Here is a 922,746-nt window from a genome sequence, read left to right as displayed (position 1 = left end):
CGCCCAGATGGTGGGCGATAAGAAAAAACAGTTCGACTATCAGCCTGCGCCACAAGGGGAAACGGTGCTGGAGGTTGAGGGGCTGACCGCGCTGCATCAGAACGGCGGCTACAAGCTTAATGAGGTCAGTTTCAGCCTGCGTAAAGGCGAGGTGATCGGCATTTATGGGCTGCTGGGCGCGGGACGCACGGAGCTGTTTAAGGGGCTGATTGGGCTGATGCCTTGTCAGTCGGGCCGGGTCCGGCTGTCCGGTAAGGATCTGGCGAAACGCAGTTTTCAGCAGCGGCTGAAAAGCGGCATCGCGCTGGTGCCCGAAGATCGTAAAGGCGAAGGGGTGATTGAACTGATGTCGGTTACCGCCAATATGACGCTTTCTGACTTCAGCCTGCGCGGTTTTCGTCGGGCGCTGGGGCTGCTGAATCCGGGGCGGGAACAGCAGCGGGTCAGTGAGATGATCGGCCATCTGGCGATTAAAGTCAGCGATCCCGATCTGCCGGTCACGGCGCTGAGTGGCGGTAATCAGCAGAAGGTGGTGCTGGGTAAGGCGCTGATGACCGGGCCGCAGGTGGTATTGCTGGATGAGCCGACGCGCGGCATTGATGTCGGTGCCAAAACCGACGTCTATCACCTGATTGGCAATCTGGCGCAACAGGGGCTGGCCGTGATGTTTTCGTCGTCCGAGCTGGATGAGGTGATGGCGCTGGCGGACCGCATTTTAGTGATGGCCGATGGCCGGATAACGGCCGATCTGCCCCGCGCAGCGGCAACGAGAGAACATCTGATCGCGGCATCAACCCCGCAGGATTAAGCACCTGGCCCATTGGGCTAAGCTGGCCGGAGAACGTCATGAACCAAAAATATCTGCTCTATATGTACCTGCTCAAGGCGCGCACCTTTATTGCGTTGCTGATTGTGGTCGGCTTCTTCAGCGTGATGGTGCCGAACTTTCTGACCCCCTCTAACCTGCTGATTATGACGCAGCACGTCGCCATTACCGGGCTGCTGGCGATAGGGATGACGCTGGTGATCCTCACCGGCGGTATCGATCTCTCTGTAGGCGCGGTCGCCGGGATTTGCGGCATGGTGGCGGGTGCGCTGCTGACCAGTGGCATTCCGTTATGGGGCGGCAATACGCTGTTTCTCAACGTGCCTGAAGTGATTCTGGTGGTGGCGATCTTTGGCGTGCTGGTGGGGCTGATTAACGGTACGGTGATCACCCGGCTGGGCGTGGCTCCCTTTATCTGCACCCTGGGCATGATGTATGTGGCGCGCGGTGCGGCACTGCTGTTCAACGATGGCGGCACCTACGCCAATCTGGTCGGGATGCCCGCGCTGGGCAACACCGGTTTTGCCCTGCTGGGTTCCGGTACCGTGCTGGGGGTGTATCTGCCGATCTGGCTGATGCTCGGCTTCTTGCTGCTCGGCCTCTACCTGACGCGCAAAACCCCGCTGGGCCGTTACATCTACGCCATTGGCGGCAATGAGTCCGCCGCGCGGCTGGCGGGCGTGCCGATTGTCAAAGTGAAAATTTTTGTTTACGCCTTTTCCGGCCTCTGCGCCGGTCTGGTCGGGCTGGTAGTGGCGTCTCAGTTGCAGACCGCGCATCCGATGACCGGCAACATGTTTGAGATGGACGCCATTGGTGCCACCGTGCTGGGCGGCACGGCGCTGGCGGGCGGACGTGGCCGGGTGTCCGGCTCAATTATTGGCGCGTTCGTTATCGTCTTCCTGGCGGATGGCATGGTGATGATGGGCGTCAGCGATTTCTGGCAGATGGTGATTAAAGGTCTGGTGATTGTCACAGCCGTCGTGATCGACCAGTTCCAGCAACGTCTGCAAAGCAAAGTGGTGCTGCTGCGTCGCCATGAAAAAAAGCAGCAGGCAGTGCCTCTCACTGATATCCGTCACAGTTAACAGGAGCGATTATGAGCCGCGAGCAACGTGGAAAAACAGTGGTGATTACCGGTGCCTGTCGCGGCATCGGTGCCGGGATCGCGGCGCGTTTCGCCCGCGATGGGGCCAGGCTGGTGATGGTGTCGAATGCCGATCGGGTCTTTGCCACCGCTGACCAGCTTTCGCAGCAGTATGGCAGTGAGATTCTGGCGCTGCAGGTCGACGTCACAGATGAAGCGGCGGTGCAGCAGCTCTATCAGCAGGCCTTTGAACGCTTTGGTCAGATTGACGTCTCGATTCAGAATGCGGGCGTGATTACCATTGACCGCTTCGACACCATGCCGAAAAGCGACTTTGAACGGATTCTGGCCGTGAACACCACTGCCGTCTGGCTCTGCTGTCGTGAAGCGGCGAAATATATGGTGAAGCAGGGCAGCGGCAGTCTGATTAACACCTCATCTGGGCAGGGACGACAGGGCTTTATTTACACGCCGCACTATGCCGCCAGCAAAATGGGGGTCATCGGCATTACGCAGAGTCTGGCGCTGGAGCTGGCACCGTGGAACATTACGGTCAACGCCTTCTGTCCCGGCATCATTGAGAGTGAGATGTGGGATTACAATGATCGCGTCTGGGGCGAGATCCTCAGCAGCGAGGAGAAAACCTACGGCAAAGGTGAGCTGATGGCGGAGTGGGTGAAAAACATTCCGCTGAAGCGTGCCGGTCAGCCGGAGGATGTGGCCGGGCTGGTGGCGTTTCTGGCTTCAGACGATGCGCGCTATATCACCGGACAGACCATTAACGTGGATGGCGGCTTAATCTTCTCCTGAAGACACCAGAGATAACCCCGGGCCTGCTGCACAGCAGGCCTTTTTTTGTGCCAGACTTTTCTGGTATATGCACAATTTGCCTCTGCTGTCCTGCATCGCCGTCACAATATGTTAAGGTAACTGTCAATGAATTTGACTTTATCGCAGCAACAAATCAATCAACGTGCCGGGTGACATGATACGGAAAACAGGGGTTCTCTCTTTGATTGCGCTGTCGCTCTCTGCCTTGCAGAGCGCCCGTGCGTTTCAGACTGAAACGGCAGTGTCAGAAACGCCATTCGACAATCCTGCGCGCTACAGTGAGTCGCTGCCGACGCTTGGCAGCACCCGCGACGAGGATGAAGCGTGGAGCAAAAAGCTGGCAGCCGTGGCGAAAAGCATCGGTGAAGCGAGTAACAACAGCGACAGCAATGTGACGTTTGGCCAGCAGGCGGGCGTCTGGGCCTTCAATCATCTGCGCGATGAAGTGGCCGACCGGGTCGAGAGTGAAGGGCAGTCACTGCTTTCCCCTTACGGCACCGCGCAGCTCGATCTGAAAGTCGACATGAACGGTAACTTTGCCGGCACGGGCGGCGATCTCTTCAGCGCACTGGCCGACGAGAACAGCCTGCTTACCTTCAGCCAGCTTGGCCTGCATGATACCGGCGAGGGTCTGGTCGGCAATGCGGGACTGGGACAACGCTGGGACGCCGGTAACTGGCTGCTGGGCTACAACGGCTTTGTCGATCATGTCTTCAGCAGCGGCCTGCAGCGCGCCTCGGTGGGGACTGAGGCCTGGAGTGATTCGATGCGTTTCTCTGCCAACTACTATCAGCCGCTTTCCGGCTGGAAAAATCTGGGCAACTCGCAGCAGCAGCGCATGGCGCGCGGCTATGACATCACCAGCCAGAGCTATCTGCCCTTTTATCGTCAACTGGGCGTCTCGGTGAGCTATCAGCAATATCTGGGTGAGAATGTCGATCTGTTTAACAGCGGCAACCGCTATCACAATCCCTCCGCCATGTCGTTTGGCCTCTCTTACACGCCGGTGCCGCTGGTAACGCTGTCGGCCACCCACAAAACCAGCAGTGCCGGTGAAAGCCAGGATCAGCTGGGGCTGAAACTGAACTACCGCTTTGGCGTAGCGCTGAGCCGTCAGCTTGATGCCGGTAACGTCGCCGAAGCGCGCTCCCTGCGCGGCAGCCGTTACGATACCGTGACCCGCAGCGATACGCCGGTGCTCGCATTCCGTCAGCGCAAAACGCTGTCGGTGTTCCTGGCGACACCTCCCTGGCAGTTAAGCAGTGGCGAGAGCCTGCCGCTGAAGCTGCAGGTGCGGGCCAGCAATGACATCAAGGCAGTGAGCTGGCAGGGTGACACGCAGGCGCTGAGCCTGACGCCACCGGCCAATAATGCGGATCCGCAGGGCTGGAGTGTGATCCTACCGCAATGGGATCCGTCGCCAGACGCCAGCAACGAATACCGGCTGTCGGTGACGCTGGAGGACAGCAAGCAGCAGCGTGTCACCTCTAACTGGATCACCCTAAAAATTGAGCCGCCGATGGCCATGGACGCATCCCCGCAGAACGATCGTTACGATTTAATGGCACCCACCGGCACGGCGCTCTAACGGAAACCTGCCAGCACGGCGCTGGCAGGTAAATCCGGCCGGCGCGGTGCATGGCACGTCCAGCCGGGTTCATCACAGAGTCGTGCTGATGACAGGCTAACGTCAGGCTTATGTGTCAGTAGTAACATCGTGTTGCAATCATCAGCCGCAACTATCGCAGCGATGCGTAAGGGACGCCGGCAATATGCCGATAACAAAAGCAATTCCACCGCTTACTGGTCCTGCTGATGCGCCTGAGTTTACTGAAATATCTTGTCCCTTCTTTTCTCCGTCAGCGTGGCCTGCACGCCGCCGCGTCATTCCGATCGCTGGGGCGCGCTATGCCCGTGATTGAGTTCACGCCTGAGGGCATTATTCAGAAAGCCAGCCCGCTATTTCTGGCGGCCATGGGATACCGGGCGGACGAAATTGTTGGTCAGCATCACAGCATGTTCTGTCCGCCCGCGCTGGTGAACTCGCCAGAATATCGCCGTTTCTGGCAGCGTCTGGCGGCAGGTGAAAGCTTCAGTGATAAATATCTGCGGCTGGCTAAAGGCATGCGACCAGTCTGGCTGGAGGCAAGCTATATTCCGGTGACTGACCGGCGCGGACGGGTTTTCAAAATCGTGAAAATAGCCGCGGATATTTCAGAGAGAATGCAGTCATCACTGGAGCAGGAGTCGATTATCAATGCGATCAGCCGCTCCATGGCCGTAATCGCCTTTCGTCCTGACGGCCACGTGCTGGAGGCAAATGATAACTTCCTGAAGGCTACCGGCTATCAGGCTGCCGAAGTCATAGGAAAGCATCACCGGCTTTTCTGTTCGGATGCGCTCTCTCAGAGTGAGGAGTACCGGCAGTTCTGGTTGAGGCTGAATCAGGGTGAGTTCTTTTCGGGCCAGTTTCCCCGTCTTAACCGGCGTGGCGAACCGCTCTGGCTCAGGGCCACTTACAATCCGGTATTCAACAGCGATGGACAGCTTACTAAAATTGTTAAATTCGCCACCGATGTGACGGAACAGGTGCTGCGTAATCAGCAGGAGTATGACGCGGCGTTAAATGCCTGGAACATGGCTGTCCAGACGCGGGGAAGTGCACAGGCGGGCGCGGATGTTATCGACAACAGCATTCAGATGATCAGCCGGATTGCTGAAGAGATGAGTGTGGTGTCGGCAGACGTCACGCGCCTGAACAGCCAGTCTGACAGCATTGATGGCATGGTTGAAACCATCCGGCGCTTTGCCATGCAGACCCGCCTTATTGCACTGAATGCCGCCATTGAAGCGGCGCGCGCAGGCACGTCGGGCCGCAGCTTTGCCGTCGTGGCGGCAGAGGTCCGCAGCCTGGCGGCCAGCGTCAGCAGTGCGACCGAAGAAATTGAGCGGGTGGTAGCAGGGAATAATCAACTGGCCAGAGAGGTGCTGCGAGGAATTGAAACTTCGCTGGCGAACACCGGTCAGGGGGTACTGTTGATGCGTGAGGCGGGGGAAGTGATAGCCAGCATTCAGAAAGATTCAGAGCGGGTTGAAAGCGCCGTCAGAGACGTTGCCCGGGCAGCGCATAGCGAATAACGACGTCTGAACCGGCCGGATAAACAGGGCCGGTGAAGGCGTGCCCCTGAAGAACAGGGATTCATTGGGCCAGGTCCGGCGTTGTTACGAACAGGAGAATGAGGAATGGCGATTGTGACGCTTACCTTAAAAGCGTCGCTCAGCCCGGCAGGGGTCAGTTAACCAGTTTCGTCACGACACGAACGGCTCTGGCGTAAACTTCTCTCTGGCCGTTGACCGATCGCGCTTCCTGTTGTTTCAGGAACGCGATGATTTCCTGTATGCCTGCCGTCTTGCCTGACTTCAGCAGGCTGGAAACAGCCTGTCCTACCACGGCATAGACATCATCCATATCCGCTGGTTTATCGGTACTCAAAAGAAACTCCAGTGCAGCAATTCTGCTGAAAAGCATCTGATCGGACAACGCTTCGGTGATTCAGCCTGCCCGCACGTTTATCGAAAGCCAGCATCATGGCAGGGCCTTAAGCAGTTTTTCCCGCAGCGTGGCAACCTGGGTCGTCAGTTCACCAAGCTCACTGCAGGCGGTATCCATTACGGAGACCATATCGGCCGGGACGCCCGCCGCCGCGACTTTGAGCTGGTGGCCCTGTTCCGTCAGGGAGACCACAACCCGGCGCTCATCCTTCCCGGTGTCACGCTGCCGACAGATGATGCCTGCGCTCTCCAGCCGCTTCAGAAGCTGACTGAGTGTGCCGGAATCCAGCCGCACGCGTGCGCCAATATCGGAGACGGTCAGGGCATCTTTTTCCCACAGCACCAGCAGTACCAGATACTGCGGATAGGTCAGCCCCAGCGGTTTCAGCCGCGACTGATAGAGCTTTGTCATGGCGAGCGATGCGGAGTAGAGCGCAAAGCAGAGAAACTGGTCGATGGTTTCAGGCGCTGCACTGGCGGGAGAGGTATCAGCGATCCCCGCGGTTTCATCATTCATATCTTTACTCATTCTCAGTCCGGGGCAGGAGAGCCAGACCACCGGTGGCTTGTCAGCCCTGAAGTCTTGCTAAGCGTGTATCGGGAAGATGCGGACTGCGGCAGCATCTTTTGTCGGGTGTCAGACACCTAACTTTCAGGCGCTTTCGCGGCGAGAGGAAAAGCCGTTGGCTGCGCCTCCGTGTGAAAGGTGGCTCAGTATTGAGTCAAATTAAATTGAAGTCAACATAACCGGGCGTAGCCCCTGGCACACAACGTGCGCCAGGGGCAAATCGGCTGAAATTTGCCGCATCATTTCAGCGTTTAACGCAGAAGCGAATGTCGCACACTGTCAGCGCCACGATCCGGTCATCGGGTAATGACCGCGCAGCGCAGAAAGTTATCCATGACCGCAATCATTCTTCCCACCGCCAGCAGGTCAGCGGCCAGTAGCAGGTCGCTACGCACCAGTTTATCCATCAGGGCGCGGTCACTCATGTGCGCCTGAATCCGGCTGTAAAGCTCGGTCAGATGTATCCAGTTATTGGCGAAGGTATCCACGCTCAGATACTCCCCTTCGCTGAGCTGCTGCAGCAGAATATCCACGTCCTGTTTTAGCCCGCCGATACGGCTGATAAGATCAGCCGTATCGGCGGAACGGTGTCCGCCGGAAGGGTTCATACGGTGAAGGTCCCGACCATGCCACGCAGGTCGCGCGCCTGCGCCAGCAGGGACTGTGACGCAGAAGAGGACTCTTGTACCAGCGCGGCGTTATTCTGCGTGACGCCGTCCATCTGACTCACCGCAATGCTGACCTGGGAGATGCCCTGCATCTGCTCACCGGAGGAGAGTGAAAGGTTGTCCATGGCATCGGCCAGTTCACCTACGCGGCTGACAATTTTCAGGATGCGCTCACCAGTTCCTGCGGCCACCGTGACACCTTCCTCGACCTGCGTCACCGCCTGCTCAATCAGCTGCTTGATGTCGCGTGCCGCAGTGGCGCTGCGCTGGGCCAGCGATCGGACCTCACCCGCGACCACGGCAAATCCGCGACCGTCTTCCCCGGCACGTGCTGCTTCTACTGCGGCGTTAAGCGCCAGAATATTGGTCTGGAAAGCGATGCCCTCAATCACCGACGTAATGTCACGCACCCGCACGGCACTCAGCGAAATGTCATGCATGGTTTCTGACAGGCGCTGAACATCCGCTTCGCCTGCATGAGCCAGTGTGGCAGCCTCGCGTGCTGAACCCGCCGTCTGATGCGCGCCCGCCGCATTGCTTTTTACCGTGGCGGTGAGCTGCTCCATGCTCGCTGCGGTTTCCTGCAGCGCAGCAGCCTGCTGCTCGGTACGGGATGACAGCTCACTGTTGCCCTGGGAAATCTCATCGGCCGCCAGCGCCACCGAAGCGGAAGCATCCTTGATTTGCGTTACCAGCCCGCGCAGATTGGTCTGCATACCGCTTAACGAAGCAAGCAGGCTGGTGCTGTCGCCACCGCGCAGCGTAACCGCGGAGGTGAGATCACCAGCCGCGATCGCGGCAGCCAGCGCCTGTGCCTGAACAGGTTCGCCGCCCAGCTGACGCATCAGCATACGCACAATAAACGCGCAGGTGGCGACCGCAGCCAGCACGGAGATCGCTGCCAGGATGATCAGTATCCAGGTGGTACGGGCGATAGCGTTCCCGTTTTCCACCACCGCATCCCGACTGTTGCGCATCTCCAGCTCAGTCAGATCGTTGATCGCTTTAAGCAGAGTCTGCTGCGCAGGACGCGCTACGGTTAATAGATAGTCGGTAACCTCCTGCTGACGGTTTTCCAGCCCGAGTTTTCCGGCGTTCATCAGGGTGGATAGCGCGGCCTCTTCGGCAGATTCAATTCTGCTCATCGCCTCGCGTCCCGCGGGGCCGGCGTCAGTCTGCATCATGCGCGACAGCGCTTCACGATTGCTGATGTAAAGCGCCCGCTGTTTTTGCAGACGTTCCCATTCTGGCTTCATCGCAACAGGATCGGTCATCAGGGCCAGGTTACGCACTGCAATGGCCATATCCCGCACGCCGCCACGCATATCCAGCACGGTCTGGTACTTTTTCAGCCGGACATTGACCACCTCGTCCATGCTATTACGGGCGCTGTTCAGCGCCTGAATCGCGGTACCGGCACAAATAATAAACAGCAAAATCAGCAGGCCAAAACCTGCGCTAAGGCGCGTTGAGATTTTCATCGATCTTCCAGAAGAGTTCGTTGGGTAACTCGGTATCGGCAGCCGGAGAGGGTTCTGTAGGGTTGTACTTAACTAAATTGAGTGCTATTTAGTTTTGTGCGATAAAAGTACGATATGCCGGAATGTCTACCATGCAATCAGACCACCGGAAATAAATAAAAAAGCGTCGTGCTTCCAGGCTCTGTCACGCAAATTTGCGCAACGACTTACGGTGGCGATAACAGGGCAAGTTCTTGTTAATTCGTAAGTTAATGTCCCTTTCACAGTACATCCTGACGCGCTGTGTAGTGTCCCGCCTTTTCGGTCGTATAACCCGTCGAAACCGTCGTAATGCATAAATATAACCGGACCGGCCTGTTAATCTGGTCGCCGCTGCCGATAGAACACTCATCGATATTGATGACGTCACCGGCACGCGCCGCGCAGAGCAGGTCTTCTGTTGTGCTGGCGCGAGGCGGGTGAGAACGCGTGATTTCTATGAGCAGAAATAGCGGAGGGGTGATTATCGTCGGCAGTTAAGCTGACAGGCTATGAGAAATCCACCCCGGGTTTTTACAGATAATTAAAACAACACTCTGACACTCTCCATCACCGGGAATGAACGCATGCGCCTGAAACTTTTCTGGCTCGCAGTGCTGAATATTGCGACCATCATTTTACTCTCCATACTGTGGGAATTCGGGCTTGAGGCGCGGATTTCCAGCCTGCTGGGCCTGGGCTACGATCCCGGTTTCGAAACCAGCGAGCGGGTGCGTTTTATCCTGACTGCGACTGCATTTGCCGGGCTGGCAATGATTATTCCGGCGCTGTTTATCGTGAATCTGGTCCGCAGATCGCTGAGTGCAGAAAAAAACGCACTCAGGCTGGCCGGCACGGATGCGCTGACCGGCGTGATGAATCGCCGATCATTCACCGCACACCTTGCTGCGCTGAATACCGGCGAGGTGCCTTATACCCTGACGCTGCTCGACATCAATGATTTCAAGAGTATCAATGACCTGAACGGTCATCGTCAGGGCGACGCCACGCTGGTTGCGCTGGCCGGACTGCTGACCACCTCGGCGGGCACGCAGAGCCAGGTGTTTCGCATTGGTGGGGATGAGTTTGCTATCGTAACCGCGGCGTCGCAGGCTGAGCAGGCGCTGGCCGCCGCTGAAAGTCTCTGTCAGCATGCAGCATCCATCCGGACCGGCCCGCATACCTTCCTCAGTCTCTCTGCAGGCATTGCCAGTTCAGCCTGCACCGGGCAGGCCGATGTGGTGCGGGCGGCGGATCTGGCGCTGTACGAAGCTAAACAGAACACGCGTTCTCATCTGGCGCGATTCACACCAGACATGGAGCTGCGCTTTCGCCAGCGGGAAAGGCTGGAGCAGGAGGTCGTTGCTGCCGTCAGCGGCCACGCCATCGTTCCCTTTCTGCAGCCGCTGGTGTCGCTGCGAAGCGGAAACATTACCGGCTTTGAAATACTGGCACGCTGGATCACCGCGTCGGGGCAGACGGTTTCACCCGCTGAGTTTCTGCCGGTGGTGGAACGGCTGGGGCTGATGGACAGCATGACGGTGGCGCTGCTGCAGGATGCGGTCAGTGCAACACGGGCATGGCCTGCCGGGCTCTGCCTGTCGCTGAACATTACCCCGGAGCAGCTGCTGAGACCGTCGCTGACCACCTGTCTGTCCCGCATCATGCAGCATGCCGGACCGGTCATGCTGGAACTGGAGATCACGGAACAGAACGTTATGGCTATCTCTGATGATGCCCGCGAGGCGATCCGCCTGCTGAAAGAGGCCGGTATTGGCGTGGTACTGGACGATTTCGGCACTGGCTATTCCAACCTCTCCGTATTGCTGGGGCTGGGGATTACCAAAATCAAAATTGATCAGACGTTTATTGCCGGAATTGTGACCGGGTCGGAGCAGCGTAAAGTCGTGGAAACGCTGCTGGCGCTCTGTCAGGGGCTGAATGTGGTGATTACGGCAGAGGGCATCGAGGATGTCGCTACACTGCGGTGGCTGAGAAAACGCGGCTGTGATTATGGTCAGGGGTATCTATTCAGCCGTCCGGTGCCTGCCGGGCAGGCAACCACGCTGCTGGCGTCGGCCAACGTGGAAGAGCTGATGGAGGAAGAGGCTGTGGCGGTTAACTTAGTCAGGGCGCTGGGCTAAACTGGCGTGAGAACGGATTATGGCTGGCATGAGTCAGTAAACAGGCCCGGCAGGAAGCGCCGGGCCTGCTGTCTCATCAGAACTGGTAAATCAGACCCAGCGCGGTGATGTCGTCGGTCGCCAGACCGAGCGGGTTATTATCTTTCAACAGGTTGATGCGGTATTCACCATAGACCGACATGTTCTTGTTGAAGTAGTAAGTGGCACCCACGGCGGTGTACTTAATGATGTCGGCATCGCCGATATTTTCAATCTCTTTGCCCTTCGATGAGACGTAACCCACGGATGGACGGAAGCCGTTCAGGAACTGATACTGCGCCACGGCTTCAAAGTTTTGCGCTTTGTTGGCGAAGCCGCCGCTGATCGGCGTGGCGTTCAGGGTTTCGCCGTACATTGCGGCCAGATAAACCTGGTTCGCATCATATTTGACTGAGGTTGCCCAGTGCTGGGCTTTTTCGCCTTCACCGTGTGCGGCTGCGTTCTGCGCCGTGGTGCGATCCAGGCTGGCAAACGCGCCAGCGAAGCTCAGGCCGAAATCGAAGTCATAAGACGCGGAGAGGGCAAAACCATCGCCATTCGAACGACGCACGCCGTCGATGTTACTGCTGCGGTCGTTTTTACCCTGATACTGTGCAGCAAGGTTTAACCCGTCTACCAGACCAAAGAAATCACTGTTACGCCAGGTCAGCACGCCGGTTGAGCGGCCAGAGAGGAAGGCGTCGGTATAACCGGAATCGCCGCCGAAGAACGGCAGCATATCGGTGTAACTCAGCGCGTCATAGACCAGGCCATAGTTACGTCCGTAATCCAGCGCACCGGCCTTACCAAATTTCAGGCCAGCATAGCCCAGACGGGTACGGTTGGTGGCCTGTGCGTCACTGCCTTCAGAGTTGTGAAGGCTGTACTGATACTGCCAGAAGCCATAACCGGTGAGCTGATCGGTAATCTTCGTCTCACCCTTGAAACCAAAACGGGCATAAGAAGAGGTATCACCGTTGTTGTTATCGTCGTCAGAAAAGAGGTGTGACACGTTAATCTTGCCGACCAGGTCCAGCTTATTGCCATCCTTGTTATAAATTTCTGCGGCCTGTGCGGAAGAAAGACCGATCAGTAACGGCATAATAGCCGTCAGTAAAGTGCGCTTCATCATTTAATTATTACCCTGTATTCATTAATTATTATTCCCCTGTTTCGGGGTGAAATGAAAATGACACAAAAAGTTAAAATTACAAAGCGCAATAAAAGTAACAAAATGTGATGTCTATATTCAGCTAATGAATAACAGCAGGGGACAGAAGATTAAATGACAAGGTAATAAGATTTTCTTCTAATAAAACCTCAAGGGGTTATGGTGTAAAACTACATTATAATCAATAAATTAGTTAAAAAAAACACTATAATCCATAAGTTAACTGTATATAATTGAATCACATCACTCCCTGTATTAATTATAGTGAGTTTTATGAAAGTGATAATTTCACAAGGATTCACTTCTAATCATTAGTCTGCATATTAATATCTGTTCATCTTTTCAGAAATATTATTTCCCGCCCGATAATCACATCAGAAATAATCTGCGCGATACTGATTAAAGTGTCATCGCATTGCTCATTAATTAATCGATAACAGGCGGGAAAATTAATCCGCCCGGCGTGATAAATGAAAATAGTTTGTTAAGTTTTGCTATTTAGCGCTCTTAGGTCAGCCGAAATCCGGCGACCACCGCTGCACCAGTGAGAGGCAAACTGCGCTAAAACAGGGCAGGAAATGGGTTTTCATGGAGAGATAATTTATCAGCGATCACAAAAGCGATATTTCATCCCGCGAATGCATAATTCCGCTGTTTAAAACCCAGCTTTGCCGCTGCAATCAGACAATTATTCACTATATATGCAAATTAATTGAATATTGTCAGCGTCTAACTCATTGATATTCCGTTGTGATGACCATTTTATGCATTAATTCTCTGGCTGGCACGTTAACTGCACTCTACAGTAGGGCTGCACTACAACATCCTTTAACAATTTTAAAACATAAGCTTTACCTGGCCGGTAAAGTAAAGCAGGAGAGTGGGTTATGGCACTGCACGTTTCACGTCACGATTTCGATCAATGGATGATGCCGGTTTATGCACCTGCGACCTTTATACCGGTTCGCGCAGAAGGCTCCACCGTCTGGGATCAAAACGGTAAAGACTATATCGACTTTGCCGGTGGCATCGCTGTTAATGCGTTAGGGCATGCGCATCCGGCATTGCAGCAGGCGTTGCAGGAACAGGCCGCACGGTTATGGCACACCGGTAATGGCTACACCAACGAACCGATCCTGCGACTGGCGAAGCAGTTGATCGACGCCACCTTCGCTGACCGGGTGTTCTTCTGTAACTCCGGGGCGGAAGCGAACGAAGCGGCGCTGAAGCTGGCCCGTAAAGTGGCACATGACCGTGTCGGCCCGCATAAAAGTGGCATTGTGGCGTTTAAGAATGCGTTTCACGGTCGCACCCTGTTTACCGTGTCAGCCGGTGGTCAGCCCGCCTACTCAAAAGATTTTGCGCCGCTACCGCCTGAGATCCAGCATGCACCGTTTAACGATCTGGCTGCAGCCGCTGAACTGATTAATGACCATACCTGCGCCGTCATTGTTGAACCGATCCAGGGTGAGGGCGGCGTGCTGCCTGCCGATCCAGCGTTCCTGCGTGGACTGCGTGGGCTCTGTGATAAGCATCAGGCCGTGCTGATTTTTGATGAAGTGCAGAGCGGCGTGGGTCGTACCGGTTCGCTCTACGCCTATATGCATTATGGCGTCACGCCGGATGTCCTCACCAGCGCCAAAGCGCTGGGCGGCGGCTTCCCGATAGGTGCAATGCTGACCCGCGACGATCTGGCGCTGGTGATGGGCGTCGGTACCCATGGCACCACCTATGGCGGTAATCCGCTGGCGGGCGCGGTCGCCGGTAAAGTGATGGAGCTGATCAACCAGCCTGACATGATGGCGGGTGTCACGCAGCGTCACGGGTGGATTGTCGCGGCCCTGGATGAGATCAATCAGCGCCTGCATCTGTTTAAAGAGGTGCGCGGTCTGGGTCTGCTGATTGGCGCGGTGCTCAGCGATGACTATGCCGGTAAAGCCAAAGAGATCAATCTGGCCGCCGCTGAGATGGGCGTGATGGTGCTGATTGCCGGGGCTAACGTGGTCCGTTTTGCCCCCGCGCTGAATATCAGTGAGCAGGAAGTGAAGCTCGGCATGGCACGCTTTGCTGAGGTGTGTGAACGCCTGGTACGAGGGTCCGCATCATGATGGTAATCCGTCCGGTTGAACGCGATGATTTAAGCCAGCTGATGGCGCTGGCCGGTAAAACCGGCGGCGGGCTGACCTCGCTGCCCGTTGATAGCGCCACGTTACAGGCGCGTATCGATCGATCGCTGCAGACCTGGGAGGATACGCTGCCGCGCGCAGAGCAGGGCTATGTCTTTGTGCTGGCGGACAGTGAAGATAACCGCGCCGTGGGCATCTGCGCCATTGAGGTGGCGGTCGGCCTGCAGGATCCCTGGTACAACTTTCGCGTCGGCACCCAGGTGCACGCTTCGAAAGAGCTGAATGTCTATGCTGCGCTGCCCACCCTGTCGCTGAGTAACGATCACACCGGCAGCAGTGAGCTCTGCACGCTGTTCCTCGATCCTGACTACCGTGACGGCAAAAACGGCTATCTGCTGTCAAAGTCCCGCTTCCTGTTTATGGCCAGTTTCCGTGAACGCTTCACCAATCGGGTGGTGGCTGAGATGCGTGGCGTCAGCGATGAGCAGGGGCATTCACCGTTCTGGGAGAGCGTCGGCAGCCGTTTCTTCTCAATGGAGTTCAGTAAAGCCGATTTCCTCAGCGGCACCGGCCAGAAGTCCTTTATCGCGGAGCTGATGCCAAAGCATCCGCTCTATATCGACTACCTGACGCCAGAGGCGCAGGCGGTCATCGGACAGGTACATCCACACACCGCACCGGCCCGTGCCGTGCTGGAGGCGGAAGGCTTCCGCTACCTTAACTATGTCGACATTTTTGATGGCGGTCCGACGCTGGAGTGTGATATCGACCACATTCGCGCCGTACGCAAAAGCCGTCTGCGCAGCGCAGAGCCGGGCGAAAATCCGGCTGATGCGCCGCTCTGCCTGGTTGCCAATAACCATTACCGCCAGTTCCGTGTGGCGCTGATCCCGGCCCATGCCGACGGCGACAGCGTGCAACTCACGGATGAACAGATGCAGGCGCTCCACTGCCAGCCGGGCGACAGCCTGCGCGTAGTGACGCTCTGCAAAGAGGAGAAAACAGCATGACGCACCTGATAAAGGGAGAATGGCTGAGCGGCGACGCGGAGATCCTGACCAAAGCGGATCCGGTCAGCGGCGAGACGCTATGGCAGGGCCAGGCAGCATCGGCCGCGCAGGTCACGGCGGCCTGTGACGCGGCGCGAGCCGCCTTTCCGGCCTGGGCCAGACGCCCGCTGGCGGAACGGCAGGCGATCATAGAGAAATTTGCTGCCGGGCTTGAAGCGCGAAAAACAGACATGGCAGAAACCATCGCCCGTGAAACCGGTAAGCCGCGCTGGGAAGCGCTGACTGAAGTCGGCGCGATGATCAATAAAATCGGCTTTTCGGTGAAGGCATACCATAGCCGCACCGGTGAGCAGCATGAAGGCGAAAGCTCGCTGCGCCATCGTCCGCACGGGGTACTGGCGGTATTTGGTCCCTATAACTTCCCCGGCCATCTGCCAAACGGGCATATCGTTCCGGCGCTGCTGGCAGGCAACTGCGTGGTCTTTAAACCCAGTGAGCTGACGCCGCTGACCGCTGAGAAAACGGCTGAGATCTGGCTGGCCGCGGGCCTGCCAGATGGCGTGCTGGCGCTGTTACAGGGCGGACGTGAAACCGGTCAGGCGCTGGCCACCTGTAGCCAGATTGATGGCCTGCTGTTTACCGGCAGCGCCCATACCGGCTATCAGCTGCATCGCCAGTTTGCCGGTCAGCCTGAGAAGATGCTGGCGCTGGAGATGGGCGGCAATAACGCTCTGATTGTAGAAGAACCGGCTGACCTGGATGCGGCCGTCAACATCACGTTGCAGTCCGCCTTTATTACCGCCGGTCAGCGCTGCACCTGCGCCCGGCGTCTGCTGGTTAAACGCGGCGAGGCGGGTGATGCGTTTCTGCAGCGGCTGGCTGAGGTGGCAGGGCGACTGCAACCGGCCGCCTGGAATGCTGAGCCGCAACCCTTTATGGGCAGCGTGATCTCCACCGGCGCGGCAGAGAAGATTATGGGTGAGTGGCAACGTCGGGTGGAGGCGGGTGGCGAAGTGCTGCTGGCGATGCGCTGGCCGGATCGCCACAGCGCCATACTGACGCCAGGCATTATCGATTTAACCGGTGTGCAGGGCATCCCGGATGAAGAGGTCTTTGGCCCGCTGCTGGGCGTCGTCCGCTATGACACCTTTGATGAGGCGATTATGCTGGCGAACCAGACCCGTTACGGCTTGTCGTGCGGATTAATCTCGCCTTCGCGCCAGCAGTTTGATCAGCTGCTGCTGGAAGCGCGTGCCGGTATCGTCAACTGGAACAAACCGCTGACGGGCGCAGCCAGTACGGCACCGTTTGGCGGCATTGGGGCGTCGGGTAACCATCGCGCCAGCGCCTGGTATGCGGCGGATTACTGCGCCTGGCCGATGGCCTCACTGGAAACGCCGGACCTGACGCTGCCCGCCACGTTGTCGCCGGGCCTGGATTTCTCCGCGCCGGAGAAAACATCATGAAGGCAACCGAAGCCAACTTTGATGGACTGGTGGGATTAACGCACCACTATGCCGGGCTGTCGTTTGGTAACGAAGCTTCAACCCGCAACCAGCTGCAGCCCTCGAATCCCCGTCTGGCGGCAAAGCAGGGGCTGCTGAAGATGAAAGCGCTGGCCGATATGGGCTACGTGCAGGGAGTGATCCCGCCACATGAGCGGCCCAATATTGCGGCGCTGCGTCAGCTCGGATTCAGCGGCAACGATGAGCAGGTGCTGGCGGCAGCCGGCAAAACCGCGCCGGGATTACTCTCCGCCTGCAGCTCCGCGTCGGCGATGTGGGTTGCCAATGCCGCTACGGTTTCGCCGTCCGCGGACAGCGTGGATGGCCGGGTTCACCTGACGGTGGCAAACCTTAACAACAAATTCCACCGGGCGATGGAAGCGCCGGAAACGGCCTGGCTGCTGCGTTCCATCTTCCGCGACGATCGCCATTTTGCGGTGCACGATGCGCTACCGCAGGTGGCGATGTTTGGTGATGAAGGGGCGGCTAACCACAACCGGCTCGGCGGCGCCTACGGCGAGCGCGGCGTGCAGCTGTTTGTCTATGGCCGTGACAGCAGCCATGAGGGCAACGCTCCGCAGCGTTATCCTGCGCGGCAGACCCGTGAGGCCAGCGAGGCAGTGGCCCGTCTGCATCAGCTTTCACCCGAAAGCGTGCTGTTCGCGCAGCAGAATCCTGCGGTGATCGATCAGGGCGTGTTTCATAACGATGTGATTGCGGTCAGCAACCAGCAGATGCTGTTCTGTCATCAGCACGCCTTTGTTAATCAGCCTGAGCTGCTGGCGCAGCTTCGGGCGCGCGTACCCGGCTTTGTGACACTGGAAGTACCAGCAGATCGGGTCTCGGTAAAAGAGGCGGTAGAGACCTATCTGTTTAACAGCCAGCTGCTCAGCCGTCCTGACGGTAGCATGATGCTGGTGCTGCCGGAAGAGTCACGTCAGCATCCGGGTGTCTGGCGCTATCTGTGTGAACAGGTCGAAGGTGATACGCCACTGAAAGCCCTGAAGGTGTTTGATCTGCGCGAAAGCATGTATAACGGGGGAGGCCCGGCCTGCCTGCGTTTGCGGGTGGTGCTGACGCCTCAGGAGCAGCAGGCAGTCAATCCGGCGGTGCTGATGAACGACAGGCTCTTCAATACGCTGAATCACTGGGTTGACCGTCACTACCGCGATCGCCTTACCCAGGCCGACCTGGTCGACCCGCAGTTGCTGCGTGAGGGACGTGACGCGCTGGATGAACTGACGAAGCTGCTAGACTTGGGAAATGTATATGCATTTCAGCAGTGAAGGAGGCGGCAGCTCAGGCTGCCGCCTGCTCAGGGCGAAAAGGAGGAACGATGCAGGACTTTTTACAGCAAACGCTCTCCGGCGAAGTACCGCGTAAGCGTAGTGGTGAAACGGCGCATCTTCGCTGGCAGTGGTTGTATCACGGCATACTGTTAATGGAGCCAACGGTGCCGGTTAAACAGGCGCTGGTGCTTTCCGCCGGGATCCACGGTAATGAAACCGCTCCGGTTGAAATCGTGAACCAGCTTATTAATCCCCTGCTGCGCGGCGAAAAACCGTTGCAGCAGCGCATGCTGGTGATTCTGGGTAACCCGTCAGCGTTGCGGGCTGGCAAGCGCTATGTGCGCTATGACATCAACCGGCTGTTTGGCGGACGCTGGCAGCAGATTGACGATAGCGATGAGGCCCGCCGCGTGCTGCGGCTGGAGCAGACGCTGGAAACGTTCTGGCAGCTGGGTGAGTGCGATGAGACGCGCTGGCATCTCGACATGCACACCGCGATTCGCGGCTCTTACCATCCTCAGTTCGGCGTGATGCCGCACAACGAGCGCCCCTGGCCGCCCGGGTTTCTCGACTGGCTGGCCGCAGCCGGTCTGGAAGCGCTGGTATTTCATCGTGCGCCGGGCGGCACCTTTACGCATTTCAGCTGCGAGCACTTCGGTGCGGCCAGCTGCACCCTGGAGCTGGGCAAAGCGTTGCCGTTTGGCGAGAACGATCTCAGTCAGTTCAGTGCGGCACAGCAGGCGCTGGCATCGTTACTCTATGGTGAAGCCATGCCCGTCACTACGGTTAAGCCGCGCCATTATCGGGTCGCGCAGCAGATCACCCGGCTGAGTGAGCACTTTACGCTGCATATGTCACCGGAAACGCTGAACTTTACCGCCTTTCCACAGGGGACGTTGCTGGCGGAAGATGGCAACACCCGCTATTACGTGCAGCAGGCACGGGAATATGTGCTGTTCCCGAACCCCAACGTAGCAGCCGGGTTGCGTGCCGGACTGATGCTGATAGAAGAGGGCGCACAGACCCAGGCACTGTCGGTCTGATGCCTGAAGTTACCGGTGCCGTTCATCGGTGCTAAAAAATCGGCAGGAAAAGCGGGAGAGAGCCTTCCGCTTTCCTGTCGTAACCATTACACTCCTCCATGATTTCTGCGAAATTCGCTGTAAATTCATAAACGTTTTCAATTCCTCACGCCTTTCTTCTTATTCTCTTCATGATTGCCCGATTTTTATCTTTTATGCTTTCACGGCTTTACTCAGGCTCTGATTAGTTGACGTTCAGCGTCGTATGCTTGTTTCCGAAGACGCGACAGAGTGCTGTCGTCATTATCATGAATTATAAGGACACGATTATGCGCAAACTGACTTCCCTTTTACTGGCTTCTTCGCTGGCGTTTGGTGCAGCCACCGCCGTCCATGCAGCAGCAGATAACCTGACTCCACCGCCAGCGGGCAGCGAAAAAGCGATGCACAAACCGCCAATGCGCCATGGCCCGGAGATGATGTTTAAAGGTCTGAACCTGACCGACGCGCAGAAAACGCAGATGCGCGACATCATGAAAGAGAGCCACAAAGATATGCAGCGTCCGTCGCTGGATGAGCGTCGCGCAGCCCACAGCATCATTGCCTCTGACAGCTTTGATCAGAGCAAAGCAGAAGCGCAGGCAGAAAAAATGTCTGCCAATGCAAAAGAGCATGCGCTGAAGATGCTGGAAACGCAGAACAAGCTCTATAACGTGCTGACGCCGGAGCAGAAAAAACAGTACAACGCGAACTTTGAAAAGCGTCTGACTGAGAAAGGCCCGCACGAAGGAAAAATGGCACCGCCAGCAGAACCGGCTGAATAACCTTAATTAAGCCAACGGTCTGAGACCGCCGACGCTGTCCACTGAAATGAGTGGGCAGCATCGGCGGTTTTTTTATAGCGGAAGAATAGGGTAGGCACCCGACAGAATCGGGCGGCAGAGAATTTTGTAGCCGTCGTGGTCAAAACCGCCTTTGGGCCGCTGCAGTTTTCTGGCTTCATCCATGCTGCTGACCGAACCGAGATAGAACCAGTGGTCGATGACGTGGATCTGCGTCATCTCTTTGCCTTCCTCCACCAGACCTACGGCACCCTGCCACGGCCAGCAAAAGACCCGCACATTTTCCAGCGCTTCCAGCAGACGATCCTGATGATCGCTGACCGGCTCTTTACCGCAGCAGGCACCGGCGCAGCGGCGCAGTGCCGAACGGAAGCAGCCTCGTCCCGCACTCAGCGCTTCCAGACCCAGCAGGCCATGACAGAGCTGATACTCATCCGCAAGCTGCTTCAGTCGTTCAAGGGCGGCAAAGCGACTGCGATAGAGGCCAAAAAGGTTGGGAGACTGGCTGAAATCAAGATCTTTTGCGTAAACCACGTTTGGTTTGCCATCGGTAATCTGCAGCGAACAGAGCTGCCGGTTTTTGCGCAGTCGCTTATTAAACAGCGGTTGCTGGGTTTTGATCATCTGCGCTTCCAGCAGCAGTGCGCCGAGATCGCCTGCGGTAGGGATCCAGCTGACTCGCCGCGACTGACGCAGCATTTTCGCCTCATCAGGGGTGCGAAAATGGGACATTACCCGCGAACGCAGATTCACGCTTTTACCTATATAGAGCGGCAGCGACTCACTCTCGCCGTGAAAGGTATAGACGCCAGGGTGATTCGGCAGACCTTCCAGCCATTCACGCAGGTGTTCAGGATATTGATAAATTGTATTCGCGTCGGGTTCGGGGCGAAGAATGGCAGCACGTCTGGCCAAAATGGACTCCACTTACTGGTTGTCCATACAGCATAACAGGCAGGCGAAATGATCGCCAGCCGTCTGGTTAAAGACGCCGTGTCGCCAGCCAGCAGATCAGCGAACCCAACGTAATCATCGCGACCCCCTGCCAGAAGGCCAGCGGTGGCACCAGGCCGAGCCATAGCGACCCCAGCAGGGCCGACAGCACTGGCGTAAAGTAGGAGGCAGTGGCCAGCAGCGTCAGGTTGCCCTGCTGAATCCCGTGGTTCCAGGCGGAGTAGGCGATGGCGGTAGAGAGGCCGACAAACAGCACCTCCAGCAGCGGGACCAGCGCAAAGGTCATCGGCGCAGAATGACCGCTGAAGGCATATTTGATCCACAACGCCAGCGCGGTCAGGATAAAAAACAGCGTAACGCCGTTCGAACCCCGGGCAAAGCGGCGGGTAACGTTGTTGTAGAGCGCCCAGGTCAGGGCGGCGATAAAGGCGAGTGCATAGGCGACAGGATTGCGCAGCATGTTCTGCCATAGCAGCGCAGGCGAGCCGCTGCCGCTGCCTTTCATCACCCAGACGATACCCAGCAGCGACAGCAGCAGTCCGGGCCAGAGCCAGACGCGGAAACGTTGCTGATTAAATGGGATCGCCAGCACGATGGTGAGGCAGGGCCAGAGATAGTTAATCATCCCCAGCTCCAGCGACTGACTGCGATCGCTGGCCAGCCCGATAGCCAGCGCCAGAGAAATTTCGTAGCCCACGAAGAGGATGCCGCCCAGCCATAAATAGATTGCAGGCATTGCGCCGGGCTTTGGCAGGCCGCGCGTCAGGCAGAGCAGCATGGCGGTGGTGCTGTAGATCAGCGCCGCGCCGCCGGTAGCGCCAAAGGCTTCACTGACGCTGCGCAGCAGGCCAACGGTGGTGCTCCAGAGCAGAATGGCGATAAGCCCGATAAGGGTGGCGCGCGAAACGGTGGCAGGCATACAGCGATCAACAAGGTGAGTGAGAGAAGCCTCCCTTGCCGGGGCAAAGGAGGCGCGGGATTACTTCCAGAAGTCGTCGAATACCGTGATCGGCGGGCGACGTTTGTGCTCGGTTTTCAGATACCAGCCTTCGATGATGCGGGCGTTATCAGGATTGATGGTTTTCCCTTCCAGATAATCATCGATCATCTCGTAGGTGACACCCAGCGCCACTTCATCCTGCAGGCCTGGACGATCATCTTCCAGATCGGCAGTCGGCTTCTTCAGGTAGAGATGTTCCGGGCAGCCAAGATGCTTCAGCAACTGTTTGCCCTGACGCTTGTTCAGGCGGAACAGCGGGTTGATGTCAGTGCCGCCATCGCCATACTTGGTGAAGAATCCGGTGACCGCTTCCGCCGCGTGATCGGTCCCAACCACTACCCCTTTGGTCATGCCGGCGATGCTGTATTGCGCTTTCATTCGCTCGCGCGCTTTTTCGTTGCCGCGCACGAAGTCAGAAAGCGTGATACCTGCGTCTTTCAGCGCGCGCTCACTGGCGAGCACTGACTCTTTGATATTGACTACCAGCGAACGGTCAGGCTTGATGAAAGCCAGCGCGTCCTGGCAATCCTGCTCATCCGCCTGCACACCATAGGGCAGACGCACGGCAATGAAGGTATAGTCGTTGTCACCACTCTCCTGACGCAACTCGCTGATCGCCGTTTGCGCCAGCTTACCCGCCAGCGTTGAATCCTGACCGCCGCTGATCCCCAGCACCAGCGTTTTCAGTCCGCTGTGACGTTTCAGGTAGGCTTTTAGAAAATCGACGCTGACGCGCACTTCCTGGTCGGCGTCGATAGCGGGTTTCACACCCAATGCTTCAATAATTTCCTGCTGCAGTGACATGAACTTCTCCTCAGGTCAGTGGCCTGTCGGCTCGATGCGAACGTTTTAATAAAGCTAACGTGCCTTCGCCAAAACAACAAGCTTAAGCGGCAACTGATTACGCCTTAACATTGCGAAATCAGTGAGTTTTTACCTGCGGCAGCGGTTTTTTCGCCAGCACGCTGAACATCAGAATTGCCATCATAAAGCAGCCGAAAATGGTGGCACACATGCTCAGTACCGAGGTGCCGCCGATGCCGGTGATCGGCACAGTAATTGCGCCCAGCGTGAACATGGTGACGCCAATCACGGCAGAGGCGCTGCCCGCGCGGTGGCCCTGACTCTGCATCGCCAGTGATGAGGCGGTGGTGGCGATCACGCCATTACTGGCGATGGTAAAGAACAGTGCGACCAGCAGCAGTGCCAGCGGTGCATGGAGCAGCGCAGTCAACAGCAGCAGGCTGGAGGCGACAAAGGCCAGCGTCAGCCCGCCTTTCAGCACCCGATACTCGCCCCAAAGCGGACAGAGACGGGCGCTGGTCTGCGAGGCAATGATCAGACCAAAACCGTTGGCCGCAAAGCAAAAGCTGAAGGCCTGAGGCGACAGGCCATAAATCTGCTGCAGCACAAACGGTGAGGCACCAATGTAGGCGAACATCCCGGACATCATAAAGCCCTGCGTCAGGCAGAAGCCCATAAAGGGGCGATGGGTTATCACCTGACCCAGCGCGGCGTAAGCGGAGAAAATCGATCCTTTACTGCGCCGTTCTTCTGGCAGTGTTTCATGCAGCTTCCAGCGTGCCAGCAGGATCAGCAGAATGGCAATGCCGCCCAGCACCATAAAGATGCCGCGCCAGTTGACTATCGTCATTAGCACACCGCCCAGTACCGGTGCACCAATCGGCGCCAGACCGTTGACCAGCATCAGCAGCGCGAAGAAGCGCGTCAGCTCATGACCGCTATACATGTCACGCGCAATCGCCCGTGACAGCACGGCGCCGCCCGCACCTGCTAACCCTTCGAACAGTCGTGCCAGCAGCAGCTGGTTAATATCCTGCGCCAGCGCACAGCCCATCGAGGCGATAAATAGCAGCACCAGTGACAGGGTCAGCGGGCGCAGGCGACCAAACTTATCGCTCATCGGGCCAAACAGCAGCTGGCCAACGCCCAGACCCAGCAGGCCGGCGGTCAGACTCAGCTGCGCGGTTGCGGTTTCAGTGTGCAAATCCTGCGCCATTTGTGGCAGTGCGGGCAGATAGAGGTCAATGCAGAGCGGGCCAAGTGCGGCCAGCAGGCCGAGCGTAATGGCGTAAACCAGGCGGTTAGAATGTACAGGGGTCATTTATCCTCGGAGTCGTCAGCGGTGGGGTGAACAGAAAGCGGGCAAGGCAGTAAATTGCAGATACCCGTAACGCCGCTACCACACTGATCAACGCCCTCACTGATGATGGCCGATGAGTCTGAAAATGAATCGTTACAGGGTGTCTGTTTTGCGGGGAAGTATACGTCTGCGTTGACAGCAAAACAGCCTTCTTTACGATATCCTGACATTTGCTATGCGATGAATTGTTGCTCATAAACTTGATAAATCAGCATTTATGTTCCAGGCTTGTTTCCACATGGACAATCAATGAGGAACAACAAGATGAATAAAGTGATGGGATGTATCGCTGCGGCGCTGACGCTGGCTGCACTGTCTGGTTGTACGACTTACGATCGTGCTGAAAGCTACGTGACTAAGCCAGTCGTTAAGGATGTTAAAAAAGGTATGACCCGCGATCAGGTTCGTCAGATCGCTGGTACGCCGTCTACTGAAATCACCATGGTTCACGCGCGCGGCACCTGCCAGACTTACGTATTGGGTCAGCGCGACGGTAAAGCACAGACTTACTTCGTGAGCTATAACGACACTGGCCGTGTGATGAACTACGGCTTCCAGAGCTGCGCGGAATATGACACCGATCCGCAGGTTCAGCAGTAATACGTAGCACCCCTGAATAGCAAACGGCCCGTCGTCATGACGGGCCGTTTTTCGTTGCGGCGCGGACTACAATCCCGCCGGCCGCGGCACCTCAACATAATCACCGTCTATCTGCCGCTGGTAGTAGTGGCCGTCCTGCACATAGAAACGTTTACCATTAAAGTCGAGTACCCGCATTTCACTGCTGACCCGCGACTCTGCTGGCGGCTCGACCACCACATACTCTTCGCCATGACGCTGATAATAACTGCCGTTCAGCAGGTAGTAGGTCAGTCCGCCAATCAGCACCGCGGTAGCGGCTTCAGGTAAAAAACGCACCGGGCCAGGACCGCCCCAGTGGGGGCCAGGACCGCCCCAGTGGGGGCCGGGTCCGCCATGTCGGCCCCATCCACCCGGGCCCCAGTCGCCAGGGTGGGCGAAAGCCAGCGCGGGCGTCAACAGCGCCAGCGTCAGAAGCGAGGCAATAATTTTTTTCATCGGATGTCCTCCTCATAAGACTGGATGCAGAATTCGCTTTTTACCGGGTAAAGACAAGCACTAAAGCGGCGATTTTTCGCCTGTTTACCATGCTTAACGCTTTCTTAACGGCGTCGCCATCAATGGGGAGGATTATGGAGAGGAAGGGCAGAAATAACCTGGCGCGGGCGCGCCAGGCTTACAGCAGATTAACGGTGCGCCAGCTCGGCGTTGTCGTCACTTTCCAGTACGCGCTTATCGGTCAGACCTAACCAGCGGCTGGTCAGGGAACCCGCGGTCATCGAACCATTGACGTTCAGTGCCGTACGACCCATATCAATCAGCGGCTCAATGGAGATTAGCAGCGCCACCAGGGTGACAGGCAGGCCCATCGCAGGCAGAACAATCAGGGCGGCAAAGGTGGCACCGCCGCCGACGCCCGCCACACCTGCAGAGCTCAGCGTGACGATCCCGACCAGGGTTGCAATCCACAGCGGGTCAAACGGGTTGATCCCGACAGTTGGCGCAACCATTACGGCCAGCATGGTCGGATAGAGACCGGCACAGCCGTTCTGGCCGATAGTGGCACCGAAGGATGCCGCGAAGCTGGCAATCGACTCCGGCACGCCAAGACGACGGGTCTGCGTCTCTACGCTCAGCGGAATGCTCGCTGCGCTGGAGCGGCTGGTGAAGGCGAAGGTGATCACCGGCCACACTTTACGGAAGAAGCGCAGCGGGTTGATGCCATTCACCGACAGCAGCAGAGCATGAACACCAAACATGATGGCCAGACCGAGGTAAGAGGCGACCACAAAGCTGCCCAGCTTGATGATGTCCTGCAGGTTTGAACCGGCAACCACTTTGGTCATCAGCGCCAGCACACCATATGGCGTCAGTTTCATCACTAAACGCACCAGCTTCATAACCCATGACTGCAGCGTGTCGATTGCGACCAGCACGCGCTGACCTTTCACTTCATCATCTTTCAGCAACTGCAGGGCAGCCACACCCAGGAATGCGGCAAAGATGACGACGCTGATAATTGACGTTGGATTAGCGCCGGTCAGATCGGCAAACGGGTTTTTCGGGATAAAGGAAAGCACCAGCTGTGGCACGCTCAGGTCAGAGACTTTGCCGACATAGTTGCTCTGGATCGCACTCAGCCGCGCGGTTTCCTGCACACCCTGAACCAGACCTTCTGCGCTCAGACCAAACAGGCCGGTGACGAAGACGCCGACCAGCGCCGAAATCGCGGTGGTAAACAGCAGTACGCCAATGGTCAGTACGCTGATTTTCCCCAGCGACGAGGCGTTATGCAGACGGGCCACCGCACTCAGAATAGAAACGAACACCAGCGGCATCACCACCATCTGCAGCAACTGGACATAGCCATTACCGACGATGTTAAACCAGCTGATAGACTCTTTTACCACTGCGCTGTTTTCGCCGTAGATCAACTGCAAAACCAGGCCGAACAGCACGCCGATCACCAGACCGGTCAGCACTTTTTTCGACAGGCTCCAGTTCTGACGGCTGAAGCGGGAGAGCAATACCAGCAGCACCACAAAGGCCACGATATTGAGCGTAAGAGGAAGGTCCATACTGAAACTCCAGAGTAATGCGGCTTTCCCACCCGGGAAAGCCGCATAATGTTAATCACGAATTAAGACAGCGGGAATGGTAACAGCAGGCGGAGAGGGCACCTTATATCCAAATGGCATGGTTTATAACTTAATGACGTTTTGTGCGGCTTTATTGCGCAGTATGACTGGAAATTAACCGTCCGACGCCATTTTGTAGCGTATCAAACAGCTGAGCCGGCCAGCCGTTTGCACCAAAAGATGGCATGCCGACCGGGAACCACAGCGCATAGCCTACCAGTCCCAGACATAACGCCCGCTCAAGCTGATTTCCTTTCTGACTGCGCAGAATCGGCAGACGGAAGCGCCAGCGGCAGGGCCACAGCAGCGGAACCCCGGCGGGCGTCAGCATATCAGCCACAATATGGCTGAGGTAGCCCAGCGTCAGACCCTGTAGTACGTCTGCCGGTATCGGCGACGACTGGGGCAGGTTTATCTGAAAAAGCCATAAACCGGCCGCCACCGCCAGCAAACTATGGGTAAAGCCCCGATGGCCGAACGCGCGCGCAATAGGATGAGAAAGCCAGCGTAGTCGCTGTCCCAGCAGAGATTTGGGGTGATCGATATCGGGCAGGAGGCATGTCAGCAGGGCTGAAGGAACGAGATGCCACCAGTCGGCCTGCGCCAGTACGGGTGTCAGCTCAGCACGTTTGGCAAAAATAGCGCTGGCAATGGCAAAAATGATGTGGCCTTCGCCCGTCATGATAGAACCTGGTTGCAAAGAAAGCTGTCGATGCATCCAGTATAGGGATTTATCCAGTAAATGAGAACATGTGACGCTGTAACGAAGCATGAATATTTTTAACAAGGCGGACAGTGATGAAACACTGTCCGCCCGCTCTGCCAGAAAGATTAACGAGCCAGCCAGCCGCCATCTACCGCCAGTGTATAGCCATTAACGTAGTCAGACGCGGAAGAGGCCAGGAAAACTACCGGGCCCATCATGTCATCAGGCACGCCCCAGCGTCCTGCCGGGATACGCCCCAGAATCTCATCGCTTCGGGCCTGGTCTTTACGCAGCTGTTCAGTGTTATCGGTAGCCATATAGCCTGGGGCAATCGCATTAACATTAACGCCATGCTTCGCCCACTCGTTCGCCATCAGACGCGTTAAACCCATGACTGCGCTTTTCGACGCTGTATAGGAAGGCACGCGGATGCCGCCCTGGAACGACAGCATAGAGGCGATATTGATAATCTTGCCGCCGCTACCCTGAGCAATAAACTGCCGGGCTACCTGCTGTGACAGGAAAAAGACCGTTTTACTGTTGATGTTCATCACATCATCCCAGTCCTGCTCGCTGAAGTTCAGTGCATCTTCACGACGGATAATCCCGGCGTTGTTGACCAGAATATCAATTCTGCCCGCGGCTGCGACCGCCTGCTCAACAACCTGCGACGCAACATCAGATTTCATCAGGTCAGCCGATATCGACCAGAAACGGCGGCCAAGTGCTTCAACTTTACGCTGCGTTTCGTCAGGTTCGAAACGGTTAACGCCGACAATGTCGCAGCCAGCCTGAGCCAGCCCCAGAGCCATACCCTGACCCAGACCGGTATTACAACCGGTCACCATTGCCACTTTGCCTTTTAAATCAAACGTATTCAGTACCATTTATGCTTCTCCTCTGCTTAACGCAGTTCGCTGATTTTGACGTGGTCCATGTCATTAAAGACCTGATTCTCACCCACCATGCCCCAGATAAATGTGTAACGCTGGGTGCCGACGCCGGCATGAATTGACCAACTGGGTGAGATGACCGCCTGCTCGTTATGTACCAGCAGATGGCGGGTTTGCTGGGGTTCTCCCATCATGTGGAAGACCGCGCTCTCTTCGCTCATATCGAAGTAGAAATAGACTTCCATGCGCCGTTCATGAGTGTGACAGGGCATGGTGTTCCACAGGCTGCCTTCATCCAGTCGGGTTAAGCCCATGGTGAGCTGGCAGGTGGGCAGCACATCCGGCACGATAAATTTGTTAATGGTGCGACGATTGGCAGTAGTAGCATCACCCAGCGTGGCAGTTGCGGCTTCCTGTAACGTAATCTTCTTATCCGGGAAGGTGCAGTGTGCGGGTGCGCTGTTGTAATAAAATTTAGCGGGCTGGGCCGGGTTCAGGCTGCGGAACAGCAGGTTGCGCGCACCTTTACCAATGTAAAGCGCCTCTTCATGACCGATCTCCCAGGCTTTACCGTCGACCTTAACCAGACCCGGGCCGCCAATGTTGATCATGCCCAGCTCGCGGCGCTCAAGAAAGTAACTGACGCCCAGCTGCTTTCCCATCTCATCACCGATAGTGACTGGCTTATTAACCGGCATCACGCCGCCAATGATGATGCGGTCGGTGTGGCTGTAGGTCAGGGTGTAATTGTCAGCGGAAAAAATCGTCTCAATCAGAAACTCGCGTCGCAGCGCGTCAGTGTCGAGCTGTTTAGCGTGATCGCTGTGAATGCTTTGGCGAACGTCCATCTCAGGCCTCTCTGCAGGTCAGGTTATTCATGCCCCGAATGGGGACGCTTCGGGCATCTTAGGCAGAGCGAGATGGGAATTCAATAAAAATGAAACGTTGTTTTATTTTTTTGCGGAGCAGATCAACCGGCAGGCGCAGCGGGCAAAAAAAAGCCCGCTATGCGCGGGCTGTTTATCATCCCTGCAGATGCTGCAGGCTAAGCTGGGTCAGATTGTCCAGCCGGACATCCGCCAGCGCCCAGCGCGGGTCTTCGCGGTGTTCAGCGGCAGGCACCACAATCGACCGCATGCGGGCCGCTTTGGTGGCGATCATGCCATTGAACGAGTCTTCCAGCGTGACGCAGTTGAGTGGATCAATTGCCAGGCTGGCGGCGGCGTTAAGGTAGACCTGCGGATGGGGCTTGCTGTAGGGCAGTGCTTCTGCTGAAGCCAGCACATCGAAATAGTGGCGCAGGTTGAAGATCTCCAGTACCTGTTCCAGCATCATGAGCGGCGATGCTGAGGCCAGGCCGATTTTCATTCCCTGCTCCTGGCACAGCTGCAGCGCCGTTTCCACGCCAGGCAGAAGCGGCCGCGTCTGATCCACCAGCGTCATGGCGCGCGCAATAATACGGTCAGTAACCTCCTGCTGAGAGGGGCCCTGCCAGGGCAGCGTTTCGTACCACATCCGCACAGTCTGGTCGATACGCAGGCCAAGGGTATCGGGCATTTCACTGCGTCGTGACAGGTCGACGTCCAGCGTTGAAAAGATATCCAGTTCAGCCTGATCCCACAGCGGTTCAGAATCGATCAGTAAGCCATCCATATCAAACAGGGCAGCAAGGACAGGGCGGTGCCAGGTCATCAGCGGTCTCCTTATAAATAAAGTCGGTTTAACCATAACATCATTCTCTGCTGACGCATGCTTCATCCGATTGACCACGCTTTATTTGGGAAATTTCTTCGTTGGCAGGTAGACTGACGGCAAATTGGATTCCAGGTTCAGGAGATATTATGACCTATCAACAGGCTGGCCGTATCGCCATCCTTAAGCGCGTGGTGGGCTGGGTGCTCTTTTTAGTGGCACTGTTGTCGACCATTATTTCGGTATTGAGCTTTATGTTTAAGCACAGCGAGAAGCAGCCGGGCATTGACGCCGTTATGCTTGATTTCGTCCATGTCATTGTCGATATGCTGCGCTTCAACACGCCATTCCTGAACGTTTTCTGGCATAACTCGCCGGTACCGGAATTTAACGGTCAGATGAATCTGGGTTTCTGGCTGATCTACATTCTGATTTTTGTCGGGCTGGCGCTGGAATCATCAGGCGCGCGGATGGGACGGCAGGCACGTCACGTCAAAGAGGGCATTGAAGATCAGATGATTCTGGAGCAGGCAAAGGGCAGTGAAGGACGCAGCCGTCAGCAACTGGAAGAGAAGGTACGCGTTCCTCGTCACACCATCTTCCTGCAGATCTTCCCGCTTTATGTCCTGCCAGTGGTGATTGCGATAGCCGGATATTTTGCGCTGTCGCTGCTGGGCTTTATCTGACCGTGAACGCCGTCAGGCCGGTCTGGCCTGACGGGTGCCGAGCGCATCCTCATCCAGCAACTGGCCAATGGCGAACTGTGCATCGCCGGGCCAGTGCCCGCCAAACACGTTAGCCCGGTTCAGCAGATAGTAGAGCTGGTAGACCGGCAGACGCTGCGAAAAACCATCCGGCAGGGGCCACACAGCCTGATAACCGTCATAAATCTGGCGGGGCAGGTCAGGGTACCAGCTCAGCATGGCTAAATCGCACTCACGGTCGCCCCAGTAGCAGGCGGGATCGAACAGCCAGGGGCCATTGTCACTGCTGGCGCAGTTAGCTGGCCAGAGATCACCATGCAGCAGCGACGGCTGCGGATGATGTGACGCAAGCACCCGCTGCACGGAGGCGATAATCAGCTCGGTATCCCCGTACTGAATTCCCTTTTCGGCCGCCAGCTGCAGCTGCCAGCCAATGCGCTGTTCGGCAAAAAAGACCGACCAGCGCCGCAGCCAGCTATTGGGCTGGGGCGTGGTGGTGATGTTGTTGTCGAAATCGAGGCCGAACTGCGTCTGTTCGCTCCACTGGTGCAGGTGCGCCAGCTGCTGACCCAGCTGATATGCACTCTGCTCATCAAGCGGCTGTGGCCTGATATATTCCAGCAACAGAAAGCTCTCCTCGCGATGATGACCCACACCATACACTTCTGGCACCCGAACCGTGCCGGTGCGCGCCAGCAAGGCAAGCTGGTCGGCTTCCCAGGTAAAAAGCGACAGCATCTCGCGGCTGTTACTTTTGACAAAGACATCGTGATCGCCGTAGCGAATATGCCAGGTGGGATGGATATCACCACCCGCAAGGGCGTGACGTTGAGTGATTTCGGCGTTGCCTAACTGCTCGCTTAACAGACGACTGATGGCTGACCACATAGGGCTATCCTCGTTGTTCGCTGCGTAAGTCCGATGCTGATGCCTGAATATTCACCAAAACCAGCGTGATTGCACCTTTTTATTCCGGCGCCGAGGTGGCGGGGCGATGACTGGCAGTGTCCCGCAGATACTCTTCAAAGGTGATGACAGTCACATCCGGTTTCTGACCCAGGGCGTTTTCACCGGCAGCCGCAACCTGCTGTCGCAGATCCTCAGCGTCCAGCGTACTGACAATGCCATAGCTGTTCGTGCCCAGCTCATGGGGATGGCCATTTTCATCGGCCAGCGTGGTGGTGAAACCGGCGGCGGTCATCGCGCTGGTCAGCTCCAGGATGTCACTTAATCCCGACTCCTGATAATGAAAGGTCACGATATAGCGGGTCAGGGCAGTGTTGCTCATAAGGCACCTCCGGGAAAGAGAAACTGAACTGAGCGTAGACTATGGTGAAAATTCAGGCGAATTATGAAAGAGATGCTGGGTGTCTGTCGTGACGCATAACGTAAATCAGTGTCAGGAGTACTGCCCATGACGTAAAAATCTTTCTGCCGTTACGTCTGGCTTTTCATTTGGGCAGCACTATAATGCGCGACGTTAATAAGATGAGTCCCAATTAACATGGGTTGTCAGGGTGATTCCAGGCATTTTGTGTAAGTTAATAATTTTTTACAAAACTTACCGTAAATTGCATTGAATGCCCGGCAAAACGCTTCAGACTCTCCGTTTTTTAAACAGTCGCACGGATCACATTTAATGAAAGCCTATAACAAGCTGTCTGCTGTTCTTCTGCTCTCCGCCGGAGCGTTTTGTCACCAGGCACTGGCCGATAACGCCGTATTCACCTCAATGGATGACCCTTCCACGGCTAAAAAGCCATTTGAAGGTTCTGCTTCTGCGGGATACCTGGCGCAAACCGGTAACACCACCAGTTCATCGCTGACTGCTCAGACCAATATGACCTGGTATCAGTCATCTATGGCCTACAGCTTGTGGGGTAACGCAGCGAACACCTCGTCAAATGATGAACGCTCTTCAGAGACGTACAACATCGGTGGTCGTTCACGCTATAACCTCAACTCCTATGACTACCTGTTTGGCCAGGCGAGCTGGTTAAGCGATCGTTTCAATGGTTACGATTCACGTGACGTGCTGACTGCCGGTTACGGTCGTCAGATCCTGAACGGTCCAGTGCACTCGCTGCGTGCGGAATTTGGTCCGGGTGTACGTTATGACGATTACCACGCTGGCGGTCATCAGACCAAGGCGCTGGGCTATGGCGCTGTGAGCTATCAGTGGCAGCTGACCGATACCACCAAATTTATTCAGGGCGTATCCGTGCTGAGCAGCTTCGGTGAAGACACCACGGTGAACTCTGAAACCGGCCTGCAGGTCGCTATCAATAGCCACTTCGCGCTGAAGCTGGCTTACAACGTCACCTGGAACAACAATCCGGCTGAGTCTGCGCCAGATCGCACCGACACCAAAACCTCAATCATGCTCTCTTACGCGATGTAAGCGCATTTTTGCCTGCGGCAAGCCCGGCGGTCTGACACTGTGTGTCAGGCCGCTTTTTTTTTTCGCTCCATGGCTTAGCGAAAAGGGGATGGTTTTTCTCGTCGGCGAAAACTGCTATCATCTGCTCCGCACTGCAATCCTGGCGACATTCCGACAATGTGGGTCTGATATCACGCCAGGTCACTCATTTTACATTACGTTGCATGTAAGCTTTCGTGTGGCTTACCACTGCAAATAAGGACATGAAATGCCTGTAATTACGCTTCCTGATGGCAGCCAGCGCGTGTTTGACCGCCCTGTCAGTGTCATGGATATTGCGCTGGACATCGGTCCAGGTCTGGCGAAAGCCTGTATCGCTGGCCGCGTTAACGGTGAACTGGTTGATGCTGCTGATCCCATCACCGACGATGCCGCTGTTGCGATCATTACCGCAAAAGATGAAGCGGGTCTGGAAATTATCCGTCACTCCTGTGCGCACCTGTTAGGGCACGCAATTAAACAGCTGTGGCCGGATACCAAAATGGCGATCGGCCCGGTCATTGATAACGGCTTCTATTATGATGTCGACATCGATCGTACCCTGACCCAGGAAGATATCGACCTGCTGGAAAAACGCATGCATCAGTTGGCTGAAACCAACTACGATGTGGTGAAGAAAAAGGTCAGCTGGCAGGAAGCACGCGACGTCTTTGCGGCGCGCGGCGAAATCTACAAGACCACTATTCTTGATGAAAACATCAGCCATGACGATAAGCCTGGCCTGTATCATCACGAAGAATATGTCGACATGTGCCGCGGTCCGCACGTGCCGAACATGCGGTTCTGCCATCATTTTAAACTGCAGAAGATCTCCGGTGCCTACTGGCGCGGCGACAGCAGCAACAAAATGCTGCAGCGTATTTATGGCACCGCATGGGCAGACAAAAAGCAGCTGGCAGCCTATCTGCAGCGTCTGGAAGAGGCGGCGAAGCGTGACCATCGTAAGATTGGTAAGCAGCTGGATCTCTACCACATGCAGGAAGAAGCACCCGGTATGGTCTTCTGGCATAATGACGGCTGGACCATCTTCCGCGAGCTGGAAGTGTTTGTCCGCAGCAAATTAAAAGAGTACCAGTACCAGGAAGTGAAAGGTCCGTTCATGATGGACCGCGTCCTGTGGGAAAAAACCGGGCACTGGGAAAACTATAAAGAAGCAATGTTCACCACCTCATCTGAGAACCGTGAATACTGCATCAAACCGATGAACTGTCCTGGACACGTTCAGATCTTTAATCAGGGTCTGAAATCCTACCGTGACCTGCCGCTGCGTATGGCAGAGTTTGGTAGCTGTCACCGTAATGAGCCATCAGGTGCGCTGCACGGTCTGATGCGCGTTCGCGGCTTTACCCAGGATGATGCACACGTCTTCTGTACAGAAGAGCAGGTGCGTGACGAAGTGAACAGCTGTATCCGCATGGTTTATGACATGTACAGCACCTTCGGCTTTGAAAAGATTGTGGTGAAGTTATCCACCCGTCCTGAGAAGCGCATCGGTACAGATGAGATGTGGGATCGTGCCGAGGAAGACCTGGCCGCTGCGCTGAACGAAAACAACATTGAGTTTGAGTTCCAGCCAGGTGAAGGCGCGTTCTACGGCCCTAAAATTGAGTTCACTTTGTACGATTGTCTTGATCGCGCCTGGCAGTGCGGAACAGTTCAGCTAGACTTCTCCCTGCCAAAACGCCTTGAAGCAACCTACGTGGGTGAAAACAACGACCGTCAGACGCCAGTGATGATTCACCGTGCGATTCTGGGATCGATGGAGCGCTTCATCGGTATTCTTACCGAAGAATTCGCCGGTTTCTTCCCAACCTGGCTGGCACCGCTGCAAGTTGTGGTAATGAATATTACCGACGGACAAGCGGAATATGTTGAGTCTTTGACGCGTAAGCTGCAGAATGCTGGCATTCGTGTGAAGGCAGACTTGAGAAATGAGAAGATAGGCTTTAAAATCCGCGAGCACACATTACGTCGCGTCCCTTATATGTTGGTCTGCGGTGATAAAGAGGTGGAATCTGGCAAAGTTGCCGTTCGCACCCGCCGTGGTAAAGACCTGGGATCGATGGATGTCGATCTGTTTGTTGAGAAACTTCAACAAGAGATTCGCAGCCGAAATCTTCACCAATTGGAGGAATAAAGTATTAAAGGCGGAAAACGAGTACTACCGACGCGTCCGAACAAAATTAACAGTGAAATCCGCGCAACTGAAGTGCGCTTAACGGGCATGGATGGCGAGCCGATTGGCATTGTCACATTACGCGAAGCTCTGGAAAAAGCCGAGGAAGCGGGCGGCGACTTAGTCGAAATCAGCCCGAATGCCGAACCGCCGGTCTGCCGCATTATGGATTACGGCAAGTTCCTCTATGAAAAAAGCAAATCTTCTAAGGAACAGAAGAAGAAGCAAAAAGTTATTCAGGTTAAGGAAATCAAATTCCGTCCTGGAACCGATGATGGCGACTATCAGGTCAAACTACGCAACCTGATTCGCTTTCTGGAAGATGGCGATAAAGCCAAAATCACGCTCCGCTTCCGCGGTCGTGAGATGGCGCACCAGCAGATCGGTATGGAAGTGCTTAACCGCGTCCGTAAAGACCTGTGTGAAGATCTGGATTTGGCCATTGTCGAATCCTTCCCTTCGAAGATCGAAGGCCGCCAGATGATCATGGTGCTCGCTCCTAAGAAGAAACAGTAGGCTTTCAAGTAGCAATGACCGCGCAGCGTTCGCGCAGTGCGGTTATCTGTTCGCCTGTCTGGGTCATGTTATTAACAATGCGAAGTGGATATTTTTAAAATGCCAAAGATTAAAACTGTACGTGGCGCGGCTAAGCGCTTCAAGAAGACCGCTTCTGGCGGCTTCAAGCGTAAACACGCAAACCTGCGTCATATTCTGACTAAAAAATCTACTAAGCGTAAACGTCACCTGCGCCCTAAAGGCATGGTGTCAAAAGGCGATCTGGGTCTGGTTATTGCCTGCCTGCCGTACGCATAAGTAAATTTTTTTCATTAATTCAGAATATTAAACAGGAGAGCTAAATGGCTCGTGTAAAACGTGGTGTAGTTGCTCGCGCACGTCACAAAAAAATCTTAAAACAAGCTAAAGGCTATTACGGTGCACGTTCACGTGTTTACCGTGTTGCTTTCCAGGCTGTTATCAAAGCTGGTCAGTATGCTTACCGTGACCGTCGTCAGCGTAAGCGTCAGTTCCGTCAGCTGTGGATCGCGCGTATCAACGCAGCGGCGCGTCAGAACGGCATGTCTTACAGCCGTTTCATCAATGGTCTGAAAAAAGCAGCCATTGAGATTGACCGTAAGATCCTGGCCGACATCGCCGTATTCGACAAAGTGGCATTCTCTGCACTGGTCGAAAAAGCGAAATCAGCCCTGGCGTAAGTCAGATGGAAAAGGGAGCTTGCTCCCTTTTTTATTGCCTGTAACTTACGCAAAAGATTGACATTTTCGTCGCTGAGCTTTTCAATAGACCCCCTGTATCGCATGACAAGGTAACCGCAAGCATGAATGCTGCTATTTTCCGTTTCTTTTTTTACTTTAGCGCCTGACATTCGGGGGCTTTTGCGCATAAGAGAAGAAACGAAAAATCGCGCTAAAAGCCTCCCTCGTGGAGGCTTTTTTGTTTCTGGCGCTAGCATATTGGACCGGCAGGTCCCAACGAGAACTGACCAGCCTGACTGGAAAAAGAGGAAACTATGTCCCAACTCGCAGAACTGGTGGCCAGCGCCACGGCGGCCATCGACGGGGCGACGGATATCGCCGCCCTTGACGCGGTGCGCGTCGAATACCTGGGTAAGAAAGGACATCTGACACTGCAGATGACGACGTTACGCGAGCTGCCAGCAGAAGAGCGTCCTGCAGCGGGTGCGGTAATCAACGAAGCGAAGCAGCAGGTCACCGATCGACTGAATGCCCGTAAAGATGCACTGGAAACCGCGGTGCTGAATGCCCGTCTGGCTGAAGAGACCATTGATGTCTCTCTGCCGGGTCGTCGTATCGAGAATGGCGGTCTGCATCCGGTCACCCGCACCATGGATCGCATTGAGACCTTCTTTGGCGAGTTAGGCTTTGGCGTGGTAACAGGGCCCGAAATTGAAGATGATTATCATAACTTCGATGCGCTGAATATTCCTGCGCACCACCCGGCGCGTGCCGATCACGATACCTTCTGGTTCGACGCCACGCGTCTGCTGCGTACGCAGACCTCTGGCGTGCAGATCCGCACCATGCAGGCTCAGCAGCCGCCTATCCGTATTATTGCGCCAGGCCGCGTCTACCGTAACGATTATGACCAGACGCACACGCCGATGTTCCATCAGATGGAAGGGCTGATCGTGGATAAAAACATCAGCTTTACCAACCTGAAAGGCACACTGCACGATTTCCTGAACAACTTCTTCGAAGAAGATTTGCAGATTCGCTTCCGTCCTTCTTATTTCCCGTTCACTGAGCCATCGGCAGAAGTGGATGTTATGGGTAAAAACGGCAAGTGGCTGGAAGTGCTGGGTTGCGGCATGGTGCACCCTAACGTGCTGCGCAACGTCGGCATCGATCCGGAAGTTTATTCCGGTTTCGCCTTTGGTATGGGCATGGAGCGTCTGACCATGTTGCGTTATGGCGTGACCGATCTGCGTGCTTTCTTCGAAAATGATTTACGTTTCCTCAAACAATTTAAGTAAGGGCAGGATATCCAATGAAATTCAGTGAACTCTGGTTACGCGAATGGGTAAATCCAGCCCTGGACAGCGCTGCGCTGTCTGAACAAATCACCATGGCCGGTCTGGAAGTGGACGGCGTTGATGCCGTCGCCGGTGCGTTCCATGGCGTTGTGGTTGGTGAAGTCGTGGAGTGCGGTCAGCACCCCAATGCCGACAAGCTGCGTGTCACCAAAATCAACGTCGGTGGCGATCGCCTGCTGGATATCGTCTGTGGCGCGCCGAACTGCCGTCAGGGACTGAAAGTTGCTGTCGCGACCGTCGGCGCTGTGCTGCCAGGTGATTTCAAAATCAAAGCGGCTAAACTGCGTGGCGAGCCCTCTGAAGGGATGCTCTGCTCGTTCTCCGAGCTGGGTATTTCCGACGATCACAACGGCATCATCGAATTGCCTTCTGACGCGCCCGTTGGCACCGATATCCGCGCGTACCTGCAGCTGGACGACAACACCATTGAAATCAGCGTCACGCCTAACCGCGCCGACTGTCTGGGTCTGATCGGTATCGCCCGTGATGTTGCCGTGCTCAACGGCCTGCCGCTGAAGGTGCCGGAGATGCAGCCGGTCGCGGCGACGCTTAACGACACGTTCCCGATTCAGGTTGACGCGCCAGAAGCCTGTCCGCGCTATCTGGGCCGTGTCGTGAAAGGAATTAACGTTAAGGCAGCTACGCCACTGTGGATGAAAGAGAAGCTGCGTCGCTGCGGCATTCGCTCTATCGATCCTGTCGTCGATATCACCAACTACGTTCTGCTGGAGCTGGGTCAGCCAATGCACGCCTTCGACCTTGACCGTATTGATGGCGGTATCGTGGTGCGCATGGCGAAAGAGGGCGAAAAGCTGACGCTGCTGGATGGCACTGAAGCCACCCTGCAGAGTGATACTTTAGTGATCGCCGATCATCAGAAAGCGCTGGCGATGGCCGGAATCTTTGGTGGCGAACATTCGGGTGTGAACGGCGAAACGCAGAACATCCTGTTCGAGTGTGCGTACTTTGATCCGCTCTCTATCACTGGCCGCGCCCGTCGTCACGGTCTGCATACCGACGCGTCTCATCGCTACGAGCGTGGCGTTGACCCGGCGCTGCAACATACCGCGCTGGAGCGTGCTACCCAACTGCTGCTGTCCATCTGCGGCGGTGAAGCAGGCCCGATCATCGATCAGACCCATCAGGCAGCCCTGCCTGTCCCGGCGACCATTACGCTGCGTCGCGAAAAGCTGGACCGTCTGATTGGTCACGTGATTGCGGATGAGCAGGTTACCGACATTCTGACGCGTCTCGGCTGTGACGTGACGGCAGGTGAAGGGCAGTGGCAGGCCGTCGCGCCGAGCTGGCGCTTCGATATGGCCATTGAAGAAGATCTGGTCGAAGAAGTGGCCCGTATTTATGGCTACAACAATATTCCTGATGTACCTGTTCAGGCCGGTCTGGTCATGACCCGTCACCGTGAAGCGAATCTGTCGCTGAAACGCGCGAAAAACCTGCTGGTGGATAAAGGTTATCAGGAAGCGATTACCTATAGCTTCGTCGATCCGAAAATCCAGCAGCTGCTGCATCCGGGTGAAGAGGCGCTGTTACTGCCAAGCCCGATCTCCAGTGATATGTCGACCATGCGTCTGTCACTCTGGACCGGTCTGCTCAGTGCGGTGGTCTATAACCAGAACCGTCAGCAGAGCCGTGTACGTCTGTTCGAGAGCGGCTTACGCTTTGTGCCAGATACGCAGGCGGATTTAGGCATCCGTCAGGATCTTATGCTGGCTGGCGTCATCAGCGGCAACCGTGTTGAAGAGCACTGGGATCTGGCGCGTCAGACAGTTGACTTCTATGATTTGAAAGGCGATTTAGAGTCGCTGCTCGATTTAACCGGCAAACTGGATGAGATTAGCTTCCGGGCTGAGGCGAATCCGGCGTTGCATCCAGGACAGAGCGCGGCGATTTATTTGCATGATGAACATATCGGATTTATCGGCGTTGTACATCCTGAGCTGGAACGTAAGCTTGATCTCAATGGCCGCACCTTAGTCTTTGAACTGCTTTGGAATAAGGTCGCAGACCGCGTCCTGCCTGACGCGCGCGAGATTTCTCGCTTCCCGGCGAACCGCCGTGATATTGCCGTTGTAGTGGCTGAAAACGTCCCTGCAGCAGATATCATTGCGGAGTGTAAGAAAGTTGGCGTAAATCAGGTAGTTGGCGTAAACTTGTTTGACGTGTACCGCGGTAAGGGCGTTTCTGAGGGCTACAAGAGCCTCGCAATCAGCCTGATTTTGCAGGATACCAGCCGGACACTCGAAGAAGAGGAGATTGCCGCGACCGTTGGCAAATGCGTTGCGGCATTAAAAGAGCGATTCCAGGCAACCTTGAGGGATTGAACCTATGGCGCTTACAAAAGCTGAGATGTCAGAGTACCTGTTTGAGAAACTCGGGCTGAGCAAACGCGATGCCAAAGAGTTAGTAGAGCTGTTTTTCGAAGAGGTACGTCGCGCTTTGGAAAATGGAGAACAGGTAAAACTGTCTGGGTTTGGTAATTTTGACCTGCGTGACAAGAACCAGCGTCCTGGCAGAAACCCGAAAACGGGTGAAGATATTCCGATTACTGCGCGTCGCGTAGTAACGTTCCGTCCAGGACAGAAGCTGAAAAGCCGCGTAGAGAACGCTACACCCAAAGAGACTGACTGAATTTCAGCGTTTCAAAAAGGCCGCGAAAGCGGCCTTTTTTCATAATGACAGCATGCAGCATTACCGCTCATCCTATCCTTTAGAGTCCAGGCTACCCCGGTGCATACCGCCTTATCAGCCTTTCTTTTTTCACCAATCCCTCTACAATCAAATCACTGTTTTCTCAGCTAATCCCGCTTATGTCTCTGCTCGACACGTTCGCGCGCCAGGCCGATCAACGCGGCCAGAAATGGCTGATTGCGCTCGCCCTTATGCTCTCTGCACTGCTCTGTCTCAGCCTCTGTGCCGGGGACAGCTGGATCGCGCCCTCTGCGTGGTTCAGCGATAGCGGACAGCTCTTTGTCTGGCAATTGCGGCTGCCCCGCAGTCTGGCGGTCGTCCTGGTGGGGGCGTCGCTGGCAGTATGCGGCGTGGTGATGCAGGCGCTGTTTACCAATCCGCTGGCGGAGCCAGGCCTGCTCGGCGTTTCGAACGGCGCAGGTATCGGTCTGGTGCTCGGCGTGCTGCTGGGCAGCGGCTCGCTGTGGAGTCTGGGGCTGGCGGCGATGGCCGGTGCGCTGATAATTACGCTAATCCTGCTGCATTTTGCCCATCGTCAGCTCTCGGTCACCCGGCTGTTGCTGACCGGCGTGGCGCTGGGGATTATCTGCAGTGCCATCATGACCTGGGCGGTCTACTTCAGCACCAGTCTCGATCTGCGTCAGCTGATGTACTGGATGATGGGCGGATTCAGCGGCATTGACTGGCGCTATGGCTGGATGATGCTGGCACTGCTGCCGGTGATGCTCGCGCTGGGGGCGACCGGGCCGATTCTCAATCTGCTGGCCCTGGGCGAGACGTCCGCCCGTCAGCTCGGGCTGTCACTTTTCTACTGGCGTAACCTGCTGGTACTGGCGATGGGCTGGCTGGTGGGCATCAGCGTCGCGATGGCCGGCGCCATTGGCTTTGTCGGGCTTGTTATCCCGCATCTGCTGCGTCTGAGCGGCATCAGCGATCACCGCTATCTGCTGCCGGCATCGGCGCTGGCGGGCGCGGCGGTGCTTCTGGCCGCCGATATCGTGGCACGTCTGGCACTGACGTCAGCGGAGTTGCCGATAGGCGTCGTGACGGCGACACTGGGCGCGCCACTGTTTATTATTTTACTGGTGAAATCTTCGCGCTAGCTTCGGCTGGCTACTCTGCATCCACAACCGCATCCATTACAGGAAAAAGCATGAATATTTATGAGACTGAACTGGTTACGCTCGACGGGGAAAAAACCACGCTGTCACAGTGGCAGGGCAAAGTCCTGCTGGTCGTCAACGTTGCCTCGAAATGTGGCCTGACGCCGCAATACGAAGAGCTGGAGAATCTGCAGAAAGCCTGGCAGGATCAGGGCTTCAGCGTCCTCGGTTTCCCCTGCAATCAGTTTCTGGAGCAGGAACCGGGCAGCAGTGAGGAGATCAAAACTTTCTGCAGCACCACCTATGGCGTAACGTTCCCGCTGTTTGCCAAAACCGAGGTTAATGGCCCGGCGCGTCATCCGCTCTATGCGCAGCTGATCGCGGCCCGGCCTGACGCGGTGCGTCCGGAAGGCAGCGGTTTTTACGAACGTATGGAGAGTAAAGGGCGCGCGCCGAAAGAGCAGGGCGACATCCTGTGGAACTTTGAAAAGTTCCTGATTGGCCGTGACGGTAGTGTGATTCAGCGTTTTGCACCTGACATGACCCCGGAAGATCCCATCATTCTGGAAACGATTAAACAGGCGCTGGCAAAATAGATGCTGTTGCGCCTGCAACAGGCTGCCGTCCCCGGACGGCTGCTGCCACTGACCGGCGAGCTTGCCGCCGGTCAGTTGCTGCACATTGCAGGCCCGAACGGAGCCGGTAAAAGCACCTTACTGAGTGTCATTGCGGGGCTGCAACCCGCCTCCGGCACGGTGCTGCTGGACGAAAAGGCGCTGAGTGACTGGAACGGCGCGGCACTGTCAAGGGGGCGCGGCTGGCTGCCACAGCAGCAGGCCCCACTGAGTCAGATGCCGGTCTGGCACTATCTGCGTCTGCACCTGAAACCGGTGGGGCCACAGGCCGATGCCTGTCTCAGCATGCTGCTGCAGCGGCTTCAGCTGCAGGATAAGTTATCGCGTTCACTAACCCGGCTCTCCGGCGGGGAATGGCAGCGCGTCCGGCTGGCAGCCGTCTGTGCCCAGATCGATCCTTACATCAACCCCTGCGGGCGGCTGCTGATTCTTGATGAGCCGTTGACGGCGCTGGATATCGGCCAGCAAAAAGCGGTGGACGATCTGATTGCGGCGCTGTGCGCGTCGGGTGTTAGTGTTGTCGCCAGCAGTCACGATCTTAACCACAGTCTGCAGCAGGCAGACAGGGTCTGGCTGATGGATAGCGGGCAGGTGATCGCGCAGGGCGAACCTTCAGAGGTTCTGACGCCGCAGCGCCTGACACTGCTCTACCAGATTGCTTTCCGGCAGATTGAACTTGAAGGACGCACGCTGCTGACCGTTCTGCCCTGACACTTGCTACCTGGCGGGCTTTACCGCTACATTATGCCGGTTGCAACTTATGATAAGGACATTTGGCGATGCGCCTGGGTTTGCTGATTTTAGTTCTGCTGCTGACGGGATGCAGTCATCACGCCCCGCCGATTAATGGCCGTCTTTCCGATTCAATCACCGTGATAGCGGAACTGAACGATCAGCTCGGTCACTGGCGCGGTACGCCTTATCGTTATGGCGGCATGAGTCGTAACGGCGTTGACTGCTCCGGCTTTGTCTATCTGACCTTCCGCGATAAATTTGCATTGCAACTGCCGCGCACCACCTCAGCCCAAAGCGATATTGGCACCCGCATCAGCAAAGATGAACTGCTGCCAGGCGATCTGGTCTTTTTCAAAACCGGACGCGGTGAAAATGGCCTGCATGTGGGCATCTATGATACCGATAACGCTTTTATCCACGCCTCGACCAGTCAGGGCGTCATTCGCTCCTCACTCGACAATGTCTACTGGCGAAAAGTGTTCTGGCAGGCTCGCCGTATTTAACAGCACCTTCGCGAAATCAGACTTAAGTCCAATTTTAAATAGAGTTAAAACAACGAGTAAAAGTTTTATTTTAAATGAACGTTTAGGACGAGTATTTTAATAAACAGAATAATGGCTGATTTAATTCCACTAATAACCGGTGTTTTATCACTACTATTTGGCTTAAGCGTGATCGGTTGTTGCCAAACGGAAATGGAAGGGTAAAGAAGTTCGTCTCTTCAATGATTTGGCACTATTGCCTGCGGCTGACCATTCCTATACGATATCCCTATCGCCGCATATTCTGGCATTAAAATGAAAATTCATCTCTCGGCCGACTATCAGTCGGAAATCTGGTTTTATCCTGTCTGTGATGTTGATGGACGGTTGACCGCTGTCGAGCTGGTAACGCAGTTTGTGCATGAAAGTGCGCCCATCACCCTGCCTCAGGATCTGCTGCTTCCCCAGCTTGATGAGTCGCAGCAGTTACGTCTGCTGCAAAGCCAGGTTGGATTGCTGGAGCAGAATCGCGGATTATTTGAAGCGCATTCCGTGTCAGCTTTTATCCGTATTGATGAAGGCATGGCCCGGACGCTGCTTGCCAGTGAATTAGTCATGCGCAAAATAAAACAGCTGCCTTTCATTCTATTGAATATCACTGAAACGTTTCCGCAACTCAAGCTGGGCAAAAATAATCCGCTGCTGGCGAGCCTGCATGCTGAGTTTAATTTAGCGCTTTCACATTTTGGCGCGGGCAAAACACCCTCTAATGCGGTCTACGATAATTTATTCAGCTGCATCTGTCTCGACAAAGAATTTATTCACTCGCTGGCAAAACGCGCTTCATTTGTGCCATTTATTCAGAGCATTATTGATAATTTCCGCGCCCATTGTGACCGGCTGATTATTTGCGGCATTGATGACGAAGTGCTGTTCGATAAAATCAGCCAACTGAATGGTGCCGATTTTCAGGGTGCGCTCTTCCCGGTGGTAAAATCTGACGCACTGCGTTCACTGCTCTGTGCCGACGAGCGCATGCCATCCTCTCAGCATCCCGGCTGACAGAACCTGTTAATCCCTGCTATCAGCGTTACACTAAAGGACTAACCTACGTATCGCTGAGTATCGCATGGGAGAAACAATGTCCGCAGGCAAGGCCTCTTTTGACAACACCTGGTTCCGTGAGCTGACCGGATGTTATACCGCGCTGAACCCCACGCCGCTGGCAGGCGGACGCCTGCTGTATCACAACGCACCGCTTGCAACCTCAATGGGGCTGGATAGCGCGCTCTTTGAAGGTCACGGTCACGATGTCTGGCACGGTGCGGCACTGCTGCCCGGCATGCAGCCGCTGGCGCAGGTCTACAGTGGCCATCAGTTTGGTGTCTGGGCGGGTCAGCTCGGTGACGGGCGCGGTATCCTGCTGGGTGAACAGCGTCTGGATGATGGCAGCAAACTTGACTGGCATCTCAAGGGGGCAGGCCTGACGCCTTATTCCCGCATGGGCGATGGTCGTGCCGTAATCCGTTCCAGCGTCCGTGAGTTTCTCGCCTCGGAAGCGCTGCACCATCTGGGTATCCCCACCACGCGCGCACTCACTCTGTCGATAGGCGATGAGCCGGTCTACCGCGAAACCACTGAGCGTGGCGCGATGCTGATGCGCATTTCACCGAGCCACCTGCGTTTCGGTCATTTCGAGCATTTCTTTTACAGTCAGCAGCAGGAGAAAGTGCAGCAACTGGCTGACTACGCCATTCGTCATCACTGGCCGCATCTGGAAGAGGAAGCGGACCGCTATCAACAGTGGTTTACCGACATTGTGTTACGCACCGCGCGCCTGATTGCGTTGTGGCAGAGCGTGGGTTTTGCGCATGGCGTCATGAATACTGACAATATGTCGATCCTTGGCCTGACCATCGACTATGGCCCGTTTGGTTTTCTGGATGATTATCAGCCTAACTTTATCTGTAATCACAGCGACTATCAGGGGCGCTACAGCTTTGAAAATCAGCCGATGATTGGCATGTGGAATCTTAACCGTCTGGCGCATGCGCTGTCGGGTCTGCTGACCACTGAGCAGTTGCGGACGGCGCTGAGCGCCTATGAGCCTGAACTGATGCGCGTCTGGGGTGAGAGGATGCGGGCGAAGCTTGGTCTGCTGACGCAGCAGAGCAGCGACAATCAGATTCTGACCGATCTGCTGGCGCTGATGACGCAGGAGCACAGTGATTACACCCTGACGTTCCGGCTGCTGAGTGAAACCCAACAGGCTGAAAGCCGCTCACCGCTGCGCGACGAGTTCATCGATCGTGAGGCATTTGATGGCTGGTATCAGCGTTATCGTAGTCGTCTCATGGATGAGCAGGTTAGTGATGAAGAACGGCAGACTGTGATGAAGGCGGCAAATCCGGCTGTCATTTTGCGCAACTATCTGGCACAACAGGTGATTGAAGAGGCGGAGCGGGGAGAGCAGGGGGCGCTGGCCCGTCTGCATCAGGCGTTACAGCGGTCCTTCAGTGATGAGACAGCCGCTGAGTATCGTCAGCGGCCGCCAGACTGGGGCAAAACCTTAGAGGTGAGTTGCTCCAGCTAATAAAGACTCAGAGGCGGTGAGAAACCGCCTCGGCCAGCAGGGCGAGCACCTTCTCGCTCTCCTGCCAGCCAAGGCAGGGATCGGTAATCGACTGGCCGTAAACCAGCGGTTCACCGCTTACCACTTTCTGATTGCCTTCTTCCAGGAAGCTTTCAATCATTACACCGGCAACGGCCCGCGATCCTGATTTAATCTGCTCTGCTACCTCTGCCGCCACATCCATCTGACGACGATGCTGCTTCAGACAGTTGCCGTGACTGAAATCGATCACCAGCTGCTCTGGCAGATTAAAGGCCGCCAGACTCTCAGCGGCGGCGGCGACATCGCTGGCGTGATAGTTAGGCTGTTTACCGCCTCGCAGGATCACATGACCATGCGGGTTGCCACTGGTCTGGTAGATAGTCATCTGACCCAGTTTATCCGGCGACAGGAACATGTGGCTGGCGCGTGCGGCGCGAATCGCATCCACCGCGATCTGCACGTTTCCATCGGTGCCGTTTTTAAAGCCGACCGGGCAGGAGAGGGCTGAGGCCATTTCGCGGTGGATCTGGCTTTCGGTGGTACGTGCGCCAATCGCGCCCCAGCTGATGAGGTCAGCAATAAACTGGCCGATCACCATATCCAGAAATTCTGTGGCGGTGGGCAGGCCCAGCGCGTTGATATCAATCAGCAGCTTGCGGGCAATGCCGATACCCCGGTTCACATCGTAGCTGCCATCCAGGTCCGGATCGGAGATTAACCCTTTCCAGCCTACGACGGTGCGTGGCTTCTCGAAGTAGGCACGCATCACAATCTCCAGCCGATCTTCATAGCGGCTGCGTAACGCGTTCAGACGCGCGGCATACTCCAGGGCTGCTTTCGGGTCGTGCAGCGAGCAGGGCCCGATCACTACCAGCAGGCGCGGATCGTCACCCGTCAATATACGGGCGATACGTTTACGGGCAGCGGTAACGTTGTCTGCAATCGCCGGAGAGACAGGATGTTCAGCCGCCAGACTGGCGGGGGTAATCAGACTACCAATGCGTGCGGTACGCAGTTCGTCGGTTTTGTTCATGAGTTTCTCGAAAACGGTTCTTCGCAGCGGTGAAATACCGGGAAGTGATGGTGGTCACAATAAACCATTAGTCTGCGAATTCAACCCGTGATTTGATAATGAAATCAAAACCCACGGCAGCGGCGCTTTACATCTTTGACCCGATTCCCTTTCAGTACATACGGCGCGTCAGGCCCATGATGTCGAGAATTTTGGTGGCAATCTCTTCGACCGAGTAGTTAGTGCTGTTGAGATAGCGGATCTGATGGGTGCGAAACAGCGCTTCGACTTCGCCTACTTCCAGCCGGCACTGGCGCATTGAGGCGTAGCGGGTATTTTCCGCCCGTTCCTGCCGTATTGCTGCCAGCCGTTCCGGATCGATGGTCAGCCCGAACAGTTTATTCTGATGGACGCGCAGCGCGGGCGGCAGTTTAAGATTATCCATATCGTCGGCAATAAAGGGGTAGTTGGCGGCACGAATACCAAACTGCATCGCCAGATAGAGGCTGGTGGGTGTTTTGCCACAGCGCGAAACGCCTAACAGAATGACCTGCGCATCTTCCAGCCCGCGCAGCGAGATGCCGTCATCATGCGCCAGGGCGTAATCGATCGCCGCAATACGTGCGTCATATTTCCCCAGATTACTGGCGTCCAGTCCGTGGGTGCGGTGTGCCACCGGCGCAGGCGATAAGCCCAGCTCCTGCTGAAGGGGAGCCACCAGCGCCTGCACGATATCCTGACAAAACCCCTCACTCTGCACGATAATGTCGCGCACCTCTGGCGTGACAATGGAGAAGAACACCAGCGGCCGCACGCCGCTCTGCTGATAGAGCGCGTTAATCTGGGCTTTAACCGCCAGCGCCCGCTGGACATTTTCCACAAATGGCAACGTCAGGCTGGTGATATTGACTGGAAACTGCGACAGCACCGCATGGCCCAGGACTTCAGCTGTAATCGCTGTGCCATCGGAGATATAAAAAACGCTTCTGTCAGTTGTCATAATGAATTCAGCCTCAGCCAGGAGTGAGCCATCAGCATGAGCGATGCGACTTAATAAATCATCTCTGATTTTAATTTCTGGAATGTCTGTCCGGATTATTTGTCTGCAGTTTCATCACGCTAATAAAAATGAAAAGGCGTTTCGAGTCGCCGGAATTCTTTTCAAACCGGGAACGGGCCACAAATAGCCCTGCGTCTGTTGCGCAACAAAAAGGAATGCTTAAGTGGCTGAAAATCTTCCATTTCCTGTCACATCAATCAGTTAGCGAAAAATAGCGACTTTGCGCAACAGCATAATAATCCGCTCACAATTCCGAAACTGCGGCTGAAATTCTGCTTTAACGATTCAACAGATCGTTATTGATGGGGTGATATGCCAGGCTGAAAACAGCTAACTCTCTGTGTCCATTCATTGATAATTGATAAAGGATAAGCGCGATGTCCACTCAGGAACAGCCATTGGTGCTCTGGTATAACCAGCTTGGTATGCATGATGTTGATCGGGTAGGCGGTAAAAACGCCTCTTTAGGTGAAATGATAACGAATCTGTCGTCGCTGGGCGTTTCCGTGCCAAATGGTTTTGCGACCACGTCGTACGCCTTTAACCTGTTTCTCGATCAAAGCGGGCTGAACCAGCGAATTTATGCGCTGCTGGATGAGACGGATATTGATGATGTTGATGCGCTGGCAAAAGCGGGTAAACAGATTCGTCAGTGGGTGGTGGAAACGCCGTTTCTGCCGGAACTGGAGTCCGCCATTCTGGACGCTTATCAGCAACTCTCTGCCGATGATGCGGCCGCGTCGTTTGCCGTCCGCTCCTCTGCCACCGCCGAAGATATGCCCGACGCCTCCTTTGCCGGCCAGCAGGAAACCTTCCTGAATGTGCAGGGCATCGACGCCGTGATGGTGGCGGTCAAGCATGTCTTTGCTTCACTGTTTAATGACCGTGCTATCTCCTACCGCGTGCATCAGGGCTACGACCATCGTGGCGTGGCGCTCTCTGCCGGCATACAGCGCATGGTGCGTTCGGACCTTGCCTCGTCAGGTGTGATGTTCACCATTGATACCGAATCAGGCTTTGATCAGGTGGTCTTCATCACCGCCGCCCTGGGACTGGGTGAGATGGTGGTGCAGGGCGCTGTTAACCCGGATGAGTTCTATGTTCACAAGCCAACGCTGGCGGCCGATCGTCCCTCTATCGTGCGTCGCAATATGGGCTCGAAAAAGGTGCGCATGGTGTATGCCGATTCTCAGGCGCATGGCGAACAGGTACGCATCGAAGATGTGCCTGAGGCCGAACGCGACCGATTCTGCCTGAACGATGAGGAAGTGCAGGCGCTGGCGAAGCAGGCAGTGCTGATCGAGCAGCACTATCAGCGGCCGATGGATATTGAGTGGGCCAAAGATGGACACACCGGCAAACTGTTCATTGTTCAGGCGCGTCCTGAAACCGTGCGCTCAAATGGCCAGGTAATGGAGCGTTATACGCTGCAGGGTCAGGGCAGCGTCGTCGTTGAAGGGCGTGCCATCGGTCATCGTATCGGCGCAGGCGTGGTGAAGGTCATCCACGATATCAGCGAAATGAACCGCATTGAAAAAGGCGATGTGCTGGTGACGGACATGACCGACCCGGACTGGGAACCGATCATGAAAAAGGCGTCAGCCATTGTCACTAATCGTGGCGGACGAACCTGCCATGCGGCGATCATCGCGCGTGAATTGGGTATTCCGGCGGTAGTAGGTTGTGGCGACGCCACCGATCGGCTGAGAGAGGGCCATCAGGTCACCGTCTCCTGCGCCGAGGGCGACACCGGCTACGTCTATGATCAACTGCTCGACTTCGACGTCACCAGTTCGCAGGTCGATTCGCTGCCTGCGCTGCCGCTGAAGATTATGATGAACGTAGGTAACCCCGATCGTGCTTTTGATTTCGCCTGTCTGCCGAACGAAGGTGTTGGCCTGGCGCGGCTGGAATTTATTATTAACCGAATGATTGGCGTTCACCCGAAAGCGCTGCTTGAATTTGAACAGCAGACGCCGGAACTGCAGCAGCAGATCCGTAAAATGATGAAAGGATTTGATAATCCGGTAGAGTTTTACATCGCTCGCCTGACGGAGGGAATTGCCACGCTTGGTGCAGCATTTGCACCGAAACGCGTAATTGTCCGACTTTCCGATTTTAAAACCAATGAATATGCCAACCTCGTTGGCGGCGAACGCTATGAGCCGGAAGAAGAAAACCCGATGCTCGGATTCCGTGGTGCAGGTCGCTATGTGGCGGATAACTTCCGCGACTGCTTTGCGCTGGAGTGTGAAGCGGTAAAGCGCGTTCGCAACGAGATGGGTCTTACTAACGTCGAAATCATGGTGCCGTTTGTGCGCACGGTGGATCAGGCGCAGGCCGTGGTGGAGGAGCTGGCCCGGCAGGGGTTGAAGCGCGGTGAGAACGGGCTGAAGATCATCATGATGTGCGAGATCCCGTCAAATGCGCTGTTGGCAGAGCAGTTCCTGCAGCACTTTGATGGCTTCTCAATCGGCTCCAACGACATGACCCAGCTGACGCTGGGGCTGGATCGCGATTCCGGCGTCGTCTCCGCGCTGTTTGACGAACGTAACGAAGCCGTGAAAGCACTGCTATCCATGGCGATCAGGGCCGCGAAGCAGCAGGGTAAATATGTCGGAATCTGTGGTCAGGGGCCGTCAGACCATCAGGATTTTGCCGCATGGCTGATGGAAGAGGGCATTGATAGCCTGTCGCTGAACCCGGACACTGTAGTGGAAACGTGGGTGAGTCTGGCACAGTTAAACAAAACCGCCTGACGACGCTTGCAGAAATGATGAAAGGCCCGCACTGCGGGCCTTTTTCTGTTTATAGCTGGTCATATTCAGGCAAAAAAAAAGCCCATCACAGGGGATGGGCAAAGACTACACACAGCAATTCTTTACTCTACTCAGGGGAATCAGGTTGTTTGAAAATCATTAGCTTGATTTCGAACATAGGAAACATGTTATTCATACCGCTGGCTGGCGTCTTTAAGAATCCTCTTATTAGTTTAAAGCCGATAATCTTTTGTCACCTTTACTTCGCCGTTTGACTTAAGAAACAGTGCAGAAAGTAATCTTTTTTAGGCCAGAAAGGTCAAATAAAGGCCAAAGATGGCTTTTTTCTTAAAAATCGCTAATGGAAAACAAAATCTGGCGAGTCTCTGAGAAGGAGTGCGGCTAATCATCATTAACCGCACTAATCAATGCTCACAGGATAGAGTGACACAGCGTGTCATTGCTGTGAATCAGACGGCTGGTGGGGTACCCTCATGATCGGCCAGGGCTTCAGCCACGGCCAGTGGGTCATTATCGGGAGCTGGCGCTTCATGAACCCAGACGGAAACCAGACGGTAGGAAACAGCCAGCACCACTGGCCCGATAAACAGACCAATCATGCCGAAGGCAAACAGGCCACCTATTACGCCAGAGAGGATCAGGATCATCGGCAGGTCTGCACCCATCCGGATTAACATCGGACGCAGGACGTTATCCATCGTGCCCACCACACAACTCCAGACCAGCAGCACGGTTCCCCAGGTGGTATCGCCGCTCCAGTAGAGATAGATAATAGCCGGGACCAGCACCAGAAGCGGGCCGAGCTGAACCAGACAGCAGAGGATCATCAGCACCGTTAACAGCGTGGCATAGGGGATACCGGAGATCGCCAGACCGATACCGCCCAGCACGCCCTGCACCAGCGCCGTCACCACCACGCCAAGCGCCACGGCACGAATGGACTGTGCCGCCAGCAGCACGGCGGCATCACCGCGTCGTCCCGCCATGCGGAAAGCAAAATGACGAATGCCCTGTGCAGCCTGCTCGCCGCGCCAGTAAAGCAGCACACTGAACAGCAACATCACGCCCAGATGGATCATAAAGCGGCCGAAATGACCGGCCTGCGCGACAAAAAAGCCGGTAGTACGGCCAATGTAGGGCTGGATTTTAGCCATGATGCCGGCACCGCCGCTCGCCACCAGCGTGTCATAACTGACATAAAGCTTTTTGCCGACCATCGGCACATCCCTGAGCCACAGCAACTGCGGCATCGTATGCCCCTGGGTAACCCAGGCGATGACCGGGGCACTGTTATCGATCAGGCTGCTGACCAGCAGTGCGATAGGGATGATAAACAGCAGCAACAGCAGCATGGTCATCACGATCACCGCCAGCGAACGGCGTCCCCACAACAGGCGCTGGAATTTCAGCATCAATGGCCAGGTCGCAATTACCACCATGCTGGCCCAGGCAAAGCCCAGAATAAACGGCTGCACCACCCATAAACAGGCGACAATCAGCAGCAGAATGAACATCAGGGTAAAGAGTATTTGCGGTAAATCCATATCCCGGTACTGGCTTTTCATCATTGACTCATAACCTCGTCTTAATCCTTCATTTCAGGGCATTCGGATGCCCGTTTTTATCATGATCTATTTGCCAGGGTTTAAACAGCGTCGCGGAGAAAGGTTTTTGTCTTTTCTGAAAAAAGGGCAGCCGCAGAAAAAATATGATAAAACGAGAAATCGCTCACGTATAAACGCAAACGTTTACAACACCTTCGGTCAGACAATCATGATCCCACAGATTTCGCAGGCACCGGGCCTCGTTCAACTGGTGCTGACGTTCCTTGAGTCGCTGAAAGAGCAGGGTTTTACCGGCGACATGGCGACCAGCTATGCCGATCGTCTTTCACTCTCCACCGATAACAGCATCTATCAATTGTTGCCCGACGCGGCGCTCTTTCCGCGTTCGACGGCGGACGTTGCGCTGCTCGCCCGCGTGGCCGGAGAAGCACGCTTTGCCAGCCTGGTATTTACCCCGCGCGGCGGCGGCACTGGCACTAACGGTCAGTCACTGAATCAGGGCATTGTGGTGGACATGTCGCGCTACATGAACCGCATCCTGGAGATCAATACCGATGAGGGCTGGGTGCGGGTCGAAGCTGGCGTCATCAAAGATCAGCTGAATGCCTGGCTGAAGCCTTTCGGCTTTTTCTTTTCGCCTGAACTGTCCACCAGTAACCGCGCCACGCTGGGCGGCATGATCAATACCGACGCGTCGGGTCAGGGTTCGCTGGTCTATGGTAAAACCTCAGACCATGTACTGGGCCTGCGCGCCGTGCTGCTGGGCGGCGATATTCTTGATACGCGACCAATGGCCACCGCGCTGGCTGAAACGCTGGCGCAGACGGCAACCCCCGAAGGCCGTATTTATCAGCAGGTGCTGACGCGATGCCGCGAGCACCGGGATCTGATTCTGGAAAAGTTTCCCAGGCTGAATCGCTTCCTTACCGGGTACGACCTGCGCCACGTCTTCAGCGACGATATGCAAACCTTCGACCTGACGCGCCTGCTCTGTGGTGCCGAGGGCACGCTGGCTTTTGTTACTGAGGCATGTCTCGATATCACCCCGCTGCCGAAAGTGCGGCGGCTGGTAAACATTAAATATGACTCCTTCGATTCCGCCCTGCGTAACGCACCCTTTATGGTGGACGCGCAGGCGCTGTCAGTTGAGACCGTTGACTCCAAAGTGCTGAACCTGGCGCGGGAAGATATCGTGTGGCACTCGGTGCGTGAATTGATTGCTGACGTACCCGATAAAGAGATGCTGGGTCTGAACATCGTTGAGTTCGCCGGTGATAACGCCGCACTCATCGATCAGCAGATCGAAAAACTGTGTGCCCGGCTTGATGCGCTGATGCAGCAGCAGCAGGGCGGCGTGATTGGCTATCAGTTCTGTAACGATTTGGCGGGCATTGAGCGCATCTATAACATGCGTAAAAAAGCGGTGGGCCTGCTGGGAAATGCTAAAGGCCGGGCTAAGCCGATTCCGTTTGTCGAAGATACCGCCGTTCCGCCGGAAAAACTGGCGGACTACATTGTCGAGTTTCGCGCGCTGCTCGACAGCCACGGCCTGAGCTACGGCATGTTTGGTCACGTCGATGCAGGCGTACTGCACGTGCGTCCGGCGCTGGATATGTGCGATCCGCAGCAGGAGATGATGATGAAACAGATCTCCGACGAAGTGGTGGCGCTGACCGCGCGCTATGGCGGCCTGCTGTGGGGCGAACATGGTAAAGGGTTCCGCGCCCAGTACAGTCCGGCATTCTTCGGCGAGACCCTTTTTAATGAGTTGCGCCGCATCAAAGCGGCCTTTGACCCGCTTAACCGCCTGAATCCGGGTAAAATCTGTACGCCCTTTAACAGCAACGACGAAATGATGCAGGTCGATGCGGTGAAGCGCGGAACATACGATCGGCAGATTCCGTTAACGGTCCGGGATGAATGGCGTGGAGCGATGGAGTGTAACGGCAACGGGTTATGTTTCAATTTTGATGCCCGCAGCCCGATGTGCCCGTCAATGAAGATCACCCGCAACCGTATTCACTCGCCAAAAGGGCGGGCAACGCTGACGCGGGAGTGGCTGCGACTTCTGGCCGGGCAGGGCGTCGATCCGCTGGCACTGGAAAAGCAGCTGCCGGAAAACAGCCTGTCGCTACGCGGGCTGATCGCCCGTACCCGCAACAGCTGGCACGCCAGTAAAGGGGAGTATGACTTCTCGCACGAGGTGAAAGAGGCGATGTCCGGCTGTCTGGCCTGTAAAGCCTGCTCCACCCAGTGTCCGATTAAAATTGACGTGCCCGCATTCCGCTCGCGCTTTCTGCAACTCTATCACACCCGTTATCTGCGCCCGGTCAGCGATCACCTGGTGGCGGCGGTCGAAGGCTATGCGCCTCTGATGGCGAAGGCGCCAAAAATATTTAACTTTTTCCTGCGCCAGCCGTGGGTGAAAGAGTTAAGCAAAACACATATCGGCATGGTCGATCTGCCACTGCTTTCGTCTCCTAACCTGAAACAGCAGCTCAGTGGCCATCCCGCCATGAACATGACGCTGGAACAACTGGAAGGACTGTCAGCCACGGAGCGCGCCAGCTGTGTGCTGGTGGTACAGGATCCCTTTACCAGCTTCTATGAGGCACAGCTGGTTAACGATTTTGTCAGGCTGATTGAGAAGCTGGGGCATCGCCCGGTGCTGCTGCCTTTCTCGCCAAACGGTAAAGCGCAGCACGTGAAAGGCTTCCTGCAACGTTTCGCCCGCACGGCAGCCCGTACCGCCGATTTTCTTAATCGGGTCGCCAAACTGGAACTGCCGATGGTGGGCGTCGATCCGGCTACCGTGCTCTGCTATCGCGATGAGTATCGTCAGACGCTGGGTGAATCGCGCGGCGACTTCAGCGTATTGCTGGTGCATGAATGGTTAGAGCGTGCTGTGGCAGAACGTGAGGTGCAGGCCACGGCCGGGGAGTCCTGGTATCTGTTTGCGCACTGCACCGAGGTAACCGCGCTGCCTTCAGCGCCCACCCAGTGGCAGGCGATTTTCTCCCGTTTTGGCGCAAAGCTGGAGAACATCAATGTAGGTTGCTGCGGCATGGCGGGCACGTATGGGCACGAAAGTCAGAACCTTGAAAACTCGCTGGGGATCTATGCGCTCTCCTGGCATCCGCAGCTTCAGCGACTGCCGCGCCAGCGCTGTCTGGCCACCGGCTATTCATGCCGCAGCCAGGTCAAGCGTGTGGAAGGCAACGGCATGCGCCATCCGCTTCAGGCATTGTTAACGCTAATGTAAAAAAATTGTGCGCGACGTCACGCCGTGGCTGGATTAGAATATCCAGCCTGCGTGACGCACGAAGTCACTTTGCAGCACGGTGGCTTTGTTCCACTCTCCGACCATGGCCAGTTGATGGCAGAGGCGGGTCAGGGACAATCGCGCCAGTTGATAGGCCTGAAGGCGAAACAGGCGATCGCGATCGTTGTTTCCCATCTCCTGCACCAGCCGGTGATGCAGTTTACCCATCGCATGAAGGTAACTCTGGTCGTCACCGTTCAACTGGCAGACTTCTGCCATATCCTGACAGGCATCGTTAAACTGACGCAGCTGATGAATCGTGCAGTCGGCCCGGTCGAGTTTTGCCTGCGCCATATAAAAGTCGACGGTGATATCACGCACCGAAAACTGGTATTCGTCGATTTTATGCTGCAGCCAGGCGGAGACAGAAAGCATCATGGCGTCACCCTGAATGTTAATGATAATAATTATCATATTCATCCATGCCGGGATTGCAATTGCAGGACAGAAAAATTTATCGATTTATCCTGCCTGTCGGTATAATCGGAAATAACAATCTGTTTACATCGGAGAAAGGCGTAACCTATCAATAAGCATTTTTATCAAAAATGGTTATTTCAAATAGAGTGATTTATTAATAGGTTATCACTGGCTTATTGAGGCTGACTCTGTTCACGCAGGATGAACGGAAGCAGCTATGCTTAATAATTGAGCAAATAAAACAGCACAAGATGATTATCCCTGCAAAACAAGAGGTTGAAGTGATTGGTCAGATCACTACCATAGGGGGATAGCCTGAAAAGGTCCGGACTCAAGAGGTATCAACATGGCATCTGTTAATACAGACTCTTTCTCACCCGACGATTTTGTCTGGAAAGGTCTGACGCTGACTGAAACCGCAGCGCAACAAATTCTCAATCTGGCGGCTCAGGACCCTGAAGTCAAGGGTCTGCGTCTGGGCGTAAAACAATCCGGCTGTGCCGGGTTCGGCTACGTCATGGATCTGGTGAAAGAACCCGTCGAAGACGATCTGCAGTTCTCATTCCACGGCGCAACGCTGTTTGTGCCGCTACAGGCGATGCCATTCGTTGATGGCACTGAACTGGATTATGTTCGTGAAGGCCTGAATCAGATTTTTAAATTCAATAACCCTAAAGCTCAGCACGCCTGCGGGTGCGGTGAGAGCTTTGGCGTCGAGTAAGTGAAATATGTCACGACACAGCGAAACATCTGACGATGTACAAATCTGGGAAGGCAAGCTCAACTACAAAGAGGGCTTCTTTACCCAACTGCAGACCGAAGAATTTGCCAACGGCATCAATGAAGATGTGGTGCGGGCGATCTCGGCCAAGCGTAACGAGCCAGAGTGGATGCTGGAGTTTCGTCTTAAAGCATTTCGTGCCTGGCTTGAAATGGAAGAGCCACACTGGCTGAAAGCCCACTACGAAAAACTCGACTATCAGGATTACAGCTACTACTCCGCGCCCTCCTGCGGTAACTGCGATGACACCTGTGCCTCAGAGCCGGGTGTGACCCAGGCTTCCGGCAGCGCGCCAGCCAGCGACTACCTGACGCAGGAAGTGGAGAACGCCTTTAATCAGCTGGGTGTGCCTGTACGTGAAGGGCGAGAAGTGGCGGTTGACGCCATTTTTGACTCCGTTTCGGTGGCAACCACCTATCGCGGCAAGCTGGCGGAGCAGGGGATTATCTTCTGTTCATTCGGCGAAGCGATTCAGGAACACCCGGAGCTGGTGAAGCAGTATCTCGGTACGGTGGTTCCGGCTAACGATAATTTCTTTGCGGCACTGAACTCGGCGGTCGCCTCTGACGGCACCTTCGTTTATATCCCGAAAGGGGTTCGCTGCCCGATGGAGCTGTCGACCTATTTCCGCATCAACGCGGCGAAAACCGGTCAGTTTGAACGCACCATCCTGATTGCCGACGAAGACAGCTACGTCAGCTATATCGAAGGTTGTTCAGCCCCCGTGCGTGATAGCTATCAGCTGCATGCCGCCGTGGTGGAAGTGATCATCCATAAAAATGCTGAAGTGAAATATTCGACCGTTCAGAACTGGTTCCCTGGCGGCGAAGGCGAGGGCGGTATCCTCAACTTCGTGACCAAGCGTGCGCTGTGTGAAGGTGACCACAGCAAGATGTCCTGGACCCAGTCTGAAACCGGTTCAGCGATCACCTGGAAATACCCGAGCTGCATTCTGCGCGGGGACTACTCGGTAGGTGAGTTCTATTCGGTGGCACTGACCAGCGGTCGTCAGCAGGCCGATACCGGCACCAAGATGATCCACATTGGTAAAAACACCAAATCGACCATTATCTCTAAAGGGATTTCGGCCGGTAAAAGTCAGAACACTTATCGTGGTCTGGTGAAAATCATGCCAACTGCCACCAATGCCCGTAACTTTACGCAGTGTGACTCAATGCTGATTGGCCCTGATTGCGGCGCACATACCTTCCCGTATGTCGAAACCCGCAACAATACCGCCCAGCTTGAGCATGAAGCCACGACCTCACGTATCGGCGAAGATCAGATGTTCTACTGTCTGCAACGCGGTATCAGTGAAGAAGACGCCATCTCGATGATCGTGAACGGCTTCTGTAAAGACGTATTCTCGGAGCTGCCACTGGAATTTGCTGTGGAAGCCCAGAAATTGTTAGCCATCAGCCTTGAGCACAGTGTGGGCTGATGCCGTCACACGCCTTGCCGGAAGCAATGTGAAGGAATAAGAATGTTAAGCATTAAAGATTTGCAGGTCAGTGTTGAAGATAAAGCCATTCTGCGTGGCCTGAATCTCGAAATTAAACCGGGCGAAGTGCATGCCATCATGGGGCCTAACGGCTCCGGTAAAAGTACGCTGTCAGCGACGCTGGCAGGCCGTGAAGATTATGAAGTGACCGGCGGTTCAGTCAGCTTCAAAGGTAAAGATCTGCTGGAACTGGCCCCTGAAGAGCGTGCCGGTGAAGGCATCTTTATGGCCTTCCAGTATCCGGTAGAGATTCCGGGCGTCAGCAACCAGTTCTTCCTGCAAACCTCGGTCAACGCGGTACGTAAATATCGTCAGCAGGACGAGCTGGATCGCTTTGATTTCCAGGACTTCATTGAAGAGAAAATTCATCTGCTGAAGATGCCGGAAGATCTGCTGACCCGTTCCGTTAACGTTGGCTTCTCCGGTGGTGAGAAGAAGCGTAACGACATTCTGCAGATGGCGGCGCTTGAACCTGAGCTTTGCATCCTGGATGAAACTGACTCTGGTCTGGATATCGATGCGCTGAAAATCGTCGCGAATGGCGTAAACAGCCTGCGTGATGAGAAACGTGCCTTTATCATCGTGACCCACTACCAGCGTATTCTGGATTACATCAAGCCAGACTTCGTTCATGTTCTGTATCAGGGCAAAATCGTGAAATCTGGCGACTTCTCGCTGGTGAAACAGCTGGAGGAGCAAGGTTATGGCTGGCTTACCGACGAAGAGTGATTCTGCGCTGCAACAGTGGCATCACCTGTTTGAATCGCGCGGTGACGTGCGCTCTTTACAGGCACAGCAGCACTGGCAGCAACTGATGCGTGTTGGTCTGCCAACCCGCAAGCATGAAAACTGGAAGTACACGCCGCTGGACACGCTGCTGTCCCAGCAGTTTGTGCTGCCCGATGCGCCGCAGACCCTGAGCGCTGAACAGGTTGATGCACTGGCCCTGCCGCTGGATGCAATCCGTCTGGTGTATGTGGATGGTCAGTTCCAACCCGCCTTCAGCAGCCGCGACGTCGAACTGTTTGAGGTTCAGCACAGCGTGGCCGCCGAGCGCCGTCCGCTGCCCGCTGCGGTTCAGCCGGAAGTCTTCCTGCATCTGACCGAGAGCCTGGCAGAGGAGGTGACGACCCTGCGTCTGGCACGCGGTAAAGCCGCTGCCCGTCCGGTCTATCTGCTGCATATCACCAGCGGTCAGCAGACGGGCATGAACACCGTTCATTATCGCCATCATCTGCAGCTGGAAGAGAGTGCCGAAGCGGAAGTCATTGAGCACTACGTCTCTCTGGATGAGCGCGCCCATTTCACCGGCACGCGCTTTACCTTTGCGATTGGTGACAATGCGAAACTGACTCACACCAAGCTCGCCTTTGAAAGCAGCGCCAGCTATCACTTTGCGCATAACGATCTGGTGATTGGCAACGATGGCCAGGTCAGCAGCACCAGCTTCCTGCTGGGTGCGGGCCTGTCGCGTCACAACACCAGTACTCAGCTGAATGGCGAAAATACCACGCTGGCAATTAACAGCCTGGTACTGCCGGTGAAACAGGAAGTGGCGGATACCCGTACTTACCTGGAGCACAACAAAGGCCACTGTGTCAGCCGCCAGATGCATAAAACCATCGTGCGTGACAAAGGGCGTGCGGTGTTTAACGGTCACATCAAAGTGGCACAGCATGCGCTGAAGACCGACGGGCAGATGACCAATAACAACCTGTTACTGGGCAAGCTTTCTGAAGTCGACACCAAACCGCAGCTCGAAATTTACGCGGATGACGTTAAATGCAGCCACGGTGCTACCATTGGTCGTATCGACGATGAGCAGATGTTCTATCTGCGTTCTCGCGGTATTGAGCAGGATGCGGCGCAGACCATGATTATTCATGCGTTTGCAGCCGAACTCACCGAGACACTTGAAAATGAAGTGATGCGTCAGGCCGTACTGCAGCGTATCGCACAACGTTTTCCCGGAGGCGACGTATGATGAACTTCGATCTCGAACGCATCAGGGCTGATTTTCCTATCCTGAAGCGTGAGGTCAACGGTCATCCGCTGGCCTATCTTGACAGTGCAGCCAGCGCACAGCGTCCCCTGTCGGTGATTAACGCCGAGAGTCATTTCTATCAGCACGGCTATGCGGCCGTGCATCGTGGTATCCATACGCTGAGCCAGCAGGCGACCAGCGATATGGAGAACGTGCGCGATCAGGCTGCCCGTTTCATTAATGCCGGGTCCCAGGAAGAGATTATCTTCGTTAAAGGCACCACCGAAGGCATCAACCTGGTGGCGAATACCTGGGGCAGCAGTAACCTCAGGTCTGGCGACAACCTGATCATCACGGAGATGGAGCATCACGCCAACATCGTGCCGTGGCAGATGCTGGCGCAGCGTACCGGCGCAGAAGTGCGTGTGCTGCCCTTAAATGACAACGGTGAACTGGCGCTGGAGCAACTGGCGGGGCTGATCGACAGCCGCACGCGGTTGCTGGCCGTGACGCACGTGTCAAACGTGCTCGGCACCGTTAACCCGGTTAAAGCCATCGTTGCCCAGGCAAAAGCCGCTGGCGTGATTACGCTGGTGGATGGCGCGCAGGCCGTGATGCATGACAAAGTGGATGTGCAGGATATCGGCTGCGACTTCTACGTCTTCTCCAGCCATAAACTCTACGGTCCGAATGGCGTCGGTATTCTCTATGGGCGCAAAGCGCTGCTGGATGAGATGCCACCGTGGGAAGGCGGCGGTTCGATGATCGGTCAGGTCATGTTGCCCACCGGCACCACCTGGAATAGTGCGCCGTGGCGTTTTGAAGCAGGCACACCGAACACCGGGGGCATTATCGGCTTTGGCGCGGCGATGGCCTATGTGCAAGCCCTGGGGCTGGATACCATTCATCAGCGCGAGACGGCACTGATGAACTATGCGCTTGATAAGCTGGGCACCGTTCCGGATATTCAGATCTACGGCCCGCAGTCACGTGCCGGGGTTATTGCCTTCAACCTGGGCAAACATCATGCCTTTGATGTCGGCAGTTTCCTGGATCAATACGGTATTGCCATTCGCACCGGACATCACTGTGCGATGCCGCTGATGCAGCACTACAATGTCCCGGCGATGTGCCGTGCCTCCTTCACCTTCTATAACAGTGAAGAGGAAGTGGATCGTCTGGCTGCCGGTTTGACGCGTATTCATCGTCTGCTGGGCGGCTGAACAGTTTTAACGGAGTCACTGATGGCGAATTTGCCTGAAAAAGAGAAACTGGTTCGCAATTTCAACCGTTGCGCTAACTGGGAAGAGAAGTACCTCTACATTATCGAACTGGGTTCAAAGCTTCCGGAATCTTCTGAAACATTACACCAGCCGGAAAACGCGATTTCGGGTTGTCAGAGTCAGGTGTGGATCAGAATGACCCCGCAGGCAGATGGCACCATCACATTTGAAGGTGACAGCGATGCCGCTATCGTTAAAGGTCTGATTGCTATTGTATTTAGTCTCTATCAGAACCTGCCACCCGCCGAAATTCTGGCGCTGGATGTGCGCCACTGGTTTGGCGAACTGGCCCTGGTGCAGCACCTGACGCCCACCCGGTCGCAGGGGCTGGAGGCGATGATTCGGTCTATTCGCCATACCGCTCAGAACCTCAGCTAAGTTACACTCGACAGACGCCATCCGGCGTCTGTTTTTTTATCTGACGAGAAGATTGCATGAAACCTGCTTTACGTTTAGCCGGTGCATTGCTGCTGACCTGCTTTGGGCTCTCTGCACCCGCATTCGCCACCGAATACCCGCTGCCACCGCCTGACAGTCGCCTGATTGGCGAAAACGTTCTGACTCAGGTTCCTGATGATAAACAACCCCTGGAATCAATCGCGGCCCGCTACCAGGTCGGGCTACTGGGCATGCTGGAGGCGAATCCCGGGACCGATCCCTGGTTGCCCAAAGTGGGTACCCAGCTGACGGTGCCGCTGCAGATGATCCTGCCTGATACGCCGCGCGAAGGGATTGTGGTGAATCTGGCCGAACTGCGTCTCTACTACTATCCCAAAGGGGAAGATAAGGTCATCGTCTATCCTATCGGCATTGGTCAACTGGGGGCGGCAACACCAGTCATGGTGACGCAGATCAGCCAGAAAATCCCGAATCCCACCTGGACGCCCACCCCGAACATCCGCAAGCGTTACGCCAAAGAGGGCATTACATTACCTGGCGTGGTACCCGCTGGACCGGATAACCCGATGGGGCAGTTTGCCATGCGTCTGGCGCGTGGCACCGGCCAGTATCTGATCCACGGTACCAATGCGAAGTTTGGCATCGGCATGCGGGTCAGTTCAGGCTGCATCCGTCTGCGTTCTGAGGACATAGAAGCGCTGTTTAACGCAGCCCCAAAAGGGACGCGGGTTCAGATCATCAATCAGCCGGTGAAGTATGCTGTGGAGCCGGATGGGAAACGCTACGTGGAAGTGCATCAGCCGCTGTCCCGTAATGATAAAGACGATCCGCAGACTATGCCCATTGCGATCGGCAGTGACCTGAAGAAATTCATGAAGAGTGAGAAGAGTGATAGCGCGCTGATTAAAGCCAGCTTAACGCGACGCTCAGGCATGCCTGTACTGGTCAGCAGTGGCGAGCCGGTGCAGAGTGATACCGTGCCGCCTGCGGGGTTGGAGAGTGCCTCTGCGGGCGCGAATAGCCCGGATGGGCAGGCCGAAGGTAAAGCTGCGCAGCCCTGAAAGGATGAGTGCCTGAAAGGGCACTGAATTTTGCGCAAAAAAAATGGCACCTTAAAGGCGCCATTTTTAAACCAGAACTCTTACTTACGGTAAGAGTGAGCCTGGTTGTCCAGACGCTGGTTAGCGCGAGCTGCGTCATCTTTAGCAGCCTGAACGTCTGAACGCACTGCGTTCACGTCGTTGCTCAGCTGGTCAACTTTAGCGTTCAGAGTCTGAACGTCTGAAGACAGCTGGTCGATTTTAGCGTTGCTTGAGCAACCAGCCAGCAGAGTTGAAGCCAGAACTACCGCGCCCAGTACCAGTTTAGTACGATTCATTATTTATACCCTCTAGATTGAGTTAATCTCCATGTAGCGTTACAAGTATTACACAAAGCTTTTTAAGTTGAGAATAAATTTTTGATGAGAAGATGCTTAAATTTGATCGTTCGCTCAAAGAAGCAGCGAATCCCAGAATATGATAAAAAAATTTAGCGAAAACAGAGAGATTTAATCGGATTAACCTTAATATTAAGAGTATTTGAATAGTTATTTTCGATTGGAATTTTCCGGGATTTGGTTTAAGCAGAAATAAAAAAAGCGCCTCGTTAAGGCGCTTTAAAATAATGGCAAAAAAGAGTTTTACAGTACGTGTACAGAGGCGGTGTTGGTAGTTCCGCTTGGTACTAATGCACCTGATACCAGCACCACAACATCACCTTTCTGACCATAACCACTTTCCAGCGCCGCTTCTTTACCCAGACGATAGAAATCATCGGTTGAGGCGATTTCAGTGACCAGACGCGTCTCAATCCCTTTGCTCAGGATCAGCTGACGTGCGGTGGTCTGATTGGTCGTCAGTGCCAGAATGGTGGCGTTCGGGAAATATTTACGTACGGCTTTAGCAGACTTACCGCCTTCGGTCGCGACCACAATCAGTGGTGCTTCCAGCTTCTCAGCTGTCTCTACCGCACCACGGCAGACTGCTTCAGTGATACGCAGTTTGCGGGTGTCGCTCTGGCTGTCAATGCGTGACTTCATGACGCGGTCGGTACGCTCACAGATGGTCGCCATGATGGTGACCGACTCCAGCGGATAACGACCCTTAGCGCTCTCACCAGACAGCATGACTGCATCGGTACCGTCGAGGATGGCGTTCGCCACATCACCGGCTTCTGCGCGGGTAGGGCGCGGGTTCTTGATCATTGAATCAAGCATCTGCGTCGCGGTGATTACCACTTTGCGTGCTTTATTACATTTTTTGATCATCATCTTCTGCGCGAAGATCACTTCTTCAACCGGGATCTCAACACCCAGGTCACCACGCGCAACCATGATGCCGTCAGACGCTTCGAGGATTTCGTCGAAGTTATTCAGGCCTTCCTGGTTTTCGATTTTAGAGATGATCTGGATATGCTCGCCGCCGTGCTGTTTCAGGTGCTCACGAATTTCCAGCACGTCTGAACGCTTGCGGATGAACGAGGCGGCAACAAAGTCTACGCCCTGCTCACAACCAAAAATCAGGTCGCGCTTGTCTTTTTCAGCCAGTGCAGGCAGCTGGATGGAGACGCCTGGCAGGTTAACGCCTTTGTTCTCACCCAGATCGCCATTGTTCAGGACTTTACACACGACGGTATTTTCGGTGACTTCGGTCACTTCCATGCCAATCAGGCCATCATCGACCAGCACGGTGTTACCAATTTTCAGGTCGGCTGTGAAACCCGGGTAGGTCACCGCAACGCGCTCGCTGTTGCCGATCACACTCTGGTCGGTGGTGAAGGTAAAGGTCTGGCCTGCTTTCAGCGCCGCATCGTTGCCGCCTTCCAGCTTCATGGTGCGGATTTCAGGGCCTTTGGTGTCCAGCAGGATAGCCGCCTGACGACCGGTTTTTTGCATGACAGCACGCATATTAGTAATGCGTTGACCATGCTCGGCGTAGTCGCCGTGAGAGAAGTTAAGACGCATAACATTCATGCCCGCTTCAAGCAGTTGAGTCAGCATCTCTTCGGATTCGGTTTTCGGGCCGATTGTACAAACGATTTTAGTCTTTTTCATGACGGATTTTCTGTAAGTTGTGATGGATGAATAAGGGCGAAATCCGATGGCAGCGCATCGAAGTGAAAATTCTGATTGAGACTGAAATGGGCAGTACTGAGTAAGAATAGGTGACGAAGGCCAGGCGTGCAGGGAAGTTGTGCGGTTACGGTTGGTAACCACCACGCTGTTGTTGCGCAAATCATTTGAGTTATCGCAGTAAGCACGTGATCGCTGAAACCTTTCAAGTAAGCAACGCGGGACAGTATAGACGCTAAGTATGCGAAAACCAATCAAAAAGCAGAAGGGGAAGCGATGCAGATCAATAAAAGGGAGAGTTGCGCAAGCTGAATAAATTCTGAAAGTGGTGCGCTCTAATGGACTCGAACCATCGACCCCCACCATGTCAAGGTGGTGCTCTAACCAACTGAGCTAAGAGCGCATACTGAATATTGGTGCGTCCGAGTGGACTCGAACCACCGACCCCCACCATGTCAAGGTGGTGCTCTAACCAACTGAGCTACGGACGCACTTGGTGCGCTCTAATGGACTCGAACCATCGACCCCCACCATGTCAAGGTGGTGCTCTAACCAACTGAGCTAAGAGCGCAACACGCTGTCAGGGCGACAGCGGGGACGAATATTAACGGCAGCGCAGAAGCCTGGCAAGGGGAAAATAGTTTTTTCGCCATGACTGAGCAGCAACTGTGCTAACCGTCGTTTTTTTCGTCATTGCGGGCCATAAATAGCCCGCTTTTACGGTTATCGCGCCGCGCGCGCCAGGATGATTTCCGCAGGTGACCGCTGTAAGCGTCTGATGCGCCAGATCATCATGACCGCCGCCGAGGTCAGACCGATAATAAAGCCGCACCAGAAGCCCGCAGGCCCCATCCGGGGCACCAGCCAGTCGGTCAGCGCCAGCAGATAGCCAGCGGGCAGTCCCAGCAGCCAGTAAGCGATAAAAGTAATAAAGAAAATCGAGCGCGTATCTTTATAGCCCCGCAGGATCCCGCTGCCAATCACCTGTATCGAGTCCGAGAACTGATAAATCGCTGCCAGCAGCATCAACTGCGCTGCCAGTGTGACCACTTCGGGGTTGTCGTTATAGAGCAGGGCAATCTGATGACGAAACGTCACGGTAAAAATGGCGGTCAGCGCTGCCATGCTGATGCCCACACCCTGGGCGGTCCAGGCGGCGACTTTTGCCTGCTCGGTAGAGCCCTGGCCCAGACGATAACCGACACGGATGGTGGTCGCCACACCCAGCGACAGCGGCATCACGAACATCAGTGAACTGAAATTCAGGGCAATCTGGTGGCCAGCCACGTCAACGATGCCCAATGGCGACACCAGCAGAGCCACAACGGCAAACAGCGTGACTTCAAAGAACAACGCCAGTGCTACCGGCAATCCCAGCGTCATGAGACGGCTCAGAATCGGACGCGAAGGCGGCGACCAGCGACTCTCCATCCGGATATCGCGCATGCTGCCCATCCGGCGTACCCAGAAGCGCATGCAGATAAACATCACCCAGTAGACCGATGCCGTTGCCACGCCGCAGCCGACACCACCCAACGCGGGCATGCCGAAGTGGCCGTAGATAAAGACATAGTTCAACGGGATGTTAAACATCAGGCCCAGAAAGCCCAGCACCATGCCGGGTTTGGTTTTCGACAGCCCCTCGCACTGATTTCGCAGCACCTGAAAGAAGAGATAGCCTGGCGCGCCGAACAGCAGGGCGTGCAGATAGCCCTCGGCTTTAAGCGCCAGCGCGGGATCGATGTCATGCATCGCCCGGATAAGATAACCGGCGTGCCACAGCAGCACCATAATCAGCAGCGAGACAAAAAAGGCGAGCCAGTAGCCCTGGCGGATCTGTTCGCCGATGCGTTCGCGGCGGCCTGAACCGTTGAGTTGCGCAACGGTGGGCGTCAATGCAAGCAGAAGACCATGACCAAACAGGATGGCCGGAAGCCAGACAGAGGTGCCGACAGCAACGGCGGCCATATCCGTGGCGCTGACTGCGCCGGCCATAATGGTATCCACAAATCCCATTGCGGTTTGGGCCACCTGAGCAAGGATGACCGGAATCGCAAGGGCCAGCAATTGACGCGCTTCTGTTAAATACTTCTGCACGTTAACACCTGACTTATTAAATGAATTAAAAGGGCAGAAAAGCCCTGGGAATAGCGCGAACCAGTGTAACCGGGGTAACAGAATTCGCCAATCTTTGTCACACAATGCGTTTTGAACCCCATTAATGGGGTGAGGTGGGGTGAAATCTATCAGCCGACCGGAGCTGTGATAAACTAGCGTAAACTTCGCAGAGGCAAAGACTATGTTTACCGGTATTGTGCAGGGCACCGCAGAAATCGTGTCCATTGAAGAAAAAGAATTGTTTCGTACCCACATTGTCCGACTGCCGGAAGAGCTCCTGCCGGGCCTGGCGCTGGGCGCATCCGTAGCCCATAACGGGTGCTGCCTGACCGTGACGGCAATCGAAGGTGACCGCGTCAGTTTCGATTTAATTAAAGAGACATTGCGCGTGACTAACCTTGGCGATTTACGCCAGGGCGATGTGGTGAATATTGAGCGTGCAGCGAAATTCAGCGACGAAATAGGCGGTCATCTGATGTCAGGTCATATTATGACCACCGCTGAAATCTGCAAGATTATCCAGTCAGAACACAATCGCGAAGTCTGGTTTAAAATCCAGGATCCGATGCAGATGAAATATATTCTGCATAAAGGTTTCGTCGGCATCGACGGTATCAGTCTGACGGTAGGTGATGTGACGAAGACCAAATTCTGCGTCTATCTGATTCCGGAAACGCTGGAGCGCACGACTCTGGGCGCGAAGACCTTTGGCGACCGGGTCAACATTGAGATCGATCCGCATACACAGGCAATCGTAGAGACCGTTGAGCGGGTGTTAGCCCAGCGCGATGCCGCGGCGGCAATGAGTATGCTGACCGGGCAGCCTGCCGCCGAGAGTTAATAACCCGCAAAGACTGCTGGAAAGCCAAATCGTGTGATTCTGGCAGCGGTATAATAGCCCGAAGCGCAGGGAACACAGTCAGAAGAGGAAAGCGTTCCGCAACTGGGACAAAAACGCCGGGAGCGTTTTTGAACAACGCAACGTGTTGGCCCGGCAACGGGCGCACCTCAGGGATGAGGTGCGTAATCGCGCGGGCCGAGCATGTCAGGGATGACGGGTTTTGCGACTTTCCGATCTGACTGTGTTCCCTGCGCAGTTCCATTCTCAAAACAGGCCAGTTTTTTAAAACCTTCAGCACGGGATCACCCTCTTAACAAACTGACACTCCCTACCGCGCCACCCGTAATCCACCCTCAACACCGCGACTGAACACAATCTGCCACAGCTGAATATCACGCGCGCGGAAGGCACCCGCACAGGCATTGAGATAATAGGAGAACATCCGCTTAAAGCGTTCGCCATAGTTATCGGCCAGCTCCGGCCAGGCCTGCAAAAAGCGCTCATGCCAGGCCATCAGCGTTTTGTCGTAATCGGCACCAAAGTTATGCCAGTCTTCCAGGATAAAATGCGGCTCGCTGGCATCCGCCACGTGACGCACTGAAGGCAGGCAGCCGTTGGGGAAGATATATTTGTCGATCCAGGGATCGACGCTCATATCGGTTTTAATTGCGCCAATGGTGTGAAGCAGGAAAATACCGTCAGGTTTTAAATTACGATCAACCACATCAAAATAGGTGGCGTAATTCTTCGGCCCGACATGCTCGAACATGCCTACTGAAACGATGCGATCAAACTGCTCATTCAGATCGCGATAATCCTGCAACAGAATCGTGACGTCTAATCCGCTACAGCGCTGCTGCGCCAGTTTCTGTTGTTCGGCGGAAATCGTCACGCCATGCACGTTAACGCCATAATGACGTGCGGCAAATTCCGCGAGTCCGCCCCAGCCACAGCCGATATCCAGCAGCGACATTCCGGGTTTCAGCGCTAATTTACGGCAAATCATATCCAGCTTGGCTTCCTGCGCCGTCGCCAGGGTCGTGGCCTCTTTCCAGTAGCCACAGGAATATTGCATATAGGGGTCAAGCATCAGTGAAAAGAGATCGTTACCCAGGTCGTAATGCTCTTTACCGACAATCCAGGCCCGCTTTTTCGACTGCAGATTGGTTAAGCGGGCAGCGGCAATGCGCAGCGTATCTTTAAAGTGATGCGGGAGTTGCTGATCGAGTTTATGTTTCAGCACCTGATGGAAGAAAATATCCAGCCGATCGCACTCCCACCAGCCATCCATATAGCTCTCACCGAGCCCAAGCGATCCCTCCTGCAGAACACGCTTAAAAAAGCCGGGATGATTAATATGAATATCCCAGGGACGTGAACCATTAATTTCAATATCCGCTTTTTCCAGCATCTCGTGGACGATGCGATACCAATGGTTTTCTTCAGGGCTCACTGCTTCTGCATAAGATGAACTCATAGCTTTTCCACCACCTGTCCAATCTGAACCTGAACAAAGAGTAGTCAATTTCGTCAGGCATTGAGAAACGGTACGGATGACTCCGCACACCGGTTGACTGTGTGATACAGAGGACTGGACTAGCCTGCAGCAGGTCGGTCTGGGTAAGAATAACGCGCGCGAATACCGTCCCGGCAACAGGGTGCCAATCAGATTATTACGTTATTATATTGTTGATTTATTACAGATTTGTTGACCCGGATGAGTATATGCTCACGCGGGTCAATATTCAATGACTTATTGTTAGGAGGCTAACGAAAAAGTCAGTGTGTCACTGATTATCCTGGCAGGCAGGTTGCGCGGAGGCAACAACAGTTTGTGCGCTTGCGGTACGCTGCATGGCGTAACCCACCAGCGCCAGCAGAATCGTCACCGTCATCATCAGCGTAGTGGTAAACAGTGCATGCGTTAATCCGGCAGAGACTGCCAGGCTTGCAGCGAAGCAGAGTCCTAGCTGTAAAGTGTTCTGCAATGCGGCCGCTTTACCGGTGGCGTGCGGGAAGGGTGTCAGCGCACTGGAAACCACAATTGGATAGATCGCACCGTTAGCCAGCGCCATACCGCAGAACGGCACCATCAGGCTCACCAGCGTGCTGCCGCCTGACAGCGCGACGGCAAACAGCGCCAGAATGCTCAGGCTGTAAATGCCCAGCAGCCACGGTAACAGCTGAGCGCCATTAAAGCGGTTGAGCAGGGCGCGACAGCCGAATCCACCAATCAAAAAGGCGAACGTCTGGGGCACATAACTCAGACCGATATCGGCGGGTGAAAGGCCCAGATCCGCCAGAATAAACGGCGAGCCGGTCAGCCAGGCAAAAAAACTGGCTGAACAGGCGGAGTAGATCAGCACGTTGCCGCTGTAAACCCGTGATTTCAGCAGGGTGAAAAATCCGGGCTGGGTGCCTTTCTCGCGTGCTTCCTGGCGTACGGTGGGCAGGCGCAGCGTGGTCAGAATCAACGCCACCGCAATCAGCGTCAGCACCAGGAAAATCGAACGCCAGTGGAAATGGCCGATGAGCCAGGCACCCAGCAACGGGGCCAGCGCCGGGGAGAGCGCAACCAGCGGCATAATCGTGGCAAAGACTTTGTTAGCGCGCGCGGCAGGATAGCGATCCACTACCAGTGCCTGCCAGCTCACGGCCGCAGCACAGACGCCAATCGCCTGCACAAAGCGCAGCGCCAGCATCAGAGTGGTATCATTCACCCACAGCATGCCCGCACAGCCGATGCCAAACATGGCCAGTCCGGCCAGCAGCACCGGTTTACGTCCAATGCGATCGGAAAGCGGTCCCCAGAAGAGCTGCCCACAGGCGAAACCCGCCAGAAAGAGACTCATACTGGCGCTGATCAGGCCCGGCGAGGTATTAAACGTTTGCTGCATCGCACCAAAGGCGGGCAGATACATATCTGTGGCTAAAAAGCCGAGCATGCTCAGCAGGGCAAGGTAGGGCATAAATCCTTTATTCGACAACATCTCATTCTCATTTTTGCAGGATGAACGCGGCAGAGTGTAAAAGGTGCGTTTGCCGCTGTGAAACGGTAATATTTGCCGATTGCTGTTAAAATTTTTGAAGGCAGATTATGTGGTCAGAATATGCATTAGAGGTCGTTGACGCGGTCGCCCGCGGGGGCAGCTTCAGCGCCGCTGCTCAGGAGCTGCATCGGGTGCCCTCTGCCATCAGCTACACGGTGCGTCAGCTGGAGAACTGGCTGGCAGTGCCACTGTTCGAACGCCAGCATCGCGAAGTGGTGCTGACGCCAGCAGGCGAACATTTTGTCCGGGAAGGGCGCAGCGTCATCAAAAAAATGCTTGCCACCCGGCGGCAGTGTCAGCAGCTGGCCAATGGCTGGCGCGGGCAGCTCAGCATTGCCGTTGACCGCATCGCCAAACCTCAGCGCACCCGGCAGCTTGTTAAAGATTTTTATCGCCACTTTCCCGATATGGAACTGATCATCAGCTATGAAGTTTTTAACGGCGTCTGGGATGCACTGGCCGATGGCCGGGTGGAAGTTGCGATTGGGGCCACCCAGGCGATTCCGGTAGGCGGACGGTTTGCATTTCGAGATATGGGTACGCTCAACTGGCGCTGCGTGGTCGCGCCCGATCATCCTCTGACTCAGGCGAACCAGATCGATGATGACACGCTGCGTAGCTGGCCGTCACTGGTGCTGGAAGATACATCACGCGCACTGCCGCGTCGTATGACATGGACGCTGGATAACCAGCGCAGGCTGGTGGTGCCGGAGTGGCAAACCGGACTGGAGTGCGTGCAGGCAGGCTTGTGTGTGGCGATGGTGCCGGGTCATCTGGCCAGACCACTGCTCGACAGCGGCGAGCTGGTCGAACTGACGCTGCCGGTGGCATTTCCGGATAGCCCTTGTTGCGTCAGCTGGGCAGAGGATCGCGCATCACCGGCGACAGGCTGGTTGCTCAGCTATCTGGGTGATGCGCAAACGCTTAATCAGGAGTGGTTAAGCGAGGATTAGCGGCGATAGTCGCGGAACGGACCATCCGCCACTGAACGGCGCTCAATCAGCGTCGGATGGACTTCAATCGTTTGAGACACTTCACGCTTACTGGTGATGCGGTCAAGCAGCATATCCAGCGCTTTCTCACCCAGCTGGGCTTTTGGCTGATGCACCGTGGTCAGGGCAGGGGCGAAATAGCGGGCGTTGCGCACATTGTCATAGCCGATGACCGAAATATCCTGCGGCACGCGCAGACCCATCTCGTCGGCGGCGCAAATGGCCCCCATCGCCATGATATCACCGCCGCAGAACACCGCCGTCGGGCGCTGCTTCTGCGACAGGATCTGCTGCATCGCCTGATAGCCCGACTCCGGCTCAAAGTCACCCTGTACAATCCACTCGGCACGCGGCTGAATACCCGCTTCTTCCAGTGCCTTTAGGAAACCGGCATGGCGTCCACCGCCGGTGTTACGCTCCATCTGACCGGGGATAGCACCAATATCACGGTGTCCGCGTTCAATCAGATAGCGTCCCGCCAGATAGCCGCCCTGGAAAGCATTATCCAGCACCGTGTCAGTAAAGTCGGCGCGCGATTCGCCCCAGTCCATCACCACCATCGGGATATTGCGGTTCTCTTCCAGCATCTGCAGCAGATCGTCCGGATACTCAGAGCACATCACCAGCAGACCATCGACGCGCTTCTGCGCCATCATGCTGAGGTAGGCGCGCTGTTTTTGCAGATCGTTATGCGCATTACCCAGAATCAGCGTATAGCCTTTGTCAAAACAGTGGTTTTCAACCGCTTCAATAATTTCAGCGAAATAGGGCGCTTCGCTGGAGGTGGCAAGCAGGCCCAGCGTTTTGGTGTGGTTTACTTTCAGGCTGCGCGCCACAGCACTTGGCGAGTAGTGCAGTTCCTTAATTGCCTGCCAGACCGCCTCGCGTGTTTCTTCAGCGACAAAGCGGGTTTTATTGATGACGTGCGAAACGGTGGTCGTTGAGACGCCAGCGCGTTTCGCCACATCTTTAATTGTTGCCATGAAAATCGGACTCCAGTGCTTACCTAACTCTATGATAAGCGTAATGTTAAACGTTTGCGTCTGCTCAGGGTTTTTTCCGCAAAAATGCGGCTTTTCTGGCCGGTAAACAGGCCGCTGGCGGAGAAAAAACGCCAGAAAAGATGCGCAAACGGAATCAGGGTTGCGCGCGTTGCGCAACAAAGGCGGGATTCTAACAAGGCTGAACGGATAAAACGAGATTTTTACCGGACCCTGTGGGAAAATGCCATATCCCTGCAAAGTGTGTGACTAAGGAGCAAGCAATGAGTACCGATTTGAAACTGGCTTTGATGACCACTGTCGGCTGTCTGCTGATGATTGTGGCCTTTAGTTTTACTGCCATTCTGCACTAATAAAAAAAGCCGGGATTATCCCGGCTTTTTTCTGACTGTTCTGCTGCTCAGCGTATCGTTTTCGGCGTCATCACCCGACGGGCACCAATATAGTGGCGCTGCCAGTAATCTTCCCCTAATGCACTGATCTGAATATCTTTGCCGGTACGTGGCGACTGAATAAACTTGCCATCGCCCAAATAAACGCCGACGTGGTCCGCTGTGCCGCGGCCATTAATACGGAAGAAGACCAGATCGCCTTTCTCCAGCGACTCACGCTTGATCGGCGCGGCGTCACGCAGGTGATACATCTCGTTAGCGGTACGCGGGATCTTAAATTTCACCAGGTCTTTATAGGCATACCAGACCAGACCGCTGCAATCGAAACCGGTATGTGGAGAGGTGCCGCCCCACTGATAGGGTTTACCCAACTGCCCCATCAGCTTGGTCATTGCGGTCTCACGCGCCTTCTGATAGCGCTGGCGGTGGGATTTGCTCATTTTAATCGTGCCTGGCTCGCGGGTGGTGACCTCAGCGGTTTTCAGCTGGCGCTGATGCCCATAGCGTTTCTTCTCTTTATTTTTTTCTTTGCTTTTGCTGATACGGGCGGTTTTGAGCGAGGTCTTCTTAGCAGGCGTCTGTTTAGCAGTGAGTTCGACTTTTTTTTGTTTTTTCGTTTTAAGTTTTTGGTCAGGGCTGAGACGAGTTTTTTTCGTCACCGTTTTTACCGGGCGACGCTTGCGGCGTTCATCGTCGCGCGCACTCTTTTTCTCTGCTTTATGCGTATTGACGTTCACCGGCGCGTGAGGCGACGCAGCGGCGATGTTGAAAAACAGTTGCGCAAAGGCCAGCATAAAAAGCGTAATGATTAAACGCATAGTCCATTAATTAGTTAAGTTGTCAGGGCCACTACGCACCGCGACAAAGTTGAGATTAATCTGATCCAGGATCAGTGCCCAGGCCATTCTAGTCCAGTTCGCTTAAAAACTGTAATGCCTTTTAATGTTAATCTTTGCAGCCCACGTGATTGCACTGAAAATGAACATTTTCAGCATGTTATACCAACGGAATTATTACGAATTATTAAACTGTTACCAGCTGTTAATACCTGAAATTAAATGTCCTGCGCACGGGACTTAACAATGATGGTCATTTAATCGGGCAGGGAGCAAAATCTCATTTTCAGTCACGCTGCGAAGTCGCTACAATAAACAAACACGAAGTAACGAATTAAGGAAGGCAATTATGAGTACTGTAGAAAAAATTCAGCGCCAGATCGCAGAAAACCCGATCCTGCTGTACATGAAAGGTTCCCCGAAACTGCCAAGCTGCGGTTTCTCTGCACAGGCGGTGCAGGCGCTGTCAGCCTGCGGTGAGCGTTTTGCTTACGTGGATATTCTGCAGAACCCGGACATTCGTGCCGAGATGCCGAAATACGCTAACTGGCCGACCTTCCCGCAGCTATGGGTGGATGGTGAACTGGTTGGTGGATGCGACATCATCGTCGAGATGTTACAGCGTGGTGAACTGCAGTCGCTGATCAAAGAGACCGCAGAAAAATTTAAAGAAGCAGAATAAAAAAAGGCCGACATTATGTCGGCCTCTTTCATTGTGGCATCCCTTATGCGGATGTCGTGGCGTCTGCGTCGCCCCCGGCGAAGGGCAGAGGCCAGCCACCTAACCGTTTCCAGCGGTTCACCAGCTCGCAGAACAGTGTCGCCGTCTGCTGAGTGTCATAGAGCGCTGAATGCGCCTGCGTACTGTCAAACTCCATTCCCGCCGCAATACAGGCTTTCGCCAGCACCGTCTGACCCAGCACCAGTCCGCTCAGCGCTGCGGTATCAAAGGTGGCAAACGGGTGAAACGGATTGCGCTTCAGGCTGGCACGTTCTGCTGCCGCTGACATAAAGTTCAGATCAAACGTGGCATTGTGCGCCACCATAATGGCGCGATTGCAGCCGCTATCTTTAATACCCTTGCGCACCATTTTGAAAATGGCGTGCAGCGCCTCATATTCACTCACCGCGCCGCGCAGCGGATTACTCGGATCGATACCGGTAAAGGCCAGCGCTTCCGGATGCAGCAGCGAGCCGACAAAGGGTTCGACGTTGAAATGCAGCGTCTGGTCAATCTGAATCCATCCCTCTTCATCCATTTTCAGCGTGATAGCGGCAATCTCCAGTAACGCATCGGTTTGCGCGTTGAAACCAGCGGTTTCAACGTCGATCACCACCGGATAGAAGCCACGGAAACGTTGATTGAGTGCATTAGGGGAATTCGATTCAGACATCAGGATCTCGTTGCAGAAAAAGGGCAGCGCGTATTATGGCAAAAAACGGGGACGGGTGCAGCAGATGAAGCGCAGAGAAAGGGATTCAGCCCACCGGGTCAGGCGGGCTGAGGGGCAGGTTTAGTTGCCCAGGCCGTTACCGGCATCTTTGTTCTCGATCAGCTCGATTTTGTAGCCATCGGGATCTTCAACAAAGGCAATAATGGTGGAGCCGCCTTTAACCGGGCCCGCTTCACGGGTCACATTGCCGCCATCTTTGCGGATACGTTCACAGGCTGCTGCTGCGTCATCGACGCCCAGCGCGATGTGACCATAAGCATCGCCGAGGTCATATTTATCAACGCCCCAGTTGTAGGTCAGCTCGATCACCGCACCTTCGCTTTCGTCGGTGTAGCCTACGAACGCCAGGGTATATTTATATTCGGTGTTTTCGCTCTGACGTAGCACGCGCATGCCCAGCACACGGGTGTAGAAATCGATTGAACGTTGCAGATCGCCAACGCGCAGCATGGTATGAAGTAAACGCATAACATCCTCTTTTAAATAAAACGCCATCGCCGGATGACCCAGGCGCTAAGTATAGCGATGAAAATCGCCATTGAATAATGGCTGCCGTCATCGTCCCGGACGGCAGCCCAAACAGATTACAGTGTCGGGTAGTCGATATAACCTTCCGCGCCGCCGCCGTAGAAGCTTTCCGGGCGCTGTGGGTTGAGTGGGGCATCCTGCTGCAGACGCTCAACCAGATCCGGGTTAGCAATGTAATCACGACCAAATGCAACCGCATCGATCAGACCGCGACCAATCAGATCATCCGCTTTCTCAACGGTGTAAGCACCGGCACCAATGATGGCGCCCGGGAAGAGATCGCGCACTTTCTGACGGAAGGCGTCGGTGTAAGGCTTGCCGCCGGCCCAGTCTGGTTCAGAGAGGTGCAGATAGGCGATGTTGCGTTTTGCCAGCTCACCGATGTACCACAGCGCCGCTTCTTCTTCATCCGGACCGTTGTCCAGATTCTGGAAGCTGCCGATAGGCGAGACGCGGATACCAATGCGATCGGCTGACCAGTTGGCGATCACCGCATCGACCACTTCCAGCGCAAAGCGACCGCGTTTTTCGATGCTGCCACCATATTCGTCGGTACGCTGGTTTGAACCCGGTGCCAGGAACTGGTGAATCAGGTAGCCGTGCGCGGAATGCAGCTCAAGCAGGTCGAAGTCTGCTTCACGTGCGTTCGCCGCAGCCTGACCAAAATCGGCCACGATCTGCTGGATCTCTGGCACCGTCAGTTCGCGCGGTACAGAGGTGTCTTCGCGATAGACGCTGCCATCTTCAGCACGCAGTGACGTACGCGTACCCGCTGCAATGGCGGATGGCGCTACCGGTGCTTTGCCTTCCGGCTGTACGCTGTTATGCGAGATACGACCGGTGTGCCATAACTGTATGGCGGTATGACCGCCTGCCTGATGGACACCTTCGTTAATCACTTTCCACGCGGCAATCTGTGGCTGCGTATGTAAGCCTGGCGCACCGGCATAGCCTTTTGCCTGGAAAGAGATCTGGGTTGCTTCGGTGATAATCAGACCGGCGCTGGCGCGCTGACGGTAATACTCCGCCATCATTGGGGTAGGGATGTCGCCTGGCTCAATGCTGCGCAGACGGGTCAGCGGTGCCATAAATACGCGGTTTGGGACGGTAATTGCGCCGACTTTCAGCGGACGAAACAGCTGGGTACTCGCCATAATAGCTCCTGATTAGTAGACCAGTCGTCTACAAACACGTTTTTTAAAAATCAGCGGCTTTTAAGCCACTGTTCGATGGTACTCAGTGCCAGACGCAGTGGCTGCGCCTCGCGGGAAATTTTGCTCTGCAGACTGGCGCCCAGCCATAACAGCGACAGCAACTCTGCCATCTGCGCCGGGGGCTGCGGCAGGCTCAGCGACTCCTGCTGCTCTGCGGCAATCAGCGTCCGGGCATAGAGCGCGGTGATCTTTCCTGCACCCTGCTGCAGTGCGTCTCGCATCGGCTCTGAAAGATCGCAGACCTCAGCAGAAACTTTCACGCCCAGACAACCGACAATGTGTCCCTGCTGCACAAACAGCTCAACCGCAGCACGAAAATGATTTAGCAGACGTTCACGCGGTGTGCCGTCTGTCTGGTTGAGCTGTAACTCAACATCCTGCAGATAACGCGCAAAGTAGCGTTCCAGTAACGCCACGCCAAACACCTCTTTAGAGCGGAAATAGTAGTAGAAGGAGCCTTTCGGCACCGCCGCCTGCGTCAGCAGTTCGCTGAGGCCCATTCCGGTAAAGCCGCGTTGCAGACAGAGCTGTTCACCTGTCTGGAGCAGGTGTTCGCGGGTTTCATTGCGTTGTAGCGTCTTATTCATGGCAGAGAGAGTAGTAGACCGGTTGGTCTAATGCAACGCTGCACCGTGCATTTGGCACAGAGTGTTAACTCACCCGTGAGAGAAAAGGATAATTCTGACGGGGCAAAGCTTAATTCCTGTGCATCCAGGCTACGCTTTTTACTGGACTGTTTATTCTGTTAATCCGGAGTCATGGTGGCCGAGCAGCTTGAGTTTTTCCCGGTTCCCAGCCCCTGTCGCGGCATCTGCCAGACCGATGCACGTGGCTACTGCCTGGGATGTTTACGCAGCCGCGATGAGCGGTTCAACTGGCTGCGCTTCAGCGATGCGCAAAAGCGGGAAGTCATTCGTCTCTGTCAGCAGCGTCGTCTGCGCCTGCAGCGGCATCAGAAAGGCGAAGAGCCACCCGAGCCACAACAGCCGGAGTTATTCTGACGACTTTCCGCTTTCCGTTATACTCTCTGACACACTAATTACAGCCAACGCGCAACAGGGAGAACGTCATGTTAGAACCGCAGGCCATCGCTTTACAGGGCCCCGATTTTTCACCGCTGGTTATGGGGTACTGGCGTCTGATGGAGTGGGGCATGTCGCCGCAGGAGCGGGTTGCGTTTATTGAGCACCATCTGAGGCTCGGCATTACCACCGTTGATCATGCGGACATTTACGGCGACTACCAGTGTGAGGCGGCCTTTGGCGAGGCGCTGAAGCTGGCTCCCGGACTGCGCGATCAGCTTCAGATTGTGACCAAGTGCGGCATTGCCACCCGCGCCCGACCTGAACATCAGATTGGCCACTACATTACCGACAAAAATCATATCCTGCAGAGTGCTGAAAACTCGCTGCGCCATTTCCACACCGATCGTCTCGACCTGCTGCTGATCCATCGTCCCGATCCGCTGATGGCGGCTGACGAAGTGGCTGAAGCCTTTATGGCACTTCATCAAAGCGGCAAGGTGCTGAATTTTGGCGTCTCGAATTTCACACCATCCCAGTTTTCACTGCTGCAATCCCGTCTGCCGTTCTCGCTGGTCACAAATCAGCTGGAGATTTCACCCGTGCAGCAAAGCGTATTACTGGATGGATCGCTGGATCAGTGCCAGCAACTGCGCATTCGTCCGATGGCCTGGTCCTGTCTCGGCGGCGGACGTCTGTTCAACGATCCTCACTTCCAGCCCCTGCGTAATGAACTGGAGGTGGTGCGGCAGGAAACCGGTGCCACCAGTCTGGAGCAGGTGGTCTATGCCTGGATACTGATGCTGCCGTCGCGGCCTCTGCCGATCATCGGCTCAGGCAAAACGGCGCGCGTCAGCGAAGCCGCCGGGGCACTGGATTTATCCCTGTCGCGGCAGCAGTGGTTCCGTATTCGCAAAGCGGCGCTGGGATTTGATGTGCCCTGAAGCGTAAAACTGCGTCAATCTTCGGCAAAATAGTGCAACAGCGACCAGACTTATCTCAAACCCTGGGATACAAATGGAGTCAACATGAAAATGAAAGCAGTTGCGCTTTTTGCGCTGATCGCCTGCGGCTCAGCACAGGCTGCCAGCGAGCAGGTTACGATCCATCAGGTTACCGCTGAAGGGATTGGCAAATCGCTGGGCACCGTTAAGATTGACGAGACCCAGTATGGTCTGCAGTTTACGCCGGACCTGCAGGGACTGAAGCCGGGCATTCACGGTTTTCATGTCCATGCTAAAGGCAGCTGTGAACCGGGTGAATCTGAGGGGAAAGTGGTCGCCGCCGGTGCGGCTGGCGGTCACCTGGATCCGGCTAACAGCGGCAAACATCTGGGGCCGTATGCTGAAGGTCACCTGGGCGACCTGCCCGCGATCTATGTTGATGAGAAAGGTAGTGCCACCTATCCGGTGCTGGCGCCACGGCTGAAGTCGTTAAAAGAGATCAAAGGCAAAGCGCTGATGGTGCATGCTGGCGGAGATAATCATGCCGATCATCCTGCACCGCTGGGCGGCGGCGGGGCGCGTTATGCCTGCGGCGTTATCTGAATTTCCGGGCGGCAGGCAATAGCCGCCCTTTTTATCCCGCCTGTTTATGAATTGTTATACCATCCCCGTCATTTCCCCCCTATGATATTGATTCAGGTAAGAAAGCGTGATGAGGAAAGGAGCGGGAAAATGAAATTCAAGGGTGCATTACTGCTGTGTCTGCTGCTGGTGGGATGCGATAAACCCAATGATACGCAGCTGGTCACTGAAACCGGACGGGAGCTTCAGCGCACCATTGATACCAGCAAGATGCGTGTCACCTGTGAAAAGATCGCCAAAGGTCGTGAATGGCTCAGTCGCAACATGGTGCGCAAGCTGGAAGCGCAGGGGTGCGATCAGGTTTTTCGCAGCGCCACTGAAACCAATTTCACTGACACCACAATTTATCGCCGCACCATGACCATGGTGTGCGGTGGCATTCACGGTCAGAGTTTTACCGGCACCGAACTGACGCGTCGCTTTATCTTCTCACCTGATGAGAAAGCGCTGGTGATTGAACCGATGACCGAGATGGATAAAACCCGCTTCGAGGGCCATAAAACGCTGCAACAGCTGCAGGATGATTTTAACCGTCAACAGCAGCAGTATTGCCAGTAATCACTCCGGCACAGCCTGCTTCAGCTGTGCCAGCGAACAGCGTAATCGCCAGATAATCCCCGCCAGTTCGCTGGCCTCATTGTTTTCCAGCGCCAGTAACGCGGTAATGGTCGCTTCCAGTTCCGTCAGCATCTGTTCCAGCGAACTGTGCCGTACGCCGCGGCTGCTGATAATCTGCTGTAAATTTTGCAGGCTGTTATCGCGAAATGCCATCAGCGTTGCTGAACCGGCGCGCCATTCACGCAGCTGCCAGACGATATGCGAACAGTTGAGCAGCACCACGCCCCAGCGCAGAAGCCAGACGCGTGCCTGCTCATCCCGGCTATGGCTGAGCTGGCTGATGCGATGATAAATCTGCGATTCAAAGCGGCTCTCGCTGAGCCGGGGTCGTTGCCGCAGCTGATCGAGAAACGCCAGCCGCAGTGCCCGGATATGCCGCCGGCTGCGCCGCGCATCGGAGCTGGGCCGCAGGATCTGAAACGCCAGCCAGGCGAGCAGCACTCCGCAGACTTTGGCGATGTTATCGTTAAAAAAGTCCTGATAATCCCACGTGGGCGGGTTAGTCACCGCGATAAACGAGCCCATAAAGACGATGAACTGCCCCCACATCCCGGCGCGCTGTTTCTGCTGCAGCTTGAAGAGTTGCAGCGTCACCAGCAGCGGAAACAGAAACAGTAAAAACGGCCATAGCTGACCGATCTGCACCATCAGGCCAAACTTCATCACAAAACTAAATGCAAACAGCCACAGCAGCGTTTTCAGCAGCAGCGTGACGCTGCCCCCGGGTGAAGGGGCAGAGGCATAAAGCACGCAGGCAATGGCGGTCAGGGTGAGCGCCGAGGCCCCGGAAGACCATTGCGTATTAATCCAGAAGGCGCAGCCCAGTACGATCACGCAGAAGGTGCGCAGGGCGCTCCAGCCCGCTTCGGCACTGTCACTGTCACGCGCCAGCGCCGGAACCGGCGGTGGCTGAAAGCGGGTATCGGCATCGGCGCGATCCAGCAGACGGATCCAGCGCAGCACGTTGAGGTACATCCAGCAGAAGTAGCGCAGCCGCTGACAAAAGGCGCGCTGCCGGTAGTCGCCATCCGCTGCGGGTGTCACGCTGCGCAGGATTTGCGCCAGACGATATTTATCACACGCCGGTTTTGCCAGCTCCGCCAGCAGTTGCTGCAGCGCCTCAAACAGCGCCTCTGGCGCGTCAGGCCAGTTGAGCAGCATACGGCGCAGGCTGGAGAGCACGCTGGTAAGTCGCAACTGCTGGTGCAGCACATAGTTCAGGACGTTGTTCTGTCGGCGAAAACGGTAGTGGCTCCAGAACGCCTGAATGCGCAGCAGGTTCATGGTGAGGATCTGGCTGATGACGTTTTCATGTGCGGTGCGAATGGTATCGCTGGCCGAGGGCTGCAGCAGTAATACCGCATGTTCCAGCAATCGCGCATGCATCTGTTTCAGGGAGGTAATCAGCGTTTCGCCATCGGAGGTGCTCGGCAGCACCATCATCATCAAACCGGCGCACAGAATACCGGAGATCACCTCACAGACGCGAGCCTGGGCGATCGTCCACAGCGAGGTGATATCAGTGATGTTGACGCTGCTGAAGGCAATAATAGCGGCGGTGTAACCCGCCAGCGAAAAGGCATAGGCGACATTGTTCTGGTAGTGGTTTGCAATGCCGGTGCAGAGCGCCAGCCAGCCGGCAATCGCAAAGGTAAACAGCCAGGGCTCATTCAGAGTATGTCCGGCAATCAGCAGCGCGGCGGTGGCCCCGAGCAGACTGCCGACGATGCGGCCCAGACTTTTACCGATCGCGCCGCCCACGGTAGGAAAGCTGATCACGGCGGCGGAGGTCATCGCCCAGTAAGGCTCATCAAGATCCAGTCCATAGGCGATGCTCAGCGCCAGACACATCGCGATAGCATTCCGCAACGCATAGCGCCACTGACCGCCGTTCGCCTTAATCCAGGGCAGTTGATCCCAGGCCAGCCACTGAACATTCATGGCTGGATGGTGATGGTGCAGCTGGTGCCCGCAACCAGACTGTCATCAGCCGGGAGCGGATCGAGACGAATGCGCACCGGCACCCGCTGCGCCAGCCGCACCCAGGGCACGTTGGGTTTGATATCGGGCACCAGACCGCTGTCGGTCTCAATGCTCTGGTCATAGATAGCGCGGCCAATACTGTCCACCTGGCCCTGCAGCCGCATGCCATTGCTGTAAAGCACCACCTGAGCCGCCGCACCAGCGTGAATATGGCGCAGCTTGGTCTCTTCAAAATAGCCTAAGACGTAATAAGAGTGGCTGTCGACCAGCGCAAACAGGGGCGACCCCGCTGTCGCATAGTTGCCGGGACGAAGCGTCAGATTCGTGATCCAGCCATCTGTCGGTGCGGTCAGCGTCGTCTGCTGCAGATTCCAGCGCGCCCGCTCCAGCTCCGCCTGCGCGGCTTTGGCACTGGCGGCGGTGGCTTCCGCGCTTAAGCGTGCCGCATCCAGATCCTCGGCGGAGATGATGTTACGCGGCAGACTGCTGCGCCGGTGATATTCATGCTGCGCTTTCGCCAGGTCCGCCTGCGCTTTGCTGAGCTGGGCGGCAGCGTTGTCGAGTGCAATCTGCCATGGCACCGGGTCCAGTGTTAACAGCAGCTGGCCCTGATGCACGAACTGATTGTCTCTGACCTTCAGTTGCGTAATCCGGCCCGACACCTGAGGCGTAATATCCACCAGTTCTGCCCGCACTTTTCCGTCACGCGTCCAGGGCGACTGCATGTAGTAGTTCCACAGCCAGCCACCGGCCAGCAGCGCCAGCGCAAACACAATCAGCGTTGAAAAGTATTTTACCGCGTTAAATTTCATATCGATTATCCGTGACCGATGAGCCAGAGTGCGGCGGTAACGCACAGCACAAACAGGGAGAGATCAAACAGGGTGGGATGCCAGACGTCGCCGGAGTAGATCCAGCCGCGCACCAGCGGGTGAATCAGCAGCCAGAAAAAGAAGCCGAGCAGCACCGCTTTGAATATCGGCGGGAAAAAAAGCGAGGCACCCACGACCAGATCGGTTAGCGGTTTAGCACCTGAAAAAGCAGGAGTGAGCACGTGATAACATCCTTCGTTAACCCAGACGGCAGACTGAACGCGCTGCAGCGTAATCGTAGCCTGGTCCGGGATTTGTAATTTGTCCTGTAAACTCGCAGAATAGTGTAAAATCTGGCTTGATAGCTAGCAAGCTAATTATAAGGAGATGAAATGGATACGCCCCTCGGAACGGATTTATCTCGCCTGGTGCGCATCTGGCGCGCGTTGATTGATCAGCGGCTCAAGCCGCTTGAGCTGACTCAGACTCACTGGGTGACGTTGCACAATATTCATCAACTGCCGCCCGAACAGTCGCAGATTCAGTTAGCCAAGGCGATTGGTATTGAACAGCCTTCGCTGGTGCGGACGCTGGATCAACTGGAAGAGAAAGGATTGATTACCCGTTCGACCTGCGCCAACGATCGTCGCGCCAAGCGCATTAAGCTGACGCAGCAGGCGGAGCCGATTATCGAACAGGTTGAGAGTGTGATTGATGAGACGCGGGATGACATTCTGTCCGGCATCAGTCGGGAAGAGATTAGTCAGATGGTGACGCTGATCGCCCGGCTTGAGAAAAACATTCTCGAACTTCAGCACAAAGAGAAATAAAAAAACCGACGCCCGGGCGTCGGTTTTTTGTTTTGCAGCCTTAGCGAGGTGAAACCGTCACCTGGCTGCCGTTGGACGCCATGACAACACGCTGGCCAACGGAGTAACGCGAGGCGGCCTGTTTCTGAACCACCATGATGGTGTTGCCATCATCCTTACGGATTTCCAGCTCAACGCCATCGGTTTTATTGATTGCGCCCTGAACACCCTGGCCTGCTACGCCACCCAGAACCGCACCACCGGCTGTTGCCAGGCTACGTCCGGTGCCGCCACCAATGGTATTACCCAGGAAGCCACCCAGCACCGCACCACCGATTGCACCGATGACGTTGCTTTCATCACCGCCCTGGATTTTCACCGGACGCACAGAGACTAACGTACCGTACGACACGCTCTGCACCTGCTTGGCTTCACTGGCACTGTAGGTGTCACCCGACAGCGTACTGGTATTGCTACAACCTGCCAGCATCGCACCGGCCAGAGCGACCACAATTACACGCTTAATCATTTGAAACTCCTTTAGTCGAGAAGGCGCCACGTTTATCGCTATATCCTGCACACAGTATAAGACACAAAACTGGCAAATTAATCCCTGTCCGAATAAAACACGGTTGGACGAAGCATAGACTATGTAAGATCAACAATAATTCAATCGTCGTTTAAAAATAGTCCCGTAACGTTACTGGTCAGCACGATCGGATAAAAAGAATTTAATCATAGAATTAGCGATCATTATTTGTCAGGCTAACCGCAGATGAATCGCACTTCCCGCCGGAAGTAAGGAATGGTTATGAAATCAGGACGCTATATCGGGGTAATGTCAGGCACCAGCCTGGATGGCGTGGATGTGGTGCTGGCCGCCATTGATGATAATATGGTGGCGCAGCAGGCGAGTTACTGCCATCCGATGCCACCTGCGCTGCGTCAGGCCATTCTGGCGATTTGCCAGGGTCAGTCCCTGACCCTGTCACAGCTCGGTCAGCTTGATACCCGCCTCGGCCAGCTCTTCGCTGAAGCCGTCGTGACATTAATGAAGCGCGAATCGTTGGAGGCCAGCGATATCACGGCGATTGGCTGTCATGGTCAGACCGTCTGGCATGAGCCCCAGAGTGACGCGCCAAATACGCTGCAGATTGGTGACAATAACCAGATCGTCGCGGCAACCGGCGTCACCGTGGTGGGCGATTTTCGCCGCCGTGACATGGCGCTGGGCGGGCAGGGCGCGCCGCTGGTGCCTGCTTTTCATCAGGCGCTGCTGATGGATGCCGCAGAACGCCGCATGGTGCTGAATATTGGTGGCATCGCCAATCTCTCGCTGCTGATCCCGGGACAGGCGGTGCGCGGCTTCGATACCGGTCCCGGCAATATGCTGATGGACGCCTGGATATGGCGCAATCAGGGTCAGCCTTATGACAAAGATGCGCAGTGGGCGCGCAGCGGCTCGGTGATCCCGGCTCTGCTGGAGGCGCTGTTGCGCGAACCCTGGTTTGCGTTGCCGCCGCCGAAGAGCACCGGGCGCGAACACTTCAATCTGGGCTGGCTGGAGCAGCATCTGCGCTATTTCCCGGGTCTGGCACCGCAGGATGTGCAGGCCACGCTGGTGGAGCTGACCGCCATCACCATTACACAGCAGGTGTTACTCAATGATGGCTGCGATCGTCTGCTGGTGTGTGGCGGTGGCAGTCGCAATCCGCTGCTGATGGCGCGGCTGGCAGCACACCTTCCGGGAACGGAAGTGGCGACCACCGATGCGGCGGGTATCAGTGGTGATGACATGGAGGCGCTGGCGTTTGCCTGGCTGGCGTTCCGTACGCTCTCCGGTCTGCCGGGCAATCTGCCTGCGGTGACGGGCGCACGAGAGAAAAGCGTGATAGGCGCAATTTATCCGGCCAATTCCCTCTACCGGCGTTAAGCGGGGGATGCGGGGGCCAGTTTGCCCCCGCAGGCGAGCAGGCGGCCGTCAGGCGGCGCCGGAGAGATGCGTCAGATTACGAACCCCGGTAATCACCGTGGCTACCATGGTTTCACGTCGGGTAATGACCTCAACCTGATAAAACCGGCTGCGGTATGCGATGGAATAGATGATGGGATGGTACTTATTACCTTCTCCGTAGCGGGCGTAGTGCGCTTCGAGCGCACGGGTCGCTGCCAGAATATGGGAGGGTTCTTTATCACCGCGGATGATTTGCTTCATTCAGTTCCTCAAATGCTGTCCCTGGAGTCACGTCGCACGCATGGCGCGTAGCGCTGGCCTAAACACTGAACATCTGACTGCTAAACATTTAATCACTGATGGGGTCATGACTGACTGTGACGCGGGAAGATGACAGAAAGATGATCCTCCGGCGCTGTTAATTATTTAGCAGCCGCCGGGTGATCCAGCAAGGCAGGGAGACGTAAAATCATCCAAATCGCAGGAGGTTAAATCAGCTCCGGCCAGGCCACGGCCGCAACGCCATTCAGTTCAGGCTCCGAGAACAGGAACCCCTGGAACTGGGTCACGCCCGCGGCTTCCAGCCACATCCACTCTTCCGGTTGTTCAATGCCTTCGGCGATCACACCGATCTCCAGTGAGGCGCAGCATTTCAGAATGGCGTGGATGATCGCCTGTTTCGGCCCACTTTTATGCACGTCAGAGATGATGGCGCGATCGATCTTAATTTTGTCGGGCTGAATGCGGGTCAGTAGCGACAGCCCGGCAAAACCGGCACCGAAATCATCCAGCGCCAGGCTGATACCGGCCGCTTTCAGCTGCCTGATGGCGGCTTCAAACGCTTCCGGCTGCGAGATGATTTCATTCTCGGTGAACTCAACCATGACCTGCTCGGGCACCAGCCCATGGGCCGCAATCTCATCCAGCAAAAAGGGGACGGCGTCGGGCACTTCTACCAGCGTCATCGGCAGCAGATTGATCGACAGGGTCATCCCCTCAATCCCCAGCTTCTTCGCCTGCGCAAAGGCGATCTTTTTCGACTGCAGATCGACCTGATAAAGCTGCTCGCGTGTCAGTCGGGCAAAGTAGTCGAGCGGCGATTCTCCCTGCGGACCGCGCAGCAGTGCTTCCAGTGAAACGATCTCGCAGGCGAAGGGATCAACAATAGGCTGAAACGCAAAGCTGACTTCATCCGTAGCCAACAGCGCCGCATCGCCTTCGCGCTGCTCTGTCTCATTACGAATAAACGTCCAGCCGCTGGCGGCAGGGATCTCGAAATAGTTCTCTTTTTCGCGCGCTTCAACAAAGGTGCGCAGGAACTGCAGTGCACGATCGGCATAGGTCATCTGATATTTCGTCGTGCATTTTTCCAGCACTGACTCCAGCACGGTTTCCTGATCGTGCAGCCGCAGATCAAAGAGCTCCATACCAACATGACCAAAACGTCGCGCCGGAGCGTAATCGCGCAGCAGTTCGACCAGATTGTGGTGGCGCGGATCCTGGCAAATCCGGCTATAGACCGCCTTAACCGCCGCCTCCGGGCCTTCCAGAAGCTGGAAAAAATGCGTGCCATTGAACAGTAAAATTCCGGTGACACTGGACGATTTGTTGATTTTATTCGCTTTCCGCGCCAAATCATTCAGGGTCTCGAGCTGCACATGTTCAGTGATGTGGCTGCGATAGATGATTGTCGACAACATAAAGGTTTCCGGAATTTTTTATTTTTTGTTAAGGCACCTTACCAGAAGCTTCTCCTTGGGAAAACGAGGGCCAGTATGACTTTCTTATTCTGACGCTAATATTTTAGTCAACTGGCGGCGTGGTATCGCCTGTTCCCAGAGAACGTTGCATAAAAACGGTATCCAGCCAGCGACCCTGTTTAAACCCCACCGAGCGCAGAATGCCGGTTATTTCAAATCCTGCTGCCTGGTGCACGGCAATCGACCCCCGGTTCTCGCTGTCGCCGACGTTGGCGATCAACTGGCGGTAGCCTTTCTGCTCCGCCCACTGGATGGTATGCTCCAGCAGACGTGAACCGGCACCGCGCTTCTGAAAGCCGGGGTCGATATAAATCGAGTCTTCCAGCGTATGGCGGTAGGCGTGGCGCGGGCGGTAAGGTGCCAGATAGCAAAATCCACGTACGTCGCCGTCGCTGACAGCGATGAACCACGGCAGCCCCGCCTGCTGTATCTTACGCATTCGCTCGCCCATCTCTGCAGCGTCAGGGGGCACGGTCTCAAATGAGCCGGTGCCGTTAAGGACATGCCAGGCGTAAATCTGCTGAATCGCCGGGATGTGGCGTTCATCTGCATCAAAAATTTCCATCATGAGGTTTGCCCTGATCGTCTGCACCTGTTGAAAAACAACGGTATAGCGGGTGCTCATAGCGCGCAATATAAATCTCGTGCGCGTCAGCAATTTTAATACGGGCGCTTCCCCCAGGACTATGCCTGGCGAAAAGGGAATACTCATCTCTGCCGGTGAACCCCGCTTCTGAATGGCGGTTAAGCCTATTCTGAAAACAGCGTCAGCCGGATGATCCGCAACGGGGTTAAGGCTATTATCTGTGCCGTTCCGATAGGGTGAATTAATTGACGGGAGGCGCAGCGTGATGCGATTTGTTGATTTTCTGAATAGTAAGCAGGGGCTGCGTGCAGCACGAAATCACTGCTTCGAATTAAATGGGGTCGTGCTGGGCCATTTTACGGCGTTATTCCTGCAGGATAACCAGATTATTTTTACCAAAGATGGTAAGCAGTGTGCGGTGCCTTATTATCTGGGTCCCGCTGAAGATTTACTTCAGCAAAAGGTGAATCCACGGATTAAAAATATCCGCGCGATCTGAAAAACTTCGGGGCTGCCTTTATCCGTTTAATTATAAAAGTGACATTATTATTTCTGATGAGCCGGGTGGTTCTGTTTTACGCTGTCTGGTAAATAACATTATCAGTTAATTCCCGCCACGATTTATGACGCTGTTTGTAATTTACGGCTTATTTATCTGATGCGTCACTATTCTGCGATGGTGTAATAAACAGCAGGAGCAGGGCGCTGAGCGCAAACAGCGTTAATGCCGTACCGGCACCCAGCGCGGCGTAAAGCTGACCAAACAGCAGCGATCCCGCAACCTGACCGACTGCCAGCATAAAAAACAGGATACCTACGCCTGTCGCGGGCTCTTCAGCCGTGGCCTGTGCTCCCCATACCAGCAACACGCCCGACAACGTCACGTATCCTGCGCCGCAGCAGGCCACCGCAACCAGTAAACCGGTAGATTCACCGTGACTGAAGGCCAGAACCAGCAGTGGCAATGCCATTCCGCAGAGTGACAGCCGGTAAACCGCGTTCAGCCCGATACGGGCAGCGACCGGGCCGGTTGCTGCACCCACAATGCCTGCACCTCCGGCAACCAGCCAGAGTAAACGGGCGGTCTCTGCATCAACGCCGACATGCTGGCGCAGCAGCGCCGACCCAAAGCTCCACCAGGCCGCACTGATCAGACCTGAAACCAGCGCTATGCCCATCAGCCGGCGCATAGCGCGACGGTACAGACGCTGGTGCCAGTGTCGCGCTTTAGTAGCGCTGCCGACAGCATGAACCGACAGCACGCGGATTACCGGCAGCATACAGGCCAGTGACAGCAGGGCGAACAGCATGCAAGCGGCCCGCCATCCGCCTGGCAGCACGCTCAGGATCACCACGGTCAGAATGATACCGGCGCTGGTGCCGGCGTTAATCAGGGTATTGATGCGCGGCTGATCTACAGCCGCAATCCTGTTACTGACAGCCGCGGCCAGTGCAGGCGAGGCCAGCCCTGAACTCAATCCGGCAACAAACAGTCCTGTCGCCAGCAGTAGCGGTGAGGAGGCGCAGGCAAGCAGCAGCAACCCCGATGCGGCACTCAGGGCCGCCAGCAGCGCGGTCAGTCGGGCACCATAGCGGTCTGCCAGTGCGGCTGCGGTGAGAATAGTGAGGCAGTAGGCCACAAAGCTGCAGGCTGACAGCAAGCCTGCCTGCTGCGGGCTGAACAGGATATCGGCTGAGATCGAAGGCAGCATCAATCCCCACGAGAAGCGCGCCATGCCGTAAGTCACAGCAATCAGGCTAAAGCCGGTCAGCGCCAGCGCGGCGGGTGACCTCATCTGACCTCACCACGCTGCAATAACTGGCTGGCGACCTGTGCCGCCTGTCGTACAGCGGCAGGACCGGTAATCAGCGCGGTGGTAATCGCTCCCTCAAAGAGTATCCAGATGGCATCACTCAGCTGCTGATTAACTTCGCCGCGCAGATGCGTCACGCATTGCGTAATGTAAGCGCGCATCTTGGCGCGAAAGGCCAGTGCCTGAGATGCCAGCCCGCTATCCCGCTCGGCATATTCCCCCCAGGCTTTCAGAAAGAAGCAGCCTCGCGCGCCATTTAACGTCGTCCACTCACCCAGTACCGTAAACAGATGCGCGATTGCCTCAGGCTGTTGCGCTGGCAGCAGCGCCGCCATAAAGCGCTGTTCGCGGGCGTCAAGCACCGCGGCGGTAAGTGCTTCACGCGAGGCGAAATGATGATAAAGCGTGCGTGTCGAAACGCCCGCTTCGCGACAGAGTTGATCGGTACTGGTGGCGTGAAAGCCGTGGGTATAGAAGAGCCGCTCGGCGGCCTGAAGGATATCATCTCTCTTTTTCATTCTTTAAAAGTAAACCGATCGTTTTACTTTTTCAAGCCAGTCGCCGTTAATTACGCCCGCCGTTATTGATAAACCCCCGACTCTGCATGGCCCAGCGCTTCGCTAAAAGAGAGGCGCTCTGCCGCTTTCACACTTTTTCAGCCTCAGTTTATCAATACTCATAAGTACCCCTGCGGCGGTTAATGTCGTTTGTTGCGGCTCTAATCATAACTGCCGTAACCTATCTGGCCGTTTACAGCGACAGTCTAATCAACCTTATGTTTTGTAACGATTAATCTGAATTTCAGTTTTTTATTGATGCATTAGTACCTTAAATGAAAGCGGGGCTGCAAAGCGGGACGGGAACGTTAAGCGCGCTGAATGACTGAAGCGATAATAGAGACCGAAAAGGGCATATTCTCAAAGTCGGTTTGCGTTACGCAATAAAGTGGTTTTAGGGATAATTCTCAGTTAGTTTAATAAAGCTTCAGATTACAAATAAAATCTCTTACGAATTTTGGTTCGTTTTTTTACGACACATACAGCAACTATCAGGATGACTACCATGCTCAAAGCCAGCTATTATTATCTGTGCCCGCGTCCCATGGGTGGATGGATTTTACACAAAGAAGGTTGCGTTAATCTGTCAAAGAACGATAAACGCGTTTTTATTGGTTCGCTTTATACCCGACAGCAGGCGCTGGCGGTGGCGAAAGTCCATCACGCTAATGCCATATTGTGTAATGCCTGCCTGAGCACCTTTATTTGCCCGACCACGACCAGCACGGCAATTAAACCAGCGCGCGCGGCAACGCCAACCCGCCATACGCCAAAGCATTAATTCACTGAAATTAAATGGCAGCAGTAAAAGAGAATAAAGGGAATTAACAGGGCGGGGCGTTCAGAATAAAAAAGGCAGCGTAATACGCTGCCCTGATACTTATGCCTGTTTAGGCTGGCCATTTGAGGCGGTAAGTCCGCCATCAACCGGCAGATTGACGCCGGTAATATAACTGGCTTCATCGCTGGCAATAAAGAGAATTGCACGAGCGATATCATCCGCTTCACCGGCACGACGCAGCGGAATGCGATCGTAAAAACGCTCCAGCAGTTCCTGATCCTTTTTCGCATCTTCGGTCAGATCGGTAAAGGTGAAGCCGGGGCAGATGGCATTGACCCGCACGCCATCCGCACCGTAATCCATCGCCAGCGCACGGGTAAAGTTAGTAATTGCCCCTTTAGCGGCGTTATAGATGCTCATACCCCAGTCACCGCCTAAGCCGGAAACGGAGGAAATGTTGACGACGTTACCTTTGCTCTTCAGCAGCGCTGGCATGAAGTAGTGAACACCGTGGAAAACGCCATCAAGGTCAGTTTTCATCAGGGTTTTCCATGCGTCGAGGTCGACTTCATGGATGCGGCCCTGCACGATAACGCCCGCATTATTTACCAGCACATCTACACGGCCATACTTCTTCAGCACCGTTTCTGACAGCTGTTTAACCTGTCCGGCTTCTGAGACGTCGCAGGCCGCCACCAGATGATCACCCGCCGTCATTTCAGCCAGTGTCTCTTCCAGTTTCTGTCGGGTGCGTCCTACCAGCACCACGGATGCCCCTTCTTCAGCAAAGCGCTTTGCGCTGGCTTCGCCAATGCCGGATCCGGCACCTGTCACAACCACAACCTTCTGTGTAAATCTGGACATTATGCCTCCTTATCAGCATCAATTCTTACTGTTAACAACCGGTTAAGCCTGGCAGCGATTTGCAAAAAAACAAGCGCAGCGCGAAATGCGCTACGCCTGTTGCCTGATTGTTAACCTGTTCAGTGACTAGGGACGTCTGAACAGAGCGAAGCTGCGTCCTTCCAGCTCGAAATCTTTTTCTTTGGTGATTACCAGACCCCGCTTCGCCACATCGCTGGTGGTCAGCTCCAGCACCCAGCCACCTTCGCCAAACTGCGGAATGCGGAACGGCACATTGCCTTCGAACGGGTTAAGCAGCATCAGCACGTCATGCCAGATGCCTTCCTCGGTCTGCAGATCCGGCCGGCCGATATAGACGCCCAGCGTTGAGCCTTCATCCCACTGCTCACTCTGCTGGAAGCCGCCACCGGCGTTAAACCATTTGATATCCATGCCGTCGCGCCAGTTTTCACGACGCAGCAACGGCTGCTGAGCACGCAATGTCAGGATCTGACGGGTGAACTCGCGCAGCGCCTCCGCGGACTCTGGCAGATTATCCCAGTGTACCCAGGAGATTTCGCTGTCCTGGCAGTAGCCGTTGTTGTTGCCCATCTGGCTGCGGCCAAACTCGTCACCTGCCAGCAGCATTGGCGTGCCGTGAGAGAAGATCAGCGTGGCGAGGAAGTTGCGTTTCTGTCGCTCGCGCACCGCGTTAATGCCTTCGTCATCGGTCGGGCCTTCAACGCCGTAGTTATAGGAGCGGTTGTCGTTGTGACCGTCGTTGTTGTCTTCGCCATTCTCATCGTTATGTTTGTCGTTGTACGACACCAGATCGTTGAGCGTGAAGCCATCGTGGGCGGTGATGAAGTTGACGCTGGCCCACGGACGACGACCGTGCTGGTCGTAGAGATCGCCGGAACCCAGCAGGCGGGCGGCGAAGTCGGTGGAGACGTTGTTGCCTTTCCAGTAGTCACGCACTGTGTCACGGTACTGATCGTTCCATTCTGCCCAGCCTGGCGGGAAGCTGCCCACCTGATAGCCACCCGGACCGATATCCCAGGGTTCACCAATCAGCTTTTTCTGCGACAGGATCGGGTCCTGCATCACGGCATCGAAGAAGCCGCCGCGCGGGTCAAAACCATCCGGTTCGCGGCCCAGAATCGTGCCGAGATCGAAACGGAAACCGTCGATATGCATCGACTCAGACCAGTAGCGCAGCGAATCGAGCACCATCTGCAGCACGCGCGGATGCGAAGTATTCACGGTGTTGCCGGTGCCGGTATCGTTGATGTAGTAACGATGCTGGTCGGGCATCGTACGGTAATAGGAGAAGTTATCGATGCCTTTAAACGACAGCGTCGGACCCAGTTCATTACCCTCGGCGGTGTGGTTGTAGACCACGTCGAGGATGACCTCAATACCGGCGTCGTGGAAGGCGCGCACCATGTCACGGAAGCCCTGAATGCCGCGTGGCCCGAAGTAGCGGGTCGCGGGCGCAAAGAAGCCCAGCGTGTTGTAGCCCCAGAAGTTTTTCAGTCCCTTATCCAGCAGATGCTGATCGTCCGGGAACCAGTGCACCGGCAGCAGCTCGACGGAGGTAATGCCCAGGCTTTTGATATAGTCGACGGTTGCTTTGTGACCCATACCATCAAAGGTGCCGCGCAGTTCCGGCGGCAGTGCGGTGTTGAGCTGCGTAAAGCCTTTCACGTGGGTTTCATAAATGACGGTTTTAGGCCACGGCACATTCGGGCGGTTTTTATCCTGCCAGTCGAATTCATTCGGGTCGATCACCCGGCACTTAGGCGTAAACGGGGCGCTGTCACGAGTGTCGAACGTCAGATCTTTATCGTCATGGTAGAGATCGTACGCGAAGTGCGCCTCGTTCCACGCGATGTCGCCCGCCAGTTCACGGGCGTACGGGTCGAGCAGCAACTTGTTCGGGTTAAAGCGATGACCATTTTCCGGGTCATAAGGGCCATAGACGCGGTAACCATAGAGCGCGCCGGGCTTCAGGCCCGGAATATAGCCGTGCCACACTTCGTGGGTATATTCCGGCAGCTCCAGCCGGGCAATTTCCGTTTTACCGCTGGGATCGTACAGACAGAGTTCAACCCGCTCGGCGTGGGCGCTGAACAGGGCAAAGTTCACGCCCTGGCCATCAAAATTGGCCCCCAGCAAATGGCTGTAACCCGCCGTAATTTCAAAACGCTGACTGTTTGACATTTATGCCTCGTTATTCAGTGAACAGATTGACGCGTAATAAACTAAATTCTTCCCGACACTCACTGTGCCACCAGCACGGCGCACCACTGCGATGCCAGTTCTGTCAGCGGCAGCTTGTCGCCTGCATCAAAGGTTTTACCGCTCAGCACATCCTGATAGCGGCGCTGGCCGAGTGCGGCGGGCAGGGCGATATGGGTATCAGCCCAGCGCGCCTCGGGCGGCTGATCGAGATTCTCCGGCAGTGAGTTAAAGACCCGCCGTGAGACAATCACGATGACCGCCTGATCCTCACGGGTGCGGGCAAAGGCGAGCACCTTGTCCTGATGCTCACCCTCTGTCGACAGCGCCAGATAATCACCGTGGCGGAACAGCTCTGGCTGCTGCTGACGCAGCGTTAACAGCTTCACAATCGCCTGTTGATTGACCTGACCGCGCAGCCAGTGCGCCTCACTGCCGTCCTGCTGCGGCGCGTTAAGCATCGCCGCCAGCGCATCAAAATCGGGTTCGCGGCGGTTATCGGGATCGACCAGGCTGAAGTCCAGCGCCTCGCTGCCCTGATAAATGTCGGGTACGCCTGGTGCGGTAAGCTTCACCACGGTCTGGGTCAGGCTGTTGACCAGGCCGGCGCGCATAAAGGGCTGCAGTGACTGGCAGAAATCATTGAGGAAGGCGCTGTTGCCAGGCGCAAGCAGATGACGGGCATAGCTCAGCACCGCCTCTTCATAGTCATCGTTATTGTCGGCCCAGTCGGTGCGCAGTTTGGCTTCACGCATCGCTTTCTCAACATAGACCACAAAGCGGGCTTCCAGCGCCGCCAGACCTTCCGCATCCTGTGGCTGCAGGGTGGTCGGCCAGACGCCGGCCAGCGCTTCATACAGCATCCACTCCACGGCCGGTTCCGGTGCCGGGCCATCTTTCAGGCGTACGACGTGATCCTTGTTCATCTCCCGCCAGCGGCTGACGCACTCCGCCCAGCGTTGTGGCGCTTCGGTCAGGGTATAGAGCCGCGCACGGGCATCTTCGCCGCGCTTAGTGTCGTGCGTTGAGGTGCCCGACAGTGCATCGGGCTGATGTTCGCGCCGCGCCTGCATCTCTGCATGGAACTGATCCAGTGAGAAGTGGCGTGCCAGCGGTTCAGCGCCGACTTCATTCAGCGCCAGCGCCATGTGCTGGCGGAAGAAGAGAGTGTCCTCGACCGATTTCGCCATCAGCGGACCGGTCAGCTGCTGGAAGCGGGTGCGGAACTGCGTGGCATCGTCGCGGGCGGAGTCGGCAATCTCTGCACGCAGAATGCGGGCCAGGAAATCCAGCGCCTGGGTGTCGGGCGCATGATCGCTCGTTTTAACTTCACTGACGACCTGTTGCAGCAGCGCCGTGTCGGCGGATGTCAGGCCCTGCGGCGTTCCGTAGGTGCGGTAAACCGGGAAGGCCACCAGCAGCTCACGCAGCGCATTTTTCAGTTCCGCTTCCGGCTGAGTCGCGCCGTCGGCGTCAGCAATCTTCAGTGCCAGCTGCAGTAAACGGTTAAATTCACCGGCAAAATTGCGGTTCGCCATCAGCAGCTTAGCGGCACGCAGCTCCGCTTTCATGTCGACGGTTTTGCCAATCACCGCCTGATAGGCTTTACGCAGTCCGCTCAGGCGATCGCTGTCAACCAGCAGATTGGCGAGCGCGGCCATAAACTCATAGCCGGTGGTGCCGGAAACCGGCCACTCATCAGGCAGCTGTTCATTGTCGCCGAGGATCTTCTCCACGGTGAGATAGCAGTCGGGACCGGCCGCCTGGCGTAACTGCTCCAGATAGCCGCGCGGATCGGCCAGGCCATCCACGTGGTCGACGCGCAATCCCTGCACCGCGCCGCTGTGAACCAGTTCGAGGATCAGCTGATGCGCGGCATCAAAGACGGCTTTTTCTTCCACGCGCACGCCCACCAGACCGGTCACTTCAAAGAAGCGGCGGTAGGAGAGGTCGTTGGGCGCGTCGCGCCAGGACATCAGTCGCCACGGCTGCTGGTCGTGCAGCTCGGCGATCTCTGCGGCATCGCGCAGGGCGAGCACCGACTCTTCGCGATCCTGCCAGGTCTCAGGTTTCAGCGGATAGAAATTGTCGAAGTAGGCCAGCGCCGGTTTGCCGGTCTGCGGATCGCGCTGCACGCTGATATCACCGTTTTCCAGCACCGCCTCAAAGGTGTCACCGAGGAACGGCAGCGTCAGGCGGCGAGACCAGTCGATATCGAAATAAGTGGCATAGCGACTCTGTTCGCCATGTTCAATGACGTCGCGCCACCAGGGGTTCTCCAGCGAGGCGGCCATATGATTCGGCACGATGTCGAGGATCAGCTCCAGCCCGGCCGCTTTCAGCGCGGCCACCATGCGGTCAAAACCTTCCCGGCCACCAATCGACGGCTCAATCTGGTTAACGTCGGTCACGTCATAGCCGTGGGTTGATTCAGCGGTGGCGCTGAAGATCGGCGAGGCGTAAAGATGGCTGATGCCCAGCTGTTTCAGGTAGGGCACCAGCGCCGCCGCGCGGTCAAAGGTCATGCCGTTGCGGAACTGGATGCGGTACGTTGCGGTTGGAATAGTCATTCTGCTTCTCTCTTAGCCAGACGCACCACGATAGCGTTGGGAATCAGTTCGGTTGCGGTCTGCGGCCAGGCAAACAGCGTTTCACCCGGCAAATCGGGAATCGGCTGCGTGCTGTCGCCGACGTTCAGCGCCAGTGACAGCGTGCCCTGCGGGAAGTCCCAGCGCACCGCCAGGAAATCGTCTGCGGTTTTCACCACCTGACCGGCATCACCGCCGGCGGTCTGCAGCAGCGGCACGATATGTTCCTGACGCAGCGCCAGCAGATGACGCGTCAGCGCCAGCCACTGCTGACCTTCCGGCGTTTCTGTGCGCTGCCAGTCGAGTTTCGACTGTTCAAAGGTGGTGACATCGTTAGGATCCGGCACCGTTTCGCCGTGACCGGCATGGCCTTCAAACTCCCGGGCGCGACCTTCACGCACCGCTTTAGCCAGATCGCCGTGGAAATCGGTGAAGAACAGGAATGGTCGGGTTTCGCCATACTCTTCGCCCATAAACAGCAGCGGAATGTGTGGCGAGACCAGCAGCATGGCCAGCAGCACCTGTGTCCGCTCTGCACCTGCCAGCGAGACCAGCCTTTCGCCCTGCGCGCGGTTGCCCGTCTGGTCATGGTTCTGGATGAAGTCGACAAAGGCGACTGGCGGCTGGCTGCTGCTCTTCACACCGCGTGCCTCGCCCGACTGTGCTGAGACTTCGCCCTGATAGACAAAGCCTTCTGCCAGCGCCCGCGCTACCCGCTGCGCCGGCTGGTCAGCGAAGTCCTGGTAGTAGGCGTGGGTTTCACCGGTTGCCAGCACATGTACGGCGTTATGAAAGTCATCGTTCCATTCGCCGGTAAACAGCGGAGCATCTCCGTTCTCGTCGCGCGGATGCAGGAAGGTGACGTTTCGGCAATCTTCGGTAGTGAGGTGAATGGGGCGATCGGTAATGGTGGCGCGGATGCGCTCGGCAATCTCAACCAGCACATGCTTTTCGCTGGGATCGTCAATCTGATCGATGGCATCAAAGCGCAGGCCATCCAGATTAAACTCCTGCAGCCAGTAGAGCGGTGCTTCCACGATATAGCGGCGCACCGCATCAACGTCATAGGCGATACCGGCGCCCCACGGCGTCTGGCGCTCTTTATGGAAGAAGTCCGGCGCGAGCAGCGGCAGATAGTTGCCCTCCGGGCCGAAGTGGTTCAGCACGATATCCAGCACCACCGACAGGCCGAGACCGTGCGCCGCATCGATAAAGGCTTTAAAATCATCCGGCGAACCGTAAGCCGCATGCGGTGCATAGAGCAGCACGCCATCGTAGCCCCAGCCACGATTGCCGCCAAACTGCGACACCGGCAGCACTTCAATCATGGTAATGCCGGTCTCGGCCAGCATCGGCAGCTTCTCTATTGCCGCCCGGAAGGTGCCTTCCTGGGTAAAGGTGCCGATGTGCAGTTCATAGACCACTGACTCCGTCCACGGACGACCCTTCCAGCCGGTGTTCTGCCACCGATACGCGTCAGAATCGATCACCAGAGAGGGCCCATTGACCTCCGCTTTCTGGGCACGGGCAGCGGGATCGGGCACGGCCGTGCCATCCGCCAGCACAAAATCATATTCGGCATTCGCAGCCACACCGGCGACCTCGGTTTCAAACCAGCCGTCCGCCTGCGGTGTCATCTCAATATCTTTACCGGCGAGACGCAGCGTCACGCGTTGCTGACCGGTTGCCCAGAGGCGGAAACGCACCTCGTCACTGGCAACCCGTTCAGCGCCCCAACTTTTAGAAAAAGATTTGGATTCCATTCAGTTGCCTCATTTAGCCTGAAAATACGCGATGGTGACCACCGCGCGAATAGGATGTCGATGACGTAAGCGTCAAAAAATCGTAAAGCACTCAGTGAGACCTGGATGCCAGGTGGGCTGGCGCGCCTCTTCAGCCAGGAAGCTGGACTGGTATTCAGCGTGGTGCGGCGGGAAGGAAAAAGTGAGACCGCTTCCACGCGGCATACAGAGAGTAATCATAGACTAAGATGTTGCAGTCGCAGGGCGGCAGGCGGTTCAGGCGCATTAATTTGCGTTAATTACTCTGAATCGGCCTCTGGCAGGGGAAAATCATGGGGGGGCAGACTCAGAAAAACCCTGCCGGATGGCGCGGATTCGCTATAAGCTTATGCGCGATCGCGCAGGTCACGCTGGAGGATCTGCGGCGCTGAACATTTCAAAAGGATATTACGTGAGGAAACGCGTTCTGTTAGTCACGCTGCTGTTGTTGATTTCCGCCTGTTCTAACCGGGTCGGACACCGGCTGGACAACCGTAATCTGCAGCACATTCATGCCGGTCAGACGACCAAAGCCCAGCTGATCGCGCTGTTTGGTCAGCCTGACAGTGAGACGCCTTACCCGGACGGTCAGCGGTTGCTGAAGTGGACCTACAGTGAGGCGCGCACCCTGAACACTACCGAAGGGCAGACGCTGACCGTGCAGATGAAGAATGACAAAGTGCTGAACTATGCGCTGAGTAAGAGTTAATGATCTGAGCCACAGTGAGCTACCGTGGCGGTGCGGGACCGCCACAGCAGATCACGGGTTACGGCATGCCGTTTGGCTCTGCATCTCTGCTGACGGGACGCGGCTGCGCCAGACGGGCGAAATCAGACCCGGCCGGATGCTGATAAATCTGCAGTTCAAAGAGCCGGGCCATGGCATAGATATACTCAAAAATCGCCGCCTGTGTATTTTCATAATCGGCCCAGAAAATCGATGAGGTGAAGCAGTAGATTTCCACCGGCAGCCCATCCGGCGACGGCTTCAGGGGTCGCACCACGATATACATCTCTTTCATAATGTCATCGCGCTGGGCCAGCCAGGCACTCAGGAATTTACGGAACACCATCAGATTGGTGATGCCGTTCTCCATAAACCAGCGGTCGCCGACGGCATTGATATCCCGTCCATCCAGCAGCTCAGTGATCGTTTCACCCGCGAGGCGGATCTGGCTCATCGCCTGCAGCATCTCCTGATTCACAAAGGTGATCGACTTCTGATCAAGATAAAAGCTGCGCATGATGCGGCGCGCGCCTGAGGAGAACATCGCCTGCCAGTTGGTGTAGGTTTCGGTCAGGAAGTTCTTGGTCGGGATGCGCGAAATGGTGTTATCCCAGTTGCGGATGGTGATGGTATGCAGCGCAATATCGATCACCTCGCCGCTGATGTTTCTGTCCGGCATCTCAATCCAGTCGCCCAGTTGCAGCACATCGTTGGAGGAGAGCTGAATATTCGCCACCAGCGACAGCAGCGTATGCTGGAAGATCAGCATCAGTACCGCGGCGACCGCACCCAGCGAGGAGATAATAATCGCGGGCGACTTGTTGGACATAATCGCCAGAATCATGATCGCGGCGATAATATGCACCAGGATCTTACCAATCTGGATATAGCCCTTGATCGAGTGATTCTTGCGCTTGGATTTGCGCGAGTAGGAGTTGTTAACAATCTCCAGCACTTCGTTGAAGAAGATCGACAGATAGACAAAAAACAGAATGCCGCAGATGGTCTGAATCGCCACTTTCAGATTTTCAGGCAGGCCGGGCATAAACTGCAGGAAATTGTAGACCACAATCACCGGCACAAAATTTGACAGCTTCTGAGAGAGGCGGACATCTTTATCCAGCGGAACGTCTTTTTTATGACTGCTGAAGAAAACCTTCCTGATCACTTTGACGATGAAAAATTTGCAGATCAGGTGAGTGACCATCCCGGCCATAATCAGCAGCAGCAGGCTGAAGCCGATCGACAGCACCCGGTTCCCCTCTATAAAACTCATCAGACTCTGAATGTAATGCATGTTAACCACGTGCTAAAAATGTAAGGGGCGAATTCAACCACAGCACGGGGTCGCTTGTTAAGCGCCGAATGCGTTCAGGCGGCGTCACACCCTTTTTTCAGCGCAGTACGACGTGCTGGCTGCATCCGGCGTGGTGCGGAGAGCAGGCTTCACTGCGACTGCGCTCAGATAAATCCCTCGCTGGCCGATAACAGCTTTATCTTCTCTGATATGAGTCTGCGGACATGCTTAAAAATCTTAAAATAACTCACGGTATTCTGGCGGTACTGGCCGTCTTTATTACGTTACTGACCCTGACCGGATTTCTGTTCTACAACGGCGTGTCAAAAGCCGACAAAAACTTCGTGGCGGCCGAGCAGCTGACGCTGCAGCAGCAGCACCTGAGCGATGCGGTCAAAACCCTGATTAAAACCCGCGTCACCATCAACCGTGTGGCGATCCGTTTCCTGAAAAATCAGCAGGACCCCAAATCGCTGGCGGCCATCGCCACACTGCTGGAGCAGGCGGGTCAGTCAGCGGAAAAGGCGGATGCAGATTTTAAAGCGTGGCAGGCGATGCCGCGTAAAGCAGGACAGAGTGAAGCCCAGTCGACGCAGGTTCAGACTGCTTATCAGCAGATGCGTGACACCATGCTGGCCTCTGTCACCTTTCTGAAGCAGGGCAACTACCCGGTCTATGGCAACCTTGAAGCGCAGGCGGCACAGGATCAGCTCGACACGGCCTATGAGGCCTGGCGTGCAGTGAACATCCAGCTGATGAAAGATACCTCTCTGCACAACCAGCGTAGCCTGACGGATGCACTCTGGGCGCTGCTGGCCATCGGCCTGATCACCGGCGTGATTGGGGTGGCAGTCTGGATGGGACTGCAGAAGCTGCTGATTAACCCGCTGGCCAGACTGACCGCTCATATGCGCGCTATCTCGGCCGGTGATTTAACCTCTGCGATTCAGCATGAGGGCCGCAACGAGATGGGCCAGCTGATTCAGGAGTTGCAGCAGATGCGTGATGCGCTGGTGGTAACCATTACATCGGTCGATGACGCCACTCGCTCAATCTTCACCGGTGCCGCGGAAATTTCTGCCGGCAGCACCGATCTCTCTTCCCGTACCGAGCAGCAGGCAGCCGCGCTGGAACAAACCGCCGCCAGCATGGAGCAGCTCACCTCGACGGTGAAGCTCAACGCAGACAATGCCCAGCAGGCGACCACGGTGTCGAAAGAGGCGTCAGCTACGGCCCTGCAGGGCGGTGAGACCGTTGCCCGGGTGATTGCCAACATGGATCAGATCAGCGAAAGCTCGAATCAGATCGCCGGTATTATCGCCATTATCGACAGCATCGCCTTCCAGACCAATATTCTGGCGCTGAATGCTGCGGTTGAAGCCGCGCGTGCCGGTGAACAGGGGCGTGGATTTGCGGTGGTGGCGGGTGAGGTGCGCTCGCTGGCCGGACGCAGCGCCAGCGCCGCGCAGGAAATTCGTGGACTGATCGACCGCTCAGCAGAGCGCATCAAAACCGGTGCCGGCCATGCTGCGCAGGCGGGCACCGCGATGGAGAGTATTGTGAAGTCGGTGAGTCGTGTGACGCAGCTGATTGAAGAGATTGCGGCATCCTCGACCGAACAGACGCGGGGCATTGAGCAGGTCTGCATTGCAGTCTCAGAAATGGATGGGGTGACGCAGCAGAACGCCGCGCTGGTGGAGGAGTCCGCCACTGCCGCCGCCTCGCTGGAAGAGCAGGCGAGCTACCTGCGTAAAACGGTGTCGGTATTCAAAACCGGCACGCTGCACGCAGCGTTCTCTGCCGCACCGGTTGCGAAGGCGATTGCTGTGCCAAAACGTCAGCCTGTCGCTGTGACAGACAATGAGAACTGGCAGACCTTCTGATAACGGAACGTCTGACGGATCACCGCGCACGCGACTGTGCTACGCTTTCCGGCATAAAAAAAACCGCCCCTGGAGGCGGTTTTTTATTTACTCAACGCATCAGGCCGGAACGGACTGTGCCTTCTGGCTACGGGACCAGACGCGGTGCGCTTTCATCGCCTGCGTGAAATCCGACATCAGCGCGATCTCAGCGGAGTCGCCCTGCACAATGCCTTCTTCCTGATCGGCATCTTCCAGGCCGAACTGCGCTTTAAAGCGGCGCGCGTCGCCCACCAGACCAATCACCTTGAGGTGTTTATAGGCTTCCAGCAGGAAGTAACGGGCATCGCCGCTTAGCAGCAGGGCATCGATATTGCCATTCGGCACGATGACCGCATCAAAGGTCAGAGAAGGCAGACCGGCAAAGGTGGCATCAACCGGCAGCACTGAGCCGTCATCCGCACGCACCTGGCCCATATGCGGTGCCAGCAGTTTGGTGTGCACACCTTCCGCTTTCAGCGCCTGCAGAATCGCCAGCACATCAGCCGCTTTCACGCCATCGCTCAGCAGCAGTGCCACCTGACGACCTTTGATCTCGCCATCCGGGATGGCATAAAGGCTCAGGCTGTCATCTTTAGTCAGGCCGTTCACTGCCGCCGGCGGCTGGATATTACGCTGCTCATCGGTCAGGGCGAGTCCAAGGTTATCCGCCACGCCCTGCGCCAGCTTAGTATCGATGCGTGCCAGATGATCGACTACGCGCTCACGGATATAGGCGCGACCCACTTTACTCAGCTCAAACGAGTAGGCACCAATGATGTGCTGCTGCTCAACCTCTGTCTGGCTGTTCCAGAACAGACGCGGCTGCGCATAATATTCACCGAACGACGGGCTGCGCTCACGCACTTTATGACCTTCAACCCGCTCCTGATAGCTCTCGAAGCCGCCACCGGTTGCAGCAGGTGGGGTTTCGCGCGGCCAGTTGTCGTTGATCGAGTTCGGCTCGTAGTTTGCCGGATTGGTGTCGATATCCTGACGATGCATGCCCTGACGCTGGAAGTTATGGTATGGGCAGGTCGGACGGTTGATCGGGATCTCATGGAAGTTCGGTCCGCCCAGACGACTGATCTGCGTGTCGGTATAGGAGAAGAGACGACCCTGCAGCAGCGGATCGTTGGAGAAATCCAGACCCGGCACGATATGACCTGGGTGGAACGCCACCTGCTCGGTTTCGGCAAAGAAGTTGTCCGGATTACGGTTAAGCACCATCTTACCGACGATCTCAACCGGCACCAGCGCTTCCGGGATCAGCTTGGTGGCATCCAGAATATCGAAGTCGAATTTGAACTCATCTTCTTCCGGGATCAGCTGCAGACCCAGTTCATATTCCGGGAAGTCACCCGCTTCAATCGCTTCCCATAAATCGCGACGATGGAAATCGGGATCTCGACCGGTCAGTTTCTGCGACTCATCCCACAGCAGCGAGGCTTTACCGGCCACCGGCTTCCAGTGGAATCGGACAAAGGTCGCTTTGCCTTCGGCGTTAATCAGGCGGAAGGTGTGGATACCAAAGCCTTCCATGGTGCGATAGCTGCGCGGAATGCCGCGGTCAGACATCGCCCAGATGACGTTATGCATGGTTTCCGGCTGCAGAGAGACGTAATCCCAGAAGGTGTCATGGGCGCTCTGACCCTGCGGGATTTCGTTGTGCGGCTCTGGCTTCACGGCGTGCACAAAGTCAGGGAATTTGTGCGCATCCTGAATAAAGAACACGGGCGTGTTGTTGCCGACCAGGTCAAACACACCCTCTTCGGTGTAGAACTTGGCGGCGAAACCGCGGATATCACGCACGGTATCGGCAGAACCTGCGCCGCCCTGAACCGTGGAGAAGCGGACAAAGACGGGGGTGGTCTGCTCGGGATCGCTGAGGAACTGCGCTTTGGTCAGATTTTTCAGGGAGCGATAAGGCTGGAAATAGCCGTGTGCGGCAGAGCCTCGGGCGTGCACGATACGCTCCGGGATACGCTCATGGTCAAAGTGCGTGATCTTCTCACGCATAATAAAGTCTTCCAGCAGCGTCGGACCACGCGAACCGGCACGCAGTGAGTTCTGATCATTGGCGATGCGTGTGCCCTGGTTAGTGGTCAGAGGGCGGTCGGTGCCGTTTTTGCGGCTGGCTTCAAGCTGATCAAGTTTGGCGTTGTGTGTCTGTGGCGCTTTCAGGCTGCCCGGGGCGGTAGGCTGTTTGCCTGGCGGGGTCGGTTCGGCTGGGGGCTGATGTGAACCATCTTTCGGTGCCAGCGATCCCAGCCCCGGCTCTGATGATTCCGGGCCGGTGGTCGGCGCGCGCTCGCTCAGGGGTTTCTTCTCGGTTTCTTTCGACATTAATCCATGCTCCAGCTGTTATTTTACGTTCGGCGACACTAAATATAGAACAACCTGAACAATGCTGAGGTTAAATCCGCGATTTAAACCACCCCGCAGCGCCTTTTTTGTCGGGTTCAAAACGCGCGCTTATCTCTTCGCCCTCATTATCGCTTCGCTTATTCACGCCTTGTGCCGTCTGGCTTAGCGGCCTGTCAGTCCGCGCCCGCTATAGTGGCAACCCGCTTTGATGCCACGGCAGTTCCGCTTATTACCGGTGAGTGGGATGTACCAGAAGAGGCCCCTGACCATTAAATAAAATTAATGCCGGGAAGTGTTCATCAGAGTTGAATTGTGAAATGTTATATCATAACATTTCTGGCTGTTACATTAATCGGGGATCAGGCTTTGAAAAATCATGCAGGTAAATGGATGGGAATCGTCGGCGCGCTGTTAATGAGTCAGCAGGCGCTGGCACATGGTACGCATGCCCATGGAAAACCGTTGTCAGCGATGGAGCAGAAGGCGGCTGAAGGGGTTTTCGCTGACAGCGATGTGAAAGATCGTCCGCTTTCTGACTGGGACGGAATCTGGCAGTCGGTCTATCCGCTGTTGCAGAGCGGCGAACTGGACCCGGTCTGGCAGAAGAAAGCGCAGCAGGACAACAGTAAAACGGCAGAACAGTACAAGGCCTATTATCGCAAAGGCTACGCTACCGACGTCGATACCATTGGGATCGAAAATGGCGTGATGGAGTTCCACGTCGGCGATAAGGTCAGCGCCTGCCACTATCACTATGCAGGCCACAAAATCCTGACCTATACGTCCGGGAAGAAAGGGGTGCGCTACCTGTTCGAGTGCCAGGACGCCAGCAGTCAGGCGCCGAAATATGTGCAGTTCAGCGACCACACCATCGGGCCGCGAAAGTCCGCCCACTTCCATATCTTTATGGGTAACGAGTCTCAGCAGGCCCTGCTGGCGGAGATGGACAACTGGCCAACCTATTACCCTTACCAGATGACGAACGCACAGGTGGTGAATGAGATGCTGCACCACTGAGTGCCGGGGCGGGGCTGATGACCCGCTGGTCACAGCGGGTTTTCATTATTACCTTTCGCCGCCTTTATCCCACCCACACCGGGCGGCGTGAGGCGGGGATGCCGCGCACCACCCGCCGATATGACTCTTCAACCAGCTGCTGAATCAGGCCTGGCGAGAGACCGTCGCCGGGATACACCGTAATCCAGTGGCGCTTATTCATATGGTAACCGGCAGTGATCGAGGGATAGATCACTCGGTGCAGCTCTGCCTGCTGCGGTTCGCATTTCAGGGTAATAATCGGTACGCCCCGCAGTTCGGTCAGCAGTAAAAACACTTTTCCACACACTTTATAAACCTGATGTTCCGGCCCGAATGGATAGCCTGATTCGGCGGCGGGCAGCTGTTCAGCCGCGTCGATAGCGATGCGCTGGATCGCGTGACCCTGCATAGTCTCTCTCCCTGTCATTATTCAGTCTGTCGCTGTGGCCCGCGACTGGCTGGTCGCCAGAGGCCTGTTACACTTCTGATAAGCATTAATCAGGAGCAGTCATGAAATTAGGCTTTGCATGTAAATATCTCAATAGCGATGGCAAACAGTTCTTCCCGTTTCGCGCGACGACCCGTAAACGATTTCTGAGTTTACCGCACGCTGAACGTCATCAGCTGGTTCATGAGATCACCGTTACTAATCTCAATAATCTCTACCTGACGCTTGAGCATCTGGCCACGTTACCGCCGCCGCTGCGAATGATGCGTATCGGCAGCGATCTGTTGCCACTTTACACGGTGCCCGAAGCGACGCCGCTGTTTGCGGAATTCCTGCCTGAGCTTTATCCGCTGTTTGCCCGCTGTGGCGAGCTGGCACGGGCACATGATATCCGGCTCTCTTTCCATCCGGGACAATATACCGTGCTGGCTTCCGATAATCCCGATGTGGTGGTGCGCGCACTGGAGGATGTGGAGTATCACACGCTCTGCGCCTGTCTGATGGGCTACGGTAAGACCTTCCAGGATTTTAAAATCAACATTCATATGAATGGTAAGGCGGGCTTCGACGGCTTTAAGCAGTCGTTTAATCAGCTCAGCCCGGAGGCGCGGCTGATGCTGACGGTGGAGAATGATGAGATCTCCTGCTCGCTGGATGATGTGCTGCAGGCGGCACCCCTCTGTCCGGTTGTGCTGGATATCCACCATCACTGGGTGAAAGAGAGCGAGTTTATTCAGCCGGATGACGCGCGTGTGGCCAGGGTAATCGACTCCTGGCGCGGCGTGCGACCGGTGCTGCACTATTCGATTTCTCAGGAGGGGATTATTCCGCAGGAGGGCTGGCCCGATCAGCAGCAACTGGGCGTGAGCAAAAGCAAACTGCGGGCGCACTCTGACTTCTTCTTCAATCCGACGCTGAATGGGTGGGCGCTGTCGTTTCAGGCTTTCGACATCATGTGCGAAGTGAAAATGAAAAATCTGGCGCGGGAACCGCTCTGGCAGTGGGGCGTCGCGCAGAAGCTGCTAAAGGATCCCCTGGCTGAAGGGGCCAGGGAATCGGCAGACGTTAAATAATCGCGACGCCGCCCGTAACGGCAATGGTGGCCCCGGAAATGTAGCTGGCTTCATCACTGGCCAGCATCACATAGGTGGGTGCCAGCTCAGCAGGCTGACCGGCACGCTGCAGTGGTACTTCACTGCCAAAGTTTTTCACCTGTTCAACCGGCATGGTCGATGGGATCAGCGGTGTCCAGATGGGACCAGGTGCGACCGCATTGGCACGGATGCCTTTCTCCGCCAGCAGGGCTGCCAGGCCGCCAGAGAAGTTAACGATGGCGGCTTTGGTCGCGGAATAGGCGAGCAGTTTCGGTTTCGGCTGGTCAGCATTGATCGAGGCCGTATTAATGATCGAGCCGCCTGCAGGCATATGTTTTGTGGCCGCTTTGGTGATGTAAAACATCGCGTACAGGTTAGTCTTCATTGTCCGATCAAACTCGTCGTCGCCGATCTCATCCAGCGATTCGCGCGTCATCTGATACGCCGCGTTATTCACCACAATGTTAATTTCACCAAAGGCTTCAACGGCTTTATCGACCAGCGCGTTGCAGTGTGATGCATCGGTAATGTCACCGGGCACTAAAATCGCTTTCTGACCGGCGGCCTCAACCAGTCTGGCGGTATCCTGCGCATCCTCATGCTCATCAAGATAAGAGATCAGCACGTCAGCCCCTTCCCGGGCAAAAGCAATCGCCACGGCCCGGCCAATGCCGGAATCGCCGCCGGTAATAATCGCTTTTTTACCCGCCAGACGGCCTGAACCCTGATAACTCTCTTCACCATGATCGGGCTGTGGCTGCATCGCGGCGGTACTGCCGGGCCACGTCTGCTGCTGCTCTTCGAAAGGGGGTTGTGGACGCTGAGTGGATGACATGACGTCTCCTCCATAAAAAAGATGGGAAAAACCTGTCAGGGCATCGATCCCTGACAGGCGGGCAATTAAGGTTTCGGTGGCGTGACGCCATCAATCTGCTCTGACTGTGCACCGGAGCCAGGACGGGCGTTGCCCAGCAGCGGCTCATCACCCAGAATCTCGGGCTGCTGCTTCGCGCTGAACTGCCCATGACCATCGTAAGCCGGGCCACTGCTCCAGCGACCTTCCGGCAGCGGTTTATCCAGTGAGGTATTCAGGCAGTAGTAAGAGTGCTCCTGCGCCTCATGTTCCTGCGGGAAGCTGTTCGGGATTGGCAGCGATGCGTTCAGGCCCCCCATCTCTTCGATCACCGCCAGCCACTGCTGCTGGTGCATGGTGTCACGGGCGATCAGGAAGGAGAGGAAATCCTTCATGCCTTTATCTTCGGTCATGTTGTAGAGGCGGGTGGCGAGTACGCGGCCGGTGGCTTCTGCGGTGACGTTAGCCAGCATATCGGCCGCCACGTTGCCAGAGGCGTAGATGTGGCTCATGTCGAACGGCATGCCGTTGGCGTTCACCGGCATTGCCGCCAGACCGGAAGAGAGAATATGGCGCGGATTCATGCCGCCCAGAATCGCATTAACGACCGGATCTTTCGCTGACGCTTCCTGGTAAGAGAGCGGTGCGCCTTCAAGGTTAAGCGCTACGGCGTAGCCCAGCATTTCGATATGGCTCAGCTCTTCGGTGGCGGTAGAGATCAGCAGATCCCGAATCCGCGCATCACCCCGCGCGCCCATCGCCTGGAAAAAGTATTGCATCGCTACACGAATCTCACCCTCGACGCCGCCGATAGCCTGCTGTAACAGCATGGCAAACTCTGGATCGGGCTTCTCTACACGAACCGGGAATTGAAGTTTTGATGAATGATGAAACATGATTATTTTCCTCGTCTGTGTTTGCAGTGGATGCAGAAAAAGCCTGGACACAGATATTGGATAAATAAAGCGAACCGAGAGCAATTAATCGCAATTTAAGGTGAAATAAGCGGCAAAAACGGTAAATAGTAGCGCTATATGTGGTCCGGCAGGGGAGGCTATGCGGGAGGTAAAAAAGAGGCGGGTGATGCAGTGCAGCAGCAATAAAAAAGCCCCTTTAAAAGGGGCCGATTCCGTAGTGGAAAAGCATCCGTGCTAATTCGCGTTCCGTCATAACAGACACAGGTTTTTAGCTTTCGCTGGTAGCTGTTGCACGCTGCAGAACATGTTCAAGAGCCTGACGGTAAATATCCTGCTTAACCACGTCGCGCTCGCTCTCCAGGTGGTGAATCAGGCCCAGCACGATGTCTTTATCGGAGACATGGGCTTTGGCTCGTGCGAGTTCAGCATGGACCGCGGCGATAACCTGTTTTTCAGTCGTCAGCGCTGTACCAGAGTTCATGAAGTAATCAGAAATCTGAGACTCTGTATTCATCGTTGTTTGCATGTCAGGCCTCATAAGAAATTGGGGAGGAATGCGTCGATTCAGAGCCGGTAACCGGCTGACGCAAAAAAAATTGCATCTGAAGGTGGAAATCCACAACACCTTCAGATGCGGTGCAAAGCACACTCGTTACAAGTGATTTAACATCACGAGACAAAGTTATACAAGAATGGCAAAGTTGTACAATAAAATTTGACAAAAGATCACTGGTCAGAGGTGTTGAGGGGCAGGCAGACAACGGAAGCGTATCGGGCTTTCAGTCTTTATCTGAGTTAATTCAGGGTTTTAAAGGATTTTTTTCCGCAGGATGATAGCGTCCGCTGGTGCGTAACGCCTCTTTTTTTCCGCCGTGCGAAAACGATACAATAGCCGTTCAGCCAGACATTTCAGCCAAAAACCTGTACAGGCCGTACAGGTTTTTTGCGCAGGGAGAGCGGACAACGCAACATGACTGCTGCAATCCTGTCCGCCTGACAGGTCATGCCACATAATTCACTTCCCACACCTGATGCAGAAGGCTAAGGTTGAGCCCTTATTCATCACAAGGAAATGATCATGGTTCACGACTATTTTGCGATTCCGCCTGCGGGCGTGACTCAGGAACAACATAAACGTTCAGTGGCTGTAGCAGCGGCGCTTTCAGTGGCAAAGGAGTCCGTCAGCGCTTCAACGTCAGCAACCGGCTCAAAAGCCTCCTGGGACCTGCAGGCCGTGGCGAATGAAATTGGTAATCTGGCCGATGCGATTCAGGATGCGCTGGAGAGTGATAGCCAGGCGTAAACCCTAACCCGGGGACGGGGCCGGTCAGGGGATGGCAGTGTTCAGGAGCCGGTAACGTCCGGTGAGCGGACGCTGCCGGAAAGCCCTATTCCATTGCGGGTGGCTCATATTTAATATACTGGCGCAGGGCGTCATGGATTGCCTGATTGTTGCCTTCCTCCAGACCGCGTTCGGCATATTCTTTTGCCAGGGCGGCCAGCACATCGTCAAATTTCCCTTTGTAGTTGAGATTATTCAGCGCAATTTGCTGACCGAGTATCGCTTTTAATACCGTGGTCTCAACCGTTAACTGTGCAACTGCCTCTTCCAGATGTTTAATTCGATCGTCGTCTGCCATAACCCCTCCAGGCCTTAAAAAAGGCAGAATAACCAGCCCGCGTTGAATATTCAAACCTCAGCGAATGCCACAGAGTCGTTGTCAGATTTTCCTTAAGTAAAAATAATCAGCGGGTGAATTTATAAGATTAGTTACTGAAAGAAAAAAACGCTGATATTCCCGTACTGCGGCAAAAGTAACCCGTTTCTGCTTACTCTCACAGCAGTGAGAAAAAAGAGGGTTAAAAAAGTGCATTACTATCAACTCCTTTGCCTAAAAATGTTCCGTGTCACTTGATTAAATGGGGGATTAGCTATTACTGTATTTATATACAGTAATCTGAGAAAGGAGTGAAATTATGGAATTCATTAAACCTGCGGACATTCGCGCCGTTATGCCTTTACCGCTTTATATCGAACGTGTGCCGTGTGGATTTCCCTCCCCGGCGCAGGATTATGTCGAACAACGTATCGATCTCAATGCGCTGATGGTGCAGCATCCCAGCGCCACCTATTTTGTCCGCGTCAGCGGCGAGTCGATGATTGAGGCGGGCATTAACGATGGTGACATGCTGGTGGTCGACAGCTCGCTCACCGCCTCACACGGCGATATCGTGGTGGCCGCCGTCGACGGTGAATTTACCGTTAAACGTCTTCAGCTTCACCCCTGCCTGCAACTGATGCCGATGAATACCAAATTTAAACCGATCGCTATCCAGACCGAAGATGCGCTGGAGGTGTTTGGTGTAGTGACCTTTGTTATTAAATCGACACACTGACCATGTTCGCGCTGGTCGATGTGAACTGCTTTTATGCGTCGTGTGAAACCGTTTTCCGGCCGGATCTGAAAGGCAAACCGGTGGTGGTGCTGTCCAACAATGACGGCTGTGTGATTGCGCGCAGCGCCGAGGCAAAGAAAGCCGGCATTAAAATGGGCGCGCCCTATTTTAAAATGCGCGAAGAGCTGACGCGTCACGCGGTACAGGTCTTCAGTTCAAATTATGCGCTCTATGCCGACATGAGCCATCGGGTGATGACCATCCTCGAAGAGATGGCCCCCTCGGTAGAAATCTACTCGATCGACGAGGCGTTTATGGATCTCACCGGCGTGCAGAACTGCATGGCGCTGGAGACCTTTGGCCGTCAGGTCAAAGAACGGATCCGCAAAGAGACCCATCTGACCGTCGGCGTCGGTATTGCACAGACCAAAACGCTGGCCAAACTGGCGAATTTTGCGGCCAAAAAGTGGAGCAAAACCGGCGGTATTGTTGATCTGTCGGACCCCGAACGACAGAGAAAGCTGCTGGCACTGATCGATGTGGCTGACGTCTGGGGCGTGGGGCACCGGATCGGCAAACGACTCAACGCCATGGGCGTTATGACGGCGAAAGATCTGGCCGATCAAAGCACCGAATCCATTCGCAAACAGTTCAGCGTGGTGATGGAGCGTACCGTCAGAGAACTGCGTGGCGAATCCTGCCTGGAACTGGAGTCAGTGACACCGGATAAGCAGCAAATCATGTGTTCGCGTTCGTTTGGCAGCCGCATCTCCGATTATGACCAGATGCGCGAAGCCGTCTGTGCCTATGCGGAGCGCGCGGCAGAGAAACTGCGTCGTGAGAACCAGTATTGCCGTCAGATAGGGGTATTTTTGCGCACCAGCCCGCACGCAACTGACGAACCCTTTTATGGCAATCAGTCTATAGAGACGTTGCTGATCCCGACGCAGGACACCCGCGACATCATCAACGTAGCAATGGCGTGTCTGGATAACATCTGGATTAAGGGATATCGCTATATCAAGGCGGGCATCGTGCTGGGGGATTTTTTCAGTCAGGGCGTGGCCCAGCTTGATCTGTTTGATGAGCATCAGCCACGCCGCAACAGCCAGGAGCTGATGCAGCTGATGGATAAAATTAACAAAACCGGCAGCGGAAAGCTGTGGTTTGCCGGGCAGGGAATCAACAAGGCCTGGGCGATGAAGCGCGAGATGCTGTCACCTGCCTATACCACACGGGTAGCAGATTTGCCGGTGGTGGCGGTTAAGTAGGTGCGGGTCCGGCCTCCTCTGTTGCTGTCGTAACAGCGTCTGCTAAAAGCTTTTTTTATCACGCGATTAAAGTGACAGGAAGTTATCCTTTGCCTGGCCCGATTGAGTCGTTTTTCATCGGGCATTTTAAAAAAATGACCAGGTAAATATAATGGATTTCAGAGAGTTTGAAGCCAGAGTAATGCTCTGGCCTGCAATACATTTCACAGCAATCATTCAATCCCGCCACCACGACGACTATGAGATTTATGCGGTCGACGACGACAACAATATCAAAACCCGACTCTTTTTATGCTTTGCTGACAATGAGAGCCACGCCAGCCTGCTTATTAAGCAGTTTATGTTATGGCTCATCAAAATAAACGCCCAGCAACGCAGGCAGCAACGGGCAGATCGCCGCAAAGAGACCGCGTTATTATCTGAATGAGTCGTGACCGGTTTGCCCTGTAACCTGTGTCGGGTTGCAGGGCACAACCGGTTATTTCCCTTGATCATCGGGCGACAGAAACGGACATCCGTCAGTGTCAGGTCGCTGACCGATCGCCGCTATCTATACTTGTTACCCGTGCCTGGGATAGAATCCGGGCTGATTCTGACAGGAACGTACCTCCCAGACCGGTAACAATGATCACGACAGCGACAGCGCATAAAAACAAAGAGCGGGGACGCCCCAGAGAGTTCGATATTGAACAGGCTCTGGATCACGCCATGATCGTTTTCCGCCAAAAAGGGTATCACGCCACATCAATAAGCGATCTGGGTGAGGCGATGAACCTCTCCGCAGGCAGCATCTATAAGGCCTTTAAAGATAAGCGCTCGCTCTTTCTGCTGGTGTTTGAACGTTACCTGTTGCTCAGAAATACCGAGCTGCGCCGTCGTCTGGCACCCTGTATCAGCGGACGGGAAAAAATAACCGAGCTGTTGCAGTTCTATCTCGACTCGGCGCGTGCTATCGAAGGGAGGCGCGGCTGTCTGGTCGTTGCCAGCGCCATTGCGCTGCAGACGATGGATCAGGCGCTGGCGCAGCGTATTGATGAGGTAGTCCGGCGTAATCAGCGCTTCCTGGTCTCGCTGCTGGAGCTGGGGCAACGGGATGGCTCAATCGATAACACGCTGGACAGTGAAGCGGCAGCCGGTTTAATCCTCTGCATTGCTTACGGTATGCGGGTGGCAGGCAAGGTCAGCGATGTGAGCAACGAACAGCAGACGCTGGCGCTGGCATTAAAAGTACTGGGGTAATCGTTACGGGGCGGGTCAATCAATAAGCCGGCATTTCTCCGCCCGCATTTTGTCGGACAGAGAAAGTCTGCAGTGCGCTTTTCCCGGCGCTGTTTATGTGCCAGGCTTTTACGTTTTATTCTGTAGCGTAATAATTAAGGCCTGCTTCGTGAAAACCTCAATCTTACTGACACTCGTAGCCGCTATTGGCTGCTCTGTTTTTGCTGCCGAGGGGGGATTTGAAACCCGCGCAGCGAAACATCCGCTGCAACAGCAGGTGACGGAAAGCGGGGAACCGCTGACGCATTAACAGAAGTCGCTGGCAGAGAGCGTCCGCTGCTTAACGGCCAAACAGCAGGCTGATGAGAGCACGGTAGTGGCGCTCATCTTCCAGCGTAGACGCTGTTTCCAGCCGTCGAAGAAGTTTGGTGCAGATCGCTTTACGGTTTACGTTCCCGCCCGCATGCAGAATTTCCACCACCACCTGGCCCAGCGTTTCCTGCTGTGAGGGCAGGCTTGCCGCATTAAAATAACGGGCAATATCGTCTGCCGTCCGCGGCAGTCTCTGGTTCGGGTACATGGGTGATTTCCTGTCAGGTGATGGAAAAACGATCGGTTCGCGGCAAAGTTATACAAAAAAAGCGAGCCTGTATAGCTATTTCAGCGCAGAAGAGGGGGTTTTTGTGCTATCTGCATAGCGTTCAGTGATAAACAGGAAAAAGGCAAAAACTGGCGTGGTGCAGGGAAAGGCGGAAGGGCACCAGGCGAGGCCTGGCACCCTGAACCGACAGCGCCATCATTCAGCGCATTAACGATAATCTTTGAGGAAAACCGGCGCCTGTCCAGTCTCGACCAGCCAGTTTAATTCGGCGCGGTCACGCGTTGAGGCCTCGATAAAGCCTTTGAGCCAGTTGCGTGCATCAGCAATCTGTGCGACGCGCTCATCGCTGCGTTCGTTTTCAGCCATTTCACCCAGCTGGCGAATCAGTGATACCAGCGTAATCTCCTGCTCTTCAAACGCCAGATTGATTGCGGCTTCACCAAGAATCCTATGACCGATTGTTTTATCATGGTAAACCATCAGCGACCTCCTGATTGAATAACGATATGAATAGTCTAGTTAAAGGCAATCCGGACTAAAAGGTCGGAAACCGCCGATAAACGCGGTTTAAATGTTTAAAAATAAAATGAACCTTTAAGCCAAGCGATAAGTCTCTAATAAAAAACAATAAAAGCAAACGTCTGTTTTACGGGTAAAACAGTCTGAGCTATTAAGCTGGTAAAAAAGGATAGTGTTGCCTGAAATTCAGATAAGCAACAGGCAGGTGAGTCACGGTTATTGCTATGCTGCCTGCCATATTATTGCCAAAGCATGACGTATATTTCTGATTGGAATCGGCAGGTGGCAGAGAAATTCGGTCGTGCCACATGCCGTACTAAGCGCAGGCAAAAATAAAGCCGCCCGTAGGCGGCTTTATTAACTGGACGAGCGTGCCCGGTTTATTTCTTCGGTACTTCAGAGACCGCTTTAACGTCCGCTTTATTAATCTGTTGCTTCACGCCATTGGCGTCAGTGTAGGCCAGCAGGCCAGCATCTGACTCAGAAGGCTTGCCATCACTAATAATGGTGCGTCCATCGTTAGTCTGAATCGCATAACTGGTACGGGTGCAGCCGGTTAATACGGTCATACCAATCAATGCGGCGAGAGGTAAAATCAGCGCTTTTTTCATCTTATTCACCTTATATTAGTTGTCGAGTTCACTCATATTACTGATCTCATTGCGATTGATCTGCTCAGTTTTTCCTGTCTGAGCATCGCGATAAGAAACCAGGCCAGTATCTGAATCGATCTGCGGTTTACCATCAGTGACAATGGTGCGGCCATCAGTGGTCTTAATCGACTGATTCGAGGCGCAGCCTGCCAGCGTACCTAAAGAAAGCGCCAGCAAAGCAATGGCTGACAGGGATTTCATTTTCATTTTTTTCAACTCCATGAAGTATAACCAGACGTTTACAGCATAGACGGCTTTATAGAGTTTGCTGGTCCTGTCACGCTTCGCTGCCGGTTTTTTAGACAAAAAAAGGGGGGTGTAGCGATTATTCTGGGGAATGACGGCAGGGAATAGCATTTATTGCAAATGTGCACGGCTGTTTATGCCGTTTTAGCAGCGGCATTACCGGGCCGGAATAAACGTGACGCCAATGCAGGAAATAAGCACGGCAGCCGAAGCCGATATTCTTTGTTAAAGCCAGAGTCGTCCCAGGGGTAATCGTCTGCACCAGCGTTAACAGCTGATCATGTCCGCAGGCCCGATATCCTGATGACTATCGGGCCAGTGAGGAAAGGGATCAAAGAAGGGAGTCTTCGCCAGCTTTGGCTGCCGCTTTTTCCGCTTTCATAGCGCTGACCGGATCGGATGCGCTCAGCCAGCGGTCAAATTTCTGGTAGGTGTCGATAAAGGTTTTAAAGTAGCTGCTGGCAACGGTGGCATTCTCTTTGTGGTTCATAAACGCCACGGCCAGCTTAAATGCATCTTCGTTATCAAATTTCATGTTTGTTTTCCTCGCTTAAGATCTATAGAGCGTAGCCTGAGAACGCGGCCTGCGCATTCAGACAACCGCCTGAAAACGCGCAATAATTCAGGCTGCCTGACAGCATCCACCAGATTGGCGTGGATTCCCACTTACTTCGCGCCAAATCCTTCTTATAATGCCAGCTTCACTCGTGAAGGAGACCCGCTTATGTTGAAAGGATTAACCGTTGCCGCGGTGCTGCTGCTCTCGGGCTGTAGCCTGATGCATAAACAGCCACCGTCGCCGCAGACCCTGCACTATCGCTGCGGAACCCTGCCCCTGACCGTGACGCTGGATGAGGCGAAAGAGCAGGTGAGCTTTATTATGGATGGCCAGCCCCTGACGCTGAAGCAGACGGTATCCGCTTCCGGCGCGCGCTACAGCGACAACACCTATGTGTTCTGGTCCAAAGGAAACGGCGCATTTATCGAACGTAATGATAAAATCGTCGTGAACGATTGTGAGCTGCAACCTGCCAGCTGACTCTTTATCTGAATAGGCGAGCATTATGAGCGACAGCGAAACGCTACACACCATTGCCCATCTGCGGCGCGAATATACCCGCGGCGGATTGCGTCGTAAGGATCTGCCGGATGATCCGATAGCCCTGTTTGAACAGTGGCTGAGCCAGGCGTGTGAAGCAAAACTGCCCGATCCCACGGCAATGACCGTGGCCACCGTGGATGAGCAGGGCCAGCCGTGGCAGCGCATCGTGCTGCTGAAACACTTCGATGCGCAGGGCATGGTGTTTTACACCAACCTTGGCAGCCGCAAGGCGCTGCAGCTAGCTCACAATCCGCGCATTTGCCTGCACTTCCCGTGGCACTACCTGGAGCGTCAGGTGATGGTACTGGGTGAAGTGGAGAAACTGTCGCCGCTGGAGGTGCTGAAATATTTCCACAGCCGTCCGCGCGACAGCCAGATTGGGGCCTGGGTGTCGAAGCAGTCGAGCCGGATCTCGGCCCGTGGCATTCTGGAAGGAAAGTTCCTTGAGCTTAAGCAGAAGTTCCAGCAGGGCGACGTGCCGCTGCCCAGCTTCTGGGGTGGCTACCGGGTGAAATTTCACACCGTGGAGTTCTGGCAGGGAGGCGAACATCGTCTGCACGATCGTTTCATCTATCAGCGCGATCACGACGGCTGGAAAATCGACCGTCTGGCACCCTGAATCTGCATCATTTCCCCCTATCAGCGCTGGCACAGAAGGCGTCAGCGCTTTATGCTATAGCCCTCATTTTTTTCGATTCCGCAACTCAGCGGAAAGCTGTGTACCAGCATAGGTGCAGTCTGATCAATTTGGAGTCAGTAATGACCAGCAGTAACCTGATACAACAATTGCAGGAGAGGGGCCTTATCGCCCAGGTGACGGATGAAGACGCGTTAACAGAGAAACTGGCGCAGGGGCCAATTTCGCTCTATTGCGGCTTTGACCCCACTGCTGACAGCTTGCATTTGGGCCATCTGGTACCGCTGCTCTGCCTGAAGCGTTTTCAGGATGCCGGCCATCAGCCGGTGGCGCTGGTCGGGGGTGCAACCGGCCTGATTGGCGACCCGAGCTTTAAAGCCGCAGAGCGTAAACTTAATACCAGCGACACCGTCAACGAATGGGTTGAGAAGATCCGCCAGCAGGTGGCGCCATTCCTGGACTTCGATTGCGGCAGCAACAGCGCCATCGCCGCCAATAACTATGACTGGTTTGGCAGCATGAACGTGCTGACCTTCCTGCGGGATATCGGCAAACACTTCTCCGTTAACCAGATGATCAATAAAGAAGCGGTGAAGCAGCGCCTGAACCGTGACGATCAGGGTATCTCCTTTACCGAGTTCTCCTACAATCTGCTGCAGGGCTATGACTTTGCCTGCCTGAACGAGCGTCACGGCGTATCGCTGCAGATTGGTGGTTCCGATCAGTGGGGTAACATCACCTCTGGTATCGACCTGACCCGTCGTCTGCATCAGAACCAGGTCTTTGGCCTGACCGTTCCGCTGATCACTAAGTCTGACGGCACCAAATTCGGTAAAACCGAAGGCGGCGCAGTCTGGCTGGATGCGAAGAAAACCAGCCCGTACAAGTTCTATCAGTTCTGGATTAACACGGCGGATGCTGACGTCTATCGCTTCCTGAAGTTCTTCACCTTCCTGAGCATTGAAGAGATCAACGCGCTGGAAGAAGAGGACAAAAACAGCGGCACCGCGCCACGTGCGCAGTATGTACTGGCTGAGCAGGTAACGCGTCTGGTGCATGGCGAAGCGGGGCTGTCGGCGGCAAAACGTATTACGGCCAGCCTCTTCTCAGGCTCCGTAAGCGACATGACCGAAGCCGATTTTGAACAGCTGGCGCAGGATGGTATGCCCACTATCGTGCTGGGCGCTGACGACGATCTGCAGCAGGCGCTGGTGAAAGCTGAGCTGGTGCCGTCTCGCGGTCAGGCTCGCACCATGATCGGCTCCAATGCCGTTTCTCTGAATGGTGAAAAGCAGTCTGATGCGGAATACCGCTTCAGCGACAGCGACAAACTGTTTAACCGTTTTACGCTGCTGCGTCGCGGCAAGAAACATTACTGCCTGATTAACTGGCAGTAAGATTTCAGGGCCGGTTTCCGGCCCTTTTTTATGGCAAGGCAGGACAGGGCAAACAAGTGAAAAATATTTTAGCGATTCAGTCGCACGTTGTTTTTGGTCACGCCGGTAACGCGGCGGCTGAGTTTCCGATGCGCCGCCTGGGGGCAAACGTCTGGCCGCTGAATACCGTACAGTTTTCCAACCATACGCAATATGGCCACTGGACCGGCACGGTGATGCCTGCAACGCATTTAACCGACATCGTTAAAGGTATTGCGGATATTGACCGCCTGAAGACCTGTGACGCGGTGCTGAGCGGCTATCTGGGTTCGGCAGAGCAGGGCGAGCAGATTCTGCAGATTGTTCGGCAGGTCAAAGCAGCTAATCCGAATGCCTGGTACTTCTGCGATCCGGTGATGGGTCACCCCGAGAAAGGCTGCATTGTGGCACCCGGCGTGGCGGAGTTTCACTGCAAAATGGCGATGCCGGCCAGCGACATTATCGCCCCGAATCTGCTTGAGCTGGAGATGCTGAGCGAACGCACCGTTACCGACGTCGACGCGGCAGTCGACGCGGCGCGGGCGCTGATTGCCCAGGGACCACGCGTAGTACTGGTGAAGCACCTGGCGCGCGCCGGTCGTCGCAGCGATCGCTTTGAGATGCTGCTGGTAACGGCGGAAGACGCCTGGCACATCAGCCGTCCGCTGGTCGATTTTGGTGTGCGTCAGCCGGTCGGCGTGGGCGATCTCACCAGCGGTCTGCTGCTGGTAAATCTGCTGCACGGCAAATCATTGCAGGATGCGCTGGAGCACGTCACTGCGGCGGTCTATGAGGTGATGCTGAAAACCCATCAGATGGGCGAGTATGAACTGCAACTGGTGGCGGCCCAGGATGCCATCGCCAGTCCGACGCAGCACTTCGCAGCAGAAAAGCTGTAGTGCAAAAGGGCCGGTCAACCGGCCCTTTTCACTCAGGCTAAGCCTTCCGCTTTCAGCGCCGCCTGCACCGCAGGACGTTCGGCAACGCGATCAAACCACGCCTCCAGCGCCGTAAAGCCGGACAGATCCAGTCCCAGCGCTTTTGCCCAGCGCGTTACCACAAACAGATAGGCATCCGCCACGCTGAAATGCAGCCCCATCAGCCACTGTCTGTCGCGCAGTGACGCATCGACATAGCGGAATTTCGCTTCCAGCTGGCTGCGCGTCTGTGCTTTCACCTCATCGGAGTAACCGGGACGAAACAGCGGCCCAAAGCTTTTGTGCAGTTCGCTGCCGATGTAGCTGAGCCACTCCACGGTGTGATAACGCGTCAGGCTGCCGACCGGTGCCAGCAGATGGCGATCGGGCTTGAGATCCGCCAGGTACTGCACAATGGCAACACCTTCCGTCAGCACGGAGCCGTCGCTGAGCTGCAGCGCGGGCACCTGGCCTTTAGGGTTAATCTGGCGAAAATCATCGCCCCGTTCAGTGAGTTTTGTGGCCAGATCAACACTCACCTGCGTGAAGTCCAGTCCGCATTCGCGCATAACAATGTGGGGAGAAAGAGAGCAGGCTCCTGCTTTGCAAAACAGTTTCATGACCATGTACTCCTTGTTGCAATGGGATCACAGCATAGTAAAGGCTCAGGGTGGAATTGCCAGTGATAAGGATCAGGGATCGATAAGGGAAAGGGGCAGCAATAAAAAAAGCCGGGCAGAGCCCGGCTGATTCGTGTCACGGCAGCGATGACGCCTGCACGTTATTTTTTCGCGTCAGGATCCTGCGTCATACGGTTCAGCAACGGCGCCGTAATCAGCATCAGCAGAGCGATGACAGCGGTCACGATACCAATCTGCTGGAATACGCGGCTGTAGGTCGCCAGCGAAATCAGCGGGTCAGTTACGTTTTCAGGCACCGCCATCAGGTTGGCCACTTTACCGGCAATGACCGCCGCGCCAGCGGTGGTCAGGAACCAGGAGCCCATGATAAAGCCCATCAGACGCTGAGGCACCAGCTGTGCGACCATCGCCAGACCGAGGCCGGAGATCATCAGTTCACCGATACTCTGCAGCGCATAGCTCAGGATTAGCCAGTTAACAGAAACGATACCGGCATCGCTGGCAAACTTCGCGCCCACCGGCAGCACCAGGAACGCAGCGGAGCAGAGCACCATACCAAAGGCAAACTTGTGCGGCATCGGCAGCTTATCACCCAGCTTGTTGTAGAGCGCCGCCAGCAGCGGACTGGCCAGCATGATCCAGAACGGGTTCAGCGCCTGAAACTGCTCGGGCGCAAAGGTAATACCGAGAATTGTGTGCTCAACGTTGCGGATAGCAAAGAAGTTGAGTGACGTTGGCATCTGCATATAGAGCACGAAGAACAGAATCGCTTCGACCATCAGCAGGAAGGCCACAATCATTTTACGACGCGCCGCGCCCTGCAGCGCAAAGGCTTCTTTGGCAAACACCAGTACGATACCCAGCGCAATCACAGCCAGCACCAGGCGTGCAATGACCTGATGATGCAGCATCCAGTTCGCCAACGCGATCAGTACTACGACGCCAACCAGCGTCATCAGCAGTTTTCCGACCTGCAGCGGTGCAAAGTCGGGCTTAGAACCGTAATCCTTGACCATGCGTTTGCAGAACAGGAAGTTAAACAGGGTGATGATCAGCCCGATAACGCACAGCGAGAAGGCAACGCTGTAACCATATTTCGCCGCTAACCACGGGGTGAGCATCATCGAAAACAGTGAACCGATGTTGATCGACATATAAAACATGGTGAAGGCACCATCGATACGTGGATCATCTTTGTCGTAGCAGGTGGAGAGCAGCGAAGAGGGGTTCGCTTTGAACAGCCCGCTGCCCACGGCGATGGTCGCCATACCGATATAGACGATGCTGACGTTATGACCGGAGAATGCTACCAGCGCATAACCCAGTGCCAGTACCAGCACGCCCAGCACAATCACACGTTTGGTGCCCAGCACTTTATCGCCGAGCCAGCCGCCAATGGCGACGAGTCCATAAACCAGCGCGCTGAATGAAGAGAACAGGGTGATGGAGTCTGATTCAGACAATCCCAGTTGCTTCACCAGGTAAACCGCCATAATGGCCTGCAGGCCATAGAAGCCAAAACGTTCCCATAACTCAATCGAGAAGATTAAGTAGAACGCCTTCGGCTGTTTAAACGCATTGAGACTGACAGCCTCATCAGTGTGTTTGTTTGCAGTTGACACATGTACCTCAGTTTTTTCATACCCTGTTTCGGGACAGCAATTAAGTCCGCGTCATGTGAGTTTTTCATGCGCGAGATTGTTATTAGAAGGGAAAAGCGGCGACTAATTTGGCTGATTACGGGCGGCAGGGCAAGAATTTTCTGACAACCGGCCTGAGCTGATAATCCAGGGTTAAAAACCTTATAACAAACTGTTGATCAGATTTTAATTTTGATGACAAAGAGCATATCAGTATAAATCAACTGAATGTGAGCGAGACGCTGGATGGATTTAACATTAACTGCTAATGGAGAGTAATTCAGATGAAACGTTTGCTGCAGATTTTATCAGCAGCATTTACAGGAGGTTTCAGGCCATTATCCAGGCAATATGACGAAAAAGTAAACGTTAACGCGTCTCCTTTGGCGGCAAAGCATACAATTGCTGATCGAGAGCACAAACCCGCGATTTAATTCAGAAAGCAAAACAAGAAACCGATTGCGTTACTGCGCAGGAAGGCTGAAAAGCCTGTCGGCAGCATAAACCGGAAAAAAGTTTCCGTTGAAGAAAATGGGCCGCAGGCTCTGGTGAAGGGGTGAGGGCTTTGTACTGAGTGGCAGCATTATGGCGCGGCGTTCAGGATGCTCGACAGGAAATTAACATTCCTGTAACCTCTCAATTTCCCCGAGAAGGATCTGTTTATGCCATCCCCCCTGCGTTTATCTCTGGCTGGTGACTACCGCGCCGATGCGGTTGCACATCAGGCCATTCCACTTGCTATTGAACGTGCTGCCCGCTGGCTGAACATTACGGTTGAAGCTGAATGGATTGCTAGCGAAAAACTCGCTGAATCCGACCTCAGGCGCAGTGACGCGGTCTGGGTCGTGCCTGGCAGTCCCTACCATAATGATGAGGCCGTTTTTGACACCATTCGCTGGGCGCGGGAAAGCGGAAAGCCTTTCCTGGGATCGTGCGGGGGATTTCAGTATGCGGTCATCGAGTATGCGCGCAATGTACTGGGCTGGCACGATGCGAGTCATGCCGAAACCGACACAGGCGGGCGCATGGTCATAGCTCCGCTGAGCTGCTCGCTGGTGGAGCAGCGCGGCGCGGTCAGGTTCGAACCCGGTTCACGTATTGCTGCGGCCTACGGCATGCTGGGCAGCGATGAAGGCTATCACTGTAACTTTGGCGTCAACCCGGAATTCAGTGCGGCGCTGGGCGATAACACGCTGCGCATTACTGCCTGGGATGAAGCGGGGGACGTACGCGGTGTGGAGCTGCCGGATCATCCTTTCTTTGTTGCCACCCTGTTCCAGTCAGAACGCGCTGCGCTGCAGGAAAAAGAGTCTCCGCTGGTCGTTGCCTGGATGCAGGGGGCACTGGCGCAGCGCTAAAAAGCGATCAGCCTGTGACACTGTCACAGGCTGCTGTTCTTCAGCGCAGCAGCGCCGGGCGTTTGGCGTTAAACGACCAGTTATCAATCAGAAACTGCATGCCCAGCGCATCGTTACGATTTTTATCCGGCAGCGAATTGTAGAGGGTATGTGCCGCTTCGACCCGTTCCATATTCAGGGTGACGCCCAGCCCTGGCCCCTCTGGCAGTTCCAGATGCCCATCCCGAATCTGCGGCGGATGCTGCGTCAGCTGTTGTCCATCCTGCCAGATCCAGTGCGTATCAAAGGCCGTCAGGCGATCGCCGGGTGCAGCCGCCCCCAGATGCGCCACCATCGCCAGAGACACATCAAAGTGGTTGTTTGAATGGCACCCGGTGGTCAGCCCCCACTCCTGACAGAGCTGCGCCACGGTATGTGCATTACGCATCGTCCAGAAGTGCGGATCGGCCAGCGGAATGTCGATAGCATTGAGCTGTAACGCATGCTGCAACTGTCGCCAGTCATTGGCGATCATATTGGTGGCGACCGGAATACCGGTGGCGCGTTTAAACTCGGCCAGCGTTTCCCGGCCGGAGTAGCCCTGTTCCGCGCCACAGGGATCTTCCAGATAGGGAATGCGGCCCGCCAGCTGTTTACCATAATAAATCGCTTCGTTCAGCGACCAGCTGGCGTTGGGGTCGACCGTGACGCGAGCCTGCGGAAAGCGTTGCAGCAGGGCGTTGACCGTATCTACCTCCACTTCGCCGTGATGTACGCCGCCCTTGAGTTTGAAGTCGCGGAAGCCATAGCGTTCCGCTGCGGCTTCAGCCAGCCGCACGACGCCTTGCGCATCCATCGCTTTTTCATGGCGCAGTTGCAGCCAGGCATCACCGCCAGACTGGCCTGCCTGATAGTTCATGCTGGTCAGGTTGCGGTCGGCGATATAGAACAGATAGCCGAGTACCGGCACCCGATCGCGCTGCCTGCCGCTGGCAAGTAATTCGGCAACCGGCAGATTCAGATGCTGGCCCATCAAATCAAGCAGCGCCGCTTCAATCGCCGCTGTGGCGTTGTAGAACTTCTCCGGGTTCATCTGCGGAATGTGGATGTCATCGGTATGCGCGGTCTGCTGATGGCGTGCATCACTGGCAAACAGTGTGGCGATCGTCGCATTCAGCCGCAGCAGTTCGCTGCCCTCAATCTGCGATCGAAAACGTGCCAGCAGCGCCAGCGTCGAAGCGTGACAGGGACTTTCGCCCACGCCGGTACGGCCTGCGGAATCGGTCAGGATCACCAGGATGCGGGTAAAGTAGCAGTTATGCGCGCCACCAATGTTCAGCAGCATGCTGTCATAACCGGCGACCGGCACCACCCGCATTGTTTTAATGACTGGACTGTCTGACATGGTGATTCTCCATAGGATCAAGGGAAGACGGGGATGGCCTGCGGCGCAGCAGCAGCCACAGCCCGGTCAGCAGCGAAACGCTGGTCAGCGCATACAGGCCGCCGGTAGTGGAACCGGTCTTCATCTCCAGATAGCCAAACACCGTCGGTGCGAAGAAGCCGCCAAGATTGCCAACAGAATTCACCAGCGCAATGCCCGGTGCGACAATCGAGGCGGGCAGTTCTCCCTGCGGCATCGGCCAGAAAAAGGTGGCGCTGACTTTTGAGCCGATACAGGCCACGATCATCGCAAGGAAACCAAACCACGGGGAACCCAGCGTAGCCATAAAAGTGCCACAGGCGGCGACCAGCATGGCAACGCCCAGCGCTTTATCGAGTCTGTCACGGTGGCGGTCTGAAAAGCGGCTCAGCAGGTTGATGGCGATAATGGCGCACAGCCATGGCACAGCGGTGAGAATCCCGATGCCAAAACTGCTGAACCCCTGTATGCGCTGAATAATCTGCGGCAGCCAGAACACCAGCGTATAACCCGTCATGGTCATGGTGAAGAAAATTGCGCAGAAGAACAGCAGGCTGCGATTGCGTAACAGCGACATTCTGCCCGGCTCGCGATTAAGCGCGTCACGCTGTGCCTCTTCACTGTTCAGCTGCTGCACCAGTGCCTGTTTCTCTGCATCACTCAGCCAGCGCGCATCAGCAGGACGCGATACCAGCACCCAGGCGGCGAGGATCCCGACCAGCACCGAGGCGCCGCCTTCAAGGAACATCACCCATTCCCAGCCCGCTATCCCCAGAAAGTTGTGCATCATCAGGATGGCACCCGTGATCGGCCCGGAGAAGAGAAAGGCAGCAGCCGTGGCGCTCAGGACCATCGCGGTAGCCCGGCCGCGCCAGGCATTCGGCACCCACTGACGGAAATAGAACAGCACGCCGGGAAAGAAGCCCGCTTCGGCGACGCCGAGTAAGAAACGCAGCAGGTAAAACTGAATGGGTGAGGTGACGAATCCGGTCAGGACCACCACCAATCCCCAGGTAATCATGATGCGTGTCAGCCAGACGCGTGCGCCAAAGCGCTTCATCATCAGATTGCTCGGCACTTCAAACAGCGCATAACCAATGAAAAAGAGGCCCGCACCCAGACCAAAGGCAGCGGCGCTGATCCCGGCATCGGTACGCAGTTCGGCTTTAATAAAGCCAATGTTGGCGCGGTCGATCTGATTAATAATCAGCATCACCACCAGCATCGGGATGATATGGGTGAAGAATTTTTTGATGGCGGAGGCGATCAGCTCATCGTGCTGCGGGGATAAGGCGCTATCCATCGTTCTTCCTCATGAGAAACGTAAAGAAGAGCAAAGTGTAGGGCGCTGAAAAGGCGGGCTCTATAGGCATCCGCCCAGGACCGGATGGGCGTCCGGCCTGGGGGGTTGTGTTATCAAGATGTTACCGGAAAGGCGAGGCGAAGCGGCTGAGCAAAACTGTGGCAGCGATCAACTTTGTGTGTGTCATTCGGCCATACGGAGCGTGCCGGCAGAACGGGACGCGTCAGCAGCAGGCAGGCTTCAGCCGCTAAACTGACGGCGCTGGGCAATCTCTTCCGCACGCAGCAGCAGTGCCTGCAAATCATCTTCGTCAATATCCAGCAGTTCGCCGCCCTGTAAAGCCTGATGCAGATCGGCGCGCGTCAGCGGGACCGGCATGGCGACCGGCTGGGGTTTGACTTCTTCAGGGGCCAGCGGATGCGGATAGCGGCGACCGGCCAGATTGTTAAACAGCAGAGCCAGTAGCGCCAGCGTCAGTGAGTTGAGCAGGACTGGCGTCAGGACAAACTGATAACCCAGCTGCTGTACCGATGGCTCGCCCAGAATAGCGGTCAGCGCCACCGCGCCGCCGGGCGGATGCAGACAGCGCAGCTGGAACATCAGCAGGATCGCCACACAGGCCGCGACACCGCAGGCGATGGCCGGATCGGGTATCAGCTGGCTGACGGTAACGCCTGCCAGCGCTGACAGGCTGTTGCCGCCAACGATTGCCCACGGCTGCGCCAGCGGACTGGCAGGCAAACCAAAGAGCAGGACGGCTGATGCGCCAACCGGGGCGACAAACCACAGGTTCAGTTCGCCCAGCATCCAGTGGCTCAGCAGGCTGGTCAGCACCAGGCCAATGCCCGCACCCAGTCCGGCGATCACCACATGCTTGTTACTTACTGCCAGCGGATGCGGCCAGAGGCGCGCCAGAAACAGGCGCAGAGGATGCCTTCCAGCAGAAGGGCTTTTCTTCATTACGTTACTCACCGTGTCATAACATTTTCTTATCGTCAGGGGCGGCGATTTTCCATCATCAACATCAATGTAACAACCCGACAAACTGTGCCGGTATTCCGGCGCGTCAGAAAGCGTGGTGAAAAGGGGGATCGCGCAGAAGACGTCACGCAGCGGGCACAGGCAGACAATAAAAAACCCGCCGCAGCGGGTCAGTCATCAGTGGGATCACTCAACTTTGTCGGGATACTCGCAGAGGTCTTCAATCAGGCAGGAGCCGCAGCGCGGTTTACGCGCCACGCAGGTGTAGCGGCCATGCAGAATCAGCCAGTGGTGACAATCGACCTTGTAGGCAGCCGGAACCACCTTCAGCAGCTTCTGTTCCACCTCTTCCACATTCTTACCCGGCGCAAATTTCGTGCGGTTACTGACGCGAAAAATATGCGTATCAACAGCGATCGTCGGCCAGCCAAAGGCGGTATTGAGCACCACATTAGCGGTTTTACGACCTACACCGGGCAGGGCTTCCAGCGCCGCACGATCTTCCGGCACTTCACCGTTGTGCTGCTCAAGCAGAATGCGGCAGGTCTTAATCACATTTTCCGCTTTGCTGTTAAACAGGCCGATGGTTTTGATGTATTCCTTTACGCCATCCACGCCCAGTGCCAGCATCGCAGCGGGCGTGTTGGCCACCGGATAGAGCTTTGCGGTGGCCTTGTTCACGCTGACATCGGTCGCCTGCGCCGAGAGCAATACCGCAATCAGCAGCTCAAACGGCGAGCTGAAATTCAGCTCGGTGGTCGGATGCGGATTGTTCTGCTGCAGCCGGTGAAGGATTTCGGTGCGTTTGGTCTGATTCACACCGGCTTCCCGACGGCGTTCTGAGGCGCAGCGGTTTCAGCCGCCTGAGCACGCAGCGCTGCACGCTGTTTCATTTTCTGATCGATCAGGTATTTGCACGCCAGCATCATGCCCAGGCCGATAAACGCGCCAGGCGGCAGCATGGCCAGCAGCATCGGTGAGTCGAAATGAACCACTTCGATACGCAGCGATTTCGCCCACGGGCCAAGCAGCTGATCGGCACCGTTAAACAGCGTGCCGCTGCCGATAATTTCGCGCAGCGAACCCAGCACCACCATGGCACAGGTTGCGCCCATGCCGATGGCAAAGCCATCCAGCGCCGAGAGCGGAATGCTGCTTTTAGAGGCGACGGCTTCAGCACGGCCGACCACGATGCAGTTGGTCACGATCAGCGGGATAAAAATCCCCAGTGACTGATAGAGACCGTAGGCATAGGCGTTGATCAGCATCTGCACGCAGCTCACTACCGAGGCGATGATCATCACATAAATCGGGATACGGATTTCCGACGGCACCCAGCGGCGCGAGGCGGAAATAAAACTGTTGGTCAGGGTCAGCACCAGCGTGGTGGCAAGGCCTAAACCCAGCGCGTTAGTGGCGGTCGCGGTGACCGCCAGCAGCGGGCAGAGACCCAGCAGCTGCACCAGTGCCGAGTTGTTCTTCCACAATCCACCAACCAGCAGACTTTTAGCTTCACTCATTTGTGTCTCCACATGCCGGTAACGAAGAGAGTCTCTCCGGAAGCGTTTTCATCAACAGCGCAGTGCGTTTCGTCGCATTGACCACCGCGCGTGGGGTAATGGTGGCGCCGGTAAACTGATCGAAGTCGCCGCCATCTTTTTTAACCGCAAAGGCTTTATCAGACGGACCCTGCACCACTTTGCCATTAAAGCTGTTGATCCAGTCAGAGATGCGCAGTTCAATCTTATCGCCCAGGCCAGGCGTTTCATGGTGTTCGATTACGCGCACGCCCAGTACTTTACCCTGGAAATCGGCACCGACCAGCATTTGTATCGCACCAGAATAGCCGTCAGGCGCCGTTGTCTCCAGTGCCGCCGCGACCGGCTTGCCACCTTTACGCGCCAGGAAGAGATGATGCGGCACACTGTTACCCAGCGCTGCATCCGTGACAACGTAACAATCCTGCTGGATTTTGTTGTCATACAGATCGACAGGTACCACCTGATCCAGCAGATTTTTCTGCTGTAACTGGGTCTGATGCTCTACCGTCGGTTTGGTGACCGTATTCACCACAGCGGTAGCGGCCGTGGTAATCGCGGCGAAAATCGCCAGCGTGACGCCATTTTTGCGAATCGTCTCCAGCATCGCTTAATCCTTCTGATGGCCGTAAACGCGCGGCTGGGTGTAGTAATCGATGAGCGGCACGCAGATGTTGGCAAGCAGCACAGCAAACGCCACGCCGTCAGGATAGCCACCAAAGCTGCGGATCAGCCAGACCAGCAGGCCGATCAGCGCGCCATAAACCAGACGACCACGATTGGTGGTCGACGCGGTTACCGGATCGGTAGCGATAAAGAACGCGCCCAGCATGGTGGCACCGGAGAAAAGATGAATCAGCGGGCTGTTGAGCGATTCCGGTGAGAAGAACCAGCCCAGCGTGGCGCAGAACGCCAGTGACAGCAGCATAGCGGCCGGGATATGCCAGCGAATCGCACTCTTCCACAGCAGGAACAGGCCGCCCGCCAGATAACCGACGTTCACCCACTGCCAGCCGAGCCCGGCCAGCACGCCGCTGTAAATCGGCTGCGCCAGCAGATGTTCGGCACTGTGACCGGCGCGTAAGCCGGTTTTAAAGGTATCCAGCGGCGTTGCCTGGCTGATGCCATCCACACCCATCTGCAACTGCTGCATGGTGTCACCCGCCAGCGTGTGGCCCCGGAACACCATGCTCAGACTGTCCATCAGGCCGGGTTTTATCGCCTGTAGCGTATCAGGCGGCAGCCAGCTGGTCATCTGCACCGGGAAGGAGATCAGCAGCACTACATAGCCAACCATCGCCGGGTTAAACGGGTTCTGGCCGAGTCCGCCATAGAGCTGTTTAGCAATGACCACCGCAAACAGGGTACCAATCACCACCAGCCACCAGGGGGCCAGCGGCGGCAGGCTGATACCGATCAGGATGGCGGTCAGCAATGCCGAATTATCCGCCAGCGTGCTGGCAACCGGTGCTTTACGCAGACGCAGGATCGCCGCCTCGGTCAGCCAGGCGGTAAGGGTCGCCAGTAAGACCTGTAAAACGGTGCCGTAGCCAAAGAAATAACACTGTGTAGCAAAACCTGGCACCGCCGCCAGCACCACCAGCAGCATGATGTTGCCGGTACTGCGGCGGTTATGGGTATAAGGAGAACTTGCGATACGAAAAGCCATTTAATCCTCAAGCGTCGTAGACGACTGCGCTTTACGCGCTTTGGCACGGGCGATGGCGGCAGCAATAGCGGCCTTGCGCGCATCATCGGGTTGATTCAGTTCAGGTGCCTGTTCGGGTTCAGCATTGGCGTTATTTGCCTGCTCCTGCGCCTGTTCCGCTTTCTCAACCGCAAAATGCGCGGCGGTGGCGAGCGCTGCGGCGTCACGGGAAGCGGCATCGGCGTCACTTTCAGCCTGTGCCGCTTTCTTCGCTTTGGCACGGGCGATAGCGGCCTGAACCGCGGCTTTGCGTGGGTCGGTTTCCACTGCGGCGTCCGGTGCAGCTTCAGCCGCAGCGTCCGTCGCGGCGTCAGTCACGCTCTGCGACGCTGTCGTACCAGCGCCTTCAGCCTGTGCCGCTTTCTTCGCTTTGGCACGGGCGATAGCGGCCTGAACCGCGGCTTTACGTGGGTCGGTTTCCACGGCGGCGTCCGGTGCAGCTTCAGCCGCAGCGTCCGGCGCGGCGTCAGTCACGCTCTGCGACGCTGTCGTATCAGCGCCTTCAGCCTGTGCCGCTTTCTTCGCTTTGGCACGGGCGATAGCGGCCTGAACCGCGGCTTTACGCGGGTCGGTTTCAGCAGTGGTGCCTGGTGCGGCTTCTGAAACACTCTCCGATGCAGCCGGAGCCGTCGCATCAGCGCCTTCAGACTGTGCTGCTTTCTTCGTTTTGGCACGGGCGATAGCGGCCTGAACCGCGGCTTTACGCGGGTCGGTTTCAGCAGTGGCGTCCGGCAAGGCGTCAGTAACACTCTCCGATGCAGCCATAGCCGTCACATCAACGCTTTCCGCCTGAGCCGCTTTCTTCGCTTTGGCGCGCGCTACAGCGGCCTCGACGGCTGCTTTACGCGGATCGACACTGGCGTCAGCAGCCGTATCAGCCGGTGAGACTTTCTTCGCTTTTGCCCTGGCAATCGCGGCTTCAACCGCCGCTTTACGCGGATCGACTGACTGACGCGTTACCGGCTGGGTTTCAGCCTGCGCCTCAGCCTGACGCAGACGCGCCTGCGCATGGCGGGCTTCACGCTGCGCTTCGAGCGTCGCTTCATCCGGTTCAGCGGACTGACGGGCTTTCACCCGCGCTTTAGCTGCGGCCAGCTCACTGGTATCGGTGCGGGCAACTCGCTGTTTCGCCTCTTCATGACGCGCTTCACGGGCCTGTTTTTCACGCTCCAGGCGCGCCTGACGCGCTTCGAAGCGTGCTTTAGCTTCCAGCGTGCGTTTCGCTTCCAGATCGATGGCGCGCAGTTCCGCTTTTTCCTGACGGTAATATTGCACCAGCGGAATATTACTCGGGCAGACATAGGCGCAGGCACCGCATTCGATGCAGTCATCGATATGGTGGGCACGCGCTTTATCGTGATCGCCGCCCTGGCTGTACCAGTAAAGCTGCTGCGGCAGTAGTTTGGCCGGACAGGCATCGGCACAGGCGGAACAGCGAATGCAGGACTGCTCTTCATCATTGTTGCCCATCTCACTGGCAGAGGGCGCAAGAATACAGTTGGTGATCTTCACCACCGGCACATCCAGCGATGGCAGGGTAAAGCCCATCAGCGGACCGCCCATGATTACCATCTGACGCGGCGCAGGCGTAAATCCGACCTGATGCAGCAGATGGCTGATTGGCGTGCCAAGACGACTCCAGACGTTACGCGGCTGGGCAATCGCCTCGCCGGTCAGTGTCACCACGCGTTCGGTGATCGGTTCACCGTTGATGATGGCCCGCTTGACCGCCCAGGCGGTACCGACGTTCTGCATCAGCACGCCGATATCGGTTGAGCGTCCGCCGTGCGGCACTTCCATGCCGGTCAGAATGCGGGTCAGCTGCTTGGCACCGCCAGAAGGATATTTGGTCGGGATCACCCGGATTTGCAGATCGCGCTCGCTACCCAGCGCCTGTTTTAGCGCGGCGATCGCTTCAGGTTTATTATCTTCAATGCCAATCAACACCCGCTCAGCCTGTAACACCCAGGCGAGAATGCGGCTGCCTTCCAGCACTTCGGCGGCGTAGTCCTGCATCAGGCGATCGTCAGCGGTGATGTAAGGTTCACACTCTGCCGCATTGATAATCAGGGTTTTAACCCCGCGCAGGCCGCCTTTCAGTTTGGTGGCGGTCGGGAATCCCGCGCCGCCCAGACCCGCAATGCCCGCATCGTAAATTCGCTGCACGATGTCGGCGCGCGGATGCTGACGGTAGTCTGGCAGCGGATCGAGCGGCATCCAGCGGTCTTCACCATCCGGCGTCAGGAAGATGCAAAGTTCGGACAGGCCCGACGGGTGCGCGGTCATATGCTGACCAATATCCTCAATCACGCCAGAGGTGGGCGCATGGACCGGCAGCATGCGGCCAGTACCAAACGTCAGGGGCTGACCGCGCAGCACTTTCTCGCCGGGCACAACGCAGATCTCCCCTTCATGGCCGATATGCTGTTTCAGCGGGATAATAAAACGGTGCGGCAGCGGCAGTTCGCTGAGCGGCGTGCCGTTGGACTGGGTTTTCATTTCCGGCGGATGGATACCGCCCTGAAAATCCCAGACTTTCTCTTTTTTCAGGAAGTTAAACAGATTAAGCATGAGTTTCTACCGGGATCACCCGTACAGGAATGGTATTCAAATCCCACTTCCAGTTAGCTGGCGTGGTGGCGACCGGACGCATTTCAATACAGTCAGTCGGGCAGGGTGCGACACAGAGATCGCAGCCGGTGCAGACATCGCTCAGCACGGTGTGCATGGCGCGGGTTGCGCCGACAATTGCATCCACCGGACAGGCCTGAATACATTTGGTGCAGCCAATGCAGTTGGCTTCATCGATAAACGCCACGGTGCGCAACGGCTCTTTCGCCGTTTCATCGCCATCAATCGGCTGCGGTTCAACGTTCAGCAGCGCAGCCAGCTTGAGCATGGTCTGTTCACCGCCCGGCGCGCATTTATTGATTGCTTCACCGTTGTTGCCGACCGCATCAGCATAGGGACGGCAGCCAGGGTAGCCGCACTGGCCACACTGGCTCTGCGGCAGAATGGCATCAATCTGCTCAACGATAGGATCTTCTTCCACCTCAAAGCGGCGCGAGGCGTAACCCAGCAGGGCGCCGAACACCAGGCTCAGGGCACTTAATACGGCAACAGCAATCCAGATCGCGGTCATCAGAATTTCACCAGACCGCTGAAGCCCATGAATGCCAGCGCCATCAGGCCCGCGGTAATCAGGGCAATGGAGTTGCCTTTAAACGGGGCAGGCACATTGGCCAGCACCAGACGCTCACGCATCCCGGCGAACAGCACCATCACCAGCGAGAAGCCGATAGAGGCACTGAAACCATACAGCGCGGCCTGCATAAAGGTGTGGTTGAGGTTAACGCTCAGCAGAGGCACGCCCAGCACCGCACAGTTGGTGGTGATCAGCGGCAGGAAGATACCCAGTAAACGATAGAGCGACGGACTGGTTTTACGCACCACCATTTCGGTGAACTGTACGACAACAGCGATCACCAGGATATAGGCCATTGTGCGCAGATAGACCAGATCCAGCGGCAGCAGGATCAGATGGTTGACCAGCCACGCGCAGATAGAGGCCAGCGTAATCACGAATGTTGTAGCGAGGCCCATGCCAATCGCCGTTTCCAGTTTTTTGGAAACGCCCATAAATGGACAGAGGCCGAGAAACTTCACTAATACGAAGTTATTCACCAGCACGGTGCCAACAAAGAGAAGCAGATAATCGGTCATTTTTTCGCCTGGGAGCCGGAAAGCGGCTTATTATCATTGATAGCGCGGCGTATCTCAACACCCGCGCCTCCCGCAAGGCGGCAGACCGCACTCAGAATTAAATTCCTGACATAACTCACAGCGTTACGGCGCGATAAAGGTGGTTTTTACCCGCTTTGAGCGTTTGAAATAGGGCGCAAATATCGCCGCCGCGAGCAGTGACAGCAGTAACGTCTGGAGAGCACGGCTATCGGCAACCGGCGTAAAGGCAAAGGTTTTCAGCGCCAGCAGCACGGTTATCAGCAGCCAGAGCAGATAGTGGCGCGGCAAACGGCGGGAACGCTTAAAGAAAAGCCAGCTGATCCAGAGGCTGTAGGCCCAGACCGCCACGGCGGTAAGCAGCGAAATGGCCCAGTAAGAGAGCAGGGTGCTGCCGTGTGAAAACAGCGCCACACGCCATTCCGGATTAAAGAGGGGGGTCAGATACATCGCCAGCACCAGAACGGTGGTTAACAGGGTCATTATCAGCCAGGCCAGTGGCAGCAAAAGCCAGCCACCAATACGTGGCGCAGCAACCTGTTCATTCATCGTGGTTATTCCTGTCTCGGGAAGTCGAAGCGCAGCAGAATAACATGTCCAGAGGGGCACGCCCATCCGGACAAGGTCAGAGGTAAAGAGAGCGATTAATCAGCCGGAAATCAGACCACGTAGCGCCACACCGTTTTAGGGACACAGCCAAGATCATATAACCGTCCGCCAGAAACCAGTTCGGCGCGACGATGATCGGCAGCCCGATACATATTGATGATTTCCATATCATTTGTAAGGGAGTAGTTAAGGTGATCGAAAAGCTTTTCCAGACTGTCTGAATTATTTACTTTGCGGAATTTAAGCAGGTAATCGTGCGCAGTCATCATTGCCATAACAGATAGAAGTACAAAGGAGTGCTCAGTATAGGGGGCAAGCCAGGGCTGTCCAGATCGGGCCGGTTAAAAAAGCGAAAATCAGACTAAAGCACCTTATCAGCCACTAAAAGTCCAAATCTGCTATTTTTATTGCTGTCTGTGCCAGCCTGCCCGCGCGATGCTTTTAAACAGCGTATCAGCTCAAAAATATCCATGCCGGAATACAGCGTTAAACGCGCATCTTAAATATCATTTTTCGTCCCTTCATGCCAGCCGCTGCGTTAATGCCTCCTTTCTGACATTTTCAGGGCAGAAAAATTAATCCTTTTGAAACCACACGCATAGAAACGTTTCGCGCCCAATCTGCACGCGTGAACGACTGTGCGGGCAATCACAAAACCCATTTTTTGTTCATCGCAGACCGGATAACCCATTTTGTACGCCTGTCTGTAATCGTTTCCAGTGACGTTAAGCATAAGCGATTCTGTTTATTACAATTATTTAACGAGCGTTGTTTTATTACTCAGCCATTTTATCCATAACGCTGTGACCAGCGAACCCGTCCGGCTTCACGTAACTCCTTTAAATTGCTCTGTTTTGTGAAGTGTGTCGCCATTATGCACGCTTTTTTAGTCCAGTCTAAGCAGGCTCTCTACCCTAAATAGCAAACGCCTTTCAGAGGATTAAAAACTATGTGGAAACGTTTACTTCTGACCACGCTGGTCAGCGCCGCGTTAACCGGCCCGGTGCTCGCTGCAGATATGACGGTCGGCTTCTCGCAGGTCGGTTCGGAATCTGGCTGGCGTTCGGCTGAGACCAGCGTGGCGAAAAGCGAAGCCAAAAAACGCGGAATCACCCTGAAAATCGCCGACGGGCAGCAGAAACAAGAGAATCAGATCAAGGCAGTACGTTCGTTTATTGCCCAGGGCGTTGATGCCATTTTCATCGCGCCAGTCGTACAGACCGGCTGGGAGCCGGTGCTGGAAGAAGCCAAAGACGCCAAAATCCCGGTTTACCTGCTGGACCGCGCTATCGTGGTGAAAGACAAATCGCTCTATCAGGCCGTGGTGACGGCGGACAACGTTCTGGAAGGCAAACTGATTGGCGACTGGCTGGTGAAAACCGTGGGCGACAAGCAGTGTAACGTGGTGGAACTGCAGGGCACCGTCGGGGCCAGCGTGGCAATCGATCGTAAGAAAGGCTTTGCTGAAGCGATCAGCAACCATCCAAACATTAAAGTGATCCGCTCGCAGTCCGGTGACTTTACCCGCAGCAAGGGTAAAGAGGTGATGGAGAGCTTTATCAAGGCTGAGAACAACGGCAAAAACATTTGCATGGTTTACGCGCATAACGATGATATGGCGATCGGTGCCATTCAGGCGATTAAAGAAGCGGGCCTGAAACCGGGCAAAGACATACTGACCGGCTCAATTGATGGTGTGCCGGATATCTACAAAGCGATGCTGGCAGGTGAAGCCAACGCCAACGTGGAGCTGACGCCGAACATGGCTGGCCCGGCGTTTGATGCCCTGGAGAAATTCAAAAAAGATGGCACGCTGCCGCCTAAAGTCATCAAGACCGAGTCAAAGCTGTTCCTGCCTGCTGACGCGCAAACGGAGCTGGATAAGAAAAAGGGTATGGGTTACTGATCCACAGACCCGCCCCAGACCAGCCGCAGACCGCCCCCCGGGGCGGTTTTTCATGACGTAAGGCGGAGTGAGCAAAATGATGACGCAAAATGAAATACCGCTGTTATCCATCAGCGGCGTCAGCAAAGGGTTTCCCGGCGTTAAAGCGCTGAGCAATGTTTCCTTTGATATCCGCAAAGGGGAGATTATGGCGCTGCTGGGGGAAAACGGTGCTGGCAAATCGACCCTGATTAAGGTGCTGACCGGCGTTTACAGCCGTGATGCCGGCACGATTACCCTGAATGGTGAGCCGATCACCCCGCATAACACCGCGCAGGCCCAGGAAATGGGCATCGGGACCGTTTATCAGGAGGTGAATATGCTGCCGAACATGTCGGTGGCAGATAACCTCTATATTGGTCGTGAGCCGCGTCGCTTTGGCATGATCGACCGTCGCCGCATGGTGCGTGATGCCGATGCGCTGATGCGGAACTACGGGTTTTCCCTCGACGTGACACGTCCGCTGGGTCACTACTCGGTGGCGATGCAGCAGATTGTTGCCATCTGCCGCGCGGTGGATCTTTCGGCCCAGGTGTTGATCCTCGATGAGCCGACAGCCAGCCTGGATGCCAGCGAAGTCGAAATGCTGTTTACCCTGATGGCGCAGCTGAAAGCCAAAGGGATGAGCCTGATTTTTGTGACCCACTTTCTCGACCAGGTGTACCGCATTACTGACCGGATTACCGTGCTGCGTAACGGGCAGTTTATCGCCACTCGCGATACCGCCACGCTGACGCAGATTGAACTGATTAAGCTGATGCTGGGTCGTGAACTGCTGGAGACTGCATTACAGCGTCAGGGCAGCACGCTGCGCAGTAATCAGCCGGTGGTGTCGTTTGAAGATTACGGCAGGAAGGGCACTATCGAACCCTTTAACCTGGCAGTGCGTCCCGGTGAAGTCGTCGGCCTGGCCGGTCTGTTGGGTTCGGGCCGCACAGAGACCGCTGAAGTGCTCTTTGGTATTCGTCGGGCCGATCGCGGGACCGCAAAGATCAAAGGGAAAGTGCAGAAGATTACCAACCCGGCGAGAGCCTCGCAGCTCGGCATGGGGTTTTGCCCGGAAGATCGGAAGACGGATGGGATTATCGGCGCGGCCTCCGTTCGCGAAAATATTATTCTGGCCTTGCAGGCGCAGCGCGGCTGGTTACGGCCAATTAAGAAGCGCGAGCAGCAGGCGATTGCCGATCGTTTTATTAAGAGTCTGGGTATTCGCACGCCGCACGCCGAGCAGCCGGTAGAGCTGTTATCGGGCGGTAACCAGCAGAAGGTGCTGCTGTCGCGCTGGCTGGTGACTAAACCGCAGTTTTTAATCCTCGACGAACCGACGCGCGGCATTGATGTAGGCGCACACGCCGAGATTATCCGTTTAATTGAATCCCTGTGCGCCGATGGTCTGGCGCTGCTGGTGATCTCCTCTGAACTCGAAGAACTGGTCGGTTATGCCGATCGGGTGTTGATCATGCGCGATCTGAAGCAGGTGGCAGAAATTCCGCTGGAGCAGCTTTCGGTGGCGTCGATCGTCAATGCTATCGCGGACGGAGGGGCTAAACATGCCTGATTCCTCTATGACAACTGAAAAAATGCCACGTCGTAAGCTGAAGTTCCCGCCAGGGATGCCGCAAATCGCCGCGCTGCTGCTGGTGCTGCTGATCGACAGTCTGGTAGCCAGTAACTTTTTTGCCGTGCACCTGCAGGATGGGCGTCTGTTCGGTAGCCCGATCGATATTCTTAACCGTGCGTCCCCGGTTGCCCTGCTGGCGATTGGCATGACGCTGGTGATCGCTACCGGCGGCATCGATCTTTCCGTGGGCGCAGTGATGGCGATAGCGGGCGCGACTGCCGCCACACTGACTGTCGCCGGACACGGTGTGCCGTTTATTATTCTCTGCACGCTGGGAACCGGTTTAGCCTGTGGTTTGTGGAATGGGGTGCTGGTGGCGCTGCTGCGTATTCAGCCGTTTGTTGCCACGCTGATTCTGATGGTCGCCGGGCGTGGTATCGCTCAGCTGATTACGCAGGGGCAGATTGTGACGTTCGACAGTGACAGCCTTGGCTGGTTTGGTAACGGCTCGCTGTGGATGTTGCCGGTGCCGGTCTGGATCACGCTGGTGGTGGCGCTGGCGGTCTGGCTTCTGACGCGCAAGACCGCGCTGGGTCTGTTTATCGAAGCGGTGGGGATTAACCTGCGCGCGGCCCGCAACGCGGGCGTGACCGGCTGGCTGGTGGTGATGTCGACTTATGCGATCAGTGGCGTCTGTGCCGCTGTGGCCGGGCTGATTGTCGCGGCGGATATTCGCGGCGCGGATGCCAATAATGCCGGTTTATGGCTGGAGCTGGATGCGATTCTCGCCGTGGTGATTGGTGGTGCATCGCTGATGGGTGGCCGCTTTAATCTGGTGTTGTCGCTGATTGGCGCGCTGATTATTCAGTCGATGAATACCGGGATTCTGCTTTCCGGCTTCCCGCCGGAGCTGAATCAGGTGGTGAAAGCGGTGGTGGTGATGTGTGTGCTGTTGCTGCAGTCACCGCGGTTTATTGCGATGTTGAAACGGAGACGCCCGACATGATTAAACGTCATCTTCCGCTGATGATCACGCTGCTGGTGTTTATGGCAGGTTACCTGTTTTGTCTGAGTCAGTTTCCGGGCTTTGCCTCAACCCGGGTGATCTGCAATATCCTGACTGATAATGCGTTCCTCGGCATTATTGCCGTCGGCATGACCTTTGTGATTTTGTCGGGTGGTATCGATCTGTCGGTCGGCGCGGTGATCGCCTTTACCGGCGTGTTTCTGGCGCGGGCAATTGGTGATTTTCATGTCGATCCGTTGCTGGCGTTTGCGGTGATTCTGTCACTGGGTGCGCTGTTCGGCGCCATGATGGGCTGGCTGATCGATGCGCTGAAGATCCCGGCCTTTATCATTACGCTGGCGGGGATGTTTTTCCTGCGCGGCTGTTCTTATCTGGTGTCCGAGAATTCGATTCCCATCGATCATCCGTTCTACACCCTGCTGTCCAGTCTGGCATGGAAAGTGCCGGGCGGAGGGCGTCTCAGTCTGCTGGCGGTGATTATGCTGGTGGTGGTGTCAGGCGGGATTATTCTGGCGCACCGTACGCGGTTTGGTAACCGGGTTTACGCCATCGGCGGCAATATGACGTCGGCTCAGCTGATGGGCGTTTCAACCCGTGCGACTACCATCAAGATTTATATGCTTTCCACCACGCTGGCGACGCTGGCTGGCATCGTGTTCTCGATCTATACCTCGGCAGGATATGCGCTGGCCGGGCTGGGTGTGGAGCTGGATGCGATTGCGTCGGTGGTGATTGGTGGCACGTTGCTGTCGGGTGGTGTTGGGACGGTGCTGGGCACGCTGTTTGGTGTGCTGATTCAGGGGCTGATCCAGACCTGGATTAATTTTGACGGCACGCTGAGTTCGTGGTGGACCAAGATCGCCATCGGGATTCTGCTGTTCGCATTTATCGCGCTGCAGCGGTTACTGACGGTGATCTGGGATCGTCAGCAGAACGCACCGGTTAAACGAATCCCTGGCTGAATAAATGGCTGAATGGCGGCTCTCAGGAGCCGCCATTTATTGTGCCAGATGCAGCACCATCACCGTGACGTCTTCACCCGCTATGTGCCGCTGTTCGACCGCCCGCCATCCTGAACGCTGATAGTACGCCTGTTGATCGGGGGTATAGAGCCAGAGCTCGCCAATCTGCTGGTGTTTTGCCCGGACAATCGCTTGCTGGATCAAGGCTTTCGCTACGCCCCGGCCCCGGAATTTCTTATCCGTCACCACTTCGCCAATCCAGTATTCCCTTGCCGCGATGTCGTCCAGTTCATAACGGATGACGCTACAGGTCGCGATAACCGTTTCGCCGTCCGATGTGGTGACGAGGGTAAATTCCGACGAGCCGGCCTGATTCCGTTTTGTTAAACGCGTAAGGATAGTGGGCTGATCCGACCATGCAGGGAGATGTGACCATTCTGTATGCAGCAGTTGTGCAGTTTGTGAGGCGTAGTCGGGATGCTGGTTCAGATCGGCAATTTGCATGGCGCTTTAACCTTTTTTATCAGGTATGTAGCAATACAGGCTGGTGGAGGAAAGTGCAAGATGGTGAAAGAGTTGAGTTTTAGCAAAGAGACCGGTGTTCTTATGTATTACCGGGAAAATAATCGCTATGGGATTCGGGTGTAAGGTCAGCAAAGGTATGCCTGATCGCAAAGGGTTCCCGCATCCATGCGGATCGGCCGCGCCATCCCTGGCGCGGACGCTTTGCTCTTCAGGCATACCATTCCTTCCCGGTTGGGCTTGATCATTGCTGTAATTAAACGTGCGAACGCAAAGTTGAGATTAAGCAGGCTAAAATCAGCAGTGAAGGAAGGCGTCTGGTACATGAGATTTTTAATTGCTGCCAGGAATGGTTGGATCCTTAAAAAATCGCTTAGGTGCCACAAAAAGGAGGGGATGACGGGTAGTGGAGTAAAGCGTCCGCCGCATGGACAAAAACGCCGGGAGCGTTTTTGAACAACGCGAAGCGTTGGCCCGCTTGCGGGCGAGCCTCATGGATGAGGCGAGTCGTTCGGCGGCCGAGCCTACAGGGATGTATTTACGGCGACTTTACGGAACGCCCGCCATTCCCGACTGAATAGCACTTATTTACTAAAAAACGGCACCTTATCAATCCTGAAGCAGTATCTTTTCAGAACCCTAAAGCGCCGCTTAATCACCTATTAACGTTTCAACCGGTAATACGCTTCATTCCAGCGCAGCGCGTCTTTAAACGCAGGCAAGGTGGTGTGCTCATCTATCACCAGCACTTCGATATCATTCATCTCACCATACAGATACATATCGTCGAGCGTCAGCGCCTGACTGAACACCGTATGGTGCGCACCGCCGCCCAGAATCCACGCTTCGGAAGCAGTCGCCAGTGATGGCTGCGCTTTCCACAGTGCGCGGGCAACCGGCAACTTCGGCAGCGGTTTCGGCTGCTCGATAGCATCCACCACGTTAACCAGCAGACGGAAACGATCACCCATATCAATTACGCTGGCGTTAACCGCACGGCCCGCTGGCGTGGAGAAAATCATGCGCGCCGGGTCGGCTTTATCGCCAATGCCGAGGAACTGCACATCGATTAATGGCTTCTCTTCAATGGCAATCGACGGACAGACTTCCAGCATGTGCGAGCCGAGCACCAGATCGTTGCCCGGTGAGAAGTGATAGGTGTAATCCTCCATAAATGAGGTGCCACCTTTGCGATCGCCTGCCAGCACTTTGAAAATGCGCAGCAGCGCAGCGGTTTTCCAGTCACCTTCACCTGCGAAGCCATAACCCTGACCCATCAGACGCTGAACCGCCAGACCGGGCAACTGTGTCATGCCGTGCAGCGTCTGGAAGTTAGTGGTAAAGGCGTGGCAGCCCTCCGCTTCCAGGAAACGCTTCAGACCCAGCTCAATGCGCGCGGCATCCAGCACGTTCTGACGTTTTTCGCCGCCAGATGCAGCAACATCGGTAAAGCGATACAGGCTTTCGTACTCGTCGATCAGCGCATTTACGTCGCCATCGCTGACGCCATTGATCACCTCAACCAGATCGCCTACACCCCAGCCATTCACTGAATAGCCGAACTGAATCTGTGCGGCGACCTTATCGCCTTCGGTCACGGCCACTTCACGCATGTTGTCGCCAAAACGCGCGACTTTCAGCTGCTGGCTAGCCTGTTTTGCCAGCGCTGCACGCATCCAGTTCCCCAGACGCTGCTGACTGGCGCTATCTTTCCAGTGACCGGTCACCACGCTGTGCTGCAGGCCCATGCGCGCGCCGATGAAACCGAACTCACGGCCGCCGTGCGCGGTCTGGTTCAGGTTCATAAAGTCCATGTCCATGCTGTCCCACGGGATCTCCGCATTGAACTGGGTATGGAATTGCAGCAGCGGCTTATTCAGCACGCTCAGGCCGCCAATCCACATCTTGGCTGGAGAGAAAGTATGCAGCCAGGTAATGATCCCGGCGCACTGCTTGTCATAGTTTGCGTCGCGACACAGGGCCAGCGCTTCATCCGGTGACTTCACCAGCGGTTTCAGCTCCAGACGCATGGGTAAACCGGCCTGATTCAACCCCTCAACGACCTGACGTGCATGCTGTTCAACCTGGCGTAACGTCTCCGGCCCGTAGAGGTGCTGCGTGCCGATGACAAACCACACGCTGTAGTTGTTTGACTGTTCCATAAAACCACTCCTTTACTTTGCGCCTACCTTAGTAGGCTAATTTATTTGTCAGTCTGAACCCGGGCAGTGCTCACACAGGCTGCTTTAGCAACCTGAACGCCCTGAAGTGCGGCCCTGAAGGGGCGAGCACAGCGAGTAATCCTCACGTACTCCGTGTACGCTGGCTGTTTCGCGCTGTCCGTGTCCAGACTGCCTGCAACAATTACGCCTGTTGGGCCAGGCTCGTAGCGGAAGCGGGCCGGGCGGCGTATTGCGGTTCTGCCGTCACGCACCATTGTTGATAGCGTTGATAAAGTTGTTGATAGCGGGCGACGCGCGCCGGATCGGGCTGCATCGTCACGGCAATCGGGCTGGCCATGACCTGTTGTGCATCAGGGACGCTGGCGTGAACACCAGCGGCCACGGCGGCGAAAATGGCCGCACCCAGCGCACAGCACTCGTCAGAGGCGACGATATCCAGTGGCCGGTTCATCACATCGCAGCAGGCCTGCATAATCGCCGGAGATTTCCGTGCGATGCCGCCGAGGGTCAGAATGCTCTCGACCGGGATCTGCTGCTGCTCGAAGCACTCCATAATGGCGCGTGCGCCAAACGCGGTGGCCGCGACCAGACCGCCAAACAGCGCGGGGGCATCGGTGCCCAGATTCAGGTCGGTAATTACCCCTTTCAGACGCTGATTGGCGTTTGGCGTGCGGCGACCATTAAACCAGTCCAGCACCACCGGCAGATGGTCGAGCTGCGGATTGGCGGCCCAGGCTTCGGTCAGATCTTTAATCAGGTTTTTCTGCATCTCAGCCAGCTGAGGCTTCAGCGCCGGATGCTGCTGCGCCGCCAGCTGTAACGGCCAGCCCAGTAAACGGCTGAACCAGGCATAGATATCACCAAAGGCAGACTGACCCGCCTCCAGCCCGATAGCGCCGGGCACGACGCTGCCATCGACCTGACCACAGATGCCTTTAATATCGCGATCGCCAACTTTTTCTGCGTCAGCAATCAGGATGTCGCAGGTGGAGGTGCCGATCACTTTCACCAGCGTATAAGGTTTAGCTCCGCCACCGACTGCGCCCATATGGCAGTCAAATGCGCCACCGGAGAGCGTGACGGTCTGCGTCAGGCCCAGACGCTGCGCCCACTCGGGGCTGAGCGTGCCGACCGGCAGATCCGCGGTCCAGGTTTCTGTGAATAACGGGGAGTCGAGCTGCTGGGTTAACAGCGGGTCGAGTGCATTAAGGAAATCGACATCGGGCAGGCCGTTCCAGTCGCCGTGCCATAGCGCTTTATGCCCGGCCGCACAGCGGCCACGGCGCAGCTTATCTGGCGCGGTCGTGCCGCTTAACAGGGCAGGTACCCAGTCGCACAGCTCGACCCAGGAAACGGCGGCCTCACGCACGGCCGCATCTTCACGCGAGACGTGCAGAATTTTCGCCCAGAACCACTCCGAAGAGTAAATGCCGCCGATATAGCGGCTGTAATCCTGGAAGCGGCCGCTGTGGCACAGCTGATTAATCTCTTCGGCTTCTTCTATCGCCGTGTGATCTTTCCACAACACAAACATCGCGTTGGGGTTCTCCGCGAACTCCGGGCGCAGCGCCAGCACGTTGCCGTCGCGGTCGATGGGCGCGGGGGTTGAACCGGTGCTGTCAACGCCAATGCCGGCTACGGCGTTGCGTTGATCGTCGCTCAGTGCATTCAGCACGCCGAGCAGCGCCTGCTCCATGGCGTCGATGTAATCCTGTGGATGGTGACGAAAACGGTTCGTGTGCGGATCGCTGTATAAGCCCTGCTGCCAGCGCGGGTAGCTGCACACCGCACTCTGCAGCTCTTTGCCGCTATGACAATCCACGGCCAGCGCACGCACCGAATCACTACCAAAGTCCAGCCCAAGGGTGATGGCTCCAGCACGCATCGGAATCTCCTGTAGTTAGTTAACTCCTGTATCCTGGGTTCGGCGCGCCAGAACAGTTAGTCATCGCTGGCTGACAATATGCACTTTTCTGTCATCGGCAGTGATTTTGTGATCCATTGCAAAAGTTAAGCTCCGGTTAAATTTGCTGAATATATGGATCATTTTGTCGTGATTTTAATGTGTGATACCGCTCTACATTTTTCTTCGCTAATACCGCTAAAACTAGCCCAGCGTCTGGACAGTCTGTCAGCACATGCCAGCCTAACGCACTGATTTATGGCTGTACCCACATAAGAAAATTAACTGGTAGCGTTTACACCGATTCGTTATTAGCAGCGAAAAATAACCTGGTACCGGAGAGCATCATGCATAAATTCACTAAAGCATTCGCGGCCATCGGCCTGGCAGCGGTTATGTCACAATCCGCTATCGCCGAGACCATGAAGCTGGGTTTTTTAGTCAAGCAACCAGAGGAACCCTGGTTCCAGACTGAATGGAAATTCGCCGACAAAGCGGGCAAAGATCTTGGCTTTGATGTCATCAAAATTGCCGTGCCGGATGGTGAAAAAACCCTGAATGCCATCGACAGCCTGGCGGCTAACGGCGCGAAAGGTTTTGTTATCTGTACTCCCGATCCGAAACTCGGTTCCGCCATTATGGCGAAGGCACGCGGCTATGGCCTGAAAGTCATCGCCGTGGATGATCAGTTCGTTACTGCCAAAGGCAAGCCGATGGACACCGTGCCGCTGGTGATGATGGCGGCCACCAAAATTGGTGAGCGTCAGGGGCAGGAACTCTATAAAGAGATGCAGAAACGCGGCTGGGATGTGAAAACTACCGGCGTGATGGCGATTACCGCGAACGAACTCGACACAGCACGTCGTCGTACCGGCGGCTCAATGGACGCGATCAAAGCCGCTGGCTTCCCGGCAGCCCAGATCTACCAGGTTCCCACCAAATCTAACGATATCCCTGGCGCATTTGACGCCGGTAACTCCCTGCTGGTGCAGCATCCTGAAGTCAAACACTGGCTGGTTGTCGGCATGAACGACAACACCGTGCTGGGCGGCGTGCGTGCCACCGAAGGACAGGGCTTCAAAGCGGCTGACGTCATCGGCATCGGCATCAACGGCGTCGATGCCATCAGTGAACTGTCAAAAGATAAGGCGACCGGCTTCTACGGTTCGCTGCTGCCAAGCCCGGATATCCACGGCTACAAAAGCAGCCAGATGCTCTACAACTGGGTCAGCAAAGGTGAAGAGCCACCGAAATTCACCGAAGTTACCGATGTGGTGCTGATCACCCGTGACAACTTCAAAACTGAACTGGCGAAAAAAGGACTGATGTAACCCTGAGCCTGTCGGGCTGTTCGTAGCCCGGCATCCTTAATAGCCGATTTCGCGCCGCCCGCCGTAACAGGCCGGTGGCGCGAAAGAGTGAGGACCAACATGAACACTGATTCAGCATTTCTGTCGTTTCATGGCATCAGTAAAACCTTCCCTGGCGTGAAAGCGTTGCAGGATATCTCCTTTGACTGCCGGGGCGGTGAAGTCCATGCGCTGATGGGCGAGAACGGCGCAGGCAAATCGACGCTGTTAAAAATACTCAGCGGCAGTTATCAGCCGAGCGGCGGTGAGATTCGTATTAAAGGCAAGCCGATGAGCTTTCAGCGCACCACAGATGCGCTGGACGCGGGCGTCGCCATTATTTACCAGGAACTGCATCTGGTGCCGGAAATGAGCGTGGCGGAGAACATCTACCTCGGCCAGATTCCGCACAAACATGGGCTGGTCAATCGTAAGCTGATGCGCTTTGAGGCGGGCCTGCAGCTGAAAAATCTCGGCATGGATATTGACCCTGATATGCCGCTGAAATACCTGTCGCTGGGACAGTGGCAGATGGTGGAGATTGCCAAAGCGCTGGCGCGTAACGCGCGCATTATCGCCTTTGATGAGCCAACCAGTTCCCTGTCGGCGCGTGAAATCGACAACCTGTTCCGCGTTATCCGTCAGCTCCGCGAGGAGGGCCGGGTGGTGCTCTACGTTTCACACCGCATGGAAGAGATCTTCGCCCTCAGTGACGCCATCACCGTCTTTAAAGATGGTCGCTACGTGCGGACCTTTACTGACATGGCTAACACCCATCACGACGATCTGGTGCAGGCGATGGTGGGCCGTAACCTGGGTGATATCTATGGCTACTCACCACGCGCTAAAGGCGACGTGCGGCTTGAGCTGGACAAGGTGGAAGCGAAGGGCGTGCGGACGCCGATTTCGCTGAAAGTTCATGCCGGTGAAATCGTCGGTCTGTTTGGCCTGGTCGGAGCCGGACGCAGTGAACTGCTGAAAGGGTTATTTGGCGGCACGCGTCTGCGTGGCGGTCAGGTGATCCTGGACGGCAAACCGCTGCCGCTGCGTGAACCCATCGACGCTATCCGTGCGGGCATCATGCTTTGCCCGGAAGACCGCAAAGCCGAGGGCATTATTCCGGTGCACTCGGTGCGCGACAACATCAACATCAGCGCCCGTCGTCACAATCTTACCGCCGGTTGCCTGATAAAAAACGGCTGGGAAAACAAAAATGCCGACAGCCATATCCGCTCGCTGAACATCAAAACGCCCAGCGCCGATCAGCTGATCATGAACCTCTCCGGTGGTAACCAGCAGAAGGCGATTCTGGGACGCTGGCTTTCCGAGGATATGAAAGTGATCCTGCTGGATGAGCCCACGCGCGGCATCGATGTCGGTGCCAAACATGAAATTTATAATCTGATTTATCAGCTGGCGAACCGGGGCATTGCGGTGCTGTTCGCCTCCAGCGATTTACCGGAAGTGATGGGCCTGGCCGATCGCATCGTGGTGATGCGTGAAGGTGCCATAGCCGGTGAACTGCTGCACGACGACGCCACGGAGCAGCAGACGCTGAGCCTGGCGATGCCCAAAACCACTCAAGCGGCCGCCGTGGCCTGACAGGAGATCATCATGGCTTCATCCACGACCTCAAATACGCCGCAGCCCGCTTCACGCGGCGGCCTGCAGTTAGGTCGCATCTGGGACAACTTCGGCATGCTGGTGGTCTTTGCGCTGCTGTTTATTGTCTGTGCGATTTTTGTGCCGAATTTTGGCTCGTTTATCAATATGAAAGGCTTAGGGCTGGCGATGTCGATGTCCGGCATGGTCGCCTGCGGCATGCTGTTCTGTCTGGCCTCCGGGGATTTCGATCTGTCGGTCGCCTCGGTGATCGCCTGTGCGGGTGTGGTGACCGCCGTGGTGATCAACATGACCGAAAGCCTGTGGATTGGCGTGGCAGCCGGTCTGGTGCTCGGCATGATCACCGGCTTTATCAATGGCTTTGTGATTGCCCGACTGAAGATCAATGCACTGATCACCACGCTGGCGACCATGCAGATTGTGCGCGGCCTGGCCTATATCTTCTCTGACGGCAAAGCGGTCGGGATCGAAGATGAGCGCTTCTTTGAGCTGGGCTTTGCCAACTGGCTTGGCGTGCCAGCACCCATCTGGCTGACACTGGCGACCATGCTGATCTTCGGCTTCCTGCTTAATAAAACCACCTTTGGCCGTAATACCCTGGCGATTGGCGGTAATGAAGAGGCGGCGCGACTGGCCGGTGTGCCGGTGGTGCGTACCCGCATCATCATCTTCATTCTTTCCGGGCTGGTTTCGGCGGCGGCGGGCATCATCCTGGCGTCACGTATGACCAGCGGTCAGCCCATGACCTCTATCGGCTATGAGCTGGTGGTGATTTCTGCCTGCGTACTGGGCGGCGTGTCGCTCAAGGGCGGCATTGGCAAGATTTCCTACGTGGTTGCAGGGGTGTTAATTCTCGGCACCGTCGAGAATGCGATGAATTTATTGAATATCTCGCCATTCTCACAGTATGTGGTGCGCGGTCTGATACTGTTAGCTGCGGTGATTTTTGACCGTTACAAACAGAAAAAAGCCTGACTGATCGAGCCGTTGGCCCGCAGAAGCAGACGCCTTTGCGGGCTATCCGAACACTAACAGACTGAGTGAGGTCGCTATGTATCACCGCGAATTACCGGCCGAGCAGCAAAACCCCTTGTTGCCGGGCTATTCATTCAATGCCTGGCTGGTGGCGGGGCTGACGCCCATCACCGCTGATGGCCCGCTCGATTTCTTTATCGATCGCCCGCACGGCATGAAAGGTTACATTCTGAACCTCACCATTAAAGGCAAAGGGCGGGTATTCGACGGCGAGCGGGCATTTGACTGCGAACCAGGCGAAATGCTGCTTTTTCAGCCAAAAACCGCTCACTACTACGGCCGCGCGCCGGACAGCCCGCAGTGGTTCCACCGCTGGGTCTATTTCCGTCCGCGCGCCTACTGGCACGACTGGCTGCGCTGGCAGGATGAGCAGGAGGGCGTGGGACGACTGCTGCTGCCGGAATCGCTTCGTGGCGAGTTCGACCGCCTGTTTGCCAGTATCGAACAGACGCACAACTCGGGCCGCCGTTTTGCGGAAGAGCTGGCGATGAACCTGCTGGAACGGCTGCTGCTGCGTGCCGTTGAAGAAGATCCGCGCAGCCATCAGTTGATCCGCGACCCGCGCGTCATCGAAGCCTGTCAGTATGTCACCAACCATCTCGCCAGCGAGGTCAAGATTGAAGAGGTGGCGCGTCACGTCTGCCTGTCACCGTCGAGACTGGCGCACCTGTTCCGCGAGCAGATGGGTGTCAACCTGCTGCGCTGGCGTGAAGATCAGCGCGTTATCCGCGCCAAACTGCTGCTGCAGACCACTCAGGAACCGATCGCCTCGGTAGGGCGTGAAGTGGGTTATGACGACCAGCTTTACTTCTCACGGGTATTCCGCAAGCGTGTTGGCGTCAGTCCCAGCGACTTCCGCCGCCGCAATCAGGATGCGCACGATAGCCTGGCGGCGCAGACGGCCTGGCCCCTGGCGCGAAGTGCTATCTCTTAGTTTTTTCGGGGGATTCCGCCTTGTCCTCACCTGGTTAATAGTCTTAAATCAATCAGGTTATCAACTAAGAGCCTGCCAGGCAGGTTCTGAGAGGAATCCAAATGAGCGATAAATTACGTGTTGGTCTGATCGGCTACGGCTTTGCCAGTAAAACGTTTCATGCTCCGCTGATTGCGGGAACGCCGGACGTCGAACTGGCCGCCATTTCCAGTAGCGACGCCAGCAAAGTCCACGCCGACTGGCCTGCCGTGAAGGTGGTGGCCGATCCTCAGGCGCTACTGGACGACCCGACTCTGCAATTGATTGTTATTCCTACCCCCAACGATACGCACTTCCCGCTGGCTAAAGCGGCGCTGAATGCCGGTAAACATGTGGTGGTCGATAAGCCATTTACCGTGACGTTGTCACAGGCGCGCGAACTGGATGCGCTGGCGAAAGTTAAAGGGTTGCTGCTGTCAGTGTTCCATAATCGCCGCTGGGACAGCGATTTCCTGACGCTGAAATCCCTGCTTGAAGCGGGCTCACTGGGTGAAGTGCGTTACTTCGAATCGCATTTTGACCGTTTCCGTCTGGAAGTACGCAATCGCTGGCGTGAAATGAAGGGCGCAGGCAGCGGAATCTGGTATGACCTGGGGCCGCATCTGCTGGACCAGGCGCTGCAGCTGTTTGGCCCGCCGGTCGCCATTAATGTCGATCTGGCCGAAATGCGTCCGGGCGCGCAGACCACCGACTACTTCCACGCCACGCTGACCTATCCGCAGCGCCGCGTGGTGCTGCACGCCAGCATGCTGGTGGCGGCAGAATCCGCCCGTTACACTGTCCACGGCACGCGCGGCAGCTACGTTAAATATGGTCTGGATCCGCAGGAAGATCGCCTGAAGTCGGGTGACTTCCCGCCGCAGGAGGACTGGGGCTATGACATGCGCGACGGCACACTGACGCTGGTTGATGGCGACGCCCTGACCGAAACCACGCAGCTGACCCAGCCGGGCAACTATCCGGCTTACTATGCGGGCATCCGCGATGCCATTGCCGGACGCGGTAATAATCCGGTGACGGCGGAAGAGGCGATTCAGGTGATGGAGCTGATCGAACTGGGTCTGCAATCCGCCGAGAAACGCCAGACGCTGTCGCTGAAGCGCGTTTAATGGGTGAGTGTAATAATGGTCATTTAATACTTCGGGCAGATGCCTGACAAGCTTAAAAGCGGGCAAGTACTACAGCAATAAATTTGCTTAACATTCAGGGAACGGGGTCAGAAGAGGAAAGCGTCCCGCGCCAGGACGGCGCGGGCAGAGCATGCCAGGGATGGCGGCTTTTGCGTCTTTCCGATCTGACCCCGTTCCCTGTGTAAGCTCGGTCTTAAAGCCACCTGTCCTTGAGCATTTCCTTACATTAAAACGGGCCGGATATCCGGCCCGTTTTTATGGCTGCAACGAGCAGATTACTGCACGCGGGCGCGGATAGCCGCTTTCTCAGCCTCGCTGAGGAAGGCAATCGTCAGTCCATTCTCCTGCGCCTGACGGATCTGCGCGGCACTCAGGCCGGCAGCCGGTGCGGCATGATGATACTCATGCGCCAGTTCAATGCCCTGAACCGCGGGATCATCAGTATTGATGGTCGCCAGAATGCCATGCTCCAGGAAGGTCTTCAGCGGATGCTGCGCCAGTGAAGGCACGGTGCTGGTCTGGATATTGGAGGTCAGGCAGGATTCAATACCAATATGGTGCTCCGCCAGGAAATCCATCAGCGCGCGATCCTCAATCGCTTTCACGCCGTGACCGATACGCTCAGCGCCGAGCTCACGAATCGCCTGCCAGATGCTCTCCGGACCGGCCGCTTCGCCCGCATGCACGGTAACCCGGAAACCGGCATCGCGCGCCTGGGTAAAGTGACTCAGGAACTCGCTGCCCGGGAAGCCCAGCTCATCACCCGCCAGATCGACCGCGGTGATGTGATCGCGATGGGCCAGTAAACCTTCCAGTTCGGCAAGGCAGGCATCTTCGCCAAAGGTACGGCTCATAATGCCAATCAGACGCACGTCGATATCGTGCTGCTGACGGCCAGCGCGTACGCCGTCAATGACCGCTTCCACCACACCGGCAATCGGCAGGTTATGGGTCATCGCCATATAACCGGGCGAAAAACGAAGTTCAGCATAATGAATGCCCGCGCGCGCGGCATCTTCAACATTTTCCTGCGCAATGCGGCGGCAGGCATCCAGATCGCCCAGCACTTTCACGCCCCAGTCGAGTTTCTGCAGGAAGCTCACCAGATCAGGTTCATTCTGGCCGACCTGCACATGCGGACGCAGCGTCTCCAGCGTTGAGGCGGGCAGGGCAAGATTAAACTGGCGGCCTAAATCGAGAATGGTTTGTGCACGAATGTTGCCATCAAGGTGGCGGTGAATATCAGTCAGAGGAATTTTAGAATCGATCATGGCGCACTCGCTGAGTTGTCGGTGAAGTGCAGAGCATTATAAAAATATCTTGCGCAACAGCGCCAGCTATTTGCGCAACAGCCGCGCCGGATGCTGCTTAATTACCCATAACTGGCGGTCAAATCAGCGTTCAGGCATAAAAAAAGCGACCCGAAGGTCGCTATAGATGGAAGATAGTGCTTACTGCGGCATGCCTTCGCTGGTCGGCATACCCAGCATATAGCGGGACATAAACTGTTCCAGCGTCATCTTGTCGCCGTTCATGTTCACCTGACCGTTGGCGTACTGAAGGCTGGTCACGATGTTGTTATCCTGCTGCTGAGTCAGGCGGAACATCTGACCCATCGCCGCCAGACCTTTTACCTGCTGATCCGCCAGCTTCTGGGCGTCATCCGCCTGATAACCCTCAGCCAGACCCACTTTGTGCATGGTTTCGGTTGCCATCGGCATATTGATCACCAGCTTGCTGTCCAGGCTTTTCAGTACCCGGTCAACCATAGCGCTCAGCGTCTGGGCTTCACCGGTTACGGCAGACGGGTCGTTGAAGCTGGCCGTCAGATTAAAGGTGCTTTCACCTTTGTCATTCTTCCAGCTCAGCGGAGCAATGCTGATGGATGGCGAGCCTTTCAGCAGCATCGGCAGATTGGCCATCAGAATCTGATGCACGCCTGCCTGATAGCGGATAGGATCTTCCGCAACGCCAGGCTGGGTCAGCAGCTCCTGCATCTGCGCGTTGTAACGATCGGAGAAGGCTTTGACCGCCTGCGCATCAAACTGTGACAGCTTCATCTTCAGCGCAGCCTGACCGAAGTCCTGCTTCTGCAGCTGAACGCTTTCCACTTTGTAATCAATATCGCCGCCAATTTTACCGGCGCTGTTATCGAAAGAGGAGGTGCCTTTCATTTTATGCAGCGTCAGGGCGTCCTGACCATTGATGCTGGCATTCACCTTCTCAATGTCCACCGACTGATCGCCGATGCGCACGCCTTCCGGGCTGAGATGCGTGTTACCGCTTAGCTTCAGACCATTAACAGTGAACAGTACCGGCTGGCCCATCTCATTTTTACTGGTCAGCGCGAGGCTATCCACATCGCTGTCCAGCGACACTTTATCGCCTTTATTATCAGCGCTGACATTGAAGGTGCCGCCATTGGTGGCAAAACGCTCGCCGGTTTGCGCATTCTGATAGTCAACCGGCAGGACACGCAGCGCGGTATCGGTAGCGCCGCTGTAACCAATGCGGGTATCTGCGTTAATCAGCGATTTATTGCCGGTCAGCTCAAACAGCTTCTTCACCGCATCGGTGTTAGCCAGCTCGGTATGAACGGATGCCATGCTCGGGATCAGATTGAAATGCTTCAGCTGCGCAAACGGGAAAGGGCCATGATCGATAGTTTCATTCAGGATGATGCTCTGACCCGGCTTCAGCAGCGGGTTATCTTCCGTCTGCGAATTGGCCTGAACCACCAGATTCACCTTGCTGCTGAACACGCCGCGCTGATAGTCCTGATAGCTGATCTTCAGTCGGCTGTTAGGGGCATAAGCGTTCAGCTGTGCATTGGCGTTCTGCACCAGCTCATCCCTGTGGCTTTCAATTTGCTTGCCGGTGAACCACGCCGCGCCAGTCCAGACTACGCCCAGTGCGATGATGACACCTACGGCAACATTGGTCTTTTTCATTGCTGATTCGTCCTTATCCTTGAGTCCGCTTATGCCGCAGGTTTACCCCAGCGACCGAAGAAAAACGCCCGCAGGCGTTTAAAAGCTAATAGGTTGAAATAATAGCAGTTAACAGAGATTCCGTCAGCCGCTCTACCCTAAGTCGTTAAATACCCGCGCCAGCCGGCCCGTACCGGCGACCGTTACCGGCGATTCGCTGGCGGCAATGAAGCAGGATTCACCCGGTTTCAGCGTCAGTTGCTGATCGTCTTTGGCGATAACCGCCTGGCCTTCGATGCAGAACAGCAGGGCGGCGCTCTGCTGCGCCAGCGATTGCGGTTCTGCGTTCAGGCTATGGATGGCAAAGGCAAAATCTTCCACCGGAATCGGGAAGCGCTGCGCGTTGCCCTGTTGCTCTGGCTCCGTCAGCAGCGAGCTGGCAGGTTTTTCATCAAACTTCAGGTTGGCCATCAGCTCGTCGATATCGATATATTTCGGGGTTAAACCGGCCCGCAATACGTTATCAGAGTTGGCCATCACCTCCAGCGCCACGCCTTTCAGATACGCGTGCGGGGTTTCCGCGTAGAGGAACATCGCCTCGCCGGGCTGCAGGGTGATGACATTCAGCAGCAGCGGTGAAAACAGGCCGCTGTCGTCAGGATATTCAGCCGCAATCATGCGAATAGTTTCCCACGGCTCACCCTGCTGCGCATCAAGCGCGGATTTCAGCACGCCCAGCGCCAGTGATTTCGCTTCACCCTCCAGTGACAGCAGGGTAGAGAACAGCGCAGCAAGCGTCTCCTGATCCGGATGTTGCAAAAAATGGGCAATCTGAGGATGAGCACCTGCAACCGGCTCCAGCAGGGAGACCATCTGCGTCAGCGTGCGAAAGCCATTCATTGCCTGGAACGGCGTCAGCGCATAGACCAGCTCCGGCTTGTGGTTTGCATCTTTATAGTTGCGCTCGGCGGCTGTCAGCGGAATCCCCGCCGCATTCTCACGGGCAAAGCCCACTTCGGCCGCACGTTTGCTGGGATGGACCTGAATCGACAGCGGCTGATCGGCACACAGCACTTTGAACAGGAACGGCAGTTCACCAAAGCGCTGTGCTACCGCGTCACCCAGCATCGCGGCGGGCGCCGCATCAATCACGTCACGTAACGAACGCTCGCTGCCCTGTTCCATCACGGTTGAGGGACTTTTCGGATGTGCGCCCATCCACAGCTCTGCCATCGGCAGGCCCTCGGGATTGGCAATTCCATAAAGCTCAGTCAACGCCGTTTTGCTGCCCCATGCGTAATTTTGCAGCGAATTGTTCATTTTTTGCATTGTATAACCCTTTATCACGGGAAATTATTGCGGCTATTAAAGCAGAAACTACCGGTAAAAATACATATCCAGCGCAAAAGGACGCTAAGCTCTGATAATGTTAAATTATTGTGTATTACTATCCTGACTGTCCGACAGTTGATTGCAACGACCTGGCGGTCATTCTTTTAAAAACAAGGTGAAGGAGACGTATTCATGGCAGGCAACCGCATTGAGAAAGATTCAATGGGCCCCATCGATGTACCGGCAGACAAACTCTGGGGCGCGCAGACGCAGCGCTCGCTGGAACACTTCCGTATCTCAACCGAAAAAATGCCGACCGCGCTGGTGCATGCGCTGGCACTGACCAAACGCGCCGCGGCCAGCGTTAACCGCGATCTGGGACTGCTGCCCGCTGACCGCGCAGATGCGATTGTCAGCGCGGCGGATGAAGTGCTGGCGGATAAGCATGCGGACGAGTTCCCGCTGGCGATCTGGCAGACCGGCTCCGGTACCCAGACCAACATGAACATGAATGAGGTGCTGGCAAACCGCGCGAGTGAAATTCTTGGCGGTGAGCGCGGAATGTCGCGCCTGGTCCATCCCAACGACGATGTGAACAAGAGCCAGAGCTCCAACGACGTCTTCCCGACGGCGATGCATGTTGCCGCCGTCATCGCGCTACGCGAACAGTTAATCCCTCAGATTCAGGTACTGAAAAAGACGCTCAGCCAGAAGTCTGATGCGTTTAAAGACATCGTTAAGATTGGCCGTACCCATCTGCAGGATGCGACGCCGCTGACGCTGGGCCAGGAGCTTTCCGGCTGGGTGGCGATGCTGGAGCACAACCTGAAGCATATCGAACAGAGCATTCCGCACGTTGCGGAGCTGGCGCTGGGCGGAACCGCGGTGGGCACTGGTCTGAACACCCATCCGGAATATGCAGTGCGCGTGGCGAAGGCGCTGGCCGATCTGACGCAGCAGCCATTTGTCACCGCACCAAACAAGTTTGAGGCACTGGCAACCTGTGATGCGCTGGTGCATGCGCATGGCGCGCTGAAAGGGCTGGCCGCTTCACTGATGAAAATTGCCAACGATGTGCGCTGGCTCTCTTCCGGCCCGCGCTGCGGCATCGGTGAAATCGCTATTCCGGAAAACGAACCTGGCAGCTCCATCATGCCGGGCAAAGTTAACCCAACGCAGTGCGAAGCGATGACCATGCTCTGCTGTCAGGTGATGGGTAACGACGTGGCGATCAATATGGGCGGCGCATCCGGTAACTTTGAGCTGAACGTCTTCCGCCCGATGGTGATCCATAACTTCCTGCAATCAATTCGCCTGCTGGCGGATGGCATGGACAGCTTTAATCATCACTGCGCCGTCGGTATTGAGCCGGTGCGTGAGCGCATCGATCAACTGCTGAACGAATCGCTGATGCTGGTGACGGCGCTGAATACCCACATCGGCTATGACAAAGCGGCTGAAATTGCCAAGAAGGCGCATAAAGAGGGGCTGACGCTGAAGGGTTCGGCGCTGAAACTGGGGTACCTCACTGAAGAGGAGTTTGATGCCTGGGTCCGTCCGGAAGAGATGGTCGGCAGCATGAAGTCGTAAGCTCAGCGATGAAGAAGAGGCCAGCGGATGCTGGCCTTTTTTTATATCGGGCAATCGACCCACAGATGCAGTCGGGGTATCAGCAGATTCAGTGGTTCAGCGGCGGGTTTATGCCGGTGCGTAATGTTATCCGCGTCATAATTAAGCAGCTCGCCCAGTACCGGAACCTGACTGCGATCGCGGCAGATCACCAGTATCGGTGACGGGCAGGCCAGCTGGGTCTGTTTTTTTTCGTCCGCGCGCCAGACGCGTGCGACCGGCTGGACTTTCACCGGACGCTTGATTTTCAGCCGGGCCGAGGCGGGCAGGGCGCGCACGCTTGCCAGCTCCTCCTGCACTTTTTCCGCCCACTGTTCACGTGACCACGGTGCCTGCGCGCGTCCCGCCTTCAGGCTTTTTTCCAGCTGGGCGATCACCTCTTCGCGCTTAAGGTTCTTGATAATGTGCTTATTGGCCCAGCCGAAACGCAGGCTGTCAGGGGCGCTGAGCAGGGTGATCGTGCGGTAGGCATTCAGGGTAATCAGACCGCGCAGATGCTGGTGAACGAACTCGAAACGCGCTTCACTCGGCAGGCCCGAGTCCACCGTAATCAGCTGCTCCAGCCGCGCCTTAAGCTGATTAATGAGGTCGACCAGCGAACCGATCTCCGCTTCGCGCTGTTCATCACATTCGATACAGAGTGCCCCAGGCAGGCGCACAGCAGCCTTGGTACTCAGCTGTTCAGACTGATGCTGCATAAACAGGCGGCAGTAATGGTCCAGCGCCATTTTTAACGCGCTGTCGCCCAGATGCTGCTCGACGGCGATCTGAGTAATCGCTTCATGTTCGCGGCCTTTCACCACCGGCGGCAGGCTGAAGACGCGGGCGATAAGTAAAGGCTGCGCCTCAATCTGCTGGCGCAGCTCGCCCAGCGCCAGTTCCAGGTCGTTTACACACTGATGCATATCAGCCACTAAGTCGTAGCGCGTCATGTTGTGCCTCCATAGTTACAACGTCCACAATGTGGCAGATGCCTGTCAGGGATGCAAGTGCTTTATAGTTACAACATACTATAAGTATGTTTTAAAAACGTGCGGCCTGCCTGGCCATACAGTAAAAAGAGCGTCCCGCATTCTGGCTTCTGGCAGAACATGTTATAAAAACGGTTCGCCTGCTAATGAAGAGATTGCCTGTGAGTCAGAACAACAAACCCGGTATCGCCGCCATTTTCACCCTGGGCCTGGTGCAGATCCTCTCCTGGGGAGGGTCGTTCTACCTGATGGCGGTGATGGCGAACCCGATTGCAGCTGAGACGGGCTGGTCGCAGCAGTGGATCTATGGTGCGCTCTCGACGGGGATACTGGTGTCAGGCCTGCTGTCACCGCTGGCCGGCAGGATTATCGCCCGTACCGGCGGTCGTCTGCTGCTGGCGTTGAGCGGTCTGGTAATGGCAGTAGGGCTGGTGATGATGGCGGTCAGCGATTCGCTGCCGCTGTTTCTGTTTGCCTGGGTGATCATCGGCATAGGGATGGCGATGGGCCTCTACGATGCCCTGTTTGCCACACTCGGCACCTGCTATGGCGGTCAGGCGCGTTCGGCGATCACCGGTATTACGCTGATTTCAGGCTTCTGCACCACGCTGGTCTGGCCGGGAACGGCGTTGCTGATTCATGGATTTGGCTGGCGAGATGCGTCACTGATTATTGCGGCAATGATGGTGGTCTGCGTGCTGCCTGCCTATCTGTTTGCCTTACCGGCGAGCCATGCTAAGTCGCCTGCGAAAAGGGGAGTTAGACACTCTGCTACGCCGGAGATTGAACCTGCGCTGTTCTGGCTGCTGTGCGCCATTTTTACCCTCGCGTCGGTGATCATGACGGCGATTTCCGTGCAGCTTATCACGCTGTTGCAGGCGAGTGGCCATACGCTAACGTCGGCGCTGGCGATCAGCGCTGTGCTCGGCCCGTGTCAGGTAGGTTCGCGCATCGTCGATATTGTTTTCAAACGCAGTCATCCGATCCGCACCACCTTTTTTTCCGTCGGGCTGGTGGCGCTGGGCCTGCTGCTGCTGGCTCTCTTTCCGCAGATGGCGCTGCTGAGCATGGTGCTGTATGGCGCAGGAAATGGCTTACGCGCCATCGTGCGCGGAACTTTACCGCTGGCGATGGTCAAACCAGAGTCTTACGCGATTGTGGTGGGGAAAATGGCCCGCCCGGCGCTAATGGGACAGGCACTGACGCCGCTGATTGGTGGATATGTGTTTGAAAAGATGGGGGCATCGGCGACGCTGTGGTTGCTTTGCGCTTTAGCAATCTTTAACGTGGTGCTGGTTATGGCGCTAAAGCAGCGATTACCGGCGGCAGCGGTCACCACCGCATGACCGAACTGCTCACCGTGTCCGGCAGGATAAGAATGAAGAGCAGGGTAAGCACCTTGTGCTATCAGGCCTCCGCCTTTGGTGAATACGTGCCTTGTCATTGCCGGTTTGCTTCAAAAAAGCAACAGTGTTTGTTATATTTATTGCTCATTGATTGTTCACTTATGCGGCAATAAAACAATAAGATGCACCGCAACTCAGGATAAAGAAATGCTTGATTACCGCTTCCCGACAGCTTTGCAAATGGTTCTGAGCGTAGCGATGGCGGAGCAAATGGGTAAACGCTCTACCAGCGCGATTCTGGCCTATGGGCTGGAAGCGAATCCCAGTTTCATCCGAAAATTAATGGTCCCGCTGACCCGTGACGGCATTATCGTCTCTACGCTGGGCCGTACCGGTTCGATTCATCTCGGCCGTCCTGCTGCGGATATTACCCTGCGGGATATCTATGTCTCCGTCATTGAAGACAAAAAGATCTGGGCCGCGCGTCCCGATGTCGCGCCGCGCTGTCTGGTCAGTGCCAACCTCTGCTGGTACTTCAAATCGATAGCCGACGAAGCCGAGCAGGCATCGCTGGATGTACTCGCAAAACGCACCGTGGCCGACGCGCTGAACGAGCTGAAGAAACGCGACACCAGCAACTGCACCGCCGTACCGGAACCTGAACCCGAAGAGAGTGAAGAACTCTGCAAAAAGAGCCGCTGATTGCGGCTTTTTTTATATCTGCTGATCAGTATCGTCCTGCCTCAAATCTGCCATAAATCAATACCCATCTTTCTGAGTTCGGTCATCGCGATAAACGTAATAAATTGTTTGAAAACTCAGTCAGGGTCCCAACATTATTGTTGCCTTAAGTACCACCAATGTTATTCTTGCTGTTATACACAGCGAGGGAACGCGATGAAGTACAGTGAATTCAGACGCTGGCTCATTCAGCAGAGCGCTATTTTGACTAAGCACCGCAGTGGAAGCAGCCATTTCAAGGTCTTCCTGGGCGACAGGCAATCCATTTTTCCGGATCATGGAGCGAAAGAAATGCCTGAATGTACGCGCAGAAAAATTTTAAAAGATCTGGGCCTGTGAGCCCGATCAGAGAGGTAACCCTATGTTTAATTATGCCGTCAGCTTAACCCATGACGCCAAAACCGATACCTATGAGGTCTCGTGTCGTGATTTGCCGTTACTGCATTCCGTCGGCGCCACCGTTGAGGAAGCACTGTCAGAAGCCAAAGATGGACTGGTGACGGCTATCTCTCTTGAGATGGATACCCGTCGTCCGATTCCGGTCGCCAGTAAACCGCTGGAAGGTGAATACATTGTCTCCGTACCTGTGCTGGTGGCGATGAAAGCGGCACTTTATAACGCAATGATTGAAACCGGCACTCGTAAAGTCGATCTGGCACGCCAGCTGGGCGTGAATGGCCCACAGGTTGATCGACTGCTGGATGTTGAGCACTCATCGAAAGTTGAAAAAGTGGAGATGGCGCTGGCGCAACTGGGACGAAAAGCCCAAATTGAGATTCGCACCTGATTATCTGCCCGCAAGAATAATGCAGGAGTTTAAGATGGATAATTATTCTGATCTGGCTACTGTCGCCGGGTAACCCGCAGTCATCACTTACGTTCCCGAAATCAACCTGTTCCGTGGACGCTTTACTGGCCTGTCAGGCTACTGTGATTTTGTCTCTGACAGCGTGCAGGGCCTGCACAAAGAAGGGGAGATTTCGCTGCGCAAATACCTGGAAGATTGCGCTGCCTCCGGCATTCATCCCTATGCGGAGCAGGAAAAAATCAAGACCTTTACGCTGCGCTATCCTGAATCGCTGGGCGTGCGGCTCTCGCAGGCTGCTGCGCAAAATGAAACCTCCCCGAAAGCGTTTATCGTTGAAACGCTGAATGAAAAATTAAATCAGCGTTAATCACCATGCTGCCAATCTCAGACAAAAAAAGGGGCGATCACCCGATCGCCCCTGTTAACGTTTACGGTTTACGCCGTCACTGATTCCGCGTTATCTGACCGGCGCGTCACCAGCTTGCGCAGGGCGACATAGAACACCGGCGTCAGGAACAGGCCGAACAGCGTTACGCCAAGCATGCCGGAGAAGACGGTAATACCGGTCACGCCGCGCACTTCTGCACCCGCACCTTCACCCAGAATCAACGGGATGGTACCGGCGATAAAGGCGATTGAGGTCATCACAATCGGACGCAGACGCAGGCGACACGCTTCCAGCGCCGCTTCGATAATCCCTTTGCCCTGAATCTCCAGCTCGCGCGCAAACTCCACGATAAGAATCGCGTTCTTACAGGCGAGGCCCATCAGCACCACCAGTCCGACCTGCACGAAGACGTTGTTGTCTCCGCCAGTCAGCCAGACGCCAAACAGCGCAGAGAGCATCGTCATCGGCACAATCAGGATCACCGCCAGCGGCAGCGTCCAGCTCTCATACAGCGCCGCCAGCACCAGGAACGCCAGCAGGACGGCCATCGGGAAGACAATCAGCGCGGTATTGCCCTGGGTTGACTGCTGATAGCTCAGGTCGGTCCACTCGATGTTCATACCGTTAGGCAACAGCTGACCGGACATCGCTTCCAGCTGACTCATCGCCTGCGCCGAAGAGAGCACGCGCGGGTCGGCATCGCCAATCAAATCCGCCGCCGGATAGCCGTTATAGCGGATCACCGGATCGGGGCCGTAGGTAGTGGTGATGTTCACCATGCTGCCAATCGGCACCATCTCACCGCGGTCGTTGCGGGTACGCAGGTTGGCAATATCCTCGACGCTGTCGCGGAACTCCCCATCCGCCTGCGCCATGACGCGCCAGGTGCGCCCAAAGCGGTTAAAGTCATTCACGTACGACGAGCCGAGATAGGTCTGCAGCGTGCTGAACAGCGCGGTCAGCGACACGCCCTGAGCTTTGGCTTTATCCCGGTCAACCTGCACATCAAGCTGTGGAACGTTGGCCTGATAGGAGGAGATAGGGAAGTGCATACCTGGCGTCTGCATGATGCTGCCCGACAGCGTATTAATCGCCGTCTGCAATGCGCCATAGCCCAGACCGGCACGATCCTGCACATAGAGCGAATAGCCCGAACCCTGACCCAGCCCCAGAATCGGCGGCGGCATAATCGAGAAGCCAAAGCCCTGCTGGATCTGCGCGATTTTCGCATTGATCTCTGCGTTAATCTCCGCTGCTGTGTGCTTGCGCTCATTAAACGGCTTCAGGCCGAAGAACACCGTTCCGCTGTTCGGGGTGTTGGTGAACTGCAGCGCATTCAGGCCGGGGAAGGCCACCGCATAGGCGACGCCATCGGTCTGCATACCGATTTCGCTCATCTTACGAATCACTTCATCGGTGCGTGCCAGTGAGGAGCCTTCCGGCATCTTCACGCCGCCAATCAGATAGAGCTTATCCTGGGTCGGGATAAAGCCACCCGGCACGGTGTGGAACATAAAGCCGGCACCGGCCAGCAGCAGGATATAGACGCCAAATACCGCGCCACGGCGACGCAGCGTGCGGCCGACCAGCGACTCATAGCCGTGCGCACTGCGCTGGAAGAAGCGGTTAAACGGACGAAACAGCCAGCCGAACAGCGCATCAATGATCCGCGTCAGCCGATCTTTCGGCGCATCATGTCCTTTCAGCAGCATCGCCGCCAGCGCAGGCGAGAGCGTCAGCGAGTTAATGGCCGAGATCACCGTGGAGATCGCGATCGTGGTGGCGAACTGCTTGTAGAACTGCCCGGTCACGCCAGAGAGAAACGCCATCGGCACAAACACGGCGCACAGCACCAGCGCGATGGCGATGATCGGCCCGGAGACCTCACGCATCGCCTGATGCGCGGCGGCGCGCGGCGACAGTCCCATCTCGATATTACGTTCGACGTTCTCCACCACCACAATGGCGTCATCCACCACAATACCGATCGCCAGCACCAGCCCGAACAGGCTCAGCGTGTTAAGCGAGAAGCCAAGCAGATAGAGCACGCTAAACGTACCCACCACCGAAACCGGCACCGCCAGCAGCGGAATAATCGAGGCGCGCCAGGTCTGCAGGAACAGAATCACCACCAGCACCACCAGAATCACCGCCTCCAGCAGGGTCTGCACCACCGCTTTAATGGAGTCGCGGACAAACACGGTCGGATCGTAAGGCGCAGCCCATTTCACATCGTTAGGGAAGCGGGTTGCCAGCTCATCCATTTTGGCGCGAACCGCATTGGAGAGGTCGATGGCGTTAGCGCCCGGCGCTTGGAAGATGCCGATACCGACCGCATCTTTGTTATTCAGCTGGGAGCGCAGGGCATAGCTGCCTGATCCCATCTCAATCCGCGCCACATCGCGCAGCCGCACCAGCGAACCATCTTCAGAGGTTTTCAGGATGATATCGCCAAACTGCTGCTCGCTCTCCAGTCGGCCCTGAGTGTTGATCGACAGCAGGAAGTCGCTCTGCTTTTTCAGCGGCTCCGCGCCCAGCTGACCGGCAGAGACCTGCACGTTCTGCTCCTGCATCGCCGTCACCACGTCAGAGGCCGTCAGGCCGCGCGCCGCGACTTTATTGGGATCAAGCCAGACGCGCATCGCATATTCACCTGCGCCAAAAATCTGGATCTGACCGACACCCGGCAGGCGCGCCAGCTCATCTTTCACCTTGAGCGTGGCGTAGTTACGCAGATAGAGCGAATCGTAGGTATTGTTCGGTGAGAACATGTGCACGACCAGCGTCAGCGTCGGCGACATCTTCTGGGTGGTAACACCCAGCCGACGCACATCTTCCGGCAGACGCGCTTCCGCCTGTGCCACGCGGTTCTGCACCTGCACCTGTGCCTGATCGGGATCGGTGCCCGGACGGAAAGTCACGGTCGTCACCAGCACGCCGTCCGAACCGGCCACTGACTTCATGTACATCATGTTTTCGACGCCGTTAATCGCCTCTTCCAGCGGCGTCGCCACGGAATCCGCAATCACTTTCGGGTTAGCGCCAGGGTACTCGGCGCGCACCTGCACGCTGGGTGGCACAACGTCGGGATATTCACTGATCGGCAGCAGCGGAATGGCAATCATGCCGGTAACAAAAATCAGGATCGACAGCACCGCAGCAAAAATAGGCCGGTCGATAAAAAAGCGGGAAAAGTCCATAGCGGCCTCGAATTATTGAGCGGCTGCCGCACGCATGGCGACCTGCTGAGCAGTGACCGGCATGCCGGGCATAAATACTTTTTGCAGACCGGCAATGATGACCTTGTCACCGGCTTGCAGACCCGATTTAACGATACGCAGGCCATCCACCATCGCGCCTGGCTGGATATCGCGCCGCTGCGCTTTACCTTCACCGTCCACCACGTAGACATACTTGCGATCCTGATCGGTCAGGACCGCTTTATCGTCAATCAGCACCGCTTCGAACTGCGCGCTACCGGGCAGACGCACACGGGCAAACAGACCCGGCGTGAACTGACGCTGCTGATTGTCGAGCAGGGCGCGCATACGAATGGTGCCGGTACTGGCGGTCAACTGGTTATCCATGAAGTCGATCCTGCCCTGATGCGGAAAACCCTGTTCGCCGACCAGGCCAATCTCAGCGGGCAGGGCATGGCGCTGCTGGCCCTGACGCGTCATCGCCTGATAGTTGAGGAAGGTGTTTTCATCGACATCGAAGTAGACATACATCTGCTGCTGCGACACCAGCGTGGTCAGCACACTGGCGCTGTCACCAGCGGTCACCAGGTTACCGGCGGTGATCATCGCCCGGCTGGCGCGGCCATCGATCGGCGCAGTGACGCGGGTGAAGTCGAGGTTCAGCTGAGCCATGTCGACCGCGGCTTCAGCGGCCAGCACATCGGCCTGCGCCTGGCTGGCAGCAGAGCGACGCTGTTCCCACGCCTCGCGGGAAATCGCCTGGGTGCCAATCAGTTTCTCGCTGCGGCCCGATTCGCTGCGGGCCAGACTGGCCTGACTGCGCGCCCGTGCCAGTTCCGCTTTGGCCTGCTCCAGCGCCGCGCGGTAGCTCCGGTCATCAATGGTAAACAGCACCTGACCTTTTCTGACCTCATCGCCTTCGCGATAGTTAACGGCGTCGATATAGCCCGAGACGCGCGGCCGCAGCTGAACGCTCTGCACCGCTTCCACCCGGCCATTGAAATTGTCCCACTGGCTGACCGGCTTGATCAGCACCGGCGCGGCACTTACCTCAGGCGGTGGCGGTGGGGCGTTTTGCGCCACACCTTTATCGCAGCCGCTCAGTTGCGTGATGAGCAGTACCATCCCTAAGAGGGTTAAACCCTGACGAACCCGGTTCGTAATCATTGTTGTTATTCCGCGATAGATATAAAAGACGACCTGCAGGCCAATATTTGCAACTTTTAATATTGCAATTAATCGCAGGGAGTGTAGGCTTGCGTCGCGGGCAACTGCAAGAATAACAGATACACTTTATGTGCGGTTTTGGACAGAGCGTTGAAAGCCTGACCAGTTGCGTTAAAACCCTACAAACAGTGCGGCATTTAATGTACTAATAAAACTTGCATTAAATGGCATAGTCAGCCACCCTTAAGTGTAACTGCAACTGATACTAATACTTTTCGCTACAGCGACGGGAGAGACTGGAATGATGAGTGACGCCTTTATTCATGATTTAATCGACTGGATTGATAACAACATTGAAGCACGTCTGGACCTGGATACGGTTTCAGAACGCGCCGGTTACTCTAAATGGCACCTGCAGCGTATGTTCAAAGAACATACCGGCTACCCACTGGGTGAATACATCCGGGTTAAGAAACTGAAGAAATCAGCCGATCGTCTGACCAGCACCGATGAACCGATTCTCAATGTGGCGATCTCATTAGGCTTCGACTCTCAGCAATCTTTTAACCGCAGCTTCAAACGTCAGTATGGTGTCGCGCCGGGTGCATGGCGTCGGCACAGCGGGGAATCGCACGCCGCATAACCTCGCCAGGGCCAGCTTGTCTGGCCCGCGCTTTTCTCCGGGCGCAAAACTGGTATCATCTGCATCCTGTCGTCACGGATGCCATCATGTCAAAAAAACTCTGGATTGGACTTTTTCTTGTCCTCGCGGCCTGTTTCTACGGCCTTAAACCTTATCTGAATACCGTTTCAGCCCCTGCGCAGGCGGATATCGCCACCCTGACTGACGCCCATACCGTGGCGCGCTGGGTGCTGCAGCATCAGCAATTGCCGGACTACTACCTCACTAAAAGTGATGCGCGTAAGCGTGGCTGGAATCCGGCTAAAGGCAATCTGTGCGAGGTGCTGCCGGGCAGAGCTATCGGCGGCGATCGCTTTACCAACCGTGAAAAGCGACTGCCCGCGCGTGCAGGCCGTCAGTGGTATGAAGCGGATGTGAATTATCGCTGCGGTCACCGCGACGCCGATCGCCTGGTTTACTCCTCTGACGGGCTGGTATTTCTCTCCACCGATCACTACCGCAGCTTCAGACAGGTGCCCTGATCATGCTTAACCTGACCTTTGATCTGCGTCAGCTCACCACGCGCGCGGCCTTTTATCAGCAGTTTGCTGAGCAGAGCGGCTGCCCGCAGAGCTTCGGACATAATCTGGATGCGTTGTGGGACTGGCTGACGGGCGGAATGGCGCTGCCTGCCACGATGTGGCTGCAGCACTATGCTGCGCATCAGGCCGATTTAGCGCCGGTGCTGGCGCTGCTGGAAGAAGCGGCGCAGTCGCTGGAGGGCGAACTGCGCCTGATTATCGATTAAGTGCGCAGGGGCTTAAGGAGCGCAATCAGCGCTTCGCGGGCCGCCAGCGGCAGGTCGCCGCCGCCGGTGTAACCATTGTTCTCAATGATCACCTGATTCAGCCCCACCAGCCAGTCGTAGATATAGTAGGCGGTGTGGTTGGCCGGCGCAGCAGAGAGCTTGGTCAGGCGCTGACCGGCACTGAAGCTGACGCTGGGTGCCGGCGGACGGGAGAAAATCGCCTGACCCCGGTTAACCCGGCTGGCAGGGCGTTCCGATTCAGGCCGCTGTAAGAAGCCGAGCCAGGCCACAAAATCCCCCAGCACCGTCATCGCCCGCGTCACCTGACGATCGGCGCGGGATTCATGGCTGACGCTCTGGGTATCCGGCTCATGCAGCGCCTGCTGCAGTTTCTGTGCGATATCGGTGCGGAAACCGGCTGTAATTAACTCTTCAACCAGCCACTCCATCGTCGCCTTGTCCACATTCAGCAACGCCAGCAGGCTGCGGTTTTCCGGCAGCTGACGCAGATGATCCAGCCACAGCAGCAGTACCTGACGGGGATACTGCTGGGTGCTCTGCAGACTCTGACGCGGCTGAACCGGCGCTTCCGCCGGACTCTCGCTGAACAGGTCAAATTCAAAGCCGATACCAAACTGATTTTCCGGTGCCTGTATCGTGGCCGGCTTGCTGCCTGGCAGGGCTGACTGATTGAGCCAGAGCTGGCGCAGCGCTTCACGCGGCGGCTGCAGGCGCTCCAGCAGTTCACCATGCAGGCCGGTGCGATGCTGTAAACACTTCAGCAGCGTGTCGGCGATATTCTGTTTGCGTGCCGCCTGCTCCGGGCTGGCACCCGCTTCGGTCCAGGGCAGCAGACGTCGCTCTACCACGGTGTGCTGAATCTGTGCCAGCTGAGCCAGCAGCATGTCGCGGCGGGCTTCCGGCTGCATCTCCTCCAGCAACCAGCTCGCCATGCGGTCGACGCCTGCGCGATCCAGCGCCAGCATCGATCCCCAGTGCTGACCGGGCTGTCCCATCTGACGCTGAACCGCCTCATCTACGTTGACCTGCTGATGACGGGCATCGAACGGGGTAATCGCCCAGATCAGACGCGGTTTCTCTGCGGATTCCTGGGCAGGCTGGTGACGCTGCCATTCGCGCAGTGTTTCGCTGGCAAGATCGGCATCCTGACGGTGGCTGGCTGCGGTGCAGACCAGCAGCAGATCAATCGCCTGCCGCGCGGCGTAAAAGCCAGGCAGCAGGGCGCGTTTCTGTTCCAGCAGCTGAGCACGCAGCGGATCCTGCTGCTGCAGGCGCTGGCGATCTTCCTGCGTTGCCGCATCACTGGACTGACCCGGCGCGGGCAGCTCCAGCATATCGGCATCATCATAAAGCGCGGTTCGCGGAGTAGAACTCAGCGGGACCAGCACCTCCAGCGTCAGCAGCGCCAGTAATCCCAGCGGCACGTTCTGCGCCTTGCCGATGCGATTACCGTTCATCGGGCAGACTTCCACTGACTGCTGCTGATCCTGTTCACTGGCCGGCACAATCAGCTGCTCGGCGGGCAGCAGTGATGCGTCGGTCAGCAGGCTCAGCGGGGCGAGCACCCGGCTGCTGTTACGCAGCTGATGACGCAGGTGCAGCAGGGTGCGCAGCATTTCATTCAGGGCAGGCTGAGCAGGCCACAGCAATGAAAAGAGCTGTACCCGATCGTCAACGCTGAGCCAGGGCGCCAGCTCAACGGCCTGCGGCCAGAAATGGCGATCCAGCCGCGCATCGTGGTGCGGGCGACGGCGGCTCCAGGACCAGAGGGTGACCAGCGCGTCGCCTTCCAGACCGGCCAGCGGCGTGGTGAGGCGATGACGCTGCAGGCGCTGCAGTGTGCTGTCGATCTGTGCGGTGTCGGGCGTGGACGCTCTGGCACAGGCGACCATCAGCCGCACCAGTTCCGCTTCGCTCAGCAGCGTCAGTTCAACCGGCCATTCGCCTGACAGCGGTTCGCGCTGATGGCTGAAGCGGGTGGCGGTCGCAAAATCGAGGTTGCCGGGATTGATATGCTGGAACCAGCTCAGCTGTTTATCGCCCATCCGGGTCACTAACTGGCCCTGGGCATCGGCCACCATTTCGTTCAGCAGCCAGGCTTTACCCGCCTGGGACTGACCAAACAGCGCCAGCGTGACCGGACGCGCCACCTGCTGTGCCAGCGCCTGAGTCTGCACGCGCGCCTGGCGCAGTTGCAGCGTCAGGGTTTCTGCTTCCAGCGCCAGACGCGGCGACTGCTCACGGGTGGTCTCAATCCAGTTCAGGCTGTTATTCAATGCGTCCTGCAACAGGCTGAGACGTTTTGCCAGCGTTTGTGGCTGACGGGGTTTTAACGCTTTCATCGTTTACATACGCTCCCGCTGTCAATCCAGTATTGCGCATTGGCATTGCCGGTCGCCGACAGGGTATTCAGCTTCAGACTTAACTGCTCCAGCGGCACGCGGGTGCCATCGTCCAGGCGCGCATCGCTCAGCACCAGACTTTCCGGGCCGGCGGCGTCGGGACCGGCTTTGACGGCCAGACGGATGCGCAGCACGCTTTCACCGGCTACTTTGCGCGCCAGCGTGGCGTCGTTCAGCGTCAGGCTGTAGAGCGGCGAGGCGGGCCAGCGTTCGTTATCCAGCTGACGGAAACCGAGACAGACGTTGCCGCGAATACGGAAACTGCTTTTTTTATCCAGCGCATAGCCGGGATCGTCGAGGTCAATTTCGCTGTAGCAGAGGTTCTCGTCCGTCAGCGCCTGGTTTTCATCGAGCATGCCAAGGTAGCGAATGGTCGAATAGGGTTCAAAATCCCCGGCACGGAACCAGAAGCTGCTGAGCCGCAGGTCCAGCGCCAGCAGGCAAAGCATCGCGCCGACCGCTGCAGTGGATTTCGGGTTATCGATGCGGCCATGTTTGTTAAACGGATACCAGTCGCTGGTGTGGTAGCCCTCCAGCGACAGAATACGGCTGCCCGGCAGCGGCTGCAGATGGCGCACCAGCGCCTGAATACCCGGGAAGCGCGACGGACGACCGGTCAGCAACAGCACATCGCACTGATAGAGCGACACCACTTCACACATGGAGCGCAGCGCCGGAATAATCGCCATGCGGTGCTGCATAAATTCGCCGTGCAGCTGCGACAGGCTCACCACCAGCGGCACCTGCAGCAGGTCAAAGCGGCTGTTACCGCCCAGTTCGCGCTGAATTTCACCGTTAACAAACGCCAGCACCGCCTCGCCCGGTGGCTGATCGACCAGCTCGCCAAACAGCGCGTTGATCTCCGCATGGCTCTCCAGCGGATCCCAGTTTTCGTAACGCTCCAGCACCGCCTGCGCCAGCGGAATAAACAGCTGTAAGGTGACCTGCTGACGCAGCGTCGCCTGACCGTCCATACGACTGTCGTGACCGAACAGCTTGTTCATCAGCGGTTCCGCCAGGGTCAGGCCTGCTCTCTGCAGATGCTGCTGCAGCGCCGGTAAGATCCACAGCTGAATCACATCCAGCAGAATGTCGTCGCCCGCCACTTTAAAGCCTTCACGGAACAGCAGGCGCGGGGTGATTTTGACGTTGTTACCCTGACCATCATCCAGACGATACTGCGTGATGGCGAGGTCGGTGGTGCCGCCGCCGATATCAATCGAGGCGATCCGCAGGCTTTTGCCTGGCAGTTCGTCGGCCTCGCGCGGACGATCGGGACGGGCCATGCTGCTGAAAAAGTCTTCGGCGCGACCGGCAAAGTTGACCTGGGTTTCATTGAACAGCCAGACCATCTGGCCACAGGTCGCTTCATCCCACTCCATCTGCACATCCGGCAGCGGTTTCGGGTTCTGACGCGGCAGCGAAGGCGACAGATCATCGCCGTCTGCCAGCCAGCCCTCGGCTTTCCAGACCAGCGCCAGCGCTTCCTGCATCCGGCGGCGGAAAATTTCGCGCTCCGGCTTCGGCATTGCTGACGGCAGCGTCAGGATCACATGGCGCAGCTGACGCGGCGCGTGGCTCTGCGGCATACGCTGACGCTGTGCTGCGCTGTTCATCTGCATCAGCGCCTGCGCCAGCAACTCACACAGCATAAAGGTCATCAGCGAACTGCGGCTGTAATGCGGTGAAAAGACCGGCAGACGATCGTCGGGTGCCAGCGAAGAGAGCGGCTGGCCTTCGTCGTTCAGCAGGGTGGTAAAGGGGGCGGCATAGGCCAGGGGTTCAGCCTGATCGCCAGGCGTGTTAAAACGCCAGCCTGGCTGATAACGGGCTTCATCCCACAGATAACGGCGCGGGCTGGAGAGGCCGGTGCTGCCTTCCAGACCCACACGCTGCAGGGCCAGACGGCTCGCTTCGCGTCCGACGCGCGTCAGGGAAGGCCACATAAAGGCCTGCTCACGCCCGCTCTCCAGCGAGAAGTTCGCTTTGCCGAAACGCGTCTCAGCAAACTCCAGACGGCTGTCAAACAGCTCGTTGTAAACCTGATGCGGCTGTGAGAGATCGCGCAACTGCAGCTCATAGGTCTGCTTCAGGCCGTTGCTCTCTTCCGGATGATCTTCCACCAGAATGCCGCAGGTATGGGAGTTGCCGACATCCAGAATGATATCGACGTTGACCGCCGGAGTCTGCAGCGTGGCGGCCTGGATGTGGATCTCGCTGAGGTCGAGCTGCTCGCCCAGCAGCTCAAGCAGATTGAGGTAGTGCGCCTGATATTCAAATTCGCGCAGAGCCTGATTAATCGCCTGTTCGCGGCGATCGGAAACGCGGTCGGTAAAGGATTCACGCAGCCAGCCGTCAACCCAGGTCAGGTCAAGAAAATCACCCAGCTCGTAGTTGTGCCAGGCCAGCGCAAAGGTCACGCCGTTCTGTGCATCCGCGGCGCTGAGGCCGAGCTGTTCGCCGCCATCCTGTTCCGCCACGCAGCGGGTATCAAAGGCCAGGGTGACGCGATGGGTATTGCCTGCCGCATCGGGCGCGGGCAGGGCCACCAGACGCATCCGCGCCCAGTTTTCCGGGCCGCCGATAAAACGACGGCCGCTGGCGCAGCGCAGCATCGGCAGCGGCAGCCAGCAGGCAGCCAGCAGAGTGAGCGAGTCCGCCAGGGCGATATCGGACTCCGGGCGCACCACTTCAGCAGCACCCCCATCTTCCGGGTAGAGCATGAATTTACCGCTGTTGCCATCGACGTTCAGGCGCAGCAGCGGGCCGTTAGCGGTCTGGCGCACAAACTGACGGCGCGCCTGGGTAGCTGAGAGTTGCAGGCCAAAATCCAGAAACTGCACACCGCTGTTTTCAATCAGCGAAATTTTTTGTTTGTCATCGATCAGGGGAGCCAGCATCGTTATTTACTCTCACGCTTAATCGTCATCGGGAAGACCCGGTCTTCAGCATACTGTGCTTCACACACGGCGGCGCCCATACTCGCATGGCAGACCAGCAGTGGCATACGGTAGCGCGAATTGTTCTGGCACTTCGCCGTGTAGCGGCTCTCAATCACCAGGTTACCGGCGCTGGTCATAGCGGCGCTGACATCCGCTTTACAGCTGGTATTACCCTGCGCGACCTGCACGCTGCCTTTACCATTTTTAAACTGGAAGCGCATCACCGGCGGTTTACCGGTTGGCGTCGGCATCTGGTCGATAGTGACACGCCAGCGGCCATCAATCACCTGCACCTGGCCTTCGCGCACGGCGTCCGGCGTGACAATCAAATCATCAGGTTTAGCCGGAACCGGCGGGGTCACCACACTGGCAAGGGTAGCAGATGAAGCGGCAGGTGAGGCTTCGGTCGTGCCAGCGCTGGCTGGTTTTTGCGGCTGCGACTCCGGTTGTTTCTCGGCTGTGGCTGTCTCCGCCGGTGTCGTCGCTGACGGTGTAGCAACAGGTGTGGCCGCCGCCGGTGTTGGGGTGGAAACCGCGGCGGGAGCGGAAGTCGCAGGGGCTGCTGCTGGCTTCGTTGATGCCACTGGCGTGGCGACAGGCTCAGGACGATGCAGCAGCACGGCCACCGTTACGGCGGCAGCAATCGCCACCGGCGGTAACAGATACCAGACGCGGAAACGGCGGCGAGCCGCCACGGGTGCAACAGGCTCAGGCTCAGGTTCAGCGGCTGCCGCGACCGGCAGCGGCTCCTCTTCAGGTGCAGGTTCAGGCTCAGCGACGATGACCGGCTCGGCGGCAACAGGTGCGGCAGGCAGCTCTGGCAGTGGTTCAGCCAGCGCCACCGGCAGATTCTCCTCCAGCGTGTCACGCAGGCAGGCCAGCGCATCGTCGCGGCTGCGTGCCTGGGCATCGACAAAACCCCAGAAGGTAATGACCGGTTTGCCATCAACCAGATAAACATACTGCTGGTCGGGAAATTGCAGGGTTTTGCTCAGCAGCGCACCAAACAGCCGCATCGACGGGTTCTCTGCCGCGCGTGCGCGCGTACTGAGATCCTGCATATCCTGCTGGCAGGCGGTGAGCTGCTGCAGCGCCGCCCGACGTTCATGATCGCTGGCGCCCAGCCAGGATTTTACCCGGCCGCTGAAAGGGGCATACCAGTCGAGGCGATCGCCCCGTTCATTGGCCTGAGGAATGGCCAGGCAATCTGCCAGTGCGCCCTGACGGCGCAGGCGCAGGGTTTCACGAATTTGCAGTGCTGAGGCGTAGACCGGCTGGCCATTTTCACCTAACGCCAGAACTGCATCTAAATTACCGCTGCGCAGAAAAGTTTTTGCCACCTGTTGGGCCCTTATCGGTCGTTGTCTGAGGCAGAAAATCGCGTGTTATCGACGATTAGGTTGATTTTACGCGGGGCAATGACAAATCAAACGGCAGAAAAGGAGCTAAATCCAGTGTTTTTTTCACCGGCGGGCGGAAAAATAACCGATATTTCAGCAGCTATCACGCAATCAGGCGGTTTTACGCACCAGCAACAGGTGAGCGATAACGCCACCTATCAGTCCCCAGAAGGCAGGGCCAATGCCAAGTAAAGAGACGCCTGATGCGGTGATCAGAAACGTGATCAGTGCGCTGTCGCGTTCGGCAGGCACATCGAGTGCGCGATGCAGGCTGCCGCCCAGCGTGGCCAGCAGAGCCAGACCCGCCAGCGCCTCAATCAGCACGGCGGGCAGGGCACTGAACAGCACGGCGATCAGCGCACCGGACGCGCCCGCCAGCAGATAAAAGACCCCGGCGAGCGCTGCGGCACGCCAGCGTTGCTGAGGATCTGCATCGACCTCATCGCTCATGCAGATCGCCGCCGTAATCGCCGCCACGCAGACCGAAAAGCCGCCAAACGGCGACAACAGCAGTGCCGTAACACCGGTCCAGCTCATCAGAGAAGAGACCGGCGGACGGTAGCCGTGTGCCTGTAACGTCGCGATGCCGGGGGCATTCTGCGACGCCATGGTCACCAGGAAATAGGGCACGCCGATTCCCAGCAGCGTGGTCAGGGTAAAGTGCGGCATTACCGGCTCCGGCAGCGCCAGCATCATCGACTGCGGCGGAAAGTGGATGGCATGCTGGGCCATTGCCACGGCAATCCCCACCATCAGCGTCACCAGAATGGCATAGCGTGCCAGCCAGCGACGGGCCAGCAGCCAGGCGAGGCACATGCTGCCACACAGCACAACGTTGCTCTGTAAATCGGCAAAGGTCTGTAGCCCGAAGCGCAGCAGAATTCCCGCCAGCATCGCCGCCGCCAGCGAGGCGGGAATGTGGTTCATCAGCCGGGCAAACAGGCCGGTGACGCCGCACACCACAATCAGCAGGTTGGCAAAAACAAACACGCCCACCGCTTCATTCAGCGAAACGCCGTGAAAGCTGGTTGCCAGCAGCGCGGCACCCGGCGTGGACCAGGCGGCCAGCACCGGCATACGGTAGCGCAGTGAAAGGCCCAGCGAGACGATCCCTTGCGCGAGTCCCAGTACCGAGAGCCAGCCGCCAATCTGCGCGGGCGTGGCACCCGCCGCCTGAAACATCTGATAAATAATCGCGCCGCTGCTGCTGTAGCCCACCAGCACAGCAACAAAGCCGGAGACCAGCATCGGCAGGGTAAAACGGGACGGTTCGGCTCTCGTCATGGTCAGACTCTTCATGAGGTTGTGCGTTATAGCGCACATGTTCGCATAGTGCGCTATAACGCACAAGTGTTACACTGTCGGCATAACGTCACCTGCCAGGGTGACGAGAACTCAGGAGAAAAAATGGCAGATTTTCAGCAACACCTGAGCGGTGCGCTCAGACAGTTGCGCCAGGCCAACGGCTGGAGCCTGACGCTGACGGCGGAGCGCACCGGCGTCAGTAAAGCGATGCTGGGGCAGATTGAGCGGGGTGAATCCAGTCCCACGGTGGCGACGCTGTGGAAGATTGCTACCGGGTTCAACGTTCCCTTTTCCTTTTTTATCGACGGGAGCGCGTTACCTTCCGGCACCCTACCCGGTTTCAGTCAGCCCAACGCTGACATGTCGGTGCGCTCCGTGCTGCCTTACGATCCGCAACTGCGGTTTGATCTGCTGGCGGTGGAGCTGGCCGCGGGCGCGCAGAGCCATTCCTCGCCCCATGAAGCGGGCTGCGTGGAGCAGGTGGTGGTTATCGAGGGTGAACTGCTGCTGGGGGTCAACGATCGCTGGCGGCGTCTGCTAAAAGGCGAGGCGTTTCAGTTCCGTGCCGACGTGCCGCACAGCTACCGCAACCCGCTCAGCACGCCGCTGCGCTTTCACAGCCTGATTCACTATCTGCAGCGCCCGGACGTTACAAATTGATACCGGAGCAAACTACACAGTTTACCTTCGTATCTTTATACTTTCGCTTATCGATGGAGACGGGAAATGCGCGATCTGACTGAATCTGCTGCCACGCTGCGCATGCTGGTGGGCAAGCTGGGCCGCCGGCTGCGCGAGTCGGCACCGCCTGGCGAACTCACCTGGTCGCAGGTGGCGGTGCTGGGGCATCTGGTGCGGGATGGGGCGATGACGGTAACGCAACTGGCCGCCGCCGAGGGTGTACGCACCCAGTCGATGGGGACGACCGTCGCCGGATTAGTGGCGGCAGAATTAATCACGGGCGAGCCCGATCCCCATGATGGTCGTAAAACCCGCTATCTGCCCACCGCGTCGAGTCTGGCGGTGATTACGTCGAGTCGCGCAATGCGCGATGACTGGCTGGTCCGGACGCTCGACGCGCGGCTCAGCCCGGCAGAGCAGCAGCAACTGACCGACGTTCTCCCTCTGCTGCAACGACTCACTGATTATTAAACCCGAGGATCCAACATGGCTGTAACCACACTTGATGCAAAAACTGCGCTGATTGTTATCGACCTGCAACACGGCATCGTAGCGCTGCCGCTGGTCCATGAACCGCAGCCGGTGATCGAACGCTGTGCCGGGCTGGCCGAGGCATTTCGCGCGCACGACCTGCCGGTGGTGCTGGTTAACGTGGCCGGAGGGGCACCTGGCCGTAACGAGCAGGCGCGTCACAGCGGCGACCTGCCTGCCGACTGGGCCACGCTGGTTCCTGCGATGACGCCGCAGCAGAATGATCTCACCGTCACTAAGAAAACCTGGGGGGCGTTTCATAACACGTCACTGCATGAGGAACTGCAAAAGCGCGGCATTACTCAGGTGGTGATCTGCGGTATCGCGACCAGCATCGGCGTGGAGTCAACGGCACGTCAGGCGTATGAATTAGGTTACAACGTCACGCTGGCGACCGATGCGATGACCGATCTCAATATGGATACGCACAACAATAGTGTGAAGTTGATCTTCCCGCGCCTGGGTGAAACCGGCAGCTGTGAGGATATTGTGACACAGCTGAAATCCCGCGCCTGATATGAGATATCCGGGCCACCGCAAGGGTGGCCCGGATTGTTTTAGCGGAAGGCGTAACCCAGCGTCACACCGACGCTGTAGTTGCGGCCTGGCGCAGATTCGAAGTAGCGACCATTGCTCTCATTCACAATCACTGAACCCACATAGTGCCGGTCAAAAAGGTTATCGACCCGGCCAAACAGATCCAGCGTCCAGTTATCCACCAGCCACTTATAGCCACTGTTCACCGCCGCCACGGTATAGGACGGGGTATTCACGTTGTTCTGATCTTCAGCGGCGATCTGGCTCAGATAACGCACTTCACTGCCTGCGTAAAAGCCCTGTTCCGGCAGATAGCCGAGTCCGGCGTACACCATGTTCCGCGCGATGCCCGGAATGCGGTTGCCGTCGCAGCTGTCGCTGCCACAGGCGTTGCTGCGATAGCGCGCATCCAGCAGCGTATAGGCCATTTTCAGCCGCCAGTCCCAGGCAAACTGCTGGTCCAGGCTTAACTCCAGACCGCGGCGACGGGTCTGACCGGCATTTTTATAGGTGGTGCGTCCGCCACTGCTGGCATCCGCGACAATCTCATCGCGGGTATCGGTCTGGAACAGCGCCGCGCTGATCAGGCCGTTGCCGATGCGTTTTTTGCTGCCGATCTCCAGCGTGTCGCTGGTGGCCGGTTTCAGCCCCAGATTCAGGCCGGTTGCGCCATCTGAACGGTATGAAAGCTCATTAATAGTTGGAGTTTCAAAGCCGCGTCCGGCCGAGATCCACGCGTTCCAGCTGGGATCAAAGGCGTACTTCAGCGCCGCCGCGGGCAGCCACTTGTGATAGCGCGCCTCACCGCTGTCGTCGCCGTTACCAGGCCGGATATAGAAGTCATTAGAGTCAAAGTTGACGGTGCTGAAGCGCACGCCTGCATCAAGCGACAGTTTATCGGTGAGCTGCCAGTTGGTCTGCACATAAGGATCGAGCGTCCACATCAGGTTGCGCTCGTTGCGGCGCAGATTGCCCTGTTCGCCCAGCTGTGTGACGCCGTTGCTGACCGTGAAGTTTTCATAGCCTTTGCGGCGCTCGGTCATGGTTTCGTAGTCGAGTCCACCGGTCACCGCCACCGGCATCGACAGCAGCGTGTCGCGGTGGGTCCAGCGGGTATCGACGCCCTGATAGTGGCGGGTCAGGGCGATCACGCCACCGGGATGAGACGGATTGCGCTGCACGGTGGCGGGAATGGACTGGAACTGCGTGGTTTCGCGCACTCCTGCATAGAGCATTACGCTGAGGTCATCGTTTTCACTCATCTGGCGCTGATAACGCAGGCCGCCCTGGGTCTGATCCACCGTTTTACGGGTGTTGTAGAGCGTAACGTTGCTGACCACCTGGCGAGGATTGTCACGCCACTGCGCCTCGGTTAAGCCGCCGGGATCCTGAGCGTCGATGTGCACGCTGTTAAACAGCAGCGTCAGGGTGCTGACATCATCGATGCGAACGCCAAGCCGGGCGTTGCCGAGGTTCTTCTGCGCAGAACTGTGATCGCGATAGCCATGGGTGGTAAAGCGGGAGGCGGAGACGGTGTAATTCACATCTCCGGCGTGCGTGCCGTCACCGGTCGCGCCACTGGCTTTGACGCTGTTGCGCCAGCTTCCGTAACTGCCGTACCAGCTGCCTGCTTCCAGCGTGGTTGGCTGCTGACCCTGCTGAGTGGTCACATTGATGACGCCGCCCGAGGCATTGCCGTAGAGCGCAGAAAAGGGGCCACGCAGCACCTCGACATGATCAATCGAGCCGATATCAATGTTGGAGGTCTGCGCCTGGCCGTCCGGCATGGTGGCCGGAATTCCGTCCACATAGATGCGCAGACCGCGCACGCCATAGGTGGAGCGGGAGCCAAAGCCGCGCATCGACAGCTGCAGGTCCTGTGCGTAGTTCTGTCTGTTTTGGATCTGCAGACCCGGCACGCTGCTGAGGTTTTCCGACAGGTTTACGCGCGGTGCCGCCTGACGCATATCGTCGCCGCTGACCACACTCAGGGCGGCGGGGGTATCAAGCTCGTTAAGGCCCGTTTCCGGCGGGGCGGCCGTCACGACCAGGGTATTTTCATTGTCTGCCGCCAGCAGCGGCAGCGGCAAAATGGCAGGCAACATCAGCAGCGTCGCCTGACGCAGAGAGAGTAATTTCATTATCAGAGGCCTGAAAAAAGAAGCGTAAATGAACCAGGTGGAACAATTGCCGCATATGGTAAGGCTTCGGGGTGTCGGGGTACACCGTTTCACGCTGGATTTTTTCGCTGTTTACCGCCAGGCTGGAATCCATCTTTTGCAGTAATAAGGCATCCAGCGTTGACGGATGCAGACACAAACTTATGGGAGTCAGCATGAAACAACCTGAAGTGGCGGTTCTGGGATTAGGCGCAATGGGGCACGCATTTGCCGCCAACCTGCTGAAAAAAGGCTTTCGCGTACACGGCTGGAACCGCACCCGCGCGCGCGGCGAAGATTTGCTGGACGCCGGATTGCAGCTGGCGGATTCACCGGAAGAGGCGGTGCGTGAAGCCGATGTGGTCATCGCCATGCTCTCCGACGGCGACACCACAGAGCAGGTGCTGCATCAGGCTAAAGCGGCATTTAAGCAGGGTGCGACGCTTTGTCAGATGGGCACCATCGGCGTGGAAAAAACCGACGCGCTGATCGCCTTTTTCGCAGCGGAACGACCGGATCTGCTGTTCATTGACGCGCCCGTTTCCGGCACCAAAGCACCCGCAGAAAACGCACAGATTCTGGTGCTGGCCAGCGGCGATCAGAGCCGTGCCGAGGCGGCAGAAGCGGTGTTTGCCGCCATCAGCAAAGGGACCAAGTGGCTGGGCGAGGCGGGCAAAAGCACCCGGATGAAGCTGGTCATCAACAGCTGGCTGATCGGCATGATGCAGAGCCTGGCGGAGAGCACCCGGCTGGCGGAGGATTTCGGCTTTTCCACCGACGATCTCTGGCAGGTGCTGGAGGGCGGTCCGTTGGCCGCGCCGTATGCGAAAATGAAGCTCGGGATGATCGCCAGCGACGACTACACGCCGCAGATGCATCTGATCTGGGCGCTGAAGGATGCCCGCCTGGCGCTGGATGCGGCTGAAACGCCACTGCCGGCGCTGGAGAACATCGCTCAGATCTGGCAGCAGGCGGTGGACGCCGGACTCGGTGAAGAGGATCTGGCGGTCATCTACCGCTATCTGAAGGCGCAATGAGTCAGCAGCATTTTGACTTCAGCACGCGCCCGCTGGTGCCACTGGCGCACGACTACCTGCACGGTGCCAGTGAACCCTGGCATCATCACGCCTGCGCCCAGTTGATCCACACGCTGAGCGGCGTGGTGCGGGTCGAGACGGAGCTCGGCAGCTGGATAGTGCCGCCGAGTCGCGGCGTCTGGCTGCCCGCGTTTACCCGCCATGCGCTGCACATTACCGGCAGCGTAGCGGCGCGTACGCTGTTTATCGATCCGCTGGCGCGTGCCGATCTGCCCGCCAGTTGTCAGGTGGTGCAGATCTCGCCGCTGCTGCGCGAGCTGATTGTCACGGCGCTGAGCCTGCCGGAGCAGTACAGTGCCGGGAGCCGGGCCGAGCGGGTGATGGAGTTGATTCTGGATGAGATTCGGGGCATGGATGTGCTGCCGTTTGCGCTGCCGACGCCCGACAGCCCGCGGTTACAGTCGCTGTGCGAGCAGATCCAGCAGACGCCCGGTGAAAGCTGGACGCTGGAGCGTGCCAGCGCTCAGATGAATGTCTCGGGCCGCACGCTGGCCCGTCATTTCATGCGCGAAACCGGACTGCAGTTCAGCGACTGGGTGCGACGTGCCCGCCTGGCAATCGCCCTGACGCGGCTGGCGCAGGGCGACTCCGTGCTACGGGTGGCGCTGGAACTGGGCTATGAAAGCCCCAGCGCGTTTAGTGCGATGTTTCGTCGTCTGCTGGGCGTTGCGCCCACTGACTACTTCCCGCCTGCAGAAACTGGCCTGCCACGCTGAGCAGCGCCTGCAACGCGGCGCGGGCCGTATCGTTGTCGATACTTACTCCCCAGACCCGTACACCCCGGGCATCCACGCAGCTGATATAGGCCACAGAACGGCTGTCGCTACGCCGTCCCAGCGTATGCTCATGATAGTCCTCAATGGTCAGTTGCAGGTCAAACTCGCTGCGCAGGGCATTCACCGCCGCCGACAACCAGCCGTTGCCGCTGCCGGTCAGTGTCAGCGAGCGGTCCTGAACCAGCACGCTGGCGATGATCTGCGTCTGTCCGCCGCTGTCACTCTGACTGTCAGCCCGCTGCAATGCAACCGCAGGCTGCGTCACGCCATACTGGCGGCAGAAAAGCTGCCACAGTGCATAGTGCGTCATTTCGCCGCCGTGCCGGTCCGTCTCCAGCTGAACACAGCGGCTGAAATCCTGCTGCAGCGCACGCGGCATCTGCAACCCGTGATTCTGCTCCAGCAGCCAGGCGGCACCGCTTTTTCCGGACTGACTGTTCACGCGGATCACCGCCTCATAGCTGCAGCCAATGTCGGCTGGATCCAAAGGCAGGTAGGGCATCAGCCACTCTTTCTCCTGCTGTTCGGCACGGATGGCGAATCCTTTTTTAATCGCATCCTGATGAGAGCCGGAGAAGGCGGTGAAGACCAGTTCGCCTGCATAGGGATGTCGCGGATGAACCGGCAGCTGGTTACAGCGGGTCACGACCTCAATCACCTCATGCATCTGGCTGAAATCGAGCTGCGGTGAAATGCCCTGGGTATAGAGGTTCAGCGCCAGCGTTATCAGATCCACATTGCCGGTGCGTTCGCCGTTGCCAAACAGGCAGCCTTCGACCCGGTCAGCGCCCGCCAGCAGCGCCAGTTCTGTACAGGCGACGCCGGTGCCGCGATCATTGTGCGGATGTACGCTGATGCAGACGGCGTCGCGACGGCTGAAGTGGCGGCAGAAAAACTCAATCTGATCGGCATAGACGTTGGGGGTGTTCACCTCCACCGTGGCGGGCAGGTTAATGATCATCGGTCGCTGCGCGTCAGGCTGCCAGACATCAGCCACTGCCTCGCAGATCTCCAGCACAAACTCCGGCTCGGTAAAGCAAAAGGTCTCTGGCGAATATTCAAAGGTCCAGTGGGTCTCCGGCTGCGCCTCACATTCTGCGCGGATCTGCCGTGCGCCCGCCGTCGCCAGCGCCACGATTTCCGCTTTGCTCTGTTTAAACACCCGCTCGCGAAACAGCGCCGCGGTGGCGTTATAGAGATGCACAATAGCGCGCGGCACACCCTGTAATGACACAAACGTGCGGGCAATCAGATCCTCGCGCGCCTGGGTCAGCACCTGCAACGTCACCTCCTCCGGGATGCGCTGTTGCTCAATCAGGTCACGAACAAAATCGAAATCCGTCTGCGACGCCGAGGGAAAGGCAACCTCAATCTCGCGGAACCCGCAGCGCAGCAGCAGATCCCAGAACGCCATTTTCCGTTCCCGATCCATCGGCTCTGCCAGCGCCTGATTGCCATCACGCAAATCGGTGGAGAGCCAGCGCGGAGCCTGCGTCAGCTGGCGCGACGGCCACTGGCGGTCGGGCAGCTCAATCAGCGGGGAGGGGCGATATTTATCAGCAGGTTGGGTCAGCATAGGATTCTCCTTGTGTTTTTTACCAGTCTGCCGACACGTCTTGTGGGCCGCGCGCGCAATAGTGACAACCTGCCGCGCAAAAGTGACAAGCCTCTGCGTGCGCTCCTGTTTGATGAATCCACCAGGCAGGGTTAGCATGGTCGCCTGTTTATCCGGGTGAACACTTATGCTGATTTTTGACGGACACAACGATCTGTTGCTCAACCTCTGGCTGCATCATCGCGATGCACCCGCGCAGGCATTTTATCAGGGGATTGAACGGGGTCATCTCGACTTTTCGCGCATTCAGCAGGGCAAAATGGGCGGCGGGCTGTTTGCGATCTTTGTACCGCCGCAGGCGTACATTGCCAGCGCTGTACCGGCCCGCGCTGATGAGCCGTATGAACCGCTGCAAATCATGTGGCAGCAGCTCGATATCCTGCAGCAGCTGGCCGCTGCGTCCGGCGGACGGGCGCGACTCTGCCGCAGCAGTGACGAGATTGCCGCCTGCCGCGCGGAAGGCGTGCTGGCGATGGTGGCGCATATCGAAGGGGCCGATGCGCTGGACGAGGAGGGCGAGCAGCTGCGCGCCTTCTGGCAGGCGGGGGTGCGCAGTATCGGGCCATTCTGGAATCTGCGCAGCCGCTTTGGTGAAGGCGTCAGCGGCTCCTTTCCCGGCACGCCTGATACCGGACCGGGTCTGACCGCCGCCGGTGAAAAGCTGATTCAGCAGGCGGGTGAGCTGAAGATGATGATCGACGTGTCGCACATGAACAGTAAGACGTTCTGGGAGACCGCCCGGCTTTCCCGCGCGCCTCTGGTCGCCAGCCATTCCAACGCGCACGCGCTCTGTCCGCAGCCGCGTAATCTGACCGATGACCAACTGGTGGCGATCCGCGACAGCGGTGGTCTGGTTGGCATTAATTTCGGCAATGCGTTTCTGCGCGCCGACGGAAAACGCGACGCTGACACGCCATTAACAGAAATTGTTAAGCATTGTGATCACCTGATGAAGATAATGGGCAGCGACCATGTGGCCTTTGGCTCTGATTTCGACGGGATTACCCCTCCGGCCGCGCTGGGCGATGTCAGCGGAATGCCGCGATTGCTCGCCGCTTTTCAGGAAGCGGGCTATGATCAGAGACTGACAGAGAAGCTGGCATGGGGAAACTGGCAGCGGGTTTTACATCTGACCGGGCTGTGATAACAATTTCCTTACGTTCCGGGCTTGATCCCGACGCGCCATTGGCGCAACATCTGCCTGGAAATTGTGACGGTGCTCTCATTTAACAGCCGTCACGCCGATTTCAGACAGCACATTTACTGTTAACCAAGAGGAAGTAACTCATGTGGAAAAAACCAACTTTCGTTGATATGCGTCTCGGTCTGGAAGTGACTCTTTACATCTCCAACCGTTAATCGTTCTGCCCGCCCTCTGAGCGGGCATTTTTTTTCAACTTCTGGTTTTCCTCTATGTTTATCAAAATCCTCGGCTCAGCCGCGGGCGGCGGGTTTCCGCAGTGGAACTGTAACTGCGCCAACTGCCACGGCGTGCGTAATGGCACCATTCAGGCTCAGGCACGCACGCAATCGTCGATTATCCTCAGCGATAACGGTGAAGACTGGGTGTTATGTAATGCGTCACCCGACATCGGCCAGCAGATCCTGCACACGCCAGAGCTGACCCGCAAAGGCGTACTGCGCGGCACGGCGATCGGGGGAATTATCCTCACCGACAGCCAGATCGATCACACCACCGGGCTGCTGAGCCTGCGTGAGGGCTGCCCGCATCAGGTGTGGTGTACGCCGGAAGTGCATGCCGACCTCAGTACCGGCTTCCCGATCTTTCCGATGCTCACCCACTGGAACGGCGGTTTACAGCACCGGCCAATTGCGCCCCTGACGCCGTTCAGCGTCGATGTCTGCACCGATTTGCAGTTCACCGCGATTCCTATCATCAGTAATGCACCGCCTTACTCGCCCTATCGCGATCGGCCGTTGCCGGGCCATAACGTGGCGCTGTTTATTGAAAACCGGGCGAATGGACAGACGCTGCTCTACGCGCCAGGTCTGGGCGAGCCGGATGCGGTGATCCTGCCGTGGCTGCAAAAAGCAGACTGCCTGCTGATTGACGGCACCGTCTGGCAGGATGATGAGCTGCTGACCACCGGCGTGGGTCACAACACCGGCAAGGCGATGGGCCATCTGGCGCTGGCGGAAGAGCAGGGGCTGATGGCGCTGCTGGCGTTGCTGCCGGCTAAACGCAAAATTCTGATCCACATTAACAACACCAATCCGATCCTTAATGAGCAGTCACCCCAGCGTCAGTTTCTGACGGAGCAGGGAATAGAGGTGAGCTGGGACGGAATGGCGATTCATCTTCAGGGCTAAATCATGCAGATTACTGACACGCTGTCGCCGCAGGCTTTTGAACAGGCCCTGCGCGACAAAGGCGCTTACTACCACATTCATCACCCGTATCACATCGCGATGCATAACGGTCAGGCCACGCGGGAGCAGATTCAGGGCTGGGTGGCGAATCGCTTTTATTACCAGACCACCATTCCGCTGAAAGATGCGGCGATCATGGCTAACTGCCCGGATCCGGCCACCCGGCGTAAATGGGTGCAGCGCATCCTCGACCACGACGGCAGCAACGGCGAAGAGGGCGGCATTGAGGCCTGGCTGCGGCTGGGCGAGGCGGTCGGGCTGACGCGCGAAGAATTATTGTCAGAGCAGCATGTGCTGCCTGGCGTGCGTTTTGCCGTCGATGCCTATATCAATTTCGCCCGCCGTGCCAACTGGCAGGAGGCGGCCTGCAGCTCACTCACCGAGCTGTTCGCGCCGCAGATCCACCAGTCGCGGCTCGACAGCTGGCCGCAACACTATCCGTGGATCAAAGAAGAGGGCTACTTCTACTTCCGCAGCCGCCTGGGTCAGGCGAACCGCGATGTAGAGCATGGCCTGGCGCTGGCGCTGGAGTACTTCACCACCGCGGAAACGCAGAACCGGATGCTGGAAATTTTGCAGTTTAAGCTCGATATTTTATGGAGCATGCTGGACGCCATGACCATGGCTTATGAGCTGAAACGTCCGCCTTATCACACCGTCACCGACAAGGCGGCGTGGCACACCACCCGACTGGTATAACAGATGAATGAGAACTCGATTGCCGCGTTTCGTCGCGGCTACCGTATGCAGTGGGAAGCCGCCCAGGATACCCATGTGGTGCTCTATCCCGAAGGCATGGCGAAACTGAACGAAACCGCCGCCGCCATTCTTGAGCTGGTGGATGGCAAACAGGATATCGCCGCGATTATCGCGACGCTGGATAGCCGTTTCCCGGAGGCGGGCGGCGTGGGGCCGGACGTTTTAGAGTTCCTGCAGTCAGCCTATGAACAGAAGTGGATACAGTTCCGTGACCCCGCATAAACCTGACGTGAATCCGCCGCTCTGGCTGCTGGCCGAGCTGACCTATCGCTGTCCGCTGCAGTGTCCTTACTGCTCCAACCCGCTGGATTTCGCGCAGCAGGAGAAGGAGCTGAGCACGGAGCAGTGGATTGAGGTGTTTCGTCAGGCACGCGCCATGGGCAGCGTCCAGCTTGGATTCTCCGGCGGCGAACCGCTGGTGCGTAAAGATCTGCCGGAGCTGATCAAAGCGGCGCGCGATCTCGGCTTCTATACCAACCTGATCACTTCAGGCATCGGCCTGACCGAGAAGAAGCTGGATGCGTTCAGCGAGGCCGGTCTGGATCATATCCAGATCAGTTTCCAGGCGAGTGACGAAACCCTGAATGCGGCGCTGGCCGGGTCGAAGAAAGCGTTTCAGCAGAAGCTGGAGATGGCGAAAGCGGTAAAAGCGCACGGCTATCCGATGGTGCTGAACTTTGTGCTGCATCGCCATAACATCGACCAGATTGATAAGATCATCGACCTCTGCATTGAGCTGGAAGCGGATGACGTTGAGCTGGCGACCTGTCAGTTCTACGGCTGGGCGCAGCTCAACCGCGAAGGCCTGCTGCCGACGCGTGAGCAGATCGCTCAGGCGGAAGCGGTGGTCAGCCGCTATCGTGAGCGGATGAGCGACAGCGGCAATCTGACCAATCTGCTGTTTGTGACGCCAGACTACTACGAAGAGCGACCTAAGCCCTGTATGGGCGGCTGGGGGGCAATCTTCCTGAGCGTCACACCAGAGGGCACCGCGCTGCCATGCCACAGTGCGCGGCAGCTGCCAGTCGAGTTTCCGTCGGTACTGACGCAGCGCCTGGACGATATCTGGTATAACTCGTTCGGCTTCAACCGCTATCGCGGTTTTGACTGGATGCCGGAGCCGTGCCGCTCATGTGATGAGAAAGAGAAAGATTTTGGCGGCTGTCGCTGTCAGGCCTTTATGCTGACCGGCAATGCTGACAACACCGATCCGGTGTGCAGCAAATCACCGCATCACGGCAAAATTCTCGACGCCCGGCGGGAGGCGGATTGCAGCGACATTAAAATTGGTCAGCTGCAGTTCCGCAACCGCAGCAACTCGCAACTGATTTACAAAACACGGAACCTGTGATGAACATGCGCGGCCTGGTGATTGAGGGTCTGACGGTTGAACTGGTGCATCAGCCCGATGCCAGCCAGGCCGCCGCCCTGATTCAGGTAGGGGCAGGGAGTCACGACGAGCCGGATCGCTGGCCCGGACTGGCGCATCTGCTGGAGCATCTGCTGTTCACCGGCAGCAGCGGCTGGCCCGATGAGGGCCGGCTGATGAGCTGGATCCAGACGCAGGGCGGAAAAGTTAACGCCACCACGCTGGCCCGGCGTAGCGCGTACTTTTTCGAGGTCACGCCGTCGCTGCTGGCAGACGGGCTGGCAAGACTGCAGGATATGCTGGTCTTTCCGCTGCTCGATAATCAGGCGATCGCGCAGGAAGTGGCGGTCATCGACGCGGAATATCAGCTGTTGCAGCGTCATGAGCCATCCCGCATCGAAGCGGCATTACTGCACGCCGCTGCCACCCCCGCTGAATTTAAGCGCTTCCATATCGGCAGCCGGGCGAGCTTTGGCGACGAGCTCTCTGCGCTGCAACGGGCATTGCGGCAGTTTCACCAGCGCTACTACGTTGCCAGCAATATGCGGCTCTGGCTGCAGGGACCGCAGTCGCTGGATGAGCTGGAACAGCTGGCGCGTCAGTTTGCTGACGCACTGCCTGCCGGTCAGTGGCGGCAGGAGCTGACACCACCACAGTTCAGTAGCGATACCTGCTGGCAGCTGGCGGAAACAGCCCAGGCAGCGCTATGGCGCAGCTGGCTGCTCGATAGCAGTGACGGTGTCACGTTGTGGCGTGAGTTTTTATTGGATGAAGCGCCAGGTTCGCTGCTGGCTATTCTGCGTGAACAGGGGCTGGCGGAGACGGTGGAGCTGAAATGGATTTATCAGGCTGAAGACGCGTACTGGCTGGCGCTGGGTATCGAAACCATTGAGCCTGCAAAGGTAAATCAACTGGTTAACGATTACATTGCTGCGCTACGCCAGACGAATGAACAGCAGCATCAGCACTATTATCAGCTGGCACAGCAGCAATTTGTGACATTGTCACCGATAGAGCAGTTGCGTCAGCGCGCTATCGGTTTCGCACCTGACAAAAACCTGCCCGCGCTGCAGCCGCTGCTGGAAAATCTCGCCAGTGCGCCCGGCACACTGCTGTTCTGTTCATCGCAACCGGCAATGGAACACATCGTTACGCAGGGCTTCACTCTGGCGCTGACGGCCTGTGAGCCCGCCCCGGCGGAGGCGCTGCCCGCTGCCCGTTTCACCTTCTATCCACTCGACATCACTACGACGCCTGCGCCGCTGCCCGCTCAGGCGGCGGCATTGCCGCATCATCCGTCAGATGACCCGCAGCCAACGCTGATCCTGCGACCGGAGTTCTGGTCAACCTTTACTGCGGAGGCGGGCGAAGCGCTGGGCCGGCGGTTGCGTCCGCTGTTTGCGGCGCTGCGTCATCAGGGCGGTCACGGCAGCTGGCAGGAAGTTGAAGGTGTGTGGCAACTGACGGTCCGGCTATCGGATCAGGCGGTTGCTGACCAGGCGCTGAGCCAGATTGTCTCCGCCCTGACATTACCCGTTGAGGCAAACCGGCCCGCGCCTGTGGAGAGCATCGCTATCCGCGCGCTGCTGCGACAGTTGCCTTATCAGCTGGCAGCCAACGTTACGCCAGGATGCTGGCGGGCGGCGCTGAAGGGCGGCGATGCGATGCTGCACTCAGTGATTGCCCGGCGGCTGAGCGCGCTGTCGCTGCCGGTCAACCCTGACACGCCGCCAAAGCGCATGACCACACAAACCGGTATGACGCGCCTTCCACACGCCAGTGCCGACAACGCGCTGCTGCTGTTTATTCCGCTGCAGCGTCCTGAACAGCTGGCGGCATTACGCGCACTGGCGCTCATCTATGATCCGCGTTTTTTCCAGCGCTACCGCGTTGAGCAGCCGATAGGTTATGTGGTCAGCAGCCGTTACATGCGCTGCGCCGATGAAGATGGGGTGTTATTTGCGCTGCAGTCGCCCGACTACAGTGCACTGTCACTGCTGCGTTACTGCCGTAACTTCCTGCGGTCACTGAACGAGACGCTGGCGGGATGTGATCTGGTGGCCCTTAAAGCGCGACTGCTGAGCCAGCAGGCTGAGCAGCCACTGGCCCTGTTGCGCCGTGAAAATGGCCTGGCAGAACCGGACGCGGCGCAGATTGCGGCGCTGACCCTTGCAGATTTACAGCAATTGCACCGCACGCTGATTCAGGATCGCCGCCGCTGGCGGGTGCTGTTCACCGGCGCGAATGCGTAATGACCGGTTTTAAGGTTGCTGAATTTATTTGAAAATTACCGACAAATCTCTTCACTGTCTATTCCGGGAAAACTGGACCACACTCAATTCACTTTTGTCCGCATAAGGAATTGACCGTGAAGAACTTCAAACGTATTGCACTGCCCCTGTTAGCCGCTGCTACTCTCTACGCTCCGTTATCTCAGGCCGAGGTGATGCACTACCAGCTGAACCCTGAGCATACGTCGGTAATTGTTGCCTGGAACCACTTTGGCTTCTCAAATCCTACCGCGGATATCCCGGATGCAACCGGTACGCTGGTGTTTGATAAAGATCATCCGGAGGCCTCACGCGTTGACGTGACCCTGCCCGTCAGCAAAATCGACAGCCACGTTGCCGCGCTGACCAAAGAGTTCAAAGGTGCTGAATACTTCGATACCGCCAAATACCCGACTGCGACCTTCCACAGCACCAAAGTCGTTGCGAAGGGCGACAACAAATTTGACGTTGAAGGCAACCTGACCCTGAAAGGCATCACTAAGCCAGTGACGCTGCACGCGACGCTGAACAAGCAGGGCGAGCATCCGATGGTCAAGAAGCAGGCGATTGGCTTTGACGCCACCGGCACCATCAAGCGTTCTGACTTCAAGCTGGACAAATATGTCCCTGCAGTCAGCGACGACGTTACGCTGACGCTGTCTACTGAAGCTTACGCGAAGTAACCGGCGACAGGCGCAGCCCCTCTGGCTGCGCCACTTTTCCCCTGACTTTGCTCTCGTCAGCCCTGCAGACTCTTCAGGGTAACGGACGCCCCGCCACAGACGATTACCAGCACGTTATCATCCGGTTTAAAGCCAATTTTCCCGTCATACAGCATCGATAATGAGACGCCACAGGCTGGTTCGGTCAGGACACGATGATCGTCCAGGAAGCGGCGGCAGGCATTAACAGCCTCTTCATCTGTCACAACCTTTCCCCTGACATCTGCCCGGCATGCCACGTTAAATGCATTTTCACACACCTGACTGGCTGCCAGCGTGGTGGCGATACCGCTGACCCGGGCCAGCGTGACCCGCTCACCGGCTTCCAGCGCGGCGTTAAGCGACGCGGTTCCCTCAGTTTCAACTGCATAAATCGGGATATGGCTGAGCTGATGTCTTTCCAGACCCTGGACAATGCCGGAGAGCAGACTGCCGCCGCCCACGGAGAGGATTACCGCATCCGGCCGCACCCCCTCACTGATCACTTCATCTACCAGCGTGCTGATGCCGTCCCACAGCAGCGGATTGTCAAAGGGATGGATGTAGATATGTTCGTGCGACGCCAGCGATAACGCGTACGCATTGGCCTCACTCCAGACGTTGCCGTGTACGATCAACTTCGCACCTTCCTGTTCGATAAGCTGTCTGGCGCGCGCCGAGGTGGTTTCAGGCACCACCACCATGACCGGTAGCCCCAGTCTGCGGCCGCTGTGTGCCACGGCAATACCCGCATTGCCGCCGGAGGAGCTGACAAATGCCTTAGCGCCCTGTGCCGCGTAGTATTGACAGATATGGCCTGCGCTTCTGAGCTTAAACGATCCGGTTGGCTGCGCTGATTCCATTTTCAGCCAGACGTTGCTGCCGCTGAGCTGACTTAGTGGCAGGGAGTGAACGAGAGGGGTACGGATAGCTATTTCCATGCGTATGATCCTGGTCAAATGTGGTCACAGGGAACCGGTTTGTCATCACGGAGAACACGGGTTTTGCCGTGCGAAATAACGGCGTCGGATGCAGAAGAGAAAGTTACCCCTCACAAAGAGCGTGGAAGTTTTTCCTTAGAAATCATTATCGTCAGGCTGTGTTTTCTGTGGGCATTGAAAGGTTATACCGAAGAATGCTACTCGTTCGCAACAGAGATGCTGAATCTGATTAACATCTGCCTGCGGATTTTCTTTCTGCACCTTAATTGCGGTTTCTGCTCTGCGAAAACGGGAAAAATGAGGTGAAAGTCACAAATCTGCAACGCCGCTCTAATGGCTGATTTACCTCCTCCCGCTTTCTGGCCAGTTCACCCGCGCCATCTACTAAGCCAATGATTTATATCGATTCGCCTTGAGCGCAATAAGTTGGAATAGTGTGAGGCAAATCACAAATAAAGCGATGTTAAGAGCACTGTCAATATTCCCGCCTGAGAAAAACCGCACGTAACTGTGATCTCCTCTGCAAATAGCAACCCCGCTAACCGGAAGAATACCCTTCAGCAGAATAAGCCAGCGGGGTGAGGGTGATGCGAATTGGAATGGTGATCAGTGGCGGTGACGTGACCGGCATTAATAATTTTGTCTTCCAGATTGGGCGCATGGCACAGGCGGAGATGGTGATATTTGACGGTGGTATTCCCGGCCTGCTGGAAAATAATCATCGTGAGATCGGCATGCGCGATCTGCTCGACTTTTCCATCGCCTCTATTCCGGTTATGCAATCGGGACGCACTGAAAAGAAACTGGTGCGCAGCGAGTATGAGTTAATTGCCCGCCAGCTGAAAAACGCCCGGATTGACATATTAATCATGGCGGGCGGAGACGGGTCGCTGCAATTTCTCCATACCCTGTCGGCGTACGGCGTGAATTGTTTCGGCGTCGGTATGACCATCGATAATGATGTTTTCGGCAGCGACTACACGCTGGGATTTTCCACCGCCTGCGAGCAGGTATTAAAAGAGGTGGCGAAACTGCGTAATACCGGCCGTGCCTTACCGGGCCGGGTTTTTATGCTGGAATTACTCGGCGGCTATTGCGGCGAATTAACGCTGCAGTCCGCGATTAAAGCTAACGCTGATATTGCGTTAATTCCGGAGTGCCAGATCCCGCTGCCACAACTGGCGCAGCGCATCACCGGGCGACTGGCAGAGCAGAACAGCGTGGTCATCCTCTGTTCGGAAGGCTACACCCGGGAATATTCGCCCGGTTTTCAGGGGGCGATCGACACCTTAATCAAACAACTTGAACCCCTTATTGGCGTGCGCATCCGTAAAACCATCCTGGGTTACGGGCTGCGCAATGGTGATCCCACCTGCGAAGAGATCTTTCAGGGCACCATTATGGCCAGTGAAGTGGTGCGTTGTATTCAGTCAGGCATGCGGAATAAAGCGGTCATTATTAATGGCAGCAATAAACCGATTCCGATTGATTTAATAAGCATGCAAAAACGCCTGGTCGATATTGACGGGCACCATTACAAACTCGCTAAACAACTCAATATAGTGTGAGGAAAAAACCATGCTGAAAATATTATGTGTCTGTGGTTGTGGATTAGGTTCCAGTTTTGCGATTGAGATGAGCGCAAAAGCGGTATTAAAAAAACTGGAGATTGAGGCCGACATCGATCACACCACCATTTCAGAAGCGAATGCCTTTAAGTCAGATATGATCCTGACGCAAAAAGCGTTTGCCGATGTTTTAAACGCCGACGCCAGTCCGGAACAGATTAAACGGGTCATTATTCTTAACCGGCTCACCGATAAAGCGGAAATAGAGCAGAAGATCCTGGCCTTTTTAAAAGAACGCAACCAGAAGGTCGCCGCCCATGAATAGTGTGATCGACTTCCTGGTAAAAGATCTGCTGGGGCAGGCATCGATTCTGATCGCCTTTATTGCCCTGATTGGTCTGCTGCTGCAAAAAAAATCGGCAGGCAAGGTGGTGGAAGGCACCTTTAAAACGTTGCTCGGCTTTTTAATTATGATGGCGGGTATCAATATTATTGTTGGCACCCTGACGTTCCTCAATACCATTTTTACCCATGGCTTTGGCATGCGCGGCTATATCACCGATGTGGCCGCCATTGCCGGGCTGGCTAACCGTGAGCTGGGGTCTGAAGTGGCGCTGACGCTGCTGGTGATTTTTATCGTCAACATCATCATTGCGCGACTGACGCCGTTTAAGTACATCTTCCTGACCGGCCAGGCGTTGCTGTGGATGGCGACCATTGGCGCAGTCATCGGCTACAAAGCAGGGCTGACGGGCCTGCCGCTGATTCTGACCGGCGGCATCTTTGGCGGGATTATGGCGGTGGTAATGCCTGCGCTGGCGCAGCCGGTGGTGCGGCGCATCACCGACTCGGACGACGTGGCGCTGGGTCACTTCTGCACCATCGGTTATCTGGTCACGGCGGCAGTCGCCAAAGTCGTCGGCAAAGGATCGCGCTCCACCGAAGACCTGAAGCTGCCCGATAACTTCAAGTTTCTGCAGGATACCTATCTGTCGATGGCGCTGGTGATGGTGCCGATGTACCTGATCCCCGCTGTGGCAGCCGGCCCGGCGTTTATCGCCCAGTACAGCAACGGCATGAACTACCTGATGTACGCCTTTATGCAGTCGATTCAGTTCGTGGCCGGGGTCTTCGTGCTCTACAGCGGCGTCCGCCTGCTGCTGAACGAACTGGTGCCAGCCTTCCGGGGTATCGCGATGCGCGTGGTGCAGGACGCGAAACCGGCGCTGGACTGCCCGGTGATGTTTCCGTACGCCCCAAACGCGGTGATTGTCGGCTTCCTCGCCACCACGCTGGGTTCCATCGTCGGCATGCTGGTCTTCCCGATGTTTGGTCTGGCGATGATCCTGCCTGGCCTGCTGACTAACTTCTTTGCCGGTGGCACCGCCGGAGTATTTGGTAATGCCATGGGCGGACGGCGCGGCGCGATGATCGGCGGCTTCGTCCACGGACTCTTTATCACCATTCTGCCCGCCATCCTGGTGCCGATGCTGGAGAGCTACGGCTTCACCGGCGTCACCTTTAGCGATTCCGACGTGATCAGTACCGGCCTGGTGCTTGGCCACGCCTTCCAGAATAACTGGCTGTTTGTCGCCCTGTTTATCGCCTTTATTACCGCGCTTGCCTGGTTTGTTAATGGCAAATCGACCAAACCTCAGGAGGAAAAAATCCATGAAACTTTATAACTTCGCCGATCTGTTACAGCTGGCCAAACAGCGTGACTTCAAAGCGGTCGGTTCGTTTAATCTTCACTGTCTGGAGATGCTGCCCGCCTATTTTAAAGCGGCAGAGAAAACCAACAGCCCGTTAATGATTCAGATCTCCACCGGCACGGCGAAATATCTCGGCCATAAACTGCTGGTCGATGCGATTAAATCGCTGTCCGAAAGTACGAACGTGCCGACCTGCCTGCATCTCGATCACTGTTCCGATTTAGCGGCGATACAGACGGCGATTGATGCCGGATTCAGTTCTGTTATGTACGACGGCTCACATCTGCCCATTGATGAGAATATTGCGAATACCCGTCGGGTGATTGATATGGCGCGACCCCATCATGTTTCAGTAGAGGCGGAGCTGGGTGCCATCGGCGGGTCGGAAGATGGTAAATGCGTAGAGATGGAGGCGATAGCGTTCACGCCCGTAGAAGATGCACGCCGCTTCGTCGAAGAGACCGGCGTCGATATGCTGGCGATCTCCATCGGCACCGTGCACGGGCTTTACACCGGTAAAGCCCATATTCAGCATCAGCGTCTGGCGGATATTACGGCGGCAACCCACACGCCACTGGTACTGCACGGTGGCACCGGCGTCAGCGATGAGGATATGCGGCTGGCGGTCAGCAGTGGAATTGAGAAGGTGAATGTCGGCACTGAAATGAATGTGCAGTGGGTAGCGCAGTGCAAATCAACCTTTGAAAAAGGCAAGGTTAATGACAGCGTGCGTAATTTCCTGGTGCCAGCCAATGATGCGGTCACGAATGTGCTGGTAGAGAAAATGCAGTTATTCCGGTAATTACCCGCGCCGCCATCACCGGGTTAATGCGCTAACGATCTTTTATTCACTGTTTATATTAGCTACCCCAATATTATGCGGGGCAGGAGAGTCTATGTTTGGATTCCTCAAAAAGTTTCCGGCTGTGGAATCACCCAGCGAGCAGCAGCAGGATCATCTGGCGGCATTAAGTCGCGAGAAAATAACGCAGCTTGAGCAGCAGCTGGCGATTAATCCGCGTGATGGCGAAACGCAAAAACAATTAATGCTGGAATATAACCGGGCATTAAGCTTATTTGCGAAAAGCCGTCGCTACCGCAATGAAATTGATGCGCTGTTTGTCAAAATCGATGAATTACGCAATGTGGTTCGCCAGTCGATTTAAGGAGAGCTGATGACGATTAAGCAGTTATTGCAGGAGGCCAACGCCATTCAGATTGGCATCGACGCCACGGACTGGCGTCAGGTTATCGCGCTGGCCGCCGAACCGCTGGTCCGCGGCGGTTATCTTGATGCCACCTATCCTGATGCCGTGATCGCCAATACGCTGGCTCACGGCGCTTATTATGTGTTTGAGGAGGGGATCGCCATTCCTCATGCGCGACCGGAAGCGGGGGTGCTCCGTGACTGTTTTAGTCTAATCCTGCTGAATGAGCCGATCTCATTTCAGGGCAGTGATAAGGCGGACATTGTGATTATGTTTGGCGCACGCGACAGCAACGCGCATATCGAAGAGGGAATCCGCGCGATTGTGTCGCTGCTGGAGGATGAGGAGACGCTGGTCCGGTTACGTCAGGCCAGCAGCGTGGCGGAGGTTATCGATATCTTATGACGCAAAACATTCCCTCCAAACGTGTGGTACTGGTTAATGGCATTCCGGCGTCGGGAAAGAGCACCCTGACGCACGCGCTGTCACAGCACTTTGGCTGGCCCGTGCTGACCCTCGACAGCCTGAAAGAGCCGTTTATGTCCTGCTTTGCGCCGGTCGATCGCCAGCGTAACCGGCAACTGGGTTGCGCGGCTTATCAGGCGATCTGGAACATTGTCGGCCAGGCACCCGCCAGTCAGATCTGGCTTATCGATGCCTGGTTTGGCTTTCAGCCGCGCACGCTGCTTGAGCAGGGACTGAAACAGGCGGGCGTCGAAGAGGCGCTGGAGCTATGGCTCAGGATCGCGCCGGAGGTGGCGGTGGCGCGCTATCAGGCGCGGCTGTCACAGCGGCTGCCTGGCCATCCGGGCGCTGAGTATCTGCCGGAGCTGCGCCAACTGGCACAACAGGCCCGGCCGATGGCGCTGGGGCCGGTGTATGAAGTGAATGCCTGCAACCAGGATCACGCGGCCGTTATCCACTGGCTGCACCAGCAACTGACCAGAACCCGCTACACTTCAGCTCATCATCAGATGAGTGAGGAGTTGCAGGATGTCATCACCCCCGTATCTGCAAACCGGTGAAAGCGCCGTGCTCTATGACGGCGTCTGTAAACTGTGTAACGGCTGGGTTCAGTTTCTGCTGCGTCATCATCTGGCGCGGCAGGTTCGTTTTGCCTCGGTGCAGAGCGAGCAGGGCAAAGCGCTGCTGCGCTGGGCCGGACTGCCGGAAGAAAACGTCAGCACCATTGTCTATATCGCGGACAATCAGCACTGGCTGCGGGCGCAGGCGGTGTTCCGCGTGATGCAGCATCTGCCTGCCCCGTGGCGCGCGCTGGCGGTGCTGCGCCACTTTCCGGATGCAATCGGTAATTTTGCCTATGACCGCATCGCGTTAAACCGCTACAAACTGTTTGGCCGCTACAGCAGCCAGCACGCCATCCAACCCGATTATCCTGGTCGATTTCTACATAAGGTGGAGCCGTCCGTTACATCGGAAGGGTAAAGACCGTGCGGTAGCGGCTGTCGTCGCTCTGCCAGGCCTCAGCGACCTCACTGAGTGGCCGCGACTGGAAGGGGATGGCAAATCCATGTGACGCGGCGGCCTGCAGCATTTCCCCTATTGAGGCGATCAGCTCACGGTCTGGCACGCTGCCCAGCCCGCTTCCCATCAGCGTTAAGCCGGATGAACGCAGCAGTTTACTGTGCAGAGAAATCTCCTGTCCGCTCAGCGAACCAATCTGGACAAAGCGAACCACCTTGTCACCACCGCGTACCGCCGCCGTCATGATCGCCAGTGCACTCTCACCCCACAGATAATCCAGCACCACCTCAACGCCTTCCGCCATCAGAGAAGGAAGCTCTGCCGATAATGCATCCAGCGTCAGTATGATATCAGCACCCTCACTCTGTAGTTGTTCCAGAGCCTCCCGGTTACGGCCTGTGGCAATGATTCTGCCTGCGCCCAGCGCACGGGCAATGCGGATCGCCAGACGTCCCGACGTGCCGGTGGCTCCATTGATCAGCACGGTCTCGCCAGGACGCAGTGCTGCCCGACGGGTCAGCGCCGCCCAGGAGGACATGCCCGGATTCGCGAGAGCGGCAGCCAGTACCAGATCCAGACCGGCAGGCAGTGGAATAATATGTTCACTGTTGACCACGGTTCGCTCGGCCATGCTGCCTGCCGCGGCGTTAAACGTCAGAAAATAGACCGGTTCGCCCGTGTCGAGATATCCGGTACCGTCAATGCCGGGAATAAACGGATAGTGCGCCACAGAGCTGTAGTGGGTGCCTGCCGCGCGGGCCTTTGCCAGCTGGCTGAGTGCCGCAGCGTTGACCGTCACCTGCTGCTGATGCTCACCGGGCTGGGGTTCCGGCATGTCGCCGTAGTAGGGTTGTGCGCCTGCCTGCCCGATTATTGCTGCTTTCATTGTTTATCATCCTTCTGTTCAGGCGTTAATGAGTGTAAATTACACACATTATTCCTGCCTCTGGATAGCGTCAATGAAAAGTGTGCAAAATACACATAAATACGATGCGCTGCATGATTGTCTGCTGACAATTGCGGGCGCGCTTAACCGGCCTCAGCGCGATATGGCGATGATTAAAGCGGCGGGTATTGAGCTGGATCGGGCACTGTTTCCACTGCTGGTTCAGGTCAGCCGGTTCGGGCCGATCGGCGTGGGCGAACTCGCCGATCGGGTGGGTCGTGATTACAGCACGGTCAGCCGTCAGGTAGCGAAATTAGAGGAGACCGGGCTGGTCGTGCGGCAGAAAAACCGTCAGGACAAAAGGATCAACGAAGCCGCAATTACCGCGGCTGGCAGGGCGATGACTGATAAAATCGATGCGCAACGGGTGCAGGTTTATCAGCGCATTTTCCTCCACTGGCCAGAGAGCGACCGCGAGACGCTGGAACAGTTGCTCAGCAAATTCGTTAGCGATTTCAGCCAGACGGAAGGCGATGAAAATGATGATGGCAAGCCTGATGCGGTTTAGGGGAAGAGGAATGTATGCCGGTTAATTTCGATCTCAACGATCTCTACGCGTTTCGCGCGCTGGTGGAGTTTGGCAATTTTCGCCTGGCGGCGGAGTCAATCTGCCTTTCGCAATCGGCACTGAGCCGCCGCATCGATAAGCTGGAAACCACGCTGGGGATCAAACTGTTTGAGCGGACCACGCGCCGCGTCACGCTGACGCTGAAAGGACATGCGTTTGCTCAGCGTTCGGAAAAGCTGCTGGCCGATTTTGAAGAGGTGATGGCCGATCTGAGTGAAGTGAGCTTAGCCCGCACCGGCCTGATTACCGTCGCCTGCGTGCCGTCAGCCGCTTACTACTTTATGCCCAACATCATCCGGCTGTTTCAGGCGCGCTATCCCCGCGTACGAGTCAAGCTGGTCGACAGCAGTGCGGCCAACGTCTATGACGCGGTGATTGGCGGTCAGGCCGATTTCGGCATCAGCTTTTCCAGCCGCTCGCAGCCGGATGTGCACTTCCAGCCGCTGATGGACGATCCGTATGTGGCGGCCTGTCGGCGTGACCATCCGATAGCAGGCAAAAAGAGTCTGAGCTGGCAGGCGTTTTATCAGTATGAGTGGGTCGGACTGGATAAAACCTCCGGCAATCGCAACCTGCTGGACCAGGCGTTGCAGGCGATCATGCCGGAGAAACCCTGTGTCTGTGAAACCCGGCACGTCACCACCATGCTGGGGATGGTTGAGGCGGGGCTTGGCATTGCTGCCGTCCCCGCCATGTCGATGCCCGGCTACGATCACGCCCTGCTGATGGCGGTGCCGTTAACCGATCCGCAGGTGAAACGCACCGTCGGACTGCTGCGTAAAAATGGCCGGATGCTCTCGCACATCGCGGGCGAACTGGAAAACCTGATTATTGAACAGTATCAGCGACTTTAGCCGGTTTTGACGCCTTCACGCTGTGCAGGCCGCTGGCGTGCACGGCCTGCTGTGCCTCAGGCGAGGCGAGCCAGTGCAGCAGCTTCGCCGCCTCGTCCGGCTGCGCTGACCTGCGTACTACGGCACCGGCGAAGCGGGTGGTGTACTGCAGCGTGTCCGGCAGTTCGCCAATGAACGTTACGCCGGAGACCGGCAGCAGTTCACTGACCTGCTGAAAGCCGATAGCGTATTTACCCGCCGCGACCTCGGAGGCCACCGGGATGCGCTCAACCTTCACCGCTTTCGCCTTCACCTGATCCTCAATGCCCAGTCGGCTGAACAGCTGGCTGCTGACATATTTGCCGCTGGCGCTGTCGGAGTAGGCGATGGAAGAGGCGTTCAGCAGGGCAGTACGCAGCTCGCTTTCGCTGCCGATTTTCACCGGCGTGGCACCCTGTTTTATCACTGCACCGATGCGCGAGTCCGCCAGCTCAACCCGTGAACCCGGCAGCGTTGCGCCCTTTTTTTGCAGGTCGCTTAACGCATCGCCAACCATAATTAACACATCAGCCGGTTCACCACGCGCCAGCCGCGCCGGAATCGCCTGTGGTGTCTTGCCCATCGACGGACCGGCAACCGTGTTAATGGTGATCCCTTCACGCTGGGCAAAGCGTGGCGAAAGCGTATCCCATGCCGCTTTAAATCCGCCGGAGATCATTACCGTCAGCCCTTTTGCCTGCGCCGTGGTGCTGCCCGCCACGCTGAACAGCAGGGCAGCGTAGAGTGACATCGTTTTCAGTTTCATCTTCAGTTCCTCAGCTAACGGTTTTATGGGCAGGTAATACGGCACTGCGGGTGCGACGATAGAGATACAGTGTTGCGCCCAGCGCGCAGACAGCCGCAAAACTCATCCAGTAGCCAGGCGAGGCTTTGTCGCCGGTCAGTTCGATCAGACCGGTCGACATCACCGGGGTAAAGCCACCAAACACTGCGGTTGCCAGGCTGTAGGCCAGCGAGAAGCCTGCCACGCGGACTTCCCCTGGCATGATTTCGGTCAGCGCCGGGATCATCGCGCCGTTGTAGAGACCGTAAATCATCGAAAGCCATAGCAGCACGCCCAGCATCATAGAGAAGCCCGGTGCCGCTGCCAGCAGGCTCAGGGCCGGATAGCTGGTGGCGATCGCCAGAAGCGTCATGGCAACCAGGACAGGTTTGCGGCCAAAGCGGTCGGAGATCGCGCCGCCAATCGGCAGCCAGATGAAGTTCGACACCGCCACCAGCAGCGTCACCAGCAGGCTGTCCGAGGCACTCAGCAGCAGGACTTTTTTGCCAAAGGTCGGGGCATAAACCGTAATCAGGTAAAACGCCGTGGTGGTCATCGCGACCATCAGCATCCCGGCAATCACCACCTGCCAGTTACTGAGCAGGATGCGGAACACCTGTTTCACATCAGGATGACTGCGGCGATTGCTGAACTCCTGCGTCTCTTCCAGCTTGCGACGCAGCACGAAGATAAACGGCACAATCAGGCAGCCAAACAGGAACGGAATACGCCAGCCCCATTCGCGGATAGCGCTCTCTTCCAGCACGGCGTTGAGGATAAAGCCCATTGCCGCCGCCACCATAATCGCGACCTGCTGACTGCCCGACTGCCAGCTGGTGTAGAAGCCTTTGCGGCCCGGCGTCGCGATCTCGGCCAGATAAACCGACACCCCGCCCAGCTCTGCACCGGCGGAGAAGCCCTGCAGCAGTCGGCCGATCAGCACCAGCAGCGGTGCCCACAGGCCAATGCTCTGGTAAGAGGGGATGAGCACGATCATAAATGTGCCCGCCGCCATGATGGAGAGCGTGACGATCAGCCCCTTGCGACGGCCGACCTTATCGATGTACGCCCCCAGTACCACTGCGCCGATAGGGCGCATCAGGAAGCCTGCACCAAAGACGGCAAAGGTCATCATCAGTGAGGCAAACTCACTACTGGCCGGGAAAAAGGTATGGGCGATATAGGTGGCATAAAAACCGAACAGGAAGAAATCAAACTGTTCGAGGAAGTTGCCCGAGGTAACACGAAATATAGCGCCAATCCTGGCGCGGTGAGTCATGGGTGAGGTTGTCTGCATCAGTAACTCCAGTAAGGTATGACGCTTTTTGCCGCGCCTGTGACTGAAGAGTGGATCAGCGCCCGGCGCTGAATAAGTGCAAAAATGGCAATGATTAATGTGTGCGCCGCATGATTGCCTGGCGTTATCATTTAAAAGCATTCTGATTCATAAGGTTATAGAAACTGCCGATTTTGTCGGCGTGTTATCGGCTCTGAGGCGAGTTTGCGGAAATGTGACAGAATTCATAAGCCTGTTATGGGCTGATTAGGGGATTCCAGGCAGTCCGAGGCCGCCCGCGCAGAGCCTGGCAGCAAATGGGCTCTGAACTCAGGCGTGCTGTGTCAGCGAAGTGTGATATCGAAAACCTGACGTAAATGCCTGGCGCCTACCGCAGTAAACGTCACTTCACGGTAGCCGGGCTGTCGGGTGAGCCAGCCCTGCACCTCAAAGGCGGTGAGCAGCGCTGCGCCCGCGTAGCCGCCGAGATGAAAGCGGCGCTCACTCCAGTCGAGACAGCCACAGCACGCCCGGCGGCGTCCGGGGTGCGACAGATCAATTCGCAACGCCGCAAACTGCTGTTGTCCATAAAGGGTGAGGGCGCTGCCCTCCGGCGTGATCCAGCCCTGCTGTACCATTGCGGCGTATATCTGCACCGCGACGTCACCCGCCAGATGGTCGTAGCAGGTGCGGGCAGTGCGCAGTGATGTCGGCGTCGTGCTCTGTGGCGCAGCGATCCTTCGCCACGACACCCCCATCATGTTCTCAATCAGCGTTGCGATGTCACTGCCTGTCAGCCGGTAATAACGGTGACGCCCCTGCGCCACACAGACGATCAGGCCGCTGTTAATCAACCGGTTCAGATGCGCGCTGGCGGTGGAGGGGGCCACGTCGGTGACGGCGCTAAGTTCCGTAGCCGTCCAGGCGCGTCCATCCATCAGCGCTGACAGCATCTTTACCCGAGACGAATCGGCCATCGCGGCGGCGACGCTCACAATTGCGTGCTCAAGCGCGTCGCTGTCGTCCGTTGCGTTTTCCGATTGCGGTTTAGCCATTAGCTTATGGAGCCCATTCTGTCGTCAGCCCGGCGGCTGATTGATTGTTATCGGTGATCAGGATTAGCTGGTTAGCGTGATCGCTGTACTGCACCAGAATGTTGATCCCGGCATCGGCCAGGCGTGTCGTTATCGCCCCCAGTTCGCCAGGACCCTGCTGCGGTAGCCTGCGAATCAATGGGGTATTAAGTGCCTCGACGGTGATCCCCTCCGCTTCCAGCACGGCACGCGCCCGTTCACCTTCCGCAACCAGAAAATGGGCGTGGCTCTGCGCACCAGACGAGAACAGGCCGCCGCCTTCCAGCCCGATTGCATGACGGCCCAGCAGCGTGGTGAGTCGGGAAAGGGTGCCTGGACTATTTTGCAGGATCACATGAATATCGAACATGTTAATTTACTCCCTGTTGTGAGGCATATTCTCTGACCAGCGTGGCGATGCGAATGCGATAACCGGCAAAGAGGGTTTCACGACCTTCACGCTGCGCGGCCTGGTGGCAAAGGTTACGTTTCCATGCCTGTACCGCGGCGTCATCGCGCCACCAGGAGAGCGAGAGGATTTTTTTCTCATCACCCAGGCTCTGAAAGCGCTCAATAGAGATAAATCCATCAATGTCCTTTAACAGCGGACTCAGGTCGGCGGCCAGTTGCAGATAACGCATCTGGTGTTCGGGGCGGGCTTCAGCTTCAAACAGTACGGCAATCATCGCTATCTTCCTTTAAACGAGAGTAAAGAGGGTGATGGCACAAAAATAGCGGGCGGAGCGAACCGATGCTTCGGCCGGTAACGAAATATGGCTGTACGGACGAACGTCAGCCAGGCAACGCATTCTTACAATGGAGCAGACGATATGTTCAGCGGACTTAGTGCCTTTCCCCTTACTCCCTTTGCAGAGGGCAGACCCGATGAAGCCGCCTTTCTGCGGCTGCTGACCAGGCTGACGGAGGCAAAAGTCGACTCCCTTGGCGTGCTGGGATCAACCGGCAGCTATGCGTATCTGACCCGCACGCAGCGCAGGCGCATCGCAACGCTGGCGGTTGAACATGCAGATTCGATTCCGGTGATGATCTGCGTGGGCGCGGTGAGCACCGATGAGGTGCTGGCGCTGACTGAAGATGCGCAGCAGGCGGGTGCTGCCGCATTACTGCTGCCGCCGCTGGGTTATCAGGCGTTGAAAGAGGAGGAAGTATTCGCGCTTTATGAGACCGTGACGCGTCACGCCTCGGTGCCGATCTGCGTCTATGACAATCCGGGCACTACCCATTTTACGTTTTCTGATGCGCTGCTGGGCCGGATCGCTCAACTGCCTGGCGTGGGTTCAGTGAAAATTCCGGGTGTTCCGGCGGAGCAGTCCGCAGCGAATGATCGCCTCGCGCAACTGCGCAACACGCTGCCTGCTTCCGTATCGATTGGCGTTAGCGGTGATGCCTCTGCTGGCAACGGGTTGATTGCGGGCTGTGATGGCTGGTATTCGGTGTGCGGCGGGCTGTTTCCGCGCGTTGCAAAAGCGATGACCGAGGCGGCAGCCGCAGGTGATTATGCGAACGTCAGAGCACAGTCCGATCGTCTTGAGCCGTTGTGGGCACTGTTCCGCCAGCACGGCGGCAGTTTCCGGGTCATCAGCGCTGCAGCATGGCTGCTGGGGCTGACCGAACGCAACTGCCTGCCGCGTCCGCTGTTGCCGCTTTCCGCTGCCGATTGTCGGGAAATTGCTGACGTGCTTGCCGCTATCGATCTCTCCTGATAGCAAAAGACGTTAACTGTGGCGCACCAGGTGAAAGCCTTCTTCCTCCTGCGGCGGTTCAAAATAGCGGGTAATCAGCGCGAACTGCTCGTCCGTGGCGGCAAAGGCGTGTTCGCCGCCCTGATTACGGGCGTGCAGACGCGATTTACACAGTGCGTCCGGAACGTCCAGATAATGCAGGCGATGATCGGCAGAGGATGCCTCTATCACTGAACGCATCCAGTCACGATTTGCCCGGGTGTTGGCCGGAAAATCGAGTACCACCGAGACACCCGCGTTAAGCAGCGCCACCAGGTGGGGCGTCATCGCCTTCCTGAGTTTTTCCGCGACGCGCACATAGTCGGCCACTGAATGCATCTCGTCCTGCCAGAGCGCGGCCAGCCACTCATCCTCGCTGATGACCACGCAACCCGGTAAAGCGCCCAGTTCCGCTGCCAGCGTCGATTTCCCGGAGGCAATTTTTCCACACAGCAGATGCAGTGTGGCAGGTGCAGAAGTCATGATCGTGTCACTCCTTTAACAGGTGGGTAATAAACCGTGCGGCCGGTATAAGGCGCGTCTCGCCGATGCGCAATTCAGGCTAACAAAAGCAGGGAGGGATAAGCAATGAGAGGCTGGGAGGGCTGGTGAGTCACCCTGGATTAACCGCCCGAAACAGCATCCGCTGCTGTGGGCAATCTGGCGTTGGGAACAACAGGCAATGTTTACATGAAAATGAATACGCCTGAACGGCGACGTGCGGTCAGGCGAATGTCCGGAGTAGGAATAAAGGTCCTGAAGCGTAGTGAATCTGCGCTAAACCGCCAGCTACAGGCTTCATTTTTGTGCCATCAGCAGCGTCAGCAGTTCACGGCAGCACGCTTCTTCTTCTGCGCTGTCCGCAGAGGCCAGATGACGCAGCAGTTCCATGCAGCTTTTTTCTTTGCCTGCTTCCAGTAACTCCTCAATCAGAAAATTAAGTTTGTCCTGCTCAGAGGCGGTAAAGGATGATTTGAACTCATTTTTGACCGGAATGGTATGGTTCACCGGCAGGGTCAGGGTGTTTTGCATTGGCATATTATTGTCCTGTTTCGGGTTAAAAAACGCACTGGTGTTGCTATTAAACTTATACAACGATCCGTATTTTGTACAGAAATCTGCCTGAATGATTTTTAAGCCGGCGCTAAGCGTAGCGCGGCTGCAGAGGAAGTGCTGGCTAATCATTCAGTTAGCAGTGAAGAGAATTTCAGAAAAATTGCACCGGTTTTAAGTCAAATCCGGTGGGCAGGGAAAAGAGACAACATCAGGTCAGTTTGGCAAGCGGCCCATCGGGCCGCGTGAGTTATTTAGCCGCGAGGAAATCTTCGCGTTGCGGCGTAAAGGTATCCAGCAGCACACCTGCCTCAAGACAGACGCAGCCATGAACCACATTGGGTGCTTTGTAGAGTGTATCCCCCGCGCCGACTTCCCGCGTTTCACCCTCAATGGTGAAGGCAAAACGTCCGCTCAGTACATAGGTCAGCTGCTCATGGGGATGGTGATGCAGCGGGCCAGTCGCCCCTTTTTCAAAACGGACTTCAACCGCCATCATTGTGCCGCCATGTGCCAGCACGCGGCGGGTCACGCCATCACCCAAATCGTCCAGGGGCTGATCTTTATGATAGATAAACATCGGAATCCTCATGCAGTAACAGGCACTGCAATGGCCATTTTGTGATGGCTCTCACAGCGCGCAGGTGAATTAGCCCATGCACTTTAGTGCTTTTTCATTAAAATGAAACGGTGTTTCAATTAATTTATAAGGGTAGATCATGAAAATCGCATTAATGATGGAAAACAGCCAGGCCGCTAAAAACGTTATCGTGCTGAAAGAACTGGAAGGTGTCGCACAGCCGCTGGGCCATCAGGTCTTCAACGTCGGGATGAGCGATGAGCAGGATCACCATCTGACTTACATTCACCTCGGTATTCAGGCCAGCATACTGCTCAACAGCCAGGCGGTAGATTTCGTGGTCGCGGGCTGCGGCACCGGACAGGGCGCGCTGATGTCGCTTAACATCCATCCGGGCGTGGTCTGCGGTTACTGTATCGATCCGGCGGATGCTTACCTGTTTGCACAGATCAACAACGGCAATGCCTTGTCCCTGCCATTTGCTAAAGGGTTTGGCTGGGGTGCAGAACTGAATCTGCGCTTTATCTTTGAAAAAGCGTTCACCGGCGAGAAGGGCAATGGCTATCCGCCAGAGCGTAAAGAGCCGCAGGTGCGCAATGCCGGTCTGCTGAACCAGGTTAAGGCTGCGGTGATCAAAGATAACTATCTCGACACGCTGCGCGCTATTGATCCTGAACTGGTGCGTACCGCCGTCAGCGGCCCGCGTTTCCAGCAGTGCCTGTTTGAGCATGGCAAAAATCAGGAGATCGTTGCCTTTGTGCGTCAGTTGACGCATTAAGTCCTCCGATTTCACGAGGCCGGTCTGACCGGCCTTTTTTTATTCTCTCTCCTGACCTCCGCTGACTTTCAGCCTGCCACATGAGTGTGGCGACTCGCCTCGACCAGCATCCGCGTATAGGGCATCGCAGCGCGATCCGCCACCAGCGTCGGCACATCCAGCGTCTCCAGCACTTTGCCCTGTTGCATCACCGCCACGCGATGGCAGAGATGCGCCACCACGCCGAGATCGTGCGTCACCATCAGATAGGTCAGGTTCTCCTGCTGCTGCAGATCGCTGAGCAGGTTCAGGATCTCCGCCTGTACCGAAACATCCAAAGCAGAAGTGGGCTCATCCAGCAGCAGTACGCGCGGCTCCAGAATCAGCGCCCTGGCAATCGCTACGCGCTGACGCTGGCCTCCTGAAAGCTGGTGCGGATAGCGCGTCTGCCAGGCGCGATTCAGCCCGACCTTATCCAGCATCGCCACCACCCGCTGCTGGCGCTGCCCGATACCCTGAATCTGCAACGGCTCTTCCAGGATGTCGCCCAGCGTGTGACGCGGATGCAGCGAACCGTAAGGGTCCTGAAACACCATCTGTACCTGACGACAGCGCGCCCGATCGATGCGGTGCTTCAGCGGCTGGTTATCAATGCTCAGCTCTCCCTGCCAGTGAGTAAATAATCCCGCCAGGCACTTCAGCACCGTGGTTTTACCCGAACCCGACTCGCCTACCAGCCCGAAAATTTCACCCTGTTTCACCTGCAGATTTACGTCGAACAGCACCTGACTCCGGCGATCGTCGTCACCAAAACTCAGGCTGAGATTTTTCACATCAATCATCGCGAACTCCTTAATTCGTCAACCAGCTGGCATGACGTTGTAATACCGGCAGGCGTGTACGACGGTGATCAAGGTCGGGCAGTGCCGCCAGCAATCCCTGGGTATAGGGATGCTGCGCGTGGTCAAGCTCGCTGGCGGCCAGCGACTCCACCACGCGTCCGGCGTACATCACCAGCACCCGATCGCAGAAGCTGCGTACCAGGCTGATATCGTGGCTGATAAAAATCAGTCCCAGCCCGCGCGCCTTCACCAGATCGTCCAGCAGCGCCAGCACCTGCAGGCGAACCGAGACATCCAGCGCAGAAGTCGGCTCATCGGCAATCACCAGTTCCGGCTCGGTAATCAGCATCATAGCGATCATCACGCGCTGCCCCTGACCGCCAGAAATTTCATGCGGATAGAGCTGATAAACCCGTTCAGGATCGCGGATCTGCACCTCCTCCAGCATCGCCAGCGTCCGCTGACGCGCCGCTGCTTTCTGGCCGCGATGATGACTGCGCCAGGCTTCGGCGATCTGCTCGCCCACCCGAATCACCGGGTTCAGGGAATATTTCGGGTCCTGCATAATCATGGAAATGCGTTTGCCGCGAATGGCGCGCATCTGCGCCGGGCTGGCGTGCAGCAGGTCGATATCACCAAACTGCATCCGGCTCGCCTCGATGCGCGCCCTGGCCGGATGCAGCTGCAGCAGGGCGCGGCCCACGGTCGATTTACCGGAGCCGGATTCGCCGACAATCGCCAGCTTCTCCTGACCGAGCTGAAAGGAGACGCCGCGCACCGCCGGGGTGATCTGGCGTCCGTTAACAAAGTTCACGTGCAAATCGCGCACGTCGAGCAACGGCAGGGCGTTACTCACTGCGGGGATCGAGCAGGTCACGTAGGCCATCTCCTAAGAAGTTAAATGCCAGGCTGTTAATCAGGATCGCCAGACCGGGCACGGTAACCACCCACCAGCACTCCAGCATGTAGGTACGGCCGCTGGCGATCATCGCGCCCCATTCCGGATCCGGCGGCTGTGCACCCAGTCCGAGAAAACCCAGCCCGGCGGCGGTAAGGATAATGCCCGCCATATTCATGGTGATACGGATAATCACCGACGGCAGGCAGAGCGGAATAATATGCTTCCACAGCACCCGCAGCGGCGACGCGCCCTGTAATCGCACCGCTGAGATAAAGTCCGCCTGGCGCAGCGACAGCGTTTCGGCACGCGCCAGACGGGCAATCGGTGGCCAGGCGGTGAGGGTAATGGCAATCACCACATGCTCAAGACCCGGCCCCAGCGCGGCAACAAACGCCAGCGCCAGTACCAGGCTGGGAAAGGAGATGAAGATATCGGTGACGCGCATCAGCACCCCATCGACTTTGCCGCCAAAGTAACCCGCGGTAACGCCCAGCAGCAGGCCCAGCGGTCCGACGGTGATCGACACCAGCAGCACGATGTAGAGCGTAATGCGCGCGCCCCACACCAGACGGCTGAAGATATCCCGGCCAAACTCATCGGTGCCGAACCAGTGGGCTGCACCGGGCGGCGTCAGGGCGTTGTCCAGATCCTGAATCAGCGGGTGATAGGGTGCGATCCAGGGCGCAAACAGCGCCACGATGCAGAGCAGCAACACAATGCCGCCGCCGATGGCGGTCAGGGGATTACAGGCCATGCGCCACAGGAAAGTGCCGCAGCGGGCAGCGAATCGCCGGCAGCGCGCCAGCCGCTCGCGGGTGTGACCGGCAGAAGGGGTGTCAAAAGAGATCGTCATACTTTGGTCCTCGGATCGAACACCTGATAGAGCAGATCGGCGATCAGGTTAAGCAGCACAAAGATCAGGCCGACCACCAGCACGCAGCCCATCACCGCATTCATATCGCCCAGCATCAGACTGCCCGTGAGATAGGAGCCAAAACCGGGCCAGGAGAAGACAGTTTCAATCAGCACGGCGCCCTCCAGCAGCGAGCCATAGGCCAGCGCCACCACGGTCAGCAGCTGAACCAGGATATTGCGAAACGCGTGCTGCCAGATCACCTGCCACTCGGTCAGGCCTTTGACCCGCGCGGTCAGAATGAACTCCTGTGACAGCTGCGCCAGCATAAAGCTGCGCGTCATCCGGCTGATGTAGGCCATGGAGTGAAAGCCGAGCAGCGAGGCGGGCAGCACCAGATGAATCAGCGCATTCCGGAACACCTGACCGTTGCCCGCCAGCAGGGCGTCGATCAGCATAAAGCCGGTGCGACGTGGCACGATGCCATCAAGGCTGAAGTCCACCCGGCCAGCACCGCCGACCCAGCCGAGATGGGCATAGAACAGCAGCAGGCCCATCATGCCAACCCAGAAGATCGGCGTGGAGTAACCGGCCAGGCTGAGCATCCGCACCACATAGTCGATGACGCTGTTACGCCGCGCCGCCGCCAGCACACCCAGCGGTACGCCCAGCCCTGCGCCAATGACAATTGCCAGTGTGGCCAGCTCTACCGTGGCGGGAAAGACGCGCAGCATGTCATGCACTACCGGCTGGCCGGTGAGCAGCGCGTGGCCCAGGTCACCATGCAGCAGGGCATTAAGATAGAGGCCAAACTGCACCCACAGCGGTTTATCAAAGCCAAGCTGGTGGTAGACCTGCTGATAAGTGGCCTGATCGGCATCCGGGCCGACTATCGCCAGCACCGGATCCAGCGGCATTACCCGGCCAATAAAAAAGGTCAGCAGCAACAGGCCGAACAGCGTGATGAGTACCTGAACCGCGCGATGGCTGATGCGGCGGCACTGATTTCGTGTCAGGGTCATCATCATGGTGTGCCTCCCGCCAGGCTGTCAGGCGTTTTCCAGACGTCACGCAGGAAGGTGGTCGCAGAAGGATGGGGCTGATACGCCTGTACCCGGTTACTGACCACCACGGAGTCAAGCATTTGTGAAATCGGCATCAGCGCAGGCACCAGCTGGTCGTAGCGTTGCTGGATGGCGAAATAGGCCTGCTGCTGGCGGGTTTTGTCGCGTTCCACCAGCGCCTGATCGATCATGCGGTTGAGCTGCGCGTCGTAGAAACCGGTACGCCAGCCCTGGAAATTGGTCAGCCGGGCACTGTCGGCATTGTTCGGGTTGTAGACCAGCGCACGCAGGCTGGAGTGGGGGTGCGGCTCGACGCCGCTGCCGCCGCGTCCGACCAGCAGGCTGAACTGGCGATCGCGCATCGCGCCATAAATCTGGTTGCCGGTGCCGGTAATGATTTTTGCCCGGATGCCGCCCTGCAGCAGCGTTGACTGAATGGCGATGGCGATATTCAGGAACGGCTGATCGGCAAGCACCCGCAGCGTGGTGTCAAAGCCCTCCGGATAACCCGCTTCAGCCAGCAGCGCACGGGCGCGCGGCACATCGAGCCGGTAACCGGGATCGGGCAGCGTGGCGGGCATCCCCGACTGTATCGGGCGCTGGTGCAGTTCGCCATAGCCGGTCATCAGGCTTTTATTGATGCCCTGATAATCGACCAGATAGCGGACCGCCTTACGCACCTTAATATTGTCAAAGCGCGGATCGTTCATGCTCATCGCCAGGTAGTAGATTGTCCCTTTTCTGACGGCATCAATGGTGAGGTCGGGATCGTGACGCAGGGCGCGCACATCGGGGATCGCCATATTGCTGGCGATATCGAGATCGCCTTTCTCCATCATCAGCCGCAGGGTTTGCGACTCCTGCAGGTGGCGGAAGACCACCCGCGACATCTTCGCCTCACCGCGCCAGTAGTCTGCCGAGCGACTCATGCGCAGCACATCTTTTGCCTGCCAGACATCCAGCCGGAACGGGCCGGAACCCGCTTCATGCGTGGTAAGCCAGCGGTTGCCCCAGTCACCATCGATTTCATGTTGTTGTACCGTTTTGCGGTCCAGCACCACCATACTGCCCAGCGCCGCCAGCGAGTAGATCACCAGTTGCGGATCGTTGGGTTTAGGCAGGGTGATCACCAGCGTGCGGTCGTCGGGTGCGGTGATCATCTGGTCCACATTGTCGCGGCTGAAACCGTAGGACTTCCACACCGACGCCTGCGCCAGATTCAGATGCAGCACCCGCCGCATCGACCAGACCGCATCAGCACTGGTGAGCGGATTACCGGAGTGAAACCTGACGTTGTTGCGCAGGTGGAAGGTCAGGGTGCGGTTATCCGGACTGACTGACCAGTGTTCCGCCAGCGCCGGGCGCACCTCGGTGAGCTGCTGCGGATTCAGCTCCACCAGGCCGTCATAGAGATTCACCACAATACCGACCACCTCGTTGCCGGTCATCGCGGCCGGATCCAGGGTGAGCAGGTTGTTCATATTCATGCCAACGATCAGCTGGTCATCCGGGGTCTTTGCCTGGATTGACGCGCTCGTGAGCATCAGCAGCGTGATCAGCCACGCGCCACATCGTTGTGTCAGGGTCATAGGTAAAGTCCAGCAGGTCAGAGGTTTTTCCCGTTTACCGCGTCATCAGGGCTGTGCGGCAACGGGGTTATTATTGTTTGCCGTACTTCATTACCAGCGGTTCAGCGTGTGGGTTTCAATCCAGCTGAAGTTGATATCCTCTCCCAGCCCGCTGCGGGTGGGCAGGGTGACAAAGCCCCGATCGTCCATTGGATCAATCAGGCTGTTGAGATACGCAGGCGGCGTTTCATAATCCAGGAAGGGATGCAGCAGGCCGCGCTCATACCAGCGGCAGTTACGAATAGCTCCGACCACCGCCAGGCTGGCTGCGCCGTTGCCGTGGACTTCGCAATCCATGCCGAAAGCTTCCGCCAGACTGGCTACTTTCATCGTGGCGGAGATGCCGCCTACGCCATTGGCCCCGGCACGCAGAATGTCGCAGGCACCGGCACGGACCCAGTCGGCGCGGCTGTGATGTTTACCGCCCAGGCTCTCCGGGCCGAGCACGTCGATTGAGAGGTTGTCTGCCAGCCAGGCGTAAGAGGCCATGCTCTCTTCCTCCATCGGCTCCTCGAACCAGGTGAAGTTAAGCTTCTCCAGCGCCTTGCCGATGGTCAGCGCGTCACTGCGGCTGTACCAGTGGTAGCCATCCAGCATCAGTGCGATATCCGGGCCAACCGCTTCACGCACCGCTGCGCAGGCTTTGATGTCCATGGCCGGGCTGGGCGCAAAGGCGACCGGCGGCATCCAGGTGTGCAGCTTGATCGCCTGATAGCCGCGTGCCACCAGCTTTTCCGCGAACTGTGCATACTCATCCGGCGTCGATAAACCGCCGCTCAGCTCGTCGCCGCACATGGTGCTGCCGTAAGCCGGGATCTTCTCGCGATAGCCGCCCAGCAGTTTATGCACCGGCTGTTTCAGCCTGCGCCCAATCAGGTCCCACAGCGCCTGCTCAACAGCGGAGAGGGCACGCTCGGTAAGCTGGTGGGCGCTGCCGCGCTGCCAGTGCACCAGATCCTGCCACATACGCTCGCGGTCAAAGGCGTTCTGACCGATCAGCACCTTGCGAAAAAAGGCATTAACCACATGCGCCCGCACCACTTCCGGCGGCGCAAAGGCGTAGCCGCAATCGCCATCCTCGCTGGTCAGGGTCAACAGCGCCATCTGCGCATCATTTTCCAGGCCGGGATGGGAGTGGCCGGCGCTGTCGGCAACACGCCGGGTGGGATAGGTAAAAAGGGTGACATCTATGGCGCTGATTTTCACGGTTACGCTCCTGTGGTTCGCTGTCCTGGTGAGTTATTAAAACGGCGTTTCATTTTCAATCTAGCGCTCACAATTCATTAACGCACTGGCCAAATCGATACGATTAACGGCTAATATGTGTGCAGCCGCCCAGGGTGTTGTGAGCATATTCACGAAAGCTGTCCGTTTTGTGAGCAGCAACACGCTGCGCTTTTTCCCTGATTAAGTTTGCTGTTAATGGTCACTTAACCCATTAACCTCGCCGCAAAAAACATTTAACCGCATGACTTCCCCTGAACGCCGTTTTAGGTGATAGTAACGCCGCTTTACATTAATAATTCTCATTATCATTTGTGCGGGTTTTCATAATGAAAAAATGGTTTTTAGCGCTGGGGCTGCTCACGCTGGCAGGGACGGCTTCGGCCAAAATGATTACTGATGTCGCAGGCCGTCAGGTCGAGGTGCCGCAGGAGGCAAAGCGCATCATTCTGGGTGAGGGCCGTCAGATCTATCTGCTGGCCGCATTTGATACCGACGCCCCGTTCACGCGGGTGATTGGCTGGCGTGATGACCTTCATAAGGCGGACTGGGACGGTTATCAGGCCTATGAGAAGCGTTATCCGGAAATTAAAAAATTACCGACCTTCGGCGGCGCGAAAGATGGCACCTTTAACGTCGAGCAGGCGCTAACCCTGAAGCCCGATCTGGTGCTGATGAATCTGGAGTCGAAAGCGGCGACCGATGAAGGCAAGCTGATTGAAAAACTGCAGGCCGTGGGTGTGCCGGTGGTGTTTATCGATTTCCGTGAAGCGCCGATGGTTAACGCTGAGAAAAGTATCCGCATCATGGGCGAACTGGTGAACAAACCGGAACGCGCGCAGGAGATCATCACCTTCCGCCAGCAGCAGATTGACCTTGTCACCTCGCGGCTGAAGAACTTCACCGGCTATCGTCCGAAAGTGATGATCGACCGCGCAGGCGGCTATAGTGACGAATGCTGCATGTCGTTCGGCAATGAGAACTTTGGTCAGATGGTGGAGATCGCAGGCGGCCGCAACATCGCGAAAGACCTGATCCCTGGCACCTTCGGCACGATTAACCCGGAGCAGATTATCGCCAGCCAGCCGGATGTGGTGGTGGTGACCGGCGCAAACTGGAAGAACTACAACACCGTGGGCAAATGGGTCGGCGTCGGTCCGGGTGCAAATGTCACCGAAGCGACGGCGCGTCTTAAGGCACTGATGATGCGTGATGCCTTTAAAACCCTGCCGGTGGCGCATAACGGCAACGTCCACGCCATCTGGCATCAGTTCTACGACAGCCCGTATCAGTTTGTGGCGATTCAGGCGCTGGCGAAATGGCTGCATCCCGATCTGTTTGCCGATGTCGATCCGGATGCCACCTTCCGCGCGTTCCACGAGAAGTTCCTCCCGCTGCCTTACCAGCCAGGCTACTGGGTCACCTTACCCGCGGATAAGCCCTGACTGACCGGCGATGACAGGGACGTCATCCGCCTGATTTACAATTCCCTCCGAATAAACCCTCTGTTTCTCTTCAGATTTACTAATCTTTTACAGGCGCGGGGTCGGTTGCTCTGAGCAGCGCGACATCTGAACTGGTCCGCATTCACGTTAAAAATGGAGAGAAACATGCGCAATACCCTGGGAAGATCGGCGTTTGCCGTGACGCTGTATGCTCTGCTGGAGCCGGTGCCGCTGGGCTTTTTTGTGGCGGCCTGGCTGTTTGACATTCTCTACATGCAGACCTTTGTGCAGTTCTGGACGGATGCCGCAGGCTGGCTGATTGCGCTGGGACTGATACTGGCGATCGTGCCACGTCTCATTGCACTGGTTTATCTGTTTCGCGGCAGTGACAGCGCGGAAAAGGGCCATTTCTGGCTCTGGCTGGTGGCCATCATCATCGCTATCGTCAATGCGTTTATTCACAGCCGTGATGCCGCCGCAGTGATCCCGCTGGGCGTAACGCTCTCGACGCTGGTGGTAGCGCTGCTGCTGCTGGCGAATGTGCAACTTGCGTTACGTCAGCGTAGCGCTTAAGGAGGAGCCACCATGAACATACCGCATAAAACGCTGCTCGCGCTGACCCTGACCACTTTCCTGGCAGGCTGTGATGATGGTGCGCTGGTCGATCCGCAAAAGCAGATCGGACCCAATCCCGAACTGCCGCAGGCGCAGAATTTCTTTATGCCGCCGATGCAGGTGCCGGAAGGCACGCCCTGGAAAGCCGGTGAAATGCCAAAAGTGGCTGATGGCCTGAAGATTGAGAAGATTGCTGAGAATCTGCAGCATCCGCGTCAGGTTTACGTGCTGCCAAACAATGATGTGCTGGTCGCGGAATCCAATGGCCCGCCAAAACCGACCACCCGACCTAAACAGCTGATCATGGGCATCGTCCAGAAAGCGTCAGGCAAGGGCGGCGCAGGCGGCAACCGTATTACGCTGCTGCGCAACGTCAATGGCAAATGGGAGCAGCATCGATTTATCGAAAATCTGCACTCGCCGTTTGGTATCCAGCTGATTGGCAACACGCTCTACGTCGCGAATGCTGACAGCCTGGTGAAGTTCCCCTATCGCGAAGGTGACACGGAGATCCGTACTGCTCCTGAAGAGGTAACGGAGCTGCCGGGCGGACCGATTAACCACCACTGGACCAAAGCACTGTTAGCCAGCCCCGATGGCAGCAAGCTCTATGTGGGCGTTGGCTCCAACAGTAACGTCACCGAAAACGGCATTGGCGCAGAGTATCGCCGGGCAGCGGTACTGGAAGTGGATGCGGCCAGCGGTGCCAGCCGTATTTACGCCAGCGGTCTGCGCAATCCGACCGGCCTGCAGTGGGAACCGCAGAGCGGCAAGCTGTGGGCTATCGTCAACGAGCGTGATGAAATCGGCTCCGATCTGGTGCCGGACTACCTGACCTCGGTACAGGATAAAGGTTTTTACGGCTGGCCCTATAGCTACTTTGGTCAGCATGTCGATACCCGTGCCGAACCGCAGCGTCCCGACCTGGTTGAGAAGGCGATCAAGCCCGATTACGCCCTGAGTTCGCATGTCGCGCCGCTGGGCCTGCTGTTCTACGGTGGTGATAATATGCCGCAGTACCGTGGCGGTGCGTTTATCAGCGAGCATGGCAGCTGGAACCGGACGCCGCTGAATGGCTACAAAGTGGTGTGGGTGAAATTTGAGAATGGCAAGCCGGTGGGGCAGCCGCAGACGGTGGTTTCGGGCTTCCTGACGGACGATGAAAAGCAGGTGCGTGGTTTGCCGGTCGGTCTCGCCAGCGATAAACAGGGCGGCGTACTGATCGCTGACGACGCAGGGAATACCGTCTGGCGTATCAGCGCCGCGAAGTAAATTCTGCGCGGATTGGGTTATCGCCGTAAAACAGGCATAAAAAAAAGGATTTGGCATCGCGCCAAATCCTTTATTTTTTTGTTCGCTACCCGGCTGGTAACCGCGCTGCGAACGAGGTGCTCAGCACTCTCCACAAACAAGATTGTAAAATGTGCGGCTAAGGATTTCAAGTTTCGCCAAAATACTGTATGTTTATACATGTGTTGAGTGTTGAGCATCGCCTCATTGTCGACTGGCCGCTCCCAGGGGCACGGTTTTAAAAATCCCGGCAGGCATCAGGTGGTGCTGGCCTGTGGCTTTAACCATGAGTGCCGCTCAGCCCTCTCCACAAAGATGTGCTCAGGCACCCGGCGGGTAGAGTCAAAGCCCTGGTTGCCGAATAGCGCGCTCCTGAAAAAGGAGAAGGAAAGTGATGGAACTGACTAAGCTGATTCTGGATCTTATCCGGGTCATCTTGCAGATCATCGTTGCCCTTATGCAACTGACCGGTCACGCAGGTTAACCGGAACTTGAAACAAGGCGGAGCTAACCACTCCGCCTTTTTTCTGTGTCAATTCTCTGTCATTAAAGGCGGGTAAGGTGGTGCGGCAAAAGCACGCCGCCGGGGTGCTGCTTATCCTGACAGGGAGTAATATGTCCATTGCCGCCGTTATGCCCGCCCGATTAGCCCATACCTGGATTGATGACAGTGTACGCATGCGGGAAACCACCGTAGGTCAGCAGTGCGAGATTCTGGCGCACAGCGTGCTGGAATACAGCGAGCTGGGTGACTTCTCCTATGTGGGTGAGCACTGCTGTCTGGCCGACACCCAGGTGGGACGTTTCTGCGCCATTGCCAATCAGGTGCGGATTGGTGCGCCGAATCATCCGATGGACCGCGCTTCGCAGCATCGCTTTACCTACTGTCCGGAGTATTACCATCCCGACGCGCGGCGCGATCAGGGCTTCTTTGCTGCCCGTCGTGCCGACCGGGTGGTGATAGGCAATGATGTCTGGATCGGGCACGGCGTGATTGTGCTGCCCGGCGTGACTATTGGCGATGGTGCGGTGCTGGCCGCGGGCGCAGTCGTAACCAAAAACGTTGCGCCCTACAGCGTGGTGGGCGGTGTTCCGGCCCGGCCATTGCGGGTCCGGTTTACGCCTGCGATTGCCGCCCGCCTGCAGCGCATTGCCTGGTGGAACTGGCCACTGGAGAAACTGCTCGCGAATCTGCCCGACTTTCAGCACGGCGACATCGACGCGTTCTGCCAGCGGCACGGGGAATAATTATCTCAACGTCAGCCGGTTCGGACGCCGATAAAGCGCACGATCCGCTGCCCATAAAGTCCCACCGCCAGCCCGGTGACGATCAGCATCAGCGCGACGATTTTCTGAGCTGAAACCTTTTCGCCAAATATCGCCACTGAGCCCAGAATGCCGAACACCGGCACCAGCAGCGACAGCGGCGCCACCGTGGAGACCGGATACTGTTTCAGCAGCCAGTTCCACACCCAGTAACCCAGCAGGGTGTTGGGATAGACCTGAAACAGTATCGATAACACCGCTTTCATATCCAGCTGCGTGAACAGCGCATGATAGCCCGTGCTGCCATTGACCAGCCCGTCCAGCAGGAAGAGCGGGATGGGTGCAAAGGCGCTCGACCAGACCAGAAACGCAAACACCTGCCGGGTCGCCGCTTTTTTGTTGATGATGTTAGCAATGCTCCAGGCGATCGCGCCTGCCAGCACCAGCAGCATGCCGGAGAACGTCACCGAGCCATCGGTAATAAAGAAAATGCTCAGCAGACCGGCGCAGGCCAGCAGACATCCGGCGACCTGATAGCGGCTGAGACGCTCTCTGAATACCCAGCCACCCAGCAGCAGGGTGAAAAAGGCGCTGAACTGCAGCAGCAGCGAGGCGATGCCCGCCGACAGCCCGGTTTTAATCCCCAGATTCACCAGTCCCCACAGACCGATTCCGAAGACCAGCCCGTAGCTGATCAGGTAGCGCCACGGCACGTCCGGTTTCCGGATAAAGAACAGCGCGGGCAGGGCGCAGAGCGTAAAGCGGATGCCCGCCAGGATAAAGGGATCGACCGCATGCAGCCCGAGTTTGATAACGGAAAAGTTTACGCCCCAGATGGCGGTGATCAGCACGGCGAGTAGCAGATGCGATAATTTCATGATTGACGTGCTCCATACCAGCAAAGAAAGGCTGAGGCGCTGACGGCTGCCCCGGCATAACAGACAGCCTGCCATCCCCAGTGAGCGTAAAGCTGAGTCGCCACGATGGCCCCCAGCGCACTGCCCAGCGAGTAAAAGCACATGTACGCACCGACCAGACGACTGGCCGCTTCGAGGCGGACAGTGACGAGCAGGCTCTGATTAATCACGTGCACTGTCTGAACAGCAAAATCGAGCAGGATCACCCCGAAAACCAGCAGCAGTAGCGAACTTTGAAGCGCGGCTATCGGCAGCCAGGAGAGGGTCAGCAGCACCAGGGCTAAGCTGGTGGCACGCTGGCCCCATCCCCGGTCAGCCCAGGTGCCTGCTCTGGTGGCCGCCAGCGCACCGGCCAGGCCCGCCAGTCCGAACATCCCGGTCTGAGTGTGTGACAGTGACAGGGCGGTCAGCGGCAGCACCATTGAGGACCAGAGCATACTGAAGGCTGCGAAAATCAGCAGCGCCAGGATGCCACGTTTGCGCAGCTGGGGTTCTGAACGGAATAGCCGCAAAACTGACAGTAACAGCAGCGGGTAAGCGGTGCGCTGCGTCTGGCCGGTTGAGGCGGGCAGCACTTTTACGAGTACCAGCGAGATCAGCAGTAACAGGCAGGCGGCCGTCAGAAAGACCATCCGCCAGCCCGCCAGATCGGCAATCATCCCCGAAATAAAGCGCGCCAGCAGAATGCCGATCACGATGCCGCTGGTCACGCTGCCGACCACCCGCCCGCGCTGTTCTGGCGATGCCAGCATGGCGGCCCAGGCCACCATCAGCTGTGTGACCACCGCCATCAACCCCACCAGCAGCATCGCGCCCAGCAGCGTCATCAGATCGGGCGCGAAAGCCGCGGCGGTTAATGCCAGCACGGAAAGCAGTAGCTGGATAACCACCAGTTTTTTGCGATTCACGCAGTCGCCCAGCGGCACCAGAACGATCAGCCCGATGGCGTAACCGACCTGCGTAGCCGTCACCACTGTGCCAATGGTGCCAGGGGAAACATTCAGGCTGGCGGCTATCGATTCCAGCAATGGCTGCGCCGAGTAAACATTGGCGACCGCCAGCGCAGAGGTCAGTGAGAACAAAAAGATCATCCGGGGCGTAAGCATCAGCGTCGCAGCGGGCGGCAAATCTGATTCAGACGGACAAGTCTTGCCAGTCGTTATGGTCATAACAGCGCCTAAGTGGTTTTTATTTGAAACCGGGTTGCAACATAATTATCAGCAGAGGTTTTTTTTTGCAACTTCTTTTCCGGCTGGCTAAGCTGGCTTCATCAGACAGGCAAAGTGAGAGAAAACATGGCTAAGCAGGAATCCCTGAGAACCAGTGAGTGTCCGGTTGCCAGAACCCTGGAATCAATTGGGGAACGCTGGTGCATGATGATCGTGCGTGAAGCCTTTGATGACGTCCGCCGGTTCAGTGAGTTTCAGCGCAATCTGGGGCTGGCAAAAAATATCCTGGCGTCGCGCCTGAAGCAACTGGTGGAGATGGGGGTATTTGAGATTGCGCCAGTTTCCGATGGCAGCGCCTACAACGAATATGTCCTGACTGAGAGAGGCCGTGCGCTGTTTCCGGTGGTAGTGGCTATGCGCCAGTGGGGCGAGCGCTATCTGTTTGAGAAGGGCGAGACGCACTCGGTGTTGCTGGATAATGCAGAAGGCAAGCCGCTGCCGCGCCTGGAGGTCTGTTCCTCAACGGGGCAAAAACTGGGCCCGGCAGACTGTTATCGCCAGCGGGTAGTCGCGGAAGGCTAATTGTCAGAGAATTTACGCCTCTGCACTCTCTGAATCTGGCAGGCCTGACATTCCACGCGATCCCAATCATCATTGTCAGCCTGTCGATATCATCACATTTTCCAATGACAGGTTGCCTTGTAACTTGTCGATGCGCATGACATTCTCGCTGATTGTATAGACATGTATCTTCAACCATGAATCGGGAACTTCACCTTTTCAGTTAACGCGTCTCTCACTGTTTCAGCGAGGAATCTATGTCGGTCAAAACATCTGCAGCAGACTATTCAGGCGCAGAGAAACAGCGCCTGTCAGAAACCCGTTCCATTGATTACATCCCGTTGCGCGAACGCCATGGCCATCCCTTTAGCCAGTTTACGCTCTGGTTTGGGGGCAACCTGCAGATCACGGCCATTGTCACGGGTGCGCTGGCCGTGGTGCTGGGTGGCGACGTTGTATGGTCGCTCATTGGCTTACTGGTGGGTCAGATTCTGGGTGCAGCGATCATGTCTTTGCATGCGATCCAGGGACCGCGCCTGGGTTTACCGCAGATGATCACCAGCCGTATGCAGTTTGGCGTGTTTGGTGCCGTTATTCCGCTGGTGCTGGTCTGCATGATGTATGTGGGGTTTTCAGCCAGCGGGACAGTGTTAGCGGGACAGGCGCTGGCTAAACTTATCCATGTCAGCAATTCAGCGGGGATGATCCTGTTCAGCATCCTCATCGTGATCATTGCGGTGCTGGGCTATCGTGTCATCCATCAACTGGGGAAAGTGGCGAGCGTTATCGGCGTTTTAGCCTTTGTTTATCTTTTCATCACGCTGTTCTCAGCGCATGATTTATCCGCCGTTTGGCAGAATCAGCACTTTACCGTGGCGAATTTCCTGCTGGCGGTTTCCCTTTCTTCATCATGGCAGATTGCCTTCTGTCCCTACGTCTCGGACTATTCGCGCTATCTGCCGGCTGATGTCTCTGCAAAGAAACTGTTCAGCGCGGTTTTTTTCGGCACCGTGCTTGGCACCCAGGCTTCAATGACGCTGGGGGTGATCGTCGCGGCTATTGCCGGTAGTGCGTTTGCAGGTAATGAGGTGGGTTACATCGTGAGCATGGGCAGCACGGCGACCATGGCGATGGTGATTTATTTCGCGATTTGCTTTGGGAAAATCACCTTTACCACGCTGAATGCGTACGGCAGTTTTATGTCACTGACGACCATCGTGTCTGGCTTTCGGCAGCAAACCACGCTGAGTCGGGGCGCACGCATTCTGTTTGTGGTGCTGATGGTGGCGCTGGCCTGCGTCATTGCTCTGCTCAGTGAACCGGCCTTCCTGAAATCCTTCACCCACTTCCTGCTCTTCCTGCTGGCTTTCTTTGTGCCCTGGAGCGCGATCAGCCTGACCGATTTCTATCTGATCACCAAAGGCAGGGTCGATGTCCCGGCACTGTCTCAGCCGGATGGACGCTATGGACGCTGGAATCTGGCCGGTATCACCGTCTATTTCCTGGGGGTGGTGGTGCAACTGCCGTTTATTGATAATCCGCTGCACCATGGCTCGCTGACCTGGATTTTTGCCGGCAATGATGTCTCGTGGATCATCGGCTGGTTTGCGACGGCGCTGTTATGGCTATTCGCCAGCCGCTGGGATCGTCGTGGCAGACCTGAACAGTCAATCTATACCGCTATGTGAAAAGGTAAAAGCCGCCATGAAAGGCGGCTTTTGTTCCGGGCTGAATGTGTGATCGGCAGGGTGTCAGGCTAAGCCGCAATCCTTCATGGCAGGGAACCTCCCTTCCTGAGATTACGCCGCTGAAACATCTGCCGCGCCAGTCTGCGCTTCGGCCACCAGCGGCTTTTCTGGCTGCAGCAGCGTCATCGCCAGCATGCTACCGAAGGCGATGAATGCAGTGACGGTAAACATCGCGTTGTAACCGTAATATTCCGCCAGCCAGCCGCAGAGCATCGGAGAGATAATTGCCGCCAGGTTGGCTATAGCCAGCGTTATGCCGCTGTAGGTGCCGACCGACGCTTTCGGGGTGACATCAATCACTACCGACCAGTAGACATTATTCACCAGCGCATTCAGCGCATTGCCCAGCGTCATCAGTGCGATAATCCCGGCAGCCGACTGCACGTAGGGGATCGCCATAAAGCAGCAGGCGGTGCCACACAGCGTAACCGCCGCAAACAGATTGCGCGCCAGCCGCAGGTTGCCGAAGCGGGCCAGCAGGGCATCGGCAATACGGCCGCCCAGCAGCACGGTGATGCAGGCGCCACTCCAGGGGATCATCGCCACGTACCACAGCGAGTGCAGGTCATAATGGAAATTATCCTGCAGATACTTCGGCATCCAGGTCACCAGGGTAAAGGTGATGTAGAGAAATGAGAAGTAGCCCAGCGCGTTGCAGACCAGCGTGCGGCTGGTAAAGAAGCGCCACCACGGCAGGGAGACGCTGTCGCCTGCGCTGCGGCGCTGAGCGCGCTGGATCAGTGTGCGTTCAGCGGCATTGGTGTGAGGGCTCTTTTCCGGGCTGTCGCTGAAGGTGCGGGCAAACAGCGCCATCGCCAGCAGGGAGAACACACCGAGCAGGATAAACATCATGCGCCAGTCATGGGTCAGCAGCAGCAGGCCAACCGCGATCGGGGCGGTCAGCAGCGCGCCGACCTGGGTTGAGAGCAGGCCGATGCCCAGCGCGAAGCCACGCTCATTGTCGGGTGCCCAGTGGGCAATCGCCTTGTTCATCAGCGCATAGGCCGGGCCTTCAGAAAAACCAAACAGGATGCGCAGGGCCGCAAAGCCCATAATGGCGGAGCCGCCAAACAGCGCCATGCCCAGTTCACCGGCCCAGGCGGTGGCGATCTCCAGCAACGACCAGAGCACACCAGCCAGCAGCCAGACTTTCTTCGTGCCGATCCGGTCGGCAAGGAAGCCGCCACACAGCGAACCAAACAGATAACCGAAGCCAAAGTAACCCAGCACCGCGCCGAGCTGGACTTTGCTGAAGTGGTACTCCGCCGCAATGGCGTTGGCCGCAAATGACAGGGCGCCGCGATCGATGTAGTTGATCAGGGCGATCAGGAACAGCAGTGAAAATATGGTGTAACGGTAACGGCTGGATGTCATCTCACGTCTCCTGATTAAATGTCTCAGGAGAGCCGAAGCAAGATTAATGCCGGAAAAGAGATTCATCCGGCAAAACCCGGGCTGACAGAGGCTGCGGGCTGCTGAGCCTGCGCTTAATGGGTTAAATGATCCCGCTAATTATTCGCCTGCGCATCAATGCGGTGCAGTCATTGCCTGTCGGTGGTGAACCTCAGGCTGCGTTATGATGGGTGCTGCTGACGTGGGGCAGCGGGATAACCACCACTTCCGTTTCCGCCATGGTTGTATCCTGTGGCGTTTCGCCAACGTGCTGCAAAATCTGCCGCTGATATGTCGCATCAGCGACTGTTGTCTGTTCACTCAGCAGTACGCCCGCTTCATTAACATTTTTTCCTGCCACTTTTACTTTGCTGGTGGCACTGGCCAGCATCCACTCATATTCAATGTCGACATGGCCGCTATCAATACAGCGAATTCCGCGCTGACTTAAATCATACGCCAGCACGGTTGCCGTCGGGCCTAAAGAAATTAAGACCAGGTCAAAGTTGACTGCATTCGCTAATACCGTATCGAAGAGACGATCATAAACGGAAAAAGCATTACGGTTCAGCGTCGTAATGCGTTTAATTTCACTGGCCCCCTCCAGTAAATTATTGCCTAATCCCAGACGTGTGCCACTGCCTTCAACAATTAATACCCGGCGACCCTGGTAGAGCTGTTTAAATTTATCGAATATCGTCCTGGATAATTGTTTGCTTTTATAATCGTGATAAGGGCGGGTAACGGAGGTGTTGCCATACAGGTACTGATGATTCAGCAGAGCATCATAATGTTTAAAGTAAAATGATTTATGGAAGAACCAGAACAGGGCCGATCCATTTTTCATATTGCGGGTGGTGCGAAAAGCATCTGGCAGGCAAATCAGACAGTTCGGGTTGTCCTGAGGCGCCTGCTGCAGCAGCGCCTTGAGCCTTGCCGACAGTTTTGGGTCAAATGGCTGAAAGCCAATGTTTTTATACCAGGTCATCTCCAGTTCGCCGTCGCCGTAACGGGCCAGTGATAATTGCGGTTTACGTAATAGCAGATCGATAGTTTCTTCTATCGACATGACGGAATAACGTTTAACCCGTGCCTGCGCGGCAGGATAGCGAATGGCCGCATTAATAAATTTAAACGGGAAGCGAAACTTACGATAAATAGCGTTAAGTGCGGACATAGTTAGCCTTGGGTTATTGCTGCCAGTGAAAATCCCGCCTGCTGGCCGGATAAATTTTTATAAGAGTGACGATATATATCACAGATAAAAGTCGGGTCGGGCTACGGAATATCTTAAAACGTTTTATTCACCAGAATCCCTTTCATTATTAATCTATTCCTTCCCGAAGGCAGCGCTAAAAAATAATGGCAGAGCAAAGTCAGTTGCCAGAATTAATAATCTGAAAGTCATTGAAACCCCATGAGCGCTGATAACCGGAGGGTTTAAAACAGCTGCGCACTAAGTTTTCTGATTTTAGCATTAAGAGTTATTGCAGTACTGAGTGAATAAACCATTATGCTTATTTGACACTCGTTATCCCTGTCTGGTCACACTTAAGCTGGCGTTCATGAAGCGCGGCCGGTCTGTTAATTATTCGCCTTTGAACAAAAGGTGCGATAACTCACGGCCTATCGTTAATTTTTTGTGATGAATATCGCGTATTTGCCCCTTAGGAAAGTAAATAAATCGGTCTCAGCGCCCCTGCAGTTGACATTATTAATAAATATTTTTAATGGGTTACGCTTATACACGTTTTTACATATTTCTCACGTAAGTTAATATCTCGTTGAATTTATGTTTCCAGCTTAATTTTCTGATGACCGCTAATGACCCGAGGATGGATCATGATAAATAAAATAACCAGTGTAATCATGGTGATATTTGCTATCGCCCTGATTTACATGGGAGGACAACTTCTGCTTGCAGGAGGCAGCGCGTTCTATGCGTTGATGGGGGTAGGCGTTCTGCTCAGCGCGATTCTGCTGATGATGAACAAACGCAGTGTACTGACGCTGTATGCGCTGCTGATGTGGATAACGCTGTTCTGGACGATCTGGGAAGTGGGCTTCGATAAGTGGCAGTGGATCCCGCGCGGCGACCTGTTTGGTGTGCTGGGTGTCTGGCTGGCTCTGCCGTGGGTGGTTCGTCCTCTCTATCAGGGACAGCGTCGCTTCCATCCTTTCCTTGGCGGCTCCGTGGTGCTGATGGTGCTGCTGGTGACTGGCCTCTGCTTCTACGATCCGCTGCCGCAACAGGGCACCATCAATACCCAACGTAACAGTTCCGCGACCGGCGGTGCTGCTGAAGAGTGGAACGCCTATGGCGGGACCACAGATGGCCAGCGCTTCTCGGCACTGAAGCAGATCACTAAAGATAACGTTAAAGATCTGGAAGTGGCCTGGATCTATCACACCGGCGATCTGCGTCAGGGTGATGATGCAACCGAGTACACCTTTGAAGCGACGCCGCTGAAAGCCAACGGCATGCTCTACCTCTGTACGCCGCACAACGAGGTTCATGCTCTTGACCCGGAAACCGGTGCGGTGAAGTGGAAAACAGCGCCGGATAAAAACCGCTCTTATCTGCAGCAGCACCAGACCTGCCGTGGCGTGAGCTACTTCGATGCCGGTCAGCAGGCGGAGCAGCAGACAGGCGCATCCCCGGCTATCTGCCGCAAACGTATCTTCAATGCGACCACCGATGCCCGCCTGCTGGCGCTGGATGCCGACACCGGCAAGCCCTGTGCTGAATTTGGTGACAACGGCGTGGTAAACCTGCGCGCCAACATGGGCGAGGTGCGTCCGCATGCGTTGATGCAGACTGCTGCACCACTGGTGGCAGGCAATCTGGTGATTGTTGGCGGTTCTGTGATGGATAACGGCTTCAACATCGGCAACCCATCGGGTGTCATCCGTGCCTATGATGCCGTTACGGGTCGTCTGGTGTGGAACTTTGATCCGGCTACTCCGGATAACACCGCACCGGTCGCCGCAGGCGCAACCTATCCGCAGGATACCCCGGTCGCCTGGGCTACGCTGAGCGCCGACCTGAAAAACGGCCTGGTCTATGTACCATTTGGTAACGCCTCGCCGGATGAAATCGGCATTGAACGCGATCCTGCCAGCAATACCGAAAAATTCCGTGATGCGCTGGTGGCACTGGACTTGAAAACCGGTGCGTTCAAATGGCGTTATCAGAGTTCGAACCACGACCTGTGGGATCGCGATAACCCGTCACAGCCGTCGCTGGTAGACATCAACTATCAGGGCAAACCGCAACCGGCGGTGATCCTGCCGACCAAAACCGGCAACCTGTTTGTGCTGAACCGCCTGACCGGTGAGCCGGTTTACCCGGTAGAGCAGTTTAAGGTCTCTACCGATGGCATTAAGGGAGAGCAGTACGCGGCGACCCAGCCGGTCTCCAGCCTGAACTTCATTCCGCAGCCGCTGACTGAGAAGTCGATGTGGGGCATTACGCCGTTTGACCAGATGGCCTGCCGCACGACCTTCCGTGAACTGCGTTATGACGGTAACCCGTGGACGCCGCCAACCGAGAAAGGCTCGCTGATCTTCCCGGGCAATATCGGAGTGTTTAACTGGGGTTCCGTGGCGGTTGATCCACAGCGCCAGATGCTGATTGCGGCACCGGTGCGCCTGGCCTACAAGTACAACCTGATCAAGCGCACGCCGGAAACCGAAACTCAGCGTACCTTCACCAAAGATGGCACACCCTACTGGAATGAGAACTTCCACGGTGACTACGCTATCCACATCCAGCAGATGGCATCGGGGCTGGGTATTCCCTGCATCGCGCCACCGTGGGGACGGATGGTGGGTGTGGATCTGACCACCGGCAAAACCGAATGGCTGCGTCGCGTTGGCACCACCAAAAACCTCAAGACCAGCTTCCTGCCTGGCCGTTTCCCGCTCGGTTTCCCGATGGGGATGGTGGCGCACGGCGGACCGCTGCTGACAGCGGGTGACCTGGTGTTCCACGGCGCAACGGCAGATAACTTCTTCCGTGCTTACGACAGCACCACCGGTGAGCTGCTGTGGCAGACGGAACTGAGCGCGGGTGCACAGGCCACGCCATCAACTTTTATGGGCAAAGATGGTAAGCAGTATGTGGTGATTGCCGCAGGCGGCCATGGCTCGCTTGGCACCACGGCGGGCGACAGCGTTGTCGCGTTCCGTCTGAAGTAATTATGACCTGCTGAGCGCCGCCCTGGCGCTCAGCGTTATTACGCGCTCACCAGGCTAACTTTCGTGCGATATCACGTCTTCACTTTTTTCCTTCTGAATACATTTACTGCTAAACGTCGTCAGTGACAGGTGTGCCTGATTTGCTGGAGAGTCTTTGGGTTACGCGCGGGCCTGAGGCCAGAGAGGTCATACTGCGGGGATAGGGATACTGCATTCAATGCAGCGTGCCACGTCAGTGACGTGGCACGCTAACCATTATGCGCCGACGTTCACCACGGTTTTACCGAAGTTTTTGCCATTCAGCATATCGATAAACGCCTGTGGTGCGTTCTCTAACCCTTCAATCATGTGCTCGCGATAGTGGATTTTTTTGCTCTCCACCATAGGACGCATCGCCTCCAGGAACTCTGGATAACGGTCACCGTAATCCTGGAAGATGATAAAGCCCTGCATACGGATACGGCGCTTCAGAATGCCCGCCATGATCAGTGAGGTTCTGTCCGGGCCTTCAGGCAGTTCACGCTGGCTGTAAGCGGAGACCAGGCCACAGACCGGTACACGCGCGGCAGTGTTAAGCAGCGGGAATACCGCATCAAACACTTTGCCACCCACATTTTCGAAATAGATATCGATGCCATCCGGGCAGGCGTTTTTCAGCTGCTCTTCAAAGTCGGCACTGTGGTGATCGAGGCAGGCATCAAAGCCCAGCGTATCGACCGCGTAACGGCATTTCTCTTCTCCGCCCGCGACACCGACGACACGACAGCCTTTCTGCTTACCTAACTGACCCACTGTTGCGCCTACCGGACCGGTTGCCGCGGCGACGACCAGGGTTTCACCCGCTTTCGGCTGACCGATATCCATCAGGCCCATATAGGCGGTAAAGCCTGGCATTCCGAGAATGCCCAGCGCCCATGACGGATGCGGCAGATCGTTGCCCAGCTTCGCAATTTCTTTGCCATCGGAGACGGCATATTCCTGCCAGCCACTCTGTGCCAGCACCCAGTCACCGGTTTTAAAGTTGCTGTTTTTCGATTCGACGACCTGACAGACAGTGCCACCGACCATTGGCTGATCCAGCTCTGCCGGCGCGGCGTAAGATTTACCGTCGTCCATCCGGCCACGCATGTAGGGATCGAGTGAGAGGTAGATAGTCTTCAGCAGCACTTCGCCTTCTTTGATTTCCGGGATGGGCTGCGCCACATGGCGGAAATTCTCTTTGGTCGGCTCACCGTGAGGGCGTGAAGCCAGTAACCAGGCATGGTTCTGGGTTGCTTGTTCAGTCATATTGTCTTCCTTTTATAGCCGGGCGATGCACTGGGCATTGCCATATGAATACCGGGAAAGTGTAGATGACTGCGGCGGGAATGCATTTAGCGCTGTGAGCGATAAGCGGATTTTGCGTCATTTGCAAATACGGTCGTTTGATGGAACTGCCCGGGCGGTTGTTAGCATCCAGGATCACAGGAAGCGCTGAAGAGTGTGATAAATACCAGTGAACTGAACAGGGAGAGAACCATGACTACTCAGCATTTGCGTATTGCCCGACCTGTGACTGATCTGAAACAAAGCAGTCAGATCTATTGCCACGGGCTGGGGTTGCAGGAAATCGGTGAGTTTACCGATCATCAGGGTTTTAGTGGTGTGATGCTGGGCGCGGAGGGATTGGGCTGGCATCTCGAATTCACACTCTGTCATACCCATCCCGTCCGGCCAGCGCCAACGGAAGACGATCTGCTGGTGCTTTACATTCCCCACCAGCGAGACTGGCTGTTTCGTTGTACTTCTATGGATGACGCAGGCTTCCAGCGGGTGTCATCCTTTAATCCTTACTGGGATCAGCAGGGCGTGACATTTATCGACAAGGATGGTTATCGTGTCGTTATCCAGCATGGCTTGTGGCAACCCACACGCTGACCCTGCACCCATCAGAAAAGGAACTCACCCTGAATATTCTTTGCTTCCACACCGCTGCCAGCAATATCGCGATCTTTGATGATGCCGCCAGCGCACTTACGCGTGACAGCTCGCCGCTAAATCACCTGGTGATGCCTTCGCTGCTGGCCGAGGCGGAACGCAGCGGCGGGATGACGGCGGAGTTACGCTGCCGTATCGCGCAACTGATCAAAGCAATGCTGCCGCAGTTTGATGCCGTACTGATTACCTGTTCCACGCTGGGACCGGTTGCCGATGATTTCTCCGTGCAGGATCGGGTCATGCGCACCGACGGCATGTTAGCGGCGGCATTGCGGCGTCATACGGGGCCGAGGGTGGCGCTCTGTGCGGCAGAATCAACGCTGGCGGCGACGCGGGCGCTTTTCTGCCAGCCCGGCAGCCAGACAGAGGTTGCGCTGGTGGAGGACGCATGGGCGGCGTTTAAAGCGGGGGAGACAACACGCTATTTTGCCCTGATCGCGGCAGCCGCAGAGCAGGCGTATCAGCAGGGCGCCGTTGCGGTGGCCCTGGCGCAAAGCTCAATGACGCCGGTTGCCCAAAAGTTTCCCGCGCCCCGACGACCACTGACCGGCCCGCATCTGGCTTTGCAGGCCTGCTACGATCTCAGATGATTGTCACGTTATGCTGGCTCAGCGCCTGTTGCAGCGCGTCGTCCGGCTGCGTTTCTACAACCAGCGTGCTGGCCAGCGACAAGTCGCCAATGGCAAAGGCTGAGGCGGAATTCAGCTTTTCGGCTGACGCCAGCACTACGGTTTCTGCTGCACGTCCTGCCAGCGCACGCTTCACCGTCGCCTCTTCGAAATTGCCGGTAGTCAGTCCGGCAGCCGGATGCACACCGGTAACGCCCATAAAAAAGAGATCGGCATTAATGCGATTGATCGACTCCAGCATCGCCGCGCCCACGGTCACCACTGAATGCTTATAGAGCTGTCCGCCAACCAGTATGATCTCCACCAGTGGATGATCGGCTAATGCCAGCGCCACGCTGGGACTGTGGGTGACGGCGGTAAAGCTCAGCGTTGCAGGTAACTGTCGCACCAGTTCCGCGCTGGTGGTCCCGCCATCAATCAGTACGATCTGTCCCGGCTGGATCAGCGAAACCGCCTTTTGGGCAATGATCTGCTTTGACGCAGCCTGCACGCTTTTGCGTGTTTCAAAGTTGCCCAGCGCAGCGGAAACCGGCAGCGCACCGCCATGCACCCGCTGCAATAAACCTTCCGCTGCCAGCTCACGCAGGTCACGGCGGATAGAGTCCTCAGAGAGGTTGAAGCGCTGGCTGAGGTCGCGCGACTGCACCTGTTTTTCCTGAGCGAGCAGGGCAAGGATTTTCTGTTTACGCTGGCTGGATAGCATCTCTTTCCTTTGCGTGTTTTTTCTTGAATGTGCACGATTTTGCATGATAGCGTGTGGGCTGTCTACTTATCCTGGAGAGCACCATGCAGCAGAACCAATCCCGTGTGCGCATCATCAGTGAGCAGTTGCTGTCAGATAACTGGTATACCCTGAAGAAATATACTTTTTCGCTGCTGCGCCGTGATGGCCAGTGGCAGGAGCAGAGCCGTGAAGCGTATGACCGGGGCAACGGCGCAGTCATCCTGCTCTATAACCGCGACAAACGCACGGTAGTGCTGACCCGGCAGTTTCGCTTTCCGGTTTTCCTCAACGGGCATGATGGATTTCTGATTGAAGCGGCCGCGGGCCTGCTGGATAACGCCTCGCCGGAAGCGCGCATTGTTGCTGAAGCGGAAGAGGAGACGGGTTTTCGCGTCAGCCGCGTTGAGAAGGTGTTTGAAGCCTTTATGAGCCCCGGTTCGGTGACGGAAAAGCTTTACTTCTTTATTGCTGAGTATGACGACCAGCAGCGCAGCGGTGAAGGCGGCGGGATAGCGGAAGAGGGTGAGGATATCGAGGTGCTGGAGATCGGTTTCGACCAGGCGTTGCAGGCGATTGACCAGGGTGAGATTGTGGATGCTAAAACCATCATGCTGCTGCAGCATCTGCGACTCAAAGGCATTTTATAAGAAAGCGGGCAGAGCGCCGTCTATGCGTTCTGCCCGTAAAGCTTACTGATCCTGCGTCAGAATGCCTTTAACATCGTGCGGTTCAGAACGCAGATACTGCGGCGGAACCTGAACTTTACCATCCAGTGCCGCAGCAGCGTGCCACGGCCAGCGCGGATCGTAGAGAATGCCGCGAGCAAGCGCCACGAGGTCAGCTTCGCCCTGTTGCAGTAGATCTTCTGCCTGCTGCGGTTCCGTGATTAATCCGACTGCGATGACCGGAATTGATACCTCATCACGAATATCGCGGGCAAACGGCACCTGATAGTTTGGCCCGACGCTGATTTTCTGATCTTCCGACAGACCCCCACTTGAGACGTGGATATAAGCGCAGTTCAGCGCTTCCAGTTCACGTGAGAAAGCGATCGACTGCTTAATTTCCCAGCCGCCTTCGACCCAGTCCGTAGCGGAAATGCGCACGCCTACCGGCACGGACGCGGGTACGGCTTCACGGACGGCTTTGAACACCTCCAGCGGGAAGCGCATACGGTTTTCCAGCGAACCGCCATATTCGTCGCTACGCTGATTCGACAGCGGCGACAGGAACTGATGCAGCAGATAGCCGTGTGCGGCATGGACTTCGATCAGCTCGATGCCCAGGCGTACCGCGCGATGGGCGCTGTCGACAAAGGCTTGTTTTACCCGCTGCAGATCGTCAATGCTCATAGCCAGCGGTTTCACTTCACCCTCGCTGTAGCTCACAGCTGACGGCGCCACGGTCTGCCAGCCGCCGGCATCCGGCGCAATCTGCTTACCGCCTTCCCAGGGCACGGCGCACGACGCTTTGCGGCCCGCATGGCCCAGCTGAATACCCACCGGAATAGAGGAGTAGCGGCGCACATCTTCCAGCACCGTTTTCAGCGCGGCTTCATTATCATCATTCCATAAGCCCAAATCGCCGGGGGAGATGCGACCAATGTCCTCGACGGCAGTGGCTTCGATAATCATCAGACCCGCGCCGGAAAAAGAGAGCTGACCAAGATGGATCCGGTGCCAGGCGGTGGCATTGCCCGCATCAGCGGAGTACTGGCACATCGGCGCAATCACAATGCGGTTATCCAGCGTAAGTTCGCCCAGTGAGACAGAAGAAAAAAGTTGGCTCATGTTATCTCCATGGTGTTATGACGGACGTGACAGGCAATAACTATAGCGGGGGATTGGCCGGGCGGGATGATTGCAACGTGACTTTTTATGACTGCGGCTGGGCTTAGCTGAGTACACCGCTGCGCTTAGCCAGTGGGATGCAGACCCCGCTGCCGTCGCAACAGGGTCTGTTATCAGCACTCAGACCTGCGCCATTCCGCCATCGACAAACAGCTCTGTCGCATTGATAAAGCTGGCGGCATCTGACGCGAGAAAAGCAACGGTTCTGGCCACTTCCTGCGGTTCTCCTAGTCGGCCAAGCGGTATCTGCGCGGCCAGCGCATCAAACAAACCCTGACGCTGATCTTCACTGACCAGATCGCCCAGCCCCGGCGTGCGGATCGGACCGGGACTGACGACATTAACCCGGATGCCGCGATCTTTCAGATCCAGCGCCCACGAACGGGCAAAGTTGCGCACCGCCGCTTTACTGGCACTGTAGACGCTAAAGGCCGCTGTACCCTGCGAAGCAGCGGTTGATCCGGTCAGAATGACTGACGCGCCATCAACCAGCAGAGGCAGGGCTTTCTGCACAGTAAAGAGTACGCCGCGCACGTTGGTGCCAAAGATCCGATCAACGTGCTCTTCAGTAATCGCGCCCAGCGGCAGCATGTCGCCGCCTCCGGCGTTGGCAAACAGAATATCCAGCCGTCCGGCCTGCGCCGCAATGCGGGAGTAAACGTTGTCGAGATCGTGCAATTGAGAGGCATCGGCCCGGATACCGCTGACGGTTCCGCCGATTTCAGCGACCGCAGCATCCAGTTCCGCCTGACGCCGGCCGGTAATAAACACCTGCGCGCCCTGTGCCGCCAGTTCCCGTGCGGTGGCCAGGCCAATTCCGCTGGTTCCGCCTGTTACCAGCGCAATTTTTCCTGCAAGTGATGCGTTCATTAGCGTTTCTCCGAATGGTGGCATTAACAGATTTATCTCTTCCCGGTCAGCGGGGCTGCCGGACTGATGGCTACTGTAAAAGAGCAGGATTGACGGATAAATCCGCAAAAATGAAAATGACTATCCATGCTGGTGGATAATAGGGGACATAAATGGATCAGCTGCTGGCGATTAAAGCCTTTTCACGGGTAGTGGAAAGCGGCAGTTTTACCCGCGCGGCGGACTCGCTGAACATGCCGAAAGCCACGCTGAGCAAGCTGGTTCAGGAGCTGGAAGCGCATCTCTCCATCAGACTTCTGCAGCGCACGACCCGACGCGTGACCGTTACCCCGGAGGGGCGGGAATACTATGAGAAGGCACTGCGTATCCTGCACGATCTGGAGGATATCGATGCCTGTTTCAATGCGCTGCGCAGTAAGCCGCGCGGGCATTTACGTGTCGATATCGGCGGATCGACCGCGAGGGATATCCTGATCCCGCTGTTGCCTGACTTCTTTGCCCGCTATCCGGACATTACGCTCGACCTTGGCGTCTCCGATCGCCCGGTTAACCTGATTAGCGATAACGTTGACTGTGTAATCCGTGGCGGTCCCCTGGCTGACTCTTCACTGGTCGCCCGACTGATTGGTCACGCCACGCTGATCACCTGCGCGACACCCGCCTATCTGAAAGCGTCTGGCGTGCCTGCCTATCCTGATGAACTGCGTAACGGGCACCGGCTGGTGAGTTATCTTTCACCGCTAACCGGTAAACCCTTTCCACTACGGTTCGAACGGCAGGGAGAGGAAGTTGAGATCACCAGTGCGCATCGCATTGGCGTCAATGAGAGTAACGGGCATCTGGCCGCGGGACTGGCAGGGCTGGGGATTATTCAGACGTTCAGCTATTCGCTGTCATCGATTCTGCGGCGGGGTGAGATGGTGGAGATCCTGCGCGACTGGCGTCCCGCGGGCTATCCGTTTCATCTGGTCTATCCGCAAAACCGGCACGTGACGCAACGGTTACGGGTCTTCATCGACTGGCTGGTGACCCGTTTTCCGGAACGTGTCGCGGGAGAGGTGGAATCCGGCACCTGAGTGCCGGACGGTCATCAGTTGCCGCGATAGGTGGAGTAACCAAACGGGCTCAGCAGTAACGGAATGTGGTAGTGCTCACCGTTCGCTTCCATGTTGAACTCAACCGGGATCTCAGGGAAGAAGGTCTTCTGGTTGCTCTTTTTATAGAAGTCGCCGGTTTTAAATACGACACGGTAGCTGCCTGCGCTGGCCGTTTTGTCCTTCGGGAACAGGGCGCTGATACGACCGTTATTATCGGTGACGCCTGACGCCAGCTTCACCCAGTTATCCTGCTGTTTCTGATCCAGTTCAACTTCAATACCGGCTGTTGGCTGGCCAGTCTGCAGATTAAGAACGTGCACGCTCAGCGGGTTTTTCGCGGCAGCCGGCTGGGCTGCGATAGCGGATGCGCCAGAGGTCATCAGTAATGTAGCAATCAAAGCATATGAAGTTTTCATCAATGTTTCCTTTATTGACTGTTTGAGGTCGGGTGACAGTGCTGAGAGAGTAATGTGCCTGAGGTCAAAGGGATAATTCGTCGAGGGAAATATGAAATTTCTGAGAAAGATGAGTTTAGTTACATCATACAAATGTTCTATTTATCAGTTACTCAACAGTTGTGCGGTTATAGCTAACCAGGAAACGAAGGCACCGGTTTGAATTCACTGTAAATTCAGCAAATAAAGCAGGGCGGCAGCAGGCTCAAATCGGTTTTGTATGACGTAAGTCAATGAGTTACAGAACCCACTAATGAAAATACCCAGCGCGGCGCTGCCGACATCGCCATCACACGTGAGCGATCCCACCTTCAGGACGACAACCAATGAGAATGAATAAACTGGCGCTGGCCATGATGTTACTGGCTGGTGCTACCAGCGTTTCGACGGCAATGGCGGCAGAATCAGCGGCTGCTGATTCCGCTGTGAATACCGTTATCCAGCCTGAAGCGGCCGCATCTACTGTTTCGCAGCCTGATCAGCAGCCTGCCAGTTCTGAAGCGCCAGCCGTTACAGCAACTCATGAGGCATCGCAGCAAGCGGATGATTCTGTGGCAACAACGCCATCCAATCCGGGTTCGGCAGAGCAGCCATCTGTTGCGGCTGTGCCAGAAGCCAGTGCCGCTCCGGTATCGCAGGAAGCTGCGGCTTCTGCGCCGGTTCAGCCACAGCCTGAGATCGATCAGCCTTCACCGGTTGTTAATCCGTCTGCTGAGGCCGCTTCCGTGGCAGAAAAGAGTGAGCCACAGCCAGCAGTAACCGATAGGAATGCCACACAAAAATTCTCGCAGACGCCAGCTGCTGAACCACCGTTTACGCCAGAACAGGAAACGCGTATTGGTGAGCTGGCGAAAGCTTATCTGTTGAAGCATCCTGAATTACTGATTGAAGTGGATCAGAAACTGCAGAAAATACAGTATGATGAGCAGATGCAAGCGATGACCACAGCAGCCATACAGCATCAGGACGAACTGCTGAATAATAACACCGTGCCTGCCATCGGGCCGGAGGGCGCAAAAGTCGCGGTAATAGAATTTTTCGACTATCAATGCAGCGTCTGTGCCCGACAGGCGCCCATCATTCAATCGCTGATGAAAAATAATCCTCAGGTACGCTTTATCTTCAAAGAGTGGCCCATTTTTGGTTATCGCTGGAAACCCTCTTTCCAGGCGGCCGAAACCGGATTACGAATCTGGCAGCAAAAGGGCGGCGATGCCTATATGAAGTACCACAATGCGCTTTTTGCCAGTGGTCATGTCGAGGGCGCGCTGACACAGAAAGATATCACCAAGGCAATGTCTGCAGCCGGTGCCGGTAAGTTAAAAAGCAATGATATGCTCGGCACATTGTCCCGTACGGATATCCTGGCGAAAAATACCGGTTTTCAGGGAACGCCAGCAATGATTGTTATGCCTCTGTCAGGTGCGACTGCAGAGACGGTGACGATTTACCCAGGCGGTGCGATGGAAGAGATGTTGCAGTCGGCGATTAATAAAGCCCTGGGGCAGGCAGGAAAATAAATCGATGTCTACAACAGGGTGCCGGAAGGACGATGATAATCCTTCCGGCTTTTTTTATTTTTTGTCTCATTCTGACTGAGAAAACCTGCGTTTTTTGGCGTCATTGACAGATCGCAGCCAATGCATCCCCTTAAAATCTTTGTGCATCCCCGGATTGCTGACACAAGCGTCTGTATTGGCTCAACCTCGCTTCACCAGATGCAGTCTATATTTGAATACGGCGCAAATTTTCAGTTGTGACAATAAAGAAAGGCTAACTCTGCAGGTTCGGGCATAAAACGAAAGCAAAAACGTGGGATCAGATGAAAAAAATAACTGTAATTCAGGGTGATATCACTAAGGTCTCCGCAGAGGCGATTGTTAATGCAGCCAATTCTTCGTTGCTGGGTGGCGGTGGTGTAGATGGTGCAATCCATCGTGCAGGCGGACCTGTGATTCTGGCGGAGTGTCAGTTAATCCGTAACCGTCAGGGTGGGTGCAAGGTCGGTGATGCCGTAATAACTGGCGCAGGTAATTTGCCTGCGGATTATGTCATCCATACTGTTGGCCCACGCTGGAGCGATGGACGACATGACGAAGATGCACTGTTGAAACGTGCTTACCAGAGCTGTTTTAAACTTGTCGACTATCACGGTATTAAAACGGTCTCGTTTCCAAATATCAGCACAGGGATTTATGGTTTTCCTAAAGAACGTGCCGCGACGATTGCCTTAGATGTCATTAAACATTGCATCGCTGAGAACCGCACACTCGAGAACGTTAACTTAGTCTGTTTCGATGCAGAGAATTACGATCTCTATCTTAAGCTGCTTAACTGATAATTCGCATGCGAAGGTTAGGGGAGGCGTCTTTTCGTCAGGGCATTTAAATCTGCCAGAAGAGATGCAGGCTGAAAGAAGGAATCAAATACATTATTTAACATAATATACATTATGCGCATGATAATTGCGGCCTGAAGTCTGGCGCCATTTCTGTTGATTCTGGCTGTTAGCCACATTGCAGCAAATCTGTCTGAAAGCATCACGACACCCGCCTGAGCATTCAGCGCCACGCTCTCTGGTCCGCGACGATCATAAAGTTTACTGGCTTTCCTCGCTGCACAGTTTCTGCAACAACTTCTCGCGCGCTTCTTATCAGTTCTCTCTGCTGCCTGAGATTTGCAGGCCGACAACAAGTTTTACCTTCTGCAACTGACCGAATGCATTGCTCAGGCTCATTCAGAGACTGCTGTCTGTTCGAACGCCTGATGTATCAGACCGTTATCACCGATTTCATCTGATAAATGCATTTTGCCTTTGTACAATGACGTCGCTACGCAAAAGTTATCGCCATTACCCTTGCTGATGGTCACAGAAATTCTGTAGATGCGTCTCCACATACTCTCGCATTGGCAACGTTAAAAAAATGGCCTTAAACACGCCGATGCACAATCACGCTCTGTTTACTCCGCAGATCGCTACGTAAATCCTGAAACAATCGAAAAAGCCTGTGTAACCTTGCTGCCAGGAAACGACTTTGTGGTCAGTCGCATGCTGACTTATTCAGCACTATCAATGTCACGCAAACAAGAGGCAAAAAGTCCCTGCTCTGCCTGACTGTCAAGCCGGTGCTCACGCTTCATTTCAGTGTGTCAGTAAATAAAAGCGTAAATGTTCACGCGATACAATCCATTGTTTTATACAAAACCTGAATAATGCCCCGCGATCAGAAAATAACTTTATCTCTCTTTTCTTTTAATGACATAGTTAAAAATAGCGATGTATCCGTATGCTAAATAACTGATTTAGATCAATATTTATGCCAGAGGGCTCCATTAACATAATTTTTACCAGGAGTTTTCTTAATTAAAGTGATTTGTTAGCGATTAAATATCAACATCAAATTTTATCAAGCCAGATTAATTTCGCGTCATCGAAAATGAAATAAGGAGGCAGCACAAGAAAAATTAACCCTGTATTTATTTAACAGCACCTGCTTGCAGGCTGCTAAATACAAAAAATGCACTGATCAAAATTCACGCAGATTTAGCTCTGAGTGCGGAATTTTTATTGATCAAAGTGGCCTTATTTGCCAAATATTCCTAATGGACGCAAAAAAGTCCTGGTACCGCAGCGATGCTAAGGGATAGGAATCCTTTTTTGTCCCGAATTTTCAACAAATCTTACGCCCAGACATGGAGGTTACTCCTTAAGAAAAATCCGAATGCACAAAATAGCGGATAATTTTCATCGCCTTGAAATGCGGAGATTTTTATCGATAAAATAATCACAACTCTCGCAACCACACCAGAATATTATGAAAAAGATAACCAGAGAGGAAATTCGCTGCGCCACTTGCAAATATGGCTGTGATCTCGCCCATCGCGCATCAGACATTTATAACCGATGTCCGTTGCAAAAAATTACCACCTGGCCCGGAAGAAATCATTTTTTCTCTTCATCACTGCTGAATATGGTGGCTGGAAAATATGAAAGTATCTTTTGCAGAGGATGCGTCTTCGTTGACTTCTCCAGGGGAAATGTCAGGTATTTTACTAACAGCAACTGGATTGAGTATTTAAAAAACACCGGGTTAATGCTCATTGTCGTCAGCGATCGCTTTATGGAACCGCTTGCGGCGTACTGGCAAAAAGAGGATCTGCGAATACAAACTGTCATTCGTGCAGACCAGTCTCTTGACGAGATAAGTAAACAAATCAATGGCTGCTATTTCGGCCTGAAAGCTGCAATCAGGAAAAGAGTTAATCCACTCAATCAGGATGAAGTTCAGTTTCTTGACCTGGCGGCAAGCGGGCTTTCACTGACGATTATTGCCAGTGAAATGGGTGTTGAAAAGAAGCGCGTTTATAACATCAAAGATGCGATTCGCAGGAAAATGGGCATCAGCCTGAATCAATTGTTTTCCGCATAAAGAAGATAAAGGAGTATTAAATGAAGATGAAAATCAGATCGCGCAGTCTTGCTGTTTTGGTCAGTTCTGCACTGGTGTCGGGAAGCGTATTCGCTGCCTCAGATAACACCATCAATTTTCAGGGCGAAGTCACCGCTGAAACCTGTTCAGTGTCGGTAAACGGTAATAATGCATCCCCTGTCGTTCTGCTACCAACGGTGAGCACGTCGGACCTTGCAACGTCTGGCACGACTGCGGGTGATACCACCTTCACCGTGGGCGTGAGCGGCTGTACCGGTGACAGCACTAAGACGACGAAAATCTCGACGGTATTTGTCGGCAATAATGTCAGTTCTGCCGGTAACTTAACCAATACCGGCACAGCAAAAAATGTTGAAGTACAAATCCTCGATCCAAAGGATGCGGTTATCAATCTGACCAGTGGTTACGCCGGCAGCGGCGATATGACGCTACAGGCGGGTGAAACTTCAGGCTCAGCCACCTACTCTGCCCGCTACTACGCCGCAGGCACACCCACTGCAGGGACGGTAACCGCATCACTGCAATATGCCGTGACTTACCAGTAATATTTTCCGTGCGTATCTGGCAAACCGGATACGCACGCCACGCTTGAAATATTCGATATGGCTTCGCGCATTATGTTGTTTCCATTAAGATTTGTAATTATCATTTTTTTAATCACGTTTATTTCGGATAAAGTCCAGGCGAGCGTCACTATTCTTGGTAGCCGTATAATTTACCCGGGTAACGCGATCTCCGTCGATGTTCAGTTAAAGAACAACGATAGAATTCCTTATGTTATTCAGACCTGGTTTGATAACGGCAATATGGATTCGCAACCAGGCGAAAAAAGTGATGCGCCTTTTATTGTGACACCCCCGGTGTTTCGGATTCAGCCTCTTACCGGTCAGGTTTTAAGAATCAGGTTCATGCCTGAAATCTCATTGCCCCAGGATCGTGAGACAGTCTTCTGGTTTAATTCTTTGCAGATTCCCCCTGCCAATATTCAGGATGAATCAGGCCGTAATAGCATGGTTTTAATGTTACGTAACCGGATGAAGATTTTTTACCGGCCAAAAGGGATTAGTCAGCCGGAGAATATTTTCGAAGGACTAAAGGTGGCAATAAAAAAAGAGGGGGTTGAGATCAATAACATTCGGCCCTGGTATCTTTCGCTTACAGACGTTGCAATAAAAACAGCAGGAAAAGAAATTGTCTGCGATGCTGACATGATTGCCCCTTATTCTAAAAAAACAGTCAGGTGTAAAAGCGCAATTCAGTTTCCATCCAATAACAGCGTGGTTTCTCTTTCAGCGATGAATGACCAGGGAGCAAAAGTCAGTGAAAAGTATCCGATTTCAGCCTGGTAATATTTGCCTCCTTTTTTTACCATTCTGTGCATCATTCACTTTTTCAATGTCTGGACACGCGGAGGAGTACTACTTTGATCCTTCGCTGTTCAAAGGTTCTGCCTTTGGTCAGAATATCGATAAATTTAATCAGCACAATATCACGCCTGGCAATTATTATGTGGATATCTATGTTAATAATAAGCTGATTAAAAGTGGCGTCGCCCTCACCTTTCTTCCGGAAGAAAATGGTCAGCCTGCTGAACCCTGTCTTTCCCCTGCGGTGGCAGAATCGTTGCGTCTCAGGTCACTCAACAAATCCATAGCCAGCGATGGCTGTCAGCCTTTAAATCACTGGTCATCGTCAGCGCGCTGGCAATTCGATCAGGCTTCACTGCGGCTGCAATTAACGATTCCGGACGCTGAATTAATCCATCTTCCTCGCGGGACTATCCCCGTCGCCGAATGGGACAAAGGGATTACAGCCCTCTTCATCCGGCACAATACGAACTACAACTGGACCAAAAATACCGCATCCGGCTACCAGTATCAGTATCTCTGGAGTGGTATGACGGCGGGTACCAATATTGATAACTGGCAACTGCGCCACCAGGGCAATCTCCGGTTTGTCGACAATAACGTGACCGGCAGCGATATTCGCTACACTACCGTCAGAACCTGGCTGCAGCGCCCCATTGAACCGCTGGACAGTCTGCTGACCTTAGGCGACAGCTACACAGAGAGCTCACAGTTTGGCAGTCTGGCTTACAACGGTATCAAACTCACCACCGATGAAAGGATGCGTCCCCAGAGTCGGCGTGGTTATGCGCCCGAGATTCGTGGCATGGCCTCGTCCAGTGCCCGGGTTATCGTCCGGCAATTGAATCGCGTTATCTATGAGACCAGCGTTGCGCCCGGGCCATTTGTTATCAACGACTTGTATAATACCCGCAGCCAGGGCGATCTTGATGTTGAGGTGGCAGAGGCCAATGGAAAAACGTCATCATTTACCGTTCCCTATGCCTCTGTTCCTGACTCGGTCAGGCCGGGAAACTGGCATTACTCTTTGGCATTAGGCCGGGTGCGTCAGTTCTACTCGGTGAATAACACGTTCTTCGAGGGGCTTTTGCAGCGCGGTATCAGTAACCGCCTGACTGCAACAGCGGGTTCGCGACTGGCTCAGGACTATCAGGCCTGGCTGCTTGGCGGTGTCTGGACCTCTTCGGCGGGTGCCGTGGGATTGAACACCATCTTTTCCGATGCCAGGGTCGATCAAAACAGCAACGCCACGGGATGGCGCGCCGAGCTGAGTTACAGTAAAACCTTTGCGACCGGAACCAACCTTGTGCTGGCGGCTTATCGTTATTCAACCAGCGGTTACCGCGACCTGCAGGATGTGCTGGGTGTCCGGCGTCAGCAGGACAATGGCATCAGTTACTACTCAGATACGCTGCATCAGCGTAATAACTTCTCCGTGACCCTGAGTCAGTCAATGGAGAATTATGGCTTACTCAGCCTGAGCGCCAGCACGGCGGATTACTATAATAACCGTTCACGTATTACTCAGCTTCAGCTTGGTTATAACAACAGCTGGAAAAACATCAGTTATGGCCTCAACGTCGCCCGACAGCGCACAACCTGGAACTACGATCGTTATGGGGGCAGGCTGGATGACGGCGATAACACCTGGCGGGAGAAATATACCGAAAATACTATTGCCCTGAATGTTTCGGTTCCGCTTAACTGGGCCAATAACACGGCTTCAGTTGCTTATAATTACAATCAGTCTAAAGAAACACGTAATTCTACTCTCTCTCTGACTGGTTCGTCTGGCGAGAATAATCAGCTCTCCTGGTCTCTCTATGGGGGTGCCGAACAGACCCAAAATAGCGGTAGTTACCGTGCCTCGTTCGGCGGAAATGTTCAGCAGAACACGCGTATGGGTGGAATCAGAGCGAATTATGGTCAGGGTGACAATTACCGCCAGGCGGGATTAGGGCTCTCTGGTACGTTACTGATCCACCCTGGCGGCGTCACTGCCGGGCCCTATACCAGCGACACCTTTGCACTTATTCATGCGGAAGGCGCTCAGGGAGCCAGCGTGCGCAATGGACAGGGTGCCGTTATTGATCGGTTCGGCTACGCCATCCTGCCTTCACTGACCCCTTATCAGGCCAATACTGTCAGTCTGGACACGCGTTATATGAATGCTGATGCTGAATTAAGCGGCGGCAGTCAGCGCGTTGTGCCTTATGCCGGCTCCGTTACACGTATTAATTTCGCCACCTTGCAGGGTAAAGCGGTATTGATCGCACTCAAGAATGAAGATGATGATATTCCGCCAATGGGTACAGAGGTTCGTGATGCTGATAATACCGTAATAGGGATTATCGGTCAGGGTGGTCAGTTATATGCACGTGTTCCGCATGACTCGGGAACCTTAAAAGTCAACTGGCAATACAAAGGCAATAAAACCTGCTTTGTTAATTATCAAATAACCGGTCGGGTGAATGAGGATATTGTTCGCCTGGATGCCGTCTGCCGCAAGGGTTAATTGTGTGAGAATCAAAAAATTACTTCTGCCTGTTTTTTTATTACTGTTTACTATCTCCGCCTGGGCCAATTGCAGTGTTGTCACCGCCACCTCCGCCCTTTCTCAGAGCGCGATTGCGGCAGGCTATACCGCCGCATACTGGACCGGCGCCTGTGATACCTGCTCAGGTAATGTAGGGCTGCCTTCCGTGATAAGTATCAATAGCGGAAAGACTTTTCAGCCCTCCGGCACGTTACTGGCCAGTTCAGTGGGCAGCTTTCTGACATCTGCAAGCAATGTTTCCTACTCGGCTAACCAGATTCTTTATCGCTGCGCCGTGGCAGATGCAGACAGTCTGTATGAAATGTATGCCACTAATGGCGACAGTCCCTATGCCGGGCAATATATTACGTCTGAAGTGGATGGCGCTTATTATGATGTGGCCGCCAACGTTGCCGTAAGGCTGACTAACCTTTCAACCGGTGAGTATTATAGTCGCTACTGGAAAGCCCGGCAGCTGACGGCCAGTGACTGGTATTCCGATGGTACCTATATCTATATTCCGGCCAGTGCATTCAGCAATGTGTTGTATGAGATGTTTAAAATAGATTCTACCCGCTATTACGCCAGCAATAGTAATCGTTATGTGGACACCTGGACACAACCTCGCGGTTATATTGCTTTTAAGGGGCCGGGCCTGGATACCAATAATCTGAAGGTGGGTCAGGACAGTCTCTCATACTGGTATGGCTGGTACCGTAACTGGCCTGCCGCATGGAGCACCTACTCAAATGTCACCTATGTGCGCGGTGCGCTGTGCGAAGTCCTGGATTATCCGTCGGTGGTGTTGCTGCCTACCGTAAGCGTGAACACGCTCGCCGCTGGCGGAAAAAGTCAGGCCCCGTTTACCGTCACCATCCAGTGTGAATCTGGTGCCCTATCCGGCACCTCGACCTCGACAACCACCTCGGCAAATGTCGCGATGGGCTTTCTCGTTAACCAGTCAAATGCGGTGACGCAGGCCAGGAATCTGGGACTGACGACTGCTGGCGGCGGATTAACCTGGCTGCTGGATTCACATTATGGCAGCAGCGCTGCCGCCGCCGGCGTCGGGATAAAGATTTATGACAGCCATAATATGGTGCTGAATTTACTGCCTGACAGAACCCTGACCGGCACAGGTAACGGCCGTGGCTGGTATGCCTATAAAGATCTAACGTCGCAAATCTCTTCAGGCGGCAGCGATATTTACAGTGGCGATTTTACGGCTTCACTTGAAGCAATCAGTGGACAAACGATTACAGCAGGAACAGTCAATGCACAATTACAGGTTGTGGTTAGTTTTCAGTAATCTCATCGTATTATCTGGCCTGCTGCTCTCAACCAGCGTGTGGGCGGTGGTTAATGTAGATAAAACCCGGATCGTTTTTAATCCGTCGGATCTGACCCAGTCAATTAATGTTATTAACAGCGGCCAGAACGAAACTTTTTTGCAAATCTGGACAGACGATGGTGACCTTACCCTTTCACCTGATGCCAGCATCACGCCGATTATTGTTATTCCGCCGGTGGTAAAAATGTTTCCCGGAGAAATGCGCTCGCTGCGTCTGATGCTCACATCGCGGCAGACGTTACCCGCAAATAAAGAGAGCCTTTTCTGGTTAAATATTTACCAGATTCCGGCACTGAAAAAAGCGTTAAGCGTGGCTGAGCGCAAAGTGGTGCTGCCGCTGAGAATCCGGCTGAAAATCTTTGTCCGGCCTGCAGGACTTAATGCCCCGCTGACCATCGATCCGGAAAAGATCCGTTTCGCGGTGTCGGGAAATAAAATCACGATAACAAATCCAACGCCGTGGTTCATGAGCATGAACGTCAATCCCAAAGGTCATCAATCTATAAAAAACCTGATGATTGCCCCACAGTCCGATCTGCAACTGAATAGTGACGCCACGCTGAAACCCGGGGATTCTGTGAGCTATGCGGTGATCAATGACCAGGGTATTCCGGTTAATTACGCGACTGTCTTTAAGTAATGGCACGCGAGTGCCGTCAGCTAACACATTCAGAACACCCAAAAGTCACACTTTGCGATTGTCACAGACGCCGCTACGTGAATTCTGCGTATCAGGTGTGTCTGATAGCTGGCAGAATTTACCCAAGGATTGCTACTGGCTGACTCTGTCGGGCAGCATCGAGGTTCTGCGAGACAACCGGATGACGGCACGTTAAAGTTGCTGGCTTCGACGGATTCCACGATGAGAGAAAATGAAACGCTTATTTGTCTATGGCACGCTTTGCCCGGGCCGCGAAAATGCCCATATCCTGGAAAACATTGGCGGAGAATGGCTGGCCGGTTCGGTGAACGGAACCTTCTACGAGCGTGGCTGGGGTGCGGCGGCTGATTTCCCCGGCATCGTACTGGATGAGCATGGCCCCGATGTGCCGGGCTATCTGTTTGTCTCTGACCAGCTGGATGCGCACTGGCCGATGCTGGATGCGTTTGAAGATGGCTATGATCGCGTCGAAGTTCGCGTCTCTGCCGGGGATAATCAGCATTACACCGCGTGGATTTATCAGCTCCAGCCACAGGGAAACAGTTAGCCCGCCTGAAGATACGTGCGCCCTGTTCTTATTACTGGCTTCAGGCGCGGCGGGATGCGCGTCGTACCTGAATACCCAGGATAATATCTGTGTCTTGCTCACAGGAAATAGTATGCAACACACTGATTTTAAATCGGTACAATGTCAGCTTAAATTACCATTTCGTTATCTCTGCCTTCCCCTCAGCCCTGCCTTTTTTACTGACAGACCACACAAACAGGCACTATGCCTGCTCTGTTTTAAATAAAGAGATAATGTATGATGTAACTAAAATACACTTCCTTTATATCTTCCGGGCGCTGTTCACGTCTCTCTCTACGCCACCAGCGACTCTTATACGCTTTACTCCGGCCAGCGCTGATGTGGAAACAGAGAAACACGAATATTAAACAGATGGATTAACGGTGCGACTGCAACACTCTCCTGTCGCGCAATCGGCTCCAGCCGCAGCAGTAACAGGTCCAGTTCATCCAGCAAATCCTGATGTGGCGTTAGCTGTAGCGACTTCATCTTGCGTTTCAGATAGAGCGCCAGCTCGTGAAACATCTGTCCACTCTCAATCCGATGCCCTTCCAGCATCTCTCGATGACGTGCGTAAAAGTCATAGCAGTTAGCACCCAGCCAGGTTTCGGTAATCAGATACCCACCCACCACAATATCCGGCACCGGATCGAGCCGTTTGCGCGGCAGAATCACGTTCACCCTGTCGAGCATCCGTGCAATAAACTGCTGGCGTGACAGCAGCGTGGCCGAATTGCGCTCCACCATTTTGATAAACCCTAACAGATCGCGTAGTCCCCGCTGCACCGCTCTTCTGGCAATCCAGGACGGTCGTTTGTTACGGATCAGCGCCGTCAGCACCACCGCAAACATAATCCCCACCATCGATGAGATGGCTGCATTCAGAGTGACGATCAGATTCGGGACATAGTGATGGCTCAGGCCGATAAAGCCAGGGATCTGAATGGCGACACTCAGCCCCACCATATTGGTCGCCGGATTAGCGATGATCAGACTCAGCAGCATCAGACCCGGCAGCAGACAGATCATCAGCGCCTGCAAAGTATTGGCCTGCGGGATCAGGAAAGCGATATAGAACAGACTGACCACCAGCGCAACCATCACCCCTTTCACGAACAGTTTCATGGGTGTTACCGGGGAGTCAACACCGGCAAAGAATGAACTGATGATCGCCGCCATCAGAGGCGCATTTGCGCCGTCAGCCCAGCCGCTGCCAATCCAGAACAGACTGGAGAGAAAGGTCGCCAGAAACGCCGTCAGCGCAGAGAGTCTCAGCAGCCCCTTATCGATGTGCCGGTGTTCCCGGATATTGCGGATCGCCGCCCCATCCCCGTGGCTATAGAGATCCCCGGCGCGCGCACTGACGTTCTCAAAGGCATCGGCAATACGGACAAAGTTAGCCAGCCGTTCCAGCAGGCCGATCAGCAGCAGGCTCTCTTCGGTTGGCAGTCGCCCTGCCCGCCACTCCTCTTCCAGCGTCGCCTGACTGGCGGCAATCGCCTCACGCAGTCCGGCAATATCATTAATCCGGTCATGATGCAGCCACAGCAGAAACGCCTGAAACACATCGGTGACGCACTGCGGAAAACGGATATTCAGTTCGGCCAGCACGCCCAGCCGTGCCTCAATCGCGGTCAGGGTCGGCAGCAGATAGGTCAGATGCTGATACTGCACGCTGACCAGACGGATGACATTACGCGCCGCTTCGCCCTCATAGACGCAGTGGGTCAGCAGCGTTTCAACATTCAGCGGATAGCCCGCCATCTGGATCAGGATATCCTCCCGCTCCAGCGATTTGTTCTTTGCCATCCCGCTGATGAGTTCATCACAGAGTTTGCGCGCGTTCTGAAACCAGAGATTGACGCTCTGCCCCAGCAGATGGTGCATCGACACCGGAAACACCAGCCGGTGAACCAGCGTGCTGCAGAGGATCCCCAGCGTAATCTCCTCAATACGTGAAATCACGGTGTTGATGATCGCCGACGGCGTATCCACGTCAGGAAAGCCCATAATCGCTGCGCTGTAACCCGCCAGCATAAAGACATAACTCTTCGGCGTGCGGTCATGCAGAGAAAGATACAGGCAGACCGTCACCCACAGCGACACACAGAGGCTGAACAGCACCGGCGACTGCACGGTTTCAGGATAGATCAGCAAAATAAAGATGCCGCCGAGCAGCGTGCCCATCAGACGAAACAGCGATTTCGAGACGGTCGAGGCGGCATAGAGTTGTGAGGTGACAAACACGGTGGTCAGCGCCCAGGCCGGTTTTTCGAAGTTAAGTAACAGCGCCACAGAGAGTGCGATAAACGCGGCAAGAGAGGTTTTGCAGGCAAACAAAACCGCGTTTTTGGTAAACCATTTCATCGAATGAGAGCAACCAGGAACTTTCTTAGGCGCGTATCCTGACAGAAGCGCCTGCGTTTTACTCTCAGTTAAATTTTACAAATTATTACTGGCCTGAGGCGGCCGGTAATAAGAGATGAGTATGCGATTCTGTTAAGCACGCAACTGCCTTAGCGCCGTGTCAATGCAAGGCGAATTCCCAACCCGATAAAGGTGGCACCCACGACGCGATCCAGCATTTTTCGCAGCGTTTGATTTTTTGCCACAGCACCTGCAGCACCGCCGGCCAGAATAGCAAACAACACATCAATCATGACGCCAATCAGCGCATAGACCATTCCCAGCACCAGAAATGAGATCGCATGATGGTCGCCCTCAATCACCACAAACTGAGGGAAGAACGCGATGAAAAACAGCAATACTTTGGGATTGGTTATTGAAGTAATGAAACCGCGCAGCATCAACCGTCGGGTTTCGACCTCAGCCATATTGCTCTGAACGTCCAGCGGGCGCTCTTTACTGACGCCAAAGGTTGATAGCATCATTTTAGCGCCAAGATAGATAAGGTAGGCCGCGCCGATATATTTAATGACCGTGAACAGCAGCGGTGAAGCCGCAATGAGTGCTGTTAATCCCAGTGCACTGGCAATAGCATGCGTACAACTGCCCAATGCCACGCCGGTCGCCGAAAGGATCCCGGCGCGTCGTCCCCTGACCATACTCTGACCGATGATATAGGCGAGATCAGGACCAGGCGTAACACAAAGCAGCACGACCAACGCGACGAACAGCGGAAAATGCACAATATCCAGCATCAATACTCCTGAGAATAGGCAGATTTACGATTTGATTAACTTATCAGGCCAGACAGCATTGTCCAGAGCGAATCAATACCTTACTGCCGCACCAGCGCACGCTGCTTATCCAGCAAGAAAGGGCGCAGATACCCTACCGTGTTCGAGAGCAAAATCACCTCCTCCGGCAACCGGATTTTCAGTACGTCGGTCAGATAGTCTCTGCGGCGGGTCATACGCTGCCAGACTTCCGGAAAACGGCTCGCCAGCTCGTCACGCAATGCCGCGTCTGCCAGTCCGACCGTATCTTCGATACTGCAGCCGCCATAACCCGGTACCGATGGGATGATATCAATCTGCAACAGCATTCCGCTCTTCAGGGTCACCGCTGAATCGGGATAGATGGGCGAGCTCAGCCACTCTTCGTCAGCGACCAGATGCCCCGGATTGAGATGCCAGCCATATTGCGCTTTGGGCAATACCGTTTCGATAAGCGTATAGAGTTCGCGGCCGGTGATCCCGATTCGCAACTGCTCCAGCCAGCTGACGACCGCATGATAATAGGGGATCGCCAGCCGGGTTAACCAGTCAGAAACATTGCACTGTAACTCAGAAGCCTCACTGACGACATACGCAGAGCGGCTGGTCAGGCCGCCTTTATAGCCGACCGTCAGTGAAAGTTTGTCGCCAGTTGAAATCTGTTTGTCTGACGGATAGAGCCAGGCCTGAGCGAAACGATCGCCCGTCGCGGCGATCGTGATGACGCTGTTTGGCTGTCCTTCTGCATTCAGCCGTGCGCCCAACGCCTTCTCTGTGACGCCCGGCGCAACGCTATCCAGCGCAGCCAGCATCGCGGTTGACGCAAGATTGGCTCCCGCCTCATAAAAGGCGACTTCATCGGCACAGTTAACGCAACGCGCACCGTGATCTGGCGAGATAAACAATCCGGTGGCGTTAAACAGATGCACATCGCCACCCGCCGCCTGAGCCGCTGCGGTATAAACGAATTGCGGGAGATCAAATAACTTATGCTGACTGCCGGTAAACAGCTTCCAGCCCACCAGTCCGGTGCGGTCACCCGCCTTAATGCCTGCCTCTGTCAACAGCTGATCCAGCGGCTGCTCCCCATGCATCGGCTGATTGGGCAACGAAAACACCGGCGCATGCAGACAGCGTCCCGGATTGCGGGCAAAAGGCACCAGCTTGAGGTTCTCATTCCCCATGATATAGGTCAGCCCGCCCTGCTGATTCACCACCAGCAGCGCCTCCTCAAAACGCGGAATAAATCCCGCCAGGTACTCAAAGTTACTGCCGTGCTCTTTGTCGGCATAAATAATCAGCTGCGTAATCTGCTGCTGCTGCATCCGCTGAATAATGGCAGCCAGACGGCGATGCAGTGTGTCATCAAACATTACCGGACTGGCGGCACCGGGATAAGTCGGCGGTGAAGGGATTATTTTCAGGGCATAGCGATTGGCATCCATAACGCACTCCAGCAGCCAGATTGATGTGATTGTGATTTCCGTTCCCAGAGTAAACCTAATGTTTCTCCTGTACGGTGCCACCATCACACAACTTACTCGTTGCGTGTTATCAAAAGATGGACATTGCCTTGTAACGATTTTTCCTGCCTTGTGCAGGCTTTTTTATATCTTCAATTTGTGAGCATGCACTATGTTTAATATTTAAGCATGACCTAATTGCTACCTGTATGAAACTTCCCCAAAGGCCTGATGTGTGGAGTACGTGTTGCAGATTAACCGCATCAAAAAGTACAGATAACGTAAGGAAAAAGTAAATTTACGCTTAACATGCGGTATAATTGTTTCAAATAATTTTAAAATTATACCAGGAAGGTTCGTTAGCCAATGATTTACGATTGTTTCCTTTACTACGATGAAGACATGCTTCTTGAGCTTCGACTCAATACGCTTTATGAACATGTTGATAAGTTCGTCATTGTTGAATCCCTCTATACCTTTACTGGTAAGCGTCGAGAAAGACTCAGTTTTAATATCGAAAAGTTTGCGGCATTTCGCGAGAAAATTATTTACGTCGTTAATGACTCAGTACCGACGATCCATCAGCATAATTTCGTGTCTGGCAGCTCTATGGTGAAAGCCGGTGAATCCGATCCGTGGGAAAATGAGACGATAGCGCGCAACGCCATTATGCGCGGCCTCGACTTCGCTGAGGACGACGATATCATCATGGTATCGGATGTAGATGAAATCCCCCGCCCTGAAGCCCTGAAACAGTTCAGCCCGCGCCACCTCTGCACGACGCTGTACCATAACTTCTATAATTATAAGTTTAACGTTCAGGTTCTTAATGACGATGGCTCTGCCCGTCTCTGCCGCCTGCCAAAGATGACCACTATGAAGAATCTGAAGCATTTTTTCAGAGGCCAGCCAGAGCTGTTACGCAACGTTAAACGCAAGGGTACGCCAATCAGAGACAGCTGGTGGCGCTGGAAGCTGCTGAAGATGCGTACCAGAACAGTTGAAAACGCTGGCTGGCACTTCTCATGGGTAATGACCGACGCCCGTATCAGTGAGAAGATGGAGACCATTTCTCACACAGAAAATAATCTCCCAGAGTTTAACAATCCCGATCATATTCGGCACTGCGTTGAGCAGAATATTGATATCTGGAACCGACCCCGGAAAATGGTGATCCGGCCAGTAACTCAGGAATATTTGCCTGCATGGTTAGTGGATAACCAGGCCCGTTTTGAAGAGTTTCTCAAGTGGTGAATAAAAACGAAAGCCCGCACTAAGCGGGCTCTTTGTATCATTTAACAGGCACGCCTGCATTCTCCAGCGCTTCCGCCTTTTCGGGGTACAATTCCGACGTTCCGGCGTTCATAATCACCGCGCCGCAGCGAATGCAGTGATCACCCTTCACATCCGGCACGACATCATCGGGATTACCCGTATTAAGACTGACGTCACGCGTGGCGTAAACAAACGCCTCTCCTTCACATCCCGGACACTTCATACCCTTACTCCCTTGATAAGCCTGTCAGATAAGCATAGCTGACAGGCGGTTTGCCAGAGAGTGGTGAAAGGGCTTTTCAGGATAGTGCCAGCTCATATCCGCCATCAATCGTTATGCCGTAACCGCTCCAGCATAATCAGTGAATGGCTGAAGATTGCATCCGCGATGTGCTGCGGGAAATCAGCCGGTAGGGCCTCGCGCACTGAGACTACCGCCTTTGGAAACTCACGGACGAAGAAGTCAAAGATCTGCTGCAGACTGTCACGATCAAAATTCACCTGCTTCGCCGTGGCGATAAAATGGCGCGGAAAGATTTTGTCGATTTCTGTCTTCTTCCCCTTAGTGGCACGCAGCCCCATCGCCAGTTTGAGTGCACGCCTGTTCAGGCCGGTACCGCCCAACACCGGATAAGCGGAGATCACATCATAAAAAGGTGTCAGTCGATAACTGCCGCCGCGCTCGATAAACAGCGAGAAGTTTTTAGCGTGACCGTCGGTTGCGCCCGTCAGCCACTGAAACACCTGGAACATCATAAAGCGATAGCGATCCTCGATGGCATTGCTCGATCCCATCAGTATCTGCATTATTTCTGCGATGCCCGGCCCGCCATCCGACTCATATTTAGTCGATGATGGCAGCCCCAGCGCCTGACAGAAATCCTCCTGTGGCAGACGAATCAGCCGGGTTCGGTCGCGCGACCAGCGGCGGTCAAAGCGCTCAACGGCCAGAGCGCGCATCTTACCGGCCCGGATAATCGTCGCCTGCGGCACATCAATACCCAGTGCACGTGCCAGCGCCAGACAGAGATACTCATTCTCTACGCTTTCACGCATATCCAGCGTCGCGGCTGGCTGTTTAATCTCACCGATTGGCAGCTTGATAATGTGTGAGGTGGGCGTAGCGCCGGCAGGAATGCTCCAGCCCTCTTCGGTCAGCAGCAGCGCCGTTTTCTCCTGTGCGCCCGCCACCGAAATGCGGAAGTCGGTCTCTTCACGCAGCATCCCCAGCGGAATATCGGACTGATAGGCTGACAGCACGCTCTCGAGCCGGGCTTCATCAAGCACCTCATAGCGAGCCTGCAGTGCGGGCAGCGGCATATCGGGCGGCAACAGCATGGTCGCCCCGACGCTGTCACGTCCCACTTCCTGCAACAGGTCAAACGGCTGGCGGGATTTAATCTGGTAACGCGCCACGATCCTGTCACGAATCAACGGGCTATCCGGCAGCAGGTTGTCGAAGAAGTTAATTACGGCGTGTGAGGTGATTGCCTTAACCTGCAACGGCAGTGAGAGTGACAGCGGCCTGGAGAGCGGGTTACTCAGCCAGCCGGTGTCATACTGAAACTCATGAGCGCCATTCCGCTGCCGGGTAAGCACGCCTACCCGCTCGCCGTTCATCCACGCAATCAGCCTTTGCATTACCACTCATCCTCATCATGCAACTGAGGCGCACTGGCCTTCTCTTTTTCCACTACGTCCAGACTCACTTCCAGCGCCTGTAAAAGCTTAAACAGCGTGGCCAGCGAGGTACTGTCAGGCGCATTTTCAAAGTGAGAGATGGTGGCCTGTTTCAGGCCCACCTTTTTTGCCAGTTCACTCTGGGTCCAGCCGTTGCGCTGGCGGATAAGCTTTAGCCGGTTTGCCAGCTGTAGCGGGCTGTATATCATGGGTGACTCCTTCAGGATCACAGGCTTTAAGCATAGCGCAGAGAGGTTATCCCCGACAGGGTATAAAGTGCATTCTATACCCTAAAGAGGATAATATGCAAATTATACCCTTAAGAGGATAGTAACGTAATTATCCTTTATAAGGGATAAAGACAATACATGGCTAGCAGAGGAACAGGATGAGCACATTTACCCTTACCCATCAGCAAAACGACGAGGACCGGGAAGAGTTACTGGCAGGATTAGGGGCTTACAACCGGCAATTTATCAGTCGGGAGAACTGGGGCCCGCTGTCGGTTTCTCACCGGGATGCAGAAGGTATATTACGGGGTGGATTGATCGCCTCGCGCAAAGGAAACTGGCTCTGCATTGATTATCTCTGGGTGGATGGAACGCTGCGTGGCAGTGGTCTGGGTCGTGCGCTGTTGGAAGCGGCGGAACAGGAAGCAGTTAAACTGGGCTGTCTGTTTGCGCTGGTGGATACCTTCAGTTTTCAGGCGCTGCCGTTTTATCAGAAACAGGGTTATCAGCAGCAGATGTCCCTGCCCGATTTTCCGCAGGACGGAATGCAGCGCCACTATCTGACGAAAACGCTACGACCTGCGGAATCACGCTGACCCTGATGCAGCCAGCGTGACAGGGTCACTGAGCTACAAACCAGCAATACGCCGGAGGTCCGCTTCGGCGCCGGGTGCCACAGCAAGCACCTGCGCCCCTTTAGTGATGCGGTCGCCTTCGATGTTAAACGGGTGGTACCAGCCGCCCGCCTCTTTCACCAGGCAGTAACCCGCCAGGCAATCCCAGGCGTGCATATAGGGTTCGTAGTAACCCACGACACGACCAGCCGCCACCCAGGCCAGCATCAGCGCGCCGGAGCCAATGCGGATGAAGTTACCGCCCGCCGACAGCAGCGCCGCCACAATCTCGCCCACCTGTTGCGGACTGACATAGCTGTTAGCACCAAAACCCGTGACGTGGTTTTGCAGCGTGCGCGCAGGATCGACCTGCAGACGACGCCCGTTCAGCGTCGCGCCCTGCCCCAGAGCCGCCACATAGCACTCCTCATAGGTGGGCGCAAAAATCACCCCGATGACAGGTATATCGTCACGCAGCACCGCAACAGAAACACACCAGCTCGGCATTCCATTGAGAAACGGGCTGGTGCCATCAATGGGATCGACCACCCAGGTGTAATCAGAGGTTCCCGTCTGCAGTCCCGTCTCCTCGCCAAGAAAGCCATCATCAGGAAACGCATCCCGTATGCGGCTGGCGATCAGCTGCTCGACTTCACGGTCGGCAATCGACACCACATCCTGCAAATCGTACTTAGTCTCTACTACCAGCGTGTCGCGGCGGTTGAAGTAAGATAGCGCGGTCGCGCCACCTTCGCGGGCCACAGCTTCCGCTAACGCCAGTCGCGCCACTCTTTCCTGCGATTCCATGCGAACTCCTCGGGTTAATCAGATTAACGGGCAATCAGGGCTAAGCCCTGCGGCTTAAAGTTGACGCCAACCGTGGCGGCGAGCGGCAGACGCTGTTCCATTTGTGGATCGATAATGAACAGCGCGCCCAGCTCGGTAGCGACTTCATATTCGATATGATCGCCCAGCCAGGTGCTGTGGATCACTTCACCCTGCAACGCGCCCTGACCGTCGCCGGACAGCGTAATAAACTGCGGTCGCACCGCCAGCTGGGCACTGCCGGTTTTTGCACCGATACCCCGCACCCGGAAGCGCTGATTTCCCAGACAGACCAGCGCGTCATCCGCATCGGCCTGTTCCACTTCACAGGGCAGAATGTTCGATTCCCCCATAAAGTCCGCGATGAAGACTGAATTGGGCGAATGGTAAAGCGTCTCCGGCGCGCCCTGCTGAGCAATATCTCCCTCTTTCATGACAATAATCTTATCGGAGACCGCCAGCGCCTCCTCCTGGTCATGGGTCACGTAGACGGCAGTGAACCCGAGCCGCTGCTGCAGATCGCGAATGTCGGTGCGCACCCGACGGCGCAGACGCTCATCAAGGTTTGACAGCGGCTCATCGAGCAGCAGCACCTGCGGTTCCAGCACCAGCGCACGCGCCACTGCAATACGCTGCTGCTGTCCACCAGACAGTTCGGACGGCAGCCGCTGACCCTGACTCTCCAGCCCCACCAGCTTCAGCCCTTCGCGCGCCCTGTCCTGCGCCTCGCGTTTATTCATACCCCCGGAGAGCAGTCCATACAGAATGTTGTCGAGGGCGTTCATATGCGGAAACAGCGCGTAGGACTGAAACACCATCGCCACGTCGCGCTCGTTGGCGGGCAGATGGGTCACCTCTTTGCCGCCAATCAGAATCCGCCCCGAGGTGGGATGCTCCAGCCCGGCCAGCAGCCGCAGCGTGGTGGTCTTGCCGCAGCCGGATGGCCCGAGCAGCGTGACCAGCGTGCCCGGCTCTACGGTAAGCGACAGATCCGGCACCGCGGTAAAACCGGCAAAACGCTTTGCGACATGTTCAAACACCACCGATCCGGCGTTAATGGTCGTCATACGGCTCTCTCCTGAGTCAGCGTGGATACAACAGAGGGTGCGGCAACGATTACCGCCGGTTGGGCTGCACGGCGCAGGCGACGTTCGCCCACCAGCAGCTGGAACAGGCCAATGATCAGCAGCATCACCACGATCAGGACCGAGGAGTAAGCAATCGCGACGCCATACTCTCCGTTCTCCACCAGCCCGACAATGTACGAGGTCGCCATGTTGTACTGCGCACTGACCAGGAAAATCACCGCGCTGATCGAGGTAATCGCCCGCACAAAGGCGTAGACCAGCGCGGCGCTGATCGCCGGTTTGAGCAGCGGCAGCACCACTTTGCGCAGCGTCCGGAAACTGTTGGCGCCCAGCGTCAGTGACGCTTCATCCAGGCTTTTATCCAGCTGGCTCATCGCTGCAATTCCACCCCGCACGCCGACCGGCATATTACGGAAGACAAAACAGGCGATCAGGATCATCGCGGTGCCGGTGATCTCCAGCGGCGGCAGGTTATAGGCCATCACATAGCTCACACCTATCACCGTGCCGGGAATGGCAAAGCTGAGCATCAGCATGAATTCAAAGGTCTGACGGCCGGCAAACTTCTGCCGCACGATAAGCCAGGCGGTCAGCAGCCCTACAATGGCAGTGAGCGGTGCGGCAATCAGGGCGATTTCCAGCGTGGTCCAGAACGAGTTCCAGGCGACGCCACTCCACACCAGCTGCCCCTGATTCACGCTGATGCTGAAGGCGCGGATGTAGTGATCCAGCGTCAGGTTGTTATTCAGACCCCACGACTGCACAAAGCCGCCAATCATGATCATACCGTAGATCACCAGGGTGAAGAGTCCCCACGGGATCACCATGCCATAAACGCTGTAGCGTACCGGACGCGGCAGCATCACATGACGGCCGCCGTCGCCCTTGCCGGTCACGGTGGCGAAGCTTTTGCCGGAGAGCCAGACGCGCTGCACCAGAAACGCAGTCAGGGTAAAGCCCAGCAGGATCATCGCCAGCACCGCCGCGCGGCTCGGGTCGTTCTGTGCGCCGACCACGGAGAAGAAGATCTCCGTCGAGAGCACGCCGTGACTGCCGCCCAGCACCATCGGGTTACCGAAATCGGCCATGCTTTCGATAAAGCTGATTAAGAACGCGTTGGCCAGACCTGGCGCCATCAGCGGCAGCGAGATGCGGGAGAAGGTGCGCCAGCGGCTGGCGCGCAGAGTCTGCGACGCCTCTTCCAGTGACGGACTGACCCCCTCAACCACGCCAATCAGCACCAGAAACGCAATGGGAGTAAACGACAGCACCTGGGCAATCCAGATGCCGGTCAGTCCATAGAGCCAGCGACCCGGCTCGATGCCGAACAGCGTCGCCAGCGATGCTGTCACCACGCCGGAGCGGCCAAACAGCAGGATCAGCGCCAGACCGATAACAAACGGCGGCGTGATAATTGGCAGAATGGTCAGCATTCGCAGCGCTTTTTTAAATGGCAGCGCCGTGCGCGTGGCCGCCAGCGCAAACGCCAGTCCCAGCAGCGTGGAACCACTGGCGGTCATCAGCGCCAGTCCCAGCGTGCGCCAGGCTGTGCCGCAGGTGTCGCCGGTAAAACAGGCGAGGCTCCAGATGGCGGGGTCCTGCATATTGGCAATCAGTCCATCCGGTTTAAAGCTGCCGTCACTATCCTGCACTGAGGCGACAAACAGGCTCAGCACCGGATAGAGTACAAAGGTCGTCACCAGCGCCACCAGCAGCACAATCGACGCCACCACAAAGGCATCGCCTTTCAGCACGCCGCGCTCTGCCAGGGCAAAAGCGAAGATCAGCAGAAAGACGGTCAGCAGCAGCAGTGCGCCCGCGCCCATCGCCGGTTGCCCCTGTGTCAGCGGACCAAAGAGATTTTCCAGCCACAGCCAGTTCCAGCCACTAAACCCGATGGCATGCCCTTCCAGCACCAGAAAAAGAATCCCGCAGACGCTGAATAGCAGCAGCAGCGTGCTGCGTGTGCGGCCTGGCGGCAGAAAGACACTGGCCGCCGAGAGCAGCCATAGCGCCACGGCGATGCCCAGCCAGCTGTGCAGCGCGAGCTGTCCCAGCGCTGGTGCGTTGTTCTCATCTCCCCAGAAGCTGAACAGCCAGTCACCCGTAAAGAAGCCCTGCTCCAGGCTATACCAGGGCAGCAGCGTCAGCGCGACGGCACCTGCCAGCAGCGCACCGGTTAAGCGACGATTATGCGCATTCATAAATCACCTCCATCAGGAAGCGGACATCAGGCTTACGCCACCGCGGTCTGGCACCAACCCGGCTCAGGCGGCCGGGCTGGTACCCCCGTTATTGCGCGCTGGCACCAATCTCTTTATCCCAGCGGCCCAGCAGCGCCTTGCGTTTTGCCGAGTCGCCATAAGTTTTGAAGTCGTAGTCGATCAGTTTGATGTTCTCGAAGCGCGGGGCGTATTCAGAGATCTCCGCCTTGCGGTTGGAAGGCAGCTGGAACGACTTCGCCTCTTTCATGTGCGACTGCGCCTCCGCGCTGAGCGCCCAGTCATACCAGCTTTTAGCATTGGCCAGATTGCGCGCCCCTTTAATGATCGACATCGAACCAATCTCATAGCCGGTGCCTTCGCAGGGCGCGACGGGCTTAATCGGGAAGCCATCCACCTCCATCGCCACGGCATCATGCATAAAGACAATGCCGACGGTGGTTTCACCGCGCGCGGCGGCCTTGACCGGTGCTGAGCCGGACTTGGTGTATTGCGAGATGTTGGCGTTGAGCTTCTTCAGGTAGTCAAAGGCCTTGTCTTCACCCATGATCTGCACCAGCGTCGCCAGGGTGTTATAGGCCGTGCCGGAGGAGTTAGGATTGGCGATCTGAATCTCGCCTTTAAAGCCCGGGTCGAGTAAATCCGCCCAGCAGGCCGGGACCTTCAGCTTTTTCTCCGCCAGCAGTTTCGTGTTGTAGCCCCAGCCCAGTGCACCGGCATAGACGCCAACGGTGCGATAGCCGGAGATCTCCGCTACTTTCTGTGACCAGGGCTGCTGCTGATCGAGCAGGGGTGACTTGTAGGCCTGGGTTAAGCCCTCTTCGCCGGCCTGCATATGGGGGTCACCGGTGCCCGCCCACCAGATATCGGTACGGGGATTGCGCGCTTCACTGCGGATACGGGCATAAGCTTCACCGGCAGAGAGCCGCACCATGCTGAGTTTGATGTCGGGATGACTCTGGCTGAACAGCGTGGTCATCTGTTCGCACACCACTACATCAGCAGAGCAGATCATATTAAGGCCCGCCGCCGGGGCGGCAAACGGCACCACAGGGCAGACGATGACAGCAGCGAGCAGAGAGGGATAACGCATGATGTTCTCCTGGGCTGGATGACGCAGGTGCGCCAGCTTTTGCACATGCGTGCAAAGGTATGAGCAAAGTAGTACGGTGACCTGGCTGCACTGTCAATTGAGTTGTTGTGCAATTGTCAGGCTCTGTCACAAATTTGAAACATCCGGTGCTCAGGCATCCTTTGCACAGCCTTGCAAATTCAGGCAGACTCAGTGCAGGTAACACAGGGGCGAGGAAAAAAGATGCAGCAGCTTAAAGCGGTAGTGAGTGCGCAGGATGTCGCTGACCGGGCGGGCGTCTCCCGGTCAGCGGTCTCACGCACCTTTACAGAAGGGGCCAGCGTGTCAGAGTCCACTCGTCAGCGGGTGATGAAAGCGGCTGAAGAGCTGGGTTATCACGTCAATCATCTGGCTCGCGGCCTCGTACGCAACCGCAGCGGCATTGTCTGCTTAATCGCCTCCGAGGTGGACACGCCCTACCGTGCCAGCCTGGTGCGCTGGATGACCCAGTATCTGCAGGAAGCGGGAAAAGTGGCGATGCTGATCAACACCGACCGCTCGGATGCGCGGGTTTCGGACGCGCTGCAACAGGCGATTAATTTCCGTGCCGACGCCTCTATCATTCTCTCCGGCATGCCGGACAGCGGCATTACCCGGCTCTGCTACAAACATGGTCAGCATCTGGTGCTGATTAACCGCGACGAATCCCTGCCCGGCACGCTCAATATCAACCTCGACTCCCGTCCGGCAGCGGAAATGGCGGTTAATGCTTTTGTCCGGGCGGGCTGCAATCGCATCGCCTTTGTCAATTCGCTGGCGGGCACGCCGAGCCTGCTGAAGCGCGAAGCCGATTTTCTGGTGGCAGCGCAGAACGCGGGCGTTACGGTTCAGGTAGAACGCTTCGGCACCACCTCCTATGAAAGCGGCCAGATTCTGGCCCAGCGTCTTCTGACGCGTAACATTCGCCCGGATGCGGTTTACTGTGCTACCGACCTGCTCGCCTGCGGCTTTATGGATGAGGCGCGTCACCGCTTTGCACTGCGCATTCCGGAGGATCTCTGCATCATGGGACATGACAACATTCCGCAGTCGGGCTGGTCCTCGTATAACCTCACCACCTTTGCGCAGCCGGTGGAGCATTTTGCCCGCGATGCCATTGCCTGGCTGGTAGAGACGGAAGCGCAACCGGAAACATTAACACCCAAAAATGAACAGCAGCAGGAGCGCAGAATATATGCGGTCGATGTGGTCTGGCGCGGTTCGGTACGCGGTGGTTAACCGCCCTTTTTTATTTTCAGCCGGAACATTTCACGTACTGAAATAATCCCCAGCCGTTTTTACGCTTCGTTTTAATTATTCCCTGCCTCCTCTGAAAAATAATCGGACAGTGCAGCACACAATACCGATTTCCTGACTACGCTTTATCTGCATTATTAAGTTCTTCTGGTTTTACCTGCTCAATGAATCAGCAGTCAGATGTGACAAATATCACATTTGTGCCAGGCTTAATGTCTCAGATAACTCTGTTCAAGGAGCATACAATGGCTACACCAACTAACAAGACGCTCGATCTGGATCACTTTCCTAAGCCTCCGTTTGAGGAGCAGCCACAACAGGCACCAGGCCTGGCCAGCAAGATGATCCCGGTTCCCGACCACGGAGAAACCAGCTACCGCGGTACTGGCCGACTGACCGGCCGCAAGGCGCTGATTACGGGCGGTGACTCCGGTATTGGCCGCGCAGTGGCTATCGCTTATGCCCGTGAAGGCGCAGACGTGGTGATTAACTATCTGCCCGAAGAACAGCCCGATGCTGATGAAGTGATTAAATTAATCGAAGCGGAAGGCCGTAAAGTTTTCGCTATTCCCGGCGACATTCGTTCTGAAGAATTTTGTCAGCAGCTGGTGAAAGACGCTGCGGATAAATTAGGCGGTCTGGATATTCTGGTTAATAACGCTGGTCGTCAGCAATTTAATGAGTCCATTCGTACCCTGAGTACGGAAGATTTTGACGCGACGTTTAAAACCAACGTTTATGCGATGTTCTGGATCACCAAAGCAGCGCTGGAATATCTGCCACGCGGTGCATCGATTATTAATACCTCGTCAGTACAGGCCTTTAAACCCAGCGATATTCTGCTCGACTATGCGCAGACCAAGGCCTCTATTGTTGCCTTCACTAAATCGCTGGCGAAGCAGCTGGGTGGCGACGGTATCCGCGTCAACGCCGTAGCACCTGGCCCATACTGGACGCCGCTGCAGTCGAGCGGCGGTCAGCCGATGGAAAAAGTGAAACAGTTTGGTGCAGATTCACCGATGGGCCGTCCCGGTCAGCCGGTTGAGATCGCCCCGCTCTACGTTACCCTGGCCTCAACCGAGAGCAGTTACTCTTCCGGTCAGGTCTGGTGCTCTGATGGCGGCACCGGCACGCTGTAAATTGTCTCTGATGGCCGCATAGCGCGGCCATTTTTTTGTCCCGCATTTGCCCATAGAAGAATTCCCGTTACCGTGAAATAAGGAAGCAGACCATGGAAAACCCGATCTTTCATTCGCCGGTCAGAGAAGATGGCTTTGCGGGTCTGGGTGATTATGCCGCCATTGGTGAAGGCCGTTCGGTCGCGCTGATTGCGCCGGATGGTTCTATTGACTGGTGGTGCGCGCCCAATCTCGACGCTAAGCCGCTGTTTGATCGCCTCCTTGATGCCGGACTCGGTGGCTACTTTCAGATCGCCCCGTGTGCGCCTTATCAGGTCTCGCGCCGCTACCGTGACAACAGCAACGTGCTGGAAACCCGCTTCGAAACGGAGAGCGGCACCGTGCTGCTGACCGAGTCGATTAACAGCACGCTGGCGGGCCGTTTGCCGTGGTGTGAACTGGCGCGCCGCATTGAGGGCGTCAGCGGTGAAGTGGAATTAGCGATCACCCTGCACTTCGGCACTGCCGCCGAAACCCGTTCGCCCTGGGTGGCTGACAATGAGAAAGGCAAGGTCTTTCACATCGCGGAGATCATGGCGATGTTCCGCACCAGCGACGATATCCAGATAACCGAGCTGGACGATGAGCAGGTCTGCGCCACGCTGCGCACGACGGCCGGGTCCCGATCGCTCTGCGCGTTACTGGTAACCGAAAAAGAGCCGCTGGCGGTGCCGCCACTGGAGGCTATCGATCAGCGGATTGAAACCAGTCACACCGGCTGGAGCAGCTGGGTGGAGAGCCTGAGCTACGCGGGCAGCTATCCGGCACTGGTAAAGCGCTCTGCCCTGTCGCTGAAGTTTCTCTGGTACTCGCCGACCGGCGCGCTGGCCGCCGCCGCAACGACCTCTTTACCGGAAGGGATCGGCGGCGAGAAAAATTATGATTACCGCTACGCCTGGGTGCGCGACGCCTGCCTGATTATTAAAGCATTCGTCTATATTGGCGCGCTGGAAGATTGTAAGGCGGCCTTTTCCTGGCTGTCGCAGACCATAATGCGTCACGGCGTCAGGCTGCGCGCCTGCTATGCCCTGAACGGTGATGAGGTGCCCGCCGAGCGTTATCCGCCACTGAGCGGCTATAAAAACTCTCAGCCGGTGCGGGTTGGCAACAATGCCCGCGACCAGCTGCAGCTCAGCATGTATGGCGACTTGCTGGTTACCGCACAGCACTTTATTGAAGCGGGACACGTGCTGGATATCACCACCTCGCGCATGCTGGGGGAGCTGGCAAACTGCTGCGCCGATCACTGGCGGCAGAAAGATTGCGGCATCTGGGAACTGCCGGAACTGCAACACTACACCCACTCCAAGATGGCCTGCTGGATGGCGCTGGACCGGGCGGTCGCCCTTGCCGAAAGCCAGCATATCGAACCGACGTGGCTGGGGCGCTGGCAGCGGGAACGTGATCGCATCCGTGACTGGATTGAGTCGCACTGCTGGTCAGAACAGAAGCAGGCTTATCTCTTCTATGCTGGCAGCGACGATCGTCTTGACGCATCGCTGGCGCTGGTTCACAGCTACGGCAATGCGGTCAATCCAGAGCGGATGCTCTCGACCTACCGCGCGATTCAGCAGGCGCTGGGCGACGGCAGCGCCATGCTTTATCGCTACAGCGGCGTCAGGCAGGAAGAGAGTACGTTTCTGGCCTGCGCCTTCTGGCTGGTGGAAGCCTGGGCAGAGATGGGCGAAACAGACCAGGCGGAACAGGCGATGCAGGAGATTCTGGCGACGCTGGACGGCCAGGGTAATGTCGATATCTTCAATGAGATGTATGACGTCCGCAGTCAGAGCTGGCGCGGCAATATGCCGCAGGGACTGAGCCATCTGGCGCTGATTTGCGCGGCGCAGGCGTTATCAGAATCGCAGGCGTGAGCTGAGGAGGTGAGGATATCAGCGCCTCACTGACCTACTGCAGCCGGAAGCGCGGGTCGAAGAAAAACGGTTCCACCACCACTTTACTGATGATGCCTGCCGCCGCCGGATGACGGGGATTGAACAGCGCGTTCCATTCCCCCGTCAGCGTGCTCGGCACCTTCAACACCAGCCCGTTGTCCGGGCTGGCGAGCCAGTCATCACCAATTTGTCGGGTGGACGATGGCGCAGGATCGGCCTGCCAGTCAGCAGGTAACGCCGCCAGCGAAAGCTCGGTGATCAGGGGTTCCGGTACGTTAATCGCCAGCATTGCGTAGTCGTGTGCCAGATCCTGAATGGTGAGGTGCACCAGCGCCTCCAGCACGCAGAGCGCCCGGCTCGATCCCATATAGACACAGACCGTTCCCACAGAATTCCAGCGCCCGCCATAGGTGCGGGCACCGAACCCATCAAAGGCGGTCATCGCATACTCACGCTTTACCAGGCGAAAGAAAGGCACCGCCATCAGGTGATCACGCCATGCTCAAGCTGACCAATCAGGTTAATCACCGCTTCTGCACCGGCCACCGTGGTGGTCATCTCGGCCGGTTTTTTACCGCCCAGCGCTTTGGCGGGCGTTTCCAGCCACTGTACCAGCCGCTCTCTGTCGTCACGAAACAGTTTGCTGGCGGCAGAAAGAACGCGAATCAGCATATAGATCCGTCCGCTCTGATCGGGCGAAAAGGTCTGCTGCGGATCTTTAACTTTGCGGTTGTATGTGGTGCGGTCGATGCCCGCCAGACGGCAGAGCCAGCCCTCGTCAAAGGTGGACAATGACGCGGTGCGCTTCAGCACGCCGCTGCTGAATCCTGTTGCGATACGCTGGTGTGCATCAGGCAGCGTTTCTGGCAGATTCAGGGCGTGCAGGAGCGAACGGTTATGCTGATGCTGAGTGGGTGTGTAGATGGCGATGGACATATCAGCCCTCCTGTTCATTTGATTTTTATTTTAGCGCAAATGAACAGAGGGCGCCAGCCTGCTCCGGGCTGAGCAGGCGTAAGGTGCATTATTCAGGTGTACCCTGCTGCAGTGCCTGCAGAATCTGCCACGCTACCCTGATGCGAAGCGGATTGGGGTAATTTTTGTTGGCAAGTAGCACGATGCCGCTGTTCTGCTCAGGAATAAAGGCGATATAGGCACCAAATCCATTGGTGGCACCGGTTTTATGTACCCAGCTGGCGCTCTGCGACGGCCCGACCGGATTAACCTGCGTCGCCGGACGCGGCTTTAGTGCAACAGCATTATCGTTGTCACTGAGCAGCGTCTCAGCATCGACGGGCCAGTCGTAGATCTCCCAGCCCAGCCCCTGATAGAGACTGCCGACTTTGAAGTAGCGCGACTGCGCAGTACGGATGGCATTCCGTAGCACCGCGTTGCCCGCCGATAAACGGTTAGGATCGATGTTCGCCTGCATAAAGGTGAGCATGTCACGCGCGGTGGATTTAATGCCGTATGCTTCCGCATCGAGCATGCCGGGCGAGACCCGCACCGGCTGGCCATTTTTGTAGCCCCACGCATAGTTGAGCATCATCGACGGCGGCACGGTAATGTAAGTGCGCGTCAGGCGCAGCGGCTGAAACACATGTCGTTCCATCGCCTGCTCATAATCGCCCTTCACCATCAGCGAGCCAAACAGACCAATGCTGGCGTTGGAGTACTGGCGCTGCAAACCTGGTGCTGCCGTTGGCTGCCAGTTCTGATAAAAGCGGAGCAGCGAAGCCTGATCGGTGACCTCATCAGGCAGCTGTAAAGGCAGGCCGCCTGCGGTATAGGTCGCCAGATGCAGCATACGCACCGGACGCCACTGCTCACCGGTCAGCTGCGGCCAGCGCTTCTGCACCGGATCGTTCAGACGGATTTCGCCGTTGCGGATCATGATCCCGGCCAGAGTGCCGGTAAAGGTTTTACTCACCGACCCCAGTTCAAACAGCGTGTTTTCCGTGACCCGGCGGCGTGACTCAAGATCGGCCACGCCGAGGTTCACAAACTGCGCCCGGCCCTTGTAAAGCACCGCCACCGACATACCGGGGATCGCCTGCTGCTCCATCAGCGGTTCGATCGCGGCTTTAACCAGAGAAGTGACCTGCTGTGAGGAGAGATCGGCGGCAACACAGCTGGCAGAAAGAGAAAATAAAGCAAGGTAAAACAGGGACTTTTTCATTGTTAACTAAGCGTTCTTCACTGAATCGAATTATTTACACTGGCTGGAACAGGCCTGTACGCACATCTGAGCCTTTGAGCTGCAGGCACCGCTATCCCGGGTGTTGCAATGGGACTGCTCGACGTAGCAGTTGGTCTGACAGGTGGAGAGATCGCAGCGGTCAGCAACGGGTGTCAGCTGCGCCAGCGGCGCGCGGGCCGGAAAAAGCGGTGCAGGCTGAGCGAAAGCGCTGCTGCCCAGCAATCCGGACAGCAGCAGAGTGAGGATAATTTTCATAACATTTCTCCTGAGGTACGCAGCACTAAGTATGGCCAGTCTGGCGCGTGCCGTCAGAGAAATCTCATCAAATTGAGACAACAGGAGGGTATTGAGTGACATTCATCACGCCACGGCTATAGATATCGTTGAGCCGGGCGATATAACGCTGGGTGTCATGCTGCTCTTTGATGCGCAGAATGGCCGCTTCCCCTTTCTCCTGCAATATTTCAGGACGTTCAATGATGGCGAGCAGCGTCGATTTCAGCCCGTCCACCAGCGACCGGCGCAGCTGAGATTTTTGCTCTGCCGAGGTGATGCTGTATTCGCGATCGGCGTTCAGCGGACTCGCAATCACCCAGCCCGCATTGGCAGGATTGATCTCCGGCAGCGCACGCACGTTGCTGGTGATGACCGGACAGCCATTGGCCTGCATCTCCAGCACAGAGAAACCGTAAGTCTCCTGCCAGGTCGGTAACAGTCCGGCATCGCTCTGACGGAACAGCTGCATCAGTGCACTGTTTTCCATCTGTGAATGATGCGTAATGCAGCGATAGCGCTTGATGCGGTTCTCAATGTCGCGACAGAAAGCATCATCATCCTGGAACTGACGATGAGCAACGTTGCGACGTTTGGTGAGATCGCCAATCAGCTGCAGGTCCAGCTGCGACTCATCCAGCCGGTGCTCTTCAATCAGCTCACTGATTGCCAGCACCACTTCCGCCCCGCCTTTACGGTAGAACTCATTGCCGGCAAAGATCAGCTTCAGAACACCTGGCTGACGTGGCGTTTTTTGCTGAACGAACAGCTTTTGCGGCGGATGCAGCACCAGGGTTTTACGGCGGATTTGCTGCGCAACATCCGGTTTGAACAGTTTCATCTGGATGTTCAGCGTGGCGTCTGAGATGGCAATCAGCCCCAGACAGTTATCTTTTAACAGATAAGGAATAAGCCGCTTTAGCTCGGGATTGTCCTGCTTGGCAACACCCGCCACCGGCAGCACGCGCGGCAGTTCAGTTTCAAACGAGGCAACCCACTTCTGCTGAGTAATCGCAACTTCGTTGAACAGGTGAAGGATGTCAGCCCGCGATGCCCCGGAAAATGGCACAGGCTGAAAGACAAAGGTTTTATTCTTTTTAAGTAATCGGGTGCGTAACGGATTAATAAAATAGAACAGATTGCTCTTTTTCAGATTTATATATTCGTTATCCGGATTAACTAAGATATTACGTTGCTCCGGATACTGGTTATTCGTAATTCCAATTTTCATGATCGTCTTCCAGAGTCCTTTATGTCCAGAGTGATCTATATCACGCGATCGCGGCTGATACGTTTGAGCAATATCCTAAAAGCCTTTTCTGATGCGGCTTGCGCAGTTTTACTAATGATTGCGACCGGTGATAAAACGGTCACAGTTGTGTCTGATTATGAATCAGCGTTTTTTATTAACAGGTGTGTTTAATTGTGTCACCCTAACCCCCTGTTGAATAAAGCCAGAATTTTCCGGGCAATATTCACGCCAGTTGTTATGTCTATGTTTAATTATTTGTTAGCAATGCTATCAAAGCGAAGCGGCTTTTTAGTTCATAACTTTTAAAGTAATTAACCGCGCGGGATGACAGTAAGCCGGGGCTAACTGGCTGATGAGTGCCCCGGAAACCTGGCAGCAATAATAAAACAAACGATGAAACAAAAGATGCAGCCCGCTCACATTTGCACCCTTATTGCGCCCTGATTTGCGACATTTAAGTGCATCACGTCAGAAAGGATATGCTCGCCTCACTTCGCCGAAATGCTTATAATTTATTGTTTTTATTGACTTTAATAATCATATTCGGCTTAGCTATGTTGCTGGTACAAAAGTTGCAGGAGTCTCTCTATGCAGAAAGGAGAGCATTATGAAAGCAATCGTAATTGGTGGCGGTATTGGCGGAATGAGCAGCGCGATTGCGCTGGAGAAAGCCGGAATCGACGTTGAGGTCTTTGAAGCCGTTCAGGAGATGAAGGCTGTTGGCGCGGCCATTTCCATCTGGCCCAACGGCGTTAAATGCCTGAATGCGCTGGGAATGAAAACCGCGCTGCGTGAACTGGGCGGCAATATGGCCTATATGGCCTATCACGATGGCGCAACAGGTACACCCCTGACCCGCTTCAGCATGGCACCACTGGTGCAGCAGGTGGGCGAATATCCCTGTCCGGTAGCGCGGGCAGAACTGCAGGCGATGCTGATTGACACCTTCGGACGTGAACGGGTGCAGTTTGGCAAGCGCGTGATCCAGGTCGACCAGACTGAAAATGGCGTTATCGCAACCTTCTCTGATAACAGTCAGGCGCACGGCGATTTTCTGATTGCCGCCGATGGCACGCATTCCGTCGTCCGCGACTATGTGCTGGAAGAGAAGCTGGAACGACGTTATGCCGGTTACGTTAACTGGAACGGTCTGGTCACCATAGACGAACGCATTGCACCCGCCGATCAGTGGACCACTTTTGTCGGCGACGGCAAGCGAGTTTCACTGATGCCGGTCAGCGGCAATCGGTTCTACTTCTTCTTTGATGTACCGTTGCCGAAGGGACTGCCGCAGGATCGCAGCACCGTGAAAGCGGACTTAACTGGTTACTTCCAGGGCTGGGCGGAGCCGGTGCAGCAGTTGATTGCGGCAATTCATCCTGACACCACTAACCGGGTGGAGATCCACGACATCGAACCGTTCAGCCGCTTTGTCAAAGGGCGTGTAGCGCTGCTTGGCGATGCCGCCCACAGCACCACGCCCGATATTGGTCAGGGTGGCTGTGCGGCGATGGAAGATGCCGTGGTGCTGGCCTCGACGCTGGCTTCGCATTCGCTGGGCATCGAAGATGCCCTGTTGCGCTATCAGGCACGACGGGTTGAGCGGGTAAAAGATCTGGTGCTGAAAGCGCGTAAACGCTGTGATGTGACCCATGCGCGCGACCCGGCGGTTACGGCGGAGTGGTATCAGTCATTGAAAAACGAAACCGGTGAGCGGGTGCTGGCCGGAATGTGCGAAACCATTGAAGGCGGCCCGCTGGGCTAATCCAGGAAAACAGGGGCTGTCACCGCGACAGCCCTTTTATTATTAATCCGCCAGACCGCGATTTTTCAGCATCGGCTCCAGCTGAGGCGCTGCGCCCCGCCAGCTTTCATACAGCGCTTTGAGATCGCTGCTGTTGCCACGTGACAGAATCTTCTGCCGGAAGATGTCACCGTTCTCACGCGTCAGTCCGCCATGCTCCGCAAACCACTGATAGCCATCGTCGGCGAGCATCTGCGTCCAGATATAGGCGTAATACCCTGCGGCATAGCCTCCGCCCCAGATGTGCTGAAAATAGCTGGACCGATAGCGCGGTGGCACCGCCGTCAGCGCGATATTGTCGCTCTGCAACGCCTGCTGCTCAAACCCTTCCACGCTTTGCGGCGCGGCATCACGGTTAAGGCTGTGCCAGTGCAGGTCCAGCAGCGCGGCAGCCAGCAGCTCGCTCATCTCATAGCCTTTGTTGAACGTCGCGGCCCGGACGATCTTGTCATGCAGCTCAGCGGGCATTAATGCCTGAGTCTGATAGTGCCGGGCGTAGTTGCGGAACACCGCGGGCTCGCTGGCCCAGTGCTCATTGATCTGCGAAGGAAACTCAACGAAATCGCGCGGGGTTTCCGTGCCCGACAGGCTCGGGTAGCGCTGGCTGGCAAACAGGCCGTGCAGCGTGTGGCCGAACTCATGAAACATCGTGATAACGTCGTCCCAGCTCAGCAGCGCCGGTTCTCCGGCGGGGGGTTTGGTGTAGTTACAGACGTTGTAGATCACCGGTTTGCTGTCGAGCAGCGTTGACTGGTTGACGAAGTTACTCATCCAGGCACCGCCGCCTTTACTGTCGCGCTTGAAGAAGTCGGTATAAAACAGCGCCAGCGGCGTGTCGGCGGCATCGAAAATCTCATACACCTGCACGTCGGGATGATAAACCGGCAGATCCTGGCGCGGTGTAAAGCGGATGCCGTAAAGCTGCGTCGCCGCCCAGAAGACGCCATTCCGGAGCACCGAGTTCAGCTCAAAGTAAGGTTTAATCTGGCTCTCATCGAGATCGTAGCGGGCACGCCGTACCTGTTCGGCATAAAAACGCCAGTCCCATGCCTGCAGAGTAAAATCGCCCTGCTGCTGATCGATGGTCTGCTGAATGGCCGCCGCTTCACGTTCCGCACGGGCGCGCGCGGCAGGCACGATGTTGCGCATAAAGGCCAGCGCCGCATCGGGGGTTTTCGCCATCTGATCCTGCAGCTTCCACTCGGCATAGCTGGTAAAACCCAGCAGCCGGGCCTGCTCTGCCCTGACCTGCGCCAGCCGTAATACCAGCTCACGGGTATCGTTCTCATCGCCTTTTTCCGTGCGCGTCACGCCCGCTTTATACAGCGCTTCCCGGGTTGCGCGATCGGCCAGGCTCTGCAGCGCCGGTTGCTGCGTGGTGTTCTGCAACACCAGCAGCCAGCTTTTTTCCAGTCCGCGCGCCTGCGCTTCCGCCTGGGCCACTGCCAGGTCGGCCGGTGACAGTCCCGCCAGCTGTTGCAGATCATTAACGACCAGTCCGCCCGCTTTGGTGGCGGCCAGCAGTTTATTGGTGAAACGGGTACTGAGGCGCGCCGCTTCCTGATTCAGGGCTTTAAGCTGCTGCTTCTGTGCCTCCGGGAGATTGGCGCCCGCCAGCTGGAAGCGCTGCCAGATCACCTCAACCAGCCGTTTTGATTCGGCATCCAGTTTGGCGCGCTGCAGATAAACCGCATCGAGCCGTGAAAACAGCGGGCGGTTCAGCATGATGTCGTCGTTGAGCGCAGTAAGCTGCGGCGCAATCTCCTCATCTACCTGCTGCAGATAAGGGCTGGTATGGGCCGAGGTCATGGCGCTGAAGACCAGATTCACCCGATTGAGGAGCTGTCCGCTCTTCTCCAGCGCCTCAAAGGTGTTGAGAAAGGTGGGCGCTTCGCTGTTCAGGGCGATCGCCTCAACGTCCTGACGCTTCTCTTCAATGCCCGCCTGCAGCGCGGGCAGGAAATCCTGCTCCTCAATCTGGTCAAAGGGAGGCGCCTGGTAAGGCAGTGTGCTGACGCTAAAGAAGGGATTCTGACGGGCGTTCATGGTTCGCTCCTGATGGGCATCGCAAAGTCTTATCCTGACAGGTTGCCGCGAAAGCGCAACTCAGGCGATTTGCTGCTGATACACGCTGATGATTTCACCGGCAATGGCCACCGCAATCTCGGCGGGCAGTTTGCCTTTAACGTCCGGCAGGCCAATCGGACAGCGCAGGCGCGCCAGCGGCTCGCGGGCCACACCCTTGCCCGCCAGCCGGTAGCGGAAACGCTGATTTTTCGTCGCTGAACCGATGACGCCGGCATAGCGAAAGTCGCCGCGTTTCAGCACCGCTTCGCACAGTTCAAAGTCGAGCGGATGATGATGGGTCATAATGATGAAGTAGCTGCCTTCAGGCGCCTGGGCCACACAGTCAAGCGGGTCGTCCGGCTGCAGTGTGACCACGCCAGCCGGAACGTGGCTGAACTGATCCGGACGACTGTCGATCCAGTTTATGTGACAGGGTAACGTCGCCAGCAGATTCACCAGGGCCTGTCCGACATGGCCCGCGCCAAACAGATAAATTTCCGGCTGCGCCTGTAGCAGCGGCTCAAACAGCAGCGTGGTTTTGCCGCCACAGCACTGTCCGAGCCGCGCACCGAGACTGTAATCCTCGGTGTGTGGCGCAGTGGCTCCACTTTGCAGCATCGCTCTGGCCTGAGCGATGCACGCAAACTCCAGATGACCGCCCCCGATCGTGAGAAAGCTCTCCTGCTGCGTGACAACCATTTTGCTGCCGCTGTCACGCGGCACTGAACCATGCTCACTGAGCACGGTAATTAATACGCAGCTCTGGCGTTTTTCACGCAGCTGATGCAGCACGCCGATCCAGTCATGATAGATCATCAATGGCTCCCGTCAGGCGCTGTACGCCCCAGAAGATCCGCTCCGGCGTAGCAGGCGCATCCAGCCCCGGGTGCTGACGGTAATCGTTAACGCTGGCGACCGCATCCTGCAGCGCGCACCAGGCGGCTATTCCTAACATAAACGGCGGTTCGCCCACGGCCTTGGAGTGGAACACCGTGTCTTTGGGATTTTTGCGGTTCTCCACCAGCGTCACCCGCAGATCAGCCGGGACATCGCTGATGGCTGGAATTTTATAGCTCGCCGGACCATCGGTCAGCAGTTGTCCTTTGTCACTCCACACCAGCTCTTCGCAGGTGAGCCAGCCTACGCCCTGGACAAAGCCCCCTTCAACCTGGCCGATGTCGATAGCCGGGTTCAGCGACGCCCCGACGTCATGCAGGATATCGGCACGCAGCAGGCGGGATTCGCCGGTTAAGGTATCGATCACCACCTCGCAGCAGGCAGCCCCAAATGCGTAGTAATAGAACGGCGTGCCGCGCCCGGCCAGCCGGTCATAATGAATGCCCGGCACGCGGTAGTAGCCGGTGGCGGAGAGCGGCACCTGATTGAGCCAGGCCAGCTTCGCTACCTCGGCAAAGGTGTAATGCTTTTCGCCAGCGCGCACCACGCCGTTACGGAAGCTCACCGCCGCCGCATCGCACTGATGCAGCTTACAGAGCATGGCGGTCATGCGGTCGCGCAGGATTTCCGCGGCATTCTGCGCCGCTTTACCGTTTAGATCAGCGCCGCTGGAGGCCGCCGTCGGCGAGGTGTTGGGCACTTTGCCGGTGTCGGTGGGGGTGATCTGGATTTTATCGGTCTCAATCTGCAGCACTTCGGCGACAATCTGAATCACCTTGGTGTTGAGGCCCTGACCCATTTCGGTGCCGCCGTGGTTAAGCTGCACCGTGCCATCGGTGTAGATCAGGATCAGCGCGCCCGCCTGATTGAGGAAGCTGGAGGTAAAGGAGATGCCAAATTTCACCGGCGTCAGCGCCAGACCGCGTTTCAGCAGCGGACTGCGGGCGTTAAACGCTGTGATTTCCGCGCGGCGCGCCTGATAGTCGCTGCTCAGCTCCAGCTGTTCAGTGATCTCATCCAGCAGATTGTCCTCTACCTGCTGGTGGTAATGGGTGATGTTGCGATCCTGCTTGCCGTAATAGTTGCGCTTGCGCAGCGCCAGCGGATCCAGTCCACGGTCTCGGGCGATATGATCCATGATCTGTTCAATCGCCACCATGCCCTGCGGCCCGCCAAAACCGCGATAGGCAGTGTTAGAGGCCGTGTTGGTGCGGCAGCGGTAGCCGGTTACCCGCGCATCGCCGAGATAATAGGCGTTATCGGCGTGGAACATGGCACGATCGACGATGGATCCGCTCAGATCCAGCGAATAGCCGCAGTTACCGGCCAGATCGATTTTGATGCCGCACAGACGCCCGTCCTCTTCCACGCCTGCGTCGTAGCGCACAAAGAACGGATGCCGTTTGCCGGTCACGCGCATATCGTCGCGGCGTGAAAGTCGCATCTTCGCCGCCCGCCCGGTCTGGCGCGCCGCGATAGCGCAGAGGCAGGCAACACCCGCTGCCTGCGTCTCTTTGCCGCCAAAGCCGCCGCCCATCCGGCGCATATCGATGGTCACCTGATTCAGGCTGATGCCCATCACTTCCGCCACCAGCTTCTGCACTTCGGTGGGGTTCTGAGTCGAGGAGAAAACCTGCAACTGCTGATCTTCGCCAGGAACGACCATCGCCGTCTGGGTTTCCAGATAGAAATGCTCCTGCCCGCCGATATGAAACGATCCGCTGACCCGATGCGGCGCACGCGCCAGTGCCGCGTCAACGTCACCGCGCTGATGGATGTGCGGTTCCTGCACAAAGCTGCCCTGCGCCAGCGCCTGCTCCACATCCAGCAGCGGTTCCAGCACCTCATACTCAATCACCGCCGCGGCTGCGCCAAGACGTGCAGCGTCCGGCGATTCCGCCGCCACAGCGATCACGATCTGCCCCAGATACTCCACCTTGTTATGGGCCAGCAGCGGATCGCCCGGCTCGAGCGGGCCAACATCATTAATGCCCGGCACATCCTGCCAGGTTAAGACGCTGACAACGCCAGGCACGGCATAACAGGGCTGCACATCTATGTGCAGGATGCGCGCATGTGCATGTTCACTCAGGCGCGGACAGAGGTGCAGCAGACCCGGCAGTTCCGGCTTGTCGTCGATAAAACGCGCCTCGCCGGAGACATGTTTTTCCGCGCTCTCATGACGGTGATTGCGACCCACGCCGCTCTGTAAATCCGCGGCATACTGCGCCTTAATCACCTCTTCGTTGAGTTCAGGACGGTTATGAGACATAGCGGGAGACCTCAAGACAGGTTATTTCGCCGTTATGGCGATGCCAGTAGCGGCGAAGCAGATTGCGTGCCACCTGAAGGCGGTAGTCACTGCTGGCGCGAAAATCAGAAAGCGGCTGGAAATCTTCAGCCAGCGCGGCGGCTGCCCGTGACACCGTCACGGCATTCAGCGGCTGACCGACCAGTGCCGCTTCACAGTGCCGGGCGCGCTGCGGTGTGGCTGCCATGCCGCCAAAGGCGATACGGGCGGAACTGACAATGCCCTGTTCCAATTGCAGGTTAAAGGCAGCGAACACGGCAGAGATATCATCATCCAGCCGCTTCGAGACTTTCCATGCCACAAAATCAGGTGACACCGTCACTTTATCGATACGAATGGCGCGGATAAACTCCCCTTTTTCCAGCTGCGTCTGGCGATAGCCGGTAAAGAACTGGTCAAGCGGCAGGCTGCGCTGCTGCTCTCCGCATTGCAGCAGCAAGCTGGCATTGAGGGCCAGCAGCACCGGCGAGGCGTCGCCTATCGGAGAGGCGTTACCAATGTTGCCGCCGAGTGTCCCCTGCAGGCGGATTTGCAGCGAAGCAAAACGCTGCAGCATCTCGCTGACGCCGGGAATGCGGCTGGCAAGAAACTCGCTGACCTGCTGCAGCGAGGCGCCCGCACCCAACAGGTAGTGGTCATCAAATTCGCTGCAGACTTTGAGCGCGGCAACCTGCTCCAGCGCAATCAGCAGCGGAATTTTTTTATGCTGCTGGGTGATCTGCAGGCTGAGATCGGTGCCACCGGCAATCAGCTTCGCGTCGGGATGCGCCTGATAGATTGCCGCCAGCTGGGACGGGGTTTTGGGCAGAAAGCAGCGATGCCCCTTATCGCCTATTTCCAGCATCTCCGGGGTGGCCAGCGCCTCGAGCCGCTGTACGGTGCTGGCAGCACTGTGATCGAACTGGTCATTGACCGGCTGCGAGCAGAGCTGTTCGGCGGCAGCCATAATTGGCCGGTAGCCGGTGCAGCGGCAGAGGTTGCCCGCCAGTGCGGTTTCCGCCTGATGCCGATCCCAGCCCGCTGCTTTTTTTTGCAGGCTGAACAGCGACATCACAAAGCCTGGCGTACAGAACCCGCATTGTGAACCGTGGCAGTCAACCATCGCCTGCTGCGCCGGATGCAGTGCGCGACCGTGACGCAGATCCTCAACCGTGATCAGCTGCTTGCCCTGTAAGGCGGAGACCAGCGTCAGGCAGCTGTTGACCGTTTCATACTGCATCTCTCCCTCAACAGCTTTGCCCAGCGTGACGCTACAGGCACCGCAGTCGCCGGAGGCACAGCCCTCTTTGGTGCCAGGCCGATGCTGACGGGTGCGCAGATAGTTAAGCACGGTGAGATTCGGGTCGAGCGCGTCTTCGCTGACCAGCTGATTGTTTAACAGAAACTGGATCATGCGGCTTGCTCCTGTGCATCGCGCTGCCAGACCGGACGACCGCCGACCCAGGTCTGGGCAATGTTGCGGTCGTCGCCCAGCGTCATTAATACGAACAGCTTTTCCCAGATATCTTTGCTGTTGCCGATGCGGAGTTGCTGCAGCGCAGAGACCGCCGGATCGAGCACCACAAAGTCCGCCTCTTTACCGACGCTGAAATTACCGATTTCATGGTCGAGATCCAGCGCCCGCGCCCCGCCCAGCGTGGCGTGATAAAAGGCTTCGGCGGCGCTGAGCCGGTAGTGCTTCAGCTGGCCCACCTTGTAGGCTTCGCCCAGTGTCTGCAGCATATTAAAAGTGGTGCCTGCGCCGACATCGGTGCCGATCCCCACTTTCACACCCTGCTGCCAGCTGCGTTTGATGTTAAACAGGCCGCTGCCGAGGAACAGGTTTGAGGTGGGACAGAAGGCAATGGAGGAATCGGTATCGTGCAGACACTGCCACTCCTGCTCTTCCAGATGCAGGCAGTGCGCAAAGACGCTGCGGCGACCGGTCAGCTCGTGATGATGATAAACATCCAGATAACCCTCGCGCTCCGGGAACAGTTCTTTCACCCAGGCAACCTCCTGCGGGTTTTCGCTGAGATGGGTGTGCAGCCAGGTATCCGGGAATGCCTGACGCAGCTGCTGCACTTTTTCCAGCAGCTGCGGGGATGAGGTCGGCGCAAAGCGCGGCGTCAGCGCATAATTCAGCCGTCCACGTTTGTGCCAGCGCTCAATCAGCGCCCGCGTCTGCTGGTAGCTCTGTTCCGGGGTTTCGATGAGATTGTCGGGCGCATTGCGATCCATCATCACTTTGCCGGCAATCAGCCGCATGTTCAGGGCTTCGGCGGCGCTGAACAGCGCGTCGACGGATTGCGGATGCACGGTGCCAAACACCAGCGCGCTGGTGGTGCCGTTGGAGAGCAGCTGATGCAGGAAAAAGGCGGACATCTTTGCCGCGTGATCTGGGCAGTGATACTGCGCTTCAACCGGGAAAGTGTAGTGATTCAGCCACTCCAGCAGCTGTTCGCCAAAGGCACCAATCATCTCCGTCTGCGGATAGTGAATATGGGTATCGACAAAGCCCGGCACAATCAGCTTGCCACGCAGATCGGTCACGGGATGACCTGCCAGCTTCGCCTCGCTGTTCTCCCAGCTATCCAGCCCAATTACGTGTCCGTCACGCAGCAGCAGCACGCCATCCTCCAGATAGCGAGCCTTTCCGGTCAAATCGTCGGGATGATCCACCACGCCAGTGAAGTCAAAGAAGCTGGCGCGTATCGCCGTATCGGTTGCTGATAGCATGGTATGTCCTTTCTGAAAGCGCGATTGATTATCTGCAGAGGAATCTCTGTTAAAAACATTGCAACCTGCGTGCCAGATCTGGAATGAAATAAAAACCTTAAATATCAGTAAGTTAATAAAAAAAGGGGGCGTTGCGCAACAAAAGTGGCCTCCCGCAGTGTCGCAACCGTTTGCGGAGCCGATGCAAACGGTTGCGATGCGATATCGCGCAGACAGGTTAACCTGAGTATGGCCTGCCACCCGACAATCTGCCCTTTTACGGTGCAGGCTGCCCTGAAAAGGCGCAGCGGGATACCCGTTAAAATCCGTTTACAGGCCAGTCTGCTTTTCCACGCGCAGAAGCAGAAATGAAATGCTATGGTGAAGCCATCGACTCTGAAAATGGCATAAGGAACAGTGAGATGATTATTTTTGTCACCGGCGCGACCGCTGGATTTGGTGAAAGCATCACCCGCCGCTTTATTGAGAACGGTCATAAAGTGATCGCCACCGGACGCCGCGCGGAACGTCTGAAAGCGCTGAAGGATGAGCTGGGCGACAGCCTCTATACCGTGCAGCTGGATGTGCGTAACCGTGCCGCTATTGAAGAGGCGGTGGCACAGTTACCGGCCGAATGGCGCAATATCGACGTGCTGGTTAACAACGCCGGTCTGGCGCTGGGCATTGAGCCTGCGCACAAGGCTAACGTGGAAGACTGGGAAAATATGATCGACACCAACACTAAGGGGCTGGTCTATATGACCCGCGCCCTGCTGCCACAGATGGTGGAGCGGGATGTGGGTCATATCATCAATATCGGTTCCATTGCCGGCAGCTGGCCGTATGCCGGGGGCAACGTTTACGGAGCGACCAAAGCCTTTGTGCGTCAGTTCAGCCTGAACCTGCGTACCGATTTGCACGGCACCGCGCTGCGTGTGACCGACATTGAGCCGGGTCTGGTTGGTGGTACCGAATTTTCCAACGTGCGCTTTAAAGGCGATGATGACAAAGCCGGTCAGGTCTATGAGGGCGCTACCGCCCTGACGCCGGAAGATGTGACTGAAGCGGTCTGGTGGGTCGCCACACTGCCTAAGCATGTCAATATCAATAGCCTGGAAATGATGCCGGTCAGCCAGACGCTGGCGGGCCTGAAAGTGCATAAGCCCTAAGCCTCTGCCGCGTCAGCCACTACGGCTGGCGCTAGCCGCGTCCCCAGCCCAGCACGATGATCAGCATGCCGCTGAAGGCAATCAATGCACCGCTCCAGTCCCACGCACTTAACTTCACGCCATCCACCACCCGTAACCAGAGCAGTGCGGTCAACACATAGACACCCCCATAGGCGGCATAGACCCGTCCACTGGCGGCAGGATGCAGCGTCAGCAGCCAGACAAACAGCGCCAGACTCGCCGCGGCGGGCAGTAACAGCCACGCCGATCCGCCTTTTTTCAGCCATAGCCACGGCAGAAAGCAGCCGGTGATCTCCGCCAGCGCGGTAATAAAAAACAGCAAGGCGGTCTTAATCAGCACCCTTACCTCTCCTGAACGTAAACAAACGACTCACCGCTGGTGAGCAAAGAAACGGCGATGATATACTATGAGTACTCGCTGCAACAGCCGTCCCGGATGGCGATGTTTGCGTTAACTAAAGGAAATTGTGATGAAAAAAATGATCCCTGCCGTGCTGATGGTGCTGCTCTCCACAGCGGCGTTGACTGCCACTGCGAATACTAATCGTCTGATCATTGAAGATGGCAGTTCTGCGCTGAGCAATGAAGCAGCGCGTCAGGACAAAGAGCAATGGAATGACACGCGTATGCTGCGCAACAAAGTGAACACCCGCGTCGAAAAAGAGTTTGATAAAACCGATCGCGCCTTTGATACCCGCGACAAGTGCGAGCAGAGCCTCAATCTCAACGCGTACTGGGAACCTAACACCCTGCGTTGTCTGGACCGCCGTTCAGGTCGCCCGGTAGCGCCGTAAATTTGAGCTATAGTAATGACGGACGACTAACATAAGGAAGACGTGATGAAGCTACAGAGGGTTTTGTTAAGCGCGGCGTTATTTGCTCTGCCGCTGATGGCGCAGGCATCCTGCGAATCGGTAAAAGCCGATATCAGCCAGAAGATTATTCAGAACGGCGTACCTGAATCGGGTTTTAGTCTCGATATCGTTGCCAACGATCAGGTCGATCAGGCGGGCGGTCAGGTCGTTGGACATTGTGAAAACGACACACAAAAGATTGTTTACAAGCGTACAGGCCGTGACGATGAAGCCAGCGTCCCAGCCAGTGCCGGCAGTTCTCAGGACGCGCCAGCACAGTAGTGAGCACCAAACCAGGGCGACATCCTGTCGCCCTGCCCGTTATTCCGCCTGTTCCGGCCGCTGACGCGGCATCATCCATGCCACTCCCACCGCAAACAGAGCAATCACCAGGGCTACCACGAATACCCAATGCAGGGATGCGGCTATCGCTGCGACCATCTGCTGCAGGTTTTCCGGCTGTAACTGCTGGCGGCTGGGCTCGGACATAATCTGCTGCACCGGATCCTGCACCTGCGGCAGACGCCACTGCAGATTAAGATTCAGCACCGCCCCCATAATCGCCGTCCCTACCGCCGAACCCATCATCCGGCTGAACATAATAGAGGCGGTACAGATGCCCCGGATCTGGTAATCCGCCTGGTTCTGCACAGAGACCAGGAAGGTGGTGCTGGTCATCCCCATGCCGGTGCCGATCAAAAACGCCGTGAAGCCCGCCTGATAGAGGGAGCTGGCGGGCTGCAGGAACAGCAACAGGGCGCTGCCGGCGACCAGCAGCAGCGCGCCGAGCTGGGCAGTAAAGCGGTAGGAGGTGTGCAGCATCAATCTGCCACTCAGCGTGCTGGCCAGCGGCCAGCCAATCGACATCATTGCCAGCACACTGCCCGCCTGTAACGGTGAGCCGCCGCTGATCCCCTGAATCCAGGTGGGCAGAAACGCGCTGATGCCCATCATCGCCGCCCCGATAATCAGGTTACCCGCATTGCCTGCCACAATTAGCCGGCTGCGCCAGATCACCAGCGGAAACAACGGTGCCGCAGCACGCTGCTCGTGACGCTTGAGCTGCCAGCCCGCGAACAGAGAGAAAAGCAGGAACGGCACCAGCCAGAGGCCCAGCTGTTCCGCCTGTAACAGTGCAATCAACAGGGCCGTCACGCAAAGCATCAGCCAGCTACTGCCCGCCAGGTTCAGCGGCTGCGATAACTCCTCTTTCTGATGCGCCGGTAACCAGCGCGCCAGCATCAGCATACTGATCAGGCCAATCGGCAGATTGACCCAGAAAATCACCGACCAGCTAAAGTGCTGCACCAGCCAGGCGCCGGTCAGTGGCCCCACTATCGCCGCCACACCCCAGACACTGGAGAGCCAGCCCTGCACGCTGGCGCGTTCACGCGGCGAATAGATGTCGGCCACGATGGTAGAGCTGAGTGGCATGATGGCACCCGCGCCAAGGCCCTGAAAGGCCCGGAAAAGAATCAGCCAGGTCATGGTATGGGCAAAGCCACAAAGCATCGATCCCACCAGGAAAATCGAGGTGCCGACGAAAAACATCGTTTTGCGCCCCACCATATCCGCCAGCCGCCCATAGAGCGGCACGCTGACCGCCTGCGTCAGCAGATAGATGGAGAAGACCCAGCCAAACTGCGAAAAACCGCCAAGGTCAGCAATAATGGTCGGCATCGCGGTGGCCACAATCGTGACTTCAATGGCCGCCATAAACATCGCCAGCATGCAGGCGATTAAGATCCAGTGGCGATGTCCGGTATGGATTTGTGCGCTGTCAGTCATAGGGTTCCTTTTTTAATCTGCAAGGCTAGCTGAAAAACAGCCAGTGCAGTTTCCCACGCGTGCGCATTTTCTGCGCCATCTGTGACGGTGTAACATAAAGTCGATGAATTTTTTTTATTGTCGCATTAGCCCAGCGGCTACGCGGCTTTATCACGCTTTTAACCTGTTTCTATCTGCCTGATTTCGGGCTTAAAAGCTGGCTTGTACAAAAAAGGCCTGCTATAGCATTACACCATCTTATTCGGTATTCACTGAAAAAGAGTGGATAAACAGTCATTTTATCTACATTTTATCGCAGTTTCGGTATTGGGCGCGGCGGCAGTTTTTGCCGTACCTGTCGGGCTGTTTATGGTTGTTATAACAATTGAGATCGTTATCAGGGAGATTCTCCTATGCAAAATGCTTCACTGGCCCGACGCGCCGGTCTGGCACTGCTTGCAGTGGTCGCGGTGATCGCGGTGCTGATCTGGGGCTTAGGCTGGGATCAGCTGGTCGCACGTAAAGTCGATCTGCTTTATCTCGGGCAACAACACCTTTTCTTAGTTTTCTGGTCAATGCTGTTCGCCCTGCTGGTCGGTATTCCCAGCGGCATCCTGCTTAGTCGCCCGTTTGCGCGTCGCTGGGCCGAGTATGTGATGCAGATTTTCAATGTCGGTAACACCCTGCCCCCGCTCGCGGTGCTGGCACTGGCGATGGTTATTATCGGCATTGGCGACCGTCCGGCGCTGATTGCGCTGTTTCTGGCGTCGCTGCTGCCCATCGTCCGCAATACCTTCTCGGGTCTGAGCGCGGTTCCTCCGTCGCTGATTGAGGCCGCCAACGGCATCGGCATGACCAAATGGCAACGTCTGCGTCAGGTTGAGCTGCCCAACGCGATGCCGGTGATCCTCTCTGGCGTGCGTATCGCCACCGCTATCAACGTTGGCACCGCGCCACTGGCCTTCCTGATTGGTGCCAGCAGTTTTGGCGAGCTGATCTTCCCGGGTATCTATCTGAATGACTTCCCGACCCTGATTCTGGGTGCCGTTGCGACTGCGCTGGTGGCACTGGTTCTGGATATGATGCTGGCCGCGCTGGGCCGCTTTCTGAGTCCGCACGCTGCGGCCTGACCACAAGGAGCTTTGCAATGCTAACGAAGTGGATTAAGAAAAGCGCTGTCGCGCTGACCGCGACGCTGCTGCTCAGCCAGACGGCACAGGCGGCTGCCCCGCTGGTAATGGCAACCAAGAGTTTTACCGAGCAGCATATCCTGTCAGCCATGACGGTACTCTGGCTGCAAAAGAAAGGTTTTGAGGTGGTCCCTAAACGCAATATCGCCACCACCATTGGCCGTAACGCGCTGCTGAATAAACAGATTGATATGGTCTGGGAGTATACCGGTACGTCACTGATTATCTTCAACCACATCAGCCAGCCGATGTCTTCACAGCAGGCGTATGAGACGGTGAAACAGCTGGACGGAAAACTGGGACTGGTCTGGCTGAACCCGGCGCCGATGAACAACACCTACGCCTTTGCCATGACTCAGGAGCGGGCCAAAAAAGAGGGCATCAATACGATGTCACAACTGGTCGCGAAAGTGGAACAGGTTCGTCAGTCTGACCCGGACCACAACTGGCGGCTGGGGCTGGACCTGGAGTTCGCGGGGCGTTCAGACGGCCTGAAACCGCTACAGAAGACTTACAACCTGGCGCTGGATCGCCCGCAGATCCGTCAGATGGACCCGGGTCTGGTTTATAACGCTATTCGTGACGAATTCGTGGATGCCGGTCTGATCTACACCACCGATGGCCGGGTTAAAGGCTTTAATCTGAAAGTGCTGGAGGATGATAAACACTTCTTCCCAAGCTATAACGTGACGCCGGTCGTACGTCAGGATGTGCTGGCGAGCCATCCAGGGCTGGATAGTGCCCTTAATCAGCTCTCTGCACAGATCACCAATGAGGCGATTACCGAGCTGAACAAGCGGGTCGATATCGACCATGAGTCACCGGAAAAAGTGGCACGTGATTTCCTTCAATCCAAAAACATGCTGTAAGGAGGCACTGTGGATACCCTTCACTACATCATGGATAACTGGAGCACCCTGCTCACCCTAAGCTGGCAGCACAGCTGGCTGGTGCTGGTTGCGGTCGGTCTGGCCATTGTGATTGGCGTGCCGCTGGGCATTCTGATCGTGCGCGTCAGATGGCTGGCTACACCGATTCTTGGTATCGCCACCGTAGTACTGACCATTCCGACTATTGCGCTGTTTGGTCTGATGATCCCGCTGTTTTCGCTGATCGGTCAGGGCATCGGCGCGCTGCCAGCGATTACCGCCGTGTTTCTCTACTCGCTGCTGCCGATTGTGCGCAACACGCATACCGCGCTGGAGAATCTGCCGGACGGTTTGCGTGAGGCCGGTCGCGGCATCGGCATGACCTTCTGGCAGCGTCTGCGCTGGGTTGAAATCCCGATGGCGCTGCCGGTGATTTTCGGCGGCATCCGAACCGCCGTGGTGATGAACGTTGGCGTGATGGCGATTGCCGCCGTGATTGGCGCGGGCGGTCTGGGCCAGCTGCTGCTGGATGGTATCAGCGGCAGTGATATTCGTATGCTAATTGCTGGCGCATTGATGATTTGTCTGCTGGCTATTTTTCTTGACTGGCTGCTGCACCGTTTGCAGCAGGCGCTGACTCCAAAGGGGATTCGATAATGATTACGCTGGAAAACCTGACGAAAACCTTTACTCAGAAAAACGGCACCACCAATAAAGCCGTCGATAACGTCAGCCTGCATGTGCCAGCCGGTGAGATGTGCGTGCTGCTGGGTCCATCGGGCTGCGGTAAAACCACCACGCTGAAGATGATTAACCGCCTTATTCCGGCCACCAGTGGCCGGATCCTGATTAATGGCGAAGACACCAGTACGCAGGACACAACCACCCTGCGCCGCAACATTGGCTATGTGATCCAGCAGATTGGTCTGTTTCCCAACATGACCATCGAGGAGAACATTACCGTCGTGCCGCGCATGCTGGGCTGGAATAAGAAGCAGTGTCATGAGCGCGCTACAGAGTTAATGAGCATGGTTGCGCTGGACCCTAAAAAGTTCCTGCACCGCTATCCGCGTGAGATGTCCGGCGGTCAGCAGCAGCGTATCGGCGTGATTCGTGCGCTGGCCGCGGATCCACCGGTATTGCTGATGGATGAGCCGTTCGGTGCTGTCGACCCGATTAACCGTGAAGTGATTCAGAACGAGTTTCTCGATATGCAGCGTCAGCTTAAGAAAACCGTAATGCTGGTGAGCCACGACATTGATGAGGCGCTGAAGCTCGGCGATCGCATCGCGGTATTTGGTCAGGGTAAAATCGTGCAGTGCGCCAGCCCGGATGAGTTGCTGGCTACCCCGGCCAATGAGTTTGTCGGCTCGTTTGTCGGTCAGGACCGCACCCTTAAGCGCCTGCTACTGGTGCAGGCGGGTGACGTGACCGATCAGCAGCCGACTATCACCGTGCGCCGCTCGACGCCGCTGGAAGAAGCCTTTGGCACCATGGATGACAACGATATGCGGTCGATTACCGTGGTCGATGAGGATGGCAAACCGCTGGGCTTCGTGAAGCGGCGTGAGGCGCGAAACGTCAGTGGCCGTTGTGAAGAGAAGCTGCACACCTTTAAGGTCACGGGTAAAGCCGAAGAGAACCTGCGTGTGGTGTTGTCGAAACTTTATGAGCACAACACGGTCTGGATGCCGATTGTCGATGAAGAGGGTCGCTACAGCGGGGAGATTTCGCAGGATTATATCGCGGATTACCTCAGCTCGGGTCGAACCCGTCGTCGTCTGAATCCATAGTCCAGTCAGACGAAAGGGCCGCCATGGCCCTTTCAATCGCAAAGAAACCCTAATCTGGGTGAAACTGACAGCAATACAAAAGCTTAATGCGCAGGGAACTGGGTCAGAAGAGGAAAGCGTCACGTCGCCAGGATAAAAACGCCGGGAGCGTTTTTGAACAACGCAACGCGTTGGCCCGGCTAAGGGCGCACCTCATGGATGAGGTGCGTAATCGCGCGGGTCGAGCAGTCAGGGATGACTCTTTTGCGTCTTTCCGATCTGACCCAGTTCCCTTCGCAGGCTCGCTCTTAAAGCGAATCAGTTTACTGGCTGCATCGGACCATTCTTTCTGGTGCTTCAGGTAATGGCTCAGGGAGCATACGCCCTCCGCAAAGACGCAAAACCCGCCATCCCTGGCGGGCTCAGCGCGGACCATCCCTGGCCCGCGATGCTTTGCTACACGCGTATGCTCCCATCGCTTTAATTTCTGTGTTGTCTGTAAGAAATACATTGATCCTTCTGTGTTTCTAAACTTCCTGATTATCTGCTTTTAACTTCCAGTCAGCGTTTCCGCTTCAACCTCGTCCACCGCAGGTGCCTCATCTGGCAGCACCAGATTGAGCACAATCGCCAGAATGCCGCCGGTCGTCACCGCGTGACCAAATAAATTGTTAATCAACGGCGGGAACTGCTTCAGCACCTCCGGCACGGCTTCCACACCCAGTCCAATCCCGAATGAGATCGCGACAATCAGCATCTCGCGGCGGCCCAGCGGTGTCTGCGTCATCACCCGGATACCGGCAGCGACTACACTGCCAAACATCACCACTGTCGCTCCGCCCAGCACGGGCGGCGGGATCTGCTGCAACAGCGACCCGACATAGGGAAAGAGCCCCAGCAGCGCCAGCATAATCCCCAGCAGCATACCGACATAACGACTGGCAACGCCGGTCATCTGGATCACGCCATTGTTCTGCGCAAACGTGGTGTTAGGAAAGGCAGAAAAGACCGCGGCCAGCACGCAGCTCAGGCCATCGGCAACAATGCCGCCCTGCAACCGCTGCTGAAAAGGTTTGCCGGTAATCGGCTGTTGTGAAATCAGGCAGTTAGCGGTGAGATCCCCGACCGCTTCAATCACCGCAATCACAGACACCAGCGCAATCGGCAGAAAAATGGTCCAGTCAAAGGCGAAACCAAACCGGAAGAAAGCAGGCAGCACCAGCCAGCTGCTCTCCGGCGCGGCCCTGAGTTGCAGATGACCGGTTAAGGCTGCTGCAATACATCCCACCGCGATGCCAGCCACCACCGCCACCAGTCGCGCCCAGCGGTTACGCGAGCGGTTCAGCGCCACGATCACCAGCAGCGTCAGTGCGCCCAGCGCCAGATTCCCCGGTGAGCCAAAATCTGTGGCGTTGTGACCACCCGCCCAGTCTGTAATGCTGACTTTAATCAGGCTGATGCCTATCAGGGTAATGACCGTACCGGTCACCACCGGCGTCAGCACTTTGCGCAGCGTGCCGACGCAGCGACTAATCAGAACCGGGATCAGCGCCGCGACCAGATTGCAGCCAAACAGCATCGCCATAATCTCTTCCGGCGAGCCGCCACGCCCTTTTACCATCAGGCCACCGGAGAGAATCACCCCCAGAAATGCAAAACTGGTTCCCTGCAGACAGATCATGCCCGCGCCAACGCCATAAAAACGTCGGGCCTGCATAAACGTGCCTAAACCGGAGACGAACAGCGACATGCTAATCAGATAAGGAATATAGGCCTGCAATCCCAGAACCGAGCCAATAATCAGCGGTGGTGTGATAATGCCCACCACGCTGGCCAGCAGATGTTGCAGCGCGGCGAAGAACGCCGGGACGGGGCCAATGCGGGCTTCAAGCCCATATAACAAACCTTTCTCGTGCGAGTGCGACATGGTGGTGCTCCGGCTCTGTGTGATAAGCGGAGTTAATGCATTTTCTGCGCCATGACGTCAGGGTTTCGCGACAGTCGATCCAGGTCTTTCAAATTTAAACAGAAATAGTTGCAGACAGTCCGGGATGAGCCTGAAACTTTAGGCTCACCCCGGACCCAGTTGATTTGTTTTGTTTCATAATCAGGCGATCTTTGCACTCACAGCGTGCAAAGCATCCTTTTCCAGCAGTGAAATATCGACCCAGGACGTGAGATCGCGCTGTTCAGCGCGTGGCAGATAAGGCAGTTCGCCCAGCAGTGGCGCAGCAATTTTTTCCTGCAGCACTTCAATAATGTCGCTGTATTGTGCCAGTCCCGGATTGATGCGATTCGCAACCCAGCCCACCAGTGGCAGTCCATCCCGCGCTATCGCCTCTGCCGTCAGCAGAGCATGACTGATACAACCCGACTGGATGCCGACCACCAGCACCACCGGAAGCTGTTGCTCAACTACCCAGCAGGAGAGCGGACGTCCGTCATTCATCAGGCTGCGCCAGCCGCCTGTGCCCTCAATAACCACGCGATCGGCCTGCTGCGTCAGGCTGGTTAATCCCCGGGTCAGCAATCCGTAATCGATAATCTGCCCCGGATGTGTGCAGATTTCCTCTTCCTGGAAAGCCAGCGGATTGATCGCCAGATAGGGTAAGTCGATAGATGACGAACTTTGCAGAACCTGTGCATCTTTGTTACGCAGGCCATCAGCGGTTTTAATGGCACAGCGCGCGACGGGCTTGTAGCCCACAGCCTTCTGTCCGGTCTGGATAAAACTTTGTAACAGCGCGCGGGACACCACCGTTTTGCCCACTGCGGTGTCGGTGCCGGTAACAAATAATCTGTTCACACAACTTCTCCTCTCGAACCGTTGCGGTTAATCGGTGATTAACCTTGCTGCGAAACGGCATTTTAAGGAATGAAGGATGAGAATGGATTGCGTTAGCGCAAGTTCAGGTCTGCTTAACCTTGCAACAGTTTCACTAACAGGTGCCCGTTGTAGAGTGCGTCCTTGATCAGCGCGGCACCGCCCAGCGTTCCAGGCTCGCTGAATTCAGTGGGTGCCAGCTGAATGCCGGCGCTGTAGGCAGGCAGTGACTGCTGCAGAATAGTGTTGCTTACCGCGGGAAACAGCACATCAGCGGCGGCATTAAGAGGAGAACCGATAAGAATATGTTGTGGATTGAAGATATTGACCATCATTGCCAGAATCCGCCCAACGTGATGCCCGACGCTGGCAATGGTGTCACGCGCCAGACGATCGCCCGACTGCGCGGCCGCACACAGTGACTGAAGCGTCAGCGGCTGGTTATTGAGCAGGCTGTCAGGCTGGGCAGGCAGTCGCTGCGCCGCCAGCGCCAGTAAACTGCCAGTGCTGGCTACCGTCTCCAGACAACCATGATTCCCGCAGTAACACTGCTGGCCATAAGGGTCAATCTGAGTATGGCCAATCTCGACCAGCGCCCGACCGCTCTTATGCAGCAGCTGACCGCCACTGATGACGCCAGCTCCCACAGTTTCATCAATCACAATCTGAATCACATCCTGGGCACCGCGCGAAGCACCAAACAGCGACTCCGCCAGCGTCCAGGCTGAAATGTCATGCTGTACAAACACCGGCAAGCCGGTTCGCGCCGCCAGCGCATCGCCCAGCGGCATATCGCGTACCTGATAACCCGGCAGCCGATGCACCACGCCTGACGCAGCGTTGATCAACCCCGGCAGCGTAATGGCGATGGCCGTGAGACGTTCCAGCTTCTTCTGATGGCGAATAAAGAAAGCATCGACCTGTTCAATCAACGAGGTCAGTAAGGGCTGAGCAGATTCATCGGGCAGCGGGAGACGCTCTTCTGCCAGCTCACGGCTGCTGAGATCGCGCAGCGTAAAGGTCATGGCACCGCGATGCAGACGAATCGCCAGATAGTGCCAGGCGTCGGTATCCAGTATCAGGCCAATCGCCGGACGGCCACGGCTGCCGGGATCCTGAAACTCGGTCTCCTGCACCAGATGCGCATCCAGCATCTCACGCACAATTTTGGTTATGCTGGCCGGAGCAAGCTGAGCACGGCGGGAAAGTTCGATACGCGAAATGGGACCGTAACGGTCAATTAATCGATATACGACACCTGCATTGGTCTGCTTGATCTGGTCAATGTGGCCAGGTTGACTGTCCGGATTCACAACCCTGCTCCCGGTTATTTTCGCGCTTCTAAATAAACATGCGCCATGGTGAGGCAGATCAGGCGACAGCGTCAAATATTTGATTAGAAATGTGATTTATCGCACAGATTGATGCTATGTCGCGCTCGCTTCAGACCCGGTTTTCCCGCAGCAACGTCATCATATTCTCCATCTGTGCATTTATTTCGCGTCCGGCTGACCAGACCAGCCAGAGTTCTGAAATCGCATCCTCTTCCGTTAACGGCAGCCAGACCAGATCGGCCAGCCGCGCCCGGCGAAAAGAGGCGGGCAGAATGGAAACGCCTAAACCGGTTGCCACCAGCCCCAGGATGGTCATCGCTTCACCGACTTCCTGAGTAATGTAAGGCTTGATGTGGTAGCGGTGCAGCAGTGCCAGAATGTCGCTATAGAGCGCGGTTCCGCCCTGAGGATCGAAAAAGACAAAGGGTTCAGCCGCCAGCGCCGTCACAGAGATCTTTTCAGCCTCAGCCAGCGGATGCGCCTTGTGGACCACGGCATAGAGCGGCTCGCTCAGCAGCAGCTGATGACGCAGGTCGGCGGGCAGCGGCGTGTTGCGCATCACGCCGAGGTCGAGCCGTCCGTCATGTAACGGGGCCAGCTGCTGGCGGGTATTAATCTCCTGCATCTGAATATGCACCTGTGGCCAGCGCTGTCGGAACCGGAAGAGCGCATCAGAAACGACAGCGGTAAAGGGTGCCGACGAGGTAAAGCCGATACGCAGCTCTCCCTCTTCACCACGATGCAGCCGGGCAGCACGATCGGCGGCCTGCTCAACCTGCAGGATTATCGTGCGGGCATCACTCAGCAGTTGCTGTCCGGCAGCGGTAAGCTGCACGCTGCGGTTGGTGCGATTGAACAGCCTTGCGCCGGTCTCCGCTTCCAGCTGAATAATCTGCTGACTGAGCGGCGGCTGGGAAATATTCAGACGCCGGGCCGCCCGCCCGAAATGGAGCTCTTCCGCCACCGCAATGAAGTAGCGCAAATGACGCAGTTCGATATTCATATTTTAAACGTCTTATTTGAGATTATTAATATATTAGACAGCATAATGCCGCTTTCCTAAGCTGACGACAGGTTTTCTGACTAAGAGGAAGATGTGTGAGTCGCTCAATACAGGCAACAGTGGATGAGAAAGCGGTGACTGAACCGCAGGCGTCCGTTGCCGCAGCAGGTTATATCCGGCGGGGAACACCCGCTTTTATGCGCGTCACGCTGGCGCTTTTCTCTGCCGGGCTGGCGACCTTTGCCCTGCTCTACTGTGTGCAGCCTATTCTGCCGGTGCTGTCACAGCAGTTTGGTGTTTCTCCGGCGACCAGCAGTCTGTCGCTCTCAATCTCTACCGGCCTGATGGCGCTGGGCCTGCTGGTGACCGGGCCGCTCTCAGATGCCATCGGGCGAAAATCGGTGATGGTGACCGCTCTGATGCTGGCGGCCATTTGCACGCTGATCTCCGCCACCATGACCAGCTGGCACGGCATTCTGATTATGCGGGCGCTGATGGGACTGTCGCTCAGCGGTGTTGCGGCGGTCGGTATGACCTATCTGAGCGAGGAGATGGATGCGCGGGTCGTCGCCTTTTCGATGGGGTTATATATCAGCGGTAACTCCATTGGCGGGATGAGCGGGCGTCTGTTAAGCGGTGTCCTGACCGACCTCTTATCCTGGCGCATCGCCGTGGCGGTGATTGGCTGTTTTTCGCTGGCTTCAGCACTGATGTTCTGGAAAATCCTGCCTGCATCGCGTCATTTCCGCCCTATTACGCTGCGCCCGCGCAATCTGCTGATTAACTTCCGGCTGCACTGGCGCGATCCGGGCCTGCCCTGGCTGTTTGCCGAAGGTTTTCTGCTGATGGGTGCCTTTGTCACCCTGTTTAACTATATCGGCTACCGTTTACTGGATGCGCCCTGGCATCTCAGCCAGGCCGTGGTGGGTCTGTTGTCGGTGGTCTATCTCACCGGCTCCTGGAGTTCACCTAAAGCCGGTGCGCTGACCAGCCGCCTGGGACGCGGGCCGGTGATGCTGGGCGCGACAGCCATCATGCTGCTGGGTCTGCTGGTCACTGCCTTCGACTCGCTCTGGCTGATTCTGCCCGGAATGATGCTGTTCACCGCCGGCTTTTTCGCCGCCCATGCGGTCGCCAGCGGCTGGATTGGTCCCCGTGCACGCCGGGCGCGTGGGCAGGCTTCGTCGCTCTATCTGTTCAGCTACTACGTGGGTTCCAGCGTAGCGGGCACGCTGGGCGGTCTGTTCTGGCATAATTTTGGCTGGAGCGGAATCACGCTGTTTATCAGCGTCCTGTTAATCCTGGCGCTGCTGGTTGCCTGGCGTCTGCATAGTAAAAGACTCTGACTGATTTTTCTCATGCCAGGCCCCGACCTCTCCGGCGGGTCTGGCTGCTTGTCACGCTGAACATTCCCTTCAGATCCATAACAAACAAAACGTGCTTTTCCCGCTATAATCCTTTTTATTGTAATAATTCATCTGCTTTGCCTTTTAACACGGCAACAAGGAACGCCTGTGGCTCTCTACTATTACGTTAATAAACAATCGGGATATAACGATAATCATGTTGTTCTTGCCGCGGGCTGCCCCCATCTTCCCGACATGAATAACCGACTGTTTCTGGGCAGTTTTTATCATGTGAACGCCGCTATTCTGCAGGCAAAAAAATATTATGCGGGCGCCATCGGCTGCGAAAACTGCTGTCCGCTTAATCACAGCGACCCGCAGGCCAGTCAGCTCAGCGTGGCCCTGAAACATACTCCACCATCGCGTTAATCGACTGGACAGCACGGAGGTAAAACGCTTTCCGCTGTGCTGTTCAATGACATTCTGCCTGAGGGCAAACCCCTGCTCTGAATGATGTCTGCACCGCTTCGCCCTCGATAACCTCAGGCTATCGCCCTGTCACAGGGCGATAATAAAAAATCAGCAATAAAAGGCATTTATAAGGTTTCGCTTCCCGCTTTATTCACTACAATGGTCAGTAATTTGTGACGCAGGTCACTTTCGCTGGATGTTTCTGCCACATCCGATTTCGCTGTACTGACTGACTTGACTCCTCATGCAACCAACAACTGTTTCACGTAAAACTGCCTGGCTACGCGTGGTATTGCTGGCCATCGCCGCATTTGTCTTCAATACCACCGAGTTCGTGCCGGTTGGCCTGTTATCTGATATTGCTGCTGACTTTTCAATGCAGACGGCTGATGTCGGGATCATGCTGACCATCTACGCCTGGGTCGTCGCGCTGCTTTCACTGCCGCTGATGCTGCTGACCCGCAATATTGAGCGACGGCTGCTGCTGGGCGTGCTGTTCCTGATATTTATCGTCAGCCACGTGCTTTCAACCGTCGCCTGGGATTTCCGGTCGCTGATGGTGTCGCGCGTCGGCATCGCTCTGTCTCATGCGGTGTTCTGGTCGATCACCGCCTCGCTGGCGATTCGTGTTGCCCCGGCGGGTAAGAAAACCCAGGCGCTGAGTATGCTGGCGACCGGTACCGCGCTGGCGATGGTGCTGGGCGTGCCGATTGGCCGCGTGGTGGGACAGTATCTTGGCTGGCGCACCACTTTCGGCGCGATTGGTCTGTCGGCACTGGTGCTGATGATCATGCTGGTGCGTATTCTGCCGCGCCTGCCAAGTGAGCATACCGGCTCGCTGAGCAGTGTGCCGATGCTGTTTCGCCGTCCGGCGCTGGTCAGCATGTATCTGCTGGTGACGCTGGTGGTGACCGCGCATTACACCGCCTACAGCTATATCGAGCCATTTATGCAGACCGTCGCCCACTCCAGCGGCAATTTCACAACCCTGCTGCTGCTGCTGTTTGGTTCAGCGGGCATTGTCGGCAGCCTGCTCTTCAGTACGCTGGGTAACAAATTCCCTTCCGCCCTGCTGATTGCCGCCATTGCGCTGATCACCCTTTGCATGGGCCTGCTGATTTTTGCCGCCGTTCGCCCTGCCGCTATCTCCACGCTGTGCGTTGTCTGGGGAGTGGCGATGATGATGATCGGGCTGGGTATGCAGGTGCGGGTGCTCTCGCTGGCACCGGATGCCACGGATGTCGCGATGTCCCTGATGTCCGGCATCTACAATATTGGTATTGGCGCGGGCGCGCTGCTGGGTAATCAGGTCAGTCTCCATCTGAGCATGGCGGAAGTGGGGAACGTCGGCGGGATGATTGGTCTGGTGGCATTGCTGTGGTGTGTTTATATTTTCCGACGCTATCCGCAGTTACGCAGCAACGGATAATCAGCGCCGTACCAAATAAAAAAGGCTTCAGATAAGTGGGTTTATCTGAAGCCTGTTTATGATTATTTATAGCGCCTGTTACTTATAAAGAATGGCTGTGCCATGCAGGTTGTTGCTGCCAGAGGTCGAAGTGATGCGGAAAGACTTTGCGCCGACATCGCTGGCCTTCTCTGACAATTGCTGCTCCAGCGAGGTCAGATTCGTACTGCCCGTTGCGCTGATGACACCGATTTTTTGCTGATCCAACGGGGTGCTGCTCACCTGTTGGGCCGCCACGCTGGCAAAGGAGAGGCTACTTAGCACCGCCGCCGCCACCATCATATTGATACGTTTCATAACGAACCCCTTCTCACATTATCTGATGAACTGCCTGTTACTGATAGATCACAGCCGTGCCGTGCAGTTTGTTCTGACCGCTGGTTGAAGTGATGCGGAATGATTTCGCACCGGCTTCATCCGCTTTGGCACTCAGCTGTGCTTCAACAGAACTCAGGTTGGTGCCACCCAGTACTGAGATGGTGCCAACGGGCTGCTGATTAGCCGGTTCGCTGGTGACGAGATCAGCGGCAGATGCGCCAAAAGCCAGGGTAGTAAGCGCCAGTGCTGCCAGGGTGGTTTTGATGGTTTTCATAATATTCTCTCTGTCCGGTATTTGAATTCGGTGTGACTGAATTGGGTTGTCGCTATTTAGTTAACGACCGTTAAATAAATAATAGACCCCGATCTGGTTCGTCGTCAATATTTATTTAATGAGCGTTATTTTATTCGCGAAGTGGCGTGATTATGGGCTTCCGCCCCTTTTATGACTTAACCATAGGGGCGGTAAAAATGCGCTGGCGCACAAAATGACAACGCTTGCGGCTGACATTTCCAGTGGGCCTTGCACATTTTTATAATGATCGGTAATTTAATAGGATGTTTTACTGTCTGTGAGGGTGTATGAGTCAGGTTCAGGATTGCGATGTAAAGAAATGCCGCGGCCGACCCAAAGTGTTCGATCGCGAAGCTGCGCTCGATAAAGCTCTGACCCTGTTCTGGACACACGGTTACGAGGGAACCTCTCTCGCCGATCTGGTTGCCGCCACTGGCGCAAAAGCGCCAACCCTCTACGCAGAGTTTGTGAATAAAGAGGGATTGTTTCGCGCAGCGATGGGGCGTTATGTAGAGAAGTTCAGCGCATGGCGTGAAGCAGCATTAGGCGATGATCAGTTACCGGTGGATCGGGCCATTGAGGCCTATTTCCGCTCTACTGCGGCCTGTTTTACCGAACGCGACTCTCCCGGCGGATGCTTCTTTATCTGTACCTCAACAGCCCTGTCGGCGGCTTCGGCAGAGATTGCCGCCATGCTGCAACAGCAGCATCAGTCGCAGGAGCATGTGCTGAGTGATTTTCTGCTGGCGCGCCAGCAGCGTGGCGAACTGAGTGCAGCAGTGAATATTCCTGCGCTATCACGTTATCTGGGTTGTATGTTGCAGGGTATGTCGGTGCGGGCCCGTGAAGGCGCAGAGCGTGACGATCTTGAGGGTATTATTGATACGCTGATGGCCATGTGGCCAACGCTGACCGGCTTGTGTCAGGCCAGAGGCTAGAAAAACAGGGCGGCATTGCCGCCCTTTTCTTCATCTAGTTCAGGAAAAACACCGGTTTTAACGGCTGACTGACAGGACTGTTATCTGCATTAGACGGCATGAGATCTTTCATTGACGCCCACCAGCGCTGACACACCTCCGTTTTTGCCACCGCTTCCCAGCGTGCTTCAGATTCAATCTCAACGCTGGCGAACAGCAGATTCCGCTCTGCGTCCAGCCAGATAGCATAGTTGTGCGCGCCATGTGCCTTCAGCGTCTCAGCCAGTTCAGGCCAGATTGGGGAGTGACGACGTTCATACTCTGCATGACAGTCGGCATTCACCTGCATCACAAAGGCTTTACGCAGCATTGGCTGGGCCCACATCCAGCGCCGGTTGCCACGGCTTAACGCCAAAGCGCTCACCCAGCGCGATCAGCTGTTCGGTGGTGATGCTCTGGCGAATACCGCCCATCGACAGTACTTTGACGATTACTTCTGCCGATTTTTCCGCCGTATCAATCAGACCAAAGGTTTCATCGAGTGTCGGGCCTGTGCCAAAGACGCCGTGGAATGGCCACATCACCAGAGTGTGAGACTGCATCTGTCCGGCTGTCGCCGTACCGATTTCATCGGTGCCAGGAACCATCCATGGCAGCACACCCACGCCATCCGGGAAGACCACCAGACATTCGGTACTGCCTTCCCACAGCAAACGGGTAAAGCGGGCAGAGTCCATCTCAACCACGTAGCTCAGAGCCATAAAGTTGGTCGCATGGCAGTGCATAATCACCCGATCTGCGCCTTTGCTGACGGCTTTACGTACCGCATGAGACTGAAAGTGTGATGCCAGCTCAGAGGTCGGCAAACCGCCATTCGACAGGCCCCAGTGAATTTTATAGGAAAGTCCCTTGTCATCGACCTGCAGCAGCGCCAGACAATCCGCCGGATCGAGCTGGACGTTACGCATGAATTTTCCTGACCCGGTCACCAGAAACCAGTCGTTCGCCAGCGCTGGCGCAGGCTGGGTCAGCTCAATGCAGCGCGGTTCCTTATAGAAATCGGCGGCAAAGGGTTTCACCTCCTCCTCCAGCAGACGGAGGCTGACGTTACCGCCGTTACGCTCGTCCCAGCCCTTCAGCCACATGTCGCTGGTCGCTTTGACCATTCCCTTAACAAACCCGGAAGAAAGAATGCTTTGCATAGTGAAATCCTTAACGTTGGCTCAAGATCTGTTGTTCATAATGACGGACATCGCCTAACCAGCTGGCATCAGCCGGGACGTCATGGCGCAGGCACCACGCTTCCCAGACCGCCTGCCATGGCAGTGATTTTTGCTCTTCCAGCAGGGTAAGCCGCGCGGTGTAATCGCCACTGTTCTCGGCCTGGCGTAAGCGGTCGGTTGGCTCCAGCAAGGCACGCAGCAGCGCTTTTTTGGTGTTACGGGTGCCAATAACCCAGGCGGCAATCCGGTTAATTGAGGCGTCGAAGAAGTCGAGGCCAATGTGCACTTTGTCGAACAGCTGATGACGGACGATCTCACTGGCGATAGCCTGGGTTTCATCATCCAGCAGCACAACATGGTCGCTGTCCCAGCGCACCGGACGGCTGACGTGCAGCAGCAGGCGCGGCACATAGAGCATGGCGGCGGAAATTTTGTCGGAGATCACTTCGGTTGGATGGAAATGCCCTGCATCCAGGCAAAGCGCCGTCTGGCGACTGGCGGCATAGCCGAGATAAAACTCGTTAGAGCCTACGGTGAAGCTCTCAGCGCCTATGCCAAAAAGCTTGCTCTCAACCGCATCGATATGATGCTGCGGATTGAGTTTTTCTGAGATGACTTCATCCAGCGCACTCATCAGGCGCTCACGCGGGGCCAGCCGATCCACAGTGATATCTTTCATACCGTCCGGCACCCAGATATTCATCACTGAGGGGGTGCCAAGCTGCTCACCAAATGAGGCAGAGATACGGCGACTCGCTTTGCAGTGGTCGATCCAGAACTGACGGACGGTTTTATCACTGTGCGACAGCGTAAAGCCGTCCGCGCTTTTTGGATGCGAGAAGCAGCTTGGGTTAAAATCGAGGCCCAGCTTATTCTCTTTGGCCCAGGCGACCCAGTTGGCGAAATGGGCAGGTTCAATGGCATCCCGGTCCACCGGCTTGTCGCTTTCAAGGTAGATAGCGTGCAGGTTCAGACGTTTAGCGCCAGGAATCAGCGACATGGCTTTGTCGATATCACTGCGTAGTTCACTGGCATTCCGTGCCCGTCCCGGGTAGTTGCCGGTCGCCTGAATGCCGCCGGTCAGTGCGCCCTGTGGGTTCTCGAATCCCCGGACATCATCACCCTGCCAGCAGTGCATGGAGACCGGAATACGGTCCAGCTGGCGGATGGCCTGCTCAACATCAACCCCATTATCAGCGTAGCGTTGTTTAGCCAGTTCAAAAGCCTGTTCAATCTGCTTAGTCATAAGCGGGTTCCTTAGCGGGTTGACTCAGCGTCGCGAAGCGTGCCTGACTGGCACTGAAGACGCTGTGTGTTTGCGGTTCGAATTTTTCGAGTGGGAAGTTGTTAATGACGCTGCAGCGGAAATCAGCCACATCGGTCAGTTCGCCCAGGGCAATCAGCTGGCAACCAACGTTACCCAGCGTGGAGGCTTCAATCGGGCCTGCCAGTACCGGGATCTGGCAGGCATCGGCGCAGAGCTGATTAAGAAAGCGGTTCTGGCTGCCGCCTCCCACCACGTGCAACTGGCTGAAAGGCTTGCCGCGCAACTGAGCCAGCTCCTGAATGACTTCACGGTAGAGCAGCGCCAGGCTGTCAAATATGCAGCGAGCCAGCGCAGCGGCAGATTGGGGCACCGGCATGCCCTGCTCTGCGCAGGCGTTCTGAATCTCATTAACCATGCTGTCCGGATTGATAAAGCGCGCATCATTGGGACTGATGAGTGAAACACAGGCGGGCTGACGGGCTGTCTCTTCAATCAGCATGCTGAGATCGTCAATCTGCAGTTCGCTGCAGATACGCTGCAACAGCCACAGCCCCATGATGTTTTTCAGTACGCGATACCCCTCTGCGCCGCCTTCGTTAGTGATGTTGGCGCGCAGTGCCGTATCGCAGGCATAGGGCTGCAGACTTTCGAAGCCCATCAGCGACCAGGTTCCTGAACTGAGATAAGCGGCGTCGTCCTGCATCAGCGGCGTTGCAAGAACTGCGCTGGCAGTGTCGTGAGTGGCGACGGCAATCACCGGAACCGCCGTGCCTGCGCGATTGATCCAGTGACCGACGGTATTGCCGGGTGCCTGCGGCTGACCGAACCACCGCGCGTCAACGCCCGCCCAGGCGAGCAAATCGCGATCCCACTCACCGCTGTGAATATTGAGCATTTGCGTGGTGGTCGCGTTGGTGTATTCCCAGTTGAGATTACCGGTCAGGCGATAATGCAGGTAGTCAGGTATCATCAGCGCATGCGCCACGCGGGCCTGCCAGTCGGGCTGCTGCTGATGCAGAGCGCGCATCTGGTAGAGTGTATTGAACGGCAGAAACTGAATGCCGGTTCGGGCATAAATGGCGCTGCGGCTCAGCTCATGCTGCGCCTGCTCCATCAGGCCGTGCGTGCGCGCATCACGATAGCTGACCGCTTCACCCACCTGCTCACCCTCTGCATCCAGCAACACCATATCAACACCCCAGGTGTCGATGCCGATACTGTCAGGGACAACGCCTTCATCATCTAACTGAGCCAGCCCGGCGCGTATCTCCTGCTCCAGCATAACCAGATCCCAGCAGTCATAACCGGCACGACGCTGGCGCTTATTTTTAAAGCGCCGGACCTCACGCAGTGCCAGCTGGCGCTGCGCGGCATCCCAGCTGGCGAGCATGACCCGTCCGCTGGATGCGCCGAGATCGATAGCAACAATGTTTCTCCTGGTCATGGCGACTTTTCCCTGTGATTAAGTGGTCACAGAGTAAAAATCTTGCCTGGTTGTCACCTTCCCCAGAATGCCAACAGGCGTAAGTGGCTGGCAGATGGGCAAAGAACTTCGTGAGGGAGATCACAGAGATGGCAGCAGAGGCGATGTGACCCCTGCCGCAAATCTGTTAACTGCCGGGGATTTCTTGAAAAATCAGCATGATTCCTGCTGAGTCCAGCTGAAAATTCAAGGTAAGGTAACGGCGTCCTGATTAGACTGCGTTACGGTTTTGTTAAGCAGCGAGAGACGACGATGACCATATTGCACAGTGCAGACTTTTTTCCCGAAGGCGATTACGCGATAGCGATTGAACCCCGCATACCGCAGGCAGCTTTTCCGGAACATCATCATGATTTTCATGAGATTGTACTGGTGGAGCAAGGCTCCGGCATTCATGTGTTTAATGGTCAGCCGCAGACGCTGTGTGCGGGCTGTGTCTGCTTTGTGCGCGATCACGATCGTCATCTCTATGAGCAGACCGAAAATCTTTGCCTGACCAATGTGCTTTATCGCAGTCCCGGCGCGTTTCGCTTTCTCTCCGGGCTGCAGGCCTTGTTGCCCTGCGATCAGGACGGGCAATACACCTCTCACTGGCGTATCAATCATAAAGTGATGGCGCAGGCGCTAAGTGTGACAGCGAAGATGCAGCAGGATGATACCTGGTCGCTGGAGAAACAGGCGCACCAGGAACAGCTCTTTTTGCAGTTGCTGGTGTTGCTGCGGGAAGCCTGTATTGACGGGCAGAGTCAGGATCAGGAAGCACGATTGCATCGCCTGCTCGACTGGCTTGGCGACCATTACAGTGACGAGATTGTCTGGGAGGAACTGGCTGATCGCTTCTCCCTGTCACTGCGAACCCTGCATCGGCAGATGAAGCAGCAAACCGGCAGTACGCCGCAGCGCTATCTGAACCGTTTGCGGCTGTTACAGGCTCGTCATCTGCTGCGTCACAGTGATATGCGAATTACCGATATCGCCTTCCAGTGTGGATTTGGTGACAGTAACCATTTCTCAACCCTGTTCAGGCGCGAATTTGGCTGCGCACCGCGAGCGGAGCGCCAGCAGATGTTGTAAAGGAGCAACGTATGGCATTGATACTCAGTCGGGATGACTATTTTCCCGCTACCAGTTTACCGGTGGCGGTTGCCGAAAGGATGCCCCAACCCTCCTTTCCGCCCCATCAACACGAGTTCAGTGAAATCGTGATTGTCTGGCGCGGTAACGGCCTGCATGTCCTCAATGATCGTCCCTGGCTGATAACCTGCGGCGACGTTTTTTATATCCGCGACAGTGACTGCCATAGCTACGATAGCGTTAACAATCTGGTGCTGGATAATATCCTCTACTGCCGTGACCGCTTTGGCCTTGGCCTTGACTGGAATCAGCTGCTGCCTCAACAGGGACCGGACACGCCCGGCTGCTGGCGTCTGACCACGCGCGGCATGTCACTGGCCCGTGGCGTTATCAGCCAGCTGGAGCGTGAAAGCCGCAAAAGCGATCCGCTGTCAGTACAGCTCTCTGAGGCACTGTTTTTACAGCTGGCATTGATTCTGCGCCGCCATGGCTACGCCGCCGATCGTCCCTGGGCATTGCCGGAGGGGGAACAGCTCGATCTGCTGATGTCAGCCTTACAGGGTGCCCTTGCCCGTCCCTTCGATCTGGCGGCGTTTTGTCAGCAGAATCAGCTCAGCGAGCGGGCGCTGCGGCAGCTTTTTCGTCAGCAGACCGGGATGACCATTGGTCATTACCTGCGCCAGTTGCAGCTCTGCCAGGCAAAATATCTGCTGCGCACCCAGGATTGCCTGATTAGTGAGGTCGCCGCCCGCTGCGGCTTTGATGACAGTAACTATTTCTCGGTGGTCTTCACCCGCGATACCGGTTTAACGCCCAGCGCATGGCGTCAGCGATTTATTGCGCCACGGCAGGTTTTGAAAAGTACCGAGTCTGACTAAAAAGGGCCTGTATTGGAGGCCCACTCAACACCCTTCCGGCAAGCAATTTAGCGCACTGAAATTCCCCCAATGAATTATTAGCAGCAATGATTATGCTAAAAAGCGCAGGGAACACGGCCAGAAGAGGAAAGCGTCCCGCGACAGGACGTCGCGGGACGAGCAGGCCATGGATGGCAGCTTTTGCGTCTTTCCGATCTGACCGTGTTCCCTGAGCGGGCACGATCTGACCGCCATTCTGCTAACTCTAAGGGCCTTCTTTATAAAGACACTGTCTTTGTATTCGCATTCAGGCCGCCATACCCAGCCCGACGATGTTAGCGGCAATGATGATCACCACACAGCCGATCGATAACACGCTCACCGGGCGACGCCCTGCTGACTTCCACTCTTTCATCAGCAGACCTACCAGCCCACCACACAGGACGTAAAGGCTCATGTGCAGCATCCAGCTGACATAGTCATACTGCGCCGGGATGCGGGCATGGCCCCAGGCGTAAAAGAAGAATTGCAGATACCACATGGTGCCGCCGAGCACCGGAAAAGCGGTATTGGCAATCAGCAGCGACTTTCCGACAGAGAAATCCTTACGTACTGACAGCTCAGGCCGGGTGGCCAGCCGCCAGAAACAGAAGGCCAGATTCACCAGTGCCCCGCCGCCCATGATGATGACGTAGCTGGGTAAAGCCACATAGAGCGGATCGATGCCCAGATTAGCGGCGGCCTGATGCATCGGTTTCGCCGCGTCCATCGCAAAGGACATACCCGCTGAGAAAATGCCGCACATCACCGCGAGCAGCAGTCCTTTTCTGAGGTTAAACTCTTCGGCGTTTATCCCCAGCGCCCGCTCCTTCAATAGCCCGGCACGCGTCACTATCCCAACGCCAATCAGCGCCACCAGCACGCCCAGCAGGGTTAACCGGCCCCCTGCCGAAGCAAACAGTTCGCCAAAACGGCCCTGCAAGAGTGGCGTCATCAGCGTGCCCACCACCAGGGTAATGCCAATCGCGATACCGATCCCCATCGACATGCCAAGGTAACGCATGGTCAGGCCGTAGTTAATATTGCCTATGCCCCACATCGCGCCAAACAGAAAAACCGGCGTCAGTTGCGACAGCGTAAAACTGCTGTAATAGGCCCTGAAGTCTGGCAATAAAATGGCACTGACCGCCCACGGCAGGATCAGCCACGACATCAGGCCGCCAATTGACCACATGGTTTCCCATGACCATCTTTTCACCTGTTTAAAAGGCGCGTAAAAACATGCGGCGCTGGCAGCACCGACAAAATGCCAGAAGATACCTGCAATAATGGCGCTGTTCATTGTTATTTCCCGGTTAGGTTGAGGCCTGTCGGAAACCTGTCAGCTTCCGTTCAGCAGGCAGTCTACGTTTTGCAGGAATCCCTCAGCCTTTGGATAAATGCCGGAAGCCGCAGCGGAGTGGCAATATTTACCCGTTATTAACGTTAAGGATCACAATTTCACAGTTGTCAGATAACCGGACAATGAATAAGGTAAGTATCTTATTATTCTGACTTTTTTATCGTTTTGCTGTGTGGCGCAGCACACTTTTAAACTGACTGCCATTTAAACTGGTATGGTGGCAAAAGGGCAAAGAAGCCTTCTTTACCGCAGACAAGGTCGTATAAACTGGGGCAAATTGATGGGAACAGGGATTGGAATGACAACGAAGTGGTTAACACTGTTTCTTTCGCAGTCAGTCAGCCGGGTGATGCTGGATGATCTCCGGGCGATACTTCCTGCAGATGCGATAAAGGTGTTTGTAAATGGTCTGGATGAAACACACTATGCCACCATTGAGTGTGTGCAGGCGGAGCAACATTGCGCCCTGATCGCCTCGGCGATTGTGGTGTGGCGTCAGCTCGGCCATGTGCACCATATTATTTATAAAAAAGGCGAGGTGCTGCGTGAGGAGAACGAGGCAACCCAGTTCCAGCTTTTCACCCTGCTGAAAACCCACCGCGCAGTCCTCCAGATCTCATGATAAGATCGCGCTCCCTGAAATCGCTGTTTGCAGCAGGTTGAATATGAGAATTGGAATTCTGTTTCCGATCGCCATCATCGTGGCGGGCGTGGGCTTTCTGGCGTGGTTTATTGGCAGCGGCCTGGCGATGCCAGGCTCCTGAGCGTTAGCGCAGCTGACTGTCTTTACTGCCACGACGGTTATATAAGCTGCTGGTCTGCTGCTGTTTATCGATTTTTTCCTGACACGCCACGCAGTAATGCACCCCTTTGAGTGCCTGACGGCGCGCTTCAGGAATCGGTTCGCCGCAGAGTTCACATTCGGTGGCGCTTTCGCCCTGCCCGAGCGATTGTCTGACCCGCTCAATCCCGTCGTTAACGGTGCTATCAATCTGTTCCTGTACTGCGCCGTCTCCTGCCCATCCGCTTGCCATTATTTAACCCCTTTTTCACGATTTCACTCCTTTAAATCTACAACAGATTGACGTTTTTGCCGCAGAACTCACCGATATCTGTGATTGGCTGCCAGCCGGACGCGCAAGCTGGCAATAAGCTAAAGGTCACGCTTAGGGATCTGTTTCACCCTGCTATCACATTATTGCAACGTATCGATAGCGGAGAGCCAAGCGAATGACAACACATCATCAACATTACATTAATGGCGAGTTTGTCGCCCATCAGGGTGACCAGTGGATTGAAGTCATCAATCCGGCCACTGAAGCGTTGCTGTCACGCATTCCACAGGGCAGCCGTCAGGATGCCAGCCTTGCGATCAATGCCGCCGAAGCCGCTCAGCCGGCGTGGGAAGCGTTGCCTGCGGTTGAACGCGGCGTCTGGCTGCACAAAATCGCCAGCGCCATCCGCGACCGCGAGCCTGAACTGACGGCGACCATCGTGGCGGAAGGCGGAAAAACCCAGGGCCTGGCGAAGACTGAAGTGCTGTTCACCGCCGACTACCTCGATTACATGGCGGAGTGGGCACGGCGTTATGAAGGCGAGATCATCAACAGTGACCGGCCCAACGAAAACATCTTCCTGTTTAAAAAAGCGATTGGCGTCACCACCGGGATTTTACCGTGGAACTTTCCCTTTTTCCTGATCGCCCGCAAAGCAGCGCCTGCCCTGATCACCGGCAACACGATTGTGATTAAACCCAGCGAGCTGACGCCCAACAATGCCGCACTGTTTGCCGGGATTATCCAGACGCTGGGTCTGCCAGCTGGCGTCATTAACATTGTCTATGGTCTGGGACCGGAAGTGGGACAGGAACTGGCGGCCAATCCAAAGGTCGGGCTGGTGAGTCTGACGGGCAGCGTCGGGGCAGGTATCGCCACCATGGAAGCCGCGGCTAAAAATGTGACCAAAGTGTCGCTGGAACTGGGCGGCAAAGCGCCCGCTATCGTGATGGAGGATGCCGATCTGGATCTGGCGGTGCGATCCATTATCAGCTCACGCGTGATCAACAGCGGCCAGGTCTGTAACTGCGTGGAGCGCGTCTATGTGCAGGAAGGCATTTATGATCGGTTTATCAGCGCACTGACTACCGCGTTTCAGCAGGTGACGTTTGGCGATCCCGCCGAACGCAGTGATATCGATATGGGACCGCTGATTAATGCCGCCGCACGGGATCGGGTCGAGCAGAAAGTGGCCGATGCCGTTGCTGCAGGTGCAAAATTAATTCTGGGCGGCAGGCGCGCCGGAGAGAGAGGCTTCTTCTTCCAGCCTACGCTGCTGACCGATGTGCGTCAGAATATGGCGATTATGCAGGAGGAGATTTTTGGCCCTGTGCTGCCGGTGATGACCTTTAAAACGCTGGATGAGGCGATTACCCTGGCTAACGATTGCGAGTATGGACTGACTTCCTCAATTTATACCCGGAATCTCAATACCACGATGATCGCGCTGCGCAAACTGAAGTTTGGCGAAACCTATGTGAACCGTGAGAACTTTGAAGCGATGCAGGGCTTTCACGCCGGATGGCGTAAGTCGGGTGTCGGCGGGGCCGATGGAAAACATGGTCTGGAGGAGTATCTGCAGACCCATGTTGCCTATTTACAGTTCAGTTAAAGAACTGGTCGGTTTAACGGCCCGTTGAGATTGATAACGCAGGCTGGTTCGTTTCGTGGTTGAGATCGCGCCTGCGCAGAAACAGGGTCAGATCGGAAAGTCGCAAAATCCGCCATCCATGGCATGCTCGGCCCGCGCAATTACGCACCTCATCCCTGAGGTGCGCCCGTTGTCGGGCCAACGCTTCGCGTTGTTCAAAAACGCTCCCGGCATTTTTAGTACGCACCTCATCCCGGCACTTTGAGCTTTTTTATTGCCGCCAGAGCCTGATGTGACTATGTCAGCTGCCTGAAAAAGCCAATGAACTGGCCTGATTTGCTATGCCACCCGCTTACTGCAGCGCAGCAGCGCGACACCGCTCAGCACTGCCACTGCCATCAGGTAGTAGCCTGGTGCCAGACTGCTGCCGGTGGCGGCAATCAGCATGCTGCAAATCAGCGGGGCAAACCCGCCGAATACTGTTACGGCCACGTTGTAACTGATCGCCATCCCGCTGGCACGGGTAGTCGCCGGGAAGAGATCCGCCATTACCGACGGCACCGTCGAGAAGTAGATCGACTTCAGCAGCGCCATCCAGGCCACCAGCAGGATCAGCGTGGTGGGCGTGGTGTGATCGACCATCCATTTAAACGCGGGATAGATAGTGACCACCAGCAACAGCAGCGATCCCCACATCAGCGGCAACCGCCCAATCCGCTCCGCCCACAATCCCATGATGGGCGTCACCACCGTCAGGATGATCCCCGCTATCAGCGTAGCGGTGAAGGCGACCGATCCCGGCAGGTGCAGCGTTTTAGTGGCGTAGGTCGGGATGTAGTTGAGCATGTAGTTGACCGCGGTCGAAATTACCATCACGCCAATCGCCAGCGTGATCAGCGCTTTCTGCCGCCCGAACAGGGTTTTCAGCGGTGCGGCTTCCTTTTCCTGCGAGGCAAAGCTGGCGGGTTCCTGCACATGACGGCGGATGTAGATCCCCAGCGGCCCAATCAGCAAGCCGAAAGCAAACGGGATGCGCCAGCCCCACGCCTGAATCTCACTTTCGCTCAGCCACTGTGTCAGCCCCAGTCCGAAAGCCGATGCCATCAGCGTACTGGCACCCTGGGTGGCGAACTGCCAGCTGGCGATGAACGCTTTGCGCTCGGGAAAATGCTCCACCAGAAAGGCGGTCGAACTGCCAAACTCACCGCCGGCAGAAAAGCCCTGTATCAGCCGCGCCAGAATAATCAGCAGCGGCGCAGCCAGACCGATAGTGGCGTAACCCGGCATAAACGTAATGATCGCCCCGCCCAGCATCATCAGATTAATCGACAGCAGCAGCGCCTTTTTGCGGCCATGCCGGTCGGCATAGTTGCCCAGAACGATGGCTCCCAGCGGGCGGATTAGAAAAGAGATACCGAAGCTGCCAAAGGTCAGCAGCAGTGACACCGACGGATCGCTGACCGGAAAGAAAACGTGGGCGATGTAGCTGGCGAAAAAGCCATAAACCGCGATGTCGAACCACTCCAGCGCGTTACCGATGCAGGTGGCGAACAGCGTTTTATGCAGGCTCGGTTTTACCTGCGGGGCACTTTGCGCGATGCTGCTCATTGTTCACCTCTCCGCCACTGATGGTGGCGCGTCATCAGCTGTTCGCCCTCTTCGCCCAGTTGCCAGAACAGCCGGGTCATAATCGCCAGGCCTTCGCGTGCAATCGAGGTGAGCATATGTTCGTTAACGCCATGCTGGCCGCAGGCGGGATAAGAATGTGGCACCCATAGCGTCGGCAGGCCCAGGATATCGGCGAAGACCTCATTGGGCAGTGAACCGCCGAGATTAGGCAGCAGCGCCGGTTTTTTGCCGCTGCTGCGGGCCAGCGTATCCAGCGCCCAGTCCACCAGCGGATCCTGCGGATCAAGCCGCGTCGCCGGTGAGCCGCGCAGAAACTCCACGCTGACGTTATCGAAGCCGTGCTGATGCAGGTGACGTTCGACATGCTCCACCAGATTTTCCCAGTCGGTGCCGACCACAAAACGCAGCTGACACACCGCCGTAGCGATGCCCGGAATGGCGTTCATGGGTCGTGTCGGATTACCGGTTTCAAAGGCCAGCACCTCCAGGGTGTTCCAGCCGTAAAGGCGTTCGGCAGGCGTCAGGCCAGGCTCGCCCCAGCCGTCTGCAAGTGCGGGATCGCCTGGCATGCCGCCCACATCAATATCACTGAGGATGGCGCGCACGGCGTCGGTCAGGGAGTCTGGTTTCAGCGCGGCAACCTGTAATACGCCCTGCGCATTCACCAGGCAGACGATCACACTGGCCAGTTGAGTACCAGGGTTGCTCAGCAGTCCGCCCCAGTTACCGGAGTGGTAGGCGTTGTCACGCGCCCGAATAGACAGACGAAAGTTCGCCGCACCACGTGAACCCAGAAACAGTGTTGGCCGCAGCGCATTAAGGCGTGGGCCATCCGAGGCGATAAAAAGATCGGCCTTTAACAGCGCCTGCTGTTGCTGGCAGATCTCAGCCAGCCCTGGCGAGCTGATCTCTTCGCCCATTTCGAACAGGATTTTGCAGTTGAAGCCCAGCACGCCGCCGCGTGCTTGCCAAACCTGCTCCAGCGCCGCGAGATTCACGCAGTGCTGGCCTTTGTTATCCGCGCTGCCACGTCCATACAGGCGATCGCCTTCGGCTGTGAGTTGCCAGGGCGATAACCCTTCGCGCCAGTTTTCATCGTCACCAAACACTACATCGCCGTGGCCATAGCAGAGCAGCGTGGGTTTTGACGGATCTTCGATACGGGTGGCGATCAGAAACGGCGGGCTGCCGGGCTGCGGATTGTCAAATGGGTGTAGCGTGAATCCCATCGCCGCCAGCTGCGGACCAATTTCCTGCTGCAGATAGTGGTCCAGCTCTGTCCGTCTGCTGGCGTGCTGGCTTTCAGTCACGCAGGCAACGCGCCGTGCCAGCAGTTGCTGAAACTCACCGCTATCGAAATAGTGCATCGCCTGGTCAACTGCCTGTTGCTCTGTCATGTTTGCCCTGTCTGTTATTTTTATCGTGCTTTATCTTTGACAAACTTCTCCCTTTGCCACAATTATCAATTTATCGAGTGGCCTTTGCTTTTAAAGCAACGCATTGCTGCCCTTTTATGATGCGTTTTGTTGGAGTGACCATGTTAAGCAGCGAAATCCGTTATTTCCTGGCGGTCGTTGAGAGCGGTTCGCTGAGTGCCGCCAGTGAGAAACTGTTTGTGGCGGTGTCCGCTATCAGCCGTCAGATTCAGCGGCTGGAAGCGCAGGTCGGTGTGCCGCTGTTTGAACGGCATGCACGCGGCATGGTACTGAATGAGGCGGGAGAAATTTTTGCGTATCACGTGCGTAAAAGTCAGCTTGATATGGAATATGCGCTGGCGGAGATTAAGGGCCTGAAAGCGGTACGCCGCAGCCTGATCCGTATCGCCTGCACGGATGGCATGGCGTTCAGTCTGCTGCCTGGCCTGCTGGCGGCGTTTCGTCTGGCGAACCCCGGCGCACTGTTTGCGATTAACGTGACGCACTCGCAGGGCGTGGCGGCATGCGTCAGGGCGGGTGAATGCGATGTGGCGCTGCAGTTCAGTCTGCAACCTGAGCGCAGCGTTGAGGTGCTCGGCTCGTGGCCTGCCCCGGTTCTACTGGCGATGCATCAGTCACATCCGCTGGCGTCACGTGAGGTAACACTGGGCGATTTGCACCGCTGGCCGCTGGCGCTGCCGGGCCATCACACGACCGTGCGGCAGCTGTTTGATCTCTCCTGTCAGATGAATGACTGCGTGGTTGAACCGGTATTGACCTGCGACTATTTCGCCACGCTCTATCACTTTTTGCTGCATACGCCACAGGCGGTGACCATCTGCAGCGCATTTACCCTGCTGTTTGAGCGCGAGTCCCAGAATCTGGTGTTGCGATCGCTGGGGGTGGATCAACTGAGTCAGCGGACGTTGCAGCTTCAGACGGTGTCGGGTCGTCAGCGCAACGCAGCACTGACGTTGTTTCTGGCGTTTTTGCAGCAGCGGCTGACGGAGATGGATCAGCAGGTGAGGATGGGATAAGGGTTACCGGATTTTGGGTAAACTGCACAGGCCCAATACGTATGGGCCTGTGCAGGAAGGTATTACTGCTTAATATCAACCTGATAGAAGATGTGCTTGCCGAACGGATCGACCTGATAACCGCTGACCGATTTGCGCACCGGCTCGAAGATGGTGGAGTGCGCAATCATCACCGCAGGCATCTGGTCATGCATCATCTGCTGCGCCTGCAGATAGAGCGCGGTACGTTTGCCCTGATCCGGCTCGGCGCGGGCTTCGGTAATTAACTTCTCAAACGGCTGATAGCACCATTTTGATGAGTTAGAACCGCCCTGCGCAGAGGTGCAGCTGTAAAGCGGGCCAAAGAAGTTGTCAGGATCGCCGGTCGCGGTGGTCCAGCCCATCAGCGCCGCCTGATGCTCGCCGCTGCGCACGCGTTTCAGGTATTCGCCCCACTCATAACTGACGATACTGGCTTTGATGCCGACTTTGGCCCAGTCCGACTGAATCATCTCCGCCATGCGGCGTGCATTCGGGTTGTAAGGCCGCTGAACCGGCATCGCCCAGAGCGCAATCTCGGTGCCGGGTTTCACACCCGCCTGTTGCAGCAACGCTTTGGCCTGCTCCGGGTCGTAGTCGTAATCTTTCAGATCTTTGTTCGCACTCCAGACGCCAGGCGGCAGGATATTTTTCGCAACCGTGCCGGTACCTTTAAATATCGCCTCGATGATTGCCGGTTTGTTGATCGCCATCGCCAGCGCCTGCCGCACTTTAACGTTGTCAGTTGGCGCTTTGGTGGTGTTGAACGCCAGGAAGCCGGTGTTCAGGCCCGCCTTCTGTTCCAGGGTGATATCCGGGTTGGCGCGCATCTTGTCGAGATCGGCGGGGTTCGGGAATGGCATCACCTGACACTCGTTCTTCTCCAGCTTGGCGTAACGCACGGAAGCATCCGGCGTAATGCTGAACACCAGACGATCCAGCTTCGCCTTGCCCTGCCAGTAGTCCGGGAAGGCCTTGTAGAGGATTCGGGAATCTTTCTGGTACTGCACCAGCTCAAACGGGCCGGTGCCAATCGGGTTCATATCGACCTTCTCCGGCGTCCCCGCTTTCAGCATGGCGTCTGCGTATTCAGCCGAGTGAATCGAGGCGAAATACCAGGCGAGGTCGGCAAGGAACGGCGCTTCCGGATGGGCGAGCGTAAAGCGCACAGTGTGGTCATCCACCCGGTCGATGCTTTTAATCAGCGTGGAAAGCTCGAGGCTTTCAAAGTTGGAATAGGTGCCGCCAGAGACATTATGGTAGGGATTTTTGGGGTCCATCTGGCGCATAAACGAGAAGATCACATCATCGGCATTGAAGTCGCGGCTGGGTCTGAACTGTTTGTTGCTCTGGAACTTCACGTTTTTGCGCAGATGGAAGGTGTAGACGGTGCCATCCGGGCTGATCTCCCAGCGTTCTGCCAGGCTGGGCACCAGATCGGTGGTGCCGGGCGTGAAGTCCACCAGCCGGTTAAACACCGGCACGGCACTGGCGTCGACACTGGTTCCCGAGGTATAGAGCTGAGGGTTAAAATTTTCTGGCGATCCCTCAGAACAGTAGACCAGCGTTTTGGCGTTAACGCTGCCAGCCAGCGCTATCCCAGCAGTAACAAGCGCTAAGGTGGCTATCTTGATTTTCATTATCATCCTCGCTTTGTATTGACTTCCGGTGATCACAATATCTAAATGAATCATTCAGATGCTTCATTGATAGCACGATTCGGCACCATAGCGAACCCCCGCCCATGGCTGACTAATAAGGAATAGTGATGACAGACAAACTTGAGTCGCAACTCACCGAACGTTTTTTTCGTTACCTCGCCGTCAGCAGTCAGAGCGATGCCAAATCCACGACTCTGCCGAGTACGCCGAGCCAGCACGCTATGGCGGAACTGCTGGCGGACGAGCTGCGGGCGCTGGGGCTGGACGAGGTGGTGATTGATGACCATGCTACGGTGACGGCGGTGAAACGGGGCAACCGTCCAGACGCTCCGCGCATCGGGTTTATCACGCACATTGATACCGTTGACGTGGGCTTGTCGCCCGATATCCACCCGCAGATCCTCACCTGGCAGGGTGACGATCTCTGTCTGAATACAGAGCAGGATATCTGGCTGCGCCGCGATGAGCATCCGGAGATCGCGCCCTACGTCGGCCAGCAGGTGATCTTCAGCGACGGCACCAGCGTGCTGGGCGCAGACAATAAAGCGGCGGTCACCGTGGTGATGACGCTGATGGCGAACCTCAAAGGCGATCATGGCGATATCGTGGTGGCGTTTGTACCAGACGAAGAGATTGGCCTGCGCGGGGCGAAAGCGCTGGATCTGGACACGCGGTTTAATGTCGATTTTGCCTGGACCATCGACTGCTGCGAACTGGGCGAAGTGGTTTACGAGAACTTTAATGGAGCCGCGGCTGAGATTGTGTTTACCGGCGTTCCGGCACACCCCATGTCGGGCAAAGGCGTGCTGCTCAATCCGCTGCTGATGGCCCATGACTACATCAGTCTGTTTGATCGTCAGCAGACACCGGAGAACACCGAAGGTCGTGAAGGCTATATCTGGTTTAATGAGATTCAGGCCAACGCCAGCAAGGCGACGTTAAAGGCCTCTATTCGTGATTTTGATCTGGCCAGCTTCGCGGCGCGTAAGCAGCAGTTGCAGCAGGCGGCAGAGGAACTGGCGGCGCGCTATCCCACAGGCGAAGTGAGCATCACGATCAGCGATATCTACAGCAATATCAGCAATGCACTGGGTGAGGATCGCCGGGCAATAGATCTGATCTTCAGCGCCTTTGCCGCACTGGAGATTGAGCCGAAAGTGATTCCGATGCGGGGTGGCACGGACGGTGCCGCGCTGTCAGCCAAAGGCCTGCTGACGCCGAACTTCTTTACCGGCGCGCATAACTTCCATTCACGCTTCGAGTTTTTGCCAGTCTCATCATTTGTGAAGTCCTATCAGGTGGCAGAAAAGCTCTGTTATCTGGCGGCGGGTTAAGCGGAGAAATCGGGCGCAGAACGCGCCCGATTGCTGTTATGGCTTCGCGCTGACATCAATACCCGGGAAGTATTTTTCAGCCAGCTTTTTGAGGGTGCCATCGCCCTGCACTTTGGCGATTGCCGCGTCCAGCGACTGCTTCAGTGGCGTGTCATCTTTACGCAGGCCATAGCCGATGCCAGAACCCAGAATCGCATCATCTTCGACGGGCTTGCCCACAAAGCCAAAGCCTTTGCCCTGCGGCTTATCGAGGAAGCCCGACTGACCGGCAGCGGACATCACCAGTGTGCCATCAAGGCGGCCCGCGACCATGTCGTTATAAACCTGGTTCTGATCCTGATACGACGTCACCGTCACGCCCTGGGTTTCCCAGTGCTTCTTCGCATAGGTTTCCTGAATCGATCCCTGCAACACACCGATGTTTTTGCCCTTCAGACCTTCGGCGGTCGGTGCCAGATTTTCACCCTTTTTCGCCACTAACATGGTTGGAATACGGTAGATCGGCTGCGTAAACGCGATGCTTTTGGCGCGCGCTTCGGTGATATTCATCGCCGAGTTAATGGCGTCGAACTTTTTCGCCTGCAGTGCCGGGATCAGCGCATCAAAGCTGCTCTCAACCCAGTGGCAGCTGAAGTTGCCTGCCTTACAGATGGCATTACCCAGCTCAATATCAAAGCCTTCCAGCTCACCTTTTGCGTTGCGGCTTTCAAACGGCGGATATTGTGACTCCACGCCGTAACGTAAATCCTGAGCCAGTGCCTGTACCGTTGTCATCATGCCCAGAGCGAGAAAAAGCGCGTTCAGTTTTTTCATTATCTATTTACCCCGAAAAGTCCTGGTTACCTGTTCCCCGTACTGAATCACGCTCGCGTGATTCAGTGAGAAAAAGCACAAAGCGCAGCCGCGCCAGCCTCTAGTGTCGCCTCGTCTTTCGCAAAAGAGAGACGAATCAGTTTGTTGTCTGTGCCATCCATATAAAACGCCGACAGCGGTATGGTTGCCACACCGTGATCGACGATAAGACGTTTTACCATCTCACTGTCCGGTTCGTCACTGAAATGTCCATAGCTGGCGAGCATAAAGAACGAACCGGCGCTCGGCAGCAGCCGGAACGGCGAGTTCTGCATCAGGTCGATTAGCCGATCGCGCTTCTGCTGATAGAAAGCGTTAAGTGACAGGTAGTTCTGCGGCGTCTGCAGATAGTGTGCGAATCCCACCTGCATCGGCGTGTCGGCGGCGTACATCATAAACTGATGCACTTTCACCAGCTCGGTCATCAGCTCCGCCGGTGCCAGACAGTAGCCTACCCGCCAGCCGGTGACGTGGAAGGTTTTACCAAATGAGGAGACGATGACGCTACGTGCGGCCAGCTCCGGGTGCGTCGCCATGCCGCAGTGCGGGCGACCATCAAACAGAATATGTTCATAAACCTCATCGGAGAGCACCACGATGTCGGTGTTGCGGATCAACGCGGCCAGCTGGTTGAGGTCATCGGGCGTCAGCACCTGCGCACTGGGATTATGTGGCGTGTTAATGATAATCATCCTGGTGCGTGGCGTGATCGCTGCCCGCAGCTGATCCCAGTCGATAGCAAACGACGGCACCTGCAGCTTCAGGCCTATCGGCGTTCCGCCCTGCAACCGCACCACGGGCGCGTAGCTGTCAAATGCCGGCTCAAAGAAGATTACCTCATCGCCCTGATGAACCAGCGCGGTAATCGCCATATAGATTCCCTGGCTGGCGCTGCCGGTGATTAACACTTCACTCGCGGCATCATATGTCTGTCCATAAAGCGTCTGCACTTTGCCAGCGAGTGCCTCGCGTAAGGCGGGCAGTCCCATCATGGCAGCATACTGATTATGCCCCTCCTGCATCGCACGACTGACGGAATCGACCAGCGCCGGATCACAGGGGAAACTGGGCGCGCCCTGCGACAGGTTAATCGCCTGATGCTGTGCCGAAAGCTGGCCGATGACGCTAAAGATAGTGGTGCCGACTTCCGGCAATTTTGAGTGAACAGCGACTGGCGTTTTCAGGGACATATGTTCTCCGTCAGGTGCATAACTGGTCAGATGCGATACATCGTTATTCAACGGGCTGCAACTTGAGTCGGCAAGCGAAATGTCGTCATAATAGCCATGACAAAATTGCATAGCTGAGGTCCACCGTGTCACGCTCATCGCTGCCACTCAATGCCATTCACGCCTTTCTGGTGACGGCCCGTCACCTTAATCTGACCCATGCTGCCCGCGAGCTCTGCCTGACGCAGGGTGCTGTCAGTCGTAAGATTGCTACCCTGGAGCAGTGGCTGGGCGTGATGCTGTTTGACCGCCATGCGCGCGGGCTGCGGCTGACCCCGCAGGGTGCCGCGCTGCTGCCTGAACTCAGCCAGGGCTTTGAGCTGATGGTTCAGGCCAGCGAAAAGGTCCGTCGCAGTCAGGTCAGCCTTCGCCTGAAAGCGCCGACCTGTGCCATGCGCTGGCTGGTGCCGCGGCTGATGGCGCTGGAGCTTCACCGCCCTGAACTGCATGTGGCCCTGACGACCACCCTGGATCATGCGGCGCAGCTTGAAAATTTTGACGCGGCGATTGTCTATGGCAAGCCGCATCCTGACGGGATCTGCCTGTTCAGCGAGTCGCTGACGCCGGTGATGGCAGCTGGTCAGCCCTGCCCGGAGACGACGGCGGCGCTGTCCGCAATGACCTTTTTGCATCCCACGTCAGACACGCGTGACTGGCAGTGCTGGTTACAGGCGCAGCAGGTAATGCTCAGCATGAAGCGAAACCAGCATTTTGCCACGATGGATTTAGCGATTAGCGCAGCGATTCAGGGGTATGGCGTGGCGATTGCCGACAGCAACCTGGTGGAGAGTGATATCGCCAGCGGCAGGCTGATTAAGCCGTTCGCTGGCGAGGTTAAAACCGGAGCCGTTTACAGTTTACTGCAGCGGCCCGCGCAGGATGCGCCACCGTTCCTCGCGGAGCTGGTGGCGTGGCTCTGCAGGGATCAGAACGTCACCCAGTCGCCATTATCAGCAGGTTTCGCCTGAGGCGCATTCAGCACAGGAGCTTTTGGCGCTGCCGGTGTATTGCTGACGGCAGGTGAAGCCGGACGGTTGCTGGAAAGGCGGAACTTCGACACAGAGGCCTGCAGCGCTTCAGTCTGCAGCGCCAGCGCACTCGCGGCGGCGGAGACCTCCTCAACCAGTGAAGCGTTCTGCTGCGTCACGCTGTCCATTTCGGTAACTGCGGTGCCCACCTGAGAAATACCCTTGCTCTGCTCTTCCGACGCAGAAGCGATCTGTTTCATAATCGCGTCCACATCCTGCACCGACTTCAGAATATTATTCATGGTGCCGCCCGTCGTGCTGACCAGCTCCGCGCCTTTTCCTACACGCTGCACCGAGTCTTCAATCAGTGTCGCGATCTCTTTGGCGGCGTTGGCGCTGCGCTGTGCCAGATTACGTACTTCAGATGCCACGACCGCAAAACCACGACCCTGTTCGCCGGCACGTGCCGCTTCGACCGCGGCGTTCAGCGCCAGAATATTGGTCTGGAAGGCGATGCCGTTAATCACGTTGGTAATCTCAGCAATCTTCTTCGAACTGCCAGAGATGCCATCCATGGTGCTGACCACTTCACTCACCAGCTGACCGCCACGTTGTGCCGTGGTGGTGGCGGTTTCTGCCAGCATGCTGGCCTGGCGGGCGTTATCGGCGTTGAATTTCACCGTGGCCGTCAACTGCTCCATGCTGGCCGCCGTCTGTTCCAGCGCAGCGGCCTGCTCTTCGGTACGTGAAGAGAGGTCATTGTTACCGGCAGAAATCTCAGCAGCACCGCGCGAGATATTCTCGGTCCCGCTGCGAATGGCGCTGACCGCTTCACGCAGGCTATCCTGCATGGCGCTCAGCAGCGGCACCAGTTTACCGACACAGTTGCGACCAAAATCGGCTACCGGCTGGCTGAGATCGCCTGTCGCGATCACTGCGAAGTGGGTACGAATACTTTCCAGCGGACGGACCAGCATCGCCACCAGATAGCGGTCGGTAAACAGCAGAATAAGCAGGCCGATAATCACCGTGATGGTAATAATCGTCTTGGTCATCGCGGTGAGGTGGTCAACTTCAACCCGGGTTTTGTCCAGTTTTTCGGCTGCGCCCTGGTTAAACTTCTCTGCGCTGATGCCAAAGGCACGACTGAGCGGCGGGGTGACATTGTTCGCCTGCTGGCGATATGCGTCCGGTGAGGCCTGACGGGCCAGTTGCAGTTGTGGCGTCACGCCCTCATCCAGCAACTTTTGCCAGCTCTGAATGACGCCATCGACGACGTCCGGATCCATAGGACCGGGAGCCAGCTGTTTAAAGCGCGCCAGTTGCTGAGTCATGCCATCCAGCGCCTGCTGCACCGGTGCATAGGCCTCATCGGTCAGCGTTTTGCCGGCGGCTTTACCTTCCATCACGCGGGACAGGCGCGTAATGACACGAAAATATTGATCGTTGCCTTTGCTCAGTACCGTCATTTGCTCAACCAGATGACGGTCAACGTCATTGCCTTCGCTGAGCGCGCCAAGCGAGTGGATGCTGTACAGCCCGACGCCGCTCCACAGTAAACAGAACAGGCCCAGAATCGTGAGCATCACTGCGCGAATGGTAAAATTTTTGAGCATTCCCATACCAAAATCCTATACACGTTGACCCGCAAGCGTCGGGCATAGGAGATTTATCGGCATGAGATAGTGAAAATGTAACTGTTTTGTTACCTGATATTTTACAGCGTCTTAATGCGTGCATTTATCGAAAATATCATAATTTCAATAGATTAGACTTTAAAAAGCAGAAAAATTCCATTCACGCAGTTTAATGGTTAGCAGATTAACTATCACCTCTGACCTATAGCCGGACCATACGCGTCATCAGCAGCCTGAAAAGCCGCATGCGGGCGCGCATAAAGTTTCGTTTCAGAACCAGTCCGTTATTACGCTCATTGCCAAGTGACATTGTCACGTCATTGCCGGGATGCCAGGCTGGCCAGACAACCTCGCCATCAAGCTGATGCTTATACTCCGTGGCGTCACGGGCGAAAGTAAACCAGTATTCGCTGACACGCGCCGCAAAAGCGCGATCGGCTTCACTGAATGGCCGCGCTTCATTGGGATCCGGCATCTGACTCAGTGTGTTCAGGACATAAGGCACTTCATTGCCGTGCCAGGTGCCATGAGGATAAAGGTCACGAGCGTGCTCAGAAACATAATCGAACCAGTAGCGCCAGCCCGGCATACCGGCACTGTGCTGCGCCCGCATCACCAGCCACGGCACCAGGCTGAAGGCCATATCACGCGCCACGGCACGTCCCAGCAACTGATCGTCATGGATGTCATACATCCATTTCAGCGTCCGATAGGTGAGCCGGTTTTTATCACGCAGCTGAAGCAATACCGCGGTGGCATCCACGCCAAAATATTCCAGCACGCTGGCTTCATCACTGTTACTGCCCGCCATCAGCGGCAGACGGTGCTGTTTGCCAGCCATGAAGGTTTTCAGCATTGGCTCGGGCAGAACGGCATCACCGGCAATTGGCACCGGCGGGATCGCCAGTTGCCCCTCCAGCGGCCAGAAGGCATCGGCGGGCAGTGCGCGCAGGTCATCCGCGCTGGCATCGGGCGGCAGGCCGAAATGGCGCGCCACTGCCACGCCCTGCTGACGCGCTTTTTTCAGCGGCGTATCCGGCAGGCTATAGGCACTTTGCACGATCCCTTTGTGGAACAGCCCTTCTGCCAGCGGCGAACAGCAAAGCGAGAGCACGCTGCGCGCGCCAGAGGATTCACCGAAAAGTGTCACATTACGGCGGTCGCCGCCAAAGGCTGGAATGTTGCGCTGCACCCACTGCAGTGCGGCAATCTGATCGAGCAGGCCAAAATTGTTTACCGTACCCGCGGCAGGGTATTCTGCATCCAGCGCAGGATGGGAGAAGAAACCGAGGTGACCCAGACGGTAGTTCAGCGTGACCACCACCGCACCACGTGAAGCCAGCGGCTTGCCGTTGTACGGAGCCAGCCCGCCAGCACCGATGGTGAAGCCTCCACCGTGCAGCCACACCATTACGGGCAGCGGCTTTGTCGGCGCAACATCGGGCGTCCAGACATTCAGGTAGAGGCAATCTTCACTAAACTCACCGGGATCGCCACCGCCCACCGCCTGACAATATGTGCGATTTTGCCAGCCGGCAGCCCCAAAAGCGGTGGCATCGCGCATCTGCTGCCAGGGCGTGATCGGCTGTGGCGGACGCCAGCGCAGTGCGCCAACCGGAGCCGCCGCATAAGGTATGCCTTTGAATACGAAAAGGTCATCGTCCATGCATCCACACAACTCCCCCTCGGCCGTCATGATCCTCAGACCTGTTTCGTTTTTCATTCCTGTTTCCCTGTTCAGACGTTCCTCCATTATTTGCAGGCCCGCCACCATTGTCCAGGTACGGAGGGGATTTGCAGAATATGCCGAAGCGTCAGAGATGGGCATGAACATGCTCGTCAACAGGTTCAGAGCACCAGTCTCAGCCAGGGTTAAGTATTGTTTATCTTTTTGCTCAGGATGAATACCGTGCCACTCCGCCTGTAAGCGGTGTCCGGGTTTGATTCTGCGCCGTTTTTTACACAGCTAAGCAGTCAGCTCGCTAACTGATTAAGATACTCACGCTGCGAAACCTGCGCTGACCGATAAAGCGTAATTTTTCTTCAGTAAGATCAGCCTGTTCCCCCTTATGCTCCGCGTCAGGACCAGGACTTTAAAAAACCGGCTTAGTGAAGGTGGTGCGGGCAACAGAGGCGTTGCCCGGCGAAAACATCAGGACGTCTGTATTCCGCACTGTGCCAGCGAGCGCTGCTGGCGCTCTTTGTACAATGCCATCTCATCCAGTACCGCAGAGCCCAGCGCCGCTTCAAACGCCTGCCGGCTCGCCTGTCCCGCCGAACGGACCTGCGCCCGATCGCCGAGGTTGGACTGAAAAATCCCTGCCGCGCTGACGGGCAGAAAATCCTCATAGACGATCGGGTCTGCCAGCACACGCCCCTGCCTGATCAGATCCTCCAGCGCTTCACCCTTATCCGGCGGTGTCGCGACGCCCTTTTCACTCAGGCGATAGTGGAACCAGGCCAGCCCCTGCTGGCGTAGTGTGGTCTCGTCGTCGGGGAAGTCACGGAAAATGGCCGCCAGATGCTGCTGATGCTGCTGATTGTCCTGACCGCTGCCCGCCTCGCTGAGCAGTCGATCATAGAGCGCACGCCCTGCAGGCGTCAGCGCCGCGCCGCGCTGCTCAATTTCACCGAAGCGCGCTGTGTGGGTGCCCTGATGCCCGTCCTTAAAGATGATCGGCTCCTCCAGCGCTTTGAAACTGGTCTGGCGCAGCAGAATCGGCACCTGACGACGCGGCGGCCCCTCGATCAGCGTTTTCGGATCGATGCCGCGCGACGGCATCAGTTGCTGGACGCGGTCGATATCGAGCGTACGCGGGGTGAGATGGTTGATGTGGCAGCCGGGAAAGCAGACGACATCTGCGATCAAGCGATGCTGCTGGTTCAGCGCCTGATAGGTCTGACTGTCCACGCTGCTGTGGGCGTGCCAGCGGAAGGTTTCCAGTGCTTCGGTCACAAATTCGGTAGCCTGAGCGTCAGTTAATCCGCCCTGCTGCTCATGTAACTGCAGCAGCGCCCGACAACGGGAAGTGAAAATGTCGCGTGCGGCCAGGATCTCTGCCGCCTTTTCGCGCAGCGCGGGATCGTCAATCAGTTCAGGACGTAACAGCGAGGTAAAGACCCGGAAAGGATTGCGCCGAAGCGCCGCATCGGTGACTGGCCGGAACGCCGTGGAGTGCACCGGCACACCCGCCTGAGAGAGATCGTAATAGCCTACCGGGGACATCCCCATCACCGCAAACAGCTGCCGCAGCGTAGCTAATTCGTCTGCCGTGCCAACGCGGATTGCGCCGTGACGTTCAAGGCTGAGCCGGCCAATTTCATCCGCGGCGGTGAGACGATCTTTGAGCGCGATATCGGCTTCCAGCGTACGCTCGTTGACGGTGGCGACCAGCTGCATCAGCGTGCCATATTGCGGCACCTCCTGCTGATACATCGCTGACATCGCCTGAGAGAAACGGGTGCGGATGAGATCCGCACTGAGAAACTTGTCCATCTTATCAACCTGACACCATGAGCGTTGCTGCTAATGTAATGCAACGCGCTGGCCTCGGTGGAAAAAATCACGAATCTGTGATCGGCTTAAAGCCGTAGCGGTTTTTTAACAGCAGCATCAGGGTGGTGATCACAGCCGGTATCGCCAGCAGCAGAAAAATAACGCTGAAAGACCAGCCAAGTGACATCATCTCTGCACCCACAAAGGCGCTCAGAATTGCGCCGATGCGACCCACGCCATGCATCCAGCTGGAGCCCGTAGCGCGTGCGTGAGTAGGATAGTAGCTGGCAGATAAGGCATTCATGCCGGTATTGGCACCGTTAAAACAGAAGCCGCTGCAAAAGGCGATCGCGCTCATCATGCCTACTTCGGCGGGCGAAAAGCCAAGTGCCACAATAAACAGTCCGCCGCAGCCGTAGATCGCGGCCAGCGCCAGGTTGGCGTTGAAGCGATCCATCATCCAGCCCGCAAAGAGTGAGCCCAGCGTTCCGCCTGCCTGATACATGGCAGTAATAATCGCCGCTTCGGTAACTGACATGCCCAGGGTATTCACCAGAGATGGCAGCCAGCTGCCAATCAGGTAGACCATGAACAGTCCCATGAAATAGCCGCCCCACAGCATTGTGCTGCCAAACAGATAACGGCGCGACAGCACCGTGCTAATCGCGCCGCCTGCGGGTAATGTCGCTTCAGGCGCGTGAAATGCACAATCGGGCGCGGTTTTGCCCGGCATCATCCGTTCGAGGATAGCGTGAATGCGGGCAGCGGGTGCGCCACGACTGATAAGAAACCGCACTGACTCCGGCAGGCCACGGATCAAAAAGGGCAACACCAGCAGCGGCAGAATGCCGCCCATCAGCAACACCGAGTGCCAGTTATAGCGTGGTAACAGCCAGGACGCGGCAAATCCGCCGCTGGCGGCACCAAAGGTAAATCCGCAGAACACGACCGTGATAATGAAAGCCCGTCTCCGCTCAGGCGCATATTCCGCCACCAGCGTGCCGACGTTCGGCATTGCCGCACCGAGTCCCAGACCGGTCAGGAAGCGGAACAGCATCATCTGTTCGATGTTCTGAGACAGCGCTGTTGCCAGTGTCCAGACACCAAAAAAGAAAACGCTGAGGATAATCATCATGCGACGGCCATAGCGGTCAGCCAGCGGCCCCGCCACCATGGCACCCAGCGCCAGCCCGATTAATGCTGCGCTGATGACGACCCCGAGCTGGTGATTGGTTACGCCCCATGCAGCTTTAAGCGTTGGCGCAATAAATCCCATGATCGCAATGTCCATGCCATCGAGTGCCACCACAATAAAACAGAGCGCAATGAGCCGTTTTTGCCAGTGGCTCAGGCTCTGCTGGTTGATAAGCTGGCGGACATCTACCGCCCCGATGCTGGTCAATGGACACTCCCTGGCAATAGCGCAATCTGGCATCAGATTAAGTAAAAAAAACGGCGCTTATGATAGCCCATCGTTAACCTTAAGCGGTCAGATTTTTATATGATAGTGAGAATTATTCAACTTTAGGCCGTTAAGCTCTTGATATAGCGTACTCTCAGGAACCACTGAGTGAGTAATAAACTGAGACGAGCGCTTTTTAATCAGAGAGTTAACGAATAAAGTTGCCATTCTGCCCTGTTTGTTAAAATAAATTTGCAGCAAAGTTAACAGAATTCATTTTTATCAGTTGCCTGAAGGCGGTCATTCTCATTAAGTTTAGGGTATGGAAAAAAATATCCTTTTCAATCAGCGCATTCGCTTGCGCCATCTACATACCTTTGTTGCGGTCGCGCAGCAAGGCACACTGGGCCGTGCGGCAGAGACGCTAAGCCTGAGTCAGCCTGCCCTGTCCAAAACCCTGAATGAGCTGGAAGAGCTGACGGGGGTGCGACTGTTTGAGCGTGGCCGCCTGGGCGCTCAGCTCACCACGATGGGAGAACAGTTTCTGACCCATGCTGTGCGGGTGCTTGACGCACTGAACCATGCCGGGCAGAGCTTTAATGAGCAGCCGGGTGACGCGCCGGTGATTATCCGGCTGGGTGCATTAACCACCGCCGCAATGGGTATGCTACCCCGTATCCTTGATCGTTTTCATCAGCTGCAGCCTAACACCACCATTCAGGTGGCGACGCTGCATAACAATGTGTTACTGGCGGGATTACGCGGCGGCGAGTTCGACATCGGCATTGGCCGGATGGCGGACAGCGACATGATGACCGGGCTGACCTATGAACTGCTGTTTCTGGAGTCATTGAAGCTGGTAGTAAGACCTGAACACCCGCTTTTAAGTGACAATGTCACGCTGTCGCGGGCGATGCAGTGGCCGGTGGTGATTTCCCCCGAGGGCACCGCACCGCGCCGGATTGCGCAGCAGATGCTGGATGAACAAGGCTGTACGTTGCCACCCCACTGCATTGAAACGTCGTCGACTTCACTGGCGCGTCAGCTGGCACTCCGCTACGACTACATCTGGTTCGTGCCGTCTGGCGCGATTAAAGAGGATCTTAGCCATAACGCGGTCTGTGCGCTGCCGATTAACTCCTCCGGGCCAGGCGAGCCGGTGGGCATCATTACCCGGACTGGCGCAGAGTTGAGCCTGAGTGCCGAGGTGTTAATGTCCACCATCCGCAAGTTTCACAGCTAGCGGCTGCGTTTGGCATGCCGCTCGCGGTTCTCAAGGCGTGCCTTATCGCTTTTCCGCAATCCCACATAGAGCGCCCCGGCTCCGCCATGGCGGGTCTGGGCCACGCAAAAGGTCTGTACGTCATCAAACTGCTGTAACCAGCGCGCCAGGTAGCTGCGCACAATATTGGCATGGGATTCATCATCACGGCCCTTACCATGAATAATGAGCAGATTTCGTAAGTCCTGCTTTTGTGCCTGCATCATGAAGCTGAACAGGGCCTGACGGCAGGTCTCCACCGGTTGCCGCAACAGGTTGAGACTGGCATCCAGTTTGTACTCACCCCGACGCAGTTTATCCAGAATACCCTGCTGTATGCCGTCGGCTTTATACTCCAGCGGTGTGTTAAGCGGGACAATCTCCAGATAACCCCGTGTCAGGAAATTCTCCTGCTCTGTCTCTCCTGCCGGTTTGCGTGGTGCTTTTGTCGAGGGCGACTTAAGCCATAAGGTTGTGGTGGTGTCTTTTAACGGCGTGACATCGCCCATGGCATCCCGAAAGAGATCGTTATCATCAAGGTTCATGGTTTTCTCACACCTGATTAAAATTGATGGAGCCGGTAAAACAGGCCTGAACAGTTAGCGTAGCAAAAGCTGTAATCACCGGACTACCCCGCGTTAACCCATGTTGCCGCCGATGAAGTTATGGTCGACAGATCATAAAAGCGGAAACTTTTCGTGACAGTCAACGATAGCGGCATTCTGAGAAGCCCGTCACATCAGCGTTTGTCGATGTGTGCTTCATCCATAATGTTTGTGGGTGTAAAACTGCTCGGATGAGTTCCCTTCAGCACAAAAAATGTTAAAATTGACCCCAGTCAATAATCGTCGAGCAAACCATTATGATCCCTGAAAAACGCAGCATTCGTCGTATTCAGTCGGGCGGTTGTGCCATTCACTGCCAGGATTGCAGCATAAGTCAGCTCTGCATCCCCTTCACGTTAAATGAACATGAGCTGGATCAGCTCGACAATATCATTGAGCGTAAAAAACCGATCCAGAAAGGGCAAACCCTTTTTAAAGCAGGCGACGAACTGAAATCCCTGTATGCGATTCGTTCCGGCACGATCAAAAGTTACACTATTACCGAACAGGGTGATGAGCAAATCACCGGTTTTCATCTGGCGGGCGATTTAGTCGGCTTTGATGCCATCATGGGTTCCAGCCATCCCAGCTTTGCGCAGGCGCTGGAAACGGCAATGGTCTGTGAAATTCCGTTTGAAACCCTGGATGACCTGTCAGGAAAAATGCCTGCCCTGCGTCAGCAGATGATGCGTCTGATGAGCGGTGAAATCAAAGGCGATCAGGATATGATCCTGCTGCTGTCGAAGAAAAATGCTGAAGAGCGCCTGGCGGCGTTTATCTGGAACCTGTCCCGTCGTTTCGGCCAGCGCGGTTTTTCACAGCGTGAATTCCGCCTCACCATGACGCGTGGTGACATTGGTAATTACCTGGGCCTGACGGTTGAAACGATCAGCCGCCTGCTGGGTCGTTTCCAGAAGTCCGGCATGCTGGCGGTGAAAGGCAAATACATCACTATTGAAAACCACGCCCTGCTGGAAGAGTTAGCCGGTCAGAGCCATCAGGCCGCCTGATCCGCAGCCGGATCAATAAATCTTATTTTGTTGATCCGGCAGTAACTTTTTCCCTTCTTCCGCTGTGCAACATAGGCTATCTTTATTCCAGTCGCTCTGGTTTAAGGAGAACGCCTCATGTCCCAGTACCAAAATATTCTGGTCGCCATTGATGCCCAGCAAGACGATCAGCCCGCGCTGCGACGTGCGGTCTATCTGAATCAACGCATTGGCGGAAGGATTAAAGCTTTCCTGCCTATCTATGATTTCTCATATGAGATGACCACCCTGCTTTCGCCAGATGAGCGCGCGTCAATGCGCCAGGGCGTCATCAGCCAGCGCACTGAGTGGATCCGTGAGCAGGCCCGCGCTTATCTGGATGCCGGTGTCGAAATTGACATCAAAGTGATCTGGCACAACCGTCCTTTTGAGGCCATCATCCAGGAAGTGCTTGCCCATCAGCACGATCTGGTGCTGAAGATGGCCCATCAGCATGACCGGCTTGAATCGGTCATCTTCACGCCGACCGACTGGCACCTGCTGCGTAAATGCCCGTGCCCGGTCTGGATGGTCAAAGATCAGCCGTGGCCGGAAGGCGGTAAAGCCATTGTCGCGGTCAATCTTGCCAGTGAAGAGCCACATCATGATGGCCTGAATCAGAAGCTGATTCGTGAAACGGTCAAACTGGCAGAAAAAGTGAATCAGACCGAAGTTCACCTGGTCGGTGCTTACCCGATTACCCCTATCAACATCGCTATCGAGCTGCCGGACTTTGATCCCAGCGTCTATAACGATGCGATTCGTGGTCAGCATCTGGTGGCGATGAAAGCGCTGCGGCAGAAGTTCTCGATTGGTGAAGAGTTCACCCATGTGGCTAAAGGCCTGCCGGAAGAAGTCATCCCGGATCTGGCGGCGCATCTCGGTGCTGGTGTAGTGGTATTAGGTACCATAGGACGCACCGGCCTGTCGGCAGCGTTCCTGGGTAATACGGCGGAACAGGTGATTGATCATCTGCGCTGCGATCTCCTGGCGCTTAAGCCTGACGATTTCAAATCGCCGATTGACCTGGATGATGAAGAGGATGAGGAGGATTGATTATCCTCTGACAGAAAAAGGGCGGCTGATTAGCCGCCCAGAGATTGTTGACAAAGTCCGGCCCGGTAGCGGTAAGTCCGAGCCAGCTAAGGGAACACGGTCAGATCAGAAAGACGCAAAAACCGCCATCCATGGCCCGCTCGTCCCGCGCCGTCCGTGGCGCGGGACGCTTTCTTCCTCTGACCGTGTTCCCTTCGCATTGAGCTTGTTCATTGCTGCCAGACTCACCCTGATTTGGGTTCGTTAGCTGTCTGCGGGCGGCTGATTAGCCGCCCTTTTTTATTACAGCGCTTTAAGAATGGCTTCTACGCTGGCTTTGGCATCGCCAAACAGCATCTGACTATTCTCTTTGAAGAACAGCGGGTTCTGCACCCCGGCATAGCCGGTATTCATTGAGCGTTTAAACACCACCACGTTGTGCGCTTTCCACACTTCCAGCACCGGCATGCCGGCAATCGGACTGCGGGGATCATCCTGCGCTGCCGGGTTAACCGTATCGTTGGCACCAATGACCAGCACCGTGTCGGTGTCGCTGAAGTCATCGTTGATTTCGTCCATCTCCAGCACCACGTCGTAAGGCACTTTGGCCTCGGCCAGCAGCACGTTCATGTGACCTGGTAAGCGCCCTGCCACCGGATGAATGCCGAAGCGCACGTTGATGCCAAGCGCACGCAGTCGGGCAGTCATTTCCGCGACCGGATACTGCGCCTGCGCCACTGCCATACCGTAGCCTGGGGTGATAATCACCGAGCTGGATGCCTTGAGCATCTCTGCAGTTTCTTCAGGCGTGATCTCACGATGCTCGCCCGCTTCCTGACTTTCATCGCCGCTGCTGACTTCCGTGCCAAACCCGCCCGCAATCACGCTGATGAACGAGCGGTTCATCGCTTTGCACATGATGTAGGAGAGAATTGCACCCGACGAACCCACCAGCGCACCGGTTACAATCAGCAGATCGTTGCTCAGCATGAAACCCGCTGCGGCCGCAGCCCAGCCTGAATAGGAGTTCAGCATCGAGACCACAACAGGCATATCCGCGCCGCCAATAGAGGCAACCAGATGCCAGCCAAACGCCAGCGCAATCACCATCATCAGGAGCAGTGCAAACACCTGAGCACCCGTGCTGCTGGTGTTAACAAACCACAGCAACAGCAGGAACGAAACGACCAGCGCCAGCAGATTCAGCTTATGACGATGGGGTAACGCCAGCGGTTTTGAAGAGATTTTGCCGCACAGCTTGCCAAACGCTACCAGCGAGCCGGTGAAGGTGACAGCACCGATAAAGATACCGATAAACACTTCGCTCAGATGGATATTCTCCATCACGGCTGGCAGGCCAGGCGCATGGTCGATGTAGCTGTTGATGCCGACCAGCACGGCGGCCAGGCCGACAAAGCTGTGCAGAATCGCGACCAGCTCCGGCATTTCTGTCATTTCGACTTTCTTTGCCAGACGAATCCCGATAGCACCGCCAATTACCATCGCCAGCAGGATCCAGACGACGTTTCCGCTGTCCGGGCCAAAGATGGTGGCAACCAGCGCAATTGCCATGCCGCTGATACCAAAAATATTCCCGCGCTTTGAGGTCTCGTGACGTGAGAGACCCGCAAGGCTACAGATGAACAGAATTGCAGCCACAATATAGGCTGCAGTGACTAATCCGCCAGACATGTGTTACCCCTTACGAAACATTTTCAGCATGCGCTGGGTGACGGTAAAGCCACCAAAGATATTGATGCTGGCAATCAGCACGGCAATAAAGGAGATAAAGGTGACCCAGCCACCGTGGCCCATCTGCAGTACCGCACCGATGACGATAATGCCGGAGATGGCGTTGGTGACGGACATCAGCGGCGTATGCAGCGCATGACTGACGTTCCAGACCACGTAGTAACCCACCACGCAGGAGAGCGCGAACACGGTAAAGTGTGAGAGGAACTCAGCTGGCGCTACGTTGGCCAGGCAGCCAAACAGAACGATAGCCAGTGCGATCAGCAGGGTGTTGCGCCACGGAGACACCGGCTTTGCTTCAGCCTTCTCTGCGGGTTTCTGAGCTGCCGGTTTAGCCTGTGGCGCAGCAGAGACCTGAATCGGCGGTGCCGGCCAGGTGACCTCGCCCTCGCGCACGACAGTCACGCCCCGCACCACCACATCGTCGAAATCGACCTGGATTTCGCCATTTTTCTCTTTGCACAGCAGCTTGAGCAGATTGACCAGGTTGGTGCCGTAAAGCTGGGAAGATTGTGTCGCGAGACGGCTGGGCAGATCGGTGTAACCGATGATTTTCACACCGTTAGGCGTCACGGTCACCTGATCGGCGACGGTCAGCGCACAGTTGCCACCGGTCTGCGCCGCCAGATCAACAATTACGCTGCCAGGCTTCATGCTGGCGATCATCTCTTCGGTGATCAGTTTCGGTGCCGGTTTACCTGGGATCAGCGCCGTGGTGACAATGATGTCGACTTCTCTGGCCTGACTGGCAAACAGCGCCATCTCTGCCTTGATAAAGGCCTCGGACATGACTTTGGCGTAACCATCGCCATTGCCCGCTTCCTCTTCGAAATCGAGTTCAAGGAATTCGGCGCCCATACTCTGCACCTGCTCTTTAACTTCAGGGCGGGTATCAAAGGCCCGGACAATCGCGCCCAGGCTGCCCGCTGCACCAATCGCGGCCAGTCCCGCCACTCCGGCCCCAATCACCATGACTTTGGCCGGTGGCACTTTACCGGCTGCAGTAATCTGACCGGTAAAGAAACGACCAAATTCATGGGCGGCTTCGACGATAGCGCGATAACCGGCAATGTTCGCCATGGAGCTCAGGGCATCCAGCGACTGCGCACGCGAAATACGCGGCACTGAGTCCATCGCCATAACCGTGACCTGACGCGCAGCCAGCTTTGAAAGCAGATCGGGATTCTGTGCAGGCCAGATAAAGCTGACCAGCGTGCTGCCGGCACGGGTGAGCGCAATCTCATCCTCATCCGGTGCATTCACCTTCAGAACGATATCGGACTGCCAGACCTGTTCCTGACTGCTGAGTGTGGCGCCTGCTGCTCTGTAGCTTTCATCATCAAAGCTGGCGCGCTGACCGGCGTCATGCTCAAGGGTGACGCTGAAACCCAGCTTAATGAGTTGTTCCACGGTCTTTGGCGTGGCAGCCACGCGCGACTCGTTTGGCAACCTTTCCTTGGGGATTCCAATTAACATAGTGTTTCCTTTCATCGGTTAAGGATGATGGCCCGAATCTGCACGACGACAGCGTAGCTGAAACAGCGTTTCAGCTACTTATAGTCGGAATGCATGTATTTCAAAGTGTTTATAACCTACTGAAAATGTGACGAGCGATCCAGAGCGGTTATGCTGGATAGTGACATTCACATGATTATTCAGGCTTCTGCTAAATAAGCTGCGTTATCCCACTGCGAAACAGTCCTGCAGGCAGATAATCTGCCAGTAAAAACTGTGCCCGGCCGAATTAATCATCAATAAAAACCTTTATTTAACAATGCATTAACTGTTTAAGCGCTAACAGTTACCGTTTTTAGTGGTAACCCGTGCGAAAACACGCCATAACGGCGTTTGATGACAAACAAATGAAAAAATCATGGTTGAATAACGCGATCTGACACAAAAAATCGCTGCGACAGTCTGTTTATAACATGCAATAATCAGCGGCTAATCTGTTATACATCAAGAGTCCAGCACGTTTTCGTACTCATTTTTGCGTAAGGCGAAGGATTATTTTTATGAAGCTGAAGAACACTATTCTGGCGTCCACTCTGTTGTCTCTGCTGGCAGCCAATGCATTCGCTGCGCAGGAGTTAACGCCAGAAAAAGCGGCCGCGCTGAAGCCATTCGAACGTATTAATATCACCGGCCGTTTCAACGCAATTGGCGACGCAGCCGATGCGGTCTCTAAGCGTGCAGATCAGATGGGCGCTGCCTCTTATTACATCCAGGCGATCAACGACAGCAACGGCAACAGCGGTAACTGGCGCGTCACGGCTGACCTCTATAAAGCCGATGCACCGGCAGCCACGCAGTCCACGACTTATCGTCGTTTCAACGGCGTCAACGAACTGCCTAAAGCAGAAGCGTATAAGCTTGAACCGTTCGATACCGTTTCGGTCAGCGGCTTCTTTGCCAGCCAGCCAGATGTGAACGACGCGATTTCAAAAGCGGCTAAGCAGAAAGGCGCGGCCTCCTTCTTTATCGTTCGCCAGATCGATGCCAACAGTGGCGGCAATCAGTATGTCACCGCCTATGTCTATAAAGCGGATGCTAAAGAACGCAAAGTACAGACACCGAATGCGATTCCTGCCGATTCAGAAGCAGGTAAAGCCGCGCTGGCAACCGGTGGTGCTGCAGCCGCTAACGTTGAGATTCCAGGCGTAGCCTCGTCTGAAACACCAAGCAATAAAGTGGGCCGTTTCTTCGAAACCCAAAGCTCAACCGGTAAGCGCTATACGGTGAATCTGCCAAACGGTAAATCCGTGCAGGAAGTGAACGCAATCACTGCCGCGCAGATGCAGCCGTTCGATACCGTTACCTTCACCGGACACTTCGGTACACCCACTGAGATTTCAGAAGAAGTGGCGAAGCGTGCAGCCGATAAAGGTGCGAAGTTCTACCACGTCACCCGCCAGTGGCAGAACCAGAGTGGCGGTAACCTGACCGTTACGGCTGACCTGTTTAAGTAGTCCCTTCAGGGCGGTACCCGCCGCCCTGCTGTTTGCATAATTACTGCGCTGTTTTGCATAGTCACGCATTGCCATCCCCTGCCACTCTCCGTAAAATCCTCCGCCTGTTTTACCGGATATTGTCTCTGTATTTTGCCGCTGCGCTGCGATAACTCAGTGATGAAATCCGGTTTACCCAGCCATATATGCTAGCGGGAAGGTTGTTTTGGAGAAAAAATTAGGTCTCGGTGCGCTGACGGCGCTGGTGCTCAGCTCAATGCTGGGTGCAGGCGTGTTCAGTCTGCCGCAAAACATGGCCGCAGTGGCTGGCCCGGCGGCGCTGTTGCTGGGGTGGCTGATTACCGGTGTCGGCATTATCTTTCTGTCGCTGGCGATGCTACTGCTGACCCGCCTTAAGCCCGAGCTGGACGGCGGCATCTTTACCTACGCCCGCGCCGGGTTCGGCGAACTGATGGGGTTCTGTTCCGCCTGGGGCTACTGGCTATGCGCGGTGATCGCCAACGTCTCCTATCTGGTGATTGTCTTCTCTGCCCTGAGCTTCTTCACCGATACGCCTGACCGGATTATCTTTGGTGATGGCAACACCTGGCAGGCGATGCTGGGTGCATCTGTGCTGCTGTGGCTGGTTCACTGGCTGGTGCTGCGCGGCGTGCAGACCGCGGCCAGCATCAATCTGATGGCGACGCTGGGCAAACTGGTGCCGCTGCTGCTGTTTATTGTACTGGCGGTGATGGCGTTCAACTATGATCGTTTCCGCTTCGATTTTTCCGGCGTCACGCTGGGAAAACCGCTCTGGGAGCAGGTTAAGCAGACCATGCTGATCACCCTATGGGTCTTTATCGGGGTCGAAGGTGCGGTGGTCGTCTCTGCCCGTGCTCGCCAGAAAAAGGATGTGGGTCGTGCAACCTTATTTGCCGTGCTGGCTGCGCTGCTGGTCTATCTGCTGGTCACGCTGCTGTCGCTGGGCGTGGTGCCGCGTGCTGAACTGGCTGAGATGCGTAATCCTTCAATGGCCGGATTAATGACCCGACTGATGGGTAACTGGGGCGATGCGGTGATTGCGGTGGGTCTGATTGTCTCCGTGTGCGGGGCCTATCTGAGCTGGACAATTATGGCCGCGGAAGTGCCGCTGATTGCCGCGCAACAGGGTGCCTTTCCCCGTAGCATTGCCCGGCAGAACCGCCATAACGCGCCAGCCGCCTCGCTGTGGCTGACCAACGGCAGTATTCAGCTCTGCCTAATCCTGATTGCCCTGACCGGTGCTGACTACAACAACCTGCTGACCATCGCCTCGGAGATGATTCTGGTACCCTATCTGCTGGTGGGGTTATATCTGATCAAAGTGGTGCGCGGACAGCATAAGCCGCTGGCGATGGCGATCGGTGTGGGTGCCAGCGTGTATGGCATCTGGCTGTTGTACGCCTCGGGACCCATGCACCTGATGATGTCAGTGGTGCTCTACACGCCGGGCCTGCTGCTGTTCCTGTTTGCACGACGCGGCGGCCGCGCCGATATTGCGCTGACCTCGCTGGAGCGGATTGCGATGGGACTGCTGATTGCCGCGACATTGCCCGCCGTATGGGAGCTGACGACGTAAAGCCTGCCCGAAAGGGTTTTCAGTGTGACTGCACTGGAATGGATACGCACAGCAGGTCATCCTGCTGTGTGAGATTCAGCGGCTTCGCATATTCGTAGTGGATGGCGTCCAGCTGCTCCGCCGAAAGTGGATAAGGGAGCTGGATATCAAAGCGACTAATCTGCTGCTGTTCTGCGAGAGTAATCAGGCGCGCGATGTTAATTTCGTCGCTGACCTGAGTAGAAATGATTTGTAATGCTAATTCTTTTAACGGGTCGTCACTGCCCTGTAAACGGTTTGCCGATTTACGTGTCACCATGCCAAATATCGGCATCACACCATAAATAGCATCGACGAAGCTCCAGCGCTTTTTGCAGGAAGCGGAAAGAAAGTCACTGTAATTGAAGCAGATGCGGTCGGGGTATATGGCTGATGCCAGCTCTTTATCAGACACACTAACGCTCCTCATGGTAATCATCAATATCCCAAACCTGGCGCAATAAGGCCGCGCTAATGATTGCACATTTTGCCGGATATATACCAGCAAGCCCTGGATATTTCGTGCGATAGCGTAGAGCTCAGGACCAGGAAAAGATATGCTTTCATCCATCCCTGACTCTGCCCTGTGAACTATGAACAAAATTGTTTATGTAGAAGATGAACCCGAAGTGGGTTCACTGATTGCGGCCTATCTTGGCCGTCACGATATTGAAGTCATTGTTGAAACACGTGGCGACCGTGCTGAAGCGGTTATCGCCGAACAGCAACCCGACCTGGTGATGCTGGATATCATGTTGCCGGGTAAAGATGGCATGACCATCTGTCGCGACCTGCGGGCCAACTGGCAGGGACCGATCGTGTTGCTTACCTCACTGGACAGCGACATGAACCATATTCTGGCTCTGGAGATGGGTGCGCAGGATTACATCCTGAAAACCACACCACCCGCTGTGCTGCTGGCCCGCCTGCGCCTGCATCTGCGCCAGTCTCAGCATGGGCAGCCGGAAGATGCGCCTGCTGCGCCTGCCGCGAATCGTATGCTGCGTTTTGGCTCGCTGACCATTGATGCCCTGAACCGTCAGGTGACGCTGTTTGACGAGCAGATCGCCCTCTCCACTGCGGATTTCGATCTGCTGTGGGTTCTCGCCAGCCATGCGGGTCAGACGCTTAACCGGGATGCACTGCTGAAAACATTGCGCGGCGTCAGTTATGACGGCCTGGACCGCAGCATCGACGTGGCCATCTCCCGCCTGCGTAAAAAGCTCCACGACAGCGCTACCGAGCCGTTCCGCATTAAAACCATCCGCAATAAAGGCTATCTGTTCGCCCCCCAGGCCTGGGATACCCGCGAATTATGAGAAAGCTCTTTATTCAGTTCTATCTGCTGCTGTTTGTCTGCTTTCTGGTCATGGCGCTGCTGGTGGGTCTGGTCTATAAGTTCACCGCTGAGCGCGCGGGCCGGCAGTCAATGAATGACCTTATGGCCAGCTCGCTCTACCTGATCCGCAGCGAACTGCGTGAGATCCCGCCGCGTGACTGGAACAAAACCATCAAGAGTCTCGATCTCGGCCTGTCGTTTGACCTGCACATTGAGCCGATGAGCAAATATCAGCTTGATGAAAGCAATATGCGCCGGTTGCACGCCGGAGAGATTGTCGCGCTCGACGATCAATACACCTTTCTGCAGCATATTCCGCGCAGCCACTATGTCTTATCGGTGGGGCCGATTCCCTATCTCTTTTATCTGCACCAGATGCGACTGCTGGATATTGCTCTGCTGGTGTTTATTGGCATGTCGCTGGCGCTGCCGGTATTTATCTGGCTGCGTCCGCACTGGCAGGAGATGCAGCGCCTGGAAAAAGCGGCACAGCGCTTTGGCCGGGGCGAGCTGGATGTGCGCACCCATTTCGACAGCACCTCCAGCCTGTTCCGGCTGGGCATCGCCTTTAATCAGATGGCCGAGAACATCAACACGCTGGTCGCCAGTAAGAAGCAGCTGATTGACGGTATTGCCCATGAGCTGCGAACGCCACTGGTGCGCCTGCGCTACCGGCTGGAGATGAGCGATAACCTGACGGATGGTGAACGGGTGGCGCTGAACCGCGACATCGGCCAGCTTGAAAGCCTGATTGAGGAGCTGCTGACCTATGCACGTCTTGATCGGCCGCGCGTCGATCTGAATCTGAAATCGCTGGATCTGGCCAGCTGGCTGAGTGAGCGGCTGGACGATTTCCGCACCATCAATCCGGACATACGACTTGACCTTGACCTGCCGCAGCGTGAAAACATCGGTGTTTCTGACACCCGACTCATGGAGCGGGTGCTGGATAACCTGGTGAACAACGCGCTGCGCTATGCGCAGCAGCGGCTGCGCGTCAGTTTATGGTTCGACGGTCCGGTCGGGTGTCTGCAGGTGGAAGATGACGGTCCGGGCATTCCGCCCGACGAACGTGAACGGGTTTTCGAACCCTTTGTCCGGCTTGATCCCAGCCGCGATCGCGCCACAGGCGGCTGCGGACTGGGCCTGGCCATTGTTCACTCCATTGCCCAGGCGCTGAGCGGCAACGTAACCATTGAGTCCAGCCCGCTGGGCGGTGCCAGCGTTCGCTTTTGCTGGCCGGTTGATCTAACCTTGCGGGAAATTCCGCTGCGTTAAAATCCACAAGGAGTCTTACGTGACCTCAGCGTATCAACAACTGACCAAAACCTTCCAGCGCCTTTCCCGTTTCAGTCACGTCACGGCTATCGCTGGCTGTGACATGCAAACCACCATGCCGCCAGGCGGCAGTCAGGCGCGTGGTGAAGCACTGGCCGAAATGAGCGTGTTGCAGCACCAGATCCTGACCGCCCCGCAGGTCGGCGAGTGGCTAAAGGCTGCTGAGCAGCAGTCCCTGAACGATGTCGAGCGGGCCAATCTCAACGAGATGCAGCGCGCCTATCAGCAGGCCACCCTGCTTCCTGATGATTTTGTGGAAGCCAAATCGATCGCCGGTTCAGTATGTGAACATGCGTGGCGCACTCAGCGTCCCGCTAACGACTGGCAGGGCTTTGCCGCCAACCTCAAAGAAGTCGTACGGCTGAGCCGCGAAGAGGCACAGCGTCGCGCTGACGCCAGTGGCTGTTCGCGTTACGATGCGCTGCTGGATCTCTATGAGCCGGGTATGACACGCGCCCGACTGGATGAAACCTTTGGCGAGCTGAAAACCTGGCTGCCCGCTTTGCTGCAGCAGGTTGTGGAAAAACAGGCACAGCAGCCATTTATCACGCCGCAGGGGCCGTTCGCCGTTCCAGCGCAGCGTCAGCTCGGTCTGAGCATTATGGAGACGCTGGGGTTCGACTTTAACCATGGCCGCCTCGACATCAGTGCGCATCCCTTCTGTGGCGGCGTCCCGGAAGATGTACGCATCACCACCCGTTACAACGAGAATGAGTTTCTCAGCGCCATGATGGGCGTGATTCACGAAACCGGTCATGCCCGCTATGAGCAGAATCTGCCGCAGCAGTGGCGCGGTCAGCCGGTGGCGCTGGCGCGCTCCACGGCTATTCATGAATCACAAAGCCTGTTTATGGAGATGCAGCTGGGTCGCAGCCGCGAATTCCTGCAGCGCATTCTGCCGCAGGTGATCGCGACCTTTGGCGATCAGCCCGCCCTGCAGGCGGATAATTTCGTGCGCCTGACTCAGCAGGTGAAACCAGGCCTGATCCGGGTTGACGCCGATGAGCTGAGCTACCCGGCGCATGTCATTCTGCGCTATGAAATCGAGCAGGCGCTGATTGAAGGCGAGATTGAGGTTGAGGACATCCCGGCGTTATGGGATGAGAAGATGATGCAGTCGCTGGGGCTGGATACACGCGGTAACTACCGCGATGGCTGTATGCAGGATATCCACTGGACCGACGGCGCATTTGGTTACTTCCCGACCTATACGCTGGGCGCGATGTATGCCGCACAGCTGTTCCGTTCGGTACAGAACGCCATTCCTCAGCTCAGTGAGCTGATTCAGCACGGTGAACTGCAGCCGGTATTTGACTGGCTGCAACAGAACATCTGGCAGCACGGCAGCCGTTTCTCCACCGACCAGCTGCTGATCAATGCCACCGGCGAAGCCCTGAATCCGGCTTTCTTCCGCCAGCATCTTGAACAACGCTACCTGAATAGCTAAGCTTCCGGGCGGTCTGCTGATCGCCCTTTCCCGCCTTTGTACAATCGGTTACACGCCGATACCAAACACCCACGGACACCGTTCATTGATTTCTCTATAGTCTCTTCACCGGCCCCGCAGTGGGCTACACATGAAAAAATAGTCTCCGAGGGATTTGCAATGAAAAAATTATTTGCACTGGTTGTCGCCGCTGCTATGGGTATGTCTTCTGTTGCTTTCGCTGCTGACACCACAGCTGCTCCAGCTGCTGCGCCAGCCGCAACAACTACTACTACCGCTGCAGCACCGGCTAAAACCGTTCACAAAACTGCGCACAAGAAACACCATAAAGCAGCTCAGAAAGCCCAGGCTGCTAAGAAACACCACAAAAAAGCAGTGAAAAAAGATGCCGCGCAGAAAGCGCAGGCTGCTAAAAAAGTGCACCACAAGAAAGCGGTAAAACCTGCTGCACAGAAAGCGCAGGCCGCTAAAAAAGTTCACCACAAAAAAGCAACTAAACCAGCCGCTCAGAAAGCGCAGGCTGCTAAAAAAGTTCACCACAAAAAAGTAACTCAGCCAGCTGCTCAGAAAGCCCAGGCTGCTAAAAAAGTGCACCACAAAAAAGTGGTAAAACCTGCTCAGAAAGCGCAGGCCGCTAAAAAAGTTCACCACAAAAAAGTTGTGAAACCAGCAGCTAAAAACTAAGGTCGCCTTCAGCGCACGGCCACGAGTTGATAATTAAAAACACCCGGTTCTGCCGGGTGTTTCTTTACTGGAGTGGATGAAATGACGAGAGTGGATGAAATAGTGCGTCGCTATCGCTTCGAAATTATTCTGCTTGTTATGATCCTGTGTGGCATTGTTGCAGCCAGTTTTTTTATTTAGCCGCTGTAGCGTACTGATTAACCAATAAAACTCCCTTTTTCAACGCTCACCGACTATAGTTACCGTACTTACGTAATAACAATAACGTTAATTTTTCTCGCCATTGAGATTTCTATGCGCCTGGCTACCCTGTTAATGGTTGGACTCTTCAGCTTTGCCACCACGGTTCACGCCGATGATGACGATGACTCGCCCACTCCTGCTGAAATTAAGATGCTGTTCTTCGGCAAGGATCATCGCCAGGCAATCACCGATATTACCGCTGCCCCCTGGGATGCCATTGGTCAGCTGGAAACCGAAAGCGGCAACCTCTGTACTGCCACGCTCATCTCTCCGCATCTGGCGCTGACGGCCGGACACTGTCTGCTCTCCCCGCCGGGTAATTTCGATAAGCCGGTTGCGCTGCGATTTATGGCCAGTGATAAAGGCTGGCGCTACGAACTTCATGATATTGATGCGCGGGTTGAACCCTCGCTGGCATCAAAATTAAAAGCGGATGGTGAAGGCTGGATCGTGCCGAGCAGTGCTGCGCCCTATGATTATGGCATCGTAATTTTACGCAATCCGCCCTCCGCGATTACGCCGATTCCATTATTCGATGGTTCACGCAGCGATCTTACTGCGGCACTGAAGCTGACCGGACGCAAAGTGACGCAGGCAGGCTATCCGGCCGATCATCTGGATACGCTCTACTCTCACAGTGATTGCCTGATTACCGGCTGGGCGCAGCGCGCCGTGCTGTCGCATCAGTGTGATACCCTGCCGGGTGACAGTGGTTCACCGCTGCTGCTCAAAAGTGATAAAGGCTGGCAGTTAATCGCGGTACAAAGCTCTGCGCCGGCAGCCAAAGATCGCTATCTGGCTGATAACCGCGCGATTTCGGTCACCTCATTTAAAGATAAGCTGGAATCTCTCGCGCAGTAATCTTTCTTACCCTTCATAGGATGCGCGCCTGTTACGGCGCGCATCCTGGCTTTTACCCTGATATCTGCTCCATTGTCTGCAGAATTCGCTTCTCTGAGATGGGATAGGGCGTACCCAGTTGCTGAGCAAAGTAGCTGATACGCAGCTCCTCAATCATCCAGCGAATGTTCTTCACCTCTTCATCATCCTGACGCTGCGGCGGCAATTTGTTGCGCCACGACTGATACGCCTGTTCCACTGCCTGCACTTTTAACATGCGCGCGCGATCGCTGTGAGGATCGGCAGGCAGTTTTTCCAGCCGCCGCTCAATGCCATTCAGGTAACGCAGCGTATCCGCCAGTCGCTGCCAGCCGTTGCCGGTGACAAAGCCGCGATAAACCAGACCACTTAATTGCGCCTTGATGTCGGACAACGCCAACGCCATCGTCATATCGACCCGGCCTTTGAGACGCTTATTGATGTTGAAGACGGCCGTCAGGATCTGCTCAACCTGCTTCGCAATGGTCACGACGGTCTCATTGAGTTCGCCGCGAACTTTGTCACGCAACTGCTCAAACGAGGTCTGATCCCAGGCCGGACCGCCCGCTTCACCCATCAGTTTGTCGATGCCACAGGCGATGCAGTCATCAATCAGCTCCAGCACTTTGCCATAAGGGTTGAAGTAAAGTCCGAGCTTGGCTTTGTTCGGCAACTTCTCGTGCAGATATTTAACCGGTGACGGCACATTCAGGAGCAGCAGACGACGCTGACCGCGCCACATCATTTTCTGCTGCTCCTGCTCGCTGTCAAACAGGCGAATGGCGACGCTCTCTTTCTCATCGACCAGCGCAGGCCAGGCTTTGACCTGATAGCTACCGCGCTTCTGTTCGTAGCTGCGCGGCAGTTCACCAAAGCTCCAGATATGCAGACCGCTCTGCTCCAGCCCGTCATCTGCCACTTTTGACAGCGTCTCCTGCACCTTGCCTTTCAGCTGTGCCTTGAGCGCGCTGAGATCTTTACCTTCCAGCAGTTTACGGTTGTGCTCATCCACCACCCGGAAGGTCATTTTCAGATGATCGGGCACCTGTTCCCACTGCCAGTTTTCCCGCTCCAGCGTGACGCCGGTCATGCGGCGAAACTCACGGGACAGCGCATCGGGAAGCGGCATCTCCATTGCGTTGACGCGTCCCAGGAACGCCTCGGCATAGTTGGGTGCCGGCACCAGGTTGCGGCGCAGCGGCTTGGGCAGTGACTTAATCAGCGCGATGATCAGCTCACGGCGTACCCCGGGGATCTGCCATTCAAAACCGCTATCTTCAATCTGATTCAGCAGCGGCAGCGGAATATGTACCGTCACGCCATCCGCATCGGCACCCGGCTCAAACTGGTAACTCAGCTTCAGTTTAAGGTTGCCCTGATGCCAGAAGTTAGGGTAATCAAGCTGGCTGACCTTATCCGCGCCCTCTTTGATCAGCATTTGTTTGTCGAAGTTCAGCAGCTCCGCATTTTCACGGCTGGCCTTTTTCCACCAGCTGTCGAAATGCTTCGCTGAGACCACCTCTTTGCCAATGCGCTGGTCATAAAAAGCAAACAGCGTTTCGTCATCCACCAGAATATCGCGACGGCGGGATTTGTGTTCCAGATCTTCGACTTCACTGCGCAGCTTCTGGTTAGCACGGAAGAAGGCGTGACGCGTCTGCCAGTCGCCCTCCACCAGCGCGTGACGGATAAACAGCTCACGGCTCAGAGTGGGATCAATGCTGCCATAGTTCACCTTGCGGGCGGCCACAATCGGCAGGCCATAGAGCGTAACCTTCTCGGCAGCCATTACCGCGCCCTGCGATTTCTCCCAGTGCGGTTCACTGTAGCTGCGCTTGATCAGGTGCTGCGCCAGCGGCTCAATCCACTCTGGCTCAATCCGCCCCGCCGTGCGGCCCCACAGGCGGCTGGTTTCAACCAGTTCTGCCACCATGGCCCACTTCGGCGGCTTCTTAAACAGCCCGGAACCCGGGAAAATCGAGAAGCGGGTATTGCGTGCGCCGGTGTACTCCTGCTTGTCGGTGTCCTTCTGACCGATGTGCGACAGCAGACCGCTGAGCAGCGCGCAGTGAACGGGCTGCAGCTCAGCCGGTTCACTGTTAACCGGAATGCCCAGTTCACGCACTACCTGCCGCAGCTGGGTATAAATATCCTGCCATTCCCGTACGCGCAGATAGTTCAGGAAGTCGCTTTTGCACTGGCGGCGGAAAAGGTTACCCGACAGGGCTTTCTGCTGCTCCGCCAGGTAGTTCCAGAGGTTCACATAGGCGAGGAAGTCGGAGTCTTTGTCGGCAAAGCGCCGGTGCTTCTCATCGGACGCCTGCTTTTTCTCTGCCGGGCGCTCGCGCGGGTCCTGAATCGACAGACCGGCGGTGATGATCATCACTTCACGCACGCAGCCAAATTTCTGCGCTTCCAGCACCATTCGTGCCAGACGCGGATCGACCGGCAACTGTGCCAGCTGACGACCGGAGCCGGTGAGTTTGTAGTGTCCGCTCTCCTCATTCAGGGTCAGCGCACCCAGCTCTTCCAGCAGGCGGACGCCATCCTGAATGTTGCGCTTATCGGGTGCTTCCACAAACGGGAAAGCAGCGATATCGCCGAGTCCCAGCGAGGTCATCTGCAGGATCACCGACGCCAGGTTGGTACGCAGGATTTCCGGATCGGTAAAGGCCGGACGGCTCAGGAAGTCATCTTCCGAGTAGAGACGAATACAGATACCGTCTGAAACACGGCCGCAACGCCCTTTACGCTGGTTGGCGGAGGCCTGCGATATCGGCTCAATCGGCAGGCGCTGCACCTTGGTGCGGAAACTGTAGCGGCTGATACGCGCCGTACCGGGATCGATGACATATTTGATCCCGGGCACCGTCAGCGAGGTTTCCGCCACGTTGGTCGCCAGCACGATGCGACGGCCACTGTGCGACTGAAATACCCGGTTCTGTTCGGCGTTCGACAGTCGCGCATAGAGCGGCAGCACTTCGGTGTGCGGCAGGTCGCGTTTGTTCAGCGCATCGGCGGTGTCGCGGATTTCGCGCTCACCGCTCATGAAAATCAGAATATCGCCGCGACTCTCGCGTCCCAGCTCATCCACCGCATCAAATATCGCCTGCAACTGATCGCGATCGCCATCATCCGCTTCTTCAACCACCGGCCGGTAGCGCACTTCGACCGGGTAAGTCCGGCCGGAAACTTCAATCACCGGCGCGTTGTTGAAGTGCCGCGAGAAGCGCTGCGGATCAATGGTCGCCGAGGTAATAATCACTTTCAGATCGGGGCGGCGCGGCAGCAGCTCACGCAGATAACCGAGCAGGAAATCGATATTCAGGCTGCGCTCGTGCGCCTCATCAATGATGATGGTGTCATATTGCATCAGCAGGCGATCCTGCTGGATCTCCGCCAGCAGGATACCGTCGGTCATCAGTTTAATCTGCGTCAGGTCGCTGACCTGGTCGTTAAACCGCACCTTATAGCCGACACAGCCGCCCAGTGAGGTACTGAGCTCATCAGCAATGCGATTCGCCACAGTGCGCGCAGCCAGACGACGCGGCTGTGTATGACCAATTAACCCGGTGATACCGCGTCCCAGCGCCAGACAGATTTTCGGCAGCTGCGTGGTTTTACCTGAACCGGTTTCACCCGCAACAATCACCACCTGATTGTCGCGAATCGCCGCCGCAATATCCTGCTGCTTCTGACTGACCGGCAGATTGTCCGGGAATGTTATGGCTGGCGTTGCCGCGCGGCGCTGGGCCACGCGCTGTTCAGCAGCAATAAATTCCTGCTCCAGCTCGCGGGCAATGCCCTGCTGTGCCTCGGGATTTTTAGCTTTTCTGGCACCCTGCAAGCGGCGCTGCAGACGCTGGCGATCGCGCAGCATGACACCGTCGAGCCGTGGCCAGAGCGCTGCCAGTGGGGAAGTATCGGGAGATGACATAATAGTGACGTACCTTACTCAGACGGTGTCGCTGCCTGAAGCAGCGCCCTGCAAGCCGGGATAACCAGCTGATTCAATAAATATAATTGCGCGCATAATAGCACATTCTGAACCGTTCCGGCGGCTCGCCCCGGTTACGCTTATTCAATAAATTCGAACATGGGTCTCGAAATATTGCGCTTTCACCGCGCCATCGATAACCGTAGAGTGTAAACCATTGAGCGGAAAGTCTTCCGCGTAACAGACAGGAAACCACCATGAGCAAAGTTTTAGTTCTGAAATCAAGCATCCTTGCAGGCTACTCACAGTCAAGCCAGCTCGCTGACTTCTACATCGAACAGGCAAAGGCACAGGGTAAAGACGTCACTGTACGTGATCTGGCCGCTAACCCGATTCCGGTTCTGGATGGTGAGTTAGTCGGTGCAATGCGCCCATCTGAAACGCCGCTGTCACCCCGTCAGCAGGAAGCACTGGATCTGTCCGATGAACTGATTGCAGAACTGCAGGCTCATGATGAAGTGGTGATTGCCGCGCCAATGTACAACTTCAACATTCCAACCCAGCTGAAAAACTACTTCGACCTGATTGCCCGTGCTGGCGTGACGTTCCGCTACACCGAAGCAGGCCCGGAAGGTCTGGTTAAAGGCAAAAAGGCTGTGGTGATCTCCAGCCGTGGCGGCATTCACAAAGATACCCCAACTGACCTGCTGACCCCTTACGTTAAGCTGTTCCTGGGCTTCATCGGCATCACTGACGTTGAGTTCGTGTTTGCTGAAGGCATCGCGTACGGTCCGGAAGTGGCCAGCAAAGCGACCGCTGAAGCAAAAGACACAATTAAGCAGATCGTGACCGCATAAGTCTCAGTCATCTCAGGATGACGCTGGAAACCGGGCCATGCGCCCGGTTTTTTTTCGCCTGTCACTGGCCGCTGCCTGCTTCCTTTCTCAGCCACTGACCGTTAATGCCGCGCACATATTCCCCCGCGGCCGCTCGGCCCACCAGCTTCTGTCCGGCAATACTGGCGATATCAGCCGTGGAGAGATTATTCTGCTCTGCCAGTCGCTGATACTCCTGTTTACGTCCGGCGTTGATACGCTGCACCAGCGCCAGCGTTTCACTGTCCTGTGACCGTGCCGCCAGATAACCTGAGAGCGTTTCGCCTGCCAGACCCGCTTGCCGCGCTTCATTGAGCGTCAGTGCCCAGGCAGGCTGCGCCATCGCCAGAGCGAGTAACAGCGCCGCACTTATGCGTTTCATCGTTGCTCTCCTCAGAACAGACCGCTCTGGTTTTTCAGTAACGCTTCCACATCCTTGTCGACTTTGATGTGAATCTCATGCTCGATTCTTACGTTCATATTAATGGTGATGGGATCTTTGGGTGCCGTGACTTCGATGCGCGGCACGCAGCCAATGCTCAGCAGTCCGGCTGCCAGAACCAGTAATGGCCTCAGGCTCATGGTGAATTGTCCTTGTTCGATGGCAAAGTCGCATGTTGCTCTAACCAGGATTGCAAATTATCGCCGAAGCGCAGGCTGCGCCAGAGCTGAAAAAGGTTTTCCTGATGATGATAATTAAGATTGACCGTCTGCCGACGGTTACTGAACTGGCTGACGCCCTGCACCTGTGCTTCCATAGTAAGGTCGCCGAGGTTATCCAGATTGATCGTGGCCCAGCTGCGAGAGACCTCCATATAGCGTAACCAGTCCAGCGCCGCGCCGGTCGCTACGTTGTTGCGGGTAATGGCATCCGCCATATCTTTATCCAGCCGGAAGGTCAGCGGGCCGCTGTTGGCAATCCATCCCTTCTCCACCAGCCAGCGCGGATTATTGAGCCACAGCGGCAGTTCGCCGTTAACCTTGCCCGACATGGCGAACTGTTTCGGCTTCAGTGCCGTTACCAGCTCGCTGAGGCTGATTTGACGCAGCGACACCCGGGCGGGTTCATGCTGCGGCATGCGCAGGGAGGGCAGCGTGATTTGTCCGCCCAGCAGATCGAGGCTGACATCCTGCAGCGTCAGCGGCGCCTGTTCAGACCACGGCCAGTTCCCCTGCAGGTCGGCGCGAATATTCTGCATCGCAAACTGGTTCTTCACCTCGGCAATGCGCAGTGAAACCGGGCCATGCTGCCCAAACTGCCACTGCTGCTCGTGGAATCTGAACGGCAGCGAGAAGTCGATACCGTTTACCTGGCTGTCCGGCGTCCAGACGCTGCCCTGCTTAACCGTCCAGTGGCCCCCGGCCTGGAAGCCCTGATCGCTGGCGGCGGAAAAAGCGACCTGTGCCTGCAGACTGCCGCCCTGAATCTGCATTTTCATGTCGGGGCTGATCAGCGGCTGAAATACCGTCAGCGACTGAGCCGGCCACCAGGCCTGGCCGCGTAATCGTTCGCCATCCCAGCGACCATTCACCCGCAGCGGGCCAACCTTGCCCGCTTTTAACTCGCCCCGCCAGAGGAAATAGCCGGGATCCCGGCCTTTAGCTTCAAAGTCGAGCACTGAGTCAGCCAGACGGCCGCCATAAGTGAAGCGGGTCGGTCCCGCCTGCAGTCTGAAATGGCCATTAAAAGAAGGATGTGCCGCATCACGCTGCCAGTTTACCGGCTCAGTCAGCGTCAGACGCGGTTTTGCTATGTTGACGCTGCCGTAGGCCAGCTGATTAAAGCCGGCAGACAGAATATCAAGCTGGATCAGTGTGTCATGCCAGCCGCCGGTTCCTTTAACATCCCAGCGAGCCTGCAGCGGCAGCATCTCGCCTCCGCCCCAGTAGCGCCAGTTCCATTCACCCTTATCGGGCCAGAAATCTGTGGCGCGGCCATCGAGATGCAGCCGGAAGCGGCCAAAACTGGCATCGTGTGCGTTGAGAATCGCCTGCAGGCGACCATCTATGCCCTGTGAGGAGAGACGCACACCCGCCAGCGGCCAGCGCGCCTCATCCACTTCCAGCGTTGACAGCAGCCGGCCACGCAGACGCAGCAGCGATTTAGGTTGCAGCACCAGTTGAGGATCGAGCAGCGAACCACTAAGCACACCCGGAATCGAGCCGTAAAGTTGCATATCGGCCAGTTTGCTTTCACCGGTCAGCTGAAACGGCAGGTTGCTGTTGGTCAGGCTAAGGTTACCGGGACCGACGCCCAGCACCACGTTGCCCTTGCCGCCGCGTCCCTGCGTCAGCAGGTTAACGCGACCCTTAATCTGGCTGCCTTCAAGGCCCGACTGCCAGTTATCCAGCGTCAGGTTAACGTACCCAGACAAGGGCTGGTCCGCCAGTGGCCAGAAGTATTCGCCCTTTTCAATCCGAATCTGCTCGCGGCTGATCTGCCACGGTAACCGGAGAAGCGGTCTGCTCTCTTCCGCCATTGCCACCCGCAGCTCGCCCTGCTGCTGCTGCCAGTTGAGCGTCAGCTGCAGCGGGTGTGGCAGCGCGTCCAGCGCCAGTTGCCCGGCCACCTCACCGTTTACCGGCAGATCTGTGGCGAAGGTGGGCAACGTCAGATGACCACTCAGCGTGACGGGTTCAGGCAGTGCAGGATGGGTGAGCGTCAGGTCACGGATAGCGAGCTGCTGACCGATCAGCGTGGCCGCCAGCTGCAGATTATCGCCGTGGTAATTGAGTTGCTGGCGATCTTTTTCCAGCGTGAGATCCAGCGCGCCCGCATAGGTCTGCCAGGGCGCGACAATCAGTTTGCCCAGATGAACGTCGGCGCCAGGCAGCATTGCCTGCCATTCGGCCAGCGTTTTAGGCGCAACCGTACTGTTACTGGCCGGTAGTTTTTGCAGGCAGTCACTATCCAGCGTCAGCGCTTCCGCATTGAGTTTCCAGCGCGACTGATGCCAGCCCAGTGACACCGCCTTTATGGTGGCCAGCGAGCAATCACCGGCGAGATAACGAATCTGAGGCAACCACAGTCCACCGTTCCGCCAGCGCGGCGCGCCTGACAGCGCAATGCGCGTCCCGTCAGGCAGCCATATGCCGGCCAGCCGTGGCAGCCATTGCGTCACAGTCAACATCAGGCCGAGCAGCAGCAGAATCAGCGCCAGAATAGCCGCCAGCCGTCGCCGGAAAATCCGTGGCATAAAAGCCATAATCCTTTTCCTTACAGTATCCTGACAACGATGATGGCATGTAATCTGCCAGAGGTGAAGGCCTGCGCCAGGCGCAAATCAGCTGTTTCAGCAAAGTCAGTCAGAAAACGTTATCCTTGGTTTATCACTCTGCAGGAGCATAACGATGAAGATCGCGGTTTACAGCACCAAACATTACGATCAGAAATACCTTGAGCAGGTTAATCAGCAGTTCGGTTTTGAACTGGTGTTTTTTGACTTTTTACTCTCTGAAAGCACGGCGAAAACGGCTGTGGACTGCGATGCCGTCTGCATCTTTGTCAATGATGACGGGAGTCGCCCGGTGCTGGAAGAGCTGGCCGGATTGGGTGTGAAATATATCGCGCTGCGCTGTGCCGGTTTCAATAATGTCGACCTGGCTGCAGCGAAAGAGCTGGGTCTGGAAGTCGTCCGGGTTCCGGCCTACTCACCGGAAGCGGTGGCTGAACACGCGATCGGCCTGATGATGACCCTGAACCGCCGAATTCATCGTGCATATCAGCGTACCCGTGATGCAAACTTTTCGCTCGATGGCCTGACCGGTTTTAACATGCACAACAAAACTGCGGGCGTTATCGGCACCGGTAAAATCGGGATTGCGACGATGCGCATTCTGAAAGGATTTGGTATGCGGCTGCTGGCATTTGACCCTTACCCCAGCGAGCAGGCACTAAAGCTGGGCGCGGAGTATGTCGATCTGAAAACGCTGTTTGCTGAATCCCACGTCATTACGCTGCACTGCCCGCTGACGCCAGAGAATCATCATCTGCTTAACGCTGACGCGTTTAAACAGATGCGCGATGGCGTGATGATTATCAACACCAGTCGCGGTGGTCTGATTGATTCACAGGCGGCGATTGACGCGCTGAAACAGCAGAAGATCGGCGCGCTCGGCATGGATGTTTACGAGAATGAACGCGACCTGTTCTTTGAAGATAAGTCGAATGATGTGATTCAGGACGATGTATTCCGCCGTCTGTCGGCGTGCCATAACGTGTTGTTCACCGGCCATCAGGCGTTTTTAACCGCCGAAGCACTGACCGCCATTTCTGAAACGACGCTGAGTAATCTCAGCCAGCTCGACCGTGGTGAGGAGTGTCCGAACCGACTCTCTGCCTGATTATTCTCTGTATAGCTATGCGGGCCGGAGCAATCCGGCCTGTTCATCAGCGCGCGCAATTTCCGCCAATTAACGCCTGCTCATCACAGCGACGGCCATTCACTAACTGACACATTCCCACACGCGATCCATCCAGCTGATGCGAGAAGGCCAGCGTTCCACCCGCATTCGAACAGGTGCTTTCTGCCAGGGAAGACATCACCACCCGTGGCTGGATATGGGCGGCGGTGGCTTGTTGTGGTGGCTCGTTATCATCACTGTTGCTGCTGCAGGCAGAGAGTAATAGCGCGGCACCGGCCAGCAAAAAGGTGGCTGCTTTCATCAGTCGGACTCCGGGAATGGGTGTAATAGGCTGGCTCAGCATATGTCAGGCGGCACAAGGGGTCGAGAGGTGAAACAGCTTTTTACAAAATTCTCCGGCGTCATTTGCAAGCAGAATTATCTTGTTTACCTGCTATCGCTGAACTGTCACCCTTTTGCGGCCCCTTTTATTTCGGAGTAAAGCCATGTTAATGGATATGTTAATTCGCATCGCCCTTGCCGGCATTCTCGGCGGCCTGATTGGTCTGGAGCGGCAGATGCGGGCTAAAGAAGCGGGATTGCGTACTCATATTCTGGTCGGAATCGGCAGTGCCATGTTCATGCTGGTGTCGAAATATGGCTTCGCCGACATGCTCAGCAGCGACCATGTGGCCCTTGATCCCAGCCGTATTGCCGCTCAGGTGGTTAGCGGCATGGGCTTTCTTGGCGCGGGCACTATCATGATTCAGAAGCAGGTGGTGAAAGGCTTAACCACCGCTGCGGGATTATGGGTTACGGCGGCGATTGGTCTGGTAATCGGCAGCGGCATGTATGAGATCGGCATTTATGGCACGGTGCTGGCGCTGGTGGTGCTGGAGGTGTTCCGCCGTCTGAGCCATGTTTTAATCGGCAAACACCATACGCTGCTGGTCTACCTTAAACCCAAAAGTGTGCCGCTGGTGCTGCTGGTGATGCAGCGGGAAGGCATTCGCTACGGCAATGTGACGGTGATTAATCGTGATGAAGAGAGCGGTCTGTGCGAACTGAGTGTTCAGGTGACGCTTTCACGCAAATCAAATGATGCGCACCTTTATGACAAGGTTATGGAGATCAAGGGGGTTCAGTCGCTGGAAATGATGTAATCCCGCCGGAAATAGGCCTCAGACCAGATATCTTCCTGCAGGCATCCGGACATCGCAGAAGGCGATTAGTAGCAGCCAGCGCCTTCTGCCCTCCCCCATCCGAATCCCTCTGCCCGCAAATCAACGAAGCCACAGCCTGACCTGAGACATAGAGCGAGCCGGTAATTAATGGCATAATCCGTTATTGTTTATCATTGTAATAATTTTCCCCGGGGACCAATGCGCCAAAACTCTGACCATTCTCAAGATACCCTGCCTGCTGCTGCGCGAAAAAATTACCAGCCTGCATTAATGGTGCTGATTTTTACGCTGATTGCGGGCGCGGGTGCTGTGACAATCATGATGATCCTGGATCATCGGAACTCGGTTAATAATGCGCTGGAGACCGGACAATGTCTTGCTGGAGAAGGTGCGGAAGATATTCTGGAAGTACTCAGGCATTTTTTACATCATGCTTATCGCTGGATTTTTCAGGCCTGCGGCTGAATTCAGTGCAGCAAAAAATGGAGTAAACCATGCCGGTTGACCAGCAGCAGAACGCCGCAATACATAACCGCAACATAGCAAATTAAGAAGAGTATCAATGTCATAATAAATCTGATGCCGTACTTTTTTATTTTACGATTTTTATCGGGATGCCTCATAGACATTAAATATTGATTCATTTTTTTTCACATAGATAGCCCGACATTAAACGGCTTCACAGGCAGTCTGTATTGACGAAAGGTGCGAACCGACAGGTCAATGTAAGAGAGTCTGTGTAAACGCATATAAGCATAAATGTAAACGACCGCGCTCACGCAGTCTGCATATCGGATGTCATGAACATCCCTGATTTTACTGGAAAGTCATTTTTTATTGCGCGCCACAGGAATTATAAAACTATCGTTTTTAATGAGATACACAACACGTCAGTGCGTCTGAATTTATTATTATAGACCCAACGGGTCAACGCACATTCAACAGAGCCTGTTTTTAAGATTATCACCTGAAAAATGAAAGCAGCGATTAATATCCGACTCACTGCGAATTTAACGGAAACATTTCTTTTGATGTGCATCAAATCAGATCGATACAACCCGCAATGCATTTAGGCCTGATTGAGTTAAAGCATCGCATGCTGTGTTTTTTATTAATCCGGTAGTGCTGATGAAAATTTTTTTAATTATCTCTGTCATTTTTATGGCCACAGCTTGTGCGGTAAAAAGAGAGCATGCGCGGACTGATGCTTACCCGTCATCACCGCCGTCCTGTTCAACGCACAGTGATGAAATTGATTGTCAGTGGAAAGATGTGCCCGTCAGCTGACATCGCGCAGCTGAAACCTTTTCGAGTCGTCTCAGCCCGCCGGTTTGCTCACGACGAAGCAAAACCCGCCCTCTTTGCTCGCGCTCTTTCGCAGTACCGCATTCCGGCAATCATCGCCCTGACGGGAAAGCGGCCTGTGACTCTGACGGCGATTATCCGCTGATTACTTCACTCCAGTACTGGCATTCGCGGCAACAATCCGTACCATACGCTGCATATTCGTGACATCACAGTGAAGTGACCGGCTGGGCGCGCGCATCAATACGCCCTTTAGCTACGCTTTCTGGTTTTTGAGATAGGTAAAAATGCAAGATAATCAAACGGTTGACAAGAAAGAACAGTACAACCTGAATAAACTGCAGAAGCGTTTGCGTCGTAATGTCGGCGAAGCCATTGCAGATTTTAATATGATTGAAGAAGGCGACCGCATCATGGTCTGCCTGTCGGGCGGTAAAGACAGCTACACCATGCTGGAAATTTTGCGCAGTCTGCAAAAAAGCGCACCGGTAAACTTCAGCCTGATTGCCGTCAACCTGGACCAGAAACAGCCGGGCTTCCCTGAGCATATTCTGCCGCAATATCTTGAGTCACAGGGTGTTGAGTACCGGATTGTCGAAGAAGATACCTACTCCATCGTCAAAGATAAGGTTCCGGAAGGCAAAACGACCTGCTCACTCTGCTCGCGCCTGCGCCGTGGCATTCTCTATCGTGTAGCAACAGAACTCGGTTGCACAAAAATTGCGCTGGGCCACCATCGCGATGACATCCTGCAGACGCTGTTCCTGAACATGTTCTACGGTGGAAAACTGAAAGGCATGCCGCCAAAGCTGATGAGCGACGATGGCAAGCAGATTGTGATCCGTCCACTGGCCTACTGCCGTGAGAAAGATATCATTCGTTTCTCCGAAGCACGTCAGTTCCCGATTATTCCGTGCAACCTTTGCGGTTCGCAGCCGAACCTGCAGCGTCAGGTGGTAGCCGATATGCTGCGTGACTGGGATAAGCGCTATCCTGGCCGTATCGAAACCATGTTCAGCGCGATGCAAAACGTGGTGCCGTCGCACCTGGCAGATATCAATCTGTTCGATTTTAAAGGCATCAAACATGGCGATGCAGTCGTTGATGGCGGCGATCTCGCCTTTGACCGGGAAACGCTGCCAGCTCAGCCTGTGGGCTGGCGGGTCGATGAAGACGATGTACCCGATATCAGCGCGCGTCTGGATGTACTACAGATTAAATAAGTGCGGGAAAGTCTAAGGGCGTGCTGCAGGCAGCACGCCCTTTTTTATATGTTTCGATGAGGCGGTGGATCCATTATCGGCGGAAATTCCGGATCGGTTGGTGGATCAGGCTGCGGTTGCGGCTGGGGAATGGGTTCAGGAATCGGGATTGGATCCGTGGGGATCGGCTCGCTGTTAAGAATCGCGCTCATGCCGTACTCCTTTTCTTACGAATGGAGTTTAAGCTTAGATAAGGAACGGCATTACAGCCAGGCAGACAAAAAAAAGCCGGCACACTGGCCGGCATGTTTCGAATTAAATGTGCTATGCAATAATTCTAAATATGGAAGTAAGACAATATGGAGCGCAACGCCCATCGCTTGACGTTGCATTCACCTGCGGGAGAGAGTTTGCGTCAGCTGCGGCAACGGGTTCTTGATGTCGATCAGCTTTTGCTCGCTTAACGGGATTTTCAGCCCCTATATCGGGATTACCGCATTACCCTTTGGCGCATCAGAGCCAGCGCCGTTTACGCAGATAGCCCGCCACCCCTACTGCCAGCGCCACCAGCAGCAGACAGAAGATTGAAAACCCATATTTCCATCCACCGCCCGGAATGCCGCCCAGGTTGACGCCAAACAGGCCGGTCAGGAACGTGGCGGGCAGAAAGATCATCGCCATCAGTGACATGGTATAGGTGCGGCGGTTCATCGATTCCGCCATCGCAGAGGCGACTTCATCAGCCAGAATCGCGGTGCGCGCCACGCCTGCATCCAGATCGTCCAGCCCGCGTCCCAGACGGTCGGCAATTTCCTGCATCCGGCGGCGTTCGCTGTCATCCATCCAGGCCAGTTTTTCACTGGCCAGCCTGGCATAGACATCGCGCTGAGGTGCCATATAACGTCGCATCACAATCAGTTGCTTGCGCAGCAGGCCCAGCTCGCCGCGCGCGGGCATCCGCTGATCAAGCAGCGCATCTTCCAGCTCAATGATTTTGTCATGTAACTCTTCGATAAATTCGCTGGTGTGATCGGTCAGCGCATCACAGACATCCACCAGCCAGCTGCCGCAGTCAATCGGCCCATTGCCGTTTTGCAAATCGGTGAGCACTTCATCGACGGCAGAGACTTTGCGCCGCCGGGTCGAGACGATGAGCTTGTCGTTGATAAAGACCCGCATGACCACCAACTGGTCGCGACGTGCATCGCTATTGTGGTTGACGCTGCGCAGTACGATCATAAACCCGTCGCCCAGTCGGCTAACGCGAGGACGCATGCTGTCGCCTGCTAAGGCGTCACGCACCGTATCGGGGATCTGTGGCGTTGACTGCAGCCATTCGGCGCTCTTGCGATGGGTATAGTTGAGATGCAGCCAGCAGGGCTGCTCACACTGGATGACTTCATCTTCAGCAATCGGGATCATCCCACCCTTGCCATCCAGCTGGCAGGAAATGATGGCATCTGAAACCTGTAATGCTTTTCCTTCAATAACGTCCACACCGTCCCCTCTCTACTAAAATCAATACGATACAGTCTAGCGTGACGGCGTTGGGTTGCAATCTCCGGGCTGTGTAGAAAGATGTCAGCCGATGGCCGGAAAACCGGCCATGACAGGCTTAGTGCTTTTCAATCCAGAGTTCACGACTGTAGGCGACGTCTTCAGGATTGGTGATGGGATAGCCTTTGACCCAGGGTTTAATGAGGCGGCCATTGGTGTACTGATAGATAGGGGCAATGGGTGTCTGTTCAGCCAGGATCTGCTCCGCCCGGTTGTAGTCGCTGTTGCGCGCCTGGTCATTGGTCTCTTTGCTGGCTTTGGCGATGACCGCATCATAATCCGCGTTGCTGAAACGCGAAATATTACTGCTGTTGCCTGAGGTCAGCAGATTCAGGAAGGTAGAGGGCTCATTGTAGTCACCCACCCACGAAGCACGGATTACATCAAAGTTCCCGCTATTACGGCTGTCGATATAGGTTTTCCACTCCTGATTCTCCAGCGTGACATCCACCCCGAGGTTCTTTTTCCACATTGAGGCCACAGCAATTGCAATCTTCTGATGGCTTTCAGAGGTGTTGTAGAGCAACTTGAGTTTCAATGGCTTGCCAGGACCATATCCGGCTGATGTCAGCAGTGCTTTCGCCTGCGCGTTCAGGGTGTTCTGATCGTGCTGCTGCATAAAAGTGGGCAAGGGCTTAAAGCCTGCTGTCACATCTGGCGTAAAGTGCCACGCCGGCTTCTCACCGGTGCCCAGCACTTTTTCAGCAATGACTTTGCGGTCAATAGACCATGACAGCGCTTTACGAACCCGCACATCGGCAGTCGGCCCCTTCTGCGTATTAAAGGCATAATAATAGGTGCCTAACTGGTCAGGTGTGTAGACCTCTCCCGGCAACGTTTTTTTCAGCATCGCATACATATTCTTAGGGAAGGATTCGGTGATATCGACATCATTCGCGCGATAGCGCTTGGTGGCGCTCGACTCTTCATTGATCGGGACAAAGGTCACTTTTGTCAGCACCGAATGTGCATCATCCCAGTAGTCCGGATTACGGATCAGGACGATTTTTTCATTTACCACCCGCTCGCTGAGCTGATAGGCACCGTTGCCCACCAGTTTGCCGGGGGACGTCCAGCTGTCGCCCTCCTGCGCAATCGTCTTCTGAGGAACCGGGAAGAGCGCCACGTTAGCCACCAGCGCCGGGAACCACGGCACAGGACGATCCAGCGTCACTTTCAGCTGCGTTTTACCCTGAGCGATCACACCCAGCTTATCGGGCGTCATTTCGCCTTTGGTAATCGCTGCCGCATTTTCAATGCCGCTTAAGCCCGCGAACCAGGCAAAGGGTGAACTGTTTTTTGGATCGACCAGGCGCTGCCAGCTGTAGACAAAATCCTGCGCAGTCACCGGATCGCCGTTTGACCAGCGCGCGTTATTGCGCAGGGTGAAGACCCAGGTTTTATTGTCGTTACTGCTCCAGCTCTGTGCCACGCCCGGCACAATCTTGCCCTGTGCATCCTGATTGGTCAGGCCTTCAAACAGATCGCGAATCACCTGAATTTCCGGCAGTCCGACTGCTTTAAGCGGATCAAGTGAAGCGGGTTCATCTTTAATGTGGCGAACGATCTGCTGCTGTTCAGCCAGCTGTGCGCCAGCGGGTGGATTCGCCGCGATAGCGGGTGTGATAACACTGCTCAGACTGATTGCTGCCAGCGTCATGCGAAAGGTCTTAACCATCATCACTCCTTTACCCCAAAGAAGTGCTGCATCAGTCTGTTGCTGATACAGCTTGTGCAGGGCACTTTAGCGCAAATGGCTGACAGATAAATAGCTATTTTCCGCGCACGGCTTTTCCGCTACTTTGAGTAAAACCCTTTGAGGAAATGAGTATGTCACCACTCCATCCGCGACCCCTGCGGGGCAAACTTGACGTTCCCTATCAGCAGTATGGCCGCTCTGTGCTGGGCGCACCGCTGCTGTGGTTTCCGGCTCCGCTCGGCGATCCCGACAGCGGTCTGATCCTGGCCGGCACCCATGGTGATGAGAATGCGGCCATCGCGACGCTCTCCGCCGCATTACGCACGCTGCCCGACGGCATGCGTCGGCACCATGTGGTATTAGCGGTGAATCCGGATGGCTGTCAGCTTGGGCTGCGCGCTAACGCAAATGGCGTCGATCTCAACCGTAACTTCCCGGCAGCAAACTGGCAGTCAGGCGAGACGGTGTATCGCTGGAACAGCGCGGCCGATGCGCGTGATGTGGCGCTCTCAACCGGCACGCATCCGGGCTCTGAACCGGAAACCCAGGCGCTCTGTGCCCTGATTCATCAGCTTAAGCCGCGCTGGATCGTCTCATGGCATGAACCGCTGGGCTGCATTGACGATCCGCATCAGGTGGAGATTGGCGGCTGGCTGGCCAGCCACACCGGCCTTCCCCGCGTCAGCAGCGTCGGCTATGACACGCCAGGCTCATTCGGCAGCTGGTGTCACGATCTCAGTCTGCCCTGCGTCACCGCTGAAATGCCGGTGATTTCCGTGGATGAAGCCACAGAGACTTACCTTGAGATGATGGTCAACCTGCTGCGCTGGCAGCAATAATCAGCTGACCGTTGCGCACGTTGATCGCCGGTTCTGCATCGACCGCCAGCCAGGTTGGCCCGTCGAGATCGGCGAAGCGGGTCTGCGGCACCAGCGGCAGCGCAGCGCGTATCGCCCGCGAGGTACAAAGCATGCAGCCCAGCATCACCGTAAAACCCTGCTGCTGAGCCGCATCGGCCAGCGCCAGCGCCTCGGTCAGCCCGCCCGTTTTATCCAGCTTAATGTTGACCATCTCATAGCGGCCTCGTAGTGCCACCAGGCTTTCGCGGGTATGACAGCTCTCATCCGCGCAGATCGGTAACGGATGGATAAAGTTCTCCAGTGCCGCATCCTCATCCGCGGGCAGAGGCTGCTCGAGCATCGCCACATTGATATCGGCCAGCAGCTGACAGCGTGCCGCCAGGCCTTCGGCGTGCCATGACTCATTCGCATCCACAATCAGCGTCGCGTCCGGCACGGCGGCGCGGATCGCCATCAGCCGTTCGGTGATGAAATTATCGTCCAGTTTAACCTTCAGCAGCGTTGCACCATGCTGCCACAGCGCCAGTGCGCTGCTGGCCATCGCCTCCGGAGTATCGATACTGACGGTCTGTGCGGTGACCACATTCTCAGGCGCGCTAACGCCGCTAAGCTGCCAGAGGCTGCTCTGCTGCTGATGTGCGGCTAAATCCCACAGGGCGCTGTCAATCGCGTTGCGTGCAGCACCAGCAGGCAGCGCCTGTTGCAGCGCTTCGCGCGTCATGCCCTGTTGCAGCGCGGGCAGCAGCGTGGCGATTTGCGCCAGCACCGAGGCTTCGCTTTCACCGTAGCGCGCATAAGGCGTCGCTTCTCCGACGCCTTTGACGCCGTCTTCCTCAATTTCAACCACCACCACTTTGACTTCGGTTCGCGTTCCACGGGCTATGACAAACGGCGTATGCAATGGCCAGGCTTCGGGATAACTTTTTACCGTTCTCATTTCCACTCCACAATGCAGGATGCAGTGGCAGACCGCCACGTTAAATTCAACAATTGAACTCGTAAACCCTTAACATTTATGTCATAAACAACGGCTATCTTTAGCCGTTTTGTGTTGGATATTTTTTCTCATCAAAAGGAATCACTATGTCTCAGACTGTTCATTTTCAGGGTAACGCCGTACCGGTTGCTGGTCAGTTTCCTCAGGCTGGCGATAAAGCCAAAGCTTTCACGCTGGTCGCTAAAAACCTGGTCAACGTTGCGCTCTCTGAGTATGCAGGAAAACGCAAAATTCTGAACATTTTCCCGAGTGTTGATACCGGCGTCTGTGCTTCATCAGTGCGCAAATTCAATCAGGCCGCGAGCGAACTGAATAATACGGTGGTGCTGTGTATTTCTGCGGATTTGCCGTTTGCCCAGTCACGTTTCTGTGGCGCAGAAAACCTGAGCAACGTAGTCACCCTGTCGACGCTGCGCGGCTCAGAGTTTAAATATGATTATGGCGTGGAAATTGCCGATGGTGCGCTGGAAGGTCTGACTGCTCGTGCGGTGATCGTGCTGGATGAGAACGATAAAGTGATCTACAGCCAGCTGGTGGATGAAATCACCACTGAGCCTGACTACGACGCTGCACTGGCCGCGCTGAAGTAATAAAAAAAGCGGATAACCCGGTTATCCGCTTTCACCTTTTGTTTGCCGCTTATTCGCTTTCGTTGCGCTTCTGCCCCAGACCATATTCCCGCAGCTTATTGGCAATCGCGGTGTGCGACACCCCCAGCCGTTTTGCCAGCTTTCGGGTGCTGGGATAAGAGAGATAGAGCCGCGTCAGAATCGAGCGTTCGAAACGGCTGGTGATCTGATCCAGTGTGCCTTCCAGGGCTTCATCGCCGAGTGACACATCCAGCGCCTGTTCAGGCAACACGATATCCTGCGGACGCAGTTCGTATCCTTCCAGCTGAGTTAACGCCCTGTACAGCGCGTTTTTCAACTGACGCACGTTGCCAGGCCAGGCATAGCGGGTCAGAAACGCGTTGAGCTGTGGCGAGAGACGCGGACGCGCCATCCCCTGCTCATCCGCAAAGCGGGCCACAAACATCTCGGTCAGCGGCAGAATGTCCTGTGGACGGTCGCGCAACGGTGGCAGTTGCAGCGTCAGCACATTGAGACGGTAGAAGAGATCCTCGCGGAACTCCCCGCGCTGCACCAGTTCAATCAGGTTCTTCTGCGTGGCGCAGATCACGCGCACATTGACATGCACTTCATGCTCTTCACCGACGCGACGGAAAGTACCGTCATTCAGAAAACGCAGCAGCTTGGTCTGCATTCTTGGCGACATCTCGCCAATCTCATCCAGCAGAACCGATCCGCCATTGGCCTGCTCGAAAAAGCCTTTCTTGCCTTCCAGCGCATTCGGATAAGCGCCGGCAGCATGTCCAAACAGCTCGCTTTCCGCCACGTCGTCGGGCAAAGAGGCACAGTTCAGCGCCAGGAAAGGATTTTTCCCACGGGCACTGCGCAAATGGCAGGCACGTGCCAGCATATCTTTCCCGGTGCCGGTGTCGCCAACAATCAGCAGCGGCGCATCGAGCATTGCCAGTTTGCGCGCCTGATCGACGACCTGACGCATCTTCGGCGTGACGGCAATGATATGGTCAAACTCCGATTCGTCGGTGACCACCAGATTCTGCAACTGGCGGCCCATGCGGGCTGTCGACTTCAGCATTACCATCGCCCCAACCGGCCTGTCACTCTGGCCCTCTTCACCCGGCAGATAGATAGGACGCGCTTCCATCAGAAAATCACGCCCCTCAATAACGACATGCTGGGCCTGCGCCTCAACCCGATCGCTCTCCAGCCAGCGCTGGAAATTAAAGCCATTAATCAGATGACCGGCGCTAAAGTTGCGCATCTTCTCTTCATCGAGATTAAACAGGTTCTGAGCGGCCGGATTGGCCAGCTCAACCTTGCTTTTCAGGTCAATGGAGAAAACCGGATCCGGCATCGCCACCAGCAGCGCACTCAGCGCGCGATGCTCCCGTTCAGAGGGCATGTACGTCACCGTGCGCACATCTGTTACGCCGGGTGTACGGCGGATTTCCGCCATCAGATTACTGAAAGCGTCAAATTCCAGTGCAGAAAAGTTCAGGTAGATGCGGCCCAGCGCCGTAATTTCGATACCGCGTAAATCAATGTTGCGTGCCACCAGCAGGTCAAGCAGTTCACGCGTCAGACCGATACGGTCCTGACAGAACACTTCCAGACGCATTGCGTTCGCCTTAATCAGGTTCAGATAAAACAATAATACGCTATGTGGCGCACCTGCAGAAAGGTATCTGTCAGGAAATGTTGACAGTTACCGCGCATATGGTGGACTTTTGTACGGACCTGCTGTCGACTGTCATTGCCGGTTGAATGTCAGTCTTTGTCAGCACCGGACTGTTGATTGCGGGCTGATTACGGTATATTTTTCACAACTGATTAGAATTGATTATAAAATGCTGACTTTCTTCGCAAAATATCTGACTGTGGGTATGGTTAATACCCTGATTCACTGGGTGACCTTTTTCATCGCCCTGAGCCTGGGTCTCATGCAGTCGACCGCTAACCTGATTGCTTTTTGCATGGCTGTCACCTTCTCTTTCTTTGTGAATGCGCGCTGGACCTTTAAAAAGCAGGCGACCGCGTGGCGTTATATTCTTTACGTCGTTTTTATGGGTGCGATGGCATTCAGCGTGGGTTATCTGGCTGATCGGTTGGGCCTCTATCCGATTATTACCCTTGTCACCTCATCAGCTATCAGCCTGGTGTGTGGCTTTCTTTTTTCCCGCTTTATCGTCTTCAAGGGAGAATAATGAAAATCTCTTTGGTGGTGCCGGTATTTAATGAAGAGGAGGTTATCCCTCTTTTTTATGATGCGGTCAGAAAATATGAAGCGCTGGCAGAGTGGCAGGTTGAGATTGTTTTTATCGATGATGGCAGCACAGACGCAACCTATAAACTGATATCCCAGCTGAGCCAGCGCGATCCGCTGGTGCGCAGTCTGTCGTTTATTCGTAATTTCGGCAAGGAACCGGCGCTGTTTGCCGGCCTGGAAGCCGCCACCGGCGATGCCGTGATCCCGATTGATGTGGATTTGCAGGATCCGATCACGATTATTCCCGACATGATCCGTAAATGGCAGGCAGGCGCTGATGTCGTGTTAGCCAGGCGGATTGACAGGCGTGCCGATGGCCACCTCAAACGTAAAACAGCGCACTGGTTTTATAAACTGCACAACAGCATCAGCGATCCGCAGATAGAGGAGAACGTCGGTGATTTCCGGCTGATGTCGCGTGAAGTGGTTGAGAACATTAAGCTGCTGCCCGAGAAGAATCTCTTTATGAAGGGCATTCTGAGCTGGGTCGGCGGACAGACGGACATCGTGGAATATGTGCGCACTGAGCGGATCGCAGGCCGCAGTAAATTCGGCGGCTGGAAGCTATGGAATCTTGCGCTGGAGGGACTGACCTCATTCTCTACCGTTCCGCTACGCATCTGGTCATATCTGGGCTTTCTGGTGGCCTCGCTGGCCTTCCTGTATGGACTCTGGATGATCGTGGATAAACTGCTGTTTGGTAATCCGGTGCCGGGTTACCCCTCTATTCTGGTTTCGGTGCTGTTTCTCGGTGGGGTGCAGCTTATTGGCATTGGCGTGTTGGGTGAATATATTGGCCGCATCTATATAGAAACCAAAAACCGGCCTCGCTATATTTTGCGAAAATCCGCGACGACCAGACTAAACCCGCCTCAGAAGACGGATTAAACTGCCCGTTGAGACGCAGAGAAGATGACCAGATTAAAAAAGGATGAATGATGTTCGCCACTGATATCGGACTGACACGTCGTAAGGTTTTTTTACTTATTGCGGTAGTTTTTCTGATTGCTTACAGCCCTGCTTATTTAACCCAGTACGCCTATACCGATGACTGGACGAATCTCTACTGGGCTAACTTTGACAGGCTGAGTATTTTAAACTGGGACACGTTATCCGGCAGGCCGGTTTATGGGATTATTCAGTACAGCGCCTCTTTTCTGGTGGAGAGCGTAGAAAAGCTGGCACTGCTGCGTTCAGTTGCGATTGTTCTGCTCATTTTAACCGGATATTACATCTATACCCTGTGTCAGAAAGAGGGGCTGCTGGAGAATCAGGCTCAGCGAATTACTTTTGCATTGTTGCTTTGTCTGCTCCCTTCATTTCAGGTTTACGTTGCATGGGCATCCTGTTTCCCCTATATCGCTGCGATTTTACTGGCGGGTGCCAGCTACCGTTTGTCGATTAAACCGGGCATCCCCGCCCGCCTGTTAGCATTCTGCCTGCTGACCATCGCATTCTGTCTTTATCAACCGGCTGCGATGAGCTTTACCTTCTTTGCTGCGCTGCACCTCTGCTTTTCCGCGCGGAAAATTGATAAGAAACAGGCGTTCATCTCACTGATAGTGCTGGGTGCAGGCATGTTTGCAGCGCTAATCGCCTCGAAGGTGCTGCCCGTCCAGCTTTATGGTCATACGCTGCCACGCTCAGCATTCAGCTACGACATCCTGGTTAAGCTGAAATGGTTTTTTACGGAATACCTGAAGAACGTGATCTGCAATTTTGACCTTGGCGCAAAAACGGTATCGGTGATCATCTCTTCGATCATTATTGGTTTTGGCCTGAAGAAAATTAAAGCCGCGGGCAACGATAAATTTTATCTGATGTTTGTCTTACTGCTGATTGCCGCATTGCCTAATCTGATTGTCAGCGAAAGCATGGCCGCTTACCGGACATTGATTGCCGGTGCGCTGATAACCACCAGCGCATTTATTCTCGGCCTGTTTGAAATCAGCAAGAAGTTAAAATGGAAAAAGCCATTCTATGCGCTGCTGGTGATAGTTTCTGGCTCGCTGACGATAAGCCATCTGATCAACGGTTATTCAGTTCCGGCTCGCAAAGAGTTTGCCCTGCTCGATCAGGCGATCATTCAGCAGGTTCCGAAGGAATTTAAAGGGGCGCTCTATTATCGTCTGACCGGCGAGTACCTGCCGAAGGTTGCGACGTTACGAAAATATGATGATTTCGGTGGGCTTGGGCTAAGCATGTCATGGACATTCGCCGGAATGGCGCATTTTATCCGGGAGAAAAACGGAATGGCCTTTACGCTGCCAGCGAATCCGGTGATCACCGATGAAGCGGCGTGTCCGGGTAAATGCCTGATTATTGATTCGAGGCAGGTCCTGCGCCAGCCACACTAAAAAAAGGCGGCCAGGCCGCCTTTATCATCCAACAGAGATTCAGGCTGACTTATTGCCGCCCTTCTGCAGCGCCTCTTTCATCTGCCCCAGCAGTTCACGACGAAAGTCGCCGAGCCTTGGCTTATCCTGCTCCAGCCAGGGCAACGGACGGCAAAGCTCCATCGCTTTAATACCCAGTCTGGCGGTTAATAAACCTGCACCAATACCCTGCGCGGCCCGCGTGGAAAGCCGGGCGGCGATATCCTGCGACATCCAGTCCATACCCACTTCCCGCACCAGTTCAGACGCCCCGGCAAAGGCCATATTAAGCAGCACCAGACGGAATAGCCGGATGCGGCTGAAGTAGCCCAGCTCGATGCCATAGATTGCCGCGATACGGTTGACCAGCCGCAGATTACGCCAGGCGATAAACGCCATATCCACCAGCGCCAGCGGGCTGACCGCAATCATCAATGTGGCTTCCGCTGCATGACGGCTGATCTCGCGTCGCGCCTGCCGATCCAGCACTGGCTGCACCAGTTGGGCATATAAGCGAACGATTTCACTGTCATTGTGGGTTTCATGCAGCGAGGCATGCCAGCGCTGCAGGGCCGGATGCGCCTGATCCAGCTCCGCCTGCTGCGCCAGCTTTTCGCAGAATGCGCGGCCTTTGCCGATGCCATGACTGTGCAGCAGCTCGCGGCCCACATCCCGCTCTTCCGCGCGCTGACGCAACTGATAGAGGCGACGCCACTCGGTGGTCAGCGCGCCCACGCCCGCCAGCACAATCAGGCCACCTGCCACGCCGCTGCCCAGCGAAAACCAGTCGCGGGCCAGCCAGGCATCGTGCGTCCACTGTACACCCTGTGCAATCACGCTGACGCCAAACAGCAGCGCGCCTGCCGTCACCATTTTGCGCCACAGACTGCGCTTTGGCTTCAGCGCGGCTTCCACCGCCCGTTCACCTGCGCCCTCCTCTTCGACGGCGGCATCCTCATCCTGCACCGCCAGAAATGCAGCCTGCGCTTCGGCTTCAAAGGTCTGCGCCGGGCGCAGCGGCGTCGTGTTGCTCTCATCCAGCGGACGGGCAAAATCGATACGCGGCTTCAGCGGATCGCTCATCGCAATTTATCTCCCAATAAAAATTCCAGCGCGGCATCCATGCGGATATGCGGCAGCGGACGATCAACGTCGAGCTGCTGCGGCCGGAACTGTTCAAACTGAAAGCCCTGCTGCTGCCAGAAGGCATTACCGGGCAGGCGCGGCGGCACTTCGCCGGGATAGACGGTGAGCGGCTCGCCATCGATCAGACGATGACCGCGCAGGGCCGGGATTTTCTCGCCACGGTGATCGACCAGCCCGCTCTGCGTCGCCTGCACCGACGCCAGCCCGATGCAGTCCATACTAATGCCTTCAAACGCCGCGTTTTGCCAGGCATCCTGCACCAGTTGCTGCAGCAGGGAGACCATGTTGCCATGCTGATCGCTGGTAATGTGGTCCGCCTTGGTAGCGGCAAACAGTAATTTGTCGATCACCGGTGAGAACAGCCTGCGGAACAGAGTGCGCTGACCGTAATGAAAACTCTGCATCAGTTGCGTAAGTGCCAGCCGCATATCGTTAAACGCCTGGGGACCGCTATTCAGCGGCTGCAGGCAGTCAACCAGCACAATCTGGCGATCAAACCGCAGGAAGTGATTCTTATAGAAGCCTTTCACCACATGCTGGCAATAGTAGTTAAAACGCTGCTGCAGCATGCTGAAGTTACTGCCCTTGTCCGCCTGCGCCAGCTTAGTCAGTTGCGCCTCATCAGACGTCGGCCAGGGGAAGAACTGCAGTGCGGGCGCGCCTGCCATATCACCGGGCAGCACGAAGCGGCCGGGCTGAATAAAGTGTAAGCCTTCCGTTTTACAGCGATGCAGGTAGTCGGTCCAGGCGGCAGCAATTTCCGCCAGCTGGGTTTCATCGGCGGGGGCAAGCGGGTCGAGTTTTTCGCAGAGTGCGCGCCACGGCTTAGCCCACTCAGCGCGATCGCCCTGCAGCAGACCGTTCATCTGTCGGGACCAGGCGAGGTAGTCCTGCGCCAGCATCGGCAGATCAAGCAGCCATTCGCCAGGATAGTCGACAATCTCAAGATAGAGCGTCGCCGTCTCTTTCAGGTGGCGCAACAGGGAATCATTGGGCCGGTAGCGCAGCGCCAGACGCATTTCGCTGACGCCGCGGGTTGGCGTGGGCCAGGCAGGCGGCGTGCTGTAGAGCTGAGCCAGGCCTTCGTCGTAGGTAAAACGCGCCGTGCCCATGTCACGCTGTGGCACCCGTTTTACTCCCAACAGGCGTTCATCCCGCACAACGGAAAACAGCGGCAAACGTGCGCCGCTGTGAACCGTTAAAAGCTGATTAACCAGTGAGGTTATAAAGGCGGTTTTACCGCTGCGGCTTAAGCCGGTTACCGCCAGCCGCAGGTGGCGATCGACGCCACGGTTCATCAACGCCACTAATTCAGTTTGCAGTCTTTTCATCGTTCTCCCTGATGAAGCGCGAAGCCACCCGGTTCATTACGCGTTTCAGCAGTGGCTCCAGTGCCACAGCCAGCAACAGACGTAACGGGCGTCGCGCTACCGATTTCACCGCCCAGCCAGTGACACCAGCGGGACCGTAGGTAACAGCATTGATAATGATGAATTTAGCCGCCGACTTCAATGCAGGTGCCGCGCGGTGACGAAAAGCAGTGGATCGCGAAAAAGACATTAAACCTCCATTGAGCCAGCGTTCGGGCCTGAAACAGGCCCGGCAATAGCAGAATTAAATCTGGCGGAAGCGGCTGCGCACGCTGAAGGTTTCAGACGTAACATAGCGCTCCAGGTCGCGCACGTTGCGCTCATCCCGTTGCAGGGTGCTCTCCAGCTGATCCAGCAACTCGCTGGCGGTTGGCTGGCGTTCGCCGTCACTGGCGTTGGCAGGCTTCTCATCCAGCACAAAACCCAGCACGAAATAGGCGATCACCGTAAAGACAAACAGTCCAAAGAACAGCGATAACACCACAATAACCCGCAGCAGGCGAACCGGGATGTCGAGATACTCCGCCAGACCCGCGCAGACGCCCATCAGCTTGCCTTCATCAGGCTTGCGCCATAACTTACGACCTTTCATCATGGCTGCCTCCAGTTGGGATGCTCAGCGTCCAGAATCGCTTCCAGAGCATCAATACGTTCACGCATCCGCTGCGCATCCTGCGTGACGCGCTGCAGCCGCTGGATTTCGCTTTGCGACAGTTCCGAACCGCCGTTGCGTTTGTTGCTGTAATGCAGCCATAACCAGATCGGTGCAACAAACAGCACGAAGATTGTTAGCGGTATGGCGAGAAAAAGTGCGCTCATTGACTCTCCTTAATCACTTATCGCAACGTCGATGATTACTCACTGCGGTTCATTTTGGCTTTCAGCGCATTAAGCTGCTGGCTGATTTCATCATCCGCTTTTAGGTCAGTAAACTGCTGGTCCAGGGTTTTCGGTTTACCAAAACCGTGGCTTTCAGCTTCCGCTTCCATATGGTCAATGCGACGTTCAAAAGATTCAAACCGGGCCATCGCTTCGTCGATTTTGCCGCTGTCGAGCTGACGACGCACATCGCGTGATGAAGAAGCCGCCTGATGACGCAGGGTTAACGCCTGCTGACGGGCACGTGTTTCGGTCAGTTTTTTCTCCAGCTCGCTGATTTCGCCTTTCATGCGTTCCAGCGTCTCTTCAACCTGGCCCACTTCCTGTTTCAGGGAGGCGATCAGGTCGGTGAGTTTCTGTTTTTCAATCAGCGCCGAACGCGCCAGATCATCTTTGTCTTTGCGCAGCGCCAGCTCCGCTTTTTCCTGCCAGTCAGCCTGCTGCAGCTCGGCCTGCTCAATACGGCGTGACAGCTGTTTCTTTTCAGCCAGCGACCGCGCGGAGGTAGAGCGTACTTCAACTAAGGTGTCTTCCATTTCCTGAATCATCAGGCGGACCAGTTTTTGTGGATCTTCTGCGCGCTCCAGCAGGGAATTAATGTTGGCATTTACGATGTCAGCGAAACGAGAAAAAATACCCATGATGATGTTCCTCTTTTTAATGTCTTAAAACGTGATGTCCTGCCTGATTAATACAATATGCGTGCCAACTTTATATCTTTTTGATTTAAATCACATTTTAAATTTTACAGGCTTTTCGTCATGTTTTAAGATAGTCAAAATGATTAAGGGGTAGCGAAATTCATCATGACAGGCACGAATGATAATCTGCTGGGTGAGTCTAATAATTTTCTGGAGGTACTGGAGCAGGTTTCAAAACTGGCTCCCCTTGAGAAACCGGTGATGGTGATTGGCGAACGCGGCACGGGTAAAGAGCTGATCGCGAGCCGGCTACACTATCTCTCTGACCGCTGGCAGGGACCGTTTATTTCGCTGAACTGCGCCGCGCTGAATGAAAATCTGCTCGACTCTGAGCTGTTTGGTCATGAAGCCGGCGCCTTTACCGGCGCACAGAAGCGCCATCTGGGACGTTTTGAGCGTGCTGACGGCGGTACGCTGTTTCTGGATGAGCTGGCAACCGCACCGATGCTGGTGCAGGAAAAACTGCTCAGGGTAATTGAGTACGGGCAGCTCGAGCGCGTGGGCGGCAATCATGCCCTGCAGGTTAACGTACGGCTGGTCTGCGCCACCAACGAAGATTTGCCCGCCCTGGCAGCGGCAGGCAAATTCCGCGCCGATTTGCTGGATCGTCTTGCCTTTGATGTGGTGCAGTTGCCGCCACTGCGCGAACGCCGCAGTGATATTCTGGTGATGGCCGAGCATTTTGCGATTCAGATGTGCCGCGAGCTTGGCCTGTTGCTGTTTCCCGGCTTTACCGCTAAAGCGCAGCAAGCCCTGCTTGATTATCACTGGCCCGGCAATGTTCGCGAGCTAAAAAACGTGGTTGAGCGCTCCGTCTATCGTCACAACAGCAGCGAGCTGCCGCTGGATAATGTCATTATTAATCCGTTCGCTTCACGCTCTGAACCGGTTGTGCTCCCGCGCTCCAGTCAGGAGACAGAGAGCAGCGGCCTGCCTGCCCTGCCGCTGGATCTGCGTCAATGGCAGAACCAGCAGGAGCGGGAGCTGGTCGATGCCAGCCTGCACCAGGCTCGTTACAACCAGCGCCGCGCCGCCGGATTATTAGGCGTTACTTACCATCAGCTGCGCGCGATGATGAAAAAGCACGATATAAAAGCGGAAATTTGATTCGCCCCCGCCGATGAATGCTCACCCTGCCTCATGAAGAATTATCTCAACGAGGCAGGCGATTGTTGGCAAGGTTTCTTACCTTCCAGAGAAATGAAAAGCTGATTCCCTGCCGCTTTGTCATGAATAAAATTGCTATCACGTGTTGTACGGCTTAGTTCCCATTCGTTCAGGTTGCCTGAGGGCGGGAACCCATCCGACGGCAGCGGTAACAATGACAATCGCCAGTGCTGACATCAGTAAGACACGCTCTATGCCATATTGTGCCGCCAGCGGCCCCGCAACCAGTTGTCCAAAGGGAATGGCAATAAAAGAGCCCATCGCATCGTAAGCGTACACGCGTGCCAGTTTATCCGCCGGAATGTGAGTCTGTAATGAATGCGCCCAGGTTACGCCGAATAGGCCTAATGAAACGCCAGCAATTAAGAAACCCACAATCAGCCCTGCTGCTGGCATATTCTGGCTCAGCATAAATATTGGGAGTGCGCATAGACCCGCCAGCATCGCGCCAATCAAGAGATCGCGACGAGGATGCCATTTCATAGCCAGAAATGAACCCGCAATTAAACCCACGCTATGTGCAGCCACAATAATTCCCCACTGCGCCCGCCCGAAAGAGGCGTCGGCAATCATCGGGCCATAGACCTCCACAATCCCATTGAACGCGACGTTGATAATGGCGAACTGAAGGACTATCGACCAAATCCAGCTTCGCCCGGCAAACTCTACCCAGCCTTCTTTGATATCGCTCAGGATATTGCCTTGCGTCGTCCCGGCATTATTCGGGTTGACGCGCATAAGAAAATAAAGCGGCGCGGAAGCCGCAAAGCCCAGCGCATCAATCGCCAGTCCCCAGCCCGGCCCGACAGCGCTGGTGATCACGCCTCCCATCGACGCCCCCATCACGGTGCCACCATAAACACCGAGCTGAATTAATGCATTAGCCTGACGCAGGTGCTTTGCAGGCACGACCTGCGGAACCAACGCAGACGAAGCAGGCAAAGCAATCCCCGCTGCCGCGCCATTCAGAGCACCCAGCAAGGTGAGGCTCAGTACCGTGGCTGAACCATCAAGCACAGACCACGCAACGATAGCCTGAGAAACAGCGGCAACCAGCGCCGATACAACTAACACCCGACTGCGTGAATAGCGGTCAGCAACGACACCCCCCACCAGCAGAAACAGCACGTTGAACAGGGAACGGGATGCAACCACTACGCCTAAATCTGAGGCAGAGCCGCCAATATCCAGCACCGCAAAAGCCAGCGCAATGGGTGCGATTCCATTGCCCAGTACGGTGAACAGACGTCCTAAAAAGAGATAACGAAAGGATGCATAATGGAAAACCTGAGCATTTTTCTGGAATTTATTCATTGTCAGGAGTTGGTTGAGCTGAAGTTGTGCATATAGTAACTGCGTTTCTGTAATAGTTAAGTCCGGTTTTATGCAGGTCTCCCGCACGTTATTGCGAGGCTTTACAGATAGCACCGTCTTTTACTCTCTTTTCCAGAGACGTGCATTCCACGCAAAATCGCAATGAATTCAGCTGCTCACTCAAAGGCGATCCTGCCCTTCAGACCTGACCGTTCAACTGCAAAAGCCAAAAAAAAGCCCGCCATTAAGGCGGGCAACAATACTGGAAGCAATGTGAGCAATGTCGTGCTCTTCTTCGGCAGAGCCACCGTCGAAGTGCAGGTGAATAATAATCATTCTTATTATCATCTGTAAAGCAGTTATTGAGAACTTTTCTCATCACCACATCATTTGTGCGCTCATTTTAAGTTGCGATGACGAAAATCAGGCTGGCAGTGGTTGCAGGTTTTGGGACTATGCCTGCTTTGCGATACACTCTGGTTAATGCCTCAAAATCGTTGAGTTCTATGTCAAAACTACTATGTTCGCTGTTGCTCAGTCTCAGCGCGTTGAGTTCGCCTGCGTGGTCAGCGCCTGCGGGTGATATCCGCCAGACCGGCTTTGTCTATTGCGTCAGCGGCACGCTGAACACGTTTAATCCGCAGATGGCCAGCAGCGGGCTGACTGTCGATACGCTGGCGGCACAGTTATATGACCGCTTGCTGGATGTCGATCCCTATACCTATCGTCTCAAGCCCGATCTGGCGTCGAGCTGGGAAGTACGCGATAACGGCGCGACGTATCGCTTTCATCTGCGCAGCGGCGTCCAGTTCCAGCAGACTAACCAGTTTCGCCCTACCCGCGCACTAAACGCCGACGATGTGGTATTCAGCTTCGCAAGGATGTTTGACCGTCATCATCCCTGGCATAACGTCAACGGCGGTAACTACCCCTACTTTGATAGTCTGCAATTTGCCGATTCCGTCCAGGGTGTTAAAAAGATTGACAACAGGACGGTTGAGTTCAGGCTGAACAGCCCGGACGCCTCGTTCCTGTGGCATATGGCGACCCACTATGCGCCGGTACTGTCGAAAGAGTATGCCGACCAGCTCACCGCTCAGGGCCGTCAGGAAGAGATGGATCGTCAGCCGGTGGGCACCGGTCCTTATCAGCTCAGCGAATATCGCACCGGTCAGTACATCCGTCTGGCGCGCAATCCACACTACTGGCGTGGGGTGCCGCGTCTGCAACAGGCGGTGATCGATCTTGGTTCCGGCGGAACCGGTCGCCTTTCCAAACTATTGACCGGTGAATGCGACGTACTGGCCTACCCCGCGGCAAGCCAGCTCAGCATACTGCGTGATGACCCGCGCCTGCGGATGACACTGCGTCCCGGTATGAACATTGCTTATCTGGCTTTTAATACCCGTAAGCCTCCACTCGACCGGCCTGAAGTCCGGCATGCGCTGGCGCTGGCCATCAACAATGAGCGGTTGATGGAGTCGATCTACTACGGCACTGCCGAAACGGCCGCTTCGATATTACCGCGCGCGTCCTGGGCTTATGACAATGATTCGCGCATTACCGGCTACGATCCTGAGAAGTCACGCGCCGCGCTTGCCGCACTCGGCATCAGCGATCTGCATCTGCGGCTGGTTGTGCCTGCCGCCTCGCAGTCGTGGAATCCCAGCCCACTGAAAACCGCCGAACTGTTACAGGCGGATCTGGCGCAGGTTGGTGTCCGGCTGACCATTGTGCCGGTCGAGGGCCGTTTTCAGGAGGCGCAGCTGATGGCGATGAACCATGATCTGACGTTGTCAGGCTGGGCCACCGACAGTAACGATCCGGACAGCTTCTTCCGCCCGCTGCTCAGCTGTGCGGCGATTCGCTCGCAGACCAATTACGCGCACTGGTGCTCTCCGGCCTTTGACGAAACGCTGCAGAATGCTCTGCTATCACAACAACTCTCTGGTCGCATCGACAGTTATGACAAAGCGCAGCAGATTCTGGCACAGGAGTTACCGGTGTTACCGCTGGCCTCCTCTCTGCGACTGCAGGCATTTCGTCATGACATCAAAGGGCTGGTACTGAGTCCGTTTGGCAACGCCTCGTTTGCCGGGGTTTATCGTGAAGCTGATGAGGGTAAGTAAGTGATTATCTATATTTTGCGCCGCCTGCTGCTGCTGCTCATTACCCTGTTCCTGCTGTCGCTGGTCAGCTTCAGCCTGAGTTACTTTACCCCTAACGCCCCGCTGGAAGGCGCTGCGCTTTCCGATGCCTGGTGGTTCTGGTTCAAAGGGATGCTGCAGTTTGATTTCGGCGTCTCCAGCACTAACGGTCAGGAGATTGGGCTGCAGCTGCGTGAGGTTTTCCCTGCCACTATGGAGCTCTGTATCCTGGCGTTTCTGTTTGCGCTGCTGGTAGGTATTCCGCTGGGGATCTGCGCCGGTGTGATGCGCAATAAATGGCAGGATAAAACCATCAGTGCGCTGGCACTGGTCGGCTTCTCTGCGCCCATCTTCTGGCTGGCGCTACTGCTGACGCTGTTCTTTTCGCTGACGCTGGGCTGGCTGCCGGTATCGGGACGTCATGACCTGCTCTATCCGGTGCAGAATATCTCCGGCTTTGCGCTGATTGACGCCTGGCTAAGTCCTTCGCAATGGCGGCATGAGATGATTATCAGCGCCCTGTCCCACCTTATTCTGCCGGTGCTGGTGCTGGCGATGGCCCCGACGACAGAAGTGATCCGCCTGCTGCGCAACAGCACCAGCGACGTGATGGATAAAAACTATGTCAAAGCGGCGGCCACGCGCGGTCTTTCGCGCTTTACAGTGATCCGCCGCCACGTGTTGCACAACGCGCTGCCGCCGGTCATCCCGCGTCTGGGCTTGCAGTTCTCCACCATGCTGACGCTGGCCATGATCACCGAAATGGTCTTTAACTGGCCTGGTCTGGGCCGCTGGCTGATTAACGCGATTCGTCAGCAGGATTATGCCGCGATCTCAGCCGGTGTGATGGTGATTGGCGGGCTGGTGATTCTGGTGAATGTGATTTCTGACGTGATTGGTGCGGCAATGAATCCGCTGAAACACAAGGAATGGTATGCCCTCCGGTAGGGCTTATGCGCCGCGGGAAAGTTATTCAAAACATGCCGGTATGAATTAGGGCCGTTTAAATGACTTTCAACCTGGATGAGGCTATGAAATTATGGATGATGCTGACCTCGCACAGGAACGCGAAGAAGCACATCCTGCCGCCTTTCTGACGGTTCCGTAAAACTTCAACAGCTTATGCGTCTGGTGCAATGATGGGGCCGTGGTGACCGGGACGGCTTTCTGTTTTATTTCAAGGGACACCGTAGGTTTCTGACTATCGCGACCAGACTTTACAAATTCTGGTATAAAGACCACAGGTTATTCATCAGGGAAAAGATTATGAGTCTCAGCAGAGTGTTACTTGTACTGGTTTTTGCAGCATGTATTGCCCTGTTATTCAAGGCGGGCTCATTCAGGGTTACGCATTATCTTGATGACAAAATCGATAATCAGATTACCCGATGGGCTGATGGCAAGTAAGCAATCAGGTTCATTCGGCTAACCTGGTCCGGGCGGGCCTTTTTAAGCTCCTGCCAACATAACGTGCTTACGCTTCGCTATTAAATCTTTTGTCACTATCAATCGCACAGCAACACTGTATGGTGTGCGAATCAGCCTTTGCTGATGCTACGATTTTCCTTTTTTGATGCAATTCATGCCTGCGTAACGCGGGCTTTTTTGTGCCCAAAACCAGCCAGCGCTTACCGACATCTCTTCACAGGAACCAGAGAATCCCCGGGTTAAATCGGTAAAGCTGAAGGGTGACTTAAAGGGTAAGTGTTTTTCGATAGCGTTAACGGAGGGTGAAACAACGTCAGCCTCTGGCACAAACCTGCGTCAGGCCGCCTTCGTCGCCAAAACCCTGGAATGGTCAGCCGATTGATTTATCACCCCAGCCAGGTCATGCGCGGCACCAGGCTCCCAAACGGCCAGAGCTGGACGAACTCATCACATCCTGAATTTCATTTAATTCAGCCCATGGACACGGTTGCGGCCATTGTGTTTTGCTTCATAGAGCGCCTTATCAGCCTGTTGCTTAAGTCTTTTGGCCTCATCTGGCTGGCCGTTTGAAATCAGGCTACTGTATCCGGCGCTAAGGGTCACAATACCTTCAGGAATACCGGAGGTTTCGTGCGGTATTCCGGCAGACATAACTGCGTTTACTGCGCGCTCCGCCACCTTTTTCCCCATGCTTTCTCCACCCGAAGGCAGGATAATGGCAAACTCTTCTCCGCCGTAACGTGCAACCACGGCATCCTGTCGCTGCGTGATTTCTTTCAGAATGGTGCTGACACGCTGCAGACAGGTATCGCCGGCGACATGCCCGTAGGTATCGTTGTAACGCTTGAAAAAGTCGATATCAAACATGATCAGTGCCACGGGTTCACCCGACTTTTGAGAGCGCTTCAGGACCTGATCTAACATCGCATCAAACTGGCGGCGATTAGCCAGTCCGGTTAGCCCGTCAATTAATGCCAGTGACTGCAGCGTATGGTTGATCGTGGTCAGCTCATCCCTGATCTGTGTTAATTCCAGCTGATTTCTGACGTTCTTTTTAACCTGTCTGAGAACAAACATCCCCATCCCGGAAATCATTACAAGCAGAACCACGTTCAGTATGACGTCGATGATATTGGCGGAGAACCAGTCGCTCCGGATCTTATCGAGGTCGTATCCCGCCGTGACAATGAGCGGATACTGCTCAAGGCGGGCGTAGCCATACACCCGCTCTACCCCATCCAGTGCAGAACGCCACGTTGCGCTGCCACTGGCAGAGGTTTTCAGGACAGTTGTAAATAATGGACTCATGGACAGGCTGCGGTTGATGGCAGAATCCGGGAAGGGCCGGATATACAGGACAGAGGTATCAGCAAGAATCAGCCCCAGAACGTCGCGATCACCCAGCGTATAGTAGCTATAGAACTGCCGGAAATAGTCTACTTTGACCGTTGCCAGCGCGACGCCGGCAAAGTTGCCTTTTGAATCATTCAGTCGCAACGATACCGGAATAACAAGGTCACCTGTAGACCTGCTGCGGATAACACGGCCAATCCTTACGCGGGTATCCTCATGGGTACGGTGCCAGATAAAATAGTCCCGATCGGCGTTGCTTCCGTTTGCCGGAACGTAGTTGCCCGATGTGGCAATCCATTTACCCTGTGCGTCATAAATAAACAGCCCATGAAGCTGACGCAGTTTCCCCTGCTGCTCTTTAAGCTGACGAGCGAAGGGGGGCGTGGCCACGTAATCCAGCCCGTTCAGGCTGAGCAGCCTGACGGCATCCGCCAGCGTAATATCCACCTGCAGAAAGGCATCTTCTGCCTGTTTGGCGAGAGAAACAGAGAGGTTACGGGCATCATCTTCACGGACATTCTGATTATGCTGCCACGATCCCCAGAGCGTAAATATGTTAATCACAACAACAGCAAGCACGGTTGCCAAAAGGAAAAAGGCCATCGTGCGGCCAAGAGAATTACGGATACCTGAAGGTACAACACCGCCACAGTTTTTATTCAACACAATGATTTCCATTATATCCTGATACTTAAACATAATTTACGCATGAGATAACCGCAAGCAGACCGGGATGATTCACAATGTTGTTGTGATTTCTGTGAGCGTCCAGCCTGCCGCTGCCAGACAGCATGTTTCCTGATTAAATTGAATCCTTTGATCACCACGATCTTCACGCTGCGGATGCCACGCCGGAAAAATATATCAACCGTTGTCAGCTCTATTCTCTTTATGACCCAAGTATTTTATTTTAAGAGATTGAATCAGGTCTGGCAGGGAGTGAATGACAACGTCCAGACAGTGTTATTTTTGCATAAACGACTGCCGGGCTGAGGTTGCAATATTTTAATGATGTCGCACGGTGAATGGCTGATTAATTTAACACGCTCTCTTTTCAGACCTGCTTCGTTTACCCTGTTATGACAATCCAGCAAGCGAAGGAGAAACATTTTATAATCACTGGGATAGTTAACGCAGGCAAACACATAAATCCCCGCTAATAAACCGTACATTTTCGGCAGGGATTTATTCAGGGCAGATACTTTCATTGTAAAAACCACGTTATTTAATAAATATTTAAACGTGAAAGCCCCGACTGGTTTGCCGGGGCCTGCGGCCTGATCAGAATATCAGATTATTCAGACTTACGTCCGCCGCTGTGGCTATTCTGGCCACCTTTCTTACCGGCTTCTGAAGCTTTTTCACGGTCATTGGCGAAATTACCCCCGCTATGCTGCCCGCCTTTTTTACCTGCTTCAGATGCTTTCTCAGGGTTTTCTGCAAAATTACCTGAACCACCACGATGTTCGGCCATGATATCCTCCTGGATATATTTACTTATAGATGGCAACCGGTATAAATAAGTCATACTGGTCATAGTCATATTGTAATATTTATTCCAGAAGCACCCCTGATGTTTGCAAGCGCACCCGGAAAGACCCGGCGATAAAAACCCGTTAAGCGAAACGCACCGATAAAAAATAAGCCAGACGACAAAGGTGAAGTTTTAAAAAGAAAACATAATTTTAAGGTGACGACATAAAAACACAAGCCATCAATGCTGTTAATAAAATATTACGTTTATATAAAAATCATAAAACATACACTTTGAATATTACCCACCGTTTTATTGTCACTCACATCAAAAACCGCTTAAAAATCGCGGTTTTTCTATTTCATCAGGCGATCGCTACCGTCATCAGGGTTCACACATGAATCGTCTTGCCCGAGTGCTCTGACAGTGGCTGACCGCATTCGATTAACATCGCCGCGTGGCTTATCCCTGTCCGTTTGCATGGCACGCTTTAGCGACGGTAACGGCAAGGTATCCTTAAGACAAGCGACTGAGCTGAGCGAGCAGCTTTTTTCCCATAACGTTACTCTTAATCATTTGGTTCACTCCCCTTTGCCCCTGGACCGGCTGATAGGGTCCAGGAAGTTTTGCTGATTTATGTGAGTCTTAACGTTCTGTCGGCTTTGCCACCCTTTTTTGCAGCCTGTTACGGAACACCCGATGGCCCGGATTGTAATTCTCTGTAACCCAGCGCCGAAATTGCTGAAGCCGTTTCCTTGCCTGTGACGGGGATCTCGACGGATAATCCCCTATAGTCAGCTGAACGGGCTTACCCTACCAGCAATAAAGGTTGAAAATGTCACTTCACCAGTAAGGGAGAGGCTGACATGCAGGCTGGACGTGTTAGGGAATACCTTCGTTTTATCGCGGCGCTTAACGGTGTCTGATATCGATAAGCGACAGGTACATTCTTTCTGCGTATTCGCAAAAGCGTACATAAACCCTGTAAATTAAAGCTGTTCAGAGTTTTTCATGACAAAGCAACATAAAGCAGACCCACGGGGCAAGTAACTAAAATGACTGATTTTTCTGAAGCAATATTGCCCGGCGTTAAGGATAGTAAAGTGAAAACGTATGCCCTCCGATAATATCTACGCCGAAAAACGCCTGCCCAGCGCGTTTCGTCAGAGCTGGCATCATTTCTATGGCAACCCGATTTCAATGGTCGGCCTGTATGGCTTTGGCGCACTGCTGCTGCTCTGCCTGTTTGGCGGTTTCATGGCACCTTATGGTATTGACCAGCAGTTCCTGGGATATCAGCTGCTGCCACCGTCATGGTCGCGCTACGGCGATGTCTCATTTTTCCTCGGCACCGACGATCTGGGGCGGGATGTTCTGAGTCGCCTGCTGAGCGGTGCCGGTCCGACGGTGGGTTCCGCGATTCTGGTGACGCTGTTCGCTACGCTGGGCGCGCTGGTGCTGGGCGTGCTGGCGGGCATGACGCACGGCATTCGCTCGGCGGTGATGAATCACGTGCTGGATACCCTGCTCTCTCTTCCGTCGCTATTGCTGGCGATTATCGTGGTGGCGTTTCTTGGGCCGCGTCTTGAGCATGCGCTGCTGGCGGTCTGGCTGGCGCTGATGCCACGTCTGGTGCGCGAAATTTACAGTGCCGTGCATGATGAGCTGGAAAAAGAGTATGTGGTTGCCGCGCGCCTGGACGGTGCCAGAGGTCGTAATATCCTGCACTACGCCATCCTGCCCAATATTCTGCCGCTGCTGATTACCGAAATTACCCGCGCGCTGTCGATGGCGATTCTGGATATTGCCGCACTCGGTTTTCTTGACCTGGGCGCGCAACTGCCTTCACCGGAATGGGGCGCGATGCTGGGCGATTCGCTGGAGCTGATCTACGTTGCGCCCTGGACCGTGATGCTGCCCGGGGTGGCGCTGATGGTCAGCGTACTCATTGTTAACCTGCTCGGTGACGGCATCCGTCGCGCCGTCGAAGCGGGAGTGGAATAAATGCCGTTACTTGATATCCGTAATCTGACCATTGAATTTATGACCGCTGACGGGCCGGTCAAAGCGGTCGATCGCGTCAATCTGACGCTGGGCGAAGGTGAAGTCCGGGGGCTGGTCGGTGAATCCGGCTCCGGTAAAAGTCTGGTCGCCAAGGCTATCTGCGGCGTGACCAACGATAACTGGCGTGTGACGGCCGATCGCATGGTGTTTGATGATGTGGACCTGCTGCGCCTCTCCCCGCGCGAGCGCCGTCGCATTATCGGGCATAACGTCTCGATGATTTTTCAGGAGCCGCAATCCTGTCTGGATCCCTCCGAGAGCATTGGCCGTCAGCTGATGCAGGTGATCCCGCGCTGGACGTATAAAGGCCCCTGGCTTAAACGCTTCTGGTTCTGGCGCAAAACCCGCGCTATCGAACTGCTGCATCGCGTCGGCATTAAAGATCATAAAGACATCATGCGCAGCTTCCCCTATGAGCTGACCGAAGGCGAATGCCAGAAAGTGATGATTGCCATTGCGCTGGCTAACCAGCCGCGTTTGCTGATTGCCGATGAACCCACCAATGCGATGGAACCGACAACGCAGGCGCAGATATTCCGCCTGCTGAGCCGCCTGAACCAGAATAACAACACCACTATTCTGCTGATCAGCCACGACCTGCGCACCATGAGCCAGTGGGCGGACCGTATTAACGTGATGTACTGCGGTCAGACGGTGGAAACCGCTCAGAGCGAAGATTTAATGAGCACGCCACATCATCCTTATACGCAGGCGCTGATTCGGGCGATGCCCGATTTTGGCCGCGCGCTGCCGCACAAAAGCCGTCTCAATACGCTGTCAGGGGCGATCCCATCACTGGAGAGCCTGCCGATAGGCTGCCGCCTGGGGCCTCGCTGTCCTTACGCGCAGCGTAAATGTGTCGAAACGCCGCGCCTCACCGGCAGTAAAACACATCTCTTTGCCTGTCATTTCCCGCTGAATATGGAGGGCCAGTAATATGGAGACCCTGCTGGAAGTGCGCAACCTGAGCAAAACTTTTCGCTATCGCACCGGCCTGTTCCGCCGTCAGCACGTTGAGGCAGTAAAGTCTGTCAGCTTTACCCTGCGCGAAAAACAGACGCTGGCGATTATCGGTGAAAACGGTTCCGGCAAGTCCACGCTGGCGAAGATGCTCAGCGGCATGATCGCCCCCACCGAAGGTGAGATTCTGATTGACGACCACCCGCTGACCTTTGGCGATTACGGCTATCGCAGTCAGCGCATCCGCATGATTTTTCAGGATCCCTCAACCTCACTGAATCCGCGTCAGCGCATCAGTCAGATTCTGGAATTTCCGCTGCGACTTAATACCGAACTGGATGCAGAAGCGCGCGAGAAACGCATTATCGCCACCCTGCGTCAGGTAGGATTACTGCGCGATCACGCCGGATATTACCCACACATGCTGGCACCCGGTCAGAAACAGCGTCTGGGTCTGGCGCGCGCGTTGATCCTGCAACCCAAAGTGATTGTGGCCGATGAAGCGCTGGCCTCACTGGATATGACCATGCGCTCCCAGCTGGTAAATCTGATGCTGGAGCTGCAGGAGAAACACGGAATCGCCTACATTTATGTCACCCAGCATCTGGGCATGATGAAGCACATCAGCGATAAAGTGCTGGTGATGCATCAGGGCGAAGTAGTTGAGCGTGGCGGCACGGCTGACGTGCTCGCCTCCCCCCTGCACGATCTGACCCGGCGCCTGATCAGCAGCCATTTTGGCGAAGCACTCAGTGCCGAAGCCTGGCGGCGCGAGCGCTGATTTTTGCTGCATATCGCGGAAATTGCGGGCCGATTTACCTGATTTATGAGAGACGTGCTAGAATCCGCACGTCGATTAACGTCGGTCGCTTACTTTTTAACCATGCGGCCGCCAACTACAATGACCATAAGGATTACAGCTATGGGTTTTCTTTCCGGTAAGCGCATTCTGATTACTGGCGTTGCCAGTAAACTTTCCATCGCCTACGGTATTGCACAGGCGATGCACAAACAGGGCGCAGAACTGGCTTTCACCTACCAGAACGACAAGTTAAAAGGTCGTGTGGAAGAGTTTGCTAAAGATTTGGGTTCAGACATCGTGCTGCCATGTGATGTAGCCGAAGATGAGAGCATCAAATCTCTGTTCACTGAACTGGCAAAAACCTGGCCGAAATTTGACGGTTTCGTTCACTCTATCGGTTTCGCCCCTGGCGAGCAGCTGGTTGGCGACTACGTGAACGCCGTTACCCGCGAAGGCTTTAAAATCGCGCATGACATCAGTGCTTACAGCTTCGTCGCGATGGCCAAAGAGTGTCGCGAGATGCTGAATCCACACTCTGCGCTGCTGACCCTCTCTTACCTGGGTGCTGAGCGCGCGATCCCGAACTACAACGTAATGGGTCTGGCGAAAGCGTCGCTGGAAGCGAACGTGCGTTACATGGCGAACGCCATGGGCCCGGAAGGTGTGCGTGTTAACGCCGTTTCTGCCGGTCCAATCCGCACCCTGGCTGCATCAGGCATCAAAGATTTCCGTAAGATGCTGGCACATTGCGAAGCGGTTACCCCGATTCGCCGTACCGTAACCATTGAAGATGTCGGCAACTCAGCAGCATTCCTCTGCTCTGACCTGGCTGGCGGCATCACCGGTGAAGTGGTACACGTTGATGGCGGCTTCAGCATCGCCGCAATGAACGAACTGGAACTGAAATAAGTTCTGCAAGGGCGAGCCTGGCTCGCCCTTCTCTTTACGCCCATCCTGCCCTTCCCGCCTGATTTTGCTGCCGTTATACCGTAACGCTATTAATTATCACCGATCAATCTTTTGCCCCGGACTGGCCATCAGCGACGATAAGCCTGCCCTTCGGTTTATGCATATTTTCAGATTCTGCCGCCTGCATACCGAACCCGAATTTGCAAAAGGATTGATCATGGAACAACGCCGCTATCCGGGCCATAACCACTGGTTTTACGAGAGCCAGACCAGTCCACGTACCACACAGGCCGCACCGCTGGTGCCAGAGGCTGCCCATATCGATGACCGTTTTTTGCTGGGATGCCACGCCAGCGACGCCGTAGTGCAGTCACTGCTGCGCACGCATCAGCCGGCTCTGCTGGCGGCGCGCGATCTGGCACAGCTGCTGTTCCCCGATCGCGTTGTCACCTCGCTGACGCACACCTTAACGCTTTACGACCGCCTCAGCACCGCACTGACCGTGGCGCAGGTCGCGGGTGTGCAGCGGTTGTGTAATCACTACTCTGCCCGCCTCAATCCGCTGCCTGGCCCTGACTCTTCACGAGAGAGTAATAATCGCCTGACCCAGATTACGCAGTATGCGCGCCAGCTGGCGATGCAGCCTGAACTGATCGGTGCCAGCGCCATCACCGCCCTGGATGCGGTCGGCCTGACCGAACCCGATATTGTGACGCTGAATCAGCTGATTGGCTTTGTCAGTTATCAGGCGCGCGTCGTCGCCGGATTACAGGCGCTGAAGGCCCAGCCGGTACGCTGGCTGCCCGGTAGCACCGCACCACCTGATGCAGATTCCACTGGTTTTGACCAGCCAGCCCACTGGCAGCCGGTGCTAAAGCCGCTGGAGCTGCGGTATGCCAGTGCAGAGCAGCTCGCTGCCGTTACCCGTTGTCAGACGCTGCCCGGTATGCAGGACGCGGTATGGCTGCTGGCCCATGACCCATCGGCGCTGTATGGCTGGGCGCAATTGCGTCAGCATCTCTCACAGGAAAACACCCTGGCGGAAGCGACAGCCGCCCGTATTCTCGGCAGCCGCTGGGCGTTCCGGCTGCTGGCCGGGAATGAGGTTTTGATCGAGGGTGTCGATGACACGAATTTAAAAGGAGAAGAGCAACAGATCGTCGCGCTGTCGGCGCAGCTGACCCGTTCACCCGAGCGTTTCAGTGCGGCCCATCTGCAGCCGCTGATGGAGGCGGGCTGGGAACCTGAGGCGCTGTTCGCGCTGATTCAGAGCGTGGCGATAGGCAACTGGAACAGTCGCCTGTTTTACGCGCTGGGCGAGGCGCAGTAGCCTGAGCTAGACCGGCAACTGACCGCGCGCTTCGTCGAAAAAGTGCTGTGCCAGCGGAGTGGCACGGCCAGGTTCCGCTATCACCAGCGCCGCCTGGCGCGCCATCGGCGGCAGCGTAATGCCGCGCTGCTGTAACCCCTGAAGTGATGCGGGCAGCAGATGACCCACCGGCGAGACCAGCAACCCCAGACCGACCTGAGCACACTGCATCAGCTGCATGATTGAGGCGCTCTCCACGATAACCCGCGGCACCAGCGCCGCCTCGCGAAAGGCCATATCAAGATAGCGGCGGAAATAGCGTGTTGGCTCTGCCAGGCAGAGCGGCTGTTGTGCCAGTTCGTCCAGCGTCAGCGGGGTTTCTCCCACCAGCGCCGGGAAGTGGTCAGGATGGAATACGGCCTCAACGCCCTGATCGGCCAGCATCTCGGTCTGAAAATGAAGTTCCCGCAGCGTCGCCATCTCAAAAAAGCCAATGCCGACATCCACGGTGTGGCTGTTAAGCGCTTCCAGCAGCTGATCAGCACTGAGTACCGCAATGCGGTAATCGAGCTGGGGATAACGCGCCTGCACGGCTTTCAGCAGCAGCGGCAGTGCCACGCTGCACTGCGGCACCACGCCAACCCGCAGTGTGCCGTTTACCCCATGTTTCAGCGATTCCACTTCCAGCTTCAGCCCCTGATAGACCGAAACTATTTCACGGGCCCACGCCAGCACGCGATCGCCCTCTGGCGTAAATCCGGCAAAGTTATTGCTGCGGTTAATCAGCGGCAGGCCCAGCTCGCGCTCGAGATTTTTCAGGCGCATGGAGAGGGTTGGCTGTGTAACAAAACTGGCTTCCGCGGCCCGCCCGAAATGGCGTTCCCGCTCCAGGTTACATAAGTAAATGAGTTGTTTAATGTCGATGTTAATTATCCATCAGCAGGTTTAAGACTGTTCGCGTGACTGTCTCAATGGCAGTATCAATCAGAGTATAAGGCTCAATGTTACCCTGCGCGGGCTATGATCTTTTAACCGCACGGATCATCGGCGCAGTCGGGACCAATAAATCAGAGCTACGCGCGGCGGTTATCTGAAACGCAGCGATAACAGCAAAATCACCGTTTCAAACCCTCTGGTTTACTGGCTTAGTAACCAGGGCATTCAGCGCCAGGCAGATTAACCCCAACCCTATGGGCAACAGGAAATCGTAGCCGAGCAGTCGGTAAAGCCCGATGCCGGCCACGCCGCCTGCAAGGAAAGACAGCAGGGTCAGACTGTGCAGCCGCAACCGCCCCAGCAAGCTTGGCGCATCTTTCGGTGAGGCTTTGCGCCGCAACACTTCAAACAGCATCGCCAGCTCAATCCCGATATCAGTCGCCGTGCCGGAGATATGGGTAGTGCGAACCCGGGCATTGGAGATCCGCGTGACGACCGCATTCTGCAGCCCCATTAAAAAGCTCAGGCTCATGATCAACACCACACCGGGCGACCTCGGCGGAAAGTGATTCTCAATCACGCCTAGCGTCATCAGTGCGATGCCCTCAATCAGAATAACGAAGGCATAGATAGTACGGATATTCCTGCGGTGCCCGGCATTAATTATCAACGTTGAAAACATGGAGCCCGCAATAAACAGCAGCACGATCGACAAAAAAAACAGGCCAGGCCCCAGGTTCGCTTTTGCCAGATGATCGGACAGCAGCGAGACATTCCCGGTCATGTTAGCTGAAAAGAAACCGACAATCTCGAAGGCGGCGGTATTCAGCGCGCCTGCGGCAGCGGCCAGCGTGCAGGCCAGTCGGGTATCGGCGCTGTTGCTGCGGGCACTTTCTGTGCTGATTAGCATGACAACCCCGTGTTCAGTGGAAAGCCGTAATAATCCGCTCATTCTGCCGCCGTCACAAGGCGCTGAATCAAACACGTTATTCTCTGCCTCACGATGCGCATCACCGCATCATTCAGGATCCCGCGCGGCCTGGACGCCGCGCGGGGAACCAGTCAGCTGTTTGCCAGACGGAAAGTCGAGACCGACTGCGTCAGGTACTGCACCTGCTCTTCCAGTGAGGCCGACGCCGCCGCAGACTCTTGCACCAGCGCCGAGTTCTGCTGGGTCACGCTGTCCATCTCGGTAACCGCCTGCTCGATCTGACCGATGCCGCGACTCTGTTCATCAGACGCGGTAGAGATATGCTCCATCAGCAGATTCACGCGGCTGACCGATGAGATAATGGCACTCATCGCCTCGCCGGTCCGGCTGACCTGATCGGAACCGGCGTGGATGATGGAGACCGATTCTGCAATCAGTCCTTCAATCTCTTTGGCTGCGGTGGCGCTGCGCTGGGCCAGGTTACGCACTTCTCCTGCGACGACCGCAAAACCACGTCCCTGCTCACCCGCACGGGCGGCTTCGACGGCTGCGTTCAGCGCCAGAATGTTAGTCTGGAAGGCGATGCTGTCGATAACGGTGGTAATTTCCTCAATCTTCTTCGAGCTGGCGTTGATCAGCGCCATCGATGTCACCACTTCCTGCGACACTTTTTCGCCGCTTTCCGCGTTTTTCACCGCTTCACTGGTCAGGCGGCAGGCTTCAAACACGTTTTCAGTGTTCTGTTTCACCGTTGCGCCCAGCTGCTCCATGCTGGCTGCGGTTTCCGTCAGCGCAGCGGCCTGCTGTTCAGTGCGCGAGGCGAGATCGATGTTGCCCGCCGCAATTTCCTGCGAGGCGGTAGAGACTGAGCGGGTTGAATCACGCACCTGAAGAATAATGGCGGTCAGCGCGCTGCGCATCTGCTCCAGCGAACCCATCAGCATCTGAATTTCACTGCGTGAACCCGGTTTCACCGGCACTGTGGCATCCAGCACGCCCGCCGCAATCAGCTTACAGTGCTCCTGCGCTTCATTGATTGGTGAAAGGACATAGCGCTTCATGAAGATGTAAATGGCGATGATGATGCCGAAAAACAGCACGCCAAACAGACCCAGCAACGTAATACCAGAGGTGAAGTGACTCTGAGCGTCGCTGTTGAGCTTTTTGGCGTAAGTTTCGTGCTGGGCCAGAACACGGTCCAGAATAATTTCATACTGACGATCCAGACGAACCACGGTCGGGATCTGATTTTTAAAACGCACCTGATCGTGCGCCTCTGCGGCATCAATCAGCGGCTGCAACCCCTGCTGACGATAGGCCTGATAAGCCTGGCTGTAGGCCTCTGCCTCCGCCTCTTCGCCCGGCAGACGCGGCGCATTCATATAGGCCTGGAAGGCGGCATCGGCTTTACCCGCCACGGTCCGCACGCTGTCCAGCGTGGCGGGATTGCTGGCATCACTGCCCTCAATCTCCTTCATGTACTCCATCAGGCGGACACGCAGCGTACGGCTGTGGTTGATCGGGTCAATGACCGAGAGCACCACGCGGATCTCTTTGTTGACCGCGTTCAGGGAGTGATTGCTCTGAATCAGCAGCCAGGTACTGATCGCCACGCTGGTAAGAAACAACGCCAGCAGGAAGGAAAAGATAATCAGGGAGGACTTTTTTAACGACATCGCGATGTTCCGAAACAGGGAGTATTAGTCGCTATATCGGCAGAAAGGTGCGCCCCATTAGGGCTGTACTTTTTTTAGTTACAATAAGCGGAACGGTAGTGTTCAGTATATGAGCAGGAAGAGGTGCTAACCGCCTGCGGGCGCCGGACGGTTAGCGAAGTAATCAAGTCTGAAGAGAACTGTCGTTACGCGACACCTAGCGCCATTTTCACTTCGTTAGCGATCTTCTCGACCTGAGGACCGTAGATCACCTGAATGTCATGCTCGCTGACGCGATTAACCCCGTTAGCACCGGTGCTCATCAGCGTCTGATCGACCACCTGATTCATCTCTTTGACCCGTACCCGCAAACGGGTAAAGCAGCAATCGACATCCTCGATATTGGCCGGCCCGCCCAGTCCGCTGATAATCACCTGCGTCCGCTCATCCGCAGCAACCTGTTGCGGTTTCTCATCCTCCGACTCCCGGCCCGGCGTTTCGACATGCATCCGGGTAATCACCAGCCGGAAAGCATAGTAGTAGATCGGCGCATAGATGACGCCCAGCGCCAGCGTCCACCACCAGTGGGTTTTCGCGCCGCCCAGCATGCCGAATACAACCAGGTCGATAACGCCGCCCTGCACGTTGCCGATCATCAGATGCAGCATCGACATCAGCATAAACGACAGGCCGGTCAGAAAAGCATGCAGCAGATAGAGCACCGGCGAGACAAAAATAAAGCAGAACTCCAGCGGCTCGGTAATCCCGGTGGTAAATGAGGTTAGCGCACCCGCCATTACCAGCGCTTTGACCCGTTGCTTATGTTCGGGCCGCGCGGTGTGATAGATCGCCAGCGCCGCCGCGGGCAGACCAAACATCATCACCGGAATCTTGCCCTGTGCCAGAAACTGCGTGGCGGTGCGCAGCGTCTCATCGGGAATTGATCCCGGATGGGTCAGCGAGGCATTGAAAATGTTCAGCGCACCGACCACCGTCTGACCATCGACCACCGCCATGCCGCCAATTGGCGTGAAGCGCACGGTTTCGTTGAGGATATGATGCAGGCCGGTGGGGATCAGGATGCGTTCAAAGGCCCCCAGCAGAAACGCGCCATACTGGCCGCTTTTGCCAATCATCTGGCCAATCCAGGCGATACCCTGCCCGATGGTGGGCCAGACCAGCGCCAGCAACACCCCAATCAGCGGCAGACAGACCACGGTCACGATCGGCACAAAACGCCGTCCGCCAAAGAAGCTGATCGCCGTGGGCAGCTGCTGGGTATAGAAACGATTGTGCAGCGCCACCGTGATCAGACCGGCAATTACCCCGCCCAGCACACTCATGTTGTAGGTGAAGACGCCCAGCATGTTGATGTACTCCGCCGAGGTCATCATGGCGGTGGTCTGATCCATCCCCGCCTGCTGCAGCGCGGCGGGTGTAGTAGTGGCTGCGGTGATCCCTTTCGCCGCCAGCGTGGCACTGATACCCACGTTCATCACGATATAGCCAATCACCGCGGCAAAGGCGGCGGTAGGTTTTTCCGCTTTCGCCAGTCCGATGGCGCTCGCCACTGCAAAGAAGACCGGCAGGTTGGCAAACAGCGCCCCGGCGACCTTGCGGATAAATCCAATGATTAACTGCGGCACCTGCATCTGCGCAAAGGCCTCGCCGGTCACCGCCGGGTTCTGCATCGCCGCCGCCAGCCCGAGGAAAATACCCGCGGCAGCGATGACCGAGATTGGCATCATCAACGCTTTGCCAAACGCATGGATCTGGCTGGTCAGCTGTTTCATGGAGTCGCGCCCTCTCTGATAGTGAACAGCAAGTATTAGCCTGTTGTGGGGAGAACTCCCGTTATCAGCCGGTTAAAGGCGGGTAAAATCTGACCACCATCACAATTCTGGCCGATGCACGATAAACGCCAGCTATCGCACCATTAAGTCAATCAATTAGACAAGGTATGAGGATATCTGCAGACTTTGTTTCACCATCAGGCTATAACCTGATAACAAACACCAAACAATAATTCCTACTATAAAAAGCCTGCACTCAATATGAAATTTAAACGCCAAATCAAACCCTACCGCGCGGCTGCGGGCGGCTGGGGTTCACTGGAAGCCACCACGCGTTTCGTTCTGGACAGCAAAGCGGCCCTGAAAAATATGCGCAATCTGATGCGCATGAACAAAGCACGCGGTTTTGACTGTCCGGGCTGCGCCTGGGGTGATGACAATAAAAGTACCTTCAGCTTCTGCGAAAACGGCGCCAAAGCGGTGACCTGGGAAGCGACACGCCGCATGGTCGACAGCGATTTTTTCGCTAAGCACAGTGTGACAACGCTTTATACCCAGAGTGACTACTTCCTGGAGTATCAGGGGCGTCTGACCCATCCACTACGCTACAACGCGGAAACCGACCACTACGAGCCGATCAGCTGGGATGATGCCTTTGCACTGATCGCGCAGCACATCAAGGCGATGGACCATCCGGACCAGATGGAGCTTTACACATCCGGTCGCGCCAGCAATGAAGCCTCCTGGCTTTATCAGCTGTTTGGCCGCCTGATGGGCACCAACAACTTCCCTGACTGCTCCAACATGTGCCACGAAGCCAGCGGCACCGGGCTGAAGCGCAGCATTGGCGTCGGCAAAGGCACTATTCGCCTGGATGATTTCGATCACGCTGATGCCATTTTTGTCTTCGGGCAGAACCCTGGCACCAACCATCCGCGTATGCTGCACAGCCTGCGTCACGCTGCCGATCACGGCGCGAAGATCGTCACCTTCAATACCCTGCGCGAGCGCGGTCTGGAACGTTTTGCCGATCCGCAGAAACCGCTGGAAGTGGTGACGTCGAAAGCCGGCAACATCAGCTCCTCCTATTACCAGCCAAACCTGGGCGGTGACATGGCGGCAGTGCGCGGCATGGTGAAATCCCTGCTGGAGACCCATCGTGCGCGTCTGGCCGCCGGTGAAAGTGGCCTTTTTGATCAGACCTTTATTAATGCCAAAACCAACGGCATTGAGGCCTATCTCGACGCGGTGGATAACACCAGCTGGATGCAGATTGTGGCGCAGTCTGGCCTGACTCAGGCGCAGATCCGTGAAGCGGCTGCCATCTACCAGAGCGCTGACCGCGTGATCTGTACCTGGGCAATGGGCATCACTCAGCATAAGCATTCGGTTGATACGGTTCGCGAGATCACCAACCTGCAACTGCTGTTTGGCCAGCTGGGCAAAAAAGGCGCAGGCCTCTGCCCGGTTCGCGGTCACAGTAATGTGCAGGGCAACCGCACCATGGGTATCGATGAGAAACCGGCCAAAGCCTTCCTGGATGCGCTGGGTAATCATTTTGGTTTCGAGCCACCGCGTGCCCCAGGCCACAACACCGTTGAAGCGCTGAACGCGATGCTGCGTGATGAAGTCAAAGTGCTGATCGCGCTGGGTGGCAACCTGGCTGCGGCTGCGCCCGATTCACCGCGCACCGAAGAGGCGCTGTCACGCTGTGGTCTGACCGTGCATATCAGCACCAAACTGAACCGCAGCCATCTGGTGCCGGGTCACGAAGGGCTGATTCTGCCAACGCTGGGTCGCACCGAGCGCGATACCCAGGCAACCGGCAATCAGTTCATTACCGTGGAAGACTCTTTCAGCATGGTCCACGCCTCTGAAGGTATCGGTATTCCGCTGGCGGAAACACAGCGTTCAGAAACTTCGATTGTTGCGGGTATCGCCCAGGCCGTGCTGGGTGATGAGAAAGTGAAATGGCGCGAGCTGGCGGGTGATTACAACCTGATCCGTGAGCACATTGCCGCGACGATTCCGGGCTTTGCCGACTTCAACGCCAAATGCGATATCCCGGGTGGTTTCTATCTGGGCAACGCAGCAGCAGAGTTGCGCTTTAATACGCCAAGCCAGAAAGCGGAGTTCAACGCGTCGGCGCTACCGTCCTCGCTGTTCCCGACGCTGGATCAGGACGTGCCATTTACGCTGCAGACGCTGCGTTCCCATGACCAGTACAACACCACTATTTACGGCCTTGATGACCGTTACCGTGGCGTGTTTGGTCAGCGTGAAGTGGTGTTCATTAACCCGGACGATATGGCAGACCTGGGCTTCACCGAAGGCCAGAATGTTGATATCGAAACGCTGTGGAATGATGGCATCACCCGTCGCGTCAGCGGCTTCAAACTGGTTCCCTACAATATTCCGCGCGGTAACCTGGCGGCTTATTATCCGGAAACCAACCCGCTGGTGCCGCTGAACAGCTTTGGCGATGACAGCGGTACACCGACCTCTAAATCGGTGCCGGTGAAGCTGGAACTCTCTGAGGCACTGGCCGATCAGCGCATCGCCTGATAGCGCCTTCGCCACACCCTGAAAAGCCGGTTCGTCCGGCTTTTTGCCTTGCCGCGCGGCGTCGATTCGCGTAAAACTGTCAGCCGCAATCAGCCAACGAAACGTAAAAATTATGTTCCAGGATAACCCGCTGCTCGCGCAGCTGAAAGAGAAGCTCCATTCGCAAACGCCTCGTGCTGAAGGCGTCGTTAAAGGCACCGAAAAAGGCTTCGGCTTTCTGGAAGTCGATGCGCAAAAAAGCTACTTCATTCCGCCACCGCAGATGAAGAAAGTCATGCATGGCGATCGTATCACCGCCGTGATCCACAGCGATAAAGATCGCGAAAGCGCTGAGCCGGAAACCCTGATTGAACCGTTCCTGAGCCGCTTTGTTGGCCGGGTGCAGAAAAAAGACGATCGCCTGTCGATTGTGCCGGATCATCCCCTGCTGAAAGATGCCATTCAGTGTCGCCCTGCGCGCGATGTCAGCCATGCATTTGAAAATGGCGACTGGGCCGTGGCAGAAATGCGTCGCCATCCCCTGAAGGGCGATCGCGGCTTTTATGCCGAACTTACCGATTTTATTGTTAAAGCTGATGACCACCTGGCGCCGTGGTGGGTGACGCTGTCGCGTCATAACCTTGAGCGTGAAGCACCTGACGTCAGCTTTGGCGAGATGCTGGATGAAAATCTGACGCGTGAAGATCTGACCGCGCTGGATTTTGTCACCATCGATAGCGCCAGCACCCAGGATATGGATGATGCGCTCTATGTAGAAGCGCAGGATGATGGCGCCCTGCGTTTGACCATCGCCATTGCTGACCCGACCGCCTACGTGCCGGAAGGCAGTCAGCTTGATAAGCTGGCGGCGCAGCGCGCATTTACCAACTATCTGCCGGGCTTCAACATCCCGATGCTGCCGCGCGAACTCTCTGATGATGTCTGCTCGCTGCGTCCGAATGTGCGCCGTCCGGCGCTGGCCTGCCGCGTCACGGTGGCCGCCGATGGCACCTTAAGTGATAACGTCGAGTTTTTTGCGGCCTGGATTGAGTCCAAAGCCAAGCTGGCCTACGACGACGTCTCAGACTGGCTGGAAAACAGCGGCAGCTGGCAGCCGGAGAGTGAGGCGATTGCGGAACAGATTCGTCTGCTGCACCGTCTCTGCCTGGCGCGCGGCGAATGGCGTCAGACCCACGCGCTGGTGTTTAAAGATCGCCCGGACTACCGCTTCCTGCTGGGTGAAAAAGGCGAAGTGCTGGAGATCGTGGCTGAACCTCGCCGTATCGCTAACCGCATCGTTGAAGAGTCGATGATTCTGGCGAACGTCTGCGCGGCGAAAGTGCTGCGTGACCGTCTTGGCTTTGGTATCTATAACGTCCATGCCGGTTTCGATGCGACCAATGCTGAGCAGGCCGCCGCCGTGCTGGCCAATCACGGTATTACCGTGGATGCACAGGCGATCACCACGCTGGACGGTTTCCGCGTGCTGCGTCGTGAGCTTGATGCCCAGCCAACCCAGTTCCTCGACAGCCGCATCCGTCGTTTCCAGACCTTCGCGGAGATCAGCACCGAGCCAGGCCCGCACTTTGGCCTCGGTCTGGAGGCGTACGCCACCTGGACCTCACCGATTCGTAAGTTCGGCGACATGATCAACCATCGTCTGCTGAAAGCGATTATTCGCGGTGAGCAGATTGCCCGCCCGGATGATGCCGTAACGATGACGATGAGTGAACGCCGTCGCCTGAACCGGATGGCGGAACGTGATGTCGGCGACTGGCTCTACGCCCGTTATCTGGCCCCGTTTGCGGGCACCGACCGTCGCTTCAGCGCTGAGATTATCGATGTGTCGCGCGGCGGTATGCGCGTTCGCCTGGTCGAGTTTGGCGCCGTCGCCTTTATCCCGGCACCCTTCATTCACGCCGTGCGTGATGAGCTGGTTCTCAGCCAGGAAAATGGCAGCGTACAGATTAAAGGTGAAGTGGTTTACCGCGTAACTGACGTAATTGATGTGACCATCGCCGAAGTCCGTATGGAAACCCGCAGCGTTGTGGCCCGTCCTGCCGTCTGAACACGGCGTGTTTAAGCGATAAATCTGGCGGGATAACTTCGGTTATCCCGCCTGTTCCCGCCCCGTCCGCGTTACAAAAACGTTAAATTTGTACCCCGCTTCACACTTCTCCACTGATTAACTTTCACTTACATTCCATTACATTAAGTTTAACTCGTTGTTTTCGATCGTCTTCCCTCGGTCCCTACAAGGAGTTAGTCATGAAAAACGTCAAAACCAGTGTCATCTGGTTAGTGGTGGCGTTAATCGGCGCAGGCGCTTTCGCCATGCTGGCCCTCAGCCGCGGCGAACACGTCAACGCAGTCTGGCTGGTGATAGCCGCTGTCGCCTGTTACAGCATCGCGTATCGCTTCTACAGCCTGTTTATCGCCCGCAATATCTTCGAACTGGACGATCGCCGGATGACTCCCGCCGAGCGGCTGAGCGACGGACTCGATTATGTCCCGACCAATAAATGGGTGCTGTTTGGTCATCACTTTGCGGCTATTGCCGGTGCCGGTCCGCTGGTCGGCCCGATTCTGGCGGCGCAGATGGGCTTTCTGCCGGGCACCATCTGGATTCTGGTCGGCGTGATGCTGGCGGGCGCGGTACAGGATTTCCTGATCCTGTTTATCTCCACCCGCCGTGACGGTCGTTCGCTGGGCGAGATGGCGCGGCAGGAGCTGGGGGCGTTTGCCGGTGTGGTGACGATGCTCGGCGCGCTGGGCGTGATGATCATTATTCTGTCGGCGCTGGCGCTGGTTGTCGTGAAGGCGCTGGCGAACAGTCCGTGGGGCCTGTTTACCATCGCGGCCACTATTCCCATTGCGCTGTTTATGGGCGTTTACATGCGCTTTATCCGGCCCGGTAAAATTGCCGAAGTGTCACTGATTGGCTTTGTGCTGATGATGGCGGCGATTATTTATGGCGGTGACGTGGCACAGCATCCTTACTGGGGCCCCTTCTTTACCCTGAAAGGCACCTCGCTGACCTGGGTACTGGTGATTTACGGCTTTATTGCTTCGGTGCTGCCGGTCTGGCTGCTGCTGGCACCGCGCGACTACCTTTCGACCTTTCTTAAAATCGGCGTGATTGTCGGGCTGGCGGTGGGCATTGTCTTTGCGATGCCTGAGATGAAAATGCCAGCGGTGACCAAATTTATCGACGGCACCGGTCCGGTCTTCTCTGGTGCGATGTTCCCGTTCCTGTTTATTACCATCGCCTGCGGCGCGATCTCCGGCTTCCATGCGCTGGTTTCCAGCGGCACCACGCCAAAACTGGTGGAGCGGGAAAGTCATATCCGCTTTATTGGCTATGGCGCCATGCTGATGGAGTCGTTTGTGGCGATCATGGCGCTGATTTGTGCCTCGGTGCTGGATCCGGGTGTCTACTTTGCCATGAACTCACCCGCCGCGCTGATTGGTACCACCGTTGAAAGCGCGTCACAGGTGATCAACGGTTGGGGCTTTGTCGTGACGCCAGAAATGCTGAGCGGCATCGCCCGTGACGTGGGTGAAGGCTCGATTCTCTCCCGCGCAGGCGGCGCGCCCACTTTCGCTGTAGGTATGGCTCACATCATTACCGAGATCTTTAACAGCCGGGCGATGATGGCGTTCTGGTATCACTTCGCCATTCTGTTCGAAGCGCTGTTTATCCTGACAGCTGTCGATGCGGGTACCCGCGCCTGCCGTTTTATGGTGCAGGATCTGGTAGGCACCGTGGTGCCTTCTCTGGCGAACAACCGTTCCTGGCTGGGTAACATGGCGGGCACCAGCGTCGCAGTCGCGGGCTGGGGCTTCTTTGTCTATCAGGGCGTGGTCGATCCACTGGGTGGCATCAACACCCTATGGCCACTGTTTGGTATCGGCAACCAGATGCTGGCGTCGATGGCGCTGATTCTTGGCACCGTCGTGCTGTTCAAAATGAAAAAGCAGCGCTACGCCTGGGTGACTATTCTGCCCACCGTCTGGCTGTTTATCACTTCGATGACCGCGGGCTGGCAGAAAATTTTCCACGAAAAACCGTCCATCGGTTTCCTGGCCCAGGCGAATAAGTTCCGCAAAGGGCTGGATGAAGGCGTGATTATTGCGCCGGCAAAAAGCGTGGCGGATATGCAGACCATCGTGTTCAGCAATCAGATTAATGCGGCGCTGTGCGCTTTCTTTATGCTGGTGGCAGTCACGATGCTGGTCGCCGCGTTCTTTGTGATTCGTCGCGCGCTGAACAGTGCAGTGCCGACCACCAGCGAGACGCCGGTGGCACTGCGCAACAAGGCGGTGCGTCATGTCTGATGCCATTCATCAGGGCCATCGTCCGCAGGGTGAGTGGCAGATTATCCGCTGCCACCTGACGGCTTCGCCGATGCCGCAGGCCCTCAGCTGGCGAGGATTCTGGCGCGGTCTGCAACAGTGCTTCCGCTTAATGGTCGGGGTCCAGGATTATCAAAAATATCTGCAGCATATGCGTCTGCATCATCCCGACCAGCCGCCGATGAATGAGCGCGATTTCCATCGTTACTGCCTGGACGCCCGCTTCCCCAGCCAGGCGGGTAAACTGGGTAAATGTCCCTGCTGACCGCACGCTACAGCCCCGCACCGCCGGGGCTTTTTTGTGCCATTCTTATCTGGATGGAAAAATATATTTGGTTTGCATCTTGTGCTGGCGTCAGATGATGAATACTGTTGCTAAAATAATGAGATAACGCCTGCAGAGCACTTCCCGGAGGAAGTTTCCATGACCGATGAACACGGGCAAACGTTGTTGTACACTCTTTTTGGTACAACCAGCCCTCATTGGCGTCTGACCGCGGACAGCGATGCGTTGCATTTTGCCGAAGATGAGTCATCACAAACCAATATCGCCCTGCCGCTGACCCCCGGCCAGGCCGCAATGATCCGCGCGATGCCGGTCATCACCTCAAGCATCAATCTGACTATGACCCTTCAGGGCATTGATGTGCCGATGCATTTTGTCGGACGTAAAGTGAATCAGGCTTCATGGGCCGGCACCGCCTCTGCCTGGGGCGATACGTCTGCAGTTGCCCGCGATTTAACCCTGGGGCTGTCGTTCGCTGAACAGGTGGTTTCTGAAGCTAATTCGGTGATTGTAATCCTCGATCAGCGCGGCAATATTCAGCGTTTTAACCGCCTGAGTGAAGAATATACCGGCCTGAATGAGCACGAGGTTATTGGCCGTAACGTCTTTCAGCTTTTTATGACCAAACAGGAAGCCTCACAGTCACGACGCAACATTGCGGGCTTCTTCCGTGACGGTAACTCTTATGAGGTTGAGCGCTGGGTCAAAACCAAAAAAGGTCAGCGACTGTTTCTTTTTCGTAATAAGTTTGTTCACAGCGGCAGTGGCAAAAATGAAATTTTCCTCATCTGTTCTGGCACAGACATCACCGAGGAGCGACGCGCCCAGGAACGCCTGCGGGTGCTGGCAAACACCGACACGGTGACCGGTTTACCCAATCGCAACGCCATTCATCAACAGATTAGCCTGGCGCTGGAGCGATCCGAGGGGGATGAGACCGGCGTGGTTTATCTCGACCTCGATAATTTTAAAAAAGTGAACGACGCCTACGGTCATATGTTCGGCGATCAGTTACTGCAGGCAGTTTCACTGGCCATCCTCAGCTGTCTGGGTAAAGACCAGACCCTGGGCCGTCTGGGTGGCGACGAATTTGTGGTGCTGGCTGAGCACACCAGTCAGGCTGCACTGGAAGCGATGTCTTCCCGCATTCTTGAGCGGCTGCGTCAGCCTTTCCGTATCGGGCTAATCGAAGTTTACAGCGGCTGTTCAATTGGCATCGCTTTTGCGCCGCTGCATGGCGACGACCGCGAGAGCCTGATTCGCAACGCAGACACCGCGATGTATCACGCCAAAGAGAACGGGCGCGGCAAGTTCTGCGTGTTTGCGGCAGAGATGAACCAGCGGGTCTTTGAGTATCTGTGGCTGGATACTAACCTGCGCAAGGCGCTGGAACTGGATCATCTGCTGGTGCACTATCAGCCAAAAATCGACAGCGACGGCCAGGTCCGCAGCGCTGAAGCACTGGTGCGCTGGAACTCACCAGAGCGTGGTCTGGTCTCGCCCGCTGACTTTATTCCCTATGCTGAAGAGTCAGGGCTGATTGTGCCGCTGGGACGCTGGGTCATGCTCAACGTGCTGAAGCAGATTATCGCCTGGCGTGAGCAGGGCATTTTTCTGCGCGTCGCCGTCAACGTTTCGGCTCGTCAGCTGATTGATCAGAGCATCTACACTGACCTGAAACAGGCGCTGCACGAGGCTAATATCACCGACTGCCCCATCGATATTGAGCTGACCGAAAGCTGCCTGATTGAGAATGAAACTGAAGCGCTGAAGCTGATGAAGCAGTTTCAGGAACTGGGCGCACAGGTGCACCTGGATGACTTTGGCACCGGTTACTCCTCGCTTTCTCAACTGGCACGCGTGCCAATCAATGCCATCAAACTCGACCAGAGCTTTATCCGCGATATTAACAAGCAGCCGGTTTCACAATCGCTGGTGCGCGCTATCGTCGCCGTCGCCAAGGCGCTCGATTTGCAGGTCATTGCTGAGGGTATTGAGACCCCGGATGAAGAGAAGTTTGTCCTCAAAAGTGGTGTCGATGGGCGTCAGGGTTACTATTACGCAAAACCAATGCCCGCGGAACAATTTGGGCATTGGCTGGCTAAGCATCCTGCCCGCGTTTAACGCTGGTTAAGATTAACCCGCTTTACGCAGTGATGCGCTGTGGCGGTTTTGTAACTGTACCAGGCGTTCCATATAAGCAATATCTTTGGGTTCGATAGTGAAAGCATAGTCAACCCAATCCTCAGTGATATCCATCAGCTCAGCGCGTGACAGTTGCAGCACGCGCTGACGCGCTTTCAGCATCGCCCGCACGCCATTGAGCTTAGGCCGTAACGTATCAATAAAGGTGCGTGTGGCGCGGTAGCTGTCGCCAGGCTGGAAGACTTTATCCACCAGTCCGCGCGTCTCATACCACTCCGCGCTATGGGACTCCCCTTCACAGATTAACTCCTCTGCCAGCTTCATGCCGGAACGACGCGCCACCAGCGAGTAGCCACCCATACCAGGAAACAGGTTAAAGGCAATTTCCGGGAAGCCCATCCGCGCGTTGTTCTGCGCCAGAATGAAGTGATGCGCCAGCGCCGCTTCAAATCCACCGCCCAGCGCACTGCCTTCAATCATCGCCAGCGTCACCGCGCCGGTGTCGAAACCGCGTGCTGCTGAGTGGATGCAGTCCACACAGGCACGAGCATAGGCCCGCAGCGCCTCACGGCGGTTGTTGCGAATGCACTCGACGAAGAAGCGCAGATCGCCACCGGCGTTGAACATCTGCGGCACCAGTGAGCCGGTGACCCAGAAATCGATTGGCATACCGGAGCGCTGAGCGGCATAGCTCAGGTTCATGATCTCCTCAATCAGTTCGTGGTTGAAGCTCGGACGGGGCTGAGCGCGCAGCATCATCCACATGGTACGACGCCCTTCTTCGTAATAGGCGACTAACTGCGTGGTGTTGCCGACTTCGGTAAATAATCTGCACGTTGCTTGGTTAATAACTGTCATTGTCTCATCCTCTGTTTATATTTTGATGCGTTAAATACGCCACATCAGCGTAATGCAGAGTGAGGCCAGACCAAATGAGAGATTGATTTACAACACAAAATCCAGAGTGATCCCCGACTGGCGCGTCGGGGATTGATTAGGCGGGTTACTTAATAGCGGCACGCTGCCCGACGGCAACATGAAGACGCTTAAGACGTTTTGAATAGATGGCGGTGATGATGGGCACCAGCATAGAGGTCACAATCACGGACGTGGCAACCAGCGCCGTGGCTGCCGGGGCAACCGGTTTAAACTGCGGCAGCATTTCGGCAATCAGCACCGGTGTGGCCACCGCCGCGCCTGCCGTACTGGATGCGGCCACGCCAGCCGTGCCATCTCCCCCGCCAATCAGCCGATCGGCCAGAATAAGCGGGATGCCGGTAATGATGATGACGGCTATGCCCAGCATGATGCCCAGCAGACCGGTTTCCGCAATCACCCCAAGGTTAATGGTGTTACCCAGGGCAAAAGCGAAGAAGGGAATCAGCGTATGTACCGCTTTTCCGAAGAAGTCGCGCAACTCCGGATCAAGATTCCCTAATGCAAATCCGACCACAAACGGCAGGACAGCGCCGACAAACACGTGCGGCTCGAATGAGGCGATGCCGGCGGTGCCCAGAATCACCATGGTCATCAATGGCCCGGACTCCAGCGACATCAATACAAAGGCGCCCGCTTCCTCTTTCGAACCGTACTGTTGCATGATGGAGGCATAAAGACCGCCATTGGTCATATCCATCGCGGCGACCAGCGCCAGCGTCGATAAGCCGGCAAATATCCCCACTTCTACGCCATTTTCCGGCATCACCCGCGAGGCGATCGCCGCTACCACCCATGCCACGGCAATTTTGGTAAGCACCAGCGTGCCTGATTTACGCAGTACCGTTCCGGTGGCGCTGAGTTTTATCGACGCCCCCATACAAAAGAACCAGACGGCCAGGATGGGCACGGTGCCGGTCATCAGACCGTTGGTGAAAGAACCGAAATATTTCCCGGCCCCTGGTGAGAACGTATGGCAGAGTGCGCCGATAAACAGCGGTACGAGCATCATGCCGCCCGGAATTTTATCTATTGTCCGTTTGATGTGCATATGAATGTCACCTTTGCTATGCCAGAGGGTGGAGCTGGAAGTGCCCGAAGGCGATGCAGGCAAAGTAGTGACTTGAGGTGACCAAAACAGTGATCGATTCGATAAAATGAAACACTGTTTTATTTTTTTGATAAGTTGTTTTGTTAACTATGATGCGGTTCGCCATACCAGTCTCAAAAGAGACCAAAAAAACGGGACGCTATTGCGTCCCGCCTGTTATTTCTGGCCATACCAGGCATTCTCGCCATGCTTTCGCAGATAGTGCAGGTCAAGCAGCGTCTGATTGATAGGCGGGAGGTTAGCGGTCAGCTGCTGGCTGAACAGCCCCATGTAGGCCACCTCTTCCAGCACGACGGCGCTGTGCACGGCGGCGTGGGCATCTTTCCCCCACGCAAAGGGGCCATGGGAATTGACCAGCACCGCCGGGATCGCCGAGGGTGACAATTCACGCTGCGCGAAGGTCTCGATGATCACCTGGCCGGTATTCCACTCGTAGTCGTGCTGAATCTCTTCATTGCGCATGGCGCGGGTACAGGGGATCTCGCCATAGAAATCATCAGCGTGGGTGGTTCCCCAGGCCGGAATGGGGCGTCCGGCCTGTGCCCAGATAGTGGCATGCCGCGAGTGAGTATGGACAATACCGCCTACCTCAGGCCAGGCAAGATAGAGCGCGCGGTGCGTCGCCGTGTCCGATGAGGGTCGTTTATCCCCTTCTGCCACCTCACCAGTCGCCAGATCCACCACCACCATGTCGTCGCGTTTCATCACGTCATAGCTTACGCCAGACGGTTTAATCACCAGCACGCCCTGTTCGCGATCAACCGCACTGACATTGCCCCAGGTGAAGGTCACCAGGTTATATTTGGGTAAATCCAGATTCGCTTCCAGAACCTGTTGTTTAAGGTGTTCCAGCATGCCTTTTCTCCTGCTGACAATCGTCCCTGAATTTTGCGGAGTCAGACGCCAAAGGGTTATGGAGCAAATGGCTATAAACGCAGAAGGAATGGCTGTGAATCGAAAAATGTGTGGTGATTTAAGAGTTTTCTATCTTCGGAATTTATCCAGAATGCTTAGAATCTTCTCAGGCAATGCGTGGACCTGTCGGGTCCGGCATTGCGCCTCACCCGCTACAAACGGTTTGTCCATGGTGATCACATTTCGATGCCGTCACGGATGCGGCAATGATGCGACACAAGCGGGCTGAGGAAATATCGGAGCTATACTAAGAGTGTTGCCTCTGTGAGCACATCAAAGGAGAAGTGTATGACAACAACAATGAAACGAATCACTGCCGTTGTACTGGCGACCACGTTAGCTGTTGCACTGAGCGGCTGTTCTAACTGGTCTAAACGTGACCGCAACACCGCGATTGGCGCGGGCGCGGGCGCAATTGGTGGTTCAGTATTGACCAATGGTAGCGCACTTGGCACAGTCGGCGGCGCCGCTGTCGGTGGCATTATCGGTCATCAGGTCCACTAAGGACCTTATTAAAAGAATAATCGGCTACGCTAAGCATCTGCATGACAATCGGGCTACTCTGGTAGCCCGATTTTTTATTCATCCACCCGCCAGTTTGACCTTCATCCCTTTGGCTTCCAGCAGCGTTTTCAGTAAATCGCGTTTATCGCCCTGAATCTCAATAACGCCCTCTTTTACCGAACCGCCACAGCCACACTTCTTTTTCAGTTCAGCTGCCAGCAACGTCAGAGACGCATCATCCAGGTCGATGCCGGTGATCAGGCAGACGCCTTTGCCCTTGCGTCCGCTGGTCTGACGCTGGATCCGCACAACACCATCCCCTTTTGGCCGTTCCGCTTTTGGCTCAGGCTGCGTGATGCGCCCGCTGTCGGTTGAGTAAACCAGTGGATTGTCATTCGCCATTATTGTGTCTCCAGACTGTCCAGGATCGCCTGCAGGGCGGCGGCGGGATCGGCGGACTGCGTAATCGGACGCCCGATAACCATATAGTCTACGCCCGCCAGCTTCGCCTGCTGCGGTGTCATGATACGACGCTGATCGCCGGCATCGCTGCCTGCCGGACGAATCCCCGGCGTGACCAGCGCAAACTCCTGACCCAGAGCCTGTTTGAAGCGGACCGCTTCATGTGCAGAACAGACCACACCATCCAGTCCGCACGACTGGGTCAGCTTCGCCAGTCGCTCTGCCTGTTCGGCAGGGGAAAGCGTAATGCCCAGCTCTCGGAGATCGTCGGTATCCATGCTGGTCAGTACGGTCACCGCAATCAGCAGGGGCGCATCTTTACCAAAGGGAAGCAGCGCCTCACGCGCCGCATTCATCATCCGCGCCCCGCCGCTGGCATGCACATTGACCATCCAGACGCCAAGATCGGCTGCGGCAGCCACGGCATGCGCGGTAGTGTTAGGAATATCATGGAATTTAAGATCGAGGAACAGCTCAAAGCCGCGCTGCTGCAGAGTGTTAACCAGCGCGGGACCAAACAGCGTAAACATCTCTTTGCCCACTTTCAGGCGGCAACTGCGGGGATCGATCTGGTCGACAAAACGCAACGCGCTGTCGAGGTCATGATAATCCAGCGCTACCAGAATCGGCGAAGCGGTCACGTTGTGGGGTGAAGGCATGGCATTTCCTCTGCAGTGAGCACCCGCAGGCGCGATTGACAAACGGCAAGCATTCTACCTGCGGTGTCTGGCCATCACAATCGCCATTGCCCCTCTGCCTGGCAATAAATGCACCTCTGCCGAAGCCTGCTGATCATTGCCTATATAGTATGTTGTAACTATTATGGGGTGAAGTTAATTCAGTTATAACGGCCGCTTTACTGGCCGTCGAGACCACGGATGGGCTTCACTGAAGACCACGTCCGGCAGGATGGACAGTGCCAGTAAAGTGCATGTGCGGTAAAACCACACTTCTGGCAGCGATAGCGTGGCTTGGTGCGAATCTGTTCACCCACCATGTCGCGCAGCACCATCAGACTCTCTTTGGCCCGGCCATCTTCGGCTTCACGCAGATTTAAATCCATCAGGCGATGGAAGACTCGCATCGTCGGATGGCGCTCAAGCTGACGACTGATGTAATTTTGTGCCGCTTCAGCGCCCTGCTGCTGTTCAAGGATGTCTGAAAGATAAAGTTCCGCTGCCGCGCCGGTGTTCTGTTCCACACAGCGCTGCAGAAAGTCTGCCCAGGCGTCAGGCTGATTGAGCCGCTGGAAACAGGTCTCCAGCATGCCCAGCGTTTCACTCACCAGCTCTTTATCCTGATCCAGCACGCGCTGCAGATGACCCACCGCTCTGGCGAAGTCTTCTTTTTCCATCAGAATACGGCCCATCATAATGGAGATGCGTGCGCTGTTGCGGTCGGCCGCCTCCCCTTTCTTCAGCAGGCTCATCGCACGATCCAGATCGTCGCTGCTCATCGCTTGCAGTGCGAGTTCACAGTAGAAGTGAGCAATTTCGCCTTTCTGCTTCTCTTTGCCGAGCTTAACCAGGCGTTCTGCGACCTCGATGGCCTGTTGCCAGTCACTGGTGGCCTGGTGAATCAGTAACAGCTGCTGCAGCGCGCCGATACGAAAATCCGTTTCATCGGTGAGCTGCTTAAACATATCTTCTGCGCGGTCATATAAGCCCGCCGCCATATAGTCGCGACCCAGCTGCTGAACGGCAAGCAGACGCTGCTCGTAGCTCAGGGAAGCACTTTCCATTAATGCCTGATGGATACGGATAGCGCGGTCGACTTCTCCGCGCGATCGGAACAGGTTACCCAGCGTCAGATGTGCCTCTACCGTGCCGCTGTCCTCTTTCAGCATATCAAGGAACAGATCGACCGCTTTGTCCTGCTGATTTGAGAGCAGGAAATTGACGCCCGCCACATATTCACGTGACAGCCGGTTGGCTTCCTGTTGCTTATCCTGATGCGCGCTGCGGCGGCCCATATACCATCCATAGGCAGCCGCAACCGGCAGTAACAGAAACAGCAATTCATGCATTGAGGATTATTCCCGGCCAGCCGGAGAAGATGGCGTGGTCGCCAGGGCGGTGCTCTGCTCAATTTGCGTCTGCATACGCTTAATTTTCCGGTTGGCATTGGCCAGTGAAACACGGGTCCGCAACCAGAACAGCCCGCAGATGACCCAGCCAAGCACAAAACCTGCGCCAAACAGTGATGCCAGTAAGGTCGAGATGCTGAACTCACCCTGCGCCAGCAGATAGTTAAAAGTAATGACCTGATCGTTATGCGCGCCTAAGGTGACGGAAATGATAAAAATGACCAGTACCACTAAAAAAATCAGCAAATATTTCACAGTGCATCCTGTTGTGAGGTTATCGGGTAGAATTATGCCAAAAATCCAGCATAAATGCTGCTCCCAGCAGCATCGGGCGAGTCGCTTTTGCGCAGGCCCGACTAATAATATGGGGTCTTAAGGGTGAATTACAATCAGGGCTCCCGCTGTGCCACCTCTTTTTGCTCTTCCGGCGGTAGCGTCAGCGGGCCGCAGAAGCGCTGTGCCAGCCAGGTCGCAACGGTGACCAGCAACCAGGAGAGCACGGTTGCCATCGCCAGATCGCGTGGCCAGTGCATGCCCAGCAGCAGGCGGCTCGCCATCACGCCCGTCGCCCACAGGAAAATCACCACCACAGTTTTATAATGCCTACGCGGCCAGAGCAGTCCCAGTGCCAGCAGTGCCCAGCTGGCGGCAAACATGGTATGCCCCGACGGAAAAGCAAAGCCGGTTTCAAACGCCCAGTGTCGTTTCAGCCAGCCCGGAATCTGCGTTTCATCGGCAATCAGTGACGTCACCATCTCACCACGCTGTTTACGCTTCAGCTCGTAGAAAGTTTTCTCATCCAGCCCGTGATGCTGCTCCAGCCAGATCACATAGGGACGCGGCTCCTGAATCTGCTCTTTGATAAAGGATTTGGTGTATTGTCCCGCCAGAATAGTGGCGTTCATGATCAGCAGCAGCAGGATGGCGGGCTTCAGGCGAAAGCGCAGGCACCAGAGCATCCAGGCGCTCAGCAGCACACTGGTGACAATACCCCACGGATTGGTGACGGTTTCCGTCATCCAGAAGAGACCTTTCAGCAGCGCATTGCTTTCACCTGGCTGCCAGCGCCAGCCGGTAAGCCAGACGGCAACCGGCATGATGAGCAATAGCAGCATTCCGAAGGTGGTACGACGCGAAATCTTAAACATCCTCTTCCCTTATCCTGGTGTCAAATGGCAACATTTGCATAACTTTAGCTTAAAAAAGAATAACATAACCGTTGCCGATTGGATAATTGTGCTTTATCACTGCAATTGGTCTCAGAGATTACCAGCCCGCTTCCGGGTTGTGGCACAATATTGCACGTTTGTCAGGCCACACTGGCCTGTGCGCTATCATGATGATAGTGCATCCTCTGAAGGTTCTGGAGAGTCACATGCAGCTTAAACGGGTGGCAGAAGCCAAACTGCCCACGCCATGGGGAGATTTCCTGATGGTTGGTTTTGAAGAATTGGCAACCGGACATGACCATGTTGCACTGGTCTTTGGCGATATTAATGACAACGAGCCGGTACTGGCGCGCGTTCACTCCGAATGCCTGACCGGCGATGCACTCTTCAGCCTGCGTTGCGACTGTGGTTTTCAGTTGGAAGCCGCGCTCAATGCCATCGCAGAAGAAGGTCGCGGCGCGCTGCTCTATCACCGTCAGGAAGGCCGTAACATTGGTCTGCTGAATAAGATCCGCGCCTATGCGTTGCAGGATAAAGGTTATGACACCGTAGAAGCGAACCATCAGCTTGGCTTTGCCGCCGATGAGCGCGACTTCACCCTGTGCGCAGATATGTTCAAACTGCTGGGCGTGAATGAAGTGCGTCTTCTGACCAACAATCCGCGCAAAGTGGAGATCCTCAGCGAAGCCGGGATCAACATTGTTGAACGTGTGCCGCTGGTCGTGGGACGTAATCCGAAGAATGCGCACTATCTGGATACGAAAGCGGAAAAGATGGGGCATCTGCTGCCGAAGTCATAAATGAAAAAGCCGGGTTATACCCGGCTTTTTTGTCAGTCCAGCATGTTGCGGATGACGTAGTGCAGGATGCCGTCGTTGCGGTAATAGGTCAGCTCATTACCGGTATCGATGCGACAACGGGTGTCCAGCTCTTCTTTACTGCCGTCAGCACGGGTCAGCGTGACTTTCACGCTGCAGCCTGGCGTCAGTGCCTGAAGATCTTCCACGTCAATGCGCTCTTCACCGGTCAGCCCCAGAGTTTTGCGGGTCACGCCCTGCGGGAACTCCAGAGGCAGAATGCCCATCCCAATCAGGTTAGAGCGGTGAATACGCTCAAACGATTCGGCAATGACGACCCTTACCCCCTGCAGACGTGGCCCTTTAGCAGCCCAGTCGCGGCTCGAGCCAGAGCCGTACTCCTTACCTGCAATGACCGCCAGCGGCACGCCTTCCGCCTGATATTTCATCGCCGCATCGTAGATGGCCAGCTGTTCGCCACTTGGATAGTGTCGGGTATAGCCGCCCTCCACGCCTGGCACCATCTCATTGCGGATACGAATATTGGCGAACGTGCCGCGCATCATCACTTCATGATTACCGCGACGCGACCCATAAGAGTTAAAGTCGTTGCGCTCAACGCCGTGTGACAGCAGATAGCGTCCGGCGGGACTTTCCGCTTTAATGCTGCCCGCTGGCGAGATATGGTCCGTGGTGACAGAATCGCCCAGTAATGCGAGCACCCGCGCACCGCGAATATCCTGCACCGGCTTAGGTTCTTTCTCCATATCATCAAAGAACGGCGACAGGCGGATGTAGGTCGAACCTTCATCCCAGTCGTACGTTGCCGCTTCACTGACCCTGATCGCCTGCCACTCTGGCGTGCCATCGAAGACTTCGGCGTACTCTTTGTGGAACATATCACTGGTGACCTGCTGCACGGCTGTGGCTATCTCTTCCGGCGACGGCCAGATATCTTTCAGATAGACCGGCTGGCCCTGCCTGTCGTGGCCCAGCGGCTCCGTCTGCAGGTTGATCTTCATGTTACCCGCCAGCGCGTAAGCCACCACCAGCGGCGGCGAAGCCAGCCAGTTGGTTTTAATCAGCGGATGAATACGGCCTTCAAAGTTGCGGTTACCGGATAAAACGGCACCGACCGTGAGATCGCCCGCTTTGATCGCAGACTCAATCTCATCTTTCAGCGGACCGGAGTTACCGATACAGGTGGTGCAGCCATAGCCCACCAGGTTAAAGCCCAGCTCGTCGAGATACGAGGTCAGCTGCGCGACGGCCAGATAATCGGAAACCACTTTGGAACCGGGTGCCAGCGAGGCTTTGACCCACGGCTGACGTTTCAGACCACGCTCTACCGCTTTCTTCGCCAGTAAACCGGCCGCCATCAGTACGCTTGGGTTAGAGGTGTTGGTACAGGAGGTAATCGCACTGATCACCACCGCGCCATCGGTCAGTGTGTGAGTCAGGCCAGTGTCGCTGTCGGTATACTCAACATTTTTGTGCGGTTTTTGCGCCTGATTCACTTCCAGCTCGTTGCTGGCATCAAACGCGGCGGGCACATCGCCCAGCGACACCCTGTCCTGCGGACGTTTCGGTCCGGCCAGGCTCGACTCCACCTCGTTCATATCCAGTGCCAGGGTACTGGTGAAACGCGGCTCATCGCCGGGATTGCGCCACAGACCCTGCGCTTTAGCATAGGCTTCTACTAAGGCGACCTGATCGGCATCACGTCCGGTCAGCGTCATGTAGCTAAGCGTGACATCGTCGACCGGGAAGAATCCGCAGGTGGCGCCATACTCAGGTGCCATGTTGGCGATGGTCGCACGGTCGGCCAGCGGCAGGTCGGCCAGGCCGTCACCGTAAAACTCAACGAATTTGCCGACGACGCCATGCTTACGCAGCATCTGAGTGACGGTCAGAACGAGGTCGGTTGCGGTAATGCCTGCGCGCAGTTTGCCGGTAAGTTTAAAACCAACCACATCCGGGATCAGCATGGAGACAGGCTGACCCAGCATGGCTGCTTCAGCTTCGATGCCCCCTACTCCCCATCCCAGCACGCCGAGCGCGTTGATCATGGTGGTGTGTGAATCGGTACCGACCAGCGTGTCGGGCCAGGCATACTCTTCGCCATTGAGGGTTTCATGCCAGATCGCCTTGCCAAGATATTCCAGGTTGACCTGATGGCAGATGCCGGTTCCCGGCGGTACGACGCGGAATTTATCAAACGCTTTCTGACCCCAGCGAAGGAAAACGTAGCGCTCATGGTTACGCTCCATCTCCAGCCGGACGTTCTCTTCAAAAGCGTCATCATCACCAAAATGGTCCACGGTGACCGAATGGTCGATAACCAGATCGACAGGCGACAGCGGATTCACTTTGGCGACATCGCCGCCCAGACGATTCACCGCTTCGCGCATGGCCGCCAGGTCGACCACGGCCGGCACGCCGGTGAAGTCCTGCATTAATACGCGGGCTGGCCGGTAGGCGATTTCACGGTCGGCGTGAGCATCTTTCTGCCAGTCAACCAGCGCCTGGATGTCCTCTGTGGTGACAGAGTCGCCATCCTGCCAGCGCAGTAAGTTTTCCAGCAGAACTTTAAGAGATTTGGGCAGGCTATCGATGTTGCCGAGATGTTGAGCCGCACGGGGAAGACTGAAGATGTGATATTTGTTGGTGTCGACCTGCAGTATTTCCTGACTCAGCTCGCGTAGGGTAGACGACATAGCTCCTCCTTTTTCGTTCATGGTCTTAAACCTTAGTGAGACAAAGGTTTATGTTAAAGATAGACCACAAATTCGTTAACGTTTTGATTACAACACAAATTGCTACAATCGCCGAAAACGAAAATGCCCCGTGAAAACACGAGGCATCAGAAAGAGGTGATTTAATTCAAATTATAGCGTTATCCACACCGCCGCAGACCAGAACGCAAAGGAGAAAGCATACGCGCTAAGCCAGGACATTTTAATAATATTCATTTGGTTCACTCCTTCGCCGGAATCGAGCGTAAAAGTTTTTGCGGTCGCCTGTCAATCGGCGACACCCTTTGATCTTACAGGATGTGGAAAGGGGCATTTAAAAGCCCACCGGAAACTCCGGTTATAAAAGAGCAGTGACGAATAGATGGTCTTACAACGTTATTTGTTTTTAGGTTCCAGAAACGACTCAATAAACAGTCGCTGGTTATCACTCAAATCCCATGACTCGGGGATAGACACTTTTTCGTCCTTTGCAAGGGCTTCTTTTCCTTTGCAGGATACTGACTTGTGCTGACCCGTGGTCAAAGAACGTTTATGACTGAGTGTATGTGCCCACATGGCTTTAGCCCCAGATACGCCAAATCATTAACGCTACAACCACCCAGAACAGCGCAGAGGCAGCGAATACGGTTAACCAGGCATTGCGACGGGTGTTGCCAGTACGCTCAACCTTGGTGCTTTTTGCCGGGAAACCCGGTTGTACAGTCAGTCGTGTATTCATAGTTTTTGATAATCACTCTCAACAAAATGATTGATAACATCGATTAAGATTTAGGAGGAATCCTAAACGCGTTAAGGCCAAAAATCCAGTTATTTTTATTGAGTAAAACGATTAACGGTATTAATCAATAGGCTTCGGTAACGTAAGAAATCATTAACTCCTGAACGAATATTTAATTAAACAGTCAGCTAATAAATTTGAGTTAATTTAAAAACAGATCCATTTAAAACTAAAGACCCATCTAAAGAACCTTATGTTTACTGGCTTCACACATCAGCTCTTAACTGGAGTATGGGAATAATCCTGGCGAGTCGCAAAGTGACATAGTTAAAAGTGTGTTGTATTTCGCATTTAAGAAAGCCCAACCGGAAAACATGTGATCAATGTTTCATTTACAAAAAAATCATAAAAACTTTTGATTCTCATTTGGCGCTAAAGCCTGGCAACAAAAAAGGCTGCACCAGGCAGCCTTATGTTGTCGTGGAGAGCATCAACGCTATTTAAATGGCAGCTTAATGTCCTTAAACATCGCCTCAATGTCTTCGTTTGAGCGCAGCGCCACGGCGGTATCCACCACGTCGCGAGTCAGGTGTGGCGCAAAACGCTGGATAAAATCATACATATAGCTGCGCAGGAAGGTGCTGCGGCGGAAGCCAATCTTGGTGGTACTGTTGGTAAAGATATCGGCGGCTTCAATACGAATCAGGTCAGGATCGGCCACCGGGTCAACCGCCATACTGGCAATAACCCCCACGCCCAGACCTAAACGGACATAGGTTTTGATGACGTCAGCATCAGTCGCGGTGAAGACAATGCGGGGTGTTAATCCTGCCCGATTAAAGGCCGTGTCGAGTTCTGAGCGTCCGGTAAAGCCAAAGGTGTAAGTCACCAGCGGATATTCAGCCAGTTCTTCGATGCTCACCTGCCCTTTTCCGGCCAGCGGATGATCCGCCGTGACGACAATCGCGCGGTTCCAGTGGTAGCACGGCAGCATGATGAGATCGTCATAGAGATGCAGCGCTTCAGTGGCTATGGCAAAGTCCGCATTGCCCTTGGAAACCGCTTCGGCGATCTGGGTTGGTGAACCCTGATGCATATGCAAAGAGACGCGCGGATAGCGCTCGATAAATCCTTTGATCACGCCTGGCAGCGCGTAACGTGCCTGGGTATGTGTGGTGGCGACATAAAGCGAGCCTTTATCCGGCCAGGTGTGCTCGCCGGCGACAGATTTGATCGCATCCACTTTGGAGAGAACTTCACGCGCTATACGAATGATCTCTTCGCCTGCAGGCGTCACCTGGGTGAGATGTTTACCGCTGCGGGCAAAAATTTGCACGCCCAGTTCATCTTCCAGCATACGCACCTGTTTGCTGATGCCGGGTTGAGAGGTGTAGAGACCTTCCGCTGTCGAAGAGACATTGAGATTATGGTTCACCACTTCGACGATATAGCGCAACTGCTGTAATTTCATATCTATTCCATCCCGGTAAGTTACAGAGTCGCATCCCCGCTTGACGTATAGTCGCAAGGGTCAAGAAATGCTATGCATCAGGAAAGGTCGGAAATGCTATAACAACTATATCAGTTTAAGTGACAGAGTAGAACGGATTGATATAAGGCTCAGAAAAAGGCCAGCGAGCGCTGGCCTGAATGTGGTGCGTTGTCAGTGTCAGTGGATAAATCGGATAAGCAGAGTAAGAAAAAGGCCAGCAAATGCTGGCCTGAGACTTACTTTTTCGCTTCCTGCCACTTGCCATCTATATAGAAGGCGGACCAGCCGGTTGCCTTACCCTCTTTTTCAGAGGAGACATACTGCTGTTTGGTTTTGCGGCTGAAGCGCACCAGCGTTTTATTGCCTTCCGGATCGGCTGCTGGCGCGTCGGCCAGATACTTCAGCTTCTCAGGCAGGCGATCTTTGAAGCGCTGAAGCTCCTCCACCAGCGGCGCACGCGTTTCGCGTGATTTCGGGAAGGTGTTGGCCGCGAGGAAAACGCCCGCTGCGCCGTCACGCAACACGAAGTAAGCATCGGACTTCTCACACGCCAGCTCTGGCAGCGGAACCGGATCTTCTTTCGGCGGTGCAACTTCACCACTGCGCAGAATCTTGCGGGTGTTTTTGCACTCTTCGTTGGTACACGCCATGTACTTACCAAAGCGTCCCATCTTCAGGTGCATCTCCGAACCACACTTCTCGCACTCCACCACCGGGCCGTCATAGCCTTTGATACGGAACTCGCCCTTCTCGATTTCGTAACCGTCACACTCAGGGTTATTACCACAGACGTGCAGTTTACGTTCGTTGTCGATCAGGTAGCTGTCCATCGCGGTGCCACACTTCTGGCAGCGACGACGGGCACGCAGGGCGTTGGTTTCAGCATCATCGCCTTCCAGAATATTGAGGACTTCATTTTCCGGAATCAGGTTGATGGTCTGTTTGCATCGCTCTTTAGGCGGCAGCGCATAGCCGGAACAGCCCAGGAAAACGCCGGTACTGGCGGTACGGATTCCCATCTGACGGCTACAGGTCGGACACTCAATCGAGGTCAGCACCATCTGGTTCGGCTGCATGCCTCCCTCTTCAGGATCTTTCTCAGCCAGCTCAAGCTGCTGAGTAAAGTCGGCGAAGAAGTGATCGAGAACCGCTTTCCATTGCGCCTCGTTATTCGCCACCTGATCGAGATTGCTCTCCATGCGGGCGGTGAAATCGTAGTTCATCAGTTCGCGGAAGTTCTCTTCCAGACGATCGGTGACGATTTCACCCATTTTTTCCGCATAGAAGCGGCGGTTTTCTACCCGCACGTAGCCGCGATCCTGAATGGTCGAGGTAATGGCTGCGTACGTGGATGGACGACCAATGCCGCGCTTCTCAAGTTCACGCACCAGTGACGCTTCGCTGAAGCGCGCCGGTGGCTTGGTGAAGTGCTGGCCCGGAAGAAGCTGTTGCAGATCCAGAACATCACCCACGCTGACGGCAGGCAATGTACGATCTTCATCATTCTTACGCAGCGCTGGCATGACTTTGGTCCAGCCATCAAAACGCAGAATACGGCCTTTTGCTTTGAGTTTAAATTCACCCGCCGCCGCTGTAATGGTGCTGGAATCATATTTTGCTGGTGTCATCTGACAGGCAACAAACTGACGCCAGATCAGCTGATAGAGTTTCTGCGCATCCGCTTCCATATCCTTCAGCTTTTCCGCCACCACTTCCACGTCGGAAGGACGAATCGCTTCGTGCGCTTCCTGGGAATTTTCTTTACTGGCGTAAGTAATGGCGGTTTCAGGCAGATACTTTTTACCGAAATTGCTTTCGATATAGCCACGCGCCATGGCGACCGCATCCTGACTCAGGTTGGTCGAGTCGGTACGCATATAGGTGATGTGACCGGCTTCATACAGGCGCTGAGCCATCATCATCGTTTTCTTCACGCCAAAGCCCAGACGGGTGCTGGCAGCCTGCTGCAGTGTCGAGGTGATATAAGGCGCGCCCGGCTTGCTGCTGGTCGGCTTATCTTCACGGTCGACGATCTCATAGCGCGCTTTTTCCAGCAGCGCCACCGCGGCATAAGTCTCGTCGCGATTGACCGGACGGAAGGCTTTATCACCTTTATGCGTCACGTCCATGGACAGCTCATCGCCTTTTGGCGTGGTCAGTGCGGCATTAACTTCCCAGTACTCTTCGGGAACAAAGGCTTTGATCTCACGTTCACGTTCCACCACCAGGCGAACCGCAACAGATTGCACACGTCCGGCCGAGAGGCCACGGGCGATTTTTTTCCACAGCAGTGGCGAGACCATATAGCCCACCACGCGGTCCATGAAACGACGCGCCTGCTGAGCATTTACCCGGTCAATATTCAGTTCGCCCGGCTTTTCAAACGCCTGACGAATCGCATTCTTGGTGATTTCGTTAAAGACCACGCGGCTGAAGCGCGAGTCATCACCACCGATCACTTCCCGCAGGTGCCAGGCAATGGCTTCCCCTTCGCGGTCAAGGTCGGTTGCGAGATAGATGTGGTCAGCATTGGCGGCTAACGCCTTCAGTTCAGCAACGACTTTCTCTTTGCCGGGCAGAATCTGATAATCCGCTTCCCAGCCGTGATAAGGGTCTACACCCATGCGGCTGACGAGTGCGGCTTTCTCATCTTTTTTAACTTTTTTGACTTTCTTGTCAGTTGAAGCGTCTTTGACTTTCTTATCTGTCGAAGCGTCAGCACTCTTCTTCGCGGTTGAACCACTGGTCGGCAGATCCCGGATATGACCCACGCTGGATTTAACCACGTAGTCACTACCCAGGTATTTATTGATTGTTTTAGCCTTTGCCGGGGACTCAACAATAACGAGTGCTTTACCCATATTTACCTTTACCTAATGAAAACATCCTGCTTAACGGGAGAGGATTGGATGCCCAAAAACCCAGTGGGTTCAATATTGCTGCGCCTGTTTAACATTTCAAGGCGGAGGGGTCAATCTCAGATCAGATGATGCGGCCTGCTGCAACTGCATGATAAAGCGTGCTTTTTCCATCTGAACTCTTCGCACATCCCGGTGCAAAATCCCTGAAATCGGAATCGCCCACACTCTACCTGATAAAATCTGTTACGCAACTTAATTAGCACTCAGCCCGAACTTACGCCAGGTTTTCATCGTTCAGACCGATTTGTCACAGCGCGTGACAGGCCAGTAATATAGAAAGGATTTGGATGCTGTCAAAAAGGAGCGAATAAATGCAGAGATCAACTCAGGCTATTTCCCGACAGGCATTGCTGGAAAAGGCCAATGCGCTGATTAAAGAACATGATAATTATTTAGCGGGCATGCAGGCGGATGAGGTAAGTCAGCAGGCGGATATGCTGGTCTTTCGCGGACCGTTCTTTCTTGATGCGGATGGACTGCCGACCGCGAAAACCACGGCGGTGTTTAACGTCTTCAAATACCTTGCTGTGGAGCTGTCGCCGCGCTATCACCTGGAATAAAAACCCGGCACAGGCCGGGTTTCGCATCAGAGCAGTGGCTTTTCGCCGCGCTGCCAGAGTTTCAGCAGCAACCGCTCAGCCACCGAGCCGGCGCTCTGGGTAAAACGGTCCATCATTTTACGACGGCGGGCGTAATGCACACCGAGCACGCTGAATTGATCCATCTGACGGATAATCAGGTCATCGCTGGTGCCGATTTCGTCAATCAGGCCAAGATCCAGCGCCTGACGACCATACCAGTGTTCACCAGTTGCCACCCGGTCGATATCGAGTGTCGGGCGCATCTGGTGAACAAACTGCTTGAACAGCAGGTGCGTTTCGTCGAGATCTTCCTGGAATTTTTCACGTCCCTCTTCGGTATTCTCACCAAACAGCGTCAGCGTGCGCTTATACTGTCCGGCAGTATGCAGCTCAACATCAATATCGTTACGCTTCAGCAGGCGGTTGAAGTTAGGGATTTGCGCAACCACGCCGATGGAACCAATGATCGAGAACGGTGCAGCCACAATGCGATCGGCCACGCAGGCCATCATGTAGCCCCCGCTGGCTGCCACTTTATCTACAGCCGCCGTGATGCGCAGATCCGCATCACGCAGACGCTGAAGCTGCGACGCTGCCAGCCCATAGCCATGCACCACGCCGCCAGGGCTTTCAAGCCGCAGCAGCACTTCATCGCCAGGCTGCTTCACCGCCAGCACAGCTGAAATCTCTTCACGTAGTGAGCTCACCTCACCGGCATCCATGCTGCCTTTAAAATCGAGTACGTAAAGCGTGGGCTTAACGCTCTCTGTCTGTCCCTGCTTTGCCGCCTGTTTTTCCGCTTTGGCTTTCAGCTTTTCACTTTTTTTATGATTTTTCAGCCAGACTTTCTGCGCCTGCGGCTTCATTTTTGCCAGCTGCAAATCCTCTTTCATCTGCTGATAGTCATCACCCAGATGGGTCAGACGAAGCTGACCACTTTGTGCCCGTTTGCGTAACGCGGCATTCATGATAATCATGACAATCGCAGCGACGGCAACCACCAGCGTCACCGCTTTTGCTAAAAACAGTCCATACGTTGAAATAAAATCCATCAGGTCGCCTTAGTCACAAAGAATAAAAAAACAATTCGCCAGTTTAGCCGTTTTACCCTGCTCCGTCGCCTGAAATGCCAGCAGCCGGCACAGAATGGGTGGTCTGGCGATTGCGCCCATTCGTAAATTCAGGCATAAAGCGGAATCATGCTGTTTTCGCTGGAGGACCCCGCTGTGCATTATCAACCGAAAAGCGACCTGCTCAATCACCGTATCATCCTGGTCACTGGCGCTTCTGATGGCATTGGCCGGGAAGCGGCGCTGACGTATGCCCGTTATGGCGCTGAAGTGATCCTGATGGGCCGTAACCCTGAGAAGCTTCAGCAGGTCAAAGAGGCAATCGATCAACTTAATAAATGTGCTGCTCATACCGTCGTGTTTGATCTGGCTGAAGCAACACCGGAACGTTGTCATCAGGTAGCAGAACAGCTGTCACAGCAGTTTCCTCGTCTTGATGGCGTGCTGCACAATGCCGGTATCCTCGGTGAAATCGTGCCGCTGGCGGAACTCGACCCTCAGATCTGGCAGCAGGTCATGAACATCAACCTGGACGCTACCTTCCTCCTGACCCAGGCGCTGTTGCCGCTGCTGTTAAAGTCAGATGCCGGTTCACTGGTGTTTACCACCTCCAGCGTTGGCCGAACCGGTCGCGCAGGCTGGGGGGCTTATGCCGTCTCTAAATTTGCCACCGAAGGGATGATGCAGGTGCTGGCGGATGAGTATAAAACGCAGGCATTGCGAGTGAACTGCATTAATCCGGGCGGAACGCGGACCAAAATGCGCGCCAGCGCCTTCCCGCAGGAAGATGCTAACAAGCTGAAAACGCCTGCCGATCTGATGCCGCTCTACCTTTATCTGATGGGTGATGATAGCCGGCGCAAAACCGGTATCAGCTTTGATGCGCAGCCGGGCAGAAAACCCGGAGCCGCAGAGTAATGGCTGACGATCGTCATCAACAGCGTCAGCAGCGGCTAAAGGAGCAGGTCGATGCGCGGATTGCGGCAGCCACCGAGGTGCGTGGCATCCTGATGGTGTTCACCGGCAATGGCAAAGGCAAAACGACGGCGGCTTTTGGCACCGCCCTGCGCGCTGCCGGACATGGCAAGCGTGCGGCGGCGATTCAGTTTATTAAAGGTGACTGGCCGAATGGTGAGCGTAACCTGCTGGAACAGCATGGTGTAGAGTTTCAGGTGATGGCAACCGGTTTCACCTGGGACACCCAGAACCGCGAAACGGATACCGCCGCCTGTCTGACCGTGTGGCAGCATGCAAAACGGATGCTGGCCGATACGCAGCTTGATTTGGTGGTACTCGACGAAATCACCTATATGGTCAGCATGGATTATCTGCCGCTGGACGATTTGATTACCGCCCTGCAACAGCGTCCGGCGCATCAGAGCGTAATCATTACCGGACGTGGCTGTCATCGCAGCCTGACTGAAATGGCGGATACGGTGACAGAAATGCGGCCGGTGAAGCACGCCTTTGATGCCGGTATCCAGGCTCAGCAGGGCATTGACTGGTAACAGAAAAAGAAAACGCAGCCCTGGGGCTGCGTTTTTAGCGATCGGGCAACACGATTAACCGGAGTTACGTTTGCTGCCCGGATTGCGGCGTGGCGCACGTGGCGTGCTGCTCACTTTACTGTGGCGTTTCACCGCACGACGAATCTGGTTCGCCTTGGTACGACGACGATCTTTTTCGACCACCAGCTTGGTGACCGTTTCATCATCCAGCTCCACCAGGTTACGCAGATAGTTCACCGCAGGCAGATCCAGTTCGGTCCAGCCACCGCGTGGCAGGCCTTTTGGTAACGTGATATCGCCGTAGCGGACACGCATCAGACGACTCACCTGCACCCCGACCGCTTCCCACAAACGACGCACTTCACGGTTACGTCCTTCGGTCAGGGTGACGTTGTACCACTGGTTGATGCCTTCTCCACCGCCAAACTTCAGGGTTTTAAACGCAGCCGGACCATCTTCCAGCTGAACGCCCTTGCTCAGCTGACGAATTTTATCATCGTCGACCTGACCAAACACGCGCACCGCATATTCACGTTCCACTTCACGGCTCGGATGCATCAGGCGGTTCGCCAGTTCACCGTCGGTGGTGAAAAGCATCAGACCACAGGTGTTCACATCCAGACGGCCAACGGCAATCCAGCGTGAGCCACGCAGACGCGGCAGACGGTCAAACACAGTCGGGCGGCCTTCAGGATCGCTGCGGGTACAGAGTTCGCCTTCCGGTTTGTAGTAAGCCAGCACGCGGCAGACTTCGGTTGCTGATTCAGCAATCGAAACCAGATGGCCATCAATACGGATTTTCAGGGATTTGCTGCTTTCGACGCGGTCGCCTAAGGTGGCGATCTTGCCGTCAACGCTGACACGGCCGGCCGCAATCATTGATTCGATTTCACGACGCGAGCCATGACCGGCACGCGCTAAGACTTTCTGTAACTTTTCGCTCATTGAGCTTCCTCTTTGTCGCCTTCCCAGGCGTCATGATTGGGTGATAATCCTTTCTAAATCAACAGGTTAACTTAGCAAGTTTGCCCCATTATACAGGCATTTAATGCTGAAGTAACGCCCTTTATGGATAGTGTCATAGTAAATAAAAAAAGGTTAACCTCTGATAGTTTGAGATCTGATAATCCTTGATGCTGATTTAATAAAACCCGGCATATGATAAGAGAATATGTTTAATAAAATGCCTAGATCGAAAACTTTATAGCTGATGACAATTAAATTTTCTAACCACTCATTTTTCATCAAAGCGATATTCGGAGAGTAAAATCTTAACGCTATCTTACACTTCCATCATTCTTACCGTACTTTAGATCATCTAAAAAAAATATTAAAGTCAGCATGAAATGCTGGTTAGTTGAATTTAATCATGATGCACCCACTCTAAAAACAGAAAAGTCAGATTATTCCTAATAGAGATTCGTTTATAACCTTATTTTTCATAACATTTGATTGTCATTAGCTTTAATAAATTGTACGACACTATTAAGCTGATACACTTTATCCCGGCAGCATAATAAAAAAGCAAAATACGCGGCAAAGCGTTCTTGCGACATTTGAGTCTTGCTTAATTCATTCTTTAATAAAAATAGTGTTTTTACATTAATCCAATAAACCGGCGCATCCGGAGTTGTTGCGTTAATACGGTTCAGTGATGAACCCTGCTTGCATGTCAAAAATCTTCACCAGGGATTTCCCGACATGCCTGAATAAAGAAAAACATCATGAGAAACCTGTTTCTGTGCCCGGTGCTTGCTGCACTGGTGCTGAGCGGGTGTTCCGTGGGCCACACCGAGTACAGTCGTACGGCGATGCAGCACGTTGATATGAGCGTGACAGGCATTCCGACGATCCTCGGTCTGGGTACACTGGGCACCAGCATTCCTCTGACGCCTGAATATAGCCTCACGGCTGCGCACGTGGCTAAAACTGCCGTGCAGCGTGTGAAGTCTTATCACCCTTATTGCGACCTTGCGATTATTTATCACAAGAATGATGCCAGCACGCTGACTAAGTTCCGCAGCAGCGACATCGGCGATCCGGTTAAAATGTATGGTTACAGCTTTATTTCCGCGATGCCGGTTGAGTCGTCCGGGGTTAATTTAGCCCGCACGGCTATTCGGAATAAATGGAATAAAAGTCCCTGCTTAGCGATGGCCTCGAATGCGGGGGTCGTTCAGGGAATGTCTGGCGGTGGCGTTTATAATCGGGATGATACGCTGGGCGGCGTTATTGTTGGCTATTCTGACTCGATTAAGAATGGGCGTAATAACAAAGTGATCCTCAAAGATGTATCACTTTATATTCCTTACGGTCAGTTTAAGAACTGGTTAGAGTCGAATCTGGCTCAGACACCGTCGCGCGGTGTCTGAAGCCCGACGTAATTACAGGAACGGGCGGGTATCGCCCACGCCTTCACGCACGATTTCTGGCGAATCGGTGGTCAGATCGACCACCGTGGTCGGCTGCTGACCCAGCGTACCGCCGTCAATGATCAGATCGACCAGCTTACCAATGCTGTGCTGGATCTCTTCCGGGTCTGACTCGGTAAAATCGTTGCCCGGCAGAATCAATGAGGTCGACATCATCGGCTGATTCAGCGCTTCCAGCAGCGCCAGCGCCACCGGATTGGAGGGCACGCGCAGACCAATGGTCTTACGCTTTTCATTCATCAGGCGACGCGGCACTTCTTTGGTCGCCTTGAGAATAAAGGTGTAGTTGCCTGGCGTGTTGTTTTTCAGCAGCCGAAAAGCCGAGTTGCCTACCTGCGAATAAACCGACAGCTCCGAAAGATCCCGGCACATCAGGGTGAAGTTGTGGTGCCCGTCGAGTTGACGAATACGGCAGATACGCTCCATTGCGCCCTTCTCCTCCAGCCGACAGCCCAGCGCATAGCCGGAGTCGGTAGGATAGACAATGACGCTGCCTTTGTTCAGGTAGTCGACCGCCTGGTTAATCAGCCGTGGCTGAGGATTGTCCGGATGGATGTGAAACAATTGACTCATAGAAACCTCGTGTCACCTTTCCGTGATTGTCAGGCCGGGCGCGAGATCCGGGAAGCGTTCCCAGACCGGCTCAACCGCTGCAGGCAGCCAGAGTTTACGGCCCAGCTCAATCCACGGGCAGGGTTGATGAAAATCAGAACCTTGTGATGCGGCCAGTCCATTATCTCTGGCGTATTGTGCCAGTGTTGTACGCTCATTGGGTGGCTGCTGGCACTGCGCGACTTCCATCGCATCGCCGCCCGCCTCGCGGAAATGGGCGACCAGCCGTTTAAGCCACTTCGCCGATAAGCCATATCGGCCAGGATGCGCCAGCACGGCACACCCACCAGAATGATGAATCGCATCAATAGCTTGTTTAATTGTACACCATTGTGGCGGCACGTAGCCGGTTTTGCCACGCGCCAGATAATTTTTGAATACCTGTACCATATTGTCCGCTTTGCCCTGTTCAATCAGGAAGCGGGCAAAGTGACCACGGGTAATGATGCCGCCATCAGCCAGACGCATCGCACCCGCCAGCGCATCCGGGATACGTGCCCTGGCGAGTCGCTCACCGATCTCTTCCGCCCGCGTCCGGCGGCAGGCATGTTGTCCGGCCAGAAACGTCATCATCGCCGGATGATGAATATCAATGTTCAGGCCGACGATGTGAATCTCATGGTTCTCCCACAGCGTAGAGATCTCTGCCCCGGCCAGCACTTTTATCGGTAAATCGTGGTCCCGTGCCGTCTGCTGCGCTTCCTCTACCCCTGCAACGCTGTCGTGATCGGTGATCGCCAGTACGCCAACGCGCATCTCAACGGCTCGCTGCACCAGGTCTGCTGGCGTCAGTAAGCCATCGGAGGCGCGCGTGTGGCTGTGTAAATCATAAACCGGAAAACGGGCGATATCGCTCAAGAGAACTCCTGCTAAAACTAAACCGGCCAGCATGATAACGATTTTCACGGTCAGTGAAAAAGTGTATTGACATTTACGTCATGAACCCGTTAACTAGTACACAAGTTCACACGTAACGGGTATTCAATCATGTCTGTTGTAATCACGCATTTAAACGGTTGGCGCGATGTTCCCGAAAACGGGCGACAGGATCGTGCACACTTTGCGTAACCGCTGTGCTAATACCTGAGCCCGCCACCGAGCGGGCTTTTTTTTGAGCGAAATTCAGAGAAATCATCATGCCAAATGCGAAACCTACAGTGAAGTTGATTACCGGCACCGCGCCTTACCGCGAAGATCCGGCCGCAGTGTTTCACCAGCTGTGCGGCGCACGTCCGGCAACCCTGCTGCTTGAATCTGCGGATATCGACAGCAAGCGTAATTTAAAAAGTCTGCTGATTGTCGACAGCGCGCTGCGTATCAGCGCCATGGGTAATACGGTGACCGTTCAGGCGCTGTCAGAAAATGGCCGTGCCGTGCTGCCGCTGCTGGATGAGGCTCTGCCCGCTTCCGTCAGCAATCAGGTCCGTCCCGATGGCCGAGAGCTGACTTTTCCACAGAGCACCGATCCGCATCAGGACGAAGATTCCCGTCTCAAAGCACTCTCGGTGTTTGATGCACTGCGACTGATTCCCCAGCTGGTTAACGCCCCTGCCGACGAGCGCGAAGCCGTGCTGCTGGGTGGTCTGTTTGCCTATGACCTGGTGGCTGGTTTTGAAACCCTGCCGGAACTGGATAATCAGCAGCGCTGCCCTGACTACTGTTTTTACCTGGCAGAGACATTACTGGTGATCGATCACCAGACCCGCAGCGCGCGTCTGCAGGCCAGCCTGTTCTGCCCGTCCACCAGCGAGTTCCAGCGTCTGCAACGCCGTATCGAGCAGCTGCATGGCCAGATGCTGCAGCCAGCACCTGCGCTGCCGGTACAAAAGGTCGAACAGATGACGCTGACTACCAGCCAGAGCGATGAAGAGTATTGTGAAGTCGTTCGCACCATGCAGCAGGCGATTCGCATCGGTGAAATTTTCCAGGTCGTGCCATCACGCCGCTTCTCGCTGCCGTGCCCGTCACCGCTGGCTGCCTATGACACGCTGAAAAACAGCAATCCCAGCCCGTATATGTTCTTTATGCAGGATCAGGATTTCTCCCTGTTTGGCGCGTCACCAGAGAGCTCACTGAAGTATGACGCCACCTCGCGTCAGATTGAGATCTACCCGATTGCCGGTACCCGCCCGCGCGGCCGCCATGCTGATGGCTCGCTGGACCGTGACCTCGACAGCCGCATTGAACTGGAGATGCGCACCGACCATAAAGAGCTGGCTGAACATCTGATGCTGGTCGATCTGGCGCGTAACGATCTGGCGCGCATCTGCGTGCCCGGCAGCCGTTACGTGGCTGACCTGACCAAAGTTGATCGCTACTCGTTCGTGATGCATCTGGTTTCCCGCGTCGTCGGCACGCTGCGCGCCGACCTCGACGTGCTGCACGCCTATCGTGCCTGTATGAACATGGGCACGCTGAGCGGTGCGCCAAAAGTTCGCGCTATGCAGCTGATTGCCGGGGCTGAACGCACCCGTCGCGGCAGCTACGGTGGCGCGGTGGGCTACTTCACCGCGCAGGGCGATCTCGACACCTGCATCGTTATTCGTTCGGCCTATGTCGAAGATGGCGTTGCCACCGTTCAGGCGGGCGCCGGTGTGGTGCTGGATTCTAATCCGCAGGCTGAAGCTGATGAAAGCCGCAATAAGGCCCGCGCCGTTCTGCGCGCTATCGCGACTGCCCATCACTGCAAGGAGATCTTCTGATGGCCGATATTCTGCTGCTCGATAACATCGACTCTTTTACCTATAACCTGGTTGATCAGCTGCGTACCTTTGGTCACAACGTGGTGATCTACCGCAACAACCTGCCCGCTGAACTGTTAATTGCTCAGCTGGAGCGGATGGAAAATCCGGTGCTGATGCTGTCACCCGGCCCCGGCGCGCCAAAAGATGCCGGGTGTATGCCGGAGCTGCTGCGGGTGCTGCGCGGACGCCTGCCGATCATCGGCATCTGTCTGGGACATCAGGCGATTGTGGAAGCCTATGGCGGCCATGTAGGCCAGGCGGGCGAAATCCTGCACGGCAAAGCCTCGTCTATCGTTCATGACGACGAGGCGATGTTTGCCGGCCTGAGCAATCCGCTGCCGGTGGCGCGCTATCACTCGCTGGTAGGCAGCAACACGCCGGATGAGCTGACGGTTAATGCCAGCTTTAACGGGATGGTGATGGCGGTTCGTCATGAAACCGATCGCGTCTGCGGGTTTCAGTTCCATCCTGAATCGATTTTGACTTCCCAGGGCGCGCGCCTGCTTGAGCAGACGCTGGCCTGGGCGCTGGCGAAGTAACAGGGAGAATAACGATGCAACAGACACTGGAAAAACTTTACCAGGCGCAGACGCTGAATCAGGCTGAGAGTCATCAGCTGTTCAGCGCCATTATTACCGGACAGCTGGAACCCACGCAGCTCGCCGCTGCACTGGTCGCCATGAAAGTACGTGGTGAAACGCCGGAAGAGATCGCCGGAGCCGCCACCGCGCTGCTGGAAGATGCGAAACCCTTTCCCCGCCCGGATTACGCTTTCGCGGACATCGTCGGCACCGGCGGCGATGGCAGTAACAGCATTAATATCTCGACGGCCAGCGCCTTTGTTGCCGCCACCTGCGGTCTGAAAGTGGCGAAGCACGGCAACCGCAGCGTCTCCAGCAAATCGGGCTCGTCTGACCTGCTGGCCGCCTTTGGTATCAATCTGGATATGCCCGCTGACCGTGCGCGCCAGGCGCTGGACGATCTGAACGTCTGCTTCCTGTTTGCACCGCAGTATCACACCGGCTTTCGCCACGCGATGCCAGTGCGCCAGCAGCTGAAGACCCGCACCCTGTTCAACGTGTTAGGTCCATTAATCAACCCGGCGCGCCCGCCACTGGCGGTGATTGGCGTCTACAGCCCGGAACTGGTGCTGCCGATTGCGCAGACCCTGAAAGTGCTGGGTTATCAGCGTGCAGCGGTGGTTCATGGTGGTGGTATGGATGAAGTCGCACTGCACGATGTGACCCATGTGGCTGAGCTGCGTGAAGGTGAAATCACCCGCTATCAGCTTTCGCCGGAAGACTTTGGTTTTGGCTTCCATCCCAAAGAGGCGCTGGCAGGCGGCACGCCGGAAGAAAATCGTGACATTCTGACGGCTTTACTCCAGGGTAATGGCCAGCAGGCCCATGAGGAAGCGGTCGCCGTTAACGTGGCGATGCTGCTTAAAGTATTCGGTCAGGAAGATCTGCGTGAAAACGCCCAGCAGGCGCTTAACGCCATCCGCAGCGGGCAGGCTTATGAACGCGTCGTCGCACTGGCAGCAAGAGGATAATCATGAAAGGCACCGTGTTAGAAAAAATTGTTCAGGACAAAGCGATTTGGGTTGAAGCCCGTCAGCAGCAGCAGCCTCTCTCCACCTTTCAGAACAGCATTGAACCTGCCAGCCGTCATTTCTACGACGCGCTGCAGGGTGCAAGAACCGCGTTTATCCTGGAGTGTAAAAAGGCGTCCCCCTCAAAAGGCGTGATTCGCGAGGATTTCGATCCGGCCGCCATTGCCGGGGTTTACCGCCACTATGCTTCTGCGGTGTCCGTGCTGACCGATGAGAAATATTTTCAGGGCGACTTCGCCTTTCTGCCGATTGTCAGCGCCGCCATTACTCAGCCAGTGCTGTGCAAAGATTTTATTATCGACTCCTATCAGATCTATCTGGCCCGCTATTACCAGGCGGATGCCATTCTGCTGATGCTGTCGGTGCTGGATGATGAGCAGTATCGTCAGCTGGCCGCCGTGGCACACAGCCTGAAAATGGGCATTCTGACCGAAGTGAGTAATGAAGAGGAGCTGGAGCGGGCTATCGCGCTTCAGGCAAAAGTCGTGGGGATTAACAACCGCGACCTGCGCGATCTATCTATCGATCTCAACCGCACCCGTCAGCTGGCGCCGCGCCTGTCACACGGCGTCACCGTAATCAGCGAATCGGGCATAAACAGCTACGCTGATATTCGTGAGCTGAGCCACTTTGCCAACGGCTTCCTGATTGGCTCTGCCCTGATGGAAGAAGCTGACCTGACCGGTGCGGTGCGTCGGGTTACGCTGGGTAGCAATAAAGTGTGCGGTCTGACGCGTGCCGAAGACGCCCGTGCCGCCTATGAAGCCGGTGCAATCTTTGGTGGTCTGATCTTCGCGGAAGGATCACCACGTCAGATTGACACCGTTACCGCGCAGAACGTGATCGCCGCTGCGCCGCTGCGCTACGTCGGCGTGTTCCGCAATAACTCTGTCAGTGACGTTGTCACGCAGGCCAGCGCGCTTTTGCTGTCAGCAGTGCAGCTGCATGGTAATGAAACACCAGAATTTGTGGCCGAATTGCGCGAGGCTCTGCCAGCAGAGATTCAAATCTGGAAGGCGCTGCGCATTGAAGGTGCCCTGCCGGCACGCGACTGGCCACTTGTTGACCGTTATGTGTTTGATAATGGCGATGGCGGAACCGGACAGCGTTTCGACTGGTCGCTGTTACAGGGGCAGACGCTGGACAATGTGCTGCTGGCCGGTGGCCTGAGTGCGGATAACTGTGTTGAAGCCGCGCAGCTCGGCTGTGCCGGACTGGACTTCAACTCTGGCGTGGAAAGCGCGCCTGGCATCAAAGATGCCCGTAAAATTGCCGCGGTGTTTCAGACACTGCGTGCCTACTGATTTGCCTGGCCTGCTCTACGGCGGGCCCGAGAAAGGAAGATAAAAAATGACGTTACTGAATCCCTACTTTGGCGAATTTGGCGGAATGTATGTTCCGCAAATCCTGATGCCAGCCCTGCGCCAGCTGGAACAGGCGTTTGTCGATGCCCAGAAAGATCCCGAGTTTCAGGCCGAATTTACCGACCTGCTGAAGAACTACGCGGGCCGTCCTACTGCCCTGACGCTGTGTAAAAATCTCACGAAAGGCACCAAAACCCGCCTCTATCTCAAGCGTGAAGATCTGCTGCACGGTGGCGCGCATAAAACCAACCAGGTGCTGGGTCAGGCGCTGTTAGCCAAACGCATGGGCAAAAACGAAATCATTGCCGAGACCGGTGCCGGTCAGCATGGCGTCGCTTCCGCGCTGGCCTGTGCGCTGCTGGGCATGAAATGCCGCATCTATATGGGCGCGAAAGATGTCGAGCGTCAGTCCCCTAACGTGTTCCGTATGCGTCTGATGGGCGCAGAAGTGATCCCGGTTCACAGCGGCTCCGCCACGCTGAAAGATGCCTGTAACGAAGCGCTGCGTGACTGGTCAGGCAGCTATGAGACCTCACACTACATGCTCGGCACTGCGGCGGGTCCGCATCCCTTCCCGACTATCGTGCGTGAGTTCCAGCGCATGATTGGTGAAGAGACCAAAAAGCAGATTCTGGAAAGAGAAGGCCGCCTGCCCGATTCGATCCTCGCCTGCGTAGGCGGCGGTTCAAATGCCATCGGGATGTTTGCCGACTTTATCGATGAAACCAGCGTGAAGCTGATCGGCGTTGAGCCTGCGGGTCACGGCATTGAAACCGGCGAGCATGGCGCACCGCTTAAACATGGTCGCGTCGGCATCTACTTCGGTATGAAATCGCCGATGATGCAGACCCACGATGGCCAGATTGAGGAGTCTTATTCCATCTCTGCCGGCCTCGACTTCCCATCGGTCGGTCCGCAGCATGCGCATCTGAACAGCATTGGTCGCGCGGAGTATGTCTCCATTACCGATAATGAAGCGATGGATGCCTTTAAACAGCTGTGTCGCGCAGAAGGGATTATTCCGGCGCTGGAGTCTTCTCACGCCCTGGCGCACGCCCTGAAGATGATTCACGCTGAACCAGAAAAAGAGCAGTTGATTGTGGTCAACCTCTCTGGCCGCGGCGACAAAGATATTTTCACCGTTCATGACATTCTGACAGCGCAGGGAGAAATCTGATGGAACGTTACAATCAACTGTTTACGCGGCTGTCAGCGAATAACGAAGGCGCTTTCGTTCCTTTCGTTACGCTGGGCGATCCCTCTCCGGAGCTTTCACTGCGCGTGATTGACGCGCTGGTGGAAGGTGGCGCAGATGCACTGGAGCTGGGTATTCCCTTCTCCGATCCGCTGGCAGATGGCCCGACCATTCAGAACGCGACGCTGCGCGCCTTTGCGGCGGGCACCAACACCAGCCAGTGTTTTGAAATGCTGGCGACTATCCGCCGTAAATACCCGGATCTGCCGATTGGCTTGCTGATGTACGCTAACCTGGTCTTCACCAACGGCGTGGATGAGTTCTATGCCCGTTGTGCTGAAGCCGGTGTGGATTCAGTGCTGGTGGCGGATGTGCCGGTTGAAGAGTCTGCGCCCTTCCGTCAGGCAGCGCTGCGTCATGGTGTCGCACCCATCTTTATCTGTCCGCCTAACGCCAGCGATGAGCTGCTGCGTGAGATCGCGTCGCACGGACGGGGTTACACCTATCTGCTGTCACGCGCGGGTGTGACTGGTGCTGAAAACCGCGCCAGCCTGCCGCTGAAGCATCTGATCGACAAGCTGCGTGAATACCACGCCGCGCCACCGCTGCAGGGCTTTGGTATTTCAGAACCGGAACAGGTGAAGGAGGCGATCGCTGCCGGTGCAGCGGGCGCTATCTCCGGCTCTGCGATTGTCAGAATCATTGAAAAACACCATGCAGAGCCTGAGGTCATGCTGAGTGAACTGAAGAATTTTGTCAGCCGCCTCAAGGCCGCCAGCCGTTAATCCTGCCATCATGCCTTATCGCGCGATAAGGCATGATTTGTTTCCTTTTTTTTCATTCCGCTATTTGCCCTTTTTGCAAAATCTGCACCACAATGACAATGCGCCGTTACGGTAACGTCGCATCCATTTTGTGACAGGGAGAGAAAGCAATGAAATTCGTTAAACTGCTGACAGGTGCTGTACTGGCGGGCGTGGTTGCGCTGACACTGAGCGCCTGTGCGCCAACCGCAACCAAAGAGGGAACCGGTGGCTATATTGATGACACCGTGGTGACCACTAAAGTCAAAGGTGAACTGCTGAAAGATGACTCGCTGAAATCGACTGAAATCAACGTAGAAACCTTTAAAGGTAAAGTTCAGCTGAGCGGTTTTGTTTCATCACCACAGATGGCGAATCGTGCCGTTCAGGTTACGCGCAGCGTGCCGGGCGTGAAATCAGTCGTCAACAATATGCAGATCAAATAACGTCTTAACAGACAAAAAAAGGCCGCTCATTCAGCGGCCTTTTTCTCATCAGAACCGGTATCCCGCCCCGAAGAAGAAGACCCATGGGTCAATGCGCATATTGATGTTCTGCTGCTCGCCAGCGGCTTTGAACTTCACTTCCGTATCAATATCCATGTACCACACCGACGCATTCAGCATCCAGTCGCGGTTAATCTGGTAATCCAGACCGACCTGGCCCGCCACACCCCAGGAATCCTTGACGCTGAGATCGGTCAGGCCAGCATCGCGACCGGTCTGGTTAAAGTCGGCATCATAAAAGGTGGTGTAGTTGATCCCCACGCCAACGTAAGGGCGCGCTTTGCTTTTACTGTCGAAGAAGTAGTACTGCGCCATCAGCGTCGGCGGTAACTGGCGTACGGTAGCCAGCGTACCGGTCGGGCCAAGACCCACTTTGTGACGGAAAGGCGTGGCGGCCAGTAACTCGACCCCAATATTGTCCGTTGCCATGTACGTGAAGGTTAGGCCCAGCTGCGTGTCGTTAGTGGCGCTAAACTCGCCCATGCCTAACACGTTATCGGAACCCTCGGTGGGCCGGACGGTGGCGCTGCCGGCACGCATAAAGAAGTCGCCTGCTTCGTGGGCCATCGCCAGTTGAGGCAGAGCCAGGGCCAGCAGCATCGCGCATTTTGCCAGTTTCATTATCACTCCTTTGCTTAATGTTAATATCGCGAACGGAATCGCTTTTTTTGCTGGCAATTATTTAACGTGATTTACAGAAAATTGCACTCAGTAGCCCTGAGATAAATTACTTAAAAAACAATGGATTGATTTAGATCAATTTCGGCGCTTTCAGCAGCACGCAAATACCGCTTGCTGAATAATTTCGCCAGCTCTATGTTGCTTATCTTCATTGTTGATTTTGGTTCGATGCCCTGGGAGGGGCGGGTGATCAAATGAGTGAACTTTCTAACCCTTGTGTCAGCTGTGGCGCCTGCTGCGCCCATTTCCGCGTCTCATTTTACTGGGCTGAAGCCGACGATGCGGGCGGTCTGGTGCCCACTGAATTAACTGAGCCGTTAAGCCTGTTAATGCGCAACATGCGTGGCACGAACGATCGTGCGCCTCGCTGCGTCGCCCTGCAGGGTGACATTGGCGGCTGCGTCTCCTGCGGCATTTATGAACAACGCCCGACGCCCTGTCGGGAGTTCTCAATGTCGGGTGAAGAAGGTATCCATAACGAAGCCTGCGATCGTGCCCGCGCGCGTTATGGCCTTCCTCCCCTTTTTGCGCCCTCTTTACCTCATATTACAGAAAGTTATGCCCTGCCGGGTGCCCCGGAGCTGCCAGAACATGTACAATCGCCGGGTTAATTAACCCGGTTCCTCCAAGGAGTGTACATGTCTATCACGGCAAGCTCGTTATACCGTGACACAGGAAATTTCGCGCGCCATCAACTGGCTACGGTGCTGTTGATGTCGCTGCTGGCCGCGTTTGTCACCGTCATGCTGGTGCATGTGCTGACACCTGGTGCCGATCAGATGGCCATCCTGCAGCAGGGCGATGACAGCGCCAGTTCGTTGTTTGAGATAGTGCAGAATATGTCACCGGAACAGCAACAGGTGCTGCTGCGCGCCTCGGCGGCCAGCACCTTTGCCGCGCTGATGGGGAATACGCTGCTGCTTGGCGGTATGCTCTATCTGATTCCGATGGTCTCTTCCGGCCAGCGCGTCAGTGCGTTGCGGGCCATTGGCGCGTCAGCACCGCTGCTGCCAAAGCTGCTGCTGCTCACCTTCCTGATGACGCTGGTCGCGCAGCTGGGCTTTATGGTGCTGGTGGTGCCAGGCATCCTGCTGACGATCCTGCTGTCGCTGGCGCCAGTGATGGTGGCCAGTGAGAAGATGGGTGTCTTTGCTGCCATGCGCGCCAGCATGCGGATGGCGTGGAAGAATGTCAGGCTGATCGCCCCGGCAATTCTGCTCTGGCTGCTGGCTAAAGTCATTGTGATGCTTTTCTTCTCATCGCTGACGGTATTACCCCTCAATGTCTCGTCGGTGATTTTTACCGCAGCAGGCAATGTGGTTTCAGCCATGTTGATTATCTATCTCTATCGGCTCTATATGCTGTTACGTTGATTGACGGTGTGCCTTCGGGCACATTCGCAGGCAACTCTGAATGGAAAAACTATGAAGCAGCTACTCGACTTTCTTCCCCTGGTGGTCTTTTTCATCTTCTACAAGCTGTATGACATTTTTGTCGCCTCGGGCGCTCTGATTGTGGCCACTGGCCTGGCCCTGGTCGTCAGCTGGGTGCTCTATCGCAAGCTGGAAAAGATGACGATTTTCACCTTTGTGCTGGTGGCCGTCTTTGGCACCCTGACGCTGGTGTTCCACAACGATGAGTTCATTAAGTGGAAAGTCACAGTGATCTACACCCTGTTTGCCGCCGCCCTGCTTTACAGCCAGTGGTTTATGCAACAGACGCTAATTCAGCGCATGCTGGGTAAAGAGTTGCAGTTGCCTGATGCGGTCTGGCGTCGGCTGAACGTCGCCTGGGCGCTGTTCTTTCTGATCTGCGGCCTGGTGAACATCTATGTCGCCTTTTGGTTATCTCAGGCGTTTTGGGTTAACTTTAAAGTGTTCGGTCTCTCCGGTCTGACCTTACTGTTTACCCTGCTCAGCGGGCTTTATATCTGGCGTCAGATGCCGCAGCAGGAACAAAAATAATCATCTGCCCGGTACGCCGGGCATTTTTTTAGCATTCATCTGCATAAGAAGTGGAAGCAATGAGCGAAAAACATAAATTGCCGCAAGGCGAAATGGTGCTGCGTACGCTCGCCATGCCGGCAGATACCAACGCCAATGGCGATATTTTTGGCGGCTGGCTGATGTCACAGATGGATATGGGCGGCGCTATCCTGGCGAAAGAGATCGCTGAAGGACGCGTTGTTACCGTGCGCGTCGACGGCATGTCATTTATGAAGCCTGTCGCGGTGGGTGACGTGGTGAGCTGTCATGCAAGCTGTCTCCGGACCGGCAACAGTTCGATGACGATTAATGTGGAAGTGTGGATTAAAAAAGTGTCGTCTGAGCCCATCGGGCAGACCTACTGTGCCACAGAGGCGGTTTTTATCTATGTAGCGGTCGACAATGAGGGCAATTCACGTCCTCTGCCAGCCGGTCGCGCCAATCAGCAGCCTGCCGGATAAGTGACGGGTCAGGCGGCTTCTGCCTGACCCGACGCCTTATTCAATGCTGGCGCCACCATTAATTTTAAACACGATATTCATGGTAAGACCCTGTCCTGGCTGTCCGCTCTGATAGCGCCATTTTTTCATCGCCTGCTTCACTTCCCGCTCAAACATATTGCGCGGTTCAGCAGAGAGAATCTGGATGTTATCCACCCGTCCGTCGCTATCCACATCAAACTTCACCCTGACACGCCCTTCTACCCGCAATGCAAAGGCACGTTGAGGATAGCCAGGCTTACTCACGCTCAGTGCCTTAGGACCGTTTGATGCCGACGCGGTGGGAGCCGGCGTCGCTTTTGGTGCCGTCGCCGGTTTGCTTTGCGTCGCAGGTGCTTGCTGCTTAAACGGGTCGGCCTCTGACTTACTCTCCTGACGCGGCTTCACCTCGCGTTTTGGCTGCTGCCGTTTGTGCTCCGGCTTTGGTTTAGGCTTCGGCTTCGGTTCAGGTTTCGGAATGGGTACCGGCTCCGCTTTTGGCGGTTCCGGCACGGGCTGCGGTTCCGGCTCTGGTTCCGGCTGCGGTTCAGGTTGTGGCGCAGGCGGCTCTGCGATAGCCGGTGCAGGCTCGGGCTGAACTTCGGGCGCGACCATGGTAACGCTGATGGGCTGGGATGCTTTGGGGACCTCAATCACCTGCTGGAATGAAGCATAAAGAATTCCGGCAATCACGACTCCATGCAGAGCAACAGACAACAACATAGAGACAGGCGTGCGTTTAGGTAATGGCATAGTCAGCGTGGTCATAACAGTCGCAGTGATTGAATAGAACAGCGATTTTAAATGCAAATAGCAATCAGTTTCAATAACTCCCGCCATCCGGCCTGAAGAAAAGCGCTTTTTAGCCCTTTATGCTGAGCCATTAACTGCCCACAGGTTTCGTTTGCACTCTAATCGTCAATCCCTTAACGTGTTGCAAAATTCTGATAACCAGGAGTTCCTTAGTGCTTTACGTCATTTATGCAGAAGATACTGCAGAGTCACTGGAAAAACGTAACGCCGTGCGCCCTGCCCACCTGGCGCGACTCAAACTGCTGCAGGAAGAGGGACGCCTGATCATCGCAGGCCCGATGCCTGCTGTGGATAGCAACGATCCTGGCGTGGCGGGCTTCACCGGCTCAACCGTTATTGCTGAGTTCCCATCATTAGAAGCCGCGCAGTCCTGGGCCCAGGATGATCCTTACTTTGCGGCGGGCGTCTACAAACAGGTCTCGGTTAAACCGTTTAAACGCGTCTTCTGATAACGTATCTGCAGTCAGAATGGCTTCTGTGCCAGGCACAGAAGCCATTTTTGCTTTGAATATTCAGAGAGGAAAGATGCAGATAATCATTCTGGGGCTGCTTGCAATGATCGCTTTACTGATTGGCGGTGCGCTATACCTCTGGCGAACAAAGGGCTGGCGTAATAAAAAGCAGTGGATTGTGATGCTGATCGTGCTGGCGGCAGCACTGCAGTTGGTGAATGTCACGCTGATGATGACGTCACAACGTCTTTCGGGTTAATTATTCATACAGCTTATTAACGTGAATACCCTCTGCGAAACAGGGCTTTCGCACTGCATTACGCCTCTGCCCATACGGCTGAACGCGACGATCTCTGTATAACCGTTAAGCGCTTATTCATGGCTAAGCGGGCCTGCCTGCTCAGTTAACCCGCTTTGATTTCCCGTCACTCACAGGCATAGTTGCGTTGAATTAACCCCTGTCCAGAATCAGACCGATCAGCGCATGATAGTGCTGCTCTTCTTCCGGGCTGGTGACATGCTTTAAACGGCTGATGAGTTTTGAGCAAATCGCTTTACGATTCAGGCTACGACCAGAGGCGATAATTTCCGTCACCACAGAACCCAGAATGGCCTGCTGGGAAGGCTGCGCAGCACTGTGTAAATAAGCGGAGATGTCAGATACTGAAGCGGGAATACGAACGTTAGTCTGCATGGTTGACCCTCATAGGATTCATTAAAAGTTACTAACCGATGCGGTAAAGTTATACAATAACGCCTCCCTTGTACAGGTATTTAACGCAAAAGATTGCCCTGCCTGCTGATGAAATCGATAAACCCTTACTTAACAATAACTTGATAAAATGTAAAGTTGTACAGGTTTAACGTCAGCGGCTGTACACCCCCACAAATACACCCTGAGATGGCCTGTTCAGCCTTAAAAAATGATCTCTGTGTCATTTTTTTAGCAGTCGGGAGGAATTATCTGGCAGAGCTGTCTACATTTAGCTTTTGTGAGTTAAACCTCTGAATGGAAGCACAGCGGAATCGCGGGCAAATTATGAATAAAACGTATCCCGGCCAGGCACTTACTCTGCTCGACCCACTGTTATCACGAATTGTGGCGATTGTTGATCCGAAAATCGAAGTCATGAGTGGTTACCCTGCAAACTGCTCTGCGTGGCTGACCATCTATTACCAGCGTAAATCGGGAAAATGGTCTTACGAATGGTACGATCGGACGGGATATCGCAGACCGACGGCGCTGGGCAGCACGATGGAGTGCCTGATGCGCGAAGTCACCGACCGGGGTGCGTCGCGTCAGGAGCATTCAATGGCGCGACGCGTCATGGCAGAATCGGGATTTTTTGAAGCCTGAACAGGGCTGCTCCCGACATAACCTAGACTAACTGTGTAATAAACAGGATCGAGCGTCGTTGCTGCTGGGCCAGCTGATGGCGAATGCAATGGATACGCTTGTAACGCCGCGACTGTCCTTCCAGCCAGCGGGAGCGGCGGCGATGCACCTGACGTAACATTCTCCAGCGCGCCACTTCATTTCTGCTTCTTTTCATCACTTCCTCTCTGACTTCATACGTGCAAGACCTGTGCGAGGGCATTATAGAGATCTCCGCCGTAATGCCAAATCAGATCTCTCATCGAGACTGTCCGGGATAAAGGGTTTCGCTAGCGGTGATCTGCACGTAAACTTGCCAGACGAAAGCGCGAACGGGATGTCCACTTTATGACCACTTTTTATACCCTTATCAGCTGGTTGCTGGTATTTGGTTACTGGCTGCTGATCGCCGGGGTTACGCTGCGCGTGTTAATGAAGCGCCGGGCCGTAACCTCGGCGATGGCATGGCTGCTGGTAATCTATATTCTGCCGCTGGTGGGTATTATCGCTTATCTGTCGTTTGGTGAACTGCATCTGGGCAAACGTCGCGCGGAGCGCGCCCGCACCATGTGGCCGTCGACCGCCCGCTGGCTCAACGACCTGAAACAGTGCCGAGAAATTTTTGCCACCGAGCACAGCGACGTGGCCCGTTCACTGTTTGAGCTTTGCTACCATCGTCAGGGCATTGCCGGGGTCAAGGGCAACCAGCTCCAGCTGCTCACCAGCGCGGACGACGTCATGCAGGCGCTGATTCGTGATATCCAGCTGGCCCGTCATAACATTGAGATGGTGTTTTACATCTGGCATCCCGGCGGACTGGCGGATGAGGTCGCAGAATCGCTGATGGCTGCATCACGCCGTGGCGTTCATTGCCGACTGCTGCTCGACTCCGCAGGCAGCGTCAACTTTTTCCGCAGCCCGTGGGTCGGCATGATGCGCAACGCCGGTATTGACGTCGTGGAAGCCTTGCAGGTCAGCCTGCTGCGCGTGTTCCTGCGACGGATGGATTTGCGTCAGCATCGCAAAATCGTTCTGATTGATAATTACATCGCCTATACCGGCAGCATGAACCTGGTGGATCCGCGCTTCTTTAAACAGAGCGCGGGTGTGGGCCAGTGGATTGACCTGATGGCGCGTATGGAAGGCCCGGTCGCGACCGCGATGGGCATTGTGTTCAGCTGTGACTGGGAGATTGAGACCGGCAAACGTATTCTGCCACCACCGCCCGATCGCAACATCATGCCGTTTGAGCAGGAGAGCGGCCACACCGTGCAGGTGATCGCCTCCGGTCCTGGCTTCCCGGAGGATATGATCCATCAGGCACTGCTGACCGCGGTTTATTCCGCGCGTGAACAGCTGATAATGACCACGCCCTATTTAGTACCGAGCGACGATCTGTTGCATGCTATCTGTACGGCCGCACAGCGTGGCGTCAATGTCAGCGTGATTGTGCCGCGTCACAATGACTCGCTGCTGGTCGGCTGGGCCAGCCGCTCCTTCTTCAGCGAACTGCTGGAAGCGGGCGTGAAGATCTATCAGTTTGAAGATGGGCTGCTGCACACTAAAAGCGTGCTGGTCGACGGACAGCTGAGTCTGGTGGGAACCGTCAATCTCGATATGCGCAGTTTATGGCTGAATTTTGAAGTGACGCTGGTGGTGGATGATGCCGGATTTGGCAGCGATCTCGCCTGTGTGCAGGATGACTATATCGCCCGCTCACGCCTGCTGGATGGCAAGCGCTGGGCAAAACGTGCGTGGTGGCAGCGCATCGTCGAACGACTGTTTTACTTCTTCAGCCCTTTACTGTAAAACGAGCCAGATTGTGTAAATGGCCGCAGGCCGACAGGACAGACTATGGATTTGAATAATCGCCTTACCGAAGATGAAACGCTGGAACAGGCCTACGATATTTTTCTTGAACTGGCCGTCGACAATCTCGACCCGGCAGACGTCATTCTCTTCAATCTGCAGTTCGAAGAGCGCGGTGGCGCAGAGCTGTTTGATCCCTCTGAAGACTGGAAAGATCATGTCGATTTCGATCTGAACCCGGACTTTTTTGCCGAGGTGGTCATCGGGCTGGGTGAAGCGGATGGTGAGCCGATCACTGATGTCTTTGCCCGCGTGCTGCTGTGCCGCGAGAAAGATCACAAGCTCTGTCATATCCTGTGGCGCGAGTAAGCATCAGATAACAAAACGCCGGGCAAGTGCCCGGCGTTTTGCTTTAGAGCGGATCGACCTTCAGACAGGAGACCGCATGGTGGAAACTGCCTTCCAGCAGCGGCCGGGTTTTCGCACACTCCGGGCCGGCGATCGGACAGCGGGTGCGGAACACGCAGCCTGACGGCGGATTAATCGGCGACGGCAACTCCCCTTCCAGCAGCTGAATCTGCTTGTTCTTTTCCAGATCGGGATCGGGAATCGGCACGGCAGACATCAGCGCACGGGTGTATGGATGCTGCGGATTGCTGTAGACCTCGCTGTAGGTACCCAGCTCCACCGCATGCCCCAGATACATTACCAGCACACGGTCAGAGATATGCTTCACCACAGCCAGATCGTGGGCAATGAAGATGAGCGACAGCCCCATCTCACGCTGTAACTGCTGCAGCAGATTCACCACCTGCGCCTGAATCGAAACATCCAGCGCCGAGACCGGTTCATCGCAGATGATCAGCTTCGGCTCCAGAATCAGCGCACGGGCGATACCGATACGCTGACACTGACCGCCCGAAAACTCATGCGGGTAGCGGTTAATCAGGTTAGGCAGCAGCCCCACTTTCATCATCATATTTTTGACGCGGTCTTTCACTTCCTGCCGCGCCATTTTCGGATGGTAGGTGCGCAGTGGCTCGGCGATGATATCGCCGATGGTCATACGCGGGTTCAGCGATGCCAGCGGGTCCTGGAATATCATCTGGATATCGCTGCGCGCTTTGCGCCACTCCTCTTCACTCTGGCCGAGCAGATCGCGGCCTAACCAGGCCACCCGACCTTCTGTCGCTTTAACCAGCCCGATAATGGCGCGCGCCAGGGTCGATTTACCGCAGCCAGACTCGCCTACCACGCCCAGCGTTTCTCCCTCATAAAGGCGCAGGCTGACGCCATCCACCGCCTTCAGGGTTTTTGACGGCTGCCAGAACCATTGCCTGCCATCTTTGATGTCGAAATGGACTTTGAGGTCGGCGATTTCCAGTAACACTCTTTTTTCAGCTACGGTGCTCATACTAACTCCTCCACCGGCTTAAAGCAGGCACGCAGACGGCCATCGCCAAACGGCTCCAGCGGCGGAGCCTGGGTGCAGATATCCATGGCGTGCGAACAACGCGGCTGGAACGGACAGCCCTGCGGCAGACGCAGCAGATTGGGTGGATTGCCCGGAATGGTGGTCAGGCTCTCGCCCTCCGCATCCAGGCGCGGCACTGCATTCAGCAGACCGATTGAGTAAGGGTGCGCAGGCTGATAAAAGACATCGCGGGCGCGGCCATACTCCATGGTGCGCCCGGCATACATCACCAGCACCTTGTCGCAGATCCCAGCTACTACGCCGAGATCGTGGGTGATCATGATAATGGCGGTGTTGAATTCACGCTTCAGATCGTTGAGCAACGTCATGATCTGCGCCTGCACCGTCACATCCAGCGCCGTAGTGGGCTCGTCAGCGATCAGCAGTTTTGGCCGGCACAGCAGCGCCATCGCGATCATCACGCGCTGACGCATCCCGCCAGAGAACTCATGCGGGTACATCTTCATGCGTTTGCGCGCTTCCGGCATTTTCACCGCGTCCAGCATTCTCACTGACTCTTCAAACGCCTGTGCGCTGTTCATTCCTTTGTGCAGCTTAAGCACTTCCATCAGCTGCTCGCCTACCCGCATATAGGGGTTCAGCGACGTCATCGGGTCCTGGAAGATCATTGCAATCTGTTCGGCGCGCAGTTTATTGAGCTGGTTCTCAGGCAGGTTCAGGATCTCTTTGCCGTTGAACATCGCCGAGCCGCCAATGCGGCCATTTTTTGCCAGCAACCCCATCAGGGCAAAGGCCGTCTGTGATTTGCCGGAACCCGACTCACCAACAATGCCCAGCGTCTCACCCGCGCGCAGCGAGAAGTTCAGGTCATTAACAGCGGTCACATCCCCATCGTGCGTGCCAAAGGTCACGCGTAAATCTTTGACCGTAAGTAGCTGTTCGCTTCCCGCGCGGGCCGCCATTGCTGGCTGAAATTCATGAATAGTCATCGGGAAACTCCTTAACGATCTTTCGGGTCGAGGGCATCACGCAGGCCATCGCCGATAAAATTGAAACAGAACAGCGTCACCACCAGGAAGCCCGCCGGCCAGAGCAGCAGCCACGGCGACACCTCCATCGAGTTGGCGCCGTCGCTGAGCAGTGCGCCCCAGCTGCTTAAAGGCTCCTGCGTACCCAGACCCAGGAAGCTCAGGAAGGATTCAAACAGGATCATGCTTGGCACCAGCAGCGAGGCGTAAACCACCACTACGCCCAGCACGTTCGGCACGATATGGCGCACCACGATTTTCCAGGTTGATACCCCGCCGACATGGGCCGCTTCGATAAACTCTTTACGCTTCAGGCTCAGCGTCTGGCCGCGCACAATACGCGCCATATCCAGCCACGAAACCATGCCGATAGCGGCAAAAATCAGCAGGATGTTGCGACCAAAGAAGGTCACCAGCAGGATCACGAAGAACATAAACGGGAAGGAGTTGAGGATTTCCAGAATACGCATCATCACCGAGTCCGTTTTGCCGCCGAGATAGCCAGCAATCGAACCGTAAAGCGTACCCACGATCACCGCAATCAGCGCAGAGGCCACACCCACCATCAGCGAGATGCGACCACCAATCGCCACGCGCACCAGCAGGTCACGACCCGATGAATCAGTGCCGAACCAGTGGCCTGAAGTGGTATCCGGCGGCGAGGACATCATGGCCCAGTCGGTATCGTCGTAGGTGAACTGCGCCAGCATCGGCGCAAAAATCACGAACAGGGTAATCAGTAACAGCACCAGCAGGCTGATTGAGGCAGCACGGTTATGAATAAAACGACGACGCGCGTCCTGCCAGAGGCTACGCCCTTCTACTTCCAGCTTCTCACTGAACGCATCGAGAGCTTCGCTATTTTTCTTACTTAACATCATGGCGAACTCCGCAATCAGTAACGAATTTTTGGATCGATAACGGCATAGAGCACGTCAACAATCGCGTTGAAGACAATGGTCAGCAAACCGACCAGAATGGTCAGGCTCATCACCAGTGAGTAGTCACGGTTCAGCGCACCGTTCACAAACAGCTGACCGATGCCCGGCAGACCGTAGATCGACTCAATCACCATCGAACCGGTGATGATGCCGACAAACGCCGGGCCCATGTAGGAGATCACCGGCAGCAATGCGGGCTTCAGCGCATGACGCAGCACAATGCGGCGCAGCGGCAGGCCTTTGGCACGCGCGGTACGGATAAAGTTGGAGTGCATCACTTCAATCATCGACCCGCGGGTAATACGCGCGATACTGGCGATATACGCCAGCGACAGCGCCACCATCGGCAGCAGCATGTAGTTCCACTGCCCGCCATTCCAGCCGCCGCCCGGCAGCCATTTCAGGCTGATGGCGAACAGCAGGACCAGCAGCGGCGCGACCACGAAACTGGGTATGACCACGCCGGTCATTGCCACCCCCATCACCGCGAAGTCCCACAACGTATTTTGTTTGAGCGCGGCGATGACGCCAGCGGTTACGCCCAGCACTATCGCCAGCAGGAACGCGGCCAGGCCGAGTTTGGCAGAAACCGGGAACGCATGTGCGACCAGATAGTTGACCGAATAGTCTTTGTATTTAAACGATGGGCCGAAATCGCCGTGCGCCAGCTGCACAAGGTAATCGACATACTGCTTACCAATGGGATCGTTGAGGTGATACTTCGCCTCAATGTTGGCCATGACTTCGGGTGCCAGCGTACGCTCGCCGGTAAAGGGACTACCGGGGGCCAGGCGCATCATAAAGAAGGAGATGGTAATCAGGACGAACAGCGTCGGTAGCGCTTCAAGCAAGCGACGCAGGATGAATTTTAACATTGCCGTACCTACCAGGCTGTTGCTTCACAACATATAAAAAATTAAAAAAGGCGGCGCCAGACGCGCCGCCACTGCTGATAGCCTGAAAGCTATTAGTGTTTAATGATGTAGAAGTCTTTAGACAGCGTTTTATCCAGGGGATCTTTACCGGTGTAACCGCCGACATAAGGTTTCACCAGACGCGTATTCACGTAGTAGTAAACCGGTACGATGGTGCTGTCTTTATCCAGGATCTGTTCAGCCTTCTGATAGTCCGCTGCGCGGGCTTTGGCATCCGGCGCTTTGATCGCATCACGCACTACTTTGTCAAACTCATCGCTCTTGTAGTGCGATGTGTTACTGCTGCTGTTGGACACCATGGTGTTCAGGAAGGAGGTCGGCTCGTTGTAATCCGCACACCATGCCGCACGTGAAACATCGTAGTTACCCTGATGGCGGGTATCCAGGAAGGTTTTCCACTCCTGGTTTTCCAGCTTGATGTTCACGCCGATATTTTTCTTCCAGATCGACGAGGCGGCAATCGCCAGCTTCTTGTGCAGATCGGAGGTGTTATACAGCAGGTTAAAGGTCAGCGGTTTGTCGGCGGTGTAGCCCGCTTCAGCCAGCAGTTTTTTCGCTTCGGCGTTACGTTTGTCCTGCGACCATGTGAACCAGTCTGGCGGCAGAATGTCCATGCCGTCAGTGGATGGCGGCGTGTAGCTGTAAGCCGGTTTCTGGCCCTGCGCCAGCACTTTATTCACCATGATGTCACGATCCAGACCCAGCTTCAGGGCCGCGCGCACGCGGGGATCGGTGAATGGCGCTTTCTGGTTGTTTATTTCGTAGTAGTAGGTGCAGAGGTAAGGATCGACGTGCAGCTCTTTACCATTGTCACGCTGCAGCTTTTTAAACAGCTCAATCGGCAGATTGTTGTAGGTCATGTCGCTGCCGTTCTCAGAGAAGTAACGGTTAACGTCACTGACTTCAGAACTGATTGGCAGGTAGGTGACCTTGTTCAGCACGGTGTGTGCGTTATCCCAGTAGTTCGGGTTACGGACCAGGGTGATGCGCTCGTTAATCACGTGCGCGTCCAGTTTAAAGGCACCGTTGCCGACCCAGTTCTGTGGCTGGGTCCACTGCTCGCCAAACTTCTCAATTGCCGGTTTATAAACCGGTGACATGACGGAGTTAATCAGCAGCTTATCAAAATAGGGAACCGGCTCGCTCAGGGTGACTTCCAGCGTGTGGTCATCAATAGCTTTAACGCCCAGATCGGTAATCGGTTTTTTCCCGGCGATGATGTCATCGACGTTCAGGATATGACCATACTGCGGATAGCTGGCGTACGGGGACGCCGTTTTAGGATCGACCAGACGCTCCCAGCTGTAGACGAAGTCCTGCGCGGTCACCGGCTCGCCATTGGACCATTTGGCATTTTTACGTAAGTGGAACGTCCACACTTTGAAATCTTTGTTTTCGTAACTTTCCGCTACGCCCGGAATCGGTTTACCGTTGCTGTCATTGACCAGCAGGCCTTCGTAAAGGTCGCGCGCCACGTTGTCTTCCGGCACGCCTTCAATTTTGTGCGGATCGAGCGACTGGACTTCATCGCCATTGCCGCGAACCAGCTCCTGTTTTGCGGCCAGCTCAACGCCCGCAGGCACGGTTGCTGCGAAAGCCGCATTCCCTGCCAGGGCACTCACTGCGGCGAAAACGCCCGCTGCAATCAGGCTTTTTTTCGTGATGTTGTTCATTATTACACTCCAGTTTTATTATCGTCACCGTGGCGATGCTCTGCCCCGGCGTCCCCCGTCTCCGGGCTCCCTGGCCTGTTCCCAGGGAGATTGACCCCAAAATGGTCTGTACGCTGATGCGTGTCCCGACTGTCTCGCCGAAGCGGCGATCAGATCAGTGTTGTTTGATGAAATAGTACTTCAGGTCGGTCATGTCCTGCGGGTCTTTGCCCGTAAAGCCGCCAACCCAGGGCTTTACCAGGCGCACACTTACGCGGTAGTAAACTGGCACAATTGGTGAGTCTTTGTCGAGTTGTGTTTCAGCCTGCTGATACAGGCCGGCGCGCTGCGCCTCGCTGCCCGCCGTCAGCGTTTCCGCCATTAAGCGATCAAAGGTCGCGCTGCTGTAAAATGCGGTGTTGATCGAGGCGTTACTGATCAGCATATTCAGGAAGGTGGAGGGCTCATTGTAATCGGCACACCAGGTGGCGCGCACCACGTCATACTGGGCCTGATGACGGGTCTCCAGCATGGTTTTCCACTCCTGATTCTGCAGCGTCACCTTCGCGCCCAGGTTTTTCTGCCACATCGACGCGGCTGCAATCGCCTGCCGCTTATTTTGATCAGAGGTGTTATAGAGCAGCGTAAAGGTCAGCGGATGGCTGGCATCAAAGCCCGCCTCTGCCAGCAGTTTTTTCGCCGCCTCATTGCGCTGCGCCTGTGTCCAGGTAAACCATTCAGGCGGGGATAGCTTAATACCAGCCGTAAAGGGTGGCGTGAGGCTATAGGCCGGAATCTGCCCCTGAGCCATGATCTTATTAGCTATTACCTCGCGATCGAGGGTCATTTTCAGCGCGGCGCGCACTCGTGCATCGGTGAACGGCGCTTTTTTGTTGTTAATTTCGTAATAGAAGGTGCAGAGCAGCGGGCTGACCTTTACTTCATCGCCCAGCTCTTTGCGCAGCTTGCCAAACATCTCCGGCGGCACCGCACTATTGGTTATATCCGTGCCGCCGCTGCGGTAGCGATTGATATCACTGTTTTCAGAGGCGATCGGCAGGAAGGTCCCCTGCTCAATCACCGTATGCGCATTATCCCAGTAATGGGGATTACGCTTCACGACGATTTTTTCATTCACCACCCAGTCGCTCAGCGTATAGGCACCGTTACCGATGTAGTGATCGGGACGGGTCCAGGCGTCGCCCCACTGCTTAATAGCTGGCGCATAAACCGGTTTCATCGCCGTGTGCGCTAACATCGCTACCAGGTAAGGGACCGGTTCGCTCAGGGTAATCTGCAGGCGATGAGCATCCAGCGCTTTGACGCCCAGCTGATCGGGTGGGGCTTTACCGGCCAGGATGGCATCGATATTGGCAAAATGGGCAGCCTGCGGATAGCTGGAGTAAGGCGACGCGGTTTTCGGGTCCACCAGCCGACGCCAGCTATAGACGAAATCAGCGGCGGTCACCGGCTCACCATTGCTCCACTTCGCATCATCACGCAGAGTAAAAATCCAGACGGTAGGTTGCGGATTTTCCCAGCTTTTGGCGACGCCCGGCACAACCTGACCAAAGTTATCGGTGTTTACCAGGCCATCCAGCAGGTTATGAATGACATTGGATTCCGGCACGCCTTCGGTTTTATGCGGATCCAGTGAGGAGACTTCGCTTCCGTTATTGATCACTATTTGCTGTTGCGCCGCCAGAACCGTTCCAGGCGGAACCGTGGCGGCGTAAGCCGGAGAAAAAGCCGTGAACAAAAAGAGTGCGATTGCTGACCGCTGTTGCTGCAAGTTTTTCATCCCAATCATGCGAAACGCCAACCTTTAATTAAGTATCCCGATAGGCTTAAGCAAAAAGCGTTCTCACTTTGGACTTTCGGAGAAAAAAATTACGCTGGGCCAAAAATTATCAGAAGCCGCGAAGGGGCACCAAAGCAAAATAGCTAAAATGTTAACTAATTCTCTTTTATCATGAGATGTCAGGCAGCGAAAGTGTTAATTTTCGTCCTGAAAATATTATATCGATATGAAAAATAGGCTATTTAGCTGGAAACCTGCTTCCAGGGCGTTATGGAGCCACAAAAAGCGTCTGTTTTGGTATTTGTATTGATAAAAACGGCAAGGACGCGATGAAATTCAGGCTGAGTATTGAAGCATGGGGATTTATCGGGTTAAGTGGAAATCAGATAGCAGATTGTCGTGTGAAAATAGTGACATTATTTTGCAAAAAAAAGTCTGTGAGCAACCCCGCAGTAACGGAATTTATAATCGTCTGTTTTTATTAAGCAGGATGAATAACTGCATTGTTATGGTGCAATAAAACGCTTTACTGCACCACTTCAGGTCACCCTTTAGCTTCGCTGCATGAAATAAGTGAGTTTTTAGTTCAGTAAGCCGGGGAAAATCGACTTCATACCGGTTACGACAAATTCAATGCCCAGCGCCATCAGTAACAGGCCCATAATTCGGGTAATGACGTTAATACCGGTTTGCCCAAGAATGCGCACCATTAATGGCGCAGCCCGGAACAATAGCCAGCAGCAGAACGCAAAAATGGCAATCGCCAGCGTGAATCCCAGCAGATTTATCCAGCTGTGGTAGCGGGTACTCCAGACGATGGTCGAGCTGATGGCCCCTGGTCCCGCCATCAGTGGTAATGCCAGAGGTACTACACCCACGCTTTCACGAATCGCGGTTTCTGACTTCTCCTGTTTATTCTGCTTATCCTCGCCGAGCTTGCCGCTGATCATCGACATCGCAATGGTGACAACCAGAATGCCGCCCGCAATACGGAACGAGTCAATCGAAATGCCAAACACACGCAAAATCGCATCGCCGAGGAAAAGTGACGTCCAGAGAATAATGGCAACGGCCAGATTAGCCGTAAGGTTGGTTTTGTTACGCTCCGCCACCCCCTGATAACGCGTCATGCTGATGAACACCGGAATAATGCCTACCGGATTGACCAGCGCAAAGAGCCCGACAAAAAATTTTATATAGCCTGATAGATCTAACAGCGCTGGATTCACAACATAACTCCGTACCACAGGGGGAAAACGCGCCTAATGTATGTGAAAACGTGCAGAGACGCCAGATGTGCGCCTGGCTATTTATCCTGATGAACAGCAAAGCATTTAGCGCTTTCCGCCAGAGATTAAAAAGTGGCTGGATTTAGCCACTACCATAAGGGCTAAGCGCAGGAGCAGACCGGCTTAACAGAAAAGCAGTAAAAAGGGGTGCTGAAAGGTGTCAGCTTGCGCTTAAATTGATCTGCATCAAAATTGACCTACCCCAAACCAGGTAATCTTTTCTTAACGGAAGTATAAGCGTCAGCGAAAGAAAGCTCTTTAACGCCAGCAGAAGACTCGTTCAGTAAACAGTTGAAAATCCACGCGTTACCTGCCAGCCAGTCACGTTATTTCAGCGTGACTATACTCAGGACGCAGGATTGTTTACTAAAAAAGTTTAACTTCCTTCAGGAGAACACCATGGCCGTAACCAATGTCGCTGAACTCAATGCACTGGTCGAACGTGTAAAAAAAGCCCAGCGTGAATATGCCAACTTTTCTCAACAACAGGTCGACGCCATCTTCCGTGCCGCCGCCCTTGCCGCCGCAGACGCCCGAATCCCGCTAGCTAAGATGGCCGTTGCCGAATCCGGTATGGGCATCGTCGAAGACAAAGTCATTAAAAACCACTTTGCTTCTGAGTATATCTACAACGCCTATAAAGATGAAAAGACCTGTGGCGTGTTGGCCACTGATGATACGTTCGGTACTATTACCATCGCCGAGCCGATTGGCCTGATTTGCGGTATCGTCCCGACCACCAACCCAACCTCAACCGCCATCTTCAAAGCGTTAATCAGTCTTAAAACCCGTAACGGCATTATCTTTTCGCCCCACCCACGCGCCAAAGACGCAACAAACAAAGCTGCCGATATCGTCTTACAGGCCGCCATTGCTGCCGGTGCGCCTAAAGACATTATCGGCTGGATCGATGCCCCGTCTGTTGAGCTGTCAAACCAGCTGATGCATCACCCTGACATCAACCTGATTCTCGCCACCGGCGGTCCGGGCATGGTGAAAGCGGCATACAGCTCCGGTAAACCGGCGATTGGTGTCGGTGCCGGTAACACGCCGGTAGTGATCGATGAAACTGCCGATGTGAAACGTGCCGTTGCCTCCATTCTGATGTCGAAAACCTTTGATAACGGGGTGATCTGCGCCTCTGAACAATCTGTCATTGTGGTTGATTCAGTTTATGACGCCGTGCGTGAACGTTTCGCCAGCCATGGCGGCTACATGCTGCAGGGTGCTGAACTGAGCGCTGTACAGAATATCATCCTGAAAAACGGCGGCCTGAATGCGGCCATCGTGGGTCAGCCTGCCTTCAAAATTGCAGAGATGGCGGGTCTCAGCGTGCCACCGAGCACTAAGATCCTGATTGGTGAGGTAAAACTGGTGGATGAGTCTGAGCCATTCGCCCACGAAAAACTCTCACCTACCCTCGCGATGTATCGGGCAAAAGATTTCCAGGATGCCGTAGATAAAGCGGAGAAACTGGTCGCCATGGGCGGTATCGGTCACACCTCCTGTCTTTACACCGACCAGGATAACCAGACTGAGCGCGTGCACTACTTCGGCGACAAAATGAAAACCGCGCGTATTCTGATCAATACCCCTGCCTCTCAGGGCGGTATCGGTGACCTCTACAACTTTAAACTGGCACCGTCTCTGACGCTGGGTTGTGGTTCCTGGGGCGGTAACTCTATTTCAGAGAACGTCGGTCCAAAACACCTGATCAATACCAAAACTGTCGCCAAGCGAGCTGAGAATATGTTGTGGCATAAACTTCCTAAATCCATCTACTTCCGTCGGGGTTCACTGCCAATTGCGCTGGAAGAGGTGGCAACGGACGGCGCGAAACGTGCCTTTATCGTCACTGACCGCTTCCTGTTCAATAACGGTTATGCTGACCAGGTGACCCGCGTGCTGAAATCACACGGCATCGAGACTGAAGTATTCTTCGAAGTTGAAGCTGACCCAACGCTGAGCATCGTACGCAAAGGTGCAGAGCAGATGAACAGCTTTAAACCTGACGTCATCATTGCGCTGGGCGGCGGTTCCCCAATGGATGCCGCGAAAATCATGTGGGTGATGTACGAACATCCGGAAACCCACTTCGAAGAGCTGGCATTACGTTTCATGGACATCCGTAAACGTATCTACAAGTTCCCGAAAATGGGCGTCAAAGCACGCATGGTTGCCATTACGACAACCTCAGGTACCGGTTCAGAAGTCACACCGTTCGCTGTGGTAACCGATGATGCGACCGGTCAGAAATATCCTCTGGCTGACTATGCATTGACGCCGGATATGGCGATTGTTGATGCCAACCTGGTGATGGATATGCCGCGTTCACTCTGCGCCTTCGGTGGTCTGGATGCGGTAACCCACGCGCTGGAAGCCTATGTTTCCGTGCTGGCAAATGAATACTCTGATGGTCAAGCGCTGCAGGCACTGAAACTGCTGAAAGAGAACCTGCCGGCCAGCTATGCCGAAGGTGCTAAAAACCCGGTGGCGCGTGAACGCGTTCACAATGCCGCGACTATCGCCGGTATTGCGTTTGCCAACGCCTTCCTCGGGGTCTGTCACTCAATGGCACACAAACTGGGTTCAGAGTTCCATATCCCACACGGTCTGGCGAATGCCCTGTTAATCTCGAACGTTATTCGCTACAACGCGAATGACAACCCGACCAAACAGACCGCGTTCAGCCAGTATGATCGTCCACAGGCGCGCCGTCGTTACGCTGAGATTGCTGACCACTTAGGTCTGAGCGCACCGGGCGACCGCACCGCGCAGAAAATTGAGAAGCTACTGGCATGGCTGGACGAGATCAAAACTGAACTCGGTATTCCGACCTCAATCCGCGAAGCCGGTGTGCAGGAAGCGGACTTCCTGGCGAAAGTCGACAAACTGGCCGATGATGCGTTCGATGACCAGTGTACTGGCGCGAACCCACGCTATCCGCTGATTGCTGAGCTGAAACAGATTATGCTCGATACCTACTACGGACGTGAATTTGTCGAACCGTTCTCAAGTGTCGCCGAAGCCGTAGCTGAGCAGCCGGTAAAAGGCGTGAAAGTTGATAAGAAAGTGAAAAAAGTCTGATAGACCGCTTCTGACTATGTGATAAAAAAACCCGCCTCGGCGGGTTTTTTATTGCCTGAATGACGCGGTTAATTCAGCGGAGTCTGTGCGCCGTGAATCGCCTGTAACGATCCCTGCTCTATCGCCTGTTTATAATGCTTACGGCAGACAGAGATATAGCGTTCATTACCGCCAATGACCACCTGCTCGCCTTCACTGAAAGGTTTACCTTCGCTATCCAGTCGCAGCACCATGCTCGCCTTGCGGCCACAGTGACAAATGGTTTTCAGTTCAACCAGCTTATCTGCCCATGCCAGCAGATACTGACTGCCCACAAACAGTTCACCACGAAAATCGGTTCTCAGGCCATAGCAGAGCACCGGAATATCCAGATCGTCTACGACATCAGAGAGCGCTTTAACCTGCTCCCGGGTCAGAAACTGACTCTCATCAACCAGCACGCAGTGGATTGGCTGCGCAGCATGTTCGGCGGCAATGTCGCTGTAGAGTGCGGTTTCAGCATTGTAGAGCATGGCCGGCGACGAGAGTCCGATACGGGAACTCACCTGCCCGGCACCGAACCGGTTATCGATCTCAGCGGTATAGACCAGCGAACGCATGCCGCGCTCCTGATAGTTATAGGAGGATTGCAGCAGTGCCGTCGATTTCCCTGCATTCATAGCAGAGTAATAAAAATAGAGTTGAGCCATAGGAGCGTATCTTCATCAGGACTTAACGGAATGGCGCGCATATTATCACAAAGTGCAGGTAATACGTTGCGCTGTAGCGGTAATTAAAGCGTAACGGCTGAGTGATTATTCCACTTCGTGCTTCACAGGGTGCCGGTTATGTACACTTCACGCTGGATAAGTTTTGCTTATTTTACCCGCAACAAAAGGAATGACATTTTTGTTACCAGGCTAAATACATTAAACTTATTGCATATCAGACCCGCGGAAACTATTTTTTATTTGCCATTACCGTGGAATTTTGAGGGTGATTATTTTAATTACTCTGGCAATTATCGTTCTGAATATTTTTTTAAGATTGAAGTTATTTAATGTCACCACTACTATTAGCGGGCAACACAACTTTTCCCTTATTCAGAGACCAGGACAATGAGCGAAGCACTAAAAGTTCTTAATAATATCCGTACGCTGCGCGCCCAGGCCAGAGAGTATTCCGTCGAAACACTGGAAGAGATGCTGGAAAAACTGGACGTGGTGGTAAAAGAACGCCGCGAAGAAGAGTCACATTTTCAGGCAGAAAATGAAGAACGCACCCGTAAGCTTAATCAGTATCGTGAAATGCTGCTGGCGGATGGAATCGACCCGAATGAACTGATTAACACGCTGAACGCCGCTCCCCGCGCTGCGGCAAAAGGTAAACGCTCAGTGCGTCCGGCCAAATATGGTTATACCGATGAAAAAGGCGAATCCAGAACCTGGACAGGTCAGGGACGGACTCCGGCCGTGATTAAAAAGGCGCTTGAAGAACAGGGTAAATCACTGGACGATTTTTTACTGTAATGCATACGGCTTCGCCGCTTAAGCGTTAGCCTGATAACCAATAAAAAAGGAAGCCGAAGCTTCCTTTTTCTGTTAATCAGACGCGGTAGAAATCGCGATACCAGTCAACGAAGTTTTTAACGCCCTCTTCGACCCCGGTCTGCGGTTTAAAACCAATAGCCTTATACAGCGCTTCGGTATCCGCACTGGTTTCCAGTACGTCGCCGGGCTGCATTGGCATCAGATTCTTCTTCGCCGTAATCCCCAGGGCTTTCTCAATCGCTTCGATATAGTTCATCAACGTAACCGGCTGACTGTTACCAATATTGTAAACCCGATAAGGCGCAGAGCTGGTTGCGGGTGAACCGGTTTCAACGGTCCAGTTATCATCCTGTTGCGGAATAACATCCTGCAGGCGGACAATCGCTTCAGCAATATCGTCAATATAGGTAAAGTCGCGTTTCATCTGGCCCTGGTTATAAACATCTATCGCTTCACCCGCAATCATTGCCCGGGTGAACTTAAAGAGTGCCATATCGGGACGGCCCCATGGACCGTAAACGGTAAAGAAGCGCAGTCCGGTCGTCGGCAACTGATAAAGATGTGAGTAAGTGTGCGACATTAACTCATTAGCTTTTTTGGTCGCCGCATATAAAGAAACCGGGTGATCAACGCTGTCTTCGGTTGAGAACGGCATTTTGCGATTCAGGCCATAAACTGAACTTGATGAAGCGTAGAGCAGATGTTCAATTTTATGATGACGGCAGCCTTCAAGAATATTGAGGTGACCGATCAGATTTGAGTCTGCGTAGGCATGGGGGTTTTCAATGGAGTACCTGACGCCAGCCTGAGCGCCAAGGTGAATAACGCGCTGGAATGTGTGCTGGTCGAACAGTGACGCAATTGCGTCACGGTCCGCCAGATCCATCTCAATAAATGTAAAACCGGAATCAGCTTTAATTAAATCGAGACGGGCATGCTTGAGATTTACGTCGTAATAATCATTCAGGTTGTCGATACCGACAACCTGGTGACCGGCGGCCAGCAGACGCTGACTGACATGAAAACCAATAAAGCCTGCGGCGCCGGTGACCAGAAAGTTCATAAATCCCTCGTTAATTATGCAGTTTGAATAGACGCTCCGCGGCCGATTGCATAATAAACGAAACCGCGTTTGCTGATACGCTCTGGATCATACAGGTTACGACCATCAAAAATCACGGCTTCTTTCAGTGCATTTTTGATAACGTCGAAGTCAGGCGCACGGAAGTTTTGCCACTCCGTACAGATGACCAGACCGTCTGCGCCCTGCAGTGCGGCTTCTTTGGTACCCATCAGCTTCAGATCGCTGCGGTGACCATAGATGCGCTGCGCTTCATCCATCGCTTCAGGGTCAAACGCCTGAACAGATGCGCCTGCTTCCCACAGCGTTTCCATCAGCACACGGCTGGAGGCTTCACGCATGTCGTCAGTGTTCGGCTTGAATGACAGGCCCCAGAGTGCAAACGTTTTACCTTTCAGATCGTCACCAAAATGACGCTTAATGAAGGTAGGCAGCTTGTTTTTCTGGTTGTCATTCACATCTTCCACCGCCTGCAACAGACGTGGCTGATAGCCAATGGACTCTGCGGTACGGATTAACGCCTGCACATCTTTCGGGAAGCAGGAGCCGCCGTAGCCACAGCCAGGATAGATAAAGTGGTAGCCAATGCGGGGATCAGAACCGATACCCTGGCGTACTTTCTCAATATCCGCGCCTAAACGTTCAGCCAGGTTAGACATCTCGTTCATAAAGCTGATTTTGGTTGCCAGCATGCAGTTTGCGGCATACTTGGTCAGCTCTGCGCTGCGGATATCCATCATGATCATGCGATCGTGGTTACGGTTAAACGGCTCATAGAGCTCGCGTAACAGTTCGACCACGTCGTCGTTGTCAGTACCGACAACAATACGCTCCGGACGCATACAGTCATTAACTGCTGCACCCTCTTTCAGGAATTCCGGATTTGAAACCACATCGAAGGTGATGTTGGCGTCACGCGCTTTCAGCGCTTCCGTCATTACTGCACGAACTTTGTCTGCTGTGCCAACCGGAACGGTTGATTTGTCGATAACCACTTTGTGATCGTTCATATGCTGCGCAATGGTGCGCGCTACGGCGGTCACATATTTCAGATCGGCAGAGCCGTCTTCGTCCGGTGGTGTACCAACTGCAATAAACTGCATAACACCATGGTTTACGCCCAGCTCAGCATCAGTGCTGAACTTCAGACGACCCGCTTCGTAATTGGACATTACCAGCGGCGTTAAACCTGGTTCGAAAATAGGAATGATGCCTTTTTTCAGATTTTCGACTTTATTAGCGTCGACATCAATGCAGAGAACGTCATGTCCGACTTCGGCTAACACCGCAGCCTGAACCAGACCGACATAGCCGATACCAAATACAGTGACTTTCATCGAGTTATCCTGTGTTTATGAATTACTTTTTGTTGCCAACTGCGCCATCGAGCCATTCAGAGAAATCTTTGCCCAATACCGGATGACGAACACCGTACTCAACGAAAGCCTGCATGTAGCCCAGCTTGTTACCACAGTCATGGCTCACGCCTTTCAGGTGATAAGCTTCGACAGTCTCTTTTTCCATCAGCATCGCAATGGAGTCAGTCAGCTGAACTTCGCCGCCTGCACCTGGAGGCGTTTTCGCCAGCAGAGGCCAGATGTCTGAAGACAGCACATAACGACCTACAACGGCCAGGTTTGATGGTGATTCTGACGCTTTAGGCTTCTCAACCACACCGACCATAGGTGCGCTGTCGCCTGGGTTCAGTTCTGCGCCCTGGCAATCAACAACGCCGTACGCGGTAACATCGGCAACCGGCTCAACCATGATCTGGCTGCGGCCAGACTCTTCATAACGGCTCAGCATCTCTGCCAGGTTATCTTTGGTTGGGTTGGATTCATATTCGTCGATGATGACGTCTGGCAGGATGACCGCAAATGGCTCATCACCGATCAGCGGGTGCGCACACATCACAGCGTGACCCAGACCTTTAGCGATGCCCTGACGGACCTGCATAATGGTAACGTGTGGCGGGCAGATAGACTGGATTTCATCCAGCAGCTGACGCTTAACGCGTTTTTCCAGCATTGATTCCAGTTCGAAGCTGGTATCAAAGTGGTTTTCGATGGCATTTTTTGATGAATGCGTAACCAGCACAATTTCGTTGATGCCAGCAGCGATACACTCGTTAACGACATACTGGATTAACGGCTTATCAACCAGCGGTAACATCTCTTTTGGAATCGCTTTGGTAGCCGGGAGCATACGCGTACCCAAACCCGCTACCGGGATTACCGCTTTTTTTACTTTGGTATTATTGGCAGACATTAAGATACCTCTCTCATAGGCCGTTCAAGTTAATACTTGATATGTCGGTTTAAAATCGGAAATGAGTATATCAGTTAGTATCGAACGGATTTATCCTGGAAGGGACCAAACCGTCGAAATTAAGACTATTACCCAACTGTAAAGCTAAACTCTGGCCCTGAGATCAGCACCAGAATCTCACTGTTTTTTGCACTTATTCTTCCGTGGACAGCATCAGCCGGATACGACCGCCCGCGCCCCAGACGTGGCACTGCCAGTTGTCTGCGCGCTGACTGATTTGATTAAGATGGGTGCTGCCCATAGTGCCAAGCGGGACACCATTACTGAGCTGAATCTGATGGGCATGAACATGAAGCGTGGCGTTTAATCCGGCCGAAACCAGAATCAGATTTTTTAAACCGCGATGATAGTAACCCACCAGCAGCGGGAACTGACCGCTCAGGTTCGCCTGGCGCAGCAGCAGATTGACCTGTCTGAGTAGTCCATTCAGCTCCGGCAGACGCTGTTTTTGGCCCGTAAGCTGCTCCTGCAGCAGGCCATTAAACAGTGCACGCAGTAATAGCGCCGCCAGCACGCCGTTATCACCGGCGCGCGTCACGTCGAGACAGTAGAACGCCAGATCTTTATCGGAGAGTGCCGCGATATCAAGTACCAGCCCAGGCTGCTCGGCCATCGTCAGCTGACGATAGTTAATCCGGCAGTTAGCAATGGTCTGTTGCACCGGCGGCTGGAGTTGCTTGAGCAGCTTGGCGGCTGCTTTTGGATCGCGAACCAGCGCATCCCAGTCCTGGAAAAGCTGCTCATCCTCTTCCACCTTTGAGGTGAACATTGAGGGATAAAGGCACTCATAAACCGCTTCACGGAAGCGTTCGAAGTTTTTGAGTGGCTTAAGCAGCACATCCTGCACCCCAAGACGCAGTACGTGGGCGATATCGGACATGTTTTCAGTGGCCGAGATGATCAGAATCGGCACGACATTGCCACGGGTACGAATATGCTCAACGAACTGGATGCCACTCATACGGGGCATTTCCAGATCGCAGATAATCAGGTCGACAGTATGCTGTTGTAGTTGTGCAATTGCTTCCAGACCATCTTCCGCTTGTAACGTCACAGCACCCATCGATAACAAAAATTGGTCCAGCAACGAACGGAAAACAGCCTCATCTTCGACAATGAGTATCTTTTTGCCGAGTAGTGGTTTTTCCATTCTTTCCCCCTGCGTACCAGATAATTCAATAGTGGTTCATAAAACGCAGTTGCGCCTTTCAGAATTGCCCGAAGTCACCGTTTTGAATGAACAACCTGATTATCTGCCACGGACCAGTGGTAATAGTTCATCCATTTTCTTCTCTACGGCGGCCCTGCCTGCCTCAATGGCCTCTTCAGCACGATGAAAGTCCAGCGTCGAAATTTGCGGACAGACCGGCTGTATCAAAACATCGGGCGGATCGCCTGCCATACGGTTTCGCTTAAGACGATTCTCCAGCACCTGGATAGAGGTAGACATAATCTCCATCGCGCCAGGTGACTGAGATGCACGGCGCTGAGTGAAATTCACCAGGCGCTGTCGCAACTTTCCACTCCAACTCAATGCCGCTGCGGCGGCTTCTTCTTCACTGTTCTGAGGTGTAACGGAAAAGAGATCCTGCTGCATTAAATGTGCGTCATGCTGTAAGTCAACGGCGATAACAATGTCTGCCCCTAGGGCACGCGTCAGTGAAATCGGCACCGGGTTCACGACGGCGCCATCCACCAGCCAATACCCATTGTAGCCCACCGGCGGTAATAAACCTGGCATACTGCAGGATGCGCGTACCGCCTGATGAAGATCGCCTTCAGTCAGCCAGAGCTCACGCCCCGTACTCAGGTTGGTCGCCACCACGCCGAAGGGTTTATTACAGTGCTCTATCGCATCATTCGGGATCAACTGACGGACATGGCTGAATACCCGCTCGCCGCGTAATAGCCCGCCACGCTGCCATGAGACATCCATCAGGCGAATTACATCCCAGTAGCGAAATGCGCTCACCCATTTCTGCATCAGCGGCAGACGGTTATTCACATAGGCAGACCCGACCAGTGCGCCGACTGAGCAGCCTGCAACAACGTCGATCTCAATGCCCGCACGTTCCAGCGCGTTAATCACGCCAATATGCGCCCATCCTTTGGCCGCTCCAGACCCCAGAGCCAATCCAATTTTTACCTTTCTCATTTGTATCTGGTCCTGCCGTCAATACGTAGCGTCACAACGTGGGGTCAGCTAACATAGCGCGCTTGTGAAAACGACTCATCATTCCCGGGAGACAATGTGTCAGAAACCTGCCCATGTTGTAGCGGAGAGCAGTATAGCGTATGTTGCGGGCCCTTTCTGCAGGGTAACCAGATTCCTGTTACAGCTGAACAACTTATGCGATCCCGTTATTGCGCCTATGTTCAGCATAATGCGGACTATCTGGTTGCAACCTGGCATCCTGAGAAACGCCATCCGGCGCTGTCGGGGCTTTTATCTGAAAGTTTTCCAGGCACCGAATGGCTTAGCCTGAATGTAACCCGTTGTAATCATGGAAGCCATGAGAACGAAGCTTTCGTTACCTTTTTTGCGCGATACCGCGAGAAAACCAACATTCATACCATTCATGAGTGTTCACGCTTTCTTCGCGAGGATCAACGCTGGTACTATGTTGACGGAACAGAACCGCCCGTGGGGCGTAACGATCCCTGCCCGTGCGGCAGTGGCAAAAAATACAAAAAATGTTGTGGTTAAGCTGACGGCTACCCCAGCGGTTTACACCCTAATGCTTTGACAGGACTCTGATTGAGATGCAAGCGCAAACCATGCAAAGAAAAGTTTTACGAACCATTTGTCCCGATGCAAAAGGTCTGATCGCCAAAATCACCAATATTTGTTACAAGCACGAACTTAATATCGTGCAGAACAATGAGTTTGTTGATCATCGCACCGGGCGTTTTTTCATGCGCACCGAGCTGGAAGGGATTTTTAACGACAATACACTGCTCGCCGATCTCGACAGCGCCCTGCCGCAGGGTTCCGTGCGGGAACTTCACAGTGCCGGTCGCCGTCGCGTGGTGATTCTGGTGACTAAAGAGGCACACTGCCTGGGCGATCTGTTAATGAAGAGCGCATTTGGCGGCCTGGATATGGAAATTGCAGCGGTAGTGGGTAACCACGACACCCTGCGTTCACTGGTTGAGCGTTTCGATATTCCGTTTGTGCTGGTGAGTCATGAGGGGCTGACGCGTGAAGAGCACGATAACCGCATGGTAGAAGAGATTGACCGCTATCAGCCCGATTACGTGGTGCTGGCAAAATATATGCGCGTTCTGACGCCCGCTTTCGTGCAGCGTTATCCGAACCAGATTATCAATATTCATCACTCCTTCCTGCCCGCCTTTATCGGAGCCCGCCCTTACCATCAGGCTTATGAGCGTGGCGTGAAAATCATCGGTGCTACCGCGCACTACGTGAATGACAATCTCGATGAAGGTCCAATCATCATGCAGGATGTGATTAACGTCGATCACAGCTACACCGCGGATGAGATGATGCGTGCCGGTCGCGACGTAGAAAAGAACGTCCTGAGCAACGCTCTGTACAAAGTATTGGGACAGCGCGTGTTCGTTTACGGTAACCGTACGATTATTCTTTAATCAGCCAGGGCGCTGAATTGTCTGCAGATTCAGCGCTACGTGTAAAAAGTGGGCAAACAGTTGCGGTTTTGCCAGTGGGCGCTTTACACCCTTATCGCATTTGGTATGATGCGCCCCGCTTTAAGAGACAAAGATTCAGGCCATGGTGGGATTCCCGAGCGGCCAAAGGGAGCAGACTGTAAATCTGCCGTCACAGACTTCGAAGGTTCGAATCCTTCTCCCACCACCATCTGAATCTGAATCATCTTAAGCCACTTCAAATATCCCTGGTGGGATTCCCGAGCGGCCAAAGGGAGCAGACTGTAAATCTGCCGTCACAGACTTCGAAGGTTCGAATCCTTCTCCCACCACCATCTTGCATGTTGCAGACAATCCCAAACTAACTCAAAAGCTTCCTGTTCTGCGGGGAGAGGGATGAGAACCTTCGATCAAGGTTCGTGTCGAGCATCGCGAGACAACGCGCTTCAGCGCGGCCCGGAGGGTGAGGCGCAACGCGCCGAATAATCCTTCTCCCACCACCATTTTGCATGTTGCAGACAATCCCAGACTAACTCAAAAGCTTCCTGTTCTGCGGGGAGAGGGATGAGAACCTTCGATCAAGGTTCGTGTCGAGCATCGCGAGACAACGCGCTTCAGCGCGGCCCGAAGGGTGAGGCGCAACGCGCCGAATAATCCTTCTCCCACCACCATCTTGCATATCGCACTCCATCCAAAAAAATATCAAAGCCTCCTGTTCTGCGGGGAGAGGGATGAGAACCTTCGATCAAGGTTAGCGTCGAGCATCGCGAGACAACGCGCTTCAGCGCGGCCCGAAGGGTGAGGCGCAACGCGCCGAATAATCCTTCTCCCACCACCATCTTGCATATCGCACTCCATCCCAAAACAAATATCAAAGCTTCCTGTTCTGCAGGGAGAGGGATGAGAACCTTCGATTAAGGTTCGGGTCGAGCTTGCGAGACAACGCGCTTCAGCGCGGCCCGGAGGGTGAGGCGCAACGCGCCGAATAATCCTTCTCCCACCACCATCTTGTATATCGCACACGACTCCCAAAAAATATCTGAGCCCCTTGTTCTGCCTTACACCTCCTCACGTTTCTTACCCGCTTTCGCACAATCTCAGCCTGTTCTGCCATGACTTCTTCAATAAAAATCGCTACCATCTTTGCCCATTACTCGCTGAACAATGGTCGATCTCATGAAATTTGTTTCATTTAACATCAATGGGTTGCGTGCCCGCCCGCATCAGCTTCAGGCGCTTGTCGAACAGCATCAGCCCGATGTGATCGGTCTGCAGGAAACCAAGGTCCACGACGACATGTTTCCGCTGGAGGAGGTGGCAAAGCTTGGCTATCACGTCTTTTATCATGGACAGAAAGGCCACTACGGCGTGGCGTTGCTAACCAAAGCGCAGCCCGTTTCAGTGAGCCGGGGCTTTCCGGGCGATGACGAAGAGTCCCAGCGCCGCCTGATCATGGCGGAAATCCCCAGCCCGATTGGCGACATCACAGTGATCAATGGCTATTTCCCACAGGGCGAGAGTCGCGATCATCCCACCAAGTTCCCGGCTAAAGAGAAGTTTTATCGCGATCTGCAACGCCTGCTGACCGACGATCTGCCTGCCGATAAACCGGTTCTGGTTATGGGCGACATGAATATCAGCAGCACCGATCTGGATATTGGCATTGGTGAGGAGAGCCGCAAGCGCTGGCTGCGCACCGGCAAATGCTCTTTCCTGCCGGAAGAGCGTGAGTGGATGGATCGCCTGCTGGGCTGGGGACTGGTGGATACCTGGCGCGAGCACAACCCGGAGGTGGCGGACCGTTTCTCCTGGTTCGATTATCGTTCGAAAGGGTTTGATGATAATCGTGGCTTACGCATTGATTTAGTGCTGGCAAGTAAAAATCTGGCATCACACTGCGTTGAGAGCGGCATTGATTATGAGATTCGGGGCATGGAGAAGCCGTCTGACCACGCCCCCATCTGGTCAACCTTCCGCTTTTAATTAATGGTCGCGAGGCAGAACGCCACGCGACGGCTATTTCACTATTTGCCAGATCAGATTGTTGGTGCCAAGAGACTGTTCATCACGCGCGCACTGCAGCAGCACACCCTCAGATTTCACTACCGCGCCTTCTGTGTAGTTGCGGTTCTCAAAAATACAGCAGCGGAGACAGTCCTGCTGGCGTCTCTCTGACTGCGTCCAGGCTTCCGGCGGCATATCCACCACCACATCTGTGTTCACACCGTTGCTGCCCTGTTGTGGCATCGACTGATAACGACTGTTGGCCTGCACTGCGCTGGTCACCAGCGTCAGAGCCACGACCAGAAATACCGAATAATGCCTCATTCCGTCTCCTTCACTTTACGCCTGGTTTTGCGCACCGGACGTTTCTGTCCGGTGGACGGTAATCCCCGAAATGCATGCGCCGCAGGCTGCTGCCGCGCCTGCTGGATAAGGCCGGTTAAGGTCTGCACCAGCGGCTGCATAAACTCATCATAGCGGCAGGCCTTTTCGCTGATACGCGTCAGTGTCGATTCCCACTGCGCCGTCATATCCGGGCGCGCTGCCAGATCGGGCAGAGAGTGAATCAGGGCGCGTCCGGCATCCGTGGAATTGATGTAACGGCCCTTCTTCACCAGGAAGCCACGACGAAACAGTAATTCGATAATGCCGGCGCGTGTGGCTTCCGTTCCTAAACCATCGGTCGCACGCAGCACTTTCTTTAATTCTTTATCCTGAACGAAACGGGCGATGCCGGTCATTGCAGAAAGAATGGTGGCATCGGTAAACGGTCGAGGCGGCTGAGTCTGCTTCGCCAGCACCTCGCCACGCTCACACAGCAACTCATCGCCTTTCGCCACTACCGGCAGCGGCATGCCGTCGTTCTCTTCATCCCGCTCTTTGCTGCCCAGCAGCGCACGCCAGCCAGCCTCTGCGAGGAAGCGCGCTTTCGCCATAAACTTTCCGCCCGCAATATCAAGATCGATGACACATTTACGGAATACCGCATCCGGGCAGAACTGCATCAGATACTGGCGCGCTACCAGCTCATAAATGTGCTGTTCGTTTTCACTGAGCTTAACCGCGCTGCTTCGGGCCGTGGGAATAATGGCATGGTGAGCATCGACTTTTTTATCGTCCCAGCAGCGATTTCTGCGATCGGCGTTAAAGTCTGCTGGTGGCGTGAGCTGGGGCTGATGCGCCTGTATCGCCTTCAAGACCGTATGACGACCGGCAAAATGCTCTTCCGGCAGATAGCGGCTGTCTGAACGCGGGTAGGTAATCAGTTTGTGGGTTTCATAGAGCCGCTGACAGGTGTCCAGGACCGTCTGGGCACTCAGTCCGTAACGTTTCGCGGCCTCGATCTGCAGACTGGACAGGGAGAATGGCAATGGAGCGACGTCATTTTCGCGCTTATCGCTGTAGGCCGTGACGATGGCGGGCTGACCGGTGATACGCGCCACCACATGATCGGCCAGTGCGCGTTTGAGCAGCCGTCCCTCTTCATCCTGCCACGGCTCACAGGCTTCGCTGGGGATCCAGCTGGCAACAAATCTGGCACCATCAGGCGTGAGGATATGCGCTTTAACTTCGAAGTAGTCTTTCGGCACGAAGTTCTCGATCTCTTCATCGCGCCGCACTACCAGCCCCAGCACCGGTGTCTGTACCCGGCCTACTGACAGCACACCATCGTAGCCGGCATTGCGTCCCAGCAGCGTCCAGGCGCGGGTCATATTGATGCCGTAGAGCCAGTCAGCCCGGGCGCGGGCCAGCGCAGAGACGCACAGCGGGATAAACTCGCGATTCTCACGCAGGCGATTTACGGCGCGATCCACTGCCTGAGGGTTAAGATCGTTGATCAGACAGCGCTGCACTTTACTGCGTTTTTCAGCGGGCAGGTTCAGGTAATCCAACACCTCATCCACCAGCAACTGCCCTTCCCGATCCGGGTCACCGGCATGTACCACTTCACTCGCCTGCGCCAGCAGACCCTCCACCACTTTCAGCTGCTTCGCAACCGACGGACGTGGTTTCAGCTGCCATTTTTCCGGAATAATCGGCAAATCGTTCAGCGACCAGCGCGCGTAACGGCTGTCATAACTGTCGGGCTGCGCCTGCTCAAGAAGGTGTCCCACGCACCAGGTGACGATCTGATCGTTGCCGCAGGCAATAAAGCCATCACCGCGGCGATGCGGTTTCGGCAGCACATCTGCGATAGCACGCCCAAGGCTCGGTTTTTCCGCAATAAACAAACGCATTGAATCAGGACATCCTTAACATCAGGGGAACACAGTGATAACCGGTTGTTCGCTGTCGGTTTGAATCTCGCGGGCTATGTTAGCCTGGCAGGGCTTCGGGTGTAAGCATGACGCACGGTGTTAGCGATCGTTCGCACAGGAACCGTGCAACAGGCAGGGCTGAAATGCACCCTGCCGGAACCGGACAGGCAGATCAGAAGTAACGGACGAAAGGCGCAGTGTCTGGCGGGAGCACCGTAGTGCTGGATTTCAGTTGCGGGGTACCCAGGTAAAGGAAGCCGACGATGGCATCCTGCTCGCGGCAGCCAAAGCCCTGCCGGACCTGCTCGTCATCGGTCCAGGGACCGCTGCGCCAGATACCGTTGTACCCCTGAGCAAGCGCCGCCATCTGCATCGCCATCACTGCACAGCTGGCCGAGGCAATCTGTTCCCAGCGTGGCACTTTGTGGTGCGCTTCGCAATGTGCCACCACTGTAATGATCATCGGTGCGCGAAACGGCGCCTGGCTTGCTTTATTAATCGCCTTTTCATCCAGCTGGCTATCGCGTGCCGCCTTCTCCAGCAGCTGACTCATCCGGTCACGCCCTTCATTTTCTACAATGATGAAGCGCCAGGGTTGCAGCGTGCCGTGATCCGGGGCGCGCATACCCGCCTGCAGGATATTTTCCAGTGCGTCACCCGCCGGTGCCGGCTCAGTCAGGCGTGAAGCCGAACGTCGGTTGACCAGTAACTCCAGTGCGTCCATGTTTCTCTCCCGATCTCTGTAATGTTGCCATTATCCTGGCACAGGCAGATTTTTTGTAACAGTGCGCAGTGATTTCCTGCTGACTTTTAACACGCCGCTCTTTAGGATGAGCTCGTCGGGGAAGTCTGGTCCGCGCGGCGGCCACTTCCTGCTACATATTTATGGAGAGTCTGATGCGCACATTGTGGCGAATAATTGCAGGTCTGTTCCGCTGGAGCTGGCGGGTATTGAATTTTATCAGGGAATTCATTCTGAATATTTTCCTGATTTTATTGATTGTGGTGGGTGTGGGGATCTGGCTGCAGGTCAGCGGATCGGGCGGCAGTTCAGCGCCGATTCAGCAGGGCGCACTGAAAGTCGATCTCAGCGGCGTACTGGTGGATAAACCGTCGGTAAGCAACCGTTTGAGTAAAATTGGCCGCCAGCTGCTGGGTGCCAGCAGTGACCGCTTACAGGAAAATTCGCTGTTTGATGTGGTCGATGCCATTCGCCAGGCAAAGGGCGACAGCAATATTAAAGGCATGGTGCTGGATTTACGCGAATTTGCCGGTGGCGATCAGCCTTCGCTGCAATATGTGGGTAAAGCGCTGCGTGAATTCCGCGACAGCGGCAAGCCAATTTATGCTCTGGGCGACAGCTACAGCCAGGCGCAATACTACCTTGCCAGCTACGCCACAAAAATCTATCTGTCGCCGCAGGGCACAGTGGATCTGCATGGCTTCGCCACCAACGGACTCTATTACAAAACCCTGCTGGAGAAGCTGAAAGTCACCTCACACGTCTTCCGTGTCGGGACCTACAAATCAGCGGTCGAGCCGTTCCTGCGTGACGACATGTCACCCGCGGCACGTGACGCTGATAGCCGCTGGGTAGGTCAGCTGTGGCAGAACTACCTGAATACCGTGGCGGCGAATCGCCAGCTGACGCCGGAACAACTCTTCCCGGGCGCAGCAGCGATCATTGCTGGTTTAAACGCGGTTAAAGGCGACACCGCGCAATATGCGCTGGATAACAAGCTGGTCGATGCCCTGGGTTCCCGTGCAGCAGCCGATCAGGAGCTGGTGAAAACCTTTGGTCTGGATAAGCAGAGCAACGATTACCGTAGCGTCAGCATCTATGACTACAGCGTGAAACCGGCCTCCTCGCAGCAGGATGGCAACATTGCGGTCGTCATGGCCAGCGGTGCCATCATGGATGGCGAAGAGACGCCGGGCAACGTCGGTGGCGACACGACAGCCGCTCAGATCCGCGATGCGCGTCTCGATCCAAAAATCAAAGCGATTATTCTGCGAGTGAACAGCCCGGGTGGCAGCGTGACAGCTTCGGAAGCGATTCGTGAAGAGCTGGCGGCGGCCCAGGCCGCAGGTAAGCCGATTGTGGTCTCTATGGGCGGCATGGCGGCATCCGGCGGTTACTGGATCTCAACGCCTGCCAGCTACATTGTGGCGAACCCCAGCACGCTGACCGGCTCGATTGGTATCTTCGGCGTGATCAATACGCTGGAGAACAGTCTGGACAGCATTGGCGTGCACACGGATGGCGTCGCGACCTCCCCGCTGGCGGATATCTCCACCACCAAAGCGCTGCCAGCGGAGGTTCAGCAGCTGATGCAGCTGACTATCGAAAATGGTTACCGCAATTTTGTGGGTCTTGTGGCGAAGTCGCGTCATAAAACTCCAGAGCAGATTGATGCGATAGCGCAGGGCCATGTCTGGACCGGCAGCGATGCCAAAGCCAATGGTCTGGTGGATGCGCTGGGTGACTTCGATGATGCCGTGAAGAAGGCGGGCGAGCTGGCGAAAGTCAGTAAACCCATGCTGAGCTGGTATCAGGATGAACCGACCTTCCTGGATATGGTGCTGGGCCAGATGAACGCCTCGGTACAGGCCGTATTGCCGGATACGCTGAAAGCCTGGCTGCCTGCACCAATGCTGGATGTCATGAGTGCCATGAAAGCCCAGCCGGGTCTGTTCGACAAGCATAACGATCCTCAGAACCGTTATGCCTTCTGCCTGAACTGCGGCGAAGTGCGATAAACCTCTCAGCCCGGCCGCTGGTCGGGCTGCTTTTCCCCGCTATTCCCCTTATACTGCGCGTTTTATGGCGAGTCTGAGTTCTCTAATGCAAAAGAAAAACATCTACGTAGCCTACACGGGCGGGACAATCGGTATGCAGCGCTCTGCGCAGGGCTATATTCCGGTCTCAGGGCACCTGCAGCAGCAGCTGGCGAATATGCCCGAGTTCCACCGCCCCGAGATGCCTGATTTCACCATTCATGAATATCAGCCGCTGATCGACTCATCGGACATGACCCCGGAAGACTGGCAGTTTATCGCCAACGATATCCGGCAAAATTACGATCGCTATGATGGCTTTGTGATTCTGCATGGCACTGACACCATGGCGTTTACCGCTTCCGCGCTCTCGTTCATGCTGGAAAATCTGGCCAAGCCGGTGATCGTGACCGGGTCGCAGATTCCCCTGGCGGAGCTGCGCTCAGATGGTCAGCAGAATCTGTTAAATTCGCTCTATGTGGCGGCTAACTACCCGATTAGCGAAGTGTCTCTGTTTTTCAATAACACACTTTATCGCGGTAACCGTACTACCAAGGCCCATGCCGATGGCTTCAACGCCTTCGCGTCGCCGAACCTCTCTGCACTACTGGAAGCGGGCATTCATATTCGCCGCCTCAATACGCCACCTGCCCCATCCGGTCAGGGCGAACTGAAAGTTCACACCATTACGCCTCAGCCCATTGGCGTGGTCACCATCTACCCTGGAATTTCCGCCGACGTGGTGCGTAACTTCCTTCGTCAGCCGGTTAAGGCGCTGATTCTGCGTTCTTATGGCGTGGGCAATGCCCCGCAGAACAAGGAATTTCTGGCCGAACTTCAGCAGGCCAGCGAACGTGGTATCGTGGTTGTGAACCTGACCCAGTGTATTTCAGGCAAGGTGAATATGGGCGGATACGCCACCGGCAATGCGCTGGAAGAGGCTGGTGTGATTAGCGGATTTGACCTGACGGTAGAAGCCGCGCTGACCAAGCTACACTTTTTACTCAGCCAGGAACTCTCTGCCGATCAAATCCGTGCCAGAATGCAGCAGAATTTGCGCGGCGAACTGACTGAAGACTGAAACGGAGCGACATGTAATGAAGCGGGCACTCATCATTATTGATATTCAGAACGATTTTTGCCCCGGCGGCCCGATGGCAGTCCATGAGGGCGACCACACGGTCGAGGTGGCCAATCGCTATGCGCGGCTGTTCCGTGAAAACGGTGAATGCGTACTGGCCCTGCAGGACTGGCACCCGGCCGATCACGGCAGCTTTGCCTCGGTTTCCGGTGAGCCGGTCTACACACTGGGCGAGTTAAATGGTCTGGCGCAAATCTGGTGGCCCGATCACGGCATTCAGGGCTCAGCAGGTGCGGACTTCCATCCCGGTCTGGATCGTTCACTGTTCGATGCGACGTTCCATAAAGGTGAAGATCAGGATGTCGACAGCTACAGCGCCTTTTTTGATAATGGCCACCGTCGTAAAACCGAGCTGGATAGCTGGCTACGTGAGCGTGGCATCACCCATCTGGTGATGCTGGGGCTGGCGACAGATTACTGCGTGAAATATAGCGTGCTGGATGCGCTGGAATTGGGGTATCACGTCGAGGTGGTCAAAGAAGGCTGCCGCGGCGTCAATCTGAATCCTGAGGACAGTGAAATCGCCTTTGCTCAGATGACGGCTCAGGGCGCGATTCTGATTTAAAAATGGAGCTGGCATAACGCCAGCTTTTTTTAGTGCAGATGAATGCGGGTGACATCCGGGTCGATGCCGAACGCTTCTTTCAGCTCTTTTTTCGACTTCATCACCATCTCGCCGCCCTTAGCGATGGTCATATGCTGCGGCGCATCGTTGTGTCTTGCCTGCCACAGCATAACCAGTTGCAGGCAGTTGTCGCGCTGCTCCTGCGTCAGTGCCACGCCATCCGGCCATTTTCCAATCTCAACTGCTGTTGCCAGTCGTTCGTAGACTTCAGGTGTCATCGACGCAAGCATTGCTTCAAGTTGTTCCTTCATCGCCTTACCCTTTGGTCTGTTCGCCCTGCTCGTCAGTGAAATTCAGCGAGGCGGAGTTAACACAGTAGCGTTCACCGGTCGGTTGCGGACCATCGGGGAAGACATGCCCCAGATGCGCATCGCAACTCCCGCAGCGGATCTCAACACGCTGCATGCCATGAGAGTTGTCTTCGATATAGCGAATCGCATCATCATTCACCGGCTGGTAAAAACTGGGCCAGCCACAGCCTGAATCATATTTGGTCTCTGAGAGGAAAAGTGGCGCCTCACAAACCAGACAGTGGTAGATCCCTTCCTGCTTGTTGTGGAGCAACGCGCCGCTGTAAGGCGGTTCCGTTCCGCGATGCTGAGTGACGTAGCGCTGCATTTCAGTCAGCTGCGCAATTTTTGCTTCGGGTGCGGTGTCTTTAGCCATTTTAGGATTCCGGGAAGTGCCATTCTGAAAAATTCGACTATTATTCTAACAAACGATCAACATTACTGGGTCTTTTTTTGTGCTCACCCTTTAATGCTGTTCACTGCAAAGCGTAATTGTGACTTCGATCACCTTTTATCCCGGGCATCCCTATATATTCGGCGATTGATTCGACGAAACGCGATAACATTGGCGGCGCGCAAGCGGTTGCGCATTGAATTATTCCTCTCAGGCGAATTGACCTGTCGCAACAATTGACACGATTCCGCTTGACGCCTGGTAAGGTTTTTGTAATTTTACAGGCAACCTTTTATTCACTAACAAATAGCTGGTGGAATATATGACTATCAAAGTAGGTATCAACGGTTTTGGCCGTATCGGTCGCATCGTTTTCCGTGCTGCTCAGAAACGTTCTGACATCGAAATCGTTGCTATCAACGACCTGCTGGACGCGGATTACATGGCGTACATGCTGAAGTATGACTCTACGCACGGTCGTTTCGACGGCACCGTAGAAGTTCAGGATGGCGCACTGGTCGTTAACGGTAAAAAAATCCGTGTTACTGCTGAGCGTGATCCGGCCAACCTGAAGTGGGATGAAGTGGGCGTTGACGTTGTTGCTGAAGCAACCGGTATCTTCCTGACCGACGAAACCGCGCGTAAACACATCACCGCAGGTGCTAAGAAAGTCGTTCTGACCGGTCCATCTAAAGATGACACCCCTATGTTTGTTCGTGGTGCAAACTTCGACAAATATGATGGCCAGGATATCGTTTCTAACGCTTCCTGTACCACTAACTGCCTGGCACCACTGGCAAAAGTCATCAACGATAAGTTTGGTATCGTTGAAGGTCTGATGACCACCGTTCACGCTACTACTGCGACTCAGAAAACCGTTGATGGCCCGTCTCACAAAGACTGGCGCGGCGGCCGTGGCGCATCGCAGAACATCATTCCTTCATCAACTGGCGCAGCAAAAGCCGTTGGTAAAGTTCTGCCAGAGCTGAACGGCAAACTGACTGGTATGGCATTCCGCGTACCTACCCCTAACGTTTCCGTTGTTGACCTGACCGTGCGTCTGGAAAAAGCGGCTTCTTACAAAGAAATCTGTGCTGCAATCAAAGCGGCTGCAGAAGGTGAGATGAAAGACGTTCTGGGCTACGTTGAAGATGACGTGGTTTCTACCGACTTCAACGGCGAAGTCCTGACTTCAGTATTCGATGCTAAAGCGGGTATCGCGCTGAACGACAACTTTGTGAAACTGGTTTCCTGGTACGACAACGAAACTGGCTACTCAAACAAAGTTCTCGACCTGATTGCGCTGGTTTCTGCTAAATAAGGCAGACAGACATCATTGAGATTAAGGGCGACTTCGGTCGCCCTTTTTTTGATCCGCACAGGAAGGAATCGAACATGCAAGATAAACTGTTTTCTCTGCCCGTGGCTACGCAGATCTCCCCTTACCTTTCGCAGCGTCAGGTTGGCGAATTACCGACGATTGTTGTCAGTCATCCAAAAGTACGGGCAGCGATCACGCTGCAGGGCGCGCACCTGATCGCCTGGCAGCCGAGTGGCGAAAAGCCGGTACTGTGGCTGAGCGACAAGAGTCTGTTTTCACCGGGCAAAGCGATTCGTGGCGGCGTACCGATCTGCTGGCCCTGGTTTGGTCCGGCAGGCGAACCGGCACACGGTTTTGCCCGGATTCAGACATGGAAGCTTACGGCGCATGATGAGAATGAAGATGGCGTAATGCTGACGCTAGTGCTTGAGAGCAACACTCAGACGCTGAAACTGTGGCCACACGAATTTACCCTGATCGCCCGTTTCCGCCTGGGTCAGCATTGTGAGATTGAACTGGAAGCGCATGGTGACTTTGAAGCCACGGCAGCCCTGCATAGCTACTTTACCGTCAGTGACATCAACGGCGTTGAGGTTTCCGGTCTGGGCAACAGCTATATCGACAAAGTAAATAACGGTGAGGTTGCCAGCAGTGATGGCAAACAGCGCTATCCGGGACGCATCGACCGTATATTCACTGCAGCAGAAGATTGCTCGGTCATCAATGATACAGCCGGTGAGCGACAGATCGAAGTTTACCACCACCATCACAGTGACGTTGTCACATGGAATCCGGGTGTGGAACTCTCCTGCAGTATGGCGGATATGGCGAATGAAGGTTATAAGACAATGGTTTGTGTAGAGACGGCCCGAATCAGTAAGCCGCTGCGCAGTGCGGGTGAAAAACCGGCACGCCTGGCCACAACGTTCCGTCTTAAGAAGAAAGTCGCAGCCAGCGACAAAGCTTAGGGCTAAACGATATCCAGCGGTAATTTATGCTGTGGTGCTGGCCAGGCACGATCGATGAGCTGTAACTCTTCATCGGTCAGTTCCACCTCTAGCGCCGCAGCATTTTCCTGGACGTGAACCACAGAACTGGCTTTGGGAATGGCAATGACGCCAGGCTGACAAATTACCCAGGCCAGCAGTAATTGCGCCACGCTGATGCCCTTCTGTTGTGCAATCTGATTCAGCACCACATCAGTAAACAGTGCGTCCCGCAACCGTCCAGCCTGTGCCAGCGGACAATAGGCCATCACCGGCACGCCACGCTGCTGACAGACGGGCAGCAGATCAAATTCAATACCGCGTGAAGCCAGATGGTAGAGCACCTGATTGGTCGCGCACTGATTGCCTCCGGGTTCGTCCCACAGTTCGGCCATATCATCAGTATCAAAATTCGAGACGCCCCAGTGACGAATCTTGCCCTGCTGCTGCAGGCGCTCCATGGCGCGCAGAGTCTCTTCCAGCGGAATATTACCGCGCCAGTGCAGCAGATAGAGATCAAGGTAATCGGTCTGCAGACGGCGCAGGCTGCGTTCACAGGCTTCAATGGCATCTACTTCGCCGGCATTCCACGGATAGACCTTCGACACCAGCAACGCTTTATCGCGACGCCCCAGCAGTGCCTGCCCGACCACCTCTTCAGCGCCGCCGTCTGCATACATTTCGGCGGTATCAATCAGCTGCAATCCACACTCAAGACCTGCCTGTAATGCCGTGACTTCGCCGGCCCGCTGCGCCGGGTTTTCGCCCATATACCACGTGCCCTGACCGATTACCGGCAGTTCGCTGAAGCCAGCGAAGTTGATCGTGTTGCGCATTCTGCTCTCCCGCCTCATTCTGAGGCCCCATAAAAGAACAGAGGGCACTGGGTGCCCTCTTTCGGTGCGTTATCAGAAGGTGTAGCTGACACCTGTCCAGATCGTCGTCTGCCCGCTCTTATCAATCATCGGGCTGTCTTTGATTTCGCTGTCGAAGCGGGTGTAACGTCCCACCACGCCAACATTCCACTGCGCTGCAATCTGATAGCTGGCACTCAGCTCAACATAAGGTGACCAGCTGTCGTCCGGATTGTAACGACTGATGCCGGTACGTGCGCTTTCATGCGCGGAAACACCGTAATAATAACGATTTTGATTGGCGCTATTCCACATGGCACCGATGCCAGGCGTCAGGCTGAAGTCGCCCATCTGGATGGGGTACAGGTAAGTCAGGTCCCAGATTATGCCGTTGCTGTTATTGAGCACGTCGCCCAGCAATGCCGTGCGGACAACCCCCCAGTCGGCGGTGTGGCGATAGGTTGCGCCACCCATCAGCGTCATGCGGCGCTTATCCAGCCCTTTCATATCGCCCAGATCGTTGTCGCTGGGTTTGTACTCCTGCGGTGAGCCCAGCAGCGTCAGCGAGAGCTGATTCTGAGGATCTTTCCACAGGTAGTAACCGCCCTGCAGGCTGCGGAACCAGAAGTCTTCACCCTCATAATTGATGACCGGAACCGGAAGATAACGGTCCTGTCCGCCACGATAAGGTGAGTCGGCATAGATGACCGATGCCCCTACAGAGAGCGGAGCGGCATTGGCGTGCGCCGCCAGTAAATAACAGGGTAAAAGTGCAACAAGCGTCTTAAATTTGAATTGGTTCACAATTTATTCATTCCATAAATATAACAATCAAACAGGAAGTCTAACGTTTTTTTACGGCTGGATTAACTTATATCGAAATCCTTTAAGCAACCAACAGATGAAAGTGGCACCAAAGGTTAAAAACAAGTTAAGTTAAAGCATCACCCATATGAACTCATCTCACAACTGACCCGAATTAGTCTTGATCTCCCCCTCATTCGCCCAAACCCATGGAGGAAATTTCCTAGAAGCCATCTACAGTTAGAATTAACAGCAGAGATTTTGTACGAGCAGAGTAACCACAAAAGTTGTGTATCCCGATAAAAAAGATCAGGTTGGCATAAGGGTTGCTGTACTCAACAGAGAATATCTTCCGGGAGCTGCTACAAGTCTTAAATTACGCTCCTTACCTGTGCTAAAAACGAAAGGACGGGCATCGCTATGAATATATTCGATCACTATCGTCAGCGTTATGAAGCTGCCAAGGACGAAGAGTTCACACTGCAGGAATTTCTTGCCATCTGTAAGCAGGATCGCAGTGCATACGCCAACGCTGCAGAGCGACTGTTAATGGCTATCGGAGAGCCAGTAATGGTCGACACTGCTCAGGAGCCACGCCTTTCCAGAATATTCTCCAACCGTGTGATGGGACGCTATCCGGCGTTCGAGGAGTTTTACGGCATGGAGGAAGCGATTGAACAGATCGTCTCCTATCTGAAACATGCCGCTCAGGGACTTGAGGAGAAGAAACAGATCCTCTATTTACTGGGTCCGGTGGGTGGCGGTAAATCTTCTCTGGCGGAACGGCTTAAGTCGCTGATGCAGCGGGTGCCCATCTATGTGCTAAGCGCTGACGGTGAACGTAGTCCGGTCAACGATCATCCTCTTTGCCTGTTCAATCCGCAGGAAGACGCGCATATTCTTGAAAAAGAGTATGGCGTGCCGCGCCGTTACCTCGGCACTATCATGTCGCCCTGGGCTGCGAAACGCCTTCACGACTTTGGTGGCGATATTTCGCGGTTCAAAGTCGTAAAAGTCTGGCCGTCGATTCTGGAACAGCTGGCGATCGCCAAAACCGAGCCGGGTGATGAGAACAACCAGGATATCTCTGCGCTGGTGGGTAAAGTGGACATCCGTAAACTGGAAAACCACGCGCAAAACGATCCTGATGCCTACGGTTACTCTGGTGCACTCTGCCGCGCGAACCAGGGCATCATGGAATTCGTGGAGATGTTTAAAGCGCCGATTAAGGTGCTGCACCCACTCCTGACAGCAACGCAGGAAGGCAACTACAACGGCACCGAGGGGATTTCGGCGCTGCCGTTTAACGGTATTATTCTGGCGCACTCCAACGAATCAGAGTGGGTGACGTTCCGTAACAACAAGAATAATGAGGCGTTCCTTGACCGTGTTTACATCGTCAAGGTGCCCTACTGCCTGCGGGTCTCTGAAGAGATCAAAATCTACGACAAACTGCTTAATCACAGTGAGCTGGCAACCTCGCCCTGCGCTCCGGGCACGCTGGAAACGCTGGCACGCTTCTCTATCCTGTCACGACTCAAGGATCCTGAGAACTCCAGCATCTACTCCAAAATGCGGGTGTACGATGGTGAGAGCCTGAAAGACACCGACCCTAAAGCGAAGTCCTGGCAGGAGTATCACGACTACGCCGGTGTGGATGAAGGCATGAACGGCCTTTCAACCCGCTTTGCCTTTAAAATCCTGTCGCGGGTATTTAACTTCGATCACGCCGAAGTCGCGGCTAACCCGGTGCACCTGTTCTACGTGCTGGAGCAGCAGATTGAGCGCGAGCAGTTCCCGCAGGATCAGGCGGAGAAATACCTTGAGCACCTCAAAGGCTATCTGATTCCCAAATATGCTGAGTTTATTGGCAAAGAGATTCAGACCGCCTATCTGGAATCCTACTCTGAATATGGTCAGAACATTTTTGACCGCTACGTGACCTATGCCGACTTCTGGATTCAGGATCAGGAGTATCGCGATCCCGATACCGGACAGTTGTTTGACCGTGAATCGCTCAACGCGGAGCTGGAGAAGATCGAGAAGCCTGCTGGCATCAGTAACCCGAAAGATTTCCGTAACGAGATTGTCAACTTCGTGCTGCGCGCCAGGGCACACAATAACGGCCGCAATCCGAACTGGACCAGTTACGAGAAATTGCGCACCGTGATTGAGAAGAAAATGTTCTCGAATACGGAAGAGTTGCTGCCGGTCATCTCGTTTAATACCAAGACCTCTACCGATGAGCAGAAAAAGCATGATGATTTTGTCGATCGCATGATGGAAAAAGGCTATACCCGCAAACAGGTTCGCCTGCTGTGTGAATGGTATCTGCGTGTGCGTAAATCGTCCTGATAAGAGTCTGTAAGCTTGCCGGTAAGTGATACCGGTCTGACAGGGTCGGGTTCGCCCGGCCTGCTTACAATGTAGTTTGGGGGAATACCATGGCCTATTTCATCGATCGCCGGCTTAACGGCAAAAATAAGAGCGCGGTAAACCGCCAGCGCTTCTTGCGCCGTTATAAGTCGCAAATTAAGCAGTCGATCTCCGAGGCCATCAATAAACGCTCGGTGACTGACGTAAGCAGCGGTGAGTCCGTCTCTATCCCAATTGACGATATCAATGAGCCGATTTTCCATCAGGGGCGCGGCGGTAACCGCCATCGGGTCCATCCGGGCAACGACCATTTTGTGCAGAACGACCGCGTCGAGCGTCCGCAGGGTGGCGGTGGCGGCGGCAGTGGTCAGGGTAATGCCAGTCAGGATGGTGAGGGTCAGGATGAGTTTGTCTTTCAGATATCGAAAGATGAGTATCTTGATTTGCTGTTTGAAGACCTCGCTCTGCCTAACCTGCGTCGCAACCAGCATCGTCAGCTGAATGAGTATAAGACCCACCGGGCCGGTTTCACCTCCAATGGCGTGCCGGCCAATATCAGCGTTGTGCGCTCATTGCAGAACTCGCTGGCGCGTCGTACGGCGATGACAGCAGGTAAACGCCGGATGCTGCATGAACTGGAAGAGACGCTGCAGGAAGTTGAGAACTCTGAACCGGCACAACTGCTGGAGGAGGAGCGGCTGCGCAGAGAGATTGCCGAGTTACGGGCGCGCATTGAACGCGTGCCCTTTATCGACACCTTCGATCTGCGCTACAAAAACTTTGAGAAGCGCCCGGAGCCTTCCAGCCAGGCAGTCATGTTCTGTCTGATGGATGTATCCGGTTCAATGGATCAGGCGACTAAGGATATGGCAAAACGCTTCTATATTCTGCTCTACCTGTTCCTGAGCCGCACCTACAAGAATGTCGATGTGGTTTATATCCGCCATCATACGCAGGCTAAAGAAGTCGATGAACAGGAGTTCTTCTACTCTCAGGAGACCGGCGGCACTATCGTTTCCAGTGCGCTGAAACTGATGGATGAGGTGGTGAAAGAGCGTTATGACCCGGCGCAATGGAACATCTATGCAGCACAGGCCTCGGATGGGGATAACTGGGCTGACGACTCACCGCTTTGCCATGAAATTCTGGCGAAGCACATTCTGCCGGTCGTGCGTTACTACAGTTATATCGAGATCACCCGCCGGGCGCATCAGACCCTGTGGCGCGAGTATGAGTATCTGCAGGCGACGTTTGATAACTTTGCCATTGAACATATTCGCGAGCCGGAAGATATCTATCCGGTGTTCCGATCGCTGTTCCATAAACAGGCAACGGAAGCCTGATGCACTAAGCCGGCTAATCGCCGGCTTTTTTTATCTGCCGAATAACCTGATAAAACAGTCTGTTTTCTCCCGCTTGCCTGCCAACCCCCTCATTCTTCACATTAATCTGATTCCATATGCTGTTAAGCAATTCGTATAATACGCATTTTCACAATGACAACTCCTTGATAAAACATTATCTTTCAGAGATAGCATGGATATTTGTCATCAGTTGCCGCATCGCACTGCCATATCTCAGGAGACCGGGTTTGAACCACACTATTGTCTACAGTCTGTTTATCATCGGTTCCGTGCTGGTCGCATCGAGTATTCTGCTCAGCTCTTTCTCATCCCGGCTGGGTATTCCTATTCTGGTTATCTTCCTCGCACTGGGCATGCTGACCGGTATTGATGGTATCGGCGGCATCGCCTTTGATAACTATCCTGCGGCGTATCTGATTTCAAACCTGGCGCTGGCGATCATCCTGCTGGATGGCGGCATGCGAACTAAGGCCAGCTCGTTTAAGGTTGCGCTGGGGCCTGCGCTGTCGCTGGCAACCGTCGGGGTAATGATTACCGCGGGCTTAACCGGCGTGGTGGCGGCCTGGTTATTTAACCTCGATATGATGCAGGGCTTCCTGATTGGCGCCATCATCGGCTCTACGGACGCCGCGGCCGTCTTCTCTCTGCTGGGTGATAAAGGCCTGAATGAGCGCGTCAGCTCCACGCTGGAGATTGAGTCGGGCAGCAATGACCCGATGGCGGTATTTCTGACCATCACCCTGATTGAGATGATCGAGCAGGGCCGCAGCGGCCTTGACTGGATGTTCCTGGTGCATCTGGTGCAGCAGTTTGGTCTGGGTATTGTGTTAGGCCTGGGCGGCGGCTGGGCGCTGCAGCAGCTGATTAACCGCATCAGTCTGGCCCCAGGGCTTTATCCGCTGCTGGCGCTGAGCGGTGGCATTCTGGTGTTCGCCCTGACCACGGTGTTAGAGGGCAGTGGTATCCTTGCGGTCTATCTGTGCGGCTTTTTACTGGGCAACAGCCCGATTCGGAACCGGCATGGCATTCTGCAGACCTTTGATGGGATGGCGTGGCTGAGCCAGATTGGCATGTTCATCGTGCTGGGGCTACTGGTGACGCCGTCTGATTTGTGGCATATCGCGGTGCCGGCGATGATCCTCTCGCTATGGCTGATTCTGGTAGCGCGCCCGTTATCGGTGTTTATTGGGCTGCTGCCATTCCGAAGCTTCACCACGCGCGAACGCTTTTTTATCAGCTGGGTCGGCTTGCGCGGTGCGGTGCCGATTATCCTCGCGGTCTTCCCGATGATGGCCGGATTAGAGAACGCCTCGCTCTATTTTAATATCGCCTTCTTCGTGGTGCTGGTCTCCCTGATGTTGCAGGGCACCTCGCTGGGCTTTGCGGCGAAAAAAGCCAAAGTGGTGGTGCCGCCGACCGCCTCGCCGATCAGCCGTGTCGGCCTGGATATTCATCCGGAAAATCCGTGGGAGCAGTTTGTTTATCAGCTCAGCGCTGACAAGTGGTGCGTGGGTGCCGCACTGCGTGACCTGCAGATGCCGCGTGAGACCCGCATCGCCGCCCTGTTCCGTGACAATGTGCTGATGCACCCCAATGGCGGGACACGGCTTAAAGAGAACGACGTCATCTGCGTGATTGGTCGTGAGCGCGATCTTCCGGCGCTGGGCAAGATGTTCAGCCAGTCACCGCCGGTTTCGCTCGATCAGCGCTTCTTTGGTGACTTTATTCTGGATGCAGAGGCCCGCCTGCGCGACGTTGCGCAGATTTACGGACTCGAGCTGGATGAGAGCACTAACGATCAGCAGTCACTGGGGCAACTGGTGCTGGCAATGCTGGGCGGCTCGCCGGTCGTCGGCGATCAGGTGGAGTGGAATCAGCTGACCTGGACCGTCGCAGAGAAAGAGGATAACCGCATCGTGAAGATTGGTGTCCGTCCGGCTGAAGAGAAGGAATAATCCTAATCATTCAGCCACGTTATTTTCTCTCAGTGCGCTAAGCTTAACTGTCTATGCCAGTTAAAACGGGAGAAATGAATGGGACACGTGGTTAAAATTGGTCGTTATGAGATTGTAGATGCCGATCTTGACAGTGAGAACGCCGACACCGTCAGTATCCCCTGTCACACCAATCCCGGCTTAATTACCCAACTCGATGGCTGGGATCGTGATACCAGCGTACCGGCCTGGATTGACGGGGAGCCGGTGAATCTGCAGATTGGCCACTACGATAAACAGCAGGACCGCTGGATTTTAAAGAAACCTGCCTGAGCCACTATCACTACCGCCAGTCATATGATTTGGCGGTAATTCCTAAAAAGCGTCTTAAACAGTTTGGTTATAACCGACCCCTTCCTTATTTTATTCAATAAAAACCTGAAGTTAGCGATTTAAAACTTTAATCACTTTTGATGTTTTCAGATTTTTTCCGTATTAACTCTGTCAAATAACTCCTGCATACTCATTCTCAATGCTGCAACATTTCGTGAGTACCATCACGCTTTAATTGTTACCTTTTTTGCAGCTGCACTGGCTGTACTGACTGCAACAGACTGAAAATTATTTTTTAATTTTTCAGAGGCCCACTCCTGAGCGCGTATTTGATTCTGATCAGGCCATCTTTTACTTGAGAAAGAGAGCAGGTTTTATGGCAAGTACATTGATAATGAATAGCCCGAGCCGCTCGTGGAGCGGAACGCGTAAAAATATCATCGTGAAATTCGCCCTGAGTTTTTCCGATCTGATTGCACTTAACCTGGCGCTGTTTTTATCTGCCGCGACAATACAGGGTATTTGGGGCGAGCTGGATACCTTTATTCCACCGCATCAGATTGAATATCGTTTTGTGGCGCAGTTTATTATGTCAGTGATGTGTACCGGCTGGTTCTGGGTACGACTGCGCCATTATACCTATCGCAAACCCTTCTGGTTTGAGCTGAAAGAGATCGTTAAAACATTATTTGTTTTCTCGCTGCTCGACCTGGCGCTTATCGCCTTCTCTAAATGGGACTTCTCCCGCATGGTGTGGGTCTTCAGCTGGACATATGCCCTGCTGCTGCTGCCGCTGATGCGCGCTCTGGTTAAACGTGCCATTAACAAGGCGGGCCAGTGGCAGAAAGAGACCATCATTATCGGTTCCGGCCGCAACGCCACTGAAGCGTATGCGGCGCTGCAGAGTGAAGAGATCCTGGGCTACAACGTGCAGGCCTTTATCTCGGTGGATGATGTTCCGGCTCAGCAGAGCGTGAATGGTGTGCCAGTGATCACATGGAAAGATATTAACTGGCAGACCATTGACCGTGACAATGTGCAGTTTATTGTTGCTATGGAGTATGAGCAGCAGCCGATGCGCGATCGCTGGCTGAAGTTCCTGTCGAAGATGAACTGCCGGTCAGTTTCGGTGATCCCGACGCTGCGCGGCGTGCCGCTTTACGGCACGGACATGTCTTTCATCTTCAGTCATGAAGTGATGATCCTGCGCGTCAGCAATAACCTGGCGAAACATTCCTCCCGTTTCATGAAGCGTGCCTTTGATATTGTCGTCGCGTCGATGCTGCTGCTGTTCCTTGGCCCAATCTTCGCCCTGCTCTGCTATATGGTGAAGCGTGACGGCGGCAATGCAATTTATGGTCACGAGCGTGTGGGCCAGAATGGCAAAAAATTCAAATGTCTTAAATTCCGTTCCATGGTGACCAATTCTAAAGAGGTGCTGGAGAAATTACTGGCGACCAGTGAAGAGGCCCGGATGGAGTGGGACAAAGATTTCAAACTGAAGAATGACCCGCGCGTGACCCGGATTGGCAGCTTCCTGCGTAAAACCAGCCTCGACGAATTGCCGCAGCTGTGGAACGTGATTCGTGGTGAGATGAGTCTGGTCGGCCCGCGTCCGGTCATCGAAGCTGAACTGGAGCGTTATGCCGGTGACGTCGACTACTACCTGATGGCCAAGCCAGGCATGACCGGCCTCTGGCAGGTCAGCGGACGTAACGATATCGACTATGATACCCGCGTCTATTTTGACTCCTGGTATGTTAAAAACTGGGCGCTCTGGACCGATATCGCGATCCTGTTCAAAACCGCAGGCGTGGTGCTACGCCGCGACGGTGCTTACTAAGAAAGACCCTGCGATGCCTGTTTACAGCAGGCATCGCACTTTCCGCACGACTTCCTCTATCTTTTTTGCCTCTGAATCATTACCCTCTGCGCTCGTTTTTTAACAGAACGCTTACCCTCTGGTTGTTATGCAAAAATTTACTCTGCTGTTATTAAGCCTGGTGCTGCTGGCACCTTTAGGCATCGATCTCTATTTGCCCACGCTGCCGCAAATCGCAGAAGGGCTGGATACGCCGGTCTCACTGGTACAGACCACCATTCCCCTGTTTCTGCTGGTGATGGGACTGGGACAACTGGTGACCGGTCCGCTGGTGGACAACTATGGCCGTAAACCGATTGCCCTGCTGGGGCTGGGGCTCTACATCACCGGCAGCGCCATCGCCGCTACCGCGACCTCATTTCCGCTGTTCGTCGTGGCCCGTCTGGTGCAGGGCTGTGGCGTCTGCTGCAGCGCGGTAGTCGCCTTTAGCGGCGTGCGTGACCGACTCAGCGGTGATGATGCCGCCCGCGCCTATGGCTTCCTGAACGGCGCACTGAACATCGTCCCGGCTCTGGCCCCGCTGCTGGGCGGACTGCTGGCCAGCGCCTTCGACTGGCGCGCGCCATTCTGGTTCCTCTGCGCCTACGGCGTGCTGATTACGCTGCTGGTGATTATCTGGCTGCCGGAAACACGTCCGGCGGATACGCTGCGGGTGAAAGGCTTGCCGATTAAGCAGTACGCTGAAATCCTGCGTCAGCCGCGCTTCCTGGCCTTCGCCTTTGCCAATGCCGGTGCGCTGGGTATGGTGCTGACCTATGTGTCGCTGGCACCGCAGGTGTTAATGACCGAAGGCGGGCTGACGCCGATCCAATTCTCCTTTGCGTTTGGCGCTAACGGTTTCTGGATCATGTTTGTCAGCATGTTCGTGAATAAAGCGATTCGTAAAGCGGGTCGACCATTCTGTCTGGCGATGGGATTCTTCACCATGCTGCTGGGCGCGGTGCTGCTGATGGCAGGGATGCAGATTTTCCCGGCAGAGATGCAGACGCACTGGGCGCTCTACATGTTCCCGGTCGCCGTGTCGGTGGCAGGACTGGCCTTTACGGTGGGGCCGGCCACCAGCTATGCGCTGGAGCCCTATCAGCAACAGGCGGGCGTGGCGTCCGCCCTGCAGGGCTTTATTCAGATGGCCGGTGGTGCTGCAGGCAGCCTGGTGATCGTCGCGCTGCCGGTGGCGGAGAAGCTGTCGCTGAGTCTGATGATGCTGCTGGGTGCAGCGCTGGCCTTTATCGCCTGGCGCTGCAGCAGAAAGATGCGCGGTAGCCTGACCGCGCTTAAATAACCGTGACCGGGACGCGGGGTGCCAGCGCGCACATCAGCTCGTACCCTACCGTTCCGGCCGCTTTTGCCACCTGATCGATTTTCACCTGCTCCCCCCACAGCTCAACAGATGAGCCGATGCCCGCCTGCGGACAGGGGGTTAAATCCACCGTAATCATATCCATTGAAACCGCGCCAACCACCTGTGTCATCACGCCATCGACGCAGACCGGCGTGCCGGTCGGGGCATGGCGCGGATAGCCATCGGCGTACCCACAGGCTACGACGCCAATCCGCTGCGCTGTGCTGGCGTGGTAACGGTAGCCGTAACCGACGCCATCGCCCGCCTGTAACTGCTGAACCGCAATAATCTCACTGCTCAGGGTCATCACTGGCTTCAGGCCGCTGCCGGCAATGTCCTGCCAGTCACCGCTGGGCGACGCGCCGTACAGAATAATACCGGGCCGGACCCAGTCAAAATGCGCTTCAGGATGCCATAAGGTGCAGGCGGAATTCGAAAGCGACCGTGGGCAGTTCAGCCCCTCTGCCGCCTGCTCAACACGCTGCAGCGGTGCAATCAGGCCCTGCGGATTTTCGGCATCGGCAAAATGGGCCATCAGCGTCATCTCACCGACATTGCTCAGCGCCCGCAATTTCTGCCAGGCGCCAGAAACCTGCTCCGGGCGAAAGCCCAGCCGGTTCATGCCGCTGTTCATTTTGAGATAGATATCAACCGGCGCAGAGAGGCTGGCACTGGCCAGCGCCTTGATTTGCCAATTACTGTGTACGCTGGTCGTCAGGCGATAGCGGTCAATCAGCTGCAGATCCTCTGGCTGGAAAAAGCCCTCCAGCAGCAGAATCGGTTTTTTCCAGCCCTGCTCGCGCAGCAGAATGGCTTCTTCCATATTAAGCAGCGCAAAGCCGTCGGTGGCAGATAACGCTTCGCGTACGCGATCAATGCCATGGCCATAAGCATTGGCTTTCACCACTGACCAGACGCGGGATGCGGGTGCCGCCTGGCGAACAACAGTCAGGTTATGACGAAGCGCCTGCTGGTTAATGGTAGCGACAATCGGACGTGACATCCTTTCTCTCCCTGAATACTTAACGAGTTGCGTTGGCGTTACGCAGCGGCGATGAGGTCGCCGCGAAACCGGGTAAGTAGCGGAACACCGCTAAGTCATCCGCCGCAATGGCTGGCTTTTTACCGGAGATGAGATCGGCCAGCAACTGACCAGAACCACACGCCATCGTCCAGCCCAGCGTACCGTGACCGGTATTAAGATAAAGATTTGAGAGTGGCGTGGCACCGACAATCGGCGTACCGTCCGGCGTCATCGGACGCAGACCGGTCCAGAAACTCGCCTGCGCGAGATGACCGCCTTCAGGATAGAGATCACTGACCACCATCTCCAGCGTTTCCCGCCGCGCTTCGGTGAGTCTGGTGTTAAAACCAACAATTTCCGCCATCCCGCCGACGCGGATACGATCGTCAAACCGGGTCACCGCCACTTTGTAGGTCTCATCCAGAATCGTCGAAACCGGTGCAGCCTCAGGATTTTTAATCGGAATAGTGAGTGAGTAGCCTTTCAGCGGATAGACCGGAATATCAATGACGTTTTTCAGCAGTGCGGTCGAGTAGGAACCAAAGGCCACTACATAGCTGTCTGCCTTGATGATTTCCTCGCCGCACTTCACACCATAAATGCGATTGCCATCGCGCAGCAGGTGATCGACCGGGGTGTTAAAGCGGAAAACCACGCCCGCCTCTTCGGCCATTTTTGCCAGCCGCTGCGTAAAGAGCTGGCAGTCACCGGTTTCATCGTTAGGCAGGCGCAGTCCGCCAGTGAGTTTATGCTGGGTTGCCGCCAGCGCTGGTTCCACGCGAGACAGCTCATGCGCCTCCAGCAGCTCATAGGGCACGCCCGCGTCGCGCAGTACCGCAATATCTTTACTGGCGCTGTCGAACTGCTGCTGCGTGCGGAAAAGCTGCAATGTGCCGCCCTGACGACCCTCATAGGCGATGCCGGTCTCAGCGCGCAACGCTTTCAGACAGTCACGACTGTATTCGGCAATCCGCACCATGCGGCTTTTGTTCTGCTGATAGTGGTTGATGTCGCAGTTGCGCAGCATGTGCCACATCCACTCCAGCTGGAAACTGCTGCCATCAAGCCGGATAGCCAGCGGCGCGTGGCGCTGGAACATCCACTTCACCGCTTTCAGCGGCACGCCAGGCGCCGCCCAGGGTGCGGCATACCCCGGTGAGATTTGACCCGCATTGCCTGCGCTGGTCTCCATCGCGGCAGCGGGCTGACGATCGATGACGGTAACCTGATGTCCGGCACGCGCCAGATACCAGGCGCTTGCCACGCCAACCACACCACTTCCAAGAATGACTACGTGCATAGCTCCCCCACCCGGCATATAAAAGCATAATTCACTGTTCAGCAGATGATAGTCAGCGGATTTACACAGCGGACACCACCCCATAAATTCAGCATCTATTTCACATCTTTTTCACTTTTCAGGTAACTAAAATCTTGTCGCACGGCCAATTTCAGCGCTTTATGCGCCTTAATCCATAAACACAGAAATAAATGACAACGAATGCAGTTAAATCTGCGCATGGCAGGAGAATCATTCAACCCCATACATTCTGCTTATAAACAGGATGATATTCCGCGCTTTGAAATAACGTTCGAATTAAAGGCTATTAAATTCTCTGCCGCACCTGTCTTAATGATTTTGTGCCAAAGAATTCGTTTGAGTTCGCATTTCGGATAAGCGACAGTGGGCTATCATTGTTGTGTTCGCTCAGTTTTTTTCGGGTTCCCTTTTTCAGGATGAAGCCTTAAATAACCAGAACGGGTTGTCTTTCGGGTCAGCCGGTTTGCAAAAAAGAGGTGCGCTATGACGACAATCTTTGACGAAGCCATCAGAGACAGCAAACGACTCAATGACGGACCAGACTGGACATTCGAACTGCTTGATGTCTATTTAGCAGAGATAGACCGGGTTGCTAAACTCTACCGGCTTGATACCTACCCGCACCAGATTGAAGTGATTACCTCAGAACAGATGATGGATGCCTATTCCAGCGTTGGCATGCCCATTAACTATTCACACTGGTCATTCGGTAAAAAGTTTATCGAGACCGAGCAGCGCTATAAGCATGGTCAGCAGGGTCTGGCCTATGAAATCGTTATCAACTCCAACCCCTGCATCGCCTATCTGATGGAAGAGAACACCATGACCATGCAGGCGCTGGTGATGGCACATGCCTGCTATGGTCATAACTCCTTCTTCAAAAATAACTATCTGTTCCGCAGCTGGACCGATGCCGGCTCGATTGTCGATTACCTGCTGTTCGCCAAAAACTATATCAGTGACTGCGAAGAGCGTTATGGCGTCGAAGAGGTCGAGCGACTGCTCGACTCCTGCCATGCCCTGATGAATTATGGCGTCGATCGCTATAAACGCCCGCAGAAAATCTCCCTTCAGGAGGAGAAGGCGCGGCAGAAAAGCCGTGAAGAGTATCTGCAGAGCCAGGTGAATACGCTATGGCGAACGCTGCCACGGCGTGAGAAAGAGACAGTGGCTTTTGAAGCGGCACGCTACCCTTCTGAGCCGCAGGAAAACCTGCTCTATTTTATGGAAAAAAATGCCCCGCTGCTGGAGTCCTGGCAGCGTGAGATCCTGCGCATTGTGCGCAAGGTGAGCCAGTATTTCTATCCGCAGAAGCAGACGCAAGTCATGAACGAAGGCTGGGCGACGTTCTGGCACTACACCATCCTTAATCACCTGTACGATGAAGGCAAAGTGTCGGAACGTTTTATGATGGAGTTCCTGCACAGTCACACCAACGTCGTCTATCAGCCGCCCTATAACAGTCAGTGGTACAACGGCATCAACCCTTATGCGTTAGGGTTTGCGATGATGCAGGATATCAAGCGGATCTGTCAGTCACCGACTGAAGAAGATCGCTATTGGTTCCCGGATATCGCCGGCTCCGACTGGCTGGAAACGCTGCATTTTGCGATGCGTGAGTTTAAGGATGAAAGTTTTATCAGCCAGTTCCTGTCGCCGAAAGTGATGCGTGATTTCCGTCTCTTCACCGTACTGGATGATGACCGCAACAACTATCTGGAGATCGCCGCTATCCACGATGAGGCAGGCTATCGCGCCATTCGGCAGCAGCTCTCTGCACAGTACAACCTGAGTAATCTTGAGCCTAATATTCAGGTCTACAACGTCGATCTGCGTGGCGATCGTTCACTGACTCTGCGCTATGTGCCACAGAGCCGTACGCCGCTCGATAAGAGTCGTCGCGAGGTGCTGAAGCATGTACATCGTCTGTGGGGATTTGATGTGATCCTGGAACAGCAGAACGAAGATGGCAGCGTCGAATTGCTGGATCGTAATCCGCCACGCGGTTCATCGCTCTGATGGGCTAAAAACAAAAAACCGGACGCGATGTCCGGTTTTTTTTATCGTTTATTGCCGAGGTCGTCTGGCAGGTTCTTCTGCATGCTGTGCCAGATTTCGCCGCTGCGGCGGCCATAGTTGCGCACCACCTCTACAATCTCATCCTGTCCTGGCTCTTTGTCGCACAAGGCCAGAAGAGTCAGATAGAAATCCCGCGCAACCTGGCGCGCTTCCGCACTGGAAAAGTAGTGACGACCCACTCGGGTATAGAGGCCTTTCAGGCCGTTGAGAATCAGACCGTAAATCGGATTGCCTGATGCAAATGCCAGACCGCGAAACACCCGGTAGTCGAGCTCGGTATAAGCATCCGCCTGATCGGCCGCGGCACTTACCGTTTCCAGCACTTCACGCGCTTTGTCCGGATGATGGCGCAGCGCACGGCTGATAAAAATCGATGAAATGTTGCTGCGGACTGACAGCAGGTTGTCAATCAGCACCGGCACACTGTCGTGATCGAGGCGGGCGAGCGTTTCCAGAATATTAAGGCCGGAGGTCTCCCAGAAATCGTTCACGCGCGTCGGTTTGCCGTGCTGAATCGTCAGCCAGCCGTCACGTGCCAGACGCTGCAGCACTTCACGCAATGTGGTGCGCGTTACCCCAATCAATTCAGAAAGCTCACGCTCAGCAGGAAGAATCGATCCGGGCGGAAAGCGACTGTTCCAGATGCTTTCAATAATATACTCTTCAGCAAATCCCGCTGGACTCTGAGCCTTTATAACCATAGCAATGTGTTCTCGTTGCTTTTCTAATCATGATGGGGACTCATCATACCAGACGCCCTATAGCGGATATAGCCTGCGTAACCATTAAAACCGGGCGCGGGCGCATATTTCAGACTGGCTGACGGCGAACGCTGCTGTTATAAGACGATGGCCGGATGCACGCTTTTCTGCGCCGGAACATTCAGTCTCAAAAGCAGCAGAAAATCATCCTGAGAGCACAGTATGCGGGTTCCGGATGGCCTGCACTTGCCGTTTCGCTTTCTGCCAATTGCAGCCGGGTTTTTCTCAACGTCGACATCCTGGCGCTGTTAACTGAGCAGGCATCAGCTGGAAGACCTCCGCTTATCCTCCTGTAACCTGCTCTGGATCAGAATCAGGTCATGTTTGCACACGATTTTTCCCTGTACCTGGCTGGTTTGCCCGCGCTTTTGGTTTACACTGCGTGGCATTAACGTTTACAGGGAATGCAATATGTTGCGATATCTGAATCAATGTTCTCGTGGTCGGGGAGCCTGGTTATTACTGGCACTGACGGCGCTTGCACTGGAATTGACGGCACTCTTCTTTCAGCACGTGATGGGATTAAAGCCCTGCGTGATGTGTATTTATGAACGTAATGCGCTGTTTGGTGTGCTGGGCGCGGGTCTGGTCGGTGCGATTGCGCCGAAATCACCGCTGCGTCTGGGCGCTCTGGCATTATGGATCTACAGTGCCTGGGAGGGCCTGCGTCTCTCTTATGAACATACGATGATTCAGTTGCATCCAAACCCGTTTACGACCTGTGATTTTGCTGCCCGTTTTCCCAGCGGGTTACCGCTGGATAAGTGGCTGCCGTCGGTGTTTCTGGCCAGCGGCGACTGTGCAGAACGCAGCTGGACTTTCCTGACACTCAGCATGCCGCAGTGGATGATTGGGGTGTTTGCTGGTTATCTGCTGGTCGCCGTGCTGGTACTGATTGCTCAGCCTTTCAAACCTAAGCGTCGCGATCTCTTTGGTCGCTGACACGAAACGTGCTGAGATCGAAAAAGGCTGCCACTGGCAGCCTTTTTACGTTTCAGATGATACCGTGGCGTTTAGCCGTTACGATCGGGGCGATCAATAATATGATCTTCCCAGTCCCGCACTTCACTCTCCCGCACCGCAATATAACGCACCGAAATTCGCTGCGCATGCATCGCGGTCTTCGAACCGGCCCGCAGCGGATGCCAGACTGGCAATCCTTTGCCCTCACCCAGCAACCGGTAGGCGCAGGTGCGCGGCAGCCAGTTGAAGGTGGTCAGATTTTCACGCGTCAGCTTGATGCAATCCTCTTCTAATTCAAAGCGGCGCTCATAGTTACGGCACTGGCAGGTTTTAATATTGAGCTGATTGCAGGCGACGTTAGTGAAGTAAATCTCATCCGTGTCAGCGTCCTGCAACTTGTTCAGGCAACACTGGCCACAACCATCACACAAGGATTCCCATTCCTCATCGCTCATTTGTGCCAGGCGTTTTTGTTGCCAGAAAGGGGTGTCAGTCATGATGATTTGTCCGGGTTGTGCCTGAAACGCACCTTATAAAGCCTATGCTGCGGTGATGCAAGTTTTTAGAGTACGCGCGTGCTGATGCCGTGACCCGCCAGCGACACTTCCAGCTTGTCACCCGAGCGCATCGGACCCACACCCTCAGGTGTCCCGGTCAGAATGACATCGCCTGCACGCAGCGTAAAATAGTAGCTCATATGGGCAATCAGCGGCAGAATTTTGTGAATCATATCGGCGGTGTTGCCGTGCTGACGCACTTCTCCGTTTACCACCAGCTTAAGCTCGACATTCTGTGGATCATCACTGAATTCGGCTACCGGGATGAAACCGGAGATGGGACAGGCGTTATCAAAGCCTTTTGATTTTTCCCATGGCTGGCCCGCTTTTTTCAGCCCGGACTGCAGGTCGCGCAGCGTCAGATCCAGCGCCACGCCATAGCCTGCAATCGCCTTAGCCACGTGTTCTTCACTCGCCTGTTTCAGCGTTGCACCAATCAACACCGCCAGTTCAACTTCGTGATGAACTTCGCCAAAAGCGTCGGGAATGGAGAGCGGCTGGCGCAAATCACACAGCGCCGTTTCCGGTTTGATAAAGATCACCGGCTCGGTTGGCGTCGCACTGCCCATCTCTTTAATGTGTTTTGCATAATTACTGCCGACGCAAACCACTTTGCTGACCGGAAAATCTAACAGAGCGCCTTGCCAGTTATGATGCTGATACATGCTCATCCCCTGTTCAGGTTAGGTGTGATGCCAGCGCGGCTGGCGGGTTGATGTTTGCTGATGCATTGATCGAAATGCCAGCAACAGAGCGTGATAATAAGATCCTTTTAACCATTCGGGGTGCGGAATTTGTCAAAAAGCGTAAACGATGCACCTGGCATGCTGAATAATCGTACAAATAAGGTATGAGAATGTGGACTGGGTATTTAAACAGGGGTGAAACAGATAAGCTGCGCCGTTAATTTTGCGCAGCTTCAGAGCAATATTAACCCTGCAGTATCGCACCAACAGGATTTATATTTACAGAAGAATCCGAGTTAAACTTTTTTATCGGCCTCTAAATGAATTTTTAGCAGACTTTCAATCGGCGGTGGAAGCTGTAAATAATAACCCTGCTCGCTCAATCCCTGCTTAACTTTATTGATATCCGCATTAGCCAGCCTGTCGCGGCCCGCCAGCTTGAGCACCATCGCCAGCTGCGGCTTGCCAAATCCTTTCAGCAATTCTTCCGGAACGCGCGAGAAATCGTCCTTTTTTTCAACATAGAGATAAGTCTGGTCACGTAACGGGCTTCTGTAGATCACACAAAACATATTTTTTACTCGAATTAACCGGCGTTGAGGCTTGTCTGAATATAGCTGTAACTATAACATGCTTGCAGAACTTCGAATATTCACCGTTAGCGCTTCAGCGATGATTTTATCATCGTCAGGTTAACGGTAGTGAAAACAGGACTGAGTCGGGACAGATGTCGCAAACGCCAATCGAATTCAAAGGTAGCAGTTTCACCCTGTCTGTCGTCCATTTGCATCACCATGACCCTGCGGTGATTCGCAAGGCACTCCAGGACAAGATTGACCAGGCTCCCGATTTCCTGAGAAACGCCCCTGTGGTGCTTAACGTCGCCACATTGAGTGCCGATGTTAACTGGAAACAGCTGCAGCAGGCGATTCTTGCTACCGGCTTGCGCATTGTCGGCGTAAGCGGCTGCAAAGATGAAGCACTGAAACGCATGATCGTGCGTGCAGGGCTGCCGGTACTGGCAGAAGGCAAAGAGGCCAGGCCGCGCGCCGAAGCACCGCAGCCGGCCCCCACTCCTGAACCGCAGCCGGTTGTAACCGAGACGGCAGCAGCGAAAACCCGCATCGTGAACACGCCGGTGCGCTCAGGCCAGCAAATTTATGCGCGTGACGCCGACTTAATCATCACCAGCAGCGTCAGTGCCGGTGCCGAACTGGTCGCCGATGGCAACATTCATATTTACGGCATGATGCGCGGTCGCGCCCTGGCAGGTGCCAGCGGCGATCGCAACTGCCAGATTTTCTGTACTAACCTGGCGGCCGAGCTGGTCTCGATTGCCGGGGAGTACTGGATCATGGATCAGATCCCACAAGAATTTTTTGGTAAAGCCGCGCGCCTGTGCCTGCAGGATGGCGCGCTGACTATCCAGACACTTAATTAGGCCCCTTTTCTTTTGTTAAGGAAATCAACATTTATGGCACGCATTATTGTAGTTACATCCGGTAAAGGGGGCGTTGGTAAGACCACGTCAAGCGCGGCCATCGCCACCGGTTTAGCGCAGAAAGGCAAAAAGACGGTCGTTATCGACTTTGATATCGGTCTGCGTAACCTGGATTTGATCATGGGCTGTGAGCGCCGTGTGGTCTACGACTTCGTTAACGTTATCCAAGGCGATGCCACGCTCAACCAGGCGCTGATTCGCGACAAACGCACTGAGCAGCTCTACATTCTGCCTGCATCGCAGACCCGCGATAAAGATGCGCTGACCCGTGAAGGTGTTGAGAAAGTCCTGAACGATTTAGCCGCAATGGAGTTCGATTTCATCGTCTGCGATTCACCGGCAGGGATTGAAACGGGCGCACTGATGGCGCTCTACTTTGCTGATGAAGCCATCATCACCACCAACCCGGAAGTCTCTTCTGTCCGCGACTCCGACCGCATCCTCGGCATCATCTCCTCTAAATCCCGCCGCGCTGAAAACAGTCAGGACCCGGTGAAGGAGCATCTGCTGCTGACCCGTTATAACCCTGGCCGGGTAAACCGTGGCGATATGCTGAGCATGGAAGATGTGCTGGAAATTCTGCGCATTCCTCTGGTCGGCGTGATCCCTGAAGATCAATCGGTGTTACGTGCCTCTAACCAGGGCGAGCCGGTGATTCTTGACGGCGAATCTGATGCTGGCAAAGCCTATGCCGATACCGTTGAACGGTTACTCGGTGAAGTACGCCCCTTCCGCTTTATCGAAGAAGAGAAGAAGGGTTTCCTGAAACGCCTGTTCGGGGGATAAACCATGGCATTACTTGATTTCTTTTTATCCCGGAAGAAGAACACTGCCAACATAGCCAAGGAACGGCTGCAGATTATCGTGGCAGAACGGAGAAGGGGCGACAGTGAGCCCCACTATCTTCCGCAACTTAAGCGCGACATTCTGGAAGTGATTTGCAGATATGTGAAGATCGATCCGGAAATGGTCACGGTACAGCTCGATCAGAAAGGTGATGACATCTCGATTCTGGAGCTGAACGTCACGCTGCCGGAAACGGATGAAGTGACTAAATGACGCTGACCGTTTCCTGAATTTCCCCTGCGCAGTGGCAGGGGAAATTTAACCGGTTAACAACCCGCAAGAATCTCCTCAATGCCGGGTTTCAGCAGTTCGCCCCGCCATCCGGTAAGTAGCTCCGGCTGACGTCCCTGTGGCTTCAGGCCCCAGTGCAGGCTTAACACCTGATTAATCTGACGTCGTGACGCCAGTAACTCCTGACTGAATCCGCTCTGCTCGCTCACCTGCTGTACCAGCGCCTTCATTGCCTTAAACACCTGCTTGTAGTGCGGATGGTCGATCAGATTGCCCAGCGGAGCCGGCAGTTCATTCTCATCAAGCGCCTCTGCTTCAGCTACCAGCGCCACCAGCGTTTTGCCATGGAAACGGATTTCGTGGCCTGACAGCCCCAGATGATCCAGCTCACCCAGAGAGCCAGGCATAAAGCGCGCCACTTTCCACAGATGCTCTTCGCGCACCACAAAATTAACCGCCATATCCTTTTCACGCGCCAGCTTCAGACGCCAGGCCGCCAGCCGTTGCAGTGCCGCCAGCTGACGCGGACGTAGTTGCCAGGCGTTGGTGATATCCCGCCAGGCTTCATCCGGTGCCACACTGTCGAGACGGCGCTGACACAGGTTATCGCACTCACTGAGTGCCGCCGCCATGTTGCCGGCCTCTTCCGTGTTGAACATCAGCTGACGGGCAATCGGCAGCAGATAGTGAACGTCCGCTGCCGCATACTCGCACTGACGCTGGGTCAGAGGGCGAGCCAGCCAGTCGGTACGTGATTCACTTTTATCCAGCTCGACCTGCGTGAAATGCGCCACCATGGAAGCAAAGCCCCAGGATAGAGGCTGGCCGGAGAAGGCTGCCAGAATCTGGGTGTCGATCATCGGCGTCGGCAGCACGCCGAAACGATGCAGAAAGACTTCCAGATCTTCTCCCCCGGCATGCAGGAATTTAGTCACGCTGGTGTCGGTCAGCAGGGCAATAAAGGGTGACCAGTCACGGATGTTCAGCGGGTCAAGCAGTACCAGCTGGTGATCGTCGAACAGCTGGATCAGGCCAAGCTGAGGGTAGTAGGTGCGGGTGCGGACAAATTCGGTGTCCAGTGCCACCGCTGCATGCTGGCGGGCTTTCTGGCATACGTCAGCCAGTTGTTCATCCTGGTCAATAAGGGAATAGTTCACGTCTGATTTCCACCGCAGCCAACAACGCGCGGCGCTCCATGTTAAACACAATAAAAACGCCGGACATGCCGGCGTTCAACCTCAATTCTGATACAGATTCAGTTCGCGCCGGGCTTCGCCTCGTCGCGCAGCTCACGCCGCAGGATCTTGCCCACATTGGTTTTCGGTAGCTCATCACGGAACTCAATGATTTTTGGCACCTTGTAACCGGTCAGCTGGCGTCGACAGTGATCGAGCACCTCTTCTTTGGTCAGCGACGCCTCTTTTTTCACGATGCAGACTTTTACTGCTTCACCTGACAGATCGCTGGGTACGCCAATTGCCGCGGCTTCACGCACTTTCGGGTGCTGCATCAGCACATCTTCGATCTCATTCGGATAGACATTAAAGCCTGAGACCAGAATCATATCTTTTTTGCGGTCTACGATGCGAATAAACCCTTCCTCGTCAACGGTAACAATATCACCGCTGTGGAGCCAGCCATTTTTCAGCACTTCCGCTGTCGCTTGCGGATGCTGCCAGTAGCCCAGCATCACCTGCGGGCCGCTGATACAGAGTTCGCCCGGCTCCCCCGGCGGCACTTCGTTTCCGGCATCATCCAGAATGCGTACGTCGGTTGAAGGAACCGGCAGGCCGATACTGCCCGTGTGACAGTTGATGTCATACGGATTGACTGATACCAGCGGCGAACATTCGGTCAGGCCGTAGCCTTCCAGCAGATAGTGTCCGGTAAGCTTTTCCCAGCGCTCAGCTACCACTTTCTGCACCGCCATTCCGCCACCCGCAGAGAGACGCAGCGTTGAAAAATCGAGTTTATTGAACTGCTCATCGTTGAGCAGCGCATTAAACAGCGTGTTCACGCCGGTAATCGCTGTAAACGGCACTTTACTCAGCTCTTTAACGAAGCCGGGAATATCGCGGGGATTGGTGATCAGCAGATTCTGGCCGCCAAGCTCCAGGAAGAGCAGGCCATTCACGGTTAAAGCGAAGATGTGGTAAAGCGGCAGCGCGGTGACCACAAATTCTTTTCCGTCACGTAGTACCTTGCCGTAAGTCGCGCGAGTCTGCTCCAGGTTCGCCTGCATGTTGCGATGGGTCAGCATCGCCCCTTTCGCCACGCCGGTGGTGCCACCGGTGTATTGCAGGAAGGCGAGATCGTCATTCGAAACCGTCGGTCGCTGATAATTGAGCGTGGCACCCACTTCCAGTACCTGGCGAAACGAAATGGCGCCCGGCAAATGGTATTTCGGCACCAGCTTCTTCACATACTTAACGATAAAGTTAACCAGTGTGGCTTTTATCGGTGCCAGCTGATCGCCCATCCGGGTCAGGATGACATGCCGCACAGCGGTTTCCGCCACCACTTTTTCCAGCGTATGCGCAAAATTTGAGACGATCACGATGGCGCTGGCTCCACTGTCATTGAGCTGATGCTTCAGCTCACGCGGCGTGTAGAGCGGATTCACGTTGACCACCACCATACCGGCACGCAGCACACCAAACAGGGCCACCGGATACTGCAGTAAGTTAGGCATCATCAGCGCCACCCGGTCACCTGCTTTCAGGCCCAGCTGGTGCTGGAGATAAGCAGCAAAGGCACGGCTCTTCTCTTCCAGCTGACGATAACTCATCTTCTGACCCATGTTCAGGAACGCGGGTTGATCGGCGTAGCGTTTTGCGGCCTGCTCAAACAGATCCACCAGCGAGGTGTAACGATCTGCACTTATTTCGGCAGGCACATCTGCCGGGTAGCGTTTCAGCCAAACCTTATTCAAGGATCCACCCCGATAATTATGTTGTATTTCCATCGCTGCCTCAGCCAATCTGGTTTGTTAACAATATTTTAACTGATTGTACCAGTTTGCCTGTTTCGGCATGTTGAGGTTGCGAAGTGCATCACTAAATTTCGTGCTGGGAAAACAGGCCAATAAAAAGCCCGGTAGCGAGCACCGCGACCGGGCTGGATAAATCATGTTTACACTTATTCGGTCAGGATGGTCTGCACCTCTGAGGGTCCGGTGTTGACCATTCCCCAGTAGGGATTAGGTCCCCAGTATCCGCCGCGATGACGGGTCGGACCATACCAGATCCAGGGATCCATCGGCTGTGGCGGTGCTGTTACCTGCTGGGCAATCCGCCAGCGCTGATAACCGCGCACATCGATGACCGCAAATTTGTAATCGGCCTCACCAATTTTACCCTGCTCCGTGCCCTTCAGCGTACCCAGTACGGTAACGTACTGGTTTCTGACATCCACCGGATCAACAAAACCGTGAATGTCAGCATAAATCCGGCCAACCGAGGCCGCACCCAGACGCGGTCTGGCGCTCTCATCCAGCGGCTGTGCCGCAATCTCAAGCCGGGTTTTGCCGTTCAGGTTAGTGACATTCACCACCTTGCCGCCAAAGCGCGATTCCTGCCCGACAAAGAGCGAGGGATCGCTCATCACCCGCAACAGATCCTGCTGCGGCTGAGGTGAGCTGCCCTGCAGCGTGTCAGGAATGGAAACACAGCCGGTTAACGCCAGCACACAGGTCAGCAGAAGACCTGAAAGCCCTTTACCACACATTGACGACATAGACGTTCTCCCGTTAGGTAAAGACTTAGACTGGACGTATAACAATAAGTTGCGTGGATTTTACCGGCCTGGTAATTTTTTCCAGGCAACTTCATTCCGCAGATAGGTCGGCTCCGCCGTCTCCGGCAGCAGCGTATTTCCCCGCGCCAGCGCCAGAGTCGCCAGTGGCAGCATATCCTGAGCGGCGGGCAGTGTAACGTCGCTGGCGTTCAGGGTCAGATCGTGCCCCTGCTGCAAGGCTGGATAGGCCTGCCAGCCGGTGCCGGCGGTCATCCAGTCGCCAGAAAGCGCCTGCATCCGGGCGAGTGCTGCCTCGGGTGACAGCACGCTTTCACTGGCCTCACCCTGCCAGGCACCCTGCTCATCACGCTGATATTCGGCCCAGTAAACCTCGCCCATCCGCGCATCGATAGCGGTTAAGACCCGGGTTGCCCCGTGCAGACGCCAGGCCCCTTCCGCCAGCGTCGCCAGGGTGGAAACGGCGAGCATCGGCAGTGATGCGCCCAGTGCCAGTCCCTGCGCAATACCAATACCGATCCGCACGCCGGTAAAACTGCCAGGACCCCGGCCAAAAGCAAGCGCGTCCAGTTCGGTCAGCTCCAGCTGCTGCGCCAGCAGCAGCTCCTCGACCAGCGGCAGAATACGCTGCGTATGATCGCGCGGAGCAATCTCGAATCGGGCATCAATCTGTTGCTGATTCAGCAAGGCGGCTGAACAGGCTTCTGTCGCCGTATCCAGCGCTAAAATTCGGGCTGACATGACTACCTCAGAAGAAAGAAAACGGCGCGCATCTTAGCATAAAATTATGCGTCTGGTTCGGGTTGCTGGCGGATAAAGGCGATGGCACGGGCAATGTCCCGTGTGCGCGGCGTCGGCGGCAGGCTGTTGAGAAACAGCGCGCCATAAGGTCGTGAGACCAGACGCTGATCGCAAATGACCAGCACCCCACGATCGTCCGTATCACGAATCAGACGGCCTACACCCTGCTTCAGGGTGATCACCGCATCCGGCAACTGCACATCGGCAAAGGGATCGCCGCCGCGAATCCGGCAGTCTTCCATTCGGGCTTTCAGCAGCGGATCTTCCGGTGAGGTAAAGGGCAGTTTGTCGATGATCACCAGCGACAGCGCATCACCGCGCACGTCCACCCCTTCCCAGAAGCTGCTGGTCGCCACCAGCAGAGCATTGCCCTTCTCAATGAACTGCTTCAGTAACTGACCTTTGCTGGTTTCACCCTGTACCAGCACCGGCAGTGTCATCGAGGCGCGAAACTCTGCGGCCAGCTCTCGCATCATCAGATGCGAAGTACAGAGGAAGAAACAGCGGCCTTTATTGGCATCGATCAGCGGTTTCATCATCGCGGCCAGCTGGCGAGCGCCACCGGGACGGTTAGGTTCCGGAAGATTGCGTGGCACACAAAGCAAAGCCTGCTTCGCAAAGTCGAACGGGCTGTTCAGAATCAGGCTCTTTGCCGCATTCACACCCAGCCGTTCGGCGAAGTGGGCCATTTTCTCATCTACCGCCAGTGTCGCCGAGGTGAAAATCCACGCCGCCTTGCGGTTATCCATCACCTCACGAAAACGTTCCGCTACCGAGAGCGGCGTCAGCGCCAGGATAAAGTGACGCGAGGTGCATTCATACCAGTAGCTGTAGCCCGGCTCGTTGATCGCCCGCAGCCGTTTTAGCCGGCCACGATAGAGCGCGGCCCGCTCAAAGGCGGCATCCAGCAGGGCTGAACGACCCAGAGAAAGTTTGATGACGTCGTAACAGAGCTCCAGCGCATCATCCAGCAGGGTGAACATACGCAGTATCTGATTATCGCTGAGCAGTTCGCGCAGATTTCCGCGATAGCCGGGATCGCCTAATGCCAGGCGGAAATCCTGCGCGCACTGCGCCAGGCGGTCAGCGGATTTCTGCAGCTGCTGAGCATCACGCACCTCGGTGCGGTAGGCGGTAATAATATCTTTGGCGAGATCGAGTAACTGACGGCTGGAGAGCTGCTGACCAAAATACTGACTGGCGATGTCAGGCAACTGATGGGCTTCGTCGAATATCATCACATCCGCTTCGGGAATCAGTTCACCGAAGCCGCCCTCTTTCACCACCAGGTCGGCAAGAAACAGGTGGTGGTTAACCACGACCACATCGGCGTCCATGGCGCGCTTACGCGCTTTAACCACGAAGCACTCTTTATAGCGCGGGCAATCGGTGCCGAGGCAATTATCGTTGGTGCTGGTCACCAGCGGCCAGACCGGGCTGTCTTCGGTGACGCCCGCACAGCTGCTGATGTCGCCATCTTCCGTCTGTGATGACCAGCTACGCAGCGTCACCAGGTCAGTCAGAGCCTGTACGGTGAGATCGCCGCCTGCCATAGATTGCTGTTCCATGCGTTCCAGACAGAGATAGTTGGAACGTCCTTTCAGTAAGGCAGTTTTTCCTTTGAACTTTAGCGCCTTGATCATCGTGGGCAGATCGCGGGCATAGAGCTGATCCTGCAGCGCTTTGGATCCGGTAGAGACAATCACTTTTTTACCGGCCCGCAAAGCGGGTGCCAGGTAAGCATAGGTTTTACCGGTGCCGGTGCCGGCTTCGACCACCAGTTCACCCTGCTGTTTTACGGCTTCAGATACCGCCTGCGCCATCTCACGTTGTGCTTCACGCGGCTTAAAGCCTGCGATTGCCAGCGCCAGAGCGCCATCCACTGCAAAATCGTCTGCCACATACCCTCACTAAGAACGGCAAAAACACTGTAATTATGTCAGTATTGGATTAACAAAGCAAAATCGAAAAATATCAACCACTTATGATTTTTATGCCGATAGCAATGCCGTCTTAAGCCACCCGAATTTACAGCTGACAGACACAGAAAAGGCGGCCCGAAGCCGCCTGAAAAGAACCCATCGCGTTGCCGGTATGCCTGAGGACATATCAGTCATTTGCGCAGGCTGAAGAAGCGCTAAACGCCGTTATTACTGAACAATCATCCGGCCATTAAGATGCTGCAGCGGACGGTTATTGGTGGTTTTCAGCGCCTGCTTAAACGCGTCGAGCTGCGCCTGAGAGAGCGTAACCGGATCTTTCAGCACCAGCCAGCGAATACCTTCGCTGCAGGGTGGCGTCGTGAGGGAACCACTGAAACGATAGTAGTGCAGGTCTGCCGGAAAGAGTGCGCGTAAATCGACCTGCCGGTTAATGTTTACCTGTTTGTTTTCCTGTTTCGGCATTGCGTCAATTAATGGCATCAGTGCCGGATTCTCTTTACCAACCTTAAACATCACCGCGACTACGGCCAGATCGCCATCCTCTTTGCTGTGAACGAAGTGGGCTTCAAGCGGAAACGTTTCTCCGTTAATCTGGTTTTCACTCGGCGTATGAAAATGATACTGACGCAGTGTGAATCTTTCACCATCCAGCACAAAGTCATCTTCCTCATCAACGGTTACCTGAATGGTGTGACCATTATTAATAACCTTTTCAGCGGATGTGTGATAAGCCAGATCAAGCGGCTGTAAATGTCCCTCGATCGGATTTGTAATATTAATGGGCGACTGTGACTTGCCTTCGTGACACATGTGGAAGTCGCTGGTCAGTTCACTCCAGTGCGCCGGACCGGCTTTGCCTTCATACGTCCAGTGTGGCTCTGCGGCGCCTGCTGCGCCTGCTGCGCTGACAGACGAAATTGCTATAACCAGACTTAACATTTTTAGTTGTTTCATTTTATCCCTGCTTAATAAGCTAATGTGCGGCAGGAATACTATTCCTCTCAGCTTTGCGTCAGCAAGATGACAAAATGCGGTTAATCAAAACAGGATTGAATAACGAGTCTATAATTTTTATCGATGTTAATTTAATAAATATCACTTGTAGGATTTATATTTCAAATAGCGGTTTTCGCGATAATTAAAATGGATTACCTGCTTCAGGAAATAGACTCAGTAGTAAACCTGAAGAACAAATTGATCGGCAGGCTCAGAGATAAAACAGCGAAGAAAGAGGCGAATCGGTGCAGGCTACAGAAGTGAGAAACCGCAAAACTGCACGACTGGCGGTTTTGCGGTGTAAGCCTGAATCAGAAGAAAGGCACTTCGACAGATATCCCTTTCAGACGGTTAAACATCCTTTTCTGACGGATCGTCTTCCTCATCCTCTTCTTCATCTTCCGGATAGATCTCAGCATCATCTGGCAGCGGTTCATCATAATCAGGACGTTCAGACATAATTACCTCCGGTGATAAATAGCAGTGCTGCTATTTCAACTGAGCATAGTTAACCGGCAACTGAGGCCGCACATTTTCCGCCTGAAATGTGAGCAAGGCGTGAAATTGCTGTAACAGTCTGAAAATGATCTGATTGCTTAGCGCTAGTGGTGTATGTAAAGCGCGCCCGCCAGCATAATGACGAACAGTACCGCAAATGTAATCACGCCCTGCTTACTGCCTTTGGATAACCCCACAAACGCCGCAATAACAATAAACAGCAGCGTCAGTGCGCCAGCCATCACCCAAAACAGATACTGCGTATTCGCCATATTCTCATCCTCATCCTGTGGCGTTAACTTTGGCGGATTTATACCATTTCTAAGCCATCAGCGCCCTCAATTCCGTGCCTTTGCCCGCCTGTTAACGTCATGGGCTGGCAAGTAACCTTTGACACCTCATTCAATCCTGCCAGACCGACAGTGTGATGCAGTTATCAAATGCAGAGGAACGCAGCGAGGAAATAACCGCCCGGATTATAATGATTAAATCAGCTTACGGTTGGGATGTGGCATCCGCAGGCTGACGTGCTGAGACTGGTTTAACATTGCCGTTCAGGCGGTGTTATGCAGATGGCCTTAACCCGACTGCCTGACTCAGGCGGAGGCATGTTATGAACTATTACCGCATCGGCTCTCTGGCTGGCGTGCTGCTACTTTGTGGCTGCCAGGCTCCCACGCCTGATCAGGCTCGTCTGCAGCCACCCGTTTTTCAGGGTCAAAGCACCCGTACCGTCCCTCAGCTCAGCGACTGTATTTATCGTGGCTGGTCCACCACCCGCGTTATTGCCCGGGATAACACTACTCACACCCAGCCTGCCGGCAGTGAGATCAGCGTCTTCACCTGGGAAGATTCTATTTTTGCGGATGTCTCACCCCATAGAAAAGGGGCGGAGGTGAAATATTTCACGACCTTCCGGATGTCCCCGGATGTGATGGCAGACAGACAGGCGATTGTTGAGCGCTGCCTGTAAGGCGAGAGGGCCGTAAGGGGTGACAGCAGTATCGGGAGTGTGCCAGGCTAATGCGCACTTAACCAGGGAGAAACCGATGAGTATTACCCGCATTGACCCGGAACATCGCATGTCCGAAGCTGTTATTCATAACGACACCATCTATTACACCAGCGTGCCTGAGAATCTGGAGGCTGACGCAGAAGCGCAGACCGCTAACGCGCTGGCGGTGATTGATGCCATTCTGACCCGGCTCGGCAGCGATAAAAGTAAGATCCTTGATGCCACGCTCTTTCTGGTGGATAAGGCTGATTTCCCCGCCATGAACCGCGCCTGGGACGCCTGGGTCTCACCGGGCAATGCGCCAGTGCGCTGTACGGTTCAGGCCGGGCTGCTGAATCCAAAGTACAAAATCGAAATTAAAATCATCGCTGCACGCTAAAGACGTCGGGTGTTATTCCTCTTCGTTTTCTTCATCTTCGTCGTCGAATAACGCCCGAATCTGTTCGCCCTTGTGATTCTGACGGATTTCCTGCGCCACCTGGGCGATCGCTTCACCGCTCGATAAACCACCCGTCATTAACTCCTGAATACGTTCGACGGCCTGCTGTTGCTGCTCATGTGAGAGAGCCGGTAATCCAATAAACATGTTCTACTCCTGCGTTGGGGCCGACAGTATCCCATGCGGAACTAACAGGTGCCAGTCGGGAAAAAATATGTCAGTCTGACCGCCTCTTTGCCTGCTGATTTGTCTGCCCGATGATTGTTGAAACCCTCACGCTTGATTATACCCCGGATGCGCTGACACAGCGTTTTGCCACCCTTGCCCATCTGCCGTGGGCGATGCTGCTCTCCTCCGCGCAGGCCAGCCACAGCGACAACCGCTTCGATATTCTGACGGCCGATCCCCGCGCCACCCTGGTGACCCGCGGGCCGATCACGACCATCAGCGACACGACCGGCACGTCCGAATCGGCCGCGGATCCCCTGCTGCTGGTGCAGCAACAATGTGATGCGCTGGGCGTGACGCCTGCGGCCTGCGAAGCGCTACCGTTTCAGGGCGGTGCGCTCGGCCTGTTTGGTTATGATCTGGGCCGCCGGTTTGAGTTGCTGCCCCAAAAAGCCGCAGCCGATCTTACAACCCCGGACATGGCCGTGGGGATCTATGACTGGGCCTTGATTGCCGATCATCATCAGCAAACCCTGACGCTGGTGGCCTTAAATGACGCTCAGGCGCGCGCCGCCTGGCTGGCGCAGTGGCCCGCGCGTGAAGCCGTGCCTTTTTCACTGACCAGCGGCTGGCGTTCTAATCTGAGCTATGCCGATTACGCCGCGCGTTTTGCTGCGGTTCAGGCCTATATTCAGGCCGGTGACTGTTACCAGGTTAACCTGGCGCAGCGTTTTCAGGCCGGTTATCAGGGTGATGAGTGGCAGGCGTTTACTCTGCTTAACGCGGCTAACCGCGCGCCGTTCAGCGCGTTTCTGCGCCTGCCGGAAAGTGCGATCCTCAGCCTGTCGCCGGAGCGCTTTCTGTCGCTGAATCAAAACCAGATTGAAACCCGACCAATTAAAGGCACCCGGCCACGCTGTGCCGATCCGATTGCGGATGCGCAACAGGCTGAGGCACTGCGTCATGCGGAGAAAGATCGGGCTGAAAACCTGATGATTGTCGATTTGCTGCGCAACGATATTGGCCGCGTGGCGCTGCCCGGCTCGGTCACGGTGCCTGAACTGTTTGTGGTTGAACCCTTCCCCGCCGTCCATCATCTGGTCAGCACGGTGCGGGCGCAGCTGCCTGACACCCTGCAGGCCACCGATCTGCTGCGCGCCTGTTTTCCGGGCGGCTCGATAACCGGTGCGCCTAAGATTCGGGCGATGGAGATTATTGATGAGCTGGAGCCGCAGCGGCGCAATGCCTGGTGCGGCAGTATCGGCTATCTCAGCCTGTGTGGCCGGATGGATACCAGCATCACGATCCGCACACTGATTGCCGAAGGCCAGCAGCTTTACTGTGCCGCAGGTGGCGGGCTGGTGGCAGACAGCGATCCTGAAGCGGAGTATCAGGAAACGCTCGATAAAGTCAGCCGGATTTTACCGGCACTGGAACAGACAGGAGGTTCAGTTGGCACTGACGCTTGAGGTTTTCCGCAGCCGCTTTCTTCTGCAGCAGCCGGCCCGCAGCACGCAGCGTCTTTCCGGACGTCATGCCGCGGTGCTGGTGCCGATTGTAGCCCGTCATGAACCGGGTCTGTTACTGACGCAGCGCTCGCACGCCCTGCGCAAACACGCCGGACAGGTCGCCTTTCCCGGCGGCATGCAGGATGACACCGATGCCTCGCTGATCGCCACCGCCCTGCGTGAGGCGCAGGAAGAGGTCGGTATCGATCCACAGCAGGTCGAGATATTAGGCGCGCTGCCCGCCGTCACCAGCAGCACCGGCTTTCAGGTAACACCGGTACTGGGCATTATTCCGGCCAATCTGCGCTTAACGATTAATCCGGATGAGGTGAGCAGTGCCTTCGAGATGCCGCTGGCTGAGGCACTGCAGCTCAGCCGCTACAGCGCGCTGGAGGTGCATCGGGCGGGTGTACGCCATCCGGTCTGGCTGTCGCGCTATCAGGATTATCTGGTGTGGGGCATGACAGCAGGGATTATCCGTTCACTGAGTACGCAGATCGCCTTCTGAGACCTTTCTACTTCTTTTTCTCCCTTCCAGCCCGTCAGCGACCTGCCGGGCTGAGCTATAATTTTTTCTATCTGTTTTGATAAGTTTATTTCATGCGAAAAGCTGCTCTTTTCCGGTGCATGACCATTACTATGGGCGCCATAAACTGCCCCGGCAGACTGAGAATAAATGTGAGGAGTGTCACCTGTGATTAGTGTTTTCGACATGTTCAAAGTGGGCATTGGCCCCTCGAGTTCGCACACTGTCGGCCCGATGAAAGCGGGTAAACAATTTGTGGATTTGCTGTGCGAACAGGGAAAGCTGCAGGAGGTCACCCGGATCGCCGTGGATGTTTACGGTTCTCTGTCGCTGACCGGCAAAGGGCATCACACGGATATCGCCATTATTATGGGTCTGGCTGGCGAATCGCCGGACACGGTAGATATCGATGCCATTCCCGCATTTATTAAAGATGTTGAACAGCGTGAGCGTCTGCTGCTGGCAAAAGGCGCGCATGAAGTTGATTTCCCGCGCGAAGGCGGCATGGTGTTCCGCAGTGAGAACCTCTCACTGCATGAAAATGGCCTGCGCCTGCTGGCATTTGCGGGCGACCTGCTGATCCTGTCGAAAACCTACTACTCCGTGGGCGGTGGGTTCATTGTGGATGAAGAGCACTTCGGTCAGTCGGCACTGGATGAGGTCTCTGTGCCCTGGCCGTTCCACTCCGCCAAAGATTTGCTGGCGCACTGTCGCGAAACCGGCCTGTCGCTGTCGGGCCTGGTGATGAAAAATGAGCTGGCACTGCACAGCCGCGACGAGATTCATGCCTATTTCACCAACATCTGGCAGACCATGCAGGCCTGTATCGATCGCGGTCTGAATACTGAAGGCGTATTGCCAGGCCCGCTGCGCGTACCCCGTCGTGCCGCCTCCCTGCGTCGCCTGCTGACCTCCTCCACCAAGCACTCCAGCGATCCGATGATTGTTATCGACTGGATCAATATGTTTGCGCTGGCGGTCAACGAAGAGAACGCCGCAGGTGGCCGTGTGGTCACGGCGCCGACGAACGGTGCCTGCGGTATCGTGCCTGCGGTGCTGGCTTACTACGATCACTTTATCGAGCCGGTGACGCCTGATATTTTCCTGCGCTATTTCCTCGCCTCGGGCGCCATAGGCGTGCTGTACAAAATGAACGCCTCTATTTCGGGTGCGGAAGTGGGCTGCCAGGGTGAAGTGGGTGTCGCCTGTTCGATGGCGGCTGCCGGTCTGGCAGAGCTGCTGGGGGGTAGCCCGGAACAGGTGTGTGTCGCCGCTGAAATTGGCATGGAGCATAATTTGGGACTGACCTGCGACCCCGTGGCCGGTCAGGTTCAGGTTCCCTGCATTGAACGTAATGCTATCGCCTCGGTTAAAGCCATTAACGCGGCGCGTATGGCACTTCGTCGCACCAGTGAACCCCGCGTCTCGCTGGATAAGGTTATTGAGACCATGTATGAGACCGGCAAGGATATGAACGCGAAATACCGTGAAACTTCCCGTGGCGGTCTGGCGATTAAAGTTCAGTGTGATTAAGCGAAACGTTTAATCGCATAAATAACGTGCAAACGTAATAAAATCCGCATCCTGCGCTATCTCAGCGCAGGTTTAAACGGTAGAGTGTTTTCCGCGCAGCCGTCCGGTCTGCGCAGCTTTCCAGACCCGCTTTTCTGCATTCCGGCCTCAATATTGACCTGGCCGTGCCGATACTAACCCCGTTATTTTTTGCTTTTTTCTGGCTTTTTGGGAAGGTGGATACTGATGTTTATGGCCCAGCAATTTGTTGGACAATTCAGACGCAAGCGTTTGCTGATCGCACTGTCAATCGCCACCGTGGTGCTGATATTAACGCTGGCCTTTCGCTACATCGAAGAGAAGTCACGTATTGAACAGCAGGCGATGGATTTCGCCGACAAAGCGATTATGCGGTTTGACCGGATGTTTTCACCGCTGGAGGTTTCAGCCAATAATACGCTGGGGCTGGTGGGCGTTCCCTGTCAGGACGTGCGTTTTCCGCTCGTCGAAAAAATCTCCTCTCTGCAGACGGTACGTGCCATTCTGCTGGTCGAAAACGACATGCTTTACTGCTCCAGTATTTACGGCCCGCGCACTATCCCTTTCAGCCAGACTTATCCTGACCTTGCCTTCAACAGCCAGCGTATGACCCTCTCAACCGATCAGTATCTGCTGAAAGGCTCGCCGGTTTTACTGCTGTGGACGCCAAAAAGCCTGGATAACCGTTCGGGAATATTGCAGGTCATCAACATTGAAATGATGAGTAACTACCTGCTGGAGCCTCAGTTGCCCTGGGTTGAACGCGCTGTGTTTAATGTTAATGGTGAGAGCCTGGAGTATGGCAATCCGCTGATAGAACCAACGGTGCCGGCAGATGACGAAGTGAGTTACGAGCAGGGTTCGCTGCGCTACCCGTTTACGCTCACCCTCTATGGCCCTTCGCCGACACGGCTGGCGCTGGCGACACTTCCCTCACAGCTGCCGCTGGCGCTGCTGCTGAGCCTGCTGATGGGCTACATTATCTGGCTGGCAACGGCAAATCGCATGAGCCTCAGCTGGCAAATCAGCTATGGCATTACGGCCCGTGAGTTTATGGTCTATTGCCAGCCGCTGATCAACAGCAAAAGCGGCGAGTGTGACGGTATAGAATTGCTGCTGCGCTGGCATAACGCCCGCCAGGGCTGGATCGCACCGGATGTCTTTATTCCGCTGGCCGAGCGCCAGAACCTGATCAAGCCGCTGACGCGCTTTGTGCTGAACGAGGTGGTGAGACAGCTGCCGCAGTTGCCCGATGATCCCGCCTTTCATATCGCCATCAATGTGGCCGCCAGTCATTTCCGCGACCGTGCCATTCTGGACGATCTGCAGAACCTGTGGTGGCCTGCCAGTCCGGTGCCGCAACTGGTAGTAGAACTCACTGAGCGGGATGCCCTGCCGGTCGTCGATCAATCAGTGATTACACAACTGCACGACATTGGCGTCCGGCTGGCGATTGATGACTTTGGCACCGGTCACAGCTCGCTCTCCTACCTGAAAGATTTGCAGCCAGACGTGCTCAAAATCGACAAGATTTTCACGGCGGCTATCGGTACGGATGCCATTAACGCCACGGTAACGGATATGGTGATTTCGCTGGCCCAGCGCCTGAATATCAGTCTGGTAGCTGAAGGGGTAGAAACGGCTGAACAGGCGGATTATCTGCGCGAACGCGGGGTGGATCATCTGCAGGGCTACTATTTGGCCCGCCCGATGCCGCTGGAAGACTTTCCAGCCTGGCTGACGCTGCATCAGGCTGATGCCCGCCGTTAACTGCCGCGTTAGCGCCGCGCCACCCTGATATAACTCCCTGCACACAAAAAAACAGCCGCGGCGTTTCTGCAGCGGCTGTCAGAGAGATTCAGCGCGGCCGGTGATACCGGCAGCGCCTCAGTAACAACGTGAAGCGTTACTCCTCATCTTCCTCGTCATGCGGTTTATCTTTGGTGACGCGCACCAGATCGATACGGTAATCCGTCGCTTCGATAATCTGGAAGTGCAGCGGCGTGATATCAATCACCTCGCCGGGAAGCGGTAACTGCCCTTTCTGCTCAATCAGCAGACCCGCCAGAGAAGCGTGATCTTCTGTCGGATCGACCAGCTCATGGAAGTCGAGTAACTGCTGCAGCGAGTGCAGATCGGTTCCGCCTTTCACTAACCAGCCATCGCCATCTGCAACAATATCAGGCGTTTCATCTTCGTCCGGGAATTCACCCGCAATCGCTTCCAGCACGTCCAGCGGCGTAATCAGACCCTGCACCACGCCAAACTCATTGGTGACGATCACGAAGCTGCCTTTGGCACGACGCAGCACGCCAAGCAGATTGATCGGATCCAGCGTCTCCGGCACCACAATGGTCGGTGTATTCGCCGCGAAGGTCGCCACATCCACACCCTGCTCCAGCGCCACCAGTAGCTCTTTGGCGCGCACCACGCCAACAATTTCATCCAGTTCACCCCGGCAGACCGGGAACAGGCTGTGAGGCGTATCCAGCAGCTGACCGCGAATCTCATCTACCGGACGATTCGCATCAACCCAGGAGATATCACCGCGTGGCGTCATAATGCTGCGAATCGAGCGGGAAGCCAGCGTCAGCACGCCATTAATCATGTAACGCTCTTCATCTTTAAACGCTTCCTGCGGCATCGCTTCCGTCAGCGCCGACTCTTCACTGGTGCTGGTGTTACTGCTGCTATTGCCATTGCTGGCCGTCTGAGCACGGTTACGGCCGCCCATCAGGCGCAGAATCGCCTCTGCGGTGCGCTCACGCATCGGACGATTTGACTGATGGCGAATAAAGTTACGACGTGCAATCTGGTTGAAAAGCTCAATCAGAATCGAGAAGCCAATCGCCGCATAGAGGTAGCCTTTCGGAATATGGAAACCGAAGCCTTCTGCCACCAGCGACAGACCGATCATTAACAGGAAGCTCAGACAGAGCACCACCACGGTCGGATGCGCGTTAACAAAGTTGGTTAACGGTTTAGACGCCAGCAGCATCACACCCATGGCAATCACCACGGCAGTCATCATCACCGGCAGGTGGTTCACCATACCCACGGCGGTAATCACCGCATCCAGTGAGAAGACCGCGTCCAGCACTACAATCTGCAATACCACTGCCCAGAAACTGGCATATCCCCGATTTGCGGAACCATCAAGCTGACGGTTCTCCAGCCTCTCGTGTAGCTCCATGGTCGCTTTAAACAACAGGAAGAAACCACCGAACAGCAGGATTAAATCTCGTCCGGAAAAGCTGAAACCGCCTACGCTGAAGAGAGGCGTGGTCAGCGTGACAATCCAGGAGATCAGCGACAACAGGCCCAGACGCATCACCAGCGCCAGCGACAGGCCAATAAGACGTGCTTTATCACGCTGCTTTGGCGGCAGTTTGTCGGCCAGGATAGCAATAAACACCAGGTTATCGATGCCGAGTACGATTTCCAGCACGATAAGCGTCAGTAAACCCGCCCAGATTGAGGGGTCGAATAAAAATTCCATTATTTATGACTCCAGAACAGGGAACAGATCGAGCCGGTGCCTGTCAGCGCAGCGAAGCGTGACATCCGGGTAGTCGGGAAAGCGGTGAAAACGCCGCGAGGCGAAAGGTGACGCGCCAGCAGGCGCAAAGAACAGATTAAGCGACGTCGGTGACGATCCATAAAGGTGGGCTGAAGCCCGTTACTCCTGAGTAATAAACAGAACGTTAATGTATCAGGTCGGTAAATTGCGTCAAAAAATTTTCTTATTTTTACAATCTGCATAACGGATGATCGGGCGCATAAAAAAGGTAAAGCGCCACCTGACGGGGTGAATAGCTGACAGACATCACATAATTTATTTTTTCGATCACTAAAATAAATCGCGACTTTACCGCCTTGATGAAGTTAACCCCTGTTTTTTCGGCGCTATATCAGAAAGTCGAACGACCGGGTTAAACAAATAATCAAAACATGTCTCAATACAGTTCATTTACTCAGATGAGCATCTCTAGCGAACGGAGGTAGCACGTGACCATTGCGATAGTAATTGGTACACACGGCTGGGCAGCGGAACAACTGCTGAAGACAGCAGAAATGCTGTTAGGCGAGCAGGAGAATATCGGCTGGATAGACTTTGTCCCCGGTGAAAATGCAGAAACGCTGATTGAAAAATATCAGGCACGACTGGCAGAACTGGATACCAGCAAGGGGGTTCTTTTTCTGGTCGATACCTGGGGCGGCAGCCCGTTCAATGCGGCCAGCCGCATTGTTGTCGACAAGCCACACTATGAGGTCATCGCCGGGGTCAATATTCCGATGCTGGTCGAAACCCTGATGGCACGCGATGACGATCCCGGATTTGACGAACTGGTCGCCGTGGCGGTGGAGACCGGTCGTGAAGGGGTCAAAGCCCTGAAAGCGAAAGAAGAAGCACCGGCACCGGCTGCGGTGAAACCGGCCGCTGCGGCACAACCGGCTAAGCCAATGGCGCCTGGTGATCACATGAAGATCGGGCTGGCGCGCATTGACGACCGTCTGATTCATGGACAGGTCGCGACGCGCTGGACTAAAGAGACCAACGTTCAGCGTATTATCGTGGTCAGCGATGAAGTGGCCAACGATCACGTGCGCAAAACCCTGCTGACGCAGGTCGCGCCGCCCGGCGTGACGGCCCATGTGGTGGATGTCGACAAAATGGTGCGGGTGTGGAACAACCCGAAGTATGGTCAGGACCGCGTCATGCTGCTGTTTACCAACCCCACCGATGTCCTGCGTGTAGTTGAACAGGGTGTCGATATTAAAACGGTCAACATCGGCGGGATGGCGTTCCGCCAGGGGAAAACCCAGGTCAATAATGCGGTCTCGGTTGATGAAAAAGATATCGCCGCATTCCGCAAACTCAATGAACGCAATATTGAACTGGAAGTGCGTAAAGTTTCCAGCGATCAAAAACTGAAAATGATGGATCTGATTGCGAAAGTAAACGCGTAACAGAAGCACTTCTGCGCCTGCGTTTCCGGGCTCCTGATTATCCTGCTGAGGACAAGAAGTATGATGGAAATTACCTCGCTACAAATTATTTTGATTTTTATTGTCGCCTGTATTGCCGGTATGGGGTCGATTCTGGATGAGTTCCAGTTTCACCGCCCACTGGTCGCCTGTACGCTGATTGGTATCGTACTGGGTGATATGAAAACCGGTATTATCATCGGCGGTACGCTGGAGATGATTGCACTGGGCTGGATGAACATCGGTGCGGCGGTTGCCCCTGATGCCGCCCTCGCCTCTATCATCTCCACTATCCTGGTCATCGCTGGCGGTCAGAGTGTGGGTGCCGGTATTGCACTGGCGATTCCGCTCGCTGCCGCCGGACAGGTGCTGACCATTATCGTGCGTACACTCACCGTGGCCTTCCAGCATGCGGCTGATAAAGCTGCCGAGAAAGGCAACCTTACGGCCATCTCCTGGATCCATGTCTCTGCCCTGCTGTTACAGGCGATGCGTATCGCCATCCCGGCGCTGATTGTGGCGATTTCGGTCGGCACCAGTGCCGTTCATGCGCTGCTGAGTTCCATTCCTGAAGTCGTCACCAACGGCCTGAATATCGCCGGTGGCATGATTGTGGTGGTCGGTTACGCGATGGTCATCAATATGATGCGCGCAGGCTATCTGATGCCGTTCTTCTACCTCGGCTTCGTTACCGCGGCCTTCACCAACTTCAACCTGGTGGCGCTGGGCGTCATTGGCGTGGTGATGGCGGTGCTCTACATTCAGCTCAGCCCGAAATACAACCGTGTGGCGGGCGCACCCACGGGTGCTGCAACCGCAAACGATCTTGATAACGAACTCGATTAAGGAACAGGTGATCACATGGTTGATATGACGAAAGTTGAAAAGAAACTGACCCCCGGTGATGTCCGCGCCGTCTTTCTGCGCTCTAACCTTTTCCAGGGTTCATGGAACTTTGAGCGTATGCAGGCGCTGGGCTTCTGCTTCTCGATGGTGCCGGTCATCCGCCGTCTCTATCCTGAGAATAACGATGAGCGCAGGCAGGCGATAAAACGTCATCTGGAGTTTTTCAATACCCATCCTTATGTCGCCGCGCCGGTACTGGGCGTTACCATGGCGATGGAAGAGCAGCGTGCCAACGGCGCACCTATCGACGACGGTGCGATTAACGGCCTGAAAGTCGGGCTGATGGGACCGCTGGCCGGTGTTGGCGACCCGATCTTCTGGGGTACCGTACGTCCGGTGTTTGCCGCACTGGGTGCCGGTATTGCCATGAGCGGCAGTCTGCTGGGTCCGCTGCTGTTCTTTGTACTGTTTAACCTGGCACGTCTGCTGACCCGCTACTACGGCGTGGCGTATGGCTATCGCAAAGGGATCGACATCGTCAGCGACATGGGCGGCGGTTTCCTGCAGAAGCTCACGGAGGGCGCCTCGATTCTGGGGCTGTTTGTCATGGGGGCGCTGGTCAACAAGTGGACGCACGTCAACATACCACTGGTGGTGTCGCGCATTACTGACTCAACCGGCAAAACCACCGTCACTACGGTACAGTCAATCCTCGATCAGCTGATGCCAGGCATTGTGCCGCTGCTGCTGACCTTTGGCTGTATGTGGCTGTTACGCCGTAAAGTGAATGCGCTGTGGATTATCGTCGGCTTCTTTGCCATCGGTATCTTTGGTTACTGGATTGGCCTGCTCGGTCTGTAATTTCATCCTGCCGGGAGCCTCTGCTCCCGGCTTTTAAGCGTGGTGAGCTGAGCCACAACTGGCTGAGCTCACCCTGTTTGAGGTAGAAGTGATGTCCTTAACTGACGCGTTGATTGCGTGTTGTATCGCCGCCCTGATGGGATTTGCCGTTTACCATGAGGCGATTCTGCCGCGTCGGCACGGGCCGACCCGCTTACGGGTAACACTGCGGAGGCAACATAAACTCGATAGCCTGATTTTCATCGGCCTGCTGCTGATTTTGCTGTGGAACAATGTCAGTCATCATGGCCCACAGCTCACCACCTCACTGCTGATGGTGCTGAGTTTTCTGGCGTTCTGGCTCTTCAGGCTGCGCAAACCCATGCTGCTGATGAAAAATGAGGGATTGTTTTACGCCGGTGTCTGGATCGATTACCGGCGGATTCAGGGCATGAATCTTTCTGAGGATGGCATTCTGGTGATTCAGCTGGAGCAACGCCGTCTGCTGATTGCCGTGCAGCAACTCGACGACCTGGAGCGCATCTACACTACGCTGGTCGAGGCGCGCTAGTCGCGCTGCCACATTGTCAGGGTAAAATCAGCATCGCAGCTGAACTGCTCACTCTGCTGCAGCGTTTGCCAGACGTCTTCACGCGCCCGCCAGGCAAAGGGCGTCATCTGCAGCAGTGTTGTCGCGGCTGCGCCGGTCAATGCCATCGGATAACGCAGGGCATGCTGCGCTATCTGCCGGAAGCCAGGATAATCTTTCTGTTCCGGCACATGTAGCTGCACTTCGCGGTAAATCAGCGCTTTGAACTGCTGCAGATGATGCGGGCCTGGCGTGACCGTCAGCACCAGGCCACCCGGCTTCAGCACGCGAGCCAGTTCTGCTTCATTGCAGGGTGCGTAGATGCGTACAACTGCATCCAGGGACTGATCGGCAAAGGGTAAGCGCTGACTGGAAGCTACGCAGAAACGCACCGCACGATAGCGCTTAGCCGCCAGCCGGATGGCCATTCTGGCAACGTCCAGGCCAAAAATCTCAGCGTCTCCGTCCGCCGCCTCTGCCAGTGCGGCGGTGTAGTACCCTTCACCGCAGCCGATATCCAGGATTTTGCACTCCGGCTGATTCAGCACCGGCGCAAGCAGGCTGACTACCTGCTCACGCAGCGGCTGATAATAGCCTGCCTCAAGAAATTCCCGTCGTGCCTGCATCATCTCTGCACTGTCACCCGGTTCACGCGATCGTTTATGCTGAACGGGCAGCAGATTGACATACCCCTCTTTCGCCTGATCGAACTGATGGCGGTTTTCACAGCACCAGCTGCGGTCGGTGAGGGTCAGTGGAGAGTGACAAAGAGGGCAAATCAGGGACATAGGGTGCTCCGGCATCAGATAACGCGGCGCAGTGTAACCTTAACGTTTACGCATCGGAAGCATAAAGAAAGCCCCGGCTGAAGAGCCAGGGCTTTAAGATTCCATGTCAGGGTGCATTGCACCGAGGTGGAGTCGAATCAGATAGCAGTGACGTTAACAGCTGCAGGGCCTTTCTGGCCGTCCTGAATTTCGAACTCAACGCTCTGGCCTTCAGCCAGGGTTTTAAAACCGTTGCCCTGAATAGCAGAGAAGTGTACGAACACATCTTTGCTGCCGTCAGCAGGCGTGATAAAACCAAAACCTTTAGACTCGTTGAACCACTTAACCTGACCTTTAATCTTTGCCATTTTGCAAATTCCTTTAGATGTTTATTTAGCCCGAAGGCTGTCTTACAGAAAAACCAGAGACATTACTGCATGAGGCACTAATTAAGGTTCGGCAAGGAAGCGGTATTCAACGTCAACGTCTTTACTCGTACTTCTTTACTGAAGATGCCATGCATAAACAGAACTGTACCTCGTTTAACCCACGAATTGTTATCACATATCCCAAAAATAATGGCAAGCCATTTTTAAAGCCCTGGCGCGCCTGCGCACATATTTGCCAGAAGGCTCACATTGCCTGTTCCGTGGGGTTTACAAAGGCGCATGAGAATAAAGTACGCGGGCAGCCAGCGCCCTCTCCTGCCTGTGTTGCCAGGCTTAGCCCGATGGATACCATAAGAAATTAATATTTCACAAATATGGCAATGGCGAAATGAATAAGCGAAACGGTAACCGTGGCAGATATCAAAGATCGGGCATCAATCCTGTACAGCGACTTTTATTTCGTACAAATAACGCTTTTTTTGCACCAAAAGCAGGAGCCAGCCATTAGCCTTGCTCCAAATAAAAGCAACGATGCGGATTTTCCTTATTAAGAATCTAACTTTCGATTTGAAAAATTGATGTCTGATAAAAAACCTCCGGCTTTTATTTATACCAGAGGCTTTAGGATTATTCCTGGCTGCAATTATTCAGACTGCGACCTTCGCCTATTCGCCAGGGGGCGAAGCGGCCGTTATGTTCGTCTGCCCGCTGTAGCGCATTCGCCAACTCCTGGGGTGGCGCATCCAGCGACTCATCGGCCAGCTCAAACACGCCCCAGTGAATAGGCAGCGTCAATGGCTTGCCTGCCGCCTGCCATAACGCCACCGCCTGATCGGGATCCATATGCTGGCTTGCCATGAACCATTTGGGTGCATACGCGCCAATCGGCAACGCAGCCACGCTGAACGGGCCAAGCCGGGCCGGAATCTCCAGCAGGCTATCGCTATAGCCACTGTCGCCCGAAAACCAGAAACGCAGGGAGGCAGAGCGCACGACCCAGCCGCACCAGAGCGAACGGTTGCGATCGCGTGGGGTTCGCATACTCCAGTGACGGGCTGGCACCGCATCAAAACAGAGGTCGCCGAGCGTTATCTGCTGCCACCAGTCGAGCTGGTGCACCTGTTTCACGCCCTGCGCTCTGCACCATTTCGCCAGCCCCAGCGGCACAATAAAGGTCGCCTGCGGAAAATGCCGCATAATCGCTTTAACCGTCGGTTTATCCAGATGATCGTAATGGTTGTGTGAAATCAGCACGACATCAAGCCGCGGCAGATCGGCGATGCTGATGGGCGCGGGCGTTTTACGCTGTGGCCCCGCAAACGCCAGCGGTGAGGCGCGTGGTGAGAGCGCCGGATCGATCAGGATATAGTGTCCATTGAGCCGTAACAGGACGGCAGCATGTCCCAGCCACCAGATACGATCGTCACTGCCGCTGATATCCGCGGGCTGCCACCATTGCCTGGTGAACGCCGCATAACCCTGCTGGGGTGGCGCCGGCAGCGCCTGTGCTTTACGCTCCCTGCGCCAGCGTTTCAGGTCACCCGGTTTTCGCTGTTCCGGTTCAGGATTACGGAATCCCTCTGGCGTGTGATGCGCTTTGCTGCTGTCATACCACGGATTTTTCCCGGCCATTCCGCCTCTCTGCTGTGATTAACGTTCCGGGATTAACCGGATAAAGTCGCGTTTCTCCCGATCGTCATCGGTTTTTGTATTTTCTGCCCCGGGCTGCATCTCAATCAGGCGGCGCAGCAGCTGATTCTGTTTCTTCTGCTCTTCCAGTAAGGATTCCAGTAAGCGGATTTGCTCACCCGCGCGCACGCTGGCCCGGTTAACAAAGAACCAGGCGATAAACGCCACAATTAAAATAATGACCAGCAGGCCATAGCTGACCAGGGGGCCCGGATTTGCGGCTAACTCATTCATAACTGCCTCGTAAAACTCAGTGGAAACGCCAGAACATGACAACCGCCTATTCTACCTGTAGCCATCGCAAAAGATAATGGGGGATACAGCAATGCAGAATTTGCCGTTTCAGTTATCTCTGATCGATCCCACCAGAAAAGCGAGGCATGCTGATATCATCATAACCGGCAGCACCAGGTGGCGCGCTGAGTTATCTTTCACAAGGAGACACAATGAAACTGTTTATTCGCACAATAGGCTTGCTGGCGGTGATCTGGCTGGCAATGCTGCTTACCGGCTATGGCGTGTTAACCGGCAGCACTAAAAATGCTGCCGGACTTGGCCTGCAGTGCAGCTATCTTACCGCTCGCGGCGTTATCAGCGCGCAGTATCTGCATACCGACAGTGGCGTGGTGGGCGTGACGGATTGTCCGTTGCTGAAGAAAAGCGGAGAAGTGATCGATAACTAGTGATAAAGCGGGCCGGATGGCCCGCTTTATTCAGAATGGGTAGTCGTGATAGCCCATTTCTGCTGAAAGCGTACGCGCCGCCCGATGCAACATCGCCACATAATCCTGGCGGGCATCTTCCGAAAAGCGAATGGTGGGAAACGAGATGCTGAGTCCCGCAATCACCACGCCAAACCGATCAAACACCGGCACGGCAAGGCAGCGTAATCCCTCTTCCTGCTCTTCATTATCTTCGCCGTAACCCTGCGCTTTGACCTGATCCAGCGTCGTAATCAGCGCCTCGGCGCTCAGCAGCGTATTGGCCGTGCTGCGTTTGAACTCCACATCCCGCAGAATTTCCTCAACATCGCTGCGATCACGCCAGGCGAGCAGGACTTTACCAATCGCGGTGGTATGCAGCGGGTTGCGACGGCCAATGCGCGAATACATGCGCAGATTGTAAAGTGAGTCGATTTTATGGATGTAGACAATGCTGTCCTCTTCCAGTGCCCCCAGGTGAATCGTCTCTTTGGTCAGACGCGATAGCTCACGCATCTGCACATCCGCGCTGCGGATTAAATCGACGTTCTGAAGCGCTTTGGCACCCAGTTCAAACAGCTTCAGCGTCAGTGAGTACTTCTCGCTTTCACCTTCCTGCGTGACATAGCCCAGCGACTTCATGGTCTGCAGAAAACGGTAGACAGTACTTTTTGACATCATCACGCGCTGCGCAAGCTCGGTTATACCGTGATCGCGCTCTTCACCCAGCGCCTGCAGAATGCCGAACACTTTAAGTACCGAAGAGACGGAATCGGGCTGTTTATCATTTTCAGCAGAGGACATCACGCACCTTATTAGCCTGTTTCAAAAAAAATGGAACGGACTGTCAGTATAGAGGGATGCACAGGACGGCAGCAATGCTTTAACCATTAAGTCATATTTTAAGACAGTTTTTTATCCATCTGATCGCTGCATTTCAGCGCTGATTTCATTAGCATGATGATATTCACCCTCTTTAGTAATTAACTTATGACACTCTCTCCTCCTCAGGATGGATTACCGACGCGTCAGCGCTATATGGCTATCGTCACTATTGCGCTGGGCCTGACCATGGCGGTATTAGACGGCGCGATTGCCAACGTCGCGCTGCCGACTATTTCGCGTGAACTGAATGCCAGCCCGGCGCAGTCCATCTGGATTGTGAATGCCTATCAGATTGCGATTATCGTCTCGCTGCTGTCACTTTCGTTTCTGGGCGACATGCTGGGTTATCGCCGCGTCTATCAGGCTGGCCTCGCGCTGTTTATTGCAACCTCGTTGTTCTGCGCCTTTTCGACCACGCTAACCATGCTGACTTTTGCCCGTGTGCTGCAGGGGTTGGGCGGCGCAGCGCTGATGAGTGTGAATACCGCGCTGATACGCATTATCTATCCGCAGCGTTATCTGGGACGCGGCATGGCGATCAACTCGCTGGTGGTGGCCGTATCAACCGCGGCTGGCCCGACGGTAGCGGCAGCGATACTCTCGGTAGCCAGCTGGAAATGGCTGTTTCTGATTAACGTCCCGCTGGGGGCTATTGCCCTCTGGCTGGCGCTGCGAACCCTGCCTGATAACCCGCAGAAAGCCACAACACAGAAATTCGATGTGCCCAGTGCAATCATGAATGCCCTGTTCTTTGGCCTGATCATCTCCGCTCTGAGCGGCTTTGCCCAGGGACAGAGTCATCTGCTGGTGCTCTCCGAGGTCGTTGCGCTGCTGGTCATCGGCTGGTTCTTTATTCGTCGTCAGCTCAATATGGCAGTGCCGCTGCTGCCGGTTGATCTGCTGCGTATCCCGATTTTCAGCCTGTCGATGGGAACGTCGGTCTGTTCGTTCTGTGCCCAGATGCTGGCGATGGTCTCACTGCCCTTCTTTCTGCAGAACGTCCTGCAGCGTAATGAGGTGGCGACCGGGTTGCTGCTGACGCCCTGGCCGCTGGCAACGATGGTATTTGCGCCGATTGCCGGCCGTCTGATTGAACGGGTGCATGCCGGGTTGTTAGGGGGAATCGGACTGGCGATGTTCGCGCTGGGACTGTTCCTGCTCGCCTGGCTGCCGGTAAATCCGGGTGATGGCGATATTATCTGGCGCATGATGCTATGCGGTGCCGGCTTCGGGCTGTTCCAGTCACCCAACAACCACACGATTGTCACCTCCGCGCCACGTAATCGCAGTGGCGGTGCCAGCGGCATGCTGGGTACTGCGCGTCTTCTGGGGCAGAGTATGGGTGCCGCGCTGGTCGCACTGATGTTTAATCTGTTTGATGAAAGTGGGACGCACGTTTCGCTGCTGCTTGCAGGGAGCTTTGCCGCCGTGGCGGCGCTGGTGAGCGTGTCGCGCATGACGCAGACCCGGGCCTGATAGCATTAAAAAAAGGCGAACTCATGACAGAATGTGACCCGATTCGCTGTATGGTCGAGCCTGCACAGGGAACCCTGTCAGATCGGAAAGACTACTGTCATCCATGACGGTCGGCCCGCACCATTGCGCACCTCATCCCTGAGGTGCGACCGTAAACGGTCCAACGCTTTGCGTTGTTTAAAAACGCTCCCGGCGTTTTTGTCCAGGCGTCGGGACGCTTTCCTCCTCTGCCAGGGTTCCCTGCTCGTTGAGCTAAGATATTGCTGTCAGATTCAATCTGATGCTGATTTCTAAAACAGAAAAGGCGACCCGGGGGTCGCCTTGTTTGCTCTGCTTAGCGCTACTTCAGATACTGACCGCTGCGCAGTGCTTCAATACGCTTGTCTAACGGCGGGTGCGACATGAACAGCTCGCTGAACGATTTGCCCTTACCGTTGATACAGAACGCCATCATGCTGCTCGGCTCCTGCGGTTCGTAGCTGGTTTTCAGACGCTGTAACGCCGCAATCATCTTCTCACGACCGACAAGCTTCGCTGAACCGGCATCGGCGTGGAACTCACGATGACGAGAGAACCACATGGTGATGATGCTGGCGAGAATACCAAACACCAGCTCCAGCACCATCGACACCGCAAAGTAGACCAGCGGATTGCCGTTGCTGCTCTCCTCACCATCACGGTTGCCGGACATAAAGCCCGCCGCAATCTGCGCCAGAATACGTGAAACGAAAATCACGAAGGTGTTCACCACACCCTGGATCAGCGTCATGGTGATCATGTCACCGTTAGCGATGTGCGACACTTCGTGAGCCAGCACCGCTTCCGCCTCATCACGGCTCATGTTCTGCAGCAGACCGGTTGAGACAGCCACCAGTGAGGCGTTGCGACGCGCACCGGTCGCAAAGGCGTTGATATCAGGTGCGTGATAGATCGCGACCTGTGGCATCGCAATACCCGCCTGTTGGGCCTGTCGGCCAATGGTATCCACCAGCCAGCGCTCAGTTTCATTGCGTGGCTGTTCAATCACTTCACCGCCAACCGAACGCAGCGCCATCCACTTCGACATCAGCAGTGAAACAAACGCACCGCCAAAGCCAAACAGGCCTGCCATGATCATCAGGCCCTGAACACTGCTTGACTGGATCCCTGTCAGGCTGAGAATCAGCCCGAATACCAACATCACAGCCAGGTTGGTCATCAGGAAAAGAGCAATACGCATCATTTTTGTTAATCTTCCTCAGTAGTTCACGCGCCTATACGCGGATACATATCCTATGAGCATTGTGCGGCTTTTCAAGCGACCTTAACGTTTAAGTGCCTAAAAAGACATAACTTTACATTCTGACACGTCTGCCGGGCGGCGCGGCCTGCAGACGGGTTCACCATCGCTAATCATTGGTTACCGGAAACTTTTCCGGGGGCAAAAAAAAGCACCGCAGAGCGGTGCTTTTTCTGACAACAGCGGATTTATTTCGCTGCTGGCGCGTCTGGCTGGGATTTCTCCAGTTGCGCAAGATCGTTAGCGATCTTCACCGTCTCATCAAGATACGGATCCGGCTCTTTATAATCTTTCGGCAACTCATCCAGGTTCTTCAGCGGTTTTTTGCCTTCGGCCTGATAGCGCGCATTGATTCGTTCCAGACGTGACGCATCATCTTCGTGGTTCTCTTTCTCGCGCTGAGCAAGATTAAGTGACACGATGTTGCGCTTATCTTTCAGGGCATTGTAACGGGCAATATCCTTCATGATGTACTGGAACTCGCGATCCTGAGCGATACGGTCAGCATGCTGCTTCATCAGCTGCGCGACCAGCGGTTTAACATCACCGGTTTTGGTATAGGTGGCCGCTTTGATGCTGTCCCATGGCAGGGCGTTATCTTCAAATTTCTCACCGGTTTCAGCCGCTTCAACGCCGGTTGGCATCAGCAGATCCGGCGTGACGCCTTTACGCTGTGTACTGCCGCCGTTAATGCGATAGAACTTCTGGATGGTGTAAGAAACGGAGCCTAACGCTGGCCACTCCGGACGCAGCATTTGATCGTAGATGCGGTTCAGCGAGCGATACTGCTGAACGGTGCCTTTACCAAAGGTTGGCTCGCCGACAATCACTGCACGACCGTAATCCTGCATCGCGGCAGCAAAGATCTCAGAGGCGGAGGCGCTGAAGCGATCGACCAGTACCACCAGCGGACCTTTGTAGTAGACCACGCCGTCGTTATCGCTGTCTTCACGCACCCGACCATTGTTATCGCGAACCTGCACCACTGGACCACTCGGAATAAACAGGCCGGAAAGCGAGACCGCTTCAGTCAGCGCGCCGCCGCCGTTGGTACGCAGATCGATCACCACGCTATCGACGTTCTGTTTCTGCAGTTTCTGCAGCTGAACTTTCACGTCGTCGGTGAGACCGACATAGAAGCCAGGAATATCCAGCACGCCTACTTTCTGCTTGCCGACATTTTTGATGGTCAGTTTAACCGCGCGATCTTCCAGACGGATTTTCTCACGCGTCAGCGTCACAGTACGGGTTTTGGTGCCCTTACCGGCGGGCAGAACTTCCAGGCGCACTTTGCTGCCCTTGGGTCCTTTGATTTTTGCCACGACATCATCGAGACGCCAGCCGATCACATCTTCCATTGGCTTGCCTGGCTGACCGACACCCACGATGCGGTCGCCCACCGTAATGGCTTTGCTTTTCGCTGCCGGACCGCCTGCCACCATTGAGTTGATTACGGTGTAGTCGTCGTCCATCTGCAGTACCGCGCCGATGCCTTCCAGTGACAGGCTCATCTCGGTATTGAACTGCTCGGTGTTACGCGGCGACAGATAGCTGGTGTGCGGATCGATTTCGCGGGCGAAAGCGTTCATCACCAGTTGGAAAACATCTTCACCGTTGCTCTGGGCCAGACGACGGATCGCGAAGTTATAACGCTTGGTCAGAACGTCGCGGATCTCGTTATCGTCTTTGCCTGCCAGCTTCAGACTCAGCTGGTCATATTTAACCTTGGCATCCCAGAGCGCGTTCAGTTCAGCCTGATCTTTCGGCCAGGGCGCTTTGGCGCGGTCAATGTCGATGGTGTCATTGCCGCTGAAATTCATCGGACGCGCCAGCACCGTCAGCGCATACTGATAGCGCTCAAAACGGCGTTTCTGCGCCAGATTATAAATATCGTAAAAGAGATCCAGCTTGCCACTGCGCAGCTCATCGCCGACGGTGGTTTTTTTGCTGGCAAACTGCGCCACATCTGACGCCAGCAGCACATTGTGGCTGTAGTCGAGCATGTTCAGGTAGCGATCAAAAATTTTCGCGGAAAAGTTCTGATCCAGATCGAACTGGCGGTAATGAGAACGAGTAAAGCGCGACGTGACGCGCTCACTGACCGTCGGATCCTGCGGGTCTTCGTGAAGCTGGGGAATCTGATCGGCGCGGGTAATATTCTCTGCGCCGAAGGTTGGGCCTGCTAAGAGCAGGCCCGCAATAAGTCCAACTTTAAAAAGGGTGTTCATGCCGGGGTTAGCCTCCGTTTCAGAACTGCAAGTGTTCTGCGCGCACAATCATTGCCATGCCGGAAGCGAGCTGGACCCGAACGCCGTCTTTTGATACTTCAAGAACGGTAGCGTCCATCGCACTTTTGCCTGCTTTAACTTTAATACTCTGGCCGGGTTGCAAAGTTGAGGTATCAGTGATGGGTCGGGCTTCCTGCTCCGGACGTGGGGCTGGCTTACGATGCTGTGAGGCGGTCGCACGCGGAGCAGTCGTCTGCGGACGGGGTTTACGCGCAGCATCGGCTTCTGCAGGCTTACGCGGCGCGGGCTTGCGTGGACGACGCGGTGCAGCGCCCTCTTCGCTTTCGCCTGCTTCACGGCGTGCAGCACGCTGCTGGTCACGCTGCGCCTGAACGCGCGCTTTGGCTTCTTCCAGCTGCTTGCGTGCATGCTCAACGTGCTGCTCATCCAGCACGCCACAGGCGTTGCCGTCGAGATCGACACGAATCGCACCGGCTTTGATGCCGTACAGATAACGCCAGCTTGACGTATAAAGACGCAGCGCGGAACGCAGCTGTGTTTTGCTCAGACCCATTTCGCCCTGAACACGCTCGACCAGATCCTGAAAGATACCGATTTTGAGCGGACGCGCTTCACCTTCAGCGCTAAAGCAGTGCGGAAAGCGCTCCGCCAGAAAAGTGATGACTTCTTTACTGCTATTCAACTTAGGTTGATTTTCCATGAAATTTCCTGATTACAACGGGTTTGCCGACCAGCGCAGGCATGAACAGGCGACATTATAATGACAACATCGCTAAATGCCATGTGATCCAGTCGATTAGCTGCGCGTCAGCTGCAGATATTTTTCTAAGTCGCTGTTCGCAAGCACTTCACAAAGCCCATCGGTCAGTGTGACCAGTCCCGCTTCGTCGTCGCTGTCAAAGCGATTGTACTCCACGCTGTCGATGTCCAGCACCCCAACCACAGTGCCATTCACTTTCAGAGGAATCACAATCTCAGCATTGCTGGCAGCATCGCAGGCAATGTGGCCCGGGAAGGCATGCACATCATCTACGCGTTGCACTTTTTCTTCTGCCAGCGCCGTGCCACACACACCTTTACCGACCGGAATACGCACACAGGCGATTTTGCCCTGGAACGGGCCCAGCACCAGCGTATCGGCTTCCGTCAGCAGGTAGAAACCTGCCCAGTTCACGCCATCGAGACGTTCGTACAGCAGCGCGCTAAAGTTTCCCATCGCGGCGAGGAACGCCGTTTCTCCCGCCAGCAAGGCGCGCATATCGCGATTCAAATCGGCGTAAAAGGCAGTTTTGTTCATTATTTAACCGTTACCAATGACATCTGAACGGGGCAAAAGAAACCGTTCGTTAAAAATAAGTTTTAAATATCCAGAGCCACAAGGTGAATCATAGCGTTAGTTGCTATACCCTTAGCATTCTGTGGATCGAAGCGTGATGCCCGAGACAGGCACACAGACAATGTCTTAATGACCGATATCTGTTCCCTCTGAAGAGCGAAAATTGCATCACCCTATGAAAATTCACGCTATCAGCCAGACATTGCCTCACGCACGTTATCAGCGTTGCCCGCAATGCGATACCCTTTTTTCCTTACCGGATGTGAAAACGCATCAGTCGGCACACTGCCCGCGCTGCAACACTGAGATTCTCAGTGGACGCGACTGGCCAATGACCCGACTGATGGCCATGGCCGCCACCATGATCGTGTTAATGCCCTTCGCCTTTTCCCTGCCGCTGGTGGATATCCGGCTGCTGGGTATGCGCATCAATGCCAGCGTACTGGAAGGGGTGATTCAGATGACCCAGCAGGGTGATGTGCTGACCGCTTCGATGGTGGCGTTCTGCACTATTGGCGCGCCGGTAACGCTGGTGGCCGGCATCTGTTATCTCGGTATCGGTCATCGTCTGGGCATGAACCTGCGGCCCGTATTGATCATGCTGGAGAAGCTCAAAGAGTGGGTGATGCTCGACATCTATCTGATCGGCATCGCCGTGGCATCCATCAAAGTGCAGGACTATGCTTCGCTGGAGATTGGCTATGGGCTGGCGGCTTACATTGCCCTGACGGTGCTGAGCGTGCTGACCATGATCCATCTGAATATGGAGCAGCTGTGGGAGCATTTCTACCCGCAAAGCCCCGGCAATATGGCCCGTGACGACATGCAGGTCTGCCTCAACTGTCACAACACCGGCCTACCTGACGAACGGGGGCGCTGCCCGCGCTGCCACACGCCGCTCGACTTCCGACGCCGCCACAGCCTGCAGAAATCCTGGGCCGCGCTGATCGCGTCGATCGTGCTGCTGATACCCGCGAACCTGATGCCCATTTCCGTGGTTTACCTCAACGGTTCCCGGCGCGAGGACACCATCTTCTCCGGCATCCTGGGGCTGGGTGAAGGCAACATTCCGGTGGCAGCGATTGTGTTTATCGCCAGTATTCTGGTGCCCTTTACTAAAGTACTGGTCATGCTGACCCTGCTGCTCAGCATTCATTTCCGCTGTGAACAGGGACTGAGAACCCGCATCCGGTTGCTGCGTTTTGTGACCTGGGTTGGCCGCTGGTCCATGCTCGATCTGTTTGTCATTTCATTAACCATGTCGCTGGTCAATCGTGATCAGCTGCTGGCTTTTACCATGGGACCGGCTGCGCTGTTTTTTGGCGCGGCCGTCATCCTGACCATTATGTCTGTTGAGTGGCTGGACAGCCGCCTGCTCTGGGATGCACATGCAACAGGAAACGCCGACTACACCGACTAACGCAACGCTGCGTAATAAGCGAAAAATTTCGCCCTTCTGGCTGCTGCCAGTCATTGCGATGCTGATCGCCTGCTGGCTGCTCTGGACCAATTATCAGGAGCGAGGCACCACTATCACCATCAATTTCCAGACGGCGGATGGTATCGTGCCGGGTCGTACCCCGATCCGTTATCAGGGCGTGGAAGTGGGCACCGTGCAGGGCATTAATCTCAGCGACGATTATCGCAGCATCCAGATTAAAGCCAGCATCAAAAGCGACATGCGCGACGCGCTGCGTGAGGATACCCAGTTCTGGCTGGTGACGCCCAAAGCCTCACTGGCGGGCGTCTCGGGTCTGGATGCGCTGGTCGGCGGTAACTACATCGGGATGATGCCAGGTAAAGGTAAACCCAGCGAGGCGTTTACCGCGCTGGATACGCAACCGAAATATCGGGTCAATACCGGCGAGCTGATGATCCATCTGCATGCGCCCGATCTCGGCTCACTCAACACTGGCTCGCTGGTCTACTACCGCAAAATTCCGGTTGGCCGGGTCTATGACTACAGCATTGATAATAAAGCCGATGGCGTGGCAATTGATGTGCTGATTGACCGTCGCTTTATCAATCTGGTGAAGACCAACAGCCGCTTCTGGAACGTGTCAGGCGTCAATGCCGACGTCAGCCTGAGCGGGGCTAAAGTCCAGCTGGAGAGTCTGGCGGCGCTGGTCAATGGCGCGATTGCGTTTGACTCACCGCAGGGGGCCGAAACCGCCAAAGCGGAGCAGAACTACCGGCTCTATCCCGATCTGGCGCACAGCCAGCGCGGCGTACAGATCACGCTTGACCTGCCCAACGGTAAAAATCTCAAGGCCGGCAGCACGCCGCTGATGTACCAGGGCCTGGAGGTCGGTACGCTGACTAAACTGAATCTGCTGGATGGCGGCAAGGTGACCGGCGAGCTGACGATTGATCCTTCTGTAGTTGGCCTGATGCGCAGCGGCACCCGCATCGAGATGCACAGCCCGAAAATCAGCCTGACCGATACCAGCCTCAGCGCACTGCTGACCGGCAATACGCTGGAACTTGTGCCGGGTGAAGGCGAACCGCAGCAGCACTACACCGTGCTGGCGTCCAATGAGACCCTGCTGCAGAAACCCAACGTGCTGACGGTAAAACTCAGCGCACCGGAGAGCTACGGCATCGATCAGGGCCAGCCGCTGATGCTGCACGGTATGCAGATTGGTCAGGTGATGTCGCGTTCGCTGGATGAAAATGGCGTCAATTTCGTTGTCGCGGTCAATCCTGAAAACCGCAATCTGGTGCATGGCGACAGCAAATTTATCGTCAACAGTCGCCTCGATGTGAAGTTCGGCCTTGATGGCATGCAGGTATTAGGTGCCAGCGCCCGCGAGTGGGTGGATGGTGGCATCCGGCTGGAGCCGGGCAAAAAAGGCGAGCCGAAAACGGCCTATCCGCTGTTTGCTGATGCGGAAAAAGCGGACGAAGGCATTACCGGCGATGGCCCGTCCACGACGCTGATGCTGACCGCCAACAGCCTGCCTGACGTACAGGCCGGTTCGGTCGTGCTTTACCGTAAATTCCAGGTGGGTGAGATTGTCAAAGTGACGCCGCGCGCTGACGCTTTTGATATCGCGGTGCACATTCAGCCGGAATATCGCAAGCTGCTGACCAGCGAAAGCGTGTTCTGGGCTGAGGGTGGCGCACGCGTCAGCCTGAACGGCAGCGGCCTGACGGTGCAGGCCTCGCCGCTTAACCGTGCGCTGAAAGGCGCAATCAGTTTCGACAATATGAGTGGTGCGCAGTCGGTCAAAGGGGCTAAACGCATGCTCTACTCCTCTGAAACCGCTGCCCGCGCGGTGGGCAGTCAGATTACGCTGCACACCTATGACGCCAGCAAACTCTCTGCCGGAATGCCGATTCGTTATCTGGGTATCAACGTCGGACAGGTAGAATCTCTGTCGTTAAGCAAAGATAACAATCAGGTCGTGGCGAAAGCCGTACTTTACCCTGAGTATGTGAATGATTTTGCCCGCCTCGGCAGCCGTTTCTCAGTGGTTTCACCGGAGATTTCCGCTACCGGCGTGAATCATCTGGAGACCCTGTTACAGCCGTACGTCAACGTTGATCCGGGCAAAGGCGGTGCCGCACGCACCTTTGAATTGCAGGAGAGCACCATTACCGATTCGCGCTACCTGAATGGCCTGAACATTTATGTTGATGCCACCGAGGCAGGTTCCCTGTCGCTGGGTACGCCGGTGCTGTTCCGGGGTGTGGAAGTGGGTACCGTCACCGGCACGTCACTGGGGAATATGGCGGACCGCGTGCAGATCGCCCTGCGCATCAGTAAGAAGTATCAGCATCTGGTGCGGAACAATTCGGTGTTCTGGCTGGCGTCCGGCTACAACCTCGACTTCGGTCTGGTGGGCGGCGTGGTGAAAACCGGGACCTTCCAGCAGTTTATTCGCGGTGGCATTCAGTTTGCGACGCCACCGACGGTGCCGCTGGCACCGCAGGCGAACCCGGATAAACACTTCCTGCTGCAGGATGAAGCGCCAAAAGAGTGGCGCAACTGGGGAACGGCGATTCCGTCTCCGCGTTAATTTACTCTGAACGGGCAGCCTGGCTGCCCGTTTTCATTCCTCATGGTACACTGCCGCCTTTGCCTTAACTGGAATGTGCCCGTGTCAGATGCGTCTTCGTTTTTCCCCGCCGATTTTCTCTCATTAATGCGTCAGAGCCTGCCCGATGAGGCGAGCTTCACGCAGTTCATCGCTTACAGTCAGCAGCCCCTGCGCCGCAGTATTCGCGTCAATACCCTGAAGATCAGCGTGGCCGATTTTCTGAGCCAGACGGCGGGTTATGACTGGCAGCTGACGCCGGTGCCGTGGTGCGAAGAGGGATTCTGGATCAGCCGGGAAGATGAGAGCCTGCCGCTGGGCAGCGTGGCTGAACATCTCAGCGGCCTGTTTTACATCCAGGAAGCCAGCTCCATGCTGCCGGTAACCGCCCTGTTTGACGCCCAGCCAGAGGTCAGCGCCGTGATGGATATGGCAGCGGCACCGGGTTCTAAAACCACCCAGATTGCGGCGCGGATGGGCAATCAGGGCGTTATCCTGGCAAACGAATTCTCCTCCAGCCGGGTAAAAGTGCTGCACGCTAATATCAGCCGCTGCGGCGTCAGCAACAGTGCGCTGACGCACTTTGACGCGCGGGTCTTCGGGCCAGCGCTGCCGGAACAGTTCGACGCCATCCTGCTGGACGCTCCCTGCTCCGGCGAAGGAGTGATCCGCAAAGATGCAGATGCGCTGAAAAACTGGTCGCTGGCTAGCACCGAAGAGATCGCCGCGACCCAGCGCGATCTGCTCGACAGTGCTTTTCACGCATTAAAACCTGGTGGCACGCTGGTTTATTCAACCTGCACCCTGAATCAGATTGAGAATCAGCAGGTGATTGACTGGCTGTTGCAGCGCTATCCGGATGCGGTTGAGGTCGTGCCGCTCGACGGGCTGTTTGAGGGTGCCGAACGGGCCGCGACGCCCGAGGGCTATCTGCATGTCTTCCCGCAGATGTTCGACAGCGAAGGCTTTTTCGTGGCGCGTCTGCGTAAAACCGCATCAGTCGAGCCCTTACCGCTGCCGGGCTACAAAGTCGGCAAGCTGCCCTTCTCCCATCTCAGCCGTAAGCTGGAAAGTGAGATCGCACAGGCCGCCGCTGCTGTCTCTATCAAATGGGATGAGTCACTGGAACTCTGGCAGCGTGATAAAGAGATCTGGCTGTTCCCTAAAGCGGTCACCCCGCTGCTGGGCAAAGTGCGCTTCTCGCGCATTGGCCTGAAGCTGGCAGAAACCTTTGCCAAAGGCTATCGCTGGCAACATGAAGCGGTGATAGCACTGGCGCAACCTGATGCGACGCAGACCTTTGAGCTCACGGCGGCAGAAGCAGAAGAGTGGTATCGCGGCCGCGATATCTATCCGGAAACTGCCCCGGCAAACAATGAGATGATTGTGACCTGGCAGCAGCAGCCGCTGGGGCTGGCGAAGAAAGTCGGCAGTCGCATCAAGAACAGCTATCCACGCGAACTGGTGCGTGACGGCCGCCTGTTCCGCTGAGTCACTTTAGTTGCAGCATCGTCAGATGATTGCCAAACACTGCGCCGGTATCGATGTAATGCAGATTGGCAATCGTCAGCGGCTGTTTCAGCGGTGTATGACCGAAGTAAAAGGCATCTGCGCCAGGGATGCCCGCCTGCTCACCTGACTCCATCTCCTCCAGTCGCTGACGGCTCCAGACCACCTTTTGCCAGTCGAGTGGTTTATTCAGCGCGTATTCCCGTGCCGGATAGTCCGCATGAGCAATCACAACAGTGCGCTCACCCAATTGCAGATGCAGTATCAGCGGCAGTTCATGACAGTGCCGCAACGCGTGCCGTGCCGCGATTAACGCTGCGCCCCGCAGCCGAAAGAACCAGTCGCCCCCGTTCATCTGCCAGAGCGCCATGTCCTGTCCCTGTAACGCCGACACCGCCATCTCCTCATGATTGCCGCGCACGCAGCGAAACCAGGGCTCCTGCAGTAGCGCCAGACAGCCCAGGCTGTCGGGCCCGCGATCGATGATGTCGCCAACCGAAATCAGTAAATCCTGCTGCGGATCAAACTGATGTTGCTGCAACAGCGCATCAATTTCGCGGCGGCAGCCATGCAGATCGCCAACGACCCAGATCTGTCGCCATGCTGCGCCATTCAGGAATTCATAATACATCGGTGCATGTGCCTCTCTGTGCTGAAAGTACCCTAAGAGTATAAGAGCTGACGGAGAACAGGAGTGAGGAGAGAGAAAGCAGGTTGTGACAGAAAAGGCGTCACACTGTCGGGAATGAAAGATTCGCCGGGCCTGAAAAGTACGTCCCTCCCGGCGCTTATCTCCGGCACTCAGTTAAGGTGGTAGCTCTGTCAGGGACGAAATTCATCATAACGACATCGGGCCGCGCAGGCTATTCTGCCTCTGACGTATTCGTCGTCATTTGAGATCGGCTGCGCATTTTAGCCGGATATTTCTGTAGCTTCTCTGCCGGACGCACCGGACGGCGCACCAGTTCACCACCGCAGTTGGGACAAACATGCGCGAAATGCTCATCGCAGTCAGCGCAGAAGGTGCATTCAAACGAGCAGATGCGTGCCGCCAGAGAGGATGGCGGCAGATCGACGTCGCAGCGTTCACAATTAGGGCGCAGTTCGAGCATGGTGTGACTCCTGAAGAAACGGGTTACCCAGCATCGTCGCTGCTGGCCCGAATGTCGAGCCAGCGACCGGACAGAAGTGAGCCAGATCCGGACATCATACATTTACCCCCCGCAAAGAGGGGCGAACAACGTGATGCCCTGTCGCGGCTATTAATGACGCTGATCTTCGCGAACATCACCGGGATGATCATCGGGCAACACCTCTTCATCAGCCGTATCAGCATCCTCATCGCTCTCCACTTCCGGTTCCTGACCGCCCATCGACGCATGAATCACCTCCTCTTCCAGCGTCGGGATCAGCGCGGCACCCAGTGGCGAGGTCGCCAGACTGTCAGGCATGACCACGTGCGGCAACGGCACTTCGGTTGTCGGAAGCGGACCTGGCGCACGGACAAAACTCAGTCCGCCAATCACCAGCGCACAGAGCGCAAAGAAGAGATAAAGCATATTGCTGCCCAGCGGCTGCATCAGCGCACCCACCACCAGCGGGCCGATACTGGCACCAATACCAAACGCCATCAGCAGACAGGCGGTTAACGACACGCGGCGCTCGGCGGCAACCTGATCGTTGGCCAGCGCCACCTGCAACGGATAGAGCGCGAACTGCATCATGCTGGCGGCAAAGGCGATGCCGATCATCCAGTCAAACGTCAGATGCGGCAGCAGGATCAGCGGCACGCAGATGACGGCAAACAGCATCGCAATGATGAATAACAGCCGCTGACGATCGTAGCGGTCAGAAAGCCAGCTCAGCGGAAACTGCGACACCAGCCCGGCAAAGATCGTAAGACTCATAAAATAGCCGGTCTGGCTGGTGGTAAAGCCTTTGCTGCTGCCATAAACCGGTGCCAGACCGTAGAAGGCACCAATTACCATGCCGGTTACCAGCGTGGTGCCGAGCAGTTTGGGGATAGTGCGGATAAAATAGCCCAGCTCCATCGGGGCTGGCGTCATCGGCCTGACATGAGTGCGGGTGGTCAGCGCTATCGGCACCAGACAGAGCGCGAAACAGAGTGCGACAATCAGCAGCGTGCTGACACCAAATCCGGTCTGCAGGCTCAGTATCACCTGCCCGCCACTCAGTCCAAGGTAGGTCGCGACCATATATAAGCCGAAAATCATGCCACGCTGGGACGATTCCGCCTGATCGTTGAGCCAGCTCTCCAGCACCATGTACTGGCACATCATGCAGAGTCCGATAATCAGACGCAGAAAGACCCACAGCGGAATAAAGTCAGTCAGACCGTGACCCACCACAGAGGCGGTAATAATCCCGGCGCAGGCCACATAGGCGCGGATATGGCCGACGCGGGCGATCAGGTTGTGCCCCACCTTGCCGCCAATCACCAGCCCGATATAGTTTGCCGCGATAATCGCACCAATCAGCGCGCCGTTAACCTGCTCACTGGCCAGCCGCAGGGAGACATAGGTGGTCAGCAGACCGGAACCGAGCAGCATCAACAGCGTGGTGGTGTAGAGCGGCAGAAACGTACTGAATATTTTTCCCATATGACTCCCTGTCTATACCCTTCAGGCATCAGGCCAGCAAAGCCCTAAAGATAGACGATATCGGCAGGCGACGGCGCGTAACAACTCGTCGATGGCAAAAAAAAGCCCGCCAGCACACTGCTGGCGGGCCTGGTTTACACGCTCGGGAAGCTGATATTGCTGCCCGGCGCTTCACGGTTGAGATGGATGAAGTTCAGGTGTCGCTCATACTGATCCAGTATGTCGATGATCACCTGCTCTTTGCTGTAATCCATCAGGTCGTTACCCTGGCTGCCCTCCATCAGGAAGGTTTCCAGTCGGTAGTAGGTCGACTTACCGCTGCGGGCGCGATAGGTAAAGCCCGGAATCGAATATTGCTGCGGCCAGACCTGATAAATGAAGTCCTGCTCTTCGCCCAGATGGACGCGCAGATCCAGATAGCCAATCGGGTTCGCCTCATCTGCTTCGACGCTTTCCAGCGTGACGCGGGCATCACGCAGTTCCAGCTCTTTCGCCACTTCCAGCATCGCCGGGAAAATGGTCTTTTCCATCATCTGCTGGGTATAACGCGAGCCAGGGTAGTTCATCAGGCGTGACAGACGCTTCTTCCAGGTCAGACGGTCGGTCGCATGTGCCAGATAGGGCGCGGTGTCGCGCGTCGCGCTGGCCCGGCGGTGATCCTCAATCTTCAGCGATTTAAACAGACCCGCCATCACAAAGAAGATCACAAAGCTGAACGGCAGTCCCATGATGACCGTGGTGTTCTGCAGGGCAGTAATCCCGTTAGTCATCAGCATGCTCAGCGTCAGCACCCCAATCGCCACGGACCAGAAGATGCGCAGCCAGTTCGGCGCATCGCTGTTAATGTCTTTCAGCCGCGAGGTGAAGTTACCCAGCACCAGCGAACCGGAATCCGCCGAGGTAACGTAGAACAGCATCCCGGTGATGGTGGCAACCGATGCGCTGAGTTTGAACGCCGGATACTGCGCCAGCAGGCTGTAGAAGCCGCGCTCCGCATGGTTCATCACTTCCTGCGCAAATTCCGTATTGCCGTGAATGATCTGGTACAGCGCGGCGTTACCGAATACGGACAGCCACAGCAGCGTAAAGGTAAACGGAATAATCAGCGTGCCCAGTACGAACTCACGGATAGTACGACCGCGTGAGATACGCGCCAGGAACAGGCCGACAAACGGTGACCAGGCCACCCACCACGCCCAGAAGAAGAGCGTCCAGCTGTTCATCCATTGAGTCGGGCGATCAAAGGCAAAGGTATTGAGCGTCATGCCCATGAAGCGGTTGATGTAATCGCCGACGTTCAGCACCAGCGCATTCAGCAGGAACTCCGTGTTGCCGAAGAACAGCACAAACAGAATCAGGCCCAGCGCCATGATCACGTTAAGTTCGGAGAGGAAACGAATCCCTTTATCCACACCCGACGTCACAGAGATGGTGGCGATCACTACGGAGAGGACAATCAGCGCAGTCTGCGCGGTCAGGCCTTCCGGGATATCAAACAGCACTTTCAGGCCGTAGTTGAGCTGCACGACCCCAATGCCGAGCGTAGTGGCGATACCAAAGATGGTGCCGACCACGGCTGCGATATCTACCGTGTGACCTATCGGACCATAGATGCGTTTACCGAAGATGGGATAGAGCGCCGAACGAATAGTCAGCGGCAGGTTATAACGGTAGCTGAAGTAGCCCAGCGCGATGCCCATCAGTGCATACATCGACCAGCCGGTCAGTCCGTAGTGGAACAGCGTCCAGACCATCGCCTGGCGGGCGGCTTCCAGCGTCTGCCCTGCTCCTTCCGGCGGCTGCATATATTGCGTCACCGGTTCGGCGACCGAGAAGAACATCAGGTCGATGCCGATCCCGGCGGCAAACAGCATGGCGGACCAGCTGAGTACACTGAATTCGGGTTTGGAGTGCTCCGGCCCGAGCTTAATCGAGCCAAAGCGTGAGCAGGCCATATAGAGCACAAAGACAATATAGAGGGTGGCAGCCAGCATGTAGTACCAGCCGAAGGTGGCGGAAACCCAATTGACCGCCTTGAGGATCCAGCTCGCGGCCAGTTCACTGTAGAGAATCGTCACAAGTGAAAACGTCAGAATCAATCCGGCAGAGGTATAAAATACAACGGGATTGAGTCTGTCTTTTTCACCGGCAGGTGGATTATTCATCAATTACCTCTGGTTAATATCCTGAAAATACGCAATGGATAACGTTTGCCGCTCACGGGGTTTTCAGGCCGTGCGGCCTCATCTCGTTCTGTCACTTCCTGTTTAAGCGCAGCGGCTGGTAAAGAGCTTAGCACTCATTACCGTTTCGCTTACGCTACATTTAAAGAACACTACCCTAACAAATTTTCTTTTTATATTGAACGTGCAATCAAAAAAAGATTTAATAGGGGCTCGATTTGAGGGTGGAGCTGGAGCTATGCCAAAGGTAGGGATGCAGCCGATACGTCGTCGGCAACTGATTGATGCGACCCTGAGCACGATTAATGAGATGGGGATTAATGATGCCACGATTGCCCAGATCGCCCGTCGGGCGGGGGTCTCTACCGGCATCATCAGTCACTACTTCAAAGACAAGAACGGTCTGCTGGAAGCCACGATGCGTGACGTGACGCGTCAGCTGCGCGAGGCGGTGCTGACGCGGCTGAAACCGCTGGCCGATGCCTCCGCAGAACAGCGGCTGTGCGCCATTGTCGACGGGAATTTTGATGAAACCCAGGTGCACACCGCAGTAATGAAAGCCTGGCTCGACTTCTGGTCGAGCAGCATGCATCAGCCCCAGCTCAACAGACTTGAGCGGGTCAGCAGCCGTCGGCTCTTCTCAACGCTGGTGGTCGAATTCCGTCGTGAACTGCCACTGGATAAAGCACGCCTGGCCGCACACGGCCTGGCGGCCCTGATCGACGGTCTGTGGCTGCGCGCCGCGCTGAGCGGTAAGCCATTCGATCCCGCTATCGCCCTCACACTGACCACCCAATTCATCCGTCAGCAACTGGCTGGCGAGCACGAATAACGGAAGGAGAAAACATGTCCCGATTCACCGAGCAGAAACTCTACATCGATGGCGCTTATGTTGCCGCAGCGTCTGGCGAAACGTTCCAGACGATCAATCCGGTCAACGGCGAAGTGCTGGCAGAGGTTCATGCCGCCGGCCAGGACGATGTCAATCGCGCCGTTGCTGCCGCCAGAAAGGGCCAGAAGGTCTGGGCCGCGATGACCGCCATGGAGCGTTCACGCATCCTGCGTCGCGCCGTCGATATTCTGCGTGAGCGTAATGATGAGCTGGCAGAGCTGGAAATGCTCGACACCGGTAAACCTTACAGCGAAACCTCCGCGGTCGATATCGTCACCGGTGCAGACGTGCTGGAGTACTACGCGGGTCTGGTTCCGGCGCTGGAAGGTCAGCAGATTCCCCTGCGTGAAACCTCCTTTGTTTATACCCGCCGCGAACCGCTGGGCGTGGTCGCCGGTATCGGTGCCTGGAACTACCCGATTCAGATCGCCCTGTGGAAATCCGCACCTGCACTGGCTGCGGGTAACGCGATGATTTTCAAACCCAGCGAAATGACCCCGCTTACCGCCCTGAAGCTGGCAGAAATCTACACCGAAGCGGGCCTGCCGGATGGCGTGTTTAACGTGCTGCCGGGCATCGGTTCGGTTACCGGTCAGTTACTGACTGAGCATCCAGGTATCGACAAAGTCTCCTTCACCGGCGGCGTTGTCAGCGGCAAAAAAGTGATGGCCAATGCAGCGGGTTCAACGCTGAAAGAGGTCACCATGGAGCTGGGCGGTAAATCCCCGCTGATCATCTTCGATGATGCCGATCTCGATCTGGCCGCTGACATCGCCATGATGGCGAACTTCTACAGCTCCGGTCAGGTCTGCACCAACGGCACCCGCGTCTTTATTCCTGCAAAACTGCAGGCGGCGTTCGAGGCCAAAATCAGCGAACGCGTTGCCCGTATCAAAGCAGGCAACCTGCGTGACCCGGCCACCAACTTTGGTCCGCTGGTCAGCTTCAGCCATCGCGACAACGTGATGCGCTACATCGAGTCCGGCATTGCTGAAGGCGCACGCGTGCTGTGCGGCGGCAAACGTCTGACCGGTGGCGATTTCGACCAGGGTGCCTGGGTGGCACCGACCGTGTTCACCGACTGCCGGGATGAGATGAAGATTGTCCGTGAAGAGATCTTCGGGCCGGTGATGTCGATTCTGAGCTACGAAACCGAAGAAGAAGTGGTCCGCCGCGCCAACGACACCGAATTTGGTCTGGCCGCCGGACTGGTGACGCAGGATCTGAATAAAGCACACCGTGTGATTCATCAGATCGAAGCCGGTATCTGCTGGATCAATACCTGGGGCGAGTCCGCGGCAGAGATGCCGGTGGGCGGCTACAAGCACTCCGGCATTGGCCGCGAGAATGGCCTGATGACGCTGCAGAGCTACACCCAGGTGAAGTCAGTGCAGGTTGAGCTGACGCGTTTTCAGTCAGTCTTTTAATCACTTAACCTGAGGAACGACGAATGGAATTTGATTACATTATTATTGGAGCCGGATCCGCAGGAAACGTTCTGGCGACCCGCCTGACCGAAGAAAGCAATGTGAGCGTTCTGTTGCTGGAAGCGGGCGGCCCGGATTACCGTTTTGATTTTCGCACCCAGATGCCTGCGGCCCTTGCCTTCCCGCTGCAGGGAAAACGCTATAACTGGGCGTATGAAACCGAGCCAGAGCCTTACATGAACAACCGGCGCATGGAGTGTGGTCGCGGCAAAGGTCTGGGCGGTTCATCACTGATTAATGGCATGTGTTACATCCGCGGCAACGCGATGGATCTGGACAACTGGGCCAGCGAGCCGGGGCTGGAGAACTGGAGCTATCTGGACTGCCTGCCCTACTACCGTAAAGCGGAGACCCGTGATATCGGCCCGAACGATTTCCACGGCGGCGATGGCCCGGTGTGCGTTGCAACCCCGAAAGCGGGCAACAACGTGCTGTTTGAAGCGATGATTGAGGCGGGCGTGCAGGCGGGCTATCCGCGCACCGACGACCTGAATGGTTACCAGCAGGAAGGTTTCGGTCCGATGGATCGTACCGTGACGCCAAAGGGTCGTCGTTCCAGCACCGCGCGTGGCTATCTCGATATGGCCAAAGGCCGCACTAACCTGAAGATCGTTACGCATGCTACCACCGATCGCATCATCTTTGACGGTAAGCGCGCGGTCGGCGTGGAGTATCTGCAGGGCGACAGCAACACCATTAACAAAGTCACCGCTCGCCGTGAAGTGCTGCTGTGCGCGGGTGCTATCGCCTCGCCGCAGATCCTGCAGCGTTCTGGCGTGGGTTCGCCTGAGCTGCTGAAGCAGTTCGACATCCCGCTGGTGCATGACCTGCCGGGCGTGGGTGAAAACCTGCAGGACCACCTGGAGATGTATCTGCAGTATGAATGTAAAGAGCCGGTTTCTATCTATCCGGCCCTGAAGTGGTGGAACCAGCCGAAGATCGGTGCAGAGTGGATGTTTAACGGCACCGGTATCGGCGCCAGCAACCAGTTTGAAGCAGGCGGCTTTATCCGCAGCCGCGAAGAGTTCACCTGGCCGAACATTCAGTATCACTTCCTGCCGGTGGCGATTAACTACAACGGGTCTAACGCCGTTGATGCTCACGGTTTCCAGTGTCACGTCGGCTCAATGCGTTCGCCAAGCCGCGGTCATGTGCGCCTGAAGTCACGCGATCCGCGTCGTCATCCGGCCATTCTGTTTAACTACATGTCACATGAGCAGGACTGGCACGAGTTCCGCGATGCAATCCGCATTACGCGCCAGATCATCAACCAGCCAGCGCTGGATAAGTATCGTGGCCGTGAAATCAGTCCGGGCCTGGATTGCCAGACGGATGAGCAGTTGGATGAGTTCGTGCGCAACCACGGTGAAACCGCCTATCATCCGTGCGGCACCTGTAAGATGGGTAACGACCCGATGGCCGTCGTGGATGGCGAAGGACGTGTGCATGGATTGCAGGGATTACGCGTTGTGGATGCGTCGATTATGCCGCTGATCATTACCGGTAACCTGAATGCCACCACCATCATGATTGGTGAGAAGATTGCCGATAAGATCCGAGGCCGCGATCCGCTGCCACGCAGCACCGCCTCTTACTATGTCGCGGGTGACGCGCCGGTTCGCACCGTGCCGCAGCGCGCAGAGTAATTGGTGACAGCGTCACGTAATAATGGCCGGGCACGCTGTTGCCCGGCTTTTTTTATGCAGAGTTTAATGGATCCCCTTTTCCATACATCCTTTTACATAGCCTTCTTTTTTCAAACCATCAAACCTTAACCTGCATCAAATAAAGCAGCATCTGCTGTTGATTTCATGATGTCCAGAATGCTATAAATCCGGCGTGTATTTAACCGGAGGCACTATCCGTCCACTGATGAGAAGCAACAATGTGGATGCGTTGTAAATTTTATGAGCAGAATGTTCATGTCACATCTTACCCCCACCTTCCTTTCTGGCTGGAACGCCGCCGATCAGCACTGGCGTAACGCCCTGTAGTCCCCTCACCACTTCGACACTGTTCTGAGTCTGCCCTGTGTACTGTGGCAGGTCGTCATTTATCGTTGCTGGAGAGCATCCATGTTCGCCTGGATTTTATTATCACTCGCTATTGTTACTGAAATTATTGGTACCCTTTTCATGAAGTGGTCCAGCGTTAATGGCAGCCATTCAGGCTACCTGATGATGCTGGGCATGATTGCCTGTTCCTATATTCTGCTGAGTTTCGCCATCAAACGTATCGCGCTGGGCGTGGCTTATGCCCTGTGGGAAGGTATCGGCATCATGCTGATTACCTTATTCAGCGTGCAGCTGTTTGGGGAAGCGCTGTCCGCGCTGAAAATCTGCGGGCTGGTGACGCTGATCGTCGGGATTGTGTTGATCAAAACCGGCACCCAATCATCAGCGGAGGTTAATCATGGTCATGGCTGATTTTGTGCATGCCGCCTGGCTGGCGCTGGCGATCATGCTGGAGATTGCCGCCAACATATTCCTTAAATATTCTGACGGGTTTAAGAAACCGCTGCACGGCGTGCTGTCACTCTGCTGTGTCCTGCTCGCGTTCAGCGCACTGGCTCAGGCGGTCAAAGGTATCGATCTGTCGATTGCCTATGCCGTCTGGGGCGGTTTTGGCATCATCGCCACGGTTGCGGCCGGATGGGTGCTGTTTGGTCAGCGACTGAACCGCAAAGGCTGGGCGGGTCTGACCCTGCTGCTGGCCGGTATGATCCTGTTAAAGCTGGCCTGACGGATCCCCGTAATCAGTAATCCAGGTTAAGGGTGTGTCACCGCACGCCCTTAACTTACTGTGCTTTACCTCCCTTTCCCGATTGATTTTTCTCTCTTTCCTGTGCTCGGAATCCTCTTACTTTTGTAAAGGGCCGTTTACATATCTTTTGCCTTAAGGCTTAGTGAGCGCCAAAAGCCGGATAAAAACGAGGAAAAGTTATGTCTGCAACACGAGGTTGGTCAACGGAGCTGGAAGGATTACGCGGCATTGCCTCTCTCTGGGTTCTGGTTGGCCATATCAGCTTACTGGTTCATTGCCACATCACGCTGATTTCATCACCGGGCATCGGGGTCGACCTGTTTATTCTGTTATCGGGTTATCTGATGGCAAAAAACTACGTCGAGCGCCAGCAGAAGGAGCCATGGCAGAGCGCGGAGACGATTAAGAAGTTCTGGATCCGCCGCTTCTTCCGTATCGCCCCGCTCTACTATCTGCTGTTAATCATCGCCCTGCTTTATGGCCCGTGGTTTGGTGAGATGCGTGACACCATTGCGCATTTCTATTCCGGCACCGCCACGGAGTCGTCGCGTTACAACGACCAGTCACTGGCAAACATCCTGACTCACTTCAGCTTCCTGTTCGGCCTGCTGCCCGAGTATGGGTTTAACACCGTGCTGCCAGACTGGAGCATTGGGCTGGAGATGCAGTTCTATCTGCTGTTCCCGTTCATCATGCTGGTCACGCTGCGCTTTGGTTATGCCGCCTCGCTGATTGGCATCATGGCGCTCTGCTGCGCCGGTCGCTATGTGCTGGCCGATTATTATGAAGCGTTTGAGATGCCTTCGATGATCCTGATTAAGCTGAACATGTTCCTGGCTGGAATGCTGCTGGCCGAAGCGATTCGCCGTAAATCCCTGCTCTATGTTGCCTTTGCGCTGCTTGGCCCGGTCGTCACCGTAGCGATTGGCATGGACGCGATTAAGCTGCAGGTGATTATGGAGGCGCTGATGATCGTCGGTATGGCGGCAATTCTGTGGCAATACCCGCAGGGCAGCATGATGGCTCAGCTGATTGCCCTGCCGCGTAAGCTGCTGAACAACCGCCTCAGCACCTGGCTGGGTGACGTCTCGTTCTCAGTCTATCTGCTGCACCTGCTGATTGTGATCCCGCTGATCGCCCTGCTGCTCACTCACACCGACATTGAGTATAAGAGCGATATGACACGCTTCCTGATTGTCTGCGTTTCCGCTATCCCGGTAACCTATGCGCTGGCTTCTTTACTCTATAAGTATGTTGAGAAGCCCGGCATTCAGATGGGTAAGCGCGTGCTGAAGCCGAAGCTGGCCGATCAGACCAGCTAAGTTCGCTAATAATCATGATTAAGCCCCTGACTGGGGCTTTTTTTGCCTCTGGCGCTCGTTATCAGCCCTTCACAGGCATTGATGACGCGCCGTCGCCAGCATGCCTGCTGAGGTGAACTACACTTTCCCGGTTAGCAATCTGACGCAAAGGAGAGAACATGAGCATTCAGCATCTGCTGCTATCCAGTGACGGTGGCGCGGTGATTATTGAAGCAGAACAACTCGAAAGCGAGCTGGTTATCCCGCCCCATCTGCAGACCCTGAGCGGCGGTGAAGCTGACAGTGATACCGGCCATCGGGTGGCGGTCACAAAGCATTACTGTAAGGGACGCTACTATGCGGTTGCCCTGGATCGCCATGCGGCCAGTAATGAAATCGATGACGTGATTGACCTGCTGCATCCTGCCCCGCTGGATTAGCCTTTGTCGGCCACGCTGCCTTTAACGGCATGTTCCGCTGAGGCCACGGCGGGAAAACGGCCTGTTAATGCATTACTGCCACGCGGCATCACCATTTTCAGAAGAGGAAGAGCATTATGGAAAAGAAGAAGTGGTTTGTTTCCTACGTGATTAAGCCAAAAGGTGAAAATCATGTTACGACGCACGCCTTTATTGAAGGTGACAATGTTGAGGAGGCGCTCGAAGCCTTTATGTTTGAAACCAAAAAAAGCCTGTCGCTGGAAACTGAAGAGCTAACGCTGCTGTCGGTAAGTCTGGTGTAACCTCTGATTAACCTCGCGTTCGCGGGGTTTTTTCTGCCCTATGTGAGGGTCATTTTCTATTTATATTATTTATAGTTTCCCTGGTGCGGCACTCAGTTACTTAGTGGGATAAGGCCAGGCGTGATCCATGCCCATGGATGACATCAGGCCGGTCACAGCCAGATACGCCAGTATCAGGACAAACAGTACAATTGCAGCAATTTCAATGGATTTAAGTAAGTGATGCTTCGCCATAAATAACCCTCCTTCAGTTGTGTGTAATCAAGACCTCACCTCATAAACTATAATGTTACCGGTAAAGTGCAAGTGAAAATCACATAATGAAACATAAAGCCGTGCTTATTAATGTTTGTAGAGAATACGCGTTAAGGGTTTCACGTGGCAGGACCAGGCATTTCAGGCATAAAAAAGCCCGCAATGCGCGGGCCTTAATGACAATCAGTTGGATCTTAACTGGCAGACTGACCGGTAAAGTCGATCACCATCCTGCCGCGGATTTTGCCGTGAATCATCTCATCGAAGATGGCATTGACCTCACCAATCTTCCTTTTAGTTACCTTAGGCACCACCTTGCCTTCTGCCGCAAACTGGAACGCTTCCGCCAGATCGTTGCGCGTTCCGACCAGCGATCCCACCACCTGGATGCCATCAAGCACCAGTCGCGGGATATTCAGGCTCATCGCTTCCGGCGGCAGTCCGACTGCTACGACCCGACCTCCGGCTCTGACCGCATCCACCGCCGAGTTAAAGGCCGCTTTGGCGACGGCTGTAACCACAGCCGCATGTGCCCCACCGGTTTTCTCCTGAATAAAGCGTGCCGCATCTTCGCTGGCAGAGTTGACGACCAGATCGGCACCCATCTCTTTCGCCAGTGCCAGCTGTCCGTCACTGACATCAATCGCAATCACTTTGGCATTGAAGACGTTTTTCGCATATTGCAGAGCGAGATTACCCAGCCCGCCAAGGCCATAAATTGCCAGCCACTGCCCCGGTTTAACCTCGGATACTTTTACCGCTTTGTACGTAGTGACACCGGCGCAGGTGACGCTACTGGCGGCGAAAGGATCGAGCCCATCGGGAACTTTAACCGAGTAGTCAGCAACAACAATACACTCTTCAGCCATACCGCCATCGGCGGTATAACCGGCATTGATGACGTCTCTGCAGAGCGTTTCGTTACCGGAATTACAATATTCACAGTGCCCGCAGCCCTTGAAGAACCAGGCGACGCTGGCGCGATCGCCCGGCTTGAGCGAGGTGACATCCGGCGCGACCTCCTCAACGATGCCGATCCCTTCATGACCCAGCGTGACGCCGGTCTTGTCACCAAAATCACCGTTCTTCACATGCAAATCGGTATGGCATACACCACAGCATTCCATCCTGAGCCGCGCTTCGCCGGTTTTGAGAGGACGCAGCGTCTTCTCAACCACTTCAACCTGGTGTTCACTATTAGCAATTGCCGCTTTCATAAACATTCCTCCTTTTGACTGGAGATTAAGAATAAGCCAAACGGAGATGATGACAAGATGACAGGTAAGCTTTGGGTGCTTGCTGCGAGAGTTGTTGTGACTTTTGCGAGTGGGGTCGGTTTTTTAGGGATTGTGTTTAGCGGCAACGCTTCGTCAGGCTTACGTTCTCTGTCGGGTAGAGATGAAGCGCGCTTACTGAACAATTTGGTCAGGTGAACATTGCCCGTTAAAAGGGGCGATTAAGCCCCAGTCGCTTCAGAAGATTTCGTACTGATTGCTCAAACGTCTCTTAAGAGTGCCAGCGGTGGATGCCACTGTCAGCGGGTGGCGGCCCCATATGCTGAGCGGCACTATCCGGCGCTGGCGGTGGTCCCATATGCTGAGAAGCGTTGTTTGCGGGCGCAGCCGGCCCGGCGTGATGGCTCCAGCTGGTGTTGTTATGCTGGCTTTCATGATGACGATGCCAGTCAGAAGATGGACCACGGTGATGACCACCATCAGCCATCACACAACCTGACATTGCGGCACTTGCCAGCGCTAGAATCACACAAGGAATAACTTTTTTTATGAACATAACTGACCCTGGTTAAATATCACTGGGGCAGGTTACGTCCCGGTTTTTATACGGTGGGTAAATGTTAGAAGGGGTTTGGGGAGGATGTTGGGGGAGGTTGATTGAGGTCAATTTTGGGGATGACCTGCTATCGGGAAAGGATCGATTATGCTGTCAGTAAGGTGAAAGCGTCAATGAGCATTAACTGGACCTAAGATAATGACAAAAATAGTGGAGCAGTGATTGATTTTTGAGCACGCCACTGATCGTTAGTCAGATAAACGGATACGCTTTCTTAGCCTCAATCAGTGACGACAAGTTGATATAATCACTACATATAAACCAGGTCTCCTTTTAAGGGTGTTACTCTTCTCTCACTTTAATCGCTAATGATTTGAATAGAACATTTAAATATTTCCGGATCGAGCTAATACCATCTATTGTATTTAATATACACATAAGAAACGATAGCTACCCATGATATGCTAAGAAGCCCTGCATGCTCTGGAATAAACCGGATAAAAATGTACAAACCTGCCATAATGACAGCAAAAGGTATTAAATAGAAAAAAGACTGTACTAGCCATAAAAGTACACGCTTCATTTATTCAATATCTCATATAAAGCATCTGCGATTTTTTCTTCATTATTATCCCCTGAATTTATCTGATAAATTATCTGGCTCATTTGAGGCTCAATCAGAAAGTAAAGCATTTCGATATTTTCCTGACACAAGGAATGATAGTAAGAAGGATCCTGAAACTTCAGCCTGTTAGCTGCAGCTGCGGCAATTTGTGCATTAGCATACAGCGTAGCCCCATTCACAAACCATGTAGAGAAGGAGTTAACGATTTGGATATGTTTTTTTTTGAAATCGCCACTTTCAAGAATTAAATTAGCGAGAGTCAGTGACAGGGAAAGCTTGTTAGCTTTGGTTGAAGCATGTTCTGCTGCTTTGCCGATCAATTGCTGGATCCGAGACACAAGATCACTACTTTTTTGAGGCCCGAGTTTTGTTAAGGTTTTACGAAAATAAATTTCAACCATATCAAGACTAACGTCACCCCTTGCATATATTTCACCCAAAGCGAGAACTAACCTTTTGTCCTCTCTCCACGTATCACGGCATGAACTGCGATAATATTCATCGGCAACGAAACATGAACCATAATTCATAAGCCTTTGACTACCTAATCTGAATTTTTCAATTGTAGATATATGGTCTGCATGGATGTCATTAAGAGAATTTGTAAGAACTACCGCTAGCTGCTTATTAGCCTGCATCTTCAATTGCAAATAGGTTTGTGACATTATTTAGGTCCATGTTGTATCATTTAACCAATTTTTGATCATGTTCACCTTTAAGGGCAAGAAAGAAGATGAGTAAAGCAAAAAAAATGTTGATTTATGTCCCTGTTGTTATTATTTTTTTTCTAATTATACCGGAGATTACCCTTCGACTAACGACACCTGAACAGCTGGCAAGTCTGAGTGATTTTACAAGCTTAGGAGGAATGCTGAACCCATTGCTTTCATTAATGATTTTTTTAGGATTTTTTTCGATCTTTCTGGCTGTTATCACCGTATCCGTTTCCAAAAAAATCTATCAGACAAGAGCAAACTCAAAGAACAAATGAAGTCTGGTATTAGCTGTAATTGGCTTCACTTACAATGACTGCCAATTAAGCACATGACTAATATTGATTTTAGCGTTCTGTAATTATTGCTCCCTTTTTTCGGAGCGAGGCAGGCGGAACAAGCACCTAAAATCGTTGTTTCCCGGACAACGTCACCAAGTCGATACTGATTTTCGATGAAAAACAACGTGAGCATGTCATAGGCTGAGACACAGAAAGTCTTTGAAAGGGTTAATGTATTTTCATACATGGATGAGTGTACTGAGGTTTCGGTAAATCCCGCTATCTTTGGTAAATAATAATTCTGATGAGTTGATTCAAATCCTGGCTTCAGCTTCAGCCAACCAAAAAAAGACCGAATACCTTTCTATCCTTACAATATCAATTACTTATAATGATATTTGGCGACAAGTTGGCTACAAAACCAGCTTGCCGTAAATTTTCTTAAAAGAATGCGTTTGTAGGGCTACAGGACATAAATTTTAACTCAAATTAAAACTCTATAATTTATTACATCTTCATACATCTTTTGTATCAATTCTGCCAAGTCGTGCATTAAATTCGATATATTGCTATCTTCAAAGTTTAAAGCCTCGATAACATAATTTATTCTTTCACTACTTGGTAAATAATGAGACGGGGAATTGCTATCGATAGCTGAGAAGAAAAGTGCAATACCGCAAATGGCAAGATTGATATTAATATCTTCAATATCGAATATCAAACTTGCAAGCCTAATCCCCCATGTATCAGCTTCTTTTTCTACTTCTACTGGATCTAAATCTCCATTCTGGTGTTTTAGCATAGCATGTGAGTATTCATGAGCAGCTATGAATAACTCACAACCTCTTAACATGTCAGAGTAAATTTTATATCCATTTTCGCCAAATGAATGTGCGGATGAGTATGCTAAACTTCCATCAACATTATAATGATCAAAAAAATGTCTCCAGTTTTTCAAATCATCACTAAATTCTAGTAATGTATCTTTATTTTCGGCATCGACTAAGAAATCATGCCACACTTTATGCCATTCTTTCTTATCACCACCTTTCAACAAATCTTTAGGCATTGAGTTAACAAAAATAGAAAAGACCCCACTAATAAATTGAAAAAGGCCTGATTCAAAAACAACAAATACTTTTGATTCATTTTCATTCTTAACTGGCACTGCTAAAGCACTAACTTTACCCGTAGGAACACAGCAAAACCCGGCATAGTTTTCATGATTGAAAGGAAATAACTTGCTGACCACCCCAACTTTAGACATTAATTCCGAAGCGATACCAAAACTCAACCTATCGTCAAATTTTGTAGGCAGTTCAACAACATCTGAGATTCTATCATTCAATTTACTTCGTATAAGATCAGTAATTTCTAGCTTACTTAAAGCTTCATTTGTACCTACATCTTCATTAAATCCTTTAAGAATTGCATCTTCTTTCATAAATTGGTTTGAATTGTGTTTGAATACGATATTTTCCAGATAAACCTCAAGCTTCGCATAAAGTTCATCATGTTCAGATAAATACTTCATACCATCTCCAAGAGAAATTTCTTAAGTTAACGTAAGATGATAACGACAACATCCATTTCTAATCATTAAAAGCCATTGTTATTATCACTTTCCCTGAAACTGAAATTTCATCCAAACCACAAATGAAATCACTACCTTTCCCTGTTACATTTATTTTATTTCTTGGCAATAAAGTTACGTCATAAATATCGAATTTTCCATTAACACTAATTAACCAGCGTCCATTACTTATATCTTTAAAACCTAAGTCAACCATCCATGCCCCCACGCTGCTTGAAATAAAAACTGGCTCACTAATTGATTTTGATAAAAAGCTTAAATCAGCGAACCATTCTCCAGTATTATTCAGCACGCCTCTGTCAAGAATTTTATGAGGAATTCTTTGACCAAAAATTTCTTCTACATGTTTACGTGTCTGTTTTCCTTTCCCTGTTGCGAGCCACTCTAGAGAACAGCCAGTATCAATTGCACATGTCACGACAACATCACCGGGAAAATAATTTCTTCTCACCCATGTACTGACAGTTGCGGAAGATATGCCAAGAAGTTCGCAAAGTTGCTTTTGAAGGGTGAAACCATATGCATCCATGATTCTGCGCAGCACTGCTTTGCCGCCATTGGACGTGATTTCTTTCAAAAGAGCTTCGCCAGAAGGCAGCTCTATATCTCGCTCTAAATTTGCATTTGCAAGCTTTCCATTTAAAAGCCATTGCAGATCTACGTCGGTATCAAGTACGCACTTTATAATCGCGCTCCCCGGCACGCTATTACGTTGTGACCATGCACTTACGTTATTTGAGGGAACATTAAGGGCTTTAGCCAATGCACGCTGTGTCGTTACACCATAAGCCGCAAGCAACCTCTCAATCACTTCTTGGGCATTTGACTCTAAGTTAGGCATACATAACCAACCACAAAAGTAGTTTACATGAGCACAATTGTGATCTAACGTATGTACACACCACATGTAACACCGTAGAACACGCTATTTAACAGGAGATATTGCGTTATGCATACTGAAAATGCAAACAGACAGAACGCATTTGACTTAGTGCAATCTCAAGATTTTATTGCCAATGTCGCAGCGATTTTGATGCCAGCCATCAGTGACGCGGTAAACGACGCCGTCACGCTCGCCACATCCCCAACCATGTCTAAGCAGGACTTTGCTGCAGCCAACCGCATCAGCCTGTCTGTGCTGGAGAAATGGATTGCTAATGGCGTTGTCTTGCTTGCCCCTACTCCATCTTTCACCTACACGCAGAACCGCACTAATCGTAAGACCGGCGAAGTGGTAGAAACTACCATGACGAAACATGGCAATCCGCTTATCAATGTTGCTGCATGGCGTGAGAAGAACCGCCAGCAGGCAATCAAATGCCGCTACATCAAACCATAACTTGATTTTGCAAGTTAAGAAGGAGCTGAGCATGTTTGATTTCAAGGTTTCTACCCATACCCATTACGACGATGCCTGTCGCAAATTCGCGTTAGCTCACAACATGGAAGACGTCGCTAAGAAGTCCGGGATGCGTGCGCAAACTCTGCGTAACAAACTGAATCCAGATCAGCCACATCAGCTTACCGTCTTAGAAGTTTTAGCTCTCACTGATGTCACTGAGGATGCAACGTTAGTTGATGGCCTGCTGGCGCAAATCCAGTGCCTCCCTTGTGTCCCGGTAAACGAAGTTGCAGATGAAAAATTCCCCCTGTATGTCATGAAAGCTACCGCAGAAGTGGGCCAGTTAGCAGCTGGGGCAACCTCTACAGAACCTATGACTGCCAATTGTAAACGCGGCCTGCTGCAAAATGTTAATAGTGGTATTCGCTGCTTAACCCTGGCCGCAATGGCAGTACAAGCACGTATTCAGGCTAACCCGGCACTGTCCTCAACTGTCGATGCTATCAGCGGCATCGGTGCATCATTTGGCATGAGTTGAGGGGGAATCATGATCTCACTGGCTGCAAGGCTCACACGTCAAAGCCCATCCATGTCATACGGACACGGCTGGATCATGGGAGAAAACGGTCAGCGCTGGAATCCAGTAACGCCATCATCTCCAGAAGTAAAAGCACAAGCATTACCTAAGAGGGGCGGATCATGGCTATCGAAGGCGATTCCATGTTGGTCGAGCTGACAGCCGGTCAACGCGTTGCAGCGCTGAATCATGTTGCACTGCTTCGCGCGCAACTGATGGGCGGTAATTGCGAAAAAGATGTAGCCCGTTTTATTGCTGAAATGCGCGATGTGACTGACAACAATTATCAGGATAACAAACGTGCTCTAAGTGCCATTTTCTTCCTGGCAAACATTGGTAAAGACCGGCACTCAGCCGATTTTACTGATCTCACTACTGATGAAAGAAACGCGTTGATTCGCGCAATGAACCACCTGAAAGCCGTTGTGAGTTTGTTCCCCAAACGAATGACTCTTTCGAACTAAATAATACAAAGCATTTAAATGGCGTAAACCCGCCGGGATTCGCTTTGTCTGAATTAAGGAAAATCACATGCTGAATAAATCATCTGGTACCAGTAAACCTGCTTCATATATCGAACTCGATATGATGCTGAATGATGCACGTAAGGAAGAGCGTCTTGCTCGTGCAGAACTTATGGCCTCACGCCTCAATGTATTGGCATGGAAAATCCGTAGTGATGGAATGACACACATTGAAGCAGCCGAGCTACTTAATCAGGAAGCAGAAAAAATCCAGGCACAGGTTGAGGAGTCGCATTAATGGCTGACTCAATGGACATCGTGCAACAGCGCACCGATGAAATGCTAGCTCGCAACATCGCCAATATCGTCAATCGCGCGCCTGCTATAAGCGCCTCATTTTGTGAAGACTGTGATGCCCCAATTCCTGAAAAGCGCCGCCGCGCGTATTTGGGTGCAACTCGCTGTGTTTTCTGCCAGGAAATTGAGGAACAGCGCAATAAACACCGGCAGGATAATTCCTGATGCATGAGGAATTTGCTTACCCGTGGAATGCTCCACGGGAAGCCATCGCCAGCCCCTATCACAACTATGAGGAAATGCGCAGCCGCAGTCAGATGATTGCGGCTTTAGTGCGTGCGCAGGAGCTACTTGAAAAGCAGCCGACCCTGATACAGCTCGACGTTAAACGCCGCGTCAGTGATCTGGAAAAGACGCACGGAACAGCCCGCGCCAATGCGTACTTAACAAAGACATTTGTTGAGCGCACATTGCCACGCGTTGAAACCGTTAACGCTCAATATCGTCTTGGAGAGATGACCAGCGGCACGTTTAACCTGCTGGCCGGGCATTCCGCAAAAGGAGCTGGCGCGGCCAGTGCAGGTGGTCAGCTGTGGGAGCTGATGCGCCGCTTCAACCGACTGCCTGACATGGCGCGCGCCGACATCGATCTACTGGCCGGGGATGTCGCTAATTTCATCCTCGCCGAGCTGGTACAGGTACACGCGCAGGCCAGCAACGAGTCAGATTACAAATACACGCATCGTGTTTACATGACTGCCGCCACCATCACCCAAGAGCTGAGTCAGACGCCTCCACTGTGGGAAAAGGTCACGTCACGCCTTTTTGACCCGGAGGAAGTTACGCCGGCAATCCTGCGTATGCAGAAGGAAAAATGGTGGAAAGGCAGGCTGCGTCGCGTCGCCGCATCATGGCGTGAACATCTCCAAATCGCACTGGCAAACGTCAGCAAAAAACATACCCCCTATGCCAGCAGCATGACCGTTTCAGAGTGGCGCGAGCAGAAGCGCCGTACCCGTGAGTTTCTGAAGGGAATGGAGCTGGAAGACGAAGAAGGCAACCGCATCAGCCTGATCGAGAAATACGACAGCAGCGTGGCCAATCCGGCGATTCGCCGCTGCGAGCTGATGACCCGCATTCGCGGCTTCGAAAACATCTGCAACGAGATGGGCTTTATTGGCGAGTTCTACACGCTGACCGCACCCGCGCGCTATCACGCCACAATCAAAACCGGGCATCGTAACCGAAAATGGAACGGTGCCAGCCCGGCCGACACGCAGCGTTATCTCTGCAGCGTCTGGCAGAAAATCCGCGCCAAGCTGCACCGCGAAGAAATCCGCATCTTCGGGATTCGAGTTGCTGAGCCTCATCACGACGCGACCCCACACTGGCACATGCTGATGTTTATGCGCCCTGAACAGGCTGAGCGCGTGCGCGAAATTATGCGCGATTACGCCTGGCAGGAAGATGGTAGCGAGCTGACGACAGACAAGGCCCGTAAGGCACGTTTTCACGCCGAGGCTATCGACCCGGATAAAGGCAGCGCAACGGGTTACGTTGCTAAATACATTTCCAAAAATATTGATGGTTATGCGCTGGATGGTGAGACAGACGACGAGAGCGGAAAAGATCTGAAAGAAACAGCCTCGGCCGTTTCTGCCTGGGCGGCACGCTGGCACATCCGGCAGTTTCAGTTTGTGGGCGGTGCGCCGGTCACGGTTTACCGCGAGCTGCGCCGCATGGCAGACAGCGAAACCGCGCACGGCCTGAGCGTTGAGTTTGCGGCCGCGCATGACGCCGCTGACGCAGGAGACTGGGCCGGATATGTTAACGCGCAGGGCGGGCCGTTCGTGCGCCGTGACGATCTGGCCGTGCGCACCTGGTATCAGGCAAACGAAGATGTGAATGAGTACGGCGAGGAAACCTTGCGTATCAAGGGTATTTACTCAACAGAAGTTGGCGAAGATACGCCAATTTTAACCCGTCTGATGCAATGGAAGATTGTCCCGAAACGTTCCGTTGATTTGGGTTTTGAATTTAAGGACGCGTCCGCGTCCTCTCGGAGTTCTGTCAATAACTGTACGGAGCCGACAGGCTCTGAAACCACTATCGATTTCACAAAACCCCCTACTCGCGCCGAGCGAAGAAGGATTATTAAGCGATTAAGAGAAAAGCCAGCGCCGGAGCAACCTGAGCCGGACAAATACTTACCTGAAGTGAGTCATTGCACAGAACGGGAGGCGTTGAAAAAGAGTTTCTTCGAGATCTCCAGGTTAACACTGTCCGACGGCGAAGCTGTGCGCATGATTAAAGGCTATACAATCAAGGTTGGGGAGCTTTCTTACTGGAGCGGTACAAGCGGCTATCTGTTCCATAGACGGAACAAGAATCCTACTCCCTTAAAAAGATTTAATGCTCTTGCGAAAAAAAGCGGCATACCTGTGCCTGATTAATAAAACGGCAGTCGGACTAATCTGAGCCGCACGATTCTTTACGATTCCAAAACGTCATGATACTGTTTATAAATACAGTATATTTTGACTAGAAGGAGTTAATCATTTGATGGAAATAGAGAATCTAAGCGAGACGGTTGCACGCATCCAGTTCATTGCTGACGTATCACTGATCGCACACTGCAAAGAAGATGAATTAAAAATGGCACTGTCGATGATCAGCGACATGGCAGGGACAATCGACACATCTGTTTTCGAAGCTGCCATATACCGCCAGGCTGAATGATTAATTGCCCCTTCCCTACCGTTCACTAGCCACCTTTCAGGTGGCTTTTTGCTTCTGCATCAAAGTGCATATGCTTGCATGAATCCGCATGATCCAAATTGGATCGCTAAGCGTGTGTGAGGCCGGTGCTGGCGCGTTCAGAGGTAACACATGCACCTGCATGAAAAGCGATGCATAAAGCGGGCAGGCGTGGCGGGGATAGCATTGCGCGCGAACACTTAAACATGTATGCATTGGTGAGTAAGATCACTGAAGCTTTAAAGAAATTTACGAATGGTCCGATATTCATTGTAAAATCCAACCTTAACGCAAGCGTAACGGAGAGATGCAAGTGGATAGATGCGGGAACTATTTGATAGAAGATTTCCATAGGCTCGGTCGAGGTGCCTTTGGGGAGGTTTTTGAAGTAAAGGTTCACAATCTTACTAAAACATACAGTACTATATATGCGAGGAAGTATTTTTCACCTTCGCCGGAATACGACACTGAGATAAAAGAGCTAACGGATATAAGACACAGGTTTTTGGTCGAAATTAAAACACAATGCTTATTAAATAAATTTAGTTACGATACTATAGCTCCGATTGTTTTATTTAACACTAATGGTGAAAAGCCTTACTTCGTCATGGAAAAGGCTGAATCTAATTTAGGCGAGGCGATTGAATCGGGTATGAGCGATTCAGAAAGAAAACAGGCCATATTGCAAATCATTACCGGTGTTGGGGTTATACATAATAATGAGTATATTCATAGGGACTTAAAGCCAGCCAATATACTAAAATACATAAACCGCAATGATGAAAAGACTGTTAGCTATAAAATAACTGATTTTGGACTAGTTAAAGACTTTAACGATGTCCGAGCAGAGCTGAAAACAAAATTTCAGCCAAACTATTTAGGGACAGACGGGTATCGCGCTCCAGAAATAAAAGAGAGCGGGCTTTTCTCACCTCAATCAGATATTTTCGCTATAGGAAAAATCATAAGCGACATTTATAACAAAGGAAGGAACTCCTCATTAAAAAAGGTTATATCTAAGTGCTGTAATCAATGGCCAGAAGATAGATACCAAAACACAAACGATTTACTTTCAGACTTTCTAAAAGCCATTGAGGAGTGAAAATGAAAAATATCTTAGACATGGCTTGCTTTAGCGGAAAAGATCTAAATAAAGATCATAATGAAGATCTTTATCTGCCGCCTACTTACGATAAAAAATTCAATATCGTTTTTGCTGTGGCAGATGGCGTCGGAGCCAGTAATGATGCTAAACAAGCATCAAAAATTGCAATTGAAGCAGTACGCGAGACACTTTATCTAAATGAATTTAATATAGATAGTGCTTTTGAAAAAGCAAAAAAGGCGATAGATGAACTTGAAATCGACACAGCTACAACCTTAACGGTTGTTCATGTTACTCAGGAAGAAATACTTATAGGCCATCTTGGTGATTGCAGACTTTACTACAGAAAGAATAATAAATTGAAGCAAATCACAAGGGACCAAACAAGATACCAAGACCTGCTCGATTCCGGTGAGCACAAAATGAAAAACTTAAGAAATCACAAAGAAAGACTTTCAACTATTTTAACCTCAGCATTATCAAGAAAGGTAGAGCCTAAGTTTGAAAAGTTGAGCATACCTTTTAAAGACGTTGAGGAAGATGGAGTTATTTCATTATTCTTAATGTCAGATGGTGCCTATAAACATTGGCATGCTCGCCCATCTTTTTCTGAAAAAACCATGAAATCCTCATCTGCTTTTTGCTCTAGCTTAAAGAAACGGATAGAGAAGAAAATATTAGATGACTATACGCTGATAGCATTAAACTTATCATAAAATCTTGGGCGGCTGCTTTTTATTCCGAAGTTCGCCGCCCATGAATATAGAATTAATTATTTAAACATCGAGTTTATAATCTGAAAATTTAATAACCATATCTCCTATCCAATTGTTGATCTCTTTCATTCGCTCTTGTAAAGGCGTCAGCTCATTACGCACAAATACCTGTGCCGCCTTCACCGCATCGCCAAACCCGCCAGTGTTATCCGGGATAATTCCCATCATCTGCGGCGGTACGCGGTGCGCGCTTAACAAATCATCGCGGCTGGCCTTCTTGATGTTAAAGAAATCGTCTTTCGTCGCCACTTCACTGAGCGGCAGGATCTTAATGCCGTCCGGCTTACCGTTAGGCGCGTACATAAACAGGTTGCGGAAGTTGCCGATCCCTTTCGTGTCGCGCATCGCCTGCCGCATCCGGTCAACGTCGCTGCTGCTCTGCGCCGCATCGGTCATGTAAAGGATATAACCGGCGTGCGCGCCGTTCTGGTAATACTTGCGGCGGAACAGCGTCGCCGCCTCATTCAGCCAGGCAGAGTTGAGCGCGCTGAGGTATTCCGGCAGGCCGTACAGCTCCTGATTAATATCCGGCTCCAGCAGGTGGAACACGCTGCCGGCCGAAAACTCGTGCGGCTCTTTCCAGTCATTCACAAACCAGTAAACGCCATCCTTAACGCCTCTGCGGGTGAATTTGGCCGGGGTGGTTTCAAGGCGCAGCGGCTTACCCAGACCATTGCGGCGCAGCTCGGCAAAGGCGTTGCCGAAGACCAGATAATCCAGCGCAAACTTGCTGAACTCCTGCTGACTCATCATCGGGTGCGGGATAAAGGTCGAGGCAAGAATGTTGCGCTTCACGTAAATCGGCGAACTGTGATGCACGGCCGAGCGCAGACTTTTAGCCAGCCCGCTAAAGCTGACCGGCGGCTCAAACCAGCGCCCGTTGCCGATGCACTCGGCATAATCCAGAATGTCGCGCTTATCCATGACCGGCGTCGGGTCGCCAAAGGTAAACGCCTCGGCGTGCTGCTGTGGTGCGGTTGCCTGTACCGGCTGCGCGGTGGCGGTGTGTGCCTTGCGGCCTCTGCGTTTGCTCATCAGTAAAATTCCAGAATTGAGGGATTAGCGCCGCAGCTGGCTGCGGTAAGCGGTTCGTTTAACAGTGCGTGCATGATTGCCCAGGCGACGTCAGCATGGCTGGCTTCTTCGCTGCGGCTCGCCTCGTAGGTTGAGCGATTGCCGCTGGCCGTCATGGTTTTGCGGATAGCCATAAACGACTGCGTGATGTCCGTCGCCCCGGCGTCATACTCAAGCCGCCCGCTGCTGATGGTGTCTTTTGCCTTCAGCACCATTGTTGTTTTCACTTCCGGTGAATATTTGATTTCGCGCGCGGCCGGGTAAAACTGGCGTACCAGCTGGAAAACACCCTGTCCGATGCCGGTGGCATCCACGCCGATGTATTCAACGGTGTATTTTTTCGTTAAGTCCTCGATAGATTTCGCCTGCGCGGCAAAGTCCATGCCCCGCCACTGGTGACGCTCCAGCACGCGGAACTTACCGCCCGCAACGAGTGGCGGTGCAATAACCGCACAGCCTGCGCTGTCGCCGGTGTGCGACGGGTCATACCCGATCCAGACCGGCCGGTAGGCAAACGGGCGCGGCAGGTACGGGTTAAAATCTTCCCACTCTTCCAGGCTGTCGATCATGCAGCTCTGCAGCTCGGCAAATGGGAACACGCTCGCCTCATCATCGACAAAATCACACATCAGCAGGTTCTGATATTCCGCCGGGCTGTATTCAAGCTGCAGTTGCTCAATGTCGAACAGGTTGCAGCCGCCGGTCAGCGCATCCTCAACTGTCACGATCTGCCGCCACTGCCCGTCACCGCACAGCGCGCCTTTTGCCAGGTGTGAATGCGACAGGTCTATCTCGATGCGATCATCTCTGTTGCGCCGCCCCTTGTTAAACAGCTCGCCTGACCAGAACGGATAGGCGCTGTGTGAAAGAGCCGACGGCGTGGAAAAATAGGTCGTGCGCCATTTCTTGTGCAGCGACATGCCGCTGGCAACTTTGCGCAGCTCCTGGAATTTCGGGATCCAGAAATATTCATCCAGATACAGGTTGCCGGTGTAGCTCTGCGCGGTACGCACGTTCGTACCGAGGAATATCAGGCGCGCGCCGTTCGGCAGCACGATGGGATCGCCTTTCAGGTCAACGTCAGCCTGGCGGGCGAAGCCGAGGATATAGTTTTTAAAAACGTGGGCCTGCGCCTTGCTGGCTGAAAGAAATATCTGGTTTCGCCCGGTGGTCAGCGCATCGATCAGCGCCTCACGGGCAAAGTAGAACGTTGCGCCAATCTGGCGGGACTTCAGGATATTGCGGATGCGGTGAGTCAGCCCGGCACGGTGCCAGTTGAGCTGATACTCAAAGCAGTTATCCATAAACACGCCGGTCAGCTTGTCTGTCTGTTCCTCGCTGAACTCGTTTTTAACAACCGGCTGGCGCTCGCCTTTGTTCCGGTTGCGCACGTTAGGGTTTAAGTCGGCCTCATTGCCGCTGCTGCGGTAACGCTCAACGCGGGCAAGGCGCTCAATCTGACGGCCGAGCGCGTCTATCTCTTTGTAATCACCATTCCCCTTTACCTCTTTCATGATGAGCTGAATCAGCCGGGCTTCCATGCTGGATTCCACGCGACTGATGGGCGCAACGTTGTCCCACGCGTCGCGCAGCTTCCAGCTCTGCACGGTTGGCGTTTTCTGTCCGAGCGTCTCCGCAATCTGGCGCACGGAATAACCCTGCCAGTAAAGCAGCGCGGCCTGACGGCGCGGATCGCTGATGATAGTTGTCGGTGTCATGTTCATACCGGCAAGGCTACCGGTGCCGAAAATGGCGCGCCTGCTGTCCCTGTTTGCTGATGCATCAGCGGGCTGGCATTCGTTGAGGGATTGTGTGGCGACGGGGAAACTGGCCCCGAACCGACCCAACACCTGACCGGAGCCTGATTAATGGCAGCAATCAAAGCAAAGCGTTTTCGTATCGCAGTTGAAGGCGCAACCACTGACGGCCGTGTCATTTCCCGCGACTGGATTTCGCAGATGGCGAAAAACTACAGCCCGGAAATGTACGGCGCACGCATCAACATGGAGCACATCCGGGGCTATGCCGCTGACAGTACCTTCCGCCGCTTTGGCGACGTGACCGCCGTCGAGGAGGAAGAAATCGTCGACGGGCCGCTCAAGGGCAAGCTTGCGCTGTATGCCTGGATTGATCCGACGCCTGAGCTGGTCGAACTGACAAAAGCGCGCCAGAAAATCTACACCTCTATTGAAGTTAACCCTGAGTTCGCCGACACGGGCGAGGCGTATCTCGTCGGCCTGGCCGTCACCGATGACCCGGCAAGCCTCGGCACTGAGATTCTGAGCTTCAGCGCCACGGCCAAAGTTAACCCGCTGGCGTCCCGCAAGCTGGATAAAGGCAACCTCTTTACCGCCGCTGAAGAAACCGTGATCGAGTTTGAAGAAGTGGCGGAGCCGTCACCGTCCCTGCTGGCGCGTATCTCGGCGATGTTCTCTGCCAAAAAGAAAACCGATGGTGAGCAGTTCGCCGACGTCAGCGCGGCAGTTACGGCCGTTGCTGAGCAGGTGCAGCTGAACGCGGAGAGCCAGACGCAGGAGCTGTCCGCGCTTGAGCAATCCCTCGCCGCTCGTCTGGAGGCTATCGAGCAGCAGGCCGGGGAAGACCGCGCCGCTTTCGCTGCGCTGCAGGGCCAGCTTTCGCAGACCGACGGCAGCTTTACCCGCCGCCCGGCGGCAACCGGCAGCGATCCGAAGTCCGGCGCGCAGACCGACTGCTAATCAGGCGTTGCCTGAACGTTAAAACCCAACACAGAGATAAACAGGAACGCCAATGCGCAAGAATACCCGCTTTAAGTTTAACCAGTTCATGACCCGCCTCGCCGAGCTGAACGGCGTCGAAACCGACGACATGAACAAAAAATTTACCGTTGAGCCGTCGGTCACGCAGACCCTGATGAGCCGCGTGCAGGAGTCTTCCGACTTTCTGACCCGCGTCAACATCGTGCCGGTGTCCGAAATGAAGGGCGAAAAAATCGGGATCGGCGTGTCCGGCTCGATTGCCAGCGTGACCGACACCGCAGGCGGCGACGAGCGCGAAACCGCTGACTTTGCCGCGCTGGATAAGCAGGGTTATGAGTGTGTGCAGGTCAACTACGACTTTCATATCCGCTATAACACGCTCGACCTGTGGGCGCGCTATGAAGATTTTCAGGCCCGCCTGCGTGATGCCATCGTGAAGCGCCAGGCGCTTGACCGCATCATGATCGGCTTCAACGGCGTGACCCGCGCCAAAACCTCGAACCGCGCCAAGAACCCGATGCTGCAGGACGTGGCCGTAGGCTGGCTGCAGAAGTACCGCAACGATGCACCGGCGCGCGTGATGAGCAAAATCACCGAGGAAGACGGCACCGTCGTTTCTGAAAAAATCCGCGTCGGCAAAAACGGCGACTATGCCAACCTCGACGCGCTGGTGATGGATGCCACCAACACCCTGATCGAGCCGTGGTATCAGGAAGACCCGGAGCTGGTTGTCATCGTGGGCCGTCAGCTGCTGGCTGATAAATACTTCCCGATCGTCAACCAGTCGCAGGCCAATACCGAGCAACTGGCCGCTGACGTCATTATCAGTCAGAAACGCATCGGCGGTCTGCCAGCGGTGCGCGTGCCGTATTTCCCGGCCGACGCCATGTTTATCACTCGCACCGATAACCTGTCGATTTACTGGCAGGAAGGCACGCACCGCCGCCTGATTGATGAAGTGCCGAAGCGCGACCGCATCGAGAACTATGAGTCCATCAACGAGGACTACGTGATCGAGGATTACGCGGCCGGTTGCCTGGTTGAAAACATCGAAGTCGGTGAGTTCAGCGCGGCTGCAGAAACCCCGGCAGCAGAAACCCCGGAGGCGTAACGCATGTTAAGCCCTGCCCGACGTCACCGCATGCACCAGCAGGCTATCGAAGCCTCGCAGAACGCCGACAACCCGCTGCGCTACGCCAGCGGCTATGAGCAGATGCTCATCAAGCTGAACGACGACAAGCGCCGCCTGAAGAAAGTGCACTCTAACGAGCGCAAGGCGGAAATGAAGCGTCAGCTGCTGCCTGAGTACCTGCCGTGGGTGTCCGGCGTGCTGGAGAAAGGCAAAGGCGCACAGGATGCCGTGCTGATGACCGTCATGATCTGGCGGCTTGATGCGGGCGACGTGCCCGGCGCGCTGGAGATTGCCCGGTACGCGCTGACGCATGGCCTTGTGTCGCCAGACGGCTTTAAGCGCGCCAGCCTGCCTTACCTGCTGGCCGAGGAAGTCGCCAGCGCGGCAACGCGCGCCTGGACGTCAAAAGAGCCGGTCGATATTGACCCGCTGCTGGCAACCATTGCGATGACGGAATCTGAAGACATGCCCGATCAGGTGCGCGCCAAACTGCACAAGATAACCGGGTATGTGCTTCGCGATGCGGGCAGGGCTTCGGAGGCGATGACCCACCTTGTAAGGGCGCATCAGCTGCACGACGGCTGCGGCGTCAAAAAAGACATTGAGCGGCTGGGAACGGCGATGAAAAAACAGGCCATCGCCAGCCGCTGACCGAACGCGACCCCGCGCACGGGCGGCAGGACGGCAACGCACTTTCAGTGTCTGCGCCGTCCTCCACCGCCCACCTATTTCAAAGGCCGATTATGAATAACACGGTTGTTATCCCCGCCCCGCGACCGGCAGAAGCTGCCGAGCCGCCGGTAAAGAATACGTTTTTCTGGCCTGATGTTGACCTGCTGCAGCTGCGCGATTCGCTGCGCTATGAGGGTACGGTCACGGCGGTGCGCCTGCGCCTTGCCGTGAAAACGGCGATTTCAGAAGTAAACGCCGAGCTGTACGACTGGCGCGCCTCGCAGATGGCAGCGGGCTTTAATGTGCTGGCCGACGTGCCTGCGGAATCGCTCGACGGCGAGAGCGAAAAGGTCACTGCGTACCTTGCCGCCGTCAGCGCGCTGACCGCCGCCACCATCGTCGAGCGCTATCGCGGCTACGACGCCAGCGGCACGAAAAAAGCGGGCGAAATCGAGGCGAGCGCCGACGAGTACTGGCGCGATGCGCGATTCAGCATCAGCCGCATCGCCGGTAAGCCTGGCTGCATTGTGGATCTGCTCTGATGAACATTTACGCGCAGCAGGGCGATACCGTTGATGAAATCTGTCAGCGCTATTACGGGCGTATCGGTCAGGCCGTCGAACTGGTTTACGCGGCTAATCCGGGCCTGGCCGAAAGCGGGCCTGTACTGCCGCACGGCTGCGAGGTGACGCTGCCTGATCTGCCGGAATCTTCAGCAGGTGAAACCGTCAACCTGTGGGACTAAAAATGGAAAAAATCAGCTCTGTGATCAACTACCTGATAGGCCTCATCCTGATGTGGTTCGGCCGTCATACGCCACAGGATATCGCCTTTATGGTCGGTTCCGGCGTGGCCGTTATCACGCTTATCACTAACGTGGCGACGTTCTTCATCAACTGGCATTACCGCCGTAAAACCTACGAGCTGCAGCGCCTGCGGGGGGTGAGCCTTGAGCCAGACCGTTAAACGCTGCGCCGTGGTGGCCGTGCTGGCAATTGCTGCGCTGCTGCCACAGTTCAAAACCCTGAAGACGTCCGAGGCCGGGCTTGCGCTTATCGCCAACGCCGAGGGGTGCCGCACCTCGCCCTATCAGTGCAGCGCCGGAGTCTGGACTAACGGCATCGGTCACACAGAGGGCGTGACGCCGCAAAGCCAGATCAGCGAGCGACAGGCGGCGGTCAATCTGGTGTATGACGTGATGCGCGTCGAGCGTGGGATCGATGCCTGTATGTCGGCTGAGATGCCGCAGCCGGTCTATGACACGGCCGTTTCATTCGCCTTTAACGTCGGCGTGCGCGCGGCCTGCAGCTCGACCTTTGCCCGTTACATCAGGCTGCAGCACTGGCTTGATGCCTGTAATGAGCTGCGGCGCTGGGTGTTCGTTAAGGGCGTGAAAAATCGCGGGCTGGAAAACCGCCGCGCTGCGGAAACAGCCTACTGCCTGCGGGGTGTCAAATGACGCGCCTGATTGCCGCTTTGCTGGCCGTCGCTCTGCTGGCGCTGGGCGTGACCGGCTGGCAGTGGAAAATTGCAAAAGACGACCTGACCAGCGCGCAGCGCATTATCGGCACGCTGTCGGCCGGTATCGTGAGCCGGGATAAAGCGATAGCCAGGCTGGACGCCGATGCAAGGGCCAGCCAGAAGCGTGAGGCCGAGCTGCGGCTGATGCAGGGGCGCGCCAGCACGGCCGCACTTAACCGTGAAATGACCATACAGAGAGAAACCGATGCAAATCCGATACTGCGTGACTGGTCTGCTGCTGCTCTGCCTGACAATGTTATCCGGCTGCACGCCCGTCCGGCCTTCGCCAGCGCCAGAGATTATCTGGATTGGGTGTCCGCGCGTGACAAGCTGCCCGGTGCCGGGAAACAGCCTTAAAACGGCGGGCGATCTGGCGGCGGACAATCGCCAGCTTGAGGCCGCACTCGCCGCCTGCGGGCTGCAGGTCGAAATAATCAAAGACTGCCAGGAGCAGCACGATGCTGAAACCCCAACAACTGCGCCAGACACTGACCGACAGCGTGCCGGAGCTGCAGCGAAACCCTGACGCGCTGAACGTGTTTATCGACAGCGGGCGCATCATCTCGACGCTTGCCAGCTCGCTGTCGTTTGAATACCAGTACCGGCTTAACATGGTTATTACCGACTACGCCGGTAACATCGACCTGCTGATCGTGCCGCTGCTTGCCTGGCTGCGAACGAATGAACCCGACATTATGGCAAGCGAGGAAAAGCGCCGGACAGGCTTCACCTTTGAGGCGGATGTTATCAGCGACACGGCCAGCGATATCAGCATTGAGCTGCAGCTGAGTGAGCGCGTGATCGTGAAGCAGGCCAACGACGGGCTGCACGTGACCCACGTCGGCGAGTACCCGCTGCCGGAGAATGACGCCCGGCCGGTGCAGCTTTACGTTAAAGGCGAGCTGGTCAGCGAGTTACAGACATGAGCGAGCTGCAGCTGGTAAATGACCGTCTGGAGGCGCTTATCAACAGCCTGTCAGCCTCGGCGCGTAAAGAAATGGCGCGCAGTATTGGCCGCAAGCTGCGCGCGAGTCAGCAGCAGAACATCAAGCGCCAGCAGGCACCTGACGGCACGCCGTTTAAGCCCCGCAAAGCGCAGCCGGTGCGCAGCAAAAAGGGCCGGATAAAGCGCGAGATGTTCGCCAAGCTGCGCACGGCTAAGTACATGAAGACGCAGGCCAGCCCGAATGAGGCCGTGATCGAGTTTGCGGGTAATGTGCAGCGCATGGCCCGCGTGCATCATTACGGACTGCGCGACCGGCCGTCACGCAAAGGCAAAGAAGTGCAGTATGAGGCCCGGCCTCTAATAGGTTTTTCAAATCAAGACTATATTATGATTGAAAAGATGATATATAATCATCTTTTGTGAAAAAAATTAGGATAATCGTTAGTGGATGCTAAAGAAGGCATATTAAACTTTGGATTTTGGAACTGTGCTATATCACCTCCAGGTCAAAGTGAAGATCCTGAAATCACGATGATATCTGAAGCTTTTGATTTAATTAAAGGGGTTTTTTTAGCGCATAATCTTGCATTCTTGATTATATGCGAAATAAATGAGGGTTCTTTTCGCTTATTAAAAGAGATGCTGGATAAAGAGGGCTTTGAAAGCATGCTGGCTAATGACAAAACTCCTACGGGGAGTCGTTTAGATTTAGCCTGCATATATGTGCCCACATTAGTTTCTATAGTCAAACAGGAAAGCCATTTTGGCAATGTTGGTACATCAAGTATAAAAATATCTCAGCAATTTGAATTACAAACTCCATATAGCAAAGAAACTATACTTCTTTTCGCCTCACATTGGCCGAGTAGACTTCAGTATGTTGCAGATGACTTCAAAAATCACTGCTCCATAGGTTTAAAGTATAAGATCCAGCGGCTTCAAGAAATAAATAAGCAATTCATAATAATGGGTGACTTTAACGATGATCCATATTCTCACGCTCTGTTCAAAAACTTGATGGCAACAAACGATAGAGCTCTGGTAATTTCTAAGACATCGTGTTGGCTTTATAATCCGTTTTGGAAATCATTATCTGCGCGGACAATCTTTAACAGAGATTCTAATACTCATGATTTTGGAACTTGCTATACTCGCACTAATAACATGAATAAGTGGTCCACTTTCGATCAGATTATATTTTCCGGGAACTTTTTGAAAAACGGCAAATGGTTTATCAATGAAGAAAAGTGTACAGTAATTTCTGACGAAGTACTTGTGAACTTGATAATGGATGATGAAAATAAGTTTGACCACTTACCCATTATTGGATCAATAATTCATAGTTGAGGTTAAAATGTCCAGATTTTCGGAATCAGTTAAGAGTGGGTTGCTGAAGGCAACTGAAACAGCTAGAAACATAGAACAAATTGATTCTATTTTTCAAGATTTAGCTGTGCAAGTAGAAAATACGTCTAATGGTGTCGTAACCTTTAAGAGAGTAGGTTCAGATCCTTTGGTTACGTGGTCAAAATTGGTAAAGCCTGAGCTTAATCAAAAAAACTCTGGGCGGCTTGCTTTGAAAAATAGTAAGGGTGCTTTGGATATTGTTGCATTTTGGGAACAAGCTGCAGATGGTTATCCATTCATAATTAAATATGATGGGGAGCGTCACGATTGTTGGGATGATGAGTCTTTGGTCAATATTTTATCAACGATTGTTTCATCAGGAGCGTTTTGGATAAGAGTCCAAAAGCTGATCTAATAAGACTATAACTTCGTCTGCTGGTCTATCAACAAACCTATCACCTTTGAGAATGCCCGTCTTTGAGGGCATTCTCAGCTCATGAATGAACAACTCTCTGAAATTCAGCGCCTGCTGCGCAATCTGATCCGCATCGGAACCGTGTCGGCCGTCAACCTTGATGGCGGGCTGTGCCGTGTCGATACGGGAAAAAACACAACCAGCTGGCTGCATTGGCTGAGCGCCCGCGCGGGTAAAACCCGCTCCTGGAATGCCCCGTCAGTGGGTGAGCAGGTGCTTGTGCTGTGCCTCGGCGGCGAACTCGATACCGGCTTTGTGCTGCCGGGTATTTTCTCTGATGAAAATCCGGCTCCGTCAGCCTCGGCCGATGCGCTGCACTGGTCATTTCCTGACGGTGCGGTGATCGAGTACGAGCCGGAAACCGGCGCGCTGATCGCAACCGGCATACAGACGGCAACCATCAAAGCAGCGGTAAAAATCCTGTTCGACTCGCCCGAAGTGGAATGCACGACGCTGTTAAGAACTGCGCAGCTGGAAGTCACCCAGGGCGGCACGATGAATGGCGACGTTACGCATACCGGCGGCAACCTTTCATCAAACGGCAAGGTACTGCATTCGCATATACATCCGGGCGACAGCGGCGGAAAAACGGGAGCGCCAGTATGACAACCGCAAAATATATCGGCATGAACCGCGAAACCGGCGGCACGCTGACCGACCTCGATCATATCCGGCAGTCGATTAGCGACATTTTTCTGACCCCTGTTGGCTCCAGGGTGATGCGCCGCCAGTATGGTTCGCTTTTATCCGCGCTGATTGACCAGCCGCAAAACGAGGCGCTGCGCCTGCAGATTATGTCGGCCTGCTATATGGCGATCCTGAAATGGGAGCCGCGCGTAAAGCTGACCGCCATCAGCTTTGAGTCGGATATCAACGGCGCAATGGTGGTTGAGCTGTCCGGCAACCGCACCGACAACGCGCAGCCTTTTTCCTTAACCGTTCCTGTGAGCTGAGACTATGGCAACTATCGACCTGAGCCAGCTGCCCGCGCCTGACGTGGTGGAGTCGCTGGACTATGAAACCCTGCTGGCCGAGCGAAAGGCGACGCTGATTTCCCTTTATCCTGCTGACCAGCAGGAGGCCGTCGCCCGCACGCTGACGCTGGAGTCAGAACCCATCGTTAAACTGCTGCAGGAAAATGCTTATCGTGAGCTGATCCTGCGCCAGCGCATCAACGAGGCGGCAAAGGCGGTAATGGTGGCGTATTCACTGGATGGCGACCTTGACCAGCTCGGCGTTAACAATGGCGTACCCCGCCTGACCATTACCCCGGCCGACGATACAACCATTCCGCCAACCCCAGCAGTGATGGAAAGTAACGATGATTTCCGGCTGCGCATCGCCTCCGCCTTTGAAGGGCTGAGCGTGGCCGGGCCGACCGGTGCTTATGAGTACCATGCCAGAAGCGCCGACGGCCGCGTAGCCGATGCATCGGCCATCAGCCCGTCGCCCGCCGTTGTTACCGTGACTGTGCTCGCGCGTGAAGGCAACGGCGTGGCCGGTGATGATCTGCTGTCCGTGGTTAACGCTGCGCTCAACGACGAAGACGTTCGTCCGGTTGCCGACCGGGTGAGCGTGCAGTCAGCAAAGATTGTGGAATACGAAATCGTGGCCGAGCTGTACCTCTATCCGGGGCCGGAAGCGGAGCCAATCCGCGCCGCCTCAGAGGCAAAGCTCGCCGCCTTTGTCAGCGCGCAGAAGCGCCTCGGCCGCGACATTCGCCTGTCTGCGCTGTATGCCGCTATGCACGTTGAGGGCGTGCAGCGCGTCAATCTGATTAAGCCTGCTGCAGATGTGGTACTTGATAAAACAAAGGCCGCTTACTGCACAGGCTACACGCTGACCGTGGGAGGCTCGGATGAGTGAGCGCCTGCTGCCGACCGGCTCGACACCCCTTGAGATTGCTGCCGCCGAAGCGCTGGCAAGTCCAGGCGCGATGAGCGTGCCGCTGCGCCAGTTATGGAATCCGTACACTTGCCCGGTGGAGCTTCTGCCCTATCTGGCGTGGGCGTGGTCAGTTGACCGCTAGGATTCAGCCTGGCCTGAATCGACAAAGCGTGCCGTGGTTGCCGCCTCGCAGTACGTGCACCGGCACAAGGGCACGATAGGCGCTATCCGGCGCGTCGTTGAGCCGCTGGGCTATCTCATCAAAATAATCGAGTGGTGGAAAACCGGTGAAGCGCCTGGCACGTTCCGGCTGGACGTGGGCGTACTGGATACCGGCATTACCGAGGAGATGTATAACGAGCTGGAGCGCCTGATAGCTGACGCCAAGCCCTGCAGCCGTCACCTTATTGGCCTGTCCATTAATCTCGATGCTAACGGCACTCTGCCGATCGCCGTTGCCAGCTACAGCGGCGACGAGCTGACTGTTTACCCTTATACCCCTGAGCTTATCAGCGTCGGCGGGCCGGTCTATTCTGGCGCGGCGGTGCATCTTATTGACCTGACGGAAGTGAGCGCATGACGACAAAATATTTTGCCCTGCTGACCAATCAGGGCGCGGCTAAGCTGGCGAACGCCGCCGCACTCGGCACGAAAGTGAACATCGCCTCTATGGGTGTCGGCGATGGTGGCGGCACGCTGCCGACGCCTGATGCGGCACAGACAAAGCTCATCGGCGAGAAGCGTCGCGCGCAGCTTAATACCCTGACCGTTGACGCGGCAAACAGCAGCCAGATTATCGCCGAGCAGATTATCCCGGAAAGCGAGGGCGGTTTCTGGATCCGCGAAATCGGCCTGTATGACGCCGACGGCGTGCTGATTGCCGTTGCTAACTGCCCGGAAACCTATAAGCCGCAGCTGGCTGAAGGCAGCGGGCGGACGCAGACTGTGCGCATGATTTTAATCGTGAACAGCACAACGGCCGTCACGCTGAAAATTGATCCGTCAGTAGTGCTGGCGACGCGCAAGTATGTTGATGACGCTGTGATCGAGGTAAAGGCATACGCTGACGGCGTAATGAAAAAGCATCTCGATGCTGATAACCCCCACAGCCAGTACCTGCAGATCGCAAATGCCCTGGCAGAAATCAAAGACGCCGGGCTGATTGCTGATGTTCTCAAAAACCTCGGTTTAACAGAAAAGTTTTCCGGCAGGCTTTTGCGCACTTTTGTCATGACCACATCGGGCAACTACACACCCGATCCAGCAGCTACAAAGGTGAGCTGCCAAATAGTCGGTGCCGGTGCCAGTGGCGGCAGTCCAGTCACAGTCAATTCTTCATCCTATACCGCAGCTGGAGGCGGTGGTGGTGGTGGTGGGTTTGTGGAATTTGAGATTGATCTAACCAAAGCAAAGGTTAATGCCGTTCCTGTCACAATCGGACTTGGTGGCGCAGCAGTAACAGGCAATGTAGGAATTAAAGGCGGCAATACGTGGTTTGGTACCAAAATTTCCGCATCAGGCGGAAGCAGTGGTGCAATAGCGTCGCGACCCCGTTCAGACTACGCAAACTCGGTAAGTTCACTGATGATTATTCCTGGTGCGCCGGGGATGGGAGAGTTTAAAGAGACGGCGACAGGTTATCGGCTTATGCGCAAAAGTAATGGCTGTCCTGGCGGCTGGGGATATCTCGGATCACAAGGGCAGTTGGGTGGTTCAGGGGGTGCCAGCATGCTGTCTGGTTCAGCGGCAGCGGCGGGTAACAGAGGCAACGGTAATAACGGGGCCGATGCAGGCTTTGGGGCTGGAGGTAGCGGAAGTTGCAATCTGTATGATGACACTAATCCTGATGTAGTTGCTTATACTGTTAAGCCATCTGGCGCGGGTGCAGATGGTGTCGCCATTTTTTATGAGTACACATGATGAATAAAAAATATGCAGTGATGAAAATGGGTGAATATCTTGTTGAAAATACAATTGTAGCGCATTCAGACTTTATAATTGAGGGCCATTGCCTTATCGAAATCACAAAAGATAACCCTACTCAACCCGGCGCCTTTTATAATCCAAAAGACGGGCGATACTATGGGGATATGGATTATAAGTCGGACTTTAAAAAGTTTAAGGTCTTGTGATTTTTCTAAATTATAAAACTGATTTTTCAAATTAATTCGTGAGAAAGCGTTAGGCTTTCGCACGAATTAATTTATTCCCATCAAGTATAACTAATGACTTCCTTTAATCATTGCTTAAATCTGAATCATTAACATCATCAGGATCTAAGAAAGGACTATCATTTTGACCTACAATTTCATTTTCAAGACGCACCAGACGACGCCTTTCTTTTTCGATATTTGAAAGCATTGACTTTTTAGTCGACTCTAAAGTGTCTAGTTGCTTTTGATTGAGGTTTTCTGTTGAAATGCCATTTAATATATCGAGATGCCTTAAGCTAAGATTCAACAAACTTTCAGTTTGGGAATATTCTTCGTGCAAGAGGTCGCTATGTTTTTTTATATTATAAGCATCAAAGAAGATCTTGCTAATGTTTTCACTATTTTGCATTGTAAGCTTTTTTATGAGGCTTTTAGCTTTATTGCTCAGGGGGCTTGCGTTAGTTAATTCTGATATAGTTGCGTCATCAATTTTAGCATTGAGGTGAGTATTTGCGTGATGAAGGAAAGTATTAATATTCTGTAGAATGAACTCACTTGCACCTTTTGATTTCATCTCGGTAATTAAAGACTCATTAGGTCCCCTTACCTTACCGTCTATTTTGAAAAAGAAATCTGATTTAGCATCATTAGTAACATAGACTACATTTTTAATACTTTCTTTTTCAACGTATTCAAGAATTTGATTCCAAACATAATAATCACCATATTCACCATCATAGAAAATATTATCATAAGAGTAAAAGTCGGTCTTCTTATCCTTAGCATCCTCAAAGCCAGGTCCAATATTGTACTTATAACGAGATTTACCAAGAGCATTTATAGCATTAATAGCAGCTTGGTTTTCTGGTCCTGGCCCAATCCGACCATCGGTTAGCTCATCTATTTGGTCACGAATAATATCGTGTGAAGAAAAAAAATCTATTTTTTTATTTCTTACATCAATTGATTCCTCACCAAAGGATGCGACAAGTCTATCTACATCTGCAAAAAATGATTCTAACTCGCCGCTTAGATTTGTGTATCTAGATATTGTTTTGTTATATGTATCACCATATATATCTTTTTTAAGATCAGTGATAGTGCTATTGATCTTTTTATAAATAGCACTTAATGAATCTCTACTTCCTTTGACAACAGTTAGCCGATTACGCTGGTATTCAAGGCAAACATGATGAGGAAACCAACATTGCTCTTTAACTTTTTTCCATATTGCGAAAAACTGATCTCGAGTTTCCTCTTCACAACGATATAAAGTCAAAAGAATATTGGTATCGAATATAAATATCGTATCTTGGCTCTTAAAAACATTGCCTATTGTTTGTTCAGGTGTTCCGTAAAATCCGTTAAAACTGTTTCGCATATCTATCCTTAAAAATTATGAAAAAAACTTCACGCTCTATTTACTTATACCTTCAATTACTCAATTTTCCAAGAGTTTCATTCTTGCATGATTATGAATTTTTCGGGGAGTGTTGCACATAATTATCTGTGAATTAAATGCGTAATTGAAAAATCACACTAGGTGGCCGCAGGATAAAACCCTGCGGCTCGGTGCTTTTTATAGAATGAAATGCAATTTATTTTCATATATTTAGCATAAGGATTTAAGCATAAACTCATTATGGCCATTCAATATCTGGGGCATTACTTACATCAAGCCTGCTTAGAGCCACTCTAAATTTTTTCCACTCCACTAAACGGTCAAACTCTGCATTTGTAGCTATGCCTGTATCCACTGCATCCTGCAGCGGAGCGATCGCCCGATTTGCCTTATCCATTTCAGCTACCAGCCTGCTGCTGGCAATAAGGATTGCATCCTTACCGTCTGCAACCGGGGCAGTAAAGACGCCGTTGCTGTAATTATAATTAATATCAGGCTGTTCAGGCAGCGAGGTGATTTCCACCCATAACAGTGACGGGTGATACAGTTTTTCAGGCTTAACGTTCAGCGAGACGATTTCCGCGACGCGCTGATTTTCGATGCGAGCATAGGTTTTCATCAGCTGTATTCCTCAATGTAGATAACGCCGTCGGAACCGTAATTGCCGATAAAAGGATCGGCACGGGTAGAGCCGCCACCTCCTGCACCAAAAGTTTTTGCTTTACTGGATACATTACCGTCCCCGCTTCGCTTGCCGCCTCCCCAGTAACTGACGCCGCCATCACCGGAACCACCACGATAAGGGTTTGTAGTCGTTGCTATGATACCTGGCGCATCGCTACCGTCGCCGCCCTGAATATTCAAATCACCGCCTACAGCTGTTCCACCCGCACCGCCTGCATCCCCTGATGAAGTATTAACGCCGTTGCCCGCCGTCAGCAGGCCATTAAATGTGCTGCTTGTTGCCGACAGGGTTTCATCGCTGCCACGCCCTACCATACCAGGATAAATTTTTGCGTCGTCCACATTTAGCCAGGCAATAACCGTGCCGCCCGCACCTCCTCCTGCGCCACGGCTCGTAAGGCCGCTACCCCATCCGAGATAGCCATAACCTCTGCCACCGCCGCCGGTCAGGATAATTCTGATGCGCTTTGTTCCAAGCGTGGGCTTGTAGCTTATTGCGCCCGTCGTGGTAAAAATCTGGCGGCCAATAAAACGCCCGGAAAACTTTTCTGTTAAACCGAGGTTTATGAGAAACAAACGCCTGGCCCTGCGCAGGGCCGCACTGGCACACTTGCGGCCATTTGCGGAGGATCCAGCGTGCTGATTGGCTATATCAGGGTATCAACAAATGACCAGAACACGGATTTACAGCGGGTTGCGCTGCAGAGCGCAGAATGTGAGCTTATTTTCGAGGACAGGATAAGCGGTAAAACCAGTGAAAGGCCGGGGCTGAAGAAGGCGCTGCGCTGCCTGCAGCCCGGCGACATGCTGATCGTATGGAAGCTCGACCGGCTCGGCAGAAGTATGCGGCATCTGGTCATGCTGACTGAGGAGCTGCGCGAACGTGGCGTTAACTTCCGCAGCCTGACAGACAGCATTGATACCAGCACGCCGATGGGCCGGTTTTTCTTTCATGTCATGGGGGCGCTGGCTGAAATGGAGCGCGAGCTGATAATAGAACGCACCCGCGCTGGGCTGGCTGCTGCGCGGGATAAAGGACGCATTGGCGGCAGACGACGCGTGATGACGCCGGACGTTATCGGCCGCGCTGAACGAATGCTGGCGAACGGCGCGACGCTGCAGCAGATTGCGCTTGTGCTGGAAGTGTCAGTAAAAACCCTTTACCGGTACATACCAGCCGACAGGCAGCGCCAGATTATTAATTCTGTCTGCTGACTGACCAGCAACCCCCCATCAGATGCACTGCTAAACCTGACCTGACACTCTGAGCACACCCTCAAAACGGAGTGCATTAGATGTCTGATTATCATCATGGTGTCCGCGTCGTCGAAGTCAACGACGGCACGCGCACCATTACAACCGTATCAACCGCAATCGTGGGCATGGTCTGCACCGCGCAGGATGCGGATGCGGCAACCTTCCCGCTTAATACGCCGGTGCTTATTACCAACGTGCAGGGCGCGGTCGGTAAGGCTGGCAAAAAAGGCACGCTTGCGGCTGCGCTGCAGGCCATTGCTGACCAGTCCAAACCTGTGACCGTCGTCGTGCGCGTGGCTGAAGGTGCCGACGAAGCCGAAACCACGTCCAATATCATCGGCGGCACGGATGAAAACGGCCAGTATACCGGCATGAAAGCGCTGCTCGCCGCGCAGACACAGCTCGATGTTAAGCCGCGTATTCTCGGCGTGCCGGGGCTGGACTCGCTTGCGGTGGCAACCGCGCTTGCCAGCATCGCGCAGCAGCTGCGCGCCTTTGCCTATGTTTCTGCGTGGGAATGCAAAACCATTTCCGAAGCCCGCCTGTATCGCCAGAACTTCAGCCAGCGTGAATTGATGATTATCTGGCCTGATTTCCTTGCGTGGAACACCGCGAACACTAAATCCGACACGGCCTATGCCACTGCCCGTGCGCTGGGCCTGCGCGCCAAAATCGACAACGACACAGGCTGGCATAAAACCCTGTCTAACGTCGGCGTCAACGGTGTGACCGGGATTTCCGCATCAGTGTTCTGGGATTTGCAGCAGACCGGCACCGACGCCGACCTGCTCAATGAGGCAGACGTCACCACGCTGATCCGTAAAGACGGTTTCCGCTTCTGGGGCAACCGTACCTGCAGTGATGATCCGCTGTTTCAGTTTGAGAACTACACCCGCACGGCGCAGGTGCTGGCCGACACGATGGCCGAGGCGCACATGTGGGCGGTTGATAAGCCGCTGACGCCGGTTCTGGTGCGCGAGATTATCGCGGGCATCAATGCGAAGTTCCGCGAGCTGGTTAACGCCGGTTATCTGCTGGGTGCATCCGCCTGGTATGACGAAAGTGCCAACGATAAAGACACCCTGAAGGCAGGCAAGCTCTTTATTGACTACGACTACACGCCGGTGCCGCCGCTGGAAGATTTAACCCTTCGCCAGCGCATTACCGACACCTATCTGGCGAACTTCGCCGCATCCGTAAACAGCTGAGGAGCCGGATAAATGGCACTGCCACGCAAACTAAAGGGTATGAACCTTTTTAATAACGCCAACAGCTATCAGGGCGTCGTCACCGCCGTGACCCTGCCGAAGCTGGCGCGCAAGCTCGACCCGTTCCGCGCAGGCGGCATGAGCGGCGCGGCCTTTATCGATAACGGTCTGGAAGATGACGCGCTCGATGTTGAATGGAGCATCGGCGGCATTGATGAGCTGGTTCTCACGCAATGGGGCGCGTCTGACATTCCCCTGCGCTTTACCGGCTCTTACCAGCGCGACGATACCGGCGAGGAAATCGCGGTAGAGATTGAGGTGCGCGGTAAGCATCAGTCGTTTGATTTTGGCGAAGCCAAACAGGGTGAAGATACCGAAACCAAAATCACCTCCAAAAACACCTATTACAAGCTGACCTTTAACGGCAAAGAGCTGATCGAAATCGACACCATCAACATGGTGGAGAAGGTCAACGGTGTTGACCGTCTTGAGCAGCGCCGTAAAAACCTCGGCCTGGTATAAACCCTGACGCCAGCGCCCGCCGCTGGCTTTACCTGATTACAGTGAACAGAGAATAATCATGGAAAAGAAAGAGAATGTTGTTGAGTTTGAAACCCCGCTGCTGCGTGGCGAAACCGAAATCAAAAGCGTTGAGCTGATTAAGCCGACTGCCGGTAGTCTGCGCGGCGTGCGCCTGGCTGATCTGTGCCAGTCAGATGTTGATTCCCTGCTGACCGTGCTGCCCCGCATTACCCTGCCAGCACTGACTAAGGCCGAATGTAACGCCCTTGATCCGGTTGACCTGATTGCGCTGGGCGGCAAGGTGATTGGTTTTTTGCAGTCGAAGTCGGACGAATAGACTGGCCGCGCGGCCTGACGGTCAATGACCTGATGGCCGACATTGCCACGATATTTCACTGGCAACCTTCCGAGATGTACGACATGCCGCTGGCCGAGCTGATGGGCTGGCGGCATAAAGCCTTTATCCGCAGCGGAGCGACCCCGGATGAGCAATAACCTTAAAGTGCAGGTGCTGCTGAATGCGGTAGACAAAGCCTCGCGGCCCTTCAAAGCCGTGCAGACCGCTGCCAAAAATCTGTCATCTGACATACGCCAGACGCAGACGACGATTAAGGAACTGGACGCGCAGGCGGGGAAAATTGATGGCTTCCGCAAGGCCAGTGCGCAGCTGGCCGTCACGCAGCAGAGCCTCAAAGACGCAAAGCAGGAGGCGGCAGCGCTGGCCGTGCAGTTTAAAAACACGGAGCGCCCGACGACACAGCAGGCCCGCGCACTGGAAAAGGCCCGTCAGGCAGCGTCTGAGCTGCAGACGAAGTCCAACAGCCTGCGCCTTTCGGTGCAGCAGCAGCGCGAGGCGCTTAACGCAGCGGGGATTTCCACTAAAGCCCTGAGCAGCGAGCAACAGCGCCTGAAATCCGCCTCGGCGCAGGCTACGGTCAGCCTGAGCCGCCAGAAAATGGAGCTGCAGCGGCTGAATGCACAGCAGGAGCGACTGAACCAGACAAGCGAGCGCTACCGCAAAGGGCAGGAGCTGTCGGGTAAGGTGCGCAACATGGGCGCGGCCGGTATCGGTGCCGCAACGGTTGGCGGCATGGCGGCTACGTCGCTGCTGATGCCGGGGTTTGATTTCGCACAGAAGAACTCCGAGCTGCAGGCCGTGCTCGGCGTGGGAAAAGAATCGCAGGAAATGAAAGCCCTGCGTGCGCAGGCCCGTCAGCTGGGTGATACAACCGCCGCCTCTGCCGATGATGCGGCAGGTGCGCAAATCGTTATTGCCAAAGGCGGCGGCGATGCCGCTGCCGTTCAGGCCGTTACGCCGGTTACGCTCAACATGGCGCTGGCAAACAAGCGCACGATGGAGGAAAACGCCGGGCTGCTGATGGGGATGAAATCAGCCTTCCAGCTCTCAAACGATAAGGTCGCACACATCGGCGACGTGCTGTCGATGACCATGAATAAAACGGCCGCTGACTTTGACGGGCTTAGCGACTCTCTGACCTACGTCGCCCCGGTAGCAAAAAACGCGGGCGTCAGCATCGAACAGGCGGCAGCAATGGTCGGCGCTCTGCACGATGCCAAAATCACAGGTTCAATGGCAGGTACAGGAAGCCGCGCCGTGCTGAGCAGGCTGCAGGCTCCTACCGGTGAATCATTCAAGGCTATCAAAGAGCTGGGTATTAAAACGGCTGACGGCAAAGGAAATACCCGCCCGATATTCACCATCCTGAAAGAAATGCAGGCGAGTTTTGATAGTCACAAGCTGGGAACGGGCCGGCGCGCCGAGTACATGAAAACCATATTCGGCGAGGAGGCCAGCTCATCGGCCGCCGTGCTGATGACCGCAGCCTCAACCGGTAAGCTCGATCAGCTGACCGCCACGTTTAAAGCCTCTGATGGTAAAACGGCCGAGCTGGTCCAGGTCATGCAGGATAATCTCGGCGGCGATCTGAAAGAGCTGCAGTCTGCTTATGAGGCTATTGGCACCGATCTCTTTGATCAGAACGACGGCAGCCTGCGCGCACTTACCCAGGACACGGCAGCACTGCTGCTGACGGTTGATAACTGGATTAAAGCTAACCCTGCGCTGGCAGGCGGTATAGCAAAAGTGGTAATGGGCGGGCTGATGCTGGCCGGGGCGCTGGGCGCAATCGGGCTGGTAGCCTGGCCGGTAATTGCGGGCGTGAATACCCTGATTGCCGGTGCGGGGTTTCTCGGCACGGCATTCAGCATCGCGGGCGGAGCCATTACGGCCGCGCTCGGCGCTATCACGCTGCCGGTGGTGGCCGTCGTGGCGGCAATCGTGGCCGGGGCGCTACTGGTGCGCAAATACTGGGAGCCTATCAGCGCCTTTATAGCAGGCATGGCCGAAGGGTTTACCGCAGCGATGGGGCCGATCAGTGATTCCTTTGGTTCGCTGAAGCCGGTTTTTGAGTGGGTAGGCGGCAAGGTCAAAGAGCTGTGGGGCTGGTTCGGCAAACTGCTGGAGCCGGTGAAATCCACGCAGACCGAACTTGCCGCCGCCGGAGACATGGGTAAAAAGTTCGGCAACATGCTGGCCGAGGCGCTGAAAATCCCGAGCCACGCGCTCGATCAGCTTATGGGCGGCATCAACTGGGTGCTGGATAAGCTCGGCATTATCGACACGAAATCCGATGGCCTGAAAGACAAAGTCCCGTCCCCGGATCCGGTAGCAACCGGCGGCGCGGGCGCAGATACCGGCGGGCTGCAATACAACATCGCCTATGGTGGCGCGCCTTACCGCCCGGTTTCAGCCCCGTCAGCCGGGGGCGGATTCACCGACCGCAGCCAGAATACTTATCAGTATGAAATCAACATGCACGAGGGCATGACCAAAGACGACGCAATGGCGCTGATGGCGCAGCACCAGGCAAAAGAGCAGCGAAATCGTCAGGCGCAGAACCGCAGCAAAATGGGCTGGGAGGATTAACCGATGATGATGATTTACGGCATGATGCCGTTTATGCGACAGACCCTGCCTTACGGGGATATGCAGCAGAATATCGACTATCGCTGGCCCACTAACAGCCGGTTCGGGCAGCTCCCGTCGGCGCAGTTTATCGGGCCGGGCGATGAAAAAATCACGCTTTCCGGGGAGCTGCGCCCGGAAATCACGGGCGGCTCGGTGTCGCTGATGACCGTCCGCCTGATGGCTGACGAGGGGATGGCGTGGCCGCTGATTGGCGGCAGCGGCATGATCTACGGCATGTACGTGATCGAGAGTATTTCTAACACTTTCAGCGAGTTTTACCCCAACGGGACGGCAAGTAAAATCATGTTTACCCTGAGCCTGAAGCGCGTTGATGAGTCGCTTACCTCTATGTTTGGCGATCTGAAGAAACAGGCTGACGGACTTATTAGCGGTTCCGGCAGTCTGCCAGGGCAGCTTACGTCAGCAATCGACGGCGTGAAGTCTGCGGCCGGTAGTCTGATTTCATCTGCAGGGGGGCTGCTCGGATGATCGGGATAAGCAGCCTGCCGGTGCAGGCCGGGGCGCAACTGATGCCGGATTTCATGCTCAAGGTTAACTCCAAAGACGTTACAACCAATATCCGGGATCGCCTTATCTCGATGACGCTGACCGATAATCGCGGCTTTGAGGCTGACCAGCTGGATATTGAGCTGGACGACGCCGACGGGCAGCTGACTATGCCGGTACGCGGCGCAGTGATTACGCTGTTTCTCGGCTGGAAAGGCCAGACGCTTTTCGGCAAAGGTAATTTCACGGTGGATGAGGTAGAGCACCACGGCGCGCCGGACACCATGACCATCCGTGCCCGAAGTGCTGATTTCCGTGGCTCGCTCAATTCCCGCCGGGAGGTGTCCTATCACGACACAACCCTGGGGGAAGTCGTGACGCAGATAGCCGGGCGCAATAACTTAAAGCCAATGCTGGCCGATGGATTCGCCGGAATTGCCGTGGCTCACATCGACCAGACGCAGGAGACTGACGCTAAATTTCTGACGCGGCTCGCCACGCTGTACGGCGCGGTTGCTGCAGTGAAGGCCGGTCGGCTTCTGTTTATAAAACCCGGTAACGGCGTTACCGCCAGCGGCAAGCCAATTCCGCAGATGACTATCACGCGGCAGGATGGCGACCGGCACAGCTTCAGCATTGCCGACCGTGGCGCATACACTGGCGTCTCGGCGAGCTGGCTGCATACAAAAGACCCTAAGCCTAAGAAAGTTAAAGTGAAGCGAAAGCCGAAGGTTAAGCACCTGCGCGCGCTGGAGCACCCGGCGGCTAAAAAGAAAAAGGCGACCACGGCCAAAACACCGGAGGCCAGAGAGGGGGATTATCTCGCAGGGACAGAAGACAACATATTCATGCTAACGACCGTGTATGCGACGAAAACGGCAGCGATGCGGGCAGCTAAAGCAAAGTGGGATAAGCTGCAGCGCGGCGTCGCTGAGTTCTCGCTCACGCTCGCAATGGGCCGCGCCGACCTTTACCCGGAAACGCCGGTCAGGGTGAGCGGCTTTAAGTCAGTGATCGATGCGCAGCCGTGGATTATCAGTAAGGTGACGCATAGTCTTAGCGGCAGCGGATATACAACCACGCTTGAGTTTGAAGTGCTGCTTTCAGATATTGAATATCAGTCAGAAACAGAGGGTGAAACGGAAACTGCTTAATTCGGGTGTAATTTGCAAAACACAATTTGCATATTCAAACTAAGTGGCTCTCCCCTGCCCTTTTTGAGGATATTGATGATGATGCACTGCCCTTTATGCCAGACAGCAGCCCACGCAAAAAGCAGCCGCTATGTTTCAAAAGAAACAAAAGAACGTTATCACCAGTGCCAGAATATTAATTGCAGCTGCACATTCAAAACGCACGAGACCGTGACTGGAATGATTGTCTCGCCTGGGCAAATCAATAAGGTGCCACTCTACACCAGCCAACAGCAACCTTCCCTTCTGCATTAATTTAGCCCGCTCAGCGGGCTTTTTCATGTTTGAAAATCCATAATCAAACATTGAATACTGGTTTTATATACAGTAACTTAATCCCCTTTTATCAAGGGGGACTGCATGGCAATAAGGAAATTAAATACAGGTAAGTGGCTCTGCGAGTGCTATCTCAATGGAAGGGATGGTAAACGAGTGAGACGACTGTTCAGGACCCGTGCCGAAGCCATTGCCTTTGAGCAATACACTCAGGACGAAATGAAGGCTAAACCCTGGCTGGCTGAGAAAGAGGATAACCGCAAGCTTAGCGAACTTATCGAACTATGGTACAAACTGCACGGTTGCTCGCTAAGTGACAGAAAAGGCCGACTCGGCAAACTCAATATTATTTGCAATGGCATGGGAAACCCCGTTGCTGCCTCTATCACTTCGAAGGATTGGGCACATTATCGGGATCGGCGTTTACAGGGCCTCATACAGAACGGATACAAAACCAGTGATAAATCGTTAAAGGTCTCACCGGGTACCATTAACTGTGAACATGCATTCCTTCGCGCTCTTTTCAATGAGCTGGAACGGCTTGGCGAAATCAGCTACCCCAACCCACTTAAAAATATACGGGAGTTTGATCAGCCAGAGAAAGAAATGGCATGGTTGACTGAAACCCAGATACAAAAGCTTTTTGCCGCCTGCAAAGTTCACGATAACCCCGATCTGACGCTGATTATCAAAATCTGCCTTTCAACCGGGTGCCGGTGGAGTGAAGCCGCGAATCTTAAAGCCTCACAATTGTCTCCAAACAAAATCACTTTCATCAATACCAAAGGCAAAAAGAACCGCTCGGTACCCATCGACAACGCCCTGTATAACGAATTGAAAAACAAAGAGGGCCGTTTTTTTGCAGAGTGCTATCGCCAGTTTTATCGGGTCATTCGCCTGGCCGGTATTGAATTACCCGAAGGCCAGATGAGCCATGTACTGCGCCATAGCTTTGCCAGCCACTTTATGATGGCCGGAGGAAATATCATCGTTCTGCAGCGTATTCTCGGGCATTCCGACATCAGGGTGACGATGCGTTATGCGCACTTCGCGCCCGACCATCTTGAAGATGCAATTCGCTGCAATCCGCTGGCGTTGATGGCGAAGAAAAATGGCGACAAAGTGGCGGCACAGAGTCCAGCAGAGTAGAACAGAAGGTAACACGATCGGGTTTAACTGATTGATTATATTGTAAATTACTGTTTTTAAATGCCAACCAAAAAAAGACCGAATACGATTCCTATATTCGGTCCAGGGAAATGGCTCTCAAGGAGCCGTGCGCTAAAAGTTGGCATTTATGAAGGCGGTGTCGCCTTGCAATTTAAGGTTAGAACAGCGCGGTAGAAATGCCAGCAAACGCAGGGATCAGGGCTATAAACTGGATCAGTTTGTGATCGCAACGGCAAAAAATCGGTGATTGGGCGCAGCGCAAAGCTGCACCCGGGAGGTTTATTTACCGCACAGCGCCTGGGTGCGCTCAACAATCGGCTGCAGACTCATCATCTGGCCCGTATGCGCCTTGTCTTCGGCCTGAATCACGCTAATCGGCTGCGCTTTAACCTGTTTGTTTTTAAACAGCTGGTCGGCGATGTCGTTCAGCGGGTATTGCATCAGCGTGCTCGGGTTGATGGCAAACATAGCACCATCTTTCTCGCAGGTCAGCATCACCTCTTCACGGTTAAACGGCCACTTCTCTTTCCCGATCTCAAAGCGGCTGACGGTAATGATTTGTGCCGCCAGCGCCTGGCCGCATACGGATAACAACAGGATTGCGGGGATCACTTTCTTCAGCAACATAACTACCCTTTTCTCTCTTAAATCACATTCAGGCTGGTGACAGCGTAGCAAATACGCTCACCAGCCCAACCACGCCACACGCCAGCAGCAGTTCAAGCTGCGTCATGCGAATAAATTTTTGCTGCGTCCCGCTACCCGCCAGGCGGAAGCGCGGCACCAGCCAGTATCGATTAATCAGCGCCACCAGCACCATCAGGGCAACCAGCAGCACCTTGCACAGCAACAACACAATGTAGCGTGAATCGTGCCACATGAGTGGCCAGCCTGCGATCATCACACTGTTTATCACACCACTCAGCAGCGTTAGCGCTACAGCCAGATGACCATAGCGCGAAAACCGCATCATGGTACGAATCGCGTCAGTGCGTCGATCGATCTGGCGCGCCTCGCGCATCAACAGCAGCAAGGGCAACAATCCGCCCACCCAGAACGCCGCCGCAATCAGATGCATTGCCTGGTTAATCTGCTGAAGCAGACCGGGCAATCCATCACGCATCGCGGCATGACCTATCAGGGCCATGCAGGCAAGTTGCAGCAGGCCCGCCAGCAGTAACACCTGCTGACGCAGCTTTCCGGTCAGTAATAGCGCAACAAAGCCCATAACGCCGAAAATGATTTCCCACTGCCACACCGCACCAAAATGCGTGTCGAGCACCGCCAGCCAGATGTCTAAATCAGCAAGATTCGTGCTGTCGCCGCTCATCAGCACATTCTGGCAGGCCAGCATCAATAGCGCACTCAGCAGCGCCAGCCAGGCGCTCCCCTTCAACAGCGGATTTAATCGTCGCGCCAGCAGGGGTCGATAACGTTTGGGTGCCAGCAGTGCGCTGTAACAGGCGCTGCCGGTCAGCAGCATCACGGCAGCGAAATGCAGTCCGCGCAGCAGGATCCAGAGGGTGGTCACCGGGTTACTTCACGCTAAAGCGATAGCTTCCTGCGGTTTTATGTCCATCCACCGACAGCACATGCCAGTTGACCTGATAACTGCCCGCTTTCAGCGGCTGAGAAAGGCCGACAATCAGGCGATTTTTCTGCCCCGATTCAACGCGGGCTTTGTCGATCGCGACAGGCTTGCTGGCACTGTCCAGCAGCGTGACGCCGCTAAACGCCGCTTCAATATCTTCACTGAAGTTCAGCGTCAGCGCATCGGGGGATGTCGTCACCTGCGCTTTAGCTGCGGGTGCGGAAGACTGGAGATGCGCATGCGCTGCGGCCAGCGAGCTGAATGCCATTAGTCCGGCTGCCGCCAGCGCAATAACCATGCGGGAAATGGGTTTTTTCTGCATAAGATCATCCTTTTAACCGCCGCCAGGGCGATAAACCTGGCAAAAGGATACGCTGCTGGTTTTGCACTGTCGAGGCCAGCGATGCGATCCTTATCCTTGATTCATACCGCCGAAAACATTACTTTTGCCGGCTATCGTCAGGAGAATATTATGAGCCATAACCTTGCCGTGCTGTCCCAGGAAGAGAAAGACAAGATCAATGTCGATTTGGCGGCAGCGGGCGTGGCGTTCAAAGAGCGCTATAACATGCCGGTTGTTGCCGAGATGGTGGCGCAGGAGCAGCCCGAAGCGCTGCGTGACTGGTTTCGTCAGCGTCTGATGCAATACCGCCAGGCATCACTCAGCCTGTCGCGCCTTCCTTATGAACCGAAGATGAAGCAATGATGTTCCGCGTTATCGATACCGAAACCTGCGGTCTGCAGGGCGGCGTGGTAGAAGTCGCGTCCGTGGATGTGGTCAACGGTCAGATTGTGAATCCAATGAGCGATCTCACCCTGCCCGACCGCCCTATCAGCCGTCAGGCGATGGCGGTGCATCGCATTACCGAAGCGATGGTCGCTGGTAAACCGACCATTGAAGAGGCGATCCCGCGCTATTACGGCAGTGCTTTCTACGTGGCGCATAACGCCAGCTTTGATCGCCGGATGCTGCCGGAGATGTACGGTGAATGGATCTGCACCATGCAGCTGGCGCGCCAGCTCTGGCCGGGCATTAAATATGGCAACCAGGCACTGCGTCATTCGCTGAAACTGGATGTGACGCCGCCTGCTGATCTGCATGCGCACCGCGCGCTCTATGACTGCTATGTCACGGCGGCGCTGCTGATTCGGATTATGGAGGTCTCCGGCTGGGGTGCTTCCGAGATGATTGTGCGTTCACAACCGGCGGCCCAGCGCGACGACATTCTGCCGTTCGGTAAATATCGCGGCCAGGCAATTGCGGTGATTGCGAGAAAGGATCCGGGCTACCTGAAGTGGGTGCTGAATAATGTCAGCGATCTGCGCCCGCCATTGCGGCAGGCGCTGAATAAATACCTGTCGGAGTCTCAGTAATCCTGAGCGGGCGGCAGGGTGCCCTGCGCCAGTCCCAGCAGGAAGGTGTATTCCATCGCGATACCTTCGTAGGCTTTGTAACGCCCCGACTTGCCGCCGTGACCGGAATCCATATCGGTGCAAAGCAGCAGCAGGTTGTTATCCGTTTTCAGCGATCTCAGCTTCGCCACCCACTTGGCCGGTTCCCAGTACTGCACCTGTGAGTCGTGCAGGCCGGTGGTGACCAGCAGGTGGGGATACGCTTTCGCCTCAATGTTGTCATAGGGGCTGTACTGGCGGATGTAGTGGTAGTACTCAGGATCGTTGGGGTTGCCCCACTCGTCATACTCACCGGTCGTCAGCGGAATCGACTCATCCAGCATGGTGGTAACCACATCCACAAACGGCACCTGCGCCACCACGCCGTGGAAACGCTGAGGTGCCAGATTAATTACGCCGCCCATCAGCAAGCCGCCTGCACTGCCGCCCATCGCATAGAGCCGTTCCGGGTGGCCGATGCCGCGCGCCACCAGCGCATCCGTGACATCGATAAAGTCGGTGAAGCTGTTCATTTTATTCAGCAGGCGACCGCCGTCATACCATTGCTGTCCCAGCTCACCGCCGCCGCGCACTTGTATCAGCGCATAGACAAAGCCGCGATCCAGCAGGCTCAGACGGCTGACGCTGAAATCGGCATCCATGCTGCTGCCGTAGGCGCCATACCCATAGACCAGCATCGGGTTCTGACCGGGCTGATAATGTTTGCGGTGATAGACCAGCGACACCGGTACTTCGGTGCCATCGCTGACTTTGATCCAGTGATGCTCGCTTTTGTAATCTTCCGCGTTAAAGCCTTTAACCTGGCTCTGCTTCAGAATGCGGCGTTCGCCGGTATCCATATCCAGTTCAAACAGCGTGGTCGGCGTGGTCATCGACGAATAGCCGTAGCGCAGTTTGCTGGTGCGCGGCGTCGGATTGTACGCCAGCCAGGTTACATAGGTCGGATCGTCAAAGGCGATGCCGCTGGTCTCGCCGCTGGCCCAGTTAATCTGTCGCAGGCTGGTTAAGCCGCGCTGGCGCTCCTCAACCACCAGCCAGTCGCGGAACAGCTGGAAATCCTCCATAACCACCTGTTCCCGTGCCGGGATCAGCGTTTCCCAGCGAGTCTCATCCAGATAGCGACTGCGATACAGCCCGAAGTTTTTGCCTTCGCGATTGGAGCGAATGAAGAACTGATGATCGTAATGGTCGATGCTGTATTCATGATCGCGACGGCGCGGCAGAAAGACATGTGGCTGTGCATCGGGGAAGTTCGCATCGATCAGCTGAATTTCGCTGGTGTTGGTGCTGTAGAGCGCAATCATGATGAACTGCTTGGAGGTGCTCTTGTGCACGCTGAGATGATAGGTGTCATCCTGCTCTTCGTAGACGAGCTTGTCTTCCGACTGCGGCATACCCAGTTCATGTCGCCACACCTGATACGAGAGCAGCGTCTGCGGATGTTTCTGCACATAGTAGATCGTACGGGAGTCGTTGCCCCAGGCGAAGCTCGATGAGGCGTTACTCAGCACTTCAGGATACCAGCTGCCACTCTCCAGGTTGCGGAACCGGATGCCGTACTGGCGTCGCGACAGGAAATCTTCGGCCAGCGCCATGACCCGGTTATCGGGGCTGATGTGCAGCGCGCCCATCGTGTAAAAATCGCTGTGCGAGGCGCGCTGGTTGGCATCCAGCAGCAGACTCCACTCGCCAGACTCCTCGCTTGCTGCCGGTTGCCGGTAATAGGCCGGATATTCGTTACCGCTCTGATAGCGGCTCTGATAGCGGTAACCGTTTTTCACATAGGGCACAGAGTGATCTTCCGGCGGCAGCCGATCGATAATCTCTTTTAATACCCGGTCCTGCAGCGGCTGCTGCGATGACATGATTTTTTTGCCGTAATTGTTTTCGGCACGCAGGTAATCAAGGACTTCGCTGTTTTCACGTTTGTCGTCGCGCAGCCAGTAATAATCGTCAACGCGCGTCTCGCCGTGCAGCGTCATCTCATGGGGAATTTTTTTTGCGATGGGTGCTTTCATCCATCCGTCTCCATCAACGTAATGATCTGTAAGCGTAACACTTCGGCAGCCGGAAGCCAGGTATGACGAGAGAAGCTGCCGCTGGCCAATCACTTCGTGTGACCAGCCAGCGGACTTCAGCCAGGATTAACCGGCAGGCAGACGGGCTTTTTCAGCCTCAAGATCCTGCTGGATGCCGTCGCGGACATCCTGAGGAATTTTCAGCGCGTCGCCCAGCGCGGAGAGATAGCTGCGTTCCATGAAGTGATCGACGTCGATAGCGGTACAGCTCAGGAAGTAAAGCTCCAGCGCCTCTTCCTCATTTTTCACATCGGCGGCCAGCCACTGCGGGTCCAGCGGGCGGTTCATCGCTTTCTGAATCAGCTGTTCTGCATCCTGGCCGTAACCGGACTGATGAATATTCTGCTCAATGGCTGCCCGCTCCTGATCGTCGATGTGTCCGTCACTTTTAGCGGCAAACACCAGCGCCGTGACCAGACGTTCAGCGCGCTGGTCTATGGGCGTCTGAGCCACGCCAAAGTCAGGTTCATTCTGGTGCGCTTCGCTGACCTGCTGCTTATATTTGTTCCACAGCACCGCACCAGCGGCCGCGCCACCACCAATAATCAGCGCTTTGCCGCCATATCTGGTCAGCAGTTTGCGTGAAGACTTACTGGAGACCAGCATGGCGGCCAGACCGCCCAGCGCACCCGGTGCCAGCATGTCACTTAAGCCGCCGCCCGATTTGCCTTCACCGCCCTTCTTTGCCAATACCGACTGAATCTGTTGCAACCAGTTATTCATCATTCACTCCTTTCAGGATGTCAGCCCGCTATCCTGACCAAAAGCTTGTCAGGAAACGTCAGAGCGGGAAAAGTACGGCAAAAAGCAGTGTCAAATGGACGAAAGATGAGAACGCAAACGTTTTCGTTTATACTTGCGCGCGAATTTTGACTGCTTAGGTGAATGTATGACGACTCTCGGAACAGCGCTGCGTCCGGCGGCGACGCGTGTAATGCTATTGGGTTCAGGTGAACTGGGTAAAGAGGTGGCGCTGGAGTGTCAGCGTCTGGGTGTGGAAGTGATTGCGGTGGATCGTTACGCCGATGCCCCGGCGATGCATGTCGCCCATCGCAGCCATGTGATCAATATGCTGGATGGGGCAGCGCTGGCTGCGCTGATTGCCGAAGAGAAGCCTGATTTTGTGGTGCCGGAAATTGAAGCCATCGCCACGGATACGCTGGTTGAGCTGGAGCAGCAGGGCCAGCGCGTGGTTCCGACCGCCCGTGCCGCAAAGCTGACCATGAACCGCGAAGGCATTCGCCGCCTGGCGGCTGAAGAGTTGTCACTGCCCACTTCACGCTATCGCTTTGCCGACAGCAAAGCGCGTTTCGATGAAGCCGCGACCGAAATCGGCTTCCCATGCATTGTAAAGCCGGTGATGAGTTCATCCGGCAAAGGCCAGAGCTTTATCCGCGACGCCAGCCAGCTGGAGAAAGCCTGGGACTATGCCCAACAGGGTGGCCGCGCCGGTGCCGGTCGCGTCATCGTCGAAGGCGTTGTTAACTTCGATTTTGAGATCACCCTGCTGACCATCAGCGCCGTCGATGGCATTCACTTCTGTGCGCCGATTGGTCACCGACAGGAGGATGGCGACTATCGTGAATCCTGGCAGCCGCAGCAGATGAGTGACCTGGCGCTGCAGCGGGCGCAGGATGTTGCCGCGCAGGTGGTGAAGGCGCTGGGCGGTTATGGCCTGTTTGGCGTTGAGCTGTTTGTCTGCGGTGATGAGGTGGTATTCAGTGAAGTGTCGCCACGTCCCCACGACACCGGGATGGTGACGCTGATTTCACAGGATCTGTCAGAGTTTGCGCTGCACGTGCGGGCGTTCCTGGGTCTGCCGATTGGTGGGATTCGTCAGTATGGTCCATCGGCATCTGCCGTTATCCTGCCGCAACTGACCAGCCAGAATGTGCAGTTTGTAAATGTCGAAGCCGCACTGGGGGCCGGTCTGCAACTGCGGCTGTTCGGCAAGCCGGAGATCAGCGGGCTGCGTCGTCTGGGCGTCGCGCTGGCCAGCGGTGACAGCACCACGCAGGCGATTGCGCGTGCAGTTGCCAGCGCAGCGGCGGTTACGGTTCAGGGGTAAAGGTGTGCGGTGAGCAGACGCTCACCGCCATCACTTACTTCGCGCCTTCGACAGCTTCGCGAGCCAGGCGGGTGATGCGATCCCAGTCGCCCGCTTCCAGCGCATCGTTAGGCACCAGCCAGGAGCCGCCGATGCACAGCACGCTTTTCAGCGCCAGATAGTCACGGTAGTTGGCCGGAGAGATTCCGCCGGTCGGACAGAAACGCACCTGCGGGAAAGGTCCGCCAATCGCCTGCAGCGCTTTCACGCCGCCATTTGCTTCTGCCGGGAAAAACTTAAACTCGCGCAGACCATAGTCCATACCGGTCATCAACTCAGAAACCGTGCTGATTCCCGGAATCAATGGAACCGGGCCTTCAACCGCCGCTTTCAGCAGCGATTCCGTGACGCCAGGGCTGATAACAAACTGTGCACCGGCATCGGTCACTTCCTGTAACTGCTGCGGATTAATCACTGTGCCCGCACCAACAATCGCATCCGGCACTTCTTTGATCATCGCACGCAGTGCATCCATCGCTACGGGCGTGCGCAGCGTGACTTCCAGCACTCTGACACCGCCTGCCACCAGCGCTTTCGCCATCGGCACAGCATGTTCCAGTTTATTCACCACGATGACCGGCACCACAGGTCCGGTGGTCAGAATCTGTTCAGCACTCGTTTTCCAGTTTTTCATCAGTTCCCCTTGCTTGATAACACCGGGATTGTGGCCCGGTCATGGAGCATCGGCTCCTGCCCTGTAAATTGCGTCACTACCATACATGATTCGCTTCCTGAGCGTCTATCCTCCTGCGCCCATTTTGAAACGGCAGTTCAGTTTTATTCGTATCCGCTGGCCCGGTTTAAAGGCGAAAAAAAAGCCCGCGTGGCGGGCTTCATCATCACTTCAGTTATTCAAACTCGTTCCACGAGCGACCATCGCGGGTGATCATCGCCACCGAGGCCACCGGGCCCCAGGTGCCAGCCTGATACGGCTTGGAAGAGTCACCATCTGCCGCCCATGCGTTGATAATCGAATCAACATAGGTCCATGCGGCTTCAACTTCATCGCGACGCACAAACAGCGCCTGGATACCGCGCATGCTCTCCAGCAGCAGACGCTCATAAGCATCGGCAAGGTGCGACTGGTTGAACGTCTCGGAGTAGCTCAGATCCAGTTTGGTGGTCTGCAGCTTGTGCTTGTGATCGAGGCCTGGCACTTTATTCAGGATCTCGATATCCACGCCCTCGTCCGGCTGCAGACGAATGGTCAGCTTGTTCTGCGGCAGCTCTGAGTAGGAATCTTTGAACAGGTTCATCTCAGGGTTTTTAAAATAGACCACCACTTCGGAACATTTGGTCGGTAAACGCTTACCGGTACGCAGGTAGAACGGCACGCCTGCCCAGCGCCAGTTGTCGATATCGACACGAATCGCGACGAAAGTCTCCGTAGCGCTCGTTTTATTGGCCCCCTCTTCTTCCAGGTAGCCCGGCACTTTTTTACCCTGTACAAAGCCCGCGGTGTACTGACCGCGTACGGTTTTCTCACGCACGTTGGTCTGGTCGATGCGGCGCAGCGAGCGCAGCACTTTAACTTTTTCGTCACGGATGCTGTCGGCACTGAGATCGGACGGCGGCGACATGGCGATCATGGTCAGAATCTGCAACAGGTGGTTCTGAATCATGTCACGCATCTGACCCGCTTTATCGAAGTAACCCCAGCGGCCTTCAATACCCACCTCTTCGGCCACCGTGATCTGCACGTGGTCGATGGTGCGGTTATCCCAGTTATTCACGAAGATAGAGTTCGCAAAGCGCAGCGCCAACAGATTGAGCACGGTCTCTTTGCCGAGATAGTGGTCGATACGGAATACCTGGCTCTCATCGAAGTATTCACCAACGCTGTCGTTGATCTCCTGCGAGGTTTCCAGTGAGGTACCGAGCGGCTTCTCCATCACCACGCGCGCCGGTTTCGCATTCAGCTTCGCGGTGCCCAGTCCCTGACAGATCGCGCCAAAGGTGCTCGGCGGCATTGCAAAGTAGTTAATGGTGGTGCGGTTTTTCTGGTCCAGCATCTTGCCCAGTTTCGGGAAGTGCGTGGTGTCGTTAACATCGAGGTTGCAGAAGTCGAGACGATTGCTGAGTTTGTCCCACAGCGCTTCGTCAATCTTCTCCTTCATGAAGGTTTCCAGCGCTTCACGTACCACTTTGGTGTATTCCGCTTTGTCCCACTCGGCACGGCCGACACCAATAATGCGGGTTTCCTCGTGGATCTGCCCCGCTTTCTCTAACTGGTACAGTGAAGGCAACAGTTTACGGCGTGCAAGATCGCCTTTGGCACCGAAAATCACCAGATCGCATGCCTGGGCTGTTTGTGTTACCGCCATTTTCCTCTCCTCGTTGCAGGATAGTCCGGTGGTGATGCATCCTCTGCCACCGGGTCCAGGTTATTATTTTCTTTCAGCACAATGTACTTTTTTCCCCGCGCCAGGTAAACCGACTCGCCGGGTCAACCGCATTAACTCTGTACCGGATGCGCTGCACGCATGTGATGACACGTGCGGATTGCCGGTTTTTTCTGTGTCTGCTGGTGTCAGGAAATCTGGCACCGGTCAAAGTATCCCAAAAAAAAGCGCCATCGGCTTGTCCGCCGTTGCGCCTGTCGGCCGCTGACGCGATATAGTCTCTGTTAATCGGCGCTGACGACAGTGATAATTGAAATTGATAAAAGCGATAATGGTCATCGGCTTATGAATATGCTGGAAAAAATTGAGGCGCAGTTCGCTGCGCTGAGCAAAGCGGAACAGAAAGTCGCCCGGCAGATTCTGGCTGCCCCCCAGGCGGCGATGCACTCCAGCATTGCGACGCTGGCAGGCGTTGCCGGCGTGAGTGAACCCACCGTAAACCGATTCTGCCATCGCCTGGGCGCACGCGGCTTTCCCGACTTTAAACTGCAGCTGGCGCAGAGCCTGGTGAAAAGCAGCAGCTGGGTCAGCCGGGGTGTGGAGGATAACGACAGTGTGGAGGACTACAGCCACAAGATCTTCGACTCGGCGCTGGCTGGACTGCAGCGGGTGCGCGACCAGCTGAACAGCACGCAGCTGCAACAGGCCGTCACCCTGCTTGCGCAGGCCGATAAACTCGCCTTTTTCGGGCTGGGGGCATCCGCGGTCGTGGCGCATGACGCCTTTACCAAATTTCTGCGCTTTAATCTGCCGGTCATCTGGTCGGACGATATTGTGATCCAGCGCATGAGTTGCATAAATAGTCGAGCCGGTGACGTTTTTGTTCTCATTTCACATACTGGGCGCACAAAAAATATGGTAGAACTGGCTCGCCTGGCCCGTGTAAACGGTTCCACCGTTATTGCCATCACCTCTCCCGATTCACCCCTTGCCCATGAAGCAGCGATAGCTTTAGTGCTTGATGTACCGGAAGATACGGATGTCTATTTGCCGATGGTGTCGCGCCTGGCGCAGTTAACCGTGATCGATGTGCTGGCGACCGGTTTTACCCTGGAACGGGGTGCCCCCTTCCGGGAAAACCTGAAACGCGTCAAAGAGGCGTTGAAAGCGTCGCGTTATGAAAAGAACACCCTTCGGGAAGAGAGTGATCAGCAAAAAAATTAACATCACATTTACAATGTGAGTCGTATCACAACCCGTCGATCATATAGAATAGATAACCATGCTGTGTCCACAGACCCGGACACGCTTAAATGTTTACGGAGTCCCCGATGTCAAGACGTCTCAGAAGAACCAAAATCGTAACAACCCTCGGCCCGGCCACCGATCGTGATAATAACCTCGAAAAAATCATCGCTGCCGGTGCGAACGTTGTACGACTCAACTTCTCTCACGGCACGCCAGAAGACCATCAGCTACGTGCCGACAAAGTGCGTGAGATTGCCGCAAAACTGGGCCGCCACGTGGCTATTCTCGGTGACCTCCAGGGTCCAAAAATTCGTGTTTCGACCTTCAAAGAAGGTAAAGTTTTCCTGAATATCGGCGACCGTTTTCTGCTGGATGCCAGCCTGGGTAAAGGCGAAGGCGATAAAGAGCGCGTGGGTATCGACTACAAAGGTCTGCCTGAAGATGTGGTGCCGGGCGATATCCTGCTGCTGGATGATGGCCGCGTGCAGTTGAAGGTGCTGGAAGTTCAGGACACGAAAGTCTTCACCGAAGTCACTGTCGGCGGCCCACTGTCGAACAACAAAGGCATTAACAAGCTGGGCGGCGGCCTGTCAGCTGAAGCGCTGACCGAAAAAGACAAGGCAGACATTATCACCGCCGCTAAGATCCGCGTCGATTATCTGGCCGTCTCCTTCCCACGCTGTGGCGAAGATATGAACCTGGCGCGTCGTCTGGCGCGTGAAGCGGGTTGTGACGCTAAGCTGGTCGCTAAAGTGGAACGTGCCGAAGCGGTTGCCAGCCAGGAAGCGATGGATGACATCATTCTGGCATCAGACGTGGTGATGGTTGCGCGTGGCGACCTGGGCGTTGAGATTGGCGATCCGGAACTGGTCGGCATTCAGAAAGCATTAATTCGTCGTGCCCGTCAGCTAAACCGCACCATCATTACCGCGACGCAGATGATGGAGTCGATGATTACTAACCCGATGCCAACCCGCGCAGAAGTCATGGACGTGGCTAACGCCGTGCTGGATGGCACCGATGCCGTGATGCTCTCTGCAGAAACCGCAGCGGGTCAGTATCCGGCAGAAACCGTCTCAGCGATGGCGAAGGTCTGCCTGGGCGCGGAGAAGATCCCAAGCGTCAACGTCTCTAAACACCGTCTGGATGTGCAGTTCGACAACGTTGAAGAAGCGATCGCCATGTCGTCCATGTACGCCGCAAACCATTTGCAGGGCGTTACTGCGATCATCACCATGACCGAGTCGGGCCGTACTCCGCTGATGACCTCACGTATCACGTCGGGCCTGCCGATCTTTGCGATGTCCCGCCATGAACGCACGCTGAATCTCACTGCACTCTATCGCGGTGTGACGCCAGTGTTCTTCGACAGCAACAACGATGGTGTCGCGGCCGCACACGACGCGGTTAACCTGCTGCGCGATAAAGGTTTCCTGGTTTCAGGCGATCTGGTTATCGTGACCCAGGGTGATGTGATGGGCGCCACCGGCACCACTAACACGACCCGCGTGCTGCGCGTGGATTAATTGCGCCCGCGTTTACATTGTCGGTGTAGAATCAACGACGCGACTGCCTGGCAGTCGCGTTTTTCTTTTCTGACAAGGAGGCAAGATGCCCCGTTTCCAGCCCATCAGCCAGCTTACCGGCCGAATTTTACTTTTTCCTCTGGCGTTAGTGCTGTTCGAGTTTGCTACCTATATCGCTCACGACATGATCCAGCCCGGCATGCTGATCGTCACCAGCGAGTTCTCCGTTGGCCCGGAATGGGTTTCTACGTCGCTGACCGCTTACCTGATTGGTGGCGTGGTGCTGCAATGGCTGCTGGGTCCACTCTCTGATAAGTTTGGCCGGCGACCGGTGATGCTCTCCGGCATCCTGTTTTTTGCCGTCGCCTGCATACTAACCAACTGGGTCAGTTCGATTGAAGAGTTTGTTGGCCTGCGTTTTATTCAGGGTATCAGCCTCTGCTTTATTGGTGCGGTTGGCTATGCCGCCATTCAGGAAGCCTTTGATGAGGCGCTGGCGGTGCGCATGATGGCGCTGATGGCCAACGTGGCGCTGCTGGCTCCGCTGGCAGGTCCGCTTGCCGGTGCAGCCTGGCTCACTGTGGGTAGCTGGCGCAGTATGTTCTGGCTGTTTGCCGCCTGCAGCCTCGTTGCGTTTGTGGTGCTGTGGCGTGTGATGCCCGAAACCGCAGGCGACCGCAGCCACTCCATCGCCCTGCCGAATCTGGCGCGCAACTATGCCCGACTGATGAAAGACCGGCTGGTGATGTTCGGGTCTTTTGCTATCGGACTGGTGTTTATCCCGATCCTCACCTGGGTTGCCCTGTCACCGGTGATCCTGATGCATGACGAAGGTCTGTCTCGCATGCAGTATGCCCTGCTGCAGCTGCCGGTGTTTCTGGCGATGATTGCCGGTAACCTGACGCTGAGTAAGCTGGCCGGACGGGTGCCGATTGAACAGCCGGTGAAGTTCGCCGCCTGGCCGATTCTGATTGGTCTGAGTCTGGCGCTGGTGGCAAGCTTGCTGAACAGCCACGGTTACCTGCTCATCACGGCTGGCCTGAGCCTCTACGCCTTTGGCGCAGGGATGGTGAATGCCGGACTCTATCGCCTGACGCTCTACGCCAGCGATGAAGGCAAAGGCAGCGTGGCGGCCATGCTGGGGATGATCAGTATTCTGACGCTGGCGGTGGGGATTGAGCTGGCGAAAAGTGGCTACTTCAGCGGCGGCACGTTGTGGTTCTGTCTGATTAACTTTATCAGCGGCGTGCTGTGGTTTGGTCTCGTGACCCTGTTTATGCGCGAGCGCAAACGTCGCAGCAGGCTGGAGGCGTTATAACAGAGCTGCGTAATCGTCTGCGCTGAGCATGCCACGGATGGCGGTTTGCGTCTTTGCGCAGGGGGTATGCTTCCTGAGCCAGCTCTTTTATTCACTCATTAAAGGCTGCGAAAGCGGCCTTTTTGGTACGTCGGGTTTGGTTAGCGATAAGTTCGAAAATGCTTAGGGAACACGGTCAGATCGGAAAGGCGCTTAAGCCATCCCTGGCCGCTCGGCCCGCGCCATCCGTGGCGCGGGACGCTTTCCTCCTCTGCCCGTGTTCCCTGCGCTTTAAGTTTATGCGCCGCTTTCAGATTCAGCCAGATCCAGCGATTAAATGATAATAAAAAGGCCGCTTTCGCGGCCTTTCTGCTATTTGCGCGGATAAAGCTCTTTGCGCGAATAGGGTTCGATGTCACCCTCTTTGCGGGTCTTCAGCAGCTTGAGGATCCACGTGTACTGCTCGGGATGCGGGCGGACAAATATTTCCACCTCTTCATTCATCCGGCGAGCCAGCTGGTGATCGTCGGCCTCCAGCAGATCGTCCATCGGCGGACGCACATAAATCTCAAGCTTATGCGTTTCACTGTTATAAACCGGGAACAGCGGCACCACGCGGGCACGACACACCTTCATCAGCCGACCTACCGCAGGCAATGTCGCCTTATAGGTAGCGAAGAAATCGACAAATTCGCTGTGCTCGGCACCGTGATCCTGATCGGGCAGATAGTAGCCCCAGTAACCCTGACGTACTGAACTGATAAACGGCTTAATCCCATCGTTGCGGGCATGCATCCGGCCGCCATAGCGACGACGGGCCGTGTTCCAGGCGTAGTCCAGCAGCGGGTCGCTCTGATTGTGGAACATGGCCGCCATCTTCTGGCCTTCTGACGCCAGCAGCATGGCGGGAATATCCACCGCCCAGCCGTGTGGCACCAGGAAAATCACATTCTGCTGCTCAGCTTTCATCTGGTCGATGATTTCACGACCATGCCACTCAACGCGCTGCCGGATGCGAGCAGGATCGCGCAGCACCAGCTCGGTCATCATTGTCATCGCCTGCGGCGCTGTCGCAAACATCTCATCGACCAGCGTGGCACGCTGCTCTTCACTGAGTTCCGGCAGGCAATAATAGAGATTAATCAGCGCGCGGCGACGTGCGCCCTTTGCCAGCTTACCGGCAAACCGGCCTAACCGGCCCAGCAGCGGATCGCGCACTTTCGGCGGTAAATACGCCAGACCCGCCAGCGCACCTATTGCCAGCCAGCTGCCCCAGTACTTAGGTTTGAGAAAAGAACGTTCAAAAACGGGAATAAATTCAATGTTATTTTTTTTACGGGTTTCCATGCACTCGCCTCAAGCAATGACCGGCTTATGATAGTGACGACCTGAAAATTTGCAATCATCCTGCGCCAGATAGCAAAAAACCGACGGAGAAGCCGTCGGTTTTTGCGCGATTTGACGAAATTCGCTTACTTCAGACCCAGCTGAGGTAGCCAGGATTTAACCTGTGCCATGTAGTCGCTGCGATCTTTGCCGGTCAGACCTTCCATGCGCGGCAGCTTCGCCGTTAATGGGTTAACCGCCTGGTTATTGATCCAGATTTCGAAATGCAGATGCGGTCCGGTGGAGCGCCCGGTGTTGCCGGACAGTCCAATACGGTCGCCACGTTTCACTTTCTGACCTGGCTTCACCAGCACTTTCTTCATGTGCATATAGCGTGTCATATACTGACGGCCATGACGGATAGCGACGTAGTTACCGGCGGCACCGCCGTTTTTCGCTACCACGATCTCACCATCACCCACTGCGAGCACCGGCGTACCGATTGGCAGCGCAAAGTCGACGCCTTTGTGCGGCGCAATGCGGCCCGTTACCGGGTTAAGACGACGCGGATTAAAGTTGGAAGAGACACGATACTGCTTAACCGTCGGGAAGCGCATAAAGCCGCGTGCCAGACCGGAGCCGCTGCGATCGTAGAACTTGCCATCTTCCGCGCGGAATGCGTAATAATCTTTACCGCCGCTGCGCAGGCGCACGCCCAGCAACTGACTCTGCGCACTCTTGCCATCCAGCATTTCACGTGACATCAGCACGCTGAACTGGTCGCCAGCACGCAGCTTACGGAAGTCCATCTGCCACTGCATCGCTTTAATCACGGCGCTGGCTTCAGCCCCGCTCAACCCCGCCCGCATGGCGCTGGCGGCGAAACTGCCGCGCACTTCGCCCTGCATCACGCTGTTGCGCCATTCGCCCTTCTGCATCTCCGCATCCATCTTAAAGCCACCGGCTGGGGTGCGCTCATAAGTACGGGTTTCACGACGGGAAATTTCCCAGCTCAGAGTTTTCAGGCCACCATCATCATCCAGCGTCCAGCTCAGCTGCTGACCGACCTGCAGATTACGCAGATCGCGATCGCTTACCACCAGCGCATTGATGTCACCGATGTCGATGCCATACTGATTCAGGGCACTGCTCAGGGTATCGCCGGATGAAACGGTGTAGTCATGCACCCCTGCCGTTTCGGGCACGTCGGTGTCGACATCATCCGCAGGCAGCTCTTCGTCCGGTTCCGGTGTGCTCTGATCGATCGGCTCACTGGCTTCCGGCAACAGCGTGCGGAGCGTGTTCTTATCCAGTTCAATGTTTTTAACGATGGGGGTCACATCATCCGTCGGATGATAAACGTAAGGCCGCCAGACAGCGACGGCCAGAGTGACTACAGTTAACGATCCCAGCATTACGCGGTGGGGGCGCGGCAAATTATTAAATGCGAGGGCGACAGAGCGGGCTATCTGCTGCACTTTTACCTATTCCTCATGCTCCATTCAGGCAGCTTTCATACTGGCTCGACAGTTGTGAGAGGAATTTCACATAGCTGTCTTTGGCTAAGCTGATGTCCGTGCCCAGGGGATCAAGCGTGCCTTTACGCACCTGTGTTCCGCGGGAGACAGCATCGATGACTGCTGGTCTGAATTGTGGCTCAGCAAAGACGCATACCGCCTTTTGCTCAACCAACTGTGTTCGTATCTGGTGTAAACGCTGAGCGCCCGGTTGAATTTCAGGATTGACGGTAAAATGCCCGGCGGGCGAGAGACCGTAGTGCTTTTCAAAGTACGTGTAAGCGTCGTGAAAAACGAAATATCCTTTATTTCTGACCGGAGCAAGTTGTGCGCTGACGCGTTTGTCCGTGTCCGCCAAAGCTACCTCAAACTGCTGGAGGTTGGCGTCAAGTTTGGCCTTATCTTGCGGCATAAGTTCCAATAATTTTCCATGGATTGCAACCGCGGTTTTGCGCGCAATCTCTGGCGACAACCACAGGTGCATATTAAACTCGCCGTGATGGTGATGATGCGCTTCAGCATCCTGATCTTCGGATTTTTCCGCTGCGTGTTCATCTTCATCTTCACCACCGCTAATCAATAACGGTTTTACCCCGTCGATGTTCACCATCGCGAGGTTTTTTTGAGCCGGAAGTTCAGCCGCAGACTTCGCCATAAAGGCTTCCATTTCTGGCCCGACCCAGACAACTAAGTCCGCGTTTTTTAAGCGTTTTGCATCAGATGGCCGCAGGGCGTAATCATGTTCGGACGCGCCGTCCGGCAGCAGCACCTCAACCGGTGTAACGCCATCGGCAATAGTAGCAGCAATAAAACCTACCGGTTTGAGTGAAGCCACAACATTCGCCTGGGCAGGAAGGGTTAACAAAGCTGAAACAGATAAAGCAGTCAGGGCGAAAATTGTGCCCTTTTTATTATGTAACATATTGCGTCATTCCATCGTGACCATGAGGTGGAATGTGATATTATAACATTCGAAATTCTGTGCAACCTGTAAATACTATGACCTCACTTGTCACACTCGATAACGTTTCGATAAAGTTTAACCAGCGCAATGTGTTATCAGGCGTCAGCCTGGCATTGCAGCCTGGTCGCATTCTCACCCTGCTGGGTCCCAACGGTGCCGGAAAATCAACGCTGGTGCGTGTGGTGCTCGGCCTGCTCGCCCCTACAACCGGTTCGGTTCAGCGTGATCCTGTTCTGCGTATCGGCTACGTGCCGCAGAAGCTGCACATCGATCCCACCCTGCCGGTCACGGTTGAGCGCTTTATGCGTCTGACCCGTGGCAGCAAACACGCGGAGATTATGCCAGCACTGAAACGTGTGCAGGCGGGCCATCTGCTCAACTCCCCGCTGCAAAAGCTCTCCGGCGGTGAAACTCAACGTGTGTTGCTGGCACGCGCCCTGCTGAATCAGCCTCAGTTGCTGGTGCTGGATGAACCAACGCAGGGAGTGGATGTGAACGGTCAGGTTGCGCTGTATGACCTGATCAATCAGTTACGCGTGGAACTGAACTGCGGCGTGCTGATGGTTTCCCACGATCTGCATCTGGTGATGGCGAAAACCGACGAAGTGTTGTGCCTCAATCACCATATCTGCTGTTCCGGCACGCCGGAAGCCGTCTCGCAGCATCCCGAATTTATCGCGATGTTTGGCCCGCGTGGCGCGCAGGAGCTGGCGATCTACCGTCATCATCATAATCACCGTCACGACCTTCAGGGACGTATCGTTTTACGCAAAGGACAGGGTTCATCATGATTGAGTTGTTATTACCGGGCTGGATAGGCGGTGTGATGTTAGCGCTGGCTGCCGGTCCGCTGGGTTCGTTCGTCGTCTGGCGTAAGATGTCCTATTTCGGCGATACCCTGGCGCACGCGTCTCTGCTCGGCGTAGCCTTTGGCCTGCTGCTGAACGTGAACCCCTACTACGCGGTGATTCTGGTGACGGTCTGCCTGGCGCTGGGGCTGGTCTGGCTGGAGCGACGTCCGCATCTGGCTATCGATACCCTGCTGGGCATTATGGCGCACAGCGCGCTGTCGCTGGGCCTGGTCGTCGTCAGCCTGATGAAGAACGTGCGCGTTGATTTAATGGCGTATCTGTTTGGCGACCTGCTGGCCGTAACGCCTGATGACCTCTGGATGATGGGTGGCGGCGTGATAATTGTGCTGCTGGTGATGGCGTGGCAGTGGCGTTCGCTGCTGTCGATGACCATCAGCCCGGAACTGGCGCAGGTGGATGGCGTCAATATCCAGCGAACCCGGCTGATTCTGATGCTGGTTACGGCGCTGACGATTGGCGTGGCGATGAAGTTTGTGGGTGCGCTGATTATCACTTCATTGCTGATTATTCCGGCTGCCACCGCTCGCCGTTTTGTGCGTTCGCCGGAAGGCATGGCGGCCGTCGCGGTGGTCATCGGCGTGATTGCCGTCACCGGCGGTCTCACCTTCTCTGCGTTCTACGACACGCCTGCCGGTCCGTCCGTGGTGCTCTGCGCCGCCATCCTGTTTATCTTCAGCATGGTGCGCAAACCGGCCATGTAGTCACTCTTCGCGCGTAATGCCGAAGTGACGATAAGCATGCTGCGTGGCCAGACGGCCACGCGGTGTGCGCTGAATAAAACCCTGCTGAATCAGGAAGGGTTCAATCACATCTTCGATGGTCTCACGCTCTTCACCAATCGCAGCAGCCAGGTTATCCAGCCCCACCGGCCCACCCATAAACTTGTCGATAATCGCCAGCAGCAGTTTACGGTCCATATAATCGAACCCTTCACTGTCGACGTTAAGCATATCCAGCGCGCTGCAGGAGACTTCTCCGCTCATATCACCATTAGCCCGCACCTCTGCGAAGTCACGCACGCGGCGCAGCAGGCGGTTGGCGATACGCGGGGTGCCGCGTGCGCGACGAGCAATCTCTAACGCCCCTTCGTCACTCAGCGCCAGGCCCAGACAGGCGGCACTGCGTCCTACGATGTGCTGCAGATCTTTAACCTGATAGAACTCCAGACGCTGCACAATGCCAAAGCGATCGCGCAACGGCGAGGTCAGCGAGCCTGCACGGGTGGTGGCACCAATCAGGGTAAACGGCGGCAGATCGAGCTTAATCGAACGCGCCGCCGGGCCTTCACCGATCATGATATCCAGCTGATAGTCTTCCATTGCCGGATAGAGCACCTCTTCCACCACCGGTGACAGGCGATGGATCTCATCGATAAACAGCACGTCATGGGGTTCAAGGTTAGTCAGCATCGCAGCCAGATCGCCTGCCTTCTCCAGCACCGGACCCGAGGTGGTACGCAGGTTCACGCCCATCTCGTTGGCCACGATGTTCGCCAGCGTGGTTTTCCCCAGACCTGGCGGACCGAAGATCAGCAGATGATCCAGCGCATCGCCACGCAGCTGTGCGGCCTTGATGAAAATCTCCATCTGCTCACGCACCTGCGGCTGACCGACATACTCGGTAAGCATCTTCGGGCGAATGGCGCGGTCGATTATCTCTTCTTCGTTTATGCTGGCAGCGGAGACCAGGCGGTCGGCTTCTATCATGACTTACCTCAAATGGCGGCGCGGAGCGCTTCGCGGATCAGGGTTTCGCAATCCGCATCCGGTCGGCCGACTTTACTGATCATACGGCTCGCTTCCTGCGGTTTATAACCCAGTGATACCAGCGCTGCAACCGCTTCGGATTCCGCATCGTTGGTTTCCGGCTCGGCGCTCGGTGTGGTAAGCGTAAAGGCCGAATCGCCGCCAAACAGGTCGCCATGCATCCCTTTAAAGCGGTCCTTCATCTCAACAACCAGACGCTCAGCCGTCTTTTTACCCACGCCAGGCAGTTTCACCAGTGACGCGATCTCTTCTTTCTCAACAGCGGTCACAAACTGCTGCGCCGACATGCCGGAGAGGATCGCCAGTGCCAGCTTGGGGCCGACGCCATTCACTTTAATCAGTTCGCGAAACAGCGCGCGCTCCTGCTTGCTGTTAAAACCAAACAGCAGCTGAGCGTCTTCACGCACGACAAAGTGGGTAAAAATCACCGCTTCGTGCTGAAGTTCAGGCAATTCATAAAAACAGGTCATGGGCATGTAAATTTCATAGCCGACGCCGTGTGCCTCAAGCAGCACCAGTGGCGGCTGCTTTTCCAGAATGTTGCCCCGTAAACGACCTATCACCTGAATGCTTCCTTAACTAACGAATGTGGCGGATTTTATAACATAAAAAAGGCTGGATGAATATCCAGCCTGAGCGTCTGTTCTGTGCGATGCCCTAACCTGAGCGCAACCGTCCGCGCGTCAGCACCAGCTTGCTGTCACTCATGCGCGCGGCGTTCTGCGCCACGTGACAGTGAGTAATGGCTATCGCCAGCGCATCGGCGGCGTCCGCCTGCGGGTTTGCCGGCAGTTTCAGCAGAGTTCGCACCATATGCTGCACCTGACTTTTCTCGGCGCTGCCGATGCCCACCACCGTCTGTTTCACCTGACGGGCGGCATACTCAAACACCGGCAGATCGTGGTTTACCGCAGCAACGATCGCAGCACCCCGCGCCTGGCCGAGCTTCAGCGCGGAGTCAGCATTCTTCGCCATAAACACCTGCTCGATAGCGAAGAAATCAGGTGAAAACTGCGTGATGATTTCGCACACGCCCGCATAAATCAGCTTCAGGCGGGCGGGCAATTCAGTGGTATTGGTGCGGATACAGCCGCTGCCCAGATAGGTGAGCTGGCGGCCGGTCTGACGAATAACACCATAACCGGTGATGCGTGAGCCGGGATCGATACCCAGGATAATCGACATTACGCCTCTCCGGTTAACGCTGTGACGGTAAACGCCATTACAGCGTTTCCGCCACCTCGTCGGAGATCTCACCGTTGTGATAGACCTCCTGCACATCATCGCAATCTTCCAGCATGTCGATCAGACGCAGCAGTTTTGGTGCGGTTTCCGCATCCATTTCCGCTTTGGTGGTCGGGATCATTGCCACTTCTGCGGTATCCGCTTTCAGGCCAGCGGCTTCCAGTGCATCACGCACGGTGCCCATCTCTTCCCATGCAGTAAAGACATCAATCGCGCCGTCATCATAGGTGACGATGTCTTCGCCGCCCGCTTCCAGTGCGGCTTCCATCACTGCGTCTTCATCCTGACCTGGCGCGAAGGAGATGACGCCTTTTTTGTTGAACAGATAAGCCACGGAGCCGTCGGTGCCAAGGTTGCCGCCGGTCTTGGTGAAGGCGTGACGCACTTCGCCCACGGTACGGTTACGGTTATCACTCAGGCATTCAATCATGATGGCTGAGCCGCCTGGACCGTAACCTTCATAGATGATGGTTTCCATGTTGGCGTTGTCATCGCCGCCCACACCGCGCGCGATAGCGCGATCCATGGTGTCACGGGTCATGTTGTTCGCCAGCGCTTTATCCATCGCTGCACGCAGACGCGGGTTAGAACCCGGATCGCCGCCGCCCAGCTTGGCCGCTGTCACCAGTTCACGAATGATTTTGGTGAAGATTTTGCCGCGCTTGGCATCCTGCGCCGCCTTACGGTGTTTGGTGTTTGCCCACTTACTGTGTCCTGCCATGTTAACTTTTCTCCGATCTTTTACAGGGTGCAGGCTCTCCTGGCTGCGAGCTTATTTACCGTCGGTGCTCAGCCAGGCGAGTCACAACCGGACTGCCCTGAGAGGCGAGCGTTGCGTATCGTCCTCACGTAGCGGTGTACGCAGGCGACGTCGCGCTGACGGTGAACAAGTTCGTGGCGAGGATGACGCCTGACTGTTCAATAGGTTGGTGTAGTCCTGTTAAAACTCACCAGATTCATAAAATTTAATCTATCCGCCGCCGGAATACCGGGCGATGGCGAGCATTCAGATAAATTCTTCAATTGCCTGGCGGTTACTCCATGATCGGGTTAATGCTGCAGCGTCAGCGGGTGTCAGCCAGCGAAACGCCAGATGCTCGGTCAGCGTGATATCGCGCTCTTCCGGCAGTTGCAGGCGAAACCAGTGTTCGTGATTATGGGTGACATCCGGTGCATAGCGATGGCGAAAATGGGGAAAGATTTCAAAGTCAATCTGACGCTGACAATCCTCTATTTCCAGCCGCTCAGCCAGCACGTCAATGCCGACCTCTTCATTCACCTCACGACACGCGGTTGCCAGCGGTGACTCTCCCGCTTCCAGGCTGCCGGTCACCGACTGCCAGAATGCGGGATCGTCACGCCGCTGCAGCATCAGCACCCGGCCAGTATCGCGCGCCGAAATGACGACCAGCACTGAAACCGGGTGTTTATAGCCCATTATTTATTCTCAAGCTTTTCTTTTTTAACCACCTGAATACCGAGCTCCAGCAGAGAAGCCGGGTTCGCTTCGCTTGGCGCTTCGGTCATCATGCAGGCTGCCGCCGTGGTTTTCGGAAACGCGATAACGTCACGAATGTTGTCGGTGCCGGTCAGCAGCATGGTCAGGCGATCCAGACCAAAGGCCAGGCCCGCATGCGGTGGTGTACCGAACTTCAGCGCATCCAGCAGGAAGCCAAACTTCTCGCGCTGCTCGTGCTCTTCAATACCCAGAATGCTGAACACGGTCTGCTGCATTTTGCCGTTGTGGATACGCACTGAACCGCCACCCACTTCATAACCGTTGATCACCATGTCGTAGGCGTTCGCCACGGCACGGGTTGGATCCGCAGCCAGCTCGTCTGCGCTCATCTCTTTCGGCGCAGTGAACGGATGGTGCATGGCGGCCAGACCGCCTTCCTCGTCCTCTTCGAACATCGGGAAGTCGATCACCCACAGCGGGGCCCAGGCTTTCTCATCGGTGATGTTCAGCTCGCGGCCCACTTTCAGGCGCAGTGCACCCAGAGCATCAGCGACCACTTTGGCGCGGTCGGCACCAAAGAAGATGATATCGCCATCCTGCGCGCCGGTGCGGCTCAGAATGCCTTCAACGATTTCTGCATTCAGGAACTTGGCAACCGGGCTCTGCACGCCTTCCAGACCGTCGGCACGGACGTTAACCTTCATCCACGCCAGCCCTTTCGCGCCGTAAATCTCCACGAACTTGCCATATTCATCAATCTGCTTACGGCTCAGCTGCGCACCGGTCGGCACGCGCAGCGCGGCAACCCGGCCTTTTTCATCGTTAGCCGGGCCAGAGAAGACCTGGAACTCCACGCTTTTCAGCAGGTCGCCAACGTCCACCAGCTCCATCGGGTTACGCAGATCCGGCTTATCGGAACCGTAACGATGCATCGCTTCCGCGAAGGTCATCTGCGGGAACTCGCCGAGGTCCACGCCCTGCACGTCCTGCCACAGATTGCGGATTAGACGCTCCATGATGTCTCGCACCTGTGGCGCGGTCATAAAGGAGGTTTCGACGTCGATCTGGGTAAATTCTGGCTGGCGATCGGCACGTAAATCTTCATCGCGGAAGCATTTTACGATCTGATAGTAGCGGTCAAAGCCGGACATCATCAGCAGCTGTTTGAACAGCTGTGGTGACTGCGGCAGCGCATAGAATTTGCCTTTGTGAACCCGGCTTGGCACCAGATAGTCGCGCGCGCCTTCTGGCGTCGCCTTGGTCAGCATCGGGGTTTCGATATCCAGGAAACCTTCGTCATCCATAAAGCGACGGACAAAGCTGGTGATTTTTGCGCGGGTTTTCAGACGCGTTACCATCTCAGGGCGACGCAGATCCAGATAGCGGTATTTCAGGCGCGCTTCTTCGCTGTTGGTCTGATTCGAGTCCAGCGGCAGGGGCTCAGAGCGGTTGATGATGGTCAGCGCCTGGGCAAACACTTCGACCTCGCCGGTCGCCATGTCGCTGTTTTTGTTCTTTTCATCGCGTGCGCGCACGGTACCGGTGATCTGGATGCAGAATTCGTTACGCAGTTCAGAAGCCAGCTTAAATGCGTCCTGACGATCGGGATCAAAAAACACCTGCACGATGCCTTCACGGTCGCGCATGTCGATAAAAATCAAACTGCCCAGATCGCGACGGCGGTTTACCCAGCCGCAAAGCGTGACTTGCTGACCCACATGAGACAGATTGAGCTGTCCGCAATATTCTGTACGCATAACACTATCCTTTTAACTTCGCCGCTGCAGCTGACAGCATCCGGCCGCGTTACCTGATGCGATGCTGTCGCAAAAATGGCGGCCATTATAATGGAAAAAGCCAGACAGGATAAGCAGATCAGCGCCAAAGCGCCGATTTCCTGTGTGCATTTGCCCCTCAGCCCGACCATAGCGGATAATGCAATCTCTTAACCTGCAGCCAGGAGCGCGCGTGACACTTCGTATTGGCCTGCCCCAGTGGCAGCATTCACACTGGAAACGCTGGGGTATCGAAAGCCTGGCGGACTATGCCCGCTACTTCCACTGCGTAGAGGGAAATACCACCCTCTACGCGCTGCCGAATGCGGAAACGGTGATGCGCTGGCGCGACATGACCCACGATGCATTTCGCTTCTGCTTTAAATTTCCCAATACCATCAGCCATCAGGCGGCGTTGCAGCACAGCGACGACCTGCTGACCGATTTTCTACGCCTGATGGAACCGCTGGCCGACCGCATCGGTCAGTACTGGCTGCAGCTGCCCGCCAGCTTCTCCCCGGCACAGCTCAACGACCTGTGGCGTTTTCTGGACAGTCTGCCGCGCCGCTTTCACTACGGCGTCGAAGTGCGTCATCCGGCTTTCTTCGCCAAGGGCGAGGCGGAACGGTCACTCAATCGGGGCCTGCTTGAGCGCGGCATCAATCGTGTAATGCTCGACAGCCGTCCGGTTCACGCCTCCACCTCGCAAAGCCCGGCAGCGCTGGTCGCGCGTTCGCAGAAGCCGAAAGTGCCGCCGCATGCCCTGCGAACCGGCTCCCAGCCGATGGTGCGCTTTATCGGCAGCGACAGCGTGGACGAGAGCGTGCCGCTGTTTCAGATCTGGCGTCCCAAGCTCGTGGAATGGCAGCAACAGGGCGACGCCATGCTGTTTCTGCACACCCCCGATATGGGCCAGGTTTTTCCGCTGGTGCAGGCACTGTGGCCGCAGTTGCAGGAGATCGATCCGGCTATTGGCAATGGACCGGACTGGCCGCAACAGACGTCACTGTTTTGATTGCGTTACAGGACAGCGGGCTGCACGCCCGTTAGAATAGAACCATTATGGACAGTCGCTGGAGTGGCTATGGTTAGCGCGTTATATGTGGTGATAGGGGCATTGCTGGTAATGAAATTCACGCTGGACGTGGTGCGTTACCGCCGGTTCTACCGGGTGGCGTATGGCGATGGCGGCTATCACGACCTGAAAATGGCGATCCGCATTCATGGCAATGCCATTGAAACCATTCCGCTGGCGCTGTTTCTGCTGGTGATGATGGAGATGAACGGCGCCGATATCTGGATGGTGCATCTCACCGGCCTGCTGTTCTTTATCAGCCGCCTGCTGCATGCATGGGGATTGCGCAGCAGCGCCATGGCAGGCCGTAAATATGGCATGCTCCTGACGCTGTTTTCCCTGTGCGGCATGGTGATTTTCAACCTGATCTACATGCCGTGGGAACTGGTCCTGACGCTCCATTAAGCCAGCCTGGGTTAAGGGGTGCAGCCCGCCCCACTTTCTGCGAGAATAGCGCCCTTTCCGTCGTCTCTTCGGATTTTCGATATGTCTGACCGCGATCAACTCTTCTCAGCGCCCATTGCAAAACTGGGCGACTGGACTTTTGACGAGCGTGTAGCTGAAGTCTTTCCTGACATGATTCAGCGCTCGGTGCCGGGCTACTCCAACATCATTTCGATGATTGGCATGCTGGCAGAACGTTTTGTTACCCCGGACAGCAGGGTCTATGACCTGGGCTGCTCGCTGGGCGCGGCCACCCTCTCGGTGCGCCGCAATATTCATGTGCCAGGTTGCCAGATCATCGCGGTGGATAACTCCCCGGCGATGGTGGAGCGCTGCCGCCGACATCTTGATGCGTTTCGCGCTGACACGCCGGTCACGGTGCTGGAAGCGGATATCCGCGACATTGAGATTGAAGACGCCTCGCTGGTGGTGCTCAACTTCACGCTGCAGTTTCTGGAGCCGCCTGCACGCCTGGCGCTGCTGGAAAAGATCTGGCAGGGACTTAAACCGGGCGGCGCGCTGGTGCTGTCGGAGAAGTTCAGCTTTGAAGACGCCGAGGTCGGTGAGCTGTTATTCAACATGCATCACGACTTCAAACGCGCCAACGGCTACAGCGAACTGGAAATCAGCCAGAAACGCAGCATGCTGGAAAATGTGATGCTGACTGACAGCGTCGAAGCGCATAAAGCCCGCCTGAAACAGGCCGGTTTCTCGCACGCCGAACTCTGGTTCCAGTGCTTTAACTTTGGATCTCTGGTGGCGTTGAAATGATCGACTTTGGCCGTTTTTATCAGCAAATTGCAGTAGGCCCGCTGGCGAAGTGGCTGGAAGTATTACCGGCGCAAATCAGTGAGTGGCAGCGCGAAAACCTGCACGGTCACTTTCGTGACTGGTACAAGTCGCTGGAGTATCTGCCGCTGCTGGAACCGCAAAAGCTGGACCTGCTACACAGCGTCACCGCCGACCGCGATGACATCAGCGACCGCCATCGTCAGGGGATTGAGAAACTACTGCGTAACCTGATGCCGTGGCGCAAAGGGCCCTACTTCCTCTACGGCACCCACATCAACACTGAATGGCGATCTGACTGGAAGTGGGAACGCGTGCTGCCGCACATCTCCCCGCTGGCGGGCCGGACGGTGCTGGATGTGGGTTGTGGCAGCGGTTACCACATGTGGCGGATGATTGGCGCGGGCGCACATCTGGTCGTCGGCATTGACCCAATGCAGCTGTTCCTGGTGCAGTTCGAAGCAGTGCGTAAGCTGCTGAATGACGATCGCCGGGCGCATATGCTGCCGCTGGGCATTGAGCAGCTACCGGCGTTGCAGGCGTTTGATACCGTATTTTCGATGGGTGTGCTCTATCACCGTCGTTCCCCGCTGGATCACCTGTTACAGCTGAAAAATCAGCTGGTGAGCGGAGGCGAACTGGTGCTGGAAACGCTGGTGATTGAGGGCGATGTTAATCAGGTGCTGGTGCCCGGTGAGCGTTATGCGCAGATGCGCAATGTCTTCTTTATCCCGTCAGCGGAAGCGCTGAAAAGCTGGCTGGAGAAAAGCGGCTTTGTGGATGTGCGGATTGTCGATTTTGCGCTGACCACCATTGAAGAGCAGCGCCGCACCGACTGGATGACCAGCGAATCCCTCGCTGAGTTCCTCGACCCCGACGATCCCAGCAAAACGGTTGAAGGCTATCCGGCTCCCCTGCGCGCCGTGCTGGTCGCCACTAAACCCTAATGCCCTAGCGGCGAGACAACGCCAGTTTCGCCGCAAATCCAATAAACACGCAGCCGGTCAGGCGATCCATCCCCTTCAGCACCTTCGGTTTTCGCAGATGTCCGGAGAAATAGTGGCTGCCGCCAATCAGGACCGCATTCCAGATCAGCCCCAGCAGCATGTGTGCCAGCGCCATTAGCGTGCACCAGAGCGCCACCGACGCCCCCGCCGGAATGAACTGTGGCAGAAAAGTGACGTAAAACACGCCAATTTTCGAATTCAGCAGATTTCCCATTAATCCCCGACTGAAGCAGGCCAGATAGCCCTGCTGATGTGCAGGCTGTTCAGCTGTCTCTACGGATTGCTGACGCGGCTTAAGCAGCAGCTTTATGCCCAGATAGAGCAGCCAGCCGGCACCGATCCACTTCAGCAGGTTATAGGCGATCTCAGAGGCCATCAGCAGCGCGCCCAGTCCCAGCCCAACTGCGATACCCCAGAGCAGACAACCCAGCGTCACGCCAAGGGCTGTCGCCCAGGCGCGCTGCCAGCCCTGCGCAATGGCGGTTCACAGCACCAGCGCGGTATCAAATCCAGGTGTGAGTGTCAGAATGGTTATCGCAAACAGAAATGAAAAGAGCGTGGCGCTCATGATGATTCTCCGTTATCCCTCAGCAGGGGGTGTTCAGGCAGCTTAACAGCCCATGACGCGGTCATGCGCGGGATCGCCTGCCACGCTGAGCGAATTGTGCCAGGCTGGATCGGGTCGAACCATTCATATTAAGGAGATGTGATTATGAGTAAATTTATTTTTTCATCACCCCGTAAATATGTGCAGGGCGCCGGTGTGCTGGATGAGCTGGGCACGTACCTGACTGAGCTGGGCGATCAGGCTTTTCTGGTGGCAGATGAGGTCGTCTGGAAACTGATTGGCGAACGCACCCAACAGACGCTGCAGTCCGCCGGGGTGAAATTCAGCTGGCAGCAGTTTAACGGCGAGGCCTCCAGTAATGAGATCACCCGCCTCAGTGCGCTGGCGAAGAGTCAGGGCTGTAACGTGGTGGTCGGGCTGGGCGGCGGCAAAACGCTGGACACGGTTAAGGCGGTGGCGGACGAACTTAAACAGCCGGTGGCCATCGTGCCGACCATTGCCTCCACCGATGCTCCCTGTAGCGCGCTGTCGGTGATCTACTCTGACAGCGGCGTATTTGAGAGCTATCGTTTCTACAGCAAAAATCCCGATCTGGTGCTGGTGGATACCGCAGTCTGCGCCAGTGCGCCTGCACGGCTCTTTGCCTCCGGCATTGCCGATGGCCTGGCCACCTGGGTTGAAGCGCAGGCAGTGGCCCGGTCCCATGCTAAATCCATGGTCAGCGGCGATCCGACTCTTGCCGGACTGGCGATTGCCCGCGCCTGTGAAGAAACATTGCTTAAGTGGGGGTACAGCGCCTATATCGCCGTTATCGAAAAACGGGTCACGCCCGCCGTGGAAGCCGTGGTTGAGGCGAACACGCTGCTTTCGGGGCTGGGCTTTGAAAATGGCGGGCTGGCAGCCGCCCACGCTATTCATAATGGTTTTACCGCCATCGATGGCGATATCCACCATCTGACCCACGGCGAGAAAGTCGCCTATGGCACACTGACGCAGATGGTGCTGGAGCAGCGGCCGGATGAGGAAATTGCGCGCTATATCCGTTTCTATCGCAGCATCAATATGCCGACCACGCTGCGTGAAATGCATCTGGAAAATGAAAGCTGGGAAAATCTGGTGAAAGTCGGGGCACTGGCGAACAGTGAGGGTGATACGCTGAAAAACCTTAATCCTCATCTGTCACCTGAGGATATTGCCAACGCCCTGCTGGGGCTGGATGCCTTTAGTCAGACGGTGAAATAAGCCGCCAACAGGCGATCATTCGATCGCCTGTTACTCTTCTGCCGCAGGCTGGTCCCAGTACTCATATTTGTAGGCGGAGCTGAGATGGCGCTCGATGGTGCCACGCGTGAAGATTTCGGTTTCATGCAGATAGCTCAGGGTACAGTTGCCGACCTCATCCCAGGACTGGCACTCATCAACCGAGCGGATGGTGCTCAGCGGTGTGGTCGCCGTGCCGTTGAGCCGCACTTCGCGCCATTGGGGGTCGTAGGTGTATTCGTCAGTTCCCCGGGCGGAAGTGGTGCGCGTCACCAGACCCTTTGGATTCCAGTGGTAGTGAAACTCGCCGTTAGTCAGCGGATCGCTGCCACGTGCCACACTCTTCTCAAGCTGGCGCTTCCGATCGTAGCGATAGGTGGTGTCGGTAAAGCCGGTTTTACCCATGCTGGTAAACCTGTCGGAGGCGCTGGTAATATTGCCATGCTGGCCTTTCTGCCAGTTAATCGTTCCCTGCCGGTTATCAACAACGACTTCTTTGCCCTCTTTCAGCACTTTGACCAGATATGCATATTCCGCCACCCAGCCGCCCTGTACCCTGGCGATATGTTGCTCCATGCTGAGGATGACGTTGCGTTCACTTTTGTCGTAGCTGACGTCAGCCACCGTCAGATCGCCACAGGCGTCAAACTGACCCAGCACCCGCTTTTGCGAATTCACATCTTTGCCAAATTCACCTGCAATCACCTGCTTCACTGCGCCTTTCGCATTGCCCCCCAGCAAGATCAGGGTGTTGCTGTTGACCACGGCGGCGTTGTCAGCGCGGCATGCGCTGGCCGCAGCGTTGCCGCTGCACAGTACGGTCAGTATCAGGCTTAAAGTAAGAATCTGATTGCGTTTCATAGGGTAAATTCCAGGCGACGTTGCTTTCAGTGTAAACGCTGCGGGGATGAACAGCGGAAATCCGGGACGATTTAACTCAAGCTCTCATGACAGACATCGGCTGTGGCAGCGTAACGGATAGCGTGCAGATTGTGTTGCGGCTTTTGATAAAAGTCCTGGATGACAATTAAAAACGCCTGTACGTGAAGGCTGACAGCCGGCAACAGAAAGCAGACGCGGCGGATAGCCGTTCGTTCGCTGGTGATAAAAAACCCGCCTGAGCGGGTTTATAACGTTTTCCTCCAGCGATCCTCTCGCCAGGTCTGGGTTATTTATTCACTCACCACATCCTGCAAAACGGCCTGTCCGCGATCCTGTGTGAATACCTGCCATTTCACCTGACTGGCATTCAGGGTGAAAATGGCCGTTGCCAGCGTATTCTCTTCGTCGGGATCCTGCGGAGAGAGCCGGTAGATAGGTAATACCGCATCATTCTGATCAGACAGAATGGCTTTTGCAGCGTCACCATCAAATGCTGGCTCTTCTTTCAGCCACACATCCAGACGCTGCTGGCGTGAAGCAGAGCTGTCGGTGATCACCTGCTCAGTCGCAGTATGTTGCGGATGGATAAGATGGTTTGCATGCGCAAAGAGGCCGGACAGTTGCGTGACAGAACAACCTGTACCGGTAGCTTCAACGCTGAACAGTCGGCTATCGCCCCGCTGCCCCAGCGTATGATGAAAAGCGCCTGCGCGCGGCGAGGTCGTCAGTAGCGCAATCGCCTCATCGAGCGTGTCTGCATTCAGCGCTGCACGCGCCAGAATCTGGCGCGGCAGGCCAGCCGGACGATGCACAGCACGAATGTTATTCACCGTGTTCACCACCCCACGGTCATTGACGGCAAACGTATGGCCGCAAATCGAACCCGGATAGGCAAAGCTGGTGAACCCAATGCCTTGATCCGGCAGCACACGAACCACTGCACAGTCACCCCGCAGCTGCGGAAAACCATCTTCATTGTGCGCAATGACCAACGCCCCATCGCGGCGTTGCCCGGCCACCGTGGTGCAGCCATCTGAGGTAGAACGCACCAGATCGCCCCGGCAGTTCCATGCAAATACGTCATCGATGGGTGCCTGCAAACCGCTGGCCAGCCCTTCCAGCTCAAGCCAGATTTCCGGGAAGTCAGCCTGAACCTGCGCGCGCATGCGCTGACTCTGTTCCGTGTGTTTCATGGCCGTGACCGTTTGCCACAGCGCAATGTGCGTCAGTTTCTGATGCCACGCCTCCCGACCAAATTCGCCGAGCTGCTGACCGATTTCAAACGCCGAACCACTGATTGCAATTTTTTTCATTGTGCTGTCATTCACTTCTTTCAGGAGACGTGTTGCAGGAATTCTTTAAGGCGCGGATTCGTGCTGTCGTTAAGCAGCTTATCAGGTGAGCCATCCTCAGCAATGGTCCCGCCATCAATAAAGATGAGTCTTGAGGCGACATCCCGGGCAAAACCAATCTCGTGAGTCACAATCACCATCGTCATGCCCTCTTCGGCGAGCGAGCGCATCACTTTCAGCACCTCGTGGCGCAGTTCGGGATCCAGCGCAGAGGTGGGTTCATCAAACAGCATCATTTTGGGTTTTACCGCCAGCGCGCGCGCAATCGCCACACGCTGCTGCTGTCCACCTGAGAGTTCTGCGGGGTAATGACTGGCACGTTCACGCAGGCCGACCCTGTCCAGCAAGGCCAGCGCCTGTTCGCGGGCCGAGGCTTTGCTCTGCCTGCGCACGCGAACAGGGCCGAACATCACATTTTCCAGCGCGGTCAGGTGAGGAAACAGGTGAAACTGCTGGAACACCATGCCCGCCTCGCGGCGGATATCGCATTCATTCGCATGCGGATCGGTGATGTGCTTGCCCGCCACCAGCAGCGTTCCGGAAGAGATGTCTTCCAGCTTGTTAATACAGCGCAGCAGCGTTGATTTACCCGATCCCGACGGCCCGATGATCACTACCACTTCGCCCGCCTCTATCTTCAGATTGATATCGTGCAGGACCTGCGTCGCGCCAAAATTTTTCGACACCGCGCTAAATTCAACCATGCTCATAGAATGTGGATCCTTTTTTCCAGTTGCTTCAGCAGGAAACTCAGGCAGAGCGTCACCAGCAGATAAATCATCGCGACGGCGGTCCAGACCTCCAGTGCGCGGAAATTACCGGCAATAATCTCCTGTCCCTGACGGGTTAGCTCCGCGACACCGATAACAATAAATAGCGATGTATCTTTAATACTGATGATCCACTGGTTGCCCAGTGCGGGGATCATACGCCGCAGTGCCAGCGGCATAATCACATGCCACAGGGTGCTGCGCTGCGATAATCCCATGGCAAGACTCGCCTCTTTAAATCCTTTATTGATAGAGAGGATCGCACCGCGCGTAATCTCGGCGATATAGGCGCCGGAATTAATCACAATGGTCACAATCGCCGCCGTAATGGGATCAATGCGAATCGGAATAACCATCGGCAGGGCAAAATAGATAAACATCACCTGCACCATAATTGGCGTGCCGCGAATTAACTCAACGAAAATCAGCGACAGCGTTTTAGTTATTCGCCCACCTAATGCGCGACAGGTTCCGGCCAGCAGACCGATCACGAAACCGCCCAGCAAACCCGATAGTGAAATAATCAGCGTCAGTTGCAAACCCTGCAATAATAACGGCAGGGATTCCCAGATATATTTACTGTCAAAATTCATAGTTCGATCCATTAAGGCGAAATGAGGTCGGACTGGGCCGACCCGGCTGAATTATTTCGGCTGTTTCGCAAACCACTTCACATAGATTTTGTCGTAGGTGCCATCCGCACGCAGCGCCTGCAATGCAGCGTTAACTTTCGGCGTCAGGCTGCTGTTCTTTTGCATCGCGAACCCGTACTGCTGCGGCAGAATGCTGTCTGTCTCACCCGTGGATTTCACTTTGCCATTACCCGCCGTTTTCACGTAATAGAGTACGTTCGGCGAATCATGCACCACCGCGTCAAGATTACCCGCCTGCAAATCGAGATAAGCGTTATCGATGTTAGGAAACTCAACATAGTCGGCTTTATATTTGCTCTTCATAAAGCTGGCCGCCGCAGTGCCCTGTTTCAGGCCCACTTTCTTACCGGCTAAATCGCTGAATTTTTTGATCGCGGTATCACTGCTTTTTACCGCCATCAGTAAATCCGCATTGTAATAGCCGTCACTGAAATCAACGACCTGTTTCCGCGCATCGGTAATCGTAATACCGGCCATCGCAACATCCAGATTACGGGACTGCAGCCCTGGAATTAAGCCACCAAAATCCATCGGGCGTAATTCATAGCTGACGTTCATCTTTTTAGCGATAGCATTCCATAAGTCAATATCGAAGCCCACATACTTATCGCCCTGTTTAAATTCAAAGGGCACAAATGCGGTATCCACACCTACCATCAGTTTATCCTGAGCAGTAGCAATAAAACTGGCTGAGCAGGCAACTAATACCAATGAGACTTTTAATTTAGAGAATAATCCAGACATATCTAACCCCCGGCGTCGGTGAAATAGCGTACAGTGAATATCATCCGGCGAGGTTATCGCCGGAATGACTGAACAGAATTTATTTGAAATGCAGGGCGTGTCAGGCTGCGCCCGGATTAAACGATGACTTATTCAGGAATAATATGATCCTGCGTATCGGGTACCGGCGTCTGTGCGCCGTTCATGATCATTGAGAGAAAACTGTAATAACCGTTAATGCCAATCAGATCCACCACGCCCTTCTCGCCCCACAAATCGATGGCCTGCTGCCAGGTAGCGTCGCTGACTTTCTGCTGCTGGTGCAGCTGCTGGCAGAAGTGGTAAATCACCCACTCATCGGGTTCGAGGTCTTCCGGCGGACGCTTTTCATTTATCGCCTGCACGGCGGCCGCAGAAATGCCCTTCCCGCGCGCTATCGGCGCATGGATTGCCCATTCTACCGGCTGGGACCAGTGGCGGGCGGTCATCAGAATGGCCAGCTCTGATAAACGCTGTCCCAGCGCACTGCGATACCGCAGATATTCCCCCATGCGCTGTGCGTGCGCCATCAGCTCAGGGCTGCGTAACAATGGCTCAAAGGGTGGCAGCAGCGCGCCGCGTGGCCCGTTAATGATCTCTTCTGCGAGCGGACGCTGCTGATCGTCCCATTCGTGATGCGCCAGCGGCGGCAGACGGTTAATCATAAGCTGGCCGTCTCTTCACGAATCACCTGCTCCAGCGTTTCCACCACAAAATCAAGCTGCGCTGTCGTGATGATAAAGGGTGGCGCAATCAGAATGTGATCGCCGTATTGCCCGTCAATCGTTCCGCCCATGGGATAAACCATCAGACCCCGCGCCATACAATTAGCTTTAATTCTGGCGTGCAGTTTCAGCGCCGGATCGAACGGCGTTTTGCTGGCTTTATCACGAACCAGTTCAACCCCGGCAAACAGACCGCGCCCACGGGTGTCACCGACCTGTGGCAACTCGCCCAGCCGATCGCGCAGCGCACGTTGCAGGTAATCTCCCTGCTGTTTCACGACCGCTAATAAATTGTCGCGTTCAATGACCTGCTGCACTGCCAGAGCGGCCGATGCCGCCGTGGCGTGGCAGATATAGGTATGACCATGCTGGAACAGTCCGCTGCCCGCCTGCAGAGCGGAGACAATTTTTTCGCTCGCCAGTACCGCACCGATTGGCTGGTAGCCACCCCCCAGCCCTTTGGCGATGGTCACCAGGTCTGGCACCCCCTCATCCTGCTCAAACGCGTAAAGCGTTCCGGTACGTCCCATGCCGCACATCACTTCATCCGCGATATAGAGCAGGCCGTACTTATCACACAGGGCGCGCACGCCTTTGAAGTAACCCGGTGTAGGCGGTGTTGCGCCGGTGGTCGCGCCCACGACTGTCTCTGCGCAAAAACCGATGATCGTCTCCGGGCCAGCATCAATAATCGCCTGCTCCAGCTCATCCAGCAGGCGCTGCGTGTATTGCTGCTGAGTTTCATCAGCACGGCGGTCGCGATATTCATTACAGGCAGAAACCCGGATCACGTCGATTAAAAGCGGGGCAAACTGGCGACGACGCCATTCGTTGCCCCCCACCGCCAGCGCACCCAGCGTATTACCGTGGTAACTCTGCTGGCGGGCAATGAACCGCGTGCGGGACGGCTGACCGATTTCAACGAAATATTGCCGGGCCAGCTTCAGCGCCGTTTCTACGGCTTCGGAACCACCCGAAACGAAATAGGCATAATTGAGATCGCCAGGCGCATGGCGGGTCAGATGTTCCGCGAGTTGTTCAACCGTGTCGCTGGTAAAAAAACCGGTATGTGCATAGGCGAGCTGGTCGATCTGACGATGCATCGCAGCCAATACGTCAGGATGCGCGTGGCCTAAACAGGAAACCGCAGCGCCTCCGCAGGCATCCAGATACTGTTTTCCCTGTGCATCAAAGATGTACGCGCCTTGTGCGCCGGTTGCCACGGCGGGCGTGCTGCGCAGACTGCGGTGAATGATATGGCTCATGCTGGGTCCTGCTCCTGAATACGCTGCGATAACTCAGCGCATCTTGCCGGATCCATTTGGATCACGTCAACGCAAGAATGATACATATGCATTCTATTTTCTTATGACGGATACAAATGAATCTTCTCTCAGGGTTTGCCAGGCACCACATAGGCACCTGAATCAATCAGGTAGCGTTCGGCATTTTCGATTTTGCTGACCGCCTCGCGGCCATGGCGTGCCACCAGCATCGCCAGCAGACACTCCGCCAGCCCCATACCGGAAACCACAGAAGGAAAGAACGAGGGACTCTCTACCGAGAAGAGCAGCGTACAGTCGGCGGCCTGCGCCAGAGGGGAAACCGGCGAATCCGTAATGGCGACGATTTTCGCGCCTGCCTGCCGGGCAGCCTGTAACACCGCCAGCGATTCGCGTGAATAAGGGGCAAAACTGGTCAGCAGAATCGCGTCCTGCGCCGTCAGTTCGCGGGTAAAGACTTCGATATTACTCGCCAGGCCATCAATCAATGAAACCTGGCGGTTAAATAATCGATAGATATAAAACAGCGACCAGGCGATGGGAAAGCTGGCACGAAATCCACAGATATAGACGTTTTCCGCCGCATCCAGCAGGGTAACCGCCTGATCCATCTTCTGATGATTCTCATGTTGCGTCGCCGCAAGGTTAGCCTGATGCGCCTGAAAGACCTCTTCATAAAGCTGAGGTTGTGTCGGTTTTGCGATCAGCTTTTCAGCTTTGGATACGTAGGTATCATCGCGCAGACCCATATCGTCAATAAAAGCGTCTTTAAGTTCACCCCAGCCCTCATAGCCCAGGCGCTGCGCCAGGCGCAGCAGCGTGGCAGGCTTCACGCCCGCTTCTGTGGCAAAAGCACGCATGGATTGCACCACAAGCTGATTCGTATTCTGGAGTGAGAACTCGGCAGCGCGTTGTAACTCAGGCGACAACGCACTGAACTGGCTGACAATATTTTCCCTGGGATTCATGGCGGCACTTCATCGGCTGGCAGATGCAGGCATCTAATCACATTTAGGATCCAGACTCCACTGTCGGAGATTCACGCCCGGCGACAGGCCGCGCAGCCAGCAGAAGCAGCGTTTATGTCATGAAAGAGATTGGTAACCTCGGGAGAGGTGGCGGAGAAAGGGAATCGGGAAGCAGCAGGTTTTACACAAAAAGAACCCCAGCAAGCATACTGGGGTTTGGTACTTGCAAACACCACGTCAATGATCGGCGTGCTGCGCGGCAAAATCTGTTGTGGTTCAGGCAACCCGAACGGTGCTCATCTGCATCACGCTTTTCATCGCCTCAACCACATCGCCGTCTACACAGTAACGGCTGAACTCGTCGGTTTCGGCTTCTGAACACATGGAGACACCCGCTTTGCGGTAGCGCATCGGTGACGCCATCAGGCGGCTGGCCGAGCTGTGGACTTCATCAATCCCCATGTCGAGAAACTTTTGCAGGTTGCTGAGACGCACGCCCGCACCCGCCATAATGATAGGACCGGTACTGGTCTCATTTAGTTCCCGAAGTAATGCAATTCCGTTTTCAGCGCTCTGCTGCTGACCGGATGTCAGAATGCGCGCCACCCCCAAATCCGTTAACGCTTCCAGTGCGCGCTTAGGGCTGTGACAGAGATCGAAGGCACGATGGAAGGTCACTGCCAGACCGTCACACAGCGCCATAATCTGTCGCATCTGGCCCTGATGAATATGGGCGTCCTCATCCAGCATCCCAATCACAAGACCGGGAAAACCGAGTTCACGGATTAACGCCACATCCGATTTCATCGCCTCGAATTCACGTGCGGTATAACAAAAATCGCCACCCCGTGGCCGGACAATAGGATGAACCGGAATCGAAACCTCGCGCCGGGCGGCATTCAGCATCCCCGCCGACGGCGTCAGGCCGCCTTCACGCGGTGCGGCACAAAGTTCAACCCGATCAGCGCCCGCCTGTTGTGCGGTCACGGCGCAATCCACGCCATAGCAGCAAATTTCCAGTGTGGTCATTCTCTTCTCCTTTACATGACTCTGGTTCAAGGCAGATTCATCAGTTAGTCTGGCTGCTGGAATGAGTTTACCGGGAAAGTTAACTATGGCATTCAATTTCGACCAACGGATAGACCGTCGTCACAGCGATAGCCTTAAATGGAACAAATATGCGGACCAGGACATTCTGCCGTTGTGGGTGGCAGATACGGATTTCCGATCGCCTGACTGCGTCATCGAGGCAATTAAGACCCGCGCCGCGCATGGGATTTTTGGTTATGGCGATACGCCGGTTGAGTTTATTGACAGTGCGATAGCGTGGCTCGCCTCACGCTATCAGTGGCACGTTAATCCGGAGTGGATTGTAGTTTTGCCTGGCGTGGTTTGCGGACTGAATCTCGCCGTGCGTGCGTTTACCGCACCGGACGAGCTGACGATTGCCCCCACGCCAATCTATCCGCCGTTTCGCGGTTCGGCAAAACTGGCAGAACGGGGTCAGCTCAGTCTGCCGCTGACGCTGCAGCAGGGGCGCTGGGTAGTGGATATGGATGCAGCCGAAGATCAGCTCACCGGCAAAGAGCGACTGTTAATGCTGTGCAATCCGCAGAATCCGGGCGGCACCGTTTATCGCCGCGACGAACTGCAGGCACAGCTGGAATTTGCGCAGAAGCACGATCTGATCGTCTGTTCCGACGAGATCCACAGCGATCTGCTGCTGGAACCGGGCGCTGAACACATTCCGTTTGCGTCGCTGAGTGAAGATGCCGCCCAGCGCAGCGTCACGCTGATGTCACCCTCCAAGAGCTTTAATATTGCCGGTCTGGGTGCCTCCATCGCCGTGATCCCCAATGCCGAACTGCGTTCGCGCTTTAACCGGATGCGACGCGGGATTGTGCCGGATGTGGATATTCTGGCGCTCACTGCGGCAGCAGTGGCATGGCGCGAAGGTGAACCCTGGCTGCAGGCGCAGAATACCTACCTGCGCAGTAACCGTGACTGGCTGGTATCACAGGTCAATAAAATGACCGGCCTGTCCGTCGCCGTGCCGGAAGCGACCTACCTGGCCTGGATCGACGCCAGTGCGCTGGGTGTGGCCAGCCCTGCACTCTATTTTGAGAAGCACGGACTGGGTTTATCGGCCGGTCGTGAGTTTGGCAATGACCAGTTTGTCCGGCTCAATTTCGGCTGCACTCGTGCGCTGCTGGATGAGGCCGTTGCGCGCCTGAAGCGCGCAGTAGCCGCCCGTATCTAGTTCTGCTCGCTGGCGACAATCTCTTCCAGTCGCCATGGATGAAACTTGATTGTCGTCTGCCCGTCCGTTACCGCCAGGGTCGGATTGGGCAGACGCTCATTCTCGCCCTTTGGTGAGCTGGTTTTAAATGAAATACCCGGCTGCGTCAGCGCGTCATCGGAGAGCAATGCCATCGCGCGCATGCCCAGCGTCTGATGATCGCCGCGCAACACCACCTCAATATGCTCCCAGCCTTCATGGCGGTAACGCTTTTCACCCGGCCATGGCAGCTCAACCACATCAACCTGCCTGCCCGCTACCAGCAACGGATCATGTAGTTTAAACAGGCAAATCTGTCGTCCATTGATCATCGCTGCCGAAAACTCAGTACCAATCTGCTGCAGGCCTTGCTGCCAGCGCATCGCCGTTGTGTCCTGATGACAACGCACCGCAATATGGTCCACATCCAGATCGTTAAGGCGCAAACCCAGTCTCTGCGCAAAAATTTGCAACGATTCTTCAAAACGTCCCAAATCTGTCTTTAAATCATCCAATTCTGACGGAAAAGATCGCTCAGCCACCGGGATTCCTCTCTATTTGTTTAGCATTTGTAATTAGTCGGGTTTATTGTGCGCCGCGTGTCCGGCGTCACAAAATGGTAAGATTCATCTTATTTGGACCGGAATTTACCGCAAAACCGTATAATAACATCTTTCATTTCGGATTTATCTCCTGTTTAGGACCATGAGTTCCTTGATGAAAGTACTCTAATTTATTGATTTAAATCAACTTCTTTAATACAATAAGATAACTCTTATTTGAAGTACAAACAATTGCAGCCTCCCCCGCCTTCCTATAAATTTGACCTAACACAACCAAAAGGAATGGCTCTATGTCTATGCTCATCGTTGTCGCTGTCCTGATCGCACTGATGGGGTTTGCAATTTCCCGCCATTGGAAGGTGCGCGAAGATAAAAGCGTAAAGAACCCACGCCGTCATCTGCGACGTCGTTAACGCCTCCGGGAAACATCTTCTTCAGCTCTGTTTCCCCGCTTCATCCAACTGCTGACGCCCACCCACATTTCACGTATACTTTTCCCCTCATTTTTTTCCGTTTTGTCTGCCCCATCCGTTTCTGCCAATTCGTTACGCGATGCGCACAGGCAAGATGATGACAGCCCGGCTTTTTGGTGCGGGCGTTGTTCAGCACATGAAGGTAACTCGGTGAATATTCAGGCACTTCTTTCCGCAAAAGTCAGTCAGGCAATGGTTTTAGCCGGCGCACCCACCGATTGCGAACCGCAGGTTCGCCAGTCTGCCCGGGTTCAGTTTGGAGACTATCAGGCCAACGGCATTATGGCCGTGGCGAAAAAGCTGGGACAGGCACCGCGACAATTAGCGGAAGCGGTGATTCAGCACCTCGACCTGACCGGCATCGCCAGCAAAGTTGAAATTGCCGGACCGGGTTTCATCAACATCTTCCTCGACCACAACTGGCTGGCAAAGCATGCCCGCGAAGCACTGAGTCTGCCGCGTCTTGGTGTGCAACTGGCCGAACCCCAGACCATTGTGGTCGACTACTCTGCGCCCAACGTTGCGAAAGAGATGCACGTAGGTCACATCCGCTCCACCATCATTGGTGATGCGGCGGTGCGAACGCTGGAGTTTCTGGGCCACAAGGTGATCCGGGCGAACCACGTTGGCGACTGGGGTACGCAGTTCGGCATGCTGATTGCGTTTCTGGAAAAACAGCAGAATGAAAATCACGCTGAGATGGCGCTGGCCGATCTCGAAGGCTTCTACCGTGAAGCCAAGCGCACCTACGATGAAGATCCTGAGTTTGCCGAGCGCGCGCGCGGTTACGTGGTGAAATTACAGGGCGGCGATGAGTACTGCCGCCAGATGTGGAAGAAGCTGGTCGACATCACCATGAGTCAGAACCAGAAAATCTATGACCGCATGAACGTTACGCTGACGCGCAATGACGTGATGGGTGAAAGCCTTTATAACGATATGCTGCCTGGCATTGTTGCCGATCTGAAACAGAAAGGTCTGGCTGTTGAAAGTGAAGGCGCAACCGTGGTGTTCCTGGATGAATTCCAGAACAAAGAAGGTGAGCCGATGGGCGTCATCATCCAGAAAAAGGATGGCGGTTACCTCTACACCACGACTGACATTGCCTGTGCGAAATACCGTTACGAAACGCTGAAAGCCGATCGTGTGCTCTATTACATCGACTCCCGTCAGCATCAGCATCTGGTTCAGGCGTGGACTATCGTGCGTAAGGCGGGTTATGTGCCGGAATCGGTACCGCTGGAGCACCATGCGTTTGGCATGATGCTGGGCAAAGATGGCCGTCCGTTTAAAACCCGCAGCGGCGGCACTATCAAGCTCTCCGATCTGCTGGACGAAGCCTGGCAGCGTGCCTACACGCTGGTGCGTGAGAAGAACCCGGAAATGAGCGAAGCGGAAGTCAAAGCGCTGGCGGAAGTGATGGGCATCAGCGCGGTAAAATACGCTGACCTGTCAAAAAGCCGCACCACCGACTACATCTTCGACTGGGACAACATGCTGGCGTTTGAAGGCAACACGGCGCCTTACATGCAGTACGCCTACACCCGCGTGCTCTCCGTATTCCGCAAGGCCGGCATTGATGCCGATTCGCTGGATGCAGAGATCGTGATTAGCGAAGAGCGCGAAGCACAGCTGGCAACCCGTCTGCTGCAGTTCGAAGAGGTTATCACGCAGGTGGCGCGCGACGGTACGCCACACGTGATGTGTGCTTATCTCTACGATCTGGCCGGTCTGTTCTCTGGCTTCTACGAGCACTGCCCGATTCTCAGCGCAGAATCAGACGCGACGCGTCTGAGCCGACTGCAGCTGGCCGCGCTGACCGCGAAGACGCTGAAGCAGGGTCTGGATACGCTGGGTATCGACACCGTCGAGCGCATGTAATCGCCGGAACGGAGAGGGAATTCCCTCTCCGTTGCTGACTTCACACGTTTCCCCTACACTCCCTCACTCTTTCAGCAGCAGGATGTCGCCATGTCTTTAACCGCGCATCTCATCAGCAGCCACCTTCCCACCATTAAACAGTTACAGTGCTTTCTGGCGGTCGCGCACGAGCTTAATTTTCGCCGGGCCGCAGAACGCCTTAGCATGACGCAGCCTCCGCTCACCCGTCATATTCAGAGTCTGGAAGATCTGCTGGGCCAGCCGCTGTTCAGCCGTACGACGCATGAGGTCACCCTGACAGAGTCTGGCCGGGCGCTGGTCACGAAAGCGGAAGCGATCCTTATGGCACTGAATGCGCTGAAAGAGGATGCGCAGCCTGTCGCAGCACAGCTGCGGATCGGGCTGACCCGCACGCTGAATTTCGAACTCATCGCGCCGCTTAATAAGCAGCTCGCCGGGTTTTATGCCAGCGACGAGATGGAGATGCCCAGCCTCACTTCGGCTCAGCTGCTGCAGAGCCTGGCGAAAAATAGCCTGGATTTGATCATGACCGGGGAAAAAGGTCCGGAAGCGGAAGATGCCGTCCGGTACGCCTGGGTATACCGTGAGCCACTGTGGGTTGCGATGCCGTCAGCACATCCCGCCAGCCTGTCTGAAAACGTTGCGCTGGAGGCGCTGGCTGACCTTCCACTTTTCTGGTTTCCGCGCAGCGCCAATCCGCAGTTTTACGATAAATGCGAGCGCTACTTCGCCACGCTCAGCATCGCGCTGAAACGGGTGCGAGAGCCTGAAGATTCCCTGCTGATGCTGGCGCACATCGCCAGAGGCAAAGGGTTTGCGCTGATGCCGCAGTCAAAATGCACCTTCAAGCAGACAGGTCTCTGTTACCGGCCACTGACTGAAGATGCAGCTAAACAGCTGGCAATTGACGTTTATGCGGCGATTCGCGCCGATGAAACCAGTGCGGCAGTAGTGAATGCGCTGATCGCACTCTCGCAGCCTGCTGAACCCGAAACCCCCGCCCATCCGTGCGGCTAAGGCGCTGTGCTATCCGTACCCATATTGCCTGAAGCTCGCTGATACCTTTTCTGCATGACAGAAGGAGCAATTCCGTGCTTTGGCGTGCGGTGAAACAATCGCGTCTCACTTACGAGGAGAGACAATGAAAAAGCGAACGTTAACTCAGGGTCTGGAGGTCAGCGCTATCGGTTATGGTGCAATGGGGCTCAGCGAATTTTATGGTCAGACCGATGACCGTCATTCCCTGCAACTGCTCAGCCAGCTGCGCGACCTGGATATCACCTTTATCGATACCGCCGACCTTTACGGGCGCGGCCACAACGAGCAGTTGATAGGCCAGTTTCTTGCCGGGCTGAGCAAAGCCGAACGGCTGAAATTTACCGTCGCCACCAAATGTGGCATTGAGCGTCCGGCGGACGAGGCCTATGCCCGCACCATCAATAATCAGCCCGACTACATCACCCGCAGCTGCCATGCCTCCCTGGAACGGCTGGGCGTTGAGCGTATCGATCTCTTTTATCTGCATCGCATCAGTCCGGCGACACCGATTGAGGAGAGTATGCAGTGTCTCAGCCGTCTGGTGCAGGAGGGGAAGATCGCCCGGATTGGGCTGTGTGAAGCCTCTGCTACAACGCTGAGTCGGGCGCACGCGATCCATCCGCTGGCCGCGCTGCAGACAGAATATTCACTCTGGACGCGTGACAGTGAAGCTGAGATTCTGCCGATGGTGAAAAAGCTTGGCATCGGACTGGTGCCCTACTCACCGCTGGGCAGAGGTTTTCTGACGGGTAAATATCGCAACAACAGTGATTTTGCCGAAGACGATTTCCGCAAAAATAATGACCGTTTCCAGCAGGACAATATCGACCACAATCTGCAACTTCTTAACGCGGTAACGCCGCTGGCGGAAAAATATCACGCCACCACCGGGCAGATTGCGCTGGCGTGGTTGCTGGCCCAGTATGAGAAAATTGTGCCGATACCGGGCACTAAACAGATTGCTTATCTCACTGAGAATGCGCAGGCCGCGGATATCAGGCTGGAAGAGGACGACGTGCGGTTGCTGAATACGATTCATCAGCAGATTGAGGTCAAAGGCGGCCGCTACTCTGAGGAGGGAATGAAAGGAGTTAACGCCTGAAGACATATTAGGCACTTGCGCACTGTGCTGCGGTGCGTTAATCTCTTTTCAGCGTGATACAGGGAGGTAATCAGGTGGCGACGTTAAGAAACATCGAAAGCTTCAGGGATGACTGGCTTGAGAATTATTTTTTATATGGCAAATATTCTAAAAGAATACCCTCAACCCTCTCATCCTCATTGGCGCGAAAGCTCGACATCATCAATGCAGCGATTAGTTTTAAAGATCTGAGGTCGCCGCCTGGCAACCGTTATGAGGAGCTGAACCCGCCTCTTGAGGGATACGCTTCGATCAGGGTCAATGAGCAATATCGGCTGATCTTTAAGTGGATAGAAGGTAAGGCCGTTGACCTTTATCTGGACGCGCATAGCTATAAAACGCACAAGTGATGAGCTGCATAAAAAACGGTAATGCAGCATCATCAACCTCTGTCAGTAAATAAAGAGAGCAAGACTATGAACCAGGCGACCCGCAAACCGACCACTGTTGGCGATGTATTACTTTACGAATATCTGGAGCCAACCGGCCTGAAGATTCTCGACTTAGCGGAGATGCTCAAGGTGCACCGCAACACGGTCAGTGCCCTGGTGAACAACAATCGGAAGCTGACGCCGGATATGGCTTTCAGGCTGGCCGCCGCCTTTGACACCAGCGTTGAGTTCTGGCTTAACCTGCAAAACAGTGTCGATATCTGGGAAGTGATGCATGACGCCAGGGCTCAGGAGGAGATCAGCCGCGTAACGCCCTTAAAGGATTTTCTGGCGCAGAAAGAGAATCAGGTGGCGTGAAAGTTTTATCACGCATTGGGTCATGACAGAGCGTCGGACAGGTGCATCATCTGGCAGGCGTGCCAGGTCAACATCATTTCACAGCCAGCACCATCATGAAAAAGGGAGCCAGACGGTGTTCGTCTGGCTCCCTTTTCATTAACTCAGCAGCAAGACGCTTACTGGTAATTGACCATGACTTCGCTGCTCACCACCCGCAATCCGGGTGGCAGCGCCCCGCTGCCGGCAAAACCAAACACCATATGCAGGGTTTCACCGGCGTTGAGATGTGCCAGCCCGTGCGTGGTGCCGCTGGCACCCTCAAGCGTAGTGCAGCGCTGCTCGCCGCACAGCCGCACTTCCAGACCCGACGGCGCAGATCTGCTCAGCTCATAACGCCAGTTAATGATGCTGACCTCCCCGCCGACATCGGCGGGTGGCGTCAGCGGCTGCGCCCGTTGCCAGCTGCCGCGATTCGCCAGCAGCGGGCCGTTGGCCGTGGCGCTCCAGGCACCACCGGCTGCCTGAGCCAGCGTCGGCAGCATGAAAAGCACCATCAGCAGCCCGCGCATTATTTGCCTCCGATGGTGGCAGTCATACGGATCTGGCGATTGTCGCTCAGCTCCATATTCGAGAGCACCACCAGCTGAGGCAGATTGCGGCGCAGGAATCGCGCCAGCAGCGCACGCAGCGGATGATTGACCAGCAGCACCGGCGGTGCGCCCAGCATCTCCTGACGCTGCAATGCCGCCTGTGCCTGACTTAACAGCCTATCGGCCAGACCCGGCTCCAGGCCACCGCCGCCCTGCAGTGCCTGTAACAGCAGACGCTCAAGCGTAGAATCCAGTCCGATAACCTGCACCTCATCATTGCCCGGGAACCACTGCTGCGTAATCGCACGGCCCAGCGCCACACGCACCACGCTGGTCAGCTCCTGCGGATCGCTCTGAACCGGCGCATGCTCCGCCAGCGTTTCAATAATGGTGCGCATATCGCGAATCGAGACCCGCTCCACCAGCAGATTCTGCAGCACCTTGTGCAGCGTGGTCAGTGAGATCACCCCCGGCACCAGATCTTCGGTCAGCTTCGGCATCTCCTGCGTCACGCGATCCAGCAGCTGCTGCGCTTCCTGACGGCCAAACAGCTCGCTGGCGAACTGGCCAATCAGATGGTTGAGGTGCGTTGCCACCACAGTACTGGCTTCTACCACGGTAAAGCCCTGAATCTGCGCCTGCTCTTTCAGCGCACTGTCGATCCAGACTGCCGCCAGGCCAAAGGCTGGATCGACAGTCGCTTCCCCCGGCAGACTGCCGGCAGCCGTGCCCGGGTTAATCGCCATCCAGCGGCCAGGATAGGCATCCCCACTGCCAATCTCCACCCCTTTCATCAGGATGCGATAGCGGGCAGGTGGCAACTCCATGTTGTCACGGATATGCACCACCGGCGGCAGGAAACCGACATCCTGCGCAACTTTCTTACGAATACTGCGGATACGGCCCAGCAGCTCGCCGTTTTGCTGATGATCGACCATCGGAATCAGGCGATAGCCCACTTCCATGCCCAGCGTATCTTCCAGCTGTACATCGGTCCAGGAGGCTTCGGTGGTGGCTGGCGTGTCCGCCGCCGCTTTGTTGCTGATGCTGCCAGCAACGTCCACTTTCTTCTTCGGCTGCGTTTCGCGTCCGCGCAGCCACCAGGCCAGACCCAGCAAGGCGGCGGTGAACAGCAGGAAGACGAAGTTAGGCATGCCAGGCACCAGACCCAGCAGGCCAATCACCCCGGCGCTGAGCATCAGCACGCGGGGATCCTTAAACAGCTGGGTAACCATCTGCTCGCCGACATCCTGATCGGTGGCGACGCGCGTCACGATAACACCGGCTGCAGTAGAGATAACCAGCGCCGGGATCTGGGCAACCAGACCATCACCGATGGTCAGCAGCGTATAGGTCTCTGCGGCGTGCCCGACATCCATACCGTGCTGCACCACACCCACCAGCAGGCCGCCGATGACGTTGATCACCATGATCATGATACCGGCGACGGCATCACCACGAACGAACTTACTGGCACCGTCCATCGAACCGTAGAAGTCCGCTTCCTGGGTCACTTCAGCACGGCGGCGTTTAGCTTCATCTTCACCGATCAGACCGGCGTTGAGGTCGGCATCGATCGCCATCTGCTTACCGGGCATCCCGTCCAGTACAAAGCGCGCGCCCACTTCGGCGATACGACCTGCACCCTTGGTGATAACCATGAAGTTGATGATGACCAGGATGATAAACACCACGATACCGATGGCGAAGTTACCGCCCACCAGGAAGTGACCGAAGGCTTCAACGACCTGTCCTGCCGCGGCGGCACCGGTGTGCCCATCCATCAGGATGATACGGGTTGAAGCCACGTTCAGTGCCAGACGCAGCAAAGTAGAGAACAGCAGAATGGTCGGGAACGCCGCAAACTCCAGGGTCCGCTGGGTGAACATCGACACCAGCAGGATCATGATCGACAGCGCAATGTTAAAGGTGAACAGCAGATCAAGGATGAACGGCGGTAATGGCAGAACCATCATCGACAGGATCATCAGGATCAGCACCGGACCAGCCAGCACCTGCCACTGCATATCTTTAAAGTTGCCCGGTAAACGTAGTTTTGCGGCCAGGTTATTAGCCATCGTTTTTGCTCTCTCCTGCAAAGTCCATCTCTGCCGGAACCGGCAGGTTTTTTGGTTTGGTTGGGATCAGGCCGCCTTCGCGCTTCCAGCGACGCGACTGCCAGACCCACGCCAGTACTTCGGCCACGGCAGCATAGAGCGCGCCGGGGATGTGCTGACCAATTTCGGTATGTCGGTATAGCGCACGCGCCAGCGGCGGTGCTTCCAGAACCGGGATGCGGTGTTCGGCAGCCAGTTCACGAATTCTCAGGGCGATCTCGCCCGCACCTTTGGCCACAACCTTCGGCGCGCTCATCTTCTTCTCGTTGTACTGCAATGCCACCGAGTAGTGCGTCGGGTTGGTGACGATGACATCGGCTTTTGGCACATCGGCCATCATTCTGCGTCGCGCGGCGGCGCGCATCTGCTGTCGGATACGCCCTTTAACGTGCGGGTCACCTTCCTGCTGCTTATGCTCGTCGCGGATCTCCTGCATCGACATCTTCAGCTTTTTGAAGTGGCTGTAGAGCTGCCAGAAGACGTCATATCCCACCATCGGGATCAGCCCGAGCATCACCAGTGAACAGCAGACCGCGATCATCTCCATGCCGTGAATCAGCGCGGTGACGGGCGCCTCACTGATCAGCCGCAGCATCTCCGGCCAGTGGCTCCAGATGTACCACCAGCCCACTGCGCCCACCAGAATGGTTTTGAGGATGCCTTTAAACAGTTCGGTCCAGGCCTGCGCGGCGAACATCCGTTTGAACCCCGCCATCGGGCTCATCTTCTTCAGGTCGAACTTGATCGATTTACCGCTGAAAACAAGTCCGCCCAGCAGCATGGGCGCGGCAATCGCCACCAGCACCAGACCGCCCATCAGCGGCAGCAGCGCCATCAGTGCCTGGGTGATCAGGCTACCGATGTGGCTGACGATAATTTTGTCATCCCTGACCATGCCGTGGTCAAAACGGAGTCCGGTGGCGACCATGGCCGCCAGCCGGTGCGCCATCATGTTGCCGCCCATCCACAGGATCATGATGCCGGCCAGCAGCATCAGCAGTGACGTCAGTTCGCGCGAACGCGGAATCTGGCCCTCTTCACGCGCTTTCTCAAGTCGGTGGGCCGTGGGCGATTCTGTTTTGTCTTCGTCGCTATCTTCAGCCACGACAAACCTCGGTTGGCAGGAATTCTGAGCATAGGATGCCAAATCTGGCTTAAGTTAAAGCGGAGATAAGATGGGGAAAACAGGCGTTCTTTCGGGGATGGGTCTGACAATGCGGAACGGGGCCACCCGAAGGTGACCCTGTTTTATGACGCCGGGAGCCGTTTTGTCCGCCCGCAGGCGGACGAAGCTTAGAACCCTAAGCTGTCCAGCAGGTCATCAACCTGATCCTGGTTCGCCACCACGCCCGGTGCATCGGCGTGGATCTGCGGTCCATTCAGCAGGCTGGTGCCTTCCTGACGCTTCTCAGCGCTGACTTCTGGCATGTTCTCCAGCAGCACCATTAACAGCTGGCGCTCAATTTCCTGGATCACATCCATCATGCGCTTGATCACCTGACCGGTCAGGTCCTGGAAATCCTGCGCCATCATGATTTCAAGCAGCTGCTTGTTGGTAAAGGCGGTGTGCTCAGGCACGGCGGTGAGGAATTCGCGCGTATCCGTCACCAACTCCCGCGCATCACCCAGTTCGATCGGGTTCTCAAACCACGCATCCCAACGCCCTTTCAGCTGGGTTGCCCCGGCTTCCATCTTATCCTGATGGGGTTGTGCTGCTTCAACACAGTTCAGCGCACGGTCGGCGGCCTGCGCCGTCATCTGCACCACATAATCAAGACGATCGCGGGCATCAGGAATGGCTTCAGCTGCATCGGCAATGGCTTTATCCAGCCCCAGCTCGCGCAGACTGTCGCGCAGCATGCGCGTCAGTGAGCCAATACGTGAAATGATGTCGTGTGCCGCGGCATCCTCAGTTGGTTTCGGAAAGTCGCTCATCACATCCCCTTACATGCCCAGTTTTTCGAAAATTTTACCCAGCTTCTCTTCCAGGGTTGCCGCAGTGAATGGCTTCACGACATATCCGCTGGCTCCCGCCTGGGCGGCGGCGATAATGTTCTCTTTCTTGGCTTCCGCGGTCACCATCAGCACCGGCAGCGAACTCATCGCCGCGTCGGCACGAATAGTCTGCAGCAGCTGCAGGCCATCCATGTTTGGCATGTTCCAGTCGGAAATCACAAAGTCGAAGCCACCCGCTTTCAGTTTGCCGAGGGCATCCACACCATCTTCCGCTTCTTCTACGTTATTGAAGCCCAGCTCTTTCAGCAGGTTACGCACAATACGACGCATCGTATTGAAGTCGTCTACTACCAAAAAGCGCATGTTTTTATCAGCCATATCTACTCCTGAGTTGTCTCGCCCGGCGGGACGGGCCTGTTAAATACGCAATGCCTGTCCGGCGCTAATTTTCGCCAGCATATGCTGGCTGATGTTGCTTAAATCCACGACTTCACTCACGCCGCCTGTGGCAATAGCCTCACGCGGCATGCCAAATACCACACAGCTGGCTTCGTTCTGGGCGATAGTCCAGGCACCTGCCCGATGCATTTCCAGCATCCCGGCGGCACCGTCGTTGCCCATGCCGGTAAGGATGACCCCCACCGCATTTCGTCCGGCGTTAATCGCCACCGATTTAAACAGCACATCCACAGAGGGTTTGTGCCGGTTAACCGGGGGTCCTTCATTCAGTTTCACCACATAGTTGGCACCACTTCGGGCCAGCTCCATGTGCATTGCGCCTGGCGCGATATAGGCGTGCCCTGGCAGAATACGCTCACCGTCTTCGGCCTCTTTCACCGTGATCTGACACAGCTTGTTCAGACGCTCGGCAAAAGAGCGGGTAAAGCCTGGCGGCATATGCTGGGTAATCAGCAACGCCGGGCTGGTCGCCGGTAACGGCTGCAGCACGTGGCGAATCGCCTCGGTGCCGCCGGTAGAGGAGCCAATCGCAATCAGCTTCTCACTACTCAGCAGTGGCCCCGCTTTTAGCGTCGCCGGCACCGGCATCGCAGCACGGTTGTGCAGTCGGGCCCGGGCCGCCGCGCGGATTTTGTCGCCAATCATCTGGCTGTAGGCCAGCATGCCTTCGCGGATGCCGAGCTGGGGTTTGGTGACGAAATCCACCGCCCCCAGTTCCAGCGCCCGCAGGGTGATTTCGGAGCCTTTTCCGGTCAGCGATGAAACCATCACCACCGGCATTGGCCGTAACCGCATCAGTTTTTCCAGGAAATCGAGGCCATCCATGCGCGGCATTTCCACATCCAGCGTCAGCACCTGCGGATTGAACTGCTTGATCAAATCGCGGGCGACCAGCGGATCGGGCGCCGTAGCGACCATCTCCATATCCGGATGGCTGTTGATGATCTCGGTCATCAACTGCCGCATCAGCGCAGAGTCATCTACGCACATCACGGTGATTTTGCTCATCATCTTTCCTTCGTCAGTCCATAGACGGTTTGTCCGCGCAGCCAGAACTCTTTACTGATCTGACTGAAGTTTTCTGAGTGCCCGGCGAACAGGATGCCACCCGGCTTCAGCAGCGGGACAAACCGACGCAGAATCTTCTCCTGCGTCTCTTTATCGAAATAGATCATCACATTGCGACAGAAAATAGCGTCGAACTGACCCGGCAGCGCCCAGTCGTTGGCCAGCAAGTTAAGCTGTGCATAGGTGACGAGGTTGGTCAGCTCGGGACGCGCCCGCACCATTCCGGCGTGCGGACCGGTGCCGCGCAGGAAGAAACGCTGCATTTGCGCCGGTGACAGCGTGCGCAGCTCCTCCTGGCGATAAACACCCGATACCGCTTTTTCCAGCACCTGCGTGTCGATATCGCTGGCATGGACCTGGAATTTACCTGGCCCGGTACCCAGCGTTTCGGCCAATGTCATGGCGATGGAATAAGGCTCCTCACCGGTTGACGCCGCGGTACTCCAGACGCTGAAGTTGCCCTGGCGCTTACGTGCATGCTCCGCCAGAATCGGGAAGTGATGCGCTTCGCGGAAGAACGCGGTCAGGTTGGTGGTCAGGGCGTTGATAAACGCCTGCCACTCGGCACTGTTCGGATCAGACTCCAGCAGCGCCAGGTAACGACCGAAATCATCGATATTCAGCGTGCGCAGGCGACGAACCAGACGGTTATAAACCATCTCACGCTTGTGATCGGCCAGTACGATACCGGCACGCTGATAGATCAGCTGGCTGATACGGCGAAAATGCGTATCGGAGAGCGGTAAACGCTGCACCATCTGCGACAGCAGCGTTGTCGTCTCATTTTGATCTAAAATCGTCGATTTTTTCATCTCTGCACCTGGCCCGAACTGAATACATTAACTGTCTGCTGCGATGCCCGGCGGCTCAATGGCGGCCGGGCCACGGGCGATTAAAAGGTTTCCCAGTTGTCGTCGCTGCGTACCGCAGACGAACGACCAACGGCTAACGGTGCATCTGACTGGAGCGTTTTTGTCGCCGTTGTCTTGTTAACGGCCTGCGCGACAAATTCTTTACCAATATTGAACACTGATACCGCTTGTTTTAAGTGACTTGCCTGATCTTCGAGCGCTGCAGCCGCTGCCGCTGACTCTTCAACCAGTGAGGCGTTCTGCTGCGTGACGCGATCCATCTCGGTGACCGCAAGGCCCACCTGGTCAATGCCACGGCTCTGTTCGTCTGACGCAGAGGCGATCTCGCCCATGATGTCGGTGACGCGTGTGACGGCGCTGACGATGTTGCTCATGGTGTCACCGGCGCTCTCTACCAGCACCGAGCCGGTATTAACGCGGCTTACGGAATCCTCAATAAGACCCTTGATCTCTTTGGCGGCCTGGGCGCTGCGCTGCGCAAGGCTGCGTACTTCACCCGCCACGACGGCAAAGCCGCGCCCCTGCTCACCGGCGCGAGCGGCTTCAACCGCCGCGTTCAGTGCCAGGATGTTGGTCTGGAAGGCAATGCCGTCAATCACGCTGGTAATATCGGCAATCTTCTTGGAGCTGCCCGCAATCTCTTTCATGGTGGTGACCACGCCATCCACCACTTTGCCGCCCTGCTGCGCGGTTTCCGAGGCGGTCAGCGCCAGCTTCGACGCCTGACGGGCGTTTTCGGCATTCTGCTTCACGGTCGCGGTGAGCTGCTCCATGCTGGCAGCGGTCTGCTCCAGCGAGGCGGCCTGCTGTTCGGTACGCGAGGAGAGATCGTTGTTACCGATGGAGATTTCGCTGGCACCGGTATAGATGGCATCTGAGCCGTCACGCACGGTGCGGACAGTGCGTGCCAGCTCCTGCTGCATATGCTGCAGTGACGTCAGTAACTCACCAATTTCGTTGCGCACGGTAACTTCAACCGGCTGGGTCAGATCGCCACGCGCGATGTGCTGGATATGCTCAATGCTCTGACGCAGAGGACGGATCAGCACTGAACGCATCACGTTCCACACCAGGATAATCATCAGCAACGTCACGGCCAGCGTGGCGATGACGATAGTGATGGAGCGGCTATAAGCCTGCTGGTTAGCTTCCACGCCCTGCTGTGACAGGGCTTTGTTGTTCTCCAGCCAGGCGCTGTAATCTTTCTGAAACTTGTCCTGGAAACTCTGCGTTGGCTGATCCACAAACCCTTTGAAGTTGCCGGTGGTGAAGAACACCATCAGCTCTGCCAGCGCATCGTGATAGGCCTTATAGTTCGCCTGCAATGCCACGACGTTTTCAGCCGTTTTACCCTGTTCTGACAGGTTATCGTTGAAAATCTGATAGTTGATTTCAGCCTGTTTCAGCTCCTCGCCCGCCAGTGCAACCAGCTCTTTTACGCTGGCGCCCGATCCCGACATCTGCGCATCCTGCAGAAAACGGATACCGGCGCGGTTAAGGGTGTTACGCGCCTGAACCAGCGAAACCCATGAGGTGCCCATCGCCTGTTGCAACGTATTCAGACGCTGGTTGTAGGCAAAATTCTCTTTATCTGAACTGACAGTTTTGAAAAACATTCCGCCGGAAAACAGCTGCAGCAGCGCAAACAGCGCCAGCACACACAGCAGGCCGGAAACAACGCGTACTCGACTAAACATAAACACCTCATTGGTTGGCGATTCGTGTTTATTTATCGGCGGCGTCGGGGGGAACTTTATGCGTGGCAACGGCTTTAAACCGCCGCCACGCTGAAAGGCAGAAATCAGGCGCGGGAAATTTTGAAAACCGAAACGGCCTGAGTGAGGACGCTGGCCTGCTGCTCCAGTGCGGCGGCGGCAGCGGCAGACTCCTCCACCAGCGAGGCGTTCTGCTGGGTCACGCGATCCATTTCGGTGACGGCCAGACCGACCTGCTCAATACCGCGGCTCTGCTCGTCTGATGCAGAGGCGATCTCGCCCATGATGTCGGTCACGCGGGTCACGGCACCCACAATCTCATTCATGGTGCTGCCGGCGCTTTCAACCTGCAGTGAACCGCTGTTAACGCGAGACACTGAGTCCTCAATCAGGCCTTTGATCTCTTTGGCGGCCTGAGCACTGCGCTGTGCCAGGCTGCGCACTTCACCGGCCACTACCGCAAAACCGCGACCCTGTTCACCGGCACGCGCCGCTTCAACCGCGGCATTCAGCGCCAGGATGTTGGTCTGGAAGGCGATACCGTCGATCACGCTGATGATGTCAGCAATCTTCTTCGAGCTGCCCGCAATCTCTTTCATGGTCGTCACCACGCCATTCACCACTTTGCCGCCCTGCTGCGCGGTTTCAGAGGCGGTCAGCGCCAGCTGCGAGGCCTGACGGGCGTTGTCAGCATTCTGTTTCACCGTGGCGGTGAGCTGTTCCATGCTGGCCGCAGTCTGCTCCAGCGAGGCGGCCTGCTCTTCGGTGCGGGCTGACAGGTCGTTATTACCGGCGGCAATTTCGCTGGCACCAGTGAAGATGGCGTCAGAGCCGTCACGCACATTACCGACCGTCATCACCAGCGATTGCTGCATCTCCTGGATGCCGGCAGCCAGCTGGCTCATCTCATTACGGCCCTCAACCACAATCGGCTGGGTCAAATCGCCGGAGGCGATAGCGCGAATCTGCGCCAGCAGCTGTTGCAGTGGCTGAATCAGAACCTGACGCAGGCCAAACCAGCAGGCCAGGATCACCACGATTACCGCGACGCCAATGGTGCCCAGCAGCCACATCATCTGAGTAAAGGCTTTATGGTTCTGTGCCATGCCCTGATCGGAAAGCTCGGTCTGACGTGCACGCCACTCACCGTAGCTGCCCTGCATCGCGACCTGTTTCTGTTCAATATTCTGTTTAAACATCCCTTCCAGATCGCGGGCCTGCAGGCTGGTGACCATGCCTTTCAGCCCTTTTTCATATTGCGCGTAATCCGCTTCGAGTTTGTCACGCAGCGCCACTTCAAGCCCCGGCGTGGCGGGCAGATCGTAATAGATTTTAAAGTGACGGTCGGCCTCCACCAGCTGGGCGTTGGCTTTGTTCATCAGATCGTCGAGCTGACCGCCATTCATCTGCGATGCCATGCTGGTCTGTAAGCGCAGCATGGCGCGGTTCAGCGTGGTACGGCTGTTGTTCAGGGCGATATAGGCATCTGTCATCGACGTGACGTTGCGATTAGAAATCTGCGACAGCGCAAACGCCTCTTTATCATTATTCAGCGCCGACCAGAAAAGGCTGCCAGAAATCAGCTGAAGCGCGCCAAAGATAACCAGTACGGCGATTAAACTGGTGACCACTTTTATTTTTTTTAACATCTCGTTCCCCTGCAGGTTGATTAAGGTGCAGCGGCTATATCGGCGGGTTCTGGCGATTAATTAATGCTTTTCGGCGCTTTCAGGCGATAGCGGGCTTTTGTAATTATTTTTATCAAAAGAGAGTGCGGGGTCTGACGCCAGGAGGCGGGATAGTGGAAGGGGCTGCGCATCCCGCAGGATGCGCAGCGTCAGATCAGAAGGTTTCCCAGTTTGTATCATTCACAGGGGCAGTCAGGGCTTTGCGCGGTGCCAGCGCCTTTGTTACGGTAGAAGCAATCGGCAGATGCTTTGTCAGCGTCGGCCTGGCTTCACGTTTGATTTTAAAGACTGAGACTGACTGGCTTAACCGGCTGGCCTGATCTTCCAGCGAGGCGGCTGCTGCCGCGGACTCTTCCACCAGCGAGGCGTTCTGCTGGGTGACGCGATCCATCTCGGTGACGGCCTGCCCGACCTGGTCGATACCGCGACTCTGCTCGTCCGATGCGGAGGCGATTTCGCCCATGATGTCGGTGACGCGCGTGACCGCACTGACGATATCGCTCATGGTTTCCCCGGCGGTGCCGACCAGCTGCGAACCCACGCTGACGCGGTTGACTGAATCATCAATCAGCCCTTTGATCTCTTTGGCGGCCTGGGCGCTGCGCTGCGCCAGACTACGTACTTCGCCCGCGACCACTGCAAAACCGCGACCCTGTTCACCGGCACGCGCCGCTTCAACGGCGGCGTTAAGCGCCAGAATATTGGTCTGGAACGCGATGCCATCAATCACGCTGGTGATATCGGCAATCTTCTTCGAACTGCCGGCGATTTCGCTCATGGTTTTCACCACGCCAGCTACGACGCTGCCGCCTTTTTCTGCGGTTTCAGACGCGCTGAGTGCCAGCTGTGACGCCTGGCGGGCGTTCTCGGCGTTCTGTTTCACGGTGGCGGTGAGCTGCTCCATACTGGCCGCCGTCTGCTCCAGTGACGCCGCCTGCTGCTCTGTACGGGCGGACAGGTCATTGTTTCCCGCAGAGATTTCACTGGCACCGGTGAAGATCGCATCCGATCCTTCACGGACATTGGTCACGGTGCGGACCAGCGACTGCTGCATTTCGTGCAGGCTGGCGGCGAGCTGCGTCATCTCGTTACGCCCTTCCACCGCGATCGGCTGGGTTAAATCACCCTGGGCGATATGCTGAATGTGATTAATGCTACCATTCAGCGGCGTTATCACGATTTTGCGCAGGCCAAACCAGCAAAGCACAATCACCGCGACCACGGCAGCCATGATGGCAGAAAGGATCCACATCATTCGGGTATAGGCACTACTGTTCTCAGCCACGCCCAGTGTGGTCAGGCGACTCTGATCGGCGCGCCATTCGCGGTAAAGCGTCAGAAACGCACTCTGGCTCGGTGCAACGGGAGCTTTGGCGGCGGCAATCGGATCATTAGCTTCCAGGGCGGTCTGCAACTGATTAAGGGCCCCGTCATAGGCGCTGAAGCGCTGATCAAGCTGATCGTTCAGCGTCGCGTCCTGACCCGGTGTGTCAGGGATCGCCTTGAATTCTTTATAATAACCATCTGCTGCCTGCTGAAATCCTTTGCTCTCTCCGAACAGACCGGCGATATCGGCCGTTTTACCCTCCAGTTTACTGGTGGCGATACGTAGCTGAATGCGGGTCAGCAGCACACGGCTCTGGTTGAGACTCATATAGGCGTCATTAAGCGCCTGTGTGTTTTGCATCGCCAGCTGCGACACGGCGAAGCTCTGCTTGTCGTGGCTTAATGCGGAGTAAAAAACTGAACCGGAGAAGGCCTGTAACAGCCCGAACACCAGCAACACCAGTAACAGGCTGGTGACCACACGGATTTTCGTTAACATGAGTAACCCTGAACAATGTAGGTGATTTAAAAGTGACAGTGAGATTATCGGCAGGTGACAGCGGGAAATTAGGGGAAGCAGCGATTTTAAATATATGAATCAGAAGGAAATTATTACATGATGTAACAATCACGGGCCAGCCAGAGCCAGCCCGTGAAGAGGCTATTACGCGGTACGCAGGTTATCCACCAGCGCCATCTCGTCGCTGCTCAGCAGCTTCTCAATGTCGACCAGAATCAGCATGCGATCGCCCAGCGCACCCAGACCGGTCAGGTACTCGGTAGACATGGTTACCGCGAACTCCGGTGAAGGGCGGATCTGATCCTGGGTCAGTGACAGCACGTCAGAAACGCCATCGACCACGATACCGACCACGCGATTTTCCAGATTCAGTACGATGACCACGGTGTTGTCATTATACTCAACGTCAGGCTGCGCAAACTTAACGCGCAGATCGATAATCGGCACGATTACGCCGCGCAGGTTCGTGACGCCGCGGATGAATTCAGGGGTATTCGCAATACGCGTTACCTGATCGTAACCGCGAATTTCCTGAACTTTGAGGATATCGATGCCGTACTCTTCGTCGCCCAGCGTGAAGACCAGAAACTCCTGACCCACAGTTTCGCCAGCGATTTTTGTCACGGTTGCCATTCCATTCATGTTATTTACCCTTTCGTTATCTGTCAGGCGGCAGCGCCGGCCACACGTTTTTCACGGTTAAGTGACTGCAGTGCTGATACATCAACAATCAGCGCTACGCTACCATCGCCAAGAATGGTCGCGGCAGAGATGCCCGGCACTTTGCGATAGTTACTTTCCAGGTTCTTCACCACCACCTGATGCTGACCAATCAGCTGATCAACCAGCAGCGCGTAACGTTTGCCCGCGCTCTGCAGGATCACTACGATGCCCTGCGTGGCCTCGGTTTTGGCACCCTGCACATCAAAGACGTTCCACAACTCGACCAGTGGCAGATATTCACCACGCACTTCCAGCACGCACTCGCCACCCGCCAGCGGTTTCAGCTCTTCGGCACGCGGTTGCAGTGATTCCATTACCGCATTCAGCGGCAGAATAAAGACTTCATCAGCCACGCGAACGGACATGCCATCAAGAATGGCCAGCGTCAGCGGCAGCAGGATACGGATGGTGGTGCCTTTGCCCTGCTTCGAGGCGATTTCAACGTGACCGCCCATCTCCTGAATATTTCGTTTCACCACGTCCATTCCGACGCCGCGTCCTGAAACATCCGTCACCTGCTCCGCGGTAGAGAAGCCCGGTGCGAAGATCAGCATGCCGACCTCTTCATCGCTCATGTTCTCGTGAACCGGCAGACCCGATGACAGGGCTTTAGCCAGAATACGTTCACGGTTCAGACCAGCACCATCATCTGACACTTCGATACAGATGTTGCCGCCCTGGTGTTCCGCAGAAAGCGTCAGGTTACCGGTTGCCACTTTACCGGCCACCAGACGTTTCTCTGGCGTTTCGATACCGTGGTCAAGACTGTTACGCACCAGGTGCGTTAACGGGTCGATAATGCGTTCGATCAGGCTCTTATCGAGTTCGGTTGAGCTGCCCAGCAGGGTCAGTTCGACCTCTTTGCCGAGTTTGCTTGCCAGGTCACGCACCAGACGCGGGAAGCGGCTGAAGACATATTCCATTGGCATCATACGAATCGACATCACCGATTCCTGCAGGTCGCGGGCGTTACGCTCCAGCTGACCCATGCTGTTCAGCAGGTCGCCGTGCGCCACCGGGTCGAGTTCACCGGAACGCTGGGCGAGCATCGACTGGGTAATCACCAGTTCACCGACCAGGTTGATCAGCTGATCGACCTTCTCGACCGCAACACGGATGCTGGTCGATTCGCTCGACTTAGCCGGTGCCGCGACGCGCTTACTTTCACGTTTCACCGCTGCCACGGGCAGTTCGGTTACGCTGGCGGTGTGAACCTCTTCCGCCACTGGTGCGGCTGCAACAGCAGCAGCGACCGGCGCGGCAACGGCTTCGTCAGCGGCCGGGAAGCGGATCTGCGCTTCGTCGATCACGAAGCAGAGCACCGCCACGATGTCATCTTTACCGACGCCATCAATGCAGACGTCCAGCGTGGTGCTGCCCTTCTGCACATTAGTCAGGGTGCCGAGATTGCTCATCTCTTCCAGCATCAGGTCGACTTCTTTCTCTTTGAGGTCGATCAGCTGTACACGCAGACCGCTGGTGCTGGCCGGTTCCGCGCTGGCAGTGGTTACCGTAGCCGGAACATCAACCGGCAAACCTTTGGCCTCGAGCGCCAGCTGGCGCAGCGCTTCACAGATATATTTGAAGCTCTCCGCGTTAGGCTCCTGCGCGGTTTTATAAGCATCGAGCTGTTCCTGCATAATATCTTTAGTTTCCAAAAACAGGTTGATGATGTCGGTGCTGAGCTGCATCTCGCCGCGACGAGCACCATCCAGAATGTTTTCCAGGATATGAGTCGTTTCCTGTAATACCGTAAAACCAAAGGTTCCGGCCCCACCCTTAATGGAGTGAGCGGCACGGAAGATGGCGTTAAGCTGTTCCGAATCTGGCTCCTGCGGGTCAAGGCCCAACAGGTGTTGTTCCATATCCGCTAACAGCTCATCGGCTTCATCAAAAAACGTCTGGTAAAAATCGCTGATGTCCATACTCACGGGAATCACCTCGGCTGTGAGGGGGCTGCTGTATTCACCGCGCTGCCTGGTGTTGCAGGTGCGGTAATCTGTTCAATGGCCGCCGGATCGCTGATCTGGACGGCATCACTTTCTGCGTTCTCTTTTTCTATTGCTGCTTCGGTGTCATGGTTCAACACCAGCAGGCTGATGCGGCGGTTAACTGCGTCGTTACCGCCACGATTTTTCAGGCGCATAGTGTCGGCCATACCTAACACCCGTAAAACTTTGCCGCTATCCAGGCCGCCCATCACCAGTTCCCGGCGTGAAGCGTTAGCGCGGTCGGTAGAGAGTTCCCAGTTGCTATAGCCCTTGTCACCGCCGGCATACTGAAAATCATCGGTATGTCCGGCCAGGCTGATGCGGTTCGGAATGTCGTTAAGGATCGGCGCAATGGCACGCAGAATATCGCGCATATACGGCTCCACCTCGGCCCGACCGGTCTTAAACATCGGGCGATTCTGGCTGTCGATGATCTGAATACGCAGCCCCTCTTCCACCATGTTGATGATCAGATGCGGCCGCAGCGCTTTCAGACGCGGATCCGCTTCAATCATCTGGTCGAGCTTTTCACGCAGCCGGTTAAGGCGAATCTCATCCAGCTTGCGTTTCTGGGCGTCCATATCGACGACTTTGTTCACTTCGCCAATCTTTTTGGTCGGATCGTCGCCGCCACCTGGGATCGGGCTGTCACTGTCACTGCTGCGTGCGCCGCCGGTAATCGCAACCTTCAGCGGCGTTTTGAAGTAGTCTGCAATCTGCACCAGCTCCTGCGGGTTGGCGATCGACAGCAGCCACATCACCATAAAAAAGGCCATCATCGCCGTCATAAAGTCGGCGTAGGCAATCTTCCACGATCCGTGGCTGCCTTCATGGCCTTTATGTTTGCGCTTTTTGATCAGCACAATGGGGCGATTGCCGTGTTTCATGAAGCCTCGTCAGAAGTCTGTTTAGCCGGGTTCTTGGCGTTACGCACATGCTCTTCCAGTTCGCTGAACGACGGACGCTCGGCGGAATAGAGCGTCTTACGACCAAACTCCACCGCAATCTGCGGCGCGTAACCATTGAGGCTCGAGAGCAATGTCACTTTAATGCACTGCATCATCTTGGTGGTTTCCGCACATTTCTGACGCAGTACTGACGACAGCGGAGAGACAAACCCGTACGCCAGCAGAATGCCCAGGAAAGTTCCCACCATCGCATGCGCGACCAGCGCACCCAGTTCAGCGGCCGGACGATCGGCCGAAGCCAGCGCATGGACGACGCCCATTACCGCGGCCACGATACCAAATGCCGGAAGACCATCACCCACCGCAGCAATACTTTGCGCTGGTACGTCACACTCGTGTTCGTAGGTCTCAATCTCTTCATCCATCAACGCTTCGATTTCAAAGGCGTTCATGTTGCCGCTGACCATCAGACGCAAATAGTCAGTAATAAAATCTACTAACTGTTTATCGGCAAGGATGCGGGGATAATTAGCAAAAATTTCACTCTGGCTGGGATCTTCAATATCGCGTTCCAGCGATAACATCCCCTGCTGACGCGACTTCGCCATCAGGCGATAAAGCAGCGCCATCAAATCCATGTAAACCGCTTTGTTGTATTTGGAGCCCCGAAATAACTTAGGCAGCGCTTTCAGCGTTTTTTTAATCGACTTGCCATTGTTACCGACTAAAAAAGCACCGGCACCGGCACCGCCGATCATTAATAATTCGGCTGGCTGATAAAGTGCGCCCAGATGGCCACCTACCAGCGCATATCCGCCCAACACGGAGCCTAAAACAATCAGGTAACCTATAATTATCAGCACAAAAAAATCCTTACGTCCGTAACGTGTTGGTGGAAGTTAAGCCAGAGAGCCGCAGAGGTTATTCCTGAACCGCAAGCAAAAAAAAAGCAGCGGTATTAACCGCTGCTGGATGGCTTCCACAGTGCGAACAAACTTAAACGGCGTGTTTAACCTGTTCATCCAGCAGTTGTGGAAACATATCGGCAGGTTCTGCAGAAAGTTTACGTCTTTTTACGGCACGTGATGGCGGCTGGCACAGGCTGCAGGTAAAGCTGCCAACTGGCTGATGCGCATGATTAATAAAGCTGCCGTTGCAGCATTTGCAATCCGCCAGTTCCAGCATGCCACTTTCAACGAATCGGACCAGGGTCCAGGCGCGGGTCAGCGCCAACAGCGGGCCCTCGTCCGATTGCGGACACTGTTCGAGATATAAACGGTAGGCTTTAATTACGGCATCGACACCGCTGCACAAACCGGTTTTCAGTAAAAATTTCCAGGCGTTGCAAAACATAGAAGCATGGATGTTCTGCTCCCACGTCATAAACCAGTCCGTGGAGAACGGCAGCATGCCTTTTGGCGGCGGACTGCCACGTAATTCTTTATAGAGCTTGATCAGACGACCACGGCTCAGTTGAGTTTCACTCTCTAACATCTGTAAGCGCGCACCTAAAGTGATCAGCTCCATCGCGAGCTGAATATCACGTGCTTCCTGAACAATACTTTTCTCACTCATGACATTGCTCTCTTTTTAGCAGGCGCTACATCTTTAGACGCATTACGCAATAAACGGCTCGATAATAAAATGCCGGTGTGGATTTGTTGTAAATCATCCACGCGTGATTCCTGCGTCAGGCGATTAATGGTGCTGCTATCGGTAAAACGGAACTGGCAAACCAGTTGATTGGTTTCCGCCATTTTTACCATCTCAGGCAATGTTAATTCAGATAATGCGTTCGCCATTTTCTCGTCAATGCCGAGGCGAAACATTGCAGAAGCTTTATCCTGGTTAATTAAACGCTGCGCGAGCAGTAAATAAGACAAATTGAGGTCATAAATATGTTTCAGTACTTCAGATGTGCCCATTATTTTTCCATCCTGAGAGATGCGACGTAACTGTATCGCAGATTAAAACCTGCGGTTCGAGCTGCTGTTTGTTAAATCAAAAGATGGCAAAAAAACTTCACATAATTTCAATGTCACTGTTTTTCGCCTTCTATTTTCGTGGGTTTCAGACCCACTGAAGGTCGAAAATCCATGCCATTCTATTTTCGAGTTCCGGACATCTTCCGTGACGTCTTCTTACATTTTTTAGGACTATTCCGAAAACAACGCAAATCTATATCGTCTGATTTCGACATACAACGACAGTCAGATGAAATTTTAGATAAAGTGTGACGCAGATCACACTTTTAACGCAAATTTCTTCAGCAACCCTTTACGATTACTTACCGACCGGTCACTTTTTGAACAAAAAAGTGTGTTTTTAAGTCCAATTCGTCCTGAGAAAGGTTTAATAGGGGGTAAAAGCATCGCTATTCGACGCTTTAAGCAGTCCGGAATGATTATCGGGTGTTAATCGTTTTAACACCCTATTTAGAACCATCTAAAAGAGGGTTGTCAGCATATTATGCTGGCAAGGCGGGGCCTTATTTGCTGTTAAATTAGTTACTTAAGGGGAGTATCGCAGGGTGTGAGTAATGAAATCGTTAAGATTTCTACGGCAGTAAGAGGGGCTTCTGGCAACCTGGCGTTAACAGTGACAGCAGAATGTTCAGGCTCCGACACCCGATGTAACAAGGGGTTACATAAGAAAGACGAATGAATTAACGGCAGGTTATACGTTGGCTCTATCACTATCGGCAGTCTGAAAAAAAACTTTAGCAAAGTAGTTAAAGAAAGCGGCGGGCAGCGGTATGACTGGGTTTTCGGTATTCCCTGCATATATCGGGCCACTCTGAGCTGCCACTGAGGACATCGGCACAAAATCACCGCACAGCGTCATTAACAGATAGCAGGCGAGTTTTCTGTGAGCTGGGCCGAAAAAAAAGCAGTGATACCAGGGGGGTATCACTGCTTCCATTATTGCGATAAAGGCTCAGGTCAGGCGAGTTTCGGGAAGGTCGCTACCTTATTCACGGTGCTGTGGTCAACACTGCGTGGGTCAATACGCTCCAGGTCCTTCAGGAAGCTCTCACGCCAGGCGGTAATGTCGTTTTTGCGCAATACCGCCATCATGTCATTGTAGCGTGAAATCCTTTCGGTGCGCGGCATAGTAATCGCCTTGTCCAGCGCAGCAGCAACTTCATCGCGGTCATACGGATTCACTATCAGCGCTGAAGTCAGTTCGTTGGCGGCACCGGCAAAGCGCGACAGCACCAGTACACCCGGATCGTCCGGGTCCTGCGCAGCCACATACTCTTTCGCGACCAGGTTCATGCCATCACGCAGCGGCGTCACCAGACCCACATCGGTCAGGCGGAAGATTTTCATCAGCAGGCGACGGTCGAAATGCTGGTTAAGGTAGTAAAGCGGGGTCCAGCCCAGCGTACCGTACTTACCGTTAATCCGTCCTGCTTCGGTCTCCAGCTGATGCCGGATATCCTGATAGGCCTGCACATCACCACGTGAGGTCGGTGCAATCTGCGAGTAACGGATTTTGCCGCGATGCTGCGGGAAGTTTTCCAGCAGCGCTTCATAGGCAAGAAAGCGCTCCGGCAGTCCTTTGGAATAGTCGAGACGTTCGCAGGCAATAATGTTGCGTGCATCGCCCAGCTCTTTCTTCATGGCAGCCATTTTCGGCGGCAGTGGCCCTTCGGCCATCTCTTTAATACTGTCTGGCTCAATCCCGATTGGATAGACCTCAGTCATAAAGGTGTTGCCAAAGGCGCGATGCTTTTTGTCGCCTTTATTCTGCAGTTGCGTAAGCTGACTGACGCTGTCCAGGAACGCCACCCGATCCGATTCAGTCTGGAAGCCAAGCAGGTCATATTCACACAGCATTTCCAGCAGCTCTTTGTGCGGAGGCAGTGCATTGAATATTTCTGGCGTCGGGAACGGAATATGCAGGAAGAAGCCGATACGGTTATTAATACCGGCCCGACGTAGCGCGGCAGCAAAGGGTAAGAAATGATAATCGTGGATCCAGACAATATCATCCGGTTTGATCAGCGGTTTTAAGCGCTGCGCCACCGCGTCATTAACCTCGCAATACCCTTCCCACGCTTCACGCTGGAACTGCACCAGATCGAGGCGATAATGGAAGGCGGGCCAGATCACCGTGTTTGAGAACTGGCAATAATAGAGATCGTAATCGTTCTGGCTCAGCGGGAAGGAAGCATACTCGATACCTTCATGTTCCTGCACACTGACGTCTTCTACTTCTTCGCCGGTGAACTCGCTGATTTCACCGTTCCAGCCAAACCATAATCCACCGGTGCTTTTCAGTGCATCGAGAATGCCGACGGCCAGGCCGCCTGCGCTGGTTTTAGACCCATCTGGCATGGCGACACGGTTAGATACAACCACTAAACGACTCATAACCTAAACTCCTTACCGACGTTGTCTTGCTCTAATAGTAATAATGTTCTTTCCAGCCAGCCATAAACGGCATCGACATCATTTAGCCGATAACCGGCCTGGCTTGACCCTTCGCCGACTTTAACTGAGACGCCCTGCCGTTCGTTAACGGCCAGGAAGCCCTTCTCATCCGTCAAATCGTCGCCAATAAAGACTGGCGTGCGTCCGGCAAAAGGGGGCTGCTGCATAAAGTCGCTGATTGCGGCACCTTTATCGATGCCTGCCGGTTTAATCTCAACCACGCATTTCCCTGGCTGAAGCGCCAGTCCCGGGAAACGCTTCACTGACTGTTCAGCCAGTCGCAACACATCCTGCTCATGCTGCATCGCCTGACGGTAGTGAAGTGCAAAGGCCATGCCTTTCACCTCAAGCTGAGTGCCAGGCCAGCATGCCATCGCATCCTGCAATTCCTTCCTGAGATTTTTTTCGACCTCAACAGGCAGGCTGATGCGCTGCACATGCCCCTCTGCATCACGACGCTCAGCGCCATGCACGCCCGCTGCCGGGCCGTACCACGGCGCAGCCAGCGCATCCAGTTGTTCGATGGGTCTGCCGGAGACCAGCGCCAGTGCGCCCTGAGAAAGCGCAGAGAGCTGTTGAAGTTGTGCGATGACCTGCTCAGGAATAAATACCGCTTCGGGACGGGACTGTATCGCTGCCAGCGTACCGTCGACATCAAAAAAGAAGGCGTACTGCCCGCTGCTTAATGTCGGGTACCTGGCATGGGTGTCTGCCGCTTGGGTCACGTTACTTCTCCTGAAAATCAAATTTAATAAAACATTGAGTTAAAACAAGAATGTCCTGACGCAGTCAGGTCAGCAAGCGGGAAATTCTGATAAAGCGGTGATTGAGGGGTAAAACGCGGTGATTGGATAGGTCACTCTCCTCAAACTTGCAAGCGCATTGCTGACAATACTGGCTAACTGAGAACATCTTCACATTAAGTGTAGTCATTAACAGGGGTTATGCCAGAAATATGCACTTTTCATGCCAGCCGCTGCGGTTAAGTCAGCAGAAAAGCGCCATTTACACCTGTTCCTTTTTTAATAATCGTAGCGGTATCGGTCCGCATCACGCTGGAGTGATACCCGTTACGTATTCCATACGAATGACATTCTTCAAAGCTTAAGTTTCTTAAGGTATTCCTAATATAGAAAGCGCAATCTCGTGACACTTTTATTACTCTGGTTCCTGCTCATATGGCGTTTACCCTGAAGAGGCCGCTGATTAGCCGCCTTAGCTTGCTGATCCTGGCTGCGGTTTATATCGCGATTTTCCTTAATATTGCCTACTACCGTCAGGTGCTGGCGGTCATGCCGCTGAACAATCTGCATACCACGCTGGTATTTTTATCGATGCCTGTAGTCGCCTTTAGCGTGATTAACATCGTGATTACGCTGGCCTCGTTTGTCTGGCTGGATCGGCTGCTGGCCGCCCTGTTTATTCTACTCTCTGCGTCGGCACAGTTTTTTATTCAGACTTATAACATCGTGGTCGATCGTTCGATGATCACCAACATGATGGATACCACCGCTTCTGAATCCTTTGCGCTGATTACGCCGCAGCTGCTCTTCACCCTGCTCACCTCGGGCGTGATGATGGCGTTGCTGGTGTTCTGGCCGCGCATAAAACGGCAGCAGTGGCGTGGCATACTGGCGCGACTGCTTAGCGTGCTGCTTTCCGCCGCGCTGATCGTGCTAGTCGCCCTGCTCTTCTATAAAGATTACGCTTCGCTGTTCCGCAACAACCGCGAGCTGGTTAAAGCGCTCAGCCCGTCGAACAGCATTGCGGCAACGCTCTCCTGGTATAAGCATGAGCAACTGCAGAATGTGCCGCTGGTGCGCATCGGTGAAGATGCCCATCTGCAGCCCAGCCGCAGCAGCGGTAAGCCGAATCTGACGATTCTGGTGCTGGGAGAGACGTCGCGCGCGCAAAACTTCTCGCTGGGTGGTTACGGTCGTCTGACCAATCCTTTACTGGCGAAAGACGATGTGATCTATTTCCCGCACACCACCTCGTGCGGCACGGCGACGGCGGTTTCGGTGCCCTGCATGTTCTCCAACATGCCGCGCGCGCACTATGATGATGTGCTGGCTGCGCATCAGGAGGGACTACTGGATATTATTCAGCGCGCTGGCATCAGTGTGTTATGGAATGAAAATGATGGTGGCTGCAAAGGTGCCTGTGACCGGGTGCCGCATCAGGACATGACCAGCCTGAACCTGCCCGGCATGTGTATTAATGGTGAGTGTTATGACGACGTGCTGTTCCACGGTCTGGACGACTACATCAGCCAGCTGAAAGGCAACGGGGTCATTGTCCTGCATACCATTGGCAGTCATGGCCCGACCTACAGCCATCGGTATCCGCCACAGTTCCGTCAGTTTGAACCGACCTGTGATACCAATCAGATTCAGGACTGTTCGCAACAACAGCTGATCAACACCTATGACAACACGCTGGTCAATGTGGATCATATTGTCGATAAAGCAATCAATGTCCTGCGCGCGCATCAGGATCGCTTCACCACCAGCCTGGTCTATCTTTCTGATCACGGTGAATCGCTGGGTGAAAATGGCGCTTACCTGCATGGCCTGCCCTATGCTATTGCCCCGGATACGCAGAAACATGTGCCGATGCTGATCTGGCTGTCCGATGATTATCAGAAACGTTATGCGGTTAATCGCGGCTGTCTGAATAAACTGGCGGCGACAGACGATTTTTCACAGGATAATCTGTTTTCAACCATGCTGGGATTAACCGGCACCGCGACCCACGAATATGTGCCTGCGGATGATATTTTGACGTCGTGTCGGAGCCAACCTTAATGAAGATACTGATTGTTGAAGATGATGCGCTGCTGCTGCAGGGCCTGATGCTGGCGCTGGAAGGCGAAGGCTATGTCTGCGATGGCGTGACGCGGGTGCGGGATGCTGAAGCGCATTTCGCCAGCGGCCTCTATAGTCTGGTGGTGCTGGATCTGGGTTTGCCGGATGAAGATGGATTGCACTTCCTGATACGCCTGCGTCGGCAGAAGAAGATGACGCCGGTGCTGATTCTGACCGCGCGTGACACCATCAGCGAGCGCATTGCCGGGCTCGACGCGGGTGCTGACGACTATCTGATTAAACCGTTTTCGCTGGATGAGCTGCTGGCGCGGATCCGTGCGCTGATCCGCCGTCACGTCAATCAGGGCGACAGCCAGGTGAGAGTCGGCGCGCTGGCGCTGGATATGACCCATCGTCAGATCACCCTCAGCGATGTGCTGCTGGATCTGACACCCAAAGAGTTTGCGATTCTGTCACGACTGATGCTGAAGGCCGGCAATCCGGTTCACCGGGAAATTCTCTACCAGGACATCTATAACTGGGAGACCGAGCCTTCTACTAATACGCTGGAAGTGCATATCCATAATCTGCGCGACAAAATTGGCAAAAGCGCCATTCGTACCGTGCGCGGGTTTGGTTATGCGCTGGTGACGCAGGATGGCGTTCGCGAGGCCATATGATAAAACGTTTCGATCACCGCAGTATGCGCTTTCGCCTGATCCTGACCATTGGTCTGATTCTGCTGGTCTTCCAGGTGATCAGCGTGGTCTGGCTGTGGCATGAGAGTAAAGAGCAGATTCAGTTTCTGGTGGAAGCCCAACTGCAGAAGCGCAACATGGACAGTCACGTGAAGCGAGAAGTCCATGAAGCGGTGGCCAGCCTGGCGGTGCCGAGCCTGGTGATGATTACGCTGACGCTGCTGCTTTGCTATCAGGCGGTGAAATGGATCACCCGGCCGCTCTATCAGCTGCAGCGGGAACTCGAAAGCCGAAGCGAAGAGAATCTCGATCCCGTCGCCTGTCACAGTCAGGTTCATGAGATCGATGCGGTGACTCAGGCGATCAATCAGCTGGTCGCCCGCCTCAACAGCAGTCTGGAGCGCGAACGGCTGTTTACCGCCGACGTGGCGCATGAGTTGCGCACACCGCTGGCGGGATTACGGCTGCATCTGGAGTTAATCGAACGCAACAGCGATGTCAAAGTTCAGCCGCTGGTGCAGCGTCTGGATCAGATGACCCACAGCGTGTCACAGCTGCTGAATCTGGCGCGCGCCGGACAGTCATTCACTTCGGGCACCTATCAGAACGTCGGGCTGATTGAAGATGTGATCCTGCCGATGGAAGCGGAGCTGAGTATTATGCTGGAGGCGCATCAGCAGACGCTGGTGCTGGATCTGCCGCAGGAGCAGTTTGTGCGTGGTGATGCGACCCTGCTGAAGATGTTGCTGCGTAATCTTGTTGAGAACGCCCATCGCTATAGCCCGGATAACAGCACCATCAGCGTGCAGCTGTTGTCTGTGCCACAGCCCATGATGGTAGTGGAAGATGAGGGACCGGGCATTGATGAGAGTAAAAGTGGCGAGCTGAGTAAAGCGTTTATCCGGATGGACAGTCGCTATGGCGGTATCGGACTCGGGCTGAGCATTGTCAGCCGCATCGTCCAGTTACACCGTTTTCAGTTTTTCTTAGAGAACCGTCGCGACCGGAGCGGTTGCCGGGCCGTCATTAAGTTTTAAGCGGTAAACCAGGCAGACAGGAACAGAACAACCGTTGCTGCGGCGATCAGCAGTGCCGCATATTCGCTCATCGGACGTGAAGCAGTGACAGACAGGGTAGCAGGCGCAGTTTTCATAGCATTATCCTCCGTTAAAGCAGGCAGTATCGCGACTGCATATTAAGGAAACCTTAAGCTCGTGAGACTGTCGTTAAAAATGTCTGCTCTGCCCTGTTTCCCCGTTGACCTTGCCTTTATGGCTGCTGACCTTTCCGCCGCACCCGCAGTGTGCTCTACACTTAATGGCACCCTTCCGTTAAAGGAGCTACGCCATGAGCCAACGCATGCACAAATATGCTTTTCCGGTCAGCAAAGCCCGCAAATACCTTGAGCCGGGACCGGTGCTGCTGCTCAGCTCGCAGTATCAGGATCAGCATGACATCATGACGCTCGGCTGGCACACGGTGCTGGAGTTCTCGCCGTCCCTGGTCGGCTGCATGATTGCCGGTATGAATCACAGCCACGAGCTGATCCGCAACAGCGGTCAGTGCGTGCTGAATATTCCTTCCGCCTCGCTGATTAATGAAGTGGTGGCTGTCGGCAATAGCCACGGTGACAGTATTGATAAGTTTGAAGCGTTTGGCCTGACGCCGGAGCCGGCTCAGGTAGTGGGTGCGCCGATGATTGCCGAATGTTTTGCCAGCTTTGAATGCCAGCTTTATGACGACGCCATGGTCGCCCGCTACAACCTGTTTATTTTTGAGATCGTCAAAGCGCACGTCGCTGAGCAGCCGGAATATCCCCCGACCCTGCACTACACCGGTGAAGGCCGGTTTAGCGTGATGAGCGATAAAATGCTGGATAAGAGCGGAGATTTTAAACCGGAGATGCTCATCTAGTTGAAAGCGCTCTGCTGCGCCCCCATTCACCTCTTTCGACCTGACAGGAGTAAATTATTATGGCAATCGAATACGCAGTTATCGCTGGCGGCTGTTTCTGGTGTACCGAAGCGGTATTTAAAGATGTGATCGGCGTAGAGTCGGTTGAAAGCGGCTATACCGGTGGTGCGCGTCCTAATCCGACCTATGAGCAGGTCTGCAGTGGCGCAACCGGTCATGCAGAAGCGATCCGCATTGGCTTTGATCCGGAGCAGGTAACTTATGGCGATCTGCTGGATATCAGCTTTGTCACGCATGATCCGACCCAGCTGAACCGTCAGGGCAATGATATCGGCACCCAGTATCGCTCTGCCATTTTCCCGGCGAATGCCGAGCAGGAAGCAGAAGCGCGCGCCGCCATTGAACGCGCCCAGGCTGATCATGATGTGCCGGTTGTGACCACCATTGAGCCGCTGAAAGAGTGGTATCCGGCTGAAGCCTATCATCAGGATTACTGGGAAGGCGCCGGTCAGCGCAACGGTTACTGCATGGCGGTCATCCCACCGAAACTGCAGAAGCTGCGTAAAAGCTTCGCTAATCGGGTGAAGAGCTGATTTAGCGTCTGACGGAGCGGCGTCCGGCTGGGATACAGGCCCGGACGTCGCTCCGGGTTATTTCAGTCGTCACGCGGTTCTTAACATGACCCGATCGGCTTCTTTATTACTGTGGAATATGGCGCATAAATGCCCGATTTTAAGCCGCAGTAAATCGATTCGTTCAGAGCTTAAGCGAATAGATCGAAAGAAAAAAATAGTGCTTGACCCTTTTCAGCCGACTCCCTATAGTACCGCCCCGTTGACCCAGCGCGGTCAGCGAAGTAAATGTGGTGAGGTGTCCGAGTGGCTGAAGGAGCACGCCTGGAAAGTGTGTATACGGCAACGTATCGGGGGTTCGAATCCCCCTCTCACCGCCACATTCAAAGAAGAGCCTGAACTTATGTTCAGGCTTTTTTTTGCCTATTGCACAGTAAGGGGGGTGAGAAGCCCCGCCGGGGTTCGACAGCATGCGCAGCATGCTGGACAGCGGAGCCTGCGACGCTGCCCGCAGGGTGAGCGCAGCGAATCCATCCCCCTCTCACCGCCACATTCAAAGAAGAGCCTGAACTTATGTTCAGGCTTTTTTTTGCATATTGCATTGCGAGAGGGGGTGAGAACCCCCGCCGGGGTTCGACAACATGCGCAGCATGCTGGACAGCGGAGCCTGCGACGCTGCCCGCAGGGTGAGCGAACCGAATCCATCCCCCTCTCACCGCCACATTCTAAAGAAGAGCCTGAACTTATGTTCAGGCTTTTTTTTGCATATTGCATTGCGAGAGGGGGTGAGACCCCCCGCCGGGGTTCGACAACATGCGCAGCATGCTGGACAGCGGAGCGTGCGACGCTACCCCACAATAAGAAAACCCGGCCGGGGCCGGGTTTGGGCGCTACACTTCTACTCAATCAAACGCTAGCTATATGCGTGCAGGGTGCGCTGACACAGCGCAGAACGCACACAATCCTCTTTGCCAAAGCGCACAATGCCCACCATCTCGTCCTCTTCAAAACGCGCCAGCGCGTCCGCGAGACCGGAAGGCACCCCAGCGGGCAAGTCGCACTGGGTAATATCGCCGTTAACAATGACTGTGACGTTTTCGCCCAGTCGGGTCAGGAACATTTTCATCTGCGCGGCGGTCACGTTCTGCGCCTCATCCAGAATTACCACTGCATTTTCAAAGGTGCGGCCACGCATATAGGCGAAGGGCGCAATCTCTACTTTGGCAATTTCCGGACGCAGACAATATTGCATAAATGATGCGCCAAGACGTTTAACCAGAATGTCATAAACCGGGCGGAAATAAGGGGCGAATTTCTCAGAAATATCACCGGGCAGGAAGCCCAAATCCTCATCTGCCTGCAGTACCGGGCGCGTAACGATAATCCTGTCGATATCCTTATTAATCAGGGCCTCAGCCGCTTTCGCAGCACTGATCCAGGTTTTACCGCATCCGGCTTCACCGGTTGCGAAGATCAGCTGTTTCGTTCCTATGGCATTGAGATAGTGCGCCTGAGCTTCATTACGGGCTTCAATCGGCAGCCGGTCGCGCGTATCGCGCGCCATGCCAATGGCATCCAGTCCACTCATATGCACCAGCGAAGTGACCGACTCTTCTTCGCGCTGACGATGACTGCGTGAGTCACTGCGAAGCACTCTTCTGGCTTCACGACGCGCTTTGATCACTGCTTTCTGTCTTCCCATAGTGGCACCTTTCAGTTGGTTTCATTTCCTGCGCGAGGCCGGTGGCCCGTTGCGATTACGTGAACGCTTTAGAGGTTTCAGTTGGCTTCCTTTTGAGCCATGACAGGACAGGATAGTGGGTATGCAGCAGCGCAATAGCGTGGCTGAATACCGGATAAAACAGGCTGTGCTAAGACAAAAGAAATGGTTGAAGGAAGGGAGAAATAACGAGGCAGAATTGTCCTCGCGGTCAGGCGCAATTTATTCAGTGACAGTAACGTTCCATAAAAGACTCGACCCATGCGCGAACTCCAGTGTGATACATCGACACATCCGATTACGCCTGTTGAATAAAGTGCATCATTTCGTTGGACTTTTGCAATAGTAATTTTACCTGCTGGCAAAGGAATTGCTAATCACACGTAACTATTTTTTTAAGAATAAATGTAAAATTCATATATTACAGTCACTTAGATTATTTTATATATATCAGGCAACGGCTTAATCTCAGCGAAAACTCAGTAAGCAAAGTGCTGAAACCGAAAAGGCAGGCGGTCAGGGATGAGCCGCCTGCGATGGTTAAAATTTAATCAGGACTCCAGCAACGGCTGCGCTAAATAATGGCTGGCGTCGGGGACACCGGGCAAAGCAAAAAAGTAACCGCCACCAAAAGGCCGGATATATTCTTCCAGCGCTTCACCGTTCAGACGCTGCTGCACGGTAAGAAACCCACGTTCCAGATCGTGCTGGTAGCAGACGAATAACAGCCCCATCTCCAGCTGGCCGGAGGCGGAGATACCCGCCGAGTAACTGTAGCCGCGTCGCAGCATCAGGCTGCTGGCCGTCTCAGGTGTGCGAGGGTTAGCAAGGCGGATATGCGCATCCAGTGCAATCACATCGCCGTCCGGATCTCGGGCGTAATCCGGCACGTCACGCTCATGCTTCATCCCCAGCGGCGCACCGCTCAGCTTCTCGCGGCCAAAAATGGTCTGCTGCTCACCCAGCGGCGTGCGGTCCCACATTTCCACGTGAAAGCGGATAAGCCGCACGGCCTGATAGCTGCCGTTGCGTGCCCAGACCGGTTCTTCCTGGTCCGCGGTCACCCAAAGCAGTTGATTCATCAGCGCAGAATCACGGGTATCCGGATTCGCCGTGCCATCTTTAAAGCCCAGCAGATTGATCGGCGTCTCCTGCCCCTGACTGCGTGCCGCGTGGTCGGAGATGAAACCTTCGCGCCGCCAGCGTACACCCAGCAGATCGGGCGTATGCTTGATGATGTCACGCAGGGCATGAATCACCGTATCCTGCGTGTTGGCACAGAGCTGTAACAGCAAATCGCCGTGACACTGGCTGGCATCCAGCGAATCATTGGGGAAGCGCGTCATCAGCTGCAGTTTTTTCGGCTTATGCGGCGCCAGACCAAAGCGTTCATCAAACAGCGAATGCCCGACCGACACAGTAATCGTCAGATTATCCGGCGCGATAGTCGCCCCCAGAATACCGGAGTCCATCGGAGGCAGTTGCGGATTGGTGACCGCAGGTGCCGGACCGCCCGCCGTGAGAAAAGCGATACGCTGGGTCAGCAGCTGAAACAGACGCTTCAGTTCAGCTTTATCGCTGCTGAGCAGATCAAACGCCACCAGCATCATTGATGCCTGCTGGGGCGTCGTGATACCCGCCTGATGCTGACCATAAAACGGCTGCGTCTGCTGTCGCGCCTGCGGCGTCACCGTACCCGGCGAAAAGCTGTCAGCGGCAGCGGTATGGAACGGACAGCCGCCGCCGATGGCCGCCGCGCCGCCCAGCAGACCCAGTCCTTTCAGTAAACGACGACGCGCAGGCTGCGCGTCATCTTCCTTACGACTCATGATTAATCCAGACCCAGAGTGCCACGAAGTAATGAAAGATCTTCCGCCAGGGCGGTGATCGGCCCTTTCAGCGCGTTACGGTCGGCGCTGGTCAGCTTCTCATAGGATTCGAAACCGGTTTGGGTGCGGTACTTGCTCAGGATCGCATCCACTTTTTTGAAGTTGGCGTCAACTTTGGCCAGCAGCTGCGGATTCGCTTTGCTCACCAGCGGTCGCAGCAGCTCAACGATTTTCTGTGCACCATCAATATTGGCGTGGAAATCCCACAGGTCGGTGCGGCTGTAGCGATCTTCTTCGCCGGAGATTTTGCTGGAAGCCACTTCTTCAATCAGACCAGCTGCGCCGCCGACGACTTTGGCTGGCGGGAAAGCCAGTTCGCTGATGCGCACCTGCAGATCTTTCACATCTTTATTCAGCTTATCCGCGTAGTCCGCCATGTCTTTGGTGCTGTTATCAGCAAACAGGGCTTTTTCCAGACGGTGGAAACCGGTGAACTTCGGATCGGCTGATTTCTTCTCGTAGTCATCTTCACGGGCATCGATATTGCCGTCGAGATCGGAGAACAGCTCAGCAATCGGCTCAATGCGCTCATAGTACTGACGGGTCGGGGCAAACAGCGCTTTGGCTTTTTCCACATCGCCCGCTTTAACCGCGTCCGTGAACGCCTGAGTGCTGCTCACCAGCTGGTTAACCTGCTCCGTTACATAAGCTTTATATTCGGTGATCGGCCCTTCCAGCTGCATACGTGCGGAAGTGCTGCTTGTCGCTGCGCCCTCACCCTTTACAATCAGCTTGCCTTTTGGATTGCTCAGCAGGCCACAGGTCATCTCATATTCGCCCGCTTCCAGATTAGCGGTCAGCTTCTGACTGAAGCCCGGCGCGATGTTTTCACGCTCTTCCACCACCAGCACGCCTTTGAGGATCTCCCACTCCAGCGCTTTCTGGCTGTTGTTTTTAATCAGGAACTGGGTTTTGCCAGCCTTAACCGTCAGGCTCATCGGCTCACACTGCCTGTCATTGACGCTTACGGTAACCTGAGGAACCGCTGCGGTCGCCGATGCGGAGATTGCCAGCAGAGGAAGCAGCAGTGCCTTGCGGCGGAAACGCATTGTCATCTCGATATTCCCTGTTAAGTTGCAGGCGCGACGGGCGCGCCAAAAAAATGTCTGATTACACCGTGGCCGACGCAGCAGGACGCGCAGGCATAAAGAACAGAATCAGCGCCGGGATCAGGTAGACGAAGTAAATCGTCACTTCACTAACGCTTGGCGTCTCCTGATAACCCAGAATGCCTTCCAACAGCGTGCCGAAAAGCGAATGGGTCGATAAGGTATTGCTGAGATCGAAGGCCACATCCTGAAAGCGATTCCATAATCCCGCTTCGTGGAAGGCGCGAATCGCACCGGCTGCAAGGCCCGCCGCGACAAACAGGATGAAGACGCTGGTCCAGCGGAAGAAATGCGCCATGTTCAGACGGATACCGCCCCAGTAAAGCAGCATGCCCAGCACCACGGCGGTTGCCAGCCCCAGTACCGCGCCAATCGGTGGCGCATAACCGACATCCTGCGTAAACGCCGCCAGCAGGAAGAACACCGACTCCAGCCCTTCACGTGCCACGGCAAGAAACACCATCAGCACCAGCGCCAGACCGCCCCGCCCTGAACGTTGCAGCGCCTGATCCACCGCCTGCTCAAGTTCAACCCTGATGTTGCGGGCCACTTTGCGCATCCAGAACACCATTGAGGTCAGGATCACCACCGCAATCAGCGCCACAATGCCTTCAAACAGCTCCTGTTCTTTTTGCGGGAATTCACCGGTAGTGGCATTGATGAACAGGCCAAGGCCCAGACAGAGCGCAGCGGCGATAAACACGCCCGCCCACATCGCCGGAAACCATTGGGTGCGCTGGGTGCGCTTGAGATAGCTGGCTATCAGGCTGACTATCAGCGCGGCTTCGAGCCCTTCGCGCAGCATGATGAGAAAAGGAACAAACATCGCCAACCTCTTGAATGTTAAGCAGCGTCAATGAACAGTAAAATCAGGTAAAGTGTAAACGATACCGATTATCATTATCGCTGCGAAAAAAACAAGTTACCGGCGGAGATAATTTCATCTTTGGGTGATTTATCTTTGTAACAAAAAAAGCCCGCTCCTTACGGCGCGGGCTTTCATGACTAACGCTTCGCTTATTTGGTCTGGAACTCCGCTTCTGCGGCAGTAAATCGCTGCTGCGCTTCGGCTGACGGTTCACGACCCATCAGGCTGAAGACCACAATCGCGATGCTGGCGAAAATGAAGCCAGGGATGATTTCATACAGTCCTAGCCAGCCATACTGTTTCCATACCAGTACGGTGAGGGCACCGATGATCATCCCCGCCAGCGCACCGTTGCGGTTCATACGCTTCCAGCAGACGCCGAACAGTACCACCGGACCAAACGCCGCACCAAAGCCCGCCCAGGCGTAGCTTACCAGGCCCAGCACACGGTTTTCCGGGTTCGACGCCAGCGCAATCGCAATCAGCGCCACCAGCAGCACCATCAGACGCCCTACCCATACCAGCTCTTTCTGACTGGCATTTTTACGCAGGAAGCCTTTATAGAGGTCTTCAGTCAGGGCGCTGGAGCAGACCAGCAGCTGACAGCTCAGTGTGGACATTACGGCAGCAAGAATCGCTGACAGCAGAATGCCGGCAATCCACGGGTTGAAGAGAATGCGTGCCAGCTCGATAAAGACGCGCTCAGCGTTGTCATTGACGCCGGTTGCCAGGGTCGGGTTGTTCTGGAAGTAGGCAATACCGAAGAAGCCGACTGCCACCGCGCCCGCCAGACAGAGCACCATCCACGCCATACCGATACGGCGTGCGGTGCGAATAGAGCGATGCGAATCTGCCGCCATAAAGCGCGCCAGAATATGGGGTTGCCCGAAGTAGCCCAGACCCCAGCCGAGCAGGGAGATGACCGCGACGAAGTTCAGCCCTTTGAGCATGTCGAGGTTTTCAAGGCTTTTCGCCTCAATCACCGTCAGCGAATCGGACCAGCCGCCTACTGCGATAATGACAAACACCGGCGTCAGGATCAGCGCAAAAATCATCAGGCTTGCCTGAACGGTATCGGTCCAGCTCACCGCCAGGAAACCGCCCACCAGCGTATAGAGGATGGTTGCCGCTGCACCCGCCCACAGAGCCGTCTGGTAATCCATACCAAAGGTGCTTTCAAACAGTCGCGCACCGGCCACCACGCCCGAGGCGCAGTAGATGGTGAAGAATACCAGAATCACAATAGCGGAGATGACGCGCAGAATTTTACTGTGGTCTTCAAAGCGGCTGGTAAAGAAGTCCGGCAGGGTCAGGGCATTATTGTGATGCTCGGTCTGAACACGCAGGCGACCGGCCACGATTTTCCAGTTCAGCCAGGCACCGATGGTCAGGCCAATCGCAATCCAGCTCTCAGAGATGCCGGAAATGAAGATGGCACCCGGTAAGCCCATCAGCAGCCAGCCGCTCATATCGGATGCACCGGCAGAGAGTGCCGTGACCACGCTACCCAGACTGCGGCCACCGAGGATGTAATCATCGAAGTTTTTGGTCGAGCGATAAGCCGCAAAACCGATTAATACCATCCCAAGAATATAAACCACAAAGGTCACCAGCATTGGTGTACTTACACTCATCTGTCTCTCCACTTATTATTTGATATCCCAGAGAAATCGCCAGCTACCCGCCTGCCGGAACGGGGCAAAGCGGGTCGATTTTCTTCGTCAGGGCGTCAGTCATTTCCCAGCGGCGCGGTATCCTGCCGGAAAGGCGTTCCGCGCACAATGGATTTAACACAGGCGTTACAGTGATTTCACTAACCGTTTGTGAAAACGTGCTGATAGGTTGCACTCGCTCACAGTTATCCGGTTGTACCTCTGTATAACCGGCCGTAAACCCGCTTTTTATCGGGCCTGCCGACCAGGCGAGGATCTTGCAGCAATATCCGTGCCGCATTGCGGGATTTAACAATTGCCGATGTAAGAAGGGTGTTAACTGGCTCACATTTAACACGGTTGCACAAAGTTGCAACTTAAGTGATAGTGCAGCCAACGCCGTATCGAACCACTATCAAGGAGCTCTGGAGTCATGGCTACAACCACCATGGGTGTGAAACTGGATGACGCAACACGTGAGCGCATCAAACTGGCTGCGCAGCGTATTGATCGCACGCCACACTGGCTGATTAAACAGGCCATCTTTAACTACCTGGGCCAGCTGGAGAGCGGCGATGCCGTGCCGGAGATCCCGCTTTCTGCACAGGCGGCGGCCGAGTCTGACGACACCCAGCCAGAGGAGACACACCAGCCGTTCCTTGACTTCGCAGAGCAGATTTTACCTCAGTCGGTGACGCGTTCAGCAGTGACCGCCGCCTGGCGTCGTCCTGAGACCGATGCAGTGCCAATGATGCTGGAGCAGGCTCGCTTACCGGCAGCGCTGGCAGAGAAAACCCATCAGCTGGCTTATCAGCTCGCCGACAAGCTTCGGCACCAGAAAGGTGCGACCGGACGCGCCGGTATGGTGCAAAGCCTGCTTCAGGAGTTCTCTCTTTCTTCACATGAAGGCGTGGCGCTGATGTGCCTGGCCGAAGCGCTGCTGCGTATTCCTGACAAGCCAACGCGCGATGCGCTCATCCGCGACAAGATTAGCAACGGCAACTGGCAATCGCATCTGGGCCGCAGCCCGTCGCTGTTTGTCAACGCCGCGACCTGGGGCCTGCTGTTTACCGGCCGTCTGGTCTCGACCCACAACGAGGCGAATCTTTCCAGCTCGCTCAACCGCATCATCGGTAAGGGCGGCGAGCCCCTGATCCGAAAAGGCGTGGATATGGCGATGCGTCTGATGGGTGAGCAGTTCGTCACCGGTGAAACCATTGCTGAAGCGCTGGCGAACGCCCGCAAGCTGGAAGAGAAAGGCTTCCGTTACTCTTACGATATGCTGGGCGAAGCGGCCCTGACCGCAGGCGATGCCAAAGCCTATCTGCTCTCTTATCAGCAGGCGATTCACGCCATCGGTAAAGCGTCGAATGGTCGTGGCATTTATGAAGGCCCGGGCATCTCCATCAAACTCTCAGCTCTGCATCCCCGCTACAGCCGCGCGCAGTATGAGCGGGTGATGGAAGAGCTCTACCCTATTCTGAAATCACTGACGCTGCTGGCCCGCTCCTATGACATCGGCATCAACATCGACGCAGAGGAAGCTGACCGGCTGGAGCTGTCGCTGGATATGCTGGAGAAACTCTGTTTCGAGCCAGAGCTGGAAGGCTGGAACGGCATCGGCTTCGTGATTCAGGCTTATATGAAACGCTGTCCATTTGTGATCGATGAGCTGATCGATCTGGCGCAACGCAGCCGCCGTCGTCTGATGATCCGTCTGGTGAAAGGCGCGTACTGGGACAGCGAAATCAAGCGCGCCCAGATGGAAGGTCTGGAAGGCTACCCGGTTTACACCCGTAAGGTTTACACTGATATCTCTTACCTGGCCTGCGCCCGCAAACTGCTTTCTGTTCCCAGCCTGATCTATCCGCAGTTTGCTACGCACAATGCCCACACCCTGGCCGCGATTTATCAGCTGGCAGGCAATAACTACTATCCGGGGCAGTATGAGTTCCAATGTCTGCACGGCATGGGTGAACCGCTGTATGAGCAGGTGGTCGGCAAAGTGGCGGACGGCAAGCTGAATCGCCCCTGTCGTATCTATGCGCCGGTCGGGACCCATGAAACCCTGCTGGCCTATCTGGTGCGTCGACTGCTGGAAAACGGAGCCAATACCTCGTTCGTAAACCGCATTGCCGATACCTCGCTGCCGATTGATGAGCTGGTAGCCGATCCGGTGACTGCCGTCGAGAAACTGGGGATCAGCGAAGGCGCCATTGGCCTGCCGCATCCGAAGATCCCTCTGCCGCGTGAGCTGTATGGCGAGAACCGCGTGAACTCAGCGGGTCTGGATATGGCTAACGAGCACCGTCTCGCCTCACTTTCCAGCGCCCTGCTGAGCAGTGCCGCACAGCCCTGCCTGGCCGAGCCGATGATCGACGGTGAAGCGGGTGCGGGTGAGTTGCGCGACATTCTGAACCCGGCTGCACCAAACGATCGTGTGGGTCAGGTACGTGAAGCCACAGAGCAGGAAGTCTCTGTGGCGCTGGATGCCGCCGTGAACAGCGGACCGATCTGGTTTGCCACCCCACCACAGGAGCGTGCGGCTATTCTGGAACGCGCCGCACAGATTATGGAAGGCCAGATGCAGCAGCTGCTTGGCATCCTGGTGCGTGAAGCAGGCAAGACCTATAACAACGCCATCGCGGAAGTGCGCGAAGCGGTTGATTTCCTCTATTACTACGCCGGTATGGTGCGTGACGATTTCGACAACGAAACGCATCGTCCGCTGGGTCCGGTGGTCTGTATCAGCCCGTGGAACTTCCCGCTGGCGATCTTTACCGGCCAGATTGCGGCTGCACTGGCAGCAGGCAACAGCGTGCTGGCCAAACCGGCTGAGCAGACGCCGCTGATTGCCGCACAGGCAGTTCAGATCCTGCTGGATGCGGGTGTACCGCCGGGCGTGCTGCAACTGCTGCCGGGTCAGGGTGAAACCGTGGGTGCGCAGCTGACGGGAGACAATCGGGTCCGTGGCGTGATGTTTACCGGCTCAACCGCAGTCGCCACCCTGCTGCAGCGGAATCTGGCCGGTCGTCTTGATCAACACGGTCGCCCGGTGCCGCTGATTGCGGAGACCGGCGGGATGAACGCGATGATCGTTGACTCCTCCGCGCTGACTGAGCAGGTGGTGATCGATATCGTCGCGTCGGCCTTCGACAGTGCCGGACAGCGCTGCTCTGCCCTGCGTCTGCTCTGCATTCAGGAAGATGTCGCCGACCATACGCTGAAGATGCTGCGCGGCGCGATGGCGGAGTGCCGCATGGGCAATCCGGAGCGCTTCTCTACCGACATCGGCCCGGTGATTGATGCCGAGGCAAAAGCCAATATCGATCGCCATATTCAGGCGATGCGTAACAAGGGCTTCACGGTTTACCAGGCGGTTCAGGATAACCCGCAGGACAGCAAAGAGTGGACCAGCGGCACCTTTGTCAAACCGACGCTGATTGAGCTGAATCAGGTCAGCGATCTGGACAAAGAGATTTTTGGACCGGTGCTGCATGTAGTGCGCTTCACCCGTAACAACCTGCCGAAGCTGGTTGAGCAGATCAACGCCTCCGGCTATGGCCTGACGCTGGGTGTGCATACCCGCATCGACGAGACCATCGCACAGGTTACGGCCAACGCCCGTGTCGGTAACCTCTACGTTAACCGCAACATGGTGGGCGCGGTGGTTGGCGTCCAGCCGTTTGGCGGGGAAGGCTTATCCGGAACCGGTCCGAAAGCCGGCGGTCCGCTCTATCTCTACCGCCTGCTGGCCAGTCGTCCGGATGGCGCGCTGCGCCTGACCTTTGATCGTCAGGATGCCGAGCGTCCGGCAGACAGCACGCTGCGTCAGTCGCTGCTGGCACCGCATCAGGCGCTGAGCAACTGGGCGAAAGATAAGCCTGAACTGGCGCAACTCTGCCAGCACTATGGCGAGCTGGCCCAGGCGGGCGTGGTCCGTCTGCTGCCTGGCCCGACCGGCGAGCGCAACACCTTCTCGCTGCTGCCGCGCGATCTGGTGCTCTGTCTGGCGGACAATGAGCAGGATGCGTTGATCCAGCTGGCTGCGGTCACCAGCGTGGGCAGTAAAGCGCTGTGGCAGGATGATGAGCTGCATCGCGCGCTGCGGGCCTCGCTGCCTGATGCCGTGAAAGCGCGCATCACGCTGGCACGTGACCCGTTAGTGGCAGAGTTTGATGCGGTGATCTATCACGGCGATGCCGATCAGCTGCGTACACTTTGTGAGCAGATCGCAGCGCGTGACGGCGCGATTGTTTCGGTGCAGGGCTTCGCCCGTGGCGAAACCAATCTTCTGCTTGAGCGTCTGCTGATTGAGCGCTCGCTGAGTGTGAATACCGCGGCGGCGGGTGGTAATGCGAGTCTGATGACCATTGGGTAAGAAGCGTTCGCCGGAGAGTGTTCGCTGCGCGAACGGGCTGCTGCGGCGCTGAAGCTGGGGTGGTTCGCTGCGCGAACGGGCTCTGAGAGGGGTTTCGTTCGCCTGATCAGTTGGGCAGTTTCAGTAACGCCTCTGCAGGCGACCGACAAGGGGCGCCAGTCGCCGCGCCCCTTGACCCCCGGCTCCGGCCTGCTTCACCGCCGCTTCGCGGTTCCTTCGCTTCTTCAGGATTTCTCACGGACCGGCAGGACGCGCCATCCCTGGCGCGAACCCGCCTCTTCGCGACATCCCTGTCGCTCGTCCTGAAATCCCTCATCCGCTCAGCGGTTCTGACGGCCTCCCTGACCCCTCGCTGTTATCTCTTCTTCTTGTGTTGGGTACTTTATCGCTGTGGTTTTTCAGGATTGCCTCTGGCTTCAGGCTCAGCAGTCAGAAAGGCCTTACACTCTATCCGTGGTAATCACGTCTTCTTCGGGCACTGAGATTGTAGCGGTAAGATTCCGTGATTAGCTTTGGCTTTGGCTTTCAGTCCAGCAGACAACACACCATCCGAAAAAACAAAGAAGGTATTACAGGTGGGGGTTTGGGAGAGGCATCCGAAGCGCTGAGGAACAACCGGAGGCCAGGATGAGCCGACAGGACGTCGGCGAGAGGACGGTTCGCGCCAGGGATGGCGCGTCCGGACGGTCCGTCGGCCGCAGGGTGTGACGAGGGCACCCCGCACAGCGGGGCGCGCAGGCTGCCGGACGCCGGGATTGTTAAGGGGCGGGTGTCCGCTCCTTGACGCGTCCGCCTGCACGGGCACCCTGAAACTCCCGACCGCCTGGCGGGCGAAACCTTCTCAGTGCCAGCACGCTGCAAAGCATGCCCAGCTCGCCTAACGAACGAAATCCCTCTCAGTGCCCTTTCACGCAGCGAACTCAAGACCTGGCGGGCCGCTACCCGCCGGGATTGTTAAGGGGCATACGCCTCTTAACGCGTCCGCCTGCACAGGCACCCTGAAACTCCCCATCGCCTGGCGGGCGTAACCTTCTCAGAGCCAGCCCGCTGCAACGCGTACCCGGCTCATAGCAAGCCCGCTGCTAATCGTAGCTGCTGCGCAGCGAAACCTGCCTGCCGCCAGGCGCACCTCGCTGCAAAGCGAAACTCACCCACTATGCGCCCGCTTAACCAGCGTCGGAAACACAAACAGCGACTGCCCCACCCCGCGATTGGTCAGCGACCAGATCGCCACTGAGCAGAGCGAACAGAGCCCCACGATAGCCACCGGATAAAAGCAGGCCCACAGGAACGAAAACCACGCCTGCTCAAACAGATGATGCCGCTGCGCGAACAGAATCGCGGACATCCCAAAGAACTCGATGAAAATACGGTGGATGACGTAAATCTGCAACGTATTGCGGCCGACCCAGTTGAGATAGCGCATGCTGAAATGCTGATTCAGCCAGCGGCAGGCAGCGATACTGAACAACACCGCCAGCACACACAGGAACAGGCTCTTATCCAGGCCGAATATCACATGAATCCCGGCGACTGCCGCCAGTAGCGCCCAGGGCATCAGGTTCTCCCGCCGCCATTCACTCAGGCGCAGCATGGTCTGGCTCCAGAACGCTCCTAACAGGAAGAACAGGAAATATTGCGCCAGGCTCTGCGGTCCCCAGAACGGGATCACTTTTTCAACCGCCAGATAATTCAACAGAATCGCCACCGCCACCAGGGCCAGCTTATATTGACGGAAAATTTTGGCGCAGAGGAAATAGAGTCCCAACCCATAGAGATACCACGAGGTACTCATGGCCATAAAGGTTAGCTTGAGAAATTCAAACAGCGAACCGGCATAGGCGGCATTCAGATTCTGCGAAATGCGCTGGCCGGTAATTTCAGTGGAGATGCCGATAATCGACCACCACTGAATAAACCCCCACAGAATATAGAGATAAAAGAGATTGGTGATACGACTGGTAAACACCTGTTTCCAGGGGCGGTTAATAATGCCATTGGTCGCCAGCAATCCCGACACAAAGAAAAAGGCAGGCATACGCAGCGGCGACAGGACCGTATTAAACTGTATCCATATTTCAGCGGGAATCCATCCGGCAGAAAGATATTTAATCGTCCCTTCAAAACCCGGTAACACCGTGTGGTACAGGACCACCAGCAATATGCAGGCGCCCTTCAGGGTATCTACCCATAATATCTGGTCTGACTTAGTCTGGCTCATTCAATGACTCCTGCTATGTAGGTCAGAATGCTGGAAAGTAAAAGCGAGGAAATCAGTATTGCTTTTATGATTATCCAGCGATTATTCGCCATTGAACCGATGATGGATGTAGCGAAACTCTTAAAAGCCGCCGGATGGCCCTGATGCCACAGTTATTTACTCAGCAGAACCTTTCCTTACACTTATTAATCAGAATGCAAACAGGCTAATTATCAGCGCCACAGCCAGACTAAAGGATAATAATGTTTCATGTTGCAGCAAATATAAATAAGAGAAAGCGGCATCAGGAAAAACCATTAAATATCTGATGAAAGGAAAAGATTTGTCAGATGTGGCAAAAGGTTTAACGGCTGAATAATAGGTTGTGATACTAAGGCGCGCATTATCCTGACAGCCGCCCGTTATCGTTTAAAAAGTGAGGTTATTAAGGCGGTTAAAACTGCCTTCCAGGGAAGGCAGTGAGGTTACTGACTGAGGAACTTATCGAGAAACTGACGGGTACGCGGCTGCTGAGGATTACTGAACAACGCTTTTGCCTCGCCCTGCTCCACAATGCGTCCCTGATCCATAAAAATAGCGCGGTCAGCGACGTCGCGGGCAAAGCTCATCTCATGCGTGACGATGACCATAGTGCGCTTCTCTTCAGCCAGTGCGCGAATGGTGCTGAGCACCTCTCCTACCAGCTCCGGATCCAGCGCCGAGGTCGGTTCATCAAACAGGATCACTTCCGGCCGCATTGCCAGCGCACGCGCGATCGCCACGCGCTGCTGCTGTCCACCCGACAGACGACGCGGATAGCTCTCTTCCTTGCCGTGCAGCCCGACCTTCTCCAGCAGCGTGCGGGCGCGGGCTACCGCATCCGCTTTCGCTTCGCCCTTAACGATAACCGGCCCTTCAATGATGTTCTCCATCACTGAACGATGGGGAAACAGATTGAAGTTCTGGAAAACAAACCCGACCTGCTGACGCAGACGACGCACCTGCTCCTTTTGCTTACTCTGTGCCAGCGCTGCATCCACGGTAATCTCACCGACGCGGATGGTGCCGCTATCCGGTACTTCCAGCAGGTTGATACTGCGCAGCAGCGTGGTTTTACCCGAGCCGCTGGGGCCGATAATCGCTACCACTTCACCAGCGGCCACATCAAGGTCGATATCGTGCAGCACCCTCTGGCCGTTAAAGGATTTCACCAGCTTTCTGACTTCGATGGCGCTCATTTCGACTCCGAATCCTGACGATTAACATGCTGTTCCAGCCGGTTCTGCAACGCAGACAACACCGTTGCCATCACCCAGTAAATCAGCGAGGCCGCCAGATACATGGTGAAGACTTCCAGCGTGCGCGAGGTGATCAGCTGCGCCTGGCGGAACAGTTCCGGCACCTGAATCGTCGCCGCCAGCGAGGTATCTTTCACCAGGCTGATAAAGCTGTTGCCCAGCGGAGGCAGCGCGGTGCGCGCAGCCTGCGGCAGGATCACCCGGCGCAGGGTCTGCCAGCGGGTCATACCGATACTCGCCGCCGCTTCCCACTGTCCACGCTCGATCGATGCAATTGCGCCACGCAGTGACTCAGAGGCATACGCGGCGGTGTTCAGGGAAAGACCTATCATTGCCGACGGAATCGGATCCAGCTCAATGCCAAACTGCGGCAGGCCGTAGTAGATCATAAACAGCTGGGCGATCAGCGGGGTGCCACGGAAAATCGAGACATAAATCCGCGCCAGCCAGCGAACCGGCCAGAAGCGCGACAGACGCATCAGCGCCAGAATAAAGCCCAGCAGCAGTCCGAAGAACATGCCGCCGATGCTGAGCTGCAGCGTAAACAGCGCGCCTTTTAATAAAAAAGGTGCTGAATCCAGCACCAGTTGAAGACTTTCCTGCATTATTTCGTCACGTCCGCGCCAAACCATTTCTGAGACAGCTTGCTCAGCGAGCCATCTTTCTGCATATCAGCAATGGCCTGATCGATCGCTTTCAGCAAATCGTCGTTGCCTTTACGCACCGCAACACCCGATTCCTGACGGGAGAAGGCATCACCCGCAACTGCCATGGTATCGCCGGTTTTCTTGACCAGATCCAGCGCAGCCAGACGGTCAACCAGAATGGCATTCAGACGGCCTGAGCGCAGATCCTGATATTTTGTGGGGTCATCATCATAAGTACGGATGTCCACGCCCTTCACGTTCTCACGCAGCCACTGCTCGTAGTTGGTGCCGAGGCCCACGCCCACTTTCTTGCCCGCCAGATCGGCCGGTTTAGTGATGGTGCCCGCGTTGGCTTTCATCGTCAGCGCCTGAATGCCGGAAACCGTGTATGGCGTGGAGAAGTCATACTTCTTCTTACGCTCATCAGAGATGGTGACCTGGTTGATCACCACATCGATGCGCTTCGCGTCGAGTGAGGCCAGCATGCCGTCCCATTTGGTCGGTTTCAGGCTCGCCTTAACGCCCATGTGCTGCGCCAGCTGTTCCGCGAATTCCACTTCAAAGCCGGTCAGCTTGCCCTTTTCATCCTGGAAGCTGAATGGCGGATAAGTCCCTTCCAGACCCACCAGCAGCGTGCCGCGCTCTTTAATTTTGTTCAGCAGGTTTTCGGCTGCAAAAGTTTTAACGTTGACGCCTGCGATCAGCGCCACCGCCATGACGCCCATCACCATCTGACGACCTGCACGAGAAAAGGACATATTCACCCCATTATTGACAGTATTGTGTGTGTGTTCTTATAAGGGCAGCACCGCGTGTTGCTGCCAGTCCAGAATGATAACGCACGGAGTATAAACTGTTTTATTCGCTTGTCTCAGACCGAAGGATGATAAGCAAATAACGCCGGTGCGCCGCCCGTATGAATAAACAGCAGCGGGCCTTCACGGCGGAAACGATTCTGGCTGATGCCATCCAGCAATCCCGCCATCGCCTTGCCGGTATACACCGGGTCAAGCAGGATGCCTTCCAGCTGCGCCAGCAGTTTCACCGCCGCCATGCCTTCATCATTGGGTTCACCGTAGCGTGGCGCAAAATAGTCATCCCACAGCGTGATCGGTGCCGTAGCCTGCACTTCCAGCGTCTCCGCCAGCGACTGACGTAAACGCTCTACCAGCGGCAACTGCGCTTCGACCTGACGTGAAACGGTGACGCCGACCAGCTCAGTTTCCGGCAACAGATGCTCCAGGCCTACCGCCAGTCCGGCATGGGTGCCGGCACTGCCCGAGGCGACAACCACGGCGGCGAAATCGACCACGCCTTCGCTCTGATGGGCGATCTCCTGCGCGCACTCTACATAGCCTAGTGCACCCAGCGCATTTGAGCCGCCGACCGGCACAATGTAAGGGCGGAATCCCTGCGCTTCCAGACGCGTGGCCTCTTCTGCCAGCTGTTCAGTGGGGTTGTGCAGTGCATCAACCATAATCACTTCCGCGTCCATCAGGTCCAGCAACAGACGGTTGCCGTTGCTCAGGTAGTTTTCAGCGTGGGTGCCAATCGGGTTTTCCAGCAGCGCCACACACTTCAGGCCAAGCCGGGCCGCGACGGCCGCCGTCTGGCGCACATGGTTAGACTGGATTGCGCCCGCGGTCAGCAGCACATCTGCGCCTTCGCGCAGCGCATCAGCTGCCAGAAACTCCAGCTTGCGCAGCTTGTTGCCGCCCATCGCTACCGGCGTGAAGTCATCACGTTTGATGAAAATATCGCGACCCAGATAGTCGGAAAGGCGTGGCAGGTGTTCTAACGGTGTGGGTGCGCCAAGCAGTTCAAGACGCGGGAATTGATGTAACAGATGTAAAGACAATGCTGCCTCCGGTCGGGCATGAAAATTATCCTTACAGTGTTGCAGAAGATGCGAAAAGGATCACTCTGATTCAGGTGACAGCAGATGCGGTAATAAAAAGACGAGAAGAAAGAAGCGCCGTGCTCCCCCTTCCCTTTACCCGGCTGGCGGGTAAGGGATAACGTGCCGGAGGCACGCGGGGGAGCAATCGGTGCAGAACAGGCTTACGCCTGCTGCCAGCCTAAGAACTGATCGTACTTGCGCAGCGCGATACGGTAATTATTATTACCGGCATCGGGCAGATCGCTTTCCAGACACTGATGCCAGCTATTTCCTTTAAGCTTTTCGGCCGGGAAATTTTTGGCTTTCAGCATCTCATCCAGTCGACGCAGACGCACCACATATTCACGAATCGTGCTGGGGCTCATCTCTGTCTGTTCAAACAAATATTGTTTAAACGCCATAATGTCGAAGTAATTAGGATGGGTATTACAAAAAATATCACTACAAAAACGACAAAGCGCGGTCAGTTCGGGCTGAAGTTTCAGCCACAGCTGCTCATCAATCATCTGGTCCATCCGAGCGATGGCCTCTTTATTGATGATCTGTCCACGAAAAACGAGCGCCATTCGATCTAATACCTTGCCACAGTGTGAACAGTTGCTCTGGCTGTGTTTATAGTCTTTAAGATAACGACTTAACGGTCTGGCCTTGGTCTTGGCTCCCATTACTGAGTCCCCGGTTTCTTATAATTTTGAATCGCCAGGAACTGATACTGCTAGCGCGCTCCCGCAAGTCGGGCCCGCAGGCGTTTAATCGCCTGACTGTGCAGCTGGCTGACACGGGATTCACCCACATCAAGTACCGCGCCAATCTCTTTCAGGTTCAGTTCTTCCTGGTAGTACAGTGTCAGCACCATCTTTTCACGATCGGGTAACGCTTCGATCGCTTCAATGACGCGCTCACGCAGACTCCCTTCTAACAGCTGGTGAAGCGGATTGGCCTCTTCATGGCCTTCCGTAACCAGCTCCGCGCTGTCGCCGTGCTCTTCCCGATACTCGTCGTAGGAGAAGAGTTGACTGTTGTTGGTGTCCAGCAGGATCTGCCGGTACTCCTCCATGGAAACATTCAGCTGCTGCGCCACTTCCTGCTCGGAAGCAGAACGCCCCAGCGACTGTTCCACTCTGTGCATTGCGCCCGCCACTTCACGTGCGTTACGACGCACGCTGCGTGGTGCCCAGTCCCGACTACGAAGCTCGTCGAGCATTGCGCCACGAATACGCTGCACGGCGTAGGTGGTGAAAGCTGTGCCCTGGAGCGCGTCGTAACGCTCTACGGCATTTAACAGCCCTATTCCACCTGCCTGCAGCAAGTCGTCAAGCTCAACGCTGGCCGGCAGGCGAACCTGCAGACGCAACGCTTCATGGCGCACCAGCGGCACGTAGCGCTGCCAGAGCGAATGCTTGTCCATCACGCCTTCGGCGGTATAGAAATCGTTCACGTTGACTACCCTGCGTTAATGAAGTTATCGGCATGATTATCCAATTCTGTAGCGTTTTCGATTGGCTGAATAGGCGGGGTAAAACGAGGCTATTTGATTTTTGTTAAGTCAGCGTGCAGTTATTTCTGCACGCTTCCTGAAATTAACGACGGGCGCGCAGCCGTTGCCGCGTGGCGGGCGGCACCGCAGCCCACAAACTGCAGACACGACCCTCCAGCTCCTGATACCAGGGCGCAATGTGCTGCCGCGCCTCCTCGCCGGGATGTACCTGAATCGTTCCTGATTCAGCATCAATGCTAATCAGTCGGTTAATAAATAGCCGCTGCAGATCGCTGCGTAAAAACAGGCCATTATCGATGCTGTTGTCTGCCAGGACACCGTCATCGCCCTCCTGCGTGTCGATATGACAGGCTTCCACCCACGGCCAGTTATGCCGTTCGGTCAGCTCGGTGCCAGTCATCACGCAGGCACCGTAGCGCGCTTTGACACCGGCGCTGAATTCCGCCTGGCTGGCACGCTGCAGCACTCGTGCTTTCACGCGACGGCCGACTTCAGTGCCTGGCATCACTGCCGCAGGGACTTTGTGCTGCGGCGTACTGAGCACCACGATGAACTGAATACGCTGCGACTGTGGAAAACAGGGGTCCGCCTGCGGATTAAAGAGCTGCCAGTAGATGTCTTCATCATCCTGATGCATCAGCACCAGTTTGTAGCCGCGACTGTTTAACAGGTTCTGTGCCGTGGCAGATTGTGGATCGATCATCGCGAAGACCTGACTGCTGCCCATCACTTTCCACAGGTTGTCGCGCTTCTCGTTGTCGCTGCGACGAAAATAGAGGAAAGAGAGATTCTGCTTAAGGTAGTGCTCAAACCGGCGCAGATAATTTTTACGTTCGTTGTCATGGGAGATGAACAGCAGATCCTCGAGCGGACTGTTGCTCTCCTCCCGCGCAAATACCGCACGGATTTTCAGCGTGCGCAGGCCGGTTGACGGACTCAGCAAGGCGCGCGCCGTCAGCTCTTTATCATCAGGGTATTGCAGCGCATAACGCCGGGCGATCTCATCGAAGGTCAGCTGCTCGCCCGGTAAAAGGTCATAATTGAAGCGCATAGACACTCCACAAAGTTAAAATCAAAAATGATGTTGTTCTGTGAGGAGTTATCGGCAGTACGGGGGGGAACTGTAACGGGATGGGCGATCATCTGCATTACGACCGGCGGCGCTGGCCCTCTTCGCGCCCGCACCGCACCGCACTGAACGGGTTTTCGTTATTCCTGACAATCTGCACCGGCGTTGACATCAACGATGCGATGACGCAGCGGAAGCAAAGCCCGGCGATAGCGATGACGCAGTCTGACGCTGAATGGCCGGCGTGCCATTAACCCTGCCCAGATGTCGCGTTTCTGCTGGTTATGCTGAGCAACATCGCTGAAATGCTGGATGGTGGTCTGCTGCGCCAGATCATGCAGCAGCACCGGTGCGGGATGCACTGCCAGTAGCTTTATGGCTCCATACTCTTCAAACAGGCACCATTTATCGGCAACCATCCAGACCGGATAGAGCAGTTTAAGCAGTCGTATAGCGGCCTCAAGATTGATCACATAAGCGTGTGCGGTGGTGGCACTGTAGACCGGATAGAGATGAGAGGTTTCCGTTACCGCGGCGATCGCTTTATCAACATATCTATTGACGCGTGATAACAGCACCAGCGTCGGGTTATCCGGGCATAACTGCATTGCCGGACTGGATAATACCGCGCCGAGCTGCCCGGTAAATAAGGCGTCATCTTCCAGAATCAACGCCTGTGCAATTTTTTCATCCTTCATCTTTCGATAAATAGCGATATGGCTTAATGCACACCCTATTTCACCCGGTTTGAACGCATAATTAACCGTACGGGTATGCTGCGCAATCTCCGCGTCTGTTAATGCATAGCCATTCACGGCGCTAATAAATTCGTAGTCAAGTCCGGCGGCATCGCATTGCGCAGAAATAGTGGCGCGACGCCCGGTTGATGAGGCGAGATTAATGATAAAGGTCTTCATGCAGGATCTGTATTCCGGGTAGTCATTATGCCTGAACAGCCAGCATACTGCCCATGACATGACCCGGAATGCGTTAAACGAGCGCTGAACCCTGACCTGAGATAAAATTTGAGTCTCTTTTGGGAGTGGGATAAATAAAGACTCCGCTGAAGCGGAGTCTTTATTTACTTAAGCAGGTAAATCAGCGACAAATCGTCATTGACCTTAACCTTGTTAATCTCTGCCAGAAAGGCACTCACCGACTGTGTACTGTGTTTTGTTATTGAGTGGTAGCTGTAGATGATATTGATAATATCCTCTTCATCAATCGTTCCGACCAACTCAACACTGGCGGCTATCAGTGACTTAAGCTGGAACCATTCTGCCGTCAGAAGATACAGGCTCAGCAACGGGCTGCGACTTTCGTCATTAGGGAAAAACTCATCATAAATGCGGTACTGAATATAGTTATTCATTATCCACGGGCGCTCAGCGAGCCACGGCATAACCTGATTCTGCCAGACGTTGTCCAGCCGGATCATCGACTGGCTGACGTCATCGGTTTTAGCTCCTTCCGACAAAATATAAATCAGCTTATTCAGATAGTGATCGAGAGTAGGAAAGGCACGCCTGTATGTCTTACCGCCAAACCAGGTCTGCAATCTCAACAGTAAAGACCATTGCAGATTATGGTCAGGCTTAATCTGGTCAAGCTGCAACCTGATTTCGCCCTGTGCCAGATTATCGAGCACGTCAGAAAAATGACGCTCCATCTTTTCCAGCCAATCCTCGCTGGGGCTGACTTTTTCTGCCGCCAGCAAAAAGGTTGTCAGCGCGTAAAACGCTTCATCAAGCTTCTCACCGCTCATTTTAACAATATTGAGACACATCAGATTCAGCAGCTTCTTGTGCTGATTGAGATCTTTGGCCTTATTGGCTTCTGGCTGAGTCTCAATGGTCTGTTCGAAAAGCATGGCATCGGGTGAAGCTAATAACTGCCGGGTGGCTTCCGGGCAGGAAAGCACCAGCGTCTTTTGCCGTTCATATTTAAATGTCCTGGCTGAGCGCGGATAAGTCGAGCAGGTCTTGCTCAATGCCTCGGCGCCCAGAGTGGAGTGCACCTTGCATAGCAGTTCTTCATCCATAAACGCACAGCTGCCAGAGGCATTCAGCTTCATGGTGCCCCAGTTGGCGACGCTTTTTCCGGTAATGACGATGTTTTCGGTCGCCAGGGTTCTTATTTCAATCTGTGAGGATTTCAGATAGCGCTTCACCGTGGGCTTATCCAGATTGATATCCCAGCCTTTGCAGCAGTGATCGCGACACTCACTGCCAATACATTTAAAAGCAGTGACAAACAGCGGTTCCACAACAGTAATATTTTTCATTTTTTACCTGCTCAACCAGGGTGCTTAAAAACATGAGGGTTGATGTCAGGATAAAGGAAAGCGAGGAGAGTGATTGGCAGAGAAAGGATTAAAAACCAGGCTAATCGTACGCATAAAAAAACCCCGCCGAGGCGGGGTTTTGAATTTGCGTTGAAGGCGATTAGCCCTGCAGCAGAGACAGAACCTGCTGTGGAACCTGGTTCGCTTTGCCCAGCACGGAGTTACCAGCCTGCTGTACGATCTGCGCTTTAGACATGTTTGAAACTTCAGTTGCGTAGTCAGCATCCTGAATACGTGACTGCGCTGCAGACAGGTTAGTGGTGGTGTTGTTCAGGTTAGTTACCGCTGAGTTCAGACGGTTCTGTACTGCACCCAGGCTTGAACGGAAGTTATCAACAGATGCGATAGCTTTGTCCAGCAGTGCCAGTGGGTTAGCGGTAGCTGAACCGGTGTGCACGTTGGCGTTGGTCGCAGAAGCGATGTCGCCGATGTTGCTTGCTACGCCGGTAGTACCACCTGAGCCGCCGTTAGCGATTGCAGCAGTAGCAGTGTTGTAGTCTTTGCCCTGTACAGTCACATAACCCTGTGCTGCGCCAGTTGCATCGCCGCCAACTTTAACGAACTGACCAGACATAGTACCAGCAGTAACGCCGTTAGCTGAGTCGGTGTAAGAAACGTCAGTGGTGTTCAGTGCAACTTTACCGGTCGCATCATCAACAGAAACGGCATAGTTGTCGCTGCCTGAAGAGACAACGTAAGTTGCAGTGGCTGCGCCAGCTGAAGTCTGTACGTTTTTCAGTGACAGTGAGCTTGCATCTACTTTCAGCGCAGTGGCAACAGCTGACAGGTCAACATCTTTCAGTGAACCGCTTGCGCCAACCTGAGTGATTGCATCGCTGGTTTTCAGTGCGTTTTTAGAGACGCCGAAACCTGACAGGCCCAGAGTAGAAGAGTCAATCTTCTTCAGGTCGATGTTGATGGTTTCGCCGTCGTTTGCGCCAACCTGAATTTTCATTGCGCCGTCTTTAGCCAGCACGTTCACGCCGTTGAACTGAGTCTGACCAGATACGCGGTCGATTTCGCTCAGACGTGATTTGATTTCGTCCTGGATTGAAGAGAGGTCGGAATCAGAGTTGGTGCCGTTCTGAGACTGTACAGTCAGCTCACGAACACGCTGTAAGTTGTTGTTGATTTCTGACAGCGCGCCTTCAGTTGTCTGCGCAGCAGAGATACCGTCGTTGGCGTTACGAGCAGCCTGAGTCAGGCCCTTGATGTTAGAGGTGAAACGGTTGGCAATTGCCTGACCAGCAGCGTCATCTTTCGCGCTGTTGATACGTAAACCAGAAGACAGACGCTCCATTGAAGTAGACAGAGCTGACTGGTTCTTGTTGATGTTGTTCTGAGTGATCAGCGAGAGGCTGTTGGTATTAATGACTTGGGCCATGATAAATTTTCCTGTTAATCAAGTCTTTCGGTTAAGGTGTGGGCTTCAACCCGCCGGCTTCAGCGCCGTCAAAGTTGTTATCGTCTGCCGTTTAACAACCTTTAGAATTTTTTTAGTACCAGGCGAATTTTTCTGCTTCAGCCTGTCACGTTTTAAGTTATCGCCACCTGTCCCGACTTCTTTAGACTTAATTCATTAATTTTCTAGCCGCTGAATTACCCTTCTCTATAGTGCTTATTTACCTCATTACCCTAAGGCAAATAACGTTAAACTTTCCTTATTCAAGGCCGATAACCCAGGTATCAATTTCTCTGTCGACCTTATAAAGGAATTAACATGGCTAGTATAAGCAACCTTGGTGTGGGTTCCGGCCTGCCACTCAGTACCATGCTTGACAGTTTGACCACCGCTGAAAAAGCCTCACTGACACCGATTTCAACACAGCAGTCGGCTTACACCGCCAAGCTCAGTGCCTATGCTACTCTGAAAAGTTCACTGACGACGTTTCAGACCGCTAACACTAAGCTGAACAGTGCGGACCTGTTTACCGCCACTACTGCGGTCAGTAGCTCGACGGCGTTCAGTGCAACCACTTCTGGCAGCACCGTGGCCGGTAAATATGCGATTAGTGTTACTCAGCTGGCGCAGGCGCAGGTGCTGACCTCTGCGGTGCAGAGCAGCAACACGGCCGCACTGGGTGACAGTTCGGTGGCCAGCCGCAGCATTGCGATTACCCTGAAAGATGGCACCAGCAAAAGCATCACGCTCTCCAGTGACCAGACTTCACTGACCGGTATGCGTGACGCGATTAACGGCGCTAATGCCGGCATCACAGCCAGCATCATCAAGGTGTCGGACGGCAGTTTCCGCCTCTCCATGAGTTCCAATAAAACCGGCAGCGATAATGCGGTATCTAAGATTGCCGTCACCGGCGACGACACGCTGCAGGGAATTGTGGGCTTTGACGCATCAGCCAGCAGCAACGCGATGACCCAGAGCGTCACGGCGCAGAATGCCAAACTCACGGTTAACAACGTTGCGATTGAAAACAGCAGCAACCAGATCAGTGATGCCCTGGAAGGGATTACCTTAAATCTGACCGCGCTGACGCCGACTGATCAGCCTCAGACACTAACGATTACCAAAGACACCTCAAAAGCCTCCAGCGCTATCAGCGCCTGGGTGGATGCCTACAATTCGTTGCTGGATCAGTTCAATACGCTGACCAAATACACCAAAGTGGATACCAATACGGCTTCACAGGACTCCAGCAATGGCGCCCTGTTGGGTGACAGCACGTTACGCACCATCGAGACGCAGCTGAAAAGCATGCTGACCAACGCGCAAAGCTCCTCTTCCTATAAATCGCTGGGGCAGATTGGCGTCACAACTGACCCTCAGACTGGTTCATTGAAAATTGATGCCACTAAGGTTAGTGCCGCGCTGGATAAAGATGCAGCGGGCGTGAAAGAGATGATCGTGGGCGATGGTAAAACCACCGGTATTACCACCAAGATTGCAACTAATATCACCGGATGGTTGTCATCTAAAGGAATTGTTCAGGCCGCCACCGATGGCGTCAGCAAGACGCTGAATAATTTAACCACACTGTATAACACCACCAGCGATCGCATTGATGCAGATATCGCACGCTATAAGACGCAGTTTACTCAGTTGGATCTGGCTATCAGTAAACTCAATTCAACCAGCAGCTATCTGACGCAACAGTTCGATACCTCTAGTTCAAGTAAATCATAGGAGTGACCATGTACAGCGCTACAGGCACCAAAGCCTATGCAAAAATTGGCGTAGAAAGCGCCGTCATGAGCGCCAGCCAGCAGCAGCTGGTGATGATGCTGTTCGACGGCGCACTGAGCGCGTTAATCCGCGCACGTCTGTTTATGCAGGATGGCAATATTGAAGGCAAAGGCAGCTCTATTTCCAAAGCGATCAATATTATCGAGGCTGGCCTGAAAGAAGGCCTGACTGAAAATCAGGGTGATGAGCTGGCAGACAATCTGCTGGACCTTTACAACTACATGACGCGTCGTCTTTTGCATGCCAACCTGCATAATGATGTTGCAGCGGTGGAAGAGGTTGAAGGCCTGCTGCGCAACATCGCGGACGCGTGGAAAGAAGTGGTTCAATCTAACCTGATTCAGGACGCCGTTTAATGACTACTGCACCGCATCTGATTACCGTTTACCAACAGTTACTCGATCTCAGCCAGGGAATGCTGCGTCATGCAGTAAAAGGCGAATGGGATGAATTGATCAGCAGGGAGATGGAGTATGTCAGTGCGGTGCAGAACTTAGCCCAGTCGACAGAGGCGGTATCGCCTTCGTCGCAGACGCAGGAGCAGTTACGTCCGGTCCTGCGCCGTATCCTCGACAACGAAAGTGAAGTGAAACGCCTGCTGCAGGCGCGTATGAATGAGCTGGCCTCGCTGGTCGGTCAGAACAGCCGTCAGAAATCGGTCATGTCCGCCTATGCCAGTCAGGGCGGCATTGTAATGGTGCCGCGCGAAACCCTCTCCTGATCCCCTGCTCTGCTACGCCGCCAGATTTATTTTTCTGCGCGGCGTCTCTTTTCTGCCGCTTACTCCATACTTGATTTTCATCATCCCCTGGAGTGTGGTACATGCAAAACCCAACGTTATTACAGTTTTTCCATTGGTATTACCCGGATGGCAGCAAACTGTGGCCGGAAGTTGCCGATCGCGCGGCCTGGCTCAGCGAAATTGGTATCACCATGGCGTGGCTGCCGCCAAGCTATAAAGGGGATTCGGGGGGTTATTCTGTCGGTTACGACAGCTACGATCTGTTCGATCTCGGGGAATTTGATCAGAAAGGCGGCGTTGCCACGAAATATGGCGACAAAACGCAATTACTGGCGGCGACAGAAGCTCTGCGCAGCCACAACGTTGGGGTGCTGCTGGATGTGGTGCTGAACCACAAAATGGGTGCTGACGAGAAAGAGGCGATCAGCGTTAACCGCGTCAATCCGGATAACCGTGATGAAATTTATGACGAGGTCGTGCCCTGCGAGGCCTGGACGAAATTCACCTTTCCGGCACGTGCTGGTGAGTATTCGAAATTTGTCTGGGACCACAAATGCTTTAGCGGCGTAGATCACATCGAAAACCCGGACGAAAATGGCGTATTCAAAATCATCAACGATTATACCGCCGAAGGCTGGAACGATCAGGTCGATAACGAGCTGGGCAACTTCGACTACCTGATGGGTGCCAACATCGATTTCCGCAACAATGCGGTCAGGGAAGAGCTGAAATACTGGGCGCGCTGGGTGATGGAACAGGTGCCCTGCACCGGCTTCCGCCTGGATGCGGTAAAACATATCCCGGCCTGGTTCTATAAAGAGTGGATCGATCATATTCAGGAGGTCGCTGAAGAACCGATGTTTATCGTCGCGGAGTACTGGTCGTTCGAAACCGAGAAGCTGCAGGAGTATGTGCATCAGGTGGAAGGCAAAACCATGCTGTTTGATGCGCCACTGCATATGAACTTCCATCAGGCCTCAACCGCAGGCAGCGCCTACGACATGAGCCAGATTTTTGCTAACTCTCTGGTGGTGGCGGATCCGTGGCATGCCGTGACGATCGTGGCCAACCATGACACCCAGCCGCTGCAGTCGCTGGAAGCGCCGGTAGAGGCCTGGTTCAAACCGCTGGCCTATGCGCTGATCCTGCTGCGTGAGCAGGGCGTGCCGACCATTTTCTATCCTGACCTGTTCGGGGCGACTTACGAAGATGAGGGCGGCGACGGCGAGACGCACAAAATTGAGATGCCGGTCATTCCTGAACTCGAAGGATTAATCCGGGCGCGTCAGCAGTATGGCTGGGGCGTACAGACCGACTATTTTGATCATCCCAACTGCGTGGCGTTCAGCCGCAGCGGTACCGAAACGCAGCCTGGCTGTGTGGTGATCATGTCGAACGGCGATGCGGGCGAGAAAAGTGTGCCGATGGGCGAAGGCTTTGCCGGTAAGGTCTGGCGCGATCATCTGGGCAACCGTGAAGAGACCATTACCGCAGACGAGCACGGTACCGCAGTCTTTGTCTGTAACGGTGGCAGCGTCAGCGTCTGGGTAGTAGCAGAATAACTGACTGAGTAAATGTAAAACCGCCCCGGCAGAAGCGAGCGCGCGCTGCCGGGGCGGTTTTTTTTATGGGCGGCGGTTACGACTGCGCGTTATGTTCAGTAATCGGCGTGCGCAGCAGCTGCGGTTCAATATTCTGGATCACTGCGGCTTTCGGCTGTTTAGCCACCTCTTCCAGTGCCTGCTGACACTCTACTGTCGGACGCGCCACCTTGCGCAGGGTCAGCCCGTCATAGTTCAGTTCGCTGTTATCGACGACCAGCGGCATCACGCGTATCCTGCGCGTCACGTTGACATAGTCACCGCTCAGACGGGTCAGTTTGCCTGGCTTCGCAATCACACGCATCCACTGACGGCAATCCAGCGTGCTGCCATCCGCATTGATAATCAGACTGGCCATGGCCTGTCCATTGATCAGGCTGGTCTGCGGGCCGACGGTTTGCCAGTTCCCCTGCAACTCAGCCGGTGCCGGCGTTTGTACCGCATTTTCATAATCGTTGATTTGCGCACAGCCACTCAGTGCAAGCGCGGCAATCAGCATCCACTTTTTCATGTTTAATCCCTAAGATCGCGTCAATGGCGGCTACGTTATAATTTTTCCACCGCGTAGCGCAAGGTATCTGGCTGTTCAGACACCCGCGAGCGACTGTTTACAGCAGAATTTACCCTTGAGCCAGGAGACCGATCAGCTTTTTGATCGGCAGCTGGCAGTGGGAATGGGCTCTGGCACGCCTGACAAGCGGAAGACAACCCGATACACTGACGCGCTGCATCAGACTTTCAGGAATATAAATATGAAAACGCCAGAAGCCTACTATGCCCAGGCACGTGAAATGTTTTTTACCGCGCATCCCGACTTTCAGTCTGCACTGGATGAGTTGACGGAGAGTGATGCCCGTGCCGCTAATCTGTCGCTGCGACAGCTACGTGAATGGCATGCCGAACGCATCTATGCAGCCTTTTTGCGGCAGAAAAATCTGGATGGGATGATTTTTTCTATTCAGCTCGCTGAGCCGGATAAAGCGGTAGCGGCTGAGGCTATCGAGACCTATCTTAAATCTCATGCTGAGTCGCTGGGGATGAGCTGGGAACAGTTCTGCATCAAAAACGAGCTGTAATTTTCAATGCACTGGACAGGCGTGAATTACACCTTTCAGCCTGCCGTACAGCATCGGATGAAGCAGTAGAGTACAACGCGATACTTTCACGTCATGCCGCAGGTGATGATTGCCCTTACAGGCAGAGCATCTTCACTGCCTCCGGAGAGGTTGCCGGGCTTTCCTCTCCGGAGGCGTATTGATAAATGGCCCTACTCTCGCTCTTCCGTGGCTTTGCCTTTCACTTCTACATAGCTTGCAACCGCAAGCAGACGATTGATGTGCGTCAGCAGCAGATCAACATCCGACTGCAGAAACTCGGTCGACGATTGCGAAGCGGTAATGATGGCATCCTGCACCGTTTCTGTAATGGTCAGCGAGTTGTCCTGTTTTGCTTGTACCAGCAGCGCTGCAACCAGCAGGGACTGCGCTTCAAGCTGCGCCGTCAGCTCTTTTGCGTCGACGTCCATCTTTGCCAGCTTTAGCAGAATATCAATGACCAGTTGTCGCATCGCGGACCTCCTGAAAAGTAAGCCGACATTATGTCGCGATGCGTGCGCATTTTGCTAGTCGAAGATTGAGGTTTGAGCGAGATAAAAATTTACGCGAAATCAGGGGTACTGCCTTGCTACTGTTTTTATTTACAGTATTATATATCAGCGATTTTGCCCTGAATGGATTGCCATCATGTTTGTTGAGTTGATTTATGACAAGCGCAACGTTGCCGGTTTACCGGGTGCTCGCGAGATGATTCGTGAGGAGCTGGAAAAGCGGGTACATCGGGTGTTTCCTGACATTGAAGTTAAGGTCAAGCCGATGGAACGTAACGCGATTGATACTGATTTGAGTAAGAACGACAAGGCGACAGTTGCGCGTATTGTTGAAGAAATGTTCGACGAAGCGGAAATGTGGCTGGTGGCCGACTAATCCTTTAGCGGCCACCGCATCAGTCAGCGGGAGATGAATCAGCTCTCCTGCTCACTGTGATTAATTTCAATCTCGATGTCCTGAATGGCGGCATCCAGATCTTCCAGCAGTTTCCCCTGCTTATTCAGCAACGCATCGATACGATCGGCGTTCGTCTTGTCTTTATACTCACCCGCATCAAACGCTAACCAATGGCTGGACAGGGTTTCGGTGTTGGTCTGCGCGTAGTGGCGCATCTCTTTCAACTGCGAAGTCACATCGCGCAGATAGTCATTTTTGGTCTTGGTTTCTGTTGAATCGCTCATGCTAAATTTCCTTCTGGTCAGTTATCAAAAGTGTTTAGGCTTAGCGGTTCATCTACCGGCCAATCAGCGGACGCCAGTTCAGATACAAAATGTCGTCCGGAGATTTAAAACTAGTCGATAATAGCGAAGCCGCACTAAGAATAATCGGAAGTTATGGTTTCTCCGTGGGTTTCGCGGATGGCACCTCCTTCTCAATCACGACTTCTTTCACTTTTGTGATCGTTTTGTCGGCGACGCGCTCCGGTATTACATCAAGCTTATGCTGTAAGGCTGCAACCTGACTGGTCAGCAAATCCACCCGGTCATCACGCCGCGCTGCAATGACCCGATAATCTGCCCGAATCTCCTCAACCCGCTTATTTGCCGTGTTACTGACGTAAACAAAAATAATTGTCATCAGAATGCAAATCATCGAACAGCTTAGCAGAATGCAGCCGAGGATAACTTTGCGCTGGTATGACATAGGTGCCTTAAGCCTGTTAATCGTTGACATCGCTGCGATCCTCCAGAGTTGAGATCAGCCGATCAATCTCATTACGAAATTTATCGTTCTGATCGGTTTCGGTCATTGCCAGTAAAATACCTACGGCATTCTTGATTAACCGCAGATCCGTTTCGAGTGTCGCAATACGTCGCAGATTTCTGTCATGACGTTCACGTAACTCATCGTTCTCCTCCCGTATCAACAGGTTGCTCTCTTTCAGCAATACCACCTGCTCTTTGTAGCTGGTAATAATTTCGCCGCCGGCTCGATTACTGGTTACGATTGACGCGATACCCGCCAATAACGGTTTCCAGAACAGTGCAGCCGCCCCCCCACCCAGAACTAATGCACCCATACTGGTAATCAGACTACTTTCCATGCCACACCCCTTTGTCCGGTAAGGTCTCTGGAACACACTGCGTGCAGAACAGCCACGTCCTCCACCCTGAATTTAAGATTGCTTAAATACCAGAGTTAAGTATACTTAAGTCAATCTCAACTAAAAAGTCAAGCTGATGAAAAACGAAACGCTGGGTGACCGCATCCGACTCCGACGTAAATCACTGCAATTAACGCAGAAGCAACTGGCGCAACAGGTAAAAGTTTCCCATGTAGCTATTTCACAATGGGAAAAAGAGGAGACGCTGCCGCGCGGTGAAAACCTGCTTCGGCTTGCCGAAGCGCTGGGCTGCACGCCGGCTTATCTGATAGATGGGGATGGTCCTGTTTTCAGTGAAAATAGCTGGGCTGGCCTGCACCAGATCCCGCTGCTTTCTCAGCGCGATGTCGCACAATGGCTGAACGACGCCAGCTCTGTGCGGCATGAGCTACTGATGCACAACGATATGGCGCTTTCGCAACAGAGTTTCGCCATCCGGGTAGAAGAACAGGCGATGACGCCCGCGATTCTGCGGGGGGATGTGGTGATCATTGATCCCAGCCTGGCACCTCAGCCCGGCGACTGCGTGCTGGCAATGCAGCAACAGAATGCCCTGCTGCGCACCTGGCGTCAGCGAGGCAGTGAAGAGGGTGTTGCGCAGTTTGAACTGGCTCCGGTCAATATCAACTTTCCCGAGCTGCATTCAAGCCGGGACAGCCTGCAACTGATTGGAACACTGGTTGAATTACGCCGCTATCGGCAGCCATAAAAAAAACCGCCGGGTGCGGATTAGCTTTTCAGCGAACAACAGTCGCCAGAGTCATAGCCGTGCAACTACAGGGCGTCGACCAGTTGATCCACCACTACCTTGCCCTGCAAATCAGTCTGCATAATGCGATAGTTGACTGGCCATGAGCGGCGGGTGCTGAGTTTGTCGAACAGGGTCACGCCGCCTTTTTTGACACCCTGACGGCTCACAATGATCCACTCCGTCACCTCTTCCTGACCACGATTTCTCAGGCTCAGTGTGCGCTGTTCAATCAGCTGGTCTTCTGCTTCAATCTTTAAATAGTCTCGTAACATAATTTCTATCTCCTGGTAACGCAGGTCACTATATGCCTTTTATTAATCTCTTCAATCGAATTTATTTATCGACATTTTTATCGTCGGGAATGTGACCTGCCGCAGTTGATATGACAGATTTGTCCATTTCTGCATCAAACTTTTCCCGTTAGCATGATTGTGCTGCACACACCCGAACATCGAAAAATGACGTGTTCAGTATGAGAGAAACTCCGATTAGCCCGCCTCTGGCGGGCTTTTTTTGCTCTCCTGAGCCCGATGTAATGCGCGATGTCAGGGCTGGTCTAGACTTAAGGCACTGGAACAAAAGGAGTGAGTTATGTTTAAGCACAATACGAATGAAGAACGTAAGAAAGAAGGTGATGTCAGCAAAAGCCTGCCGGAAGCTGCGCCAAACGCGGGCAATGCCTATGAAGAAGATGATCATCCTGCCACTGATGCGCCGAAAGATCATGGTGAAGTGCCGCGCAAAAATGATGACAGCCAGGATGATAAGAAAGATCCATATAAACCCTGATGTTTAATGCGCGCCGACCAGGCGCGCTGATTTGCGTCAGGTTTTTCTCGGTTCAGATTTTTCACAGTCAAAGTAACGTTCAGGAATTTATAGAACAGAACGGTGCCTCATTGTTTATATCAGATACGGTGCCATCCTTATCTATTATTAAAACGTTAGTTTATATGCGTGCATCGCTTAAATCCGGAAAAATTCAGAAGGCGTTTTACCCTTTTTATTCTTAGTAAAGCAAGCCTCAACGCGCCCAATTCTTCTTGAGATCATATGATAAAATTTTCAACCTCTGTGGTATCTCAATAGCTCTAAGTAACGACAGGCAAAGTGTATAATCACGATTATCTATTATTTCCTCAGCGCTAGCGATCTGATAATAAGTGTCAGCGGAATTTATTTACTTAGTTATTAAATTCACACTATTTTTCAGGGCTAGACAAATTGTGGCGTTGTTCTTAAAGCTTCCGCTTTTATTTTAATATCTGACAAACATGCTCTTAACTTAAAATCTCCTGAAAATGATATGTCTGGATATCCTTCAACGCTAAATTCGGTCTTGGCTAATCCTGCACTCTCAGAGAGCAAAAGCTTTATGGTAGTGAGGTAACAGACGATTTTAATCAGCAAGAACGTCGCTAACTTGCCAACACCGCATCATCCATCTTCAATGCTAAACTATTGTAATGCCGTGATTTTTTCGTATAACCAGCAGATTGCTGCAAATTTCTCATACCAAAATGAGATTTTTCTCATCATTCTCTTGATCTTTACATCAAATTATCAGAAATTTACGATTCGATTACAATAATTTTGAGGATACTTGCATGTCGCAAGTAACATCCGAGGTCAATGGTTCCCCGGTTGAGATGGTCGCTACTACCGCATCTGCTATCAGCTCATCACGAGTTGTGTTTGCAGGTCAACTTCGTGCTATTGCTTTTTTGAGCGTTGTCATTGTCCATTGGTTTGGAATTTACTCGTTAGATCATGAATTTATCATCCGGGTCACAGGTGCAACCACCCAAGCAGAAGGTAACGCCGCATTTTATATGGCATTACTTCCCCCCTTGCCCTATTTTAACTATGGCCCCTTCGGCGTTTCCATTTTTTTTCTGATTAGTGGCTTTGTCATTTCTTATTCAATCAAGAAGAAATCCAGATTTGCGTATTTAAAGTCAAGGGCAATGAGAATATATCCTACATATATTGCCTGTTCAGTCATTATGATGGCTATCTATACTATCAGTCATTATTACTGGGGGAGCAATCCTGAGATAAGCCTTACACGATTTTTACTTAATGCCACTTTACTATCGTCAATCTTTAACTATGAAAGCATTGATTATGTAAACTGGACGCTTTCAATTGAGATAAAATTTTATCTGTGCTGCGCGATGCTCTATGGTGCTATTAAAAGCGCCAGAATAACGCATGTTATGGCATTGCCATTTATGATCATGGTTCTGACGCTGGTTACCAGCCATTTTCAAATTGGTTCATCTGAGCAAGGGCACTTCTCCTTTGATGCGTTAAAAATAGAAATGATGTATGTTTCCTATATGGTATTGGGCATTCTTATTAACTTTCTCTTTGAGAAAAAGATCCCGGTGGGTGAATTCATAGCGTCTACATTTGTCGTTGCTTTGTGCATATCCATAAGCTGGAGAGTTGGCCCACAAGCCAATCAGTTCATCGGAACGGGAATAAATTATATTTATGGTTATATATTTTTCTTTACTGCATTCTTAATGAATAGCCATTTCAAAGACAATAAACTGATGTCATTCCTTTCTGAAATAAGCTATTCATTCTATGCACTGCACTCTGTGATCGGATATTGCATTCTCATTTGGTTAGAAAGCATCGGCGTTCCTTACCTGTACTCTATTTTAATTGCCTTTATCCTTGTCATGCTTATTTCATGTATTATGTACGCAACCATTGAAAAGAAAACTATAATGCTGAGTAAAAAAATAAGATGATTTTTACAGCGAATTTTTCATGAATTCACTAATGGGACTATAAAAAATGACAGGCTATAAAAAATCAACTATCACAGGCGGTTGATACAAAATCTATGAAAATTCAGATGAAGCGATTTATTACTGCCGTGAGTATAATGATACTTTGCGGCTGCGTCGATGTCGGGCGTGTTGGGCTACATCCGGATATCAAAACAGCTTACTATAAGGGGCATGTCTATCAGATTGAATCCTGTTTGATTTCCACAGCTATGGCTCAGAATCTGACACTGGAAGAAGATGCTCCGCTGTCAGGCGGAACAAAACGCTTCAACCTTGTACAATCGGGCAACACCGTAATTGCATGGATTGAAATTTACCGGTCAGACATTCATCAGACCAGCACCGTCTTCTATTACGATTCACATGCCCCGGATATTAATACGGCCGTTTCAGCAATGATGAATACGTGCAAAACGCGATTCTGAATGTGGAAGTTAAAAGCTGATTTCTGGTAAAACTACAAACAGAGGCGACTACCTATTTTGTCGGATAACAATTGGCCGGTCAGAGCAGCCACAGAATAACGTCCCTGCGAGCTTCTATTGACGATCCTATAACCGAATTCATATATCCAGACTTGATTATGACCTGTTAATTTAATGTTCTATACTACATCTTCTGACTAAGATAATTTCGGATCCGAATAACGTTGGCCGTTACGAATTCATCATTCGACCTTATCGCAGTCATAATCACCCCTAATACGAATCTGACTCTGACTGGTACGGACGATTTCCGCCCTTAGCATCCCTTTGCCGTCGCGCGTCGTTTGCTCCAGATCTACCATCCCCGGCGCTTTCGTATTCTTAACCCGCAGTTTCACCGTCGCGTTATCGTAATCCCCTTTCTGTTTAGAAAAGGCAACTTTCTGGGTTTTCGGACGCTCACCGTTTACCAAGAACCAACCGTTTTTGTCAGATTTAAGGGTGAACGGGCCGCACTGCGTGGCACTCAGGGCCGGAGCCGAAACGAAGATTACGGAAGTTATCAGGATAAGTTTTGTGAGCATTTGGCTGGTGTCCTGCTGATAGATGATAAAGGATCACGACTGCGCAGAAGAAGGGATTCCCCGCTGCGCATGGCGGAATGTGGAGCAGTATAACCAATGACATCTCGATTTTCGCCCGCACAGGATCAGAGACTTTGTGCAGGGAGCGGACATTGCGCTGGGGCATCGCCCTCACTGACCCGCGATTTCAACGATCAGCTAAATCAGTTCAACTAAACCTGCATATTCATAATTTCGCTATACGCCGACACCAGCTTGTTCCTGACCTGAATCCCCATCTGCATGGAGATGGATGATTTCTGCAGATCGACCATCACATCATTCAGCGCGATGCCGGGTTTCCCCATTTCAAAATCCTGAGCCTGGGTGCGTGCGGTGGTCTGCGTTTCGCTGATCTTATCCAGCGCCGCTTTCATGGTCGCACCGAAATCGATCTGATTAGTGGCTTCACTGCTGCGGTTACTGGCCTGCAGTGAGGTCGCCTGAAGCTGCTGCAGTACGCCGTCAATTGCCTGAATGGACATGAACGATACCTTATTAAAGAGGATGACATTTTTGATGTGAGGAAAAGTTAGCACGTTGTCAATGAGACAAAGCCGCTAAATGACAGCAAAAAACCTACCTTATCCAGCCATCGAATTTTGCTTATCGCCTAATAATGCCTGGCATTGAAGTGGAAATTTTATCTACGCAGGTCAGGGAGTCTGTTTTGCCATCTCAACTTACCCGGTCAATTACGTCAGGCAGGAATCGGTCATGAATGCGAGCACAGCCGCCACAACAGAACAAGAAAAGAAAGGCTTCGGTGACCTGCTCGCTCGCCTGCGCGCAAATCCGCGTATTCCTTTAATCGTCGCGGCGGCTGCCGTGGTGGCGATCGTGATCGCGATGGTGCTGTGGGCGAAGCAGCCCAGCTATAGCGTCCTTTATAACAACCTCACTGATGAAGATGGCGGCGCCATCGTCACCCAGCTGACGCAGATGAACATTCCCTACCGCTTTGCCGAAAATGGCGGCGCACTGATGGTGCCGGAAGCGAACGTGCATGAGCTGCGTCTGCGTCTGGCTCAGCAGGGTCTGCCAAAAGGCGGCTCGGTGGGCTTTGAGCTGCTGGATAAAGAGAAGTTCGGTATCAGCCAGTTCAGCGAGCAAGTTAACTACCAGCGCGCGCTGGAAGGCGAACTGGCCCGCACCATCGAATCACTGGGTCCGGTCAAAAGCGCCCGCGTTCATCTGGCGATGCCAAAACCAACCTTATTTGTGCGTGAGCAGAAAGCGCCATCTGCCTCTGTCACCTTAACCCTGCAGCCTGGCCGTGCGCTGGATGAAGGCCAGATTCAGGCCATCGCCCACATGGTTTCAAGCAGCGTCGCCGGTTTACCGCCGGGCAACGTCACCGTGGTCGATCAGACCGGTCGCCTGCTGACCCGTTCTGATAACGCCGGTCGCGATCTGAATGACGCGCAGCTGAAGTACTCTTCTGAAGTTGAAGCGCGCTACCAGCAACGTATCGAAGCAATCCTGAATCCGATTCTCGGCCAGGGCAATGTGCATGCGCAGGTTACCGCGCAGATTAACTTCGACACCAGCGAGCAGACCGACGAGAAATATCAGCCTAACGCTAACCCGTCGAACACGGCGATCCGTTCGCGTCAGACCAGCACCAGTGACCAGTCGGGCAGCCCTTATCCGGGTGGCGTGCCAGGCGCGCTCTCTAACCAGCCTGCGCCAGCCAACACCGCGCCGGTCACGACGCCAAACAACAATGCGGCCAATGGTCAGAATGCCAATGGTCAGAACAATGCGGCGAACAACGCCACCCAGACCACCAGCACTGCAGCAGCGAGCTCAGCACCCACCAACTCGCGCCGTGACGACACCGTGAACTACGAACTGGATCGCTCCATTCGTCATACCAAAGTTAACGTCGGTGACGTACAGCGTCTGTCGGTTGCGGTCGTCGTGAACTTCCGTGCAGATGATAAAGGCAAAGCGGTTGCGCTGAACGAGCAGCAGCTGAAGCAGATTGAAGACCTGACCCGCGAAGCGATGGGTTACTCCCAGACGCGTGGCGACAGCGTCAACGTGGTGAACTCGCAGTTCAACACCACTGAAGCAGTGACCGCCGATCTGCCCTTCTGGCAACAGCAGTCCTTCTTTGATCAGCTGATGAACGCCGGTAAGTGGCTGTTGATTGCCCTGGTAGCCTTTATTCTCTACCGCAAACTGGTTCGTCCGCACCTGGTTCGTAAGCAGGCCGCCGAGAAAGCTGCTGCCGAAGCTGTTGCTGCCCGCGCCGCTGCACAACAGCCAGAAGAAGAAGCCTTTAATGTACAGCTCAGCAAAGATGAGCTGGATCAGGAACGTAAGTCTAACAACCGCATGAGCGCAGAAGTGATGAGTCAACGCATCCGCGACATGTCAGAAAACGATCCGCGCGTTGTTGCGCTGGTGATTCGCGAATGGATGAGTAAAGAGCTATGAGTCTGACCGGAACCGAAAAAAGCGCCATCCTGATGATGACCATCGGCGAAGAGCGCGCTGCGGAAGTTTTCAAACACCTGAACCAGCGTGAAGTACAGCACCTCAGCGCGGCGATGGCCAACATGCGTCAGGTGTCACACAAGCAGCTGACTGAAATATTGCGTGAGTTCGAAACCGATGCTGAGCAGTTTGCTGCATTGAGCCTGAACTCCAACGAATACCTGCGTTCGGTCCTGACCCGGGCGCTGGGCGAAGAGCGTGCCTCCAGCCTGCTGGAGGACATTCTCGAAACACGCGAAACCACCAGCGGGATGGAAACGCTCAACTTTATGGAGCCGCAGGCGGCCGCCGACCTTATCCGCGACGAGCATCCACAGATCATCGCCACCATCCTGGTCCACCTCAAGCGTGGCCAGGCCGCCGATATTGTGGCGCTGTTCGACGAACGTCTGCGTCACGATGTGATGCTGCGTATCGCTACCTTTGGTGGTGTGCAGCCAGCCGCGCTGGCCGAACTGACCGAAGTGCTGAATGGCCTGCTGGATGGCACCAACCTCAAGCGCGCGAAGATGGGCGGCGTGAGAACCGCAGCCGAGATCATCAACCTGATGAAAACACAGCAGGAAGAGGCCGTTATCGAAGCGGTACGCGACTTCGATGGCGAACTGGCGCAGAAAATTATCGACGAGATGTTCCTGTTCGAAAACCTGGTGGAAGTGGACGACCGCAGCATCCAGCGCCTGTTGCAGGAAGTGGAGTCCGAGCAGCTGCTGGTTGCACTGAAAGGTTCCGAACAGCCTCTGCGCGAGAAGTTCCTCAAGAACATGTCAGCCCGTGCGGCCGATATCCTGCGCGACGATCTGGCCAACCGCGGTCCTGTACGTATGTCCGCCGTTGAGAACGAACAGAAAGCGATCCTGCTGGTGGTACGTCGCCTGGCCGAATCGGGCGAGATGGTGATTGGTGGTGGCGAGGAAACTTATGTCTGATGCATTTTCTGCCCGCCCCTGGCAGCTGTGGCAGCCTACTGATTTAGGCCGTTTTGACGAGCCTGAACCGGAGCTGCAGCCAGAAATTTACGAAGCTGAAGACGGCGTGGATGAGCAGCAACAGCAGCTCGAACGTCTGCAGCAGCAGATGCGCAAAGAGGCGCAGGGCCAGGGTTACAACGAAGGCTATCAGCAGGGTATGACCGAAGGTCAGAAAGCGGGCTACGACGCCGGTTTTCAGCAGGGACTGGCCGATGCCCAGCAGCAGCAGGCGCCGCTTCAGGCGCGGATGCAGCAGCTGGTGACGGAGTTCCAGAACACACTGGAGTCACTGGACAGCGTGATTGCTGCCCGTCTGATGCAGCTGGCGCTTGAAGCGGCTCGCTCGGTGATTGGGCAGGCCACTACGGTAGATGGCACCGCCCTGCTGCGCCAGATTCAGGGTCTGCTGCAGCAGGAACCGATGTTCAGCGGCAAACCGCAACTGCGTGTTCACCCGGACGACTTACAGCGTATTGAGCAGACTTTAGGTCCGACGCTGGACCTGCACGGCTGGCGGCTGATCGCAGACAGCACCCTGCACCCTGGCGGCTGCAAACTCAGCGCTGAAGATGGCGATCTGGATGCCAGCGTCGCAACGCGCTGGCAGGAACTCTGCCGCCTTGCCGCGCCGGGAGAAATCTGATGACCACCCGTCTGAACCGCTGGCTGGGCTCGCTCGACGCCTTTGAAAAACGCATTACCCAGGTGCAGCCGGTGCGCCGTTATGGCCGCCTGACCCGCGCGACTGGCCTGGTGCTGGAAGCGACCGGTTTACAGCTGCCGCTGGGTGCGACCTGCATCATCGAACGCAACGATGGCAAAACCATTAGCGAAATCGAAAGTGAAGTGGTGGGATTCAACGGTCAGAAACTGCTGATGATGCCACTGGAAGAAGTGGACGGCATTTTACCGGGTGCGCGGGTCTATGCGCGTCAGAATGGTGACAACCCGCAGGCGGGCAAACAGCTTATGCTGGGGCCGGAACTGCTTGGCCGCGTGCTCGACGGTAGCGGCCGACCGCTGGACGGCCTGCCGTCGCCGGATACCGGCTATCGCGCACCGCTGATCACCCCGCCGTTTAACCCGCTGCAACGGACGCCGATTACCGACGTGCTGGATACCGGCGTGCGTGCCATTAATGCTCTGCTGACGGTCGGTCGCGGGCAGCGTATGGGTCTGTTTGCCGGTTCAGGCGTGGGGAAAAGCGTGCTGCTCGGCATGATGGCGCGCTACACCAAAGCGGACGTTATCGTGGTCGGTCTGATTGGCGAACGTGGCCGCGAAGTTAAAGATTTTATCGAAAACATTCTGGGTGCTGAAGGCCGCGCACGTTCGGTGGTCATTGCTGCCCCGGCGGATGTGTCGCCGCTGCTGCGTATGCAGGGTGCCGCTTACGCCACCCGTATCGCTGAAGATTTTCGCGATCGCGGCAAGCATGTGCTGCTGATTATGGATTCACTGACCCGCTACGCCATGGCGCAGCGTGAGATCGCGCTGGCGATTGGTGAGCCTCCGGCGACCAAAGGCTACCCGCCTTCCGTGTTCGCTAAACTGCCTGCGCTGGTTGAGCGTGCCGGTAACGGCATCGACGGCGGCGGTTCGATCACCGCCTTCTATACCGTCCTGACCGAAGGCGACGATCAGCAGGATCCGATCGCGGACTCCGCGCGCGCCATCCTTGACGGTCACATCGTGCTGTCGCGTCGGCTTGGCGAAGCGGGTCACTATCCGGCTATTGATATCGAAGCCTCGATCAGCCGTGCGATGACCTCGCTGATCGATGAGAACCACTATGCGCAGGTGCGCCAGTTTAAGCAGTTGCTCTCCAGCTTCCAGCGTAACCGCGATCTGGTCAGCGTCGGGGCCTACGCCGCCGGCAGCGATCCGATGCTCGATAAAGCCATCAGGCTCTATCCGCAGATGGAAGCCTTCCTGCAACAGGGCATCTTTGAGCGCAGCGATTATGACGACGCCAGCCTGCATCTGCATGCGCTGTTTGGCTCGTCTCAGTAATTAACGCGAGGTAACGGCAATGAAAACTGCAAATGCCATTGATACGCTGCGCGACTTAGCGGAGCAGGATCTCGAACGTGCCGCCATCTATTTAGGCGATATGCGCCGCGGCCAGCACGCCGCTAACGAGCAGCTGACGATGCTGCTTGATTATCAGGACGAGTATCGCAACAAACTTAACGATGACATGTCGTCCGGCATCGCCAGCACCCGCTGGACGAACTATCACCAGTTTATTCAGACGCTGGAAAAAGCGATTGAGCAGCATCGCAACCAACTGAATAACTGGAATCAGCGACTGGAGCAGGCGCTGATCAACTGGCGCGACAAACAGCAGCGGCTGAACGCCTATCAGACCCTGATAACGCGGGCAGCGGAAAATGCATTACGACAGGAAAACCGTCTCGATCAGAAACGGATGGATGAATTTGCCCAACGGGCCGCATCGAGGAGAGGCGAATGATTACGCTGCCACACATTGGCATAAAAGCGGCGGCTAAAACCGACGCGGAACCATCAGGCGCGACGGACCTTGCAGCAGGGGCTGATGCCCTGCCAAAGGACTTTCTGACCACGCTGGGAAATCAGCTGGCAGGCCTGGTGAAGCAGCAGGGAAAAGCGGCGCAATCCGCTGATGTAAAAGCAGAAACTGTCGACGACGCCCGAGCGAAGGCGCCGCTGAATGCGCTGATGGCGGCGCTGGATAATCCTGCTGAACTGACCGCCCTGTTTAAACCGGAAAATACTAAAGCTGGGTCAAAATCAGCCGATGATAAAGACAAGCCGGAGGCCACACTCTTAAGCGCCAGTGACATGCAGAATGTGCAGGCCCTGTTCGCCATGTTACCGGGTGCGGTGACGCCAACAGCGACACCTTCGACGCCGGTCAGCAGTGAAGCAGGTGAGCTGATTGCCCAGACCGACACCGGCCGGAAAAGTCAGACCTCGCTGACGCAACTGTTGAACAGCGAACAGCAGAGCCCTGCGCCGGGTAAAGATGAGAAGCACGACGTTAAAAGTGCCACACAGAACTCACCTGCCGTGAACAGCACTGCCAGTCAGAGTCAGCCCGCCGCGCAAAGTGCGACCAGCAGCGGCCTGACGCTCGACAGTAGTTTCCAGCAGGCGCTGAGCAATATGGTGAAGCAGGATGATCAGAGTGCGATTAAAGCCAGCACCAGCGACAACGCGATCAGCGCCACGCCGTTCGCCAGCGCCAGCAGCCTGCCCGCGCCGGTGACCGCCTCCGCGACCAGCAGCACCCCGTCCACCCCGATGCTGAATTCACAGCTGGGCAGCGACGAGTGGCAGCAGGCGCTGAGTCAGCAGATTGTGATGTTCAGCCGCAACGGCCAGCAGAACGCGGAGTTGCGTTTACATCCGGAAGACCTTGGCGCTATCCAGATCAGCCTGAAGCTGGATAACGACCAGGCGCAAATTAGTCTGGTTTCCAGCCATAGCCACGTCAGATCGGCACTGGAAGCCGCGATACCGCAGCTGCGCAGCGCGCTGGCAGAGAGCGGAATCAACCTGGGCGAGAGTCAGGTGAGCAGTGACAGTTCCGCGCAGGGCCAGCAATTCCAGCAACAACAGGAGGCGCGCCGCGATGGACAGCATGGCCGCTTCTCCCTCACCCAGGACAGTGACACCGACATTACGCCGATCGCCGTTCCCGCTGCCCTTCAGGCTCGCGTTAGCGGCAACAGCGCCGTCGACACTTTCGCCTGACAGCGGCAAACGCTGAAGGTAAGCGTAAAACCCGCGTCTTTTCTACCCATTGGTTTGACTTAAGACGCGGATAATCTGTCCCGTGAGCCGAGAGGCTTGCCCATAATTCACAGGAAGTAACTGCACCATGTCTGATAACGCGAAAGCAAAAGGCAGCAAACGTAAAATCTTAATACCAGTGTTGATCATTCTGACGCTGGCCGCTTGCAGCGTGGCAGGCTATGCAGTCTGGCGAATGATGAATAAACACGAGGGCGATAAGCCTGAGGTGGCGAAAGTTGAACCGCCTCCCGCTCCGGTCTTTTTTGCACTTGATACATTTACGGTTAACCTGGTCAATCCCGACAACGATCCTGACCGCGTGCTTTACGTAGGCTTTACCCTGCGTCTGGCCGATGAGGAGTCCCGGAGTCGGATGAATGACTATCTGCCTGAGGTGCGCAGCCGTCTGCTGCTGCTGCTCTCGCGTCAGAGTGCTGCGGCGCTGGCGACAGAGCAAGGAAAACAGGCGCTTGTTGAACAAATCAAACAGGCGCTGACACCTCCGCTGGTAAAAGGTCAACCTCCGCAGGCCGTAAACGACGTGCTGTTTACTGCCTTCATTTTGAGGTGAATCAATGGGCGATAGCATTCTCTCCCAGGCTGAAATTGACGCCCTTTTAAACGGCGACAGTGGCAGCGCGGAAGAAGAAAAGAAACAAAACGGGCCGGAGGGCGATATTCGCCCTTACGACCCGAATACCCAGCGCCGCGTGGTGCGCGAGCGTTTGCAGGCGCTGGAGATTATTAACGAGCGTTTTGCCCGTAGTTTCCGTATGACGCTGTTTAACCTGCTGCGCCGCAGCCCGGACATCAGCGTCGGGGCGATCAAGATTCAGCCGTACCACGAGTTTGCCCGCAATCTGCCGGTGCCAACCAACCTGAATCTGATCCACCTGAAACCGCTGCGCGGCACGGCGCTGGTGGTGTTCTCACCCAGCCTGGTGTTTATCGCCGTCGACAACCTGTTTGGTGGTGACGGACGTTTTCCGACGAAAGTCGAAGGCCGTGAGTTTACCCATACCGAGCAGCGCGTTATCCGCCGCATGCTGAAGCTGGCGCTGGATGGTTACAGCGACGCATGGAAGGCTATTTATCCACTGGACGTCGAGTATGTACGTTCAGAGATGCAGGTGAAGTTCACCAACATCACCACTTCACCGAACGACATCGTGGTTAACACGCCGTTCCAGGTGGAGATTGGTAACCTGGTGGGTGAGTTTAATATCTGCATCCCGTTTTCAATGATTGAACCGCTGCGCGAGCTGCTGGTGAACCCACCGCTCGAAAACTCCCGTCAGGAAGATAACCACTGGCGCGATAACCTGGTCAAACAGGTGCAGCACTCTGAGCTGGAACTGATTGCTCACTTTGCCGAAACGTCACTGCGTCTGTCACGGATTCTGCAGCTGAAACCCGGTGATGTGCTGCCGATTGAGAAGCCGGAACGCATTATCGCCCATGTCGATAGCGTCCCGGTATTAACCAGCCAATATGGCACGATGAATGGGCAATATGCGCTCCGTGTCGAACACCTGATTAACCCGATTCTGAATTCGCTTAACGAGGAACAGCCCCATGACTGACAGTAATAAACCGTCTGACGATATCTCTGCGGACGATCTGTGGGCTGAAGCGATGAACGAGCAGGTCGGCAGCAGCAGCAGTGCGCCGCAGACCGATGACGTCTTTAAGTCATTCGACAGCGGCAACGTTGCGGGATCGCTGCAGGATATCGATCTGATTATGGATATCCCGGTAAAACTTACCGTCGAACTGGGCCGCACCAAGATGACCATCAAAGAGCTGCTGCGCCTGACGCAGGGTTCGGTAGTCGCACTGGATGGCCTGGCAGGTGAGCCGCTGGATATCCTGATCAACGGTTACCTGATTGCACAGGGTGAAGTGGTGGTTGTGAACGACAAATATGGCGTTCGTATCACTGACATCATCACCCCGTCTGAACGTATGCGTCGCCTGAGTCGCTAAGAGTCACATTATGAATAGCCAGAATCAAACGCTGCAACCGGCTGCACCGCACGCACAGGCGATTTCGACCGGTTCAATGCTGGCCCAGGTCAGCAGCGTGTTAGCAGTGATTATTTTATTGATTCTGGCCTGCGCCTGGCTGGCACGCCGTGCCGGCTTTGCGCCGAAAAAGGTCAGCGGTCAGGAGCTGAAACTCACGGCCAGCGTCTCAGTGGGCCAGCGTGAGCGGGTGGTGATTATCGATACTGCTGATGCGCGTCTGGTGCTGGGCGTCACTGCCCAGCAGATTACTCATCTGCATACGCTGCCGCCGGGTGAGCCGGTCGCTGTGACGCCATCTGACCGTGCGCCACAGGATTTTCGTCAGCTGTTACAGAATCTGGTTAAACGTCCCGGAAAACCACAATGATGCGTCGACTGCTTCCTTTATTGCCACTGCTGCTACTGGCACCGGTTGCCCATGCCCAACTGCCGGGCCTGGTGAGTCACTCGCTGCCTAATGGCGGTCAGAGCTGGTCACTGCCGGTTCAGACACTGGTCTTTATCACTGCGCTGACCTTTATTCCGGCCGTGCTGCTGATGATGACCAGCTTCACCCGTATCATCATTGTGTTTGGCCTGCTGCGAAATGCCCTGGGCACACCGTCGGCACCGCCTAACCAGGTGCTGCTCGGTCTGTCGCTGTTTCTGACTTTCTTTATTATGGCGCCGACCTTCGACAAAATTTATCAGGATGCCTATCTGCCGTTCAGCCAGGACAAGATCAGCATGGATGTGGCGATTGATAAAGGTGCCCAGCCGCTGCGCGAGTTTATGCTGCGTCAGACCCGTGAAGCGGATTTAGCCCTGTTTGCCCGTCTGGCAAATACCGCGCCAATTGCCGGTCCTGAGGCGGTGCCCATGCGTATTCTGCTGCCCGCCTATGTGACCAGCGAGCTGAAGACCGCGTTCCAGATTGGCTTTACCGTGTTTATCCCGTTCCTGATCATCGACCTGGTGGTCGCCAGCGTGCTGATGGCGCTGGGGATGATGATGGTTCCGCCAGCGTCCATTGCGCTGCCGTTTAAACTGATGCTGTTTGTTCTGGTCGATGGCTGGCAACTGCTGGTCGGTTCACTGGCGCAAAGCTTCTACTCCTGATCCCCCTTTTCTTACCGGAGCACGACATGACACCCGAATCAGTAATGGTAATGGGACAGGAAGCGATGCGCGTCGCCCTGATGCTGGCCGCCCCGCTGCTGCTGGCAGCCCTGGTCAGCGGTCTGCTGATTAGCCTGATCCAGGCCGCGACCCAGGTCAACGAACAGACCTTATCCTTTATTCCTAAGATCCTGGCGGTTGCGACCACCGGTATCATTGCCGGCCCGTGGATGCTGAATCTGCTGCTGGACTATATCCGCACCGTCTTTACCAACCTGCCTTATATCATCGGCTGATGATTACTCTCGACAGCAGCCAGCTGGTTCAGTGGGTCAGCCAGTTCTTCTGGCCACTGGTGCGTATCATGGCGTTGTTCGCCACCGCACCCATCCTCAATGAACGATCCGTCAGCAAACGTGTCAAAATCGGACTGGCCGTGATGATCACCTGGCTGCTGATGCCGCTGTTACCTGCTGTCAATGTGACCCTGTTTTCTCCTGCCGGATTCTGGCTGCTGATCCAGCAGATGCTGATTGGTATCGCACTGGGCTTTACCATGCAGTTTGCGTTTGCGGCTGTGCGCCTTGCCGGGGAAGTCATTGGTTTGCAGATGGGCATTTCGTTCGCCACCTTTTTTGACCCTGGCAGCCGTCTTAACATGCCGGTGCTGGCCCGTTTTCTCGACATGCTGGCCATGCTGCTGTTCCTGACCTTTAACGGACATCTTTGGCTGATCTCACTGCTGGCGGACAGTTTTCATACGCTGCCGATTGGCGGTCACCCGCTAAATGCGAACGCATTTATGGCGCTGGTGAAATCCGGCGGATTAATTTTCCTTAATGGCATGATGTTAGCGCTGCCCTTAATCGTTTTGTTACTCATGGTAAATCTGGTACTGGGTTTGTTAAACCGTGTTTCACCACAGTTATCAATCTTCGCAATTGGCTTCCCGATTACCTTATCAGTCGGAATTTTAACCATCAGCCTGCTGATGCCCCTGCTGGCCCCGTTCTGTGAGCATTTGTTCAGTGAAATATTTGATTTACTCGCCCTGTTTCTGACAGAACTATCCCGCCCCTGAACATTAAGTTTCTAACTACCTTCGCTCAGCGACACTTAAGTATCACAAAACCATCCGTGCATTTTCCGAACCATGTTTTCCAGAATGCAACTAAGGAAATTCTGATAAATGTGCTGAGAGTCTGAAAATAATTCTTATTAAACCGGGCTTCGCGTATTTTAGTTGGGTGGTTCACAGAAGCTGTCAGACTGTGAATGTGCAGGCAAAACCGGCAATGTACTGAATTTACAAGAAAAAAAACTTTAAGTGATTTTTCTTGTTAAAAAATGTTTTTTCCGGCATTGTCATCGCACGCTGAGACATCACACTTTCGTAAAACAAATGTTTTTGAGAATTGTCCTATCAGAAAACTTCCTGTTTTCAGGGATAGTGACACAGGTCTCAAAATATGCGCTTTACTGAATCTCCGGCACTTCACTGGCATTCCCCGCCATTGCCGGAGAATGTGTGACGTCATGGCAGCACAAATTTTTTTGCAGAACGGGTCAGGGATGAAGACTTTTACGGGCGTTTGCCTGTTGCCACACTGCACGAGCAGAATAAAAAAGTACCTAAGAAATCTCTCTCGTACCGCAACGCGTATTCATCGTTGATTTAAACGGATAACAAATTGGTGAGGGTCGCTATTATGCCAACTATTATTATGGATTCCTGCAACTACACACGCCTGGGATTATCAGACTACATGTCTTCAAAAGGAGTTAAGAAGAAAAATATCTCTTCTGTCTCCGATATTGAGCAACTACAGCAAAAATGTGAGCAATTAAATCCTGGTGTCGTCTTTATTAATGAAGATTGTTTCATTCATGAGTCAGATTCCAGTGAACGTATCCGCAGTATTATTACGCAGCATCCTGATACGCTGTTCTTTATATTCATGGCGATTAGTAATATCCATTTTGAGGAATATCTCTACGTTCGTAAGAACCTGATTATTACATCAAAATCGATGAAGACATCGACCCTGGATTCCTTACTCAGCACCTATTTGCAGAAGAAGCTTAATCAGTCTGCGCGCATCTCTTCGGGCATGGATGTTCACCCGCTGACGCTGAGCCAGACTGAGTCAAACATGCTGAAGATGTGGATGTCAGGTCATGACACCATTCAGATCTCAGATAAAATGCAAATTAAGGCCAAAACGGTATCGTCACACAAAGGTAATATTAAACGCAAAATCAAAACCCATAATAAACAGGTTATTTATCATGTGGTGCGTTTAACCGATAATGTGACCTCGGGTATTTACGTTAATATTCGCTGATCGTCAGACCTGAAGAACCGGCCTTAATGGCCGGTTTTTTTTTGCGCTGAATTGGGAGCCAGGTCTCACTCTTGCCGCTAAGCCTTTACGCTCTTTTGCCGATGTTAAGCCTTATAACAACAGCCTCAAGAGAGCAAGGATATGAACACTGCATTAGATAATGATGGACAGAAAAGCGCTGGCATCTGGCAGAATCTCCGCCTGGTGCCGCTGTTTAGCCTGATCTTCGGCGGCATTTTGCTGCTGTTCGCACTCTGTATTGGTGTCGCCAGTTACTTTCTGATTTCAAGCAACCACTCCCTCGATGATGCCACGAACGAAATTCAGGTTCGTATGGGCCTCGCTAACAGTTCTAACCATCTGCGTACGGCACGCCTGACCATTATTCAGGCCGGTGCCGCCGCGCGTATTGGTGACATGGACGAATTTCGCGCCAACGTGGCGGCGGCTGAAAAACGTATTCAGCAGGCTAAAGACGGCTTTGCTGTCTATCAGGCACGTGAAGTGAAGACCCCCGCTGACATGGAACTGGATACCACGCTGCAGGCACGCTTCAACGATTACATCAATAAAGGCCTGATACCGATGATCAACGCCGGTAAACAGGGCAGCTTTGAGGGCATTATCGCCCAGGAGACGGACGTTACCCGCAAGCTGGATGATGACTATAACGCGGTGTTACTGAAGGCAATCAAAATCCGTACTGACCGCGCCAGTGCGATTACCGCAGAAGCCGATCGTCAGTCGCGCATCGGTTTTATCTCAATGGCTGTGGCGTTTAGTGCCGCACTGGTGCTGGTCCTGATGACCTTCGTCTTCCTGCGCCGTGTAGTGATTAACCCGCTGCGTCAGTCTGTGCTGCGCATTGAACGCATTGCACAGGGTGATCTGACCTCTGCTCCCCTGCCCTTTGGCCGCAGTGAGATTGGTACATTGATCCACAATCTGCAACTGATGCAGCAGGCGCTGGTGACCACCGTCGGAACAGTTCGTGAGGGTGCCGTCGCGATTTATCAGGGCTCCAGCGAAATCTCCGCCGGTAACACCGATCTCTCTTCACGCACCGAGCAGCAGGCGGCAGCACTGGAACAAACCGCTGCCAGCATGGAACAGCTCACCGCCACGGTTAAACAAAACGCCGAGAATGCCCATCACGCCAGCCAGCTGGCCGCGGATGCCTCTGGCAAAGCGCGCAGCGGGGGTGATCTGGTTAATAGCGTGGTGAAAACCATGACCAACATTTCCGGCAGCTCGAAGAAAATCGCTGAGATTACCAACGTCATTAACAGTATCGCGTTCCAGACCAACATCCTGGCGCTGAACGCAGCGGTTGAAGCTGCGCGTGCCGGAGAACAGGGTCGCGGCTTTGCGGTGGTAGCAAGCGAAGTGCGCAATCTGGCCCAGCGCAGTGCGCAGGCGGCTAAAGAGATTGAATCCCTGATTGCTGAGTCGGTTACGCTGATTAATGACGGGTCGCATCAGGTTGGCGCAGCGGGCAGCACTATGGGTGAGATTGTCGAGGCGGTACGTCGCGTCACCGATATCATGTCGGAGATCGCAGCGGCATCGGACGAACAGAGCCGGGGTATTCAGCAGGTGAGCCAGGCGGTCACTGAGATGGACAACGTCACTCAGCAGAACGCCTCACTGGTGGAAGAAGCCTCTGCGGCAGCGGCCTCGCTGGAAGATCAGGCGGGCAAACTGACACAGGCGGTGGCGGCATTCCGTCTGCAGGATTCGCCTGCCACGAAAAGTGTGGCCGCGCGCGTCACTTCACCAGCCAGAACACCCGCTCTGACACCGCGTCCGGCGCTGGCCACCGGTAGTGATAACTGGGAAACCTTCTGACGCCATGCTGGTAAGCATCAGCGACTGTCATCAACGGCAGCGGCGCTGAATGCAAAAAGCCCCGTTACGCTATACGTAACGGGGCTTTTTTATGCACGTCAGGCTCAGGCGTCGTGGTAAGGCTCGACGAAAATGCCATCCGGCTGCTGCGTTTCATTAAAAAACCAGATACCCAATGGATAATCTTCCAGCGCGACCAGAAACATGGTGCCTTCGTTAAACGGCTCCATAGCCAGAATGGTGCCAACGCGACGCGGGCCGCCATCGGTTTTGACGCTGACGCGGTCATTTACCTTCATTTCGGTTCTCCTGATTATTTACTGCGTACAGTCTAAACGAAGAACCGGCGCGATGCAGCGCGTTAGCGACGGGCAATGACCCAGACGGCATGAACGATGCCAGGGATATAACCACAGATCGTCAGCAGAATATTCAGCCAGAAAGCACCACCAAAACCGACCTGCATGAATACGCCCAGCGGTGGCAGCAGAATTGCGATAATAATTCTCAAGATGTCCATAACCATTCCTTTAGGTATTGAAAAAAATCAGTTTTATCATTAACTATAGCTGAATCTGCTTCGTTCCAGGGCAAAGTCAGGTAAATCTGAGTAAGGACCATTTTTGCAATTTCTTAACATTTCACCGCAAGACTTCTTACGCGCCTGGCCTTTACACTCCCTCTACTGCACCACCCCCATAGGTGCAGCCACAACCTAAAGTAACAAGGATTTTGCCCGCGCAGCGCGGGCTTTTTTTCGCCTGCGATCTGCCCGATCCCCTCTTTCTGCCCGGCGTTCTATACTGATTATTCTGTTTGCTCTCAGGAGTCAGAAAATGACAGACGAAAAGCAGCACACCGATATGCCGGCGTCCGATCTGAAGGTGGATGTTGAGGGTTTACTGGCAGCGATTCAGGCGAAAACGTCAGGAGAGATACGGGAATATATGGAGCAGGGCCAGATGCCACGCCTTGAAGTTGAAGGCCAGATTTTTCACTCGTATAGCGAACTGGCAGAAGCGTTTGAAATCGACATCTGTGACTATCGCGCCTATGAAGCTAACCGCTGAAATCGATTTCAAAAAAATACCCGGCGGGAAGGCCGGGTAAAAATTCAATTCGTTACACCAAGGAATTCTTAACACCTCTGCAGATTACGCGAACGCGTCACCAAAACAAGTATCAGATATGCACGTTTCTGCAACGAACCGGATCGTTATGGGGCAATAGTTACCGAAAACACCGCGCCTGCCAGTGACTTAGCGCCCGCACACTTCCTGCATCCCTCGCTTTTCCCCCTTTCTTTTTTAAGATTTATCCTGGATTTTCACTCAGCGTGGCAGGAAAAAAAGTGTGAGCCATATTCAACTATAATATTGAAAAATCGCTGCTTTAGCCGCGAACGTGATGAAAGGAGCCTGTTAATGCCCGATCTTCAACAGCCGTTAATGATTATTACCGATCTCGATGGTTCCCTACTCGACCACCATACCTATCGCTGGGATGCGGCCACGGAGTGGCTTACCACGCTGAAACAGCACAAGGTTCCGCTGGTGATCTGTTCCAGTAAGACAGCCGCCGAAGTCATTCCGCTGCAAAAAAAACTGGGGATCAGTGGTTCACCCTTTATTGCCGAAAACGGTGCCGTGGTCCAGACGCAGGATCAGCAGCGTATCCGTCTGCCTGATAATACGCTGACTTATGACGCACTCTGCCAGCGGCTGGCCGCCTTGAAAACAGCCTACCGTTTTACCGGCTTTCATGACTTCTCCGATCCGGAAGTGGCCTCAATGACCGGACTGAGTGAGGCAGATGCCGCGCTGTCACGCCAGCGCGACGCGTCTGAAGTGATTGTCTGGCGCGACAGTGACGAGGCTTTCGATAGCTTTCAGGCGGCACTGGGTGCTGAAGGGCTGGCACTGACGCAGGGCGGCCGTTTCTGGCATGTGATGCCAGCAGGCTGCGGCAAAGGCGAAGCGCTGCGCTGGCTGCTGGACCATTCTCCCGGTGAAGCGCCCATCACAATTGGCCTCGGTGACGGGCCGAATGATGCGCCGATGCTGGATGCAGTAGATTATGCCGTAGTGATTAAGGGCTACAGTAAAACACCGGTAACACTCAGCCGGACCGATCAGCAGCAGGTCTATCACACCGCTCACCATGGCCCCGAAGGCTGGCGTGAAGGACTGGACTATTTTTTGACTCAACCTCAATAAGCTGCCCACGGGCATTAAAAGGATGATGCGATGAGTGACTTTTATCAGAATGGCGTAATCACCAACTTCCACAACCTTACCCACCGCAGCGTGGAGTCGCTGGAAAAAGAGATGGTACGCTTTGCCCGCAAACGCAAAATGGGGCTGATCCTGCCATCGCTGTTTTCTGAACTTGAAGGCCCGGCGCTGACGAAAATCGTCGATGAGCTGGCGAAAGTGCCCTATCTGGATGAGATCGTGATTGGTCTGGATCGGGCCGACCGCGACCAGTTCCTGTTTGCCCGCGAGTTCTTCTCCCGCCTGCCGCAACGGCATCGCATTCTGTGGAACGACGGCCCGCGTCTGAAAGCCATTGATGCAGAACTGGATAAAGAGGGTCTGTCGCCCACTAATCCCGGCAAAGGGCGCAACGTCTGGTTCTGCACCGGCTATACGCTGGCGTCGGACCGCACCAGCTGCGTGGCGCTGCATGACTGCGATATCGTGACCTATGAGCGCGGCATGCTGGCGCGTCTGCTCTATCCGCTGGCTAACCCGGCGTTTCAGTATGAGTTCTGTAAGGGCTTCTATGCGCGCGTCGCGGATGGCAAGCTTAACGGCCGCGTCGGACGTCTGCTGGTCGGGCCGCTGCTGCGCTCATTGCAGAAAGTCTATGGTCATTCGGAATACCTGGATTACCTGACAAGCTTCCGCTATCCGCTCTCCGGCGAGTTCGCCATGCGAACGCATGTGCTGAACGGCATCAAAATTCCTGGCGACTGGGGTCTGGAGATTGGCGTGCTGTCGGAGATTTACCGTAACTACACCACCCGCCAGTCGTGCCAGGTTGAGATAGCCGATAACTACGATCACAAGCATCAGCCGCTGGCCGAAGATGATGGCACCGGCGGCCTGAAGCGCATGAGCAGCGATATCGTCCAGTCCCTGCTGCGTAAGCTCGCGACCATGGGTGTGCCGCTGACCAGCGATTCATTCCGGGTGCTGAAGGCAACCTATTACCGTAATGCGCTGGATATGATGGAGACCTATAACCACGAGGCGGCAATGAACGGACTGAAGTTTGATCAGCACGTCGAAGAGGCCGCGGTAGAGATGTTTACTCAGTCGATTCTGGAAGCGGGACAGGCGTTTATTGAACGTCCTAACGATAAGCCGTTTATACCCAGCTGGAGTCGGGTTCAATCGGCGTTCCCGGATGTATTGCAGCGCATCTATCAGGCGGTTGAAGAGGATAATGACGGTAACGTCTGAAACAGGGCGGCACAGGGAGTGTGCCGGGCCTCAGGCAGTCAGAAACCGGGCCTGTCGGGTCATCTGACCCTCAGGCCTGAGGCTCTCAGCTTGCCAGTTGTTGCGCAGGATTCAGCGCGCAAAGTTCATCACTGCGAAAAGCCTCTCTGCGCACGGCATAGCCGTCATACCAGCGGCATTCCACCATGCCACTGGCGTAGCCGGTCACCACCATCGTGTGACCTTCTTCCTTGTGCTGCACTTCTTCACTGATTGCGAAAACCATGGGGCGCTCCTTTCATGCGTGTTATTAACCTGAGTGACTATTTTCTTTATAGCAGGCAAAGCCGACCCTTGCCTGTTAAGGCACGCAAAAAACGGGCAAATACAGAATTAAGCAGCTGGATATGCGGAAAATAAAAAAAGCGGATAAAACTTATCCGCTTTGATGAAGTGTTGACGCTGACGTCAGATTTTACAGCCTTCGCAATCGGCTTCGTCACCGAGATCATCCGGCACTTCGCTGGCTTTTTTCTCTGCTTTCGCTTCAGCCTGCTCAAGCTGTGCGTCGATATCAAATTCAAACATGTCGTCGTTCATCGTCATTCTCCTGACCGTAAATCACAGTGCGCTTTATACCGATTTTCCGCGCACTCTGGCAATAAGGTTGACCACTAACAGCACGATCGACCCAATGATAAAGCCCAGCACCAGGTTTGCGCCGTTGCTAAGCAGCATCGCGATCCAGCCGCTGAATCCGCCGCTGACTTCCTCAATCAGATGATGCAGCGGCGCAATGCCATGCACCACGATACCGCCACCGACCAGGAACATCGCCAGGGTGCCGACCACCGAGAGGATCTTCATCAGCCAGGGCGCGGCGGCCAGCAGCACGCTGCCAATACCCTGCGCAACGCGCGATGGTTTCTCACGCAGCCAGAAGCCGAGATCATCAATTTTTACGATGCCCGCTACGATGCCGTAGACGCCAATGGTGACCAGAATGGCGATGCCCGCCAGGATGATCACCTGGTTGAGCAGCGGCGCTTCCGAGACAATCCCTAAGGTAATCGCGACAATTTCTGCCGAGAGGATGAAATCAGTGCGCACCGCACCTTTTATTTTCTTTTTCTCATACTCTGCCGCGTTCTGATTCGCCAGCGAATCCAGCCGCTGCTGACGTGCTTCCGGTGATTTGCTCTGCTTGTCGTGCTGCAGACTGTGCATCACCTTTTCCACGCCTTCATAGCAGAGATAGGCACCGCCCAGCATCAGTAATGGCGTGATTAGCCAGGGCGCAAACGCAGAAATAATCAGCGCCAGCGGCACCAGAATAAGTTTGTTGAGAAACGATCCTTTAGCCACGCCCCAGACCACGGGCAACTCACGGTTGGCTTTTACGCCGGTAACCTGCTGTGCATTCAGCGACAAATCATCGCCCAGTACGCCAGCGGTCTTTTTTGCCGCCACTTTTCCCATGACGGAAATATCGTCCAGAAGTGTTGCAATATCATCAAGTAAAGTCAGTAAACTGGTGCCTGCCAAAATCTTATCCTTAGTCTGGTTCGTTATGTTGACAACATGGGCAGCGCTCAATTTCCGTTACGGTCATCTCAGCGATGCCCTCACAATCCCACTCCACCCGCACCACATCACCTTCTGCGCCTTCAGCATGCAGGTATTTGCTGACCGGGCTTTCGGTCATGCCGGTGATCTCCTCCGTAGCGATAAGCCTGTCGCCGCAATAGACCCGCGCAGTGGCTTTAGTGTTCACCATCCGCTCGTCACGAATCTGGTAAAGGCGTTTAACCGTCAGTTTTATGCTGCTCATGTCAGGCTCCTGGCCACGGAGAAAGCGCAGATCTAACCAATTATGGTCCTGATTAGCAATCCGCGTTGTAATGATGAATGCCCTGATGGTCGATCTCGGCACTCTCCGACATCGCCAGCAACCACTCCTCCAGCCGTTCCAGCAGATCCTGATCCGCCAGGCGCAGTTTGCCACGCAGCGCACATTCCCAGATGATCAGCACTTTCCAGCCGCTTTCCTGCAGCTGGCGCACATAACGCCGGTCACGTTCAACATTGCTGTTGATTTTTCCGGTCCAGAATTCCGTGCGCGTCGCCGGCAGCTTAAACAGATAGCAGTGATGACGATGCCAGAAGCAGCCATGAACAAAAATAATCGCCTGCTGTTCGGTCAGGACAAAATCAGGCCGTCCCGGCAGGTTTTTATCCTGCACGCGAAAGCTGAATCCCCGATCTTTCAGCAACAGCGCAATACGTTGCTCAATGGCCGTATCCTGAGCGCGAATGGCACGCATATTTTTACTGCGTGTTTCGCTGGAGTGAACATCAGCCATAACTTCTCCTTTTTTGCTGGTTCTGTAACTTTAGTCTGCGCCACGAAAAGCGAAAGCCGCTGCCGGGCGACTTCGGATATTACGCCGCAAAACAGAACTTTCCGGCGGTCTGACACAGGGCACATCCCGGCAATTTCCTCGCAGCCTCTGGAGTGTTAGCATAGGCTCCTTACTGTTAAGGAAAAACGCATGCATCCCGCCGCCCTCGCTGAACCACTCTCTGCTGCACTTTCATCTGCTGATGCGTCTGAACTCTTTGGACAGGTGCTGGACATCTATTCGGTTCGTGATCTCACGGCCCGACTGCAGCAGGCGGGATTTTCCTGCTGGACACCGGCCCTGCTGAACCGGATCCGTCAGGGTAAAAGCGCCCTGCCGCCACTGTGTGAGGCGGAGCTGTCGCTGTTGCAGAGTCTGCTGCCGTCCCGGCCCGCCCACTATGATAATCCTGAGTTTCGTTTTATCGATCTCTTTGCCGGGATTGGCGGCATCCGTAAAGGATTCGAGGCAATCGGCGGCAAGTGCGTCTTTACCAGTGAATGGAATAAAGAGGCGGTTCGCACTTATAAAGCCAATCACTACAGCGATCCTCTGGAGCATCACTTCAATACCGATATCCGGCAGGTGACCCAGCCGGAAGGTCTGACTGACGACGAAGAGATATACCGCGCGATCGATGCGGCAATCCCCGATCATCAGGTGCTGCTGGCCGGTTTTCCCTGCCAGCCCTTTTCGCTGGCGGGTGTCAGCAAGAAAAATGCGCTGGGCCGCGCCCACGGGTTTGAATGTCAGGTGCAGGGCACGCTGTTTTTCGATGTTGCGCGCATTCTGGCCGCCAAGAAACCACCGTTTTTTGTGCTGGAGAATGTGAAAAACCTCAAGAGCCACGATAAGGGCCGTACCTTCGCCATTATCATGGAGACGCTGGATGAGCTGGGCTATGACGTGGCCGATGCCGGAGCCGGCAGTCCGGATGCCAAAGTGATCGATGCGCGCCACTTCCTGCCCCAGCATCGCGAACGTATTGTGCTGGTAGGGATTCGCCGTGACCTAAAAAAACAGGACTTTACGCTACGCGATATCCGTCGTTTCTACCCGGCGCAGGTGCCCAGCCTGCAGAGCCTGCTGGAGCACGCGCCAGACGACAAATATATTCTGTCGCCGGTGCTGTGGCGTTACCTCTACCAGTATGCGAAAAAGCATAAAGCAAAAGGTAACGGCTTTGGTTTTGGCCTTAACGATCCGCGTAATCCTGACTGCTGCGTGCGGACGCTGTCAGCACGCTACTACAAAGATGGCTCAGAGATTCTGATCGACCGCGGCTGGGACAGCGCGCTGGGTGAAGCGGAGTTTCAGGATGCGGATAATATGGCACGGCGTCCGCGTCGTCTTTCTCCGCGCGAATGCGCACGCCTGATGGGCTTTGATGTGCCGGGCCGCGAGCCGTTCCGCATTCCGGTCTCAGATACCCAGGCCTATAAGCAGTTTGGTAACTCGGTGGTCGTGCCGGTATTCGCAGCGGTCGCCCAGCTGCTGCTGCCGCATATTCGTCAGCTGAAGTCGTCATCGTTCTGAAATGAAAAACCCGTCTTGCGACGGGTTTCAGGCTGATGAAGAACTTACATCTGACGATTCTCACAGCAAAAAGTAAGCTCAACTCGCAGGGAACACGGTCAGAAGAGGAAAGCGTCCCGCGCCAGGACGGTGCGGGCCGAGCATGCCATGGATGGCGGCTTTTGCGTCTTTCCGATCTGACCGTGTTCCCTGAGCAGGCACAGTCTCATAGCGAAACGGTCCAGCCTTTCTCCAAATAAAAAACCCGTCTTACGACGGGTTTATGTTTTATTTCTTTTTCTTGCTCTGCTTCTTCAGCAGCAGGCGGATCTGCTTCAATTCGCTGGCGCTCAGTCCATCGGTTTTCACGTCAGCGGCACCCGTTTCATCGGCGCCCTCTTCAGTGATGTCCTGATTATCAATGGCCGGATGCGGATGCGTTTCCAGACTGGCCTGCAAACGCTGCACAATTTCCTGGCTCATTGAAATCTGGTTTTCCAGCGCCAGCTGTTTAATCGTTTCTTTCAGCTCGGGATCAATTTTAATCGTTAAATTAACAGTTTCGGTCATCGGGCAGCTCCTTTTTGTTATTGCTCACACGCTACCGGATGACCGTTTCGATTAACATACTGTCATAAAAATTTAATATTCGGTTTTCAATGGGGTGAAATCCCGCAGTACGCCCTCATCCATCCCCACCAGATTGCCCTGAAGCTCGGCATAAAGCTTCGCCATGTAGCGCACCAGGAAATCGGCGTTATGCTCAGCCAGCATGCGGCCGGTTTCGGTATGCATGGTTTCCGGCAGACGCAGCAGCTTCTTCTGGAAATGGTCCAGCGTCCACTTAACATCATTCAGCTCGCGATCTTTACCCAGCGGATCCTGACTGTCGAATAACGGGCGATTCAGTGCACCGGCCGTGTAAAAGACCCGCGCCAGTCCGATTGCGCCCAGCGACTCCAGCCGGTCTGCATCCTGCACGATTCTGGCTTCGAGCGTCTCTGGCGGGATACCGGCGCTGAAACTGTGGGTTTTAACGGCATGCATCACGGCTTCAATCTTTTCTGCCGGGAAGTCGAGAAAATCCTGCTGCAGAATGCGCTGCGTTTCCGTCGCGGCATAAGTAGAAGCGAGATGCCGTTCCGGATGATTCTTGGGAAGATTCACTACATCATGAAAATAGCAGGCGGTGAGCACCACCAGCGGGTCCGCCTTCGTGCCGGTCATGATTCGCTGCGCGCTCATCCAGACGCGTCGCAGATGGGCGATATCGTGCGCGCCGTCGTCGTGGATCCAGTTCGCCTGAAACCAGCTTTCATAGCGGGATTGCCAGAGTGTAAGTGACATAATCTATCTCCCTGTAGTGATCGACAGCCAATTCACTGTCGTGATCAGTGCGCAAACGGCAAGCCATCATAGCGACTGGCTAATGACACTTTTTTTACAGTGCTGTTGAAAAGAGCGGCGCTGCCAGCGATTTCGGGCAGAAAAATGAGATCTGGATCATCTGTATAGCACCTATGTTACATAAATACCGCAATTTCGGCGGTTTTCAGCCTTTCCTCAGTGAATTGCTGCAAAGAAAATTAGTTTAACAGCAGTAATGTTTGATTCATTCTGAGCCAGTTAAACCAGCCGTGCTTAGCTTTTTTTTGTCACGCAATTAATTGTAAAAGTGTGGGCAATAGCAGGTGAAAAAGTCTGAAAAGGTTCCTATTTTTATTGTTATAACGTACTGTATCCGGGCTGTTCGTCGCGTTCTGCTGATTGCGTGATAAGCTTTGGTGCGCTTTTTGCATTTTGCTGGTTTTTAACACCCAACGTGACAATTTTAAAGTGACTGTCAGGCGACAAATTATTAAGCAAAATGATTTAAAGCTTTTATGATAACTCTCAGATGTGAAGCAAATGGACGTTTACAGCAGTAACCGGGTTCTACTAATAAAAAGAGGTAATCCATGAAAGAACGGCCGATTCTTTTTTCCGAACAGCGTGTTCGTGCCCTGTTGGTTGGCCAGCAAACACAAACCCGGCGCATTATGAAAACTCAGGCTTTCGGGCCGGGACAGGATCATCACGAAGGCGTTCATGCTTTCGACGTGAGTGCTAACCATCTGCATGGCTACAAGATGATGTCGATGACCGACATCAGCTATCAGTGTCCCTACGGCAAATCGGGCGACATCCTGTGGGTGCGTGAAACCTGGCGCGGCCCGATGGTGCCAGAAAGCGATCTGGCCGAATATGAACGTGACCCGACGCCGTTTCGCCTGCCGGAATATTGCCAGTATCGTGCCGACAGTAATGAGCTGGGTCAGCATGCGATGAGCACCCCGGAAGCCGAGGAGTTTGGCTGGCAGACCGCCATCCACATGCCGCGCTGGGCCAGTCGTATCAACCTGGAAATTACCGGCGTACGTGCGGAAAAGATTCAGGATATCAGTGAAGATGACATTATGGCGGAGGGCGTACAGACCGACTCGCACTTCCTTAATAACTTCTTCACCATGAACGTTAATTCTGAGTCACCTAAAGAGGCGTATCGCAAAGCTTGGGAAAAACAGTACGGCGCGACCAGCTGGGAAGTGAATCCCTGGGTCTGGGTCATTGAATTTCAGCGCGTTGAACGCAGGTAATGCCTCAACCCTGCGCTTTGCGGGTTGAATCACAGACAACGGCCGCGCTAACGGGTTGAATAGACAGCCTTCAGCCCTGAAGTCAGACAGAAGATGCCAGCATTCGATGCTGGCATTTTTATGTCTGCCGCGTCAGGATAATGACATAGCCCGGTTCTGTGCAGGAGTTGCGATGTTTAAATGGCCCTGGAAAACGCATAACGACACCATGCTGGCGGCCCTGCCGTGGCAACAGGCGCTTTCACAGCCTGTCTTCAGCCCGCTGGATGAGTCTGAACAGCAGGCGCTGGTGGAGCTGGCAAAGCGCTTTCTGCAACAGAAAAAACTGGTGCCTCTCGGGGGCGTTCAGCTGGATGAGCTGCGCAGCGTGCGGATCGCCCTGCTCTTTTCTCTGCCAGTGCTGAAGCTGGGTCTGGAGTGGCTGGACGGTTTTCATGAGGTACTGATCTATCCCGAGCCGTTTGAGGTCGACGATCAGTGGCAGGATGAAGATGGACTGGTTCACAGCGCACCTGCCGTTCACGCCGGACAGAGCTGGACACAGGGACCGGTCGTCCTCAACTGGCTCGATATTCAGGACTCGTTCGATCTCTCCGGCTTTAATCTGGTGATCCATGAGGTGGCACACAAACTGGATGCGCGCGGCAGCGGTTATACCAGCGGCGTTCCGGTCATGCCGCTGCGTGACGTAGCCCAATGGGAAAAGGATTTGCGAGCCGCGATGGCAGAGATTGAAAGTGAAGTGGAACTGGCAGGGGAACAGGCTGCGACTATCGATCCCTACGCGGCCAGCGATCCGGCTGAGTGCTTCGCCGTACTCTCTGAATATTTCTTTACGGCTCCGGTTCTGCTGGCCGAACGCTTTCCCGCCATGTATCAGCATCTGCGCCAGTTTTACCAGCAGGATCCCCTGAGCAGGATGGCTTCTGACGCGGCTCAGACTGCTTAAATCCCGATCGCTTTGTGCTAAAGCTAGCCAGTTGAATGATAATGTATTTTTTGCTGTTGACACCTCAGTGCGACGCCGCTAATATTCGCCTCGTTCAAACGATTCCTCTGTAGTTCAGTCGGTAGAACGGCGGACTGTTAATCCGTATGTCACTGGTTCGAGTCCAGTCAGAGGAGCCAGAATTTAGAAAAGCCCGCTCAGGGAAACCTGAGCGGGCTTTTTGCTTTTCAGTATTGCCAATTTTCTCCTCCTTTCTGATTACCATCTGGACCCGCCTGCAGTTACCCGCACATTCCTGATGAGTCCGGCGGCCATAACTGCAAAAAACCAGCCGGGCAATCCCTGCTCTGGCTGGCTTGTCTCCTCGGCTAACGATTACTCGGGAATAGTCAGTACCTGACCCGGCGCAATATTATCCGGGTTGCTAAGGATGTTTTTATTCGCCTCAAAGATTTTCATATATTTTGATGCGTCATTATATAACTGCTTAGCGATTGCGCTGAGCGTGTCCCCGGATTTGACCGTATAAGTGCGGACACCTGCTGCTGAGGCATCAGTCTTATTCTCAACATTTTTATCAACGCTATGTAACAACTCATCGCCAATATTTTTAATATTATCCAGAATGCTCATAATTACTGCCCTATCGTTTCCGATACGTTTAATTTAATTAAAAAAACAGGATTGCCAGACAAATACTACGCGGCGTACGATACACCTGCTTTTATTTCTTGGATTAAACCACTGCTAAACGTGCAGTAATTTATATAAAAAGAAGGATGTTAATTGATGGGTATAATGTCATGGGTTGTATTTGGTTTGCTCGCCGGTATTATCGCCAGATGTATTATGCCAGGTAAAGAACATATGGGCATTTTCATGACCATGATTCTGGGTATTATCGGCGCGCTGATTGGCGGTGTCGCCAGTACGGCTCTGGGCTTTGGCAAGGTCAGTGGTTTCAATATTTACAGCATTGCGATTGCAACCCTGGGTTCAATTATTGTGCTGTTTGTTATTCATAAAATCAGAGCATGTAAACAGGCTTAACAGATTAGTATTCGGGGAATAATAAAATGAGTTTGCTGGAAACAGTACTGGCCATGTGCGGCCTGAATAATCAGACCAGTCAGGAAGTGAAAGGTGTGCTGCAATGGGTGGAGCAGCAAGGCGGTTTACACACTATCGTGAGCCACCTCCAGAGCGGCGAGTACAGTGAGGTGGTTAACTCCTGGCTGGGCGATCAGCAGAACGTTGCCCTGAGCAGCGATCTGGTGCAGAAGATGATTAACTCTGAGGCCATTGAACAGCTGGCTGCGCGGATGGGTATCAACACCAGCGATGCACTGAATCTGCTGGTCAAATATCTGCCACAGCTGGTGGATAAGGCATCTTCAGCGGGCGTGATTGATAAAAAAGCCGATCTCACCGGGCTGGTCAGTCAGTTGATGCACTGAGTATGATGCAATTGGAAGATAAAAGCCTGCTGCGAGAGTATGAGGCTTTTATCTTTTGGGTTAGTCAGGATTAATTAAGTCAATTTTTGGCAAGCTCTTTTCAACGTTGATAGAAATTATTCAGATGACCCTATAGCAAATATCAAGATTCAACTTTAGGATCATCTGCATTTAGCTTGCCAGGTGAATCCACCAGACAGGTGTTATCACAATCACTGACTGAATCAACTCACATTATGTGAGCCATTTACCTGCATTAGAAAATTACATTTGAACACTTTCCGGAATCAACAAAAGACAACCCTGCTCAATCTTCACCGTAATAACGGTTCCGGTATCAAATCCTGCTTCGCGCAGCCATTTCCCGCTCAGATGTATTGTAGGTGTAGTGCAATCACCACGTTTAGGCTGATAGCCGATGGTATAGCGACGTTGTGTTTTAGATGGTGCGCTTTTAATTGAGAAATGGCGTTGATCGAGGTTCGCGTTCATAGGGAAGTCTCCAGTATGCATCTGAATCGCCACCTGAGGTTCCAATCTCATGGGTGGCAGACTGAACGAGGTTGGAACTACCGGGCACACTGAACCGGCGCACCCTAAGGTGCCCTCGCCCAGCCCACCATTGAGGTGAAGCGAGACGTACGACAATAAAAAATTGTCGCCAGTATGCTTAACCGGAGTTCCAATTCCGTAGCCTGATTTTGCAGGCGCAGGATAAGAATACGGCGATTAACGTTGGGTGACAACAGGCAAAACTGGAACAGAACTCGCAGATACTAAACGAAGTTTCCTGCCTCGAACATCAGATACTACTTTTTATATTGCGCTCTATTAAGAAGCATTGCGACGAGCGCACTTCACACTCTCCGTCACTGATGCGGCCAATTGGAAAGCATTTTACGATGTCATTCAACAGAGACAAGATTTGGAAGTAGATTGGGTATTGCTGGACGTCGCACTGACCACCAGCGTGTTTAACTACCTAGAACCAGGCGCGCCTATAAGAAACAACTTGAGATTAACGTTGCACCCAATGTACTCCTATTGCCGCAGCAGTAAGATGGCGTTTTATGACTTAGTTTTATGACTTAAAAGCACAAATCTTGCGTAAGTTGGCAAGATTTCAGCACAATAAAAAGATCAATCTTCGACTACACCTTAAGACCAATAGTTATTCATTTCCCTAAGTTTTTCCTTAACACATCTGCTATTTCAGAAGTATTTAGTAGGTTAAGCGTCTCCTAATCCATCAGAACCATCGAAATTTTCGGGGCAAAAATTTCCCAGCCCCATAAATCACATCAAACTTTAAGGATATAATCTGGGGAGAAGTCAGTAGCCCATGACCGATTGCTAAATGAAAAGGACATCAAATATCCCGGCTCAGGCGACCGGGTCTTTCTCAATTAATGCTAACTTATGATCTGCTGAACATAGGATTCAACTTAATTATTTGGCATATCTCATCGGTGATAACATCTATTCCTCCTCCATACTGACCTCTATCTATCATCATTCTAAAATCACTCATAATATATTTACTTACATTACTGAGCCCTGTAGTTTCTCTATTTTTCAGGATCCTTAGTGACTTAGTTAAGTCAGTATAGCAAGTCTCTTTACTGCCATCATTTATCAAGTAATCAATGACATCATTCAGTAAGGTTATTAACCTTTCAATATCAACAATATCTTTTTCAGAAAGCAATTTATTTCCCCCTGGAAACCTGTTCTGGAAAGGCTTTTTTGAACTCATCATAAGTATACACCTTTCCAGTTTTCCCATCCCGAATAGTTTTAATCCAATCGGAAGAGTAATTTCTTGGTAACAAGATTTGATCAGCACCACCAGAATATTTCGGATTTTTGCTCAACGGAGGTTGCTCACCAACGAACCCTATATTTAATTTAGTATTTTCGGGTACTTCAATCTGAGCTTCGAATTGTGTCGTACTCCATTTTTTGTAAACAGCCGTTTCATCCCTGCCCAAATTTTCAGATGTTGTAGCATAACCTCCATCTAGTTTAGCCTGGCTTTCCGAACCACCAAATTTTCTATAAAGTGTAATCGGTTCCTTCGTGATAGCGGTTTCATAATTACCTGCTTTAAAAGTAGAAATTATACTGTCCGGCAATTTTTCTTTACTTGTCAGAGCCAAACTATTATCTATCTTAGTACCAAGATTAAATACTCTATCAGAGGTTGCCGGCGGAGATAACCTATCTACATTAGCTAAGTTAGTATCGAAAGCTGAAGGATTTCCTACTGGTTTAGTTGTGAGCGAATCCTCAGCGCCTTTCAGCCCATAAACTGCACCACCAATCGCTGCAACGGTATGAACACCAGCCATCGAGGTATAAAGAAAGTTCGCGGTTTGCTTACTCACACCCCAGTTTTCAGCAATGCGATTGACGTTAGCGTCACGCTCTGCTTTCGCATCCGCAGTAGCATATTGCCATATCAGCGCATCGACCTGGCCTTTACCTGTCTTGTAGATACTACCCATATTACCGATGTACTGGCCATCAAGCTGCTCGCTGTAGCTTTTACCCATTGACGCCAGTTCCTGCCGCATCCCCTTACATGCTGCTGAAGACAGTCTTTTACAGGCTGAGTCCAGCGCTGCATCGAATGCCTTATCTTTCGCATCCAGGTCACTGACTAACTCTTCTGCCTGCTGTTTCTTTTCTCCTTCCAAATAAGGTAGTGACCACTTCGTATCCTGACGTTTCTTTTCATCTGGAGCACTCAGTGCATTATTCTCAACCGCATTCTTCCCGGCAACCGCGCCGCTCGTCGCCGCAGCACTGCTGTTACCCACCATGCCGCCCGCCAGTCCTGCCGCCAGCGTGCCCAGCAGGCTCAGCTGCTCACGGTCTTCCTGCCCCAGTGCCGCTATCTTCTCCGGCGTGTCCGCGCCCCAGTATTTCTCTGCGATGTAGCGGGTAGCAAGCTCACCGCTGAATGCTCCCGCCGCACCCGCCGCCGCACTTCCCCCGGACATCTGCGATGATACCGCACCCCACACCGCATGCGCCATGGCATTGGTTGCCACATCAACGTTGCCGGAAGCGTCGGTCGTTTCCTTCTTAATCAGCTGCGCTGCCCACGGATTAAGGCCGCCTGCGACCGCCTGACCTGCATTGCCGGTCACCAGCCCCGTCAGAATGCTGCCGACCGTCTGTGCGACCTTCTGCGACGTGCTGCCGATACCCCACTGCTTCATCTCCGCCTGATACTCTGGCGAATCACGCATTTTCTCCAGCCAGTCTACCCGCTGTTTTTCCGTTGCTCCGGCGGGCAGCGTCTCGGCGTTCTTGGCACTTTGCGCTTTCTCAAGGCCTTTGATATCGCCCATGGTCGTGACGATGTTCGTCATCTGGCCGCTGATTTCACCGGCTAGCTGAGCGGTCTGAAGCCGCTTCTGCTCTTTCTCTTTGTCAAAGATCGCGCTGATGCTGTCGTTGGCATGTTCGGTGTCACGGCTGAGCGCCGATACGTCCTGGGTCTGCCTGTTCTGATCGCGGACAATGATTGTGCCATTTGCCACGGCGGCCTGGGTGGTGCCTTCGGCGTGCCCTTTATTATTCAGACCCGATAACAGCGTGCTGGCACTGTTGGAGGCGGCGTTGGCAAGCATCTGCGCACCCATGCCGCCACCGCTGGACAGCGCGATGCTGCCGCCGCTGTGGCTGATCCTGTAGTCCGCCGCATTGCCGATATCGGTGAAGCCGAGCGTACCGGTATCCAGACGGTTGTCTGCCGCATCGCCCTGGCTGGCGATGACCGCACCGTTCAGCTGGGTATGATTGCCGACGGTGATGTCAAAGCCGTCGTTACCGGCATAGATACCGCTCTGCTCCTGCACGCTGTCAAAGTTGCTGTGCATTTTGTCCTGGTTGACGCTCGCATAGCCGGACACCGTCATTGAGCCAAAGGTGAAGCTGCCGCCCGCGCCGTAGCTGGTCTGTTTTGAATCGTAACGGTCGCTGTCCTGCTGGCTGGTGATGGTCAGATCCCGGCCCACATCGGCCGTCACCTGATTACCGCTGACCTGCGCGCCGTTGAGCGTGGTATCTCTTCCACTGTTCAGGCTTACCCTGCCGCCGCTGTCCAGGGTGGTTTCAGACCAGCGCGTACCGTTGCCGCTCTCCTTACCTTTGGCGCCGTTAACGCTGGCAAAAATGCTGATACCCGCGCTGCCCTGTCCGGCACCAAAACTGATGCCCACGCCGCCGCCGCTGCTGCTGTTTTTACCGCTGCTTTCCTGAGTGTTGGCCGCCCCGCTGAGTAAAATGTCCCTGGCAGCATTGAGGCTGCTATTACCTGCAGCTTTCAGCTGGCTACCGGCAATAAGAATGTCGCCGCTGTGCTCGCCACTGCCCTTACCGGCAGAGGTAATGGAAAGGTTCTTACCGGCATTGAGCGTGGATCCTGCGACGCTGTCGGACGCCTGATGCTGCTGCGATTTTGATTTCTGTGTGGTCAGGGAAAGGCTGACGCCCAGGCCGTTGTTGGGATCGGCGCTCGCTTCCGCCAGCTGCCCGCCCAGCACGGCCTGCACGCCTGAAAGCGCGGCTTTGGTAGCCTGCAGGGCAGCAAGGCGACCGTCACTCTCTTTTTTCGATGTCTGTGCCGCCGCAACCGCGTTATTAATGGCTTCACCCACCACCCCGGATAACGCCAGTGTCAGCCCGCTCTTCTTCTGCTCAAACAGTTCATCATGAATCCGTTTATCATGACCCGGATCGATGATCACGCTGTCGCCGGTAATGGCGAGGTCACGTCCCGCCACCAGATCTGAGCCGCTGACATGAGCCTGTTCACCCGCAACAATGCTGACGTTACCGCCCGTGCTGCCAACAGTGCTGGCGCTCTGGCTCTGGGTGGTGCCCTTGTCACGTAAGTCATGGACCGATTTACTGCTGCCCACCGTGATGCCGATGCCGCCGGTTCCCATCAGGCCGCTTTTCTTTGTTTCTGAAAAACGCCAGGTTGAGTTTGTATTGGTCGCAGCAACAATATCTACGTTGTTACCGGCTTTGAGCGCTACGGTGCCATCGCCAACGACCTGTGAACCCTGGACAAGTAAATTGTTGCCCGCATTGAGTGTGACATTGTCGCCGCTCAGCAGGGTGCCATTTTCACGGGTACCACTGTCTTCGCTGATGGTATGAGTGGTCTTTTTACTTAAGAATCCTTTTTTGGTTTTGGTCTCTTCTTTGTAGGCATAATCGCTATCAGTTACAGTCGTCAGGTTGATGTCACGTCCGGCACCCACCGCGATATTACCGCTGGCGGTAACCTGAGCCGCTTCACTGTTAACATCCCTACCCGCTTTAACCGTCGTACTCCCACCGCTGGCAATTTCAGTGCCCTGCTGGCGTACCGACTCATTAATCTCAACCTTCTTGCCGGATTTGTAGCTATTGCCAGATCCGGTTTCAGCCGCCAGCAGATTGACGTCACGCCCTGCCTGTAAGGTGACATCTTTGTCTGCGGCAATACCTGCCGCCTGGCTATTAAGATCGCGTCCGGCCTGAAGGGCTAAATCGCCGCCGCTGGTCAGCGTCGTGCGATCCAGACCGGTTGAATGGGTTTCACGTTTGCCCTTCACATCACTCTGGCTGGTCGTCGCGCTGTTGAGATTAAGATCGTTACCGGCTGCCAGCGCCGCGTTTTTGCCGGCGTTGATGCTGCTGGCGGTAACCGTCAGATCGTGGCCCGCCTGCATCGCCAGATTGCCGCCTGCGGCAATCTGGCTGCCGACGGTATGGACGGTCTTAGTGCTGGTCGCATCAACTTTTTGCCAGCGATTTCCGGAACCGGACTGCGCGCTGCCAGTGACGTTCTGATTGCCGGTAATGGCAATATCATTCCAGGCGTTAAGCAGCAGATCGCTACCCGCTTTGAGGTTAGCGCCGGTGACGGCAATATCGTTGCCCGCCTTGAGGCTCAGTGAATCTAGCGAAGTGATGCTCGCCATTGGCCCGCTCAGGGTTTCGGTATAGGATTTCTTCGCACCCTTACCGTTGTCTGCATCCAGATGCCAGAGCTGCGACGTAGTCAGGTTGTTGATGTCACCGTTAACACTCTCCAGCGCCACCTTTTTACCGCTAATAGTCGCGCTGACGTTGTTGATATCGTTCAACGCGCTAAGTTGCATATCGCCACCCGCATGGAGCAGACCGGCGTTGAGGTTACTGAGCGTATTCTGGCTGTCGATGGTCAGATCGTTTTTGGCCATCACGCTACTGCCGGTGTTGGTGACGTTCCCGCCGTTCAGCGTCACGTTGTTCCCGGCAATCACGCTGCCATCGCGCATTTCCACATCTTTTGTCGACAGATAGAGCTTCGGCACCATCACCGTTTCACCGTTGATCGTGGTGGCTTCCCACCAGACCATGCTCTTGTCTAAAGAGGCGAGTTGCTCAGCGGAGAGTGAAACACCAAACTCCAGGCCCAGCGACTGCTGCGCCGCTGCAGCGTTGTCCATCAGATAGCGCATCTGGGCAAGATCGGATCCCAGGCCATTGATGTAGCGATTGCCGGTCTGGTTCAATACCGCATTGCTGACGTAGCGGGTATCAAATGCCGCATCGCCGAGAAAACGATAATCATAATCTGGCTTCAGGTTCAGACGATCGAGCATGTATGAGGAGCCGAGGAAAGCTTTCTCATCGGTATACTGAGGACGTGTTTCCTGTAATGGCGTGGTAGCAGGCTGTTTGCCCAGCTTTGCATTCAGCTCGCCGAACAGGCTCTGATCCAGCTGGCCCAGACCATTGAGTTTGGGGTTAACGGTAATCAGATAGCGGCTATTGTTGTTCGACGCGACAAAGTAACCGTTCTCACCTGAAGGTAATGGATAGGCGCTGATATCGACCTCAGCGGCCTTATAGTTATGCAGCGATGCAGGACCCTGAGGAGCATTTGTCAGGTTGACGGCTTTACCCAGTGCGGCGTTGTTTTTACCCGCCGGAGAATATTGCGTGAGCTGTGCACTACCCGGTGAAGCACTCTCCAGCGCCCCTGCGCCATTGACCTGCTGCAACGCATTCTGCAGCTGATCGCGCCATTGCGGCGTATTGATTGCGGCTTTATCGGCATTAGCCAGCGGCTGGTGAGACTGCGCGCCAGTGGTGCCTATGGCAGTCAACCCGCGCAGGGCGGGAGCAGAAAGTGTATTACCACTCCAGCCAGCATTCGCGGTGGTGTTGGTATTGCTGATATCTCCGCTGAAATTAGCAGAGACATTGCCTCCGGCCTGAATAACGGCGCGGAAAATTTGCACTGGTCCAACGTCTTCAGTTATGGGCTGGCCTAAAAGTACGTACTTAACTTGAGAGTTAGTCGTATTTTCTCTAAAACAACACCGCTCAGATTTCGGGTCGAAGAATGCAAGATCGATATTTTTAGTAAACTTCCCGCCAGTACTTCCCGAGTATTTATAAGTTGTATACTGATTCTGTTGACCGTCCTGGAAAGACTGATTGTTTAGTTGATTACCAGATAAAACTATATCTCCATTAGCGAGGATAGTACTGGCAAGATTTTCTAACTTTTGAGCTGAAATTCGCAACCCGTTAGCTGATGCAATCCGGCCAGCACCACCATTTGCATTAACATTATTAAATATGGTGTTAGTCAAATATTTTTTAACGGCACCTTTGGCATTAGGTGCAAGATAATAATGATCATCATCTGAACCATTCCCCTTGCCCGGGCTGCCTCCTGACCTAACGTGTTTGGTATAGAAGCCAAGCTCATCAGCCTCTAGTTCGCCCAATCTGATATTGACGCTACTCTTACCCAACCAGGAGGGTAAGTCTGCGCTTTTTTGGATAGATGTTGAGGTACTCAACCCATCCCGCGTATTCAGCAAATGTCCCGTATTAATCGTGATATCGCCGTTCTGCGTTTCGATGGTGCCGGAGTTATTAATCACCTCGCCGTTGGCATTACCCGCGGCATCGCCCTGAAGCCACAAACTGCCGCCTGCCAGCATATCGGCACGCTGGTTACGAATACTGTTAGCAAACAGCGAGAGATTACCGCCCGCGTAGAGCAGCGCGGTGTTAACGATGCTGCCCGGTGCACTGAGGGTCAGATTGCCCAACGTACCCGTAAAACCATCAACCGTGATGTCACTGCGGCTGTTCAGGCTGATATTACCGCCGCCCTGCAGACTGCCATTTCCGTTTATGGCGATGCGGTTGCCGCTTAAGGCACTGTCACCCGAACCGGTAGTGAGCTGACCACTATTGGTGAGATCGCCGCCTGCACTCAGCGTCAGCGCCCCGCCCTGCATCGTGCCCTGGTTATCTATCGCGCCATTACTGCTGACGGTGAGTCGCCCGCCCGCCGCCAGCACATCGCGACCGGTAAAACCATTCGCGATTTCCAGCGTGGCGTTATCCAGCGCCACCACCTGACCGTTCTGGTCAAAGCCGTTGCTGTGAACCAGCAGGTCGCCGCCGCTAAACAGACGACCACTACCTTGCTGACCGACCTGAGCGGCCATCACACTTAGCCGGTTGTTACCCAGCAGCGTACCGTTGTTATTTACCTGCTGATAATTAATCTCAAGGTTGCCGCCCTGGGCTGTGCCCTGGTTGCTGAAGCCATTGCCGGTCAGCGTGCCCTGGCCGTCGGCCAGCAGCGTTCCATTGTTGCTGGCATTGGTCGCATTGAGAATCAGCTGTGACGCCTGCAACCAGCCGTTGTTATTCAACTGCGATGTATTGAGTGTCTGCGCGCCGCCCGAGAGCCACCGTCCATCATTTTGCGTTAAGCCGGTTATCGTCGCGACACCGTTGCCATTGCCCTGAATCAGGCCATAGTTAAACAGTTCCGGCGCGGTCAGCGTCAGGGCGTTTTGCGTGAGCATGGCGCCGTTACCACCGTTGGTAATGCGTCCACCCGCATTGACCAGCAGGCTGTTGTCACCCTGTAAGCGCCCGTTGTTCTCCACCGCACCACTGGTGATCTGCAGGTCGCCGCCCTGCACGCGTCCGGCATTATTGAGCGAGGATGACTGAAGCGTCAGCCTGCCCGCGCTGAGCAGCGTTTTATCCTGCTGCTGGGTCAGAGCACCGTTAAGGCCCACCGTCAGCGCCTCTACACCGGTCACGGCGCCGTTATTGTTTAACGTGTCACCGCGCAGCGTCAGGTTTCTGGCTATCCATTCGCCCTGATTGGTCAGTGACAGTGCCTGCAGTACCGCCGAACCATTCGCCGAAATCTTGCTGCCCGCGCCCGCATCAAGGCGGTCCGCCAGAATCAGTTGCAGCGCATCCGCACTCTGGATCGCGCCATTATTGGTCAGTTGTCGGGCATTCAGCAGGATCTGCTGACCCTGCCAGCTGCCGTTATTCACAACGTCATCGCCGTTGATGTTCAGCGTGCCCTGCGTCAGCAGCGATCCGCCCTGATTATTGATCAGCTGACGTGCTGGTGCGGCCAGCGCCCTGAGCAGCATTCGCCCGCTCACCTGTGGCATTGCCGCAAACGTTAATGCCTGCAAACCAATCAGGCTGCCCTGATTCATCACGCGGGCGGGTGTGATAGTCAGGGTTTTACCCTGCACCGAACCGCTGTTATTCAGCGCGGCACCGTTCAGCGTCATTGCCCCTTCACTGAGCAGTGAGCCGCTGTTGTTAAGCGTGCCAGCCGCAACCTGGGCTTTGTCCTGGCTCAGCAGAGAGCCGGTGTTATGCAGCTCATTGCTGATGCTGACGTTCAGATCTTTGCTGCCCAGTAGCGATCCCTGATGCAGCCAGTTATCCGCAATAACCGTTGCCTGCTCGCCCTGCAGCAGCCCCTGAGTGTTAATCTGGCCTGCATTGAGCGTCAGTGTTCCGCCGCTCAGCGTTTTGCCACCGGCTGATTGGGTGATGTTATCGGCCTGAGCAGTCAGCGCCGTATTGCCCTGTAACAGACCGTCGTTGTTCAGGCTGGTGGTCTGAAGCCCCAGCCGGTTCGCCATCACTTTGCCGCTGTTGCTTAGCGTGCTGGCGTTCAGGTCGCTTTCTCCCTGACTGACCAGCGAGCCACTGTTGATCAGATCCTTGGTGATGTCAGCGCGCAAGGCGCTGATGCCATTGATGCTGCCGCGATTGGTAAGCGAATCCAGCGTGACGTCGAGTTGCTGACCCTGCCAGCTGCCATCATTGGTCGCGCTGCCACCGCTGACGATCAGCCGATCGCCGCTTAGCAGTTGCCCATTGTTGTGATTGAGGGTCTGAGCAAATCCGAGATCCAGCAGCGCGTTGCCCTGTAGCAGCCCGCCGTTTTCCAGCGTATTGCCGCTGGCGCTGAGTTGCCCGGCTGCAATCTGGCCGCTATTAGTGAGGGTTTGTGCGTTCAGATCGGCCTGCTGACCGGTCACGATCTGACCCGTCCCGCTGTTCGTCAGCGTATCGCTAATCTTAAGATCAAGGTTGTCACTCAACAGGCGTCCGCTGTTGTTGAGACGGTTGCCGTTGACCGCAAGCGCACCGTTAACCTGCATCAGCCCGGCGTTATCCAGCTGATCTAAGGTCAGCGTCAGCGGTCCTCCGGCGATCAACTGCCCGCCATTGAGGTTATGCAGTTGCTGATGATCCAGCATTAAGATGCTGTTGCCCTGCAGCAGACCAGCGTTGCTGAGCACTGGCGCACGCAGGCTGAGCTTATCCGCCGCCAGTGTGCCCTGATTATCAATCTCTGCTGCCTGCAGATTCATCTGCTGCTGGCTGAGCAGACTGCCGCTGTTGGTCAGCGCACCGTTAATCACAGCGGTGAATGCTTTTCCGCTAAGAACGGTACCGTCGTTCTGCAACGTCCCCGCGTTAAATGTCATCTCCCCGGCCTGCATTGCACCGTGGTTATTTAAAGCAACAAAGTCACCGTCCAGCGTGCCGTCACTGAGCAACTGGCCGCCCTGCTGATTGTCCAGTTGGTTGCCCTGCAGCGTCATCTGCTGGTTTCCCTGGATCAGGCCGCTGTTGATCATGTCACCGCGCAGCGTCAGCGCCTGTGCAATCAGCCAGCCGCTGTTATCGGTGTGGTCAGATTTCAGTGCGATGCCCTGCTGCCCCAGAATTTTGCCACTATTGACCAGGGTATCGCTCTGCAGATCGGCGTCGGCTTCGCTCAGGGCATTGCCGCTGTTCTGCCAGTGGTCAGCCTTCACTGTCAGCTGTTTACCCTGCATCAGTCCGCTGTTGTCCAGCGTCTGCTGTTTCACACTCAGCTGGCCTGCGCTCAGCAGCGTGCCGTTGTTGGTTAACGCGCCGCCCTGCAATGACAATGCCTTGTCGCCCTGGACCGTTCCGCTGTTAGTGATCTGACTGACATCACTGTTCAGCGTGCCGGCAGCCATCGTTCCCTGATTGATCAGCGCATCGCCCTGTAACCGGAGCTGATCATCTGCCAGCAATTTACCGCCCTGCTGATTATGTAAGTTTTTGAGTGTGGTGCTCAGGCTGGCAGCGTTGATCTCTCCGCTGTTGTTCATCTGGTCGCCTGTGACAGTCAGGGTTTTGCCGCTGGTGAGCAATCCGCTGTTATTGAGCTGCGGCAGCGCGAGTGCAAAGTCGTTGTCAGAGCTGATCGTACCCGCAGCCAGGTTATCCAGCTGCCCGGTATGGAAGGAGAGCAGCTTAGTGCCCTGCAGCAGGCCGCTATTAGTGATTTGCCCGGCGGTGAGAGTCAGATTGGGTGCAGTTAATGAACCTGTATTGCGCAGCTGCGCGCTGTTCAGGATGAGGGCGTTCTGACTGCTGATGGCGCCCTGATTTTCCAGCCAGCCACGGGCAGTCAGCTGCGCGTCACCCCGGGCCGTGAGCGAGCCGTTTTGTTGTAGCGTATCGGCGTTCATCACAGCATCGCTATGACTCACCATCTCGCCGCTATTAATCAGTGTCGGGGCATCAATTTGCAGACGCTGACTGATCATATTGCCGCTGTTGCTGAAGGTGTCAGCGATATTAAGCGCTGTATTCCCCTGCGCGGAGAGCGTGCCGTCCTGATTCAGACGATTAGCGGTGAGCAGGGCATCGCCGCTGCTGATCATTTTTCCGCTGTTGTCGAGCGTGCCGCTGGTTATATCCAGGCTATTTCCGCTCAGTTCACCGCTGTTACTTAACCGATCGGCGACTTTCAGCTGCAATCTGCCCTGGGATGAGAGCGTTCCATCCTGCTGCAGGATGCCAGAGGTAATATCTGTCTGCTGACTGCCCAGCAGATTCCCGCTGTTAAGCAGCGATCCACTGTGGATATTCAGACTGCTCCCGCTCACTTCACCGCTGTTGTTCAGCGTGCCGGTAACGTTAAGCTGATTAATGTTGCTGGCTGAAAGGGTGCCGCGCTGCTGCACGCTGTCCGCGCTGATCAGCGCATCGCCAGTGCTTAACAGCCTGCCCCCGTTATTGATTGCCCCGCTTTGAATGTTCAGGCTGCTGCCGCTGATCTCACCGTCATTGCTGAGCTGTCCGGCAACGACACTGTTATTACCCTGAGCCAGTAACATACCCTGCTGCTGCAGCGTGCTGGTGCGAACCTGCAGGTCACCCTGACTAGTCAGGCTGCCACTGTTAATGATCTGTGCGGCCTGAAGATCAAGTTTCTTTCCAGCTGTCATCTGACCGCTATTCTGTAGCTGCGCGGTGGCAGAGAGCTGCATCGCGTCTGCCGCATTGCCGCTGCTGCTGTTATCAATATCCAGAGCGTGGCCGCTGAGACGGGCAGTCTGGCCTGCCGTCAGGCTGCTGCCTTTAAGCGTTATCTGCCCCTGACTGTTCAGGTCGAGCGCCGCGTCGCTACCCAGTTTTGCGCCCGTTAAAGCAATATCCTGCTGCGCTGTCAGCGCGACATTGCCACCCGCTTTATGTTCTCCCTGCAGGGCGATGCTGCTGCCATTTGCCGTCAGCGTGCCGCTGGTCAGGCTATTGTTGATGCTTAAGCGACCCTGCGCATCCAGCACCATATCGCCCTGCCGGGCATTCAGATTGCCGAGATTGACGCCGACGCCGTTTTCGCTGGAGACCAGATGGATACGGTTGGCGTACATGCCACCCAGCGCGCCGGTATCCACGGCGACCGATGGCGCAGCACCCTCGCCCGCAATGGGAGTCACGCTGCCATCTGCGCCAACCCGGTTTGCGCCCAGCGTCACATTGAGATCCCTGGCATGAATGCCCGCGTTGATTTCTGTTGCGCGCGCGATGATCGAAACCGCATCGGCCTGGCTGCCATCCAGTCCTTTACCCTCAATGCTGATTGCACCTTTGGTCACTTCCAGCGACTGCAGATTGCCCTGTGCATCCAGCTGCGGCTTACCGGTGGTGAGCGTCACGTTTGGCGTATTAATAAAGCCGCAGCCGTTACAGGTGATGCCATAAGGGTTAGCGACCATCACGTTGGCCGCTTTACCCCCCACTTCGGTGTAGCCCTGAAGCTGCGAACGGTTGGCTCCGACCACTTCGTTGATGATTGCCCGGGCTTCCTGCCCCGCTTTCAGATTCGGGTTGTTCTGGATGAGTCCACCGAGTTGTGTCTGCGTTAACCGGTCGGTCGCGTTATTCAGGATCAGCCCTTCCTGACCGACGTTGTAATTCTGATACTGGTTGTGCGACAGACCTGACGCATTTGGCGTCGCGATGTTGATAACCGGCACGCCATTACCGGCAGTATCGACCTGGGTACCCTGTGTAGCAGGCGTAATCGCGGCTGAAAAGGCAGGCAGCAGGGGCTGAAAAGCGATCAGTGAGCAGATGAGATAGCTCAGCAGACGCCGCGGCAGTGAAAGCGTTAATTGATCATCCATAATCGGGGCCTTTATTTAAAAAACGAGTCCAATACGCGCGTACACACTGAGGCGATCAGGCGCAAGGTAATCGGGATAGCTGACAGGAATGCCCAGCGACAGCTGAGTGGAGACGTGCGCGTTTCGGGTACCCAGTCCGAGCGAACTGCCCCACAAGGTGCCAGCGGCGTAGCGATCCTGTTTGTCGCTCTGAAGCCATCCACCATCCAGCGCCAGCGTGGTACTGACCTCGCCAATGGCTGGCAGGGTAAACAGCGTGTAGTTGAGTTCGTTGCGCAGGTAGCCGCCAACATCACCGGAAAGATATTGCTCTTTGTAACCACGAACCGAGTTCTCACCACCAATCGTCAGACGTTCGCTGCCATAAAGCCGATCGGGCGACCACTGGGCATACAGACTACTCAGCCACCACATTTTCTGCGTCACCGGTCGCTGATAGCTACTGCTGACACTCCATTTGCGGAATTGAGCTTTGGGGAGATCGTCATTTTTACCGCTGTCGCTTTCGGCATCAAACCAGGGCATCCCGCGACTCAGCATCGGGTTAAGCGTGGCCACCCCGCCCGCGACTTTTTGTGTATGGTTAAAGCCGATCTGCAGACTGGTCAGTTTGCGGCTGCTGCTTTGCAACAGCGTCTGGTTCAGCCAGTTATGGCTGACATAATGGTTCAGCCCGAGCTGAACGCCGGTTTTGATTTGCCCGTTGCGGAACAGCACCCATGAGCCGCTCAGGCGGTTAGAGATGTTATCGCCGTTGCTATACCAGTCGAAATTATTGGCGTTAAAGCGGCTGTGATAATTGCTCCAGCTATAGCTGTAATCCAGCAGCCCATAGCCATAAGGCACGCTGACGCCCGCCTGGAAATTTTGCGCGTCACGCCAGTCGCTGAACGCACTGCTGCGACCGCCGCTGACAAACCAGCGATCGGCAATACCCAGCAGGTCATTACCCACCAGCGAGGCGGAAAGCTGACCCGTGCCTGTCGTTCGCTGGCCGCTGTTGTCTATATTCAGCCCCAGCGTCAGCGGGAATTCAGGTGTGCTGGTCAGATTGACAATGGAATAACCGGGCTTAGCTGACGGGATGATTTCAATCTGAACCGGCGTGGTACGCAGCCGGTTTATCTGCTCCATACCCTGTTCAATGTCGCGTAAATTTAAAATGCGACCGGCACCGGTCGGGAATGCCATTTTCAACTGACGTGAACGGGCACCCTGCAACCGAATTTCTTCCAGCCGTCCCTCCAGCACGGTGATAATTAAAACGCCGTGCGACAGATTCTGTTCTGTCAGGAAGGCCCGGCTGGTGATATAGCCGCGCTGGACGTACCATTCTGATATTTCGCGTACCAGCTGATTAATGCGCGCCAGACTCAGACACTGATTGATATAGGGCGCGACGAGTTTCGCCTGCTTATCTGGCGTAATTAACGTCGCCTGTTGCAGGGTAATCTGGCGGATATCGAAACAGGGACCACTGGCTGGAGCTGGCACGGTTTTTTGCAGCTCAACCTGATGCGCCTGCGTTAACGCGTCGCGCTGCTGCTGATCCTGTTGCAGACGCTGCTGCTGCTGATTCTGAATAAGGTCAAGATCACCGGGCGTAACCGGCGCAGCCATGAGATTGCTGATAAACAAACTGGCTCCGAAAACCAGCCACTTCCCTGTATGAGGCATTTTCATCGAAGTATTAACGGCACTTATTGTAAGTTTTGTGTAAGGACAGGCGTGCAGACTACCACCTTAACAATCAGAAGTTCCTTATTGACTTGAAAAAAATATGTAATTTCGGAAAAAGTGAAATTATCCGTAAATAATTAATCCTTAAATCAAATTCACAGCTGTCTTGCAACTTTCGCAGGATGCCGCTCTTTTTGATTGTTAAGGGAATGAAAGTATTGTCCTGCATGCATAAATATTTATACGCGCGGGATTATTGTTACTTATAGCAGTACGCAGGTATTAACAGGTTTAAAAGCAGTGATGGCGATATCTTCGTGATCAGAGATGAGGTTTCAAATGACACTCTGCCCTGAATGCAAAAAGGCCCGCAAAGTAGCGGGCCTTTAACCGGATAAAACACAGCAACCATTATTTTTCATGGTAGCGATGCACTGCCGGATAGTATTCCAGTCCATACAGCTGGCTCAGTGGCAGCAGCAGTTCAACGTTAATATCATGTACACGCTCACTCGCCACAGGGCCGCTCAGCAGCTGTTCAAACCAGGCTATCAGTTTCTGTTTCATCTCAGGTTCTCCGCATCAGTTGATGCCCTGAGTAAACCCGCTTATGCGCCCGATCAGAACCAAAAATTTCTGCGCTGCTTATGCCGAAAATGGCATAACGCGCCTTGCCTGGTACACCATCAGCCGCCGCCAGACACCGGCTGCTCAGAACATTTACTGCGTTATCAGCGTCACCCAGTTCGCACCTTTACCAGCTGGCGCTTCAGCGACGCGTTTAAGTTCGCCGCTGGAGGGATTGATGGCGTAGCTGCCAATCACCGCACTCTTTTCTCCGCTGACGATCAGCCATTTGCCCTGTGCATCGATCGCGATACTGCGCGGCTGTTTTTCCACCGGCCAGCTACTGACGAGTGTTAACTCACCCGACTGCTTATCGACCCGGTAACCGCTGACAGTGCTGGAGGTGCGCTCGGTCACATAGATAAATTGCCCATCCGGCGTGATTTTAATGTCTGCCGCCCAGATACGCGGCGTCGGATCGCTGTAGCCCGCAGGACGCTGCTCGCCATGCTGCAGGTTATATTTCTTCGCCACCGCGTTGGGCCAGGTTTTTAATGGCGTCAGCGTGCCATCGGCCGCGCGCCGGAACTGCGTAATGGTGCCGCTCATCTCCGCGAGGTTATAGAGGAAGCGATTGTCCGGTGAAATCACGGAATGCCGTGCGCCGCTGTTCTTCTCGCCCTGCACAAATCCCGCACCCAGCGGCGTGATGGCCCCGTCACTGGCGAAGGCATATTGCAGTACCCGATCAGCGCCAAGGTTGCCAACATAGAGCGAATGATTACTGACGTCGGTGATCACCGAATGGGCATGCGGCCCGGTTTTCACTTCGCCGGTGACCTGCGTGGTCACAATGCCTTTGTCATCAATCCGGTTACTGGTGACGATATCGCTGTTATAGGAGGCGGCCAGCAGGTAGCGCCCGCGCTTATCGGTAGTGATCCAGGGAAAGCTGGCCGTAACCGGCGTCACCGCCAGTTTCTGCAGATCACCGTGTGGACGGGTGACGCGCCAGCTGATGATTGCGTAAGGCGGCGAGCGCAGCGCACCATAGAGATGTTTACCATCCGGGCTGGCCGCGAGCGGCATAATCTTTTTCCCGGCGGGCGTATCGCCCCGCCATTGCAGGCTGCCATTCGCCTCGCTGAGCTGATAGCGGGATACCGTGCCGGATTCGGCATTCGACACATAAACAAAGGTTGTCGCCCACAGCGGGGTGCAACACAGCAGCGGCAGAAGTGCCAGCGCCGTTTTCAGACGGATCATAGGGTCACCTTGATAAGTAGTGTCTGCGTCAATGCGCAGCAGGAATTACGCTAACCCTGTCTGATGAGACTGGCTTTGTGCAACTGACTGAAATTATACCTGAAAGCCTGGAGATGTGACGGAGATGTTATTTTAAAAGGCGGGGTCTGAGAGGTGATGCCTTCCCCCGGTGAAAGGAGAAGGCATATACATGCTGCTACCCGGTTTTCGCGATCATTTTATAGTAGCGGTTAAGCCACTTGCCGCTGTTAAGTCGCCACCAGAAGAAGATGCCACGCACCGTCCAGTCAAGGAACATCCCCAGCCAGACGCCGGTGACGCCCATGCCAAGCTGGATGCCCAGCAGATAACCGACCACCACGCGCGCGCACCACATGCTGAACATCGACACATACATGGTGTAACGCGCATCGCGTGCGCCTTTAAGGCCCGCAGGCAGCACCCATGATGCGGCCCAGAGCGGCATAAACAGCGCATTCAGCCAGAGCAGATGTTTCGTTACGTTGATCACTTCCGGGTCGCTGGTATAGAACCGCGCCAGCAACCCGGCCAGCGGCACCGTCAGCAGCGCTATCGCGCTCAGGCAGGCCGTTGCCAGCCAGAAAACATGCCGCACCTGACGCTCCGCCTGGAAGACCTGATTTTTGCCCAGACGGGTACCGGTAATGATGGTTGATGCGGAACCCAGCGCGTTGCCCGGCAGGTTGATCAGCGAGGCGACCGAGAAGGCGATAAAGTTACCCGCAATCTCACTGGTGCCCATGCCTGCCACAAACACCTGCGTCAGCAGTTTACCGCCGTTGAACAGCACCGACTCGATACTGGCAGGCACACCTATACCTAAAACTTCCATCAGAATGCTGCTGTTCCATCGCCGGAAATAGCTCGACAACGTGATCTTCAGCGAGGCGTTAAAGCCGATCATCAGCACGTAAATCACCGCGATCGCCCCGATATAACGGGTGATGGTCAGCCCGAGTCCGGCACCGATAAACCCTAAACCGTCCCACGAGAAGCAGCCATAGATCAGCACGCTACTGATGATGATGTTGAGGATGTTCATGCCGCCGTTAATCAGCATCGGGATTTTGGTGTTACCCGCGCCACGCAGCGCCCCGCTGCCGATCAGCGTGATGGCCGCTGCCGGGTAGCTCCAGGCGGAGGTCTGCAGATAGCTCAGCGCCAGCGCTTTAACTTTGGGGTCGGCGGCACCGGCGATGGCATCGACGATGAGATGGCCCCAGAACTCAATGGCGATCACCAGCACAAAGGCAAGTATTGTCATCATCGCCAGCGACTGACGCGTGGCGGCGCGGGCGCGCTTGCCGTTGCGTTTTGCCAGACTGAATGCCACCACCACCGTGGTACCGAGATCGATAGCCGCAAAGAACGAGATGATCACCATGTTGAAGCTGTCGGCCAGGCCAACGCCCGCCATCGCCTCTTTGCCCAGCCAGCTGACCAGGAAGGTGCTCAGTACGCCCATCAACAGCACACAGGCGTTCTCGAAGAAGATAGGCACTGCTAATGGCGATATTTCACGCCAGTAGAGCGTGCGATAAGAGCGGCGTTTCGGGTACCACGCCGTGCGCTTAATCGCCTGCATCACTGCTACGCCGGGATTTTGCAAAGGATTACCAAATCAGAAGAGACTGACGAGATCTAATGATGATAGTGGGCAGAGAAATATGCAAAGTCTTTCCGGGACAAATTAATCATGGTTACAAACTTTTTCGTTCAGATTCGGCAGATTCTGCCCCACCAGGCTGACCGCTGTAGCAAACCTGATTATTTCCGGGACGTTACGATCGCCTGTCATCACGATGCCGCTAGCTGCATTGTCGCTCCCTTGTCATTTGCAGCGCAACAGACACGGCGACACCGCCTGTTTCGATCATAAAGATTTTCTTACCGAATTTTAATGATGTGTGTTCCGGCTCAGCGCCGTACCGGTCAGATTACGCGCGTCGTTAGCGCAAAAAAAAGGCGATCACAGATTCTTCACCAATCTCTGCAACAAACCCGCTAAGCTTGGGGCAAATTGCGGAAAAAAATGGAAGGAGAAACCATGCCGACACTACGGAAAAACCTGACCAGCCAGCAGGCGCTGGATGAACTCGAACGCCTTTACGATGGTGCCGTTGATGCGCTGCGTGCGGCGATTAAAGTGTTTACCGAAAACGGAACGCTGCCCGATGCCGCGGAACGGGAAAAAGGACTCTTTGTTTACCCGGAGCTGCGCATCACCTGGCACGGTGAAGGTCCGCAGCAGAACCGCACGCGTGCCTGGGGCCGCTTTACCCATACCGGCAGTTACAGCACCACCGTTACCCGTCCGGCATTACTGCGCCACTATATTTCAGAACAACTGGCGATGCTGGAGAAAGAGTATCAGCTGGAGATCGACGTGGTGCCGTCCAGCCAGGAGATCCCCTATCCTTACGTGATCGACGGTTCCGATCTGTCGCTGGATCGCACCATGAGCGCCGGTATTGCGCGCCACTTCCCGACCACAGAGCTGTCACAGATTGGCGATGAGACCACCGACGGTCTGTTCCACGCCGACGCCAAATTTCCGCTGTCGCACTTCGACGCGCTGCGCACCGACTTTTCCCTGGCCCGCCTGCGTCACTACACCGGCACCAGCGTAGAGCACTTCCAGCCGTTTGTGCTGTTCACCAACTACACCCGTTATGTGGATGAGTTCGTGCGCTGGGCGATTGAGCAGGTGCGCGATCCCAACACCCCTTACGACAGCCTGGCCTGTGCGGGTGACGTGGTGCTGACGGCCGACACCGCCAACAGCGAGTCGATGCTTTCTGATCTGGCGTGGAAGAAGCATCAGATGCCTGCCTGGCATCTCACCTCGCCTAATCGTCGCGGCATCACGCTGATTAATATCGGTGTCGGCCCATCGAATGCCAAAACCATCTGCGATCATCTGGCGGTGATGCGTCCGCACGCCTGGCTGATGATTGGTCACTGCGGCGGTCTGCGCGAGAGCCAGCGGATCGGCGACTATGTGCTGGCCCATGCCTATCTGCGTGACGATCACGTACTCGACAGCGTGCTTCCGCCAGACATCCCGGTGCCAAGCATTGCCGAAGTGCAGCGCGCACTGTATGACGCCACCAAATCGGTAAGCGGCATGCCAGGCGAAGAGGTGAAGCAGCGCCTGCGTACCGGCACCGTGGTGACCACCGACGATCGCAACTGGGAGCTGCGCTACTCTGCGTCGGCCCTGCGCTTTAACCTGAGCCGCGCGGTAGCGGTCGATATGGAGAGCGCTACCATTGCCGCGCAGGGTTATCGTTTCCGGGTGCCGTACGGCACGCTGCTGTGCGTCTCCGACAAGCCGCTGCATGGCGAGATCAAGTTGCCCGGTCAGGCAAACCGCTTCTATGAGGGGGCGATTTCAGAGCATCTGCAGATTGGTATTCATGCGGTTGAGCTGTTGCGCGCCGAGGGTGACAAGTTACATTCACGCAAGTTGCGGACGTTTAATGAGCCGCCTTTCCGGTAGGTGTATCGCCGCTGGCTCGGGGAGTTTTGTTCGCTGCGCGAACGGGCTGGCAGAAGGGCTGATGCCGGGGATTGTTCGCTGCGCGAACGGGCTCTGAGCGGGGTTTCGTTCGCCTGATCAGTTGGGCAGTTTCAGACACGCCTCTGCAGGCGACCGACAAGGGGCGCCAGTCGCCGCGCCCCTTGACCCCCGGCTCCGGCCTGCTTTACCGCCGCTTCGCGGTCCCTTCGCTTCTTCCGGATTTCTCCCGGACCGGCAGGACGCGCCATCCCTGGCGCGAACCCGCCTCTTCGCGACATCCCTGTCGCTCGTCCTGAAATCCCTCATCCGCTCAGCGGTTCAGATGGCCTCCCTGCCCCCTCGCTGTTATCTCTTCTTTCTGTGTTGGCACGTTTATCGCTTTACGTTTCCGGGATTGGCTTTGGCTTTGGCTTTGGCTTTGGCTGTGGCTGTGGCTTTGGCTTTGGCTTTGGCTTTGGCTGTGGCTTTGGCTTTGGCTTTGGCTTTGGCTGTGGCTTTGGCTTTGGCTTTGGCTTTGGCTTTGGCTTTGGCTTTGGCTTTGGCTTTGGCTTTGGCTTTGGCTTTGGCTTTACAGTTCAGCAGACAATACAGCACCAGAGAAAACAAAAAGAAATCACAGGCGGGGGTTTCTCAGAGGCATCCGAAGCGCTGAGGAACAACCGGAGGCGAGGATGAGCCGACAGGACGTCGGCGAAAGGACGGTTCGCGCCAGGGATGGCGCGTCCGGACGGTCCGTCGGCCGCAGGGCGTGACGAAGGCACCCCGCACAGCGGGGCGCGCAGGCTGCCGGACGCCGGGATTGTTAAGGGGCGGGCGTCCGCCCCTTGACGCGTCCGCCTGCATGGGCAACCTGAAACTCCCCATCGCCTGGCGGGCGAAACCTGCTCAAAGCCAGCCCGCTGCAACGCGTACCCCGCTCATACCTGCCCGCCGCGAGGCGAAACTCACCCCGCCGCCAGGCACCCATCAGGCACTTAACCACCCAAGCTTAATCACAAACAGAATCGACAGGATCACCAGCGCCGCATTCACCTCTTTCGCACGACCGCTCAGCAGCTTCACCAGCGTCCAGGTAATAAAACCAAACGCGATGCCGTTAGCAATAGAATAGGTCAGCGGCATGGTCAGCGCAGTCACGGTAACCGGCGCGGCCGTGGTGATATCTTTCCAGTCGATATCTGCCAGTCCCGATGCCATCAGTACCGCCACAAACAGCAGCGCAGGCGCAGTGGCGTAAACCGGCACGCTGGAGGCCAGCGGCGAGAAGAACAGTGCCAGCAGGAACAGCACACCCACCACGATCGCGGTCAGTCCGGTACGGCCACCGGCACTCACGCCCGCCGCCGATTCCACATAACTGGTGGTGGTCGAGGTGCCGAGCAGTGAACCAAACAGTGCAGCCGCACTGTCGGCAATCAGCGCACGCCCCATCTTGGGCACATTGCCCTGCTCATCCGCCAGACCGGCACGTTTAGTCACGCCCAGCAGCGTGCCGGTGTTATCAAACACATCGACAAACAGGAAGGCAAAGATCACGCTGATCAGGCCGACGTTAAATGCCCCGGCGATATCCAGCTGCAGGAAGGTCGGTGCAATCGACGGCGGCGCAGAGAAGACGCCCGCGAACGGCGACAGACCGATGCCCATCGAGATAAAGGTCACCAGCAGGATGCCGATCAGCACCGCACCGGTCACGCGACGCGCTTCCAGTACCACGATCACCACAAAGCCAAGCATCGCCAGCAGCGGACCCGGTTTGGTCAGATCGCCAATGCCCACCAGCGTCGCCGGGTTATCGACCACGATGCCCGCCCCTTCCAGGGCAATAATCGCCAGGAACAGCCCGATACCTGCACCAATCCCGGCGCGCAGCGGCAGCGGGATACTGGCAATAATCCACTCGCGGATTTTAAACAGCGACATCGCGAAGAAAATTACCGCCGAGAGAAACACCGCGCCCAGCGCAACCTGCCACGTGTAGCCCATGTGCAGCACCACGGTATAGGTGAAGAAGGCGTTCAGTCCCATGCCGGGTGCCAGCGCAATCGGGTAGTTGGCGATCAGACCCATCAGCACGCAGCCAATCGCCGCCGCCAGACAGGTCGCGACAAACACCGCGCCCTTATCCATGCCGGTTGCGCCCAGAATGCTCGGGTTCACAAACAGAATATAGGCCATCGCCAGGAAGGTAGTGATCCCGGCGATAATCTCGGTACGAACCGTGGTGTTATGCGCTTTGAGTTTGAATAGTTTTTCTAACATCATCATCTCTCGATACAGGAGACAGCCGTCTCTCTTGCTAAAGGGGTTTGTATGCTGATTATTCTGTTTCCGGGACAGGGTTACCGGCCGCTGCATACTTGCGTGCCAGAACCGCCTGAAATCCCTGCGTTACCCACTGCCCAAAGCAATTGCCATGCCATCTGCCGACGCAATCGATTACCTGGCAGAGCCGGACGCGCCTAAGAAGATTCCGAACCAAAACGAGGCGCGATTATGGTGCAATGCACCGATCCCGCGCAATCGTTTTCCTGCGGCAAATCAGTAACCCCCAAAAACTCTGCGCCAGCGCACGCTTCCATACTCTCACAGGCGAAGCGGGTCACGTTTCAGTACGCTGCCTCAGCAACCTTCTCTGGCCTGTGTAGACTCCAGAATTAACTCTTTCGTAACATTGAGGCCGCGCCATGAAGCCAGCGATTTTGGTGGTGGATGATGATCCTGCTGTCTGTGACGTCCTGCAGGATGCGTTAAGTGAACATCTGTTAACGGTCTACCGCTGTCATCAGGGACGCGAGGCGCTATCGATGCTCAGCGAGCACCCGGAGATTTCGCTGGTGATGCTGGATATGATGCTGCCCGATACCAACGGGCTGCTGGTGTTGCAGCAGCTCCAGCGTCAGCGACCCGAGGTACTGGTGATTATGCTGACCGGTATGGGGTCAGAAGCGGAGATGGTGGTGGGTCTGGAGATGGGCGCAGACGACTACATCGCCAAGCCTTTTAATCCCCGCGTGGTGGTGGCCCGCGCCCGTGCCGCTTTGCGTCGCAGCGGGCGTATTGCACAGGCCGATCCTGAACAGGCGGGCTGGCGGTTTAGCGGCTGGCAACTGGACGATGGCCGCTGCCAGCTGTTTAATCCGCAGCGCGAACTGGTGCCGCTGACCCAGGGAGAATACAGCCTGCTGCGCGCGCTGGTGCGTCACGCCCGTAAGGTGCTGACCCGCGATCAGCTGCTGGAGCTGACCCACAGTGAAAGTCTCGATGTGTTTGACCGCACCATCGACGTGCTGATTATGCGACTGCGCCGCAAAATTGAAACCAACCCGCATCAGCCTGATCTGATTCGCACCATTCGCGGGCTGGGTTACGTCTTTTCCGCTGACGTGATGAAACCGGAAATCGCGCCGCGCGCCAGCCAGATCGCCTGAGTCATTCTGAGCGACCTGCCAGTGACAGGCGTGCTCACCTCAGTCGTCATACGTTCCGCCCCAGGCACGCGGCACCAGATCCCCCTGTGCCTCTCCGCTTTCAACCATTGCCAGAATTTTTTCCGCCACGCGCTCAGGCGCGTGCGCGAATGCGGCGCTCTGCTCAGCCTGCGCAATCGCGGCTTCCTGTCCCAACTTCACCGACTGATAAAATTCTGAGCGGGTCATAAACGGATACACCGTGGAAACCGTAATCCCGGCCTCAGCCAGTTCCAGCCGCGCCACGCCGGAGAGCATATTCAGCCCCGCTTTGGAGCTGGTATAGGCCGCCGACCCTGGATACGTTGCCAGCGTCGCCCCGGAGCTGACGTTGATAATGCGCCCTGCGCCCTGCCGCCGCATTGGTGGGATCACCGCCTGCATCATCATCAGCGGGGCAATCAGGTTCAGCTCAAGCAGCGCCCTGAAATCCGCCGCCTCTATTTCCTCAACCGCCGCGTACAGCCCCTGACCAGCATTATTGATGAGCACATCAATCCGGCCAAAGCGTGCCAGCCCCTGTCTGACGGCGTTTGCAATCTGGCCAGGCTGAGTCACATCGCAGGCTACTGCCAGCGCTTTGCCTGATCCATCCGCGAGAGCATCCAGTCGGTCTTTGCGTCGTGCCAGTAAGATAACCCGCGCACCCGCCTGCTGCGCCGCACGCGCCGTGGCTTGACCGATCCCCGACGATGCGCCGGTAATCATGATTACTGCTTCTTCAATTTTCATTCCATACCATCCTGCTCAAAGACCAGAGAGCGAGAATAATCCTCAGCCGGTTGCGCGGCGGCTGCAATCCTGCCTAAAATTTGCCCATTCCTGCTTTCTCCTGTCAGGCGCTGAATCCGCCGGAGTCACGCAATATGAAAGGCCTTGAAGCGTTAAGAGATGAAGTGCTGGCGTGCGCGGCAGACGACCTCACTGCGACGACGATTCCGCGCGTGGATCTCTATCGCGTCAGCCAGCCGATGGCTCTGCCGCCAGAAATCTATCCGCCGTTCGTCAGCCTGATTCTGCAGGGAGAAAAAAGGCTGCAGGTGGGCGCACAATCCATCCGCTATTCCGCAGGTGAAATGTTTACCGCGTCGTTCGATCTGCCCGCCACTGGCGACATCACTGAAGCCAGCGAAGCCTCGCCCTATCTCGCCGTACGTCTGACGCTCGATTTCGCCGCCATCAGCGATCTGCTGCATCAGATGCCTGTGACCGCTCTTCCCGCTACGAACAAAGGCATTTCGGTTAACAGGGTGGATGATGCGCTGGCGGATGTCTGGCTGCGGATGATGCGCCTGCTGACAAAACCGGAGGAGATCGCGGTGATGGCGCCGCTGGTGGAGCGCGAGATGCTTTACCGGCTGTTGCAGGGTACGCAGGGCGGCGTGCTGCGTCAGGCAGCAGAGTTAAACGGGCATTTTGCGAAGATCAGAAAGGCGCTGGTCTGGCTGCGCGCGCACTATGCTACCGCGTTTCGCATTGAGACGCTGGCAGCGATGGCGGGCATGAGTCTGTCGGCCTTCCATCGTGGCTTTCGGGCCAGCACCGGGCTTTCGCCGCTGCAGTATCAAAAACATCTCCGGCTCTATGAGGCGCGCAAAGCGCTGGTGCTGCGGCCCGGCAATGTCGCCGCCGTCGCGGCAGATGTGGGCTACGAGAGTCTGACGCAGTTTACCCGGGAATATGCGCGCCTGTTCGGTGAACCGCCCGCACGCAGCATCAGAAAACTCAGGCTGACCGGCACTGAAACATGACAGGTAAGCGAACTTGATGCGCCCTGCCATTCTGCGCTCAGTGGAGGGCAACTCACAGAAAGCCGTTCGCATAGTCATTACACAGCAGCCAGCGCGGCGCTTCATCTTCATTCAGCGGGTTGAAACGGGCCAGCGGCGTCAGAAACACGTTGTCATTTTCATCATCGTTGGGCATCGATACCTCACCCACCAGCACGTCGCCGAAGCCGTTTTCGCCCCAGAAACTGTGCCAGACGCCCGCCTCCAGCGTCACGCTTTCACCCGGAGAGAGTCGCAGCTGTGTTCCGGCAGCATGGATCTGGCGCAGGCCATCCAGCGACACCACCACCGGCGTGTCAGCCAGCCCGTCACTGTCGTGGTTATGCAGTTCGACAATCAGGTTGCCGCCGCCCCGATTGATGATGTCTTCCATCTTGCGCGGATGATAGTGCATCGGCGTCAGTTGCCCTTCGCGCACGTGCATGATCTTCTCGGCGTAGGGTTTATGCCACGGCTGTCCACCTGGCGAGCCGTTACGCAGCGTAAACAGCGTCAGGCCAGTCTGCATAAAATCTGCCGCGTCAAAGCTGGTGAGATCCCAGCCCAGCCGTAGCGCCAGAATCTCCTGTATCACGTCGCGATCCTGCGCACGCCACTGGCTGACGCTGTAATCGGCCCACGGCGGCAGATGCACATCCTGCTGGCGGAAGAACTCGCGGGTATGCTGCAGGTAGTCATTAACCTCTGAACGTTGCATGGTGGTCTCCTGAGAGCGGCACCCGAAGGTGCCGCCCTGACGCTTATTTCACCGTCCAGCCCTGATAGCTGCCGATATTATTACGATCGATCAGTTTCACCGGGATCAGCACCGGTTTATCCGGCGCGGGTTTGCCCTGCAGAATGTCATAACCAATCTCGACCGCTTTGGCTGCCATGACCTGCGGATCCTGGGCTGGCGTGGCGACGAAAAGTGAGTTTTTGCGCTTCAGCGCCTCTTCCCCGTCCGGCGATCCATCGACGCCCACGATAAAGAATTCGCTGCGCTGCGCCTGTTTCGCGGCTAAGTCCGCGCCAATCGCAGTCGGGTCGTTGATGGCAAACACGGCGTCAATTTTCGGGTTAGCCGAGAGCAGACCGGTCATCACTTCCAGTCCGCCTTCACGACTGCCTTTGGCGTTCTGGTTGTACGAGAGCAGCTTGATGTCCGGATGGGTTTTCAGCTCGTTCATGCAGCCTTCAACACGGTTCTGTACGGCTGAAACCGGCGGTCCGTTGATGATAACCACGTTGCCTTTGTTCTTCAGGCGGTCAGAAATATATTTACAGGCCATTGCGCCCGCCTCGGTGTTATCGGAGGTGATGGTCGCATTGGCACCATCGGCGGCCACGTCGACCGCCACCACCACGATACCGGCGTCACGCGCCCGCTTCACCGCCGGGGCGATCCCTTTGGAGTCCGCGGCGTTGAGGATAATCATGTCGACTTTGGCCGCAATAAAGTTATCAATCTGGCCCACCTGCTGACCAAGGTCGTAACCGCTGGAGACCAGCGTGACATTGACCTTATCGCCCGCCAGCTGACGCGCCTTCATCTCTGCGCCTTTAGTGATCTGCACGAAGAAGGGGTTAGCCAGGTCGCCGACCGTGACGCCGATAGATTTGAGTTCTTTTGCCTGAGCCAGGCCGGTGCTGAACAGCGTTGCCGCCAGCAGCCCGGTTACAATCGGATTAAAACGCATAGACCTTCTCCTGCTGTTTTCAAGGTGCCAACCGCTTAATGGCGTTTTTGGGTGGCGGCGGCGACACGGCGCCTCCGCCCTTTTAAGCCTCAGCTCACATGATGACGGGTGCGGTATTTGTCGATCAGGACCGCGATGATGATTACCGCGCCCTTGATCACCAGCTGCCAGAAATAGGAGACGCCCATCAGCGTCATGCCGTTATTCAGCGTGGCGATAATCAGTGCGCCAATCAGGGTGCCGGTGATGGTGCCGATGCCGCCGACAAAGCTGGTGCCGCCGAGGATCACCGCCGCAATCGCATCCAGCTCGTAGCCGACGCCGAGGTTGCCGTTGGCGCTGTAGAGCCGCGAGGCGCTCATTAAGCCGCCCAGCCCCGACAGCAGGCCGCTCATGCCGTAGACAAACAGCAGCACCACGCCAACCTTGATGCCGGTAAGACGTGCCGCCTGGATGTTGCCGCCGACCGCGTAGATATGAACGCCCAGCGTGGTGCGGCGCAGGATGAACCAGCAGATGGCGATCACCGCAAAGGCAATCACAATCAGCCACGGCACCGGCCCGAGATAGCCGTTACCAATCCACTCAAAGTTAATATCGGAGTTAATCACCGTGGTGCCGTTCGCCAGCAGATAAGCCGCCCCGCGCAGCGCGGTGTAGGTGCCGAGCGTGACGATAAAGGGAGGCAATCCGGCCCAGGCGACCAGGATACCGTTGAACAGCCCCATCACCAGACCCGCGCCCAGCGCCATCGGAATGGTCAGCGAGGCAAGCATCGGATCCAGCGACGCCACCAGCGCGACCACTGCCGTGGTGCCCAGCATTGACCCTACCGACAGGTCGATACCGCCGGTCAGAATGACAAAGGTCATGCCCGCCGCCAGCACGATATTGATCGACGCCTGGCGGGTGATATTCAGCAGGTTCGCTTCGGTAAAGAAGTTCGGCGTAACGAAACCAAACACCGCCACGATCAGGATCAGAATCGGCAGGATACCTACCGTTTGCAGCAGATCACCCATCAGGGCGCGTTTCAGCGTCGGCGCGTTAGTGCGGGCCAGTTGTGACATGGTGGTCTCCTCAGATTTAGCCTGCTGACGTGCTGTGCGCACCGGTTGCCAGCGTCATAATATTTTCCTGACTGATGTGGCTGCCCTCCAGTTCACCGACGATGGTGCCTTCGTGCATCACGTAAACGCGGTCGCTCATGCCGACCACTTCCGGCAGTTCGCTGGAGATCATTAAAATCGCCACGCCCTGCCGCGCCATCTCCTGCATCATGCGGTAAATCTCGCTTTTCGCGCCGACATCAACACCGCGCGTCGGCTCATCAAGGATCAGAATGCGCGGACCAATCGCCACCCAGCGCGAGATCAGCAGCTTCTGCTGGTTGCCACCTGACAGGCCGCCCGCCCGGACCTGAGCGTGCGGTACACGAATATTGAGGGAGGCGATCGCCTCCGTAGCGATGGTCTGCCCTTTGCGGCGGTTGAGCATCCCGTAACTGGCGTCGCGCTCCAGCGTCGCCATCACGATGTTCTCCTGCGCCGCCATCTCCAGAAACAGCCCCTGCTCTTTGCGGTTCTCGGTGAGGAAACCGATGCCGCGCGCAATCGCATCGCGCGGCGAATGAATGGTGACCTTCTCGCCGTCGATCCAGATCTCGCCCTCTTTCGGCTTATGCACGCCGAAGATCAGCTGCGCCAGTTCGCTGCGCCCCGCACCCACCAGCCCGGCCAGCCCGACAATTTCCCCTGCCCGCACAGCCAGACTGCTGGGATGCACTTTGCCGCCGTCGGTCAGATGATTCACCGCCAGCCGGATGTCGCCCAGCGGGATAGCGCGGTCTTTGTTAAACAGGTCGCTGAGCGGCCGCCCGACCATCATCCGCACCAGTTCGCTGGCGTTGAGCTGGTCACGCGTCAGGCTGCCGACATACACCCCGTCACGCAGCACGCTGACGCGGTCGGACAGCTCATAGACCTCCGCCATACGGTGACTGATGTAGATGATCGCCATGCCTTCGCTGCGCAGCCGTTTAATCAGCGCGAAGAGCTGTTCAGTTTCACGGTTTGAGAGCGCGGCGGTCGGCTCATCCATCACCAGGATGCGGCTGTTGCGCTGCAGTGCGCGGGCGATCTCGACCTGCTGTTGCTCGGCGATGCTCAGACGACTGACAAGATCCCAGGCGCTGAACTGCGCGCCGAGCCGGTCAATCACCCGCTGCGCCTCTTCGGCCATCTGCCGCCGCTTCACCAGCCCGCCGGGCGCGATTTCACTACCCAGAAAAATGTTCTCCGCCACCGTCAGGTTGGGTGCCAGGTTGATCTCCTGATAAATCAGGGTGATCCCGGCAGCCAGCGCCTCTTTCGGCCCCTTAATCGTATAGGGCTTGCCTTCAATGAGAATTTCCCCGCTGCTGGCGGTATAGGCACCGGCCAGAATCTTCATCAGTGTGCTTTTACCCGCGCCGTTCTCTCCCATCAGCGCGTGAACCTCACCGGGATACACCGTGAGATCGACGCCCTTCAGGGCATAAAAATTGCCGAAGCGTCGGGTAATGCCCCGCATTTCCAGTATCGGTGTGGCTGTCATCGCCCTGCTCCTGCGGACTGTGGATAGCCGCCAGTTAAGCAACGCCAGATAAACGGAAAATGTCAGCGGCCATTCATATTTGTCATAAATGCCCGACGTCACGCTCCTATACTCGGCCCACGGTTGCCGTGAAGAAGAGGTCGTGGGATGCAGCACAGTTATCCGTGGCAGGCCGGGGCGCGTGGCCGCCTGTTGATGTTCAATCTGCTGGTGGTGTTGGTCACGCTGATGGTGAGCGTGGTGGCGATCGTCGGCTTTCGTCATGCCGGGGCGATTCAGGAGCAGGCACAGGCGCAGACGCTGGCAGATATGAACGGCAGCCTGGCGCTGGCACGTGACACCGCCAACGTGGCGACGGCGGCCGTGCGGCTGTCGCAGGTGGTCGGGGCGCTGGAGTATCAGAGCGAATCACAGCGGCTGCAGCAGAATCAGCAGGCGTTACAGCAGTCGCTGAGCCTGCTGGCGAGTGCGCCGCTGGCGGCCCGTCAGCCGGAGCGCATCGCCCGGATCCGCGCCCGCAGCCTGATGCTGGAGCAGACGATTAACAGCCTGCTGCTGAACAGCCATCAGCGGCATCTGCAGCGCAACAACATGCTGAGCGATCTGTGGCAGACGCAGATTCTGCTCAGTCATATCGACCAGCGGGTGCAGCGGGAACAGCGGACGCGGCCGGATGCCGCACTGCGCGAGCAGACCGAACGGCTGATCACCATCGCCATCCGTACGCCCTCGCCCATCGCCGTGATTGAGCAGCTTCAGCAGATCATGACGCAGTGGCGCACGGTGCCGCTGACGGGTGTCACCGGCGAGCAGGTACAGCGGCTGCTCGCCACTCAGCAGCGCCTGCTGCCGCTGGCGGAGGCGCTGGAGCAGAGTGACCTGGCGATCGCCTACGCCACCTACCGGATTAAAGCGCTGGTGGCGATGCTGAACGACGATATCAATGCGTCGGTGCAGCAGGTTGCGTTGCAGAGCGAGGCGCGCACCCAGGCCACCCACCACGAACTCGACTCCATCATCGGCTTTATCGCCCTGTTTGTGCTGCTGGCGCTGGCGATCACTGGCTATGCCGGGATCTATATTTACCGCAATCTTGGGTCGAGCCTGACGGCGATTGCCGGGGCGATGACGCGGCTGGCGCAGGGCGAGCAGAACGTCAGCGTGCCGGGACTGCAACGGCGCGACGAGCTGGGCGAGCTGGCGCGGGCGTTTAACGTCTTTGCCCGCAATACCGCCTCGCTGGCCCACACCTCACGTCTGCTGAAAGAGAAGAGCAATCAACTGGAGTCTACGTTCCTGGCGATGCGCGACGGCTTTGCCCTGTTCGATAACAGCGGTCAGCTGGTGGTGTGGAACGCCCAGTATGCCGAGCTGCTCGGCATTGCGCCGCGTGAGCTGCATCGCGGCGTCCACTATCAGCAACTGCTGGCCCCGCTGGCGGTCGATCTGCACGATCCCGGTGAACAGCAGGAGATACGGCTGGCCGATGGCCGGACGCTGGAGCTGCGCTTCAGCCCGATCCCGCGGCGCGGCATGGTCAATACCGTGCTGGACCGGACCTCACGTAAAACGCTGGAGGAGGCGCTACAGCACAGTCAGAAGATGAAGGCAGTCGGCCAGCTGACCGGCGGCCTGGCGCACGACTTCAACAATCTGCTGGCGGTGATTATTGGCAGTCTGGCGCTGACCGAAGGCCAGCTGATGCCCGGCCCGCTGGCAACCCGGGTAGAACGGGCGCGGCAGGCCGCCGATCGCGCCGCCCAGCTGACGCAGCGTCTGCTGGCGTTTTCACGTAAGCAGGCGCTCTATCCGCGCGCGGTGTCGGTGGTCACGCTGGTGGATAACCTGCAGGGACTGCTGCAGCACTCGCTGCTGCCGGGACAGCAGCTGATCATTGATGCGCAGCGTCCCGGCTGGCTGGCCTGGATTGATGCCAGCCAGCTGGAGAATGCGCTGATGAATCTGGTGGTAAACGCGCGTGATGCGATGCATCAGCAAAGCGGCGAAATCCGGCTGCGTATCCGGAATCAGCGCCAGCCGCAAGGGAATGAAAAACGTGACCGGGTCACAATTGAGGTGATTGATCGCGGCTGCGGCATGTCGGCCGACGTCCGCGAGCAGGTTTTCGAGCCCTTCTTCACCACCAAAGCCACCGGCAGCGGCAGCGGACTGGGGCTGTCGATGGTTTACGGCTTTGTGCGGCAGTCAGGTGGGCAGATTGAACTGGACACTGCGCCGGGCCAGGGCACCACGGTGCGGCTGCTGTTGCCTCGAGCTTCGGAAGCCGCTGCTACTGCCGTCATCACCCCGCCACCGCCAAAGCCCGCCGAGGCAGAGGCAGCGAACAACCGGCTGATACTGGTGCTGGATGATGAACCGGCGGTGCGCCAGACGCTGTGTGAGCATCTGCACGAGCTGGGGTATCTGACGCTGGAGTGTGGCGACGGTGAAGCGGCGCTGGCGCTGCTGCGCCAGACGCCCGATATCGACCTGCTGATCAGCGACCTGATGCTGCCCGGCGAGATAAATGGCGCGGAAGTGATTCGCCAGGCGCAGCAGAACTGGCCGCAGCTGGCGACGCTGCTCATCAGCGGTCAGGATCTGCGTCACCAGCCGGTGACGCTGCCGCTGTGTGAGCGACTGGCGAAGCCCTGGCAGCAGGTCCAGCTGGTGCAGGCGCTCCAGCGCGCCTGGCAGCGCAGTGAACGGCTTAATCGCGCGCAGCAGGCTGCCACAGCGGCACCGGCTTGCCACTGATGTAGCGCTTACGCAGGCGGCTGGAGATCACATCCATCACCATAACCACCACCACCAGGATCAGCGTCAGGAACATCACCACGTCCCAGTTCCACAGCCGCATGTTCTCGGCGTAGACCAGGCCAACGCCGCCCGCGCCGACAAAGCCCAGCACCGCCGCTGAGCGGGTATTGGACTCAATCTGGTAAAGGCTCAGCGCCAGGAACTGCGGGAATGACTGGGTGAAGATGCCGAACCGGTGTTTCTGCAGGCTGTTGGCGCCGACCGCGCCCAGCCCGCGACTGGGTGAGCGCTCCACCGCTTCGTGCCCTTCGGCATAAAGCTTACCGAGCAGTCCCACATCCTGCAGGATAATCGCCAGCACCCCGGCCAGCGGCCCCATCCCCACCGCACGCACGAATATCAGTCCCCAGATCGCCATATCGATACCGCGCAGCACATCGAACAGACGCCGCACAAGGAACGCCAGCGGCTTCGCGGCGCGATCGTGCATCACATTGCGCGCCGCCAGAAACGACAGCGGCAGCGCCAGCAGCGAGGCCGTCAGCGTCCCGGCAAAGACAATCCCTAAAGTGATCCCCACCTGTGAAAAATAGTAGCCAAACGGCCAGTTCAGGAAGTCGTGCCAGACAAACATCCGCAGGAAATAGCGCCCCAGCTGCTGGCAGCCCATCAGCAGGCGCGACCACTCCAGGCCAAATACCGAGAAGAAAAAGAGGTAATAGAGCAGCACCGCCAGCGCCATCAGCCCGATGCGGCGCAGATAGCGCGGCTGCGCGGCGAACAGTTCACGATGCTGCTGCTTCAGCAGTGCGACATCCGGTACGTGGCTTATCATGTCCGATCTCCTGTGACACGGCGACGAAGCTGGCCGGATAGCGTGTCCAGCAGCGAAACCACGATCAGAATCAGCAGCAGCGTAATACTCACCTGATCGTAGCGGTCCAGTTTGATGTTGGTCATCAGCTCCTGGCCGATGCCGCCCGCGCCGACCAGTCCGAGGATGGTGGAGGAGCGAAAATTAATCTCCAGCCGCATAAAGCTGTAGGAGAGAAAAATCGGTTTCACCTGCGGCCAGAAGGCGAAGCGCATCCGCTGCAGCTTACTGGCACCGCAGGCGGCCAGGCCACGCACCGGCTTATCCGACGCCGACTCAATCGCCTCGTAAAACAGCTTGGTCAGGCTGCCCACGGTGTGCAGCGCCAGCGCCAGAAAGCCGGGGATCGCCCCGATGCCAAACGCCATGACAAACATCACCGCCCATGCCAGCTCTGGCATGGTGCGCAGAAAGGCAACAAAGGCGCGAATCGTCATCCGCACGCTGACCGGCGTCTGGGTATTATCGGCGGCAAAAAAGGCCAGTACCGCTGCCAGGGCGACGGCCACCAGCGTCGAAGCCAGCGCCAGCTGCAGCGTTTCCCAGATCAGCGGCAGCTGAATCGGCAGACGGTAGCCCCAGTAAGCCAGCGAGCCTTCGGTCTTACCGTCGGCAAACAGCAGCGGCAGATGCAGCACCGGCAGGATTTCGTGCAGATAGTCGAAGAAGTGCGGCAGTGACTGCCAGACGGTGAGCAGATTAAATTCTGCCACTCTCCCGGCCGCCAGATAGAGCGCCACCAGCAGCAGTGACCAGAGCAGTGTGTCACGTTTCTGCTGGCGGCGGATGCGTTGGTAATAGTGTTCGAAGTCGGTCAAAGGGGGTTCTCCGGCGCTAAAGCAGCGGGACGCAGGCGGGGTTGCCGCGTCCCGCCTTCCCCGTCTCGGCGGGGAAAGTCAGGGCGTCGTCGGCTTAGCCGCGGCTGCCTTTCATCAGGTCACGCTTCATGTCGATAATGCTTTTATAGTCAGCAACGGTCGCCTCACCGATATGCTGCTGGCCACCCACCGCTTTCACGAAGCAGGCGTGATCTTCCTTATCCAGCTTTTTAATTGCCGACACCACTTTCGCTTTGAAGTCAGCGGGCAGCTTGTTGCTGACCAGCACCGGCCCGTTGGGGATCAGCGGCGACTGCCAGATGATGCGGATCTGCTTCATCAGGTCCGGATGGTCCATGCGGATCAGACGGCCAAACGCGCCAGAGGTGTAGCCGCTGTTGTAGTCACCGACCAGTGAAGTCCAGGTGACCGCGCCATCAAACTGGTTGTTCAGCACGCCCAGAATGTCCTGCTCATGGCCGCCGGAGAAGGTCACGCTGGAGAAGGTGTTGTTATATTTGTCATCCACCGAGCCGCCGAACATCTTCTTAAACGCCTGGTTGGGCATCAGGAAGCCGGACGTCGAGTCGGGATCGGCCATGCCGAACGATTTGCCCTTCAGGTCTTCCAGCTTTTTATACGGGCTGTCCGCTTTGACGATGACGACAGAGTGGTAGCCGCGTGACTGATCTTTGTCATCGACTACGATGCCGACCACATCCACCGCTTTCGGGTCCTGAAGGTAGACCGAGGCAAACGAGGCTGGTGACATGCTCAGTACCATATCGATCTTGCCGCCCAGCAGGCCCTGGATCACGCCCGAATAGTCTGAGGCGTTGCGCATCTGGGTATCCACACCCAGCTCTTTATCAAAGAAGGTCTTCACACACTGATTGTCGCCGATCTGCTGGGTGGCGTTCTGCCCACCCAGAATCCCCAGATTAAGCTGTTTTGGCGCATCCGCTGCGCTGACACCCAACGCCATGACACTGGTCAGAAGTGCTAAAGAAGTCAGTTTCATTCGGAATTATTCTCTTGCTGTGGACGTTAATGGATTTGGTTAAGTTCATCGCCGTACAGCTGGTGAAGCAGGCTGTCGGTGAGTCGGGAAGGATGTCCGTCAAACAGCACCACGCCGCGCTGAATGCCAATCACCCGGGTGCAGTAGCTTTTCACCAGCTCAATCGAGTGCAGGTTGACCATCACGCTGATCCCCTGCTCGCTGACCTGACGCAACACATCCATGATGCGTTTGGTATTTTTAGGGTCGAGTGACGCCACCGGCTCATCGGCCAGCAGAATTTTCGGGTTCTGCATCAGGGCGCGGCAGATCGCCACGCGCTGCATTTGCCCGCCTGAGAGGTTTTCCGCCCGCTGCAGCGCCTGCGGCAGCATGTTCATCCACTGCAGCAGTTCAATGGCGTGCGCCCGGTCCTCGTCAGAGAAGATTTTAAAGAAGGACTTCAGCGTCGCGGTCTGGCTCAGACGGCCCAGCAGCACGTTGGTCAGCACGTCGAGGCGCGGCACCAGACAGAAGTCCTGAAAGATCATGCCGCACTGGCTGCGCCATTCGCGCATCTGGCGGCTGCTGAGCGTGACCACGTTACGATCGGCTTCGCCTTCATGCAGGCTGATAATCGCGCCGGACGTGGCATTAATCGTGCCGTTGAGCATATGCAGCAGGGTTGATTTACCCGCGCCCGAGCGGCCAATCACCGCCACCAGCTCACCGGCGTGCAGGTCGAAACTGACCTGATCCAGCACCTGGGTGTCGCCATAGGCTTTGCTCAGTTTCTGCACCGACAACACTTTTTGTCCGCTGAGGCTGGCCGGTGGTGCATCGTTATCGACCACCGTTTTCAGAAGTGCCTGTGCCATGCTGTTCTCCGTCATCGCTGATTGCGTCTGCCGGTTATTAAGGCGTGACGCGATGAACGCGGGATGACAGCGAGATGATCAAACCGTGACAGGCCAGTGCGCACCGCACAGCAGCGTCTGACCATCACGGGCAGGCTGCACACCCTCCGGCAACGGATTTTCCGCTAACCAGTTATCCATCTCATGACTGAGGTGGGTCAGCCAGGTCTGACGCGGCTGAAGCAGCGCCGCAATCGCCAGCGCCCGGGTCACATCATTGTGATTACCCGCCTCTGCACGCGGGGGATCGTTGCAGTCAATCACCAGTTGATCCAGCGGCTGGCCGCGCAGGAAGTCGGCGGTGTCGGGCGGCAGTCCGCAGGTGTCGCACAGCCAGGCGAGCCGGGTGTCGTGCCAGTCGAACAGATAGCCGTGCGTCAGCTTCGAGTGCTGCAGCGGCAGCGGCGTGACCTGCAGTTCACCAAAGGCGTGCGCCACAAACGGCGTTAAGGCGGGACGGAAATCGAGCAGGCCGGGGTGTTTGTAGAGGTCGTCACAGCCGCGCGGATCGGGCGGCCCCCAGACCGGAATCGGACCACCCTTTCCCCAGCGCAGCGCAAACAGGCCCTGCACATGATCCATGTGGTAATGGGTCAGCAGAATGCGCGTCAGCGTGCCGGGCGGAAAGCGCGACGCCAGCAGCGGCAGACCGGCATCCAGCAGGATGCGCTCGTGGCCGAACGCGATCAGCGCGCAGCAGGGTGCACGCGCATGAGCGCTATTGCGCTGCGCCCGCTGGCAGGCGCGGCAGTCGCAGCCCGGCAGTGGCGCGGCCGTCACCCCGCCGGTGCCGAGAAAAGTGAGTTTCATGGATGCGTCTCCGGTTACGGATGTCGCTGCAGGACGGTTTCCGCGGGTGCCAGGTGTCATTGATGCGCCTCCAGTATCTGGCGTAGCTGGCAGACGGTTTCCGCCAGCGCGCCGTCGTTGTTAAGAATCAGGCAGCCATCGGGCTGTGGCTGAGCAGCGCGCGCCAGCCGTCGGGCAATCTCCGCCTCATCTTCCCGCCCGCGCTGGCGCAGTCGCGCCGCCAGCACTGCGGGCGTCACCTGCAGACAGACCGGCAGCAGCTGCGATCCAAACCGCGCCTGCGCCTGGGCCAGATGCAGCCGCGACCCGTTCACCACCACATTCTGCCCGCGCAGCAGCCACTGTTCCGTCTCGCAGCCAATGCCGTAGCGGAAGCCGTGCGCCTCCCAGCTCACCGCGAACAGACCGAGTGCGGCGCGACGGTCAAACTCCGTCTCAGTCAGCGCCACATGATTTTCACCGCCCGCATCGGCGGCGCGGGTGATGTAGCGATGGGCGATCAGCAGCCGGGGCGGCGGTGCCGCCCGCAGCGCATCCAGCAGGCTGTCCTTGCCGGAGCCGGAGGGACCGGTAAGCCAGATCAGCCGTGCCATCAGTACACCTGCCGGCCTTTGCTCCAGACGTGCCGCACGTGCGGATAGCCGTGGGCGGTGTGCGCCAGCACCAGGTCGGCGCGGCAGCCCTCGGCGATGACGCCGCGATCGAATAGACCTAATGCGCGGGCCGGGTTACAGGTCACCAGCGCGATCGCCTGCGCCATGCCGAGGCTGTTGCGCTCATCAGCCGCCAGCCGGAACGCCGCATCCAGCAGGCTGGCCGGGTAATAGTCGGAGGAGAGAATGTTCAGCAGCCCGTGTGACGCCAGTTCCCAGGCGGCGACGTTGCCGGAGTGCGAGCCGCCGCGCACGATGTTGGGTGCGCCCATCAGCACCTGCATGTTGCGATAGCGCGAGGCACGCGCCGCCTCCAGCGTGGTTGGAAACTCCGCAATGCGGCTGCCTGCCGCGTGAGACTCTTCCACGTGCGCCGCGGTAGCATCATCGTGGCTGGCGATGGCGATGCCATGCTCCCGGCACAGTCCGGCAATCGCCTGACGATTGGGCTGCGACCACTCCGCCGCCAGGGTGAGCTGGTCATGCTCGAACTGATCCATCTCGGCGTCGTTGAGCTGATATTTGCCCTGATAATATTCGCGATATTTGATCAGCGAGGCGTACTGACGCTGGCCCGGCGAATGGTCCATCAGCGACACCAGCGCCAGCTCCGGCGTGCCCATCAGCGCTTCAAACAGCGGCGCGGTGGTGGGATGCGGCAGTTCACAGCGCAGATGCAGCAGATGCTCGGCGCGGTTCAGCCCTTTACGGTTGCTGTCGCGGATGGCGTCGATCATCTTGCTGAGGTTATCCAGCCGGTGCCCGCCGTCGCGCACATCACCCACGCCAATCGCGTCCAGCACGGTGGTAATCCCACTTGAGACCATCAGTGCATCGTGGCTGCTCATCGCCGAGTGCGCGGGCCAGTCCACTTTCGGGCGTGGGGTGAAAAACTTGTCGAGGTTATCGGTGTGCAGTTCCACCAGCCCCGGTAGCAGCCAGGCCCCTTCGCCGTCCAGCGCACCCGGCTGCTGGCTGGTGGTTTCGCTGAAGCTGGTGATGCGCTCGTCGCGAAACTCCAGCGATCCGGTCACCACCTCGTTTTCCAGCACCAGTCTGACGTTATTGATAATCATGCCTGCACTCCTGTGTCGATCGGATGCATCAGGTGCAGCCGGTCGGCTACCCGCTCGCGCACTGCCCGATCGTGAAAAATACCGACGATGGCGGCACCCCGGGCGCGCGCCTGTTCAATCAAGTCCACGACCGCCGCGCTGTTGACGCTGTCGAGCGAGGCGGTGGGTTCATCCAGCAGCAGCACCGGATAGTCGGCGATAAAGCCGCGTGCGATATTCACCCGCTGCTGCTCACCGCCGGAAAAGGTGGACGGGGCGAGCGACCAGAGACGCGGCGGCACATTCAGCCGGGTCAGCAGTTCGGCGGCCCGCGCTTCGCAGTATTCACGGTCGACGCCGCGCTCCAGCAACGGCTGCATCACAATTTCCAGCGTCGGCACGCGCGGGATCACCCGCAGAAACTGGCTCACCCAGCCCAGCGTGTCGCGGCGCAGGGCGATAATCTGGCGCGCTGATGCCTGCGCCATATCGATCCACTCGCCCTGATGGGCAACCCGGATGTGGCCGCTGTCGGGCTGATAGTTGCCATAAAGCGCGCGCAGCAGCGTGGATTTGCCGCTGCCGGAGTGACCGTGCAGCACCACGCATTCGCCCTCGCCTACCGTCAGGCTGGCGTTGTGCAGCACCGGCAGCGCCGCGCCGTTCTGGTTGTGCAGCACAAAGGTTTTACACAGATTTTCGACCCGCAGGCGCGGAGTGTGATTCGTCATTTAATTGAGCACCGAAGAGACCAGCAGTTGAGTGTAAGGATGATGAGGATCGTCCAGCACGCGGTCGGTCAGACCGCTCTCCACCACCCGCCCCTGTTTCATCACCAGCAGGCGATGCGCCAGCAGTCGTGCCACGCCGAGATCGTGGGTGACTATTACCACCGCCAGATTCAGCTCGCGCACCAGCGTTCGCAGCAGATCCAGCAGACGCGCCTGCACCGAGACATCCAGCCCGCCGGTCGGCTCATCCATAAACATCAGCTGCGGCTGCGTCACCAGGTTGCGGGCAATCTGCAGACGCTGCTGCATTCCGCCGGAAAAGGTGGTCGGCAGATCGTCGATGCGCCCGGCGTCTATCTCTACCGCCTGTAACCAGCGGCTCGCTTCAGCGCGGATGCCGCCATAGTGGCGCTGCCCGGTTGCCATCAGCCGTTCACCGATGTTGCCGCCCGCGCTGACCTGCGAACGCAGCCCGTCCATCGGATGCTGATGCACCACGCCCCACTCGGTGCGCAGCAGACGACGGCGGTCGCTTTCACTCATCTGATAAAGGTCGCGATTCTGATAAAGAATGCTGCCCTGCTGCGGTGTCAGACGCGCCGACAGGCTCTGCAGCAGCGTGGTTTTACCGGAGCCGGACTCGCCGACAATCCCCAGCACCTCGCCGGGCCAGAGATCAAAACTGACCTGCTCAAACCCTTTGCCCGGCGCATAAAGATGGGTGAGCTGGTTCACCGCAAGCAGCGGCTGTTCACTGTGCATGTTGCTGTTCCTGCTGCTGATGGCAAAAGTCGGTGTCGGAGCAGACAAACATCCGCGTTCCCTGATCGTCCATCACCACCTCATCGAGATAGCTGTGGCGCGAGCCACACAGCGCGCAGGGTTCTTCCCACTGCTGCACGGTGAAGGGGTGATCGTCGAAGTCGAGACTCTCCACGCGGGTATAAGGCGGCAAGGCGTAGATGCGCTTTTCGCGCCCGGCCCCAAACAGCTGCAGCGCGGGCATCATGTGCATTTTCGGGTTGTCGAATTTGGGGATGGGCGACGGATCCATCACGTAGCGATCGTTGACCCGGACCGGATAGGCGTAGGTGGTGGCGATATGACCGTAGCGGGCGATGTCTTCATACAGCTTCACCTGCATGATGCCGTACTCCTCCAGCGCATGCATGGTGCGGGTCTCGGTTTCGCGCGGTTCAATAAAACGCAGCGGCTCCGGGATCGGTACCTGGAAAATCAGGATCTGATCCTCTTCCAGCGGCGTTTCCGGAATGCGGTGCCGGGTCTGGATCAGCGTGGCATCGGCGGTGCGTTCGGTGGTCGCCGCACCGCTGACCCGCTTAAAGAACTGGCGGATCGACACCGCATTGGTGGTGTCATCTGCGCCCTGATCGATCACCTTAAGCACATCCTGATCGCCAATGACGCTGGCGGTGATCTGAATGCCGCCGGTGCCCCAGCCGTAAGGCATTGGCATCTCGCGTCCGGCGAACGGCACCTGATAGCCGGGGATCGCCACCGCTTTGAGGATGGCGCGACGGATGGTGCGTTTGGTCTGCTCGTCGAGATAGCCGTTGTTATAGCCCGTGAGTTCAGCCATGGTTGCGCTCCTGATAATCGTGCTGCAGCTGTTTCAGCAACTCCAGCTCGGCCTGAAAATCGACGTAGTGCGGCAGCTTGAGGTGCGAGACAAAGCCTGCGGCTTCGACGTTGTCGGCATGCGACAGCACAAACTCTTCGTCCTGCGCCGGGCTGGTCACGCGCTCATTCTGCTCGCGGCTTTGCAGCGCCCGGTCCACCAGCGCCATCGCCATCGCTTTGCGCTCGGCGCGGCCAAACACCAGCCCGTAGCCACGGGTAAACTGCGGCGCAGCGTCATCGCTGTGGGCGACGCCGTTGACCATTTCACACTCCGTCAGCAGCAGTTCCCCGATCTCCAGCTCAAAACCCAGCTCTTCGGGACAGATGCTGACGCTGAGATATCCGGTGCGGATCTCGCCAGCAAACGGATGGGTACGGCCATAGCCGCGCTGGGTTGAATAGCCCAGCGCCAGCAGAAAACCTTCGTCGCCGCGTACCAGCTGTTGCAGCCGCGCGGCGCGTGAGGCGGGAAAGCTCACTGGTTCACGGGTGATATCAACCGGCTCGCTGCCGTCATCCACCTCGCCAGCGGCCAGCCCTTCCTCAGTCATCATGCTGAACATGTGCGGACACTGGTCAGGCACCGATCGATCGTCACGCGGCGCGGCGGGCGTTTCACCGTTAGCCAGCAGGGTGAAGTCGAGCAGCCGGTGGCTGTAGTCATAGGTTGGACCCAGCACCTGGCCGCCCGGCAGATCTTTATAGACTGCCGAGATGCGGCGTTCGATACGCATCGCCCCGGTCGCCAGCGGCGTGCTCTCCGCCAGGCGTGGCAATGTGGTGCGATAGGCGCGCAGCAGAAAGATCGCCTCGACCAGATCGCCGCTGGCCTGCTTGATCGCCAGCGCCGCCAGTTCCGGATCGTATATTCCGCCTTCGGTCATCACCCGATCCACCGCCAGCCCCAGCTGCTGCGCCACCTGATCGCAGCCAAGTTCGGCCACTGCCCTGTCGCCGCGTCGCAGATCGGCCTGCAACTGATGGGCATTTGAGATGGCTTTTTCGCCCCCTTTCACCGCGACATACATCAGCACACCTCCACAACGGTGGTGCGCGGCACGGCCATGATCGCTTCGCCACAGGTGAAGATCAGATCCACGCCCTGCGGGAAGGGATGCGGACGGGTGCGCAGGTATTGCAGTACGCTTTCCGGCAGCTGTGGCGCAATGGCGCGGGTTTCCCGCAGGCCAGGCCCGGAGAGACGCAGCGTCAATCCGCCATTCAGCGACGGCACTTCGATGATCAGCGTGGTGCTTTTTTCCGGCGACAGGTTGTCACCCGCCGCGAACTGCGTGGGATCCGGCTGCGCCGCCGCATGGCTCAGCGCGAACGGGGCATCCTGCTGCGTGGTGATGGGCGCGCCGGTATGGAAGCGCAGATTGTTGCGCAGCTGTTCGTTGTCAATTTGCGCATCCAGCCAGACCGGGCTTTCCTGATCGACCAGCGTCAGCAGCAGCGCTGTGGCCGCCGGTGACAGTGCGCCCCAGCCCTGCTGCAGCGGCAGCGAGACCATCACGCCCGGTTCGCTCATCGCTTTGAGAATGCGGCGAAACGCACGCTGTGCATCCGCGACCGGATGGTTAAAACTTGCCAGTAATGTCATCAGTTATCTCCGCGAACCAGCGTAAAGAAATCCACTTTGCTGCTGGCGATTTCACGGGCGCGCAGCTGTCGCTGCTCATCGCGCCACGCCGCCAGCGGGGTAATAATCTTCTCTTCCAGCAGGGGCCGGGTTTCCGGCTGCTGCAGCAATGCATCCAACAGGGCGCAGCGTTCTGCATGGGCTTTGTCTCGCCCCAGCAGATAGCTGTAACCCAGGGTGCCGTCGCCCAGCTGCACCACCGCGCGCGTCACCGTGGCATCGCCCATCACAAAGCGTTTGCCGGTGGCCCCCATCCGCGCCTGTAACCGCGTCAGCCCGATCTCTGCCGGACGAATCAGGGTGAATTCGGGCTGGAGGTTAAGCGCCTGCCAGTGCTGTTCAAGCAGGGCGGCGCTGCTGTGCGCCAGCACCGACAGCCAGCGCTGACGATCCGTTTGCTGTTCCATTAGTGCTCCAGAGTCAGTTCGATCATGTCGCCGCGCGTCAGGCTGACGGAGTATTCCGCCAGTGCGCCATCACTGGTTTTGTTGAGGGTCCGCACGCAGAGCAGTGGCGCATGCAGCGCGATATCCAGCTGACGGCACTCTTTGGCCTGCGCCCGGCGGGTGCTGATACGCGTCTGGGTGCGCACCAGCTGCTTGCCGGTGTGCTCGACTAAGAAGTCGTGTAGCGATCCACTGTTAAATTGCTGCAGCTGTGGCCACCAGCTAAGGTCGGCGAGGAAATGGTTGATCAGGCAGAGCGGCACGCCGTTGGCGCGGCGCAGGGTGCGCAGATGAATGACGTTGTCGCCCTCTTTTACGCCTAACGCATTGGCAACGTCGTTGCTGGCCGGACGCAGCACCGCCAGCAGCCGTTCGCTGGTTGGGTGACTGCCCTGCTCCATCAGGTTCTGACTGAAGCGCGCCTGGGCATGCAGCGGATAGTCATACGGGCGCATCAGCACCAGAATGCCAACGCCATGACGGCGCTGCAGCAGCCCTTTGTGCACCAGCTCATCGACAGCCCGACGCAGCGTATGGCGGTTCACCTCATAGTGATCGGCCAGTTGTTGTTCGGAAGGAAGATAGTCGCCGCAGCGGTAGCGCTCTTTCAGCGCCTGCTCCAGTTGTGCGGCGACAGCCTGATAGACAGTGGTCGGATGTCTGGATAACTCCATCACGATGAAATCCTCACGGGTTACAGAGTGGGAACGCAGTGATAAGACGCTGCGGGATGGGGTTAGCCTGAGGGAAGCAGATGACAGAACGGTGACGCGGGGGTGAAGGAGAGGTGAATGTGAGAGTCAGGATAGAGGGACGTTAAGGCTCAGAGGTTTATGAAAATAGTGTTCAGCATGAAGCAATCGGCCCTGCTCTCCCGATAACGTAGTCAGAGTGCAGCACAATGGCTTCACACCTGATGCCGGGATTCAAACCAGGGCGTAATAAGCATATGTGGAATTGCCAGTGCGGCTAGCGCAGTAAAGAGTGACTGAATACCCGCTTTGTCCGTGGGATGCATTAGCACAATGGTGCCTGCCGCCAACAGGATTGCTGCTGTCAGTATCGGCCATGTCGCTTGCAGGTAGCGGATGGTACTGTTGCACCCCAGCCGATCGCGCCGCTGCCGGGTTTGCGGGAGCGCATGCAAAATCAGAAAGCCCATTGAAAAACCGACGAAAGGCGGAAGGAGTAATAACGCCAGTGTACCGGCCAGAAGACGCCTGTCCCGGCGGAGTAAGCCCACAAAAATAAGGCCTGCTGCACAGAGTCCCCCTGTGAGGGCAATACCCATAGCAAAAGAGTCTGGCAATGAAAATCCCAGCCCCGCCTCATGCAGAATTGTGCTGAACGCCTGCAAATGGAGTGTTGCTGGCGTCGCTATCATGCTTATTCCCCGCGCCAGGCGTTCAATGCTGCATCCATGAGGGGCATCCTCAAGTGCAAAATGTATGGCAGAGGCCAGGAGAAAAATGGGCAGCGCCAGTGCCGGCGCACCGTGCCACCAGAACAGACAGAGGACAATGACCAGCCCATAGGCGGCAAGGAACGGGAACTGACGCTCGCGTTTAACGACGTCAAGATCGCTGGCACCGTGCGCCATGCCGATAAGGCCAATCGCTACGGTCGCAAACAGTATCTGGCCCGCAAGGGGACTGAAAGAGGCAGCCAGCGCTGCCCCCCAGAGTCCTGCCCATCCGAACCGCCCCTGGCCTGTCATCTCCGTACTGCACCAACAGGCACGGCATGAGAAAGGGCTTTCTTCACGTTAGCCGCGGCGTAGAAGGCATAGAAAACTTTTGCGATGATATCCAGAATCAGGAATGCCCAGACCGATGTTGCATCAGTGATGATCCTGAGTCCTTCCGGACCGACCAGAAAAACGATCGGATAGATAAACCATACGATGGTCAGCAAGGCCACATTTTTGTTGTAGGCGCCTGCCAGCGCGTTACCCCGCGTAGCGGCTATGGCACGCAGCGGTCCCCAGAGCAAATAAACAACGCCCAGAAATGCCGCGCATGACCACAGATACCAGACCCATTTCGCGACAGAGGTTTCCGCCAGAGAAGAGACCAGGCCGGTGATGATCATCATCACATCCAGCACAATAATGGCCGTCAGACAGCCGCCCATTTCTCCCGGCTTACCCTGTTCATGGAAAGCCAGCATGACCAGCCCCGCCAGCAAGAGAGGTGTTGTCACTGACCAGTCAGCATAACGTGCCAGATACACTACCGTACCATTGTCCAGCGTGAGGTTGCCTAACCCGAACGCCATAGCCAGATAGGCAGTGGCAGCAATAAACGGGACGGATGCGTGCACGAGTGTATGGTGACCAAAGGGATATTTCTTGTCGCCCGTCGCGTAGATAATCAGTGATGCGATTGCCATCACCGAAAACCCAATCATGAATGCGGTTTGATCCATTTATCTCTCTCCTGTACTAAGACGCCCGAATCGGGCCAGCAATGCAGTGATGAATTATCGTTAAAAACCATTTATATTCACTCAAAGAATATGCTGACAGTATATGACGATATTTTTATTGTGCTTGCTGGGAGAAAATCACGCTTTTTAATTTAAAATAATAAAGTTAAATTAACGTCTTTTGTGAGCTTTTTGAGCAGTCGATATAAAAACCAATGTAAAGTTGTGTTTCTCAGCGTTTCGCTTCCCTACCAAATCTTTATGAACAGATAATACACAATACCACCCTAAACAATTGATTTTAGTATCAAAAAAATGACATACAAGCCGCAAACCCTGGCCTTTGCACAAGCTAAAAAAATTGCAATAATTTTATTTTTTAATGGTAAATTTAAAACTGCACGCTATGAGAATGATGTGGTGCGATCTCTCATAAAGTTGAAACAACATCAATAAAACCCATTCTTATTCTCTGAGAGAGATAATAAAGTGATGAAAAAAATAAAAAATTTCGCATATTAAATACCCGAACGCTTTTAAGGGGTAAATGCGTAAACTGAGGCTTTTCACAGAGAGAATAATCTTTTAAGCAGGGTAATACTGACATTCTGCGGTGGGTTCTGCCAGCAGTTGCGCGGAAGGGAGATAGTCGTCGCAGCGGTAGCACTCTTTCAGCGCCTGCTCCAGCTTTGCGGCAACAGCCTGATAGACAATGGTCGGATGCCTAAATAACGCCATCCCGATGAAATCCTCACGGGTTGCAGAGTGGGAACGCAGTGATAAGACGCTGCGTGATGGGGTTAGCCTGAGAGATGGGGTTAGCCTGAAGGAAGCAGATGACAGAACGGTGACGCAGGGGTGAAGGAGAGTTGAATGTGGGGGCTGGAGAGTGCGGGTGTTTGTTAGTGTGAGTGATGAGGCTGCAAGCCGTCACGCAGGAGGTTATGGCTCCTGCGAGCGAGTCATTTTCCCCGCCAGGCGGGGCGCGAAGCCATCAGAAGAACGTCATTCCCTGATAAGGCTGAGTCAGGCAGGCTCTGATACGGCTCTCCAGATCGCCATCATGGATCTCCAGCCTGTGGCCATCGGGGTCCAGAAAGTAGAAGGATTTCCCCTCGCTTTTGTTGCGTTTCCATTCTGTTACCCCCGCCGCTCTCAATCGCTCAACGAACGGCTCGAATTCGTCACCCGCAATAGTGAATGCATAGTGGGTGTAATCATTTCCAGCAGAGACGGTATCCAAAGAGAGACAGAGCCAGAGTTCGCCCAGCGACAGATAAGCGCCATGATCCCATGCAGCTTTGGGGATGAAGCCAGGAGTGCCAGTATAAAATCTCAGGCTACTGGTCAGGTTGCTTACTGCGAGGGTGATGTGATTAAGTCCTGTCAGCATGTAAAACTCTTTATCAGAATGCAGAAGAATTTAATTTATAGGATTTAGATTTCTTTGCACACAAAGAGAATTAAGAACCGGTTGTATATCGGCTGACTCTTTGCCGGAATTACGTCTGAAACAGGAAATTGAAGCGGGTAATACAGCCGGGACAGGTGCGCGTTGAGCGGGTGACAAAGGCCGGGCTTAGGCGCAAGGGACGACGGCCTTCATGGTGTACACTGGCACAAACTCATTCAGCGTTTAAGGAGAGAATATGTACGGACCGGATCCGGCCAATCCCCATCCAATGGAAGGCTTCCCACAGGTTTGTTTTATCAAAAACACGGTGAAGAACCCCAATATCATCATCGGTGATTTTACTTATTATGATGACCCTGAAGACTCAGAAAACTTCGAGCGCAATGTCCTTTATCACTTCCCCTTTATTGGCGACAAACTCATCATCGGTAAATTCTGCGCTATCGCAAAAGGTGTTCAGTTCATCATGAATGGGGCTAACCACAGCATGGCGGGTTTCTCGACTTATCCGTTCTACATCTTCGGAAACGGATGGGAAGCCGGTCAGCCTCAGCCCGGCGATTTGCCCTACAAAGGTGATACGGTGATTGGTAATGACGTCTGGATGGGTTATCAGGCGCTGATTATGCCAGGCGTTAACATCGGCAATGGCGCAATTATTTCGTCACGCTCTGTCGTCACGTCAGATGTCCCGGCCTGGTCGGTTGTGGGTGGCAATCCGGCCAGAGTTATCAAACAGCGTTTCGACAATGAAACCATTTCGACACTGGAGAAGCTGGCCTGGTGGGACTGGCCCGTAGAAAAGATTACCCAACACCTTCCGGCAATTATCTCAGCAGACCTTGAAGCCTTGCCAGACGACTAGCTGTGCAGAAACATCACCGTTCCCTGCGGGCAAACGGTGGCATTCATCCGTAATGCGTTGGGATAGCTTCGTACAGACTGATATCCATACATGTCAGATTTAACGCTTTATCGCAGGTTAAAACAGGAGTCGTTATGCTCTACATCTTTAGTGGCCTTCCGGGTTGCGGAAAAAGCACTATCGCGAAACTGTTATCTGAAAAATTAAAAGCGGTGTATTTACGCGTCGATACGATCGAACAGGCATTGCGTAATGGTTCAGCGGCTTCGAGGGTTATTGGCCCGGAAGGCTATTTCATCCTTTATGAGCTTGCGCGAGACAACCTCAAACTAGGATTACCGGTTGTCACTGACTCGGTGAATGATCTTAATCTGGTGCGTGATAGTTTTCGGGATATCGCAATATCTTCAGGTGTTCCCTGTCTGGAAATTGAAATCCTCTGTTCGGATCCCGAACAGCACCGTGCGCGTGTAGAGAGCAGAATCTCTGATATTCCCGGCTTAAAAGTGCCCGACTGGCAGGCCGTTGTGGAGCGTGTTTATGAGCCATGGAAAAGAGAACATCTGAAGCTGGATACGGCGGGATTATCGCCTGCTGAGTGCGTTGAGGAGATTCTTAAGGTCAGCTGTCACACCTGAGCGCCTATGGCCCGAACTATTGACTGCGCTGAATGTGTTGAACTGAGCGGAGCATCGCGTCCGGCTCTCAGGGTTGAAGCCAATTAAAAAAGTTATCGTCACTCTCTTCGCTCAGGTCAGAGCGACGATATCAGTATGATTTCTGCGAGGATAGAAGAAGCACTCCGGGTCAGATCAGGAGCCTGTGTGTTCCAGGCGAAACTTTACTTTCCAGCATTAAAAAATCTATAACTAAAATTCTCGGGTGCTTATTTAAAGACGTTTAATCAGGGAAAATAGAACCAGGCAGTAGCAATAAAGTCGTTTTTAATTTCAAAAACAGCAACACTTTCCAACGGTTGATCAGATAAACCGTGTATTAACTCATGATCGAAAACTTTATTCCCCATTACGATTCTGGAAATAAGTTCTGCTTTAAGATTCGGATTATTAAAACGGTTATTCACGTAAAATTCACGTAAGGACTCCTTCCCGGTGGTAGCAGGACTTTCACCTGGCATCCTATAACCTTTGAAATCCTCTGAAAAGCAAGCGATGAACGCGTCAATATCATGGGCATTGTAGGCTTCAAACTGCGCCTTTACTGGCGAATCTACAGACATGGCAACCTCATCCAATTGAATTTATATGAATTAAAATTGAATAAATAACCATATGATACGCAGATAAACAAGTTATGAGCAAGCTGAATTCGATTCTTATCCAGTCTGTTGCTGGCATAACGCCGCCGTGACAACACACATCGCGCTATAAGGGATAGCAGACGTAACTCTCTGTTATTAAAAAAGGATCACTGAAGTGACAGGTGATAATTGTCAGGAAGCAAGTCACATTGCGTGCAGTGGTTCACAGGCTAAAGCATACGCAATGTGAACAACCTTGAAGATAAGCTAAGTGCTTAAAGGGTGACACGGCGGGTTGGCAAAAGATGATAGTTAATCAGGACGTTGCAATAAATCAGTCTGCCAGTCGAGCACATGAATGCGCGAGATAAACACGCATACCGGCTTTGTTCGCCTGAAGTGCGCCATACTTAACTATGACTCTGCAGGTGGACGCGTCGCCAGCTTCCCATAGCCCGACAACATTTCAGTAGCTTCATCCATCCGCTGACGATCCAGTTTATAGAATACCCAGTTCTTGATGCGTTTCGAGGTCATAATTCCCGCTTTAGCAAGAATCTGTAGATGACCTGTCACAGCAGGCTGACTCAGACCAATTTTTTCAGTGATGAACCCGACACACACACCATCCTCAACCAGATCGCCGTCCTGCTGCTCCGGAAAATGTGACCTGGGATCGGAAAGCCATTCAACAATGACGAGCCGATGCTCGTTGCCCAGGGCGCGGAAAATATCGGCCATCGATGTCTTTGCGTTGTTCATATAGCCAATCTCCTATATAGTAATTTTCTTATATAAATTAAGCGGGCATATTATGACAACTCAGACTCAAAGGCCAATGGACGGTGTCACGCTGAAAGCTATCTATGCAGCCGCAGGGCGAATCAGGCAAACCATATGCAGAACCCCACTGGAGCCTGCGCAGACGTTGTCTGCCCTTGTCGGAGCGGAGGTCAGGCTTAAGATGGAAAATCTCCAGCATACGGGTAGCTTTAAACTGAGGGGCGCCGTAAACGTTCTTGCCAGTCTCGATGCGGATCAGCGAAGTGCAGGTGTCATCGCCCCCACCGCGGGAAACCATGGCTTAGGACTCGCCTGTGCAGGTCATGCAGCTGGCATACCTGTATCCATATTTTTGCCCTATTCCGCAGACCCTATAAAGGTCTCGGCAATGAAAAGTTATGGTGCTCAGATAACTTTTTTTGAAGACATTGAAGAAGCAAGGCAGGCCGCCCTTGTCACAGCGGAACAGTCCGGGGCGACATTCGTCTCAGCCTACAATAATGAGCAGATGATTGTCGGGGCCGGCACCGTCGGTCTGGAAATCATGGAGGAATGGGCAGATGCCGACGTTATTCTCGTCAACATTGGCGGCGGCGGGCTGGCCTCAGGCATTGCAACGGCCATCAAAGCCATAAACCCTGCTACCGAAGTATGGGCTGTGCAAAGTGAAGCTAGCCCGACTTTTGCCAACTGGACAGAGGCAGGGGAAACGATTCCTGTCGAATTATCGGCGTCAATCGCCGAAGGCATCAGTGGCTATATAGAGCCTGAAGCGATGACCTGGCCACTGATACGTGACCGCGTTGACCGTGTTCTACTTGTTTCAGAAGCCGAAATTAAAGCAGCAATGCTGTTCATGCTAAATCAGCACAGCCATGTCACAGAGCCTTCCGGCGTACCTGCGGTTGCAGCAGCCCTTCGTTATGCGAAGGAGCTGAGCGGGCGTAAGGTTGTCTGCGTCGTAAGCGGCAGAAATATATCTGGCTCACGCTATCTCAACTTAGTTAATGAGGCCGCTCGCTGACGACATTGCGCATTCCACTCAGCGCGGGTAATTTCCCAAAGCTCAGAATCCAGAAGGCCGCTGACATATTCCTTCTTAACAGTTTTAATAAGCCGCATTCCGCTACTGACTGAAATACGCTGAGAGCGGCTGTTAGCGGCGGCTTTAGGTGCGCGTAATACCGCCTTATTCAACACATTAAACCAGTAATCCGTAGCCGCAATACTCGCCTCACGCATAAAGCCGTGCCCCTGATATTCCGGTGCGAGCCAGAATCCGCGATTGTTATCTTCTACATCGTAAAGGCAGATCAAGCCCATGAGTTTGTCCGGTGTTTCACAATGTCTGATCGTCCAGCACCATGCAATTCCTTTGGCCATGTCAGGCAACGCAACGTTATTGACATAATTCTCAGCACCATTCTCTGGATAAGGCCAGGGGACCGACGCCACCATATAACGAACGATTTCCCAGCGAGGATAAAGCTTCTGGATCTGTTGAGCATCTTCGGCAACTAATGGTTTTAATATCAACCGATCGGTTGTAAGCGTGGGGATTCGCATGGGCAATGATCCTTTAATAGACAAACTTCTGGTCAGGTTTTATCTCTCTTAAAATACCCTTACCGTCATCTGTTACATCATGCAAAGATGGCATTATGGCTTCAACGTCCGCGCCTGGCACGTAACGGAGATGAACGCAGTGAAATTTACGCTGAGAGTAATCCGCGGGGTAACGTTTAAGGGAAAGTCTGCGTTTCCATTCATGCATCCCATCACCTGAATTTTTAGGGATATCCTTTTTAATTTATCCGGGAAAAGGGTGTGGTGAAATATTTCAAACGTGACAAAGCTCGTGGGCACGTAATTTCCATTCGTCAAGCTGAGTGGGGTGGTCAAAAGAGTAATAGACGTTAGCGTCCTCAGGCAGAATATTATGCAGTGCCTGCAGGCAGTTGGCCTCACAGGGCCGCAATTCAATATAGGCACCAGTGATGGGTATGACATCATCCGTGGAAAAGCGTTCTATGCGGTTTATCGCGGCAACCAGTGCGGCCATTTCACCATGCAGTTTGACCCAGTTATGGGTATAAATGCCTGGCGGCATGCTTACATGCATCTGACTGTTTCCAAACGCATAGCGAATGTTACCCCGGAGCCTGTACTCGACTACTGCACAGCAGGACTCAGGACCGAAACCTGGCTGTTTCACTAATTTCTTTTTGTCTTCCAGCGTGCGCCTGACAATCGGATAACCGGAATTAAGGGCATATTCAGTTTTTATGAGTTGCATCAGAGCGTCCTTTACTTGACCATTATTAATCAATCATATGGGGTTCCGGCGCAAAACTCCATAAGAACAGGACACTCATGAGCTAGGAAAGTTAAGGACCTCTTAATAAGAATGCTTTAATCATCCTGTCAGAGGCATGCTGCACCAACGATGGCGCCGACAGAGAACCTTTAATTGATAGCCCACCACGAAAATCCGGATTTCTCCCAACGTGCCTTAAACGCGCAGTTTATAAATTTTTCTGAAATCCTTTCTCCTGTAAGGTTTTCACTGGATGTCAAACTCGCTATCAATGAACCCATCACGCTGTTAACGACGTCTGCTACTGACACAAAGCGGACATACATACCAATGCTTCATCTCCCCTGAAAGACAACGGAGCAATAGCCATCAGGATACTTACACACCTCTGAGACTATTACTCACTCCCCACTCATACTCCTCAAAAAGACTATTCCACTACTGCTCTCCCAACCTTCTCCGACCCGCTATCCGTCAGCGACGCTCTCACCTGTGGCAGGCTTTCCGGGTAATTCTGCTGAATAAACTCAATCATCTTCTCACGCACATAACAGCGTAAATCAAAGGCGATCGGCGAGTTCTGGGCAGTCATCAGCATCCTGATGGTCATGGTTTTCTCGGTGGTGTCGGTTACCTGAAGCACTGAGGTTTCCTGATCCCAGAGTTTGGTTTCACTCAACACCTTCTCGAAATGCTTGCGCAGTGGCTCCAGCGGCATCGAGTAATCCACGTAGAGAAACACCGAGCCTAAAATCTGGGCGTTGTTGCGCGTCCAGTTCTGAAACGGATTCTCGGTGAAATAGGTAATCGGCAGCACCAGACGACGCAGATCCCAGATGCGCACCACCACATAAGTCAGGTTGATCTCTTCAATCCAGCCCCACTCCTTTTCCACCACCACCGCATCATCAATCTTGATGGGCTGGGTAAAGGCAATCTGAATACCGGCAAACAGGTTAACCAGCGACTTCTGTAAGGCAAAACCGATAATGATACCGGCGACACCGGCACCGGCCAGAATGGTAGTGCCGAATTTACGCACGCCGGGGAAACTCAGCAGAATCAGCGAAACACAGAACAGCACCAGGATGACAATAACAACTTTCTTAACATAGATAATCTGCGTACGGATTTTACGCGCACGCAGGTTATTGGAAATATTAATGTCATAGCGGATATAAAGCATATCCTGCGCCACGTTGGTCAGCCGGATTAAGACCGAGCAGAATGACATGATAATAAAGACGTTGATGATATTGGTGATGAGATCGAGTGATTCAGGATGAAAATCAATGTAGTTAATCCCGACATTGATCATTAATAACGGCACGAAAAAGAACATCGAACCGCTGAGGTGCTTTTCCAGGGATTTGAATAGTTTTCTGTCACGGCCCTGCCAGTAGCGGATAAACGCGAGCAGGATAAGGCGAGCCAGAAAACCCAGCACAAATGAAAGCGAGACGAGTAATACAACAGGCACCCATGACGGGAAACCAGATAACTCACCGAATAACAATGGCATTATTTTCCCTTTTTGTTAGCTGACAGGCTAAAGCTGTCAGATAAGTGACCCACTCAGTAACCGTTGTCTGCACGGTTTTCCGTCTGTAACACAATCAGCGCTCATGAGTATGAACCATAGCAGCGAAGTTGGCAGGAAATGCGCGGTGATGGGATTGCTGAGGCCTTCAGCCTTACCGCATCAGGTCAGGATGTACAATCCTGACCTGAATGCCAATGGCATGACTGCCATCCTCATTAAAATAACTGATAAAACGCGCTCACTTTCTTTTCCTGACTGTCAGCGTTCCCCGGCCACCCGTTAACAGAAAAACGCTCGCCTGTTCACTATCCATCACGCTTTTCATGGACGATCAGTTGCTATCTGCTAATTTTTAAGCTGTTCCCCTGCTGCAGAGAAAAACAACAATATGATTAACACCCTTAAACTTTCCTCTGATTTTCGCCGCAGTTTCTTGCGTGAAGTGCTGGTGCCGCTGGTGGCTATCCTTGTGCTGACATTTGCCGGTGCAGGTACGGCACTGTTTATTGGCACATCACTGACCAATACTGAGGCCCGGCATCAGCAACAGCGGATGATTGAGGCCTCTTTTTCGCAAAGTCTGAATGAGCATCTGCGCCAGTTGCATAGCCTGTCACGCTGGCGTCCCTTTGAGGAGCATCTGGCAGAGGGCAACAGCGACAGGTGGCTGGATGAGAACATCGGGCAGTGGCTCTATGAGATGTTCGGTCATCAGCTGATTATGGTGCTGGATGCGCAAAACCAGATCGTCAGAGTCTGGCGTGAAGGCCAGACCGTCTCCGCAGCAGAGAGTGATCCGCTGATTGGTGATGTGCTGCAAAACACGCTGATTCAGGATCCCAGGCGCCAGGATAACGCCGATTATGCCCGTATCACCCAGCGTGCTGCGGCACTTGCCGTGGGTAACATCCAGCGGGATAGCGATGACCTGCCGCGCTTCCGGCTGGTGAGCCTGAAATTTCTCGATGACGGTTATCTGGCTAGCCTGGCGGAGCGCAATCAGCTGGAGGGACTGCACTTCTCCGACGGTTCGTCTCAGTCCGGCACCAGCGCGCGCTATCTGCTGATCGCCCAGGCGGGCGAGCCGGTCGGCTATCTCAACTGGATCCCCTCCCGTCCGGGCGCGCAGATGCTGCGTACTATCGGGCCGTCTACCGGGCTGGCGGTGCTGGCGATATCGCTGCTCTGCCTGTATATGGTGCGGCGACTCTGGAACTCATCGGTTAACCTCTCGCAATCGATGCTCCGGCTTGGCGCGTCAGAAGCGCAGGCGCAGCATCTGGCATTTCATGATGTGCTGACCGGACTGCCGAACCGCGCGCTGGTGGAAGACCGGCTGACCCAGGCGCTGGCCCTGGCGACGCGCAACGATCAGCGGGTAGCGCTGCTGCTGATCGATCTCGACCGCTTTAAGGCCGTCAACGATACCCACGGTCATCATGCTGGCGATGAGCTGATTATCGCCGTAGCACAGCGCCTGAACCGTATCGTGCGTGCCAGCGATACCGTGGGACGCATCGGCGGCGATGAATTTATCGTGGTGATGCCGGAGGTCGATAACATCGGTCAGGTGAACAGCCTGGCGCAGCGCATGATTGACGAGCTGGCTCAGCCGTTTACCCTGTTCGGCAGCGATGTCTGGAGCGGGGCCAGTATCGGACTGGCGCTGGCACCTAAAGACGGCATCGATCGGCTGGAGCTGATGCGCAAAGCCGATATTGCGCTGTATGAAGCCAAAAGTGGCGGACGTGGCCGGTTTCGTCAGTTTGAACGGGCGATGGATGAGTCAGTGCAGACGCGGCAGACCATTGCCGCCGATCTGCGTACGGCACTGCAAACCCGACAGGGACTGGAAGTGTGGTATCAGCCCCTGATGGACGTTGGCGGTCAGCAGATGGTCGGCATCGAGGCGCTGCTGCGCTGGCATCACCCGACACGCGGCCTGATCGCACCCGGTGAATTTATCGCGATTGCCGAAGAGACCGGCCTGATTATCCCGCTGGGCGAATGGGTGCTGGCTGAAGCCTGTGCCACTCAGCAGCGCTTTCCCGATTTGCTGGTGGCGGTCAATGTCTCGCCCGTGCAGTTCCGCTCTACCGGCTTTGTTGACCATGTGATGACGATTGTCAGCCAGCACGGCGGTGACCCAAAGCGGCTGGAGCTGGAAATCACCGAAGGCGTGTTAATCGAGGATGAACGCGAAGCACGCGAGATTATTGTGTCGCTGCGTGAGGCGGGCTTCCGCATCGCGCTGGATGACTTCGGCACCGGCTACTCCAGCCTCAACTACCTCAGCACCTTCCCGGTGGACAAAATCAAAATCGACCGCTCGTTCACCCAGTCGCTGGGCGTGGCGGAAAATTCCGTGGCGATTGTCGAGTCCGTGGTGAAACTGGGTCACGCCATGGGCCTGATGGTGACGGCAGAAGGTGTGGAGACCGCAGGGCAGATGTCTGCACTGGCAGATGCAGGCTGTAATCAGTTACAGGGCTATCTGTTCAGTCAGGCAGTGCCCGCCGATCAGCTCGCCGCGCTGATGAGATTACCTGCGCCAGAGGAGACGCAGCGGGAATAGTGCTGCGCATAGCCTGAGCGGATAACGGCGCTCAGGCTATGCGGAATCATACTGAGAATCAGGGCAGCACCTCTTGCTATGGGATGCAATACGCTACACGCCCAGGCTATCCAGCAGCGCGGCCGACGTAGCGACCGCGCCAAAGATGCCGCCCTGCATATGGATCATGCTCAGCGCCGCCTCATGATGACGCCGCTCCGTTGCGGCACAGCAATCGGCGAGCACCAGGCATTCAAAGCCGCGATCGTTGGCTTCGCGCAGCGTGGTATGGACGCAGACGTCGGTGGTAATGCCGGTGAGGATCAGGTTACGGATACCGCGACTGCGCAGAATCAGCTCCAGATCGGTGGCGTAAAACGATCCCTTCCCCGGTTTATCAATCACCACTTCCTCCGGCAACGGAGCCAGCTCCGGGATAATCTCCCAGCCTGGTTCCCCGCGCACCAGAATACGGCCACAGGGTCCCACATCGCCTATCCCGGCGTTCATCCGTCGCGAGCGCCAGCGTTTGTTAGCGGGCAGATCGCTGAGGTCTGGCCGGTGCCCTTCACGGGTATGAATAATCGGAAACTGCCGGACGCGCATCGCCGCCAGCACCTGTTGCAGTGGGGCGATAGGCGCGCGGGTCAGGCTCACGTCATAGCCCATGCTGTCGACATAGCCGCCGACGCCACAGAAATCGGTCTGCATATCAATCACGATCAGCGCCGTGTCAGCCGGGGTAAAGCTGCCGTCAAACGGCCAGGCGTAGGGGGTCGAATTAACGCTGTAATCGGGCATTGCTGTTCTCCATTACCGGGCGCGGCATGCGCATTTTAGTGATCAGGGTGTAGCTGATGGCGGCGGTCACCAGACCGATTACCGCTTCGCCAAACTGCGGGAAAGCCACATGGGCGATGACCGCACACAGGCTGCCAATCGCCCAGGCGGCAAACGCGGTGCCACGGAAACGCTGCGCCGGACGCTGCTCGCTGATGCGCGCCATGAAAATCAAGTCCACAATCATCACCGCACCAAACGGTGGCACCACAATCCCCAGCAGGCTGAGCCACTCCAGGAAGTAAGACCAGACGCCAGCCAGTGCCAGCACACCGCCAATGGCACCGAGGATCAGCGTCCAGAGTCGCATTTTGCTGCTGAACAGATGACTGAAACCCACCGCGCCGTTGTAGAGACAGTGGGTGCAGACCGATCCCAGGTTGATAAAGACAAACAGACAGGCCACCACCGACAGGAAGTCGCTATGTCCCATCAGCATCGGCAGGAAGTTCCCGCCGTTGGTCAGCGGATCAACCGCCGCGCCCACCGCCACAATCACCACGCCGAACAGATAGGAGATCACATTGGCGACCGGGAACGCAGAGAACGCGGCGATCACCGCCGAGCGGCCATTCTTCGACCAGCGGGTAAAGTCAGCGGTCATGGTGCCGGAGTCGGCAAAGCCGGCCACCACCATAGTGACAGCGGTGCCCATGCTCATCGCACCGGCGGCGCTGGCGCTGCCCTTCCACTGCGTCACGATGGAGAAGTCGTGCTGTTTGCCGATCAGCCATAGCGCTACTATCCCCAGCACCACAAACAGCGGCGCGGCAATCATCCCCAGCACCGACAGTGCCCGCACGCCCAGGAACGTGATACCGGTATAGAGGATCATGGCAAAAGCCGTCACCGCCAGCGCATTCCAGCCAAAGGTCTGGTTAATGACCGTACCGGTAAGACCCGTCTGGAAAGCATACCAGCCGATCACCACCGTCGAGAGAAAACCCGAGACCAGAATGTAGCCTTTGCTGCCAAAGGTGCGTCTGGCCTGTAAAGCAAAGTTCATCCCGGTGTTACCGGCGAACCAGCTCAGCGCACCGACATAGGCGAACAGCACCAGGTTGCCCAGCATAATGGCGATTAGCGCGGGCCAGAAGCCCAGATGCCAGGTGATGATGCCGCCAAAAAGCGCATTGGTAAGGATCATCGGGAATCCAAACCAGACCGCCGAGACGGAGCGGGTGGAATGGCGATGCGACAGCGGCACCGGCTCATGTTCAAACTCCTGCTCCAGCGCAGGTGTATCAGATGTTTTCATTGGGCGATTCCGGGTTGAAGGTGATTCCACGGCTGAATGCGCTCGAAAGCGGCACTGGCAGCCAGCACTAACGCATCATCAAGATGACGTCCGACAATCTGCATCCCGACGGGCAGGCCGCTGGCGGTAAAACCGGCGGGCACGGACGCGGCGGGCTGTCCGGTGAAGTTGAACGGGTAACAGAACGAGAGCCAGTGATCGTTGCGGACCATACGGCCATCGATGATCTCCGGTCCCTGCATCCCCAACGGAAATGGCGGCACTGCCAGCGTCGGCGTGATCAGCAGATCAAAGCGCTGCATAAAGCGCCACAGGCTGTTGCTGACCGCTTTGCGGGTGGCGATGGCATCGGTAAAGTTTTCCGCCCGCCAGTCGCGCTGCAGCATGGCGACCAGATGCGGCGACATCGCGCTGCCCTGCTCCGCCATCATCTGGCGCATGCCGGTAAGATCGCTCTCCATCGCCACCAGCGCGCCAAAGGCGGCAGCCGGATCCGGGAAACCGGGATCGGCCAGTTCCAGCTCCGCACCGATTTCAGCGGCAAAGCGTTGCACCGCCGCGCTGACCACCGCCCGCACCTCCGGGTCAACCGCCACATAACCAAAGTCCGCGCTGAAGGCGATGCGCAGTTTGCCGGGCAGCTGTTCTGATGCACCCAGCCAGTCAACGTCGCTGCAGGGGATCGAATGGCGGTCACGCATATCTGGTCCCGCCATCAGCGACATCATCAGCGCGGCATCACACACGCTGCGCGTCATCGGCCCGATGTGTTCCAGCGACTCCCAGCTCGACACGCCGGGATAACGTTCATCACGACAGCCGGGCCACAACGGCACCCTGCCCATTGACGCCTTAAAGCCAAAAATGCCGCAGTGCGCTGCCGGAATACGTACCGAGCCGCCGCCGTCGCTGCCCAGTGCAATCGGGCAGAGTCGCGCCGCTATTGCCGCGCCGGAGCCGGCGCTGGAACCGCCGGGCGTCATCGCCAGATCCCAGGGATTGCGCGGCGACGGGAACAGCGGATTGTGTCCGACGCCGCTATAGCCAAACTCCGGCGCAGTGGTTTTGCCCAGCAGGATGGCGTCGGCGGCCAGCAATCGCTCCACCGTGATGTCGTCATCTTCCGGTACGAAATCTTTGTACGCCGCCGAACCGGAGGTGGTTCGGACATTAGCGGTGCAGATTAAATCTTTCACCGCCAGCGGCACGCCCGCCAGCGCGCCCAGCGTTTCTCCACGCGCCCGTCGGGCATCCACTTCTCTGGCCTGTGCCAGCGCCAGTTCCGGTGTCGGCGTACAAAAGGCCTGTAACACCGGTTCCCGCCGTTCCATCCGTGCCAGCGCTGCCCCGGTCAGCTCGCAGGCCGAGACTTCCCCGCTGCGGACCAGTGCGGCCATCGTGGTGGCATCTTCGTCTAATAAGGAGTCAAACATGAGTAACCTCGCCAGAATAGTACCTGTCAGCGAGTGCATGAAGCGTGCCAGATAGCCGTGACGCCAGCGGTCTGAGACAGGGATGCGAGATGGAATACGGCCTGGGATACAAGATCGAATTCTTATGATGTCGGGGATGGGTGACTGTTTATTTTTTCAGCACGATGATGGCGCAGGACTGCGCGATAAGGGGGCGAGCAGTTCCTCAGCGCTTGTCATGCCAAAGCTCAGTCTGTTGCTGGGTGGTTTTTGATCAGTTTACGTGGAGGACTCTCGCTATATACGATATATTGTTGATATTCGATATTTGCATTTTGCCAGCAGGAGTAAAATCATGATCAGGTCTGATAAAACCACTGGCTTCGACGTCATACCCGTGCCGGCAGGCAGTATTTCCTCTTCCCGCTCCCAGGATGGACAAGCAGAGATCACAGTATCAGTCCCGCACTGCAATGATGAGCCAGCGCAATACTATGTGGTGAAGCGTCCCGAAGCTGTGGATGAAGCCGCCTTTAAAATCGCACTGGATGCCGCGTTCCTGGCGGTATCAGGCATCAGTCAGCTCGCCAGTCACGGTAAGTCATCTTTCAGCGCTGGGGAAATGGCGACAGCAGAACAGACCAGGCCGCCGGTCACAGTGAGTAACACTACAAAGCTGGAACAACTCAGGAAGCATATTCTGGACGACAGCGAGTGGTTGCCTGCGCAGGAAGTTTCACGCCGCGCTGGTAGCAGTGCCAGTGTGAAAAATCCCAGCGGATTACCTAACCGGTGGAAGCGAGCCGGTAAGATTTTTGCACTTTCCTCCGAAGGCAGGGATCTTTATCCGGCCTATGGGCTGGACGTTGGCGGTCAACCGTTGCCGCTGATGAAAAAGATCATCGCGCTGTTTGGAGAATCAAAAACACCATGGACCCTGGCCGTCTGGTTTGGCACGCCAAATAGCTGGCTCGGTAATGAAAAACCTAAGAATCTGATAACGTCGGAACCGGCAAAAGTACTGGAGGCGGCACAGCGGGCAAAGGACGGTCCGGTTCATGGCTAAAAAGATCAAAACACCCGGCAAAGATGATGATTTGTCGGTCTCTCTGGTCACCTGGCCGAAAGGTAAAACGATTGACCGCATTCACTGGTCGCAGTATGGCGCTGCGGAGTTTAATCCAGGAAAAGGCGTTGGACGTTTCAGCCCATTCACTGATCGTGCGGGTCGCATCATCCCGATGGCTGTCAGGGATTCAGATGTTCATACCCATTACGTGGAGCAGGCTCTGCTGTGAAGCAGTCTGTAATATTGTGTCTTTGATATAATTGAATCCCAGATTTTCATAAAACTTACGGGCACGATCATTACCCTCAAGCACTTCTAACCACAAAAATCCTTTACCGCGTTGCCGGGCAAGACTGAGAATATGTTCGAATATCTGTTTCCCATAATTTTGACCTGTAGCACCCGAGGCCAGATACAACTTGTTCAGTAGCACGCCTGACATTTCTGTATCCGGAATTTTATCTGTCCATGTGACTTTGACAAAACCAACGGGCTGATCGGTTTCTGCCAGGTACCAGCATACTTCTGGATCTGACAGGCTTGTCACCAGTGATGGCACGGAGAATTCACGCACCAGATAATCATTCATTTCTGACTGCGATACCCACAGATGCGTGAAGTGAGTGCTGTAGATTTCAAAACCCAGCTTTTGAAGTAAGATTGAATCCGCTAAATAAGCCTTACGTATATTCAATGTCATCTGAGCAATCCTTACGTTTTAAACGCGATGCATAGTGTAACCTGCCAGATAAATTGCTCATATAGTTCATTTCATAATCCTTTATTTTTCAATTAGAAAGACAGTGTCCAGTGAACAACTATGGCGACAGAGAAGCTACCGCTCTCGTCATGAGCTTAAGAAGGTGGGAGGCGCTCATTTAATTATTTATCTCGAAAACTACGAAATCAGGCGAAAAAGATTTTTTATGATCGGCGCATTCATTACAGCTACGCATTTGTTGTCGGTAATGAGAATCACACCGTCATCGTGGGTAAGCTGATGGATGAACAGACCTTTACCCGCATTGGATACCGAATGCCAACAGGTATCTCCTTTCCGGTTAATGGCCTGGCTGAGGTCTGTTTTGACGTGTTCGATGGTATGGATTGCATGGGCGATTTTCGCCACATCAGCATTCCCGGATTAGGTAGTGCAGTCGTTTTAAAAAGCGTAGTACTTGCGTTAATGGCACACCATGAAAGCTTCTCTATCGGCGGTTTTGTTTTCCAGCCTGCGTCGGGAGAGATCGCTGAACGCAATCGTCCGACTCCCCTTGAAGAGATTTATGACGCCATGCCTGGCTTAAAAAATGAACTACGTTAAAATCGCCGAACAGGGTTGCCAAAGAAAGAGCCGCAACCTTTAATCCCGGACTGTTTCCAGGCTTATAAAGTAGTGATTACAGGGAGAGCTTGCTATGTCGTTTTATGATACACACGATGAAACAACCCCTTTGGCTCCGGTTGAAACCCGATATAAGGAGTTAAGGGCACTTTTGATTGCTGAGTGGCTGGCCCGGCCCGATCTGCCCGCCATTAAAGCCCAGTTAGCTCAGGCGAGAAAACGTTCCTCATCTGCCCTGTTGCGCCGTAAGCTGAAAGAGTTGAATGCGCGTGAAACGCAGGAAGCTAAGGCACTCGATTAGCGCTTAAAGGCCCGATAAACGGGCCTTTCGTATTTTAACGGCTTCCCGCCACCCACAGAGCACTCACCTCTATTCCGGAAAATCCGTCTCCACTGACGTCTGTTTCCACGCTTCGATCTCAGCAAGGCGCTCTTTGAGCTTGCTGGTCACGGCGTCATGGCCCCAGGCCCCCATCACCAGATGGCGTGGCGGGTTGTCATGTTCGGTGATGGCGATCATTGCCGTGGCGGCCCGTGCCGGATCGCCTTTCTGAGTACCGCTGTATTCGGACGTCGCTTTCATCCGCGCAGCCGCGGTCTCTGCATATTCCGGCAATTTACTCGGCGTCTGATGCAGTGAGCGTCCGGCCCAGTCGGTGCGGAACGGACCGGGCTCTACGCAGGTCACGTGAATGCCCAGCGGCCCCGCTTCCAGCGCCAGTGAATCGGACCAGCCTTCCACCGCATGTTTGCTGGCAGAGTAGTAGCCTGAGCTGGCAAAGCCAATCAGGCCTGCCACGGAGGTAATGTTGATGACATGACCGCTCCGCGCCTTGCGCATCGCAGGCAGTACGGCGCGCGTCAGGGCGAACAGGCCAAAAACATTGGCATCAAACTGGGCGCGGATTTCACTTTCCACACCCTCTTCCACCGAACTCTGATAGCCGTAACCGGCGTTGTTTACCAGCACATCAATGGTGCCGAACGTGTCCAGTGCTGCGCTGACGGCCTGGTCGATACTCGCCTGACGGGTCACATCCAGCGCCACCGCCAGTGCGTTGTCGTGTCCTTCAACCAGATCGGCAATCGACGACGTATCACGCGCCGTCACGACGACCTTAAAACCACGCGCGATGGTCTGCTGCGCCAGTTCACGACCAAAACCGGTCGAACATCCCGAGATTAACCAGACAGGGCTGGAATGAGCAGTCATAACAAGACTCCCGTTGAGTATGAAGAAGGGGTTTAAGACCCGGACGCGAGTGCATCCGGGGATCAAGGTTAGCGAGGCGCGACCGCCTCACTTAGCCCTTAATGCTTTTTATGAAACAGCTGACTGGCGGTGTCGCTGATGATCTGCGCGGCCCCGCGATCGCCCTTCACCATCGACGCCATAAAGGCTTTTGCCTGCTTAAGGGTGATGTGCGGCGGTAACGGCGCGACTTCCGGATCGGTTTTCACCTCCAGCAAGACCGGGCGATCGGCACTGAGCGCACGCTGCCAGGCACCGGCCAGATCGTCAGGGTTATCGACATACATGCCGACCATCCCCAGCGACTGCGCAAACTCGGCATACTTCACGTCCGGCAACTGCTGCGAGGCGTCGAAGCGCGGATTACCCTCCATCACGCGCTGCTCCCAGGTGACCTGATTAAGATCCTGGTTGTTGAACACGCAGACGACCAGGCGCGGATCGGCCCACTGCTGCCAGTATTTCTGGATGGTGATCAGCTCAGCCATGTTGTTCATCTGCATCGCGCCATCACCCACCAGCGCCACCACCGGTTTCTCCGGGTGGGCAAATTTCGCTGCAATCGCGTAAGGCACCGCCGCGCCCATACAGGCCAGGCCGCCGGAGAGCGAGGCACGCTGCCCCTGCTTCACCCGATAGTCGCGGGCGAACCAGTTGGCGCAGGAGCCGGAATCCGACGTGACAATCGCGTTGTCCGGCAACTGAGGTGACATCTCCCACACCACCCGCTGCGGATTGACCGGATTAGCGGGTGCCATGGCGCGCTCTTCCATCAGCGTCCACCAGTCACGCACCTGAACCGCGATATCCTCCTGCCAGCTGCGATCCTCTTTGTGGGTGAGCAGCGGCAGTAGCGCACGCAGGGTTTCAGCCGCATCGCCATGCAGATTGACTTCGCTGGGATAGCGCAGGCCAAGCATAGCGGGATCGATGTCTATCTGAACCGCACGCGCCTTGCCCTCTTCCGGCAGAAATTCCGTCCACGGGAAGCCGCTGCCGATCATCAGCAGCGTGTCACAGTTCTGCATTAAATCGGATGAAGGTTTGGTACCGAGCAGGCCAATCGAGCCGGTAACAAAAGGCGCATCGTCCGGCAGCACATCTTTGCCAAGCAGCGCTTTCGCCACGCCTGCACCCAGCACATTGGCGACCTGCACCACCTCAACGGCGGCGTCGCGTGCGCCTGCGCCAATCAGAATCGCCACTTTTTTACCGGCATTAAGCACCTCGGCGGCGCGTTGCAGGTCCGCTTCGTAAGGAATGACTTTAGGACGCTGATAGCCGCTGCCGGAATGGGTAAAGCCGTGCAGATGCTGCGGCGGCTGCCACTCTTCATCCTGAATATCTTTAGGGATGATGATCACCGCTACGCCGTTTTGCGCCTTGGCGATGCGCACGCCGCGATCCAGCAGATGACGCACCTGCGTCGTGGTCGAGGCTTCCTGAACGAAGTTGGCGACGTCCGAGAAGATGCGATCCAGGTTCATCTCCTGCTGATAGCTGGCACCGCGCGCGGTCGCTTCTGCCTGTCCGGCAATCGCCAGCACCGGGGCATGGTCCATTTTGGCGTCATAGAGTCCGGTCAGCAGGTGGGTTGCACCCGGTCCGCCAGTTGACAGGCAGACGCCCAGCTCGCCGGTAAATTTCGCGTGTCCGGCCGCCATAAAGGCCGCCATCTCTTCATGGCGCACCTGAATAAATTCGATGCCGTCGCCTTTGGCATTCGCGCGCTGAATCGCCCCCAGCACGCCGTTAATCCCGTCTCCCGGGTAGCCGTAAATGCGTGTGACGCCCCACTCTTTCAGGCGCTGGACAAAAAAATCACTGGTTTTCATGCTCATCGTCGCGTTTCCCCTCGTTGTCCTTACAGACTTAAAGCGTAGTAGACGATGAGCCATCGCCGTTAACTGTTCGCCATTGCCGGGTATCGCTGACGTAAATCACTGAATATTTGATTCATATCCGCCGTTTCGCCTGTCTCTTCCACCGCCCGGAATACCTGGGTTTTCAGGAAGTGACGCCAGCTCACCGGCGCGCTGGCCAGAAAGGCGGTCAGTAACTGATAACGCTGTGGCGTCCAGAGCGTTTCGAAGCGCTGACGTGCTTCGCCGTGTTCAAAATGGTGCACTGGATGCTGCGGCATGTCAGCGCGCAGGCGTTTTGTCGCTTCCCGATCCACGCGGTTATCTGTCACCACCACGCCATACTGCGCCCTGGCCGCCGCCACGCTGAGATAGCCACAGCGCACATCCTGCATGACTGCCTCACTATCGCGCTGCGATGGCAGGCCGTAGCCGCCCGCGCCGGGGCCGCGCACGTCGACCACGTCACCCGGCTGGCAGTGGATGACATCGGTGTTACCGTGATTAATAACTTCACCGTTGCGCCGGGTACGGAAGATCGACAGCGCGCCGCTCTGCCCGCCCACTACACCCGCCGAGGCAAACACCGACCGGTTACGGTTGCGCGCGGTAATGATGGTGTTGGGCGAGAAAATCTCGAACGCCATTTCGGTGGCTAAGCCGCCGCGATAGCGACCGGCGCCGGCGCTGTCCTGCGCCAGTCCGTAGCGATGGAAGCGAATCGGCACTTCCGCTTCGTTGATCTCAATCGGGGTATTTTTCAGGAAAGCAGACAGGCCGCCGGAACCGTCGGGTCCGTCATGACGCGGCGTGCCGCCCGCGCCACCGCCCACGGGCCCCAGTGAGGCGACCACACTGCGGTTGTGCGTCTGAGTGCGGATGTTCATGATCGAGTTGCCGCCCGGTGAATTCGCAGGCAGGCGGTCCGGCATCGCCAGCGAGAAGACGCCAATCGTCGCAATCTGCGACAGCGCACAGGTCAGCGAGCGCATCCCTACCGCTGCGGGCGCTTCGCAGTTCATCACCGTGCCAGGCGGCAGAATCGCCCGGGTCGGCCGCAGCGTTCCGGCGTTGAGCAGCAGTGAACGATCCAATGTAGAAAGCACATAGGTAACGCCCACCAGCGCCAGCGGATGCCGCTCGCGCCCGCCGGTCGGCATGTTCAGCGACGACGCCAGCTGCGGGTCGCTGCCGGTGTAGTCCAGCTCCAGCCGATCGCCCTGCACCCGCAGCGTAATGGCGATGCGACAGGGATAGCCGCCCTCGCCATCTTCATCGGCGTAGTCGGCATAAAAGTATTCACCGTCAGGAATGGTACTGATAATCGTGCGCGCCTGCGCTTCAGCATAATCGAGAATGCCCTCAATGCCCTGCAAAAAATCATCAATGCCAAAGCGGGCAATGATGTCGTGGATTTTGCGCTCTCCGACGTTCACCGAGGCCAGCTGCGCCTTGAAATCGCCCCAGTTCTGGTCCGGCACCCGCACGTTGAGCCGCATAATGCTGGCGATCTCTTCATTAAGCTGCCCCTGTTGCATGATCTTCAGCGGCGGGATGCGGATCCCCTCCTGCACGATATCGGTCAGCGAGCGCGACAGCGAGGCAGGCACGGCGCCGCCGACGTCAGTGTTATGAATGTGGCCCACCACGAAACAGACGATTTCGCCCTGATGGAACACCGGCTTCCAGATGTGGATATCGGGCGAGTGAGTCGCCACGTTGCCAGCATAGGCGTCGTTGGTAATGCAGATATCGCCCTCGGCGTACTCTTCTATCAGCGCCAGCACCGGCGCATAGTCGATGCCGCTGTACCAGGGCGCGCCAAAGCTGCGCGGCGAGGCAAACGCCAGCCCGCTGCGGCTGACAATCTGACAGGAGAAATCTTCCGTCTCTTTCACAAAGGTGGAGTGCGCGGTGCGCATCAGCGTAAAGGCCATCGCATCGGCCGCAGCGGCGCAGTAGTTCGCCAGAATCTGTAAGTTACGTCCATCAATCGCCATGTTATGCCTCGTTCGCTGTGATCAGCAGGTTACCGAATGAATCGACCGTGACGCCCATGCCGGGCGGCACGCAGGTGGTGCAGTCGTCCTGAGCGATGATGACCGGCCCACTGAGCTGATGTCCGGCGCGCAGCACCGAGCGCAGCACTAAGTCCACCTGATGCCAGCCGCCGTCGATCCAGGCTCGGGTCTGTTTCAGCACCGGTACGGGTGCTGTGGCGGGGGGAAGTGTGTTGATCACCGGTTTCGGCGTCGGCGAGGCGATGACCAGCCGCAGGTTGATCAACTGCACCGGTGCCTGCGGGTCACAATGACCAAACAGCTGTTGATGCTGGCGATCAAAGGCATCATGCAGCGCAGCGAAGTCCGCCTGCGTCAGCCAGCTCGCCTCCAGCGGCACGTCGATCTCAAACGACTGACCGCGATAGCGCATATCCGCGCTGAACTGCAGGCTGTATGACATGTCGCTGCCGTGCTCCTGCGCCAGCCAGCCGCAGGCGCGCTGCTGCAAGGCTTCGGCTTCACTGGCTAAGGTGTCGGCCAGCCCAGGCGTCAGATCGCCGTAGAGCGTACGGATAAAGTCGTTGCGGATGTCCGCCACCAGCCCGCCCAGCGCGGAGAGCACGCCCGGCGTCGGCGGCACGATCACCCCTTTCATGTTTAGTTCGCGGGCGAGAAAACAGCCCATCATCGGCCCGGCGCCGCCAAAGGCCAGGAACCAGAATTCACGCGGGTCGAGGCCAAAGCGCGACAGCAGGCCGCTGGTGTCGCTGTACATGCTGGAAATGGCCAGCTGGATAGCGGTTTCAGCGGTTTCTTCGACCGAAATAGCGAGCGCATCCGCCAGCGGCTGCCAGGCAGCACAGGCGGCGGCGACATCCACCGTCACCGCGTCATAACCCAGTGCGCCGTGGCCCATCATGCCGCAGGCGGCAAAGGCATCGGTGGCGGTCGGCTGCGTGCCGCCGCGCTGGAAGCAGACCGGGCCCGGCAGCGAACCGGCGCTGTCCGGCCCCATCTGCAATACGCCCTGCCCATCAATCCACGCCAGCGAGCCGCCGCCCTGACCCACCGAGGTCACAGCGACGGAAGGAATAAAGATCGGGAAATCCCCGATGATTTCGCCGTTGCCCTGCGCCACCTTGCCGTCGATGATCACCGCCACGTCGGCGCTGGTGCCGCCGATATCCAGGCTGAGAATTTTGTCAAAACCGCAGGTGCTGGCGAGATAGCTGGCACCAATCACGCCGGAGGCGGTGCCGGAGAGCACCATCTGCACGCATTCGCGCTTCGCCTGGTCAACGCCCATCACCCCGCCGTTGGATTTAGTAATGCGCGGCGGCGGCTTCACGCCAAGCCGTTTCAGCGCCTGCTCAAAGGATTCCAGGTAGTGGATCACCATCGGCTGCACGTAGGCGTTGATGGTGGCGGTAATAGTGCGTTCATATTCGCGGATGATCGGCCAGATGTCGGCGGAACAGGAGGTCAGCAGTTCAGGCGCCACCTCATCGATAATCGCTTTTACCGTCGCTTCATTGTGCCGGTTACGATAACTGTGCAGCAGCGAGACCACGATGCCCTGACAGCCGGCGGCGCGTGCCTGTTCGATAGCGTCGAGCACGCTCTGGCGATCCACGGGTTGCAGTATGTTGCCCTGCGCGTCGCTGCGTTCGCGGATGCCAAATACCCTGTCGCGGGTAATCAGCGGTGCTGCACGCCGTGAGAAAAGGTCATGGATATGCGGGATTTTCAGCCGGGCCAGCTCCAGCACATCGCAGAAGCCCTCGGTGGCAAACAGCGCCAGCCGCACGCCGCGCCGCTGGATCACCGCGTTGATGCCTACCGTAGTGCCGTGAGTGAAGTAGCCAATTTCAGCGGGATCAATGCCCTGCTGCTGCTGAAACTGCGCCAGTCCGGCTAAGATTTCGCTGCCAGGTTTGTCCGGTCGCGACAGGACCTTCAGGGTGTGGATCTGGTTCGTTTGCTGATCGAGCACGGCGAAATCGGTAAAGGAACCACCAATATCCACGCCAACGCGGTATCGCATATCGGGTTAACTCCAGTGTCAGGAAGGGGGAAATTCCATCAGCGTCTCGGGATGTTGCACCACACGCCAGCCGAGCCGCTGGTAGACCTGATGCGCATCCTGGGTCGAGAGCATCCAGCGATGCACCGTTTGCAGCTCCGGGTGTTTCAGGACGCAGGTCGCCAGCCAGCTGCCCAGCCCGTGACCACGCCAGTGTTCATCAATCATCACGTCGCACAGCCAGCCAAAGCGGGTGTAGTCGGTGATCAGTCGGGCAAAGCCAATCTGTTCCTGCTGGTGATAGAGGCCAAACGGCAGCGAACCGGCAATCGCCCGCCGGGTTTTCGCTTCCGGCTGGCCTTTAGCCCAGTAGGACTTCTCCGCCAGCTGAATGTGGATCCAGGCCAGATCGAGTCGCTTGCGATCGGTAGAAACAGTGAACGTATCGCGCTGCCACTGCTGGTCAGCAATCTGTAATGAGTCCATGACAACTCCTTGTATCGGTTGAATTCAGTGTAAAAGGGTTCGCTCAACGATTGAGGCCGTAGCACGCGACAAAACCGGACAGAGCGACTGAATTTTGGACAGGGAAAAAATTTTATGCTGAGGGAAAAATCGCAAAGGTTAAAGGGGCAGGAAGCCGGTCTGTGAGCAAAGGCGGGTGTGGTGAACAGCAGACAGAGACAATGCGTGTGGCCGCCCTCTCCACCGGGAAGGTGGCGAGGGGCGACAACCCGTTATACGCCGAATTCGACTGAGTTATGTTTGCCGATGAGCGATCGTAACGGCACGCTGCTTTTCATAATGGGGGATTTGATGACGATATAGCTGAAGTACTTATCGATGCCGATCTGCGCGTCGAGCATCTTCTCAATCACTTCCTGGTAATGTTCAATGCTGCGGGTAATAAAGCGCAGCAGATAGTCATAGCCGCCGGTGATCAAATGGCACTCCATCAGTTCATCGACGTCGCGCATCGCACTTTCAAATTTCATAAAGTCTTCGCGGCGATGGCCGGACAGGGTGACTTCGGTAAAGACGGTTACTGAATCGGTGATGCGGGTGAGATTAATGTGCGCTTCATAACCGGTGATAAAACCGGCCTGTTCCAGACGTTTGACCCGTTGCAGACAGGGGCTGGGCGAGAGGCCTACGGCGTCGGCGAGGTTAACGTTGCTGATACGGCCATCTTTCTGGAGTTGCACCAGGATGTTGATGTCGATGCGGTCGAGTTTCATTAAGCCGTTCATAGCACCCCCCTCATTGTCAGAGCCTGTTGGGCCAGGCGCTCAATCAAATGTTCAGAACCTCCCGAAGATATAACATGCTTTACCGTAAACGCGCCAGCGCTTCGCAGTGGTTATACCAGCGGGAGATTTTCAAATTACTCTAACAAAATCAATGAGGAATGCGGCTTAACCCAGCCGACCGGTGGCACGGGCCAGCGCAATATCGAAAATATGCAGCGCCTCTTCCAGCTGTGAGTCGGTGGTGACCAGCGGTGCCAGGAAACGGATAGTGTTGCGATGCAGGCCGCACTTGATCAGCAGCAGGCCTTCCTGACAGGCGCTGTCGAGGATCTTCTGAGTCAGCGCCGCATCGGGACGACCGGTTTCGAAATCGAGAATTTCCACCGCCTGCATGAAGCCCACGCCGCGCACGTCACCGATGCAGGCATATTTATCCGCCAGCTGTCGCAGACGGGCATTGAGCTGTTCGCCGAGCTGACAGGAACGCTGCAGCAGGTTCTCCTGTTCAAACAGATCCAGCACCGCCAGCGCTGCCGCACAGCCCAGTGCGTTGCCGCCGTAGGTGCCGCCTAAGCCGCCAGGCGTAGGCGCATCCATGATCGCCGCCCGTCCCACCACGCCGGAAATCGGCAGACCGCCGCCCAGGCTTTTTGCCAGAGTGATCAAATCCGGTTTGATACCCAGTTGCTGGAAGGCGAACATCGTGCCGGTACGTCCGAAGCCGGACTGCACTTCATCACAAATCAGCAGAATGCCGTGCTGGCTGGTAATGCGACGCAGCGCCTGCATAAAGGCTGGTCCGGCGGGCAGGAAGCCGCCATCGCCCTGAACCGGCTCGATGATAATCGCCGCCACACGCTCAGGCAGGATCTGTACCGCGAACAGCTGATCCAGCGCCTTCAGACAGTCCGCTTCCGTCACGCCGTGCAGTGGATTCGGGAAGGGCAGACGATAGATGTCGCCGGGGAACGGGCCAAAATTCTGTTTGTATGGCGCGGACATGCCGGTCAGGGTAATGCCCAGCAGGGTGCGGCCATGAAACGCGCCATCAAACGCGATAATGCCGGGGCGCTGGGTGTGAGAGCGGGCAATCTTCACCGCATTTTCTACCGCTTCCGCGCCGCTGGTGAAGAAGACACTTTTGTACGCCTCATCGCCGCCCACCAGTTTGTTCAGCCGCTGCGCCAGCTCAATGTAGCCCGGATAGGCCACCACCTGAAAACAGGCGTGTGACACCAGACCAAGCTGGCGGGTCACCGCATTGACTACCGCCGGGTGATTGTGGCCGACATTCAGCACGCCGATGCCGCCAACAAAGTCGAGATAGCGATTGCCCTCAACGTCCCACACTTCACTGCCTCTGGCGCGTTCAATCACCAGCGGATGGGCGGTCACTACACCGCGCGGCACGTTCTGCTCGCGTGCATCCAGTAACAGGCTGTTATCGGAGTATGCTTGCTGCTCTGCCATGACATTCTGCATTTTAAACCCTCATCCACGTAACGTTCGGTTGGCTCAAGTATCGCAACCCGCTGGTTTCTCACGCTGCCGTAATTCCCCAGGCAGCGGCATTTCCTGTCAAAATCCCGCTGCATTCAGCAGGGAAATTTCTCTGCCAGCGCCTGACGTACCAGCGCGATAAAAACGTTAACGCCATACGGGATCAGCGCATCGTTGAAGTCATATGCGGCATGGTGCAATGGCTTGCAGGGTGCCGATCCCAGCCACAGATAGGCACCGGGCCGCGCCTGCAGCATAAAAGCGAAATCTTCCGAGGTGAGCGCGGGTCTGGCCGCGGTGTCAGCCGGGATGCCTGCCTGCGTCAGCGCCTCCAGGCAAAACTGCGCTTCCGTCGCGCTGTTCATCGTCGCCGGGTAGTAACGCTGATAGCTCACTTCTGCGTGCAACCCATGAGCCGCCGTGACGTGCTCCGCCATCTGGCGCAGCCGTGCTTCAATCGTATCCTGCGCCGCCGGGCTGAAGGTACGCACCGTGCCGGTGATACTCGCCTCGGCCGGGATCATGTTGTGTGAAAAGCCGCCCTGCATCCGTGTGACGGTAAGCAGCGCGGTTTCGCACGGATCCAAAGCGCGTGAAACCAGCGTATTGAGCTGTACCACCAGTTCACTGGTCGCCAGCAAAGTGTCACGCGTCAGGTGAGGCTGCGCGGCGTGACCGCCGCCGCCCAGCACCCGGATATCAAAGCGGTCGGCTGCTGCCATAATCGGGCCAGGGCGGGTCTCTACCTGACCGAGCGGCAGTTCCGGCCAGTTGTGAATGGCGTAGACCGCCTCACAGGGAAAGCGGCTGAACAGACCGTCGTCGATCATCGCTTTTGCACCCGCCAGTCCCTCTTCGGCTGGCTGGAAGATAAAGCAGACGCTGCCGTCAAAGCTGACGTCCCGCGCCAGTTTTTCAGCGGCACCCAGCAGCATCACCATATGGCCGTCGTGGCCACAGGCATGACTCACCTGCTCTGCCTGACTTTGCCATTCAGTGCCGCTCTGGTCCTGCATCGGCAGCGCATCCATGTCGGCGCGCAGGCCAATCATGCGTTCACTGCTGCCCTTCTTCAGTATCCCGACCACGCCGGTTTTACCGATGCCGCGATGCACCTCAATGCCCAGCTGGTGCAGGAAGTTCGCCACGATGTCGCTGGTGCGCTGCTCCTGAAAACCCAGTTCCGGGTGCGCATGAAGGTCGCGGCGCAGTGCGACTAAATGTTCCATCTTAATATCCTCGCGAACGGTCAATCTCACCGTGCAGCGGCTCGCCACGCTGGTAGCGCCGCAGGTTCTCCAGCAGGGCCGCAATGGCGCTCTCATTCTGCGTCTGGCTGGCAATGTGCGGCGTCAGCCAGATGGCGGGATGGTGCCAGAAGGGATGGCCCGGCGGTAACGGCTCCGGATCGGTGACGTCAACGACGGCGGCACGCAGCTGACCGCTCTCCAGTGCCCTCAGCAGATCATCATCATTCAGCTGCGGGCCGCGCCCGGCCTGCACCAGCGCCGCGCCGTGCGGTAGCTGGCTGAACAGCGACTGATTCAGTAAACCCTGGGTGGTGTCGGTCAGCGGAAGCAGGCAGACCAGAATCTCGCTGTGTGCCAGGAAGTCAGCGAGTTGATCATTGCCGTACCAGCAGCGCACGCCGGGGCACTCGCGCGGTGTGCGGCTCCAGCCTGCGCAGTCAAAGCCCAGCGCCACCAGCTGCGCTAACGCGGCCTGCCCCAGTTCGCCCAGCCCCATCACGCCGACCCGACGCTGCCCGGCAGGTATGGCTGCATGAGGCTGCCACTGCTGCTGCCGTTGCTGATGAAAATAGCGCGGCATGTCGCGATGCAGACCGAGCACCGCGAAGGTGACATATTCCACCATGCCCTGCGTCAGGCCCGGCTCGATCATTCTTATCACAGGCAGGTCTGGCGGCAGCGCGCTGAAGTCAAACTGGTCGGCACCCGCCCCCACCGAGAACAGCAGTTTCAGCCGGGAAAACAGCGCCGGAATGTCTTCGGGTGGCTGCCAGGCGACCAGCGCCTCAACCTGCTCCGGATCACCGGTCTCCGGCCAGAGATGCAGCTGAATGTCAGGCGCATGCTCGGCCAGCCAGCGCTGCCAGATCCGGCCTCGTTCCGGCTCCGATTTATAGACGATATGCATCAGGCCATCGCCTGCGTCATCAGTCCAAATGCCTGCATACTCTGCGGCGTCCAGGGCGTGCCGCGCACCATGGTGGTGGGCGCATCGACCTGAGGAATACCAAGACTTTCAAGCCAGGCCGCCATCGGCAGCGCGGCGTCGGTATCGATGCGCAGAAATTCACCCTGCAGCGACTGCATCAGCGAGGCGACCAGTGCCTGAGCGGCCGGAAAGTCTGCTGCGATCACCGGGCCAATTGCCCAGCCGTGACCAAAGCGGCGCAGGCTGGCGAAGCCCTGAATCTGCTGCTGCGCATCCTCTAAAATCACTGTCTGGCTGTCGCGAAGCAGGTGGTCGATCAGCGCCGGGCGATGCATGCCGTGTGCCAGCTGATCCAGCGTCACCAGCATGCCATGATCGGCAGCTGTCGCCGGGCGCAGTTTCAGCCCCGCGGGGATCACCACCTCTGGCAGCGTGGTCACGGCACGCGTCTGGTGCTGGCGGATCTCACCACAGCTGACAAAGCCGAGCTTTTCATACAGCCCTTTGCCCATTTCGGTGGCGTGCAGACGCACGTTAACGTCGGGCACTTTTTCCAGCTGCGCCAGCATCAGCTGCTTGCCCAGGCCGCGTCCCTGCTGCTGGTTATCGATAATCACCAGTCCCACCGTGGCGGCATGGTCACCCCAGCGCCAGAGTACTGCGCTGCCAATCAGTTTGCCCTGCTCTTCTATTACCGTGCCTTCGCCCAGCTGCAGCGCCAGCTGCCAGTCTTCACGGCGATGGGGCCATTTCAGCAGCTGCGTTAAGGTGAAACACGTTTCAATATCATCTGGCGTCATTGCGCGTATGGTCAGGCTCATTCGCGTTCTCCTTACATCATGCCTGGCGTGTCAAGTCCGCTGCCGTCAACCAGACGGCTGTAGCGGTACGGGGTCGGATCAACCACGGGTGTGGCGTCGGTCGCAAGGTCGGCAGCCAGTCGTCCGGCACCGGGTCCGATACCGAAGCCGTGGGCGCTGTAACCCGCCGAGAGCACCAGCCCCGGCAGTTTCGCCACGGTTGAGATCACCGGAATTGCGTCCGGGGTGCTGTCAATCATGCCGCCCCACGACTGCGCCAGCCGGAGATTCGCCAGCGCCGGATATTCACGCCGCATTGCCGCCAGGCCCTCTTCCACGATTTTTGCATCCGCTGCCGGATCGAGAATGCGCATCCGCTCAAACGGCGACTCGCGGTCGAATGACCAGCCCCCCATCGCTTCAGGGCCATTGAAGAACGGTGACAGGCCGAGATTCAGGGTCAGATTCTTGCGGCGGCTTTTAAAGGTCGGATAGAACTGACGGGCATAGCGCAGCCCCTGAGCGCCCGGCTCAAGACGTCCGCGGCCTGAGACTGAGACGGTATAGCTGCCATCCATTTGTGGGCGACAGGCAAAGCCCGGTGTGTAGAGCGGCATGGCGATCGCCTGCTCAATAGGCTGCGTGCGGAAGGCAGTGCCAATCACGTTGCCCAGCGGCAGGTCGATGCCGTGACGACGGCAGAACATGGAGGTCCAGGCCCCGGCGGCACAGATAACCCGGCTGGTTTTGATCAAACCGCGCTCGGTCCAGACGCCGCTGACCCGTCCGGCCGCAATATCCAGCCCGCGGACTGCGCACTGCTGAAACAGCAGTGCACCCTTTTTCTGCGCGCCCGCCACCAGCCCCGGTGCGGCCAGGCGCGGCTCGGCGTGACCATCGGTCGGCGACGAGAGACCGCCCAGCCAGTTTGTGGTGCTGCCGGGCGTCATTGCTTTAGCCTGCTCTGCGGTGAGAATCGAACTGCGCATGCCATAGCCTTTCGCCATCTGGTTCCACTTATCCCAGGCCGCGATATCCGACTCTTCCTGGGTGGCGTAGACCAGCCCGCTGCGGCGGAAACCCAGCTCTTCACCGGTTTCTTCACTTAGCTCACCCCAGCGTTGCAGCGCATAGATAATCAGCGGCAATTCACGCTCATCGCGGTTTTGCTGGCGGCACCAGCCCCAGTTGCGGCTCGACTGCTCAGCGCCAACCAGCCCTTTTTCAATCAGCACCACCTTCACTCCCTGCTTCGCCAGCTCCCAGGTGGCGGCGGCACCGGCGATACCGGCGCCAATCACCACCACATCGGCGGAATCGGGAAAGTCAGCACTGTCCTGTACATAACGAATCGGTGCGGGCATAACAAGATGACCTCTGTTGTCAGTATCGGGTCTGGCGCACGGCGACATCGCCGCTGTACGCTGACCCACGCCGCCTGCCTTGCACATCAGTACTGCGCAGACGGATAAATTCAGTTGCCCGTAAGGCTCAGCGGCCACTCACTCCGCTTTTAAAATCTCTTCATGTTCATCCAGCCAGCCCTGCCGCAGCTCCGGCACCGCGCGTTTCAGCCGCTCGAAATACAACTCGCTGGTCGGCTTGTCGTAATCGTTGCGTGTCAGCTGGGTGACGATGCGACCGCTTTTCATCACCACAATTTCGTCGCACACCGCGCGCACCGCATGCATGTCGTGGCTGATGAAGATCACGGAAAGCCCCAGTTCGCGACGCAGTTCGCTGATTAAGTCGAGGACGGCGGCGGCGACCACAGTATCCAGCGCCGAGGTCACTTCATCGCACAAAATCAGATCCGGCTCCGCTGCCAGCGCACGCGCCAGATTGACGCGCTGCTTCTGACCGCCGGAGAGCGCCCAGGGGCGCCGCCACAGCACGCTGCGCGGCAGCTGCACCAGATCCAGCAGCTGATAAAGTCGCTGCTGCCGGGCTGCCCCGCTCAGGCCATGAAACAGCGTCAGCGGTCGCGACAGGATGCGCTCAACGCTATGGGCCGGATTCAGCGCGGTATCTGCCATCTGGAATACATACTGAATGCGCCGCAGCTCATTGTCAGGACGTTTCTGCATATCGCCGGCAATATAGTGGCCGTTAAACAGGATATGCCCGTGGCTTGGCGCGTTGAGACCGGCAATCGCATGAGCCAGCGTCGTTTTGCCGGAGCCTGACTCGCCGATGATGCCAATCGCCTGCCCTTTCCACAGCTTAAGGTTAATCTCCTCCAGAATGCGTATTTTCGGCTGGCCGTCGCTGTCACGCGGGCCGTAACCGGCATTGAGATCGCGCACTTCCAGCAGCGGCTGAATATCGGCGGCGGCCGGACACCAGTTGCTGGGCCGCTCTTTATGCCGTGCCGCTTCCATCAGCAGTCGCGTGTATTCCGCCTGCGGCGCGCCAATCAGGTGCGCAGTACTGCCATACTCCGCCATTTTACCGCGCAGCAGCACCAGAATCCGGTCAGCCATCTGTGCCACCACGGCCAGATCGTGACTGACGTAAATCGCGGTGACGCCGCGCTGCACCACCACGCGGCGAAACGCCTTCAGCACTTCCACCTGCGTGGTGACATCCAGCGCGGTCGTGGGCTCATCCAGGATCACGACGTCGGGATCGCCAATCAGCGCCATTGCCGTCATCAGGCGCTGTAACTGACCGCCCGATACCTGGTGCGGGAACCGGTCGCCAATGGTCTCGGGATTGGGCAGCGCCAGCTCACGGAACAGGCCAATCGCTTTGGCTTTCGCGTCTTTGCGGGTCATCGTGCCGTGAATAACCACCGGCTCAATCACCTGGTCGAGGATCTTCATCCCCGGATTAAATGACGCCGCGGCGCTCTGGGCGATATAGGCGACCTTGTTGCCGCGAAACGCGCGCAGCTGGCCCGGTGACAGACTGTTCACATCGGTGCCGGCAACGTGAATATTGCCCTCAGCGATGCGGCAGCCGTTGCGGGCATAGCCCATCAGTGCCATGGCGATGGTGGTTTTTCCGGAGCCGGATTCGCCAATCAGCGCCAGCACCTCGCCCTTCTGCACCGTGAAGTGAATGTCCGACACAAGGTCGAGCTCTTCACCGCGATCGGTCTGCGCGGTGACGCGCAGTTTATCTACCGAAATCACCGGCATAGCGGTATGTGGTGTCACGTTCATGCTCCCTCCTTCGCCAGCGTCATCGGACGCATCGCCTGCAGGCTGTCAATAAACAGGTTGGCACCAATGGTCAGGCTGGCAATCGCCAGTGCGGGCATCAGTACCGCGGGCGAGCCATCAAACAGCCCCTGCATATTTTCACGTACCAGCGTGCCCCAGTCGGCGTACGGCGGCTGTACCCCCAGGCCGAGGAAGCTCAGGCCGCTCAGCAGCAGCACGATGTAGACAAAGCGCAGGCCAAAGTCCGTCAGCATCGGGTGCACCATGTTAGGCAGGATATCGTGAATGGCGATATACCAGCGGCTTTCGCCCCGTAGCCGTGACGCCCGGACGTAGTCCATGCTGCGCAGCGAGCTGGCCATGGCAAAAGCAATGCGGAATGCGCCCGGCCAGTAGGTGAACACCGCCGTCAGGATCAGCATGGGCAGCGAGGAGCCAAACACCGCGACAATCATCAGCGACAGTACCTTGCCCGGCAGCACCAGCAGGGCATCGTTGACGCGGCCCAGCAGCTCCTCCAGCCAGCGTCCCGTTACCGCCGCCAGCAGGGCCAGCAGCGTGCCGATCAGGCTGGCCAGCAGCGCCGCACTCAGCGCCAGGCCGATGGAGAACTTCGCGCCGTAGAGGATACGGCTCAGCATGTCGCGCCCCAGGTAGTCGGTCCCCAGCAGGTTATCGGCCGTCATGCCGCCCATCAGCGGGCCGCCGCCGATGTCATCAATGCTGTGCGGGGCCAGTGGCGTGCCAAACACCGCCATCAGCAGCCAGAACAGCGACATGATCAGACCCAGCCGGCCCGACCAGGAGAGCGACTGTAAGAAACGCCAGGGCAACAAGAGTGTATTCATGCGCTTCTCCATTTCGGGTTAAAGGCGATAGTCAGAATGTCGGCCGCCAGCAGCAGAACCAGGTAGCAGGCGGCGAACAGCATCACGCAGAGCTGCACCACCGGCAGGTCGCGGTTGCTGACCGCATCCACCAGCTGGCTGGCCAGACCGGGATAGCTGAAGATGGTTTCGATGATGATCACCCCGCCAAACAGGTAGGAGAGACTGAGAGAGATCGCATTGGCGATGGGTCCGACCGCGTTGGGCAGCGCGTGACGCAGCACGGCGCGGAGCGGCGACACCCCTTTAAGCAGCGCCATCTCCAGGTAGGGGCTGTCGAGCTGGTTGATAATGGCGGCCCGCGTCATGCGGGCCATCTGCGCCACCAGCACGCAGCAGAGCGTCAGCACCGGCAGCGCATAGGCTTTGAGGTAGCTCAGCAGGTCGCTGTCCGGACTGCCGAACGACATCGCCGATACCCAGTGCAGTTTGACGGCGAAAATCAGCACCGCCACGGTCGCGACCAGGAACTCCGGCACGGCCACCGTCGCCATGGTGCCGATAACCAGCGCCCGATCGAGCCTTGAACCGCGGTTCATCGCCGCGATAATGCCGATAATCAGCGCCAGCGGTACGCAGATCAGCGTGGTGATGCCCGCCAGTTCGAAGGTGGCGGGTATGCGCTGCGCCACCAGCTGCGAGACCGGCAGATGGCTGGCAAACGAGATGCCAAAGTCACCCTGCACCATACCCGTCAGCCAGTGGAGATAGCGCACCAGTAGAGGCTGATCGAGACCCAGCTGCTGCCGTAACGCCGCCACCGTTTCCGGCGTGGCGTTCTGGCCGAGGATCATCTGCGCCGCGTCACCCGGCAGCAGGCTGGTGATGAAAAACACCACCGCCGAGACGATAAGCAACGTCAGGATGCCGGCGCCAATGCGCCGGGCAATCAGGAACAGCATGTATCGGTTCATCGGCGAACTCCTTATTAATAGCCTGATGGGACAGGCTGAGATCAGGCGGTCAGCCAGGCAAACTCATGGAAGCGGTAGCCCATCATCATGCCTGACGGCCAGGCTTCGACCCCTTTGACCTTTTTGTTGTAGCCATCGGTGGAGCTGATAAAGGTCGGGATGATCGTGCCGCAGTGGTCATAAATCAGCGTCTGCATGTCGCCATACATCTGCTTGCGCTTTGCCTGATCGCGTTCTCCGCGCGCGGCGACCACCAGTTGATCAAACTGCGGATTTTTCCAGCCCGACTCGTTATTCGGTGCGGTAGAGAGATAAAACTGTGAGAAAAGCATGTCGAGCGTCGGACGCGGATTTATCGAGCCATATCCCACCGGATCTTTCATCCAGTGCGAAGACCAGTAACCGTCATACGGCACGCGTCGCACTTTGATGTTCAGCCCTGCCCCGCGCGCCATCTGCTGGATCATCTGCCCGCCTTCGTTCGCCCCTTCAATGTTGGGCGTCGTGATGATCTCTACCGTAGCGCCAGCCATGCCCGCTTTTTTAATGTGGAACTTCGCTTTTTCTATATCGAGCGGACGCGGTTTGAGGTCGGCGTTGTAAAGCGGATGCCATGGCGGTACCGGGGTGTCATTACTGACGTCGCCGTAACCCTGCAGTACCGTTTTCACCAGCATTTCGCGCGGCTGCAGATATTTCATCGCCAGCACGAAATCTTCGTTGTTACCCGGCTTCACGTCGGTGCGGATAATCAGGTTGGTGTACATGCCTGATTTGCTTTCCAGTATGCCAAACTCGCTGCTGGCTTTGATGCGTTTGCAGTCCGCGGCGCTCAGGGTGGAGACCATCTGCAGATCGCCCGACATCAGGGCATTGACACGCGCCGCGTTGTCAGTGACGCCAATCAGCTCCACCTCATCCAGATGCGGCAGACCGGGCTTGTAGTAGTTGGGATTTTTGGTACCAATGGTGCGCGTGCCTGGCATAAAGGTTTTGCAGACAAACGGACCGGTGCCGATGCCTTTACTGAAGTCGGTGGTGCCGTCTTTGACAATCAAAAACGGCGGCGTCGCCAGCATGTAAGGGACGTCAAAGTTGGCGTTGTTCAGCTCCAGCTGCACCTCATTATCATTGACCGCGCTGAAGGTTTTAAACTGATCGGCCAGCTTAAAGGCGATTGAGGCGATGGCCGGATCTTTGTGTCGGCTGAGCGAGAAGATCACATCTTTAGCGGTCAGCGGTTTGCCATCATGGAAGGTGACGCCCTTCCGCAGTTTAATATGCCAGGTGATGCCGTCGCTGGATTCCACTGATTCGGCCAGCGCCGGTTGCGCCATCAGGTTTTTGTCCAGTTCGGTCAGGCCGCTGTAGAACATGAACTGACGGGTGTAGTCCGCGCTGTTATTACTTTTCGCCGGATCGAGTGTGTCGGTAGCGGAGGCATTCGACATTGCCGCCCGCAGTTTACCGCCTTTGACCGGCTTGTCGTCCGCCAGTGCCGCCCCGGAAAAGCCCACCAGCCCGCTGCTCATCACCGCACCGGCGGAAAGAATCTTCATCAGGCTGCGGCGTGACAGCGAGCCTTCGGTGATCATGCGCGTCAGTGCCGGATTTACCGCATCAGCGTCGTTATTATCAAATTTACTCATCTCTCTACCCTCAATAGTCAGGCGAACCGGGATCATGTTCTGGCGGTGCTGGCAACCTGGCGGCCAGCACCCGACGGGACGTTAAGAAAGGCGATCCTTTGCTTTGTAATAGAGTCCTGCGAGCGGTAAAAACCATGGCTTGCCGTGATAACCGGGCAGCGCGGGCCATGCGTCGCGCTGCCAGGGATTTTCAGTGCGCTTTTCGGCCAGCAGATCGGCCATTACCCGTCCCATCCACACCGACATCTGCGTGCCGTGGCCGCTGTAGCCCAGCGAATAGAAGAGGCCATCCTGTTCACCCGCATGCGGCAGACGGTCGGCGGTCATATCGACCATGCCGCCCCAGCAGTAATCCAGCGCTGCCTGGCCGAGTTGCGGCAGCATCTGCGTCATCGCGTGGCGCAGGATCTCGCCGCTGCGCGAATCAGAGGTCGGGTTGCTGACCGCAAACCGCGCCCGGCCGCCAAACACCAGCCGGCTGTCGGCAGTGGTGCGGAAGTAGTTGCCGATATTCAGCGACGTCACGTAGGTCCGATTGTTGGGCAGCACCTGGCGCAGCAGCGCTGGGTCGAGCGCTTCGGTCACCACGATAAAGCTGCCGACCGGCACGATGCGGCGCTGAAACCAGGGAAAAGGGCCGACGTTGGAGCAGCCGGTCGCCATCAGCACCTTATCCGCCAGAAGGGTGCAGTTTGCAGTGTGAATCCGGTGCTGATAGCCCTTCAGTCGCTCTAACTTCGTCACGGCGTGATGCGGATAAATCTTCGCCCCGCTGCGCGCGGCGGCTTCAGCCAGCCCGATGCCAAATTTGCCCATGTGCATCTGACCGCCACGCTTCTGCAGCAGGCCGCCGTGGAATTTGTCGCTGGCGATCTCGTCGCGCACCGCCGTTTTGTCGAGCAGTTCGATCTCCGGGTCCACGGTGCGGCGCATCAGTTCATACGCCTCCCGCAGCCCGGCGACATGCGAAGCTTTGCTGGCGAGCTTGAGTTTGCCGCACAGCCGGAAGTCGCAGTCGATCGCTTCATCCTGAATCAGTTGCTGTACGTAGCTCACGGCGTCGTCAAATGCCCGGTAGAAGCGGCTGGCCTGTTCCAGACCCTGACTCGCCACCAGCGAGGCGAAGTTCTGCGCCACACCGGTATTGCAGTGACCGCCGTTGCGCGCCGATGCCTGGCTCATGACGTCGCCACTCTCCAGCAGCACCACGCTGATGCCGCTGCGCGCCAGGTTAAGGGCTGCCGAGACACCGGTGAAGCCGCCGCCAATTACCACCACCTCCGCCTGGGCGGGTAGCGGTTCGCGGGCAGCACCGGCAAAGGCCGGAGCCGTAGCCTGCCAGAACGATTCCAGTTTCATGGGGGGTTCCTCAGAGTCCGACGACGCCAGGCAGGCCGCCGATATCTTTGATTTCGGTGTACTGGTAGTACGGGTTCGCCGGTTCATGACCGCGATTGACCCAGACTTTGTTTTTGATGCCGAGATCGTAGGCGGTCATCAGGTCATAGCGGAAGCTGGAGGAGACGTGCAGGATCTCTTCCGGGCCGCAGTCAAGCTTATCCAGCATGTACTCGAAGCCCTTCATCTGCGGTTTGTAGGCACCCGCTTCTTCCGCCGTGATGGTCATGTGGATCGGTGCGCCCAGACGCGGTATATGGTGCGGGATCAGGTCTTTCATGGAGTTAGTCAGCAGCACCAGCGGAAACTCTTTTGCGACTTTCGCCAGCCCGGCCGGCACGTCGGGATGCGGACCCCAGCTGGCGCAATCGGTGTAAATGAAGTCGCTGTCGGCTTTATCCCACTCAACGCCCCACTTTTTGCAGGTGCGCTGGATGGCATTGCTGACCACGTCGTAATAAGGTTTCCATGCGCCGAGCACCTCATCCAGCCGGTAACTGGCAAAATCAGCGGTGAAGGCGTGCATGGCCTCAGGGTCGACGCGGTCGCTGAAACAGCGTTCTGCCGCACCGGCCATATCGAAGCGAATCAGCGTGCCGTAACAGTCAAACGTGATGAATTTCGGTTTAAACAGTGCCATGTAACACCCTCGTCTTGTCAGTTGCGCTTAGAAATCGATGAGTACGCTCTTCTGGCGCTGGCAGGCCTGAAACGCCTGACGCCCTAAATCTTTGCCAATGCCGGAGCCGAGAAAACCGCCGGTAGGAATGATGAAGTCGCCGGAGCGGCCATAGCGGTTAATCCAGACGGTGCCTGCGTCAATCGCCCGCATCGCCCGCAGCGCGCGCGGCAGGCTCAGTGTGTGGACACCGGCGCAGAGGCCGTAGGTGTCGTGGGCGGCCATCGCCAGTCCCTGCTCTTCATCATCAAACGTCTGTACCGTCAGCACCGGACCAAAAATCTCCTGCTGAACCGCCGGGTTATCCTGCGCCACATGGCTCAGCAGCGTCGGCTGCCAGAACCAGCCGTTGTCCGTGTCGGCAAAGCGCTCTCCGCCCACCAGCACCTCTGCGCCCTGCGCTTTTGCGGCTTCAATGACCGAGCAGACTTTGTTGCCCTGGCGTTCATCGATCAGCGGCGCGTAGCGGCTGCCCTCCTGCCAGGTGACGCCCGGTTTCACTTCCCGGCAAAGCTGGGCCAGCTGCTCAACCAGCGGATCGGCAATGTTGCGCTGCACAATAAGACGGGTGCCCGCCACGCAGGCCTGACCGCCGTTGGCAGTGAAGCCGCGCAGAATGCGCTGAGCCAGCACCTCAAGGTCACCCGCATCATCAAATACCAGCTGCGGGCTTTTGCCGCCCAGCTCCAGCGTCACCGGTTTCATGCCGTGCTGCGCGGCATCGCTCATGATGCGCGCGCCGGTCAGGGTCGAGCCGGTAAACGAGACTTTGCGCACCAGTGGATGTTTCACCAGCGCACTGCCGGTCACCGCGCCACTGCCCTGCACAATGTTCAGCACGCCCGCTGGCAGGCCCGCCTGAATCGCCAGTTCAGCCATGCGCACCGTCGAAAACGGGGTCAGTTCAGAGGGTTTCAGCACCACCGCATTGCCTGCTGCCAGCGCGGGTCCGCATTTCCACGACGCCATCGACAGCGGAAAATTCCACGGGGTAATCGCGGCGATGACGCCATAGGGTTCCGCAATCAGCATGCCGAGGCTGCTGTCGCGGGTGGGAAAGAGATCGCCGCTGTATTTGTCCGCGCATTCGGCGTAAAAGCGAATTGCTTCGGCGGTAAACGGAATTTCGTGCAGCACCACGTCGCTGATGGGCCGGGTTGAGCCCAGCGCTTCCAGCTGAGCCAGCAGCGCGTCCTGCTCTATCAGGTCAGCCCAGCGGCGTAACACGCGACCGCGTTCACGCGGCGGACAGCCAGACCAGCCGCTGGTTTTCAGCGCCTGATGCGCCACGGTGACGGCACGATCAACATCCTGCGGCGTGGCGTCCTGCAGCGTGGCATAGCCCCTGCCATCAGAGGGACGTTTAACCTCAAAGGCTGCGCCCTGACTCTGGCAGTGCTGGCCGCCAATATAATGGCCAGCCGGAAGAGAAACTTTTTCAGGGTCGAAACTTAACATGGAAGAATTCCTTATTTGTAACACCCATCAGTTGCTGGCTTAATAGCGTTTTTAACTGGCGATTTCTGCGCTGTTAATAAGCTAATGCAGAAAGTATGCCAGCCGGGCAAAAAATAAAAATGCGTTTAAAACAGCGCAAAAAAATTTTCTGCCGTATTGCCGGGGTAATTTTTGCGGATTTGCCGAACAATTAAACAGATGATTTACTTCACAAAATTTATGCGCCCTGCTGGTGCAACCTGCACGGAAATTGCACCAAAGCGGATATTCCGGCTCAGGCTGCTCACTTCTGCACTCATGACACACCGATTTACCGACCGGCCTCACATCCCTGATAAATTCTTTACTTTTTAAAGAGGATTATTTGACGCCGTGGAAATAATTCTGTGCGTCAGGCATAAAAAAACGCCAGCCGGATCGTCCGGCTGGCGTTTTGGTCATATTTAATTACAGACTGCCGATGTGAAAAGTTTTCTGTTCCAGATATTCATCCATTCCGTAGCGGGATCCTTCCCGGCCAATACCGGAAAGTTTCACGCCTCCAAAGGGGGCAACTTCAAGAGAAATCGCGCCGGTATTAAAGCCGACCATGCCAAACTCCAACGCTTCCGCCACCCGCCAGGCACGCCGGATATTTTCGGTAAAGAAGTAGGCGCCCAGTCCGTAGGGCGTGTCATTCGCCATTGCGATGGCCTCATCCTCATCATCAAAGATAAACAGCGGCGCGACCGGACCGAATGTCTCCTCATGAGCAATGCGCATGCTGGACGTGACCTCGCCGAGCACCGTAGGCTGAACAAAAGTACCATTATCCTGGCTGATGCCGCCGGTCAGCAGCGTGGCACCCTGGCTGAGCGCATCATCGATGTGACCATTCACCTTCTCTACCGCACGTGGGTTAATCAGCGGACCCATGGTGCTGTCGGGCGCAAAGCCATCCCCCACTTTCAGGGTGGCGACCGCCTCCAGCAGTCGCGCGGTGAAGCGTGGATAGATGTTGCGCTGCACCAGGATGCGGTTGGCGCAGACGCAGGTCTGCCCGGCGTTGCGGAACTTGCTGAGCATGACGCCCGCGACCGCAATCTCAATGTCGGCATCATCGAACACGATCAGCGGCGCGTTGCCGCCCAGCTCCAGGCTCAGACGTTTGATGCTGTCAGCGCTCTGCTGCATCAATAACTGCCCAATGCGGGTTGAGCCGGTGAAGGAGATTTTACGCACCGTACGGCTACCAGTCAGTGCCGCGCCAATCTCAATGGGCAGGCCGGTCAGCACCTGTAACACACCTGACGGGAAACCGGCACGTTCTGCCAGCACCGCGAGGGCCAGCGCAGAGAGCGGCGTTAATTCAGAGGGTTTGACGATAATCGGGCATCCGGCGGCCAGCGCGGGGGCCACCTTACGGGTGATCATCGCAATCGGGAAGTTCCAGGGAGTGATGGCGGCGGCAACGCCTACCGGCTGTTTCAGCACCAGAATGCGCCGGTCGTCACTGGGCGCGGGAATGGTGTCGCCATAGACACGGCGCGCCTCTTCCGCGAACCATTTCACAAAGCTGGCCCCGTAGAGCACTTCGCCTCTGGCTTCCGCCAGCGGTTTGCCCTGCTCTGCGGTCATGATGATCGCCAGGTCGTCAGCATGTTCAATAATCAGTTGATGCCATTTTTCCAGCAGCGCGGCACGGCTGGCGTTAGTGGTTTTTCCCCAGCTGATGCGAACCGTTTCCGCATAGGCTATCGCCTGCTCTGTTTCCGCACGGCCCAGCGCCGGTATGGTCGCCAGCGTTTCGCCCGTGGCGGGATCGGTAACCGGCAGCGTGGCACCCTGATGTGCATCCTGCCAGCGTCCGGCAAATAACGCCTGCTGGCGCAGCAGATCGCTGTCTTTAAGTTGTAATCGCGACATAACATCCCCTTGTGGTCAGCTGATTCCACTTTATCGCGCCGGGTCAGCGCAGGATGTTGTTGTGCGGGGTCAGAAAGGTCGCTAAGCGAGTTTTTCGCGGGGATTTGAAATTTTATGCTGTGCGGAAATGTGCGCGCATCCGGTGGGATGCGCACGCGCTTTAAATCTGGAAGTCGATGACCGGTTCGTCGTCATTACTGTAGGAGAGCGCCTGGCGTTTGATCTCCTCCAGCGACAGATTAGCGTTACAGAGTTCCAGGAACTGCCAGACATAATTGCGCTGCAGCTGTCCCCGCTTGAGGCCGAGCCAGACGGTGCTGGCATCAAACAGATGCGTGGCGTCGATGCGTACCAGCTCTTCACTCTCTTCCGTTTCACACGCCTGATCGGCCAGTATCCCGACGCCCAGACCAAGTTTAACGTAGGTTTTCACCACGTCGGAGTCCTGGGCGCTGAGCACGATGTCCGGTTTTAAACCCGCCGACTGGAAGGCACGGTCAACCCGCGAACGACCGGTGATACCCTGGCGGTAAGTAATGAGGGGATAACGGCTGAGGGTGCTCAGTGAAACCGGTTGATTCTGTACCAGCTCATGATCTTTCGGCACCAGCAACGCATGATGCCAGCTGAACCAGGGGAATGCCGCCAGGCTGCTGTTATTGACCAGCATTTCACTGGCGATGCCGATGTCCGCTTCACCCGCCAGCAGCATGGTGACAATTTCCTGCGGCGATCCCTGGTTGAGTTCCAGACGAACGTTGGGATAGAGCTGACGAAACGCTTTAATGATTTTCGGCAGACTGTAGCGCGCCTGAGTATGGGTCGTTGCAATTGTCAGAATGCCGCTGGTTTCATTAGTAAAGACATCGGCCAGACGTCGTACCTTCCCTGCTTCATCGAGGATGCGTTCGGCGATGGTCAGCAGCGCTTTACCCGGTTCGGTCATTCCCAGCAGGCGCTTACCGCGACGAATAAAGATCTCAACACCCAGTTCATCTTCCAGGTCACGAATGTGCCGACTGACACCTGACTGGGAGGTAAACAGCGTGTTAGCGACTTCCGTTAAGTTAAACTCACAGCGGGCCGCCTCGCGGATGATTTTAAGCTGCTGGAAATTCACGACATTTACCTCTCTTTACATAATCTGATTCCCTGATGTTAAGAACTATTATTGATAACAGGAAATACTAAAAAATTTGGCTTTATGACTTTAGGGAATAACGGGGTGGGACTGAGGTTGTGCGAACGCGCTGAGATGATTGGCCGGGCAGCACGGGCTTAACGGGTGTTCGCTGCGCGAACGGGCTCTGTGGAGTTGAAGCTGTAGTCTTCGCTGCACGAACAGGCTCTGAGAGAGGTTTCGTTCGCCTGGCAGGCTGGGCATTTTCAGTAACGCCTCTGCAGGCGACCGACAAGGGGCGCCAGTCGCCGCGCCCCCTTGACCCCCGGCTCCGGCCTGCTTCACCGCCGCTTCGCGGTCCCTTCGCTTCTTCAGGATTTCTCACGGACCGCCGGGACGCGCCATCCCTGGCGCGAACCCGCCTCTTCGCGACATCCCTGTCGCTCGTCCTGAAATACCTCATCCGCTCAGCAGTTCTGACGGCCTCCCCAACCCCCTCGCTGTTATCTCTTCTTTTTGTGTGGGGTATCTCATCGCTTTATGTTTCCGGAGTTGTCATTCGACAGCAGACAACGCTGCACCCAAAAAACATAAAAATTTTGCAGGCGGGGGGTTTTTCAGAGGCGTCCGAAGCGCTGAGGAACAACCGGAGGCGAGGATGAGCCGACAGGACGTCGGCGAAAGGACGGTTCGCGCCAGGGATGGCGCGTCCGGACGGTCCGCTGGCCGCAGGGCGTGACGAAGGGACCCCGCGAAGTGGGGCGCGCAGGCTGCCGGACACCGGGATTGTCAAGGGGCGTCCGTACGCCCCTTGACACGTCCGCCTGCTCAGGCGACCTGAAACTCCCCACCGCCTGGCGGGCGTAACCTGCTCAGTATGAACGCGCTGCAAAGCTTAGCTAAAGGTCCGCTGCAAGCACCCCTACCCCACTAACATCAACTCCCGCTCCTCACTCAGCGGCTTATTCAGCAGCGACAGCAGGATATTTTTCACGGCCTGTGCAGAAGGCGACAGCGGCAACCGGGCTGAGATGTTCAGCGACAGCGGCAGACTCAGTGACGGGCTGTTGATGCGTGACATCCAGGCATCGGTTGAACCTACCAGCGCACGGGCGGCCGATTCAGGTAATACGGTGACACCCATGCCGCTGGAAATGGCTGCGGTCAGGGTTGAAATCGATTCGATTTCACCAATGATGCGCGCACTCAGGCGACGCAGTGAAAAGGCCTCATCAACCCGTTTGCGCACTGCGCTGTAGTCGCGGGGTAAAAACAGGCTCATCTGCGCTACATCGGCCAGATCGACGCTGGCACCTGGGTAGTCGGTAGCGCCGACCAGGAAGAGATCTTCTTTCATCAGCGGCATGCTGTTGATGCCGGCAGTCGGAGCGCGATCGTACAGTACCGCCATATCCAGCTGACCATTCATCACTTTCTCATTCAACACGCTGCCGCTGTTTTCATGCAGGTAGACCAGTACTTCAGGAAACTGATCGCGAACGGTTTGCAGCAGCGGCATGGTCAGCGAGGAGGCTGCTGTGCCGGGTGCCAGACCAATTGATACCTGGCCGCTCAGCACCTGACCGGCATTAATGACCGCCGTCTGGGCCTGCTCGCACTGGCGCAGAATAGTACGCGCATGACCATAGAGAATCTTTCCGGCTTCCGTTGGCGTGACGCCGCGCTTGGTGCGGATCAGGAGTTGCTGATCCAGCTCATTCTCCAGCGTTGCCACCTGCTGACTGAGTGCAGGCTGCGCGATGTGCAGCACTTCCGCTGCCTGCGTCAGACTGCCGATATCGACGATTTTCACAAAGTACTTCAGTCGTCTTAAATTCATCTTGCCTCCGTCACTTACCCTGAATAGCGAAAGGTGTCTGGCCCATCGCTCTGATAACAGAGATTTTGCAAGATGCAGGCCAGGTTTAAATCCTGCGCCTTGCCCGTCAGCCAGATTTTTCCTAACGGCCCGGAAAATAAGCGTTTCTGATTACCTCTTAAGGGTTAATAAGGATCAGGAATGCGTAATAGCAACAGAGGAGTCGAGCGGACGCACTGTGGCAGTGCAGATGCTGCGAGTCAGACGTGCAGAAAAGTGATGACGGGCTGTACAGTTTTAGTGCAGTGGAAACGTATTGCACCGGATGAAGGCTTGCCGGGCTTACAGGAAAGCATTAACCAACAGACTGAGAATGTAACCGCTATCAGCGGGATTTCTTATCGCTGACGCTTCCTGAAGACAAAAAAGCAACCGTTGCCCTCTCCCGTTGCGGAAGAAGGCAACGCCTTCTGATTAACGTTTTTTACGGTTACGGTGCATGTCGATAGAGACCGCAGCGACGATGATCACCCCTTTGATGATGTCCTGAATATAGGCATCGACACCCACGAAGGTGAATCCGCTTTTAATCAGGCCAAGAATAACGGCACCGATTAATGTGCCGGTGATACGGCCGACACCGCCCATCAGGCTGCTGCCGCCGATAACGGCTGCGGCAATCGCATCCAGCTCGTAGGACATCCCCATACTCGACTGGCCGCTGCTGACGCGCGCCGCCAGTACCACACCCGCCAGGCCAGAGAGCGCGCCGGCAATGGTGTAGACGATGATCAGATACTTATTAACGTTGATACCGGAGACTTTCGCCGAGGTCATGTTGCCGCCAATGGCGTAAACATATTTACCGTAGCGGGTATGTTTCAGGGCGATGTGAAACAGCAGTGCCACCACCAGGAAAATCACGACCGGCATGGCACCCTGACCGATTGAGGTAAAGCCATCGGAAAGGAAGCTGATGGGATTACCCTGAGTGTAATACTGCGCCAGACCGCGTGCCGACACCATCATGCCCAGCGTGGCAATGAAGGGCGGAATGCCGGTGCGGGTAATCAGTACACCATTGACCGCACCCGCCAGCAGACCAACACCGATACCGGCCGCGATAGGGATCACCGCAGGCATATTAACCAGCGACGGATACATCGGCGACAGGCTGTCAGAGGTCTGCGCCAGACTGGCGGCGACCACCGCCGCCAGGGCGATGACGGAACCGGACGAGAGATCGATACCGGTGGTGATAATGACCTGGGTCACGCCAACGGCGATAATCCCGATAATCGCCACCTGCAGGACAATCAGGATCAGACGGTTGGTGTTGAGCAGGAAAGACTGGTCACGCACGTACCAGCCAAACATTTCAAAAATCAATGCAATCCCCACCATCACCACAAAAATGCCGGTATCTTTCGGCAGTTTATGGCGCAGGCTGGCAAAAAAAGAGGGTTGCTGCGGGGCTGCCGGGGTAGCAGTAGCTTTCATATTGCTCATAGTGGTCTCGCGCCTCACTCGGATGCCAACGACAGAATGGTTTCCTGATCGGCTTCTTCTTTATCGAGGATGCCGGTTATACGCCCGCCGTGCATCACCATCACCCGGTCGCTCATGCCAAGGATTTCCGGCAGTTCAGAGGAGACCATGATGATAGCTACGCCACGGTTGGCGAGTTCACTGATTAAGCGGTAAATCTCCGCTTTTGCACCGACGTCTATACCGCGCGTCGGTTCGTCCAGAATCAGAATCTTCGGTTGTGCCAGCAGCCAGCGGGCAATCAGAACCTTCTGCTGATTACCGCCGCTGAGGTTATTGATGATCTGATCCATGGTCGGCGTTTTGATGTTGAGCCGACGGATTTGCTCCATGCAGTCCTGCGCCATCTTCACATGACTGACAAAACCGCTTTTGCCGCTGTACTCCGGCATGTTGACGATGCTCATGTTCTCCATCACCGACAGCACCAGAAACAGGCCGGACTTTTTACGGTCCTCGGTCAGGAACGCCATGCCCTTTTCAATCGCGGTTGAGGGTGAGTCGATCGTCACCGGTACGCCATCAATCAGGATCTCACCGCTATCGAAACTCTCCATGCCGAACAGGCTCTCCATCACCTCGCTGCGACCGGCCCCCACCAGCCCGGCGACGCCGAGGATTTCACCCCGGCGCACGCTGAAACTGACATCGGTGAAACGATCTTTGCAGGTGAGATTACGCACCGTCAGCACCTCTTCCCCGATGGCACTGTTGAATTTCGGGAACAACTGCGTCAGCTCGCGTCCTACCATCTGTGTAATCAGCGACTGACGGGTATATTTCGCCGTCTGATCGCTGGCGATCCAGCTGCCGTCGCGAAAAATACTGACTTCATCGGTGATGTTGAAAATCTCATCCATCTTGTGGCTGATGTAGATGATGGCTTTACCCTGCTCCCGCAGATCGCGAATGATGGTAAACAGATGCGCCACTTCGGTTTCCGTCAGCGCGGAGGTCGGCTCATCCATAATGACGATGTCTGAATCCCAGGAGACCGCTTTGGCAATCTCGACCATCTGCTGCGACGCAATGCTCAGCTCGCCCACCATCCGCTCGGCTTTCAGGCGGATATTCAGGCGGTTGAGCAGTTCCTGTGTCTTCTGATTAAGTCGGGCGTGGTCGACAAAGCCAAACTTCATCGGCTCACGGCCCAGCCAGATATTCTCGGCGACGGTCATGTAAGGCACCAGATTGAGTTCCTGGTGGATCATTGAAATGCCGGAACGCAACGCGTCCATGGTGTCCTGAAACTGCACCGGCTCCCCTTTAATTTTGATGGTGCCCTTATCGGGACGATACATCCCGATAAGGCACTTCATTAAAGTGGATTTGCCCGCGCCATTTTCGCCCATCAAGGCATGTACCGTTCCCGGACGCACCCGCAACGACACGTTGTCGAGGGCTTTGACGCCGGGGAAGAACTTGCTGATGCCTTCGGCTTCAAGCGCAAACGCGTTCATACATCACCTCCGTACAGCTGGGTCGGGAACGATTATTTCAGGTTACGCTGGGTAAACTGTTCCATATTTTCTTTAGTAATCAGCTGGTAAGGGATGTTGATAATTTTCTGGACTTGTTCGCCTTTCACCAGTTTGATCGCCGTCTGTACCGAGCCTTCACCCTGGCCCTTCGCATCCTGGAATACGGTGGCGACCATCTTGCCCTGCTTCAGCATCTGCAGCGCATCAGGTGTACCATCGACGCCAGCAATCAGGATTTTGTTCGGGTTTTTACCCAGTGCCTGCAGCGCACCAATTGCCATTTCATCGTTGTTCGACGCGATAGCATTGATTTCATCACCGGCCGTCATCCAGTTACTGACCACATCCACCGCGTCGTTACGGGTAAATTTGGCGGTCTGCTTCTGAACAATTTTGATGCCAGGATATTTAGCGGCCACTTCTTCCACACCTTTGGTACGGTCGCGGGTCGATTCATTCGCCAGGTCACCCATCAGAATGGCGACGTTGCCTTTGCCGTTCATTGCTTTCGCCAGCGCTTCCATCTGTAACCGCCCGGCCAGTTCTGAATCGGAACCCACATAGGCCATTTTGCCGGTGAGTTCAGCCCCTGGACGGCGGTTAACAAATACAAGCGGAATGCCCGCTTTGCTTGCCTGATCCATAATCGGTTTCACCGCGTTGGTGTCGACCGGGTTAACGATCAGGGCATCAACACCCTGGCCGATGAAGTTCTGAACCTGCTGAAGCTGTTGTGAAACGTCACCCTTTGCATCCTCAACCTGGCCTTTAACACCATCTTTCTGCATCTCCTTCTGCATTGAAGTACGCAGAATCGTCAGGAAGTTGTCATCAAACAGCGCCATCGAGACGCCCACTGAGATATCTTTTGCCATAACCGCGGCAGGTAACATGCAGGCTAACAGTGAGGCGACAATCGTTTTTTTAATGTTCATAGGGACCCTTCTTATTTGTTAACTTGCTCAGCGGCTGTACCCGCGAATGAAAAATATCTTTTACATTCACCCAGCCTGTCTGGCGTCTGTTTCAGGAAATTTGAGGTAAGACTTCAGGTTATGGCTATTTTTGTGATCGACCACTCCTTTTCACAATCACTTGATCTGCAAACAGTTAGTTTAAAAATGCCGTTTCATTTCCGGATGATAATCACGACCGTGATGATAAGCAGTTTATTTGTTCCATATAATGTCTTTTTGAAATTTTTATCATAAAAGCACTGAAACGGTTGTTTTAACATCGGCAAACAACAAAACTTTGACATGCCTCTAACATCTGCCGAGAAATGCCCGCAAAGTGAGATCCTGTTGGCAGTTTGAAAAGCCAGCAGATTTGCGTAAAAACCGCCAATCCGCTGCTTTTACGAGCATCTGAACGCAATTCAGTAAACAGGGCTTTGACAAGCGGGATCAGCGCCGTTAATATTCGCCCCGTTCAAGCGATTCCTCTGTAGTTCAGTCGGTAGAACGGCGGACTGTTAATCCGTATGTCACTGGTTCGAGTCCAGTCAGAGGAGCCAGAATTAGAAAAGCCCGCTCAGGGAAACCTGAGCGGGCTTTTTGCATTGATGTTTTTAATCACGGCGGCATGGTTTTCACGCCAGAGGCTTACACCACGAACCCGAAGTGGGAACCATCCGGCAGCTCCACCACCAGCCGCAGTTTCCCCCCCGCCGCATCGACGTAGCGTTTGAGCGTGGAAAGCTTCAGGTCACGCCCCGGCTTTTCCATACCCGCCACGGTCGGCTGTGTGATGCCCAGCGCCTGCGCCATTTCCACCTGCGTTTTCTGCACTTTCTCACGCAGCTCGGCAAGGTGAATGTTGAGCAGGATTTCGGTCGCCATAGCCTGTGCGTCGGCAACGACTTCCGGTTTTTCATCCGCAATAAGCTGTTCCAGCGTTCTGCCCATCACGCTACTCCTTATGGTTAAAGCTTTTTAGCCAGTGTGTGAATTCCCGATCGGCAACCGGAAGCATCTCCCGATAAAATCGCTTTTCATTGCCCGCCTTATTACCGGCACACAGCACCATTGCCGTGCGGTTCGGGTCAAAAGCAAAGAAAGCCCTTATTGGGTCGCCGCGGCTCTGGATACGTAACTCTTTCATGTTGCTATAAGCGGAACCTTTAATCGTATCCGCATAGGGTCGGCTTAATCCCGGCCCCTTTTCCCGCAACACCATCAATGCAGCCAGCACGCAGGCGCGATCGCTGTCATTAAGCAACGTAAACCAGCGATCAAACCGCTCTGTCGTTTTAATCATCCACACGCGATCTCCTTATCAATATAGGTCAGATACTATATAGGTGTAAAGCGATAACCGAGTGTGATGTAGCGGAATGTGGAAGGCAGCGGTCTTTAATCAAATAGCAGAGAGGGGTTCTATTCTGTCTGTGTTCTGCGCATAAAATTTGCAATGATTTGCGAGCGGTAACGGATTTGCTACGGGATGAGGAATGTGCCTGCAAATAAAGAAGCCCGCCTGGGCTTAACCGGGCGGGCGTTCGGAATTAACGGTTTAATGCGTGTCAGGGTTGCCCTTCCATATTCCAGCGCGCCGATCCCATTACGTCAAAAACATGCTGATCGGTAAACGCCGGGAATCTGGCGCGTTTTGCTGCCTCGGCTAGTGCCTGACAGTAATCTTTATCGCCCCTTTTGATAATAAAGTTCTCCAGGGTGCCATCCTTTTTAAAATCCAGATGCACATTACAGCGTTTCCCGTTCCAGGCGTGCGGTGCTGACAGCGCAGCATCCAGTGACTTTTTAATACCCGATGCCTGCTGGCCATAGATATCTTTGTCACTGACTTTTCCTGCACGTTTATAACTACAGCTATCAAGTGCGCTTTTTTTAATACATTCATGTGGTGTGAGAGGCGCACAACCAGCTGACAGAATGCAGCAGAAAATAGCGATGATCTTTTTCATGGATAAGTCCTTTTAAGTGAAGAGGCAACGGAATCTGTGCCCTGGTGAAGCGGGAAATCCAAACAGCTAAACCCTGACTCTCTGCATCAGAATAGCTCTACTTTCCTGCTCTTTTACGCCAGAAGAGAAAAGTAGCTACGGCTGTCAGCACGCCAATCAGCGGCATGGTCGCTGCGCCCGCCAGGAAGTTGTGCTGGTCGATATGCTGGTTCCTGCGGATATCCGCGAAGCGTGCCAGCGCCTGTGTTTCATCTGATGCACGCACTTCCTCAAACTCTTTTTTATACCCCTGCTCTGTCAGATCTGAAGCCCGGTTTACGTCTGATCTTTTCAATGCAACGGTGTGTTTGCCTCTGGAATAGAATCTGTAGTCTGACATTCAGTGAGCTCGCGGTCAGTAGAGTGAATGTCTGTTATATCGGGCAGGCAGTGATTTGCAAAACGGTTTTGGTAAAGCGTGAGGCACGATACAGATTTCGTGCTGGTTAAACTAACCGCACGTCATCTTCTGGCAGATTCCGTGCGATACAGGCGACAACATTCCACGCGATGAAAATAAGCCCGGCTGTTAAATCACGTCCAGTCCCAGATTCTCCCGCAGCGTGGCAAACTCATACTCCTCACGAAACAGCCCGCGACGGCGTAGTTCCGGAATCACCCGTTCCACAAACAGATCGAGCTGTTCCGGCATGATGGCGGGCATGATGTTGAAGCCATCCGCACCGCCCTGCTCCAGCCACAGCTGGAAATCATCGGCGATATCCTCAGCCGTACCGACAATCACGCGGTGCCCGCGTGAACCGGCGGCGACGGCGGCCAGTTCGCGCAGCGTCAGGTTTTCGCGTTTTGCCATATCGGTCATCAGCTTAACGCGGCTCTGGTTCCCTTCGCCCAGCGGCACCTCCGGCACCGGGCCATCCAGCGGATACTGACTGAGATCCATGCTGAACCGCAGTGAGAGCTGACGCAGCCCATTCTCAATATCCACCAGCGTATTCAGCGCTTTCCACAGCGCCTTAGCGTCTTCGCGCGTGCGGCCAATAATCGGCATGACGCCAGGCATGATCACCACCTGATCCGGGTTACGTCCGGCAGCCACCACCTGCGCCTTCTGCGCACGATAGAAGGATTGCGCTTCCTCCAGACTGGCAGAGGCGGTAAAGATCACTTCCGCCGTCTCCGCCGCCAGCTTCTGACCATCCGCCGATGAACCCGCTTCGATAATCACCGGACGGCCCTGCGGCGAACGGGTGATATTCAGTGGACCCTGCACCTGAAAATGTTCACCCTGATGATTAATCGGCTGGATCTTCTCATCAACAAAATAGTTTCCGGTCGCTTTATCCGGCTGCACGGCGCCCTCTTCCCAGCCCGCCCACAGTTTACAGGCTACCTCAAGGAACTCACGCGCACGGGCGTAGCGTGAAGCATGATCGGGCATGTCGCTGCGGCTGAAGTTACGTGCAACGTCTGTGGAAAACGAGGTGACGACGTTCCACGCGGCACGGCCCCGGCTGATGTGATCCAGCGATGAGAAGCTGCGCGCCAGCGTAAAGGGATCGCTGAAAGTGGTGGAGGCGGTCGCGGCCAGGCCAATGTGCCGGGTATTGACTGCCAGCGCCGCCAGCATCGTCAGGGGTTCAAGACGGGCCATGGTGGACGGCAGACGATACATGCTGGTTGCCAGGGCATCACCCACAAAAAAGAGGTCGAACTTACCCGCTTCGGCTTTTTTTGCCAGGGCGATCAGCCAGTCAATATCGGTGGGATCGCCCAGTTGTTCGGTCAGACGCCAGCCACTGACGTGCTGACCCACAGGTTGAACAAACAGGCCGAGCCGCAGGCGACGTGGTGAAGTTGCAGAGTTCATAAACGATTCCTGGTCTGAAAGATGAAAAAGCGCGCCGCAGCGTGCTTATAAAAGGGTGTCGGTCGCCAGCAGGGCCTGTTCCAGCGCGCTGGCAGAGACGGTAAACGGCAGGCGATCTGCACAGCCTTTGGGAAATTTAATCTGCTGTGCGATGTGACGCAGCACGGTATTACGATCGCCCGGCAGCGCAGGCAGCTGCAGTGGCATGCCGTAATAGCGCAGCAGCGCCAGCAGTTCTGCATCCGGCTCCCCGCCATGCTCAATCAGCGACTGCACCAGCAGGCTGAAGCCCACTTTTTCGCCGTGCAGCCAGTGATGGAGTTCCGGCTGGTGGGTCAGACGATTATGGATGGCATGCGCCAGCCCTGGCGTCGGCAGCGCGTCGCGCACGCTGTTCGCCAGCCCGGCCAGCACGATACTGGCATCGATGACTTTGACCAGTTCGGGTGTAACCCGCTGCTGCTGGCAGGCGGCTATCGCGGCCTCGCCATATTGCTGAAACATATCTGCCGCCTGCCGCGCGGTCATCACCTTTAAATCCAGTGCCAGATCGTCGGGGTTATGCCGCTGGTAAGGGCGGAATTCGTAATATTTTGCCAGCGCATCCACAATGCCCGCTTTCAGAAAGCGCACGTCGCTTCGGGCAATGACCTCGCTATCCACCAGCAACAGTTCCGGCATTTTGCCCAGAGGCTGGCTGCGCAGATGCCCGCCCGCTTCGTTATAGATGATGGCAATCGGTGACCAGGCGGCACAGGTCGCTGCCTGAGTAGCAAAGTTAACCAGCGTAAGTGCCGGTAACTGGCTGGCGGCGGCTTTGGCAGCATCCAGCACCCGTCCACCGCCAATCGCCAGCAGCAACTCTGCGCCCTGCTGTTCGGTTTGCTGTTTTACGCGGGCAATCGCCTCTTCAGTACATTCACCCGCTAAATAATCCAGCTGCCAGTGAATGCCCGATGCCTCAAGACTCTGGCTTAATTCCGGATTAACCGCCTGCCACGCGTGCGGCGAGGTCAATATCCGGATATGGCTGGCGTAGGGTTTAATAAACTCACCGACGCGTGCACGCAGGCCCGCCTCATGTGCATAAGCTCGCGGAGAAGTAATCGCTAACACAGCGGCATCCTGATTATAAGAATTAGGCCAAAAAGGCTTTAATTACATTTATTTATTAACGAGAGGGTAGTGTTATTTCTTTTTTTAAATACTACGACAACCAGCAATTTAAGCAATTGAAAACCGGCCATTGTTTATTCACAAATCTGCATGAGGTTAGTTATTTTTCACATATAGCGACCCGGCTTTTTACTGTTAACCTGCCCCTCTGGCTGAATTAATTAACTGCTTATCAGGCAGTGTTCCGGGAAAGAATATGCAACTCGATTTTCGTCAGGTCAGAGAAGATGAAACAGATGTTTATCTGGCGCTGATGCATGCGGCCTATGCGCCGGTGAAAGCGCTGGGCATTAAGTTTGATGCCGCCACCGCAGACCGTGCTATGGCTCTGCGCCACCTGCAGAGCCATGGGGTGTATGCGCTCTATGCTGATGAGAAGATGGTCTCGTCAGTGACCGTCCGCTATCCCTGGGGGCCGCTGCCCGGCCCGTTTGGTCTGCCGCATATTGGCTGGTTCGGCGCGCACCCTGACTATCCCGGCCAGCAGTTTGGTCGTCAGGTGCTGGAACGGGTCGAACAGGCGATTCTGATCGATCAGCTGCGTGCTCCTGCGGTCTCGCTGGGAACCGCCACCAGTCACCCCTGGCTGCAGGCGATGTATCTGAAGCGCGGCTTTCAGCCAATGCATACCCGCGACCTCGGCAAGGGTCATATCACCCTCTATATGATGAAAGTACTGGACCCGGTGGCACACGATGCCTGGCTGAGCCGCCAGACAGCAGCACAAGGAAACCCACAATGAGCATCACTATCCCCCCGACATTAGGCGAACCGCTGATCGCCTTCCGTCACGAACTGCACCAGTTTCCGGAGCTGTCGAATCAGGAGTTTGAGACCACGCGCCGTCTGCGCGAGCAGCTGGAACAGCATCAGATACGTATTCTCGATCTGCCGCTGAGAACCGGCCTGGTGGCGGAAATCGGGGCGTCAGCGGGGCCGCTGATTGTACTGCGGGCCGATATCGACGCGCTTCCGATTGAAGAGCAGTCTGGCGTCAGCTTTCGCTCGCAGCGTCCGGGCGTGATGCACGCCTGCGGCCATGATTTTCACAGCGCAGCGGCACTGGGCGCGGCGATCCTGTTAAAGCAGCAGGAAGCGAACCTGCCAGGCCGGGTACGGATTCTGTTTCAGGCCGCAGAAGAGACCGGCCAGGGCGCGCCAGAGGTGATTGCCAGCGGCGCATTGACTGACGCGCTGGCGATTTTCGGTATCCACAACGATCCTTCACTGCCTGCTGGCGTCATCGGTTCCAGAGCCGGGCCGCTCACTGCCGCCGTCGACCGTTTTGAAATTGCGATTACCGGTATCGGCAGCCATGCCGCCAAACCCGAGCAGGGCAACGATCCGATTGTCATCGCGGCACAGATTGTCTCGGCGGCGCAGACGCTGATCAGCCGCAATGCCCCTTCTGCCGATAACGCGGTGGTCTCTATCACCCAGATCCACAGCGGCAGCACATGGAACGTCATCCCGGACAGCGCCTGGCTGGAGGGCACGGTACGCTCGTTTTCATCATCCACCCGCCAGCGTCTTGAGCAGCGCTTCCGGGCGATTGTGGCGGGCATCGCGGCAGCCTTTGATGCGCAGGTGAGCTTTACCTGGCACGCCGGGCCGCCATCGGTAGTAAATGATGCGCACTGGTCGGACTTTGCTTTGCAGCAGGCTGAGAACAGCGGACTGGAAGCACGCGTGGTCGAGGCGAGTCCGATTGGTGAAGATTTTGCCTTCTATCAGCAACAGTTGCCTGGTGCCTTTATGATGGTGGGCACCGGTGAACCCTATGCACTGCATCACCCTGCTTTTCGCATCAATGATGAGGTGCTGCTGCCAACGGCGCGCTATCTGGCCGACCTGGCACAGGCGGCACTCCTTTCTCCGGAGCGACCACAATGAGCCTGACTGCCGCGCTGGCGGATGCGATTCTCAGCGGCCAGCCGGATGCCCCTGCACGTGAGCATGCGCGCGAAGGCATCCGGGATTTTCTGGCGGTGAGCTGGCCAGTGCTGCAGGGCACGGTACCGGATAGCGGCTTACCGGCTCTGCGCACCCTCTACAGCGATGGCAGCGTGCGTTCACAGGCGCTGCTGCTGGGCTATGCAGGACATGCGCTGGACTACGACGACTTTCATGCCGATTTTCGCGGTCATCCCAGCGTGGTGATCCTGCCTGCACTTTTCGCCTGGCAACGGGTTCAGCCCAGAAGCCTGGAGCAATTTCTGGATGCTTACGTCACGGGGGTAGAGATGGCCGGTCGTCTGGGGCTGGCGGTCAGCCAGCAACATTACGCACTGGGCTATCACAACACGGCGACGCTGGGGACCCTTGCGGCGGCGGCGGCGCTGGCGCGTCTGCTGGGGATGAAGAGTGATGCCACGGCCACCCTGCTGGGCATTGCGGCGACCCAGGCCAGCGGTTTACGCGCCCAGTTTGGTTCGACGGTAAAACCGCTGCACGCGGGTTTTGCCGCCGAACGGGCCGTGACAGCGGCTCAGCTGACCCTGGCCGGCATCGATGGCCGCCAGCAGGGGGTCATTGAAGCCTTTGTTGCCGCCAGCAGCGCGGACCAGGCTCGGCCGGAGAAATTGCTGGAAAACTGGGGCAGCCCGTGGCGGATCAGCACGCCGGGACTGGAATTCAAACCCTTCCCGACCTGCGCCGGTACGCATAGTGCGGCAGAAGCGGCCCGCAGCCTGCGCCAGCAGTGGCTGGCTGCGGGTAAACCGCTGGATGCGCTGCTGAGCCAGATTGTTGATATCACCGTCGGCTTCCCGCCAGGCGGTGACATCGCCGCCTCGATACGGGTGCCGGTTAACGGTACTGAAGCGCGCTTCAGCCTGGAATATGTGATTGCCGCCATGCTGATGTATGGCGATCTGCGCCTGCAGGATTTTGCGGAAGGCGATCTCAATCATCAGGTTATGCCGCTGGCCGCCCGCGTACGTCGCACGCCGGATCAGAGTGCGCCGCCCGATGCGCTCAATCCCGCTCTGCGCTTTCACGTCGTTACGCTGACGCTTGCGGATGGCACAGCACTGCATCAGCGCCGTACGCGCCAGCAATCGCTGGCGGAGGGCGTGAATGTCAGCAGTAAGCTTCATCAGGCGCTGGGTGACGCGTCGCCAGAACTGCTTGCAGCCACTGCGCTGCATTCCACGGCAGAATTGCAGATGCTGACCGGGGCGCTGACCTGATAGTGGCTTAGCGCGGCGGAACGAAGGCCTGAACCGGCGTAACCTCACCGGCAAATTTCCGCACCTGCACTACCGTAATCTGGCCGCTGCAGCCCTGCGTCAGCGACGAAGTGCCGATATCCATGGTCAGCACATTGGGATTACCGTGGCGGCATAACGGACGGGCGGCAGTGGGCTCGACCGGATCGTACCAGGCACCGGTTGGCAGCTGAACTACGCCAGGCATGATGGTGTCAGTAAGACGCGCGCTGGCGAGCACATGGCCGCGCGCGTTAAAGAGTTCGATGATGTCGCCATCCGCGATCGCCTGTGCTGCCGCATCGTCCCGGTTCAGGCTACAGACTTCGCGTCCGTCCCGCTTGCTGCGCTGGCTGTAATCACCAAAATCGAGCTGGCTGTGCAGACGCGTCGCGGGCTGATTGGCAATCAGCCAGAACGGATAGTCGGCGCTGGGTGTTTGCTGCGGTTCACGCCATACCGGATGGCCGGGGCAATTTTCATAGCCAAAGCTGGCGATAGTAGCGGAGAAAATCTCAATTTTTCCGCCTGGCGTCGGCAGTGGCGCGGCGTCGGGGTCGGCCCGAAACGCATTGATCATCCGGCCACCATCCTTTAACTGCGGCAGCGCCAGCACACCCTCCAGCCAGAACTGACTGAAATCGGGTGTCTGCACCTGATGAGCGGCCAGTTTTTCCTGCAGCTGGCCGTAAAGATGCTGCAACCAGCCACGCGCATCACGCCCTTCGCTGAATGCCGCTTCCCTGCCCAGCCGCCGGGCCAGGTCACGAAAAATCGTATAATCATCCCGGGCTTCGGCGTAAGGCGCAGCCACCGGCTGCATGGCGATTAAATGGCGATCGGTCGGCGCACCGCCGATATCCTCACGTTCCAGCGTCATGGTAGCGGGCAGGACAATATCCGCATGACGCGCCGTGGCGGTCCAGGCGCTTTCATGCACGATCAGCGTATCCAGCTGGCAGAAAGCCTGACGCAGCCGCGCCAGATCCTGATGATGGTGGAACGGATTGCCTCCCGCCCAGTAAGCCAGACGGATATGGGGATAGGTCAGCTGGCGGCCATTGTAGTCAAACTTTGTGCCGGGATTGAGCAGCATGTCGGCGATACGCGCCACCGGAATAAAGCGGTCAATGCCATTTTTACCCTGCGGCAGGGCCGGAAAGCTGACCAGATTATGATGCTTGCCATAATGGCCCAGCGCACCCAGTGCATAAGTATATCCACCGCCGGGCAGCCCTGGCTGTCCGAGCGCCGCCGCCAGCACCAGGCCGAGCCACACCGGCTGTTCGCCATGCTCGGCACGCTGCAAAGCATGAGCCACGGTCACCAGTACCCGCTTACCGTGCAACTGCCGTGCAAACTGACCGATCAGATCGCTGCTGACGTCGCAGATCCCAGCGGCCCAGTGCGCGTCACGGACTACGCCATCCTCTTCACCGCGAATATAAGCGACCATCTGCGGCCAGCCGACACAGTAACGCGCCAGAAACGCCTCATCGGTTAACGCTTCCGCAATCAGCACCGCCAGCAGACCCAGCATAAACGCCGCATCCGTGCCGGGCCGGAGCGCCAGCCACTCGCCCTGCGCCTCTTCAGGCAGATCGCTTTTCAGCGGGCTCACTGAGATAAACCGGGTACCGCGCTGTGCCGCTCGCTGCATAAAACCGCGCTCGGTGTGTTCGCTCAGGCCGCCGCTGGCCACCTGCGCATTTTTCAGCGCCAGGCCGCCAAACGCCAGCACCACCTCGCTATGCGCGGCGATCTCCTCCCAGCTCACGCCGCGTCGGGCGATCTCGTTCATGTCACCGACAATGTGTGGCAGCAGGACAGATGCCGCGCCGGAACTGTAGCTGTTGACCGAACGGACATAACCGCCCAGCGTGGTGTTCAGAAATCGGTGCACCAGGCTTTGCGCATGATGAAAACGGCCTGCGCTTGACCAGCCGTACGATCCGCCAAAGATGCCTTGCGGGCCGTATGCTTCACCAACCCGCTTGAGTTCCTGCGCCACCCGCTGACTGGCCTCTTCCCAGCTGACCGCGACATACTCATCAGCACCACGACGCTGATCCGGGCCTGGCCCGTTTTCCAGCCAGCCACGCCGTATCATCGGCTGCGCGACGCGCGCCGGATGATTGAGTGCATGACGGAAGTTTTGCAATAGCGGGCTGGGATCGGGATCGCGGTGGAACGGCTCAATCAGCAGTTGATCGTCCCTGTGCTGGGCGTGAAAAGCGCCCCAGTGGGCGCTGTGCATTACCGGTTTCTGGGTCATGCTGGTTCCTGATTATCAAAAAAGAAACGGTGCCTAAAGCACCGTTGCAATAAAGTTTCTGACACGTCCGTTGTCCGGATCGTCAAGGACTTGCTGCGTCGGGCCCGCTGCCACAATTCTGCCGCTCTCCATAAATACGATGTTATCGGCAACTTCGCGGGCAAAGCCGATCTCATGCGTGACCACCACCATGGTGATACCGGAGTGCGCCAGCTGCTTAATCACCTGCAGCACTTCCCCCACCAGCTCCGGATCAAGTGCCGAGGTCGGTTCATCAAACAGCATGACGCCGGGATCCATCGCCAGCGCGCGAGCAATGGCCACCCGCTGCTGCTGACCACCGGAGAGGTTCTGCGGCCACTCATCTTCGCGGCCAGACAGCCCCACCTGCTTCAGCAGCGCCAGCGCTTTGGTCGTGGCCTGATGACGGCTCTGCTTTTTTACCCGCATCGGTGCATCCGTAATGTTCTGCAGCACGGTGCGGTGCGGAAACAGGTTGAACTGCTGAAACACCATGCCTATTTCCGCCCGCTGGCGGGCAATGGCACTGCTGCTGAGTTCGTGCAGCGCATGGCCTTTTTGCCGGTATCCCACCATCTGGCCGCCGATGCGGATCGTACCGCCATCCAGCTTTTCAAGATGATTAATACAGCGCAGCAGCGTGGATTTACCGGAACCCGATGGCCCCAGGATTACGGTCACCGATCCGGCAGGAATATCGAGATTAACCTCGTCGAGAATGGTGACACCGGAGAAGTGCTTGGTGACTTTGCGCAGTGCGATTGCTTCAGCCATTGCTCACGCTCCTTTGCGTTTTCGGCAGCGAAAAGCGCGGTAGTGATGACAGCAGGCTGCGCTTTTCTCGCCGCGTCACACCGCGACCAAAATAGCGTTCGACATAGTACTGGCCGACAGAGAACACGGAGGTCATCAGCAGATACCACAAGGTTGCGACCAGCAGCAGCGGGATCACTTCATAGGTGCGCTGATAAATAATCTGCGCCGAAAACAGCACATCCTGCAGAGAGATCACCGACACCACTGCGGTGGTTTTCAGCTGGCCGATAATCTCATTGCCCGCTGGCGGCATAATGGCGCGCATCGCCTGCGGTAAAACGGTGTGACGGAAAATCTGCGCCGGGCGATATCCCAGGGCGCGAGCCGCTTCAATCTGTCCATTGCCCACGCTCTGGATACCAGCGCGTACGATTTCTGCGGCATAGGCAGACTGATGCATCACCAGCGCGATCACCGCCGCGCTAAACGGACTCACCAGCGCATTGGACTGCGCGCTCCAGAGTTCGCCCAATCCGGGGATCGACAGCGCGATGCGGGGATAGAGCGCGGCGATGTTGTACCAGAGAAACAGCTGCACCAGCATCGGCACACCGCGGAAAAACCAGGTGTACGCCCAGCTCACCGCTACCAGCACCGGGTTAGAAGAGAGGCGCATCAGCGCCAGCACCGTGCCAAAAGCGAATCCCAGCACCACCGAGATGGCCGTGAGCTGCAGCGTCATTAACACACCCTGCAGAATGGAGGGCGCAGTGAAGTTCTCTGCAATCACCTGCCATTCAAAGCGCGGATTGTTAATCATCGAATGCGCCATCGCCACCACGCATAACAGCACCACCAGCGCACTCAGCCAGCGTCCGTAGTAGCGTTTACCGACGATTTTCAGGTCGTCGGTGTGGTCCGGAGTTTCTCTCATTTAAAGATCTCTTCGTTGCGTCGGGCTTCGGGCACGGCACCAAAACCGATTCCCCAGTTATCGAGGATTTTCCGGTAGCTGCCATCTTTGATTAACGAATTCAGTGCCGCCTGTACGGCTGGCTCCAGCGGCGAGTCTTTCGGGAACGCGACAGAGACCGGTGCATCATTCACGGTGATTTCACCGCTCATGGTCAGCGGTTTGATCACTTTGGTCTGCCACAACAGCCCTTCATAAGGACCGAGGAACAAGGGAACACGACCGCTGACCACGGCCTGCACGCCCGCCGGACGATCCGGGAATATCGCTACCTTGATCGGTTGTTTACCGGCGGCTTCACAGGCTTTGCTGGCCTCTTCCAGCCGCGTCACCTGAGTCGTACCAGAGCCGGCGCCCACCTCTTTGCCACACACATCGCTGAGGGATTTGAAGGGGGCGATATCAGCGTCTTTGCGGGAAATAATGCCCAGCAGGCTGGCGTTGTAGTAACCGACAAAGTCGATCTGTTTCAGGCGGGTCGGTGTAGCATTGATGTTTGACAGCGCCACGTCGTAACGTCCGGTCTTCAGGCCAGGAATAATATTGTCGAAGCCGCCGGTGTCGCGCCACTGAACGGTGATGCCCAGACGCTCACCAACCGCATTCATGATGTCGATTTCCCGACCAGCCAGCGTTTTGTTGTCTTCTTTATAGAAGGTTGTGGGCGGCGTGTTCGGGTTAGTACCCGCCACAATATAGCCACGCTTAAGGATATCCGCGGGTATCAGGCTTTTCAGCGCCGGATCGGCTTTGACATGTAAGCTGCTTTCAGCAGGCACTGAAGGTTCGGCTGCAAAACTGGCGTGCGCACTAAGCGCGAGGGCAAAAAGGGTCATTCCTTTTATATATTTCACTGGAACCTTTCTCCTGATAGTTAAAATGTTCCCCCCAGAGGGAAAAATTATCGCGATCTGTTGTCAGCACCGGAAGCCAGAGAAGCAGCGGGCTTCAGTGCTTTTATCATCCTTGTAACGTTCTGTTGTCATTCTCAATGAAGACCGACGGCGATCACAAATGCTAAAACCGGGATTATTTAGCCGGAATATGGCAATGGAGAGCTTTCTCCGCTTTTTAATCGGGGAGTGAGATGTTGCAGAGCAAGAACATGGGGCAGGTCTGCAGGCGCTGGCGAAATAATAGTAATTTCCGCAGCGGTTCGTTAACGGCCGAACAACCTCTGAAAGTGTCATTTTATTGATAAGTTTATCTTTAAAATTGCTGGAATGTTTTCAGGCTAATTTTCATCAGTCATTTAATTGATCAAAATCAATAAATATTTATTCAGGTAGTGTAAAGACTCTTTACCACAACTTAATTCTTTTAATTATATATATTAATCAATAATTTAAATTAAAAACACATCACTTAGCAGACAGATAATTACATCGTAAAACAATGGAGTTCTAATTAATAAGGATACTGAATAAATAATAAATAGCCTTAAAGTATTATCAGAAGCTGACGATAAAAAGATCAGGATTGAATTATTTGAATTTCTTTTGTCTGCTTTTGAACCTCAATAAAGGTGAACCTCATGGGCCTTGCTCAACGCATTTCCAGTATTAAAATCGGGAAAAAACTTGGCGTCGGTTTTATCGTCGTCATCGCGGCGTCTCTCGCCATAACCTTTATCGCTTTTGACTGTTTCCGCAGTATTAAAGACAACTCTGCACGCCGCACGACAACCGTGGAAATGGTAAATACGTTAAGCAAGGCACGTCTTAATCGCACGCTTTACCAGTACACCAAAAATCCTGAATTTGCCGCGAAGAACGTTCAGGCACTTAAGGAGCTGGATACCCTTTATCAACGACTGAGTGGATTTAAGTGGGATGATGAAGGTCAGCAGAAAATCACGCTGATGGGCCAGTTACTTAATGATTATCAGAGTCAGCGCCAGAAGTTTGTGGCATCTGCGGAGGTAACATCTGCCGCCTTTGCTGCCATTAAACCGGGCGCGCTGATCGGTCTGGCTCATCAGTCTGAATTACTCGATATGGCTATGGTGCCCGACGCCGCGCTGCCGGTCATGAAACTGGCCGCCGCGCTGTTTGATGCCGCAAATATTGAAAAAGCGTTTCTTGATAAGCCCACAGCAGCCAGCAGAGATGCGGTTATTGAGGAGTACACCGCCATCAACACGCTGAGTGAGCAACTGGACAGTTTTAATCAGCCAGCAATCAATGCAGTTACGCAAAATGTCATCACGACTCTTGCGCAGCAGCGTCAGGCTTTGACGCAGTATGTTGATGCTTCAGAGAAAGAAAAGAGCGAATCTTCGGGCCTGACCGCAGCCGCAGAGCGGCTCAATGCGGCCGTTTCTGATACCTTTGCCTTCCAGTCCCGTCTGTCGGCTGAATTTATCAAACAGGCAGAGTGGCGCATCGCCTTTGCTGCACTGATCTGTGTCGTCCTGAGCCTGCTGATCGCCTGGCGGATTACCCGCAACATTACGCTGCCATTGAAAGAGACGCTGAATGCAGCGCAGCGTATTGCCAGCGGTGATTTAACTACCTCACTGAACTCCACCCGGGGTGATGAGCTGGGCCAGCTGATGCAGTCCGTCGATGCGATGAATCTCAGCCTGCAGAATATCATTACCAATGTGCGCGATGGCGTCAGCAGCGTGGCGCGTGCCTCGGCGGAGATTGCAGCAGGTAATACCGATCTTTCCTCCCGCACCGAACAGCAGTCTGCCGCCGTGGTTCAGACGGCGGCCAGCATGGAAGAGCTCTCCTCAACGGTGAAACAGAATGCGGAAAATGCTCACCATGCCAGCCAGCTGGCAACCGATGCGTCGGTAAATGCCGGACGCGGTGGTGAGATTATCCGTGACGTTATCGTTACCATGAATAACATCAGCCAGAGTTCAGGCAAAATCGGCGAAATCATTCACGTCATCAACAGCATCTCCTTCCAGACCAATATTCTGGCATTAAATGCCGCGGTTGAAGCCGCTCGCGCCGGTGAACAGGGTCGCGGCTTTGCGGTGGTAGCCGGTGAAGTCAGAAATCTGGCCCAGCGCAGTTCGCTGGCTGCCAAAGAGATTGAAACGCTGATTCGCGAATCACTGGATCGGGTTCATGATGGTTCGGAGTTTGTGGAACGCGCAGGCAGCACCATGGATGATATCGTTCGCTCGGTCAGTCAGGTTAAGGACATCATGGGCGAGATTGCTGCCGCATCCGACGAGCAGAATCGCGGTATTTCCCAGATTGCGACAGCAATGGCCGAAATGGATACCACCACGCAGCAGAACGCCGCGCTGGTTGAAGAGTCTTCTGCCGCAGCCAGTTCTCTGGAAGCGCAGGCAGACGAGCTGGAAAAAACGGTGGCGGTGTTCCGCTTATCAGACGGGCAAAACGATACCAGCCGGACAGCACATGCACTGGCACCGCGTTTAGTGCCTGCGATGCCGGTTAAAGCATCAGCAGAATCCAGCTGGGAAAGCTTCTGATACACCGCGCTGCTTTTATATAAGCGTCATGCTGATACAGCCAGCCTGATTTAATGAGGCTGGCTGAAGTAGACATTCGCCACAGACAAGGCATCAGAGTAATCACAGAAAAAGCAGGTGCGGGAGCATATTCGCCCGGGTCTGTTATTGTTTCGGGTCCGGCAGGGTTGTGGCTTAGAAGGCTTTTAAGATGGGTATCAAATCGCGGTGGCAGGAGAAGTGTCGTCCATGACAGTTTCTCCGGCCGGTATACGCTTTCGCGCAACCGATGAGGTCGTCCGCTTCGTCGTTTTCCGGCCGGAGCCGGACTACGTCCACTGGCGTCAGTTCAGTTACTGCTAGTTCAGTTCTTCGTTCAGGCTTGCCAGGGTCTGCAGGTACGGCACCTGCTGTTGGGCAACCGACGGTGACTTAAAACTACTCAGCCAGCTCCTGGCTTCGGAGATTTGCGTCAGCCGATCGGTGTTGCTTTCAGATTTCGCCATGCAACCCAGCTGAGTAAAGAGTGATGCGATACTGATTTCTTTTTCACCCAGGGCAAGGCTTAGTGCCGCTTCGCCAATAATGACGTGGCCTTTCTCGTCGTTTTGAATTAACACAGAAAATCCTCCATTAGTACGAATTGATGACAACCTCACCAGAGACTGTAGTCGTAAAAGCAAGACCTGCCCGAATAAATCACTAAAAATCTCGCAACCTGCTGATCGAATACGCTTAATGTTTTTTTCCGGATTGTTCTGTTTGTCTCTGCCGTCCATCCTGCCAGACTGGCTGGCCTTATCAGCAACGGATGCACCTATGAAACTCTCTGTTCTTCTCACGTTGTTAGCCGCAACGGTATGCCTGGTGTTTGCTGCCCATGGTGGATTCGGCACGCATCAGGCCAGCTTGTCGCTTTCCAGTCAAAGCGGTGAAACGGTTACGGAAGAATAAGGGGCAAGTCCGGCGTCGTCAGTGCACCGGCAATCGGTTATGATCCCCTGCCTTTCTGCTGCCGGTTGCCCGATGTCTGCCATTATCGATACATTTATCGCCCCGCCCTGCTTTGATGAGATCACTCTCCTGTTTCAGGACGATCATCTGCTGGTAATCAACAAACCCGGCGGGCTGCTGAGCCTGTCAGGTAAAAATCCGCAAAACCTCGATTCAGTGCATCATCGGCTGGTAAAACGTTTTCCAGGCTGCACGCTGGTTCATCGGCTCGATTTTGGCACCTCCGGGCTGATGGTGGTGGCTCGTAACAAAGCCATAAACGCCGCACTTTGTCAGCAGTTCAGCCAGCGCACGGTGAGCAAAACCTATCAGGCACTGCTGTGCGGACACCTTGCCGATGATGAAGGCGTGATTGACGCCGCGATAGCCAAAGATCCGGCGCTGTTTCCCCGGATGGCGATATGCGCCGCTCAGGGCAAGCCCGCACGCTCACGCTATCGGGTCACTGAGCGCAGTTTTTACCGGAGAAAAGAGGGAAAGGAATTGCCGGTTTCGCGGGTTGAGCTGACACCAGAAACCGGACGCACCCATCAGCTACGCATTCACTGTCAGCAACTGGGTCACCCGATTCTGGGCTGTGATCTTTACGGCGGGCTGGTGCTGCCGGGCGCTGAGCAGGCAGAGAGGCTGATGCTGCACGCCAGCGGATTAACGTTTGTTCATCCTGTCAGCGGCGAGACACTGCACCTCTCTGCCGCCAGTCCCTTCTGACTGCATCAGCACGCGGTTACCACATCAGATCATCCGGCACTTTGAAGTCTGCATAAGGATCATCTTCGTCCTGCGCTTCTTCGCTCAGCGCGCTGTTTAAGACAATGGCGCTGGCATCACGCTGGGCAATTTTATCCGCCACGCTGGCCGGGATGATGGCGTACTGGCTCTCGCCACTTTTGTCAGCAGTCAGGCGGGCAATGGCAAGACGACCATTGATCAGCTGAGCCTGCGTCGGCTTATCCACCATGATTTTTTTAATCAGGTTGTTGTCGGTGAAGTTGAAGCTGATGTCGCCTCGCGCCTCGTCGATTTTGTTCATTTCAATCAGCTGTTTGACCTGCGCTTTGTACTCTTTCGACAGCACAGCCAGCTTCTGCTGCTCATTCAGCTGCTTATCCCGCTCAAGCTGCGCTTTTTTATTGTCCTCTACCGCCGCTCTGGCTTCGCGCGCCTGAACCCGGGATTTCTTCGCGGTACGCTGAACCTTATCCATTTTTTTGCTGGATACTAAGCCCGCTTTCAGCATCTGCTCTTGCAAGGTAAGTTTTGTCATTGTCGTCTCTGAACCTGTGAAATTTTGTCCGGGATTATACCTGTAATCTTTCAGGCTGTGCCAGGCTGACGCCGCGATTGCGGGTTACGCCTCAACACTGTGCTAACATTCCCCGGTCAAAATCACCTTATTGAGCACCATGTCAGAGCTAACAAAACGTAAAAATGACCCTGAAGGGCTGAAAAAACGCATCATCGCAGGCGCACTGAAAACCTTCGCTGAATTTGGTATGCAGGGTGCCAGGCTGGAGCAGATTGCTGAGCATGCGCAAACCACGAAACGCATGGTGGTCTATCACTTTGGCAGTAAAGAGCAGCTTTATATCGCCGTGCTTGAGCGGGTTTATCAGCAGATACGTCAGCATGAAACCGGCCTGAACCTGGCGTCGATGGCGCCGGAACTGGCCATGACCCGGCTGGTGGAAGCCAGCTTTGATTACCATGTCGAGCATCCCGATTTTATCCGGCTGGTCTGCAGTGAGAACCTGCTGCGCGGTCGCTACATCACCCAGTCGCCACAGATTAAAGCGCTGAACCGCAGCGCGCTTGATCTGCTGGATGACATTCTGGCGCGCGGTCAGCAGCAGGGGGTGTTTACTGGCGATGTACAGACCATCGATGTTCATCGCCTGATCAGCAGTATCTGCGTTCATCACGTCTCAAACCGCTACACCTTCAACGCCCTGTTCAGTCCTGACAACAGTGAAGCCGAGAGTATCCGCCGCAATCGTCAGCTCGCTGTTACTGCAACGTTACGCTACATCCGCAAATAAATGCCCGCAATCCGGGCTCCGCTTACTCATGGTCTACGCTTAGTAAACATTTGTCATGAAACCGCCATAAAAGGAATGCTGTTGTGAGCAGAGACGCACGCCTCTATCCGCTTCGCCAGACCCATATTGAACCCGATGATGATGCGCTGTGGAACTGGGCGCAGAACGCGCAAATCGGCAGCCGTCAGCAGGTTCAGCGTCCCGTCAGTGAAGCGGAATTGCAGAAACTGATCCGCGAGTCACGCGGCAGGATCCGGGTGATCGGCAGCAAGCTGTCGCCTGGCCGGATGCTGCATGTCGCTGAAGACGATCTGTTGCTGGATCTCAGCGCTCTGCGCGGTCTGATAGCCAGTGATGAGCAGAGCGTAACCTTTGGTGGCGCGACCCCGCTTGAGCAGGTTTATCGCAGTCTGACCGACATGAATCGGATGCTGGCCTCATCGCCAGGCGTGATTGCGATTCAGACGCTGGCGGGCGCAATGGCGACCGGCACGCACGGTCAGGGTTTGCAGCAGAGTTCGATTGCCGATGAAGCGCTGGCGATACGCATGGTGCTGGCCGACGGCAGCGTGCGTGAGTTTGTCCGCGGCGACGCTGACTTTCCGGCGGCGCAGGTCTCTTTGGGTGCGCTGGGCATTGTCACCGCCGTCACCCTGCGTACCCAGCCGTTTAAGATCTTCACCTGCCACAAAAATGCTGTTTCTGCCGATACGCTGGAAGAAGATCTGCTGCGCTGGAACAACGACTATCCGCTGAGCAAAGCCTGGTGGTTTGTTGATGACAACCTGATGCACGTCTGGAACGCCCATGAGGCGAGTGACGAAGAGCGTCAGCGTTACGAAGCGCAGGGTCGTCAGGTGGTGGAACATGAGGGTGAAGCTGACGACAGTCTCAATGACACCATCGACCAGACGCTGGCGCATATGCATCGCGACACGCAGATTCAGGGCAAAGGCGGCAAGCAGTTTCGTACCGTCACCCGCTTTCGCGACTTCACCGATGTTACCGGTGACATCTACCAGCTCTTCTGTCGCGGCATTGCGGTGCCACAGATTAATGTGGAAATCGGCGTGCCGCTGGCAAAAACCCCGGCCATCATCCGCCGGATTAAGGCGTGGTATGCAGAGAACCGTCCGCATATGCACTACCCGATTATCCTGCGCTGCACCGGCGCGTCCTCAGCCTGGCTCAGTCCGGCCGCTGACCAGCCAACCTGCTTCTTCGGCTTTGTGGTCTATTACGCCGACGATGGCTCGCTGTCACAGGAAGGCCTGCACTTCCTGACCGAAGTGGAGAAACTGTTGGCTGAAGAGGGTGGACGCCCGCACTGGGGCAAGTATTACGATGAAGAACGCTACAACTGGCGTGAGATCTATCCGCAGTGGGACGCCTTCCGCGCCCTGCGCCACCAGCTCGACCCGCAGGGCCGGTTGGGGAACGACTACATCACGCCACTTTTTGACTGATTGAGGAACGCTATGTTTGCCTGGGTAACACTGTTAACACAACCCGACTATCTGGTGGGCGTCAAAGCGCTGCACCGTTCGCTGCAGGAGAGCCACAGCCAGTGGCCGCTGGTTGTGATGACCACGCCAGCCATTTCTGATGCTGACTGTCAGATTTTGCAGGATGAAGGCTGTGTGATTAAACCGGTCGACCCACTCTATCCGCGCGCCGATCTGGCTCAGCATTACGCCTCGGCGCAGTTTGGCGAGGTCTGGACCAAGCTGCGTGCCTGGCAGCTTACCGATTATGAGCGCGTAGTGTTTCTGGATGCCGATATGCTGGTGCTGCAGAACATGGATGAGCTATTCACCCTGGATCTGGGCGATAATCCGCTGGCGGCCTGTCACGCCTGCCGCTGTAATCCCAACCAGATCGCCTCTTATCCGCCGGAGTGGCAGCCAGAGCAGTGTCACTATACGTGGCAGGCACGCGGTGAGCAGGCTCCGGAGAGCGTTGACTACTACCTGAACGGCGGTTTTCTGGTACTGAAGCCTGACAATGCGGTGTTCGATATGCTTGAGAAGCGCATTGCCGCGATTGATGATCTCAGCGCCTATCCCTTCTCCGAGCAGGATCTGCTGAATGAAGTGTTTGCCGAACGCTGGAAGCCGCTCTCTTATATCTACAATGCGTTAAAAACGCTGCCGTTCCAGCACAGCGGCCTGTGGCAGGGTGATGAGGTGAAGAATCTGCACTATATTCTGGCGAAGCCGTGGAAGCGCGATCTCAACCAACCCGAAAGTGATCGCGATCGCTTCTATGCGCTGGATAAGCTGTGGTGGGAAAAAAGCGGTCTGATCTGACTGTATACGGGCGGGATACTCCCGCCCTTCCCGCCTGTTCATTCAACCTTGTAACCTGCCACTTCGCCAAATCCTCTCTTACTCAGATTCTGTCTTACACCTCGACCCAGCGGCGCTGCTCAGCGGAGTGTGCAATCGCTTCCAGCACCTTCTGCACCTGCAATCCCTCGGCAAAATCGGGCCACATGCGATCGCCGGCTGCGATGCCGTTAATCAGGTCGCGGATCTCCACCGTTTTTTGATCGTTAAACCCGATGCCGTGCCCGGCAGAGACACAGAAGTTCGCGTAGTCAGGATGGGCCGGTCCGGTCAGGATCGTTTTAAATCCCTGTCGCCCGGCAGGTTCGTCATGCAGATAAAGCTCCAGTTCCGCCATGCGCTCCTGGGTGTAACGCAGCGTGCCTTTGGTGCCGGTGACAACATAGGTCAGGCCCATTTTTGCGCCACAGGCAATGCGTGAGGTTTCAATCACGCCGTGTGCACCATTACGGAAGCGCAGCAGCGCGCTGGCCTGATCTTCGTTTTCAACCGCTAACTGCCGCGCAGGTTCTTTTGGATCAGGCCGTGAGGTGATGACCGTCATCATATCGCCACTCACCTCAGCGATATCGCCGACCAGGTAGTGCGCCATATTGACGATGTGCGCTGCCAGATCGCCCAGCGCGCCAAGGCCTGCCAGCGCTTTCTGGCAGTGCCAGTCGAGCGGCGTCTCCGGTCTGGCGAGGTAATCCTCGTTATGGGTGCCGTAGAAATGCACTACGTCGCCAATCTCGCCTCTGGCAATAATCTCTTTTGCCAGCTGGCTGGTCGGGTTTTTCATGTAGTTGAAGCCAACCAGGGTTTTCACCCCTGCCGCCTCAGCAGCTGCCACCATCTCCTGCGCATCCGCCACGCTTAACGACAGCGGCTTTTCTGAATAGACGTGCTTGCCGTGGCGTATCGCCTCCAGCGCCATCTCTTTATGCAGGAAGTTGGGTGCGCAGATATCTACCACATCAATCGCCGGATCGCTGACCAGCGCGCGCCAGTCACCGGTGGAGCGCGCAAAACCAAAGGTCGCCGCCTGACGCGCCGCCAGCTCAGGATTCACTTCGGCCAGCATCTCCCGCACGATTTCGCCTTTCAGCGCGAATACAGTGGGGGCCTGGGCATAGGCTATTGCGTGGCAGCGCCCGATATAGCCGCTACCAATCATGCCGATTCTGACTTTGTTCATTTCAACTCCGGATATTCAGTTCAGGGTTGAAATGGAATCTACGTTTCGTTTTTGTTGCTGACAAAGTCAGAATTGAGACTTTGTGACGCCTGTAAAAAACTATCCGGTTAAATCATGCGTAGTGCGGTCTGACAAGGGCTTTGCCGCGTCAGAACACCTCATAAACACCTCAGTCTGACCTGCCTCTTTTTAGCGCAGGAAGCCGCTGAGATGACCATTCATTCATGGTCCGAATCGCTATTGTGGTGACTATTTCAGCAGTCGCGCAGATTTGTGAAAAAGAGCTTTGACATGATCCGGCGTGGCCGTTACTATGCGCCCCGTTCAAACGATTCCTCTGTAGTTCAGTCGGTAGAACGGCGGACTGTTAATCCGTATGTCACTGGTTCGAGTCCAGTCAGAGGAGCCAGATTTAGAAAAGCCCGCTCAGGGAAACCTGAGCGGGCTTTTTGCTTTTTATCACGGCTATCCAGGCTTCGACCAGACAGTATCAGACACCGCCCCCCTGATAGCGCAAATATTCTCCGCCCTACCCGCCAAATGCGTCAAGCCCAAAGCCAGACAAGGAAGCTCAAGTTTCCAGCAGGGCTTCCCCGTTATTTTTAGCCAGCTTATTCAGCGTGACCTTGATAATTATCTGCAGCGCTGGGTGTGGTAAAGCCGCCGTGTTCCAGTTCTGATAATGAGTAATTGCAAGGGATGTTAACGTCGGCGTGTACCACATGACGCGTTGTTTTTGCCGGATACAATCGACGTTGAACCCCTCGTGCAATCACATCCTCAGGGAGAAGGTCAAATTCAGTTCGCCATGAACGTAGTTCCACTTGTGAATAATCCAGTAAAAGACAGGGAACGTACGCAAATAAATGGCGCCTCGCAAACTCCCGGCGATGGTGACCATCCATAATGATGAGAGAAGTTCGCTCAACTAAAATAGGCTGACGCCAAACGCCCTCATGAATAATATCACGTCCCACCTGTAATACGCGCTCCTCGATAAAATCTTCTGTCGGTAACAGTTGATGCGGAGCCAGTAAAACTATTCGGCACGGCGCAGCCGTTTTTTTTTGCAGTAAAACTTTTATCCATTATCAGTTTATCCATCATATCGATACGGTATTCAGACACTTTCATTTCCCTTAATACATACAGCGTTAATCCGCTGGCATCTCGTCATCAACGTAAAATTCCCGTGTCCACATCGGCGACTCGACTGTAGCAATGAGTCAGATTAGGATCGACTACCCAGTTGACGTTTAATCTTTGAAATGACAATTTCCAAATTTTCATGAATAAAAAAATGGCCCCCATCAATGGAGATAAAATTAATTTCCCCCTGAATAATATTCTGCCAGCCGTTTATTTCCTCTTCAGATACGCTTTTATCCCGCAGACCGTAAAGGATGGATGAATTGCTTTTAAGATGTGGCGTAGAACAATAACGATAGTTGTCAGAAAGGGCGAAATCGGCACGCAGAATGGGAAGATAAAGCTCCAGCATCTCTTTGTTTGCCAGCAGCGCCGGCGGCGTACCGTCAAGGCTGACCAGTTCGCGGATAAGTTCTTCATCGCTCAACGCTGAACGCCCCGACGACGGATGAAGATCGGCCGCAGAGCGAGTGGCGGAAAGGAACAGGTGAAACAGCGAATAGCCATTAGCGGACTGAAGTTTTCGCGCCAGTTCATAGGCGATCAACCCACCATTGCTATGCCCGAAAAATGCAGTGGGCACGTCCAACTGCGGGATAATATTTGCATAAATCGCATCCACCATCTGGCCACAATCGGCAATAAGCGTTTCATTATAGCGCTCGCCGCGCCCCGGATACTGGACACCAATCAACTCAATATCCCCGGTAAAATAATCGGACCAGTGACGGAAGACCGAAACGCTACCTCCGGCGTAGGGGAAACAAAATAATCGTATGCGTGGCCTAGTGCAGACGTTTAACCGTTTAAACCACAGATGGGACGGAGACGACGAGCGCGCCAGTGGATCGCCTGTCTGAACGTGTTGTCGGATACTTTTCATCGAGTTATATTCCCAACCGCTGGCGCAATGTGGCGCAGAGTTCACTGACAAACGGAGGTTGCAGCATGGTCAGATGGCTACCCTGTGCATGAAGCAGCGTCACGGTGCCCGACGAGACGTCATCCCAGCCGCGGTACTGACCTTGTGCGGCGTAAATACTGTCCTCAATTGCGTAATAATCGATGTCGATATCGGCGGCTGTTAAGCGGGTGTCATACTTTGAGTGTTTAATATCGATCAGATAACCCAGGTAACGGCCAGCCATCTCATCCGTAATTCCTTCCGGCCGGATCTTGCCGATCGCCATCTGCTCCAGCAGGTAATCTTTACGGCTGGCCGGCGTTAATGACGCCAGCAACGTGCTATCCAGCGATAATCCATCAGCTCTGAAATCGTTGACCAGCGCCTCCCACGCCAGACCTCCCCTTTCCTCTTCTGAGGCGAGCACGGGCAGCTCAGAGTCAAATACCCCCAGATAATCGACCTCATAGCCTTGACGGCGCAGTTGAACGGCCATCTGCCAGGCGATACTGCCACCGAGCGACCATCCCAGAATACGGTAGCTTCCCGTCGGCTGCTGGCGCAGCAGGAGATCAACATAGTGGTTTGCCAGGCTGTCAATGGTGCTGAGTTCGACATCGCCGAAGATAGCGGGCGCCTGCAGCCCATAACACTGTGCGTAATCCTCCAGTTGACCCGCAAGGGCGGAATAGCAGGTAGCTATGCCACCTTCTGGGTGAACGCAGAATATCTTGCGCGGACTTGACGAGTTATTGAGCTTCACGACGACAGAGGATTCGGGAACGCTTATCGCCCGCATATCAAGCGGCTGGATGGCATAGCTCTCCAGTTCATTAATGCTCTGGTGCCGAAAGAGATCTTCAAGCGTGAACGTGAAACCACGACTTTTCATTTCATTAAACAGCCTGAACATAACAAGGGAATTTCCGCCCAGGTTGAAAAAATTGTCGTGGATGCCAACCTGACTGATATCCAGTGTATTTTCCCAAATTTTGCAAAGCTGCCTTTCCCGGTCATTGCGCCCGGCGACGTAATTCGTATCGGACGTCATTACCTGCGTGATATCGGGAAGCGCGTTACGATCCACCTTACCATTAGGCGTCAGCGGCAGTGCATCAAGAAAGAGGTAATGATGCGGCACCATATAATCAGGAAGCCGTTGCGATGCACCTTCTCTGAGAGATTGGATCAGCCACTCTTTGTCAAAATCGGCGCGCTGATGCGCCTCGGGCGTTAATACGATGCAGGCAATCAGCATCTCTTTATAGCGGGTGCCAAGCCTGACCGCCGTATCGCTGACCCACTCCTGCAACAGCAAAGCGCTTTCGATCTCCCCCAGCTCGACCCGATATCCACGGATTTTTACCTGGCTGTCGCTGCGCCCAAGTATCGTGATTTCCCCTTGCGCATTCCATTTTGCCATATCGCCAGTGCGGTAGAGCCGGGCCTGCCCTGTCAGCACAAATGGGTCATAAGTAAACCGTTCAGCCGTCAGATCGGGGCGTTTGTAATAACCGCGCGACAGGCCATCTCCGCCGATGTACAACTCTCCGATGACCCCGGCCGGCGACAGCTGTTGCTGCTCATCCAGTATATACAAAGCCGTGTTGGCGACCGGCCGACCGATAACGATCTCGCGTTCAGCGCTATGGATTTGCCCCGCTGTCGACCAGATCGTTGTTTCCGTTGGCCCATACATATTCCAGAAAGACCCCATATTTTCACACAGCGCCCCAGCCAGCTCACGGCTAATGGCTTCGCCACCGCACAGCACTTTGAGACGCTGATGTGTATGCCAGAAAGGGCTTTGCTGTAGCAGTTTCCAGGTGGCCGGCGTCGCCTGCATGATCGTAATCTGATGTGTTAACAGCATCGCACTCAGGATCTCAGCGTTACGGCTATCCTCTTCTGCACAGATAACAACCCGTCCCCCGCAGCTCAAGGGCAAAAAGAGTTCCAGTACGGAGATATCGAAGCTTATCGGCGTCACCGCCAGCAGGCGATCCTCCTTGCCAAATCCTGGCGATCGCGCCATCGAGCGGAGGAAATTAACCACCGAACGATGCTCAATCATGACCCCTTTAGGGTTGCCAGTAGAACCCGAGGTATAAATGATGTATGCCAGATTGCCGGGAGAACACGTGGCTGGATCCGGATAACGATCGGCTTCAGATTCGTCGATGAGCAATGATTCATCCAGCATCAGCACCTCGTTTTCCGGGCCGGCTGGCAAACGCGCAGCAAGTGACCGCGTGGTAAGCACCAGCCTGACACCTGAATGGGACAGCATATAGGCGATACGCTGTTCTGGATAGCCGGGATCGAGCGGCAGATAGGCTGCCCCCGCCTTCAGAATCGCCAGCAGACACACCAGCATATCGGCGCTGCGCCGGCAATATAAACCGATGACCGTATCAGGGGTGATATTGTGTTGTTGCCGGAGCTGATGCGCCAGGCGATTGGCTGATGCATTCAGTTGCCGGTAGCTGATGCACCTATTATCGAAAACGGCAGCTACCGCGTCCGGCGAACGCAGGCATTGCGCCTCAAACAGCTGGTGCAGGCAAACCTCGAGCGGTTCGTCCGGTCCGGATCGGCCGATCCGAACAATATTTGCTGCCGCCTGTGAAGACAGCAGCGGAAGCGCCTCGACTCTGCAGTCCGGCGCAGTCAACACCGCGCGGATCAACGTCTGATAGCTCTCCAGCATCCCTTCCATAACGTAGCGTTCGAACAAGCACGGGTTATACAGCCAATCGATCTGAAGACCGCTGTCGCTTTCCGTTACGCTGACGTCCAAATCCATTTTTAGTAGCGCGGTCTGATTTTCCATCCGCGTTACTATAACGTCAGGGAGAACCGCCACCGCCTCCTCATTGTTCTGCAAGGTAAACAGAATTTGAAACAGTGGGTTGCACTGGTAAGTGCGCAGCGGATTGAGCTGCTCCACCAGCATATCGAACGGCACGCGCTGATGTTCATATGCCTCGATGATAGCGAGTTTATTGTCCCTGAGCAGGGTCAGAAACGACACATCGGGAGCGACGGGCGTTCTGACCAGCAGCGTATTGACGAAACAGCCGATATTGTCGTAAAAGCGTTCGTCATCACGCCCTGAAACCGGGAACCCGACCACAACATCGCGTTCATTGCTGTAGCGTGAAACCAGCAGAGCAAAGACGGTTTGCAAAAAAATGAACAGAGTGACGTTATGACGCTGACAAAACGCGGCGATGTCGTCACGCAGCAATGGCTCGAGCCTTAACGTCAGTTTCTCCCCCAAAGACACTTTTTTATCTCTGCCGCCCAGAATAGCCGGCAGGCTATGGCAAAGCGGCAAAGCGGCCAGTTTGTCGCGCCAATAATGCAGGGATTGCTGCATGCCATGAGAGGAAAAATAATCCTTCTGCCAGTTTGTATAGTCCGCATACTGGAATTGTAGCGGCGCGGGCGGCTGCACATCCCCGCTTGCCAGACAGCGATATAACTGGCAAAAATCCCTGACAAGCACGCCCATCGACCACCCGTCGGAGACAATATGTGGCAGAGTAAATAGCAGGACGGCATGTTCCGGCTCGCATTGCATTAAGGTGATTCGCAGCGGGATGTCCCGCTGCAAATCGAAGGCGCGCAGCGCTTCAGCCCGGCTACGCAGCCAGACCTGTTCATCCCGATCCTGACCGGAGTAATCACTCAGATCCTCATAGGTTATCTCCGGGTAACGTTCGTGATAAACATCCGCACGAAGCTGCTGATTTTCCGCCTGAAAAGTGGTTCTTAATACCTCATGGCGTTCAACCAGCGCGCGGATAGCGCCCTCGAAAGCGCGGCGGTCCCATTCCCCTTTAATATCGATCTGGTTCGGCATGTTGTAAGCGCCAGACTGCGGAGCCATTTGGTGCAACAGAAACAGCCGTTGCTGCGCATAGGACAGCGCTGACCGCTCCTCCTCCGTAACCGGAACTGGCTCATCGTCGCTCCCGTTGCGCTGCTGCGAAAACAGAGCGATCAGCGCCAATTTGTGCTCTTTTACGCTGGCGACTAACCGAGCATCGGTGATTTTTTCCGCTGACTTCAGCTTTAAACGATCGTTCTCTACCGAGATTTTGATGCGATGCGTGTTGCAAAAATGCACTATCTCAATGATATCCATCATCATTAAAACTCCATCTCAATGCTGGTGTTGTCGCTGTCGTCCACCGTAGCTTCGGCGTTGCCGGCCAGCGCCCGAAGCAACTCGGCCTTCCGTGCCCAATAGTCAGGGGTCGGGTGCATGAACAGTTCTTTGACGCTTGCTTGCATACCCAGCGTTTTATTCATGTCGTTTACCAAACGCATCGCCATAAGCGAATGACCACCGACGTTGAAAAAATTGGCATCCATGCTGATGGCATCGATAGTGAGGTGCGCCTGCCACAGCGCGGCGACCTGCTGCTCCAGTGGCGTGACTGGTGGGACGCTTTGCACACCAGCGGGCATATGCAGCCGGTAATCCGGCAGCGACTTGCGATCAATCTTGCCGTTCGACAAGTGCGGCAACATCGTCAGCAGAACAAAATGCGAAGGCACCATGTACTGCGGCAAATTCGCCATCAGCAGCGAGGTCAACGCCTCGACGATAGCGCCATACTGCACGGTAAGTTCGGCTTCGCTGCTATTCTTGAGGCTGATATAAGCGATCAGCTGCTTATCATCCCGGCCGTTTTCCACAACGGCAATCACAACCTCATTAAGGTCAGGATAGTGCCGCAGGATGGCTTCGATTTCACCCAGCTCAATGCGGAATCCGCGGATTTTCACCTGATGGTCAACGCGGCCCAGGAATTCAATATTTCCCTCTTTCTGATAGCGAGCCAGATCTCCGGTGCGATACAGGCGGGAATAGCCATCGTCGAACAGGTTGTCCATAAACGCCTCCGCCGTTTTCTGCGGGTTATTGATATAACCCGGGCCTACGCCGATACCGGAAACATAAAGTTCCCCTACGGTCCCCAACGGCACCATTTTTCTCCGGCTGTCGAGGATATACATCCGCATATTCACCACCGGTCTGCCTATCGGCATATTCACAACGTCCTGCGCCGGCGGCGTCACTATCGGATAGTGCGTAATATCGTCGGAACACTCCGTCGGACCATAGGCATTCAGGATCGGCACCTGCGGGAAAAGAGTCAGCCACTGCCTTGCCAACTGCGGCGGTAAGGCTTCGCCAGTCGGTACCAGCCAGCGTAACCGGGCGAGTTGATGACGGATTTCCGGCATCCCTTCCAGTTGATTCATCACCTCTTTAAGCAGCGAAGGCACCAGTTCCAGAATCGTGATGCCCTGCCCGGCTACGGTGGCAATCAGGCGATTCGCATCCAGCGAAATGTCATCCGGGCAGAGGCAAACACAGCCGCCGAACGCAAGCGGAGACAGGAATTGCCAGATCGAAATATCGAAGCACTGGGAGGCATTCTGGGCCACGATATCCTCCGCCGTCAGCGACAAATCGCGCATCTTGGCGTAGACGTGGTTGATTAGCCCGATGTGCTCCACCATCGCCCCTTTCGGTGTGCCCGTGGAGCCAGAGGTAAAGATGATGTAGGCCAAATCATTCAGATCGTAACTGACGCCGGACGGTAGCTGCGTCGAGTCATGTAATTGAAGGTCATCGATCAGAAGGATCCCGGGGAAAGACGGTACCCCGTCGGCTATTCCACGCAACGAGGCCAAATGGTCACGTTCGGTGACCACCATACGGCTATCGCACTGTGCCAGTATGGTCCTGACACGATCGCCGGGATGATTGACATCCAGCGGCAGGTAGACGGCGCCAGCTTTAAAGATCCCCAGCATAACCGTCAGGAAATTGATGCTGCGATCGGCATAGAGCGCGATGACGTCGCCGCGATTCACACCCTGCTGCTGCAATGCGCTAGCAATCCGGTTCGCCTCTTCCACAAGTTGCCGATAGCTACGCCGCTGCGAGCCTTCAATAACGGCGATGCGGTCCGGCGTTGCCGCCGCTTGCTGGTCGAGCAGCTGGTGAATGCCCATTGCGCTCGGCAACGCGTAGCGGGTATCGTTCCAGCGGTGCATGATGTTGTGATGCTGCTCTGCGGTCAGAAGTGATAAATCCAGCCAGCTGGCATCGCTGTCGGTGGCTATCGCTTTCAGCACGCACTGATAGTAATGACGGACGACGTCCACCTCCTCACCGCTAATACGGCTGGCATCATAATGCAGACTCAGCGCGACCTGCCCTTGCTGCGTATCCCGGCTGAACTCGGCGCGCAGCGGGTACTCCGTCTCCAGCACCGAATCGAGATGCGCCAGCGCCTGGCCATGCCGGGCCATGGTGTCCTGACTCACGTGGAAATGCACATAGTTGAAGACCACGTCGAACAGCTCACCGATACCGTTATCCAGCCGCATCTGCGCCATGGGGTAATGGCGATAAGGCATCAGCGCAATTTCCTCATCGAACACCTGACGTACCAGATCTTTCCAACTGCCCGGCAACAGATCCAGCCGGAACGGCAGCGTGTTTAAAAACAGCCCCAGCGTACGTTCTGAATCGGCCATTTCCGGCCGACCGTTTTGCTCCAGCCCGGATACAACGTGGTATTGGCCGCTGATAAAGGCAAGTACGCGCATATGGGCCGCCAGCAGAATGACTTTCACCGGGACACCCATTTGCGCCGACAGTTCCAGCACCCCCTCAGAGATGCCGGGAGCAAGTTCGACATCTGCATAACAAATCGTATTGTCTGAATTCGCACCGGTGAATGGCAGTGGTGTGAAGGTAAAATCAGTCAGTTTATCCCGCCAGTAGTCACGATCTTGATGACGCGACAGGGCGGCCATTTCCAGAGCGACATACTCTCGGAATGGCAGGACGGGCAACCGGTATTTTTCAGCCAGAGGCTGCCCCTGCTGCAAAGCAAAATAACGTTCGAAGATCTCGGCGGACAAGGCGTTGATGCTCCAGCCATCCAGCATGGAATCATGAAAACTGAGCGTGAACTGATAGCAATCGTTCGAGAGCTGATGAATAAAGTAACGAATTAATGGCGCCGTCCAGTCAAATTCATGCTGTTTTTCCTGCACCAGAAAATCATCCAGCGCCTGCTGCCGCTTTGCAGGCGACAGCGCGCTCAAATCCACCCACTCCAGCCCGTTGCACTGTCCTGCGCGTACAATCTGTAACGGTTCGCTGAATGTCGACCAGTCAAAACAGGTACGCAGTATCGAATGCCGCTGCTGCACTTCACTCAACGCCTGCGAAAACGCAGAATAATTAAGCGTCTCCTCCACCGTATAAATGACAATATCGTGATACATCGCGCGGCCGGAGGCGAGCTGGCTTTCCAGCACCAACCCTTTTTGCAGCGTCGTTAGTGGATAGGCTTCTTGAATATCTTCCGGTAGCTGGCGCCTGTCTTCATCGCTCAACAGCGTCGTCGGACCGATCAGCATCGTGTCGTCCTGCGGCGGCTGTCGGGAGTCCAGACAGGCCGCCAGCCGATCTACCTGGGGATATTGGTAAACATCCTGAATGCTAATGCGCAGACCTTTGCTCCGACATTCGGCCACCAGAGCGATACTCCGGATGGAGTCGCCGCCCAGCGCAAAGAAATTATCCCGCACGCTCACTCTCTGCGCCTCGAGCACGCGGGCAAAAATCTGCACCAGCGTCCGCTCCATCGTCGTCGATGCGCTGACAAACCCGGTAACGGCCGGAACATCGTCAACAGGTATCGCTGCCAGCGCCTTGCGATCCGCTTTTCCGTTCACCGACAGCGGAATGCTGTCCAGCTCAATGAAATGGGCTGGGATCATGTATTCGTTTAGCCGCTCGCTCAGAAATGCGCGCAGCGCATCAACATCGCCGACGCCTGTGACGAACGCCACCAGTTGACTGGCGTGATGCTGCGACTTAACCAGTACAACGCCGTGCGCTCCGGGCTGGAATCCGGCGATATGATGTTCTATTTCCTGCAACTCAATGCGGAATCCCTTGATCTTGACCTGATCATCTATACGGCCCAGATATTCGATTTCACCCTGCGGGTGATACACCGCCAAATCGCCGCTCTGATAAACACGTTCTTCGTTAAACAGCGGATCGGAGATCAGGAAGAATTTCTCTCGGGTAAGGTCGTCACGGTTACGATAGCCGCGTGCCAGCCCTACTCCGCCGATATACAGTTCACCCGGACATCCCTGCGGCATCGGCTTTCTGCCATCATTAAGAATATAGATGCGGAGGTTATCGATCGGGTAGCCAATCGGCACCGTTCTGGCATGGGTAATATTTCGCGTATCCCAAAAGGTAACGTCAATCGCCGCCTCAGTCGGCCCATACAGGTTGTGCAACCCCGTTTCAGGCAGCATCTGATGAAATGCCTCGACCACATCCGTCGAAAGCGCTTCGCCGCTGCATATGACATGCCGTAATGTGGTACAACGGCGGCATTCATCGATACTCAGGAACGCCCGCAGCATAGAAGGAACGAAATGCATGATGGTGACACGCTGCGAGACAATCACATCCACCAGATAATCCGGGTCTTTGTGACCTTGTGGTTTAGCAATAACTAACGATGCACCATGCGTCAACGGCCAGATAAATTCCCACACCGAAACGTCAAAGCTGAATGGCGTTTTTTGCAAAACCACATCATCGCTGGCAAGCGGATAGGCTTTGTCCATCCAGGCGATACGGTTAACCAACGCGGCATGTTCCACCATCACGCCTTTGGGCGCACCGGTAGACCCGGAAGTATGGATAACATAGGCCAGATGCTGCGGCGTCAGGCCAAGTCTGGCCTTATCGATATTTTCGGCGCAATAGCTCCGTAACATCAAAATCCTGTCGGCATCATCTATAACAAGTTGCCCGCTATCCACCAGATGAAGTTTGGGTGCGATCTCCGCCGAGGTAATAACCAGGGATATCTCAGCCGAGGCGATCATCGCCTGCAAACGCTGAGACGGCGCTTCCGGGTCCAGCGGTACGTAGGCGGCCCCGGCTTTAAGCGTGCCGTAAATGGCGACGACCATGTCCAGCGAACGCTCAAGGCACAGTCCAACCAGACTATCCGCTCCGATACCTTGCTCCACCAGCCAGCAGGCAAGCTGGTTGGCGCGTTGATTAAGTTGCCGATAAGTCAGGATTTCATCGGCAAATGTCAGCGCCACTTTCTCCGGATGATTTTTTACACATGCTTCAAACAGTTCATGAATACACAGACCGGGGTGGAACCCTTCAGGCGGGCGTTGCCTCTGCTGCAGGCTTGAATATTCATCATTCCCCAGAATGGCGTAGTAATCGGCAGCCCGCTCCGGCTGGAGAACCAGTTGCCGCAGCAGGGTGGCATAATACTGCGCAATACGCTGTGAAAATGCAGGATCAAACACCTCGCTATCCAGCTCAAGCAGCAACTCATAGCGCCGGGTAGCGATGTTCCTGGAAAATTGTGAGGCGAACGCATAGTTGGTTTCTGTAAACGACTGCTCCTTGATGAGCTCTAGCGAATCAGCCAGCTCGCTGTAAGTATGAAAGTGCGTAAAATTGAACAGCGATGATGAGAAATCCAGCGACGTGTCTTTCTGAATATTCGCGAGGGGGTAATGGCAATATTCCGCCATTGCCGCCAACTGACGCCGAACATCGTCAATCAATTGGCTCCAGGGTGTATCAGCATCCAGCGTCATGCGCAGTGGCACCGAATTGAGGAACAGCCCCAGCGCACTATCGCCTCCCGCGATGGCTGGCCGTTGATGAGTTACTATCGACGTCACCACGTCTTGTTTACCGTTCAGGAAGGCCAGCATAAAAAGATGTGCTGTCAGAAACAGAGTGGACTCAGGCACCTGTAACCGGCGCGCAAGCTGGACGAGCGCGTCGCCGACATCCTCCCCTATCTCCACAGTCTGCAGCAGGATTTTGCCTCGTCCACTACGGTGCCACCAGGGCAGCGTTGCTCCATCCAGTGTCCGCCGCCAGTAATCCCGTGCTACCACGGATTGCGCCGCGGCCATCTCAGCCGCGACATAGCGGCTGTAAGGCAATCCTTTGGCCACCGTACCTGGCTCATGCAGCAAGGCTGCGCGATACAGTTTAAACAGTTCGCTATTGAACGATGCGACGCTCCAGCCATCCATAATTGCATGGTGGCAAGTCAGCGTGTAATTGATCGCTTCATCGCTCAGAACATGAACAGTGACTTTCCACAAGCGGGAGTCGTCATCGAACGCGCGGCATTTTTCCTTTTCCATCCAGGCGCTAATTGCCAGTTCCGCCTGTTCTGCCGGCACGTGACGTAAATCAAAACACTCCAGTTCCGGCTCGACTCCCGCCTCAACCACTTGCAGCATGGCGTCGCCGTTCAGCACAAATCGGGTGCGCAAAATATCGTGCTGTTCGACCAGCACGCTCAATGTCGCGAGGAAGGTGGGCTGGTGCCATGCAATGGCCAGTTGCAGCCCCATCATATCGTGATAGGTCGCTTGATCGCCGTCACGCTGATTATGGAAAACCATGCCTTTCTGCAACTGAGTCAGCGGATAAGCATCCTGCAAGAGTCGGGCGTCATGCAGCCCATCCAGCACCGCTTTTTCCCGCTCATTGAGCAGCGTAAATGGCGCTGGCCGTTCGTCGTCCACCCGCGCCCCTCGTTGCTGTTCCATATGCTCAGACAGCCGGGCGATAGTCTGATGCACAAACACATCTTTGGCAGAAAGCGCGATACCGGCGTCTTTGGCCGCCACCACCATGCCAATAACAAGAATAGAGTCGCCGCCGAGGGCAAAAAAATTATCGTCAATGCCTACGCGAGATACGTTCAGTGCGCGCTGCCAGATTTCACACATCTGCCGTTGTAGCTCGGTGTCCGGTGCAACAAAACTGTTCTCATAGAGCAGGCTGAAATCCGGTTTCGCCAGCAAGTGACGGGCTACCTTACCGTTGATTGTCAGCGGAATGCCTGGCGTACCGATAAACAGTGAGGGGATCATGTATTCAGCCAGTGTCGCGCTCAAATGCTGTCTTAGCGTCTGTTGTAACTGGCTGCTGCTCTGCCCGCTTTCCTCTACCAGATATGCCACCAGCTGCGGTCCATGTCCTTCTGGTTCATAGACAATGACAATGGCTTCACGCACCTGCGGATGTTGTAGCAAAGCAAATTCGATTTCGCCGGTTTCGATGCGGAAACCGCGGATTTTTACCTGTTGATCGCAGCGGCCATGATAACGGAACTCGCCCGAAGGCAAGCGACTGGCTAAATCGCCGGTACGATAGAGCCGCTCCTGTGGATTGAACGGATTGGGAATAAACCGTTCGGCGGTGATTTCCGGCCGGTTCAGATACCCTCTGGCAAGACCGCCGCCGGCGACGAACAGTTCAGCGACCACGCCATCCGGTACCGGCTGTAATGAAGTATCGAGCAGGTAGAGAGAAAGATCGTCCAGCGGTTTGCCAATCAGACTGCCGCGGCCGGATGCTATCTCTTCACGAGTCAGGTGCTTGCAGGTGACATGCACGGTAGTTTCGGTAATGCCGTACATGTTAACTAACTGGGGCTGCAGATCGCCATGGTGCAGTAGCCAGGGTTGTAAACTCATCAAATTCAGTGCTTCGCCACCAAAGATGACATAGCGTAACGCCAGATTGCGCGGCTGTCTTTGGTCGGCGGCGATGAACTGATTAAAAGCGGTTGGCGTTTGGTTAAGCACGGTCACTCCCTTGCTCGCCACCAGTTTGTAAAACGCGTCCGGATCTCTGCTTTGCTCCCGGTTGACCAGTACCAGTTTTCCACCGAATAACAGAGCGCCCCAGATTTCCCATACGGAGAAATCAAAAGCGAAAGAGTGGAACAGCGTCCAGATATCCTGATGATGGAAACCGAATTTCTGCTCCGTGGCAGAAAACAGTCTCGCGACATTAGCATGGGTGATTTCCACCCCTTTCGGTGTACCGGTCGAGCCCGATGTGTAAATAACATAGGCCAGATCGTCCGGTCTGATAGCCGCTGGCGTAAATGCCGCCGACGCTATTGGCTGGTCGAGTGTGATAAGCAGGCGGTGTGTACATTCAACCGGCGCCAATTCCCGGGTCTGTTCCGTCACCAGACAGACATCGGCACCGGCATCCTGTGCAATGTAACGAGTACGAGCTTCAGGGCTGGCAGGATCAATTGGCACATAGGCGCAGCCTGCCTTAAGCACCGCCAGAACGCCGATAATCATCTCAAACGAAGGTTCCGCTACGATGGCAATCCGGGACTGAGGGAGAATGCCTGTGTCTGTGATGTGCCCCGCCAGATGCTCAGCCGCCGCATTCAGTTGCGCATAGGAAAGGGAAAGCTCTCCCAGCTCCAGCGCCGCCTTCTGTGGATATTTTTCAGCCTGACGATTAAAGAGACGATCCAGCGTCAACTCAGGGGTATAACACTGGCGAGCGGCGCAGGTGGCGGCAATAGTCGCCGCGGCCTCATCGGCATCGAGCAGCGGAATGGCACCAATGTTCTGTGAAGGATGACGGCAGAGACTTTCCAGCACCCGGATGAAACTGCGGGACATATTTGCTATCGAGGCAGGGCTGAAAAGATCGGTTGCGTATTCCCATTTGAGCGCCAGGCCATCGTGATGGTGGCTCAGGGTCAGGACGATATCAAACTTGGCCGTATTGGTATGAATCTCCTCAATCTGGCACTGCAACCCGTTCAGATGAAGCAACTCCTCCCTCTCATCTTGATAGACAAAAACTATCTGAAGCAGCGGATTGTAACTCAGGCTGCGATCAACCTTCATCGTGTCGACCAGCTGTTCGAACGGGTACAACGAGTGAGCGATACACTGCTGGATCATGGCGCTATTATCGGTCAAAAACCGATCGAACGTATCGTGCGAACGGATTTCCGAGCGAATAACCAGAGTATTCACAAACAGGCCAATGAGCGTATTGAGTTCGCTACTCATTCGGTTATTGACCGGCGTCCCCACGACAATATCTCCCGCACCGCTGTAACGGTGCAGGAAAACGGCAAATATCGACTGTAGCACGGCAAAAATCGTCGTCTGGCTTTTCTCCGCGAGGGCGCTCACCTGCCGGCTTAACTCCGCAGGCAAACGGTCGTGATGCAATTTCCCTGCGGCTGACAGCGTTGCCGGCCGTACATAGTCCAGCGGCAAATCATGCAGCGTGGGCAGACCTCGCAGACGCTCATGCCAGAAGTCTTTCAGCTTGTCGCGCTGCGTATTCATCTGGGCGCGCTGGAAATCCGCATAGTCAGCATACTGTAGCGGCAAAGCCGATAATGGCGCCTCGGCGGCATTGGCTGCATAGTTATAGGCGGTACTTAACTGCTGGCAAAAAATCGCCATCGACACATTGTCGAAGGCGATATGATGCAGCGTGATAAACAGGCAGTGCTCTGTTTCCGCGACACGGGCCAGCTTTACCCGCAGCGGAATATCGCAGGCCAGATCGAACTCCAGCTCAGCGCTTTCCTGCGCCATTGCAGACAGAAGCGCTTCACGCTGCGAAGCAGGAAGCGCGCTCAGGTCTTCCCTCGACAGTACGACATCCGCCTCGGCATGAAGCACACCATAGTAACCCTGCTCGTCAAACCGGTAGGAGGTGCGCAACACCTCATGGCATTCCACCAGCGTATTGATAGCACGTATCAATGCGGCAATGTCCAGTTGCCCTGACAGCCTAATCAAAGCGGTCATGTTGTAGCTTTGCTTATGGACGGATATCGTATCCAGCACCAACATCCTCTGTTGCTCGAACGTGACTGGCCTTCTTTCTTGTGCCGTACGACGCTTCGCTGCAGGCGTGTCGGACGCCATCACCGATAACGAGCGTTGGTAATTGCTCAACAAAGCGATAATGTCTTCACGATGTTCAATTATCTCAGCCTTTAACGCAGCGTTTAATTCGCCCTGACTTTTAAAAGCCAGACGCCCTTCATTTAAATAAAGAAAAACCCCTGACTCTTTCGCCTTATTGATAATATTGATAGCACTCATAGAAATCCTTCGGTATTAAATTGAGATAAAACAGGGTTTTCGTGATAAGTCATACAGTCGCGGATCAGGTCGATATTCATCGCCATCTCATGGACGGTGGGATAGTTGAAAATCAACTCCACGGGAAGAGACACGCCAAAGGCATCTTTAATGAAGGCGTTAAGCCGTATGGCCAGAAGCGAATCACCGCCCAGGCTAAAGAAGCTGGTGTGAATATCCACTTCGTCCATCGACAATATTTCACACCACATTTTTTCCAGTTTTATTTCAACCGGCGTTACCGGTGTGAAAATGACATCATCATAGTCAGCAGGCGTATTGAAAATCAGGTTAACATCGGTCTTTCCATTGGGAAGCAAGGGAAAATCAGACTTAACAATGATTTGTGCCGGGATCATATAGTCCGGCAAGGTTGAGCGCAGTCTGTTCTTGATGGTTTTAATCACCGTAGCCGGTGGACTTTGTTGTACCCTGGGTACAATATAGGCGACCAGACGTCCGTGCTCTTGCTCATGGCATTGATAATTAACCAGCGCATTCTTGACTTCATCAAGTTCCAGCAGCGCCGACTCTATTTCAAGTAGCTCAACGCGGTGCCCCCTTATTTTCTGCTGGCTATCCTTTCTGCCAATATATTCTATATTTCCATCGTCACGAAAACGAACCAGATCGCCCGTGGCATAGCAACGTTCATTAACACCAGGCATAAAGTGTTTGACAAAAAACTGGCTGGCCGTGAGCCCGGCATCATTAATATAACGCCGGGCCAAACTCTCTCCGGCAATCAATAATTCGCCGATACTGCCAATCGGGTTCAGTTGTCCATGCCGACCGACAATATATGTTCGATTCCCAGGAACAGCGCGCCCAATGGGCACGGTTACGCCTGCAGGCGGCGCATCCCGTTTCACTTCATAGAGCGTACTGGTAATCACCGCTTCAGTCGGCCCGTATGCATTAATCACTCTGTCCGCGAGTCTGGCGGCCAAACACCGGCGCAATACGGCACTGTAAAAACACTCGTTGCCAACGATCAATAATCTCAGCAGCGCATGAGGCCTGGCGACCGAATAAAGATTGAGAAATTCATTCACGTAAGACGCCGTCAGATCGGCGACGGTGATATGACGCTGTTCAATAAATGCGACCAGACTATCGACATCACTCATCCGCAAATCGGCAAAATACACCGATGCACCGCAGGTTAAGGGAACAAAAAGCTGTTCCAGCGCCGCATCAAAACTTATCGATGCCGTATGAAGGCAGCGATCGGCGGCGTTAAGGCGATAGCAGCAGTTGATATCGATAATATGCCGGGCAAACGCGCCATGGTCCACTTCGACGCCCTTCGGTTTCCCCGTCGATCCGGAGGTGTAGATGACATACGCCGCAGCGCCCGGCACTAACGCTACAGTATCTGGATGAAGATCCTGATACTGCGCCTCATCGTCATCAACAGGCAGGTGGCAAAGCGAGAACTCGCGACAACCATGGCCAAGGTCAGTAAGACGTTCATATCCGGCCGCTTGGGTATCCGCCAGAAAAAAGCGGCTGCCTGACTGGGCGATCGCATACTGAATGCGCTCCGTGGGATAACGCAGGTCGACAGGAACGCAAACGGCGCCTGATTTCAGTATCGCCAAAATCCCTACCGTGGCATCGCATCCTGCATACGCGCAAAGCACAACCGGATCGCCGGAGCTTACGCCCTGCTGCCGCAGATACCGGGCTAACCGATTAGCCTGCCGATTAAGCTGACGATAGCTCAGGCTTCGTCCGCCAGATTCCGCCAGCGCCATGGCATCGGGCGTCAGTGCCGCCTGACGTTCCACAAGCTGGTGCAGGAAAGCGGCCGGAGCCTCAGGTAAAACTGTTGTTGATTGATTGACGGCGAACTGCCGGATCAGCCGCAGTTCAGATTCGGGCAACATCGCGATCTGGCAGACATTATCCGTAATGGCGCGGCAGCAATTGTCAAAGAGGAACATCATTCTGTCCGCCAGCCGTTCCGACTCGACCGCATTGAAATACCTGAAGTTGTAGTCGAAATGAAATTCTATTTCCTGTTCACTTCCCGATTCCCATAGCGTGATATTCAATGGCGTATCGTCGTGAAAGTGGCTCAGGTAAAACATTTCGGATGAACGTTCGCCAAATACGACGCCGCCGCCGACTTTGAGATAGTTGAAACTGACATCGAAAATGCTGCGTTGCTGATTCTCCCCGACAGCCAGTTGTGAAATGTGTCCGAGCGGGAAACGGTTATGACTGATACCTTGCTTTTGCCGTGCTTTAACCTGCATGGCAACGTCGAGAACGCGCATTTCTGCGGTGATGTCCAAATATATCGGCGTGATATTGGTGAATACGCCGATAACCTTTTTTTGCTCGCTGCCGCGTCGGTTGTGTACTGGAATACCAATAGCAACGTGATCGGCGTTTTCACTACGGAAGAAAGCGATGGCGATAGCCGCAGCGATCAGATGATAGAGCGTGAGTCCATGCTCTTTAGCAACGAAAATCCAGTGCTGGTAATCCTGACGGCTCATATAGCGGATAGTGCGACCGCTGGTTTTATCACCGCTTTCCTGTTCAGCCACGGAGTGAACCGGCTTCAGACTCATTGCTGCCACAGCGTGCAAACGTTCGGACCAGTATTGTTGATCCCTGCGGTATTTTTCGCCGTGCAAATAATCATTATCGCTGATGGCAATATCGCGCCAGCTCAGACCGGTCGGTGGCTGTTCGCAGTTATAAATTTCGGCGAGGCGCTTAGTCCAGTTAATAAAACCGAAGCCATCGTTGATGATGTGGTGGGCAATCCCGACATACCAGCTTTCAGAGGCGTCCACCCTGATAAGGCAGGATGTAAATAATTCGCCATCGTCCAAATTAAAGGGTTTGGAAAAAGCGTGATTAACCCAATCCAGCGCTTTTTCTTTGCCCGCAGGATCGGTAGAGAAATCAACGATCGGCAACTGAATACTCCTCTTATAGGAGATCGATTGCATTGGCTGCCGTAAGTGACTGAATATTCGTATTCCAAAGGAATCAGAGCACTTAATAAGTTTCCCATGCGCTACTACCAATTTATCGACATCAATTTCGTGAAGCTTTATATATCCACCGATATTGAATTTAGGGCTGGAGATATTTTTAATTTGATCCAGATAGATATCCATCTGTGATAACGTCAGTTCAAATAAATCATTATTACACACCATCTAAACACCCCGAAAAAGCAATACCAGTGAAGGACAATAAAGTGATTAACGATGTCACGACTTCAATGTCGTCATCATTCCCGAATCCATTCTGAAAACACGGTCCGCCAGATGGAAATAGTGGTCGTCATGGGTAATAACGACGACTGTTTTTCCACGCTGTTTCATCTCCGGCAGAATTTCCTCATAAAATATTCGCTTAAAATCCGGATCTTGATCGGCAGCCCACTCATCAAAAAGATAAATATTCTTGTTGTCGAGCAGTACCGTTAGTAATGCCAGTCTCTTTCTCTGGCCATCTGAAAGCGATGTGGTGGAAAACACACCTGCCTTAATACTGACTTTTTGAGAAAGCCCCAGGCGTTTTAAATGCCCTTCTATTTCTAAATCGCTTGAAGCATCAGCAATCAGTAGTGAATCAAAAAGATGGTAGTCGGAATAAATACAGCCGATATGCTGCCTGACGGCGTCACGATTTCGGTCATCGATGTCCTGACCGTCTACCTTGATTAACCCCCGACTGGGAAAATAGTGCTGGGTGATCAATTTCGCCAGTGTAGATTTACCGCACCCGTTGCCGCCGACGATATAAACCAGTTCTCCGCGACGAAGCGTAAAGTTTACCGGGCCGATACTAAACGCCGTATCCCTATCATGCACCACATGTTCATATACAACATCGTTGAAGGTCATTTCCCGCCAGGGCATCAGCGTTCCATCCCCACCGATTGTGGATTCAGCAGGCATAATGCTGACAATCTCCCTGATTTTCTTCATGGAAATAGCCGCCAGCGTGATGTTGTGGATGTTATTGATAATGACGCTTATGGGCGCGGTGATGTAGAGCAACGTCATAATGACGGCGATCAGTTCTTGGTCGGTAACGGCATGATAATTACCAAATATAAACATAGTGAAACCAATGACGAAGAAACTGAGCAAATCACCATAGTTCACTGCAACAGCCAGTATGGTTTGTCCCTTTTTCTCATTACTGGCAATATCATCTTCAACGGTATTAAGTATATTTTGATGAAAGTAATCACGCTTGGCGCGATCGATCTTCAGCTCTTTTGCACCACGAACCAGAGCGATGTTCAAATTACGCAGCTCATCAAATTTATTGCGCGTCTTAACAAGATAACGCCGGGAAAAATATATGGGTATCTGATAAGTCAACACGCCAAAGGCGATTGCTTTCAGAATGAAAAAGACGATTTCATCATTGACGACGTACAGATACAACATCATTCCCATCACCGTCACCATGCTGATAACGATAGTTGGAATGACCTTAGCCCCCAGAATTACCTGCATGACATCGGTCGTTAAAATAGTAGTAATTCTTGCCAGCCCAAGTCGCTCAAGATCAACAACACTTAACAGGCTTATTTTATGATAAATATCCTTACGTAATTTTCTGGCGAAATCAATCCCAACATTTATAAGAAGAATTTCTGACATTGAGGTAAAAATAAGAATTAACACAATCGCGCTGGAGAACAGTAACGCAAGACGATAGTTGGAAATAGTAACCCCTAACAGGGATATTGTTTTTTCACCGAGCACACTGAGTGACGGCGACAATGACTGTAATCCACTCAATGTCAGTGGAATCAAAAATGCATATACCGCTCCCGCTAGTGCGCCAAAAAGTATCGACAGCAATACCCTATTCGGTGCGCTATGGCTGAAACTCCTGAATAATCCCACAGCCTACTCCTTATTTCTCTGATCGAGCATAGGAATCTTTTTTTATTTCATTGAATATAAATTCATTAAATGGCTGCACACTATCCCGGTAATGTTCGCTCATAATATTTCCGGATTGCCCCGTTGAGTTGATATAGCGCATACTGATTTTTTCCGATTTAACATCGACAATCATTCTGAAACTGGCGCCCAGTGTCTGGTCATAGCCTTTTGACAAGTCGAAATGCATATCGGCCACATTGATTGCATCAGGTGAGCCGCCATTTGCTATTCGCGTACTGAAAATATTGTCGAGAAATCTTACTCCGCTAAACAGGCGATGCTGGTAATAACTGGAATGCAGGTTTCCCCATTGCCAGTTATTCATATTATCGCCACGCATTCTGCTCAATTCGTCGAGAGCCTGATCGAGAGATTTCACCAGCACATCCTGACAATTATGCCACGACGTTGGGGGACCAAATGTCCGACACGCGTGAGTATCGTCATTGAGTATTTTCACCAGCGAGGAAAGCGGAATATAGGTGCCCAGCTCACTCATTAGCGCATTTTTTTCATCTTCGCCCCAGGATTTGGGTAGCGAATCCACAACCATATTGATCCGCATATGCCGCGACCAGCTAACAATCAGGGTGGCAGCAACGCTCTCCCGATTCATATCCCCATCCCAGGCAGCCAGTCTGTCTATTGCTATCTGCTGACGCCTGCCTGTCGGCTGAATTTTATTGATTGCCGCGTGGCGAAATGCCGCAATGTTCGCATCATACGTATCCCGTTGAATGGCTATCATGTCTTCGTGCGTTATCCGGTTTTCCGACGCCGCAATTTTGTCGTCCAGCAGCCTGGTAATACGTTGTGCACGCGCAGAAGGCGCCCAGTCATGAGAAATGAAATGCGGGTAGGTATCATTACTGACCTCATTATTGGCAGAAACGATAAATCCCGATGCCGGATTCCTGCTCACCGGCAGTTCGTTAAACGGAATATAACCCCGCCAATCATTACGAGAATTTTCACCCGGCAATGGCAGTTCACCGTTGCCCTGTCCCCGAAGCGGAATGGCCCCGGCACTTATCATGCCAATATTGTTTTCCGTATCGGCATAAAGGAGGTTGAGTGCAGGCGCCGCAAGCAGTCGGACTGCCGACTGAAACGATGACCAGTCGTGGGCATAATTGATCCTCATAAACGCCATATAGCTGGTATCGTCTGGATCCAGCGCTGTCCACCTTAGCGACAGCGTCTGGCGAATAGTGGGAAACAGAGCGCTGACGACAGGACCGTGCCGCGTCTCTTTAATATTCAGCGTGACGTCCTGAAGGGGCGGATAGAGCATATCGGGAATACCACTGCGAACCCGAATAGTCTCTTTCCTCTGACTAAAGGGTAGCCACTGGTTATCGACTTTGTAGCGGGAGGGGTCATCCGGGTTGACGGTTTCAGCATACAAATCTTGCACATCCGCGGTCAGAGCCGTGCCGCCCCATGCAATATGTTGATTACTGCCGAAGATAACGAGTGGAAGCCCCGTCAGACTCATTCCCTGAGTATGCAATCGGGCGCCATTCTGCGATACAACGTACCACGGAGAAGGTTGCTGCAGTCCCAGATGCGGATCGTTCGCCAGCATCGGATATCCGGTACGGGTGTGCGTTCCTGATACAACCCAGGCGTTACTGCCCACTCCGGTTCCCCCCGTGCCAAAATAGGCCCCTTGCTTACTGATGAACTTTACATCCTGCATCGCCAGGCTTGCCGCAGGTCTCAGATCAGCAGTGCGGTCTGGTGGTACGGAGGTATAAGTGGGGAAAAGCAGTCTGACTTGCTCGTTATTCAGGCTCTCCGTGGCGACGTCATGCTGAATTTCCTTGAACATATTGCCCCCCAGGTCGAGGGCGAACATTTTGACCCACGCCAGAGAATCGACTGGCGTCCACTCTTCAGGCTTCACTCCCAGCAAAATAAACTCCGGCGGCAAAGTTCGCTGTTGCTTAATCGCCTGATTAACGCCAGCCGCATACGCGACCAGCGAATCCTGAGCCGGTCGGTCCAGCCGTGTCCATGCCTGCTGTGCTGCACGATAAATGCCCAACGTTCTGATGAAAATATCGCTTTTCATCCCCTTCTCGCCGAGTATCTCGCTTAATCTTCCCTGAACAATGCGCTGTTGCAATGTGAGTTGCCACAGCCGATCCTGCGCCTGCACATACCCCATGCCAAAATAAATACTATTATCATCATCAGATGAGAGATATACAGCGCCATGCCGATCTCTCTTTACATCGACATCATTATAACCCTGCCCTGATAGCGTAAAATTTTCAGCGACAGGGAGGCTGCGCAGAAAATAAATATAGCCAAAGACAAAAACAGAAATCGCGGGCAATAGCAGGCATACCACGACACGTAGTAATAAAGGACGACTCTTCATATCTCTCTCAAACAATGATGATAGTGCTAATTTTCAACCAAACGTTAAGCTGACAATTAAATTTATCTCGTCATATCGGGGAAGAAACCTGGAATTGAATGACACAGCCCTTCTTTTTCTGCGCGCTGATGCAAATAAGCGGCCACAGCCAAATCCAAAACACCAAGTCCAAACGGAGAAAAAATTACCGGGCAATCTTTTCGCAGTTGTATATCGCCATTAATTAACGCAGCAAGAGAACCATCAACAAAATGTCTCCCTCCGCTGATTTGTTCAGCAAGATGGGGGGAAGTATTTGCCTTCATGCAGTGTTCAACATCATCGAACACATTGGATGAACGTAAGATAATCTCAGGGCCAATATCACGAAGCGAGATATTTAATACGATCTGATGATTCTTTATTGCATCCGAGGCGGTAATATATGGCGTACCCGCGTTGGTGGCAAAGACAATAATATCCGCGTCATCCATAGCGTCCGTCACATTTCCTGCCACGGATGACTGATATTTATGAGCATCGTTGACATAGCGTGCAAATTTTTCGGCATCGTGCGAGGTTATATCGTAAGCCACAACCCGACCAATATCCCAATTTTCAGCGTGGAAGAAGTCGGCGATCTTACGCGCAATAACGCCAGTACCAATGAATGCAATCTTTTTAGCAATTTTTCTATCGTTTGATAACGTATTCGCGGCGAGGACAGCCGATGCCGCGGTACGGCACGCGCTAATCTGCGATGCTTCCAGTAAGGCAAAAGGGTATCCGGTCTCATAATCATTCAGAACAATGGTGGCAGAGGCGCGCTGTATGTTCTTTTCTAAATTTTTAGGGTAACTCGCAATCCATTTTATTCCTGCTACGGCACCCACGCCTTTTATAGCCGCCGGCAACGCAATAATTCTGGCTTCCGGTTTATCATTAAACCGCAGGAAATAACTATCAGGGTTATTGGTTATGCCTTTCTCATGGAGTAAATATGTTTCCCGCACTATTCGCATAATTTGACTGTAAGAATCAGACAGGATTTCTGCGATTGTCTCTCCTGAAACCACCCCCAGCTTCATATTGTTCATTCTACTACGGCTCCTGAGAAAGTATTACGACTGGTTGACGGCTGAAGTTGCAATAATCCTTTTTTTAAGCACCATTCATCGGAATAAATAGTATCAATATAACGTTCACCACCATCAGGGCTGATCGTAACGACTACCGAACCTGCGGGAATTTTAGGGCTGTAATCCCGAATGGCAGTCAGGACGGTTCCTGTCGACCCTCCCACAAGAAAGCCGTAACGCCGTGCGAACAGTCTGCAGGTCTGCACGGTTTCCTTCTCTGACACCTGAACCATATCAAACAAATTTTTACTATCGAATAATGGCGGAAGAACACTGGCCCCCATACCCGGGATATAACGAGGCGCCGATGGCGTACCAAAAATGACCGAGCCTTTAGTATCAACAGCAATAATTTTTGTTGCCGGAGATGCCTCGGTAACCGTTTGCACGCACCCCATTAATGTGCCTGTCGTACCTGCGGCAATAAACAGATAGTCAATAACAGGAAACTCATTAAATAATTCCCGCGCCGTCATTCTTGCATGCGCTTCTCTATTTGCAGAACTTTCATACTGATTCGTCCACACAATACTATTATCAGACACAAGCCTTTTCTTTATATAATCGAGCCTTGCGCCGAGATAACCCCTTTCAGGATGGGGGGTTTCGATTATAATAACTTCCGCACCATAGGCTTCCATTACTTTAATAGTATGAGGTAATGTATTTTTATCGACAACGCAAGTGAAATTATATTTCCTTGCGGCACAAATGATACTTAATGCTATCCCCAGATTACCCGAGCTGGATTCAATAACATGTCTTTTATTTTTTAAATCCAGGTTTTTTTCTGCCGCATCAACTAACGCTATTGCGGTTTTTATTTTTATTGATCCTCCGGGATTCATATTTTCTATTTTTACATAGACGCTATTGTTTTTAATGAATTCATCAATTTTGAGGAATGCCCGTCCATCATTAATGCTCTCTGCTGTTTGATATATCATTTTACACTCCCTTTGGAGTTATCCTGTGAGTCATATTTATTCCTGTAATATCAAACCCTGATTTTTTATATAGTCCGATAGCTGCTTGATTATCAGGCTCAACGCGTAATTTCAGTGTAGCCATTTGTTTTTTTTCAAGCATCGTTATCACGTTAATCATCGCCTCATGGCCAATTTTTTTATTCCGATATTCCGAGGATATGTAGAAATCCATTATAAATACCGATTGTTCTTCTGGGTAATAAAGCAACCACATGTAACCGACATGACAAGGGACATCGCTGAGTATTTTGGTAATACGGAGTAGGGAATTATTTTTTGCTGGCTGGTTGTCAGGAAAAGATGTGTTGAATGTGGCATTCGCTTTTTGATGCGCTTCTAACTGGCTGAGCTGGTAGTTTCTAATAAGATCCATCTTATATTCATTAACAAAGATGGCGCAATATTCCTCAATTTCACTTCCAGTGCATTCTTTTAGAGATAACATTCCTATACCTCACCCCAAATTTTCACAATAGATAATACGTATAAATATTTCAATGAATAAGTGTTTGTAATAAACTATCACTTTATAATTCCTTATGCTAATAAAAATAGCACTAAAAAAACCAGTAAATAATATTATTCCATAAGAAAAACAAAAAACAGAATTAAAATCCAAATAAAAATAAATACGCAACATTGCAATGGGTAATTCAAGCACAAATAGAACAAAAATAATATTTTATCTCTTACCAGATGACATCTTGAAATCTTTTATTTTTTCAATAAAAATGCGCAACCAACACAAATTATCACATTGATTTATATGACTAAATTAATTAACTTACTATACATTAACCCGTAAAATAGGATGAACTACCTTACATTACTATCCATAATGAATACGTTCACTTTGTCATAACATTACGCCCTTAGCGGGTTCTCCTTTACGGGGAGGAAGGAATACGCCGATTTTGTTGCGGTGGGCACCCTACTTACGATCACCACCTTTCTTAAAGAACGCCAGCTAGTTTTGTGCAACCCGCGTCTTATGGTGGTCATTCTGGTGGTCTTGACAGAAGGGGATTTCAGGTTTAGCTTACTTATTAGCCAGTTACTGGCAAAGGCGATCCCAGTCAGAGGAGCCAAATTCGAGAAGCCCGCTCAGGGAAATCTGAGCGGTTTTTTTATTGGCTGTGTTTAGCTACTCCAGTGTTCAGTTCAGAATGGCTTCCAGCCGTGCCAGCACTTCATTCACGATAGCGTCAGGTAGTTGCTCAAGCCGTCTGCCTTCGCGAGCTTCATATCGAGCGTCCTCAGCTGATCGCAGCGAATGACGCCCTTTGTCCTGCACCCTGCCCCCTCCAGTGAAACGGCAAAAGCTGCTGCGAGGGCAAAGTTCCCGCTGCTGGTGACCGGAACCAGATCAGCTCAATTGTATTGTTCTCCTGAACCGGACTAGTGCGGGGAACAACTGTTTTCATCAGGATGAGAATAAAAAACGTTTCCGGGCAGGCAAAGGATTGGGCTAAATCCGATGAAAAAGTTGCGGCGCGGCTTCCCTACGCAGACGACAGGGCCAGTAATCAAAAGAAATCTGGCAAAAAAACTGCACCTTAATCAGTCGGATCTCCGACTTTTAGGGTGCAGTTGAGTATTAGCGAATTACAGCTTTTAAAACGTCAACAGCAATCAGATATCGAACCGATCCAGATTCATCACTTTGGTCCAGGCGGCGACAAAGTCTTTTACGAATTTTTCACGGGCGTCGCTGCTGGCATAGACTTCCGCCGAGGCGCGCAACACCGCATTGGAACCAAAGACCAGATCGGCGCGGGTGGCGGTGAAACGGGTTTCACCACTCACGCGATCGCGTCCGATGAATTTCTCATTGCTGCCATCAGTCGCTTTCCACTCGGTACGCATATCCAGCAGATTCACGAAGAAGTCTGTGTTCAGCGATCCCACATGGTGGGTGAAGATACCGTGCTGGCTGCCATCGAAATTAGCGCCCAGGGCACGCATCCCTCCCACCAGCACCGTTAACTCCGGCACGGTCAGGGTCAGCTGCTGCGCTTTATCGATCAGCAGGCTTTCGGTGGTGGTTTTGCCGAAGCCGGTGCCGTAGTTACGGAAACCATCCGCACGCGGTTTAAGCAGATCGAACGACTCAATGTCGGTCTGATCCTGACGCGCATCGACACGGCCCGGGGTAAAGGGTACGTCGATCGAGACGCCAGCCGCTTTCGCCGCCTGCTCAACACCGACAACACCCGCCAGCACGATCACATCCGCCAGTGAAGCCTTGTGGGCTTCGCGCTGAATGGCTTCCAGCGCTGGCAGGACGCGTGCTGCGACGGTATTGATGTCCCACTCACGCTGCGGCAGCAGTGCCAGTCGGGCACCGTTGGCACCACCACGTTTGTCGCCACCACGGAACGTTGATGCCGAAGCCCAGGCAACAGAGACCAGCTCGCTGACGCTGAGGCCGGATGCGGCAATCTTCTCTTTCAGCTGGGCGATGTCTGCCACGGTTGGGTGATAAACCGGTGCAGGCAGCGGATCCTGCCAGATCAGATCTTCCTGTGGCACTTCAGGTCCGATGTAGCGCGCTTTCGGTCCCATATCACGGTGCGTCAGCTTAAACCACGCACGCGCAAACGCTTCGTTGAACGCCTGCGGATCGTTGTGGAAACGACGCGAAATTTTTTCAAACTCCGGGTCAAAACGCAGCGTCAGGTCGGTGACCAGCATGGTCGGCTTGTGTTTCTTAGTGGAATCAAACGCATCCGGGATGATATCCGGCGCATCAGCTGCCACGAACTGAATGGCACCCGCCGGGCTGCGTGTCTGAACCCACTCATATTTGAACAGGTTCTCGAAGAAGTAGTTGCTCCACTGGGTCGGTGTCTGCGACCAGATCACTTCCAGGCCAGAGGTAATCGCATCTGCGCCGACGCCCGTGCCGTGGCTGTTAACCCAGCCCAGGCCCTGCGCTTCAATCGGTGCGGTTTCCGGATCGACACCTACGTGGCTGGCCGGTGCGGCACCGTGGGTTTTACCCAGCGTATGGCCACCCGCGATCAGTGCCACAATCTCTTCGTCGTTCATGCCCATGTTGCCAAAGGTGGCACGAATTGCCGGGGCAGCAGAGGCAGGATCGCCGCTGTGTTCCGGGCCTTCCGGGTTCACGTAGATCAGACCCATCTCGGTAGCACCCAGTGGCGACTGTGCCAGGGATTCCGGGTGACGGTGTTCCAGCCAGGCGGCTTCTTCGCCCCAGTTCACATCCATATCCGGTTCCCAGACGTCGTCACGTCCGGCACCAAAGCCAAAGGTACGGAAGCCGGAGTTTTCCAGCGCAACGTTACCCGCCAGGATGTAGAGGTCAGCCCAGGAGATTTTCTGACCATATTTCTGTTTAATCGGCCACAGCAGGCGGCGCGCTTTATCCAGGCTGACGTTGTCCGGCCAGGAGTTTAACGGCGCGAAGCGTTGCTGACCACGGCCTGAACCACCGCGTCCGTCTACGGAGCGATAGGTTCCGGCGCTGTGCCAGGCCATGCGGATGAACAGGCCGATATAGCTGCCCCAGTCAGCGGGCCACCAGGCCTGTGACTCGGTGAGCAACCCTTTAATGTCAGCTTTCAGCGCAGAGTAATCTAATTTGGCAAATTCTTTACGGTAGTCGAAGGATTCATCAAGCGGATTCGAACGGGATGAGTGCTGGTTCAGCAGGTCAACGCGGAGCTGGTTAGGCCACCAGTCGCGGTTGGTTGTGCCGCCACCCGGAGCCTGATTGGGCTGCGCTGGCTTGCCCGCATGAAAGGGGCATTTGCTTTCAGGCGCTTCGCGATCGGCTTCAACAATAGGCTTTGCATCTTTTGCATCTTCATCAATGGAATTGCTCATGGTCACACCTCTTTTTGTATTTTCATCGCTACTCTATAGAGGATTTTCAGGAACTCACACCTGTCTCATCCTATAAGATTGATAGCTTATCCCTTTGAATAAGGTTTGTTTCAACAGCTTCCAGCAATGGCGCAACGGATGTAGCTACCCGGAATCATCAACGAAGCGGCATCGATGCTCATCAGACTATTCCGGCACAACCGGTTACACAACCGTCTTATTCACTGCTGGCAGAGCAGCGGCCAGACCTGATATGGCCGCGGTCGCTGGCTAAACCGGTGTAGTTGCAGGGATAGACGGAACTGATGCGAAGCAGAAACGGTAGAAATCCGAGAAGAGAAAATGATTAAAAAGCGTTAACGATCGCAGAGGTGAATGGCAGGTAATACCGCTTTATGAAGAAACAACAGAGCGCCCGGCTTACGCGGGCGCTCGACTTCAGACTTAACGCCAGCCGAGTTCCGGGGCGACGTACTTCAGAATCGCCTCAATCACATGGGCGTTGTAGGCGACACCAAGCTGATTAGGCACGGTCAGCAGCAGCGTGTCCGCTTCGGCAATCGCCTCATCCTGCGCCAGCTGCTTAATCAGTACTTCTGGCTCTGCGGCATAGCTGCGGCCAAAGATGGCGCGGGTTTTCTCATCCAGGAAACCAACGGAATCCTGATCGTTACCGCTGCGGCCAAAGTAGGCGCGGTCCATATCATTTACCAGCGCAAAGATGCTGCGACTGACGGAAACGCGTGGTGCATGCTGATGCCCCGCCGCTTTCCAGGCCTCGCGGTAGGCGCGGATCTGTTTCGCCTGCTGAATGTGGAACGGCTCGCCGGTCTCATCATCTTTCAGGGTTGAGCTTTGCAGGTTCATGCCCATTTTCGCCGCCCATTCTGCGGTAGCGTTGGAGCCGGATCCCCACCAGATACGGTCACGCAGCCCTTCCGAAAGCGGCTCAGGGCGCAGCAGACCTGGCGGATTCGGAAACATCGGCTGTGGATTCGGCTTAGCAAAGCCTTCGCCGCGCAGCACCTCCAGAAACTCTTCGGTATGGCGACGGCCCATATCCGCATCGCTTTCACCCGCTTTCGGTTCAAAGCCAAAGTAGCGCCAGCCATCGATCACCTGCTCAGGGGAACCGCGGCTCAGACCCAGCTGCAGACGACCGTTGGAAATGAGGTCTGCCGCGCTGGCGTCTTCCACCATGTAGAGCGGGTTTTCGTAGCGCATGTCGATGACACCGGTGCCGATCTCAATCGTTTTGGTGCGTGCTGCCACGGCAGCCAGCAACGGAAACGGCGAGCTGAGCTGGCGGGCAAAATGGTGGACACGGAAATAAGCGCCATCTGCGCCCAGCTCTTCGGCGGCGACCGCTAAGTCGATCGATTGCAGTAACACATCCTGCGCGGTGCGGGTGGCGGACTGCGACGAAGGCGTCCAGTGACCAAAGGATAAGAAGCCGATATTTTTCATCTGTATTTCTCCTGACAGGCGATAAACGCCTGTGGGCATGAGTCGATTTTTGATAGGGAAAGGTTACGCCCTCCGCGCCGCCACTGATAGTCAATATCTTTAAGCGCCATATTCAGGAATTTCGACATAGCTAAGCAGATTATCCACTTTGTCTTTGTCCGCGCTTTCTTTCACTCTCCAGACTCCCGCTTCTGCTGTCAGGTGAACGATGCACAACGGTTATCTCTCTTTACAGCAGCGCGCCTGGCTGAAACAGCGCGCGCGCAGCTGGCTCTGGCGCAGCGAACTGCCGACCTGGCTGCTGATGGCCGTGATTTACGGTGGCTGGTTCTCGGTAATGCTGAACTGGCAGACGCTGGGACAAATGCCCGCTACCCTGCTGCTGATCGTTTTCACCACCTGGTATATGTCACTGCAGCATGAGCTGATCCACGGTCATCCCACACGCTGGCCGCGGGTGAATCAGCTGTTCGGCACCCTGCCGCTGGCGGTCTGGTATCCCTATGGGCTCTATCGTGACTCTCATCTTGCCCATCATCGCAATCACACCCTGACCGAGCCGGACGAAGACCCGGAAACCTACTATTTTTCCGCTGCCCGCTGGGCGCAGTTGCCGCGCTGGCAGCAGCGGCTGATTCATCTGCGCAACACGTTTCCGGGACGGTTGCTGCTTGGCCCGCTACTGGATATCGCGTCGACCGTTGGCGGGATGTGGCAGGCGTTGCGACGTGGTGATCGCTATGCGACGAGCATGTGGCTGCTGCATGGCGCGCTGCTGGCTCTGCTGTTTTACTGGATGGCGGAGCTCGGGTTTTCGCCGCTGTGGTATCTGCTGGCGGTAAGTTATCCGGCGCTGGCGCTGACCAAGATACGATCCTTTTACGAGCATCGTGCAGCGGACGACCCGCTGGCACGTTCGGTGAATAATGAAGCGGCCTGGCCCTGGCGCATACTGTTCCTGAATCTGAACTACCATTCAGTGCATCACGATCTGCCTGGCGTTCCCTGGTATGGCCTGCGCCCGCTCTATCTGCGCGACCGCGAGCATTACTATCAGCGCAACCACGGTTTTCGGGTGGCGGGCTATCGGGTCTGGCTGCGTCAGTTCTGGGCCAGACCGGTTAGCGTCAATGCCCATCCGGGCCGCTCAGGGGAGAAAACCCATGAATAATCTGCTCGCTTTGCCCATGTATGCCCTCCATCCGCCTGCCACGCGGGCATTGATGCAGGCTGTGGTTACGCTGCTGGCGCAGCATGACACCGACGCGCAGCCGGTCTGGCCTGATGATCTGCTGGCTCACTGGCGGGATGAGCGGTTGCTGCTGAGCCAGACCTGCGGCTATCCGCTGGTCAGCCAGTTACCAGCGGTTCAGCTGGTCGGCACCTTTCACTATCAGGCTTTGGGCTGCAGCGGGCGCGATTATCGCAGCTGGCTGGTGGCGCGGGATAAACAGGCGACGCTTGCCGATTTCAACGGTCAGCGGGCCGTGGCTAACAGCCCGGACTCGCAATCCGGCTATAACGCGCTGCGGTTTGTGGCGGCGCTTCAGGGCGTGACCTTTTCACAGCTGCTGCTGAGCGGCGGACACCGTCAGTCGCTGGCGGCGCTGCGTGATTCACAGGCAGATATCGCCGCTATCGACTGTGTGAGCTGGGCGCTGCTGGCGCGCTATGTGCCGGATGAACTGCGCGGCCTGCATATCATCGGTGAGACGCCCGCCGCACCCGGTTTGCCGCTGATCACGGCCGCCTCAACGTCAGCGGCCCGGCTGGCGACATTACGCACGGCGCTGCATCAGCTGGTAAGCGATCCCGCCTGGCGCGGCGTCTGCGACGACAATCTCATCAGTGGATTCAGCCCGGTGCAGCGAGACGATTATCAGGACGTGCTGGCGTGGGAACAGCAGGCCGCCGCGCTGGGCGTCACCCGGCTTTAACGCCGCATGCTGATTCGCCCTTCTGACCGGGAAAATCTGATTTTTCTGCATCCTCGCCTCACTGCTCACGCTTACCCTGCCTGTTTTTTCACGCACCCCGATACGCTGCGCCGGAGGCTAACGCTGGTAAGCGCGCTCACGGCGTTCTAAGGTAAAGGTTTTCAGCAAAGGAAGAGTGGAATGCGGATTCTGATGGCAGGCGCCGGCGCGACCGGTGGATACTTTGGTGCACGACTGGCTCAGGCGGGTCAGGACGTGACTTTTCTGGTGCGTGAACGCCGTTATCAGCAGTTGCAAAACAATGGGCTGGTGTTGCAGACGCCGCAGGGCACCGAAAAGTTACAGCCGCAGCTGACGCAGGCCAGCACCCTGACAGGTCACTTTGATCTGATTATTGTGACGGTAAAAAGCTTTACCCTTGATCAGGTGATGGAGGACATTGCGCCGGCTGTCGGCCCGGACACGCTGATCATGCCAATTCTCAACGGAATGCGGCATATCGCAACGCTGCAACAGCGTTTCGGCGAAGATAAGGTGATTGGTGGCCTGTGCAAAATCAACGCCACGCTGGGTGATCAGGGCGACGTCATCCAGATGACGCCACTGCACCAGCTCTTATACGGCGCGCTGGACGGCAACAATGATGAACGGCTACAGCGGGTTGATGCTGCGCTGCGCGACTGTCAGGTTGATACCCTGTTCAGCGATAACATTATGGATGAGCTGTGGGAAAAGTGGCTGCTGCTCAGCACCCTCGGCGCAGTCTGCTGCCTGGCACGCGGCGATACCCGGCAGGTCCTCACCGCGCGCGGCGGCGAAGCGCTGCTTCAGGGGATCTTTACGGAGATCCTGTCTGTCATAACTGCCGAAGGCTATCAGCCGCGCCCGGCGGTGACGGCCCGCATTTTTGAACTGTTAAACAATCCCGCGACCCCGATGACCTCCTCAATGTACCGCGATCTCACCCAGGGTTATGATATTGAAGCCGATCAGATCATCGGCGACCTGCTGCTGCGGGCAAAACGAAACGGGCTTGCCACGCCGCTGCTGAATGCGGTGGATGTAAACCTGCAGGTCTATCTGCAGCAGCGTTAACAACCGGCAGCGTTCGCGGGTCGGCTGCCGCCACGTTTCCCGCTGGCGTGGCGGTAAACGTGTGGCTGGCAGCAGCAGTACAGCATGAAAATTTGTTACACTCGTCGCTTCATCTATTGGAGAGTTCAATGACTTCCCGCTCCGTGACCCTTGATGATGTCGCTCAACTGGCCGGCGTCTCATATCAAACCGTTTCACGTGTTTTAAATCGTTCTGAACAGGTGTCAGCCCGCACGCGGGAAAGGGTTGAGGCGGCGATGCAGCAGCTCAATTATGTGCCCAATCGGGTGGCGCAGCAGCTGGCGGGCAAAGCAACGCGCACGTTAGGTCTCGCGACCAGCGACCTGGCCCTGATGGCACCGGCGCAGATCGCCTCGGCGATTCAACAGCGTGCTGCACGGGCGGGTTATCATCTGGTGATTGCGATGGACAGCGGCCACGATGCGGCCGCCACCGTGAATGAACTGCTGGCTCAGCGGGTCGATGGGCTGCTGATTAACCTGCCGCTGGATGCCGATGAAGCGCAGCAGATTCAGCTGCTGTGCGGCGGCAAGCCGGTGCTGTTTCTGGATGTCGAACCGCAGGCGGCGGTGGCGCAGTGTCAGTATCCCAATGAGTCCGGCGCACGTGCCGCCGTTGAACATCTGGTGGCGCTGGGGCATCGTCAGATTGGCCTGTTAAGCGGGCCGCTGCGCTCGGTGTCAGCCCGTCAGCGCGAAAACGCATGGCGTCAGGCGCTGGCCGATCATCAGCTAACGCCGCATTGCGCGCTGCGCGGTGACTGGAGCGCGCAATCGGGTTATCAGGCGCTGCTGACGCAGTTGCCCGATGACCTGCCGCAGGCGCTGCTGGTTGCCAACGATCAGATGGCGCTGGGTGCGATGCGGGCGCTGCATCAGTATGGTGTCGCCATTCCTGGCGAGATCTCCGTGATTGGTTATGACGATACCGCCGAGAGCGCGTGGTATCAGCCGCCGCTGACCACGGTGCGGCAGGATTTACACTATCTTGGCGCACAGAGTGTTGAGCGGATGCTGGCGCGGCTTCAGGATGAAGAGGCACCAGACAACGCGCTGGAAACCATGCTGGTGATCCGTGAGACCACCGCCCCGCCCGCGGATGAGCGGGTCGATGTAGTGGCGCTCTCCCGTCAGCTACAGGAGATTGCCCGCAGGCTGGCGGGTAAATAATTCTGCGCTGAGACAGGCAATAAAAAACCCGCATCACCGACGTGAATGCGGGTTCGCATGGAACGCAAAACGCATAAGCGCCCTGTTCTTATGCTTTCGGGTGTTCGCCCACGCCCATCGCTTTGATTTTTTTCGACAGCTCGCGACGCTCTTTCGACAGGTCGGCGTTTTTGATGATGTACTCATCCACGCGGTCTTCATAATCCACACGCATGCTGGCGATGATTTCCTGAATAGCCTCAACGCTCATGCCGGGTTTGATATATTCGCTCAGGTTGTCGAGCAGCAGAACGCGCTTCTGGTTATCGCGGATTTTCTTCTCGTTATCGACAATTTCACGCTGCAGTTTGTTTTTGCGGCGGAACATACGCACGAACTCCAGTACGTCCTGAAATGACTGCTTGGCATTTTCCATGATGGCACCTTTCTTTAAGCCTGCTGACGCAGGGAGAGAGTCAAAACGATCAGCTTAGCGGCTAGCCCGCCAGGTAAGCAATTTTCACAGCTAAATTCAGACTGGCTCTTATCTTAGCGCAAAGAAACCCGGTTTCACATTAAGTCATTGTCTGAGGTGATTATTTGCGCAGCGCCATCCGCATCAGATCGGTCATGCGCTCCAGCTGTTTCGCCAGTTCCAGCGTCAGCCAGACGTAGCCATAGATTGGCGTCTCTTCCAGCCCGTCGCTGCCCGCTTCGGCGATCAGTCTGCGCAGTTCGCCGCTGATTTCGGTCAGCTCATGACTGTTGGCAATCACCTCTTCTGTTTCGCCCTCAATCGCCATTACCGAGAGCGCCCGTAGCGTGTTCTCTGTCATCTGCTGTGTGTGGCGGAGTGCAGGCGCGTTAAGCATTATCAGGTGACTCTCACGCGAGGCCCACCAGGCATTAATCTGCATCTCAATGGTGTAAACCATATTACGGTTTATGGTCTGAATCGCTTCAAGCACCGACTTCGGGATGCGCGTCTCTTTGCTCGACGGTTCCAGCAGCGCACGCATTTTGATCACGCTGGTCAGCAATTTGCCCAGCGGCTTGTTGAGGCGTGGCTTTTCAACCAGGTTGGGCGAGAAACCAGCGTGATAGATTTTTGCCATGCCCGCCAGCGTGTCGGAGAGCTGAATGCGCCAGTGTGTATAGGCGCGCTGCGCCCAGATCGCGGTAAACAGCAGCGCCATCAGCGATCCCAGAATCACATCTCCGCCGCGCCACAGCGCCACGGTGAAATCGCCAGTTGGCGCACCCACAACCACGCTCAGGGTAATCCCGATCAACAGTGCCATATAGGGATGTTTGCCCAGCGTCAGGTAGCCGCTGATTACCATGATGATGCCGCACCAGGCCAGCATCACCGGCATGGAGATCAGCTCCAGCTTCAGGGCAATCAGCCCGGAAATCGACCCCGCCACCGTGCCGCAGATGCGCTGCAGGGCTCGCGGAAAAACATTTCCCCAGGTGGAAATGGGCCCCATCACCACCACCAGCGTGATCAGCGGCCAGGTGCCTTCCGGAATACCGGTTGCCCGGACAAAGATAAAGCAGAGTAAAAAGGCGATGGCAATGCGCACGCCGTGGACGGATCGGTAATGGCGATAAAACCAGAACTCCAGTTTCGAGATGGGCTTGTCAGGACGCAAAGTGACTTTCCGGTTACGGGAACATGATGGGGCTATCTTAACCCTGAACGCGGCTCGGGCTTAGCACGGGCCAGATATTTCAAAACAGTTTTGACGTTCGCTTACAATTATCAACATCCGACTCACATACCTGACCGGAAGTCATGAACAACTGAATACGGCTTTTTAACCTTTCTCAGGAATCAGTAACAGGCTCAGGGTGTAAATGTGAAAACGGGCAGCCCGCAGGCTGCCCGTTTCTGTACTGCCCGGCGATTAATCAGAATTTCTGTTTAAGATAGTCCGTCAGACGGGTAATCACACCTGCTGGCTCTACCGCACTCAGCGCCACCAGCGGATAGTGAGCAATCTGCTGATCTTTATCCATCACCTGAATTTCTCCAATCACTTCATTGGCTTTCAGCGGCGCTTCCAGATCTTTGCGATCGATGACGTACTTCGCCTTCACGTTCTGCACTTCACTGCGCGGAAGTGACAGATAGACATCTTCTGCCGTTCCCACTTCTACCTGATGCGGATTGCCGTACCAGACGTTTTCGCTGCCAATCTTCTTACCGGCATGGAACAGCTGAACGGTATCAAAGGTGTTCTGACCCCAGACCAGCAGTTTACGCGCCTGCTCTTCGCGGCCTTTCGGGCTTTTACCGCCCATCACGACGGCGATCAGCCGATGTTTACCCACTACATTTGACGCGATGATGTTAAAGCCAGCGGTTTCCGTGTGACCGGTTTTCAGCCCATCAACGTGCAGGTTGTTATCCCACAGCAGGCCATTACGGTTGTTCTGAGTAATGCCGTTCCAGCTCAGGGTTTTCTCACTGTACATGGCATAAAAGTCAGGCTCACCATCGATAATCGCGCGTGACAGCTTCGCCATATCCAGCGCGCTGGAGTACTGACCCGGCGCATCCAGACCATGAACGGTCTCAAAGTGGGTATTCTGCAGGCCGAGCTTCTCAACATAATGATTCATCATGCCAACGAAGTTCGCTTCGCTGCCGGCCACGTAATCCGCCAGTGCAACACAGGCGTCATTGCCGGAATCGATAATCACGCCGCGGCTTAGATCCCGGACGCTCAGCTTATCGCCTGGCTTCAGGAACATCAGTGAGGAGCCTTTAAACACCGGATTTCCCGCCGCCCAGGCATCTTTGCCGACCGTGACCATGTCGTCACGGCTGATTTTCTTCTGGTCGATAGCGCGGTCGACTACGTAGCCGGTCATCAGTTTGGTCAGGCTGGCAGGATTGCGGCGTTCATCGGGATTGCCCGCGGTCAGCACCTGCCCGGTGGTGGCATCCATCAAAACCCAGGAAGCCGCATCAATCGCCGGAGGCGTCACAGGAAAGGGAATCGCATCAGCCTGCGCCAGCGAGGCCCAAAAAACAGTAGCGGTAACGGTGAACAACAGACGCCTTTTCAACACTTCATCCTTAATTGCACGGGAGAGAAAATTTCTAAAACGAAACGGAAACAGCCGCACGTTTTACGGCAAAAGCGTCGTGAAGGTTTGAATAAATTGAAAAAAAGTATGAACCGGGCTGAAGTCAGACGAGCGAGGCTGGCGGCTAACAAAAGTCGGCTGGCGTCATCAGAGAAGATGAGATGGAGGTTTGGTACTGTAAAATAGCCTGGGAGTAGTGATCCAGGGCACTGAAAAAATGCGTAACGGCTTCCGGTTTCAGAACGGGTACAGGCTCCGGTAATAGAGGTTTATGCGTCTGAAACAGCTGCCGTTGCTGACTGGCGGCAAAAACAGTCTTCAGGCTGGCTAAACCCTTAACTTCAGACGTGGTGGAATATGGTTTACCATACGGGGCTGAGCCAGCCGCAGTCAGGAGCCGCTATAATGTTCCACACAGCAGACCTCATAGTCAGTGCACATCAGACACAACGATCAAAACTCATCCTGCTGCGCGCAGAGAAATTCAGAGCGAACAGAAAGCCGCAGGCTTTCTGTTCATAAAGTCAGTGAACGCAATGAACGGATATGAAATTTGAATAACGACCGCGTACAGCCCACTTTTCTGTTCCACGATTACGAGACCTTCGGCACCAGCCCCTCTCGTGACCGGCCCGCCCAGTTTGCCGGCCTGCGCACCGACAGTGAGTTCAATCCTGTTGGCGAGCCAGAAGTGTTCTACTGCCGTCCGCCTGATGACTATCTGCCACAGCCCGAAGCGGTAATGATTACCGGCATCACCCCGCAGATAGCGATGAGCCGCGGCGTAATCGAAGCAGAGTTTGCCGAACGCATTCATAAGCTGTTCACCACCGAACAAACCTGCGTGGTCGGCTACAACAACGTGCGTTTCGATGATGAAGTGACGCGTAATATCTTCTATCGCAACTTTTACGACCCTTACGGCTGGGCCTGGCAAAACGGCAACTCACGCTGGGACCTGCTTGACGTGATGCGTGCCTGCTATGCGCTGCGGCCTGACGGGATCAACTGGCCAGAAAATGAAGAAGGCTTTCCGAGCTTCCGGCTGGAGCATTTGACCAAAGCCAACGGCGTGGCCCATGAAAATGCGCACGATGCGATGTCCGATGTTTACGCCACGCTGGCGATGGCGAAGCTGGTAAAAGAGAAGCAGCCAAAACTGTTTGATTTTTTGTTTACCCACCGTAACAAAAACAAGCTGATGAACCTGATCGACATCCCGCAGATGAAACCGCTGGTCCATGTCTCCGGCATGTTTGGCGCGGCGCGCGGCAACACCAGCTGGATTGTGCCACTGGCCTGGCATCCCGATAACCGTAATGCGCTGATCGTGGTGGATCTGGCAGGCGATATGTCGCCGCTGCTGCAACTGGATGCCGATACCCTGCGTGAGCGTCTTTACACGCCGAAAAACGACCTGGGCGATCTGCCTGCGGTGCCGGTTAAACTGGTACATATCAACAAGTGTCCGGTGCTGGCACCTGCCAGTACGCTGCGTCCGGAAGATGCGGCCCGGCTGGGCATTGATCGTCAGCACTGCCTGGCGAATCTGGCGCTGCTGCGTCAGCAGCCTGACGTGCGGGAAAAACTGGTCACGCTGTTTGCCGAAGCCGAGCCGTTTACGCCGTCAGACGACGTGGATACGCAGCTCTATGATGGGTTCTTCAGTGATGCCGACCGTGCCGGAATGAATATTATCCGCCAGACCGCGCCCGCCAATCTGCCTGCGCTGGACCTGAGCTTTGAGAGTGCGCGGGTGGCGAAACTGCTGTTCCGCTACCGGGCGCGTAACTTCCCCGGCACGCTGGATGATGCCGAGCAGCAGCGCTGGCTGCAGCATCGCCGTGAAGTATTGAATAGTGATCGGGTGCAGGCATTTATGCAGGAGCTGGAGGGACTGGCTAATCTGCATGAAGCGGATGCAGAAAAGGTTGGGCAGCTCAAAGCGCTCTATCTTTATGCGCAGGAACTGGTCTCCTGAACCAATATGAAAGCCTGACCCTGCCGGGTCAGGCTTTCCTGTCTTGCTGAATCAGAGCACCGTCCACGCCAGCCAGGTCAGCACAAAACCGCTTAATCCCATTATCGTCGTCAGCACCGTCCAGGTGCGTAAACCGTCGGCCACGGAAAGCCCCAGATAGCGCGTCACTACCCAGAATCCCGCATCATTGACGTGTGACAACCCCAGCCCGCCGAAACAGGCTGCCAGCGTCACCAGTACCCGTTGCATATCCGTTACGCCGGTCACCGCCTGCGTCAGCAGACCGCTGGTGGTCAGGATGGCTACCGTGGCGGACCCCTGTGAGGCGCGCAGCGCCAGCGACAGGATAAAGGCAGCCGGCACCAGCGGCAGATGCAGCGTTTCCAGCGTGACCGCCAGCGCTTTACCTACCCCTGACTCCACCAGCACTTTGCCAAATGCCCCACCCGCACCGGCCACCAGAATTACGCTGGCAGAGGTGGGAATGGCCCGCCCGGTGAGATCTTCCAGCTTATCTTTGCTCCAGCCACGCCGCACGCCCAGCAGCCAGGCCGCCAGTCCTAAGGCAATCAGCAGGGCAATCGGCGGCGTGCCGATCACGGTCATGACGTTACGCAGCAGACTGCCTTCCGCCAGCAGGGTGTGGGACAGCGTTCCCAGCACGATCAATACAATCGGGACCACAATCAGACCGCTGATAGTCAGCGCGCCAGGCGGGGCCGGTTCATTTTTCTTTTCCTGCCCCTCTGGCTTCGCCATCTGCAACTGTTCCAGCACGTCGACCGACAGATGGTAATGGCGACGGTTCATCACTTTCGCCACGTAGTAGCCAATGATCCCGACCGGCACAGAAATCGCGATACCCAGCATCATCAGCCAGCCCATATCGGTGTGCAGGATTCCGGCCGCCGCCGCCGCACCCGGATGGGTTGGCAGCGCCACGTGCACCGTCAGCATCACGCCCGCCATCGGCAGGCCAAACTTCAGGGGTGAGATCCGCGCCACCTTAGTGAAGCCATAAATCAACGGGATGACGATGATAAAGCCCACTTCGAAAAAGACCGGAATGCCCAGGATAAAGGCTGCCATGGTCAATGCCGCAACGGTTCGCTTCAGCCCCAGCGTTTTACTGAAGCGTTGCGCCAGTGATTCAGCCCCGCCGGAGGCTTCAATAATCGCCCCAAGCATGGCACCCAGCACGATGATGATAGTGATGTGACCGAGCAGCCCACCCATCCCGGTGATAATCGTCTCCATGATTTTTTCAGCCGGAATGCCGGTCGCAATCGCCACCAGCAGGCTGACAATCAGCAGGGCGACAAACGGATGAACTTTGGCTTTGATGACCAGCAGCAGCAGGATCACGATGCTGGCGGTCGCTATGGCTAACAGCAGTGCGGTGGACATAGTAAACCTCAGAAATTGTTATATTTTTTGGGTTTCAGGCGTACAGAAATAGCAGGTGCAGAGTCAGAAAAAGAGCAAGCCGCTCCCGACCGGTGCTGAAACACCGGTTTTTCAGCTCGTTAAATCAGGTTTTTTGCGCCCAGGGAGCAAACCAGCCAAGGCCCTCGGTCGTGCTGCCTCGCGGGATATATTCGCAGCCGACCCAGCCGGAATAGCCAACCTCATCCAGCAGCGAGAAGAGGTACGGATAATTAACTTCCCCCTCATCCGGCTCATGACGATCCGGTGCTGACGCAATCTGTACGTGTCGATAACGTCCCGCATAGTGGCGAATCAGATGGCTGAGGTTGCCGTCCACTCGCTGTGCGTGAAACAGGTCGAGCTGAGTGAACACGTTCGGCCGGTCGATCTGTTCTACCATCTCCAGCGTCTGATATTGGCTGGCGTAGAGATAGTTGGGCTTGGTTACCGGGTTAAGCGCTTCGATCAGCAGGCTGATGCCGTGCGGCGCAAAGCGCTCAGCCGCATAGCGCATGTTGCTGATAAAGGTCTCAACGTAGCGCTGACGATCGGCACCTGGCGGCATCGTCGCCGCCATAATGTGAACCTGCGGGCAGTTCAGCGCCAGCGCATAGCTCAGGGCGCGGTCGATATCCGCCTTTGCTTCCGCTTCCCGTCCGGGGATGGCGGAGACGCCCCACTCACCCGCTGAGACATTGCCCGGCGCGGTATTGAACAGCACTAGTTGCAGCTGGTTATCATCGAGCCACTGTTTTATCTGCGTGGCGGGATAGTCATAAGGAAAAAGAAATTCGACCGCTGTAAAACCGGCTTTCGCCGCTGCAGCGAAGCGTTCGGCAAAGGGATATTCATTAAACTGCGTCGAAAGGTTAGCAGCAAACTTCGGCATTATCGGCTCCTTAATTCCGCCACTTCGGCATCGCTGAGATAACGGATCGGGCGGTCACCCAGGGTAAAGATCAGACGGGCGGTCTCTTCCAGCTCTTCCGTGTTGTCCGCCGCTTCCTGTAAGGATTTCCCTACCACCACCGGGCCGTGATTCGCCAGTAAAAAGGCGCGGTAACGCGGCGCCAGCGCCGCCAGATCATCGGCCAGACGCCCATCGCCCGGCTTGTAGTAAGGCACGACCGGCACATCACCGACGCGCATGACCACATAGGGGGTAAACGGACGGATGCAGTTGTCCGTATCCAGCCCCTGTAAACAGGAGAGCGCCGTCAGGTAGTGGCTATGCAGATGCACCACTGCGCGGCAGTCGGGGTTATTCAGGTAGAGCGCGCGGTGAAACGCAATCTCTTTTGAGGGTTTATCACCGGAGAGCCATTCCCCCTCAGGCGTCACTTTCGACAGCCGGTCACCCTGCAATTCCCCGAGGCAGGAACCGGTAGGGGTCGCCAGCAGATTGCCATCCGCCAGCAACATTGAGAGGTTGCCCGCTGAGCCGGTGGCATAGCCGCGCTGAAAGAACGAGGCGCCGAGACGGACCATTTCGTCACGCGCCTGCTGTTCCGCTAACAGGGAAGATTCAGACATAGGTAAACTCCGTTTGCGCGCGGCGGAAGAAATCTTCGTCGCCAAAATTGCCCGATTTCAGTGCCAGCGAGAGCGGCTGATGGATGTCGCGCACCCAGGGCACGCCGGGCGAAATGGTCGGGCCGATGTGAAAGGCGGTTACACCCAGGCTCTGCGCGACTACGCCGGAGGTTTCCCCTCCCGCCACAATAAAGCGCTGCCAGCCGCGCCCTTTCAGCTCGCGGGTGACAGCGGCGAACAGCTGCTCAACGGCTTCGCTGCTGCGCTGCGCGCCATAGCGCTGCTGAATCACCTGCAGTTGCTGCGCGTCAGCGGTGGCAAACAGCAGCGGGGCCAGCGTCTGATGGCTGTTAGCTTCCACCCAGTCGCACAGCTTCCGGGCATACCCTTCTGCATCTTCCAGACAATGCTCAATCTCTACTTCGCAGGCCGGTGCCAGTTGGCGGTACGCGGCAACCTGACGATTGGTCATCTGCGAACAGGATCCGGACAGCACCACGGCGCGATCGCCGCGCGGACGGCCTGCCTGCTCTGCCTCTGCATCCGTCTCAGCCGTCGCCCACTGCCGCGCCAGACCGATGGCCAGCCCGGAACCGCCGGTCACCAGTCGCCTGTCACTAAGTGCTTCACCCAGCGTCAACAGATGCGCCTGATGCAGGGTGTCAGTGACGACGTAATTAATGCCCTGCTCCGCCAGCTGGTCCAGCGCCTGACGCACTGACGCTGCGCCCTGATCGACCTGTGCCGCCGCGAGCAGCCCGGCTTTGCCGGTTGCCTGTGACATCATCAGACGCATCAGGTTGCTGTCCTGCATCGGGGTGACCGGATGGTGCCGCATGCCGGAATCGGACAACAATTGATCGCCGACAAACAGATAGCCCTGATAGACGGTGCGCCCGTTCACCGGCAGCGCCGGACAGATGACCGTCTGCGTCTCACCCAGCGCATTCAGCAGCGCATCGGTCACCGGACCGATATTGCCCTGCGCAGTGCTGTCGAAGGTGGAACAATATTTGAAGTAGAAGCGATCGCATCCCTGTTTCTGCAGCCACGCCAGCGCGGCCAGCGACTGCGCAACCGCCTGATCTGCCGGACAGGAACGGCTCTTCAGGCTGACCACAATCGCCTGCGCCTCTGTCCTCTCTGCGCTGGCGGGGATGCCGTTGAACTGGATAGTGGTCAGGCCGTTCTGCACCAGAAAACTAGCAATATCCGTAGCGCCGGTAAAATCGTCCGCTATTACGCCAAGACGCATCAGCTGTTCTCCCCTGCCTGCGGCAGCGTGATGCCGCTGAAGATTTTGATTACCGCACTGTCATCTTCCCGGCCATAACCGGCGTTGCTGGCTTCGGTAAACATATTGAGGGCGGTTGAAGCCAGCGGCAGCGGGAAGTGCAGCGATTTTGCGGTATCGGCCACCAGGTTGAGATCTTTCACAAAGATATCGACGGCTGATTTCGGGCTGTAGTCACCGTCTACCACATGCTTCATACGGTCCCCGAACATCCAGGAGTTGCCCGCGGCATTGGTGACCACTTCATACATGGTTTCCAGCGGAATACCGGCTCGCGCCGCCAGCGCCATGGCCTCTGCACCCACCGCGATGTGAACGCCCGCCAGCAGCTGATGAATAATTTTGACGGTTGACCCGAGGCCAATCTCATTGCCCACGCGATAGACTTTGGCAGCCACCGCATCCAGCACCGGCTGCAACTGTGCAAAGGCCGTATCACTGCCGGATGCCATCACCGTCATTTCACCGCTGGCCGCTTTGGCCGCGCCGCCCGACACCGGGGCATCCAGCATCAGCAACTGATGTTCAGCCAGCCGCTGTTCAATCTGCTGCGCATCCTGCGCTGAGAGTGTGGATGAGACCATTACCACCGTGCCCGGACGCAGTTTTGCGGCCAGACCATCTTCACCGAACAGAATGGCGTTAACCTGCTTTGCATTGACCACCAGCAGCAAAACGGCATCGAGCTGATCTGCAAAGGCTGAGGCGGATGACTGCGCATCACGTGCGCCGGCCTGACGTAAGCTCTCCAGGGCCGCAGGATTCAAATCGACGCCCCAGGTGTTGAGACCAGCACGCAGACAGGACTTCGCCGCACCCATACCCATGGAACCTAATCCGATAACGCAGATGTTTTCAGCTGGCACGTTACGCCTCCACTGTTAAATTAAGTGATTATTTGTTTGTTACTGTTAATCCTGCCAGCTTCCTGTCGGTAAAAATGTGTCACTCCTCACAAAAAAACATCACCAGTGTGAACGGGAACAATTTTTAACACTGCCTGTTTTACCTGCCTCACCTTGCGTTAGCCCGGTGAGTGCAGCTGCCCGCCCTGTATCAGCTGTTATTTTTTGTTCTGGTTGACCGGCAGATACTTTATAATGTGAAAAAATGGTAATTATCAGGGAGCAGATATGATTCCGGTTGAACGTCATCAACAGATTCTGGCACTGGTGGCCGATCGGGGCGTAGTGAGCATTGCAGAGTTAACTGAGCGGCTGGGCGTATCGCACATGACGATACGCCGGGATGTGCAGAAACTGGAAGAACAAGGCGCCGTGCTGTCGGTTTCCGGCGGCGTGCGCTCCGCCGATCGACTGGCGGCTGAACCGTCCCATCTGACGAAAAGCACCCTCTACAACGATCAAAAGCGCGCCATTGGCCGCACTGCTGCCCGTCACATCCCCCGTAATAGCTGCATCTATCTGGATGCCGGGACCACGACGTTAGCGCTGGCACAGGAAGTGGTGGATCGTGATGATTTACTGGTGGTCACCAATGATTTCATGGTGACGAATCTGCTGATGGAGGCGAGTCAGTGCCGGGTGATCCACACGGGCGGCACCGTATGCCGGGAGAACCGCTCCTGCGTCGGCGAGTCGGCGGCACGCAGCCTGCGCAATCTGGCCATTGATATCGCCTTTATCTCCGCCTCCTGCTGGGGGCCACGCGGCTTGTTTACACCGGATGAAGATAAAGTGATGGTGAAGCAGGCAGTGTGCGACGTGAGCAGCAAACGGGTTTTACTGAGTGACAGTTCGAAGTACAACAGAATAGCAACGTTCCTGGCGTTACCGCTGGAGAGGTTTGATCAGGTGGTGACAGACAACAAACTGAGTGATGCGGGGCGGGAACTATTGAGTGCGGGCAGCTGGGAACTGGTGCTGGCCGGTTAAGCTGTTGCCGCCTTCCTGATAAAGCCGGAAGGCGGCAACGTTAGCGATATTAAACTTCTTCGCTGAACTGCGGCACCGGATTACGGAAGCTGCGGGTCACGAATGCCAGGTAGATAATCCCGATGGCGGCCCAGATCAGGCCCAGAACCATAGAACTCTCTTCCAGATTCACCCACAGCGCACCGACCGTCATCGCGCCGAGCAGCGGCAGCAGCAGATACTGAACGTGATCTTTCAGCGTACGGTTTCGCTTCTCACGGATCCAGAACTGTGCAATCACCGACAGGTTCACGAAGGTAAACGCTACCAGCGCACCGAAGTTAATCAGCGCGGTCGCGGTGACCAGGTCAAAGTTAATCGCCATCAGCGCAATCGCACCCACCAGCAGTACGTTGAGCGACGGGGTACGCCATTTTGGATGGATGTAACCGAAGAAACGCTCCGGGAACACACCATCACGGCCCATCACATACATCAGACGCGATACGCCTGCGTGCGCCGCCATACCGGATGCCAGTACCGTGACCACCGAGAAGATCAGGATACCGACCTGCAGCGCTTTACCGGCTACGAACAGCATGATTTCTGGCTGTGAGGAGTCCGGGTCCTGGAAACGGGTGATGTCCGGGAAGTAGAGCTGCAGGAAGTAAGATGCCGCAATAAAGATCACACCGCCAATCAGCGCCGTCAGGAAAATAGCGCGTGGAATAGTACGTTCTGCATCTTTAGTCTCTTCCGACAGCGAACTGATGCCATCAAAGCCGAGGAACGAGAAGCAGAGTATGGTTGCTCCGGTAATCATCGGCACCACATGCGCATTCTCAGACCAGAACGGACGGCTGCTCACCAGCGTGCCGGAACCAACGCCGCTTGCCACACCGTAGATCACCATGCCGGTAATCCCGACCATGACAATGACCTGCAGCACCACAATCACACTGTTGAAGTTGGCGACGGTTTTGATGCCCTTGAGGTTAGAGAGCGTCATAAAGCCGACCAGCAACACCACGAAAATCCACGACGGGATGCCCGGCACCAGCGATTCGAAATAGTTTTTAGCCAGCAGGATGTTGATCATCGGCATGAACAGGTAGTCCAGCAGTGATGACCAGCCGACCATAAAGCCGACGTGCGGACTGATCGCCTTCTGAGCGTAGGTATAAGCGGAGCCCGCAGAGGGGAAGCGGCGTACCAGCTTACCGTAACTCACGGCAGTAAACAGAATCGCAATCAGCGCGAAAGCATAAGCGGTGGCGACGTGACCATCGGTCAGCCCGGAAACGATGCCAAAAGTATCGAACAGGGTCATAGGCTGCATGTAGGCTAAGCCCATCATGACGACCGGAAGTAACGTAAGCGTCTTTTTGAGTTGCGCACGCTGCGGTGCGGCGGAGGTATTAAGCGACATGCTTCAGTCCCCCATGTGCGACAGCCTGGCTGGGCTGGGTCACAGGGCAACTGCGCATTAAGCGACAGGGAGTAAGGTTAGCGGTTGACGCGGCGCCGTAGTCATCACGAAAACGCGTACCAGCGTTGGCTGGCAGAGTGAAAAACATCCCCATCTTTGTAATCCTCAATCTCACGCTTACGCGTGTTTTCAGTGTTTATCTATCCGGGTGCGTGCCCGGCCTCGGTTAAGTCAGCAAAAACGCTCTGTTAAAACTGGATGCAAAAAAATAACCGGCGCGTTAAGCGTCGGTTATCATCTGATTTTGCAGGCCGCGTATTCTGCCCTAACCCGTGGCAGTAATACAAGCCGTTGAGGCACCTTATGCAAAAAAAAGCGCGACAAAGTAAAGCTGAGAAGCTCATCAGGCGTTTTTCAGCATCCAGTCTATTTCCGTAGACGTAATCAGTCGTTCAAACTGCATCAGTTCATAGTTTTTGCAGCTGTGCCAGACGCTGGCAAAGCGTTCGCCCAGTAACTTCTGCAGCGGATAGCTGCTGTCAAACTCATACAGCGCATCGCTCTGCCGGATCGGCAGGGCCAGCCCTTCGGCATGGTGTCCGTTGCCGGTGACCGGATTCGGCAATGGCAGCTGCGTATCCAGTCCATGCAGCATCCCGGCCAGGATAGCCGAGACGACCAGATAGGGATTGGCATCAGCGCCCGCCACCCGATACTCAATACGATGATTGTCGATATCTCCGCACGGCACGCGCAGCGCGACAGTCCGGTTGTTATGACCCCACGAAGCCTGCAACGGCACATAGGCTTCAGGGACAAAGCGGCGATAGGCATTCACGTTGGGTGCCAGCAGCGCCATTGACGCGGGCATCAGGTCGATCATGCCCGCCAGCGCACGCTTCATCAGCGGTGAATCACTGCCGTCATCGCAGGCAAAGGCGTTGTGATCGGCGGCATCCAGCATGCTGATATGCACGTGCATTCCGCTGCCCGCATACTCCTCGTAAGGCTTCGCCATAAAGGTGGCGGTCATGCCGTGATTTTCCGCGACCTGACGAATCAGGCGCTTCAGCTGCACCGCATGGTCGCAGGCGCGCAGCACGTCGCGGGTATGATGCAGGTTGATCTCAAACTGTCCGGGCGAGGCTTCCGCCAGCGCACCATCAGCCGGTATGCCCTGCCGACGGGCCAGATCGTCAATATCACGCAAGACATCAGCGAAATGATCGAGATTATCGACCGAGTAGACCTGGCTCTGCATATTGCGTTCATCGCTGCCAGGCGAACAGGGCGGCTGGATAAAGCCTTCAGCATCGCGCTTTTTGTCTACCAGATAGAACTCCAGCTCTACCGCTACCACCGGAAACAGACCTCGGTTGCGCAACTGTTGCCACAGCCGGTTAAGGACATTTCGGGGTTCAACGTCAAAGGGAGTGCCATCTTGGTTGCACATGGTTAACAGCAGCTGTGCGATGTGTTGAGGGTCAGAGGCGGAGGGAACTAAAGTGCCGCTAACGGGCAGGCAGAGATTATCGGGTTCACCAAGAGACTGGCCGAGTCCTGCTTCTTCCACCGTGTTGCCGAGAATATCCATGGCAAACACCGAGGCGGGGAAATAACAGCCTTTTTCCAGCTTAGGCAGCGCAGAGACCGGAATGCGTTTGCCGCGGAACACACCATTTAAATCATTTAACAGGATGTCGACATACTGCGTTTCAGGATGGCGCTCCAGCCAGGCTTTCACCTCAAGCTGGAACGCGCTGGTTCGTTTCTCTTCACTGTGAAGCGTGAAGTCTTCCACTTCTACCAGGTTAGTCATGATCTCACCCGCCCCTATTAGGTTTGCGTAATGCTCAAAATAACAGCCACACCACTAACATAGCGCCAACATAAAAAGTGTGCAAATGTAACAAATCTGTTTGAAGAACAAACAGCAGATTGCTAGATTGAAAAAATATTGCACACTTAACCGCCAGACGTGCCCTTTCGGTAGATATTTCGACCAGTGATGCGAGGACGTAAGATGGGCATTATTTTTGACAAACCGTTGATTGGCGTAGTGATGTGCCAGAAAGAGCTGGGCGGCCATGCGACTCAGACCGTGCATAACAAATATATTGATGCGATTGTCCTGGCGGGCGGCGTGCCCCTCGCCCTGCCCCATAGTCTTATTAATGCGCCTCATCTATCAGAAAACGCTATGGCTGTGCTGGATGGTCTGCTGTTCACCGGCAGTCCCAGCAACATCGAACCCTGGCATTATGGTGAAGCCGGTGAAGAGCCGCACGCCGATCCGGGCCGCGACCGTCTCGCCTTTCAGCTCATCACCTGGGCCACCAGCCACAAAATGCCGATGTTTGGTATCTGCCGTGGGCTGCAGGAGCTGGTGGTGGCCAATGGTGGCGCGCTGTGGCGGGATCTCAGTGAGCAGTCAGAATTTCAGCGTCATCATGAAGATGAGACGCTGCCACTGGATCAGCAGTATGCGACAGCGCATTCGATCACTATCGAGCCGGATGGCCTGCTGGCAACGCTGCTGGACAGCAGCAAACCGCTTGCGGTCAATTCTCTGCATCATCAGGGCGTACGCGAACCGGGGCCACAGCTACGCATTGAGGCGCGCGCGCCGGATGGCCTGATTGAGGCGGTGAGTCTGCGTCATCATCCCTTCGCCCTCGCGGTGCAGTGGCATCCCGAGTGGCAGCCGGAAAGTACGACGGGATCGCAGGCATTGTTCAGCGGCTTTATTCAGGCCGCCATTCGCTATCACAGGGGAAAAGCAGATGAGTGATGTCACGCTGGCTCCGGGACGACGGCTGGCGCAGATCCGGCAGACAATGGGATTGTCGCAACGTCGCGTTGCCGAACTGGCCGGACTGACCCACAGCGCCATCAGCACCATCGAGCAGGATAAGGTCAGCCCGGCGGTCAGCACCCTGCAGAAGCTGCTGAAAGTCTATGGGCTGTCGCTGTCGGAATTCTTTTCGGAACCCAAACCCCACGCAGAGCCAAAGGTGATTGTCCGCGCCAGCGATCTGCTGGAAATTGGCAGCCAGGGTGTGTCGCTGAAGCTCATCGATAATGGCCGTGCGCAGCGCACGCTGGGCATGCTGCTGGAAACCTATCAACCCGGCGCCAGCACCGGCGAGAAGCTGCGTCATCCAGGCGAAGAGACCGGCACGCTGCTGGAAGGCGAAATTACGCTGGTGATTAACGGTCAGCAGTTTCATCTCTCCGCCGGAGAGAGCTATGTAATTGATACCGGCTTACCGCACAGCTTCACCAACAGGGCTGAAATCCCCTGCCGCATTGTCAGTGCCCACACGCCAGCCAACTTTTAGGCGCTTCCCGGAGGTTGTTATGAATTATGTGGAGAGTTATTACGCAGCGACCGCCAATCCGCATGCGCCCTGGCCAACCCTGCAGGAGAGCATTCAGTGCGACGTCTGCATCATTGGCGGCGGTTTCACCGGTCTTTCGGCGGCGCTGCATCTGACCGAGGTGGGCTACGACGTGGTCGTGCTGGAAGCGGCGCGGGTCGGCTTTGGTGCCAGCGGGCGAAACGGCGGTCAGGTGGTGAACTCCTACAGCCGCGACGTGGATGTGATTGAACAACGCTACGGCAAAGAGAGCGCCCGCATGCTGGGCAGCATGATGTTTGAAGGCGCTGAGATTATCCGCGATCGCATTAAGCGGTATGCGATTGAGTGCGACTATCGGCCTGGCGGCATTTTTGCAGCGCTGAATCCGAGACAGATGGCGCATCTGCAAAAGCAAAAAACGCTATGGCAGCAGTATGGCAATCACGATCTGGAATTGCTCGACGAACGCGCTATTCGCCGCGAAGTCGCTACCGAACGTTACGTCGGCGGGCTGCTGGATCGACGTGGCGGCCATCTGCATCCGCTAAATCTGGCGCTGGGAGAAGCGGAAGCCATCCGGCGACACGGCGGACGCATTTATGAGCAGTCCGCAGCGACAAATGTGGTTTATGGCTCCCCTAACCAGGTGAAAACTGCTCAGGGAGAGGTCAGTGCGACGTTTGTGATCTTCGCCGGTAATGCCTATCTCTCACCGCAACTGGAGCCGCGCCTGAGCAGGAAAAGCATGCCGTGCGGATCGCAGATTGTGGCGACCGAGCCGCTGACACCCGACCAGGCACTGTCGCTGATGCCGAATAATTACTGTGTGGAAGATTGTAACTATCTGCTGGATTACTTCCGTCTGACCGCCGACAACCGGCTGCTCTATGGCGGCGGTGTGGTCTACGGCGCGCGGGAACCGGCTGACATTGAAGCGCTGATCCGGCCCAAACTGCGCCGCACTTTCCCGCAGTTGCAGAACGTGAAGCTGGACTTCAGCTGGAGCGGCAATTTCCTGCTGACGCTGTCGCGTATGCCGCAGTTTGGCCGGATGGAGAAGAATGTCTATTTTATGCAGGGCGACAGCGGTCATGGCGTCACCAGTACCCATCTTTCCGGCAAGCTGATCAGCGAAGTATTACGCGGCGATGCCGAGCGGTTTGACGCCTTCGCCCGCCTGCCTCACCTGCCGTTCCCGGGTGGCCGACGCTTTAAGGTGCCGCTGACGGCAATGGGCGCGGTGTGGTATGCGTTGAGGGATCGGCTGGGGGTGTAAGACTAAGGGCCAGGCATTGCGTCTGGTGAGCCGTATAACGGTCTTTCTGCGGGGCACATTCTGCCCTGCAGAATAAGATAAGTAAGTATGTTGTAACTATGAGGATAGCAAAACAGAGGCGTTTCAGCGGGGGCGCCCTGCCCCCCACATCAACGTCAGCCGCCTGTCACTCCAGCGGCATCTTCACCGGATCGTCATAGCGATACTCAAAACCAAGCTCGCTACAGATACGGGATCCATCTATCAGCTTGCCGCTGTCTTTGACGACCTCTGGCGCGAACTGCGGCGGCTGCAGACCAAGCTGGCGCGTAACTGCGGGATAGAAGGTGTCGCGCGTCGGATGTTTCGGCGCACTGAGGTTATAAACCCGGCCCCCTTTGGGCGACTGCAGCAGCAGCGTAATCGCCTCGACCACGTCATCCAGATGCACCAGATTCACGCCCTGCGAGCCATTCGCCACATCCTGCTTGCCCGCCAGGAAGCGTCCCGGATGGCGCTTTGGCCCGACCAGACCGGACAGACGCACAATATCCACGCTGGTTCCCGGCAGATCGTGCAGCCAGCTCTCCAGCTTAACCAGCGTTTTACCGGCTACCGTTTCGGCGGTCAGCGGGCTGTTTTCCCGTTTAATGCCAGAGCTGCCGCCATAGACTGACGTTGAGCTGGTAAAGATGATGCGCGGCACTTTATACACCAGCGCGGTATCGACCACATTCTGCACCGCCTGCAGATAAGCTTCGCCGCCTTCCGCAGTACGGCTGGCAGGTAACGTGACAATTAATGCATCGACGTTAAAGAGCGGCTCGATATCGGCAGCATCACACAGCAGTTCCGGTGTCAGTTCCAGCTGGAACGCCTCAATGCCGCAGCGGCGTGCGGCTTCAACACCGTCTGGCGTGGTTTTGCTGCCGGTAACCTGCCAGCCTCGCGCCGTTAACGCCGTGGCCAGCGGCATACCCAGCCAGCCCAGTCCCACAATCGCGACCTTCTTCATTTTGACTCCTGACGTGAAACATCAACCCTGACTTCACCGTAGTTTGCCCCCGGATTGCAAACCAGAACAACCTGTTTCAGCGCTTTCCGAACCGCCTGTTTAAAAAAGTGTTGCCAAGTGCTGCCATCTTCGCTAGGTTAAACCCCACAAATGAATACTCATTCATCGACGAGATTATTATGACACGCGTTCAGTTCAACCATCATCACCACCATCATCCTGACTAGTCTTTCAGGCGATTGGTGCTGGAAGACTTTTAAGATCTTCCAGTGGTGTGAACGCAAGAGAACCCCCGGAAGATTGTCTTCCGGGGGTTTTTTTATGGGCTGACGCAACCACACATTCAGGACAGGATTAAGAGGACAGGAACCATGTTAGATAACACCCGTTTACGCATAGCTATGCAGAAATCTGGCCGTTTAAGTGATGATTCACGCGAACTGCTGGCGCGCTGCGGCGTTAAAATCAATCTTCAGCAACAGCGCCTGATTGCGTTTGCGGAGAACATGCCGATCGACATCCTGCGTGTGCGCGATGACGATATCCCTGGCCTGGTGATGGACGGTGTGGTCGATCTCGGCATCATCGGTGAAAACGTGCTGGAAGAGGAGTTACTCTCACGCCGCGCTCAGGGCGAAGACCCGCGCTACTTTACGCTACGTCGCCTGGATTTCGGCGGTTGCCGTCTCTCACTGGCGATGGCGACCGACGCCGAGTACACCGGCCCGGAATGCCTTGATAAATCCCGTATCGCCACCTCTTATCCGCACCTGCTCAAACAGTATCTCGACAAAAAAGGCGTCAGCTTCAAAACCTGCCTACTGAACGGTTCTGTCGAAGTCGCGACCCGCGCCGGTCTGGCAGACGCCATCTGCGATCTGGTCTCTACCGGTGCCACCCTGGAAGCCAACGGCCTGCGTGAAGTGGAAGTCATCTATCGTTCAAAAGCCGTCCTGATCCAGCGCGACGGCGAGATGCCCGCCGCCAAGCAGGAGCTGATCGACAAGATGATGACCCGTATTCAGGGCGTGATTAAAGCGCGTGAATCGAAGTACATCATGCTGCACGCGCCGAGTGAGCGGCTGGAAGAGGTAATCAGCCTGCTGCCTGGCGCGGAGCGTCCGACCGTTCTGCCGCTGGCAGGCGATGTCAGCCGCGTGGCTATGCACATGGTCAGCAGCGAAACCCTGTTCTGGGAAACCATGGAAAAACTGAAAGCGTTGGGTGCCAGTTCAATTCTGGTGCTGCCTATTGAGAAGATGATGGAGTAAGCCATGGCCTTTTCTACCCCGATTGAGTGGCAGCAGTGCACCCCCGAACAGCAGCAGGCGCTGCTGTTGCGTCCAGCCATCGCCGCCTCTGAAAACGTCACGCTGACGGTGCGTAACGTGCTGGAGCAGGTAAAGCTGAACGGTGATGACGCGCTGCGCGAGTTCAGCGCCCGCTTCGACAAGGCGCAGGTTGAAAACCTGCGTGTGACGCCGCAGCAAATCGCAGACGCCAGCGCCCGTCTGAGTGACGAGCTGAAGCAGGCGATGGCCGTCGCAGTGGGTAATATCGAAACCTTCCACAACGCGCAGATTCTGCCGCCGGTAGATGTGGAAACGCAGCCCGGCGTGCGCTGCCAGCAGATTACCCGCCCGGTGAAATCGGTCGGGCTCTACATTCCTGGCGGTTCCGCCCCGCTCTTCTCTACCGTGCTGATGCTGGCGACGCCTGCCCGCATCGCCGGTTGTGGCCGCGTGGTGCTCTGTTCGCCCCCGCCGATCGCCGATGAGATCCTCTATGCCGCGCAGCTGTGCGGCGTAGAAGAGGTGTTCCAGGTCGGCGGTGCGCAGGCTATTGCCGCGCTGGCCTTTGGTACCGAAACCGTGCCACGCGTGGACAAGATTTTTGGCCCGGGCAACGCCTGGGTGACCGAAGCGAAACGTCAGGTGAGTCAGCGACTCGATGGCGCAGCCATTGATATGCCTGCCGGTCCGTCCGAAGTGCTGGTGATTGCCGATGAAGGTGCCACGCCCGCGTTTGTCGCCTCCGATCTGCTTTCACAGGCAGAGCACGGCCCCGACTCGCAGGTCATTCTGCTGACGCCTTCACTGACGCTGGCAGAGGCGGTTGCGGACGCGGTTGAACAGCAGCTGGCTCAGTTGCCGCGTGCGGCCACGGCGCGTCAGGCGCTGGAGAGCAGCCGCCTGATTGTGGCGCGCGACCTTGAGCAATGCGTTGAGATTTCCAATCTCTACGGCCCGGAGCACCTGATTCTGCAGACCCGTCAGCCGCGCGATCTGGTGGAGTCGATCACCAGCGCCGGTTCAGTCTTCTTAGGCGACTGGTCACCGGAGTCTGCGGGCGATTACGCCTCGGGCACCAATCACGTGTTACCGACCTACGGTTATACCTCGACCTGTTCCAGCCTGGGCCTGGCTGATTTCCAGAAACGCATGACGGTGCAGGAACTGACGCCGCAGGGCTTCCTGAATCTGGCCGCCACGATTGAAACCCTGGCCGCCGCCGAGCAGCTGGATGCCCACAAAAATGCCGTCACCCTGCGCGTTGCCGCACTGAAGGAGCAAGCATGAGTCAGAATATTGAGCAGCTGGCGCGTGCTAATGTGCGCGCCCTGACGCCCTATATGTCGGCGCGTCGTCTGGGTGGCAACGGTGATGTCTGGCTCAATGCCAACGAATTCCCGTTGCCGGTGCCGTTTGAGCTGTCGCAGCAGACGCTGAACCGCTATCCGGAGTGTCAGCCTAAAGTAGTAATTGAGCGCTACGCGGCTTACGCGGGTTTAACGCCAGAGCAGGTGCTGGTCAGCCGTGGCGCGGATGAAGCCATCGAACTGATCATGCGTGCCTTCTGTGAGCCGGGGCAGGATGCCATTCTGTTCTGCCCGCCGACCTATGGCATGTACAGCGTCAGCGCCGAAACCATCGGCATTGAATACCGTACCGCGCCGGCGCTGACCGACTGGCAGCTGAACCTGCCTGCGATCGCCGAACAGCTGGATGGCGTCAAAGTCGTTTATCTTTGCAGCCCGAACAACCCGACCGGCAACCTGATCGATCAGGATGACATTCGCCAGCTGCTGGCGATGACCGCCGGTAAAGCGCTGGTGGTGGCCGATGAAGCCTATATTGAGTTCTGCCCGCAGGCGACGCTGACCGGCTGGCTGAAGGATTATCCGCATCTGGTGATCCTGCGTACCCTTTCAAAAGCCTTTGCGCTGGCCGGCCTGCGTTGTGGCTTTGCGCTGGCGAACCCGCAAGTGATCGACCTGCTGATGAAGGTGATTGCGCCCTACCCGCTGGCGACACCGGTAGCCGACGTCGCCGGACAGGCGCTCAGCGAGCAAGGCATTGCATTGATGCGCGAACATGTGGCCCAGCTGAATGACAATCGCGGCTGGCTGCTGGCTGAACTGGCGCAGCTGGCTTGCGTTGAGCAGGTTTTCCCCAGCGAAACCAACTATGTGCTGGCGCGCTTTACCGATTCCCCAAAAGTCTTCAAAACCTTATGGGATCAGGGCATTATCCTGCGTGATCAGAACAAAAATCCGGGCCTGTCGGGATGCCTGCGCATCTCCATCGGCACGCGTGAAGAGTGCGAACGAGCGATCGCCGCGCTGCAAGCCTTTTCTCTGGAGCAAGCATGAGTCAGAAGACCCTTTTTATTGACCGCGACGGGACGTTAATCTCTGAGCCGCCTGAGAATTATCAGGTCGACCGTATGGATAAGCTGGCGTTTGAGCCAGACGTTATCCCGGCGCTGCTGGCGCTGCAGGCGGCCGGTTATCGCCTGGTGATGATCACCAACCAGGATGGTCTTGGCACCGCCAGTTTCCCGCAGGCAGATTTCGATGGTCCACACAATCTGATGATGCAGGTCCTGACCTCACAGGGCATTGCGTTTGACGATGTGCTGATTTGCCCGCACATGCCGGACGATCACTGCGACTGCCGCAAGCCGAAAACCAGAATGGTAGAAGCCTGGCTGGCAGAAGGCGCACTGGATACCGCCAACAGTTATGTGATTGGCGATCGTCTGACCGACGTGCAGCTGGCGGAGAACATGGGCATTCAGCCTATCCGCTACGGCGCTGACGGCGAGAACTGGCAGACCATCCAGCAGCGTCTGACTCAGCGTGACCGCCATGCGCTGGTGCAGCGTAACACCAAAGAGACGCAGGTTCGGGTCGAACTGTGGCTGGACCGCGAAGGCGGCAGCAAGATTAATACCGGCGTGGGTTTCTTCGACCATATGCTGGACCAGATTGCGGTGCACGGCGGCTTCCGCATGAACATCGAAGTGAAAGGCGATCTCTATATTGACGATCACCATACGGTGGAAGATACCGGTCTGGCGCTGGGCGAAGCATTGCTGAAAGCGCTGGGCGACAAACGCGGTATTGGACGCTTTGGCTTTGTGCTGCCAATGGATGAATGCCTGGCGCGCTGCGCGCTGGATATCTCCGGCCGTCCGCACATCGAGTTCAAAGCCGAATTCAACTACCAGCGCGTGGGCGACCTCAGTACTGAGATGGTCGAGCATTTCTTCAGCTCGCTCTCCTACGCCATGATGAGCACGCTGCATCTGAAAACCAAAGGCAAGAATGACCATCATCGTGTCGAAAGCCTGTTTAAAGCTTTTGGCCGTACGCTTCGTCAGGCGATCCGCGTTGAGGGTAATACTCTGCCGAGCTCGAAGGGAGTGCTGTGATGAACGTGGTGATCATGGATACCGGTTGCGCCAACCTTTCCTCGGTGAAATGGGCGATTGAACGTCTGGGCTATACCCCGGAAGTGAGCCGCGATTCCGATGTGGTGCTGCGCGCCGACAAACTGTTTCTGCCGGGCGTCGGTACTGCGCAGGCGGCAATGAATCAGCTGGAAGAGCGTGACCTGATCGATCTGGTGAAAGCCTGTACCCAGCCGGTGCTGGGCATCTGTCTGGGTATGCAGCTGCTGGGACGCGGCAGCGATGAAAACGGCGGCGTACCGACGCTGGGCATTATTGATGAGCCAGTGTCGTTGATGGACACCCACGGCCTGCCGCTGCCGCATATGGGCTGGAACCAGATTACCGCGCAGGCGGGCAATCATCTGTTCCGCGGCATTGATGAAGGTTCTTATTTCTACTTCGTCCACAGCTATGCGATGCCGGTCAACGCCAGCACCATCGCTCAGTGTCACTACGGTGAAGCCTTCACCGCCGCAGTGCAGAAAGATAACTTCTTCGGCGTCCAGTTCCATCCGGAACGCTCGGGCAAAGCGGGCGCGCAGTTGCTGAAAAACTTCCTGGAGATGTAATGATTATCCCCGCGTTAGATTTAATTGACGGCAAAGTGGTTCGTCTGCATCAGGGCGATTATGGCCAGCAGCGTGATTACGGCAGCGATCCGCTGCCACGTCTGCAGGATTACGTCAGCCAGGGCGCGACCGTGCTGCATCTGGTGGATTTAACCGGTGCGAAAGATCCGGCGAAACGCCAGATCGCGCTGCTGAAAACCCTGCTCGACGGCGTTGAGGTCACGGTGCAGGTCGGTGGCGGCATTCGCAGTCGTAACGATGTGTACGCACTGCTTGAAGCGGGTGCGAGTCGTGTGGTGGTCGGTTCCACTGCTGTGAAAGAGCCTGAAGAGGTCAAACGGTGGTTCGCGGAGTTTGGCGCAGAGGCGATTGTGCTCGCGTTAGATGTGCGCATTGATGCCAGTAACCGCAAAGAAGTGGCGATCAGTGGCTGGCAGGAAGCGGCGGGCGTCACCCTGGAAGAGGTAATTACCGATTTTCAGCAGGTGGGCCTGAAACACGTGCTCTGTACCGACATTTCCCGTGACGGCACCCTGAGCGGTTCTAACGTCGCGCTCTATCAGGAAGTGACGGCGCGCTTCCCGACGATTGCTTTCCAGTCATCGGGTGGCATCGGCGACCTCAATGATATTGCCGCACTGCGCGGCAGCGGTGTTCAGGGCGTGATTGTCGGACGTGCGCTGCTGGAAGATAAATTCACAGTTTCGGAGGCGATCTCATGCTGGCAAAACGGATAATTCCCTGCCTGGACGTACGTGACGGCCAGGTCGTCAAAGGCGTACAGTTTCGTAATCACGAGATCATCGGCGACATCGTGCCGCTGGCGCAGCGCTACGCCGCTGAAGGTGCCGACGAACTGGTCTTCTATGACATCACTGCCTCATCTGATGGCCGGGTCGTCGACAAAAGCTGGGTGTCGCGCGTCGCGGAAGTGATCGATATTCCGTTCTGCGTCGCGGGCGGCATTAAAACCCCGGAGGACGCAGCGCGTATTCTGGAGTTTGGCGCAGATAAGATTTCAATTAACTCGCCAGCGCTGGCCGATCCTACGCTCATCACCCGCCTCGCGGACCGGTTTGGCGTGCAGTGTATCGTGGTCGGCATAGATACCTGGTTTGACGAAGCCAGCGGCAAATATCAGGTGAATCAGTACACCGGTGACGAAGCACGTACCCGCGTGACACAGTGGGAAACGCTGGAGTGGGTACAGGAAGTGCAGAAGCTGGGCGCAGGCGAGATCGTGCTGAACATGATGAATCAGGATGGCGTGCGTAACGGCTATGATCTGGTTCAGCTGAAGAAAATGCGTGAAGTCTGCAACGTGCCCCTGATCGCCTCGGGCGGCGCAGGCACCATGCAGCACTTCCTCGATGCCTTTACCGAAGCTAACGTGGATGGGGCTTTAGCCGCCTCGGTATTCCATAAGCAGATTATTAATATTGGTGAGCTGAAGAGCTTTCTGATAGACAACGGAGTGGAGATTCGCGCGTGCTAACTCAACAACAACAGGCTCTTCTCGACTGGGATAAAACAGAGGGCATGATGCCGGTCATCGTTCAGCACAACGTCTCAGGCGAAGTGCTGATGCATGGCTACATGAACCCGGAAGCGCTGGAAAAAACGCTGGCAGAAGGCAATGTCACCTTTTTCTCGCGCACTAAAAACCGCTTGTGGACCAAAGGCGAAACGTCCGGCAACTTTCTGCAGGTAGTGAGCATTACGCCTGACTGCGACAATGACACGCTGCTGGTGCTGGCGAATCCGATTGGCCCGACCTGCCATCTGGGCACCACCAGCTGCTTCTCGCCGGCCGTACCTGAGTGGACCTTCCTTTATCAGCTGGAAGAGCTGCTGGCGTCACGCAAATCAGCTGACCCTGAAAGCTCTTACACGGCACGGCTCTACGCCAGCGGCACCAAGCGCATCGCACAGAAAGTGGGCGAAGAAGGCGTGGAGACTGCGCTTGCGGCGACCGTCAACGATCGGGATGAGCTGACCAATGAAGCGTCAGACCTGGTCTATCACCTTATGGTGCTGTTGCAGGATCAGGATCTCGACTTCAGCGCCGTGATTAATAACCTGCGCGCCCGCCACAAGTAATTGTGCAATAACCTGCTCAGAATTTCGTTTTTATGCAGATTCTGAGCAGAATCCTTCTCAATCTTCATCTCAATCCCGCACAGTAACGGCGACTCAAACCTCAGGGAGAGAACCGTGACAACCCATGAAAAATTAATCGCCCTGCTCGACCAGCACCAGGCGCGCTATCGCCTGATGGAGCATGAGGCGACCGGTAAATGTGAAGCCGTCGCGGCAATACGCGGCACCGAAATCGGTCAGGGCGCGAAAGCGCTGGTCTGCCATGTAAAAGGCAACGGCGTTAAACAGCATGTGCTGGCGGTGTTACCGGCCGATCGGCAGGCCGATCTGGGCAAAGTCGCCGCGGCGGTCGGTGGACGACGCGCCTCACTCGCCAGCCCGGCGGAGACCGATCTGCTGACCGGCTGCGTATTCGGAGCGATCCCGCCGTTCAGCTTTCATCCCGACCTCCGACTGATTGTGGACCCCGCGCTGTTTGAACGTTATCCGGAGATCGCATTTAACGCCGGTCTGCTGGAGCGCTCGGTGATCCTGAACACCGAAGACTACCGGGCGCTGTGCAAGGCTGACGTGATAGAGATAACGCAGTAATTGCCATCCCGGCAGCCCGGCGATACTCTGCATAATCACTCATCACGACAGAATAAGAGCAAAATCATGAACATTTTCACTCAACGCCTGCGTCAGACGCTGGCTGTGGCGGTTATGGCAGGCTGCACGTTTGCAGCTCAGGCGAAAATCGAACAGGTGCGTTTTGCAGTCGATCCGACCTATCCGCCGTTTGAATCGAAAACCCCGCAGGGTAAGCTGGTCGGCTTTGATATCGATCTGGGTAATGCGCTCTGCACGCAGATGCAGGCGAAATGTGTCTGGGTTGAAAGCCAGTTTGACGGCATGATCCCGGCGCTGAAAGCACGTAAGTTTGATGCCATTCTGTCTGACATGGGCATTACCGAAGAGCGCCTGAAGCAGATCGACTTTACCGTGCCGCTGTATGACACCCACACCCAGCTGATTGCGCGTAAAGGCGCCGGCATCCTGCCCACCGTCGAGTCTCTGAAAGGTAAAACGGTTGGCGTGGAACAGGGAACGGTTCAGGAGCGTTATGCGCTGGCGAAATGGCAGCCCTATGGTGTGACCGTGGTGCCTTATGGCGATCAGGCACAGGTTGAAAGCGATCTGGTTTCAGGCCGACTGGATGCCGTCTTTACCGACGCGGCACAGGCGGCGATTGGCTTCCTGAAGCATCCGCAGGGCAAAGATTTTGAACTGGCTGGCCCGATTATTCAGGATCCGATTATCGGCCCCGGCACGGCCATTGGCCTGCGCAAAGGCGATACCGAGCTGAAAACCGCGCTGGATAACGCCTTTGCGGATATCAAAAAGAACGGCACCTTTGACCAGATTCAGAAGCGCTACTTCGCCACCGATATCTCTATCCAGCAGTAACCTCGCGGTCGCCCTTTTTCGTCCTCACCGCGATCCGGCACTATACTCTAACTTTTTCGGGACGGCGCGCTGTCGTCCTTTGCCGATTAAAGGACATTAACACGGTATGCATCAACAACATCATCCACTGTTAAGCGCCTCTTTAGGCACCCAGCGTGAAATCATCAGTTTCCATTTTGCTGAGGACAATGAACGTCAGGTTTATATCCAGGCTGCGCTGCATGGCGACGAACTGCCCGGTATGGCGGTGGCCTGGTATTTGAAGCAGCGGCTGCAGGCGCTGGAGTCCGCCGGACAGCTTAAAGCTGCCTTTACCCTGGTCCCGGTAGCTAATCCGCTGGCACTGGGACAGCACTGGCACGGCACCCATCTGGGCCGCTTTCATACCCTCTCCGGTCAGGACTTCAACCGCCGTTTCCCCTCACTGGGCAATACTCTGGCGGCCGGGCTGGCTGAGAGTCTGACCCAGAGTGAATCACAGAACAGGAACCTTATTCGCGATGCGATTGATCGTCATTATCGCGATACCGTGCCAAAGACCGAGCTGGATGCGCAGCGCTATACGCTGATGCGGATGGCCAGTCAGGCCGATCTGATGATTGACCTGCACTGTGACTGGGAAGCCGTGCCGCATCTCTACACCACGCCGCATGCCTGGCCGGACATTGAGCCGCTGGCGCGCTGGCTGGGCAGTGAAGTGCAGTTGCTGGCGCAGATCTCTGGCGGTGAGCCGTTTGATGAAGCCTGCTGCGAACCCTGGCTGACGCTGGCAGAACGGTTTGGCAAAGATTACCCGATGCCACGTGGCTTACTGCCGGTGACGCTGGAGTTGCGTGGCGTCCGTGATGTGTCGCCTGAACAGGCGGAGAAAGATGCAGATGCAATTATTTCAGCACTGCAGGAAGGCGGTTATATCGGCTACAGCGAACCGTCAATTTCTGTGGAAGTGGCCGCGCCCGTTATCGGTGGTGATGAACTGGTTCCTGCCAACGCGGGCGGTGATGATGTTGTGGCGATCAATGACGGGCCGATTGGCTTAACCGTGCCTGACGTGGCTGAAGCACCAGGAGAAGCAGGTGTCATTAAAGAACGTCACAGCGAGGGAATGGCGACGGCCTCCCCTGCCCTGAAAAATCCTGCTACGCCGCTATCAGGCTGTGAATACATTCATTCGCCGGTGTCAGGGCTGATCCTGCACCGCAAACCGCTCGGTGCGCAGATTCGCCCGGGAGAAGTAGTGGCTGAGATTATTGATCCGCTTACGGACCACATCACCCCTCTGGTGGCGGAGTATGGCGGTATTCTCTATGCGAGACACTGGGTAAGGTTTGCGACGGCAGGCATGCTGGTTGTGCGGCTGGCGGGAGAGCGGGAGATTCGGAGCGGGGATTTGCTGGTAGGGTAAAAAATACTGCCCGCAGCAATAGCGGGCAATAATTTTTAAGCAACACAGAGATCAATGTTATTTACGAAATATATACTGGAAAATGCCTTGTCAGACTAAAGTATCAACAATGCTGCTCATGAACAATCCGAGAACCCTTAAATCATTACTCCCTGATTCGGAAGGTGATATAGCATCAACAACTTCAAATGAAACTATCGTAGTATCTTTCTTATCAACGGTCAGGTCTAAATATTCATTACCCCCTGTGGAAGTGAATTTTTTAATATATGAACGATTAGACAATTTAACATGAAATATGACTTTTTTAGGGTTCGATGCCGATGAAGAAAAAACCTGAAAATTGAGTCTCAACTCTCCACCCACCGTCGGCGGCAAAATAAGGTCAGCCCGATCGGTCGACCATGTGCCCCTCTCTTCGGGCTCATACCATCCATTACCCATCGCCCTGTATTGTTCTAATGAATTTGAAGAGAAACTTATAGGGTAAGTTATGAAGTTATTTTTCAAACGAACCACAGTGAAAAGCTCTCTTTGTGTAATGTCTAAATATCCTTCTTTTTTTAATCTATTAATCAGTGGTAGTAATTTAGAATGTCTTACATCAGGACAATTAAAGTCAGGATAAATCAGCTTTGTCTGGACTGGTGTATTTGACATCTTACAGGGCCAGACATGAGCTGACCACAGCATGTCAAAATTTGGAATAATGACTGCATGTACCTTCTCAAAACTCAGTAATCTTACAATATATTTAAGACTTGTGTCAGTCAATTCACCACGCAGTTTTAAAAAATCATCAGGCCAATAGCCCAAAGCTTGATGCACATTCTTATCACCTCCCAGGTTATAGCTTTTAACATTAAGAACGGAAGAGAGATAGTTTGTGAGAAAATCATTACCCCATGGCACAAAAGCTATCAATTCACCCGGACTGACCAGCGGTTTAAGTTTATTAACCACTTCCGTATCAACCTGACTGAATGCATTTTTATAATAACTTCCACCTGAAGAATGATTATCAAAAGAAGGTATATATAACAAAATAACCAAAAAAATTAAAACTGGAGAAGAAATGTGATTTTTACGTAATGAAAAGAGCAGAACAATTAAGCACCACATGGCGAAAAAGGTCAAAGCAATCCAACGATATGATGCTCTCATAACGTTAAATCCTGGTAAATGTTCAGATATCCAACCGGAACCGGTAGATAGTAAATGATAGCTATTGGGTATTATGGGCGACAGATCTGATTCACCAGAGGGCTTCAATACCATAAATTTTAAGGAGGGACCCAGAGAAAAATATAATGAAAAAACAAGAACAATAAAAAATAAAGTTAAAACCTTTTTATTTTCATTAACTTTTGATGTTATTAAAAGATAAAAACCTAAAATCAGCATAGGGAGTAAAAAAGTAGTACGCCATACTGAACTATCACCGTAATATTGTTTTTCAGTACGAAATACAGATAAATGCAGGTTATCCATCAACCATGAAATACCGAATGAGGGCGTAAACAGGAATGAAATATCGACTCCCCATGAACGGAAAAAAGAGAGTTGTTGAGGTTTATAACCTGTTTTACCAATAAACAAAGCATACAGGGCATAAGCGAATATGAGGGAGAAAGCGTGAATAGCGATTAACTTAATCGTTGACCCGGCACTTCTTTTATCGTTAACTATTAAAAAATATACTAAATAGAAAGAATTCAGTACTGCAAGCATGACAAAAGTATATCCATCCATAAAGATAGAGATAGTGTATGAAGTGGTACACATCAAAAGTGAAAGAGTAAAATATTTAAATTCAGTGTGACGCTCACATAGATTAACGGCGTTTAAAAACGTAAGAAAATAAAACGGAAGTAACGCCACGCCTAAAGTGAGCATGGAATAATTTGCATGCTGAACCACCACAGGTGTAACGAGCCATAATAATGAAAGCAGAATTGAACTGTATCGATCAACCTTAAAATACCGACTTATTTTATAAGCAGAGGTAAAAGACAGAATTAAATAAAGACAAAAAACAACAATATAACTATTAGCAGGAGAAAACCCTAATCGTATCAGAATACTCATAGGATAAACCGCTGAAAGGCCGAATGATATATTAGCGCCGAAAGGATAGCCAAAGTTTGATGCATGGACAGTAAATAAAGATCCATTGGCTAAAGACTGTGCGAAGCCTACAGCCCAAAATGCCTGGCCGAGAGTTGGAAGTTTAAAGAATGGTAAAAGGTTATTTGCGAAAAGTGAAAACAAAGCAGCACTGATTGCAAAGATTACAAACAGGCTTTTATTGAATTTTTTTTGATTTACGTTCACCATCAATCAACCTTTGGATAGAAAAAGAAAAAAGGAAGAAAATCAGGTCACCAATCACTGTGACTAAGCGTATTAAAATAGCAACATTAAAAACTATTGATTGATCCCTGAATAGTGGAAAGAGAAGAAGGATAAGGATACTCTCCCTCACACCTAACCCTGCCGGAGAGCCAGGCATCACAAACCCAGCTAACCATGCGGCGACAAAACTGCTGATAACAAATAAATATGTAGATATATTATTATTTATAGTAACTGACGAACTCATCAGAAGTAAAAATAACACACCTGAGATAAACATAAATAAAGAATAATTCAAAAAACTGATTAAGAAGCAAAACCCGAAATGATGTAGGATTAGGGATATAATGAAAAAAATCAGTACAAAAGATAAAACTGAGAGAAGAAAACTCAGCCCGGAAAAGTGGTAAACACCGACATAAATACTGAATGGCAAGGCTGACAGCAATAACACTATGACTTCAAAAAATTGTGACTTTGCTACAACAGCAGAGTTAAGGTCATATCTTACGGCAAGCACCTGCTTTCCAGCGAACTGAAAAATGTTTCCAGGAATATATTTAGCAATTTGAGAAACACCAAAGATTGTCGTTGCCATTTTAATCGAAACTAACTCATCTAAACCTTTTAGAATCGATCTCCACCCTGCTGCCAGAAGATAATTATTTATCGCATAGACCAAACATGCCAGAGTGAAGATAATACTATGATCAGTAATAAATCCTTTAAGATTAATTAAACCTTGCAAGCTATAGAATTTATAAATTAAAAATACCGCACTAAGAATAACCAATATATAGGAAACATAATTGATTAGTCTTTTTAAAATCAGAATTATTTTTTTACTCGGCACAGTAACATCGTCCATGGCGTTGGTGAACTTACTGACAGAACCTCAAAATAATCAGAGACTATATTTATAAATCTACTGCGTGACCAGTGATTTAAATGACCTGGTGTATTGCCTAAATCTGAGATGTACTTAAATCTGACCAGGTTTAAAATTCGCCAAAGTGGTTCTGAAGGCACGCTCAAGATTACATACTCCTGGGTGACTTCCTTCAGTTTTTCAAGACCTGCAACTGGATTCTCAAGATGCTCCAGAACCTCACAGCATACAATTAACTTAGAAGCGTCTGAATCAGCTTTTAGATCGTATATACTTTTAACTGAAAAAATATCAGCAGAAACGGCTTGCTCAGCAGCGTTTTCTTTCGCTAATGAAATAACCCCTGAGGAGAAGTCACTGCCACGCGTTTCGAAGCCTTTTTTAGCATATTTTAAAACCCAGTATCCTTCACCACAGCCTATTTCATGAAATTCTTTTACACCAGTCTGACTGATATAGTGGTCTAAAGACTGATCAAAACCTCGCATGAGATATTTTACAATAGGGTTAGTTGAGCCATATTTATCATATGCATTACCAAAAACAATGCCGTCCTCTTTCTTGCCAGATGAAAAAGCCATATTATTTACTATCTCTCTCTGTGATTAATTTTGCGACTTTTTCTCGAACATCTTCGATAAGTTTCCTGTTAGCAGAAAGCAGATCTGCCAGAAATGCTACCAGAATAGTTTGAAAACCCATCATCATCAAAACAGCTGAAAGAATAAGGGATTGTATGTGTCCATCTCCATCGCCCTTTAAAAACAGGAACAGGAAACGACCAGAGATTAGCATGCCTGTAAACAAGAGAAAAAAACCGATACTCATGAAAAATCTAAACGGACGATAAATTACATAGATTCGTATTATTGTAAAAATACTTCGCTGAATATATGACGGAATACTTTTGACCAGTCTGGAAGGACGAAGATCGTCATTAACTCTTACCGGAACGGAAGTGATAGAGATGTTTTTCTGTCCCGCCTGAATGATCGTTTCGAGCGTATAGGTATATTCACTGAACACCATCAGCTTTTGTGCAGCACTGCGACTAATTGCGCGGAAACCACTAGGGGCATCAGGTATTGTTGTTTTACTCGCGCTTCTTACTACGTAGCTTCCTATCTTTTGTAAAAGCTTTTTAGCTAGCGAGAAGTGTTCAATGGTATGAATAGGTCTTGCGCCTATCACAATATCGGCCTGATTACTCAACACCGGCGCCACCAGGGCAGGAATATCATCAGCATTGTATTGATTATCTGCATCGGTATTTACAATGACATCAGCTCCAAATGTAATGCACGCTTCGATACCAGTGATAAAAGCTTTTGCCAATCCTTTGTTACCCGTGTGCTTTATAATATGATCAACACCACAGGCCTTTGCCACTTCACAGGTTGAGTCAGTACTTCCGTCATCAATAATCAACCACTCGACTTTACTGAAACCGTCTACATGCTTTGGTAAAGCTGCCAGAGCAATGGACAATGTTTCAGCCTCGTTATAACACGGTATTTGAATAATTAGCTTCACACTTAAAACACCTTATAATATTCATAATAAAAATAAAATGCCCTGATAACAGGTTTGAAAAATCTCAACCTGATACAGGGCAAAGAATTTAAATATTCATCGATGTATCAAATGAATCATACTTTTTTCGGAACCAATAAGTTTAATAAGTCCTGAGCAGACTCATCCCACGTTTTCCATTTAAGTTTAGATGACTGAGGTTGAGTATTCTGCTGTTTCAGGGAAAGCCATTCTGAAATCGTCGAACTGAGCGACGATACATCTTCGCTCTTGAAATAAAGAGCATGTTCCTGAGCAACTTCTTTGAACACTTTGATATCACTTGCGATAATATCCAAATTATTTTGTGAAGCTTCAATAAGTGGCAAACCAAACCCTTCTGCAGTACTGGCCGCAATAAGACATTGCGATTCCTGATAAAGCTGTTGTAAAAACTCATCTGAGGCATTGTTCACCCAGAAAAGTTTCTTATTTCGTTCAGGATGGTTTTTGAGTTGTTGAACTAACTTATCCACTCCCCAACCTTCTTTTCCAACAATAACTAAAACAGCATCACTGCCTTCCAGCCATAATTTATCAAATGCCTGAAGTGCTAACGAATGGTTCTTGCGAGGTTCTAATGTTCCTACCATTAAGAAAGCGGGCGAATCATGAACAATTTTAAGAATATTTTTATCTTCTTCTGTAATCCCAGCACTTGGTTTTGAATTATTGATATCAGCACCCAGATGGAACCATTTTACTTCTGGTATAACGTTACCTTGGTAGTCCTGTTGCAACCACTCCTCTACTTCATCCGCTACAGCTTTAGAAATACAAATCAGGGATTCACTATTTGCCGCCACGTTAAGCCATCGTGAATGATCTTTTGCAGCATCAAACGGACTTACAAAATAATGAGAATGAAGAAGAGGAATTAAGTCATAAACGACAAAATTGATTTTCACTCCCAGTGCACGCATTTTTCTGAGCGTTCTCTCCTGCCTTACCGTAATGTGAGGCTGAAGATCAAGACCTACGAAAATATCGCCATTAACAAAATCAACTGGTTCATCGAGAAGGTGTATATCTTCAATGCCAAGGAATTTTGTGGTAAATGATCGAGCAAAATAGTAACCATCGCGATCGTGACTGGCATAAACGGGTTCTACACGATAGCCTTCAGGCGGATTTTCCAGCCATTGCATTAGTATGCTTCTGACAACACGCTGTATACCGGATTTTGCATCACGCTGAACTAATTCTGAAATATCGACTAATAACTTAGGATAAATTACTGCTGCAGACTTATTGTAAGCCGTTGCGGCAGCAAGCGCATCTACGTCCTGCTCAGAATAATCGCCTTCAATCTGGAAGAGCGAACCTAAAGTTTCACCGACAACATTATTTTTTGGAAGATAAAATTCCTCAATAGCCTTTGAATATTGCTCTGCGCATCGCCATAAAGAGTGTTTAGTTGAAATTTCCTCTATTGCTTTGTTTGCAAGTTGTTGCCTCAATACTTCAGAGTTGAAAAGTGATTCCAAGGCTTCAACCAGAGATTCATCCTCGAACTTATCATCCAGCATAATTACGCTATCAGGATTAATATCCGCCATAGTGCCATTAGCATTGATTATAGTAGGTAAACCATAACTCATGCAGTCAAGAACAGCGCCTGAAGTCTCGCCTCGGGATAGCGAACGAAGCTGAACAGCAATGTCAGCAGCCTGCAGATAATCTTTAAAGGTATCGAGATCAGTCCACCCAGTAATCTGAATCCGGTTTGTTGCTTTCAAGCTCGAAATACGACGTGAAATTTTCTTCGAAAATTCCCCATCATGCATTTCACCTACGAAGAATATATAGCATTCTTTGGATTCAAATAAAGAGCTTTCAGAAAACGCATCAATTAATCTGTCATTCATTTTAGATTCGCCAAGGAACCCAAAGCTGCAAATTATAAAGGCATCATCGCTAATTGAAAGTTTCTTCCTGGCAAGCGATTTATCATTAATCAATGGCAATTCACGCAGATGTGGTATGACACTCCATAAGTCTGGATTAACTTTTCCATACCATTGCCTGGCCAATCGAACTGAATTCTCAGAGTGGACAATAACGCCCTGTGATAAAGATAATGCAGAATAGCTACAAGGATAACGCCATACAACGTCTGCACTATTGTTTTCTAGAAATTTTTCTTTTAATGCTTTATATCCATGGCCAATTAGTAATTCGCGTGTCCACACACCAGGATGAGTATTAAAGACATCCATGTGTTGTACAACACCAGAGATATAGAAATCATGCAAAACTACTACACCCGGGATTCTTTCCAGCAATGGAAACATGTAGTCATGATGCTCAGAGTTGCCAAACTGGTACACAACTCGATCATATTTATCGGAGTTGCCCAAAAGATATTGTGTGTTTCTTATCTTACTATAGGATTCGGCAACTTTATCAACTGGCACATTATCTTTAATAATAATGTCAATATCATAGTATCTTGCAAGCTCAGGTAATAATACGGCTGAATAGTTAGCTATCCCCGACTTTGCAGGCTGAACAGGTGTAACATAGGCTAATTTCTTACGCTGATGAAAATATGAATTAGCAGGCATTGAAGATTTTTGTTTATATAGTTCATTGAGTGCATCATATGTTTTACTAGCCGTGAGTGCCCACGAGAATTTTGACTGCTGAATGTCGGCATGCGAAATGAGTCGCTTTCTGTACTCATGATCTGTCAGACCCTTTTCCAGTGTATCTATAAATGTCTGCTCATCTTTAGGATCAAACATTGCTTCATTGAGTCCAATGACTTCAGGCAAGCTGGTCAGCTCTGAGCAGATGACCGGTGCACCACAACGCATTGCTTCCAATACGGGGAGACCAAATCCTTCATGGAAACTCGGAAAAACGAATAATGTGCACTGATTATATAAATCAACCAGTTCATTATCTGTAATAAATCCAGTTATTACAACTTCATTTTCGTTGAGTTGCGCTTCATTGATAAGTTTATTCAATACGTTGCGGCTGTCTTTATTGACTGAACAGACAATGACTAATTGATGATCACTTCTTACTTTATCATCAAGCTGAGAATATGCGCTAATCAGACCTTCAATGTTTTTGCGCTTATCAATACCACCAGTATACATCACATAAGGCTTAGTGATGTCGAACTTAGTAAGCACTTCCGGATTGACCACATCTAACTTTTTAAAATTATTATCCGCATCTGTTGATATGGTGATTATTTTATTTTCCGGGAAAGGCAGGTATTTAACTCCTTCTTTCCTTGAAGATTCGGAAATAGCTAACAAAATATCTGCACGTCTTAAATGGTCTATTTTTTTATAGTACCATTTTGACATCCCTGGATTTTCTAAATAATCTTTTGCAGCTATTAAAGGAATTAAGTCATATAGTACGACAGCAGTGAGATAACTTTTATTTTTATTTATAATACTTGTAACTGTGTCGTCTACAACCCCTTCAAAAAGGCTTGTGATTAATACAATATCGGGTACAATCTTTTCAATGAAGGCTTCTCTGGATAACTCAGCAACACTCTGGCGCCATTGATTTTCGTGATGTAATCCAGCAGTATGTTCTAAAGATGAAAAGATGAGAATATTTTCATCTTTAACTCTTCCTTTAAATATTTCCTGAATATTATTAATTGATTCAGGAAGACTGCCATTTAATAACAGGTATACTTCATCATCTCGACATAACTCCAGTAGTTTTAATGTTAATGACAGGGCATAACGCCCAATGCCACGATTACTGTTTGTTCCTTGTAATGATTGTAAGTCGATAATTAGACGCATTTAAATTACCTATTTTTTAATTTGGCTTTGATAACGTTCTTTATTTGATTAATTTTAACGCTATCTTTTGGCATTGTAATTTCATTAACAGAATTTTGAATCACACTTCGGATATATTTCTTTTTAAGATAGTTTTTCAGTGCAGGAAATCTGTTGACTATCTTCAATAAAGGAACTCTTATGGCTGGTTTCTGTATTAAAGTTGATGCTGTATTTTTTGTCACTCTGTAGGTGAGGTTTTTAACTCTGGCTAAAAAATGCCTGCTTTTATTTTTGACAGCATGAGCTTTGTTTCTAATACGATTCAGAATTCGCTTCGGTATAGTACCATACCTCCAAGTTCTGCTTGCATATACCAGATTTAGCTGCGTTTCAAACCGCTGTGAAGTTTCCCACCAGTGATGTGCGTGTCGGTTGAGTTCTGCAATCTGACTTTTTAAATCAGCGATTGTTGCTTGCGAAAGCTCCAGTTCTTCTGTAACTGAATCGATTTTCAGCAAAAGTTTGTTTTTTTGCTTCAAGTAGTTTTGTTGTTTTTTAATATCGTTATTTTTTAATTCTAGATCTTGTTCTTTCTCGGCAGCAGCTCCGGTAACAAGTGCCTTGAGCTTTAAGTTTTCGTCCAACAAGATTTGATATATTGCATCGGCTTCCTGTTTTTCAAGCATAAGATTTTCCAGTTCTTGCTTTTGAACCTGCTCTTTTTCATAAAGTGCATTAGCTTCGTTCACCGCTTTAACCATTCTAATGTAATGTTCATCCAGATCTGATTGTAGTTGATACTCTCTATGGGAAATAAAATCATCAAAAACATTAGGTGGGAATTTGAAATTTACATCTAGTTCTGAATGCTCATTGGCAACATAATAGCGATTGAGCCCATCTGAATAAACATGGTGATATTGGTTTTCAAGAAGCAGCTTTTCACATTCGTCATAATCTGAAATTTGTGTATTGGGTACCGTAGCTTCGATCAGTACAATCCACGGCCGATATTTACTCCAGTCATTGCCTTTAAGCACTGGATATTCAGCACCCTCAACGTCAACTTTAAGAAAATGAATATCAGAGACATTTTGCTCATCCAGGATTGCACTTAATGTATTAATGCTTACTTCAGACCAATAGCCCTCATACCCTTCCGATTCGTGTTTAGCTACTACGGCTCGGTCGAGTGTAGACCAACCTGGAATGTCGCATTGCCAAAGTTGCATAACACCTTTTTCGTTAGATACCGCTTTTGAGATGCTGACATCTCTTTCACGTAATAAATGGTATTTTTCGATAAACTTCTCTACCGGATCAATGTTGATTCCACTCCAACCCGCATCGTAAAATAGTTTAGTAACAGAGTCGATTATCGGGTCGTTAGCACCAACATCTACATAAAAACCCTGTTCAATATGCTTTAACGCTCTCCATAGCATAATATCTTCGTAATTCTGAGCGTATGAAACCTTAGTCATGTTTTTTAATCTCGATTTCTGGATCTAACCAGTTCACACCCTCAAAGTGTGGATGGCTCGCATTTACGACATTAAATACATAAGCAAGATCGCGCCATTCGTAATTATTGACTAAATGCGTGTCTGAACTGACTATCGCGGTCTGTATAGAATAACTTCCCGGTCCCATATTCATATCAAACTGGAACTCAAACTTATATACCTCTCCTGTTTTTGTATTAAAAACAGGTTTTTTCTTCAGCTGGGTATTCGTCCCATACATAACCTGGCCCAGACGGTCTTTGATGCCATATCCAACGACTAATTTTTCAATATCTTCTTTGACTAGTACATCAATAGTAAGTGTAACGGTCTCACCTACTTCGATGTATTCGACCTGCTCACCAGACTCATTGTAAATAGCAATATTATCTACAACGGCTTCACCGGTTCCTGAAATAGTTTGCACTTTACCTTGTTGGTTCATTACCTGCTCTATTTTCTGTTTTTGCTTGTCAGCTAATAGTGCATTGTAATAGTCCATAACCATTTCTGGTTCACCCTGCTTCTCGATTCTGCCTTTGTTAAGTAAAATCGCATGATCACAGATACTTTGAATGGCCTGTTTATCATGAGAAACAATCAGGAGCGTTGTGCCATGTTTTTTAAATTCTCTGATTTTTTCAAAGCTTTTGTGCTGGAAGTAGGTATCCCCAACGGATAAAGCTTCATCAACAATCAGAACATCGGGCCTGACACAGGTTGCCACGCTAAAGGCAAGACGCATTTGCATGCCACTCGAATAGACCCTCACCTGCTGATCAATATATTCACCGATCTCGGCAAACTCTTCAATTTCCGGCATCAGTTTATTAATGGTCTCAACAGTTAAACCCATTAACTGCCCTGCCATGTAAACATTCTGTCGACCTGTAAAGTCCGGGTGAAAACCCATGCCTAATTCAAGCAGAGCAGCTATTTTACCGTTAGTCGTTATCGCACCTTTAGTGGGTTTGGTGGTACCGGTTAGAATCTTGAGCAGAGTACTTTTACCTGCGCCATTCATACCGATGATACCGACGGCTTGTCCGCTGTCTATTTCAAAACTAATATCGTTGAGAACCCATCTAAGTTCGTGGTGCTCTTTTTTTACGGGAGATATCCATTCCAGAAAACGGCTCCAGCGGTTTGGATAGACTTTATAAGCTTTGCCGATTTTATTTACTTTTATTACCTGACTCATTAAAGTTCATCCACCATTTCGCCGACATGACGTCTGTATAAATACAATCCAACAAGATTAAAGAAAATCGCAACAAATACAGCCGAAATTAAATCATTCCAGACTGGCGGTATATGTTTTACTAAAATATTCTGACAACTCGACATTATGCCGCTCATCGGATTAATATTAATCAGAGCTCTATAACGTTCTGGTATTATTGTCACAGGATAAACGATTGGAGTAAGCCAGAACCAGAATTGCATGAATATTCCAAAAAAGTGCCCCACATCTCTGAAAAACACATTCAGAACACCAAGTGTTATACCAATACCCACAGCTAATAAAATAGTAATGATATAAACTGGTATCAATGTCAGGTAGACAAGACCGGGGAAGTTACCACTTATTATTAGAAAAAGAGTAAACAACCCAAATACGATCACAAAGTTTACTAATGCGTTACATACAATTGTTATCGGTAAGCAAACTCTGGGGAAGTTAATTTTCTTGAGTATATTTGCGTTTTCAATAAAGACATTTTGTGAGCGTGATGTTATTTCTGCGAAGAAACCCCACGTCAGCACACCCGCACATAAATAAATACTGTAAGCGTAAGTACTATCAACCCCTGGTAATTTAGCTCTCATTATTTCAGCGAAGATAACTGTATAAACAACTATCATCGCCAATGGATTAATAACATTCCACAGCGCACCTAATAAGGAGTTTTGATATTTAGACTGAAACTCTCGCTTCATATTTCCCAATATAAAGCTACGGTAGGTCCATAGCGTTTTACTAATATTGAATATCATCATAAATCCTGAAGAATCGAGAACGTATCTTTTAAAAGGATAATCAGCTTAAACCCGGCAAAGCCGGGTTTATAATTGTTTTAATCTGACTTAATCTAACCACTCGGTGTGGAACACACCGTCTTTATCAATGCGTTTGTAGGTATGCGCACCGAAGTAGTCACGCTGCGCCTGAATCAGGTTGGCAGGCAGCACTTCTGAGCGGTAGCTGTCGTAGTAAGCGATCGCCGCAGAGAAAGTTGGCGTCGGGATACCATTCTGAATCGCGTATGAGACCACATCACGCAGGGCCTGCTGATACTGATCCGCGATATCTTTGAAGTACGGAGCCAGCAGCAGGTTAGCGATACCTGCATCTGCTTCATAAGCATCAGTAATCTTCTGCAGGAACTGGGCGCGGATGATGCAGCCAGCACGGAAAATCTTAGCGATTTCACCGTAGTGCAGATCCCAGTTGTTCTCTTCTGACGCAGCACGCAGCTGTGAGAAGCCCTGCGCATAAGAGACGATTTTACCCAGGTACAGAGCGCGACGAACTTTCTCGATGAATTCCGCTTTGTCACCGGTGAAGGCTTTGGCCTGTGGACCGCTCAGTACTTTAGAGGCCGCAACACGCTGCGTTTTCAGTGATGAGAGGTAGCGGGCAAAGACAGACTCAGTGATCAGTGACAGAGGTTCGCCGAGATCCAGTGAGCTCTGGCTGGTCCATTTACCGGTGCCTTTGTTCGCTGCTTCATCCAGAATCACATCAACCAGGTATTTACCGTCTTCATCTTTCTTAGTGAAGATATCTTTGGTGATGTCGATCAGATAGCTGCTCAGCTCGCCGTTGTTCCATTCGGTGAAGGTTTCAGCCAGCTCTTCGTTGTTAAGACCCAGCGCGCCTTTCAGCAGTGCATAAGCTTCTGCGATCAGCTGCATGTCGCCATATTCGATGCCGTTGTGAACCATCTTCACATAGTGACCCGCGCCGTCCGGACCGATGTAAGCCACACAGGCTTCGCCATCTTCTGCACGTGCCGCAATCTTATCCAGAATCGGTGCAACCAGCTCGTAAGCCTCTTTCTGGCCGCCAGGCATAATGGATGGGCCTTTCAGTGCGCCCTCTTCACCACCGGACACGCCGGTCCCGATGAAGTTGAAGCCCTGATCGGATAGTTCTTTGTTACGACGAATGGTATCTTTATAGAAGGTGTTACCGCCATCGATCAGAATGTCGCCTTTATCCAGGTGAGGAGTCAGCGAGGCGATAGTCTTATCAGTCGCTTCACCCGCCTGTACCATCAGCAGGATACGACGAGGTTTTTCCAGCGATTCAACAAACTCTTCAACGGTGTAAAAAGGAGCAAGCTTCTTGCCCTGGTTCTCGGCGATGACTTCGTCAGTCTTTTCGCGTGAACGGTTGAAGATAGAAACAGTGTAACCGCGGCTCTCAATGTTAAGAGCCAGGTTGCGGCCCATCACTGCCATACCTACAACGCCGATTTGTTGCTTGGACATTACATACTCCTGTCTGTGGTCTCGCATGGTGTTACCCGTAACACCACTTTGTAAGTGATCGGTATGTTAACTCAGGATAGCGGATTAAAGGTAATGAATGGTGCGGTAGCATGATGAAATTATTTAAGTACAAATCACCGATTTAACAGAGATTTATAGAGTTTTGTATAACTTTGAATCATCTTTTCCGCTGTGAAGAGTGATTCAAAACGCAGCTGCGCAGCTGTACCATAGGTTTTAGCCAGCGAGGGATCATTCCAGATTTTATCCATTGCAGTACGCAATGCCACAGGATCTGAAGGTGGAACTACTAATCCTGTTACACCATCAATATTAATAAAGGTTGTTCCCGTCCCAATTTCACTGGATATCAGGGGCTTGGAATAAAGGGCACCCTCAAGCAGTGATATGCCAAAGGCTTCTGAGCGTAAATGAGAAGGAAAAACCAGGCAGGTGCAAAGTTGAAGTAATGCAGACTTATCACTATCTTCTAACGCGCCAAGGAAGTGGATGTTATCCACACCCAGTTGATGCGCCTGAGATTTCAGTTCTGCTTCAATAGGACCGGCACCAACAACAACGATGGGATAAACGCTGTTCTTAGCCGCTTCAATTAAAATGTGCAGCCCTTTGTAATAACGAAACGTGCCGATAAACAGGAAGAAGCCATCCGGAAATCTTGCCTGCCATTCTTGAAGAACGGCAGGATCGTTATTTTGATAGAATTTTTTATCAAGACCATAAGGAATAACTTCAACTTTGTTTTTGTACTGCTGCAGAATCGGACTACTTTCAACATAATTTGGTGAGGCGGCTACGATACGATCCACATTTGAGAGAAAACGATTCATCAGTGGCGTATAGAGTTTCAGTAACATCTTCTGTTTAACAATATCAGAATGATAACTCACCACCGACGGTTTGTTTATACCGGCAGCAAAGTGCATGAAATCCATGAATGGGTAAGGGAAATGGTAGTGAATTATATCAGCGCTTTCGGCCAGTTTTCTGAACTCCCGGATTGCTGAATATGAAAAAGGTGTCGAAGCCAGCTCGAGGAATGTTTTGACCCGATACACGGAATGATGGGCTAACTGGCTCTCTTTATCATTAAAAGCGGGGCTGTGAGTGAAAACCCTCGACAGGATATCCTCTTTTACCCCGCCTTCAGCAAGTTGATAAATAACCTGTTCAATGCCGCCAAATGTATCTGGATAGTATGTTTTATAACAGTGAAGAACCTTAATCATATAAATTTAGCAACCTGCTCGTAGGCTTCAATGGTTTTATCCGCGCATCTGGACCATGAAAATTGCATAGCACGAGCAAGCCCTAAGGCTGTCATGCGGCTTTTTTCATCAGCATCTTCAATCATTAATCGGAGGTGGGCAGTCAACGTATCAACATCCTCGGGAGAATGCATCAGAGGAGCATCCCCACCTACTTCAGGCAGTGATGTCGCATCAGAACAGATGACAGGAGTGCCTGAAGCCATGGCTTCCAGAACCGGTAAACCGAAACCTTCATATATCGATGGGAAAACGAAGCTGGTCGCTGCACTGTAAAGATGTGGTAACTCTTTGCCTGGCACAAAACCCAGATATTTTAACCAGCCTTCAGCCTCACCCTTTTTGAAGAGCCTGAACAACTCTTCGTTCTCCCAACCTTTGTAACCACTAATGACTAATGGAAACGCACCCTTATCGTTATAAGGCAGTGAGTCGAAGGCCTTTAATAGTGTGATGATATTTTTTCTTGGCTCAATCGTACCGGTATACAGAAAATAATTGCGCCATTTCAGCTGATACTTGCTGAGCACGGCGCTAACTTCAGTTTCTTGTCTTGGTCGAAACTGCTCATTGTATGCAAGTGGTGCAACGGTGATTTTTTCATTTTCAATACCAAAAAACTCCATCAATTCTCTTTTGGTATAATGCGAATCAGTAATAAGCATCGCGGATCGCGAGACCGTATTCCTCAATTCTTTTTGCATAAGATGCACCCGGCCTGCAGGATGAAACTGCGGCCAGTGAAAAACAGACAAGTCATGAAAAGTTGCCACGCAATGTTTAACGCGAGGTGGCAGATAATAGTTAGGACTATGAAAAATATGCTCTTTGAATTTTCTGAGTGCAACGCTTTTCATGACTGGAAAGGTCAGGCGGTAAATTTCACTTATGGCTTTGCTTTTTTGTAATCTGCGTTTAAAAGACTGAACAGACTGTGCTGACTCACTGGCTACGTTCAGTGACTCGCGAACTTTAGTACCATGAAGAAACGTGAGCTGAAGCTCGTCTCTTTCCTGAAGTTGCTTAGCAAGTTCAAACGCGTAACGGCCAATCCCGGTCAGTGGATATTTGATACAGTCCGTTGAAAAAACAACGTTTATTATTTTGCCTGTAGCATCCATTTGAGCGTTTCTCTGAGAGTGATTCTGGCGGAATTATTGCTAATTAAATTTTCCAGCAAATTGATATCGCCACAAAGCTCTTTTATTTCATTAGGCCGAACGAATTGAGGATTAACATTAATTCGGATCTCATGATTAGTTAACTCTTCACAGAGGTTTATAACCTCACGTAACGAATGCATTTGACCTGAAGCAACATTCACAGTCTTACCAAAAGCACGAGCCTGTAATAATTCCCGATAGTTTTTCACCACATCGCGAACGTCAGAAAAATCACGCCAGACATCTATGTTTCCTAACTCAATAACTTGTTGGCGCTCACGGAAGTGTTTAACAATTTTCGGGATAAGGAAATTATCTGCCTGCCCAACGCCGGTATAATTAAATGGCCGCGTAATGATGATAGGTAATTTGTCATAGAACAGCCCGGCCATATATTCCATAGCCAGCTTACTGACTGCATAGTCGTTTGCGGGCCGGGCGAACGTTGACTCCGGAAGTTTACCGGGTGTGTTATTACCATAAACATTCGCACTACTGGCAATCAGGACTGCTTCAGGACGTTTTGCAGATTCAGATAGCGCCTGCAACAGATTACGAGTACCACAGAGATTAACGTCATAGAATGCTTTTGGATCGGCATGCCCGACAAATGCTATTGCCGCAAGATGAACAACCACATCAGGTGAAGCAGCTTCTACCGCGTGTTTTACCGCTGCAGAATTTGTCAGGTCGACCTGTAAATAGTTTGACTTATTCTGGGCAGGTGAAGAACCGAAGCCAAATACGTCATATCCGGCAGCGGATAATTCCGCTGCCATATATTGGCCGGTAAAGCCCTTGATCCCTGTGATCAATGCTTTTTTGCCATTAGTCATATCAGAAGGAGAATCCCTGTTTGTTACGACGCAGATCTTCTTCAACCATCATGGCACAAAGCTCTTCCAGCGTTGTTTTCGGTTCCCAGCCAAGGATATCTTTAGCGCGCTGAGGATTACCGATCAACAATTCTACCTCAGCAGGACGGTAGAACTTAGGATTGACCTTAACGACTACTTTGCTGGTTGCGATGTCGATACCAACTTCCTGCTCATCTTTACCTTCAAAGCGCAATTCGATACCTGCTGCTTTGAATGCCATTGTGACAAAATCACGTACTGTTTCAGTGCGGTTAGTAGCGAGGACAAAAGTATCTGGCTCATCAGCCTGCAGCATCAGCCACATCCCCTCAACGTATTCCTTCGCAAAGCCCCAATCACGCTTGGCGTCCATGTTACCTAACTCAAGCACATCCAGTTTGCCGAGCTTAATTTTAGCAACTGAATCAGTAATCTTACGTGTTACAAATTCCTGTCCACGCAGAGGAGATTCATGGTTAAACAGGATGCCGCTAGACGCAAAAATGTCGTAGCTTTCACGGTAGTTAATAGTCATCCAGTGTGCATAGAGCTTCGCCACGCCATATGGGCTGCGCGGGTAAAAAGGTGTGTCTTCTTTTTGCGGGATAGCCTGCACTTTACCAAACATCTCGGAGGTAGATGCCTGATAGAAGCGAATTTTTGGATTAACGATACGAATCGCTTCCAGTAAATTCACCGGGCCAATACCGGTAATTTCAGCAGTTGTCAGCGGCTGATCGAAAGAGACCCCTACAAAACTCTGAGCAGCAAGGTTATAGACTTCAGTCGCTTTGCTTTCCTGCAGCAAACGAATACTTGATGACAGGTCAGTGAGGTCATATTCAACCAGATGCAATGCAGGGTTAGCCCGGATACCCAGTTCATCGATACGCCAGAAATTCACTGAGCTGGTACGACGGTAGGTACCATAAACGGTATAACCTTTATTCAGGAGTAGATCAGCAAGATAAGCACCATCCTGACCTGTAATTCCGGTAATTACTGCAGTTTTATTCGTCATTCGTAAACCCATGATTAAGAAAATTAAAATTGGTATCTAGGTGTTGAACTAAATCGATGATGCTTTAATAAGCGAATCAATTTCCTTCAGTATTTTGCTCAGGGCCTCAGTGTCACCTTTGGTTTCGACGTTAAGCCGCAGCAAAGGTTCAGTGTTTGAGGTTCTGACGTTGAATCTCCAGCTCTGACAATCGAGGCTCACGCCATCGGTATTATCCAGAGCAACTGAAGAAGATGAATATCTGTCGTTAAGCGCAGCGATAACCGCTTTCGAATCTGAAACTTTAAAATTAATCTCACCACTGCAAGGAAACGCCTTCATTCTTTCCGATACCAGTCCGGAAAGCGTCTCACCCTTCACCGCCAGCAGTTCTGCCACCAGTAGCCACGGAATCATGCCGCTGTCGCAGTAAGCGAAGTCACGGAAGTAGTGGTGCGCACTCATCTCGCCACCATAGACCGCATCTTCTTCACGCATGCGCTCTTTGATGAAGGCATGACCGGTTTTGGACATGACTGGAATACCGCCTGCACGGGTCACGACATCAATGGTGTTCCAGGTCAGACGCGGATCGTGAATGATTTTCGCGCCAGCCTCTTTTTTCAGAAACGCTTCGGCCAGCAGCCCGACAATGTAATAGCCTTCAATGAACTCTGCATTCTCATCAAACAGGAAACAGCGGTCAAAATCCCCGTCAAAGGCAATACCCATATCCGCCTGATGCTCACGCACCGCGTCGGAGGTGTCTTCACGACATTCAGGCAGGAGCGGGTTCGGGATACCGTTCGGGAAGTTGCCGTCGGCTTCATGATGTATTTTGATAAACGACACAGGCGCATTCGCCTGCTTGAAGCGTTTTTCAATCTCATCGATGATATGACCTGCAGCACCGTTACCTGAGTTGATCACCAGCTTCATCGGCTTAGTGAAATTACTCAGGTCGATGTAACCCATCAGATGATCGACATAGGCATCCAGCACAGAGATCTGCTTATAACTGCCGCGTTTGCCCTCTTCAACCGGAGCAAAGTTATTGGCTTCCGCCAGTCGCTGAACGTCGCGCAGACCGGTGTCACCGCTAACCGGGCGGGCACCTTCCCGTACCAGTTTCATCCCGTTGTAGTTCATCGGATTATGGCTGGCCGTTACTTCAATGCCGCCATCGATACCTAAATGAAAAGTGGCAAAATAGATCTCTTCTGTTCCGCTCATACCGATATCGAGCACATCAGTACCCGCATCGCGCAATCCATCGGCCAGTGCCAGCTTTAATGACTCGCTGGTCAGTCGGACATCGCCACCCACCACAATCGTTTTCGGGCGGATGAATTCGCCGTAGGCGCGGCCGATGCGGTAGGCAATATCTTCGTTCAGTTCCGTACCTAACTCACCGCGGATGTCATAAGCTTTAAAACAGGTCAGTGCTGCCATAATCTTGTCTGTCCTTACTTACTTGCAAACTGTTGTTTAATCAAAATGAGGTCGTCGTCACCAAGGTAAGAGCCCGACTGAATCTCAAGCAATTCCAGTGGAATCTTGCCTGGGTTTTCTAAGGTATGCGGGTGACCGATGGGAATAAAGGTGGACTGGTTTTCTGTCAGCAACAGGGTTTTATCCTGAATGGTGACCTGGGCTGTGCCTGACAGGATTACCCAGTGTTCGGTACGGTGATAGTGCATTTGCAACTCAAAGGCTTCACCCGGCTTCACCGTAATGCGATTCACGTTGAAGCGCCCCGTATTCACTACCAGATCGCAACGTCCCCACGGCCAGTAAGTTTCACGATGACGGCGATATTCGCTGCGGCACTCGCTTTTCAGGAACTCAACCACACGCTTAACATCCTGAACCTGGTCTTTGCGCGCGACCAGTACCGCATCCTTAGTGTTCACAATCACCAGATTTTCGACGCCAATAGCAGCAACAAGCTGATCTTCACTGTTGATGTAACAGTTTTTGGTATTGTGCAGGAAAGTATCGCCCTTCAGGGAATTGCCATGATCATCTTTATCATTCACTTCCCACAGCGCAGACCAGGAGCCCACATCACTCCATCCGGCCGCCAGCGGGACTACCACTGCGGCATCTGTCTGTTCCATGACGGCGTAATCGACTGACTCGTCCGGACAAGCGATAAAATCATCTTTATCGATGCTGATGAAATCGTTGCCTTCTTTGACGTTAGCCATGGCACGTCGGCAGGCTTCAATGATATCCGGACGGAATTTCTCCAGCTCCTGCAGATAGCGTTTAGCCCGGAACATAAACATGCCGCTGTTCCAGTAATACTCACCGGATTCCAGATACTGCTCAGCTGTACTCTGATTGGGTTTTTCGACAAAACGCTGAACCTGATAAGGACCGTTTTCTGCACCAGGCAGCGCTTCGCCACGCTGAATGTAACCGTAGCCAGTTTCCGGACCGGTTGGCACGATACCGAAAGTCACCAGCTTGCCCTGTTTGGCATAGGTAGTAGCGACTTTGATAGCCTGATGAAACGCAGCACGGTCTTCAATTACGTGATCGGCGGCCAGCACTAGCAGGACCGGATCATCACCCTGCTCTACGGCGTTTAGTGCAGCCAGGGCAATGGCCGGAGCCGTGTTGCGGCCTACCGGTTCGAGAATAATGTTATGAGATAGCTTGTTAATTTGTCGCAACTGCTCGGCAACCAGGAAACGATGCTCCTCGTTGCAGATTACCATCGGTGCGCGTGCTTCGACGCCGCTCAGACGATTAACTGTCTCCTGCAGCATAGAGTGCTCACCATGCAAACAGATAAACTGCTTAGGGTAAAGTTCGCGGGAAAGGGGCCATAAACGACTGCCGGTTCCTCCGGCCATGATTACGGGAAGTAACATTCCACATCCTCTAACAAATTCAAACATGCTATGCATATACGCGGGTCAATTTTTACTCATTACGAGTAAATAGCCACGCTACCGCCCCTGGCTTGCAGCAACCAATGCGCTGTGTGATGGGAAACACCCCTTCACAGGTTAGCTTGTCGATGCGCTGATTATATTTTATTCAAACGCATACGGGCTCCGGGATAACTGCAAATAGTACATTTTGTGCGGCAAAAATAACATGCCTAATCTTTCATTACCGCCTACAAAACTTAAGGGGAGCTAAACTTTATTCTGGTACTGCATTAAGAAAGGTCATCACAGGCAAAACAGCATAATAGCGTATCGGCAATCATGCTTTGCGCCTCTTCACAGAGTCGGACTGCACGATAGTGTGATTAAACGCGAACAAAGTCAGACCAGGATAATTCCGTATTCAGTCATTAAACAGCCACAATATGGCATTGAAGTAAGGATCGGGAGCCGGAATATACAATTCTGCTTAACGCAGGCAAAAAAAAAACCCGGCCGAAGCCGGGTATTTGCATATTTTTTCAACTACCGAAACCCATCCGGGTTCTTACTCTGCCAGTTCCACGTATCGCGCATCATCTCATCGATGCCGCGCGTCACGCGCCAGTCGAGCTCACTGTTTGCCAGTGACGCATCGGCCCAGAACGCAGGCAGGTCGCCATCACGGCGTGGCTTGATTTCAAACGGAATCGCCTTGCCGGAAGCCTTCTCAAACGCCTTGATCATCTCCAGCACGGAGAAGCCTTTGCCGCCGCCCAGGTTAAAGGCAGTGTAACCTTCAACTTTGTTCAGATGGTCCAGCGCTTTCAGGTGGCCTTCCGCCAGGTCAACCACATGGATGTAGTCACGCAGGCAGGTGCCATCTGGCGTATCGTAGTCGCCGCCAAACACACCCAGCTTCTCCAGACGGCCAATCGCGACCTGCGCGATGTAGGGCAGCAGGTTGTTCGGGATGCCGGTCGGGTCTTCACCGATTTCGCCAGACTCGTGGGCGCCAACCGGATTGAAGTAACGCAGGGCAATCGCTTTGAACTTCGGCTCTGCTTTCGCGAAGTCGCGCATCACGAACTCGGTCATCAGCTTAGAGGTGCCGTACGGACTGGTGGTGCCGCCAATTGGCGTAGTCTCAACGTAAGGAACCGGTGCATCTGCGCCATAGACGGTCGCTGATGAGCTGAAGATAAAGTTCCAGACGCCGGCATTACGCATTTCTTCCAGCAGCACCACGGTGCCCGCGACGTTGTTCTCGTAGTACTCCAGCGGCATGCGGGTCGACTCGCCCACCGCTTTAAGCGCTGCAAAGTGGATCACCGCTGAAATGCTGTTAGCAGCAAACAGGTCGCGCAGACAGGCACGGTCACGGATATCGCCTTCAACGAAGGTCGCCTTTTTACCCGCCAGTTTCTCAACGCGGTTAATCGCTTCGCGTGAGGCATTGCAGAGGTTATCCAGAACCACAACATCATCACCGCGCTGCAACAGCGCCAGTACCGTATGGGAGCCGATATAGCCCGCTCCACCCGTTACTAAAATTGCCATGTGAGCTCCTTTCAATCTGCCGCGCAGGACGCGGCGATTTAATTACTTTTGTTTTGCGAGAATCGTCTGGATAGCTTCGCGGAAATCGCGACCCTGCGCGTTGTTGCGCAGTCCGTAAGAGACGAACGCCTGCATGTATCCGAGTTTACGACCGCAGTCGAAACTGTGACCGGTCAGCAGCGAAACATCAACGGTTTTATGTTTGCTCAGGCTGGCAATCGCATCGGTCAGCTGGATACGGCCCCATGCGCCTGGCTCAGTGCGCTCCAGTTCTGCCCAGATATCAGCAGAAAGGACATAGCGGCCTACCGCAGCCAGGTCAGAGCTCAGTCCGGCTGTATCTTCAGGCTTCTCAACGAAATCGGTGATGGTGCTGATGTCGCCTGGGTGATCGATCGGCTCTTCCGTGGTGATCACAGAGTACTCAGAGAGATCGGACGCTGGCATGTGCTGCGCCAGGACCTGGCTGTGGCCGGTCTCTTCAAAACGGGCAACCATCGCCGCGAGGTTATAACGCATGTGGTCAGCGGTAGAGTCATCCAGCAGGACGTCCGGCAGCACCACCACGAACGGGTTATCACCGATCATCGGACGGGCACAGAGAATGGAGTGCCCCAGACCCAGTGGCTGCGCCTGGCGCACGTTCATGATGGTGACGCCTGGCGGGCAGATAGACTGCACTTCGCTCAGCAGCTGACGCTTCACGCGCGCTTCAAGCAGCGCTTCCAGCTCATAGGTGGTGTCGAAGTGGTTTTCAACGGCATTTTTCGATGCATGCGTGACCAGCACAATCTCTTTAATACCTGCGGCAACACACTCGTCAATGATGTACTGGATCATCGGTTTGTCGACGACAGGCAGCATCTCTTTCGGAATGGCTTTAGTCGCAGGGAGCATATGCATACCGAGGCCCGCAACCGGGATTACTGCTTTAAGCTTGGTCATATTTATTCCGTTTAATAAAATGAAGATGTGGGTCGATTATGCAGGATCGGCCGGAAGAGCAAGTATAATCTTTATCTGAAAAGCGGACAGTAACTCTCTGTCATAACTTGGAAATTCGGCATTTTGCCCATTGCCAGCGACACCATAAACTGAACAAAGACAATCAGTAATCGAATATTGCCACTGTGATCCGGAGCACTCTTCGTTGCAGGGCTGAGACCAGCCATAAATGAAAACGGGCGACCCTGAGGCCGCCCGTTGATATATCTGTGTGGTGATTACAGCCAGCCTTCAAACCACTCTGGCATCACGAACAGATTAAAGTGATTTACCAGCATCATCACGCCAACAAATACCACCGACACTGCCACCCACTGCCGGGCATACGGGATAAACCGAATGCCAATCACCGGCCTGATGAAGAACGGATGCGCCAGTGCCGAGATCAGGATCTGCGAGATAGAAAGCGTCAGTGCGACGTAGAGCACGTTTGGCCAGATAAAGGTGGTCGCCAGCACCGCCAGAACCACAATACTCGCCACGATGTTCCAGTAGAACTCCACGTTAGTGCGTCCGTTGGCCTGCGAAATCGCCCCGGTCAGTCCGCCCATCGGCCGCAGCATGCCAAACAGCAGCATCAGCGGGATCAGGTGATAAACCTGCTCATGTGACGCGCCATACAGCACACGCACGATAACCGGCGAGAAGATACCAATAGCCAGATACATGGCGCTGCTGAACAGCATGATCCCCAGCGTACCCTTCAGGAACAGCTTTTTCAGCTGCTCGGCATCGTGCTGTTTCTCAGCAAAGCGCGGCAGTGCCAGACGGTTAATCACCGGCGTGACCAGCTTCAGCGGTTGCAGCACCAGCTCTTTCGCCAGTGAGTAAACACCCAGCATCTCTGCGCCCATGACTTTACCGACCACCAGCGCATCGGCCTGGGTACGCAGCTGGTTAATGGTCTGCGAACCGAGCTGATAGCTACCGTAGCGAATTGCGCCGAAGAAGGTCGCTTTGTCGAATTCCCAGGTCGGACGCCATGACTTCTCACCCAGCGCAATCATGCAGAGGATGCGGGTAAAGGCGTTGATGAACAGACCCAGAATCGCTGCCGCCACCGTCAGCGAAGTGAACTCCAGCATCGCAACCACACAGAGGAAGGCAAACAGCTTGGTACCCATCTCAATCTTCGCCAGCGAGACCATCCGCTTGGTTTTGATGTAGTGCGCCTGATACTGCGACAGATGACCCAGCACCAGGAAGTTCAGGCTGGTCAGCATGATCAGCCCGGTCAGCTCCGGCAGGTGATAGAACCAGGAGACCGGGAAGGCGATCAGCAACATGATCAACCCGGTACACAGGCTGAGAGAGACGTTCACCCAATAGATGGTGCTCTGCTCACGACGGGTAATGTTCTGGCGATGCACCAGATAACTGCTCATCCCCATATCCTGCAGCACACCCGCCACCGCCAGGATGGCGTTGATGATGGCTAACAGCCCCAGCTCGTGGGTTTCCAGTTTGCGGGCGAGAAAGCTCAGCTGTGCAACCTGCAGCACCGCGGAAAAGCAGGTGCTGCCAAACAGCCAAATCGCCTGTGACTTAAATCCACTCACACCAGTCGCTCCAGAATCTGTGCCAGTTCGCCATAGGCAATATGCTGATTAAATTCAGTCTCAACTTTGTGACGTGCGGCTGCGACGACCGGCGCCACATCCACTTCACCCTGAGACAGTTTCAGCAGCGTCTCCGCCAGCGCTTCAGGGTCGTCCTCTTCCACCAGCCAGCCAGACACGTTGTTCTCAATCAGCTCCGGAATGCCGCTGTGGAAGGTTGAGACCACCGGCAGGCCGACCGCCATCGCCTCCATCAGGGCGACCGGAATCCCTTCCATATCGCCATCTGCGGCAGTTTTGGACGGCAGCAGAAAGATGTCAGCCTCGCTCAGCGCACGACGGATCTCCTCCTGCGGCTTAAAGCCCGGCATGCTGACACAATCTTCCATCCCCTCGCGGGCGATGAAATCACGCATCATCTCATCCTGATCGCCGTTGCCGATAATGGTGTACTGAAACTGACCGCCACGCTGCTTCAGGATGGCGCTGGCTTTCACCGCCACATCCAGCCCTTTTTTCTCAGTCAGACGCGCCACCGAAACGATACGCAGCGGCGTATGGAACGCCTGGCGCGGCTGGAAGTTAAACTTCTCCGGCTCAATGCCCATACGCGTCACGTGAATTTTCTCCGGCGGGCAGCCCATTTCAATCAGCTTGTTCTCCCACAGATGGCTGATAGGCAGCATCAGCTCACTCTGGCGGAACAGATTCACGTAGTCGAGTTTGTGCTCTTCCAGAATGTGACGACGGGAAATATCAGCGCCATGAAACACGGTCGCCTGTTTACCCTTAAGCACACCCAGTTCACGCAGCTTGTTTGCCAGGGCACCGGCATAGCCGAAATGCACCAGAAACACATCTGCGGTAAAGGTCTGCTTAGCATTCGCCACAATCGACGGCAGCAGCAGTTTGCTAGACTGCGCGCCATAACGGCGCACATTCAGCGAGCGCAGCAGCGACGGCTTCGTCACTTTTGGCAGCACCAGCTTGATACGCTGGTTGAGCTTATCGACAATTGAGATCTTCTCTTCCGGCAGCAGATAGTGGGTCTTCGCCGCCAGACCATACTCATCAAACGCCGCATGCCGGTTCACTAAATCGCCGGGAAAGACTGAAATAATCTCCACCTCGTAACCGGCATCAATAAAATGGGTCACCTGATTTAGTACGAATGTCTCAGAGGCAACCGGGAAACGCATGGTGAAAAAAGTCAGTTTCATCACATTACCCTAATACTTTGAGAATCTCTTCAGTGATCCGGTTGCCAATTTCCCTTTCATTCGCAACGGCCGTGTCGACCTTAAGCTTGATGTTGTCGTAGTCGGCAAGAACGGTTTTCACCTTGTCGATCAGCGAGCCGTCCATCAGGCTTTTTACATCGGTTGCCATCTGCGGCAGACCAAGCTGGTTCATCACACCCATCGACTTGTGCTCATAGTTGATCGCCACAGCCGGGGTGCCAAAGTTCATGGAGATAATCGCCGAGTGCAGGCGGGTACCGATGGTCAGATGGCAGTGACTCAGCAGGATGCCCAGTTCCAGGTCGTTAAACTCGTCCATGATGACATGGTAATGTTCAGGCTGCGCCACGTGGTCACGCAGCGTCAGCGCCACCATGCGGTCATCTTTGGCATAGCTGTCGATGCCGGTACAGGTGGAGAACGCCACAACCTGATAGCCTTCAGCAATCATCGCATTGATTACCCGGCCAAAGGCGGCTTCATACTCTTTCTGCGTCACGCCCAGACGCTTATCAAACGGTGCCAGTTCACGCACGGTGATCGCGATGGTTTTACGGCCATCGATAATGCCCTGCCAGTAGCGCAGGTTGTGGCTCGGATTTTCGACTTCACGCGCACGTACCAGGAATGCAGTATCCACGCCAGAGGCCACTTTAGAGCTGGTCACGCCGTCGCGCTTCATCAGATCAAGGCTGACTGATTCACGCAGTACCAGGCTGTCGACCCGATCAAAGACAAAGTTCGCCAGCGCATTGACGCGCGGGTTCTGGAAAGGCCCCACTGAGTGGCCGATCAGGTAGATCGGCTTTTTCGCCATCAGCGCACAGAGCGCATGATCAAACTGAGTCACGCCATAGAGATCGACGAAGAAGGATCCGCCAACCTGAATAATCGCATCATATTTTGCCAGGCTTTCGGTAAAGGCCTTCAGGTGCGGCGGCACAGAGAATGACTTAAAGATCCCGCCCTTGCCCAGATGTGCCATCATGATATCGGGCATCAGACGGTTCGCCACTTTACGCTTAAACGAACCGACCAGACCTTTACCTGATTTGCTGTTGTGCAGATACAGCGCATCCTGCTGAATATCCTGCTGGAGCAGATAACCGGAGCTGGTTGGATAACGGCTAATAACATCAATGTCTAAATCACTGCGTGCAGACTTCATCGAATCGATCAGTCCACGAAGAATCGCGCCATCCCCGCGATTCCCACACGTATGGTTACCCACCAATAAAATTTTCATAACAACTCCGAATGAATTTTTTTTAATTCTGTAAGCCGCCCAGATCCGAAATGGGCAAAATGAACTCTGTTTAAAGTAATGCTTTACGGGATAACGCACCCAAAGGTACTGCTCCTGTTAAACCGGCCGCCTCCATTGTGGCGGCCCTGAAACAAGGGGTTAAGACTTAATCGCGAAGTAAGGCAGCGCAACCTGTTTGCCGTTGATCACCACGGAAACAAAGCCTTCCGGCTTACTGGTATCGACCTGATCGGCGGAGAGCGGACGGGAAGCCAACAGCAGATCGCCCTGCTCGTTGGCCCCCACGCCCGCTTTGCCGTTATGCAGGCTGAAACGCTGCGGCGCGCGTTTGGCCGCGTCGCCTGACGGTGGATTGCCCTTCTCCATGACCGCATTGACCCGCGCACAGCGACCGGTCACAAAGCGATCTTTACCGGTGGTTTTCACCAGCACAGCAGCTGACGGCGTCCAGCCCGCCAGTTTGACGTAGAGATGGACATCGGTGTCATGCTCGGCCACATAGCGCACATCCACAATAGGGCTGCTGCCTTCGGCCGACCAGCTCGCTTCCGACAGGTCTTTCTTACGCTGTACGTGGATCACTGCGCGACCGCCGGTGGTCTTGTCACCAATCAGGTTCATCAGCGGCTTATCGCCACTGCCGTTACTGAACTGCGACTGACCAAAGATTTCGATCTCCCACGAATCACCCACCGTCGGTGAGTAGAGGCTGCCGAGATCAAACCAGGTCTCCTGATTTGTGTTGTTCTCTAAGCGCCAGCGCGAGGTGATGTAGTTGTACTTCAGGCTGCCATCCAGCGCGACACCATAGGACTCGACGCGGGTCGATCCCATCTCCCAGATGCTGAGCAGACGGTCGCCCTGCATGGAGTTGTCGATCCAGCTGCCCGACTGCAGGCTGGTCTGACGCATATTCAGACGGGTGTTGTGCGCGATCAGCGGATTCTTACAATCCTCCAGGCTCAGCGCATCAACGATCCACTGACCGTTAGAGAGGTCGCCCGGATTATCACAGTGTTCAATCCAGCCATTATGGATAATTGACTGGCCGCAGCGCGGCAGGTTAAGCACTTTGCCGCCACGGCAGTACTGCGCATTGAAGTTTGACAGCTCAATCGCGGTACTGTGGTCCCATTTGCCCTGCTTCTGACCTGACCAGCCCGATTTAATCACATCGCCGCTGCAGCGTGAGGCGTACCACTGGTCGATTTTACAATCGAGGGTATCCTGCAGGCTGATGGCCGTGCCGCCAACGGCGTTAAAGCGCAGGCAGGCACCCCGGAAATATTGTCCGCCAGGACAGTTGTTATGGAAAAAGCCCTGCTGGTTCGGACTCTTATCACTGTTGCCGTTGAAATTCAGGTTGGAAAGCTCGACACGACGGGCGTTCATCTGGAAGACGAACTCTGACTTACCATCCGAGACGATCGTGGTCGCCGGGAAGTAACCGAAGTTCACCATCGCACCGGACATGCGGAAGAAGTTGAGATACTTGTCGCCCAGGTTACAGGCGGAAACCATGAAGGTACCGGCCGGGAACTGGACGCAGATCTGCTGGTTAGCCTGCTGCGACCAGTTGAACATCGCCATAATGGCGGGTGCCGTATCGGTCTGACCATCGGCAATCGCACCGAAATCAAACAGCGTCAGGCGGTTAAAATCATCGACAACGCGACGCCAGGAGAAACCCTCACCGGCAAAATTTACGCCGCCATCATTCGGAACGGTCTGGAAGCTGCCGACAAACTCGCCGCCGCCTACTTCCCGCCCTTCATGCCAGCTTTTCAGCTTAACCTTGGCCCCTTCAAACAGCGGGCGGGTTTTGCGTAACTCCGCCACGGACGGGATCTCACCAATCAGCTGATAACCCGCCGGCTGTGCCAGACGCTGACTGAAATCGGCGGCGCCCGGACGGCTGACATCGGCGATGTTAAACAGGGTCTGACCGTTGTTGTCCTCGACCGTCATCGAATGCGAAGGATCGGCAATCAGTGCAGCGTTGTCCTGAATAAACTGGGCAAAGTTGCCCTTGTTCAGCGTGATAGGCTGAGCAATCTCAGACACTTTACCGCTGGCATCACGCAGGAAGACCGGGATTTGGTTACCCGGTTTGCTGGCATCCACACCCGCTTTACCAATCCAGAGTTTGCCCTCAAAGCCCTGCCAGAACTGCGGCGGCATGGCGTAGACATTCTCAGGCGTCAGGATAGGCACGTCGCCTTTAGGGATAGCCGCCGCATCAACCGGCTTCAGGGCAATGCCGTTACTTTTTGCAGCGTAGCTGGAAAAGGTGCTCACGGAGAGAGCCCCCACCAGAGCGGAGGCGGCGGTCTGTAAAACTTCTCTTCTTTTCATGCATCAATTCCCGTAGTCAATAAGGCCATTGGCCATGGCGGTGTCCCTGAGGCACGTCGCAAGTGAGCTTTTACAGCTCCGGTTAAACCAATGACAGCCAGCTTTGCTTAATCTGGTTACCGTCGAATTTCAGTGCGGTTTGTTTCGTTTTTTCGCTCATGGCATAGAACAGCGCGTCATCGCTGGCAAGCTGCTCCATTCGGGCCAGAAACGTGGCTTTGTCATTCATCGGCACCAGGAACCCATCTTCACCGTGGTTAATGATCTCCTGTGGCCCGGTCGGGCAGTCATACGCCACCACCGGCAGTGACCAGGATTTTGCTTCCAGCAGCACCAGTGGCAAGCCCTCGTAGCGCGACGTCATCAGCGCCATGTCGCTGTCGCGATAGTAGTCATTGATATTGCTGACCTTGCCGACAAACTTGACGCTGTCGGTAATGCCCAGCACGGCCGCCTGATCATGCAGCTGCTGACGCAGTTCGCCGTCACCGGCAATCACCAGCGTCCAGTCGGCATGAGTACGTGCGAAGTCGCGCCAGATATCCAGCAGCAGATCAAAGCCCTTCTGGTTATCCAGACGGCCCACCGCCAGCGCCTGACGATGACGGGTCTGACGCTGATACCCTTTGTATACCACCGGGTTGGGGATTGACTTGCTGGGAATGCGCCAGCGGCTGAACACCTGATGATCTTTTTCGGTCAGAACAATCACGCGGTCGTAGTAGCGCAGCAGCAGAAACTTGAGGAACTTGATTGGTTTGCTGAAGGAGTTAATGGCGATATGTTCGCAGGCGTAGGCTTTGCCCCGCTTCTTCTTCATGGCCAGCAGATTCCAGAAGGCGAACATCACGCTCAGGCGACCCATGCTGATCAGGAAAACGGTGTCGAAACCCTCTTCGTTGATGCGGGCTACCGCGCTTTTAATCGGGTTGCTCTGCCCTTCGAAGCTGACGATCTCTCTGACATGCTCAAACGGATAAAAGGTTTTACCGCTGCCTTCCAGCGAGTAGATGGTGACGTCATGCGTTTCGCCAAGACACTCTGACATAAAGTTACAGATGTTCTCGGTGCCCGCATACGAATAAGCATCTTTGATCACCAGGACAATTTTTTTCATGAAACGCTATCCACCTCAAATTTTAAAGACAATCCTGCCGACAGGCTTAACGATGCTTAAGGGTAAACAGCACACCATTCACCATATACCAAGCGTAATAGTAATAGATTTTTAAAGGATTGTTTTTATAGATAATTCTTAATAATTCAAGGTGCCACTGGGCAGCTTTGTTCTTATTACGTGAAAGGGAATCGCCTAATTCGTAATAGTTGACCAGAATCGTCTGAATTACGCGTGCCTGCTTATAGCGGGTGAATAATTCATACAAAAACAGGAAATCTTCGTGGCCTTTGCGCTGGAAGAAAAGCCCCTGCGGTGGACGGCGGAAACAGACGGAAGAAAAGCAGACGCGATACTGCTTCTTCACAAAGTTTTCCTGCTGCAGGTACGGTTTGCTGTAGGTAATGTCGTGCTCGGCCTTGCGGGTTTTATAGTGATATTCGGTAATCACAAAATCATCACCGGCCGCGATGGCCGCAACCTGCTGGCTCAGCTTATCGGCATGCCATTCATCGTCGCTGTCGAGAAAAGCGATAATCTCTTCAGTCGCCGCGCGCAGTCCGACGTTGCGGGTCTCTGCTGCGCCCATATTGACCGCATTATCCAGAATGGTAATGCGCGGATCCTGACAATGCTCACGCACAAATTCCAGCGAGTCATCCGTGGACTTATCGTTGACCAGATAGAGGTGCCAGTCGGTATAGTGCTGATTGATAACCGATTGCACAGCGCGTAATACCGTCTGACGTGCATTATACATAGGCATGACAATGCCAACGGTTCCAACAGAAGTATTCATCTTCAACCCTGAATTAAACGAAAAGAGAGGTGCTCCTGGCGTCAGGAGCAGAACGAGGCGCGGCGCGCGTCAAGAGAGTGCTTTCTCACCGCCGAAACGTGCTTTGACCTTGTCTTTAACCCGGTTCATAAAATAAGCACGGTTGTCTTTGTTGGTGAGGAAGAAGTAGCGCGCAAAGCTCAGGCTTGCCATCAGCGACTTGCCATCCATTTTGTAGCGCAGCGGCAGCTTAAAGGCTTTGTAGGTGTGGATATCACGCGGGGTAAGATGCGGCTTCATGCTATCGAGCCAGAACATCGAGTAGTTCACCGATTCGCCTTTATGTTTTGAGCCAAACTTAGTGACCAGGTGGTAGTTCGCCAGCGGCGCGGCGATCATCACAAAGTCATAGCCCATGCGGTCGGCACGAATGCAGAAATCATAATCCTGATGACGGATGTAACGGGTATCGAACTGAATCTTCGCCGCGTCTTCACGCTTCAGCACGATGGTGCTGGTCTGGATAAAGCCGTAGCAGCCGAACAGATACTCGGCGACGGTTTCATTTTTACCCGGCGGCTGCATTGGCATCACTTTCAGGAACGTGCCGTCCTGATAAATGTTCACCTGGCTGAAAATGACGAAGTTCTTTTTGCCCTGGGCTTCCAGCTGCGCAATCTTTTCACTCACCTGCTGCAGTTTATCTGCCGCCCACTCATCATCGGCGTCAAGGAAGCTGACATAGTCACCTGTCGCCAGCTCAATGCCTTTGTTACGCGCACCGGCCCCGTTGAGCTTAACCTCAGAGAGCACCAGATTGATGTCGAGCTCCTGATAGCGGTCGCTGCGAACCACCTCCGCCAGCGCGGCGGCATCCGCAGATTTATCATCCACGATGATGACTTCGAAATTACGATACGTTTGTGCTTTAACGCAATCCAGCGTCGTGACAATCGATTCTGACGCGTTATAAGCCGGAATTACGATGGAGAAACGAATGTCCTTCATTGCCAGCACCTCATTAAAATAGTTCAAAAATAATCCGTTCAATCGACAAGGGTCGACAAAAAACCGGTGTGCTTACCGTCGATCGCCCCTGTATGAATCTCTTCACGCAGGGGCGATCGATGGGTTAATTAGTGGACCAGCCAAAACTCACGCGCCACTTCATAGCCGGTAACCGCCTGCTTGGTCGAAATGGTGTTGTAGTAAAGGTAATAGAGCAGGAAGAAGACCAGCATGGCGTAAAGCGCGGGCTTCCACGATCGTCTGGCCTGGTAAATCAGCGAGGTCAGGATGATCGGCTCGACCTGTTGCAGATAGTTGGACAGACGCGAACCTGACGGGAAGTTGTACAGGAAGATCCTGATCGCACCGCCGATAGCAAAGCTCAGAATCAGCAGGTAGTTAAGGCGATACTGGGCGTAGTTTTCGCGCTTCAGCTCGTCGGTCAGCATGAAGTAGAAGAAGACGAACACCAGCATAATGTTCTTCAGGTTCGACACGGCCAGGATGCTGCCACCCATGGCATAGGACGGGTCATTGTTGTAGCCCGATGCCCTCTCCCCCAGCGACCCCAGATGACCGGCAATCAGAGCAATGAAGCTGGAACCGCCCACTACAGACAGCGGCAGACTGGCAACGATGATAATGACCGGCCACCAGCGCCAGTCACGAATAAACAGGAACGGTATCAGCGTGACGACCATGACACCGGTGTTGTGACTCGTGAACGACAGAATGAAGAAGGTAAACGCCCACCAGTAGCGC

855 protein-coding genes, 9 tRNA genes, 6 other RNA genes, 7 pseudogenes and 3 other annotated features (2 of these 880 only partly in view) are annotated in these 922,746 nt (G+C 55.1%); of the genes and pseudogenes, 408 read left to right on the top strand and 469 right to left on the bottom strand.

The features are described 5' to 3' along the window. The 5 genes from IV493_RS09900 to IV493_RS09880 form a co-directional block, all read left to right on the top strand. Positions 1–808, top strand: the 3' portion of a protein-coding gene (locus IV493_RS09900; RefSeq protein ID WP_095707295.1) for a sugar ABC transporter ATP-binding protein. Its footprint begins 725 nt before the window's first position; the window shows 808 of its 1,533 coding nt (coding positions 726–1,533); the start codon falls outside the window, past its left edge; its stop codon occupies positions 806–808. A gap of 38 nt (positions 809–846) precedes the next feature. Beyond that, positions 847–1,914: an ABC transporter permease gene (locus IV493_RS09895; protein WP_195857061.1), complete on the top strand. Its 1,068-nt coding sequence runs from the start codon at positions 847–849 to the stop codon at positions 1,912–1,914. A gap of 11 nt (positions 1,915–1,925) precedes the next feature. Then, the gene (locus IV493_RS09890; protein ID WP_033732425.1) at positions 1,926–2,723 is read left to right on the top strand and encodes a glucose 1-dehydrogenase; all 798 of its coding nucleotides are present in this window, start codon (positions 1,926–1,928) and stop codon (positions 2,721–2,723) included. A 175-nt stretch (positions 2,724–2,898) separates the two neighbouring features. After that, positions 2,899–4,332, top strand: coding sequence for a YchO/YchP family invasin (locus tag IV493_RS09885; RefSeq protein WP_051926492.1), 1,434 nt, complete (start codon positions 2,899–2,901; stop codon positions 4,330–4,332). A 227-nt stretch (positions 4,333–4,559) separates the two neighbouring features. Then, complete coding sequence (locus IV493_RS09880) at positions 4,560–5,882, top strand: PAS domain-containing methyl-accepting chemotaxis protein (protein ID WP_195857060.1); 1,323 nt, start codon at positions 4,560–4,562, stop codon at positions 5,880–5,882. A 154-nt stretch (positions 5,883–6,036) separates the two neighbouring features. Here the strand turns inward: IV493_RS09880 and IV493_RS09875 are convergent, their stop codons facing one another. From IV493_RS09875 to IV493_RS09860, 4 genes are all read right to left on the bottom strand, one after another. Then, complete coding sequence (locus IV493_RS09875; RefSeq protein WP_033782905.1) at positions 6,037–6,273, bottom strand: hypothetical protein; 237 nt, start codon at positions 6,271–6,273, stop codon at positions 6,037–6,039. Between the two features lie 57 nt (positions 6,274–6,330). Continuing rightward, positions 6,331–6,825, bottom strand: a complete 495-nt coding sequence (locus tag IV493_RS09870; RefSeq protein WP_107319609.1) for a MarR family winged helix-turn-helix transcriptional regulator — start codon at positions 6,823–6,825, stop codon at positions 6,331–6,333. A 335-nt stretch (positions 6,826–7,160) separates the two neighbouring features. Further along, complete coding sequence (locus IV493_RS09865; protein WP_013357656.1) at positions 7,161–7,472, bottom strand: hypothetical protein; 312 nt, start codon at positions 7,470–7,472, stop codon at positions 7,161–7,163. After that, a complete protein-coding gene (locus IV493_RS09860) occupies positions 7,469–9,013 on the bottom strand; it encodes a methyl-accepting chemotaxis protein (protein WP_033782908.1) in 1,545 nt (514 codons plus the stop codon). The genes IV493_RS09865 and IV493_RS09860 overlap by 4 nt, the downstream gene beginning before the upstream one ends. Positions 9,014–9,618: 605 nt before the next feature. On the opposite strand from IV493_RS09860, the gene IV493_RS09855 reads away from it, so the two are divergent. Then, positions 9,619–11,175, top strand: coding sequence for a bifunctional diguanylate cyclase/phosphodiesterase (locus IV493_RS09855; RefSeq protein WP_195857059.1), 1,557 nt, complete (start codon positions 9,619–9,621; stop codon positions 11,173–11,175). A 76-nt stretch (positions 11,176–11,251) separates the two neighbouring features. Here IV493_RS09855 and IV493_RS09850 read toward each other — a convergent pair whose 3' ends face one another. Continuing rightward, entirely contained in the window at positions 11,252–12,325 is a 1,074-nt protein-coding gene (locus IV493_RS09850; RefSeq protein WP_304622255.1) for a porin, read from the bottom strand. A 926-nt stretch (positions 12,326–13,251) separates the two neighbouring features. On the opposite strand from IV493_RS09850, the gene IV493_RS09845 reads away from it, so the two are divergent. From IV493_RS09845 to spy, 6 genes are all read left to right on the top strand, one after another. Beyond that, entirely contained in the window at positions 13,252–14,472 is a 1,221-nt protein-coding gene (locus tag IV493_RS09845; protein ID WP_195857058.1) for an aspartate aminotransferase family protein, read from the top strand. Beyond that, positions 14,469–15,500: an arginine N-succinyltransferase gene (astA, locus tag IV493_RS09840; RefSeq protein WP_013357661.1), complete on the top strand. Its 1,032-nt coding sequence runs from the start codon at positions 14,469–14,471 to the stop codon at positions 15,498–15,500. Before IV493_RS09845 ends, astA begins: the two co-directional genes overlap by 4 nt. Beyond that, positions 15,497–16,966, top strand: a complete 1,470-nt coding sequence (gene astD / locus IV493_RS09835; protein ID WP_195857057.1) for a succinylglutamate-semialdehyde dehydrogenase — start codon at positions 15,497–15,499, stop codon at positions 16,964–16,966. The genes astA and astD overlap by 4 nt, the downstream gene beginning before the upstream one ends. Then, positions 16,963–18,291, top strand: coding sequence for an N-succinylarginine dihydrolase (gene astB / locus IV493_RS09830; RefSeq protein WP_110331826.1), 1,329 nt, complete (start codon positions 16,963–16,965; stop codon positions 18,289–18,291). The genes astD and astB overlap by 4 nt, the downstream gene beginning before the upstream one ends. A gap of 50 nt (positions 18,292–18,341) precedes the next feature. Then, positions 18,342–19,337: a succinylglutamate desuccinylase gene (astE, locus tag IV493_RS09825; protein ID WP_195857056.1), complete on the top strand. Its 996-nt coding sequence runs from the start codon at positions 18,342–18,344 to the stop codon at positions 19,335–19,337. 308 nt (positions 19,338–19,645) lie between these two features. Beyond that, a complete protein-coding gene (gene spy, locus IV493_RS09820) occupies positions 19,646–20,140 on the top strand; it encodes an ATP-independent periplasmic protein-refolding chaperone Spy (protein WP_033732453.1) in 495 nt (164 codons plus the stop codon). A gap of 72 nt (positions 20,141–20,212) precedes the next feature. On the opposite strand, the gene cho is transcribed toward spy, so the two are convergent. The 4 genes from cho to IV493_RS09800 all read right to left on the bottom strand — a co-directional run bounded on the left by cho (position 20,213) and on the right by IV493_RS09800 (position 24,237). After that, complete coding sequence (gene cho / locus IV493_RS09815) at positions 20,213–21,073, bottom strand: excinuclease Cho (RefSeq protein ID WP_033782915.1); 861 nt, start codon at positions 21,071–21,073, stop codon at positions 20,213–20,215. Positions 21,074–21,140: 67 nt separating this feature from the next. Then, complete coding sequence (gene yddG, locus IV493_RS09810) at positions 21,141–22,031, bottom strand: aromatic amino acid DMT transporter YddG (protein WP_195857055.1); 891 nt, start codon at positions 22,029–22,031, stop codon at positions 21,141–21,143. 60 nt (positions 22,032–22,091) lie between these two features. Beyond that, positions 22,092–22,916: an ammonia-dependent NAD(+) synthetase gene (gene nadE / locus IV493_RS09805; protein WP_013357668.1), complete on the bottom strand. Its 825-nt coding sequence runs from the start codon at positions 22,914–22,916 to the stop codon at positions 22,092–22,094. Between the two features lie 118 nt (positions 22,917–23,034). Beyond that, complete coding sequence (locus tag IV493_RS09800; RefSeq protein WP_095707285.1) at positions 23,035–24,237, bottom strand: multidrug effflux MFS transporter; 1,203 nt, start codon at positions 24,235–24,237, stop codon at positions 23,035–23,037. A gap of 303 nt (positions 24,238–24,540) precedes the next feature. Here IV493_RS09800 and osmE point away from each other — a divergent pair, with 303 nt between their 5' ends. Further along, a complete protein-coding gene (gene osmE / locus IV493_RS09795) occupies positions 24,541–24,876 on the top strand; it encodes an osmotically-inducible lipoprotein OsmE (RefSeq protein ID WP_010245718.1) in 336 nt (111 codons plus the stop codon). Between the two features lie 66 nt (positions 24,877–24,942). Here the strand turns inward: osmE and IV493_RS09790 are convergent, their stop codons facing one another. The 6 genes from IV493_RS09790 to hxpB all read right to left on the bottom strand — a co-directional run bounded on the left by IV493_RS09790 (position 24,943) and on the right by hxpB (position 30,284). After that, positions 24,943–25,353 (bottom strand): DUF6515 family protein, encoded by a 411-nt coding sequence (locus IV493_RS09790; RefSeq protein ID WP_195857054.1) that lies wholly within the window; start codon positions 25,351–25,353, stop codon positions 24,943–24,945. A 188-nt stretch (positions 25,354–25,541) separates the two neighbouring features. Continuing rightward, a complete protein-coding gene (locus IV493_RS09785; RefSeq protein ID WP_033732462.1) occupies positions 25,542–26,933 on the bottom strand; it encodes an L-cystine transporter in 1,392 nt (463 codons plus the stop codon). A gap of 151 nt (positions 26,934–27,084) precedes the next feature. Further along, positions 27,085–27,675, bottom strand: a complete 591-nt coding sequence (locus tag IV493_RS09780) for a metal-dependent hydrolase (protein ID WP_033782918.1) — start codon at positions 27,673–27,675, stop codon at positions 27,085–27,087. A 149-nt stretch (positions 27,676–27,824) separates the two neighbouring features. Continuing rightward, positions 27,825–28,586, bottom strand: a complete 762-nt coding sequence (kduD, locus tag IV493_RS09775; RefSeq protein WP_013357673.1) for a 2-dehydro-3-deoxy-D-gluconate 5-dehydrogenase KduD — start codon at positions 28,584–28,586, stop codon at positions 27,825–27,827. A 17-nt stretch (positions 28,587–28,603) separates the two neighbouring features. Then, the gene (kduI, locus tag IV493_RS09770; RefSeq protein ID WP_195857053.1) at positions 28,604–29,440 is read right to left on the bottom strand and encodes a 5-dehydro-4-deoxy-D-glucuronate isomerase; all 837 of its coding nucleotides are present in this window, start codon (positions 29,438–29,440) and stop codon (positions 28,604–28,606) included. A gap of 175 nt (positions 29,441–29,615) precedes the next feature. Then, on the bottom strand, positions 29,616–30,284 hold the full coding sequence (gene hxpB / locus IV493_RS09765; RefSeq protein WP_013357675.1) for a hexitol phosphatase HxpB: 669 nt from the start codon (positions 30,282–30,284) through the stop codon (positions 29,616–29,618). Between the two features lie 149 nt (positions 30,285–30,433). On the opposite strand from hxpB, the gene IV493_RS09760 reads away from it, so the two are divergent. Then, positions 30,434–30,970 carry a YniB family protein gene (locus IV493_RS09760; protein ID WP_013357676.1) on the top strand — a complete coding sequence of 179 codons (537 nt, stop codon included), beginning with the start codon at positions 30,434–30,436 and terminating at the stop codon, positions 30,968–30,970. A 12-nt stretch (positions 30,971–30,982) separates the two neighbouring features. Here IV493_RS09760 and IV493_RS09755 read toward each other — a convergent pair whose 3' ends face one another. Then, complete coding sequence (locus IV493_RS09755) at positions 30,983–31,876, bottom strand: fructosamine kinase family protein (protein ID WP_013357677.1); 894 nt, start codon at positions 31,874–31,876, stop codon at positions 30,983–30,985. A gap of 79 nt (positions 31,877–31,955) precedes the next feature. Beyond that, a complete protein-coding gene (gene ghoS, locus IV493_RS09750) occupies positions 31,956–32,276 on the bottom strand; it encodes a type V toxin-antitoxin system endoribonuclease antitoxin GhoS (protein WP_013357678.1) in 321 nt (106 codons plus the stop codon). A 351-nt stretch (positions 32,277–32,627) separates the two neighbouring features. Here ghoS and IV493_RS09745 point away from each other — a divergent pair, with 351 nt between their 5' ends. From IV493_RS09745 to IV493_RS09675, 15 genes are all read left to right on the top strand, one after another. Then, a complete protein-coding gene (locus tag IV493_RS09745) occupies positions 32,628–33,389 on the top strand; it encodes a YdiY family protein (protein ID WP_013357679.1) in 762 nt (253 codons plus the stop codon). Positions 33,390–33,636: 247 nt separating this feature from the next. Further along, positions 33,637–35,565, top strand: a complete 1,929-nt coding sequence (thrS, locus tag IV493_RS09740; RefSeq protein ID WP_013357680.1) for a threonine--tRNA ligase — start codon at positions 33,637–33,639, stop codon at positions 35,563–35,565. 3 nt (positions 35,566–35,568) lie between these two features. Beyond that, on the top strand, positions 35,569–36,120 hold the full coding sequence (gene infC / locus IV493_RS09735; protein WP_033732471.1) for a translation initiation factor IF-3: 552 nt from the start codon (positions 35,569–35,571) through the stop codon (positions 36,118–36,120). A 99-nt stretch (positions 36,121–36,219) separates the two neighbouring features. Beyond that, positions 36,220–36,417, top strand: a complete 198-nt coding sequence (rpmI, locus tag IV493_RS09730) for a 50S ribosomal protein L35 (RefSeq protein WP_004157374.1) — start codon at positions 36,220–36,222, stop codon at positions 36,415–36,417. Between the two features lie 44 nt (positions 36,418–36,461). Continuing rightward, positions 36,462–36,818, top strand: coding sequence for a 50S ribosomal protein L20 (gene rplT / locus IV493_RS09725; protein ID WP_003853267.1), 357 nt, complete (start codon positions 36,462–36,464; stop codon positions 36,816–36,818). Positions 36,819–36,935: 117 nt separating this feature from the next. Beyond that, positions 36,936–37,061 (top strand) — a sequence feature (Phe leader region). Beyond that, positions 36,941–36,985 (top strand): pheST operon leader peptide PheM, encoded by a 45-nt coding sequence (gene pheM, locus IV493_RS09720; protein ID WP_106120997.1) that lies wholly within the window; start codon positions 36,941–36,943, stop codon positions 36,983–36,985. Its footprint overlaps the feature before it by 45 nt. Positions 37,062–37,132: 71 nt before the next feature. Further along, positions 37,133–38,116: a phenylalanine--tRNA ligase subunit alpha gene (pheS, locus tag IV493_RS09715; protein WP_013357682.1), complete on the top strand. Its 984-nt coding sequence runs from the start codon at positions 37,133–37,135 to the stop codon at positions 38,114–38,116. Positions 38,117–38,130: 14 nt separating this feature from the next. Further along, entirely contained in the window at positions 38,131–40,518 is a 2,388-nt protein-coding gene (gene pheT, locus IV493_RS09710; RefSeq protein WP_195857052.1) for a phenylalanine--tRNA ligase subunit beta, read from the top strand. Between the two features lie 4 nt (positions 40,519–40,522). Beyond that, positions 40,523–40,825: an integration host factor subunit alpha gene (gene ihfA, locus IV493_RS09705; RefSeq protein WP_003853259.1), complete on the top strand. Its 303-nt coding sequence runs from the start codon at positions 40,523–40,525 to the stop codon at positions 40,823–40,825. Between the two features lie 179 nt (positions 40,826–41,004). Next, on the top strand, positions 41,005–41,988 hold the full coding sequence (gene btuC / locus IV493_RS09700) for a vitamin B12 ABC transporter permease BtuC (RefSeq protein ID WP_013357684.1): 984 nt from the start codon (positions 41,005–41,007) through the stop codon (positions 41,986–41,988). Positions 41,989–42,038: 50 nt separating this feature from the next. Beyond that, positions 42,039–42,584, top strand: coding sequence for a glutathione peroxidase (locus IV493_RS09695; protein ID WP_013357685.1), 546 nt, complete (start codon positions 42,039–42,041; stop codon positions 42,582–42,584). Next, positions 42,585–43,334, top strand: a complete 750-nt coding sequence (gene btuD / locus IV493_RS09690; RefSeq protein ID WP_195857051.1) for a vitamin B12 ABC transporter ATP-binding protein BtuD — start codon at positions 42,585–42,587, stop codon at positions 43,332–43,334. Positions 43,335–43,402: 68 nt separating this feature from the next. Continuing rightward, on the top strand, positions 43,403–43,861 hold the full coding sequence (locus IV493_RS09685) for a C40 family peptidase (RefSeq protein WP_013357687.1): 459 nt from the start codon (positions 43,403–43,405) through the stop codon (positions 43,859–43,861). Positions 43,862–44,155: 294 nt separating this feature from the next. After that, complete coding sequence (locus tag IV493_RS09680; RefSeq protein WP_195857050.1) at positions 44,156–44,902, top strand: EAL domain-containing protein; 747 nt, start codon at positions 44,156–44,158, stop codon at positions 44,900–44,902. 79 nt (positions 44,903–44,981) lie between these two features. Then, positions 44,982–46,433 (top strand): protein adenylyltransferase SelO, encoded by a 1,452-nt coding sequence (locus IV493_RS09675; protein ID WP_195857049.1) that lies wholly within the window; start codon positions 44,982–44,984, stop codon positions 46,431–46,433. A 7-nt stretch (positions 46,434–46,440) separates the two neighbouring features. Here the strand turns inward: IV493_RS09675 and IV493_RS09670 are convergent, their stop codons facing one another. Next, the gene (locus IV493_RS09670; RefSeq protein ID WP_013357690.1) at positions 46,441–47,487 is read right to left on the bottom strand and encodes a 3-deoxy-7-phosphoheptulonate synthase; all 1,047 of its coding nucleotides are present in this window, start codon (positions 47,485–47,487) and stop codon (positions 46,441–46,443) included. A 151-nt stretch (positions 47,488–47,638) separates the two neighbouring features. After that, positions 47,639–48,466, bottom strand: coding sequence for a pyruvate, water dikinase regulatory protein (locus IV493_RS09665; protein WP_107319617.1), 828 nt, complete (start codon positions 48,464–48,466; stop codon positions 47,639–47,641). Between the two features lie 437 nt (positions 48,467–48,903). Between IV493_RS09665 and ppsA the strand changes: the two genes are divergently transcribed. After that, complete coding sequence (gene ppsA / locus IV493_RS09660) at positions 48,904–51,285, top strand: phosphoenolpyruvate synthase (protein ID WP_195857048.1); 2,382 nt, start codon at positions 48,904–48,906, stop codon at positions 51,283–51,285. Positions 51,286–51,355: 70 nt separating this feature from the next. Here ppsA and rprA read toward each other — a convergent pair. Together rprA and ydiK are read right to left on the bottom strand one after the other, a co-directional pair. Then, an RNA gene (gene rprA, locus IV493_RS09655) (antisense sRNA RprA) lies at positions 51,356–51,463 on the bottom strand. Positions 51,464–51,755: 292 nt separating this feature from the next. Beyond that, a complete protein-coding gene (gene ydiK / locus IV493_RS09650) occupies positions 51,756–52,874 on the bottom strand; it encodes an AI-2E family transporter YdiK (protein ID WP_013357693.1) in 1,119 nt (372 codons plus the stop codon). Positions 52,875–53,079: 205 nt separating this feature from the next. Between ydiK and IV493_RS09645 the strand changes: the two genes are divergently transcribed. Continuing rightward, positions 53,080–56,133, top strand: a complete 3,054-nt coding sequence (locus IV493_RS09645) for an FAD-binding and (Fe-S)-binding domain-containing protein (RefSeq protein ID WP_195857047.1) — start codon at positions 53,080–53,082, stop codon at positions 56,131–56,133. Positions 56,134–56,166: 33 nt separating this feature from the next. Here IV493_RS09645 and IV493_RS09640 read toward each other — a convergent pair whose 3' ends face one another. Beyond that, positions 56,167–56,571, bottom strand: a complete 405-nt coding sequence (locus tag IV493_RS09640) for a hypothetical protein (RefSeq protein WP_013357695.1) — start codon at positions 56,569–56,571, stop codon at positions 56,167–56,169. 388 nt (positions 56,572–56,959) lie between these two features. On the opposite strand from IV493_RS09640, the gene sufA reads away from it, so the two are divergent. The 7 genes from sufA to IV493_RS09605 are packed head-to-tail and all read left to right on the top strand — an operon-like array spanning position 56,960 to position 63,622. After that, positions 56,960–57,334, top strand: coding sequence for a Fe-S cluster assembly scaffold SufA (gene sufA / locus IV493_RS09635; RefSeq protein WP_003853229.1), 375 nt, complete (start codon positions 56,960–56,962; stop codon positions 57,332–57,334). Positions 57,335–57,341: 7 nt separating this feature from the next. Beyond that, a complete protein-coding gene (gene sufB, locus IV493_RS09630; protein WP_013357696.1) occupies positions 57,342–58,835 on the top strand; it encodes a Fe-S cluster assembly protein SufB in 1,494 nt (497 codons plus the stop codon). Positions 58,836–58,877: 42 nt separating this feature from the next. Further along, positions 58,878–59,624, top strand: a complete 747-nt coding sequence (sufC, locus tag IV493_RS09625; protein WP_013357697.1) for a Fe-S cluster assembly ATPase SufC — start codon at positions 58,878–58,880, stop codon at positions 59,622–59,624. Continuing rightward, positions 59,599–60,879, top strand: coding sequence for a Fe-S cluster assembly protein SufD (gene sufD / locus IV493_RS09620; protein ID WP_013357698.1), 1,281 nt, complete (start codon positions 59,599–59,601; stop codon positions 60,877–60,879). The genes sufC and sufD overlap by 26 nt, the downstream gene beginning before the upstream one ends. Further along, positions 60,879–62,102: a cysteine desulfurase SufS gene (gene sufS, locus IV493_RS09615; RefSeq protein ID WP_041457209.1), complete on the top strand. Its 1,224-nt coding sequence runs from the start codon at positions 60,879–60,881 to the stop codon at positions 62,100–62,102. Before sufD ends, sufS begins: the two co-directional genes overlap by 1 nt. Positions 62,103–62,123: 21 nt before the next feature. Continuing rightward, positions 62,124–62,540: a cysteine desulfuration protein SufE gene (sufE, locus tag IV493_RS09610; protein ID WP_195857046.1), complete on the top strand. Its 417-nt coding sequence runs from the start codon at positions 62,124–62,126 to the stop codon at positions 62,538–62,540. 56 nt (positions 62,541–62,596) lie between these two features. Continuing rightward, on the top strand, positions 62,597–63,622 hold the full coding sequence (locus IV493_RS09605; RefSeq protein ID WP_195857045.1) for a L,D-transpeptidase family protein: 1,026 nt from the start codon (positions 62,597–62,599) through the stop codon (positions 63,620–63,622). A gap of 80 nt (positions 63,623–63,702) precedes the next feature. Here the strand turns inward: IV493_RS09605 and IV493_RS09600 are convergent, their stop codons facing one another. From IV493_RS09600 to IV493_RS09575, 6 genes are all read right to left on the bottom strand, one after another. After that, complete coding sequence (locus tag IV493_RS09600) at positions 63,703–63,939, bottom strand: major outer membrane lipoprotein (protein WP_009090492.1); 237 nt, start codon at positions 63,937–63,939, stop codon at positions 63,703–63,705. 303 nt (positions 63,940–64,242) lie between these two features. Continuing rightward, the gene (pykF, locus tag IV493_RS09595; RefSeq protein ID WP_013357702.1) at positions 64,243–65,655 is read right to left on the bottom strand and encodes a pyruvate kinase PykF; all 1,413 of its coding nucleotides are present in this window, start codon (positions 65,653–65,655) and stop codon (positions 64,243–64,245) included. 344 nt (positions 65,656–65,999) lie between these two features. Then, positions 66,000–66,076, bottom strand: a tRNA-Val gene (locus IV493_RS09590). A gap of 11 nt (positions 66,077–66,087) precedes the next feature. Then, positions 66,088–66,164 (bottom strand) — tRNA-Val (locus IV493_RS09585). Positions 66,165–66,167: 3 nt separating this feature from the next. Next, positions 66,168–66,244, bottom strand: a tRNA-Val gene (locus tag IV493_RS09580). Positions 66,245–66,396: 152 nt separating this feature from the next. Continuing rightward, positions 66,397–67,770, bottom strand: a complete 1,374-nt coding sequence (locus IV493_RS09575) for an MATE family efflux transporter (RefSeq protein ID WP_195857044.1) — start codon at positions 67,768–67,770, stop codon at positions 66,397–66,399. 202 nt (positions 67,771–67,972) lie between these two features. Here IV493_RS09575 and IV493_RS09570 point away from each other — a divergent pair, with 202 nt between their 5' ends. Continuing rightward, positions 67,973–68,632: a riboflavin synthase subunit alpha gene (locus IV493_RS09570; RefSeq protein WP_195857043.1), complete on the top strand. Its 660-nt coding sequence runs from the start codon at positions 67,973–67,975 to the stop codon at positions 68,630–68,632. Positions 68,633–68,960: 328 nt separating this feature from the next. Here IV493_RS09570 and cfa read toward each other — a convergent pair whose 3' ends face one another. Both cfa and punC read right to left on the bottom strand, forming a co-directional pair. Then, positions 68,961–70,109, bottom strand: a complete 1,149-nt coding sequence (gene cfa, locus IV493_RS09565; protein ID WP_195857042.1) for a cyclopropane fatty acyl phospholipid synthase — start codon at positions 70,107–70,109, stop codon at positions 68,961–68,963. A 310-nt stretch (positions 70,110–70,419) separates the two neighbouring features. Beyond that, a complete protein-coding gene (gene punC / locus IV493_RS09560; RefSeq protein WP_013357706.1) occupies positions 70,420–71,622 on the bottom strand; it encodes a purine nucleoside transporter PunC in 1,203 nt (400 codons plus the stop codon). Positions 71,623–71,729: 107 nt separating this feature from the next. Between punC and punR the strand changes: the two genes are divergently transcribed. Beyond that, positions 71,730–72,635, top strand: coding sequence for a DNA-binding transcriptional activator PunR (gene punR / locus IV493_RS09555; RefSeq protein ID WP_013357707.1), 906 nt, complete (start codon positions 71,730–71,732; stop codon positions 72,633–72,635). On the opposite strand, the gene purR is transcribed toward punR, so the two are convergent. Then, positions 72,632–73,657 (bottom strand): HTH-type transcriptional repressor PurR, encoded by a 1,026-nt coding sequence (gene purR, locus IV493_RS09550; RefSeq protein ID WP_013357708.1) that lies wholly within the window; start codon positions 73,655–73,657, stop codon positions 72,632–72,634. The genes punR and purR overlap by 4 nt on opposite strands. A 281-nt stretch (positions 73,658–73,938) precedes the next feature. Here purR and IV493_RS09545 point away from each other — a divergent pair, with 281 nt between their 5' ends. Next, positions 73,939–74,028, top strand: a complete 90-nt coding sequence (locus tag IV493_RS09545) for a YnhF family membrane protein (protein WP_095707274.1) — start codon at positions 73,939–73,941, stop codon at positions 74,026–74,028. Positions 74,029–74,075: 47 nt separating this feature from the next. Here the strand turns inward: IV493_RS09545 and IV493_RS09540 are convergent, their stop codons facing one another. Next, complete coding sequence (locus tag IV493_RS09540; protein ID WP_013357710.1) at positions 74,076–74,885, bottom strand: C40 family peptidase; 810 nt, start codon at positions 74,883–74,885, stop codon at positions 74,076–74,078. A 364-nt stretch (positions 74,886–75,249) separates the two neighbouring features. Here IV493_RS09540 and IV493_RS09535 point away from each other — a divergent pair, with 364 nt between their 5' ends. Then, entirely contained in the window at positions 75,250–75,585 is a 336-nt protein-coding gene (locus IV493_RS09535; RefSeq protein WP_195858170.1) for a Grx4 family monothiol glutaredoxin, read from the top strand. A gap of 43 nt (positions 75,586–75,628) precedes the next feature. On the opposite strand, the gene rnt is transcribed toward IV493_RS09535, so the two are convergent. The 4 genes from rnt to IV493_RS09515 all read right to left on the bottom strand — a co-directional run bounded on the left by rnt (position 75,629) and on the right by IV493_RS09515 (position 78,686). Next, complete coding sequence (gene rnt / locus IV493_RS09530) at positions 75,629–76,297, bottom strand: ribonuclease T (RefSeq protein WP_013357711.1); 669 nt, start codon at positions 76,295–76,297, stop codon at positions 75,629–75,631. A 120-nt stretch (positions 76,298–76,417) separates the two neighbouring features. Beyond that, positions 76,418–76,825: a lactoylglutathione lyase gene (gene gloA, locus IV493_RS09525; protein ID WP_010245580.1), complete on the bottom strand. Its 408-nt coding sequence runs from the start codon at positions 76,823–76,825 to the stop codon at positions 76,418–76,420. Positions 76,826–76,941: 116 nt separating this feature from the next. Next, complete coding sequence (locus tag IV493_RS09520) at positions 76,942–78,039, bottom strand: alkene reductase (protein WP_195857041.1); 1,098 nt, start codon at positions 78,037–78,039, stop codon at positions 76,942–76,944. 50 nt (positions 78,040–78,089) lie between these two features. Next, positions 78,090–78,686, bottom strand: a complete 597-nt coding sequence (locus IV493_RS09515) for a TetR/AcrR family transcriptional regulator (RefSeq protein ID WP_195857040.1) — start codon at positions 78,684–78,686, stop codon at positions 78,090–78,092. 174 nt (positions 78,687–78,860) lie between these two features. On the opposite strand from IV493_RS09515, the gene IV493_RS09510 reads away from it, so the two are divergent. The 4 genes from IV493_RS09510 (at position 78,861) to IV493_RS09495 (ending at position 81,265) form a co-directional block, all read left to right on the top strand. Next, positions 78,861–79,100: a DUF1289 domain-containing protein gene (locus IV493_RS09510; protein WP_195858169.1), complete on the top strand. Its 240-nt coding sequence runs from the start codon at positions 78,861–78,863 to the stop codon at positions 79,098–79,100. 68 nt (positions 79,101–79,168) lie between these two features. Next, entirely contained in the window at positions 79,169–80,065 is an 897-nt protein-coding gene (locus tag IV493_RS09505) for an aldo/keto reductase family oxidoreductase (RefSeq protein ID WP_195857039.1), read from the top strand. 84 nt (positions 80,066–80,149) lie between these two features. Continuing rightward, entirely contained in the window at positions 80,150–80,668 is a 519-nt protein-coding gene (sodC, locus tag IV493_RS09500) for a superoxide dismutase family protein (RefSeq protein ID WP_013357717.1), read from the top strand. Between the two features lie 129 nt (positions 80,669–80,797). After that, the gene (locus IV493_RS09495) at positions 80,798–81,265 is read left to right on the top strand and encodes a hypothetical protein (protein ID WP_013357718.1); all 468 of its coding nucleotides are present in this window, start codon (positions 80,798–80,800) and stop codon (positions 81,263–81,265) included. Here the strand turns inward: IV493_RS09495 and IV493_RS09490 are convergent, their stop codons facing one another. From IV493_RS09490 to IV493_RS09480, 3 genes are read right to left on the bottom strand one after another with little or no spacing between them, the layout of a single operon-like run. Then, positions 81,266–83,266: an FUSC family protein gene (locus IV493_RS09490; protein WP_095707269.1), complete on the bottom strand. Its 2,001-nt coding sequence runs from the start codon at positions 83,264–83,266 to the stop codon at positions 81,266–81,268. Next, positions 83,263–84,120: an HlyD family secretion protein gene (locus IV493_RS09485; protein ID WP_195857038.1), complete on the bottom strand. Its 858-nt coding sequence runs from the start codon at positions 84,118–84,120 to the stop codon at positions 83,263–83,265. The genes IV493_RS09490 and IV493_RS09485 overlap by 4 nt, the downstream gene beginning before the upstream one ends. A 5-nt stretch (positions 84,121–84,125) precedes the next feature. After that, on the bottom strand, positions 84,126–84,362 hold the full coding sequence (locus IV493_RS09480; protein ID WP_013357721.1) for a DUF1656 domain-containing protein: 237 nt from the start codon (positions 84,360–84,362) through the stop codon (positions 84,126–84,128). Positions 84,363–84,512: 150 nt separating this feature from the next. Between IV493_RS09480 and slyA the strand changes: the two genes are divergently transcribed. Beyond that, the gene (gene slyA / locus IV493_RS09475; RefSeq protein ID WP_010245551.1) at positions 84,513–84,950 is read left to right on the top strand and encodes a transcriptional regulator SlyA; all 438 of its coding nucleotides are present in this window, start codon (positions 84,513–84,515) and stop codon (positions 84,948–84,950) included. 40 nt (positions 84,951–84,990) lie between these two features. On the opposite strand, the gene slyB is transcribed toward slyA, so the two are convergent. After that, positions 84,991–85,458: an outer membrane lipoprotein SlyB gene (gene slyB / locus IV493_RS09470; protein ID WP_013357722.1), complete on the bottom strand. Its 468-nt coding sequence runs from the start codon at positions 85,456–85,458 to the stop codon at positions 84,991–84,993. Positions 85,459–85,740: 282 nt separating this feature from the next. On the opposite strand from slyB, the gene anmK reads away from it, so the two are divergent. Next, positions 85,741–86,862, top strand: a complete 1,122-nt coding sequence (anmK, locus tag IV493_RS09465) for an anhydro-N-acetylmuramic acid kinase (RefSeq protein ID WP_195857037.1) — start codon at positions 85,741–85,743, stop codon at positions 86,860–86,862. A 48-nt stretch (positions 86,863–86,910) separates the two neighbouring features. Here anmK and IV493_RS09460 read toward each other — a convergent pair whose 3' ends face one another. The 3 genes from IV493_RS09460 to IV493_RS09450 all read right to left on the bottom strand — a co-directional run bounded on the left by IV493_RS09460 (position 86,911) and on the right by IV493_RS09450 (position 89,208). Then, positions 86,911–87,144, bottom strand: coding sequence for a DUF4060 family protein (locus IV493_RS09460; protein WP_013357724.1), 234 nt, complete (start codon positions 87,142–87,144; stop codon positions 86,911–86,913). Positions 87,145–87,371: 227 nt separating this feature from the next. Further along, entirely contained in the window at positions 87,372–88,583 is a 1,212-nt protein-coding gene (locus tag IV493_RS09455; RefSeq protein WP_013357725.1) for a diguanylate phosphodiesterase, read from the bottom strand. 103 nt (positions 88,584–88,686) lie between these two features. Next, complete coding sequence (locus IV493_RS09450; protein ID WP_195858168.1) at positions 88,687–89,208, bottom strand: GNAT family N-acetyltransferase; 522 nt, start codon at positions 89,206–89,208, stop codon at positions 88,687–88,689. 286 nt (positions 89,209–89,494) lie between these two features. On the opposite strand from IV493_RS09450, the gene IV493_RS09445 reads away from it, so the two are divergent. Beyond that, positions 89,495–89,728: a hypothetical protein gene (locus IV493_RS09445; protein WP_041456831.1), complete on the top strand. Its 234-nt coding sequence runs from the start codon at positions 89,495–89,497 to the stop codon at positions 89,726–89,728. Positions 89,729–89,876: 148 nt separating this feature from the next. On the opposite strand, the gene IV493_RS09440 is transcribed toward IV493_RS09445, so the two are convergent. Next, positions 89,877–91,025: an MFS transporter gene (locus IV493_RS09440; protein ID WP_195857036.1), complete on the bottom strand. Its 1,149-nt coding sequence runs from the start codon at positions 91,023–91,025 to the stop codon at positions 89,877–89,879. Next, positions 91,022–91,561 (bottom strand): TetR/AcrR family transcriptional regulator, encoded by a 540-nt coding sequence (locus IV493_RS09435; RefSeq protein ID WP_195857035.1) that lies wholly within the window; start codon positions 91,559–91,561, stop codon positions 91,022–91,024. Before IV493_RS09435 ends, IV493_RS09440 begins: the two co-directional genes overlap by 4 nt. 544 nt (positions 91,562–92,105) lie before the next feature. On the opposite strand from IV493_RS09435, the gene IV493_RS09430 reads away from it, so the two are divergent. Beyond that, positions 92,106–92,381, top strand: a complete 276-nt coding sequence (locus IV493_RS09430; protein ID WP_033732518.1) for a hypothetical protein — start codon at positions 92,106–92,108, stop codon at positions 92,379–92,381. A 99-nt stretch (positions 92,382–92,480) separates the two neighbouring features. Here the strand turns inward: IV493_RS09430 and IV493_RS09425 are convergent, their stop codons facing one another. The 4 genes from IV493_RS09425 to treZ form a co-directional block, all read right to left on the bottom strand. Continuing rightward, positions 92,481–93,245, bottom strand: a complete 765-nt coding sequence (locus IV493_RS09425) for an SDR family NAD(P)-dependent oxidoreductase (protein WP_013357731.1) — start codon at positions 93,243–93,245, stop codon at positions 92,481–92,483. Positions 93,246–93,371: 126 nt separating this feature from the next. Further along, positions 93,372–95,447, bottom strand: coding sequence for a glycogen debranching protein GlgX (glgX, locus tag IV493_RS09420; protein ID WP_033782962.1), 2,076 nt, complete (start codon positions 95,445–95,447; stop codon positions 93,372–93,374). 59 nt (positions 95,448–95,506) lie between these two features. After that, on the bottom strand, positions 95,507–98,035 hold the full coding sequence (gene treY, locus IV493_RS09415; protein ID WP_195857034.1) for a malto-oligosyltrehalose synthase: 2,529 nt from the start codon (positions 98,033–98,035) through the stop codon (positions 95,507–95,509). Next, positions 98,032–99,816: a malto-oligosyltrehalose trehalohydrolase gene (treZ, locus tag IV493_RS09410; protein WP_195857033.1), complete on the bottom strand. Its 1,785-nt coding sequence runs from the start codon at positions 99,814–99,816 to the stop codon at positions 98,032–98,034. Before treZ ends, treY begins: the two co-directional genes overlap by 4 nt. A 430-nt stretch (positions 99,817–100,246) precedes the next feature. On the opposite strand from treZ, the gene IV493_RS09405 reads away from it, so the two are divergent. Further along, positions 100,247–100,543, top strand: a complete 297-nt coding sequence (locus IV493_RS09405) for a hypothetical protein (RefSeq protein WP_033733000.1) — start codon at positions 100,247–100,249, stop codon at positions 100,541–100,543. 58 nt (positions 100,544–100,601) lie between these two features. Here IV493_RS09405 and IV493_RS09400 read toward each other — a convergent pair whose 3' ends face one another. Continuing rightward, positions 100,602–101,858: a mechanosensitive ion channel family protein gene (locus IV493_RS09400; RefSeq protein ID WP_195857032.1), complete on the bottom strand. Its 1,257-nt coding sequence runs from the start codon at positions 101,856–101,858 to the stop codon at positions 100,602–100,604. A 224-nt stretch (positions 101,859–102,082) separates the two neighbouring features. Here IV493_RS09400 and IV493_RS09395 point away from each other — a divergent pair, with 224 nt between their 5' ends. Next, the gene (locus tag IV493_RS09395; protein WP_195857031.1) at positions 102,083–103,741 is read left to right on the top strand and encodes a methyl-accepting chemotaxis protein; all 1,659 of its coding nucleotides are present in this window, start codon (positions 102,083–102,085) and stop codon (positions 103,739–103,741) included. Between the two features lie 99 nt (positions 103,742–103,840). Here the strand turns inward: IV493_RS09395 and katE are convergent, their stop codons facing one another. Further along, the gene (gene katE, locus IV493_RS09390; protein ID WP_107319629.1) at positions 103,841–106,105 is read right to left on the bottom strand and encodes a catalase HPII; all 2,265 of its coding nucleotides are present in this window, start codon (positions 106,103–106,105) and stop codon (positions 103,841–103,843) included. Between the two features lie 387 nt (positions 106,106–106,492). Between katE and zinT the strand changes: the two genes are divergently transcribed. After that, positions 106,493–107,143: a metal-binding protein ZinT gene (gene zinT / locus IV493_RS09385; RefSeq protein ID WP_370584630.1), complete on the top strand. Its 651-nt coding sequence runs from the start codon at positions 106,493–106,495 to the stop codon at positions 107,141–107,143. Positions 107,144–107,207: 64 nt separating this feature from the next. Here the strand turns inward: zinT and IV493_RS09380 are convergent, their stop codons facing one another. Next, a complete protein-coding gene (locus IV493_RS09380; RefSeq protein ID WP_195857030.1) occupies positions 107,208–107,573 on the bottom strand; it encodes an MmcQ/YjbR family DNA-binding protein in 366 nt (121 codons plus the stop codon). Positions 107,574–107,674: 101 nt separating this feature from the next. Between IV493_RS09380 and IV493_RS09375 the strand changes: the two genes are divergently transcribed. Continuing rightward, on the top strand, positions 107,675–108,685 hold the full coding sequence (locus tag IV493_RS09375; RefSeq protein WP_013357742.1) for a UV damage repair endonuclease: 1,011 nt from the start codon (positions 107,675–107,677) through the stop codon (positions 108,683–108,685). Here IV493_RS09375 and IV493_RS09370 read toward each other — a convergent pair. From IV493_RS09370 to IV493_RS09360, 3 genes are all read right to left on the bottom strand, one after another. Continuing rightward, positions 108,678–109,541 (bottom strand): glucose 1-dehydrogenase, encoded by an 864-nt coding sequence (locus IV493_RS09370; RefSeq protein ID WP_095707261.1) that lies wholly within the window; start codon positions 109,539–109,541, stop codon positions 108,678–108,680. The two genes, IV493_RS09375 and IV493_RS09370, sit on opposite strands and share 8 nt — an antisense overlap. 65 nt (positions 109,542–109,606) lie before the next feature. After that, entirely contained in the window at positions 109,607–110,455 is an 849-nt protein-coding gene (locus IV493_RS09365) for a manganese catalase family protein (protein ID WP_013357744.1), read from the bottom strand. 289 nt (positions 110,456–110,744) lie between these two features. Further along, positions 110,745–111,002, bottom strand: coding sequence for a biofilm development regulator YmgB/AriR family protein (locus IV493_RS09360; protein ID WP_013357745.1), 258 nt, complete (start codon positions 111,000–111,002; stop codon positions 110,745–110,747). A 552-nt stretch (positions 111,003–111,554) separates the two neighbouring features. Between IV493_RS09360 and IV493_RS09355 the strand changes: the two genes are divergently transcribed. Then, complete coding sequence (locus IV493_RS09355) at positions 111,555–111,779, top strand: hypothetical protein (protein WP_033732545.1); 225 nt, start codon at positions 111,555–111,557, stop codon at positions 111,777–111,779. Positions 111,780–111,864: 85 nt separating this feature from the next. On the opposite strand, the gene IV493_RS09350 is transcribed toward IV493_RS09355, so the two are convergent. Further along, complete coding sequence (locus IV493_RS09350) at positions 111,865–112,116, bottom strand: hypothetical protein (protein ID WP_033779254.1); 252 nt, start codon at positions 112,114–112,116, stop codon at positions 111,865–111,867. A 337-nt stretch (positions 112,117–112,453) separates the two neighbouring features. On the opposite strand from IV493_RS09350, the gene umuD reads away from it, so the two are divergent. The 5 genes from umuD to IV493_RS09325 all read left to right on the top strand — a co-directional run bounded on the left by umuD (position 112,454) and on the right by IV493_RS09325 (position 115,672). Beyond that, positions 112,454–112,873, top strand: a complete 420-nt coding sequence (umuD, locus tag IV493_RS09345) for a translesion error-prone DNA polymerase V autoproteolytic subunit (protein ID WP_013357748.1) — start codon at positions 112,454–112,456, stop codon at positions 112,871–112,873. Positions 112,874–112,875: 2 nt separating this feature from the next. Next, positions 112,876–114,144, top strand: coding sequence for a translesion error-prone DNA polymerase V subunit UmuC (gene umuC, locus IV493_RS09340; RefSeq protein ID WP_195857029.1), 1,269 nt, complete (start codon positions 112,876–112,878; stop codon positions 114,142–114,144). Between the two features lie 151 nt (positions 114,145–114,295). Next, positions 114,296–114,571: a hypothetical protein gene (locus tag IV493_RS09335; protein ID WP_013357750.1), complete on the top strand. Its 276-nt coding sequence runs from the start codon at positions 114,296–114,298 to the stop codon at positions 114,569–114,571. Between the two features lie 197 nt (positions 114,572–114,768). Further along, entirely contained in the window at positions 114,769–115,383 is a 615-nt protein-coding gene (locus IV493_RS09330; RefSeq protein ID WP_013357751.1) for a TetR/AcrR family transcriptional regulator, read from the top strand. Positions 115,384–115,531: 148 nt separating this feature from the next. Then, a complete protein-coding gene (locus IV493_RS09325; protein ID WP_230299962.1) occupies positions 115,532–115,672 on the top strand; it encodes a hypothetical protein in 141 nt (46 codons plus the stop codon). 30 nt (positions 115,673–115,702) lie between these two features. Here IV493_RS09325 and ycgZ (IV493_RS09320) read toward each other — a convergent pair whose 3' ends face one another. The 5 genes from ycgZ (IV493_RS09320) to IV493_RS09300 all read right to left on the bottom strand — a co-directional run bounded on the left by ycgZ (IV493_RS09320) (position 115,703) and on the right by IV493_RS09300 (position 117,916). Next, entirely contained in the window at positions 115,703–115,942 is a 240-nt protein-coding gene (gene ycgZ / locus IV493_RS09320) for a regulatory protein YcgZ (RefSeq protein WP_013357752.1), read from the bottom strand. A 228-nt stretch (positions 115,943–116,170) separates the two neighbouring features. Then, positions 116,171–116,443, bottom strand: a complete 273-nt coding sequence (locus IV493_RS09315) for a hypothetical protein (protein ID WP_013357755.1) — start codon at positions 116,441–116,443, stop codon at positions 116,171–116,173. A gap of 419 nt (positions 116,444–116,862) precedes the next feature. Further along, a complete protein-coding gene (locus tag IV493_RS09310) occupies positions 116,863–117,093 on the bottom strand; it encodes a YgdI/YgdR family lipoprotein (protein WP_010245445.1) in 231 nt (76 codons plus the stop codon). 15 nt (positions 117,094–117,108) lie between these two features. After that, complete coding sequence (locus IV493_RS09305) at positions 117,109–117,342, bottom strand: YgdI/YgdR family lipoprotein (protein WP_010245442.1); 234 nt, start codon at positions 117,340–117,342, stop codon at positions 117,109–117,111. Positions 117,343–117,712: 370 nt separating this feature from the next. Continuing rightward, a complete protein-coding gene (locus IV493_RS09300; RefSeq protein WP_013357757.1) occupies positions 117,713–117,916 on the bottom strand; it encodes a hypothetical protein in 204 nt (67 codons plus the stop codon). A gap of 189 nt (positions 117,917–118,105) precedes the next feature. Between IV493_RS09300 and IV493_RS09295 the strand changes: the two genes are divergently transcribed. The 4 genes from IV493_RS09295 (at position 118,106) to pdxY (ending at position 121,434) form a co-directional block, all read left to right on the top strand. Further along, positions 118,106–118,420: an MliC family protein gene (locus IV493_RS09295; RefSeq protein ID WP_013357758.1), complete on the top strand. Its 315-nt coding sequence runs from the start codon at positions 118,106–118,108 to the stop codon at positions 118,418–118,420. Positions 118,421–118,445: 25 nt separating this feature from the next. Continuing rightward, positions 118,446–119,102, top strand: coding sequence for a pyridoxamine 5'-phosphate oxidase (gene pdxH, locus IV493_RS09290; protein WP_013357759.1), 657 nt, complete (start codon positions 118,446–118,448; stop codon positions 119,100–119,102). 140 nt (positions 119,103–119,242) lie between these two features. Then, positions 119,243–120,517: a tyrosine--tRNA ligase gene (tyrS, locus tag IV493_RS09285; RefSeq protein ID WP_033732557.1), complete on the top strand. Its 1,275-nt coding sequence runs from the start codon at positions 119,243–119,245 to the stop codon at positions 120,515–120,517. Between the two features lie 56 nt (positions 120,518–120,573). Beyond that, on the top strand, positions 120,574–121,434 hold the full coding sequence (pdxY, locus tag IV493_RS09280) for a pyridoxal kinase PdxY (RefSeq protein ID WP_061062385.1): 861 nt from the start codon (positions 120,574–120,576) through the stop codon (positions 121,432–121,434). A 32-nt stretch (positions 121,435–121,466) separates the two neighbouring features. On the opposite strand, the gene gstA is transcribed toward pdxY, so the two are convergent. Both gstA and dtpA read right to left on the bottom strand, forming a co-directional pair. Next, positions 121,467–122,072: a glutathione transferase GstA gene (gstA, locus tag IV493_RS09275; RefSeq protein ID WP_195857028.1), complete on the bottom strand. Its 606-nt coding sequence runs from the start codon at positions 122,070–122,072 to the stop codon at positions 121,467–121,469. Between the two features lie 161 nt (positions 122,073–122,233). Next, positions 122,234–123,715 carry a dipeptide/tripeptide permease DtpA gene (gene dtpA / locus IV493_RS09270; RefSeq protein WP_033782990.1) on the bottom strand — a complete coding sequence of 494 codons (1,482 nt, stop codon included), beginning with the start codon at positions 123,713–123,715 and terminating at the stop codon, positions 122,234–122,236. Positions 123,716–124,017: 302 nt separating this feature from the next. On the opposite strand from dtpA, the gene IV493_RS09265 reads away from it, so the two are divergent. Both IV493_RS09265 and IV493_RS09260 read left to right on the top strand, forming a co-directional pair. Next, positions 124,018–124,167, top strand: coding sequence for a hypothetical protein (locus tag IV493_RS09265; protein ID WP_156105688.1), 150 nt, complete (start codon positions 124,018–124,020; stop codon positions 124,165–124,167). Between the two features lie 228 nt (positions 124,168–124,395). Beyond that, a complete protein-coding gene (locus tag IV493_RS09260) occupies positions 124,396–125,091 on the top strand; it encodes a CTP synthase (protein ID WP_195857027.1) in 696 nt (231 codons plus the stop codon). Between the two features lie 40 nt (positions 125,092–125,131). Here the strand turns inward: IV493_RS09260 and IV493_RS09255 are convergent, their stop codons facing one another. The 12 genes from IV493_RS09255 to ydgT form a co-directional block, all read right to left on the bottom strand. After that, positions 125,132–126,475: an enolase C-terminal domain-like protein gene (locus tag IV493_RS09255; RefSeq protein WP_195857026.1), complete on the bottom strand. Its 1,344-nt coding sequence runs from the start codon at positions 126,473–126,475 to the stop codon at positions 125,132–125,134. Then, positions 126,453–127,796, bottom strand: coding sequence for an MFS transporter (locus IV493_RS09250; protein WP_195857025.1), 1,344 nt, complete (start codon positions 127,794–127,796; stop codon positions 126,453–126,455). Before IV493_RS09250 ends, IV493_RS09255 begins: the two co-directional genes overlap by 23 nt. A 240-nt stretch (positions 127,797–128,036) precedes the next feature. Then, a complete protein-coding gene (locus IV493_RS09245) occupies positions 128,037–128,756 on the bottom strand; it encodes an HPP family protein (protein ID WP_195857024.1) in 720 nt (239 codons plus the stop codon). A 207-nt stretch (positions 128,757–128,963) separates the two neighbouring features. Beyond that, entirely contained in the window at positions 128,964–129,596 is a 633-nt protein-coding gene (gene nth, locus IV493_RS09240; protein WP_003849001.1) for an endonuclease III, read from the bottom strand. Beyond that, a complete protein-coding gene (locus IV493_RS09235; protein ID WP_033782996.1) occupies positions 129,593–130,297 on the bottom strand; it encodes an electron transport complex subunit E in 705 nt (234 codons plus the stop codon). The genes nth and IV493_RS09235 overlap by 4 nt, the downstream gene beginning before the upstream one ends. Next, a complete protein-coding gene (gene rsxG, locus IV493_RS09230; protein ID WP_195858139.1) occupies positions 130,290–130,922 on the bottom strand; it encodes an electron transport complex subunit RsxG in 633 nt (210 codons plus the stop codon). Before rsxG ends, IV493_RS09235 begins: the two co-directional genes overlap by 8 nt. A 3-nt stretch (positions 130,923–130,925) precedes the next feature. After that, complete coding sequence (rsxD, locus tag IV493_RS09225) at positions 130,926–131,984, bottom strand: electron transport complex subunit RsxD (protein ID WP_095707252.1); 1,059 nt, start codon at positions 131,982–131,984, stop codon at positions 130,926–130,928. Next, a complete protein-coding gene (rsxC, locus tag IV493_RS09220; protein ID WP_195858138.1) occupies positions 131,985–134,594 on the bottom strand; it encodes an electron transport complex subunit RsxC in 2,610 nt (869 codons plus the stop codon). Then, positions 134,587–135,165: an electron transport complex subunit RsxB gene (gene rsxB / locus IV493_RS09215; RefSeq protein WP_195858137.1), complete on the bottom strand. Its 579-nt coding sequence runs from the start codon at positions 135,163–135,165 to the stop codon at positions 134,587–134,589. Before rsxB ends, rsxC begins: the two co-directional genes overlap by 8 nt. After that, positions 135,165–135,746: an electron transport complex subunit RsxA gene (rsxA, locus tag IV493_RS09210; protein ID WP_003853423.1), complete on the bottom strand. Its 582-nt coding sequence runs from the start codon at positions 135,744–135,746 to the stop codon at positions 135,165–135,167. The genes rsxB and rsxA overlap by 1 nt, the downstream gene beginning before the upstream one ends. 123 nt (positions 135,747–135,869) lie before the next feature. Next, positions 135,870–136,313: a DUF2569 domain-containing protein gene (locus IV493_RS09205; RefSeq protein ID WP_013357773.1), complete on the bottom strand. Its 444-nt coding sequence runs from the start codon at positions 136,311–136,313 to the stop codon at positions 135,870–135,872. Positions 136,314–136,423: 110 nt separating this feature from the next. Then, positions 136,424–136,639: a transcription modulator YdgT gene (gene ydgT / locus IV493_RS09200; protein ID WP_033782999.1), complete on the bottom strand. Its 216-nt coding sequence runs from the start codon at positions 136,637–136,639 to the stop codon at positions 136,424–136,426. Positions 136,640–137,322: 683 nt separating this feature from the next. On the opposite strand from ydgT, the gene ytfQ reads away from it, so the two are divergent. The 4 genes from ytfQ (at position 137,323) to yjfF (ending at position 141,868) form a co-directional block, all read left to right on the top strand. Continuing rightward, positions 137,323–138,279, top strand: a complete 957-nt coding sequence (gene ytfQ / locus IV493_RS09195; protein ID WP_013357775.1) for a galactofuranose ABC transporter, galactofuranose-binding protein YtfQ — start codon at positions 137,323–137,325, stop codon at positions 138,277–138,279. Positions 138,280–138,355: 76 nt separating this feature from the next. Further along, on the top strand, positions 138,356–139,876 hold the full coding sequence (locus IV493_RS09190) for a sugar ABC transporter ATP-binding protein (RefSeq protein ID WP_013357776.1): 1,521 nt from the start codon (positions 138,356–138,358) through the stop codon (positions 139,874–139,876). Then, positions 139,869–140,885, top strand: coding sequence for a galactofuranose ABC transporter, ATP-binding protein YtfT (gene ytfT, locus IV493_RS09185; protein WP_013357777.1), 1,017 nt, complete (start codon positions 139,869–139,871; stop codon positions 140,883–140,885). The genes IV493_RS09190 and ytfT overlap by 8 nt, the downstream gene beginning before the upstream one ends. Beyond that, complete coding sequence (gene yjfF / locus IV493_RS09180) at positions 140,882–141,868, top strand: galactofuranose ABC transporter, permease protein YjfF (RefSeq protein WP_195858136.1); 987 nt, start codon at positions 140,882–140,884, stop codon at positions 141,866–141,868. Before ytfT ends, yjfF begins: the two co-directional genes overlap by 4 nt. 36 nt (positions 141,869–141,904) lie before the next feature. Here yjfF and IV493_RS09175 read toward each other — a convergent pair whose 3' ends face one another. The 4 genes from IV493_RS09175 to IV493_RS09160 all read right to left on the bottom strand — a co-directional run bounded on the left by IV493_RS09175 (position 141,905) and on the right by IV493_RS09160 (position 146,458). Beyond that, positions 141,905–142,372: a GNAT family N-acetyltransferase gene (locus tag IV493_RS09175; RefSeq protein ID WP_195858135.1), complete on the bottom strand. Its 468-nt coding sequence runs from the start codon at positions 142,370–142,372 to the stop codon at positions 141,905–141,907. 6 nt (positions 142,373–142,378) lie between these two features. Next, complete coding sequence (locus IV493_RS09170; RefSeq protein WP_195858134.1) at positions 142,379–142,609, bottom strand: hypothetical protein; 231 nt, start codon at positions 142,607–142,609, stop codon at positions 142,379–142,381. A gap of 443 nt (positions 142,610–143,052) precedes the next feature. Further along, complete coding sequence (gene araA / locus IV493_RS09165; protein WP_033783006.1) at positions 143,053–144,552, bottom strand: L-arabinose isomerase; 1,500 nt, start codon at positions 144,550–144,552, stop codon at positions 143,053–143,055. 202 nt (positions 144,553–144,754) lie between these two features. Further along, positions 144,755–146,458 (bottom strand): ribulokinase, encoded by a 1,704-nt coding sequence (locus IV493_RS09160; RefSeq protein ID WP_195858133.1) that lies wholly within the window; start codon positions 146,456–146,458, stop codon positions 144,755–144,757. Positions 146,459–146,823: 365 nt separating this feature from the next. Between IV493_RS09160 and IV493_RS09155 the strand changes: the two genes are divergently transcribed. The 5 genes from IV493_RS09155 to IV493_RS09135 all read left to right on the top strand — a co-directional run bounded on the left by IV493_RS09155 (position 146,824) and on the right by IV493_RS09135 (position 152,565). Next, positions 146,824–147,807, top strand: a complete 984-nt coding sequence (locus IV493_RS09155; protein WP_013357782.1) for an arabinose ABC transporter substrate-binding protein — start codon at positions 146,824–146,826, stop codon at positions 147,805–147,807. A gap of 99 nt (positions 147,808–147,906) precedes the next feature. Next, entirely contained in the window at positions 147,907–149,427 is a 1,521-nt protein-coding gene (gene araG, locus IV493_RS09150; RefSeq protein WP_033783010.1) for an L-arabinose ABC transporter ATP-binding protein AraG, read from the top strand. Between the two features lie 12 nt (positions 149,428–149,439). Continuing rightward, positions 149,440–150,423, top strand: coding sequence for an L-arabinose ABC transporter permease AraH (gene araH, locus IV493_RS09145; RefSeq protein ID WP_013357784.1), 984 nt, complete (start codon positions 149,440–149,442; stop codon positions 150,421–150,423). A gap of 76 nt (positions 150,424–150,499) precedes the next feature. Next, positions 150,500–151,417 (top strand): arabinose operon transcriptional regulator AraC, encoded by a 918-nt coding sequence (araC, locus tag IV493_RS09140; RefSeq protein ID WP_003853440.1) that lies wholly within the window; start codon positions 150,500–150,502, stop codon positions 151,415–151,417. A gap of 101 nt (positions 151,418–151,518) precedes the next feature. Next, complete coding sequence (locus tag IV493_RS09135) at positions 151,519–152,565, top strand: oxidoreductase (protein WP_195858132.1); 1,047 nt, start codon at positions 151,519–151,521, stop codon at positions 152,563–152,565. Between the two features lie 296 nt (positions 152,566–152,861). On the opposite strand, the gene add is transcribed toward IV493_RS09135, so the two are convergent. From add to manA, 3 genes are all read right to left on the bottom strand, one after another. Continuing rightward, entirely contained in the window at positions 152,862–153,857 is a 996-nt protein-coding gene (add, locus tag IV493_RS09130) for an adenosine deaminase (protein ID WP_195858131.1), read from the bottom strand. Between the two features lie 180 nt (positions 153,858–154,037). Continuing rightward, on the bottom strand, positions 154,038–155,537 hold the full coding sequence (locus tag IV493_RS09125) for a YdgA family protein (protein WP_195858130.1): 1,500 nt from the start codon (positions 155,535–155,537) through the stop codon (positions 154,038–154,040). Positions 155,538–155,669: 132 nt separating this feature from the next. Beyond that, a complete protein-coding gene (gene manA / locus IV493_RS09120) occupies positions 155,670–156,845 on the bottom strand; it encodes a mannose-6-phosphate isomerase (RefSeq protein ID WP_195858129.1) in 1,176 nt (391 codons plus the stop codon). 195 nt (positions 156,846–157,040) lie between these two features. Between manA and fumC the strand changes: the two genes are divergently transcribed. Further along, positions 157,041–158,438: a class II fumarate hydratase gene (gene fumC, locus IV493_RS09115; RefSeq protein ID WP_195858128.1), complete on the top strand. Its 1,398-nt coding sequence runs from the start codon at positions 157,041–157,043 to the stop codon at positions 158,436–158,438. Positions 158,439–158,479: 41 nt separating this feature from the next. On the opposite strand, the gene tus is transcribed toward fumC, so the two are convergent. Continuing rightward, positions 158,480–159,409, bottom strand: a complete 930-nt coding sequence (tus, locus tag IV493_RS09110; protein WP_147789263.1) for a DNA replication terminus site-binding protein — start codon at positions 159,407–159,409, stop codon at positions 158,480–158,482. A 185-nt stretch (positions 159,410–159,594) separates the two neighbouring features. On the opposite strand from tus, the gene IV493_RS09105 reads away from it, so the two are divergent. From IV493_RS09105 to IV493_RS09085, 5 genes are all read left to right on the top strand, one after another. Further along, positions 159,595–160,794, top strand: a complete 1,200-nt coding sequence (locus IV493_RS09105) for an MFS transporter (protein WP_195858127.1) — start codon at positions 159,595–159,597, stop codon at positions 160,792–160,794. Between the two features lie 207 nt (positions 160,795–161,001). Further along, positions 161,002–161,496: an Rrf2 family transcriptional regulator gene (locus tag IV493_RS09100; protein WP_013357792.1), complete on the top strand. Its 495-nt coding sequence runs from the start codon at positions 161,002–161,004 to the stop codon at positions 161,494–161,496. Between the two features lie 195 nt (positions 161,497–161,691). Then, entirely contained in the window at positions 161,692–161,874 is a 183-nt protein-coding gene (locus tag IV493_RS09095; protein ID WP_095707240.1) for a type II toxin-antitoxin system HicA family toxin, read from the top strand. A 22-nt stretch (positions 161,875–161,896) separates the two neighbouring features. After that, entirely contained in the window at positions 161,897–162,322 is a 426-nt protein-coding gene (locus IV493_RS09090) for a type II toxin-antitoxin system HicB family antitoxin (RefSeq protein ID WP_033783026.1), read from the top strand. Between the two features lie 82 nt (positions 162,323–162,404). Further along, positions 162,405–162,710 carry a type II toxin-antitoxin system HicB family antitoxin gene (locus tag IV493_RS09085; RefSeq protein WP_230300008.1) on the top strand — a complete coding sequence of 102 codons (306 nt, stop codon included), beginning with the start codon at positions 162,405–162,407 and terminating at the stop codon, positions 162,708–162,710. Between the two features lie 68 nt (positions 162,711–162,778). Here the strand turns inward: IV493_RS09085 and oqxB are convergent, their stop codons facing one another. Together oqxB and IV493_RS09075 are read right to left on the bottom strand one after the other, a co-directional pair. Then, the gene (oqxB, locus tag IV493_RS09080) at positions 162,779–165,931 is read right to left on the bottom strand and encodes a multidrug efflux RND transporter permease subunit OqxB (protein ID WP_013357794.1); all 3,153 of its coding nucleotides are present in this window, start codon (positions 165,929–165,931) and stop codon (positions 162,779–162,781) included. A 12-nt stretch (positions 165,932–165,943) separates the two neighbouring features. Then, the gene (locus IV493_RS09075; protein WP_013357795.1) at positions 165,944–167,098 is read right to left on the bottom strand and encodes an efflux RND transporter periplasmic adaptor subunit; all 1,155 of its coding nucleotides are present in this window, start codon (positions 167,096–167,098) and stop codon (positions 165,944–165,946) included. Positions 167,099–167,399: 301 nt separating this feature from the next. Between IV493_RS09075 and IV493_RS09070 the strand changes: the two genes are divergently transcribed. From IV493_RS09070 to IV493_RS09060, 3 genes are all read left to right on the top strand, one after another. Beyond that, complete coding sequence (locus IV493_RS09070) at positions 167,400–167,741, top strand: helix-turn-helix domain-containing protein (RefSeq protein WP_013357796.1); 342 nt, start codon at positions 167,400–167,402, stop codon at positions 167,739–167,741. 86 nt (positions 167,742–167,827) lie between these two features. Continuing rightward, the gene (locus IV493_RS09065) at positions 167,828–168,262 is read left to right on the top strand and encodes a ribonuclease domain-containing protein (RefSeq protein ID WP_195858126.1); all 435 of its coding nucleotides are present in this window, start codon (positions 167,828–167,830) and stop codon (positions 168,260–168,262) included. Positions 168,263–168,264: 2 nt separating this feature from the next. Continuing rightward, the gene (locus tag IV493_RS09060) at positions 168,265–168,528 is read left to right on the top strand and encodes a barstar family protein (protein ID WP_013357798.1); all 264 of its coding nucleotides are present in this window, start codon (positions 168,265–168,267) and stop codon (positions 168,526–168,528) included. Here the strand turns inward: IV493_RS09060 and IV493_RS09055 are convergent. The 4 genes from IV493_RS09055 to IV493_RS09040 all read right to left on the bottom strand — a co-directional run bounded on the left by IV493_RS09055 (position 168,525) and on the right by IV493_RS09040 (position 176,577). Then, positions 168,525–170,891 (bottom strand): virulence factor SrfC family protein, encoded by a 2,367-nt coding sequence (locus IV493_RS09055; protein ID WP_195858125.1) that lies wholly within the window; start codon positions 170,889–170,891, stop codon positions 168,525–168,527. The two genes, IV493_RS09060 and IV493_RS09055, sit on opposite strands and share 4 nt — an antisense overlap. Then, positions 170,888–173,851 (bottom strand): virulence factor SrfB, encoded by a 2,964-nt coding sequence (locus tag IV493_RS09050; protein ID WP_195858124.1) that lies wholly within the window; start codon positions 173,849–173,851, stop codon positions 170,888–170,890. The genes IV493_RS09055 and IV493_RS09050 overlap by 4 nt, the downstream gene beginning before the upstream one ends. A 2-nt stretch (positions 173,852–173,853) precedes the next feature. Further along, on the bottom strand, positions 173,854–175,233 hold the full coding sequence (locus tag IV493_RS09045; protein WP_195858123.1) for an SrfA family protein: 1,380 nt from the start codon (positions 175,231–175,233) through the stop codon (positions 173,854–173,856). Positions 175,234–175,404: 171 nt separating this feature from the next. Beyond that, on the bottom strand, positions 175,405–176,577 hold the full coding sequence (locus IV493_RS09040; protein ID WP_095707233.1) for a benzoate/H(+) symporter BenE family transporter: 1,173 nt from the start codon (positions 176,575–176,577) through the stop codon (positions 175,405–175,407). 123 nt (positions 176,578–176,700) lie between these two features. Here IV493_RS09040 and IV493_RS09035 point away from each other — a divergent pair, with 123 nt between their 5' ends. From IV493_RS09035 to IV493_RS09025, 3 genes are all read left to right on the top strand, one after another. Continuing rightward, positions 176,701–177,258, top strand: coding sequence for a helix-turn-helix domain-containing protein (locus IV493_RS09035; protein WP_195858122.1), 558 nt, complete (start codon positions 176,701–176,703; stop codon positions 177,256–177,258). Positions 177,259–177,324: 66 nt separating this feature from the next. Then, positions 177,325–177,750 carry a MarR family winged helix-turn-helix transcriptional regulator gene (locus IV493_RS09030; protein ID WP_013357804.1) on the top strand — a complete coding sequence of 142 codons (426 nt, stop codon included), beginning with the start codon at positions 177,325–177,327 and terminating at the stop codon, positions 177,748–177,750. A gap of 15 nt (positions 177,751–177,765) precedes the next feature. Continuing rightward, positions 177,766–178,326 carry an isochorismatase family protein gene (locus IV493_RS09025; protein WP_033783038.1) on the top strand — a complete coding sequence of 187 codons (561 nt, stop codon included), beginning with the start codon at positions 177,766–177,768 and terminating at the stop codon, positions 178,324–178,326. A gap of 41 nt (positions 178,327–178,367) precedes the next feature. Here the strand turns inward: IV493_RS09025 and pqqU are convergent, their stop codons facing one another. After that, entirely contained in the window at positions 178,368–180,488 is a 2,121-nt protein-coding gene (gene pqqU, locus IV493_RS09020; protein ID WP_195858121.1) for a TonB-dependent receptor PqqU, read from the bottom strand. A 194-nt stretch (positions 180,489–180,682) separates the two neighbouring features. Between pqqU and IV493_RS09015 the strand changes: the two genes are divergently transcribed. Both IV493_RS09015 and IV493_RS09010 read left to right on the top strand, forming a co-directional pair. Further along, positions 180,683–181,543 carry an NAD(P)-dependent oxidoreductase gene (locus IV493_RS09015; protein ID WP_230299999.1) on the top strand — a complete coding sequence of 287 codons (861 nt, stop codon included), beginning with the start codon at positions 180,683–180,685 and terminating at the stop codon, positions 181,541–181,543. Continuing rightward, complete coding sequence (locus IV493_RS09010) at positions 181,540–182,319, top strand: helix-turn-helix transcriptional regulator (protein WP_147789252.1); 780 nt, start codon at positions 181,540–181,542, stop codon at positions 182,317–182,319. Before IV493_RS09015 ends, IV493_RS09010 begins: the two co-directional genes overlap by 4 nt. Here the strand turns inward: IV493_RS09010 and leuA are convergent. After that, positions 182,240–183,955 (bottom strand): 2-isopropylmalate synthase, encoded by a 1,716-nt coding sequence (gene leuA / locus IV493_RS09005; protein ID WP_195858119.1) that lies wholly within the window; start codon positions 183,953–183,955, stop codon positions 182,240–182,242. The two genes, IV493_RS09010 and leuA, sit on opposite strands and share 80 nt — an antisense overlap. A 166-nt stretch (positions 183,956–184,121) precedes the next feature. Between leuA and IV493_RS09000 the strand changes: the two genes are divergently transcribed. The 8 genes from IV493_RS09000 to IV493_RS08965 all read left to right on the top strand — a co-directional run bounded on the left by IV493_RS09000 (position 184,122) and on the right by IV493_RS08965 (position 191,466). Next, on the top strand, positions 184,122–185,138 hold the full coding sequence (locus IV493_RS09000; protein ID WP_013357810.1) for a dipeptidase: 1,017 nt from the start codon (positions 184,122–184,124) through the stop codon (positions 185,136–185,138). 143 nt (positions 185,139–185,281) lie between these two features. Beyond that, positions 185,282–185,353: a pyrroloquinoline quinone precursor peptide PqqA gene (gene pqqA / locus IV493_RS08995; RefSeq protein WP_010245082.1), complete on the top strand. Its 72-nt coding sequence runs from the start codon at positions 185,282–185,284 to the stop codon at positions 185,351–185,353. A 54-nt stretch (positions 185,354–185,407) separates the two neighbouring features. Continuing rightward, positions 185,408–186,325, top strand: coding sequence for a pyrroloquinoline quinone biosynthesis protein PqqB (gene pqqB, locus IV493_RS08990; protein WP_195858118.1), 918 nt, complete (start codon positions 185,408–185,410; stop codon positions 186,323–186,325). Positions 186,326–186,328: 3 nt separating this feature from the next. Further along, the gene (gene pqqC / locus IV493_RS08985) at positions 186,329–187,084 is read left to right on the top strand and encodes a pyrroloquinoline-quinone synthase PqqC (protein ID WP_010245074.1); all 756 of its coding nucleotides are present in this window, start codon (positions 186,329–186,331) and stop codon (positions 187,082–187,084) included. Between the two features lie 3 nt (positions 187,085–187,087). Continuing rightward, positions 187,088–187,366, top strand: coding sequence for a pyrroloquinoline quinone biosynthesis peptide chaperone PqqD (pqqD, locus tag IV493_RS08980; RefSeq protein WP_013357814.1), 279 nt, complete (start codon positions 187,088–187,090; stop codon positions 187,364–187,366). After that, complete coding sequence (pqqE, locus tag IV493_RS08975; RefSeq protein ID WP_013357815.1) at positions 187,329–188,495, top strand: pyrroloquinoline quinone biosynthesis protein PqqE; 1,167 nt, start codon at positions 187,329–187,331, stop codon at positions 188,493–188,495. The genes pqqD and pqqE overlap by 38 nt, the downstream gene beginning before the upstream one ends. Further along, positions 188,495–190,765 (top strand): pyrroloquinoline quinone biosynthesis protein PqqF, encoded by a 2,271-nt coding sequence (gene pqqF, locus IV493_RS08970; RefSeq protein ID WP_195858117.1) that lies wholly within the window; start codon positions 188,495–188,497, stop codon positions 190,763–190,765. The genes pqqE and pqqF overlap by 1 nt, the downstream gene beginning before the upstream one ends. A 116-nt stretch (positions 190,766–190,881) precedes the next feature. Next, positions 190,882–191,466 (top strand): YceI family protein, encoded by a 585-nt coding sequence (locus IV493_RS08965; RefSeq protein ID WP_195858116.1) that lies wholly within the window; start codon positions 190,882–190,884, stop codon positions 191,464–191,466. Between the two features lie 56 nt (positions 191,467–191,522). On the opposite strand, the gene IV493_RS08960 is transcribed toward IV493_RS08965, so the two are convergent. Beyond that, positions 191,523–192,425, bottom strand: coding sequence for a pyridoxal-phosphate dependent enzyme (locus tag IV493_RS08960; protein WP_195858115.1), 903 nt, complete (start codon positions 192,423–192,425; stop codon positions 191,523–191,525). Positions 192,426–193,012: 587 nt separating this feature from the next. Between IV493_RS08960 and IV493_RS08955 the strand changes: the two genes are divergently transcribed. From IV493_RS08955 to IV493_RS08920, 8 genes are all read left to right on the top strand, one after another. Continuing rightward, entirely contained in the window at positions 193,013–193,993 is a 981-nt protein-coding gene (locus tag IV493_RS08955) for a 6-phosphofructokinase (RefSeq protein WP_095707226.1), read from the top strand. Between the two features lie 10 nt (positions 193,994–194,003). Beyond that, a complete protein-coding gene (locus tag IV493_RS08950) occupies positions 194,004–194,318 on the top strand; it encodes a PTS sugar transporter subunit IIB (RefSeq protein WP_013357820.1) in 315 nt (104 codons plus the stop codon). Beyond that, positions 194,311–195,678 (top strand): PTS sugar transporter subunit IIC, encoded by a 1,368-nt coding sequence (locus tag IV493_RS08945; protein WP_195858114.1) that lies wholly within the window; start codon positions 194,311–194,313, stop codon positions 195,676–195,678. The genes IV493_RS08950 and IV493_RS08945 overlap by 8 nt, the downstream gene beginning before the upstream one ends. Further along, positions 195,665–196,507 carry a class II fructose-bisphosphate aldolase gene (locus tag IV493_RS08940; protein ID WP_013357822.1) on the top strand — a complete coding sequence of 281 codons (843 nt, stop codon included), beginning with the start codon at positions 195,665–195,667 and terminating at the stop codon, positions 196,505–196,507. Before IV493_RS08945 ends, IV493_RS08940 begins: the two co-directional genes overlap by 14 nt. Before the next feature lie 94 nt (positions 196,508–196,601). Next, positions 196,602–196,871 carry a hypothetical protein gene (locus IV493_RS08935; protein ID WP_195858113.1) on the top strand — a complete coding sequence of 90 codons (270 nt, stop codon included), beginning with the start codon at positions 196,602–196,604 and terminating at the stop codon, positions 196,869–196,871. Between the two features lie 9 nt (positions 196,872–196,880). Next, positions 196,881–197,318 carry a PTS sugar transporter subunit IIA gene (locus IV493_RS08930; RefSeq protein ID WP_195858112.1) on the top strand — a complete coding sequence of 146 codons (438 nt, stop codon included), beginning with the start codon at positions 196,881–196,883 and terminating at the stop codon, positions 197,316–197,318. Continuing rightward, positions 197,315–197,938 (top strand): glucokinase, encoded by a 624-nt coding sequence (locus tag IV493_RS08925; RefSeq protein ID WP_195858111.1) that lies wholly within the window; start codon positions 197,315–197,317, stop codon positions 197,936–197,938. Before IV493_RS08930 ends, IV493_RS08925 begins: the two co-directional genes overlap by 4 nt. Then, complete coding sequence (locus tag IV493_RS08920) at positions 197,907–198,359, top strand: thiol-disulfide oxidoreductase DCC family protein (protein WP_195858110.1); 453 nt, start codon at positions 197,907–197,909, stop codon at positions 198,357–198,359. Before IV493_RS08925 ends, IV493_RS08920 begins: the two co-directional genes overlap by 32 nt. On the opposite strand, the gene IV493_RS08915 is transcribed toward IV493_RS08920, so the two are convergent. Then, positions 198,343–199,284, bottom strand: coding sequence for a zinc-binding alcohol dehydrogenase family protein (locus IV493_RS08915; RefSeq protein WP_095707222.1), 942 nt, complete (start codon positions 199,282–199,284; stop codon positions 198,343–198,345). The two genes, IV493_RS08920 and IV493_RS08915, sit on opposite strands and share 17 nt — an antisense overlap. A gap of 73 nt (positions 199,285–199,357) precedes the next feature. Between IV493_RS08915 and IV493_RS08910 the strand changes: the two genes are divergently transcribed. Both IV493_RS08910 and IV493_RS08905 read left to right on the top strand, forming a co-directional pair. Further along, complete coding sequence (locus IV493_RS08910; RefSeq protein WP_033732652.1) at positions 199,358–199,852, top strand: MarR family winged helix-turn-helix transcriptional regulator; 495 nt, start codon at positions 199,358–199,360, stop codon at positions 199,850–199,852. A gap of 14 nt (positions 199,853–199,866) precedes the next feature. Continuing rightward, positions 199,867–200,766 carry a LysR family transcriptional regulator gene (locus IV493_RS08905; RefSeq protein ID WP_013357829.1) on the top strand — a complete coding sequence of 300 codons (900 nt, stop codon included), beginning with the start codon at positions 199,867–199,869 and terminating at the stop codon, positions 200,764–200,766. Here IV493_RS08905 and IV493_RS08900 read toward each other — a convergent pair. The 5 genes from IV493_RS08900 to IV493_RS08880 form a co-directional block, all read right to left on the bottom strand. Beyond that, entirely contained in the window at positions 200,741–201,550 is an 810-nt protein-coding gene (locus IV493_RS08900; protein WP_195858109.1) for a substrate-binding domain-containing protein, read from the bottom strand. The genes IV493_RS08905 and IV493_RS08900 overlap by 26 nt on opposite strands. A 10-nt stretch (positions 201,551–201,560) precedes the next feature. Further along, positions 201,561–202,868 (bottom strand): MFS transporter, encoded by a 1,308-nt coding sequence (locus tag IV493_RS08895; protein ID WP_095707729.1) that lies wholly within the window; start codon positions 202,866–202,868, stop codon positions 201,561–201,563. Positions 202,869–203,188: 320 nt separating this feature from the next. Beyond that, a complete protein-coding gene (locus IV493_RS08890) occupies positions 203,189–203,899 on the bottom strand; it encodes a helix-turn-helix transcriptional regulator (RefSeq protein WP_195858108.1) in 711 nt (236 codons plus the stop codon). Between the two features lie 4 nt (positions 203,900–203,903). Continuing rightward, positions 203,904–204,287, bottom strand: coding sequence for an amino acid-binding protein (locus IV493_RS08885; protein WP_195858107.1), 384 nt, complete (start codon positions 204,285–204,287; stop codon positions 203,904–203,906). A 1-nt stretch (position 204,288) separates the two neighbouring features. After that, positions 204,289–204,603 carry an antibiotic biosynthesis monooxygenase gene (locus IV493_RS08880; protein ID WP_195858106.1) on the bottom strand — a complete coding sequence of 105 codons (315 nt, stop codon included), beginning with the start codon at positions 204,601–204,603 and terminating at the stop codon, positions 204,289–204,291. Between the two features lie 144 nt (positions 204,604–204,747). Between IV493_RS08880 and IV493_RS08875 the strand changes: the two genes are divergently transcribed. After that, the gene (locus IV493_RS08875; RefSeq protein WP_195858105.1) at positions 204,748–205,641 is read left to right on the top strand and encodes a dihydrodipicolinate synthase family protein; all 894 of its coding nucleotides are present in this window, start codon (positions 204,748–204,750) and stop codon (positions 205,639–205,641) included. A 12-nt stretch (positions 205,642–205,653) separates the two neighbouring features. Here IV493_RS08875 and IV493_RS08870 read toward each other — a convergent pair whose 3' ends face one another. The 3 genes from IV493_RS08870 to IV493_RS08860 form a co-directional block, all read right to left on the bottom strand. After that, positions 205,654–206,142, bottom strand: coding sequence for an ATP-binding protein (locus IV493_RS08870; protein ID WP_195858104.1), 489 nt, complete (start codon positions 206,140–206,142; stop codon positions 205,654–205,656). Between the two features lie 315 nt (positions 206,143–206,457). Then, positions 206,458–206,697 carry a hypothetical protein gene (locus tag IV493_RS08865; RefSeq protein ID WP_147789240.1) on the bottom strand — a complete coding sequence of 80 codons (240 nt, stop codon included), beginning with the start codon at positions 206,695–206,697 and terminating at the stop codon, positions 206,458–206,460. Between the two features lie 265 nt (positions 206,698–206,962). Beyond that, a complete protein-coding gene (locus IV493_RS08860; protein WP_033783071.1) occupies positions 206,963–207,292 on the bottom strand; it encodes a cupin domain-containing protein in 330 nt (109 codons plus the stop codon). Positions 207,293–207,431: 139 nt separating this feature from the next. Between IV493_RS08860 and IV493_RS08855 the strand changes: the two genes are divergently transcribed. Then, on the top strand, positions 207,432–208,070 hold the full coding sequence (locus IV493_RS08855; RefSeq protein ID WP_033783072.1) for an RpiB/LacA/LacB family sugar-phosphate isomerase: 639 nt from the start codon (positions 207,432–207,434) through the stop codon (positions 208,068–208,070). Positions 208,071–208,138: 68 nt separating this feature from the next. Here IV493_RS08855 and IV493_RS08850 read toward each other — a convergent pair whose 3' ends face one another. From IV493_RS08850 to IV493_RS08825, 6 genes are all read right to left on the bottom strand, one after another. Further along, a complete protein-coding gene (locus IV493_RS08850) occupies positions 208,139–208,891 on the bottom strand; it encodes an ABC transporter ATP-binding protein (protein WP_110330265.1) in 753 nt (250 codons plus the stop codon). 10 nt (positions 208,892–208,901) lie between these two features. Continuing rightward, positions 208,902–209,768, bottom strand: a complete 867-nt coding sequence (locus tag IV493_RS08845; protein ID WP_033784580.1) for an ABC transporter ATP-binding protein — start codon at positions 209,766–209,768, stop codon at positions 208,902–208,904. Continuing rightward, complete coding sequence (locus IV493_RS08840; protein WP_013357843.1) at positions 209,740–210,645, bottom strand: ABC transporter permease; 906 nt, start codon at positions 210,643–210,645, stop codon at positions 209,740–209,742. Before IV493_RS08840 ends, IV493_RS08845 begins: the two co-directional genes overlap by 29 nt. After that, positions 210,642–211,673: an ABC transporter permease gene (locus IV493_RS08835; RefSeq protein ID WP_195858103.1), complete on the bottom strand. Its 1,032-nt coding sequence runs from the start codon at positions 211,671–211,673 to the stop codon at positions 210,642–210,644. Before IV493_RS08835 ends, IV493_RS08840 begins: the two co-directional genes overlap by 4 nt. Continuing rightward, on the bottom strand, positions 211,670–213,298 hold the full coding sequence (locus tag IV493_RS08830; protein WP_195858102.1) for an ABC transporter substrate-binding protein: 1,629 nt from the start codon (positions 213,296–213,298) through the stop codon (positions 211,670–211,672). The genes IV493_RS08835 and IV493_RS08830 overlap by 4 nt, the downstream gene beginning before the upstream one ends. A 90-nt stretch (positions 213,299–213,388) precedes the next feature. Beyond that, the gene (locus IV493_RS08825; protein ID WP_147789237.1) at positions 213,389–214,543 is read right to left on the bottom strand and encodes a mandelate racemase family protein; all 1,155 of its coding nucleotides are present in this window, start codon (positions 214,541–214,543) and stop codon (positions 213,389–213,391) included. Positions 214,544–214,890: 347 nt separating this feature from the next. Between IV493_RS08825 and IV493_RS08820 the strand changes: the two genes are divergently transcribed. The 4 genes from IV493_RS08820 (at position 214,891) to IV493_RS08805 (ending at position 219,159) form a co-directional block, all read left to right on the top strand. Next, on the top strand, positions 214,891–216,006 hold the full coding sequence (locus IV493_RS08820) for an ABC transporter substrate-binding protein (RefSeq protein WP_147789236.1): 1,116 nt from the start codon (positions 214,891–214,893) through the stop codon (positions 216,004–216,006). Between the two features lie 165 nt (positions 216,007–216,171). Further along, positions 216,172–216,579: a DUF2231 domain-containing protein gene (locus tag IV493_RS08815; RefSeq protein WP_013357848.1), complete on the top strand. Its 408-nt coding sequence runs from the start codon at positions 216,172–216,174 to the stop codon at positions 216,577–216,579. 12 nt (positions 216,580–216,591) lie between these two features. Beyond that, entirely contained in the window at positions 216,592–217,893 is a 1,302-nt protein-coding gene (locus IV493_RS08810; protein WP_033783080.1) for a sorbosone dehydrogenase family protein, read from the top strand. A gap of 633 nt (positions 217,894–218,526) precedes the next feature. After that, on the top strand, positions 218,527–219,159 hold the full coding sequence (locus IV493_RS08805; protein ID WP_095707211.1) for a DapH/DapD/GlmU-related protein: 633 nt from the start codon (positions 218,527–218,529) through the stop codon (positions 219,157–219,159). An 11-nt stretch (positions 219,160–219,170) separates the two neighbouring features. On the opposite strand, the gene IV493_RS08800 is transcribed toward IV493_RS08805, so the two are convergent. Both IV493_RS08800 and IV493_RS08795 read right to left on the bottom strand, forming a co-directional pair. Continuing rightward, positions 219,171–220,055: an EamA family transporter gene (locus IV493_RS08800; protein WP_013357851.1), complete on the bottom strand. Its 885-nt coding sequence runs from the start codon at positions 220,053–220,055 to the stop codon at positions 219,171–219,173. Then, positions 220,052–221,200 (bottom strand): MFS transporter, encoded by a 1,149-nt coding sequence (locus tag IV493_RS08795; protein ID WP_230300006.1) that lies wholly within the window; start codon positions 221,198–221,200, stop codon positions 220,052–220,054. Before IV493_RS08795 ends, IV493_RS08800 begins: the two co-directional genes overlap by 4 nt. Positions 221,201–221,389: 189 nt before the next feature. On the opposite strand from IV493_RS08795, the gene IV493_RS08790 reads away from it, so the two are divergent. After that, positions 221,390–221,845, top strand: coding sequence for a helix-turn-helix domain-containing protein (locus IV493_RS08790; RefSeq protein ID WP_013357853.1), 456 nt, complete (start codon positions 221,390–221,392; stop codon positions 221,843–221,845). Positions 221,846–222,081: 236 nt separating this feature from the next. Next, the gene (locus IV493_RS08785) at positions 222,082–223,512 is read left to right on the top strand and encodes a cytosine permease (RefSeq protein WP_013357854.1); all 1,431 of its coding nucleotides are present in this window, start codon (positions 222,082–222,084) and stop codon (positions 223,510–223,512) included. 111 nt (positions 223,513–223,623) lie between these two features. Here the strand turns inward: IV493_RS08785 and IV493_RS08780 are convergent, their stop codons facing one another. Together IV493_RS08780 and IV493_RS08775 are read right to left on the bottom strand one after the other, a co-directional pair. Continuing rightward, positions 223,624–224,946: an MFS transporter gene (locus IV493_RS08780; protein WP_195858100.1), complete on the bottom strand. Its 1,323-nt coding sequence runs from the start codon at positions 224,944–224,946 to the stop codon at positions 223,624–223,626. Between the two features lie 190 nt (positions 224,947–225,136). Then, positions 225,137–226,141, bottom strand: coding sequence for a GT-D fold domain-containing glycosyltransferase (locus IV493_RS08775; protein ID WP_195858099.1), 1,005 nt, complete (start codon positions 226,139–226,141; stop codon positions 225,137–225,139). A gap of 665 nt (positions 226,142–226,806) precedes the next feature. Between IV493_RS08775 and IV493_RS08770 the strand changes: the two genes are divergently transcribed. After that, positions 226,807–229,164, top strand: a complete 2,358-nt coding sequence (locus IV493_RS08770; RefSeq protein WP_195858098.1) for a membrane-bound PQQ-dependent dehydrogenase, glucose/quinate/shikimate family — start codon at positions 226,807–226,809, stop codon at positions 229,162–229,164. 255 nt (positions 229,165–229,419) lie between these two features. Here the strand turns inward: IV493_RS08770 and IV493_RS08765 are convergent, their stop codons facing one another. Continuing rightward, entirely contained in the window at positions 229,420–230,451 is a 1,032-nt protein-coding gene (locus tag IV493_RS08765; protein WP_033783094.1) for an NADP-dependent oxidoreductase, read from the bottom strand. Between the two features lie 231 nt (positions 230,452–230,682). Here IV493_RS08765 and IV493_RS08760 point away from each other — a divergent pair, with 231 nt between their 5' ends. Both IV493_RS08760 and IV493_RS08755 read left to right on the top strand, forming a co-directional pair. Continuing rightward, the gene (locus IV493_RS08760) at positions 230,683–231,081 is read left to right on the top strand and encodes a VOC family protein (protein WP_195858097.1); all 399 of its coding nucleotides are present in this window, start codon (positions 230,683–230,685) and stop codon (positions 231,079–231,081) included. Then, a complete protein-coding gene (locus IV493_RS08755; protein ID WP_230299998.1) occupies positions 231,063–231,731 on the top strand; it encodes a glutamate racemase in 669 nt (222 codons plus the stop codon). Before IV493_RS08760 ends, IV493_RS08755 begins: the two co-directional genes overlap by 19 nt. Here the strand turns inward: IV493_RS08755 and IV493_RS08750 are convergent. After that, entirely contained in the window at positions 231,724–232,473 is a 750-nt protein-coding gene (locus IV493_RS08750) for a DeoR/GlpR family DNA-binding transcription regulator (RefSeq protein WP_195858096.1), read from the bottom strand. The genes IV493_RS08755 and IV493_RS08750 overlap by 8 nt on opposite strands. An 83-nt stretch (positions 232,474–232,556) precedes the next feature. Between IV493_RS08750 and IV493_RS08745 the strand changes: the two genes are divergently transcribed. After that, positions 232,557–233,141, top strand: coding sequence for an NUDIX domain-containing protein (locus IV493_RS08745; RefSeq protein ID WP_033783097.1), 585 nt, complete (start codon positions 232,557–232,559; stop codon positions 233,139–233,141). A 42-nt stretch (positions 233,142–233,183) separates the two neighbouring features. Here the strand turns inward: IV493_RS08745 and IV493_RS08740 are convergent, their stop codons facing one another. Further along, complete coding sequence (locus IV493_RS08740; protein WP_195858095.1) at positions 233,184–234,284, bottom strand: NADH:flavin oxidoreductase/NADH oxidase; 1,101 nt, start codon at positions 234,282–234,284, stop codon at positions 233,184–233,186. 180 nt (positions 234,285–234,464) lie between these two features. Beyond that, a complete protein-coding gene (locus IV493_RS08735; protein ID WP_195858094.1) occupies positions 234,465–235,214 on the bottom strand; it encodes an SDR family oxidoreductase in 750 nt (249 codons plus the stop codon). Positions 235,215–235,366: 152 nt separating this feature from the next. On the opposite strand from IV493_RS08735, the gene IV493_RS08730 reads away from it, so the two are divergent. Then, positions 235,367–236,290 (top strand): LysR family transcriptional regulator, encoded by a 924-nt coding sequence (locus tag IV493_RS08730; protein WP_195858093.1) that lies wholly within the window; start codon positions 235,367–235,369, stop codon positions 236,288–236,290. Between the two features lie 14 nt (positions 236,291–236,304). Here IV493_RS08730 and uraH read toward each other — a convergent pair whose 3' ends face one another. Further along, positions 236,305–236,727 (bottom strand): hydroxyisourate hydrolase, encoded by a 423-nt coding sequence (uraH, locus tag IV493_RS08725; RefSeq protein WP_195858092.1) that lies wholly within the window; start codon positions 236,725–236,727, stop codon positions 236,305–236,307. 365 nt (positions 236,728–237,092) lie between these two features. On the opposite strand from uraH, the gene IV493_RS08720 reads away from it, so the two are divergent. From IV493_RS08720 to IV493_RS08680, 9 genes are all read left to right on the top strand, one after another. Beyond that, on the top strand, positions 237,093–238,286 hold the full coding sequence (locus tag IV493_RS08720) for a thioredoxin domain-containing protein (protein ID WP_230299997.1): 1,194 nt from the start codon (positions 237,093–237,095) through the stop codon (positions 238,284–238,286). A gap of 302 nt (positions 238,287–238,588) precedes the next feature. Next, on the top strand, positions 238,589–239,104 hold the full coding sequence (locus IV493_RS08715) for an O-acetyl-ADP-ribose deacetylase (RefSeq protein ID WP_013357869.1): 516 nt from the start codon (positions 238,589–238,591) through the stop codon (positions 239,102–239,104). 1,477 nt (positions 239,105–240,581) lie between these two features. Further along, positions 240,582–241,196: a LuxR family transcriptional regulator gene (locus tag IV493_RS18560; protein WP_230299996.1), complete on the top strand. Its 615-nt coding sequence runs from the start codon at positions 240,582–240,584 to the stop codon at positions 241,194–241,196. Positions 241,197–241,216: 20 nt separating this feature from the next. After that, positions 241,217–241,762 carry a fimbrial protein gene (locus IV493_RS08705; protein WP_033783104.1) on the top strand — a complete coding sequence of 182 codons (546 nt, stop codon included), beginning with the start codon at positions 241,217–241,219 and terminating at the stop codon, positions 241,760–241,762. Between the two features lie 57 nt (positions 241,763–241,819). Further along, the gene (locus tag IV493_RS08700; protein ID WP_195858091.1) at positions 241,820–242,566 is read left to right on the top strand and encodes a fimbria/pilus periplasmic chaperone; all 747 of its coding nucleotides are present in this window, start codon (positions 241,820–241,822) and stop codon (positions 242,564–242,566) included. Positions 242,567–242,612: 46 nt separating this feature from the next. Continuing rightward, the gene (locus IV493_RS08695; RefSeq protein ID WP_230299995.1) at positions 242,613–245,099 is read left to right on the top strand and encodes a fimbrial outer membrane usher protein; all 2,487 of its coding nucleotides are present in this window, start codon (positions 242,613–242,615) and stop codon (positions 245,097–245,099) included. After that, entirely contained in the window at positions 245,077–246,429 is a 1,353-nt protein-coding gene (gene stbD / locus IV493_RS08690; RefSeq protein ID WP_081917127.1) for a fimbrial usher protein StbD, read from the top strand. The genes IV493_RS08695 and stbD overlap by 23 nt, the downstream gene beginning before the upstream one ends. After that, entirely contained in the window at positions 246,332–247,111 is a 780-nt protein-coding gene (locus IV493_RS08685; protein ID WP_230299994.1) for a fimbrial assembly chaperone, read from the top strand. The genes stbD and IV493_RS08685 overlap by 98 nt, the downstream gene beginning before the upstream one ends. 232 nt (positions 247,112–247,343) lie before the next feature. Beyond that, positions 247,344–247,679, top strand: coding sequence for a gamma-glutamylcyclotransferase family protein (locus IV493_RS08680; protein WP_095707193.1), 336 nt, complete (start codon positions 247,344–247,346; stop codon positions 247,677–247,679). Positions 247,680–248,021: 342 nt separating this feature from the next. Here the strand turns inward: IV493_RS08680 and IV493_RS08675 are convergent, their stop codons facing one another. From IV493_RS08675 to IV493_RS08665, 3 genes are all read right to left on the bottom strand, one after another. Next, a complete protein-coding gene (locus IV493_RS08675) occupies positions 248,022–250,067 on the bottom strand; it encodes an FUSC family protein (RefSeq protein ID WP_195858089.1) in 2,046 nt (681 codons plus the stop codon). A 149-nt stretch (positions 250,068–250,216) separates the two neighbouring features. Then, a complete protein-coding gene (locus tag IV493_RS08670) occupies positions 250,217–250,861 on the bottom strand; it encodes a LysE family translocator (RefSeq protein WP_147789223.1) in 645 nt (214 codons plus the stop codon). An 80-nt stretch (positions 250,862–250,941) separates the two neighbouring features. Then, on the bottom strand, positions 250,942–252,324 hold the full coding sequence (locus IV493_RS08665) for a Xaa-Pro peptidase family protein (protein WP_147789222.1): 1,383 nt from the start codon (positions 252,322–252,324) through the stop codon (positions 250,942–250,944). Between the two features lie 384 nt (positions 252,325–252,708). On the opposite strand from IV493_RS08665, the gene IV493_RS08660 reads away from it, so the two are divergent. Next, positions 252,709–253,596: a benzoate transporter gene (locus IV493_RS08660; protein ID WP_195858088.1), complete on the top strand. Its 888-nt coding sequence runs from the start codon at positions 252,709–252,711 to the stop codon at positions 253,594–253,596. 37 nt (positions 253,597–253,633) lie between these two features. Here the strand turns inward: IV493_RS08660 and IV493_RS08655 are convergent, their stop codons facing one another. From IV493_RS08655 to hipB, 3 genes are all read right to left on the bottom strand, one after another. Continuing rightward, positions 253,634–253,840 (bottom strand): type II toxin-antitoxin system MqsA family antitoxin, encoded by a 207-nt coding sequence (locus IV493_RS08655; protein WP_013357880.1) that lies wholly within the window; start codon positions 253,838–253,840, stop codon positions 253,634–253,636. 104 nt (positions 253,841–253,944) lie between these two features. After that, complete coding sequence (locus tag IV493_RS08650) at positions 253,945–255,258, bottom strand: type II toxin-antitoxin system HipA family toxin (protein ID WP_195858087.1); 1,314 nt, start codon at positions 255,256–255,258, stop codon at positions 253,945–253,947. Further along, on the bottom strand, positions 255,258–255,506 hold the full coding sequence (hipB, locus tag IV493_RS08645) for a type II toxin-antitoxin system antitoxin HipB (RefSeq protein WP_095707189.1): 249 nt from the start codon (positions 255,504–255,506) through the stop codon (positions 255,258–255,260). The genes IV493_RS08650 and hipB overlap by 1 nt, the downstream gene beginning before the upstream one ends. A gap of 179 nt (positions 255,507–255,685) precedes the next feature. Here hipB and IV493_RS08640 point away from each other — a divergent pair, with 179 nt between their 5' ends. Continuing rightward, positions 255,686–256,123 (top strand): N-acetyltransferase, encoded by a 438-nt coding sequence (locus tag IV493_RS08640; protein ID WP_195858086.1) that lies wholly within the window; start codon positions 255,686–255,688, stop codon positions 256,121–256,123. Positions 256,124–256,156: 33 nt separating this feature from the next. On the opposite strand, the gene IV493_RS08635 is transcribed toward IV493_RS08640, so the two are convergent. The 4 genes from IV493_RS08635 to IV493_RS08620 all read right to left on the bottom strand — a co-directional run bounded on the left by IV493_RS08635 (position 256,157) and on the right by IV493_RS08620 (position 261,369). After that, the gene (locus IV493_RS08635) at positions 256,157–256,948 is read right to left on the bottom strand and encodes an inositol monophosphatase family protein (RefSeq protein ID WP_095707188.1); all 792 of its coding nucleotides are present in this window, start codon (positions 256,946–256,948) and stop codon (positions 256,157–256,159) included. Positions 256,949–256,971: 23 nt separating this feature from the next. Then, positions 256,972–258,033 (bottom strand): ABC transporter ATP-binding protein, encoded by a 1,062-nt coding sequence (locus tag IV493_RS08630; protein WP_195858085.1) that lies wholly within the window; start codon positions 258,031–258,033, stop codon positions 256,972–256,974. Beyond that, positions 258,030–260,258, bottom strand: coding sequence for an iron ABC transporter permease (locus IV493_RS08625; protein ID WP_195858084.1), 2,229 nt, complete (start codon positions 260,256–260,258; stop codon positions 258,030–258,032). The genes IV493_RS08630 and IV493_RS08625 overlap by 4 nt, the downstream gene beginning before the upstream one ends. Before the next feature lie 88 nt (positions 260,259–260,346). After that, on the bottom strand, positions 260,347–261,369 hold the full coding sequence (locus tag IV493_RS08620) for an ABC transporter substrate-binding protein (RefSeq protein WP_013357887.1): 1,023 nt from the start codon (positions 261,367–261,369) through the stop codon (positions 260,347–260,349). Positions 261,370–261,591: 222 nt separating this feature from the next. Between IV493_RS08620 and IV493_RS08615 the strand changes: the two genes are divergently transcribed. The 3 genes from IV493_RS08615 to IV493_RS08605 all read left to right on the top strand — a co-directional run bounded on the left by IV493_RS08615 (position 261,592) and on the right by IV493_RS08605 (position 265,693). Then, positions 261,592–262,626 (top strand): substrate-binding domain-containing protein, encoded by a 1,035-nt coding sequence (locus IV493_RS08615; protein WP_195858083.1) that lies wholly within the window; start codon positions 261,592–261,594, stop codon positions 262,624–262,626. Between the two features lie 263 nt (positions 262,627–262,889). Continuing rightward, on the top strand, positions 262,890–263,783 hold the full coding sequence (locus tag IV493_RS08610) for an SDR family oxidoreductase (RefSeq protein WP_013357890.1): 894 nt from the start codon (positions 262,890–262,892) through the stop codon (positions 263,781–263,783). Positions 263,784–263,875: 92 nt separating this feature from the next. Then, positions 263,876–265,693, top strand: a complete 1,818-nt coding sequence (locus tag IV493_RS08605) for a glycoside hydrolase family 15 protein (protein WP_195858082.1) — start codon at positions 263,876–263,878, stop codon at positions 265,691–265,693. A 34-nt stretch (positions 265,694–265,727) separates the two neighbouring features. Here the strand turns inward: IV493_RS08605 and IV493_RS08600 are convergent, their stop codons facing one another. The 5 genes from IV493_RS08600 to IV493_RS08580 all read right to left on the bottom strand — a co-directional run bounded on the left by IV493_RS08600 (position 265,728) and on the right by IV493_RS08580 (position 269,418). Then, the gene (locus tag IV493_RS08600; RefSeq protein ID WP_061062490.1) at positions 265,728–266,198 is read right to left on the bottom strand and encodes an RES family NAD+ phosphorylase; all 471 of its coding nucleotides are present in this window, start codon (positions 266,196–266,198) and stop codon (positions 265,728–265,730) included. Next, positions 266,198–266,650, bottom strand: coding sequence for an antitoxin Xre/MbcA/ParS toxin-binding domain-containing protein (locus IV493_RS08595; protein WP_147789215.1), 453 nt, complete (start codon positions 266,648–266,650; stop codon positions 266,198–266,200). The genes IV493_RS08600 and IV493_RS08595 overlap by 1 nt, the downstream gene beginning before the upstream one ends. Positions 266,651–266,738: 88 nt before the next feature. Further along, the gene (ampC, locus tag IV493_RS08590; protein ID WP_013357894.1) at positions 266,739–267,893 is read right to left on the bottom strand and encodes a class C beta-lactamase; all 1,155 of its coding nucleotides are present in this window, start codon (positions 267,891–267,893) and stop codon (positions 266,739–266,741) included. 30 nt (positions 267,894–267,923) lie between these two features. After that, positions 267,924–268,169 (bottom strand): hypothetical protein, encoded by a 246-nt coding sequence (locus tag IV493_RS08585; protein ID WP_033783134.1) that lies wholly within the window; start codon positions 268,167–268,169, stop codon positions 267,924–267,926. A gap of 67 nt (positions 268,170–268,236) precedes the next feature. After that, a complete protein-coding gene (locus tag IV493_RS08580) occupies positions 268,237–269,418 on the bottom strand; it encodes a glycosyltransferase family 4 protein (protein WP_195858081.1) in 1,182 nt (393 codons plus the stop codon). A gap of 628 nt (positions 269,419–270,046) precedes the next feature. On the opposite strand from IV493_RS08580, the gene hpxO reads away from it, so the two are divergent. After that, complete coding sequence (hpxO, locus tag IV493_RS08575) at positions 270,047–271,204, top strand: FAD-dependent urate hydroxylase HpxO (RefSeq protein WP_195858080.1); 1,158 nt, start codon at positions 270,047–270,049, stop codon at positions 271,202–271,204. Positions 271,205–271,246: 42 nt separating this feature from the next. On the opposite strand, the gene dcp is transcribed toward hpxO, so the two are convergent. From dcp to guaD, 5 genes are read right to left on the bottom strand one after another with little or no spacing between them, the layout of a single operon-like run. Then, complete coding sequence (gene dcp, locus IV493_RS08570) at positions 271,247–273,289, bottom strand: peptidyl-dipeptidase Dcp (RefSeq protein WP_195858079.1); 2,043 nt, start codon at positions 273,287–273,289, stop codon at positions 271,247–271,249. 60 nt (positions 273,290–273,349) lie between these two features. After that, entirely contained in the window at positions 273,350–274,126 is a 777-nt protein-coding gene (gene xdhC, locus IV493_RS08565; protein ID WP_147789212.1) for a xanthine dehydrogenase accessory protein XdhC, read from the bottom strand. After that, a complete protein-coding gene (gene xdhB / locus IV493_RS08560) occupies positions 274,113–276,479 on the bottom strand; it encodes a xanthine dehydrogenase molybdopterin binding subunit (protein WP_195858078.1) in 2,367 nt (788 codons plus the stop codon). Before xdhB ends, xdhC begins: the two co-directional genes overlap by 14 nt. Then, entirely contained in the window at positions 276,469–277,911 is a 1,443-nt protein-coding gene (xdhA, locus tag IV493_RS08555; protein WP_195858077.1) for a xanthine dehydrogenase small subunit, read from the bottom strand. Before xdhA ends, xdhB begins: the two co-directional genes overlap by 11 nt. After that, entirely contained in the window at positions 277,908–279,236 is a 1,329-nt protein-coding gene (gene guaD, locus IV493_RS08550; protein WP_195858076.1) for a guanine deaminase, read from the bottom strand. Before guaD ends, xdhA begins: the two co-directional genes overlap by 4 nt. A gap of 401 nt (positions 279,237–279,637) precedes the next feature. On the opposite strand from guaD, the gene ydfG reads away from it, so the two are divergent. Next, entirely contained in the window at positions 279,638–280,384 is a 747-nt protein-coding gene (gene ydfG / locus IV493_RS08545; protein ID WP_033733008.1) for a bifunctional NADP-dependent 3-hydroxy acid dehydrogenase/3-hydroxypropionate dehydrogenase YdfG, read from the top strand. Between the two features lie 31 nt (positions 280,385–280,415). Here the strand turns inward: ydfG and IV493_RS08540 are convergent, their stop codons facing one another. Then, complete coding sequence (locus tag IV493_RS08540) at positions 280,416–280,742, bottom strand: YnfA family protein (RefSeq protein ID WP_041457218.1); 327 nt, start codon at positions 280,740–280,742, stop codon at positions 280,416–280,418. Positions 280,743–280,875: 133 nt separating this feature from the next. Between IV493_RS08540 and IV493_RS08535 the strand changes: the two genes are divergently transcribed. Beyond that, on the top strand, positions 280,876–281,199 hold the full coding sequence (locus IV493_RS08535; RefSeq protein WP_013357904.1) for a DUF1283 family protein: 324 nt from the start codon (positions 280,876–280,878) through the stop codon (positions 281,197–281,199). A gap of 45 nt (positions 281,200–281,244) precedes the next feature. Further along, the gene (locus tag IV493_RS08530; protein WP_013357905.1) at positions 281,245–281,541 is read left to right on the top strand and encodes a DUF1161 domain-containing protein; all 297 of its coding nucleotides are present in this window, start codon (positions 281,245–281,247) and stop codon (positions 281,539–281,541) included. Positions 281,542–281,580: 39 nt separating this feature from the next. Here IV493_RS08530 and IV493_RS08525 read toward each other — a convergent pair whose 3' ends face one another. Further along, positions 281,581–283,047 (bottom strand): MDR family MFS transporter, encoded by a 1,467-nt coding sequence (locus IV493_RS08525; RefSeq protein ID WP_107319747.1) that lies wholly within the window; start codon positions 283,045–283,047, stop codon positions 281,581–281,583. A 392-nt stretch (positions 283,048–283,439) separates the two neighbouring features. On the opposite strand from IV493_RS08525, the gene IV493_RS08520 reads away from it, so the two are divergent. Genes IV493_RS08520 through osmV form a run of 4 tightly spaced genes read left to right on the top strand, consistent with a single transcriptional unit; the run spans position 283,440 to position 286,878 of the window. Next, positions 283,440–284,156, top strand: coding sequence for an ABC transporter permease (locus IV493_RS08520; RefSeq protein WP_013357908.1), 717 nt, complete (start codon positions 283,440–283,442; stop codon positions 284,154–284,156). 17 nt (positions 284,157–284,173) lie between these two features. After that, positions 284,174–285,085 carry a glycine betaine ABC transporter substrate-binding protein gene (locus tag IV493_RS08515; protein ID WP_013357909.1) on the top strand — a complete coding sequence of 304 codons (912 nt, stop codon included), beginning with the start codon at positions 284,174–284,176 and terminating at the stop codon, positions 285,083–285,085. A gap of 9 nt (positions 285,086–285,094) precedes the next feature. Continuing rightward, positions 285,095–285,742 (top strand): osmoprotectant ABC transporter permease OsmW, encoded by a 648-nt coding sequence (gene osmW / locus IV493_RS08510; RefSeq protein WP_010244802.1) that lies wholly within the window; start codon positions 285,095–285,097, stop codon positions 285,740–285,742. Continuing rightward, positions 285,742–286,878, top strand: a complete 1,137-nt coding sequence (osmV, locus tag IV493_RS08505) for an osmoprotectant ABC transporter ATP-binding protein OsmV (RefSeq protein WP_095707175.1) — start codon at positions 285,742–285,744, stop codon at positions 286,876–286,878. The genes osmW and osmV overlap by 1 nt, the downstream gene beginning before the upstream one ends. A gap of 529 nt (positions 286,879–287,407) precedes the next feature. Here the strand turns inward: osmV and IV493_RS08500 are convergent. From IV493_RS08500 to IV493_RS08485, 4 genes are all read right to left on the bottom strand, one after another. Next, on the bottom strand, positions 287,408–288,784 hold the full coding sequence (locus IV493_RS08500; RefSeq protein ID WP_033783148.1) for a nucleobase:cation symporter-2 family protein: 1,377 nt from the start codon (positions 288,782–288,784) through the stop codon (positions 287,408–287,410). A gap of 180 nt (positions 288,785–288,964) precedes the next feature. Further along, positions 288,965–289,663, bottom strand: a complete 699-nt coding sequence (bioD, locus tag IV493_RS08495) for a dethiobiotin synthase (protein WP_013357912.1) — start codon at positions 289,661–289,663, stop codon at positions 288,965–288,967. A gap of 113 nt (positions 289,664–289,776) precedes the next feature. Further along, entirely contained in the window at positions 289,777–290,994 is a 1,218-nt protein-coding gene (locus IV493_RS08490) for an ROK family transcriptional regulator (protein WP_013357913.1), read from the bottom strand. A gap of 130 nt (positions 290,995–291,124) precedes the next feature. Next, positions 291,125–292,018, bottom strand: a complete 894-nt coding sequence (locus IV493_RS08485; protein WP_013357914.1) for a LysR family transcriptional regulator — start codon at positions 292,016–292,018, stop codon at positions 291,125–291,127. A gap of 95 nt (positions 292,019–292,113) precedes the next feature. On the opposite strand from IV493_RS08485, the gene IV493_RS08480 reads away from it, so the two are divergent. From IV493_RS08480 to IV493_RS08470, 3 genes are all read left to right on the top strand, one after another. Continuing rightward, entirely contained in the window at positions 292,114–293,364 is a 1,251-nt protein-coding gene (locus tag IV493_RS08480) for an MFS transporter (protein WP_195858075.1), read from the top strand. Positions 293,365–293,532: 168 nt separating this feature from the next. After that, entirely contained in the window at positions 293,533–293,793 is a 261-nt protein-coding gene (locus IV493_RS08475) for a hypothetical protein (protein WP_195858074.1), read from the top strand. Between the two features lie 286 nt (positions 293,794–294,079). Continuing rightward, positions 294,080–295,264 carry a sugar transporter gene (locus tag IV493_RS08470; RefSeq protein ID WP_013357917.1) on the top strand — a complete coding sequence of 395 codons (1,185 nt, stop codon included), beginning with the start codon at positions 294,080–294,082 and terminating at the stop codon, positions 295,262–295,264. 78 nt (positions 295,265–295,342) lie between these two features. Here IV493_RS08470 and IV493_RS08465 read toward each other — a convergent pair whose 3' ends face one another. Together IV493_RS08465 and IV493_RS08460 are read right to left on the bottom strand one after the other, a co-directional pair. After that, complete coding sequence (locus IV493_RS08465; RefSeq protein ID WP_195858073.1) at positions 295,343–295,600, bottom strand: YdgH/BhsA/McbA-like domain containing protein; 258 nt, start codon at positions 295,598–295,600, stop codon at positions 295,343–295,345. Positions 295,601–295,637: 37 nt separating this feature from the next. Continuing rightward, on the bottom strand, positions 295,638–295,895 hold the full coding sequence (locus tag IV493_RS08460) for a DUF1471 domain-containing protein (RefSeq protein WP_013357919.1): 258 nt from the start codon (positions 295,893–295,895) through the stop codon (positions 295,638–295,640). Between the two features lie 308 nt (positions 295,896–296,203). Here IV493_RS08460 and IV493_RS08455 point away from each other — a divergent pair, with 308 nt between their 5' ends. Then, positions 296,204–296,854 carry a TetR/AcrR family transcriptional regulator gene (locus tag IV493_RS08455; protein WP_147789204.1) on the top strand — a complete coding sequence of 217 codons (651 nt, stop codon included), beginning with the start codon at positions 296,204–296,206 and terminating at the stop codon, positions 296,852–296,854. Positions 296,855–296,888: 34 nt separating this feature from the next. Here IV493_RS08455 and rhaM read toward each other — a convergent pair whose 3' ends face one another. From rhaM to rhaB, 4 genes are read right to left on the bottom strand one after another with little or no spacing between them, the layout of a single operon-like run. After that, positions 296,889–297,203, bottom strand: coding sequence for an L-rhamnose mutarotase (gene rhaM, locus IV493_RS08450; protein ID WP_041456867.1), 315 nt, complete (start codon positions 297,201–297,203; stop codon positions 296,889–296,891). Continuing rightward, the gene (rhaD, locus tag IV493_RS08445; RefSeq protein ID WP_195858072.1) at positions 297,193–298,035 is read right to left on the bottom strand and encodes a rhamnulose-1-phosphate aldolase; all 843 of its coding nucleotides are present in this window, start codon (positions 298,033–298,035) and stop codon (positions 297,193–297,195) included. Before rhaD ends, rhaM begins: the two co-directional genes overlap by 11 nt. 10 nt (positions 298,036–298,045) lie before the next feature. Further along, positions 298,046–299,302, bottom strand: a complete 1,257-nt coding sequence (locus IV493_RS08440) for an L-rhamnose isomerase (RefSeq protein WP_195858071.1) — start codon at positions 299,300–299,302, stop codon at positions 298,046–298,048. Next, the gene (gene rhaB, locus IV493_RS08435) at positions 299,295–300,767 is read right to left on the bottom strand and encodes a rhamnulokinase (RefSeq protein WP_195858070.1); all 1,473 of its coding nucleotides are present in this window, start codon (positions 300,765–300,767) and stop codon (positions 299,295–299,297) included. The genes IV493_RS08440 and rhaB overlap by 8 nt, the downstream gene beginning before the upstream one ends. A gap of 291 nt (positions 300,768–301,058) precedes the next feature. Between rhaB and rhaS the strand changes: the two genes are divergently transcribed. Then, positions 301,059–301,880 (top strand): HTH-type transcriptional activator RhaS, encoded by an 822-nt coding sequence (gene rhaS, locus IV493_RS08430; RefSeq protein ID WP_013357925.1) that lies wholly within the window; start codon positions 301,059–301,061, stop codon positions 301,878–301,880. Positions 301,881–301,891: 11 nt separating this feature from the next. Further along, on the top strand, positions 301,892–302,758 hold the full coding sequence (gene rhaR / locus IV493_RS08425) for an HTH-type transcriptional activator RhaR (protein ID WP_107319756.1): 867 nt from the start codon (positions 301,892–301,894) through the stop codon (positions 302,756–302,758). A gap of 286 nt (positions 302,759–303,044) precedes the next feature. Here the strand turns inward: rhaR and rhaT are convergent, their stop codons facing one another. After that, a complete protein-coding gene (rhaT, locus tag IV493_RS08420) occupies positions 303,045–304,079 on the bottom strand; it encodes an L-rhamnose/proton symporter RhaT (RefSeq protein WP_195858069.1) in 1,035 nt (344 codons plus the stop codon). 358 nt (positions 304,080–304,437) lie between these two features. On the opposite strand from rhaT, the gene IV493_RS08415 reads away from it, so the two are divergent. Next, positions 304,438–304,761: a hypothetical protein gene (locus IV493_RS08415; RefSeq protein WP_013357928.1), complete on the top strand. Its 324-nt coding sequence runs from the start codon at positions 304,438–304,440 to the stop codon at positions 304,759–304,761. A gap of 43 nt (positions 304,762–304,804) precedes the next feature. Beyond that, positions 304,805–304,903 carry a YoaK family small membrane protein gene (locus tag IV493_RS08410; protein WP_008925225.1) on the top strand — a complete coding sequence of 33 codons (99 nt, stop codon included), beginning with the start codon at positions 304,805–304,807 and terminating at the stop codon, positions 304,901–304,903. A 3-nt stretch (positions 304,904–304,906) separates the two neighbouring features. Here the strand turns inward: IV493_RS08410 and IV493_RS08405 are convergent, their stop codons facing one another. Continuing rightward, a complete protein-coding gene (locus IV493_RS08405; protein ID WP_013357929.1) occupies positions 304,907–305,173 on the bottom strand; it encodes a DksA/TraR family C4-type zinc finger protein in 267 nt (88 codons plus the stop codon). A 196-nt stretch (positions 305,174–305,369) separates the two neighbouring features. On the opposite strand from IV493_RS08405, the gene aldA reads away from it, so the two are divergent. Next, complete coding sequence (gene aldA / locus IV493_RS08400) at positions 305,370–306,806, top strand: aldehyde dehydrogenase (protein ID WP_095707162.1); 1,437 nt, start codon at positions 305,370–305,372, stop codon at positions 306,804–306,806. 318 nt (positions 306,807–307,124) lie between these two features. On the opposite strand, the gene IV493_RS08395 is transcribed toward aldA, so the two are convergent. Together IV493_RS08395 and IV493_RS08390 are read right to left on the bottom strand one after the other, a co-directional pair. Continuing rightward, positions 307,125–308,393 carry an MFS transporter gene (locus IV493_RS08395; RefSeq protein WP_195858068.1) on the bottom strand — a complete coding sequence of 423 codons (1,269 nt, stop codon included), beginning with the start codon at positions 308,391–308,393 and terminating at the stop codon, positions 307,125–307,127. Further along, positions 308,390–309,811 (bottom strand): M20 family metallopeptidase, encoded by a 1,422-nt coding sequence (locus tag IV493_RS08390; RefSeq protein WP_195858067.1) that lies wholly within the window; start codon positions 309,809–309,811, stop codon positions 308,390–308,392. Before IV493_RS08390 ends, IV493_RS08395 begins: the two co-directional genes overlap by 4 nt. A 140-nt stretch (positions 309,812–309,951) precedes the next feature. Here IV493_RS08390 and IV493_RS08385 point away from each other — a divergent pair, with 140 nt between their 5' ends. Continuing rightward, on the top strand, positions 309,952–310,866 hold the full coding sequence (locus IV493_RS08385; protein WP_195858066.1) for a LysR family transcriptional regulator: 915 nt from the start codon (positions 309,952–309,954) through the stop codon (positions 310,864–310,866). Between the two features lie 62 nt (positions 310,867–310,928). Here the strand turns inward: IV493_RS08385 and IV493_RS08380 are convergent, their stop codons facing one another. Beyond that, complete coding sequence (locus IV493_RS08380; protein ID WP_195858065.1) at positions 310,929–312,524, bottom strand: ABC transporter substrate-binding protein; 1,596 nt, start codon at positions 312,522–312,524, stop codon at positions 310,929–310,931. A 128-nt stretch (positions 312,525–312,652) separates the two neighbouring features. Here IV493_RS08380 and pepT point away from each other — a divergent pair, with 128 nt between their 5' ends. Beyond that, positions 312,653–313,879 (top strand): peptidase T, encoded by a 1,227-nt coding sequence (pepT, locus tag IV493_RS08375; protein WP_195858064.1) that lies wholly within the window; start codon positions 312,653–312,655, stop codon positions 313,877–313,879. Between the two features lie 36 nt (positions 313,880–313,915). On the opposite strand, the gene IV493_RS08370 is transcribed toward pepT, so the two are convergent. Both IV493_RS08370 and IV493_RS08365 read right to left on the bottom strand, forming a co-directional pair. After that, positions 313,916–314,692, bottom strand: a complete 777-nt coding sequence (locus tag IV493_RS08370; RefSeq protein ID WP_195858063.1) for a transporter substrate-binding domain-containing protein — start codon at positions 314,690–314,692, stop codon at positions 313,916–313,918. Positions 314,693–314,754: 62 nt separating this feature from the next. Further along, positions 314,755–315,921: a methionine aminotransferase gene (locus IV493_RS08365; protein ID WP_195858062.1), complete on the bottom strand. Its 1,167-nt coding sequence runs from the start codon at positions 315,919–315,921 to the stop codon at positions 314,755–314,757. A gap of 125 nt (positions 315,922–316,046) precedes the next feature. Here IV493_RS08365 and IV493_RS08360 point away from each other — a divergent pair, with 125 nt between their 5' ends. Further along, a complete protein-coding gene (locus IV493_RS08360; RefSeq protein WP_033783169.1) occupies positions 316,047–316,928 on the top strand; it encodes a LysR family transcriptional regulator in 882 nt (293 codons plus the stop codon). Here IV493_RS08360 and IV493_RS08355 read toward each other — a convergent pair. From IV493_RS08355 to IV493_RS08340, 4 genes are all read right to left on the bottom strand, one after another. Next, positions 316,886–318,550, bottom strand: a complete 1,665-nt coding sequence (locus IV493_RS08355; protein ID WP_195858061.1) for a methyl-accepting chemotaxis protein — start codon at positions 318,548–318,550, stop codon at positions 316,886–316,888. The two genes, IV493_RS08360 and IV493_RS08355, sit on opposite strands and share 43 nt — an antisense overlap. 217 nt (positions 318,551–318,767) lie before the next feature. Next, positions 318,768–320,288, bottom strand: a complete 1,521-nt coding sequence (locus IV493_RS08350; protein ID WP_195858060.1) for a carboxylesterase/lipase family protein — start codon at positions 320,286–320,288, stop codon at positions 318,768–318,770. Between the two features lie 429 nt (positions 320,289–320,717). Beyond that, a complete protein-coding gene (locus IV493_RS08345; RefSeq protein WP_195858059.1) occupies positions 320,718–322,061 on the bottom strand; it encodes a VOC family protein in 1,344 nt (447 codons plus the stop codon). 67 nt (positions 322,062–322,128) lie between these two features. Then, entirely contained in the window at positions 322,129–323,463 is a 1,335-nt protein-coding gene (locus IV493_RS08340) for an aromatic acid/H+ symport family MFS transporter (protein ID WP_195858058.1), read from the bottom strand. Between the two features lie 322 nt (positions 323,464–323,785). Between IV493_RS08340 and IV493_RS08335 the strand changes: the two genes are divergently transcribed. After that, entirely contained in the window at positions 323,786–324,706 is a 921-nt protein-coding gene (locus tag IV493_RS08335; protein WP_003853723.1) for a LysR substrate-binding domain-containing protein, read from the top strand. On the opposite strand, the gene smrA is transcribed toward IV493_RS08335, so the two are convergent. Then, positions 324,703–325,269: a DNA endonuclease SmrA gene (gene smrA, locus IV493_RS08330; protein ID WP_195858057.1), complete on the bottom strand. Its 567-nt coding sequence runs from the start codon at positions 325,267–325,269 to the stop codon at positions 324,703–324,705. The genes IV493_RS08335 and smrA overlap by 4 nt on opposite strands. A 317-nt stretch (positions 325,270–325,586) precedes the next feature. On the opposite strand from smrA, the gene IV493_RS08325 reads away from it, so the two are divergent. Both IV493_RS08325 and uspE read left to right on the top strand, forming a co-directional pair. Further along, complete coding sequence (locus IV493_RS08325) at positions 325,587–326,339, top strand: FNR family transcription factor (RefSeq protein WP_010244686.1); 753 nt, start codon at positions 325,587–325,589, stop codon at positions 326,337–326,339. 117 nt (positions 326,340–326,456) lie between these two features. After that, entirely contained in the window at positions 326,457–327,413 is a 957-nt protein-coding gene (gene uspE, locus IV493_RS08320) for a universal stress protein UspE (protein ID WP_013357947.1), read from the top strand. 282 nt (positions 327,414–327,695) lie between these two features. Here the strand turns inward: uspE and pntB are convergent, their stop codons facing one another. Together pntB and pntA are read right to left on the bottom strand one after the other, a co-directional pair. Further along, positions 327,696–329,084: a Re/Si-specific NAD(P)(+) transhydrogenase subunit beta gene (gene pntB, locus IV493_RS08315; protein ID WP_033783181.1), complete on the bottom strand. Its 1,389-nt coding sequence runs from the start codon at positions 329,082–329,084 to the stop codon at positions 327,696–327,698. A 3-nt stretch (positions 329,085–329,087) separates the two neighbouring features. Further along, a complete protein-coding gene (gene pntA / locus IV493_RS08310) occupies positions 329,088–330,620 on the bottom strand; it encodes a Re/Si-specific NAD(P)(+) transhydrogenase subunit alpha (RefSeq protein ID WP_033783183.1) in 1,533 nt (510 codons plus the stop codon). Positions 330,621–331,159: 539 nt separating this feature from the next. Here pntA and ydgH point away from each other — a divergent pair. Continuing rightward, complete coding sequence (gene ydgH / locus IV493_RS08305) at positions 331,160–332,113, top strand: DUF1471 family protein YdgH (protein ID WP_095707151.1); 954 nt, start codon at positions 331,160–331,162, stop codon at positions 332,111–332,113. Between the two features lie 205 nt (positions 332,114–332,318). Further along, a complete protein-coding gene (locus tag IV493_RS08300) occupies positions 332,319–333,710 on the top strand; it encodes a basic amino acid/polyamine antiporter (protein WP_013357951.1) in 1,392 nt (463 codons plus the stop codon). A gap of 19 nt (positions 333,711–333,729) precedes the next feature. Here IV493_RS08300 and IV493_RS08295 read toward each other — a convergent pair whose 3' ends face one another. Continuing rightward, positions 333,730–334,143: a hypothetical protein gene (locus tag IV493_RS08295; RefSeq protein WP_033783187.1), complete on the bottom strand. Its 414-nt coding sequence runs from the start codon at positions 334,141–334,143 to the stop codon at positions 333,730–333,732. Between the two features lie 178 nt (positions 334,144–334,321). Between IV493_RS08295 and rstA the strand changes: the two genes are divergently transcribed. The 5 genes from rstA to IV493_RS08270 all read left to right on the top strand — a co-directional run bounded on the left by rstA (position 334,322) and on the right by IV493_RS08270 (position 339,640). Beyond that, positions 334,322–335,047, top strand: coding sequence for a two-component system response regulator RstA (gene rstA, locus IV493_RS08290; RefSeq protein ID WP_013357953.1), 726 nt, complete (start codon positions 334,322–334,324; stop codon positions 335,045–335,047). Further along, complete coding sequence (rstB, locus tag IV493_RS08285) at positions 335,044–336,345, top strand: two-component system sensor histidine kinase RstB (RefSeq protein WP_107319770.1); 1,302 nt, start codon at positions 335,044–335,046, stop codon at positions 336,343–336,345. The genes rstA and rstB overlap by 4 nt, the downstream gene beginning before the upstream one ends. Before the next feature lie 19 nt (positions 336,346–336,364). Next, on the top strand, positions 336,365–337,852 hold the full coding sequence (locus IV493_RS08280) for a carboxypeptidase M32 (protein WP_095707149.1): 1,488 nt from the start codon (positions 336,365–336,367) through the stop codon (positions 337,850–337,852). Positions 337,853–338,011: 159 nt separating this feature from the next. Next, positions 338,012–338,536 carry an acid resistance repetitive basic protein Asr gene (gene asr, locus IV493_RS08275; protein ID WP_013357956.1) on the top strand — a complete coding sequence of 175 codons (525 nt, stop codon included), beginning with the start codon at positions 338,012–338,014 and terminating at the stop codon, positions 338,534–338,536. Between the two features lie 294 nt (positions 338,537–338,830). After that, a complete protein-coding gene (locus IV493_RS08270; RefSeq protein ID WP_008925243.1) occupies positions 338,831–339,640 on the top strand; it encodes a serine protease in 810 nt (269 codons plus the stop codon). A 52-nt stretch (positions 339,641–339,692) separates the two neighbouring features. Here IV493_RS08270 and hrpA read toward each other — a convergent pair whose 3' ends face one another. Next, positions 339,693–343,595 (bottom strand): ATP-dependent RNA helicase HrpA, encoded by a 3,903-nt coding sequence (gene hrpA / locus IV493_RS08265; protein WP_195858056.1) that lies wholly within the window; start codon positions 343,593–343,595, stop codon positions 339,693–339,695. Between the two features lie 257 nt (positions 343,596–343,852). Between hrpA and IV493_RS08260 the strand changes: the two genes are divergently transcribed. Further along, on the top strand, positions 343,853–344,452 hold the full coding sequence (locus IV493_RS08260; protein WP_013357959.1) for an FMN-dependent NADH-azoreductase: 600 nt from the start codon (positions 343,853–343,855) through the stop codon (positions 344,450–344,452). Between the two features lie 61 nt (positions 344,453–344,513). Here IV493_RS08260 and IV493_RS08255 read toward each other — a convergent pair whose 3' ends face one another. The 3 genes from IV493_RS08255 to IV493_RS08245 are packed head-to-tail and all read right to left on the bottom strand — an operon-like array spanning position 344,514 to position 347,676. After that, a complete protein-coding gene (locus IV493_RS08255; RefSeq protein ID WP_013357960.1) occupies positions 344,514–344,852 on the bottom strand; it encodes a YdbL family protein in 339 nt (112 codons plus the stop codon). A gap of 11 nt (positions 344,853–344,863) precedes the next feature. Further along, positions 344,864–345,052 (bottom strand): YnbE family lipoprotein, encoded by a 189-nt coding sequence (locus IV493_RS08250; protein ID WP_013357961.1) that lies wholly within the window; start codon positions 345,050–345,052, stop codon positions 344,864–344,866. Further along, positions 345,049–347,676 carry a YdbH family protein gene (locus tag IV493_RS08245; RefSeq protein ID WP_304622265.1) on the bottom strand — a complete coding sequence of 876 codons (2,628 nt, stop codon included), beginning with the start codon at positions 347,674–347,676 and terminating at the stop codon, positions 345,049–345,051. Before IV493_RS08245 ends, IV493_RS08250 begins: the two co-directional genes overlap by 4 nt. Before the next feature lie 145 nt (positions 347,677–347,821). On the opposite strand from IV493_RS08245, the gene IV493_RS08240 reads away from it, so the two are divergent. Further along, on the top strand, positions 347,822–348,814 hold the full coding sequence (locus IV493_RS08240) for a 2-hydroxyacid dehydrogenase (protein WP_195858055.1): 993 nt from the start codon (positions 347,822–347,824) through the stop codon (positions 348,812–348,814). A gap of 46 nt (positions 348,815–348,860) precedes the next feature. Here the strand turns inward: IV493_RS08240 and IV493_RS08235 are convergent, their stop codons facing one another. Beyond that, positions 348,861–349,136, bottom strand: a complete 276-nt coding sequence (locus IV493_RS08235; protein ID WP_003853763.1) for a DUF333 domain-containing protein — start codon at positions 349,134–349,136, stop codon at positions 348,861–348,863. A 184-nt stretch (positions 349,137–349,320) separates the two neighbouring features. On the opposite strand from IV493_RS08235, the gene IV493_RS08230 reads away from it, so the two are divergent. The 4 genes from IV493_RS08230 (at position 349,321) to ttcA (ending at position 352,526) form a co-directional block, all read left to right on the top strand. Next, positions 349,321–349,977 carry an MgtC/SapB family protein gene (locus tag IV493_RS08230; protein ID WP_033732774.1) on the top strand — a complete coding sequence of 219 codons (657 nt, stop codon included), beginning with the start codon at positions 349,321–349,323 and terminating at the stop codon, positions 349,975–349,977. 219 nt (positions 349,978–350,196) lie between these two features. Further along, a complete protein-coding gene (locus IV493_RS08225; protein WP_033783197.1) occupies positions 350,197–350,463 on the top strand; it encodes a hypothetical protein in 267 nt (88 codons plus the stop codon). 739 nt (positions 350,464–351,202) lie between these two features. Continuing rightward, on the top strand, positions 351,203–351,448 hold the full coding sequence (locus tag IV493_RS08220; protein WP_158307096.1) for a hypothetical protein: 246 nt from the start codon (positions 351,203–351,205) through the stop codon (positions 351,446–351,448). Positions 351,449–351,590: 142 nt separating this feature from the next. Next, positions 351,591–352,526, top strand: coding sequence for a tRNA 2-thiocytidine(32) synthetase TtcA (ttcA, locus tag IV493_RS08215; RefSeq protein ID WP_033783198.1), 936 nt, complete (start codon positions 351,591–351,593; stop codon positions 352,524–352,526). Positions 352,527–353,018: 492 nt separating this feature from the next. On the opposite strand, the gene zntB is transcribed toward ttcA, so the two are convergent. Both zntB and IV493_RS08205 read right to left on the bottom strand, forming a co-directional pair. Next, complete coding sequence (gene zntB / locus IV493_RS08210) at positions 353,019–354,002, bottom strand: zinc transporter ZntB (protein WP_195858054.1); 984 nt, start codon at positions 354,000–354,002, stop codon at positions 353,019–353,021. Between the two features lie 118 nt (positions 354,003–354,120). Then, on the bottom strand, positions 354,121–355,740 hold the full coding sequence (locus IV493_RS08205) for an ABC transporter substrate-binding protein (protein ID WP_110330340.1): 1,620 nt from the start codon (positions 355,738–355,740) through the stop codon (positions 354,121–354,123). A 152-nt stretch (positions 355,741–355,892) separates the two neighbouring features. Here IV493_RS08205 and mpaA point away from each other — a divergent pair, with 152 nt between their 5' ends. Further along, complete coding sequence (gene mpaA, locus IV493_RS08200; protein WP_033783201.1) at positions 355,893–356,600, top strand: murein tripeptide amidase MpaA; 708 nt, start codon at positions 355,893–355,895, stop codon at positions 356,598–356,600. Here the strand turns inward: mpaA and ycjG are convergent. After that, positions 356,575–357,558: an L-Ala-D/L-Glu epimerase gene (ycjG, locus tag IV493_RS08195; protein WP_195858053.1), complete on the bottom strand. Its 984-nt coding sequence runs from the start codon at positions 357,556–357,558 to the stop codon at positions 356,575–356,577. The genes mpaA and ycjG overlap by 26 nt on opposite strands. A 146-nt stretch (positions 357,559–357,704) precedes the next feature. On the opposite strand from ycjG, the gene tpx reads away from it, so the two are divergent. After that, the gene (gene tpx / locus IV493_RS08190; protein WP_013357974.1) at positions 357,705–358,208 is read left to right on the top strand and encodes a thiol peroxidase; all 504 of its coding nucleotides are present in this window, start codon (positions 357,705–357,707) and stop codon (positions 358,206–358,208) included. 49 nt (positions 358,209–358,257) lie between these two features. Here the strand turns inward: tpx and tyrR are convergent, their stop codons facing one another. Continuing rightward, on the bottom strand, positions 358,258–359,823 hold the full coding sequence (tyrR, locus tag IV493_RS08185) for a transcriptional regulator TyrR (RefSeq protein ID WP_013357975.1): 1,566 nt from the start codon (positions 359,821–359,823) through the stop codon (positions 358,258–358,260). Between the two features lie 229 nt (positions 359,824–360,052). Here tyrR and IV493_RS08180 point away from each other — a divergent pair, with 229 nt between their 5' ends. From IV493_RS08180 to IV493_RS08170, 3 genes are read left to right on the top strand one after another with little or no spacing between them, the layout of a single operon-like run. Beyond that, positions 360,053–360,409, top strand: a complete 357-nt coding sequence (locus IV493_RS08180; RefSeq protein ID WP_195858052.1) for a GtrA family protein — start codon at positions 360,053–360,055, stop codon at positions 360,407–360,409. Further along, the gene (locus tag IV493_RS08175; RefSeq protein WP_147789177.1) at positions 360,409–361,359 is read left to right on the top strand and encodes a glycosyltransferase family 2 protein; all 951 of its coding nucleotides are present in this window, start codon (positions 360,409–360,411) and stop codon (positions 361,357–361,359) included. The genes IV493_RS08180 and IV493_RS08175 overlap by 1 nt, the downstream gene beginning before the upstream one ends. A 47-nt stretch (positions 361,360–361,406) precedes the next feature. Beyond that, positions 361,407–362,828, top strand: coding sequence for a hypothetical protein (locus IV493_RS08170; RefSeq protein WP_230299993.1), 1,422 nt, complete (start codon positions 361,407–361,409; stop codon positions 362,826–362,828). Between the two features lie 39 nt (positions 362,829–362,867). Here the strand turns inward: IV493_RS08170 and IV493_RS08165 are convergent, their stop codons facing one another. Genes IV493_RS08165 through pspA form a run of 6 tightly spaced genes read right to left on the bottom strand, consistent with a single transcriptional unit; the run spans position 362,868 to position 366,882 of the window. Then, the gene (locus IV493_RS08165; RefSeq protein WP_195858051.1) at positions 362,868–363,929 is read right to left on the bottom strand and encodes a YcjF family protein; all 1,062 of its coding nucleotides are present in this window, start codon (positions 363,927–363,929) and stop codon (positions 362,868–362,870) included. Beyond that, positions 363,926–365,323 carry a YcjX family protein gene (locus tag IV493_RS08160; protein ID WP_195858050.1) on the bottom strand — a complete coding sequence of 466 codons (1,398 nt, stop codon included), beginning with the start codon at positions 365,321–365,323 and terminating at the stop codon, positions 363,926–363,928. The genes IV493_RS08165 and IV493_RS08160 overlap by 4 nt, the downstream gene beginning before the upstream one ends. Beyond that, entirely contained in the window at positions 365,304–365,552 is a 249-nt protein-coding gene (gene pspD / locus IV493_RS08155) for a phage shock protein PspD (RefSeq protein WP_003853796.1), read from the bottom strand. The genes IV493_RS08160 and pspD overlap by 20 nt, the downstream gene beginning before the upstream one ends. 54 nt (positions 365,553–365,606) lie before the next feature. After that, complete coding sequence (gene pspC / locus IV493_RS08150; protein ID WP_013357981.1) at positions 365,607–365,957, bottom strand: envelope stress response membrane protein PspC; 351 nt, start codon at positions 365,955–365,957, stop codon at positions 365,607–365,609. Further along, positions 365,954–366,181: an envelope stress response membrane protein PspB gene (pspB, locus tag IV493_RS08145; protein ID WP_013357982.1), complete on the bottom strand. Its 228-nt coding sequence runs from the start codon at positions 366,179–366,181 to the stop codon at positions 365,954–365,956. Before pspB ends, pspC begins: the two co-directional genes overlap by 4 nt. 35 nt (positions 366,182–366,216) lie before the next feature. After that, entirely contained in the window at positions 366,217–366,882 is a 666-nt protein-coding gene (pspA, locus tag IV493_RS08140) for a phage shock protein PspA (protein WP_013357983.1), read from the bottom strand. A gap of 165 nt (positions 366,883–367,047) precedes the next feature. Here pspA and pspF point away from each other — a divergent pair, with 165 nt between their 5' ends. Further along, positions 367,048–368,049, top strand: coding sequence for a phage shock protein operon transcriptional activator (gene pspF / locus IV493_RS08135; RefSeq protein ID WP_195858049.1), 1,002 nt, complete (start codon positions 367,048–367,050; stop codon positions 368,047–368,049). Positions 368,050–368,187: 138 nt separating this feature from the next. Here the strand turns inward: pspF and IV493_RS08130 are convergent, their stop codons facing one another. Beyond that, complete coding sequence (locus IV493_RS08130; RefSeq protein ID WP_013357985.1) at positions 368,188–369,423, bottom strand: MFS transporter; 1,236 nt, start codon at positions 369,421–369,423, stop codon at positions 368,188–368,190. 162 nt (positions 369,424–369,585) lie between these two features. On the opposite strand from IV493_RS08130, the gene IV493_RS08125 reads away from it, so the two are divergent. The 3 genes from IV493_RS08125 (at position 369,586) to sapB (ending at position 372,518) form a co-directional block, all read left to right on the top strand. After that, positions 369,586–369,777 (top strand): hypothetical protein, encoded by a 192-nt coding sequence (locus IV493_RS08125; RefSeq protein ID WP_033783215.1) that lies wholly within the window; start codon positions 369,586–369,588, stop codon positions 369,775–369,777. Between the two features lie 152 nt (positions 369,778–369,929). Next, a complete protein-coding gene (sapA, locus tag IV493_RS08120; RefSeq protein ID WP_195858048.1) occupies positions 369,930–371,552 on the top strand; it encodes an ABC transporter substrate-binding protein SapA in 1,623 nt (540 codons plus the stop codon). Beyond that, positions 371,553–372,518 carry a putrescine export ABC transporter permease SapB gene (sapB, locus tag IV493_RS08115; RefSeq protein ID WP_033783219.1) on the top strand — a complete coding sequence of 322 codons (966 nt, stop codon included), beginning with the start codon at positions 371,553–371,555 and terminating at the stop codon, positions 372,516–372,518. It begins immediately after the preceding gene. 945 nt (positions 372,519–373,463) lie between these two features. Here the strand turns inward: sapB and IV493_RS08110 are convergent. Beyond that, positions 373,464–375,029: a diguanylate cyclase domain-containing protein gene (locus IV493_RS08110; protein ID WP_370584670.1), complete on the bottom strand. Its 1,566-nt coding sequence runs from the start codon at positions 375,027–375,029 to the stop codon at positions 373,464–373,466. 616 nt (positions 375,030–375,645) lie between these two features. Then, on the bottom strand, positions 375,646–375,825 hold the full coding sequence (locus IV493_RS08105) for a general stress protein (protein ID WP_135908619.1): 180 nt from the start codon (positions 375,823–375,825) through the stop codon (positions 375,646–375,648). Positions 375,826–376,938: 1,113 nt separating this feature from the next. On the opposite strand from IV493_RS08105, the gene sapC reads away from it, so the two are divergent. The 5 genes from sapC (at position 376,939) to IV493_RS08080 (ending at position 381,890) form a co-directional block, all read left to right on the top strand. Beyond that, on the top strand, positions 376,939–377,829 hold the full coding sequence (gene sapC / locus IV493_RS08100; protein ID WP_195858046.1) for a putrescine export ABC transporter permease SapC: 891 nt from the start codon (positions 376,939–376,941) through the stop codon (positions 377,827–377,829). Then, positions 377,830–378,825 carry a putrescine export ABC transporter ATP-binding protein SapD gene (sapD, locus tag IV493_RS08095; protein ID WP_013357992.1) on the top strand — a complete coding sequence of 332 codons (996 nt, stop codon included), beginning with the start codon at positions 377,830–377,832 and terminating at the stop codon, positions 378,823–378,825. A 1-nt stretch (position 378,826) separates the two neighbouring features. Next, a complete protein-coding gene (gene sapF, locus IV493_RS08090) occupies positions 378,827–379,630 on the top strand; it encodes a putrescine export ABC transporter ATP-binding protein SapF (protein WP_013357993.1) in 804 nt (267 codons plus the stop codon). Between the two features lie 141 nt (positions 379,631–379,771). After that, positions 379,772–380,560 carry an enoyl-ACP reductase FabI gene (gene fabI, locus IV493_RS08085; RefSeq protein ID WP_010244547.1) on the top strand — a complete coding sequence of 263 codons (789 nt, stop codon included), beginning with the start codon at positions 379,772–379,774 and terminating at the stop codon, positions 380,558–380,560. A 217-nt stretch (positions 380,561–380,777) separates the two neighbouring features. Next, the gene (locus IV493_RS08080; protein WP_195858045.1) at positions 380,778–381,890 is read left to right on the top strand and encodes an oxidoreductase; all 1,113 of its coding nucleotides are present in this window, start codon (positions 380,778–380,780) and stop codon (positions 381,888–381,890) included. A 6-nt stretch (positions 381,891–381,896) separates the two neighbouring features. Here IV493_RS08080 and IV493_RS08075 read toward each other — a convergent pair whose 3' ends face one another. The 4 genes from IV493_RS08075 to IV493_RS08060 all read right to left on the bottom strand — a co-directional run bounded on the left by IV493_RS08075 (position 381,897) and on the right by IV493_RS08060 (position 387,184). Beyond that, positions 381,897–382,793 carry a LysR family transcriptional regulator gene (locus tag IV493_RS08075; protein ID WP_041456880.1) on the bottom strand — a complete coding sequence of 299 codons (897 nt, stop codon included), beginning with the start codon at positions 382,791–382,793 and terminating at the stop codon, positions 381,897–381,899. A gap of 199 nt (positions 382,794–382,992) precedes the next feature. Beyond that, entirely contained in the window at positions 382,993–383,715 is a 723-nt protein-coding gene (locus tag IV493_RS08070) for a YoaK family protein (RefSeq protein ID WP_013357996.1), read from the bottom strand. A 152-nt stretch (positions 383,716–383,867) separates the two neighbouring features. Then, positions 383,868–385,412, bottom strand: a complete 1,545-nt coding sequence (locus tag IV493_RS08065; RefSeq protein WP_013357997.1) for a methyl-accepting chemotaxis protein — start codon at positions 385,410–385,412, stop codon at positions 383,868–383,870. Positions 385,413–385,597: 185 nt separating this feature from the next. Further along, entirely contained in the window at positions 385,598–387,184 is a 1,587-nt protein-coding gene (locus IV493_RS08060) for a PTS transporter subunit EIIC (RefSeq protein ID WP_147789171.1), read from the bottom strand. 261 nt (positions 387,185–387,445) lie between these two features. On the opposite strand from IV493_RS08060, the gene IV493_RS08055 reads away from it, so the two are divergent. From IV493_RS08055 to pdeR, 5 genes are all read left to right on the top strand, one after another. Beyond that, positions 387,446–389,749: an FdhF/YdeP family oxidoreductase gene (locus IV493_RS08055; RefSeq protein WP_110330353.1), complete on the top strand. Its 2,304-nt coding sequence runs from the start codon at positions 387,446–387,448 to the stop codon at positions 389,747–389,749. A gap of 112 nt (positions 389,750–389,861) precedes the next feature. After that, on the top strand, positions 389,862–391,796 hold the full coding sequence (locus tag IV493_RS08050) for an exoribonuclease II (RefSeq protein ID WP_195858044.1): 1,935 nt from the start codon (positions 389,862–389,864) through the stop codon (positions 391,794–391,796). Positions 391,797–391,996: 200 nt separating this feature from the next. Beyond that, positions 391,997–394,066, top strand: a complete 2,070-nt coding sequence (locus IV493_RS08045) for a carbon starvation CstA family protein (protein WP_033783234.1) — start codon at positions 391,997–391,999, stop codon at positions 394,064–394,066. Continuing rightward, on the top strand, positions 394,059–394,349 hold the full coding sequence (locus IV493_RS08040; RefSeq protein ID WP_013358002.1) for a YbdD/YjiX family protein: 291 nt from the start codon (positions 394,059–394,061) through the stop codon (positions 394,347–394,349). Before IV493_RS08045 ends, IV493_RS08040 begins: the two co-directional genes overlap by 8 nt. A 159-nt stretch (positions 394,350–394,508) precedes the next feature. Then, entirely contained in the window at positions 394,509–396,494 is a 1,986-nt protein-coding gene (pdeR, locus tag IV493_RS08035) for a cyclic di-GMP phosphodiesterase (protein ID WP_013358003.1), read from the top strand. Positions 396,495–396,506: 12 nt separating this feature from the next. Here pdeR and IV493_RS08030 read toward each other — a convergent pair whose 3' ends face one another. From IV493_RS08030 to araD, 3 genes are all read right to left on the bottom strand, one after another. Continuing rightward, complete coding sequence (locus tag IV493_RS08030) at positions 396,507–397,373, bottom strand: crotonase/enoyl-CoA hydratase family protein (protein WP_195858043.1); 867 nt, start codon at positions 397,371–397,373, stop codon at positions 396,507–396,509. A gap of 145 nt (positions 397,374–397,518) precedes the next feature. Then, complete coding sequence (gene kdgT / locus IV493_RS08025; protein WP_195858042.1) at positions 397,519–398,502, bottom strand: 2-keto-3-deoxygluconate transporter; 984 nt, start codon at positions 398,500–398,502, stop codon at positions 397,519–397,521. Positions 398,503–398,718: 216 nt separating this feature from the next. Next, positions 398,719–399,417: an L-ribulose-5-phosphate 4-epimerase gene (araD, locus tag IV493_RS08020; protein ID WP_195858041.1), complete on the bottom strand. Its 699-nt coding sequence runs from the start codon at positions 399,415–399,417 to the stop codon at positions 398,719–398,721. 348 nt (positions 399,418–399,765) lie between these two features. Here araD and osmB point away from each other — a divergent pair, with 348 nt between their 5' ends. Next, complete coding sequence (gene osmB, locus IV493_RS08015) at positions 399,766–399,981, top strand: osmotically-inducible lipoprotein OsmB (protein WP_003853848.1); 216 nt, start codon at positions 399,766–399,768, stop codon at positions 399,979–399,981. Positions 399,982–400,059: 78 nt separating this feature from the next. On the opposite strand, the gene yciH is transcribed toward osmB, so the two are convergent. The 5 genes from yciH to pgpB all read right to left on the bottom strand — a co-directional run bounded on the left by yciH (position 400,060) and on the right by pgpB (position 403,677). After that, positions 400,060–400,383 carry a stress response translation initiation inhibitor YciH gene (yciH, locus tag IV493_RS08010; protein ID WP_033783236.1) on the bottom strand — a complete coding sequence of 108 codons (324 nt, stop codon included), beginning with the start codon at positions 400,381–400,383 and terminating at the stop codon, positions 400,060–400,062. After that, positions 400,383–401,102: an orotidine-5'-phosphate decarboxylase gene (gene pyrF, locus IV493_RS08005; protein ID WP_187266210.1), complete on the bottom strand. Its 720-nt coding sequence runs from the start codon at positions 401,100–401,102 to the stop codon at positions 400,383–400,385. Before pyrF ends, yciH begins: the two co-directional genes overlap by 1 nt. A 197-nt stretch (positions 401,103–401,299) precedes the next feature. Continuing rightward, complete coding sequence (gene lapB, locus IV493_RS08000) at positions 401,300–402,469, bottom strand: lipopolysaccharide assembly protein LapB (protein WP_033783240.1); 1,170 nt, start codon at positions 402,467–402,469, stop codon at positions 401,300–401,302. A gap of 6 nt (positions 402,470–402,475) precedes the next feature. After that, positions 402,476–402,784, bottom strand: coding sequence for a LapA family protein (locus IV493_RS07995; RefSeq protein WP_013358009.1), 309 nt, complete (start codon positions 402,782–402,784; stop codon positions 402,476–402,478). A gap of 134 nt (positions 402,785–402,918) precedes the next feature. Continuing rightward, a complete protein-coding gene (gene pgpB / locus IV493_RS07990; RefSeq protein WP_013358010.1) occupies positions 402,919–403,677 on the bottom strand; it encodes a phosphatidylglycerophosphatase B in 759 nt (252 codons plus the stop codon). Positions 403,678–403,904: 227 nt separating this feature from the next. On the opposite strand from pgpB, the gene ribA reads away from it, so the two are divergent. Continuing rightward, a complete protein-coding gene (ribA, locus tag IV493_RS07985; RefSeq protein ID WP_010244482.1) occupies positions 403,905–404,498 on the top strand; it encodes a GTP cyclohydrolase II in 594 nt (197 codons plus the stop codon). A gap of 32 nt (positions 404,499–404,530) precedes the next feature. Here ribA and acnA read toward each other — a convergent pair whose 3' ends face one another. The 4 genes from acnA to topA form a co-directional block, all read right to left on the bottom strand. Further along, positions 404,531–407,212 (bottom strand): aconitate hydratase AcnA, encoded by a 2,682-nt coding sequence (acnA, locus tag IV493_RS07980; RefSeq protein ID WP_095707126.1) that lies wholly within the window; start codon positions 407,210–407,212, stop codon positions 404,531–404,533. 598 nt (positions 407,213–407,810) lie between these two features. Next, on the bottom strand, positions 407,811–407,969 hold the full coding sequence (locus tag IV493_RS07975; RefSeq protein ID WP_003853864.1) for a YmiA family putative membrane protein: 159 nt from the start codon (positions 407,967–407,969) through the stop codon (positions 407,811–407,813). Between the two features lie 496 nt (positions 407,970–408,465). Further along, the gene (cysB, locus tag IV493_RS07970) at positions 408,466–409,440 is read right to left on the bottom strand and encodes an HTH-type transcriptional regulator CysB (RefSeq protein ID WP_013358012.1); all 975 of its coding nucleotides are present in this window, start codon (positions 409,438–409,440) and stop codon (positions 408,466–408,468) included. Between the two features lie 257 nt (positions 409,441–409,697). After that, positions 409,698–412,322 (bottom strand): type I DNA topoisomerase, encoded by a 2,625-nt coding sequence (gene topA, locus IV493_RS07965; protein WP_013358013.1) that lies wholly within the window; start codon positions 412,320–412,322, stop codon positions 409,698–409,700. Positions 412,323–412,693: 371 nt separating this feature from the next. Here topA and IV493_RS07960 point away from each other — a divergent pair, with 371 nt between their 5' ends. Next, complete coding sequence (locus IV493_RS07960) at positions 412,694–412,942, top strand: DUF2498 family protein (protein ID WP_195858040.1); 249 nt, start codon at positions 412,694–412,696, stop codon at positions 412,940–412,942. 26 nt (positions 412,943–412,968) lie between these two features. Here IV493_RS07960 and sohB read toward each other — a convergent pair whose 3' ends face one another. Further along, on the bottom strand, positions 412,969–414,015 hold the full coding sequence (sohB, locus tag IV493_RS07955; protein ID WP_195858039.1) for a protease SohB: 1,047 nt from the start codon (positions 414,013–414,015) through the stop codon (positions 412,969–412,971). Between the two features lie 174 nt (positions 414,016–414,189). Here sohB and IV493_RS07950 point away from each other — a divergent pair, with 174 nt between their 5' ends. Together IV493_RS07950 and cobO are read left to right on the top strand one after the other, a co-directional pair. Further along, positions 414,190–414,951: a YciK family oxidoreductase gene (locus IV493_RS07950; RefSeq protein ID WP_195858038.1), complete on the top strand. Its 762-nt coding sequence runs from the start codon at positions 414,190–414,192 to the stop codon at positions 414,949–414,951. Then, entirely contained in the window at positions 414,951–415,541 is a 591-nt protein-coding gene (cobO, locus tag IV493_RS07945) for a cob(I)yrinic acid a,c-diamide adenosyltransferase (RefSeq protein ID WP_033783248.1), read from the top strand. The genes IV493_RS07950 and cobO overlap by 1 nt, the downstream gene beginning before the upstream one ends. A 54-nt stretch (positions 415,542–415,595) precedes the next feature. On the opposite strand, the gene rluB is transcribed toward cobO, so the two are convergent. Beyond that, a complete protein-coding gene (gene rluB, locus IV493_RS07940) occupies positions 415,596–416,486 on the bottom strand; it encodes a 23S rRNA pseudouridine(2605) synthase RluB (protein ID WP_013358018.1) in 891 nt (296 codons plus the stop codon). Positions 416,487–417,265: 779 nt separating this feature from the next. Between rluB and IV493_RS07935 the strand changes: the two genes are divergently transcribed. Continuing rightward, positions 417,266–417,913, top strand: coding sequence for a hypothetical protein (locus IV493_RS07935; RefSeq protein ID WP_033783249.1), 648 nt, complete (start codon positions 417,266–417,268; stop codon positions 417,911–417,913). Between the two features lie 12 nt (positions 417,914–417,925). Here the strand turns inward: IV493_RS07935 and IV493_RS07930 are convergent, their stop codons facing one another. Continuing rightward, positions 417,926–418,546 carry an L-threonylcarbamoyladenylate synthase gene (locus IV493_RS07930; protein WP_013358020.1) on the bottom strand — a complete coding sequence of 207 codons (621 nt, stop codon included), beginning with the start codon at positions 418,544–418,546 and terminating at the stop codon, positions 417,926–417,928. 12 nt (positions 418,547–418,558) lie between these two features. Further along, positions 418,559–419,476 carry a PHP domain-containing protein gene (locus tag IV493_RS07925; protein WP_195858162.1) on the bottom strand — a complete coding sequence of 306 codons (918 nt, stop codon included), beginning with the start codon at positions 419,474–419,476 and terminating at the stop codon, positions 418,559–418,561. 120 nt (positions 419,477–419,596) lie between these two features. Beyond that, positions 419,597–419,698, top strand: a sequence feature (Trp leader region). 23 nt (positions 419,699–419,721) lie between these two features. Between IV493_RS07925 and IV493_RS07920 the strand changes: the two genes are divergently transcribed. From IV493_RS07920 to IV493_RS07890, 6 genes and pseudogenes are all read left to right on the top strand, one after another. Further along, positions 419,722–421,287 (top strand): anthranilate synthase component 1, encoded by a 1,566-nt coding sequence (locus tag IV493_RS07920; RefSeq protein WP_013358022.1) that lies wholly within the window; start codon positions 419,722–419,724, stop codon positions 421,285–421,287. Next, positions 421,287–422,881, top strand: a pseudogene (trpD, locus tag IV493_RS18555) (bifunctional anthranilate synthase glutamate amidotransferase component TrpG/anthranilate phosphoribosyltransferase TrpD). The gene IV493_RS07920 and the pseudogene trpD overlap by 1 nt, the downstream one beginning before the upstream one ends. 2 nt (positions 422,882–422,883) lie before the next feature. Continuing rightward, complete coding sequence (trpCF, locus tag IV493_RS07905) at positions 422,884–424,245, top strand: bifunctional indole-3-glycerol-phosphate synthase TrpC/phosphoribosylanthranilate isomerase TrpF (RefSeq protein WP_195858037.1); 1,362 nt, start codon at positions 422,884–422,886, stop codon at positions 424,243–424,245. Between the two features lie 46 nt (positions 424,246–424,291). Beyond that, positions 424,292–425,482 (top strand): tryptophan synthase subunit beta, encoded by a 1,191-nt coding sequence (trpB, locus tag IV493_RS07900; protein WP_195858036.1) that lies wholly within the window; start codon positions 424,292–424,294, stop codon positions 425,480–425,482. Continuing rightward, positions 425,482–426,285, top strand: coding sequence for a tryptophan synthase subunit alpha (gene trpA, locus IV493_RS07895; protein WP_033783257.1), 804 nt, complete (start codon positions 425,482–425,484; stop codon positions 426,283–426,285). Before trpB ends, trpA begins: the two co-directional genes overlap by 1 nt. Positions 426,286–426,434: 149 nt before the next feature. Further along, positions 426,435–426,749 (top strand): BON domain-containing protein, encoded by a 315-nt coding sequence (locus IV493_RS07890; protein ID WP_009089937.1) that lies wholly within the window; start codon positions 426,435–426,437, stop codon positions 426,747–426,749. A gap of 48 nt (positions 426,750–426,797) precedes the next feature. Here IV493_RS07890 and ompW read toward each other — a convergent pair whose 3' ends face one another. Beyond that, positions 426,798–427,430: an outer membrane protein OmpW gene (gene ompW / locus IV493_RS07885; RefSeq protein WP_033732824.1), complete on the bottom strand. Its 633-nt coding sequence runs from the start codon at positions 427,428–427,430 to the stop codon at positions 426,798–426,800. Positions 427,431–427,684: 254 nt separating this feature from the next. Between ompW and IV493_RS07880 the strand changes: the two genes are divergently transcribed. The 4 genes from IV493_RS07880 to yciA are packed head-to-tail and all read left to right on the top strand — an operon-like array spanning position 427,685 to position 429,936. Next, positions 427,685–428,101, top strand: a complete 417-nt coding sequence (locus tag IV493_RS07880; RefSeq protein WP_013358029.1) for a YkgJ family cysteine cluster protein — start codon at positions 427,685–427,687, stop codon at positions 428,099–428,101. A gap of 27 nt (positions 428,102–428,128) precedes the next feature. Next, positions 428,129–428,863 (top strand): YciC family protein, encoded by a 735-nt coding sequence (locus IV493_RS07875; RefSeq protein ID WP_013358030.1) that lies wholly within the window; start codon positions 428,129–428,131, stop codon positions 428,861–428,863. Positions 428,864–428,914: 51 nt separating this feature from the next. Beyond that, complete coding sequence (locus IV493_RS07870; protein ID WP_013358031.1) at positions 428,915–429,454, top strand: septation protein A; 540 nt, start codon at positions 428,915–428,917, stop codon at positions 429,452–429,454. Between the two features lie 59 nt (positions 429,455–429,513). Then, positions 429,514–429,936, top strand: coding sequence for an acyl-CoA thioester hydrolase YciA (yciA, locus tag IV493_RS07865; protein ID WP_013358032.1), 423 nt, complete (start codon positions 429,514–429,516; stop codon positions 429,934–429,936). 36 nt (positions 429,937–429,972) lie between these two features. On the opposite strand, the gene tonB is transcribed toward yciA, so the two are convergent. Further along, a complete protein-coding gene (tonB, locus tag IV493_RS07860) occupies positions 429,973–430,722 on the bottom strand; it encodes a TonB system transport protein TonB (protein ID WP_195858035.1) in 750 nt (249 codons plus the stop codon). A gap of 197 nt (positions 430,723–430,919) precedes the next feature. On the opposite strand from tonB, the gene IV493_RS07855 reads away from it, so the two are divergent. Then, positions 430,920–431,216, top strand: coding sequence for a YciI family protein (locus tag IV493_RS07855; RefSeq protein WP_003853909.1), 297 nt, complete (start codon positions 430,920–430,922; stop codon positions 431,214–431,216). 76 nt (positions 431,217–431,292) lie between these two features. After that, positions 431,293–431,478: a hypothetical protein gene (locus IV493_RS07850; protein WP_041456886.1), complete on the top strand. Its 186-nt coding sequence runs from the start codon at positions 431,293–431,295 to the stop codon at positions 431,476–431,478. A gap of 192 nt (positions 431,479–431,670) precedes the next feature. Here IV493_RS07850 and ycgZ (IV493_RS07845) read toward each other — a convergent pair whose 3' ends face one another. After that, a complete protein-coding gene (gene ycgZ / locus IV493_RS07845; protein ID WP_013358035.1) occupies positions 431,671–431,913 on the bottom strand; it encodes a regulatory protein YcgZ in 243 nt (80 codons plus the stop codon). A 345-nt stretch (positions 431,914–432,258) separates the two neighbouring features. Between ycgZ (IV493_RS07845) and IV493_RS07840 the strand changes: the two genes are divergently transcribed. Continuing rightward, a complete protein-coding gene (locus IV493_RS07840; RefSeq protein ID WP_013358036.1) occupies positions 432,259–432,576 on the top strand; it encodes a hypothetical protein in 318 nt (105 codons plus the stop codon). 22 nt (positions 432,577–432,598) lie between these two features. Here IV493_RS07840 and IV493_RS07835 read toward each other — a convergent pair whose 3' ends face one another. Beyond that, positions 432,599–432,772, bottom strand: coding sequence for a YciY family protein (locus IV493_RS07835; RefSeq protein WP_095707117.1), 174 nt, complete (start codon positions 432,770–432,772; stop codon positions 432,599–432,601). Positions 432,773–432,942: 170 nt separating this feature from the next. Here IV493_RS07835 and cls point away from each other — a divergent pair, with 170 nt between their 5' ends. Then, positions 432,943–434,403: a cardiolipin synthase gene (gene cls / locus IV493_RS07830; RefSeq protein ID WP_107319799.1), complete on the top strand. Its 1,461-nt coding sequence runs from the start codon at positions 432,943–432,945 to the stop codon at positions 434,401–434,403. Between the two features lie 45 nt (positions 434,404–434,448). Continuing rightward, positions 434,449–434,772 carry an HI1450 family dsDNA-mimic protein gene (locus tag IV493_RS07825; RefSeq protein WP_003853921.1) on the top strand — a complete coding sequence of 108 codons (324 nt, stop codon included), beginning with the start codon at positions 434,449–434,451 and terminating at the stop codon, positions 434,770–434,772. Positions 434,773–434,815: 43 nt separating this feature from the next. On the opposite strand, the gene oppF is transcribed toward IV493_RS07825, so the two are convergent. The 7 genes from oppF to IV493_RS07790 all read right to left on the bottom strand — a co-directional run bounded on the left by oppF (position 434,816) and on the right by IV493_RS07790 (position 443,424). Beyond that, positions 434,816–435,817, bottom strand: a complete 1,002-nt coding sequence (gene oppF / locus IV493_RS07820; RefSeq protein ID WP_013358039.1) for a murein tripeptide/oligopeptide ABC transporter ATP binding protein OppF — start codon at positions 435,815–435,817, stop codon at positions 434,816–434,818. Continuing rightward, positions 435,814–436,827: an ABC transporter ATP-binding protein gene (locus IV493_RS07815; RefSeq protein WP_013358040.1), complete on the bottom strand. Its 1,014-nt coding sequence runs from the start codon at positions 436,825–436,827 to the stop codon at positions 435,814–435,816. The genes oppF and IV493_RS07815 overlap by 4 nt, the downstream gene beginning before the upstream one ends. 11 nt (positions 436,828–436,838) lie before the next feature. Beyond that, on the bottom strand, positions 436,839–437,747 hold the full coding sequence (gene oppC, locus IV493_RS07810) for an oligopeptide ABC transporter permease OppC (RefSeq protein WP_013358041.1): 909 nt from the start codon (positions 437,745–437,747) through the stop codon (positions 436,839–436,841). Between the two features lie 14 nt (positions 437,748–437,761). Next, positions 437,762–438,682 (bottom strand): oligopeptide ABC transporter permease OppB, encoded by a 921-nt coding sequence (oppB, locus tag IV493_RS07805; RefSeq protein WP_013358042.1) that lies wholly within the window; start codon positions 438,680–438,682, stop codon positions 437,762–437,764. 92 nt (positions 438,683–438,774) lie between these two features. Continuing rightward, positions 438,775–440,415, bottom strand: a complete 1,641-nt coding sequence (gene oppA, locus IV493_RS07800) for an oligopeptide ABC transporter substrate-binding protein OppA (RefSeq protein ID WP_013358043.1) — start codon at positions 440,413–440,415, stop codon at positions 438,775–438,777. Positions 440,416–440,569: 154 nt separating this feature from the next. Next, positions 440,570–442,195, bottom strand: coding sequence for an ABC transporter substrate-binding protein (locus IV493_RS07795; protein ID WP_195858034.1), 1,626 nt, complete (start codon positions 442,193–442,195; stop codon positions 440,570–440,572). 581 nt (positions 442,196–442,776) lie between these two features. Beyond that, positions 442,777–443,424, bottom strand: a complete 648-nt coding sequence (locus IV493_RS07790) for a YchE family NAAT transporter (RefSeq protein ID WP_013358045.1) — start codon at positions 443,422–443,424, stop codon at positions 442,777–442,779. A 459-nt stretch (positions 443,425–443,883) separates the two neighbouring features. Between IV493_RS07790 and adhE the strand changes: the two genes are divergently transcribed. After that, positions 443,884–446,571, top strand: a complete 2,688-nt coding sequence (adhE, locus tag IV493_RS07785) for a bifunctional acetaldehyde-CoA/alcohol dehydrogenase (protein ID WP_013358047.1) — start codon at positions 443,884–443,886, stop codon at positions 446,569–446,571. Positions 446,572–446,639: 68 nt separating this feature from the next. Here the strand turns inward: adhE and tdk are convergent, their stop codons facing one another. Beyond that, complete coding sequence (gene tdk / locus IV493_RS07780) at positions 446,640–447,260, bottom strand: thymidine kinase (protein ID WP_033783265.1); 621 nt, start codon at positions 447,258–447,260, stop codon at positions 446,640–446,642. A gap of 408 nt (positions 447,261–447,668) precedes the next feature. Between tdk and hns the strand changes: the two genes are divergently transcribed. Then, positions 447,669–448,079 carry a histone-like nucleoid-structuring protein H-NS gene (hns, locus tag IV493_RS07775; RefSeq protein ID WP_013358049.1) on the top strand — a complete coding sequence of 137 codons (411 nt, stop codon included), beginning with the start codon at positions 447,669–447,671 and terminating at the stop codon, positions 448,077–448,079. A gap of 76 nt (positions 448,080–448,155) precedes the next feature. Here the strand turns inward: hns and IV493_RS07770 are convergent, their stop codons facing one another. From IV493_RS07770 to rssA, 5 genes are all read right to left on the bottom strand, one after another. Beyond that, a complete protein-coding gene (locus IV493_RS07770) occupies positions 448,156–449,163 on the bottom strand; it encodes an NAD-dependent epimerase (RefSeq protein ID WP_013358050.1) in 1,008 nt (335 codons plus the stop codon). A 14-nt stretch (positions 449,164–449,177) separates the two neighbouring features. Next, a complete protein-coding gene (locus IV493_RS07765; RefSeq protein ID WP_013358051.1) occupies positions 449,178–450,518 on the bottom strand; it encodes a UDP-glucose/GDP-mannose dehydrogenase family protein in 1,341 nt (446 codons plus the stop codon). Positions 450,519–450,540: 22 nt separating this feature from the next. Then, positions 450,541–451,449 (bottom strand): UTP--glucose-1-phosphate uridylyltransferase GalU, encoded by a 909-nt coding sequence (galU, locus tag IV493_RS07760; protein ID WP_013358052.1) that lies wholly within the window; start codon positions 451,447–451,449, stop codon positions 450,541–450,543. Between the two features lie 193 nt (positions 451,450–451,642). Then, positions 451,643–452,659 (bottom strand): two-component system response regulator RssB, encoded by a 1,017-nt coding sequence (gene rssB / locus IV493_RS07755; protein WP_013358053.1) that lies wholly within the window; start codon positions 452,657–452,659, stop codon positions 451,643–451,645. Positions 452,660–452,758: 99 nt separating this feature from the next. Next, positions 452,759–453,664 carry a patatin-like phospholipase RssA gene (gene rssA, locus IV493_RS07750; protein WP_013358054.1) on the bottom strand — a complete coding sequence of 302 codons (906 nt, stop codon included), beginning with the start codon at positions 453,662–453,664 and terminating at the stop codon, positions 452,759–452,761. Between the two features lie 96 nt (positions 453,665–453,760). Here rssA and IV493_RS07745 point away from each other — a divergent pair, with 96 nt between their 5' ends. The 9 genes from IV493_RS07745 to xthA all read left to right on the top strand — a co-directional run bounded on the left by IV493_RS07745 (position 453,761) and on the right by xthA (position 457,122). Further along, on the top strand, positions 453,761–454,216 hold the full coding sequence (locus IV493_RS07745; RefSeq protein WP_071822179.1) for a YchJ family protein: 456 nt from the start codon (positions 453,761–453,763) through the stop codon (positions 454,214–454,216). Between the two features lie 56 nt (positions 454,217–454,272). Further along, positions 454,273–455,121, top strand: coding sequence for a formyltetrahydrofolate deformylase (purU, locus tag IV493_RS07740; protein WP_003852258.1), 849 nt, complete (start codon positions 454,273–454,275; stop codon positions 455,119–455,121). 144 nt (positions 455,122–455,265) lie between these two features. Beyond that, positions 455,266–455,350 (top strand) — tRNA-Tyr (locus IV493_RS07735). Between the two features lie 39 nt (positions 455,351–455,389). Then, a tRNA-Tyr gene (locus tag IV493_RS07730) sits at positions 455,390–455,474 on the top strand. A gap of 40 nt (positions 455,475–455,514) precedes the next feature. Beyond that, positions 455,515–455,642: non-coding RNA, RtT sRNA (locus IV493_RS07725), on the top strand. Between the two features lie 40 nt (positions 455,643–455,682). After that, positions 455,683–455,810: non-coding RNA, RtT sRNA (locus tag IV493_RS07720), on the top strand. A gap of 39 nt (positions 455,811–455,849) precedes the next feature. Next, a non-coding RNA gene (locus IV493_RS07715) (RtT sRNA) lies at positions 455,850–455,977 on the top strand. Positions 455,978–456,018: 41 nt separating this feature from the next. Beyond that, a non-coding RNA gene (locus IV493_RS07710) (RtT sRNA) lies at positions 456,019–456,145 on the top strand. 170 nt (positions 456,146–456,315) lie between these two features. Beyond that, entirely contained in the window at positions 456,316–457,122 is an 807-nt protein-coding gene (gene xthA, locus IV493_RS07705; protein WP_033783267.1) for an exodeoxyribonuclease III, read from the top strand. A gap of 33 nt (positions 457,123–457,155) precedes the next feature. On the opposite strand, the gene IV493_RS07700 is transcribed toward xthA, so the two are convergent. The 3 genes from IV493_RS07700 to IV493_RS07690 form a co-directional block, all read right to left on the bottom strand. Then, on the bottom strand, positions 457,156–457,467 hold the full coding sequence (locus IV493_RS07700; protein WP_095707112.1) for a YnjH family protein: 312 nt from the start codon (positions 457,465–457,467) through the stop codon (positions 457,156–457,158). Further along, entirely contained in the window at positions 457,464–459,380 is a 1,917-nt protein-coding gene (locus IV493_RS07695; protein WP_095707111.1) for a DNA topoisomerase III, read from the bottom strand. The genes IV493_RS07700 and IV493_RS07695 overlap by 4 nt, the downstream gene beginning before the upstream one ends. Before the next feature lie 193 nt (positions 459,381–459,573). Next, positions 459,574–460,125 carry an NAD(P)H nitroreductase gene (locus IV493_RS07690; protein WP_195858033.1) on the bottom strand — a complete coding sequence of 184 codons (552 nt, stop codon included), beginning with the start codon at positions 460,123–460,125 and terminating at the stop codon, positions 459,574–459,576. A 173-nt stretch (positions 460,126–460,298) separates the two neighbouring features. Between IV493_RS07690 and sppA the strand changes: the two genes are divergently transcribed. The 3 genes from sppA to pncA all read left to right on the top strand — a co-directional run bounded on the left by sppA (position 460,299) and on the right by pncA (position 463,885). Further along, entirely contained in the window at positions 460,299–462,161 is a 1,863-nt protein-coding gene (gene sppA / locus IV493_RS07685; protein ID WP_195858032.1) for a signal peptide peptidase SppA, read from the top strand. An 85-nt stretch (positions 462,162–462,246) separates the two neighbouring features. Continuing rightward, on the top strand, positions 462,247–463,260 hold the full coding sequence (ansA, locus tag IV493_RS07680; protein WP_033783270.1) for an asparaginase: 1,014 nt from the start codon (positions 462,247–462,249) through the stop codon (positions 463,258–463,260). Positions 463,261–463,276: 16 nt separating this feature from the next. After that, positions 463,277–463,885, top strand: coding sequence for a bifunctional nicotinamidase/pyrazinamidase (gene pncA / locus IV493_RS07675; protein ID WP_161734016.1), 609 nt, complete (start codon positions 463,277–463,279; stop codon positions 463,883–463,885). A gap of 29 nt (positions 463,886–463,914) precedes the next feature. Here the strand turns inward: pncA and IV493_RS07670 are convergent, their stop codons facing one another. Then, entirely contained in the window at positions 463,915–464,196 is a 282-nt protein-coding gene (locus IV493_RS07670; RefSeq protein ID WP_013358061.1) for a YeaC family protein, read from the bottom strand. Positions 464,197–464,200: 4 nt separating this feature from the next. Beyond that, positions 464,201–464,611, bottom strand: coding sequence for a peptide-methionine (R)-S-oxide reductase MsrB (gene msrB, locus IV493_RS07665; RefSeq protein ID WP_013358062.1), 411 nt, complete (start codon positions 464,609–464,611; stop codon positions 464,201–464,203). 340 nt (positions 464,612–464,951) lie between these two features. Here msrB and gapA point away from each other — a divergent pair, with 340 nt between their 5' ends. Next, positions 464,952–465,950, top strand: a complete 999-nt coding sequence (gene gapA, locus IV493_RS07660; RefSeq protein WP_013358063.1) for a glyceraldehyde-3-phosphate dehydrogenase — start codon at positions 464,952–464,954, stop codon at positions 465,948–465,950. Between the two features lie 74 nt (positions 465,951–466,024). After that, positions 466,025–466,918 carry a D-hexose-6-phosphate mutarotase gene (locus IV493_RS07655; protein WP_195858031.1) on the top strand — a complete coding sequence of 298 codons (894 nt, stop codon included), beginning with the start codon at positions 466,025–466,027 and terminating at the stop codon, positions 466,916–466,918. A 2-nt stretch (positions 466,919–466,920) separates the two neighbouring features. On the opposite strand, the gene IV493_RS07650 is transcribed toward IV493_RS07655, so the two are convergent. Together IV493_RS07650 and IV493_RS07645 are read right to left on the bottom strand one after the other, a co-directional pair. Beyond that, positions 466,921–467,772, bottom strand: a complete 852-nt coding sequence (locus IV493_RS07650; protein WP_147789152.1) for an aldo/keto reductase — start codon at positions 467,770–467,772, stop codon at positions 466,921–466,923. A gap of 72 nt (positions 467,773–467,844) precedes the next feature. Continuing rightward, complete coding sequence (locus IV493_RS07645; protein ID WP_095707106.1) at positions 467,845–468,594, bottom strand: MipA/OmpV family protein; 750 nt, start codon at positions 468,592–468,594, stop codon at positions 467,845–467,847. A 420-nt stretch (positions 468,595–469,014) separates the two neighbouring features. On the opposite strand from IV493_RS07645, the gene yeaG reads away from it, so the two are divergent. The 6 genes from yeaG to IV493_RS07615 all read left to right on the top strand — a co-directional run bounded on the left by yeaG (position 469,015) and on the right by IV493_RS07615 (position 477,765). Further along, on the top strand, positions 469,015–470,949 hold the full coding sequence (gene yeaG, locus IV493_RS07640) for a protein kinase YeaG (protein WP_003852739.1): 1,935 nt from the start codon (positions 469,015–469,017) through the stop codon (positions 470,947–470,949). 89 nt (positions 470,950–471,038) lie between these two features. Next, complete coding sequence (locus IV493_RS07635; RefSeq protein WP_195858030.1) at positions 471,039–472,313, top strand: YeaH/YhbH family protein; 1,275 nt, start codon at positions 471,039–471,041, stop codon at positions 472,311–472,313. Between the two features lie 248 nt (positions 472,314–472,561). Beyond that, positions 472,562–474,289 carry a potassium/proton antiporter gene (locus IV493_RS07630; RefSeq protein ID WP_033783277.1) on the top strand — a complete coding sequence of 576 codons (1,728 nt, stop codon included), beginning with the start codon at positions 472,562–472,564 and terminating at the stop codon, positions 474,287–474,289. 78 nt (positions 474,290–474,367) lie between these two features. After that, a complete protein-coding gene (locus IV493_RS07625) occupies positions 474,368–474,601 on the top strand; it encodes a DUF1480 family protein (RefSeq protein WP_013358069.1) in 234 nt (77 codons plus the stop codon). 376 nt (positions 474,602–474,977) lie between these two features. Further along, entirely contained in the window at positions 474,978–476,444 is a 1,467-nt protein-coding gene (gene wbaP, locus IV493_RS07620; protein WP_013358070.1) for an undecaprenyl-phosphate galactose phosphotransferase WbaP, read from the top strand. Between the two features lie 127 nt (positions 476,445–476,571). Further along, positions 476,572–477,765 carry a multidrug effflux MFS transporter gene (locus IV493_RS07615; protein ID WP_013358071.1) on the top strand — a complete coding sequence of 398 codons (1,194 nt, stop codon included), beginning with the start codon at positions 476,572–476,574 and terminating at the stop codon, positions 477,763–477,765. Here IV493_RS07615 and dadX read toward each other — a convergent pair. Further along, positions 477,758–478,828, bottom strand: a complete 1,071-nt coding sequence (gene dadX, locus IV493_RS07610) for a catabolic alanine racemase DadX (RefSeq protein WP_033732859.1) — start codon at positions 478,826–478,828, stop codon at positions 477,758–477,760. The genes IV493_RS07615 and dadX overlap by 8 nt on opposite strands. A 19-nt stretch (positions 478,829–478,847) precedes the next feature. After that, positions 478,848–480,149: a D-amino acid dehydrogenase gene (locus IV493_RS07605; protein ID WP_013358073.1), complete on the bottom strand. Its 1,302-nt coding sequence runs from the start codon at positions 480,147–480,149 to the stop codon at positions 478,848–478,850. A gap of 504 nt (positions 480,150–480,653) precedes the next feature. Here IV493_RS07605 and IV493_RS07600 point away from each other — a divergent pair. Next, positions 480,654–482,189, top strand: coding sequence for a SpoVR family protein (locus IV493_RS07600; RefSeq protein ID WP_013358074.1), 1,536 nt, complete (start codon positions 480,654–480,656; stop codon positions 482,187–482,189). A 41-nt stretch (positions 482,190–482,230) separates the two neighbouring features. Here the strand turns inward: IV493_RS07600 and fadR are convergent, their stop codons facing one another. Further along, on the bottom strand, positions 482,231–482,950 hold the full coding sequence (gene fadR / locus IV493_RS07595; RefSeq protein ID WP_013358075.1) for a fatty acid metabolism transcriptional regulator FadR: 720 nt from the start codon (positions 482,948–482,950) through the stop codon (positions 482,231–482,233). Between the two features lie 471 nt (positions 482,951–483,421). Between fadR and dsbB the strand changes: the two genes are divergently transcribed. Further along, complete coding sequence (dsbB, locus tag IV493_RS07590) at positions 483,422–483,952, top strand: disulfide bond formation protein DsbB (RefSeq protein WP_013358077.1); 531 nt, start codon at positions 483,422–483,424, stop codon at positions 483,950–483,952. 71 nt (positions 483,953–484,023) lie between these two features. On the opposite strand, the gene IV493_RS07585 is transcribed toward dsbB, so the two are convergent. From IV493_RS07585 to IV493_RS07575, 3 genes are all read right to left on the bottom strand, one after another. Continuing rightward, the gene (locus IV493_RS07585; protein WP_013358078.1) at positions 484,024–484,470 is read right to left on the bottom strand and encodes a YcgN family cysteine cluster protein; all 447 of its coding nucleotides are present in this window, start codon (positions 484,468–484,470) and stop codon (positions 484,024–484,026) included. Between the two features lie 65 nt (positions 484,471–484,535). Then, on the bottom strand, positions 484,536–485,195 hold the full coding sequence (locus tag IV493_RS07580) for a fumarylacetoacetate hydrolase family protein (RefSeq protein WP_195858029.1): 660 nt from the start codon (positions 485,193–485,195) through the stop codon (positions 484,536–484,538). 317 nt (positions 485,196–485,512) lie between these two features. After that, complete coding sequence (locus IV493_RS07575; RefSeq protein WP_003852719.1) at positions 485,513–485,788, bottom strand: YcgL domain-containing protein; 276 nt, start codon at positions 485,786–485,788, stop codon at positions 485,513–485,515. Positions 485,789–485,943: 155 nt separating this feature from the next. Between IV493_RS07575 and minC the strand changes: the two genes are divergently transcribed. From minC to minE, 3 genes are read left to right on the top strand one after another with little or no spacing between them, the layout of a single operon-like run. Next, on the top strand, positions 485,944–486,657 hold the full coding sequence (minC, locus tag IV493_RS07570; RefSeq protein WP_195858028.1) for a septum site-determining protein MinC: 714 nt from the start codon (positions 485,944–485,946) through the stop codon (positions 486,655–486,657). Between the two features lie 33 nt (positions 486,658–486,690). Then, positions 486,691–487,503, top strand: a complete 813-nt coding sequence (gene minD, locus IV493_RS07565) for a septum site-determining protein MinD (protein WP_003852716.1) — start codon at positions 486,691–486,693, stop codon at positions 487,501–487,503. Positions 487,504–487,506: 3 nt separating this feature from the next. Continuing rightward, complete coding sequence (gene minE, locus IV493_RS07560) at positions 487,507–487,776, top strand: cell division topological specificity factor MinE (protein WP_008925314.1); 270 nt, start codon at positions 487,507–487,509, stop codon at positions 487,774–487,776. Between the two features lie 53 nt (positions 487,777–487,829). Here minE and rnd read toward each other — a convergent pair whose 3' ends face one another. The 7 genes from rnd to IV493_RS07525 all read right to left on the bottom strand — a co-directional run bounded on the left by rnd (position 487,830) and on the right by IV493_RS07525 (position 496,057). Further along, positions 487,830–488,951: a ribonuclease D gene (gene rnd / locus IV493_RS07555; RefSeq protein ID WP_195858027.1), complete on the bottom strand. Its 1,122-nt coding sequence runs from the start codon at positions 488,949–488,951 to the stop codon at positions 487,830–487,832. 98 nt (positions 488,952–489,049) lie between these two features. After that, positions 489,050–490,726: a long-chain-fatty-acid--CoA ligase FadD gene (fadD, locus tag IV493_RS07550; RefSeq protein ID WP_146210981.1), complete on the bottom strand. Its 1,677-nt coding sequence runs from the start codon at positions 490,724–490,726 to the stop codon at positions 489,050–489,052. A gap of 206 nt (positions 490,727–490,932) precedes the next feature. Further along, the gene (locus IV493_RS07545; protein ID WP_013358084.1) at positions 490,933–491,529 is read right to left on the bottom strand and encodes a Slp family lipoprotein; all 597 of its coding nucleotides are present in this window, start codon (positions 491,527–491,529) and stop codon (positions 490,933–490,935) included. A 60-nt stretch (positions 491,530–491,589) separates the two neighbouring features. Continuing rightward, positions 491,590–492,288, bottom strand: coding sequence for a tRNA (adenosine(37)-N6)-threonylcarbamoyltransferase complex dimerization subunit type 1 TsaB (gene tsaB / locus IV493_RS07540; protein WP_195858026.1), 699 nt, complete (start codon positions 492,286–492,288; stop codon positions 491,590–491,592). Between the two features lie 44 nt (positions 492,289–492,332). Beyond that, positions 492,333–494,249 carry an ATP-dependent DNA helicase gene (locus IV493_RS07535; protein ID WP_013358086.1) on the bottom strand — a complete coding sequence of 639 codons (1,917 nt, stop codon included), beginning with the start codon at positions 494,247–494,249 and terminating at the stop codon, positions 492,333–492,335. Positions 494,250–494,498: 249 nt separating this feature from the next. Then, entirely contained in the window at positions 494,499–495,245 is a 747-nt protein-coding gene (locus tag IV493_RS07530; protein ID WP_195858025.1) for a carbonic anhydrase, read from the bottom strand. A 644-nt stretch (positions 495,246–495,889) separates the two neighbouring features. Then, positions 495,890–496,057 carry a hypothetical protein gene (locus IV493_RS07525; protein ID WP_013358089.1) on the bottom strand — a complete coding sequence of 56 codons (168 nt, stop codon included), beginning with the start codon at positions 496,055–496,057 and terminating at the stop codon, positions 495,890–495,892. 341 nt (positions 496,058–496,398) lie between these two features. Here IV493_RS07525 and IV493_RS07520 point away from each other — a divergent pair, with 341 nt between their 5' ends. After that, positions 496,399–496,758 carry a hypothetical protein gene (locus IV493_RS07520; protein WP_013358090.1) on the top strand — a complete coding sequence of 120 codons (360 nt, stop codon included), beginning with the start codon at positions 496,399–496,401 and terminating at the stop codon, positions 496,756–496,758. A 76-nt stretch (positions 496,759–496,834) separates the two neighbouring features. Further along, a complete protein-coding gene (locus IV493_RS07515) occupies positions 496,835–497,179 on the top strand; it encodes a RidA family protein (protein WP_013358091.1) in 345 nt (114 codons plus the stop codon). Between the two features lie 12 nt (positions 497,180–497,191). Here IV493_RS07515 and IV493_RS07510 read toward each other — a convergent pair whose 3' ends face one another. Further along, positions 497,192–497,386, bottom strand: coding sequence for a YoaH family protein (locus tag IV493_RS07510; RefSeq protein ID WP_013358092.1), 195 nt, complete (start codon positions 497,384–497,386; stop codon positions 497,192–497,194). Between the two features lie 110 nt (positions 497,387–497,496). On the opposite strand from IV493_RS07510, the gene pabB reads away from it, so the two are divergent. The 4 genes from pabB to IV493_RS07490 all read left to right on the top strand — a co-directional run bounded on the left by pabB (position 497,497) and on the right by IV493_RS07490 (position 502,762). Next, entirely contained in the window at positions 497,497–498,876 is a 1,380-nt protein-coding gene (gene pabB, locus IV493_RS07505; protein WP_195858024.1) for an aminodeoxychorismate synthase component 1, read from the top strand. After that, complete coding sequence (locus IV493_RS07500; RefSeq protein ID WP_195858023.1) at positions 498,860–499,423, top strand: CoA pyrophosphatase; 564 nt, start codon at positions 498,860–498,862, stop codon at positions 499,421–499,423. The genes pabB and IV493_RS07500 overlap by 17 nt, the downstream gene beginning before the upstream one ends. 186 nt (positions 499,424–499,609) lie before the next feature. Then, positions 499,610–500,974 carry an L-serine ammonia-lyase gene (locus IV493_RS07495; RefSeq protein WP_095707097.1) on the top strand — a complete coding sequence of 455 codons (1,365 nt, stop codon included), beginning with the start codon at positions 499,610–499,612 and terminating at the stop codon, positions 500,972–500,974. 225 nt (positions 500,975–501,199) lie between these two features. Beyond that, positions 501,200–502,762, top strand: a complete 1,563-nt coding sequence (locus IV493_RS07490) for an EAL domain-containing protein (protein WP_195858022.1) — start codon at positions 501,200–501,202, stop codon at positions 502,760–502,762. A gap of 136 nt (positions 502,763–502,898) precedes the next feature. Here IV493_RS07490 and IV493_RS07485 read toward each other — a convergent pair whose 3' ends face one another. Next, positions 502,899–504,491, bottom strand: a complete 1,593-nt coding sequence (locus IV493_RS07485; protein ID WP_195858021.1) for a TerC family protein — start codon at positions 504,489–504,491, stop codon at positions 502,899–502,901. Between the two features lie 509 nt (positions 504,492–505,000). On the opposite strand from IV493_RS07485, the gene manX reads away from it, so the two are divergent. The 4 genes from manX to IV493_RS07465 all read left to right on the top strand — a co-directional run bounded on the left by manX (position 505,001) and on the right by IV493_RS07465 (position 508,238). Further along, positions 505,001–505,963 (top strand): PTS mannose transporter subunit IIAB, encoded by a 963-nt coding sequence (gene manX / locus IV493_RS07480; protein WP_095707096.1) that lies wholly within the window; start codon positions 505,001–505,003, stop codon positions 505,961–505,963. A gap of 63 nt (positions 505,964–506,026) precedes the next feature. Beyond that, positions 506,027–506,827, top strand: coding sequence for a PTS mannose/fructose/sorbose transporter subunit IIC (locus tag IV493_RS07475; protein ID WP_033733019.1), 801 nt, complete (start codon positions 506,027–506,029; stop codon positions 506,825–506,827). Between the two features lie 15 nt (positions 506,828–506,842). Then, a complete protein-coding gene (locus IV493_RS07470) occupies positions 506,843–507,688 on the top strand; it encodes a PTS mannose transporter subunit IID (protein ID WP_033783289.1) in 846 nt (281 codons plus the stop codon). Positions 507,689–507,779: 91 nt separating this feature from the next. Then, the gene (locus IV493_RS07465) at positions 507,780–508,238 is read left to right on the top strand and encodes a DUF986 family protein (protein ID WP_095707095.1); all 459 of its coding nucleotides are present in this window, start codon (positions 507,780–507,782) and stop codon (positions 508,236–508,238) included. Here IV493_RS07465 and rlmA read toward each other — a convergent pair. From rlmA to IV493_RS07440, 4 genes are all read right to left on the bottom strand, one after another. Further along, positions 508,235–509,044: a 23S rRNA (guanine(745)-N(1))-methyltransferase gene (gene rlmA, locus IV493_RS07460; protein WP_195858020.1), complete on the bottom strand. Its 810-nt coding sequence runs from the start codon at positions 509,042–509,044 to the stop codon at positions 508,235–508,237. The genes IV493_RS07465 and rlmA overlap by 4 nt on opposite strands. Before the next feature lie 137 nt (positions 509,045–509,181). After that, positions 509,182–509,391 carry a transcription antiterminator/RNA stability regulator CspE gene (cspE, locus tag IV493_RS07455; RefSeq protein ID WP_003852684.1) on the bottom strand — a complete coding sequence of 70 codons (210 nt, stop codon included), beginning with the start codon at positions 509,389–509,391 and terminating at the stop codon, positions 509,182–509,184. Positions 509,392–510,039: 648 nt separating this feature from the next. Next, a complete protein-coding gene (locus IV493_RS07445) occupies positions 510,040–511,044 on the bottom strand; it encodes an MBL fold metallo-hydrolase (protein ID WP_195858019.1) in 1,005 nt (334 codons plus the stop codon). Between the two features lie 18 nt (positions 511,045–511,062). After that, complete coding sequence (locus IV493_RS07440; protein ID WP_013358106.1) at positions 511,063–511,335, bottom strand: YebO family protein; 273 nt, start codon at positions 511,333–511,335, stop codon at positions 511,063–511,065. A 212-nt stretch (positions 511,336–511,547) separates the two neighbouring features. Between IV493_RS07440 and IV493_RS07435 the strand changes: the two genes are divergently transcribed. Beyond that, on the top strand, positions 511,548–511,784 hold the full coding sequence (locus IV493_RS07435) for a YobH family protein (protein ID WP_033732884.1): 237 nt from the start codon (positions 511,548–511,550) through the stop codon (positions 511,782–511,784). A 30-nt stretch (positions 511,785–511,814) separates the two neighbouring features. On the opposite strand, the gene kdgR is transcribed toward IV493_RS07435, so the two are convergent. After that, positions 511,815–512,606 (bottom strand): DNA-binding transcriptional regulator KdgR, encoded by a 792-nt coding sequence (kdgR, locus tag IV493_RS07430; protein WP_013358108.1) that lies wholly within the window; start codon positions 512,604–512,606, stop codon positions 511,815–511,817. A 186-nt stretch (positions 512,607–512,792) separates the two neighbouring features. On the opposite strand from kdgR, the gene IV493_RS07425 reads away from it, so the two are divergent. Continuing rightward, positions 512,793–514,163: an MFS transporter gene (locus tag IV493_RS07425; protein WP_147789138.1), complete on the top strand. Its 1,371-nt coding sequence runs from the start codon at positions 512,793–512,795 to the stop codon at positions 514,161–514,163. Between the two features lie 340 nt (positions 514,164–514,503). Here the strand turns inward: IV493_RS07425 and htpX are convergent, their stop codons facing one another. From htpX to IV493_RS07405, 4 genes are all read right to left on the bottom strand, one after another. Next, positions 514,504–515,385, bottom strand: coding sequence for a protease HtpX (htpX, locus tag IV493_RS07420; RefSeq protein WP_003852678.1), 882 nt, complete (start codon positions 515,383–515,385; stop codon positions 514,504–514,506). A 245-nt stretch (positions 515,386–515,630) separates the two neighbouring features. Then, positions 515,631–517,670: a carboxy terminal-processing peptidase gene (prc, locus tag IV493_RS07415; RefSeq protein ID WP_195858018.1), complete on the bottom strand. Its 2,040-nt coding sequence runs from the start codon at positions 517,668–517,670 to the stop codon at positions 515,631–515,633. A 19-nt stretch (positions 517,671–517,689) separates the two neighbouring features. Next, complete coding sequence (proQ, locus tag IV493_RS07410; RefSeq protein ID WP_013358111.1) at positions 517,690–518,391, bottom strand: RNA chaperone ProQ; 702 nt, start codon at positions 518,389–518,391, stop codon at positions 517,690–517,692. 96 nt (positions 518,392–518,487) lie between these two features. Continuing rightward, positions 518,488–518,988: a GAF domain-containing protein gene (locus IV493_RS07405; RefSeq protein WP_013358112.1), complete on the bottom strand. Its 501-nt coding sequence runs from the start codon at positions 518,986–518,988 to the stop codon at positions 518,488–518,490. A 214-nt stretch (positions 518,989–519,202) separates the two neighbouring features. Here IV493_RS07405 and yebS point away from each other — a divergent pair, with 214 nt between their 5' ends. The 3 genes from yebS (at position 519,203) to rsmF (ending at position 524,558) form a co-directional block, all read left to right on the top strand. Continuing rightward, entirely contained in the window at positions 519,203–520,447 is a 1,245-nt protein-coding gene (gene yebS / locus IV493_RS07400) for a membrane integrity lipid transport subunit YebS (protein ID WP_195858017.1), read from the top strand. Further along, positions 520,416–523,049 (top strand): PqiB family protein, encoded by a 2,634-nt coding sequence (locus tag IV493_RS07395; protein ID WP_013358114.1) that lies wholly within the window; start codon positions 520,416–520,418, stop codon positions 523,047–523,049. The genes yebS and IV493_RS07395 overlap by 32 nt, the downstream gene beginning before the upstream one ends. 81 nt (positions 523,050–523,130) lie before the next feature. Beyond that, positions 523,131–524,558 carry a 16S rRNA (cytosine(1407)-C(5))-methyltransferase RsmF gene (gene rsmF / locus IV493_RS07390; protein ID WP_195858016.1) on the top strand — a complete coding sequence of 476 codons (1,428 nt, stop codon included), beginning with the start codon at positions 523,131–523,133 and terminating at the stop codon, positions 524,556–524,558. 1 nt (position 524,559) lies between these two features. On the opposite strand, the gene IV493_RS07385 is transcribed toward rsmF, so the two are convergent. From IV493_RS07385 to IV493_RS07370, 4 genes are all read right to left on the bottom strand, one after another. Then, positions 524,560–525,207 carry a metallophosphoesterase gene (locus tag IV493_RS07385; protein ID WP_195858015.1) on the bottom strand — a complete coding sequence of 216 codons (648 nt, stop codon included), beginning with the start codon at positions 525,205–525,207 and terminating at the stop codon, positions 524,560–524,562. A 232-nt stretch (positions 525,208–525,439) separates the two neighbouring features. After that, positions 525,440–525,688, bottom strand: coding sequence for a DUF1272 domain-containing protein (locus IV493_RS07380; RefSeq protein ID WP_033783299.1), 249 nt, complete (start codon positions 525,686–525,688; stop codon positions 525,440–525,442). A 150-nt stretch (positions 525,689–525,838) separates the two neighbouring features. Beyond that, the gene (locus IV493_RS07375; protein WP_013358118.1) at positions 525,839–527,197 is read right to left on the bottom strand and encodes an MFS transporter; all 1,359 of its coding nucleotides are present in this window, start codon (positions 527,195–527,197) and stop codon (positions 525,839–525,841) included. Positions 527,198–527,331: 134 nt separating this feature from the next. Next, a complete protein-coding gene (locus IV493_RS07370; RefSeq protein WP_195858014.1) occupies positions 527,332–529,362 on the bottom strand; it encodes a choline transporter in 2,031 nt (676 codons plus the stop codon). Between the two features lie 256 nt (positions 529,363–529,618). Between IV493_RS07370 and betI the strand changes: the two genes are divergently transcribed. The 8 genes from betI to IV493_RS07330 all read left to right on the top strand — a co-directional run bounded on the left by betI (position 529,619) and on the right by IV493_RS07330 (position 536,565). Continuing rightward, complete coding sequence (betI, locus tag IV493_RS07365) at positions 529,619–530,212, top strand: transcriptional regulator BetI (protein WP_013358120.1); 594 nt, start codon at positions 529,619–529,621, stop codon at positions 530,210–530,212. Positions 530,213–530,226: 14 nt separating this feature from the next. Continuing rightward, the gene (betB, locus tag IV493_RS07360; RefSeq protein ID WP_195858013.1) at positions 530,227–531,699 is read left to right on the top strand and encodes a betaine-aldehyde dehydrogenase; all 1,473 of its coding nucleotides are present in this window, start codon (positions 530,227–530,229) and stop codon (positions 531,697–531,699) included. A 23-nt stretch (positions 531,700–531,722) separates the two neighbouring features. Beyond that, a complete protein-coding gene (betA, locus tag IV493_RS07355; protein ID WP_195858012.1) occupies positions 531,723–533,405 on the top strand; it encodes a choline dehydrogenase in 1,683 nt (560 codons plus the stop codon). Between the two features lie 429 nt (positions 533,406–533,834). After that, positions 533,835–534,185 carry a multidrug/spermidine efflux SMR transporter subunit MdtJ gene (gene mdtJ / locus IV493_RS07350; RefSeq protein ID WP_013358123.1) on the top strand — a complete coding sequence of 117 codons (351 nt, stop codon included), beginning with the start codon at positions 533,835–533,837 and terminating at the stop codon, positions 534,183–534,185. Next, positions 534,172–534,501: a multidrug/spermidine efflux SMR transporter subunit MdtI gene (gene mdtI, locus IV493_RS07345; RefSeq protein WP_095707087.1), complete on the top strand. Its 330-nt coding sequence runs from the start codon at positions 534,172–534,174 to the stop codon at positions 534,499–534,501. The genes mdtJ and mdtI overlap by 14 nt, the downstream gene beginning before the upstream one ends. Before the next feature lie 200 nt (positions 534,502–534,701). After that, positions 534,702–535,844, top strand: coding sequence for an acyltransferase (locus IV493_RS07340; RefSeq protein ID WP_195858011.1), 1,143 nt, complete (start codon positions 534,702–534,704; stop codon positions 535,842–535,844). A gap of 158 nt (positions 535,845–536,002) precedes the next feature. After that, positions 536,003–536,263 (top strand): hypothetical protein, encoded by a 261-nt coding sequence (locus IV493_RS07335; protein WP_013358126.1) that lies wholly within the window; start codon positions 536,003–536,005, stop codon positions 536,261–536,263. 116 nt (positions 536,264–536,379) lie between these two features. Further along, positions 536,380–536,565, top strand: coding sequence for a hypothetical protein (locus IV493_RS07330; RefSeq protein ID WP_013358127.1), 186 nt, complete (start codon positions 536,380–536,382; stop codon positions 536,563–536,565). A 96-nt stretch (positions 536,566–536,661) separates the two neighbouring features. On the opposite strand, the gene IV493_RS07325 is transcribed toward IV493_RS07330, so the two are convergent. From IV493_RS07325 to IV493_RS07310, 4 genes are all read right to left on the bottom strand, one after another. Continuing rightward, positions 536,662–536,799 (bottom strand): hypothetical protein, encoded by a 138-nt coding sequence (locus IV493_RS07325; protein WP_013358128.1) that lies wholly within the window; start codon positions 536,797–536,799, stop codon positions 536,662–536,664. 215 nt (positions 536,800–537,014) lie between these two features. Continuing rightward, complete coding sequence (gene adhP / locus IV493_RS07320; protein WP_033783306.1) at positions 537,015–538,037, bottom strand: alcohol dehydrogenase AdhP; 1,023 nt, start codon at positions 538,035–538,037, stop codon at positions 537,015–537,017. 289 nt (positions 538,038–538,326) lie between these two features. Then, positions 538,327–538,542 carry a hypothetical protein gene (locus IV493_RS07315; RefSeq protein ID WP_110330402.1) on the bottom strand — a complete coding sequence of 72 codons (216 nt, stop codon included), beginning with the start codon at positions 538,540–538,542 and terminating at the stop codon, positions 538,327–538,329. Positions 538,543–539,190: 648 nt separating this feature from the next. Next, complete coding sequence (locus IV493_RS07310) at positions 539,191–539,901, bottom strand: hypothetical protein (protein WP_195858010.1); 711 nt, start codon at positions 539,899–539,901, stop codon at positions 539,191–539,193. Positions 539,902–539,969: 68 nt separating this feature from the next. On the opposite strand from IV493_RS07310, the gene IV493_RS07305 reads away from it, so the two are divergent. Beyond that, positions 539,970–540,227: a hypothetical protein gene (locus tag IV493_RS07305; RefSeq protein WP_230299992.1), complete on the top strand. Its 258-nt coding sequence runs from the start codon at positions 539,970–539,972 to the stop codon at positions 540,225–540,227. 487 nt (positions 540,228–540,714) lie between these two features. On the opposite strand, the gene IV493_RS07300 is transcribed toward IV493_RS07305, so the two are convergent. Together IV493_RS07300 and IV493_RS07295 are read right to left on the bottom strand one after the other, a co-directional pair. Further along, the gene (locus IV493_RS07300) at positions 540,715–541,764 is read right to left on the bottom strand and encodes a hypothetical protein (protein WP_195858009.1); all 1,050 of its coding nucleotides are present in this window, start codon (positions 541,762–541,764) and stop codon (positions 540,715–540,717) included. Positions 541,765–541,822: 58 nt separating this feature from the next. Continuing rightward, positions 541,823–542,665, bottom strand: a complete 843-nt coding sequence (locus tag IV493_RS07295; protein WP_195858008.1) for a helix-turn-helix domain-containing protein — start codon at positions 542,663–542,665, stop codon at positions 541,823–541,825. A gap of 108 nt (positions 542,666–542,773) precedes the next feature. Here IV493_RS07295 and IV493_RS07290 point away from each other — a divergent pair, with 108 nt between their 5' ends. From IV493_RS07290 to IV493_RS07245, 10 genes are all read left to right on the top strand, one after another. Next, the gene (locus IV493_RS07290; protein WP_195858007.1) at positions 542,774–543,163 is read left to right on the top strand and encodes a hypothetical protein; all 390 of its coding nucleotides are present in this window, start codon (positions 542,774–542,776) and stop codon (positions 543,161–543,163) included. A 31-nt stretch (positions 543,164–543,194) separates the two neighbouring features. Then, positions 543,195–543,704, top strand: a complete 510-nt coding sequence (locus tag IV493_RS07285; protein WP_195858006.1) for a phage regulatory CII family protein — start codon at positions 543,195–543,197, stop codon at positions 543,702–543,704. 9 nt (positions 543,705–543,713) lie between these two features. Then, entirely contained in the window at positions 543,714–543,902 is a 189-nt protein-coding gene (locus IV493_RS07280; protein ID WP_195858005.1) for a phage filamentation protein Fil family protein, read from the top strand. After that, positions 543,866–544,207, top strand: coding sequence for a DUF5347 family protein (locus IV493_RS07275; RefSeq protein WP_195858004.1), 342 nt, complete (start codon positions 543,866–543,868; stop codon positions 544,205–544,207). Before IV493_RS07280 ends, IV493_RS07275 begins: the two co-directional genes overlap by 37 nt. 67 nt (positions 544,208–544,274) lie before the next feature. Next, entirely contained in the window at positions 544,275–544,505 is a 231-nt protein-coding gene (locus IV493_RS07270) for a DUF2732 family protein (RefSeq protein WP_195858003.1), read from the top strand. Then, positions 544,505–544,729 carry a TraR/DksA family transcriptional regulator gene (locus tag IV493_RS07265; RefSeq protein ID WP_195858002.1) on the top strand — a complete coding sequence of 75 codons (225 nt, stop codon included), beginning with the start codon at positions 544,505–544,507 and terminating at the stop codon, positions 544,727–544,729. The genes IV493_RS07270 and IV493_RS07265 overlap by 1 nt, the downstream gene beginning before the upstream one ends. Beyond that, on the top strand, positions 544,729–546,957 hold the full coding sequence (locus tag IV493_RS07260) for a replication endonuclease (RefSeq protein ID WP_195858001.1): 2,229 nt from the start codon (positions 544,729–544,731) through the stop codon (positions 546,955–546,957). The genes IV493_RS07265 and IV493_RS07260 overlap by 1 nt, the downstream gene beginning before the upstream one ends. A gap of 109 nt (positions 546,958–547,066) precedes the next feature. Then, entirely contained in the window at positions 547,067–547,243 is a 177-nt protein-coding gene (locus IV493_RS07255) for a hypothetical protein (RefSeq protein WP_195858000.1), read from the top strand. A 325-nt stretch (positions 547,244–547,568) separates the two neighbouring features. Then, on the top strand, positions 547,569–548,363 hold the full coding sequence (locus IV493_RS07250) for a protein kinase (protein ID WP_230299991.1): 795 nt from the start codon (positions 547,569–547,571) through the stop codon (positions 548,361–548,363). Between the two features lie 2 nt (positions 548,364–548,365). Then, on the top strand, positions 548,366–549,082 hold the full coding sequence (locus IV493_RS07245; RefSeq protein WP_195857999.1) for a PP2C family serine/threonine-protein phosphatase: 717 nt from the start codon (positions 548,366–548,368) through the stop codon (positions 549,080–549,082). 60 nt (positions 549,083–549,142) lie between these two features. Here the strand turns inward: IV493_RS07245 and IV493_RS07240 are convergent, their stop codons facing one another. Together IV493_RS07240 and IV493_RS07235 are read right to left on the bottom strand one after the other, a co-directional pair. Next, positions 549,143–550,177: a phage portal protein gene (locus tag IV493_RS07240; protein ID WP_195857998.1), complete on the bottom strand. Its 1,035-nt coding sequence runs from the start codon at positions 550,175–550,177 to the stop codon at positions 549,143–549,145. Continuing rightward, a complete protein-coding gene (locus tag IV493_RS07235) occupies positions 550,177–551,940 on the bottom strand; it encodes a terminase ATPase subunit family protein (RefSeq protein ID WP_195857997.1) in 1,764 nt (587 codons plus the stop codon). The genes IV493_RS07240 and IV493_RS07235 overlap by 1 nt, the downstream gene beginning before the upstream one ends. Before the next feature lie 144 nt (positions 551,941–552,084). On the opposite strand from IV493_RS07235, the gene IV493_RS07230 reads away from it, so the two are divergent. The 19 genes and pseudogenes from IV493_RS07230 (at position 552,085) to IV493_RS07145 (ending at position 563,066) form a co-directional block, all read left to right on the top strand. Continuing rightward, entirely contained in the window at positions 552,085–552,933 is an 849-nt protein-coding gene (locus IV493_RS07230) for a GPO family capsid scaffolding protein (protein ID WP_195857996.1), read from the top strand. 52 nt (positions 552,934–552,985) lie between these two features. Next, on the top strand, positions 552,986–554,065 hold the full coding sequence (locus IV493_RS07225; protein WP_195857995.1) for a phage major capsid protein, P2 family: 1,080 nt from the start codon (positions 552,986–552,988) through the stop codon (positions 554,063–554,065). A gap of 3 nt (positions 554,066–554,068) precedes the next feature. Beyond that, positions 554,069–554,737, top strand: coding sequence for a terminase endonuclease subunit (locus IV493_RS07220; RefSeq protein WP_195857994.1), 669 nt, complete (start codon positions 554,069–554,071; stop codon positions 554,735–554,737). A 92-nt stretch (positions 554,738–554,829) separates the two neighbouring features. Next, positions 554,830–555,300, top strand: a complete 471-nt coding sequence (locus IV493_RS07215) for a head completion/stabilization protein (RefSeq protein ID WP_195857993.1) — start codon at positions 554,830–554,832, stop codon at positions 555,298–555,300. Then, positions 555,300–555,503, top strand: a complete 204-nt coding sequence (locus tag IV493_RS07210; protein WP_195857992.1) for a tail protein X — start codon at positions 555,300–555,302, stop codon at positions 555,501–555,503. The genes IV493_RS07215 and IV493_RS07210 overlap by 1 nt, the downstream gene beginning before the upstream one ends. A gap of 2 nt (positions 555,504–555,505) precedes the next feature. After that, positions 555,506–555,724, top strand: coding sequence for an HP1 family phage holin (locus IV493_RS07205; protein ID WP_010255079.1), 219 nt, complete (start codon positions 555,506–555,508; stop codon positions 555,722–555,724). Further along, positions 555,708–556,217: a lysozyme gene (locus IV493_RS07200; RefSeq protein WP_031592801.1), complete on the top strand. Its 510-nt coding sequence runs from the start codon at positions 555,708–555,710 to the stop codon at positions 556,215–556,217. Before IV493_RS07205 ends, IV493_RS07200 begins: the two co-directional genes overlap by 17 nt. Further along, complete coding sequence (gene lysB, locus IV493_RS07195; RefSeq protein ID WP_195857991.1) at positions 556,214–556,636, top strand: Rz-like lysis system protein LysB; 423 nt, start codon at positions 556,214–556,216, stop codon at positions 556,634–556,636. Before IV493_RS07200 ends, lysB begins: the two co-directional genes overlap by 4 nt. After that, positions 556,533–556,805, top strand: a complete 273-nt coding sequence (lysC, locus tag IV493_RS18545; protein ID WP_230299990.1) for an Rz1-like lysis system protein LysC — start codon at positions 556,533–556,535, stop codon at positions 556,803–556,805. The genes lysB and lysC overlap by 104 nt, the downstream gene beginning before the upstream one ends. After that, positions 556,738–557,205: a phage tail protein gene (locus IV493_RS07190; protein ID WP_195857990.1), complete on the top strand. Its 468-nt coding sequence runs from the start codon at positions 556,738–556,740 to the stop codon at positions 557,203–557,205. Before lysC ends, IV493_RS07190 begins: the two co-directional genes overlap by 68 nt. Continuing rightward, positions 557,202–557,648: a phage virion morphogenesis protein gene (locus tag IV493_RS07185; protein WP_195857989.1), complete on the top strand. Its 447-nt coding sequence runs from the start codon at positions 557,202–557,204 to the stop codon at positions 557,646–557,648. The genes IV493_RS07190 and IV493_RS07185 overlap by 4 nt, the downstream gene beginning before the upstream one ends. Positions 557,649–557,669: 21 nt before the next feature. Further along, the gene (locus IV493_RS07180; RefSeq protein ID WP_195857988.1) at positions 557,670–558,572 is read left to right on the top strand and encodes a hypothetical protein; all 903 of its coding nucleotides are present in this window, start codon (positions 557,670–557,672) and stop codon (positions 558,570–558,572) included. Positions 558,573–558,579: 7 nt separating this feature from the next. After that, the gene (locus IV493_RS07175) at positions 558,580–558,987 is read left to right on the top strand and encodes a hypothetical protein (protein ID WP_195857987.1); all 408 of its coding nucleotides are present in this window, start codon (positions 558,580–558,582) and stop codon (positions 558,985–558,987) included. Between the two features lie 81 nt (positions 558,988–559,068). Further along, entirely contained in the window at positions 559,069–559,653 is a 585-nt protein-coding gene (locus IV493_RS07170) for a phage baseplate assembly protein V (protein WP_195857986.1), read from the top strand. Further along, complete coding sequence (locus IV493_RS07165; protein ID WP_195857985.1) at positions 559,650–560,000, top strand: GPW/gp25 family protein; 351 nt, start codon at positions 559,650–559,652, stop codon at positions 559,998–560,000. Before IV493_RS07170 ends, IV493_RS07165 begins: the two co-directional genes overlap by 4 nt. 4 nt (positions 560,001–560,004) lie before the next feature. Next, positions 560,005–560,913, top strand: a complete 909-nt coding sequence (locus tag IV493_RS07160; protein WP_132499927.1) for a baseplate assembly protein — start codon at positions 560,005–560,007, stop codon at positions 560,911–560,913. After that, a pseudogene (locus IV493_RS07155) lies at positions 560,906–561,514 on the top strand (phage tail protein I). The gene IV493_RS07160 and the pseudogene IV493_RS07155 overlap by 8 nt, the downstream one beginning before the upstream one ends. Further along, a pseudogene (locus tag IV493_RS07150) lies at positions 561,511–562,131 on the top strand (phage tail protein); the annotation flags it as partial. The pseudogenes IV493_RS07155 and IV493_RS07150, both read left to right, overlap by 4 nt. 719 nt (positions 562,132–562,850) lie before the next feature. Next, a complete protein-coding gene (locus IV493_RS07145) occupies positions 562,851–563,066 on the top strand; it encodes a hypothetical protein (protein ID WP_195857984.1) in 216 nt (71 codons plus the stop codon). 103 nt (positions 563,067–563,169) lie between these two features. On the opposite strand, the gene IV493_RS07140 is transcribed toward IV493_RS07145, so the two are convergent. The 3 genes from IV493_RS07140 to IV493_RS07130 form a co-directional block, all read right to left on the bottom strand. Continuing rightward, positions 563,170–564,468: a PIN-like domain-containing protein gene (locus IV493_RS07140; RefSeq protein ID WP_195857983.1), complete on the bottom strand. Its 1,299-nt coding sequence runs from the start codon at positions 564,466–564,468 to the stop codon at positions 563,170–563,172. 259 nt (positions 564,469–564,727) lie between these two features. After that, positions 564,728–565,108 carry a tail fiber assembly protein gene (locus tag IV493_RS07135; RefSeq protein ID WP_195857982.1) on the bottom strand — a complete coding sequence of 127 codons (381 nt, stop codon included), beginning with the start codon at positions 565,106–565,108 and terminating at the stop codon, positions 564,728–564,730. Continuing rightward, positions 565,108–565,749 carry a hypothetical protein gene (locus tag IV493_RS07130; RefSeq protein WP_230299989.1) on the bottom strand — a complete coding sequence of 214 codons (642 nt, stop codon included), beginning with the start codon at positions 565,747–565,749 and terminating at the stop codon, positions 565,108–565,110. Before IV493_RS07130 ends, IV493_RS07135 begins: the two co-directional genes overlap by 1 nt. 60 nt (positions 565,750–565,809) lie before the next feature. On the opposite strand from IV493_RS07130, the gene IV493_RS07125 reads away from it, so the two are divergent. The 10 genes from IV493_RS07125 to IV493_RS07080 all read left to right on the top strand — a co-directional run bounded on the left by IV493_RS07125 (position 565,810) and on the right by IV493_RS07080 (position 574,274). Next, positions 565,810–566,388: a recombinase family protein gene (locus IV493_RS07125; protein ID WP_195857981.1), complete on the top strand. Its 579-nt coding sequence runs from the start codon at positions 565,810–565,812 to the stop codon at positions 566,386–566,388. 80 nt (positions 566,389–566,468) lie between these two features. Continuing rightward, positions 566,469–567,638: a phage tail sheath protein gene (locus IV493_RS07120; RefSeq protein WP_195857980.1), complete on the top strand. Its 1,170-nt coding sequence runs from the start codon at positions 566,469–566,471 to the stop codon at positions 567,636–567,638. Positions 567,639–567,650: 12 nt separating this feature from the next. Continuing rightward, positions 567,651–568,160: a phage major tail tube protein gene (locus IV493_RS07115; protein ID WP_010246672.1), complete on the top strand. Its 510-nt coding sequence runs from the start codon at positions 567,651–567,653 to the stop codon at positions 568,158–568,160. A 58-nt stretch (positions 568,161–568,218) separates the two neighbouring features. Then, positions 568,219–568,497: a phage tail assembly protein gene (locus tag IV493_RS07110; protein WP_195857979.1), complete on the top strand. Its 279-nt coding sequence runs from the start codon at positions 568,219–568,221 to the stop codon at positions 568,495–568,497. Positions 568,498–568,529: 32 nt separating this feature from the next. Next, positions 568,530–568,655 (top strand): GpE family phage tail protein, encoded by a 126-nt coding sequence (locus tag IV493_RS07105; protein ID WP_071778604.1) that lies wholly within the window; start codon positions 568,530–568,532, stop codon positions 568,653–568,655. Beyond that, positions 568,645–571,107, top strand: a complete 2,463-nt coding sequence (locus tag IV493_RS07100; protein ID WP_195857978.1) for a phage tail tape measure protein — start codon at positions 568,645–568,647, stop codon at positions 571,105–571,107. Before IV493_RS07105 ends, IV493_RS07100 begins: the two co-directional genes overlap by 11 nt. A 3-nt stretch (positions 571,108–571,110) precedes the next feature. Next, positions 571,111–571,638 (top strand): phage tail protein, encoded by a 528-nt coding sequence (locus tag IV493_RS07095; protein ID WP_195857977.1) that lies wholly within the window; start codon positions 571,111–571,113, stop codon positions 571,636–571,638. Next, positions 571,635–572,810, top strand: coding sequence for a phage late control D family protein (locus IV493_RS07090; RefSeq protein ID WP_195857976.1), 1,176 nt, complete (start codon positions 571,635–571,637; stop codon positions 572,808–572,810). Before IV493_RS07095 ends, IV493_RS07090 begins: the two co-directional genes overlap by 4 nt. 78 nt (positions 572,811–572,888) lie before the next feature. Further along, the gene (locus IV493_RS07085) at positions 572,889–573,104 is read left to right on the top strand and encodes an ogr/Delta-like zinc finger family protein (protein WP_069026604.1); all 216 of its coding nucleotides are present in this window, start codon (positions 572,889–572,891) and stop codon (positions 573,102–573,104) included. A gap of 105 nt (positions 573,105–573,209) precedes the next feature. After that, positions 573,210–574,274 (top strand): tyrosine-type recombinase/integrase, encoded by a 1,065-nt coding sequence (locus IV493_RS07080; protein ID WP_195857975.1) that lies wholly within the window; start codon positions 573,210–573,212, stop codon positions 574,272–574,274. 300 nt (positions 574,275–574,574) lie between these two features. Here IV493_RS07080 and IV493_RS07075 read toward each other — a convergent pair whose 3' ends face one another. From IV493_RS07075 to copC, 3 genes are read right to left on the bottom strand one after another with little or no spacing between them, the layout of a single operon-like run. Beyond that, positions 574,575–574,922 (bottom strand): YebY family protein, encoded by a 348-nt coding sequence (locus IV493_RS07075; protein ID WP_195857974.1) that lies wholly within the window; start codon positions 574,920–574,922, stop codon positions 574,575–574,577. A gap of 28 nt (positions 574,923–574,950) precedes the next feature. Next, a complete protein-coding gene (copD, locus tag IV493_RS07070) occupies positions 574,951–575,826 on the bottom strand; it encodes a copper homeostasis membrane protein CopD (protein WP_195857973.1) in 876 nt (291 codons plus the stop codon). A gap of 4 nt (positions 575,827–575,830) precedes the next feature. After that, positions 575,831–576,208, bottom strand: a complete 378-nt coding sequence (gene copC, locus IV493_RS07065; protein ID WP_033783309.1) for a copper homeostasis periplasmic binding protein CopC — start codon at positions 576,206–576,208, stop codon at positions 575,831–575,833. A gap of 150 nt (positions 576,209–576,358) precedes the next feature. Here copC and IV493_RS07060 point away from each other — a divergent pair, with 150 nt between their 5' ends. Together IV493_RS07060 and exoX are read left to right on the top strand one after the other, a co-directional pair. Next, positions 576,359–576,592: a DNA polymerase III subunit theta gene (locus IV493_RS07060; protein ID WP_033733020.1), complete on the top strand. Its 234-nt coding sequence runs from the start codon at positions 576,359–576,361 to the stop codon at positions 576,590–576,592. Continuing rightward, complete coding sequence (gene exoX / locus IV493_RS07055) at positions 576,592–577,260, top strand: exodeoxyribonuclease X (protein WP_033783311.1); 669 nt, start codon at positions 576,592–576,594, stop codon at positions 577,258–577,260. Before IV493_RS07060 ends, exoX begins: the two co-directional genes overlap by 1 nt. On the opposite strand, the gene IV493_RS07050 is transcribed toward exoX, so the two are convergent. Both IV493_RS07050 and IV493_RS07045 read right to left on the bottom strand, forming a co-directional pair. Further along, positions 577,254–579,317, bottom strand: coding sequence for a prolyl oligopeptidase family serine peptidase (locus tag IV493_RS07050; protein WP_013358157.1), 2,064 nt, complete (start codon positions 579,315–579,317; stop codon positions 577,254–577,256). The two genes, exoX and IV493_RS07050, sit on opposite strands and share 7 nt — an antisense overlap. Before the next feature lie 126 nt (positions 579,318–579,443). Beyond that, a complete protein-coding gene (locus tag IV493_RS07045) occupies positions 579,444–580,100 on the bottom strand; it encodes a tellurite resistance TerB family protein (protein WP_195858159.1) in 657 nt (218 codons plus the stop codon). A 166-nt stretch (positions 580,101–580,266) separates the two neighbouring features. On the opposite strand from IV493_RS07045, the gene purT reads away from it, so the two are divergent. Beyond that, a complete protein-coding gene (gene purT, locus IV493_RS07040) occupies positions 580,267–581,445 on the top strand; it encodes a formate-dependent phosphoribosylglycinamide formyltransferase (RefSeq protein WP_195857972.1) in 1,179 nt (392 codons plus the stop codon). A 34-nt stretch (positions 581,446–581,479) separates the two neighbouring features. On the opposite strand, the gene IV493_RS07035 is transcribed toward purT, so the two are convergent. Next, the gene (locus IV493_RS07035) at positions 581,480–582,118 is read right to left on the bottom strand and encodes a bifunctional 4-hydroxy-2-oxoglutarate aldolase/2-dehydro-3-deoxy-phosphogluconate aldolase (protein ID WP_010258674.1); all 639 of its coding nucleotides are present in this window, start codon (positions 582,116–582,118) and stop codon (positions 581,480–581,482) included. 214 nt (positions 582,119–582,332) lie between these two features. Continuing rightward, positions 582,333–583,808, bottom strand: a complete 1,476-nt coding sequence (zwf, locus tag IV493_RS07030) for a glucose-6-phosphate dehydrogenase (RefSeq protein ID WP_013358160.1) — start codon at positions 583,806–583,808, stop codon at positions 582,333–582,335. A gap of 363 nt (positions 583,809–584,171) precedes the next feature. Here zwf and IV493_RS07025 point away from each other — a divergent pair, with 363 nt between their 5' ends. From IV493_RS07025 to IV493_RS07015, 3 genes are all read left to right on the top strand, one after another. Then, complete coding sequence (locus tag IV493_RS07025) at positions 584,172–585,050, top strand: MurR/RpiR family transcriptional regulator (RefSeq protein WP_187266204.1); 879 nt, start codon at positions 584,172–584,174, stop codon at positions 585,048–585,050. Positions 585,051–585,157: 107 nt separating this feature from the next. Beyond that, positions 585,158–586,600 carry a pyruvate kinase gene (gene pyk / locus IV493_RS07020; RefSeq protein ID WP_013358162.1) on the top strand — a complete coding sequence of 481 codons (1,443 nt, stop codon included), beginning with the start codon at positions 585,158–585,160 and terminating at the stop codon, positions 586,598–586,600. An 85-nt stretch (positions 586,601–586,685) separates the two neighbouring features. Then, complete coding sequence (locus IV493_RS07015; RefSeq protein WP_107319823.1) at positions 586,686–587,918, top strand: MFS transporter; 1,233 nt, start codon at positions 586,686–586,688, stop codon at positions 587,916–587,918. A 351-nt stretch (positions 587,919–588,269) separates the two neighbouring features. Here the strand turns inward: IV493_RS07015 and lpxM are convergent, their stop codons facing one another. From lpxM to znuA, 3 genes are all read right to left on the bottom strand, one after another. Beyond that, positions 588,270–589,244 carry a lauroyl-Kdo(2)-lipid IV(A) myristoyltransferase gene (gene lpxM, locus IV493_RS07010; RefSeq protein WP_095707042.1) on the bottom strand — a complete coding sequence of 325 codons (975 nt, stop codon included), beginning with the start codon at positions 589,242–589,244 and terminating at the stop codon, positions 588,270–588,272. Between the two features lie 125 nt (positions 589,245–589,369). Further along, entirely contained in the window at positions 589,370–590,701 is a 1,332-nt protein-coding gene (gene mepM / locus IV493_RS07005) for a murein DD-endopeptidase MepM (RefSeq protein WP_033732920.1), read from the bottom strand. 13 nt (positions 590,702–590,714) lie between these two features. Next, positions 590,715–591,662: a zinc ABC transporter substrate-binding protein ZnuA gene (gene znuA / locus IV493_RS07000; protein ID WP_195857971.1), complete on the bottom strand. Its 948-nt coding sequence runs from the start codon at positions 591,660–591,662 to the stop codon at positions 590,715–590,717. A 77-nt stretch (positions 591,663–591,739) separates the two neighbouring features. Here znuA and znuC point away from each other — a divergent pair, with 77 nt between their 5' ends. Next, positions 591,740–592,495, top strand: coding sequence for a zinc ABC transporter ATP-binding protein ZnuC (gene znuC / locus IV493_RS06995; protein WP_095707040.1), 756 nt, complete (start codon positions 591,740–591,742; stop codon positions 592,493–592,495). After that, positions 592,492–593,277 (top strand): zinc ABC transporter permease subunit ZnuB, encoded by a 786-nt coding sequence (znuB, locus tag IV493_RS06990; protein ID WP_013358169.1) that lies wholly within the window; start codon positions 592,492–592,494, stop codon positions 593,275–593,277. The genes znuC and znuB overlap by 4 nt, the downstream gene beginning before the upstream one ends. Here the strand turns inward: znuB and ruvB are convergent, their stop codons facing one another. From ruvB to aspS, 6 genes are all read right to left on the bottom strand, one after another. After that, positions 593,278–594,282, bottom strand: a complete 1,005-nt coding sequence (gene ruvB, locus IV493_RS06985; protein ID WP_013358170.1) for a Holliday junction branch migration DNA helicase RuvB — start codon at positions 594,280–594,282, stop codon at positions 593,278–593,280. A gap of 8 nt (positions 594,283–594,290) precedes the next feature. Next, on the bottom strand, positions 594,291–594,905 hold the full coding sequence (gene ruvA / locus IV493_RS06980; RefSeq protein ID WP_003849207.1) for a Holliday junction branch migration protein RuvA: 615 nt from the start codon (positions 594,903–594,905) through the stop codon (positions 594,291–594,293). Positions 594,906–594,999: 94 nt separating this feature from the next. After that, positions 595,000–595,527 carry a crossover junction endodeoxyribonuclease RuvC gene (ruvC, locus tag IV493_RS06975; protein WP_003849205.1) on the bottom strand — a complete coding sequence of 176 codons (528 nt, stop codon included), beginning with the start codon at positions 595,525–595,527 and terminating at the stop codon, positions 595,000–595,002. Positions 595,528–595,564: 37 nt separating this feature from the next. Next, on the bottom strand, positions 595,565–596,308 hold the full coding sequence (locus tag IV493_RS06970; protein ID WP_033732924.1) for a YebC/PmpR family DNA-binding transcriptional regulator: 744 nt from the start codon (positions 596,306–596,308) through the stop codon (positions 595,565–595,567). Positions 596,309–596,593: 285 nt separating this feature from the next. Continuing rightward, the gene (nudB, locus tag IV493_RS06965) at positions 596,594–597,025 is read right to left on the bottom strand and encodes a dihydroneopterin triphosphate diphosphatase (RefSeq protein ID WP_013358175.1); all 432 of its coding nucleotides are present in this window, start codon (positions 597,023–597,025) and stop codon (positions 596,594–596,596) included. Beyond that, positions 597,025–598,803 (bottom strand): aspartate--tRNA ligase, encoded by a 1,779-nt coding sequence (aspS, locus tag IV493_RS06960; RefSeq protein ID WP_013358176.1) that lies wholly within the window; start codon positions 598,801–598,803, stop codon positions 597,025–597,027. Before aspS ends, nudB begins: the two co-directional genes overlap by 1 nt. A 211-nt stretch (positions 598,804–599,014) precedes the next feature. Between aspS and IV493_RS06955 the strand changes: the two genes are divergently transcribed. From IV493_RS06955 to cmoB, 4 genes are all read left to right on the top strand, one after another. After that, positions 599,015–599,836, top strand: coding sequence for a DUF72 domain-containing protein (locus tag IV493_RS06955; protein WP_013358178.1), 822 nt, complete (start codon positions 599,015–599,017; stop codon positions 599,834–599,836). 69 nt (positions 599,837–599,905) lie between these two features. Next, positions 599,906–600,301 (top strand): MAPEG family protein, encoded by a 396-nt coding sequence (locus IV493_RS06950; RefSeq protein WP_013358179.1) that lies wholly within the window; start codon positions 599,906–599,908, stop codon positions 600,299–600,301. Between the two features lie 81 nt (positions 600,302–600,382). After that, positions 600,383–601,111: a carboxy-S-adenosyl-L-methionine synthase CmoA gene (gene cmoA, locus IV493_RS06945; RefSeq protein WP_033732927.1), complete on the top strand. Its 729-nt coding sequence runs from the start codon at positions 600,383–600,385 to the stop codon at positions 601,109–601,111. Then, on the top strand, positions 601,108–602,076 hold the full coding sequence (cmoB, locus tag IV493_RS06940; protein ID WP_195857970.1) for a tRNA 5-methoxyuridine(34)/uridine 5-oxyacetic acid(34) synthase CmoB: 969 nt from the start codon (positions 601,108–601,110) through the stop codon (positions 602,074–602,076). The genes cmoA and cmoB overlap by 4 nt, the downstream gene beginning before the upstream one ends. A 4-nt stretch (positions 602,077–602,080) precedes the next feature. Here the strand turns inward: cmoB and IV493_RS06935 are convergent. Next, a pseudogene (locus IV493_RS06935) lies at positions 602,081–602,704 on the bottom strand (LysE family translocator). A gap of 144 nt (positions 602,705–602,848) precedes the next feature. On the opposite strand from IV493_RS06935, the gene IV493_RS06930 reads away from it, so the two are divergent. After that, a complete protein-coding gene (locus IV493_RS06930; protein ID WP_195857969.1) occupies positions 602,849–603,946 on the top strand; it encodes a glycerol dehydrogenase in 1,098 nt (365 codons plus the stop codon). 30 nt (positions 603,947–603,976) lie between these two features. Here the strand turns inward: IV493_RS06930 and IV493_RS06925 are convergent, their stop codons facing one another. The 9 genes from IV493_RS06925 to cutC all read right to left on the bottom strand — a co-directional run bounded on the left by IV493_RS06925 (position 603,977) and on the right by cutC (position 612,388). Then, positions 603,977–604,825, bottom strand: a complete 849-nt coding sequence (locus IV493_RS06925) for a hypothetical protein (RefSeq protein WP_110330489.1) — start codon at positions 604,823–604,825, stop codon at positions 603,977–603,979. Between the two features lie 311 nt (positions 604,826–605,136). Next, positions 605,137–606,159 (bottom strand): C45 family peptidase, encoded by a 1,023-nt coding sequence (locus IV493_RS06920; RefSeq protein WP_195857968.1) that lies wholly within the window; start codon positions 606,157–606,159, stop codon positions 605,137–605,139. 20 nt (positions 606,160–606,179) lie between these two features. Next, on the bottom strand, positions 606,180–606,902 hold the full coding sequence (glnQ, locus tag IV493_RS06915; RefSeq protein ID WP_107320189.1) for a glutamine ABC transporter ATP-binding protein GlnQ: 723 nt from the start codon (positions 606,900–606,902) through the stop codon (positions 606,180–606,182). 2 nt (positions 606,903–606,904) lie between these two features. After that, positions 606,905–607,561 carry a glutamine ABC transporter permease GlnP gene (gene glnP / locus IV493_RS06910; protein ID WP_033732934.1) on the bottom strand — a complete coding sequence of 219 codons (657 nt, stop codon included), beginning with the start codon at positions 607,559–607,561 and terminating at the stop codon, positions 606,905–606,907. 51 nt (positions 607,562–607,612) lie between these two features. Beyond that, positions 607,613–608,365 carry a glutamine ABC transporter substrate-binding protein GlnH gene (glnH, locus tag IV493_RS06905; RefSeq protein WP_013358188.1) on the bottom strand — a complete coding sequence of 251 codons (753 nt, stop codon included), beginning with the start codon at positions 608,363–608,365 and terminating at the stop codon, positions 607,613–607,615. Between the two features lie 128 nt (positions 608,366–608,493). Next, complete coding sequence (locus IV493_RS06900) at positions 608,494–609,048, bottom strand: carboxymuconolactone decarboxylase family protein (RefSeq protein WP_187266202.1); 555 nt, start codon at positions 609,046–609,048, stop codon at positions 608,494–608,496. Next, complete coding sequence (locus IV493_RS06895) at positions 609,045–610,373, bottom strand: aspartate aminotransferase family protein (RefSeq protein ID WP_095707029.1); 1,329 nt, start codon at positions 610,371–610,373, stop codon at positions 609,045–609,047. The genes IV493_RS06900 and IV493_RS06895 overlap by 4 nt, the downstream gene beginning before the upstream one ends. 128 nt (positions 610,374–610,501) lie before the next feature. Further along, positions 610,502–611,359, bottom strand: coding sequence for a MurR/RpiR family transcriptional regulator (locus tag IV493_RS06890; protein WP_013358191.1), 858 nt, complete (start codon positions 611,357–611,359; stop codon positions 610,502–610,504). Between the two features lie 276 nt (positions 611,360–611,635). Continuing rightward, a complete protein-coding gene (gene cutC / locus IV493_RS06885; protein WP_033732938.1) occupies positions 611,636–612,388 on the bottom strand; it encodes a copper homeostasis protein CutC in 753 nt (250 codons plus the stop codon). 85 nt (positions 612,389–612,473) lie between these two features. On the opposite strand from cutC, the gene IV493_RS06880 reads away from it, so the two are divergent. Next, positions 612,474–613,619: a MalY/PatB family protein gene (locus IV493_RS06880; RefSeq protein WP_195857967.1), complete on the top strand. Its 1,146-nt coding sequence runs from the start codon at positions 612,474–612,476 to the stop codon at positions 613,617–613,619. Here IV493_RS06880 and IV493_RS06875 read toward each other — a convergent pair. Then, positions 613,616–614,179, bottom strand: a complete 564-nt coding sequence (locus tag IV493_RS06875) for a VOC family protein (RefSeq protein WP_195857966.1) — start codon at positions 614,177–614,179, stop codon at positions 613,616–613,618. The genes IV493_RS06880 and IV493_RS06875 overlap by 4 nt on opposite strands. A gap of 311 nt (positions 614,180–614,490) precedes the next feature. Here IV493_RS06875 and IV493_RS18615 point away from each other — a divergent pair, with 311 nt between their 5' ends. From IV493_RS18615 to IV493_RS06850, 6 genes are all read left to right on the top strand, one after another. Continuing rightward, complete coding sequence (locus IV493_RS18615) at positions 614,491–614,613, top strand: hypothetical protein (protein WP_009089698.1); 123 nt, start codon at positions 614,491–614,493, stop codon at positions 614,611–614,613. A 210-nt stretch (positions 614,614–614,823) separates the two neighbouring features. Beyond that, positions 614,824–616,554 carry an arginine--tRNA ligase gene (argS, locus tag IV493_RS06870; protein WP_033732941.1) on the top strand — a complete coding sequence of 577 codons (1,731 nt, stop codon included), beginning with the start codon at positions 614,824–614,826 and terminating at the stop codon, positions 616,552–616,554. 90 nt (positions 616,555–616,644) lie between these two features. Continuing rightward, positions 616,645–617,592 carry a LysR family transcriptional regulator gene (locus IV493_RS06865; protein WP_195857965.1) on the top strand — a complete coding sequence of 316 codons (948 nt, stop codon included), beginning with the start codon at positions 616,645–616,647 and terminating at the stop codon, positions 617,590–617,592. 124 nt (positions 617,593–617,716) lie between these two features. Further along, positions 617,717–618,715, top strand: coding sequence for an aldo/keto reductase (locus IV493_RS06860; protein ID WP_147789041.1), 999 nt, complete (start codon positions 617,717–617,719; stop codon positions 618,713–618,715). Positions 618,716–618,789: 74 nt separating this feature from the next. Beyond that, on the top strand, positions 618,790–619,104 hold the full coding sequence (locus IV493_RS06855; RefSeq protein ID WP_195857964.1) for a type II toxin-antitoxin system RelE/ParE family toxin: 315 nt from the start codon (positions 618,790–618,792) through the stop codon (positions 619,102–619,104). A 66-nt stretch (positions 619,105–619,170) separates the two neighbouring features. Further along, positions 619,171–619,503 (top strand): HigA family addiction module antitoxin, encoded by a 333-nt coding sequence (locus tag IV493_RS06850; RefSeq protein WP_033783335.1) that lies wholly within the window; start codon positions 619,171–619,173, stop codon positions 619,501–619,503. Positions 619,504–619,661: 158 nt separating this feature from the next. Here the strand turns inward: IV493_RS06850 and IV493_RS06845 are convergent, their stop codons facing one another. From IV493_RS06845 to otsB, 18 genes are all read right to left on the bottom strand, one after another. Then, complete coding sequence (locus tag IV493_RS06845) at positions 619,662–620,054, bottom strand: flagellar protein FlhE (RefSeq protein WP_195857963.1); 393 nt, start codon at positions 620,052–620,054, stop codon at positions 619,662–619,664. After that, a complete protein-coding gene (gene flhA / locus IV493_RS06840; protein ID WP_195857962.1) occupies positions 620,054–622,153 on the bottom strand; it encodes a flagellar biosynthesis protein FlhA in 2,100 nt (699 codons plus the stop codon). Before flhA ends, IV493_RS06845 begins: the two co-directional genes overlap by 1 nt. Further along, positions 622,146–623,297, bottom strand: a complete 1,152-nt coding sequence (gene flhB / locus IV493_RS06835) for a flagellar biosynthesis protein FlhB (protein WP_013358223.1) — start codon at positions 623,295–623,297, stop codon at positions 622,146–622,148. Before flhB ends, flhA begins: the two co-directional genes overlap by 8 nt. Before the next feature lie 188 nt (positions 623,298–623,485). Next, the gene (gene cheZ / locus IV493_RS06830) at positions 623,486–624,127 is read right to left on the bottom strand and encodes a protein phosphatase CheZ (protein WP_013358224.1); all 642 of its coding nucleotides are present in this window, start codon (positions 624,125–624,127) and stop codon (positions 623,486–623,488) included. A gap of 9 nt (positions 624,128–624,136) precedes the next feature. Beyond that, positions 624,137–624,526 carry a chemotaxis response regulator CheY gene (cheY, locus tag IV493_RS06825; protein WP_010258559.1) on the bottom strand — a complete coding sequence of 130 codons (390 nt, stop codon included), beginning with the start codon at positions 624,524–624,526 and terminating at the stop codon, positions 624,137–624,139. 39 nt (positions 624,527–624,565) lie between these two features. After that, positions 624,566–625,615 (bottom strand): chemotaxis response regulator protein-glutamate methylesterase, encoded by a 1,050-nt coding sequence (locus IV493_RS06820; protein WP_013358225.1) that lies wholly within the window; start codon positions 625,613–625,615, stop codon positions 624,566–624,568. After that, a complete protein-coding gene (gene cheR, locus IV493_RS06815; protein WP_013358226.1) occupies positions 625,615–626,487 on the bottom strand; it encodes a protein-glutamate O-methyltransferase CheR in 873 nt (290 codons plus the stop codon). The genes IV493_RS06820 and cheR overlap by 1 nt, the downstream gene beginning before the upstream one ends. An 80-nt stretch (positions 626,488–626,567) precedes the next feature. After that, positions 626,568–628,244 carry a methyl-accepting chemotaxis protein gene (locus tag IV493_RS06810; protein WP_195857961.1) on the bottom strand — a complete coding sequence of 559 codons (1,677 nt, stop codon included), beginning with the start codon at positions 628,242–628,244 and terminating at the stop codon, positions 626,568–626,570. Positions 628,245–628,348: 104 nt separating this feature from the next. Continuing rightward, positions 628,349–629,911 carry a methyl-accepting chemotaxis protein gene (locus IV493_RS06805; RefSeq protein ID WP_013358228.1) on the bottom strand — a complete coding sequence of 521 codons (1,563 nt, stop codon included), beginning with the start codon at positions 629,909–629,911 and terminating at the stop codon, positions 628,349–628,351. A gap of 193 nt (positions 629,912–630,104) precedes the next feature. After that, positions 630,105–631,775: a methyl-accepting chemotaxis protein gene (locus IV493_RS06800; protein ID WP_013358229.1), complete on the bottom strand. Its 1,671-nt coding sequence runs from the start codon at positions 631,773–631,775 to the stop codon at positions 630,105–630,107. Between the two features lie 165 nt (positions 631,776–631,940). After that, positions 631,941–632,438 carry a chemotaxis protein CheW gene (gene cheW / locus IV493_RS06795; RefSeq protein WP_013358230.1) on the bottom strand — a complete coding sequence of 166 codons (498 nt, stop codon included), beginning with the start codon at positions 632,436–632,438 and terminating at the stop codon, positions 631,941–631,943. A 23-nt stretch (positions 632,439–632,461) separates the two neighbouring features. After that, a complete protein-coding gene (gene cheA / locus IV493_RS06790) occupies positions 632,462–634,444 on the bottom strand; it encodes a chemotaxis protein CheA (protein WP_187266220.1) in 1,983 nt (660 codons plus the stop codon). A gap of 11 nt (positions 634,445–634,455) precedes the next feature. After that, complete coding sequence (motB, locus tag IV493_RS06785; protein ID WP_013358232.1) at positions 634,456–635,397, bottom strand: flagellar motor protein MotB; 942 nt, start codon at positions 635,395–635,397, stop codon at positions 634,456–634,458. After that, a complete protein-coding gene (gene motA / locus IV493_RS06780) occupies positions 635,394–636,281 on the bottom strand; it encodes a flagellar motor stator protein MotA (RefSeq protein WP_003849139.1) in 888 nt (295 codons plus the stop codon). Before motA ends, motB begins: the two co-directional genes overlap by 4 nt. Before the next feature lie 133 nt (positions 636,282–636,414). After that, complete coding sequence (gene flhC / locus IV493_RS06775; RefSeq protein ID WP_013358233.1) at positions 636,415–636,993, bottom strand: flagellar transcriptional regulator FlhC; 579 nt, start codon at positions 636,991–636,993, stop codon at positions 636,415–636,417. Next, complete coding sequence (flhD, locus tag IV493_RS06770) at positions 636,990–637,343, bottom strand: flagellar transcriptional regulator FlhD (protein ID WP_013358234.1); 354 nt, start codon at positions 637,341–637,343, stop codon at positions 636,990–636,992. The genes flhC and flhD overlap by 4 nt, the downstream gene beginning before the upstream one ends. A gap of 1,017 nt (positions 637,344–638,360) precedes the next feature. After that, on the bottom strand, positions 638,361–639,797 hold the full coding sequence (otsA, locus tag IV493_RS06765; RefSeq protein WP_013358235.1) for an alpha,alpha-trehalose-phosphate synthase: 1,437 nt from the start codon (positions 639,795–639,797) through the stop codon (positions 638,361–638,363). Continuing rightward, complete coding sequence (otsB, locus tag IV493_RS06760; protein WP_033783347.1) at positions 639,794–640,582, bottom strand: trehalose-phosphatase; 789 nt, start codon at positions 640,580–640,582, stop codon at positions 639,794–639,796. Before otsB ends, otsA begins: the two co-directional genes overlap by 4 nt. Before the next feature lie 453 nt (positions 640,583–641,035). Between otsB and eptA the strand changes: the two genes are divergently transcribed. From eptA to IV493_RS06725, 7 genes are all read left to right on the top strand, one after another. Beyond that, positions 641,036–642,664 carry a phosphoethanolamine transferase EptA gene (gene eptA, locus IV493_RS06755; RefSeq protein WP_195857960.1) on the top strand — a complete coding sequence of 543 codons (1,629 nt, stop codon included), beginning with the start codon at positions 641,036–641,038 and terminating at the stop codon, positions 642,662–642,664. Then, positions 642,664–643,344 carry a two-component system response regulator PmrA gene (gene pmrA / locus IV493_RS06750; protein ID WP_147789036.1) on the top strand — a complete coding sequence of 227 codons (681 nt, stop codon included), beginning with the start codon at positions 642,664–642,666 and terminating at the stop codon, positions 643,342–643,344. The genes eptA and pmrA overlap by 1 nt, the downstream gene beginning before the upstream one ends. Beyond that, positions 643,341–644,399, top strand: a complete 1,059-nt coding sequence (gene pmrB / locus IV493_RS06745; protein WP_013358238.1) for a two-component system sensor histidine kinase PmrB — start codon at positions 643,341–643,343, stop codon at positions 644,397–644,399. The genes pmrA and pmrB overlap by 4 nt, the downstream gene beginning before the upstream one ends. Positions 644,400–644,709: 310 nt before the next feature. Further along, positions 644,710–645,276, top strand: coding sequence for a flavin reductase family protein (locus IV493_RS06740; protein WP_033783350.1), 567 nt, complete (start codon positions 644,710–644,712; stop codon positions 645,274–645,276). Between the two features lie 59 nt (positions 645,277–645,335). Further along, complete coding sequence (msrA, locus tag IV493_RS06735; RefSeq protein WP_013358241.1) at positions 645,336–645,869, top strand: peptide-methionine (S)-S-oxide reductase MsrA; 534 nt, start codon at positions 645,336–645,338, stop codon at positions 645,867–645,869. Between the two features lie 271 nt (positions 645,870–646,140). After that, positions 646,141–646,228 (top strand) — tRNA-Ser (locus IV493_RS06730). A gap of 213 nt (positions 646,229–646,441) precedes the next feature. Further along, positions 646,442–646,569, top strand: a non-coding RNA gene (locus tag IV493_RS06725) — RtT sRNA. A 192-nt stretch (positions 646,570–646,761) separates the two neighbouring features. Here the strand turns inward: IV493_RS06725 and phoH are convergent. From phoH to putP, 5 genes are all read right to left on the bottom strand, one after another. After that, positions 646,762–647,550 carry a phosphate starvation-inducible protein PhoH gene (gene phoH, locus IV493_RS06720; RefSeq protein ID WP_003852284.1) on the bottom strand — a complete coding sequence of 263 codons (789 nt, stop codon included), beginning with the start codon at positions 647,548–647,550 and terminating at the stop codon, positions 646,762–646,764. A gap of 569 nt (positions 647,551–648,119) precedes the next feature. Then, entirely contained in the window at positions 648,120–649,397 is a 1,278-nt protein-coding gene (efeB, locus tag IV493_RS06715; protein ID WP_195857959.1) for an iron uptake transporter deferrochelatase/peroxidase subunit, read from the bottom strand. Between the two features lie 2 nt (positions 649,398–649,399). After that, the gene (gene efeO, locus IV493_RS06710) at positions 649,400–650,512 is read right to left on the bottom strand and encodes an iron uptake system protein EfeO (protein ID WP_195857958.1); all 1,113 of its coding nucleotides are present in this window, start codon (positions 650,510–650,512) and stop codon (positions 649,400–649,402) included. A 55-nt stretch (positions 650,513–650,567) separates the two neighbouring features. Continuing rightward, positions 650,568–651,392: an iron uptake transporter permease EfeU gene (gene efeU / locus IV493_RS06705; protein ID WP_095707018.1), complete on the bottom strand. Its 825-nt coding sequence runs from the start codon at positions 651,390–651,392 to the stop codon at positions 650,568–650,570. A 191-nt stretch (positions 651,393–651,583) separates the two neighbouring features. After that, positions 651,584–653,068, bottom strand: coding sequence for a sodium/proline symporter PutP (putP, locus tag IV493_RS06700; protein ID WP_095707017.1), 1,485 nt, complete (start codon positions 653,066–653,068; stop codon positions 651,584–651,586). 451 nt (positions 653,069–653,519) lie between these two features. On the opposite strand from putP, the gene putA reads away from it, so the two are divergent. After that, positions 653,520–657,467 carry a trifunctional transcriptional regulator/proline dehydrogenase/L-glutamate gamma-semialdehyde dehydrogenase gene (putA, locus tag IV493_RS06695; RefSeq protein WP_195857957.1) on the top strand — a complete coding sequence of 1,316 codons (3,948 nt, stop codon included), beginning with the start codon at positions 653,520–653,522 and terminating at the stop codon, positions 657,465–657,467. Between the two features lie 1,147 nt (positions 657,468–658,614). Here the strand turns inward: putA and IV493_RS06690 are convergent. The 11 genes from IV493_RS06690 to IV493_RS06640 form a co-directional block, all read right to left on the bottom strand. Further along, positions 658,615–659,688 carry an acyltransferase family protein gene (locus IV493_RS06690; protein ID WP_195857956.1) on the bottom strand — a complete coding sequence of 358 codons (1,074 nt, stop codon included), beginning with the start codon at positions 659,686–659,688 and terminating at the stop codon, positions 658,615–658,617. A 464-nt stretch (positions 659,689–660,152) separates the two neighbouring features. After that, entirely contained in the window at positions 660,153–660,905 is a 753-nt protein-coding gene (gene tcyN, locus IV493_RS06685; RefSeq protein ID WP_013358250.1) for an L-cystine ABC transporter ATP-binding protein TcyN, read from the bottom strand. Beyond that, entirely contained in the window at positions 660,902–661,570 is a 669-nt protein-coding gene (gene tcyL / locus IV493_RS06680) for a cystine ABC transporter permease (RefSeq protein WP_013358251.1), read from the bottom strand. The genes tcyN and tcyL overlap by 4 nt, the downstream gene beginning before the upstream one ends. Continuing rightward, positions 661,570–662,370, bottom strand: coding sequence for a cystine ABC transporter substrate-binding protein (gene tcyJ / locus IV493_RS06675; RefSeq protein ID WP_013358252.1), 801 nt, complete (start codon positions 662,368–662,370; stop codon positions 661,570–661,572). The genes tcyL and tcyJ overlap by 1 nt, the downstream gene beginning before the upstream one ends. A gap of 113 nt (positions 662,371–662,483) precedes the next feature. Beyond that, entirely contained in the window at positions 662,484–663,470 is a 987-nt protein-coding gene (locus tag IV493_RS06670; RefSeq protein WP_195857955.1) for a D-cysteine desulfhydrase, read from the bottom strand. A 203-nt stretch (positions 663,471–663,673) separates the two neighbouring features. Then, the gene (gene fliZ, locus IV493_RS06665) at positions 663,674–664,177 is read right to left on the bottom strand and encodes a flagella biosynthesis regulatory protein FliZ (RefSeq protein ID WP_008926851.1); all 504 of its coding nucleotides are present in this window, start codon (positions 664,175–664,177) and stop codon (positions 663,674–663,676) included. 50 nt (positions 664,178–664,227) lie between these two features. Beyond that, a complete protein-coding gene (locus IV493_RS06660; protein WP_003854529.1) occupies positions 664,228–664,950 on the bottom strand; it encodes an RNA polymerase sigma factor FliA in 723 nt (240 codons plus the stop codon). A 142-nt stretch (positions 664,951–665,092) separates the two neighbouring features. Then, positions 665,093–666,061, bottom strand: a complete 969-nt coding sequence (locus IV493_RS06655; protein WP_013358255.1) for an HNH endonuclease signature motif containing protein — start codon at positions 666,059–666,061, stop codon at positions 665,093–665,095. 158 nt (positions 666,062–666,219) lie between these two features. Beyond that, positions 666,220–666,996 carry a glycosyltransferase family 25 protein gene (locus tag IV493_RS06650; RefSeq protein ID WP_195857954.1) on the bottom strand — a complete coding sequence of 259 codons (777 nt, stop codon included), beginning with the start codon at positions 666,994–666,996 and terminating at the stop codon, positions 666,220–666,222. A 164-nt stretch (positions 666,997–667,160) separates the two neighbouring features. Continuing rightward, the gene (gene fliB, locus IV493_RS06645) at positions 667,161–668,363 is read right to left on the bottom strand and encodes a flagellin lysine-N-methylase (protein WP_195857953.1); all 1,203 of its coding nucleotides are present in this window, start codon (positions 668,361–668,363) and stop codon (positions 667,161–667,163) included. A gap of 160 nt (positions 668,364–668,523) precedes the next feature. Next, entirely contained in the window at positions 668,524–669,807 is a 1,284-nt protein-coding gene (locus tag IV493_RS06640; RefSeq protein WP_095707013.1) for a FliC/FljB family flagellin, read from the bottom strand. Positions 669,808–670,143: 336 nt separating this feature from the next. Between IV493_RS06640 and fliD the strand changes: the two genes are divergently transcribed. The 4 genes from fliD (at position 670,144) to amyA (ending at position 673,929) form a co-directional block, all read left to right on the top strand. Beyond that, entirely contained in the window at positions 670,144–671,565 is a 1,422-nt protein-coding gene (fliD, locus tag IV493_RS06635; RefSeq protein ID WP_013358259.1) for a flagellar filament capping protein FliD, read from the top strand. An 8-nt stretch (positions 671,566–671,573) separates the two neighbouring features. Next, positions 671,574–671,981: a flagellar export chaperone FliS gene (gene fliS / locus IV493_RS06630; RefSeq protein ID WP_013358260.1), complete on the top strand. Its 408-nt coding sequence runs from the start codon at positions 671,574–671,576 to the stop codon at positions 671,979–671,981. Further along, positions 671,981–672,346, top strand: a complete 366-nt coding sequence (gene fliT / locus IV493_RS06625) for a flagella biosynthesis regulatory protein FliT (RefSeq protein WP_147790059.1) — start codon at positions 671,981–671,983, stop codon at positions 672,344–672,346. The genes fliS and fliT overlap by 1 nt, the downstream gene beginning before the upstream one ends. A 101-nt stretch (positions 672,347–672,447) precedes the next feature. After that, positions 672,448–673,929: an alpha-amylase gene (gene amyA / locus IV493_RS06620; RefSeq protein ID WP_033783365.1), complete on the top strand. Its 1,482-nt coding sequence runs from the start codon at positions 672,448–672,450 to the stop codon at positions 673,927–673,929. A 76-nt stretch (positions 673,930–674,005) separates the two neighbouring features. Here the strand turns inward: amyA and yedD are convergent, their stop codons facing one another. Continuing rightward, positions 674,006–674,479, bottom strand: coding sequence for a lipoprotein YedD (gene yedD, locus IV493_RS06615; RefSeq protein ID WP_195857952.1), 474 nt, complete (start codon positions 674,477–674,479; stop codon positions 674,006–674,008). A gap of 241 nt (positions 674,480–674,720) precedes the next feature. On the opposite strand from yedD, the gene IV493_RS06610 reads away from it, so the two are divergent. Beyond that, positions 674,721–675,044: a DUF6388 family protein gene (locus IV493_RS06610; protein ID WP_195857951.1), complete on the top strand. Its 324-nt coding sequence runs from the start codon at positions 674,721–674,723 to the stop codon at positions 675,042–675,044. A 191-nt stretch (positions 675,045–675,235) separates the two neighbouring features. Here the strand turns inward: IV493_RS06610 and iraP are convergent, their stop codons facing one another. Then, positions 675,236–675,535: an anti-adapter protein IraP gene (iraP, locus tag IV493_RS06605; protein WP_013358264.1), complete on the bottom strand. Its 300-nt coding sequence runs from the start codon at positions 675,533–675,535 to the stop codon at positions 675,236–675,238. A 175-nt stretch (positions 675,536–675,710) separates the two neighbouring features. On the opposite strand from iraP, the gene IV493_RS06600 reads away from it, so the two are divergent. Beyond that, positions 675,711–675,950 carry a DinI-like family protein gene (locus IV493_RS06600; protein WP_003854508.1) on the top strand — a complete coding sequence of 80 codons (240 nt, stop codon included), beginning with the start codon at positions 675,711–675,713 and terminating at the stop codon, positions 675,948–675,950. Between the two features lie 38 nt (positions 675,951–675,988). On the opposite strand, the gene IV493_RS06595 is transcribed toward IV493_RS06600, so the two are convergent. The 3 genes from IV493_RS06595 to IV493_RS06585 form a co-directional block, all read right to left on the bottom strand. Further along, the gene (locus IV493_RS06595) at positions 675,989–676,255 is read right to left on the bottom strand and encodes a hypothetical protein (RefSeq protein WP_013358265.1); all 267 of its coding nucleotides are present in this window, start codon (positions 676,253–676,255) and stop codon (positions 675,989–675,991) included. A gap of 151 nt (positions 676,256–676,406) precedes the next feature. After that, positions 676,407–676,748 carry a hypothetical protein gene (locus IV493_RS06590; RefSeq protein WP_013358266.1) on the bottom strand — a complete coding sequence of 114 codons (342 nt, stop codon included), beginning with the start codon at positions 676,746–676,748 and terminating at the stop codon, positions 676,407–676,409. Then, a complete protein-coding gene (locus tag IV493_RS06585; RefSeq protein ID WP_033783371.1) occupies positions 676,735–677,118 on the bottom strand; it encodes a hypothetical protein in 384 nt (127 codons plus the stop codon). The genes IV493_RS06590 and IV493_RS06585 overlap by 14 nt, the downstream gene beginning before the upstream one ends. A gap of 136 nt (positions 677,119–677,254) precedes the next feature. Here IV493_RS06585 and IV493_RS06580 point away from each other — a divergent pair, with 136 nt between their 5' ends. After that, positions 677,255–677,887, top strand: coding sequence for a helix-turn-helix domain-containing protein (locus IV493_RS06580; protein ID WP_013358268.1), 633 nt, complete (start codon positions 677,255–677,257; stop codon positions 677,885–677,887). Positions 677,888–677,952: 65 nt separating this feature from the next. On the opposite strand, the gene IV493_RS06575 is transcribed toward IV493_RS06580, so the two are convergent. Next, positions 677,953–678,201, bottom strand: coding sequence for a hypothetical protein (locus IV493_RS06575; RefSeq protein ID WP_013358269.1), 249 nt, complete (start codon positions 678,199–678,201; stop codon positions 677,953–677,955). A 319-nt stretch (positions 678,202–678,520) separates the two neighbouring features. Here IV493_RS06575 and IV493_RS06570 point away from each other — a divergent pair, with 319 nt between their 5' ends. From IV493_RS06570 to IV493_RS06560, 3 genes are all read left to right on the top strand, one after another. Further along, positions 678,521–678,718: a hypothetical protein gene (locus tag IV493_RS06570; RefSeq protein WP_195857950.1), complete on the top strand. Its 198-nt coding sequence runs from the start codon at positions 678,521–678,523 to the stop codon at positions 678,716–678,718. A gap of 818 nt (positions 678,719–679,536) precedes the next feature. Beyond that, a complete protein-coding gene (locus IV493_RS06565; protein WP_195857949.1) occupies positions 679,537–680,694 on the top strand; it encodes an acyltransferase in 1,158 nt (385 codons plus the stop codon). Positions 680,695–680,801: 107 nt separating this feature from the next. After that, positions 680,802–681,161, top strand: coding sequence for a hypothetical protein (locus tag IV493_RS06560; protein WP_195857948.1), 360 nt, complete (start codon positions 680,802–680,804; stop codon positions 681,159–681,161). Between the two features lie 242 nt (positions 681,162–681,403). Here IV493_RS06560 and IV493_RS06555 read toward each other — a convergent pair whose 3' ends face one another. After that, a complete protein-coding gene (locus IV493_RS06555; RefSeq protein WP_195857947.1) occupies positions 681,404–681,745 on the bottom strand; it encodes a hypothetical protein in 342 nt (113 codons plus the stop codon). Positions 681,746–681,957: 212 nt separating this feature from the next. Then, a complete protein-coding gene (gene fliE / locus IV493_RS06550) occupies positions 681,958–682,269 on the bottom strand; it encodes a flagellar hook-basal body complex protein FliE (protein ID WP_013358280.1) in 312 nt (103 codons plus the stop codon). A 232-nt stretch (positions 682,270–682,501) separates the two neighbouring features. Between fliE and fliF the strand changes: the two genes are divergently transcribed. The 15 genes from fliF to IV493_RS06475 all read left to right on the top strand — a co-directional run bounded on the left by fliF (position 682,502) and on the right by IV493_RS06475 (position 696,362). After that, entirely contained in the window at positions 682,502–684,229 is a 1,728-nt protein-coding gene (fliF, locus tag IV493_RS06545; protein WP_195857946.1) for a flagellar basal-body MS-ring/collar protein FliF, read from the top strand. Further along, entirely contained in the window at positions 684,226–685,218 is a 993-nt protein-coding gene (gene fliG, locus IV493_RS06540) for a flagellar motor switch protein FliG (RefSeq protein WP_013358282.1), read from the top strand. Before fliF ends, fliG begins: the two co-directional genes overlap by 4 nt. Beyond that, on the top strand, positions 685,211–685,903 hold the full coding sequence (gene fliH / locus IV493_RS06535) for a flagellar assembly protein FliH (protein WP_013358283.1): 693 nt from the start codon (positions 685,211–685,213) through the stop codon (positions 685,901–685,903). The genes fliG and fliH overlap by 8 nt, the downstream gene beginning before the upstream one ends. Next, positions 685,903–687,273, top strand: a complete 1,371-nt coding sequence (gene fliI / locus IV493_RS06530; protein ID WP_013358284.1) for a flagellar protein export ATPase FliI — start codon at positions 685,903–685,905, stop codon at positions 687,271–687,273. The genes fliH and fliI overlap by 1 nt, the downstream gene beginning before the upstream one ends. Positions 687,274–687,292: 19 nt before the next feature. Next, positions 687,293–687,736 carry a flagellar export protein FliJ gene (gene fliJ / locus IV493_RS06525; protein WP_003854478.1) on the top strand — a complete coding sequence of 148 codons (444 nt, stop codon included), beginning with the start codon at positions 687,293–687,295 and terminating at the stop codon, positions 687,734–687,736. Continuing rightward, on the top strand, positions 687,733–689,001 hold the full coding sequence (locus IV493_RS06520; RefSeq protein WP_195857945.1) for a flagellar hook-length control protein FliK: 1,269 nt from the start codon (positions 687,733–687,735) through the stop codon (positions 688,999–689,001). Before fliJ ends, IV493_RS06520 begins: the two co-directional genes overlap by 4 nt. A 127-nt stretch (positions 689,002–689,128) precedes the next feature. Next, positions 689,129–689,614, top strand: a complete 486-nt coding sequence (gene fliL / locus IV493_RS06515; RefSeq protein ID WP_013358286.1) for a flagellar basal body-associated protein FliL — start codon at positions 689,129–689,131, stop codon at positions 689,612–689,614. A gap of 4 nt (positions 689,615–689,618) precedes the next feature. Further along, positions 689,619–690,626, top strand: a complete 1,008-nt coding sequence (fliM, locus tag IV493_RS06510) for a flagellar motor switch protein FliM (protein ID WP_013358287.1) — start codon at positions 689,619–689,621, stop codon at positions 690,624–690,626. Continuing rightward, positions 690,619–691,029 (top strand): flagellar motor switch protein FliN, encoded by a 411-nt coding sequence (gene fliN, locus IV493_RS06505; protein WP_033783392.1) that lies wholly within the window; start codon positions 690,619–690,621, stop codon positions 691,027–691,029. The genes fliM and fliN overlap by 8 nt, the downstream gene beginning before the upstream one ends. A 10-nt stretch (positions 691,030–691,039) precedes the next feature. After that, entirely contained in the window at positions 691,040–691,438 is a 399-nt protein-coding gene (gene fliO / locus IV493_RS06500; RefSeq protein ID WP_013358289.1) for a flagellar biosynthetic protein FliO, read from the top strand. Then, the gene (gene fliP, locus IV493_RS06495; RefSeq protein ID WP_031593200.1) at positions 691,438–692,169 is read left to right on the top strand and encodes a flagellar type III secretion system pore protein FliP; all 732 of its coding nucleotides are present in this window, start codon (positions 691,438–691,440) and stop codon (positions 692,167–692,169) included. Before fliO ends, fliP begins: the two co-directional genes overlap by 1 nt. Before the next feature lie 26 nt (positions 692,170–692,195). Further along, positions 692,196–692,465, top strand: a complete 270-nt coding sequence (fliQ, locus tag IV493_RS06490) for a flagellar biosynthesis protein FliQ (RefSeq protein ID WP_003854466.1) — start codon at positions 692,196–692,198, stop codon at positions 692,463–692,465. Then, positions 692,465–693,250 (top strand): flagellar biosynthetic protein FliR, encoded by a 786-nt coding sequence (gene fliR, locus IV493_RS06485; protein ID WP_013358290.1) that lies wholly within the window; start codon positions 692,465–692,467, stop codon positions 693,248–693,250. Before fliQ ends, fliR begins: the two co-directional genes overlap by 1 nt. A gap of 628 nt (positions 693,251–693,878) precedes the next feature. After that, entirely contained in the window at positions 693,879–694,514 is a 636-nt protein-coding gene (gene rcsA / locus IV493_RS06480; RefSeq protein WP_013358291.1) for a transcriptional regulator RcsA, read from the top strand. Between the two features lie 141 nt (positions 694,515–694,655). After that, a complete protein-coding gene (locus IV493_RS06475) occupies positions 694,656–696,362 on the top strand; it encodes a methyl-accepting chemotaxis protein (RefSeq protein WP_013358292.1) in 1,707 nt (568 codons plus the stop codon). Positions 696,363–696,466: 104 nt separating this feature from the next. Here the strand turns inward: IV493_RS06475 and dsrB are convergent, their stop codons facing one another. Together dsrB and IV493_RS06465 are read right to left on the bottom strand one after the other, a co-directional pair. Next, positions 696,467–696,661 carry a protein DsrB gene (gene dsrB, locus IV493_RS06470; RefSeq protein WP_013358293.1) on the bottom strand — a complete coding sequence of 65 codons (195 nt, stop codon included), beginning with the start codon at positions 696,659–696,661 and terminating at the stop codon, positions 696,467–696,469. Positions 696,662–696,723: 62 nt separating this feature from the next. Then, entirely contained in the window at positions 696,724–696,882 is a 159-nt protein-coding gene (locus IV493_RS06465; RefSeq protein WP_013358294.1) for a YqaE/Pmp3 family membrane protein, read from the bottom strand. A gap of 316 nt (positions 696,883–697,198) precedes the next feature. Between IV493_RS06465 and IV493_RS06460 the strand changes: the two genes are divergently transcribed. The 3 genes from IV493_RS06460 (at position 697,199) to IV493_RS06450 (ending at position 699,829) form a co-directional block, all read left to right on the top strand. Continuing rightward, positions 697,199–697,432, top strand: a complete 234-nt coding sequence (locus IV493_RS06460; RefSeq protein ID WP_195857944.1) for a DUF2525 domain-containing protein — start codon at positions 697,199–697,201, stop codon at positions 697,430–697,432. A gap of 354 nt (positions 697,433–697,786) precedes the next feature. Beyond that, positions 697,787–698,578 carry a mannosyl-3-phosphoglycerate phosphatase-related protein gene (locus IV493_RS06455; protein ID WP_195857943.1) on the top strand — a complete coding sequence of 264 codons (792 nt, stop codon included), beginning with the start codon at positions 697,787–697,789 and terminating at the stop codon, positions 698,576–698,578. A gap of 30 nt (positions 698,579–698,608) precedes the next feature. Continuing rightward, positions 698,609–699,829, top strand: coding sequence for a glycosyl transferase (locus IV493_RS06450; protein ID WP_013358297.1), 1,221 nt, complete (start codon positions 698,609–698,611; stop codon positions 699,827–699,829). Positions 699,830–699,914: 85 nt separating this feature from the next. Here the strand turns inward: IV493_RS06450 and IV493_RS06445 are convergent, their stop codons facing one another. From IV493_RS06445 to IV493_RS06430, 5 genes are all read right to left on the bottom strand, one after another. Continuing rightward, a complete protein-coding gene (locus IV493_RS06445; RefSeq protein ID WP_195857942.1) occupies positions 699,915–700,094 on the bottom strand; it encodes a YodC family protein in 180 nt (59 codons plus the stop codon). Between the two features lie 182 nt (positions 700,095–700,276). Continuing rightward, a complete protein-coding gene (locus IV493_RS18610; protein WP_003854444.1) occupies positions 700,277–700,408 on the bottom strand; it encodes a hypothetical protein in 132 nt (43 codons plus the stop codon). Between the two features lie 33 nt (positions 700,409–700,441). Continuing rightward, positions 700,442–701,353: a DUF808 domain-containing protein gene (locus IV493_RS06440; protein ID WP_013358299.1), complete on the bottom strand. Its 912-nt coding sequence runs from the start codon at positions 701,351–701,353 to the stop codon at positions 700,442–700,444. A 10-nt stretch (positions 701,354–701,363) separates the two neighbouring features. Continuing rightward, positions 701,364–701,639: a hypothetical protein gene (locus IV493_RS06435; RefSeq protein ID WP_095706998.1), complete on the bottom strand. Its 276-nt coding sequence runs from the start codon at positions 701,637–701,639 to the stop codon at positions 701,364–701,366. Between the two features lie 52 nt (positions 701,640–701,691). Beyond that, positions 701,692–702,171 carry a very short patch repair endonuclease gene (locus tag IV493_RS06430; protein WP_013358301.1) on the bottom strand — a complete coding sequence of 160 codons (480 nt, stop codon included), beginning with the start codon at positions 702,169–702,171 and terminating at the stop codon, positions 701,692–701,694. A 189-nt stretch (positions 702,172–702,360) separates the two neighbouring features. Between IV493_RS06430 and dcm the strand changes: the two genes are divergently transcribed. After that, a complete protein-coding gene (dcm, locus tag IV493_RS06425; RefSeq protein ID WP_195857941.1) occupies positions 702,361–703,746 on the top strand; it encodes a DNA (cytosine-5-)-methyltransferase in 1,386 nt (461 codons plus the stop codon). Positions 703,747–704,013: 267 nt separating this feature from the next. Here the strand turns inward: dcm and IV493_RS06420 are convergent, their stop codons facing one another. Further along, a complete protein-coding gene (locus IV493_RS06420) occupies positions 704,014–704,295 on the bottom strand; it encodes an Arc family DNA-binding protein (protein ID WP_013358303.1) in 282 nt (93 codons plus the stop codon). Positions 704,296–704,367: 72 nt separating this feature from the next. After that, positions 704,368–705,072 (bottom strand): phosphohydrolase, encoded by a 705-nt coding sequence (locus IV493_RS06415; protein ID WP_013358304.1) that lies wholly within the window; start codon positions 705,070–705,072, stop codon positions 704,368–704,370. A gap of 611 nt (positions 705,073–705,683) precedes the next feature. Here IV493_RS06415 and IV493_RS06410 point away from each other — a divergent pair. The 3 genes from IV493_RS06410 to IV493_RS06400 all read left to right on the top strand — a co-directional run bounded on the left by IV493_RS06410 (position 705,684) and on the right by IV493_RS06400 (position 707,489). Beyond that, on the top strand, positions 705,684–706,361 hold the full coding sequence (locus tag IV493_RS06410) for a hypothetical protein (RefSeq protein WP_033783409.1): 678 nt from the start codon (positions 705,684–705,686) through the stop codon (positions 706,359–706,361). Positions 706,362–706,533: 172 nt separating this feature from the next. Beyond that, positions 706,534–707,310: a DgsA anti-repressor MtfA gene (mtfA, locus tag IV493_RS06405; RefSeq protein WP_110330534.1), complete on the top strand. Its 777-nt coding sequence runs from the start codon at positions 706,534–706,536 to the stop codon at positions 707,308–707,310. Positions 707,311–707,413: 103 nt separating this feature from the next. Beyond that, a tRNA-Asn gene (locus tag IV493_RS06400) sits at positions 707,414–707,489 on the top strand. Positions 707,490–707,685: 196 nt separating this feature from the next. On the opposite strand, the pseudogene IV493_RS06395 reads toward IV493_RS06400, so the two are convergent. After that, positions 707,686–707,946, bottom strand: a pseudogene (locus IV493_RS06395) (LysM peptidoglycan-binding domain-containing protein); the annotation flags it as partial. 153 nt (positions 707,947–708,099) lie between these two features. Here IV493_RS06395 and IV493_RS06390 point away from each other — a divergent pair. Both IV493_RS06390 and IV493_RS06385 read left to right on the top strand, forming a co-directional pair. Continuing rightward, the gene (locus tag IV493_RS06390; protein WP_195857940.1) at positions 708,100–708,360 is read left to right on the top strand and encodes a GlsB/YeaQ/YmgE family stress response membrane protein; all 261 of its coding nucleotides are present in this window, start codon (positions 708,100–708,102) and stop codon (positions 708,358–708,360) included. 26 nt (positions 708,361–708,386) lie between these two features. After that, a complete protein-coding gene (locus IV493_RS06385) occupies positions 708,387–708,767 on the top strand; it encodes a YidB family protein (RefSeq protein ID WP_195857939.1) in 381 nt (126 codons plus the stop codon). A 264-nt stretch (positions 708,768–709,031) separates the two neighbouring features. Here the strand turns inward: IV493_RS06385 and IV493_RS06380 are convergent, their stop codons facing one another. From IV493_RS06380 to IV493_RS06350, 7 genes are all read right to left on the bottom strand, one after another. Then, entirely contained in the window at positions 709,032–709,259 is a 228-nt protein-coding gene (locus IV493_RS06380; RefSeq protein WP_195857938.1) for a SymE family type I addiction module toxin, read from the bottom strand. Between the two features lie 925 nt (positions 709,260–710,184). After that, on the bottom strand, positions 710,185–710,526 hold the full coding sequence (locus IV493_RS06375) for a hypothetical protein (RefSeq protein ID WP_195857937.1): 342 nt from the start codon (positions 710,524–710,526) through the stop codon (positions 710,185–710,187). Continuing rightward, positions 710,477–722,578 (bottom strand): hemagglutinin repeat-containing protein, encoded by a 12,102-nt coding sequence (locus IV493_RS06370; RefSeq protein WP_304622264.1) that lies wholly within the window; start codon positions 722,576–722,578, stop codon positions 710,477–710,479. The genes IV493_RS06375 and IV493_RS06370 overlap by 50 nt, the downstream gene beginning before the upstream one ends. 15 nt (positions 722,579–722,593) lie before the next feature. Further along, the gene (locus tag IV493_RS06365) at positions 722,594–724,261 is read right to left on the bottom strand and encodes a ShlB/FhaC/HecB family hemolysin secretion/activation protein (RefSeq protein ID WP_195857936.1); all 1,668 of its coding nucleotides are present in this window, start codon (positions 724,259–724,261) and stop codon (positions 722,594–722,596) included. A gap of 408 nt (positions 724,262–724,669) precedes the next feature. Beyond that, on the bottom strand, positions 724,670–724,825 hold the full coding sequence (locus IV493_RS06360; protein ID WP_010670871.1) for a hypothetical protein: 156 nt from the start codon (positions 724,823–724,825) through the stop codon (positions 724,670–724,672). A 153-nt stretch (positions 724,826–724,978) separates the two neighbouring features. Next, positions 724,979–726,091, bottom strand: a complete 1,113-nt coding sequence (locus IV493_RS06355; RefSeq protein ID WP_195857935.1) for a beta-propeller fold lactonase family protein — start codon at positions 726,089–726,091, stop codon at positions 724,979–724,981. Positions 726,092–726,287: 196 nt separating this feature from the next. Continuing rightward, the gene (locus IV493_RS06350; protein ID WP_013358314.1) at positions 726,288–727,697 is read right to left on the bottom strand and encodes an EmmdR/YeeO family multidrug/toxin efflux MATE transporter; all 1,410 of its coding nucleotides are present in this window, start codon (positions 727,695–727,697) and stop codon (positions 726,288–726,290) included. A gap of 462 nt (positions 727,698–728,159) precedes the next feature. Between IV493_RS06350 and IV493_RS06345 the strand changes: the two genes are divergently transcribed. After that, positions 728,160–729,614 carry an AMP nucleosidase gene (locus IV493_RS06345; RefSeq protein ID WP_033783426.1) on the top strand — a complete coding sequence of 485 codons (1,455 nt, stop codon included), beginning with the start codon at positions 728,160–728,162 and terminating at the stop codon, positions 729,612–729,614. A 381-nt stretch (positions 729,615–729,995) separates the two neighbouring features. Next, positions 729,996–730,310 (top strand): hypothetical protein, encoded by a 315-nt coding sequence (locus IV493_RS06340; RefSeq protein WP_195857934.1) that lies wholly within the window; start codon positions 729,996–729,998, stop codon positions 730,308–730,310. 291 nt (positions 730,311–730,601) lie between these two features. On the opposite strand, the gene IV493_RS06335 is transcribed toward IV493_RS06340, so the two are convergent. Then, positions 730,602–731,900, bottom strand: a complete 1,299-nt coding sequence (locus IV493_RS06335) for an NCS2 family permease (protein ID WP_197042348.1) — start codon at positions 731,898–731,900, stop codon at positions 730,602–730,604. Positions 731,901–732,322: 422 nt separating this feature from the next. On the opposite strand from IV493_RS06335, the gene IV493_RS06330 reads away from it, so the two are divergent. After that, positions 732,323–733,066, top strand: a complete 744-nt coding sequence (locus IV493_RS06330) for a response regulator (RefSeq protein ID WP_013358320.1) — start codon at positions 732,323–732,325, stop codon at positions 733,064–733,066. A gap of 39 nt (positions 733,067–733,105) precedes the next feature. On the opposite strand, the gene IV493_RS06325 is transcribed toward IV493_RS06330, so the two are convergent. Further along, positions 733,106–733,837 (bottom strand): SDR family oxidoreductase, encoded by a 732-nt coding sequence (locus tag IV493_RS06325; protein ID WP_195857933.1) that lies wholly within the window; start codon positions 733,835–733,837, stop codon positions 733,106–733,108. 134 nt (positions 733,838–733,971) lie between these two features. Here IV493_RS06325 and IV493_RS06320 point away from each other — a divergent pair, with 134 nt between their 5' ends. Then, positions 733,972–734,856: an AraC family transcriptional regulator gene (locus IV493_RS06320; protein WP_179291159.1), complete on the top strand. Its 885-nt coding sequence runs from the start codon at positions 733,972–733,974 to the stop codon at positions 734,854–734,856. Positions 734,857–734,908: 52 nt separating this feature from the next. On the opposite strand, the gene IV493_RS06315 is transcribed toward IV493_RS06320, so the two are convergent. The 4 genes from IV493_RS06315 to IV493_RS06300 form a co-directional block, all read right to left on the bottom strand. Further along, the gene (locus tag IV493_RS06315) at positions 734,909–735,592 is read right to left on the bottom strand and encodes a D-lyxose/D-mannose family sugar isomerase (protein WP_013358323.1); all 684 of its coding nucleotides are present in this window, start codon (positions 735,590–735,592) and stop codon (positions 734,909–734,911) included. 43 nt (positions 735,593–735,635) lie between these two features. Next, entirely contained in the window at positions 735,636–736,574 is a 939-nt protein-coding gene (locus tag IV493_RS06310) for an ABC transporter substrate-binding protein (protein ID WP_013358324.1), read from the bottom strand. Between the two features lie 89 nt (positions 736,575–736,663). Continuing rightward, a complete protein-coding gene (locus IV493_RS06305; protein WP_013358325.1) occupies positions 736,664–737,644 on the bottom strand; it encodes a ribose ABC transporter permease in 981 nt (326 codons plus the stop codon). A 16-nt stretch (positions 737,645–737,660) separates the two neighbouring features. Beyond that, entirely contained in the window at positions 737,661–739,169 is a 1,509-nt protein-coding gene (locus IV493_RS06300; protein WP_195857932.1) for a sugar ABC transporter ATP-binding protein, read from the bottom strand. 147 nt (positions 739,170–739,316) lie between these two features. Here IV493_RS06300 and IV493_RS06295 point away from each other — a divergent pair, with 147 nt between their 5' ends. Beyond that, positions 739,317–741,926, top strand: coding sequence for an ATP-binding protein (locus tag IV493_RS06295; RefSeq protein ID WP_195857931.1), 2,610 nt, complete (start codon positions 739,317–739,319; stop codon positions 741,924–741,926). Here IV493_RS06295 and phnE (IV493_RS06290) read toward each other — a convergent pair. The 18 genes and pseudogenes from phnE (IV493_RS06290) to fos form a co-directional block, all read right to left on the bottom strand. Further along, positions 741,880–742,764: a phosphonate ABC transporter, permease protein PhnE gene (phnE, locus tag IV493_RS06290; protein ID WP_095706989.1), complete on the bottom strand. Its 885-nt coding sequence runs from the start codon at positions 742,762–742,764 to the stop codon at positions 741,880–741,882. The two genes, IV493_RS06295 and phnE (IV493_RS06290), sit on opposite strands and share 47 nt — an antisense overlap. Beyond that, positions 742,761–743,621, bottom strand: a complete 861-nt coding sequence (phnE, locus tag IV493_RS06285; RefSeq protein ID WP_107319863.1) for a phosphonate ABC transporter, permease protein PhnE — start codon at positions 743,619–743,621, stop codon at positions 742,761–742,763. The genes phnE (IV493_RS06290) and phnE (IV493_RS06285) overlap by 4 nt, the downstream gene beginning before the upstream one ends. A 94-nt stretch (positions 743,622–743,715) precedes the next feature. Then, entirely contained in the window at positions 743,716–744,642 is a 927-nt protein-coding gene (phnD, locus tag IV493_RS06280; RefSeq protein WP_033783438.1) for a phosphonate ABC transporter substrate-binding protein, read from the bottom strand. Between the two features lie 26 nt (positions 744,643–744,668). Then, entirely contained in the window at positions 744,669–745,499 is an 831-nt protein-coding gene (gene phnC, locus IV493_RS06275) for a phosphonate ABC transporter ATP-binding protein (RefSeq protein WP_147789707.1), read from the bottom strand. 78 nt (positions 745,500–745,577) lie between these two features. Continuing rightward, positions 745,578–746,348, bottom strand: coding sequence for a phosphonate metabolism protein PhnP (gene phnP, locus IV493_RS06270; RefSeq protein ID WP_195857930.1), 771 nt, complete (start codon positions 746,346–746,348; stop codon positions 745,578–745,580). A gap of 56 nt (positions 746,349–746,404) precedes the next feature. After that, complete coding sequence (gene phnN, locus IV493_RS06265) at positions 746,405–746,941, bottom strand: ribose 1,5-bisphosphokinase (RefSeq protein WP_033733101.1); 537 nt, start codon at positions 746,939–746,941, stop codon at positions 746,405–746,407. Further along, complete coding sequence (gene phnM, locus IV493_RS06260) at positions 746,941–748,077, bottom strand: alpha-D-ribose 1-methylphosphonate 5-triphosphate diphosphatase (protein WP_013358334.1); 1,137 nt, start codon at positions 748,075–748,077, stop codon at positions 746,941–746,943. The genes phnN and phnM overlap by 1 nt, the downstream gene beginning before the upstream one ends. Continuing rightward, positions 748,074–748,787, bottom strand: a complete 714-nt coding sequence (gene phnL, locus IV493_RS06255) for a phosphonate C-P lyase system protein PhnL (protein ID WP_195857929.1) — start codon at positions 748,785–748,787, stop codon at positions 748,074–748,076. Before phnL ends, phnM begins: the two co-directional genes overlap by 4 nt. Further along, positions 748,788–749,549 (bottom strand): phosphonate C-P lyase system protein PhnK, encoded by a 762-nt coding sequence (phnK, locus tag IV493_RS06250; protein ID WP_195857928.1) that lies wholly within the window; start codon positions 749,547–749,549, stop codon positions 748,788–748,790. Further along, the gene (locus IV493_RS06245) at positions 749,539–750,387 is read right to left on the bottom strand and encodes an alpha-D-ribose 1-methylphosphonate 5-phosphate C-P-lyase PhnJ (RefSeq protein WP_110330551.1); all 849 of its coding nucleotides are present in this window, start codon (positions 750,385–750,387) and stop codon (positions 749,539–749,541) included. The genes phnK and IV493_RS06245 overlap by 11 nt, the downstream gene beginning before the upstream one ends. Beyond that, positions 750,380–751,456, bottom strand: a complete 1,077-nt coding sequence (locus tag IV493_RS06240) for a carbon-phosphorus lyase complex subunit PhnI (RefSeq protein WP_195857927.1) — start codon at positions 751,454–751,456, stop codon at positions 750,380–750,382. The genes IV493_RS06245 and IV493_RS06240 overlap by 8 nt, the downstream gene beginning before the upstream one ends. Then, a complete protein-coding gene (gene phnH, locus IV493_RS06235) occupies positions 751,456–752,031 on the bottom strand; it encodes a phosphonate C-P lyase system protein PhnH (protein ID WP_195857926.1) in 576 nt (191 codons plus the stop codon). The genes IV493_RS06240 and phnH overlap by 1 nt, the downstream gene beginning before the upstream one ends. After that, complete coding sequence (gene phnG / locus IV493_RS06230; RefSeq protein ID WP_013358340.1) at positions 752,031–752,477, bottom strand: phosphonate C-P lyase system protein PhnG; 447 nt, start codon at positions 752,475–752,477, stop codon at positions 752,031–752,033. Before phnG ends, phnH begins: the two co-directional genes overlap by 1 nt. Then, positions 752,477–753,190 (bottom strand): phosphonate metabolism transcriptional regulator PhnF, encoded by a 714-nt coding sequence (phnF, locus tag IV493_RS06225; protein WP_013358341.1) that lies wholly within the window; start codon positions 753,188–753,190, stop codon positions 752,477–752,479. Before phnF ends, phnG begins: the two co-directional genes overlap by 1 nt. Positions 753,191–753,423: 233 nt before the next feature. Further along, positions 753,424–754,233 (bottom strand): Brp/Blh family beta-carotene 15,15'-dioxygenase, encoded by an 810-nt coding sequence (locus IV493_RS06220; RefSeq protein ID WP_195857925.1) that lies wholly within the window; start codon positions 754,231–754,233, stop codon positions 753,424–753,426. After that, positions 754,230–754,943, bottom strand: a complete 714-nt coding sequence (locus tag IV493_RS06215; RefSeq protein ID WP_195857924.1) for a bacteriorhodopsin — start codon at positions 754,941–754,943, stop codon at positions 754,230–754,232. The genes IV493_RS06220 and IV493_RS06215 overlap by 4 nt, the downstream gene beginning before the upstream one ends. A 618-nt stretch (positions 754,944–755,561) precedes the next feature. Then, positions 755,562–755,681, bottom strand: a pseudogene (locus IV493_RS06210) (phosphonate metabolism transcriptional regulator PhnF); the annotation flags it as partial. A gap of 256 nt (positions 755,682–755,937) precedes the next feature. Then, positions 755,938–756,336, bottom strand: a complete 399-nt coding sequence (gene fos / locus IV493_RS06205) for a fosfomycin resistance glutathione transferase (protein ID WP_095706980.1) — start codon at positions 756,334–756,336, stop codon at positions 755,938–755,940. Between the two features lie 256 nt (positions 756,337–756,592). Here fos and IV493_RS06200 point away from each other — a divergent pair, with 256 nt between their 5' ends. Both IV493_RS06200 and IV493_RS06195 read left to right on the top strand, forming a co-directional pair. After that, positions 756,593–757,222 carry a Vat family streptogramin A O-acetyltransferase gene (locus IV493_RS06200; RefSeq protein WP_195857923.1) on the top strand — a complete coding sequence of 210 codons (630 nt, stop codon included), beginning with the start codon at positions 756,593–756,595 and terminating at the stop codon, positions 757,220–757,222. 134 nt (positions 757,223–757,356) lie between these two features. Beyond that, positions 757,357–757,860 (top strand): AAA family ATPase, encoded by a 504-nt coding sequence (locus IV493_RS06195; RefSeq protein WP_095706978.1) that lies wholly within the window; start codon positions 757,357–757,359, stop codon positions 757,858–757,860. A 266-nt stretch (positions 757,861–758,126) separates the two neighbouring features. On the opposite strand, the gene IV493_RS06190 is transcribed toward IV493_RS06195, so the two are convergent. Next, positions 758,127–758,462 carry a nuclear transport factor 2 family protein gene (locus tag IV493_RS06190; RefSeq protein ID WP_095706977.1) on the bottom strand — a complete coding sequence of 112 codons (336 nt, stop codon included), beginning with the start codon at positions 758,460–758,462 and terminating at the stop codon, positions 758,127–758,129. A gap of 435 nt (positions 758,463–758,897) precedes the next feature. Next, positions 758,898–759,245: a helix-turn-helix transcriptional regulator gene (locus IV493_RS06185; RefSeq protein ID WP_095706976.1), complete on the bottom strand. Its 348-nt coding sequence runs from the start codon at positions 759,243–759,245 to the stop codon at positions 758,898–758,900. A 52-nt stretch (positions 759,246–759,297) separates the two neighbouring features. On the opposite strand from IV493_RS06185, the gene IV493_RS06180 reads away from it, so the two are divergent. Next, the gene (locus IV493_RS06180) at positions 759,298–760,290 is read left to right on the top strand and encodes a threonine/serine dehydratase (RefSeq protein ID WP_081463849.1); all 993 of its coding nucleotides are present in this window, start codon (positions 759,298–759,300) and stop codon (positions 760,288–760,290) included. On the opposite strand, the gene IV493_RS06175 is transcribed toward IV493_RS06180, so the two are convergent. From IV493_RS06175 to IV493_RS06165, 3 genes are all read right to left on the bottom strand, one after another. After that, complete coding sequence (locus IV493_RS06175) at positions 760,257–760,832, bottom strand: GNAT family N-acetyltransferase (RefSeq protein ID WP_041456957.1); 576 nt, start codon at positions 760,830–760,832, stop codon at positions 760,257–760,259. The two genes, IV493_RS06180 and IV493_RS06175, sit on opposite strands and share 34 nt — an antisense overlap. Before the next feature lie 274 nt (positions 760,833–761,106). After that, positions 761,107–761,562, bottom strand: coding sequence for a hypothetical protein (locus IV493_RS06170; protein WP_013358352.1), 456 nt, complete (start codon positions 761,560–761,562; stop codon positions 761,107–761,109). 451 nt (positions 761,563–762,013) lie between these two features. Continuing rightward, a complete protein-coding gene (locus tag IV493_RS06165) occupies positions 762,014–763,105 on the bottom strand; it encodes a mechanosensitive ion channel family protein (RefSeq protein ID WP_013358353.1) in 1,092 nt (363 codons plus the stop codon). A gap of 409 nt (positions 763,106–763,514) precedes the next feature. On the opposite strand from IV493_RS06165, the gene IV493_RS06160 reads away from it, so the two are divergent. Beyond that, positions 763,515–765,701, top strand: coding sequence for a bifunctional diguanylate cyclase/phosphodiesterase (locus tag IV493_RS06160; RefSeq protein ID WP_195857922.1), 2,187 nt, complete (start codon positions 763,515–763,517; stop codon positions 765,699–765,701). Between the two features lie 93 nt (positions 765,702–765,794). Here the strand turns inward: IV493_RS06160 and IV493_RS06155 are convergent, their stop codons facing one another. Genes IV493_RS06155 through IV493_RS06145 form a run of 3 tightly spaced genes read right to left on the bottom strand, consistent with a single transcriptional unit; the run spans position 765,795 to position 769,211 of the window. After that, entirely contained in the window at positions 765,795–766,481 is a 687-nt protein-coding gene (locus tag IV493_RS06155) for a cysteine hydrolase family protein (protein WP_033783455.1), read from the bottom strand. Then, positions 766,462–767,778, bottom strand: a complete 1,317-nt coding sequence (locus tag IV493_RS06150; RefSeq protein WP_195857921.1) for a cytosine permease — start codon at positions 767,776–767,778, stop codon at positions 766,462–766,464. The genes IV493_RS06155 and IV493_RS06150 overlap by 20 nt, the downstream gene beginning before the upstream one ends. After that, on the bottom strand, positions 767,775–769,211 hold the full coding sequence (locus IV493_RS06145) for an amidase (RefSeq protein ID WP_195857920.1): 1,437 nt from the start codon (positions 769,209–769,211) through the stop codon (positions 767,775–767,777). Before IV493_RS06145 ends, IV493_RS06150 begins: the two co-directional genes overlap by 4 nt. A gap of 334 nt (positions 769,212–769,545) precedes the next feature. Here IV493_RS06145 and IV493_RS06140 point away from each other — a divergent pair, with 334 nt between their 5' ends. Beyond that, positions 769,546–770,256: a hypothetical protein gene (locus tag IV493_RS06140; RefSeq protein WP_195857919.1), complete on the top strand. Its 711-nt coding sequence runs from the start codon at positions 769,546–769,548 to the stop codon at positions 770,254–770,256. Beyond that, positions 770,249–770,488 (top strand): hypothetical protein, encoded by a 240-nt coding sequence (locus IV493_RS06135; protein WP_195857918.1) that lies wholly within the window; start codon positions 770,249–770,251, stop codon positions 770,486–770,488. Before IV493_RS06140 ends, IV493_RS06135 begins: the two co-directional genes overlap by 8 nt. On the opposite strand, the gene IV493_RS06130 is transcribed toward IV493_RS06135, so the two are convergent. Continuing rightward, complete coding sequence (locus tag IV493_RS06130) at positions 770,447–770,959, bottom strand: GNAT family N-acetyltransferase (protein WP_195857917.1); 513 nt, start codon at positions 770,957–770,959, stop codon at positions 770,447–770,449. The genes IV493_RS06135 and IV493_RS06130 overlap by 42 nt on opposite strands. Before the next feature lie 300 nt (positions 770,960–771,259). Here IV493_RS06130 and IV493_RS18540 point away from each other — a divergent pair, with 300 nt between their 5' ends. Together IV493_RS18540 and IV493_RS06120 are read left to right on the top strand one after the other, a co-directional pair. Next, positions 771,260–771,583, top strand: a complete 324-nt coding sequence (locus IV493_RS18540) for a hypothetical protein (RefSeq protein WP_230299987.1) — start codon at positions 771,260–771,262, stop codon at positions 771,581–771,583. A gap of 94 nt (positions 771,584–771,677) precedes the next feature. Next, positions 771,678–771,905 (top strand): hypothetical protein, encoded by a 228-nt coding sequence (locus tag IV493_RS06120; protein ID WP_013358359.1) that lies wholly within the window; start codon positions 771,678–771,680, stop codon positions 771,903–771,905. 69 nt (positions 771,906–771,974) lie between these two features. Here the strand turns inward: IV493_RS06120 and IV493_RS06115 are convergent, their stop codons facing one another. From IV493_RS06115 to IV493_RS06000, 24 genes are all read right to left on the bottom strand, one after another. Next, positions 771,975–772,817 (bottom strand): oxidoreductase, encoded by an 843-nt coding sequence (locus IV493_RS06115; RefSeq protein WP_195857916.1) that lies wholly within the window; start codon positions 772,815–772,817, stop codon positions 771,975–771,977. A gap of 98 nt (positions 772,818–772,915) precedes the next feature. Next, complete coding sequence (locus tag IV493_RS06110; protein ID WP_195857915.1) at positions 772,916–774,697, bottom strand: thiamine pyrophosphate-requiring protein; 1,782 nt, start codon at positions 774,695–774,697, stop codon at positions 772,916–772,918. A 62-nt stretch (positions 774,698–774,759) separates the two neighbouring features. Then, positions 774,760–776,718 carry a hydantoinase B/oxoprolinase family protein gene (locus IV493_RS06105; protein WP_195857914.1) on the bottom strand — a complete coding sequence of 653 codons (1,959 nt, stop codon included), beginning with the start codon at positions 776,716–776,718 and terminating at the stop codon, positions 774,760–774,762. A gap of 1 nt (position 776,719) precedes the next feature. Beyond that, entirely contained in the window at positions 776,720–778,765 is a 2,046-nt protein-coding gene (locus IV493_RS06100; protein WP_195857913.1) for a hydantoinase/oxoprolinase family protein, read from the bottom strand. An 18-nt stretch (positions 778,766–778,783) separates the two neighbouring features. Continuing rightward, positions 778,784–779,230 (bottom strand): GNAT family N-acetyltransferase, encoded by a 447-nt coding sequence (locus IV493_RS06095; protein WP_195857912.1) that lies wholly within the window; start codon positions 779,228–779,230, stop codon positions 778,784–778,786. Between the two features lie 251 nt (positions 779,231–779,481). Then, positions 779,482–779,994, bottom strand: a complete 513-nt coding sequence (locus IV493_RS06090; protein WP_010247853.1) for an Lrp/AsnC family transcriptional regulator — start codon at positions 779,992–779,994, stop codon at positions 779,482–779,484. 165 nt (positions 779,995–780,159) lie between these two features. Next, positions 780,160–781,476 carry a 4-aminobutyrate--2-oxoglutarate transaminase gene (gabT, locus tag IV493_RS06085; protein WP_095706964.1) on the bottom strand — a complete coding sequence of 439 codons (1,317 nt, stop codon included), beginning with the start codon at positions 781,474–781,476 and terminating at the stop codon, positions 780,160–780,162. Positions 781,477–781,589: 113 nt separating this feature from the next. Further along, complete coding sequence (locus tag IV493_RS06080) at positions 781,590–782,723, bottom strand: M20 aminoacylase family protein (protein WP_195857911.1); 1,134 nt, start codon at positions 782,721–782,723, stop codon at positions 781,590–781,592. A gap of 1 nt (position 782,724) precedes the next feature. After that, positions 782,725–783,651: a glyoxylate/hydroxypyruvate reductase A gene (locus tag IV493_RS06075; RefSeq protein ID WP_195857910.1), complete on the bottom strand. Its 927-nt coding sequence runs from the start codon at positions 783,649–783,651 to the stop codon at positions 782,725–782,727. Beyond that, on the bottom strand, positions 783,651–784,493 hold the full coding sequence (locus IV493_RS06070; RefSeq protein ID WP_195857909.1) for a GNAT family N-acetyltransferase: 843 nt from the start codon (positions 784,491–784,493) through the stop codon (positions 783,651–783,653). The genes IV493_RS06075 and IV493_RS06070 overlap by 1 nt, the downstream gene beginning before the upstream one ends. Positions 784,494–784,504: 11 nt before the next feature. Further along, entirely contained in the window at positions 784,505–785,836 is a 1,332-nt protein-coding gene (locus IV493_RS06065; RefSeq protein ID WP_195857908.1) for an FAD-binding oxidoreductase, read from the bottom strand. A gap of 138 nt (positions 785,837–785,974) precedes the next feature. Then, positions 785,975–787,639, bottom strand: a complete 1,665-nt coding sequence (locus IV493_RS06060) for an ABC transporter ATP-binding protein (protein ID WP_013358370.1) — start codon at positions 787,637–787,639, stop codon at positions 785,975–785,977. Beyond that, positions 787,636–788,487, bottom strand: coding sequence for an ABC transporter permease (locus tag IV493_RS06055; protein ID WP_013358371.1), 852 nt, complete (start codon positions 788,485–788,487; stop codon positions 787,636–787,638). Before IV493_RS06055 ends, IV493_RS06060 begins: the two co-directional genes overlap by 4 nt. Next, the gene (locus IV493_RS06050) at positions 788,484–789,440 is read right to left on the bottom strand and encodes an ABC transporter permease (RefSeq protein WP_013358372.1); all 957 of its coding nucleotides are present in this window, start codon (positions 789,438–789,440) and stop codon (positions 788,484–788,486) included. Before IV493_RS06050 ends, IV493_RS06055 begins: the two co-directional genes overlap by 4 nt. Before the next feature lie 41 nt (positions 789,441–789,481). Then, on the bottom strand, positions 789,482–791,089 hold the full coding sequence (locus IV493_RS06045; protein WP_013358373.1) for an ABC transporter substrate-binding protein: 1,608 nt from the start codon (positions 791,087–791,089) through the stop codon (positions 789,482–789,484). Positions 791,090–791,170: 81 nt separating this feature from the next. Continuing rightward, positions 791,171–792,448: an FAD-binding oxidoreductase gene (locus IV493_RS06040; RefSeq protein WP_195857907.1), complete on the bottom strand. Its 1,278-nt coding sequence runs from the start codon at positions 792,446–792,448 to the stop codon at positions 791,171–791,173. Positions 792,449–792,458: 10 nt separating this feature from the next. Then, a complete protein-coding gene (locus IV493_RS06035; RefSeq protein ID WP_013358375.1) occupies positions 792,459–793,127 on the bottom strand; it encodes a haloacid dehalogenase type II in 669 nt (222 codons plus the stop codon). A gap of 27 nt (positions 793,128–793,154) precedes the next feature. Beyond that, on the bottom strand, positions 793,155–794,624 hold the full coding sequence (locus IV493_RS06030) for an aldehyde dehydrogenase (protein ID WP_195857906.1): 1,470 nt from the start codon (positions 794,622–794,624) through the stop codon (positions 793,155–793,157). 447 nt (positions 794,625–795,071) lie between these two features. Next, a complete protein-coding gene (locus tag IV493_RS06025) occupies positions 795,072–796,529 on the bottom strand; it encodes an NAD-dependent succinate-semialdehyde dehydrogenase (protein ID WP_195857905.1) in 1,458 nt (485 codons plus the stop codon). Positions 796,530–796,689: 160 nt separating this feature from the next. Further along, positions 796,690–797,649, bottom strand: a complete 960-nt coding sequence (cbl, locus tag IV493_RS06020) for an HTH-type transcriptional regulator Cbl (protein WP_013358380.1) — start codon at positions 797,647–797,649, stop codon at positions 796,690–796,692. Positions 797,650–798,571: 922 nt separating this feature from the next. Further along, positions 798,572–799,489 carry a nitrogen assimilation transcriptional regulator NAC gene (nac, locus tag IV493_RS06015; protein WP_033783480.1) on the bottom strand — a complete coding sequence of 306 codons (918 nt, stop codon included), beginning with the start codon at positions 799,487–799,489 and terminating at the stop codon, positions 798,572–798,574. A gap of 453 nt (positions 799,490–799,942) precedes the next feature. Beyond that, on the bottom strand, positions 799,943–800,968 hold the full coding sequence (locus tag IV493_RS06010; protein ID WP_179291192.1) for an ABC transporter permease: 1,026 nt from the start codon (positions 800,966–800,968) through the stop codon (positions 799,943–799,945). A gap of 23 nt (positions 800,969–800,991) precedes the next feature. After that, on the bottom strand, positions 800,992–802,476 hold the full coding sequence (locus tag IV493_RS06005) for a sugar ABC transporter ATP-binding protein (protein WP_013358383.1): 1,485 nt from the start codon (positions 802,474–802,476) through the stop codon (positions 800,992–800,994). A gap of 32 nt (positions 802,477–802,508) precedes the next feature. Further along, on the bottom strand, positions 802,509–803,432 hold the full coding sequence (locus IV493_RS06000; protein ID WP_013358384.1) for a sugar ABC transporter substrate-binding protein: 924 nt from the start codon (positions 803,430–803,432) through the stop codon (positions 802,509–802,511). 505 nt (positions 803,433–803,937) lie between these two features. Between IV493_RS06000 and IV493_RS05995 the strand changes: the two genes are divergently transcribed. After that, a tRNA-Asn gene (locus IV493_RS05995) sits at positions 803,938–804,013 on the top strand. Between the two features lie 88 nt (positions 804,014–804,101). Here IV493_RS05995 and IV493_RS05990 read toward each other — a convergent pair. From IV493_RS05990 to IV493_RS05965, 6 genes are all read right to left on the bottom strand, one after another. Further along, complete coding sequence (locus IV493_RS05990; protein WP_013358385.1) at positions 804,102–804,404, bottom strand: helix-turn-helix domain-containing protein; 303 nt, start codon at positions 804,402–804,404, stop codon at positions 804,102–804,104. Between the two features lie 4 nt (positions 804,405–804,408). Continuing rightward, positions 804,409–804,762, bottom strand: a complete 354-nt coding sequence (locus IV493_RS05985) for a type II toxin-antitoxin system RelE/ParE family toxin (protein WP_195857904.1) — start codon at positions 804,760–804,762, stop codon at positions 804,409–804,411. 259 nt (positions 804,763–805,021) lie between these two features. Beyond that, positions 805,022–805,423 (bottom strand): cell envelope integrity TolA C-terminal domain-containing protein, encoded by a 402-nt coding sequence (locus IV493_RS05980; RefSeq protein WP_195857903.1) that lies wholly within the window; start codon positions 805,421–805,423, stop codon positions 805,022–805,024. A 97-nt stretch (positions 805,424–805,520) separates the two neighbouring features. Beyond that, positions 805,521–805,802, bottom strand: coding sequence for a hypothetical protein (locus IV493_RS05975; protein ID WP_195857902.1), 282 nt, complete (start codon positions 805,800–805,802; stop codon positions 805,521–805,523). Between the two features lie 189 nt (positions 805,803–805,991). Continuing rightward, positions 805,992–807,293 carry an LLM class flavin-dependent oxidoreductase gene (locus tag IV493_RS05970; RefSeq protein ID WP_195857901.1) on the bottom strand — a complete coding sequence of 434 codons (1,302 nt, stop codon included), beginning with the start codon at positions 807,291–807,293 and terminating at the stop codon, positions 805,992–805,994. A gap of 45 nt (positions 807,294–807,338) precedes the next feature. After that, complete coding sequence (locus IV493_RS05965; protein WP_195857900.1) at positions 807,339–808,409, bottom strand: iron-containing alcohol dehydrogenase family protein; 1,071 nt, start codon at positions 808,407–808,409, stop codon at positions 807,339–807,341. Positions 808,410–808,665: 256 nt separating this feature from the next. Here IV493_RS05965 and IV493_RS05960 point away from each other — a divergent pair, with 256 nt between their 5' ends. Genes IV493_RS05960 through IV493_RS05950 form a run of 3 tightly spaced genes read left to right on the top strand, consistent with a single transcriptional unit; the run spans position 808,666 to position 811,660 of the window. Next, positions 808,666–809,211 carry a GNAT family N-acetyltransferase gene (locus IV493_RS05960; protein ID WP_195857899.1) on the top strand — a complete coding sequence of 182 codons (546 nt, stop codon included), beginning with the start codon at positions 808,666–808,668 and terminating at the stop codon, positions 809,209–809,211. Then, the gene (locus tag IV493_RS05955) at positions 809,208–810,362 is read left to right on the top strand and encodes an amidohydrolase (RefSeq protein WP_195857898.1); all 1,155 of its coding nucleotides are present in this window, start codon (positions 809,208–809,210) and stop codon (positions 810,360–810,362) included. The genes IV493_RS05960 and IV493_RS05955 overlap by 4 nt, the downstream gene beginning before the upstream one ends. After that, complete coding sequence (locus IV493_RS05950; RefSeq protein ID WP_195857897.1) at positions 810,359–811,660, top strand: MmgE/PrpD family protein; 1,302 nt, start codon at positions 810,359–810,361, stop codon at positions 811,658–811,660. The genes IV493_RS05955 and IV493_RS05950 overlap by 4 nt, the downstream gene beginning before the upstream one ends. 7 nt (positions 811,661–811,667) lie before the next feature. Here the strand turns inward: IV493_RS05950 and IV493_RS05945 are convergent, their stop codons facing one another. From IV493_RS05945 to IV493_RS05930, 4 genes are read right to left on the bottom strand one after another with little or no spacing between them, the layout of a single operon-like run. Continuing rightward, positions 811,668–813,953 (bottom strand): molybdopterin-dependent oxidoreductase, encoded by a 2,286-nt coding sequence (locus IV493_RS05945; protein WP_195857896.1) that lies wholly within the window; start codon positions 813,951–813,953, stop codon positions 811,668–811,670. A gap of 33 nt (positions 813,954–813,986) precedes the next feature. Next, a complete protein-coding gene (locus IV493_RS05940) occupies positions 813,987–814,748 on the bottom strand; it encodes an amino acid ABC transporter ATP-binding protein (RefSeq protein WP_195857895.1) in 762 nt (253 codons plus the stop codon). Continuing rightward, on the bottom strand, positions 814,741–815,664 hold the full coding sequence (locus IV493_RS05935) for an amino acid ABC transporter permease (protein ID WP_195857894.1): 924 nt from the start codon (positions 815,662–815,664) through the stop codon (positions 814,741–814,743). Before IV493_RS05935 ends, IV493_RS05940 begins: the two co-directional genes overlap by 8 nt. Further along, positions 815,661–816,557 carry an ABC transporter substrate-binding protein gene (locus IV493_RS05930; RefSeq protein WP_013358397.1) on the bottom strand — a complete coding sequence of 299 codons (897 nt, stop codon included), beginning with the start codon at positions 816,555–816,557 and terminating at the stop codon, positions 815,661–815,663. Before IV493_RS05930 ends, IV493_RS05935 begins: the two co-directional genes overlap by 4 nt. A gap of 680 nt (positions 816,558–817,237) precedes the next feature. Here IV493_RS05930 and IV493_RS05925 point away from each other — a divergent pair. Further along, positions 817,238–819,160, top strand: coding sequence for a methyl-accepting chemotaxis protein (locus tag IV493_RS05925; RefSeq protein WP_195857893.1), 1,923 nt, complete (start codon positions 817,238–817,240; stop codon positions 819,158–819,160). Between the two features lie 338 nt (positions 819,161–819,498). Here IV493_RS05925 and IV493_RS05920 read toward each other — a convergent pair whose 3' ends face one another. Continuing rightward, the gene (locus IV493_RS05920; protein ID WP_041456966.1) at positions 819,499–819,759 is read right to left on the bottom strand and encodes a hypothetical protein; all 261 of its coding nucleotides are present in this window, start codon (positions 819,757–819,759) and stop codon (positions 819,499–819,501) included. A gap of 199 nt (positions 819,760–819,958) precedes the next feature. On the opposite strand from IV493_RS05920, the gene IV493_RS18605 reads away from it, so the two are divergent. Together IV493_RS18605 and IV493_RS05915 are read left to right on the top strand one after the other, a co-directional pair. Beyond that, positions 819,959–820,093, top strand: a complete 135-nt coding sequence (locus IV493_RS18605; RefSeq protein ID WP_255529974.1) for a hypothetical protein — start codon at positions 819,959–819,961, stop codon at positions 820,091–820,093. A 72-nt stretch (positions 820,094–820,165) separates the two neighbouring features. Further along, on the top strand, positions 820,166–820,864 hold the full coding sequence (locus IV493_RS05915; protein WP_195857892.1) for an RluA family pseudouridine synthase: 699 nt from the start codon (positions 820,166–820,168) through the stop codon (positions 820,862–820,864). A 16-nt stretch (positions 820,865–820,880) separates the two neighbouring features. Here IV493_RS05915 and IV493_RS05910 read toward each other — a convergent pair whose 3' ends face one another. After that, positions 820,881–821,420 (bottom strand): DUF2058 domain-containing protein, encoded by a 540-nt coding sequence (locus tag IV493_RS05910; RefSeq protein ID WP_195857891.1) that lies wholly within the window; start codon positions 821,418–821,420, stop codon positions 820,881–820,883. Positions 821,421–821,559: 139 nt separating this feature from the next. Between IV493_RS05910 and IV493_RS05905 the strand changes: the two genes are divergently transcribed. From IV493_RS05905 to IV493_RS05895, 3 genes are all read left to right on the top strand, one after another. Beyond that, positions 821,560–822,192: a TetR family transcriptional regulator gene (locus tag IV493_RS05905; protein ID WP_013358401.1), complete on the top strand. Its 633-nt coding sequence runs from the start codon at positions 821,560–821,562 to the stop codon at positions 822,190–822,192. 83 nt (positions 822,193–822,275) lie between these two features. Further along, positions 822,276–823,658, top strand: a complete 1,383-nt coding sequence (locus IV493_RS05900; RefSeq protein WP_013358402.1) for a D-arabinono-1,4-lactone oxidase — start codon at positions 822,276–822,278, stop codon at positions 823,656–823,658. A 12-nt stretch (positions 823,659–823,670) separates the two neighbouring features. Beyond that, positions 823,671–824,501: a glycosyltransferase family 8 protein gene (locus IV493_RS05895; RefSeq protein WP_033733187.1), complete on the top strand. Its 831-nt coding sequence runs from the start codon at positions 823,671–823,673 to the stop codon at positions 824,499–824,501. Between the two features lie 94 nt (positions 824,502–824,595). Here the strand turns inward: IV493_RS05895 and IV493_RS05890 are convergent, their stop codons facing one another. Beyond that, a complete protein-coding gene (locus IV493_RS05890; protein WP_147789737.1) occupies positions 824,596–825,717 on the bottom strand; it encodes a Gfo/Idh/MocA family protein in 1,122 nt (373 codons plus the stop codon). A gap of 333 nt (positions 825,718–826,050) precedes the next feature. Here IV493_RS05890 and IV493_RS05885 point away from each other — a divergent pair. Both IV493_RS05885 and IV493_RS05880 read left to right on the top strand, forming a co-directional pair. Next, positions 826,051–826,126, top strand: a tRNA-Asn gene (locus tag IV493_RS05885). Next, entirely contained in the window at positions 826,094–826,375 is a 282-nt protein-coding gene (locus IV493_RS05880; RefSeq protein ID WP_195857890.1) for a hypothetical protein, read from the top strand. The genes IV493_RS05885 and IV493_RS05880 overlap by 33 nt, the downstream gene beginning before the upstream one ends. Before the next feature lie 308 nt (positions 826,376–826,683). On the opposite strand, the gene IV493_RS18535 is transcribed toward IV493_RS05880, so the two are convergent. The 13 genes and pseudogenes from IV493_RS18535 to IV493_RS05820 all read right to left on the bottom strand — a co-directional run bounded on the left by IV493_RS18535 (position 826,684) and on the right by IV493_RS05820 (position 856,586). Further along, positions 826,684–826,845, bottom strand: a complete 162-nt coding sequence (locus IV493_RS18535; RefSeq protein ID WP_230299986.1) for a hypothetical protein — start codon at positions 826,843–826,845, stop codon at positions 826,684–826,686. 103 nt (positions 826,846–826,948) lie between these two features. Further along, a complete protein-coding gene (locus tag IV493_RS05870; protein ID WP_195857889.1) occupies positions 826,949–827,749 on the bottom strand; it encodes a thioesterase II family protein in 801 nt (266 codons plus the stop codon). Positions 827,750–827,753: 4 nt separating this feature from the next. After that, a complete protein-coding gene (locus tag IV493_RS05865; RefSeq protein ID WP_195857888.1) occupies positions 827,754–831,929 on the bottom strand; it encodes a non-ribosomal peptide synthetase in 4,176 nt (1,391 codons plus the stop codon). Next, positions 831,929–841,792, bottom strand: a complete 9,864-nt coding sequence (locus IV493_RS05860; RefSeq protein ID WP_195857887.1) for a non-ribosomal peptide synthetase — start codon at positions 841,790–841,792, stop codon at positions 831,929–831,931. The genes IV493_RS05865 and IV493_RS05860 overlap by 1 nt, the downstream gene beginning before the upstream one ends. Continuing rightward, the gene (locus IV493_RS05855; protein ID WP_195857886.1) at positions 841,789–845,016 is read right to left on the bottom strand and encodes a non-ribosomal peptide synthetase; all 3,228 of its coding nucleotides are present in this window, start codon (positions 845,014–845,016) and stop codon (positions 841,789–841,791) included. Before IV493_RS05855 ends, IV493_RS05860 begins: the two co-directional genes overlap by 4 nt. A gap of 54 nt (positions 845,017–845,070) precedes the next feature. Then, a complete protein-coding gene (locus IV493_RS05850; protein WP_195857885.1) occupies positions 845,071–846,729 on the bottom strand; it encodes a cyclic peptide export ABC transporter in 1,659 nt (552 codons plus the stop codon). 10 nt (positions 846,730–846,739) lie between these two features. Further along, complete coding sequence (locus IV493_RS05845; RefSeq protein WP_195857884.1) at positions 846,740–849,160, bottom strand: penicillin acylase family protein; 2,421 nt, start codon at positions 849,158–849,160, stop codon at positions 846,740–846,742. 62 nt (positions 849,161–849,222) lie between these two features. Beyond that, the gene (sbnB, locus tag IV493_RS05840; RefSeq protein ID WP_195857883.1) at positions 849,223–850,236 is read right to left on the bottom strand and encodes a 2,3-diaminopropionate biosynthesis protein SbnB; all 1,014 of its coding nucleotides are present in this window, start codon (positions 850,234–850,236) and stop codon (positions 849,223–849,225) included. After that, positions 850,233–851,225, bottom strand: coding sequence for a 2,3-diaminopropionate biosynthesis protein SbnA (sbnA, locus tag IV493_RS05835; protein WP_195857882.1), 993 nt, complete (start codon positions 851,223–851,225; stop codon positions 850,233–850,235). The genes sbnB and sbnA overlap by 4 nt, the downstream gene beginning before the upstream one ends. Before the next feature lies 1 nt (position 851,226). After that, positions 851,227–851,712: an N-acetyltransferase gene (locus IV493_RS05830; protein ID WP_195857881.1), complete on the bottom strand. Its 486-nt coding sequence runs from the start codon at positions 851,710–851,712 to the stop codon at positions 851,227–851,229. A 711-nt stretch (positions 851,713–852,423) separates the two neighbouring features. Next, positions 852,424–852,632 (bottom strand): annotated as a pseudogene (locus IV493_RS18530) (type II toxin-antitoxin system PemK/MazF family toxin); the annotation flags it as partial. A gap of 267 nt (positions 852,633–852,899) precedes the next feature. Beyond that, entirely contained in the window at positions 852,900–855,119 is a 2,220-nt protein-coding gene (gene katG / locus IV493_RS05825) for a catalase/peroxidase HPI (protein ID WP_230299985.1), read from the bottom strand. A gap of 444 nt (positions 855,120–855,563) precedes the next feature. After that, the gene (locus IV493_RS05820; RefSeq protein ID WP_013358412.1) at positions 855,564–856,586 is read right to left on the bottom strand and encodes an LLM class flavin-dependent oxidoreductase; all 1,023 of its coding nucleotides are present in this window, start codon (positions 856,584–856,586) and stop codon (positions 855,564–855,566) included. Between the two features lie 208 nt (positions 856,587–856,794). Here IV493_RS05820 and IV493_RS05815 point away from each other — a divergent pair, with 208 nt between their 5' ends. The 4 genes from IV493_RS05815 to IV493_RS05800 all read left to right on the top strand — a co-directional run bounded on the left by IV493_RS05815 (position 856,795) and on the right by IV493_RS05800 (position 860,808). Continuing rightward, positions 856,795–857,757 (top strand): fatty acid desaturase, encoded by a 963-nt coding sequence (locus tag IV493_RS05815; protein ID WP_195857880.1) that lies wholly within the window; start codon positions 856,795–856,797, stop codon positions 857,755–857,757. After that, entirely contained in the window at positions 857,750–858,523 is a 774-nt protein-coding gene (locus tag IV493_RS05810) for a phosphate/phosphite/phosphonate ABC transporter substrate-binding protein (RefSeq protein WP_013358416.1), read from the top strand. Before IV493_RS05815 ends, IV493_RS05810 begins: the two co-directional genes overlap by 8 nt. Before the next feature lie 180 nt (positions 858,524–858,703). Continuing rightward, the gene (locus IV493_RS05805; RefSeq protein WP_195857879.1) at positions 858,704–859,618 is read left to right on the top strand and encodes a ketopantoate reductase family protein; all 915 of its coding nucleotides are present in this window, start codon (positions 858,704–858,706) and stop codon (positions 859,616–859,618) included. Between the two features lie 128 nt (positions 859,619–859,746). Continuing rightward, positions 859,747–860,808, top strand: a complete 1,062-nt coding sequence (locus tag IV493_RS05800) for a LacI family DNA-binding transcriptional regulator (protein ID WP_095706933.1) — start codon at positions 859,747–859,749, stop codon at positions 860,806–860,808. 88 nt (positions 860,809–860,896) lie between these two features. Here IV493_RS05800 and tmaR read toward each other — a convergent pair whose 3' ends face one another. From tmaR to dacD, 3 genes are all read right to left on the bottom strand, one after another. After that, on the bottom strand, positions 860,897–861,223 hold the full coding sequence (tmaR, locus tag IV493_RS05795) for a PTS system regulator TmaR (protein ID WP_004571340.1): 327 nt from the start codon (positions 861,221–861,223) through the stop codon (positions 860,897–860,899). Between the two features lie 160 nt (positions 861,224–861,383). Further along, the gene (locus IV493_RS05790) at positions 861,384–862,442 is read right to left on the bottom strand and encodes an FUSC family protein (protein ID WP_095706932.1); all 1,059 of its coding nucleotides are present in this window, start codon (positions 862,440–862,442) and stop codon (positions 861,384–861,386) included. A 259-nt stretch (positions 862,443–862,701) separates the two neighbouring features. Beyond that, positions 862,702–863,865: a serine-type D-Ala-D-Ala carboxypeptidase DacD gene (gene dacD, locus IV493_RS05785; RefSeq protein WP_179291158.1), complete on the bottom strand. Its 1,164-nt coding sequence runs from the start codon at positions 863,863–863,865 to the stop codon at positions 862,702–862,704. A 574-nt stretch (positions 863,866–864,439) separates the two neighbouring features. Here dacD and sbcB point away from each other — a divergent pair. Next, positions 864,440–865,867 (top strand): exodeoxyribonuclease I, encoded by a 1,428-nt coding sequence (sbcB, locus tag IV493_RS05780; protein ID WP_013358422.1) that lies wholly within the window; start codon positions 864,440–864,442, stop codon positions 865,865–865,867. Positions 865,868–865,918: 51 nt separating this feature from the next. Here sbcB and IV493_RS05775 read toward each other — a convergent pair whose 3' ends face one another. The 5 genes from IV493_RS05775 to ltnD all read right to left on the bottom strand — a co-directional run bounded on the left by IV493_RS05775 (position 865,919) and on the right by ltnD (position 870,988). Continuing rightward, positions 865,919–867,274, bottom strand: coding sequence for a GntP family transporter (locus tag IV493_RS05775; protein WP_195857878.1), 1,356 nt, complete (start codon positions 867,272–867,274; stop codon positions 865,919–865,921). A gap of 124 nt (positions 867,275–867,398) precedes the next feature. Next, positions 867,399–868,184 (bottom strand): HPr family phosphocarrier protein, encoded by a 786-nt coding sequence (locus IV493_RS05770; protein WP_195857877.1) that lies wholly within the window; start codon positions 868,182–868,184, stop codon positions 867,399–867,401. Continuing rightward, complete coding sequence (locus tag IV493_RS05765; protein WP_013358425.1) at positions 868,184–868,828, bottom strand: aldolase; 645 nt, start codon at positions 868,826–868,828, stop codon at positions 868,184–868,186. Before IV493_RS05765 ends, IV493_RS05770 begins: the two co-directional genes overlap by 1 nt. After that, positions 868,821–870,083 carry a 3-oxo-tetronate kinase gene (otnK, locus tag IV493_RS05760; protein ID WP_195857876.1) on the bottom strand — a complete coding sequence of 421 codons (1,263 nt, stop codon included), beginning with the start codon at positions 870,081–870,083 and terminating at the stop codon, positions 868,821–868,823. The genes IV493_RS05765 and otnK overlap by 8 nt, the downstream gene beginning before the upstream one ends. Then, positions 870,083–870,988, bottom strand: a complete 906-nt coding sequence (ltnD, locus tag IV493_RS05755) for an L-threonate dehydrogenase (RefSeq protein ID WP_147789743.1) — start codon at positions 870,986–870,988, stop codon at positions 870,083–870,085. The genes otnK and ltnD overlap by 1 nt, the downstream gene beginning before the upstream one ends. A 267-nt stretch (positions 870,989–871,255) precedes the next feature. On the opposite strand from ltnD, the gene ygbI reads away from it, so the two are divergent. Continuing rightward, the gene (gene ygbI, locus IV493_RS05750; RefSeq protein ID WP_095706927.1) at positions 871,256–872,017 is read left to right on the top strand and encodes a DNA-binding transcriptional repressor YgbI; all 762 of its coding nucleotides are present in this window, start codon (positions 871,256–871,258) and stop codon (positions 872,015–872,017) included. A gap of 49 nt (positions 872,018–872,066) precedes the next feature. Here the strand turns inward: ygbI and IV493_RS05745 are convergent, their stop codons facing one another. Both IV493_RS05745 and IV493_RS05740 read right to left on the bottom strand, forming a co-directional pair. Then, complete coding sequence (locus IV493_RS05745; RefSeq protein ID WP_013358429.1) at positions 872,067–873,425, bottom strand: APC family permease; 1,359 nt, start codon at positions 873,423–873,425, stop codon at positions 872,067–872,069. Between the two features lie 403 nt (positions 873,426–873,828). Then, positions 873,829–875,244: a glutamine synthetase family protein gene (locus IV493_RS05740; protein ID WP_095706926.1), complete on the bottom strand. Its 1,416-nt coding sequence runs from the start codon at positions 875,242–875,244 to the stop codon at positions 873,829–873,831. A gap of 204 nt (positions 875,245–875,448) precedes the next feature. On the opposite strand from IV493_RS05740, the gene puuD reads away from it, so the two are divergent. Genes puuD through IV493_RS05725 form a run of 3 tightly spaced genes read left to right on the top strand, consistent with a single transcriptional unit; the run spans position 875,449 to position 878,063 of the window. Next, positions 875,449–876,216 carry a gamma-glutamyl-gamma-aminobutyrate hydrolase gene (gene puuD / locus IV493_RS05735; RefSeq protein WP_195857875.1) on the top strand — a complete coding sequence of 256 codons (768 nt, stop codon included), beginning with the start codon at positions 875,449–875,451 and terminating at the stop codon, positions 876,214–876,216. After that, positions 876,209–876,766 carry an HTH-type transcriptional regulator PuuR gene (puuR, locus tag IV493_RS05730; RefSeq protein ID WP_013358432.1) on the top strand — a complete coding sequence of 186 codons (558 nt, stop codon included), beginning with the start codon at positions 876,209–876,211 and terminating at the stop codon, positions 876,764–876,766. Before puuD ends, puuR begins: the two co-directional genes overlap by 8 nt. A 19-nt stretch (positions 876,767–876,785) precedes the next feature. Then, positions 876,786–878,063: an FAD-binding oxidoreductase gene (locus IV493_RS05725; RefSeq protein WP_195857874.1), complete on the top strand. Its 1,278-nt coding sequence runs from the start codon at positions 876,786–876,788 to the stop codon at positions 878,061–878,063. 166 nt (positions 878,064–878,229) lie between these two features. Here IV493_RS05725 and IV493_RS05720 read toward each other — a convergent pair whose 3' ends face one another. Further along, complete coding sequence (locus tag IV493_RS05720) at positions 878,230–879,057, bottom strand: SDR family oxidoreductase (RefSeq protein WP_095706922.1); 828 nt, start codon at positions 879,055–879,057, stop codon at positions 878,230–878,232. Positions 879,058–879,236: 179 nt separating this feature from the next. Here IV493_RS05720 and hisL point away from each other — a divergent pair, with 179 nt between their 5' ends. From hisL to IV493_RS05660, 12 genes are all read left to right on the top strand, one after another. After that, complete coding sequence (hisL, locus tag IV493_RS05715) at positions 879,237–879,284, top strand: his operon leader peptide (protein WP_100396937.1); 48 nt, start codon at positions 879,237–879,239, stop codon at positions 879,282–879,284. Beyond that, positions 879,260–879,380, top strand: a sequence feature (His leader region). Its footprint overlaps the gene before it by 25 nt. A 48-nt stretch (positions 879,381–879,428) precedes the next feature. Next, the gene (hisG, locus tag IV493_RS05710; protein ID WP_004571317.1) at positions 879,429–880,328 is read left to right on the top strand and encodes an ATP phosphoribosyltransferase; all 900 of its coding nucleotides are present in this window, start codon (positions 879,429–879,431) and stop codon (positions 880,326–880,328) included. 3 nt (positions 880,329–880,331) lie between these two features. Next, on the top strand, positions 880,332–881,636 hold the full coding sequence (gene hisD, locus IV493_RS05705; protein WP_013358436.1) for a histidinol dehydrogenase: 1,305 nt from the start codon (positions 880,332–880,334) through the stop codon (positions 881,634–881,636). Beyond that, positions 881,633–882,709: a histidinol-phosphate transaminase gene (gene hisC, locus IV493_RS05700; RefSeq protein WP_195857873.1), complete on the top strand. Its 1,077-nt coding sequence runs from the start codon at positions 881,633–881,635 to the stop codon at positions 882,707–882,709. The genes hisD and hisC overlap by 4 nt, the downstream gene beginning before the upstream one ends. Next, positions 882,706–883,773: a bifunctional histidinol-phosphatase/imidazoleglycerol-phosphate dehydratase HisB gene (gene hisB, locus IV493_RS05695; protein ID WP_107319919.1), complete on the top strand. Its 1,068-nt coding sequence runs from the start codon at positions 882,706–882,708 to the stop codon at positions 883,771–883,773. The genes hisC and hisB overlap by 4 nt, the downstream gene beginning before the upstream one ends. Then, the gene (gene hisH / locus IV493_RS05690) at positions 883,773–884,363 is read left to right on the top strand and encodes an imidazole glycerol phosphate synthase subunit HisH (protein WP_033733213.1); all 591 of its coding nucleotides are present in this window, start codon (positions 883,773–883,775) and stop codon (positions 884,361–884,363) included. The genes hisB and hisH overlap by 1 nt, the downstream gene beginning before the upstream one ends. After that, positions 884,363–885,100, top strand: a complete 738-nt coding sequence (hisA, locus tag IV493_RS05685) for a 1-(5-phosphoribosyl)-5-[(5-phosphoribosylamino)methylideneamino]imidazole-4-carboxamide isomerase (protein WP_095706917.1) — start codon at positions 884,363–884,365, stop codon at positions 885,098–885,100. The genes hisH and hisA overlap by 1 nt, the downstream gene beginning before the upstream one ends. After that, complete coding sequence (hisF, locus tag IV493_RS05680; protein WP_010670962.1) at positions 885,082–885,858, top strand: imidazole glycerol phosphate synthase subunit HisF; 777 nt, start codon at positions 885,082–885,084, stop codon at positions 885,856–885,858. Before hisA ends, hisF begins: the two co-directional genes overlap by 19 nt. After that, positions 885,852–886,463: a bifunctional phosphoribosyl-AMP cyclohydrolase/phosphoribosyl-ATP diphosphatase HisIE gene (gene hisIE, locus IV493_RS05675; protein ID WP_033783633.1), complete on the top strand. Its 612-nt coding sequence runs from the start codon at positions 885,852–885,854 to the stop codon at positions 886,461–886,463. Before hisF ends, hisIE begins: the two co-directional genes overlap by 7 nt. 114 nt (positions 886,464–886,577) lie before the next feature. Further along, positions 886,578–887,054, top strand: a complete 477-nt coding sequence (locus tag IV493_RS05670) for a YbaK/prolyl-tRNA synthetase associated domain-containing protein (RefSeq protein WP_095706916.1) — start codon at positions 886,578–886,580, stop codon at positions 887,052–887,054. Positions 887,055–887,120: 66 nt separating this feature from the next. Continuing rightward, positions 887,121–887,912 carry an ABC transporter substrate-binding protein gene (locus IV493_RS05665; RefSeq protein ID WP_195857872.1) on the top strand — a complete coding sequence of 264 codons (792 nt, stop codon included), beginning with the start codon at positions 887,121–887,123 and terminating at the stop codon, positions 887,910–887,912. 106 nt (positions 887,913–888,018) lie between these two features. Further along, entirely contained in the window at positions 888,019–889,317 is a 1,299-nt protein-coding gene (locus IV493_RS05660) for a succinylglutamate desuccinylase/aspartoacylase family protein (RefSeq protein WP_195857871.1), read from the top strand. Between the two features lie 90 nt (positions 889,318–889,407). Here the strand turns inward: IV493_RS05660 and IV493_RS05655 are convergent, their stop codons facing one another. The 25 genes from IV493_RS05655 to IV493_RS05535 form a co-directional block, all read right to left on the bottom strand. Continuing rightward, the gene (locus IV493_RS05655) at positions 889,408–891,654 is read right to left on the bottom strand and encodes a hypothetical protein (RefSeq protein WP_195857870.1); all 2,247 of its coding nucleotides are present in this window, start codon (positions 891,652–891,654) and stop codon (positions 889,408–889,410) included. After that, a complete protein-coding gene (locus IV493_RS05650; protein WP_195857869.1) occupies positions 891,623–892,540 on the bottom strand; it encodes a hypothetical protein in 918 nt (305 codons plus the stop codon). The genes IV493_RS05655 and IV493_RS05650 overlap by 32 nt, the downstream gene beginning before the upstream one ends. Then, a complete protein-coding gene (locus tag IV493_RS05645) occupies positions 892,507–893,142 on the bottom strand; it encodes a bifunctional 2-polyprenyl-6-hydroxyphenol methylase/3-demethylubiquinol 3-O-methyltransferase UbiG (RefSeq protein ID WP_195857868.1) in 636 nt (211 codons plus the stop codon). The genes IV493_RS05650 and IV493_RS05645 overlap by 34 nt, the downstream gene beginning before the upstream one ends. A 1-nt stretch (position 893,143) precedes the next feature. Then, a complete protein-coding gene (locus IV493_RS05640; RefSeq protein WP_195857867.1) occupies positions 893,144–894,094 on the bottom strand; it encodes a glycosyltransferase family 2 protein in 951 nt (316 codons plus the stop codon). A 116-nt stretch (positions 894,095–894,210) separates the two neighbouring features. Further along, positions 894,211–897,918 carry a glycosyltransferase gene (locus IV493_RS05635; RefSeq protein ID WP_195857866.1) on the bottom strand — a complete coding sequence of 1,236 codons (3,708 nt, stop codon included), beginning with the start codon at positions 897,916–897,918 and terminating at the stop codon, positions 894,211–894,213. A gap of 5 nt (positions 897,919–897,923) precedes the next feature. Then, entirely contained in the window at positions 897,924–899,384 is a 1,461-nt protein-coding gene (locus tag IV493_RS05630) for an FkbM family methyltransferase (RefSeq protein WP_195857865.1), read from the bottom strand. Beyond that, positions 899,377–900,606, bottom strand: coding sequence for an ABC transporter ATP-binding protein (locus IV493_RS05625; protein ID WP_195857864.1), 1,230 nt, complete (start codon positions 900,604–900,606; stop codon positions 899,377–899,379). Before IV493_RS05625 ends, IV493_RS05630 begins: the two co-directional genes overlap by 8 nt. Then, the gene (locus IV493_RS05620) at positions 900,606–901,406 is read right to left on the bottom strand and encodes an ABC transporter permease (protein ID WP_370584663.1); all 801 of its coding nucleotides are present in this window, start codon (positions 901,404–901,406) and stop codon (positions 900,606–900,608) included. Before IV493_RS05620 ends, IV493_RS05625 begins: the two co-directional genes overlap by 1 nt. An 87-nt stretch (positions 901,407–901,493) precedes the next feature. Further along, positions 901,494–902,903, bottom strand: a complete 1,410-nt coding sequence (gndA, locus tag IV493_RS05615) for an NADP-dependent phosphogluconate dehydrogenase (protein WP_195857863.1) — start codon at positions 902,901–902,903, stop codon at positions 901,494–901,496. Positions 902,904–903,037: 134 nt separating this feature from the next. Then, positions 903,038–904,153 (bottom strand): glycosyltransferase family 4 protein, encoded by a 1,116-nt coding sequence (locus tag IV493_RS05610; RefSeq protein WP_304622261.1) that lies wholly within the window; start codon positions 904,151–904,153, stop codon positions 903,038–903,040. After that, positions 904,150–905,313 (bottom strand): glycosyltransferase family 1 protein, encoded by a 1,164-nt coding sequence (locus IV493_RS05605; RefSeq protein WP_195857862.1) that lies wholly within the window; start codon positions 905,311–905,313, stop codon positions 904,150–904,152. Before IV493_RS05605 ends, IV493_RS05610 begins: the two co-directional genes overlap by 4 nt. Then, a complete protein-coding gene (locus IV493_RS05600) occupies positions 905,292–906,191 on the bottom strand; it encodes a GDP-mannose 4,6-dehydratase (RefSeq protein ID WP_195857861.1) in 900 nt (299 codons plus the stop codon). The genes IV493_RS05605 and IV493_RS05600 overlap by 22 nt, the downstream gene beginning before the upstream one ends. Position 906,192: 1 nt before the next feature. Further along, positions 906,193–907,233: a GDP-mannose 4,6-dehydratase gene (gmd, locus tag IV493_RS05595; RefSeq protein ID WP_195857860.1), complete on the bottom strand. Its 1,041-nt coding sequence runs from the start codon at positions 907,231–907,233 to the stop codon at positions 906,193–906,195. A gap of 48 nt (positions 907,234–907,281) precedes the next feature. Continuing rightward, positions 907,282–908,664, bottom strand: coding sequence for a phosphomannomutase CpsG (gene cpsG, locus IV493_RS05590; protein WP_195857859.1), 1,383 nt, complete (start codon positions 908,662–908,664; stop codon positions 907,282–907,284). A 14-nt stretch (positions 908,665–908,678) separates the two neighbouring features. Continuing rightward, complete coding sequence (locus tag IV493_RS05585) at positions 908,679–910,094, bottom strand: mannose-1-phosphate guanylyltransferase/mannose-6-phosphate isomerase (protein ID WP_195857858.1); 1,416 nt, start codon at positions 910,092–910,094, stop codon at positions 908,679–908,681. A 546-nt stretch (positions 910,095–910,640) separates the two neighbouring features. Beyond that, complete coding sequence (gene galE / locus IV493_RS05580) at positions 910,641–911,654, bottom strand: UDP-glucose 4-epimerase GalE (RefSeq protein WP_147789766.1); 1,014 nt, start codon at positions 911,652–911,654, stop codon at positions 910,641–910,643. 42 nt (positions 911,655–911,696) lie between these two features. Then, entirely contained in the window at positions 911,697–912,599 is a 903-nt protein-coding gene (gene galF, locus IV493_RS05575; RefSeq protein WP_013358455.1) for a UTP--glucose-1-phosphate uridylyltransferase GalF, read from the bottom strand. A 278-nt stretch (positions 912,600–912,877) separates the two neighbouring features. Then, positions 912,878–914,218 carry a lipopolysaccharide biosynthesis protein gene (locus tag IV493_RS05570; RefSeq protein ID WP_033783657.1) on the bottom strand — a complete coding sequence of 447 codons (1,341 nt, stop codon included), beginning with the start codon at positions 914,216–914,218 and terminating at the stop codon, positions 912,878–912,880. Next, a complete protein-coding gene (locus IV493_RS05565) occupies positions 914,215–915,438 on the bottom strand; it encodes a glycosyltransferase (protein WP_013358457.1) in 1,224 nt (407 codons plus the stop codon). The genes IV493_RS05570 and IV493_RS05565 overlap by 4 nt, the downstream gene beginning before the upstream one ends. Positions 915,439–915,442: 4 nt before the next feature. Next, positions 915,443–916,705 (bottom strand): colanic acid biosynthesis pyruvyl transferase WcaK, encoded by a 1,263-nt coding sequence (gene wcaK, locus IV493_RS05560; protein ID WP_013358458.1) that lies wholly within the window; start codon positions 916,703–916,705, stop codon positions 915,443–915,445. Between the two features lie 159 nt (positions 916,706–916,864). Then, positions 916,865–919,081 (bottom strand): phage tailspike protein, encoded by a 2,217-nt coding sequence (locus tag IV493_RS05555; RefSeq protein ID WP_147789767.1) that lies wholly within the window; start codon positions 919,079–919,081, stop codon positions 916,865–916,867. 82 nt (positions 919,082–919,163) lie between these two features. After that, positions 919,164–920,198, bottom strand: coding sequence for a glycosyltransferase (locus IV493_RS05550; RefSeq protein ID WP_095706906.1), 1,035 nt, complete (start codon positions 920,196–920,198; stop codon positions 919,164–919,166). 46 nt (positions 920,199–920,244) lie between these two features. Beyond that, on the bottom strand, positions 920,245–920,997 hold the full coding sequence (locus IV493_RS05545) for a glycosyltransferase family 2 protein (RefSeq protein ID WP_013358461.1): 753 nt from the start codon (positions 920,995–920,997) through the stop codon (positions 920,245–920,247). A 69-nt stretch (positions 920,998–921,066) separates the two neighbouring features. Next, complete coding sequence (locus IV493_RS05540) at positions 921,067–921,984, bottom strand: glycosyltransferase (RefSeq protein ID WP_195858154.1); 918 nt, start codon at positions 921,982–921,984, stop codon at positions 921,067–921,069. 128 nt (positions 921,985–922,112) lie between these two features. Beyond that, positions 922,113–922,746, bottom strand: partial view of an EpsG family protein gene (locus IV493_RS05535; protein ID WP_013358463.1) — the 3' portion only. The gene runs 503 nt beyond the window's last position; 634 of the gene's 1,137 nt are visible here — the last part of the coding sequence; its start codon lies off the right edge, out of view; its stop codon occupies positions 922,113–922,115.

The sequence above is a fragment of the Pantoea sp. SM3640 genome (genome assembly GCF_015654165.1).
GTDB classification, from domain to species: Bacteria; Pseudomonadota; Gammaproteobacteria; order Enterobacterales; family Enterobacteriaceae; genus Pantoea; species Pantoea vagans.
This window is presented reverse-complemented; position numbering and strand designations above follow the sequence as displayed.

What these genes read in the sequence shown, in the direction of transcription:
- IV493_RS09895 (WP_195857061.1), top strand. Translation starts at nt 847, where the DNA reads ATGAACCAAAAATATCTGCTCTATATGTACCTGCTCAAGGCGCGCACC.
- IV493_RS09890 (WP_033732425.1), top strand. Translation starts at nt 1,926, where the DNA reads ATGAGCCGCGAGCAACGTGGAAAAACAGTGGTGATTACCGGTGCCTGT.
- IV493_RS09885 (WP_051926492.1), top strand. Translation starts at nt 2,899, where the DNA reads ATGATACGGAAAACAGGGGTTCTCTCTTTGATTGCGCTGTCGCTCTCT.
- IV493_RS09880 (WP_195857060.1), top strand. Translation starts at nt 4,560, where the DNA reads ATGCGCCTGAGTTTACTGAAATATCTTGTCCCTTCTTTTCTCCGTCAG.
- IV493_RS09875 (WP_033782905.1), bottom strand. Translation starts at nt 6,273, where the DNA reads ATGCTTTTCAGCAGAATTGCTGCACTGGAGTTTCTTTTGAGTACCGAT.
- IV493_RS09870 (WP_107319609.1), bottom strand. Translation starts at nt 6,825, where the DNA reads ATGAGTAAAGATATGAATGATGAAACCGCGGGGATCGCTGATACCTCT.
- IV493_RS09865 (WP_013357656.1), bottom strand. Translation starts at nt 7,472, where the DNA reads ATGAACCCTTCCGGCGGACACCGTTCCGCCGATACGGCTGATCTTATC.
- IV493_RS09860 (WP_033782908.1), bottom strand. Translation starts at nt 9,013, where the DNA reads ATGAAAATCTCAACGCGCCTTAGCGCAGGTTTTGGCCTGCTGATTTTG.
- IV493_RS09855 (WP_195857059.1), top strand. Translation starts at nt 9,619, where the DNA reads ATGCGCCTGAAACTTTTCTGGCTCGCAGTGCTGAATATTGCGACCATC.
- IV493_RS09850 (WP_304622255.1), bottom strand. Translation starts at nt 12,325, where the DNA reads ATGATGAAGCGCACTTTACTGACGGCTATTATGCCGTTACTGATCGGT.
- IV493_RS09845 (WP_195857058.1), top strand. Translation starts at nt 13,252, where the DNA reads ATGGCACTGCACGTTTCACGTCACGATTTCGATCAATGGATGATGCCG.
- astA (WP_013357661.1), top strand. Translation starts at nt 14,469, where the DNA reads ATGATGGTAATCCGTCCGGTTGAACGCGATGATTTAAGCCAGCTGATG.
- astD (WP_195857057.1), top strand. Translation starts at nt 15,497, where the DNA reads ATGACGCACCTGATAAAGGGAGAATGGCTGAGCGGCGACGCGGAGATC.
- astB (WP_110331826.1), top strand. Translation starts at nt 16,963, where the DNA reads ATGAAGGCAACCGAAGCCAACTTTGATGGACTGGTGGGATTAACGCAC.
- astE (WP_195857056.1), top strand. Translation starts at nt 18,342, where the DNA reads ATGCAGGACTTTTTACAGCAAACGCTCTCCGGCGAAGTACCGCGTAAG.
- spy (WP_033732453.1), top strand. Translation starts at nt 19,646, where the DNA reads ATGCGCAAACTGACTTCCCTTTTACTGGCTTCTTCGCTGGCGTTTGGT.
- yddG (WP_195857055.1), bottom strand. Translation starts at nt 22,031, where the DNA reads ATGCCTGCCACCGTTTCGCGCGCCACCCTTATCGGGCTTATCGCCATT.
- nadE (WP_013357668.1), bottom strand. Translation starts at nt 22,916, where the DNA reads ATGTCACTGCAGCAGGAAATTATTGAAGCATTGGGTGTGAAACCCGCT.
- IV493_RS09800 (WP_095707285.1), bottom strand. Translation starts at nt 24,237, where the DNA reads ATGACCCCTGTACATTCTAACCGCCTGGTTTACGCCATTACGCTCGGC.
- osmE (WP_010245718.1), top strand. Translation starts at nt 24,541, where the DNA reads ATGAATAAAGTGATGGGATGTATCGCTGCGGCGCTGACGCTGGCTGCA.
- IV493_RS09790 (WP_195857054.1), bottom strand. Translation starts at nt 25,353, where the DNA reads ATGAAAAAAATTATTGCCTCGCTTCTGACGCTGGCGCTGTTGACGCCC.
- IV493_RS09785 (WP_033732462.1), bottom strand. Translation starts at nt 26,933, where the DNA reads ATGGACCTTCCTCTTACGCTCAATATCGTGGCCTTTGTGGTGCTGCTG.
- IV493_RS09780 (WP_033782918.1), bottom strand. Translation starts at nt 27,675, where the DNA reads ATGACGGGCGAAGGCCACATCATTTTTGCCATTGCCAGCGCTATTTTT.
- kduD (WP_013357673.1), bottom strand. Translation starts at nt 28,586, where the DNA reads ATGGTACTGAATACGTTTGATTTAAAAGGCAAAGTGGCAATGGTGACC.
- kduI (WP_195857053.1), bottom strand. Translation starts at nt 29,440, where the DNA reads ATGGACGTTCGCCAAAGCATTCACAGCGATCACGCTAAACAGCTCGAC.
- hxpB (WP_013357675.1), bottom strand. Translation starts at nt 30,284, where the DNA reads ATGACCTGGCACCGCCCTGTCCTTGCTGCCCTGTTTGATATGGATGGC.
- IV493_RS09760 (WP_013357676.1), top strand. Translation starts at nt 30,434, where the DNA reads ATGACCTATCAACAGGCTGGCCGTATCGCCATCCTTAAGCGCGTGGTG.
- IV493_RS09755 (WP_013357677.1), bottom strand. Translation starts at nt 31,876, where the DNA reads ATGTGGTCAGCCATCAGTCGTCTGTTAAGCGAGCAGTTAGGCAACGCC.
- ghoS (WP_013357678.1), bottom strand. Translation starts at nt 32,276, where the DNA reads ATGAGCAACACTGCCCTGACCCGCTATATCGTGACCTTTCATTATCAG.
- IV493_RS09745 (WP_013357679.1), top strand. Translation starts at nt 32,628, where the DNA reads ATGAAAGCCTATAACAAGCTGTCTGCTGTTCTTCTGCTCTCCGCCGGA.
- thrS (WP_013357680.1), top strand. Translation starts at nt 33,637, where the DNA reads ATGCCTGTAATTACGCTTCCTGATGGCAGCCAGCGCGTGTTTGACCGC.
- rpmI (WP_004157374.1), top strand. Translation starts at nt 36,220, where the DNA reads ATGCCAAAGATTAAAACTGTACGTGGCGCGGCTAAGCGCTTCAAGAAG.
- rplT (WP_003853267.1), top strand. Translation starts at nt 36,462, where the DNA reads ATGGCTCGTGTAAAACGTGGTGTAGTTGCTCGCGCACGTCACAAAAAA.
- pheS (WP_013357682.1), top strand. Translation starts at nt 37,133, where the DNA reads ATGTCCCAACTCGCAGAACTGGTGGCCAGCGCCACGGCGGCCATCGAC.
- pheT (WP_195857052.1), top strand. Translation starts at nt 38,131, where the DNA reads ATGAAATTCAGTGAACTCTGGTTACGCGAATGGGTAAATCCAGCCCTG.
- ihfA (WP_003853259.1), top strand. Translation starts at nt 40,523, where the DNA reads ATGGCGCTTACAAAAGCTGAGATGTCAGAGTACCTGTTTGAGAAACTC.
- btuC (WP_013357684.1), top strand. Translation starts at nt 41,005, where the DNA reads ATGTCTCTGCTCGACACGTTCGCGCGCCAGGCCGATCAACGCGGCCAG.
- IV493_RS09695 (WP_013357685.1), top strand. Translation starts at nt 42,039, where the DNA reads ATGAATATTTATGAGACTGAACTGGTTACGCTCGACGGGGAAAAAACC.
- btuD (WP_195857051.1), top strand. Translation starts at nt 42,585, where the DNA reads ATGCTGTTGCGCCTGCAACAGGCTGCCGTCCCCGGACGGCTGCTGCCA.
- IV493_RS09685 (WP_013357687.1), top strand. Translation starts at nt 43,403, where the DNA reads ATGCGCCTGGGTTTGCTGATTTTAGTTCTGCTGCTGACGGGATGCAGT.
- IV493_RS09680 (WP_195857050.1), top strand. Translation starts at nt 44,156, where the DNA reads ATGAAAATTCATCTCTCGGCCGACTATCAGTCGGAAATCTGGTTTTAT.
- IV493_RS09675 (WP_195857049.1), top strand. Translation starts at nt 44,982, where the DNA reads ATGTCCGCAGGCAAGGCCTCTTTTGACAACACCTGGTTCCGTGAGCTG.
- IV493_RS09670 (WP_013357690.1), bottom strand. Translation starts at nt 47,487, where the DNA reads ATGAACAAAACCGACGAACTGCGTACCGCACGCATTGGTAGTCTGATT.
- IV493_RS09665 (WP_107319617.1), bottom strand. Translation starts at nt 48,466, where the DNA reads ATGACAACTGACAGAAGCGTTTTTTATATCTCCGATGGCACAGCGATT.
- ppsA (WP_195857048.1), top strand. Translation starts at nt 48,904, where the DNA reads ATGTCCACTCAGGAACAGCCATTGGTGCTCTGGTATAACCAGCTTGGT.
- ydiK (WP_013357693.1), bottom strand. Translation starts at nt 52,874, where the DNA reads ATGATGAAAAGCCAGTACCGGGATATGGATTTACCGCAAATACTCTTT.
- IV493_RS09645 (WP_195857047.1), top strand. Translation starts at nt 53,080, where the DNA reads ATGATCCCACAGATTTCGCAGGCACCGGGCCTCGTTCAACTGGTGCTG.
- IV493_RS09640 (WP_013357695.1), bottom strand. Translation starts at nt 56,571, where the DNA reads ATGATGCTTTCTGTCTCCGCCTGGCTGCAGCATAAAATCGACGAATAC.
- sufA (WP_003853229.1), top strand. Translation starts at nt 56,960, where the DNA reads ATGGCATCTGTTAATACAGACTCTTTCTCACCCGACGATTTTGTCTGG.
- sufB (WP_013357696.1), top strand. Translation starts at nt 57,342, where the DNA reads ATGTCACGACACAGCGAAACATCTGACGATGTACAAATCTGGGAAGGC.
- sufC (WP_013357697.1), top strand. Translation starts at nt 58,878, where the DNA reads ATGTTAAGCATTAAAGATTTGCAGGTCAGTGTTGAAGATAAAGCCATT.
- sufD (WP_013357698.1), top strand. Translation starts at nt 59,599, where the DNA reads ATGGCTGGCTTACCGACGAAGAGTGATTCTGCGCTGCAACAGTGGCAT.
- sufS (WP_041457209.1), top strand. Translation starts at nt 60,879, where the DNA reads ATGAACTTCGATCTCGAACGCATCAGGGCTGATTTTCCTATCCTGAAG.
- sufE (WP_195857046.1), top strand. Translation starts at nt 62,124, where the DNA reads ATGGCGAATTTGCCTGAAAAAGAGAAACTGGTTCGCAATTTCAACCGT.
- IV493_RS09605 (WP_195857045.1), top strand. Translation starts at nt 62,597, where the DNA reads ATGAAACCTGCTTTACGTTTAGCCGGTGCATTGCTGCTGACCTGCTTT.
- IV493_RS09600 (WP_009090492.1), bottom strand. Translation starts at nt 63,939, where the DNA reads ATGAATCGTACTAAACTGGTACTGGGCGCGGTAGTTCTGGCTTCAACT.
- pykF (WP_013357702.1), bottom strand. Translation starts at nt 65,655, where the DNA reads ATGAAAAAGACTAAAATCGTTTGTACAATCGGCCCGAAAACCGAATCC.
- IV493_RS09570 (WP_195857043.1), top strand. Translation starts at nt 67,973, where the DNA reads ATGTTTACCGGTATTGTGCAGGGCACCGCAGAAATCGTGTCCATTGAA.
- cfa (WP_195857042.1), bottom strand. Translation starts at nt 70,109, where the DNA reads ATGAGTTCATCTTATGCAGAAGCAGTGAGCCCTGAAGAAAACCATTGG.
- punC (WP_013357706.1), bottom strand. Translation starts at nt 71,622, where the DNA reads ATGTTGTCGAATAAAGGATTTATGCCCTACCTTGCCCTGCTGAGCATG.
- punR (WP_013357707.1), top strand. Translation starts at nt 71,730, where the DNA reads ATGTGGTCAGAATATGCATTAGAGGTCGTTGACGCGGTCGCCCGCGGG.
- purR (WP_013357708.1), bottom strand. Translation starts at nt 73,657, where the DNA reads ATGGCAACAATTAAAGATGTGGCGAAACGCGCTGGCGTCTCAACGACC.
- IV493_RS09545 (WP_095707274.1), top strand. Translation starts at nt 73,939, where the DNA reads ATGAGTACCGATTTGAAACTGGCTTTGATGACCACTGTCGGCTGTCTG.
- IV493_RS09540 (WP_013357710.1), bottom strand. Translation starts at nt 74,885, where the DNA reads ATGCGTTTAATCATTACGCTTTTTATGCTGGCCTTTGCGCAACTGTTT.
- rnt (WP_013357711.1), bottom strand. Translation starts at nt 76,297, where the DNA reads ATGTCTGAATCGAATTCCCCTAATGCACTCAATCAACGTTTCCGTGGC.
- gloA (WP_010245580.1), bottom strand. Translation starts at nt 76,825, where the DNA reads ATGCGTTTACTTCATACCATGCTGCGCGTTGGCGATCTGCAACGTTCA.
- IV493_RS09520 (WP_195857041.1), bottom strand. Translation starts at nt 78,039, where the DNA reads ATGGCGAGTACCCAGCTGTTTCGTCCGCTGAAAGTCGGCGCAATTACC.
- IV493_RS09515 (WP_195857040.1), bottom strand. Translation starts at nt 78,686, where the DNA reads ATGAATAAGACGCTACAACGCAATGAAACCCGCGAACACCTGCTCCAG.
- IV493_RS09505 (WP_195857039.1), top strand. Translation starts at nt 79,169, where the DNA reads ATGTTAGAACCGCAGGCCATCGCTTTACAGGGCCCCGATTTTTCACCG.
- sodC (WP_013357717.1), top strand. Translation starts at nt 80,150, where the DNA reads ATGAAAATGAAAGCAGTTGCGCTTTTTGCGCTGATCGCCTGCGGCTCA.
- IV493_RS09495 (WP_013357718.1), top strand. Translation starts at nt 80,798, where the DNA reads ATGAAATTCAAGGGTGCATTACTGCTGTGTCTGCTGCTGGTGGGATGC.
- IV493_RS09490 (WP_095707269.1), bottom strand. Translation starts at nt 83,266, where the DNA reads ATGAATGTTCAGTGGCTGGCCTGGGATCAACTGCCCTGGATTAAGGCG.
- IV493_RS09485 (WP_195857038.1), bottom strand. Translation starts at nt 84,120, where the DNA reads ATGAAATTTAACGCGGTAAAATACTTTTCAACGCTGATTGTGTTTGCG.
- slyA (WP_010245551.1), top strand. Translation starts at nt 84,513, where the DNA reads ATGGATACGCCCCTCGGAACGGATTTATCTCGCCTGGTGCGCATCTGG.
- slyB (WP_013357722.1), bottom strand. Translation starts at nt 85,458, where the DNA reads ATGATTAAGCGTGTAATTGTGGTCGCTCTGGCCGGTGCGATGCTGGCA.
- anmK (WP_195857037.1), top strand. Translation starts at nt 85,741, where the DNA reads ATGAAATCAGGACGCTATATCGGGGTAATGTCAGGCACCAGCCTGGAT.
- IV493_RS09460 (WP_013357724.1), bottom strand. Translation starts at nt 87,144, where the DNA reads ATGAAGCAAATCATCCGCGGTGATAAAGAACCCTCCCATATTCTGGCA.
- IV493_RS09455 (WP_013357725.1), bottom strand. Translation starts at nt 88,583, where the DNA reads ATGTTGTCGACAATCATCTATCGCAGCCACATCACTGAACATGTGCAG.
- IV493_RS09450 (WP_195858168.1), bottom strand. Translation starts at nt 89,208, where the DNA reads ATGGAAATTTTTGATGCAGATGAACGCCACATCCCGGCGATTCAGCAG.
- IV493_RS09445 (WP_041456831.1), top strand. Translation starts at nt 89,495, where the DNA reads ATGCGATTTGTTGATTTTCTGAATAGTAAGCAGGGGCTGCGTGCAGCA.
- IV493_RS09440 (WP_195857036.1), bottom strand. Translation starts at nt 91,025, where the DNA reads ATGAGGTCACCCGCCGCGCTGGCGCTGACCGGCTTTAGCCTGATTGCT.
- IV493_RS09435 (WP_195857035.1), bottom strand. Translation starts at nt 91,561, where the DNA reads ATGAAAAAGAGAGATGATATCCTTCAGGCCGCCGAGCGGCTCTTCTAT.
- IV493_RS09430 (WP_033732518.1), top strand. Translation starts at nt 92,106, where the DNA reads ATGCTCAAAGCCAGCTATTATTATCTGTGCCCGCGTCCCATGGGTGGA.
- IV493_RS09425 (WP_013357731.1), bottom strand. Translation starts at nt 93,245, where the DNA reads ATGTCCAGATTTACACAGAAGGTTGTGGTTGTGACAGGTGCCGGATCC.
- glgX (WP_033782962.1), bottom strand. Translation starts at nt 95,447, where the DNA reads ATGTCAAACAGTCAGCGTTTTGAAATTACGGCGGGTTACAGCCATTTG.
- treY (WP_195857034.1), bottom strand. Translation starts at nt 98,035, where the DNA reads ATGACTATTCCAACCGCAACGTACCGCATCCAGTTCCGCAACGGCATG.
- treZ (WP_195857033.1), bottom strand. Translation starts at nt 99,816, where the DNA reads ATGGAATCCAAATCTTTTTCTAAAAGTTGGGGCGCTGAACGGGTTGCC.
- IV493_RS09400 (WP_195857032.1), bottom strand. Translation starts at nt 101,858, where the DNA reads ATGCATTACATTCAGAGTCTGATGAGTTTTATAGAGGGGAACCGGGTG.
- IV493_RS09395 (WP_195857031.1), top strand. Translation starts at nt 102,083, where the DNA reads ATGCTTAAAAATCTTAAAATAACTCACGGTATTCTGGCGGTACTGGCC.
- katE (WP_107319629.1), bottom strand. Translation starts at nt 106,105, where the DNA reads ATGTCGAAAGAAACCGAGAAGAAACCCCTGAGCGAGCGCGCGCCGACC.
- IV493_RS09380 (WP_195857030.1), bottom strand. Translation starts at nt 107,573, where the DNA reads ATGCAGGGTCACGCGATCCAGCGCATCGCTATCGACGCGGCTGAACAG.
- IV493_RS09375 (WP_013357742.1), top strand. Translation starts at nt 107,675, where the DNA reads ATGAAATTAGGCTTTGCATGTAAATATCTCAATAGCGATGGCAAACAG.
- IV493_RS09370 (WP_095707261.1), bottom strand. Translation starts at nt 109,541, where the DNA reads ATGTCATCCACTCAGCGTCCACAACCCCCTTTCGAAGAGCAGCAGCAG.
- IV493_RS09365 (WP_013357744.1), bottom strand. Translation starts at nt 110,455, where the DNA reads ATGTTTCATCATTCATCAAAACTTCAATTCCCGGTTCGTGTAGAGAAG.
- IV493_RS09360 (WP_013357745.1), bottom strand. Translation starts at nt 111,002, where the DNA reads ATGCAAACAACGATGAATACAGAGTCTCAGATTTCTGATTACTTCATG.
- IV493_RS09355 (WP_033732545.1), top strand. Translation starts at nt 111,555, where the DNA reads ATGGTTCACGACTATTTTGCGATTCCGCCTGCGGGCGTGACTCAGGAA.
- IV493_RS09350 (WP_033779254.1), bottom strand. Translation starts at nt 112,116, where the DNA reads ATGGCAGACGACGATCGAATTAAACATCTGGAAGAGGCAGTTGCACAG.
- umuD (WP_013357748.1), top strand. Translation starts at nt 112,454, where the DNA reads ATGGAATTCATTAAACCTGCGGACATTCGCGCCGTTATGCCTTTACCG.
- umuC (WP_195857029.1), top strand. Translation starts at nt 112,876, where the DNA reads ATGTTCGCGCTGGTCGATGTGAACTGCTTTTATGCGTCGTGTGAAACC.
- IV493_RS09335 (WP_013357750.1), top strand. Translation starts at nt 114,296, where the DNA reads ATGGATTTCAGAGAGTTTGAAGCCAGAGTAATGCTCTGGCCTGCAATA.
- IV493_RS09330 (WP_013357751.1), top strand. Translation starts at nt 114,769, where the DNA reads ATGATCACGACAGCGACAGCGCATAAAAACAAAGAGCGGGGACGCCCC.
- ycgZ (WP_013357752.1), bottom strand. Translation starts at nt 115,942, where the DNA reads ATGTACCCGAACCAGAGACTGCCGCGGACGGCAGACGATATTGCCCGT.
- IV493_RS09315 (WP_013357755.1), bottom strand. Translation starts at nt 116,443, where the DNA reads ATGGTTTACCATGATAAAACAATCGGTCATAGGATTCTTGGTGAAGCC.
- IV493_RS09310 (WP_010245445.1), bottom strand. Translation starts at nt 117,093, where the DNA reads ATGAAAAAAGCGCTGATTTTACCTCTCGCCGCATTGATTGGTATGACC.
- IV493_RS09305 (WP_010245442.1), bottom strand. Translation starts at nt 117,342, where the DNA reads ATGAAAATGAAATCCCTGTCAGCCATTGCTTTGCTGGCGCTTTCTTTA.
- IV493_RS09300 (WP_013357757.1), bottom strand. Translation starts at nt 117,916, where the DNA reads ATGAAATTTGATAACGAAGATGCATTTAAGCTGGCCGTGGCGTTTATG.
- IV493_RS09295 (WP_013357758.1), top strand. Translation starts at nt 118,106, where the DNA reads ATGTTGAAAGGATTAACCGTTGCCGCGGTGCTGCTGCTCTCGGGCTGT.
- pdxH (WP_013357759.1), top strand. Translation starts at nt 118,446, where the DNA reads ATGAGCGACAGCGAAACGCTACACACCATTGCCCATCTGCGGCGCGAA.
- tyrS (WP_033732557.1), top strand. Translation starts at nt 119,243, where the DNA reads ATGACCAGCAGTAACCTGATACAACAATTGCAGGAGAGGGGCCTTATC.
- gstA (WP_195857028.1), bottom strand. Translation starts at nt 122,072, where the DNA reads ATGAAACTGTTTTGCAAAGCAGGAGCCTGCTCTCTTTCTCCCCACATT.
- IV493_RS09265 (WP_156105688.1), top strand. Translation starts at nt 124,018, where the DNA reads ATGAAACGTTTGCTGCAGATTTTATCAGCAGCATTTACAGGAGGTTTC.
- IV493_RS09260 (WP_195857027.1), top strand. Translation starts at nt 124,396, where the DNA reads ATGCCATCCCCCCTGCGTTTATCTCTGGCTGGTGACTACCGCGCCGAT.
- IV493_RS09255 (WP_195857026.1), bottom strand. Translation starts at nt 126,475, where the DNA reads ATGTCAGACAGTCCAGTCATTAAAACAATGCGGGTGGTGCCGGTCGCC.
- IV493_RS09250 (WP_195857025.1), bottom strand. Translation starts at nt 127,796, where the DNA reads ATGGATAGCGCCTTATCCCCGCAGCACGATGAGCTGATCGCCTCCGCC.
- IV493_RS09245 (WP_195857024.1), bottom strand. Translation starts at nt 128,756, where the DNA reads ATGAAGAAAAGCCCTTCTGCTGGAAGGCATCCTCTGCGCCTGTTTCTG.
- IV493_RS09235 (WP_033782996.1), bottom strand. Translation starts at nt 130,297, where the DNA reads ATGAGTGAAGCTAAAAGTCTGCTGGTTGGTGGATTGTGGAAGAACAAC.
- rsxG (WP_195858139.1), bottom strand. Translation starts at nt 130,922, where the DNA reads ATGCTGGAGACGATTCGCAAAAATGGCGTCACGCTGGCGATTTTCGCC.
- rsxD (WP_095707252.1), bottom strand. Translation starts at nt 131,984, where the DNA reads ATGGCTTTTCGTATCGCAAGTTCTCCTTATACCCATAACCGCCGCAGT.
- rsxC (WP_195858138.1), bottom strand. Translation starts at nt 134,594, where the DNA reads ATGCTTAATCTGTTTAACTTCCTGAAAAAAGAGAAAGTCTGGGATTTT.
- rsxB (WP_195858137.1), bottom strand. Translation starts at nt 135,165, where the DNA reads ATGACCGCGATCTGGATTGCTGTTGCCGTATTAAGTGCCCTGAGCCTG.
- rsxA (WP_003853423.1), bottom strand. Translation starts at nt 135,746, where the DNA reads ATGACCGATTATCTGCTTCTCTTTGTTGGCACCGTGCTGGTGAATAAC.
- IV493_RS09205 (WP_013357773.1), bottom strand. Translation starts at nt 136,313, where the DNA reads ATGAATGAACAGGTTGCTGCGCCACGTATTGGTGGCTGGCTTTTGCTG.
- ydgT (WP_033782999.1), bottom strand. Translation starts at nt 136,639, where the DNA reads ATGACTGCGCACGATTACCTGCTTAAATTCCGCAAAGTAAATAATTCA.
- ytfQ (WP_013357775.1), top strand. Translation starts at nt 137,323, where the DNA reads ATGTGGAAACGTTTACTTCTGACCACGCTGGTCAGCGCCGCGTTAACC.
- IV493_RS09190 (WP_013357776.1), top strand. Translation starts at nt 138,356, where the DNA reads ATGATGACGCAAAATGAAATACCGCTGTTATCCATCAGCGGCGTCAGC.
- ytfT (WP_013357777.1), top strand. Translation starts at nt 139,869, where the DNA reads ATGCCTGATTCCTCTATGACAACTGAAAAAATGCCACGTCGTAAGCTG.
- yjfF (WP_195858136.1), top strand. Translation starts at nt 140,882, where the DNA reads ATGATTAAACGTCATCTTCCGCTGATGATCACGCTGCTGGTGTTTATG.
- IV493_RS09175 (WP_195858135.1), bottom strand. Translation starts at nt 142,372, where the DNA reads ATGCAAATTGCCGATCTGAACCAGCATCCCGACTACGCCTCACAAACT.
- IV493_RS09170 (WP_195858134.1), bottom strand. Translation starts at nt 142,609, where the DNA reads ATGCCTGAAGAGCAAAGCGTCCGCGCCAGGGATGGCGCGGCCGATCCG.
- araA (WP_033783006.1), bottom strand. Translation starts at nt 144,552, where the DNA reads ATGGAACAGTCAAACAACTACAGCGTGTGGTTTGTCATCGGCACGCAG.
- IV493_RS09160 (WP_195858133.1), bottom strand. Translation starts at nt 146,458, where the DNA reads ATGCGTGCTGGAGCCATCACCCTTGGGCTGGACTTTGGTAGTGATTCG.
- IV493_RS09155 (WP_013357782.1), top strand. Translation starts at nt 146,824, where the DNA reads ATGCATAAATTCACTAAAGCATTCGCGGCCATCGGCCTGGCAGCGGTT.
- araG (WP_033783010.1), top strand. Translation starts at nt 147,907, where the DNA reads ATGAACACTGATTCAGCATTTCTGTCGTTTCATGGCATCAGTAAAACC.
- araH (WP_013357784.1), top strand. Translation starts at nt 149,440, where the DNA reads ATGGCTTCATCCACGACCTCAAATACGCCGCAGCCCGCTTCACGCGGC.
- araC (WP_003853440.1), top strand. Translation starts at nt 150,500, where the DNA reads ATGTATCACCGCGAATTACCGGCCGAGCAGCAAAACCCCTTGTTGCCG.
- IV493_RS09135 (WP_195858132.1), top strand. Translation starts at nt 151,519, where the DNA reads ATGAGCGATAAATTACGTGTTGGTCTGATCGGCTACGGCTTTGCCAGT.
- add (WP_195858131.1), bottom strand. Translation starts at nt 153,857, where the DNA reads ATGATCGATTCTAAAATTCCTCTGACTGATATTCACCGCCACCTTGAT.
- IV493_RS09125 (WP_195858130.1), bottom strand. Translation starts at nt 155,537, where the DNA reads ATGAAAAAGACCAATGTTGCCGTAGGTGTCATCATCGCACTGGGCGTA.
- manA (WP_195858129.1), bottom strand. Translation starts at nt 156,845, where the DNA reads ATGCAAAAAATGAACAATTCGCTGCAAAATTACGCATGGGGCAGCAAA.
- fumC (WP_195858128.1), top strand. Translation starts at nt 157,041, where the DNA reads ATGGCAGGCAACCGCATTGAGAAAGATTCAATGGGCCCCATCGATGTA.
- tus (WP_147789263.1), bottom strand. Translation starts at nt 159,409, where the DNA reads ATGACGCGCTACGACTTAGTGGCTGATATGCATCAGTGTGTAAACGAC.
- IV493_RS09105 (WP_195858127.1), top strand. Translation starts at nt 159,595, where the DNA reads ATGAAGAGATTGCCTGTGAGTCAGAACAACAAACCCGGTATCGCCGCC.
- IV493_RS09100 (WP_013357792.1), top strand. Translation starts at nt 161,002, where the DNA reads ATGCTTGATTACCGCTTCCCGACAGCTTTGCAAATGGTTCTGAGCGTA.
- IV493_RS09095 (WP_095707240.1), top strand. Translation starts at nt 161,692, where the DNA reads ATGAAGTACAGTGAATTCAGACGCTGGCTCATTCAGCAGAGCGCTATT.
- IV493_RS09090 (WP_033783026.1), top strand. Translation starts at nt 161,897, where the DNA reads ATGTTTAATTATGCCGTCAGCTTAACCCATGACGCCAAAACCGATACC.
- oqxB (WP_013357794.1), bottom strand. Translation starts at nt 165,931, where the DNA reads ATGGACTTTTCCCGCTTTTTTATCGACCGGCCTATTTTTGCTGCGGTG.
- IV493_RS09075 (WP_013357795.1), bottom strand. Translation starts at nt 167,098, where the DNA reads ATGATTACGAACCGGGTTCGTCAGGGTTTAACCCTCTTAGGGATGGTA.
- IV493_RS09070 (WP_013357796.1), top strand. Translation starts at nt 167,400, where the DNA reads ATGATGAGTGACGCCTTTATTCATGATTTAATCGACTGGATTGATAAC.
- IV493_RS09065 (WP_195858126.1), top strand. Translation starts at nt 167,828, where the DNA reads ATGTCAAAAAAACTCTGGATTGGACTTTTTCTTGTCCTCGCGGCCTGT.
- IV493_RS09060 (WP_013357798.1), top strand. Translation starts at nt 168,265, where the DNA reads ATGCTTAACCTGACCTTTGATCTGCGTCAGCTCACCACGCGCGCGGCC.
- IV493_RS09055 (WP_195858125.1), bottom strand. Translation starts at nt 170,891, where the DNA reads ATGAAAGCGTTAAAACCCCGTCAGCCACAAACGCTGGCAAAACGTCTC.
- IV493_RS09050 (WP_195858124.1), bottom strand. Translation starts at nt 173,851, where the DNA reads ATGCTGGCTCCCCTGATCGATGACAAACAAAAAATTTCGCTGATTGAA.
- IV493_RS09040 (WP_095707233.1), bottom strand. Translation starts at nt 176,577, where the DNA reads ATGACGAGAGCCGAACCGTCCCGTTTTACCCTGCCGATGCTGGTCTCC.
- IV493_RS09035 (WP_195858122.1), top strand. Translation starts at nt 176,701, where the DNA reads ATGGCAGATTTTCAGCAACACCTGAGCGGTGCGCTCAGACAGTTGCGC.
- IV493_RS09030 (WP_013357804.1), top strand. Translation starts at nt 177,325, where the DNA reads ATGCGCGATCTGACTGAATCTGCTGCCACGCTGCGCATGCTGGTGGGC.
- IV493_RS09025 (WP_033783038.1), top strand. Translation starts at nt 177,766, where the DNA reads ATGGCTGTAACCACACTTGATGCAAAAACTGCGCTGATTGTTATCGAC.
- pqqU (WP_195858121.1), bottom strand. Translation starts at nt 180,488, where the DNA reads ATGAAATTACTCTCTCTGCGTCAGGCGACGCTGCTGATGTTGCCTGCC.
- IV493_RS09015 (WP_230299999.1), top strand. Translation starts at nt 180,683, where the DNA reads ATGAAACAACCTGAAGTGGCGGTTCTGGGATTAGGCGCAATGGGGCAC.
- IV493_RS09010 (WP_147789252.1), top strand. Translation starts at nt 181,540, where the DNA reads ATGAGTCAGCAGCATTTTGACTTCAGCACGCGCCCGCTGGTGCCACTG.
- leuA (WP_195858119.1), bottom strand. Translation starts at nt 183,955, where the DNA reads ATGCTGACCCAACCTGCTGATAAATATCGCCCCTCCCCGCTGATTGAG.
- IV493_RS09000 (WP_013357810.1), top strand. Translation starts at nt 184,122, where the DNA reads ATGCTGATTTTTGACGGACACAACGATCTGTTGCTCAACCTCTGGCTG.
- pqqB (WP_195858118.1), top strand. Translation starts at nt 185,408, where the DNA reads ATGTTTATCAAAATCCTCGGCTCAGCCGCGGGCGGCGGGTTTCCGCAG.
- pqqC (WP_010245074.1), top strand. Translation starts at nt 186,329, where the DNA reads ATGCAGATTACTGACACGCTGTCGCCGCAGGCTTTTGAACAGGCCCTG.
- pqqD (WP_013357814.1), top strand. Translation starts at nt 187,088, where the DNA reads ATGAATGAGAACTCGATTGCCGCGTTTCGTCGCGGCTACCGTATGCAG.
- pqqE (WP_013357815.1), top strand. Translation starts at nt 187,329, where the DNA reads ATGAACAGAAGTGGATACAGTTCCGTGACCCCGCATAAACCTGACGTG.
- pqqF (WP_195858117.1), top strand. Translation starts at nt 188,495, where the DNA reads ATGAACATGCGCGGCCTGGTGATTGAGGGTCTGACGGTTGAACTGGTG.
- IV493_RS08960 (WP_195858115.1), bottom strand. Translation starts at nt 192,425, where the DNA reads ATGGAAATAGCTATCCGTACCCCTCTCGTTCACTCCCTGCCACTAAGT.
- IV493_RS08955 (WP_095707226.1), top strand. Translation starts at nt 193,013, where the DNA reads ATGCGAATTGGAATGGTGATCAGTGGCGGTGACGTGACCGGCATTAAT.
- IV493_RS08950 (WP_013357820.1), top strand. Translation starts at nt 194,004, where the DNA reads ATGCTGAAAATATTATGTGTCTGTGGTTGTGGATTAGGTTCCAGTTTT.
- IV493_RS08945 (WP_195858114.1), top strand. Translation starts at nt 194,311, where the DNA reads ATGAATAGTGTGATCGACTTCCTGGTAAAAGATCTGCTGGGGCAGGCA.
- IV493_RS08940 (WP_013357822.1), top strand. Translation starts at nt 195,665, where the DNA reads ATGAAACTTTATAACTTCGCCGATCTGTTACAGCTGGCCAAACAGCGT.
- IV493_RS08935 (WP_195858113.1), top strand. Translation starts at nt 196,602, where the DNA reads ATGTTTGGATTCCTCAAAAAGTTTCCGGCTGTGGAATCACCCAGCGAG.
- IV493_RS08930 (WP_195858112.1), top strand. Translation starts at nt 196,881, where the DNA reads ATGACGATTAAGCAGTTATTGCAGGAGGCCAACGCCATTCAGATTGGC.
- IV493_RS08925 (WP_195858111.1), top strand. Translation starts at nt 197,315, where the DNA reads ATGACGCAAAACATTCCCTCCAAACGTGTGGTACTGGTTAATGGCATT.
- IV493_RS08920 (WP_195858110.1), top strand. Translation starts at nt 197,907, where the DNA reads ATGTCATCACCCCCGTATCTGCAAACCGGTGAAAGCGCCGTGCTCTAT.
- IV493_RS08915 (WP_095707222.1), bottom strand. Translation starts at nt 199,284, where the DNA reads ATGAAAGCAGCAATAATCGGGCAGGCAGGCGCACAACCCTACTACGGC.
- IV493_RS08910 (WP_033732652.1), top strand. Translation starts at nt 199,358, where the DNA reads ATGAAAAGTGTGCAAAATACACATAAATACGATGCGCTGCATGATTGT.
- IV493_RS08905 (WP_013357829.1), top strand. Translation starts at nt 199,867, where the DNA reads ATGCCGGTTAATTTCGATCTCAACGATCTCTACGCGTTTCGCGCGCTG.
- IV493_RS08900 (WP_195858109.1), bottom strand. Translation starts at nt 201,550, where the DNA reads ATGAAACTGAAAACGATGTCACTCTACGCTGCCCTGCTGTTCAGCGTG.
- IV493_RS08890 (WP_195858108.1), bottom strand. Translation starts at nt 203,899, where the DNA reads ATGGCTAAACCGCAATCGGAAAACGCAACGGACGACAGCGACGCGCTT.
- IV493_RS08885 (WP_195858107.1), bottom strand. Translation starts at nt 204,287, where the DNA reads ATGTTCGATATTCATGTGATCCTGCAAAATAGTCCAGGCACCCTTTCC.
- IV493_RS08880 (WP_195858106.1), bottom strand. Translation starts at nt 204,603, where the DNA reads ATGATTGCCGTACTGTTTGAAGCTGAAGCCCGCCCCGAACACCAGATG.
- IV493_RS08875 (WP_195858105.1), top strand. Translation starts at nt 204,748, where the DNA reads ATGTTCAGCGGACTTAGTGCCTTTCCCCTTACTCCCTTTGCAGAGGGC.
- IV493_RS08870 (WP_195858104.1), bottom strand. Translation starts at nt 206,142, where the DNA reads ATGACTTCTGCACCTGCCACACTGCATCTGCTGTGTGGAAAAATTGCC.
- IV493_RS08865 (WP_147789240.1), bottom strand. Translation starts at nt 206,697, where the DNA reads ATGCCAATGCAAAACACCCTGACCCTGCCGGTGAACCATACCATTCCG.
- IV493_RS08860 (WP_033783071.1), bottom strand. Translation starts at nt 207,292, where the DNA reads ATGTTTATCTATCATAAAGATCAGCCCCTGGACGATTTGGGTGATGGC.
- IV493_RS08855 (WP_033783072.1), top strand. Translation starts at nt 207,432, where the DNA reads ATGAAAATCGCATTAATGATGGAAAACAGCCAGGCCGCTAAAAACGTT.
- IV493_RS08850 (WP_110330265.1), bottom strand. Translation starts at nt 208,891, where the DNA reads ATGATTGATGTGAAAAATCTCAGCCTGAGTTTTGGTGACGACGATCGC.
- IV493_RS08840 (WP_013357843.1), bottom strand. Translation starts at nt 210,645, where the DNA reads ATGACGATCTCTTTTGACACCCCTTCTGCCGGTCACACCCGCGAGCGG.
- IV493_RS08835 (WP_195858103.1), bottom strand. Translation starts at nt 211,673, where the DNA reads ATGATGATGACCCTGACACGAAATCAGTGCCGCCGCATCAGCCATCGC.
- IV493_RS08830 (WP_195858102.1), bottom strand. Translation starts at nt 213,298, where the DNA reads ATGACCCTGACACAACGATGTGGCGCGTGGCTGATCACGCTGCTGATG.
- IV493_RS08820 (WP_147789236.1), top strand. Translation starts at nt 214,891, where the DNA reads ATGAAAAAATGGTTTTTAGCGCTGGGGCTGCTCACGCTGGCAGGGACG.
- IV493_RS08815 (WP_013357848.1), top strand. Translation starts at nt 216,172, where the DNA reads ATGCGCAATACCCTGGGAAGATCGGCGTTTGCCGTGACGCTGTATGCT.
- IV493_RS08810 (WP_033783080.1), top strand. Translation starts at nt 216,592, where the DNA reads ATGAACATACCGCATAAAACGCTGCTCGCGCTGACCCTGACCACTTTC.
- IV493_RS08805 (WP_095707211.1), top strand. Translation starts at nt 218,527, where the DNA reads ATGTCCATTGCCGCCGTTATGCCCGCCCGATTAGCCCATACCTGGATT.
- IV493_RS08800 (WP_013357851.1), bottom strand. Translation starts at nt 220,055, where the DNA reads ATGAAATTATCGCATCTGCTACTCGCCGTGCTGATCACCGCCATCTGG.
- IV493_RS08795 (WP_230300006.1), bottom strand. Translation starts at nt 221,200, where the DNA reads ATGCTTACGCCCCGGATGATCTTTTTGTTCTCACTGACCTCTGCGCTG.
- IV493_RS08790 (WP_013357853.1), top strand. Translation starts at nt 221,390, where the DNA reads ATGGCTAAGCAGGAATCCCTGAGAACCAGTGAGTGTCCGGTTGCCAGA.
- IV493_RS08785 (WP_013357854.1), top strand. Translation starts at nt 222,082, where the DNA reads ATGTCGGTCAAAACATCTGCAGCAGACTATTCAGGCGCAGAGAAACAG.
- IV493_RS08780 (WP_195858100.1), bottom strand. Translation starts at nt 224,946, where the DNA reads ATGACATCCAGCCGTTACCGTTACACCATATTTTCACTGCTGTTCCTG.
- IV493_RS08775 (WP_195858099.1), bottom strand. Translation starts at nt 226,141, where the DNA reads ATGTCCGCACTTAACGCTATTTATCGTAAGTTTCGCTTCCCGTTTAAA.
- IV493_RS08770 (WP_195858098.1), top strand. Translation starts at nt 226,807, where the DNA reads ATGATAAATAAAATAACCAGTGTAATCATGGTGATATTTGCTATCGCC.
- IV493_RS08765 (WP_033783094.1), bottom strand. Translation starts at nt 230,451, where the DNA reads ATGACTGAACAAGCAACCCAGAACCATGCCTGGTTACTGGCTTCACGC.
- IV493_RS08760 (WP_195858097.1), top strand. Translation starts at nt 230,683, where the DNA reads ATGACTACTCAGCATTTGCGTATTGCCCGACCTGTGACTGATCTGAAA.
- IV493_RS08750 (WP_195858096.1), bottom strand. Translation starts at nt 232,473, where the DNA reads ATGCTATCCAGCCAGCGTAAACAGAAAATCCTTGCCCTGCTCGCTCAG.
- IV493_RS08745 (WP_033783097.1), top strand. Translation starts at nt 232,557, where the DNA reads ATGCAGCAGAACCAATCCCGTGTGCGCATCATCAGTGAGCAGTTGCTG.
- IV493_RS08740 (WP_195858095.1), bottom strand. Translation starts at nt 234,284, where the DNA reads ATGAGCCAACTTTTTTCTTCTGTCTCACTGGGCGAACTTACGCTGGAT.
- IV493_RS08735 (WP_195858094.1), bottom strand. Translation starts at nt 235,214, where the DNA reads ATGAACGCATCACTTGCAGGAAAAATTGCGCTGGTAACAGGCGGAACC.
- IV493_RS08730 (WP_195858093.1), top strand. Translation starts at nt 235,367, where the DNA reads ATGGATCAGCTGCTGGCGATTAAAGCCTTTTCACGGGTAGTGGAAAGC.
- uraH (WP_195858092.1), bottom strand. Translation starts at nt 236,727, where the DNA reads ATGAAAACTTCATATGCTTTGATTGCTACATTACTGATGACCTCTGGC.
- IV493_RS08720 (WP_230299997.1), top strand. Translation starts at nt 237,093, where the DNA reads ATGAGAATGAATAAACTGGCGCTGGCCATGATGTTACTGGCTGGTGCT.
- IV493_RS08715 (WP_013357869.1), top strand. Translation starts at nt 238,589, where the DNA reads ATGAAAAAAATAACTGTAATTCAGGGTGATATCACTAAGGTCTCCGCA.
- IV493_RS18560 (WP_230299996.1), top strand. Translation starts at nt 240,582, where the DNA reads ATGAAAAAGATAACCAGAGAGGAAATTCGCTGCGCCACTTGCAAATAT.
- IV493_RS08705 (WP_033783104.1), top strand. Translation starts at nt 241,217, where the DNA reads ATGAAGATGAAAATCAGATCGCGCAGTCTTGCTGTTTTGGTCAGTTCT.
- IV493_RS08700 (WP_195858091.1), top strand. Translation starts at nt 241,820, where the DNA reads ATGGCTTCGCGCATTATGTTGTTTCCATTAAGATTTGTAATTATCATT.
- IV493_RS08695 (WP_230299995.1), top strand. Translation starts at nt 242,613, where the DNA reads ATGTCTGGACACGCGGAGGAGTACTACTTTGATCCTTCGCTGTTCAAA.
- stbD (WP_081917127.1), top strand. Translation starts at nt 245,077, where the DNA reads ATGCCGTCTGCCGCAAGGGTTAATTGTGTGAGAATCAAAAAATTACTT.
- IV493_RS08680 (WP_095707193.1), top strand. Translation starts at nt 247,344, where the DNA reads ATGAAACGCTTATTTGTCTATGGCACGCTTTGCCCGGGCCGCGAAAAT.
- IV493_RS08675 (WP_195858089.1), bottom strand. Translation starts at nt 250,067, where the DNA reads ATGAAATGGTTTACCAAAAACGCGGTTTTGTTTGCCTGCAAAACCTCT.
- IV493_RS08670 (WP_147789223.1), bottom strand. Translation starts at nt 250,861, where the DNA reads ATGCTGGATATTGTGCATTTTCCGCTGTTCGTCGCGTTGGTCGTGCTG.
- IV493_RS08665 (WP_147789222.1), bottom strand. Translation starts at nt 252,324, where the DNA reads ATGGATGCCAATCGCTATGCCCTGAAAATAATCCCTTCACCGCCGACT.
- IV493_RS08660 (WP_195858088.1), top strand. Translation starts at nt 252,709, where the DNA reads ATGATTTACGATTGTTTCCTTTACTACGATGAAGACATGCTTCTTGAG.
- IV493_RS08655 (WP_013357880.1), bottom strand. Translation starts at nt 253,840, where the DNA reads ATGAAGTGTCCGGGATGTGAAGGAGAGGCGTTTGTTTACGCCACGCGT.
- IV493_RS08650 (WP_195858087.1), bottom strand. Translation starts at nt 255,258, where the DNA reads ATGCAAAGGCTGATTGCGTGGATGAACGGCGAGCGGGTAGGCGTGCTT.
- hipB (WP_095707189.1), bottom strand. Translation starts at nt 255,506, where the DNA reads ATGATATACAGCCCGCTACAGCTGGCAAACCGGCTAAAGCTTATCCGC.
- IV493_RS08640 (WP_195858086.1), top strand. Translation starts at nt 255,686, where the DNA reads ATGAGCACATTTACCCTTACCCATCAGCAAAACGACGAGGACCGGGAA.
- IV493_RS08635 (WP_095707188.1), bottom strand. Translation starts at nt 256,948, where the DNA reads ATGGAATCGCAGGAAAGAGTGGCGCGACTGGCGTTAGCGGAAGCTGTG.
- IV493_RS08630 (WP_195858085.1), bottom strand. Translation starts at nt 258,033, where the DNA reads ATGACGACCATTAACGCCGGATCGGTGGTGTTTGAACATGTCGCAAAG.
- IV493_RS08625 (WP_195858084.1), bottom strand. Translation starts at nt 260,258, where the DNA reads ATGAATGCGCATAATCGTCGCTTAACCGGTGCGCTGCTGGCAGGTGCC.
- IV493_RS08620 (WP_013357887.1), bottom strand. Translation starts at nt 261,369, where the DNA reads ATGCGTTATCCCTCTCTGCTCGCTGCTGTCATCGTCTGCCCTGTGGTG.
- IV493_RS08615 (WP_195858083.1), top strand. Translation starts at nt 261,592, where the DNA reads ATGCAGCAGCTTAAAGCGGTAGTGAGTGCGCAGGATGTCGCTGACCGG.
- IV493_RS08610 (WP_013357890.1), top strand. Translation starts at nt 262,890, where the DNA reads ATGGCTACACCAACTAACAAGACGCTCGATCTGGATCACTTTCCTAAG.
- IV493_RS08605 (WP_195858082.1), top strand. Translation starts at nt 263,876, where the DNA reads ATGGAAAACCCGATCTTTCATTCGCCGGTCAGAGAAGATGGCTTTGCG.
- IV493_RS08600 (WP_061062490.1), bottom strand. Translation starts at nt 266,198, where the DNA reads ATGGCGGTGCCTTTCTTTCGCCTGGTAAAGCGTGAGTATGCGATGACC.
- IV493_RS08595 (WP_147789215.1), bottom strand. Translation starts at nt 266,650, where the DNA reads ATGTCCATCGCCATCTACACACCCACTCAGCATCAGCATAACCGTTCG.
- ampC (WP_013357894.1), bottom strand. Translation starts at nt 267,893, where the DNA reads ATGAAAAAGTCCCTGTTTTACCTTGCTTTATTTTCTCTTTCTGCCAGC.
- IV493_RS08585 (WP_033783134.1), bottom strand. Translation starts at nt 268,169, where the DNA reads ATGAAAATTATCCTCACTCTGCTGCTGTCCGGATTGCTGGGCAGCAGC.
- IV493_RS08580 (WP_195858081.1), bottom strand. Translation starts at nt 269,418, where the DNA reads ATGAAAATTGGAATTACGAATAACCAGTATCCGGAGCAACGTAATATC.
- hpxO (WP_195858080.1), top strand. Translation starts at nt 270,047, where the DNA reads ATGAAAGCAATCGTAATTGGTGGCGGTATTGGCGGAATGAGCAGCGCG.
- dcp (WP_195858079.1), bottom strand. Translation starts at nt 273,289, where the DNA reads ATGAACGCCCGTCAGAATCCCTTCTTTAGCGTCAGCACACTGCCTTAC.
- xdhC (WP_147789212.1), bottom strand. Translation starts at nt 274,126, where the DNA reads ATGATCTATCATGACTGGATCGGCGTGCTGCATCAGCTGCGTGAAAAA.
- xdhB (WP_195858078.1), bottom strand. Translation starts at nt 276,479, where the DNA reads ATGTCTCATAACCGTCCTGAACTCAACGAAGAGGTGATTAAGGCGCAG.
- xdhA (WP_195858077.1), bottom strand. Translation starts at nt 277,911, where the DNA reads ATGATCCAGTTTCTGTTAAACAATCAGCTGGTCAGCGAAGACGCGCTC.
- guaD (WP_195858076.1), bottom strand. Translation starts at nt 279,236, where the DNA reads ATGCTATCAGCAACCGATACGGCGATACGCGCCAGCTTCTTTGACTTC.
- ydfG (WP_033733008.1), top strand. Translation starts at nt 279,638, where the DNA reads ATGATTATTTTTGTCACCGGCGCGACCGCTGGATTTGGTGAAAGCATC.
- IV493_RS08535 (WP_013357904.1), top strand. Translation starts at nt 280,876, where the DNA reads ATGAAAAAAATGATCCCTGCCGTGCTGATGGTGCTGCTCTCCACAGCG.
- IV493_RS08530 (WP_013357905.1), top strand. Translation starts at nt 281,245, where the DNA reads ATGAAGCTACAGAGGGTTTTGTTAAGCGCGGCGTTATTTGCTCTGCCG.
- IV493_RS08525 (WP_107319747.1), bottom strand. Translation starts at nt 283,047, where the DNA reads ATGACTGACAGCGCACAAATCCATACCGGACATCGCCACTGGATCTTA.
- IV493_RS08520 (WP_013357908.1), top strand. Translation starts at nt 283,440, where the DNA reads ATGCAAAATGCTTCACTGGCCCGACGCGCCGGTCTGGCACTGCTTGCA.
- IV493_RS08515 (WP_013357909.1), top strand. Translation starts at nt 284,174, where the DNA reads ATGCTAACGAAGTGGATTAAGAAAAGCGCTGTCGCGCTGACCGCGACG.
- osmV (WP_095707175.1), top strand. Translation starts at nt 285,742, where the DNA reads ATGATTACGCTGGAAAACCTGACGAAAACCTTTACTCAGAAAAACGGC.
- IV493_RS08500 (WP_033783148.1), bottom strand. Translation starts at nt 288,784, where the DNA reads ATGTCGCACTCGCACGAGAAAGGTTTGTTATATGGGCTTGAAGCCCGC.
- IV493_RS08485 (WP_013357914.1), bottom strand. Translation starts at nt 292,018, where the DNA reads ATGAATATCGAACTGCGTCATTTGCGCTACTTCATTGCGGTGGCGGAA.
- IV493_RS08470 (WP_013357917.1), top strand. Translation starts at nt 294,080, where the DNA reads ATGCAACCAACAACTGTTTCACGTAAAACTGCCTGGCTACGCGTGGTA.
- IV493_RS08465 (WP_195858073.1), bottom strand. Translation starts at nt 295,600, where the DNA reads ATGAAACGTATCAATATGATGGTGGCGGCGGCGGTGCTAAGTAGCCTC.
- IV493_RS08460 (WP_013357919.1), bottom strand. Translation starts at nt 295,895, where the DNA reads ATGAAAACCATCAAAACCACCCTGGCAGCACTGGCGCTTACTACCCTG.
- IV493_RS08455 (WP_147789204.1), top strand. Translation starts at nt 296,204, where the DNA reads ATGAGTCAGGTTCAGGATTGCGATGTAAAGAAATGCCGCGGCCGACCC.
- rhaM (WP_041456867.1), bottom strand. Translation starts at nt 297,203, where the DNA reads ATGCTGCGTAAAGCCTTTGTGATGCAGGTGAATGCCGACTGTCATGCA.
- rhaD (WP_195858072.1), bottom strand. Translation starts at nt 298,035, where the DNA reads ATGCAAAGCATTCTTTCTTCCGGGTTTGTTAAGGGAATGGTCAAAGCG.
- IV493_RS08440 (WP_195858071.1), bottom strand. Translation starts at nt 299,302, where the DNA reads ATGACTAAGCAGATTGAACAGGCTTTTGAACTGGCTAAACAACGCTAC.
- rhaB (WP_195858070.1), bottom strand. Translation starts at nt 300,767, where the DNA reads ATGACCAGGAGAAACATTGTTGCTATCGATCTCGGCGCATCCAGCGGA.
- rhaS (WP_013357925.1), top strand. Translation starts at nt 301,059, where the DNA reads ATGACCATATTGCACAGTGCAGACTTTTTTCCCGAAGGCGATTACGCG.
- rhaR (WP_107319756.1), top strand. Translation starts at nt 301,892, where the DNA reads ATGGCATTGATACTCAGTCGGGATGACTATTTTCCCGCTACCAGTTTA.
- rhaT (WP_195858069.1), bottom strand. Translation starts at nt 304,079, where the DNA reads ATGAACAGCGCCATTATTGCAGGTATCTTCTGGCATTTTGTCGGTGCT.
- IV493_RS08415 (WP_013357928.1), top strand. Translation starts at nt 304,438, where the DNA reads ATGACAACGAAGTGGTTAACACTGTTTCTTTCGCAGTCAGTCAGCCGG.
- IV493_RS08410 (WP_008925225.1), top strand. Translation starts at nt 304,805, where the DNA reads ATGAGAATTGGAATTCTGTTTCCGATCGCCATCATCGTGGCGGGCGTG.
- IV493_RS08405 (WP_013357929.1), bottom strand. Translation starts at nt 305,173, where the DNA reads ATGGCAAGCGGATGGGCAGGAGACGGCGCAGTACAGGAACAGATTGAT.
- aldA (WP_095707162.1), top strand. Translation starts at nt 305,370, where the DNA reads ATGACAACACATCATCAACATTACATTAATGGCGAGTTTGTCGCCCAT.
- IV493_RS08395 (WP_195858068.1), bottom strand. Translation starts at nt 308,393, where the DNA reads ATGAGCAGCATCGCGCAAAGTGCCCCGCAGGTAAAACCGAGCCTGCAT.
- IV493_RS08390 (WP_195858067.1), bottom strand. Translation starts at nt 309,811, where the DNA reads ATGACAGAGCAACAGGCAGTTGACCAGGCGATGCACTATTTCGATAGC.
- IV493_RS08385 (WP_195858066.1), top strand. Translation starts at nt 309,952, where the DNA reads ATGTTAAGCAGCGAAATCCGTTATTTCCTGGCGGTCGTTGAGAGCGGT.
- IV493_RS08380 (WP_195858065.1), bottom strand. Translation starts at nt 312,524, where the DNA reads ATGAAAATCAAGATAGCCACCTTAGCGCTTGTTACTGCTGGGATAGCG.
- pepT (WP_195858064.1), top strand. Translation starts at nt 312,653, where the DNA reads ATGACAGACAAACTTGAGTCGCAACTCACCGAACGTTTTTTTCGTTAC.
- IV493_RS08370 (WP_195858063.1), bottom strand. Translation starts at nt 314,692, where the DNA reads ATGAAAAAACTGAACGCGCTTTTTCTCGCTCTGGGCATGATGACAACG.
- IV493_RS08365 (WP_195858062.1), bottom strand. Translation starts at nt 315,921, where the DNA reads ATGTCCCTGAAAACGCCAGTCGCTGTTCACTCAAAATTGCCGGAAGTC.
- IV493_RS08355 (WP_195858061.1), bottom strand. Translation starts at nt 318,550, where the DNA reads ATGGGAATGCTCAAAAATTTTACCATTCGCGCAGTGATGCTCACGATT.
- IV493_RS08350 (WP_195858060.1), bottom strand. Translation starts at nt 320,288, where the DNA reads ATGAAAAACGAAACAGGTCTGAGGATCATGACGGCCGAGGGGGAGTTG.
- IV493_RS08345 (WP_195858059.1), bottom strand. Translation starts at nt 322,061, where the DNA reads ATGGACAAGTTTCTCAGTGCGGATCTCATCCGCACCCGTTTCTCTCAG.
- IV493_RS08335 (WP_003853723.1), top strand. Translation starts at nt 323,786, where the DNA reads ATGGAAAAAAATATCCTTTTCAATCAGCGCATTCGCTTGCGCCATCTA.
- smrA (WP_195858057.1), bottom strand. Translation starts at nt 325,269, where the DNA reads ATGAACCTTGATGATAACGATCTCTTTCGGGATGCCATGGGCGATGTC.
- IV493_RS08325 (WP_010244686.1), top strand. Translation starts at nt 325,587, where the DNA reads ATGATCCCTGAAAAACGCAGCATTCGTCGTATTCAGTCGGGCGGTTGT.
- uspE (WP_013357947.1), top strand. Translation starts at nt 326,457, where the DNA reads ATGTCCCAGTACCAAAATATTCTGGTCGCCATTGATGCCCAGCAAGAC.
- pntB (WP_033783181.1), bottom strand. Translation starts at nt 329,084, where the DNA reads ATGTCTGGCGGATTAGTCACTGCAGCCTATATTGTGGCTGCAATTCTG.
- pntA (WP_033783183.1), bottom strand. Translation starts at nt 330,620, where the DNA reads ATGTTAATTGGAATCCCCAAGGAAAGGTTGCCAAACGAGTCGCGCGTG.
- ydgH (WP_095707151.1), top strand. Translation starts at nt 331,160, where the DNA reads ATGAAGCTGAAGAACACTATTCTGGCGTCCACTCTGTTGTCTCTGCTG.
- rstA (WP_013357953.1), top strand. Translation starts at nt 334,322, where the DNA reads ATGAACAAAATTGTTTATGTAGAAGATGAACCCGAAGTGGGTTCACTG.
- rstB (WP_107319770.1), top strand. Translation starts at nt 335,044, where the DNA reads ATGAGAAAGCTCTTTATTCAGTTCTATCTGCTGCTGTTTGTCTGCTTT.
- asr (WP_013357956.1), top strand. Translation starts at nt 338,012, where the DNA reads ATGAAAAAATTATTTGCACTGGTTGTCGCCGCTGCTATGGGTATGTCT.
- IV493_RS08270 (WP_008925243.1), top strand. Translation starts at nt 338,831, where the DNA reads ATGCGCCTGGCTACCCTGTTAATGGTTGGACTCTTCAGCTTTGCCACC.
- hrpA (WP_195858056.1), bottom strand. Translation starts at nt 343,595, where the DNA reads ATGTCATCTCCCGATACTTCCCCACTGGCAGCGCTCTGGCCACGGCTC.
- IV493_RS08260 (WP_013357959.1), top strand. Translation starts at nt 343,853, where the DNA reads ATGAGCAAAGTTTTAGTTCTGAAATCAAGCATCCTTGCAGGCTACTCA.
- IV493_RS08255 (WP_013357960.1), bottom strand. Translation starts at nt 344,852, where the DNA reads ATGAAACGCATAAGTGCGGCGCTGTTACTCGCTCTGGCGATGGCGCAG.
- IV493_RS08250 (WP_013357961.1), bottom strand. Translation starts at nt 345,052, where the DNA reads ATGAGCCTGAGGCCATTACTGGTTCTGGCAGCCGGACTGCTGAGCATT.
- IV493_RS08245 (WP_304622265.1), bottom strand. Translation starts at nt 347,676, where the DNA reads ATGGCTTTTATGCCACGGATTTTCCGGCGACGGCTGGCGGCTATTCTG.
- IV493_RS08240 (WP_195858055.1), top strand. Translation starts at nt 347,822, where the DNA reads ATGAAGATCGCGGTTTACAGCACCAAACATTACGATCAGAAATACCTT.
- IV493_RS08235 (WP_003853763.1), bottom strand. Translation starts at nt 349,136, where the DNA reads ATGAAAGCAGCCACCTTTTTGCTGGCCGGTGCCGCGCTATTACTCTCT.
- IV493_RS08230 (WP_033732774.1), top strand. Translation starts at nt 349,321, where the DNA reads ATGTTAATGGATATGTTAATTCGCATCGCCCTTGCCGGCATTCTCGGC.
- IV493_RS08225 (WP_033783197.1), top strand. Translation starts at nt 350,197, where the DNA reads ATGCGCCAAAACTCTGACCATTCTCAAGATACCCTGCCTGCTGCTGCG.
- IV493_RS08220 (WP_158307096.1), top strand. Translation starts at nt 351,203, where the DNA reads ATGCTTACCCGTCATCACCGCCGTCCTGTTCAACGCACAGTGATGAAA.
- ttcA (WP_033783198.1), top strand. Translation starts at nt 351,591, where the DNA reads ATGCAAGATAATCAAACGGTTGACAAGAAAGAACAGTACAACCTGAAT.
- IV493_RS08205 (WP_110330340.1), bottom strand. Translation starts at nt 355,740, where the DNA reads ATGGTTAAGACCTTTCGCATGACGCTGGCAGCAATCAGTCTGAGCAGT.
- mpaA (WP_033783201.1), top strand. Translation starts at nt 355,893, where the DNA reads ATGTCACCACTCCATCCGCGACCCCTGCGGGGCAAACTTGACGTTCCC.
- ycjG (WP_195858053.1), bottom strand. Translation starts at nt 357,558, where the DNA reads ATGAGAACGGTAAAAAGTTATCCCGAAGCCTGGCCATTGCATACGCCG.
- tpx (WP_013357974.1), top strand. Translation starts at nt 357,705, where the DNA reads ATGTCTCAGACTGTTCATTTTCAGGGTAACGCCGTACCGGTTGCTGGT.
- tyrR (WP_013357975.1), bottom strand. Translation starts at nt 359,823, where the DNA reads ATGCGTCTGGAAGTGTTCTGTCAGGACCGTATCGGTCTGACGCGTGAA.
- IV493_RS08180 (WP_195858052.1), top strand. Translation starts at nt 360,053, where the DNA reads ATGCTGACTTTCTTCGCAAAATATCTGACTGTGGGTATGGTTAATACC.
- IV493_RS08175 (WP_147789177.1), top strand. Translation starts at nt 360,409, where the DNA reads ATGAAAATCTCTTTGGTGGTGCCGGTATTTAATGAAGAGGAGGTTATC.
- IV493_RS08170 (WP_230299993.1), top strand. Translation starts at nt 361,407, where the DNA reads ATGATGTTCGCCACTGATATCGGACTGACACGTCGTAAGGTTTTTTTA.
- IV493_RS08165 (WP_195858051.1), bottom strand. Translation starts at nt 363,929, where the DNA reads ATGAGCGATCCGCTGAAGCCGCGTATCGATTTTGCCCGTCCGCTGGAT.
- IV493_RS08160 (WP_195858050.1), bottom strand. Translation starts at nt 365,323, where the DNA reads ATGAAAAGACTGCAAACTGAATTAGTGGCGTTGATGAACCGTGGCGTC.
- pspD (WP_003853796.1), bottom strand. Translation starts at nt 365,552, where the DNA reads ATGTCTTTTTCGCGATCCACTGCTTTTCGTCACCGCGCGGCACCTGCA.
- pspC (WP_013357981.1), bottom strand. Translation starts at nt 365,957, where the DNA reads ATGATGAAAGGTCGTAAGTTATGGCGCAAGCCTGATGAAGGCAAGCTG.
- pspB (WP_013357982.1), bottom strand. Translation starts at nt 366,181, where the DNA reads ATGAGCGCACTTTTTCTCGCCATACCGCTAACAATCTTCGTGCTGTTT.
- pspA (WP_013357983.1), bottom strand. Translation starts at nt 366,882, where the DNA reads ATGGGTATTTTTTCTCGTTTCGCTGACATCGTAAATGCCAACATTAAT.
- pspF (WP_195858049.1), top strand. Translation starts at nt 367,048, where the DNA reads ATGACAGGCACGAATGATAATCTGCTGGGTGAGTCTAATAATTTTCTG.
- IV493_RS08130 (WP_013357985.1), bottom strand. Translation starts at nt 369,423, where the DNA reads ATGAATAAATTCCAGAAAAATGCTCAGGTTTTCCATTATGCATCCTTT.
- IV493_RS08125 (WP_033783215.1), top strand. Translation starts at nt 369,586, where the DNA reads ATGAATTCAGCTGCTCACTCAAAGGCGATCCTGCCCTTCAGACCTGAC.
- sapA (WP_195858048.1), top strand. Translation starts at nt 369,930, where the DNA reads ATGTCAAAACTACTATGTTCGCTGTTGCTCAGTCTCAGCGCGTTGAGT.
- IV493_RS08110 (WP_370584670.1), bottom strand. Translation starts at nt 375,029, where the DNA reads ATGGAAATCATTGTGTTGAATAAAAACTGTGGCGGTGTTGTACCTTCA.
- IV493_RS08105 (WP_135908619.1), bottom strand. Translation starts at nt 375,825, where the DNA reads ATGGCCGAACATCGTGGTGGTTCAGGTAATTTTGCAGAAAACCCTGAG.
- sapC (WP_195858046.1), top strand. Translation starts at nt 376,939, where the DNA reads ATGCCCTCCGATAATATCTACGCCGAAAAACGCCTGCCCAGCGCGTTT.
- sapD (WP_013357992.1), top strand. Translation starts at nt 377,830, where the DNA reads ATGCCGTTACTTGATATCCGTAATCTGACCATTGAATTTATGACCGCT.
- sapF (WP_013357993.1), top strand. Translation starts at nt 378,827, where the DNA reads ATGGAGACCCTGCTGGAAGTGCGCAACCTGAGCAAAACTTTTCGCTAT.
- fabI (WP_010244547.1), top strand. Translation starts at nt 379,772, where the DNA reads ATGGGTTTTCTTTCCGGTAAGCGCATTCTGATTACTGGCGTTGCCAGT.
- IV493_RS08080 (WP_195858045.1), top strand. Translation starts at nt 380,778, where the DNA reads ATGGAACAACGCCGCTATCCGGGCCATAACCACTGGTTTTACGAGAGC.
- IV493_RS08070 (WP_013357996.1), bottom strand. Translation starts at nt 383,715, where the DNA reads ATGCTAATCAGCACAGAAAGTGCCCGCAGCAACAGCGCCGATACCCGA.
- IV493_RS08065 (WP_013357997.1), bottom strand. Translation starts at nt 385,412, where the DNA reads ATGTCGTTAAAAAAGTCCTCCCTGATTATCTTTTCCTTCCTGCTGGCG.
- IV493_RS08060 (WP_147789171.1), bottom strand. Translation starts at nt 387,184, where the DNA reads ATGAAACAGCTGACCAGCCAGATCCATGCGTTTGGCAAAGCGTTGATG.
- IV493_RS08055 (WP_110330353.1), top strand. Translation starts at nt 387,446, where the DNA reads ATGAAATTTAAACGCCAAATCAAACCCTACCGCGCGGCTGCGGGCGGC.
- IV493_RS08050 (WP_195858044.1), top strand. Translation starts at nt 389,862, where the DNA reads ATGTTCCAGGATAACCCGCTGCTCGCGCAGCTGAAAGAGAAGCTCCAT.
- IV493_RS08045 (WP_033783234.1), top strand. Translation starts at nt 391,997, where the DNA reads ATGAAAAACGTCAAAACCAGTGTCATCTGGTTAGTGGTGGCGTTAATC.
- IV493_RS08040 (WP_013358002.1), top strand. Translation starts at nt 394,059, where the DNA reads ATGTCTGATGCCATTCATCAGGGCCATCGTCCGCAGGGTGAGTGGCAG.
- pdeR (WP_013358003.1), top strand. Translation starts at nt 394,509, where the DNA reads ATGACCGATGAACACGGGCAAACGTTGTTGTACACTCTTTTTGGTACA.
- IV493_RS08030 (WP_195858043.1), bottom strand. Translation starts at nt 397,373, where the DNA reads ATGACAGTTATTAACCAAGCAACGTGCAGATTATTTACCGAAGTCGGC.
- kdgT (WP_195858042.1), bottom strand. Translation starts at nt 398,502, where the DNA reads ATGCACATCAAACGGACAATAGATAAAATTCCGGGCGGCATGATGCTC.
- araD (WP_195858041.1), bottom strand. Translation starts at nt 399,417, where the DNA reads ATGCTGGAACACCTTAAACAACAGGTTCTGGAAGCGAATCTGGATTTA.
- osmB (WP_003853848.1), top strand. Translation starts at nt 399,766, where the DNA reads ATGACAACAACAATGAAACGAATCACTGCCGTTGTACTGGCGACCACG.
- yciH (WP_033783236.1), bottom strand. Translation starts at nt 400,383, where the DNA reads ATGGCGAATGACAATCCACTGGTTTACTCAACCGACAGCGGGCGCATC.
- pyrF (WP_187266210.1), bottom strand. Translation starts at nt 401,102, where the DNA reads ATGCCTTCACCCCACAACGTGACCGCTTCGCCGATTCTGGTAGCGCTG.
- lapB (WP_033783240.1), bottom strand. Translation starts at nt 402,469, where the DNA reads ATGCATGAATTGCTGTTTCTGTTACTGCCGGTTGCGGCTGCCTATGGA.
- pgpB (WP_013358010.1), bottom strand. Translation starts at nt 403,677, where the DNA reads ATGTTTAAGATTTCGCGTCGTACCACCTTCGGAATGCTGCTATTGCTC.
- ribA (WP_010244482.1), top strand. Translation starts at nt 403,905, where the DNA reads ATGCAGCTTAAACGGGTGGCAGAAGCCAAACTGCCCACGCCATGGGGA.
- acnA (WP_095707126.1), bottom strand. Translation starts at nt 407,212, where the DNA reads ATGTCGTCTACCCTACGCGAGCTGAGTCAGGAAATACTGCAGGTCGAC.
- IV493_RS07975 (WP_003853864.1), bottom strand. Translation starts at nt 407,969, where the DNA reads ATGAATACACGACTGACTGTACAACCGGGTTTCCCGGCAAAAAGCACC.
- cysB (WP_013358012.1), bottom strand. Translation starts at nt 409,440, where the DNA reads ATGAAATTACAGCAGTTGCGCTATATCGTCGAAGTGGTGAACCATAAT.
- topA (WP_013358013.1), bottom strand. Translation starts at nt 412,322, where the DNA reads ATGGGTAAAGCACTCGTTATTGTTGAGTCCCCGGCAAAGGCTAAAACA.
- IV493_RS07960 (WP_195858040.1), top strand. Translation starts at nt 412,694, where the DNA reads ATGCAGAGATCAACTCAGGCTATTTCCCGACAGGCATTGCTGGAAAAG.
- sohB (WP_195858039.1), bottom strand. Translation starts at nt 414,015, where the DNA reads ATGGATTTTATTTCAACGTATGGACTGTTTTTAGCAAAAGCGGTGACG.
- cobO (WP_033783248.1), top strand. Translation starts at nt 414,951, where the DNA reads ATGGCTGACGATCGTCATCAACAGCGTCAGCAGCGGCTAAAGGAGCAG.
- rluB (WP_013358018.1), bottom strand. Translation starts at nt 416,486, where the DNA reads ATGAGCGAAAAGTTACAGAAAGTCTTAGCGCGTGCCGGTCATGGCTCG.
- IV493_RS07935 (WP_033783249.1), top strand. Translation starts at nt 417,266, where the DNA reads ATGAGAAACCTGTTTCTGTGCCCGGTGCTTGCTGCACTGGTGCTGAGC.
- IV493_RS07930 (WP_013358020.1), bottom strand. Translation starts at nt 418,546, where the DNA reads ATGAGTCAATTGTTTCACATCCATCCGGACAATCCTCAGCCACGGCTG.
- IV493_RS07925 (WP_195858162.1), bottom strand. Translation starts at nt 419,476, where the DNA reads ATGCTGGCCGGTTTAGTTTTAGCAGGAGTTCTCTTGAGCGATATCGCC.
- IV493_RS07920 (WP_013358022.1), top strand. Translation starts at nt 419,722, where the DNA reads ATGCCAAATGCGAAACCTACAGTGAAGTTGATTACCGGCACCGCGCCT.
- trpCF (WP_195858037.1), top strand. Translation starts at nt 422,884, where the DNA reads ATGAAAGGCACCGTGTTAGAAAAAATTGTTCAGGACAAAGCGATTTGG.
- trpB (WP_195858036.1), top strand. Translation starts at nt 424,292, where the DNA reads ATGACGTTACTGAATCCCTACTTTGGCGAATTTGGCGGAATGTATGTT.
- trpA (WP_033783257.1), top strand. Translation starts at nt 425,482, where the DNA reads ATGGAACGTTACAATCAACTGTTTACGCGGCTGTCAGCGAATAACGAA.
- IV493_RS07890 (WP_009089937.1), top strand. Translation starts at nt 426,435, where the DNA reads ATGAAATTCGTTAAACTGCTGACAGGTGCTGTACTGGCGGGCGTGGTT.
- ompW (WP_033732824.1), bottom strand. Translation starts at nt 427,430, where the DNA reads ATGAAACTGGCAAAATGCGCGATGCTGCTGGCCCTGGCTCTGCCTCAA.
- IV493_RS07880 (WP_013358029.1), top strand. Translation starts at nt 427,685, where the DNA reads ATGAGTGAACTTTCTAACCCTTGTGTCAGCTGTGGCGCCTGCTGCGCC.
- IV493_RS07875 (WP_013358030.1), top strand. Translation starts at nt 428,129, where the DNA reads ATGTCTATCACGGCAAGCTCGTTATACCGTGACACAGGAAATTTCGCG.
- IV493_RS07870 (WP_013358031.1), top strand. Translation starts at nt 428,915, where the DNA reads ATGAAGCAGCTACTCGACTTTCTTCCCCTGGTGGTCTTTTTCATCTTC.
- yciA (WP_013358032.1), top strand. Translation starts at nt 429,514, where the DNA reads ATGAGCGAAAAACATAAATTGCCGCAAGGCGAAATGGTGCTGCGTACG.
- tonB (WP_195858035.1), bottom strand. Translation starts at nt 430,722, where the DNA reads ATGACCACGCTGACTATGCCATTACCTAAACGCACGCCTGTCTCTATG.
- IV493_RS07850 (WP_041456886.1), top strand. Translation starts at nt 431,293, where the DNA reads ATGCAGATAATCATTCTGGGGCTGCTTGCAATGATCGCTTTACTGATT.
- ycgZ (WP_013358035.1), bottom strand. Translation starts at nt 431,913, where the DNA reads ATGCAGACTAACGTTCGTATTCCCGCTTCAGTATCTGACATCTCCGCT.
- IV493_RS07840 (WP_013358036.1), top strand. Translation starts at nt 432,259, where the DNA reads ATGAATAAAACGTATCCCGGCCAGGCACTTACTCTGCTCGACCCACTG.
- IV493_RS07835 (WP_095707117.1), bottom strand. Translation starts at nt 432,772, where the DNA reads ATGAAAAGAAGCAGAAATGAAGTGGCGCGCTGGAGAATGTTACGTCAG.
- cls (WP_107319799.1), top strand. Translation starts at nt 432,943, where the DNA reads ATGACCACTTTTTATACCCTTATCAGCTGGTTGCTGGTATTTGGTTAC.
- IV493_RS07825 (WP_003853921.1), top strand. Translation starts at nt 434,449, where the DNA reads ATGGATTTGAATAATCGCCTTACCGAAGATGAAACGCTGGAACAGGCC.
- oppF (WP_013358039.1), bottom strand. Translation starts at nt 435,817, where the DNA reads ATGAGCACCGTAGCTGAAAAAAGAGTGTTACTGGAAATCGCCGACCTC.
- IV493_RS07815 (WP_013358040.1), bottom strand. Translation starts at nt 436,827, where the DNA reads ATGACTATTCATGAATTTCAGCCAGCAATGGCGGCCCGCGCGGGAAGC.
- oppC (WP_013358041.1), bottom strand. Translation starts at nt 437,747, where the DNA reads ATGATGTTAAGTAAGAAAAATAGCGAAGCTCTCGATGCGTTCAGTGAG.
- oppB (WP_013358042.1), bottom strand. Translation starts at nt 438,682, where the DNA reads ATGTTAAAATTCATCCTGCGTCGCTTGCTTGAAGCGCTACCGACGCTG.
- oppA (WP_013358043.1), bottom strand. Translation starts at nt 440,415, where the DNA reads ATGAACAACATCACGAAAAAAAGCCTGATTGCAGCGGGCGTTTTCGCC.
- IV493_RS07795 (WP_195858034.1), bottom strand. Translation starts at nt 442,195, where the DNA reads ATGAAAAACTTGCAGCAACAGCGGTCAGCAATCGCACTCTTTTTGTTC.
- adhE (WP_013358047.1), top strand. Translation starts at nt 443,884, where the DNA reads ATGGCCGTAACCAATGTCGCTGAACTCAATGCACTGGTCGAACGTGTA.
- tdk (WP_033783265.1), bottom strand. Translation starts at nt 447,260, where the DNA reads ATGGCTCAACTCTATTTTTATTACTCTGCTATGAATGCAGGGAAATCG.
- hns (WP_013358049.1), top strand. Translation starts at nt 447,669, where the DNA reads ATGAGCGAAGCACTAAAAGTTCTTAATAATATCCGTACGCTGCGCGCC.
- IV493_RS07770 (WP_013358050.1), bottom strand. Translation starts at nt 449,163, where the DNA reads ATGAACTTTCTGGTCACCGGCGCCGCAGGCTTTATTGGTTTTCATGTC.
- IV493_RS07765 (WP_013358051.1), bottom strand. Translation starts at nt 450,518, where the DNA reads ATGAAAGTCACTGTATTTGGTATCGGCTATGTCGGTCTGGTTCAGGCT.
- galU (WP_013358052.1), bottom strand. Translation starts at nt 451,449, where the DNA reads ATGTCTGCCAATAATACCAAAGTAAAAAAAGCGGTAATCCCGGTAGCG.
- rssB (WP_013358053.1), bottom strand. Translation starts at nt 452,659, where the DNA reads ATGGAAAAACCACTACTCGGCAAAAAGATACTCATTGTCGAAGATGAG.
- rssA (WP_013358054.1), bottom strand. Translation starts at nt 453,664, where the DNA reads ATGAGAAAGGTAAAAATTGGATTGGCTCTGGGGTCTGGAGCGGCCAAA.
- purU (WP_003852258.1), top strand. Translation starts at nt 454,273, where the DNA reads ATGCAAGCGCAAACCATGCAAAGAAAAGTTTTACGAACCATTTGTCCC.
- xthA (WP_033783267.1), top strand. Translation starts at nt 456,316, where the DNA reads ATGAAATTTGTTTCATTTAACATCAATGGGTTGCGTGCCCGCCCGCAT.
- IV493_RS07700 (WP_095707112.1), bottom strand. Translation starts at nt 457,467, where the DNA reads ATGAGGCATTATTCGGTATTTCTGGTCGTGGCTCTGACGCTGGTGACC.
- IV493_RS07695 (WP_095707111.1), bottom strand. Translation starts at nt 459,380, where the DNA reads ATGCGTTTGTTTATTGCGGAAAAACCGAGCCTTGGGCGTGCTATCGCA.
- IV493_RS07690 (WP_195858033.1), bottom strand. Translation starts at nt 460,125, where the DNA reads ATGGACGCACTGGAGTTACTGGTCAACCGACGTTCGGCTTCACGCCTG.
- sppA (WP_195858032.1), top strand. Translation starts at nt 460,299, where the DNA reads ATGCGCACATTGTGGCGAATAATTGCAGGTCTGTTCCGCTGGAGCTGG.
- ansA (WP_033783270.1), top strand. Translation starts at nt 462,247, where the DNA reads ATGCAAAAGAAAAACATCTACGTAGCCTACACGGGCGGGACAATCGGT.
- pncA (WP_161734016.1), top strand. Translation starts at nt 463,277, where the DNA reads ATGAAGCGGGCACTCATCATTATTGATATTCAGAACGATTTTTGCCCC.
- IV493_RS07670 (WP_013358061.1), bottom strand. Translation starts at nt 464,196, where the DNA reads ATGAAGGAACAACTTGAAGCAATGCTTGCGTCGATGACACCTGAAGTC.
- msrB (WP_013358062.1), bottom strand. Translation starts at nt 464,611, where the DNA reads ATGGCTAAAGACACCGCACCCGAAGCAAAAATTGCGCAGCTGACTGAA.
- gapA (WP_013358063.1), top strand. Translation starts at nt 464,952, where the DNA reads ATGACTATCAAAGTAGGTATCAACGGTTTTGGCCGTATCGGTCGCATC.
- IV493_RS07655 (WP_195858031.1), top strand. Translation starts at nt 466,025, where the DNA reads ATGCAAGATAAACTGTTTTCTCTGCCCGTGGCTACGCAGATCTCCCCT.
- IV493_RS07650 (WP_147789152.1), bottom strand. Translation starts at nt 467,772, where the DNA reads ATGCGCAACACGATCAACTTCGCTGGCTTCAGCGAACTGCCGGTAATC.
- yeaG (WP_003852739.1), top strand. Translation starts at nt 469,015, where the DNA reads ATGAATATATTCGATCACTATCGTCAGCGTTATGAAGCTGCCAAGGAC.
- IV493_RS07635 (WP_195858030.1), top strand. Translation starts at nt 471,039, where the DNA reads ATGGCCTATTTCATCGATCGCCGGCTTAACGGCAAAAATAAGAGCGCG.
- IV493_RS07625 (WP_013358069.1), top strand. Translation starts at nt 474,368, where the DNA reads ATGGGACACGTGGTTAAAATTGGTCGTTATGAGATTGTAGATGCCGAT.
- wbaP (WP_013358070.1), top strand. Translation starts at nt 474,978, where the DNA reads ATGGCAAGTACATTGATAATGAATAGCCCGAGCCGCTCGTGGAGCGGA.
- IV493_RS07615 (WP_013358071.1), top strand. Translation starts at nt 476,572, where the DNA reads ATGCAAAAATTTACTCTGCTGTTATTAAGCCTGGTGCTGCTGGCACCT.
- dadX (WP_033732859.1), bottom strand. Translation starts at nt 478,828, where the DNA reads ATGTCACGTCCGATTGTCGCTACCATTAACCAGCAGGCGCTTCGTCAT.
- IV493_RS07605 (WP_013358073.1), bottom strand. Translation starts at nt 480,149, where the DNA reads ATGCACGTAGTCATTCTTGGAAGTGGTGTGGTTGGCGTGGCAAGCGCC.
- IV493_RS07600 (WP_013358074.1), top strand. Translation starts at nt 480,654, where the DNA reads ATGACGACAATCTTTGACGAAGCCATCAGAGACAGCAAACGACTCAAT.
- fadR (WP_013358075.1), bottom strand. Translation starts at nt 482,950, where the DNA reads ATGGTTATAAAGGCTCAGAGTCCAGCGGGATTTGCTGAAGAGTATATT.
- dsbB (WP_013358077.1), top strand. Translation starts at nt 483,422, where the DNA reads ATGTTGCGATATCTGAATCAATGTTCTCGTGGTCGGGGAGCCTGGTTA.
- IV493_RS07585 (WP_013358078.1), bottom strand. Translation starts at nt 484,470, where the DNA reads ATGACTGACACCCCTTTCTGGCAACAAAAACGCCTGGCACAAATGAGC.
- IV493_RS07580 (WP_195858029.1), bottom strand. Translation starts at nt 485,195, where the DNA reads ATGTATCAGCATCATAACTGGCAAGGCGCTCTGTTAGATTTTCCGGTC.
- IV493_RS07575 (WP_003852719.1), bottom strand. Translation starts at nt 485,788, where the DNA reads ATGTTTTGTGTGATCTACAGAAGCCCGTTACGTGACCAGACTTATCTC.
- minC (WP_195858028.1), top strand. Translation starts at nt 485,944, where the DNA reads ATGTCGCAAACGCCAATCGAATTCAAAGGTAGCAGTTTCACCCTGTCT.
- minD (WP_003852716.1), top strand. Translation starts at nt 486,691, where the DNA reads ATGGCACGCATTATTGTAGTTACATCCGGTAAAGGGGGCGTTGGTAAG.
- minE (WP_008925314.1), top strand. Translation starts at nt 487,507, where the DNA reads ATGGCATTACTTGATTTCTTTTTATCCCGGAAGAAGAACACTGCCAAC.
- IV493_RS07545 (WP_013358084.1), bottom strand. Translation starts at nt 491,529, where the DNA reads ATGTCGTCAATGTGTGGTAAAGGGCTTTCAGGTCTTCTGCTGACCTGT.
- tsaB (WP_195858026.1), bottom strand. Translation starts at nt 492,288, where the DNA reads ATGTCAGCCCGAATTTTAGCGCTGGATACGGCGACAGAAGCCTGTTCA.
- IV493_RS07530 (WP_195858025.1), bottom strand. Translation starts at nt 495,245, where the DNA reads ATGAAACAACTAAAAATGTTAAGTCTGGTTATAGCAATTTCGTCTGTC.
- IV493_RS07525 (WP_013358089.1), bottom strand. Translation starts at nt 496,057, where the DNA reads ATGGCGAATACGCAGTATCTGTTTTGGGTGATGGCTGGCGCACTGACG.
- IV493_RS07520 (WP_013358090.1), top strand. Translation starts at nt 496,399, where the DNA reads ATGAACTATTACCGCATCGGCTCTCTGGCTGGCGTGCTGCTACTTTGT.
- IV493_RS07515 (WP_013358091.1), top strand. Translation starts at nt 496,835, where the DNA reads ATGAGTATTACCCGCATTGACCCGGAACATCGCATGTCCGAAGCTGTT.
- IV493_RS07510 (WP_013358092.1), bottom strand. Translation starts at nt 497,386, where the DNA reads ATGTTTATTGGATTACCGGCTCTCTCACATGAGCAGCAACAGCAGGCC.
- pabB (WP_195858024.1), top strand. Translation starts at nt 497,497, where the DNA reads ATGATTGTTGAAACCCTCACGCTTGATTATACCCCGGATGCGCTGACA.
- IV493_RS07490 (WP_195858022.1), top strand. Translation starts at nt 501,200, where the DNA reads ATGTTTATGGCCCAGCAATTTGTTGGACAATTCAGACGCAAGCGTTTG.
- IV493_RS07485 (WP_195858021.1), bottom strand. Translation starts at nt 504,491, where the DNA reads ATGGAATTTTTATTCGACCCCTCAATCTGGGCGGGTTTACTGACGCTT.
- IV493_RS07475 (WP_033733019.1), top strand. Translation starts at nt 506,027, where the DNA reads ATGGAAATTACCTCGCTACAAATTATTTTGATTTTTATTGTCGCCTGT.
- IV493_RS07470 (WP_033783289.1), top strand. Translation starts at nt 506,843, where the DNA reads ATGGTTGATATGACGAAAGTTGAAAAGAAACTGACCCCCGGTGATGTC.
- IV493_RS07465 (WP_095707095.1), top strand. Translation starts at nt 507,780, where the DNA reads ATGTCCTTAACTGACGCGTTGATTGCGTGTTGTATCGCCGCCCTGATG.
- rlmA (WP_195858020.1), bottom strand. Translation starts at nt 509,044, where the DNA reads ATGTCCCTGATTTGCCCTCTTTGTCACTCTCCACTGACCCTCACCGAC.
- cspE (WP_003852684.1), bottom strand. Translation starts at nt 509,391, where the DNA reads ATGGCAAAGATTAAAGGTCAGGTTAAGTGGTTCAACGAGTCTAAAGGT.
- IV493_RS07445 (WP_195858019.1), bottom strand. Translation starts at nt 511,044, where the DNA reads ATGGCCGGGAAAAATCCGTGGTATGACAGCAGCAAAGCGCATCACACG.
- IV493_RS07440 (WP_013358106.1), bottom strand. Translation starts at nt 511,335, where the DNA reads ATGAATGAGTTAGCCGCAAATCCGGGCCCCCTGGTCAGCTATGGCCTG.
- IV493_RS07435 (WP_033732884.1), top strand. Translation starts at nt 511,548, where the DNA reads ATGAAACTGTTTATTCGCACAATAGGCTTGCTGGCGGTGATCTGGCTG.
- kdgR (WP_013358108.1), bottom strand. Translation starts at nt 512,606, where the DNA reads ATGTCCTCTGCTGAAAATGATAAACAGCCCGATTCCGTCTCTTCGGTA.
- IV493_RS07425 (WP_147789138.1), top strand. Translation starts at nt 512,793, where the DNA reads ATGACACTCTCTCCTCCTCAGGATGGATTACCGACGCGTCAGCGCTAT.
- htpX (WP_003852678.1), bottom strand. Translation starts at nt 515,385, where the DNA reads ATGATGCGTATTGCTCTTTTCCTGATGACCAACCTGGCTGTGATGTTG.
- prc (WP_195858018.1), bottom strand. Translation starts at nt 517,670, where the DNA reads ATGAACACCCTTTTTAAAGTTGGACTTATTGCGGGCCTGCTCTTAGCA.
- proQ (WP_013358111.1), bottom strand. Translation starts at nt 518,391, where the DNA reads ATGGAAAATCAACCTAAGTTGAATAGCAGTAAAGAAGTCATCACTTTT.
- IV493_RS07405 (WP_013358112.1), bottom strand. Translation starts at nt 518,988, where the DNA reads ATGAACAAAACTGCCTTTTACGCCGATTTGAATCGCGATATGCGCGCC.
- yebS (WP_195858017.1), top strand. Translation starts at nt 519,203, where the DNA reads ATGAAAATTCACGCTATCAGCCAGACATTGCCTCACGCACGTTATCAG.
- IV493_RS07395 (WP_013358114.1), top strand. Translation starts at nt 520,416, where the DNA reads ATGCAACAGGAAACGCCGACTACACCGACTAACGCAACGCTGCGTAAT.
- IV493_RS07385 (WP_195858015.1), bottom strand. Translation starts at nt 525,207, where the DNA reads ATGTATTATGAATTCCTGAATGGCGCAGCATGGCGACAGATCTGGGTC.
- IV493_RS07380 (WP_033783299.1), bottom strand. Translation starts at nt 525,688, where the DNA reads ATGCTCGAACTGCGCCCTAATTGTGAACGCTGCGACGTCGATCTGCCG.
- IV493_RS07375 (WP_013358118.1), bottom strand. Translation starts at nt 527,197, where the DNA reads ATGGGAAAAATATTCAGTACGTTTCTGCCGCTCTACACCACCACGCTG.
- IV493_RS07370 (WP_195858014.1), bottom strand. Translation starts at nt 529,362, where the DNA reads ATGAATAATCCACCTGCCGGTGAAAAAGACAGACTCAATCCCGTTGTA.
- betI (WP_013358120.1), top strand. Translation starts at nt 529,619, where the DNA reads ATGCCAAAGGTAGGGATGCAGCCGATACGTCGTCGGCAACTGATTGAT.
- betB (WP_195858013.1), top strand. Translation starts at nt 530,227, where the DNA reads ATGTCCCGATTCACCGAGCAGAAACTCTACATCGATGGCGCTTATGTT.
- betA (WP_195858012.1), top strand. Translation starts at nt 531,723, where the DNA reads ATGGAATTTGATTACATTATTATTGGAGCCGGATCCGCAGGAAACGTT.
- mdtJ (WP_013358123.1), top strand. Translation starts at nt 533,835, where the DNA reads ATGTTCGCCTGGATTTTATTATCACTCGCTATTGTTACTGAAATTATT.
- mdtI (WP_095707087.1), top strand. Translation starts at nt 534,172, where the DNA reads ATGGTCATGGCTGATTTTGTGCATGCCGCCTGGCTGGCGCTGGCGATC.
- IV493_RS07340 (WP_195858011.1), top strand. Translation starts at nt 534,702, where the DNA reads ATGTCTGCAACACGAGGTTGGTCAACGGAGCTGGAAGGATTACGCGGC.
- IV493_RS07335 (WP_013358126.1), top strand. Translation starts at nt 536,003, where the DNA reads ATGAGCATTCAGCATCTGCTGCTATCCAGTGACGGTGGCGCGGTGATT.
- IV493_RS07330 (WP_013358127.1), top strand. Translation starts at nt 536,380, where the DNA reads ATGGAAAAGAAGAAGTGGTTTGTTTCCTACGTGATTAAGCCAAAAGGT.
- IV493_RS07325 (WP_013358128.1), bottom strand. Translation starts at nt 536,799, where the DNA reads ATGGCGAAGCATCACTTACTTAAATCCATTGAAATTGCTGCAATTGTA.
- adhP (WP_033783306.1), bottom strand. Translation starts at nt 538,037, where the DNA reads ATGAAAGCGGCAATTGCTAATAGTGAACACCAGGTTGAAGTGGTTGAG.
- IV493_RS07315 (WP_110330402.1), bottom strand. Translation starts at nt 538,542, where the DNA reads ATGGCTGATGGTGGTCATCACCGTGGTCCATCTTCTGACTGGCATCGT.
- IV493_RS07310 (WP_195858010.1), bottom strand. Translation starts at nt 539,901, where the DNA reads ATGTCACAAACCTATTTGCAATTGAAGATGCAGGCTAATAAGCAGCTA.
- IV493_RS07305 (WP_230299992.1), top strand. Translation starts at nt 539,970, where the DNA reads ATGAGTAAAGCAAAAAAAATGTTGATTTATGTCCCTGTTGTTATTATT.
- IV493_RS07300 (WP_195858009.1), bottom strand. Translation starts at nt 541,764, where the DNA reads ATGAAGTATTTATCTGAACATGATGAACTTTATGCGAAGCTTGAGGTT.
- IV493_RS07295 (WP_195858008.1), bottom strand. Translation starts at nt 542,665, where the DNA reads ATGCCTAACTTAGAGTCAAATGCCCAAGAAGTGATTGAGAGGTTGCTT.
- IV493_RS07290 (WP_195858007.1), top strand. Translation starts at nt 542,774, where the DNA reads ATGCATACTGAAAATGCAAACAGACAGAACGCATTTGACTTAGTGCAA.
- IV493_RS07285 (WP_195858006.1), top strand. Translation starts at nt 543,195, where the DNA reads ATGTTTGATTTCAAGGTTTCTACCCATACCCATTACGACGATGCCTGT.
- IV493_RS07280 (WP_195858005.1), top strand. Translation starts at nt 543,714, where the DNA reads ATGATCTCACTGGCTGCAAGGCTCACACGTCAAAGCCCATCCATGTCA.
- IV493_RS07275 (WP_195858004.1), top strand. Translation starts at nt 543,866, where the DNA reads ATGGCTATCGAAGGCGATTCCATGTTGGTCGAGCTGACAGCCGGTCAA.
- IV493_RS07270 (WP_195858003.1), top strand. Translation starts at nt 544,275, where the DNA reads ATGCTGAATAAATCATCTGGTACCAGTAAACCTGCTTCATATATCGAA.
- IV493_RS07265 (WP_195858002.1), top strand. Translation starts at nt 544,505, where the DNA reads ATGGCTGACTCAATGGACATCGTGCAACAGCGCACCGATGAAATGCTA.
- IV493_RS07260 (WP_195858001.1), top strand. Translation starts at nt 544,729, where the DNA reads ATGCATGAGGAATTTGCTTACCCGTGGAATGCTCCACGGGAAGCCATC.
- IV493_RS07255 (WP_195858000.1), top strand. Translation starts at nt 547,067, where the DNA reads ATGGAAATAGAGAATCTAAGCGAGACGGTTGCACGCATCCAGTTCATT.
- IV493_RS07250 (WP_230299991.1), top strand. Translation starts at nt 547,569, where the DNA reads ATGCAAGTGGATAGATGCGGGAACTATTTGATAGAAGATTTCCATAGG.
- IV493_RS07245 (WP_195857999.1), top strand. Translation starts at nt 548,366, where the DNA reads ATGAAAAATATCTTAGACATGGCTTGCTTTAGCGGAAAAGATCTAAAT.
- IV493_RS07240 (WP_195857998.1), bottom strand. Translation starts at nt 550,177, where the DNA reads ATGAGCAAACGCAGAGGCCGCAAGGCACACACCGCCACCGCGCAGCCG.
- IV493_RS07235 (WP_195857997.1), bottom strand. Translation starts at nt 551,940, where the DNA reads ATGAACATGACACCGACAACTATCATCAGCGATCCGCGCCGTCAGGCC.
- IV493_RS07230 (WP_195857996.1), top strand. Translation starts at nt 552,085, where the DNA reads ATGGCAGCAATCAAAGCAAAGCGTTTTCGTATCGCAGTTGAAGGCGCA.
- IV493_RS07225 (WP_195857995.1), top strand. Translation starts at nt 552,986, where the DNA reads ATGCGCAAGAATACCCGCTTTAAGTTTAACCAGTTCATGACCCGCCTC.
- IV493_RS07220 (WP_195857994.1), top strand. Translation starts at nt 554,069, where the DNA reads ATGTTAAGCCCTGCCCGACGTCACCGCATGCACCAGCAGGCTATCGAA.
- IV493_RS07215 (WP_195857993.1), top strand. Translation starts at nt 554,830, where the DNA reads ATGAATAACACGGTTGTTATCCCCGCCCCGCGACCGGCAGAAGCTGCC.
- IV493_RS07210 (WP_195857992.1), top strand. Translation starts at nt 555,300, where the DNA reads ATGAACATTTACGCGCAGCAGGGCGATACCGTTGATGAAATCTGTCAG.
- IV493_RS07205 (WP_010255079.1), top strand. Translation starts at nt 555,506, where the DNA reads ATGGAAAAAATCAGCTCTGTGATCAACTACCTGATAGGCCTCATCCTG.
- lysB (WP_195857991.1), top strand. Translation starts at nt 556,214, where the DNA reads ATGACGCGCCTGATTGCCGCTTTGCTGGCCGTCGCTCTGCTGGCGCTG.
- lysC (WP_230299990.1), top strand. Translation starts at nt 556,533, where the DNA reads ATGTTATCCGGCTGCACGCCCGTCCGGCCTTCGCCAGCGCCAGAGATT.
- IV493_RS07190 (WP_195857990.1), top strand. Translation starts at nt 556,738, where the DNA reads ATGCTGAAACCCCAACAACTGCGCCAGACACTGACCGACAGCGTGCCG.
- IV493_RS07185 (WP_195857989.1), top strand. Translation starts at nt 557,202, where the DNA reads ATGAGCGAGCTGCAGCTGGTAAATGACCGTCTGGAGGCGCTTATCAAC.
- IV493_RS07175 (WP_195857987.1), top strand. Translation starts at nt 558,580, where the DNA reads ATGTCCAGATTTTCGGAATCAGTTAAGAGTGGGTTGCTGAAGGCAACT.
- IV493_RS07170 (WP_195857986.1), top strand. Translation starts at nt 559,069, where the DNA reads ATGAATGAACAACTCTCTGAAATTCAGCGCCTGCTGCGCAATCTGATC.
- IV493_RS07165 (WP_195857985.1), top strand. Translation starts at nt 559,650, where the DNA reads ATGACAACCGCAAAATATATCGGCATGAACCGCGAAACCGGCGGCACG.
- IV493_RS07160 (WP_132499927.1), top strand. Translation starts at nt 560,005, where the DNA reads ATGGCAACTATCGACCTGAGCCAGCTGCCCGCGCCTGACGTGGTGGAG.
- IV493_RS07145 (WP_195857984.1), top strand. Translation starts at nt 562,851, where the DNA reads ATGATGAATAAAAAATATGCAGTGATGAAAATGGGTGAATATCTTGTT.
- IV493_RS07140 (WP_195857983.1), bottom strand. Translation starts at nt 564,468, where the DNA reads ATGCGAAACAGTTTTAACGGATTTTACGGAACACCTGAACAAACAATA.
- IV493_RS07135 (WP_195857982.1), bottom strand. Translation starts at nt 565,108, where the DNA reads ATGAAAACCTATGCTCGCATCGAAAATCAGCGCGTCGCGGAAATCGTC.
- IV493_RS07120 (WP_195857980.1), top strand. Translation starts at nt 566,469, where the DNA reads ATGTCTGATTATCATCATGGTGTCCGCGTCGTCGAAGTCAACGACGGC.
- IV493_RS07115 (WP_010246672.1), top strand. Translation starts at nt 567,651, where the DNA reads ATGGCACTGCCACGCAAACTAAAGGGTATGAACCTTTTTAATAACGCC.
- IV493_RS07110 (WP_195857979.1), top strand. Translation starts at nt 568,219, where the DNA reads ATGGAAAAGAAAGAGAATGTTGTTGAGTTTGAAACCCCGCTGCTGCGT.
- IV493_RS07105 (WP_071778604.1), top strand. Translation starts at nt 568,530, where the DNA reads ATGGCCGACATTGCCACGATATTTCACTGGCAACCTTCCGAGATGTAC.
- IV493_RS07100 (WP_195857978.1), top strand. Translation starts at nt 568,645, where the DNA reads ATGAGCAATAACCTTAAAGTGCAGGTGCTGCTGAATGCGGTAGACAAA.
- IV493_RS07095 (WP_195857977.1), top strand. Translation starts at nt 571,111, where the DNA reads ATGATGATGATTTACGGCATGATGCCGTTTATGCGACAGACCCTGCCT.
- IV493_RS07090 (WP_195857976.1), top strand. Translation starts at nt 571,635, where the DNA reads ATGATCGGGATAAGCAGCCTGCCGGTGCAGGCCGGGGCGCAACTGATG.
- IV493_RS07085 (WP_069026604.1), top strand. Translation starts at nt 572,889, where the DNA reads ATGATGCACTGCCCTTTATGCCAGACAGCAGCCCACGCAAAAAGCAGC.
- IV493_RS07080 (WP_195857975.1), top strand. Translation starts at nt 573,210, where the DNA reads ATGGCAATAAGGAAATTAAATACAGGTAAGTGGCTCTGCGAGTGCTAT.
- IV493_RS07075 (WP_195857974.1), bottom strand. Translation starts at nt 574,922, where the DNA reads ATGTTGCTGAAGAAAGTGATCCCCGCAATCCTGTTGTTATCCGTATGC.
- copC (WP_033783309.1), bottom strand. Translation starts at nt 576,208, where the DNA reads ATGCAGAAAAAACCCATTTCCCGCATGGTTATTGCGCTGGCGGCAGCC.
- IV493_RS07060 (WP_033733020.1), top strand. Translation starts at nt 576,359, where the DNA reads ATGAGCCATAACCTTGCCGTGCTGTCCCAGGAAGAGAAAGACAAGATC.
- exoX (WP_033783311.1), top strand. Translation starts at nt 576,592, where the DNA reads ATGTTCCGCGTTATCGATACCGAAACCTGCGGTCTGCAGGGCGGCGTG.
- IV493_RS07050 (WP_013358157.1), bottom strand. Translation starts at nt 579,317, where the DNA reads ATGAAAGCACCCATCGCAAAAAAAATTCCCCATGAGATGACGCTGCAC.
- IV493_RS07045 (WP_195858159.1), bottom strand. Translation starts at nt 580,100, where the DNA reads ATGAATAACTGGTTGCAACAGATTCAGTCGGTATTGGCAAAGAAGGGC.
- purT (WP_195857972.1), top strand. Translation starts at nt 580,267, where the DNA reads ATGACGACTCTCGGAACAGCGCTGCGTCCGGCGGCGACGCGTGTAATG.
- IV493_RS07035 (WP_010258674.1), bottom strand. Translation starts at nt 582,118, where the DNA reads ATGAAAAACTGGAAAACGAGTGCTGAACAGATTCTGACCACCGGACCT.
- zwf (WP_013358160.1), bottom strand. Translation starts at nt 583,808, where the DNA reads ATGGCGGTAACACAAACAGCCCAGGCATGCGATCTGGTGATTTTCGGT.
- IV493_RS07025 (WP_187266204.1), top strand. Translation starts at nt 584,172, where the DNA reads ATGAATATGCTGGAAAAAATTGAGGCGCAGTTCGCTGCGCTGAGCAAA.
- pyk (WP_013358162.1), top strand. Translation starts at nt 585,158, where the DNA reads ATGTCAAGACGTCTCAGAAGAACCAAAATCGTAACAACCCTCGGCCCG.
- IV493_RS07015 (WP_107319823.1), top strand. Translation starts at nt 586,686, where the DNA reads ATGCCCCGTTTCCAGCCCATCAGCCAGCTTACCGGCCGAATTTTACTT.
- lpxM (WP_095707042.1), bottom strand. Translation starts at nt 589,244, where the DNA reads ATGGAAACCCGTAAAAAAAATAACATTGAATTTATTCCCGTTTTTGAA.
- znuA (WP_195857971.1), bottom strand. Translation starts at nt 591,662, where the DNA reads ATGTTACATAATAAAAAGGGCACAATTTTCGCCCTGACTGCTTTATCT.
- znuC (WP_095707040.1), top strand. Translation starts at nt 591,740, where the DNA reads ATGACCTCACTTGTCACACTCGATAACGTTTCGATAAAGTTTAACCAG.
- znuB (WP_013358169.1), top strand. Translation starts at nt 592,492, where the DNA reads ATGATTGAGTTGTTATTACCGGGCTGGATAGGCGGTGTGATGTTAGCG.
- ruvB (WP_013358170.1), bottom strand. Translation starts at nt 594,282, where the DNA reads ATGATAGAAGCCGACCGCCTGGTCTCCGCTGCCAGCATAAACGAAGAA.
- ruvC (WP_003849205.1), bottom strand. Translation starts at nt 595,527, where the DNA reads ATGTCGATTATCCTGGGTATCGATCCCGGCTCACGCATCACCGGTTAT.
- IV493_RS06970 (WP_033732924.1), bottom strand. Translation starts at nt 596,308, where the DNA reads ATGGCAGGACACAGTAAGTGGGCAAACACCAAACACCGTAAGGCGGCG.
- nudB (WP_013358175.1), bottom strand. Translation starts at nt 597,025, where the DNA reads ATGGGCTATAAACACCCGGTTTCAGTGCTGGTCGTCATTTCGGCGCGC.
- aspS (WP_013358176.1), bottom strand. Translation starts at nt 598,803, where the DNA reads ATGCGTACAGAATATTGCGGACAGCTCAATCTGTCTCATGTGGGTCAG.
- IV493_RS06950 (WP_013358179.1), top strand. Translation starts at nt 599,906, where the DNA reads ATGGTTAGCGCGTTATATGTGGTGATAGGGGCATTGCTGGTAATGAAA.
- cmoA (WP_033732927.1), top strand. Translation starts at nt 600,383, where the DNA reads ATGTCTGACCGCGATCAACTCTTCTCAGCGCCCATTGCAAAACTGGGC.
- cmoB (WP_195857970.1), top strand. Translation starts at nt 601,108, where the DNA reads ATGATCGACTTTGGCCGTTTTTATCAGCAAATTGCAGTAGGCCCGCTG.
- IV493_RS06930 (WP_195857969.1), top strand. Translation starts at nt 602,849, where the DNA reads ATGAGTAAATTTATTTTTTCATCACCCCGTAAATATGTGCAGGGCGCC.
- IV493_RS06925 (WP_110330489.1), bottom strand. Translation starts at nt 604,825, where the DNA reads ATGAAACGCAATCAGATTCTTACTTTAAGCCTGATACTGACCGTACTG.
- IV493_RS06920 (WP_195857968.1), bottom strand. Translation starts at nt 606,159, where the DNA reads ATGAAAAAAATTGCAATCAGTGGTTCGGCGTTTGAAATCGGTCAGCAG.
- glnQ (WP_107320189.1), bottom strand. Translation starts at nt 606,902, where the DNA reads ATGGTTGAATTTAGCGCGGTGTCGAAAAATTTTGGCGCGACGCAGGTC.
- glnP (WP_033732934.1), bottom strand. Translation starts at nt 607,561, where the DNA reads ATGAATTTTGACAGTAAATATATCTGGGAATCCCTGCCGTTATTATTG.
- glnH (WP_013358188.1), bottom strand. Translation starts at nt 608,365, where the DNA reads ATGTCTGGATTATTCTCTAAATTAAAAGTCTCATTGGTATTAGTTGCC.
- IV493_RS06900 (WP_187266202.1), bottom strand. Translation starts at nt 609,048, where the DNA reads ATGATTAACCGTCTGCCGCCGCTGGCGCATCACGAATGGGACGATCAG.
- IV493_RS06895 (WP_095707029.1), bottom strand. Translation starts at nt 610,373, where the DNA reads ATGAGCCATATCATTCACCGCAGTCTGCGCAGCACGCCCGCCGTGGCA.
- IV493_RS06890 (WP_013358191.1), bottom strand. Translation starts at nt 611,359, where the DNA reads ATGAATCCCAGGGAAAATATTGTCAGCCAGTTCAGTGCGTTGTCGCCT.
- cutC (WP_033732938.1), bottom strand. Translation starts at nt 612,388, where the DNA reads ATGACCACACTGGAAATTTGCTGCTATGGCGTGGATTGCGCCGTGACC.
- IV493_RS06880 (WP_195857967.1), top strand. Translation starts at nt 612,474, where the DNA reads ATGGCATTCAATTTCGACCAACGGATAGACCGTCGTCACAGCGATAGC.
- IV493_RS18615 (WP_009089698.1), top strand. Translation starts at nt 614,491, where the DNA reads ATGTCTATGCTCATCGTTGTCGCTGTCCTGATCGCACTGATGGGGTTT.
- IV493_RS06865 (WP_195857965.1), top strand. Translation starts at nt 616,645, where the DNA reads ATGTCTTTAACCGCGCATCTCATCAGCAGCCACCTTCCCACCATTAAA.
- IV493_RS06860 (WP_147789041.1), top strand. Translation starts at nt 617,717, where the DNA reads ATGAAAAAGCGAACGTTAACTCAGGGTCTGGAGGTCAGCGCTATCGGT.
- IV493_RS06850 (WP_033783335.1), top strand. Translation starts at nt 619,171, where the DNA reads ATGAACCAGGCGACCCGCAAACCGACCACTGTTGGCGATGTATTACTT.
- IV493_RS06845 (WP_195857963.1), bottom strand. Translation starts at nt 620,054, where the DNA reads ATGCGCGGGCTGCTGATGGTGCTTTTCATGCTGCCGACGCTGGCTCAG.
- flhA (WP_195857962.1), bottom strand. Translation starts at nt 622,153, where the DNA reads ATGGCTAATAACCTGGCCGCAAAACTACGTTTACCGGGCAACTTTAAA.
- cheZ (WP_013358224.1), bottom strand. Translation starts at nt 624,127, where the DNA reads ATGAGCGACTTTCCGAAACCAACTGAGGATGCCGCGGCACACGACATC.
- cheY (WP_010258559.1), bottom strand. Translation starts at nt 624,526, where the DNA reads ATGGCTGATAAAAACATGCGCTTTTTGGTAGTAGACGACTTCAATACG.
- IV493_RS06820 (WP_013358225.1), bottom strand. Translation starts at nt 625,615, where the DNA reads ATGAGCAAAATCACCGTGATGTGCGTAGATGACTCTGCGCTGATGCGG.
- cheR (WP_013358226.1), bottom strand. Translation starts at nt 626,487, where the DNA reads ATGAAAAAATCGACGATTTTAGATCAAAATGAGACGACAACGCTGCTG.
- IV493_RS06810 (WP_195857961.1), bottom strand. Translation starts at nt 628,244, where the DNA reads ATGTTTAGTCGAGTACGCGTTGTTTCCGGCCTGCTGTGTGTGCTGGCG.
- IV493_RS06805 (WP_013358228.1), bottom strand. Translation starts at nt 629,911, where the DNA reads ATGTTAAAAAAAATAAAAGTGGTCACCAGTTTAATCGCCGTACTGGTT.
- IV493_RS06800 (WP_013358229.1), bottom strand. Translation starts at nt 631,775, where the DNA reads ATGTTAACGAAAATCCGTGTGGTCACCAGCCTGTTACTGGTGTTGCTG.
- cheW (WP_013358230.1), bottom strand. Translation starts at nt 632,438, where the DNA reads ATGAATGGAATGGCAACCGTGACAAAAATCGCTGGCGAAACTGTGGGT.
- cheA (WP_187266220.1), bottom strand. Translation starts at nt 634,444, where the DNA reads ATGGACATCAGCGATTTTTACCAGACGTTTTTTGATGAAGCCGATGAG.
- motB (WP_013358232.1), bottom strand. Translation starts at nt 635,397, where the DNA reads ATGAAACACGGCAATCGCCCCATTGTGCTGATCAAAAAGCGCAAACAT.
- flhC (WP_013358233.1), bottom strand. Translation starts at nt 636,993, where the DNA reads ATGAGTGAGAAAAGTATTGTTCAGGAAGCACGTGATATTCAGCTCGCG.
- flhD (WP_013358234.1), bottom strand. Translation starts at nt 637,343, where the DNA reads ATGGGCACATCTGAAGTACTGAAACATATTTATGACCTCAATTTGTCT.
- otsA (WP_013358235.1), bottom strand. Translation starts at nt 639,797, where the DNA reads ATGAGTCGTTTAGTGGTTGTATCTAACCGTGTCGCCATGCCAGATGGG.
- eptA (WP_195857960.1), top strand. Translation starts at nt 641,036, where the DNA reads ATGGCGTTTACCCTGAAGAGGCCGCTGATTAGCCGCCTTAGCTTGCTG.
- pmrA (WP_147789036.1), top strand. Translation starts at nt 642,664, where the DNA reads ATGAAGATACTGATTGTTGAAGATGATGCGCTGCTGCTGCAGGGCCTG.
- pmrB (WP_013358238.1), top strand. Translation starts at nt 643,341, where the DNA reads ATGATAAAACGTTTCGATCACCGCAGTATGCGCTTTCGCCTGATCCTG.
- IV493_RS06740 (WP_033783350.1), top strand. Translation starts at nt 644,710, where the DNA reads ATGAGCCAACGCATGCACAAATATGCTTTTCCGGTCAGCAAAGCCCGC.
- msrA (WP_013358241.1), top strand. Translation starts at nt 645,336, where the DNA reads ATGGCAATCGAATACGCAGTTATCGCTGGCGGCTGTTTCTGGTGTACC.
- phoH (WP_003852284.1), bottom strand. Translation starts at nt 647,550, where the DNA reads ATGGGAAGACAGAAAGCAGTGATCAAAGCGCGTCGTGAAGCCAGAAGA.
- efeB (WP_195857959.1), bottom strand. Translation starts at nt 649,397, where the DNA reads ATGAGTCGTAAGGAAGATGACGCGCAGCCTGCGCGTCGTCGTTTACTG.
- efeO (WP_195857958.1), bottom strand. Translation starts at nt 650,512, where the DNA reads ATGACAATGCGTTTCCGCCGCAAGGCACTGCTGCTTCCTCTGCTGGCA.
- efeU (WP_095707018.1), bottom strand. Translation starts at nt 651,392, where the DNA reads ATGTTTGTTCCTTTTCTCATCATGCTGCGCGAAGGGCTCGAAGCCGCG.
- putP (WP_095707017.1), bottom strand. Translation starts at nt 653,068, where the DNA reads ATGAGTGTAAGTACACCAATGCTGGTGACCTTTGTGGTTTATATTCTT.
- putA (WP_195857957.1), top strand. Translation starts at nt 653,520, where the DNA reads ATGGCTACAACCACCATGGGTGTGAAACTGGATGACGCAACACGTGAG.
- IV493_RS06690 (WP_195857956.1), bottom strand. Translation starts at nt 659,688, where the DNA reads ATGAGCCAGACTAAGTCAGACCAGATATTATGGGTAGATACCCTGAAG.
- tcyN (WP_013358250.1), bottom strand. Translation starts at nt 660,905, where the DNA reads ATGAGCGCCATCGAAGTCAGAAAGCTGGTGAAATCCTTTAACGGCCAG.
- tcyL (WP_013358251.1), bottom strand. Translation starts at nt 661,570, where the DNA reads ATGCAGGAAAGTCTTCAACTGGTGCTGGATTCAGCACCTTTTTTATTA.
- tcyJ (WP_013358252.1), bottom strand. Translation starts at nt 662,370, where the DNA reads ATGTCCTTTTCTCGTGCAGGTCGTCAGATGGTGATGGGCGTCATGGCG.
- fliZ (WP_008926851.1), bottom strand. Translation starts at nt 664,177, where the DNA reads ATGGGAGCCAAGACCAAGGCCAGACCGTTAAGTCGTTATCTTAAAGAC.
- IV493_RS06655 (WP_013358255.1), bottom strand. Translation starts at nt 666,061, where the DNA reads ATGCGCTTCAATTATGACCTTTTACCGGGCGAGCAGCTGACCTTCGAT.
- IV493_RS06650 (WP_195857954.1), bottom strand. Translation starts at nt 666,996, where the DNA reads ATGAAGACCTTTATCATTAATCTCGCCTCATCAACCGGGCGTCGCGCC.
- fliB (WP_195857953.1), bottom strand. Translation starts at nt 668,363, where the DNA reads ATGAAAAATATTACTGTTGTGGAACCGCTGTTTGTCACTGCTTTTAAA.
- IV493_RS06640 (WP_095707013.1), bottom strand. Translation starts at nt 669,807, where the DNA reads ATGGCCCAAGTCATTAATACCAACAGCCTCTCGCTGATCACTCAGAAC.
- fliD (WP_013358259.1), top strand. Translation starts at nt 670,144, where the DNA reads ATGGCTAGTATAAGCAACCTTGGTGTGGGTTCCGGCCTGCCACTCAGT.
- fliS (WP_013358260.1), top strand. Translation starts at nt 671,574, where the DNA reads ATGTACAGCGCTACAGGCACCAAAGCCTATGCAAAAATTGGCGTAGAA.
- fliT (WP_147790059.1), top strand. Translation starts at nt 671,981, where the DNA reads ATGACTACTGCACCGCATCTGATTACCGTTTACCAACAGTTACTCGAT.
- amyA (WP_033783365.1), top strand. Translation starts at nt 672,448, where the DNA reads ATGCAAAACCCAACGTTATTACAGTTTTTCCATTGGTATTACCCGGAT.
- yedD (WP_195857952.1), bottom strand. Translation starts at nt 674,479, where the DNA reads ATGAAAAAGTGGATGCTGATTGCCGCGCTTGCACTGAGTGGCTGTGCG.
- IV493_RS06610 (WP_195857951.1), top strand. Translation starts at nt 674,721, where the DNA reads ATGAAAACGCCAGAAGCCTACTATGCCCAGGCACGTGAAATGTTTTTT.
- iraP (WP_013358264.1), bottom strand. Translation starts at nt 675,535, where the DNA reads ATGCGACAACTGGTCATTGATATTCTGCTAAAGCTGGCAAAGATGGAC.
- IV493_RS06600 (WP_003854508.1), top strand. Translation starts at nt 675,711, where the DNA reads ATGTTTGTTGAGTTGATTTATGACAAGCGCAACGTTGCCGGTTTACCG.
- IV493_RS06595 (WP_013358265.1), bottom strand. Translation starts at nt 676,255, where the DNA reads ATGAGCGATTCAACAGAAACCAAGACCAAAAATGACTATCTGCGCGAT.
- IV493_RS06590 (WP_013358266.1), bottom strand. Translation starts at nt 676,748, where the DNA reads ATGTCAACGATTAACAGGCTTAAGGCACCTATGTCATACCAGCGCAAA.
- IV493_RS06585 (WP_033783371.1), bottom strand. Translation starts at nt 677,118, where the DNA reads ATGGAAAGTAGTCTGATTACCAGTATGGGTGCATTAGTTCTGGGTGGG.
- IV493_RS06580 (WP_013358268.1), top strand. Translation starts at nt 677,255, where the DNA reads ATGAAAAACGAAACGCTGGGTGACCGCATCCGACTCCGACGTAAATCA.
- IV493_RS06575 (WP_013358269.1), bottom strand. Translation starts at nt 678,201, where the DNA reads ATGTTACGAGACTATTTAAAGATTGAAGCAGAAGACCAGCTGATTGAA.
- IV493_RS06570 (WP_195857950.1), top strand. Translation starts at nt 678,521, where the DNA reads ATGTTTAAGCACAATACGAATGAAGAACGTAAGAAAGAAGGTGATGTC.
- IV493_RS06565 (WP_195857949.1), top strand. Translation starts at nt 679,537, where the DNA reads ATGTCGCAAGTAACATCCGAGGTCAATGGTTCCCCGGTTGAGATGGTC.
- IV493_RS06560 (WP_195857948.1), top strand. Translation starts at nt 680,802, where the DNA reads ATGAAGCGATTTATTACTGCCGTGAGTATAATGATACTTTGCGGCTGC.
- IV493_RS06555 (WP_195857947.1), bottom strand. Translation starts at nt 681,745, where the DNA reads ATGCTCACAAAACTTATCCTGATAACTTCCGTAATCTTCGTTTCGGCT.
- fliE (WP_013358280.1), bottom strand. Translation starts at nt 682,269, where the DNA reads ATGTCCATTCAGGCAATTGACGGCGTACTGCAGCAGCTTCAGGCGACC.
- fliF (WP_195857946.1), top strand. Translation starts at nt 682,502, where the DNA reads ATGAATGCGAGCACAGCCGCCACAACAGAACAAGAAAAGAAAGGCTTC.
- fliG (WP_013358282.1), top strand. Translation starts at nt 684,226, where the DNA reads ATGAGTCTGACCGGAACCGAAAAAAGCGCCATCCTGATGATGACCATC.
- fliH (WP_013358283.1), top strand. Translation starts at nt 685,211, where the DNA reads ATGTCTGATGCATTTTCTGCCCGCCCCTGGCAGCTGTGGCAGCCTACT.
- fliI (WP_013358284.1), top strand. Translation starts at nt 685,903, where the DNA reads ATGACCACCCGTCTGAACCGCTGGCTGGGCTCGCTCGACGCCTTTGAA.
- fliJ (WP_003854478.1), top strand. Translation starts at nt 687,293, where the DNA reads ATGAAAACTGCAAATGCCATTGATACGCTGCGCGACTTAGCGGAGCAG.
- IV493_RS06520 (WP_195857945.1), top strand. Translation starts at nt 687,733, where the DNA reads ATGATTACGCTGCCACACATTGGCATAAAAGCGGCGGCTAAAACCGAC.
- fliL (WP_013358286.1), top strand. Translation starts at nt 689,129, where the DNA reads ATGTCTGATAACGCGAAAGCAAAAGGCAGCAAACGTAAAATCTTAATA.
- fliM (WP_013358287.1), top strand. Translation starts at nt 689,619, where the DNA reads ATGGGCGATAGCATTCTCTCCCAGGCTGAAATTGACGCCCTTTTAAAC.
- fliN (WP_033783392.1), top strand. Translation starts at nt 690,619, where the DNA reads ATGACTGACAGTAATAAACCGTCTGACGATATCTCTGCGGACGATCTG.
- fliO (WP_013358289.1), top strand. Translation starts at nt 691,040, where the DNA reads ATGAATAGCCAGAATCAAACGCTGCAACCGGCTGCACCGCACGCACAG.
- fliP (WP_031593200.1), top strand. Translation starts at nt 691,438, where the DNA reads ATGCGTCGACTGCTTCCTTTATTGCCACTGCTGCTACTGGCACCGGTT.
- fliQ (WP_003854466.1), top strand. Translation starts at nt 692,196, where the DNA reads ATGACACCCGAATCAGTAATGGTAATGGGACAGGAAGCGATGCGCGTC.
- fliR (WP_013358290.1), top strand. Translation starts at nt 692,465, where the DNA reads ATGATTACTCTCGACAGCAGCCAGCTGGTTCAGTGGGTCAGCCAGTTC.
- rcsA (WP_013358291.1), top strand. Translation starts at nt 693,879, where the DNA reads ATGCCAACTATTATTATGGATTCCTGCAACTACACACGCCTGGGATTA.
- IV493_RS06475 (WP_013358292.1), top strand. Translation starts at nt 694,656, where the DNA reads ATGAACACTGCATTAGATAATGATGGACAGAAAAGCGCTGGCATCTGG.
- dsrB (WP_013358293.1), bottom strand. Translation starts at nt 696,661, where the DNA reads ATGAAGGTAAATGACCGCGTCAGCGTCAAAACCGATGGCGGCCCGCGT.
- IV493_RS06465 (WP_013358294.1), bottom strand. Translation starts at nt 696,882, where the DNA reads ATGGACATCTTGAGAATTATTATCGCAATTCTGCTGCCACCGCTGGGC.
- IV493_RS06460 (WP_195857944.1), top strand. Translation starts at nt 697,199, where the DNA reads ATGACAGACGAAAAGCAGCACACCGATATGCCGGCGTCCGATCTGAAG.
- IV493_RS06455 (WP_195857943.1), top strand. Translation starts at nt 697,787, where the DNA reads ATGCCCGATCTTCAACAGCCGTTAATGATTATTACCGATCTCGATGGT.
- IV493_RS06450 (WP_013358297.1), top strand. Translation starts at nt 698,609, where the DNA reads ATGAGTGACTTTTATCAGAATGGCGTAATCACCAACTTCCACAACCTT.
- IV493_RS06445 (WP_195857942.1), bottom strand. Translation starts at nt 700,094, where the DNA reads ATGGTTTTCGCAATCAGTGAAGAAGTGCAGCACAAGGAAGAAGGTCAC.
- IV493_RS18610 (WP_003854444.1), bottom strand. Translation starts at nt 700,408, where the DNA reads ATGAACGACGACATGTTTGAATTTGATATCGACGCACAGCTTGAGCAG.
- IV493_RS06435 (WP_095706998.1), bottom strand. Translation starts at nt 701,639, where the DNA reads ATGAGCAGCATAAAACTGACGGTTAAACGCCTTTACCAGATTCGTGAC.
- IV493_RS06430 (WP_013358301.1), bottom strand. Translation starts at nt 702,171, where the DNA reads ATGGCTGATGTTCACTCCAGCGAAACACGCAGTAAAAATATGCGTGCC.
- dcm (WP_195857941.1), top strand. Translation starts at nt 702,361, where the DNA reads ATGCATCCCGCCGCCCTCGCTGAACCACTCTCTGCTGCACTTTCATCT.
- IV493_RS06420 (WP_013358303.1), bottom strand. Translation starts at nt 704,295, where the DNA reads ATGACCGAAACTGTTAATTTAACGATTAAAATTGATCCCGAGCTGAAA.
- IV493_RS06415 (WP_013358304.1), bottom strand. Translation starts at nt 705,072, where the DNA reads ATGTCACTTACACTCTGGCAATCCCGCTATGAAAGCTGGTTTCAGGCG.
- IV493_RS06410 (WP_033783409.1), top strand. Translation starts at nt 705,684, where the DNA reads ATGAAAGAACGGCCGATTCTTTTTTCCGAACAGCGTGTTCGTGCCCTG.
- mtfA (WP_110330534.1), top strand. Translation starts at nt 706,534, where the DNA reads ATGTTTAAATGGCCCTGGAAAACGCATAACGACACCATGCTGGCGGCC.
- IV493_RS06390 (WP_195857940.1), top strand. Translation starts at nt 708,100, where the DNA reads ATGGGTATAATGTCATGGGTTGTATTTGGTTTGCTCGCCGGTATTATC.
- IV493_RS06385 (WP_195857939.1), top strand. Translation starts at nt 708,387, where the DNA reads ATGAGTTTGCTGGAAACAGTACTGGCCATGTGCGGCCTGAATAATCAG.
- IV493_RS06380 (WP_195857938.1), bottom strand. Translation starts at nt 709,259, where the DNA reads ATGAACGCGAACCTCGATCAACGCCATTTCTCAATTAAAAGCGCACCA.
- IV493_RS06375 (WP_195857937.1), bottom strand. Translation starts at nt 710,526, where the DNA reads ATGATGAGTTCAAAAAAGCCTTTCCAGAACAGGTTTCCAGGGGGAAAT.
- IV493_RS06370 (WP_304622264.1), bottom strand. Translation starts at nt 722,578, where the DNA reads ATGGATGATCAATTAACGCTTTCACTGCCGCGGCGTCTGCTGAGCTAT.
- IV493_RS06365 (WP_195857936.1), bottom strand. Translation starts at nt 724,261, where the DNA reads ATGAAAATGCCTCATACAGGGAAGTGGCTGGTTTTCGGAGCCAGTTTG.
- IV493_RS06360 (WP_010670871.1), bottom strand. Translation starts at nt 724,825, where the DNA reads ATGAAACAGAAACTGATAGCCTGGTTTGAACAGCTGCTGAGCGGCCCT.
- IV493_RS06355 (WP_195857935.1), bottom strand. Translation starts at nt 726,091, where the DNA reads ATGATCCGTCTGAAAACGGCGCTGGCACTTCTGCCGCTGCTGTGTTGC.
- IV493_RS06350 (WP_013358314.1), bottom strand. Translation starts at nt 727,697, where the DNA reads ATGCAGGCGATTAAGCGCACGGCGTGGTACCCGAAACGCCGCTCTTAT.
- IV493_RS06345 (WP_033783426.1), top strand. Translation starts at nt 728,160, where the DNA reads ATGCCGACACTACGGAAAAACCTGACCAGCCAGCAGGCGCTGGATGAA.
- IV493_RS06335 (WP_197042348.1), bottom strand. Translation starts at nt 731,900, where the DNA reads ATGATGTTAGAAAAACTATTCAAACTCAAAGCGCATAACACCACGGTT.
- IV493_RS06330 (WP_013358320.1), top strand. Translation starts at nt 732,323, where the DNA reads ATGAAGCCAGCGATTTTGGTGGTGGATGATGATCCTGCTGTCTGTGAC.
- IV493_RS06325 (WP_195857933.1), bottom strand. Translation starts at nt 733,837, where the DNA reads ATGAAAATTGAAGAAGCAGTAATCATGATTACCGGCGCATCGTCGGGG.
- IV493_RS06320 (WP_179291159.1), top strand. Translation starts at nt 733,972, where the DNA reads ATGAAAGGCCTTGAAGCGTTAAGAGATGAAGTGCTGGCGTGCGCGGCA.
- IV493_RS06315 (WP_013358323.1), bottom strand. Translation starts at nt 735,592, where the DNA reads ATGCAACGTTCAGAGGTTAATGACTACCTGCAGCATACCCGCGAGTTC.
- IV493_RS06310 (WP_013358324.1), bottom strand. Translation starts at nt 736,574, where the DNA reads ATGCGTTTTAATCCGATTGTAACCGGGCTGCTGGCGGCAACGCTGTTC.
- IV493_RS06305 (WP_013358325.1), bottom strand. Translation starts at nt 737,644, where the DNA reads ATGTCACAACTGGCCCGCACTAACGCGCCGACGCTGAAACGCGCCCTG.
- IV493_RS06300 (WP_195857932.1), bottom strand. Translation starts at nt 739,169, where the DNA reads ATGACAGCCACACCGATACTGGAAATGCGGGGCATTACCCGACGCTTC.
- IV493_RS06295 (WP_195857931.1), top strand. Translation starts at nt 739,317, where the DNA reads ATGCAGCACAGTTATCCGTGGCAGGCCGGGGCGCGTGGCCGCCTGTTG.
- phnE (WP_095706989.1), bottom strand. Translation starts at nt 742,764, where the DNA reads ATGATAAGCCACGTACCGGATGTCGCACTGCTGAAGCAGCAGCATCGT.
- phnD (WP_033783438.1), bottom strand. Translation starts at nt 744,642, where the DNA reads ATGAAACTGACTTCTTTAGCACTTCTGACCAGTGTCATGGCGTTGGGT.
- phnC (WP_147789707.1), bottom strand. Translation starts at nt 745,499, where the DNA reads ATGGCACAGGCACTTCTGAAAACGGTGGTCGATAACGATGCACCACCG.
- phnP (WP_195857930.1), bottom strand. Translation starts at nt 746,348, where the DNA reads ATGAAACTCACTTTTCTCGGCACCGGCGGGGTGACGGCCGCGCCACTG.
- phnN (WP_033733101.1), bottom strand. Translation starts at nt 746,941, where the DNA reads ATGGCACGGCTGATCTGGCTTACCGGTCCCTCCGGCTCCGGCAAGGAC.
- phnM (WP_013358334.1), bottom strand. Translation starts at nt 748,077, where the DNA reads ATGATTATCAATAACGTCAGACTGGTGCTGGAAAACGAGGTGGTGACC.
- phnL (WP_195857929.1), bottom strand. Translation starts at nt 748,787, where the DNA reads ATGACGAATCACACTCCGCGCCTGCGGGTCGAAAATCTGTGTAAAACC.
- phnK (WP_195857928.1), bottom strand. Translation starts at nt 749,549, where the DNA reads ATGCACAGTGAACAGCCGCTGCTTGCGGTGAACCAGCTCACCCATCTT.
- IV493_RS06245 (WP_110330551.1), bottom strand. Translation starts at nt 750,387, where the DNA reads ATGGCTGAACTCACGGGCTATAACAACGGCTATCTCGACGAGCAGACC.
- IV493_RS06240 (WP_195857927.1), bottom strand. Translation starts at nt 751,456, where the DNA reads ATGTATGTCGCGGTGAAAGGGGGCGAAAAAGCCATCTCAAATGCCCAT.
- phnH (WP_195857926.1), bottom strand. Translation starts at nt 752,031, where the DNA reads ATGACATTACTGGCAAGTTTTAACCATCCGGTCGCGGATGCACAGCGT.
- phnG (WP_013358340.1), bottom strand. Translation starts at nt 752,477, where the DNA reads ATGGAACAGCAAACGGATCGTCAGCGCTGGCTGTCGGTGCTGGCGCAC.
- phnF (WP_013358341.1), bottom strand. Translation starts at nt 753,190, where the DNA reads ATGGAGTTATCCAGACATCCGACCACTGTCTATCAGGCTGTCGCCGCA.
- IV493_RS06220 (WP_195857925.1), bottom strand. Translation starts at nt 754,233, where the DNA reads ATGACAGGCCAGGGGCGGTTCGGATGGGCAGGACTCTGGGGGGCAGCG.
- IV493_RS06215 (WP_195857924.1), bottom strand. Translation starts at nt 754,943, where the DNA reads ATGGATCAAACCGCATTCATGATTGGGTTTTCGGTGATGGCAATCGCA.
- fos (WP_095706980.1), bottom strand. Translation starts at nt 756,336, where the DNA reads ATGCTGACAGGACTTAATCACATCACCCTCGCAGTAAGCAACCTGACC.
- IV493_RS06200 (WP_195857923.1), top strand. Translation starts at nt 756,593, where the DNA reads ATGTACGGACCGGATCCGGCCAATCCCCATCCAATGGAAGGCTTCCCA.
- IV493_RS06195 (WP_095706978.1), top strand. Translation starts at nt 757,357, where the DNA reads ATGCTCTACATCTTTAGTGGCCTTCCGGGTTGCGGAAAAAGCACTATC.
- IV493_RS06190 (WP_095706977.1), bottom strand. Translation starts at nt 758,462, where the DNA reads ATGTCTGTAGATTCGCCAGTAAAGGCGCAGTTTGAAGCCTACAATGCC.
- IV493_RS06185 (WP_095706976.1), bottom strand. Translation starts at nt 759,245, where the DNA reads ATGAACAACGCAAAGACATCGATGGCCGATATTTTCCGCGCCCTGGGC.
- IV493_RS06180 (WP_081463849.1), top strand. Translation starts at nt 759,298, where the DNA reads ATGACAACTCAGACTCAAAGGCCAATGGACGGTGTCACGCTGAAAGCT.
- IV493_RS06175 (WP_041456957.1), bottom strand. Translation starts at nt 760,832, where the DNA reads ATGCGAATCCCCACGCTTACAACCGATCGGTTGATATTAAAACCATTA.
- IV493_RS06170 (WP_013358352.1), bottom strand. Translation starts at nt 761,562, where the DNA reads ATGCAACTCATAAAAACTGAATATGCCCTTAATTCCGGTTATCCGATT.
- IV493_RS06165 (WP_013358353.1), bottom strand. Translation starts at nt 763,105, where the DNA reads ATGCCATTGTTATTCGGTGAGTTATCTGGTTTCCCGTCATGGGTGCCT.
- IV493_RS06160 (WP_195857922.1), top strand. Translation starts at nt 763,515, where the DNA reads ATGATTAACACCCTTAAACTTTCCTCTGATTTTCGCCGCAGTTTCTTG.
- IV493_RS06155 (WP_033783455.1), bottom strand. Translation starts at nt 766,481, where the DNA reads ATGCCCGATTACAGCGTTAATTCGACCCCCTACGCCTGGCCGTTTGAC.
- IV493_RS06150 (WP_195857921.1), bottom strand. Translation starts at nt 767,778, where the DNA reads ATGAAAACATCTGATACACCTGCGCTGGAGCAGGAGTTTGAACATGAG.
- IV493_RS06145 (WP_195857920.1), bottom strand. Translation starts at nt 769,211, where the DNA reads ATGTTTGACTCCTTATTAGACGAAGATGCCACCACGATGGCCGCACTG.
- IV493_RS06140 (WP_195857919.1), top strand. Translation starts at nt 769,546, where the DNA reads ATGATCAGGTCTGATAAAACCACTGGCTTCGACGTCATACCCGTGCCG.
- IV493_RS06135 (WP_195857918.1), top strand. Translation starts at nt 770,249, where the DNA reads ATGGCTAAAAAGATCAAAACACCCGGCAAAGATGATGATTTGTCGGTC.
- IV493_RS06130 (WP_195857917.1), bottom strand. Translation starts at nt 770,959, where the DNA reads ATGACATTGAATATACGTAAGGCTTATTTAGCGGATTCAATCTTACTT.
- IV493_RS18540 (WP_230299987.1), top strand. Translation starts at nt 771,260, where the DNA reads ATGGATGAACAGACCTTTACCCGCATTGGATACCGAATGCCAACAGGT.
- IV493_RS06120 (WP_013358359.1), top strand. Translation starts at nt 771,678, where the DNA reads ATGTCGTTTTATGATACACACGATGAAACAACCCCTTTGGCTCCGGTT.
- IV493_RS06115 (WP_195857916.1), bottom strand. Translation starts at nt 772,817, where the DNA reads ATGACTGCTCATTCCAGCCCTGTCTGGTTAATCTCGGGATGTTCGACC.
- IV493_RS06110 (WP_195857915.1), bottom strand. Translation starts at nt 774,697, where the DNA reads ATGAGCATGAAAACCAGTGATTTTTTTGTCCAGCGCCTGAAAGAGTGG.
- IV493_RS06105 (WP_195857914.1), bottom strand. Translation starts at nt 776,718, where the DNA reads ATGGCGATTGATGGACGTAACTTACAGATTCTGGCGAACTACTGCGCC.
- IV493_RS06100 (WP_195857913.1), bottom strand. Translation starts at nt 778,765, where the DNA reads ATGCGATACCGCGTTGGCGTGGATATTGGTGGTTCCTTTACCGATTTC.
- IV493_RS06095 (WP_195857912.1), bottom strand. Translation starts at nt 779,230, where the DNA reads ATGGACTCATTACAGATTGCTGACCAGCAGTGGCAGCGCGATACGTTC.
- IV493_RS06090 (WP_010247853.1), bottom strand. Translation starts at nt 779,994, where the DNA reads ATGAACGGCTTAATGAAACTCGACCGCATCGACATCAACATCCTGGTG.
- gabT (WP_095706964.1), bottom strand. Translation starts at nt 781,476, where the DNA reads ATGCAGAATGTCATGGCAGAGCAGCAAGCATACTCCGATAACAGCCTG.
- IV493_RS06080 (WP_195857911.1), bottom strand. Translation starts at nt 782,723, where the DNA reads ATGGAACATTTAGTCGCACTGCGCCGCGACCTTCATGCGCACCCGGAA.
- IV493_RS06075 (WP_195857910.1), bottom strand. Translation starts at nt 783,651, where the DNA reads ATGCATATCGTCTATAAATCGGAGCCGGAACGAGGCCGGATCTGGCAG.
- IV493_RS06070 (WP_195857909.1), bottom strand. Translation starts at nt 784,493, where the DNA reads ATGAGCCTGACCATACGCGCAATGACGCCAGATGATATTGAAACGTGT.
- IV493_RS06065 (WP_195857908.1), bottom strand. Translation starts at nt 785,836, where the DNA reads ATGCCCGCACCGATTCGTTATGTACAGGACAGTGCTGACTTTCCCGAT.
- IV493_RS06060 (WP_013358370.1), bottom strand. Translation starts at nt 787,639, where the DNA reads ATGAACGTGACACCACATACCGCTATGCCGGTGATTTCGGTAGATAAA.
- IV493_RS06055 (WP_013358371.1), bottom strand. Translation starts at nt 788,487, where the DNA reads ATGAATACACTCTTGTTGCCCTGGCGTTTCTTACAGTCGCTCTCCTGG.
- IV493_RS06050 (WP_013358372.1), bottom strand. Translation starts at nt 789,440, where the DNA reads ATGAACCGATACATGCTGTTCCTGATTGCCCGGCGCATTGGCGCCGGC.
- IV493_RS06045 (WP_013358373.1), bottom strand. Translation starts at nt 791,089, where the DNA reads ATGAGTAAATTTGATAATAACGACGCTGATGCGGTAAATCCGGCACTG.
- IV493_RS06040 (WP_195857907.1), bottom strand. Translation starts at nt 792,448, where the DNA reads ATGAAACTGGAATCGTTCTGGCAGGCTACGGCTCCGGCCTTTGCCGGT.
- IV493_RS06035 (WP_013358375.1), bottom strand. Translation starts at nt 793,127, where the DNA reads ATGGCACTGTTTAAACCGAAATTCATCACGTTTGACTGTTACGGCACG.
- IV493_RS06030 (WP_195857906.1), bottom strand. Translation starts at nt 794,624, where the DNA reads ATGTTAAGTTTCGACCCTGAAAAAGTTTCTCTTCCGGCTGGCCATTAT.
- IV493_RS06025 (WP_195857905.1), bottom strand. Translation starts at nt 796,529, where the DNA reads ATGTCGCGATTACAACTTAAAGACAGCGATCTGCTGCGCCAGCAGGCG.
- nac (WP_033783480.1), bottom strand. Translation starts at nt 799,489, where the DNA reads ATGAATTTAAGACGACTGAAGTACTTTGTGAAAATCGTCGATATCGGC.
- IV493_RS06010 (WP_179291192.1), bottom strand. Translation starts at nt 800,968, where the DNA reads ATGAAAGCTACTGCTACCCCGGCAGCCCCGCAGCAACCCTCTTTTTTT.
- IV493_RS06005 (WP_013358383.1), bottom strand. Translation starts at nt 802,476, where the DNA reads ATGAACGCGTTTGCGCTTGAAGCCGAAGGCATCAGCAAGTTCTTCCCC.
- IV493_RS06000 (WP_013358384.1), bottom strand. Translation starts at nt 803,432, where the DNA reads ATGAACATTAAAAAAACGATTGTCGCCTCACTGTTAGCCTGCATGTTA.
- IV493_RS05990 (WP_013358385.1), bottom strand. Translation starts at nt 804,404, where the DNA reads ATGGGCAGAACGCTGGAACAGCTTATTGCGGATGAAAAACCGGAAGTC.
- IV493_RS05980 (WP_195857903.1), bottom strand. Translation starts at nt 805,423, where the DNA reads ATGAAAAAGATCATCGCTATTTTCTGCTGCATTCTGTCAGCTGGTTGT.
- IV493_RS05975 (WP_195857902.1), bottom strand. Translation starts at nt 805,802, where the DNA reads ATGTCAGACTACAGATTCTATTCCAGAGGCAAACACACCGTTGCATTG.
- IV493_RS05970 (WP_195857901.1), bottom strand. Translation starts at nt 807,293, where the DNA reads ATGAACTCTGCAACTTCACCACGTCGCCTGCGGCTCGGCCTGTTTGTT.
- IV493_RS05960 (WP_195857899.1), top strand. Translation starts at nt 808,666, where the DNA reads ATGCAACTCGATTTTCGTCAGGTCAGAGAAGATGAAACAGATGTTTAT.
- IV493_RS05955 (WP_195857898.1), top strand. Translation starts at nt 809,208, where the DNA reads ATGAGCATCACTATCCCCCCGACATTAGGCGAACCGCTGATCGCCTTC.
- IV493_RS05950 (WP_195857897.1), top strand. Translation starts at nt 810,359, where the DNA reads ATGAGCCTGACTGCCGCGCTGGCGGATGCGATTCTCAGCGGCCAGCCG.
- IV493_RS05945 (WP_195857896.1), bottom strand. Translation starts at nt 813,953, where the DNA reads ATGACCCAGAAACCGGTAATGCACAGCGCCCACTGGGGCGCTTTTCAC.
- IV493_RS05940 (WP_195857895.1), bottom strand. Translation starts at nt 814,748, where the DNA reads ATGGCTGAAGCAATCGCACTGCGCAAAGTCACCAAGCACTTCTCCGGT.
- IV493_RS05935 (WP_195857894.1), bottom strand. Translation starts at nt 815,664, where the DNA reads ATGAGAGAAACTCCGGACCACACCGACGACCTGAAAATCGTCGGTAAA.
- IV493_RS05925 (WP_195857893.1), top strand. Translation starts at nt 817,238, where the DNA reads ATGGGCCTTGCTCAACGCATTTCCAGTATTAAAATCGGGAAAAAACTT.
- IV493_RS18605 (WP_255529974.1), top strand. Translation starts at nt 819,959, where the DNA reads ATGAAACTCTCTGTTCTTCTCACGTTGTTAGCCGCAACGGTATGCCTG.
- IV493_RS05915 (WP_195857892.1), top strand. Translation starts at nt 820,166, where the DNA reads ATGTCTGCCATTATCGATACATTTATCGCCCCGCCCTGCTTTGATGAG.
- IV493_RS05910 (WP_195857891.1), bottom strand. Translation starts at nt 821,420, where the DNA reads ATGACAAAACTTACCTTGCAAGAGCAGATGCTGAAAGCGGGCTTAGTA.
- IV493_RS05905 (WP_013358401.1), top strand. Translation starts at nt 821,560, where the DNA reads ATGTCAGAGCTAACAAAACGTAAAAATGACCCTGAAGGGCTGAAAAAA.
- IV493_RS05895 (WP_033733187.1), top strand. Translation starts at nt 823,671, where the DNA reads ATGTTTGCCTGGGTAACACTGTTAACACAACCCGACTATCTGGTGGGC.
- IV493_RS05890 (WP_147789737.1), bottom strand. Translation starts at nt 825,717, where the DNA reads ATGAACAAAGTCAGAATCGGCATGATTGGTAGCGGCTATATCGGGCGC.
- IV493_RS05880 (WP_195857890.1), top strand. Translation starts at nt 826,094, where the DNA reads ATGTCACTGGTTCGAGTCCAGTCAGAGGAGCCAGATTTAGAAAAGCCC.
- IV493_RS05870 (WP_195857889.1), bottom strand. Translation starts at nt 827,749, where the DNA reads ATGAAAAGTATCCGACAACACGTTCAGACAGGCGATCCACTGGCGCGC.
- IV493_RS05865 (WP_195857888.1), bottom strand. Translation starts at nt 831,929, where the DNA reads ATGATGATGGATATCATTGAGATAGTGCATTTTTGCAACACGCATCGC.
- IV493_RS05860 (WP_195857887.1), bottom strand. Translation starts at nt 841,792, where the DNA reads ATGAGTGCTATCAATATTATCAATAAGGCGAAAGAGTCAGGGGTTTTT.
- IV493_RS05855 (WP_195857886.1), bottom strand. Translation starts at nt 845,016, where the DNA reads ATGGTGTGTAATAATGATTTATTTGAACTGACGTTATCACAGATGGAT.
- IV493_RS05845 (WP_195857884.1), bottom strand. Translation starts at nt 849,160, where the DNA reads ATGAAGAGTCGTCCTTTATTACTACGTGTCGTGGTATGCCTGCTATTG.
- sbnB (WP_195857883.1), bottom strand. Translation starts at nt 850,236, where the DNA reads ATGAACAATATGAAGCTGGGGGTGGTTTCAGGAGAGACAATCGCAGAA.
- sbnA (WP_195857882.1), bottom strand. Translation starts at nt 851,225, where the DNA reads ATGATATATCAAACAGCAGAGAGCATTAATGATGGACGGGCATTCCTC.
- IV493_RS05830 (WP_195857881.1), bottom strand. Translation starts at nt 851,712, where the DNA reads ATGTTATCTCTAAAAGAATGCACTGGAAGTGAAATTGAGGAATATTGC.
- katG (WP_230299985.1), bottom strand. Translation starts at nt 855,119, where the DNA reads ATGAGCAATTCCATTGATGAAGATGCAAAAGATGCAAAGCCTATTGTT.
- IV493_RS05820 (WP_013358412.1), bottom strand. Translation starts at nt 856,586, where the DNA reads ATGAAAAATATCGGCTTCTTATCCTTTGGTCACTGGACGCCTTCGTCG.
- IV493_RS05815 (WP_195857880.1), top strand. Translation starts at nt 856,795, where the DNA reads ATGCACAACGGTTATCTCTCTTTACAGCAGCGCGCCTGGCTGAAACAG.
- IV493_RS05810 (WP_013358416.1), top strand. Translation starts at nt 857,750, where the DNA reads ATGAATAATCTGCTCGCTTTGCCCATGTATGCCCTCCATCCGCCTGCC.
- IV493_RS05805 (WP_195857879.1), top strand. Translation starts at nt 858,704, where the DNA reads ATGCGGATTCTGATGGCAGGCGCCGGCGCGACCGGTGGATACTTTGGT.
- IV493_RS05800 (WP_095706933.1), top strand. Translation starts at nt 859,747, where the DNA reads ATGACTTCCCGCTCCGTGACCCTTGATGATGTCGCTCAACTGGCCGGC.
- tmaR (WP_004571340.1), bottom strand. Translation starts at nt 861,223, where the DNA reads ATGGAAAATGCCAAGCAGTCATTTCAGGACGTACTGGAGTTCGTGCGT.
- IV493_RS05775 (WP_195857878.1), bottom strand. Translation starts at nt 867,274, where the DNA reads ATGTCCACCGCACTGCTGTTAGCCATAGCGACCGCCAGCATCGTGATC.
- IV493_RS05770 (WP_195857877.1), bottom strand. Translation starts at nt 868,184, where the DNA reads ATGCCGAAGTTTGCTGCTAACCTTTCGACGCAGTTTAATGAATATCCC.
- IV493_RS05765 (WP_013358425.1), bottom strand. Translation starts at nt 868,828, where the DNA reads ATGTCTGAATCTTCCCTGTTAGCGGAACAGCAGGCGCGTGACGAAATG.
- otnK (WP_195857876.1), bottom strand. Translation starts at nt 870,083, where the DNA reads ATGCGTCTTGGCGTAATAGCGGACGATTTTACCGGCGCTACGGATATT.
- ygbI (WP_095706927.1), top strand. Translation starts at nt 871,256, where the DNA reads ATGATTCCGGTTGAACGTCATCAACAGATTCTGGCACTGGTGGCCGAT.
- IV493_RS05745 (WP_013358429.1), bottom strand. Translation starts at nt 873,425, where the DNA reads ATGTCGCTTAATACCTCCGCCGCACCGCAGCGTGCGCAACTCAAAAAG.
- IV493_RS05740 (WP_095706926.1), bottom strand. Translation starts at nt 875,244, where the DNA reads ATGACTAACCTGGTAGAAGTGGAAGACTTCACGCTTCACAGTGAAGAG.
- puuD (WP_195857875.1), top strand. Translation starts at nt 875,449, where the DNA reads ATGGGCATTATTTTTGACAAACCGTTGATTGGCGTAGTGATGTGCCAG.
- puuR (WP_013358432.1), top strand. Translation starts at nt 876,209, where the DNA reads ATGAGTGATGTCACGCTGGCTCCGGGACGACGGCTGGCGCAGATCCGG.
- IV493_RS05725 (WP_195857874.1), top strand. Translation starts at nt 876,786, where the DNA reads ATGAATTATGTGGAGAGTTATTACGCAGCGACCGCCAATCCGCATGCG.
- IV493_RS05720 (WP_095706922.1), bottom strand. Translation starts at nt 879,057, where the DNA reads ATGAAGAAGGTCGCGATTGTGGGACTGGGCTGGCTGGGTATGCCGCTG.
- hisG (WP_004571317.1), top strand. Translation starts at nt 879,429, where the DNA reads ATGTTAGATAACACCCGTTTACGCATAGCTATGCAGAAATCTGGCCGT.
- hisD (WP_013358436.1), top strand. Translation starts at nt 880,332, where the DNA reads ATGGCCTTTTCTACCCCGATTGAGTGGCAGCAGTGCACCCCCGAACAG.
- hisC (WP_195857873.1), top strand. Translation starts at nt 881,633, where the DNA reads ATGAGTCAGAATATTGAGCAGCTGGCGCGTGCTAATGTGCGCGCCCTG.
- hisB (WP_107319919.1), top strand. Translation starts at nt 882,706, where the DNA reads ATGAGTCAGAAGACCCTTTTTATTGACCGCGACGGGACGTTAATCTCT.
- hisH (WP_033733213.1), top strand. Translation starts at nt 883,773, where the DNA reads ATGAACGTGGTGATCATGGATACCGGTTGCGCCAACCTTTCCTCGGTG.
- hisA (WP_095706917.1), top strand. Translation starts at nt 884,363, where the DNA reads ATGATTATCCCCGCGTTAGATTTAATTGACGGCAAAGTGGTTCGTCTG.
- hisF (WP_010670962.1), top strand. Translation starts at nt 885,082, where the DNA reads ATGCTGGCAAAACGGATAATTCCCTGCCTGGACGTACGTGACGGCCAG.
- IV493_RS05665 (WP_195857872.1), top strand. Translation starts at nt 887,121, where the DNA reads ATGAACATTTTCACTCAACGCCTGCGTCAGACGCTGGCTGTGGCGGTT.
- IV493_RS05660 (WP_195857871.1), top strand. Translation starts at nt 888,019, where the DNA reads ATGCATCAACAACATCATCCACTGTTAAGCGCCTCTTTAGGCACCCAG.
- IV493_RS05655 (WP_195857870.1), bottom strand. Translation starts at nt 891,654, where the DNA reads ATGGTGAACGTAAATCAAAAAAAATTCAATAAAAGCCTGTTTGTAATC.
- IV493_RS05650 (WP_195857869.1), bottom strand. Translation starts at nt 892,540, where the DNA reads ATGGACGATGTTACTGTGCCGAGTAAAAAAATAATTCTGATTTTAAAA.
- IV493_RS05645 (WP_195857868.1), bottom strand. Translation starts at nt 893,142, where the DNA reads ATGGCTTTTTCATCTGGCAAGAAAGAGGACGGCATTGTTTTTGGTAAT.
- IV493_RS05635 (WP_195857866.1), bottom strand. Translation starts at nt 897,918, where the DNA reads ATGCGTCTAATTATCGACTTACAATCATTACAAGGAACAAACAGTAAT.
- IV493_RS05630 (WP_195857865.1), bottom strand. Translation starts at nt 899,384, where the DNA reads ATGACTAAGGTTTCATACGCTCAGAATTACGAAGATATTATGCTATGG.
- IV493_RS05625 (WP_195857864.1), bottom strand. Translation starts at nt 900,606, where the DNA reads ATGAGTCAGGTAATAAAAGTAAATAAAATCGGCAAAGCTTATAAAGTC.
- IV493_RS05620 (WP_370584663.1), bottom strand. Translation starts at nt 901,406, where the DNA reads ATGATGATATTCAATATTAGTAAAACGCTATGGACCTACCGTAGCTTT.
- gndA (WP_195857863.1), bottom strand. Translation starts at nt 902,903, where the DNA reads ATGTCCAAGCAACAAATCGGCGTTGTAGGTATGGCAGTGATGGGCCGC.
- IV493_RS05610 (WP_304622261.1), bottom strand. Translation starts at nt 904,153, where the DNA reads ATGATTAAGGTTCTTCACTGTTATAAAACATACTATCCAGATACATTT.
- IV493_RS05605 (WP_195857862.1), bottom strand. Translation starts at nt 905,313, where the DNA reads ATGGATGCTACAGGCAAAATAATAAACGTTGTTTTTTCAACGGACTGT.
- IV493_RS05600 (WP_195857861.1), bottom strand. Translation starts at nt 906,191, where the DNA reads ATGACTAATGGCAAAAAAGCATTGATCACAGGGATCAAGGGCTTTACC.
- gmd (WP_195857860.1), bottom strand. Translation starts at nt 907,233, where the DNA reads ATGACGAATAAAACTGCAGTAATTACCGGAATTACAGGTCAGGATGGT.
- cpsG (WP_195857859.1), bottom strand. Translation starts at nt 908,664, where the DNA reads ATGGCAGCACTGACCTGTTTTAAAGCTTATGACATCCGCGGTGAGTTA.
- IV493_RS05585 (WP_195857858.1), bottom strand. Translation starts at nt 910,094, where the DNA reads ATGTTACTTCCCGTAATCATGGCCGGAGGAACCGGCAGTCGTTTATGG.
- galE (WP_147789766.1), bottom strand. Translation starts at nt 911,654, where the DNA reads ATGGCAATTTTAGTAACGGGTGGAGCGGGCTATATCGGCTCCCATACG.
- galF (WP_013358455.1), bottom strand. Translation starts at nt 912,599, where the DNA reads ATGACCAAGCTTAAAGCAGTAATCCCGGTTGCGGGCCTCGGTATGCAT.
- IV493_RS05565 (WP_013358457.1), bottom strand. Translation starts at nt 915,438, where the DNA reads ATGAAACTGACTTTTTTCACCATGCGTTTCCCGGTTGCCTCTGAGACA.
- wcaK (WP_013358458.1), bottom strand. Translation starts at nt 916,705, where the DNA reads ATGAAAATTTTATTGGTGGGTAACCATACGTGTGGGAATCGCGGGGAT.
- IV493_RS05555 (WP_147789767.1), bottom strand. Translation starts at nt 919,081, where the DNA reads ATGAAAAGAAGAGAAGTTTTACAGACCGCCGCCTCCGCTCTGGTGGGG.
- IV493_RS05550 (WP_095706906.1), bottom strand. Translation starts at nt 920,198, where the DNA reads ATGAAAAAAATTGTCCTGGTGATCAAAGATGCTTATTCGTATGCGGGC.
- IV493_RS05545 (WP_013358461.1), bottom strand. Translation starts at nt 920,997, where the DNA reads ATGAATACTTCTGTTGGAACCGTTGGCATTGTCATGCCTATGTATAAT.
- IV493_RS05540 (WP_195858154.1), bottom strand. Translation starts at nt 921,984, where the DNA reads ATGAAGGACATTCGTTTCTCCATCGTAATTCCGGCTTATAACGCGTCA.